The organism is Haloarcula sp. CBA1129, assembly GCF_008729015.1.
GTDB lineage: Archaea > Halobacteriota > Halobacteria > Halobacteriales > Haloarculaceae > Haloarcula.
Genome location: NZ_RKSM01000001.1, coordinates 2,745,674 through 3,475,413, shown reverse-complemented (window position 1 = coordinate 3,475,413; position 729,740 = coordinate 2,745,674). Strand labels below are relative to the sequence as shown.

At 63.8% G+C, this 729,740-nt stretch carries 791 protein-coding genes, 14 tRNA genes and 3 pseudogenes (1 of these 808 cut by a window edge); 379 read left to right on the top strand and 429 right to left on the bottom strand.

Features of this window, described 5'->3' with window-relative positions; translation table 11 throughout:
* Window positions 1–87: 87 nt before the first annotated feature.
* Both Har1129_RS17765 and Har1129_RS17760 read right to left on the bottom strand, forming a co-directional pair.
* Window positions 88–786 (bottom strand): alpha/beta hydrolase, encoded by a 699-nt coding sequence (locus Har1129_RS17765; protein ID WP_151102051.1) that lies wholly within the window; start codon window positions 784–786, stop codon window positions 88–90.
* A 62-nt stretch (window positions 787–848) separates the two neighbouring features.
* Window positions 849–1,880, bottom strand: coding sequence for a DUF2332 domain-containing protein (locus Har1129_RS17760; RefSeq protein WP_151102050.1), 1,032 nt, complete (start codon window positions 1,878–1,880; stop codon window positions 849–851).
* Between the two features lie 168 nt (window positions 1,881–2,048).
* Between Har1129_RS17760 and Har1129_RS17755 the strand changes: the two genes are divergently transcribed.
* The 6 genes from Har1129_RS17755 to Har1129_RS17735 all read left to right on the top strand — a co-directional run bounded on the left by Har1129_RS17755 (window position 2,049) and on the right by Har1129_RS17735 (window position 6,444).
* Window positions 2,049–3,527, top strand: a complete 1,479-nt coding sequence (locus tag Har1129_RS17755) for an NAD(P)/FAD-dependent oxidoreductase (protein ID WP_151102049.1) — start codon at window positions 2,049–2,051, stop codon at window positions 3,525–3,527.
* 62 nt (window positions 3,528–3,589) lie between these two features.
* A complete protein-coding gene (locus Har1129_RS17750) occupies window positions 3,590–4,240 on the top strand; it encodes a hypothetical protein (RefSeq protein ID WP_151102048.1) in 651 nt (216 codons plus the stop codon).
* Entirely contained in the window at window positions 4,241–4,459 is a 219-nt protein-coding gene (locus Har1129_RS20760) for a hypothetical protein (RefSeq protein ID WP_191906098.1), read from the top strand.
* Window positions 4,460–4,598: 139 nt separating this feature from the next.
* On the top strand, window positions 4,599–5,402 hold the full coding sequence (locus tag Har1129_RS17745) for a hypothetical protein (RefSeq protein WP_151102047.1): 804 nt from the start codon (window positions 4,599–4,601) through the stop codon (window positions 5,400–5,402).
* Window positions 5,403–5,441: 39 nt separating this feature from the next.
* Window positions 5,442–5,873, top strand: coding sequence for a CopD family protein (locus tag Har1129_RS17740; protein ID WP_151102046.1), 432 nt, complete (start codon window positions 5,442–5,444; stop codon window positions 5,871–5,873).
* Complete coding sequence (locus Har1129_RS17735; protein ID WP_151102045.1) at window positions 5,866–6,444, top strand: hypothetical protein; 579 nt, start codon at window positions 5,866–5,868, stop codon at window positions 6,442–6,444. Before Har1129_RS17740 ends, Har1129_RS17735 begins: the two co-directional genes overlap by 8 nt.
* On the opposite strand, the gene Har1129_RS17730 is transcribed toward Har1129_RS17735, so the two are convergent.
* The 3 genes from Har1129_RS17730 to Har1129_RS17720 all read right to left on the bottom strand — a co-directional run bounded on the left by Har1129_RS17730 (window position 6,422) and on the right by Har1129_RS17720 (window position 8,529).
* Window positions 6,422–7,168, bottom strand: a complete 747-nt coding sequence (locus Har1129_RS17730; RefSeq protein ID WP_151102190.1) for a class I SAM-dependent methyltransferase — start codon at window positions 7,166–7,168, stop codon at window positions 6,422–6,424. The two genes, Har1129_RS17735 and Har1129_RS17730, sit on opposite strands and share 23 nt — an antisense overlap.
* A gap of 93 nt (window positions 7,169–7,261) precedes the next feature.
* Window positions 7,262–8,095: a deoxyribonuclease IV gene (locus Har1129_RS17725; protein WP_151102044.1), complete on the bottom strand. Its 834-nt coding sequence runs from the start codon at window positions 8,093–8,095 to the stop codon at window positions 7,262–7,264.
* Window positions 8,096–8,214: 119 nt separating this feature from the next.
* On the bottom strand, window positions 8,215–8,529 hold the full coding sequence (locus Har1129_RS17720; protein ID WP_151102043.1) for a hypothetical protein: 315 nt from the start codon (window positions 8,527–8,529) through the stop codon (window positions 8,215–8,217).
* Window positions 8,530–8,740: 211 nt separating this feature from the next.
* On the opposite strand from Har1129_RS17720, the gene Har1129_RS17715 reads away from it, so the two are divergent.
* Window positions 8,741–9,490: a helix-turn-helix domain-containing protein gene (locus Har1129_RS17715; RefSeq protein ID WP_151102042.1), complete on the top strand. Its 750-nt coding sequence runs from the start codon at window positions 8,741–8,743 to the stop codon at window positions 9,488–9,490.
* Window positions 9,491–9,578: 88 nt separating this feature from the next.
* Here the strand turns inward: Har1129_RS17715 and Har1129_RS17710 are convergent, their stop codons facing one another.
* The 3 genes from Har1129_RS17710 to Har1129_RS17700 form a co-directional block, all read right to left on the bottom strand.
* Entirely contained in the window at window positions 9,579–10,373 is a 795-nt protein-coding gene (locus Har1129_RS17710; protein ID WP_151102041.1) for a biotin/lipoate A/B protein ligase family protein, read from the bottom strand.
* Window positions 10,374–10,623: 250 nt separating this feature from the next.
* A complete protein-coding gene (locus Har1129_RS17705) occupies window positions 10,624–11,100 on the bottom strand; it encodes a cupin domain-containing protein (RefSeq protein WP_151102040.1) in 477 nt (158 codons plus the stop codon).
* A gap of 142 nt (window positions 11,101–11,242) precedes the next feature.
* The gene (locus tag Har1129_RS17700) at window positions 11,243–11,920 is read right to left on the bottom strand and encodes a helix-turn-helix domain-containing protein (protein WP_151102039.1); all 678 of its coding nucleotides are present in this window, start codon (window positions 11,918–11,920) and stop codon (window positions 11,243–11,245) included.
* Window positions 11,921–12,008: 88 nt separating this feature from the next.
* Here Har1129_RS17700 and Har1129_RS17695 point away from each other — a divergent pair, with 88 nt between their 5' ends.
* The 4 genes from Har1129_RS17695 (at window position 12,009) to Har1129_RS17680 (ending at window position 15,940) form a co-directional block, all read left to right on the top strand.
* On the top strand, window positions 12,009–13,646 hold the full coding sequence (locus Har1129_RS17695; protein ID WP_151102189.1) for an NADH-quinone oxidoreductase subunit D: 1,638 nt from the start codon (window positions 12,009–12,011) through the stop codon (window positions 13,644–13,646).
* Window positions 13,647–13,710: 64 nt separating this feature from the next.
* Window positions 13,711–14,235, top strand: a complete 525-nt coding sequence (gene msrA / locus Har1129_RS17690; protein ID WP_151102038.1) for a peptide-methionine (S)-S-oxide reductase MsrA — start codon at window positions 13,711–13,713, stop codon at window positions 14,233–14,235.
* Entirely contained in the window at window positions 14,232–14,651 is a 420-nt protein-coding gene (locus tag Har1129_RS17685; protein WP_151102037.1) for a thioesterase family protein, read from the top strand. The genes msrA and Har1129_RS17685 overlap by 4 nt, the downstream gene beginning before the upstream one ends.
* Window positions 14,652–14,755: 104 nt before the next feature.
* Window positions 14,756–15,940, top strand: coding sequence for an AI-2E family transporter (locus Har1129_RS17680; RefSeq protein WP_151102036.1), 1,185 nt, complete (start codon window positions 14,756–14,758; stop codon window positions 15,938–15,940).
* Window positions 15,941–15,943: 3 nt separating this feature from the next.
* On the opposite strand, the gene Har1129_RS17675 is transcribed toward Har1129_RS17680, so the two are convergent.
* Window positions 15,944–17,176, bottom strand: coding sequence for a DolP-mannose mannosyltransferase (locus Har1129_RS17675; protein WP_151102188.1), 1,233 nt, complete (start codon window positions 17,174–17,176; stop codon window positions 15,944–15,946).
* 846 nt (window positions 17,177–18,022) lie between these two features.
* Between Har1129_RS17675 and Har1129_RS17670 the strand changes: the two genes are divergently transcribed.
* Both Har1129_RS17670 and Har1129_RS17665 read left to right on the top strand, forming a co-directional pair.
* Window positions 18,023–18,931 (top strand): serine/threonine-protein kinase RIO2, encoded by a 909-nt coding sequence (locus Har1129_RS17670; protein WP_151102035.1) that lies wholly within the window; start codon window positions 18,023–18,025, stop codon window positions 18,929–18,931.
* Window positions 18,932–19,620: 689 nt separating this feature from the next.
* Complete coding sequence (locus tag Har1129_RS17665) at window positions 19,621–20,043, top strand: metal-dependent transcriptional regulator (protein ID WP_151102034.1); 423 nt, start codon at window positions 19,621–19,623, stop codon at window positions 20,041–20,043.
* A 181-nt stretch (window positions 20,044–20,224) separates the two neighbouring features.
* Here Har1129_RS17665 and Har1129_RS17660 read toward each other — a convergent pair whose 3' ends face one another.
* Window positions 20,225–21,886 (bottom strand): aldehyde ferredoxin oxidoreductase family protein, encoded by a 1,662-nt coding sequence (locus Har1129_RS17660; protein WP_151102033.1) that lies wholly within the window; start codon window positions 21,884–21,886, stop codon window positions 20,225–20,227.
* Window positions 21,887–22,177: 291 nt separating this feature from the next.
* Here Har1129_RS17660 and Har1129_RS17655 point away from each other — a divergent pair, with 291 nt between their 5' ends.
* Complete coding sequence (locus Har1129_RS17655) at window positions 22,178–22,543, top strand: hypothetical protein (RefSeq protein ID WP_151102032.1); 366 nt, start codon at window positions 22,178–22,180, stop codon at window positions 22,541–22,543.
* Window positions 22,544–22,558: 15 nt separating this feature from the next.
* Here the strand turns inward: Har1129_RS17655 and Har1129_RS17650 are convergent, their stop codons facing one another.
* Both Har1129_RS17650 and Har1129_RS17645 read right to left on the bottom strand, forming a co-directional pair.
* Window positions 22,559–23,608: a DUF4350 domain-containing protein gene (locus Har1129_RS17650; protein WP_151102031.1), complete on the bottom strand. Its 1,050-nt coding sequence runs from the start codon at window positions 23,606–23,608 to the stop codon at window positions 22,559–22,561.
* Window positions 23,601–24,560 carry a S49 family peptidase gene (locus Har1129_RS17645; protein ID WP_191906097.1) on the bottom strand — a complete coding sequence of 320 codons (960 nt, stop codon included), beginning with the start codon at window positions 24,558–24,560 and terminating at the stop codon, window positions 23,601–23,603. The genes Har1129_RS17650 and Har1129_RS17645 overlap by 8 nt, the downstream gene beginning before the upstream one ends.
* Window positions 24,561–24,674: 114 nt before the next feature.
* Between Har1129_RS17645 and Har1129_RS17640 the strand changes: the two genes are divergently transcribed.
* The 4 genes from Har1129_RS17640 (at window position 24,675) to Har1129_RS17620 (ending at window position 27,987) form a co-directional block, all read left to right on the top strand.
* The gene (locus tag Har1129_RS17640; RefSeq protein WP_151102030.1) at window positions 24,675–25,559 is read left to right on the top strand and encodes an aldo/keto reductase; all 885 of its coding nucleotides are present in this window, start codon (window positions 24,675–24,677) and stop codon (window positions 25,557–25,559) included.
* A 2-nt stretch (window positions 25,560–25,561) separates the two neighbouring features.
* The gene (locus tag Har1129_RS17635; protein ID WP_370455445.1) at window positions 25,562–26,287 is read left to right on the top strand and encodes a class I SAM-dependent methyltransferase; all 726 of its coding nucleotides are present in this window, start codon (window positions 25,562–25,564) and stop codon (window positions 26,285–26,287) included.
* Between the two features lie 501 nt (window positions 26,288–26,788).
* A complete protein-coding gene (locus Har1129_RS17625) occupies window positions 26,789–27,115 on the top strand; it encodes a cupin domain-containing protein (protein ID WP_151102028.1) in 327 nt (108 codons plus the stop codon).
* 77 nt (window positions 27,116–27,192) lie between these two features.
* The gene (locus Har1129_RS17620) at window positions 27,193–27,987 is read left to right on the top strand and encodes an HpcH/HpaI aldolase/citrate lyase family protein (RefSeq protein ID WP_151102027.1); all 795 of its coding nucleotides are present in this window, start codon (window positions 27,193–27,195) and stop codon (window positions 27,985–27,987) included.
* Window positions 27,988–28,011: 24 nt separating this feature from the next.
* Here Har1129_RS17620 and Har1129_RS17615 read toward each other — a convergent pair whose 3' ends face one another.
* Window positions 28,012–29,031: a transcription initiation factor IIB family protein gene (locus Har1129_RS17615; RefSeq protein WP_151102026.1), complete on the bottom strand. Its 1,020-nt coding sequence runs from the start codon at window positions 29,029–29,031 to the stop codon at window positions 28,012–28,014.
* A gap of 235 nt (window positions 29,032–29,266) precedes the next feature.
* Complete coding sequence (locus tag Har1129_RS17610; RefSeq protein ID WP_151102025.1) at window positions 29,267–30,052, bottom strand: helix-turn-helix domain-containing protein; 786 nt, start codon at window positions 30,050–30,052, stop codon at window positions 29,267–29,269.
* 95 nt (window positions 30,053–30,147) lie between these two features.
* Here Har1129_RS17610 and Har1129_RS17605 point away from each other — a divergent pair, with 95 nt between their 5' ends.
* Window positions 30,148–30,549 (top strand): hypothetical protein, encoded by a 402-nt coding sequence (locus tag Har1129_RS17605; protein WP_151102024.1) that lies wholly within the window; start codon window positions 30,148–30,150, stop codon window positions 30,547–30,549.
* A gap of 149 nt (window positions 30,550–30,698) precedes the next feature.
* Here Har1129_RS17605 and Har1129_RS17600 read toward each other — a convergent pair whose 3' ends face one another.
* Window positions 30,699–31,661 (bottom strand): C-terminal binding protein, encoded by a 963-nt coding sequence (locus tag Har1129_RS17600; protein WP_151102023.1) that lies wholly within the window; start codon window positions 31,659–31,661, stop codon window positions 30,699–30,701.
* 164 nt (window positions 31,662–31,825) lie between these two features.
* Here Har1129_RS17600 and Har1129_RS17595 point away from each other — a divergent pair, with 164 nt between their 5' ends.
* A complete protein-coding gene (locus Har1129_RS17595) occupies window positions 31,826–32,098 on the top strand; it encodes a ubiquitin-like small modifier protein 1 (RefSeq protein ID WP_151102022.1) in 273 nt (90 codons plus the stop codon).
* Between the two features lie 24 nt (window positions 32,099–32,122).
* On the opposite strand, the gene Har1129_RS17590 is transcribed toward Har1129_RS17595, so the two are convergent.
* On the bottom strand, window positions 32,123–32,524 hold the full coding sequence (locus Har1129_RS17590; protein WP_151102021.1) for a MoaD/ThiS family protein: 402 nt from the start codon (window positions 32,522–32,524) through the stop codon (window positions 32,123–32,125).
* 90 nt (window positions 32,525–32,614) lie between these two features.
* Here Har1129_RS17590 and Har1129_RS17585 point away from each other — a divergent pair, with 90 nt between their 5' ends.
* The 3 genes from Har1129_RS17585 to Har1129_RS17575 all read left to right on the top strand — a co-directional run bounded on the left by Har1129_RS17585 (window position 32,615) and on the right by Har1129_RS17575 (window position 33,725).
* Window positions 32,615–32,983: a hypothetical protein gene (locus Har1129_RS17585; protein ID WP_151102020.1), complete on the top strand. Its 369-nt coding sequence runs from the start codon at window positions 32,615–32,617 to the stop codon at window positions 32,981–32,983.
* 108 nt (window positions 32,984–33,091) lie between these two features.
* Window positions 33,092–33,346, top strand: coding sequence for a hypothetical protein (locus Har1129_RS17580; RefSeq protein WP_004958362.1), 255 nt, complete (start codon window positions 33,092–33,094; stop codon window positions 33,344–33,346).
* Between the two features lie 10 nt (window positions 33,347–33,356).
* A complete protein-coding gene (locus Har1129_RS17575; protein ID WP_151102019.1) occupies window positions 33,357–33,725 on the top strand; it encodes a hypothetical protein in 369 nt (122 codons plus the stop codon).
* On the opposite strand, the gene Har1129_RS17570 is transcribed toward Har1129_RS17575, so the two are convergent.
* Complete coding sequence (locus Har1129_RS17570) at window positions 33,709–34,074, bottom strand: hypothetical protein (RefSeq protein WP_151102018.1); 366 nt, start codon at window positions 34,072–34,074, stop codon at window positions 33,709–33,711. The genes Har1129_RS17575 and Har1129_RS17570 overlap by 17 nt on opposite strands.
* 36 nt (window positions 34,075–34,110) lie before the next feature.
* The gene (locus tag Har1129_RS17565; RefSeq protein ID WP_151102017.1) at window positions 34,111–36,057 is read right to left on the bottom strand and encodes an aldehyde ferredoxin oxidoreductase family protein; all 1,947 of its coding nucleotides are present in this window, start codon (window positions 36,055–36,057) and stop codon (window positions 34,111–34,113) included.
* Window positions 36,058–36,314: 257 nt separating this feature from the next.
* On the opposite strand from Har1129_RS17565, the gene Har1129_RS17560 reads away from it, so the two are divergent.
* On the top strand, window positions 36,315–36,905 hold the full coding sequence (locus Har1129_RS17560) for a 50S ribosomal protein L15e (protein WP_151102016.1): 591 nt from the start codon (window positions 36,315–36,317) through the stop codon (window positions 36,903–36,905).
* 191 nt (window positions 36,906–37,096) lie between these two features.
* On the opposite strand, the gene Har1129_RS17555 is transcribed toward Har1129_RS17560, so the two are convergent.
* From Har1129_RS17555 to Har1129_RS17540, 4 genes are all read right to left on the bottom strand, one after another.
* On the bottom strand, window positions 37,097–38,122 hold the full coding sequence (locus Har1129_RS17555; RefSeq protein ID WP_191906096.1) for a Brp/Blh family beta-carotene 15,15'-dioxygenase: 1,026 nt from the start codon (window positions 38,120–38,122) through the stop codon (window positions 37,097–37,099).
* Complete coding sequence (locus Har1129_RS17550; RefSeq protein ID WP_151102014.1) at window positions 38,119–38,844, bottom strand: lycopene cyclase domain-containing protein; 726 nt, start codon at window positions 38,842–38,844, stop codon at window positions 38,119–38,121. The genes Har1129_RS17555 and Har1129_RS17550 overlap by 4 nt, the downstream gene beginning before the upstream one ends.
* Before the next feature lie 48 nt (window positions 38,845–38,892).
* Window positions 38,893–39,864: a phytoene/squalene synthase family protein gene (locus Har1129_RS17545; RefSeq protein WP_151102013.1), complete on the bottom strand. Its 972-nt coding sequence runs from the start codon at window positions 39,862–39,864 to the stop codon at window positions 38,893–38,895.
* A gap of 256 nt (window positions 39,865–40,120) precedes the next feature.
* Window positions 40,121–41,701 carry a bacterio-opsin activator domain-containing protein gene (locus Har1129_RS17540; RefSeq protein ID WP_151102012.1) on the bottom strand — a complete coding sequence of 527 codons (1,581 nt, stop codon included), beginning with the start codon at window positions 41,699–41,701 and terminating at the stop codon, window positions 40,121–40,123.
* 128 nt (window positions 41,702–41,829) lie between these two features.
* On the opposite strand from Har1129_RS17540, the gene Har1129_RS17535 reads away from it, so the two are divergent.
* The 4 genes from Har1129_RS17535 to Har1129_RS17520 all read left to right on the top strand — a co-directional run bounded on the left by Har1129_RS17535 (window position 41,830) and on the right by Har1129_RS17520 (window position 45,977).
* Window positions 41,830–42,114, top strand: a complete 285-nt coding sequence (locus Har1129_RS17535) for a hypothetical protein (RefSeq protein ID WP_151102011.1) — start codon at window positions 41,830–41,832, stop codon at window positions 42,112–42,114.
* A 66-nt stretch (window positions 42,115–42,180) separates the two neighbouring features.
* Window positions 42,181–43,554: a ribonuclease R family protein gene (locus tag Har1129_RS17530; protein ID WP_151102010.1), complete on the top strand. Its 1,374-nt coding sequence runs from the start codon at window positions 42,181–42,183 to the stop codon at window positions 43,552–43,554.
* A 75-nt stretch (window positions 43,555–43,629) separates the two neighbouring features.
* Window positions 43,630–44,370 carry an ABC transporter ATP-binding protein gene (locus Har1129_RS17525; protein WP_151102009.1) on the top strand — a complete coding sequence of 247 codons (741 nt, stop codon included), beginning with the start codon at window positions 43,630–43,632 and terminating at the stop codon, window positions 44,368–44,370.
* On the top strand, window positions 44,367–45,977 hold the full coding sequence (locus tag Har1129_RS17520) for a hypothetical protein (protein ID WP_191906095.1): 1,611 nt from the start codon (window positions 44,367–44,369) through the stop codon (window positions 45,975–45,977). The genes Har1129_RS17525 and Har1129_RS17520 overlap by 4 nt, the downstream gene beginning before the upstream one ends.
* Here the strand turns inward: Har1129_RS17520 and Har1129_RS17515 are convergent.
* On the bottom strand, window positions 45,974–46,576 hold the full coding sequence (locus tag Har1129_RS17515) for a transcription antitermination protein (RefSeq protein ID WP_151102008.1): 603 nt from the start codon (window positions 46,574–46,576) through the stop codon (window positions 45,974–45,976). The genes Har1129_RS17520 and Har1129_RS17515 overlap by 4 nt on opposite strands.
* Before the next feature lie 70 nt (window positions 46,577–46,646).
* On the opposite strand from Har1129_RS17515, the gene Har1129_RS17510 reads away from it, so the two are divergent.
* Entirely contained in the window at window positions 46,647–47,825 is a 1,179-nt protein-coding gene (locus Har1129_RS17510) for an MBL fold metallo-hydrolase (RefSeq protein WP_151102007.1), read from the top strand.
* A gap of 22 nt (window positions 47,826–47,847) precedes the next feature.
* On the opposite strand, the gene Har1129_RS17505 is transcribed toward Har1129_RS17510, so the two are convergent.
* The 4 genes from Har1129_RS17505 to Har1129_RS17490 all read right to left on the bottom strand — a co-directional run bounded on the left by Har1129_RS17505 (window position 47,848) and on the right by Har1129_RS17490 (window position 50,848).
* Complete coding sequence (locus Har1129_RS17505; RefSeq protein WP_151102006.1) at window positions 47,848–48,141, bottom strand: DUF6432 family protein; 294 nt, start codon at window positions 48,139–48,141, stop codon at window positions 47,848–47,850.
* Window positions 48,142–48,390: 249 nt separating this feature from the next.
* On the bottom strand, window positions 48,391–49,065 hold the full coding sequence (locus Har1129_RS17500; RefSeq protein WP_151102005.1) for a hypothetical protein: 675 nt from the start codon (window positions 49,063–49,065) through the stop codon (window positions 48,391–48,393).
* Window positions 49,062–49,469 (bottom strand): hypothetical protein, encoded by a 408-nt coding sequence (locus tag Har1129_RS17495; RefSeq protein WP_151102004.1) that lies wholly within the window; start codon window positions 49,467–49,469, stop codon window positions 49,062–49,064. Before Har1129_RS17495 ends, Har1129_RS17500 begins: the two co-directional genes overlap by 4 nt.
* Before the next feature lie 62 nt (window positions 49,470–49,531).
* Entirely contained in the window at window positions 49,532–50,848 is a 1,317-nt protein-coding gene (locus Har1129_RS17490) for a PKD domain-containing protein (RefSeq protein WP_151102003.1), read from the bottom strand.
* A gap of 148 nt (window positions 50,849–50,996) precedes the next feature.
* Here Har1129_RS17490 and Har1129_RS17485 point away from each other — a divergent pair, with 148 nt between their 5' ends.
* Complete coding sequence (locus Har1129_RS17485; protein WP_151102002.1) at window positions 50,997–51,860, top strand: hypothetical protein; 864 nt, start codon at window positions 50,997–50,999, stop codon at window positions 51,858–51,860.
* A gap of 38 nt (window positions 51,861–51,898) precedes the next feature.
* Window positions 51,899–52,291 (top strand): DUF5611 family protein, encoded by a 393-nt coding sequence (locus Har1129_RS17480; protein WP_151102001.1) that lies wholly within the window; start codon window positions 51,899–51,901, stop codon window positions 52,289–52,291.
* A 379-nt stretch (window positions 52,292–52,670) separates the two neighbouring features.
* Here Har1129_RS17480 and Har1129_RS17475 read toward each other — a convergent pair whose 3' ends face one another.
* From Har1129_RS17475 to sepF, 3 genes are all read right to left on the bottom strand, one after another.
* Window positions 52,671–53,438, bottom strand: a complete 768-nt coding sequence (locus Har1129_RS17475) for an ABC transporter permease (protein ID WP_151102000.1) — start codon at window positions 53,436–53,438, stop codon at window positions 52,671–52,673.
* Complete coding sequence (locus Har1129_RS17470; RefSeq protein WP_151101999.1) at window positions 53,435–54,379, bottom strand: ABC transporter ATP-binding protein; 945 nt, start codon at window positions 54,377–54,379, stop codon at window positions 53,435–53,437. Before Har1129_RS17470 ends, Har1129_RS17475 begins: the two co-directional genes overlap by 4 nt.
* A 123-nt stretch (window positions 54,380–54,502) precedes the next feature.
* Window positions 54,503–54,862, bottom strand: a complete 360-nt coding sequence (sepF, locus tag Har1129_RS17465; RefSeq protein WP_053967843.1) for a cell division protein SepF — start codon at window positions 54,860–54,862, stop codon at window positions 54,503–54,505.
* 144 nt (window positions 54,863–55,006) lie between these two features.
* On the opposite strand from sepF, the gene Har1129_RS17460 reads away from it, so the two are divergent.
* Entirely contained in the window at window positions 55,007–55,426 is a 420-nt protein-coding gene (locus Har1129_RS17460; protein ID WP_151101998.1) for a hypothetical protein, read from the top strand.
* A gap of 22 nt (window positions 55,427–55,448) precedes the next feature.
* Here the strand turns inward: Har1129_RS17460 and Har1129_RS17455 are convergent, their stop codons facing one another.
* On the bottom strand, window positions 55,449–55,928 hold the full coding sequence (locus Har1129_RS17455; protein WP_151101997.1) for an RNA-binding protein: 480 nt from the start codon (window positions 55,926–55,928) through the stop codon (window positions 55,449–55,451).
* Window positions 55,929–56,019: 91 nt separating this feature from the next.
* Between Har1129_RS17455 and Har1129_RS17450 the strand changes: the two genes are divergently transcribed.
* Entirely contained in the window at window positions 56,020–56,931 is a 912-nt protein-coding gene (locus tag Har1129_RS17450; RefSeq protein ID WP_151101996.1) for a cobalamin-binding protein, read from the top strand.
* Here Har1129_RS17450 and Har1129_RS17445 read toward each other — a convergent pair.
* The 5 genes from Har1129_RS17445 to Har1129_RS17425 form a co-directional block, all read right to left on the bottom strand.
* Window positions 56,928–57,299, bottom strand: a complete 372-nt coding sequence (locus Har1129_RS17445) for a DUF5658 family protein (RefSeq protein ID WP_151101995.1) — start codon at window positions 57,297–57,299, stop codon at window positions 56,928–56,930. The genes Har1129_RS17450 and Har1129_RS17445 overlap by 4 nt on opposite strands.
* Before the next feature lie 94 nt (window positions 57,300–57,393).
* Complete coding sequence (locus tag Har1129_RS17440) at window positions 57,394–58,209, bottom strand: molybdopterin-synthase adenylyltransferase MoeB (protein ID WP_151101994.1); 816 nt, start codon at window positions 58,207–58,209, stop codon at window positions 57,394–57,396.
* A gap of 97 nt (window positions 58,210–58,306) precedes the next feature.
* A complete protein-coding gene (locus Har1129_RS17435) occupies window positions 58,307–59,293 on the bottom strand; it encodes a methyl-accepting chemotaxis protein (RefSeq protein ID WP_151101993.1) in 987 nt (328 codons plus the stop codon).
* A gap of 89 nt (window positions 59,294–59,382) precedes the next feature.
* Window positions 59,383–60,885: a carboxypeptidase M32 gene (locus Har1129_RS17430; protein ID WP_151101992.1), complete on the bottom strand. Its 1,503-nt coding sequence runs from the start codon at window positions 60,883–60,885 to the stop codon at window positions 59,383–59,385.
* A gap of 50 nt (window positions 60,886–60,935) precedes the next feature.
* Window positions 60,936–62,018 (bottom strand): M20 family metallopeptidase, encoded by a 1,083-nt coding sequence (locus Har1129_RS17425; protein WP_151101991.1) that lies wholly within the window; start codon window positions 62,016–62,018, stop codon window positions 60,936–60,938.
* A gap of 154 nt (window positions 62,019–62,172) precedes the next feature.
* On the opposite strand from Har1129_RS17425, the gene Har1129_RS17420 reads away from it, so the two are divergent.
* The 3 genes from Har1129_RS17420 to Har1129_RS17410 all read left to right on the top strand — a co-directional run bounded on the left by Har1129_RS17420 (window position 62,173) and on the right by Har1129_RS17410 (window position 65,537).
* Complete coding sequence (locus Har1129_RS17420; protein ID WP_151101990.1) at window positions 62,173–64,050, top strand: PINc/VapC family ATPase; 1,878 nt, start codon at window positions 62,173–62,175, stop codon at window positions 64,048–64,050.
* A gap of 102 nt (window positions 64,051–64,152) precedes the next feature.
* Window positions 64,153–64,974 carry a YqcI/YcgG family protein gene (locus Har1129_RS17415; RefSeq protein ID WP_151101989.1) on the top strand — a complete coding sequence of 274 codons (822 nt, stop codon included), beginning with the start codon at window positions 64,153–64,155 and terminating at the stop codon, window positions 64,972–64,974.
* Window positions 64,974–65,537 (top strand): cysteine hydrolase family protein, encoded by a 564-nt coding sequence (locus Har1129_RS17410; RefSeq protein WP_151101988.1) that lies wholly within the window; start codon window positions 64,974–64,976, stop codon window positions 65,535–65,537. Before Har1129_RS17415 ends, Har1129_RS17410 begins: the two co-directional genes overlap by 1 nt.
* 47 nt (window positions 65,538–65,584) lie before the next feature.
* Here Har1129_RS17410 and Har1129_RS17405 read toward each other — a convergent pair whose 3' ends face one another.
* Window positions 65,585–65,848: a winged helix-turn-helix domain-containing protein gene (locus Har1129_RS17405; RefSeq protein WP_004514919.1), complete on the bottom strand. Its 264-nt coding sequence runs from the start codon at window positions 65,846–65,848 to the stop codon at window positions 65,585–65,587.
* Window positions 65,849–65,962: 114 nt separating this feature from the next.
* Here Har1129_RS17405 and Har1129_RS17400 point away from each other — a divergent pair, with 114 nt between their 5' ends.
* Complete coding sequence (locus tag Har1129_RS17400) at window positions 65,963–66,259, top strand: hypothetical protein (RefSeq protein ID WP_370455442.1); 297 nt, start codon at window positions 65,963–65,965, stop codon at window positions 66,257–66,259.
* A gap of 2 nt (window positions 66,260–66,261) precedes the next feature.
* The gene (locus tag Har1129_RS17395; RefSeq protein ID WP_151101987.1) at window positions 66,262–68,091 is read left to right on the top strand and encodes a ribosome biogenesis/translation initiation ATPase RLI; all 1,830 of its coding nucleotides are present in this window, start codon (window positions 66,262–66,264) and stop codon (window positions 68,089–68,091) included.
* Window positions 68,092–68,309: 218 nt separating this feature from the next.
* On the opposite strand, the gene Har1129_RS17390 is transcribed toward Har1129_RS17395, so the two are convergent.
* Window positions 68,310–68,525: a hypothetical protein gene (locus Har1129_RS17390; protein ID WP_151101986.1), complete on the bottom strand. Its 216-nt coding sequence runs from the start codon at window positions 68,523–68,525 to the stop codon at window positions 68,310–68,312.
* A 68-nt stretch (window positions 68,526–68,593) separates the two neighbouring features.
* Window positions 68,594–69,115, bottom strand: coding sequence for an archaemetzincin family Zn-dependent metalloprotease (locus Har1129_RS17385; protein ID WP_004514915.1), 522 nt, complete (start codon window positions 69,113–69,115; stop codon window positions 68,594–68,596).
* Between the two features lie 30 nt (window positions 69,116–69,145).
* Between Har1129_RS17385 and Har1129_RS17380 the strand changes: the two genes are divergently transcribed.
* The 5 genes from Har1129_RS17380 to Har1129_RS17360 all read left to right on the top strand — a co-directional run bounded on the left by Har1129_RS17380 (window position 69,146) and on the right by Har1129_RS17360 (window position 72,743).
* Window positions 69,146–69,559 carry a UPF0146 family protein gene (locus tag Har1129_RS17380; protein ID WP_151101985.1) on the top strand — a complete coding sequence of 138 codons (414 nt, stop codon included), beginning with the start codon at window positions 69,146–69,148 and terminating at the stop codon, window positions 69,557–69,559.
* Between the two features lie 19 nt (window positions 69,560–69,578).
* Window positions 69,579–70,451, top strand: a complete 873-nt coding sequence (locus Har1129_RS17375) for a TIGR01548 family HAD-type hydrolase (RefSeq protein WP_151101984.1) — start codon at window positions 69,579–69,581, stop codon at window positions 70,449–70,451.
* A 69-nt stretch (window positions 70,452–70,520) separates the two neighbouring features.
* Complete coding sequence (locus tag Har1129_RS17370; RefSeq protein ID WP_151101983.1) at window positions 70,521–70,910, top strand: hypothetical protein; 390 nt, start codon at window positions 70,521–70,523, stop codon at window positions 70,908–70,910.
* A gap of 49 nt (window positions 70,911–70,959) precedes the next feature.
* Window positions 70,960–71,628, top strand: coding sequence for an NADPH-dependent F420 reductase (gene npdG, locus Har1129_RS17365; protein WP_151101982.1), 669 nt, complete (start codon window positions 70,960–70,962; stop codon window positions 71,626–71,628).
* A gap of 362 nt (window positions 71,629–71,990) precedes the next feature.
* Window positions 71,991–72,743, top strand: coding sequence for a response regulator (locus Har1129_RS17360; protein ID WP_151101981.1), 753 nt, complete (start codon window positions 71,991–71,993; stop codon window positions 72,741–72,743).
* Window positions 72,744–72,792: 49 nt separating this feature from the next.
* Here the strand turns inward: Har1129_RS17360 and Har1129_RS17355 are convergent, their stop codons facing one another.
* Window positions 72,793–73,059 carry a thioredoxin domain-containing protein gene (locus Har1129_RS17355; RefSeq protein ID WP_004514909.1) on the bottom strand — a complete coding sequence of 89 codons (267 nt, stop codon included), beginning with the start codon at window positions 73,057–73,059 and terminating at the stop codon, window positions 72,793–72,795.
* Between the two features lie 115 nt (window positions 73,060–73,174).
* On the opposite strand from Har1129_RS17355, the gene Har1129_RS17350 reads away from it, so the two are divergent.
* Genes Har1129_RS17350 through Har1129_RS17340 form a run of 3 tightly spaced genes read left to right on the top strand, consistent with a single transcriptional unit; the run spans window position 73,175 to window position 75,152 of the window.
* Entirely contained in the window at window positions 73,175–73,336 is a 162-nt protein-coding gene (locus Har1129_RS17350; protein WP_151101980.1) for a preprotein translocase subunit Sec61beta, read from the top strand.
* A gap of 44 nt (window positions 73,337–73,380) precedes the next feature.
* On the top strand, window positions 73,381–73,755 hold the full coding sequence (locus Har1129_RS17345) for a hypothetical protein (RefSeq protein WP_151101979.1): 375 nt from the start codon (window positions 73,381–73,383) through the stop codon (window positions 73,753–73,755).
* Window positions 73,752–75,152 carry a DUF402 domain-containing protein gene (locus Har1129_RS17340; protein ID WP_151101978.1) on the top strand — a complete coding sequence of 467 codons (1,401 nt, stop codon included), beginning with the start codon at window positions 73,752–73,754 and terminating at the stop codon, window positions 75,150–75,152. The genes Har1129_RS17345 and Har1129_RS17340 overlap by 4 nt, the downstream gene beginning before the upstream one ends.
* Before the next feature lie 24 nt (window positions 75,153–75,176).
* Here Har1129_RS17340 and Har1129_RS17335 read toward each other — a convergent pair whose 3' ends face one another.
* Both Har1129_RS17335 and Har1129_RS17330 read right to left on the bottom strand, forming a co-directional pair.
* Window positions 75,177–76,583, bottom strand: a complete 1,407-nt coding sequence (locus Har1129_RS17335) for an LVIVD repeat-containing protein (protein ID WP_151101977.1) — start codon at window positions 76,581–76,583, stop codon at window positions 75,177–75,179.
* 52 nt (window positions 76,584–76,635) lie between these two features.
* A complete protein-coding gene (locus tag Har1129_RS17330) occupies window positions 76,636–77,217 on the bottom strand; it encodes an LURP-one-related/scramblase family protein (RefSeq protein ID WP_151101976.1) in 582 nt (193 codons plus the stop codon).
* Window positions 77,218–77,352: 135 nt separating this feature from the next.
* Between Har1129_RS17330 and uvrA the strand changes: the two genes are divergently transcribed.
* Window positions 77,353–80,334: an excinuclease ABC subunit UvrA gene (uvrA, locus tag Har1129_RS17325; protein WP_151101975.1), complete on the top strand. Its 2,982-nt coding sequence runs from the start codon at window positions 77,353–77,355 to the stop codon at window positions 80,332–80,334.
* Here the strand turns inward: uvrA and Har1129_RS17320 are convergent.
* Together Har1129_RS17320 and Har1129_RS17315 are read right to left on the bottom strand one after the other, a co-directional pair.
* Window positions 80,331–80,858 (bottom strand): DUF3368 domain-containing protein, encoded by a 528-nt coding sequence (locus Har1129_RS17320; protein WP_151101974.1) that lies wholly within the window; start codon window positions 80,856–80,858, stop codon window positions 80,331–80,333. The two genes, uvrA and Har1129_RS17320, sit on opposite strands and share 4 nt — an antisense overlap.
* On the bottom strand, window positions 80,855–81,151 hold the full coding sequence (locus tag Har1129_RS17315; RefSeq protein WP_151101973.1) for a UPF0175 family protein: 297 nt from the start codon (window positions 81,149–81,151) through the stop codon (window positions 80,855–80,857). The genes Har1129_RS17320 and Har1129_RS17315 overlap by 4 nt, the downstream gene beginning before the upstream one ends.
* Window positions 81,152–81,273: 122 nt before the next feature.
* Here Har1129_RS17315 and Har1129_RS17310 point away from each other — a divergent pair, with 122 nt between their 5' ends.
* Together Har1129_RS17310 and Har1129_RS17305 are read left to right on the top strand one after the other, a co-directional pair.
* The gene (locus Har1129_RS17310; protein ID WP_151101972.1) at window positions 81,274–82,041 is read left to right on the top strand and encodes a hypothetical protein; all 768 of its coding nucleotides are present in this window, start codon (window positions 81,274–81,276) and stop codon (window positions 82,039–82,041) included.
* Window positions 82,042–82,110: 69 nt separating this feature from the next.
* Window positions 82,111–83,085 (top strand): hypothetical protein, encoded by a 975-nt coding sequence (locus tag Har1129_RS17305; RefSeq protein ID WP_151101971.1) that lies wholly within the window; start codon window positions 82,111–82,113, stop codon window positions 83,083–83,085.
* Between the two features lie 42 nt (window positions 83,086–83,127).
* Here Har1129_RS17305 and Har1129_RS17300 read toward each other — a convergent pair whose 3' ends face one another.
* Window positions 83,128–83,514, bottom strand: a complete 387-nt coding sequence (locus Har1129_RS17300; RefSeq protein WP_151101970.1) for a hypothetical protein — start codon at window positions 83,512–83,514, stop codon at window positions 83,128–83,130.
* A 121-nt stretch (window positions 83,515–83,635) separates the two neighbouring features.
* Here Har1129_RS17300 and Har1129_RS17295 point away from each other — a divergent pair, with 121 nt between their 5' ends.
* The 3 genes from Har1129_RS17295 (at window position 83,636) to Har1129_RS17285 (ending at window position 86,309) form a co-directional block, all read left to right on the top strand.
* On the top strand, window positions 83,636–84,061 hold the full coding sequence (locus Har1129_RS17295; protein WP_225307838.1) for a DUF5518 domain-containing protein: 426 nt from the start codon (window positions 83,636–83,638) through the stop codon (window positions 84,059–84,061).
* Between the two features lie 64 nt (window positions 84,062–84,125).
* The gene (locus Har1129_RS17290; RefSeq protein ID WP_151101968.1) at window positions 84,126–85,208 is read left to right on the top strand and encodes a geranylgeranyl reductase family protein; all 1,083 of its coding nucleotides are present in this window, start codon (window positions 84,126–84,128) and stop codon (window positions 85,206–85,208) included.
* A gap of 96 nt (window positions 85,209–85,304) precedes the next feature.
* A complete protein-coding gene (locus Har1129_RS17285; protein ID WP_151101967.1) occupies window positions 85,305–86,309 on the top strand; it encodes an AI-2E family transporter in 1,005 nt (334 codons plus the stop codon).
* 31 nt (window positions 86,310–86,340) lie between these two features.
* On the opposite strand, the gene Har1129_RS17280 is transcribed toward Har1129_RS17285, so the two are convergent.
* Entirely contained in the window at window positions 86,341–87,135 is a 795-nt protein-coding gene (locus tag Har1129_RS17280; RefSeq protein ID WP_151101966.1) for a sulfurtransferase, read from the bottom strand.
* A gap of 264 nt (window positions 87,136–87,399) precedes the next feature.
* Here Har1129_RS17280 and Har1129_RS17275 point away from each other — a divergent pair, with 264 nt between their 5' ends.
* Together Har1129_RS17275 and Har1129_RS17270 are read left to right on the top strand one after the other, a co-directional pair.
* On the top strand, window positions 87,400–88,260 hold the full coding sequence (locus Har1129_RS17275; protein WP_151101965.1) for a sulfurtransferase: 861 nt from the start codon (window positions 87,400–87,402) through the stop codon (window positions 88,258–88,260).
* A 385-nt stretch (window positions 88,261–88,645) separates the two neighbouring features.
* Complete coding sequence (locus tag Har1129_RS17270; protein ID WP_151101964.1) at window positions 88,646–88,930, top strand: hypothetical protein; 285 nt, start codon at window positions 88,646–88,648, stop codon at window positions 88,928–88,930.
* 365 nt (window positions 88,931–89,295) lie between these two features.
* Here the strand turns inward: Har1129_RS17270 and Har1129_RS17265 are convergent, their stop codons facing one another.
* Window positions 89,296–90,333 (bottom strand): proline racemase family protein, encoded by a 1,038-nt coding sequence (locus tag Har1129_RS17265; protein WP_151101963.1) that lies wholly within the window; start codon window positions 90,331–90,333, stop codon window positions 89,296–89,298.
* Window positions 90,334–90,363: 30 nt separating this feature from the next.
* Complete coding sequence (locus Har1129_RS17260; RefSeq protein WP_151101962.1) at window positions 90,364–90,549, bottom strand: hypothetical protein; 186 nt, start codon at window positions 90,547–90,549, stop codon at window positions 90,364–90,366.
* Between the two features lie 77 nt (window positions 90,550–90,626).
* Here Har1129_RS17260 and Har1129_RS17255 point away from each other — a divergent pair, with 77 nt between their 5' ends.
* Window positions 90,627–91,859, top strand: coding sequence for an MBL fold metallo-hydrolase (locus Har1129_RS17255; protein ID WP_151102183.1), 1,233 nt, complete (start codon window positions 90,627–90,629; stop codon window positions 91,857–91,859).
* Window positions 91,860–91,887: 28 nt separating this feature from the next.
* Here Har1129_RS17255 and Har1129_RS17250 read toward each other — a convergent pair whose 3' ends face one another.
* Window positions 91,888–92,067: a ribbon-helix-helix protein, CopG family gene (locus tag Har1129_RS17250; RefSeq protein WP_151101961.1), complete on the bottom strand. Its 180-nt coding sequence runs from the start codon at window positions 92,065–92,067 to the stop codon at window positions 91,888–91,890.
* A gap of 154 nt (window positions 92,068–92,221) precedes the next feature.
* On the opposite strand from Har1129_RS17250, the gene Har1129_RS17245 reads away from it, so the two are divergent.
* On the top strand, window positions 92,222–93,454 hold the full coding sequence (locus Har1129_RS17245) for a DUF2238 domain-containing protein (protein ID WP_151101960.1): 1,233 nt from the start codon (window positions 92,222–92,224) through the stop codon (window positions 93,452–93,454).
* Window positions 93,455–93,581: 127 nt separating this feature from the next.
* Here Har1129_RS17245 and Har1129_RS17240 read toward each other — a convergent pair whose 3' ends face one another.
* Window positions 93,582–94,658: a CNNM domain-containing protein gene (locus Har1129_RS17240; RefSeq protein ID WP_151101959.1), complete on the bottom strand. Its 1,077-nt coding sequence runs from the start codon at window positions 94,656–94,658 to the stop codon at window positions 93,582–93,584.
* Window positions 94,659–94,727: 69 nt separating this feature from the next.
* Window positions 94,728–95,669 carry an oxidoreductase gene (locus Har1129_RS17235; RefSeq protein WP_151101958.1) on the bottom strand — a complete coding sequence of 314 codons (942 nt, stop codon included), beginning with the start codon at window positions 95,667–95,669 and terminating at the stop codon, window positions 94,728–94,730.
* An 85-nt stretch (window positions 95,670–95,754) separates the two neighbouring features.
* Between Har1129_RS17235 and Har1129_RS17230 the strand changes: the two genes are divergently transcribed.
* Window positions 95,755–96,009, top strand: coding sequence for a glutaredoxin family protein (locus tag Har1129_RS17230; RefSeq protein ID WP_151101957.1), 255 nt, complete (start codon window positions 95,755–95,757; stop codon window positions 96,007–96,009).
* 178 nt (window positions 96,010–96,187) lie between these two features.
* Window positions 96,188–96,484: a hypothetical protein gene (locus Har1129_RS17225; RefSeq protein WP_151101956.1), complete on the top strand. Its 297-nt coding sequence runs from the start codon at window positions 96,188–96,190 to the stop codon at window positions 96,482–96,484.
* A gap of 82 nt (window positions 96,485–96,566) precedes the next feature.
* Here the strand turns inward: Har1129_RS17225 and thiE are convergent, their stop codons facing one another.
* The 7 genes from thiE to Har1129_RS17190 are packed head-to-tail and all read right to left on the bottom strand — an operon-like array spanning window position 96,567 to window position 104,908.
* Window positions 96,567–97,202: a thiamine phosphate synthase gene (gene thiE, locus Har1129_RS17220; protein ID WP_151101955.1), complete on the bottom strand. Its 636-nt coding sequence runs from the start codon at window positions 97,200–97,202 to the stop codon at window positions 96,567–96,569.
* Window positions 97,203–97,245: 43 nt separating this feature from the next.
* Window positions 97,246–98,307, bottom strand: a complete 1,062-nt coding sequence (locus Har1129_RS17215; protein WP_151101954.1) for a phosphate uptake regulator PhoU — start codon at window positions 98,305–98,307, stop codon at window positions 97,246–97,248.
* A gap of 2 nt (window positions 98,308–98,309) precedes the next feature.
* The gene (gene phoU, locus Har1129_RS17210) at window positions 98,310–98,987 is read right to left on the bottom strand and encodes a phosphate signaling complex protein PhoU (RefSeq protein ID WP_151101953.1); all 678 of its coding nucleotides are present in this window, start codon (window positions 98,985–98,987) and stop codon (window positions 98,310–98,312) included.
* A 3-nt stretch (window positions 98,988–98,990) separates the two neighbouring features.
* A complete protein-coding gene (pstB, locus tag Har1129_RS17205; RefSeq protein ID WP_151101952.1) occupies window positions 98,991–99,932 on the bottom strand; it encodes a phosphate ABC transporter ATP-binding protein PstB in 942 nt (313 codons plus the stop codon).
* Complete coding sequence (gene pstA, locus Har1129_RS21370; RefSeq protein ID WP_151101951.1) at window positions 99,925–102,579, bottom strand: phosphate ABC transporter permease PstA; 2,655 nt, start codon at window positions 102,577–102,579, stop codon at window positions 99,925–99,927. The genes pstB and pstA overlap by 8 nt, the downstream gene beginning before the upstream one ends.
* Window positions 102,576–103,697 (bottom strand): phosphate ABC transporter permease subunit PstC, encoded by a 1,122-nt coding sequence (gene pstC / locus Har1129_RS17195; protein ID WP_151101950.1) that lies wholly within the window; start codon window positions 103,695–103,697, stop codon window positions 102,576–102,578. The genes pstA and pstC overlap by 4 nt, the downstream gene beginning before the upstream one ends.
* 59 nt (window positions 103,698–103,756) lie before the next feature.
* Window positions 103,757–104,908, bottom strand: a complete 1,152-nt coding sequence (locus Har1129_RS17190) for a PstS family phosphate ABC transporter substrate-binding protein (RefSeq protein ID WP_151101949.1) — start codon at window positions 104,906–104,908, stop codon at window positions 103,757–103,759.
* 330 nt (window positions 104,909–105,238) lie between these two features.
* Between Har1129_RS17190 and Har1129_RS17185 the strand changes: the two genes are divergently transcribed.
* Window positions 105,239–106,243 carry a phosphate uptake regulator PhoU gene (locus Har1129_RS17185; protein WP_151101948.1) on the top strand — a complete coding sequence of 335 codons (1,005 nt, stop codon included), beginning with the start codon at window positions 105,239–105,241 and terminating at the stop codon, window positions 106,241–106,243.
* Window positions 106,244–106,281: 38 nt separating this feature from the next.
* Here Har1129_RS17185 and Har1129_RS17180 read toward each other — a convergent pair whose 3' ends face one another.
* The 8 genes from Har1129_RS17180 to Har1129_RS17145 form a co-directional block, all read right to left on the bottom strand.
* The gene (locus Har1129_RS17180) at window positions 106,282–107,067 is read right to left on the bottom strand and encodes a hypothetical protein (RefSeq protein WP_151101947.1); all 786 of its coding nucleotides are present in this window, start codon (window positions 107,065–107,067) and stop codon (window positions 106,282–106,284) included.
* Window positions 107,068–107,347: 280 nt separating this feature from the next.
* Window positions 107,348–107,734, bottom strand: a complete 387-nt coding sequence (locus Har1129_RS17175) for a rhodanese-like domain-containing protein (RefSeq protein ID WP_151101946.1) — start codon at window positions 107,732–107,734, stop codon at window positions 107,348–107,350.
* Window positions 107,735–107,772: 38 nt separating this feature from the next.
* The gene (locus Har1129_RS17170; protein WP_151101945.1) at window positions 107,773–108,315 is read right to left on the bottom strand and encodes an NUDIX hydrolase; all 543 of its coding nucleotides are present in this window, start codon (window positions 108,313–108,315) and stop codon (window positions 107,773–107,775) included.
* A complete protein-coding gene (locus Har1129_RS17165; RefSeq protein WP_151101944.1) occupies window positions 108,312–108,725 on the bottom strand; it encodes a hypothetical protein in 414 nt (137 codons plus the stop codon). Before Har1129_RS17165 ends, Har1129_RS17170 begins: the two co-directional genes overlap by 4 nt.
* Entirely contained in the window at window positions 108,725–109,138 is a 414-nt protein-coding gene (locus Har1129_RS17160) for a DUF5809 family protein (RefSeq protein ID WP_151101943.1), read from the bottom strand. Before Har1129_RS17160 ends, Har1129_RS17165 begins: the two co-directional genes overlap by 1 nt.
* Window positions 109,139–109,161: 23 nt before the next feature.
* A complete protein-coding gene (locus tag Har1129_RS17155) occupies window positions 109,162–109,599 on the bottom strand; it encodes a DUF5810 domain-containing protein (protein ID WP_151101942.1) in 438 nt (145 codons plus the stop codon).
* Window positions 109,600–109,686: 87 nt separating this feature from the next.
* Window positions 109,687–110,184 (bottom strand): ribosomal protein S18-alanine N-acetyltransferase, encoded by a 498-nt coding sequence (rimI, locus tag Har1129_RS17150; RefSeq protein WP_151101941.1) that lies wholly within the window; start codon window positions 110,182–110,184, stop codon window positions 109,687–109,689.
* A gap of 501 nt (window positions 110,185–110,685) precedes the next feature.
* A complete protein-coding gene (locus Har1129_RS17145; RefSeq protein ID WP_151101940.1) occupies window positions 110,686–112,659 on the bottom strand; it encodes an aconitate hydratase in 1,974 nt (657 codons plus the stop codon).
* Window positions 112,660–112,758: 99 nt separating this feature from the next.
* Between Har1129_RS17145 and Har1129_RS17140 the strand changes: the two genes are divergently transcribed.
* Window positions 112,759–113,286 carry a deoxyuridine 5'-triphosphate nucleotidohydrolase gene (locus tag Har1129_RS17140; protein WP_225307847.1) on the top strand — a complete coding sequence of 176 codons (528 nt, stop codon included), beginning with the start codon at window positions 112,759–112,761 and terminating at the stop codon, window positions 113,284–113,286.
* Window positions 113,287–113,297: 11 nt separating this feature from the next.
* Here Har1129_RS17140 and Har1129_RS17135 read toward each other — a convergent pair whose 3' ends face one another.
* The gene (locus Har1129_RS17135; protein ID WP_151101939.1) at window positions 113,298–115,154 is read right to left on the bottom strand and encodes a type IV pilin N-terminal domain-containing protein; all 1,857 of its coding nucleotides are present in this window, start codon (window positions 115,152–115,154) and stop codon (window positions 113,298–113,300) included.
* Between the two features lie 300 nt (window positions 115,155–115,454).
* Here Har1129_RS17135 and Har1129_RS17130 point away from each other — a divergent pair, with 300 nt between their 5' ends.
* From Har1129_RS17130 to Har1129_RS17120, 3 genes are all read left to right on the top strand, one after another.
* Window positions 115,455–116,114, top strand: coding sequence for a helix-turn-helix domain-containing protein (locus tag Har1129_RS17130; protein ID WP_151101938.1), 660 nt, complete (start codon window positions 115,455–115,457; stop codon window positions 116,112–116,114).
* Window positions 116,115–116,337: 223 nt separating this feature from the next.
* Window positions 116,338–116,616 (top strand): HalOD1 output domain-containing protein, encoded by a 279-nt coding sequence (locus Har1129_RS17125; RefSeq protein ID WP_151101937.1) that lies wholly within the window; start codon window positions 116,338–116,340, stop codon window positions 116,614–116,616.
* Between the two features lie 58 nt (window positions 116,617–116,674).
* Window positions 116,675–117,058, top strand: coding sequence for a methylglyoxal synthase (locus Har1129_RS17120; protein ID WP_151101936.1), 384 nt, complete (start codon window positions 116,675–116,677; stop codon window positions 117,056–117,058).
* A 30-nt stretch (window positions 117,059–117,088) separates the two neighbouring features.
* Here Har1129_RS17120 and queC read toward each other — a convergent pair whose 3' ends face one another.
* The 4 genes from queC to Har1129_RS17100 all read right to left on the bottom strand — a co-directional run bounded on the left by queC (window position 117,089) and on the right by Har1129_RS17100 (window position 119,447).
* Complete coding sequence (gene queC / locus Har1129_RS17115; RefSeq protein WP_151101935.1) at window positions 117,089–117,787, bottom strand: 7-cyano-7-deazaguanine synthase QueC; 699 nt, start codon at window positions 117,785–117,787, stop codon at window positions 117,089–117,091.
* A 17-nt stretch (window positions 117,788–117,804) separates the two neighbouring features.
* A complete protein-coding gene (locus tag Har1129_RS17110) occupies window positions 117,805–118,587 on the bottom strand; it encodes a 7-carboxy-7-deazaguanine synthase QueE (RefSeq protein ID WP_151101934.1) in 783 nt (260 codons plus the stop codon).
* Window positions 118,587–119,036, bottom strand: coding sequence for a 6-pyruvoyl tetrahydropterin synthase family protein (locus Har1129_RS17105; RefSeq protein WP_151101933.1), 450 nt, complete (start codon window positions 119,034–119,036; stop codon window positions 118,587–118,589). The genes Har1129_RS17110 and Har1129_RS17105 overlap by 1 nt, the downstream gene beginning before the upstream one ends.
* Window positions 119,037–119,156: 120 nt before the next feature.
* A complete protein-coding gene (locus tag Har1129_RS17100) occupies window positions 119,157–119,447 on the bottom strand; it encodes a hypothetical protein (RefSeq protein ID WP_151101932.1) in 291 nt (96 codons plus the stop codon).
* Window positions 119,448–119,542: 95 nt separating this feature from the next.
* Between Har1129_RS17100 and Har1129_RS17095 the strand changes: the two genes are divergently transcribed.
* Entirely contained in the window at window positions 119,543–120,229 is a 687-nt protein-coding gene (locus Har1129_RS17095) for a hypothetical protein (RefSeq protein ID WP_151101931.1), read from the top strand.
* Between the two features lie 471 nt (window positions 120,230–120,700).
* On the opposite strand, the gene Har1129_RS17090 is transcribed toward Har1129_RS17095, so the two are convergent.
* Window positions 120,701–122,029, bottom strand: a complete 1,329-nt coding sequence (locus Har1129_RS17090; RefSeq protein ID WP_151101930.1) for a M28 family peptidase — start codon at window positions 122,027–122,029, stop codon at window positions 120,701–120,703.
* Window positions 122,030–122,090: 61 nt separating this feature from the next.
* Window positions 122,091–122,423 (bottom strand): hypothetical protein, encoded by a 333-nt coding sequence (locus tag Har1129_RS17085; RefSeq protein WP_151101929.1) that lies wholly within the window; start codon window positions 122,421–122,423, stop codon window positions 122,091–122,093.
* A 215-nt stretch (window positions 122,424–122,638) separates the two neighbouring features.
* On the opposite strand from Har1129_RS17085, the gene Har1129_RS17080 reads away from it, so the two are divergent.
* On the top strand, window positions 122,639–122,863 hold the full coding sequence (locus Har1129_RS17080; RefSeq protein ID WP_151101928.1) for a hypothetical protein: 225 nt from the start codon (window positions 122,639–122,641) through the stop codon (window positions 122,861–122,863).
* Between the two features lie 17 nt (window positions 122,864–122,880).
* Here Har1129_RS17080 and Har1129_RS17075 read toward each other — a convergent pair whose 3' ends face one another.
* The 6 genes from Har1129_RS17075 to Har1129_RS21290 all read right to left on the bottom strand — a co-directional run bounded on the left by Har1129_RS17075 (window position 122,881) and on the right by Har1129_RS21290 (window position 127,761).
* On the bottom strand, window positions 122,881–123,198 hold the full coding sequence (locus tag Har1129_RS17075) for a 2Fe-2S iron-sulfur cluster-binding protein (protein ID WP_151101927.1): 318 nt from the start codon (window positions 123,196–123,198) through the stop codon (window positions 122,881–122,883).
* A gap of 22 nt (window positions 123,199–123,220) precedes the next feature.
* The gene (locus Har1129_RS17070; RefSeq protein WP_151101926.1) at window positions 123,221–124,618 is read right to left on the bottom strand and encodes a selenium-binding family protein; all 1,398 of its coding nucleotides are present in this window, start codon (window positions 124,616–124,618) and stop codon (window positions 123,221–123,223) included.
* Between the two features lie 112 nt (window positions 124,619–124,730).
* Entirely contained in the window at window positions 124,731–125,633 is a 903-nt protein-coding gene (locus Har1129_RS17065) for an NAD(P)-dependent oxidoreductase (RefSeq protein ID WP_151101925.1), read from the bottom strand.
* A gap of 53 nt (window positions 125,634–125,686) precedes the next feature.
* The gene (locus tag Har1129_RS17060) at window positions 125,687–126,571 is read right to left on the bottom strand and encodes an NAD(P)H-binding protein (RefSeq protein WP_151101924.1); all 885 of its coding nucleotides are present in this window, start codon (window positions 126,569–126,571) and stop codon (window positions 125,687–125,689) included.
* Window positions 126,572–127,054: 483 nt separating this feature from the next.
* Window positions 127,055–127,127 (bottom strand) — tRNA-Arg (locus tag Har1129_RS17055).
* A gap of 49 nt (window positions 127,128–127,176) precedes the next feature.
* On the bottom strand, window positions 127,177–127,761 hold the full coding sequence (locus Har1129_RS21290) for a 2Fe-2S iron-sulfur cluster-binding protein (RefSeq protein WP_151101923.1): 585 nt from the start codon (window positions 127,759–127,761) through the stop codon (window positions 127,177–127,179).
* 145 nt (window positions 127,762–127,906) lie between these two features.
* Between Har1129_RS21290 and Har1129_RS17045 the strand changes: the two genes are divergently transcribed.
* Window positions 127,907–128,356 carry a type IV pilin gene (locus Har1129_RS17045; RefSeq protein WP_151101922.1) on the top strand — a complete coding sequence of 150 codons (450 nt, stop codon included), beginning with the start codon at window positions 127,907–127,909 and terminating at the stop codon, window positions 128,354–128,356.
* 18 nt (window positions 128,357–128,374) lie between these two features.
* Here the strand turns inward: Har1129_RS17045 and gnd are convergent, their stop codons facing one another.
* The gene (gene gnd, locus Har1129_RS17040; protein WP_305037546.1) at window positions 128,375–129,319 is read right to left on the bottom strand and encodes a phosphogluconate dehydrogenase (NAD(+)-dependent, decarboxylating); all 945 of its coding nucleotides are present in this window, start codon (window positions 129,317–129,319) and stop codon (window positions 128,375–128,377) included.
* Window positions 129,320–129,538: 219 nt separating this feature from the next.
* Between gnd and Har1129_RS17035 the strand changes: the two genes are divergently transcribed.
* Window positions 129,539–130,636: an aminopeptidase gene (locus Har1129_RS17035; protein ID WP_151101920.1), complete on the top strand. Its 1,098-nt coding sequence runs from the start codon at window positions 129,539–129,541 to the stop codon at window positions 130,634–130,636.
* 265 nt (window positions 130,637–130,901) lie between these two features.
* Here the strand turns inward: Har1129_RS17035 and flaJ are convergent, their stop codons facing one another.
* The 10 genes from flaJ to Har1129_RS16985 all read right to left on the bottom strand — a co-directional run bounded on the left by flaJ (window position 130,902) and on the right by Har1129_RS16985 (window position 140,703).
* Window positions 130,902–132,650, bottom strand: coding sequence for an archaellar assembly protein FlaJ (flaJ, locus tag Har1129_RS17030; RefSeq protein ID WP_151101919.1), 1,749 nt, complete (start codon window positions 132,648–132,650; stop codon window positions 130,902–130,904).
* Between the two features lie 2 nt (window positions 132,651–132,652).
* Complete coding sequence (locus Har1129_RS17025; RefSeq protein ID WP_151101918.1) at window positions 132,653–134,326, bottom strand: type II/IV secretion system ATPase subunit; 1,674 nt, start codon at window positions 134,324–134,326, stop codon at window positions 132,653–132,655.
* A 14-nt stretch (window positions 134,327–134,340) separates the two neighbouring features.
* Window positions 134,341–135,102: an ATPase domain-containing protein gene (locus Har1129_RS17020; RefSeq protein WP_151101917.1), complete on the bottom strand. Its 762-nt coding sequence runs from the start codon at window positions 135,100–135,102 to the stop codon at window positions 134,341–134,343.
* The gene (locus tag Har1129_RS17015) at window positions 135,099–135,551 is read right to left on the bottom strand and encodes a CARDB domain-containing protein (RefSeq protein WP_151101916.1); all 453 of its coding nucleotides are present in this window, start codon (window positions 135,549–135,551) and stop codon (window positions 135,099–135,101) included. Before Har1129_RS17015 ends, Har1129_RS17020 begins: the two co-directional genes overlap by 4 nt.
* A gap of 1 nt (window position 135,552) precedes the next feature.
* Complete coding sequence (locus Har1129_RS17010; RefSeq protein ID WP_151101915.1) at window positions 135,553–135,990, bottom strand: flagellin; 438 nt, start codon at window positions 135,988–135,990, stop codon at window positions 135,553–135,555.
* Entirely contained in the window at window positions 135,974–137,644 is a 1,671-nt protein-coding gene (locus tag Har1129_RS17005; protein WP_151101914.1) for a FlaD/FlaE family flagellar protein, read from the bottom strand. The genes Har1129_RS17010 and Har1129_RS17005 overlap by 17 nt, the downstream gene beginning before the upstream one ends.
* 240 nt (window positions 137,645–137,884) lie before the next feature.
* A complete protein-coding gene (locus Har1129_RS17000) occupies window positions 137,885–138,406 on the bottom strand; it encodes a chemotaxis protein CheD (RefSeq protein ID WP_151101913.1) in 522 nt (173 codons plus the stop codon).
* On the bottom strand, window positions 138,406–139,623 hold the full coding sequence (locus Har1129_RS16995; protein ID WP_151101912.1) for a chemotaxis protein CheC: 1,218 nt from the start codon (window positions 139,621–139,623) through the stop codon (window positions 138,406–138,408). Before Har1129_RS16995 ends, Har1129_RS17000 begins: the two co-directional genes overlap by 1 nt.
* Complete coding sequence (gene cheY / locus Har1129_RS16990) at window positions 139,624–139,983, bottom strand: chemotaxis protein CheY (protein ID WP_004515265.1); 360 nt, start codon at window positions 139,981–139,983, stop codon at window positions 139,624–139,626.
* Between the two features lie 150 nt (window positions 139,984–140,133).
* On the bottom strand, window positions 140,134–140,703 hold the full coding sequence (locus tag Har1129_RS16985) for a hypothetical protein (RefSeq protein WP_151101911.1): 570 nt from the start codon (window positions 140,701–140,703) through the stop codon (window positions 140,134–140,136).
* An 88-nt stretch (window positions 140,704–140,791) separates the two neighbouring features.
* On the opposite strand from Har1129_RS16985, the gene Har1129_RS16980 reads away from it, so the two are divergent.
* Complete coding sequence (locus Har1129_RS16980) at window positions 140,792–141,388, top strand: archaellin/type IV pilin N-terminal domain-containing protein (RefSeq protein ID WP_151101910.1); 597 nt, start codon at window positions 140,792–140,794, stop codon at window positions 141,386–141,388.
* A gap of 558 nt (window positions 141,389–141,946) precedes the next feature.
* On the opposite strand, the gene Har1129_RS21005 is transcribed toward Har1129_RS16980, so the two are convergent.
* The 6 genes and pseudogenes from Har1129_RS21005 to Har1129_RS16955 form a co-directional block, all read right to left on the bottom strand.
* Window positions 141,947–142,939, bottom strand: a complete 993-nt coding sequence (locus Har1129_RS21005; RefSeq protein WP_370455449.1) for a hypothetical protein — start codon at window positions 142,937–142,939, stop codon at window positions 141,947–141,949.
* Window positions 142,940–142,954: 15 nt separating this feature from the next.
* Window positions 142,955–143,371: pseudogene (locus Har1129_RS21000) on the bottom strand (archaellin/type IV pilin N-terminal domain-containing protein); the annotation flags it as partial.
* 224 nt (window positions 143,372–143,595) lie between these two features.
* Complete coding sequence (locus Har1129_RS16970) at window positions 143,596–143,871, bottom strand: hypothetical protein (protein WP_151101908.1); 276 nt, start codon at window positions 143,869–143,871, stop codon at window positions 143,596–143,598.
* 83 nt (window positions 143,872–143,954) lie between these two features.
* Window positions 143,955–144,290 carry a helix-turn-helix domain-containing protein gene (locus Har1129_RS16965; protein WP_004515272.1) on the bottom strand — a complete coding sequence of 112 codons (336 nt, stop codon included), beginning with the start codon at window positions 144,288–144,290 and terminating at the stop codon, window positions 143,955–143,957.
* Between the two features lie 156 nt (window positions 144,291–144,446).
* Entirely contained in the window at window positions 144,447–145,172 is a 726-nt protein-coding gene (locus Har1129_RS16960; protein ID WP_151101907.1) for an ATPase domain-containing protein, read from the bottom strand.
* Between the two features lie 88 nt (window positions 145,173–145,260).
* On the bottom strand, window positions 145,261–145,695 hold the full coding sequence (locus Har1129_RS16955) for a chemotaxis protein CheW (RefSeq protein ID WP_151101906.1): 435 nt from the start codon (window positions 145,693–145,695) through the stop codon (window positions 145,261–145,263).
* A gap of 170 nt (window positions 145,696–145,865) precedes the next feature.
* On the opposite strand from Har1129_RS16955, the gene cheB reads away from it, so the two are divergent.
* The 9 genes from cheB to Har1129_RS16910 all read left to right on the top strand — a co-directional run bounded on the left by cheB (window position 145,866) and on the right by Har1129_RS16910 (window position 155,160).
* Window positions 145,866–146,972, top strand: a complete 1,107-nt coding sequence (gene cheB / locus Har1129_RS16950; RefSeq protein WP_151101905.1) for a chemotaxis-specific protein-glutamate methyltransferase CheB — start codon at window positions 145,866–145,868, stop codon at window positions 146,970–146,972.
* A 2-nt stretch (window positions 146,973–146,974) separates the two neighbouring features.
* Window positions 146,975–148,966: a chemotaxis protein CheA gene (cheA, locus tag Har1129_RS16945; protein ID WP_151101904.1), complete on the top strand. Its 1,992-nt coding sequence runs from the start codon at window positions 146,975–146,977 to the stop codon at window positions 148,964–148,966.
* Window positions 148,963–149,772: a protein-glutamate O-methyltransferase CheR gene (locus Har1129_RS16940; protein ID WP_151101903.1), complete on the top strand. Its 810-nt coding sequence runs from the start codon at window positions 148,963–148,965 to the stop codon at window positions 149,770–149,772. Before cheA ends, Har1129_RS16940 begins: the two co-directional genes overlap by 4 nt.
* A 6-nt stretch (window positions 149,773–149,778) precedes the next feature.
* Window positions 149,779–151,011, top strand: coding sequence for a HEAT repeat domain-containing protein (locus Har1129_RS16935; RefSeq protein WP_151101902.1), 1,233 nt, complete (start codon window positions 149,779–149,781; stop codon window positions 151,009–151,011).
* Between the two features lie 59 nt (window positions 151,012–151,070).
* Window positions 151,071–151,934, top strand: coding sequence for a CheF family chemotaxis protein (locus Har1129_RS16930; protein WP_151101901.1), 864 nt, complete (start codon window positions 151,071–151,073; stop codon window positions 151,932–151,934).
* 82 nt (window positions 151,935–152,016) lie between these two features.
* Window positions 152,017–153,291, top strand: a complete 1,275-nt coding sequence (locus tag Har1129_RS16925) for a response regulator (RefSeq protein ID WP_151101900.1) — start codon at window positions 152,017–152,019, stop codon at window positions 153,289–153,291.
* Between the two features lie 69 nt (window positions 153,292–153,360).
* Complete coding sequence (locus Har1129_RS16920) at window positions 153,361–153,747, top strand: 30S ribosomal protein S6e (RefSeq protein WP_151101899.1); 387 nt, start codon at window positions 153,361–153,363, stop codon at window positions 153,745–153,747.
* A gap of 5 nt (window positions 153,748–153,752) precedes the next feature.
* On the top strand, window positions 153,753–154,181 hold the full coding sequence (locus Har1129_RS16915; RefSeq protein WP_151101898.1) for a hypothetical protein: 429 nt from the start codon (window positions 153,753–153,755) through the stop codon (window positions 154,179–154,181).
* A gap of 100 nt (window positions 154,182–154,281) precedes the next feature.
* Window positions 154,282–155,160, top strand: coding sequence for a CheF family chemotaxis protein (locus Har1129_RS16910; protein ID WP_151101897.1), 879 nt, complete (start codon window positions 154,282–154,284; stop codon window positions 155,158–155,160).
* Between the two features lie 20 nt (window positions 155,161–155,180).
* On the opposite strand, the gene Har1129_RS16905 is transcribed toward Har1129_RS16910, so the two are convergent.
* Window positions 155,181–155,603 carry a dCTP deaminase gene (locus Har1129_RS16905; protein WP_151101896.1) on the bottom strand — a complete coding sequence of 141 codons (423 nt, stop codon included), beginning with the start codon at window positions 155,601–155,603 and terminating at the stop codon, window positions 155,181–155,183.
* Between the two features lie 104 nt (window positions 155,604–155,707).
* Here Har1129_RS16905 and Har1129_RS16900 point away from each other — a divergent pair, with 104 nt between their 5' ends.
* Window positions 155,708–156,139: a DUF5807 family protein gene (locus tag Har1129_RS16900; RefSeq protein ID WP_151101895.1), complete on the top strand. Its 432-nt coding sequence runs from the start codon at window positions 155,708–155,710 to the stop codon at window positions 156,137–156,139.
* Window position 156,140: 1 nt separating this feature from the next.
* On the opposite strand, the gene Har1129_RS16895 is transcribed toward Har1129_RS16900, so the two are convergent.
* The 3 genes from Har1129_RS16895 to Har1129_RS16885 form a co-directional block, all read right to left on the bottom strand.
* Window positions 156,141–156,578 (bottom strand): hypothetical protein, encoded by a 438-nt coding sequence (locus tag Har1129_RS16895; protein ID WP_151101894.1) that lies wholly within the window; start codon window positions 156,576–156,578, stop codon window positions 156,141–156,143.
* Between the two features lie 70 nt (window positions 156,579–156,648).
* Window positions 156,649–157,740: a DHH family phosphoesterase gene (locus Har1129_RS16890; RefSeq protein WP_151101893.1), complete on the bottom strand. Its 1,092-nt coding sequence runs from the start codon at window positions 157,738–157,740 to the stop codon at window positions 156,649–156,651.
* A gap of 43 nt (window positions 157,741–157,783) precedes the next feature.
* Window positions 157,784–158,248 carry a universal stress protein gene (locus Har1129_RS16885; RefSeq protein WP_151101892.1) on the bottom strand — a complete coding sequence of 155 codons (465 nt, stop codon included), beginning with the start codon at window positions 158,246–158,248 and terminating at the stop codon, window positions 157,784–157,786.
* Between the two features lie 123 nt (window positions 158,249–158,371).
* Between Har1129_RS16885 and Har1129_RS16880 the strand changes: the two genes are divergently transcribed.
* Window positions 158,372–158,806, top strand: coding sequence for a universal stress protein (locus Har1129_RS16880; protein WP_151101891.1), 435 nt, complete (start codon window positions 158,372–158,374; stop codon window positions 158,804–158,806).
* On the opposite strand, the gene Har1129_RS16875 is transcribed toward Har1129_RS16880, so the two are convergent.
* Both Har1129_RS16875 and Har1129_RS16870 read right to left on the bottom strand, forming a co-directional pair.
* Complete coding sequence (locus Har1129_RS16875; protein WP_151101890.1) at window positions 158,803–159,324, bottom strand: GNAT family N-acetyltransferase; 522 nt, start codon at window positions 159,322–159,324, stop codon at window positions 158,803–158,805. The two genes, Har1129_RS16880 and Har1129_RS16875, sit on opposite strands and share 4 nt — an antisense overlap.
* Window positions 159,321–159,692: a universal stress protein gene (locus Har1129_RS16870; protein WP_151101889.1), complete on the bottom strand. Its 372-nt coding sequence runs from the start codon at window positions 159,690–159,692 to the stop codon at window positions 159,321–159,323. The genes Har1129_RS16875 and Har1129_RS16870 overlap by 4 nt, the downstream gene beginning before the upstream one ends.
* A gap of 115 nt (window positions 159,693–159,807) precedes the next feature.
* Between Har1129_RS16870 and Har1129_RS16865 the strand changes: the two genes are divergently transcribed.
* Together Har1129_RS16865 and Har1129_RS16860 are read left to right on the top strand one after the other, a co-directional pair.
* Window positions 159,808–160,533 (top strand): DUF5806 family protein, encoded by a 726-nt coding sequence (locus Har1129_RS16865; protein ID WP_151101888.1) that lies wholly within the window; start codon window positions 159,808–159,810, stop codon window positions 160,531–160,533.
* Between the two features lie 11 nt (window positions 160,534–160,544).
* The gene (locus tag Har1129_RS16860) at window positions 160,545–160,970 is read left to right on the top strand and encodes a hypothetical protein (RefSeq protein ID WP_151101887.1); all 426 of its coding nucleotides are present in this window, start codon (window positions 160,545–160,547) and stop codon (window positions 160,968–160,970) included.
* A 33-nt stretch (window positions 160,971–161,003) separates the two neighbouring features.
* On the opposite strand, the gene Har1129_RS16855 is transcribed toward Har1129_RS16860, so the two are convergent.
* Window positions 161,004–161,531, bottom strand: coding sequence for a hypothetical protein (locus Har1129_RS16855; RefSeq protein WP_151101886.1), 528 nt, complete (start codon window positions 161,529–161,531; stop codon window positions 161,004–161,006).
* A gap of 86 nt (window positions 161,532–161,617) precedes the next feature.
* On the opposite strand from Har1129_RS16855, the gene Har1129_RS16850 reads away from it, so the two are divergent.
* The 5 genes from Har1129_RS16850 to Har1129_RS16830 all read left to right on the top strand — a co-directional run bounded on the left by Har1129_RS16850 (window position 161,618) and on the right by Har1129_RS16830 (window position 168,516).
* A complete protein-coding gene (locus Har1129_RS16850; protein ID WP_151101885.1) occupies window positions 161,618–164,290 on the top strand; it encodes an ABC transporter ATP-binding protein in 2,673 nt (890 codons plus the stop codon).
* Between the two features lie 97 nt (window positions 164,291–164,387).
* Window positions 164,388–166,124: an ABC transporter substrate-binding protein gene (locus tag Har1129_RS16845; protein WP_151101884.1), complete on the top strand. Its 1,737-nt coding sequence runs from the start codon at window positions 164,388–164,390 to the stop codon at window positions 166,122–166,124.
* Between the two features lie 18 nt (window positions 166,125–166,142).
* Complete coding sequence (locus Har1129_RS16840) at window positions 166,143–167,225, top strand: ABC transporter permease (RefSeq protein WP_151101883.1); 1,083 nt, start codon at window positions 166,143–166,145, stop codon at window positions 167,223–167,225.
* The gene (locus Har1129_RS16835; protein ID WP_101351046.1) at window positions 167,222–168,151 is read left to right on the top strand and encodes an ABC transporter permease; all 930 of its coding nucleotides are present in this window, start codon (window positions 167,222–167,224) and stop codon (window positions 168,149–168,151) included. The genes Har1129_RS16840 and Har1129_RS16835 overlap by 4 nt, the downstream gene beginning before the upstream one ends.
* A complete protein-coding gene (locus tag Har1129_RS16830; RefSeq protein WP_151101882.1) occupies window positions 168,151–168,516 on the top strand; it encodes a hypothetical protein in 366 nt (121 codons plus the stop codon). The genes Har1129_RS16835 and Har1129_RS16830 overlap by 1 nt, the downstream gene beginning before the upstream one ends.
* Here Har1129_RS16830 and Har1129_RS16825 read toward each other — a convergent pair.
* Together Har1129_RS16825 and Har1129_RS16820 are read right to left on the bottom strand one after the other, a co-directional pair.
* Window positions 168,508–169,839: a dihydroorotase gene (locus tag Har1129_RS16825; RefSeq protein WP_151101881.1), complete on the bottom strand. Its 1,332-nt coding sequence runs from the start codon at window positions 169,837–169,839 to the stop codon at window positions 168,508–168,510. The two genes, Har1129_RS16830 and Har1129_RS16825, sit on opposite strands and share 9 nt — an antisense overlap.
* 24 nt (window positions 169,840–169,863) lie before the next feature.
* Complete coding sequence (locus Har1129_RS16820) at window positions 169,864–170,547, bottom strand: lipoate--protein ligase family protein (RefSeq protein ID WP_151101880.1); 684 nt, start codon at window positions 170,545–170,547, stop codon at window positions 169,864–169,866.
* A 421-nt stretch (window positions 170,548–170,968) separates the two neighbouring features.
* Here Har1129_RS16820 and Har1129_RS16815 point away from each other — a divergent pair, with 421 nt between their 5' ends.
* Window positions 170,969–171,823 (top strand): hypothetical protein, encoded by an 855-nt coding sequence (locus Har1129_RS16815; protein WP_151101879.1) that lies wholly within the window; start codon window positions 170,969–170,971, stop codon window positions 171,821–171,823.
* A gap of 92 nt (window positions 171,824–171,915) precedes the next feature.
* Here the strand turns inward: Har1129_RS16815 and Har1129_RS16810 are convergent, their stop codons facing one another.
* Entirely contained in the window at window positions 171,916–172,488 is a 573-nt protein-coding gene (locus tag Har1129_RS16810; protein ID WP_151101878.1) for a cysteine hydrolase family protein, read from the bottom strand.
* Between the two features lie 147 nt (window positions 172,489–172,635).
* On the opposite strand from Har1129_RS16810, the gene Har1129_RS16805 reads away from it, so the two are divergent.
* Window positions 172,636–174,096: an Hvo_1808 family surface protein gene (locus tag Har1129_RS16805; protein ID WP_151101877.1), complete on the top strand. Its 1,461-nt coding sequence runs from the start codon at window positions 172,636–172,638 to the stop codon at window positions 174,094–174,096.
* A complete protein-coding gene (locus Har1129_RS16800; protein WP_151101876.1) occupies window positions 174,089–175,441 on the top strand; it encodes an Hvo_1808 family surface protein in 1,353 nt (450 codons plus the stop codon). The genes Har1129_RS16805 and Har1129_RS16800 overlap by 8 nt, the downstream gene beginning before the upstream one ends.
* A 7-nt stretch (window positions 175,442–175,448) precedes the next feature.
* On the opposite strand, the gene Har1129_RS16795 is transcribed toward Har1129_RS16800, so the two are convergent.
* A complete protein-coding gene (locus Har1129_RS16795; RefSeq protein ID WP_151101875.1) occupies window positions 175,449–176,234 on the bottom strand; it encodes a DUF3592 domain-containing protein in 786 nt (261 codons plus the stop codon).
* 123 nt (window positions 176,235–176,357) lie between these two features.
* Between Har1129_RS16795 and Har1129_RS16790 the strand changes: the two genes are divergently transcribed.
* From Har1129_RS16790 to Har1129_RS16780, 3 genes are all read left to right on the top strand, one after another.
* Window positions 176,358–177,521, top strand: coding sequence for a nicotinate phosphoribosyltransferase (locus Har1129_RS16790; RefSeq protein WP_151101874.1), 1,164 nt, complete (start codon window positions 176,358–176,360; stop codon window positions 177,519–177,521).
* A gap of 34 nt (window positions 177,522–177,555) precedes the next feature.
* Window positions 177,556–177,840, top strand: coding sequence for a DUF6360 family protein (locus Har1129_RS16785; RefSeq protein ID WP_151101873.1), 285 nt, complete (start codon window positions 177,556–177,558; stop codon window positions 177,838–177,840).
* 75 nt (window positions 177,841–177,915) lie between these two features.
* Complete coding sequence (locus Har1129_RS16780; protein ID WP_151101872.1) at window positions 177,916–178,215, top strand: CPCC family cysteine-rich protein; 300 nt, start codon at window positions 177,916–177,918, stop codon at window positions 178,213–178,215.
* 10 nt (window positions 178,216–178,225) lie between these two features.
* On the opposite strand, the gene Har1129_RS16775 is transcribed toward Har1129_RS16780, so the two are convergent.
* Together Har1129_RS16775 and Har1129_RS16770 are read right to left on the bottom strand one after the other, a co-directional pair.
* Window positions 178,226–179,080: a ZIP family metal transporter gene (locus Har1129_RS16775; RefSeq protein WP_151101871.1), complete on the bottom strand. Its 855-nt coding sequence runs from the start codon at window positions 179,078–179,080 to the stop codon at window positions 178,226–178,228.
* Window positions 179,081–179,131: 51 nt separating this feature from the next.
* A complete protein-coding gene (locus Har1129_RS16770) occupies window positions 179,132–180,268 on the bottom strand; it encodes a site-2 protease family protein (protein ID WP_151101870.1) in 1,137 nt (378 codons plus the stop codon).
* Between the two features lie 84 nt (window positions 180,269–180,352).
* On the opposite strand from Har1129_RS16770, the gene Har1129_RS16765 reads away from it, so the two are divergent.
* Entirely contained in the window at window positions 180,353–181,099 is a 747-nt protein-coding gene (locus tag Har1129_RS16765; RefSeq protein WP_151101869.1) for an MBL fold metallo-hydrolase, read from the top strand.
* Between the two features lie 18 nt (window positions 181,100–181,117).
* Here Har1129_RS16765 and Har1129_RS16760 read toward each other — a convergent pair whose 3' ends face one another.
* From Har1129_RS16760 to Har1129_RS16745, 4 genes are all read right to left on the bottom strand, one after another.
* Entirely contained in the window at window positions 181,118–182,413 is a 1,296-nt protein-coding gene (locus Har1129_RS16760) for an NUDIX domain-containing protein (RefSeq protein ID WP_151101868.1), read from the bottom strand.
* 75 nt (window positions 182,414–182,488) lie between these two features.
* Complete coding sequence (locus Har1129_RS16755) at window positions 182,489–183,592, bottom strand: aminotransferase class V-fold PLP-dependent enzyme (protein ID WP_151101867.1); 1,104 nt, start codon at window positions 183,590–183,592, stop codon at window positions 182,489–182,491.
* A gap of 277 nt (window positions 183,593–183,869) precedes the next feature.
* A complete protein-coding gene (rdfA, locus tag Har1129_RS16750) occupies window positions 183,870–184,487 on the bottom strand; it encodes a rod-determining factor RdfA (RefSeq protein WP_151101866.1) in 618 nt (205 codons plus the stop codon).
* Between the two features lie 44 nt (window positions 184,488–184,531).
* A complete protein-coding gene (locus Har1129_RS16745; RefSeq protein ID WP_151101865.1) occupies window positions 184,532–186,493 on the bottom strand; it encodes an archaea-specific SMC-related protein in 1,962 nt (653 codons plus the stop codon).
* A 306-nt stretch (window positions 186,494–186,799) separates the two neighbouring features.
* Between Har1129_RS16745 and Har1129_RS16740 the strand changes: the two genes are divergently transcribed.
* Genes Har1129_RS16740 through crcB form a run of 3 tightly spaced genes read left to right on the top strand, consistent with a single transcriptional unit; the run spans window position 186,800 to window position 187,892 of the window.
* Complete coding sequence (locus Har1129_RS16740) at window positions 186,800–187,147, top strand: hypothetical protein (RefSeq protein ID WP_151101864.1); 348 nt, start codon at window positions 186,800–186,802, stop codon at window positions 187,145–187,147.
* 2 nt (window positions 187,148–187,149) lie between these two features.
* Complete coding sequence (locus tag Har1129_RS16735; protein WP_151101863.1) at window positions 187,150–187,533, top strand: CrcB family protein; 384 nt, start codon at window positions 187,150–187,152, stop codon at window positions 187,531–187,533.
* Complete coding sequence (gene crcB / locus Har1129_RS16730; protein WP_151101862.1) at window positions 187,533–187,892, top strand: fluoride efflux transporter CrcB; 360 nt, start codon at window positions 187,533–187,535, stop codon at window positions 187,890–187,892. Before Har1129_RS16735 ends, crcB begins: the two co-directional genes overlap by 1 nt.
* 12 nt (window positions 187,893–187,904) lie before the next feature.
* Here crcB and Har1129_RS16725 read toward each other — a convergent pair whose 3' ends face one another.
* On the bottom strand, window positions 187,905–188,969 hold the full coding sequence (locus tag Har1129_RS16725; protein WP_151101861.1) for an ATP-binding protein: 1,065 nt from the start codon (window positions 188,967–188,969) through the stop codon (window positions 187,905–187,907).
* Window positions 188,970–189,044: 75 nt separating this feature from the next.
* Between Har1129_RS16725 and Har1129_RS16720 the strand changes: the two genes are divergently transcribed.
* Entirely contained in the window at window positions 189,045–189,491 is a 447-nt protein-coding gene (locus tag Har1129_RS16720) for a carboxypeptidase regulatory-like domain-containing protein (protein WP_151101860.1), read from the top strand.
* Here Har1129_RS16720 and Har1129_RS16715 read toward each other — a convergent pair.
* The 3 genes from Har1129_RS16715 to Har1129_RS16705 all read right to left on the bottom strand — a co-directional run bounded on the left by Har1129_RS16715 (window position 189,488) and on the right by Har1129_RS16705 (window position 191,559).
* A complete protein-coding gene (locus Har1129_RS16715) occupies window positions 189,488–190,219 on the bottom strand; it encodes a protein-L-isoaspartate O-methyltransferase (protein ID WP_151101859.1) in 732 nt (243 codons plus the stop codon). The two genes, Har1129_RS16720 and Har1129_RS16715, sit on opposite strands and share 4 nt — an antisense overlap.
* Window positions 190,220–190,280: 61 nt before the next feature.
* Window positions 190,281–190,904: a protein-L-isoaspartate(D-aspartate) O-methyltransferase gene (locus Har1129_RS16710; RefSeq protein WP_151101858.1), complete on the bottom strand. Its 624-nt coding sequence runs from the start codon at window positions 190,902–190,904 to the stop codon at window positions 190,281–190,283.
* A 1-nt stretch (window position 190,905) separates the two neighbouring features.
* Entirely contained in the window at window positions 190,906–191,559 is a 654-nt protein-coding gene (locus tag Har1129_RS16705) for an HVO_0476 family zinc finger protein (protein WP_151101857.1), read from the bottom strand.
* A gap of 110 nt (window positions 191,560–191,669) precedes the next feature.
* On the opposite strand from Har1129_RS16705, the gene Har1129_RS16700 reads away from it, so the two are divergent.
* On the top strand, window positions 191,670–192,083 hold the full coding sequence (locus Har1129_RS16700) for a DUF1648 domain-containing protein (protein ID WP_151101856.1): 414 nt from the start codon (window positions 191,670–191,672) through the stop codon (window positions 192,081–192,083).
* A gap of 152 nt (window positions 192,084–192,235) precedes the next feature.
* On the opposite strand, the gene Har1129_RS16695 is transcribed toward Har1129_RS16700, so the two are convergent.
* Window positions 192,236–193,195, bottom strand: a complete 960-nt coding sequence (locus Har1129_RS16695; RefSeq protein ID WP_151101855.1) for an aminopeptidase — start codon at window positions 193,193–193,195, stop codon at window positions 192,236–192,238.
* Window positions 193,196–193,387: 192 nt separating this feature from the next.
* On the opposite strand from Har1129_RS16695, the gene Har1129_RS16690 reads away from it, so the two are divergent.
* Window positions 193,388–194,452, top strand: coding sequence for a type II glyceraldehyde-3-phosphate dehydrogenase (locus Har1129_RS16690; RefSeq protein ID WP_151101854.1), 1,065 nt, complete (start codon window positions 193,388–193,390; stop codon window positions 194,450–194,452).
* Window positions 194,453–194,454: 2 nt separating this feature from the next.
* Here the strand turns inward: Har1129_RS16690 and Har1129_RS16685 are convergent, their stop codons facing one another.
* Window positions 194,455–194,946 carry a metallophosphoesterase gene (locus Har1129_RS16685; protein WP_151101853.1) on the bottom strand — a complete coding sequence of 164 codons (492 nt, stop codon included), beginning with the start codon at window positions 194,944–194,946 and terminating at the stop codon, window positions 194,455–194,457.
* A gap of 110 nt (window positions 194,947–195,056) precedes the next feature.
* Here Har1129_RS16685 and Har1129_RS16680 point away from each other — a divergent pair, with 110 nt between their 5' ends.
* Entirely contained in the window at window positions 195,057–195,311 is a 255-nt protein-coding gene (locus tag Har1129_RS16680) for a hypothetical protein (protein WP_151101852.1), read from the top strand.
* Window positions 195,312–195,395: 84 nt separating this feature from the next.
* Here Har1129_RS16680 and Har1129_RS16675 read toward each other — a convergent pair whose 3' ends face one another.
* The 3 genes from Har1129_RS16675 to Har1129_RS16665 form a co-directional block, all read right to left on the bottom strand.
* Window positions 195,396–197,237 carry a UvrD-helicase domain-containing protein gene (locus Har1129_RS16675; protein WP_151101851.1) on the bottom strand — a complete coding sequence of 614 codons (1,842 nt, stop codon included), beginning with the start codon at window positions 197,235–197,237 and terminating at the stop codon, window positions 195,396–195,398.
* 81 nt (window positions 197,238–197,318) lie between these two features.
* Window positions 197,319–197,618, bottom strand: a complete 300-nt coding sequence (locus tag Har1129_RS16670; RefSeq protein ID WP_151101850.1) for a hypothetical protein — start codon at window positions 197,616–197,618, stop codon at window positions 197,319–197,321.
* A 28-nt stretch (window positions 197,619–197,646) separates the two neighbouring features.
* A complete protein-coding gene (locus Har1129_RS16665) occupies window positions 197,647–197,997 on the bottom strand; it encodes a helix-turn-helix domain-containing protein (RefSeq protein WP_151101849.1) in 351 nt (116 codons plus the stop codon).
* A gap of 132 nt (window positions 197,998–198,129) precedes the next feature.
* Between Har1129_RS16665 and Har1129_RS16660 the strand changes: the two genes are divergently transcribed.
* On the top strand, window positions 198,130–198,627 hold the full coding sequence (locus Har1129_RS16660) for a PadR family transcriptional regulator (protein ID WP_151101848.1): 498 nt from the start codon (window positions 198,130–198,132) through the stop codon (window positions 198,625–198,627).
* 274 nt (window positions 198,628–198,901) lie between these two features.
* Here Har1129_RS16660 and Har1129_RS16655 read toward each other — a convergent pair whose 3' ends face one another.
* Together Har1129_RS16655 and Har1129_RS16650 are read right to left on the bottom strand one after the other, a co-directional pair.
* Window positions 198,902–199,081, bottom strand: a complete 180-nt coding sequence (locus Har1129_RS16655; protein ID WP_151101847.1) for an HVO_0416 family zinc finger protein — start codon at window positions 199,079–199,081, stop codon at window positions 198,902–198,904.
* Window positions 199,082–199,280: 199 nt separating this feature from the next.
* Entirely contained in the window at window positions 199,281–199,853 is a 573-nt protein-coding gene (locus Har1129_RS16650; RefSeq protein WP_151101846.1) for a YbhB/YbcL family Raf kinase inhibitor-like protein, read from the bottom strand.
* A gap of 175 nt (window positions 199,854–200,028) precedes the next feature.
* Here Har1129_RS16650 and Har1129_RS16645 point away from each other — a divergent pair, with 175 nt between their 5' ends.
* Window positions 200,029–202,311, top strand: coding sequence for a nitric-oxide reductase large subunit (locus tag Har1129_RS16645; RefSeq protein ID WP_151101845.1), 2,283 nt, complete (start codon window positions 200,029–200,031; stop codon window positions 202,309–202,311).
* Window positions 202,312–202,395: 84 nt separating this feature from the next.
* Here the strand turns inward: Har1129_RS16645 and Har1129_RS16640 are convergent, their stop codons facing one another.
* The 3 genes from Har1129_RS16640 to Har1129_RS16630 form a co-directional block, all read right to left on the bottom strand.
* Window positions 202,396–204,156: an alpha/beta fold hydrolase gene (locus Har1129_RS16640; RefSeq protein ID WP_151101844.1), complete on the bottom strand. Its 1,761-nt coding sequence runs from the start codon at window positions 204,154–204,156 to the stop codon at window positions 202,396–202,398.
* Window positions 204,157–204,410: 254 nt separating this feature from the next.
* On the bottom strand, window positions 204,411–204,782 hold the full coding sequence (locus Har1129_RS16635; protein WP_151101843.1) for a hypothetical protein: 372 nt from the start codon (window positions 204,780–204,782) through the stop codon (window positions 204,411–204,413).
* Window positions 204,783–204,863: 81 nt separating this feature from the next.
* Window positions 204,864–205,853 carry a ring-cleaving dioxygenase gene (locus tag Har1129_RS16630; protein ID WP_151101842.1) on the bottom strand — a complete coding sequence of 330 codons (990 nt, stop codon included), beginning with the start codon at window positions 205,851–205,853 and terminating at the stop codon, window positions 204,864–204,866.
* Window positions 205,854–206,055: 202 nt separating this feature from the next.
* Here Har1129_RS16630 and Har1129_RS16625 point away from each other — a divergent pair, with 202 nt between their 5' ends.
* Window positions 206,056–206,583: a phosphopantetheine adenylyltransferase gene (locus Har1129_RS16625; RefSeq protein ID WP_151101841.1), complete on the top strand. Its 528-nt coding sequence runs from the start codon at window positions 206,056–206,058 to the stop codon at window positions 206,581–206,583.
* 40 nt (window positions 206,584–206,623) lie between these two features.
* Here Har1129_RS16625 and Har1129_RS16620 read toward each other — a convergent pair whose 3' ends face one another.
* The 4 genes from Har1129_RS16620 to Har1129_RS16605 are packed head-to-tail and all read right to left on the bottom strand — an operon-like array spanning window position 206,624 to window position 209,180.
* Window positions 206,624–207,436 carry an energy-coupling factor ABC transporter ATP-binding protein gene (locus Har1129_RS16620; RefSeq protein WP_151101840.1) on the bottom strand — a complete coding sequence of 271 codons (813 nt, stop codon included), beginning with the start codon at window positions 207,434–207,436 and terminating at the stop codon, window positions 206,624–206,626.
* Complete coding sequence (cbiQ, locus tag Har1129_RS16615; RefSeq protein ID WP_151101839.1) at window positions 207,433–208,224, bottom strand: cobalt ECF transporter T component CbiQ; 792 nt, start codon at window positions 208,222–208,224, stop codon at window positions 207,433–207,435. Before cbiQ ends, Har1129_RS16620 begins: the two co-directional genes overlap by 4 nt.
* A 3-nt stretch (window positions 208,225–208,227) precedes the next feature.
* Window positions 208,228–208,542 carry a PDGLE domain-containing protein gene (locus tag Har1129_RS16610; RefSeq protein ID WP_151101838.1) on the bottom strand — a complete coding sequence of 105 codons (315 nt, stop codon included), beginning with the start codon at window positions 208,540–208,542 and terminating at the stop codon, window positions 208,228–208,230.
* Window positions 208,542–209,180, bottom strand: coding sequence for an energy-coupling factor ABC transporter permease (locus Har1129_RS16605; protein ID WP_151101837.1), 639 nt, complete (start codon window positions 209,178–209,180; stop codon window positions 208,542–208,544). The genes Har1129_RS16610 and Har1129_RS16605 overlap by 1 nt, the downstream gene beginning before the upstream one ends.
* Before the next feature lie 120 nt (window positions 209,181–209,300).
* Here Har1129_RS16605 and nikR point away from each other — a divergent pair, with 120 nt between their 5' ends.
* Window positions 209,301–209,711, top strand: a complete 411-nt coding sequence (nikR, locus tag Har1129_RS16600; RefSeq protein ID WP_151101836.1) for a nickel-responsive transcriptional regulator NikR — start codon at window positions 209,301–209,303, stop codon at window positions 209,709–209,711.
* An 89-nt stretch (window positions 209,712–209,800) separates the two neighbouring features.
* Here nikR and Har1129_RS16595 read toward each other — a convergent pair.
* Together Har1129_RS16595 and Har1129_RS16590 are read right to left on the bottom strand one after the other, a co-directional pair.
* A tRNA-Ile gene (locus tag Har1129_RS16595) sits at window positions 209,801–209,875 on the bottom strand.
* A 106-nt stretch (window positions 209,876–209,981) separates the two neighbouring features.
* Window positions 209,982–210,054, bottom strand: a tRNA-Asn gene (locus Har1129_RS16590).
* Window positions 210,055–210,149: 95 nt separating this feature from the next.
* Between Har1129_RS16590 and cca the strand changes: the two genes are divergently transcribed.
* Window positions 210,150–211,580, top strand: coding sequence for a CCA tRNA nucleotidyltransferase (gene cca, locus Har1129_RS16585; RefSeq protein WP_151101835.1), 1,431 nt, complete (start codon window positions 210,150–210,152; stop codon window positions 211,578–211,580).
* Here cca and Har1129_RS16580 read toward each other — a convergent pair.
* The 4 genes from Har1129_RS16580 to Har1129_RS16565 form a co-directional block, all read right to left on the bottom strand.
* Entirely contained in the window at window positions 211,559–212,566 is a 1,008-nt protein-coding gene (locus Har1129_RS16580; protein ID WP_151101834.1) for a histone deacetylase, read from the bottom strand. The two genes, cca and Har1129_RS16580, sit on opposite strands and share 22 nt — an antisense overlap.
* On the bottom strand, window positions 212,567–213,004 hold the full coding sequence (locus Har1129_RS16575) for a histone (protein ID WP_151101833.1): 438 nt from the start codon (window positions 213,002–213,004) through the stop codon (window positions 212,567–212,569). It abuts the gene before it with no gap.
* Between the two features lie 55 nt (window positions 213,005–213,059).
* Window positions 213,060–214,526 carry a single-stranded DNA binding protein gene (locus Har1129_RS16570; protein WP_151101832.1) on the bottom strand — a complete coding sequence of 489 codons (1,467 nt, stop codon included), beginning with the start codon at window positions 214,524–214,526 and terminating at the stop codon, window positions 213,060–213,062.
* A gap of 192 nt (window positions 214,527–214,718) precedes the next feature.
* Complete coding sequence (locus Har1129_RS16565; RefSeq protein WP_225307837.1) at window positions 214,719–215,003, bottom strand: hypothetical protein; 285 nt, start codon at window positions 215,001–215,003, stop codon at window positions 214,719–214,721.
* A gap of 321 nt (window positions 215,004–215,324) precedes the next feature.
* On the opposite strand from Har1129_RS16565, the gene Har1129_RS16560 reads away from it, so the two are divergent.
* Window positions 215,325–215,397 (top strand) — tRNA-Arg (locus Har1129_RS16560).
* A 167-nt stretch (window positions 215,398–215,564) separates the two neighbouring features.
* Window positions 215,565–216,182 (top strand): DUF309 domain-containing protein, encoded by a 618-nt coding sequence (locus Har1129_RS16555; RefSeq protein WP_151101830.1) that lies wholly within the window; start codon window positions 215,565–215,567, stop codon window positions 216,180–216,182.
* A 26-nt stretch (window positions 216,183–216,208) separates the two neighbouring features.
* Here Har1129_RS16555 and azf read toward each other — a convergent pair whose 3' ends face one another.
* A complete protein-coding gene (azf, locus tag Har1129_RS16550; RefSeq protein WP_151101829.1) occupies window positions 216,209–216,982 on the bottom strand; it encodes an NAD-dependent glucose-6-phosphate dehydrogenase Azf in 774 nt (257 codons plus the stop codon).
* A gap of 74 nt (window positions 216,983–217,056) precedes the next feature.
* On the opposite strand from azf, the gene Har1129_RS16545 reads away from it, so the two are divergent.
* From Har1129_RS16545 to Har1129_RS16535, 3 genes are all read left to right on the top strand, one after another.
* The gene (locus Har1129_RS16545; protein WP_151101828.1) at window positions 217,057–217,404 is read left to right on the top strand and encodes a dihydroneopterin aldolase family protein; all 348 of its coding nucleotides are present in this window, start codon (window positions 217,057–217,059) and stop codon (window positions 217,402–217,404) included.
* Window positions 217,405–217,477: 73 nt separating this feature from the next.
* Window positions 217,478–218,584, top strand: coding sequence for a hypothetical protein (locus Har1129_RS16540; RefSeq protein WP_151101827.1), 1,107 nt, complete (start codon window positions 217,478–217,480; stop codon window positions 218,582–218,584).
* Window positions 218,585–218,689: 105 nt separating this feature from the next.
* Window positions 218,690–219,136: a DUF5790 family protein gene (locus tag Har1129_RS16535; protein ID WP_151101826.1), complete on the top strand. Its 447-nt coding sequence runs from the start codon at window positions 218,690–218,692 to the stop codon at window positions 219,134–219,136.
* A 199-nt stretch (window positions 219,137–219,335) separates the two neighbouring features.
* On the opposite strand, the gene Har1129_RS16530 is transcribed toward Har1129_RS16535, so the two are convergent.
* The gene (locus Har1129_RS16530; protein WP_151101825.1) at window positions 219,336–219,860 is read right to left on the bottom strand and encodes a DUF6789 family protein; all 525 of its coding nucleotides are present in this window, start codon (window positions 219,858–219,860) and stop codon (window positions 219,336–219,338) included.
* A 117-nt stretch (window positions 219,861–219,977) separates the two neighbouring features.
* Here Har1129_RS16530 and coxB point away from each other — a divergent pair, with 117 nt between their 5' ends.
* The 3 genes from coxB to Har1129_RS16515 are packed head-to-tail and all read left to right on the top strand — an operon-like array spanning window position 219,978 to window position 223,602.
* Window positions 219,978–220,766, top strand: a complete 789-nt coding sequence (coxB, locus tag Har1129_RS16525) for a cytochrome c oxidase subunit II (RefSeq protein WP_151101824.1) — start codon at window positions 219,978–219,980, stop codon at window positions 220,764–220,766.
* Entirely contained in the window at window positions 220,763–223,333 is a 2,571-nt protein-coding gene (locus tag Har1129_RS16520; protein WP_151101823.1) for a cbb3-type cytochrome c oxidase subunit I, read from the top strand. The genes coxB and Har1129_RS16520 overlap by 4 nt, the downstream gene beginning before the upstream one ends.
* A 2-nt stretch (window positions 223,334–223,335) precedes the next feature.
* Window positions 223,336–223,602 carry a cytochrome C oxidase subunit IV family protein gene (locus tag Har1129_RS16515; protein ID WP_151101822.1) on the top strand — a complete coding sequence of 89 codons (267 nt, stop codon included), beginning with the start codon at window positions 223,336–223,338 and terminating at the stop codon, window positions 223,600–223,602.
* Window positions 223,603–223,622: 20 nt separating this feature from the next.
* On the opposite strand, the gene Har1129_RS16510 is transcribed toward Har1129_RS16515, so the two are convergent.
* The 3 genes from Har1129_RS16510 to Har1129_RS16500 form a co-directional block, all read right to left on the bottom strand.
* Window positions 223,623–224,063: a hypothetical protein gene (locus tag Har1129_RS16510; protein ID WP_151101821.1), complete on the bottom strand. Its 441-nt coding sequence runs from the start codon at window positions 224,061–224,063 to the stop codon at window positions 223,623–223,625.
* Between the two features lie 72 nt (window positions 224,064–224,135).
* Window positions 224,136–226,058, bottom strand: a complete 1,923-nt coding sequence (locus tag Har1129_RS16505) for an ABC transporter ATP-binding protein (protein ID WP_151101820.1) — start codon at window positions 226,056–226,058, stop codon at window positions 224,136–224,138.
* A gap of 41 nt (window positions 226,059–226,099) precedes the next feature.
* Window positions 226,100–226,684: a DUF192 domain-containing protein gene (locus Har1129_RS16500; RefSeq protein ID WP_151101819.1), complete on the bottom strand. Its 585-nt coding sequence runs from the start codon at window positions 226,682–226,684 to the stop codon at window positions 226,100–226,102.
* Between the two features lie 97 nt (window positions 226,685–226,781).
* Here Har1129_RS16500 and Har1129_RS16495 point away from each other — a divergent pair.
* The 5 genes and pseudogenes from Har1129_RS16495 to Har1129_RS21365 all read left to right on the top strand — a co-directional run bounded on the left by Har1129_RS16495 (window position 226,782) and on the right by Har1129_RS21365 (window position 229,266).
* A tRNA-Val gene (locus Har1129_RS16495) sits at window positions 226,782–226,855 on the top strand.
* A 494-nt stretch (window positions 226,856–227,349) separates the two neighbouring features.
* Window positions 227,350–227,423 (top strand) — tRNA-Phe (locus Har1129_RS16490).
* A 212-nt stretch (window positions 227,424–227,635) separates the two neighbouring features.
* A complete protein-coding gene (locus Har1129_RS16485; RefSeq protein WP_151101818.1) occupies window positions 227,636–228,277 on the top strand; it encodes a class I SAM-dependent methyltransferase in 642 nt (213 codons plus the stop codon).
* A 73-nt stretch (window positions 228,278–228,350) separates the two neighbouring features.
* Window positions 228,351–228,920, top strand: coding sequence for a hypothetical protein (locus Har1129_RS16480; RefSeq protein ID WP_151101817.1), 570 nt, complete (start codon window positions 228,351–228,353; stop codon window positions 228,918–228,920).
* Between the two features lie 104 nt (window positions 228,921–229,024).
* Window positions 229,025–229,266 (top strand): annotated as a pseudogene (locus tag Har1129_RS21365) (hypothetical protein).
* A 117-nt stretch (window positions 229,267–229,383) separates the two neighbouring features.
* Here Har1129_RS21365 and Har1129_RS16470 read toward each other — a convergent pair.
* Entirely contained in the window at window positions 229,384–229,911 is a 528-nt protein-coding gene (locus Har1129_RS16470; protein WP_151101816.1) for an Hsp20/alpha crystallin family protein, read from the bottom strand.
* 208 nt (window positions 229,912–230,119) lie between these two features.
* Here Har1129_RS16470 and Har1129_RS16465 point away from each other — a divergent pair, with 208 nt between their 5' ends.
* Window positions 230,120–233,185 (top strand): FAD-binding and (Fe-S)-binding domain-containing protein, encoded by a 3,066-nt coding sequence (locus Har1129_RS16465; RefSeq protein WP_151101815.1) that lies wholly within the window; start codon window positions 230,120–230,122, stop codon window positions 233,183–233,185.
* On the opposite strand, the gene Har1129_RS16460 is transcribed toward Har1129_RS16465, so the two are convergent.
* Window positions 233,177–233,704, bottom strand: coding sequence for a hypothetical protein (locus Har1129_RS16460; protein ID WP_151101814.1), 528 nt, complete (start codon window positions 233,702–233,704; stop codon window positions 233,177–233,179). The two genes, Har1129_RS16465 and Har1129_RS16460, sit on opposite strands and share 9 nt — an antisense overlap.
* 52 nt (window positions 233,705–233,756) lie before the next feature.
* Window positions 233,757–234,944, bottom strand: coding sequence for an ATP-binding protein (locus Har1129_RS16455; protein WP_151101813.1), 1,188 nt, complete (start codon window positions 234,942–234,944; stop codon window positions 233,757–233,759).
* Between the two features lie 304 nt (window positions 234,945–235,248).
* On the opposite strand from Har1129_RS16455, the gene Har1129_RS16450 reads away from it, so the two are divergent.
* A complete protein-coding gene (locus Har1129_RS16450; RefSeq protein WP_137683596.1) occupies window positions 235,249–235,443 on the top strand; it encodes a cold-shock protein in 195 nt (64 codons plus the stop codon).
* Between the two features lie 2 nt (window positions 235,444–235,445).
* The gene (locus Har1129_RS16445) at window positions 235,446–235,640 is read left to right on the top strand and encodes a cold-shock protein (RefSeq protein WP_004515391.1); all 195 of its coding nucleotides are present in this window, start codon (window positions 235,446–235,448) and stop codon (window positions 235,638–235,640) included.
* Between the two features lie 125 nt (window positions 235,641–235,765).
* On the opposite strand, the gene Har1129_RS16440 is transcribed toward Har1129_RS16445, so the two are convergent.
* A complete protein-coding gene (locus tag Har1129_RS16440; RefSeq protein ID WP_151101812.1) occupies window positions 235,766–236,509 on the bottom strand; it encodes a DUF429 domain-containing protein in 744 nt (247 codons plus the stop codon).
* 100 nt (window positions 236,510–236,609) lie between these two features.
* On the bottom strand, window positions 236,610–236,795 hold the full coding sequence (locus Har1129_RS16435; RefSeq protein ID WP_151101811.1) for a hypothetical protein: 186 nt from the start codon (window positions 236,793–236,795) through the stop codon (window positions 236,610–236,612).
* Window positions 236,796–236,920: 125 nt separating this feature from the next.
* On the opposite strand from Har1129_RS16435, the gene Har1129_RS16430 reads away from it, so the two are divergent.
* Window positions 236,921–237,628, top strand: a complete 708-nt coding sequence (locus Har1129_RS16430; protein WP_151101810.1) for a nucleotidyltransferase family protein — start codon at window positions 236,921–236,923, stop codon at window positions 237,626–237,628.
* A 1-nt stretch (window position 237,629) separates the two neighbouring features.
* Here Har1129_RS16430 and Har1129_RS16425 read toward each other — a convergent pair whose 3' ends face one another.
* Entirely contained in the window at window positions 237,630–238,550 is a 921-nt protein-coding gene (locus tag Har1129_RS16425; RefSeq protein ID WP_151101809.1) for a sodium:calcium antiporter, read from the bottom strand.
* Window positions 238,551–238,669: 119 nt separating this feature from the next.
* On the opposite strand from Har1129_RS16425, the gene Har1129_RS16420 reads away from it, so the two are divergent.
* Window positions 238,670–239,260, top strand: coding sequence for a DUF4864 domain-containing protein (locus tag Har1129_RS16420; RefSeq protein ID WP_151101808.1), 591 nt, complete (start codon window positions 238,670–238,672; stop codon window positions 239,258–239,260).
* Here the strand turns inward: Har1129_RS16420 and Har1129_RS16415 are convergent.
* The 3 genes from Har1129_RS16415 to Har1129_RS16405 are packed head-to-tail and all read right to left on the bottom strand — an operon-like array spanning window position 239,257 to window position 242,589.
* The gene (locus tag Har1129_RS16415; protein WP_151101807.1) at window positions 239,257–240,336 is read right to left on the bottom strand and encodes a sugar ABC transporter permease; all 1,080 of its coding nucleotides are present in this window, start codon (window positions 240,334–240,336) and stop codon (window positions 239,257–239,259) included. The genes Har1129_RS16420 and Har1129_RS16415 overlap by 4 nt on opposite strands.
* On the bottom strand, window positions 240,336–241,298 hold the full coding sequence (locus Har1129_RS16410) for a carbohydrate ABC transporter permease (RefSeq protein WP_151101806.1): 963 nt from the start codon (window positions 241,296–241,298) through the stop codon (window positions 240,336–240,338). The genes Har1129_RS16415 and Har1129_RS16410 overlap by 1 nt, the downstream gene beginning before the upstream one ends.
* Before the next feature lie 10 nt (window positions 241,299–241,308).
* Entirely contained in the window at window positions 241,309–242,589 is a 1,281-nt protein-coding gene (locus tag Har1129_RS16405; protein WP_191906094.1) for an extracellular solute-binding protein, read from the bottom strand.
* A gap of 211 nt (window positions 242,590–242,800) precedes the next feature.
* Between Har1129_RS16405 and Har1129_RS16400 the strand changes: the two genes are divergently transcribed.
* A complete protein-coding gene (locus tag Har1129_RS16400; RefSeq protein ID WP_151101804.1) occupies window positions 242,801–244,900 on the top strand; it encodes an alpha-amylase family glycosyl hydrolase in 2,100 nt (699 codons plus the stop codon).
* A gap of 92 nt (window positions 244,901–244,992) precedes the next feature.
* Window positions 244,993–246,159 carry an ABC transporter ATP-binding protein gene (locus Har1129_RS16395; protein ID WP_151101803.1) on the top strand — a complete coding sequence of 389 codons (1,167 nt, stop codon included), beginning with the start codon at window positions 244,993–244,995 and terminating at the stop codon, window positions 246,157–246,159.
* 90 nt (window positions 246,160–246,249) lie between these two features.
* On the opposite strand, the gene Har1129_RS16390 is transcribed toward Har1129_RS16395, so the two are convergent.
* Window positions 246,250–248,268 carry a glycoside hydrolase family 15 protein gene (locus Har1129_RS16390; protein ID WP_151101802.1) on the bottom strand — a complete coding sequence of 673 codons (2,019 nt, stop codon included), beginning with the start codon at window positions 248,266–248,268 and terminating at the stop codon, window positions 246,250–246,252.
* Window positions 248,269–248,440: 172 nt separating this feature from the next.
* Between Har1129_RS16390 and Har1129_RS16385 the strand changes: the two genes are divergently transcribed.
* Window positions 248,441–249,493 carry a TrmB family transcriptional regulator gene (locus tag Har1129_RS16385; protein WP_151101801.1) on the top strand — a complete coding sequence of 351 codons (1,053 nt, stop codon included), beginning with the start codon at window positions 248,441–248,443 and terminating at the stop codon, window positions 249,491–249,493.
* A 36-nt stretch (window positions 249,494–249,529) separates the two neighbouring features.
* On the opposite strand, the gene Har1129_RS16380 is transcribed toward Har1129_RS16385, so the two are convergent.
* Entirely contained in the window at window positions 249,530–250,033 is a 504-nt protein-coding gene (locus Har1129_RS16380; RefSeq protein WP_151101800.1) for a type IV pilin, read from the bottom strand.
* Window positions 250,034–250,105: 72 nt separating this feature from the next.
* Window positions 250,106–251,104 (bottom strand): glutathione S-transferase family protein, encoded by a 999-nt coding sequence (locus Har1129_RS16375; protein WP_151101799.1) that lies wholly within the window; start codon window positions 251,102–251,104, stop codon window positions 250,106–250,108.
* Window positions 251,105–251,323: 219 nt separating this feature from the next.
* Between Har1129_RS16375 and Har1129_RS16370 the strand changes: the two genes are divergently transcribed.
* Window positions 251,324–251,857: a 50S ribosomal protein L16 gene (locus Har1129_RS16370; RefSeq protein ID WP_004515406.1), complete on the top strand. Its 534-nt coding sequence runs from the start codon at window positions 251,324–251,326 to the stop codon at window positions 251,855–251,857.
* Window positions 251,858–252,045: 188 nt separating this feature from the next.
* A complete protein-coding gene (locus Har1129_RS16365) occupies window positions 252,046–252,240 on the top strand; it encodes a hypothetical protein (protein ID WP_151101798.1) in 195 nt (64 codons plus the stop codon).
* Between the two features lie 60 nt (window positions 252,241–252,300).
* On the opposite strand, the gene Har1129_RS16360 is transcribed toward Har1129_RS16365, so the two are convergent.
* Complete coding sequence (locus tag Har1129_RS16360) at window positions 252,301–252,732, bottom strand: universal stress protein (protein WP_151101797.1); 432 nt, start codon at window positions 252,730–252,732, stop codon at window positions 252,301–252,303.
* A 188-nt stretch (window positions 252,733–252,920) separates the two neighbouring features.
* Between Har1129_RS16360 and Har1129_RS16355 the strand changes: the two genes are divergently transcribed.
* The gene (locus Har1129_RS16355; protein WP_151101796.1) at window positions 252,921–253,784 is read left to right on the top strand and encodes a RimK family alpha-L-glutamate ligase; all 864 of its coding nucleotides are present in this window, start codon (window positions 252,921–252,923) and stop codon (window positions 253,782–253,784) included.
* 57 nt (window positions 253,785–253,841) lie between these two features.
* On the opposite strand, the gene Har1129_RS16350 is transcribed toward Har1129_RS16355, so the two are convergent.
* Window positions 253,842–254,228, bottom strand: coding sequence for an Hsp20/alpha crystallin family protein (locus Har1129_RS16350; protein ID WP_151101795.1), 387 nt, complete (start codon window positions 254,226–254,228; stop codon window positions 253,842–253,844).
* Window positions 254,229–254,429: 201 nt separating this feature from the next.
* Here Har1129_RS16350 and gap point away from each other — a divergent pair, with 201 nt between their 5' ends.
* Window positions 254,430–255,434 carry a type I glyceraldehyde-3-phosphate dehydrogenase gene (gene gap, locus Har1129_RS16345; protein ID WP_151101794.1) on the top strand — a complete coding sequence of 335 codons (1,005 nt, stop codon included), beginning with the start codon at window positions 254,430–254,432 and terminating at the stop codon, window positions 255,432–255,434.
* Window positions 255,435–255,746: 312 nt separating this feature from the next.
* Complete coding sequence (locus Har1129_RS16340) at window positions 255,747–256,949, top strand: phosphoglycerate kinase (protein WP_151101793.1); 1,203 nt, start codon at window positions 255,747–255,749, stop codon at window positions 256,947–256,949.
* Here Har1129_RS16340 and Har1129_RS20750 read toward each other — a convergent pair.
* A complete protein-coding gene (locus Har1129_RS20750) occupies window positions 256,946–257,089 on the bottom strand; it encodes a hypothetical protein (RefSeq protein ID WP_191906093.1) in 144 nt (47 codons plus the stop codon). The genes Har1129_RS16340 and Har1129_RS20750 overlap by 4 nt on opposite strands.
* A gap of 128 nt (window positions 257,090–257,217) precedes the next feature.
* Here Har1129_RS20750 and Har1129_RS16335 point away from each other — a divergent pair, with 128 nt between their 5' ends.
* Window positions 257,218–257,796, top strand: a complete 579-nt coding sequence (locus tag Har1129_RS16335; protein WP_151101792.1) for a riboflavin synthase — start codon at window positions 257,218–257,220, stop codon at window positions 257,794–257,796.
* Here Har1129_RS16335 and Har1129_RS16330 read toward each other — a convergent pair.
* Window positions 257,793–258,827 (bottom strand): PrsW family intramembrane metalloprotease, encoded by a 1,035-nt coding sequence (locus tag Har1129_RS16330; protein ID WP_151101791.1) that lies wholly within the window; start codon window positions 258,825–258,827, stop codon window positions 257,793–257,795. The two genes, Har1129_RS16335 and Har1129_RS16330, sit on opposite strands and share 4 nt — an antisense overlap.
* 163 nt (window positions 258,828–258,990) lie before the next feature.
* On the opposite strand from Har1129_RS16330, the gene pdxT reads away from it, so the two are divergent.
* From pdxT to Har1129_RS16315, 3 genes are all read left to right on the top strand, one after another.
* Window positions 258,991–259,584: a pyridoxal 5'-phosphate synthase glutaminase subunit PdxT gene (gene pdxT, locus Har1129_RS16325; RefSeq protein ID WP_151101790.1), complete on the top strand. Its 594-nt coding sequence runs from the start codon at window positions 258,991–258,993 to the stop codon at window positions 259,582–259,584.
* Window positions 259,585–259,620: 36 nt separating this feature from the next.
* Window positions 259,621–259,917 (top strand): phosphoribosyl-ATP diphosphatase, encoded by a 297-nt coding sequence (gene hisE / locus Har1129_RS16320; RefSeq protein ID WP_151101789.1) that lies wholly within the window; start codon window positions 259,621–259,623, stop codon window positions 259,915–259,917.
* Between the two features lie 62 nt (window positions 259,918–259,979).
* Entirely contained in the window at window positions 259,980–261,917 is a 1,938-nt protein-coding gene (locus tag Har1129_RS16315; RefSeq protein WP_151101788.1) for a response regulator, read from the top strand.
* Between the two features lie 5 nt (window positions 261,918–261,922).
* Here the strand turns inward: Har1129_RS16315 and Har1129_RS21245 are convergent, their stop codons facing one another.
* Together Har1129_RS21245 and Har1129_RS16310 are read right to left on the bottom strand one after the other, a co-directional pair.
* Entirely contained in the window at window positions 261,923–262,054 is a 132-nt protein-coding gene (locus Har1129_RS21245) for a hypothetical protein (protein ID WP_255518352.1), read from the bottom strand.
* Between the two features lie 104 nt (window positions 262,055–262,158).
* Window positions 262,159–262,476, bottom strand: coding sequence for an ASCH domain-containing protein (locus Har1129_RS16310; RefSeq protein WP_151101787.1), 318 nt, complete (start codon window positions 262,474–262,476; stop codon window positions 262,159–262,161).
* Between the two features lie 94 nt (window positions 262,477–262,570).
* Between Har1129_RS16310 and Har1129_RS16305 the strand changes: the two genes are divergently transcribed.
* Entirely contained in the window at window positions 262,571–263,569 is a 999-nt protein-coding gene (locus Har1129_RS16305; RefSeq protein WP_151101786.1) for a GTPase, read from the top strand.
* 419 nt (window positions 263,570–263,988) lie between these two features.
* On the opposite strand, the gene Har1129_RS16300 is transcribed toward Har1129_RS16305, so the two are convergent.
* On the bottom strand, window positions 263,989–264,702 hold the full coding sequence (locus Har1129_RS16300; RefSeq protein WP_151101785.1) for an SIMPL domain-containing protein: 714 nt from the start codon (window positions 264,700–264,702) through the stop codon (window positions 263,989–263,991).
* Between the two features lie 61 nt (window positions 264,703–264,763).
* Window positions 264,764–266,044 carry a TIGR00341 family protein gene (locus Har1129_RS16295; protein ID WP_151101784.1) on the bottom strand — a complete coding sequence of 427 codons (1,281 nt, stop codon included), beginning with the start codon at window positions 266,042–266,044 and terminating at the stop codon, window positions 264,764–264,766.
* A 142-nt stretch (window positions 266,045–266,186) separates the two neighbouring features.
* Here Har1129_RS16295 and engB point away from each other — a divergent pair, with 142 nt between their 5' ends.
* Window positions 266,187–266,804 (top strand): GTP-binding protein EngB, encoded by a 618-nt coding sequence (engB, locus tag Har1129_RS16290; RefSeq protein WP_151101783.1) that lies wholly within the window; start codon window positions 266,187–266,189, stop codon window positions 266,802–266,804.
* 280 nt (window positions 266,805–267,084) lie between these two features.
* On the opposite strand, the gene Har1129_RS16285 is transcribed toward engB, so the two are convergent.
* The 6 genes from Har1129_RS16285 to Har1129_RS16260 all read right to left on the bottom strand — a co-directional run bounded on the left by Har1129_RS16285 (window position 267,085) and on the right by Har1129_RS16260 (window position 269,517).
* A complete protein-coding gene (locus Har1129_RS16285; RefSeq protein WP_151101782.1) occupies window positions 267,085–268,101 on the bottom strand; it encodes a site-specific integrase in 1,017 nt (338 codons plus the stop codon).
* On the bottom strand, window positions 268,098–268,349 hold the full coding sequence (locus tag Har1129_RS16280) for a hypothetical protein (protein ID WP_151101781.1): 252 nt from the start codon (window positions 268,347–268,349) through the stop codon (window positions 268,098–268,100). Before Har1129_RS16280 ends, Har1129_RS16285 begins: the two co-directional genes overlap by 4 nt.
* On the bottom strand, window positions 268,346–268,564 hold the full coding sequence (locus tag Har1129_RS16275; RefSeq protein ID WP_151101780.1) for a hypothetical protein: 219 nt from the start codon (window positions 268,562–268,564) through the stop codon (window positions 268,346–268,348). Before Har1129_RS16275 ends, Har1129_RS16280 begins: the two co-directional genes overlap by 4 nt.
* The gene (locus Har1129_RS16270) at window positions 268,557–268,877 is read right to left on the bottom strand and encodes a hypothetical protein (protein WP_151101779.1); all 321 of its coding nucleotides are present in this window, start codon (window positions 268,875–268,877) and stop codon (window positions 268,557–268,559) included. The genes Har1129_RS16275 and Har1129_RS16270 overlap by 8 nt, the downstream gene beginning before the upstream one ends.
* Complete coding sequence (locus tag Har1129_RS16265) at window positions 268,877–269,269, bottom strand: hypothetical protein (RefSeq protein ID WP_151101778.1); 393 nt, start codon at window positions 269,267–269,269, stop codon at window positions 268,877–268,879. The genes Har1129_RS16270 and Har1129_RS16265 overlap by 1 nt, the downstream gene beginning before the upstream one ends.
* An 83-nt stretch (window positions 269,270–269,352) precedes the next feature.
* Entirely contained in the window at window positions 269,353–269,517 is a 165-nt protein-coding gene (locus Har1129_RS16260) for a CopG family transcriptional regulator (protein ID WP_151101777.1), read from the bottom strand.
* A 165-nt stretch (window positions 269,518–269,682) separates the two neighbouring features.
* Between Har1129_RS16260 and Har1129_RS16255 the strand changes: the two genes are divergently transcribed.
* Window positions 269,683–270,000 (top strand): MarR family transcriptional regulator, encoded by a 318-nt coding sequence (locus tag Har1129_RS16255; protein ID WP_151101776.1) that lies wholly within the window; start codon window positions 269,683–269,685, stop codon window positions 269,998–270,000.
* 3 nt (window positions 270,001–270,003) lie between these two features.
* Window positions 270,004–270,351, top strand: a complete 348-nt coding sequence (locus tag Har1129_RS16250; protein ID WP_225307835.1) for a hypothetical protein — start codon at window positions 270,004–270,006, stop codon at window positions 270,349–270,351.
* 14 nt (window positions 270,352–270,365) lie between these two features.
* Here the strand turns inward: Har1129_RS16250 and Har1129_RS16245 are convergent, their stop codons facing one another.
* The 33 genes from Har1129_RS16245 to Har1129_RS16100 form a co-directional block, all read right to left on the bottom strand.
* Window positions 270,366–270,761: a hypothetical protein gene (locus tag Har1129_RS16245; protein WP_151101775.1), complete on the bottom strand. Its 396-nt coding sequence runs from the start codon at window positions 270,759–270,761 to the stop codon at window positions 270,366–270,368.
* A 136-nt stretch (window positions 270,762–270,897) separates the two neighbouring features.
* A complete protein-coding gene (locus Har1129_RS16240) occupies window positions 270,898–271,485 on the bottom strand; it encodes a site-specific integrase (RefSeq protein ID WP_151101774.1) in 588 nt (195 codons plus the stop codon).
* Between the two features lie 150 nt (window positions 271,486–271,635).
* Entirely contained in the window at window positions 271,636–272,067 is a 432-nt protein-coding gene (locus Har1129_RS16235; protein ID WP_151101773.1) for a hypothetical protein, read from the bottom strand.
* Window positions 272,064–272,546 (bottom strand): hypothetical protein, encoded by a 483-nt coding sequence (locus Har1129_RS16230; protein WP_151101772.1) that lies wholly within the window; start codon window positions 272,544–272,546, stop codon window positions 272,064–272,066. The genes Har1129_RS16235 and Har1129_RS16230 overlap by 4 nt, the downstream gene beginning before the upstream one ends.
* A gap of 1 nt (window position 272,547) precedes the next feature.
* Window positions 272,548–272,793, bottom strand: coding sequence for a hypothetical protein (locus tag Har1129_RS16225; RefSeq protein ID WP_151101771.1), 246 nt, complete (start codon window positions 272,791–272,793; stop codon window positions 272,548–272,550).
* A 2-nt stretch (window positions 272,794–272,795) separates the two neighbouring features.
* Entirely contained in the window at window positions 272,796–273,809 is a 1,014-nt protein-coding gene (locus Har1129_RS16220; protein ID WP_151101770.1) for a hypothetical protein, read from the bottom strand.
* Window positions 273,809–274,201 carry a hypothetical protein gene (locus Har1129_RS16215; RefSeq protein WP_151101768.1) on the bottom strand — a complete coding sequence of 131 codons (393 nt, stop codon included), beginning with the start codon at window positions 274,199–274,201 and terminating at the stop codon, window positions 273,809–273,811. The genes Har1129_RS16220 and Har1129_RS16215 overlap by 1 nt, the downstream gene beginning before the upstream one ends.
* Window positions 274,198–274,557, bottom strand: a complete 360-nt coding sequence (locus tag Har1129_RS16210) for a hypothetical protein (RefSeq protein WP_151101766.1) — start codon at window positions 274,555–274,557, stop codon at window positions 274,198–274,200. The genes Har1129_RS16215 and Har1129_RS16210 overlap by 4 nt, the downstream gene beginning before the upstream one ends.
* 81 nt (window positions 274,558–274,638) lie before the next feature.
* Entirely contained in the window at window positions 274,639–274,836 is a 198-nt protein-coding gene (locus Har1129_RS16205; RefSeq protein ID WP_151101764.1) for a hypothetical protein, read from the bottom strand.
* Window positions 274,836–275,345, bottom strand: a complete 510-nt coding sequence (locus Har1129_RS16200; protein ID WP_151101762.1) for a hypothetical protein — start codon at window positions 275,343–275,345, stop codon at window positions 274,836–274,838. The genes Har1129_RS16205 and Har1129_RS16200 overlap by 1 nt, the downstream gene beginning before the upstream one ends.
* Window positions 275,342–275,839 carry a hypothetical protein gene (locus Har1129_RS16195; protein ID WP_151101761.1) on the bottom strand — a complete coding sequence of 166 codons (498 nt, stop codon included), beginning with the start codon at window positions 275,837–275,839 and terminating at the stop codon, window positions 275,342–275,344. The genes Har1129_RS16200 and Har1129_RS16195 overlap by 4 nt, the downstream gene beginning before the upstream one ends.
* Before the next feature lies 1 nt (window position 275,840).
* A complete protein-coding gene (locus Har1129_RS16190) occupies window positions 275,841–276,104 on the bottom strand; it encodes a hypothetical protein (RefSeq protein ID WP_225307834.1) in 264 nt (87 codons plus the stop codon).
* 16 nt (window positions 276,105–276,120) lie between these two features.
* Window positions 276,121–276,846 (bottom strand): hypothetical protein, encoded by a 726-nt coding sequence (locus Har1129_RS16185; RefSeq protein ID WP_151101759.1) that lies wholly within the window; start codon window positions 276,844–276,846, stop codon window positions 276,121–276,123.
* A 6-nt stretch (window positions 276,847–276,852) separates the two neighbouring features.
* Window positions 276,853–277,383, bottom strand: a complete 531-nt coding sequence (locus Har1129_RS16180) for a hypothetical protein (RefSeq protein WP_151101757.1) — start codon at window positions 277,381–277,383, stop codon at window positions 276,853–276,855.
* Between the two features lie 2 nt (window positions 277,384–277,385).
* Window positions 277,386–277,649: a hypothetical protein gene (locus Har1129_RS16175; protein ID WP_151101755.1), complete on the bottom strand. Its 264-nt coding sequence runs from the start codon at window positions 277,647–277,649 to the stop codon at window positions 277,386–277,388.
* A 76-nt stretch (window positions 277,650–277,725) separates the two neighbouring features.
* Window positions 277,726–277,863: a hypothetical protein gene (locus Har1129_RS20745; RefSeq protein WP_191906832.1), complete on the bottom strand. Its 138-nt coding sequence runs from the start codon at window positions 277,861–277,863 to the stop codon at window positions 277,726–277,728.
* The gene (locus Har1129_RS16170; protein ID WP_225307833.1) at window positions 277,863–278,663 is read right to left on the bottom strand and encodes an ATP-binding protein; all 801 of its coding nucleotides are present in this window, start codon (window positions 278,661–278,663) and stop codon (window positions 277,863–277,865) included. Before Har1129_RS16170 ends, Har1129_RS20745 begins: the two co-directional genes overlap by 1 nt.
* A gap of 226 nt (window positions 278,664–278,889) precedes the next feature.
* The gene (locus tag Har1129_RS16165; protein ID WP_151101754.1) at window positions 278,890–279,135 is read right to left on the bottom strand and encodes a hypothetical protein; all 246 of its coding nucleotides are present in this window, start codon (window positions 279,133–279,135) and stop codon (window positions 278,890–278,892) included.
* A complete protein-coding gene (locus Har1129_RS16160; RefSeq protein ID WP_151101752.1) occupies window positions 279,132–279,707 on the bottom strand; it encodes a hypothetical protein in 576 nt (191 codons plus the stop codon). Before Har1129_RS16160 ends, Har1129_RS16165 begins: the two co-directional genes overlap by 4 nt.
* A gap of 4 nt (window positions 279,708–279,711) precedes the next feature.
* Window positions 279,712–280,281: a hypothetical protein gene (locus Har1129_RS16155; protein ID WP_151101750.1), complete on the bottom strand. Its 570-nt coding sequence runs from the start codon at window positions 280,279–280,281 to the stop codon at window positions 279,712–279,714.
* Complete coding sequence (locus Har1129_RS21240; RefSeq protein WP_255518350.1) at window positions 280,274–280,399, bottom strand: hypothetical protein; 126 nt, start codon at window positions 280,397–280,399, stop codon at window positions 280,274–280,276. Before Har1129_RS21240 ends, Har1129_RS16155 begins: the two co-directional genes overlap by 8 nt.
* Complete coding sequence (locus tag Har1129_RS16150; protein WP_151101748.1) at window positions 280,390–281,010, bottom strand: hypothetical protein; 621 nt, start codon at window positions 281,008–281,010, stop codon at window positions 280,390–280,392. Before Har1129_RS16150 ends, Har1129_RS21240 begins: the two co-directional genes overlap by 10 nt.
* Window positions 281,007–282,356: a hypothetical protein gene (locus Har1129_RS16145; RefSeq protein WP_151101747.1), complete on the bottom strand. Its 1,350-nt coding sequence runs from the start codon at window positions 282,354–282,356 to the stop codon at window positions 281,007–281,009. The genes Har1129_RS16150 and Har1129_RS16145 overlap by 4 nt, the downstream gene beginning before the upstream one ends.
* A gap of 99 nt (window positions 282,357–282,455) precedes the next feature.
* A complete protein-coding gene (locus Har1129_RS16140) occupies window positions 282,456–282,695 on the bottom strand; it encodes a hypothetical protein (RefSeq protein WP_151101745.1) in 240 nt (79 codons plus the stop codon).
* Window positions 282,688–282,834 carry a hypothetical protein gene (locus tag Har1129_RS20740; protein WP_191906831.1) on the bottom strand — a complete coding sequence of 49 codons (147 nt, stop codon included), beginning with the start codon at window positions 282,832–282,834 and terminating at the stop codon, window positions 282,688–282,690. Before Har1129_RS20740 ends, Har1129_RS16140 begins: the two co-directional genes overlap by 8 nt.
* Window positions 282,827–283,279 (bottom strand): hypothetical protein, encoded by a 453-nt coding sequence (locus Har1129_RS16135; protein ID WP_151102178.1) that lies wholly within the window; start codon window positions 283,277–283,279, stop codon window positions 282,827–282,829. The genes Har1129_RS20740 and Har1129_RS16135 overlap by 8 nt, the downstream gene beginning before the upstream one ends.
* 169 nt (window positions 283,280–283,448) lie before the next feature.
* Window positions 283,449–284,006 carry a sigma-70 region 4 domain-containing protein gene (locus Har1129_RS16130; RefSeq protein WP_151101743.1) on the bottom strand — a complete coding sequence of 186 codons (558 nt, stop codon included), beginning with the start codon at window positions 284,004–284,006 and terminating at the stop codon, window positions 283,449–283,451.
* A 175-nt stretch (window positions 284,007–284,181) separates the two neighbouring features.
* Window positions 284,182–284,253, bottom strand: a tRNA-Ala gene (locus Har1129_RS16125).
* Between the two features lie 140 nt (window positions 284,254–284,393).
* Window positions 284,394–284,705, bottom strand: coding sequence for a 30S ribosomal protein S10 (gene rpsJ, locus Har1129_RS16120; protein WP_004515425.1), 312 nt, complete (start codon window positions 284,703–284,705; stop codon window positions 284,394–284,396).
* 3 nt (window positions 284,706–284,708) lie between these two features.
* Window positions 284,709–285,974 carry a translation elongation factor EF-1 subunit alpha gene (gene tuf, locus Har1129_RS16115; RefSeq protein ID WP_005537153.1) on the bottom strand — a complete coding sequence of 422 codons (1,266 nt, stop codon included), beginning with the start codon at window positions 285,972–285,974 and terminating at the stop codon, window positions 284,709–284,711.
* Window positions 285,975–286,249: 275 nt separating this feature from the next.
* Complete coding sequence (locus tag Har1129_RS16110; RefSeq protein ID WP_151101742.1) at window positions 286,250–287,194, bottom strand: homoserine dehydrogenase; 945 nt, start codon at window positions 287,192–287,194, stop codon at window positions 286,250–286,252.
* Complete coding sequence (locus tag Har1129_RS16105; protein WP_004959075.1) at window positions 287,191–287,724, bottom strand: amino acid-binding protein; 534 nt, start codon at window positions 287,722–287,724, stop codon at window positions 287,191–287,193. The genes Har1129_RS16110 and Har1129_RS16105 overlap by 4 nt, the downstream gene beginning before the upstream one ends.
* An 83-nt stretch (window positions 287,725–287,807) precedes the next feature.
* Window positions 287,808–288,029, bottom strand: a complete 222-nt coding sequence (locus tag Har1129_RS16100) for a hypothetical protein (protein ID WP_151101740.1) — start codon at window positions 288,027–288,029, stop codon at window positions 287,808–287,810.
* A gap of 109 nt (window positions 288,030–288,138) precedes the next feature.
* On the opposite strand from Har1129_RS16100, the gene Har1129_RS16095 reads away from it, so the two are divergent.
* On the top strand, window positions 288,139–289,233 hold the full coding sequence (locus Har1129_RS16095) for a peptidase (protein WP_370455434.1): 1,095 nt from the start codon (window positions 288,139–288,141) through the stop codon (window positions 289,231–289,233).
* 187 nt (window positions 289,234–289,420) lie between these two features.
* Here the strand turns inward: Har1129_RS16095 and Har1129_RS16090 are convergent, their stop codons facing one another.
* Window positions 289,421–291,607, bottom strand: coding sequence for an elongation factor EF-2 (locus Har1129_RS16090; RefSeq protein ID WP_151101738.1), 2,187 nt, complete (start codon window positions 291,605–291,607; stop codon window positions 289,421–289,423).
* Between the two features lie 282 nt (window positions 291,608–291,889).
* On the opposite strand from Har1129_RS16090, the gene Har1129_RS16085 reads away from it, so the two are divergent.
* The 3 genes from Har1129_RS16085 (at window position 291,890) to Har1129_RS16075 (ending at window position 297,247) form a co-directional block, all read left to right on the top strand.
* Window positions 291,890–293,083: a PLP-dependent aspartate aminotransferase family protein gene (locus Har1129_RS16085; RefSeq protein ID WP_151101737.1), complete on the top strand. Its 1,194-nt coding sequence runs from the start codon at window positions 291,890–291,892 to the stop codon at window positions 293,081–293,083.
* A gap of 70 nt (window positions 293,084–293,153) precedes the next feature.
* Window positions 293,154–293,951, top strand: coding sequence for a DUF5781 family protein (locus Har1129_RS16080; RefSeq protein WP_151101735.1), 798 nt, complete (start codon window positions 293,154–293,156; stop codon window positions 293,949–293,951).
* A 152-nt stretch (window positions 293,952–294,103) separates the two neighbouring features.
* Complete coding sequence (locus tag Har1129_RS16075; RefSeq protein ID WP_151101733.1) at window positions 294,104–297,247, top strand: PAS domain S-box protein; 3,144 nt, start codon at window positions 294,104–294,106, stop codon at window positions 297,245–297,247.
* 48 nt (window positions 297,248–297,295) lie between these two features.
* Here Har1129_RS16075 and Har1129_RS16070 read toward each other — a convergent pair whose 3' ends face one another.
* The 6 genes from Har1129_RS16070 to Har1129_RS16045 form a co-directional block, all read right to left on the bottom strand.
* The gene (locus Har1129_RS16070) at window positions 297,296–298,006 is read right to left on the bottom strand and encodes an energy-coupling factor transporter transmembrane protein EcfT (protein ID WP_151101732.1); all 711 of its coding nucleotides are present in this window, start codon (window positions 298,004–298,006) and stop codon (window positions 297,296–297,298) included.
* Window positions 298,000–298,704, bottom strand: coding sequence for an energy-coupling factor ABC transporter ATP-binding protein (locus Har1129_RS16065; protein WP_151101730.1), 705 nt, complete (start codon window positions 298,702–298,704; stop codon window positions 298,000–298,002). Before Har1129_RS16065 ends, Har1129_RS16070 begins: the two co-directional genes overlap by 7 nt.
* A complete protein-coding gene (locus Har1129_RS16060) occupies window positions 298,701–299,279 on the bottom strand; it encodes a biotin transporter BioY (protein ID WP_151101729.1) in 579 nt (192 codons plus the stop codon). The genes Har1129_RS16065 and Har1129_RS16060 overlap by 4 nt, the downstream gene beginning before the upstream one ends.
* Window positions 299,280–299,353: 74 nt before the next feature.
* Entirely contained in the window at window positions 299,354–300,733 is a 1,380-nt protein-coding gene (locus tag Har1129_RS16055) for a PQQ-dependent sugar dehydrogenase (RefSeq protein ID WP_151101727.1), read from the bottom strand.
* 49 nt (window positions 300,734–300,782) lie between these two features.
* The gene (locus Har1129_RS16050; RefSeq protein WP_151101725.1) at window positions 300,783–301,403 is read right to left on the bottom strand and encodes a 30S ribosomal protein S7; all 621 of its coding nucleotides are present in this window, start codon (window positions 301,401–301,403) and stop codon (window positions 300,783–300,785) included.
* Window positions 301,404–301,405: 2 nt separating this feature from the next.
* Window positions 301,406–301,834, bottom strand: a complete 429-nt coding sequence (locus tag Har1129_RS16045) for a 30S ribosomal protein S12 (RefSeq protein ID WP_004515440.1) — start codon at window positions 301,832–301,834, stop codon at window positions 301,406–301,408.
* A gap of 456 nt (window positions 301,835–302,290) precedes the next feature.
* Here Har1129_RS16045 and Har1129_RS16040 point away from each other — a divergent pair, with 456 nt between their 5' ends.
* Window positions 302,291–304,678, top strand: coding sequence for a methyl-accepting chemotaxis protein (locus Har1129_RS16040; RefSeq protein WP_151101724.1), 2,388 nt, complete (start codon window positions 302,291–302,293; stop codon window positions 304,676–304,678).
* A gap of 26 nt (window positions 304,679–304,704) precedes the next feature.
* Here Har1129_RS16040 and Har1129_RS16035 read toward each other — a convergent pair whose 3' ends face one another.
* The 7 genes from Har1129_RS16035 to Har1129_RS16005 all read right to left on the bottom strand — a co-directional run bounded on the left by Har1129_RS16035 (window position 304,705) and on the right by Har1129_RS16005 (window position 313,289).
* Complete coding sequence (locus tag Har1129_RS16035) at window positions 304,705–305,049, bottom strand: hypothetical protein (RefSeq protein ID WP_151101722.1); 345 nt, start codon at window positions 305,047–305,049, stop codon at window positions 304,705–304,707.
* Between the two features lie 98 nt (window positions 305,050–305,147).
* Window positions 305,148–305,573 (bottom strand): NusA-like transcription termination signal-binding factor, encoded by a 426-nt coding sequence (locus Har1129_RS16030; RefSeq protein WP_151101720.1) that lies wholly within the window; start codon window positions 305,571–305,573, stop codon window positions 305,148–305,150.
* Window positions 305,573–306,760 (bottom strand): DNA-directed RNA polymerase subunit A'', encoded by a 1,188-nt coding sequence (gene rpoA2, locus Har1129_RS16025; protein WP_151101718.1) that lies wholly within the window; start codon window positions 306,758–306,760, stop codon window positions 305,573–305,575. Before rpoA2 ends, Har1129_RS16030 begins: the two co-directional genes overlap by 1 nt.
* Before the next feature lie 2 nt (window positions 306,761–306,762).
* Entirely contained in the window at window positions 306,763–309,672 is a 2,910-nt protein-coding gene (locus tag Har1129_RS16020; RefSeq protein WP_151101716.1) for a DNA-directed RNA polymerase subunit A', read from the bottom strand.
* The gene (gene rpoB / locus Har1129_RS16015; protein ID WP_151101714.1) at window positions 309,669–311,495 is read right to left on the bottom strand and encodes a DNA-directed RNA polymerase subunit B; all 1,827 of its coding nucleotides are present in this window, start codon (window positions 311,493–311,495) and stop codon (window positions 309,669–309,671) included. The genes Har1129_RS16020 and rpoB overlap by 4 nt, the downstream gene beginning before the upstream one ends.
* 1 nt (window position 311,496) lies before the next feature.
* Complete coding sequence (locus tag Har1129_RS16010; RefSeq protein ID WP_151101713.1) at window positions 311,497–313,062, bottom strand: DNA-directed RNA polymerase subunit B''; 1,566 nt, start codon at window positions 313,060–313,062, stop codon at window positions 311,497–311,499.
* Window positions 313,062–313,289, bottom strand: coding sequence for a DNA-directed RNA polymerase subunit H (locus Har1129_RS16005; RefSeq protein WP_004959115.1), 228 nt, complete (start codon window positions 313,287–313,289; stop codon window positions 313,062–313,064). The genes Har1129_RS16010 and Har1129_RS16005 overlap by 1 nt, the downstream gene beginning before the upstream one ends.
* 276 nt (window positions 313,290–313,565) lie before the next feature.
* Between Har1129_RS16005 and Har1129_RS16000 the strand changes: the two genes are divergently transcribed.
* The 7 genes from Har1129_RS16000 to Har1129_RS15970 all read left to right on the top strand — a co-directional run bounded on the left by Har1129_RS16000 (window position 313,566) and on the right by Har1129_RS15970 (window position 317,676).
* Window positions 313,566–313,638, top strand: a tRNA-Asp gene (locus Har1129_RS16000).
* Window positions 313,639–313,688: 50 nt separating this feature from the next.
* A tRNA-Asp gene (locus Har1129_RS15995) sits at window positions 313,689–313,761 on the top strand.
* A 435-nt stretch (window positions 313,762–314,196) separates the two neighbouring features.
* Window positions 314,197–314,850, top strand: a complete 654-nt coding sequence (locus tag Har1129_RS15990) for a hypothetical protein (RefSeq protein WP_151101711.1) — start codon at window positions 314,197–314,199, stop codon at window positions 314,848–314,850.
* 120 nt (window positions 314,851–314,970) lie between these two features.
* A complete protein-coding gene (locus Har1129_RS15985) occupies window positions 314,971–315,267 on the top strand; it encodes a winged helix-turn-helix transcriptional regulator (RefSeq protein WP_191906188.1) in 297 nt (98 codons plus the stop codon).
* A gap of 73 nt (window positions 315,268–315,340) precedes the next feature.
* On the top strand, window positions 315,341–315,829 hold the full coding sequence (locus Har1129_RS15980) for a metallophosphoesterase family protein (RefSeq protein WP_151101708.1): 489 nt from the start codon (window positions 315,341–315,343) through the stop codon (window positions 315,827–315,829).
* A 109-nt stretch (window positions 315,830–315,938) separates the two neighbouring features.
* Window positions 315,939–316,712 carry a coenzyme F420-0:L-glutamate ligase gene (locus Har1129_RS15975; protein ID WP_151101706.1) on the top strand — a complete coding sequence of 258 codons (774 nt, stop codon included), beginning with the start codon at window positions 315,939–315,941 and terminating at the stop codon, window positions 316,710–316,712.
* Window positions 316,699–317,676 (top strand): 5,10-methylenetetrahydromethanopterin reductase, encoded by a 978-nt coding sequence (locus Har1129_RS15970; RefSeq protein ID WP_151101704.1) that lies wholly within the window; start codon window positions 316,699–316,701, stop codon window positions 317,674–317,676. The genes Har1129_RS15975 and Har1129_RS15970 overlap by 14 nt, the downstream gene beginning before the upstream one ends.
* Here Har1129_RS15970 and Har1129_RS15965 read toward each other — a convergent pair.
* Both Har1129_RS15965 and Har1129_RS15960 read right to left on the bottom strand, forming a co-directional pair.
* Window positions 317,633–317,851, bottom strand: coding sequence for a hypothetical protein (locus Har1129_RS15965; RefSeq protein ID WP_151101702.1), 219 nt, complete (start codon window positions 317,849–317,851; stop codon window positions 317,633–317,635). The genes Har1129_RS15970 and Har1129_RS15965 overlap by 44 nt on opposite strands.
* A gap of 98 nt (window positions 317,852–317,949) precedes the next feature.
* Window positions 317,950–319,293: a tryptophanase gene (locus Har1129_RS15960; RefSeq protein ID WP_151101700.1), complete on the bottom strand. Its 1,344-nt coding sequence runs from the start codon at window positions 319,291–319,293 to the stop codon at window positions 317,950–317,952.
* Between the two features lie 162 nt (window positions 319,294–319,455).
* Between Har1129_RS15960 and Har1129_RS15955 the strand changes: the two genes are divergently transcribed.
* From Har1129_RS15955 to Har1129_RS15920, 8 genes are all read left to right on the top strand, one after another.
* Window positions 319,456–320,139 carry a class I SAM-dependent methyltransferase gene (locus Har1129_RS15955; RefSeq protein WP_151101699.1) on the top strand — a complete coding sequence of 228 codons (684 nt, stop codon included), beginning with the start codon at window positions 319,456–319,458 and terminating at the stop codon, window positions 320,137–320,139.
* A gap of 84 nt (window positions 320,140–320,223) precedes the next feature.
* On the top strand, window positions 320,224–320,490 hold the full coding sequence (locus Har1129_RS15950; RefSeq protein ID WP_151101697.1) for a hypothetical protein: 267 nt from the start codon (window positions 320,224–320,226) through the stop codon (window positions 320,488–320,490).
* Between the two features lie 194 nt (window positions 320,491–320,684).
* A complete protein-coding gene (locus tag Har1129_RS15945) occupies window positions 320,685–321,644 on the top strand; it encodes a MoxR family ATPase (protein ID WP_151101695.1) in 960 nt (319 codons plus the stop codon).
* Window positions 321,641–322,615 (top strand): DUF58 domain-containing protein, encoded by a 975-nt coding sequence (locus Har1129_RS15940; protein ID WP_151101694.1) that lies wholly within the window; start codon window positions 321,641–321,643, stop codon window positions 322,613–322,615. The genes Har1129_RS15945 and Har1129_RS15940 overlap by 4 nt, the downstream gene beginning before the upstream one ends.
* Complete coding sequence (locus Har1129_RS15935; protein WP_151101692.1) at window positions 322,612–324,840, top strand: transglutaminase domain-containing protein; 2,229 nt, start codon at window positions 322,612–322,614, stop codon at window positions 324,838–324,840. The genes Har1129_RS15940 and Har1129_RS15935 overlap by 4 nt, the downstream gene beginning before the upstream one ends.
* Before the next feature lie 44 nt (window positions 324,841–324,884).
* The gene (yciH, locus tag Har1129_RS15930) at window positions 324,885–325,178 is read left to right on the top strand and encodes a stress response translation initiation inhibitor YciH (protein ID WP_004516073.1); all 294 of its coding nucleotides are present in this window, start codon (window positions 324,885–324,887) and stop codon (window positions 325,176–325,178) included.
* Between the two features lie 246 nt (window positions 325,179–325,424).
* Complete coding sequence (locus Har1129_RS15925; protein WP_151101690.1) at window positions 325,425–327,737, top strand: peptidase; 2,313 nt, start codon at window positions 325,425–325,427, stop codon at window positions 327,735–327,737.
* 40 nt (window positions 327,738–327,777) lie between these two features.
* Entirely contained in the window at window positions 327,778–328,659 is an 882-nt protein-coding gene (locus Har1129_RS15920) for a DMT family transporter (protein WP_151102176.1), read from the top strand.
* Window positions 328,660–328,664: 5 nt separating this feature from the next.
* Here Har1129_RS15920 and Har1129_RS20735 read toward each other — a convergent pair whose 3' ends face one another.
* Complete coding sequence (locus tag Har1129_RS20735) at window positions 328,665–328,829, bottom strand: hypothetical protein (protein WP_004590650.1); 165 nt, start codon at window positions 328,827–328,829, stop codon at window positions 328,665–328,667.
* A gap of 122 nt (window positions 328,830–328,951) precedes the next feature.
* Between Har1129_RS20735 and thiD the strand changes: the two genes are divergently transcribed.
* Window positions 328,952–330,340, top strand: coding sequence for a bifunctional hydroxymethylpyrimidine kinase/phosphomethylpyrimidine kinase (thiD, locus tag Har1129_RS15915; RefSeq protein ID WP_151101688.1), 1,389 nt, complete (start codon window positions 328,952–328,954; stop codon window positions 330,338–330,340).
* A 76-nt stretch (window positions 330,341–330,416) separates the two neighbouring features.
* On the top strand, window positions 330,417–331,052 hold the full coding sequence (locus Har1129_RS15910; RefSeq protein WP_151101686.1) for a DsbA family protein: 636 nt from the start codon (window positions 330,417–330,419) through the stop codon (window positions 331,050–331,052).
* A gap of 39 nt (window positions 331,053–331,091) precedes the next feature.
* Here the strand turns inward: Har1129_RS15910 and ddh are convergent, their stop codons facing one another.
* Window positions 331,092–332,018, bottom strand: coding sequence for a D-2-hydroxyacid dehydrogenase (ddh, locus tag Har1129_RS15905; RefSeq protein WP_151101684.1), 927 nt, complete (start codon window positions 332,016–332,018; stop codon window positions 331,092–331,094).
* A 62-nt stretch (window positions 332,019–332,080) separates the two neighbouring features.
* The gene (locus Har1129_RS20730; protein WP_191906199.1) at window positions 332,081–332,257 is read right to left on the bottom strand and encodes a hypothetical protein; all 177 of its coding nucleotides are present in this window, start codon (window positions 332,255–332,257) and stop codon (window positions 332,081–332,083) included.
* A 165-nt stretch (window positions 332,258–332,422) separates the two neighbouring features.
* On the opposite strand from Har1129_RS20730, the gene Har1129_RS15900 reads away from it, so the two are divergent.
* Together Har1129_RS15900 and Har1129_RS15895 are read left to right on the top strand one after the other, a co-directional pair.
* A complete protein-coding gene (locus Har1129_RS15900) occupies window positions 332,423–333,517 on the top strand; it encodes a sulfite exporter TauE/SafE family protein (RefSeq protein WP_151101682.1) in 1,095 nt (364 codons plus the stop codon).
* Window positions 333,518–333,521: 4 nt separating this feature from the next.
* Complete coding sequence (locus Har1129_RS15895) at window positions 333,522–333,959, top strand: universal stress protein (RefSeq protein ID WP_151101681.1); 438 nt, start codon at window positions 333,522–333,524, stop codon at window positions 333,957–333,959.
* A 16-nt stretch (window positions 333,960–333,975) separates the two neighbouring features.
* Here Har1129_RS15895 and Har1129_RS15890 read toward each other — a convergent pair whose 3' ends face one another.
* The 4 genes from Har1129_RS15890 to Har1129_RS15875 form a co-directional block, all read right to left on the bottom strand.
* Window positions 333,976–334,494: an HPP family protein gene (locus Har1129_RS15890; RefSeq protein ID WP_151101679.1), complete on the bottom strand. Its 519-nt coding sequence runs from the start codon at window positions 334,492–334,494 to the stop codon at window positions 333,976–333,978.
* Window positions 334,495–334,579: 85 nt separating this feature from the next.
* The gene (locus Har1129_RS15885; RefSeq protein ID WP_151101677.1) at window positions 334,580–335,347 is read right to left on the bottom strand and encodes a hypothetical protein; all 768 of its coding nucleotides are present in this window, start codon (window positions 335,345–335,347) and stop codon (window positions 334,580–334,582) included.
* 62 nt (window positions 335,348–335,409) lie between these two features.
* Complete coding sequence (locus tag Har1129_RS15880) at window positions 335,410–335,757, bottom strand: thioredoxin family protein (RefSeq protein WP_151101675.1); 348 nt, start codon at window positions 335,755–335,757, stop codon at window positions 335,410–335,412.
* A gap of 77 nt (window positions 335,758–335,834) precedes the next feature.
* Complete coding sequence (locus tag Har1129_RS15875; RefSeq protein WP_151101673.1) at window positions 335,835–336,395, bottom strand: sugar O-acetyltransferase; 561 nt, start codon at window positions 336,393–336,395, stop codon at window positions 335,835–335,837.
* A 155-nt stretch (window positions 336,396–336,550) separates the two neighbouring features.
* On the opposite strand from Har1129_RS15875, the gene Har1129_RS15870 reads away from it, so the two are divergent.
* A complete protein-coding gene (locus Har1129_RS15870; RefSeq protein WP_151101671.1) occupies window positions 336,551–338,527 on the top strand; it encodes a DUF460 domain-containing protein in 1,977 nt (658 codons plus the stop codon).
* 52 nt (window positions 338,528–338,579) lie between these two features.
* Here the strand turns inward: Har1129_RS15870 and Har1129_RS15865 are convergent, their stop codons facing one another.
* The 7 genes from Har1129_RS15865 to Har1129_RS15835 form a co-directional block, all read right to left on the bottom strand.
* Window positions 338,580–338,816, bottom strand: coding sequence for a hypothetical protein (locus Har1129_RS15865; protein WP_151101669.1), 237 nt, complete (start codon window positions 338,814–338,816; stop codon window positions 338,580–338,582).
* 38 nt (window positions 338,817–338,854) lie between these two features.
* Complete coding sequence (locus tag Har1129_RS15860; RefSeq protein WP_151101667.1) at window positions 338,855–339,265, bottom strand: SCP2 sterol-binding domain-containing protein; 411 nt, start codon at window positions 339,263–339,265, stop codon at window positions 338,855–338,857.
* A gap of 106 nt (window positions 339,266–339,371) precedes the next feature.
* A complete protein-coding gene (locus Har1129_RS15855; RefSeq protein WP_151101665.1) occupies window positions 339,372–340,094 on the bottom strand; it encodes an ABC transporter ATP-binding protein in 723 nt (240 codons plus the stop codon).
* The gene (locus Har1129_RS15850; RefSeq protein ID WP_151101663.1) at window positions 340,091–340,903 is read right to left on the bottom strand and encodes an ABC transporter ATP-binding protein; all 813 of its coding nucleotides are present in this window, start codon (window positions 340,901–340,903) and stop codon (window positions 340,091–340,093) included. The genes Har1129_RS15855 and Har1129_RS15850 overlap by 4 nt, the downstream gene beginning before the upstream one ends.
* Window positions 340,896–342,005: a branched-chain amino acid ABC transporter permease gene (locus tag Har1129_RS15845; protein ID WP_151101661.1), complete on the bottom strand. Its 1,110-nt coding sequence runs from the start codon at window positions 342,003–342,005 to the stop codon at window positions 340,896–340,898. The genes Har1129_RS15850 and Har1129_RS15845 overlap by 8 nt, the downstream gene beginning before the upstream one ends.
* Entirely contained in the window at window positions 342,002–342,919 is a 918-nt protein-coding gene (locus Har1129_RS15840; RefSeq protein ID WP_151101659.1) for a branched-chain amino acid ABC transporter permease, read from the bottom strand. The genes Har1129_RS15845 and Har1129_RS15840 overlap by 4 nt, the downstream gene beginning before the upstream one ends.
* A gap of 30 nt (window positions 342,920–342,949) precedes the next feature.
* Complete coding sequence (locus Har1129_RS15835) at window positions 342,950–344,257, bottom strand: ABC transporter substrate-binding protein (protein WP_151101657.1); 1,308 nt, start codon at window positions 344,255–344,257, stop codon at window positions 342,950–342,952.
* 140 nt (window positions 344,258–344,397) lie between these two features.
* On the opposite strand from Har1129_RS15835, the gene Har1129_RS20995 reads away from it, so the two are divergent.
* Window positions 344,398–344,574: a proline racemase family protein gene (locus Har1129_RS20995; RefSeq protein WP_225307831.1), complete on the top strand. Its 177-nt coding sequence runs from the start codon at window positions 344,398–344,400 to the stop codon at window positions 344,572–344,574.
* A 166-nt stretch (window positions 344,575–344,740) separates the two neighbouring features.
* Window positions 344,741–345,577 (top strand): proline dehydrogenase family protein, encoded by an 837-nt coding sequence (locus Har1129_RS15825; protein WP_151101655.1) that lies wholly within the window; start codon window positions 344,741–344,743, stop codon window positions 345,575–345,577.
* A 4-nt stretch (window positions 345,578–345,581) separates the two neighbouring features.
* Here the strand turns inward: Har1129_RS15825 and Har1129_RS15820 are convergent, their stop codons facing one another.
* Window positions 345,582–346,295 carry a helix-turn-helix domain-containing protein gene (locus tag Har1129_RS15820; protein WP_151101653.1) on the bottom strand — a complete coding sequence of 238 codons (714 nt, stop codon included), beginning with the start codon at window positions 346,293–346,295 and terminating at the stop codon, window positions 345,582–345,584.
* Between the two features lie 188 nt (window positions 346,296–346,483).
* On the opposite strand from Har1129_RS15820, the gene Har1129_RS15815 reads away from it, so the two are divergent.
* From Har1129_RS15815 to Har1129_RS15785, 8 genes are all read left to right on the top strand, one after another.
* The gene (locus tag Har1129_RS15815; RefSeq protein ID WP_151101651.1) at window positions 346,484–348,007 is read left to right on the top strand and encodes an aldehyde dehydrogenase family protein; all 1,524 of its coding nucleotides are present in this window, start codon (window positions 346,484–346,486) and stop codon (window positions 348,005–348,007) included.
* A complete protein-coding gene (locus tag Har1129_RS21235; RefSeq protein ID WP_255518349.1) occupies window positions 348,000–348,128 on the top strand; it encodes a hypothetical protein in 129 nt (42 codons plus the stop codon). Before Har1129_RS15815 ends, Har1129_RS21235 begins: the two co-directional genes overlap by 8 nt.
* Before the next feature lie 122 nt (window positions 348,129–348,250).
* On the top strand, window positions 348,251–348,538 hold the full coding sequence (gene eif1A, locus Har1129_RS15810; protein WP_151101650.1) for a translation initiation factor eIF-1A: 288 nt from the start codon (window positions 348,251–348,253) through the stop codon (window positions 348,536–348,538).
* A 41-nt stretch (window positions 348,539–348,579) separates the two neighbouring features.
* Entirely contained in the window at window positions 348,580–349,515 is a 936-nt protein-coding gene (gene rio1 / locus Har1129_RS15805; RefSeq protein ID WP_151101649.1) for a serine/threonine-protein kinase Rio1, read from the top strand.
* Between the two features lie 273 nt (window positions 349,516–349,788).
* Complete coding sequence (locus Har1129_RS15800; protein WP_151101647.1) at window positions 349,789–350,838, top strand: nitrogen regulation protein NR(II); 1,050 nt, start codon at window positions 349,789–349,791, stop codon at window positions 350,836–350,838.
* A gap of 257 nt (window positions 350,839–351,095) precedes the next feature.
* Window positions 351,096–352,169, top strand: coding sequence for a hypothetical protein (locus tag Har1129_RS20725; protein WP_191906092.1), 1,074 nt, complete (start codon window positions 351,096–351,098; stop codon window positions 352,167–352,169).
* 120 nt (window positions 352,170–352,289) lie between these two features.
* Window positions 352,290–352,838 carry a KH domain-containing protein gene (locus Har1129_RS15790; protein ID WP_151101645.1) on the top strand — a complete coding sequence of 183 codons (549 nt, stop codon included), beginning with the start codon at window positions 352,290–352,292 and terminating at the stop codon, window positions 352,836–352,838.
* Between the two features lie 126 nt (window positions 352,839–352,964).
* Window positions 352,965–353,405: an acyl-CoA thioesterase gene (locus Har1129_RS15785; protein WP_151101643.1), complete on the top strand. Its 441-nt coding sequence runs from the start codon at window positions 352,965–352,967 to the stop codon at window positions 353,403–353,405.
* A 169-nt stretch (window positions 353,406–353,574) separates the two neighbouring features.
* Here Har1129_RS15785 and Har1129_RS15780 read toward each other — a convergent pair.
* Together Har1129_RS15780 and Har1129_RS15775 are read right to left on the bottom strand one after the other, a co-directional pair.
* Window positions 353,575–353,646 (bottom strand) — tRNA-Thr (locus tag Har1129_RS15780).
* A gap of 67 nt (window positions 353,647–353,713) precedes the next feature.
* Complete coding sequence (locus Har1129_RS15775; RefSeq protein WP_151101641.1) at window positions 353,714–354,370, bottom strand: hypothetical protein; 657 nt, start codon at window positions 354,368–354,370, stop codon at window positions 353,714–353,716.
* Between the two features lie 60 nt (window positions 354,371–354,430).
* Between Har1129_RS15775 and Har1129_RS15770 the strand changes: the two genes are divergently transcribed.
* Together Har1129_RS15770 and Har1129_RS15765 are read left to right on the top strand one after the other, a co-directional pair.
* Entirely contained in the window at window positions 354,431–355,105 is a 675-nt protein-coding gene (locus Har1129_RS15770; protein WP_151101640.1) for an enoyl-CoA hydratase/isomerase family protein, read from the top strand.
* 38 nt (window positions 355,106–355,143) lie between these two features.
* Window positions 355,144–355,914: a DUF3105 domain-containing protein gene (locus Har1129_RS15765; protein ID WP_151101639.1), complete on the top strand. Its 771-nt coding sequence runs from the start codon at window positions 355,144–355,146 to the stop codon at window positions 355,912–355,914.
* A 23-nt stretch (window positions 355,915–355,937) separates the two neighbouring features.
* Here the strand turns inward: Har1129_RS15765 and Har1129_RS15760 are convergent, their stop codons facing one another.
* The gene (locus Har1129_RS15760; protein ID WP_151101637.1) at window positions 355,938–356,771 is read right to left on the bottom strand and encodes an NAD+ synthase; all 834 of its coding nucleotides are present in this window, start codon (window positions 356,769–356,771) and stop codon (window positions 355,938–355,940) included.
* Between the two features lie 172 nt (window positions 356,772–356,943).
* On the opposite strand from Har1129_RS15760, the gene Har1129_RS15755 reads away from it, so the two are divergent.
* The 9 genes from Har1129_RS15755 to Har1129_RS15715 all read left to right on the top strand — a co-directional run bounded on the left by Har1129_RS15755 (window position 356,944) and on the right by Har1129_RS15715 (window position 364,804).
* Window positions 356,944–357,014: transfer RNA gene (locus tag Har1129_RS15755), tRNA-Gly, on the top strand.
* A 522-nt stretch (window positions 357,015–357,536) separates the two neighbouring features.
* A complete protein-coding gene (locus Har1129_RS15750) occupies window positions 357,537–358,544 on the top strand; it encodes an AAA family ATPase (RefSeq protein ID WP_151101636.1) in 1,008 nt (335 codons plus the stop codon).
* A 194-nt stretch (window positions 358,545–358,738) separates the two neighbouring features.
* Window positions 358,739–359,047 carry a 30S ribosomal protein S24e gene (locus Har1129_RS15745; protein WP_004516108.1) on the top strand — a complete coding sequence of 103 codons (309 nt, stop codon included), beginning with the start codon at window positions 358,739–358,741 and terminating at the stop codon, window positions 359,045–359,047.
* The gene (locus tag Har1129_RS15740) at window positions 359,048–359,182 is read left to right on the top strand and encodes a 30S ribosomal protein S27ae (RefSeq protein ID WP_004590578.1); all 135 of its coding nucleotides are present in this window, start codon (window positions 359,048–359,050) and stop codon (window positions 359,180–359,182) included.
* 9 nt (window positions 359,183–359,191) lie between these two features.
* Entirely contained in the window at window positions 359,192–360,853 is a 1,662-nt protein-coding gene (locus tag Har1129_RS15735; RefSeq protein WP_151101634.1) for a bifunctional N(6)-L-threonylcarbamoyladenine synthase/serine/threonine protein kinase, read from the top strand.
* Between the two features lie 206 nt (window positions 360,854–361,059).
* Window positions 361,060–361,335, top strand: coding sequence for a DUF5808 domain-containing protein (locus Har1129_RS15730; RefSeq protein WP_151101632.1), 276 nt, complete (start codon window positions 361,060–361,062; stop codon window positions 361,333–361,335).
* A gap of 65 nt (window positions 361,336–361,400) precedes the next feature.
* Window positions 361,401–362,072, top strand: a complete 672-nt coding sequence (locus Har1129_RS15725; RefSeq protein ID WP_151101631.1) for a non-canonical purine NTP pyrophosphatase — start codon at window positions 361,401–361,403, stop codon at window positions 362,070–362,072.
* A gap of 98 nt (window positions 362,073–362,170) precedes the next feature.
* On the top strand, window positions 362,171–362,968 hold the full coding sequence (locus Har1129_RS15720) for an SDR family oxidoreductase (protein ID WP_151101630.1): 798 nt from the start codon (window positions 362,171–362,173) through the stop codon (window positions 362,966–362,968).
* Window positions 362,969–363,100: 132 nt separating this feature from the next.
* Complete coding sequence (locus tag Har1129_RS15715) at window positions 363,101–364,804, top strand: methyl-accepting chemotaxis protein (protein ID WP_151101628.1); 1,704 nt, start codon at window positions 363,101–363,103, stop codon at window positions 364,802–364,804.
* Between the two features lie 17 nt (window positions 364,805–364,821).
* Here the strand turns inward: Har1129_RS15715 and Har1129_RS15710 are convergent, their stop codons facing one another.
* From Har1129_RS15710 to Har1129_RS15700, 3 genes are all read right to left on the bottom strand, one after another.
* Window positions 364,822–365,298 carry a hypothetical protein gene (locus Har1129_RS15710; RefSeq protein WP_151101626.1) on the bottom strand — a complete coding sequence of 159 codons (477 nt, stop codon included), beginning with the start codon at window positions 365,296–365,298 and terminating at the stop codon, window positions 364,822–364,824.
* Window positions 365,299–365,681: 383 nt separating this feature from the next.
* A complete protein-coding gene (locus Har1129_RS15705) occupies window positions 365,682–366,347 on the bottom strand; it encodes a TrkA family potassium uptake protein (protein ID WP_004590562.1) in 666 nt (221 codons plus the stop codon).
* A 57-nt stretch (window positions 366,348–366,404) separates the two neighbouring features.
* Window positions 366,405–367,664: a hypothetical protein gene (locus Har1129_RS15700; protein ID WP_151101624.1), complete on the bottom strand. Its 1,260-nt coding sequence runs from the start codon at window positions 367,662–367,664 to the stop codon at window positions 366,405–366,407.
* Between the two features lie 378 nt (window positions 367,665–368,042).
* Here Har1129_RS15700 and rnz point away from each other — a divergent pair, with 378 nt between their 5' ends.
* Both rnz and Har1129_RS15690 read left to right on the top strand, forming a co-directional pair.
* Entirely contained in the window at window positions 368,043–368,978 is a 936-nt protein-coding gene (rnz, locus tag Har1129_RS15695) for a ribonuclease Z (protein WP_151101623.1), read from the top strand.
* Window positions 368,979–369,020: 42 nt separating this feature from the next.
* Window positions 369,021–370,094, top strand: a complete 1,074-nt coding sequence (locus Har1129_RS15690; RefSeq protein WP_151101622.1) for a Gfo/Idh/MocA family protein — start codon at window positions 369,021–369,023, stop codon at window positions 370,092–370,094.
* Between the two features lie 15 nt (window positions 370,095–370,109).
* Here the strand turns inward: Har1129_RS15690 and Har1129_RS15685 are convergent, their stop codons facing one another.
* Window positions 370,110–370,721: a DJ-1/PfpI family protein gene (locus tag Har1129_RS15685; protein WP_151101621.1), complete on the bottom strand. Its 612-nt coding sequence runs from the start codon at window positions 370,719–370,721 to the stop codon at window positions 370,110–370,112.
* A 108-nt stretch (window positions 370,722–370,829) separates the two neighbouring features.
* Between Har1129_RS15685 and Har1129_RS15680 the strand changes: the two genes are divergently transcribed.
* Window positions 370,830–371,708, top strand: coding sequence for a PhzF family phenazine biosynthesis protein (locus Har1129_RS15680; protein WP_151102174.1), 879 nt, complete (start codon window positions 370,830–370,832; stop codon window positions 371,706–371,708).
* A gap of 58 nt (window positions 371,709–371,766) precedes the next feature.
* Entirely contained in the window at window positions 371,767–372,138 is a 372-nt protein-coding gene (locus tag Har1129_RS15675; RefSeq protein WP_151101619.1) for a VOC family protein, read from the top strand.
* A 29-nt stretch (window positions 372,139–372,167) separates the two neighbouring features.
* Here Har1129_RS15675 and Har1129_RS15670 read toward each other — a convergent pair whose 3' ends face one another.
* The 4 genes from Har1129_RS15670 to ilvA form a co-directional block, all read right to left on the bottom strand.
* The gene (locus tag Har1129_RS15670; protein ID WP_151101617.1) at window positions 372,168–373,646 is read right to left on the bottom strand and encodes a transporter; all 1,479 of its coding nucleotides are present in this window, start codon (window positions 373,644–373,646) and stop codon (window positions 372,168–372,170) included.
* Between the two features lie 107 nt (window positions 373,647–373,753).
* Window positions 373,754–373,835: transfer RNA gene (locus Har1129_RS15665), tRNA-Ser, on the bottom strand.
* A gap of 29 nt (window positions 373,836–373,864) precedes the next feature.
* The gene (locus Har1129_RS15660) at window positions 373,865–374,068 is read right to left on the bottom strand and encodes a hypothetical protein (protein ID WP_151101615.1); all 204 of its coding nucleotides are present in this window, start codon (window positions 374,066–374,068) and stop codon (window positions 373,865–373,867) included.
* Window positions 374,069–374,240: 172 nt separating this feature from the next.
* Window positions 374,241–375,452, bottom strand: coding sequence for a threonine ammonia-lyase (ilvA, locus tag Har1129_RS15655; protein WP_151101613.1), 1,212 nt, complete (start codon window positions 375,450–375,452; stop codon window positions 374,241–374,243).
* Between the two features lie 285 nt (window positions 375,453–375,737).
* On the opposite strand from ilvA, the gene Har1129_RS15650 reads away from it, so the two are divergent.
* Window positions 375,738–377,372 (top strand): TrkA family potassium uptake protein, encoded by a 1,635-nt coding sequence (locus Har1129_RS15650; protein ID WP_151101611.1) that lies wholly within the window; start codon window positions 375,738–375,740, stop codon window positions 377,370–377,372.
* Between the two features lie 558 nt (window positions 377,373–377,930).
* Here Har1129_RS15650 and citZ read toward each other — a convergent pair.
* Window positions 377,931–379,076 (bottom strand): citrate synthase, encoded by a 1,146-nt coding sequence (gene citZ / locus Har1129_RS15645; protein WP_151101610.1) that lies wholly within the window; start codon window positions 379,074–379,076, stop codon window positions 377,931–377,933.
* Window positions 379,077–379,309: 233 nt separating this feature from the next.
* Between citZ and Har1129_RS15640 the strand changes: the two genes are divergently transcribed.
* On the top strand, window positions 379,310–380,530 hold the full coding sequence (locus Har1129_RS15640) for a potassium channel family protein (protein ID WP_151101609.1): 1,221 nt from the start codon (window positions 379,310–379,312) through the stop codon (window positions 380,528–380,530).
* 15 nt (window positions 380,531–380,545) lie between these two features.
* Here the strand turns inward: Har1129_RS15640 and Har1129_RS15635 are convergent, their stop codons facing one another.
* Window positions 380,546–380,761, bottom strand: coding sequence for a hypothetical protein (locus tag Har1129_RS15635; protein ID WP_151102173.1), 216 nt, complete (start codon window positions 380,759–380,761; stop codon window positions 380,546–380,548).
* 135 nt (window positions 380,762–380,896) lie between these two features.
* Here Har1129_RS15635 and Har1129_RS15630 point away from each other — a divergent pair, with 135 nt between their 5' ends.
* Window positions 380,897–381,853 carry a succinylglutamate desuccinylase/aspartoacylase family protein gene (locus tag Har1129_RS15630; RefSeq protein WP_151101608.1) on the top strand — a complete coding sequence of 319 codons (957 nt, stop codon included), beginning with the start codon at window positions 380,897–380,899 and terminating at the stop codon, window positions 381,851–381,853.
* Window positions 381,854–382,109: 256 nt separating this feature from the next.
* Complete coding sequence (locus Har1129_RS15625; RefSeq protein ID WP_151101606.1) at window positions 382,110–383,174, top strand: pyridoxal-phosphate dependent enzyme; 1,065 nt, start codon at window positions 382,110–382,112, stop codon at window positions 383,172–383,174.
* Between the two features lies 1 nt (window position 383,175).
* Here Har1129_RS15625 and Har1129_RS15620 read toward each other — a convergent pair whose 3' ends face one another.
* The 3 genes from Har1129_RS15620 to Har1129_RS15610 form a co-directional block, all read right to left on the bottom strand.
* Complete coding sequence (locus tag Har1129_RS15620) at window positions 383,176–383,379, bottom strand: hypothetical protein (RefSeq protein WP_151101604.1); 204 nt, start codon at window positions 383,377–383,379, stop codon at window positions 383,176–383,178.
* A gap of 56 nt (window positions 383,380–383,435) precedes the next feature.
* Window positions 383,436–383,642, bottom strand: coding sequence for a hypothetical protein (locus Har1129_RS15615; protein WP_151101602.1), 207 nt, complete (start codon window positions 383,640–383,642; stop codon window positions 383,436–383,438).
* Window positions 383,643–383,900: 258 nt separating this feature from the next.
* Window positions 383,901–385,166, bottom strand: a complete 1,266-nt coding sequence (locus Har1129_RS15610; protein ID WP_151101600.1) for a tRNA(Ile)(2)-agmatinylcytidine synthase — start codon at window positions 385,164–385,166, stop codon at window positions 383,901–383,903.
* 132 nt (window positions 385,167–385,298) lie between these two features.
* Between Har1129_RS15610 and Har1129_RS15605 the strand changes: the two genes are divergently transcribed.
* On the top strand, window positions 385,299–386,267 hold the full coding sequence (locus Har1129_RS15605; protein ID WP_151101598.1) for a transcriptional regulator: 969 nt from the start codon (window positions 385,299–385,301) through the stop codon (window positions 386,265–386,267).
* 57 nt (window positions 386,268–386,324) lie between these two features.
* Here the strand turns inward: Har1129_RS15605 and Har1129_RS15600 are convergent, their stop codons facing one another.
* Both Har1129_RS15600 and pyrE read right to left on the bottom strand, forming a co-directional pair.
* Window positions 386,325–386,573, bottom strand: a complete 249-nt coding sequence (locus Har1129_RS15600; RefSeq protein ID WP_053966668.1) for a glutathione S-transferase N-terminal domain-containing protein — start codon at window positions 386,571–386,573, stop codon at window positions 386,325–386,327.
* Window positions 386,574–386,657: 84 nt separating this feature from the next.
* Window positions 386,658–387,209 (bottom strand): orotate phosphoribosyltransferase, encoded by a 552-nt coding sequence (pyrE, locus tag Har1129_RS15595; RefSeq protein ID WP_151101596.1) that lies wholly within the window; start codon window positions 387,207–387,209, stop codon window positions 386,658–386,660.
* 86 nt (window positions 387,210–387,295) lie between these two features.
* On the opposite strand from pyrE, the gene glmM (Har1129_RS15590) reads away from it, so the two are divergent.
* Entirely contained in the window at window positions 387,296–388,675 is a 1,380-nt protein-coding gene (glmM, locus tag Har1129_RS15590; protein WP_151101594.1) for a phosphoglucosamine mutase, read from the top strand.
* On the opposite strand, the gene Har1129_RS15585 is transcribed toward glmM (Har1129_RS15590), so the two are convergent.
* From Har1129_RS15585 to Har1129_RS15560, 6 genes are all read right to left on the bottom strand, one after another.
* Window positions 388,660–389,805 carry a hypothetical protein gene (locus Har1129_RS15585; RefSeq protein ID WP_151101592.1) on the bottom strand — a complete coding sequence of 382 codons (1,146 nt, stop codon included), beginning with the start codon at window positions 389,803–389,805 and terminating at the stop codon, window positions 388,660–388,662. The genes glmM (Har1129_RS15590) and Har1129_RS15585 overlap by 16 nt on opposite strands.
* Entirely contained in the window at window positions 389,805–390,167 is a 363-nt protein-coding gene (gene hisI / locus Har1129_RS15580; protein ID WP_053966672.1) for a phosphoribosyl-AMP cyclohydrolase, read from the bottom strand. Before hisI ends, Har1129_RS15585 begins: the two co-directional genes overlap by 1 nt.
* A 47-nt stretch (window positions 390,168–390,214) precedes the next feature.
* Window positions 390,215–391,243 (bottom strand): A24 family peptidase, encoded by a 1,029-nt coding sequence (locus tag Har1129_RS15575; RefSeq protein ID WP_151101591.1) that lies wholly within the window; start codon window positions 391,241–391,243, stop codon window positions 390,215–390,217.
* Window positions 391,244–391,345: 102 nt separating this feature from the next.
* The gene (fer1, locus tag Har1129_RS15570) at window positions 391,346–391,735 is read right to left on the bottom strand and encodes a ferredoxin Fer1 (protein ID WP_004590522.1); all 390 of its coding nucleotides are present in this window, start codon (window positions 391,733–391,735) and stop codon (window positions 391,346–391,348) included.
* A gap of 123 nt (window positions 391,736–391,858) precedes the next feature.
* Window positions 391,859–393,067, bottom strand: a complete 1,209-nt coding sequence (locus Har1129_RS15565) for an inorganic phosphate transporter (protein ID WP_151101589.1) — start codon at window positions 393,065–393,067, stop codon at window positions 391,859–391,861.
* A gap of 69 nt (window positions 393,068–393,136) precedes the next feature.
* Window positions 393,137–394,015 (bottom strand): hypothetical protein, encoded by an 879-nt coding sequence (locus tag Har1129_RS15560; RefSeq protein WP_151101587.1) that lies wholly within the window; start codon window positions 394,013–394,015, stop codon window positions 393,137–393,139.
* Between the two features lie 110 nt (window positions 394,016–394,125).
* Between Har1129_RS15560 and hisA the strand changes: the two genes are divergently transcribed.
* Window positions 394,126–394,860: a 1-(5-phosphoribosyl)-5-[(5-phosphoribosylamino)methylideneamino]imidazole-4-carboxamide isomerase gene (hisA, locus tag Har1129_RS15555; protein WP_151101585.1), complete on the top strand. Its 735-nt coding sequence runs from the start codon at window positions 394,126–394,128 to the stop codon at window positions 394,858–394,860.
* On the opposite strand, the gene Har1129_RS15550 is transcribed toward hisA, so the two are convergent.
* Both Har1129_RS15550 and Har1129_RS15545 read right to left on the bottom strand, forming a co-directional pair.
* Window positions 394,857–398,579, bottom strand: coding sequence for a glycoside hydrolase family 97 catalytic domain-containing protein (locus tag Har1129_RS15550; protein ID WP_151101583.1), 3,723 nt, complete (start codon window positions 398,577–398,579; stop codon window positions 394,857–394,859). The genes hisA and Har1129_RS15550 overlap by 4 nt on opposite strands.
* A 170-nt stretch (window positions 398,580–398,749) precedes the next feature.
* Window positions 398,750–399,142: a nuclear transport factor 2 family protein gene (locus Har1129_RS15545; RefSeq protein WP_151101581.1), complete on the bottom strand. Its 393-nt coding sequence runs from the start codon at window positions 399,140–399,142 to the stop codon at window positions 398,750–398,752.
* Between the two features lie 139 nt (window positions 399,143–399,281).
* On the opposite strand from Har1129_RS15545, the gene mutS reads away from it, so the two are divergent.
* From mutS to Har1129_RS15505, 8 genes are all read left to right on the top strand, one after another.
* Window positions 399,282–402,035: a DNA mismatch repair protein MutS gene (gene mutS, locus Har1129_RS15540; RefSeq protein ID WP_151101580.1), complete on the top strand. Its 2,754-nt coding sequence runs from the start codon at window positions 399,282–399,284 to the stop codon at window positions 402,033–402,035.
* A gap of 74 nt (window positions 402,036–402,109) precedes the next feature.
* Window positions 402,110–404,050, top strand: coding sequence for an ATP-binding protein (locus Har1129_RS15535; protein WP_151101578.1), 1,941 nt, complete (start codon window positions 402,110–402,112; stop codon window positions 404,048–404,050).
* A 98-nt stretch (window positions 404,051–404,148) separates the two neighbouring features.
* Entirely contained in the window at window positions 404,149–405,165 is a 1,017-nt protein-coding gene (locus Har1129_RS15530) for an ABC transporter ATP-binding protein (RefSeq protein WP_151101576.1), read from the top strand.
* Between the two features lie 19 nt (window positions 405,166–405,184).
* Window positions 405,185–406,030: an ABC transporter permease gene (locus tag Har1129_RS15525; RefSeq protein WP_151101575.1), complete on the top strand. Its 846-nt coding sequence runs from the start codon at window positions 405,185–405,187 to the stop codon at window positions 406,028–406,030.
* 107 nt (window positions 406,031–406,137) lie between these two features.
* Window positions 406,138–407,322: an outer membrane lipoprotein carrier protein LolA gene (locus Har1129_RS15520; RefSeq protein WP_151101574.1), complete on the top strand. Its 1,185-nt coding sequence runs from the start codon at window positions 406,138–406,140 to the stop codon at window positions 407,320–407,322.
* 364 nt (window positions 407,323–407,686) lie between these two features.
* Window positions 407,687–408,058, top strand: coding sequence for a helix-turn-helix domain-containing protein (locus Har1129_RS15515; RefSeq protein WP_049909028.1), 372 nt, complete (start codon window positions 407,687–407,689; stop codon window positions 408,056–408,058).
* 1 nt (window position 408,059) lies between these two features.
* Window positions 408,060–408,371 carry a hypothetical protein gene (locus Har1129_RS15510; RefSeq protein ID WP_151101570.1) on the top strand — a complete coding sequence of 104 codons (312 nt, stop codon included), beginning with the start codon at window positions 408,060–408,062 and terminating at the stop codon, window positions 408,369–408,371.
* Between the two features lie 70 nt (window positions 408,372–408,441).
* Window positions 408,442–408,891, top strand: a complete 450-nt coding sequence (locus tag Har1129_RS15505; RefSeq protein WP_151101568.1) for a hypothetical protein — start codon at window positions 408,442–408,444, stop codon at window positions 408,889–408,891.
* Here Har1129_RS15505 and Har1129_RS15500 read toward each other — a convergent pair whose 3' ends face one another.
* From Har1129_RS15500 to Har1129_RS20720, 4 genes are all read right to left on the bottom strand, one after another.
* Window positions 408,892–409,092 carry a hypothetical protein gene (locus Har1129_RS15500; protein WP_151101566.1) on the bottom strand — a complete coding sequence of 67 codons (201 nt, stop codon included), beginning with the start codon at window positions 409,090–409,092 and terminating at the stop codon, window positions 408,892–408,894.
* 53 nt (window positions 409,093–409,145) lie between these two features.
* Window positions 409,146–409,652, bottom strand: coding sequence for a hypothetical protein (locus Har1129_RS15495; protein WP_151101564.1), 507 nt, complete (start codon window positions 409,650–409,652; stop codon window positions 409,146–409,148).
* Between the two features lie 91 nt (window positions 409,653–409,743).
* Window positions 409,744–411,012 (bottom strand): HAD family hydrolase, encoded by a 1,269-nt coding sequence (locus Har1129_RS15490; protein WP_151101556.1) that lies wholly within the window; start codon window positions 411,010–411,012, stop codon window positions 409,744–409,746.
* 110 nt (window positions 411,013–411,122) lie between these two features.
* Window positions 411,123–411,266 carry a hypothetical protein gene (locus Har1129_RS20720; RefSeq protein ID WP_191906091.1) on the bottom strand — a complete coding sequence of 48 codons (144 nt, stop codon included), beginning with the start codon at window positions 411,264–411,266 and terminating at the stop codon, window positions 411,123–411,125.
* 134 nt (window positions 411,267–411,400) lie between these two features.
* On the opposite strand from Har1129_RS20720, the gene mutL reads away from it, so the two are divergent.
* From mutL to Har1129_RS15475, 3 genes are all read left to right on the top strand, one after another.
* A complete protein-coding gene (gene mutL, locus Har1129_RS15485; protein WP_151101554.1) occupies window positions 411,401–413,530 on the top strand; it encodes a DNA mismatch repair endonuclease MutL in 2,130 nt (709 codons plus the stop codon).
* Between the two features lie 77 nt (window positions 413,531–413,607).
* Window positions 413,608–414,552 carry a sugar kinase gene (locus tag Har1129_RS15480; protein WP_151101552.1) on the top strand — a complete coding sequence of 315 codons (945 nt, stop codon included), beginning with the start codon at window positions 413,608–413,610 and terminating at the stop codon, window positions 414,550–414,552.
* Between the two features lie 148 nt (window positions 414,553–414,700).
* Window positions 414,701–415,786, top strand: coding sequence for an aminomethyltransferase family protein (locus Har1129_RS15475; protein WP_151101550.1), 1,086 nt, complete (start codon window positions 414,701–414,703; stop codon window positions 415,784–415,786).
* Window positions 415,787–415,792: 6 nt separating this feature from the next.
* On the opposite strand, the gene Har1129_RS15470 is transcribed toward Har1129_RS15475, so the two are convergent.
* The 4 genes from Har1129_RS15470 to Har1129_RS15455 form a co-directional block, all read right to left on the bottom strand.
* Window positions 415,793–416,395, bottom strand: a complete 603-nt coding sequence (locus Har1129_RS15470) for a YigZ family protein (protein ID WP_151101549.1) — start codon at window positions 416,393–416,395, stop codon at window positions 415,793–415,795.
* Between the two features lie 68 nt (window positions 416,396–416,463).
* A complete protein-coding gene (locus Har1129_RS15465) occupies window positions 416,464–416,799 on the bottom strand; it encodes a 2Fe-2S iron-sulfur cluster-binding protein (protein ID WP_151101547.1) in 336 nt (111 codons plus the stop codon).
* A 2-nt stretch (window positions 416,800–416,801) separates the two neighbouring features.
* On the bottom strand, window positions 416,802–417,155 hold the full coding sequence (locus tag Har1129_RS15460) for a DUF4260 family protein (protein WP_151101545.1): 354 nt from the start codon (window positions 417,153–417,155) through the stop codon (window positions 416,802–416,804).
* Between the two features lie 39 nt (window positions 417,156–417,194).
* The gene (locus tag Har1129_RS15455) at window positions 417,195–417,698 is read right to left on the bottom strand and encodes an ACT domain-containing protein (RefSeq protein WP_137683421.1); all 504 of its coding nucleotides are present in this window, start codon (window positions 417,696–417,698) and stop codon (window positions 417,195–417,197) included.
* A 114-nt stretch (window positions 417,699–417,812) separates the two neighbouring features.
* Here Har1129_RS15455 and Har1129_RS15450 point away from each other — a divergent pair, with 114 nt between their 5' ends.
* Genes Har1129_RS15450 through Har1129_RS15440 form a run of 3 tightly spaced genes read left to right on the top strand, consistent with a single transcriptional unit; the run spans window position 417,813 to window position 420,979 of the window.
* Window positions 417,813–419,729 (top strand): PAS domain S-box protein, encoded by a 1,917-nt coding sequence (locus Har1129_RS15450; RefSeq protein ID WP_151101543.1) that lies wholly within the window; start codon window positions 417,813–417,815, stop codon window positions 419,727–419,729.
* Window positions 419,730–419,756: 27 nt separating this feature from the next.
* A complete protein-coding gene (locus Har1129_RS15445; RefSeq protein ID WP_151101542.1) occupies window positions 419,757–420,341 on the top strand; it encodes a response regulator in 585 nt (194 codons plus the stop codon).
* Window positions 420,338–420,979: a hypothetical protein gene (locus Har1129_RS15440; RefSeq protein ID WP_151101541.1), complete on the top strand. Its 642-nt coding sequence runs from the start codon at window positions 420,338–420,340 to the stop codon at window positions 420,977–420,979. The genes Har1129_RS15445 and Har1129_RS15440 overlap by 4 nt, the downstream gene beginning before the upstream one ends.
* Here the strand turns inward: Har1129_RS15440 and hisB are convergent.
* Window positions 420,974–421,561, bottom strand: a complete 588-nt coding sequence (hisB, locus tag Har1129_RS15435; protein ID WP_151101539.1) for an imidazoleglycerol-phosphate dehydratase HisB — start codon at window positions 421,559–421,561, stop codon at window positions 420,974–420,976. The two genes, Har1129_RS15440 and hisB, sit on opposite strands and share 6 nt — an antisense overlap.
* A gap of 63 nt (window positions 421,562–421,624) precedes the next feature.
* Complete coding sequence (locus Har1129_RS15430; protein WP_151101537.1) at window positions 421,625–422,386, bottom strand: alpha/beta fold hydrolase; 762 nt, start codon at window positions 422,384–422,386, stop codon at window positions 421,625–421,627.
* Window positions 422,387–422,468: 82 nt separating this feature from the next.
* Here Har1129_RS15430 and Har1129_RS15425 point away from each other — a divergent pair, with 82 nt between their 5' ends.
* On the top strand, window positions 422,469–424,331 hold the full coding sequence (locus tag Har1129_RS15425) for a cation:proton antiporter (protein WP_151101536.1): 1,863 nt from the start codon (window positions 422,469–422,471) through the stop codon (window positions 424,329–424,331).
* Between the two features lie 18 nt (window positions 424,332–424,349).
* Here the strand turns inward: Har1129_RS15425 and Har1129_RS15420 are convergent, their stop codons facing one another.
* From Har1129_RS15420 to Har1129_RS15410, 4 genes are all read right to left on the bottom strand, one after another.
* A complete protein-coding gene (locus Har1129_RS15420; RefSeq protein ID WP_151101534.1) occupies window positions 424,350–424,541 on the bottom strand; it encodes a hypothetical protein in 192 nt (63 codons plus the stop codon).
* Between the two features lie 3 nt (window positions 424,542–424,544).
* Window positions 424,545–424,694 carry a hypothetical protein gene (locus tag Har1129_RS20715; RefSeq protein WP_191906090.1) on the bottom strand — a complete coding sequence of 50 codons (150 nt, stop codon included), beginning with the start codon at window positions 424,692–424,694 and terminating at the stop codon, window positions 424,545–424,547.
* Window positions 424,695–424,884: 190 nt separating this feature from the next.
* Window positions 424,885–427,668: an alanine--tRNA ligase gene (gene alaS, locus Har1129_RS15415; protein ID WP_151101532.1), complete on the bottom strand. Its 2,784-nt coding sequence runs from the start codon at window positions 427,666–427,668 to the stop codon at window positions 424,885–424,887.
* A gap of 110 nt (window positions 427,669–427,778) precedes the next feature.
* Window positions 427,779–428,756 (bottom strand): replication factor C small subunit, encoded by a 978-nt coding sequence (locus Har1129_RS15410; protein WP_151101530.1) that lies wholly within the window; start codon window positions 428,754–428,756, stop codon window positions 427,779–427,781.
* A 77-nt stretch (window positions 428,757–428,833) separates the two neighbouring features.
* On the opposite strand from Har1129_RS15410, the gene Har1129_RS15405 reads away from it, so the two are divergent.
* The 3 genes from Har1129_RS15405 (at window position 428,834) to Har1129_RS15395 (ending at window position 430,106) form a co-directional block, all read left to right on the top strand.
* The gene (locus Har1129_RS15405) at window positions 428,834–429,034 is read left to right on the top strand and encodes a ubiquitin-like small modifier protein 2 (RefSeq protein ID WP_151101529.1); all 201 of its coding nucleotides are present in this window, start codon (window positions 428,834–428,836) and stop codon (window positions 429,032–429,034) included.
* Between the two features lie 29 nt (window positions 429,035–429,063).
* Window positions 429,064–429,444 (top strand): GNAT family N-acetyltransferase, encoded by a 381-nt coding sequence (locus tag Har1129_RS15400; protein ID WP_151102172.1) that lies wholly within the window; start codon window positions 429,064–429,066, stop codon window positions 429,442–429,444.
* A gap of 86 nt (window positions 429,445–429,530) precedes the next feature.
* Complete coding sequence (locus Har1129_RS15395) at window positions 429,531–430,106, top strand: RDD family protein (RefSeq protein WP_151101527.1); 576 nt, start codon at window positions 429,531–429,533, stop codon at window positions 430,104–430,106.
* Window positions 430,107–430,108: 2 nt separating this feature from the next.
* On the opposite strand, the gene Har1129_RS15390 is transcribed toward Har1129_RS15395, so the two are convergent.
* The 3 genes from Har1129_RS15390 to larB all read right to left on the bottom strand — a co-directional run bounded on the left by Har1129_RS15390 (window position 430,109) and on the right by larB (window position 432,958).
* A complete protein-coding gene (locus tag Har1129_RS15390) occupies window positions 430,109–431,506 on the bottom strand; it encodes a phosphoglucomutase/phosphomannomutase family protein (RefSeq protein WP_151101525.1) in 1,398 nt (465 codons plus the stop codon).
* A gap of 123 nt (window positions 431,507–431,629) precedes the next feature.
* On the bottom strand, window positions 431,630–431,914 hold the full coding sequence (locus Har1129_RS15385; RefSeq protein WP_191906089.1) for a GIY-YIG nuclease family protein: 285 nt from the start codon (window positions 431,912–431,914) through the stop codon (window positions 431,630–431,632).
* Between the two features lie 279 nt (window positions 431,915–432,193).
* On the bottom strand, window positions 432,194–432,958 hold the full coding sequence (gene larB / locus Har1129_RS15380) for a nickel pincer cofactor biosynthesis protein LarB (RefSeq protein WP_151101523.1): 765 nt from the start codon (window positions 432,956–432,958) through the stop codon (window positions 432,194–432,196).
* A gap of 289 nt (window positions 432,959–433,247) precedes the next feature.
* On the opposite strand from larB, the gene Har1129_RS15375 reads away from it, so the two are divergent.
* Entirely contained in the window at window positions 433,248–433,415 is a 168-nt protein-coding gene (locus Har1129_RS15375; protein ID WP_004517708.1) for a hypothetical protein, read from the top strand.
* Window positions 433,416–433,466: 51 nt separating this feature from the next.
* Here Har1129_RS15375 and rpiA read toward each other — a convergent pair whose 3' ends face one another.
* The gene (rpiA, locus tag Har1129_RS15370) at window positions 433,467–434,147 is read right to left on the bottom strand and encodes a ribose-5-phosphate isomerase RpiA (RefSeq protein ID WP_151101520.1); all 681 of its coding nucleotides are present in this window, start codon (window positions 434,145–434,147) and stop codon (window positions 433,467–433,469) included.
* Window positions 434,148–434,205: 58 nt separating this feature from the next.
* Between rpiA and Har1129_RS15365 the strand changes: the two genes are divergently transcribed.
* Both Har1129_RS15365 and glmM (Har1129_RS15360) read left to right on the top strand, forming a co-directional pair.
* Entirely contained in the window at window positions 434,206–434,382 is a 177-nt protein-coding gene (locus Har1129_RS15365) for a hypothetical protein (RefSeq protein ID WP_370455427.1), read from the top strand.
* A gap of 84 nt (window positions 434,383–434,466) precedes the next feature.
* Entirely contained in the window at window positions 434,467–435,783 is a 1,317-nt protein-coding gene (gene glmM, locus Har1129_RS15360) for a phosphoglucosamine mutase (RefSeq protein WP_151101517.1), read from the top strand.
* Window positions 435,784–436,254: 471 nt separating this feature from the next.
* Here the strand turns inward: glmM (Har1129_RS15360) and Har1129_RS15355 are convergent, their stop codons facing one another.
* The 7 genes from Har1129_RS15355 to Har1129_RS15325 form a co-directional block, all read right to left on the bottom strand.
* Window positions 436,255–436,839 carry a hypothetical protein gene (locus Har1129_RS15355; protein ID WP_151101515.1) on the bottom strand — a complete coding sequence of 195 codons (585 nt, stop codon included), beginning with the start codon at window positions 436,837–436,839 and terminating at the stop codon, window positions 436,255–436,257.
* Window positions 436,840–436,885: 46 nt separating this feature from the next.
* Entirely contained in the window at window positions 436,886–437,323 is a 438-nt protein-coding gene (locus Har1129_RS15350; RefSeq protein WP_394349640.1) for a DUF2391 domain-containing protein, read from the bottom strand.
* A gap of 264 nt (window positions 437,324–437,587) precedes the next feature.
* On the bottom strand, window positions 437,588–438,265 hold the full coding sequence (gene upp, locus Har1129_RS15345; protein ID WP_151101511.1) for a uracil phosphoribosyltransferase: 678 nt from the start codon (window positions 438,263–438,265) through the stop codon (window positions 437,588–437,590).
* A gap of 40 nt (window positions 438,266–438,305) precedes the next feature.
* Complete coding sequence (locus tag Har1129_RS15340) at window positions 438,306–441,107, bottom strand: TRAP transporter fused permease subunit (RefSeq protein ID WP_151101509.1); 2,802 nt, start codon at window positions 441,105–441,107, stop codon at window positions 438,306–438,308.
* Window positions 441,104–441,592: a DUF1850 domain-containing protein gene (locus Har1129_RS15335; protein WP_151101507.1), complete on the bottom strand. Its 489-nt coding sequence runs from the start codon at window positions 441,590–441,592 to the stop codon at window positions 441,104–441,106. The genes Har1129_RS15340 and Har1129_RS15335 overlap by 4 nt, the downstream gene beginning before the upstream one ends.
* A gap of 60 nt (window positions 441,593–441,652) precedes the next feature.
* The gene (locus tag Har1129_RS15330; protein ID WP_151101505.1) at window positions 441,653–442,672 is read right to left on the bottom strand and encodes a TAXI family TRAP transporter solute-binding subunit; all 1,020 of its coding nucleotides are present in this window, start codon (window positions 442,670–442,672) and stop codon (window positions 441,653–441,655) included.
* Window positions 442,673–442,871: 199 nt separating this feature from the next.
* Window positions 442,872–443,564: a type 1 glutamine amidotransferase domain-containing protein gene (locus Har1129_RS15325; RefSeq protein ID WP_151101503.1), complete on the bottom strand. Its 693-nt coding sequence runs from the start codon at window positions 443,562–443,564 to the stop codon at window positions 442,872–442,874.
* 257 nt (window positions 443,565–443,821) lie between these two features.
* Here Har1129_RS15325 and Har1129_RS15320 point away from each other — a divergent pair, with 257 nt between their 5' ends.
* Complete coding sequence (locus tag Har1129_RS15320; protein ID WP_151101502.1) at window positions 443,822–444,520, top strand: DUF5828 family protein; 699 nt, start codon at window positions 443,822–443,824, stop codon at window positions 444,518–444,520.
* An 80-nt stretch (window positions 444,521–444,600) separates the two neighbouring features.
* Here Har1129_RS15320 and Har1129_RS15315 read toward each other — a convergent pair whose 3' ends face one another.
* Complete coding sequence (locus tag Har1129_RS15315) at window positions 444,601–444,882, bottom strand: hypothetical protein (protein WP_151101501.1); 282 nt, start codon at window positions 444,880–444,882, stop codon at window positions 444,601–444,603.
* 121 nt (window positions 444,883–445,003) lie between these two features.
* On the opposite strand from Har1129_RS15315, the gene Har1129_RS15310 reads away from it, so the two are divergent.
* Window positions 445,004–446,203 carry an inorganic phosphate transporter gene (locus Har1129_RS15310; protein WP_151101500.1) on the top strand — a complete coding sequence of 400 codons (1,200 nt, stop codon included), beginning with the start codon at window positions 445,004–445,006 and terminating at the stop codon, window positions 446,201–446,203.
* Window positions 446,204–446,207: 4 nt separating this feature from the next.
* On the opposite strand, the gene Har1129_RS15305 is transcribed toward Har1129_RS15310, so the two are convergent.
* The gene (locus Har1129_RS15305) at window positions 446,208–446,423 is read right to left on the bottom strand and encodes a hypothetical protein (protein ID WP_151101497.1); all 216 of its coding nucleotides are present in this window, start codon (window positions 446,421–446,423) and stop codon (window positions 446,208–446,210) included.
* Between the two features lie 176 nt (window positions 446,424–446,599).
* Here Har1129_RS15305 and Har1129_RS15300 point away from each other — a divergent pair, with 176 nt between their 5' ends.
* Both Har1129_RS15300 and Har1129_RS15295 read left to right on the top strand, forming a co-directional pair.
* Entirely contained in the window at window positions 446,600–447,283 is a 684-nt protein-coding gene (locus tag Har1129_RS15300; RefSeq protein WP_151101494.1) for a hypothetical protein, read from the top strand.
* 57 nt (window positions 447,284–447,340) lie between these two features.
* A complete protein-coding gene (locus tag Har1129_RS15295) occupies window positions 447,341–447,643 on the top strand; it encodes a hypothetical protein (RefSeq protein ID WP_225307829.1) in 303 nt (100 codons plus the stop codon).
* A 42-nt stretch (window positions 447,644–447,685) separates the two neighbouring features.
* Here Har1129_RS15295 and Har1129_RS15290 read toward each other — a convergent pair whose 3' ends face one another.
* The 3 genes from Har1129_RS15290 to Har1129_RS15280 all read right to left on the bottom strand — a co-directional run bounded on the left by Har1129_RS15290 (window position 447,686) and on the right by Har1129_RS15280 (window position 451,077).
* Window positions 447,686–449,551: a carbon starvation protein A gene (locus tag Har1129_RS15290; protein ID WP_151101491.1), complete on the bottom strand. Its 1,866-nt coding sequence runs from the start codon at window positions 449,549–449,551 to the stop codon at window positions 447,686–447,688.
* A 255-nt stretch (window positions 449,552–449,806) separates the two neighbouring features.
* The gene (locus Har1129_RS15285; protein ID WP_151101488.1) at window positions 449,807–450,781 is read right to left on the bottom strand and encodes a TRC40/GET3/ArsA family transport-energizing ATPase; all 975 of its coding nucleotides are present in this window, start codon (window positions 450,779–450,781) and stop codon (window positions 449,807–449,809) included.
* Window positions 450,781–451,077, bottom strand: a complete 297-nt coding sequence (locus tag Har1129_RS15280; RefSeq protein ID WP_151101486.1) for a hypothetical protein — start codon at window positions 451,075–451,077, stop codon at window positions 450,781–450,783. Before Har1129_RS15280 ends, Har1129_RS15285 begins: the two co-directional genes overlap by 1 nt.
* Before the next feature lie 141 nt (window positions 451,078–451,218).
* Between Har1129_RS15280 and Har1129_RS15275 the strand changes: the two genes are divergently transcribed.
* Window positions 451,219–452,472 carry a GTP-binding protein gene (locus Har1129_RS15275; RefSeq protein WP_151101483.1) on the top strand — a complete coding sequence of 418 codons (1,254 nt, stop codon included), beginning with the start codon at window positions 451,219–451,221 and terminating at the stop codon, window positions 452,470–452,472.
* Here the strand turns inward: Har1129_RS15275 and Har1129_RS15270 are convergent.
* The 3 genes from Har1129_RS15270 to Har1129_RS15260 form a co-directional block, all read right to left on the bottom strand.
* The gene (locus Har1129_RS15270; protein WP_151101481.1) at window positions 452,469–452,675 is read right to left on the bottom strand and encodes a hypothetical protein; all 207 of its coding nucleotides are present in this window, start codon (window positions 452,673–452,675) and stop codon (window positions 452,469–452,471) included. The two genes, Har1129_RS15275 and Har1129_RS15270, sit on opposite strands and share 4 nt — an antisense overlap.
* 120 nt (window positions 452,676–452,795) lie before the next feature.
* Complete coding sequence (locus Har1129_RS15265; RefSeq protein ID WP_151101479.1) at window positions 452,796–453,209, bottom strand: SRPBCC family protein; 414 nt, start codon at window positions 453,207–453,209, stop codon at window positions 452,796–452,798.
* Window positions 453,210–453,239: 30 nt separating this feature from the next.
* Complete coding sequence (locus Har1129_RS15260; protein WP_151101476.1) at window positions 453,240–453,554, bottom strand: hypothetical protein; 315 nt, start codon at window positions 453,552–453,554, stop codon at window positions 453,240–453,242.
* Window positions 453,555–453,613: 59 nt separating this feature from the next.
* Between Har1129_RS15260 and Har1129_RS15255 the strand changes: the two genes are divergently transcribed.
* Window positions 453,614–453,826: a hypothetical protein gene (locus Har1129_RS15255; RefSeq protein WP_151101473.1), complete on the top strand. Its 213-nt coding sequence runs from the start codon at window positions 453,614–453,616 to the stop codon at window positions 453,824–453,826.
* A 30-nt stretch (window positions 453,827–453,856) separates the two neighbouring features.
* On the opposite strand, the gene Har1129_RS15250 is transcribed toward Har1129_RS15255, so the two are convergent.
* Together Har1129_RS15250 and Har1129_RS15245 are read right to left on the bottom strand one after the other, a co-directional pair.
* Window positions 453,857–454,228, bottom strand: a complete 372-nt coding sequence (locus Har1129_RS15250) for a cupin domain-containing protein (protein WP_151101470.1) — start codon at window positions 454,226–454,228, stop codon at window positions 453,857–453,859.
* A gap of 49 nt (window positions 454,229–454,277) precedes the next feature.
* Window positions 454,278–455,663, bottom strand: coding sequence for a hemolysin family protein (locus Har1129_RS15245; protein ID WP_151101468.1), 1,386 nt, complete (start codon window positions 455,661–455,663; stop codon window positions 454,278–454,280).
* 98 nt (window positions 455,664–455,761) lie between these two features.
* On the opposite strand from Har1129_RS15245, the gene Har1129_RS15240 reads away from it, so the two are divergent.
* The 3 genes from Har1129_RS15240 to Har1129_RS15230 are packed head-to-tail and all read left to right on the top strand — an operon-like array spanning window position 455,762 to window position 457,136.
* Window positions 455,762–456,040: a glutathione S-transferase N-terminal domain-containing protein gene (locus Har1129_RS15240; protein WP_151101465.1), complete on the top strand. Its 279-nt coding sequence runs from the start codon at window positions 455,762–455,764 to the stop codon at window positions 456,038–456,040.
* The gene (locus Har1129_RS15235; RefSeq protein ID WP_151101463.1) at window positions 456,040–456,549 is read left to right on the top strand and encodes a redoxin domain-containing protein; all 510 of its coding nucleotides are present in this window, start codon (window positions 456,040–456,042) and stop codon (window positions 456,547–456,549) included. Before Har1129_RS15240 ends, Har1129_RS15235 begins: the two co-directional genes overlap by 1 nt.
* Window positions 456,550–456,551: 2 nt before the next feature.
* On the top strand, window positions 456,552–457,136 hold the full coding sequence (locus Har1129_RS15230; RefSeq protein WP_151101460.1) for an L-threonylcarbamoyladenylate synthase: 585 nt from the start codon (window positions 456,552–456,554) through the stop codon (window positions 457,134–457,136).
* Between the two features lie 31 nt (window positions 457,137–457,167).
* Here Har1129_RS15230 and Har1129_RS15225 read toward each other — a convergent pair whose 3' ends face one another.
* On the bottom strand, window positions 457,168–457,830 hold the full coding sequence (locus Har1129_RS15225; protein WP_151101457.1) for a hypothetical protein: 663 nt from the start codon (window positions 457,828–457,830) through the stop codon (window positions 457,168–457,170).
* A gap of 119 nt (window positions 457,831–457,949) precedes the next feature.
* Entirely contained in the window at window positions 457,950–458,570 is a 621-nt protein-coding gene (locus tag Har1129_RS15220; RefSeq protein ID WP_151101455.1) for a conditioned medium-induced protein 4, read from the bottom strand.
* Between the two features lie 144 nt (window positions 458,571–458,714).
* On the opposite strand from Har1129_RS15220, the gene Har1129_RS15215 reads away from it, so the two are divergent.
* From Har1129_RS15215 to Har1129_RS15200, 3 genes are all read left to right on the top strand, one after another.
* Window positions 458,715–460,802, top strand: a complete 2,088-nt coding sequence (locus tag Har1129_RS15215) for a (Fe-S)-binding protein (RefSeq protein ID WP_151101452.1) — start codon at window positions 458,715–458,717, stop codon at window positions 460,800–460,802.
* 46 nt (window positions 460,803–460,848) lie between these two features.
* Window positions 460,849–461,049, top strand: coding sequence for a hypothetical protein (locus tag Har1129_RS15210; RefSeq protein ID WP_151101450.1), 201 nt, complete (start codon window positions 460,849–460,851; stop codon window positions 461,047–461,049).
* Between the two features lie 512 nt (window positions 461,050–461,561).
* The gene (locus tag Har1129_RS15200; protein WP_151101449.1) at window positions 461,562–462,299 is read left to right on the top strand and encodes a molybdopterin-binding protein; all 738 of its coding nucleotides are present in this window, start codon (window positions 461,562–461,564) and stop codon (window positions 462,297–462,299) included.
* 1 nt (window position 462,300) lies between these two features.
* On the opposite strand, the gene Har1129_RS20710 is transcribed toward Har1129_RS15200, so the two are convergent.
* Both Har1129_RS20710 and Har1129_RS21230 read right to left on the bottom strand, forming a co-directional pair.
* Window positions 462,301–462,990, bottom strand: a complete 690-nt coding sequence (locus Har1129_RS20710) for a hypothetical protein (RefSeq protein ID WP_191906088.1) — start codon at window positions 462,988–462,990, stop codon at window positions 462,301–462,303.
* Complete coding sequence (locus Har1129_RS21230; protein WP_255518348.1) at window positions 462,980–463,105, bottom strand: hypothetical protein; 126 nt, start codon at window positions 463,103–463,105, stop codon at window positions 462,980–462,982. The genes Har1129_RS20710 and Har1129_RS21230 overlap by 11 nt, the downstream gene beginning before the upstream one ends.
* A gap of 25 nt (window positions 463,106–463,130) precedes the next feature.
* Here Har1129_RS21230 and hemB point away from each other — a divergent pair, with 25 nt between their 5' ends.
* The 5 genes from hemB to Har1129_RS15170 all read left to right on the top strand — a co-directional run bounded on the left by hemB (window position 463,131) and on the right by Har1129_RS15170 (window position 467,176).
* The gene (gene hemB / locus Har1129_RS15190) at window positions 463,131–464,111 is read left to right on the top strand and encodes a porphobilinogen synthase (RefSeq protein ID WP_151101447.1); all 981 of its coding nucleotides are present in this window, start codon (window positions 463,131–463,133) and stop codon (window positions 464,109–464,111) included.
* A gap of 104 nt (window positions 464,112–464,215) precedes the next feature.
* On the top strand, window positions 464,216–464,920 hold the full coding sequence (locus tag Har1129_RS15185; protein ID WP_151101445.1) for a DUF4129 domain-containing protein: 705 nt from the start codon (window positions 464,216–464,218) through the stop codon (window positions 464,918–464,920).
* Window positions 464,917–465,444 (top strand): hypothetical protein, encoded by a 528-nt coding sequence (locus Har1129_RS15180; protein ID WP_151101443.1) that lies wholly within the window; start codon window positions 464,917–464,919, stop codon window positions 465,442–465,444. The genes Har1129_RS15185 and Har1129_RS15180 overlap by 4 nt, the downstream gene beginning before the upstream one ends.
* On the top strand, window positions 465,441–466,697 hold the full coding sequence (locus Har1129_RS15175) for a DUF58 domain-containing protein (RefSeq protein ID WP_151101441.1): 1,257 nt from the start codon (window positions 465,441–465,443) through the stop codon (window positions 466,695–466,697). The genes Har1129_RS15180 and Har1129_RS15175 overlap by 4 nt, the downstream gene beginning before the upstream one ends.
* Window positions 466,694–467,176 (top strand): hypothetical protein, encoded by a 483-nt coding sequence (locus Har1129_RS15170; protein ID WP_151101440.1) that lies wholly within the window; start codon window positions 466,694–466,696, stop codon window positions 467,174–467,176. The genes Har1129_RS15175 and Har1129_RS15170 overlap by 4 nt, the downstream gene beginning before the upstream one ends.
* Window positions 467,177–467,187: 11 nt before the next feature.
* Here the strand turns inward: Har1129_RS15170 and Har1129_RS15165 are convergent, their stop codons facing one another.
* Together Har1129_RS15165 and Har1129_RS15160 are read right to left on the bottom strand one after the other, a co-directional pair.
* Window positions 467,188–468,531, bottom strand: coding sequence for an ATP-binding protein (locus Har1129_RS15165; protein WP_151101438.1), 1,344 nt, complete (start codon window positions 468,529–468,531; stop codon window positions 467,188–467,190).
* Window positions 468,531–470,141, bottom strand: coding sequence for a methyl-accepting chemotaxis protein (locus tag Har1129_RS15160; protein WP_151101436.1), 1,611 nt, complete (start codon window positions 470,139–470,141; stop codon window positions 468,531–468,533). The genes Har1129_RS15165 and Har1129_RS15160 overlap by 1 nt, the downstream gene beginning before the upstream one ends.
* Before the next feature lie 464 nt (window positions 470,142–470,605).
* On the opposite strand from Har1129_RS15160, the gene Har1129_RS15155 reads away from it, so the two are divergent.
* The 5 genes from Har1129_RS15155 (at window position 470,606) to Har1129_RS15135 (ending at window position 475,068) form a co-directional block, all read left to right on the top strand.
* Complete coding sequence (locus Har1129_RS15155; RefSeq protein WP_151101434.1) at window positions 470,606–471,934, top strand: ammonium transporter; 1,329 nt, start codon at window positions 470,606–470,608, stop codon at window positions 471,932–471,934.
* The gene (locus tag Har1129_RS15150) at window positions 471,927–472,292 is read left to right on the top strand and encodes a P-II family nitrogen regulator (protein WP_004517663.1); all 366 of its coding nucleotides are present in this window, start codon (window positions 471,927–471,929) and stop codon (window positions 472,290–472,292) included. Before Har1129_RS15155 ends, Har1129_RS15150 begins: the two co-directional genes overlap by 8 nt.
* Window positions 472,293–472,301: 9 nt before the next feature.
* Window positions 472,302–472,760, top strand: a complete 459-nt coding sequence (gene lrp / locus Har1129_RS15145; protein ID WP_151101432.1) for an HTH-type transcriptional regulator Lrp — start codon at window positions 472,302–472,304, stop codon at window positions 472,758–472,760.
* A gap of 135 nt (window positions 472,761–472,895) precedes the next feature.
* Window positions 472,896–473,540 (top strand): chemotaxis protein CheC, encoded by a 645-nt coding sequence (locus Har1129_RS15140; protein WP_151101430.1) that lies wholly within the window; start codon window positions 472,896–472,898, stop codon window positions 473,538–473,540.
* Between the two features lie 172 nt (window positions 473,541–473,712).
* Entirely contained in the window at window positions 473,713–475,068 is a 1,356-nt protein-coding gene (locus Har1129_RS15135) for a substrate-binding protein (RefSeq protein WP_151101429.1), read from the top strand.
* A gap of 262 nt (window positions 475,069–475,330) precedes the next feature.
* Here Har1129_RS15135 and Har1129_RS15130 read toward each other — a convergent pair whose 3' ends face one another.
* From Har1129_RS15130 to nasA, 3 genes are all read right to left on the bottom strand, one after another.
* Window positions 475,331–477,097 carry a nitrite/sulfite reductase gene (locus tag Har1129_RS15130; RefSeq protein WP_151101427.1) on the bottom strand — a complete coding sequence of 589 codons (1,767 nt, stop codon included), beginning with the start codon at window positions 477,095–477,097 and terminating at the stop codon, window positions 475,331–475,333.
* Window positions 477,098–477,615: 518 nt separating this feature from the next.
* Window positions 477,616–478,938 (bottom strand): MFS transporter, encoded by a 1,323-nt coding sequence (locus tag Har1129_RS15125; RefSeq protein WP_151101425.1) that lies wholly within the window; start codon window positions 478,936–478,938, stop codon window positions 477,616–477,618.
* Between the two features lie 320 nt (window positions 478,939–479,258).
* Entirely contained in the window at window positions 479,259–481,364 is a 2,106-nt protein-coding gene (gene nasA, locus Har1129_RS15120) for an assimilatory nitrate reductase NasA (protein WP_151101424.1), read from the bottom strand.
* 177 nt (window positions 481,365–481,541) lie between these two features.
* Between nasA and Har1129_RS15115 the strand changes: the two genes are divergently transcribed.
* The 3 genes from Har1129_RS15115 to Har1129_RS15105 all read left to right on the top strand — a co-directional run bounded on the left by Har1129_RS15115 (window position 481,542) and on the right by Har1129_RS15105 (window position 484,662).
* The gene (locus Har1129_RS15115) at window positions 481,542–482,879 is read left to right on the top strand and encodes a glutamate-1-semialdehyde 2,1-aminomutase (protein ID WP_151101422.1); all 1,338 of its coding nucleotides are present in this window, start codon (window positions 481,542–481,544) and stop codon (window positions 482,877–482,879) included.
* A 1-nt stretch (window position 482,880) separates the two neighbouring features.
* A complete protein-coding gene (locus Har1129_RS15110; protein WP_151101420.1) occupies window positions 482,881–483,699 on the top strand; it encodes a hypothetical protein in 819 nt (272 codons plus the stop codon).
* A 108-nt stretch (window positions 483,700–483,807) separates the two neighbouring features.
* Complete coding sequence (locus Har1129_RS15105) at window positions 483,808–484,662, top strand: ribose-phosphate diphosphokinase (RefSeq protein WP_151101418.1); 855 nt, start codon at window positions 483,808–483,810, stop codon at window positions 484,660–484,662.
* Window positions 484,663–484,764: 102 nt separating this feature from the next.
* Here Har1129_RS15105 and ileS read toward each other — a convergent pair whose 3' ends face one another.
* Window positions 484,765–487,989, bottom strand: a complete 3,225-nt coding sequence (gene ileS, locus Har1129_RS15100; RefSeq protein WP_151101416.1) for an isoleucine--tRNA ligase — start codon at window positions 487,987–487,989, stop codon at window positions 484,765–484,767.
* 83 nt (window positions 487,990–488,072) lie between these two features.
* Complete coding sequence (locus tag Har1129_RS15095) at window positions 488,073–488,243, bottom strand: DUF4177 domain-containing protein (protein ID WP_151101414.1); 171 nt, start codon at window positions 488,241–488,243, stop codon at window positions 488,073–488,075.
* A 104-nt stretch (window positions 488,244–488,347) separates the two neighbouring features.
* Between Har1129_RS15095 and Har1129_RS15090 the strand changes: the two genes are divergently transcribed.
* Genes Har1129_RS15090 through Har1129_RS15080 form a run of 3 tightly spaced genes read left to right on the top strand, consistent with a single transcriptional unit; the run spans window position 488,348 to window position 490,205 of the window.
* On the top strand, window positions 488,348–488,971 hold the full coding sequence (locus Har1129_RS15090; RefSeq protein ID WP_151101412.1) for a uracil-DNA glycosylase family protein: 624 nt from the start codon (window positions 488,348–488,350) through the stop codon (window positions 488,969–488,971).
* Between the two features lie 34 nt (window positions 488,972–489,005).
* Window positions 489,006–489,434, top strand: coding sequence for an HIT family protein (locus tag Har1129_RS15085; protein ID WP_151101411.1), 429 nt, complete (start codon window positions 489,006–489,008; stop codon window positions 489,432–489,434).
* 42 nt (window positions 489,435–489,476) lie between these two features.
* The gene (locus Har1129_RS15080; RefSeq protein ID WP_151101409.1) at window positions 489,477–490,205 is read left to right on the top strand and encodes a ParA family protein; all 729 of its coding nucleotides are present in this window, start codon (window positions 489,477–489,479) and stop codon (window positions 490,203–490,205) included.
* Here Har1129_RS15080 and Har1129_RS15075 read toward each other — a convergent pair.
* The gene (locus tag Har1129_RS15075; protein ID WP_151102170.1) at window positions 490,202–490,576 is read right to left on the bottom strand and encodes a universal stress protein; all 375 of its coding nucleotides are present in this window, start codon (window positions 490,574–490,576) and stop codon (window positions 490,202–490,204) included. The two genes, Har1129_RS15080 and Har1129_RS15075, sit on opposite strands and share 4 nt — an antisense overlap.
* 145 nt (window positions 490,577–490,721) lie before the next feature.
* Here Har1129_RS15075 and Har1129_RS20705 point away from each other — a divergent pair, with 145 nt between their 5' ends.
* Entirely contained in the window at window positions 490,722–490,886 is a 165-nt protein-coding gene (locus Har1129_RS20705) for a hypothetical protein (protein WP_191906187.1), read from the top strand.
* A gap of 86 nt (window positions 490,887–490,972) precedes the next feature.
* Complete coding sequence (locus tag Har1129_RS15070) at window positions 490,973–491,710, top strand: ribonuclease H-like domain-containing protein (protein WP_151101407.1); 738 nt, start codon at window positions 490,973–490,975, stop codon at window positions 491,708–491,710.
* A gap of 94 nt (window positions 491,711–491,804) precedes the next feature.
* Here the strand turns inward: Har1129_RS15070 and Har1129_RS15065 are convergent, their stop codons facing one another.
* Window positions 491,805–492,104 (bottom strand): hypothetical protein, encoded by a 300-nt coding sequence (locus Har1129_RS15065; protein WP_151101406.1) that lies wholly within the window; start codon window positions 492,102–492,104, stop codon window positions 491,805–491,807.
* Between the two features lie 430 nt (window positions 492,105–492,534).
* Entirely contained in the window at window positions 492,535–493,167 is a 633-nt protein-coding gene (locus Har1129_RS15060) for a rhomboid family intramembrane serine protease (protein WP_191906186.1), read from the bottom strand.
* Window positions 493,168–493,258: 91 nt separating this feature from the next.
* Between Har1129_RS15060 and Har1129_RS15055 the strand changes: the two genes are divergently transcribed.
* On the top strand, window positions 493,259–493,549 hold the full coding sequence (locus tag Har1129_RS15055; RefSeq protein WP_151101404.1) for a hypothetical protein: 291 nt from the start codon (window positions 493,259–493,261) through the stop codon (window positions 493,547–493,549).
* A gap of 6 nt (window positions 493,550–493,555) precedes the next feature.
* Window positions 493,556–494,002, top strand: coding sequence for a DUF123 domain-containing protein (locus Har1129_RS15050; RefSeq protein WP_151101402.1), 447 nt, complete (start codon window positions 493,556–493,558; stop codon window positions 494,000–494,002).
* Here Har1129_RS15050 and leuS read toward each other — a convergent pair whose 3' ends face one another.
* The 5 genes from leuS to Har1129_RS15025 all read right to left on the bottom strand — a co-directional run bounded on the left by leuS (window position 494,003) and on the right by Har1129_RS15025 (window position 502,168).
* Window positions 494,003–496,681: a leucine--tRNA ligase gene (leuS, locus tag Har1129_RS15045; protein ID WP_151101400.1), complete on the bottom strand. Its 2,679-nt coding sequence runs from the start codon at window positions 496,679–496,681 to the stop codon at window positions 494,003–494,005.
* A gap of 251 nt (window positions 496,682–496,932) precedes the next feature.
* Window positions 496,933–497,979, bottom strand: coding sequence for an ABC transporter permease (locus Har1129_RS15040; RefSeq protein WP_151102168.1), 1,047 nt, complete (start codon window positions 497,977–497,979; stop codon window positions 496,933–496,935).
* Window positions 497,980–497,989: 10 nt separating this feature from the next.
* Window positions 497,990–499,270, bottom strand: a complete 1,281-nt coding sequence (locus Har1129_RS15035; RefSeq protein ID WP_151101398.1) for an ABC transporter permease — start codon at window positions 499,268–499,270, stop codon at window positions 497,990–497,992.
* On the bottom strand, window positions 499,267–500,823 hold the full coding sequence (locus Har1129_RS15030; protein WP_151101397.1) for an ABC transporter ATP-binding protein: 1,557 nt from the start codon (window positions 500,821–500,823) through the stop codon (window positions 499,267–499,269). Before Har1129_RS15030 ends, Har1129_RS15035 begins: the two co-directional genes overlap by 4 nt.
* Window positions 500,824–500,995: 172 nt before the next feature.
* Window positions 500,996–502,168 (bottom strand): BMP family protein, encoded by a 1,173-nt coding sequence (locus Har1129_RS15025; protein ID WP_151101395.1) that lies wholly within the window; start codon window positions 502,166–502,168, stop codon window positions 500,996–500,998.
* Between the two features lie 157 nt (window positions 502,169–502,325).
* Here Har1129_RS15025 and Har1129_RS15020 point away from each other — a divergent pair, with 157 nt between their 5' ends.
* Window positions 502,326–503,519, top strand: a complete 1,194-nt coding sequence (locus Har1129_RS15020; protein ID WP_151101393.1) for an inorganic phosphate transporter — start codon at window positions 502,326–502,328, stop codon at window positions 503,517–503,519.
* 61 nt (window positions 503,520–503,580) lie between these two features.
* On the opposite strand, the gene Har1129_RS15015 is transcribed toward Har1129_RS15020, so the two are convergent.
* Entirely contained in the window at window positions 503,581–504,012 is a 432-nt protein-coding gene (locus tag Har1129_RS15015; RefSeq protein WP_151101391.1) for a universal stress protein, read from the bottom strand.
* Between the two features lie 503 nt (window positions 504,013–504,515).
* Between Har1129_RS15015 and Har1129_RS15010 the strand changes: the two genes are divergently transcribed.
* The 3 genes from Har1129_RS15010 (at window position 504,516) to fer (ending at window position 506,649) form a co-directional block, all read left to right on the top strand.
* Complete coding sequence (locus Har1129_RS15010) at window positions 504,516–505,124, top strand: IMP cyclohydrolase (protein ID WP_151101389.1); 609 nt, start codon at window positions 504,516–504,518, stop codon at window positions 505,122–505,124.
* 76 nt (window positions 505,125–505,200) lie between these two features.
* Window positions 505,201–505,899: a metallophosphoesterase gene (locus Har1129_RS15005; protein ID WP_151101387.1), complete on the top strand. Its 699-nt coding sequence runs from the start codon at window positions 505,201–505,203 to the stop codon at window positions 505,897–505,899.
* A gap of 87 nt (window positions 505,900–505,986) precedes the next feature.
* Window positions 505,987–506,649, top strand: coding sequence for a ferredoxin Fer (gene fer, locus Har1129_RS15000; RefSeq protein WP_151101385.1), 663 nt, complete (start codon window positions 505,987–505,989; stop codon window positions 506,647–506,649).
* A 4-nt stretch (window positions 506,650–506,653) separates the two neighbouring features.
* Here fer and Har1129_RS14995 read toward each other — a convergent pair whose 3' ends face one another.
* On the bottom strand, window positions 506,654–507,829 hold the full coding sequence (locus Har1129_RS14995) for an aspartate kinase (protein WP_151101384.1): 1,176 nt from the start codon (window positions 507,827–507,829) through the stop codon (window positions 506,654–506,656).
* 202 nt (window positions 507,830–508,031) lie between these two features.
* On the opposite strand from Har1129_RS14995, the gene Har1129_RS14990 reads away from it, so the two are divergent.
* Entirely contained in the window at window positions 508,032–508,430 is a 399-nt protein-coding gene (locus Har1129_RS14990) for a hypothetical protein (protein WP_151101383.1), read from the top strand.
* A 6-nt stretch (window positions 508,431–508,436) separates the two neighbouring features.
* On the opposite strand, the gene Har1129_RS14985 is transcribed toward Har1129_RS14990, so the two are convergent.
* The 4 genes from Har1129_RS14985 to Har1129_RS14970 all read right to left on the bottom strand — a co-directional run bounded on the left by Har1129_RS14985 (window position 508,437) and on the right by Har1129_RS14970 (window position 512,072).
* Window positions 508,437–509,411 (bottom strand): YndJ family protein, encoded by a 975-nt coding sequence (locus Har1129_RS14985; protein WP_151101382.1) that lies wholly within the window; start codon window positions 509,409–509,411, stop codon window positions 508,437–508,439.
* Entirely contained in the window at window positions 509,408–510,082 is a 675-nt protein-coding gene (locus tag Har1129_RS14980; protein ID WP_151101381.1) for a DUF4166 domain-containing protein, read from the bottom strand. Before Har1129_RS14980 ends, Har1129_RS14985 begins: the two co-directional genes overlap by 4 nt.
* A gap of 158 nt (window positions 510,083–510,240) precedes the next feature.
* Window positions 510,241–511,620, bottom strand: coding sequence for a threonine synthase (gene thrC, locus Har1129_RS14975; RefSeq protein WP_151101380.1), 1,380 nt, complete (start codon window positions 511,618–511,620; stop codon window positions 510,241–510,243).
* Window positions 511,621–511,682: 62 nt separating this feature from the next.
* The gene (locus tag Har1129_RS14970) at window positions 511,683–512,072 is read right to left on the bottom strand and encodes a helix-turn-helix domain-containing protein (protein WP_151101379.1); all 390 of its coding nucleotides are present in this window, start codon (window positions 512,070–512,072) and stop codon (window positions 511,683–511,685) included.
* A 522-nt stretch (window positions 512,073–512,594) separates the two neighbouring features.
* On the opposite strand from Har1129_RS14970, the gene Har1129_RS14965 reads away from it, so the two are divergent.
* Window positions 512,595–513,572 (top strand): orotate phosphoribosyltransferase, encoded by a 978-nt coding sequence (locus Har1129_RS14965; protein WP_151101378.1) that lies wholly within the window; start codon window positions 512,595–512,597, stop codon window positions 513,570–513,572.
* 143 nt (window positions 513,573–513,715) lie between these two features.
* Here the strand turns inward: Har1129_RS14965 and argF are convergent, their stop codons facing one another.
* From argF to Har1129_RS14910, 11 genes are all read right to left on the bottom strand, one after another.
* Entirely contained in the window at window positions 513,716–514,612 is an 897-nt protein-coding gene (gene argF, locus Har1129_RS14960) for an ornithine carbamoyltransferase (protein WP_151101377.1), read from the bottom strand.
* 1 nt (window position 514,613) lies between these two features.
* Complete coding sequence (locus tag Har1129_RS14955) at window positions 514,614–515,675, bottom strand: [LysW]-lysine hydrolase (RefSeq protein WP_151101376.1); 1,062 nt, start codon at window positions 515,673–515,675, stop codon at window positions 514,614–514,616.
* A complete protein-coding gene (locus Har1129_RS14950; protein ID WP_151101375.1) occupies window positions 515,672–516,799 on the bottom strand; it encodes an aspartate aminotransferase family protein in 1,128 nt (375 codons plus the stop codon). Before Har1129_RS14950 ends, Har1129_RS14955 begins: the two co-directional genes overlap by 4 nt.
* Window positions 516,796–517,656 (bottom strand): acetylglutamate/acetylaminoadipate kinase, encoded by an 861-nt coding sequence (locus tag Har1129_RS14945; protein ID WP_151101374.1) that lies wholly within the window; start codon window positions 517,654–517,656, stop codon window positions 516,796–516,798. Before Har1129_RS14945 ends, Har1129_RS14950 begins: the two co-directional genes overlap by 4 nt.
* Before the next feature lie 19 nt (window positions 517,657–517,675).
* Complete coding sequence (gene argC / locus Har1129_RS14940; RefSeq protein WP_151101373.1) at window positions 517,676–518,713, bottom strand: N-acetyl-gamma-glutamyl-phosphate reductase; 1,038 nt, start codon at window positions 518,711–518,713, stop codon at window positions 517,676–517,678.
* On the bottom strand, window positions 518,710–519,609 hold the full coding sequence (gene lysX, locus Har1129_RS14935) for a lysine biosynthesis protein LysX (RefSeq protein WP_151101372.1): 900 nt from the start codon (window positions 519,607–519,609) through the stop codon (window positions 518,710–518,712). Before lysX ends, argC begins: the two co-directional genes overlap by 4 nt.
* Before the next feature lie 84 nt (window positions 519,610–519,693).
* Window positions 519,694–519,858, bottom strand: a complete 165-nt coding sequence (gene lysW, locus Har1129_RS14930; RefSeq protein ID WP_004959888.1) for a lysine biosynthesis protein LysW — start codon at window positions 519,856–519,858, stop codon at window positions 519,694–519,696.
* 165 nt (window positions 519,859–520,023) lie between these two features.
* Window positions 520,024–521,526: an argininosuccinate lyase gene (gene argH / locus Har1129_RS14925; RefSeq protein WP_151101371.1), complete on the bottom strand. Its 1,503-nt coding sequence runs from the start codon at window positions 521,524–521,526 to the stop codon at window positions 520,024–520,026.
* 4 nt (window positions 521,527–521,530) lie between these two features.
* Window positions 521,531–522,799: an argininosuccinate synthase gene (locus tag Har1129_RS14920; protein ID WP_151101370.1), complete on the bottom strand. Its 1,269-nt coding sequence runs from the start codon at window positions 522,797–522,799 to the stop codon at window positions 521,531–521,533.
* Between the two features lie 395 nt (window positions 522,800–523,194).
* A complete protein-coding gene (locus Har1129_RS14915; RefSeq protein WP_191906185.1) occupies window positions 523,195–523,986 on the bottom strand; it encodes a hypothetical protein in 792 nt (263 codons plus the stop codon).
* Between the two features lie 137 nt (window positions 523,987–524,123).
* Window positions 524,124–525,209 (bottom strand): hypothetical protein, encoded by a 1,086-nt coding sequence (locus tag Har1129_RS14910; RefSeq protein ID WP_151101369.1) that lies wholly within the window; start codon window positions 525,207–525,209, stop codon window positions 524,124–524,126.
* A gap of 159 nt (window positions 525,210–525,368) precedes the next feature.
* On the opposite strand from Har1129_RS14910, the gene Har1129_RS14905 reads away from it, so the two are divergent.
* The 7 genes from Har1129_RS14905 (at window position 525,369) to Har1129_RS14875 (ending at window position 533,634) form a co-directional block, all read left to right on the top strand.
* On the top strand, window positions 525,369–525,557 hold the full coding sequence (locus Har1129_RS14905) for a hypothetical protein (RefSeq protein WP_151101368.1): 189 nt from the start codon (window positions 525,369–525,371) through the stop codon (window positions 525,555–525,557).
* A gap of 40 nt (window positions 525,558–525,597) precedes the next feature.
* A complete protein-coding gene (locus Har1129_RS14900) occupies window positions 525,598–526,107 on the top strand; it encodes a 2'-5' RNA ligase family protein (RefSeq protein WP_151101367.1) in 510 nt (169 codons plus the stop codon).
* A gap of 189 nt (window positions 526,108–526,296) precedes the next feature.
* On the top strand, window positions 526,297–526,719 hold the full coding sequence (locus Har1129_RS14895) for a PPC domain-containing DNA-binding protein (RefSeq protein ID WP_151101366.1): 423 nt from the start codon (window positions 526,297–526,299) through the stop codon (window positions 526,717–526,719).
* 1 nt (window position 526,720) lies between these two features.
* Window positions 526,721–530,908 (top strand): DNA-directed DNA polymerase II large subunit, encoded by a 4,188-nt coding sequence (locus tag Har1129_RS14890; RefSeq protein ID WP_151101365.1) that lies wholly within the window; start codon window positions 526,721–526,723, stop codon window positions 530,906–530,908.
* A gap of 166 nt (window positions 530,909–531,074) precedes the next feature.
* On the top strand, window positions 531,075–533,141 hold the full coding sequence (locus Har1129_RS14885; protein WP_151101364.1) for a PAS domain S-box protein: 2,067 nt from the start codon (window positions 531,075–531,077) through the stop codon (window positions 533,139–533,141).
* Window positions 533,134–533,361, top strand: coding sequence for a PAS domain-containing protein (locus tag Har1129_RS20990; protein WP_225307825.1), 228 nt, complete (start codon window positions 533,134–533,136; stop codon window positions 533,359–533,361). The genes Har1129_RS14885 and Har1129_RS20990 overlap by 8 nt, the downstream gene beginning before the upstream one ends.
* Window positions 533,362–533,418: 57 nt before the next feature.
* Window positions 533,419–533,634 carry a hypothetical protein gene (locus Har1129_RS14875; RefSeq protein ID WP_151101363.1) on the top strand — a complete coding sequence of 72 codons (216 nt, stop codon included), beginning with the start codon at window positions 533,419–533,421 and terminating at the stop codon, window positions 533,632–533,634.
* A gap of 33 nt (window positions 533,635–533,667) precedes the next feature.
* Here the strand turns inward: Har1129_RS14875 and serA are convergent, their stop codons facing one another.
* Window positions 533,668–535,254: a phosphoglycerate dehydrogenase gene (gene serA, locus Har1129_RS14870; protein WP_151101362.1), complete on the bottom strand. Its 1,587-nt coding sequence runs from the start codon at window positions 535,252–535,254 to the stop codon at window positions 533,668–533,670.
* A gap of 147 nt (window positions 535,255–535,401) precedes the next feature.
* Window positions 535,402–535,569: a hypothetical protein gene (locus Har1129_RS20700; protein ID WP_191906183.1), complete on the bottom strand. Its 168-nt coding sequence runs from the start codon at window positions 535,567–535,569 to the stop codon at window positions 535,402–535,404.
* Between the two features lie 373 nt (window positions 535,570–535,942).
* On the opposite strand from Har1129_RS20700, the gene Har1129_RS14865 reads away from it, so the two are divergent.
* The 4 genes from Har1129_RS14865 to Har1129_RS14850 all read left to right on the top strand — a co-directional run bounded on the left by Har1129_RS14865 (window position 535,943) and on the right by Har1129_RS14850 (window position 541,752).
* Window positions 535,943–536,788 (top strand): CBS domain-containing protein, encoded by an 846-nt coding sequence (locus Har1129_RS14865; RefSeq protein ID WP_151101361.1) that lies wholly within the window; start codon window positions 535,943–535,945, stop codon window positions 536,786–536,788.
* On the top strand, window positions 536,785–538,572 hold the full coding sequence (glyS, locus tag Har1129_RS14860) for a glycine--tRNA ligase (protein WP_151101360.1): 1,788 nt from the start codon (window positions 536,785–536,787) through the stop codon (window positions 538,570–538,572). Before Har1129_RS14865 ends, glyS begins: the two co-directional genes overlap by 4 nt.
* Window positions 538,573–539,163: a dolichol kinase gene (locus tag Har1129_RS14855; RefSeq protein WP_151101359.1), complete on the top strand. Its 591-nt coding sequence runs from the start codon at window positions 538,573–538,575 to the stop codon at window positions 539,161–539,163.
* 66 nt (window positions 539,164–539,229) lie between these two features.
* Window positions 539,230–541,752, top strand: a complete 2,523-nt coding sequence (locus Har1129_RS14850; RefSeq protein WP_151101358.1) for a DEAD/DEAH box helicase — start codon at window positions 539,230–539,232, stop codon at window positions 541,750–541,752.
* Between the two features lie 8 nt (window positions 541,753–541,760).
* Here the strand turns inward: Har1129_RS14850 and Har1129_RS14845 are convergent, their stop codons facing one another.
* Window positions 541,761–542,567: an Sjogren's syndrome/scleroderma autoantigen 1 family protein gene (locus Har1129_RS14845; protein ID WP_151101357.1), complete on the bottom strand. Its 807-nt coding sequence runs from the start codon at window positions 542,565–542,567 to the stop codon at window positions 541,761–541,763.
* 127 nt (window positions 542,568–542,694) lie between these two features.
* Between Har1129_RS14845 and mdh the strand changes: the two genes are divergently transcribed.
* The gene (gene mdh / locus Har1129_RS14840; protein ID WP_005536799.1) at window positions 542,695–543,609 is read left to right on the top strand and encodes a malate dehydrogenase; all 915 of its coding nucleotides are present in this window, start codon (window positions 542,695–542,697) and stop codon (window positions 543,607–543,609) included.
* Between the two features lie 117 nt (window positions 543,610–543,726).
* Here the strand turns inward: mdh and Har1129_RS21225 are convergent, their stop codons facing one another.
* The 4 genes from Har1129_RS21225 to Har1129_RS14825 form a co-directional block, all read right to left on the bottom strand.
* Window positions 543,727–543,852, bottom strand: a complete 126-nt coding sequence (locus Har1129_RS21225; RefSeq protein ID WP_255359479.1) for a hypothetical protein — start codon at window positions 543,850–543,852, stop codon at window positions 543,727–543,729.
* A gap of 121 nt (window positions 543,853–543,973) precedes the next feature.
* Window positions 543,974–544,660: a Zn-ribbon containing protein gene (locus Har1129_RS14835; protein ID WP_151101356.1), complete on the bottom strand. Its 687-nt coding sequence runs from the start codon at window positions 544,658–544,660 to the stop codon at window positions 543,974–543,976.
* Entirely contained in the window at window positions 544,660–545,043 is a 384-nt protein-coding gene (locus Har1129_RS14830; RefSeq protein WP_004517591.1) for a DUF2073 domain-containing protein, read from the bottom strand. The genes Har1129_RS14835 and Har1129_RS14830 overlap by 1 nt, the downstream gene beginning before the upstream one ends.
* A 4-nt stretch (window positions 545,044–545,047) precedes the next feature.
* Complete coding sequence (locus Har1129_RS14825; RefSeq protein ID WP_004590329.1) at window positions 545,048–545,689, bottom strand: Era-like GTP-binding protein; 642 nt, start codon at window positions 545,687–545,689, stop codon at window positions 545,048–545,050.
* Window positions 545,690–546,630: 941 nt separating this feature from the next.
* On the opposite strand from Har1129_RS14825, the gene Har1129_RS14820 reads away from it, so the two are divergent.
* Window positions 546,631–548,205 (top strand): Cdc6/Cdc18 family protein, encoded by a 1,575-nt coding sequence (locus Har1129_RS14820; protein WP_151101355.1) that lies wholly within the window; start codon window positions 546,631–546,633, stop codon window positions 548,203–548,205.
* 64 nt (window positions 548,206–548,269) lie between these two features.
* Here Har1129_RS14820 and Har1129_RS14815 read toward each other — a convergent pair whose 3' ends face one another.
* A complete protein-coding gene (locus Har1129_RS14815; RefSeq protein ID WP_151102166.1) occupies window positions 548,270–548,905 on the bottom strand; it encodes a S26 family signal peptidase in 636 nt (211 codons plus the stop codon).
* A gap of 128 nt (window positions 548,906–549,033) precedes the next feature.
* Window positions 549,034–549,744 (bottom strand): S26 family signal peptidase, encoded by a 711-nt coding sequence (locus tag Har1129_RS14810; protein WP_151101354.1) that lies wholly within the window; start codon window positions 549,742–549,744, stop codon window positions 549,034–549,036.
* A gap of 88 nt (window positions 549,745–549,832) precedes the next feature.
* Between Har1129_RS14810 and Har1129_RS14805 the strand changes: the two genes are divergently transcribed.
* Window positions 549,833–551,401 carry a DNA-directed DNA polymerase II small subunit gene (locus Har1129_RS14805; protein ID WP_151101353.1) on the top strand — a complete coding sequence of 523 codons (1,569 nt, stop codon included), beginning with the start codon at window positions 549,833–549,835 and terminating at the stop codon, window positions 551,399–551,401.
* A gap of 383 nt (window positions 551,402–551,784) precedes the next feature.
* On the top strand, window positions 551,785–553,083 hold the full coding sequence (locus Har1129_RS14800) for an O-acetylhomoserine aminocarboxypropyltransferase/cysteine synthase family protein (RefSeq protein WP_008307183.1): 1,299 nt from the start codon (window positions 551,785–551,787) through the stop codon (window positions 553,081–553,083).
* A 277-nt stretch (window positions 553,084–553,360) separates the two neighbouring features.
* Here the strand turns inward: Har1129_RS14800 and serB are convergent, their stop codons facing one another.
* Window positions 553,361–553,993, bottom strand: coding sequence for a phosphoserine phosphatase SerB (serB, locus tag Har1129_RS14795; protein WP_151101352.1), 633 nt, complete (start codon window positions 553,991–553,993; stop codon window positions 553,361–553,363).
* Between the two features lie 76 nt (window positions 553,994–554,069).
* Window positions 554,070–556,247, bottom strand: coding sequence for an ATP-dependent DNA helicase (locus Har1129_RS14790; RefSeq protein WP_151101351.1), 2,178 nt, complete (start codon window positions 556,245–556,247; stop codon window positions 554,070–554,072).
* Window positions 556,248–556,321: 74 nt separating this feature from the next.
* On the opposite strand from Har1129_RS14790, the gene Har1129_RS14785 reads away from it, so the two are divergent.
* Window positions 556,322–557,074, top strand: a complete 753-nt coding sequence (locus tag Har1129_RS14785) for a hypothetical protein (RefSeq protein ID WP_151101350.1) — start codon at window positions 556,322–556,324, stop codon at window positions 557,072–557,074.
* Here the strand turns inward: Har1129_RS14785 and Har1129_RS14780 are convergent.
* A complete protein-coding gene (locus tag Har1129_RS14780; protein ID WP_151101349.1) occupies window positions 557,053–558,024 on the bottom strand; it encodes a cation diffusion facilitator family transporter in 972 nt (323 codons plus the stop codon). The two genes, Har1129_RS14785 and Har1129_RS14780, sit on opposite strands and share 22 nt — an antisense overlap.
* Window positions 558,025–558,090: 66 nt before the next feature.
* Between Har1129_RS14780 and Har1129_RS14775 the strand changes: the two genes are divergently transcribed.
* Complete coding sequence (locus tag Har1129_RS14775) at window positions 558,091–558,600, top strand: metallophosphoesterase (RefSeq protein ID WP_151101348.1); 510 nt, start codon at window positions 558,091–558,093, stop codon at window positions 558,598–558,600.
* Window positions 558,601–558,669: 69 nt separating this feature from the next.
* Here Har1129_RS14775 and Har1129_RS14770 read toward each other — a convergent pair whose 3' ends face one another.
* Window positions 558,670–559,353, bottom strand: a complete 684-nt coding sequence (locus Har1129_RS14770) for a helix-turn-helix domain-containing protein (protein WP_151101347.1) — start codon at window positions 559,351–559,353, stop codon at window positions 558,670–558,672.
* A 159-nt stretch (window positions 559,354–559,512) separates the two neighbouring features.
* On the opposite strand from Har1129_RS14770, the gene Har1129_RS21220 reads away from it, so the two are divergent.
* From Har1129_RS21220 to Har1129_RS14760, 3 genes are all read left to right on the top strand, one after another.
* Window positions 559,513–559,638 (top strand): hypothetical protein, encoded by a 126-nt coding sequence (locus Har1129_RS21220; RefSeq protein WP_004590316.1) that lies wholly within the window; start codon window positions 559,513–559,515, stop codon window positions 559,636–559,638.
* A gap of 43 nt (window positions 559,639–559,681) precedes the next feature.
* The gene (locus Har1129_RS14765; protein WP_151101346.1) at window positions 559,682–560,773 is read left to right on the top strand and encodes an aminopeptidase; all 1,092 of its coding nucleotides are present in this window, start codon (window positions 559,682–559,684) and stop codon (window positions 560,771–560,773) included.
* A gap of 232 nt (window positions 560,774–561,005) precedes the next feature.
* The gene (locus tag Har1129_RS14760; RefSeq protein WP_151101345.1) at window positions 561,006–561,380 is read left to right on the top strand and encodes a YccF domain-containing protein; all 375 of its coding nucleotides are present in this window, start codon (window positions 561,006–561,008) and stop codon (window positions 561,378–561,380) included.
* A gap of 3 nt (window positions 561,381–561,383) precedes the next feature.
* Here Har1129_RS14760 and Har1129_RS14755 read toward each other — a convergent pair whose 3' ends face one another.
* Window positions 561,384–561,899: a CNNM domain-containing protein gene (locus Har1129_RS14755; RefSeq protein WP_151101344.1), complete on the bottom strand. Its 516-nt coding sequence runs from the start codon at window positions 561,897–561,899 to the stop codon at window positions 561,384–561,386.
* A gap of 107 nt (window positions 561,900–562,006) precedes the next feature.
* Between Har1129_RS14755 and Har1129_RS14750 the strand changes: the two genes are divergently transcribed.
* A complete protein-coding gene (locus tag Har1129_RS14750) occupies window positions 562,007–562,327 on the top strand; it encodes a zinc ribbon domain-containing protein (RefSeq protein ID WP_151101343.1) in 321 nt (106 codons plus the stop codon).
* Here the strand turns inward: Har1129_RS14750 and Har1129_RS14745 are convergent, their stop codons facing one another.
* Window positions 562,328–563,167 (bottom strand): DUF1109 domain-containing protein, encoded by an 840-nt coding sequence (locus tag Har1129_RS14745; RefSeq protein WP_151101342.1) that lies wholly within the window; start codon window positions 563,165–563,167, stop codon window positions 562,328–562,330.
* 311 nt (window positions 563,168–563,478) lie between these two features.
* Window positions 563,479–564,510: a radical SAM protein gene (locus Har1129_RS14740; protein WP_151101341.1), complete on the bottom strand. Its 1,032-nt coding sequence runs from the start codon at window positions 564,508–564,510 to the stop codon at window positions 563,479–563,481.
* Between the two features lie 135 nt (window positions 564,511–564,645).
* Between Har1129_RS14740 and Har1129_RS14735 the strand changes: the two genes are divergently transcribed.
* The 15 genes from Har1129_RS14735 to Har1129_RS14665 all read left to right on the top strand — a co-directional run bounded on the left by Har1129_RS14735 (window position 564,646) and on the right by Har1129_RS14665 (window position 577,419).
* On the top strand, window positions 564,646–565,989 hold the full coding sequence (locus Har1129_RS14735) for an MFS transporter (protein WP_151101340.1): 1,344 nt from the start codon (window positions 564,646–564,648) through the stop codon (window positions 565,987–565,989).
* A gap of 37 nt (window positions 565,990–566,026) precedes the next feature.
* Entirely contained in the window at window positions 566,027–566,527 is a 501-nt protein-coding gene (locus Har1129_RS14730; protein WP_151102165.1) for a phosphate-starvation-inducible PsiE family protein, read from the top strand.
* A 46-nt stretch (window positions 566,528–566,573) separates the two neighbouring features.
* A complete protein-coding gene (locus Har1129_RS14725) occupies window positions 566,574–567,671 on the top strand; it encodes a DUF373 family protein (RefSeq protein ID WP_151101339.1) in 1,098 nt (365 codons plus the stop codon).
* Complete coding sequence (locus Har1129_RS14720; RefSeq protein ID WP_151101338.1) at window positions 567,671–567,967, top strand: hypothetical protein; 297 nt, start codon at window positions 567,671–567,673, stop codon at window positions 567,965–567,967. The genes Har1129_RS14725 and Har1129_RS14720 overlap by 1 nt, the downstream gene beginning before the upstream one ends.
* A 54-nt stretch (window positions 567,968–568,021) precedes the next feature.
* Window positions 568,022–568,126 (top strand) — tRNA-Arg (locus tag Har1129_RS14715).
* A gap of 746 nt (window positions 568,127–568,872) precedes the next feature.
* Window positions 568,873–571,062 carry a hypothetical protein gene (locus tag Har1129_RS14705; RefSeq protein ID WP_225307844.1) on the top strand — a complete coding sequence of 730 codons (2,190 nt, stop codon included), beginning with the start codon at window positions 568,873–568,875 and terminating at the stop codon, window positions 571,060–571,062.
* Between the two features lie 93 nt (window positions 571,063–571,155).
* Window positions 571,156–571,485, top strand: coding sequence for a hypothetical protein (locus Har1129_RS14700; protein WP_151101336.1), 330 nt, complete (start codon window positions 571,156–571,158; stop codon window positions 571,483–571,485).
* The gene (locus Har1129_RS14695) at window positions 571,482–571,880 is read left to right on the top strand and encodes a hypothetical protein (protein ID WP_151101335.1); all 399 of its coding nucleotides are present in this window, start codon (window positions 571,482–571,484) and stop codon (window positions 571,878–571,880) included. Before Har1129_RS14700 ends, Har1129_RS14695 begins: the two co-directional genes overlap by 4 nt.
* A 39-nt stretch (window positions 571,881–571,919) precedes the next feature.
* On the top strand, window positions 571,920–573,764 hold the full coding sequence (locus Har1129_RS20695; protein WP_191906181.1) for a hypothetical protein: 1,845 nt from the start codon (window positions 571,920–571,922) through the stop codon (window positions 573,762–573,764).
* Window positions 573,764–573,925 carry a hypothetical protein gene (locus tag Har1129_RS20690; RefSeq protein ID WP_191906180.1) on the top strand — a complete coding sequence of 54 codons (162 nt, stop codon included), beginning with the start codon at window positions 573,764–573,766 and terminating at the stop codon, window positions 573,923–573,925. Before Har1129_RS20695 ends, Har1129_RS20690 begins: the two co-directional genes overlap by 1 nt.
* 22 nt (window positions 573,926–573,947) lie before the next feature.
* The gene (locus Har1129_RS14685; protein ID WP_151101334.1) at window positions 573,948–574,502 is read left to right on the top strand and encodes a hypothetical protein; all 555 of its coding nucleotides are present in this window, start codon (window positions 573,948–573,950) and stop codon (window positions 574,500–574,502) included.
* Window positions 574,499–575,332 (top strand): hypothetical protein, encoded by an 834-nt coding sequence (locus tag Har1129_RS14680; RefSeq protein ID WP_151101333.1) that lies wholly within the window; start codon window positions 574,499–574,501, stop codon window positions 575,330–575,332. Before Har1129_RS14685 ends, Har1129_RS14680 begins: the two co-directional genes overlap by 4 nt.
* Window positions 575,325–575,621 carry a hypothetical protein gene (locus tag Har1129_RS14675; RefSeq protein WP_151101332.1) on the top strand — a complete coding sequence of 99 codons (297 nt, stop codon included), beginning with the start codon at window positions 575,325–575,327 and terminating at the stop codon, window positions 575,619–575,621. The genes Har1129_RS14680 and Har1129_RS14675 overlap by 8 nt, the downstream gene beginning before the upstream one ends.
* Window positions 575,614–576,603, top strand: coding sequence for a hypothetical protein (locus Har1129_RS14670; RefSeq protein ID WP_151101331.1), 990 nt, complete (start codon window positions 575,614–575,616; stop codon window positions 576,601–576,603). Before Har1129_RS14675 ends, Har1129_RS14670 begins: the two co-directional genes overlap by 8 nt.
* A 315-nt stretch (window positions 576,604–576,918) precedes the next feature.
* Window positions 576,919–577,419, top strand: a complete 501-nt coding sequence (locus Har1129_RS14665; RefSeq protein ID WP_151101330.1) for a type IV pilin — start codon at window positions 576,919–576,921, stop codon at window positions 577,417–577,419.
* A gap of 88 nt (window positions 577,420–577,507) precedes the next feature.
* On the opposite strand, the gene Har1129_RS14660 is transcribed toward Har1129_RS14665, so the two are convergent.
* On the bottom strand, window positions 577,508–577,801 hold the full coding sequence (locus Har1129_RS14660; protein ID WP_151101329.1) for a hypothetical protein: 294 nt from the start codon (window positions 577,799–577,801) through the stop codon (window positions 577,508–577,510).
* A gap of 12 nt (window positions 577,802–577,813) precedes the next feature.
* On the bottom strand, window positions 577,814–578,080 hold the full coding sequence (locus tag Har1129_RS14655) for an ArsR family transcriptional regulator (protein WP_225307824.1): 267 nt from the start codon (window positions 578,078–578,080) through the stop codon (window positions 577,814–577,816).
* Window positions 578,081–578,476: 396 nt separating this feature from the next.
* Here Har1129_RS14655 and Har1129_RS14650 point away from each other — a divergent pair, with 396 nt between their 5' ends.
* Window positions 578,477–579,484 (top strand): site-specific integrase, encoded by a 1,008-nt coding sequence (locus Har1129_RS14650; RefSeq protein WP_151102163.1) that lies wholly within the window; start codon window positions 578,477–578,479, stop codon window positions 579,482–579,484.
* A 553-nt stretch (window positions 579,485–580,037) separates the two neighbouring features.
* Here Har1129_RS14650 and Har1129_RS14645 read toward each other — a convergent pair.
* Window positions 580,038–580,400, bottom strand: coding sequence for a group 1 truncated hemoglobin (locus tag Har1129_RS14645; protein WP_151101327.1), 363 nt, complete (start codon window positions 580,398–580,400; stop codon window positions 580,038–580,040).
* A gap of 138 nt (window positions 580,401–580,538) precedes the next feature.
* Window positions 580,539–581,999 (bottom strand): hypothetical protein, encoded by a 1,461-nt coding sequence (locus Har1129_RS14640; RefSeq protein ID WP_151101326.1) that lies wholly within the window; start codon window positions 581,997–581,999, stop codon window positions 580,539–580,541.
* Window positions 582,000–582,144: 145 nt separating this feature from the next.
* Between Har1129_RS14640 and Har1129_RS14635 the strand changes: the two genes are divergently transcribed.
* Window positions 582,145–582,597 (top strand): TRAM domain-containing protein, encoded by a 453-nt coding sequence (locus Har1129_RS14635; RefSeq protein WP_151101325.1) that lies wholly within the window; start codon window positions 582,145–582,147, stop codon window positions 582,595–582,597.
* Window positions 582,598–582,673: 76 nt separating this feature from the next.
* The gene (locus Har1129_RS14630) at window positions 582,674–583,456 is read left to right on the top strand and encodes an SDR family oxidoreductase (protein WP_151101324.1); all 783 of its coding nucleotides are present in this window, start codon (window positions 582,674–582,676) and stop codon (window positions 583,454–583,456) included.
* 21 nt (window positions 583,457–583,477) lie between these two features.
* On the opposite strand, the gene Har1129_RS14625 is transcribed toward Har1129_RS14630, so the two are convergent.
* Window positions 583,478–584,473, bottom strand: a complete 996-nt coding sequence (locus Har1129_RS14625; RefSeq protein ID WP_151101323.1) for a mannose-1-phosphate guanylyltransferase — start codon at window positions 584,471–584,473, stop codon at window positions 583,478–583,480.
* A gap of 70 nt (window positions 584,474–584,543) precedes the next feature.
* Window positions 584,544–584,828, bottom strand: coding sequence for a hypothetical protein (locus tag Har1129_RS14620; RefSeq protein ID WP_151101322.1), 285 nt, complete (start codon window positions 584,826–584,828; stop codon window positions 584,544–584,546).
* 171 nt (window positions 584,829–584,999) lie between these two features.
* Between Har1129_RS14620 and Har1129_RS14615 the strand changes: the two genes are divergently transcribed.
* Together Har1129_RS14615 and Har1129_RS14610 are read left to right on the top strand one after the other, a co-directional pair.
* Entirely contained in the window at window positions 585,000–585,944 is a 945-nt protein-coding gene (locus tag Har1129_RS14615; protein ID WP_151101321.1) for a replication factor A, read from the top strand.
* Window positions 585,945–586,559: an RPA family protein gene (locus tag Har1129_RS14610; protein ID WP_151101320.1), complete on the top strand. Its 615-nt coding sequence runs from the start codon at window positions 585,945–585,947 to the stop codon at window positions 586,557–586,559.
* Between the two features lie 33 nt (window positions 586,560–586,592).
* Here Har1129_RS14610 and Har1129_RS14605 read toward each other — a convergent pair whose 3' ends face one another.
* Window positions 586,593–587,021: a VOC family protein gene (locus tag Har1129_RS14605; RefSeq protein ID WP_151101319.1), complete on the bottom strand. Its 429-nt coding sequence runs from the start codon at window positions 587,019–587,021 to the stop codon at window positions 586,593–586,595.
* Window positions 587,022–587,145: 124 nt separating this feature from the next.
* Here Har1129_RS14605 and Har1129_RS14600 point away from each other — a divergent pair, with 124 nt between their 5' ends.
* On the top strand, window positions 587,146–587,580 hold the full coding sequence (locus tag Har1129_RS14600) for a CopG family transcriptional regulator (protein ID WP_004515935.1): 435 nt from the start codon (window positions 587,146–587,148) through the stop codon (window positions 587,578–587,580).
* On the opposite strand, the gene Har1129_RS14595 is transcribed toward Har1129_RS14600, so the two are convergent.
* Complete coding sequence (locus Har1129_RS14595; RefSeq protein ID WP_004590290.1) at window positions 587,572–588,024, bottom strand: DUF5814 domain-containing protein; 453 nt, start codon at window positions 588,022–588,024, stop codon at window positions 587,572–587,574. The two genes, Har1129_RS14600 and Har1129_RS14595, sit on opposite strands and share 9 nt — an antisense overlap.
* Window positions 588,025–588,090: 66 nt before the next feature.
* Window positions 588,091–588,756, bottom strand: coding sequence for a helix-turn-helix domain-containing protein (locus Har1129_RS14590; RefSeq protein WP_191906179.1), 666 nt, complete (start codon window positions 588,754–588,756; stop codon window positions 588,091–588,093).
* Between the two features lie 86 nt (window positions 588,757–588,842).
* On the opposite strand from Har1129_RS14590, the gene Har1129_RS14585 reads away from it, so the two are divergent.
* The 4 genes and pseudogenes from Har1129_RS14585 to Har1129_RS14570 all read left to right on the top strand — a co-directional run bounded on the left by Har1129_RS14585 (window position 588,843) and on the right by Har1129_RS14570 (window position 591,287).
* Window positions 588,843–589,556 (top strand): cupin domain-containing protein, encoded by a 714-nt coding sequence (locus Har1129_RS14585; protein WP_151101317.1) that lies wholly within the window; start codon window positions 588,843–588,845, stop codon window positions 589,554–589,556.
* 312 nt (window positions 589,557–589,868) lie between these two features.
* Window positions 589,869–590,228: pseudogene (locus tag Har1129_RS14580) on the top strand (HNH endonuclease); the annotation flags it as partial.
* 43 nt (window positions 590,229–590,271) lie between these two features.
* The gene (locus Har1129_RS14575; protein ID WP_151101315.1) at window positions 590,272–590,550 is read left to right on the top strand and encodes a hypothetical protein; all 279 of its coding nucleotides are present in this window, start codon (window positions 590,272–590,274) and stop codon (window positions 590,548–590,550) included.
* Between the two features lie 89 nt (window positions 590,551–590,639).
* Window positions 590,640–591,287 carry a phosphoribosyltransferase gene (locus Har1129_RS14570; RefSeq protein ID WP_151101314.1) on the top strand — a complete coding sequence of 216 codons (648 nt, stop codon included), beginning with the start codon at window positions 590,640–590,642 and terminating at the stop codon, window positions 591,285–591,287.
* A gap of 3 nt (window positions 591,288–591,290) precedes the next feature.
* On the opposite strand, the gene Har1129_RS14565 is transcribed toward Har1129_RS14570, so the two are convergent.
* The gene (locus Har1129_RS14565; protein WP_151101313.1) at window positions 591,291–592,496 is read right to left on the bottom strand and encodes a site-2 protease family protein; all 1,206 of its coding nucleotides are present in this window, start codon (window positions 592,494–592,496) and stop codon (window positions 591,291–591,293) included.
* 100 nt (window positions 592,497–592,596) lie between these two features.
* Here Har1129_RS14565 and Har1129_RS14560 point away from each other — a divergent pair, with 100 nt between their 5' ends.
* From Har1129_RS14560 to Har1129_RS14550, 3 genes are all read left to right on the top strand, one after another.
* A complete protein-coding gene (locus tag Har1129_RS14560) occupies window positions 592,597–592,962 on the top strand; it encodes a cupin domain-containing protein (protein ID WP_151101312.1) in 366 nt (121 codons plus the stop codon).
* Between the two features lie 101 nt (window positions 592,963–593,063).
* The gene (locus tag Har1129_RS14555) at window positions 593,064–595,109 is read left to right on the top strand and encodes a DEAD/DEAH box helicase (protein ID WP_151101311.1); all 2,046 of its coding nucleotides are present in this window, start codon (window positions 593,064–593,066) and stop codon (window positions 595,107–595,109) included.
* A 67-nt stretch (window positions 595,110–595,176) separates the two neighbouring features.
* Window positions 595,177–597,243 (top strand): hypothetical protein, encoded by a 2,067-nt coding sequence (locus tag Har1129_RS14550; RefSeq protein ID WP_151101310.1) that lies wholly within the window; start codon window positions 595,177–595,179, stop codon window positions 597,241–597,243.
* Window positions 597,244–597,279: 36 nt separating this feature from the next.
* Here the strand turns inward: Har1129_RS14550 and Har1129_RS20685 are convergent, their stop codons facing one another.
* Window positions 597,280–597,453 carry a hypothetical protein gene (locus Har1129_RS20685; RefSeq protein WP_191906178.1) on the bottom strand — a complete coding sequence of 58 codons (174 nt, stop codon included), beginning with the start codon at window positions 597,451–597,453 and terminating at the stop codon, window positions 597,280–597,282.
* A 142-nt stretch (window positions 597,454–597,595) separates the two neighbouring features.
* Here Har1129_RS20685 and Har1129_RS14545 point away from each other — a divergent pair, with 142 nt between their 5' ends.
* Window positions 597,596–599,470, top strand: a complete 1,875-nt coding sequence (locus Har1129_RS14545) for an SLC13 family permease (protein ID WP_151102162.1) — start codon at window positions 597,596–597,598, stop codon at window positions 599,468–599,470.
* Between the two features lie 55 nt (window positions 599,471–599,525).
* Window positions 599,526–599,598: transfer RNA gene (locus tag Har1129_RS14540), tRNA-Pro, on the top strand.
* Between the two features lie 183 nt (window positions 599,599–599,781).
* Here Har1129_RS14540 and Har1129_RS14535 read toward each other — a convergent pair.
* Entirely contained in the window at window positions 599,782–602,154 is a 2,373-nt protein-coding gene (locus tag Har1129_RS14535) for a methyl-accepting chemotaxis protein (RefSeq protein ID WP_151101309.1), read from the bottom strand.
* Window positions 602,154–603,302, bottom strand: a complete 1,149-nt coding sequence (locus Har1129_RS14530) for a BMP family protein (RefSeq protein WP_151101308.1) — start codon at window positions 603,300–603,302, stop codon at window positions 602,154–602,156. Before Har1129_RS14530 ends, Har1129_RS14535 begins: the two co-directional genes overlap by 1 nt.
* A 366-nt stretch (window positions 603,303–603,668) precedes the next feature.
* Here Har1129_RS14530 and Har1129_RS14525 point away from each other — a divergent pair, with 366 nt between their 5' ends.
* The 6 genes from Har1129_RS14525 (at window position 603,669) to Har1129_RS14500 (ending at window position 610,293) form a co-directional block, all read left to right on the top strand.
* Entirely contained in the window at window positions 603,669–607,196 is a 3,528-nt protein-coding gene (locus Har1129_RS14525; protein WP_151101307.1) for an LAGLIDADG family homing endonuclease, read from the top strand.
* Between the two features lies 1 nt (window position 607,197).
* Window positions 607,198–607,470 carry a hypothetical protein gene (locus Har1129_RS14520; protein ID WP_151101306.1) on the top strand — a complete coding sequence of 91 codons (273 nt, stop codon included), beginning with the start codon at window positions 607,198–607,200 and terminating at the stop codon, window positions 607,468–607,470.
* 168 nt (window positions 607,471–607,638) lie between these two features.
* Window positions 607,639–607,974, top strand: a complete 336-nt coding sequence (locus Har1129_RS14515; protein WP_151101305.1) for a hypothetical protein — start codon at window positions 607,639–607,641, stop codon at window positions 607,972–607,974.
* The gene (locus tag Har1129_RS14510; protein ID WP_151101304.1) at window positions 607,971–608,780 is read left to right on the top strand and encodes a hypothetical protein; all 810 of its coding nucleotides are present in this window, start codon (window positions 607,971–607,973) and stop codon (window positions 608,778–608,780) included. Before Har1129_RS14515 ends, Har1129_RS14510 begins: the two co-directional genes overlap by 4 nt.
* Window positions 608,781–608,812: 32 nt before the next feature.
* Window positions 608,813–609,580, top strand: coding sequence for a hypothetical protein (locus Har1129_RS14505; protein ID WP_151101303.1), 768 nt, complete (start codon window positions 608,813–608,815; stop codon window positions 609,578–609,580).
* On the top strand, window positions 609,577–610,293 hold the full coding sequence (locus Har1129_RS14500; protein ID WP_151101302.1) for a MinD/ParA family protein: 717 nt from the start codon (window positions 609,577–609,579) through the stop codon (window positions 610,291–610,293). The genes Har1129_RS14505 and Har1129_RS14500 overlap by 4 nt, the downstream gene beginning before the upstream one ends.
* On the opposite strand, the gene Har1129_RS14495 is transcribed toward Har1129_RS14500, so the two are convergent.
* On the bottom strand, window positions 610,272–611,132 hold the full coding sequence (locus Har1129_RS14495; RefSeq protein ID WP_151101301.1) for a transcription initiation factor IIB family protein: 861 nt from the start codon (window positions 611,130–611,132) through the stop codon (window positions 610,272–610,274). The two genes, Har1129_RS14500 and Har1129_RS14495, sit on opposite strands and share 22 nt — an antisense overlap.
* 169 nt (window positions 611,133–611,301) lie before the next feature.
* Here Har1129_RS14495 and Har1129_RS14490 point away from each other — a divergent pair, with 169 nt between their 5' ends.
* Both Har1129_RS14490 and Har1129_RS14485 read left to right on the top strand, forming a co-directional pair.
* Window positions 611,302–611,796 (top strand): hypothetical protein, encoded by a 495-nt coding sequence (locus tag Har1129_RS14490; RefSeq protein WP_151101300.1) that lies wholly within the window; start codon window positions 611,302–611,304, stop codon window positions 611,794–611,796.
* A gap of 193 nt (window positions 611,797–611,989) precedes the next feature.
* Window positions 611,990–613,510, top strand: coding sequence for a hypothetical protein (locus tag Har1129_RS14485; RefSeq protein WP_151101299.1), 1,521 nt, complete (start codon window positions 611,990–611,992; stop codon window positions 613,508–613,510).
* Between the two features lie 85 nt (window positions 613,511–613,595).
* Here the strand turns inward: Har1129_RS14485 and Har1129_RS14480 are convergent, their stop codons facing one another.
* A complete protein-coding gene (locus Har1129_RS14480; RefSeq protein ID WP_151102161.1) occupies window positions 613,596–614,180 on the bottom strand; it encodes an NADPH-dependent FMN reductase in 585 nt (194 codons plus the stop codon).
* Window positions 614,181–614,238: 58 nt separating this feature from the next.
* Here Har1129_RS14480 and Har1129_RS20680 point away from each other — a divergent pair, with 58 nt between their 5' ends.
* Window positions 614,239–614,391 (top strand): hypothetical protein, encoded by a 153-nt coding sequence (locus tag Har1129_RS20680; RefSeq protein WP_191906177.1) that lies wholly within the window; start codon window positions 614,239–614,241, stop codon window positions 614,389–614,391.
* A 99-nt stretch (window positions 614,392–614,490) separates the two neighbouring features.
* On the opposite strand, the gene Har1129_RS14475 is transcribed toward Har1129_RS20680, so the two are convergent.
* Window positions 614,491–614,685, bottom strand: a complete 195-nt coding sequence (locus Har1129_RS14475) for a hypothetical protein (protein WP_151101298.1) — start codon at window positions 614,683–614,685, stop codon at window positions 614,491–614,493.
* A 97-nt stretch (window positions 614,686–614,782) separates the two neighbouring features.
* Between Har1129_RS14475 and Har1129_RS14470 the strand changes: the two genes are divergently transcribed.
* Complete coding sequence (locus Har1129_RS14470; protein ID WP_191906176.1) at window positions 614,783–615,319, top strand: Rieske 2Fe-2S domain-containing protein; 537 nt, start codon at window positions 614,783–614,785, stop codon at window positions 615,317–615,319.
* 48 nt (window positions 615,320–615,367) lie between these two features.
* Here the strand turns inward: Har1129_RS14470 and Har1129_RS14465 are convergent, their stop codons facing one another.
* From Har1129_RS14465 to lrp (Har1129_RS14455), 3 genes are all read right to left on the bottom strand, one after another.
* Entirely contained in the window at window positions 615,368–616,855 is a 1,488-nt protein-coding gene (locus Har1129_RS14465; protein WP_151101296.1) for an MATE family efflux transporter, read from the bottom strand.
* On the bottom strand, window positions 616,852–617,448 hold the full coding sequence (locus tag Har1129_RS14460) for a TetR/AcrR family transcriptional regulator (RefSeq protein WP_151101295.1): 597 nt from the start codon (window positions 617,446–617,448) through the stop codon (window positions 616,852–616,854). The genes Har1129_RS14465 and Har1129_RS14460 overlap by 4 nt, the downstream gene beginning before the upstream one ends.
* Before the next feature lie 107 nt (window positions 617,449–617,555).
* A complete protein-coding gene (gene lrp, locus Har1129_RS14455; RefSeq protein ID WP_151101294.1) occupies window positions 617,556–618,014 on the bottom strand; it encodes an HTH-type transcriptional regulator Lrp in 459 nt (152 codons plus the stop codon).
* A 126-nt stretch (window positions 618,015–618,140) separates the two neighbouring features.
* On the opposite strand from lrp (Har1129_RS14455), the gene glnA reads away from it, so the two are divergent.
* A complete protein-coding gene (glnA, locus tag Har1129_RS14450) occupies window positions 618,141–619,496 on the top strand; it encodes a type I glutamate--ammonia ligase (RefSeq protein WP_151101293.1) in 1,356 nt (451 codons plus the stop codon).
* Here the strand turns inward: glnA and Har1129_RS14445 are convergent.
* The 3 genes from Har1129_RS14445 to Har1129_RS14435 all read right to left on the bottom strand — a co-directional run bounded on the left by Har1129_RS14445 (window position 619,493) and on the right by Har1129_RS14435 (window position 623,142).
* Window positions 619,493–620,401 carry a phosphatase PAP2 family protein gene (locus Har1129_RS14445; RefSeq protein WP_151101292.1) on the bottom strand — a complete coding sequence of 303 codons (909 nt, stop codon included), beginning with the start codon at window positions 620,399–620,401 and terminating at the stop codon, window positions 619,493–619,495. The genes glnA and Har1129_RS14445 overlap by 4 nt on opposite strands.
* A complete protein-coding gene (locus Har1129_RS14440; RefSeq protein WP_151101291.1) occupies window positions 620,398–621,633 on the bottom strand; it encodes a YihY/virulence factor BrkB family protein in 1,236 nt (411 codons plus the stop codon). Before Har1129_RS14440 ends, Har1129_RS14445 begins: the two co-directional genes overlap by 4 nt.
* A 72-nt stretch (window positions 621,634–621,705) precedes the next feature.
* Window positions 621,706–623,142 carry an MATE family efflux transporter gene (locus tag Har1129_RS14435; protein WP_151101290.1) on the bottom strand — a complete coding sequence of 479 codons (1,437 nt, stop codon included), beginning with the start codon at window positions 623,140–623,142 and terminating at the stop codon, window positions 621,706–621,708.
* 94 nt (window positions 623,143–623,236) lie between these two features.
* Between Har1129_RS14435 and Har1129_RS14430 the strand changes: the two genes are divergently transcribed.
* Entirely contained in the window at window positions 623,237–623,653 is a 417-nt protein-coding gene (locus Har1129_RS14430) for a hypothetical protein (protein WP_151101289.1), read from the top strand.
* 61 nt (window positions 623,654–623,714) lie between these two features.
* On the opposite strand, the gene Har1129_RS14425 is transcribed toward Har1129_RS14430, so the two are convergent.
* The gene (locus Har1129_RS14425; RefSeq protein ID WP_151101288.1) at window positions 623,715–624,818 is read right to left on the bottom strand and encodes a tRNA (guanine(26)-N(2))-dimethyltransferase; all 1,104 of its coding nucleotides are present in this window, start codon (window positions 624,816–624,818) and stop codon (window positions 623,715–623,717) included.
* Between the two features lie 60 nt (window positions 624,819–624,878).
* Window positions 624,879–626,555 (bottom strand): histidine kinase N-terminal 7TM domain-containing protein, encoded by a 1,677-nt coding sequence (locus tag Har1129_RS14420; protein ID WP_151101287.1) that lies wholly within the window; start codon window positions 626,553–626,555, stop codon window positions 624,879–624,881.
* Window positions 626,556–626,689: 134 nt separating this feature from the next.
* Here Har1129_RS14420 and Har1129_RS14415 point away from each other — a divergent pair, with 134 nt between their 5' ends.
* Window positions 626,690–627,043, top strand: a complete 354-nt coding sequence (locus tag Har1129_RS14415; protein WP_151101286.1) for a hypothetical protein — start codon at window positions 626,690–626,692, stop codon at window positions 627,041–627,043.
* A gap of 211 nt (window positions 627,044–627,254) precedes the next feature.
* Here Har1129_RS14415 and Har1129_RS14410 read toward each other — a convergent pair whose 3' ends face one another.
* Genes Har1129_RS14410 through hisH form a run of 3 tightly spaced genes read right to left on the bottom strand, consistent with a single transcriptional unit; the run spans window position 627,255 to window position 629,505 of the window.
* Window positions 627,255–627,998, bottom strand: coding sequence for an acetoacetate decarboxylase family protein (locus tag Har1129_RS14410; RefSeq protein WP_370455425.1), 744 nt, complete (start codon window positions 627,996–627,998; stop codon window positions 627,255–627,257).
* Window positions 627,986–628,834: an SDR family oxidoreductase gene (locus tag Har1129_RS14405; RefSeq protein WP_151101284.1), complete on the bottom strand. Its 849-nt coding sequence runs from the start codon at window positions 628,832–628,834 to the stop codon at window positions 627,986–627,988. Before Har1129_RS14405 ends, Har1129_RS14410 begins: the two co-directional genes overlap by 13 nt.
* Before the next feature lie 23 nt (window positions 628,835–628,857).
* Entirely contained in the window at window positions 628,858–629,505 is a 648-nt protein-coding gene (gene hisH / locus Har1129_RS14400) for an imidazole glycerol phosphate synthase subunit HisH (protein WP_151101283.1), read from the bottom strand.
* A gap of 171 nt (window positions 629,506–629,676) precedes the next feature.
* Between hisH and Har1129_RS14395 the strand changes: the two genes are divergently transcribed.
* Window positions 629,677–630,042: a hypothetical protein gene (locus Har1129_RS14395; protein ID WP_151101282.1), complete on the top strand. Its 366-nt coding sequence runs from the start codon at window positions 629,677–629,679 to the stop codon at window positions 630,040–630,042.
* A gap of 28 nt (window positions 630,043–630,070) precedes the next feature.
* Here the strand turns inward: Har1129_RS14395 and Har1129_RS14390 are convergent, their stop codons facing one another.
* From Har1129_RS14390 to Har1129_RS14375, 4 genes are all read right to left on the bottom strand, one after another.
* The gene (locus tag Har1129_RS14390) at window positions 630,071–630,658 is read right to left on the bottom strand and encodes a uracil-DNA glycosylase family protein (RefSeq protein WP_151101281.1); all 588 of its coding nucleotides are present in this window, start codon (window positions 630,656–630,658) and stop codon (window positions 630,071–630,073) included.
* A gap of 112 nt (window positions 630,659–630,770) precedes the next feature.
* On the bottom strand, window positions 630,771–631,214 hold the full coding sequence (locus tag Har1129_RS14385; protein WP_151101280.1) for a RidA family protein: 444 nt from the start codon (window positions 631,212–631,214) through the stop codon (window positions 630,771–630,773).
* Between the two features lie 222 nt (window positions 631,215–631,436).
* Complete coding sequence (locus Har1129_RS14380; protein ID WP_151101279.1) at window positions 631,437–631,988, bottom strand: DUF99 family protein; 552 nt, start codon at window positions 631,986–631,988, stop codon at window positions 631,437–631,439.
* Complete coding sequence (locus Har1129_RS14375; RefSeq protein ID WP_151101278.1) at window positions 631,985–632,170, bottom strand: DUF5786 family protein; 186 nt, start codon at window positions 632,168–632,170, stop codon at window positions 631,985–631,987. Before Har1129_RS14375 ends, Har1129_RS14380 begins: the two co-directional genes overlap by 4 nt.
* A 144-nt stretch (window positions 632,171–632,314) precedes the next feature.
* Between Har1129_RS14375 and Har1129_RS14370 the strand changes: the two genes are divergently transcribed.
* Entirely contained in the window at window positions 632,315–632,926 is a 612-nt protein-coding gene (locus Har1129_RS14370) for an MBL fold metallo-hydrolase (RefSeq protein ID WP_151101277.1), read from the top strand.
* 50 nt (window positions 632,927–632,976) lie between these two features.
* Window positions 632,977–633,882: a hypothetical protein gene (locus Har1129_RS14365; RefSeq protein WP_151101276.1), complete on the top strand. Its 906-nt coding sequence runs from the start codon at window positions 632,977–632,979 to the stop codon at window positions 633,880–633,882.
* Between the two features lie 60 nt (window positions 633,883–633,942).
* Here the strand turns inward: Har1129_RS14365 and Har1129_RS14360 are convergent, their stop codons facing one another.
* On the bottom strand, window positions 633,943–634,092 hold the full coding sequence (locus tag Har1129_RS14360) for a 50S ribosomal protein L40e (protein ID WP_004960523.1): 150 nt from the start codon (window positions 634,090–634,092) through the stop codon (window positions 633,943–633,945).
* Window positions 634,093–634,206: 114 nt separating this feature from the next.
* Between Har1129_RS14360 and Har1129_RS14355 the strand changes: the two genes are divergently transcribed.
* Window positions 634,207–635,280 carry a hypothetical protein gene (locus tag Har1129_RS14355; RefSeq protein ID WP_151101275.1) on the top strand — a complete coding sequence of 358 codons (1,074 nt, stop codon included), beginning with the start codon at window positions 634,207–634,209 and terminating at the stop codon, window positions 635,278–635,280.
* Window positions 635,281–635,449: 169 nt separating this feature from the next.
* On the opposite strand, the gene Har1129_RS14350 is transcribed toward Har1129_RS14355, so the two are convergent.
* Window positions 635,450–635,965 (bottom strand): DUF367 family protein, encoded by a 516-nt coding sequence (locus tag Har1129_RS14350; protein ID WP_151101274.1) that lies wholly within the window; start codon window positions 635,963–635,965, stop codon window positions 635,450–635,452.
* An 87-nt stretch (window positions 635,966–636,052) separates the two neighbouring features.
* On the opposite strand from Har1129_RS14350, the gene Har1129_RS14345 reads away from it, so the two are divergent.
* Together Har1129_RS14345 and Har1129_RS14340 are read left to right on the top strand one after the other, a co-directional pair.
* Window positions 636,053–637,672, top strand: coding sequence for a peroxiredoxin (locus Har1129_RS14345; protein ID WP_151101273.1), 1,620 nt, complete (start codon window positions 636,053–636,055; stop codon window positions 637,670–637,672).
* Window positions 637,669–638,046: a nuclear transport factor 2 family protein gene (locus Har1129_RS14340; protein WP_151101272.1), complete on the top strand. Its 378-nt coding sequence runs from the start codon at window positions 637,669–637,671 to the stop codon at window positions 638,044–638,046. The genes Har1129_RS14345 and Har1129_RS14340 overlap by 4 nt, the downstream gene beginning before the upstream one ends.
* 27 nt (window positions 638,047–638,073) lie before the next feature.
* Here the strand turns inward: Har1129_RS14340 and Har1129_RS14335 are convergent, their stop codons facing one another.
* The 3 genes from Har1129_RS14335 to Har1129_RS14325 all read right to left on the bottom strand — a co-directional run bounded on the left by Har1129_RS14335 (window position 638,074) and on the right by Har1129_RS14325 (window position 640,793).
* On the bottom strand, window positions 638,074–638,781 hold the full coding sequence (locus Har1129_RS14335; protein ID WP_151101271.1) for a bifunctional 2-polyprenyl-6-hydroxyphenol methylase/3-demethylubiquinol 3-O-methyltransferase UbiG: 708 nt from the start codon (window positions 638,779–638,781) through the stop codon (window positions 638,074–638,076).
* A gap of 111 nt (window positions 638,782–638,892) precedes the next feature.
* On the bottom strand, window positions 638,893–640,275 hold the full coding sequence (serS, locus tag Har1129_RS14330) for a serine--tRNA ligase (RefSeq protein ID WP_151101270.1): 1,383 nt from the start codon (window positions 640,273–640,275) through the stop codon (window positions 638,893–638,895).
* A gap of 74 nt (window positions 640,276–640,349) precedes the next feature.
* On the bottom strand, window positions 640,350–640,793 hold the full coding sequence (locus Har1129_RS14325; protein ID WP_151101269.1) for a universal stress protein: 444 nt from the start codon (window positions 640,791–640,793) through the stop codon (window positions 640,350–640,352).
* A gap of 107 nt (window positions 640,794–640,900) precedes the next feature.
* Between Har1129_RS14325 and Har1129_RS14320 the strand changes: the two genes are divergently transcribed.
* The 3 genes from Har1129_RS14320 to Har1129_RS14310 all read left to right on the top strand — a co-directional run bounded on the left by Har1129_RS14320 (window position 640,901) and on the right by Har1129_RS14310 (window position 644,808).
* On the top strand, window positions 640,901–641,809 hold the full coding sequence (locus tag Har1129_RS14320; protein ID WP_151101268.1) for an MBL fold metallo-hydrolase: 909 nt from the start codon (window positions 640,901–640,903) through the stop codon (window positions 641,807–641,809).
* 35 nt (window positions 641,810–641,844) lie between these two features.
* Window positions 641,845–642,792: a mechanosensitive ion channel family protein gene (locus Har1129_RS14315; protein ID WP_151101267.1), complete on the top strand. Its 948-nt coding sequence runs from the start codon at window positions 641,845–641,847 to the stop codon at window positions 642,790–642,792.
* A gap of 111 nt (window positions 642,793–642,903) precedes the next feature.
* On the top strand, window positions 642,904–644,808 hold the full coding sequence (locus tag Har1129_RS14310; RefSeq protein ID WP_151101266.1) for a cation:proton antiporter: 1,905 nt from the start codon (window positions 642,904–642,906) through the stop codon (window positions 644,806–644,808).
* Here the strand turns inward: Har1129_RS14310 and Har1129_RS14305 are convergent.
* Together Har1129_RS14305 and Har1129_RS20675 are read right to left on the bottom strand one after the other, a co-directional pair.
* Window positions 644,805–645,257 carry a PaaI family thioesterase gene (locus Har1129_RS14305; protein ID WP_151101265.1) on the bottom strand — a complete coding sequence of 151 codons (453 nt, stop codon included), beginning with the start codon at window positions 645,255–645,257 and terminating at the stop codon, window positions 644,805–644,807. The genes Har1129_RS14310 and Har1129_RS14305 overlap by 4 nt on opposite strands.
* A 162-nt stretch (window positions 645,258–645,419) precedes the next feature.
* On the bottom strand, window positions 645,420–645,566 hold the full coding sequence (locus tag Har1129_RS20675; protein ID WP_191906174.1) for a hypothetical protein: 147 nt from the start codon (window positions 645,564–645,566) through the stop codon (window positions 645,420–645,422).
* A gap of 261 nt (window positions 645,567–645,827) precedes the next feature.
* Here Har1129_RS20675 and Har1129_RS14300 point away from each other — a divergent pair, with 261 nt between their 5' ends.
* Window positions 645,828–646,295 (top strand): NUDIX domain-containing protein, encoded by a 468-nt coding sequence (locus Har1129_RS14300; protein WP_151101264.1) that lies wholly within the window; start codon window positions 645,828–645,830, stop codon window positions 646,293–646,295.
* 95 nt (window positions 646,296–646,390) lie between these two features.
* Here the strand turns inward: Har1129_RS14300 and Har1129_RS14295 are convergent, their stop codons facing one another.
* From Har1129_RS14295 to Har1129_RS14285, 3 genes are all read right to left on the bottom strand, one after another.
* Entirely contained in the window at window positions 646,391–647,524 is a 1,134-nt protein-coding gene (locus Har1129_RS14295) for a thiolase family protein (RefSeq protein ID WP_151101263.1), read from the bottom strand.
* A 110-nt stretch (window positions 647,525–647,634) separates the two neighbouring features.
* The gene (locus tag Har1129_RS14290) at window positions 647,635–648,105 is read right to left on the bottom strand and encodes a pyridoxamine 5'-phosphate oxidase family protein (protein ID WP_151101262.1); all 471 of its coding nucleotides are present in this window, start codon (window positions 648,103–648,105) and stop codon (window positions 647,635–647,637) included.
* Between the two features lie 100 nt (window positions 648,106–648,205).
* Complete coding sequence (locus Har1129_RS14285) at window positions 648,206–649,807, bottom strand: DUF1508 domain-containing protein (RefSeq protein ID WP_151102160.1); 1,602 nt, start codon at window positions 649,805–649,807, stop codon at window positions 648,206–648,208.
* Window positions 649,808–649,925: 118 nt separating this feature from the next.
* Between Har1129_RS14285 and Har1129_RS14280 the strand changes: the two genes are divergently transcribed.
* The 4 genes from Har1129_RS14280 (at window position 649,926) to Har1129_RS14265 (ending at window position 652,910) form a co-directional block, all read left to right on the top strand.
* Window positions 649,926–651,269, top strand: a complete 1,344-nt coding sequence (locus Har1129_RS14280) for an ATP-binding protein (RefSeq protein WP_151101261.1) — start codon at window positions 649,926–649,928, stop codon at window positions 651,267–651,269.
* Between the two features lie 83 nt (window positions 651,270–651,352).
* Entirely contained in the window at window positions 651,353–651,628 is a 276-nt protein-coding gene (locus Har1129_RS14275; RefSeq protein ID WP_151101260.1) for a hypothetical protein, read from the top strand.
* Window positions 651,629–651,672: 44 nt separating this feature from the next.
* Window positions 651,673–652,548 carry an MBL fold metallo-hydrolase gene (locus Har1129_RS14270; RefSeq protein ID WP_151101259.1) on the top strand — a complete coding sequence of 292 codons (876 nt, stop codon included), beginning with the start codon at window positions 651,673–651,675 and terminating at the stop codon, window positions 652,546–652,548.
* A gap of 62 nt (window positions 652,549–652,610) precedes the next feature.
* Window positions 652,611–652,910, top strand: coding sequence for a hypothetical protein (locus Har1129_RS14265; protein WP_151101258.1), 300 nt, complete (start codon window positions 652,611–652,613; stop codon window positions 652,908–652,910).
* A 17-nt stretch (window positions 652,911–652,927) separates the two neighbouring features.
* Here Har1129_RS14265 and Har1129_RS14260 read toward each other — a convergent pair whose 3' ends face one another.
* The 3 genes from Har1129_RS14260 to Har1129_RS14250 form a co-directional block, all read right to left on the bottom strand.
* Window positions 652,928–653,878, bottom strand: a complete 951-nt coding sequence (locus Har1129_RS14260) for a DUF5787 family protein (protein WP_151101257.1) — start codon at window positions 653,876–653,878, stop codon at window positions 652,928–652,930.
* 42 nt (window positions 653,879–653,920) lie between these two features.
* The gene (locus tag Har1129_RS20670) at window positions 653,921–654,097 is read right to left on the bottom strand and encodes a hypothetical protein (protein ID WP_191906173.1); all 177 of its coding nucleotides are present in this window, start codon (window positions 654,095–654,097) and stop codon (window positions 653,921–653,923) included.
* A 148-nt stretch (window positions 654,098–654,245) separates the two neighbouring features.
* Window positions 654,246–655,133, bottom strand: a complete 888-nt coding sequence (locus Har1129_RS14250; protein ID WP_151101255.1) for a helix-turn-helix transcriptional regulator — start codon at window positions 655,131–655,133, stop codon at window positions 654,246–654,248.
* Between the two features lie 254 nt (window positions 655,134–655,387).
* Between Har1129_RS14250 and Har1129_RS14245 the strand changes: the two genes are divergently transcribed.
* Genes Har1129_RS14245 through Har1129_RS14225 form a run of 5 tightly spaced genes read left to right on the top strand, consistent with a single transcriptional unit; the run spans window position 655,388 to window position 658,314 of the window.
* Complete coding sequence (locus Har1129_RS14245) at window positions 655,388–656,617, top strand: translation initiation factor IF-2 subunit gamma (RefSeq protein WP_151101254.1); 1,230 nt, start codon at window positions 655,388–655,390, stop codon at window positions 656,615–656,617.
* The gene (locus Har1129_RS14240) at window positions 656,617–656,994 is read left to right on the top strand and encodes a twitching motility protein PilT (protein WP_151101253.1); all 378 of its coding nucleotides are present in this window, start codon (window positions 656,617–656,619) and stop codon (window positions 656,992–656,994) included. Before Har1129_RS14245 ends, Har1129_RS14240 begins: the two co-directional genes overlap by 1 nt.
* Before the next feature lie 3 nt (window positions 656,995–656,997).
* A complete protein-coding gene (locus Har1129_RS14235) occupies window positions 656,998–657,576 on the top strand; it encodes a DNA-directed RNA polymerase (protein WP_004516007.1) in 579 nt (192 codons plus the stop codon).
* Entirely contained in the window at window positions 657,576–657,773 is a 198-nt protein-coding gene (gene spt4, locus Har1129_RS14230) for a transcription elongation factor subunit Spt4 (RefSeq protein ID WP_151101252.1), read from the top strand. The genes Har1129_RS14235 and spt4 overlap by 1 nt, the downstream gene beginning before the upstream one ends.
* 1 nt (window position 657,774) lies before the next feature.
* Window positions 657,775–658,314 carry a GTP-dependent dephospho-CoA kinase family protein gene (locus Har1129_RS14225; protein ID WP_151101251.1) on the top strand — a complete coding sequence of 180 codons (540 nt, stop codon included), beginning with the start codon at window positions 657,775–657,777 and terminating at the stop codon, window positions 658,312–658,314.
* Between the two features lie 21 nt (window positions 658,315–658,335).
* On the opposite strand, the gene Har1129_RS14220 is transcribed toward Har1129_RS14225, so the two are convergent.
* The gene (locus tag Har1129_RS14220; RefSeq protein ID WP_151101250.1) at window positions 658,336–658,491 is read right to left on the bottom strand and encodes a rubrerythrin-like domain-containing protein; all 156 of its coding nucleotides are present in this window, start codon (window positions 658,489–658,491) and stop codon (window positions 658,336–658,338) included.
* An 89-nt stretch (window positions 658,492–658,580) separates the two neighbouring features.
* On the bottom strand, window positions 658,581–659,612 hold the full coding sequence (locus tag Har1129_RS14215) for a TIGR01177 family methyltransferase (protein ID WP_151101249.1): 1,032 nt from the start codon (window positions 659,610–659,612) through the stop codon (window positions 658,581–658,583).
* 87 nt (window positions 659,613–659,699) lie between these two features.
* Between Har1129_RS14215 and Har1129_RS14210 the strand changes: the two genes are divergently transcribed.
* Entirely contained in the window at window positions 659,700–660,089 is a 390-nt protein-coding gene (locus tag Har1129_RS14210) for a hypothetical protein (RefSeq protein ID WP_151101248.1), read from the top strand.
* Between the two features lie 38 nt (window positions 660,090–660,127).
* Here Har1129_RS14210 and hisG read toward each other — a convergent pair whose 3' ends face one another.
* The gene (gene hisG / locus Har1129_RS14205; RefSeq protein WP_151101247.1) at window positions 660,128–660,976 is read right to left on the bottom strand and encodes an ATP phosphoribosyltransferase; all 849 of its coding nucleotides are present in this window, start codon (window positions 660,974–660,976) and stop codon (window positions 660,128–660,130) included.
* A 67-nt stretch (window positions 660,977–661,043) separates the two neighbouring features.
* Window positions 661,044–662,186: an MFS transporter gene (locus Har1129_RS14200; RefSeq protein WP_151102159.1), complete on the bottom strand. Its 1,143-nt coding sequence runs from the start codon at window positions 662,184–662,186 to the stop codon at window positions 661,044–661,046.
* 222 nt (window positions 662,187–662,408) lie between these two features.
* Between Har1129_RS14200 and Har1129_RS14195 the strand changes: the two genes are divergently transcribed.
* From Har1129_RS14195 to Har1129_RS14180, 4 genes are all read left to right on the top strand, one after another.
* Window positions 662,409–663,707, top strand: a complete 1,299-nt coding sequence (locus Har1129_RS14195) for an amidohydrolase (RefSeq protein WP_151101246.1) — start codon at window positions 662,409–662,411, stop codon at window positions 663,705–663,707.
* Window positions 663,708–663,845: 138 nt separating this feature from the next.
* Window positions 663,846–664,910 (top strand): hypothetical protein, encoded by a 1,065-nt coding sequence (locus Har1129_RS14190; RefSeq protein WP_151101245.1) that lies wholly within the window; start codon window positions 663,846–663,848, stop codon window positions 664,908–664,910.
* A gap of 44 nt (window positions 664,911–664,954) precedes the next feature.
* Window positions 664,955–666,232: an adenosylhomocysteinase gene (locus Har1129_RS14185; protein ID WP_151101244.1), complete on the top strand. Its 1,278-nt coding sequence runs from the start codon at window positions 664,955–664,957 to the stop codon at window positions 666,230–666,232.
* Window positions 666,233–666,630: 398 nt separating this feature from the next.
* The gene (locus tag Har1129_RS14180) at window positions 666,631–667,086 is read left to right on the top strand and encodes a DapH/DapD/GlmU-related protein (protein ID WP_151101243.1); all 456 of its coding nucleotides are present in this window, start codon (window positions 666,631–666,633) and stop codon (window positions 667,084–667,086) included.
* A 197-nt stretch (window positions 667,087–667,283) separates the two neighbouring features.
* On the opposite strand, the gene Har1129_RS20985 is transcribed toward Har1129_RS14180, so the two are convergent.
* Together Har1129_RS20985 and Har1129_RS20665 are read right to left on the bottom strand one after the other, a co-directional pair.
* A complete protein-coding gene (locus tag Har1129_RS20985; protein ID WP_225307820.1) occupies window positions 667,284–667,421 on the bottom strand; it encodes a hypothetical protein in 138 nt (45 codons plus the stop codon).
* Between the two features lie 364 nt (window positions 667,422–667,785).
* Window positions 667,786–667,938: a hypothetical protein gene (locus Har1129_RS20665; RefSeq protein WP_004516020.1), complete on the bottom strand. Its 153-nt coding sequence runs from the start codon at window positions 667,936–667,938 to the stop codon at window positions 667,786–667,788.
* A 289-nt stretch (window positions 667,939–668,227) separates the two neighbouring features.
* Here Har1129_RS20665 and priL point away from each other — a divergent pair, with 289 nt between their 5' ends.
* Window positions 668,228–669,304: a DNA primase regulatory subunit PriL gene (gene priL, locus Har1129_RS14170; protein ID WP_151101242.1), complete on the top strand. Its 1,077-nt coding sequence runs from the start codon at window positions 668,228–668,230 to the stop codon at window positions 669,302–669,304.
* Here the strand turns inward: priL and Har1129_RS14165 are convergent.
* The gene (locus Har1129_RS14165) at window positions 669,301–669,510 is read right to left on the bottom strand and encodes a hypothetical protein (RefSeq protein WP_151101241.1); all 210 of its coding nucleotides are present in this window, start codon (window positions 669,508–669,510) and stop codon (window positions 669,301–669,303) included. The genes priL and Har1129_RS14165 overlap by 4 nt on opposite strands.
* A 129-nt stretch (window positions 669,511–669,639) precedes the next feature.
* On the opposite strand from Har1129_RS14165, the gene Har1129_RS14160 reads away from it, so the two are divergent.
* Complete coding sequence (locus Har1129_RS14160; protein WP_151101240.1) at window positions 669,640–670,278, top strand: SWIM zinc finger family protein; 639 nt, start codon at window positions 669,640–669,642, stop codon at window positions 670,276–670,278.
* Between the two features lie 24 nt (window positions 670,279–670,302).
* Here Har1129_RS14160 and hjc read toward each other — a convergent pair whose 3' ends face one another.
* On the bottom strand, window positions 670,303–670,821 hold the full coding sequence (hjc, locus tag Har1129_RS14155; RefSeq protein ID WP_151101239.1) for a Holliday junction resolvase Hjc: 519 nt from the start codon (window positions 670,819–670,821) through the stop codon (window positions 670,303–670,305).
* Window positions 670,822–671,012: 191 nt separating this feature from the next.
* On the opposite strand from hjc, the gene Har1129_RS14150 reads away from it, so the two are divergent.
* Entirely contained in the window at window positions 671,013–671,933 is a 921-nt protein-coding gene (locus Har1129_RS14150) for a DUF4382 domain-containing protein (RefSeq protein ID WP_191906172.1), read from the top strand.
* 7 nt (window positions 671,934–671,940) lie between these two features.
* Here Har1129_RS14150 and Har1129_RS14145 read toward each other — a convergent pair whose 3' ends face one another.
* From Har1129_RS14145 to nirK, 4 genes are all read right to left on the bottom strand, one after another.
* Window positions 671,941–672,558, bottom strand: a complete 618-nt coding sequence (locus Har1129_RS14145) for a hypothetical protein (protein ID WP_151101238.1) — start codon at window positions 672,556–672,558, stop codon at window positions 671,941–671,943.
* 36 nt (window positions 672,559–672,594) lie between these two features.
* Window positions 672,595–673,491: an alpha/beta fold hydrolase gene (locus tag Har1129_RS14140; protein WP_151101237.1), complete on the bottom strand. Its 897-nt coding sequence runs from the start codon at window positions 673,489–673,491 to the stop codon at window positions 672,595–672,597.
* Window positions 673,492–673,497: 6 nt separating this feature from the next.
* Window positions 673,498–674,241, bottom strand: a complete 744-nt coding sequence (locus Har1129_RS14135) for a DNA polymerase sliding clamp (RefSeq protein WP_004516027.1) — start codon at window positions 674,239–674,241, stop codon at window positions 673,498–673,500.
* A gap of 153 nt (window positions 674,242–674,394) precedes the next feature.
* The gene (nirK, locus tag Har1129_RS14130; protein ID WP_151101236.1) at window positions 674,395–675,480 is read right to left on the bottom strand and encodes a copper-containing nitrite reductase; all 1,086 of its coding nucleotides are present in this window, start codon (window positions 675,478–675,480) and stop codon (window positions 674,395–674,397) included.
* A gap of 306 nt (window positions 675,481–675,786) precedes the next feature.
* Here nirK and Har1129_RS14125 point away from each other — a divergent pair, with 306 nt between their 5' ends.
* Window positions 675,787–676,578: a 23S rRNA (uridine(2552)-2'-O)-methyltransferase gene (locus tag Har1129_RS14125; protein ID WP_151101235.1), complete on the top strand. Its 792-nt coding sequence runs from the start codon at window positions 675,787–675,789 to the stop codon at window positions 676,576–676,578.
* An 18-nt stretch (window positions 676,579–676,596) separates the two neighbouring features.
* Here Har1129_RS14125 and Har1129_RS14120 read toward each other — a convergent pair whose 3' ends face one another.
* The 3 genes from Har1129_RS14120 to Har1129_RS14110 all read right to left on the bottom strand — a co-directional run bounded on the left by Har1129_RS14120 (window position 676,597) and on the right by Har1129_RS14110 (window position 679,961).
* Complete coding sequence (locus Har1129_RS14120; protein WP_151101234.1) at window positions 676,597–677,295, bottom strand: queuosine precursor transporter; 699 nt, start codon at window positions 677,293–677,295, stop codon at window positions 676,597–676,599.
* Window positions 677,285–677,461, bottom strand: a complete 177-nt coding sequence (locus Har1129_RS14115; protein WP_151101233.1) for a ribbon-helix-helix protein, CopG family — start codon at window positions 677,459–677,461, stop codon at window positions 677,285–677,287. Before Har1129_RS14115 ends, Har1129_RS14120 begins: the two co-directional genes overlap by 11 nt.
* A 310-nt stretch (window positions 677,462–677,771) precedes the next feature.
* Window positions 677,772–679,961, bottom strand: coding sequence for a twin-arginine translocase subunit TatC (locus tag Har1129_RS14110; RefSeq protein WP_151101232.1), 2,190 nt, complete (start codon window positions 679,959–679,961; stop codon window positions 677,772–677,774).
* A 104-nt stretch (window positions 679,962–680,065) separates the two neighbouring features.
* Between Har1129_RS14110 and Har1129_RS14105 the strand changes: the two genes are divergently transcribed.
* Together Har1129_RS14105 and Har1129_RS14100 are read left to right on the top strand one after the other, a co-directional pair.
* Window positions 680,066–681,691 carry a twin-arginine translocase subunit TatC gene (locus Har1129_RS14105; RefSeq protein WP_151101231.1) on the top strand — a complete coding sequence of 542 codons (1,626 nt, stop codon included), beginning with the start codon at window positions 680,066–680,068 and terminating at the stop codon, window positions 681,689–681,691.
* Between the two features lie 2 nt (window positions 681,692–681,693).
* The gene (locus tag Har1129_RS14100) at window positions 681,694–682,323 is read left to right on the top strand and encodes a histidine phosphatase family protein (protein WP_151101230.1); all 630 of its coding nucleotides are present in this window, start codon (window positions 681,694–681,696) and stop codon (window positions 682,321–682,323) included.
* Window positions 682,324–682,338: 15 nt separating this feature from the next.
* On the opposite strand, the gene larE is transcribed toward Har1129_RS14100, so the two are convergent.
* The gene (gene larE, locus Har1129_RS14095) at window positions 682,339–683,220 is read right to left on the bottom strand and encodes an ATP-dependent sacrificial sulfur transferase LarE (RefSeq protein WP_151101229.1); all 882 of its coding nucleotides are present in this window, start codon (window positions 683,218–683,220) and stop codon (window positions 682,339–682,341) included.
* A gap of 139 nt (window positions 683,221–683,359) precedes the next feature.
* Between larE and Har1129_RS14090 the strand changes: the two genes are divergently transcribed.
* Together Har1129_RS14090 and Har1129_RS14085 are read left to right on the top strand one after the other, a co-directional pair.
* Window positions 683,360–685,405: a helix-hairpin-helix domain-containing protein gene (locus Har1129_RS14090; protein WP_151101228.1), complete on the top strand. Its 2,046-nt coding sequence runs from the start codon at window positions 683,360–683,362 to the stop codon at window positions 685,403–685,405.
* A gap of 85 nt (window positions 685,406–685,490) precedes the next feature.
* Window positions 685,491–686,618: an ORC1-type DNA replication protein gene (locus Har1129_RS14085; RefSeq protein ID WP_151101227.1), complete on the top strand. Its 1,128-nt coding sequence runs from the start codon at window positions 685,491–685,493 to the stop codon at window positions 686,616–686,618.
* Between the two features lie 24 nt (window positions 686,619–686,642).
* Here the strand turns inward: Har1129_RS14085 and Har1129_RS14080 are convergent, their stop codons facing one another.
* Window positions 686,643–687,428 carry a hypothetical protein gene (locus Har1129_RS14080; protein ID WP_151101226.1) on the bottom strand — a complete coding sequence of 262 codons (786 nt, stop codon included), beginning with the start codon at window positions 687,426–687,428 and terminating at the stop codon, window positions 686,643–686,645.
* 167 nt (window positions 687,429–687,595) lie between these two features.
* Between Har1129_RS14080 and Har1129_RS14075 the strand changes: the two genes are divergently transcribed.
* Window positions 687,596–687,982 (top strand): RidA family protein, encoded by a 387-nt coding sequence (locus Har1129_RS14075; RefSeq protein ID WP_151101225.1) that lies wholly within the window; start codon window positions 687,596–687,598, stop codon window positions 687,980–687,982.
* 38 nt (window positions 687,983–688,020) lie between these two features.
* On the opposite strand, the gene Har1129_RS14070 is transcribed toward Har1129_RS14075, so the two are convergent.
* On the bottom strand, window positions 688,021–689,490 hold the full coding sequence (locus Har1129_RS14070; RefSeq protein ID WP_151102157.1) for an MATE family efflux transporter: 1,470 nt from the start codon (window positions 689,488–689,490) through the stop codon (window positions 688,021–688,023).
* A gap of 84 nt (window positions 689,491–689,574) precedes the next feature.
* On the opposite strand from Har1129_RS14070, the gene Har1129_RS14065 reads away from it, so the two are divergent.
* Entirely contained in the window at window positions 689,575–690,021 is a 447-nt protein-coding gene (locus Har1129_RS14065; RefSeq protein WP_151101224.1) for a MaoC/PaaZ C-terminal domain-containing protein, read from the top strand.
* Here Har1129_RS14065 and Har1129_RS14060 read toward each other — a convergent pair.
* Window positions 690,011–690,256 carry a ferredoxin gene (locus tag Har1129_RS14060; protein WP_151101223.1) on the bottom strand — a complete coding sequence of 82 codons (246 nt, stop codon included), beginning with the start codon at window positions 690,254–690,256 and terminating at the stop codon, window positions 690,011–690,013. The two genes, Har1129_RS14065 and Har1129_RS14060, sit on opposite strands and share 11 nt — an antisense overlap.
* A gap of 115 nt (window positions 690,257–690,371) precedes the next feature.
* Here Har1129_RS14060 and Har1129_RS14055 point away from each other — a divergent pair, with 115 nt between their 5' ends.
* From Har1129_RS14055 to Har1129_RS14035, 5 genes are all read left to right on the top strand, one after another.
* The gene (locus Har1129_RS14055; RefSeq protein WP_151101222.1) at window positions 690,372–692,774 is read left to right on the top strand and encodes an ATP-dependent DNA helicase; all 2,403 of its coding nucleotides are present in this window, start codon (window positions 690,372–690,374) and stop codon (window positions 692,772–692,774) included.
* On the top strand, window positions 692,774–693,301 hold the full coding sequence (gene cgi121, locus Har1129_RS14050) for a KEOPS complex subunit Cgi121 (RefSeq protein ID WP_151101221.1): 528 nt from the start codon (window positions 692,774–692,776) through the stop codon (window positions 693,299–693,301). Before Har1129_RS14055 ends, cgi121 begins: the two co-directional genes overlap by 1 nt.
* 37 nt (window positions 693,302–693,338) lie before the next feature.
* Window positions 693,339–693,557 carry a hypothetical protein gene (locus Har1129_RS14045; protein ID WP_151101220.1) on the top strand — a complete coding sequence of 73 codons (219 nt, stop codon included), beginning with the start codon at window positions 693,339–693,341 and terminating at the stop codon, window positions 693,555–693,557.
* Window positions 693,554–694,858 (top strand): NADH:flavin oxidoreductase, encoded by a 1,305-nt coding sequence (locus tag Har1129_RS14040; protein WP_151101219.1) that lies wholly within the window; start codon window positions 693,554–693,556, stop codon window positions 694,856–694,858. Before Har1129_RS14045 ends, Har1129_RS14040 begins: the two co-directional genes overlap by 4 nt.
* Window positions 694,859–694,936: 78 nt before the next feature.
* Complete coding sequence (locus tag Har1129_RS14035) at window positions 694,937–695,779, top strand: alpha/beta fold hydrolase (protein ID WP_151101218.1); 843 nt, start codon at window positions 694,937–694,939, stop codon at window positions 695,777–695,779.
* Between the two features lies 1 nt (window position 695,780).
* On the opposite strand, the gene Har1129_RS14030 is transcribed toward Har1129_RS14035, so the two are convergent.
* On the bottom strand, window positions 695,781–696,326 hold the full coding sequence (locus Har1129_RS14030) for a MaoC family dehydratase (protein WP_151102156.1): 546 nt from the start codon (window positions 696,324–696,326) through the stop codon (window positions 695,781–695,783).
* A 300-nt stretch (window positions 696,327–696,626) separates the two neighbouring features.
* Between Har1129_RS14030 and Har1129_RS14025 the strand changes: the two genes are divergently transcribed.
* Genes Har1129_RS14025 through Har1129_RS14005 form a run of 5 tightly spaced genes read left to right on the top strand, consistent with a single transcriptional unit; the run spans window position 696,627 to window position 700,010 of the window.
* Window positions 696,627–696,926 carry an AbrB/MazE/SpoVT family DNA-binding domain-containing protein gene (locus Har1129_RS14025; protein ID WP_004960320.1) on the top strand — a complete coding sequence of 100 codons (300 nt, stop codon included), beginning with the start codon at window positions 696,627–696,629 and terminating at the stop codon, window positions 696,924–696,926.
* Window positions 696,927–696,933: 7 nt separating this feature from the next.
* A complete protein-coding gene (locus Har1129_RS14020; protein WP_151101217.1) occupies window positions 696,934–697,491 on the top strand; it encodes a hypothetical protein in 558 nt (185 codons plus the stop codon).
* 45 nt (window positions 697,492–697,536) lie between these two features.
* Complete coding sequence (locus tag Har1129_RS14015) at window positions 697,537–698,082, top strand: poly(R)-hydroxyalkanoic acid synthase subunit PhaE (protein ID WP_151101216.1); 546 nt, start codon at window positions 697,537–697,539, stop codon at window positions 698,080–698,082.
* A gap of 2 nt (window positions 698,083–698,084) precedes the next feature.
* Entirely contained in the window at window positions 698,085–699,518 is a 1,434-nt protein-coding gene (gene phaC, locus Har1129_RS14010; protein ID WP_151101215.1) for a poly(3-hydroxyalkanoate) polymerase subunit PhaC, read from the top strand.
* Window positions 699,519–699,557: 39 nt separating this feature from the next.
* The gene (locus tag Har1129_RS14005) at window positions 699,558–700,010 is read left to right on the top strand and encodes a TIGR00725 family protein (protein ID WP_151101214.1); all 453 of its coding nucleotides are present in this window, start codon (window positions 699,558–699,560) and stop codon (window positions 700,008–700,010) included.
* A 3-nt stretch (window positions 700,011–700,013) separates the two neighbouring features.
* On the opposite strand, the gene Har1129_RS14000 is transcribed toward Har1129_RS14005, so the two are convergent.
* From Har1129_RS14000 to Har1129_RS13985, 4 genes are all read right to left on the bottom strand, one after another.
* The gene (locus Har1129_RS14000) at window positions 700,014–700,238 is read right to left on the bottom strand and encodes a hypothetical protein (RefSeq protein WP_151101213.1); all 225 of its coding nucleotides are present in this window, start codon (window positions 700,236–700,238) and stop codon (window positions 700,014–700,016) included.
* Between the two features lie 298 nt (window positions 700,239–700,536).
* Window positions 700,537–702,219 (bottom strand): thermosome subunit alpha, encoded by a 1,683-nt coding sequence (gene thsA, locus Har1129_RS13995; RefSeq protein ID WP_151102155.1) that lies wholly within the window; start codon window positions 702,217–702,219, stop codon window positions 700,537–700,539.
* A 146-nt stretch (window positions 702,220–702,365) separates the two neighbouring features.
* Entirely contained in the window at window positions 702,366–703,361 is a 996-nt protein-coding gene (locus Har1129_RS13990; protein ID WP_151102154.1) for an AAA family ATPase, read from the bottom strand.
* Window positions 703,362–703,506: 145 nt separating this feature from the next.
* Window positions 703,507–704,481 carry a DUF5784 family protein gene (locus Har1129_RS13985; protein ID WP_151101212.1) on the bottom strand — a complete coding sequence of 325 codons (975 nt, stop codon included), beginning with the start codon at window positions 704,479–704,481 and terminating at the stop codon, window positions 703,507–703,509.
* A gap of 154 nt (window positions 704,482–704,635) precedes the next feature.
* On the opposite strand from Har1129_RS13985, the gene Har1129_RS20660 reads away from it, so the two are divergent.
* Complete coding sequence (locus Har1129_RS20660; RefSeq protein WP_004516474.1) at window positions 704,636–704,809, top strand: DUF5786 family protein; 174 nt, start codon at window positions 704,636–704,638, stop codon at window positions 704,807–704,809.
* Here Har1129_RS20660 and Har1129_RS13980 read toward each other — a convergent pair.
* From Har1129_RS13980 to Har1129_RS13970, 3 genes are read right to left on the bottom strand one after another with little or no spacing between them, the layout of a single operon-like run.
* Complete coding sequence (locus tag Har1129_RS13980; protein ID WP_151101211.1) at window positions 704,796–705,530, bottom strand: hypothetical protein; 735 nt, start codon at window positions 705,528–705,530, stop codon at window positions 704,796–704,798. The genes Har1129_RS20660 and Har1129_RS13980 overlap by 14 nt on opposite strands.
* Complete coding sequence (locus Har1129_RS13975) at window positions 705,527–706,465, bottom strand: NAD(P)H-binding protein (RefSeq protein WP_151101210.1); 939 nt, start codon at window positions 706,463–706,465, stop codon at window positions 705,527–705,529. The genes Har1129_RS13980 and Har1129_RS13975 overlap by 4 nt, the downstream gene beginning before the upstream one ends.
* A 54-nt stretch (window positions 706,466–706,519) precedes the next feature.
* The gene (locus Har1129_RS13970) at window positions 706,520–707,506 is read right to left on the bottom strand and encodes an SDR family oxidoreductase (protein WP_151101209.1); all 987 of its coding nucleotides are present in this window, start codon (window positions 707,504–707,506) and stop codon (window positions 706,520–706,522) included.
* 110 nt (window positions 707,507–707,616) lie between these two features.
* On the opposite strand from Har1129_RS13970, the gene Har1129_RS13965 reads away from it, so the two are divergent.
* Window positions 707,617–707,838 carry a hypothetical protein gene (locus Har1129_RS13965; protein WP_151101208.1) on the top strand — a complete coding sequence of 74 codons (222 nt, stop codon included), beginning with the start codon at window positions 707,617–707,619 and terminating at the stop codon, window positions 707,836–707,838.
* A gap of 108 nt (window positions 707,839–707,946) precedes the next feature.
* On the opposite strand, the gene Har1129_RS13960 is transcribed toward Har1129_RS13965, so the two are convergent.
* Window positions 707,947–708,141, bottom strand: coding sequence for a cold-shock protein (locus Har1129_RS13960; RefSeq protein ID WP_004516469.1), 195 nt, complete (start codon window positions 708,139–708,141; stop codon window positions 707,947–707,949).
* Between the two features lie 160 nt (window positions 708,142–708,301).
* Here Har1129_RS13960 and Har1129_RS13955 point away from each other — a divergent pair, with 160 nt between their 5' ends.
* On the top strand, window positions 708,302–710,029 hold the full coding sequence (locus Har1129_RS13955) for an ATP-dependent DNA helicase (protein WP_151101207.1): 1,728 nt from the start codon (window positions 708,302–708,304) through the stop codon (window positions 710,027–710,029).
* Between the two features lie 182 nt (window positions 710,030–710,211).
* On the opposite strand, the gene Har1129_RS13950 is transcribed toward Har1129_RS13955, so the two are convergent.
* Together Har1129_RS13950 and Har1129_RS13945 are read right to left on the bottom strand one after the other, a co-directional pair.
* Complete coding sequence (locus Har1129_RS13950) at window positions 710,212–711,252, bottom strand: class I SAM-dependent methyltransferase family protein (protein WP_151101206.1); 1,041 nt, start codon at window positions 711,250–711,252, stop codon at window positions 710,212–710,214.
* A complete protein-coding gene (locus tag Har1129_RS13945) occupies window positions 711,245–712,390 on the bottom strand; it encodes a 60S ribosomal export protein NMD3 (RefSeq protein ID WP_151101205.1) in 1,146 nt (381 codons plus the stop codon). The genes Har1129_RS13950 and Har1129_RS13945 overlap by 8 nt, the downstream gene beginning before the upstream one ends.
* A 120-nt stretch (window positions 712,391–712,510) precedes the next feature.
* Here Har1129_RS13945 and htpX point away from each other — a divergent pair, with 120 nt between their 5' ends.
* The 4 genes from htpX (at window position 712,511) to radA (ending at window position 715,815) form a co-directional block, all read left to right on the top strand.
* A complete protein-coding gene (gene htpX / locus Har1129_RS13940; protein WP_151101204.1) occupies window positions 712,511–713,389 on the top strand; it encodes a zinc metalloprotease HtpX in 879 nt (292 codons plus the stop codon).
* Window positions 713,390–713,692: 303 nt separating this feature from the next.
* A complete protein-coding gene (locus Har1129_RS13935; RefSeq protein WP_151101203.1) occupies window positions 713,693–714,310 on the top strand; it encodes a hypothetical protein in 618 nt (205 codons plus the stop codon).
* Window positions 714,311–714,501: 191 nt separating this feature from the next.
* A complete protein-coding gene (locus Har1129_RS20980; RefSeq protein WP_225307818.1) occupies window positions 714,502–714,663 on the top strand; it encodes a hypothetical protein in 162 nt (53 codons plus the stop codon).
* Window positions 714,664–714,765: 102 nt separating this feature from the next.
* Window positions 714,766–715,815: a DNA repair and recombination protein RadA gene (radA, locus tag Har1129_RS13925; protein WP_151101202.1), complete on the top strand. Its 1,050-nt coding sequence runs from the start codon at window positions 714,766–714,768 to the stop codon at window positions 715,813–715,815.
* 469 nt (window positions 715,816–716,284) lie between these two features.
* Here radA and Har1129_RS13920 read toward each other — a convergent pair whose 3' ends face one another.
* The gene (locus Har1129_RS13920; protein WP_151101201.1) at window positions 716,285–717,337 is read right to left on the bottom strand and encodes an aldo/keto reductase; all 1,053 of its coding nucleotides are present in this window, start codon (window positions 717,335–717,337) and stop codon (window positions 716,285–716,287) included.
* 24 nt (window positions 717,338–717,361) lie between these two features.
* A complete protein-coding gene (locus Har1129_RS13915) occupies window positions 717,362–718,375 on the bottom strand; it encodes a CPBP family intramembrane glutamic endopeptidase (RefSeq protein ID WP_151101200.1) in 1,014 nt (337 codons plus the stop codon).
* Window positions 718,376–718,513: 138 nt separating this feature from the next.
* Here Har1129_RS13915 and Har1129_RS13910 point away from each other — a divergent pair, with 138 nt between their 5' ends.
* The 4 genes from Har1129_RS13910 to Har1129_RS13895 all read left to right on the top strand — a co-directional run bounded on the left by Har1129_RS13910 (window position 718,514) and on the right by Har1129_RS13895 (window position 721,361).
* The gene (locus Har1129_RS13910) at window positions 718,514–719,419 is read left to right on the top strand and encodes an acyltransferase (protein WP_151101199.1); all 906 of its coding nucleotides are present in this window, start codon (window positions 718,514–718,516) and stop codon (window positions 719,417–719,419) included.
* A gap of 67 nt (window positions 719,420–719,486) precedes the next feature.
* Window positions 719,487–720,194, top strand: coding sequence for a hypothetical protein (locus Har1129_RS13905; RefSeq protein ID WP_151101198.1), 708 nt, complete (start codon window positions 719,487–719,489; stop codon window positions 720,192–720,194).
* Between the two features lie 73 nt (window positions 720,195–720,267).
* Entirely contained in the window at window positions 720,268–720,954 is a 687-nt protein-coding gene (locus Har1129_RS13900) for an ATPase domain-containing protein (protein WP_151101197.1), read from the top strand.
* Entirely contained in the window at window positions 720,951–721,361 is a 411-nt protein-coding gene (locus tag Har1129_RS13895; RefSeq protein WP_151101196.1) for a hypothetical protein, read from the top strand. Before Har1129_RS13900 ends, Har1129_RS13895 begins: the two co-directional genes overlap by 4 nt.
* A 113-nt stretch (window positions 721,362–721,474) precedes the next feature.
* On the opposite strand, the gene Har1129_RS13890 is transcribed toward Har1129_RS13895, so the two are convergent.
* Entirely contained in the window at window positions 721,475–721,762 is a 288-nt protein-coding gene (locus Har1129_RS13890; protein WP_008306918.1) for a hypothetical protein, read from the bottom strand.
* 146 nt (window positions 721,763–721,908) lie between these two features.
* Here Har1129_RS13890 and Har1129_RS13885 point away from each other — a divergent pair, with 146 nt between their 5' ends.
* From Har1129_RS13885 to Har1129_RS13880, 3 genes are all read left to right on the top strand, one after another.
* Entirely contained in the window at window positions 721,909–722,685 is a 777-nt protein-coding gene (locus Har1129_RS13885; protein WP_151101195.1) for a PHP domain-containing protein, read from the top strand.
* 54 nt (window positions 722,686–722,739) lie between these two features.
* Window positions 722,740–722,904, top strand: a complete 165-nt coding sequence (locus Har1129_RS20655) for a DUF6757 family protein (RefSeq protein WP_004516452.1) — start codon at window positions 722,740–722,742, stop codon at window positions 722,902–722,904.
* A 101-nt stretch (window positions 722,905–723,005) separates the two neighbouring features.
* Window positions 723,006–723,473, top strand: a complete 468-nt coding sequence (locus Har1129_RS13880) for a cupin domain-containing protein (RefSeq protein WP_151101194.1) — start codon at window positions 723,006–723,008, stop codon at window positions 723,471–723,473.
* Between the two features lie 18 nt (window positions 723,474–723,491).
* Here Har1129_RS13880 and Har1129_RS13875 read toward each other — a convergent pair whose 3' ends face one another.
* From Har1129_RS13875 to Har1129_RS13850, 7 genes are all read right to left on the bottom strand, one after another.
* Window positions 723,492–724,205, bottom strand: coding sequence for a type 1 glutamine amidotransferase (locus Har1129_RS13875; RefSeq protein ID WP_151101193.1), 714 nt, complete (start codon window positions 724,203–724,205; stop codon window positions 723,492–723,494).
* A 173-nt stretch (window positions 724,206–724,378) separates the two neighbouring features.
* A complete protein-coding gene (locus Har1129_RS20650; protein WP_004516449.1) occupies window positions 724,379–724,516 on the bottom strand; it encodes a hypothetical protein in 138 nt (45 codons plus the stop codon).
* A 74-nt stretch (window positions 724,517–724,590) separates the two neighbouring features.
* Window positions 724,591–724,776, bottom strand: coding sequence for a hypothetical protein (locus Har1129_RS13870; protein WP_151101192.1), 186 nt, complete (start codon window positions 724,774–724,776; stop codon window positions 724,591–724,593).
* A 6-nt stretch (window positions 724,777–724,782) separates the two neighbouring features.
* A complete protein-coding gene (locus Har1129_RS13865) occupies window positions 724,783–725,577 on the bottom strand; it encodes an aldo/keto reductase (RefSeq protein WP_151102153.1) in 795 nt (264 codons plus the stop codon).
* Window positions 725,578–725,695: 118 nt separating this feature from the next.
* On the bottom strand, window positions 725,696–726,679 hold the full coding sequence (locus Har1129_RS13860) for a Gfo/Idh/MocA family protein (protein WP_151101191.1): 984 nt from the start codon (window positions 726,677–726,679) through the stop codon (window positions 725,696–725,698).
* Between the two features lie 30 nt (window positions 726,680–726,709).
* Window positions 726,710–728,005 carry a hypothetical protein gene (locus tag Har1129_RS13855; RefSeq protein WP_151101190.1) on the bottom strand — a complete coding sequence of 432 codons (1,296 nt, stop codon included), beginning with the start codon at window positions 728,003–728,005 and terminating at the stop codon, window positions 726,710–726,712.
* A 110-nt stretch (window positions 728,006–728,115) separates the two neighbouring features.
* Window positions 728,116–728,403: a zinc ribbon domain-containing protein gene (locus Har1129_RS13850; RefSeq protein ID WP_151101189.1), complete on the bottom strand. Its 288-nt coding sequence runs from the start codon at window positions 728,401–728,403 to the stop codon at window positions 728,116–728,118.
* A gap of 186 nt (window positions 728,404–728,589) precedes the next feature.
* On the opposite strand from Har1129_RS13850, the gene Har1129_RS13845 reads away from it, so the two are divergent.
* Complete coding sequence (locus Har1129_RS13845; RefSeq protein WP_151101188.1) at window positions 728,590–729,027, top strand: DUF6735 family protein; 438 nt, start codon at window positions 728,590–728,592, stop codon at window positions 729,025–729,027.
* 9 nt (window positions 729,028–729,036) lie between these two features.
* Window positions 729,037–729,740 carry the 5' portion of an endonuclease NucS gene (nucS, locus tag Har1129_RS13840; RefSeq protein WP_151101187.1) on the top strand. 16 nt of this gene lie beyond the right edge of the window, so only the first 704 of its 720 coding nucleotides appear in the window; the start codon lies at window positions 729,037–729,039; its stop codon lies beyond the right edge, outside the window.

Genomic DNA, 729,740 nt, shown 5'->3' with positions numbered 1-729,740 from the left:
CGTGACGGGTAGTCGTGGCCGCAGTGGTGAGAGGGTTTCGTCTCGGGTCCAGAACGGCGGGCGCACTGACTCGGCCGCAGACAGCACTCACAGCGCGTCCGGCCCGTGCTGTAACGCAGCAAGGACGGTCTCGATTGGCTCCGCGCGGCCGCTTGACGAGAACAGTTCGTGGCCGCCGTCGTACAGCCGAATGCGGTCGGCCGGCAGACGCTCGCCGACGGCACGCGGGTCGACAACTGCGTCCGTGAGCGAGCAAAACGCCGTCGCGGTGTCCCGGGCCGGTGGCAGCGACCGCTGTGCCCGTAGCACCGTCCGAAGGAACGCCGGTGAGAACGCCGACGGTCCCTCTGTGATTTGCCGGGCCGTCGCCAAGTCACCAATCGCCTCGGCGTCCAGAGTGTCGACCGGGATGAACGGCCGGCTACTCGGCAGCGACGCGACGGCGTCGAGCACCGCTGTCGGTACCGGGAAGTCGCTGTCCCACCACGGACTCAGATACACCCTGTTTCCGACGGCATCAGCGTCGAGATGGGCCGCTGTCAGCCCGCCGGCGCTGTGGCCGAGCAGGTCGAAGGCATCGAGGTCGGCGGCGTATTCCCGGACTGGCTCGACCCACTCCCGCCGGTAGTCGGTGATGTGTGTCGGCAGTTCGACGGCGTGGACGCGATACGATCGGGCGACTTGGTCGATGAGCCACTGGACGTTCTGGTGTCTGCACCGGTTCCCCCACCCGAGGACGAGCAGGCAGTCGCGGGCAGCCCCCTCGTCGTACACGCGAATCTGCATGGCTGCTCTTCCAGAGGCAGGTCCATAAGCACGCGTGAATGCACGGCAGTACCCGCGGAGTTTCAGCCGTCAGGCCGCCACGATAGCCACGCGCCGTGTGGCTCGTAGTCGGCGAGGTGTGTCGTCTTGATGCCGCCACCGGTCCGGCGCTTCCAGTCCAACGCCACCGACTCGCCGCCGGAGAGGTCCCGCCGGCCGGTGAGCCAGTGCAGCGGCCGCTCGGCCATCCGGTCTTCGAGGAACGCCGACAGGGCCTCGCTCAGTTGCTCGGGGACCTGATACAGCACGAGCGTATTGACGACACAGACCGGCACGTCGGTCGGGATCCCATCGAGCACCGCCGGCAGGTCATCGAGCATATCACCCTCGATGAGTTCGGGCGGGTCGTCCTGTGCGACCGCCAGTGCGCCGTCCAGAACAGCGCGACGACCCTCGTGTTCCGGCCAGATGAGCGCGCGGAGCCAGTCCCTGTCGGCCGCGTCGGTCACGTCGAGCGGATTGCGGTCGATGCCGACCCGGGAGCGAATCGCGGGCGGCGTCTCGGGCAACGGCGGGTCGCCGCCCCGGACGCTGCTCTCGATGGTGACCGGTGAGTCGGGGTTGCCGACCACACGGCCGTCGTAGTCGTAGCGGTAGCGGTCGAACAGGAGATTCAGGCCGGCGCTCGGGCCGAGTTCCACCAGCGCGAGCGGGCCGTCGGCGGCGCGGGCCACCTGTGTGATGGCCGGATAGAGGACCGCGCTCCGGCGCACCGCGTTCGTCTGCGTGCGCCGCTTCTCCAGAAGCGGCTGGATGTCGTCGGCGTGGTCGAGACAGAACTCGTGGAACGCCGGGAAGCACTCGTCGTCCGGGTCTCGCGGGTCCGCGACGATGCTCGGGTAGTACTTGGCCAGCCGGTGGTCCGGATTCCGGTCGAGCAGGTAGTGGACCGCGGCGAGCAGGAGGTGCGGAGCCTGACGGCCCTCGGGGACCGCTGAGGCGAGGTCGAGAACGGCGGGGTCCTCGGCGGCTTCTCGGCAGAGGTGGGCGTACAGCGGCGAGGTGCCCGCTACCCACTCAGTCAGGTCCCGGAACTGCGTCTGGACGGAGGACATATCAGTAGCGACACAGCACTGGTAAATCAGCGTTCGGCTTCTGGAGGGGAAACGTTTAGGCCGCCTGACTTGTATTTGAATCAATGGTTTTGGTCCAACCAAGCGCAATCAAACGCGTCAGTCCTCTCGCGTCGGTCAAAGGTGGAACAGTCCCGTGGCCGGGCAACCATGGGAACTGAGTCCGCAGACGTGGTCGTCATCGGCGGTGGCGTGGCGGGTATGAGCACGGCCGCACGCCTGCAGGCGGACGGCTACTCGACGGTCGTCCTCGAACAGCACCACAGCGTCGGCGGCTGTGCGGGCTACTACGAGCGAGCGGGGTTCCGATTCGACGTCGGCGCGACGACCCTCGTCGATTTCGTTCCAGCGGGCGTCGGCGGTCAGTTGCTGTCTGCCGTCGACTTCGAGCCGCCAGAAATAGCGATACAGGACGCCTATGACGTCTGGCTCCCGGACCAGACGGTGACGCTGTATCGCGACCACACCGACTGGGACGAGGAGCGGCGGGCGAAACTCGGTGACGACCAGAGACAGCTGGCGTTCTATGACTTCATCGACGACCTCTCGGTGCGGCTCTGGAAACTCACCAGAAAAGACATCAAGATGCCGATACAGAGTGTCGGCGACCTCATTCGGAACGCCAGAGCGGTCGGTCTCCGGGACCTCCCGCTGGCAAGATATCTCCGCTGGACGATGGCTGACGCGATGCGTGCCCACGATGTGTACGACGACCGACCGCTCCGTGCGGTCGTCTCGATGCTCGTCGAGGATACGGTCCATGCCTCGCTGGACGAAGCACCGCTGTTGAATGCCGTCCTCGGCATGACAATCCACCGGACGGGGCTGGGCCGAGCAGTCGGCGGGATGTACGGCTTCTGGGAGTCGTTCGTCGAACAGTACACCGATATCGGCGGACGGGTCGAGACAGGACGTACCGTCACTGCAGTGACCGGCAGTCACGGCGATTTCTGTGTGGACTCCGCGGCGGGGCCAGTCCACGCCGAACAGGTCGTCAGCACTGTCCCGGCCCCCGTCACCAAAGACCTCGCGCCGACGGTCGTCGGCGACAGGCTCGACGAATACTGCTCGATGCTGGAGGCCCACGAGGGGAGCGCGCTCGTACTCTTTCTCGGCGTCCCGACAGCCGAGGTCGACGGCCGCGAGCGGACCCACCACCAGATTCTACAGGACTACGACGAACCACTCGGCAACGGGAACAACATGTTTGTCTCCGTCTCCGCGCCGGGTGACGACGTGAGCGCACCGGCAGGGCACCGCGCGGTCATGCTGTCAACTCACTGCGCAGTCGAGCCGTGGCAGAATCTTGAGAAGGCGGCCTACGAGGACAGGAAGGCGACCGCCCGCGAGCAACTGCTTGCGGGCGGCCGGACCGTCTATCCCGACCTCGGGACCGACCCGGTCGTCTCCGAGGTGGCGACGCCGGTCACCTACGAACAGTTCACGAACAGACCCCGCGGGGCGGTCGGCGGATACAAGCAGACGCCGGCAAACGCGAATCAGGGGGCCATCCCACAGGGCATAGGCGTTGAGGGGTTCTACCTCGCCGGCGACACCACGTGGCCCGGGCTGGGGACCGTCGCCTGTGTCAAAGGCAGCAAAATAGCGGCGGACCACGTCCGGGGTTGATACTCACTGCATCGCGTGCGCGGAGAGTCAGCGTTTAGGCCGCCCGCCCAGTAGAGACACCAATGAGTTTGGACCGTCCGGAGGCAGTCGAGCGGGTTGAGGAAATCGTCGCGACGGTCGCGGAGGAGACGATGCCGGTCCCGGTCCGGGAAGTGTGGGTCTACGGCGACGTGGCGCTCGGGCTGGACCCGGTCGAACGGCTGGACGTGTACGTCACCAAGGACATCCTGTTCAAGGACGCCCCGGAGCGAGCTGAGGAGTTCCAGCGCAGCCACGGCGTCGACGGCGTCGGGAAAACCGTCCGCGCCGCGTGGGCCGACGAGCATCCAGAGTACATCCGCGCGAACGCCAACGGACACGCCGCGCCCGAGAAATGTCTGGCCGCCCACCTTCTGAACGACGACGAACCGGTCCATCTGGAAGTGTGTAACGCCTCCTTCGAGGACAACGTCACCCAGCGGCTCAAGGGCGCAAAGATGCGAAACGACTACGAGCAGATTCTGGACCCGCGCGGGGCCTGCCTGTGGCTCGACGGCGAACGCTCCCCCGACGCGTTCCAGAAGCTCCGGGACAACGAGTTCGTCTTCCCGACGCTGACCCAGTCGCTGTCGATGCTCGGGATGGACGAGACGGAGGCCGGCAACGCCGCCGACGCGGTCAAGGAGTACCGGGCACAGCAGGAGGGCGCGACGGTTCGGGGCGACGTGGTGTAGGTGCTCATCGCGGGCTCTGGCACACCGTTACTGCAACCACGGCGCGTCACCCGTCGGGAACTGGTGTCCGCAGGCGGGACATTCGATGAGTCGCGAACCGCGCTCGCTGTCATCGACGGCAGCGAATCGGTAGCGCAAGGTCATGCGTCGGCAGTCCGGACAGCGGCGGACGAGCGGTGGTATCATGGGGAGACGCGAATCGGTCCGTGTCGGTCGTAGCCGCTCGCCCTGCAAGGTTCTATCGGCGGGCGACATCGCACAGTGTGGCAGCCACCAAACGCGAACACAGCCCATGGCAACTACAACGCGGTTTTGAGCGAACAGAAGGGATACACCCCCGCCACGGGAAGGCAGTCGTATGAAGCGGACGCGACGAGCGACCCTGAGACTGGTCGGTGGTGCGGCAATAGGTGCCCTGAGCGGGTGTCTCGCTCCGGGCAGGAACAGCAGTGGTGACGGCGGCACGGAGACACGCACGCATCCGTCGCCGGGAACTGATCCCGACACCGAGACAGATGACGGGCACACGGAAACAGCCACTGACGACGAAACGCCGACAGACACGCCAGATGGGCTGCCCGACGACCTGAGCCGGGTCGATACGCCGCCGTACGAGGTCGGGGACGTCGAATGCCACATCGACGATTCCGGCGAGGGCGACCGCGACCCGCTGTATCTCTGTGCGAACATGGCGTCCGAGCCGTCGCTGTCGTTCGAGCAGGAGTCGACCCGAGGGACACTGTTTGCCGACGACGGGCTGGAAGGTCCCCCAGACGACGACCAAGACCAGCTCTACGCGACACTGCTGACGGAGGCCGACGACATCGGACGGTTCGGGGACGACAGCGGTGACGCGTACAGCCTCGCCGCCGACACCGACTTCGGGACTCACGCCGCCCTCGTCGTCCAGACCGGCTGGGGTTCCGGGTCTATCGTTCCCCACGTGAAGCGTATCGAGGAGACGGCGGACGGCGTCCACGCGTTCGGCTGTTACACACAGCCCTGTGTCTACACCAGTGATTTCACCGCTCGGACGACAGTCGCCAGATTCGAGCGCCCGGACGCCCTTGACAGCGGCGTCGTCAGCCTGACCGTCGACCCGTCGATGCGGTACAACGTGGCGACGGGCGAGGGCGTCGTGACAATCGACCGGTTGGAGTAACCCCCATGTTCTTTGGGACCTGCCGGTGAGCTGATAGCTATGGGAGCCCTTCCGATTCGGACCCTCCACGTGCTCGCGATGGCGGCCCTCGTCGGCGGTACGACCGTCCTCTGGCAGAGCTATCGGAGCGGCGCTGTCACCTCGCTCGCACCCGCGAAGCAGTTCGAGTGGCTGTTCTGGGGCAGTGTCGGCGTGCTCGTGTTCACCGGCGTCGGCAACCTCGGCGCGCTCGGGCCGCCGGGTCCCGGGACTGACTGGGGACAGACGCTGCTGGTGAAACTCGTGGTCGTCGTCGCCCTCTTCGGCGGGTCGGTCGTCCGCACGCTTCTGCTCGTGCAGGCCAGTGACCGCGAGGACACGTTCGACGACCTGCACCCGGCTCTTCGGCGAACGCTTTCGCGGGCCTACGGCGCGACGGCGGCCATCCTCCTCGGTATCGTCGCTCTCGCGGAGGTCCTCGCACATGGCTGAGGACCAGCGTGTGCGGAATTCGGTCGGCGGAACGGCGACCGAGAGCGCGCGTAACCCGGAACGGGCCGGCACCCGAATGCCGTCGCTCACGACGTGGACGCTCGCGACGTTCGACACCGCCCTGTTCGTCCTGCTCGGCGTCCTCGCCGCCCACGCGAGCGGCGACCTCGCCGACTTGCTCGCCGGGCTGAACACCCTCGTCGGCGTGGCCGTCTTCTGCTACCTCTGGGCGCTGTTCGTCTTGGCCGTCCGGTGGGTCCATAGCCGGGTGTCGCTCGGGGATGCCCCGCCGCAAGCTCTCGCCCTCCACGGGATTGTAGCCGGGTGCGCTACCGGCATCGCGTTCCTGCTGGGCCTGTTCGCGGTGGCGCTCGTGCCGGCGCTACAGCGCGGCGGGATCCGCCTCCAGTCGGTGCTGTTGGTCCTTCTCATCGGGGCCGGTGTCGCCGCTGTCGTCGGCGGCGTCGTCGGAGTGCTCGCCAGTCTGCTGGACATCGCGGTCTACAAACTGGCGGGCTATCTGCTCCCCGAAGCCGAAAACGAGCGGGTCACGGAACCGCGCCGACAGTGACGAAGAACGGGACCGTCTCGCGGCGTTCGTATGACTCGTCTTGCATCTGCTCGATTACGTCTCGCCCCATCGACCGCCAGCGCTCCCGGAGCGCGTCGTACTCGGCCGGCGTGGTCTCGCCGTTGAGAATCGTCTCGCGGTCGTGGGCCAGTCCGGTTCCGGTGGCTTTCCGCCGGGCCGCTTGCATCGCCGCGTCGTCGTAGGGCGGCTCGATGCGCTGCTCCTGATTGTATTGGGTCGTCGAGACGACGGCCAGCCCCGCATCGCGGAACACGTCGGCGGCGTCGCTACCGAGGGTGACGTCCGTCCGGACGCCATCGAGAAAGCGCCCGCGGGCGCGGCGGGCCAGTACCGGTTCGTCGTCGACGGTCGATTCGACGGTGACGGCGGCGTTGTTCGGCTCGATAGCGGCCACCCGGTCGGTAGCGACACGAGCGAACTCCCGGACCGCGACCTCGGGGTCGGGAAGGTTAATGAGCAGTGCCTGACACACCACGAGGTCGAAGCTGTCGTCGTCGAAAGGGAGTCGTGTCGCGTCCCCGCAGACGGTCGGGTCACCGGCGGCGGAAAGCAGGTCCGTATCCGCGTCGAGGCCGACGACCGTTCCGTCGGTCTCCTCGCGGAGGACGCGGGTCAGCTCGCCGGTCCCACAGCCCACGTCGAGGACACGCTCGCACTCGTCCAGCCGTAGGTCCGAGAGCGCTGCGCGGGAGTCGCCCCACATCCCCCTGCGAGTGGTTTCGAGGTAGTCGGCGGAGAACCTGCGCACAGATTTGCAGAGTCGGGTCGCCCCCAAAAGTATCGCGGTCGAACGGCCCTATTCGCCGCGGAGTTCCTTCACGCGCTCGATGTTCCAAGCGAAACTCTTGCCGTCCTCGGTCGGCGTCTCAAGCACCAGCGGCACATCGTGGATGGCGTCGTGGTTGACGAACGCGCGCATCCCGTCCTCGCCGATGTGGCCCTCGCCGATGTGGGCGTGTTCGTCCTTGTTCGTCCCACAGGCGTGTTTCGAGTCGTTGAGATGGACGCAGGCGAGGTCCTCAACGCCGACGACCTCGTCGAACTCCGCGAGCGTCTCGTCGACGGCCTCGGGCGTCGAGAGGTCGTAGCCCGCGGCGAACATATGGGCCGTGTCGAGACAGAACTCGATGTCCTGATCGGTTCGTTCGCGAACCGTCGCCAGATGCTCGAACTGGCCGCCGAGTTTCGTCCCGCTACCGGCGTCGGACTCGACCAACACAGTGACGCCCTCGGGGATGTCGAGATCGTCCAGAACACTGGCAGCGTTGTCCAAACCGCCATCGACGCCCGCGCCAGTGTGGGCTCCGAGATGGACGTTGACGTAGTCGATGCCCAGCTTCGCGGCGGCGTCGACCTCCTTCTGCATCGAATCGAGGGATTTCTCACGGAGGTCGTCTTTGGGCGTACAGAGGTTCACCAGATACGACGAGTGGATGACCCACGGGCCGACGCCGTGGTCGGCCGCCAGATCGCGGAACCGCTCGGCCTCGTCATCATCGATGTTCGGGTCCTGCCAGACCTGCGGCGAATGGGAGAATATCTGCCCGCAGTTGCCGCTGTACTCGACCTGTTCCTCGACGGCGTTGTAGACCCCGCCGGCGATAGAGGTGTGTGCCCCGACTTGTACCATGCACACCGGTCGGTGATGCCCGACAAAAGAGGTTCCGGAGTGTCACGGGCGGTCATAGCTCGTGTCCGGGGTTCGTCGGAGTGGGACAACAGGCCGGTGAACAGAGAGATCCGATTGCTTCAGACCCACTCACGGACGGGCGGGATCATGCGGAGGCTCGATAGCGCGAGGTATGCACCGAACAGGACAAGTACCACGCCGATAGCCGCCGGAAGCGGCGTTCCTGACAGTAGTAACGCTGCGCCCCAAGAGGCCAGTACGACGCCGATACCGACCAGCATGAGCGTGCCGAACGCGCCAAGCACCGCGTCCTCGGCTGCGACACGGACGGTCGCGTACAGTTCTTCCTCGGAAAGCTGTGCGACGCGGCCGTCAGTTGCCTGAGGACCGGCAGCGGTGTCAGCAGAGTCGTCATCAGCGGGGGACGGGACCATGCCACTACTTGGCCGGGTTGCCACAAAACGATGACGTAGAGCCGTTGTCAGGACTGCCCGCTAGTCCGCTCCCACAGACCCATTATTAGCGGCGTGCGGTCACAGTCAATCGACTACTGTAGCTTAGTCAAAAGCCAACTGACAAGGCTCTAGTGAATCCAGTGGGCCAGTAACCGACTTGTACATCTCCTTCTAAGTTAGTAATAGCCAAATGACTGGGACACAGCCCGCAGTAGATGAAACACGCGAGTTCGAGTTCGTCCTGCAGTTCGACGCAGGTGCCGATAGCCTGATGGACGTGTTCAGGCAACACGAAAACCTCTCTGTATGGTCATCGGCCATCTTCGTCGGTGACAACCACATGTGGCGACTCGACCACGCGAAAGGGACGCCTGAGGCTCTGCGTGCGTTCGACGAGGTCTTTCTGGACGAAGACCGCTGTAACGAGTGTTTCGACGTCGTGAGCTGTGAGACGGCGCGGACGTACCACGTGCTGGACCGCGGGGAAACATCTCGGACAGTGTACACGCTACGTCGGGAAATCAGCGGCTGTCAGTCGCTACCGAGTTTCCTGCATCGGCACGTTAGCGAGGGGACGATCTTCGAATCCCGGCGAACTGGCGACGAGTACCGCTGGCGCGTTCTCTATCCGGGGTCAAATCCCATCGGCGAGGTGTACGACAAAATCGAGTCGAGCCTCCGCGATGGCGTCACGCTTTCCGTCTCCCACATCACCAGTGCCGGAAACTGGAAGGCCACCGAACGGGTTGCGACAGACTTCTCGCCCCAGCAGTGGCGGGTGCTCAAGGCCGCCGTAACCCATGGCTACTACGAGCGGCCGCGAGCGGTCTCGGTCAAGGACCTCGCATCGATACTGGACGAGCCTCGGTCGACCGTGCAGTATCAACTCCGGACTGCTGAGGACCGCATCGTCTCTCAGTTTATCGAGGAAACCCTCTGACCGCGGACCGAGCAAAAACACGCGGGACACCTATTCGAGGTCGAAGCGGTCGGGACGCCTCACTTCTGCCACGCAGCGACGAGTGGTGTCAGGGCGACCGCCGTATCCACTCGTCCGTATTGTATTTTTCCTCTGCGTGCTCGCGTGCGCGTTCGAGTTCATCGTCCGTCCACGACCCCTCCGTCGCATCGACCCACTCGGCCAGCGTCGACCGGAGCGTCTCGACGACCTCCCCACGCTCGATATCGACGTACTCGTCTATCGCTCCGACGCGTTCGGCGAACCGCTCCGAGTTGGGGTCGGCAGTGAAACAGCCGCAGTGACGGTCGGGCCGCAGCGAAACGGACAGGGAGCCGTGCTGGATGACGGCGTCCTTCTGGCGGTACTGGGCGTTCCCGCTCAGTTTGCGGCCGTCCGGGCCGACGATGTCGTGGGCCGGGTGGAGTTGCCGCAGGTAACAGGCCGGCTGGTGGACTGCTGCCCGCTTGTCGTCGGCAAACGACGCGTCGACGCCCATGCGCTCGAACGCGTCCAAGACGGGCTCGCAGAACTGCTCGTAGCAGTCCATGAGGTCACCCGGGACGGCATCGGCCGGCGCGATGATGCCATAGGAGATGTCAGCCACGCTGTCGTGATAGATAGCGCCCCCGCCGGTTGGCCGTCGCGTTACCCCGACGTTCTCGCGCTCGCAGAACGCCCAGTCGATAGTGTCGGGGTCCTGTCCGTAGCCCAGCGATAGCGTATCGGGCCAAGTGTACACCCGTACCGTTGCCGGACCGCCCGCGGCGACGGTCTCGGCAGCGGCCGCTTCCAGCGCCATGGTCATCGGTCCGGGTCGTGTTTCCGCACCGATGACGCGCCACTCCAGATCGGCCAGTGACATACCCGGGCTTCGTGACGCGATGCGATATGAATTGTGGGCTAGCAGTGGTTGGAACGACCGCCGAGGGTATTGCTCCTGCAAAGAGCCAGCAAGCCTCGGCCGTCATCGGCCGCTTCGCGTCTTTCCGCACCACGTGAGAGCAACTCTCTCGGACGGACTCGTCTCTACTCCCGGCACGTAGCGCCGACGACGCCCCCATTCTGGTCGTTCGCACTCGGGTCTGTGTTGCGAAAAAGCGGCGAATGGGCTGTTAGCCCTGAACGTTCCCGCAGTCGGTACAGGTGAGTTCGAATCGGCCGTCAGCGATGGCAACGCTCTGGGTCGTCTCTTCGTCGCACTCCGGACAGTACGCTCTCGATTCCAGATCGTCCCAGTCGTGGGTCGCACCGGGCGCGCCGAAGGCCCAGCCGACGACACGCTCGTCGCCGGAGTTGTACCCCTGCTGGAACTCGCCGGGTTCGAAACGGATCAGTTCGCCACCAGAAACGTCGACCTCCTCGCGGTCGAGGCCGACCTCGAAGGTGGTCTGTCCTTGCTCGATGTAGAACACCTCTTCCTGATCGTGGTGGCGATGGAGGCTCCCCGAAAAGGAGTCGCCGGGTTCGAGTTCGAAGTAGTTCGCCGCGAAATGTTCGGTCCCGAGTTTCCGGGAGACGGGCTTGCGGATGTCGTGTACCTGCATCGGGTTCCGTTCGACCGGTACGTCGTCGATAGTTACTGTGTCCATGGTCAGTGTCGTCCTGAGTTGGGCCACCGCTGGCCCCTGTGGTATGTTCGCAATCCAGCATTAGAAGGCACTGTTCCGGAGTTTATAGTTTTTCGGGACGGTACGGTAGTCAGTCGCTCCGGCAGTTTCTCTGGACAGCAACTCACTCCACTGAGGGAGGCTGCTGTTCGAGTATGTCAGCCATCACATGGGCTTCGGCCTTCCGGAGATGTTCGGCAGCAGTTCCGGGTGCACAGCCGAGTTCGTCGGCGACATCGTCGACACCGCCCTCGCGGGGGTCAGCGTAGTACCCGCAATCCACGGCGGCGGCGACAGCCTCGAACTGCCGGTCGGTGAGTGCGGCCCCGGTATCAAGGCGTCGGCTGTCGTACTCCCCGACCTCTCGCACGTCGACGGAGACGCCGTCGGGCACCGTCTCGACTGCTTGCTGGACCGTCCCGCCCGGACCGACCAGCGTGAGGTCGACCGTCCCATCACTGCGGTAGGCAATCGGCGAGACGATAACCAGACCGGCCCGTGTGAGCGCGTCGACGAGGTCGTGGCCGGTCGACGAGGGCGAATCCTGCACGTAGAGGTAGAACGTCTCGTCGGGGCACGTCGAGATCGCGTACTCCTGAACGGTGTCGGCCTGTTCCAGCGCCGCCCGGTAGGGTTCTGGCGGGAAGCCGTCGACGTGAAACAGTAGCGTCTGGAGGTCGGTGCCTATGTCGTTGCCCCGGAGGAGATAGCTCGCCTCGTAGCCGTCGTGTTCGACGACGAACTGCTGCATCGGATGGCGTATCTCGGGAGCCATCCACAGCGAGAGTGTGACGTATTTCATACCGGACTGTTCCGAGAGGTATTTAAAATAACCTCGGGCGTGAGGGGACAGGCCGAGGGACGCGAACGCCGAACGCATGGCCACTGAGATGGCCCAGACAGCCCACCGTACCGACGACATCCATCCGCTTATCGAGCCGATTGCTGACTACGTCCTCTCTACCGAACACCACGAGAACGCTCCGGCCGTTGTCATCCGTGCCGACGAGGTACAGACCGTCCTCTCGACGCTGAAACAGGATGCCGGTCTGGACCACTGTGCCTGCGTTACCGCACAAGAGTACGCTGACCGGTTCGAGACGATCTATCATCTGCGGCGCTACGCTGACCCGACCGAGGAACTCTCGGTCGTCGTTCCGACGCCCAAGGAGTCCCCGACCAGCGAGTCGGCCACACCCGTGTACCCGACGGCGGCGTGGCACGAACGAGAGGCCTACGACTTGGTCGGAATCGAGTACGAGGACCACCCAGACCTCCGGCGCATTCTCCTGCCCGAGACGTGGCAGGGCCACCCCTTGAGCCGGGACTACAATCAGGACCAGCCACAGATCGTCTCCTTCCGGGAACATGAGCGCCTGCTCGAAGACCGCCGTGAGGGGCCGGAGACGATGCACCTCAACATGGGGCCACACCACCCTTCAACTCACGGCGTCCTCCACCTGAACGTGCAACTGGACGGCGAGCAGGTAGCGGCCGTCGACCCCGACATCGGCTATATTCATCGCTGTGAGGAGCAGATGTGCCAGCAGGGCACCTACCGCCACCAGATTATGCCGTATCCGGACCGCTGGGACTGGGGCGGTGCTGGGCTATTGAACGAGTGGGCCTATGCCCGGGTGGCCGAAGACCTCGCCGACATCGAGGTGCCGGCGTACGCACAGGTCATCCGGACGATGGGCGGCGAACTCTCGCGCATCCTCTCGCATATGCTCGCGGTCGCGACCTACGCGCTGGACGTAGTCGGCGAGTTCACCGCCACCTTCCAGTGGGGAGTCCGGGACCGCGAACTCGTTCAGGACATCCTCGAAGACCTCACCGGCCAGCGGCTGATGTTCAACTACCTGCGGCTGGGCGGCGTCGCTTGGGATCTGCCCGAACCTCGCGAGGCGTTCTTCGAGAAGATACACTCGTTCCTCGATGACCTTCCCCACAAACTGACTGAGTACCACGATATGCTCACCAGCAACGAGATCCTCCAGATGCGGACGATTGATACGGGCCACCTCTCAGCCGAGACCGCGAAGGCCTTCGGCTGTACTGGGCCGGTCGCGCGGGCCTCCGGCGTCGACTACGACCTCCGCCGGGACGACCCCTACGGCTACTACGACGAACTCGAATGGTCTGTCGTCACCGAGCAGGGCGGCGACAACTTCTCACGCCTGCTCGTGCGCCTGCGCGAGGTAGAGGAGTCCGCCAAGATAATCCGCCAGTGTGTCGACCTGTTGGAGGACTGGCCGGAAGACGATCGCAAGATACAGGCGAACGTTCCCCGCACGCTCCGACCCGACCCCGACGCCGAGATTTACCGCGCCGTCGAGGCCGCGAAAGGAGAGCTCGGCATCTACATCCGCTCGGACGGAACGGACTCCCCCGCACGGTTCAAGATCCGCGGCCCCTCGTTCTCACACGTTCAGGCGCTGTCCGAGATGGCTCGCGGTGAGTACGTTCCCGACCTCGTGGCGACGATAGGCAGCCTCGACACCATCATGGGGGAGGTCGACCGGTAGGCTAGCAGTTGTCCGGTCCGACTGTAGCCAGTGAGTTTTGTACGCCGGGCACGTACGTCCGGTGATGACTGAACAAGCGACATTCGCGGGTGGCTGTTTCTGGTGTACGGAATCAGTGTTCAAACAGATCGACGGCGTGACCGAGGTGGTTTCGGGCTATGCCGGCGGCCACGTCGCCGACCCCAGCTACGAGGCGGTCTGTCGCGGGGAAACGGGCCACGCCGAGTGCGTCCAGCTCACGTACGACCCGGACGAGGTGAGCTACGAAGACCTGCTCGCGGTCCACTTCACGACACATACCCCGACGACGAAGGACCGGGAGGGCAACGACGTTGGCACGCAGTACCGCTCGGCCGTGTTCTACCACGACGAGACCCAGCGCGAAACCGTCGAAGCCCTCATCGAGGAGATAGAGCCGGGCTATGACAGCGATATCGTCACCGAAGTCGAACCGCTGGAGACGTTCTATCCCGCCGAGGAGTATCATCAGAACTACTTCGAAAAGAACCCGGACCAGAGTTACTGCCAGTTGACCATCCCGCCGAAAATCGAGAAGCTCAAACAGAAACACGCGGAACTGCTGGCATGAGCTTCGAGTACACGACGGAAGTCGAGGTCCGGTACACGGACATCGACACGTACGGCCACGTCAACAACGCGACGTATGCGACCTACTTCGAGGAGGCTCGCATCGACTATCTGCACGACGTGGTCGACTGTGGCGAAGCGCTGCTCTCGGGCAGCGAGTCGGGTACTGGCATGGTCATCGCGAACCTCGAAGTCGATTACATCCAGCCCGTCCAAATCAGTGACTCAGTCGCCGTCGCCGTCCGGGTTCCACGTCTCGGCAAGAAGAGCTTCCCCTTCGAGTACGAGATCCGGACCGAAGATGGTGTGGCTGCGACCGGAGAAACAACCGTCGTCACATACGACCGCGACACAGAATCCTCGCGCCCGATTCCCGAAGACTGGCGGGAGGCGATCACCCAGTTCGAGGGGCTGTAGCCACAGCCGATGGCGTGAACCCACCCGTGTTGCGCCGCTCACTCTGACAGCCATCGGGCTGACCGGTGGTTTTATTTTTCATCGAGATGTTGTAGTGAAAACATATGGAATATAGTACCGACCTCGGACGGCGAATCCTCCTTGCTATCGCGGGCGTAGCACTCTTTCTCGTGGTCGGACTCGTCCTGTCCCAGTTCCTCCCGACGCTGGTGTTTACTGTCTTCCTGTACTACGCCAGCCGACCGATTTACCGACGGCTCGGGCGGCTCCCACTGCCAGAGTCGTTCCTGAATCGGGCTGTTCCCTACCAGAAACAGGTCCATGCGGCGGCCACGATTTTCTTCTTTCTCCTGCCGTTCGTGATTCTGGTAGGCTACACCCTTGTTCTCATTATCCCCGAGCTACAGGCTTTCTTCGGCGAGGGTGGCCTAGGCGCAGCGTACCTCTCGCAGTTTCAGGATCTGCAGGGTGGCTCGCTGCCGGGACCGCTGACCGACCTCGGCCTCAGCGAAGTGCTGGCAATGGGGCCGGATGAGGTGATCGACCTACTGCGAAACGCGACTGTCCAGTCGTGGCTGGGGCGTGTCTCCGATACGCTCATCGGATCGGTGAGTCTGCTCACGTCGCTATTGCTTCGCGTGTTCATCATGTTCGCTGGAACGTACTACCTGCTCACCGACGGACCGCGGCTTGTCGGCTGGTTCCTTGACACCTTCGACGGGTCGGGCGTCCTCAGAGAGTACGCGGCAGCAGTCGACGAGGAGTTGTCCTCGATTCTCTTCGGGAACATCCTGAACGCACTGGTGACGGGCGTCATCGGGATTTTCGTGTTCTCGCTGTACAATCTGGTCGCTCCCGGCTCAGTGCAAATTCCGTTTGCACCATTGGTCGGCGCACTCACCGGCATCGGGAGTCTTATCCCCGTCGTCGGGATGAAGATCGTCTACCTGCCCGTCGCTGTGCTGCTTGCAGTCTCGGCGGTCGTCACGGGACAGACGGCGGCCCTAGCATGGGTCGCCCTCTTCCTCGTGGTCACACTGGTCGTCGTCGACACTATCCCGGATTTCCTGATTCGGCCGTACGTCAGCGGCGACCTGACCCACGTCGGCCTGTTGATGTTCGCGTACATCCTCGGGCCCATCGCGTTCGGTTTCTACGGGATCTTCTTAGGCCCGATCCTGCTGGTCCTCATCGCACAGTTCTTCCGGGTTATCGTACCCTACATCATTACGGGCACGGTCGAAACGACGCAAACGTCGCTCTCCGAATACGACTCCGCGGAGTCATAACGGCTAGCCGCTTGCGAGTCGGGCTCTGGCAGTCCCAAAGTCGAGACAGCGGCTGTCTACCGACGAGTCGATTCGGTCGAGCCACCGCAGTTCCATCACCGAGAGTCGGTAGTGACACGTCGACGGCTCGCTCTGTTGCCAGTAGAGGTACCGGATATCGGGTACCGGCTCGGCCTCATCATAGGCCGCCGGGAGGTCGTGGCTTTGAAGGTCTGACATCGGCTCCGGTCCCGGCGTTTCGACGGACGTGAAGACAACGCCGACGCTGCCGAGGAAGGCGACGTTCACCACGAGAACCAGAGCGAGGGCGAGGCCGAGATACTTCGTCTGTTGCCTGTCACGAAGCATCGTAGCGATCATACCGATACCGATTGCGACGAACACAAGCCCCGGAATGAGGTCGGTGTAGCCGCCAGTCTCGAAATCAACGAACAGTATCAGAAACGCGAACCACGCTGCACCGGCCGGAACCCACCAGTCGGTACGCCCGACAACGCCGTCATTACCAGTGAAACAGCATCGGGTGGTGTGTGCGAGGCCGAGCCCACCGAGCAGGACGAGCGGTGACGCCCATTTGAAGTGGACGACACCGGCGACGAGTCGAGCGAGCAACGACGCGTGTTCCTCCGTTTGTAATGGCACGAGGAAAACCTGAACGACCATCTCCGAGACCGAATGCCAGAGGAGAAACACTGGCATCAACATGACGACCGTGAAACCAAGGCCGCCTGCGACGACGCGTTCAAGCGACTGCATATCGCGCTGCTGGATCGCTAAACCGACCACAACCAGCGGGAAGATAACCCCAGCCTGCCAGTAGCCAACGCTGGCTGCCGCGGCCACGCCGCTCAGTGCCGGGTAGCCACGCGTGTACAGATATATCGCCAGTAACCCACAGAGGACGAGGAGATATTTCGCTTTGAATCCATACGCCGGCCGAACGGCAAACCCCGGTAACAGGAACATCGACAGGCCAGCCAGCGGCGCGGCGATATCGTCCCCGGTGATGTCGTGGACGAGTATCACGACGAGTCCGACGATTGCACACACCGCAGCACTCATTACCACCACGCTAAGGAAATGGAGTTGATACATGTCACCGCCGGACAGCAATGCCAGTATTCCAGTTGTCTCGTAGGACAGCGGAAACTTCGGTTCCCATGCGTCGACGTACAGCCGTCCCCCGCGCGTCAAATACCAGCCGAGATGCTGGAAAATACCAGCGTCAGGTGCCATGGGCGGTCGAGCGAAATTGAGTGTGATTATCAGGAAAAAGTACAGCTGGGTGCCGACGGCAAACAACACCGGAAACGCGAGTCGTCTATCGTGGGGGGAAAGAGCAAGCGAGCGAAGCAGATCTCTGAGTTGGGCTTTGTTTCGTCCGCTCACACCACATGTTTGTGTTACAGGCAACCAAAAGTAGAGACTAATTTAGAACATATGCAGTAGCCGAAGGCAATCACTGTTCGCATTACATGTACAGCCTCCGTGGTTAGGATCGTATTTGCGGATTGATTGGTCCGTACCGTTCCCCACAAACAGAGTTCGTATGAGCGCAGAACTGCAACCGTTCGAAGCCGTTTTTGCGAGTCCACAGCCGTGAGTTAAACCACAGAAACGGCGGTACAGCAGTAACATCCGAGTGATAGTGGCACTATGCAAATATGTAGTCATGTGGGTTAACGCCTACCTTACTCGGTGTAGTACTGACCCGGGTGCTGTTTTGGTCGCAGAACGCCGAAAACAGGTACCGTGTGTGGGTCGTTAGATAACAACACTAAAGCTGAGATATCCTGTGCAGGGGAACTGTCCCGTTACTCACTATCTGCTGGCATCGCGCTCAGCACGGCGGCACGACACCGGGTTTGACACGCCGGCACGGAGCGGCCACAAGACCAACATCGGATACCTCACAGAACCGGACCTGCTCGGACCCAGACGGCACTGATCGACACATCGATACTCCGGTAACCACCCGGACGGCGGCGGGGGAATCGTATTTTAATATAGCGGTTACTGGTTTACTAATGTGATCTGCCGAACGCGTCGGCCTTTTACCAGTTGGCCCAGTAGAGAACCCTAATGGTCCAGAACGTGGCTTCAGTGATGGCGGAGCTGGAACCCGAGGACTTCCATCTGCTCTCTGGTGTCGAACAGGGGATGCGGTTCTCGGAGTACGTCGCCCGCGAGAAGTTGACCGAGTTCTCCCGGCTGACGACAGAAGATGTCGACTACCGACTCGACCGGTGTGCAGACCGGGGGCTAGTCGAACGCAAGACCATCCAGTACGAGGGGTTCAAACTCACGTTCGAGGGGTACGACACGCTCGCGCTGCATACCTTTGCCGAGCGCGACACAATCGAAGGGGTGGGGTCGCCACTAGGTGTCGGCAAGGAGAGCGACGTGTACGAGGCCCAGTCGTACAAACCAGTGGCGCTGAAATACCACCGCGAGGGGTACACCAATTTCCGTGAAGTGATGAAAGAGCGGGAGTACACCGCCGACCGCGATCACGTCTCGTGGCTCTACACCGCCCGGAAGGCCGCCGAACGGGAGTACGATGCCCTCGAAACGCTGTATCCGGATGTGTCAGTACCACAACCCATTGACACGAACCGCCATGCGATTGTCATGGAGAAAATAGATGGCGTCGAACTCTCCCGAACGAAACTCGAAACGGAACAGGTACTGCCGATTCTAGATCTCGTGCTCGAGGAGATGGAGACGGCATACCGCGAGGGGTACGTCCACGCGGACATGAGCGAGTACAACGTCTTCGTCACGAACGAGGGCGTCGTTGTCTTCGACTGGCCGCAGGCCGTCCCGACCGACCACGAAAACGCCCGGGAACTGCTAACTCGCGATGTCGAGAACATCGTGAGCTATTTCGAACGAAAGTACCCGCAGGAAATCAGCGATGTAGACAGGGACGGAGTCGCCGAACAGCTGGCGACCGACGCGTTCGATTCGATTACCGAATTTACTGAGTAGGACGCTTTAGCCGCTACTTACCTTCCGTTGGCCGTCCGTCGACATGTCGGAGCTGGGCCGAGCGTTACCGTCATAAACTACATAATGCAATATCAAATCGGCCAACCGTACTGACTGAGTCGGTTCGAGACAGCGTGATCAAGGATCTCAGTTCCCCGGTAGCGGGCCCAAGTGCTGTGCGACGGACTCGTCAGGGGTTTTCGACTGTTCCCGATCTGTCGCCGCTCCGGGGATTGAATTAGGCTGTCCTAAAAATCGCAGACGTTTTATATTGTTAGGTATGCCTAAAAAATATGGCAGACGACGGTACGGAGTGCGGGACACAAACGCGGCGAGGGCCACGCCGAGAATCGACGGCTGACCGTTTCGGATTGTCGAGGGCCCTATCGACAGCTTCCACGTGGTGCCGGCGTGTGTGTCGGACCACGTCTCCAGCTCTCAGCGACGGTCAGGTGCCCGACCGCCCGTGCCCCGCAGTCACTACCGGGGGCGTCTGCCTAACGAGTGGCGACAGCGATAGCGAGATTCCGGGGGGACCAGACGATGGGTAAACGTCCGCAGCGGTCACGCGCTCGACTGTGGGCGTGGGCCTACGCAGTGGTCTTCGGGTCCAGCGAGCGGTCGAAAGGGGAGTCAACGACCGAGACGCTCACAGCAAGCGACGGGGGCGGAAGGGATTCATCAGAGCGATGAGCACGGCACCGGAGTACCTGCTGGCCATCTACATCGCCCAGCACCGGGACGAACCGCCCGTCGCACCAGGGAATCTGGGGGAGATGCTCGACAGATCTCCGGCGGCGGTGACGGAGATGTGTCAGCGGCTCGCAGCGCAGGGGCTGGTCTCCTACGAGCCCTACGACGGAGTGACACTGACCGAAGCAGGACACGAGGAGGCTTCGGAGCTGCACGAGACGTACGTGACTGTCTCGTGGTTCTTCCGGGGCGTGCTAGATCTCGACGACCACGAGACGGAAGCGATGGAACTGGCCGGTCTGGTCAGTCCGATGGTCGCCAAGCGGCTGGCGGCCACGCTTCCTTGTAACACCGAAGCGACAGATTCGGAGAGCGCTGTCGGCACAGAATCGGCCCCATCCGATACGGAGTCGGCCTGATCGGACTCCCCAGTGGAGCGTCGTTTCGACGACCGGCGATCTGGAAGAGATGGACGAGTACGAAGACTACAGCCCGCCGTTCTGTGCCCCGCGGTCGCCTCCGGCGGTATTCGACCGGAACGCCGTTTAATCCCCATGCAGAGCCCGTCAGGCGGATCCCGTGTCAAACGCGATACCGCGACTACACCGGAAGCGAACTCTCGGGAACCGTGCCGTCGTCGGCCCAGCCACGCGCGTCGTAGTACTCGTCGAGCGCTGCCTCGAACGACGGGAGATCGTACGGGAGCGCGTCGTCGGTCCGGTCGAAGCCACGCTGGTTGTTGAAGTGGCGTTCGAGTGTCACGGTGCGAGCGCCGACGGTCAGCAGGTCCTCGAAGTCGGCATCGAAGAGCTGTTCGTAGCGCTCGGGCGTCATGAAGTCCCGCGAGAACTTGCAGACGACGCCGCTGTCGTTCAGCGCCATCAGGTTCTCCCGCTCGACCAGTACGTCGGCTTTCCCGAGTGTCCCCTCCGGAGCAACCGCTTGGTCGTCGGAGACGAGGGGATATTCGACGGAGTAGAAGGTCGCGTACATGTGGTCAGCGCCGCGGTTGGCGACGGCATACGAGAGTCCCTGCCCGTGGAGGACACGGCCCTCGTGGGCGGCGAAATCCATCCCCTTGACCGTCCAGTTCTCGACACCGAGGTCGTCGTGACAGCGGTCGATGCCCTCCGCGAGCGTGTCGCCGATACCGTCGCGGTAGGCGATTTTCTCGACAGTCTCGTGAATCAGCTCGGTGTCGCCAAAGGCGTCCTCGCTGTCGAGGTAGGCCGCGACCGTGTTGCCCGCAGAGATAGCGTCCAGCCCGAGGCGGTCACACAGTCCGTTGGATTGCATCACGTCCACGATGTCGTCGACGCCGGCGTTCGACCCGAAGGCCATCGCCACCTCGAACTCGGGGCCTTCAGTCTCGACGCCACGCGCCTCGTCCCGCGTCGGGAGCTTGCAGGCGAAGGCACACGCCGAACAGGTCCCTTTCTTGTACTTCTTCGATTCGACGGCATCACCGTTGATGCCCTCAACGCCGGCGAACGTCTGCTCCGAGAAGTAGTAGGAGGGGAGCCCGTTGACTTCGTTCGCTAAGTCCATCACGGAGACGGTTCCCTGCCGTTTCATGATGTGGTCCGACGTCGCGGCCTCGCGATGGATGTCGGTCTGTATTGGCGGGACCTCGATGTCCGGTGGGGAATCGCCCGCAAACGTGATTCCCTTGATGTTTTTCGCGCCCATGACCGCGCCGAGACCGCCGCGCCCGAACGCCCGCTCTTCGCTGGTCATGATGGACGCGAACCGGACCCGGTTTTCACCAGCAGGGCCGATGACCGCCGTCTGGTCCGACTCGATGCCGTGCTCGGCGTCGAGATAGTCCAGCGTCTCCGGGACGGTCGCTCCGACGAGGTCGGGGACGGCTTCGAACTCGACGCCGTCGTCGCGGACGTGGACGATGACGAGTTCGTCGCTCGCACCGGTGAGTTCGACGGCGCTGTATCCCGTATCGGCGAAGTTCCGGGACATGAACCCGCCAGCGTTCGAGGAGAGCAGGCCGTCGGTTAGCGGCGAAACGCCGGTGCAGTTCATCCGCCCGGTGAAACTCATTTGGGCGGCCTGCATCGGCCCCGTGGAGAACACCAGTCGGTTCTCTGCGCCCAATGGATCCACGTCGAAGGGGATCCGCTCGTGGGCGAGCCGCGTTCCGACGCCGCGGCCACCGAGATACTGTTCGAGGATTCCTTCGATTTCCTCCGTGTTGGTTTCACCGGCGGTCAGGTCGACCGTCAGCAGCGGCCCCGCTGAGTGTATCATTAATATTCCTCGCAGACACACGGACTTAGCGATTGTGCCGGGTGCCGATACTGGTGCCCTACTCACACTGTCAGCTGTGACTATTGTACGATATTTGCCAGCCCGGAATGGCAGAGTTCGTTACGGACTGACAGCCGACAGTATCAGAGGAGGGCCGCATTGACAGCCAAGGCAAAACCGCGATTAAACTGCCGCTACCCGGCGATACCACCGGGATTCGATGTCCGGACGCCGGTATGCTATAAGTGTGTGAGACGGCAACACGATACATAAGTTTCGAGGGAGATGTGAATGCCTGATGACGCAGATACCAAGACAAGTACAGTGTCGCGACGGCGTGTCATCACGACGGCGGGCGCGTCGACGGTAGTGGCGCTCGCCGGCTGCAACACCGGAGGCGATGGAGCGGGGGACGGCGAAAGCGGCGGCGGGCAGAACCTCGATCCGGTTCGAGAGCGGGCCGAGGTCGCCGTCAGCGACATTCAGGAAGGGGGAACACTCAGGTTCGGCCTCGGTGCGGGCATTGATTCGTTCGACCCATCGTACAGTACCAGTGCGCCGGCCGGGGAGTACACCCTCAGCGCAAGGCTGAGTGTAGCCGACGCTGCCGAGCGTGGCCTGTACAGCGAGACGACAATCAGGATCAGTGACCGATAGTTTGAGCGGCCCGAGTCAGGACCCGCTCGGGGAGGGAGCAGGCGTCGGAGTCGGGGTCGGCTCCGGCGGTGTTTCAGCCGGAGTAAACGTACCACCGCCAGTCCCGAATCCGGCGTCCGGAGTCGCGCCACCACCCGGGTCAGGTGCCTCCCCGTCGAGCAGGAACGAAAGCAGGTTCCCGACGAACACCTCGTTGTCGGCGTCGTAGATTTCGGAACTCTCGATGAACGTCGAGTCCGTGACAAACACCATGTTGTCGTTGCGGACAACTGTCGCGTACGTCCCGGTGCGCCGCGTTTCGAGCGTCCGGGTCCCCTCGGCGGCGGTGAACTTCGTCTCGGCGTCGCCGTTCACCACCGCATAGCCAGCGGTGTCGAACGTAATCGTCTCGACGCCGTCGGTCAGTTCGCCGCCGTCGCTCGGCGACGCGTAGATGGCCTTGAAGTTGTTGTCGTTGGCCGTGTCGTCGACGTTGTACAGCTGTTCGGCACCCATCCGAACGCCGTACTGCTCTGTGGCGTTGTTGGCCCCGAACGCCACTGTCGTCGTCGACTGCGTGAATCCGGTCGAAAGGCGGGTCTGTGTCGGCTCGGCAAGGATGACAACACGCCCGCCGTCGTCCGTGTACTCCTGTAGCGCCTCACGCTCGTCCGGCGAATAGCTGCCGAGCGGCTGGACGATGAGCACGCCGTCGTATCGCTCCAGCGAGTCAGCGAACGAGCCGGTGCTGGACGGACCGTATTCGACGGTGTGGCCCGCCTCGAATAGCGCCTCACTGATCGGTTCGAGTTCGGATTCAGTCACCTGATTGCCGTGGCTCGTGTCGACGAGTATTCGCTTGCCGCTCATGTCGGCGTCAACCGAGATTTCCCCTTCTTCGGGGTCAACAGGCGCATTGACAGCGTCAGGCTGGTACTGCGGCGGCGACTGCCCGTCGATTGACTGGCCGTCCGGCGGACCGGACGACCCCGGGTTCGCGACAGCGAGAAGGAACGTGCCGCCCAGTATCACCACAAGAACGACGATAAACACGGCGAGCGGCTTGACGATGCGCCCTTCAGTCATTGCGGATCACCGTTGCGTTGTTGTCTTCGGCAGGAATTCCCCAGACGGCGTAGTACTTCACCGGTTCCCGGAACGTCGTCTCACTGTCGTCAGGATGGACGAGATAGGTCACGTTGTTCGCGCCCTGTACGGTCTCAGCGCCCGCGGGGAGGACGATGACATTGAGTTCGGCACCGCCACTGCCCTGATACACCACGTCGTACTGGTCGCCATCGATGTCATCCGAGAGTGTGGCGGCTCGCTCGATAGCGAGTTCAGTGTCACCGATACGGTCGGCAAAGCCGTTCTGAGTCGCCTCCGCACCCAGATATGTGCCGCCGTTAGCGACTTCCTCACGGGGGATGTCAAGGTCATTGCCTCGGTGGCGCATGACCGTTCCGACGAACGAGCGCTGCAGGACCTCGATATCCTCGCGGAGGCCGTCCTTGCTTATCTGTGCCTTGTCCGGCCCGGAGCGGACGAACGTCTCGCCCTGCTGTTCGACCTCCTCAATGAGACTCAGCGGGGCTTGGACGATGACGCCGATACTGCCGACGGTCGAACTCGGCTTGACGACGATTTCGTCGGCCGGTGTGATGCCGTAGTAGCCGCCCGATGCGGCCGTTCCCTCGACGTAGGCGACGACAGGCATCTCGCTGGCGGTCCGGTTGACTGCCAGATAGAATTCCTCGCTTGCGTCGACCGGACCGCCGGGGCTGTCGACCCGGAGAACGACCGCCTCGATTGATTCGTTGGTCCGTGCCTCGCGGAGGTCCTGCTTGACGGCGTTGACGTTCGCGTCGGTCGTGCCGCCGCGAAGGGTGATGACGGCGACGCTCGGGTCGTCGTCGCCACCGCTCGGCACGCCGTTCCAGATGACCGGCGCGAATATCGCGGCGATGACCAGCGCGAGCGTGACTGCGATCACGTATGACGCCGTCATCGCCGAGAACAGTTGTTCTCTCCCAAACATCTATACATCCCGTTCGGACTGAGGGGGTAATAAACCCCTGTCGCGGTCCGGCACAGTAGACGCACTGAAACAGCAGCGACCAACGGTTATTGGTTTCCGGACCGTGCAACCAGTATGGAGACCCGAGCGCTGGGCGACACTAGACAGGAGAGCACGGTGCTGACGTTCGGCTCGATAGCACTCAACTGGCTCGAACAGGAGGGCGCAAACCAGCTGGTCGAACTCGTGTTGGACCACGGGATCAACCACTTCGACGTGGCACCGACCTACGGTGACGCGGAGCTGAAACTGGGGCCGAAACTCCGTCAGTACCGCGAAGAGGTCTTTCTGGGCTGTAAGACACAGGAGCGCGAGTACGAGGGGGCCGCCCGGAAGATCGACCGGTCGCTGGACCGCCTCGGCATCGACACTATCGACCTCTACCAAGTGCACGGGCTGGAGTACGAGGACGAACTGGACACGATTACCGCCGACGGCGGCGCACTGGACGCGATACGCGAGGCGAAAGCGGCGGGGAAAATCGACCACATCGGGCTGACGAGCCACGGCAACCCGGAACTCATCCTCGACGCCATCGACCGTATCGACGATCTGGAGACGGTGATGTTCCCGTTGAACCCCGTCGTCGCCGGCAAGGACGACGGGAAGTACGACTACGAGGCCGTACTGGAACGCTGCGAGGCGGAAGGCATCGGCACACTGGGCATCAAAGCGTTCGCGAAGGGGTCGTGGCCCCCGACCGACGAACTGGCCGAGGCCGACCGCCCGTACGCGAACTGGTACGAGCCGGTCGACACGCCGGAGGTCATCCGCGAGCGGTTCGATTTCGCCGCCGCTCGGGGCCTCGACACCGTCGTCAGCCCCGGCGACCCGAAGCTCGTCGCGATGGTGCTCGACGCCGCCAGCCGCTCGGAAGGGATGGACGAGGCCCGCCAGCGCGCGCTCATCGAGGAAGCCCGCCACGACGACAGCCCGGTGCCCGAGCAACTGCACCACTGAGCGTGGACGACGTGCCGGAGACGGTGACGGCCGCCCTCGCCGACCAGCAAGTCGAGGGGCAGGTCTGTCTCGAAGCCGGGGCCGGCGTCGGCAACACGACGGCCGGGCTACTGGCCGCGGGCGCGGAGCGGGTGTACGCGGTGACGGACGACGCCGACCACGCCGCGACGGTCCGGGAGCGCGTCGGCGACGAAAACGCCGACCGGGTCGCCGTCATCGAGGCCGACCTCCGCGCGACGCCGCTTGCGACCGACAACGTCGACCTCGTCACCGCTCACGGGCTCTGTAACCTCTTGCCACCGACCGAGCTCGACGCCGTCACGGCCGAACTGGCGCGAGTTGCCACACCGAACGGGACGCTGGTCGTCGACGACTACGCGGTGCCGCCCACCAACGGGGCCGTCACCCGGTTGTTCGCGCTGGAGAACGCCGCTGCCAGAGTCGTCGACGGCCGCCCGGCGCTGACGTTCTACCCGCCCGCCGTGCTGGCCGCAGTGTTCGCTGCCCACGGTTGGACTGTCGAGCGACGGACGACGCTGCTGGACCCGGTCCCTTGGACCGAGGCCCATCTGAACGCCCACGCCGAGGTGGTGCGTGAGTACGCCGCTGCGCTGCCGGACGGCATTGGGGAGCCACTGGCTGCGATGGCCGAAGACGTGGTCTCGGCTATCGGCTCCGAGCGAACCGGCGAGATGTACAGTCTCGCGTTCCGGCTCGGAGATGTGTGAGATATGGGACGGTACTGCGATGAGAACGAGTGTTTTGACAGCCAGAAAGCCCCCGATACGCTCCGGTCCCGCGGCTCGCTGTCGTTCGAAAGACGCGGAGCGTCTTTCGTGATGACGAGAGAGCTCTGCTCTCTCGAACCACGCTCCTCGGTCGTTTCACTCCCTGCGGTGCTTCCGTCGCCGGGGTTCCCGGAGCGTGGGTGGTCGGCGGTGCCGACCACCGCAAACGTGGCGGCTTCACCGCCACGCTATCGGCCCCTTTCAGTCCCTCCCGTGTCGGCTGACCGAACATCCACGTGGTGGGATTGAAAGGGGCGACTGCCTGGACGACGGCGGACGATGAAAGCACTGCACGAGCGACCATCGGGAGCGAGGAAGCGCGCAGCGAGTCCCCCGAGTTCAGGCAGTCGGGGCTTTCTGGCTGTGAGATAACACATCTATCCCAGAACCAAAGGCTCCTAGCAACCGAACGGCTAAGGAAGCGCCGCCCGACGTGCCGGTATGTCGCTCGACCGATTATCCGAGTTCGACGCCGACCCTGCAGAGGGTGAAGTCATCGACGGGGAACTGGCAGTGACCGACGACGTGCTGGTGAAGGCGTTCGCGCTGGGACCGGGTGCGACAATCGACCCGCACGAGCACGGCGGGGCGACGAACGTGTTCCACGTCATCCGTGGTGAGGTCACAGTCCAGCAGGACGACACAGAGGAAGTCGTCGCCGCGCCGGGGGTCGTGCTGAACGAGCGCGGGCAGGCCCACGGCGCACACAATCACACCGACGAAGTCGCCGTCCTGACCGCAAGCCTCTGTCCGCTGCCGGGGCAGTAGGGGTTGCCGCCGAGACAGCAGTGCCGGCCAAACGGTTCCGCACCACGCTTATTGGTATCACAGTTCACAGACATGCTATGGCCGAGCCACTGCCAACGAATGGGCTTCGCAAAACGGTCGAGAACGACCGTGTCGCGCTGGGCGTCCTCGACAACACGTATAGTCCGACGCTGGTCGAGTTCTACGGCGACCTCGGCGTCGATTTCGTCTGGCTCGATTTCGAACACGGCGGGCCGGACCCGTGGGACGCGGCGACCGTCGAGAACCTCCTGCGGGCGGCCGACGGCACCGGGACGGAGCTACTGGTCCGCCTGCCGGATACGTCCCCAACGCTGGTCCGAAAGGCGCTGGATCTGGGGGTCAAGAACGTCTTCCTGCCGCGGGTCGAAACCGCCGAGGAGGTGCGGGAAGCTGTCAAATCCGGCCGGTTCCGGTACGACGGCGAGGCGGGCGACCGAGGACTGGCCGCGCCCCGAGCGCGCCGCTGGGGCCTAGGTGAGAACTACATCGAGGCCTCGGACGAGGAGACGCTGGTCGGGACCACAATCGAGACGGAAGCGGCAGTCGAGAATATCGACGATATTCTGGCCGTGCCCGATCTGGGCTTCGTGTTCATCGGGCCCTTTGACCTCTCGGTGTCGCTTGGCCACCCCGGCGAAATCGACCATCCGGAGGTACAGGAGGCAGTGGAGACGGTCCGCTCGGCGGCCGTCGAGGCGGATGTCACCGTCGGCGGCCTCGGCTTCGGGATGGACGACGTGAACGAGAAGGCCGAGTCCGGGTATCAGATACTGCACGTCGGGAGCACGACCGGCGCGGTACAGAATGCCGTACGCGGATGGCTGGAAGACTTCGACGGGAACCGTAGCTAAGAGAACGAAGCGCCAGCGGGCGTGTTATGCGCTCGCGCCGGATTCAGTGCCGCTCGTCGCGTCAACGGCACTGTCGTCGAGTTCCGCCTCGGCTTCGAGCAGTTCGCGGTAGCGCTCGCGGATCGTCACGGTGCTTATGTCGGTGGCCTCGCTGACGGTCTCTTGGGTCATCTCTTCGCCGAGCAGCAGGCCAGCAGCGTAGATGGCCGCGGCGGCGAGACCGACCGGGCTCTTGCCGCTGTGGACGTTGGCCTCCTTCCCCGCCTCGATGAGGGCGCGGGCCTGACGTTCCAGCGCGTCGTCGGCGTCGAGTTCGGAGACGAACTTGCTGAGGTAGGTCGCGGGGTCCGGCGGGCCGACCTGCAAGGAGAGTTCGCGGTTGAGATAGCGGTACGCGCGGGTGAACTCCATCTCGTCGACGCGGCTGACGACGGCCATGTCGTCGAGCGTCTGGGGGAGGTTCGCCTGCCTGACGGCGGCGTACAGGGCGGCGGTCGCCATCCCTTCGATGGAGCGGCCGGGCAGCATGCCCTCGTCGAGGGCGCGGCGGTAGATGACGCTGGCCGTTTCGCGAGCGCTTTCAGGGACGCCGAGGGCGCTCCCCATCCGGTCGATTTCGCCCAGCGCCTGCTTGAGGTTGCGCTCGGCGTGGTCGCGGGTGCGGAACCGCTCGTCCCACGTGCGCAGGCGCTGCATCTTCTCGCGCTGGCGCGTCGACAGCGAGTTGCCGTACGCGTCCTTGTTCTGCCAGCCGATGTTAGTCGAGAGTCCCTTGTCGTGTTTCATCTCGGTCGTCGGCGCGCCGACGCGGCGCTTGTTGTCGCGCTCCTGACTGTCGAAAGCGCGCCACTCCGGCCCGTGGTCGATCTCGTCCTCGTCGACGACGAGGCCGCAGGACTCGCAGACGGTCTCACCGCGGCTGTCGTCGGTGACGAGGCTCCCGCCACAGTCCGGGCAGGCGTGGCCGGTACTCGCCTCGGACTCGGCCTGTTCGTCCACACTCTCACCGCGTTCGTCGGGGGAATAGATGCTGCGTGTCGTCATAGTGTGCCTCTGCGAGCGCGTGGGACGCCCGCGGTCGTACCCAATTGTAGGGGTGCATCCTGCATGAGGACTCGTTTGGCACACGCCGAACTTCGAACAGTTGGTGTGCCTGCGTCATTTTCCACGTCCGATAACACAGGAAGCCATCCCTATTTTCCCGTGCTAAACGGTTATACGGAGATATACGGATAATTCGGTTCAGGCCGCATCTGATACCAGAATACGACGGCAGTGACTATACGCCCGAGCGACCGATTCGGAGGCGGCCGCCCTCGGCAACGTCCTCGTCGGCCTGCACCGGCCCCATCGAGCGGGTGACGAACGACCGGACGATCCATGCTTCGGCCCGCTGGAGGCGGTACTGGAGCGTCGACCGCGACACGTCAAGTGTCTCTGCGAGGTCGGTGAGCGAAGTGTCCCGTGGCGTCCGGTAGTAGCCGTGTTCGACGGCGGCCTCGACAGCGGCCTGTTGTTCGGGCGGGAGTTCCGCCAGCGTCACGGCCTCGTCGACCCAGTACGACGGGGAGCTAAGCTGGCGGAATTCGACGGTGAGTCCCTCACGGAGCTCGGATTTCATCTCCTCGAACAGCCCGTCGACGCCGGCGTCGCTGCACAGGAGCAGTCGCCACTCGCATCGGCTGCCGCGGCGCTCGGTTTCGACGAGGACGCCGCGGCCGACGTGGTCGATGGCTAGCCGCGGAATCGAGTGACAGTCGCCGGCTTCCGACCGGTAGCTGTACACCGTTCGGACACCGGGGTCCGAGCCGATGACCTCGTACGTCCAGTCAGTCTTACAGTTGCGGGTCCCGATGCACTCGGTGCACTGGACCGGGTCGTCGTACACGTCGTCAAGCTGTTCGAGCGCGGTCTCCGGGCCGGCGACCCGTTCGAGCCGCCACATCCCGTCTCGCGTGACGTTACACGCGATAGTCCGGGAATGGGTCTCCGGGTAGTCGATGAACACGTCCATCACAGGGTCGACGTTCCGCTCGTAGTCGATAGTGAAGATGAACTCTCGCATATACGTCCCGTTGCGTGCCAAGCCGTTTATACGCACTGTCTCATTCGGCGTATGCCAAACAAGCTGTGATTGTTACGGGAGGCCACCGATAATGTATGTCGTGTCCTGTCTCCTCATCTACTGGCGAATCGCCCGGCAAGTCGGTCGCCGGCGACGCGCCGGACGAGTCTTCATCGCGTATTCGCGGATATGAACTGCCGACGCACAACTGGCGACACACCGTTATTTACGGGGTGGTGTTCTGGGCAGTCGTGGCCGCTACGTGGCTCGCCGTGCCGGTGGGCCACCCGTTCCAACTGGGTGTCACGATCTCCGGACTGTTTGCGGCCCCGTTGTTGCCGGTCGCGCTCTACTGTGATTACCGGCAAGCCAGACGCGTCGGGACGTGTGAGCCCGGACCCCGCGCGTATTGCGTGAATTTCGTTCGGGATATCAAGACGGCAGTTACCGGCCAGAGCGCCCTCGGCGACCAGCGCCGGGAGTTCCTCCGGTGCTGATACTGTCGGCTGTCCTATTGTAAGAGAGGTGCCGATCCGGGGTGGCACAGTTCTTGCCAGACGGACAGCCGACAGTATGCGTGTGGCACTCTCGCTTCGGTCTCCGGTAATCGCTTCGCCAGCGCTAGCAGTCAGGTCTGACCGTCTATTTACAGCCAGTCCGTATCCGGGTCGATCCGGTTCAGCGGCGTTTCACCGGCCAGCGCGGCCGCGACGTTCGCGGCGACAGCGGCGTTCAGATCGTCGCGGGCTTCCTCGGAGTACCACGCTGCGTGGGGCGTGACGAGACAGTTGTCCAGCCCGACCAGCGGATGATCAGTCGTCGGCGGTTCCTCGGCAAGTACGTCGAGGCCGGCAGCCCCGATCTCCCCATCATCGAGTGCCGTCCGAAGCGCCGCCTCGTCGACGAGGCCACCGCGGCCAGTGTTGACGAGGATTGCCTGATCGCGCATCGCCGCGAGCGCATCGGCGTCTATCATCCTCGCCGTCTCCTCAGTCAGCGGCGCGTGGAGGGAGACGTAGTCGGCCCGTTCGTACAGCGTCTCCAGCGTGACTTTCTCGACATCGGCGTCGGCCATCTCCTCGGCGTCGACATAGGGGTCGTAGGCGATCACGTCGAGGTCAAAGCCCTGTAGCTGGTCGCGCACTCGCCGCGCGATGGGGCCGAAGGAGACGAGACCGAGCGTCTGGTCGCGGACGCGGTGTACCGGACGGGTCCGCTCCCAGCCCCAGCCACCGTCGCGAACGTCGCGGTCGTAGGCCGTGAGCGTCCGAACACAGTCGAGCAGCAGCGTCACCGTGTGGGTAGCGACCTCGTCCGTGCAGTACTCGGGGACGTTGGTGACGGTTACGCCGTTGTCCGCCGCCGCAGACACGTCGATGTTGTCGATACCGACGCCCGCTCTCGCGACGATCTGGAGGTCATCCAGTGCGTCGAGCACTGCGGCGGTGACCGGCGTGTTCACGTCGACGACAAGCGCCGCTGCACCGGCAGCAGCGTCCCGAAGCGCGTCCTCGTTGCCTGTCTCCGCGGCGACGACATCAGCGTCAAGCTCCGCCCGCAGTCGGTCGATATCTATCATCGGGTCATCGCTTGCGACCACACGTTCCATACACGGAATCACGGCTTGGGACGCTAAAACGGGTCGGAGCCGTTCCCATCGAATAGGAATTCGAGGTCCATGATAGATTGAATACAACGAGTGAATCCGTTGCTCGTTCGAAGCACGCAGGCCGAGCGCTGTGATTTAAGCCACTCGACCGCCAACCCAGCGGTATGCAAATCGAGCTGCGGTTTTTCGCCAACTTCCGGGAAGCCGTCGGACAGAAAACGGTTCACCGCGAGTACGAGAGCGACCTGCAGGCCGGCGACGTGCTCCGACAGCTCTCCGAGGAGTTCACAGAGATGGACCTGTTCGAGGACGGCGAACTCCGGGAGTACCTGACGATTCTCCGGAACGGAACGGATATTACCCATCTCGACGGGCTGGAGACCGCACTGGAAGACGGGGACGAACTCAGCGTATTCCCGCCAGTTGCCGGGGGGTAAGTCCTGTTAGCGTCGGTCGCCGAATCAACAACAGAAGATGAACGGGAACATCAAGCCGACGCGGTCGCCGGCTTCTAGTTCTGTGTCCAGTCCGTCGAGGTGTTCGTTGAACTCACCGTTGACCGCCACTCGCGCGTAGCATCTGGTCTGCTCACCTTCGGGGTTTTTCGCCCAGTCGCCCGGGAGGTCCGCCATCTCCGGTGCCCAGCCCGCGGTGGTGGCGTCGGCTTCGGTTTCTGCGATGAGCATGTCGCTCACGTCGTACTCCCCGAAGAACGCATTGAGGAAGTCACGCAGCGTGTCCCCTTCGAACGTGTATGACAGCGACGGTTCGCCGACGACCCGGCGAACGTGGCCGGTACACCTGACCTCGACGGTGGTCAGGTCCGGTGCTGAGGACTGTCGTTCTACTGTCTCACTGCTCATAGGCTTACTACAACCCACCGTCACAAATCAGTAAAGCCGAACATGTTCGCCACCGCTGGGATTTATTGGCCGCGAACTCTGTGTGGCGGTATGGACAACATCGAACTCGGGATTCCGTCCGGGATTGTCGACTCGCTGCCGCCGGACAGCGAGGACACGAAACGCGACATGGAACAGGCCGTCGGTGGGTGGGAGCGGGAGCTCAACGCCGCGCTCGATTCCGAGGAGCCGGCAAGCGCCGTCGTCGACCACATCGAACAGTTCGAGAGTCGGTGGGAGGCCTACGACGAGTACGTCGTCGAACTCCGGGCTTGGGGCCAGTCACCCATCTACGCGATGGCCTGGCGGGACCTCCACGCCGCCGTCATCGCCCAGATTTACGACCACGCGGACCTAGACGAGCGCATCAACCGCGAACGCAACGCCCGCATCGTCGACGACGGTATCCGGCCGGGGTAGACCGCATCCGTTCGGGAGAGGCGGGACCCGCCCGTGATAGCACGGTTGTGGCGACCGAGCGCCGGACCGCCGATAGGTTTAGACGACCGCACCCGTAACGACCACATGATGGAGCGTGAACGGAGTTTTCGCGGCATCTCGGTGCGGGCTGCTATCGGGTATCTGGAGAACTTGGGCGGTGAGCAACGCGGCGAGGCGACCGTCGAAGGCGACGGCTGGGCGGCGACACTCTCCGAAGAGAAAGTCGCTATCGGGCCGAGCCTCCAACTCAACGAGGTGACCATCCAGTTCGACGGCGACCCGGAGACACTGGAGCCGCTCATCGAGAAATTCGCTCAGAAAGCGATGCGGGCGGGCGGCTGACCGGGGCACGATGGCCGACCCGTCGTACCCCATCGAGGGGCAGATCGTTCTGCTGGCCGGCACACAGGCTAGCGTCCCACTCGATCAGCTTCCAGACCTGCTGGGACAGGTACAGACGCATCTCCGGGCGAACCACGCGACCTACGACAGGGAGTACGAGCGCATCAGCGGTCCCAGAGAGGCCGACTACGTCTGTGCCCAGTCGGGCCACTGGGACAGTATCGGGACAGAACTCGGCCTGAGTGACCGCGAGCAGGACGCGGTTCGGCGAGCCCACGCCGCCCAGTTCGAGCGCGACGGCCGGCGACTAGACAGAAGCGAAGAGTTCGAGGCGACGCTTGAAATCAGGGACGTGCTGGCGGTCAGCTCCGCACCGTAATCGTCTCCAGCACGCGCTGGGAGAACGCCGTCTCTGAGAGGTCGCCGTTTTCGAGTTCGTCAATCCACTCGCTGTTGACCGCCCATTCGCCGAGTTCGGTGTCTTCGAGGTCCGTCACGGTCGCTTCGATGTCGACCCCCGACCAGTCGTCGGCGTGGAGGTCCCGGAAGACGTTGATGACGCGACCGATCTCTCGGTGGGGGATGACGGCCGCTTCATCGGCCGAAATCGATTCGTATGTGAGCCGGTACGTATCGCCCTCGTCGGCGAACTCGGAGACGTAGACGCCGTGGCTGGTCAGTCGAGACTCTACCTGAAATTCGAAGTCGTCGATATCTTCCTTGCGCATTAGAGAACTGAAGTGTGTTCGGCAGCCGGCGCAGTCTCAGTCGTCGCTCGGTGCCGCTGCGCCGCCGGAACTGACGCCGGTTCCCGGTCCGATATCGATGCCCAGCTCGTCGAGCTTTTCGTCGGTGACGACGCCGTTCTCCCAGTCACGCACCTCATAGTACTCGTCTTTCATCTTCGAGAGCTCCGCGAGTTCGCCCTCGGAGCCGCCCTGTGCCGGCATCGCGTGTTCGTCTCCCTCGACGAATCGGTTCGGCAGGTCGTCGTCGGCTCCGTCGAAACCGACGAGGTTGTTGTAGTACCGTTCGAGGTTATAGACGCGTTCGCCAGCTTCCATCAGTTCCTCCTCGCTCACGTCTAGCCCGGTCATGCCGTTGTACTGCAGGACGTACTCCTCGATACCTTCGGCGAAGGCGTTGAACTTGCAGATGTCGAAGGAGTCACTGATAGCGTGGAGGTCTTGGAAGGTGGCACACAGCTCGCCTTTGCCCTCCCACTCTCGCGGATCGACCTTCTCCGGGATACCCAGAATCTCGGCTGCCGGCGTGTAGCCACGGAGGTGACACGCGCCGCGGTTCGAAGTCGCGTACCCGATTGCCATCCCCTTCATACACCGCGGGTCGTAGGCGGCCATCGTCTGGCCCTTGACCGCGAGTGAGTTGGTGTGGGCGTCGAACTCCTCGGCGAGGTGGTCTGGCCCCTCCGCGAGGTGGTCCGCGAGCTCCGTCTCGCGGTGGGCGATCATGTCGATCATGTCGATCATCGTGTCGGCATCGCCCCAGTCCAGCCCGTCGCCGAGCTCGTCGAGTTTCCCTTCCTCGGTCATCTCCATCGCCATCGCCATCGTGTTGCCGACATCGATGGTGTCGACACCCACGTCGTTACACCGGTCGAGCATCACGGCGATCTTGTCGCGTTCGACGTGGCCGGAGTTCGGGCCGAGCGCCCACGCGGACTCGTACTCGTAGGACTCCGTGCGGACGTTCATCTCCTCGCCCTTGTGCATCGCCTGTACCTCGACTTCCTTCTTGCAGGCGACCGGACAGGAGTGACAGGTCGGCTCGTCGACCAGAATGTTCTCCCGGACGTTCTCGCCGGAGACGTTCTCCGAGTCGATGATGCGCTCGCCGTCGCCCTCCGCGTCCGACATCGACCGCGTCGATGAGTACTTCGCGTTCTTCGTCGGGAGACCGTCCATCTCCTCCGTGAGGTTCATCAGGACGTTCGTACCGTACATCGAGAGCCCGCCCTCGTTGGGCGCGGTCACGTCGGACTCCTGAATGACCTGCATCGCCTGCTTGTGGCCCTCTTGGAACGTCTCCTGATCTTTCGGCTTTGGCATCCGGGTGCTGGACTTGACGACGACGGCCTTGAGGTTCTTGTTGCCCATCACACAGCCGGTGCCACCGCGGCCCGAGGCGCGGTCGTCCTCGTTGACGATACAAGCGTACTTGACCTCGTTCTCGCCGCCCTGACCGATGGCCATCACAGAGAGGTTCTTGCCGAGCGAGCCGCCTTCGATTTCACCTTCGAGGTCGTCGATAGTGTCGTGGACGCCCTGTCCCCAGAGGTGCGAGGCGTCGCGCAGTTCCACCTCGCCGTCTTCGACGAGGGCATACACCGGCTCGTCGGCTTGGCCTTCGAACAGCAGCCCGTCGAAGCCCGACCACTTGAGCCGCGCGCCCGACCAGCCGCCGTGGTGGGAGTCAGTGACGGTCCCTGTCAGCGGCGACTTCGTACAGATAGCGATGCGGCCGCTCATCGTCACCTGTGTCCCCGTCAGCGGTCCGTTCATGAACGCAAGCAGGTTCTCCGGCCCCAGCGGGTCCACGTCCGGCCCTTGGTCGAAGACGTACTTCACGCCGAGGCCGCGTGCACCGATGTACTTTTTCGCGTCCTCCTCGTCGATACCCTCGTAGGCTACATCCCCGCCCCCGAGGTCAATTCGCGCCACATGGTCTTGGAAGCCACCAAGGTCTGTCATGGTAATACGTGACTCTCCGGCTGGGAACAACTTAACAATTTGTGTTGTTATACTACAGATATCCGACGTTTTCGGCGGTTGCTGTTCCTGCGTGACCGGATCACACCCGTGACTCTGGTCCGAACCGTTTAAGAGTCCGAACGGCAAACTCAGGGTAACTCGCTGGACGACGGGCACCAGCGGGCACCTGCGTGTGCAGGTCGGGATGTGAGTCGCAGACCGCGACTTGAACCACGCAACGCCCGTGGTGAATACATATGGCACGAAGCGCATATTCGTACATTCGAGACGCTTGGAAGAACCCAGGTGACGGAAAGCTCGCAGAACTACAGTGGCAGCGCCAGCAGGACTGGCGCGACGAAGGGGCCGTCGAGCGCATCGAGCGCCCGACCCGCCTCGACAAGGCCCGCTCGCAGGGCTACAAGGCGAAACAGGGCGTCATCGTCGCTCGCGTCTCCGTCCGCAAGGGCAGTGCTCGCAAGCGCCGACACAAGGCCGGCCGCCGCTCCAAGCGCCAAGGCGTCACGCGCATCACCCGCCGGAAGGACATCCAGCGCGTCGCCGAGGAACGCGCCTCCCGCACCTTCCCGAACCTGCGCGTGCTCAACAGCTACTCCGTCGGTCAGGACGGCCGCCAGAAGTGGCACGAAATCATCCTCATCGACCCGAACCACCCGGCCATCCAGAACGACGACGACCTGTCGTGGATCTGTGCCGACGATCAGGCCGACCGCGTCTTCCGCGGTCTGACCGGTGCCGGCCGTCGCAACCGCGGCCTCGGCGGCAAGGGCAAGGGCAGTGAGAAGACCCGGCCGTCGCTGCGCAGCAACGGCGGCAAGGGCAAGTAACCCACCTTTTTCCGCCTCGGGTGCGCGCAGCGCACCACTCGGCGCAAAAACGTGGGCGAAAAAGGCCGAACGCTCGCTCCGCTCGCGTTCGGTGAACCGCGCCTTGCTTCGCTTGCGCGGATGCCCACCGTGATTTTCGACTTCAGTTCTTCCAGACATCCAATCATAGCGCCACCTAGAGCGGGTGCCGACTACACCCAGACGCCCTGTTCGCGGTCCATGATGCTGACGACGACGACGTGGGGCAGCGTGACGACAGCGATGAACACCAGATACAGGGCGACCCACTCCGGAACGGACCCCGGCGGGTTCGGGACCAGAAAGTACAGCCCGCCGAGCAGGGCGAGCGAGGCGGCGGTCAGCGGTGCGGCGTCGCGGGCAAACCGCGCCAGTGCGGCTGTCGGGTCGCGGTTTTCGAGTGCGGCAGTGGCGTCGTCGTCGACGAGCAGGAGGCGAGCGACGTGGCGCAGCGAGTGCCACAGACAGAAGTACACGCCGATGGCCAGCACCGGCGGGACGAGGGCGAAGTAGACGAGCAGGCCCAGCGTCTCGCCAGCGTCGAGCAGCCACGGTCGGCGGGCGTCGGCGCGGGCGAACCCGACGGCCAGCGTCGCTACGACGAGCGCACCGTAGGCGACAGCAAGTGCGGTTCGCACGTCAGTCCGGAACGCCCAGCCGATAGCCGCCGCGGCGTCGGGCGCAAACAGCGAGACGAGGTCCGTCGCGACGCGGCGGTACCAGTCCGGGAACGCGAGCAGCGGGACGAGCATCGGCAGGCCGCCGCGGACGAGGACGGTGCCGACTCGCTGCGGAAGCGACCGGAGGTGGTCGGCGTCGGCCAGCGCGACCAGCGCGTACAGGTCGCCCTGCCCCCAGTGGAACCACGTCACCGCAATAAACAGGACAAAGGCCGCGGCGGGCGCGAGGAACCAGACAACGGCGTAGACCCCGCCGACGACGCCGTAGAGCGCGAACACGCGGCCGATAGCCCGCCAGTCCGGTCGCTCGCCGCGGGTGCGTGCGACCGCGAGGTGATCGACCGCACCGTGGGGGAGGCCAAGCAGGACGGCACTGACCACTAGTGGAGCGTACTGGAGCGCGGGCGGTATCGAAACCCCGGCGAGGAACGGAACGACGACGGCGAGGCTGGCGACCCAGCCGGGAGCCAGTGCCACCCGGTAGCGAACCGACGGTTCGACGGCGGTGCGGTAGCTCACTCCCATCTGTCGATGAGCCAGACGTAGAGTACGACCCCCTGTACGACGAACAGCGTCGTCAACAGGAAGAAGACGGCCTCCTCGATCGGCAGGTCGAGCAGGGGAATCGTGTACCCGGTCGTGTACTGTTTCGAGATCGTCCAGACGCCGAGTCGGATGGCGATGCTGTCGATACCACAGAGATAGACCGTCGGGACCAGTGTCGCGAGGCCTACTGTGCGCCACTCGCCGACGAGGAAGTGCCACCCGAACAGCCACTGAATAGCGAGAATGGGGCCACTCCAGACCAGCAGCGACCCGAGATACAGCCCCGAGTCGGAGCGCAGAAGCACGAGGCCGAACAGAACGACGGCGAGCGCGGCGGCAAGCCCGACGAGCCGCGTTCGTAGCGGCGTCGCCAGCGAGCGCTCCGTGTCCACCCGGAACCGGGCCACCCACAGCCCAACCGCTGCGGTCTGCAGGACGAAAAAGAGGTATTCGCCGAGGGGAATCGACCAGAACCGCACGAGTACAGCGCCGTCGCCGTACCACCAGACGCCACGCCGGATGAGTGCGCCGTCCCACGGCGTCGTGTAGACGAGCGCTAACCCCGTGAGAATAGCCGTTCCTGTGAGTACGTCTCGACGGCGTCCGAGACGGTATGTCGCCGTCAGTGCCAGTCCGGCCACGACCGGCACCACGAAAAGGGCGTGAAACTGGAGATACGTGAGAGTAGGCAACATCAGTTCAGATACAACGGGGGGTCAGAAACGATGCCCGATGCGTGGCTGTCATCCACGCCACGTGGGCTGCCCGTGGCTGTGAGCGTCTGTCGGCGTCTCGCCGGGACCACGCTCGGAGACGGCGCTCACGGTGTAAAACGTCGCTTCGGGGTCGCCGTTGCGCCGCCAGTGCCACCACGTCCGAGCGAGTAGCCAGAGCCGCCGGCGGCGAGTAAGGTCCGGCGTCTCCGTCAGCACGTCGTACCCGCGGTCACGGATGAGCCGGTGGTGGTCGGCGTACAGGACGGCGGCCAGCAGCACGCCGAACTGGCAGTCCTCGGGGAGGTATCGGATACCGGCGACGCCCTCGCGGTACAGTTCGTCGGTCCGGGCCAGTTCCTCCTGCATCACGGCGCGGAAAGCGTCGTCAACCTCGGCGTCGGCCAGTTGCTGTTCGGTGACGCCGTGGCGCTCCAGCGTCTCCTGTGGGAGATACACCCGCCCGTAGTTGTGGATATCCTCGCGCACGTCCCGCAGGAAGTTCGAGAGCTGGAAGGCCTCGGCCAGCGCCGTCGCGTGGGGCAGGGCCTCCTCTTTCTGTGGTGGGTCCATCACCTCAGTCATCATGTGGCCGACGGCGACAGCGGAGCCGCCCATGTACTCACGGAGGTCCTCAAACGTCTCGTAGCGGGCCTGTGCGATGTCCATCTCCATCGCGTCGATGAAGACGTTGATCGTCTCCTCAGAGATGTCGTGTCGGGCAGCCAAGTCCTGAAACGCCGCCATGACAGCCTCGTGGTCGGTTTCTTTCGGGTCGATGTTCCCGAGCGCGGCCTCACGAATTACTTCCAGTTGCTCGTGCTGGACGGTCGGCGGTGGCCCGTCCGTCTGGTCGACGACCTCGTCCGCGACCCGGAAGAACGCGTACATGACGTACGTCGGGTGGCGGATGCGCTCCGGAAGCAGCCGCGTCGCGAGGTGGAACGTCCGTCCGGTCTCCTGCTGTATCGATTTGCTGGTTTGGATGTTATCGGAGTGCATTGAAAGCTATCGGGCGGTCATTCGGCGGGCGATGCGTCGCGCGCTTGTTGGCGAGCGGTCCGTAATAGTCCGTTTGGCCCGTGAATGCACCGCTATCACGGGAGTCTGTGTCCCGTCGGTTCGTCGGTGACAAACAGGACACTGGTTCCGTATCACTACATGTATATACGGTTGTTGTCGGGATAAGCGGACTACCAAACTGCTTCGGGGATCGCGTCAGGAGTCCGCCGCGGGCGAGGGGGTTCGCAATCACTGGTTACCAGTTTTCAAACACTTCTTCCAGTAGCTTTCGCTCACCCGCACGGAGGTGCTGGTGGAACGTCGACGGGCAGATGTCCATTGACTCGGCTAGTTGCTCGCCGGACACGTCGCGTGGCCAGTCGAAGAAGCCGCCCAGAAACCCTTTCCGGAGCGCCGTTAGCTGGCGGTTGGTCAGGCGGTCCTCGACGTTCGCGATGAAGGCCTGTCGGGAGACCGGTGGTTCGTCCCGTTCTCGAACGGAGAGCAGCTCTGTCTCCGGATACCGCTTTCGGACCTGCTCGACTACGCTTCGGGTCTCCATCGACGCCGGGAGCGCGACGGTAACCGTCGCCTTCCCGGGTTCGACCAGAATGTCGCCCGTCTGGGCTCCGCGGTCGGCGACGACCGAGACGACCGGCGGGTCCGAGACGGTGAACTCGAACAGTGCCGAGGAGTCCGCCGTCGAGACGTGCGAAACGCCCGACACCTGCGGGTGATCGGCGGCGACGGCACAGACCGCCGAGGGGTCGTCCGTCTCGACGAGGAAGAACATCACCGTCTCCTCGCCGTCAGGGACGCTCCCGCCGTACTCCATCGAGCAGCCGAGTTCGCTCGCCACGTCGATGTAAAAAACCCCTGTATCAGTGACCTGCAGTTCGAGTTCGGTGACGTTGTCGGCGGTCAGCAGTCGACTGGTCTCGCGGGCGTCGATAGCCGCCGCAGTCGCCCGGCCGATGGTCCCCAAGACGGCCTGTTCGCGGGGGTCGAACACGTCGTCGCTGTCGGCGTAGACGGTGAGGACGCCGTACAGCGATTCGCCGGAGACAAGCGGCACTGCCGCGACCGACGCGACGTCAGAGTCGGCGAGCCGGCTGTGTCGCTCGTCGATGTCACCGGTCACGACCTGCATCTCCTCGGTGCGGGCCGCCTCCGCGACCGGGTCGTCGGCGTCCAGCGGGATAGACAGCGTTGTCGGGCTATCGGCGGAGAGCGCCGTCGACGACAACGTCTCATCGCGCAGGTCCAGTTCTGAAACCCAAGCGAACTGGTAGGAATCGACCGAAGCCAGTCGGTCGCAGACGGTCTGTTGGATCGCTTCGCGCGAGTCGACGGTCAGTACGTCGCCCATCACCGCTTTCAGCAGCCCATCGACTCGGTCGACAAGCTGCGTGAGGTTCTGGCGCTCGGCTTTGAGTTCCTCGCTCCGGCGTTCGGCGGCCAGTTCGGCGAGCTTCCGCTGTGTGATATCCACATGTGCAACGACCGCACTCCCGGCCTCGTCGTCGGGCAGCGGTGCGACCCGCATCAGGAACCACTGCTTCTCCTCCGGGGAGTGACACGGATACTCCATCGTGAACAGGTCCTGCTCACCGTCGATGACCGACTCGATGCCGCCGAGCGCCTGCCCGGCGTACTCGTCTGCGTCGACATCAGTTGTTGCGAAGTAGTTCGTCCCCTCCATCTCCCCGTCCTCGTCGCCTGCGAACTCCCGCCAGGCGCGGTTGGTAAACAGGATCGTCCCCTCGTCGTCGAGGACAGCGATATTGATGGGTAGCGTGTCCAACGTCGAGTGAGCGAGTGTCTCTGGTGGCTTCATTCAGTGTCCCTGGCTCCGAATAGCCGATACCCTGTCTAGTGGCGGCGGGTGAATAAACGTGTGGCCCGGAACGGGGAACTGTTGCCTGTGCGAAAAGCTCTAAGCACTGTCAGTCGCAACGTGTCAGTATGTTCGGGTCCCGGAGCTCCCGGGCGGAGTCGGTCACCTGTATCGCGTGTGGAGAATCCGTCTCGCGGTCCGACGCCCGCGAGTACGACAAGCACGGGGACCGCTGGGACCGCCGGAACAAGGCGTTCGAACACCTCTGTAAACCCTGTTTTGCCGACCTGTGCCAACAACCGCGGGACGGCCTCGAAACGACGCTCGATGCCGCCGGGGCCGGTGAGGCCGACCAGAAGACATTCCTGAAACGGTTCCGAGAACTCTCCGAGAGCGACGTTCACAGGGAATAAGCCGAGAGAGTCACGCCCCAGTCTCACCCCGACAGCCCTAACTACGCCCTGTTCCTACCGGGTGACATGACTACAGAGGACGCACAGGCGGCCGCCGGGACCGCCGAAGGGCAGGGTCCCGTCGAGATCGACCCGGAGATGGCGCGACATCTGGAGAACAAACGCGAGGAACTGTTCGAGAAGTTCGGCATCCCCGACGAGTTCCCGCCCGAGGTACTGGAGGAAGCCAAAGAGCGCACACAGGGCGTTCAGGCCGAAATCGAGGACGAGGTCGACGAGCGGCGGGACCTCCGGGAGATGACGACATGGACGACCGACCCCATCGACGCACAGGACTTCGACGACGCCATCTCCATCGAGGAACGCGAGGACGAGATCGTCCTCTGGGTCCACATCGCCGACGTGACCCACTACGTCAACCCCGACACGAAGATGTGGGAACAGGCCGTCGAGCGCGGGAACACGGTGTATCTCCCGGCCTACACCGTCCACATGCTGCCGCCCGTCCTCGCCGAGACCGTCTGTTCGCTGGTCCCCAACGAGGACCGCTTGGCCCACACCGTCGAGATGCACCTCGACAAGGAGAACCTCGGCTACGAGGAGATCGACATCTACAAGTCCGTCATCCGCAGCGACGCCCGGCTGACCTACACCGAGGCCGAGCGCCTGCTGGACGAGCCAGAGACCGCAGCGGACGTACTGGAAGACCAGAGCGTCGACCTCGCGGAGAAGACCGAGCGCGTCTGGGAACTCGCCGACGCGATGCACGAACAGCGCAAGGAGGAGGGCTCACTCGTCCTCAATCCCGCCCGAGACCGCGCCCACACCATCATCGAGGAGTGCATGCTGAAGGCGAACAAGGCCGTCACGCACGAACTCATGTGGGATCGCGGCGTCGAGGCGATGTACCGCGTCCACCCCCAGCCGAGCCCCGACGAGTGGGACGAAGCGCTGGTCGAGATTCAGGACCTCGACGGCGTCTCCATTCCCGGCGACGCTTGGGACGACCCGCGGAAGGCCGTCAACGCCACCCTCGAACAGGCTCCGGGTCGCCAACTCGACAAGATCCAGTGGGCCGTGATGAAGGTGATGCCCCGCGCGAAGTACATGAACGACCCCTTCGGCGGCCACCACGCCCTGAACTTCGAGATTTACGGGCACTTCACCTCGCCGATTCGCCGCCTCTCGGACCTCATCAACCACTGGATCGTCTACACCAACGACGTGCCAGAGGACCTCATCGCGCTCTGTGACCGGGCCAGCGACCGCCAGAAGGACGCCGAGCAGTGCGAACGCGAGTACAAGAACTTCCTGCAGGAGGTCGGTCTGGACCCGTCGGCGGTCAACAACCGCGGCATCGAAGTGGTGGAGAATCCTGACGACGGTGACGAAGATGAGGACGCGGACGCCGATACCGCCGACGCAGCGGTCGAAGAGTAACGTCGGCAGACTGGCGTGTGGACGCGACACTCGACAACAACAAGACCTTTTCACAGTCGAAACGGCAGTGTCAGTATGTGCCCTCCAGCACCCGCAATCGTCACCGAGGGGTTGACGAAGCGCTACAGCGGGGTTTCGGCGATAGAGGATCTCGACCTGACGGTTCCACGCGGGAGCGTCTTCGGCTTCCTCGGACCCAACGGCGCGGGCAAGACCTCGACGATTCGCATCCTGACGACGTTGACGAACCCAACAAGCGGCACAGCTCGGGTGGCGGGCGAGTCGGTCGCCGACCGCGCCGCAGTGGTCGAACACATCGGCTTCCTGCCGGAGGAGCCGCCGCTGTACGACGAACTCACCGGGCGCGAGCAGTTGGAGTACGTCGCCGGCCTGCGCGGCCACGAGGACTGGGGCCGCGTGGAGTCGCTGCTTGACCGGTTCGACCTCGACGAAGACGCCGACCGGCGGGTCGAAACGTACTCGAAGGGGATGAAACAGAAGCTCGGTCTGGTTCAGGCGCTGTTGCACGAGCCCGAGGTTCTCTTTCTGGACGAACCGACTTCGGGGCTGGACCCACGGGCGGCCCGGACAGTGCGTGACACCATCAGCGAGGTCGCGGCCGCGGAGACGACCGTCTTTCTCTCGACGCATATCCTCCCCGTTGTCGAGGAGTTGGCCGACACTGTCGGTGTCCTGTACGACGGGGACCTCGTCGCGGAGGGGTCTCCCGATGATCTGACCGACAGTGTTGAGTCCGGAAGCACGCTCGAAGACGTGTTCCTCGACGTGACTAGCGAGCACCCGGGTGAGCGATGAGACGACCCGACGGACGGCGGGTGCGTCTGATCGCCCGGACGGAGCTGCGACGTACATGGCGAAAGCTCAAGGGGACAGCACGCGGCGCGCTCATATTCCTCGGCGGCGGGCTGGGAATCATAGCATACAGTCTCGTTATCGGCGCAGGGGCGTTCTTTCTCGGCGGCTTCCTGTCTGAGAGTGATCCCCACTCAGTTAGACTTGCGACGACGGCGAGTATCGTCGGGCTGCTCGGACTCGTCGGCTTCTTCACGCTTCAGCATACGGTGAAATCAGCCGGCGAGCCAGACGCCGCCGACGGACTGCTGACAACCGTCCCCTACGAGGACGCGGCGGCCGGGCTGCTCGTCGCTGAGATCGGTCGGGTGTCGCTCGCGCTCACGGCCCCGGTTCTGGCGCTGGTGCTCGGACTTGCAGCCGGTGAGGCCGGGGTGCTCGTCGCTGTCGTGGCTCTCGTCGGGTCGGGTGCGGTCGTGCTGCTGGGCACAGTCCTCGGTTTCAGCTTGGGGCTAGTGACGAAGCTGGTGGCGAACCGTTCGGCCTTCGTCGCGAGACACCGTGCAGGCGTCGGGACCGCCGTCTCGCTCATCCTGCCACTTGGCTGGGTCGCGATGACGACCGTCCCGTCGGTACAGCTCCGCGTGCTCCAACTGGCGACCCAATCCCCGCTCTCGTGGCCTGCCGACGTGGTCCTGCTCGTGCTGGGAAATGGCGGCCACCCGGTCGCTGCCGCTGTCGCCACAATCGGGATTTTCGGTGCGCTCCCGCTGGGCGCGGTCGCGTGTCTGTGGCTTGCCGGCCGGGTCTGGTATGCCGACCCGGTCCAACCCGACCACGAGTTCGACGCCGACGAGCGAACGCTCTCTGACCGGTTGCTGGTGGGACGGGTCACAACGGCGACCCGCGTGGTCGCCCAGAAGTCGTGGCTTCGGGCCAAGCGCGCACCCGTTACCGTCCAGTTCGCGGTCATGCCGTTTTTCTTTCTGGTGTATCATCTCCAGATCGTCATTCTAGAGCAAGTGGTGCCGCCGACGCTTCCGCTCAGTGCTGGCCTCGCCAGCGCAGCGGCGTTCGGTGCCGCGTTCTCGCTCAATCCGCTCGGCGGCGAGGAGGGCGTGCTGCCGCTGACGCTGACTGCCAACGTCTCCGGCCGGGCGTTCGTCACCGGACTCGTCCTCGCGGGCGCGCTCCCCGGCGTCGTAGTGACGACGCTACTGGTCGTCGGCCTCGGCGTCGCCGCCGGGACACCGCCAGTCACGCTTGCTGCCGCACTCACAATCGCACTGGTGGCAACCCTCGCTGCGCCAGCTATCGCCGTCGGAGCCGGCGTCGTATTCCCGAAGTTCGACTCGTCGTCGGTGCAGGGCCACGAGGTAGTGGTCCCGAGCGGCTGGGCGTTCGGACTATACTTCCTCGTCCTCGGCGTGGCCGTCGCCCCGGGGAGCCTGACGTACTTGTTCGCCGTCCGTGACCTGTTCGCGATACCGTTCGGCGCGTCGTGGCTCCTCGGCGGCGGGCTTGTGGCGACGCTGGCAATAGCGAGCGCCGGTGCAGTCGCTGGCTTCCTCTACGCCGCCAACCGCGTGGCGACCTACCGGCTCGACTAGCAGACCGGTTTGGGGTCCAGTCCCATCGCCTCCAACGTCTCCGCGTAGTCGTCGTACGCCGCTTCGATGGCCTCGGCCGCGGCCGCCGCTGCCGTCTCGCGCTCGGATTCCGAGAGGTGTTCGAGTGCGGTTTCGCCGCCGTCGAGCGCGGACGCCTCCTGTCGAATCTCGCGGAAGGTATCGGCTCGCCGCTCGTCCGCCTCGTTGATGAAGAAGCTCACCACCTGCAGGTAGAACCGATCAGCGACCAGCGGCGCGGCGATGAGGCCGGCCCCGACGCGCTGCGCAGTTCCGCTGACGGTTTCGAGGTGACCGAGGAATCCATCGGGGTCACCGGCATCTGCGTCGATACGTGCCGACCGCTCGGCCGCGGCCTCGGCGGCCGCCTCGAACTGCATCGTCACGTCGCTGTCTGTCTCGGCGGCCCACCGTCCGAAGATATCTGCAAGCCCTGACTCGCGGGTCACCGCTGCTGTGAGAACTGCCTTCGTCTCTAGCGTCGCATCTGTCGCCGCAATAAGTACTTTGTCCGAGCCCAGTCTGTCTCGCTCCGTCCCAGTCTGGTCGCGAACAGCATCGATAGTGGCTCCAGCGTCCATACGTTCGCTGAGCGCGGCAGGGGCTTGAAATCCCCGCCCGATTTATCCGCCGGGCGGCGCTAGTGTCGCCATGGCCGAGGACTACCCCGACCCGCCGACAGACCCGCCCTCGCTGTCGGCAGCGGCGCTGCAGACGAAACTGGACGCCGGCGAACCGCTCCGATTGCTCGACGTTCGCGACCGCGACGAGTACGAGCAGTGGCGGATTCGTGGCGGATCGGTGACGGCGACACAGCTCCCCTTTACGAAGTTCCTCCAAGCGAAGGTGACCGGCGAAGTGGACGACGTTGTCGCCGATGTCGCCGGCACCGGCCCGATAACGGTCGTCTGTGGCCGTGGCGAGGCCAGCGCCTTCGTCGCCGGCCTGCTGACTGAACACGGCATCGAGGCGCAGAACCTCAGCGACGGCATGGAAGGATGGGCACGGCTCTACGAGACCCGCGAGATTGCCTGCGACGCCGCCGCCGTCCTCCAGTACCGCCGTCCGTCGTCGGGTTGTCTCGGGTACATGATTATCAGCGACGGCTCGGCCGCCGTCGTCGACCCGCTCCGAGCGTTTACCGACCGGTACGTCGCCGAAGCCGCTGACCACAACGCTTCGCTCACCCATGCCATCGACACGCATGTCCACGCCGACCACGTCAGCGGCGTCCGCCGCCTCGCCGAAGAAACCGATGCCGAACCGATCCTTTCCGAGCGGGCAGTCGCCCGCGGCGTCGACGACGTGACTGCACTGGCCGACGGCGACTCGCTACGGGTCGGCTCGGTCACGCTCGAAACCGTACCCCTTCCCGGGCACACGACCGGTATGACCGGCTTCACCGTCGACGACGTGCTCTTGGCCGGCGACAGCGTCTTCCTCGACAGCGTCGCCCGCCCGGACCTCGAAGCCGGAGCCGACGGCGCTCGCGACCTCGCCCGCGACCTCCATCGCACGCTGACCGACCGACTCGCAGTGCTCCCCGATGAGACACTCGTCGCCCCGGGCCACTACAGCGAGTCGACCACGCCGGCGGCCGACGACACGTTCACGGCCACTCTCGGCACTCTCCGCGACCGACTCCCAGCATTCGAGATGGAGTGCGAGGCGTTCGTCGAGTACGTCTGTGACGACATCCCGCCACGCCCCGCAAACTTCGAGCGGGTTATCGCCATCAACCTCGGAACGGAGACAGCCGACGACGACACCGCGTTCGAACTCGAACTCGGCCCGAACAACTGCGCGGCCGCACCGTCGGACGCGGCGTGACACCGCCGCGAGGCGGGCGCAACTACAACGGGAGCCGCTTGCGGATCTGGTCGAGAATCGACTCGTCTTCGTCCGGCAGCGATTCACCGACCACGCCCTCCCCTGGCAGAATGACGGTCCGCTCCCCGTTGTCCTCGACCTCGATGAGGCCGTCTGCTTTGAGAGATGCAAGCGCGTCCTCAATGCGGTCGATGTTCTCCTCCGTCCGCGACCGAAGCTCGAAGACGGTCATCCCCTCATCGCGGCGGTCAGCGAGCGCATCGAGCACCGCAACCTCTGTATCGTCGCGGTCGCGATACTCCGGCTTCGCTCTCATATATCCCTCTAAAACCGGCTGGGTCTAATCTTTGTCCCTCGGAATTGTGATATGCACACCTTGTGCAGCGAATTGTACAACAACGGTGCCGACGACAGGGTTTGCCGTTTCGCTCGTCCGTCCTTGTTAGATTCTGTAACCGGCTCTTTCCGGCTATCCTCGATAGAGAATAAGCTTGACTGAATCCTGAGCGGCCCGGTCGTCATCAGAAAACGCTCTGTGGCTCATAATCCTGAGGTAGCCAGTTCTCTACTTCCACTTGTCATGGTAGCCCGGTCCTTCCTCGACGGTCGAGCCATACTTCCCCAGTAGGACCCGCATCGACCAGTCGCCGGTGGAATGCTTCCACGCCCAGGTGTATTTCACGTAATACGTCTCGAACACTTCACCGTCCTCCGTAACGAACGTTATATTGAACGTATCGGGGATGTACGTGTGGTCCCGCTCTGGGAGATGGTTATCGTTGTTATTGTAATCCTCTACGATAGCATGATACGTCCAGAGTGGATCTCTCCGGTCCTTAACGGTTTTAGTGCGGTTCGTAGTATCCCGCATTTCAACCGTCAGATGATACGTGTCGTTCTCCGGGAACGCTCTTGTTCCTTTAAGATACTCGCTTCTGTTACTTACCCGATACAGATATCGGACATTATCATCGAACCTCTCAAACTTCTCTGCCTTGGTCAGCTCGTCGCTGTCAGTCTCAGTGACTACTGGTTCGGGCGTTGGCGTTGCAGTAGCCTCGGGCGTATCTTCGGGCGTTGCCGTTGCGGTAGGCGTAGCCTCTGGCGTTGCAGTAGGCGTGGCCTCTGGCGTCGATGTCTGTTCAGCTGGTCCACTCCCTCCCGCGAAGCCCGAACATCCGGCGGACATAATCAGGAGGGCGATAGCAACAGTGCTAAAGAGAGTCTTAGTCTTCATCATGGTTCTTGAGTTTCGTTGTTGGGGTCTGTATCCTTGGTTGCTTCTTCAACAGGCGGGAGCGTCGGGGCTTCATTTGGGGTCGGCGTCGGGGTCGGCGTTGCACTGACACCCGGCCCACTACCGTCCGCTCCTGTCGATGGTGAATCAAGCACACTTCCACCGCCAGAGGCGAAAAGCGCAATTCCACCGATAAGGGCGGCGAAGGCGACCACATAGACGAACGCGGCAAGGCCACTCGTGACCCCGCCGCCGGACTGGATACCGGGCAACCATGAGTAGTCGTCTGTATACCCACGGGCGTTCGCCCACATGATAACCGGAGCAACGACTCGAAGCAGGAGCGTCCCTGCAACCGTCGCTAACAGGTAGACAACTACTTCTCCGGTCTTGCGTTTTCGGTTCATCCTGTTAAAACTTAGCTGTTATCTGTTATAAATCCCAAGTTTAAGACCAGAATTAAACACAGTTACCAGAGGCCGCCGAGCCACCCCCCGCCACCGCCATCGTCATCATCATCACTACTGCTGTCATCGTCATCGCTCCCACCGCCGAACCAGCCGCCGCCATCGTCATCGTCGTCATCACTACTGCTGTCATCGTCATCGCTCCCACCGCCGTCGTCGCTACCACCGCCGTCGCTACTACTATCACTGGAACTACTGTCATCATCGTCGTCATTGTAGTCCCAGTCATAACCACTACCATCTTCATCCTCGCTGGTATCATCGTCCGGGTCTATCAGGTTGTTCGGAACGCTGGAGCCGGGGCGGGTATTCCCGTCACTATTAGAGTTGCTGTCAGTGCTAGTCGTGTCCTCGTAACTATCATCGGAAGACCCGCCACCGTCACCATAGTCCATCTGCCCCTCATCTTTCTGTTCTTCCTCCTCAGTTACCTCATCGATAGTTGCGTCGGTGAACGTGCCCCCTTTCCCGTCTGCGGACATGCGGTTCATGTTTTCCGGTTCGATAATCTGTGTGAGCTCGTTGTCGACGTGTACCCACAGCCCTGGTTTGCCATCTACATCGACCCACGTATCTTCGATTTTCATAGCGGCACTCGTACAGCCCTTGTTCTCACCGTCGACGTAGTAGTTTGAGCTCCCGCCGGGGCAGCTACTGACACTGCCGCCACCGGTACCGGACGAGCCGGCGACCTGAACCGTCCGATTAGCGACGCCGCGCCGTCCGGCGGCATCGTAAGCGATTGCACGGACGGACACAGAACCGGATTCGTTGAACGTGTGCGTGATAGTTGAGGTCCCGTTTTCTCCGGTAAGCTGCGTCTGGTTTTGTGTGGTGCCGTTGACCACCCAAGCGAGCGTTCGGAGATCGGCATCACCGGCGGTCGCATTGGCGGTCAGATTCCGTCGGGAGTCAGTGGGGAGCGCTGTCGGGGCCGACACCGAGACGGATGGCCCACCAGCGGCCACCACGTCGACGTGGAGCGTGTCCGAGCGCGACGCGCCGTCGTCATCAGTAACGGTGACAGTGACGTTGTACTGGCCGGTTTCGGCCGGCGAAAACGTCGTCTGGGCACAGGTCGGGCAGTCGGGCGGGCGTGTCGTACCGTCCGGCGCTTCGATGGTCCACTCGAATGTTTCAACTGTGCCGTCGGGGTCGCGCGAGCCGTTGGCGTCCAACTGGACCGTCGTCGCCTGCTCGACGGACTGGTCCAGTCCGGCGTCGGCAAGTGGCGGCTGGTTCCCAGTCGCCACCGCCGTCCCACCGAGAAAGGCTGAGAGGGCGAGGACAGACACCACGAGTGTCGTTGTCCGCTGCATTGGCGTAGCGTAGCACCGGCACTGGTTATAAAATTTCGTAAGCTAGAGTGAAATTAATGACGTGAAATCGTGAAATAGGTAGCGTTCTGTCACGAATGGTCGAGCCAACGGGCAGGGTTTAAGTACGCCACGGTGGGAAGTTCTGGCAATGGGTCTCAAATGTTCCGTCCTCGGGCACAAGTACGGTGAGACCACCGTCGAGCGCGAGCGCGAAGAGCAGGGTAGCGAAGTCGTCATCACCATCCAGGAACGGGAGACCTGTGAGCGGTGTGGAAATACGCGAATTGTCTCGGAAAACAAGGAGGTAACGGCTATCGAGACGCCGTCGGATATCGCGAGCGATCTCGTCGAGGATGACGAGCCTGAAAGCGAGACAGCGACGGCGTCGGCAGACACCACCGACGATACGGTCGCGTCAGCGGGCGAGACCGACGACGATGGCACGGGGAGTTCGGACGGCTGGGACAGCGTCGACGACCCGGTCGAAGCGCCGGGAGATGCGGGAGTCACCAACGGTGTCACGGACGACAGCGAGCCGGTCGATCCATCGGCCGACGACGCTGAGATTATCGACGACAGCGACGAGGACGAGGAAGGAAGCGGCGACGTTGAGTTGGACGAGCCGACGACGACGGTCGACGTCCCGGACGCGGAGGGCGAAGAGCCGGTGACCGAAGACGAGACCGACCCGGAGAAAGACGACGGGCTCATTCTCGGAGAGGAAGAGGAAACGTCGGAATCCGCCGGTGGCGACCGCCAGCCGGGCGAGTGGCCGGATGAACCGGGAGACGACGGGGACGGATGGTCGCCGGAGACGATGCCGACTGACACCGGAACGGACAACGATTCGAGCGGCGAGTCGACCAGCGACAGCGCCGTGACGGTTCCGGAAGGCGAGTTCGCCTGTCCGGAGTGTGGATTCACCACCGAGGTGGAATCAACGTCGCTGCGCGCCGGGGACTTCTGTCCGGAGTGTCACAAGGGGTCACTTATCACCCGTGGCGAGGAGTGAACGCAAAGGGTAAGACAGCCCCTCGCAAAAACTCGCCCATGCGAGAGTACAAGATGCGACGGGGCGAGCATCTCGAAGACCGCGTCCCTGACATGGAAGCGTTCGTCGAGGAGTACTTCGGAGAAGTAACCGACACAGAAGCGTACGAAGACACCGAGCTGCTGGTCGTCGACGACCCCGACAACCCCGTGTTCGAGCGGGTCGTCGCGGGCCGCGTCGAGTACGGCTCGAAGAAGGACAAATTGGCGCTGCACATCGACGAGCGCCCGGCAGAGGATGTCATCGCCGAAGGGAACGTCGACGCGGCCGAGGACGCCGTCGCGATCAAGAACGACTTCTTGGAGGAGGCGACCGACCGCGACGCGAAGGCACGACGTGACTCGCTAAAGCGCTCGGTCGAGGACGACGCCGACGCCCCCGACAACGTCTAACGACAGCTGTCGGGCGCGCGCAGCCAGTGAGTGCCGGTAGACCGATACTGCGCTCTCGTCTTCGGCACGGCCCGCGTAGCTGGTCGGGAATTCTTCGATATCGACACTGAGTACCGCCAGTATCACACAGCGTCAGACGGGCGTCACATCTAAATACGCTTGTGGCATACATTCACATACGCCTCTCCCGGAGGCGCTCACAAGTATCCGGGGCACGAGACACCCCTCGTGTTGCCACGGACTCGGATTCCGGGGCAGCCTGTCATAGTTTGTCCGCCCGCCGGAGCGGACCAAATCCGGCATTCGAGTGCGGCCAGATCAGTTTCCGAGCCAGCGTCCCCGTTTTTCCACGGCAGAATCCGCTAGAGACGGGTCGACGCTATTCAGCGAGTCCGTAGCCGCGCTTGAACAGCGCGTAGTCGATTGACAGCACGACAACGGTCGTCCCAGTCAGGACAGCCAGCGACGTGTTCGGGTCGATTTCGGTGACGCCGATCATGCCGTAGCGGACGCCGTTTACCATGTATACCATCGGATTAAGCAGCGAGACGTTCCGCCAGAACGCCGGCAGGACTTCGAGCGAGTAGAACACCGCGCCGAAAAAGACCAGCGGCCGGAGGATGAACTGATTCATCACCGTGAGGTAGTCGAAGTCACTCGCCCAGAGGCCGCCGATGACGCCGAGGCCGCCGAACAGCGTCGTGATGACGAGGAGGAACGAGACGAGATACAGAGGGTTGGCGACGGGGACAGAAGTGAAGACCAGCCCCACGCCGACGATCAGCAGCGACGTGACGACACCCCGAAGTGCGCTGGCCGAGACGTAGGCGGCCACCATGCTCCGGTTCGACATCGGCGACGTGAGCACGGCCTGAATGTAGTCGTTCCAGCGCCCGTGGAAGATGGTGAAGGAGGCATTCTCGAAGCTATCGGAGATGGCTCCGAGCACGACCAGCCCGGGCAGAACGAACTGGAGGTAGCTCACGCCAGCGATTTCCCCGATTCGGCTCCCGAGAATCACGCCGAACACGGAGAAATACAGCGCGTTCGTGATGATCGGCGGCAGAAACGTGTTGTACGGGCGGCGCACGAATCGAAGGATCTCCCGCCGGACCAGCGTCAGGAACTGCGTCGTATTCGCGTTCATGCGGACACCTCCGCGTACTCGCGGTCGTCGCGGGTCATGTCGACGAACACCTCTTCGAGCGACGCCCGCCGGATATCAAGCGACGTGACGGTGTGGCCCTGCGCTTCGAGGTCGCGCATGATGGCCGGCGCGGTCTGGCTCCCGCCCATCGCGGTGACGGCCAGCCCCTCGTCGGTCAGTTCGACGTCAGTGATGCCCTCCACGTCGAGTCGCGGGGCCGTCCGCGGCATCTCGGCGAGATCGAGGACGATAGTGTCAGTCCCACGGGCCATCAGGTCGTCGGGGGTCGCCACTTCGACCTTCTGCCCGTCGTCCATGATTGCGACCCGGTCACAGAGGCGTTCGGCCTCCTCGATGTAGTGTGTCGTCAGCAGAATCGTCGTTCCGGCGTCGTTCATCCGGTTGATGATGTCCCAGAGGTCGTGGCGGAGCTGGACGTCGACCCCAGCTGTCGGCTCGTCGAGGATGAGCAGGTCGGGGTCCGACACAAGCGCACGCGCGAGGACGAAGCGGCGTTTCATCCCGCCGGAGAGCCAGTCAAAGCGCGTGTCGCGCTTGTCCCAGATACCGACCGTCTTCAGCGCGTCTTCGGCGCGCTCCCGCGCCTCTTTGCGGCCGATACCGTGATAGCCCGCCTTGTGTTCCAGCACCTCGATGATGGGAAAAAACCGGTCGACGTTGAACTCCTGTGGCGCGACGCCGATGCGGTCGCGGGCCTCCCGGTAGTCGTCTTCCACGTCGAAGCCGAACACTTCGGCGGTTCCCCGGTCCTTGTGGACGAGGCCGACCAGCGTGTTGATAAACGTCGTCTTCCCGGCCCCGTTCGGCCCGAGGAGTCCGAAGAACTCGCCTTGCTCAACTGTTAGTTCCAGATCGTCGAGCGCCTGTACGTCGCCGTAGCGTTTCCCTAAGCCACTGGCGCGTATCGCCGGTTCAGTCATTGCCGCCCTTAGCGTGGCGACACCGAAAAACGCATTGAAGCCCCCGAAAACCGGCAGTTAGACTGAGACAAGCTGACAAGAACGACCAAACATCGAGGTCCTGTCGACCGGGCTGTCACAACCTTATCGACCGAGCCGTTCCCGGGAGATGCCGACGCCGGCCGGCGTGATGATGAGCTGGTCGTCGTCCTTCTGGACGATGTCGCCGCCGACCTCGTTGGCGACCTGCTTGAGTTCGTCGCTGATGTGTTCCATCGTGCGGTCCTGTGTGGAATGGCGCGTGATATCAGCGACGACCACGTCGCCGTCGTAGACGGCGTCTTTGATGTCGATGACGTCCTGCTTGTCGCTGATACGGGCGATGCGGACTTGGCGTTCGAGTTCCGTCCCGGTCATCTCGAATTCGTTCGCGTTCAGTTCGACGTAATCCTCGGTGTTTCGAGAGGATCCAGACTCCCCGAGGATCTTGCTCATCAGTCCCATGTCACTCACGGCGTGCGCTACCCGTTTCAACTTTTCGTCCATCGAACGTATCGCCACAGCACACCCTGATCTGTCGTGGTGCTGATCAGGGACAGCGTGTACTGCACAAACCGTTATCCAGCGGCGGAACAAACATCGACAGCGATGCGCCTGCCCTCCATCAGGACGACTCCGATTACCGTCGCGGCCGTCGGTGGCGTCCTCTATGCCGTCGCCGTGTTGTCGTGGCTATTTGCAAACGGCGTCCACGTCTCGTCGCAGGGTCCAGCGACCCTCGCGTTCGGGGCCAGCTACGCCGCCGTCGGAATGGTCCTCGTAGCCGCCGTCCCGCTGTATCTCTGTAGCCGCCTGTCGCTTGTCGCGCCGGTGCTCGTGACGCTCTGGCTACTCGGCAACACGGTGTCTCAGTGGCTGTACGGGACACATCTCCACCCGCTGTCGTCGTATCTCACCGTCTGGCCCCTGTTGCTCGGCGTTGCCGTGGGCGCTGGCGCGGTCGAAGCGCTCCTCAGAGTCACGGTAGACCGTGGCTTCGACCGGTTTGGGCTCCGACCGCTGGTGTGACTGAAGCGAGTGCAGAACTGCCCTACACCGAAAACTCGAACAGGTCGTCGCCGACGTGGTGGAGCGATGTAACGACTTTTCCGCTGTCGCCGACCATGTCGTCGCCGTCGGTCTGTGCGCGACCGACAGCGAGGAACTTTCCGTGGGACTCCTCGTTTATCACAACCAGATCGCCCTCGCTGACATCATCGTCGGCCTCGGTGATGCCCGGCCGCATGATGTCAGCGCCGTCCGAGACAAAGGAGACAGCCCCGGCGTCGACGGTGACGATGTGTTTTTCCGGTGGATACTGATTGGCACCCTGCACGGTCAGGAACGGCTCGCCATCTAAGTACAGTACAAGCGGGTCGCCGTCGACGAGGACGACATCCCAGTCGCTGTCGTCGAACTCGACCTTCTCGAAGCTGTCCGCGTCGAGTTCGACACCGAGGTTGTCCGCCAGCGCCGTCGTGATGGTGTCGACCTCGTCCGAACGGAGGTGGTGTCGCGACTTGACTTCCATGCCCGCGTCTCGTCGGCGACAGAGGGTAAGCGTAACGAAGCGTGCGAGGTGGCGGACGCACGTTTTTGTTCGCGCGGACCAAGGTCGGGGTATGCGAGTCGTCACGCTCCTGCCTTCGGCGACGGAGATCGTCTACGCGCTCGGCGTCGAGCCGGTCGGTGTTTCACACGAGTGCGACCATCCGCCAGCGGCCCGCGAGAAGCCGTCAGTCAATCACTCGCGCGTCGATCCGGAGGCATCCAGCGGTGAGATAAACGAGCAGGTCGCGGCTGCCGAGGAGAGCGGTGGCGTCTACGCCATCGACCGCGACACGCTGGCCGAACTGGATCCGGACCTCATCGTCACGCAGGGCGTCTGTGACGTGTGTGCTGTCGACCACGTCATCGTCGCCGAGGCCGTCGAGGAGTTGGGACTGGACGCCGACGTGCTGACGCTCGATGTCCACAGCCTCGATGACCTGTTCGAGTCCATCCACCGGGTCGGCACGGCGGTGGGGCGCGACGACCGCGCCGCCGACCTCGTCGCGGACCTCCGGGACCGCGTCGCAGCGGTGGAAACGACAGCGGCGCGGGCCGAGACGACGCCCCGCGTAGCGGTGCTTGACTGGCTGGACCCGGTGATGGTCGCCGGCCACTGGGTCCCGGAGATGGTCGAGACGGCTGGCGGGACCTACGGGATGGAGGAAGCGGGCGCACACTCCCGGCCCCGCGAATGGGCGGACGTCCGCGAGTACGACCCCGAGGTGCTGGTCGCCGCGCCCTGTGGCTTCGACGTGGCACAGACCCGCGAGAACCTCGATGACCTGACCGGGCGGCCCGGATTCGAGGACCTGACTGCGGTTCGGGACGGCCGGGCATACGTGATGGACGGCCACCACTACGTCAACCGCTCGGGGCCACGGCTCGTGGACACGCTGGAGTTCTTGGCAGCGCTCATCCATCCGGACCTGTTCGAGACGCCGCCGCGAGACACCGTGGTCGATCTCGGGACCGTCCGGGTCTAAGCGGCGGCCGCGGCCAGACCAACGTAGGTGTTTCCGGCTACGACCGCCGCACCGATGGCGACGATAGACAGGAGCCAAGCCCGCCACAGCGGGACCCGCTCGACGAGGGCGCGACACTCCAGCAGGACGACGCCGACGTAGAGAACCACAGCCATCTTCAGAGCGATAACGAGCAACGGCTCGTGGATGAGGAGCGTCCGTATCCAAGGGTTTGCCTCCAGCCCCGGCCCGGCAAAACGGGCGGCGAACAGCGTCGACAGCGCGTCACCGAATCCCCAGACGAGCACCAGCGAGAACACCAGTTCAACGTAGTCGGGCTTCTGGAGGCGAACCGAGAGGGGGTGAGACGCGTTGTCAGGGCAGGTCATGCAAGACGATACCGTTACTCTCGACTATTGGCGCATAAAGCTCGGTTCCACAGTATCAGCCGTGAAAATCGGCAGTCAGGACAAAGCGGACCGGTCAGTCCTCGGCGAGTGAACAGCGACCCTCGTAGCTGGCGTCGGCGACGCTTGCGATGGCCGGGTCGTCGCCACACACTGGACAGTCGGGATTAGCGGCGACGGGGATCTCCTCAAAAGACATCTCGGCGGCGTCGTAGGCGATGAGCCGGCCCTCCAGCGTCTCGCCGTAGTCCATCGCGAGCTTGACGACTTCAGTCGCTTGCAGACAGCCGATAGTGCCCGGCAGGACACCGAGAACGCCCGCGGTCGCGCAATCGGGGACCGTCCCCTCCGGCGGCGCTTCGGGGAACAGACAGCGGTAGCACGGGCTATCGCCCGAAAACGTCGTCACCTGCCCCTCGAACTGGAAGATTGCGCCGTGGGAGAACGGCGTGCCCGAGAGCGTGCAGGCGTCGTTGACGAGGAACCGGGTGGCGAAGTTGTCGGAGGCGTCCACGACGATGTCGTAGTCGGCCACCAAATCGGTCGCGTTCTTCCGCGCCAGCCGGAGTTCGTGGCGGTCGACAGTCACGTCGGGATTGAGTCCCGTGACGAACTCGGCGGCGCTGTCGACCTTTGGCCGGCCGACGTCGTCGTCGCCGTGGATGACCTGTCGCTGGAGGTTCGACCGCTCGACCACGTCGTCATCGACGATACCGAGCCGGCCGATGCCCGCAGCCGCGAGGTACTGGAGAACTGGTGCGCCGAGGCCGCCGGCCCCGACGACCAGTACATCGGTGTCGAGCAGCGCGGCCTGTCCCTCCGGCCCGACGTCGTTCATGATGATGTGCCGGGAGTACCGGTCAAGCTGTTCTGGGTCCAGATCCGGTCGCATAGCGAGGGTTGGCAGCCCGGAGAAATAAACGCCGGGTTCGTCGTGGGGGCACGGTTGGGACACAGCGCCGGACCGGACAGCCAGAACAGCTATCTGCTCAGTTGTTGCGCTCGAGGTCTGCGACGAGGTCGTCTATCGCCCGGTTGATGTCGCTGAGAAGGTCCGTCTGCTCGCTGGATTCATCAGCGATATCGGCCGTGCTGTCGGCGATGTCCTCGGCCGCATCGGTGGACTGGTCGATCATGCTGGCCACTTCCTCTGTCGAGGCGGCCTGCTGGTCCGTGGCCGTGGCGACCTCCTCGATACCGTTGTTGACCTCGCGGACGGTGTCGTCGATCTCTTCGAGGATTTCGGTTGATTCTTCGACGGTGTCGATCCCCTCATCGATCTCGTCGTTGCTCTCTTCGAGACTCTCGACGGCGTTTTCGGTGTCGTCCTGAATGCCGTCGATCATCTGCTCGATGGTCGTCGCCTGCTCCTGTGACTCCTCGGCGAGGCTCTTGACCTCGTCTGCGACGACGGCGAACCCTTCACCTGCCTCACCCGCGCGAGCGGCCTCGATAGACGCGTTCAGCGCCAGCATATTGGTCTGGTCGGCGATGTCGTTGATGACGTCGACGATCTCGTCGATCTCCTGTACGCTCTGCTGTATCGTTTTGACGTCCTCGGCGACGCTGTCGGCCGCCTGCTGGATGTTCTCCATCGCCTCGTGGACATCATCAGCGTTCCCCTGCCCGCGCTCGGCGAGTTCCTTCGCTTCGCGGGAGGCCGCCGAAACCTCTTCGGAAGACGAGGCGATCTGCTCGACCGACGCCGAGAGGTTCGATACCTCGTTTGCGATGTCTGTCAGCCCCTCGTACTGCTCTGCGGCCTGTTTGCGGATATCGTCAGTCTCCTCGGCGATGCCGACCGACGAGTTCTCCAGCTCGGCCACCATCGTCTGGATCTCGCTCGCTGCGGAGTGGCTGTAGCCGGCCTCCGTATCGATATTCTCCGCGACGTCGTCCTCGATATCCGTGTGGATATCGTCTTCAATCCCCGAACCTGTTTGGTTCGCTACACTTTCTGTCGGTCTCTCAGCCATAGTGGTCGTCACAATGGGAGGGGAATATAAAACGAGTTGCCCAATAGTATCAGAGTCGATATCTGGAACTGGGGTTGTCAACCGTCGTGTCAGCAGTCATACAGCGCGCGGTACTTCTCGTCGGCGTAGTCAAGGAAGTGTTCGGCGGTGAAAGATTCACCCGTCGCTTCCCGAACGAGGTCGTCGGTTCGGTAGCGAGCGCCGTGCTGGTGGACGTGTTCGGTGAGCCAGTCGTGGATCGGGTCGAACTCGCCGGCGCGGACGTGGTCGTCGAAGCCGTCGATGTCCTGCCGGGCGTGGTGGTCCAGTTGCGCGGCCAGCACCGACCCGAGCGTGTAGGTGGGGAAGTAGCCGAAGGCCCCGTTCGTCCAGTGGATGTCCTGCAGACAGCCCTCGGCGTCGGTGTCGGGACGCACCCCCAGATACTCCTCCATCTTGTCGTTCCAGACCTGTGGCACCTCGGACACGTCGAGGTCTCCGCGGATGAGGTCCCGCTCGATTTCGAAGCGGACGATGATGTGCATGTGATAGGTTAGCTCGTCCGCTTCGACCCGGATGAGGTTGTCGTCGTACACCTCGTTGGACGCTTCGTAGAACTGCTGGGCGGTGGCGTCGGTCCCGAGGTGGTCGTTGGCCGTCGCAGCGAAGAAGTCCCAGAACGGCCGCGAGCGGCCGACGTGGTTCTCCCAGAAGCGCGACTGTGACTCGTGGACCGAGAGGTCGCGGTTGTCGCCAAGCGGCGTGCCGTACTCCGCCTGTGGCAGGCCGAGCGTGTACGTGGCGTGGCCGAACTCGTGGATGGTCGACCCGAGCGCGTCCAGCGGGTCCTCGGGGGTAAAGCGGGTGGTGACGCGAGCGTCGAACTGCGTGCCCATCGAAAACGGGTGGGGTGCGGTGTCCAGCCGGCCGCGGTCCCAGTCGTAGCCCAGCGTGTCGAGCGCGGTCTCGACGAGGTCGTGCTGGGTGTCGTCGTCGTAGGTCCCCTCGAAGGGGTCGGCCAGCGTCACGTCGCTGTCGGCGATGTCGTCGATAAGCGGGACAAGCGCGTCGCGGAGTTCGGTCAGCACCTCCTCGGCGGTGTCGATGCCGAGATACGGCTCGTACTCCTCGAACAGTACCTCGTAGGGGTCGCGGTCGGGGTCGATGGCCTCGGCGTACTCCCGGCGGAGTTCGACCAGTTCTTCAAGCGTCTCAGCGAAGGCGTCGAAGTCGTCTTCGGCCTTGGCCTCCTTCCAGACCGGCAGGGCGTTCGAGGACGCTTCGGAGATGCGCTCGACGAGGTCCGAGGGGACGCTGGTGGCCCGCTCGTGGTCCCGTCGAACTTCTCGAACGACGGCTTCCTGTTCGGGGTCGAGGTCGGCGTCGTCGAGTTCGGCCAGCCAATCGGCCAGATCGTCGTCGGTCAGCAGGTCGTGGTGCAACGTCGAGATGGCTGACGTCTGTTTCGCCCGGGCTGGCGTCCCGGCGTCGGGCATCATCACCTGCTGGTCCCAGTTGAGGACGCCACCGGCGTCCCCGATGTAGTGGAGGCGGCGGACGTGGTCGAGGAACTGCTCGTACGTGGACTCGATGTCCTCACTCGCTGTTGCCATACACCGCCGTAAGGCTGGGGTCCCTAAAGAACCGATGCCGCCGGGGACATTCACTTCGACGGCCACGCTTCGGCAACGCGCTCGTAGACCTCACGACAGCGCTCCAGCACGGCCAGTGAGACACTCTCGTCGGCGGTGTGGGCCTCGCCGGGTTCGGCCGCGCCGACGACAACGCAGTCCGTGCCAGCCTGAGCGAGCCAGCCGGCGTCTGTCGCATGGGGCTTGACGACGTGCTCGGGCGCGCTGTCCTGCGCCGCCGTCGCCGCGTCCAGCACCGCCGCGGCGAAGTCGGCGTCGCCACAGGCCATCGGCGGGAGGTCTTGGTCGACGCGCCAAGAGACCCCGTCGATGGCTTCTGCCCTGTCAAGGGGCGCGCGTTCGCCGGGGACCGTCCGCTCGTCCACCGTGACCTCACATCGCTCGGGGATGACGTTCCAAGCGGAGCCGCCGTCGATTTCCGTGACGGCGACGCTCCCGCTCATTTCGTGACCGAGAACAGTGGTCTCGGGGAAGTCGAGATCACGGACCACGTCGACAGCGTCGGTCGCGCGGTAGATGGCGTTCGCGCCCGCGCCGGGTTCGCTGGCGTGGGCCGCCGCGCCCTCGGCGACGATGGTCGACCCGCGCCGGCCCTTGTGTGCGACGGCTACGTCCGTAACACCGGCGGCGGAGTAGCCGGTCGACCCCTCGCCGACGACGGCGTAGTCGGGCGCGAAGCCGTCCTCGATGGCCGCCTGACAACCGACCCCGCCCTGTTCTTCGCCGACGAAGGAGGCGAAGACGAGTTCACCAGCGGGGTCGGCGTCACGGAAGGCAAGCATCGCCGCGGCGACACAGCCCTTCATGTCCGCCGTGCCGCGGCCATAGAGGCGGCCCTCCCGTTCCTCGACGACGTACTCGCCGTCGGCGTTGACCTGTGAGCCGTCCGGGGGAACGACGTCGTGGTGGCCGACGAAGGCGAGCGAGTCGTCGCCCCGGCCCTTGCGGGCGATGACGTTCCCGTGGTCGTCGCGGGCGACTCGCGCATCGGCGTTCGATTCGAGCCACTGCTCGATAAACTCCCCCGCAGTCGCTTCGTCGTCGTGACTGGGAATCGAAACGAGATCGCGAGCCAGCGACGCGAGCGTGTCCATACTGTGGGTCGGGAGCGGTGGGGGCAAAAAATCATGGACAGAGTCAAGGACCGGTGATCTGGCAGTCCGGGAGTCCAGCCAAGCACTACCGCCTCGGCCGGCCGAGGCATGCGGACTCCACACCCTTATCAACGGCAGTCTCCAACGGCCGAGTATGGAAATCGTACCGGACACGAGCGTGGTCATCGACGGCCGCGTGTCCGACCAAGTGAAGGCCGATGCCGACCCGGACACGGACGTCGACGGCATGGGTTTTGCCGGCGCGACGGTCGTCGTCCCCGAAGCCGTCGTCGGCGAGCTCGAAGCACAGGCGAACGACGGCCGCGAGACAGGATGGGAGGGCCTCGAAGAGCTCCAGACGCTCGTCGATCTGGCCGAGGATGGCACCATCGATGTGGAGTACGTCGGCCGGCGACCCGACGCTATCGAGAAGCGCGAGGCCGGCGAAGGACAGATCGACGCGCTCATCCGGGACATCGCCGGTGACCGCGACGCGACGCTCGTGACCAGCGACGACGTACAGGCCGAGGTGGCGCGTGCGAAAGGGCTCGCAGTGGAGTTCGTCGAGCCGGTCAAGCGGACAGTCGACCGGCTCCAGATCGAGAACTTCTTCGACGAGGGGACGATGAGCGTCCACCTCAAGGTCGGCGTCCAGCCCTACGCGAAGAAGGGCTCTATCGGCGATATGCAGTACACACCGATTCGCGACGACGCCGCGACCGAGAGCGAACTCCGTGAGTACGCCGCCGATATCGAGGAGAGCGCACGTGCCTCGCCGGACGGCTTCCTCGAACTCGACGAGCCCGGCATGACCATCACCCAGTTCCGGGACTTCCGGATCGCCATTGCACGGCCACCCTTCGCCGACGCACTCGAAATCACGGCCGTCCGGCCTATCGTCAAGACCGAACTGGACGACTACGAGTACGCAGACCAGCTCCGTGACCGCTTCACCGAACACCAGCGCGGCGTCCTCATCTCCGGCTCGCCCGGGGCCGGGAAGTCGACGTTTGCCCAAGCTGTCGGGGAGTTCCTCGTCGACGCCGACTACGCAGTCAAGACGATGGAGAAGCCGCGGGACCTTCAGGTCGGCCCGAACATCACGCAGTACACCGAACTCGGCGGCTCGATGGAGAAAACCGCCGACTCGCTGCTGATGGTCCGGCCGGACTACACCATCTACGACGAGGTGCGAAAGACCGACGACTTCGAGGTGTTCGCGGACATGCGACTGGCCGGCGTCGGCATGGTCGGCGTCGTCCACGCGACCCGCGCCATCGACGCGCTCCAGCGGCTCATCGGCCGCGTCGAACTCGGTCTCATCCCCCAGATCGTCGACACCGTCGTCTACATCGAAGCCGGAGAGGTCAACACGGTCTACGACGTGACGACCGAGGTCAAGGTCCCGCAGGGCCTCATGGAAGAGGATCTCGCGCGACCGGTCATCATGGTCAAAGACTTCGAGACCAACCGGCCGGAGTTCGAGATCTACACGTTCAACAACCAAGTCGTCACGGTCCCGCTGGGCGACGACGAGGACGAGCAGGACTCCGGCGTCGACCGCCTCGCCAAGCAGGAGGTCGAACGCGAGATCCGGTCCATCGCTCGCGGCCACGTCGAAGTCGAACTCCGCGGCCCGAACACCGCCGTCGTCTGGGTCGAGGACGACGACATCTCGCAGGTCATCGGGAAGGGCGGCGGCCGCATCTCCGACGTGGAGAACCGCCTCGGAATCGACATCGACGTGCGGACCTTCGAAGAACGGCCGTCCGGGCCATCTGGCGGTCCAAAGGCGGACTCTGGCGGCAAGGAGGGCGAACTCGTTCAGCCGGAGGTCACCTCTCGGCACGTCATCGTCCCGCTTGACGGCCACGCCGGCGACACCGTCGAACTGCAGGCCGACGGCGAGTACCTCTTTACCGCGACAGTGTCCCGCAGCGGCGAAATACAGGTCTCGCGCGGATCGGGCATCGCCGAGGAACTGGAGCGGGCCATCGACCGCGGCAGCACGATTACTGTCGTGCCGTCGTAGGTTCGGCAAGAAGGCAGTTGAGCGGTTTCACAGCCGTGCTGAACAGTGGGCCAAGCCGCCGAAAACGACAGCTAAATTCCGATTGAGCCCGACGGTCTAGCCATGACCGACGCAGTCGTCGGCAGCTTACAAGACCAGAAGACACTCGCCGCTCGGGTGGAGCGCGGCGACGCGCCAGAGTGGGTCACCGACCACTGGCGGACCTTCAGCGAGGGGTTGACCGGTGAGCGAAACGGGTCCCCGTTCCCCTGTTTTTTCGGCGCGGAGTCAGTTCGAGACGGCGAGCCACTGTACACGGCTGTTCCGTCGATGAGCGACCCGGATGCGCTGTTCGACCTCGGCCAGACGCTACTGGAATACCGCGACACCTATCAGGACCACAGTGAGCGGGCCTCGCTGGTGACGTTCTTCCGGCCACCCGAACGGCCGCTGACCGAGACCGAATACCACGACCGACTCTGGCACGTCCTCCAGTTCCTCCACGTCCACGACCCGGAACCGTGGCCCGAGGACATTCCGACCGATCCAGATGACCCGCACTGGGAGTTCTGCTTCGGCGGCGAGCCGATGTTTCCGACCTGTCGCGCGCCGTTCTATGACACGCGGAAGAGCCGCTACTGCCCGGTCGGCCTAGAGATTACGTTCCAGCCCCGGGCGCTGTTCGAGGACCTGAACGTCACGGCCGACACCGAGGCCGGCCAGCACGCCCGCGATGTCATTCAGGAACGGCTCGAAGAGTACGACGGCGTCTGTCCCCACGCCGACATCGGTGACTGGGGCGTCGAGGGCGACCGTGAGTGGCCCCAGTACATGCTGTCGTCGGACGAGGACGCGTCGCCGGACCAGTGTCCGATGACCGTGACGCGCGAGCATCCGAAATCGGAGTGGCTCATCGAGACGCCCGCGCCGGAGCCGGCCGACTGATGGCAGCGCTCCCGCTCCCTGCCGACCCGGTGCTCGTGTTGGTGGATTTTCAGCAGGGGTTCGACGAGTCGCGGTGGGGGACCCGGAACAACCCCGACGCCGAGGCGAACGCTACGCGCCTGCTCACGGCGTGGCGAGAGCGCGAACTCCCGGTCGTCCACGTCCGGCACAACTCGACGGAGTCGGGTTCGCCGCTCCAGCGCGGCGAGCCGGGATTCGCGTTCAAACCGGAGTTGGAGCCTGAAGCGGGCGAAGCGACGTTCGAGAAGCGTGTCAACGGCGCGTTCATCGACACCGGGCTGGAGGCGTGGCTCCGCGACCATGGGCACGAGACGCTCGTCGTCTGTGGCCTGACGACCGACCACTGTGTCTCAACGACGACACGGATGGCCGACAACCGCGGCTTCGACGTTATCGTTCCGGGCGACGCGACAGCGACGTTCGACCGGACGCTCGACGGCGAACGCTTCGAACCGGCACTCGTTCACCGGACAGCGTTGGCACAGCTGCGCGGTGAGTTCGCGGGGATCGCGACGACGGACGACATAGTCGCGTCGCTGTAACCGGCGACCGCGTGATCTGTCGCGAAACAGCCAAGCGAGAAGGCGTATCAGTCTGAGACGGCAGCGTCCGCTTCTGCCGGTTGGTCGATAATCTCGTAGAGGTTCTGCCGTGCGTCGGCGAAGTACACGTCTTCTTCGATGACACCGACTTCGTCGAGTCGTTCCAGAGCGTAGCGAACGGTCCGCGCCGAGAGCATCGACTCCTCGACGATGCCTTTCTGCGTCAGCGGGCCGTCGTACTCCAGAACCTTGTACACGAGCTTTGCGCTCGGCGGAAGGTCTGCGATGGCCTCCCCATCAGAGTCCGTCATTACCCGTAATCACAAGCGCCGGGCGCATAAAGATTGAGGAGTCCGTCTCGCCAGCACAAGCACTCGGCGTACTGAACCGCGCACCTTTTGGTTGCGGGTAGTGGAACGTGTGGTATGGCTACGGAAACGGCGGACGGAATGAGCTCCCATATGCGAGGGCTCACTGTCACGACGCTGACAGCCGTCGCTGGCATCGCCGCCGCGTTCGGTTCCAACGCGTTAGCGGCCGCGCCGGACGACCCGCAAGGCATGCTTGTCCTCGCGGTTGCTGTCGCAGCACAGTTCCCGATCCTGCGGGTGATCGGCATCGACACGGACGACCTCTCGGCGAAGGACGTACTCTACGTCGGCTTCATGACCTTCTCGCTGTGGTTTGTCTCGTGGGGCATTCTCCTCACAACGGGAGCGTAACGATGGCTGAGGACAGTATCGCCGTCGTCGACCTAGAGCGGTGTCAGCCCGACCGCTGTAACTACGAGTGCATGAACTACTGCCCGCCCAACCGCAGCGGGAAAGAGTGTATCGTCAAACGGGAAGACGAGTACGAGGAGGACGAACCATTCGAGGGCCAGCCCGATCAGGTCCGCATCTCCGAGGAGATCTGTCTGGGCGAATCCTGCGGGATCTGCGTGAACAAGTGCCCGTTCGACGCTATCGAGATTATCAATCTCCCACAGGAGCTGACCGACGAGCCGGTTCACCGCTACGGGGAGAACGCCTTCGCACTGTACGGGCTCCCGAGCCCCGCCGAGGGTCAGGTCACCGGGATTCTCGGCCCGAACGGCATCGGGAAGACCACCGCCGTTCGCATCCTCGCCGACGAGATGCAGCCCAATCTGGGCCGCTACGGCGAGGAACCGGACTGGGGCGAGATTCTCGACGAGTACCGCGGGACCGCCCTGCAGGAGTACCTCGAACAGATGCGTGACGGCGACGTGGATGTCGCCCGCAAGCCCCAGTACGTCGACCGGATTCCGGACCAGTTCGACGGCAAAGCCATCGAGCTGCTGGACCAGACCGACGAACGGGGCGACCTCGACTACCTCATCGAGCAGACGGGTATCGAGCCGGTCGTGGACAATCACATCGGCGACCTCTCGGGTGGGGAACTCCAGCGGGTCGCCCTCGTCGCGACGCTGGCGCGGGACGCGGACTTCTATTTCCTCGACGAGATCACGCCGTATCTCGACATCGGCCAGCGGATGACCGCCGCGCGACTCATCCGCGAACTCGCCGAGGAGGAGAACCGCTCGATGCTCGTCGTCGAGCACGACCTCGCCATTCTGGACCTGCTCGCGGACAACATCAACGTCGCTTACGGGACTCCCGGCGCGTTCGGTGTCATCACGCCGCCAAAATCGACGAAGAAGGGAATCAACGAGTACCTCTCGGGCTACCTCGAAAACGAGAACATGCGTATCCGCCAGACGGACATCGAGTTCGAGGAACACGCGCCACGGAGCGCCTCGAACGGCGACGTGGTCATCGAGTACCCCGAACTCGGGAAGAGCTACGGCGACGGCGAGTTCTCGCTTTCCGTCGAGGCCGGCACCATCCGCGAGAGCGAAGTGCTGGGCGTCGTCGGCCCGAACGGTATCGGGAAGTCGACGTTCGCGAAGATGCTCGCCGGGCGGCTGGAACCGACTGCGGGCGAAATCGACACCAGTCTCGACATCGCCTACAAGCCCCAGTACATCGAGATCGACCAGCCGATGCGGGTCGACGCCTTCCTCGCATCCATCACTGACGACTTCGGCAGTTCCTACTGGAACACCGAAATCGCACAGCCGCTCCAGCTCGAATCGGTGATGGAACAGCAGCTCACCGACCTCTCGGGCGGGGAGCGCCAGCGGGTCGCCATCGCGGCCTGTCTCTCGAAGGACGCCGACCTCTACCTGCTGGACGAGCCCTCGGCCCATCTGGACGTGGAACAGCGGGTCATGGCGACCTCCGCGATCCGGCGCTACGCCGAGAACCACGACGCGACGGCGATGGTCATCGACCACGACATCTACATGATCGACCTTCTGGCCGACCGGCTGCTCGTCTTCGACGGCGAGCCGGCACGGAACGGCCACGCCGCGCCGCCACAGGGCATGCGCGAGGGCATGAACGAGTTCCTCAAGAACCTCGATATCACCTTCCGCCGCGACGAGCGGACCTCCCGACCGCGCATCAACAAGCCCGACTCACAGCTGGACCGCGAGCAGAAGAACGCCGGCGAGTACTACTACTCGCCGTAAGTTTAGCGCGGGAGCCAAGCCGGAGCTGTTTTTCCGGGAACAACTGTGGATAATCGGTTTTGTTGACGAAGGTCACTACTCGACGGTCGTGCCTGCTGAACTGTGCCCGGCGTGGGTATTGCAATCCACATATCATTTCGGTAGTTAGCTGGTGAAACGACTATCTCAGATGGTAGTACAGCCGCTATTCATAGGGGGCGCAGGAACAGTGCAGGGCGTCAGGCCGCAGGGTCGCTACCACCGCTCGTCTCGGAACCCGCAACCGCATCATCGAGGCCGTCGGCGACTTCCTCCGGGTCGAACTCCTCGTCCGGGTCGAGTTCGCGGTCGGATTGCTCGTCGGTCTGAGGTTCAGTGATCGATTCGTCGCCGGTGACCGACACGAAGATGTCTCGCAGTTCCGCGACGCGCTCGGGGGACTGACTCTTGCTCATCGCGTATGTGTACCAGTACCACAGAAGAATATGCACCGTCCCCAAACAGATTGGTATCCGTTCGCAAACTACAGGACGTTTCGCTGGCAGGAGCCACACAGCGAAACTTCCTTGACGTCGACCTGTCGGACCGTGGGGGAGAAGTTCATCACGCAGCGCTTGTTGTCACAGTGCTCCAGCCCGAGGGTGTGGCCGACCTCGTGGACGACCTCCTTGCGGACTCGCTGGGAGAAGATTTCGCCGGCCGAGCGGTTCGAGAAGCCGCCGTCGGAGGAGGTCTGGAGCCGGTAGGTAGAGATGACGCTGCCGGAACCACCGAGATACGCGAGCCCGAAGACGTAGTTTCGGCGACGGTAGAAGAGGTCTTTCGGGGTGATAGCGATGTTCTTGCCGCCGGAGCCGACCCGGCGAGCGAGGTCGATGAACTCCTCGGCGCGGTACTGGTCGCGATCCCCATCGTACGCGCCGGCGGGAATGGACTGGGGCTCGTGCATCGAGACCTCACAGTCGTAGACGGAGCGAAGTCCGTCCGAGGCCTCGCGTTTAACTTGGGCTGAGACCTCGCCCACCGGCACGATGTCGACGTGCATGGGAACGCATATGCGCCCGCATCTCATAAATTGTACGACGTGACCGACACCACCGACCCGCTCGTCGACCGACTCGCGTCCGTCGATTCCGTCGTCGAGGTCGGCGTCGGGAACCACCCCGACATAGCCGAGCAACTGGCCGAGCGGGGCGTGGACGTGACAGCCACAGATATCGTCGAACGGGCGGTCCCCGAGGGCGTACGGTTCATCATTGACGACGTACTCAACCCCGACCTGTCCGTGTATTCGGGGTGTGATATCGTATTCGCCCGGAACCTCCCGCCTGAACTTCACCGGCCGACCCTGACCGTTGCCGACGCCGTTGAGGCGGCGTTCTGGTTCACCACACTAGGTGGCGACCAGCCCACAGTCGCCGTCAAGCGAGAGCAGCTCCCCGGCGGGGAGACGCTGTACCGCGCGAAAGATAGCAAGGCGCTTGAGTGAGGCCCGCTTTCGCTCGCTCATGCAAATCGACGCGGTCGTCCTCGACATCGACGGCGTGTTAGTAGACGTAGCGGACTCCTATCGCCGAGCAATCGTCGAATCTATCGACCGGGTGTACGGCGACACGATTGAGAAGTCGGCAATCCAGCAGTTCAAGGACGCCGGCGGGTTCAACAACGACTGGGAACTGACCGACGCGGCGGCGCTGTTCGTTCTCGCCGGTCGTGAATCCACCGTCGCCGACCTAGCGGCCTTTACCGACGCCATCGCCGAGCGCGGCGGCGGGCTTGCGGCGGCCGAGGCAGTGGTTCGTGACCTGCTCGACGACCCGGCCGAAAGCCGAGTCTTCGACGCTTGGGACCCCGACCAGCTCCGGGACGTGTTCCAAGCGCTGTATCTCGGTACTGATCTCTACCGCGACATCGAAGGCGGCGAGCCACCGTTCGACGCGCCGGGCTACATCCACGACGAGCCGCTGCTGGTCGACGACGAGACGCTGTCAGCGCTGCAGGACCGTTTCGCCGTCGGCGTCGTCACCGGTCGCCCCGCCGCCGAGGCCGACATCGCGCTGGAGCGCGTCGGCCTCGACCTGCCGCCGGAACACCGCTTCACCATGGACGACTGGGAGGAGGGCAAGCCCCATCCCGCCGCTTTGCGGACACTCGCCGAACGCTTCGACGCTGAGCGGGTCGCCTTCGCCGGGGACACTCTCGACGACGTGGCGACGGCGGTCAACGCCGACGAGACCGACGACGACCGCGTGTACTACGGTATCGGCGTCTTGACCGGCGGATTGACTGGCGACGCCGGCCGCCGGACGTTCGCTAACAACGGTGCGAGCGCCGTCATCGAATCAGTCACCGACCTGCCCGAGCTTCTCGAAACGATATAACGGGGAGCGGGGCATCGCCCTCCAATAATAAACGGCAACGGTTTCACTGGCGGGGCAGAGACCTCGGGTATGCGACGACTGCCGACGTTTGGCTGGGCACTTCTGGTGAGCATTTGGGCCGGGCTCGTCGGGGGCGCGGTCATCCGCGAGCCGTCGGTCGACCTAGTGCCGCTGTACGCTGTCGTCTGCCAGATAATCGGTCTTGTCGCGGCCTACTGGACGATGCGTGAGTACGACGAGGTTCTCGGCTCCTCGCATCGGCCGGGTCGCGTCGGGATGTTCATTATCGTCCTCTTTTTCGTAATGGTGCCGCTCTCGACCGTATTCGCCCTCGCGCTTGGGGATACCTCAGTCCCCGGCATCGCGACCCAGTGGCTCAGCTATCTGGTGGGCCTCGGGAGCGCCCTGTACGTCGCCTTTGCCGGCGGGTTCGACCGGGCATGGGAAGAATACACCTGAGCGAACCTGTCACACAACGTTTATTCAGTGGTCGGCCTACGCCGTAGATATGGACATCGCGTTGCTTGGCGGTACCGGAGACATCGGCCAAGGCCTCGCCCTCCGCTGGGCTGACGACACCAACCACACGATTATCGTCGGCTCCCGGAAAGCCCAGAAGGCGGCGAACAAAGCCGAAGAGTACGAGACAGAACTGGCCAGCCGCGGCCACGACGACATCTCGATTGCCGGCTTGAGTAACGAGGACGCCGCCGCCCGCGCTGACATCGTCGTCGCCGCCGTTCCCGCCTACCATCTCACGGACACTATCGACGCCGTCGCCGACGAACTCGACGACACAACGCTCGTCTCGCCGGCCGTCGGGATGCAACGCGACGAGGACGGCTTCCACTACAACCGCCCCGGTGCCGGCAGCGTCACACAACTGGCCGCAAACGCCGCCCCCGACGACACGCCCGTCGTCGGCGCGTTCCACAACCTCGCGGCCGGTCGTCTCGCCAACCTCGATGCCGACCTCGACTGGGATACCATCGTCGTCGGCGACGACACCGACGCTAAGGACACCGTCTGTGAACTCGCCGAAGGCATCGAGGGGCTTCGTGCGCTGGACGGCGGCCCGCTCGCCAACGCTGCGGAAGTCGAGGGACTGACGCCGCTGCTCATCAACGTCGCCCGGCACAACGACGGCCTGCACGATCTGGGCGTTCGGTTCCAATAGTACCTTTTTACTGCAGGGGGTTCCCGCAGCGCCGTAGGCGCGAGGAAACCCCCTGTTGCAAAAATCTACGCTAAAAATGACCTCCGAGTCGCGCTCTGTGAGCGCGCTCGGAGTGAAACCGCTCGCCGACGGCGAGCGGTATGCCTGTCGCGACCGCCCGACCGCCGACAGCCATACTGCGACCGCCCAGCCGCCGACAGTAACATTGTTACTGATCCCGCTTCGGTGGCAGCCCTGCCTTTCCCCGACGCCAGCGACGAGACGCTGGCGCGGCCTAGAGCGAGGACCGCAGTTGCACATAGTTATCAGATAGAGACAAGTGAGCAGCAAATACTTGCGTACTGCAGCCTTGCCAATACAGGATGGAGTCAGAAGCCCCGCTCTCAATCCTCCATGTCGACGACGACGCAGCGTTGGGAGCCCTCGTCGAAGTGTATCTCGAACGAGACGACAGCGGCCTCGACTGTACTGTCACGACGGAGACGAACCCCGAAACTGCGCTGACGATGATCCGGTCGTCGGAGACGGACTTCGACTGTGTCGTCAGCGACTACAATATGCCAGAGATGAACGGCATCGACTTCCTCGAAGCGATTCGCGAGACCCATCAGGAGTTACCGGTGTTGTTGTTCTCTGGAGAGGAGACCGGCGACGTCGCTGCCGAAATCATTCAGGCCGGCGTCACTGATTATCTCAAGAAGTCCGTCGGGACGGACCAGTACACGTCGCTCATCCGACGGGTCGAACACGCGGTCGACTCGGACGGCAGCTTCAAAACCGGCAGCGAGGTCAAGCTCAGCGGCGTCGGTGTCATCGGCACGGACGAACGCTTCGAGCGGGTCGACGAGACCTACGCCTCGTATTACGGCTATGATTCGGAGGAGTTGATCGGCACGCACTGGTCAGAACTCCACCCGAGCGACGAGGTAAAGCACATCCGGACGCACGTCATTCCGGTCGTCAGAAGCGGTGGGAAATGGACCGGCCAGAGCAAGGGGTTGCGGGCCGACGAAACCACGTTCACCGAGTCGAAGATGGTGACGGCGCTTGAGGGCGGACGAATGCTGATCGCCGTCGACGAAATCGACGATGCGGGGCTGGCCGAACGAGAGTGAGCCAGCGGTCGCTACTGATCGATGTGACGAACCGCGAAAAGCCGCTGTGTTACGCCGAGGCTTGCTGCAGCGCGTCGTCGATGTCGTCGGCCTGCGTGACGCCGACGAACCGCTCGACGATGCCGTCGTCGTTCTCGATGATGAGCGTCGGCAGCGAGCGTACCTGATACTCGTTGGCGACGTCCTGCTCCTCATCGACGTTGACCTTCTCGAACTCGACGTCCGTCCACTCCTCTTCGAGGTCTTCGAGGATCGGGTCCTGCGTTTTGCAAGGGCCGCACCAGTCCGCGTAAAAGTCCTTCAGTGTAACCGTCATAGTACTCTGTTCGTGTTAGCCCGTGGTATCTGATAAGGGTTATCCATGTGTACTCGGCACACGCAATCGCGGGTGACCCGAAAGGCTTAGTGTTGGTGATACACCACCCTGATGTATGAGTGGGAGCGACAGCGGCGGACTGATGTCCAGTGCGGGACTGGTCCGGTATTTCGACGCTGAAGACCAGAATACGATCCGTATCGACCCCCGAACAATCGTCGCGACCGGCGTCATGTTCGGGCTGTTGATGCTCGTGCTGAACGCGATGATCGTGTAGGCGATTCCGCACTGTTTTCCTCTCCCCGCTACTGATTCGCGGGTATGCACTTCACGCAACGCGAGCAGCAGGCGCTGCGCGATGCGGGCGTCGACCAGAACACCATCGAAGCGGCCTCCGACGCGGTCGTCGCGGCCACCGACGACGCGGCCGATACACTCGAAGCCTTCTTCGACGGCCGCGAGACGGTGTACTCTGATATGGATATCGCACACAGCTCCAGCGAGATTCAGGAACACACCGTCGAGTACTGCGACCTGTTCACCCACGCCGACGACATCCGTGGCTACCTCCGGTTCGACACTTGGGGCGTCCCCATCGAGGGTGGACGGGTCTTGAGCGACGACAAGGTAGAGTTGTCGCTGGGGCCGACGGTCCACGGACGGGTCCGCTTTGCCGCCGACGAGGACGCGCTATGACCGTCCGGGTCAGGGGCATCTACGCGACGGCGCTGACCCAGTTGCTGCGCGAGGCAGGCCACGAGGTCGTTCAGGCATCGGAACCCATCCGAAACCGCTTCGACGGTGAGTTCGACGACGAGCGAGCAGCGGTCACCGTTGCGACGACGGACGACCAGCAGGGCGTCGGCGTCATCGGCGACCACGACTCTGCCGCGGCCGTCACGGACCGCCTGACCGAAATCGGGCGTGACACGCTCCGCTGGAACGACCCGACGCCAGAAGGCGCTGTCTACGCTGGCACCGTGACCGAGACGCTGGGCAGCGGAGCCGTTGTCGACCTCGGCGACGGCGAAGGCTTTCTCCCGTACTCGTCCTCGGACGAGCGTGTCGAGACCGGTGATACGCTCCGGGTGCAGGTCGTCGAGGCGAGCGCACCGTGGACGAACGGCCGGCCCGTGCTGGACACCACCGTCGCGGTCCGTGGGTCACTCCTCTCGCTCGTACGCGGTGGGACCGCCAGTGCACCGGGAACCGGCGGGCCGGCGATGCTGGACGTCATCGCCGCGGAGCCCCGAGCGGGATGGGGCGTCTCGTGGGAATCGGCGAGCGAGGACGCGAGCTTCGACGCACTGGCGACAGCGCTCGACGCCGCCAACGACCGCGCAGCGGCCATCGACAAGGCGCTGGACGGAGCCGATGCGCCCGAGGACTGCGCGCCCACCCGCTACGACGAGGGGCTTTCGACGACGTGGCTGTGGTTCGGCCGGGAGAGCCGGTTCGCACTGGACGAGGCCCGCCGCGAGGTGACGGCGACGATGCCGGGCCACCACCGCGTAAAGGCCGGCGACCGGGCGGCCAGCGCCGCCGTGGACTACGTCGAGGCGCTGTGTGGTGACCTCGAAACCGGCGAGACGGACTTCCCCTTCGCCGTGACGGCCCGGCAGTTCGGTCCGCAGGTCGGCGGGTCGCTATCGCTGGGCCACGGCAAGCCCGACGGCCGTCTCATCACGCTGGGCGACGGCGAGGTCCAGTCAGTCGACGACGACGGCACGGTGACCATCGAACGGGAGATGTCCGCCGGGGGCACCTATGACGCCCTCGGCGTGCCGAAGGAGGCCGGCGACATCGCCGAAACGAAGGTCAAGGAGGGACGCTGGTGGTACCCGACGGTGTACCGCGACAGCGACGGCGAAAAGAAGGGGACCTACGTCAACGTCTGTACGCCCGTCGAGGTGTTCCCCGACACCGCCCGGTACGTCGACCTCCACGTCGACGTGGTGAAACACGCCGACGGGGCCGTCGAGCGGGTCGACGACGACGAACTGGACGCGGCCGTCGAGCGCGGCCACGTCCCCGAGCCGCTGGCCGAGCGCGCCCGGAGCGTCGCGGCCGCGGTCAAGAGCGCGCTGGAGTAGCGGGAAGCAGTGGTGCGGCCAGAATTAATCCTGCCGACGACGGGCGCGCCACGCCGCCAGCCCGACCGCCGCGACCGCCGACCCGACGCCGAAGCCGGGGCCGCCGACACCGAGTGAGGCCCCGTCGGTTCCGTCGACACCGGCCCCCTCCTCGTCCGTGGTCGTCGGCGTCCGTATCTGGGGGTCCGGGAACGTGTACAGCCCGGGCTGGACATCCGTCCCCTGACTCGCGTCGGTGCTCCCGGCGACGAAACAGCCGGCGGCCCGCTGGGCGGTCCAGAACGAGGTCGCTTCGGTGTTGCGCCACTCGAAGGCGAGGTCGGGTGCGGCCGGGTCCGTCAGGTCGTGGACCCGGACCCCGCCGTTGTACCACGCTGAATAACAGCGGTTGTCGGTCAGTTCGAAGTTGTGCGCCGTCGTGAGGATGCCCCCCGGCGAGGGGTCCGAGGTCGGCGGCGGGTCAAGCGTTGCCAGCAGTTCGGCGTCAGTCGGATCGCTGATGTCGTACAGGTCGATGCCGCTCGGGCCGCCGCTGCCGTCGCCGCCGAGGTCCCACGATTCGCCGCCGACACCCAGCAGCGACGCGTCTTCGTCGACGGTCACGAAGTGGTCGTTGCCCGGCGGCTCGCTCCGTTCGGTGCCGGGGTCCTCGATAGCGGCCAATTCCTCGGGGGAACGCCCGCGGACGTTCGCTACCAGCGAGATGTCACCCGGGTCCGACACGTCGAGAATCCACGTTCCGCCGTCCCAGTAGGCCAGATACGCCCGGTCGTCTTGCACCCAGACGTCATGCAGCGGCCAGAGTGACGTTGGAACGTCCTGCCAGACGTCACTGGCGTCGAGCAGCGACCACTCGCCGACTTCCCGTTCGGCGTCGACATCCACCACCAGCAATGGGTTACCGTCGCGGTCGTTCGCGGTCAGATAGGCGTAACGGCCGTCGAAGTGGCAGTTGTGGATACGCGTGTCCAGTTCGAGGCTCGCGATTCGGGACGGGTCCCGCCGGTCACTCACGTCGAAGACGACGAACCCGTGAGCGCCATCGGCGGGGTGGGCCGGCCCGGCGGCCAGCAGTCGGCCGTCGCTGACGGCGAGGTCCTGCACGCGCTGTATCGGCCCGCTGTCGCTCTCGGCTAGCAACCCGGTCCGTCGGCTGAGCAGTCGCGGACTGGTCGGCGTGACGAGGTCGACGAGCGCGATGCCGTCCCCCGTCGCAACGTAGGCCGTGTGTCCGTCGGGGCTAGTGACGACCTCGTACACCGTCTCCATCTCCAGCACCCCCAGCGGGTCTTCGCCGGTCGGGGTATCGGAAGATGCTGGCTCAGCTGTGCCGTCTCCGGTCGGCATCGGATGGCCGTGGGCTGTCCCGGTTCCCAGACCGACACCTGTGCCTGCGAGGGCGAGTCGTCGGAGGACCGTCCGGCGGCGCATAGCCGTCTCTGAGGGTGCCAAGGCAAGAAGGATTCCGGTGTCCGCAGGTCAGCTAGTTCCCCTGAATCGCGTCGATAACCATCGCCGCTGCGATAATCGGCTCTTTCGGGACCGTGCTGGCGTCGTCGATGGTGATCTCGTAGCGGTCTTTGAGCGAGAACTGCCCGTCGATGTTGCCCACGTGGTTGCCGTCCTGATCGGTTATCTCGTACTTGTGAGGAATCCAGCCGCCAAAGGGGACGAAGTTCCGGGCGATAGTCACGAGCGCGCCTTGGGAGTTGATCTCGGCGATTTTCGCCTCCGTGCTGGCGTCCCGAATCTTCCACGTATCTTGGAAGATCGAGTAGTCATTGTCGAGGATGACGATGTCCTCGCCTGTCTTGGAGTCGGTGAGGACGTAGTTGCCGGCCACGTCGATTATGCCGCCGGCATTGACCTCGAACACCTCGTCGCCGTTCGCGTCGACGAACGGGAACTGCTCTTTCATCTTCAGCATCTTCTGTTTCCCGCGGAGGACGACGTTTCCGGCGGCGTCCATCGCCTTGTACTTGTTGCGGACCAGACTCTGTTCGACCGTGTAGCTGTCGTCGGAGAGGTCGATTCCTTTGATGTCGTAGTCGCTCGTCGTACCCATACAAATCTCATACTCGATATTTATGGTAAATCTTTCGCACCATCACTCAAAATAAAAACAGTCCCGCGAGAGAACTCGTCTACCGGTACCCGAACCGACAGGGTTTCCCTCCTGCCGGCCAACCAAGATTCAAAGATGAGCAAGGATATAATCGAGGTCCGAGGGGCCGAGGAACACAACCTCAAGGACGTCGACGTGGAGATTCCCCGCGAGGAACTGACAGTCGTCACCGGGCTGTCGGGGTCGGGCAAATCCTCGCTCGCGTTCGAGACGGTGTACGCCGAAGGCCAGCGGCGCTACATCGAGTCGCTCTCCGCCTACGCACGGAACTTCTTGGGGCAGATGGACAAGCCACAGGTCGAGAACGTCGAAGGGCTCTCGCCGGCGATCTCTATCGACCAGAAGAACGCCGCCAACAACCCCCGCTCGACGGTCGGCACCGTCACCGAACTGCACGACTACCTCCGGCTGCTGTACGCTCGCGTCGGCACGCCTCACTGTCCGGAGTGTGGCCGCGAAGTGGGCGAGCAGTCCGCCCAGAACATGGTGTCTCGCCTCCTCGAACTGCCCGAGGGAACCCGAGCGAAACTGTGTGCGCCGGTCGTTCGCGACCAGAAGGGGGCCTTCGAGGACCTGTTCGACGACCTCGTCGGCGAGGGGTACAGCCGCGTCGAGGTCGACGGCGAGGCGTTCGACCTCACGATGGACCGCCCCGAACTGGACGAGAACTACGACCACACCATCGACGTGGTCGTGGACCGCGTGAAGATCTCGCCGGATGCCCGCTCGCGTCTCACGGACTCCGTCGAGACTGCGCTGGAAGAGGCCGACGGGACGCTGAAGGTCATCCTGCCGGACCCGCCCGAGGGCGCGTCGGAAACGCTCGGCGGGTCAGACGCCAGAGCGACCGGTGACCTTGCCGACGGGGACGAAGCGGACGACGACACCGCCGCGGACCGCCTCGTTGTCGAACTCTCCGAGGACCTCGCCTGTACTCACTGCGGTATCGACATCTCCGAAATCGAGACGCGCTCGTTCTCGTTCAACTCACCGCACGGGGCCTGCCCGGAGTGTGAGGGGCTGGGCGAGACGAAGGAGGTCAGCGAAGACCTCGTCATCACCGACCCGTCGAAGGCGCTCAAGCACGTCTTCGAGCCATGGAGCTACGACCGGACCTACTACTCGCGGCAACTGGACAACGTCGCCGAGCACTTCGGCGTAGACCTCTCGACGCCGTTCGAGGAGCTAGACGAGTCCATCCAGCGGCAGTTCCTCTATGGGACCGACCGCATCGTCGACTTCCAGTGGCGGACCAAGAACGGGACCCGCGAGAAAAGCGAGCGCTTCGAGGGCGTCATCCCGAACCTTGAGCGGCGACACGTCGAGACGGACTCGGACCGCGCCCGCGAGCACATCGAGGAGTTCATGGCGACGACGACGTGCCCGGCCTGCGAAGGGACGCGACTCAAGGCCGAGTCGCGGGCGGTGCTCGTGGACGGGACCTCAATCACCGACGTCAACGAGATGTCTATCAGCGACGCGCTGGCGCACTTCGAAGGGATGGAGGGGAACCTCTCGGCTCGGGACCGGAAAATCGCCGAGGAGATTCTCAAGGAGATTCGCGCCCGCCTTGGCTTCATGACCGAGGTCGGGCTGGACTACTTGACACTGGACCGTGAGGCCTCGACGCTGTCGGGCGGGGAGAGCCAGCGTATTCGGCTGGCGACTCAGATCGGAAGCGGCCTCGTCGGCGTCCTCTACGTCCTCGACGAACCCTCTATCGGCCTCCACCAGCGGGACAACGACCGCCTGCTGAACACCCTTGAAGAGCTCCGGGACCTCGGGAACACGCTGCTCGTGGTCGAACACGACACCGAGACGATGCGCCGGGCCGACCAGATAATCGACATGGGCCCCGGGCCGGGCAAGCGCGGCGGCGAAGTCGTCGTCAACGGGCCGATGGACGAGGTCATCGACACCGACGAGTCGGTCACCGGGAAGTACCTCTCGGGCGAGCGGACGATTCCGGTGCCCGACAGCCGCCGCGAGGCCGACGGCGAACTCACGGTTCGGGGCGCTCGTCAGCACAACCTCGCGGACCTCGACGTGTCCATCCCGCTGGGGACGTTCACCGCCATCACGGGCGTCTCTGGCTCCGGGAAGTCGACGCTGATGCACGACGTGCTGTACAAGGGGCTGGTCCGCCGGATGAACGACACCGACGTGAACCCCGGCGAGCACGACGCTATCGACGGCCTCGACGCCGTCGAGACGGTGCGGCTCATCGACCAGTCGCCCATCGGCCGCACGCCCCGCTCCAACCCGGCGACCTACACCAACGTCTTCGACCACATCCGCGAGCTGTTCGCCGAGACCAGCCTCTCGAAACAGCGGGGCTACGAGAAGGGGCGGTTCTCGTTCAACGTCAAGGGCGGCCGCTGTGAGGGCTGTGGCGGACAGGGCACGGTCACCATCGACATGAACTTCCTCTCGGACGTGACGGTCCCCTGCGAGGAGTGTGGCGGCGCGCGCTACAACGACGAAACGCTGGACGTGACCTACAAGGGTGCGACCATCGCCGACGTGCTCGACATGACTGTCGAGGAGGCCTACGACTTCTTCGAGAGCCACAGCGGCATCCGCCGCCGGCTGGAACTCCTGAAGGACGTGGGACTGGACTATATGCGCCTCGGACAGCCCTCGACCACGCTCTCCGGCGGCGAGGCCCAGCGCGTGAAGCTCGCCGAGGAACTCGGCAAGAAAGACTCGGGCGAGACGCTGTACCTGCTGGATGAACCGACGACCGGGCTCCACCCGGAGGACGAGCGCAAGCTCATCGACGTGCTCCACCGGCTCACCGACGACGGCAACACCGTGGTCGTCATCGAGCACGAACTCGACCTCGTGAAAAACGCCGACCACATCATCGACCTCGGCCCCGAAGGCGGCGAGAACGGCGGTGAGCTCGTCGCTCAGGGAACACCGGAGGACGTGACCCGGACCGAAGCGTCCTACACCGGAAAGTACCTCCGGGACCTGCTGCCGACCGTCGAGCTAGAGGGGCCACGCGCCGACCGCGAGTCGGCGGCTGAGCAGCCAGCCGCGGACGACGACTAATCGGCCGCGTCGTCGATCAATCGCTCCGCTCGCTTTACGAGACTCGCACTGAGGCGGGCTCCGACTTCATCCATCGCATAGAGTGTCTCCTTTGCGGCGTCCGAATCGACATCACCCCGCTCGACAGTCCGTACGAGGACACCAATCGACCCAGAGATCGGTATCGACAGCGCCTTGGAGGTCTGTCTGAGAGGGTTATCGTCGGTAATGACGACGGGGTCATCTTCGACTAGTGCGTGAGCCAGCAGTACGGCATCTCCTTGAACTTCCTCCTCGGAACGGCCGAGGTGGCTGGCTGCCTCCTCAACGGCAGCATCGGGAACAGGCTCTGGGCAGGTGATCAAGCCGTCAGCGACGGCGTCGGACAGCGTTTTCGCTGCCGGGTCACTGGTAATCTCTTGGCGAACGCAGTCGGGAATGACGACTGAACCATCGAGTCCGGTAAGCAGGTCAGCGCTCCCAGTATCAGCTAGTGTGATGAATACGCTGGCATCTACCAGAACCGTTCGGTCGCCGTCAGTCATCGGAGCGAATCTACGTCGCCGGCCAGGTCTGCCTCATCGTAGTTCGTCATAACGCCGCGTTCGTTCGCTTCAGTCATCATCTCCGCGATGGTGAGGCCAGCGATGTCGGCAGCCCCACGCATCCCGACCTCGCCGTCCTGATACCGCTGGAGTGCAGTCCGAATCAGTTCCTCTCTGGCCCCCCGCTGAATGGCCTGTCGGATAGCATCACTGCGGCTCGCCCCGGTCACGTCGGCGAGTCGGGCCACCAGACCGAGTTCCTCGTCACTCATGCGAGTGGTGACATTTTCCATGTGTAATGCAACGCATTGCGATGCATTAAACGTATGGTCACGTGAGTCAGGTAGCAGTGTAGCAGCGAGTTAGGAAGCGGCCACCAACGTTTTAGTCGATAGCGACACCTGATATAGCAGACATGGCGCAGTCGACAGCGGACCGTGTCGAGCGGAAACGTGGTATCGGTGGGCTGGCGAAGCAGGCGAACCCGGCCTTTGCCGTGGGAGCGGTCGCCGTCCCGCTGCTCGCGTTTGCGGGGGCGCTCGCCAGCGGCAACATCCGGGCGCTGACCTATGTGCACGTCATGGCTGGCGTGCTGTGGACCGGCATCGACCTGTTCATGGGCCTAGTGCTGGGGCCGGTGCTGGGCGGCCAGGAGCCCGAGGCCCGGGCCGACTTCTTCGCGTCGTTCACGCCCAAGATGACGTTCCTGATGCCGACGCTGGCGACGGTGACTATCAGCGGCGGCATCCTGCTGGCGCTTCGCCTCGGAAAGTTCCCGAACGCCGACCCGTGGTTAGCGATTCTGACCGCCGCGACGCTGATTCCGGTCGTCCTCCTCATCGGCTATCAGTTCGACGCACTGACCGACCCAAAGACGCTGGGCGTCCTCGGCGTGGCCGTCGTGGGCTCCGGCGCGTATCTCGCCACGACGCTACCTGCCTTTGCGATGACCTCGTGGTGGATCGTCGCCACGCTCGCTATCGTGACGGTACTGTCCGTGCAGGGTTTCGGCGTCATTCTCCCCGGCGAAGTCCGAATCTACCGGCAAGTCGTCTCCGAGAACCCGGACGTGGACCTCGTCTCGGAGATCGGGATGCGAAACGCCAAGCTCGGGGGCCTGCAGGGGCTGATGCAACTGGCCATCGTTTTCGTGATGGTCGGCCTGCGCTGGTGGACGCCGTAGTCCTCGATTTCGAGGCAAAAGGCGCGAGCGGGCGACACCGTTCTCTGCACGTAGCTCGTCGCATGCAGTATGCACACCGCCTACGCCGCGCTCAGTGACCGCGTCCTCGTTGGGGACGGCGACAGCGGCTGGGACGACTATCTTCTCGGCCACGACATCGAGTGCGTCGCCGCAGAAGCGGCCAAACCAGAACGTTCCTTCGTGGGCACCGCAGACGCCGGCCTCCAGCGGACGACCGACGGCGGCGCGACGTGGGAGCAGGTACTGGCCGCTGGCGACCGCGTGACGAGCGTCACGGTCAGCCCGCACGACTCCAACGTGGTGTGGGCCGGGACGGAGCCGAGCGCGGTCTACCGCTCGGCCGACGGCGGGGCGACGTGGACGGAGCGGTCGGGGCTGACCAACCTCGATTCGGCGTCGCGATGGTCGTTCCCGCCGCGGCCACACACCCACCATGTGCGCTGGCTCGCCCTCGCGCCGGACGATCCGGAGCAGGTGTACGTCGCCATCGAGGCCGGCGCGTTCCTCCGCAGTTCCGACGGCGGCGAAACGTGGGTCGACCACCCCGACGGCGCGCGGCGGGACAACCACACGCTGGCGACCCACCCCGACGCCCCGGACCGGGTGTACACCGCAGCCGGCGACGGCTTCGCGCTGTCGACCGACCGCGGCGAGACGTGGACCCACCCACAGGCGGGGCTGGCCCATCGGTACGTGTGGGGGCTTGCCGTCCACCCGGAGGATCCGGACCGCATCGTCGTCTCGGCGGCCAGCGGCCCCCGGTCGGCCCACAGCACCAGCGGCGAGAGCTACGTGTATCGGTGGGACGGCGACCGCTGGATCCAATCGATGGACGGCCTGCCCGGGCCGGACGGACTGGCCAGACCGGTGCTCGCCACCGACCCGGACGGCAGCTTGCTCGCGCTGACGAACCACGGGCTGTTCGAGTCGAAACGAGGGGAGATGTGGGTCAGGCGGTGGCCTGACGCTGGAGACTGGTCGGCCGAGTACAATCAGGTGCCGAGCGGACTGGCTATCGTTTAACACGCGGCCAGACGGATAGCTGTCGCCAGAGTCCGTCCGCAGTTACACCAGTTGGAGGAAAGCAGCTCCGAGGCCGCCCGTCACGACTGTCGCCGCGGCCGCGAGCAGGAGAATTTTCGCGGCCTGTCGGCGATCAGCACGAACAGCCTCGGTTGCAGCAACGTTTCCGCTGTCCCCGCCCGACCCCGACAGGTCGTAGCGGGCGAGCGCACCGAAGGCAACACAGAACCGGAAGTAGTCCTGCAACGCGCCGAGGTAGCCGCCGAAGACGAACGGGACGGTCGCCCACAGCGACAGAGCCGGGACCGCACCGACCCCAACGGCGACCGCAATACCGAGAGCGACGGCGAACGACCCGATGGCCGACAGCCGTCGGGCGCGGCGCTGGTTCGCTCCGATGTTACACACGCCGGGCTGGTACTCTGCCATAGCCGTTGCTAGGGGCGCGACCGACAAATGAATCCTGATTGGGCCGTCGATACGGTGACTGCTGGCGATGTCTGTGTCATCAGGGTTTCATTTTTTGACTCCGGCGACCCATGCCCCGGCTATGTCCCTCCAGTTCGAGGTATCGAAGACATGGCAATGCGCCCTCATCGGCGGCCTCGTCCCCGCGCTGTTTACGATTGGGCAGGTGTTGCAGTCGTCGTCGAACATCACCTTTCACGGGCTATTCCTCGGCAGCGCCGTCGCGGGGTATCTGATCAAGCGCCACGGTGGAACGGGGACCGCCGCTGGGCACAGGGCCGGCCTCATCGGGGGACTCCCAGCTCTCTGGTCGCTGAAAGAGCTGTTGGTGGCAGTACCGACGGTTCCCAACCCGCTGTGGTTCCGGGCTGTCGGCCTCATCATGACACTGGTCGTCGGCGTGTGGCTGCTGGCACTTCCGGTGCTGGTCGGTGCTCTGGCCGGTCGCTTCGGCGGCTGGCTGGCCGAGCGACAGGGCCACCCGCGAATCCCCGCAGCGGGTAGCTGACGCGACGGGCACGGTGTGCGCTAAATCGAGAAGCTATTTGGTTCGTGACACCGAGAGAACGTGTATGCACGATGTTGCGGTGGTCGGCGCGGGTCCGGCTGGGTCCCGGTACGCGCGTCAGGCGGCGAGTCGGGGGCTTGACGTGGTGGTGTTCGAACAGGGGGAGATCGGCAAGCCGCTGGCCTGCTCGGGCCACGTGAGCACGGACATCTGGGAGTTCACCGAGGACGCTCGCGACGAACTGTTCCAGAACGAGATTTCCGGTGCGCGGTTCCACACGGGCGGCCCCGGGAGCGCAGACCATCCCTTCTACAAGGATGAAGTCATCTCGAACGTCATCGACCGCGTCGGGCTGGACAAGCACCTCGCCGGGCTGGCCCGCGACGCCGGTGCCGACGTTCGCGAGGAGCACTCCGTCGTTGGCGTCACCGAGGACAGGGACGGCGTCACCGTGGATGTCCGGGGCGACGACGGCGTCGAGACGCACCGCGCGAAGATGGTCGCCGGCTGTGACGGGCCGAAGAGCCGCGTCCGGCGGGAACTCGACCTGCCCGAACCCGACGAACTGCTCCACGGCGTACTCGGGTTCAGCGACGAGGTGGACCACAGCGATTTCGTCGACGTCCACCTCACCGTCCCGCGCTTTTTCGCTTGGCGCATCCCGCGGGGCGAGGCCGGCGTCGAGTACGGACTGGCGGTACCACCGGGGGACGACGCCCGCGGCCGCTTCGAAGAATTCGTCGACGGCTACGGGGTCGAAACCGACCGCCGCTGCTCGGGACTCATTCCCATTGGCCCACCGAAACGGGTCACCGGCCGGCGGTCCTTTCTCATCGGGGATGCCGCGGCCCAGACCAAGCCCTTCACCGGCGGCGGCATCCGCTACAGTATGACCGCGGCCGACCACGCGGCCCGTGAAATCGACCCGGAAGACCCGGCGACGCTGGGCGACTACGAGAGAGCGTGGCGCGACGACCTCCGGCAGGAGATACGCCTCGGCCACGCGGTTCGGGCCGGCTACTCCGCGCCGGAGCCGATACAGAAGGCCGGGATGAAAGCCTTCGAAGGCGAGATCGGCGTCCACATGGACCGGCCGACGACGCTGTTCTCCCGGGAGCAGTTGGCGGCGCTGTTCTCCCGGACCTGAACGCCCGACTGCGATGACCTCATCGAGTCCGCGTGACGTGTTATTCTTCTGGCGTGTGCAGATAACGTTTTTACCGGCCGATGGAAAAGGACGGGCGTGGTAACACGCCGACGTACCTACGTCCTCGCGGGCCTGCTTGTTCTCACCGGCTGCCTAACGACAGTCCTGCTCGCGCGGGTGCTATCGACGATTTTCTTCGCAATCACAGTCGCGTACGTGCTGTTTCCCGTCTCGGAGTGGCTCGGACGCAATGGGCTCAACAAGCGGCTGTCGGCGGCCGTGACGACGGGCATCGCCTTCGTCGTCGGAACGCTCGTGTTCGTCCCACTCGCGGCCGTGCTGTATCTGCGCCGCCGGGACCTGTTTACCTTCTTCCAACAGCTCCCGTCGGTGGTGACCCTCGATTTCGGCGGGTTCAGTTACCCGGTCGAAATCGATCCAACGCTGACGGCCGCCCGGGAGACACTCACGGCTATCGCGGTGGATCTGGCCGCTGAATCACCCGTGCTGGCGCTGAAGGCTGTGCTGTTTGCCATTCTCGTCTATGCGATGCTCTGGCAGCCAAAGGTTCCGAAAAAGGCCGTCTATCGGACGGTGCCGGCGTCGTATCACGAGGTCGTCAACCGCCTGCACCAGCGGCTTCGGGGAACGCTGTACGCGATATACGTCCTTCAGGCGGCGACAGCGTTCGGGACCTTCGTCGTGGCATGGGTCGTGTTCTGGCTGCTGGGCTATCAGGGAGCGTTCGCGCTGGCTGTGATCGCCGGCGTCCTGCAGTTCATCCCCGTCATCGGCCCCAGCGTCGTCGTCCTCACCATCGCTGGCGCGGACATCATCAACGGCAATATCACTGGGGCGATACTGGTGACCGTGTTCGGCCTCGTCTTCGTCGGCTTTCTCCCCGACGCGGTTATCAGGCCGAAGCTCGCCCGCTACACGACCGGCCTTCCAGCCAGCCTCTACTTCGTCGGGTTCACCGGCGGGGTGTTGACGCTGGGCGTCATCGGCTTCATCGCCGGGCCGGTCGTTATCGCGCTACTGGTCGAACTGTCGTCGCTGTTGACGAACGAGCAACAGGGGGACCAGCAGAGGCTGACGTGATGTGGGCTGTTCCAGCGGTCGCGACGCAGACTCAGTTCGTCTCCAGCGGCCGTCCCTGTGCCTCCCATTCGGTGAGGCTCCCCTCGTAGAAATCTACCTGCTCGAAGCCGAGATGCCGCAGGACGACGTACGTGTGGCTGATACGCCGGGCGGTGTTACAGTAGAGGACAACACGTTTCTCTGGGACGATGCCCGCATTTTCGAGAACCGATAGTGCCTCGTCACGAGGTAACAGGCCCCGGGTCTCGTCGTCGACGAGGTCCCGCCAGTCCAGCAGGACCGCACCGGGGATGTGACCCGCGTCGTATTCCTCGTCCTCGCGTGTGTCGACCAGCACCGCGTCAGGATCGTCTGCGGCGTCAGCGACCGCGTCCGGGCCGACCAGCGGCGTCGAGTCGGGACGCGTCACTTCGTAGTCGGTCGGCTCGACGGCCGGCGACTCGCTCGTCGTCTCCCGTTTGAGTTGCCAACTGGAGAAGTCACCGTCGAGGAGGTGGAGCCGGTCAGGGTCGTGGCCGAACAGTTCCGCAGTGACCAGAAAGCGAGCAGCGAAGACGCCGTGATGGTCGTCGTACGCAACGATCTCGCTCTCCGGCATGATGCCGGCCGCCGAGAGGAGTTTCGCCCACGCATCCTCGTCTGGGAGCATCCCGTGGCCGGCATCGGATTCCGCGCCGTGTTCGTCTGCCCGGAACGAATCGAAGGGCACGTTCACCGCGCCCGGGAGGTGTCCGAGGCCGTCGTACTCCCACGCGTCCCGGACATCGACTACCCGGAGGCCGTCACCCCGGGTTGACACCCACTCCGCAGAGACGAAATCAGTCATCATCCACGCGTTACCGCTCCGTCCGCTTGAAAACTCCCATCATAGCCGGTCGAAGGTGGATGCAAATACTGCCGACTCTCGTGAGACCGTGACCCGGTTCACTCCCGGACATGGGACGCCATGGCGCGTGTCCGCTGGGCTGCCGAAGTACTCGGTTTCTACAGACAGTAGTAGAGGCAACATATGCCGTCACGGTGGATGAGTGGCCGAACATGCCGAAAGTCGTAGTAATATATGTCTGGTAGACTTACGCTTCGATGCACTATGACTGAATACGCTAACGACGTGCTCGTCTCGGCCGACTGGGTCAGCGAGCATCTGGACGAGTTCCAGAGCGACGACCCCGCCCATCGACTGGTAGAGGTCGACGTCGACACGGAACTGTACGACGAGAGCCACGCGCCCGGCGCTGTCGGCTTCAACTGGGAGACGGATCTCCAAGACCAGACGACACGAGACATTCTCGACAAGGACGACTTCGAGGACCTGCTCGGTGCCCACGGCATCAGCGAGGACTCGACGGTCGTCCTCTACGGTGACAACTCCAACTGGTTCGCTGCCTACACATATTGGCAGTTCAAGTACTACGGCCACGACGACGTGAAGCTCCTCGACGGCGGCCGCGAGTACTGGGTCGAAAACGACTACGAACTCACCGACGAAGTGCCCGAGTTCTCGGAAGTCGACTACGAAGCCGCCGGTCCGCGCGAGTCCATCCGCGCCTACCGAGAGGACGTCGAGAACGCCATCGAGCGGGAACTGCCGCTTGTGGACGTTCGCTCGCCCGAGGAGTTCTCCGGCGAAATCCTCGCACCCCCTGGACTCCAAGAGACGGCCCAGCGTGGCGGCCACGTGCCCGGCGCACAGAACATCTCTTGGGCGGCCGTCACCAACGACGACGGCACCTTCAAGGACTACGACGAACTCGAAGAGCTCTACGCTGAGTACGGCATCGACGGCGACTCCACGACGGTCGCCTACTGCCGCATCGGCGAGCGCTCCTCGGTCGCCTGGTTCGCCCTGCACGAACTGCTGGGCTACGAGGACACCATCAACTACGACGGCTCCTGGACCGAATGGGGCAATCTGGTTGGTGCGCCTATCGAGAAGGGCGAAGCTGAGTAAGCGTAGCGCACGAAGCTTCGAATCGGAGCGGGGAGGCATAGCCGACCCGCGGAGAAGGGCGAGGCCGACGACTGAGCGTAGCGAAGAATCGGTCTCGTAGCGGAACGGCGACCACCGGGAGCCGTGAAGCAGGGCGAAGCTGAGTAAGCGTAGCGCACGAAGCTTCGAATCGGAGCGGGGAGGCATAGCCGACCCGCGGAGAAGGGCGAGGCCGAGTAAACGATAACGTAGAAATATCGATTTACCTTCGGTTTTTGTCGCGCTGGTCGGGACCGATGGCGTAACCGAGGCAGTGACCGTCGTTCCGAACGGCTCTCTTCCGACCCCGAAACGCAACGTTGTCCCCAACCGTACATTCAAGTCAGATGCGCATCCTAACCCGGACGTGGACCGAAAGGAACTCGAACGGGAACTCCGCGACACCTTCGACGCCGACCCTGACATCGTTACCGTCGTGGCCAGACAGGCGCGGGACCTCTCAGAATCGGACCAGTTCGTGACCGATTTCGGGGCGGAGCTAACGGTGGGGGATATCGTTGATAACCTCGCGGACGCGCCCGACGACTACGGACTCGCCGAGCGATGGAACTGGTGGCTGGGTGCGCTTGACCTCTCACACGGCGGCTACGCCCGATTCAGCGTGCGACAGGACATCGACAAGACATCCTGACCAGTTGCTGGCAGGTAGCTCTTTTTCGGAAAAAACGACGTGATGCCAGTCAGTGTACGCTAAGCCCGTGTGCCTCTCGTGCGTGTTCGAGGAGTTCCTCCGTCGTGTCGAACTCCTCACCGCAACTGCACGTGTGGTACGTCGTCGGGGGTTGCTGGCGTGTCGCCATGACAACTGAACAATGAGCCCCGAGTATAATAATTGTTTATGCTAGCGTGATAACACTGCCCAGTCGACGTGTTATCTTCACACAATACAGAATCTGTGACCGACGAGTTAGCGCCCCACAAGAGCTAACAGTTCGGATAGCATCGTGTTCTAGTCCGTAGATTTCCTCTCGACCCAGTCGCGACGGCGCGGTTCGGTCAGGACCGGAGCGAGAACCCGCCGAGGTCGTCGCGTTCGTCGCGCATGAACGTGTGGCGACCGGTGATGTACGCCGACCCGGTCACCTCCGGTGTCCCGACGTCGATACCGTTGCGCCGCTCGATATCGACCAGTCGACCGGTGAAGCGCGTGCCGATGACGCTCTCGTAGCGGTACGGCTCGTCGACATCGAGGTCGCCCTCGTGGTGCAGCAGCATCATCTTCGCACAGGTGCCGGTGCCACAGGGTGAACGGTCGACCTGTCCGTCACCGAAAACGACGACGTTGCGGTCGGCTTCGGCACCGTGCTCGTAGAACTCGACAATGGAAACCTGTCTCGCCTCGCCGGTGACGGGGTCGACGACATCGCCTCGCTCGTTGACCGCGCGCCGGATAGCTCTGCCGTACTCGACAAACGCGTCGACCGATGCCGTCTCGACTGACAGGCCGACCGCATCGGCCTCGACCATCGCGAAGACGTTGCCGGCCGAAACGATATCCACCGGCACCGAGAGCGAATCGTCGGTCGGGTCGGCAGCGTCAAGTGAGGCGACAGCGCCGAGGTGGTCGAGGGAGACAGACACTCCGTCGCAGACGAACGATTCGACGTTTCGAACCGTGACATCTTCAACGCGACCGTCAGAAACGGTCGGCCGGGTTTCGACAAGCCCGGCCGGCGTCTCGACGACGATAGTCTCAGCGGGCGAGAGCTGGCCCGTCTCGATCAGGGCGGTCACGGCACCGATGGTCCCGTGGCCGCACATATCGAGGTACCCCCGGCTGTCCATGAAGAACAGCCCGAGGTCGGCGTGGTCAGCGGCCGGTTCGACCGGTACAGCGCCGAACATATCGTCGTGGCCGCGCGGTTCACAGAGGAGCAGTTCGCGCAACCAGTCCAGCGCGTCGGCGAACCGGTCGCGCTGGGCGGCGACGCTGCCGCCCCGGATCGTCGAACGGTCGAACCCGCTGGTAACGATTCTGGTCGGTTCGCCGGCGGTGTGGGTATCGAGCGTCTCGACGAGGGTGTCAGTTTGCATCGGTGAGAGGATATGGTGAGCGTGGCTGCACTACAGTCGTCCCAGTTCTTCTATCTGTTGCTCGCTCCAGTCGTAAAACGGTTCGTCGATCTCCCGGAGCGTGTCGATACAGTCGTTGTATCGTTCCGAGACCGAACGTGAACACGACGGGGAACAGATCGCTCGTGGTGGTCCACCAGTCTGCCCGTCGGGGTCCACCCGGAACGGGGACAGCATCGGCAGCAGGGTACTCCATCGGATTCCGGTGTCCGCGAACCGACGACGGAAAGCGTATGCGGATGCTACCCCCGACAATGAACGTTCAGTTTCTCGGCGGCGCTCGTGAGATCGGACGGAGCGCCGTCCTCATCGACGAGTCGCTCCTGCTGGATTTCGGGATGCTGACCGACTCGCCACCACAGTTTCCGGTGCGTACGCCCTCACCGGACGCCGTCGTCGTTTCCCACGGTCACCTCGATCACGTCGGGAACATCCCGGCCTTGGTATCGGGCGACGCACGGCCACCGATTCACTGGACGCCGCCGACGTACGAACTGGCGATGACGCTCGCGCGGGACACGCTCAAACTCCACGGCGGGACGGTCAACTGTCCGTTCACTGAGACCAACGTCAGGCGAGTCACGCAAGTGTCGGAGACCCACGGCTACCGCGAGTCGTTCGAGGCCGCCGGCTACGAGGTCACGTTCTACAACGCCGGCCACATCCCGGGAAGTGCGCACGTCCTCGTCGACGATGGCGACACCCGCCTCCTCTACACGGGTGATTTCCACACTGTCGACCAGCGCCTCGTGTCGGGGACGACGGCCCGCCCCGACGCGGACGCGATCATCTGCGAGAGCACCTACTCCGATGTCGATCACGACCCCAGAGACACGGTCGAGGGACGGTTCGTCGAAAGCGTCGAAACGACGCTCTGGGAAGGCGGCACCGTCGTCGTGCCCGCCTTCGCCATCGGTCGAACGCAGGAGATGCTCCTCATCTGTGAGGCGCACGACATCCCGTGTTACGTCGACGGAATGGGGAAGCAGGTGACCGAGATGCTCGGACAGTACCCCGAGTTCGTCCGCGACGCGACCGCGCTTCAGCGGGCGAAATCCCACGCTCGGTTTGTTACGGGCAAGGACGGCCAGCGCAAGCGTATCTCCGATCAAAAGGCGGCTATCGTCACCACCAGCGGGATGCTCTCGGGCGGCCCAGCGATGACGTATATTCCTTCGATTCGGGGAAACCCGATGAACAAGATCACGATGACCGGATATCAGGTCGAGGGGACGCCGGGACGGGACCTCATAGAGACGGGGCGCGCCGAGATAGACGGTCGGGTTATGCCGGTCAGCGCGCGGGTCGAGCAGTACGACTTTTCCGCACACGCTGATCGCGGTGGACTGCTAGAATACCTCGAGAGCTACCGTGACACGCCGGTGCTCGTGAACCACGGCGACCGCTGTGTGGCCTTTGCAACCACGCTCTGCGAGAACGGCTACGACGCGACAGCGCCCGAGTTAGGTGCGACTATCGCCGTGTAGGACGGCGACGACGAGACGAGCGATGCGGTCACTCGCCCTCGTCCGCGGCTCCGGTGGCACGCTGTTTCAGCCACTCGTCGAGCAGGTCGCGGATTGCGGCGTCCCGGTTGTCGCGGTGGTCGGCGAACGCCTTGTCGTCAATCGCGTCGAGCAACTCCTCGTCCAGTTCGACCTCAATCGATTCGAGGTCCAGAAACGCTTCGTCCATTGATTACGGGGAGTTCGACGGCCAGAGAAATATATCCTCGTCAGACAGTCGTCAGTCAGTCGCGTGACAGCGGCCGCGCAAGCGAGGAGTTTCAGGACGGTGTCAGGAAGCCGCCGTGCTTTGATTACGACGCCCGTCATATCCACAGTCAGTGATGGGCACGCTACAGTCTCTTATTCGCCCCCACCGACTCGACGCGCTCGGCGCGTGGGCGGTAACGGGAATTCTCATGGGTGGCGCCGGACGCTTCGCGGCCAGTGGCGAATTTGATTGGGCAGTACTCACGGCACTTCTCGTCGCTGTCGCGGTCACGGCTCCGTTCGTCACACGGGACCTCGAAACGACGGTGCCCGCGGAGTTGCTCGGACTGGTCGCGGTGCCGGTACTCGTCCGGGCGTTCGGCGGCTTCCCGCAGGTCACGCCGTTCCTCGTGGTCGCTGGGGTCGCGCTGTTGCTGGCCGTCGTTCTCGATGCGCATACCTCGCTGACGATGACGCCGCGGTTCGCAACGGTGTTCGTCGTCATCGTGACGATGGCCGTCGCCGGCGTCTGGGCGGTCAGTATCTATGCGACAGACACACTGCTGGGAACCGCGTTTCTCGACGGCCAGACCGAGCTGATGTGGGACCTCGTCACTGCGACGGTCGCCGGTATCGTCGCTGGCGTCGTGTTCGAACTGTACTTCGAGCGGTCAGCACGCATTGCTCGACTGCGGGTCTCGGACCCGGATTCCCCAGCAGTTGACCAATCCGGGGCGTCCCTCCCCGGAGACGGGGAGCACCACCGCCTCGCGGTCCGGGCGCTACAGGCTGTTCTCAGTGGGATATCCCTGTTCGCACTCGTGCAGGGCAACGTGACGCTGTTCGTCAACAGCGGCGGCCCGCTGGCGATAACGTTCCTCCCAGCACTGTTCCGCCGGGAGTACGGCTACGCGATGGATACCGGTCTCGTGCTGTGGATCACAGTGGCGTCGACGCTGCACGGGGCCGGCGCGTTCGAGCTGTACGAAGCGTTTGGCTGGTACGACAGTCTGGCCCACGCCGTTTCGGCATCGCTCATAGCTGGGGTGGGATACGCGATTGCCCGAGCAGTCGAACGCCACTCCGGGGCGGTTGATTTCAACAGGGAGTTCCGTGCGACCTTCGTCGTCCTGTTCGTCCTCGCGGTGGGTGTCGGCTGGGAGATCCTAGAATTTGCCAGCGGCGGCATCGCGTCGGTCGTCGGCGGTGAGGCGGTCCTCGCCCAGTACGGAACGGGCGACATCGTGAACGACCTCGTGTTCAATACGGTCGGCGCACTCATCGTCGCGGGCTGGAGTACCGTCCACTTCGAGGGTATCGCAGCCCGACTCACCGGGCGGGTGGGGCGGCTCGCGAGCGGTGACTGAGAGTCCCGAAAGTGCTCCGCGGTACGGATAGACTGGGACGGAGGGCGGACACGCCTCGATTTTGACCGGCACTTCGAGATGGTCATGGAAACCGCCGAGACACGACTCACTGAGAATGCTGTCAGCGTCAGGCGACGCCAGCTTCGGCGTCCATCGGGTCCTGAATGTCGCCGACGACCTCTTCGAGGAGGTCGGTGACGGTCACCAGCCCGACGACTTCACCGTCTTCAAGAACAAACGCGAGTTCCTGACGCTCGGCCTGAAACTGGTCGATGGCGTCACTGACGGTCGAGTCTGGCGACATTGTCATCGGCGGCGAGGCGACCTCTTCGAGGTCAATGCCGTCCAGCAGGCCGCCCGACCCGTCCTGCTCCTCGCGCTCGTCGACGAGGGCGGGGATGTAGACGATGCCGAGGAACTCTTCGAGCGTCTCGCCGACGAGCGGATAGCGGGTGTGGGGCGTCTCGGCGATCCGCTCGGCGTTGGTCGCGTCGTCGTCGGTGGGCGACAGCGCAACGATGTCTTCTCGCGAGACCATCACCTCGCCGACTTCGCGGTCGCCGACCCGGAACGCCGCCAGTACCTCCTCACGGCGCTCCGCCGGTACGTCGCCGCGGTCGAGGACGGAGCCGAGTTCGTTGCGCAGTTCGGCCCGAGACTCGATGCTATCGACTTCGGTTTCGAGCCACGCGCCGGACATCTCGACGCCGAACAACCCCAGCGTCCACTTCGCGACGCCGTCGCCGACCTTGATAATCGGCGAGATGACCCACGCGAAGTAGTACAGCGGCGTCGCACCGTACCGGCAGACGAACTTCGCGCGCTCGACGCCGAGGTACGTCGGCGTCTGCTCGCCGTGAGTCAGATGGACGAGATTGATGATGAGGAACGCGATGGCCGCGCCAGCCCCGACCCCGGCCAGCGCCGAAGACTGGAAATACGGCTCGAAGATGGCCGCCAGCGCCGGCTCGGCGACGATACCGACCGCGATACTGGAGGCGGTAATGCCGACCTGACAGCTCGTCAGGTAGATTTCGAGGTCGTCAGTCATCTCCCAAGCCCGCCGGAGGCTGGGTTCGTCGAACTCGGACTCGTCGTACTGTCTGGCCCTCGTCAGCGCGAACTCGATGGCGACGAAGAAGCCGTTTGCGAGGATCAGGGCGACCCCTGCAAGCAGCCTGACCGCGATCTCGACTGATTGCATGTACCGGCGGGGTTCACGTCCTGACGTAAAAAAGTGAGGCTTACCGGTAGCGACGGCACTGGACCGTCATCAGGCGCTCTCGAAGTCGTACTCGACGCCGGTGAGGTCGGTCGAAACGTCCCAGAGCCGCTCGGCGGTCGCCTCCTCGCGAGAGGCCTCGTTGGACTGCTGGAACTCGGGCGAGCCGCGCATATCGAACAGCCCGCCGGGACCGACGTACTCGCCGCCGATGACGTCGTCGGCGGTGGCGGCGTACAGCATCGGCAGCGCGCCCTGTTCGGCGGACTGTGCGAGCACGGCGTTCGCAACGCCCATAGCCGCGGTTCGCAGCGCCGACCCCATCTCTCGCGGCCCGCGGAACTGGAGGTCGGTGTCGGCGTAGCCGGGGTGGCAGGCGACGCTTATCACATCGCCCCAGCCGTGGTTGCCCAGCCGGCGCTGAAGTTCGTAGGCAAAGAGGAGGTTGGCGAGCTTGCTCTGGCCGTAGGCCGACCACTTCCCGTAGGAGCGGTCGTGCTGGAGGTCATCGAAGTCGATTTCGCCCATCTCGTGAGCGCCGCTGGACTGCGTGACAATTCGGGACTCGCCGTCGGCAGCCCGGAGCAAGTCAAGCAGGTGCCCGGTCAGGGCAAAATGGCCCAGATGGTTGACGCCGAACTGCGTCTCGAAGCCGTCGGCCGTCTCGCTCCGTGGGATCGCCATGACGCCGGCGTTGTTACAGAGGATGTCGATGGCGTCGTAGTCGTCCCGGAGGCCGTCGGCGAACGACGCGACGTTCGATAGGTCGGCCAGATCACACTCTCTGACATCGAGCGTCGCATTCGGAACGGCTTCGCGGATCTCTTCGGCGGCCGATTCCCCGCGCTCGACGCTCCGACAGGCCATCACCACCGTTGCAGCCCTGCGAGCGAACGCTTTCGAGCCTTCGAGTCCCAGTCCGCTGTTCGCGCCAGTCACAACCACAGTTCGATCCGTCAGCGGGGGCATATCTTTGCGAGTCCAGCCTGTCATTGGCGCAGTTACGGGCGCGAGACACTGAAACCCATCGGCGGCGAGAGAGTGAGAGTCTTATGCCGTCGCCCCCGTGTTTCCGGTGATGAGCGACGTGCCGGTCACCGTCTACACGCGGGAGGACTGCCATCTCTGTGAGGAGGCCATCGAGACAATAGAGCGGGTCGCTGACGACGAAGGGGTCGCCATCGAACTGGCCCTCATTGACGTTGATGAGGACCCCGAACTCCGCGAGGAGTACGGTGAGCGCGTGCCCTACGTCTTCGTCGACGGGTCGCCGACGTTCAAGTACCACGTCACCGAGCGACAGTTGCGTGAGAAACTGCAGCAGTCGGCGTAGCCGCAGCGAGTCGGAGAGCGGGTGTGACCCGCAACTGAGCAGTCGGTAGCCTATCGCTGCGGGTGTCATGCGGTGGTTTCGGTTCCAGACCCGGACAGCAGCGTCGTTCGCTGCTTGGTCGACGCTATGTGGCAAGCACCAGTGTCGTTTATTGGTTCTCGCTGAGAATACATCGGCGATGCCCTCCAGTATCAGCGAGACCATCTTTAGTGAGCCGTCCGGACGCCCTATTACACTCGTTCATGCCGCCGGAGCACTCATCTTCGCCGGCCTGTACAGCTACGGCTGGGTTGTCGATGGAGCCCCGGGTAGTTGGTTGCTCATCATGGTACTCGGGACTGGATTGGCCGGTATTGCCGAGGCGCTGCCAGCGAGTCGGCGGCAAACGGCTGGTGTCCTCCGGTCCGTCGCGATTCTCGTACTCCTCTCTCTCGTCGTTGCTTCCATCGCTGCACCCGAGTTTATTGTTGGCTGACCGCGACACTACGTCGGGAGCCGGGTAGTTTCCTGCTCACTAGCGACCGCAAGAGCAGACACGGTCGCCGACGGAACCGGTGCTACCGACTGCGTTCGACTGCGTGTTGCAATGCTTCGGTTGCTGCTGTCGGATCGTCGGCCTGTGTGACCTCGGTGATAACAGCCACACCGTCAGCCCCGGCTTCGGCGACTTCAGTGGCGTTCTCGGCCGTGATGCCGCCGATGCCGACAAACGGAATGTCTACGGCCTCGGCGATAGCGGCGACGCGATCAGTGCCGATAGCGTACTCGTCGTCGTCAATGTCGTCTTTCGAGCCGGTGGCAAACACCGCGCCGACACCGAGGTAGTCCGCACCGGCCGCCGCTGCGGTTTTGGCAGCTTCGACAGTCGAGACGGAGCGCCCGATGAGCGCGTCAGCACCGAGAAGGTCCCGCGCAACAGAGACGGGAAGGTCGTCGTCGCCGAGGTGGACCCCGTCGGCGTCAAGTGCCTGTGCGATGTCAACACGGTCGTTCACCACAAACGCGACGCCGGCCTCGCGGGTCAGCTCTCGCAGTTCGCGACCGAGTTCGTAGCGCTCGCGCGCGGTTCGGTCCTTCTCGCGGAGCTGGACGACGCCAACGCCGCCGTCGATTGCGTCCGCGACGATTGCGTCGGTTGTCCGGCCCGCCGAAAGCGACGCCTGCGTGACGAGGTACACGTCCCAGTCGACCATATCTGGTCTCGGAACCGACGGGTCTTGGGTGCTGTGCGTTAGGTCAGGACTCCGTTTCGGCTGTCGAACTCGCCGTGTCCGCATCGTCGGTGCCAGTCTTGGAACCCATGACCGCACCGTCGCGCACGGCCATCCGAAGGCCGAACTCGGCAATGTTACCGCCGTGTTCCGCCGTTCTGGCGAGGCTGTCGAGGGCGCGCGTGAGTCGGTAGTCGGCGTCGCCGGCTTCGAACAGGTGGCGGTCGAGGCTGGTTATTCGCTGGCGTACCGCTCGGCGCGTGGCCAGCGTCTGCCGGGCGGTAGCGACGCAGGCATCACCGATGATGACGCGGACAGCGTCCTCGACGACGGTGCGAACGTCCTGAGCGATATCTTCGAGGGCTGTGACGATAGGTGGTTCTGGCTGCCCATCGAGCTGTTCAGCAACGGTGCCGATCCGTTCGGCGTGGTCGGCCACGCGTTCGAGTTCGTTCGCTGTCCCCCAGAGCGTGAACAGTTCGGGGCGGGTCAGCCCGAGCGCGTCTATCTCATCGAGTCGCGCCAGCCCGCGCTCGAAGTAGCGGTCGATCATGGCGTACAGCCGGTCGGCCTGCTCATCGCGGTCAGCCCACCGGTCGCTGGTCGTTCCGGTTGTGAGGGCGGCCATCGCGTCCCGGTGCATCGACAGCGCGACGAACTGAAGCTGGCGGACCGACTGCCTGACGGACACCTCACTGGCGTCAAGCAGTGTCTGGACTGTTACCTGCGATTCGGTTTCCTCGGCGACGGTGACGCCGGTCAGGTTCCGGGTGACGCGTTCGATGGCCCGCTGTTGCTCGTCGGTGTAGCCGTTGGGGACTCCGAGGGCGACCGATTCAACGCCGGCGGCGTAGGCTGCCCGAAGCAACTGCTCTATCTCGGCCGGGTCGTCGGTCCCGGCATCGAGCGCGACGTGGTTCCGCGCCGTCGTCTGGGACTCGGGGGTCTGAATCACAAGCAGGCCATCGATATGCGTGTGGAGGTTCACCGTCGTCCCGGCCGTACAGTTCTCGGACTCGGCCCACTCTTTCGGCAGTGAAACGGTGTACGTGCCGCCGCCGACGGTCTGTATCTTTCGGGTGTCCATGCTTAGTAGATAAGTTCGGAATCAGTTTCGACCATGTACAGGGTGCGTGCCGCGATGTTGACGGCGTGGTCGCCGACGCGTTCGAGGTCCCGAACCGTCAGCAAGAGCCGGGACACGTCATCGAGGAGTTGCTCGACCGCCCAGCCGTCGGCGCTGTCGGCCTCCCGCTCGATGAGGTCCCGAGCGACGGTCTCGCTGGCCCGCTGGCAGAGCGCATCGAGTGCATCGTCGGCAGCCGCGATGGCGCGACATTCCTCGGTGTCCTCCCGCCGGTAGGCGTCGATGCTTCGCTCGACCATCTCGGAGGCTTCCCGGCCAATCGTATCGACGTCGACTTCGGGGGCGAGTCGGCGGTCGGCCGACTGCGCGTACGCCGCGAGGTTCGTCGCGAGGTCCGCGACGCGTTCGAGGTCGGTGAGTATCTTGAACGAGGCGGCGACGAAGCGGAGGTCGGTCGCGACCGGCTGCTGGAGGGCAAAGAGGTCGATACAGTCGGCTTCGAGGGACAGATACAGCGCGTTAATCTCGTCGTCGCCGTCGATGACCGACTGCGCCATCTCCGGGTCAACCGTCCGGAGCGCGGCGAGTGCTGCTTCGAGTCGCTCGACGACGAGGTCGCCCATCTCGACCACATTTTCCCGGAGTTCGTCCAGTTGTCGCTGGTACGACTCGCGCGACATGGGTCACCCGAACTTACCGGTGATGTAGTCCTCGACACGCTGGCTCTCGGGGTTCTCGAAGATCTTGTCCGTGTCGTCGTACTCGACGAGTTCGCCGCCGGTGAGGAAGACGGCGGTCTGGTCGGAGATGCGGGCGGCCTGTTGCATGTTGTGAGTGACGATGACGACGGTGTAGTCCTTCGACAGTTCCTCGACGAGATCTTCGATTTTCGAGGTCGCGATTGGGTCGAGCGCCGACGCCGGTTCGTCCATCAGGATGACCTCGGGGTCGACTGCGAGACAGCGCGCGATACAGAGCCGCTGTTGTTGCCCGCCCGAGAGGCCGAGCGCGTTGTCGTCGAGGCGGTCGCTCACCTCGTCCCACAGCGCCGCCTGTTTCAGCGACCGCTCCACGAGGTCGCCCTCCTTCTCCGTATCGTCGCGGCCGAACAGGCGTGCGAGCAGGCCCTTGTTGATGTCGCCATGCTTGCGGGGGCCATACGAGATATTCTCCCGGATAGATTTCGGGAACGGGTTCGGCGACTGGAACACCATCCCGATGCGCTTGCGCAGTTCGACGAGGTTGGCGTTGGGGTCGTAGATTTCGGTGCCTTCCAGTTCGACCGAGCCGTCGATGCGAGCGGCCTTGATGCGGTCGTTCATGCGGTTCAGACACCGCAGATACGTCGACTTGCCACACCCCGACGGGCCGATGAGCGCCGTGACGCTGTTTTCGGGAATCGCCATCGAGACGTCTTGCAGCGCGTGGTCGTCGCCGTACCAGACGTCGAGGTTCTCGACGGAGAGCTTCGCTTCGCCCTCGAAGTCGTACTGTCGCCACGCCTCGCGGACCTGCTCGTCGCTCTCGCCGGCCGTCGTCTCGGTACTCGGCGAGGCGGTTTCGACTGTCCGATTGCTGTTCGTTTGCGTGTCCGTGCTCGTCTCTGTGTTGATGCTATCACTCATAGTTGAGTTTCCTCCGGAAGTACGTCCGCGCCGTGATACCGACCGCATAGAACGTCAGCACGACCATCAGCAGGATGAACGCCGTTGCCCACCCCATCTCAGGGGACCCCGACACCCCGGCCGCGATGACGGCCCACACCTGCGTCGGCAGCGACGCCGAGGCCGTCAGCAGGGCGTCGTTGACGACGAACGGCGGGCCCGAGACGAAGCGGAAGCCATCGATGACATCGACGGCCGTCGTCGCGTTCAGCGTCGACCCGAGCACGAGAATGAGCGGGGCGGTCTCGCCGGCGATGCGGCCCACACCGAGGATGACGCCAGTGATGACGCCCGGCATCGCCGCCGGCAGAACGACGCTCTTGATCGTCTCCCACTGGGTCACGCCCAAGGCCGCACTGGCGTCCCGGTATTCGTCGGGAACAGCCTTGATAGACTCCCGCGATGTGATGAGCACCAGTGGCAGGAGCATGAAGCCAAGCACCAACATTCCGGCCAACAGTGACTCGTCGCCGCCCAGTCGGGGAATCAGGAACGCCGCCCCGAACAGGCCGAAGACGATGCTCGGTGTGCTCCAGAGCGCGTTCGTCGCGATCTCGACGAGCGCGGTGAACCGGCCCTGCTCGGCGTACTCGGTGAGGAACACCGCCGCACCGACCCCCAGCGGGACGGCGAACAGCGTCGCGCCGACGACCAGCCACACCGTGCCGACGATTGCGGGCATGATCCCGCCGGGTTCGGCCCCGAGCGGGATGTAGGCCTGCATCACCATCGGCCACGAGAGGCTTCCCTCGTTCGCGACGGTGACGCCCAGAACCCTGAACGAGACGCCGGTCGCGGCGACGTGCAGGCCGACCAGCGCGGTGAAGCCGGCCGCACCAACGAGGCCGAGGCGCGTCTCCTCGGTCAGCAGCCGGCGGGTAATCGTCGCCTCGCTGGACCGCTTTGCGACGGTCGTGAGTGTCGCCAGTGCGAGTGATGCGATGGCGGCCGCAAACGCGACCGCCGGCACGAGATTCACCGGGCCGACCTGTGGATTGACGCCGGCGACGGGCTGAAGCAACAGCGCGGTCAGCAACAGCCCGAGTCCGCCGAACATCCCCAGCGTGACCAGCGGGGCCTCGCGTTGTGCGCTGTCCGCCAGCGTCGGCCCGTCACCTGTGAGTACGCCGACGAGCGGGAGGGCAGCAAGTGCGCCAGCAGCGACCGAACCGAGGACGACCGCAGTGAGGCCGAGCGTCCCGCCGAGGGGCAAGCCGAACGGGGCGGGGCCGAGAACGAGGAAGAAGCCGATGAGGACGACGAGCGTGAGGACCCCCGTCGGAACGGCCTGTCGGATCGAGCCGGTGCGCTCGGACTGTGACCCGACATTTCGCAGCGAGCCGAACGAGCGGAAGAACGTGACCGCGAGGGCCAGCGCCGGCGCGATGAGCAACAGTGTCCCGACTGTCGTGTCGGGCGTGACCGCGATTGCCGTGGCAAGCGCCTGTCCCTGTCGGTTGACTTGGACAGTGTATTCGTAGGCGTAGCGCAGCGGGGACCCGGTGACGAGCACGCTCGTAAACATCGCGGCGAGAGCGCCGACCGCCGCCAGCGGAAGGACCCGGAACAGCTGTCGAGCGCCGGTGTTCCAGTCGCTCGTGCCCGCGGGGGTGCGAGCGAACTGGACAGCCGCAGCGAGCACCGGCGTCAGGAGGACCAGTGCGGTCAGTGCGCCGACCGAGAGGCCGTGGAGGGCGTAGCTGACGCCTTTCATCGTCACGAACACGACGATGGTCGCCATCACGGCCACCATCAGGAAGGCGTTGAGGTTGATGACGAGGAAGGCCCCGTACTCGCGGCCCCGGGCACCGAACCCGGCCCGGCACTTCGCGGCCGACCACGCTGACAGGAGCGTCCCAACGAGGAGGAACACGGGGATGACTGCACCGCCGGTGAACCCACCGGAGAGGGCCTTCGGGCTCCACTGCCAGCCGACGCCGATGGTCCCGGTCACGATTACGAGTCCGAGCGCGCCGACGACGATTGCCGTCGGGAGCGTCGAGCCGAGGTCTTCACGGGGGAGAATCGCAAGCAGGAACAGCCCGACACCGGCGACGACAGCACCGACGAGCCACAGGAGCGAGCCAAAGCCGGCGAGGGCACCCCCGACAGCGGCACCGATAGCGAGGCCGAGTACGCCGAGCGCGCCGCCGGAGAGCAGCCCGGCGCTCATGTTCGGTTCCGTGTCCACGAGTTCGAGCCGGGAGGTGACACCGGCACCGGTGAGCGCCAGCGCCTCGACCAGCAACACGGTTCCCAGCAGCGTCGCCATCGTCACCGGAAGGGCAACCGCGAGAACAGTCAGCGCGACCGTCGAAACGACGAGGCCGAGGCCGATGCCGCGCACCCGCTGTGAGGTGACCGGAACGACGTTGGTGTAGGAGGCGAGACCGGTGACTCCGACCGCCCCGACGACGACAGCCAGCAGCGTTCCCAGAGCCGTGGTGAGGGGGTCACCGCTGGCACTGGGCGGGACCAGATTGACGAGCGTGACCAGACCGAGCGTGAACCCGATGACGCTGAGCGCGATTGCCGCATCGAGGCCCCGGTCGTAGACGTTCGAGTCTGCACTGACGAGCCGATCCGCCGTCGTGTACGCGTCACTCATTGTTGCCCCTTCAGTTTCCGCTGCATTCGTCGCTCGATGTACTGCGAAACGATGCTCATCCCGGCGACGATGACGAACAGCATGACGCCGGCGACGAACAGCACGTCGACGGTGCTCTCCGAAGCGCTTCCGTACTGGGTCGCAATCAGGCTGGTCAGCGTCGCGTTGGCGTCGAAGACGTCGAACAGCGGGTCGGCGAACTGCGTCCCCGAGGCCATGATGGCGGCGACGGCCATCGTCTCGCCGATGGCCCGGCCCAAGCCGAGGATGACGGCCGCGGAGATGCCCGAGAACGCCGCCGGAATGGAGATGCTTTTCATCGTCTGCCACTCGGTCGCACCCATGGCGACGGAGCCGTCACCCATCGACCGGGGCACGCTGGAGAGTGCGTCTTCGCCGACGGAGACGACCGTCGGCAGCGCCATCACGCCCACGACGATTCCGGCGATGAGGAAGCTCGCCCCGTCGTCGAGGAAGTTCGTCTGGATGAAGCCGTTCAACACCTGAAAGCCGATGAAGCCGTAGACAATAGAGGGGATACCGGCCAGAATCTCGACACCGGGCTTGATGAGTTCCCGCAGGCGGTCGCTGGCGACTTCGGCGATGAACAGCGCACCGAACAGACCCAGCGGACCAGCCACTGCGCCCGCGATGACGGTAACGACGACCGTCGCCCAGATCATCGGTATCAGCGAGTAGGCCCCACTGAGCGGATTCCAGTACGTCGAATCCGACGGCAGGACGGATTCAAGCCAGAAGAACCAGCGAGGGCCCCCGTTTTGCGCCGGTATCAACAGCAGTCCGGTCCCGTGTTCGAGAAACGCCGGCAGTGCGCTCACGAACAGGAAGAACGTGATGAACGCGACCGTCAGCACTGTCAGCACCGTCGCGACCAGCGTGAGCAAACGCGCGACTTCGGCCTGATATGTAACCAAGCCGACCGCCGTGACGAACACGAACGCGAGCAACATCGGCAACGCCAGAGCCGGCCGGAACAGGAAGACGAGAATCGTCGCCACCAGCGTTGTCGCTATCGCGCCGACGGCGAGCGTCGACCCGTCGACTCTGTCCCCGCTCGACACTGCCTCGCCCTCCGTCGTAGGTATGTCCTCTGTCATAGTATGGAAAATCGACCGACACGGTCGACAGTCGTTCAGCGATTCGCAGCTGCGGTCGATTACACCTGCTCGGGGAGCTTGGCGCGCTCTTCCTCGCGGCGGCGAGCGCCGAGCTTGAAGTAGTTGTTCGGCGCGACGAAGGTGTCCTGGCCGAAGTCGGACAGGATCATGTTGATGACTGCGGCTTCCTTCATCGAGGTGCCTTCCCACGTATACATGTGGAGGTCGCGCGACAGCGGGTACGCCTTCGAGTCCAGGCCGTTCTGGTCGTCCTGGTAGCTGTAGGTCGTTCCTTCCCACTCCAGGCCGACAGGGGCCAGCCCGTCGGTGTCGATAAACGCCAGCGCGAGGTAGCTGATGGCGTTGTCGGCCTGTGCGATGGCCTGTGCGAGGCGCTGGTTCTGGCCGTAGCGGTTCGCGACGGAGGTATCTTCTTCGGGGTTGCCAAAGACGTTGGAGACGAAGGAGGTTCGCGTCCCGGAGCCCTTGACGCGGCCGAGGACCTGAATCTCGCGGTCCGGGCCGCCGAGTTCGCTCCAGTTGGTGATTTCGCCCTTGTAGAGACCCTTGAGTTGGTCACCGGTAACCTGTTCGACATCGGCGTCGGCGATCTCTTGGGAGACGACGAGCGGCTGGCCGTCGACGCCGACGACGTGGTCGACGAACTGCTCGTAGGAGTCGCGGTCCGGAAGTTCGTCCTCGACGTTCCCGGAGGAGTTGCCGATATCGTTCTGGCCGTTCATCACCTTCTCGACGCCGGTCCCGGAGTGGGAGAGGCCAACGGTGAACTGGAACGGCGGGCCGTCCTCGCCACCGGCCTCGAACCCGTACAGACCGCCCCAGTAGTCCGCGAGGTTCTGGTCCGTATCGATGTCGTACTCGCCGTGTGGCCAGTACTCGGTGTCGCTGGCCGGGCGGTTAGCGTTCCAGTACGAGGCCGCGGTGTTGGCGATGGGGTACACTGTCGAGGAACCGCCGGATTCGAGCGCGCCGGTGCCGCCGGAGCTACTGCCCTCGTCCGTCTGCTCGGTCGCTTCCATCTCCGCCGACGCCGCCTCGGTGTCCGCACTCTTGCCGGAGGTCCCGTCCGCCTCGGAGTCGCCGCTGCCGCTGGAACACCCGGCGATTGCAGCGAGACCGGTTGCGCCCGTCGTTGCGATGAATGTCCGCCGCGATACGCGGTCTGACAGCCCGTTGGAATCGTGCGCCATCACCAGAGTCCAGCGAGACAGCTAATAAGTAACCTGCTAAGATACCTATAGATATTAGACTATTGCTATATAGACATAGTGTGTGAAACACCAACAAATAGGTAGGAATATATCGTCTTATTCGTCGTATTGGGCCGTTAAAGGCTCGAACACGCTGGATATCACTGACTGGTCGGGTATATCTTTTTCAGCCGTTTCAATCACTTATACCGGCGAATATCGTCGCAGGGGCGACGTTTATCCGCAAAATATGTCCCCAAATAGTAGAGCTCATGTATAGTATATAGATATGAGTGGATTTATATCATCCCGTGAACGAGTGCCAGCCACATGGAGACACGCAAGGTCCAGGTGACAGGCGGGTCGACATACACCGTCTCCCTACCCAAAGAGTGGGCGACAGAAAACGACGTGAGCGCGGGCAGCGTCGTCGAGTTCCACGCTGAACGGGACCTGCTGTTGCTCGCTCCGCAACGAGAGAACGGCCGCGTGGAAGGGAGTCTCGACGTTGAAGGGCTCGAAAACAGGCACGAACTCACGCGGGCGGTCATGACGATGTACGTCAGTGGTTTCGACATCATCCAGCTCGAAGCCTCTCGCATTACGGCCGAGCAGCGCCGTATCATCCGCGATGCGACACAGGGACTGGTCGGTCTAGAGATGATCGAGGAAACGACCGACCGGGTCGTCCTACAGGACCTGCTCGACTCGTCGGAGCTGTCGGTCCACAACGCCATCACGCGTATGCGGCTGGTCTCGTTGACGATGCTCTCTGATGCTGTCGAGGCGCTCATCGAGGACGACGACGACCTCGCGGCGGACGTGATGCAACGTGACGACGACGTGGACCGCCTCTGGTACATGGTTTCGCGTGTGTTCCGCACCGTCCTCCGCAATCCGACGACAGCCGACGAGATCGGTTTCCCACGCGAGACCGTGTTCGATTTCCAGTCCAGCGCCCGCCAGCTAGAGCGTATCGCCGATCACGCGACCAAGATCGCCAGCCTCTCTCAGGAAATCGGGGAGATCACCGGCGAAACTGCCAATCTTCTTGATCAACTGGAAGCCGAAGCGATCGCCGTCCCCGAAACCGCGATGGACGCCCTGTTGACCGAGGACTCCGACGAGGCCGTCGAACTGGCAAACGAGGCCCGGAGCCAGATCCCCGATGTCGATGGGACCGCCCGCGAAGTCGACGGCCAGATCCGCGAGTTCGACCCACAGAGCGCACAGGTACTGGGGCTCATCGTCGACTCCCTGTCCCGGACAGCCGACTACGGCGGCAACATCGCCGAAAGCGCGCTCCAGAAAGCCGCACCGCGACCGCAGTCCTGACAACAGGAACAGAACGATAGACAGTCGTCCCGCCGACCTCAGCTCGTCGACACCAGACAGTGACAGCGGTGTCGCCTGATCGTGTCGAGGCAGGCTACGATATCGGCAAGCGCCGGACACGTCACCGAACAGCCGTCGTAGAGGTACTGGACGAGGCTCGTTCCGTCGAGACCCGATAGGGCGGCAGCCGACCGACTGTGAAGCTGTTGCTGGCGGGTCGCTGCCGTCGTCTCGCAGTCAGCTTCGATTTCAGCGAGCTGGTCGTCGATGGTGTCGAGACGGACTGGATCAGTCGTACGGCGTGCGTTCGCACCGAGTGCGGCCCCGCGACGTTCACAGTCGTCAAGCGTTGCTCGCACCGACTGTAACGACTCCCGTTCGCGTTCAAGCGCCGGGAGCAACGTCTCACGTTCGTCGTGTGCCCCCTCGCTTGTGGTCAGCAGTGCGTCGTACAACCGCGGAGTCAGACGCGTTCCCGTGGCGATCTGCGTGCCGAGTTCCGGGCCGAACTCCATCGACATGTTCGCTTCCAGCGTGTCGTCGTACTCGGCTTCGTAGTGTGGCACAGCCATGACCGTCTCCCGGTAGGCTTCCCGAACAGCACGCAGGCTGGTATCGGGTTTCGGCTGCCGGGTACTGAGCGCCGACATCCCACCCGCTGCGGTGTCGACGGTACCTGCGGGTTGTCCTGTCGGCTCAATAGACGCGAGATTGGTTCGAAAGCGCCTGAAGGCCGTCAGTTCGGCCTCGACACAGTCGATCTCTCGCTGAACGACAGCGAGTGCCTGCTCGATTCGCGGCTGGCTCGTCTCAGTGTCGGACACACTCGGCCGAACCGTCAGCTGTCGCCATATAGGTATTTTATATGTTCGATATATAGACGGTTATACTGCTACCGTCAGTGGGCACTCCAGTACGAGACGAGTAGCAACAGTGTACAACTACAGGTGCTGTCAGACCGCTCCCCTCACCTCGTCGCCAACGGATGCACTTTTCCCGAGGGGGGAAGTACGACCCGATGGTGGCGATGACGAGATGTTACCCCCGCTGAGCCCCTTGTGACGATGGACTTTTCCTGAGCCACCATTTCACTCCAAACAGCAGCTAAAACGGTGCAGCAGGGCCTTCGTCAGTGTCTCCGTCAGCGGCCGCAGTGTCTGCCGGCGTCTCCCCGTCAGCGTTTGCACGCTCCAGCGGCCCGTCCCAGCCGTTTAGCCCGGGTTCGAAGCTTACCACGTCGCCATCAAAGCCTTCATACGACGCGATGAGCCGGGCGGCCTGCACGCTGGACTTTCCTTTCGGACACACTGTCACAACTTCATCGTCGCCTTCGAACCGTTCGACTTCGTCGACGAGCGACGGGAACGGGACGTTCTCGCTTCCGGGGATATGTCCTCGCTCGTACGCGCCCGGCGAGCGGATGTCGACTATCCGGACCGTCTCCTCGTCGAGTTTCGACCGTAGCTCGTCGGCGTCGATTTCGTCGTCCATGTCCAGCCGCTAGCGGCCGATACCTAAACCTTCACCGGCTACAGCAAGCCGTCGGCCTGTGCCAGCAGGATGCCCTCGATGGTCGCGTCGTTGGCCGGCTCGCGGCGGGCGACCTGTAGCGCCTCGTCGATGGGCACCGTCGTCACGGAGAGGAACTCATTGTCGTCAAGTTCCCGGTCGACCGGTTCCAGTCCCTCGGCGAAGACGATGCCGCGGCGGTGCCGAAGCACGCCGGTCGAACAGGAGAACTCCTCGATGAGCGAGACGCCGGCGGCCTCGAACCCGGTCTCCTCACGGAGTTCACGCGCCCCGGCGGTCGTGTAGGACTCGTTGTCCTCGACGATGCCGGCGGGGAGTTCGAGACATTGCTCGCGGATGGTCGGGCGGTACTGGTCGACCATGACGAGTTCGTCACCGGTCGTCGCAACCACGACGGCCGCATCGGGCAGTTCAGCCCAGTAGTAGTCCTTCTCCGAGCCGTCAGGCTGGCGGACCCGGTCGTAGCCGCCGGTGTACCAGCCGGTTTCGTACTCGCGTTCGCTCTCGACGATGGGCCACTCGTGGGCCGGTTCGCGGGTCATACGTCCTGTCGGACCGCGACGTGGTAAAACGTGCCGTTGTGCCTGACGACGACGCCGTCATCGGTCACAGCCCCGTCGTACTGCTGGCTGAGCGCGTCTCGCTCGTCGAACGGCGAGTGGGTGAACGCACCTTTGAATCCGAGCGGGCCGCGCCAGTACGGCTCTGACTGCCCGACCGCCGACGGGGATGCGTCAGCCAGCGCCGCGCTCGTGTACGGGAAGCGTCGCTCCGACTGCGTACTCCAGTTGATCGCCGTGCCGTTGTCGACGCTGTACTCGCCATCGGCTGGTGTGGCGACAGTGTAGTAAGGGTCGCCGCTCTTGAGGAGGCCCGGCAGCGCCCCCAGCGCTAGCAACAGCACAACGACGGCGATGATACCGAGCAGAGTGTTCCGTGTGACCGGGCGCATCAGACGACCTCGCGGTAGATACTGCCGAAGGCCTGCCGGCGGAGCGTGCCGACTGCCGCTCGGCGTTTGTCCTGAAACGTCGCTGCGACGGCCTGCTCTGCAAAGGGTGCAGCGTGCCAGACGACGTTATCCACGTTCTTCGCGCCGACCAGCGTCACCTCACAGTCGGTGTCCTCGCGCCACGCTTCGAACTCCGCCATCGAGCCGACCTGCACCGCGAGTGATTCCGCGAACAGCACGTCGCGGGCGGTCTCGACCACCTCGCTGGTGACTCGCTCCTCGTAGGCCTCCGCGTCGAGACCCATCGCTTTCGCGACTTCCTTGACGACAACCTGCGCTGTCGACCCGAGCGCGCCGTAGCGCTCGCGGGCCTCGGCTGCCGATGCCGGCGCGAACTGCCCCTCAGTGTCCATACGTCACCTTACCGCCGGCGGGACTATTCGGTTTCGTCTCCGCTCTCGCCAGCGTCGGACTCTGACGTGTCAGCGTCAGCAGCGTCGGCGTCGCTATCGCGCAACATCTCTCGCGTCAGATCCCGAGCCTCGGCCAGTACCTCGCTGTCGTGGTCGCTGAGCGCGTTCGATCCACGGTGGCGGTCCGCACCCTGCGGGAGATCGTGGCCGTGGTCGTGGCTGTGCCCGTCGCCGCTTCGGTCGACGGTGTCCTCGAACACCTGCGGGAACTCCGTCTCCGCGGCGTACTCGACGACCTCGGTGGACAGTTCGTCTTCTCCGAGTTGACCCCAGTCGGGGACGCGCTCGTCGAGCCACTCCTCGTGGTCGTCGCCGCCGGTCATCGCCGTGAACGCGAGGTGGTTCGCCAGATGCACGTCGTCGGCTTGCGGGTCGTCACACACTGGACAGGCGTATCCCATCGGTGTGCGAACCGTGGATGCGGAGCCGTATATGTAGTCGGGGTCTCGGGCCCAGAAAGCGTACTGCTAGCGACCAGCGGCGCTCACTTACAGCAAGCGAACCATCACGAGCGCGTCCTCGCCGTTGCTGTAGTAGTTCGGGATGGTCTTGCGGTGCTCGAACCCGAAGCGCCGATAGAGCTGTCGTGCCCCGTCGTTGTCGGCCCGGACCTCCAGCTTTATTGACCCTGCCCCAGTCTGGCCGATGACTTCCATCGCCCGCTGTAACAGCGCGCTTGCGACGCCCTGTCGTCGGTACGCCGGCCGGACCGCGAGGTCCTTGATGTGACCGAGCGGCGTGCCGTGGTTCGGGACTGTATCCGCGATGACATAGCCCGCGACGGCGGGCGGGTCGTCGTCGTCATTGCCAGTCTCGGCGACGAGAAACCCCGCTTCGTCGAGATAGCTCTCCAGCGCCGAAAACGGCCACGGCTGTGGAAACGACGCCTGCTCGATGCGGTGGACCTCGATGAGGTCCGCGCGGACGGCGCGCCGGACCGCTGGCGTATCCGGCGTCTCCGGTCCGTCAGGAGCGACCGTTGTCACGTGTGTATTTCGATGCGGACCTACATATGTGTTACCGCCGACCGAAGACGCCCCGCGTTCTGGCTGTTTGTCGATAGGTTCTGATAATTCATGCATCGATACGACTGAGGCAGAGCCGGAACGCCGGAAAGTTCTTTAGCCTGACGAGTCTAGTTGCAGGTGCACCCGTTTTGGGTGCCACCACCCCCACCCCCACCCCTCTTTCCAAGTCTTTCCGTCGCTACCGACTGGCCTAGAAGTCAGTGCTGTCAGAGCCGACTGCACACGCCGGGGAAGCGAGATCAATCACAGAAGGGCCTGACCGTTGCAGGACGGGCTTTGGCTGCTGCCATCTGGTTTGTTTGACCGTTGTACGGCATCGACGCCGCGTACACTGAGACAGACACGGTCCGGACGTGATTTCACGTTCCGAAAAATTGCGGTTGTGCGTGACCGCGCGTGTCTCACCGCGCTTCGCGCCGTTCGCACGAATCGGGAGTCTTCGCTCCGCGCAGACTCGCGTTAGTCGTCTGCAGGTGCAGCGCCGCTGTCGTCGTGCTGCTGTTTCGTGTGCGAGAGCTTGCCACCGGCGGCGAGGATCTCGCGTTCACGCTCGGAGGCGTCGAGCTTGCCGGTCGCTTCCCAGTCGTCGTTCACGCGGATGGTGAACTCCTCCTGACCGGAGCGGACGGCTTCGGCTGCGTCGTCGACGATCTCGATGTCGTCGCCTTCCTCGATCTTCTCGTAAGTCTCTTCGTCGATGGTGAGTGGGACGATACCGAAGTTGAACAGGTTCGCCTTGTGGATGCGGGCGAAGCTCTGTGCAAGGACGGTCTCGATTCCCAGGTACATCGGGCACAGGGCCGCGTGTTCACGCGAGGAGCCCTGGCCGTAGTTCTCGCCAGCGACGAGGACGCCGCCGTCGGCTTCGAGTGCGCGCTCCGCGAACGTGTCGTCGACGCGCGAGAGCGTGAACTCGGAGAGCTTCGGGACGTTCGACCGGTACATCAGGATGTCCTGTGTGGCCGGGATGATGTGGTCCGTCGTGATGTTGTCCTCCATCTTCAGGAGGGCTTCACCACCGACTTCCGTCTCCAGCGGGTCCTTCAGCGGCACGTCGCCGATGTTCGGGCCCTTGATGAGTTCGTCGTCAACGGCGTTGTCCGGCGCGATGAGGTCCGATTCGGAGTTGCCGATGTACTGGTCGGGCATCTCCAGACCGGGGGCCTCGAGGTCGCCGAGTTCGTCGGCGAGGTCCCGTGGGTCGACGATCTCGCCCTTGATGGCCGCCGCGGTGGCGACTTCCGGCGAGCACAGATAGACGTTGTCGTCCTCGATGCCGGAGCGACCCTCGAAGTTGCGGTTGAACGTCCGCAGCGAGACGGAGTCGGAAGCGGGCACGTGGCCGATGCCGATACAGGCACCACACGTCGCCTCGGAGAAGTTGACGCCAGCGGCCATCATCTCCGCGGTCCAGCCCTCGCGGGCCAGCATCTCGGAGGCCTGCTTGGAGCCGGGCGCGACGATCATCTCGGTCTTCTTGTCGATGTTGCGACCCTCCAGCATCTTCGCGGACGGGAGGATGTCCTCGTAGGCACCGTTCGTACAGGAGCCGATCATGACCTGCTCGACGTCGACGCCCTCGACCTCGGAGACGGGCACGACGTTGTCAGGCATCGACGGCTCGGCGATGAGCGGTTCGAGGTCCGAGAGGTCGACGACGATCTCGTCGGCGTACTCGGCGTCCTCGTCGGGGCCGATGTCCTCGAATACGTCCTCGCGGCCGAGGCGTTCGAGGTAGTCCTCGGTCTGCTCGTCCGTCGGGAAGATAGAGGACGTCGCACCGAGCTCGGTCCCCATGTTGGTGATGGTGGTCCGCTCGGGGACGGTCAGCGTCTCGACGCCGGGACCGGTGTATTCCAGCACCTTGCCGACGCCGCCCTTGACCGACAGCCGGCGGAGCAGCTCCAAGATGACGTCCTTGGCGGTCGCCCAGTCGGGCAGCTCGCCTTCGAGGCGGACGTTGACGACTTCCGGCATCTCGATGTAGTAGGCACCGCCACCCATCGCGACGGCGACGTCGAGCCCACCGGACCCGATAGCGAGTTCGCCGAGGCCGCCGGGGGTCGGCGTGTGGGAGTCGGACCCGAGCATCGTCTTGCCGGGTGCGGCGAAGTTCTCCTTGTGGACGTTGTGACAGATACCGTTGCCGGGGCGCGAGAAGTGGGCCCCGAACGTGCCTGCGGCCGAGCGGAGGAAGCGGTGGTCGTCGGTGTTCTTGAAGTCGAACTGGTAGGTCTGGTGGTCACAGTACTGGGCGGCCAGTTCCGTCTGGACCTCTTCGAGGCCCAGCGCTTCGAACTGCAGCCAGACGAGCGTCCCGGTCGTGTCCTGTGTCAGCACCTGATCGATCTCGATCCCGATCTCTTCTCCGGGTGTTAGCTCCCCTTCGACGAGATGGTCGTCGAGAATTTTTTCCGTAAGCGTCTGTCCCATAACGTGCGTCAATGGATGGCGCGGCGGTATAAATCCCGCGTATTCCGTCGTATTTTTCATATAAAAATCCGTTCCGTCCGTCACTCAGAAGCGAGTCAACTGACCGGAACGGCGGTCGGCCAGACCGGCAGGTCTTTCCACGACACTCGCACAGAACCGCGTATGTTCAAAAGTGGGCGGTTCGTCGCCGATGCACTCGGCGACCTGAGAGAGTCACAAGTGCAACCGAACGGCGTCGACCTCACGCTCGGTGCGATCTACGAGCAGGTCGAACCGGGGCGCATCGAACGCGGCGGCAAGACTGTCGGCGACCGACAGGAGATCGAACCCAGCGACGGGATGTACCACCTCGACCGCGGCGGCTACATCGTCGAGTACGCCGACCGAGTCGTCATTCCAGATGGACACATCGGCTTTCTCCTCCCGCGGTCGTCGTTGCTCCGTAACTCCTGTATGCTCGATACAGCCGTCTGGGACGCCGGCTACGAGGGGCGGGGTGAGGGGCTACTGGAGGTCCACCATCCGATAGAACTCGAACAGGGGGCGCGGATCGCACAGCTCGTGCTCGCCGACGCCGCTCACGAAGGGACGTACGAAGGCTCGTATCAGGGCGAGAATCTACAGTAACACCGCCACGGTTACGGCCTCACGGTGAACGTCAGTTCGCTTCCGTCAGCGAAGCCCAGCGTTACGGTGATGTTTTTATCCGCCATATCGACGGGTTTGCCGGAGTTACCAGATCCAGAGTCGATAAATTCGTACATCGTGACTTCAGCGGTCGAATCGCCAGCGATGGTTGCGGCGCCGGATAATGTCGCTGTCTCTCCGATGGTATAGCCGTCTTTCCCGGCATTGCGTTCCTTGTCCGTGTCCCAGAACCCCGTCGACGAGCCGACGACACGAATTTCATGCTCAGTCCGGGTACTGCCAGACTGTCCCTCATACAGCACACTCGCAGCGTTCGTACTGACAGTGACGTTCCTGACGCTGACCGATGTCGAGGCCGTATTCTCGACCGATAGCGTGACACCGGAGCCGTCGCTGCCGAACGTGCTAGCATCGTCCCGATAACTGACAGAGTCGGCAGCATCGCCAAGCGCGACCGATTCGGTTTGGCCGGTCGCGCCGTCGTTGCCGTAGGCGTCTTCTAGTTTTGATAGCGTGACAGTGTACTCGCCGGGCTGACTCACCGTGTACTTGATTTCATAGGTGAACGACGAGCCGCTGTTGTCGAGGTTCAGCTGCTCCGTGTTTTCGACAGTTCCCGGACCGGACACATCAAGCGTCACGTCACTTGCTTGAATGGCGGTTCGTTCAGTCGCTTCGAGCGTAACAGTGAACGTCCGGCTCCCGTCCTCTGTCGCTGTGAACGAATCGACGGTCGGTTCGGTCGTGTCCTTCGGCGTCTGGTCGTTCGTGACCGAGTCGCCGCGGTTGCCCACGTCGTCCTCGACGACTGCCGTTGGTGTGACCGCTCCGTCAGCGAGCGCGGTCGTATCGAACGTCAGCGTCGTTTCGCTGGTCGACGGGTCGATGGCCGCTGTCCGTGTTATTGTCGTCCCGGTCTGGTCTTCCAGCGTAACAATTGCCGTCTCGTCGCCGTCCAGCGAATCCGGGTCGGTAACAGTCACGTCGACAGCGTCTTGATTCGCTCGAGTGATGGCATCGGGCTCGACGACAACACCGTTCACGTCGCCCGGCGAGCGACTGTCGAGGAGGAACGACAGCGCAGTTTGTGGCGACATCTCGGTTCCGTCGGTGTCCGTCGCTCCCGATACCTCCACGTCGACTGTTTCGTCCACGTCGTTGTCAGCGAACCGAATCGGGACTTCGTACGTTGTCGACGTTGTCCAGCCCCCGTCCGCAGTCACCACAGTCGCCGAGCTATCAGTGACGCCGTCAAGCTCGATAGTCGGTGCAACAGTCTGGTCCATCTCGTCATCGAAGGTCAGCGTGAGTGGTCGTTCGACGTTGCTGTTGGCTTCGGTGTCGTCTATCGGCGTTCCGGGAAGTGTCGCCGAATCAATAGCCGGCGGCTCCGCGGTCGGCGTCTCGCCGGTATCCGTCTCTGTGGCCGGCGTCGTCTCGGCATCCGTCCCCGTGTCAGTATACAGCGTTCGGCTCTCTCGGCCGAGGACGGTGTTGCTGTCGGTGTACACGACAAGAACCGTCACGGTGCCGGTGTAAGTATGTGACTGGGTCACGGTATCAGTCGGTTTGAACTGCCCGGTGACGGCGGACTCATAGCGCTGGCTCGCAGTTTCGTTCCGGATGATAATGTCGAGTGACGTACCGTCGACAGTGTCACCGCCATCGTGTGTAACCGAGATCGTAGTCGTTGTAATGTCTATGTCGAGATCCACCAGCGGCTTGTCAACGGATTGTGCCCCGGACGAAAGAATACCAGCACCCAGTACCGAGACCGAGATGACGATAACAGCCGTCAGTAACACAACACCAACTGTCTCCGATTGACCGCGGCAAAGGTCAGTCATGTTGATTCAGACGGGAGCGTACTGCACGGGGCCGTCGAGTGTGGGTGTCAGCAGGCGTAGCACAGTGGATGCTGTGATTATACTTGTTGCCAGTCAAAAGGGTGCTGGTGTTTGAGACATGGTAGGCCATGCTGGGAATTTAAGTGGATTTCCTGAGTGCTATCGAGTGGTGCTTGAAGCAACTATACCTCGGTCCATACTGCCGTCAGCCTTCAGTACCCGGAAATTACACAAGCACCGTTTTCAGGTACGACAACTGTCTGACCGGGGTTTATCACCGTTGCTGCGTGACAGTGAGACATGATAGTAGAATTTCACATCGATGCCCCCCTCTTGCAGCGAACAGCTGAAACGCTGAGTAAAGCAGCGATACGGATACAGCGACTTCACTGTGAGAGTGGCGACTGCCGTGCCGTCGCCTGGATTGGCCCTGTCGAGCGGCCCGCCATCGAAGCGAATCTGGCCCAGGACGAGAGTATCACCGATTATGCCCACGTAGCGGCAGAAGGAGATGGTCACTGGTACACCCTGCATACGACTGACACGACAATCGATACGATCGGAGAAGCGTTGTTGAACGCGGACGGATTCCTGCTCGGTGCCGCACAGACCGGCAAGGACTGGGTGTTTCGAGCCCGGTTCCCGGAGAAGAGTTCGGTGCTATCGTTCCGTGATGTGCTCGTGTCCAGTGACATCAACATCGACATTCAGACCATCACTGACGACACGGAGGCCTCTCCACAGTTCGGCGTGACAGATCCACAGCAAGAAGTGCTGTTGCTCGCGCTCAACCGTGGGTACTTCACCGTTCCGCGGGAGTCGTCCCTCTCGGACCTCGCTGCGGAGCTCGGTATCTCCAGTCAGGCCGCTTCGGAGCGGCTCCGCCGGGGGACGCGAACGCTGGTCCAGAACACACTGGCAGCCCCTGAACGGCCGCTTGTCGGCTCACCGCCGGAGTAATCGGACTGAGAACGGATCCCCGTTCGTGGAAAGCGAAGATGGTGGGACGCTGGCCCTCTGTAGTGGGTCTAGGGGCTAGGTGTCGCCGAATAGCTGCGTTTTTCGTCATGTAAGCCGACAGCGTGGGTGGGCGTCGCGTCTGGGTCGTCGTCGACACGCCGGTTACTTCAGACAGTGAAACAGCTCGTCCGCTGTTATAAGAGCGGAGCGCGTACGTTGGGGTATGAGCTCGAACGAGGGGACTGTGTATATGCTGCGGAGTCGGGCCACGGAGGAGTCCGACGACTGGGTGAGCCCTGAACCCGCGGAAGATGTTATTGCCGATGCGGTGCTTGAAGCGACGGATCTGGATGCGGATGATATTGACGGGCTGGATACGTACGTCGACAGCGAGTCACTCCGTGCGGTCGTCGGAGAGGGGACGACGGAGTCGCTGACGTTCGCTGTCGAAGGACACGACGTGACAGTAACCGCTGATGGGGAGATTTCTGTCGGTGGGTAACCGGCGCTGACACGCCCCCGTCCAAATGACATAAGACAGTGGCCTGAGAGCCATCGGTATGACCCGCGTCGCGCTCATCGCACACGACGACGAGAAACCCGAGATGATAGATCTGGCACAGAGTTACGAAGCAACACTCTCGGAGTTCGATCTCGTCGGAACTGGTACGACGAGCAAGCGCATCATGGCCGAGACCGAGCTCACGGTCGAGCGCAAGGAGAGCGGGCCGATGGGCGGCGACACACAGATCGGCGCGGAAGTCGCCGAGGGCCGGATGGACGGTATCGTCTTCCTTCGGGACCCGCTGACGGCACAGCCCCACGAGCCGGACATCTCTGCGCTCCTGCGCATCTGTGATGTGCACGACGTACCGCTGGCAACGACCCGGACCTCGGCGGAATACGTTCTCGAAGGGCTGGCTCAAGACACAGCCGACGACTAGCCCGTCAGAAGGCAACCGCTCGCGGGCAGCCTACTCCGCGTACGTCGGTCGCTCCGCGTACTCGATGAGGTCCCGCTCGCCGATGCGCTGGAAGGCTTCGAGCCGGAAGGCGCAGGCGTCACACGTCCCACAGGCCGGCTCGTCGTCCCGGTAACAGCTCCACGTATCCTCGTAGGGGACGCCGAGTTCGACGCCGCGCTCGGCGATGTCGGTCTTTGACCACTCGACGAAGGGCGCGACGAGGTCGATGTCCGTCTCGGGCTTCGTGCCGGCGTCGATGACGCCCTGAAAGGCGTCGAAGAAGGCGGGCCGGCAGTCCGGATACCCAGAGAAGTCCTCGCTGTGTGCGCCGATGAAGACGGCCCCGCAGTCGTTGGCCTCGGCGTAGGAGACCGCCATCGACAGCAGATTCGCGTTGCGGAACGGGACATACGAGGTCGGAATCTCGTCGCTGTCAGTGTCGGCGTCTGCCACGTCCATCGCGTCGTCGGTCAGTGACGACGCGCCGATCTGGGTGAGATGGCCGGTCTCGACGTGGAGGAAGTCCGCCGCGTCGACGTGGTCGGCCAGCGCGCTGGCGCAGTCGTACTCCCGGTCTTCGGTGTTTTGCCCGTAGCTCGTATGGAGGAGATACAGGTCGTCGTACCCGCGGGTCTGTGCTTCGTAGGCCGCCGTGGCGCTGTCCATGCCGCCGGAGGCGAGCACGACAGCGCGGGTGTCATCAGTCATCTGTTATCGTTTCTCAGTCAGGTACCCGGTGCGTCGTTCCAGAGGTCGACGTGGAGCCGCGGCGTGTACCGGTAGCCGTACTCCAGTGCGAGATCCGCGACGGTCTCCCGGGTCGCTTCGAGCTGGTCGCGCGTCTGTCCTTCCGGCATCAGTAACACGTCGTCGTCACGCACGCGAACGGACGCGGCGTCGCGGAGCTGTTCGATGAGGCCCTCGATTTCGGCCATGTCCTCGCGTCCGGTGACAACGAACTTCAGTTGCGTGTCGTAGCGCTCGATGAGTTCGGCGAGTGTCGGCACGTCGAGTCGACGCTCTTCGTGGCGGTCAGCCCACTCACCGTCGCCGTCGGGATCGCGGTCGGCCGTCGGTGTGCTGGAGGCCAGTTTCGGGCTGACGCTGGCGAGGTCGATGGGTGCGTCGGGGACGACGGTCCCGTTGGTCTCGACCGTCGTGTGATAGTCCCGGTCGGCCAGCCGCTCCAGCAGGTCCGCGCTCGCGTCGTGAATGAGCGGTTCGCCGCCGGTAAGGACGACGTGGTCGGCATCGTACTCCTCGATAGCTGCCAGCACGTCCTCAACATCGAACCAGTCGTGAGTCGGTTCCCACGAGGTGTGATAGGAATCACAGAACCAGCACCGCAAATTACAGCCGCTGGTTCGGACGAACACGCTCGGGACACCGGCCAGTCGGCCCTCGCCTTGCAGCGACTGGAACAGTTCGTTAATCGGGAGGTCACCCGTCTCTGCGTCGGCGTCAGTCCCCTCGATATCGACCCCGGGTGCGTCGTTTGCGACCGGCATCAGCGGATACAGAGTTCGCTGGTCTCTCGGACGGAGACGGCCACATCCGACACCGTCTCCGGAAGTCGGTCGGCGAGGCGCTGTTCCAGTATCGTGGCCATGACTTCGGCTGTCGGTGGGTGGTCGAGGACGACCACAGCGTCGCCGTCGCCGCTGGCGTCGAAGGCCTCGACAAGCGGGTCGCCGGCCTCCAGCAGGAAGCGGTGGTCCCACTCGTCGACTACGTCCGTGACCGCGCCCTTATCCACGACCCACCCCTCATCTGTGAGTTCGCCGGTGACGCGGACGGTGATTTCGTAGTTGTGTCCGTGCGGGCGCGAGCATTTCCCGTCGTGATGGAGCAATCGATGGCCCGCAGAGATGCGGAGCGGCCGGTCGCCGCCGACGACGAGTTCGCGTTCACCCGCGTCGGCGAGCGCGTCTTCGGCCTTTGATAGTCGTTGAGGCATATCTCGGTATTATCGGTGGCTGTCTTAACTCTCACGGGAGCCTGCCGGTCAGTGTCTCCGTCCCACGGCTGTCGAGTGAACAGACCGAAAAACAGCGCGCACCGAGCAGCGGGCACAGAATCACGTGGATAGCGGTTCGTCGTCAGCTGCCGCAAGTCGTCGGCTCATCGCGCGCAAGTATTCGGCAGCCGCGTCGGGGTTGTGGTCGCTCAGTGCGGTGTGGACTTGCTCGCAGCCGTGTAGCAACTGTGCCCGCAGATCACACTCTGGGAGTTTGTTCCGACTGACCGTCTCAGCCGTCGAAACTGTCTGTCGAGCCGTTTCGAATTCCGCAGAAGTGACCGCTGTTTCGCCCGCGTCAACGAGTTGCGTCAGAACCGCGTGTACATCACTGGGCAGGTCGCTGGGCACACACAATGTTAGATATGTACAAGCATAATACTCGTGTTCTGTCGCCGGCTGTCATCGGCGTAAGGGATAGGTCACTGCAGTCCACAGAGACTGGTGTGACACGACGTGCCGTCGAACAGGAGTTCGAGCGCTACCTCTCCGAGTTCGTCGACGAGACGTACGCCGCGTTCGATGTAGCGGCCGTGCTACGCGGGTCAAACGGGAGCGGCAGCCGTGTTGCCGGCAAACTCCTGAACAACAGCCGCCCGCTGGAACGCCACGTGGTTCGGCCGAAACTCCAGTCCTACCGGCAGCAGATACTCGCCCAGCTGGAGCCGGTGCTGGATTACGCCGCCACTGACGCGGCGTTCGACACTTATGCTGCGGAAGTACTGGCCCGTGATCTCTATTGGAACGCACTCCGCGACACCGTCCGTGGCGACCGCCGGGACCGGATTCGGGACCGGCTGTTGGCCCGCCAGCAGTCGTTCGGCGACGACCTCGCACCGCTAGTCGCCGCCGACAGCGACGACTTCTGGACGGCTGTCACCGACGCATACAATCAAGAAAGAGCGACAGAGATCGTCCAGACACATTTCGAGTTCTCCGTCCCACTGCGAGAGGACCAGAACGCCTTCGCCTTCAAACTCACCATTGACCCCGGTGAGGTACTGGGCGGTCTCGCACGAGCACTGCCGACACTCGACGTCGAGTTCACCGATGAGGCGTTGCGGTCGATGCGATACGCTGAAAAGCAGGTCATTCCCTCAGCGAAGGCTGACGTGAAGCAGGCATACGAGTGATAGAGCGGGCCCGCCGCTGGGAGTCGTTTTCTACAGTACCCGCTACCGGTTGGTGTTCCTCAGAGGAATAGTCCGAAAGTGGACACGACGGCCGTCTTGGCACGTGGACGGCCGTTGTGTCAGGTATTGGTGTTGGTGTTGACTGACGACGGCAGGGATGGTTTACTCACGTCGACTCGGTCTCGGACTCCGCGAGACCGGTACAGCATGGGAGCTTGGCAGCGAACGCCGGTGATGGCGTTCACGTACGGGCTACAGGACGTAGACCAATCAACCTGCCATCGATTTCCATGTACCCATATGGTAAATAACCTACGGAATATGTTACTTCTATACTGAGTAAATCATTATAGTCCGCGCTCAGCGACTATGCCACCGGAACTCAGCGGGGGCCGAAAGTACTAGAGTTCTGGTAATTCTTTATTATCGGTGTCGCGAGACAAATGTGGCGATAGCAGTCCCAGTTTCGCGTCAATCGTCGAAGGGCCAGTCACCTGTAATCCGCATCCCTTCGGCGAGATTCTGTGCTTCGAGCGCATCGGCTATCTCCCCGGGGTCTCTGTGAGTCGGTGCTACCGAGCCGTCAGCCAGCGTCACGGCGAGTTCGGTCAGGATGACGGCCTGCTCGCGGAAGGTTCGGGCTTGCAGTTTATCCAACGTATCGGCGTGGGTGTGGCCCCAGCCACGTCCCTCGCCGCCGGTCTCGCTGGTCACGTGATAGCCGGGGACGCCCCGCTGCACGAACGGCCAGTGGTCGCTGTGGGGGCCTTGCTCCGGGGTGAGCGAGATAGGGTGGTCAAGCCGATCAGCCACGTCCTCGGCAGCGGCCGCCAGCGCGTCGAAACCGTGGGTGTAACACTTCAGCGTGCGGCCCTGAACGACGCCGTCGAAGTTGAGCACGGCCGTTACGTCGTCGAGGGCAGTTTCCTCGGCCACATGATTCGAGCCGATCAGGCCGACTTCCTCGGCACCGAAGGCGACGAACTCCACGCGCGTCTCCAGTTCGTCCTCGCGGCCGGCTAACGCGCGGGCCACCTCGACGACCATCGCAGTGCCGGCCCCGTTGTCCATCGCTCCCTCCGCGATATCGTGTGCGTCGACGTGACTGGTGACCAGCAGCCGCTCGTCAGTGTCGGGTCCGAGTTCGGCGTGGACGTTCTGGCTCGTCGCCTCTGGCGTCTCGCAGTCGACGGTGACGGTGATATCGTCGCCCGCGTACCGACGGGCCAGTCGCGAACCCGTCTCGCTGGCGACGCCGAGAGCGGGAATCTCGCCAATGGGAGTGTCCGCCGTCCCAACGCTGCCAGTCGGTGGCAGCACGCCCTCGACGTGGTTGCGGTAGATGAATCCGACTGCGCCGGCCTCGACGGCGTGGTAATACTTCTCCCGTCGGTGGATGTATCGGTCGTACCAGTCTGGGACATCCGAGCGAGCCAGCACGATCTGCCCCTCACAGTCACCGTCCTCGAAGTCTTCCGGGAGGCCGTGACCGACATCGACCAGTTCGCCGGTCACCGAACCGGCCGGCGACCGCGGCAGGGCGATACACTCGTGGGCCTGCGTCGCGACCGGGACCCCGTCAGTGTGGACGGCGCTAGCCCCCCGTTCCCAGCCCTGAATATCGAATTCGGAGAGCCGAGCGTCGCGGGCGGACGCCGCCAGTGCGTCTCGGGTCGCTTCTGCGGCCGCCCGTTCGCCGTCGCTGCCCGCCATCCGATTCCCGATGTCTACCAGTGTCTCCAAGTGGTCCCACCCGGCCGCGCTGGTGAACGTTTCGCCGATCCAGTCGGTGTCGTCCATACGTCTCAGTGAGGCCGTGCCGGGTTTGAAATTAGGGGTGCCCGCCGGCAATCGGCAGCAGTTACGACGACGTGAGCGGGCCGTACCGACTAGCGACTCCATACCCCAGAACAGCCAGTACAGTGATACTGAGGCCGAGGTAGAGCAAGGAAAGGAGGAAGTCAAGCGGCGTGACGGCTATGACCGGTCGGTCCAAGAGGCGATAGTACGCCGAAAAGAGTCCGCTACCGAAGAGGGACGCGGCGAGAAACCCCCCGAAACTGGCGAGGCCAACGGCGGAGGCTGCGGCAGTGCAGTACCGCTGAGACAGATCGCGCCGTCTGGCGTCGGCGTACGCCAGCGCAGCGGCGGCCGGAGACACGAACAGGGCGACAACGACCGGGAGGAGGGTCATAGTCCGACAGTTGGCCGCATGGCCATATAAACTCGGCTCCCGATAGCTGGCCGGCCAGCAGTCCGTTGCGCCGTTGTCTCTGCGTGCGATGTCGACGCCAGCGCCGTCGCAGACGTGCCAACGGCTATTGAGGCCGAAACCGACGGCACCGAATGGGTGACGGAGTTCGGGCCATAGCGGACACGCTTTTGCCGTTTCCGCCTGACTGTCAAAGTATGTCCGGCACACTGCGCAAAGCGGTCGCTGAACCGGTCCGGGACGCCGTCCCGTTTCTGGTCATCACTACCCTGTGGGTCGTCGTGATGCTCGTCCTCTACGGCCTGTTTCTCCTGACCAAGCCCGGCGATATCACATACGACGCGTGGGTCCACGCGACGGTGTTCGTCGTTCCGGCTATCGGGTTTCTGGGGCACATCCTCCAGCAGGCGCTGTCGAGCTAAGCGGAGTCGAGCGCTGGTCACTTCCAAGGGTTCGGAACCAGTTCTGCCTGCACCGTCGCGCCGACGGCGAGGTGCGCGTCGGTCGTCGGTTCGGCGATACAGAGCAGTACGTACCCCGCCTCCAGATGCCGGCCCTTGAGTGCCCGCGGCGGACGGCGATGGGTCACGTCGCCGGACAGCAAGCGAGCGGTACAGGTCCCACACGCGCCGGTTCGACAGCCGAACGGCAACCCGATATCCGCGGCTTCGGCGGCGTCGAGTATCGTCTCCCCGTCCGGCACCGAAACCGTCTCCGTCCGGTCGCTGTCCCGCCAGTCCAACAGGACTTCGGTCATCGGCCGTCCGGTCCCCTTGTCCTCATTGCCAGACGTCGCTCGTGCAGTCGCCGTCGGGCCACCGAATCTCGTGGGCACGGGCCGGCCCCTCCGGTAGGTCGCCGAAGTCCACGAGGAAGTCCCGGTCCAGCGACATCGTCCCCCGCCGCGGGTCCACGTCGGCTTTGAGCATCACCGACCCCATCTCGGCCTCCTCGGGGAAGAACTGGTTGTCCCACGAGGAAAACAGCGAGGTCGTCCAGTACAGCCGCTCGCCGTCGAGTGAAAGCTGGAGCATCTGTGGACCGGCGACGATATCACGGCCCTGCACCTGCTCGATGTCGCCGAAGTAACCGCCAATAGAGATGGAATCGGCCTTTCGGGGGTTCGACGGGTCCGAGATGTCGTACATCCACACCTCGCCGTGGAGCCAGTTCGAGCCGAACAGATAGCGGTCGTCCATGGAGATGAGGATGTCCGTCACCAGAGCGGGGACTGGCATATCCCAGCCCTCGTGCTCGCGGTCGTCGAACTCGATGACCGGTTCAGCGTGATATTCACCATCCGATTCATGGAAGTGAATGATATTCGAGGACAGCGCTGCCCCCACGTAGCCATGTGTGCTCTCGGGCGTGTGCAGGAACCGGGCCTCCAGCGGAATCAGGCCGTCCTCGCCGAGGTCGATGGTCTGCTCGACGACACCGGCCTCCCAGTCCCAGAAGTTGAGCCGCTGCCCGTATTTGCCGTCCTCGACATCCTCTAAGTCGAAACCGGGGTAGTAGGTTTTCGGGGCCGCCCACTCCGTCGACAGCATCACGTTCTGGCGGGGCTGGTACCAGTAGTCGTAGTTCATCTCGATCTCGCCGGGCGGGTCCCACCGACCCTGCACCTCGAAGTCGTCGTTCAGTTCCAGAAAGCCGCCGGGGAGGTCGCCGTCAGCGTCGCCCAGCATGGAGATGAGGATCTCACCGTCGGGGATGCAGTGGACTGTATGCGGCGCGGAGAGGTCGTGGTCGTACACCTCTTCGGGTTCAATTACTTTCGTCAGCTCCGGGTCCCGCCGTTCTTTCGTGTCGACGATATGGATACGCGAGGAGCGCTGGCCGGGGATGACGAGATGCCGGCGCTCCAGCCCCTCCATGTGACACGAGGAGGAGCAGGCGTTCCACCCGAAGTGGTGGAGCTCGTCGCCCCTGTTCGGCATTTTGACTCGGTTGATTATCTCGCTGTACGTGTCAGAGTCGGGGTCCACGTCGACGACAGCCAAGAAGTCCGGCGCGTCGACGTCCTGCCCGACGTGGAGGCCCATCACGTACGCAGTCCGTTCAGGTTCGGCTTCCTCGATGGCGGCCTGCGGAGTGGCGTACCCCGGTCCCTCGTGGTCGTGATTCTCGTGGTGATCGTGTGTCCCGCTCTCGGCTGGGTGCTCTGTATCACTCATGCCTGTTAGTTACACACACATTACATTTTAGCAATGTGTTCCGGACGAAACGGCCGCTACATGCGGCGCGGTAATGGCGGCGTCAGAATAGATGCACGAGCCACCGCCGGCTTCACGCCAGTTGTCGCCAGCTCCACGTCGGTTTCCAGTCGAGCAGCCGCTCGGCTTTCGTCGTATCGATGAGCGCCGCATACGGGTTTTCGTCGTCGGCTGTCGGCCCCCGGTAGTCAGCATCGGCGTACAGTTCCGCCGCGAGTTCGGCGCTCGGTGTCTCGGCGCTGGTGTCCGGGGCCGACACCCAGAGCCGCTCGTGGCCATCAAACGTCGCCTCGACCGCCGCCTCGACCAGCGAGACCGCGTCGGTAGCATGGACGTAGCCACACAGAGTATTCCGCTGGGTGTGAAAGTGTTCGGAAGCACGGAGGCCCGCGAGCGTGCGGTCGGCATCGACGAACGTCTCCCGGACCAGCTCGTCGTCAACGACCCACGGGAACCGCAACGACGTGATAGTGTCCGGGGCGTCTGTGGTCCGGCGGTCGAACCCGTCGGCAGCGATCTCCAGTGCCTGTTTCCCCATTGCGTACGGGTTTGACGGTGTAAGGCGGTGGTCCTCATCAACCGGAAGATAATCGATTGTGATCGGCTCTGGTTCGAACCCGCCGCCGATGGCGCTGAAACTCGACGCCAGCGCAACCGTATCGACGCCCAGTTCGCCGGCAGCCTCCAGCACGTGATAGCTGGACATGACGTTGCTCTCGTAGGTCCGATACCCCGGCGAGTGGTCGGGCGTGGGAACCATCCCGAGGTGGACAACTGCGTCAGGGTCAGATTTGGCGAGTGCGCCGTAGACCTCTCCTGCGTCGAGCAGGTCAGTTTTGACGTATACGTCTGAGCGGTCCTCCTCGCGTTTCCCACGGGAAAGATTAACCGTGCGATACCCCTCTGCGGTCAGGTATTCGAGAACGTGCTGGCCGACGCGGCCGTTTCCACCAGTGACGGCGACCGATTTGGGCATACGTAGGGCTGCTAGGTACAGCCCCAAAACAGTCCCGCAGAGTCCGTCGCTGCCTACGACGCCATCAACGACCGTCGAACGGCGTCTTTAATCGGCGTCTGGTCGATCGGCACGACATCCTGCAGGTTCATCGCCGGGTCGACCGTGACTGGGTTCCGCATGCTCTCGGCCAGCGGCCGGGCGATAGCGTACTGCACGTCCGTCGTGAAGCGAAGCCAGTGCGAGGAGAGGCCGGGCGTCATCACTGGCACGGGGATAATAAACACCCGCTTGCCCTTTTCCGCCGCGGTAAGTTTCAACAGTGACTCGTAGGACCACACCGACGGCCCGCCGATATCGTAGGTCTCGCCGCGGGTTGCATCGGCATCGAGTAACGCCACGAGGTAGCTGATCGCGTCGTCGACGCCGATGGGCTGACACGGTGTTCGGACCCACTTGGGGACGAGCATCAGCGGTAGGCGGTCGGTCAGGTCGTCGACGATCCGGAAACTCGCGCTCTCCGGGCCGATGATGACCGCCGCCCGGAGTACCGTCAGGTCGAACGACCCCTCCGCCAGCACCGATTCGACTTCGCGCCGCGACGCCAGATGGGGTGAGAGATTCTCCTCGTCACCGCTGATACCGCTGAGATAGACGACCCTGTCGACACCCGCAGCCGACGCCGAGTCGGCAAACCGGCGAGCGTAGCGCCGGTCCAGCTCGGCGAAGTTCTCGGACGTGAGCGAGTGAATGAGGTAGTACGCGACATCGACATTGTCACAGAGGCCGTCAAGAGAGTCGGGTTCGCCAAGGTCGCCCTCAAACGGCTCGACTCCGTCAGGAAAAGAGTCTTCGCTCGCGCTCCGGGAAAACGCCACCACATCGTGGCCTGCGTCGTTCAGGGAACGAACCAGTCGCTGTCCGATGAATCCGGTCGCACCCACAACGAGCACACGCATATGTTCGTACCTTGTGTCGAAACCCCAAGGACGTTGCGGCGATTCCCGGGTCGAAAGTGCCGGGCGTCGGGTTCGGAAGGTTCGAACCGAAGCCAGACGTGCTCGCTCCGCTGCGCGCGACTGGCAGGGTTCAAATCCTCGGTTCCGCTTTCGCTCCTCACGTCTGTTCGTCGTAAAATAGCGGGTGGCGGGGGATTTGAACCACGCGAACGCCTCGCAAATACTCGGGCCGTTTTCACGGCTCACATTAGTTCGCCGAAAAACGGGCGGCGAGGGATTTGAACCGAAGCCAGACGTGCTCGCTCCGCTGCGCGCGACTGGCAGGATTCAAATCCTCGGTTCCGCTTTCGCATCTCATGTCTGTTCGTCGGAGAAAGCGGGCGGCGAGGGATTTGAACCACGGTCGTTCCGCGCCGCTACACTCCCTGATTCAAATCCTCGCTGCCGGTTCGCTCACCGCTCGTAAAACTCGGGTTCGCTGCACGGGCGGCGAGGGATTTGAACCCCCGACCATCTGGTCCGGAACCAGGCGTTCTGTCCGCTGAACTAGCCGCCCACAAAAGGTAGTATCAGGCTGTCTGTTTTAACGGTTGTGAACCGGGGCGTCAGGGAGACTCGCCGGTTTCGATCGTGAACTCGCTGGTCGGGTACGCGACACAGGTCAGGCAGTACCCCTCTTCCATGTCGTCGTCCATCAGCGAGTCGTTGTTGCTGTGACGGATGTGGTCCGTCGCCGGGCCGTCCTCGATATGACCGGAACAGGAGATACACTGACCCTCACGGCAGGCGTACGGCAGGTCCCAGCCCTCCTCCTCACCGGCTTCCAGAATCGTCTCGTTGTTAGCGACCTCGATCGTCTCGCCTTCCTTGGCGAATTCGATTTCGTAGTACTCGACCTCGTCGTCGGCGATGTCGTCGGGGTCGAAGCCCTCGTCCTCTTCCTCGGCCTCCTCTCCCTCGCCGAGTTCACCTTCGGCCTCACCAGCCGGAATCGCTGTGGCACCGCCACCGCCGATAGAGCGGTTGTACGGCTCCGGAAAGTCCGTCTCGGGGACTGTCGCGGCTCGCTGCTCCAGAACCTCCTGGGAGATGTCTTCCGGTGCCTCCCAACCGGTCCCTTTGGCGTAGTGGAGCGCGACCACTATCAGGGTAAGCGTGGCCCCGGCGGCGAGTCCAACGAGTTCTACCATGTGCACGGCTATGGAATACTGGTTTAATTAGCTGTTGTTTCACCCGCAGCCACCCGCGAGCGGCCCGGGCATCAGACGACTGTGTGCCTGCTGGGGTGCAATTAATTTCCATAGCACTTAGTTCCCTCAATTAATGGCACACCATATGGGACTAAAAGATTCGTGGAGCAATCTCGGTACCGCTGGAAAGGTACTCGTCGGACTGGGCGTCGGTATGGCCGTCCTGTTCATCCTGATTCCGATTATCATCATCGTCGCGGCGGTAATTGCGTCCTTCGTGTTGGGCATGGGTAGCAGTGGGGGCGACGTAGCTGTGGCCCCGCAGGTCTCGTTCACGTTCGAGTACGAGGAGACGACAGACGGCGTCGTTGCTGTCGTGACGCACGACGGTGGTGAGACGATCAGCGCGGAGCAGCTTACTATCGAAGTGGCAGATGGACCAACAGTGGGATGGGACGATGACGACGGCGAGGTAACTATCGGCGATCAGTCGAGCGTTAGCGTCGAGGGCGGAGCCGAAGTCAGACTCGTCTGGCACGGAGACGACCAGACAACAGTACTCGCAAAAAGCACCGCTCCAGTAAGCGAGTCTTGAAGCGGCACGGTCGCACGCTTACTTCCGGCGTGGGACGTCGTGGCGACCGAAGCCGTACCGGAGTCTGCTGGCGAGGCGGCGCGAGAAGCGACCGTCGTCAGCCCGCGAACCGAACCGCTCGGATAGCGCTTGGTAGATGAGCGGCACTGGAACCTCCTGTTCGAGCGCTTCCTGCACGGTCCAAGTGCCGGTCGACCCGCCCTCGACGCGGTCGGCCACGTCGCCGAGGTCGTTGCCCTCCTCGTGGAACGCCTCCTCACAGAGTTCCAGCAGCCACGAGCGGATGACGGCCCCGTTGTTCCACGTGTTGGCGACCGATTCCAGATCGAGGTCGTACCGGCCGTTAGCCAGCAGTTCGAAGCCCTCACCGTAGGTCTGCATCAGCGCGTACTCGACGCCGTTGTGGACCATCTTGACGTAGTGGCCGGAGCCCGCCGGCCCCATTCGGTCGTGGCCGTCGGGGCCGGTCGCGACGGCGTCAAAGACGGGGACCAGTTCGTCGTAGGCCCACTGCGGGCCGCCCACCATCAGCGAGAAGCCCAGCTCCGCGCCGGCGGGACCACCGGAAGTGCCACAGTCGAGGTAGGCCGCGTCGGTCGACTCGGCGCGACGAAGCGAGTCCTCGAAGTAGGAGTTCCCGCCGTCGACCACGACATCATCATCGCCGAGTGTCGGGGCCAGCTCGTCCAGCGCAGCGTCGACCGGGTCCCCCGCTGGGACCATCAGCCAGATGCGTTTCTCCGGGCCGAGTTTCTCCGCGAGGTCCTCGATAGACGACGCCGGCTGTGCGCCGGCTTCGGCCGCGTCGGCGACGCTCTCCTCGTCGATATCGAAGACGACGACCTCGTGGCCGGCTTCGAGTACGCGGTCGACGACGATGCGGCCCATGCGTCCGAGTCCGATGACGCCAAGTTCCATACCGAGGAGTCGCCGACCGAACAGGTAGGGATTGCGGTTCGACAGAAAAGTGTGGCACGAACACCACCCGTGCCGTCGTCAGTCATAGTACCGCCACCAACCGGCGTCCCGGAAGCGGTCGTGGCGGAGCAATCGCCAAATGCCGTCCCGTACTGCACTGCGTAATCCGGTTCTGGAACGCAAAAAATCTACGGAATACAATTACATCGTCCGTGACAGTTCGGGGACCACCGCCGTTTTGTTCCGGCCACTCCTGCAGGGAATATGGACGAACGCGTACGCGAACACGCTCGTATTCTCGTCGACTGGAGCGCTCGCATCGACGCGGGCGACGATGTGGTCGTGGCTGTTGAGGACGGAGCCCACGACCTCGCAGTTGCCGTGGCAGAACAGTTGGGTGACTGTGGCGCGAACCTCCTGTCGACGTACCAGTCCGACGAACTCACGCGGGCCTATCTGCAGGCCCACGACGAGTCATTCACCGAGAACCCCGAGTACGAACTGGCGCTGTACGAACGGGCCGACAGCGTGCTGTTCCTGAAAGGGTCGAGAAACACCACTGAGACAGCTGACGTGGACAGCGACCGCCGGCAGGCGTACTCGACAGCCAGACAAGCAATCAGGGAGGCCCGGTTGGACACTGACTGGGTGTCGACCCAGCACCCGACGCGGGCGATGGCCCAGCAGGCCGGCATGGCCTACGCCGACTACGCGGACTTCGTCTACGACGCGACGCTGCGCGACTGGGAAGCGCTGGCGGCAGAACAGGCCCAGCTGAAAGAAATTCTGGACGACGGCGAAAAGGTCCGTATCGTCGCCGACGGGACGGACATCACGCTGTTCATCGACGGCCGCATCGCCGTCAACTCCGCCGCCAGCGTGGCCTACGACTCACACAACCTCCCCTCCGGCGAGGTGTTCACCGCGCCCTACGACACTGCCGGCGTCGTCACCTTCGACGTGCCGATGACGATTCAGGGCCGCCGCGTCAAGAACGTCGAGTTAACCTTCAAAGACGGCGTTGTCGTCGACTGGTCGGCCGAGCAGGGGGAGGCAGTCATCGACGAAATCATCGGGACCGACGGCGGCTCGCGCCAATTGGGCGAACTCGGCATCGGGATGAATCGCGGCGTCGACCGCGTCACCGACAACATCCTCTTCGACGAGAAGATGGGTGGGACAGTCCACCTCGCACTCGGGCGCGCGTACGACGCCTGTCTCCCCGAGGGAGAATCCGGCAACGACAGCGCCGTCCACGAGGACCTCATCACGACGATGGGTGAGGGTTCCAGACTAGAGGTCGACGGCGAAATCGTCCAGAAAGACGGCGTGTTCCGGTGGGAAGACGGCTTCGAGGGATAGCTGTCGCTGTACTGCGGTTCTGTGGGCCGGGAATAGATGACATGATGCCGTGGGCCGGGAGCGCCCTGCGTGGCGCGACCCGGGGAAGGGCAGGTTTGCCGAGGGCTGTGCTGATGCTGTTGTGATGTACCGCGAGCGCAGCGAGCGGTTTCACTCCGAGCGCGGCCAGCGGCCGCGACTCGGAGGTCGTTTTTGTACTAAATTTTTGCGAGTGGGGGTGCCCGCAGGCCGAACTGCGGCCGAGGACACCCCCCGAAGTAAAAATTTAGATGGCGAGGAACTGCGACACCAGCCACTTCGTAAACGTCCCGGTAATCGCGCCAATCCACGACAGGACGACGAAGTGCATGTAGGTGTTCGCGTTGTGGCCACCGTCGACGGTTCGAATCATCAGCGACGACAGCATCGCGCCGAACATGATGATAATTATGAGCAGGAATTCGATGAGCGGGATGTTGTAGACGCTCGTGTTGATGAGCGAGGCGGCATCGAGGCGACTGCCGGTGCTCAGATTGAGCGACATATCCGCGAGGATGTTGACGACCTGCAGGCCGATGAAGAAGGCGAACGTCGACGCCGCGGTCATCCCGTACAGGAGGCCGACGAGCGTTGTCGCCGCCTGCTTGCGCTTCTGGCGCAACTGCAGCACCTGATTCATGTTCTCGGAGATGAGCTCACCCAGCTGCTTGGGCGACCCACCCATCTCGCGGCCGATGAGGTACATCTCGGAGAAGGTCTGGATGAGGTAGGAGCGACAGTCAGCGGTGAAGAACCGCCAAGCTGACGTCGGCTCGATTCGCATATTCAGCCGCTTGTAGAGGTTGTCGATATTGGGCGAGAGCGCGCCGAAGTCCTTCTTCCGGAGGGTACGAAGCACCGCACCGGTGGTAGACTGTTTCGCGCCTTCGGTCGCACCGAGCGCGCGGATGAAGTTCGGGAACTCCGAGTCCCTGTCCTTGATGCGCTGTTCTTCCTGCCGGAAGACGAGCCCGGGAATGAGCATCGGGGTGATCGGCGCAGCAGCGTACATCGGCAACGGCACCTCGTCGAACATGAAAAAGATGTCATTCAGCGTGACCGGCGAGACGCCGAGCATCCCACCAAGCGTGATGAACACGAGCAGCATCGACAGCCCAACGCCGGCGGCCATCGATTTGTTGAGCTTGGACTCAATCGGCGACGGGTAGTCGACCGGGTGGAACCATACCGGGTCGTAGGGGGCCATTGAGCGGACAGCGAGATAGAAGCCAGTCTGGACGAACACGAACATCACGATGACGGCGCTGACGGTCATCGTCGGGTTCGTTCCGGTCAGCACCGGCAGAACAACGGCGAACACTAGCGCGAACGTCATCGAGAGGACCATCGATAGATAAAGGTCTTTCATCACTTCGAGACTGTCGAGTGAGCTCTTGTACACCGTCGAGTAGTGCTGGATGATCTGCTCCTGTTCGGTCAGGAGATAGTCGTCGAGTCCCTGCCCGGCTCCGAGCGTGTACGCGAGACGGTCGAAGAAGTCCGAAACGGCGCGGCTCGGGACCTGTTTGGCGCGGCGACGGCAGGCGTCGTCGAGGCTCAGGTTCCAAGTGTCGACTAGCTGGACGATACGGTGCATCTCCATCGCGAGTTCGCCGTACTCGTCTTCCTCGGCAAGCGTTCGGAACACCTCCATCCGGTCGATCTTCGTCGTCGCCAACACAGTCATGTGCGTAATGAGTAGATGAAACCGGTTGTTGAGTTCGCGTTTGCGCTGGCTCAGCAGGATCTTTGGGTAGAAAACCGCTGATGCCATCACCAGCAGTCCAAGCAACGGGATGGGCGCGCGGATCGCAATCGGGACATCAATGAGAAAGGCGGCAACTGTGGAGATAATGAAGAAGGCGACGGCCGGCAGCAGGATGAAAAGGAGATACCGCTCTAGCGGAATCGTCATCTGGCGGTAGGACTCCAGAAGCGACTGGATCGTCTCGGATATCGTCAGGTCAAGGTCGCTCTCGGCTTCGCCCTGTGCCATCGTTAGTCCGGTCTGGCCATGTTGAACGGAATCCCTTCGACACCGTCACGCTGGAAGTCAGAGATGAAGTCGTTGACTTCGTGATACCCCAGAATCCCCTCCTGCATGGCGCGTTCGATGAGGTTCGCGCGGAACTCAAGATCGTCGTAGATGTCACGCGTGTCCTCGTACCCCAGCAGCGTCGCGATCTGCTCTTCGAGGACGAAGGAGTTGTTCATCCCTTGGAAGACGATCTCGTCCTCGACGGGGTCCCAGTTGAACACCTGCCGGGTGACGACACCGTCCATCTCCTTCGAGTACCCCTCGATCTCCTGAACACTCGTCACGCGGCGCAGGACCTGATCGCCCTGCTTGACGCGGTTCTGGAACAGCGCCACGTCGGCGACATCCATGAACGTCTCGGGGACGTTGATGGGTTCGCCGGTGAAGCGCTGGATCATCGAAACGATGTCGCTGGCGTGGAACGTCAGCATCACCGGGTGGCCAGTCTGGGCAGCCTGAAATGCCATCCGCCCCTCCTCACCACGAACCTCCCCGACAATGATGTAGTCGGGGCGAGAACGCAGCGCGGCGGCGACCAAGTCGAACATGTCGATGCTGGTCCCCTCGTCTTCACCCTCCCGGGTCAGTAGTTGCTGCCAAGTGTTGTGCGGCGGCAGCACCTCGGCGGTGTCCTCCGCGGTGTAGATCTTCGCGTCGTCGGGAATGAACGAGGTGATCGCGTTCAGTGTCGTCGTCTTCCCGGACGCCGTCTCCCCGACCACGAACACGGTCTGTTCGTTTTCCAGACAGAGCCAGAGGTACGCGGCCAGTTGCGGCGACAGCGTCATCCACTTGGTAATCTGGAAGATAGACAGCGGAACGTCATCGCCCTGACGGATGGTGAGCGAAGGGCCTTTGAGGCTCACGTCGTCGGAGTAGATGAGGTTCAGACGCGACCCATCCGGGAGCGTCGAGTCGACGATAGGGTCCGAGTCGGAGACCGGGTCGCCCATCCGTTCGCCCATGTTGCGGAGCCACTGGTCGAAGGCCTCCTCGCTTTGCCACTCGACAGTGGTTTCGAGCATGCCGTAGACGCCGTGGTCGACGTGGCACTCGCTACGGCCGATAACGTGAATGTCCTCGTTGGCCGGGTCGCGCATGACCGGCTCGAGCGGGCCGAGGCCGACGATGTCACGGTTCAGCCGATAGAGGATGTTCTCGTAGGTCTCCTGTGTGACCTCGACGCTGCTCACATCGGTCAGGTTCGACAGCCGCGTGAGGACGCCGCTGTCGCTGTCCTCGTCTCTGACCTTGGTGGTCTCCTGCAGGAGTTCTTCGATACGGTCGTCGAACTGGGCCTCGTTCTCCGGCGCGGGCTTGTTGACGCTGCGCTGGAGCAGGCGGTTGCGGACCTTCCCGAAGACAGTCCGCTCGTCCTCGTCGAGTTCCGGCTCGATGGCGTAGTACTTCATATCCTGACCCACGTCACCGTAGATATGACAGAAGATGGGGCCGCCGACCGGGTAGAGCACATTCGGCCGGTTCGTCTCGTACTCGTCGTCGGCCTCGTCGATGAGCATCGGGAACTCACCGGTAATCTGCTTGAACTTCTTCAGGTGGTCCCGAAGGTGGGGCCGTCGCGCTGCCATCTGTCGAAGTTCATCCGACGGTTTCGCACGTCCATGGTCTGTCATATCTTATGTCACCTCTAGGCGACGCTCCGTGATTCGATGACGATGCCGGTCCCCGAACGGACTGAGAACCCGATGGTGTCACCCACCTGCTCGCCCATGCCGGCGAATCGGAGGACGTTGATCTGTCGGCGGACGTCGTTGCCGACCTCGATCATCTCCAGTTCGATGAACACGTCAGCGATGGCCCGAAACGGGCCGATGGCTTCCTCGTCCAGCGTCGACGGGTCGACGGTGAGCATGATGCACTTGCCCTGTGAGATGACGTCCCGGAAGTAGGAGATGACCTCCAGTGCGGCCTGTCGCTCCTCGTTCTGTCGGACGAGGGCTTCGAACTTGGGATCGTTTCGGAGGATGGCGTCGAAGGTATCGATGACGACGACATCGGCATCCCACATCACTTCGGCCTCCATCAACCGCTTGAGGAGTTCTTTCCGGTCGGTCTGCTCATCACCACCGGTGAGGGCGTTCGATTCGCCAATGTCGGCGTGGAGGAACAGCACCTCCTCGTCGAGGATGTGATCGACCATGTCATACGACAGCGAGTGCATCTGGTCGAGGAAGCTGCCGACAGTCAGCTCCGTCGAGAGGTAGGTCACCTCGTGACCCTCTTCACAGAGGCCGTAGGTGAACCGCTGGCTCATGGCGGATTTCCCGGCCCCGTAGTCACCCTCGACGAGGATGATGCTACCGGGCGGGATGCCGCCGCCCAGTTCTTTGTTCAGCCGGTCGTGGTCGTCCAGTCCGAGCGAGAATAGGTCAGTACTTGCGATACTCATGTGTTGAACTCAAACACCTCCTCGTCGCCGTTGACGATGAGTTTGATGCGGTGGTCACCGCCGTTGAGGTTCCCGTTGATGTCGATGCGAACGACCTCGCCGGGCCGCCAGCTGTTACCGCCGTTGGGCTCCAGTGCCACCGCGTAATCACTGGCGAAGGCCCCATCGACGAACACATCTATTTGTCCGGGAACCGGGGCCAACGTCTCTGAACCAGTGTTTTTGACGTGAATAGTGGTTGTCTCACTGCTGTCGTCATAGATATTGTTGCTGCCGCTGTCGGAGATTATCTCCACGTCGGTCCGAACGTCACTGCTTACATCCAGCCCTTGTTCCGAGACAGCGTTGCTCAGCTCGCCGATACTGGTCGTAAAAACGCCGGCCACGCTCGCGGCGATAGCCATCGACGCGATGAATAGGATCAGGTGTGAGACGGAGACGCTCGCCATGTTAGCTCACCACCATCGTGTCAGCAACGCCGTTCTCGGTGACGACTTTCACCCGGTTGGGCTGGCTGCTGAGCGAAGAGACGGTAATCTCTAATTGCTCCTGTGACGCCCAGATATCCGTCGCGTCGTCAGTACCGACGGACGTCTCGTAGCCCGTACGGTAGTCGTTGTCGACCAGCAGGTCGGTCTCTTCGACCGACAGCGTCTCCGAGCCGGTGTTGTCGACGGTCACAACGAGGTTTTCGTTCCCGCTGCTGTTCCACGTCGCCGACACGAGCGAGATCTCGGTATTCTGCTGGTCGAGGAGTTGGTCGCGCTGGTCCTCGCGGGCGTCAGTGACGCGCTCAAAGCTGTTTGCGGTCGCGGAGTAGAACATCCCGAAGCCGATGAACGCGGCCACGAAAATGATGGCCGCCGAGCCGCTAACGCTGAATCCCATCGGAACCACCCCCCACCAGTTTCGAGAGCGCAACGGCGTCAGCGCCGCTGTCACTGTCGAGTTGCGAGATGTAGTGCAAGCTCTCTGTGTGGTGGTCGATAGACAGCCCATCCCCGGTGTCGTTCACGTCGTTGAAGCCGCGGAGGTACTCCTTGAGCTGGTCCGCGACCGACTCATCGATCCAGTCGATAGTCTCGTAGTAGTCGATAGCGCGGGCCGTCTCGCGATAGCCCGAGTGTTGGACCAGAAACTCCAGCCACTCAACGATGATGAGGTCCGCAGCGAACCCCTCCGGCATCGTCGACAGGTACGGCTTCCCGTCGTCGTCCGCATCCGAGCCGTCGTTTACCGCTGCCTCGTCGGTGCTCCCGGTAGCCGCCGTGTCAGTCTGTGTGGCAGTCGGTTCGGGGTCTGGTTCGGGTTCCGGTTCGGGCTCTGGCTCCGCGACTGGGTCCGGTTCCGGCTCCGGTTCTGGTTCGGGCTCTGGCTCAGCCTCCGTAGCCGCCTCGGCGTCATCGAGCCCGTCGTCCTCAATGACTTCGTCGAAGAGGTCGTCGTCTTCCAGTCCGCCTGCATCGCCGTCCGAATCATCCTCGCTTAACAGGTCGTCGTCCTCGTCAGCCAGCAAGTCGTCATCGTCGTCGCCAAGCAGGTCATCGTCGTCGCTCGCGTCATCCTCGGGTTCCTCGCCCTCGGCCCACTCGGCGTCGCCGGACTCGTACTCGTCTTTGAGCTCTGCGAACGATTTGCCGCCGTCGCCGTCGTCGCTGTCCTCGTCCATACTCTCCCCGTCGTCCATGCTCATCCCATCGTCCATGCTCATGTCGTCCTCCGTGTCGTCGAAGTCGTCGAACTCCTCGTCGAACGACCCGCCGTCGTCCTCAAAGCCGCCCGTGTCGTCGCCACCGTCGTCGGGAAACATATCGTCGACGCCGCCGTCGTCCATCGACATGTCACCGCCAGTGTCCTCCGTCAGATCTTCGTCGAAGAACCCTTCTGCATCGGCGTTGGCGACATCGTCGTCGATATCCTTCTCGGTGTCGTCGCTCCCATCATCGTCGAACAGGCCAAAGGAGCCGCCGCCCTCGCCCATGCCGCCCATGCCGCCGTCGACATCGTCGGCGAAGGGGTTGACGCCACGGGTGACCATCTCGTAGATGTCGAGGAGTTTCCGGACGTTCTCCTCAGTTTCTTCGACGGACTCGGAGATACTCTCGTTTTCCGTCCGAACCGTGTTGACCGTCGAGGAGAGGCTGCCGACTTCGTTTTCCAGTTCGTCGAGACGGTGTTCCAGTTCGTCGGTATCGGGCCCGCTGGCGTCTTCCATGTCGCCGAACTCGTCGTCACCGAATCCACCCATGTCGTCGCCGCCGTCGTCAAGGCCACCGAGACCGCCGAGGTCGTCACCGCCGCCACCGCCAAGATCGTCGCCACCGCCGTCATCAGCCATCAGGCCGCCGCCGTCGGCCATCTCGCCGCTACCGCCGCCCTCATTCGCGTCCCCGCTCTCGTCGTCCGACAGGATCGAGTCGAACATATTCTTGATGCTCATACCAACCAGCCCGCCGGTCAGGAGGACAAAGAGGGCGGGCACCAGTCCAACCAGTTCCGGTGAGACGGCTGGGGCCAGTGGCACGAGAGCGAGACTACTCATCTCTTGTATCTCATGCTGTTTCTACTCTTCAATATTCCCCTTAGCGTATCATATTTGATAATAATATCCCATTTTCCCGACTCAGATACAGTAAATTAACAGTCCAAGTACTAGCCTCTTACATTTCAGGTTACTTTCGAACTGCAGGTCGGTGAACAGAGCGTGTCAGTGCGCCCCCGGCAGACGAGCGGCAGTCACTCGTCTGACGCCCGAAGCCACACACGATCCGACGCGCACACGTCACAGCGTAATTGAGTCCGTGTTCGCGCTTTTGATGATGAGATTGCCGGTGTCCGCTTCGAGCTTGACGGACCGGCCGTGGTCACCGCCGAGGTCTTCGCCGACAACGGGAACGCCGTGTTCATCCAGCGTCTCGCGCACCTTCTTGGCGTTACGCGAACCAATGGAGGAGCCGTTCTCGGAGAAGTCGAGCATGTCGCTCCCACCGGCGATTTTGGCCTCCATCGCCTCCGTCGACGCCCCGGCATCCGCCATGGCCTCGATGAGCACTTCGATGCCCGTATCCGCGAACTTCGCATGGTTGCCGCCGTCAATATCTGCCGCCGACGGGAGCATGACGTGAACGAGCCCGGCCACCGTGTTCCGGGTGTCGTATAGCGCAATCCCGATACAGGAGCCCAGCCCGCTCGTGGTCAGCACAGCCGGCTCTGTAGTCACCTTGTACTCCGCGATGCCGACTTTGATACGCTCCGGAGTACTCTGTTCGGGACTCTCTGTTTGACTACCATCGTATACTTTCATTATTTGAATATCTGTTCGACGTCCGCGCCCGTCTCAGTCGCTCGCTCGACATCGAGGTCGTTGAGGGCGGCGCGCAACTCTTTTTCGTTGGGCAGGGCGTGAATCTCAGCCTGAAACTCGATGTCATCAGTCTGCATCTGGGAGTCGATGATGAACGCGTGCTCCTGATACTGTCCGACCTGTGCCGCAAGCGGGTCCATGATTGCCCGCCCCATATCGTGGACGACCCGCGGCGGCGTGTGTTCGACTGAGGTCTGCAGGACGTTCGCCCAGCCGTCGACGAACCCGCTCGTCATGATGTTCCCCAGTTCCTCGATGGCGGCCTTGTGCTGGTCGGTTAGCTCGTCGCTGTCCATCTCAATGGGCATCATCGCCTCCGCGACGTTGATCGCCGAGACTTCGTCGAACAGCACCATGAGGTAGCCACTGGGCGTCCCGGTGAACTCGACGACTGTCCCGACGAACGTGTCCGTGCCGATCTGCTTTGGCACGTCCTCGATGGGGGCGAAACTGATCTGTGTCACCTCCGCCGTCGTCGGGATACCGGTCATCATTTCGACGTTGTCAGCAGCTTTCTGGGTGCCGCTGGTCGTCATCTCGTTGAACGTCTGGAGCTTGTCGATGGGGATGGCGTCGCCGTCCGTATCGACGTGCTCCACCATCATCTCCGTGAGCGATTCGTACTCAGGGAGCATGTAGATGTAGAAGTTCACCGACTCGTCGATCCACTCGATCTCCGATTTGAACACGAACACCTGCTGATGGTCGCCGTTCTCGGGTGCATCGGGGAGCACGTCACCACCGGACTCCTCGATGTACTCCGGCGGCGAGTGGTCGATAGTCGCACCGACGTAGTCGGCCCACCCGTCGATGAACCCGCTCATCATGATGTTACCGATCTCCTCGATGCCACTCCTAGCCATCGCCTCGTCCTCGCTGCTGCCGGGCATCATCTCTTCGGTGATCGTGCCGGCGCTGTCCACATCGAAGGCAAGAACAGTATCGCCCTCGAGAACGCCATCGAAAGAGAACTGGACCCCGACGAAGTCACGGCCGGCCAGTTCCTCGCCGACATCCGCTCTGTCGAGTAGCGTGATCTTGGTCACGTCGACGACGGCGTCGATGCCCGTCATCTGGGACATCGACTGGGTGGCCTGTTCCGCTCCCTCGTGAGCGAGTTGATTGAACGTGCCGAGCGACTGAATATCGACGTTCATCTATGAGGGGACGACGTCCTCGATAGCCTCCATCACACTGGGCTTCTGGAACGGTTTGGTGATGTACCCGTCAGCCCCCGCTTTCACGGCCTCCTTCATCTTCTCTTCCTGACCGACACTTGTACACATGATAACGTTCGCGTCAGGATTAGAAGATTTGATCTCGTCCGTGGCCTCAATACCGTCACGGATGGGCATCACGATGTCCATCATGACCAGATCCGGGCCTTCTTCTTTGAACACTTCCACAGCTTCGACTCCGTTCTCGACCTCCCCAACAATCTCGTGGTCTTCTTCGAGAATCTCGCGGAGGAGGTTACGCATAAACTCTGAATCGTCGGCGATCAGTACGTCTGGCATGCCTATCAAGCCTACATATCGTGATGAGTTAGATAAAGGTGTCCCGTAAATTATCGCGTGTGATATCGGCAGGTTCCAAAACCAAGCAACTGCGCGCCGATTCTGTCCGCAACGACTGGCGCAACCGCACAGCAATTACAGACGATTGCGCTAGAAGGTTGCGCCGTCTCGCGCTTCGATAGCCGCAACAAGATCAGCAATACTGTCGTCAGGCGAGAGGCCGGTCGACTGTACCATCCGCTTGAAGCTTTCGGGCGGATGTTTTACCGGGACATTCGACTCAGAGAGCAAGATACCGAGCACGTTTTCCACTGACGTTGACCCATCCATCTGCCGCCCGTACCAGAGCATGAAACTCTCAAACGCAGTGATGATATCGTTGGACACGACCTGTTGTTGATCGACATTGCCGTCGAACTTTGCGGTCACGTCGAACCCGTAGCGGCTGTTTGATTCCGACATCTGCTCGGCGAGCCACTCGTGAACGTTCGCGTCAGTAAACTCGGGTGTGTCGGGTTCCGGAGCCGGTTCGGGTTCCGGTTCCGGTGCAGGGTCGGACGAAACCTGATTGCCGTAGGAATCGTCGGTTCGTACGTCTGAGGAGACGACATAGCGGCCTTCGTCTATTTCTGTGACGTGTTCGTCGTCCGCAATGTCAAGCTCCTCCGGGGAGAGTATCTTGCCGTCTTCCGGATTCGGTTCGTCTGACCCCGAGGCCATGGCGATATATGAGAGAGGGAGTGATATAATTCCGTCGCTGCTCAGCGTAGCCGACACGGTTTTGGCTGGTCGTGGATATCGATACACTGTGAGCGCACCGAATCAGCGAGGGGAGCGAACGGCCAGCGAACGGCGGGCGCAGAGCTCTGTCGGGTCGATAATCCTCCTGATCGCGGCGCTTTTGATCGCCGCGGCGACAGCTGGCGTGTTGTTCGAGGTGGTCGGCGGGTTCCAGTCCGACGCGGCCACGGCCAGCGACAAGAGCGCTGACCGAGTCGTCGCACGGGCCGAAGTCATCGGTACGACGGGTCACGTCAACACTACCGGCAACACCGTCGAGGCGGTGACACTCGTCGTGAAGCGAGCGGAAGGGGGCGGAAACATGGACCTCAACGATGTCGTCGTCGGAACGACAATCGGAAGCGGGGCCGACGCGGCGGTGGGCTCCTCGACCGAGATCTCACTTACTACGCTCTCGGACGACGACGACTCGCTCTCACGGGGGATTCTGAACGACGAAAGCGACCGGGCGGCGCTGCGTATCGACCTCGCAGCGCTGACGGGGGTAGAACTCCAGCCCAGCGAGAGCGGCACGATACGGTTGCTGTCGCCCGACGGCGCGACGACGACGGTTCGGGTATCGGTCCCGTCAACGCTCGACGGGGAGACGACGGTCGCCGTCTGACGGACAGCCGCGGCATCGGTCGGAACGCTATCGAACTGTATGATGGCTCACTCGCTCCGGCGAGAGGTGGACCGACAGGGAGGCTTTCGACGCCCACCAGTTCACCGGTGGCAGACACCCACATCGAGACACGTCGTCGTTCAGTCACACGTGGACTGGTGCACTCGCCCCTGACGACGTGGGCGAGGAACGACATCATGCTGCTTTCGCAGCGCTGCCACAGGCCGACGCGGTTCGCTGCGCTGTCGGTGGCGTCGTCCCACGTCACAGTACGGAGACGAGAATAAGACGGCGAGCAGTACGCGAGCGTTGCTGACGTGTCCGAGGCCACCCTGTCCGACCATGCCACGTTCTACTAATCCCGGCGTGGGTTCACTCGTCGCCGCGAACCGGGCAGGTAGTAGCGTGAAAACAGAGACGTCGTGGTGGAACGCAGCACATCGCGTATGCCCACCGCAATGTCGAAGCAACGCAGGAGTCGTCTAGACGACCACACGCGATGGCTGTCGCTACGCGGGTGGAAAACAGAGAGAAAAACTGCTGCAGTCGAAAGAAGCCTTAGACCTGCACTGCGGTTTCGCCCGATAGCGTGTTGGGCACGCTAACGCGGATTTCCGTGGTCGCGCCGGACTCTGTCGTCACTTCAAGCGTCATCGTCGCGCCGGTTTCGAGCGTGCCGGGATCCACGATGATGCGGAAGCGGTCAGCGTCGGTCATCACCGGCAGGGACTCATCCTCGTCCTGAACGGCCTGGACGCCGAACGTCTCACCTTGGGAGGCGCTGGTGCCGCCGTAGGTCAGCGTGTTCGTGCCGCTGGGGCCGATCGTGGTGATGGTCGTCTGTTCGAGGTTGATCTGGTCCGCACCGGAGCCTTTGATCGCGATGATGCTGATTTCAGAGACGCCGCCGCCGCCGCTGTTGTACTCCGCGTTCACGAGGAGTGCGGAGTCCGCAGCGGTTCCTTGAGTGATGGTGATACCACTGTCAACGTCGTCAGGTTCGAGACCATAGAATGCCCCTCCGCCTGAGACGGTGATAGTGTCACCATCTCCGTTCTCGAACTCGATGGTATCGCTGCTGACAGAGAGCTCGTTTTCGAACGGGTTGAAGGTGAATGATGCCCCCGATTCGACGTTAATTACCTCGACTTCATTGTTGGAGACGACATCGAAGCGGATTTCGTCGCCAGCGTCGACATCGAGAGCGCCACCGGATCCGCTGGGCGCAAGTTCCGCAGCGTCAACAGTGTTCGACGTAGCAGTCAGCACCTCACCATCACTGACCAGCAGTTGATCGGTCGATGAACTACTGGAAAGTGGGATGTACTGCTCGGTATTTTCGCTAACCTCTATCGGGAGAGTCTGGTCAGCGGGAGTTGCGTCGCTGTCCGTTAGCTTCAACGTTTGTAGAGTGACCTCTCCATTAATCGGGTCCTCATAGGTACGCTGGAGACGGATGCTATCAGCGCTGGTAGCTGCGTTCGAAGCATCTATCGAGAGGTCTTCGCTGGTGTCAACAGTGATCGATGCACCGGTTGCATCGTTCTGCACTTCCACTGAGGAGGCGCTTGCCTTCGTGAAAGTAAGGGTGTCACCATCTTCGACAGCAATCTCGTTACTGCTGGCTGCAGTAAGAACAATGCTGCCATCACCGTCTTCAGAGACGAGGACATCCATTTGAGACCCGTCGTCGATTGCGAACTCACCGTGGGAGTCTGAGCTTGCCCCTGAGCTATCGAATACGATGGTGTCTGTTGGACCGCTTCCAGAAACAGACCCAATCTTCGACGCTACCTGAATCTGGTTGGTCACTTGGTCGCTACTTTCTTGGCCGGTCTGTTCAGCTGAACTCTGCAGGAAGCCAGCAGTGTTAATCAGGACGCCTGCCGCGATTGCGGCGACGAGCACCATCGCGATGAACACGATGAGGGTCCCGATACCCACTTGGCCTCGGTCTTCTGGATTTGTAATACGTTCGAACATGTGTAGTCCGGGTCGCTCTGACCCTATCGGAACAAATACGTACCACCTAATAACATCATCCCTCAAATTTTTACTCTTGATAATGAGGGTTTGAGGCGGGTGAGGTGCCAGTTATCGATAGCAGCGTTGTCCGATTTGACGGCGTATTTCGGCCGATGATGAGAGCGGCACTACAAGCGAAATCAGTATTGAAAATCGAATTGGCGGGGCGATCCAGTTGTCCCTCACTCGTACGCGATGAGACTGTACATCACAAACAGAAACCCGAACGTCGTCAGGCCGCTGTTGACGAGCAAAAGCGACCGCACACCCTGAAAGTTATTCACGAATGCACTGATCATCGTGGCGGCAGCCCCCGCGATCACCAACGAGAACCCTACTGAAAGGTGGAGCATTGCCTGTCGGGAGGTCTGGATGTACGCCCGTATGGCCATCCCGACCATTGTCAGTCCGGCAACGACGAACACCAACGTCGATATGGCATAGAGAAGTTCTATCATTAGCACTGTACAGTGCTACAGCGAACCCGTTATTAAATCCACCCTCGAAAATATCTTTCGTGATAACGGCAGTTTGAGAGGCTCTATCGCTCAGATAGGGTCCGCCACGCCTCGTCGAGTTTGTTGGTCACTTCCGACCGCTCTTCGATGTGCACAGTCAGTTCGTCGTCGAAGTCGACCCGGACCTCGTCGACATTGCGCCGGTACACCTTGATACGACGGCGGTCGTCAGAGAGGATATTGTCGTGTAGCTCCAGTAGGTCATGCTCGGTCAGTTCATCGATCCGTCGGTAACACGTCGCGATGGGGATTCCGAGTTCGTCGCTGAGCTCCTGTGCGGAGACCGGTTCGTCCGTCGCGTCGAGGATTTCGGCACTGTATTTATTGCCAAGCGTCTGAAGAATCTCCCCTGAATCCATCGTTATCAAATCATAAATTCAGTCGATAATAAAGCTATCGCCTGTGATATCGAGTGAAGGAGGGGCAAACACGCACTGCGGGACGTTCGTGCGAAAATAGCGTTCTGTGTGTCTGTATCCGTCGTTCTATGGAGTAATAATGACCTATTCCTGTTCCTAAATTGGTGATTCTTCCTCGCTCATCATCGAGAAGGCGCTGGCGTTCTGGTGGACGTCGATGCCGCCCCAGTCTATCTCCATCGGATAGATGTCGGTCTCGATGTTCTGCTTTCGCATCTTGGCGACCCAGACGTACCTGTTCACCCCGGTATCAGTTGGCGTCTGGATGAGGTAGATGTTACCGTCGGTCAGGTAGTTCTCCAGCCCGATATCGGTGTCCGGGAAGACGGCCCCCTGTTCGTTGGTCATCAGCGTCGTGAGGCCGCTGTCGCTGAGGATGTCAGTGAACTTCAGGAGATACGTCCGTTTCTCCTTCTCGTTCTCGAAGAACAGTTCGAACATGGCAAGCGAGTCAAGCACCAGCCGGTCGTAGTCGCCGTCTTCGAGTTCTTCCAGCAAAATATCCAGCGAGGACGTAAAGTCGTTCTCGCGCAGGAGCACCTGCTTGTCGTACACCTTGATGTCGCCATTGTCGACGTGGTCCTGCCAGTTTTCGAAGCCGATGGATTCGGCGGCCTCCCGGAGGTCCGACTCGTCTTCCTCGAAGGAGAGATAGATACCTTTCTCGTCGTACTTTTCGACGCCGTTGTAGATGTACTGGAGACAGAGGATCGATTTTCCGGCTCCGGGGTTGCCACTCACCAGTGTCGTCGAGTTCTTCACAATACCACCGTTCAGAATGTCGTCGAGGCCTTCAATCCCCGTTTTGGTTTGCTCAATCATAGTTTCGGAAGGAACTGGAAGTTGATTAGATACTTCTCTGTCGGGAATGTTAAAAAGTCTTGCTGGTGTGTCGCTAAACAAACCGGAATCAGTCACCAGCGTGGACGACGGCGGGATCCACCCAGATAACAAAACTGTCATCTCGCTTGATGACGCCCCGGATCGAGCCGGCGTCGTTCGCGGGGGACTGGTCGACCTGCTCCGGCGTGACCTGAACGACCTGATACACCTCGTCAACAAGCCAGCCGGCCGCACCCTGTTCCTCGACGATCTCCGGGTCGAAGACGATAATGCGCTTCTCCTCGCCCTCGTCTCCGATGCCGAAGACGACCTTTGGGTCGACGATTGATGTCGTGCGCCCACGAAGGTCCATGACGCCACGGACATGCGACGGGGCGTTCGGGACGGACGTGAGTTCGCCGATGTCGACGATCTCAGTCACGTAGTCGATACTCACGCAGTACGTTTCCGAGCCGAGCTGGAACTCGAGCACTTGGCCGGTGGTGGCTGACTGTGCTGCCATTGCGGTTCTTATCCAAACTCTCGCGGATAGGGGCGCATAAAGGTGCCTGCTGGGCTATCAACTTTGATTACGTGGGCGGAGTATTTATTTCGGGGCCGGACGGGAGTTGGAAGTAGGTATGAGGATGTCTCGTTCGCCGATGTCTCCTAGCCGACGGGAGCGTTGGTGATATGGCAGACGGTGTCCGCGCCGTGGTCGCAGACGACTCTCACTTCATGCGGAGTGTCATCTCTGATATCCTCAGTGATGGCGGCATCGATGTCGTCGCGCAGGCGCGTGACGGCGAGGAGGCAGTGTCGGCCGTTATCGAACACCAACCCGACGTCGTAACGATGGACGTCGAGATGCCGGTAATGAACGGCATCGAGGCAACGGAGCGGATCATGGCGGAGTCTCCGACACCGGTGTTGATGCTGTCAGCTCACACCGACGAAAACGCCGATGTGACGTTCGAGGCACTTGATAAGGGCGCGGTCGACTTTTTCACCAAGCCCGGTGGCGAGGTGTCGATGGAGATGTCCCGCCTGAAAGACCAGTTGGTCGAGATGGTCAGCACCGTCGCAGCGGTCGACGTCGGCGCGACAGGCAAAGACGGCGGGACAAGCAGCGGTGGCACGGCTCCGACAACAACCGGCGGATCGGCGACGGACCGAAGCCCGTCCGGGACGGCGTCGACCCAGACAACATACGTCTCAAACCCGACGCTCGTCATCGGTTCTTCGACCGGCGGCCCGAAGATGGTGGAACAGGTAATGGAGAACCTTCCCATCGAGGCCGACCTCCGGGTGCTTATCATCCAGCACATGCCGGAGGGGTTCACCGGCCGGTTCGCCGAGCGGATCAACACACGAAGCGACTACGAGGTCCGGGAAGCCACAGACGGGGCGCGCATCGGCGGTGGCGAGGGGCTCGTCGCCGCCGGTGACCGGCACATGGAGGTCAAGAACTACCGGAACGGGCGGCTGCGGACGAAGCTGACAGAGGACGAGCCAGTCAACAGTGTCCGTCCGGCAGTCGACGTGACAATGCGGACGGCCGCGGAGACAATCGACGACCCGCTCGTCGGCCTCATCCTCACCGGGATGGGCGAGGACGGCGCGGACGGGATTCGGCGGATCAAGCAGGCCGGTGGCAAGACCATCGCACAGGACGAGGCCACGTCCGCGGTGTACGGCATGCCAAAACGCGCCGCCGAGACGGGCTGTGTGGACACTGTCTTGCCTATCGACGACATTGCGGACGGCATTATCGACACGATTACCACTGAGGTGACCTGACAATGGACGACCAGTATTTAGACGCATTCATCCGTGAAAGTGAAGAAGCGATAACCGAACTCAACAACTCACTGCTCGAACTCGAATCCGACCCCTCTAACACGGAGGCGATGGATTCGATCTTCCGGACAGCCCACACGCTGAAGGGCAACTTCGGAGCCATGGGCTTTGACAACGCGGCGAACCTCGCGCACGCGATGGAAGACTTGCTCGACGAGATGCGCCAAGGCGAGATGGAGGTCACGCCGGACCTGATGGACCTCGTCTTCGCCGGCGTCGACCAGATAGAGGTCATCGTCGGGGAGATCGAAGAGCACGGCGAATCGGGGACAGAGACCGACGAGATGGTCGAAGAGCTCCGTGCCGTCCTCGAAGAAGGGGCTGCCGCCGCGGGCGACACCGAAACGACAGGTAACAGCGACGACTCGGAGAGCGACGAATCGCTCTCCACGGATGCCAACGTCAGTGATGTCGCCATCGACGGCGACGCTGTCGACGAGCGAGTCCTGCAGGCCGAAATCAGCGTCGGAGAGTCGGACATGCTCGGCGTCGACTCGATGCTAGCCGTCGAGTCCATCGAGGGGCGGTTCGACATTCTCGATTCGAGCCCGAGCCGCGCCGACATCGAGGACGGCGAGTTCGAGGACACGTTCGTCCTGTATCTCGACGGGCCCGACGCGGCGACTGTCGACGCCGAGCTGGGAACGACCGGGAAGGTCGACAGCTTCGACGTGACTGACGTGACCGACGAACTGGTGAGCGAGGCAGACACCGGCTCCGATGCTGTCGAGGACACTGACACGGGTTCGGACGCAGGCTCGGACCCCGACACCGATGCCGAAGAGGAACACAGCGTCGACGAGATCAAATCCGTCCGTGTCGACGTGGACCAGCTCGACGACCTTCACGGGCTCGTCGAGCAACTGGTCACGAGCCGAATCAAGCTCCGGCGTGGCGTCGAGAAAGACGACCTCGACTCCACTGGCGAGACGCTGAACGAACTGGACAAGATCACGGCGAACCTCCAGAACACCGTGATGGACATGCGGCTCATTCCGCTGAAGAAGGTCGTCGGGAAGTTCCCGCGACTCGTCCGCGACCTCGCGCGCGAACTCGACAAGGACATCGAGTTCGAGATCGAGGGCGAGGATATCGAACTCGACCGGACCATCCTCACCGAGATCTCGGACCCGCTGATGCACATCCTGCGGAACTCTGTCGACCACGGCATCGAGTCGCCCGAGGAGCGCGAACAGGCGGGCAAACCACGCACCGGCAACATCACGCTCCGGGCCTCCCGCGAGCGGGACCACGTCATCATCGAGGTCGAAGACGACGGGGCTGGACTCGATGTGGAAGGGATCAGAGAGAAAGCAGTCGAGAAGGGTGTCCGCTCGCCCGAAGAACTGGACGCGATGGACGACTCCGCGGTGTATGACCTCGTGTTCCATCCCGGCTTCTCGACGGCCGACGAAGTGACCGACACCAGTGGGCGTGGCGTCGGCATGGACGTCGTCCACGACACGGTCTCCCAGCTCGACGGGTCGGTCAGCGTCGACTCCGAACCGGGCGAGGGGACGACTGTTTCGCTGCGACTGCCGGTGACGATGGCTATCGTCAAGGTGCTGTTCGTCAAGGTCGGCGGCGAAGAGTACGGCGTCCCCATCAAGAACGTCGACGAGATTACCGGGACGGAGGAGGCGAAACAGGTCAACGGTCAGGAGGTCATCAAGCACAACGACGAGATTTACCCGGTCATCCACCTCGACGACACCTTCGACATCGAGGGTGAGACGGCCAACGGCGACGGGATGCTCGTCCGAATACGCGAATCCGAGCGGCAGGTCGCGCTCCACTGTGACTCTGTCAACAGTCAGGAAGAGGTCGTCGTCAAGCCGCTTGAGGGCATCCTCTCGGGCACGCCCGGCCTCTCGGGCACGGCCGTACTGGGCGACGGGAACATCGTCCACATCCTCGACGTGGTGACCCTATGAACAAAGGCAGCGAACGCACCTTCGAGGACCTCGTGGAGTTCATCGGCGCGGAGATGGACTTCGAGTCGGGCTTTTACAACGACTCGTATCTCGACCGCCGTATCACCGCGCGGATGCGCCGGACCGACATCGAGGACTACCAGTCCTACCAGCGGCTGCTGGAACGCGACGACGGCGAGCGCGAGGAACTGCTCGATTCGCTGTCGATCAACGTCACCGGCTTCTTCAGGAACCCGGACGCGTGGGAGCGACTACGCCCGGTCCTCCGAGAACTCACTGAGAACAACCGTCGCGTCAGGCTCTGGTCGGCCCCGAGTGCCGACGGCCGCGAGCCGTATTCGGCGGCGATGCTGGCGCTTGATGACCCCGACATCGATGCCCGGAAAATCGAGATCACAGCAACGGACATCAACGCCGACATCCTCGAAGAGGCCCGCGACGGGACCTACGCGACCTCCCAGACGACCGACATCGCTGATGAACTGGAGCCACTGGACGATTACACGGAGTACATCGAGCAGGACGGCAACACGTTTCAGGTTCGGGACCGCGTCAAGGAGATGGTCACGTTCGAGCAACACGACCTCATCCGAGGCGACCCCAAGCGCGATTTCGACCTCGTGTTCTGCCGGAATCTCCTCATCTACATCGATTCGGAGTTCAAGGTCCCCATCTTCGAGACGATCCGCGGATCGCTCCGCGAGGGCGGCTATCTCATGATCGGCATGACCGAGACGCTGCCCGCAGAGTGTCGGGAGTCCTTCGAAGCGGTCGACAAACGACACCGCATCTACCGGCGTGTGTAGCGACCAATGAGCCTCTACGAACTGGAACGGGACGGCAAGGCACAGGAACTCATCCGCCTCCTCAGAGAAAGCGACAACGAGCGGGTCAAGACCCGTGCCGCGGAGCTACTGGGGAACTTCGACGACCACGACGACCGGCGCGACGTGGTCAACGCGCTCGTGGACGCGGCCCAGAGCGACAGCGACGAGATCACCGGCGCAGCTATCGACTCGCTGGACGAACTCGGCGACGACGCGATCACGCAACTCATCGGCAGCATGGCCGGCGTCGACCTCGAAGACGACGCCGCCGACTGGGTGAAGGCGAAAGCGTACATGCAGGTGCTCGACGCTGACGTGCCGGAACTCCGGATGGCAGCGGCAAACGGCCTCGGAACCCTCGATCAGGCCGATGCGGTTCCGAAGCTCGCAGAGCGTTTCGAGGACGCTGACCCGCGAGTGCGGGCGCGGGCGGCCCGGTCGGCCGGAAAGATCGGCGACTCGCGGGCGACGACGCCGCTCGAATCGTTGCTGACGGACCAGAAAGCCGGCGTTAGGCGTGAGGCGGCAGACGCGCTGGGGAACATCGGGAACAGACAGGCGCTTCAGGCACTGTTGCCGCTGTACGAGGACGACGACGAGCGGGTCCGGCGCATCGCCGTCGGCGCGTTCGGGAACTTCGGCAACGACCGGCCGGTCGACTATCTCATCGAAGCGCTTTCCGACGAGTCGGCCGCCGTCCGGCGGACAGCCGTTTACTCGCTCATCGAACTCCTGTCGAACGTTCCGACCAACCAGAGCCACGAAATCCGGGACACCGTCGTCGAAAAACTCTCGAACACGGACGACCGGAGCGTCGTCGTGCCGCTGGTCGAGATTCTCGAAGAGAGCACGCAGGCCGCCCAGCGGCGCAACACCGCATGGATGCTCGGTCGGGTCACCAGTCAGGAAGAGCGGGACCGGGTCATCGAATCGCTGGTCGAGGCGCTGGAGGAGGACGACCAGATGCTCCGCCAGTTTGCCGCCACCAGCCTCGCTGAACTCGGCGACGACGACAACATGGTAGAGCGGCGGCTCCTCAAAATTGTGCAGGATGACGGCATCGATCCCGAGGTCCGGGGTCAGGCCATCTTCACGCTCGGGAAAGTCGGAGGCGAGCGCTCCCGGAAGACGCTGGATAAACTCATCGACGAGACCGAACACGACGTGGTCCGGAAGAAGGCTTTCTCGGCCATCTCGAAGCTCGGTGGCCGTGGATGAAGCAGCCGAGTGGATTAAGACGCGGCGGGGCATACACGAGAACGATAGCTGGCTAACCGATGAGCGACGGAGAACACGCACTGGTCGATACGAAGGGGAAGTTCGTCCAAGTCGTCTCGGACGGGCGGAAACGAAACGACATCGAGTGGCTACCGGGTCGGATTCTTCTCTCGAACAAGCGCCTCGTCCTCGCGACCAACGACGGCAAGCGGACCATCCCGCTGTCGAAGGTCAGCAGCGTCACGGCCAGCCAGATGAACCAGCCCCTCGCGCAGGTGGACAGTTACGTCAAGGTGCAGGCCGGCCGGAACGTGACGCTCATCTCGGCGAAGCAGGCCGAGGAGTTTCAGGAAAAGCTCTACAGCACGCTGCTTGATCAGACCGTCGTCCTCGTCAACCACCCCGCAGTCAAGGGTGGCGTCGTTCAGGACGGCGGCTGGGAGAAAGGGCGGCTCAAACTCGACGGCGACTGCATCAATCTGGCCATCGCCAGCGGCACGTTCGTCGAGCTGGACATCGACGACGTGGGGACCGTCGAGGCAAAGGAGAAGACGATCCGCGGCGACGGGCGACCGCTTCTAGAGGTCGAACACACAATCGAGGGTACCAGCGTCGAGACCCACATCTCAGGGACGCCCCGACACGTCTCGCTTATCGAGGGGCTGGTCCGGCAAGGTGAGCAGCGCAACATCGCCGACGACGTTGACCTCTCGGATAAGGAGACACAGGTGCTGATGGCGCTGTACTCCGGTATCTCGCCGTTCAAGATTCCGGACTTCGTCGACATGGAGATCGAGGAAGTCGAAGACGTATACGACCGGCTGATGGAAGCCGACATCCTCGAACCGGTCCGGACGCGCCGGGAGGTACAGCTGGAGGCCCGCGGCCGCTCAATCGCGAGCGATGCGATGGCCGACCAGTAGCGCCAGTCTGTCCCTGAATTAGCGTGGTCGAAGAGTCGGTGTACCGCAAGAGCGACATACCCTCGCCGTGTTATTTAGTGACATGGAAGGGACCGCCAGCCCCCGAATCTCGGTGCTGCACGTCGACGATGAACCGGGATTCGCGGAGACAGCGGCCGAATTTCTCCGGCACGAGAGCGATGGTTTCAGCGTCGAGACGGTGACCAGCGCCAGTGAGGGGTTGGAGCGTCTCACCGACACCGTGTTCGACTGTATCGTCTCGGACTACGACATGCCCGAAATGAACGGCATCGAGTTCCTCAGGACCGTCCGTGCGGAGTATCCGGAACTCCCGTTCGTTCTGTTCACCGGGAAAGGGAGCGAGGAAATCGCCAGCGAGGCCATTTCAGCCGGCGTGAGCGATTACCTCCAGAAACGGGGCGGAACCGAGCGGTACACACTGCTTGCGAACCGGATCAGGAACCTCGTCGCCCAGCACCGCGCGGAAGACGGACTCCAGACACGGGTGCGACAGCAAGCGGCCGTGGCGGACCTCGGCCAGTACGCGCTGACAGGGTGTGACCTCGACGCGCTGTTCGAGCGAGCGGTTCGAACAGTCTCAGACGCGCTGGGAACGGAGTACACGAAGTTACTCGAATACCGCTCGTCTCGGAACGACTTCCGCATGCGGGCTGGCAACGGGTGGCACGATGGCGTGGTCGGCGAGATCACGGTCGGGGTCGGGACGGAGTCACTGGCAGGCTACACGCTCCAGACCGAAGAACCGGTCGTGGTGACGAACCTCGCGGCCGAAGATCGGTTCAGCGGGCCGCAGTTTCTGCTCGACCACGGCGTCGTGAGCGGCATCAGCGTCATTATCGGGACCCCCGCGGAACCGTGGGGCGTGCTCGGTACGCACACGAACGAGCAGCGGGAGTTCACCGAGGACGACATCACGTTCGTCAGAGGCGTCGCGAACATCCTCACGGACGCCATCGAGCGGGCACACCTCGAACGCAACCTCCGACAGGCGGAGCAGCGGTATCAGACGCTGCTGGAGAACTTCCCCGACGGCGGCGTGTTCCTGTTCGACGACGACCTTCGATACCTCGTCGCTCGCGGCGAGGGACTGAACGTGCTCGGCCTCACACCGGACGACATTGAGGGAAAGACCTTGGAGGAGGTGTTCCCGCCGGGGGTCGCCGAGGTGCAGCGACCCAAATACCGCGCCGCGCTGGACGGGGACGAACAGGTCTGGACGCAGGAGTACGAGGGTCGGCAGTATCGGGTGTACGCGCTGCCAGTCACGACCAATGGCGATACACGGCGCGGCATGATTGTCTCCGAGGACGTTACGGACCTGCCTCCGAACGTGTGACTGTCGGCACGGCTCCGGCGAGCGGGATGGTTCGACGCGCTTTTGAAGCGCGGTTGATTGAGAACAGGTATGGCAGAATTCACAGTCGCCGTCTCCGATCCGGAGGACGGCCACACCTACCAGATCGACGTTGATGGACAGGACGCAAACCGCTTCATCGGCCGCGAACTCGGCGACGAGGTCGACGGCGGCGCTGTCGGCCTCGACGGTTACACGCTTGAACTGACCGGCGGCTCGGACACCTCCGGCCGACCGATGCGACCTGACGTTCGCGGCGTCACGACGAAGGAAATCATGTCTGACGGTGGCGTCGGCTTCAAGCCGACCACCGACGGCGAGCGCAAGCGCATCACCGTCCGCGGCCGCGAGGTCAGCGACGACACGCGTCAGATTAACGCAAAGATCACTGCTCGCGGTAGCGAGTCCGTCGACGAACTCCTCGGCGACGACGAGTAAGTAACGTGGCGGACCGCGTTCCCAGTGACCACGAAACCGTCGAGACGCATCGCGTTCCCGTCGAATCTGTCGGCCGAACCGACCGACCGCGGGTCGTGCTCCCGACGGAACTGGAGTTCGACGACGGTGACACTCTCCGACTCGCGCTGGACGGCGACCGGTACCACGCTCTCGTCGAGACAAATCTCGACGGCGAGCCGGTGATCTCACACGTCACCGACAACCGGCGACTGGCCCGCGAACGGGACGGGACAAATCGCCTCGGAGAGTGGGTCACCGACAGCGATGTCTCGCTCGGCGGCTCGGCACATCTCGACGTGGTCACTGACGGAACCGAGTACGGCCTCCGAACGCCGGGCAAGCGCGTCGTCTATACAGCGACTGGCGGGCCGGACGCCTCGCTGTCAGATATCGCTCGAAACCTCGACAACTGACGCCGCTAGCCCCCGTTCTCCGGAGTGACGCTGATTTTTGCTGCTGATACTCGCGCGAAACGCTCAATATCAGTGCTAGTGTACAGCCGACAACGGACGAATGTCGGAATCAGTGATCGCGGATTTCGTCGGCAAATTCAACTCCGAAGTGGCCGGTCGGGGCGACCCCATCAAGGGTCGGATCGTCCTCTCGCAAAAGCGGCTGGTACTGGCCGCGAGCGAAGACGACAAGCTGACGATCCCACTGGATTCAATTTTCGATATCGCAATCGGACAGGTCCCGCCCGATCTGGGCGATTTCTTCGACTCGACGGTGACGATTGCTTTCGAACACAACGGGAAGCGACTCGTCGCAGCCATCGAGGCCGGCGACGAGAAGATCGAGAAGTTCGGAACGGTGCTGTTCAAGGCTGTCGTCAACGGCACCGAAACAACAGTCAAGGAGCGCGCCCGCGTCGGTGGTCGCGTCACTGACGAGTCGTTCAAGACCGCGAAACTGTTCCTCACGCCCGGCAACGTCGAGTTCCGACGGAGCGACGGGTCGTTCAACGTCGATCTCAAAACGGTGTCGGACTTCGACCGGAACACGCGAGAGATCAACGGCACGGGCCGGCCGGTGCTGACAGTCCGGCATATGAAAGACGGGACAGCCATGACGACGCTGGCAGCGATGGCCTCAACCCGAAAGATGTCCATCCTCGGGCGCTATCTCCGCCGTGAGTACGCCGAACTCATGGAAGAGCTCAAAAATGTCGAGCTCACGAAAGACAAGAAAGAGGTGCTGGTCGCGATGTACTCGACCGGCGATATGGACGGGATGCCGCTGGCGAGTATTCTCGGCAAGGACTCCTCGCAGGTGTCGATGATTCTCCAAGACCTTGCCGAGGACGGTCTCGTACAGGACGGGACCGACGGGCCGACGCTCACGCCGACCGGCAAGGTCGTCGCCAGCCGCCACCTCGAAGACGTGAACGCCTGACGTGGTCGCTGCTCGTCGGCTTACTCCTCGACCCCGACAATCGTGCTGACTCGCGCGTTCTCTTTGAGCGTTAGCCCCGCACCGCCGACCGTCAGCGGCACGCGCGGGAGCGCGTCGACGTGCAACGTCGGGTGGGTCGCCCCGCGTTCGAGCAGTTCCGTCCGCGGCTGGAGCGTCACCGTCGCCGCGCCGGTCAGGGACTCGTTGTACTCGATGAGGTACTGGCCGCCCCGCAGCGTCCACCACTCGTAGTCGTCGTCCGGGTTCCGCTTCTCACTTGCGTGGGGCGTGACGCCGGCCGCGTCGAGCTCGCCGCCACCGAAGTCGATCCGCCCCGGCTCGACGACCTCGAACACCGAATCGACGGTCAGGTCGAACCCCGGGCTGTCGGTCTGGGTCGGTTCGTGGACGATATCCGTGACGTACTCGCCAAAGTCGGTCATACCCGATTGTATTGCGCGAGTGTGCCTAAAAGTGGGGCCACGACGGGACAGAGACCTGCGGGCGGAACGCGGCACTTTTGCCCGGCGAGCGATTGCCTCTCTGCATGACCAAACACGCGGAGTTTCTGTCGGGTGAGCGGCCCGAAGACGTGCTGTTTTTCCTGCACGAGGACGCCGTCTCGAACCCCGGTGCGCTGGCCGAGTACGCCGACGAAGTCGAGGACGGTCACGTCCTCGTCCTCCCCGGTGACGACGGCCGCAGCGCGTTCCAGTCGGCGACGGGCATCGACCCGATGGGACTGGCACAAGAGGCGATGGGGACCGAGGGCGACATCGGCGACGACCTGACCAGTGCCGTCTGTCCGGTCGCCGAGGAGGAACCGGAGAGCGACCACACCACCCGCTTCGTCTTCGCCTTCGCCGAGGAACAGAACGAGGACGTGGGCGGCCTCTACGCCGAGGGCGACGTGGTCCACGCCTACGCCGTGTGTGCCTGCGGGGAACGGTACAGCGACAAGTGGGTCGTCGGGGAGTAGCTTACAGCAGGACCGGTTCAGCCAGTCGGACGAGCAGTGCCTTCGGCAGGCCAGTAACAGGACTGCCGTCATAGGAATACTTGATTCCGACCTCGTCGCGAGTGATGCCGTGGCGGAGGTGCTGGACACCGTCGAGGAGGAACCAGCAGCCGAGAAGCGTCCCCGGGGCGACGGCCCACACCGGGCCGCCAGCGGCAACTGTGTACCCCACGAAACAGAACACGAGGAGCCCGAACACGATGTGGTCGGCGTAGTCGCCGACAGCGATCTGGGCGGTATCGGCAACGAGCCAGACGCAGAAGGCGAGCGCCGCCGCGACCGCGGCATACCGTCCAGAGCCATCGAGAACGTACAGCGTCACGCCGACAGCGACGGCGCTCCCGAAGTGTCTTCTCACGGCTGTCTCGTTCGCGATTCGCGTGTGGAGGGACCGGGGCATCACTCGGCAGTGATGACGGAGAAATAAATCAACGTTGCGTCGGGCAGCAAAACATCGCCCGCCGGTCCGTCTACCGCTCCGTATCGACGCCTTCCTCTTCTTCTTCGGGCAGCCGCCGGAACGCGTCCACGATTGCCTGCTTCGCAACCGCACCCTGTGTCGTCCAATGATGCGCGTAGTCCATCATGTCGTCGTAGATATCGGGCTTGCAGCCCGCGGCTTTCGGGTGGCCGCCGCCGTTGACTTGCTGGGCGACCTCGTGAGCACGCTCGAAACTGTCCGTCCCGCGGATGGAGGCGGAGCCGGCGGGCTTGACGATGACGGCGGCGTCCGCACCCTGCTCACGCAGCGCCTCGGCGACCTCGTTCTGTGAGCAGCGGCCGTAGGTGACGCCGACCGTCCACTCGCCGACCTCGCGGAGTTCGGCGCGTTCGACGGCCTTCTCGATGAGCGCCTCCTTCTCGACGCGCTTCTCGTCAAGGAACTCGTGGAACTCCGGCGAGAGGTCGGGGCCGTGTTCGCGGACCGCCTCGATGTACTCCTCGGGCTCGCTCCAGTACGAGAGGTCCGCGAGGTCGTCGCTGCGGGGGTCGTCGCGGATCCAGAGGTCGTGGTCGCGGGTGACGGCGGCGAGGTCGGCCCACTGCTCGTCGAAGTCGTAGTCGAGTTCGGCCAGCGCCACGTCGGCGGTACACACTTCCTCGCTGTCCCCGACGGTGCGCTCGACGCCCGCGGCGTCCACGTCGGCGGCGAGGTCGTCGGGCCACTGGTGGTGGTCGAACCAGACGACACGTTCGACGCGCTCGATAAGCCCGCCGAGCGGTGCGATGTCGGACTCGCGGTCGGGACAGAGGTCACAGATAAAGACGGTCGCGTCGGGGTCGGCGTACTCGGCAGTCCATTCGAGCGCTTCTGTGAGTTCGTGCGGGCCGGCAGGCAACAGTGCACCCTCGCCGCGGGCCTCGCGAACCAGCGCGGTACAGGCCAGTCCGTCGGCGTCCGGATCGGCGATAACAATGACGCCGGCGTCTGCCAGCGTCTCAGCGGCTTCGGCTTCAGCTTGCTCTTCCTCGTAGGAATCCGGAATAAAGAACCCCTCACCGGGGAGTACGGATTTGCGGCCGATAGAGAGGCGGTCGTCGTCGATGAGCCAATCGTCCATGCCACAGCAAGCGGACGGGGCGTCAAGAAGCCGTCGAGTTCCGTTACACGTCCTCGCGCTCGGGGTTTGGCTCGCCTTCGAGCTGGCGGACCGTCAGCACCGGCATCGGAGCCTCTCGGACGAGTTCCTCGGCGACGCTGCCCAGCAGGAACCCGTGTTCACCGTGGCGGCCGCGGGTCCCGCTGACGATGACATCGGCGTCGTGTTCCGCCGCGTACTTGCAGATTTCGTCGGCCGGGTCGCCCTCCCGGACAGCAGTGACAAGCTCCTCGTCGGCCTCGGCGTCAGCGGCCTCCAGAATGAACGAGAGGGCGCGGCCGCCAGTGGTCGCCAGCGCGCGCTCCAGCGCCTCGCGAACCTCTTCAGGCGTCGTCTCAACCTCGCCGGTGTCGACGACGTACAGCCCGTGGACAGTTGCGTCGAAGCGCGCTGCCAGATCCAGCGCTGCTTCGACGGCCCGCTCTGCGCTGCCGGAGCCGTCCGTGGCGATGACCACCGTATCGAACATACACCACGCATCGAAGCCGCGACTAAATACACTGTTGGTCACGGCGAGGGACGCTCCGGATGATGCCACGGGTCGGCACGAACCTCGGTGGATTTTTGCCGGCCGGGGTCACAGTGACGAGTGATGGACATCGACCTCGTACTCGCGCCGGTCGACGGCAGCGACCAGTCGGAACGAGCGGCCGAGTACGCGATCGCCGTCGCGGAGCGGTATGACGCCGATCTCCACTTGCTGTTCGTCATCGACGAACGGCTCCACCAAGATATCGACAGTGGCGACGTGAGCGCAGCCGCGATCGCCGAGGAGCATCAGGCGTTCACCAAGAGTATCCAAGAGCGGTTCCGCGACGCCCACGACGGCGTGTTCGAAACGTCGTCCGCGACCGCGTTCTCCGAGACACGACTGATGCAGACGCCGGGGAGCGTCGTCCTCGACGTGGCGGAAGACATCGACGCGGATTTCATCGTTGTCCCGCGCGAGGAAGGAAGCGAAGAAGCCGTCGGGCGCGCAGCGATCTACGTCATCGAGTACGCCAGTCAGCCGGTACTCACCGTTTAAAGGCGGATCGCCATCTCTATCTCGAAGCTCTCGGCACTACTGATCTCGAACCCGACCTTCTCATACAGCGATATCGCCGGGTCGTTCCACCGCTCGACGGTGAGCCAGACGTGGTCGATGCCTTCGGTCTGGCCATAGCCGAGCAACGTCTCGACCAGTGCCGTCCCGATACCAGCGCCCTGATACGCCTGTAACACGAAGATTGCGAGTTCGTGCTCGTCCTCGTTGTCCGGGACCAATGTGGCGTGGCCGGCGACAGCGTCGTCGTGTTTGGCGACGACGTTGACACAGTCGCCGTCGAGAATCGTTTCGAGCCATTCGCGGATGGCTTCCTCTTTGACCGGTGGGATGCCCTGCGCCCGGTCGGCGGGATCGAAGTCGAGATACATCTCGACGAGGCTCTCCGTGTCGGCGTCGTCGGCAGGGATGACGTCGATAGATCGGTCCTCACGGTCGGTGATCGTCCGCGGTGGCTGTGGGAACTCTTCAGCGGGTTCGTCTGGATACGTGCGAGTCATCGGATGAGAGTCACCGGCGTCTGTGCGTTCAGCAGGACGAACTCGACAATGGGGCCGAGCTGTATCTTCCCGAGCGGCGAACGGCCGCCACCGCCCAGAACGATTCTATCGAACCCCTCGCTTTCGGCGATGTTCACCAGCTCGCTGCCCGGAGAGGTGCCCTCGACGCGGCGAAGTGCCGGCTCGAGCCCGCTGTCGTCGATCTGCTCCTGTATCCGCTGTTGGATCGTCTCGATATCGGCGTCGATGTCTTCGTTTTCGAAGATGGCGACGGTCAGCTGGTCTCCTGTTTCCGAGACGCGTTCGAGTGTTTCGGTCAGTGCCTGATAGGACAGTTCGCTGCCCCCGACACCGAGCAGTAGTTTCATAGTCGGGCCATGCATGGGAGCGGTAAAAAAGCCACCCGGCTGAACTGTTGGTAGAAGACAATGACAGCGGGGCGGCGGCGATACCCTTTTTCACCGCGGGCACGCATGCTCGGCTATGACTGAGGGCGCACCGCCGGACGAGACGGATGTCGAGGCGGCAGACGATGGGTCGGCCGGACACCAGCCGGCGGCCGCGGACGACGGGGCCGACGACGGCACCGACACCGTGGTAGACGACTCCGGTGATTCGACCACCGAGGAGACAGCACCGGCCGAGTCAGCCAGCGAGACGGCGGTGTCGGCAGCCAGTGATGTCCCCGCCGACGTACAGAAGTACGACCGCTTCAAGAAAATCGAGGGCGGGACATACGACCGCGCGAACGATTTCCTGCGTGACCGGACGTACATCACCGCCCGCGAGTGGGCCATCGCCCGCCTCTGTGCCGACTTCCGGACCGAAACGGGCGTCGAGATGACGAAAATCGGGGAGAACCTCCCAGAGCTCGTCCCGTTCATGACAGACACGTACACGCCACAGGCGGTCAATCAGGCCCGCGCCGCGTTCGAGGACAAGGTCAGGAAGGCCGGGGCAACGTTCCTCTACGGCGCGATGTGTGACTTCTTCACCGCCGAGGACCTCGACGACGTGATGTACGAGGCAACGGAGGTCGCGAAGTTCCTGCTCGAAGTCGAGGGCGTCGACCTCGCCGTCGAGGACGAGATGGAGGCCGAAGACCGGATCTCCTCGGTGATGCGGGAGGTCCGCGAGCAGTCGGCGGCGCTGCGACACGACGAGGTGTGTTGTCCGGAGTGTGGCAACAAGTTCGAGGTAGATGAGTAGACACGGCTGAGATGCGCGACATCGATCCCGACGCACAGCCGTCGATGTCGGTCCACGAAGCGGCACAGAAGGTGCTGCGGACGGACCTTGCCATTGGCATCGGAGGGGCAGTGCTTGGCTACGCGGAAGCGGGGACAGCACTGTTCGACGTACTGCCGGTGGTTGTCGGGTTCGGGCTTCTGACAGGTATCACAGTGGCCGTCGTCGAACACGACGCAATCCCGGGCGTCTACCCGGAAGTCGCCGCACTGGCGTCGTTCATCGTGCTTTCTGGGGCTGTTGCCGGCCTCGTAACGCTTTCCGAGGCATCGGTGGCGCTCGTACTCGCGGCCGTACTCTCGGGCTTTGGGGTCGGTGTCATCGGTAACCGAGTGCTCTATGGCATCGTCTTCGGCGTGCCGGCGTACCGTCTGACCCGGGTCCGAGAGGCGTCGTAGTCACGCAGTCAGTGACAGATCCAGAACTGGATTTCAGTCTGGGAAGAACGGCTCTGGATCCTCGTGGGAAACGGTGACCACCTCGTCGTCGGTGAGCGGTCTGATATGGGAGTACAGTCCGTGGTCGGCGGCGACCTGCGAGAGGTCCGCGCGGTCGGTCTGGTCGTAGTACAGCGGCACGAGCACGGCGAGGTCGTCGCCACATTCCAGCGCCACGAGCAGGAACACCATCCCGTCACCGGTCGCCCGGAACACTTCGGAACGGTCCACGGTGCGGTTCCCGAGCGCGTCGGCGACCTGCTGGAACTCGTCGCCGGGAACCACGACATCGAAGCCGAGCCGCCGGGTTTCTGGCTCGTATTCGCCGTTCTGTTCGGCCATCGTCCGCGGTTCGCCGGTCAGCACCGTCACGTCTCCGGGGTGGAGTTCGATTGCTTCGCGCCCGTCGTCGCGATACTGTGATGCCGTGGCCGCCATATCGTCGATGACCTGCTCCCAGTGACCGACGACACGATCAAAGGGGTTAGACTCGGGGTCGACAGGGTCAACAGGGTCGTTCATACGTCGAGTGTGGCGGCGGCCGGGATAAATTGTTGGTGGGCCAGTGGCACAACAGTTTTACTGGTATTTTGAGAAGAAGGCGACAGATGCGCGACCTCTTAACATTATCTGACCTCCGAACCCAGTTCGAGACGGACCGCGGAACCGTCAAAGCCGTCGACGGTATCGACCTCACTGTCAGGGAGGGCGAAACCGTCGGTCTGGTCGGCGAGTCAGGATCAGGAAAATCCGTCACAGCGTTATCGGCAATGGATATCGTCGACGAGCCCGGACACATCGCCGGTGGGGAGATCCGGTTCGGCGCACTTGAGACAGTCAGACGGCTGGCTCGGCAGTATCCGAAGGCAGTACGGACGGCCGACAGCGACAGCGGTTTCATCACTATCGACGCGGCGACGGTCGACCGGAGCCGTCTTCCCGCATCAGTTGACACGACGGCTGACGACCTGTCGCTGGCCACGCAGTTCATTCAACAAGCCCCGAAGAAGGCTCTCCCAGAGAGCGGCGACGCGCCCGTCACGATTACCGACGGCTACGTCGACCTGACGGCAGCCCCGGAACGAGTGATGCGGGACATCCGCGGCGGCGACATGGGGATGATCTTTCAGGACCCGATGACATCGCTGAACCCCGCAATAACGGTGGGCGAGCAGGTCGCGGAGAGCCTGCGGCTCCACCGGTACGGGAACAAGCGGAACGACTCGTGGTTCAACGCCGTCCGGGAGATCACGCCCTCGATCAGCCGGGGCGGTGAGATGAACGAGGAGATCCGGTCGGACGTTATCTCGCTACTGGAAGAGGTCGGTATCCCGGAGCCGGCCGACCGCGTCAACGAGTACCCTCACGAGTTCTCCGGCGGGATGCGCCAGCGCGTCCTCATCGCCATCGCGCTTGCGTGCCGGCCAAAGCTGCTCGTCGCTGACGAGCCGACGACGGCACTCGACGTGACCATTCAGGCACAGATTCTGGATCTCATCGACGACCTCCAAGCGGACCTCGGGATGTCGGTGCTGTTCATCACGCACGACCTCGGTGTTGTCGCGGAGACCTGCGACCGCGTCGCCGTGATGTACGCCGGCGAAATCGTCGAGGAGGGACCGGTCGAGGAGATATTCCAGAATCCGTCCCATCCGTACACGTACACGCTGCTTGAATCGATACCGGGCGAGGGGACGGAACGGTTGACTCCCATCGAAGGAAACGTCCCCAGTCTCATCGACATGCCCAGCGGATGCCACTTCGCAGACCGCTGTCCGTGGGCCGAGCCAGAGTGTCGCGAGGGCGACATTCCGTATCTCCAGCACGGCCCGGACGACGTCACCCATCGCTCGAAGTGTATTCTCGAATCGTTCGATACTGATGAATACGGCAGCGGTGACGACGGCGTTGCCGCGACGGAGACAACACGAACGGACAGACAGCTCATGGAAGTCGACGGGCTGAAAAAACACTTCTCACGGGCCGACGACCTGTTGGACAAGTACATCGGCCGCGAACCGGAGTCAGTCAAGGCTGTCGACGGCGTCTCGATGGACATCTACGAGGGCGAGACGCTGGGACTCGTCGGCGAGTCCGGCTGTGGGAAATCGACGACCGGTCGGACAATCCTCAGACTGCTAGAGCCGACAGATGGGACGGTAGTTTTCGCCGGACAAGACCTCGCAGAGCTTGATAAAGGTGGCCTGCGGGAAGTCCGGCGAGACCTACAGATGATCTTCCAAGACCCGATGTCAAGCCTCGACCCGCGGATGACCGTCGGGCAGACGATCATGGAGCCGCTGAAGATCCACGACCTCCCGGAAGACACCGGCGACGGCTCCCGCCGCGAGCAACGTGTCGAGCGAGTGGCCGACCTCATGGAGGCGGTGGGGCTCGACCCAGACCAGTACGACCGCTACCCGCACGAACTCTCGGGTGGACAGCGCCAGCGAGTCGGCATCGCTCGCGCGCTCGCCGTCGACCCCGATTTCATCGTCTGTGACGAACCCGTTTCGGCGCTGGACGTGAGCGTGCAGGCGCAGATAATCAATCTCCTAGAAGACCTCCAGCATGAGTTCGGCCTGACGTATCTGTTCATCGCCCACGACCTCTCCGTGGTGCGCCACATCTGTGACCGCGTCGCGGTGATGTACCTCGGGGAAGTCGTCGAAGTCGCCGACACGCCGGACCTGTTCGCGGACCCGAAACATCCCTACACGCGGGCGCTCATGTCAGCAATCCCGGAACCGGATCCGACCGTGGAGGCCGACCGGATACTGCTGAAAGGCGACGTCCCGTCGCCGATTGACCCGCCGTCGGGCTGTCACTTCCGGACTCGCTGTCCCGAAGTCATCCCACCGGATATCGATATCGAACAGGAGACGTACCGTGAGGTGATGGACTACCGGCAACGCGTTGAAGATGCGGCCATCTCCATCGATGCAGTGCGAGAGGAAGCCGAAAAAGCCGACAGCACCACAGCGGCGACGGACGGTGGCGCGGACCTCACCGAGGCATCGAGCGGTAGGGGACAGGTGCCGATGGCAGCGTTCAAACAGACGATGTTCGGCCGGTTCTTCGAAACGAGCCTGACCGGAGAGAATCGACGTGTCGTCGAAACGTCGATCGAGCATCTCGCGGACGAGGACTGGGACGCTGCCGCATCGGTACTGCGGGACCGATTCGAGAGCGTCTGTGAGACACAACATCCCGAACTGCAGCCGGACTCCCACCCAGCAGCATGCCACCTTTACGACCAGAATGACGGAGGCAGTAGCTGAATAATATTACTTAGCTGCACATAACTCTCAGCAGATATATAACAGAATCATTGATCTATCCGGTACAATTATAATAGATCTGTTTGAAGAAAGTCCCATGTCATCCGGTGATTCTCTGGACAGACGGAGCTTCCTTACCGCGGCCGGCAGTGCCGCGGCAGCCGCAACGCTCGCAGGTTGTTCCGGCGACGGCGGCGATGGTGGCGGAACCGAAGGTGAAGACGGTGGCGACGGCACTGGTAGCGACGGGGGCGACGGTGGGGACGGCGGAAGCGACCAGACGCTCGTGTACGCCCGCGGGGACCACCCCGAGAACTACGACCCACAGCAGTCGACCAGCGGTGAGGTCGCAAAAGTCACCAATCAGGTGTTCGACACCCTCATCCAGTTCGCACCCGGGAGCGGCGGCCAACTGGAAGACGCACTCGCGACCGACTACACTCTCGAGGGAAGCACCGCGACGCTAACACTCCGACAAGGCGTAACCTTCCACAACGGCGAAGAGTTCACTGCATCGGACTTCAAAGCGACGTGGCAGCGGTTCACCCAGAGCGACTACGAGTACTACCTCGGCGACGATACCCGGTCGGGGTACGGCCCGTTCACGCTGGGTGACTGGATCGAAAGCGTCGACGCGAGCCAAGACTACGAGCTGACGATTGAGCTCACACAGCAGTACGCGCCGTTCCTGCGGAACCTCGCGATGTTCGCCTCGGCGGTCCTCTCGAAAGCCCAGATCGAAGCGATGGGCGACAACCAGGCCGACCTCGGAAACGAACCCGCAGGTACCGGAGCCTTCCAGTTCGACACGCTCGACAACCCGAACGAGCGCATCCGACTGACGGCCAACAACGACTACTGGGGTGACGGCCCGAACGTCGGGACGGTCATCTTCAAGACCATCACCGAAAACAGCACGCGAGTACAGGACGTCATCAACGGGGCCTCACACATCACGGATAACCTCGACTCCTCCGGGTTCCAGCGCGCCGAGGAAAGCGAGACGGCGACGCTGTTGCGGAAGGACGGCATCAACCACGGCTACATGGCGATGAACATGGCCCGGTTCGAGCCGTTCCGGGACCAACAGGTCCGCCAGGCGATTGCTCATGCCGTCAACACCGAGGCCATCGTCAACCAGATCTACCAAGGCTTTGCAACGCAAGCGTCCCAGCCGCTCCCGCCGGACGTGCTCGGGCACAACGACGACCTCGATCCGTATCCGACCGATAAGGAGCAGGCACAGTCGATGCTCGAAGAGGCGGGCTACGGCGACGGCTTCGAGTTCGAACTCGCCACGTTCTCGAACCCCCGCGGATACAACCCCAGCCCGGTCAACACGGCAAATCAGGTGAAGTCGGATCTGGAGGAGATCGGTCTGACGGTCAACATCAACCAGTTCTCCAACTTCGGGCCGTATCTGGACTATACGTCGGCAGGGAAACACGATGCCTGTTTCCTCGGCTGGTACACCGACAACGCCGACCCGGACAACTTCCTGTACGTCCTGCTTGACCCGCAAGTGGAGATGGACGCCGTGCCCGACGGACAGGACTGGGTCAGCTTCGACGCCGACGGATACAACACCCTCAACGTGTCCGGCTGGGCCAACACCGACTACATGGAACTCGTCCGGGAAGCCCAGAAGACCTACGCGGAGGGCGACCGCAAGACGATGTACGAGGAGGCCAGCCAGATAGCCTACGACGAGTCCCCATGGGTGTTCCTCGACTACGCCGAGACGCTCCGGGCGGTCAACGAGGCCGTTGCAGAGGACACCTACACGATCAGCTCCGTCGGTGGCCCGTATCTTAACACAGTCGAGCTACAGTAGCGCTTCAAGACTTTCCGAATGAACTGGACACAATTTCTTTTCAGGCTGATAGAGCCGGTTGTACCGCCACGGTTCGTCATCAAGCGGCTGCTGTTGCTCATCCCGGTGCTGTTTGGCGTGGCGTCGGTCGTCTTCGCGATTCTCCATCTGGCACCGGGTGACCCGGCGATCATCATCGCTGGCCAGCGAGCATCGGCCGAACAGCTCGAACAGATACGTGTCGAGCTGGGACTTCGGCGGCCGCTGTGGGAGCAGTACCTGAGCTTCCTGTGGGACGCGGCGCGGTTCGACTTCGGGCAGTCCTACAGCATTAGCCGCGGAAACAGCGTCCGCTCGGTCATCTCCGACCGACTTCCAATCACGCTCGAACTCGCAATTTACGGCCAAGTAGCCGGCATTCTACTCGGCCTCCCGCTCGGCATCATCTCCGCAGTCAAGCAGGACTCGCTGACGGACCATGTCACCCGAATCGGGGCGTTGACAGGCATTTCCGTTCCGATCTTCTGGTCCGGGCCGCTGCTCATCCTGCTGTTCTCGACGTACCTCGACGTGTTCCCGACCAGCGGCCGCATCAAGTCGACATTGTTCTTGCCCGACACTTGGACGCTGCTGGGTCGTGAGCTGCCACTCACTGGAATGATAACGGTCGATACGCTCTTGCTGGGGAACACTGAGGCGTTCCTCTCGGCAGCTCATCACCTGTTCCTGCCGGCAGTGGTCATCGGCGTCTACTCGACAGCGCTGATTTCCCGGATGATGCGCTCCTCGATGCTCGAGGTCATCCGGCAGGACTACATCCGGACTGCGCGAGCAAAGGGGCAAGGTGCGAAGATCACGCTGATGAAGCACGGCTTCCGGAACGCCCTGATTCCGGTCGTCACCGTTATCGGCATCCAGTTCGGGACGCTTCTCGGCGGGGCAGTCCTGACCGAAACCGTGTTCGGTATCAACGGGATGGGGCTGACCATTGTCACCGCCATCGGCGTCTCGGACTACCCAGTCGTGCAGGGGACGGTGCTCACCTTCGCCCTGCTGTTCACGCTCGTAAACCTCTTCGTTGACGTCACCTACAGCTACCTCGACCCACGGATTCAACAATGAGTACGGACACCGAGACACGGGGCACGCTGGGACGCCTGCGGGCGTCCCCGTTCCTCGCGGACCTCCTGACGAACCGCCTCGCCGTCGTCGGGCTGACGATCATCCTCAGCATGGCCGCTGTTGCCATCTACGCCCGGGTGACCTACGACTTCGGCGCGCTTACCAGCTCACAGCTCGGTACTGAGATCGCTGACCGCGCACCGCCTGGCTGGCTCGGTCCCGCACCCGCGAACCAGCAACTGTTCGGTACGGACGCGGCGGCCCGTGACATCTACAAGCGGAGCCTGTACGGCGCGTGGCTGGCCCTGAAGTTCGGGACGATTACCGTCGGTACCTCGACCACCGTTGGTGTCGGCCTAGGAATCATTGCGGCGTACTACGGCGACGTGACCGACAACGTCATCATGCGGACGATGGACGTCCTACTGGCGTTCCCGCCGCTGTTGCTCGCGCTGGCACTGGTCGCCATCTTCCCGCGAGATCTGGGGCTCTGGCGGGCCGTGGTAGCGCTCGTGCTGGTGTACACGCCGCGGTTCGCCCGGGTCGTCCGCGGGGCCGCGCTCAAAGTGCTCGAAGACGAGTACGTCGACGCCACGGTCGCACTGGGCGCGACCGACCCTCGGGTACTCGTCCGGCACATCCTGCCAAATACGCTCGCGCCGATTACCGTCCAGTCGACGCTGAATTTCGGGCTCGCCATCATCGACCTCGCTGCGCTGTCCTTCCTCGGGTTCGGCGCGCAGGCCGGGACACCCTCGTGGGGGCTGATGCTGTCCCGCGGCGTCGAAAACGGCCTCCTGACCGGCGAGTGGTGGCTTTCGTTCTTCCCGGGACTGTTCCTCGCGATCACCGTCCTCGGGTTCAACCTGCTCGGCGATGGGATGCGTGACGCGCTCGATCCGCGGATGCGTGAAGCGGTCGACTGATGGACCAGCGCGGTGAGCCACCGCGGCTCCGACAGTACGTCGTGGCCCGGACGCGACTGGTGGGCAGCGGCTTGGTCGTTGGTCTGGTGCTTGGTGGCGTTGGCATGGTGGGCTGGACGCTCTACACCGGTGACGCGCGGTCGAGTGAAGCGACGGTGTTTGCCCTCGGCGCGCTCGTGTTCGGTTTCGGCCTGCTGGGCTGGTCCGGGTCGATACTCGCCGGTCGCGGCATCGAAGCTATGCAGGAACAGATGGACACGCGAAGCAACTGGACCGAGCGTGATTCGCGGCGGGCAATGGCCCGGATCTGTGGCAGTGGCGGCGGAATAATGGTCGGGGCGTCCCTCGTCGCGGCGCTATTCTAACCGTTCGCTGTCCGCGCCACGGACGTTCTGGCCCTGATGGTCGTAGAACACGTCCTCTTGAGCAGTGCTGTCGTCAGCTTCCAGTGCATCGCCGCGCTCGTAGACAACTGTCCCCCGAACCATCGTCCACTCGGGGAACACCGCCTCACGTCCCTCGAACGGTGTCCAGTCACATTTCGAGTGGAGTGTCTCACCGCGGATGTCGCTCGTCTCGGTCGTGTCGACGAGCACGAGATCAGCGTCCTTGCCGGCTTCGATGGCCCCCTTCTGTGGGATGTCGAACACGTCCGCAGGGTTGCGTGCGGTGAGGTCCCGAACGCGCTCGTAGGTGAGCCCGCTGTCCGGGCCGCGTGCTTCCGCCAGTAGGAGCGGCAAGACGGTTTCGACGCCGGGAACGCCCGACGGCGCGTCCCAGATGCCGGTGTCTTTCTCCTCACGGGTGTGAGGCGCGTGGTCCGTCGCGATCATGTCGACGGTGCCGTCGACGACACGCTCGTAGAGCTTCTGGCGGCGCTTTTCGCGGCGCAGGGGCGGGTTCATCCGCCCGAACGTCCCGAGCTCGGAGAGATCGCGCCGGGAGAGCAACAGGTGATGTGGCGTCACCTCGGTCGTCATCCCGGCCTCGCTGGCGATATCGACGCCTTCCGGCGTGGACGTGTGCGCGACGTGTATCGTCGTATCGTGAGCCTGAGCGAGCTCACAGGCCCGCTTGACGGCCTCTGCTTCGGCTTTTGCGGTGCGGAACGCACTCCAAGCGTCGGCGTCGTCGCGGGCACGAGCGTCGTCGTTGAAGTAGTCGGCGTCCTCGGCGTGGACCGTGACCGGGACATCGTTGTCAGCAGCGGCCTCCAGCGCATCGGCAAACAGGTCAGCCTCGATACCCATGTCGCCGGTCGAGTCCGCGAGGAACACCTCGCCGAGCGCGAACAGGCGACGACGCAGGAGGACGTTCGGAATCCAGTCAGCCGTGACGCCACCGTTGATACCCCAGTCGACGACTGAGTTGTCGGCGAACTCCGCTTTCTGGTCGAACGCCTCGCCGTCGACGGTCGGCGGATCGGTGTTGGGCTGGTCGACGGCAGTTGTGACGCCGCCGGCCGCCGCGGCCCGGGACCCGCTTTCCCACGTTTCCTTGTGCGGGTAACCGGGCTGGCGGAAGTGGACATGTGCGTCAATCATTCCCGGGAACAGACGCTTGCCAGTTGCTTCGATGACGTGCTGGTCGGTTGCGTCGAGGTCGCGGCCGACCTCGACGATAGATTCGCCACGCACCCGGACGTCGCGTTGGTCGCCGTCCGGCAGCGTCGCGTTACGGATGAGCATACGCCCAGTCGGCCGGGCGCACCCCTAAGTCTCTCGGATAGCACTCACCGACACGTCACGGCCGTCTGCCAGCGATCGCTCCAGCGCCGTGATAACTCGCTCAGGGTCGTCGGTTCCACCAGCATTGGCGACGCTGCCGACGCTCTGTGGGTCGAACGAGACATCAAGCGCCTCGTAAATGGGAGCCAACACCGCGGCGATAGCCTCGTGGTCTCGAACGACGACGATGCCACCGACAACGGCCACGGATTGGCGGACGCGCTGAGCGAGTCCCGCGATTTTACCGTTCGCCTGCAGCGAATGGCTCCCCGGACAGAACGAGGCGTCCGGTTCGCCCGTCCTAACGGCGATACCGCAGTCGTCGAGCGCGCGCTTCACAGCGGCTTTGGCCCACTCGTAGCGATCGTCGATGGTCCCCCGCGGGTCCTCGGTCGGGACGGCGAGGGAGAACGAGACGGTTGACCCAGTATAGGCGACAGCGCGACCCCCCACGGCGCGCTCGATAACGGTGTACCCCCGGTCGCGAGCGGCTCGACACGCCCGGTCGTAGCCGTTGCTGTTCGCGTCACGGCGGCCGAACGCGACCTGTCTGTTCGGTCGCCAGACCCGAAGGGCCGGTTCGCGGTCCGCGGCAACCGTCGCCGCCATCTCGCGGGTCCGCTCGAAGTCAGTGTTCGGGTCAGTGGCGCGACCCCGTAGCAGACGCATAGTCGAGCAGTACGGCTCCGCAGTGTTAAAACGGTCCGCCAGTCAAGCGGGTGAAGCGCTCTCAGCGACGGGTAGCGAACAGGCGACACATGGCCGTCGCGGCGGGACGTGTCGCGCTCCCGCTGCCCCCGCCGCGGTCATCATCAGCGCACACGAACCGGTGGCCCCGGCATGGGTCTTGAACCCTCGGACAACCTAGGTGCAGCAACGAAACAAGCCATCGTAAGGACCACTGGCTGTCAAGAGAGGAGAGGAAAACCGATCCACAGTCAGCGTTTGGTGTACCGCACTCGAACTCTGTGAGAGCGTGTTTTTTCGCCCACGTTTTTCAGAGAATGGTGGCGAGCATCGCGAGCCACTCGACGCCAAAAACGTGGGCGTGGACAACAGAGCCATACCGATACGCGCCTAATCACCGCTAATGGTCGTCACGATACCGCGGGACGTGCTTTTTCAGTACTACCGGTTCTCCCTGTACAACTCGCCGTTCGACGCCCACGACGAGGGCTGTGCCATCGACCTCTACCCCGACGGCGGGCGCGCGCCGTCGCCGGTCGCCGGGGAGGTACTGGATACGAAGACGGTTCAGGCCCCACCGAAGTCCTACGCCGCCGAGCATGACCACCTCATTCTGGTCGATACCGGCGACACTGTAGCGCGGCTACTACACGTCGACCCCGCTGTCGAACCCGGCGAGACGGTCGCCGTCGGCGATGACCTCGGAGCGCTTGTCCGAGCGGGCTTTTTCGCCCCGTGGGTTCCGGATCACATCCACCTCGGCTTCCGGGAGCCCAACGTGAACCCCTACCGGGCGTCGGGGTCACTGCCAGTTGACGTGGCCACTGACGTGACGGCGCTGTCATGGGACGGGACCGGGACCGTCGTCGACGGCGGCGAGACGTGGGTCCGACTCGACGAACCGGCCCATCCAGCACCGGGCGAATCCTTCGCCGGCATCGGGAACGACATCGGCGGCGATACCGGGGTCCTCGACGGCGGTCTGCCCCACTACGCGGGCGGTGGACTGCTGGCCGGTAACGGGACCGAGGAGACCGCTATCGCCGGAACGCGTGTCGGGACAGCCGACGGCCGCACAGTCACGTGGGACGACCTGACCGTGCTGGCAAACGGCGAGCCGGTGACTGGCATCGCGCTGTTCTGTGGGCGCGAGCGCTTCGGCGCGAAGCTCGTCGGTGAGGGTATCGACCTCGCTGTCGGCGACGAGGTGCGCGTGACCATCGAGCGGGGCGCGACCGGCGATAAAACGTCCACGTAGCTACGATTTCCCGCACCGCTCCAGATGGTCGCGGAAGCTCAGGTCGGACTCGAAGCCGTCCTCAACCCTGTTTGCGGCCGGGTCGACACCCGTCAGGCGAAGGAGAGTTCGTCACGGCCGGTCAGTTCGCCGAACAGCCAGTCGGCGTGTTCCAGTGCGTACTCGCGGTGGTCGTCCTCGATGTAGCCGACGGCGTCCTCGACGAGGATCGGGCGGTAGTCCCGCAGGCCGGCGCTAGAGGCAGTGTGGAGGACGCAGACGTTCGCGAGCGTACCACAGATAGCCAGATCCCTGATGCCGTGGGCATCGAGCCACCCCTCCAGTTCCGTTTGGTAGAACGCGTCGTAGGTGTGCTTGACGACGACCAACTCCTCGTCTCGCGGGTCGAGGTCGTCGACGAGTTCGGTCTCCCAAGAACCTTCGACGACGTGTTCGCCCCACCGGTCGAACTCGTCGTAGTAGTGGGTGTCCTCGAACTGGTCGGGCGGATGCACATCGCGGGTAAACACGACGCTTGCGCCGGCCTCGCGGGCACGGTCGACCAATTTTGTGCAAGGCTCGATAGCCGCTTCGCTGTCCGGTGCATAGAGGCTTCCATCGGGATGACAGAAACCGTTCTGCATATCGACGACGACAAGGGCAGTCTGTGCTGGGTCAAGTTCCATACGAGAACCTAGGGCGGCGTGCCTACGAAACTTACTCCGGCGAGGGGTTTCGGAAGGCAAAGACAGACGCAGAAAGTCGTTCTGACCGACGAATGTGCTCACGCTTAGCGTGTGACTTTTCACTGTGGTAACCTACCATGAAGGTAGATGCGTCGCCCTTTCGCCCTCATCTGTTTCTGTGTCGTCGTTTTGCTGCTGGCAGGCTGTCAGGCCCCCGGAGCGCCGGCCAGCCAGACGGCGTCAAGCAGCGACGACCTGACGCCGAGCGAGCCCGCGACCGACTACGGAAGCAACGACTCTGCCCCGGCAGCGCCTGCGACGGACCGGCTGGGCTACGAGAACGGCTACTGGTACAACGAATCACTATCGGTAACAACCGAGGATGGACTGAACGAGACAGAGCGCGAAGCCGTCGTCGCCCGGACAATGGCTCGCGTCGAGCGGATTCGCGGTCTGGAGTTCAACGAGACAGTGCCGGTCTCCGTTGTCTCCCGCGCGGAGTATCGCGACAACGCGGGCGGGGGCGAAACTGGCGAGTCGCTGCGCCGGTTCGATAACGCGAAGTTCGAGGCGCTGTTTTTCATCGGCGAGGACCGCGATTCCATCGCCGTCCAGAACAGCAACCGCGGCGAGAGCGTGCTGGGCTACTACAGCAGCCAGCGCGGTGAGATCGTCATCGTCAGCGACTCCGAGACGCCGACAATAAGCCGAGGGACGCTGGCTCACGAACTCGTCCACGCGCTACAGGACCAGCACTTCGGCCTCGAAAGTGACGCGCGGACGCGGGATCAGGTGCAAGGCCGAAACGGAATGGTCGAAGGCGATGCCGTCGCCGTCACCCAGACCTACACCGACCGCTGTGGCGAGGCGTGGCGCTGCATCGACAGGCCCGCCCAGAGCGGCGGTGGCGGCGACGACCGCCACTTCGGCATCAACTTCATGCAGTATTTCCCCTACAGTGACGGCCCCGGTTTGATCGGGGATCTCCGAGAACGCGGCGGCTGGAGTGCCGTCAATGACGCCTACGACGACTATCCAGACGGGGCCGCCGAGGTGACGTACCCCGAGCGATACCCCGAATGGGAACCCGAGTCAGTCTCGCTTGCGGATCAGTCGAGCGAGGACTGGGAGCGAGTCAGACCCTCGGCTGACCGCGACCGACCGGACTACGCTGTCGTCGGTCCCTCCGCTATCGCCGGTTCAATGGCGTACACCATCGCGGATGACTACAACGAGTCGAGCGTCGTCCAGACGGGAGACGTCATCAATTACGAGGACGGATCGCTGGATAGCAGCGACCCGTACAACTACGACCTGCCCGCGACTGACGGCTGGCAGGGCGGCCGGATGCACGTCTACGACGACGGCGACGAGACGGCGTACGTCTGGAAAACGGCATGGGAAAGCGAGGCCGACGCCCGCGAGTTCGCCGACGCTTGGGAGGCGGTTATCGCTCACTGGGGCGGCACCAAAACCGTAGAGGGCCACTGGGTCATCGAGGAAGGCAGTCCCTACACTGACGCTGTCGCCGTCAGAGTCAACGGGGACACGGTCACCGTCGTGAACGCACCGACGACTGGGGAACTCGACGAGGTGCACGATGCGTAAGGAGCTCCTCGTCGCGCTGGCGGTCGTCTTAGCGGGCTGTACGGTCCCATCCTTCGGCGGCAGCGATCACCCCGAGACGCCGACCGGGGAGGACGCACTCGGCTACGAGAACGGCTACTGGTACGACGATTCGGTGTCGGTGACGACCGACGACGGACTGAACGAGAGCGAGCGTGAGGCTGTCGTCGCCCGGGCGATGGCCCGCGTCGAGCAGGTCCGCGACCTAGAGTTCAAAGAGCCGGTCCCGGTTTCGGTCATCTCTCGGGCGGAGTACCAGAACCGTTCGGGGGGCAACGACAGCGGCGGCGGCAGTCCGCCACAGGACCCCTGGAACGATCAGGTGTGGGAGGCACTGCTGCTTATCGGCGAGGATTCGGGCAGCAGCGAGTCGATAGACGACACGCTCTCGACGACGGTGCAGGGCTACTACTCGCCGAGCAAGGACGAGATCGTCATCGTCAGTCCGACGGAGACGCCACAGATAGACCGGCGGACGCTCTCACACGAACTCGTCCACGCGCTACAGGACCAGCACTTCGGCCTGAACGGCTCCGCGAAGACACAGGACATGCAACTGTCACGGCAGGGCGTCACCGAAGGCGAGGCCAACTACGTCCGCATCCTCTACGAGCGCCGCTGTGGGAATGACTGGGGCTGCATTGCACTCCCGGACCGGACCACCAACGGGGGAAGCGGCGGCGGAGACACCAGCCAAGAACCGAGTTACAACGAGGGCCTGTTCACCGTCCTCTATCAGCCCTACGTCACTGGGCCACGGTTCATCGATCAAGTACGGTCCGATGGCGGCTGGGACGCTGTCGACGCGCTCCACGACGACTTCCCGGACAGTACTGAACAGGTGCTCCATCCGGAGAAGTATCCGGCCGAAAAGCCGGCCAGTGTCAGCGTTTCGGACCGCTCGACCGACGAGTGGAGCCGCTTCGACCACGAGCCAGTCGGCGACACGGTCGGCGAAACGTCGATTTACGCGACGATGTACCACAACGGCCAGACGGAAGGCGACCGTTACAGCTACGAGAGCGAGGTTTCGGCGGGCTGGGGCGGCGACCTCGTCGTGCCCTACCGCAACGGCTCCGGCGGCTACGGGTACGTCTGGGAGACCCGCTGGGACACCGAGGAAGACGCGAAGCAATTCGAACAGGCGTATCGGGCGGCGCTGACCGAGGAACACGGCGCCAGCCAGCCCCGCGCCAACGTCTACGTCGTCCCCGCGGACTCGCAGTTCAACGATGCGTTTCGGGTGACGCGGTCCGGCACGACCGTCCGCATCGTCAACGGACCGACAGTGAGTGACCTCGGCGAGATTCACCGAGCCGGAGAGTGAGCGGCTATCAGGCGACGCAGCGGTAGACGAAGCGGCCGACCCCGAGAACGGTGACGACGACCGTCGCGTAGGCGATCAGGTCGTGGGGCGGCCGCGAGACCGCGAGGTAGGTGGCGACTGTCCCGAGCGCGGCGAGGCCACAGAGCGCCCACAGGACGACAGCCCAGCGGCCATCCAGCGGGGCGGCAGCGCTGTCGGACTCGTCAGGAGCAGTGCCATCTCGGTCGAGAATTCGCGTTGGGTCATCGGGAACGCCGTCACCGGCGTCGGATTGTTCGAGCGGACTCCGCTCGCTCTGGTTCAGCGGAATTTTTGACAGCACAAAGCGGACCCACCGCGTTCGCGGCGTGAGCGCGTCGCCGAGCAACAGGAGGCCGAACGCGACCAGAACGCCGGCGGGGAAGAAGTCGAAACGCTGGACGAGGTAGGCGTCGCCGGGGCTAGTCGGGTCGTAGTAGACGGTGACCGGCTCCCCTTCGGCGTAGTTCTGCAACACCCGCGCAGCGCGGTCACGCTGGTTCGTGTCCACATCTGACCCGAACGCAATGTCGCGTCCGGTGTAGGTCTGGCCGTCGACGCGGTAGGTGTAGGTGACGTTGGGCTGGTAGTACCGATTCCCGCCGAGCGTTGGCCGTCCGATCTCGGTATAGCTGTCCATCTCGACGGTCTCGACCGTGCCCGTCGTCGTGTCGGAGCCGGTCGCTGTCAGGTACTGCGAAACGGCGAGACCGGTCCCAGCGGTGAGCAACGCGAGCGCGAACAGGAGGGCGACGGAGCGGCGGGGACTGAGCACGCCCAGCAGGTATCGGCGCTGGCGTCGAAAGCGTTACGAGGCGGAGACGAGGCCGTGCTGACAGGGCAGTCTCGCGACCGCCGACCGGACCGCTTTTTCCCTCGCCCGGCCGAACACGGGACAATGACCGAGGAATTCGACATCGTCTCACCAGCGGCGATTCGCGAGGGGCGGGCGACCGACGCCTACTTCGACCGGACGATGGAGGCGCTAGAGCACGCGGGAAAGAACCCGGACGTGGTCGCCGAGGTGACGGCGAACCAGTTTGCGACGGGGCGGTGGAAACTGCTGGCGGGGCTGAAAGACGCCGCTGCGTTGCTGGAGGGGCGGCCCGTAGACGTTGACGCGCTCCCCGAGGGCCAATTGTTCGACGGTGGCCCAGTAATGCGCATCGAGGGGTCGTACCGGGAGTTCTGTCGTCTGGAGACGGCACTGCTCGGATTTCTGTCGCACCCGACAGGTATCGCGACACGGGCGCTCGAAGCGCGCTACGCCGCGCCGGAGTCGACGGTGCTCTCCTTTGGCTCACGCCACGTCCACCCCTCGATAGGTGCGATGGTCGAGCGGGCGGCGCTGCTGGGCGGACTCGACGGCATCTCGAACGTCGCCGCGGGCGAGGTCGTCGGCCGCGACGCCGGCGGGACGATGCCTCACGCGCTCATGATCTGTTTCGGCCGGGGCAATCAGGAGGCGGCGTGGCAGGCGTTCGACGCCGCCGTCCCCGAGGAGACGCCGCGCATCGCGTTGACGGACACCTACAGCGACGAGACCGACGAAGCGCTCCGGGCGGCGGAAGCCGTCGACGACCTCGCGGGCGTCCGGCTGGACACGACCGGGTCCCGCCGTGGCGACTTCCGCCACATCGTTCGGGAGGTGCGCTGGACGCTGGACGCCTACGGCCACGAGGACGTGGACCTGTTCCTCTCGGGGGGCCTCTCCCCGACGACGCTCCGGGAACTTCGGGACGTGGCCGACGGCTTCGGCGTCGGGAGCTACGTCGCCAACGCCGACCCGCTGGACTTCGCGCTGGACATCGTCGAAGTAGACGGCGAGCCGGCAGCCAAGCGGGGGAAGCTTACCGGGAAGAAGTCGGTGTACCGAACCGCCGACGGCGGCCACCACGTTGGGCTGGCCGACCGTGAAGCGCCGGAGAACGCCGAGTCGCTGCTGGAACCGCTTATCAGGGACGGGGACATCGTCAGGGAGTTCGACCTCGATTCGGCCGTCGAGCGCGCGGCGACGGACGCCGAGCGGGTCGGCTACGAGGGCGTGACCGCGGCCGAGTAACCGGCGTTAAGTCTCCGGCCCACAAAACTGCGGTATGGTCGACCGCATCATGAAGGTCAACGCGTACACGACCTTCGACCTGCTCGACGGTGAAGTAGAGGGGCATGGCTTCGAGGAAGAAGCCCTTGCCGTGCTGAACGTGACCGCGCCGCGCAAGAACCCGGACCACATCGAACTCCAGCTAGAGATGGACAACACGGACCTCGACGCAGTGAAGCCACATGCGGACTCGGTGACGCTGTCAGCGGCTCAAGCTCGTGAACTCGCCGCCGAACTGGAGGAGTACGCAGGGAAAGTCGAAGACGCACAGTCGGAGTAGTCTATCATTCTCGCCGACATTCGACCGTCACTGCGGTTCGATAATTCTATGGTGTGAAGACACATACCACGAAACATGTCAACCGAGACACCCGGTAATCCAGCCGCACGGGAGTTGGGCTACTGCCCGTGCTGTGGCTACCAGACGCTCCCGGAGGGCCGGCCCGGGTCATACGAGACGTGTCCGGTGTGTCACTGGCTCGACGACCCAATCCAGTTCGGCGATAGGGAGTTCGTCAGCGATACGAACCACGTGTCACTGACCGAGGCGCGCGAGAACTTCCGCGAACACGGGGCCTGTACTCCAGACGAAGTCGACGACTGTGAGGAGCCGACCGGCATCGACCGCGACCCGAACTGGCCCTACGAGGAGTAACGCCGCTGGCTCACGCCGCGAGCGCGATATCTAGGTACAGCATAACGATGACGCCGGCCATCAGTCCGAGCGTCGCGATGCGCTCGTAGCCGCGCTGGTGCGTCTCGGGGATTATCTCGTCGGAAATCACGAACAGCATCGCGCCCGCCGCAAACCCCATCGCGTAGGGCAGGAGCGGTTCGATGGTTACGACGGCGACCGCACCCAACACCGCCAGCGGGATTTCCACGACACCGGAGCGAATCCCGGAGAAGACGGCGTAGAGCCGCCGGTCCAGCCCCGCGTTGATTGCTGCGACGGAGACGGCCAGCCCCTCCGGAATGTTCTGGATGCCGATAGCGAGCATCAGCGAGAGCGCACCGCCGATCTTGAGCGGGTCGCCAGCGGCCGCGCCGAAGCCGACGCCGACGGCCAGCCCCTCCGGAATGTTGTGCAGGGTAATCGCGAGGATGAACAGGATGACGCCCGTCAGTTTGGATTCGTCGACTGAGAGGTCCTGACTGGGGTTGGCTGCGTCCGACCGCCGGCTTCCCGTCAGCAGGTAATGAGCGTGGGGAACGAGCCCGTCGGCCCGGTCGAGAAACAGCGCGCCCAAGGCGACACCGACGAGCGTCGGAATCGGGTTCCCGCCCGAGTACTCCTCGATGCCGGGGATGATGAGGCTCGTGAACGCGGCGGCCAGCATCACGCCGGCGGCGAACCCCAACGCCGTGTCAAGCGCCCGCTCCGAGGGATCACGCCAGACCAGCACGAGCGACGCGCCGACGAGGTTCATCGTCGCGATGATGACCCCACCGACGAGACCGTTTATCAGCGGGTCGGTACCGACGAGGTCGACGAACAGTTCGACGAAGCCGGATTGCATTGTCCAGTAGTGTACGTCGCCCCCTCTTGGGTGTGTCGACAGTAAGGGGTGTCAGAACGGTTCCGGCGAACCGACCAACCGCCGCATCTCCATCGCGCCGGAGAAGTCCTCACGAGAGACCATACGAGTGCCGTCAGGGCCGTCGACGAAGGCGGCTGAGGCCCGGGCGGTGTCGAGTTCGACCAGTGCGTCGAAGGCAGCCATGTCCGAGACGAACCGCGGGAGGTCGGTCTCCATCAGGTCGGCGACGGTATCGGCCTCGCGTTCGGCCTTCGAGAGTTCCTTGAAATCGGCGACGGTGACGACGCCGACCACGTCGCCGTTGCGCGTGACGGCGAACTCCGTCCGTCGGTCCGCGAACATCCGGTCGACCAGACCCTCAATGCTGGCGTCGGCGTCGATGGTCGCGTCGAGTGGGCTGGCAACGTCATCGACAGTCAGGCCCTCAAGCAGGGCCGCGAGCGCGACCGTGCGGGACTCACTGGAGGCGGCGGCGTAGACGAACAGCGCGAGCAACAGGAGCATCGGGGCGAAAAAGATGATACCGATGCCGGCGAACACGACCGCGAACGCGGTGCCGATTCGGGCGGCGATACGTGTCGCCTGAGCGTAGGGCCGCTTGCGCGCCAGCAGCGCCCGGAGGACGCGGCCGCCGTCCATCGGGAACGCCGGGACCATGTTGAACACGGCGAGAAAGAGGTTCGTGACGGCCAGCCAGCCGACGAGGAACAGCGTCACCTGCGCGCTCGCGGGCAGGGCAAACAGCGCGGCGTAGCAGGCGATACCGGTCAGCACGCTCACAGCAGGGCCAGCCAGCGCGATGACGAGCTCCCGGTTCCACTCCTTGGGCATGGATTCGAGGCTGGCGAGGCCGCCGAGAATCCAGAGCGTAATCGACTCGACGCCGAGCCCGTAGCGCATCGCCGCCCAAGCGTGGCCAAGCTCGTGGAGGGCGACGCTGACGAACAGGCCGACGGCCGCAGCGGTGCCGATGAGCCACGGCGTCTGGCCCGCGGTCAGTGTCGTGAGATCGAGCGTCACGCCCGACAGGGAACTCACGATACCCGCGTACACCGCTATCTGTGCCCCGCTACCGATAATCCAAGCCAGCACCGGCAGGAAAACGAGCAGCGAGATGTTGACCCGTATCGGAATCCCCCAGACCGTCGTGATGTGGAAGTTTCGCACAGGCAAGCAAACGGGCAGCGGTCGGGTATATCTTCTGACCGCGAGTAGCGGACTTATTCAGGGTGTAGCGCGTATCGGACCCTAATGACGATTCGACACGACGGGCTGACCGTCGACTGGCTGGGGTACGCCACACTCCGGTTCGCCGGCGATGACACGGTGGTGTACGTCGACCCGGGCCGGTACGGCGTGCTCACCGGCGAGTGGGAGCCCCACAAGGACGGCATCGGCCATCCGCCCAGCAGCGACTACCGACCGGAAGACGGCGACGTGGTCTGTGTAACGCATGTCCACCACTACGACCCCGACGGAATCCAGCGCATCGCGAGCGAGGACGCGACAATCGTCGCCTACGAGGGCATCGACGAACGCGTCGGCGACCGCGACCTCCCGCCGCTGTCGTCGCTGCCGTACGATGTCGTCGAAGTCGGGATGAAATCACAGACGACGGTCAAGGACGTGCCGATCTGGTCGACACCGGCGTACAACGAGCCGGACGGGCCGCACACGCTCGACGACGGAACGCCGTACCACCCGGAGGGTTTTGGCTGTGGCTTCATGATCGCCGTCGAGGGAACCCGGGCGTTCTATCCGGGCGATTCGGACGTGCTGCCGGGCCATCGGACGCTCGAAGTCTCGCTGCTGTGTCCGCCCATCGGCCCGCGGGCGACCATGGACCGCCACGAGGCTGCTGCCCTTGCCGCGACCATCGAACCGGACCTCGTGTTGCCGGTCCACTACAACACCTTCTCGAATCTAGAGGCCAATTCCCGCGAATTTGCCGCCGACGTGGCCGAAGCTGGCGTCCCAGTCGTACTGGACGAGCAGTGAGCGCCTACAATATCGGTGTTAGCCACCCGCGATCCACTCGCTCCGGTCCCGATGTGCGTCAGCGATCTTCTCGATATCGTCCCGCCCCAGAACGCCGCGTTCAGTGACGACCGTCACTGTCGACGCCGGCGTCACATCGAAGGTCGGGTTCGACACAGCGATGTCGGCGTCGCCGTCGTACAGCTCCCGCGGGTCGCGTTCCTCTCGCTCCCACGTGGCGTGCGGTGCAATCTTATCGGTGGCACACACGGCGTAACAGTCGACGCCGGCGGCGGCCGCCGACAGCGCTGCTGAGCGGGTCCCAACCTTATTGACCACGCGGCCGTCCGGAAGAACGCGGTCGGCTCCGACGACGAGCGTGTCGGCGCTCCACGCGTCCAGTTCGTGGCCGAAGGCTGCGTCGGTCGTCAGCGTCACCGCAACGCTGTCGGCGAACGCCTCGGCGACCCCGACACCTTCACCGCCGGGACGGGATTCGGAGACGAGGACGGCCGCTGGCGCGACGGCGTCGATCACCGCACGAACCGTTCCAGAGCGCGACAGCGTCGCGAGGCGGTCGCCGACGTGCTCGGCGGCGACGGCGGCAGCGACCCGGTCGGCGGTCACCGCGTGGTTCAGCGTCTCGGTCGCTGCCCGCTCGACGGCCGCCGGCGACTCGTCGGTGACGGCGGCCATCGCTCGATTGATCCGGTTGGTGACGACGACCATCGAGGGGCGTGCCTTGCGGAGTTGGGCAGCGAGCGCGGCGAGGGCGTTCCAGTCGTCGCCGTCCCGCTCTGCCGTCTCAGCACCGTCAGACCGTCCGGCATTCGCAAGGGCGGCCTCGTCGCGCAGTATCTCCAGTGCCCGGAGCGACAGCCACGCCGAGCCGTGGGTCCGGTTCTCTTGGACGGTTGCCACCCGCGGCCGAACGCGGTCCCAAGCGGTCCACAGCCGCGGGACTGTCTCACGAGTCAGTATCGCGGGCGGGTGGACCCACACAGTCTCGGCCGTCTCCTCGTTGGTCTCGACTGTGCGGGCCTCACAATCGAACAGGAATGGGTGGACGGCCCACCGGATACCCCGGTCGGCGTCGTCGAACTGAAACGAATCCCCCTGCCGGACCAGCGTGACCGCGTCGGCCAGCCCAGTTTCCTCGTCGATTTCGGCCCGAGCAGCCGTCTCCGGGTCCCGGACCTGCCCGGCGTCGTCGGTGACGTGCCCCGCGACCCCACCCCATTGGTCTCGGTACGACCCGACGGAATCGCTCCGGCGCAACAGCAACACCTCGCCCTCGCTGCGCAGGAAGCAGGTCACGACGGAGCGTGTCTCCATGCGAGAGCGAACGGCCGGCCGGGACAAGAAACTCCGGGCGCGAGGGCGCAATCGGGGCGCAACAGCCCACCAGAACTACAGCGCGTCGAGCAGGCAGTCGATGTCGTCAGCGGTGTTGAACACGTGGACCGACGCGCGGACTGCTTCGGGGTTGGGTAGGGACCTGATAACTATCCCCTCCGCCGCGAGTCGTTCGACGGTCTCCTCGGGGTCGTCGGCAGCGAACGTGACGAGCCCCGACTCGTATTCGGCGGGACTCAGCAGTCGGTCGCCGAGACCGTCCTTGAGCCGGTCGGTTAGCCGTTCGACGCGTGCCTGAACCGTGTCGAGTCCGACAGCTTCGACCGTCTCGATGGCCGCTGCGAGTGCGACGTAGGGGACCGGCGAGGTGGTCCCGACCTCGAAGCGCCGTGCGCCCCCGTAGTATTCAGACACGTCCGCACTTGGGTCCTCGACGCTCCGGTAGCCGATACGGGTCTGGCGCAGTCGGTCGTAGGCGTCCGGGTCCACGTAGAGGAATCCACCACCCCAGATTCCCAGCAGCCACTTGTGGCCCGCCGCGGCGACGAAATCAGCACCCCATTCGGTCACATCGACTGGATGTTGCCCGACAGACTGGACGGCGTCGACGAGTACCTGCGCGCCAGCATCGTGGGCCGCGTCGACAACGTCCGCGACCGGGAGTCTGGTCCCGTGGGTCCAAGTGAGTGAACTCAACGCCACCAGTCTGGCGTCGGCCACGGCGTCTTTCACGTCAGCCATATCGAGCCGACCGCCGTCGGTTTCCAGCACGCGGACCTCGATATCGTGAGTTTCAGCCAGCCGGTCCCATGGGAGCGTGCCGGCAGGATGTTCGAGGTCAGTCCGGACGACAACATCGCCGGGCTGCCAGTCGATTGCCCCGGCGATCATGTTGACCCCGTCAGCGGTGCTGCGGGTGAACGCGACGTTTTCCGCCTCAGTTCCGAGGTGGCCGGCGACAACTTCACGGGCCGCCGCGATGGCGTCCCACGCAACTTCGTATGGGCCGTCGCCGGCCGGCGCATCGAAAGCGTGCCGTTCGAGAAACGACGTTGCAGCGTCGACCACGGGCCGCGGTGTCGGCCCGCTTGCCCCTGTGTTGAAGTACGTACACTGTTCGAGTGCCGGAATCGACGCTCGGAGTTCGTCTGGGTTCATATCACCTCCCACGAGTTCGGGAGGCTTCAGCCCTGTGTGACCTTTGGCAGTTACAGAGGGAGCCCGAACGGTGATACGGTACTAGCTTCAGAACTGGTTATCGATAGCAAAAGTGGTGTTTTGTTGAGTTTCACAACCTATTACGGTTGTTTTCTTATATCATGATTGTTAGTAGCTATCCGGACAGAGACACGGTCCATGTGGCCGACTCAGGCAGGATGAATCGTTTCGTGTTGCCAAAAGGGGCAGTCGTCGCGAAACAGTTACAGCGTCCGTTTCAGTCCTGCTGACACTCACAGCCGCTCTGCTCGAAGAACTCCGCGACGGCGTACTGGCTGCCACATGACTGGCACAGTACCTGCGCGTCCAGAAACACCTCGAAGTCCTCGATATCGATGCGGCCCGTATCGCGCAGTTTCTCGATGCGCTGGTCGGTGACCGACAGTGTTCGGGTCAGTAGCCGCTGGATGCTTTCGAGGTCCTTTTCGATCTTCTCGTCGTCGGACAGCCCCTGATACTCCGCGCCGCGCCACTCCTTCAAATACGACCGGATGGCTTGGTAGGTGATGAAATCGGTTTCAAGACTTTCGACGTCGACGCCGTTGCGTTCGAGTCGGTTGACAGTGTCAGTCCGAACGCCCGTGCTGATGTCGTCACCGGTGAGGTTCTCGTAGGTCGATTCCACATCGCTTTCAAGGGCGCTTAGGCCCGCACCGACCAGTTCGCGTTCGAGGAGGCGCTTGTTGAAAAACTCCGCGAGGTCACGGAGGCTCATGCGCTCTTCACCGTCGCCCGTCCAGCGGGCCTCCATCTCCGCACCGAGTCCATCGAGTTCGTACTCGTCGATGAGCCGAGCGACTTTACTCGACGGTCGGCCGTCTGTCGTATTCGCCATCTGTTGTGCCCACGTACGGTAACCGGAACTAAAAGACTACGGGGTTAGATCGAGGTAATGCGGTTGAAGTCGTCGTCGAGCGCTTGGGCGTCCTCCGGCAGGAGGGCGACGACCAGATGCTCGGCGTAGTCGGCGAAGTACTCGACGAGTTCGGCGATCCGCGCCGAGTCGATGGCTTCCAGCGAGTCAAGCAGCATGAACGGAACGCTCTCGTGAAGATCGTGCACCAGATAGCCCGCCAGCGCGAAGATGAGCCCAGTCACTTCACGCTCGCTCTCGCTGAGGTGCTCGATGGTGTCTTCGTAGGCCGCGCCGTTCTCGGTCGTCCGAACGATGTGGAGTTCGAACACCGTGCGGTCGACCTTCTGGCGGCCCTCGCGGACGGTCTGCTCGACGCGCTCTATCCAGATACGTTCGAGGTTCTCGTACTCCAGAATCCCGAGGATAGCGTCCATGTGCTCGTTGAACTGGTCGACGGCGTTAGCCTCGATCTGGTCGATCTTCGTCCGCTTGTCGGTGAGTTCGTCGACCAGCGCATCGCGCTCCTCGCGGAGGTCGTCGGCTCGCTTGACCATCTCCTCGATCTCCTCGATTTCGGCCGACACGTCATCGAGGTCGGACTCCAAGCTATCGATCTCGAACTCGAGCTGGTTCGCCTCCCGGTGCAGCGAGAGGATTTCGTCGAAGTCCTCGGATTCGAGGTTGTCCACCTCGTCTTCCAGCGCCTCGACATCCTCCGTCAGCTCCTCGCGCCGATCCTTCAGCGACGTGATCTGCTCTTCGCGGCGTTCGATCTCCGTTTCCGTCTCCTGTATCTTCCGCTCGACGTTCTCGCGACGGCGCTGCTTCTTTTCGGCTTCGCGCTGGTCTGACTTGAGGTCGTCGAGTTCCGATTTGATGTCGTTGAGGTCTTCGACCTTCTGCCGGCGGAGGTCCTGCAAGCGGTCGACGGTATCTTCGATCTGCTCGCGATCAACGGTCGATCCACACGTCCAGCAGACGACGGATTCCTCGTCCTCGCCTTCGAGGAGTTGCTCCGTCACCGCCCCGTCGGAGCCTTCAGGCGCGTCTTCGAGCGACTGGATGACGTCGTAGTCTTCCTCTTCGAGCCGTTCCTCGTTATACTGGATGAGGCTCTGGAGGTCGGAAATCTCGCTGTTCAGCCGCTGGCGCTGGTCGCGCAGGCTTGCGATCTCGTCTTCGAGGTGCTGCTGGTCGCCTATCGGCGTCTCCGGTAGTTCGTCCAGCTCGTCTTCGAGATCGGATCGTTCGCGTTTCAGCGAGGAGATACTCTCCTCCTGTGCCTCGATATCACGCCGGACAGATTCGAGGTCTGACCGCGTCGAGCGGAGTTCGTCGAGTTTCTCTTCGAGGACATCCTGTTCCTGACGGCTCTCCTCGATATCCCGGCTGCTGTTGTCTATCTCCTCCTCGCGCTCGGCCAGTTCCTCGCGTTTCTCCTCGATCTGTTCGCGGAGTTCGGTTCGGCGCTGTTCGAGGTCCGGAAGGTCGCGCTGGCGGGACTCAACTGTGGCGAGTTCGTCGTTGATGTCGCCTTTCTCCGCTTCCAGTTGTTCGACTTCCGAACGGATCGCGTCGATGTCGACCGGCCGCATGATGATTTCGCGGAGATCGTCGCCGCGGGCAACTGACCGGCGCGCTTCGTTGGTTTCGAGAAGGAACGCGAACAGGTCGGCGACCTCGGGGTCGTCAAGGTATCCGTCACCGTCAAACTGAACAGCGTCGCCTGCCCGTGTGAGCGTCCGCTCATACACCTCATCTCCGTACGTGAGGGCAACGCTCCCCTCGTCGGCGTCGCCTTTCAGCGTCGCCTGCGTACTCCCCATCGCTGCCATAATAGACTGCAGAAACGACGTCCGGTTTGTGGCGTTCTTCCCCGTCAGCACCGTCACGCCCGGTGGAATATCGACTGTCGTCTCGTCGATCCCACCGATATTGGTTACATCGAAATGGGCGACACTAGATCCCTGCTTTGATTCTGACATTGCTCTGCTGTTGTCGGAGAGGATATAAAAATAATTTCATTGCCGAAAACCAATTTACCGACTGGTGTCCCTGTTGCAGGCCGACACGGCAGACGCAGCGTCGATGCTACACGGCAGACAGCACACAGACCCACAGTCGATTCCGGAATAACACCTGTACCAATATTATTCCGAGACAGAAGTATTGACGAGAGGGAAACCTGCTACGGCTCCAATTCTGGTGTTTTGTTGTGTTTAACAATTCTTTCCGCTTGTGATCAGTCTCAGATGCCAATCTATAAGTCGGCGTGATCGGAATCTGGTCGTATGACCCGTTACGAAACGCTGCTTGAGGTCGAACTGGACGAGTGGGACAGTGGGCACGGTGTCTTGCAGATCGTCGACCCGGACGACAGCGACACCGCCGAGTTACGGTTCTGCTATTTCAATGCAAACGGCAAGTTCACCAACCGGCCGCTGACACTGCGTCCTGATGAAGAGACACTTGACCGGACCACCCGGATGGTGGAGAACTTAGGCTACGTCGCCCGAACGTTCGACCCAGCCGAGATCCGTGAACTCGTCGAGACACTCGGCGAAGAGCGGGTTATTGAGCTCGCACAGCTCGTCGACACGCTCGGTGAAGCGCGATTGGCAGAGATACTCGGGGAGTAAGGATGGCAGACACCCACCCACTGGTAACGGTCGAAACTATCGTCCTCGTCGGTCTCGGAGGGTTTGCGGGCTCGAACCTCCGGTATTTTGTCGGCCTCTTCCTTCCGGGGTTGCAGGGGACGCTGCTGGTCAACGCCCTCGGCAGTTTCGCGCTCGGCGTGCTCGTGTACGAAGGCCTGCAAGTCGGTGCGCTGGCCAGTGAGACGAAACTGGCCGCCTCGACTGGCTTCATTTCGTCGTTTACCACCTACAGTACGTTCGTAGTTGAGACGGTGCTGACGCCCGAGTGGGCCGTCGCGAATATCGTCGGCAGCTACGCCATGGGGTTTGCCGGCGTCCTTGTCGGTCAGACAGCCGTCCGCCTGCTCGCCGGAGGTGAGCGGTGATGGTCACTATCGAGCCAGCACATTTGGTCGGAGCCGGCGGCGCTATTGGCGCGCTCGCTCGCCACTACCTGACGGGAGCCGTCAAGCGAGAGACGTTCCCGCTCGGGACGCTCACGGTGAACGCTATCGGAAGCTTCGTCCTCGGACTGCTGACGTTCGCTGGTGTGACCGGCGACGCGGCATTGCTACTCGGTGTCGGTGCGTGTGGATCGTTCACGACGTTCTCCTCGTTTTCGGTCGAGACGGTACGGCTGTGGGAGGACGGCCACGTGACGCTTTCCGTGCTCAACGCTGTCGGGAACCTTGTCTGTGCACTGATCGGCATCGGGTTAGCTTGGGGCGTCGTTCGGATCGTGTAATCCTGCAAGGCATCAGGGTTCAGACCACCCTGCAGAGACTTCGTGATGTGTGTCTGCTACGAGGGCACTGGCTCGCGGCGTCTCGCCGCCGTGGGGCGTCCGCCGCTCACGGACCGTCAGGTGGTGGACGGATTCGGTGCCGTCATCGACGACGAGCGCGTCACCCGTTTTCTCGGGTAGCCGAGCCGCGAAGTCTCCATCGAGATACGTCGGCTGGGCCGCCTGTAGCGCGTCGATGTCAGCCGTACTCGTCAGCCGATGGGCGACGAGCAGGTCCGCCTGTGAGACGGTCGTCGGCGGGATGGCATTGGGTCGCTGTGTCGCCAGCACGCAACTCACGCCGGGCTGGCGGCCCCGAGTGACGAGTCGGCGGAGCGGCCGTCGGGCCACCCCGTCGGTGAACGCGTGGGCCTCGTCGACCAGCAGCCACGGCAGCCGACTCGTCTGTTCGGCCATCCGAGCGTCGTACAGCGCGGTCGAGACAGCAGCGAGAACGACACCGGCCGGCCGCGAATCGAGTCCCGACAGGTCGAGTACGGTCAGGCCGTCGGTGAATAGCGCCTCCGTCTCGATACCCGCAGCATCGAAGATGTCCCATGACGCGGCGAGTGCGAGATGGTTCGCCGCTGCGCGGGCAGTGCTCGCCGCGGCATCCGATTCGGCCACCCACGAACGCATCCCATCAAGGGTCGTACACTCGGTCGCCGCTCGCCACACGAGCGCTCCCGCGCCCTGTTCCGGGTCGAGGCCAAGCACTATGCACCACTGGCGCGGGCCGAGCGCGTCCGCGCGAACGCTGGGGTCGATCACCATCGCAGACACGTCCGCGGTGCCAAGCGGTGTGAACGCCCCCATCGGGTCGACGACGACCGGTGCGACTCCCTCCGCGGCCAGCAACCCTTCAGCGAGGACGCCGAGCGTGTACGTCTTCCCAGACCCACGTTTGCCGACGACGAGGCCAACGTGTGGCTGGTCGACATCGAGGTCGACCGCAGCGCCACGGCTCCCATCGCGGGCCCGATAGTGCCCCAGCCGCGCCGTCGCTCCCGTCGCTTCCTTGCACCCGATAACGACCATGCCGGTGGTTGGTCCGTTCCAGTATTTGAACGCTTGTCCGAGGGTTCAAATACGACCCCGTAACCACCCCTGCCCATGTCAGATTCGCTGTGGCGTGACGAACGTGCTATCGAGGGGCTGCCGATTCGGCTCGTCATCGCACTGGTGGTCGGCGTCGCCTGCCTCTCCGTGATGATGAGCACCATCTCTGGAATCGAGACGCTGCAAGTAACGGAAGTCGATGTGGAGCCTCACCCCGAAGTGACTAATCCGGGGACACAGGATGTCGTTGTCACCGTCATAGATTCCAACGGGTCGCCCGTGTCCGGCGCGACGGTAGTCACAAAAAGCGGGACAGCAACGCTTTCGTCGGTCAAGACTGGCGAGACAGGAAGTGCAGGGAACGTGACGCTCTCACTGTCGCCGTCGCTCGGTCCGAATCAACAGGACGGCACAGTCACTTTCGAAGTGAAACCACCGGCGGGGAGTCACTACGAGGACGCCCGCTCGAACACCGACCTACTCGTCGTCGAGTCGCCCTAGCCGTCCCAGTCGATCCACTCCTGCTCCCAGCCAGCTCGGGACTGGGCCGCCCGCCGGGCGTGCTCGCGGTCCTCGCGGTGGGTCCGGTTGCGCTCGACGGTATCGGCCTGCTCGCCCTCGACGAGCATCGGCTGGAACGCGACGGTCCCGTGGCGCTGGACCGAACCATCGGCGTCGACGACAGCCAGTGACTGTTCGCCGGTGCCCAGCGGCATCACGAGCTGCCCGTCCTCGGTTAGTTGCTGGAGAAGCGCTCTGGGTGGGTCGATAGCGGCGGCTTCCAAGAGGATTCGGTCGTAGGGCGCGTATTCGGGCAGCCCGTCAGCCCCGTCACGGCGATCCACTAAAACGGCGTCATAGCCTGCATCTGCGAGGTTCTGGCGGGCTTCGACGACGAGCCGACGCGTGATGTCTATCGCCTGAACGTTGGCCGCGCCGACGTGCTCTGCCAGCACTGCAGCCGTGTAGCCGACGCCGGCACCGACCACGAGTACGTCGTCGTCCGCATCGGGCGACAGTATTTCGAGCATTCGACCAGCGGTACTGGGCGAGAGTACACGTGTGCCGAGGCGTTCAAACGGGCGGTCGGAGTAGGCCTGTTGCTCGCCGACGAAGGCCTCACGGGGGACGGCACGCATCGCTGTCGACAGCCACGCGCTCCGGACGACACCCTTGCTCTCGTGTTGTAGGCTGTCGACCATGTCGTCCCGCAGTACCGCCGGGTCCATAGCAGTGTATTCGGCCGGAGCTATATCAATGGCGCGACAACGGCCACGTCTGTCGAAAAGCCTACCGCAGCGGGACGAACCGGACGCCGCCGTGATCGGTCCTGTCGAGCGTGCCGTCAGCCCGTTTCCTCGCCCGAACGAGGCGCTGTTGACCGTCGCCGAGTGGAGCCAAAAGGACCCCGCCATCGCGGGTCTGGTCGATGAGCGGAGCGGGGTAATCCGGCGCGGCGCAGGTCAGATACGTCCGGTCGTAGGGCGCGTGTTCGGGCCATCCCTCCTTGCCGTCGCCGGCTCGAACGGAAACCGCGCCGTAGCCGGTCGCTTCCAGCGTCTCTCGTGCCGCCTCGGCCAGCGACGCGTGGTACTCCACGCTGTAGACGTTCTCGGGGCCGACCAGTTCGGCGGTCACCGCCGCGTGATAGCCACAGCCGGTCCCGATTTCCAGCACCCGGTCTCCCGGGGACAGGTCGAGCAGGTCGGCCATGATTGCGACCATATGCGGCGCAGAAATCGTCTGGCCCGAGCCGATAGGAAGAGGGCGGTCGGCGTAGGCATCACGTCGCTTGTCGGCCGGGACGAACAGATGGCGGGGAACCGACGCTATCGCCGCGAGAACGGCCTCGTCGTCGATACGCTCTCGCAGACGGTCGGCCAGTCGCGACCGCTCCCGGCCCCAGTCGGCCACCCTACCACGCCGACCACGCCGTGGTCGACTCGTCCCTAACGTACAGTCGGTTGATATCCTTCGCGATACCCATGTCGCCGTCGTGGTCCATGTTCTCGTGGTCGTAGCCGTGAGCGTCGTCGCGGACGTGAATCCCCTCGACGGTGAACTCCTCCTCTCCGAACTCCTCGGTCTCGCCGACGACGAACTCGTAGTCGCCGGGAACGTGGAGTTTGAAGCTCTCAGTCTCGTCGTGGGTGCCGTCCTTCGGATGCATCGTGACGTTGACCGAGACGTTTCCGACGGCCCGCGACCAGATGGTTTCGACGTCTTCGGCGGCCGCCTCGTCCTCGCGGCCGTCGGCGGTCTCTAAGCTGGTAATCCGAGCCGTCACGACGGCTTCCTCGGTCTCCAGCAGGAACTCCTCGCCGACGGACAGCTCTTCATCGGCCGGCACGTCGACCTGTGCGGTAAAGGAGTCCCCGTCCTGTGAGACGACGACACTTCGCTCCAGCGTCTCTTCCTCCGGTAGCTGTTCTTTGTGGACGTGGTCACAGTCCGTACAGCGGACCGTCACGTGGCCGCCCGGCTTCAGCACCTCGTGAACCGTTTCCAGATCCGGCGAACAGGCCGGACACGGGAGGGCGATGCGGTCGCCCGGTGTAGCGTCTGTCATATACCGGATTTGACCGTGCTCCCCTAAATGGTCGTCGCCACGGCGCTGCTCGTGGTTCTCACTCGCATAGTCACGCTGACCTTCTTGAACCGCCGGCTCAAACAACGGGTATGGCACGCCGACAGAGCCGTGCTGACATCGCAAGCGGTGCCATCATCGTCTCGACCGTCCTAGCTGGCCTCGCAGTCTGGTCGCACCTCCCCGCCGAAGTCGCGATTCACTTCTCCGCGTCGGGCACACCCGATAACTACGTCTCGAAACCGGCCGGTATCGTTCTCATGCCAGCGCTGATGCTCGGAACGCTCACTGTGCTGAAAGTGGCGTTCCGCTATGACCCGCCGGACGTGCCGCGAGTGGCGGCCACGATTACCGTCGCAACGATGGCATTCATGAGTGCGATACAGGGGCTCGTGCTCGCGTGGAACATCGGCTACCCGATACCGTTCGACCTCGTCCTCGTCGGATCACTCGTCTGGGCGGTTGTCGTCGTCGGATACGCTGTGAAAACGGAATACACGCACTGATGCGGAGACTGTCCGGCGGTCAGCGGGTGCTACTCACGACACCTGTCAGTCGACATTTATTCTTGGGAGGTCTACGACCTCCCCGTGTTCGCGGCTACGCCGCTCACTCAACGCGAGGAAGCGTTACTTCCTCGCCTGCCTCGCGGTTCATTTCATTCACCACTCGGCTTCGGGAGGTCTACGACCTCCCCGTCCGCATACACGGTCGGTTCCGTCAGAATTCCGTCCAGATGGATCGGTGCGTGCACGTCGCCGCCCATCGCGTGGTCGTCGCCGATAGCGATATGGACCGTCCCGCCGGCCTTCTCGTCTAACAGGACGGAGCCGACGAGTTCGGTCACAGCGACGTTCGTGCCGATACCGAGCTCGGCGAGGTTGTAGGCGTCCCGTCCGACCTCATCGGCGGCGTCCTCGACCTGCCTGCGGATATCGGGATCGTCGATATCCGTGACGTAGCCGTCCTCGACCTCGAACGTGAGCTGCTTGCCGTCGAGCTTCCCGTGGGGGCGCATCGTCCCGTCGACGACGAACGTGCCGTCGGCCGTTTCCGGGGCGAGAAACACTTCACCAGCAGGGAGGTTCGACATTTCACCGGCCTCGTGAACGATGCCAGTGTCCATATGCCACTCGCGAGCGCCGATGCCGAACGTGATGTCGGTACCCTGTGGCGAGGTGACCCGGATTTCCGCGGCGTCTTTCACCTGTGCCAGCACATCCTCGCAGTGCTGTTCGATGCGGTGGTAGTCGGCGTCTAACCCCATCAGAAACACGCCCTCGCTGATTCCGGGCAGGGTCGCGACCCGAGCGCCGGCATCGTTAGCGTCGGTCCGGGCCTGAGTGTGGCTCAGGCTCTTGGTCGTCGGCGCGAGCACGACATCGGCGGTTTCCATCGCGCCAGCGACCGGCGCGGGCGGTTCCGCACCGTGTTGCTCGCCCGGCGGGTAGCGAACGAAAACGGCGTCGTCGGTGACTTCGGCGGCGACACGGTACAGCGCCTCACCAATGGCTTTCCGCTGGTCATCAGTGACAACCGCACACGATTCGTCGGGCTGGAGGTTCAGGCACTGTTTGACCGCGGTCTCTGCAGGCGCGCGAAGCGAGGAGTTGTCCATACAACTGGCTGCGTTCTCCGGCTGAATAACTCTTGATAGACCGCCGGCGTACGGCATCGAAACACGCTGCATCTCAGTGTCCACAGACCGCTCGTGGTAAAAGGTCACAATCGCCAGAGGTACAACGATCTGAGTTAATTTCTCCGAATATTAATCACAAAGAATATACTCTCCCCGGAGAGATGGACGTGTATGCTCCACGTGGGCATCAACGGCTTCGGCACCATCGGGAAACGCGTCGCTGACGCGGTGCGTGTCCAGCCAGATATGACAGTTGCGGGCGTCGCAAAGCGCTCGCCGAACTTCGAGGCAACTATCGCAGACGACCGCGGCTACGACCTCTATGCCGCGGACGGCCGCGAACCGTTCGATGAAGCCGATCTCGCGACGGCCGGTACGGTCCATGACCTCATTGAAACGAGCGACGTGATCGTCGACACCACGCCAAGTGGCGTCGGCGCGGCCAACGCGCCGCTGTATGCCGAGCACGACACGCCAGCCATCTTCCAAGGTGGAGAGGACGCCGATGTGGCAGACGTGAGCTTCAACGCCCGCGCCAACTACGAGAACGCGGTTGGGGCGGACACGGCCCGCGTCGTCTCCTGCAATACAACCGGGCTTTCACGCCTCCTCGCGCCGCTCAAAGAATCATACGGCGTCGAGAAATCGCGCGTGACACTGGTCCGACGCGGTGCCGATCCGGGCCAGACCGGTCGTGGTCCAATCAACGACACACTCCCTGACCCCGTCGAAATCCCCTCCCATCACGGTCCCGACGTCCAGACGATTTTTCCCGACCTCGACATCGACACGATGGGAATGAAGGTCCCGACGACGCAGATGCACACCCACAGCGTCAACGTCACGCTGGAGAGCGAGCCAACAACGGAGGAAGTCACGTCCCTGCTCGCTGACGAGTCGCGCCTGTTCCTCATCCCGGAGACACTCGGCATCGACGGCGCGGGGAAGCTCAAAGAGTACACCCGCGACGCCGGTCGCCCCCGCGGTGACGTATGGGAGAACTGCATCTGGGCCGAATCGATCACGGTCGAGGGGCGGGACCTCTACCTGTTCCAAGCCATCCATCAGGAAGCCGATGTCGTGCCGGAGAACATCGACGCCGTTCGCGCACTGTCCGAGCGGACCGCAAGCGCCGAGAAGAGCATTCGCCGGACCGACGAAGCCCTCGGCGTCGGCCGCGGGCTCGTCGAGCACGACGGCAGCCCACAGCGCGTCGACAGCCACGCCGACGACTAATTTTACCCCAGTTCGTGGAATTCGACTTCGCCAGTAGCCGTCGAGAGCGTCGCGACCGAGAACGGCTCAGGGGCCGGCGGAATCGAGATGCCACCGGGATTGATTCGTTCCGTGCCCCCGCGCTCCTCGTGCCCGCGTTCGTGCGTGTGGCCGTGGAAAACATAGTCGTAGGTCCCACAGTCGACCAGCGCGTCGACGAGCTCCCCGCTGGTCCCGTGATACACCGCGATAGTGTGCCCATCGATGGTCAGCTCGCCCATTTCGCCGAAGTACGTGCCGAACTCCGCAACAGTGGACTGGACCGCCCACTCGCCGTCGTTGTTGCCGCGGGCGGCGTAAAACGACCAGTCACCGTCGAACGGCGTCACCGAGAACGGAGCCACGAAGTCGCCACAATGGATGACTGTCTCACAGCCAGCGTCCACGAACGTCTCAACTGCGGCGTCGACCTGCGCGGCGTTGTCGTGCGTGTCAGAGACGATACCGATTTGCATACCAGCGACGTTTCACTGGCAGCGACTTGAACGTATGTACCTCGACCTTGTGGGGACGCGGTCGTCACGCAGGCGCGACGCTTTTGTTTAGTCACCGCCTACGACGGCCGATGGCACGGGGTCTCATCGGGACAATCGAACTGATGGTTGCGGTCGTACTCGCCGCGCGGGTCACCCTTCTCGGCGTCGACAACCTCGCTCGCGGCCAGACAGCGATCGGTGTGGTCTTTCTCGGGTTAGCCGCTGCCTTACTGGTCATCGAGTGGGTCGCTCCCTCCCCGACAGACATTCCCGGCGCAATCGCGGGGCGGGCGCGCAGTGCGCTCCCCGGTGGGAAGCCACCGGACAGTGGTGACGAGGACTAACTCGTCACGCCAGCGGTCCGGGTCGTCGGCGGCAAGAGACTACCCAGAAGGTGAGACAATCGACGAGTGAGGAGCCAGACCGCGTCAGTCCGCGGCGATGGTTTCGCTAGCGTCGTCGAGTAGTTGCTCGATGGAACGGTCGCTTGGCTCGTTCTCCAGCAACACGTCGATAGGCAGCGTCGGCGCACCGTCGACGAGGTTCTCAAGCAGGACGAGCCGTTCGCGGGCCCGGGACATCCCGACGTAGAACACGCGTCGTTCGTTGTCGGTTAGCGTTGGAACGGGACTGGTGTGTTTCGTGAACTCCTCCATACCGGGCACCTCGATGCCCTGCTGGTCGACGGTCGCGGCCATCTGCTCGACGACCTTCTCCGTGAGGTCAGTCGCGACGAACACATGGTCGGCCTCACGACCTTTGGCAGAGTGGATGGTCCCCACACGGACTCGGTCGGCGTCCATTCCGGTGTAGTCGCCGGTGAAGTAGGCATCGACGGTCCGCTCCTGAAAGTTAGTCACTTTCCTGAGCATATCGCCCGCCGAGGCCGCATCCGGCAGGAACGGAACGTGCTCCTGAACGACGTCGGGTTCGATTTCGATGTCGGCGATGTCTTCGTCCTCGTGGGACTCGTCGATTTCTTCGAGCGCGTCGAAGAGGTCGTCGCGTTCGCCCGTGCCGAAGGCAGAGTCGACGAGCATGTCGGCGAGGCGACGGGCTTCGAGCACCGTAAGCGGCTCGTCGGCTTCGACGGCTTCGAGCCCGTTGACGTACTGGGTGAGCCGGTCGGTCCACATCCGCTGGTCGGTGAGACAGGAGAAGGGAATCCCGTTGTCGATGAACTCGTCGATGAACTGGAACATCTGGTAGCGGGCCCGGAACAGCACCATCACCGTCTCGTCGGACTGCTCGATGGTCCGCGTGACGTTTCGGGAGAGATCGAACATCGAGGGGTTCTGGACCGCCTCGACGCGGCCGCCTTCTTTGCGCGGATTGAGGTCTTTCTCTTGGCGCTTCTCGATGTGGCGCACCTCGCGGTTGACGACGTTCAGGATGCGCGAGGGGAGCCGGTAGGAGTTTGGCAGGACCTCGTCCTGAGTGACGATTTCCTCAAGCAGGAGGTCCGGGTCCGCGCCCTGCCAAGCGTAGACGACCTGGTCGTCGTCGCCAGCGATGAGCACCCGCTCCATGTGGGGCTTCCACTCGTCGTACACGTCGTACTGCAGCGTCGTGATGTCCTGAAACTCGTCGATGATGAGGTACTCGACGTTGGGCAGCAGTGAGCGTTGGGCGACCCGTTCGAGCATATCCGCGAAGCCCGTCAGGTCGTTCTCGCCCTTGTAGGTGCGCCAGCCGCGGATGACGCTTGGCACGTCGACGCGGTCGTCGTCGGTCGGCCACGTCGGCGTGTATTTGTTGCCAGTCTGGGCGTTGTCGTCGATTTCCGGCGGGAGTCGGACTTCCTCGTCGTCCCATTTGAACGGGACGTCGTACCAGTCGGCCACGTCGCGGCGAGTCCGCTGGAGCCACTGGCTCGTCGCGATGATCTTGTTCCCGAGAGTGGTCGAGCGGGCAGAGCGGCGACGGGACCCTTCGTACTCGTCCTCGTAATCGATACCGAACTCCTCGCAGAAGGCCTCTTTGTCGTCCTCGCCGACGACATCGCCACGAGAGAGGTTCAGCAGTTCGTACGCCTTCGCGTGCATCGTACAGACGTTCCCGCGAAGTGCACGAGGGGACAGGCCGAGTCGGTCCGCAAGCCGCTCGCGGATCTCGGCGGCCGCCGCACGCGTGTACGAGACAACCAGTACGTCACGGAAATCGACGTCGTCGTCTTCCAGCAGTTCCTCGACGCGGTCGAGTAGCGCCGTCGTCTTCCCGCTACCGGGCCCACCGAACAGGCGGACAACCTCGGTGGTCGAATCAGTCATTGAACATGTAGTGGGACCGCGGCCAAATAAACAACGTGCTTTACGGGGACGACAACTGACAGGCGCACCCGAACGGATTTCTCATCGGTACAGCGACACGTACAGCATCGCGAACCCGATGATGAACGGGATCGTCTCCGCCATCTGGAAGAACACGCGAACGATGGCACCGGTCTCGCCGGCGCTCAGTTGCGTGATGACACTGGAGATGGCGACGCCCATACTGATGAACGCAAAGCCGACGAACGCGTACTGGAGCCGTTCTGACGGACGCTTCCGGTAGGCCTGAAAGCTAATGAGCGTGATACCGAGTGTCAGTCCGAACACTACCATCCGCATCAGGACGAGCGCGCCACGTGCGATAGCCACGCCAGTCGTCATGCGGTCACCCGTTCACTGGTCAACAAATTCATTCCGGGTTCAGCTCGTCCCAGAGCTGACTGAACCGGTCCGGGAGGTTCTCCTCCCGATAGATGCGTACTTTGTACTCCTCGTCTTCGAGCGAGATGACCGTCGACTCGAAGTTGGACTCGTACACCTTGTAGTGGTTCCCGTCCTCGGCGACGAGTGTTCGGTCGGTGACAAGGTCGTACTCGTCGAGCAGTTCGATGCGTCGATACACCGTCGGCAGCGAGAGGTCACACTCCTCCGCGAGTTCCTTCGCAGACTGTGGTTCTCGACTGATTGCGGCGAGTACACGACGGGCGTGCTGGTCGCCGATCGTATCGAGAACCTCCTCGATGCTCTGTTCCTCAGCCACTACACCAGAATTCGCGTCATATTATATAAGCGTTTTCGAGCACTGTGGTGATTTCACGTTCAGAAAACACTGCCCCGTTTATATCATGATAGCCCCTATAGCACTGACTGCGGATTGCGTTCAGGTGAGACGATGTCCGGAGACAACCTCCGTCGCGTGACGACGGGCAAGATGCAGGGCAAGACAGCCGATGAGCGAGTGACCCCTCTCGGCGATACAGAGCGCCCGGAATCGCATGACCCACCCAGTCGTGACGCCATCACGGAGTCGGTGTTGGATCCGGTCATTGACGACGTCGTCGACGGCGATACCCCAGTCGATGACGGCCTGGTCACACAGAGTCTGGAAGAGATCCTACTGGCGATGATCGCAGTCGCCGATGGTGGCACCCACGGGACCGGACTGATGGAGGAGCTGGAAGCCCAGTTCGGTGCCGAGCTGAGTCCGGGGACAGTGTACCCCCGGCTGCACGAGTTAGAAGCGGATGGCACGCTCCAGATGCACGAACTCGTCCAGACGAAACAGTACGGAATCGCGGACGATGCAACTGCGAGAGAGCAGATCGCAACGTCTGCGTACCAACATCTCGCGCTCGGGCTGTTCCTCCATGCGTCGCTCGATGCGCTGTAACCACCACACACCGGTCGATCCGCCGATGCACGACCCCCCAATCGTCGGCTACGAACCGGTCGGCCCGCCGACACACCACCCCCCAACCGTCGGCTGGCCACACACAGACTCCCCACTTCCTTTCCGCGCAACGTGATGCAGTTACGACTGTCTGAGCCGGCGCTGTCTCGATAGGAGACGTAGTGACAGATCCCGCCAGCGGGCGTGCTGTCGGCTCTGCCGGTCAGTACCGCTGCTACCGGATAAGAGCGGAAGATCGAAAACCGGAGTATCCTTACCGTACCGGTGTCCAGCCACACACCGAGCACTGTGCCGCTGTCGCCTCGTGAAGGCCGCCACAATCAGGGCACTGCTTCTTGTTATAGCTCTCTTCCCAACCACTCTGGTCCACGTCGTGGCCACGTTGGGAGAGGAACTCGTCGAACATATCGTCACTACTCGGTGCGGACGCCATACATGCTATGGTATATCACACCAGTATATAGGTTTAATGGTATTGTGAAACATTGCCATAAGTAACGGCGTACCACGCGCGACGAGATGGTCAGTCACAACGAGCTGTGTCACTCAAGAGTTGTCCGACCAGCAGACAGCAGCAAATGAGCAGTCGTTCAGACGGTGTGCTGGATTCGCTCGCGTCCGGGTACCATCGGTCAGCTTTCGGTCCCAACCGGGTGGGTATAGTCAACGGTGACACGGGTGCTTGCGATGAGCGCGTTCGCAATGGTCTCCGACGCCTCTTCCTGTTCGGTCCCACCATCGATAGAGAGTGTCTCGCCGAGAGCGAACACCTGAAACCGGTGTTCATAGGGCTGTCCGGCCGGCGGACACGGTGGTTCATACCCCGGCTCGTTTGGGGGCTGTGTTCCCTGCCGAGCGCCGCCGAGCGTGTCGAGAGTCGGCTTGCGAGGGAGTCCGGCCGGAATCCGCTCCGTCTCTGGCGGGACGTTCCACAGCGTCCAGAACACCGGCTGGCTGAACACGCCACCGTCATACTCGGCTGTGACGGCAAGCGCTGCCGTCGGCTCCGGGACGCGCTCGATGACAAACGGCGGCGAAACGCCGTCGCCGTCGCAGGTGAATCGGGCCGGAAGCTCGTCGCCGGAGCTGAACGCGGGGCTCGATACTTCGAAAGCCGGTGTTGTATCGTCCGACTGCCCGGTACAGCCCGCGCTCCCGACCAGTGCTGACAGCCCGAGCGTCCGGAGGAAGTGGCGACGGCGCATGTCACAGTGGGAGGGACAGGTGGTAATCTGCCTTGTGATACCGCGCCACGCACTGCTACGAATCCGGGGACACGAGAGCACCGGTCCCTATCAGGGCGAACATGTTCCCGCCCGTCGCCAGCGACTGAGAACGTCTTACCCCCTTCTTATTTTGGGGTACTGGAGTTCCAACCACATGAAGCTCAAACGCAAAACGATCGCGAAGGTAATCGCCGCCGCGTTCGTCTTCAATCTCATCGTCATGGGGGCCGGCGCGTGGATCGCGTACCAAGAAGCGCCACCCATTCCGGAGCAGGTCGTCGGACCCGACGGCGAGACAGTTCTCACGGGCGAAGACATCCGTGAGGGCAAGAAGACGTTCCAGAAGAACGGGCTGATGAACCACGGGTCGATTCTCGGTAACGGCGCGTACTACGGCGCGGACTACACCGCTGACTCGCTGGAGCTGAAAACCCAGCACATGCGGACCTACTACGCCGAGGAGCGCTACGGGACCGAGTACGACTCGCTGTCGACGGCCGAACAGGCCGCCGTCGACGATGACGTCAAACAGGACCTGAGCGGGGAGTACGACGGCGGGAACATCGAGTACTCCGCCGCGGAGCTGTACGCCCATCAGCAGGTCCGACAGGAGTACGTCGAGCGGTACCACGAGGGAAGCCACGAGCGGGGCGTCCCTGAGGGAATGATCGACTCCGAAGGCGACGCCCGGCAGTTCGCCGACTTCGCCATGTGGACGGCGTGGTTCTCCCATACCGACCGCCCGGGCGGCGAACACTCCTACACGAACGACTGGCCGTACGAGCCGGCCGCCGGTAACGATGCGACCGGCGCGGCGATGACTTGGAGCGTCATCGCAATGGTCCTCCTCGTCGCTGCCGCCGGTGGCGGCATCTGGCTCTACCAGTCTGTCAGCCTCCCGGAACCGTCCGCCGCTGACCTCTCAGTTCCGGAACCGGGGGACGTGAGCATCTTCCCCAGCCAGCGGGCCGCCCTGCGGTTCATCCCGGTCGCCGCCGGGCTGTTCCTCGCGCAGGTGTTACTCGGTGGGTTGCTCGCGCACTTCTACATCGAACGGGCCGGGTTCTTCGGCATCGAGGAGATCTTCGGCGTTCACATCCTCCAGATTCTCCCGTTCGCGATGGCAAAGACTTGGCACATCGACCTTGGCATCCTCTGGATCGCCGCGACGTGGCTCGGTGCGGGACTGTTCCTCCCGCCGCTGCTGACCGGCCACGAGCCGAACCGCCAGTCGACGTACATCGACGTGCTGCTTGGAGCCATCGTCGTCGTCACCGTCGGCGGCCTCGGCGGCATCTGGCTCGGTTCCCACGGATACTTCGGTGACCTCTGGTGGCTGTTCGGCAACGAAGGGCTAGAGTACCTCGAAGTCGGGAAGGTCTGGCAGGTCGGACTGCTCGTCGGTTTCGGCCTGTGGGCTGTCCTCTCGATTCGGGGACTGAAGCCGCTGCTGGACCGCGAGCCGGTGTTCGGTCTCGCACACATGATCCTGTACGCCGGCGGCTCCATCGCCCTGCTGTTTACCGCCGGGTTCTTCTTCACCCCGGAGACCAACATCGCCGTCACGGAGTTCTGGCGCTGGTGGGTCGTCCACATGTGGGTCGAAGGGGCCTTCGAGTTCTTCATCGTCGCCATTATCGGGCTGACGCTGGTGTCGATGAACCTGCTCAGCCGCCGCAGTGCCGAGAAAGCGGTCATGCTTCAGGCCTTACTGGTGATGTCCACCGGTGTCATCGGTGTCTCCCACCACTACTGGTGGGTCGGTATGCCCGACATGTGGGTCCCTATCGGGAGCGTGTTCTCGACGCTTGAGCTGCTCCCGCTGGTGTTCATCCTCTACGAGGCGCTGGGCCAGTACCGAGCGATGTCCGAGACCGGCGGGTTCCCCTACAAGCTCCCGTTCATGTTCATCATCGCCAGCGGGGTCTGGAACTTCGTCGGGGCCGGCGTGCTCGGGTTCTTCATCAACCTCCCGCTCATCAACTACTACGAGCACGGCACCTACCTCACGGTCGGCCACGCCCACGCCGCGATGTTCGGCGCGTTCGGCTTCCTCGCGCTTGGGATGGTCACCTACATGCTCCAGCTGGCGATCAAGCCCGGTCGCTGGGACGGCTCTTGGCTCCGGGCGGCGTTCTGGTGCTGGAACGTGGGGCTGGCGCTGATGGTGTTCGTCTCCGTGCTGCCCGTGGGTTTCCTCCAGCTGGAGGCCGCCTTTACCGGCAGCTACGCCGCGGCCCGGAGCGTGGCGTTCTACAACCAGCCGCTCGTCCAGACGCTGTTCTGGGCGCGACTCCCCGGTGACACGCTCATCATCCTCGGAACGGCCATCTACGCCGCCGACCTGATCCGCAAGCGGTTCGTCCTCCGGGCGTCCGAGGACGACCCCACGGTCGAGGACATGGCCGTCGCGGAAGGCGTGATGGGCGACGACTGAGGCGCCGCCGGGTTTCGGCTGTACGTCGCCACGGCCGAAACACGGCTTGGCCGACAGAAGCGAGAAGAGGGTGAAACGCCGGGTCTAAACTGGGAACTGCGTCGCCGTCCCGGCGACGATGACCCACGTCACGAGGACAGCGTTGATTGTCGCGCCGACCCAGACACGACCCGTCTTTCTGAAGAAGTAGGTGCTAACGAAGGCCACGATACTGAGCAGGGCGACGAACTGCAGCGCCAAGATCGTCAACAGCGGGTGGCCAAGCGGGAGCGGCTGGCCGGTCAACAGCGGGATGTACTGAACCGCCAGCAGCACGACGAATCCGCCAACGACGAGAAGCCAGTTCGTCGCCATCGCACGGCGGAGCGACCGGGACTCGCCTTCTGGACGGAGCTGGCCGTGCAGGAGCGCGCCGAGGACGACGAAGAAGGCAAACAGCGGCAGGAGATACGAGAGGCCGATGCGGAACTGTGCCGGCGACAGAAGCTTGATCGCGAACACCCAGATGCGGAAGTCCGTCTGGAACAGGAACGCCACGACGGCTTCTAGCAGGTACAGCACGGCAACGGTAGCGACGCCGGCCAGAATCGAGACGCCGACCGTCCGCGCGCCGTCGCCCGTATCGAGGCCGTAGTTCGCAAGCGACACCGACGGGTCGTCCGCATTACTCGTGTAATGCCACACTGCGAACAGGACCGCGGTGATGACCGCGTTCCCCAGTGCCCAGACGATGACACCGTTGTTAATCTGCTGTGGGAACAGCCAGCTGAGGCCGATAATCGCCGGTGCAGCGTCCTGCAGCGGGAAGTAGGTCACAATCGGAATGGCAGCGGCGAGTAGCGACGCCGCGTACCGCTTGCCGCCGGTCATTCCCTTCCCTTCGGGGTACTCCCGGCGAAGCCTGTCTGTCGATGTTCGCTCGATGAGCAGCCCGCCCGCCGGGAACAGCGACAGCACCCCACCGATAAGGGCGATAAACGTCCCCATCGATTTCCAGTACCAGACCTGATTGCTGGGGTCCATCTCGTCCTCGCCCTCAAGCGTTAGCTGGAGCCATTCGATTGACGCGCCGATGGCTGCGGTCGAGAAGTGGTCGCCGGGGTGGGTCGTTGCCGGCGTGTACAGCCGCCGTGCGGTCCCATCCTCAACGCTGCCGTAGGTGCGCTCCCCCTCGACGGCGCTGTCCGTGCCGAACACCGTCTGAAGCTTTTCGCTCTGCTCGACATCGGACGCACTCGCCGTCCCCCACATCAGCGGGGAGAACTCGTCGTACTCGCTGAACACGACGGCGAGATTCCGTGGGAACGACTCAGTGCCTTCGGGAGCGCGGTTCGATCCCGTCGAAGAGCCCTCGATGACCATCGATTCGTACCCGTCCGGGTGGGCCGCGGCCGCCGTGACGACGGTCCAACCGCCCATCGAGTGCCCCTCAAGGCCGATGTTTTCGTTGTCGACGTAGTCCAGTGACCGAAGGTATTCGAGACTGTCGGGGCCGCCGTAGCCGTTCTTGAACGCCGGCGGATCCGAGTAGCCGTGGCCCGTCTGGTCGATTGCCAAGACGACGAAGCCCCGTCTCGCGTACTCGATGGCGAACGGCGACTGCGTCTCCTTCGAATTGATATACCCGTGGACGGCCAACACCCCCGGCTGTGGCGAAGCGCTGCTCGCCTCCTCAGGGATGTACAACGTCCCGCTCATCATCGTCCCGTTGGTCCCAGAGAATGTCACGTCGCGAACCTCGACGGAACCGGCGTCTGTTTGTACTGTCCATGCAAGTCCGCTCCCGCTGAATATCAGGAGTAGCGACACTGCAGCTACGAACCACAGTCGTCTATCATCGTTCATGATAATACTACGGGCGCAGGTGAGACACTTAGGGAATTAAAGTTACTGTAAACTCCGGGCCAACGATAAAGAATTGAAAGCGGCGACGCCGAACATGCACGAATCCGTTTTATAAAGGGTTGCTGTCCCGGTTTGGACGGCTCTCGGTCACGCCTCAGCAGTTCGTTACTTTTCGGTCGGGTTCAACAATAAACTGCTGTCCGAGGGGACGACGGGTGCAAATAGCCGGTTCTCCGCGCCGCTCTGGCGTCGGGTTACGCGCTGCCGAGTTCGTTGGTCCAGAGGTGTTCGATGTCGGCTTCGAGGTCGGTCGTATCGAGCGTCTCGACACCGGACAGGTACTCGCGGGCGTCGGTGAGGTGCTGCTGGACGGCAGCCACGTCGTCGACCGATTTCGCGGCACAGAGCGACACCCGCGCTCGGTTGATTTCCAGTCGCTCCCCGAGCGCCTGCGTGACCGAGATGTCGTGCTCGTCGCTGAGCTGTGCCATGCGGTCTAGCACGCTTGTCGGGACTTCCAGCTGAGCCGCAAGCTCTCGGGACGGCAGGTCGACCATGACATCCGTCGTCTCACACTCGCTCTCCCCCCACGGCGCGATAACGTACTCCTGTCCCTCTGTGGACATATGACACTGGACACGCTGGGCACTCATATTTACTCACAAGCTAACAGGAAGAATGGAGTGTATACCAGTCGTTCGTCGGCGTTAGTCGTCGGCTTCGGCTGTCTCTGGCCGGGGTATCGTCACGTCCGTGAGTCCGGCTTCGATTTCCTCGCGTCGGCCCTCGAACTTTCCGGGCAACACCAGCCGGCCACCGAGGTCGTCAAGCGGTTCGTCGCTGGTATAGCCCGGGCCGCTCGTGGCGAGTTCGAACAGCACGCCGCCAAACTCCCGGAAGTAGACCGACCGGAACCAGTGGCGGTCGATCTGTGAGGTGGGGCGCAGCCCCGCACTGCGGACGGCCTCGCGCATGGACTGCTGGTCCTCGTCGGTCGGCGTCTGGAAGGCGACGTGGTGGACCGTGCCGTGGCCCTGACGACCGCCCTCGATGGTCGGCAACACGTCGACGTACTTCCCGACTGACCCGGGCGCGGCAAAGCGGGTTCGTTCGTCGCCGGGAGTATCGCCCTGTGCCTGTTCGGTGTCGACCTCCTCGAACCCCATCTTTCGGAGCAGGTCCTCCGTTGGTTCGGGGTCAGCCAGCCACAGCGTCACGGAGTGAAAGCCCCGGATCGCAGCGTCTTCGGGGACGAACTCCGTCCACGGCTCGGTCGGGTCGTCGTCGGGAATCTCGACCTCGACCAGTTCGACCGGGAGTCCGTCCGGGTCGCGGAACGGGAGGACTGTCTCGCCGAACCGCTCGACACGGTCGTCGTAATCGACACCGTACTCGTCGAAGCGATCCTCCCAGTAGTCGAGGCTCCCCTCGGGCACGCGGAACGCGGTACGTGAGACCTGTCCGGAACCGACCTTCCCCTGTGCGTGATCCTCCCACGGGAAGAACGTCATGCTCGTTCCCGGGTTCCCCTCGGCGTCGGCGAAGAAGAAATGATACGTGCTCGGGTCGTCCTGATTGATCGAGCGCTTGACGAGCCTGAGGCCGAGCGTTTCAACCCAGAAGTCCATGTTCTGCTGTGGGTCACTCGCGATGCATGTGACGTGGTGGATGCCCGGCGTGGGGGTGGCTTCGGTCATTGGTATCAATACGTGCCGGAGCTACTTGAGTGACTGCTGACGCGAGTGTTACCGGGTACGGTCGATGGAGAGGACTGGCAGCTGTAAGCCTGCAACGAGTTTTGCCACCTGAGAGCGGCAAATCGCTTGAAATAGGTACAGATAACAGTATGAGTGATGCGACGGACAGCAGTTATATATGACACTGGTGGGACATTCGTGTATGGCAGACGCGGACCGGACAGCGATTCTTGGCGGGACTTTCACACCGATTCACAACGGTCACCGGGCGCTACTACATAAAGCGTTTCAGACCGCGAGCCACGACGGGCGCGGCGACGGCCACGTCATCGTTGGTCTGACTAGCTCCGAACTGGCCACGGAGACGCGCAGCGACCCGGCACACGCCGAGCAGTTGGGTGCATACGACAACCGTCATGCCGCACTCGATTCCGAGTTAGACCAGTTAGGCGAGTCCTACACCGCCACCTACGAGATCCTCCGGTTAGACGACACGCAAGGACCGGCCGCGACACGGGCGGACGTGGATGCGCTCGTCGCTTCGCCGGAGGCGAAGGCACAGCGCCGCGCCTACGAACTCAATCAGCAGCGACGGGACGCGGGACTCCACCCACTAGAGATTCACACGCCGCCGTTCGTCGTCGCCGAAGACGGCACGCGAATCAGCAGCACCCGGATTCGGAACGGCGAGATCGACGTGCACGGCCGCCTGCTCGACGAGTCAGAATGAGAGCCGGCTGACGGGCCCCGGATCGCCACACCTTAGAGCGTCACTCCACAGTATCCAGACCGCCTGTGTCCAGTCGTTCGGCAGCCTCGTCGACGGTCAGTGGCACGTCCGCCGTTCTCCCTTCAAACAGTCTGACGACCTGTGGCGGGCGCAGGTCACAGTTCCTCAGCAGGTCGGTATCAGTCAGGAGGTCGCGGGTGGTCCCCTTTGCAGCAATCGCTCCAGTATCATCGAGTAGCAACACTCTGTCTGCGACGTGGGGGACGAGCTCGGTGTCCGGCGTCGAGACGACGAGCGTGACGCCGTCGGCCGCGAGGTCGTCGAGCAGGTCGAGGATTGTTTTCCTGTTCGCGGCGTCGACGTTGCTCACCGGTTCATCGAGCAACAGCACGTCCGGCTCGACGGTAAGCGCGCTGGCGAGTGCAGCCCGGCGTTGTTCGCCACCGCTGAGGCGGAACGGCGGTTTCGATAGGAGGCCACCGAGGTCCAGACGGTCCGCGACTCGCTCGACGCGGCGGTCGACTTCCGCCCGGTCGCAGTCGAGTTGCGCCGGCCCGTAGGCGAGGTCCTCGCGGACGGTCGGATTGAACAGGTAGTCTGCGGGGTTTTGCGTAAGGACGCTCATGCGACTGCGGACGGTGTCGGCATCGGTCGTCTCCCCGAAGTACCGGACCCCCCCGTCATCGGGGTCGACTAAGCCGCCCAACAGCTCCAGCAGCGTCGACTTGCCGGCCCCGTTCGGGCCGAGCAGCGCCACGCGGTCGCCGCGTTCGACAGTTACGTCGACACCGTCAACGGCCAGTGTTCCGTCAGGATATGCGTACCGGAGATCAGTTGCCTCGATGGTAGTCACGCGATCACCACCACGACGGCCAGTGTGACGCCCAGTCCGAAGACGAGATCGGCCCGCCCGAGCGGTTCCCGATGCCGTGTCGGCGTCGAACCGGTGCCGCCGCGAGCGCGAGCGGCCCGCTGGACCCGCTCGCCGCGTTCCAGACTCCGGACGAGAAACGAGCCCACGAAGTGCCCCGAGTCGCGCCAGTTCCGGCGAAGACTCGGCTCGGCGACGGTCCGGCTCCGCCGAGCCCGGACCATACGTTCGAGTTCGGCAAAAAAGAGGAGGAGATAGCGATAGGTGATTCCGAGCAGCGAGACGGCAATCGGTGGGACCCGGAGCCGACGAAACGCACCCAGCAGGTCGGCAAAGCGAGTCGTCAACAACAGCACTGACAGGAAGCCGACGCACGCGGTCACCCGGATGGCGAACGTGAGCACGTAGTCGACGCCGGCGGCCGAGAGCGGGAGCGAACCCAACGAGGGCCCACCCATCAGGACGGCCTGTGGCGCGACGACGACGAGCGCGAACGCCGGCGGGCCGGTCAGCCGACCCAAAAAGGTGCGGACGGGGACCCGGGAAAGGGCTGCCAGCGCCGCAGCGAGGAGAGCGAGTGCGCTGACGACTGTCAGCGTCCGCTGTGTCACGGTAACGGCCACAAGTGTCGCGGTGCCGACGAGTTTGACCGTCGGCGTGACGGCCTGAAGAAACCCGTCCCGGTCCGGCAGGTCCTCCGCGAGCAGGAACCACTGGGCGCTGGCCGCAATGGCCGCGACGGTCCGGTCGAGCAGGTCTCTGCCGGACATACGTTACTGCCGCGTCTCAGTATCCGTCCCGAGCGCGCGACCGATGGCAGCGCCGACGAGGAGCGTCAGCGCGGTCCCGACGACAGCCGACACGAACGTTCCGGGTGCGCCACCGAGTCCGGGGACGCCGTAGTCCGGGAACAGCGCGGTGCCGACAGCAGTGGCGTGGTCCGTCGCACCGGTCGTCTCGGCGGCGTTCTCGAGCGGTTCGGCGTAGCCGACCTGACCAGCCGCCCACCCGAACACCGGTGTGAGCAGCGTCAGGACCAGCAACGCGGCGAGCGCGTGGGGCAGCCAGTCGGGGCGTTCCCAGACCATCACGCGCTCACCTCCGGGGCGGCGTTGGGTCGGAGGTCGGGGCGAGCGCGGGCGAGGTAGCGATAGACCGAAGCGGTGATAGCTCCCTCAATCAGCCCCAGCGCGAGGTGCCCGACGCCCATTATCGACAGCGTCGTCAGCAGCTGATACTGGAACGCCGAGGAGAGGCCGAGCTGGAGCGCGGCGGTCAGCGCACCGGCCGTGATTCCCAGCCATCCAGCGGCGAAGGCAGCGCGGAACTCGCCGTAGGGGACGAGGAGGCGGTAGATGCCGTAGCCGACGTACACCTCAACGACGGCCATGTTGAACACGTTCGCGCCAAGCACCACGAGCCCACCGTCGCCAAAGACGAGCGCCTGAATCGTGACGACGGTCGCGACACAGAGCGCGCCCAAATGCGGTCCGAGGAGAATCGCCGCGAATGCGCCCCCGACAAAATGGGCGCTGGTACCGCCCGGGATCGGCCAATCGAGCATCTGTGCGGCGAAGATGCTCGCCGCGACGACGCCCAGAAGCGGTGCACGCGCGTCCGATATCTCGCCGTTGACGCGCTTCGCAGCGACGCTCAGAACAGCGACTGCAAGCACGCCGAACAGCAGCGCGAGCGGTAGATCGATGTATCCGTCGGGAATGTGCATGCTACTCCACTCTGGCTCCGCCGTTCTAATAATACTTTTTCATCGAGCAGTATTACCGCGGGCAGGTGAGTATTACCGAAGCCCAGATACCCATATGCTGGCCCGTCCCTATCGACACACATGAGTGAGGATCTCGACCGGATCAGCCTGACACTCCCGTCGTCGATGGTCGACCGACTCGATGGCATCGTCGACGAATGGGAATACGCGAGCCGGTCGGAAGCAATCCGTGACTCGCTGCGTGACTTCTTCGCGACATACGAGTGGGAGTCCGGTGACGAGCAACACCACCACGGGACCATCGTCATCGTCCACGACCACCATGTATCAGGCATCGCCGACGAACTCCAGACGGTCCAACACGAAATGGCCGACATCATCACCTCTGTCCAGCACATCCATCTCTCCCACGACACCTGTATGGAAACGCTAGTCGTCGAGGGCGTGGGCGGCAAAATCACGGAACTGGCCAACCGACTCCGGGCGATTGGTGGCGTCCAGCAGGTCAAGGTCGTCGTTGTCGACGAGTAAGCAGCGAAGTGTGAGTGAGAAGGGTCGACGAATCGATGGGACTAGCCGGTTCGGTAGCCCGCTCTCCTAGAGGCATTACGTGGCAGAAATGGGCCCTGCCGGATTTGAACCAGCGCTCAATCGGTTATGAGCCGATCGCTTTAACCAGACTAAGCTAAGGGCCCTCAGAACGATGTTGATGAGTCCGCATCTTTAGCCTGTCGGGTTGGAGTCATCGGGTTTCGATAGCTGAAAGCGACAGACTGGCAGTGAAATCGGCCGAGAGAACGACGCCACCGCCAGGGCTCGAACCTGGGACAACCTGGGTAACAACCAGGTGCTCTACCAACTGAGCTACGGCGGCGCGAACGCATTTACTGATTGCCAGAGTTGGTAATTAGGGCTTTCGTTTCCAGTCGGCATCGACACGCTTTCACGCACTTGTGCGTAATCGGCGGTATGAGTGATGAGTTCGACGCCGTCGTCGGGGAAGTGCGGGCACGGGTCTCGCCGACCGACGACGAACGAGCGGAGTTACAGCGAGTCGCCGATGCGGTGATGGCCGACGCCGAAGCGGCCATTGCCGGCCTGCCGGTCGACGCTGAGGTCGTACAGGTCGGGTCGACGGCGCGGGGCACGTGGACCGCTGGCGACCGGGACGTGGACGTGTTCGTCTGTTTTCCGCCGTCGCTCGACCGCGACGAATTGGAGGAGTACGGCCTGACGGTCGGTCACGAGGTTTTGCCCGAGGGGCAGGAGGAGTACGCCGAACACCCCTACGTCGTCGGTGAGCGCGAGGGCTACGCCGTGGATCTGGTGCCGTGCTACGCGGTCGCGGACGCCACGGAAATCCAGTCCGCAGTGGACCGGACGCCGTTTCACACCAGATATCTACAAGAGCGATTGGACGACGAGAGCGCGGGCGAGGTACGGGTGGCAAAGCAGTTCCTGAAAGGTATCGGCGTCTACGGGAGCGACCTCCGAACGCGCGGGTTCTCGGGCTATCTGACGGAACTACTGGTGCTTGAGTACGGCGGCTTCCGGGCGTTCATCGAAGCAGTCGCGGACTGGCACCCGCCGGTTCGGTTGGACCCCGAGAATCACGGGCGCGAGACGTTCGACGACCCGCTGGTCGTCATCGACCCGACGGACCCGGAGCGCAACGTCGCAGCGGTGCTGTCCGCCGCGAACGTCGCCACACTCCAGCACTACGCCCGGGATCTGCTCGCCGAGCCGCGAGCGTCGCTGTTCACCGAGGACGACCCTGACCCGTTCGCAGCGGCAGACGTCGAAGCCGCGGTGTCACGGCGGGAAACGACGCCAGTGGCGCTCCGTTTCGCCGCCCCGGATATCGTCGACGACCAGCTCTGGCCGCAGCTCCGGAAGTCCCTCGCCGGGCTCTGCAGCGAACTCGACCGACGAGGGTTCGAGGTCCTGCGGTCGGCCACGTTCGTCGAGGACAGTACTACAGACACCGAGAGCCGAGCCGTCGGCGGTGCGATATCTGGCGACGACGCCGACCCACCAGCACAGCGGGACGCCGTTTTGCTGCTCGAATTCGCCGTCGCCGAGCGGCCGGCCGTCGAGCGTCACGAGGGGCCGCCAATCCACGTCCGCGAGCACGCGGGGGGGTTTTTCCAGAAGTACGACAACGACGCCGAGGTGGCTGGTCCCTTTATCGACGGTGACCGCTACGTCGTCGAACGACCACGGTCGGTTACCACAGCGCCTGAATTCCTGTCAAGCGATGCCGTTTTCGACGTGGGACTGGGGCCGCGAATCGAGTCGGCACTGGAAGACGGGTACGAGGTACTGGTCAGCACAGAGATCGCAGCCCTTGCTGACGGTTTTGGCGTCGATCTAGCGGGCTACTTCGACCCGAAGCCCTGATCGGCGAGGTCATCGAGAACATCGCGGGCGTCGTCGCTGACGTCATCGTCCGGTTCCATCGGTTGGTAGCCGTCAAACACTTCGTGAACGGTTGTGACGGAGTCTGAGAGCGTATCAAGTCCGTAACCGCCTTCAAGAACAATCCCCAGCGCGGCGTCACAGGTGTCTGTGAGCGAGCGCATGCGGTCCGTCATCGCACCGTATCCTTCGGTAGAGACGCGCATCCGTGAAATCGGGTCGTGTTCGTGCGCGTCGAAGCCGGCGCTGATGAGCAACAGATCAGGGTCGTAGTCTTCAATTGCCGGTGCGATGCATTCGTCGATTGCAGCGAGATAGTCGGCGGTGTCAGCACCGGGTTTGTACTTGACGTTGAGGTTCGTGCCGTCGGCGTCGCCCGTGCCGGTCTCCGCGACATCGCCGGTACCGGGGTAGAGCCCGTCCTCGTGTATCGAGGCGTAGAACACGTCCGAACGGTCATAGAAGATGTCCTGTGTGCCGTTCCCGTGGTGGACGTCCCAGTCGAAGACAGCGACGCGCTCGGCGTCGGCTTCGAGGGCCGCCTGTGCGGCCACAGCCACGTTGTTGATGAAGCAAAAGCCCATCGCGTCGTCGCCGACGGCGTGATGGCCGGGCGGTCGGCCAAGGGAGAACGGTGTGTCGCGGCCAGTGTTGCCGTCAAGCGCGGCTTCCGCTGCCCAGACGGCGAGACCGGCTGACGCGAGCGCGGCGTTCCATGTCTCTTCGACCGCGACGGTGTCGGCGTCCCAGTTCCCGCCGCCGTCGTCACAGAACTCGCGGAACTCCTCGATGTAGTCGGCGTCATGGACCTCACGCACGAGGTCAATGTCGGCGTCGTCGGCAGCGACGTACTCTACACCGTGGTTCTCCTTGAGCGCGCGCCGTATCGCTCGAAGTCTGTCAGGACTCTCCGGATGTCGCGGCCCGGTGTCGTGGTCCAGACAGACCTCGCGGTAGCCGAAGTTCATTCAGTAGTACTGTTCGAGTTCGAAGTACGTTTCGACGTCAGCTGCCTTGATGGTCCGGCGGTCAGCGTGACGAGCCAACGTGGCGGCCGCAGCGGCCGTGTCGTCGGCGTACGTTTCGAGGATAGACGCGAGGGCGACGCGAGCGTCCATTGCGACGCGGTAGTCGTCGTCGATGTCGAGCCGTGCGATACGGTCGACCGGTGCGACGGGGAGTTCAAGGCCGTCCTTCTCCGGGACCTGCCCGATGCCGAAATCGGCCGGCATCAGCGTTTTTCGGCCATCCGTGGTCGCCTCCGTGGCTGCCGTGACGGCAAGCGAGGCGCCGTGGTCCTGTATTCGACGAGCCAGTTCCTCCGCAGCGTCGGCACTCACCCGGAGTCCGTCCGCGTTCCGCCGAATGACCGCATCCACCGGTGCGAACGGTAGCTCGACACTCATACCCAAACCCGGGAGTGTTGCGGTCTTAAGAGTTTCCGTAGCGTCGCTCGCCGACTCAGAACACGTCCTCAGCGTGGAGCCGGTCGTCGCGGAGTTCGCCACGGACCGTTATCTCCTGCCCTAACTGCACGCGCTCGCCGGTCTCGACGCTCATCGTCTGCTCGCCATCGTCAAGCACGACGGGTTCGCCGGTCTGGACGACCGTCCCGGTGAACTCCACTTGCTGGCCGGCGCTCTGTGCGCCACCGTCCGGAGAGGTATCGCCGGTGCCGGCACTGACGGCGGCCGCCCCGTCACCGCCGGTGTCCGCCTCCGTGTCGTCCCCACCGTCGCCGAAGGAAGACAGGCCGGCGTGTTCAGCGTCGGTCGCCTCGGCGCTGGCTCCCCCGCCTGCGCCACCAGTCGCCAGATCCGCGCCGTCATCGAGCACGACAATCGTGGAGTTCCAGCTTGCCGAGGCCTCCTTGTCGTCCTGCCAGCCGTCCTGAATTTCGACGTCGGCCGCGAGCACCTCGTCGCCCGGTGCGATGTCCTTGTCCGCCTTGTCGCCCCACAGCGCAACGCGGATGTCGCCGGTCGCGTCCTGTATTCGGACGTTGCGAACCTGTCCCTCGCTACCGTCGTCCCGGTCGAACGTCCGCTTGGGGTCGGCTGAGCGGACAACGCCGGCAATGTCGACCGTCTCTTCGAGTTCGACCTCCGAGATTTGGTCGGCGTCGGGCTCGAATGCGACGTCGTCTTCCACTTCGTCAACGGCCCCTTGATCGCCGACGTGGAGTTCCAGCGAGCCGTCCCGCTCCCGAACGTAGCCGTCGATTATTTCCACGGCCGCGCCCGCGTCGAGTTCTTCGGCGCGGTCGGCCCGGTCGTCCCACAGCGTCACCCGGATGCGCCCCGTCTCATCGCCCAAGGTGAGGTTCGAGACGCGGCCCTCGCTGCCGTCGTCGCGGTCGAAGGTCCGGATCGTGTCGGTGTCGAGGACGAGCCCGCGAAGCGTCACGTCAGACTGGCCCATCGTCAGCGCGTCGATGGACGAGCCAGCGCCCGGCTCCACGTCGATTGTGGCGTCCTCGTCCGGCTCCGCCTTGTCGACGGACACCTCCAGCCCGTTGTAGCCGTCCTTCGGTCGACCTTTGACCCGGAGCACGTCGCCGACCTCCAGTTGTCCCTCGTCGATGTCGACGGCCTGCCCGTCCCAGAAGGCGAGCCTGACGCTGCCGCTCTCGTCGGCGGCCTCGACGTTGATGACCCGGCCGTCTTCGTCCTCGTCGTCGCGCTCGAAGGTCTTCAGGTCGCCGACGGCCATCACCTTGGCGAGGAACTTCACCTCGTCCATCCCGGGTTCGATATCGGCGATGGCGTTGACCTCGTTCTCGTTGAGTTCGTGGGCCAACAGCATCGCGGCCGTCTCCTCGTCGGCGAGCCCGCCCATCTGCTCGACCTTCTCCTCGACGGCCTCGCGGAACTCCTCCTCGGGGACGTCCGTCTCTAGATCCTCGTAAATGTCCTCTATCGCACCCATCTATCTATGGGACGCTGGGCTGGGGCGCGCTTAAGCGTTGTCGTTGGGCGAGCGAGCGGCCGCTGTCGGTCGATTTCGATGGTCTCCCGTTCATTACTCGATGGTGGTTATGGGATGGCATATAAACCCTTGTCCGCTGGCCCGACAGCAGACACAACTGTTCCATCACGGTGAGAACGGCGCGGGGAGCGGTTAGCGTGTCGCTGTTGTCACAGGGCTCGGGCCGTCGCCACTGTCGTGAGAAACAGACACCGTGCCGGGGAGTCCGTTCGCAAACGTCACCGTAGCCCGGTAGTCGATTTCCATAATCGCTTGCGTACACATATCACCAGCGTCTGTCTGCTCCTTTGTTCCAACGCTAATGCGCAGTTCATCGGACCCAGAATCATACGCTGCCTCTGTCAGGTCGGCCGTTTTGCACCCGTCAGCCCCCCAGATAGTTCCTTCGACGACGACCTGATTGCCGTCGAACGTCACCGTTGCCGAACTCCTCTGTGAGCCGGACTGTCGCCTGATAATACTGAATGTTGTTTCGTTCACACTCGGAGTTTCACCCGGACCCCCTGTGGATGTTTCCTCGCTACCGGGATCACCACCAAAGCAGCCAGCGAGCGCTGTTGAACAACTGAGACCACCGTATCGGAGGATTTGTCGCCGCTTCATATTCTCCATAATGTATTACAGTTGAAATACACTCCCGGTCGCTCAAACCAGCGTTGTAGTGAAGTGTGACTATCCGTCTCGTGACGGTGCGTGAATCGTCACCCTTTTTAGGTGCACCACCCTCTCTCGATATGAGTCCGGATAGGGTAGTGGACTATCCTCTTGGCTTGCGGAGCCAGGGACCGGAGTTCAAATCTCCGTCCGGACGTTCACTCCGTTCACGACCGGACGTGCTCCACGCTCGCGGTGCTCGCGTGGAACTCCGTCCGGACGTTTCTACCGACGCAAACCGCTGAGCGACAGTAATACGGCCACGCTGGCGAACCGTTGCACAGACGCCGATGTGGTTTTCTGACTACGAATGCAACCTACCGTGTGCGCGACCATCTCCGTGCCGGCATCGCAGTGTACAACGACGGTCGCTACCACGCCGCTCACGACGCGTGGGAGGAGTACTGGCTGAACCTCGATGAGGGCGACGACGAGCGGTTCCTCCACGGGCTCATCCAGTTCACGGCGGTCGTCCACCACGCCAGCGAGGGGAACTGGGCGGGCGCGCAGGGATTGGCCGAGAGCGCGGCGGAGTATCTCGACGGCCTGCCCGACCCGTATCACGGCGTGGCGCTGGAGGAGGTCCGGTCGTTCCTCGCGGCGACGGCGGCGGACCCGCACCACGCAGCAGTGGACCCACCAGCGTTGACCCACGACGAGGAAGCCATTGATTACGACGCACTGGACTTCGACGCCACCGCCATTGCCGCCGAGGTGCTAGCGGAGGCCGGCCAGTACGACGAGGGAGTTATCGACGACGCTGTTGACCGCGCGCGGAGTGAACTGGCGGGCAACGGCGGCTCCCAGTTCGTCGGGATGCTGTTCTCGTTCATGCGCGAGCGCGACCAGCGGCCCGTCGTTTATCAGCGGCTCCGAGACCACGTCGAACTGGAACAGCAGAAAGACGACGACGTTCGAGGGTTGTTCGGCGAGTCCGAGTGACGGACGACGTCGAGAGGAGAGTGCTGTTACGGCTCCGGTTCGGCGACGCGTTCCTCGCCGTCGAAGTGCGCGGAGTTGTCCCGTGGCTCGTAGCCAAGCACCTCTTTGGCGCGCTCGATGGAGTAGTACTTGCGGTCGTTGTCGGAGATGCCGTAGACGATCTCGTACTCGTAGTCGGCCTGCAGCGCGCAGTCGTGGATGTGGGCACAGTCTCGATACGAGAGCCACATCGCTTGCCCGCGCTCGTAGTCGATGGGCGGGTGGCCACGCGTGAGATTGCCGATGCGGATGTTGCAGACGGAGAGTCCGTGCTGGTCGTGGTAGTAACGGCCCAATACCTCACCGGTGGCTTTCGAGACGCCGTAGAGGTTGCCGGGGCGGGGGAACTCCGTCCCGTCGAGGCGATACTGGTCGTCCGGGCGATACATCTCGGGCGTGCGCTCGTCCGTTTCGAAGGAGCCAACGGCGTGGTTCGAGGACGCGAAGACGAACTTCTCGACGCCCTCGTCGACGGCGGCCTCGTACATCTTCTGGGTGCCGTCGATGTTGTTTTCGAGGACGGAGTCCCAGGGGGCTTCCGGCCGGGGATCGCCCGCCAAGTGGATGACGGCACCGACGCCGTCCATCGCCGCGGCCACGTCGCCCTCGCTCGATACGTCCCCGACGAGGTACTCGTGGTCGGGCTCCTCGGCGGGTGGGCTGTGGAACATGAGTTTCCACTCGTAGGCGTCCTCGAGGCCTTCGAGGATGGCCGCCCCGACAGCGCCGCCAGCGCCGGTGAGCAGAACCGGGTCGTCCATTCGTATGAGAGGATACGTCGCACGCAATAGGTAGCTTGCGGTTCGCTTTTCTGTCGCCCAGCCGGACCGATTGTATGGAACCCACAGCTCCGCAGGAGGCATGTTTCGAGGCGGGCGTCAAGTTCGGGTCGCTGTATCACCAGTTCGCTGGGACACCGATAAGCCCGGACAGCGCCGGTTCGCTCGCGGCGGCGATGGAGGAGGCCATCGAGAACCAACCGTTCTGTGAGGCGGTCACCGTCAGCGTTCGCACAGAAGCGCTGGAAGACGCTATCGACGAGGGCGGCGCAGACTACACAGAACTCACCGGGCGGCTGATCAACGTCGAGATGCGCATCGAATATGAGGGAGTCACAGTCGAGACAAGCATGGCGATGGAGGACGGCTACCCGCTGATGCAGGTCGACGCAGTGCAGGAATGAATGGCTGGAAAGACGCCTGAATCCCTGACACAGCCCCGAAAATTTTACCAGAGCGGGCTGTGAGAATTCCGACATGGCCCTCCACGCAGTCGACGATATCGACGACGCAATCGACGCGACGAAGTCGTTTCTGTTTCCGTTCGAGAAATGGATGTGGCTCCGGATGGCGTTCGTCGTGTTCTTCATCGGTGGCGGCGGTGTCGGACTGAACAACGCCCAGTCGTTCGGCAACTTCAGTGATTTCGGCGGGAACGGCGGCCCTAGCGGCCCCAGCGGGCCGGGGGGCGAGTTCCAGCTGGCCGCACCGCTTGAAAGCGTGGCATCCCTGCCCGGAAACCTCGCCTTGCAAGTCTCCGAGCCCGGTGTCCCGTCCGGAGCACCTGACGAACTACTCGCCGGGGCTGGGCTCCTTGTGTTCGCCGTTATCGGCCTGTTCGTCCTGCTCGCACTCGCCTATGGAATCGTGAGCAATTTCATGGAGTTCGTGTTGACTCAGGCGCTCATCGACCGCGAGATACACGTTCGACAGTATTTCAGCGAGCACGTCGGCAACGGAATCCGACTGTTCCTCTTCAGGCTTGCTCTGGTGGGAATCTGGCTCGGCGTTGCAGTCCTGATCGGTGCAGCCGTGTTTTTCTTGGCGCTCGGTGGCGAGGCCGCGAACGTCGGTGCGTCGAGCGTCCTCGCGCTCTCAGGGCTGGTCATCGCCGTGTTCGCAGTGTTTGCGATCAGCTACGGGGTCGTCTTCGGCTTCACGACGGTGTTTGTCGTCCCGCTGATGGCGGCAGACAATGACGGCGTCCTCTCCGGGTGGTCGCGGCTCTGGGGCTCGATCAAAAGCGAGCCGAAACAGTACCTCGCCTACCTGTTTTTCTCTATCGTCCTCCAGATCGGTGTCGGTATCGTCGGTGCGATTCTCGGGATTATCGCGTTCATCGTCGTCGCGATTCCGGTCGGACTCGGTGCGTTTGCGCTGTATCTCGCCCTCCAGAATACCATCGGAATCGCCCTTGCCGTCGTCCTCGGCCTACTGGGCGGGCTGGTTTTTCTTGTCCTCAGCACGCTCATTCAGGTCCCGCTGACGACGTTCCTGCGATACTACGCGATGCTCGTGCTGGGAGACATCGACGACGACATGGATCCGATTCCCGAGGTCCGCTCGGACATCCGGTCCGAGTAGCCACAACGGTTTTTCGGTTTGAGGAATTACCGTCCGGTCACGTCTTGCGGTTTCACTTTCACTTTCAGGCGGGCTTTTAATCCCGCACCGTCCCAACGACTTCGTATGAGTCAGTCAAGTCTGGACGACGACGAACTGTTCGGCGAGGCGGCCAATGAAATGCGTACGGACGTCGAGGAGTCACTCGCGAAGGCTCGCGGCGCGCTCCCCGAGGCCGATGCAGTCTGGGATGTGGAGGCCGACAACACGCTCGGCGTCCTGAACTCGCTCAAGACCGCACTCGACGTGGGCGACGCCGAGGACCACCTGCGAGACGCCAAGAAGTGGTACACGATGGGCGAACGCGCGGACGCCTTCGAGGACGCCGATGACCTCGCCGAAGAGATCGAAACCATCGCAGGCCTCATCGACAACGTTAGCGACGCCCGCGAGCAGGTCGGTGACCTCACTGCGACCATCCCACAACTTCGCAGCACGCTCGAAGAGTTCGAGAGCGAAGACGGGGCAGACGCGGAGGCGGACGGCGACGCCGACGCGGAAGCGGAAGCCTGAGTTCGGGACAACCACATCCCGGCGGCCGCTCGCCCCGCGGCCAGCGCGTCGCTCGCGTCGTCCACTGGCACTCGTCCCGTACGCCGATCTGTTCCGTGTGAGTGGCTACAGGCACAGATTGGCGGCTGACTTTTGCTCAAACAGCACTCACAGAGAGGCGAAAGCCTGTGCTATCGCTGAAATACGACAGCGGCCCGTCTCAGACGATGGAGTCCGGGCGCGTCGAGAAGTAGTTGAACACCGCGCCGAGGCCGATCCCGTAGACGACGTGGGCAATGAGGGTCAACACCGCGTACAGCACCAGCGTGAGTCCGGACTGGTCGGTGTAGAAGGCGAGCACGAAACCGGTCCACATAGCACCGCCGAAGAACGCGCCGCTGACGGGGTCGGACTGGCCCGGGAGGTACGCCTTCAGCGAGGCAAACAGCAGCGGCCACGGGAACATCCCGCCGCCGAGGAAGATGAAGAAGCCGAACAGGACCTCCGGGACGTAGCCGGTAAGGCCCACGAGTTCGGTGAGGATGGCGAAGTCGTTGAGGTTGAACGCGCCCAGTGACTGGGCGATGAGGAAGACGACCGACATCATCGCGGTCCCGACTAGCCCGCCGGCAGCACCGATGACACCGTCGGCGAGAATCCCGGCGAGGCTATCGAACTCCTCGACCTCTGTCAGGCCGTCGTCGTTGATAGGTGGGTCCTCGACGCCGGATGACGTGTCCTCCATGGTGTGTTGTAACATAGCAATTGATAAAAAGGTTCCCGCACACGTTAGGCCGCGGAAGTATATATGTCAAATGTCTGTCCGCAATACCTATTACATGGTGGGAAGAATCATGAAGAAATGGCGTCATCCATGGTAACATACACCTCGGTTGTGCTCCCCTTGCATGGTGGCGACGTCAGGGCACCCAGTGCGGTGTTCAACCAGATATTCGAGGTGTTCCTCCTGCTGGGGACAGCTGTCGGGGTGGTCGTCGTGGCCTACACGATGTACCACGCGCTCAAGTACCGCGACGACGGGAGCACCGAGGACCCCTACGCGGACAAGGTCGAGCGCCCGCAGATGGGCGAGATGCCCACTGGCGGTTCGGGCGGTCGGAAGGTGTTCTACTCGTTCAGCATCAGCGCTATCATCGTCGTTTCGCTCATCGCTTGGACGTACTCACAACTGCTGTACATCGAGCAGGGGCCAGACATAGCACAGGAGGAGGCCCTAGAGATCGACGTTGAAGGGTACCGCTTCGGCTGGGACTTCGTATATCCGAACGGGCACACGACCAACACGCTCTACGTGCCACAGGACCGGGTGGTCAGATTACGGGTGACCTCGACGGACGTGTTCCACAACTTCGGGATACCTGAGTTACGGGTCAAAACAGATGCCGTTCCGGGTCAGCACACCTCGGCTTGGTTCACAGCCAACGAGACGGGGACCTACACCGCCAAGTGCTACGAGCTGTGTGGCAGCGGCCACTCGCTGATGACGACTGATGTGATTGTAATGCCACAGGACGAGTACGAGGACTGGTACGCAGAAACGGAGGGCACGAATGAGACGGCGACCGACGGGAACGAAACCGGCAGCGCTGACCGCCAGATTGCACCCGCCGCGGGAGGTGCCCCGGCATGAGTCAGGAGCACGACCACGGTCTGCCGCCGAAATCGTCGGTCAGCCGGTGGTTCCTCACGACCAACCACAAGGACATCGGCGTCCTGTATCTGATTACTGCGCTGTTTTTCCTCGTCTTCGGCGGCGTCCTCGCGCTCCTGTTCCGACTGGAACTCGTCACCTCCGGCGCGGACCTGCTGGGGTCGATAGGATACAATCAGGCGGTGTCGACACACGGCCTGCTGATGGTGTTCTGGTTCATCTCGCCGTTTGCCTTCGGCTTCGCGAACTACGTCGTCCCGCTACAGATCGGCGCTGACGACCTCGCCTTCCCGCGGCTGAACGCCCTGTCGTACTGGCTGTACCTGTTCTCGGGAATCCTGATGGGCGTCTCCTTCTTCCAAGGGACCACCTTCGCGGGCGGGTGGACGATGTACGCCCCGCTGAACACGCCAGCGTACATCCCCGGTGAGGGACTTGGCGCGACTTCGGTCGTGCTCGCGCTCATCATGTTCACCGCCGCGGTGACACTCGGCTCGGTGAACTTCCTGACGACGATGTACCGCATGCGCGCTGAAGGGCTCCGGATGCGGGACATCCCCATCTTCTCGCTGTCGATCAATCTTACCGTCTGGATGATGCTGTTCGCGTTCGCGGCGCTGCTTGCGGCGCTGATGATACTCGCTTCAGACCACATCCTCGGGACGACCTACTTCCAGTACTCCATCGACGGGACGACGATGGCGACCGACGCCGACAACCCGGGTGCGTCGCTGTTGTGGGCGCACCTATTCTGGTTCTTCGGCCATCCGGAGGTGTACATCGTCTTCTTCCCCGCGCTCGGCGTGATGGCCGAGTGCTTCCAGACCTTCACGGGGCGGCGGCTCGTCGGCCGGAAGTGGTTCATCATCTCGATGGTACTCGTGGCGATCCAGAGCTTCGTCGTCTGGATGCACCACATGTTCCTGACTGGCATCAACCTCCCCATCAAGACCATCTTCATGGCGACGACCATCGGGATATCCCTGCCCTTCGACCTGATGGTGTTCTCGCTCATCTACACGATGGCGAAGGGGCGGGTCCGATTCACGACGCCGTTCCTGTTCTCGCTGGGCGCGCTCATCCTGTTCATCATCGGCGGTATCACCGGCGTCTTCCTCGGCGCGATTGTGCTCGACTACCAGTTCCGGGGGACCTACTGGGTCGTCGCCCACTTCCACTACGTGATGGTCGCGGGCGCGACGGCGCTGTTCGGCGGCCTCTACTACTGGTATCCCAAGATAACGGGGAAGATGTACAACGAGACGCTGGGGAAGATACAGTTCGGCGTCTATTTCCTCGGGTTCAATCTGCTGTACTTCCCGATGTTCATCGCTTGGGAGACGCCCCGCCGGGTGTTCGTCTACCCCGAGGGCCTCCAGATCTGGCACACGATGGCGACCGTCGGCGGCTTCATCCTCGGCGCGAGCTTCCTCCTCATGTTCTACAATCTCTTCGTGAGTCTCTGGCGCGGCGAGGACGTCGGACCGAACCCTTGGGAGTACGCCACCTCCGCTGAGTGGGCCGTCTCCTCGCCGCCGCCACTGGAGAACTTCCCCGGCGTGCCGAGCTACGCCACCGGGAAACTGGAGTTCCTCGACGACGAGACAGTCACCGAGCGGACCGAGAGCACACCCGGCGCAGCGGCCCACGGCCACGCGGCGACCGACGGCGGCACCGCGACGGATGGGGGCGCGGTGACAGCGAGGGCCGCGGTGACAGCCACGGAAATGGAGCCGGCCCACGAGGTCGGCGGCGAGGAACACGCCAGCCACGCGAGTTTCTGGCCGTTCCTCGTCAGTCTCGGCGGGTTCATCACGTTCCTCGGGCTGTCGGGCGTGCGGACTGGCAGCGTGTTCTACCTGTCGATGGCAGCTGTCGGCGGGGTGGCGACGTTCAGCTCACTGTTCGGGATGACCCGCGAGCCGTTCCACGCGCCGGAGATGGCCATCGCCGAGCGGTGGCCCTTCGAGCGCGTCGAGAAGATGAAACTCGGGATGTGGACGTTCCTCGCCAGCGACATCGTCCTCTTTGGCGCGTTCATCGGCTCCTATGCCTTCGTCCGGGTCGCCTACGGCTGGACGGCGTGGCACCACGACCTCATCCCCGCCGAGCACGTGACGATGCCCGGCCTCATCAACACGTACCTGTTGCTCACGTCGAGTTTCCTCGTCGTGCTGGCGATGGTCGCGGCCGAGCGAGAGAGCAAGCGCGGGACCGTCGCCGCGCTCGTCGGGACGTTCGCGCTCGGGGTCGGCTTCCTCATCAACAAGGGACTGGAGTGGCAGCACCTGTTCCACATCGAGACGGCGGCGTTCCCGAACGGGTGGAACCTCTCGACGAACATCGCGTCGTCGACGTTCTACCTGACGACGGGACTCCACGGAGCCCACGTCACCATCGGGCTCATCATCTGTGCGTACATGGCCGTCCGGGCTTGGAACGGGGCCTATCAAGGCGATGACCGGGCCATCGAGTACTTCGGCCTGTACTGGCACTTCGTCGACATCGTCTGGCTGTTCCTGTTCCCGCTGTTTTACATCCTATAACCATGGACTGGAAAGGCTACACCGTCATCTACGTCGTACTGTTCGCGTTCGCGACCGCACAGGCCGTCGTCGAGTTCGCCGGCCTCGTCGACAGCGCCTACTGGGTCGCCTTCGCGCTCATCATGGTGCTGTCGGTCATCAAGGCTGTCGGGGTCGCCGCGTACTACCAGCACCTGCGCTGGGAACCCCGCGCAGTCACGTACCTCGTACTGGGCGGTACCGTCGCCGCGCTCGCACTGACCGGTGCGGCGGCGTACTCGATACTGTGACCGGCCAAGCAGCCTGAAAGTCAGGCCAACAACTGGAAACTAATCGCGATGAGGAAGAGCACGCCTGCGACGGTCGCGGACTCAGCGACCGCCAGCGAACGGGGATGCCCCCGTCGCGTTGCCGAGAGGTACACGCCGAACAGCAGATAGCCACTGAGACCCGCCCCGCCGGCGACAGCGACCGCCAGTCCGGCTATCGACTGGGTCTCGACGGGGCCGGAGATAGACGCGACGACGCCGATCAGGAGGCCGACGACCAGCACCGCGAACGCGGCGACCCAGATCATCGGCTGGTCAGCGTACGACTCGAACCGACCCTCGCGGTCGTCTGCCGGGGGCCGGCCGCTCGTCGACGCCCCCGGACTGTACTGGTACCAGCCGCGCCCGCGGACCATCCATGCGACCACTGCCATCACTAACACGCCCATTAGGGCCGTGCTAGCGAGGTACGCGGTTGACATGTGGTAACACTACAATACGATGCGTAATAATCGTTTGTGACTGGTGGTCTAAAAATCGGTGTTCTCACCGCTTCAGTCGTCGGCATCCGTCCGCGCCCGTCGCTGAATCGCCCGCTCGACGAACTCCTCGGGAAGTTCGTCGATTTCGCCGGCCTGAACCGCCCAGAGGTTGGCATAGAGGCCGTCGGCGGCGAGCAGGTCGTCGTGGGACCCTCGTTCGACGATGCGGCCGTCCTCGACGACGAGAATCGTATCGGCGTCTTTCACCGTCGAGAGGCGGTGCGCGATGGCGAACGTGGTCCGGTCGGCGGTCAGATCGTCGAGCGAGCGCTGGATGAGCATCTCCGTCTCCGTGTCGACATCGCTGGTCGCCTCGTCGAGAATGAGGATTTCGGGGTCTTTCAGAATCGCCCGGGCGATAGCAATGCGCTGGCGTTGGCCGCCCGAGAGCTTGACACCGCGCTCGCCGACCATCGTGTCGTAGCCGTCTGGGAGATTGCGGACGAACTGGTCGGCCTCGGCGGCCGTCGCGGCGGCGACGATCTCCTCGTCGGTGGCATCGAAGGTTCCGTAGGCGATGTTTTCGCGAACGGTGCCATAGAACAGGAACGTCTCCTGACTGACGTAGCCGATGGCGCGACGGATGCTCTGAATCTGGACGTTCTGGACGTTCTGTCCGTCGATACGGACCGCACCCGAGTCCACGTCGTACATCCGAAGCAGGAGCTTCAGGACGGTGGACTTCCCCGCGCCGGTCGGGCCGACGAGGGCGACCGTCTCGCCGCCGTCAGCCTCGAAGGAGATGTCCGAGAGCACCGGATCGTCGTCGCTGTCGTAGCCGAACGACACGTCGTCGTACTCGACTCGCCCCTCGGTCACAGCAAGCGGCGGCGCGTCCTCGGCCTCTTCGAGGCGGCCGGGCGTGTCCATCAGCCCGAACACGCGCTCGGCGGAGGCGTAGGCCCGCTGGTACATGTTGATAATCTGCCCGAACTTGGCCATCGGCCAGACGAACCGCTGGGTGTAGATGATGAAGGCGACGAACTGCCCGCGGGAGAGGCTCGCCGTCAGCGGCCCGGGTGGCTGCCCGGTGACCATCAGGCCGCCAACGATGAACGTGACGACGAAGCCGATTCCGGAGACCAGCCGGAGGCCGGGGAAAAACGTGATACGCGTCTCGATGGCGTCCCAGTTGGCATCGAGGTAGTCTTCCGACGTGTCCTCGACCCGGTCGGCCTCGTAGGGCTCTGTGTTGGCAGTTTTGATGATCTGGATGCCGCTGAGGTTGTTTTCGAGTCTCGAATTGAGCTTGCCGACCGTCGACCGTACTTCGGCGTACTTGGGCTGGATGGTCTCGATGAACCGCTTCGTGAACACGGCGATGATGGGGACCGGAAGGAGGGCGACCAGCGCCAGCTGCCAGTTCATGTAGAACAGGTACGTGGCGATGCCGACGACCATGATTATCATGCGCGAAGCGGAGTTGAGCCCGTCGTTGAGGAACTTCTCCAACCGGTTCACGTCGTTTGACAGCACCGACATCATCTCGCCGGTCTGTTTGTCAGCGAAGAAGTCCATGTTCAGCCGCTGCATCGTCTCGTACGTATCCGTGCGGACGGCGTGCTGGACGTGCTGGGCGAACTTGTTCCACCCCCAGTTCCGGCTCCAGTGGAACACGGCCCCGAAGCCGAACGACGCGGCGATGATGCCGGCTGTGAGCCATAGCTGTGGGCCTTGCCCGCTGGGAATCCAAGCGTCCGGCACCAGAAAGAGCCCGTAGTCGGCCTCCTGTAGAAAGATTGCGTCGATAGCCAGCGCCAGAAGGATCGGCGGCAGCAGGTCCAGCATCCGGGCCACGATAGAACTAAACAGGCCAACTACGAACGCCCCCCACTGCCCCCACCCGTAGTCGGTGAACAGTCGGAGCATCGGCTGGTCGACGCGTTCCCTAGCGTCCTCGAACACGTCGTCGTCCGAACCCGCGTCGAAATCCATATTATCGAATGCAGGGACCGGGCCCGCAAAAGGCCGTCGGGCTACGTGGCTTCGGACGGCAGTTCGACCCGGTCGCCGACCTCGACGCCGGTTCGGTTTGTCCACCCGCGGTTCACTTCGAGGACGTACTTGCCCCGCCCTTCATAGCCCGTCAGGCCGCTCTCGCTGGTCCCCTCCGGCGGGAGCGGCGCGTGGTGAATCGTCGTGATGGTCCCGTTTGCGTCGATGAAAATGATATCGAGCGGGAACGACATGTTCCGCATGACGTAGGTGTGTTTCCCCGCCTCGTCGTGGATGAACAGCATCCCTTCGTTGGGTCCGAGCGACGCCGTCTCGCTCAGCCCGACGTACCGCTGCTCGAACGTCTGTGCGACGCGAACCTCGACCGTCCCCAGCGGTTCCCCTCCCTCTTGTTCACGGGCCGCGATGGTCGTCTCTGGTGTCGAAGCATCCGTCTCGGGCTGTGTCGCGGCCGTCGCCGCGTCTGACCCCTCCCGGATCGTCACTGTGCCCTCCTCGTACTCACCGGTCCCGAGTACCTCGATCCAGAGACCAGTCTGGAGAACGACGGCAGCCGCGACGAGGAGGCCGACGAGTCCGAGGACAATCACAGCAGGGCGCTGCATACCCCGTGTGAAGGGCAGGCCGTGGGTAATACTGTCGGTGCCCACTGTCGACCGAGAGAGAAAGCGTTATTCCTGCCGATGGAAAACGATGGGATACGGGTCCGTGGTCTAGTTGGTTATGACGTGGCCTTTACAAGGCCGAGGCCGGTGGTTCGAATCCGCCCGGACCCATCCTGCGACGAACAGACGTGAGGAGCGGATGGTCCCTGCGGATTCGAACCCTGGAAGACGAACGCAGTGAGTCTTCCTTCGGTTCGAATCCGCCGGGAGAGTAGTGCTCTTACGAGGACGCCCCGACCCATCGATTCTATCGCGAACAATACGTGAGGAGCGGACGATCCCTATGGATTCGAGTCCAATCAGCCGCGCACGACATCGTGGCCCAGATATCAGGGCTTCTATCTCGATTGATAGTCGCCCGTAACCCATATATCCGGAGTGGTGGTACTGCATGGCATGATAGATGGTTCGACGTGTCCGGCCTGCAGCGGGCACGTTTCGACGACTAATGGCACTGAGTACGAATGCGACGACTGCGGCGAGACGTTCGACAGCGCGGACCTATTTCTCCCGTAATCGGCAGTCGAGCCTCCCGGGCGATCCCGCAGAACCTGCGCCTGCTTTCGAAATGCTTTTTTCTACCCTCGCCATCGCTTGGAGTGCACGCCGCCTTAGCTCAGACTGGGAGAGCACTCGACTGAAGATCGAGCTGTCCCCGGTTCAAATCCGGGAGGCGGCATTTTCCTGCGAACAAAGTACGCAGTGAAAACACTCCCGAGCGGATTTGGACGAGAGCAGAAAGGCACAGCGAGCCGTTCTAGGCGTGGTTCACACTCCGAGGAGCGACACACCACCTGTTTCCGATTCGCTAAAAGCGAACCACTCGTCACCTGCTGGGGGGAGAGTAATCCGAACATATTTCTACAATCAAATCAGTGACGAAACAAGATCATGGGCAGGGGTGATATTCAGTTCCATCCGGTCGTTGCAGCACTCTACGACCCCGTACAGTGGTACTTCGAGCGGTGTCAGGTCCCGGAGCATCGGGAGTATCTGACGGCTGGACTGGACGGGACGGTTCTCGAGATCGGCCTCGGAACCGGGCCGATGCTGCCGTACTACGAGTCCGAGGCCGAGGCGACGGCATCGTTCCACGCCGTCGAGCCGGACCCGGAGATGTGGCAGCGGGCAGAGGAGAAAATCGCGGACAGCACGGTCGAGATGGCGCTGGTCAGTGGCCGCGGCGAAACGTTACCTTACGGAGACAACACCTTCGACTACGTTGTCGAGTGTGGGGTGTGCTGTTCAGTGCCGGCTATCGATCCGATGCTCGCGGAGATAGCCCGAGTGCTCCGGCCCGACGGCGAGTTCCGGTTTCTGGACCACATCCGATCGGACGGGTGGGTTGGCCGGAGTCAGGACCTGTTGACGCCGCTGTGGCGCAGAATCGGCGGTAACTGTCACCTGAATCGGCGTCTTCGGCCGAGAATCAGGGCATCAGACCACCTCCAGTTGACCGAGTGTACGACGCCGACGATCGGTATCTGGCCGATTCGCGAGTTCGCTCGCGGGACCGCGACAGCGAGCGACTAGACGGCGACCACTGTGTTGTCCCGAGCAGTTCGACACAATCGCCGGAACAGGTAATTCCGTGGCGACGAGTAGCATGGGTATGACAGCGGAACCAGCACACGAGCAGATGGAGCGCCACGCGAGCCTGACAGACGAACTTGCGGACCTCAGTGCGGAGCGGGACGCCGTCGCGGCGTCAGTACAGGACTGTCTTGCCGATGCGGTTTCAGAGGCGATAGCAGAGGTGGGGACGAACGTCGGGAGTCTCGGGCAGTCCAGAGACGGCAAGCGGTTCCAGTTCGAGGCGCGACTCGACCGGGCGGCGCTGGTGGCGGCGGTGACGGAAACGTTGCCGGACGGGTTCGTCGTCTCTCACGTTAACGAAGACGGGACGCTAAGCGTGGACTGGACCGGCGACAGCACTACACCGTCGAAGCGGGAACACGGGGCCATCCTGAAGGCAATCATTGCGGAAGAAACAGAGACAGATAGCGACGGCTTCATCGAGTCTGTACCCAGCCGTGACCGCGTGCTGGCGCGGGCGGTGGAACTGGGCGTCGACGAGAGCGATGCGGCAGACCGCCTCAGTCGTTTGGCGACGCTGGACGTGGTCGATATCACCGACGAGGGAGTCTACCCCGACGAGAACTTCTCGCGATATTAGCGGGCCGGGGCGGCTGCCGGCCAACGACAGGCGACAGGAACGCAGGTGGCCGAACTCGGGTAACCGACGTTGATTACGTGGTTCGGCCAGTAGCATCAGTAGAAATGACAGTATTATCGACAGAAGACGAGGGGAAGTTCCTCATGGACACAGGGAGAACAGATCGGCATCGTGACTGAGGTTGACCCAGAGGAAAGGTCGCGTACGTCGAGCCGGACCCGGACCTCACCGAGGCCGGGATCAGGGGCTCGGGTTCGGTGACACCGACCAAGAGGCTATCGAGGTCGCTGCCGACGCCATCGGAACGATAACTGATAGTGAACTGCATGTGACTGTCGACCTGTAGTCACACTCCTGACTCAAGGCATTCGCCCGTTACAGGCGTCCACCACTTGACGATAGAGAGACTTATTCATCAGATACACGTTTAAAATCGGCAGACAGATGACCGGAAGAGAAGCATCTACTCGATTTCGATTCGGTTCGAGTCGTCGGCACCACGGTCCGCGCGCGGCAGCGTTATTTCGAGAACGCCGTTGTGGTAGGTCGCTGTGATGTCGTCGTCCAGTACCGGGCCGGGGACGGTGACTCGTTCGGCGACCCGTCGGCTGTGTCGGCGAGCGCTGTCGCTAGTCTCCGTAGCGACCGTGGTCTCGCCCTGAATGCTGAGGATGCCGCCCTCGAAGCGAACGACGAGGTCGTCCCGTTCGAAGCCCGGGAGGTCAACCATCACGGCGTACCCGTCGTCGGTTTCGTCGACGTGGAGGTTCGTGTCGATGCCGTGGCTGTGGTGGCGGCCTCGGCGTGTATCCGTGGTCGGTCGTTCAGTGCGGCGTTCCGAACCGTCGTCCATCCGGTGTCCCGAGTCGTCACCCATCCGGAGACCTAGACTGTCGTCTGTCAAGCGGCTCTGGCTGTCGTCCATCATTGTCCGTCGCGTCTGTGCGAAGAGTCGGAGCATCGCCTCGAACGGATCGTTGGTGTGTGTCATAATCACCTTATATAAGCTGTTGGCTATATTAACAGTTGCGTAACACGTGCTATCACAGAGAGACGGAAGCGCCGCACTCGGCCGGCCGGAATGCGTGATGGGATACCGTAGCGGAACTGTTTTGACAGGCGTACAGCTAGAACAGCCAGAGTGAAACCGCCGAGTACCCGGTCCGTCGGTGGCCGGGCGGCTGGATACGAAACACACCATGGCAACCGATTCCGGCACCCGAATAGACCCGTCGGCCGACGAGGTATCGAACTACGACTATCAGAACGACCGCGTCGCTCGGTCGGGCCTCGTCGACGACTTGCAGACGCGAATCGACGGCGAGGTGCGGTTCGACGAGTACTCGCGGCAGTTGTACGCGACCGATGCCAGCCTCTACGAGGTGCTGCCAATCGGCGTCGTCTATCCGCGGTCGACCGAGGACGTGGCCACTGTCATGTCCTACTGCGCCCGGCGGGAGATTCCAGTCCTGCCTCGCGGGGGCGGGACGAGCCTCGCCGGCCAGACCGTCAACGAGGCCGTCGTGCTGGACTTCTCGCGGTACATGAACGACCTCGTCGAAGCCCGACCGTCCGACCGGAGAGCGCGGGCCCAGCCGGGCATCAAACTCGGCGACCTGAACGGAGAACTGGCTGACCACGGGCTGAAATTCGCACCGGACCCCGCATGGGGCGACAAGAGCGTGCTGGGTGGTGCTATCGGGAACAACTCCACTGGGGCCCACTCCCTGCAGTACGGCAAGACCGACGCCTACATCGAGGAATGTGAGGTCGTCCTCGCGGACGGCACCGTCACCACGTTCGGCGAGGTCACCCGCGAGGAACTGCGCGACCGGGCGGACCCCGACGGTGACCTCGAAGCCCAGATTTACGCCGAAATCGAACGGATACTTGCCGAGAAGGGTGAGGCAATCGAGAGTCAGTACCCCGACCTGAAGCGCAACGTTTCGGGGTACAACCTCGACTGGGTCCTCGAAGACGCAGCGGACGGGACCGTCAACGTCGCCTCGCTGCTGGCCGGCAGCGAAGGGACGCTGGCCATCGTCACCGAGGCCGAGGTGTCGCTGGAGCCGATACCCGAGACCAAGTCGATGGCCCTGCTGGCCTACGAGGGGCTCATCGAGGCGATGGAGGACGTTGCGGACATCCTCGAACACGACCCGGCGGCCGTGGAGGTGCTCGATGACGTGCTCATCGATCTGGCCCGCGACACCGCCGAGTTCGAGGACGTGGTCGGGATGCTCCCCGACGGGACCCGGGCGGTCCTCATTGTAGAGTTCTACGCCGACGACGAGGAGACCGGGCGGCGGAAGGTCGCCGACCTGCTGGCGGACCGAACGAACGGCGTCGATTCGGTTGCTGACACGACCACGGACCGGACTGTCGTTGACGCGCCGGTGCGGGCGTTCGACGCCATGGAGGCCCACGACGAGGCGAAACGGGAGAAGTTCTGGAAGATGCGCAAGTCCGGCCTCCCCATCCTGCTCTCGCGGACGACCGACGAGAAACACGGCTCGTTCATCGAGGACACCGCTATCCCGCCGGAAAACCTCCCGGAGTACGTCGCCGACTTTCAGGATATCCTCGACGAACACGACACCTTCGCCTCGTTCTACGCCCACGCCGGCCCCGGCGTACTCCACATCCGCCCGCTCATCAACACCAAATCGGTCGAGGGCGTCGAAACAATGGAGTCCATCGCCGACGCGGTGACCGACCTCGTCGTGAAATACGGCGGGAGCGTCTCGGGCGAGCACGGCGACGGCCGCGCCCGCACGCAGTGGACCGAGAAACTCTACGGGGCGGACCTCTGGGAGACGTTTCAGGAACTCAAATCGGCGTTCGACCCCGACTGGCTGCTCAACCCCGGGCAGGTCGTCGGCGTCGACGCCGCCGAGGTCGAATCCGGCGCAAAGCCCGAGCGGGCGCGCACGGTCGATATGACCGAAAACCTCCGTTTCGACCCCGAGTACGAGTTCGACGCTGGCTTCGACCCCGCGCTGGAGTGGGACAACGACAACGGGATGCAGGGGATGGTCGAGCTCTGTCACGGCTGTGGCGGCTGTCGCGGCCCGCAGGAGACCACCGGCGGCGTGATGTGCCCGACCTACCGCGCAGCCGAGGAAGAGATCACCGCGACCCGCGGCCGGGCAAACATGCTCCGGCAGGCCATGAGCGGCGACCTGCCCGAGGACCCCACCGACGATGAGTTCATGCACGAGGTGCTTGACCTCTGTATCGGCTGCAAGGGGTGTGCGAAGGACTGCCCGAGCGAGGTCGATATGGCGAAGCTCAAAGCCGAGGTGACCCACGCTCACCATCAGGAACACGGCTCCAGCCTGCGGGACAAGATATTCGCCAACGTCGACGCGCTGGCCGGACTCGGCAGCACGTTCGCGCCGCTGTCGAACCTTGCGACCAAAGTTCCGGGCGCTCGAACCGTACTGGAGAAGGCAGTGGGCATTGCCCCCGATCGCACACTGCCGAGCTTCCAGCGGACGACGCTACAGGACTGGTTCGACGACCGCGGCCCACAGGTCCCGGCGGAGGAGGCCGAGCGGCGGGCGCTGCTGTTTCCCGACACGTACACGAACTACAGCCACCCAGAGGTGGGGAAAGCCGCCGTCCGCGTGCTCGAAGCCGCGGGTGTCCACGTCCAGCTCGCTGACCGGACCGACAGCGGGCGACCGGCCCACTCGAAGGGCTTTCTGGACCAGTCCCGAGCGACGGCGCGAGACAACGTCGACGCCCTCGCCCCCGCAGTCGAGGACGGCTGGGACGTGGTGCTGGTCGAACCAAGCGACGCCGTGATGTTCCAGTCGGACTATCTGGACCTGCTGTCGGGCGAGGACGCGGAACGGCTCGCGGCCAACGCCTACGGCGTCTGTGAGTACCTCGACACCTTCCGGCTGGACGAGGGGGCCGACTGGGATGCCGGGCGAGAGACGCTGACCTACCACGGACACTGCCACCAGAAGGCGACGAAGAAGGACCACCACGCCGTCGGCGTGCTCCGGCGGGCCGGCTACGACGTCGACCCACTTGATTCGGGCTGTTGTGGCATGGCCGGGAGTTTCGGCTACGAGGCCGAGCACTTCTCGATGAGCAAGGCCATCGGCTCGATCCTGTTCGACCAGATCGGGGAGAGCCGCGGTGACACCGTCGTCGCGCCCGGCGCGTCCTGTCGGACGCAACTGGACGACTGGGCGGAAAGCGACGGCGAGCCGCCCCATCCGGTGGAGAAACTCGACGCCGCCTTAGCTTGAGTCGGTCTCGCCCGGCTGGCGAACCGCTTGAACGATACCGACTGTCTGGCCGACCAGTGCAAGTCCGATGCCGGCGAGCAGCGCGGTTTCCATCGCCGGGAACAGCGCCCCGGCGTAGACGGCCCCACCGAGGACGCTCAGCGCCGCCCCGGCCGTGTATGCTCGCTGGCCCGTCGGAACGTGCTTCCCGGTGTAGTAGAGACCGACGCCCGGAACAACCATCCACCCCAGTATCGTCGTCGTCAGGAACGGAACCCGAAGTGGAGCGAAGAGCAAGCCGACAATGCCGCCGACGGTGAGCAGAAGCCCGACGAGCAGAATATCGCGCCAGATCCGAAGGACACCAGTGGCCATCTCGTCCCACGAGAGGACGGCGAAGGCGGCGATGAGGACGGCGGCGACGACGTGGAAGAGCAGCACTGTCCGGTCGGTGACCACGTCACGATGGGCCAGCCCCACGAGCAGCCACGCGAGCGGGATAAGGACGGTCGGCCCCTGTGCACGCAAGCGAGGAAACATACGCGTCACTGTGCCCCCCACAATCAAGAAACGTTGGTCGTGTGGGCCCCTCTCACGCCTTCGGGAGTTCGACGACGAAGTGCGCGCCGTCGAAGTCGGTGTCGAGGACGGCTGTGTCGGCTCCGTCAGCGAGGGCGATATCGCCGCCGAAGCTTTCGACGAGTGTCTGTACGAGATGGAGCCCGCCGCCGTGCGTCTCGCCCGCCCGCGGGTCGAAGATGCTGTCACGCTGGCCGTCGGGAATCCCCGGCCCGTCGTCGACAACGTGAATCTCGACGGTGTCGTCGCTCGTGCGGATCGAAACGAGCACCGACGGGCGGTTGTGCCCGTCTGCTGTCGGGCGGGTCGTGTCCGTCCCCCGTTTGTCCTCCCGCAGCGCAGACCCGTCCGTCGCGGTCCCCTCGGCGGAGAGTTCGGCCGCCGGCGTCCCGTGTTCGATAGCGTTTTCGAGGAGGTTCCGGAGAGCTGGGCGAGCAGCCTCGTTGGCGTAGACCATCGCGCTATCCGGGGCCTGAAGATCAATAGCGACTGTGTGTGTTTGTTCGAGTCGCTGTATCACCGTCTCGGCGATTGCGACGGTGTCAATCGGTTCGAAGGCCGGGTCGGGACCGAGTGTTTCCGCGACGGCCCCAGCGTTGCCGACTAGGCTATCGAGTTCGGTTACCTGTTCGTGGATCGCGTCCGCCGCAGTCTGTACGACCTCGGAGTCAGCGTTGCGCTGGATGATCGTCGCCCGGCCGTCGATAACGACCAGTCCATTGGAGATATCGTGTCGAAACAGGTCGTTGACGAACGACAGCGTGCTCGCGGTTCGGCTCGCGCGGCTGGCATCCTGACGGGCCCGAACCGCGAGCGTGCCCGCGACGAGACCCGTGACAGCGCCCGTTTCTATCGCCAGCAGGGTGACGAACACCGGCTCGGCGATTGTTCGTCCCTCCATCATGCGGATAAGGATGCTCAAACCGATGATAGCCCCGACCGCGACGCTCCCGACAACACTCCAGACGAAAACTGTCCAGATCTGCTCCCCCGGTGTCGACGACGAGACGAGCCGATAGCTGCCATATACCAGAACCAGCGGAAGCAGTCCGTCGAGGCCAAATGCGAGTGCGGGACCCCCGAGTTGTCCAAGGCGCTGTGTCTCGATACCGAGATGCCAGCCGGCGGCCATGCCCGTGAGAACGAGGCCGAAGCCAGCGAGCAGCCACGGTGCGAGACGGGCCCGCACACCTCCGTACATAGTTGCGATTCGGGTTCACGCGTCTAATTCTATTTGGTTAGCAGGCGGATAAGAGCGAACACCGGGGGCAAGCGGTGCAGAAGTCGATAGTGAACTGGGTGCGTGTTCAGCAACGTAGACTGCCATCGCGCAGTCGGTGTACGTTGAGTTACAATGGCGACTGGATGTTGCAGGCCCGCCGAAGTGTGTTGTATGCCAGTATTACACACTGCATAATCAACAGACGGCGGACCGATAGTACAGGTAGCGAGCAGATACTCGTACCGACACTGTTATCCGTGGTGCTGGCATCTGTTTGGTTGCAATGGCGAAAGGAACGGTTGATTTCTTCAACGACACTGGCGGTTACGGTTTCATCGATACTGAGGACGCGGACGAGGACGTCTTCTTCCACATGGAAGACATCGGCGGCCCGGACCTCGAGGAAGGACAGGAGCTCGAATTCGATATCGAGCAGGCGGACAAGGGTCCGCGAGCCAACAACGTGGAGCGGCTCTAACGATGGCGGAAGGCACTGTCGACTTCTTCAATGACACTGGTGGCTACGGCTTCATCGAAACCGACGATGCGGACGAAGACGTCTTCTTCCACATGGAAGACGTCGGCGGCCCTGACCTCGAAGAGGGGCAGGAAGTCGAGTTCGACATCGAGCAAGCGGACAAGGGTCCGCGAGCGACCAATCTCACGCGACTGTAAGACGGGTTCTGTCTACAGTCCAGCACTATAACCACTTGTCAGCGGTCGCGGTGTACCATCGCGTACACGACGGTTCGCTGGCATGCACATAACTCACGACGAGCGACAGTGCTCGTCGGGACACGTCACTGTTTGACCAGTGGCGACGCCGCTCGATAGACAACCTCCATCGGCAGCCCTGCCGCATCTCGCGGTGGCTCGGGCGGTAGCGTGTACAACTCCCCGTCGCCCGGTTGCGCCGTATACGCGAGAGCGACGGCGTCCAGCACATCGTGGACGGCCACCGCCGCCCCACCGGTCGCTTCGGCGGCTTTCTGGACTGTCGGCGCGGCGTCGCGGTCGTAGTGTGCGAGAATCCGCATCCGCTCAGCGTAGCCTCCAGCAGTGTGCTTCGAGAAGCTAAGCGGCTCGCCGCCAAACGCTCGGAAACAGACCTCCGGGTGGGACTCCCGAATAACAGCGGCGGCTTCGGGCAGTTCCTGCAGGAGTTCATCGACCCGGGCAATGCTGTCGCTGCGTTCGAACGCCTGCTCGGAGAGGTCGTGCCCGCTTTTGCGCTTGTGGACGCGGTTGGCTGTCGAGTAGCGCTGTTTCCGGGTCGCCTCTCGCACCGGCGGCGTCCGAACCGCCCCGCTCCGCTCACCGAGCACCGACCGAGCGAGTTCGTCACACCGGCGGTCCGGCTCGCCCGACTCCACGAGTCCAATCGGCACCCCGGCCAGAATCCGCCGAGCACGCTCCTCGTAGGCTGACCAGCACGCACCGATACTGTCGAACACCGACGCGTGGTCGAAGCCGTCGCCGGTGAACGCGACAGCGACCCAAGACTCGTCACTCCGGTCGACACCGACGTACAGCGGTTCGGCCATTATCGATACTCGGTCGGACGGGCGCAAAAGTGTATCCCGAGGTGTTCCTTGCCCAACCGGTCCCCTATCGGTCGAAACACTGACTGGCCCGACGGGCCGTTTACGACTGCCCGAACTTCGTGAGGTCCTTGAGCGGGACCAGCCGGTGTTCCATCGCCGGTTTGGTGTAGCCGGCCGATTCCTCGGAGACTCCGCTGGTGTACACCAGCATCTTCTGCTGGAGGACGTGGGGCACGCCGTCGTTGTCGCGGATGATTTCGACCGAGCGCCACGCTTCGTCTTCCATGCGTCAGAGTCACACGCTGCTGCCACCTGTCTCTTTCCCCCGAGGCGTCCGGGCCGACGAAGGTAGGCCATGCCCAAAGACCGCTCGCCCACAGGCATTTAGCCGGTGCAAGTGTGAGTCCGGATATGGACGGCGTCGTACTCGCTGCTGGCGAAGGGACGCGGATGCGACCGCTCACTGCGGACAAACCGAAAGCCATGGTCGAGGTCGCTGGAACGCCGCTATTGACACACTGTTTCGACACGCTGCTGTCTGTCGGCGTCGACCGTCTGGTCGTCGTCATCGGCTACCGCGGCGACGACATCGTGGCCCACTATGGAGAGCGATACCGGGACACACCGATAGCGTACGTCCGGCAGAACGAACAGTTGGGACTGGCTCACGCGCTCGAACAGGCTCGCTCTGCTGTCGACGGGACCTTTGTCGTGCTGAACGGCGACAACGTCTGCCGGGCGAATCTGGGTGATGCGGTCGAGCGCCACCGCGAAACCGACGCCAGCGCGACGCTGCTTGTCGAAGACGTGTCGCGGGCCGAGGCCAAGACCACCGGCGTTGTCATGACGGACGAGACGGGACGAGTGACCGGGCTCGTAGAGAAGCCGTCGGACCCGCCGTCGACGCTGGTCACGCGGGGCTTTTTCGTGTTCGAACCGGCTATCGGCCACGCCTGCGCGCTGACACAGCCCTCAGAGCGAGGCGAGTACGAACTCCCCGACGCAATCGACCTGTTGCTGAGTGCCGGTCATCGCGTCGAGGCGGTCGAACTCGACGGCTGGTGTCACAACGTCAACGAGCCGGGCGATATCGACGCGGTCGAGCGACGGCTGGACTGAGTCAGAACAGCGCAAGTGACGGGAGATACAGGAGCACACAGACGAGCGCGTTTCGGCGGTCGATGCCTCGCCGCCAGTACAGCAGTCCGAGGACGGCGAGCGAGACGACCAGCATGTAGGTCACGGACGCGACGACGGCTCCCGGGTCGGCCAGCGTGACGTCCGCGACCAGCGCGCCGATACCGAGGGAAAACACTGGGTCGGTGATGTTGCTGCCGAGCAGCGACCCGACGGAGATGCCCTCGCGACCCTCGTGGGCGGCGATGCTGGCGACAGCGATCTCCGGGGCCGTCGTTCCCAGACCGGTCAGGATGCCGACGAGATACTCGGGAATGCCCGCGACCGTCGCGATGGCGACCCCGTTGGTCACCAGTAGGTGACCGCCGACTATCACGAGCCCGATGCCCAGTGCAATCTGTGGTACCACCCGCGCCGGCGGTTCCTCGTCTCCGATGACCTCCTCGGCTATCTCCTCGCCGCCCTCGTTGGAGTAGATGTCGTGGATGAACATGAGATAGGCAAGCATCATCAACAGCCCCTCGGAGCGGGTGATACCGTCTTCCAAGGTGAGGATCATGATAATCATGGCGAGCACCATCGCGCCGCCGTAGACCAAGACGTTCCGTCGCTCTGCGGAGATAGGGGAGATGAACGCCACGATACCGATGGCGAGCGTTATCTGTGCCGTCTCGGAGCCGACGATATTTCCCACGAGTAGATCGCCGGCCCCGTATGTCGCGGCGTACACAGAGGTAGTCATCTCCGGGATCGACGTGCCGACCGAAACGACGGTGACGCCGACGAAGAAGGTGGAGACGCCGTAGTACAGGGCGAGTTCGGCCGCCGACCGCACCGTCCTGTCCGCGCCGACGAGGAGGAGCCCCAGTCCGCCCAGAAAGCCCGCGGCGTCGAGGATCGTCATGTAGCTCCAGTGACAACCCCATGGCTCAAAAGCGTTGGTCCCCCGAGACGACGACAAGCAACAGCTGTCGACGTGTGAGACAACCGAACAGCGAAGTGTGTACAGTCACATGGTCGCGTATGACACGGTCCCGCGCCGTTCGGCTGGGAGTGGTCTGCGCCGTCGCGTTCCTAGCCGGGTGCGGGGCGCTGTTCGGTGGCGGGCAGTCACCGGCCGACCCGACGATAACGCCCGCCACCGTGCCGACGGACGAGTCGGAAGCGACGGGGACGACGGGCGAGTACTGGGGGAACGTCTCCGTCGACGCCAACGGGTCAGTCGTGACACAGCCGCGGGTCCTCGAACTGCGACCGAACTGCGAACGGCCGCCGGGGCTCGTCGTCCACATTCAGGTACTGGCGCTGCAGAACAACGACCCGGCGACGAACGCCGGAATCAACACGACTTGGCAGTTCGCGTCGCCATCGAACCGAGACCTGACGGGACCGTACTCGAACTTCGTCCGGACCATCGAAAGTGGGTTCGAGCCGCTCCTGAACGCGACGGGGGTGCGGTACGGGCCACTCGACCGCGACGGCGACACCGCGACACAGCCGGTGACGGTCGTCGACGCGAACGGGACGACGACAAGCTACCGGTGGACGGTCGAAAAGCAGACAGCAGGGCCCTACGAGGGCTGCTGGATGACGGCAGGCGTCGCGCCGGCCTAGCCTTCCATCCCGCTGAAGGAGAGGCCGCCCTCGATGTAGCGCTGGGCGAACAGATACGCCAGCATGATCGGCGAGGCGAAGGAGAGCGCGAACGCGGAGAAGCGCGCCCACGGGATAGAGTACTCGTCGACCATCGCGTAGAGGCCGACCGGCAGCGTGTAGTTCTCCGTCCCGAGTAGCGTCTGGGCGACGACGAACTCCGTCCACCCGGTGAGGAAGACGAAGATGAACACCGTCGCCAGCCCGGCCGTCGACATCGGGATGATGACCTCGGTGACGACCCGCCACGGCGGCGCGCCGTCGACGACGGCGGCCTCCTCGTAGGAGACCGGGATGCCGTCCATGTAGGTCTTCAGCAGCCACGTGTTGAACGGCACGGCGGTCGCCGCGTAGTACACCGCAAGCGCCAGCTTGCTGTCGTTGATGCCGAACTGGACGTACAGCGCGTACATCCCGATGAGCAAAGCGACACCGAGACCGCCTCCGACCTGCGTCATCAGGACGTAGAGGAACAGGACCTTCCGGCGGAACAGGAACTCCCGCCGCGAGAGGGCGTAGGCCGCCGGAATGATGAGCGACATCGCGATCAGCACGGTCGGAATCGCTACCATGAGGCTGTTCCAGAGGAAGCGCTTGAACTCCGAGGGGCGGTCGACGCCGTAGTCGGAGGCATCCAGAATTTCGATCCCCGGCGTCTGGAACACGAAGGCGAGGTCGGTAAACGGGATGGCGGCGGAGATCGAGTACGACGGCACGATGAGGTCGCCGATAACCCAGATGAACGGTTTGACCGTCGGGTTCGAGGGGAGTAGTGAGAAGCTCTCGGAGGTGTACAGCGAGCTTCCGGAGCCGGAGAGCGCCGCCATCAGAATCCAGTAGATCGGAAAGAGCAGTGCCAGCACCACGAGCGTCGCCCCGATAGTCGAGAGGATGACTTTCAAGACTTCGGACGCGGGCAGTTCGCCCCGACGGACGGCCTGCACGGTGTAGGACCACTTGCGGACCGTCCGCGCGGGCATCGTCGCGAACGTCTTGATGTCGTTGCCGAGCTTTCTGGCGATTGTACTGAGCAACATCAGTCGTTCACCCCGTCGGCGAGTTTACCTTTCTTGACGTTGAGCCACATGAACGCGCCGATGAACACGAGTGCGATGATGCTGATAGCCGCACCGCGACCGTACTGCTGGAACGACAGCGCCTCGCGATAGCCATAGACGACGATGAGTTCGTTCGCTCGTGCCGGGCCGCCTTGGTTGAACACGAACGGAATGAGGAACTGCTGGAACGACGCCGCTGAGGTCAGGATAGACGCAAACAGCACGGGTCGCTTGATCGACGGGAGCGTGATGTGAGCGAAGCGAGCGAGAAAGCCCGCGCCGTCGACGACGGCCGCCTCGTGGAGTTCCTCGGGTACGTCCTGTAGCGCGCTAACGGTGATGATGACCATGAACGGATACGCCAGCCACGCTTCCGTGACGTTGTACGCGACGAAGGCGGTCCAGCGGCCCGACAGCCACGCGACGGAACTTGCTCCGAGCGCGGTCAGCAGTTGGTTCATCAGCCCGAACTCGGCGGAGCTGAAGATGCCGCGCCACACGGTGATGGTGAAAATCGGCGGCAGCCCCATCGGGAAGATGATGAGCGAGCGAAGGACGCGCTTGCCGCGGACGAGTTCGCTTGTCACGATGAGCGCGATGGCTAGGCTCGCCCCGATTTTGAGCGTGACGCTCGTAGCGACGAACAGCCATGTGACGCCGAAGGAGTTCCAGAACTGGCCGTCGGTCAGCACGTCGACGTAGTTCTCCAGCCCGACGAACAGCGCGTCGCCGAACGTGAGCACGGCGACGACGCCCTCGCCGGCGAACAGGTTGGCCGGCTCGGCGTTGGTAAAGGAGATACCCAGCAGATAGAGGACCGGGAACAGCATGAACGCCGAGAAGACGAACAGTCCCGGGAGCACTAGCAGTAACGACGCGTCGTCCCGCGTCAGAAACGGGACCGACTCGATCCGGTCCGCCGCTCGTGAAACCGTACTCATGGGTCGGTGGTCACTCCCAGTTGCTGCGGATTTCCTCAGCAGCGGTCGTCAGTGCGTCTTCGGCGCTCGCGTCGCCGTTGAACGCCTCGATGAGGGCGTTCTCAAGCGGCGACCACACTTTGTTCATGCGCGGGTCGGTCGGCATCGGAATCCCTTGGCTGACGGTCTGTGAATACGTCTGGACGTGGTCGGGGAGTTTGTCGCTACCGACGAGGCTGTCAAGCACTGGAATCGCACCCTGCTCTTCGGCGAGTCGCGTCGCGTGGTCCTCGTTGGTGGCGAACCACTCGACGAAGTTCCGGGCGGCCGTGGCATTGTCCCCGCCCTCGCTCATCGCGTCCGCGAAGTACCACATCGAGATACCGGTGTACGGCGTCACCTCGCCGCCGTCGATGGCAGGGAACGTCGCCACTTCGTAGTTCACGTCGCTCTGGTTCAGCGTCGCAAGATACCATGGCCCGTTGACCGCGAAGGCAGCGTTCCCCTCCGAGAACGTCGCAGCCTGCGGTTCGTAGTTCGGGTCGTCCGGCATATACGGACGGAGGGTGTCGAGCGCGAACTGGAGCCCTTCGATGGCTTCGTCGGCATCCAGCCCGAGCGCCGGGTCCTGCTCCGGATCGAAGTAGTAACCGCCGAAGGCCTGAATCCACCCGCTCGTGAAGTACGGGTCGAACGGCGCAGCGAGGCCGTACTGGCTGCTACCCGGGTCGTGGTACGCCTCCATCGCCGCCACCATGTCGTCGACCGTCTCGGGTGCCTCATCGACGATGTCCGCGTTGTAGATGAGCGTCACCGTCTCCGCTGAGTGCGGGAGTCCGACGACGGCGTCGTCGAACTGGACGGCGGAGGCGGCGGCGTCCGTGAACTGATCGAGGCTCACGGAGAGCTCGTCGGACTGGTCGACGACGAACTCCCGCTGGTAGTAGTCGCCGACCCAGTCGTGTGCCCACTCAAATATCTCCGGCCCTTGGCCGGCCGGAATCGCGCTCGTGGTCTTCTTTTCCATATTGGAGATATCAGACCCGTCAACGCCGAACTCCGTCTCGCTCTCGAAGGCCTTCATCGCGGCCTCGCGTGCAGGTATCTCCGAATCCTGCAGCTGGTACCACGCCGTCGCGGTCCCGGAGGACTGCTGGCTCCCGCCGCTTGCCCCGTCGTCTGAACCGTCGCCAGATGCCGTTCCTCCGTCCGAGCCGCCACTGCCCTGCTCTTGCACACTACAGCCAGCCAAGGCTGTAGCCGCCCCGACACCGCCGATCCGCTTGAGCACTGTCCGTCGTTCCATTGTCATGGATAGATATGGGATGAAATAGTCCTTCATAACTTAAATCATTCGGAAATCGAAGGAGACAATGATGATAGATTCCGGGAATCGGCGTGAAGTCGCCGCGACGTATATGGGTTTCAACAAATCAGGCGCGGGAAAATAAGCGAGGTAATATCTTTTCTAAAATTCAACCGGAAGCGTAACACTCACGGGACCGTCCCCGCACCGTAGGCGTATGCACCATCCAGGCCCGCCGCGGTTCGCAACCGTCGGCGAATCGGTCGAACTGGCCCCGCGCCAGCCCGATCCCGATATGGCTGCCGAGTGGCGGTTAGTCGAGCGGCCAGCGGCGAGTACAGCGACGCTTGGCGACGGCCCGGTCTGTCACCTCGACCCCGACACACCGGGCGTCTATCGAGCCGAGCTAACCGCCCCGGACGGCACGCACGAACAGGTCATTCGGGCGTTCCCAGCGGTCACCGAGACGGGCCGGTTCAGCGTCGCGAAAGGCGACTTCGGCGACGATGGCGAGAGCACCGATTTCGCCGTCGCCGACCGCGCCATCGTTATCGGGAAGTTCAACGACTTCACGATGGGGACACACTGGGCCGAGCGCGATGGCGACGAGTGGATCATCGAGACCGACCTGCCACCGGGGACCCACCACGCTATCTTCAGCTTCGACGGCTCCTTCGAAGCGATTGCGACCGACGAGGTCACTATTGAAGGGCCCGGCCGGCCGCGGGTCGAACTCACTGGAGAGACAGTAGACGGGGACTTCGTCGTCTCAGCGGACGCCCGCGCGGCCCCGTCGGGGAGCGAGCCGATGGTCGAATTCTACCTCGACGACCGCGACGCGCTGGAGGAGTCCGCGGTGACCATCGACGGCAATGAACTCCGGGTGCCACACGAGGCCCTGCCCGAAACAGCCCGGCTTCACGCTGTCGCTGTCGCCGAGCGTCACAGCGTCGCGGACACGCTAGTCGTGGAGAGGGGTGACGGGAGCGAGGGCGGGACCACAGACCCCCCAGCGACTGTCTCGCGGCCCGCCGACCCGCCGACGTGGGTCAGCGACGCCACCATCTACGAGATATTCGTCCGGTCGTTTGCCGGCGAAACCGTCGACACGACCTTCGAGGCCATCGAGCGGCGGGTCCCCTACATCGAGTCGCTGGGCGTCGACGTGGTGTGGCTCACCCCCATTCAGGCGAGTCCGACCCGCCATGGCTACCACATCACCGACTTCTTCGACACCGCCGAGGACCTTGGGACTCGCGAGGAGTTCGAATCGCTGGTCGACCGACTCCACGAGGCCGGCATCCGCGTGGTATTCGATCTGGTCATCAACCACAGCTCGCGGGACCATCCGGCGTTCCAGCTCCACCGAGCCGGCGTCTCCGAGTACGCCGACTATTACGAGCGGATACCGGCGTCACGTGACGTCTCCGACATCGACTGGGCTGGCGAAGACGCGCCGGGCCACTACTTCAACTGGACGCGAATCCCGAACCTCAACTACGATTCGCTCGCCGTCCGCCGCTGGATGCTCGATGTGGTGGACGACTGGCGCGACGTGGTCGACGGGTTCCGCTGTGACGTCGCTTGGGGCGTACCACACGGGTTCTGGAAGGAAGTCCGGGAGCAGGTGAAAGCCGACGACCCCGAGTTCCTGCTGCTCGACGAGACGGTCCCGCGTGACGCCGCGTTCGCCGAAAACGAGTTCGACGTTCACTACGACACGGACCTATTCGACACGCTCCGGGACATCGGAACCGGTGAGAAACCGGCGTCGTCGCTGTTCGAAGCAGTTGATGCGTCGGTCGAGCACGGCTACCCCGACCGCACCGGCCACATGCGGTATATCGACAATCACGACGAGGACCGTTACCTCGACGAATGCGGTGAGACATCGCTTCGGGCGGCCGTCGGAGCCACGTTCACGCTTCCCGGAACGCCGATGATATACGCCGGTCAAGAGCGCGGCGTCGAGCAACAGCGGGGAACGATGCGTTGGCACGACGGCGACAACGCCCTGACCGACTTCCACCGACGACTGGTGGCGCTCCGCGCGGATCACGCCCCACTGCGTGCATCTGAGGTACGCCCGGTTCCCCACACCGTCGAAACGGGCGATGCGGAGGCGGTTGTCGCCTACGAACGCACCGACGGTGACGAGACGCTGGTGGTCGTTCTGCACTTCGGCGACGGGACAGCGAACGTCTCGGTCGACACCCAAATCGGGGGTACCGACCTCCTCGGCGGCGACCCGATCAGCAGCGGCGGGACGGTCGAGGTCAGAGATATCGTCGTCGCACCGGCATCGAGAGAGCGCTGACGGTTCTCGGTTTCACGACCGCTTCGACTGTGCTAGAACTTCTATGAAAAATCCCATCAAACTTATTAGCGATGGGTGTGAGACTCTGTGTAATGGCGAGTCTCGAACTAGACGGTCTCCGCAAGGAGTTCGACGGTGGCTCTATCGTGGCGGTCGACGACATCGACCTGTCCATCGACGACGGGGAGTTCGTAACGGTGGTCGGTCCGTCGGGGTGTGGCAAATCGACGACACTGCGGATGATTGCCGGACTCGAACGGCCGACGAGCGGTCGTATCCGCATCGGCGACGAGGACGTAACGGACGTCCACGCCCGTAAGCGCGACGTTGCGATGGTGTTTCAGAACTACGCGCTGTATCCGCACAAGTCCATCCGACAAAACATGGCGTTTGGCCTCCGGATGAGCACGGACCTCTCGAAGGAGGAACGGCAGGAGCGAGTCATCGAGACGGCCGAGATGATGGGTATCGGGGACCTGCTCGATGACACACCGGACCAGCTCTCGGGCGGGCAGAAACAGCGTGTCGCACTCGGGCGCGCTATCGTTCGCGAACCCGACGTGTTCCTCTTCGACGAGCCACTCAGCAACCTCGACGCGAAGCTCCGGACGACGATGCGGACCGAAATCCAGCGCCTGCAGGAGGAACTCGGCATCACGGCCGTCTACGTCACCCACGATCAAGAGGAAGCCATGACGATGGGCGACCGCATCGTCATCCTCAACGACGGGCGACTCCAGCAAGCCGGCCGGCCGAAGACGGTGTACGAGAACCCGACGAACCAGTTCGTCGGCGGCTTCGTCGGCTCGCCGTCAATGAACTTCCTCGACGTGACCGCGGAACCGCTCAGCAGCGGCGTGCGCCTCACCGGCGCTAACGACGACTTCGCTTATGATCTCACGGGTGGCCGTGCCAGTGCCTTCGGCGACATCGAAGGCGGTTCGTACGTGCTGGGTATCCGACCGGAACACGTCTCCGTCAGCGACGGCGGCGACCAGAACGCCGTCCCGGCGACTGTTGACGTGCTCGAACCCGTCGGCAGCGACAACTACCTCTATCTCAATCTGGGCGAGTCGAAGACCGGGTTCGAGGGCGACGGCGCGCCGGATTTCATCGCCAGAGTGAGCACCGACGTGGAGCCAGCCATCGGCGACCGCGTACAGGTCTCATTCGATGAATCCGCCGTCCACCTGTTCGACCCGGAGACCGGCGAGACAGTTACGGCCAGCGAAGACGCGCCTGTCGCGACGCCGCAGTAGTCCACTCTCGGCCGTAGTCGCTGTTTTCGACCAGTTATACAGTTCCTACTCTCCCTCGAAGCTTTGGGGAAACTAGGTGTGGAAAAAGAGTTACTCGCGGACGCCCAGCGGCTCGGCAGTGAGCTCCCCGGCGTCAGCGAGGTGGGCGACCGTCGCTAGCCGGAGTGCGTGGGGCCAGCCGAGCGGCGTGCCACAGTCCGGCGTCCCGTCGTCGAACAGTTGCTCAGGGAGGTAGCCGCTGGACTGGACGAGCGAGCCGCCGGGGAGAATCTCGCCCAGCAGATCACGGGACCGGGCGTAGGCCGCCGCCGCCCGGCTGTCGTCGGCATCGCGCAGGAGCGCACCGAGTTGAGCGGCGCTGTTTGCGCCCCACGCCGTCGAGACGGTCCAGATTTTCTCTCGGTCTTGCGAGCCACGCCGCCAGTCGTCGCCCTCGAAGCGGATGAGACCGCGGATATCGCCGGTGTCCCGTTCCAGCCCGTCGAGTGTCGTCTCGACGTGGGTCCAGAGCCGTTCACGAGTCTCGGTCGACAGATCGACGGTCTCGGCGGCGACACGACAGGCTGCGGGGAGAGCCAGCGTCGCAGAATCCAGACGGTCGTCGATGGTCCCGTCGTGTTCGCGGAGTGCGTAGCGGTCACCGGTCCACAGGCTGTCCAGCGCCGACAGCACCGTCTCGGCCTGTGACCGGGCGTGGTCCCGGAGCGCTGCACAGACGGGTGCGCGGGCGACGGCCGCGTAGGCGTGCAGGAAGGTCGCAGCGGTGTGTGTGAACCGCCCCTGCATATTCTCCCATGCGTTCTGGCAGGCGACCGGGAGACCGTCGTCGGCCAGCGTGTCGTCGATGCTCTCGACGGCGCGCCCGAGCGTGGTCTCGATGCGCTCCGGGTCGGTCGGCTCGCCAGTCCGGAGATACGTCGCGAGGAAGCTGGTGACGCTTGCGGTTTGGTCAGCCTGATAGTCCGCGTCCGCGCCGCTTTCGAGCCGGGCGTTCGCCCAGCCCGGCGCGAGCGTCTCGTCGCCGGGCCAGACCCGGTGGGGCCAACTGCCGTCCGGGTGCTGGGTGCGACAGTAGAACTCGGCGGAGCGCTGGTGCCACGACGCCAGTCCGAGGCCGAAGGTCTCGTCGGCTTCGAGCAGGAACGCCGATATCTCGGCGTCGTCTCGGAACCACGTGTAGCCGTAGCCGCCGGAGGTGACGTAGTACGGGTCGAAGTCGGGGGCAGCGATTCTGGCTCCGTTCGTGGCCGAAAGCAGCGAGAGGACCCGAAGGTCGGAGACAACGCTCTCACGACTCGGCGTGTCCGCAGGCGCGGTCCATCGCCGCTGTGCCTGACCCGCTTCGAGCAGCGTCTCCGAGGTGTGGCGGTCACTCACCAGTCGGTCGATGGTCGACAGCGCCGCGTCGCGGTCAGTTTCGTCCGTGTCCGTCAGCAGCGTCGCCAGTGTGACGCCGCCGTCGACGAACGGCGCAGACAGCAGGACACCGCCGGTCAGCGTCGTATCCTCGTACCGCCGCTCCCCGGTCGCCCGGGGGAACGAAACCGGGTCGTCGTCGACGAGTTCGGGCAGCCGCTCGGGAATCTGGCCCTGCACGGTGTCGAGGTCGGTAGAGACGCCAGCGAAGTCGTGTTCGGACCGGTGGTAGGCCTCGACGGTGTTTCCGTGCATCAACAGGCTTTGCTGGCCGTCGCGCCCGTCCGGTGCGAAGTCAACGAACGCCCGTAATGACGCGTCAGCGGGTGCATCGCCGCGGAGTTCGAACCGAGTGACGTGTGCCTGTTCGATAGTACAGTCTGTCTGGACAACTGCCCAGTCGCCGCAGTCGTGGATAGTCTCGACGACGCCAGCGTCACCGAGATACCGCTGGTCGGCGTCAGCGCTGAACCACGTCGTCGAACCTGTGTCGATGCCGAACCGCGAGCGGTCGATCCCCGTGAGTCCACACAGCGGATAGGAGTAGTCCCGTAGTGAGCCATCGCGGTCAATGTGCACTAGCCGACTGTCGAGTCCGGAGAAAAAGCCCGTCGTAGAGCGCAGTTCACCCGGGAACTGGTGGCGGCGGTCCCGCGTCCGCTTGAAGTCGTTGAGTGCCGTCCGGAGCGTCATTGGAGAGAGACACCACTGCAAGGGATATAAAATATGGTGTAATAGTTATTCATTCTTGTGACTGCTGGCGCGAGACCGTCGACGGTACGTCCCCCGCCGGCGGCTCCAAGGCGTTTCCGGGCTACACAGCACCGAAACACAGTTATCCGCCGCCGTTACCAGATGTGAACAGATGGACGATTCGACTCTCAGGGACAGGCTGGCACAGTTGGGTCTGTCGGAGAAAGAAGTCGACACGTACCTGTCGATTCTCGGCAGCGGCGAGGCCACAGCAAGCGAAATCGCCGACGATACCGGTGTCTCCAAACGGTACGTCTACAGTATCAGCGAATCGCTCGAAGACCGCGGGTTCGTCGAGGTCAACGACCACGTCGTGCCGACGACGATCCGCGCTCGGCCGCCCGAGGAAGTCATCGACGCCCTGACCGACCGGCTCGAAGAGATGAGCGGGGCGCTCGATTCCCGATACTCGGCAAGTGCACGAGAACCACAGCAGTTCGACGTCATCAAGTCGCGGGTGACAGTCATCAAGCGGCTCACGGAATACATCAGAAACGCGGAGCGCGAGATCATGCTGTCGGTTCCCCAGCAGTATCTCCCGGAGATATCGGAGGAGCTGGTCGCGGCCGTCGACCGCGGCGTGCTCGTGATGCTAGTCGTCAGTAGCGCCGACGACCTGCGCCCCGAGGACGTGAGCGGGCTTGCCTCCGTCGCCCGGTCATGGGGCCAGCCGATGCCGATAATGCTCACCGTCGACGCCCAGTTCGGCCTCGTCTCCCCGGCCGAGATGGTGACACGCACCAACTCCGACCAGCGCGCAATCGCCTTCGTCCAGCAACAGCTCGTCCCGGTGCTGTCAGGCTCGTTCCTCGGGAACTACTGGCTGATGGCCACCGAGGAGACCGTTACCGACCCGGCCCCGCTTCCGGCCACCTACCACGACTTCCGCCACGCCGTCCTCCAAGCGACACTCCACCTGCGCGCCGGCCACGATGTCCACGTTTCCGCGGAAGTACGGGCGGTACAGGCAGACGACGACACAACCACCATCGAGGGCACCGTCATCGAGACGAAACAGGGGGTCGCCGAACCACAGACCAACTCCTACCCCATCGAGCACACGCTGGTCGTCGACATCGGCGACCGGACTGTCTCGCTTGGCGGCTCCGGGTCGTTCATCGAGGACTACGAGACCGACGCGGTCACGCTCTCGCTGGCCGAGTGAAGCGAGACAGTCCGACAGCGGAGGCAAAGCAGCTGTTCAGTTGCGCTGGCTCGGGTCCGGCCAACGGTAGATGACGTACGTTTCAGACTCCGGTTCGTTCGTCGGGTTCCAGACCAGACGAAGCGTCGCGTCGCTCAGGTCCAGATACGACCCGCCACCGGTCCCGGAAAAGTGGCCCTGATGTATCGTAATCCGGGTGCCCGATGTAATCCGCGTCGCGGCCTGTGCCTGTATCGGGTCGGTGTCCAGCGTCACGTCGCTGCCACCGGAGGTTTTCGCGCCCGTCACAACAACCGAGAGAGAGTCCCTGTAGACGGTCTCGCCGCTTTTGAAGCTGAGATTCAGATACTCCCCGTTGCCGGTGGTCCGCTCGCTGTAGTCGGCCACGATAGCGACCTGCGGGGCCTGCGTGGGTCGCTGCTCGCTGAAGCCGAGCGCGAACACACCGATGGTGGCAGCAAGAATAGCAGCAATGCCGACGAGAATGACGACGCCGATAACCGGACTTACGCCCCGGCTTCGTCCATCTACCCGACTCATTGAACACAGGTGAGAACTGGGTGTATAAAAGAAGCAGCGTCAGCTCAGCGTTCGATATCGGCCAGCCGTCGCTTACGCCGTCGGGAACAGCGTCTCGGGGAGGTCGCCCGCCAGTTCGTCGCGGTCGTGGACAGCCTCGAAGTCGGGGTCGGGCCCCATCGGGACGATTCGCTTCGGGCTCACGTCGGGGTGGGTGGTGTAGTAGTGCTCCGTGATGTGGTCCATGTTCACCGTCTCGGCGACGCCGGGGAGCTGGTAGAGGTCTCGGAGGTACGGCCAGAGGTTGTCGTACTCGCGGATGAGCTTGTGGTTGCACATGAAGTGGGTGTGATACACTTCGTCGAAGCGGACGAGCGTCGTGAACAGACAGATGTCCGCCTCGGTCAGGCGGTCGCCGGCGAGGAAACGCTGGTCTTCGAGCACGGCATCCCAGTGGTCTAAGGCGTCGAACAGCTCTTCGACAGCCTCGTCGTAGGCCGACTGGCTGTCAGCAAAGCCACAGCGGTAGACGCCGTTGTTGATCGGCTCGTAGATGTCGTCAATGATGTCATCGACTTCCGCTTGGTAGCCTTCAGGGTAGAGGTCCACGTCGTTGTCAGCCACGTCGTCGAACTCGGTGTCGAGCATCCGGAGAATCTCCTCGGATTCGTTGTTGACGATGGTCTCCTCCTGCTTGTCCCACAGCACCGGGACCGTCACGCGACAGGTCGCGTCGGGGTCGGCTTCGACGTAGACCTCGCGGAGGTAGTCCGACCCGTTGACCGTGTCCGGCGTGCAGCCCTCCTTCTCGGGCGTGAACTGCCAGCCGTCCTCACCGCGATATGGGTCGACGTAGTCGACGGTGATGGCGTCTTCGAGTCCCAGCAGCTTCCGGGCGACCAGAATCCGGTGGGCCCACGGACAGGCGCGGCAGGCATAGAGATGATACCGGCCAGCTTCGGGCTGGAATCGTGCGTCGGGGTCGTCCTCCACCCGGCCTCGGAAGGTCGTGTCCTGCCGGTCGAAGGCCCCGTCCTCGTTCGTTGTTTCGTACGCGTCGGTCCGCCACTCACCCTCAACGAGCATATTCATGTTACCGTCTATAGGCGCGCGAAGCGTAAAAGAACGCGGTGACAGCGGTGTTACCGGCGACAGCTCACACCGGACCGAGACACAGGAGCCCGGCCACAGCGACGGCCGGTACGGGGCCGTTCGCGGCTGTAGGCCGCTGTGTGAGACACCACGACACGCGGCCGGGCGGGTTCGAAGCCCTTATTGGGCCGCTCGGCGACGTATTCTCCAAGAGTACCTATGTCGGACAAACCCGCCTCAATGTACCGGGACATCGACAAGCCCGCGTACACCCGACGCGAATACATCACGGGCATTCCCGGTTCGAAAATCGCACAGCACAAGATGGGCCGCAAACAGAAGGACGCCGACGATTACCCCGTCCAGATCAGCCTCATCGTCGAGGAGACCGTCCAGCTCCGTCACGGCTCGCTGGAGGCCTCCCGCCTGTCGGCCAACCGCCACCTCATCAAGGAGATCGGTGAGGAAGGCGACTACAAGATGACGCTGCGGAAGTTCCCCCACCAAGTCCTGCGCGAGAACAAGCAGGCGACCGGTGCCGGGGCCGACCGTGTCTCCGACGGGATGCGTGCCGCCTTCGGGAAGATCGTCGGCACCGCCGCCCGCGTTCAGGCCGGCGAACAGCTGTTCACCGCCTACTGCAACGTCGAGGACGCAGAGCACGTCAAGGAAGCGTTCCGCCGCGCCTACAACAAGATCACGCCTTCTTGCCGTATCAAGGTCGAACGCGGCGAAGAACTGCTGATCGCGTAAGTCGAGCGGCGTTCGCTCGCCGTTCGCAGGGCTGGACGACCGCTGATCGTCGCCCGGCCTCGTTTTCCGGCCGCTCCGTAGGGTACTGAGCCGTGCCTCAATCGCGAAACCATGCGCTCGGGGGGCATTCTTGTACCATGTCACCAGTACCCACAATACTCTTGCAGTCGTCCTGCGTACCGTCGAACATGGCATTCCGACTCGTACTTCTGACCCTCGGTGTCCTCGAACTGCTCCGGCCCCGGCAGGTCGTCGACTTCTGGATGGGGCTCGCGACGACGAACAGCGACGAAATAGACCTGCGCCCGTGGGTGTACAGCGCCGCTCGCGTCGAGGGTGCCCTCCTCGTTCTGTGGGCGCTCCGACGAAGTCGCGGCAAGTGACCCGGCAGCACTACAGGGCACCCACTGCTCTAGGTGGGATGCCAACGCTGACAGCGGCCGCTACGCCTCGTCGGACAGTCGGACCGTCATTACCGGTGTGTCCGCCGTCCGAACGACCTTCTCGGCGACGCTCCCTAGCAGAAACCGGTCCAGACCGGTCCGGCCGTGGGTTCCCATGACGATCATATCGACGCCCGCAGCCTCAGCGTAGCCAATGATCTCCTCGTACGGGTCACCCATTCGGTGCTCGGCGACGACGGCCGCGCCGTGGTGGGCAATGTCATCGACCGTCTCATCGATGACCTGCTCGGTCTGTTCCTGTAGTGATTCGATGGTCGTGGCTTCTGCCGCGGCGCTCCCGAGATACGTCGAATCGACGACAGAGAGCACATGAATCGTCGAGTCGTGTGTCTTCGCCAGTTCGAGCGCGTGGGCAAGTGCTTCGTCTGCGCCGTCACTCCCGTCCGTCGGAAAGAGTATATCGTCGTACACGACTGTCCTATTTCTCCCACTATACTTAGTGGTTCTCTGACAATTTCGCCAATCGTTTCGCATTCGTGGATTGTACACCGCCGTTCTGTGGCTGGCAGCGAGCAGTACGCGATACGTAACAGGGTTCGGCCACCGCGTGCTGACAGTGGCTGCGAGCGTGTTTTATCCCTCCAAACCAACTGAAACCCATGCACAGGCTGGCCGTCGCCACGAACGCCGAGACCTTCGAGCGGATGCAGGGGCCGCTTTCGGCCCGGGACATCGAGGTGGGCCACGTCGAGACGGCCGAGCGGACGCTGCCGCTCGACGAGAGCCCGTTTGACGAGTACGACGTGGGCTTCGTCTACCCCTCTCGAATCATGGAGGGGGCGGTCGCCGACGCCATGCTGGACGTGCCGTGGGTCAACGACCGCGAAGCCATCCTCCGCTCGCGGAACAAGGCCGACGTGCTGGCGCGCCTCGGCCGTGCGGACATCCCTGTTCCCGAAACCGTCGTCGTGTCGAACCCGGCGAGCGAGGCCGAACTGACGGCGGCGTTCGAGCGGTTCGACCCCCCCGTTGTGGTGAAGCCGAACTCGACGACCCGCGGCGTCGGCGTGGCCAAGGCCCACGATCTGGATTCGTTTCTCGGCATCGTCGACTACCTCGATCTGGTCCATGACTACCGCGCGGTCAGCGACCAGTCGTTTCTCGTTCAGGAGTACATGCCCAACGCCGCCGACTACCGCGTGATGGTCGTCGACGGCGAGTACGTCGGCGCGGTCGAGCGCCGGCTCCCCGAAGCGAGCCGCGAGCAGGGCCGGTGGAAGCACAACGTTCACCGCGGGGCCGAGGCCGAGGGCCAAGAACTGCCAACGGAGCTACGCGAATTAGCCGAGGACGCAGCCGACGAACTGGCGATTCCGTATCTCGGCGTCGACCTGCTGGTGACCGAAGACCGCGCGGTAGTCAACGAAACGAACGCTCGGCCGACAATCGACTCGGCGACCAAGTACGAGGACGGCTTCTGGGACGATCTGGCGGCGTTGATACGCACCACGGCGGAACGGTAGGGCTGTCGCTGCGGTGGAAATAGTGGACAGAACAGCGACGAGAACGCGACGGGCGCGCTACAGTTCGATGTCGGCAGAGTCCTCTTCGGGGTCGAAGGTGACTTCGAGGATACCGTTGTTGTACGTCGCGGCGGCGGAGTGTTCGTCGACGCGGGTCGGTAGCGTCAGTCGTTCGTGGTACTCGCGTTCCGCGCTCTCGGCGTTGATGGTGAGGACAGTGCCGTCACACTTGAGGTCGATTGCGTCCTTGTCGACGCCCGGAACGTCGGCGACAACCCGGATTTCCTCGTCGGTTTCGTGAACGTCGACGTGGAGGTCAGCCCCACCACCACCGGTGTCCCGGTCGATGTGAACGTCGCCTTCGGCCCCCATCATTTCGTCCATCATCCGCTCTATTTCCCGGAAGAACTCGTCAAACGGGTCGTCACTGTCATCGCGTCTCATTCCTATAGGTCAGTACGTTCGTCCGTTTCAAAAGCCTTCGGACGAACCTGTGACCTGTCAACTGACACTGTCGAGCAGATGCTCTCACTCGAGCAGACACTATCACTATTAATCATTCGAACCCGAACGCGCATAAACAAACACAAATTTACAACAAATCCGAAAACACTTTACACTGACCGACTGCCTCTCTAGGTACCAATGAGTGAGCCAGTCCGCGTCGGCCTCAACGGCTTCGGCCGTATCGGCCGCAACGTATTCCGCGCATCGTTACACAACGACGACGTCGAGATCGTCGGTATCAACGACGTGATGGACGATTCGGAGATCGACTACTTCGCCCAGTACGACACCGTTATGGGTGAACTCGAAGGAGCCAGCGTCGACGACGGCGTCCTCACGGTCGAGGGGACCGACTTCGAGGCGGGCATCTTCCACGAGACAGATCCCACACAGCTCCCGTGGGACGACCTCGATGTGGACGTTGCCTTCGAGGCGACCGGCATCTTCCGCACCAAGGAGGACGCGAGCCAGCATCTCGACGCCGGGGCCGACAAGGTCCTCATCTCCGCGCCGCCGAAGGGCGACGAACCAGTCAAGCAGATCGTCTACGGCGTCAACCACGACGAGTACGATGGCGAAGATGTCGTCTCGAACGCCTCCTGTACGACCAACTCCATCACGCCGGTCGCGAAGGTGCTGGACGAGGAGTTCGGCATCAACGTCGGTCAGCTGACGACGGTCCACGCCTACACCGGCTCCCAGAACCTGATGGACGGCCCGAACGGCAAGCCCCGCCGTCGCCGCGCGGCCGCCGAGAACATCATCCCGACCTCGACCGGCGCTGCGCAGGCGACCACCGAGGTCCTGCCCGAGCTTGAGGGCAAACTCGACGGGATGGCCATCCGCGTCCCGGTTCCCAACGGCTCCATCACCGAGTTCGTCGTCGACCTCGACGAAGACGTGACAGAGGGCGATGTCAACGCCGCCTTCGAGGAAGCCGCCGCCGGCGAACTTGAAGGCGTGCTCGGCGTCACGAACGACGATGTGGTCTCCTCCGATATCCTCGGTGACCCGTACTCCACGCAGGTCGACCTCGCCTCGACGAACGTCGTCAATGGGCAGACGAAGATCCTCACTTGGTACGACAACGAGTACGGCTTCTCGAACCGGATGCTCGACGTGGCCGAGTACATTACAGAGTAGGCGCCGAAACGGTTTGTGGCGTCAGAAAGGTTTATAATTATTATTTACTAAGAATACGGCACACAGAGAGTCCGACCAGCACTTGACCACTGGTCAGCTCTGTGTGTCGGCACAATCAGCTGTGCCCGCAGTCGACATCTGTGACCCGGTGTCAACTGTGTACGGCGACGGTGACCCCACCAACTCCCACCCCATCTCTCTCCCCATTTCTGCGTTGGCAGCCGGCACACGTAGCAGTGCTACTCACCCGGCAAGCCGTCCACTACTCGGACTCGGAAACCGTTAAGCGGCCAGCAGGTTTCCTCCCGAGTGATGACGTTCCAGACGCTCGATGACCTCGACGACGGACAGCGCGCCCTCGTCCGACTCGACCTCAATTCACCGGTGGAGGACGGCACGGTACAGGACAACCGACGGTTCGACCGGCACGCGGAGACGATCAGCGAACTCGTCGACCGCGGGTTCGAGATCGCAATCATGGCCCATCAGGGCCGCCCGGGCCGCGATGACTTCGTCTCGCTTTCCCAGCACGCCGACATCCTCGCGGAGCACATCGACCACGACGTGGACTTTGTCGACGAGACCTACGGGCCACAGGCGATTCACGATATCGCCGATCTCGACAGCGGCGACGTGCTCGTGCTGGAAAACACCCGGATGTGCGACGACGAACTCCCCGAGGAAGACCCCGAAGTGAAGGCCCAGACAGAGTTCGTCCAGACGCTGGCCGGGGAGTTCGACGCCTACATCAACGACGCCTACTCGGCGGCCCACCGCTCACACGCCTCGCTGGTGGGCTTCCCGCTCGTGATGGACGCCTACGCCGGCCGCGTGATGGAGACCGAGTACGAGGCCAACACCGCCATCGCCGAGAAGGAGTTCGACGGGCAGGTGACGATGGTCGTCGGCGGAACGAAAGCCACCGACGTCATCGACGTGATGACTCATCTCGACGAGAAAGTCGACGACTTCCTCCTTGGCGGTATCGCGGGCGAACTGTTCCTGCGGGCCGCGGGCTACCCGGTCGGCTACGACATCGACGACGCGAACCTCTACGACGAGCAGTGGGAACAGAACAGCGAGAAAATAGAGACCATGCTCGATGAGCACCGCGACCAGATCACGCTCGCGGTCGATCTAGCCTACGAAGACGACGGTGACCGCGCCGAACAGGCCGTCGACGACATCGAGGAGAAAAGCGTCTCCTACCTCGATGTCGGCAGCGAGACCGTCATGGAGTACTCGCCCATCATCCGCGACTCTGAGGCCGTCTTCGTGAAGGGCGCGCTGGGGATGTTCGAGGACGAGCGCTTCTCCGTCGGTACCGCCGGCGTGCTCGAAGCCATCGCCGACACCGATTGCTTCTCCGTCGTCGGCGGCGGCGACACGTCGCGGGCCATCGAAATGTACGGGATGACAGAAGACGAGTTCGGCCACGTCTCTATTGCAGGGGGGGCCTACATCCGGGCACTGACCGGTGCGGAACTGGTCGGCGTCGAAGCGCTCCAGCGCTAACTGCGGCTTTTCGTCTCCGCGTGTCTTAGGTCCCAGTCCGTGCAGTCGTCGGGTACGTCGACGACCCGCTTCGTTTCGGTTGGGCCCGTCCGTGCGTGACGGGCGGTCCAGTCGTGGTCAGCGTCGGTCGTGGCTGCCATACACCGCAGTACCAGCGGCGAGAGTAAATTCCTTCCCCTGTAATCTCGTAAATAATTACTCGATTCCGAGTCTATGTTACGTCTCCGGGAAGCGAAGTGCTTTCCGCGGGCCGTACCGTATCTGGGGTATGTTCACCGGAATCGTCGAGACGACCGGCGAGGTGCAGGCAGTCATCGATGACGAAGGCGGGCGTCGGATGCGGATCGGCGCGCCGTTCGAGGGACTCGACCACGGCCAGTCGATCAGCGTCAGCGGCGTCTGTCTCACCGTCGAGAAGGTGACCGACGGCGAGTGGTTCGAGGTGTTTCTCGCGCAGGAAACCCTCGCTCGGACGTTCTTCGATGACCTCGACGGCGGCGACCGGGTGAACCTTGAACGAGCGATGCCCGCCGACGGCCGGTTCGACGGCCACATCGTGCAGGGCCACGTCGACACGACGGCCGAGATCGTCGGCATCGAACAGGAGGGCGAAGACTGGACGTTCACGTTCTCTCTGCCAGAGGCCCACCGAGACTACCTAGTGCAGAAGGGGTCGATAACGGTCGACGGCATCAGCCTGACCGTCGCCGACCGGCGCTCCGAGGAGTTCGACGTGGCGATCATCCCGACGACGTACGCCGAGACGACGCTGTCGGAGAAGTCGGTCGGAGATCCGGTGCATCTGGAGGTCGACGTGGTCGCGAAGTACGTCGAACAGTTGGTCTAGGGGTCGAACTCTGTCTTCTCCGGACGAAGGGCGACCTCATCCGAGTCTTCGTGAGCCCGCTTGTACGCCTGCCGATAGGCATGAATTTTCCTCAGCAATAGCAGGCCGAATATCGAGTCGTACACGATGACGAAGCCGAAGAAGGCGACAAGGAAATTGACGTTGTATATCGAGGCCGCGATGGCCGTGACTGGGCCGGCCAGCGTGTTGTAGACGGCGTGGATGAGCGAAGCGATGAGCAGTCCCTTCAGGACGATTGGGCCGGCGTCGTCCGGATTGAACTTGGCCAGTCCGAGGTAGTAGCCAGCGAAGGCCGAGTAGATGACGTGGCCCGGCCCCGCGAGCGCTCTGACCGCAGCGATATCGCTGCTGGCGGCGAGTAACTCAACCGTCCCGGTGGCCATCTCTGCGTTCTGGGTGATATACAACGCGTTTTCGATGGTCGCAAATCCCAGCCCGGCGACAGCACCGTATACCGCACCGTCGACAACAGTGTCGAAGCGTTCGTCGCGGAACGCGTACAGTCGTACCGCCAGCAGTTTCACCGTCTCTTCGACGGGCCCGACAATGAGGAAGAAAACGAACACCTGACCGAGGTACGGCACAAGCCCGAACCCGGAGCCGATTGCCTGAACTGGCTCCCCCAGAAAGCCGTTGAGAATGCCGGCGAAGCCAGCAAACAACACTCCCAGAAAGAACGTCCCCACGAGCAACGTCAGCGGTTCCTCCGTGGTCACATCGGCGTAGTAGATGTAGGCCGCGAGACCGAGCGCCGGCACGGCAGAAAGAATAGCCATTCCGGCAAACAGCGGCTGGTCGCTGAGTGCGCCGAGGCTCCCGAACGCCAACTGCAAGAGGAGAATCGCGATGGCTGCGACAATGACTAGGTACCGCAGCGTGCGGATTCCGATGTGGTAGAGCCAGTGGGCGAACCGGTCCAGTGTCGACCGCGGCTCCCAAGTCGATATCTCATAGAGGTCTACCGACTCGTCGGCGTTTACCTCGACCGGGTCCTGCCGTCGCTTTCCCATGTGCCACGTCTACAGTCCGTCTCACCTAACCGTTTGGTTCGATTAATATCCGAGCGAACACTGGAGAGTCGTGGGCGACCGCAGCGGGGCCAACACAGGCTCTGCTACCGGGGTCCTTGCGGGAGACGAGAGGCTTTTCGCACAGGCCCACTAACGAGGACACATGACGCTACGCGCGGGTGTACTCGCGGTTCAGGGCGATGTCTCTGAACACGGGGACGCGATCAGGCGGGCGGCAGCGGCCCACGACCGGACTGCGGAGGTCGTCGAGATACGTGAATCGGGACTGGTCCCCGACTGCGACGTGCTGTTACTGCCGGGCGGGGAATCCACCACGATTTCGCGGCTCATCCACCGAGAGGGCATCGCCGACGAAATCCAGACCCACGTCGAGGCAGATAAGCCGGTGCTGGCGACGTGTGCTGGGCTCATTGTCAGCGCGAGCGACGCACAGGACGACCGCGTCGACACGCTGAACGTCATCGATGTCTCCGTCGAGCGCAACGCGTTCGGGCGACAGAAGGACAGTTTCGAGGCCCCGCTGGACGTGGACGGGCTCGGCGAGCCGTTCCCCGCGGTGTTCATCCGCGCGCCGGTCATCGACTACGTCGGCGCGGACGTCGAAGTGCTGGCGACGTGGGACGACCGTCCGGTCGCAGTCCGTGACGGGCCGGTCGTCGGCACGTCGTTCCACCCCGAGCTGACCGAGGACCCGCGCATCCACGATCTGGCCTTTTTCGACTCCGTGGAGTCGTAACGACGGCCTGAAGGCCCCGCTGACCGAACGGCGGCTATGAGCGACGACACCGGCGACGTCATCGATGAACTGTTCACTGTCATCGAGGACCGGAAGGCGAACCTTCCCGAAGACTCCTACACCGCCTCGCTGTTCACCCACGAGAAGGGCGAAAACGCCGTTCTGGAGAAACTCGGCGAGGAGACAACGGAACTGATTCTGGCCGCCAAAGACGACGACACCGAGGAACTGGCCCACGAGTCGGCCGATATCGTCTATCATCTGCTCGTCCTGTTATCGATGAAGGAAATGGATGTGGACGATTTGCGGGCAGAACTGGCGAAGCGGCGGTAGGGAGACCGCTCATCGGGTGAGCGCGCGTTAGATTGACACCGGTACAGTTCATATCAGTGAGTATGGGCCATGTGGTGTCGGGCATTACAGTCCTCTGTGTCGATGACGAACCGTCGTACGCAGACCTGATTGCGACACATCTCGAACGCAACGACGAGGCGATTGACGCCACCGGGGTCACAAGTGCTACCGACGGACTGTCGTATCTAGACGAGCACGACGTGGACTGTATTATCAGCGACTACAACATGCCGGGCATCGACGGGCTGGAATTTCTGGAAGCGGTCCGCGCCAGAGATCCGGACATACCGTTTCTGCTATTTACCAGTCAGGGAAGCGAGTCGCTCGCGAGCGAGGCAGTCACGGCCGGAGTCACCGATTACATTCAAAAAACGCATGGGTCCCAGCAGTACGCTGTGCTCGCACAACGGGTCCGAAACGCAGTCGAGCGAGTCAGAGCGAAAACAACGGCCGACACCGTACAGGAACGAACGACACGGATTCTCGACGCGATGAACGATGCAGTCCTCGTCAGCGTGACCGACTCCGTCGTATATGCGAACCCAGCGGCAGTGGATCTGTTCGGCGCAGCCGACAGCGACGAACTCTGTGACCGGCCACTGACTGCCCTCGTCGAACCGACGGCGGACGGTGGGACCGAAGCCATCGAGCGCGTCGTCGAGAACGACCAGCCAGCCAGCCAGATCGGACGGATGATACGAACGCTGGCCGGCAACAGCGTCCAGACCAGCATCACAGCGTGTGACGTGACTTGGGACGGCGAAGACGGCACAGTGTCGGTCATCAGCGACCGGAGCGATACGGACAAGCGAGAGCAGCGGCTCGAAGCGCTACACGAGGCCACCCGGGAGCTGATGGCCGCAGAAGTCCGAAACAAGGTCGCCGGCATCGGGGTCAACGCCGCCGCAGATATTATCGGGCTCGACGCAAACGCGGTCCACCTCATCAACGACGACGGCCAGTTAGAGCCTGTCGCCGCGACCGCATCACTCCGAGAGTTGGTCGGTGACATCCCGACGTTCGAGCCGGGCGACAGCATCGCTTGGCGGGTGTACGAGCGCGGCGAGGCGACCGCAGTTCCTGACGTACGACTGGAGTCGGACGTGCAAAACCCCGAGACACCCATACGTAGCGAACTGTACCTGCCACTCGGGGAATACGGCATTCTCATCGCCGCATCGACGACCATCGATGCCTTCGACGAAGCAGACATCGTCGCTGGACGGGTCCTTGCGGCGAACATGGAGGCGGCTTTCGCCGCTGTCGAGCGCGACAGACAGCTCCGTGACCGTGAGCAGGAACTGTCGACCCAAAACGACCGTCTGGAACAGTTCGCCACAGTCGTCAGTCACGACCTTCGCAACCCCCTGAACGTCGCTATCGGCCGGTTGGGTACGCTGAAAGAGGAGTGCGACGACGACAACATCACTTCGATAGAGCAGGCACTCGACCGGATGCAGGCGCTGATTGACGACCTCCTGTTGCTGGCCCGGACCGGCGACAGCATTACCGAGATGGAAACGGTGGCACTGGCAACGGCAGCCAGAGATTGCTGGGAGGTAGTCGATACCGGCGACGCGACGCTTGTGGTCGACACCGACCGCAAGATACAGGCGGACATGACGCGGCTCAAACAGTTGCTGGAGAACCTGATCCGAAACGCCGTGGAGCACAGCGCTACGGACAGTCGGGTGCAGTCCGACGATGCCGACAAGCACAGCATGTCAGCTGTGACGATAACGGTCAGTGAGAGTCCAGACGGGTTCGCCGTCTCGGATGACGGCCCGGGAATCCCCGAAGCCGACCGGGAGACAGTGTTCGAAAGCGGCTACTCGACGACGACTGACGGCACCGGGTTCGGGCTCTCGATAGTCTCACAGATCGCCGCTGCTCATGGGTGGACGGTCACGCTCACCGAAAGCGACAGCGGCGGCACACGCTTCGAGTTTGCTGGCGTCGACGTGGCATCGGAGGAATAGGGCGCTCAGTCGTCGTCTTCGCCGCGGGCTTCGCTCATGTGCTCCCAGATTTCGGTACAGCCACAGCCGTCTTCCACGTCTGCAAGATGCGCCCGCTCCGGGTCGCTCGCTTTCGACGTCGTCGCCATTTCTGTCATGTAGTTACCGAGGGTTACCGGAGTTGATAAGGGTTGCCTGCGACGCGGTGGCAGCCCGCCTGCCGCTCGGTGGTGGCTACCGGGAGTCGCTACCCGTCGCGGTGCTACTCGTCGGCGGGCGCGAACCGGTGGCGGACGACCTCGCTGTCGTCGTCCCACTCGAAGCTGCCGTGGACTTTCCTCATTCGCTTCTTGTACGCAGCGAGGTCCTCTGACCCCTCTCGCTGTGCGTCCTCGTCGGTCATATCGCCCAGCGTCCGGTGTGTTACGTCTGTCACCTCGAACTCGGTGCCGTCTATCTCGAACGTATCGCCCTCATCGGCGTACTGGTGGCCGCGGTGCATCTGGGTGACCCGTCCCTCGGCGGCCATCTGCTGGACGTGGTCGTTGGGCAGAATCTCGCCGGCATCGATGTGTGCCATACCGGACCTGTGTTCGGGACGGGCAAAAACGTGACTCGCAACAGTTTGGGGCGCGATTGAACGCGCTTTTACGCTCCGGCCGTCAACGGAACCTATGAGCCATCCCTTCGAGGGTCTGCCGACGACGCCTACCGCCGAGGAGCTCGTGGACAAAGCCTTCTCGCGGGCGTCGCGCGCCGGCGGGGCCAAGGACGGGAACGAAGCCCAGCAGTCGATGCTGATGACGGCGTCGAACATCGCCTCCGACAATATGGAGAACGTGGTGACCGCGTGGCCGACGATTGATGATCTCGACCCCTTCTACGTCGAACTCGCTGACGCCGTCGTTGGCGAGTCCTACCCCGCGGACGACGACCCCGGTATCGACGCGCTGAAACAGCACCTTTCGGAGATCTCGTGGGCCGCCGACAAGGTCGTCGAGATCCGTCAGGAGTACGAGAGCCGCGTCGCCCGCGGCGACATCGACACCGCCCGGAAGCTCCGAAAACAGGCCTTCGCCCGTATCGCCGACGTCGTCGAGGAAGTCGAAGACGACCTCGCCGCCGTCTCGACCGCACACAACGCCCTCAAAGACATCCCCGACATCCGCCCGGACGAACCAGCCATCGTTGTCGCCGGCTACCCGAACGTCGGCAAGTCGTCGTTCGTCAACCGCGTCACGCGAGCCGACAACGAGATCGCCTCGTACCCGTTCACGACGACCCAGATCCGCGTCGGTCACTTCGAAGACCAGCGCATCCGCTACCAGCTCGTCGACACGCCCGGCCTCCTCGACCGACCGCCGGAGGACCGCAACGAAATCGAGTCACAGGCCGTGAGCGCGCTCGAACATCTCGCCGACGCTGTCCTCGTGTTCGTCGATCCCAGCGGCGAGTGTGGCTACCCGCTCGCAGACCAACTGGAGCTGCGCAACGACATCGAGGCGCGTTTCGACGTGCCGGTGCTGACCATCGCGAACAAGAGCGACCTCTCGACGGACGTTGAGGCCGACCACTACATGAGCGTCACCGAGAACGACAACGTCGACGGCGTGTTGCAGGCCGCTATCGACGCGGTGGGCTACGAGATAGAACTGCCGTTTGACGAGGAGTAGCGAGACGCCGACAGCGAGACGCCGACCATCGGGAGGCGTCTCGCTTACGCCGAGCGGGGAGCATAGCGGCCCGCGAGGATTGCGGTTACCATCGGGAGGCGTCTCGAAGACTCCGAGCGGGGAGCGTAGCGACCCGTGAGGAATGCGGTTACCATCGGAAGGCGTCTCGAAGACTCCGAACGGGGAGCGTAGCGACCCGTGAGGAATGCGGTTACCATCGGGAGGCGTCTCGAAGACTCCGAACGGGGAACGGAGTGACCCGTGAGGACTGCGGTCAGCATCGGGAGGCGTCTCGCTTACGCCGAGCGGGGAGCGTAGCGGCCCGTGAGGATTGCGGTCACTGACAGGACTAGCTGTGGATAGCGGTCACTAGCACTCAACGTTTTGAAAACGCCCGATGGAAGGTGAGTAAGAGCGACTTATTCCAGTTCGTACGTGACGCTGACGGAGGCGTCGACAGTGACTTCGCCGGGTTCGATGTTCGTTCGTCCGCCGGCATCGCCGGCGTAGGCGGCCGTCTCGTACACGACGGGCCGGCCGTGGTTGCTGGTCTGGACCGTGACGGCGTCGCCGACGGCCCGGTTTTCAGCAGTGGCAACCACTTCGGCATCAGTCCGGGCGTTGTCCATGGCGGTCGTCAGTGCTTCTTCCCGGGCGTCCTGTCGCGTCTCCTCGCTCAGTGAGTAGCGCACACCCTCGACGCGGTCCGCGCCGGCGTCGACCGCGGCGTCGATGAGCGTGCCGGCGGCTCGAACGTCGCTCGTTTCGGCTTCGATGGTGTGGATCGCCACGTAGCCGACCTGCTCGCGGCCTTCCCTACTCTCCTCGTATTCGGGTCGGATCTGGAACCGCGAGGAGGTCACATTCGCGCCCTCGTCTTCCAGCGCCGAGGTGATGGCGTCGGCGTCGCCAGTGAGGTTGTTGCGTGCCGCTTCGGCCGTCTCACCGTGGCCGACCGCGGCGACGGTGACAGTTGCACGGTCGGGTGCGCGTTCGACGGTCGCGTCGGCGTTGACGCTCACGGTCGAATTCGTCGAGGGTGCAACGGCTCCGGTGTCCGCGAATGCGAACCCGACGCCGCCGGCAACGAGCAGTGCCAGTACGCCAGCGATTGCGAGTGGTCGTGATACCATATCGTCCCCAACATGCCCCGCGGTATTTATGTCATCGAACGCTCAAAGTCGGCTTTGAGCGTCAGCCGTTCCGTTCGACAGTGACGTAGTGGACTTCCGTCGCAACGTCTTGGCCGGCCGCATCGTCGGCCACGGTATCGAGTTGGTCGACAAGCAGTGGCTGCTCCGCGCCCGGCGGCAGGCCGACGGTGACGACGACACGGCGCGGCTGTTGGAAGATCGCAGTATTGGTGGATTCGACTTCGACCGACAGCACGCGGGCCGGCGGGTCGACGCTTCCCTCGATGCCCTCGCGGATATCCGACTCCGTGGTCGCCTGCTGGTAGGAGTCGAAGGTGACGCCGCCGAGAAACGCTGAAAGGACGAGTATCGACACGGCGAGGACGCCGATGCGTTTGACAGTCGCCGACCGGGCGTCGCTCTCCCGGAACCAGTGTTCCGGACGGTAGCCCTGATACCAGAGCCCCACAAGCACTGCGAGATTGATCGAAAGGACGTTTACCAGCAGGAGGACAGCGGATCCGAGGCTGACAAGCGGTTGGCCCCACGCGATGCCGATGCCGACCGTCGCCGCTGGCGGGATGAGCGCGACAGCAATCATGACACCGACCAGCGCCGTTGAGACGCCGCTGGTGAGGCTAACGACGCCGGCCGCGCCAGCACCGAGTGCGACGACCAGCGAGAGGAAATCGGGGGCGACCCGCTCGCGTATCTGGCTGACAGAGGTCACGTCAGCGAGCGGCGGGATGACGTTGGCATACCGGACGAGCAGGGCGAAGACAGTCGCGCTTACCACGGCGAGTCCGAGTCCGATAGCTTGGAGTTTGACGCCCCGGGCGAACATCTCCTGATCATCGACGACGGTACCGACGTTGGCGGTCATCGCCGGCCCAATGAGCGGTGCAATGACCATCGAGCCGACGACGACGGCGGGAGAATCGAGCAAGAGCCCCGCGGTCGCGATAATCGCGCTGATGACGGTCATGAGCCCGTAGTTCGACAGCGAGGGAGCGAGGTCGTTTGCCTTCGAGGTGAGTTCCTCCCGCGCGATGCGGTCCTCGTCTTCCTCCTCGGCGTACTTCTCCTCTAGCTCGTCGAACTGGCTAGAGATGACAGTGTTCGCGTCCACGACGACCGTATAGCCGTCGTCGTTGATACCGACATCCCGCAACTCTTCGAGGACTGGTTCGAGTGCGTTGGTCGGGACTGGAAAAGTCACGGCAGCGGTGAACTCCCGCGCACTCGTCTCGTCAGTGAGCACGTAATCAATGCCCTCCTCTGCCAGCACGCTCAGGACGGCGTCACGCTTCCCTGTCGGAATCAGTATCTGGACCAGCCGCACGGCTCCGGGTGGGACCCGTGGGGGTAAAAAAGCGGCTGGTCAGCGGGTCTCATGTGCGAGGCAGCGGGAAACACGGTTGCCCCGGAACTGTCGGCCCTCACAAAACGGACGCGCTTTTCCCCGCTGGCAGAGTACACGGGGTATGTTCGAATCACGACCGGACCGCGACGCCGAGGTGGTGCTTGTCGGCCGGTCAAACGTCGGGAAATCGACGTTGATGCGCGAGATAACGGGCCACACGTTCGACACGGGCCAGCGGCCCGGTGTCACGCGTTCGCCTAACCACTTCGACTGGGCCAGCACCGATTTCGTCATCAGTGATCTCCCCGGCTTCGGGTACATGAAAGGCGTCCCCGAGGACGTCCGTGAGGAAATCAAGACTGATGTGGTCCAGTACGTCGAGCGTCACGCCGAGCATATTCTCCTCGGTATCCTCGTCGTGGACGGCAAGTCCGTCATCGACATCATCGACCGCCACTCCGGCCCCGACGAGATTCCACACGACGTGGAGATGTTTCACTTCCTCCGAGAGGTCGGCGTCGAACCGGTCGTCGCCGTCAACAAGATGGACAAGGTCGACGACAAGGACGACCGTTTGAACGAACTCTGTGACCGACTCGGACTGCACCCGCCGTGGCAACAGTGGCAAGAGACTATCGCACCGATCAGCGCGAAACGCAACTCCATCGAGCCGCTGAACGAGGCCGTCCGACACCACCTCCACGAGGCCCAGCGGGATGACCTGTTTCAGTTCTTCTGAACAGCGCACCTGTTCGGATCGCTCCCTAGGCGAAATAGGGGTAATCCTCCAGTAGTTTCGACCATCCTCCCGAGACGGGTTCTCTCTTCGGACGCCTCATCGAACCGCTACCGGGAAAGCTACCGCTGACAGAGCGGAGACATGATGTAAACGGGTGTTGTTTATAAAGAACTGGCAACGCGTTTGTAATCACTGAACGCGCGGAGCGCGTATGGACTCGCCGGGCAGGTTTTCTACGGTGCTGTCGTGTGGTTTTGGGTGTTTTCTGAACATCGGTAGCTTACTCCTGTGGTAGGTGGTCGGTTCGTACGTCCATCTTCTCGCGCTCGGTCCGGGCGTCGTAGTGCTGATACAGCACATCCAGAGAGACATCCATGCGCTCGCTCACCGTCTCCGGAGGAGTGTCCTGTATCAGGTGGTGAGTGATAGCGCCCCGACGGACTGCATGGGGCGACCGCGACGACGGGCACGCTGCCGGGTTCGAGGTCCGGCTGCGGGCTTCACACGTCTCCGGTGTCCGGTCGTGCGGACAACTCGCGTAGCTGCACGGGTGTAGCGCCCGCATCACCCACTTGTAGATGGTCTGCGGCGACGGTCGGCCACCGTCTTCTGTAGTGAACAGCGGCTTCCGGCCGAACTCGTCGGTTCCCTGCACACGGTCGGGGTTGTCCAGATAATCGTCGAGAATCTGGAACCACTTCGGGCCTAGATAGACCCACCGCTCGCCGGCTTCCCCGTTCTTGAGCTTCGTACCCTCCTCGATGCGATGCTCTACCCGCACCGCGTGGTCCTCAGGTAGGAGATCGTCCACATCGAGCGAGTGGACCGCACCGCGCCGCATCCCAGTACGCCATATGAGAGCAATTAGGGCGTGATCCCGACTCGCGTAGCGGTGGCGGCCGTAGTAATCGAGCGCCGCCTTTGCCCGCTCAGGATTGAGATGCACGTCCTTGCTCTCCGCGCCGTCCGGTAGCTCAGGCGCATGGACCTTCTCGCCCAACCCTTCCTCCACAGCGTCGATATCGGCCCACCAGCGTAGGGCCTGCCGGATGGTCGAGAGTTGCTTCTGTAGCGTGATGGGAGCGATGTCCCCACGGCGCCACGCCACGAAGTCCGCGATGTCGCGGCCTGAAAGCGTGTTCAGGTCCTCGATGTCGCGCTCGTCGCACCAGTCCAGGAAGTACCGGAGTCGGGTCTTCGCGTTGTTCAGCGTCGACTCCCGAACTGACGGTTCACGGTGGGTCAGGAACCGCTCAACACCAGCCTCCGGTGACAGCGGTTCGAGGTCGTCGGTCATCCGGCTACCTCCTTCAGTTTCCCGCAGACGTTGCACACGACGAGAGCGCCGTGGGCCTGCTCGTGGCGCTGCCGGAGCTCGTCTTCGTCGAGATCGGCGGCCAGCCGATTCTCGCTCACGAAGTGGCCGGCGTTGGCCTTCGACACCTGCGAGTGCATCCGTTCCCAGTGCTGGGTATCGCGGGCCTCAGCCACCTCGGGGATACAGTCACATTCTACACGCCACTGTCTCGCGCCGCTCTGACTCACGCTTGAACCTCCCCCAGTTCGCTCTGGTCGTCAGCCAGTCGGGGACCGTCCTCGGGTTGAATCTCCCGATAATCCCCGGCCCACTCGCCCAGTTTCTCGCGGACAGCATCGACCCGCTCAGTCAGCGTCTCGATGTCCGGCGCAGTGACCTTGCACTTCTGGGTATCGTCGCCGCGCTTCAGCTTGACCGTGTAGGTGAACGCGTCGTCAGTCATCGCCCAACACAGCCTTAGCGGCCTCAACGTCTCCGGCCATGGCCTGCGCACGCTGTCGCCAGTCGGCGTCAGAGACACGCTTGTCCTGAAAGCCGTTGGCGTCAGGTTCACCGTATACTTCGGTTTCCAAGTACTCCACCGCTCGAACTCGATGGGGCGGAATCTTTGCCTGTCCACCGTCCCAGTACTTGAGCCAGAGCCAGCCGGTGTCTTGGACCTTCGCGGTGGCGACGTACACCTGCCCCTGCTCGGTCACATCGACGACGGCCGGCCGCTCGTTCTGTCGGAGGTTTGCAGGGTCCGGGTCCCGCATCACTCCTCACCTCCGTTCTCAGCGCTCTCTACTTCCGCCAGCAGAATCGGGCTGTCGTCTGCATCGGGGTTTACGATGAGAGTGCCGCCAGTCGCTTCCTCTGCGTCTTCGACGTGGCCGTACAGCGACGTGGTTGGTTCGTCTGTGCGCTCTCCCTCAGGGAACGCTTCGCGGTTCCACTCAACGGCGACCGTCCCGCTCGGGAGCAAGGCACCAGCGGCCACGCGCTCGCTGTCACGGATGACAGCAACCGGCCGCGCTCGAAAGTCGGTGTATCCGCCGCTTCCGTCGGCCAGCACGCGCTCGCCGTCGATCTCCGGCTCTGTCACCGGGCCACCGATTTCGGCAGCGGCGTCAGCGTCGGGCCACCGCTCGGAGATGTCCCGGCTCATGGGCCGTCCTCCGTCGCGTCGTCACTCTCTTGACCGTCCGACTCGTCACCGTTCTTGGGGGCTCGTGAGCTACTGGACATGGCTTAGGCGGCCCCCTCTTTCCGTGGGTTCTCACTGTTTTCGTCAACACACAGGATAGTTTCGTCGCACTCGAATGGAGTTCCTGAATGCTCGTTTAGAACTTGGCGCACGTACTGAGAGTACGTCATATCGTGTTTTTCTGCCTGTTCAGCGATTCTCTCGTCCATCTCAGTTGGCATCGAGATAGACACCGAAAGGCTTCGTCGTACCATTGCGTTAGTTATCAATTAACGCCGCGTTCATATAGATTACGGAGGTTAGTATAAGAGCGCACACATCCAATTGGAGATTTCCAGTGCTATAATCACGGCTGGTGTTGATAATTAACCAAGATGCGATATTCCGGTGGCTGGATGGTCTTGGCAGACGACAGAATTCTAGAGTTCATCCGAAACGAAGGCTCTGGTAGGCCGAAAGTAATGGCGGACAGCGGATATGTTCGCTACTCACGGGGGTATATTTCCAAGCGTTGTAGGAAACTGGTTGAACACGGCTTGTTGAACGACTTGGGGAATGGCGTCTACACCATCACCGAACGCGGTGAGCGGTACTTAGACGGCGAGATAGACACGTCAGAAGACGCACCAGATGAAATCGAGTCGCAGACGGACAGCGCCCCTCCCGCTGGTGAGAACCACGAACAGGTGTAACTGATGAACCAGAGAAAGTCGGCATTCTGGATGAATCAGGTGGATGAGCGTATCATGACGTGGGTTCGAGAGAACGGGTTTGCATCTCCGGGAATCCTCTCACGAGAACGCGGCTTCGAGGTCTCTTCCGGCTATATTCGGGACCGATGCAAGTGGCTTCAGTACGCCGGTCTGCTTGCACCCGTCAGCGGAGACCTGTACGATTTGACGAGTGAGGGAATACTGTATCTGAAAGGCGAACTCGATGCAAGACACTGCCCACAGCCAACACCGAGCAGGGTCTTCGAGGACCGGTATGCTACGCCACCGGACTGGGTGGAGGCAGGCGCGAAACTAACGCTAAAATTATAACGGCTATTGGAAAGTCATTCTGGGAGTGATGCTGTTAGTGATATATCGTAGGTAGCAGCGTTGTCCTGTCCATCCGTCGGTGGCCGGGCTTCACCAAAATTCGTATTGTCAACAATGACAGTGTATTCTCCCTCCGGTGCAGTTATAGAGTTGTCATCCCCAGCAGTGTCAAGCATTGAAAGGTCTTCGTTGTACCGCATACGGTTTCCTCTCTCAAATTGCTCGAATTCCTCAGGCGATGTAAATATAACATCGAGTGGGGGGCCGCTTCGGACTGTCACGCGCAAATCAAGTGTCGCTTCCTGATTCAGTGTGAAACTGTAATGTCGGTACTGATCTTCGGTAACGGTATCGTTGTCGTCGATTATTGTTTCGGGTGTCTCAGCAGAACCAGACTGATTATCGGACACACAACCAGCCGTCAGTAGCAATGGAATACCAGCTAATACGGTGCGTCGACTGACCTGATGCATTCTATAAGTAACTGGCAATTAAAATGTAAAAAGGTGGTTGCTTTTAGAAACAATCGGTGCATCTTTTTCGGCGCTACAGCCACTCGACCTTTTCGCGCTCTCGTAGCTGCGCCTCAGGTGTGTGCGTCCCGCGGTAGTGGTCGAGGAACGTTTGTAGATCGTCCCAGCCGCCCCAGTCACAGACTACCATCGCGTCAACGTCGGCCGACCGGAGCGACGTGGCCCACGTCCGGCGGAGGTCGTGCATCCCAACGAACTGCCAGCCATCGTCTCCTGTCGACTCGAGTAAGTCGCTCGTCGCGCGGTCCATCCAACGGCGAAGGGTGCGCGTCGTAGCGTCCACGAGAGGCACGTCTGCCGCCTCCTCTCGCACGTCGCCCACAGTGCGGATGGTGGTGGCGAGGTTCGGTGGCATCGGTGTCTCGCGGTACTCGCCGGTCTTTGCGGACTCCCACACCCGGAGCATGGTACCCGCGTCAGTGTCTACTACGTGGTCCGGCGCTATATCTAGCACCTCCGCCGACCGCAGGCCACACCGCACAGCCAGCGAGACCGCTACGCGCTTCTCGGTGTCGTCAAACTGCGCGAGTAACTGCTGCACCTCTTGTTCAGATAGCCATGCCTTCATGCCGTCCTGATTCTCGTAGTTCTCTAAGTTCATCTTGCGTCCGTGAATTCTGCTTCACGGTCAAAATCCTAGAATCTTGGGGTCGTTTGGGGGTGTTTGAAGGAGAAATCGGGGTGTATCGGTCCGGGTCTGACCGCAGAACCGGACACCTATCGCGGCGAGTCGTCAGCCGGGCCGGACCGCTCAGACGACACGCACGACCACCTCCGCTGCGTCGACCACTGCGGCCCGCCCGCCGGCCTTCCACGCCGCATCTATCGGCGTGTGCCATCCCAGCGCGTGCTGTAGCGAGTCGTCCAACGCGACGAGCGCCAGCAGCACGACCGCGACGGCGTGCCTCCGGGGCCACTCGCGCCACCCCGGACGGAACGGAGCCAGTAGCACGACCGCGTTGGCCGCCAGCGTCAGGCTTGCACCGATGACCGGATACCGCGGCCACACCATCCCGAAGCTCACCAGCCCGCCCAGAACGCCGCACAGCGCCATCCACGGCTCGCGTCGTGGATCGTTGTCCCAGACGATGAGGATAGGTACCAGCGCCGCCAGCGTGGCAGTCACGTAGTGGTGCGGGAGCGCCGCCGAGCCGTCCGGTACTGCGTGGTACGGGAAGCTCACGACTGTATCATGTAGACCGCCACTAGTGCCAGCGCCGCCGCCCCTGCCAGCAGCGTCGTGTTGCCCCCGAGTCCTGCTGTGGCCGGGGCCGGCGTCATCGGCGTCTGGGCCGGTGTCGAGTCGGTCGTCGGGGCCGGCGTCGTCGGCGTCTGGGTCGGCGTCGAGCCGCCGGAACTGCTGCCCGAGCCTCCCGGCGGCGTGTAGCTTGACCCAGCCCCGCCACCCATCGGCAGGTCGCCGGGGCCGACCGGCTGGCCGTCGACGTACAGCGTGGCGTGGGACGGGATAGATGCGGAGACCACCGTGCCGGTGTAGCTGTAGGTATCCGCGCCAGCGCCTACCCCGCCGGTTATCACCCCGCTGTCGCTTACGTCGTCTCCGCCGCCTGTGTCACTGCCCTCCTGAGCGTCCCCGTCGACGGTAATCCTGTAGTCGGTATTCGGTGCGCCGTCGCTGCCTTCGATGTGGATAGTCCCCATGTTAGTTCCCTCCGTCGCTGTCGGTCTGCGTGTCTGTCTGCTGGCCCGTTGCCTCCTGCATCGCTGCCTGCTCGTCGGTCCCCGGCGGTGCCTTGTACGGCAGTTTCGAGGCGACTGCCCGCCCGAAGCCCTCCACGCGCTCCATGCCGTACCGAGTCGGCACGGCCATGCCGCCGAGGAACCACAGCAGTCCGTAAGCGAGTGTCTGTACCTCTGGAATCGGTAGCTGTGTGATTGCTGATTGCATTGTTAGATGCTGTGAGAGTGCCCGCCCGCCGTGAGTTGGTTGACTCCAACGACCGTGGTGTTGCTGTTGGACAGACCTGCCCCCGCTAGTGGCTTCTGAGAGACAGATACCCACACAGCCGAATTACCGGGTATAGACTCTGTAACAACCGTCCCGTCATGGTAGTAGAGGTCAATATCTTGGCTTTGGCTGTAATCGTTGTCCAGCTTAATCTCCGAGTAGACCCCATTTAGCGGCGTCCAGAGGTTTGAACCCATGTCCGCCCCATTCCACGGCTCCAGTATGGGGAGGCGGAGGCCATCGGTCCGGCCGCTCGTTTTGCTTGCACTGTTAGTCCCGCTTGGCTTGGAGTGATGCACAGTCGCATCGCTCGCGTGATTGCTGAGAGCGTCGGCAGCGCCGGTCTGGTCGTCCGTGACGTTGTGCGGGTTCGTCGTGTCCCCGGCGTGAGAGTTCAACTCGTTCTGTGTCGCCGTGTCAAACCCAAGATCGCCCATACCGACGGGGTATCCCGAGAGGTTCGATAGCGAGATGGCCGACTCGTCTACCGCGAGATCGTCGTTGCCGTCCAGTGTGAGAGCGTTCCCGTAGGCCACTGCAAGCGCCTGTCCCGACCGAGTGAGTGGGGCCGAGACCGTTACCGGGTCGTGGTGGTCGGCATCTGACACCGCGCTGATGTTGTCGTGCGAAATGGCCGACTCGTCTACCGCGAGATCGTCGTTGCCATCCAGTGTGAGCGCGTTCCCGAACGCCAGCGCCAACGCCTGCCCCGACCGAGTGAGCGGCGTCGAAACCGTTACCGGGTCGTGGTGGTCGGCAGGGGCTACGTTCGTCAGTTGGTCGTGGCTGATGTAGCCGGTAGCCTGCCACTCGCTGCCGTCGTAGACCTTCGCTTCGCCCTGTCCGTCGGGGCCGCCGTCCGTGTCGAACCAGAGTTCAGCGTTTTCCGGGTCGGCCGGTTCGGCGGCTTGGATGTAGTCGAAGCCACTGCCGGAGCTTGCGGAGAGTCCCGCCATCAGGCACCTCCCTCGAAGACGATGCCCACGCCGTCGCCGGCCGTGTTGGTCTTGATGTACAGGTCGGCAGTCGTCGCTCCCTCCCACTCGAAGACGTGCCCCGAGTCGGTCAGCGGTACGAACTGCTCAGAGTCGTCCCCGAGAAACACGTCCCCAGCGTTGCCGGGCAGGTAGACGACGAGCGCGGTCACACCGTCGGGAATCGGCAGGTCCGGCAGTTGCTCGGCCGCCGTCCCATCGGTGGTGTGCGTCTCGATGGTCGCGCCGGCCGGGTTCCCGACCGCCTCCTGAATCGCCTGCTGCCGGTTCTCGTTGGCCGGCGTCCGGTCGTTGCCGTCGGAGTCCTGCACCTTGTTGATGCGCTCGACTGCCGCGTTTGTGTCAAGCGTCACTGTCCGGTCACCTCCCAGCCGATGGGCTGGATTGAGTAGGTCCGCGTCGTCGTGTCTGACAGGTTGCGGACGATGATGCGGAGCTTACTGCTGAATCGTCGGGCTGGCAGCCACGTCGCGGTCAGGTCGTCAATGTCCGTCGGCGGGATCGGGGCCGGCCCATATATTTTCTCGTCGTCTCGCCACACCTCGTAACTGCTGTTGGGGTGCTTGCTGACGGCCAGCGTCGGAAGCACGAACTCCGTCACCTGCTGGGTCGGCTCGAAGGTCACGACCAGCTGCGTGCCGGGGTCGAGCGACCGTGAGATGGGGTCGTTGTACGGCACGTCCGAGGGGGAGGGTTCGGGCACGATCACGCCGCACCCCCCTCCTGCTCGATGCGCCGCCGTTGCTCCTCGATCTCCTGCTCGCTCATCTCCTCGGTCTCGGCTTTGACGTTAGTTCTCATCGGTCTCCTTGCCGCGTAGATACTTGTTGACCAGCGTTGCGATGCCTTTCCGGTGGTCCGTCCCCGACAGTTGCCGGTCGTGTCTCAGGACCGCCTTGTGCGTCCAGCGGGCTTCGATTCCGAGCGCCGCCAGACCGGACGCGCCGAGTATCGCAGCCATCTGGTAGATGATTGGGTCGGGCAGCATCACGCGCTCCCTCCCGCTGTGGCGGCCACCTGTGCGTAGGGGGCCAGCATCCACATCACCACCAGCAGGCCGACGATTCCGGCGGCCTCCTTCGGGCCGACCATGCCGTAGCCGAGCAGACCGCTCCCGGCGGTCGGGTCGGACTGTCGACGAAAGACCGGCTCATCGTTGGACGTGTCGAGTACTGACGAGAAGTCGATAGAGGGACCGGCAAGGTCGTGCTGGTCCTGTTGGTCGCCCCACTCGCCGTCATAATCAAACGCGTAGTCGTACAGGTCCCGAGCGGGGCCGGTCAGCACCGCGTCTTGGTTGTACTCCTCGCCTTCCTCGGGCGGCGTGGCGTACGCTCCGTACACGAAGTCTGCCGTCTCAGATGCCGTGGGGCCTACTCCGGTAGCTGATTGGACCGGGGAGAGCGCCCAGTCGTAGTACGTCCCGGTCGCGTCGGCCGCTAAGTCGGCCGCGGTCCCATCATCGGGTTCGAGATCGTCGGGCAACCACTCGGTCACTGCTGGCCCTCCATCTTGATGTATCCGAACCCAAGCAGGCCGATGCCGAGGAATACCGCGATAGCGGTTCTCAGGCCGCCACCCGAGCCGCCGAGAGATGCCGTCGGCATGCTTCCGGTCGAGGTCGTCGTTCCGGTCACGGTCTCCCAAAGAGAACCGCCGGCCTGCTGTATCTCCTCGGCGGTCGCCGCGACGGCCACCGGCTCGCCGTCAGCTCCGAGCGCCGCGTTCACCTCGCTATCCGGCGCGTGGCCGTCAATCTCTCCGACAGCGATGCTCTCCGCGAAGTCGTCGGCGGCTGCCTCGTTGGAGCCGAGGGAGTTGTCGCCGCCGATGCCATCGCCTTCGATGAGATCGAGGTCGGTGTTGCTGTTGTCGTTCTCCGTGCCGTCGCCGTCGTAGCTGTCACTGCCTGCCAGCCACTCTTGACGGGCCTGCTCGTCGTCGGGGAACCGCTGAAACGCCTCAGTGAACGTTCGGCTTGCTGTCGTCATCTCAAGCACTCCCCTCGATGGACAGGTACAGCAGCGCGGCGAACATCAGGACGTTCAGCGCCGAGAGTGCCATCATCACGTCGTCGGTCGTCCATCCCGACTGCTCGACCTGAGCGGTCAGCGGCCCGTTCGTCTCGCTGTTGCTGCCGGCCACCGCGTCGGCGTCGGTCTCGGTCGCCGTGAACGTCACCGAGTCCTCGAAATCGCCGGATTCTGTTGCCGATGCTCCTTCTTCCCAGACAGGCGTGTAATCTGCCGAAAACATTGGTCTGAGTGGTCTCCTACTGCCGTCCCATGTCCGCCGAGACGGCCGACGTGAGACCGTTGATCTCACTCTGGCCGACCATGGCGGGGACGTGCAGGAGCGCGTTCGTCGGCTCGGTTCCGTCGCCGTCGTTGTCCGTCCATCGCACGGTGTACGGCGCATCGAGGTACACGTCGACCGTCATATCCGTGCCGACCCAGTTGTGTAGCGGCGTCTGGGTCAGCCGCAGATACTCGGGCTGCTCGATCTGCGGGGCGTTGTGGACGAGTCCGAGGTTGCCCGTGTACACCCGCTGAGACCCGGTATCGGCGTTGCTCGCTGCCTTTCGGATTTCGAGGGAAGCCGCGGCATCACTGATGTAGTAGACGTGAACCGTGCTTTCGGTCCCCGTGTCTGTCACGTCGATGGTGTCGGCGTCGTAGTCCACCGAATCGGGCGTCCCGTAGTACTCGCCGTCGAGCCAGACAACGACGGCCTGCGTCACCGGCGAGTCAGTGACCGAGTGGCCGAGGTTGAACGTCTCCGTGTCGTCGGCCGTCGCGTTGGTCGCGAACGACTCGTAGGCCGGGATGGCGAGCTTGAGCGGGTTGCTCCGCCCCTCGCGGAGCATATGGGCCGTGGTGGCCCGGTAGCGGCCGATTCTGGACCGCTGCCCCTGCGAGTTGACCGCCGTTTCCATCTCGTCCGGCGTGATGTGGCCGGGCTGTCGGCTCGCGTTGTCGAGGCGTTCCATCAGGCTCATCGGTGATCACCGCCGTCCGTGCTGCTCGACTGCGTTGCTCTCGATGTACACCTCGGAGTTGTCCCAGTCGACCTGTGCGGCCGAGTCGGCCATCAGGTACAGCGTGTCGATGTCCCGAACGTCGATCTTCGGCACGGAGTCGCCGCCGTTGGGGGCGTTCTCCGGGGCCTGAAGCTCGATCTTCACGCTGTCGATGTTATCGACGTTGCGCTGCTCGGAGATAGTGAGCTTGACGTACTGGCTGATGTTCTTCAGCGTTTCCGAGACCTTCATCGCTGTCTCGTGGCCGGACGGCTCGACCGCGAAGTACAGCGAGGTGTTGGTCGGGAGCGGGTCGCCGTTGGAGTCGCGCAGGTCCATGTAGACCGGCATACCGCCCTGCTGGCCCTGTGCAACCGAGTTCAGGAAGCGGAGGAACTGGCCGCGCTCCGGCACGATTTCGAGGATCGGCGTCGGCCGGGGGCTGGCCGGCGCGTTCTGTGCGACTGTGACCGCTTCGGCCGTGCTGCCTTCGCTGGCGAAAATATCTTCGGACATGCTCAGTTATCTCCCGTGAACCGCTCTCGAAGCGCCTCCACGACGTGGACGCCGCCGCCGAGTGCGACCTTGCGCCCCTCGCCACCGTAGACAGCGCCGCCGACCGCGACGGTCGCCCCGTACGCCTCGTCGGGCAGGTCTTTGCCCATCTTGGTCTCAATTCCGTACTTGACTGCGGCAGGGCCGACGAACCCGACCATCACGAGGGCTACGTCCACCACGTAGTCCTGCGAGGCGAGTGTCGACGTTGCATTACCAAAATCCATGCAATCGTCCCGTTTAGGCCGGTATACCTTCAAGAACCGACGAAAAAGCGTAGCGGTCTGCTTCGGGGCGCTTCGGTCAGTACTGCGAGTCGTCCATCAGGACGCGGACCACCTCGGCATTCGACGGCTCGCTGCCGGGAAGGTCACAGTCGATGCGCTCGCGGGCTTCCTCGAACCGTTCGCTGCTCTCACCGCGCAGGGTGATTTGTGTCATCATGTGTATTCTGGGGCGTTGAGGTCGTTGCCTTCGCTTCCGTAGTGCGTGCTGTCCATTGAGACGTTTGCAGTGTTGAGCCGGCTTCGCTCGCCGTCGTCGTCTGAGTAAATCCACTCTGTGCCGGTGATAGAGCCGTCTGGGTCCTTGTGCTTCTGTAGCGACGTGGGCCGCTCTCTGTCGTCCGGCAGCAGGTTGTCAGGGAGTCCCGACGGTGGCAGGTCCGCACCGGGATCGTGCAGGTCGGCAGGGTACTGAATAGAGGTTTCGAGTGGGCCGATTTCGCCGCCGTCGAACCCTCCAATCATCCGGGCATGGCACTGTGTGAGTACGCTTTTGTCTATCTCTGCCGTCCGCTGTGTGACCCACATTGTCGACGTACCAGCGCCCCGGCCGGTCGTCGCCAGTTCTTTCACCGGCTGTGGGAGCTTCTGGCGCTGAGGGGCGACAAAGTGGGCCTCATCGACTACTACGAGTTGGTCCCGATCTAGTCGACGGACTGCCGAGGCGATACGGGTGCAGATTTCGCGCCACCTGTCGGTTCCGATTTCGGCCTTGTGCCGTTCTAAGACGATGTGCGGGTTTGCCTTCAGCACCGCCATCCAGTCCTGTACGGACCACTGTACTTCGACCGGCCCGACGATGAGATGGTCAGCTATCCCGGCTTTGACGAGTCCCCGGTACTCCGCGCAGTAGTCCATTACGACGAGCGCCGCGTACTCGCTGGCGTTGCTCTCCATCCACGCCTGAGCGTGGAAGGACTTCCCCCAGCCCGACTGTGCAACGAAAGCGAGATTCACGCATCTCCCTCCGTGCAGACCCCGGTTCGCGGGGTGTCGCCGCGCCGGAGCGGTCGGAGTCGGAGACGCTTGCGGACCCGGCACCACCACGACGGGCAGCGGTAGGTCCAGCGGAGCGGAGCGACCCCGCGGACGCGCCGAACCAGACACCGCGAGCAGCGCCTACAGATGGGGCGGCCGCAGGCGTCACACTCGCGCCGCCGTTGTTCCTCGATCTCCTGCTCGCTCATTCGTCGGTCTCGGTCTCCACGTCGACGGATTCAAGGCGGTACAGGTCGCCGTGTCCGCTCGTCTTGATGGTCTGAGCGTCCCCGTCTGCGAGGGCTTGCAGGTCGCACTCGGTGAGGGTCGCCCAGTCGGGCCGCTCGTCGGGGTCGATGGGTTCGCCGCTGCCGGCGGTCAGAACTTCGCAGATGGCCCCGGCAAGCAGTCCCGCGACGATTGGTTCGAGCCAAACGTCGTCGATGCTCATGCCAGCACCTCAGTATTCGCCTCGATGGCCTGCTCGGTCTCTTTCGACGGGCCGGCCAGCAGGTCTTCTAGAGCTGTGGCCGCGTTGAACTGCACGACTGTCTGCTCGAACTCGGAGAGCGAGACACCCCACTTCTGGCTGATGTGGTGGTCCGCAAGGTCGCGGTCGCTCGCCTCGATCTCCCCAGACTCAGCGTTGCGGTACGTGTCGGCCCACCGCTCGATTTGCTCGGTCCACTCGTCGGAGTCCATCGCGGAGTAGTGAGCGAGCGCCGCCGGGTCTCCGTCGACAGACTCGACGCACTGCTCTAACCACACCTCTGCCAGCGACGGGCCGCCGGGGGTCTGAGCGTCCACCACGTCGATGATTTCGGCCTGTCGGCCGTCCTTGTCGATGCCGGTCCGGCCGTCGTCGGGGTCGATGCCCAGGGCTTCGCGCTGGTTCACCACCGCTCGCCGCTGGGCGGACTCGATTTCTGCCAGTATCTCCGCGATAGCGTTGATGCGGTCGCTCTCGTGGGGGTTTTCCAGTTCTGCCTTTGCCTCTCGAATCTGCTTGATTTTGTCCATCATGGTCTTAGAGTAGGTCTGCACCGCTCAGTTGGTCGCTCAGTCCGTCCATCAGATCGCCGGCCATGTCGGTCTCGGTCAGTAGCACGACCGCGACGAGACCGGCTGTGCCGATAGCGACCGCCTTACCGGGGGGCACGTCGGCCCCCATGCCGGCCTGCTGTAGCCACTCGTCCACGTTCTCGTCTAGCTCGACAGGCGGGGCACGGGCCAGTTCCTCGATGTCCTCGGCGGTCTTGCCCGGCTCTCCCTCGGTCGACTCGGCAATCTCACCGAGTAGGAGCGCCAGCATGGAAACGTACTGGTCGCCCCACGTCTGCCCGTCGGGCATGGCCGGCTGGTTCGCGGTCTCGTCGGCCGCGCTGGTCTCCGGGTCGTCTTGGTCGTCGGAGTCGTCGGGGTCGCTCTCGTCGCCGCTGGCGGCCCCTGCCTCTTGCTCCACGTCGTCGGGGTCGACAGATAGCTCATCGAGCGATACGTCGGCCTGCTCGTCGGGGTCGATTTCCGGCGGCTCCTCCTCGGTCTCTCCCTCGTCGCTCTCCTGCTCGGCCGGGTCGACCTGCTCGGTCTCACTCATCTCGACCACCGCTCATCTCGCTCAGTTCGCCGCGGTGGTGTGCTGTGCCGTCGTCGAATATCTCGTAGACCTGCCCCTCATCGTCTAAGACAGTCCCGATAGAGTAGGTCAGTCCCATGCAATCTCAGCCTCCGGGTCGTCGGCCATTGGGTCGGCCTGCTCGCTCTCCTCGACTACCTCGCTGTCGACCGGCTCCGGCTGGTCGTCGTCACCGGAGAGGGCAACGAGCAGCAGGCCGAGCAGCAAGATACCAGCCACGAGGGGGACCACAGGCACCCCTCGGCCGCTGGTCGTCTGGCTGGTCTGTCCCCCGTCACGTCCCCCGCTTTGGCTGCTGTCGTCGGGGTCGTCTGGCTGGTCGTCTGCCTGCTGTGCCTGCTGTATCTGCTGGTCGTACTCGGTGGATTGGTCCATATCTTGCTGGTCGCTCTCCGGGTTCTCGGGGGTTTCAGTCTGCTCTCCCCCCTCGGTTTGCTGGTCGTCGTCTCCCTCGTCGTCGCTACCAGCCGCGCCCCCCGTGCCGGGCGGGTCGTCGTCGGGGTCGTTTGGCTGGTCGTCTGGCTGGTCGTCGTTGCTCTCTCCCTGCTCGTGCAGGAGCGGTTTGAGGGTGTCCCAGTCGTGGGCATCGCCGCCCATCGCGTTGATGTGGGACCGGACAGCCGCGAGGGTCTTGTCCTCCGTTTCTCCGTAGTCGCACCCCTCTGCGGGGCAGTAGTATGGCTCCATCATGCGTACTCCATCAGCCCGCCGTCGTCGGGCAGGGCTTCGCTCTTGGCCTCTGCGACGGCCTCTTGTAGCCGCGCATCAGCGTTGTGGCCGGTCACTTCGTTGGGCTGCACTCGCTCGGTAATCTCGACGGCCACTTCCTCGGCCACGGTCGGGTCGGGTAGGTCGCTGGCGAGGTCTCGGGGACCGGCCGGCCCGGTCAGTTTGACGTACCACGAACCGCGCTGCTGGCTGTCGAGAGCGATTTTGTGGGGGCCACCGGTCCACGTCGTCCCCTTTCGCCGCCACGCCTCCGGCGCTACCTCGTTGCCCGCGTCGGCGTCCCCCGTGAGCGTAACCTGCTCTTCGATGCTCTCCTCGGCGTCGGTGTCGACCCCGAGCGTCCCCTGCTGCTCGGTCGACCACTGCCCGGCGTCGTCGGGATCGTCGCCCGGCTGCCCCTCGTCGGCGGGGGCCGCGGCGAAGTGGTCGAGGGTCCGCACCTCGGGGATGCTCTCGGGCATGGCGTCGAGCGCGTCGAGCAGGGTGTGCAGCCGGTCGGGGTGCATCGGCTCTTGGTCGTGCGCCTCCCGTATCCGGTTGATGGCCCGCCACGCCTGCCGGGAGTTGATGACAGCTTCGCGCGCTTCGGTGAGGGCGTCGTCTAACTGGCCCATCCCGGCCTTGTAGCCGGTCCACGAGTCGCGGAGCGCCCCCGCTACCTCCGGTGTTACCTCCATCTCGGGGTACTCGTCGCCCCCGACCGTCACGAGGTCCTGCTGCTCGCTCTGCTCGGGCTGGCTTTCGTCGATAAACTGCGCGACTTCTTCCTCATCGTAGCCGCAGGTCTGGGTCAGGAACTCGCAGGCTTCGGGGTCGCCGTTCTCGCAGTGGCCGCGGGCATGGTCGCACTGGTTGGACTGTGCCGACCGGGCTGCTCTGGCCGCCTTCTCGTCGGTGGTCTCGTCGGCCGACCGCTTCCCGCTCTCTCGGCTCGCTTGCTCCATCACGTCCCGATGCTCGTCTACGGTCAGGGTTGGGTCGTAGTAGCTCGTCCAGTCCTCTACTCCCTCAGACTGGGCGATGCCCTTCACGGCTCTGGCGTGGGGGACGTTCGCCCGCTTCTTCGAGAAGTCGATGCCGTCGCGCTCGGTGTCTGAGAGAGCGACCTGTCCGCCGTCGTCGCCGCCGTCGTCGCGGCTGTCGGCCGCTTCCAGCCGCTCTTGCTCTAAGACCCACTCGGGCGTACCGTTCTCCGCCCATGCCACGGTCTTGAGCCGGCGGTCGTCGTCAGTACACAGATGCTCGCTGTGCCGGTCTCTCGCGGCGTCTGCCGCGTCTTTACTTCCGTACTCTATTCGCTCTGTCACTCGAAGATATGCCTCCGGCAGTACGGACGGACAACCTAGAAATAAAACCTGTTGCTAAGTTAATAATTAAGCAACTAAGCAAAAGACGGGAAAGCTCTGTTACTTGTCAGTGTCCGTGTCTAACTTGTGGGCGCTGTAGGACCAGTTTCCTGAAAGCAACTCTTTCAGGATTCCGAAGCGGCAGGCCTCGCACAGGATTATATCAACTGGCTCTTTCGCATCCGCGTCCCGGTTTCGGTATCCCACAGGCACGCGATTCTTAGCCGTCATGACGAGGGAGCCGCATGCCGCACAGTCGGTGTGGGGCTGTTCAGTACAGTCTGACTGCTGCTCACTCATCGGTTCGGGCACCTCCCCAGTCCCGTGCATCTCGCCGGGTAAGATGAGTCTGTAGCGGGTCAGTGAGTGCGCCGACCTGTCGCCGCTCGTCGTCTTCGATGCCAGCCAGCAGTTCGTCGCGCATAGTCGTCTCAGTCATCGCTGCCTCCGTCGAGGTCGTCCATCCGGGTGAGTGGATGCACCGCGACACGGCCCCACTGAACGGCCATAAACGGGGTATCTCCGAGCGGGCGCAGAACTCCATCCTCGATAACCTCTTTCCCGGTGCTTGGAAACGTGCTTTCAGAGAGTTCGTCTTTGGCTTCCTCGATGGAGATAATTCGTTTCTCCTCGCAGGCCAGAGCCAGATAGGCTTTCGACAGTTTCGGGTCCTGAGGGGCGAGATAGGGGGTATGTTCGGCGTCGGGTAGATACTCGTCGAGCGCGTTCCGCACTACCTCACTCTTGGCGGCCCCGTGGGCGTCGACATGGCTGGTGAAACGCTCCGCGAGAGTGCCTGATAAGCGCGCTTCGGCCCGTTCTTCGGCCTTGTGTCTGTCGTTGCTCTCGTAGTCGCCGGGGAGTCGGCTGCCGGACCCGCTCATGCTTCCCTCCTGTCCGCAGATTGGGGTTCGGTTGCGGACACAGATGAAACGGGGGTCGGAGTACCCCGCATCCGGGTGGCGGTGAACCATGGGTTCATTTCGAGTGGACCATATGGTGGCGGACACCCCCCCACACCCCGTTCTGAGAGTGTGGTGGGTGGGTCCCCCGTCATCGACGGCACCCCGCAGTCTTCTCTCTGGCGTCGGCCAGCAGATTACCGACAGTACCAGCCGCTCGGTCGGTGTAGCGAGCGAACTCCCGAACGCCGAAGCTACCGAGGTCACAGGCGAGGTAGGCGTCGAGTTGGGCAGGAGGAAGGTGGTCGTAGGCAGTCGGGTCGGCATCGAGGAGGAGCCATGCTGGTGGCTCTGGGTACTCGCGGCCGGTATCGAGATGTGCGACGACGATCTGCCCACGGACCCACTGCCACCACAGCGAGGCGACGTGGGCACACCAACCGTCGTTGTAGTGGTAGCCCTGACAGTCGCACTCAGCGACGAGTGTACGGCTCTGTAGCGCCCAGAGAACGCGGTGGTAGCCGTCGCCGTCGGACAGGCTCACGATGCGCTCGGCATCGTTCACGGCACCGCCGTCGTCGCTCTCCTGCTGGGCACGCTGCCATGCCGTCGAGAGTGTCCAGTCGTCGGGCATCGACAGAGTGGGCGGCCCACCAACCGTTCCGGGGAGATCGTCGCTTGGCTGCCAACTGCGCTCGGCACGGCTCATCAACAAATCCCCCCGTTTTCCTTCGCCAGAGTCGCAGACAGCGACGGGGTGAATCCCGTAGCATAAATAATTCGCTCAGAAACCGCTGTAGTTTTCAGAAGACTCTCGGCGAAATAGGTTAGTTGGGTTCTGAACCCGGCGAAAATAGGACCTTCGAAAGGGTCCAAAGTCGCTATGGACTCGCCGGGATTTGAACCCGGGGCCTCTTCCTTGCGAAGGAAGCGATCTGCCACTGATCTACGAGCCCGCGTGGTCTGCCACTCGAACGCGGAGTTATAAAAACCCTGCGCGTGAGAGCGGCCTTCGATAGCGATTCACACTGTCCCGGCCAGCGGTTCGGACGGGCGTACACAACGACGCTGTCGCAAAGCGACAGTTCCCCGAGGGTTAGTCCTCGAGGACGATCTCGATGGAGACGTCGTTGGGAACTTGGATGCGCATCAGCTGGCGCAGTGCCCGTTCGTCGGCGTCGATATCGATGAGCCGCTTGTGGACGCGCATTTCCCAGTGCTCCCACGTCGCGGTCCCTTCACCGTCGGGGGACTTCCGGGTGGGAACTTCCAGCGTCTTGGTGGGGAGCGGAACCGGACCGGAGAGTTCGACACCGGTCTTGTTCGCGATCTCCCGCACATCGGCGCAGATGTCGTCGAGGTCCTCGGGGCTTGTGCCCGCGAGCCGAACGCGTGCCTGCTGGGACATACGTTATCGCTCGTTGACGCTGAGGACTTTGCCGGCGGCGATGGTCTGGCCCATGTCGCGGATAGCGAACGAACCGAGCTCCGGAATCTCGGAGGACGGCTCGATGCTGAGCGGCTTCTGTGGGCGGACCGTCACGACGGCAGCGTCCCCGTTCTGGATGAAGTCGGGGTTCTCCTCGGCGACCTCGCCGGAGGACGGGTCGATCTTCTTGTCGATGGACTCGACAGTACAGGCGACCTGTGCCGTGTGGGCGTGGAAGACCGGCGTGTACCCTTCCGTGATGACGGACGGGTGCTGCATCACGACGATCTGAGCCTGGAAGGTCTCGGCGACCGATGGCGGGTCGTCGGCCGGACCACAGACGTCACCGCGTCGGATGTCGTCCTTGCCGACGCCGCGGACGTTGAACCCGACGTTGTCACCGGGCTCGGCCTTCGGGACTTCCTCGTGGTGCATCTCGACGGTCTTCACTTCACCGGAGACGTCAGACGGCTGGAAGCTGACGTTGTCGCCCGTGTTCAGGATACCAGTCTCGACACGGCCAACCGGGACCGTACCGATACCGGAGATGGTGTAAACGTCCTGAATCGGCAGTCGGAGCGGCGCGTCCGTCGGCGGCTCCGGAGCCGGCAGGTTGTTGAGTGCTTCCAGCAGGATTTCGCCGTCGTACCAGTCCGTGTTCTCGGACTCCTCGGCGACATTGTCGCCTTCGAACGCCGAGAGCGGGATGAACTTGGCGTTGTCAGGGTCGAAGCGGACCTGCGTGAGGAGGTCCTTGACCTCTTCGACGACCTGCTTGTACTCGGACTCGCCGTAGTCGACGAGGTCCATCTTGTTGACGCCGACGACGAGCTCGCCGATGCCCAGAGTGCGGGCCAGGAAGACGTGCTCCTGCGTCTGCGGCTGAACGCCGTCGTCTGCGGCGACGACCAGGACGGCGTTGTCGGCCTGGGACGCGCCGGTAATCATGTTCTTCACGAAGTCGCGGTGACCAGGACAGTCCACGATGGTGAAATCGTAGGCGTCGGTGCTGAACTCCTGGTGGGCGATGTCGATGGTGACACCACGCTCACGCTCTTCGGCGAGGTTGTCCATGACGTAGGCGAACTCGAATCCGCCCTTGCCTTTCTCCTCGGCTTCTTCTTTGTGCTGTTCGATGACGTGCTCCGGTACCGATCCTGTCTCGTACAGGAGTCGGCCGACGAGCGTGCTCTTCCCGTGGTCGACGTGGCCGATAATGGCCAGGTTCTGGTGTTGTTCGTCGCTCATTGTTATCTCTCACGCGCAGAGGCGCTGTATCGGGTTTATTAGCTGGTGGTTCATAAAACGATTTCGAAAGCGTGTAAGCGTCAGGCCGTCGCTTTCTTGCGATTCGGCACTCTATGGCATGGTAGTGTGCCACCAGATAGCTTGGTCAAGCGGACGGCCGATACCGGCAGTCACGGCCGGGTCTGTGGCTTTCGGAGTGCCAAACAGGACTGGTGGCTGGGAAACGTGATGAATGTGAAGAACGACGCGGCCGCGTCGGAGATCCTGCTGGCCCGTTACAGTCGGCCGATGTCGGCAAGCACTGCGCTCGCCGTCTCCGGACCGCCGGCACCACGACCGGAGATGTTGAGCTGGCCGGCGTGTTCGGTCTCCAGTTGGGCGATGTTCCGCGTGCCGGAGACGGCAAGCGGCGCGTTGTCCGGGACGAGTCGCGGGCCGACGCGGACGGAGCCCTCGACGACCTCGGCGATGAGCCGGACGGTCCGGCCGTCCGCCCGCGCGAGTTCGAGCGCGCTGCCGGAGATTTCCTGAATCCCCGTGACCTCGGCATCGTCGAGGGTGTACTCCGTTTCGTCGTCGGACAGAACGTTCGCGATGATGACGCCTTTCAGCGCCGCGTCGGTGCCGTCCACGTCGAAAGTCGGGTCGGCCTCGGCAACGCCGAGGTCCTGCGCTTCCGCAAGGACGTGCTCGTAATCGAGACCCTCGGTCGCCATCCGCGAGAGGATGAAGTTCGCCGTGCCGTTGAGCACCCCGCGGACGGCGGTGATATGACTCGGGTCGAAGTCGTCGATGGTCGAGAGGACCGGCATCGCACCGCCGACAGTTGCCTCGAACAGCACGGACCCCTCGCTTTCGCGTTCCAGCGCGCGAACGTCGGCGTAGCGCTCGGCAACCGGGCCTTTGTTCGCCAACACGGCATGGCGGTCCCGTTCAAGCGCAGCCTGTACGTGGCTGAATCCCGGTTCAGCGTCGCCGAGTGTCGTCGGCGTCGCCTCGACGAGCACGTCGTACTCGGCCGAGAGTGCGTCTTCAGGTGCGTCACTGCCGACGACGCCGTCGGTCCGCTTCCGGTCGAGGGCCTCGGCAGTATCGATACCGTCGCTATCGATAACGGCGCTACTGGAGTCAGCGAACGCAGTAACTGAATGGCCGTGGTCGCTCGCTAATTCGACGACGGAGGAGCCGACTGCGCCGGCTCCGATGACGGCGATTCTCATGCCTCACCTCCTGCAGCGAGCGGCTCAATGACATGGAGCCCTTTTTCATCGGCAACAGTCCGAATAGCGGACATCGTCTCGTCGACCGCACCCTCCTCCGTCGCCAGTCGGATGCGCGCACTGGAGGCATCGTCCGTGCCCTCCGGTGCCGACAGCGAAAGATCGGTCACAGTCGCGTCCGTGGACTCGTGAATCCGCGAAAGCGTGTCAGAGAGGTCTGTGTTGACGAGGTGGCCGGTGAGAATTATCGTCAGCGCCTCGCTGTACTGCTCGGCTCCGGCCTGAATGACGTTGATCCCCGCGTCCCGGAGTGCGTCGACGATACCGTCGAACCGCTCGGGGGTCGCCTCCAGATCGACCTCTACGGGGATGTGACCTCGCGGGGTCACGTTCCCCCGCTCGTGGAAGATAGAGAGGAGGTTCCCGCCGTTGGTGGCGATGGGCTCGAGCGCCCGCAGCAGTTCGCCCGGTTCGTCGACCAGTTCCAGCCGAACTGTGTAGGACCGTACCTCGTCGGTCGAGTCGCTCATCGCCCGCTCACCTCCTGAGTATCTCGGCTCATTGTGGGAGACTCAGCAGGGGCACGTATAAGAAACCGTTCGTTTGGTCGCGTCTATGGCAGAAAGCGGTCGTATAGGTCATCGATCCACTCGTTGTATGCCTCGCCCCGAGTCGACCCCCAAGGATTACGCGAGAAGTAATACATCGCCGCGAACATCCCCGCAAGTGTCAGCGCCAGCCCCGTCGGCAGGACGAAGCTCCAGATGAACGTCGACGTGCCGGCGATGACGGCGGCTACGAGAAGGTCCACAATCTGATGCAGGCGGTCGTTCATACCGCTCTGTTCGACGGCGGTCGACCTAAACGTAGGGCACAACCCTACTGGTGCCGAGACAGACAGGCGAGCGCTACGTTTTTTTGCCTGACGGCAGAGCGTTTCGCGTGTGTTCGCCCTCCAAGCTACATCGCTGTCGACAGGCGTAGCGCTGTTGGTCTTCGGAACGTTCGCCGTCGTCGGAGCGGGCATCGGCGCAGTCGGGAGCGCAGTCGCCCAACGACTCTCGAACCCCGTTGCCAGATACCGGCAGTTGTTCCTCGGCATCGTTCTCCCGTTCACGCTGCTGTCGTACGTCATCTTTCTCGTGGTCGGACTCGGCCACTTGATTGCCGGTGGACAGACCGGAGTAGTCAGCGCAGTGCTAGCGACGTTTGCCGAACTGCTTGCCGCCGGTATCGTCGGGCTGGCCGCTTACGCGCCAACCGTTCCGGGTATCCGTAGCGTTCGGGACATCGAACTCTCGACCGGCCAAGCGGTCGTCCGGATGGGGCGATACGTCCTCGGAATCACTGCGTTGGTGACTGTCGTCGTGGTACCGCTCGAAACTGGGCTGTCGCCCCCCGCATTGCTGGCTCTCGTTGCCGTTTTCGCTGTCACCGTACAGGCCGTTTCCCCGTGGGTCATTCCGCTAATACGGTCGGTCGATAGACCGGACGAGGCGACAGCGGAGACACTAGCGCGACTCCAAGAGCGTGCGGGACTTACTGTCCGAGACGTTCGGGTGTTCGACACCGAACAGGAGAGAACCGCGAACGTGACTGTCCGCGGCGTCCCCGGGTATCGTCGCCTGTTCGTGACGAGTACGTTCCTCGACGTGTTCGACGACGAGACGGCAACGGCCCTCCTCGCAGTCCAAGCTGGCCGGCAGAACGCCCGGGTGCTTACCCGAGTCATGGGTGGTTTGCTCATTGCAGTGGTCCCGCTGTTTGTGGCACTCGCCGACATCGGCCCGCTGTGGCCCCTCGTCGGGGCGAGTCTCGGGCTTTTCACTGTCGGTCTGTGGGTCACTCGCCGCGGCGTCCGGGCAGCCGACGACTATGCGGCCGAGCGCGTCGGCCCGGACGCCGTTGCCGACGCGCTCGAACGGTACGCCGACGTTCACGACATGGAACCGTCCCGCCGACGGTTCGCTAACCCGTTCTCGAAGTCGCCGCCGCTGGGGAACCGAATCGACCGGTTACGGGAGCAAGCGGGTGAATAGGGCAGTCCTGTAGCGAAGCGAAGACAAGAGAACGACGAGTAAGCATACCGCGCGCCGAAGGCGCGGGGTTTCGCTTCTCGCGACCAGCGGGAGCGAGAAGGGAGTTTTTAGCGTAGATTTTTACGAACCCGCTCCCCACAGCGCGCTCGAAGAGCGCGCGAGGAGAGGGGGTGACGTAAAAAGGTACTTAGAAGTAGTCGATAGCCGGGTTCAGTTCCTGCTTCATGCCCTTGCGCTCGCGGATCTCGCTGATCTTGTCCGGCTGGAGGTTGTCAGCAAGGACCTGGAAGCCAGCGTTCTCGGTGTTCCAAGAGGCACGGCCCTCGGTGGCCGAGCGGATGTCCGAGGAGAAGCCGATCATCTCATCGACCGGCGCGACGCCTTCGACGACCATCAGGTCGCCTTCTTGGTACATGTCGTCGACGCGGCCACGGCGGCCCTGGATTTCGCCGCTCGCAGCGCCCATGTGGTCGTTGGGCACGTCGATGCGGACCTGCTGAATCGGCTCCAGCAGCTTGATACTGGCGTCGATGAGTGCGTTGTGCACGGCCTCACGCACCGCAGGGATGACCTGAGCCGGACCACGGTGGATGGCGTCCTCGTGGAGGCGGGCGTCGTGGAGACGGATGAGCGACCCCTGAACCGGCTCGGACGCGAGCGGACCGTCGTCGAGGGCCTCTTCGAGACCTTCGATGACGAGTTCCATCGTCTCGTTGAGGTGCTGGATACCCTTCGTCTCGTCGAGCAGGATGTTGGTCCCGTGGATGTGCTCGATGTTCTGGGAGTCGTCCTTGTCCATGCCAGCGTCCTGCAGCGCTTCACGGCGCTCCAGTTCCGGCATGTCCATCGACGCTTCGCCCATCTTGATCGTCTCGACGATGTCCTCGCCGAGCGGCTCGATGCTGATGTAGAAGCGGTTGTGGTTGTTCGGCGAGCGACCTTCGACTTCGCGGCTGTCGTCCTGTGGGGCCTCGCGGTAGACAACAATCGGCTCACCGGTGTTGATCGGGATACCCTGATTGCGCTCGATACGCTGGCCGATAACTTCCAGGTGCAGCTCACCCTGCCCGGAGATGAGGTGTTCGCCGGTGTCTTCGTTAATTTCGACCTGAATGGTCGGGTCTTCCTTGGCGACCTGCTGGAGCGTCTCGATGAGCTTCGGCAGGTCGTCCATGTTCTGTGCCTCGACGGACTTCGTGATGACCGGCTCCGAGATGTGCTCGATAGACTCGAACGGTGTCATCTCCTCGCTGGAGACAGTGGAGCCAGCGATGGCGTCCTTGAGGCCCGTGACAGCGGCGATGTTCCCGGCGGGGACGCGGTCGACCTCCTCGCGCTCGCCACCCATGTAGATACCGACGCTCTGGATGCGGTTCTTGCCCGCAGTGCCGGAGACGTACAGCTCCTGACCCTTCTCCAGCGTGCCGGAGAAGACACGCCCGGCGGCGATTTCGCCGGCGTGAGGGTCGACACCGATGTCGGTGACCATCAGGACGACTTCGCCGTCCTCGTTGACCATCGCCATGTCGTCGGCGAGCTGGGATTCGGCGTCACCACGCCAGATACGCGGAACGCGCATCGGCTGGGCGTCGACGGGGTTCGGGAAGTGCTCACACACCATGTCGAGCACCACGTCGGACAGCGGCGTGCGCTCGTGGAGCTCCTGACGGTTGTCGTTGCGCTCTAGCTCCATGATTTCGCCGAAGTCCATGCCGGTGCGCTGCATCGACGGCATCGAGACGCCCCACTTGTACAGCGCGGAGCCGAAGCCGACAGTCCCTTCCTCGACGGAGACCGTCCAGTCCTCGATGTCGTCCATCTCCTCGGTCATGCCGCGGATGAGCTCGTTGACGTCCTGAATGACCGCGAGCAGGCGCTTCTGCATCTCCTCGGGTCCTTCCTGAAGCTCGGAGATAAGGCGGTCGACCTTGTTGATGAACAGCGTCGGCTTGACACCCTCGCGGAGCGCCTGCCGAAGCACCGTCTCGGTCTGGGGCATCGCGCCCTCGACAGCGTCGACAACCACCAGCGCGCCGTCGACGGCACGCATCGCACGGGTCACGTCGCCACCGAAGTCGACGTGGCCGGGCGTGTCGATGAGGTTGATGAGGTGGTTCTGGTCCTCGTACTCGTGGGTCATCGAAACGTTAGCCGCGTCGATGGTGATCCCACGTTCCTGTTCGTCTTCCTCAGTGTCCATCGCCAGCTGTTCGCCGGCGGTGTCGTCGGAAATCATGCCGGCACCGGCCAGCAGATTGTCTGTCAGTGTCGTCTTTCCGTGATCGACGTGAGCAGCGATGGCGATGTTCCGGATGTGCTCCGGATCGTCCATCAGTGTCTCACATTCTTGGACGATTTTCTTACGTCGGCCCATTATACAGCTTCCTATCAACAGCAGGGTCAAAAGGATAGTGTTTCACTACGGCCGTGACCGCTCGAAATTCGGCCGTTCGCGTGGCATGGTCTGGCATTCCGACCGGTCGGTATACTGTCGGCTGTAAGCTCGTGAAGAATATTGCCACTGCGGGGTAGCGAATGTATTCGCGAAGTAACAGCTAGCAGTATAGCCGAGGTGTATGCCCAGCGATTATAATTATTTGCAGTGGCATGAGTAATGATTGCAAAGGTATTAGCGCCAGCCAGCGGACGGGAGTGTATGACTCGACATCCACACCTCGACACAATCGCGGTCGATACCGAGACGGCGTCAGCAGCAGGGGATGTCACGCTCCCGATACACCTCTCGTCGACCTACGAACTGCCCGGGCTCGACACGGACCTTTCGTTAGAGGACGTCGACCCAGAGAAAGGGGAGTTCCTCTACTCGCGACTGTCAAACCCGACGCGACACGGCCTCGAACAGGAGTTAGCCGCGCTAGAAGGCGGAGAGCGCGCCTACGCATTCAGTTCGGGGACAGCAGCCGTTGCAACAGCGGTGCTCTCACTGGTCGAACCGGGTGACCACGTCGTTGCGTTCGACGACCTGTACGCGGGTACGCGACGGATGTTCGAAACGCTGTTCCGGGACCAGCTTGGTGTCGACGTAGAGTTCGTCGACGCGACTGATGTCGACGCTGTTGCGGCCGCGATGACGCCGGCAACGGAGTTGGTCTGGGTCGAAACACCAACGAATCCGGGCATCAAACTGTGCGACATCGACGCGATTGCAGCCGTTGCCGCCGACTACGGCGCGACGGTCGGGGTCGACAACACCTTCGCAAGTCCGTACTTCCAGCAGCCGCTATCGCTCGGTGCGGACCTCGTGGCTCACAGCACGACGAAGTACCTCAACGGTCACAGCGATGCTGTCGGCGGTGCGCTGATTACCGACGATCCCGAGGTGGCCGAACGGGTGGAGTTCCGCCAGCAGATCGCGCTTGGGAATATGCTCGCCCCGTTCGACAGCTATCTCATCTCGCGGGGCATCAAGACGCTGGGCGTCCGGATGACCCGCCACGAGAACAACGCTATGACCCTTGCGCAGTACCTTGACGAGCACGAACGCGTCGAAGCGGTCCACTATCCGGGATTGGAAAGCCATCCACAGCACGACCTCGCTTGCGAGCAGATGCAGGGCTTTGGCGGCGTGCTCTCGTTCGAACTGGCTGGGGACATGGCCGACGCCAAGCGCTTTCTCGAAGCCCTAGAGACGGTTACACTGGCAGTCAGCCTTGGCGGCGTCGAGAGCTTGGCGGAGCTCCCGGCGGCGATGACGCACGAACCGCTCTCACCGGCGGCACGGGACGAACTCGGCATCTCTGATACGCTCATCCGGTTATCGGTCGGTATCGAGGCCGTCGAGGACCTCCGGGCCGACCTAGAGCGCGGTTTCGCGGCGCTTGAGTCCTGATAGGCCACTGTGTGCGAACGGTGCCCCCACCCATGGATTAATAGCTCTTCAGCCCATGAGAGAGTGACACATGGACGTGCATGTGCAGGGTGGGCCGGCCGAACCGTTTCTCGGAGCGAGGGACCTCTTCTCGACGGAACACGACCTGAACCGACCGGTGACCGTCCGGGTCCGGGAGGACCCAGACGAGCGTACCCGCGTCAGCCACAGCGACGACGCCCACAAGCTGACAATCTCCCGTCAGGCCGCGACGAGCGCGATGGCCCGCGAGCTGGCGTTACACGAGTACGCACATATGCGCCACCACGAACGGGGGCATCCGTCACACACCCAGTCGACGCGGGAGGCGATCTATCTCGCGCTGGCGGGGCACTCGGTCGAACAGCGGAAGCTCACGCACTGCTACCAGATCGCCAACCACATGAAAGACGTCTACGCCGACGACATCTGGATGCCGGTGGTGCCCGGCGACAAGCTGGTGCCGTTTCTGGAGGCCAGCCTCGCAGCTGCCGTCGCGGACCGGCCCGGCGACCCGCCGGCTTGGGGCCGTTCAACAGCGTCGACCCGGATACGCCACCACAGCGAACCGGCCGCACGGTTGACGCCGGCCGCAGACCCGGACATCACGGCCGTCAACGCCGCGTTTGCCCTTGCGCTGTGTGAGCGTCACGAGCTGGTCGATTCGGGCCACCGGCTGTACGACCTCGCCCACGCCGCGGCCCAAGACGCCGAATCAGTCGATATCACGGAGTTCAAGCGTCACTTCGCAGCACTCTCGCCCGAGCCGGACGAGTCCGAATTCCGGAAAGCACTCGTCGACGTGACTCGGGCGTACGCTGGTGACGGCGGCGGTCGCGCGGCGGACTGACACTGAATGAGTTAGTGCTATCGGGTCACTAACGGTCGGTGTTGTCACACGCAAGAGATGGCCGCGTCGCTATCGACTGCTGGTTTCACTAACAGCCAAATGCGAATTAACCGGCAGAACTGTTTTTGCAGGGACTTGTGAACTAGTTGACTATGACCGGAGCGCTTCGCGGCCGACATCTCGACGGCGAGGCGGATGTCGTCGGCGAACGGATTCGGGTATTACACATCGACGACGACCCTGACTTCGTGGCTGTCGCAGCGGATTCTCTGGAGGCCGCAGACGACCGTATCTCCGTCGAAACCGCGACCAGCGCACGAGACGGGCTCGACCGGCTCGCCGAAAACGGATTCGACGCTGTCGTCTCCGACTACGACATGCCGAAGATGAACGGCATCGAACTGCTCGATGCGATTCGGGAGACGAACCCGGACCTGCCGTTCATTCTGTTCACCGGCAAAGGCAGCGAAGAGGTAGCCAGCGAAGCGATCTCGATGGGCGTAACCGACTATCTGCAGAAGTCGTTCGGGGTCGAGGTGTACGAACTACTGGCGAACCGCATCGAAAACGCGGTCTCCGAGTCCCGCGCGAAGCGACAGGCCGCCGAGTCAGAGCGTCGCGTCCGTGAACTCACCGAAGCGACTAACGACATCCTCTGGGAGTTCACGGCCGACCTGAGCGAACTGCTCGTTATCAACTCCGCGTACGAGGACATCTGGGGACGGTCGGTGGCCGATCTTCGGGACAATCCCTACGACTTCCTGAACGGCATCCATCCCGAAGACCGCGAACTGATGAAAGACGCGATGCGGCGTCTCATGGACGGCAAGTCGGCCGACGTCGAGTGCCGTGTCAATGCAACAGAGGAGTATCAGCGCTGGGTCTGGATACAGGGCGAACCGATCACTAACGGCGACGGCGAGATAGTTCGCGTCGCCGGGTTCGCCCGCGACGTTACCGAGCGGCGGAGCCGCGAGCGTGAACTTGAAGCCACCAAGAACCAGCTCGCGGAACACAACCAGACACTCCGGCAGCTCTACGAGATCAGCGCCGACCCCGACGCCTCGTTTGAAGAAAAGATCCAAGGGGTCCTGAATCTGGGCCGGGAGCGTCTGGGGACCACTGGCGCGTTCCTGTCCTCGAACGATACTGACCGCGATGAGTTCACCATCCGCTATGCGAGCGGGAACGACGAACGGCTCAAACTGGGGACCGTCACGCCGCTATCGGAGTCGTACTGCCGGAAGATTATCGACACAGGGAACATCATGGCAATCGCAGACGCGTCCGAAGAAGGATGGGGGTCAGACCCGGCATACGAACGGTGGGACTACGAGACGTACATCGGCGGCGAGGTTCGTGTCCGTAACGCGCATTCAGGAACGCTCTGTTTTGTCGACCGGTCACCCCGCGAGACTCCCTTCACCGAGGACGAGAAGACGTTCGTCCATCTCGCGGCACAGTGGGTGAGCTACGAACTCGAACGCCAGCAACGCGAGCAACGCCTCGAACGGTACAAGGAGTACACCGACGACATGCTGGACGCCATCGACGACGTGTTCTACGTCCTCGACAGCGACGGCCGCTTCCGGCGCTGGAACGAAAGCCTGCTGAACGTGACCGGCTACTCAGCCGCCGAAGTAGCTGGGGCACACGGAGCCGAGTTCTTCCCGGAGGAGCATCAGGACCTCGTTGGGGCCGCTATCGAATCGGTGTTCGATGGCGGCACCACCCGTGTGGAAGTGCCGTTTATTACGGAAGGCGGGGAACAGATCCCCCACGAGTTCACGGCGACCCGCGTCGAGGACCCCGATGGGAACCCGATGCTGGCCGGTATCGGCCGGGACATTACCGAGCGGAAGGCACGCGAGCAGGAACTGACGCGGACGAAGGACCTCCTTGACCAAGCCCAGCGGATCGCGAGCGTCGGCGGGTGGGAGGTAGACGTGACAGACGAGCCGCGGGATATGACGGTGACAAGTGAGTTCTACCGGATACACGGACTGGGGCCGGACGATGAACTGAGCATCGAATCCATCATCGACCTGTGCCACCCCGACGATAGGGACGTTGTCAGGACGGAGTTCCAGCAGGCGATAGAGACAGCCGAGGGGTACGACATGGAGGTGCGTATCGGCAGCGATGAGCACTACCGATGGGTCCGTGCACTGTGTGAGCCAGTCACCGAGAACGGCGACGTGGTCAAACTTCGGGGCTCCGTGCAGGACATCACCGACCGAAAGCTCCGGGAGCGCGAACTGGAGGAGACGCGCGAGCGGATGGAAATTGCGCTAGAAACCACCAATACGGTCGTCTGGGACCGTGAGTTCGAGTCCGGTGACCTGTCGTACTACCCCGGGTCCGAGACGCTGTACGGCACAGATATCGGGTCGCTAGACGAGTTTTTACCACTGGTCCATCCAGAGGATCAGTCAGACGTGGCGGCCCGCATCGAATCAGCGGCCGAGACCGGGATGTACGAAGCCGAGTTCCGGATCATCCGTGACGGCGAGGTCCGGTGGATGGAGGCGAAGGGCCGCGTCGAATCCGACGGCGACGGGACGCCGGTTCGGGCAATCGGTATCGACCGTGATATCACCGAGCGCAAGCACCGCGAGCAGGAACTGGAGGACACGAACGAACGTCTCGAAGAGTTCACCAGCATCGTCAGCCACGACCTCAGGAACCCACTATCCGTCGCCGAGGGGCGCGTCGAACTGGCCCAACAGGAGTCCGACAGCGAACATCTCGACAGCGCCAGCGACGCACTCGCGCGAATGCGGACGCTCATCGATGACCTACTCGCGGCTGCACGCGACGAGCAGTCGGCGGTTGACGCTGGCGTGGTGGCGCTCGCGGACACGGCCGAACGGTGCTGGAACAACGTCGAAACCAGCGACGCCGAACTCACTGTCGAGACAGACGCCGTCGTTCGTGCCGACAGAAGCCGATTGGGACAACTGCTCGAGAACCTGTTCAGCAACAGTGTGGAGCATGGCTCCACAAGCAGTCGGCCAAGGGCCGACGACAGCGTGGCACACGGCGGCGACGACGTGACAGTCACCCTCGGGGAACTTGACGATGGGTTCTACGTCGAGGACGACGGCGACGGCATCGACGAGGCGGATCGGTCGCGCGTGTTCGAGACCGGATACTCGACGTCGGACGACGGAACTGGGTTCGGGCTCTGGATCGTCGCGGAGATCGCCGACGCCCACGGCTGGACGGTAAGCATCGACGAGGGGAGCGACGGCGGCGCGCGGTTCGAGATTACCGGCGTCGAGGTCGTGGAGTGACGGGATCGAGAGCCGATGGAATAGCTGCAGCCGCGCACGGCAATCAGTTTAGATCGGAACGAGCGGCGACACCGCGAGCGCGATTCCGACGGCGAGCACCGGGTAGTCACGGCCAGCAAAAGAAAGCGGCGGGAGCGTCGGGTTCCACGCGAAACAGCGGGCTCGCAGGGCGACCGAGAGCCGGTCCGAGCGGTCGAGCGTGCGTTCCAGCGAGCGAACGGTGAGCAACCTGACACGGTCCCACAGCGGGCGGTCCGCACCGCCGCGAGCGTGGATTGCGTCGCGCACCTCCCGAACGTCCGCGAGCACAAGGGGGAACAGACGGACGACCAGCGCCATCCCGATACCGAGTATCTGACCGGGCTTGCCGGGAATCAGGCGCTGGACCGCCGCCCGTGTGTGCCGGACCGGCGTCGACGTGAGGTAGGCGGCGCTGACGAACAACACCGGGAGGATGCGCCCGACGTACAGCGCCGAGCGGAGCGCCGGCTCGACCCGAAACCACGGCGGACCGAACGCGATACCAGCGACCAGCGGGGCCAGCGCCAGCACCGTAAGGACGACCCGATAGGCGCGCAGGACGGCCAGCGGTGAGAGCCGGGCCGCTGCGAGCGTCACCAGCGCGAACGCGGTCGTGCCGACGAGCCACGGTAGCGTCGGGTGAGCAATCGCGGCGATAGCGAGGCCGAACTGGACCAAGAGCTTCGACCGCGGGTCCAGCCGATGGGCAAACGTCGACCCGGGCCGGTAGCTCAGCATCGCGGGTCTCGGACGCCGAGGTCCGGGAGGGTATCGAGTGCTGCTGACGGCGACTCGTCAAAGACGACCCGCCCCTCGTGCAGCGCGACGAGGCGGTCGGCCCGTTCATGGAGGTCACGGAGGTCGTGAGTGACGACGATGATACCCGTCCCATCGGCGGCCAGCGCGTCGAGGTGGGCAAGCACCGACTCCCTAGCCGGCCAGTCGAGCCCGACAAGCGGCTCGTCGAGCACGAGGTAGTTCGGCTCCATGGCGAGCGCCCCAGCGATAGCGACGCGGGCCTGTTCGCCGCCCGAGAGGGCGTCGATACGGGTATCGGCGGCCCCACCGAGGTCGACAGCGTCGAGCGCCGCTTCGACACGACGGTCGATCTCGTCCCTGTCGAGTCCGAGGTTCTCCGGGCCGAATGCCACATCTGCGCCGACGGTCGCGGCCACGAACTGGTCGCGGGGGTGCTGGAACACCATCCCGATCTGCGTCCGGGCGACAACGGGATCGTCCGTCACATCGGTCCCGTCGACAGTGACGGTGCCGGCGTCCGGCGTCAACAGAGCGTTGAGATGCCGGACGAGCGTCGTCTTGCCGCTCCCGTTTGGCCCGACGAGCAGGCAGTACTGGCCGTCGGGTATCGACAGCGTGACCCCGTCGAGGACGGCGACAGCACCGTACTGGTAGCGCAGGTCACGGACCGCTATCATCGACCGGAGAGATACCCGCCCTGCACGATAGCGATTGCGACACCGAGTTTCACGAGGTCAAGCGGGACATACGGAGCCATCAGGGCCGCAGCACGAGTGAGCGACAGACCGGTCACCATCGACATCCACGGGATGCCAATCGCATAGACGACGACGATTGCTGCAGTGAGCGCGAGCGCCTGCACCGGAATAGAGAGGTCGGCAACTGGGCGCGGCGACGTGCTTCGGTGTGCGATAGCGCCGGCGACGACCGCACCGACCAGAAAGCCGACGAGGAACCCTCCAGATTTTCCCGCGATGACATAGCCAATACCGGCGCTCCCGTTCGAGAACACCGGGACACCGGCGATACCGACGAGCAGGTACAGCAGCAGGGCGACGCCGCCCCACAGCGGCCCCAGTAGCAGGCCAGCGAAGAACATCCCGAACGGCTGCAGCGAGAACGGCACCAACGGTCCCGGGAGCGGGATAGATATCTGTGCGAGCGCCGCGGTCAGCGCCGCGAGCAGCACCGCCTTGGTGAACCATCCCACAGTGTCGTCATCAACGAGGTCGACGGATTGCTCTGTTGCCATGGGTCACCCTCTCTCGTCAACCGAAATATAGCCGGTGGTTCACGGAGCGCGGTTCCGCTGGCCGCCCGCGCCGCTCAGTCGGCCGGCGTGACGCGGACAAGCACGTCGTCGCGTTCCCGCGGGAATCCGTCGCCGGCACGCCCGTCCCGGTTCGACGTGACGAGGTACAGCCCGCCGTCAGGTCCCTGCTCGACGTGGCGAATCCGGCCGAGCTCGTCGGCCAGCAGGGAGTGGGTCGTCGCGGTGTAGGCGTCGTCGGTCCAGTCGGCGTCGTACACCTCGGCGTCGTCTCCCGGTGGCAGATCGTTCCCGGCCGGCGTCAGCGTCGTGACGAGTAGTTTCTGGCCCTTCAGCCCGCCGGTAAGCAGTCTGTTCTGCAGCGACGGGACGGCATCGCCGGTGTAGAACAGCGACCCGGAGGGTGCCCAGCCACCAGTATTGCCCGTGTTTGCGAGCGGGCGACGGACTTCAGGGCCAGCATCGAGATACTCCGAATGCTCGCGAGTATCCGGCCAGCCGTAGTAGCCCCCGGCCACGAGACGGTTGAGTTCGTCCCGGCCGGTCGGACCGTGCTCGGAGGCAACGAGTGTCCCGTCGGGGAGCCAAGCCAGTCCCTGAGGGTTTCGGTGGCCGTAGGTGAACACCCGGGGATCCCCGCCCAGATCCGGGTTGCCGGGCGCGGGGTCGCCCGCGGGCGTCACGCGAAGGACCTTTCCGCCGAGCGAGTCGAGGTCCGCGGCGAGGCTCCCAACGCCGGCGTCACCGGTCGTAATCCAGAGGTAGTTCTCGGGACCGAACGTGAGCCGACCGCCGTTGTGTATCTTGCTTCCGGGAATGTCGTCGACGAGAACGGACTCCGTGGCGGCCGGGTCCTCGGCCGAGACATCCATGGCGACAACCCGGTTTGAACGCTCGTCGTCGCCAGTCATCGTCGTGTAGTAGACGTACACCACCGGCGGATCGGGATAGCTCGGGTGCGCGGCGATGCCGAGGGTACCGCCCTCGCCGCCGGTGACCCACCAGCCGTCGGCACTTGATTCCGCGTCGATGACGGCGGCCGGTTCAGCAACCGTCCGCACGGTCCCATCGGCAAACGAGAGAACGCGACCGACCCGTTCAGTGAGAAACAGCGTTCCGTCCGCGGCAAACGAAAGGTCCCACGGGATTTCCAGATCCTCGATAAGTGGGTCAATTCCCAGCGGCGTGTCCATCGGGGACGTCGTGGGGGGCACCCATTCGCTGGGCGACTGCGCCCGCTCGTGGCTGAGAGACACGTCGTAGCGGTCCAGCGTCCGAACCGGGCCTGCCGTCGTTGTAACTGTGGATGTCTGGTCCGAGGAATCGGTCCGCGTTTCGGGCTCACCGCGACAGCCGGCCAGCCCGGTCGCCCCGATACTGGCGAGCGCGCCGAGATACTGGCGGCGGGAGCGGGCGTTGCGGCTGGGGTTTCGCATAGATTCCACTGCCGAGTATGGAAGAATAAAGATGTCGGAGACAGCCGAGTTAGCGAGCGGCAGCCGCGACGCGTTCTTTCTCTTCTTTCTGGTTGACCGCGTAGGTCTGGACGTCGTCGTTGGCAGCACCGACGAGCTGCTGTGCGAGCGCCTCGGCGGCACTCGTGGTGGTCTTGAACGAGCCACCGTAGACGCCCTCAGCGAGGAACTTCAGGGCCTGATCGACGCGGCGCTGGGGCGCGACGTCGACGGCCTTCGGGACCGAGATACCACCGTATTTCAGGCGGACGGTCTCCTCTCGGGGGGCGCTGTTCTCGACCGCACTGACGAGCACCTGAATCGGGTTCTCGTCGGTGCGCTCGTGAACGATCTCGAACGCCTCAGTGACGATGGAGGTCGCAAGCTGCTTCTTGCCCGTGTTCTCGTCGGTCTGCATCAGGCGGTTGATGAGCCGCTCGACGATGCTGATCTCGCTTTTCTTGAACTGCTTGTCAGCGTGTCGCCCCATCGTGTGGGCGATCGGCGTGACAGTGATGTAGCGCTCGGTCGAGGGGTCGGTGTACTCGATGTCCGTGATTTCCCACTCGCCGAACAGTTTCGCGCGGGCCGTCTCCGGCTCGCTTTCCTCAGCCGCGTCGGCATCAGCGTCAGGTGTGTCTTCGGCACTCATGGTTATCGGACCGGTTTCTCCGCGTTCCCGCGAACGAGTTCGATGAGAGAGACGCCGTTGACCTTCTCGACCTTGTAGTTGACACCGGAGAGGTCGCCCATCGCGCGGCCTTTCGCCCCGCCGATACCAGCGATCGTGACCTCGTCGTGCTCGTCGATGAAAGAGATAGCGCCGTCACCGGGACAGAACGCGGTGACCTGCTTCCCGTTCTTGATGAGCTGGACGCGGACACACTTCCGGATCGCGGAGTTAGGCTGCTTGGCCTCGATTCCGACTTTCTCCAGTACGATACCTCGTCCCTGGGGCGCACCCTCGAGCGGGTCGGACTTCTTGCCCAGGCCGCGTTCGCGACGCGCGTAGTCAGTGTCGGACCACCGGTGTTTCTGGCGGTCCTTCTTGAGCTTGCGCGCGGCGTACTTGCCGTTCGCCATAGTAGGCACTGGTACCTTTCGGAAGTACTTAAGACTCCTCTTTCGGACTCGGCCGGTAGCGCTTTCGTGTGTGGCGTTCTGTGCCATAGACGGGGAAATCAGGTCCAGAACTGCGTTAGATGACGCGAAGGGAGGTTCACAACAGCGGGTGAGGTGCGGTCAGCAAGGTGTTTCGGTCGGCGTGTATAGCTCAGAACTGCTCTCCCGGCAATTTCATGAGAACCTCTGCCAAGAGTTCGACCTGCACAGGAGTTGGCTGACACTATTGCGAGGGAGTCACCACCCCGGGTGGCGAAACTCATCACAACCGACAGTATGCGTGTCAGGCGCTACAGATGTTGGGTCCCAGTCCACCAAGCCGAGAGATAGCCCGCACATGGAATCAGGTGTGATAACTGGGCAGTTGGTTTCTAGTACTGGCGCTTGAGTTATTCAGACAGACCTGCGGTAGTATCTATGAAACTCGAACAACGCCTCCCAGATATCGTCCGGCAAACGTATCTCCGGAAGTTGACGCTCATCATCCTCTGTATCGCCCTGCTCGTTGCGGGCGTCAGCGTCACTGCGGAGCGGACGGTCGCAAACGAACTGACCGAACAGCGCGAGAACGAACTGCAAACGGGTACCGTCCAGACGGCCACGACAACAGCGGACTGGGTTCGCAGCCAGCGAAACGCCGCTCGAACCCTCTCATCGCTGTCCGACATTGAGGAGGGGAGCTCAATGATAATTGGGGGCGCATTACAGCGACAAGCGTTCTACCAGCCGGAGTCGGTGTATGCTCTCCACTACGTCGACGAGGAGACGATGGAAATCGAGCAGTCGTCGCTGACCGACCGACACGGCACATCGCTCCAGACAGACGACTTCGAGTGGGAAGGCGGGGACCTCTCGGTTTCGGGGTCGAACTCGGTCGATATGTCGAATGTGTACACTTACGACGGAAACAAGTACATCGCCTTCGCGAGCCCGGTCGCCCGGAGCAACAAACTGGTCGTCGTGGTCCACAACGTGACCGCGCGGACGGCCCAGTTCCGCAACTCCATCGACGGCGGTGAAACGCGGATCGTCCGGCAGGACGGGACGGTTCAGTTCGCCGAGGACGCCTCGACCATCGGCACGCAGTACAACGTGTCCGCCAACCTGACCGCACTCACAGCGGGAGACACCGACGTGGCCCGGAGCGGGCCGTACCTGATCGCCGCGAAGTCCGTCGGTGACACGCCATGGATCGTCGTCAAACAGGCTCCAAAGTCGGCCGCTTTCGCACTACGTGACAGTATTCAGGGGAGCTTCATCGCCATCATCGGCGTCTCGCTGGCCGGGTTCGCCCTCATCGGCGTCCTCGTCGGCCGTGGCATCATGCAGTCACTCAGGCGACTCTCGACACAGGCAGAAGCCCTCGCAGTAGGGAACTTCGACACCGACATCGAACAGTCTGACCGCCTCGACGAGGTTGGCGATGTCCAGAACGCCTTCTATGACATGAAGACCTATCTCGACACCGTCGCTGCACAGGCCGACGCGCTCTCAAGGCAGGCGTTCGACGATCCGGCGCTCGACAAGGACGTTCCCGGCCAGCTCGGCGCGTCGCTATCGAGCATGCACAGTAACCTCGAATCGTTCATCGGCGACCTCGAACAGGCCCAGCAAGAGGCCGAGGAGTCCAGAGCGGAGGCAGAAGAGCTGGCTGGGACGCTCGAACAGCAGGCCGAGGAGTTCTCGGCCGTGATGCGGAAAGCGGCCGACGGCGACCTCACCCAGCGGCTCGACACCGACACGGACAACGACGCGATGGCCAACATCGCAGCCGCGTTCAACGACATGCTCGCCCAACTCGGCCAGACGGTCATGCGTATTCGAGAATTCGCCGACGATGTCGACGGCTCTGCCGACCAGATCACCGCAAGTGCTACCGAGGTCCGTGACGCCAGCGAAGAGGTCAGTGAATCCGTTCAGGAGATCGCCGATGGCGCGGAGACGCAGTACGAGAACATCGAGGACACGGTCGACGAGATGTCAGGCCTCTCCGCGACGGTCGAAGAGGTCGCAGCACAGGCCGACGAAGTCGCGACCACGTCGAACGAGGCCGCCAAGATCGGTGCAACCGGCAGCGAGCGCGCATCGGAGGCTATCGAAGTGATGAACGATATCGAGACGCGAGCCGACGAAACTATCGACCGCGTCGAGTCCCTCGACGAGGAGATGGAGCAGATCGGTGACATCGTCGACCTCATCGATGACATCGCTGAACAGACCAACATGCTCGCCCTGAACGCGTCCATCGAGGCCGCCCGGGCCGGTGAAGCGGGTGAAGGGTTCGCCGTTGTCGCCGACGAGATCAAAGGCCTCGCTCAGGAAACGACCGAGGCCACCGAAGAAGTCTCGACAGTTATCGAAGATGTGCAGGACACCACTGGCGATGCCGTGACCGACATCAGACAGATGGGCGACTCAGTCACAGACGGCATCGACACCGTTGACGACGCAATCGAATCCCTCGAACAGATCGTCGACCGCGTCGAGGAAGTCAACGACGGCATTCAGTCCATCAGCGACGCCACCGACGAACAGGCCGCAACGACGGAGGAAGCAGTGGCGATGACCGACGAGGTCGGAACAATCAGTGAGGAAACCGCATCCCGCGCCGAGAACGTCGCCGCCGCCGCGGAGGAACAGACCGCGACGATCAACGAAGTCACCGGCGGTATCGAATCCCTTTCGGATCAGGCTGGCGACCTCAGCGAACTCCTGCAGACGTTCGCTGTCGACAGCGGAACCACGCACAGCGATACCGACGTGTACGAACACGGCGCAGACGACTCGGCCGCTGGCGACGACTGAGTGTCGCCTCCTGTTTCATCTGCCACTTACAGTTTCGGTTCGGCGCTCGACGTGACCCATTGGTAGAGACCATAGCTACCGAAAAGAACCCCAGCACAAACGCCGAGGGCGGAGCCGATATCCTGTCGCTGGCTGAACCGGACGAAATAAAAGAACGCGATTAGTCCGCCGCCGATGAGCGGGTACGCCGGTGACGTGAGCAGTCCCTCGACAAGACTCGTGGCACCCACCAACACGCACAGCGCGAGCATAAACGCGCCTTCGAGTCCGGACGGCGGGTTCCCCAGAACGTGTGCGTGATACAGGTAAATTCCGACAATAGTCAGCGGAGCCAGCAGGTCGCCGCCGTCTGGACGCCGGAGTGCGGGCATAGCAGTCGGTTCACGACCAATCAAAAAAGCGGTTTCTGTCCGTCCCCACATCGACTGCCCGAGCAGGCGGGTCCGTGGACCCGCTCGAATCGCCCCGCTCAGGTCAGTTCGATGCCGTCGATTTCGAAGTGTCGCTTGGCCAGCTGTCGTGCGGCGTCGATGTTCCGCCCTTCGCGGCCGATTGCGGCCCCGCGGTCTTCCTGTGCCACTTCGACGTAGGCGACGGTGTCATCGTTCTCCGAGACAGTGACGTTGTACACCGCGGCCGGCGCGAGTGCGTTCGCCACGAAGTCCTCGGCTGTCTCGGCGGCTTCGACGAGTTTGACCTCGCGGCCGAGGCGGTCCTCGACGCGTTCGACGGTCTGGCCGCCCGGACCGATGGCGTCAGCCATCTCCCCGCGCTTGACCAGATACACGACCTGATCGTGGTCCTCGTCGACGACGCAATCCCGGACGGTGACGGCTGCCTCGTCCTCGAAGAGGGCGACCAGTCGACGCGCTTCGTCCGAGAGTTCGACCCGCATCAGTCCTGAGTCGTGCCCATCCGGAGGTTAACATCGCCGGTGCCGAGCTTGATCGGCTTCCCGACGATGACGTTCTCCGTGACGCCGTCGAGTTCGTCGACCTCGCCGTGGATGGCGGCGTCGAGCAGGTGATTGACCGTCACCTCGAATGCTGCACGGGCGAGCACGGAGTCTTTCGATCCCGAGATGCCGTGGCGACCGATGGACTCGATGGTCCCCTCGTTGGTCATGATGTCGGCGACCAGCATCAGGTGCCGGACGTTCACGTCGTCGAGCCCCTGCTCTTCGAGCGTGTTCATCGTCTCGTTGATGAGCGTCTCGCGGGCCGCTTCGACGCCGAGTTCCCGGTAAATCTCGTGGATGTTGTTACATGTCGTCCGGGACGCGTCGACGCCCTCGATGTCGAGCACTTCGCCGAAGTCCGAGCCCTCGGTGTAGAGGACGAACTCCTCGCCGTTGTCGGTCTCCTCCTTTCGGATAACGACGCGGGTGATCTCCTCGATACCTTTGAAGACGATTTCCCGCAACTCCTCGACCAGCTGTAGCAGGTCGCGGTAGCTGGGTTCCTCCGGACCGAACTCGATGACGGTGCCGGCCTGCCGGGTCGAGACGCCGAGGTTCGACTCGATGGTCTCGGAGATCTCCTCGGCGATGGCGTCCGTGTCGTTGACCGTCGGCCACCGCTCCAGCAGCGTGTCCTCGTTGAGGTCGATTTCGACGAGCATGTCCGCGACGTTCGTCGAGATGTCACCCAGCGCGAGGATACGCGTCGCCTCGATCTTCCAGACGACCTCGTGAGCGCGCTCGCGGTCGTCCGCGTACTCCTCGTCGAGGTGGACCGTCATCATCGGTGTGTCTGGCGTCTTCCGGGCGTCCACCAGCTCGATGAGCCGTGGGAGGCCCTGAGTCACGTCGATTTCGGCGACCCCCGCATAGTGGAACGTGTTCATCGTCATCTGCGTTCCCGGTTCGCCGATGGACTGGGCCGAGACGGTCCCGACCGGGTCCAGCGGGTCGACGCGGGTGTCGAGATAGCGTGACTCGACGGCTTTGGCGATACGGTCGGCGTCGTCGACGCCGACACCCCGTTCCTCGACGGTGCTGTACACTTCGTCTTTCAGCCGTCGCGGCAGCTCAGTGTCCTCGACGACGGCCTCGATGTCTGCTGATACGTCGTGTGCTGTCATTGTTAATCGTCACCCTCGGCCATCCACCAGTCGTCGGCGTGTTCCGAGAGGTTGGTCCGCTCGGTCCGCGTGCCGAGGAAGCTCTCTTTCTGCTTCTCGCTCTCGAACTCCTCGTCGAGGACGCTGTCGGCGATCTGCTCGACGTCGACGGCGGCCTCGTCCTGGTTCGAGGAGACGTCGACCGGCGACGTGCCGTCCTCGCCGAACTCGAACTGGACGATGGTGTCCGAGGTGTCCCGGACAGTGCCGTCGTACTGCGTTTCGAGTTCAGACAGGGCGTTGATGAGTCGGCGCTGGAGGTACCCGGACTTCGACGTCCGGACGGCCGTGTCGACTAGCCCCTCGCGGCCACCCATCGCGTGGAAGAAGAACTCCTTCGGGCCGAGCCCGGAGCGGTAGGACGCCTCGACGAAGCCGTGGGCGTCCGCCGAGAGGTCGTTCTCCTCGAAGTGGCTAAGCGTGCGGTTCTCGTACCCGCGGTTGATCCGCTCGCCGCGGACTGCCTGCTGGCCGACACAGCCGGCCATCTGAGTCAGGTTCAGCATCGAGCCACGCGCACCGGACTCGGCCATGATGACGGCCGGGTTGTCCTCGCCGAAGTGGTCCTCGGCGATGTCACCGGCGGAGTCACGCGCCTTGCCCAGCGTCTGCATGATCTTCATCTCAAGGGTCTCGTCGACGGTCCGACCGGGCAGCGATTCGAGTTCGCCGCGGTCGTAGGTCTCGATGAGTTCCTCGACGCGGTCGTACGCGCTGTCGATGGCGTCGTTGATCTGCTCTTCGGCTTCCCGCGGGATGGACTCGTCGTCGATACTGATGGAGAACCCGAAGTGCATGATCGAGCGCATCGCCAGCGCAGAGACCTCGTTGACGAGAATCCGAGCGCGGGTCCGCGAGTAGTCCTTAGCGATAGTATCGACGATTTCGCCACCGAAGGCCCCGACAGCGTCCTCGTCGATGGTGCCACCGGTCATCTGGCCGTCCTCGACGACGACGGTATCGCCAGCCGAAGACGTGAACTCCAGATTCAGGTCGTCGGGCAGCAGTTCCGAGAACAGCGAGCGGCCGGTCCAGTACTCCTCGCCGTCCTCGTCGATGCCGTCAGCCTCGGGCAGTTCGTCGATACGAGTCGCCCGAAGCAGGTCCAGCGCCTGCGTCTCGTTGAACTTCGGATTCGTGTGGGTCAGCAGGTAGGTCCCGCTGATGTGGTCCTGAATCGCGCCGATGATGTTCTCGCCGAAGCGCGGGGAGAGCATCTGTTCCTGCACGCGCATGAGGACGCGCGCCTCCGCGCGGGCCTCCTCGTTTTGGAGTGCGTGCATGTTCATCTCGTCGCCGTCGAAGTCAGCGTTGTACGGCGGACAGACCGTCGTGTTCAGCCGGAACGTCTTGTACGGCATCACGACGACCTCGTGGGCCATGATTGACATCCGGTGGAGCGACGGCTGGCGGTTGAAGATGATGATGTCGCCGTCGACCAGATGGCGGGACACTTCCCACTCCGGTTCGACCTTCTCTGCGAGTTCCTCGCAGTTCTTCTCGGTCACCTTCAGTCGGCGGCCATCGGGCCGTTTGACGTAGTTCGCGCCGGGGTGAGCTTCCGGTCCGTTGGAGACGTACCGTCGCGCTTCTTCCAGATTGCGCTCGGTGACGTTCATCGTCTGGGTCATCTCCTTTGCGACCCGGTCCGGGACGCCGACCTCGTTCAGCGAGAGGGTCGGGTCCGGCGAGATGACGGTACGAGCCGAGAAGTTCACACGCTTCCCGGACAGCGAGCCACGGAAGCGTCCCTCCTTGCCTTTCAGGCGCTGGGAGAGCGTCTTCAGCGGACGACCGGAGCGGTGTCGCGCCGGCGGCGTCCCCGAAATCTCGTTGTCCATGAACGTGGTGACGTGGTACTGCAGCAGTTCCCAGAGGTCCTCGATAATCAGCTGTGGCGCACCCGCCTCGCGGTTCTCCATGAACCGCTGGTTGATGCGGATGATGTCCACGAGCTTGTGGGTGAGGTCGTCCTCGGAGCGCTGGCCGTTGTCCAGCGTAATCGAGGGACGAGCGGTGACCGGCGGCACCGGCAGCACCGTCAGAATCATCCACTCCGGTCGGGAGCGGGCCGGCTTCATGCCCAGCACTTCGATGTCCTCGTCCGGGATGTCCTCGAACCAGTCCCGGATGTCGCTTGGCATCAGCTTGTTCATGTCCTCCTCGGTCAGGTCGACCGACAGCGCCTTCTCCAGTGCGCGTCGGTCCTCCTGTCGGGGACGGAACTCGCCGCTGAGAATCTCCTGCACGCGGCTACTGTCGATGCCGGTCTCCTCGGAGAGCTCAATCGGCGAAATAGGGTCCTCGGACTCCTCCATCGCGGCGGCGATCCGCTCGGGGTAGTCCGAGGCGAGGACATCCTGCACCTCGTAGTAGGTAGTCGGCTTCTCGTGTTTGATGTCGTACTGTTTCTCGCCACAGAACGGACAGCGGTCCTTCTTGCGGGCCTGCCGGATGGCGGCCTTGGTCACGTCGTTGAGGTCGCGACCGAGGTCTTGGGTTCGTGTCAGTCGGTCCGCGAACTCCTCGCGCTCGTGCTCGTCGAGACAGAGCCGGGAGCAGTCCCGACAGGTCCCGCGCAGCAGTCGGCGGATGAGCTTCGCGAAGCCGACGTGGATGACCGGCGCGGCGAGTTCGATGTGGCCGAAGTGGCCGTTACACGACCCGCTGTGTTTCCCGCAGGTCTTGCACTCGAGTCCGGGGTCGATGACCCCGAGTCGTGGGTCCATCAGCCCCATGTCGATGGGGAAACCGTCGTCGTCGTACGTGTCGGCCGTGATTACCTTCGTGGCCGACATCTCGCGGTACTCCTCTGGGTCCATCAGCCCGAAGCTGAGCTGACCGATTTCCTGCGGTGTCTGTTGTGAGCTCATACTGCGTCCTCCAGTTCGATCCGCGGGGCGATTCCGAGCGCCTTCATCTCGTCGAGCAGGAGCTTGAACGCGTAGGACATCTCGACCTCGTGGATGTCGGTCTCCTCCTCGCAGTTCGGACAGTAGATGCGCCGTTGTTCGACGTTCTCGACGGCGGTCATCCCACACTGTCCACAGACGTTGATCCACTCACGGTCGGACTCATCGAGCAGGCGCTCCTTGAGCGCCATCGCCGCACCGTGCCCGATGAGCACGTCCCGCTCCATCTCACCCACACGGAGGCCACCCTCGCGGGCGCGCCCTTCCGTCGGCTGACGGGTGAGCACCTGCACCGGCCCGCGCGAACGGGCGTGCAGCTTGTTCGAGACCATGTGGTAGAGCTTCTGGTAGAAAATGTCGCCGACGAAGATCTCGGCGTCGATCTTCTCGCCGGTGACACCGGAGTACATCGTCTCCTTGCCGCTGGAGTCGAAGCCGTGCTCTTCGAGCGAGCCACGGAGTTCCTCCTCGTCCTCGCCGGTGAAGGCGGTACCGTCGACGCGGCGGCCTTCGAGTGCGCCGACCTTGCCACCGATCATCTCCAGAATGTGGCCGACGGTCATCCGCGACGGCAGCGCGTGCGGATTGATGATGAGGTCCGGGACGACGCCCTCCTCGGTGAAGGGCATGTCCTCTTGCGGTGCGATGTGGCCGACGACACCCTTCTGGCCGTGCCGTGACGCGAACTTGTCCCCGAGTTCGGGGATTCGTTCGTCACGCACGGAGACCTTCGAGAGCTTCGAGCCGTCCTCGCCCTCCATCAGCGTGACCGTGTCCACGACGCCGGATTCGCCCGAGCGCATCGTGACGCTCGTCTCTCGGCGCTTCTGCGGTGAAAGACCGCCCATGTCGTCCGGCTCTTCGAGGAACCGGGGCGGGCTGGTCTTCCCGAGCAGGACGGCGTTCTCGCCGACCTTCGTCTCCGGATTCACGAGCCCGTCGTCGTCGAGGTGGGTGTACGCTTCCTCGCCGCGAGCGCCCCGCACCTCGTCGTCAGGCATCTCGAAGCGGTCCTCCTGACCGCCGGGGTAGCGCCGCTCCTCGCCCTCGTACGTTCGGAAGAAGTGCGAACGGGCGAGGGCGCGGTCGACCGACCCTTGGTTCATTACCAGAGCGTCTTCGATGTTGAACCCCTCGTAGCTCATGACGGCGACGACGAAGTTCTGTGCCGCGGGGCGGTCGTCGTAGCCGATCTGCTCGGTGGTCTGGGTCTTGACCATCGACAGCTGCGGGTAGTGCAGCAGGTGCTGGCGCGTGTCCGGGCGAATCCGGTAGTTCGCCGACGGCAGGCCCAGCGACTGTTTGATCATCCCCGACCCCATCGTAATCCGGGGCGAGGCGTTGTGTTCGGGGTACGGAATCATCCCCGCGCCGATACCGAACATCAGCTGCGGGTCGACTTCCAGGTGCGTGTGATTCTCCGTGAGTTCGTCCTCGTCGACGCCGACGAGGATGTCTTCCTCTTCCTCGGCGTCGATGAACTCGACGAGGCCGCGCTCGACGAGCTCCTCGAATTCGAGTTCGCCGTCTTTGACCTGTTCGACCTCCTCGTCGGTCATCAGCGGCTCGCCGTCCTCGACGACCAGCAGTGGGCGTCGGGCACGGCCGGCGTCGGCGTTGATGATGACTTCCCCAGTCCGGTTCTTGACCGAGACGTTGACCATCTGGGAGACGTCCCCCCGCCGTCGCGCCTGTCGTACCTGTTCTGCGAGCTGTTCCGGGTCGGGGTGTGTGCCGACCAGACTACCGTTTACGTATACTTTGGCTTCGCGTCCCTGACTCATGTTAATCGTCCGCGGGCTGCTGTTCGATCGACTCGATACCGGGGATGCCCTGAACCCCCATCTCTGCAAGTTCCTGTTTGAGACCCTGTGGGTCCGCAACGTCCTGTGACAGCTCCATCGCCTGAGCGAAGTTCTTCACCAGCCCACAGTTCGGACCCTCCGGCGTCTCGGAGGGACAGATGCGACCCCACTGGGTCGCGTGCAGGTCCCGTGCCTCGAAGTGTGGCTGGGAGCGACTGAGCGGCGAGCGCAGTCGGCGGAGGTGTGACAGCACCCCCATGAAGTCGGTCCGGTCGACCAGCTGGCTCACGCCGGAGCGGCCGCCGACCCAGTTCCCCGTCGCGATCGGGTGTTCGAGTCGCTCGGTCAGCACGTCCGAGCGAACCACGGTGGAGACGGACAGCTGGCGGTTCCGCATGTTGGCCCGTTCCAGCTGATATTTCACGTCCCGGGCGAGCTTGTTCAGCGCCGTCCGGAACAGGTCGGTCATCAGGTCGCCGCTGACCTTCAGCCGCTTGTTGGCGTAGTGGTCCTTGTCGTCGGATTCGCGGCGTTCGAGTGCGAGTTCGAAACACGCCTCGGCCATCCGGCAGAGGTAGAACGCCTTGTTGATACGGACCTCTTCTTCCTCGACGCCTTCCTCGTGCAGGTGCGGGAGGAGATAGCGGTCGATGACGTAGTTGGCCCGTTTGAGCTGGTAGTTCTTGCCCTGCCCGGAGGCGACGCGCTTGCCCAGCGTCTCGATGGCTTCCTCGGTCGTCTGGACCTCGGCCTCCTCTAAGTTCTCCAGCATGAACTTCACGATTTCCGGGTCCTCGCTGACGCGGTGGACGATCTCCTCGTCCGACTCCAGCCCCAGCGCACGGACCAGCGTGACGAAGTCGATGCTGCCCGAGACGGACGGGAACGAGACTTCAAGCAGCCCGTCACGCGTCCGTTCACACAGCACCAGCGCGCGGTACCCGCGGCGCTGGGAGAACGTCTTGGCGACCTGCACCTCGTCGCCGTACTTGGTGTCATACTCGGCCAGAATCTTGTTCGGGGCGAGGTCCTCGCTGGTCATCAGCACCCGCTCGGAGCCGTTGACACAGAAGTAGCCACCGGGGTCTGCGGGGTCCTCGCCGATGTCGATGAGCTCCTCGTCGTTGAAGCCCGCAATGTTGCACTTGTTCGACCCGACCATGATGGGCATCCGTCCGATCTTGGTCTCAGTTCGGTCGACGACTTCCTCCGGTTCCTCCTCGCCACCGCGGACGATGGCCATCTCCATGAACACCGGCGCGGAGTAGGTGATGTTCCGAAGCCGGGCTTCTTGGGGGTACAGCAGTTCCTCGCTGCCGTCGGCCTCGCGAACGCGAGGGGTGACGACGCGAACGTCGCCCAGTTCGACCCACACCGGTTCCTGCCCTTCCTTGTCACCGATGTCGGTCTCGATGGTCTCTTTCTCGTCGACGACCTGCTGCATCCCTCGGTCGAGGAACGCGTTGAACGAGCGGAAGTGGTGTTCGGCGAGCCGTTCCTTGGCGAAATATTCACGCGATATAGCGCGGCGATCTTGTGTGTTCATTATTCTACCACCAGTCGATACACGACGGCTTCGTCCGTCGTTCTGGAGTCTCGGACAATCCGAACCACGTCACCGACTTCGGCGTCATCGGGCAGCGCCTTGTCGGTGCGCTTGATCTTCGGGAGGTCCGTCTTCTTGATTTCATACTCCGTGAGTACTGCTTCGAGGTCGTCCTCGTCGACGACACTGTGGTCTGGGACGAGGTCGTGTTGACTTACATCTACCATGTGTGTGCGTGTGCGTTTGGCCTGCTGCTGGAGAAGGTGGCTGTCACGAGATACTACAGGGCCGTACTGTCGGGGTGCATATAACACTTACCAAGTCGCTCTGCCGTGGCTATCGGACCCGCCCATCCTCACGGACTGCGGGCGTGTTTGCTCCTACCAACCACATGAAGCAGACTGGACATAGAACTTTGGGTCCCGTCATGTGCACTCATCCCGGGGCGGGTCTCTTTGGAAAGTCTTAATACCGACACCAAGGTACGAAGAAATGCAACGAAGGCCCGGATGGTGTAGTGGCCCATCATACGACCCTGTCACGGTCGTGACGCGGGTTCAAATCCCGCTCCGGGCGTTCCTATTGCGACCCAACTGACGAGCACGGTCAGCGTGTGCTCGTAGACTGCCCGGATGGTGTAGTGGCCCATCATACGACCCTGTCACGGTCGTGACGCGGGTTCAAATCCCGCTCCGGGCGTACTTTTGCGACGAACAAATTCGTGAGTCGCAGATCCGTAACGAGCGGATTTGAATCACGCAAACGCGAGCGCAACGAGCGTTTGCCCGGGTTCAAATCCCGCTCCGGGCGTTCCTCTGGATTTAATTTTGACGAGCGATGCGTTTCATCGCCTCACTTTCGTGCTACAGCACGAGTACGCGTTTTAATAACTGTCCAGCAAGCAGTAAACACCGCCTACTGGTCGATAAAACCGCATATACTGATACCACACGCGCAGCACAATAGCAGACGTCCGGGGAAGTGCCCCCCTTAGCCTGTCATAGTGTCCGTCCACCGAGGTCGGACGTGCTATCACTTCACGCGGGATGGCATATGTTTTGTGTTGGGTGTAAGGCGTGCCGATTAGCGGCTGCCAGCGACAAACTGTTTACGAGCCCCCGCAAAAGAGTGGCCATGGAGGACGTGGATGGCGAGGAAATGCCCGGCGCAATCGTCGAGGCGTTCCTCGAACGCGAGGAGGGCGTCCGGGCGCTGCTTGAGGAACTGGAGAAGCTCACTATCGAGGGTCGCCACGAGGAGGTCCGCGACCGAGTTCGGAATCTGGCGGACAGCGACGAGTCGGTGTTTTACACCGTGGCGTTTAGTCTCACCAACTCACGGCAGTTCTTCGGCGACGTGGAGGCTCAACTGGACGTGACCGCCGCGGACCGGCTTCGAGATCTCGCCGACACGTTTCCCGCACTGGCTGAACCGTTCAACATCGTCCGAACGGAGCGAGCGGACGACCGCCTCAACCCGGTGACGGACACGAGCTACGCGGTGAGCTACCACCGCGGCGTCGAGTCGCCGATGGTGACTTACAGCCCGCTATCGGGCGAACAGGAACTGTACGAATCTCGTGGGACGCCGAGTGAAGTGTTGCGGGTCGCGTCCGGCCTCACGAGCGCGACGACCGATGCATTGGACGTGGCGATGGACAACGACTACTCGGTCAACACGGAGGAACTGAGCGCGCTCATCGACCGCCGCGAAGAACTAGAGACGGAGCTAAGTAAACTCAGGGACCAGCTCGACGAACTTCGCCGAACACCAGTGTCGGACGAATAGCGCCGCCAGTTCGGACGCGTATCACCGCACAACGGGACAGAGAAAACCCGAGTCACAGTGCCGGAACTGGGGCGTTTATGTGTCGCGGCGGTAAAAGCACAGGTACGATTTACTATGGGAATGGACCGACTGGAAGATCAGGTCGAGAAGGAGGGGCGGGACCTGTCGATCCTCGAAGCTGTCATCGAGAACGGGCCGATCGGTATCGTTCGGCTCGCCGAGGAGACAGGCGTCCCGAAACACAAGGTGCGGTACTCGCTGCGGATGCTGGAAGACGACGAACTCATCGAGCCGACACCACAGGGAGCCGTTCCGGCGGACAACATCGACGAGCGGGTCGCAACAATCAACGACGGCATCGGCCGTCTGGTCGAGCAGTTGGACGGACTGCGGGACGTGTTTTCGTCCACAGAGTAGCGTCACCAAGACGACCAGTCGGCACCGTTTCCGTGGGAGTAACCCTTTTCGAACGCCGACACGATACATCTGCATGGATGTCGCTCTCATCAGCGATTCGCACATCCCGTCCCGGGAACACGAGATTCCGCCGTCGTTCCGGGAGCGCATCGAGGTCGCTGACCACGTCATTCACGCTGGCGACTTCGACAGCAAAGGGGCGCTCGCTGATATCCGTCACATGGCGACGGCACTGACCGCCGTCTCGGGAAATATCGACCCGCACATCGGGCTGCCGGAGCGGGCGACAGTCGAACTCGGTGGCGTCACATTCGTCGTGACACACGGCACTGGGTCGCCGCGTGGCTGGACAGACCGCGTCGCCGCCACAGTCAGGCAGGAAGCCGACAGCAGCGCCGTCGGCGTCGCCGGCCACACGCACGAACGGACTGACACCGTCTACGAGGGCGTTCGGCTTCTGAACCCCGGCAGCGTCACTGGAGCATCGCCGGCTGACCGCCCGACGATGCTGACTGCGACAGTCGATAACGGATCGCTCGACGTAGCCCAGCACGAACTGTAGTCCGGACCAGTGAACGTCGTTGTGCCCGGGATTACCGGCAGCTGTTGCCACTGTTGGCCGGCTTTGCAGCGAGCGGGGGTCTTTTTCCCGCAGGGTTCTCAGAAGCGGTATGGAAGTCTTCGCGGTCGAGGGGTTGCCCGAGGTATGCCCCGGCGACGACGTGGCGGGACTGCTCGTCGAGCAGGCCGACCTTCGGGACGACGACGTGATCTGTGTCGCCAGCACTATCGTCTCAAAGGCCAACGGACGCGGGCGGTCGCTGGCCTCGTACGAGCCGGGCGAGCGCGCCGAGCGCATCGCGGCGACCATCGAGGACATCGCCGACGAAGAGAAGGACCCGCGGATGGCGCAGGCGATTCTCGACGAGTGTGAAGAAGTGCTCGTCGAAGCGCCCTTTATTCTCGGGGTGACACAGTTCGGGCATATCACGGTCAACGCGGGTATCGACCGCTCGAACGTGCCCGGTGCCGATCTCCTCTTGCTCCCCGAAGACCCGACAGCGGAGGCCGAAGCCATCCGTGCCGGTATCCGCGAACAAGCGGGGGTCGAACCCAGCGTCATCGTCACCGACACGTCGGGGCGGCCGTTCCGCCTCGGCCAGCGCGGCGTCGCACTGGGCTGGGCCGGTCTTTCTGCCTCACGGGACTGGCGTGGCGAACACGACCGCGATGGGCGCGAACTCGAAGCCACCGTCCAAGCCGTCGTCGACGAACTCGCCGCCGCGGCCAACCTCGTCACCGGCGAAGGCGACGGCGGAACACCCGCCGCAGTCGTCCGTGATTTCGACTTCGGCGACCACGCGGGCAGCGAGCAGCTGTTCCGCGACCCCGAGAAGGATGTCGTCAGACAAGCACTCAGAAAGTGGTCACATGTACGCGATTGAACTCACCCCAGAACACCCGGTCGCACAGCTCGCCTCGTTTGCCGAACAGGCCGAATCGAACGCGCTCGACGCCGTGTACGTCAGTCATCACTACAACAACCGCGACCAGTTCATGTCGCTGACCGCGATGGCCGAACGGACCGAGGAGGTCCTGCTCGGTCCCGGCATCGCCAATCCCTACGAGACGCACCCGGTGACGCTGGCCTCACGGGTGGCAACACTGGACGAGCTGAGCGACGGGCGAGCCGTCTTCGGCATCGGGCCGGGAGACAAGTCGACACTCAGCAATCTCGGCTTCGGCCACGACGACGCGCTGCGGCGCGTGCTTGAGACGTTCACGACTGCCCGGAAGCTCTGGGACGGCGAGCGGGTCGACCACCACGGGACGTTCGAGGCGGTCGACGCGGGGCTGAACTACGAGGTCGGCGAGATCCCGGTGTACGTCGGCGCACAGGGGCCGCACATGACCCGGATGTCAGCCAAGCACGCCGACGGCGCGCTGTACAACGGGGCACATCCCAAGGACCTCGCGTGGGCACGTGAGCAGGTAGAAGACATGGCCGACGAACGGCCCGACAAGTACGGTGAGTTCGACCTCGCAGCCTACGCCAGTGTCTCAGTCGCCGAGGACGAGGCCGAAGCGCGAGAAGCCGCCCGGCCGCCGGTCGCGTTCGTCGCCGCGGGGTCCCCGCCGCCGGTGCTTGACCGCCACGGCATCGACCACGAGGTCGCAGAGAACATCGGGCAGGCGATTTCGGCTGGCGAGTTCCCGACGGCATTCGAGCACGTGACCGAAGCGATGCTAGACGCGTTCTGTATCGCCGGAACGCCCGAAACGGTCGCGGAACGCACGGCGGAGTTAGAGGAATATGCCGACAGTATCGTGTTCGCGTCGCCGCTCGGGCCGGATATCGAGACGGCTATCGATTTGCTTGGGGCGGTCCTCGACCGCCGGAGCCGCTGAACAGCGAGAGCACAGCCCCCAGCGACAGGTACCCGAAGAAGACGACTGAGACAGTCGTGATGACGGCACCGACGGCGAGCATGAGTGCCGCCAGCGGGTCGTTCAGTGCCACGCCGATGAACCAGCCGGGCATGTCGATGATGCTCTGGAGCAGTTCCGACAGCAGTCCTTGCATTACCTGAACGTTAGCGTGGCCCTACTTTGCGTTTGCGTTCCCGGCCACTACGTAGCTGCTCGGGAGCCCCTGTCGTCCGGAGCCACGGGCGAACAAGCCTACGCGACGGGCTCGAGTTCCGCTGAGAAGTGTCTGAGCTCTTCCATCGGTGGCTCCCAGACGATTTCCAGACCGGTGTACTCGTCGCGCCGGTCACGAACTCGCGCAGCGGTCTCTGCGATATGTTCGAGGTGTTCACGCCAGTACGTCCGGCGAGGAAGAGCGAGACGGACGAGTTCCGGGCGGTCGGCCCCGGGGAAAGCAAACGAGCCGAGTTCGACTGTCCGGACGCCCCCTTCGCGGTAGAGTTCACAGACGAGTCGCTGGCCGGGGAACTGGTCGGCGGGAATGTCCGGGAGCAGGGCGGCCGCATCGATGTAGACGGCGTGACCGCCGGTCGGTGTGACAATCGGGATATCGCGCTCACGCAGGAGGTCGCCGAGGGTCGCGACCTGTTCGAGTCGCTCGGCGACGTACGGGGGTTCGACCGCTTCCCGGAGACCGGTGGCCATCGCTTCGAGGTCGCGGCCCGCGAGGCCACCGTAGGTCGGGAACCCTTCATAGAGGATCGCGCGCTGTTTGCACTGTTCGAACAGGGCAGCGTCGCGGACGGCCGTGAACCCGCCAATGTTTGCGAGTGCATCTTTTTTCCCACTCATCGTGATTGCATCCGCGGGACGTAACTGCTCGCGAGCAATCTCACTGAGGGGCGTATCGGCGTATTCGGGGTCTCGTTGCTTGATGAACTGTGCGTTCTCGGCGAACCGACAGGCGTCAATGACGAACGTCGCGTCGATTTCCGTGGCGAAAGCGGCCGTCTCGCGTATGTTTTCCATCGATACCGGCTGGCCGGCGGCGGAGTTGTTCGTGATCGTCAGGACGACAGCCGAAACAGCATCTTGCCCGTACTCCTCGACAGCGTCCCACCCTCGGTCTGTGGCGAAGTTTCCCGCAAACGGCCCGACGCTGTCAGCGGTAAGGTCCGTCTCCGCCGGGCAGTCAACCGCAGTTGCACCCTGATTCGTTACGTGTGCGCGGGTGGTGTCAAAGTGCGTGTTGTTGAGAACGACATCACCGTCGTCCAGTAGCGCCCCGAACAGGACGTTCTCCGCGCCGCGGCCCTGATGTGTCGGGACCACGCGATCGAACCCCATCACGTCGGCAACCGTCTCACGGAACCGTTTGAACGAGCGCGACCCGGCGTACGCCTCGTCGCCCCGCACCAAGCCCGCCCACTGGTCGTCACTCATTGCTCCAGTCCCAGAATCAGTCAGCAAGTCGATAAAGACGTCCGCTGCAGCGAGGTTGAAGACGTTGTGCCCGGCCTCTGTGAGTGCGTTTTCACGTCGCTCACGAGGCGGCAGCTGTATCGATGTTACCGATTTGGCCTTGTACGAGCGCATACCGTGTCGCAGTACTCCGACCGACTTATCTCCCACCTGATATATGTTGTACAGAGGTGGGCTGAGATGTCCATCACCAGACGAGTACGGCTATCGGTGGACACGTGTTTCCGGCAGGCAGAAACAGCGGGCATTTTGAGGCCACGACTGGTGGAACGACGTATGAGTGTTCGCGAGGAATTCGACGCGTGGGCGGCCGAAGGCAAGGACAGAGGGATGGAGGACCGGCACTGGCACACCGCCAAGCACGTCCTCGCCCGGATGCCGGTCGAACCGGGCGACACGGTACTCGACCTCGGGACGGGCTCGGGCTACGCGCTCCGTGCGCTCCGGGACACCAACGATGCCGGTCCCTGCTACGGGCTCGACGGGTCCCCAGAAATGCTCCGGAACGCCCGCGAGTACACTGATGACGACGGCATCGGGTTCCTGCGTGGCGATTTCGACGCGCTGCCGTTTGCGACCGACAGTATCGACCACGTGTTCTCGATGGAGGCGTTCTACTACGCCAGCGACCCGCCACACACTCTCGAAGAGATCGAGCGGGTGCTACGACCGGGCGGGACCGCCCACATCGCGGTGAACTACTACGAGGAGAACGTCCACTCCCACGAGTGGCAGGAGTTCATCGACATCGAGATGACTCGCTGGAGCGCCGACGAGTACCGCGAGGCATTCCGCGGGGCCGGCTTAGCCGTTGCGTCGCAGGACACCATCCCCGACCGCGAGGTAGAAATCCCGGCGGCGGATGCGTTCCCCACGGACGAATTCGAGACCCGCGAGGCGATGGTCAAGCGCTACCGTGAACTGGGGACGCTGCTAACCGTCGGCGTCGCCACCGAATAGCGGTCCGGCAGAGGCCCCAAAACAGGTGTAACCGGGCGAAACGACCGACAGGGTATTTTGTGACCGCGGGCAAAACAGAGGTGTATGGGCGAAGACGCCTCGCTGGAGGATTTTGTCGGTAGCAGCGAGAGCAAGGACGAAAGCGAGAGCGAGACGTCTACGGGAGATGATACTGCAGGGACAGAAAGTCAAACTCCGGACTCCGACGCCTCTGCTGACACAGTCGAACCGGCCGTGACGACGTACTCGTGGTCGCCCGAGGGAGCCGCCTGTGCCGAGTGTGATGAGGTCGTCGAGCGGCGGTGGATGCAGGACGGCCAACTCGTCTGTGGGGCGTGTAAGTCATGGTGAACGGCGCTACCGGCCGTCAAGCGGACGTGTGTTGTTCTCACTCATCCACAGAGTTACATACGCTCACGCCGTAGGCGTGGGTACAACTGAACGGCCCGGAGGATGTGGCGGACCACACAAGACACTTACTGGTCGACAGGACAGACTATTCCACCAGTCCCCGTGCCGCGGCGTCGTCCCACGAGATCGCGACTATGACAGACACTGACACCTCACGCAGTCAACAGTCGGACAGTCCCCTCCGTGACGCCACACGCGTCGCTAATCAGGTGATCGAAAACGTCGAGCAGGTCATTGTCGGACAACACGACGCCATCGAACACATCGTGACGGCGGTACTCGGTCGCGGGCACGTCCTGCTTGAGGACGTCCCCGGCGTCGGCAAGACGATGCTGGCCCGATCCGTCGCAGCCTCTTTCGACGGCGAGTTCAAACGCGTCCAGTTCACACCGGACCTCCTGCCGACCGACGTGACCGGCGTCAACATCTACAACCAGAAGACCCAAGAGTTCGAATTCCGGCCCGGCCCGATCTTCGCCAACGTCGTTCTGGGCGACGAAATCAACCGCGCCCCGCCGAAGACCCAGTCGGCACTGTTGGAGGCCATGGAGGAACAGCAGGTGTCTGTCGACGGGACCACGCATCCCGTTCCACAGCCGTTCACGGTCATCGCGACGCAGAACACGGTCGAGCAGAACCGGGCCTACGACCTGCCGATGGCCGAACTCGACCGGTTCATGATGAAACTGCACTTGGGCTACCCGAACGAGGCGGCGGAGACGGAGATGCTGGGTGACGTGGTGGGACACCATCCCATCGAGGAACTCACCTCGGTCGCCACCCTCGAAACACTGTCCGCCGCCCGGGAGACGGTGGCCGACGTGACTGTCGAGGAGCCAATCCGCTCGTACGCGACCAGACTGGCGCGGTACACGCGGGAGAACGCGCAACTGGGCGTCAGCCCGCGGGGGAGCATCTCGCTGCTCCGGGCGGCACAGGCTCGGGCCGTCCTCGACGGGCGCAGTTACGTCATCCCCGACGATATCCAGACGGAAGCGCCGGTCGTCCTCCCGCATCGCATCCGCACCGAGAGCAGCGAGCAGGACGCCAGAGAACTCGTCGCGGAGGCACTCGATACCGTCTCCGTCGAATGAGACCGACACGACGCGGTTTCGCCGTCCTCGTCTTTGCCGTCGCCGCCCTCCTGATCAGCGCCAGATACGGTCAACCCGGGCTCACTGCCGTCGCCGGCCCATTGTTCGTCGGCGTGTTCGCCGCCGCCGTGCAGGTCCGCTGGAACGGCGCGCCAACTGTCGAACGGGGCCGGCTCCGGCGCGGCTTTCCCGGCGAGACGAAACCCGTCGAGTTCCGGGTCGACGGCAGCGGCATCGCGACGATAACCGACCGACTCTCCGAAGGGTTAGAGGGGGAGACGGCAGTAACCAAGTCCCTCCCGGCGACGGTGACCTACCGGGTCACCTACGCGGCCCGGGGCGAGCAACAGGTCGGCCCCATCGAGGCGACGGTGACGGACGCGCTGGGGCTCGTCGCGGAGACCTACACCATCGACAGCATGACCGACGTGCTGGTGTATCCCCCCGTCTATCAGCTGGGTGGTCAGGAGGCGTTCACGCGAACGTTTTCACCGGAAAGCAAGGACCGGCAGTCGTTCGACCGGCTACGTGAGTACGTCAGCGGCGACTCGCTGCGGGACGTCCACTGGAAATCCAGCGCCAAGCGCGAGGACCTGCTGGTCAAGGAGTTCACTGACAGCCGGAGCGACAGGAGCCTGCTCGTCGCCGCAGCGGCCAGTGAGGGATACGCCGACGAGATGGCCGCCGCAGCGGCCACCATCGCGACGGCCGCACTGGAAAGCGGTCTCGCGGTCGAACTCGCCGTCCCGAACGGTGCTGTCGAACAGGGGTACGGCGACACCCACCGGACGCGGCTCCTCGAACTGCTGGCCCGGGCTGACGCGGGCCGAACCGACCGCGTGGACGACGCCGACGTGGTCATCACAGCCAACGGTGACGGCGTCACGGTGTCGGTCGACGGTCGCCGCCGATCTTTCGCTGACGTAACCGCGAGTCGGGACAACCCCATCGCGGGCGAGGTGAACGGATGAGCGCCGCCGTCACGGAACAGGTCCGCGACCGGCTCCCATGGAGCGGGTCGCGGATACTGGCCCTGCTTGCGGCGGCGCTGGCTATCGGTGCGCCGCTGCGGACGATGTACTATCTCAGCGACGTGGTCGGCGACCCGACGCTGTTTCTGGCACTCGTTGCACTCTCGTTCGTCGGCGCGACGCTGTTGGCCCGCGTGCTCAGGCCGACGCTGGCGGTCGGTGTCGGCGCAATGCTGTTCGCCGGCGGGCTCGGCGCGTACATCCTGAACCTCTCGACGGACCCGGCGGTGACGGAGCTGCTGGCTGACACCGCCGCCCTGCTGACCGGGCGGTCGCTGCTCCAGATCGCCAAGGTCAGGCTGTGGGTACTGTCGTTCGCGCCGGCCCCGGTGTTTCTGACGTGGTACTTCGCGTTGCGACGGTGGTACGTGACGGCGACGCTGACGGCCGGCACAGCGCTCGCGTTCTTCGCCCTGACGACTGACGCCGGTGTGGTGACCACACTGCTGGGCGTGGTCGGCATCGCGGCGACCATCGGCTTCGGGACGCTCGATACGCTGTCGACGGACGAACCGGCGGACCTGACGAAGCGGCCCGGTGCGGTCGCCGTGGGGGAGGACCAGCCCAGCGACGACAGCGAGGGTATCGACACCGGACGGCGCGCCGTCCTCGAACAGCTGGCGGCGATAATCGTTATCCCAGCGGCGCTGTCACAGGTGCCGTTCACCCGCGGCAGTTGGCTGTCGTACGACGACGGGTCGGACGGCCAGACCGTCGAGGGGAGCCTCTTCGACGCCGGGGAGTCCCTCTCAGTACGCGGGAGCATCTCGTTGACCCCGGAGATACGGTACACGGTCGAAAGCGAGGAACCGCGCTACTGGCGGGTCACCTCTTACGACCGCTACACCGGCAACGGGTGGGTTCGGACGGGGAACCCCATCCCGTACGACGACCAGCGCCTCGACAGCCCACCGGGGGAAACCCGGACGCTTCGACAGGAGTTCCGGGCGGAGTCGACCATTGGAACCGTCCCGGCCGCATGGAAGCCTGTCCGCTACTCGGGGGAGGCGTCTGTCTCTGTCTCCAACGAGGGCGGGTTCCAGCCGGACGGCACGCTGTCGACAGGGGACAGCTATCAGGTCAGGAGCGAACTGCTCGTGGCGACCCCGGACGGGCTGCGTGAGGCTGGCACTGACTACGACGATACGACTGCGGAGCTGTACACCCAGCTCCCCGACAGCACGCCGGCCCGGGTCACGGAGCGGACCGCTATCCTCACTGCGAACGCCGAAAACCCCTACGAGACGGCACTGGTCGTCGAACGGTGGCTGCAGGAGAGCAAGGGCTACTCACTTGACGTCGACCGACCTGACTTCAACGTCGCCGACGCTTTCCTCTTCGAGATGGACGAGGGGTACTGCGTCTACTTCGCGACGACGATGGCGACGATGCTCCGGACCCAAGGCATCCCGGCGCGCATGACCGTCGGGTACACGTCCGGCCAGCGAATCGACGAGGACCAGTGGGTCGTGCGCGGGCTCAACTCTCACGCATGGGTCGAGGTGTACTTTCCCGGCCAAGGCTGGGTGCAGTTCGACCCCACACCGTCCGGACCGCGCGAAGAAATCAGACAGCAGCGTATCGAGGACACGAGCCCGGACGAATCATCCCCGACTGTCGGCGACGGCATCCCCGTAGAGCAGTACACGCCGGCCGACACGTCGACGCCCGCGCCGCTGACCGAAACCGAGAGCACCGAGTCAGAGCCGACAGAGACGCCAACAGCCACGGAGACCGACACAGAAACGAGTCCCACGGAGCGCGCGGATACAGGCGACGAGACGAGGCTGAGTCTTCCGGACCTCCCGTCGCGCGAGGAAATGACGCTCGGCGTTGTCGCGCTGCTCGGCATCGCAGCGGGCGCACGACGGACCGGCCTCAGTGAGCGGGCGTATCGAACGATGTGGCTGCGCTACCAGCGGCGCGTGGACCCCGAAACCGACATCGAGCAGGCGTTCCAGCGGGCTATGTACGTCCTCGCGAAGGAGCACCGACATCGCGAGAACGGTGAGACGGTTCGGTCGTATCTCGACGCGATAGAGGCCGATAGCCGGGTTCGGCGGCTGGCAACGTTGCGTGAACAGCTTCGGTACGGTGGCGAGGTCGATGAGGCGATGGCCGACGAAGCCGTCGAGATCGCCAATGGAATCGTCTCCGACCGGTAGTCCCCGACAGTGTTTAATAGGACGTGTTCGTAGGCGCGATTGTAATGTCGGAAGTCTGCTCGACGTGCGGGCTGCCTGAAGAGCTCTGCGTCTGTGAAGACGTCGCCAAGGAGTCTCAGGAGATTAACATCCGCATCGACGAGCGCCGTTACGGGAAGGAGGTAACGATTATCGAGGGATTCGACCCGAAAGACGTCGACATGGACTCGCTGTCCTCAGACCTCAAATCGAAGTTCGCCTGCGGTGGCACTGTCGAGGACGGGCAGATAGAGCTCCAGGGCAATCACACGGGCCGCGTCGAGGATTTCCTCCGCGACAAAGGTTTCAACGTCGCCTGAACTCCTGACTGCCAACGGTTCTCGTGAGAGCGCCGTGGCAAGCGCCTGCTGTGGCCTGCTCGCCAGCTTTTCAGCTTGGTCTGCCCGCAAGTATCCGCTGCGGCCGGCCACGAGTGGTTCAGGTCTGGCTGTTTTGCCCTCGTGAGAAGTTACGGCAACGATCGGCCGAGATAGAAGTTAGCGTCTGTGACCAACCCTCATGGTCGGCGGTCAACTATTTCAACCATGGGGCGGTAACTGTTCGCAATGTTTGTTGCACCCCGGCGCGTGGTGGCCGTCGGACTCGTGGTCCTTCTCCTCGGTGGGGGAATCGCGTCGCTCCCGGTGGCGGCGACCACTGACCACGTACCGGCCGGGGCCAGCGACGGAACAGCAGTTGGAGTCAGCGCCGAGAACTGTACGTACAGAGCCGGTCCGGCGTCGGAACAGCGTGGACCGACAGTCGAGTCAGTGCAGCCAGCGACAGCCAGCAACGGGTCGAACAGCTCGCTGGTCCGAACACGAAGCGCCGACACGCATCGGCGGAAGCCACGAGAACAGGGTGGAGACGCGGCCGGAGCGGCCGCTGCGACGGCGGCAAACATGGAGACAGGGACGGCCACATCGGGTGCGACACAGACCGGCGACGGTGACGTGATTCAGCAGACACAGACCTACGCGCGTGTGCCGGAAGAGCCGGGCGAAGTCGCGGTGACCCTGACCTACGAGGTCCCGGACCGGGTCGTTGGCCTCGAAACGCACGTCCCAGCAGCGGCGACAGTGACCGAAACAGACGGGTTCGAGCGTGTCAACGAGTCCGTGTTTGAGTGGGACGAGACACCGGGGCCAGCGACGATCAGCTACCGCATCAACCCGAACCAGACCATCGAAAAGAGCGGTCCAGAGGGAGCCGGGGGCCGGTATCTCAGCGTCGATACGGGTGAGTGGGCGCTGCTCACCCGGTCACTGACACCGACGCGCTGGCGCTACACTGGTCAGGACCCCGTCAGGTACAACCGCACACTCCGGACTGCAGGACCGGGGGCAGCGGGCGCGGAGATCGTGTACCTCGGCGAAGTGGCGACGTTCAGGGAGACGGCACACAACCAGACGTTCACGCTGGCTGTGCCAGAGCGGGCGACGATGACGGCCTCGCCGATTTCTGTCCTCGACGCAATGGCGAACGCGTCGAACGCGCTCCGAGTCGGCGACCGTGACGAGCAGGTGTTCGTCGTCGCCGCACCGTCCGGGGCCGTCGACTGGGGCGTCGAGGGGTACCAGATCGGTGACGCGGACATGTGGGTCCAGTCCCGGCAGACGCTGGACACCGCCAACAACGTCTGGCTCCACGAGTACGTCCACAGCCGGCAGGCCTACGAGGCGACGCGGGAGACGCGGTGGACGGTCGAGGGCTGGGCGACGTACTACGCCGCTGTCCTGACCCTAGAACAGGACCGGATCGGGTTCGACGAGTTCCAGACACAGCTCGCAGCAGGCGGCCGGCCCGTCTACAGCGATGTGGCGCTGACGGACCGGTCGAGTTGGACGAACGACGCGAACTACTGGAAGGGTGCGCTCGTCGCCGGACGGACCGACGTCCATATCCGCTCAGCCACTGACCGCAACCAGACACTCCAGAGCGTGTTTCAGTCGCTAAACGGCTATCGTGACCCGGTCACGCAATCGCAGTTTCTCACCGAGGTCGAGGCCGCTGGTGGCGCAAGCGTCCGAAATACGACCGCGACGGAGACCGAAACGACAGCGACGGTGGCGATGTGGAACGAGACGACACACCGGCGGTTGTTCGGTGCGATTCCCGCCCGTATCGGCTACAGCCTCCCACCGGTCGACCGAACGGATGCCTACCGCGCAGATAGTCTCTACCGGTCAGACGCACCAGTCGGTGGGAGCGAGTCGATTCAGCTAGCGACGAACGAAACACTTGCCGTCGACGCGGTCGTCGAGAACGCCGGCGGTGAGGCGGGGACGTACAACCTGACGCTGGCGGTCAACGAGACCGTCGTCGCCGCGAAACAGGGCCAGATCGAACCGGGGGTACGGACCGAGGTCGAGATAACACACACGTTCGCTGACCCCGGCCGATACGTGGTCAGCGTCGACGGCGACACTGTCACAGTCATCGTGTCAGAACCAGCAGCGGCCAGCGTAACCGACGTCGCCGTGAGTCCACGCGAAGTCAGGCAGGGGGACAGGGTCGACGTGACCGCCACTGTCGCCAACGCCAACGATATTCCGGGAACAATAGCGGTCGAGTTCCGCCGCGACGGCATCGTGTTCGCCGAACAGCGGCTGTATCTCCCGCCACAGGCGACGAGGACAGTCACGCGGACGGTCGCCCTCGACGAGCCCGGCACGGTGTCGCTGTCGGCGGGTGACGGACGGGCCGCGACAGCGGTCGACGTACTCGTGTCGACGGAGACGGCGAAACCGACTCGGGTTCAGACGGACACGCCCACAAACACACGGACAACAGCCGGAGAGGGCGACGGCTTTACCGCATTCGTGGCTGGCCTCGCAGTGTTGGTCGCGGCCCTGATCGCCCGCCAGCGTGGTTCCTGACACGATCCCGAAGGGAACAGTTATTGCGGACGGCCGGCCGTTGTCAACCGTGAACGTCGGAATCGCGTACGCCGTCCTGTCGGCGCTGGTGTTTGGGGTGTACCTGTTCGTGATGAAGCGGTGGTTCACCGAGTACCCGTCGCCGGTGTTCCTGCTGCTTACGTACAGCCTAGTTCCCATCGTCTACCTCCCCATCGTCTTCGTCAGCAACGAGCCCTTCCTCCCAGCAGGAAACCGTATCAGCGTCCTTGCGTCAGTGCTCGCCGTGACGGCGGTGACGGCGGTGGGACTGCTCACTCTCTTTCGGGCGATCCGCGTCGGCGAAGTCTCTTACGTGTCACCGATTAGCAAAATCGTCCCCGTGTTCGTGTTGCCGCTGGAAGTCGGACTGCTGGGCCAGCACCTCTCGCCGCTACAGGTCAGCGGTGTCGTCGTCGCGACCGCCGCCGTCTACGTCGCAAACTGGCAAGGGACGGCGTTACTGGCTCCGCTCAAACGGGCTCGGCAGTCCCGGCCCGCACAGCTAGCCTTGCTGTCGGCTGCGGCGTTCGCACTCGTCGATGTAAGCAAGCGGGTGCTGATGCAGGAACTGGCCATCGAGCCGACGACGTACATCCCGGTGATGGCCGTCGGCATCGCTGCGTTGATGGCGCCGCTCGCGTTCCGATACCAGATCCCTCCGGGGTGGCGGGCGGACCTCCCGAAATTCGTCGTCGCGGCGATGTTCGTCGCCTACGCGAATCACATCGTGTTACTGTCTTTCCAGTTGCTCCCGGCGAGTATCGTTTCGCCTATCGTCAACGGGCAGGCTATCATCGCCGTCATTCTGGGTGCGGTTATTCTCGATGAGGCACACTTCCGGGCACGCCTAGCCGCTGCAGGGCTGGCTATCGTCGGTATCGCAATGATATCGGTGGGGTAAGAAGGTCAGGCCGACTTTCGCTCCGAGGAGCAGCCAACCTGTACCGCATAGCTCGATTGCAGCCATGCGGTCGGATTCTCGGTGTCGTAGACGACGACGTCGCCGCCGCCAGTAGTGAAGCTGCCGTACTGCTCGTCGGAGTCGGTAGTATCGCGCGACGCTGGTTCCATTGTGGTACAAAGTCACATCCGACATGGTCTCAAATAAATGTTTCCCAAATGTAGTATGAAGTATTATTAGCATACTAGGATAGTCCCACAGAATATAGTCGAGCTGAGAGACCAGCACCGATATGTGGCCGCCGGTGAACGCATCAGACATGACACGAGCGGATGCCCCAGTGACACCGCCAGTCGTGTTGACAATCGCCGGCAGCGACTCCGGTGGCGGGGCCGGTATCCAAGCTGACCTCAAGGCCATTGAGGCCTGTGGCGGCTTCGGCACCAGTGCGATCACGAGCGTCACGGCACAGAACACCACAGGCGTACAGGGCCAGCATCTGCTCCCGCTTGCCGAGATCGAGGCCCAGCTTGAGGCCGTCACAGAAGATTTCGACGTGGCCGCGGTCAAGACGGGGATGCTCGCAGCAAGCGAGGTTATCGACCTCGTCGTGGAACACGCCGCCGATTTGCCGAACCTCGTCGTCGACCCGGTGATGGTGGCAGCGTCTGGCGACCGACTGCTGGCCCCCGAAGCGGAGGCCGCCTACGAGGACCTCATCGCCGAAGCAGCGGTCGTCACGCCCAACGCCGACGAGGCCGCCGTCCTGACCGGCCGCGATATCGACGATCCCGACGCCGCGAAACAGGCGGGCCGGGACCTCGTCGAGATGGGGGCTAACAGTGTGCTCGTAAAGGGTGGCCACGTTCCCGGCGACACCGTCGTCGACATCCTCGTGACCGAGGACGAGGTGACGACGTTCCGCCACGACCGCATCGACACCGAGGCCACGCACGGCTCCGGCTGTACGCTCTCCTCGGCCATTGCGACGCAGTTAGCTCATGGTGACGACCTGTCGACGGCAGTCGGCGGCGGCATCGACCTGCTTGCGAGCGCGGTCCGGTACAACATCGATGTCGGCGAGGGACCGGGTTCGGTCCACCACCTCGTTCAGACGCGCAACGATGCCGCGCGGCGTTCGACGAGTGAGGCCGTCGAACGGGTCGTGTCGACGCTCGTTGAGCTGGACGTGTCGACACTGGTCCCCGAGCGGGGGCTGACTGTCGCCGGTGCGACGCCCTACGCGGAGACGCCGGATTCGGTTGCGGCCGTCGAGGGTCGTATCGCCCGGACGATGGACGGTGTCCGGCCGAACCGTGGCGTCCGCTTCGGCGCGTCGACGACGGTGGCTCGCGCTCTGCTTGCCGCCCGCGAGCACGACCCTGCGGTCCGGTTCGCTGTCGATTGCCGGCTGACCGACGCCGTCAAGGACGCGTTGGCATCGCTAGACGGCGCTATCGCCACGTACGACCCCAGCGAGCGACCGGATGACGTTGCCGATGACGCCGCGACACGGTGGGGCGTCGACCGGGCGTTCGGGACCAGTGACGAAACACCGGTCGCCGTCGTCGGCCGCGAGGGCATGGGTATCGGCGGGCGCGTACTGCTGCTCGGGGCGACCGCCGACACCCTCATCTCGCGCGTCGAGGCTGTCCACGGGGCCGTCGACGACGGGGCGTAGCGAAACCGGTCGGTCGTGCACTGTCCCGACACAGACGGTGGCTGCGTTTAACCCCGAGCAACGCATACCCGGACGTATGAGTGAAACACAGTCGAGCGAGCGGATTACGGTCTTCTCGGACTACGTCTGCCCGTTCTGTTATCTCGGGCGCGAATCGCTGAGGCAGTACCAGTCGACGCGCAAGGACGAACTGGAGATCGACTGGCATCCCTTCGACCTCCGGAGCGGGAAGCGCAACCCCGACGGCTCCATCGACCACTCCGTCGACGACGGCAAGGACGAGGACTACTACGAGCAGGCCAAACAGGGCGTGCGACGGCTCCAAGAGAAGTACGACGTGGAGATGGACCTCGACATCGCCACCGACATCGATTCGCTGCCCGCCCAGATCGCCTCCTACTACGTCAAGGAGCACTACGACTACGAGACGTGGCTGGCCTTCGATGTGGCTGTCTTCGAGGCGCTGTGGCAGGACGGACGGGACATCGGCGATGAGGAGGTGCTGGTCGACCTGTCTGGAGAGACGGGCGTCGACGGCGACGAAATCCGGTCGGCGCTCGCGGACGACGCGCTCCGGTCGGAAGTCCGCGAGAAATTCACTGGGGCCAAGCGTCAAGGCGTCACCGGCGTCCCGACGTTCGCGTACGACGGTCACGCCGCCCGCGGTGCAGTTCCGCCGGAGCAGCTAGAGCGACTGGTCGAAGGCACCTGAGCGGGGCGAGCGAAGCGGCAGCACCGAGGCGGATGGGCGTCACGCGACGCGGTTCCGAAGCGACTCGCCGCGGTCGATCCGCTCGACGTTCTCCCGAACGAGCGCCGCGATGTCCTCGTGGTACCGGTTCGTGGACGCGGCGACGTGTGGCGTTACGATGACCGACTCGTGGTCCCAGAGCGGATGGTCGCCCGGGAGCGGTTCGTCCCAGTGAGCGTCGAGGGCTGCCCCGGCAATCGTTCCGGCATCGAGCGCGTTCAGCAGCGCGTCCTCGACGACAACCGGCCCCCGAGCGATGTTGACGAGGTAGCTGTCAGTCCGCATTTCTTCGAGGAGAGCGGCATCGACCATGCCTTCGGTCTCCTCGGTGAGCGGACAACACAGCACGACAAAGCGTGCGTCAGCGACGGCAGCGTCCAGCTCGTCGGGCGTGTACACGCGCTCGACGGTTTCGACGGGCTCACCGGAGCGGCGAACGCCGACGACAGCCATCCCCAGCGCGTTGGCCCGGGCAGCGATGCCCTGACCGATAGTACCCAGTCCGACCACACACACCTGTTCGCCGGTCAGCGTGAACGCCGCGTCGTACGGTTCCTGCGTCCAGTCGTTGTCGCCCTGTCGGTCCCGATAGACGTGGAGGCGGCGGGCGAACGCCGTCAGATACCCGACAACAGTCTCCGGAACGGTATCACCGTGGATACCGGTGCTGTTCGTCAGTGCCGTCCCGGCGGCCTCGTAGGCGTCCACATCGAACTCGTCGTAGCCCGCGCGGATGCTATGAACCCAAGCGGCGTCCAGAAACGCGTCCCGCGGGGAGAACGTAACGACACAGTCACTGGCATCGAAGGACGCGTCGTCGCCGACAGCCTCGACAGGGACGCCCACACCCTGTAGCGCGGCGACCATCGACTCCAGTGGACAGGCCTTTGCGACCGATTCGTGGAGAGCGATTCTGGCGATATCCATACCCATCCCTGCGGTGGAAGCGAGATAGTCCTTTCCCGGAACGCGGTGAAGCGCCGAATCGGCTAGTCTCGTCGACTGCCGAGCGCGTCGACGCGCATCTCGATATAGCGGCGGGACCACCGCTTCGAGAACCGACGCAGGGCTCCAAAGAGTCCGTCTGTGTCCGCGGCGTCGGCAGGAACGTCTTCATCGTAACTCGACCGGCCGCCTGACTCCATCGGTCCCTCTGGATAACTCATAACGATATGTGTTACCACGGGCTGTGAAATAAATATTAGGGATATTAGGCTACCGGCGTAGCCGTGCGGTTTTGCCGTCTTCGCCGGTTTTTGCAATCATTTTTGAAACAAGTACAGACAACAAGGGATTTAAGCGATAGTTCACAATGCTGGCTTCACGCGTCAATGACCACGTCGTCACCGTCCAGTCGACTCCAGAAGGGGTTTCTCAAGTACCAGCACGTCTTCGTGTTTCTGGCACCACTGCTGTTCGTCGTCGGTGTGTACACCGCCGCACCGACGCCCGCTGACGCGGGTACCGGCTACTGGTTCGAATACTGGTGGCTCTGCATCGCCTTCGTCACCGGTGCCACCATCGTCAACACGGTCGGTATCAGCGGGTCGGCCCTGTTCGTCCCGTTTCTCATCTTCATCTTCCCGCTACTCGCCGGGGAGACGCTGACACCGGAGACACTGGTGAAGGTCGGACTCATCAGCGAATCGTTCGGCCTCTCCAGTTCGGCGCTCGCGTTCATCCAGTACGGGCTCGTCGACCGACGGCTCGCGCTAAGCCTCGTCCTCGGGAGCGTGCCCTTTGTCATCGCCGGCGCGCTGCTGTCGTTTGTCATCCCGGAACCGCTGTTTCACGCGTTACTCGGGATCGCCCTGCTGGCGGCGTCGTACCTGCTTTTCAAGGCCGACCTCGGCCACGAGGAGCCGGGCGAAGCAGGCGACAGTGACCCAGACGTGTCAGCTGACGGCGGCGATACGACGCTCCCCGACGACGCCAACAAACTCGGGCCGGCCGGCGTCGAAACAGCCGACAACGGAACGGTGACGCGCGTCGACCGCGACGGCAACGACTACGGCTACACGCGCGGCGGCTATCTCGAACGCTTCGCGAACTACAGTATCGGCGGCGTCTTCCAAGGACTGGCCGGCTTCGGTGTCGGCGAACTGGGCATCATCTCGATGCTCCGAACCGACGTCCCGGTCCGGGTCGCCATCGGCACGAACCACATCGTGGTAGCGCTGACGGCGGTCCTCGCCTCGCTGGTCCACGTCTTCGGCGGCGGCCTCGTTCCGGGCGCGCACTCAATCGACCTCGCATCGACACCGTGGAACATGGTCATCTGGACCGTGCCCGCGACCGTCACCGGCGGCCAGATTGCACCGTACGTCTCGACCGCACTGGATACCGGGACCATCAAGAAGTTCGTCGGCGGGCTGTTCGCAGTCATCGCCGTCGCGCTGTTCCTGATGGCGACGGGTGGTGTCTAAACCGATGTACGACACCATTCTCCTCCCAACCGACGGCAGCGACGGTATCGGCGCGGCCGCAAGACACGCCGGAGCGATTGCAGGGCGGTTCGACGCGACAGTCCACGTACTCTCAGTCGTCGACAGCCGCAACCGGTTCGAGAGCCCGTCTAGCGGCCTCTCGGCCGACGCGTGGGTCGAGGCAGAGCGCGAGCGTGCTGGGGCGGCCATTGAAACGACTGTCGCCGAGCTACCCGACGACGTCTCGGTCGAAACCACGCAGCGAGAGGGCGTCCCGAAGACCGAAATCGTCGACGCGGTCACGGAGATTCCAGCGGACCTCGTCGTGATGGGGACCCACGGCCGGACCGGACTGGACCACTATCTCATCGGGAGCGTCGCGGAAACAGTCGTTCGCGAATCGCCGGTGCCGGTGCTGACCGTCCAACTACCGGACGAGTGAGCCACAGTAGAGACCGTTAGCCATCGACGACTCCCGGCCGGGACGAACCGATAGCTCGGTGATACACAGAGAGCACAAGTGCGTGGAACGCAACGAGGACACCCACGCCGAGGACAATGGTTGTGACCTGCAGCGGCGTCGAGAGCAGCCCCAGCGAAACGATGAGTGTCGTGGCACAGGCCGGGGCATGAATCGTGTCGGTGGCGATCATCCCCCAGCTCGTGGCGACAATTGAGAGCGTCGCACTCGCGACGAGGCGGAGGCCGGCCGTCGAGAACGCGGCCGGGTCCGCAACGAGGGAGACGCCGCTTGCGAGCAAGGTGTACGCGAGCAGCCCTGCGACGCCGCCGATGAGATGGCTCACGACGACGCTGGTCAGCTGTGTCCGGTTGCTCTCCCGCTCGAACGCGAGGATGAACGCCGAGGGACCGAGACTCGGGAAGATGAACGGCTGGCCAGTCGCCCACGCGAGAACGCCGAGGACGACAAACAGCACACCGGCGTACAGACTCGTTCCGACCCGATGCCGTCGCATTGCTCCCGATAGGAAACTGGATGGATAAGACAGTCACGGTCCGGTAGCAGTCTCTGGTTGGGACGACAGCAGCCAGCAGCGCCAGTCAGAGAGCGGCCATCGACGTGTCGTCCTCGCTCAGGGCAGACGGCGGCGTCCCGTCACGCTCACGGAGTTGCTCGAACGCGACCGCGATAACCGCGGTGCTGTACAGCGATATCAGCGGTTGGATGACGACGGTCGGCAACAGAGAGGCCGGGCCCGGGAGCGCCAGCGAGCCCACAAACCCAACGATACCGCCGAGAAGCGTCCCGACAGCAACGACGATGCACAGCAGGACGAACATCCCAACCCGGTCTCCCTCAGTGAGCCGGTAGCTCTGCTTGAGCGCCGCGACGAAGTTCCGGTCTTCGGCGACGATATAGGGCATCATGAAGATGAACGCGACGTACGCGAAGATGCCGGGGATGAGGAGCAAGACCGACCCGATGAACACCAGCAGGCCGTAGACGATGCCGCCGACGATCACGTTCACCATCGCCAGCGGCACGTTCCGCGTAAACGCGCCGGCAGGGAAGCTGTCGCGTGCGTCGCCGACGAACGTCCGGAAGCTGACGATGGTGAGATACAGTGAAACCACGGAGCTGACGGCGATACCAGCACCGGCGACGTTGAGCGAGATGTCGAGAGTGAGTGGTATCATCGAGGCGAGCTCACCGTACCCCAGCCTTGCGTAGGTAATCGCTAGAATCGTGTTAGACAGTGCCTGAATGCCACACATCAGGGCGAGAAACGCCCCGAACAGTATCGCGCCGGTACGACTGAACAGCCGATACCCCGCCTCTTCGAGGGCGGAGCCGATTTGGAGGGCCATCAAGGGAGCGCTTCGACAAGCGGGGGTATAAGTGTTGTCTCAGTGTGACAATGCGGCCCAGCTCACACACCCGATTCCGACCCGCTCTCGATGAACTCGATAAGCTCCTCGGCCGGGACGAACCCGTCGGCACGGCGGTCGATAAGCTCGCCGTCGGCGAACAGCAGGAACGTCGGGACGCTCCGGACATCGAACGCCGCAACGGCGTCGAGGTCGCGTTTCGGATTGAAAACGACCACCGTAGCGTCGGTGGCCTTCGCGGCAATGTCGAGTATCGGCTCCATCGACTTGCAGATGGTGCAGCCGGTCGTCCGGACCATCGCCAGTACGCGGTCGGCCGTCGCCACCACGTCGTCGAGTTCGCTCCGTGTTTCGACCGTTCGAACGCCGTGTTCCGTTGTCGTGTCCATACAGGGGGGACGTGCCACAGCGCGAAGAACCCCGCGACGGGTCACATCCATTCAGCTGTGGCTGCTGCACGGGGCCGTCAGTCCTCGATGTCTCGCACGACCGATGCGGGGTTGCCCTGAACGACGACGCCGGCGGGAACGTCGTCGGTGACGACCGCGCCGGACCCGACGATGGCGTCATCGCCGATGGTAACGCCCGGATTGATGACTGCCTGCCCGCCGATCCAGACGTTATCACCGACAGTCACCGGCTTTCCGTACTCGGCGCCGCTGCGTCGTTCGTCCGGATCGAGCGGGTGCGTTGCGGTGTAGATGTGGACGCCCGGCCCGAGCAGGCAGTCGTCGCCGATATCGACCCGACAGACGTCCAGCACGACGCAGTCGAAGTTCGCGTAGAACCCATCGCCGACGTGGATGTTGTCGCCGTAGTCACACCGAAACGGGGGTTCGACGTGGCAGTCCCCACCGACCGAGCCGAACAGGTCCTCGATGAGCGCCCGTCTGGTGTCAGCCTCCGACGGGTCGGTGCGGTTGTACTCTCGGGTGAGTTCGTTCGCACGCTCGCGGCCGGCGACGAGTTCCGGATCGCTCGCGTCGTAGCGCTCGCCCGCGAGCATTTTCTCTTTCTCAGAGGCCATCCTGACCGACCCCCGTGGTGCACCCAGTGTGGTGCTGTTGTGCAATCATGCAGCCCAGTTGATATGTGTGACTAAGAAACGTTACGGTTGGGTGTCGGAGGCCGCTTCGAGTCCCCCGGAACGGATTTATAGTCGACCGTCGCCTACCATGGTTCGTGAACCGCACGGCAGCGCTCGACGCGGTCGTCTTCGGGGTCGACATCCAGAGCGGCGACGTGCGCGGTGACGCGCCCTCGTACGCGCTGGTGGTCTTCGACGGGGAATCAGTCGAGCGAGACGTGGTCTCGCGACGGAAGCTCCGCCGGCGTATCGAACAGGAGGAGCCGGCCATCGTCGCGACGGACAACATGTACGAACTCGCTGCGGACAAGGACGCCCTGATTCACGTTCTCGGCTCGCTCCCCGACGAAACGAAACTGGTGCAGGTGACCGGCGACGAGCGGCCCGAACCGCTGTCGCGAGTCGCTAAGCGCCACGGCGTCCCCTACGGCAAGGACCCGATGGAGGAGGCCGAGGCTGCGGCCCGGCTGGCCGCCGCTAACGTCGGGCAGGAGGTGTCCGCGTTCACCGACACGACCGAGGTGAAAGTCTCCCGCGGCCGCTCGACGGGCAAGGGCGGCTGGTCAGAGGACCGCTACACCCGGCGTATCCACGGCGCGGTCAGGAAGCGAGCACGCGAAATCGAGTCCGAACTCGACGCCGCCGGACTGGAGTACGAGCGAGACGTGACCGAGAAGTACGGCGGCTTCTCCAACGCCGTGTTTCAGGTGTCGGCCCGGCCACAGGATATCCCCGTATCGAGAGCGCGTTCGGGCGACACACGGGTCGAGATCGAGCGCGAACGACGGGACGGTATCGAGTTCAAGCCGCTTGCGAAACGGCGCGACCACGTCGTCGTCGGCGTCGACCCCGGGACGACGACGGCCGTCGCCATCGTCTCCCTCGATGGCACCGTGTTAGACGTGTACTCTTCTCGCACTGACGACGCCGCCGCGACGACGGAGTGGATAATCGAGCGCGGGCGGCCGGTCGTCGTCGCCGCCGACGTGACGCCGATGCCGGAAACCGTCGAGAAACTCCGGCGCTCGTTCAATGCCGCAGGCTGGGAACCGGACACCGACCTCCCAGTGGACGAGAAGAAACACCGGACCCGCGAGGAGACCTACGACAACGACCACGAGCGTGATGCGATGGCCGCCGCCCTCTACGCCTTCGACCACCACGCCGACCAGTTCGAGCGCGTTGCGGGCAAGGTACCGCCACAGCACGACGTGGGGCCGGTCATCGACCGCGTCGTTGCCGGCGAGGAGAGTGTCGAGACGGTGCTGCGGGACCTCGAAGACGACGACGGCGAGGACGAGGACACCACGGCCCACCAGCCGCGGGAACTTACCGACGACGAGAAGGAAATAAAGCGGCTGAACGCCCGCATCGAACGGCTTGAGTCACACGTCGACGACCTCAAGGAGACGATACAGCGAAAGGACGACCAGCTCTCCGAGAAGGACAAACAGCTGGAGAAAGCCCGTAGCGAGGGGCGGCGTGAAGTCCGGAAGGACCGCGAGGTGACGCGGCTCCAGCGGCGCAACGAGGCGTTAGAGCGGAAAGTCGAGGAAGAGGAGGAGAAACGCGAGGCGCTGGCCGACAAGCTCGACCGGCTGAAGGCACTGTGGAAGCTCGACCACTCGAACTTCGCCGATGTCTCGGAGAAACAGGAAGGGCTGACACCAGTCAAAGTGGTCGAGCAGTTCACCAAGGACGCCATCGCCGACGCCGACGAGCGCTTCGGCCTCGTCGAGGACGATATCGTCATGTTCCGGGACGCCTCGGGCGCTGGCCGGTCGACCGCCCAGCAGTTAGCCGATGTCGACCCGAAAATCGTGCTCCGGAACGGGAACCTCTCCGATATCGCCGATCAGGTGCTGTTCGACAACGACATTCCCGTCGCGCCGGCCGACATGGTCACTGTTCAGGAGGTGGACGAACTGGCCGTCGCCCGCGAGGGCGAAATCGAGGCCGCACTCGAGGACTGGGAGGAGCGGGCCGCCGACCGCCGGAAGGAACAGAACGCGGAGATGGTCGACCAGATCATCAGCGAGCACCGGGCCGACCGGCCGACGAGCGAGAACTGACCGGCAGGCTAGCGGTCCACAGTCGAGTTGAAAAATGGATATTCAGCGGGTGTCAGGGCATGCCGCCGCCACCGCCACCCATTCCACCGCCGCCCATACCGCCCATCCCACCGCCGAGACCGAACGCGCCGAGCAGGCTCGTGACGAGGCCGTAGACGACCAGTCCGAGGCCGCCGACGACGAGGGCGATGCCGGCGGCGACGATGGGTGACTGCCATGCGACCAGACCGATACCGGCGAGCAACACGACGATGCCGCCGATGCCAACCGCACCGAGTTTGTCGAGCATACCCGTGTAGGCCAAGCGGGCGGACAAAAGCCCGTCGGTCAGTACTCGAACTCGGTGTCGACGTTCTGTGCCGCCGCGACCATCTCGGCGATGGTGTCCTGCCGGCGAAGCAGCCGCATCGTGTCGCCCTCGACATCGAAGGTGCCGTCCATTGCGGCGGCGGAGATATCGAGATCGCCCTGCAGCATGGTGACCCACTCGCTGTAGGGGCCACGGAATGCGAAGTCGTACTCGGGGTCTGTAGCCGTTCTGGCGGCGGTACAGACGCCGTCTTCGATGACGACCGAGAACTGTATCGGCGCACCGGCGTAGGCGTCGTCGGCGCGAATCTCGAAACAGAACGCGGCGGTGAAGCCGTCGGCACTGTCAGCGAAGGCGTCCCGTTCGTTGATCCGGTCGCGCCACGCAACGGCCCAGTCGTCGGCCTCGGTCGGGAGCATCACCGTCATTGGCAGGCGGTATGTAAGGGGGGCTTTTCTGTGTTGCCTTGTCCTCTCGGGGACGGCTCGTCACCGCAGCACCGCGCATGACACGACTGAGACAGCCGAAACGATCTCAGCGACGGGATTCGCCGCCGAGATACAGTCGGGACACCTCGGGGTCATCAAGCAGCGAGTCGGCCTCGCCCTCGAACTTGACTGTCCCCTGATCGAGGACGAACCCGCGGTCGGAGATACCCAGTCCCTCGCGGGCGTTTTGCTCGACCATCAGAATCGACGTGCCGAGTTCGTTGACCGTCTCCACGTCGTCGAACACCTCCTTTGCGGTGTTGGGCGCAAGTCCGGCGCTGGGCTCGTCGATGAGCAACACGTCGGGCTCCATCACGAGTGCGCGAGCGAAGGCGAGCACCTGCCGCTGGCCGCCCGACAGCGTCTTGGCGTTCGCGGTGCGCTTGTCGTCGAGGATGGGGAACCGGTCGTACAGTTCGGTCACGACCTCGTCGAGGCCGCCGTCGCGGGCGACCCCGCCCATCCGGAGGTTCTCGTCGATGGTCAGCGAGCCGAACACGTTCTCGGTCTGTGGGACGTAGCCGACGCCGATGCGGACGATGTCCTCGGGGGCCATCCCGCCGATCTCGCGGTCGCCCAGACGGACGGAACCGGTCCACGGTTCGAGCATCCCGAACACCGTCTTGAGGACGGTCGACTTCCCGGCCCCGTTCGGGCCAACGAGGCAGGCGATTTCGCCCTCCCCGAGCGTCAAGGAGAGGTCGTCGAGCACCTGCACCTCGCCGTAGCCGCTGTCGACGCCGTCGACGGTGAGGATGGGATCGGTCATTCCGACGGCCCTCCCAGATAGGCGTCGATGACGCGCTCGTCGCTCCGGACCGCCTCCGGCGGCCCCTCGACGAGGACACTCCCCTGATTGAGGACGATGATCGGGTCGGCCAGCCGCATAATGAAGTTCATATCGTGTTCGATGATGAGGAAGGTGATGCCCTCCTCGTTGAGTTCCTCGATGAACCCGGCCAGTTTGTCGGCCAGTACGGGGTTGACGCCGGCGACGGGCTCGTCGAGCAGGAGCAGGTCGGGTTCGGCCATCATCCCGCGGGCCAGTTCGACCAGTTTCATCTGCCCGCCGGAGAGGTCTGTCGCAGGCTGGGTCGCTAGGTCGCCGATCTCGAACCGTTCGAGCATCTCTTGGGCCTGTTCCAGCGAGCGCCGTTCCTCCTGTTCGACGGTGTCAGGCGAGGTGAACAGCGGAATAATCGATTCCCCAGTCTGGTTGTGCGGCCCCACAAGCAGCGCCTCCCGGACGGTCATGCCCTCCGGTTTGCGCGGCGTCTGGAACGTCCGGATCATCCCCTGATCGGCGATTTCGTGGGGCTTCTGCCCGGTCACGTCGACGCCGTTGACCGCGACCGAGCCCGCATCGGGCTCGTAGAAGCCCGAGACGAGGTTGAACAGCGTCGATTTGCCGGCCCCGTTGGGACCGATGAGGCCAGTTATCGTGCCGCGTTCGACCTCGATTGACGCGTTGTCCGTCGCCACGAGGCCGCCGAAGCGTTTCTCTAGACCCTCGGCACGGAGAACAGGGTCAGCCTTCCCGAGGACGGGGCCATCGGAGACGAGCGACTGCTCACTCATCGCGACCACCGCCCAGCGAGTCGGGCCAGATAAGTTCACGCTCCGGCGGGAGAATCCCCTCCGGGCGGAGTCTGACGATAAAGATGATGAGCAGGCCGACCAGCATGAGTCGAAGCGGTGCCGCGCCGATTGGTAGCAGCCCGGTGTCGGTCATGAAGCGCGTCCCCTGCTGGATGGCGACGATAGTGAACCCGCCCAGCATCGCGCCGCGGTCGCTTCCGGTGCCGCCGAGAATGACGGCGACCCAGACGTAGAACGTCGTGATGGGCTGCAGGTCCGAGGGGCTGACGAACAACACGAGATGGGAGTAGAACACGCCCGCGAGCGCCATGATGAGGCTCCCGATGACGAACGCCTGCATCTTGAACGCGAAGGTGTTCTTGCCCAGCGTCTCCGCGAGGTCCTCGTCGGTCCGAATCGTCCGCAGGACGCGCCCCCACGGCGACTGGTGGATGCGGCGCAGGAACAGATAGACCGCCGCGACAATTACCGTGACGAGAACGACGTTCAGCGCGCTGGTGACGACCGACTGGCTCATGTTGAACACCGGCGTCCCGCCCGCGTAGAAGATGTACGGGTAGGTCAGGTCACCGAGCACGGGCCAGTCAGAGAAGAACAGCGGGATGCCGGTCAGTCCGGCGCTACCCGCCGTCCACTGTGATTCGTTGAGGATGAAGATGCGGACGACCTCCGCGAGGCCCAGCGACGCGATGGCGAGGTAGTCGTCGCGGAGCTTCAGCGTCGGGTACCCGATAATGACCGCGAGCACCGCGGCGAGGCCGAGGCCGCCAAACAGCGCGATGACGGGGCTGACACCGCCGGATATCGGCGAGCCGGACGCCGTCAGCAACGCGGTCCCGTACGCGCCGAGGCCGAAGAAGGCCGCGACACTGAAGTTGATCATGCCACCGTACCCCCACTGGACGTTTAGCCCCATCGAGAGGAGCATGTACATCGCCGACAGCCCAATGAGATACAGCAGATACGCTGGGGCGAGGAAGCCAGTCAGCACCGCAACGAGCAGGAACGCGCCGAGTGCGCCAAGCAGTCCGACGACGCCCTTCTCACGGGGCGAGTACGTACCGACATCGAGCGCACTCATGTCATATCACCCGCGATGCCGCGAGGCCTGACAAGCAGGACCGCGACCATGATGACGAACGCGACGGCCGGCGCGTAGGCGTTGCTGATGGGGAGTCCAATATCGCCAAGCAGCGGCGTCAGTTCGTGGAGCATCCCGATGAGAAGGCCACCGAGCATCGCGCCGTACACCGAGCCGATGCCGCCGAGGATGACCGCGGCGAACACGACCAGCAGGATGTTGAATCCGATTCGTGGGTCGAGCTGACTGTATAGCGCGAGGAAAACGCCCCCAGCGGCGGCCAAGGCGCTGCCGACGACCCACATGACGAGGATGACGCGGTCGGTTCGGATACCGCTCACGCGTGCAAGATCGGGGTTGTCGGCCGTCGCACGCATCTTCCGTCCCAGCGTCGTCCGCTGGAGCAACAGATGCAGGCCGGCGACGAGCACCGCCGCGCTGACGATAATTGCGACATCCCGCTGTGTCACTGCGACATCAAGCGTATCCAGCAGCACCGGAATCGGCCCGCTGCGACTGATATCGTACTGCAGGAAGTCCGTCCCGAAGGTTGCCTGTAGCACCGCGCGGTAGACGAACGCCACACCGATGCTCGTGATGAGGAGCCCGATCGAGTCCGTATCGAGGGGCTTGTACACGAGAATATGGGTGAGGACAGCGACGACAGCCGCAAGCGCCATCCCAACCACCAGAGACAGGAAAAAGCCCAAAGGAAGGCCGAGAACGGTGCCGCCGAGACCGCCGAACACACCGAACGCGACGAACGCCCCGTAGGCACCAAGCGTCATCGTGTCGCCGTGTGCGAAGTTCGCGAAGTCGGCGATGCTGTAGACCAGCGAGAGCCCGATACTCCCGAGGATGATGATACTACTGAAAACGAGCCCGTTTGCCAGGTACTGTAATATCTGCGCCATTGGTGAAAATGGAAAAGGGTCGTGGCCGCCTTAGCCCTCGATGAAGCCGCTGGATTCGTACGCGTGGTCCACGACTTCGAACACCTGCAGCAACCCGACGGGATCGCCGTTCTCGTCGAGGTCGATGGGGCCGCTCACGCCGGTGTAGTCCACGTCCGACGGCGAGCCACCGTTTGCCAGAATCTCGTGGGCGGCCTCGTACGAGGTCGCCTCCTCGCCCTCGGGCCGGGTCACGTCGCGGACGACCTCCATGAGCGCCGAGCCAGTGAACTCGTCGGCGGCCTCGATGGCGAGTGCGCTGACGACCACGGCGTCGTAGGCGTACGCCGACCACGACGTGGGTTCTTGGCCGAAGCGGTCTTCGAATTCCGAGACAAACGCTTGGTAGTTTTCGGCGTCCTGTGGGACGCTCGGGACGACGGCCTTCATCCCATTGAGGCTTCCTTCGGGAGCCGCTTCGAGGACTTTCGGTCCTTTGACGCTGTCACCGCCGTACCAGGCGGCCTGATCGGTGACACCGAGGTCGAACGCCTCCTGAGACATCGTCGCGAACTCCGGCTGATACGTGATGAACACCCACGCGTCGGCGTCGGTGTCAGACATCGAGGAGATGGTGCTACTGTAAGAAGACTGGCCTTGGTCGTGGGGTTCGTTGTAGACAATCTCCCCGTCGTAGGCTTCGATGAAGGCCTCACCGACGGACTGCCCGTAATCGTTGTTGATCCAAGCCAGCGCGGCGGACTCGTTGCCGTCCTCGTCGAGGAGCGACGAAATCGCCTCCGCCTGTGCCTTGCCGGCCGGCGGCATCCGGAGCAGATCCGGGAAGTTCGTCAGATTCGGGCTAGTGCTGTTCTGACTGATCTGGACAACGTCCGTATTCTGGACGACGCTCTCGTGGATGGCCGTGCTGACACCGCTCCCGACAGTACCGATGAGCAGTGGAACCTCTTCCTGATTGACCAGCGTCTGTGCTGCGCTGACCCCGCCCTGACTCGTGCTCTGGTCGTCCTGCTGTGAGATCGCCAGTTCGCCGCCACCGACGCCGACTGAGTTGACATCGTCGAGCGCGATCTCCTTGCCGCGCTGGTTCCGCTGTCCGAACGCGGACAGCGACCCGGAGAGGCTGTCTACCATCCCGATAGTATAGGTTTCGGAACCAGAGTCCGTCGAGGAATCCGTCGATTCGCCATCGCCGCCATCGCCGCCGTCGCCGCCATCGCTCCCACCACCGTCTTCGGGAGCACCGCCGGAACAGCCGGCGAGGCCGACGAGTCCAGCACTGGCAGCGGCTTTGATTACGCTTCGCCTGTCGATCGAACGCTTGTCATGTTCGTTCATGGTATACTGATATCCTTTTTCGTAAGTCCCTGTATAACCCTGTCACCGTCCATGGTAGGTGCCATGTTCTCAACCGCATAGGGAAAGCCGTCAATTAATACTTCTGGAACGCGTTCCCTGCATAGAGTATCGCTACGGCTATGGAACGAACGGAGTTCATCACGGTACCCTGTGGAACGGGTACGTGTGCGCGGTTGACGCTCCATCACGTCGACGGCGACCTCGCTACCGGCGAGCGTGTCGAAGTGACCGGCCCGGTCGGGTCGACATTTGGGGGTATATCACTGATACCAGCGTCGACGACGGCGTCACCGTGACTAAGCCGGTCGTCTCGGTCACAGCACATATCACGGGCGAGCACACGTTTTACCGGACCGACGACGATACGCTCGGCAGTTTCACGCCCGCTTGATTTCAGGGTTTGAAAAGTGATTTTTTTGGTAGGGGGTGCGTTTAGGCTGATATAGTGGCGTAGTTTCGATAATGATTCCGCCGATAGCGAACAACTTCGTCGCCGGGGAGACAGCACCGGGGGCGCTCGACCACGTCGCTTCGCTCAACGACGACGGCGTCAAAGGCATCCTAAATCTGTTAGGCGAACACTACGACGAGCGCCAGCCCGCCGACGAAGACGCAGACCAGTACATCGAGTTGATCAAAGAGATCGACAGGAGCGGCCTCGACTGCGCAATCTCGGTCAAGCCATCACAGATCGGCCTCGACGTTGGCGACGACGTGTTCGTCGAGAACCTCGAACGCATCGTCGCGGCGGGCGACGACCGCGGCGTCTTTGTCTGGGTCGATATGGAGGACTACACCACGACCGACGTGACTCTCGACGCGTACGAGCGACTCGTCACTGAACACGAGGGCGGCGTCGGTGTCTGTACGCAGGCGAACCTCAAGCGCACACCTGAGGACCTCGAACGGCTCGCGCCTCTGCCCGGGAAGGTCCGACTGGTCAAGGGGGCCTACTCCGAGCCAGAGAGTGTTTCCTACAAAAAGAAAGAGCGTGTCAACGACGCCTATCGGGACTGTCTCGAACTAATGTTCGAGGAGTTCGAGGGCGGCATCGGCGTCGGCAGCCACGACCCGGCGATGATAGACTACGCGAAGGACCTCCACGACGAGTACGGCACGGACTACGAGGTACAGATGCTGATGGGCGTCCGTGACGACGCACAGCGCGACCTCGCCGCCGAGGGCGTCCCGATGTGGCAGTACATCCCCTACGGTGACAAGTGGTTCTCCTACTTCTACCGGCGCGTCCGCGAGCGCAAAGAGAATGCACTGTTTGCCGTTCGGGCCGTGCTGAGTTAATCTACTAATCCGGGTCTAACAGCTTCGCTTCCGCCTTTCTGAGGTGTTCAAGCAGCGTCGTCTTCGAGACGCCGAGTTTCGACGCGAGTTCGCGCGTCGAGATACCCCGTGGCCACGCGTAGTAATCCTCCTGTCGGGCGAGTTCGAACGCCTCGCGCTGGCTGTCCGAGAGCCGGTCCATCCGCCGGAGTTGCTCTGGATTACCGCCGCCGGCGGACGTGATTCGAGTGACTTCGATGTCGGCCGATTGTTCCTCGCGAATTTCGTCGAGGAGCGACTCGGCTTCGTCACGGGAATCCGGGAAAAACACCGGCCAGTGCTCGCGACCGTGACGGACCCGAACCGGGTCGTTGTGGATGAACCCGCGTGAAAGCAGGCTGTCGCTGATGGTGTTGTCCGGGTTGTACTCGACGAACAGCTCTCGGGTCGTGTTCCCCGGTGACGAGCCCGTTCCAGTCGCGCCGTGGCGCTCGCGCAACTCCAGCACTGAGTCAGTCAACGACGAGTCACGGGTCGCATCGATGAGGTCCTCAACGTCGCTAATGCTGTCAGCATACGCCGTGAACAGTCCCTTTACGCTGCCGTTCTGTGTGTTGTACACGCCGTGAGCCAACAGGCCGGCGGCCGTCTGGTCGGTAACTTCAAGCGTCCAGCAGTCCGGGTGCCAGATGCTCAGGGTAAGCTGTAGTCCCCCGTGTTGTGATTGTGCTTCGCTCATACTGGGCGCCCTCCGTATGAAGGGGTGCTAAAGGAAGTCACGCTATGGACGCAAATAAAGGTGCGGTTCATAAGGGAAACACCGACCATGGGAGATACTTCCGGTTGTGGGTGATCTATCAGGCAATTACTGCACCCCTGACCATGGACGGTGGAACATATTGGTGGGGGACGCATACAGTACATACTATGAGTACAGACGACTCACGACGACACTACATCGACGGTGAATGGACAACAGGCACCGGCGACGAAACGTTCACAAGTCAGAACCCGGCCACCGGAGAGGCACTCGCGTCGTTCCACCGCGGGACCGAAGACGATGTCGACCGCGCACTGGCCGCGGCAGAGGACGCCTACGACGAGTGGCGCTCGCTTTCGCACATCGACCGCGCAGAGTACCTCTGGGACATCTACCACGAGCTGCGTGACCGCCACGAGGAACTCGGCGAAATCGTCACCATGGAGTGTGGCAAGGAGATCAGCGAAGGGCTGGCCGACGTCACCGAGTCCTGGCACATGGTCGAATGGGCCGCCGGCAACGCCCGCCATCCCCACGGCGACGTGGTACCCTCCGAAATCGCCAGCAAGGACGCCTACATGCGGCGCAAGCCGAAGGGCGTCGTCGGCTGTATCACCCCGTGGAACTTCCCGGTCGCCATCCCGTTCTGGCACCTCGCCGTGACGCTTGTCGAGGGCAACACCGTCGTCTGGAAGCCCGCCGAGCAGACCCCGTGGTGCGCCCACATCATCGCCGAGATGTTCGAGGATTCGGGCATCCCCGACGGTGTGTTCAACCTCGTGCAGGGCTACGGCGACGCCGGCAACGCCATCGTCGAAGACGACCGCGTCGAGACGGTCCTCTTCACGGGCAGCGCCGAAGTCGGCCACAAGATCGCCTCAAACGTCGGCGGACAGCCCGGAAAGATCGCTGCCTGCGAGATGGGCGGGAAGAACGCGGTCGTCATCACGGAGGAAGCCGACCTCGACATCGCCGTCCACTCGGCCGTGATGTCAAGCTTCAAGACGACCGGGCAGCGCTGTGTCTCCTCAGAGCGCCTCATCGTCCACGAGGACCTCTACGACGAGTTCAAGGAGCGGTTCGTCGACATCGCATCGGACATCGCCGTCGGCGACCCGCTGGAGGAAGACACCTTCATGGGGCCGCTCATCGAGAAGGACCAAGTCGAGAAATTCAAGCGGTACAACGACCTCGCTCGTGAAGAGGGCGCGAACGTGCTCGTCGACCGCGCTGACCTCGGTGCTGAAGAGATTCCGGACGGCCACGAGGAGGGCCACTGGGTCGGGCCGTTCGTCTACGAAATCGACTACGACGAGGACCTGCGCTGTATCAACGAGGAAGTGTTCGGGCCTCACGTCGCCCTGCTCGAGTACTCGGGAGACTTCGACGAGGCGCTGGAGATGCACAACAGCGTCGACTACGGCCTCGCCGGCGCAATCATCTCCGAGGACTACCGCCAGATCAACCAGTTCCGTGACGAGGCCGAAATCGGCCTCGCCTACGGGAACCTCCCGTGTATCGGCGCGGAGGTCCACCTGCCCTTCGGCGGCGTCAAGAAGTCCGGCAACGGCCTTCCGAGCGGCCGCGAAGTTATCGAGGCGGTTACCGAGCGAACCGCATGGACGCTCAACAACTCCAAGGACATCGAGATGGCACAGGGCCTGTCGGCGGACATCATCACCGATGAGTAAGTCCGTCCAGCCGCCGGAGGTCGGTTCCGTCTGCCCGCGCTGTCGCAGCGAGACGACGACAGCGAAAGGCATCGAGACCTGCACCGACTGCTCGTGGGTCGGCTGTCTCGGCGCTGACTGACGCGACGACCGCGGTTTTCTGTACGGCCCCAGCGTCTGTCCCACCCCGTATCGGGGGCCACGGACCGCGTTTGCGGTCCAACTTTTCCAAACCTTAAACCTCTCCCCGTCGAAGTACCGTCTATGAGCGACAACGACAGCAGAAAGAACCTGCGGATGCCGGAAGATGACGAGGTGTTCGCCGTCGTCATGGATATGCTTGGCGCGAATCGCGTCAAGGTACGCTGTATGGACGGCGTCGAACGCACAGCCCGGATTCCGGGCAAGATGCAAAAGCGAATCTGGATTCGCGAGGACGACGTGGTGCTGGTCGAACCGTGGGACTGGCAAGACGAGAAAGCCGACATCACGTGGCGCTACGAGAAACAGGATGCCGACCAACTACGCGAGGAGGGACACATTCAGGAGTAGCCTGATATGTATCTGGCCGCGGGCCCGACGGAGGCAAAAGCGTGACCGAGGGGCAGTTCGGCCTGCTCGACACTGACGACGTTGACTCGCCGGGCGACGAGTGGGAGGAAGTCGATGTCTCCGATACGGAAGCTGACCGCATCGCTCGCAAACGGGACCGTGAGTTCAGCGAGTTCCGCGAGCGTATCAAGGACGCCGACCAGTTTAAGGTCGAGGCCAGCGTCTTCGACGACGCCACCTACGGCGCGCTGTACAAACTCGTACAGGACGGCCACATCGACGCGTTCGGCGGGCCGATTTCGACAGGGAAAGAGGCCAACGTCTACACGGCACTGTCGGGTGACAAAGAGGTCGCTGTCAAGGTGTACCGCATCAACGCCTCCGATTTCAAGGATATGCGGAGCTATCTCGACGGCGACCCCCGCTTTGAGGGCATCGGCTCGGACAAGAAGAAGGTCGTCACCGCATGGGTTCGCAAGGAATCATCAAATCTCAAACGCGCCCGACGGGCCGGCGTCCGGACACCCGAACCCATCGCCGTCGAGCGGAACGTCCTCGTGATGGAGTATCTCGGGACCGAGGCCGGTCGCAGCAAGCGCCTCAGCGAGGTCCGCATCGAGAACCCCGAAACCGCCTACGAGGTCGTCAAGGAGTACACCCGTCGGCTGTACGACGCCGGCCTCGTCCACGGCGACCTCTCGGAGTACAACATCGTCTTCCACGAGGGCCAGCTGTACATCATCGACCTCGGCCAGGCGGTGACTATCCACCACCCCAACGCCGACGACTTCCTGGAACGGGACTGCCGCAACGTCGCGAACTTCTTCGCCAGACAGGGCGTCGACGCCACGCCCGAGGCCTTGCTCGCGTACGTCCGGGAGTACGCGACGCCGAAGGACAAGGACGACACCGCGCCGGGAAGCGACGACGACGCCGTCCCGCAGGGGACGCCGGCCGACCGCCGCGACGAGGAGTAAGCACCCGCGTTCTGTTCGGACCCGGGATTACTGAACTGGGAATATATTGTCGCCGCGATAGGTAGATGCTTGTCGTTTGAAACCATGCGCAAGAAGCTCCAGAAGTAAATCGCTGTACTGCGGCTTTGTTATCCGATTCATCACAACTCTTTTCGCTGTGAAAACCACAGTGCGTAATGTATTAGATTGTATATATGTAAGTATGAGTGAACGGTCACAGTGGCCCCTGTCCCGTTGGAAGTTTCACTGGCCGATCTCAGGCAGGTACGGCTGATGGATCCCACACCACCGGACAACAGTTCAGACGAGGAGACAGCGGGGAGCGACGACTCAGTTTCTGATCGGCTTATCGAGGGGTTATCATCGCACGCTGTGTTCATGCTTGACACTGATGGCACCGTCACGAACTGGCCCGACCCGGCAGCGGCGCTGTACGGCTACGAACGCGACGCGACGGTCGGCCATCACGTCGAGATGCTGTTCGCCGACCCCGAAGAAATGGAAACGACCGTCGAGTCGCTGCTAGTGGAGGCAGCGAACGGTCCCGTCGAGACACAGCACTGGCATCGACAGGCCGACGGATCGGTGTTCTGGGCAACCCTCTCGCTCTCGCCGCTCGGGGACGGAGACCCGGAAGGGTTCGTCGTAGTCAGCCAAGACACGACCGAGAAACACCAGTACGACAAGATGCTCGAACGCCAGAACGACCGGCTCAAGGAATTCACCGATGTCCTCGCCCATGACCTGAAGAGTCCACTCAGCGTCATCTCTTCACGGGTGGCCCTGGCCCGCGAAACCGGTGACGAGGAACACCTCGACGCGCTCGAAGCGACAAGTGACAGAATGGCTCGCCTCGTCGACGACCTCCTCTCGGTCGCCAAACAGGGAAACGTCGTCACCGACCCGGAAACGACGAACGTCAAGGACGTTGTCGACACCGCTTGGGAAGGGGCCGCCGGAACCACCGAGCGAGCCACGCTCCACTACGACACTATCGGCTCGGTGAGCGCCGACGCCGACCGCCTCATCGAACTGTTCGAGAACCTCTTTCAGAACAGCATCCGACACGGCGACGGTGCTGTTATCGTCCGCGTCGGCCCGCTTGACGACGGCTTCTACGTCGAGGACGACGGGCCGGGAGTTCCAGCCGACATCAAAGACGACGTATTCGACCACGGCTTCACGACCGCCGAAGAGGGCAGCGGCTACGGACTCTCGATTGTCCGGACCATCGCGGGCGCACACGGCTGGGATATCGTCGTTACCGACAGCGACACCGGCGGCGCTCGCTTCGAAATTACTGGTGTTGAGTTTCTGGACTGACAGCAAGGTCTCTGGGACGCGTTTCCGACACAGCCCTGACCGTTCACCGTCGGCGGGTGGCGAATGGAAACCACCGCTCGTGATAGCCACCACCGTTGGACTGTCCCACAGAAGCAGAACAGCAATAAGCGACGGCCCGGTGACAACCACCAACGAGAGCCTATCACTGCGAATCAATCGCCCGCTATCCACCGATGGGACGCCCTCCAACCCCCACGACCAGACAGCTAGTACCGCTCGTTGCCCTACTTGGCGTGATGGTACTGGTCGCATACCCGGGCTTTGCTGCTGCCGCAGGAAGCTCGACGGCCGATGGACACCAGCCATCGACGACGACGCACGGCCACACCGTCACAACCGAGTCGGCGACCCCACAGACAGAGTGCTCGGTGCAAGACGAGCGCCCGGAGACACCGGCCACTGACTCCTCATACCACTACGTCGATGGACTTGGGACCGCGTCGACGACCAACTGGACTGCCGGCGAAATCCTCCGTATCGGCGCGGACGGAGACTGTTCGCTCGGTGTCCGTGACAACGCCACCGCGACGCTTACCGCCACAACAGTCAACGCCAGTCAGGGCACTGTGACCGGTGTCGTTGACGTGGGTCGTGGCGGGGCGCTACGAGTCGTTGAGCGCGCCGACGGGAACGCCACGGCTTCAGTGTCCATCCAGAATGTCGGTCGGGAGAATAGCGACCGCGTCGACATCGTCGCGACGGACGAACGCGGAACAGTGGCGTCAGAGCGCATCACAGCTCCCACTGGTCGGTTCTTCGCCGTCGAGATCCGATGGTATCCAAACGGGACCGCACAGGTCGCGCTGTGGGATACTGACCAGCAGCGCCGGGACCGCGTGACCAGAACGGTTTCGACCAGCACTGCAAACACCGCTTGGCAGGTCCAGCTCGATGGCCGAGCATATCTCGACGAAATCGCAGTTGGGACCCACGACACTGCGACGACCGACACCAAGGACAGCGAGCAGTCATCGGAGTCACCCGCCCAGACCACAGTCGCAGTGGATCAGAATGACGAGACAGGGACACCGGACACGGTCAGTTTCAATCCCGGGCCCGAGGACAGACAGCCCGAGGAATCTCAGTCCGGCCTCCTGTTCGGCCCGCTCACAGCGATCGGTGGCGCGCTCATGTACCGGTATGCGTACGGAGTCACGAAATTCAGCGAACAACTGGACGCCATCGGGAGCACGACCCGTTCCAGTGCGGTCGAACCAGCCGACTGGAACGTTATGCTCACGAAACTAGCGGGTGCGGCCGGTGGTGTCTTCGGCCTCATCTGGTTTCTTTCCGCCGTCTTGCGTGTCTGACCGGCCCCGTCGCACTATGTAACAGACAACTGACCGCCAGCCGACGGGTGGCACTCGGCACCAACCAGCCCAGACGCCGAAGTTTTAAACAGGCAGACCCTCCTAAAAGGAGGTATACTTATGCAACACGTGAAGATTCCGCAGGACCGTATCGGTGTGCTGATCGGTGAGGGCGGTGAGACCATGCGCGAGATCGAGGAGCGCGCAGAGGTCCGACTGGATATCGATTCCGAGGACGGCACGGTGAAAGTCGAGTCCGTCGGCGACCCCGTAACGGGGTTGAAAGGCCCCGACATCGTCAAGGCCATTGGCCGCGGGTTCTCGCCCGACGACGCGCTGGCGCTACTGGAGGACGACATGATGATGTTCGAACTCATCGACATCGAGGCCGCCTCCCGCAACAAGAACGACTTCCGCCGCCAGAAAGGACGGCTCATCGGCGAGGGCGGTCGAACGCGGGAACTCATGCAGGAACTCTCCGGGGCGGCCGTCGTCATCTACGGGTCGACGCTCGGTATCATCGGCGGCCCAGAGCAGGTCGACGCCGTTCGAGAAGCCGCCGAGATGATTCTGGACGGTGCACCGCATGGCTCCGTCTACTCGTTCCTCGAACGCAAACACAACGAGATGAAGCACAAAGGCCTCGAATACCACCAGTTCACCGGGTAGCTCCGGCAAGTCGGCTGTTTGACTGGCAATTATGGGTCACGGCGACAGTATAAGTGTGCACCGTCGCCGGTGACTCCCGTCAGCGGCGCACCACACCGTTTTCCCGGACACGCTCTATGAGACGGTATGCCGACTATCGCCGATACGCACATCATCAACCGCGAGCGCGTCCAGCCGACCCACGCCAACAACTACCAGAGCGCCCACGGGGGTATCGTCATGAAATGGATGGACGAAATCGGAGCGATGTCGGCCATGCGGGCCGCCAGAGAATCCTGTGTGACCGCGCAGATGTCCCGCGTGGACTTCGAGCGACCGATTCCTATCGGCGACACTGCGCTTATTGACTCCTATGCCTACGCGACGGGTCGGACCAGCGTCCGGGTCCGCATCGAAGTCGCGCGAGAGGACCCACAGACGGGGGAGACCGAGGAGACGACGAGTGCCTACGCTACCTTCGTCGCCGTCGACGACGGCAAACCGACACCTGTGCCCGAACTGACTGCCGAGAGTGAGGAGTGCAAACAGTTGCGTGAGACGGCGCTCGCCGAGGAACCGGACCGATAGCGGTCGCTCGACGGGGAAACATCGTCGCAGTGCAGTCGAGCAAATTCGAGGCCGGAAGTTGAGCCCCTCGGAGACGAGCGAAGCGAGTCTTCCGCCGGTTCGAATACCGCATCCGGCTTTCGCGCACGACAGCGCTATCGCTGTCACTCCGCGTCAGTAACGTGGAGAAAGCCTAGGCCGGAATTTGAATCCGGGGTCTCGTCCTTACCAAGGACGCGCTTTACCGCTAAGCTACCCAGGCACGCATCAATGTGTATCCGGCAATTGTCTAAAGTCGTTTCGATTCAGGGCCGGTGTGTCGACTAGTATCAGTGGTCGGCGGCGGCCTCGGTCCCGTCCCCGGACGGCTGTTCTGCTCCCGCGCGGGCCCGAAGGGCGTCAGCGACATCTTCATCGAGCAATTCGGCGTTCGGCGGGAGGCCGTCGGTGGCCAGCTCAGTCGCGTACTCGCGAAGCGTCGGCGTCGGTCGGATGCCGGCAGCGGTGACGCCGGCGACCACGGCGAGTTCTAGAATATCGGTTTCGAGCGCAGTGTCGGGGCTCTCGTCACCGGTCGTCTGCCGGACGGTCTGGTCGTGGCCGAACGAACGGACGACGGAGACGGCGGCGTCGGCGGCCTCTGTCCTAGCGAGCAGGTAGAAGCCACGCGAGACGAGGATGTCAGCGATGAGGATGTCGAGGTCGGCCGTGTCGCGGTCGCCGTTGACCCACGGGTCGTCACGGGCCAACTGACGAGTGAGCGAGAGCCCCTCGTAGATGAGTTGGACGCCGGCGGCGCGGTCAGCGACGCCGTCGGCCAGATCGACCGGCGGGTCGCTGGTTGCACCCGCGCTGACGAGCGTCAGGACGCCGGGCGCCAGCGACGCGTCGTCGAGGCGAGCATCGATCCGCCCGTGAAGCCGGTCAGGCCCGACATCGTCGACTGCCGCCAACGCCGCTCGGCGAACTGCCGCCACTTCCTCCATTATGAGGGTCTAGCGACGGGAAGGGCAAAGACCTTTGGAAACCACAGAGTCACAGCAAGCATGGTACAGACCACGAGCCGCGATGGTATCCGGACCCTGACGCTCGACCGGCCCGACCAGCGCAATGCGCTCACCAGCGCGGCGCTGCGTGACCTCGAAGCGGCGGTCGAGGCCGCGACCGAGCAAGTGCTGTATCTCCGCGGCGCTGGCGAGGCGTTCTGTGCCGGTGCGGACTTAGACGAGGTGAAAGCGCTCGATTCAGAGAGCGCCGAGGCGTTCGCGGCGCTGGGCCAGCGGGTCGCTCAGACGCTCGAATCTTACGATGGAGCGGTCGTCGCCGGTATCGACGGCGCGGCGCGGGGCGGCGGTGTCGAACTGGCGCTGGCCTGCGACATTCGGGTGGCGACCCCCGACGCGACCTTGGCTGAAACCGGGGTCAAACTCGGCCTGTTCGGCGCGTGGGGCGGGACAGCGCGGCTCCCCGATATCGTCGGGACCGGCGAGGCACTGGATATTGCGCTTTCGGGCCGAACGCTGGACGCCGAGACGGCGCTTCGGATGGGCTTAGTCTCGCGGATTACCACGGAACCACGGGCTGTCGCCGAAGAACTAGCCGGTGTTGACGCGGACGCGCTTCGAGTCCTGAAAGAACGGATGCGAGACGACGCCGACAGGGAAACACAGGAGCGCCGCGAGCAGCTGGCCTTCGCCGACCTCAACGCGAAGACCGAGTAGGGAAGGGTACAAGCCGACTCCTCGCGTACGGGCCCCTAATGGTCGACTGTGAGTACTGCGCGGAATCGTTCGACGGCGACGACGCCTATCTCGACCACCTCGCCGACGCCCACGACGGCGAACTAGGTGCAATTGACCGTCGGCGCGTCAAGGAACACACCGGAGGGGAGGCCAGCAACTCTCTCCCGGTCGGAGCGATCGTCATCGGCATCGTCGTCGTGTTCGCTATCGGGCTCACAGCGTACGTGACCCAGTTGAGTGGCGACGGCGGTGGCAGCGACGCGGACCTCGTCGGGACGGCGGGCGCACAGCCGCTTTCCGCAGTCGAGGCTTCCGGGGTCGAAGCATCGTCACTGGACGACACCGGCGACAGCGACCGACTGGCCGACGTCGAGCAGTTCCCGGACCGGGGGAACAACCACGTCGAACAGGGCAGTGCCATCGACTACCAGCGCGTCCCGCCACTCTCCGGGACACACTACGCGGAAACGGCGGATGCGGGCTTCTACGAGGCGACGCCGTTGCTCGGTTCGCTCGTCCACACGCTCGAACACGGCGCGGTCATCGTCTACTACGATCCCGCGGAGATCTCGCCTGAAGCCAGACAGAGCCTTCGGGAATTTTCAAGCGTCCACACTGGAACGTGGCGAAGCGTCGTCGCCGTCCCGAACCCCAACGACGACCCGCGGGCGACGTACGTTGTGACTGGATGGCAACACGAGCTAACGATGGACAACTACGACGCAGAGACCGTCCACGCGTTCCTTTCGGAGTATCTGGGTCGCGGCCCGGAGAATCCGGTCCGCTAACGGCTAAAGTGTGAGAGCAGCACTCAGTACAGCGGGTCCGGCCCCGGCGGCATCGCCCGCTTGTGGGCGCTCGATTCGTACATCTCGCGGACAGTCTCGACGACATCGAGCGGGACACCGAGCCGCTCCGCTGTTGCAGCCGCGGGGACGCCGCCGTCAATATGCAGGGCAAGGATAGAGTCGAGCGTATCGTAGTCCATCCCCATTTCGTCGGCATCAGTCTGACCGGCCCACATCTCGGCGCTAGCGGTCTTTTCGGCGAGATCATCGGGGACGCCGATGTGTTTCGCCAGCTGCCGGACCTGCTGTTTGTACAGCGGTGCGATAGGATGGCAGTCGACTGCGCCGTCGCCATACTTCGTGTAGTAGCCGACCAGCGCCTCGCTGCGGTTGCCGGTGCCCAGTACCAGCGCCTGCTCGTGGTTGCCGACCAGATAGTTCAGTACCGCTCGGCAGCGAACCCGGAGATTACCGACGGCGAGCTGGTCACCCTCGGCGTCGGGATAGGCGTCGAGGAATGCGTCGACCAGCGGATTGATTTCGATAACGTCGTACTCGATGCCGAGCAGGTCGTTAGCCACCCGTTCGGCGTCGCTCATGTTGTCCACGCGGTTGACCTCGCTGGGCATCACAAGCCCGTGAACGGCGTCACGGCCAAGCGCTTCGACAGCCAGATGCGAGACGAGCGTACTGTCGATACCACCAGAGAGTCCCAGCACCACTGTATCGACACCGGCGGCGTCGACCTGCTCCTCGATGAACGATGTGATATGGTCGCGGTGGGCGTCTAGTTCAGCCTCAGAGAACGACAGGTCAAGCGGGTCGTCCGCACGGACAATGGATTCGGCCGTTGCCATGTCTATTGGTTGGACGGACGGAACTAATACCCATCTATCGGCGTGATATTTTCGGACACGTGTCCAGTCAAAACGCTACGTTCAAGTGCGGTCGCTGTTGACAGTTTGGTACGAAGTGCGCCGGTGGTGAGCGATTCCGCGGGAATCGCGAGCCTCGGCGCGAGTGCAACGAGCGCCGGTGGTCCAGTGGTAGGACATTGCCTTCCCAAGGCAATAGCCCGGGTTCAATTCCCGGCCGGCGCACTCCCTTTTGTCGTTTGCCGCCCGATGTTCGCAAACGCTCCGCGTTTGCTCACTCCCGGCCGGCGCATTTTGCTGCGACTGCATCGTAAGCCCCAGTACCGCCGGAAATCAGCATACACGGGCGGTATACAATTTCAACTCCGCCGGCCATAGCGACATGATTCTAGGTACGTAGAGTGAATGGTTATGTAGCATGAATGTGTAGTATGGTAACGTATGCCGCGACCATCCACTCGGCCCCACAATCCCCTTCGGGAATGTAAGGAATGCCATGAGCCGGTGATCAAAACAGCCGACGAGGAGTTCGAGTGCGTGGAGTGCGGCTGGCAGCCGGATGCAAAGCGCATAGACTCGTAACCGGCTGAATCGGGACACACCCCGTCTCAATAGCCCTTCGCAGTCCGATAGCTGCGGCAGTCACCGACCCATACGATTGCGCTATTGTGACGAGGACTCTTCGAGTGCTGCGAACCCTCGGACCGCGGGATACTTGTCGGGGCCGGCCATACGCAGTGCCAACAGATGGACGCGCCGCTGTGGACGGAGACACACGCCCCGGAGTTGTCGGAAATCCGCCAGCCGAAGGCCCGTGAACACCTGCAGGGAGCCATCGAGGAGCCGATGAATCTGCTGGTCCACGGGCCGAAAGGGAGCGGAAAGACGGCCGCTGTCCGGGCCTTTGCACGGGAGGTCCACGAGAACCCCGACGCGGACTTCACGGAACTCAACATGGCCGACGTGTTCGGCATGACGAAAAAGGAAGTCGCCAACGACCCGCGGTTCGCGTCGTTCATCGACAGCAAGCGACGCCGTGAGTCCTCGAAGGCCGACCTCATCAACCACGTCCTCAAAGAGTCCGCCAGCTACTCACCGGTGTCGGGCAGCTACAAGACCATCCTGCTTGACAACGCCGAGGGGATGCGCGAGGACTTCCAGCAGGCACTGCGTCGGGTGATGGAGCAGTACTACGAGGCGACACAGTTCGTCATCGCGACGCGCCAGCCCTCGGCGGTTATCCCGCCGATCCGCTCGCGGTGTTTCCCGGTCGTGATGCGCGAGCCGACCCACGAGGAGACGGCGTCGGTACTGGAGGACATCGTCACTGCGGAGGGCGTCGACCACGACGATGACGGCATCGAGTACGTCGCCGGCTACGCAGAGGGGGACCTGCGGACAGCGGTGCTGGCCGCCCAGACGACTGCCGAAGCCGAGGGGGAGGTGACGATGGACGCGGCTTTCGAGACTCTGAACGCCGTCGAAGCCGACGACCAAGTCGAGCAGATGGTCGAGGCGGCCGAAGACGGGCGGTTTACCGACGCACGGTCAACGCTGGACGACCTGCTCGTCGACGAGGGGTACGGTGCGTCCGACATCCTCGACGACGTGTTGGAAGTGGCCCGGTCGCGCTACTCCGGGGACCAACTGGCCGAGATCCACCAACTGGCCGGCGAGACGGATATGGCGCTCGTCGACGCGGCGAACGAGCGAATCCACCTCTCGCACCTCCTCGCACAGCTGGGCGAGCGGTAAGCGGGGGTTGCCGTCCGCTGTTGCTCTGGAAACGCTGTACCGGACATAGCTAGCCGCTACAGCACGTTCCCGTCCCTTGTCGAATCACGGTACGGCGCGGTGACACGGAATCGGAGGCGCTCAGCCGTCGAGGCGGCGTCAACCGCTTCGAAATCCTTTTACGCGCTTCGGCGGGTAGATACGGACAACGAACCATGGATATCGACATCATCGAAGAAGACGAGAATCCCATGTTGCACCGCACGGACGTCCGGTTCGAGGTCGTCCACGACGAAGCCACCCCCTCCCGTCTCTCTGTCCGCGACTCTCTTGCGGCCACGCTGAACAAGGATGCCGAGGAAGTCGTCATCCACAAGCTCGACACCAAGTTCGGCATGCGGAAGACGGTCGGCTACGCGAAGGTCTACGACAACCCCGAGTACGCCCGCGACGTCGAGCAGGATCACATGCTCGAACGCAACAAGATCGTCGCCGACGGCGAAGAGGAAGCGGAGGAAGCATAGATGCCACACAACGAGTACTACAGCGACGACGGCGAGCTCGACCGTGAAACCTGCCCCCGGTGCGGCGACACCGTCCTCGCCGAGCACGAGGACCGCCAGCACTGCGGCAAGTGCGGCTACACCGAGTGGAAGTAAGGCCACCCGATGCGTATTCTGGGTATCGAAGGTACCGCCTGGGCAGCCAGTGCTTCGGTGTTTGAGACGCCGGACCCAGCGCGGGTAACCGACGACGACCACGTTTTCATCGAAACTGACGCCTACGCGCCAGACAGCGGCGGTATCCATCCGCGCGAGGCCGCCGAGCATATGGGCGAGGCCATCCCGACCGTCGTCGAGACGGCCATCGAGCACGCACACGAGCGGGCGGCCGGTGGCGGCGCAAACGCTGGCGGCGAAAGCGGCCCGCCAATCGACGCCGTTGCCTTCGCTCGCGGCCCGGGGCTCGGGCCCTGCCTGCGTATCGTCGCCACAGCAGCCAGAGCGGTCGCCCAACGCTTCGACGTGCCGCTGGTCGGCGTGAACCACATGGTCGCCCACCTCGAAGTCGGGCGGCACCGCTCGGGCTTTGACTCGCCGGTCTGTCTGAACGCCTCGGGCGCGAACGCCCACATTCTGGGCTACCGGAACGGCCGCTACCGCGTCCTCGGTGAAACGATGGACACCGGCGTCGGCAACGCTATCGACAAGTTCACCCGTCACATCGGCTGGTCCCATCCCGGCGGGCCGAAAGTCGAACAGCACGCCCGCGACGGCGAGTACCACGAACTGCCCTACGTCGTCAAGGGGATGGACTTCTCCTTCTCGGGCATCATGAGCGCCGCCAAGCAGGCCGTCGACGACGGCGTCCCAGTAGACGATGTCTGTCGCGGGATGGAGGAGACCATCTTCGCGATGCTGACGGAGGTCTCCGAGCGGGCGCTGTCGCTGACCGGCGCTGACGAACTGGTGCTTGGCGGCGGCGTCGGCCAGAACGACCGCCTCCAGCGGATGCTCGGCGAGATGTGCGAGCAACGCGGCGCGAAGTTCTACGCCCCCGAAAATCGTTTCCTGCGGGACAACGCTGGCATGATCGCGATGCTCGGTGCGAAGATGTACGCGGCCGGCGACACCATCGCCATCGAGGACTCCCGCATCGACTCGAACTTCCGGCCCGACGAAGTCTCCGTCAGCTGGCGCGGAGCCGAGGAGTCGGTTGACAGCTATCGGACGACCGACAAGGAAGTTCAGGGCGCGGAGGCAACCGTTCGCTTCGACGGTGCCCGCGTCATCAAGGAGCGCGTCCCGCGGAGCTACCGCCACCCGACGCTTGATGACCGCCTGCGGACCGAACGCACCAGACAGGAAGCGCGGCTCACCAGCGAGGCGCGCCGAAACGGTGTCCCGACGCCGCTAGTCCGGGACGTAGACCCACAGGAGGCCCGCATCGTTTTCCAGCGGGTGGGCGACGCCGATCTTCGCGAGGGACTGTCTGAGTCGCGCGTTACGGACGTGGGCCGCTGGCTCGCTCGCATCCACAATGCTGGCTTCGTCCACGGCGACCCGACGACGCGGAACGTCCGCGTCGGGAGCCGTGACGGTCACCCGGACCGAACCGTCCTCATCGACTTCGGCCTCGGCTACTACACGCAGGAGGCCGAGGACCACGCGATGGATCTCCACGTCCTCGCTCAGTCGCTCGCTGGGACTGCGGACGACCCCGAAACGCTGCTGTCGGCCGCCGAGGACGCCTACCGGACCGAGAGCGACCACGCCGACGCGGTGTTCGACAGTCTCGACGACATCGAAGGACGTGGCCGGTACCAGTAGAAAACACGAATACATCGCAGTCGATAAAAGCAAGCATACCGCGGCCGAAGGCCGCGGTTTCACGCGAATCGCGAAGCGATTCGCGCCTTTTTCGCCCACGTTTTTGCAAGCGGGGGTGCCCGCAGGCCGCCCCGCGGCCGAGAACACCCCTCGCAGCAAAAAGGTGGTGGACAAATGGTTTAACCGCGGCCCGAATAGAGTTCGATATGGCAGAAAAACCCCAGTCGGGAACGTTGTTCGGCGTGCCGTACAACTTCGAACGACCGAGCCTCAAACGGTTAGTGTCGGCGTACTGGAAGCCGAACGAGGACATGCTGGTCGAGAAACCCTTCGGCATCGGCTACACGCTGAACCTTGCGAACTGGCGCTCGTGGGTCGTGCTGGCAGTCGCTGGCGTGATGCTGTATCTCGAACGCGGCGGCAGCGACGAGGAGTTCGAGGCCGAGAGCGAGGACGAACCGGTCGAAGTCGTCGTCGACTGAGACGGATTGGTTGGGCGGTTGCGGAGTTTCGACGGCTCTTTTATCGCCGGTCGCCGTGTCCCGGTATGCTCAATTTTGTCACGACCAATCCCGGGAAGGTCCGGGAGGCGACAGAGTATCTCGACGACGAGGTCGAACAGTTCGACTTCGACTACCCGGAAGTCCAAGCTGACGACCTGAAAACGGTCGCGGCCGAGGGAGCGCGGGCGGCCTACCGAGCGGCGGACGGGCCTGTCATCGTCGACGACGCGGGGCTGTTCATCGACGCCTTCGACGGGTTCCCCGGGCCGTACTCCTCTTACGTCGAGGATACCGTCGGCGTGGAGCGTGTCTGGCGCATGACCGAGCCGGAGGACGACCGTGGCGCGGCGTTCAAGACGGTCATCGCCTACTGCGACGGCGATGGGTTCGAGGCGACGCCGGACCCGGGCGGTATCGACCGCGATGACCGGCGCGGACAGGACCTGTCGGCCGACGACCGCGGCGCAGCGACGACGGACGAGCAGGTCCACGACGGGAGCGCGGAGAAGCGCAGCGAGACAGCGCCGGTGAAGCTGTTCGAAGGGCGCGTGCCCGGCGAAATCGTCGCGCCGCGGGGCGAGGGTGGCTTCGGCTTTGACCCTATTTTCGAGCACGATGGGACAACGTTCGCGGAGATGAGCACCGAGCAGAAGAACGCGATCTCCCACCGTGGGCGGGCGCTGGCGAAGTTCGCGGAGTGGTACGGTGAGCGGTAGCGAACCGTCCGTCGAGGGATGGGACATCCCTCGGAAGTTCCAGTGGCGAGGGACCGACGGCGCTGGAACCGAAGCGACAACAGTCGCGGAGTGGTACGGTGAGCGGTAGCGATGTGCCGGTCGTCGGCGCTGGTGGTACCGCTCTGATAACCGGTGCTTCGGCGGGTATCGGCAAAGCGTTGGCTCAGGAGTTCGCCGCACGCGGGCACGATGTGGTACTGGTCGCCCGGAGCGAGGAGAAACTGGCACAGCTTGCCAAGGACCTCGAAAAGAGAGGCGTCACGGCGACGCCGATCACGATGGATCTCGACCGCCCGGGGGCCGCCAAAGAGCTGTACGACGAAGTGGCTTCGCGCGGACTGGCTATCGACGTGCTCGTCAACAACGTCGGCGTGGGGACCTACGGCCCGTTCGCCGAAAGTGATCTATCGGAAGAACGGACACAGTTGCGTCTGAACGTCATGCTCCCGGTCGAACTGACCCGGCTGTTCTTAGACGAGTTCGGCGACGGCGGCGCGGTTATCAACGTCGGTTCGGTGGCCGGGTTCCAGCCCGGGCCGAACCTCGCAGGCTACTACGCGAGCAAGGCGTACATCAACAGCTTCAGCGAGGCGCTCGCCGAGGAGTTACGGAAGACACCGGTCGATGTAACAGTAGTCTGTCCCGGGCCGGTCGATACGGAGTTTCAGGAACGGGCGGGGATGGCGGACTCGGCGGTCGGATCAGTCAGCACGAACACGCCCAGAGCGGTCGCATCGGCGGCCTACGAAGGGGCCGCAGCCGGCGAGACTGTCGTCATTCCGCGCCGGTCGATGCGACTTATCGACCGGCTGGTCAGGGTGACGCCGCGGTGGATCGTCCGGCGCGTTGCAGCGCTGGTCAACCGGGGCAGGTAGAGAATCAATTCCGAGACTGGTACTGGTTCCAGCGCCAATATCGTTTTTCCTCGGGTTTTCAGTCATCGAGTCCTTTTCAATCTTCGAGAATTAGACTGGAACCTTATTAACCATTGTAAGAAAACGATAGGTATGCTCACAGACCCGGTCGGACAGTACAAAACGGTGATACGTGAATCACTGGATCTCTTCGGCGTCTCTGGTTCCGTCGAACGGAAGGTGCTCGCAGCCGTCGGGCTGCAGTTTGCCGCTTCGGTTGCACTGGCAGTTGTCTCTCTTGTCGCCAGCGGGACCGTCCGGTTCGTCGTTACGGGGGTGTTGCTCGCTGGCGCTATCGTCGCGTTCGCCAACACGGTGTTCATCACTCGCGAAGACTTCGTCGAACCCGTCACAGCGATGGCCGCGGGTGCGGACCACATCGCGTCCGGCGAACTCGACGTGGAACTGCCCGAGAGCGAGCGCGACGACGAAGTCGCCGAACTGCTCTCATCGTTCAGGTCGATGCAGTCCTATCTGCTGACGGTGTCCCGGCAAGCCGACGCGCTCTCCCGGCAGGAGTTCGACGCCGATGTTCTCGATGAGGACGTACCCGGAACCTTCGGCCAGTCGCTGGAGAAGATGGCCGCCAGTATGGACGATTACACGACCGAACTACAAGAGATGACCAGCGACCTCGAACGACGGTCACAGGCGCTTAACAACCTCGTCGTCGCCTTCGGTGACGCCGCCGAACAGGCGAAAGACGGGGATCTGACGGCCACTATCGACAAGGATTTCGAGGCCGACGACGAGCAGTTCGACGCCGTCGTCGAGAACTACAACGACCTCGTGACGACGCTCGGAGAAACGGTTGCCACCGTCGCTGCGTTCGCAGAGGACGTCGACGAGACGAGCGACCACGTCACCCGGAGCGTGGAAGAGATCGACGACGCGAGCGATGAGATTTCCCGCTCGATACAGGAGATTTCGGCAGGGGCCAGCCAGCAGGCGACCCGCCACGACGATGTCGCCTCGGAGATGAACACGCTGTCTGCCACCGTCGAGGAGATCGCCGCGACTGCCGAAAACGCCGCCGGGACCGCTGAAAAGGCGACACAGCGAGGCCGAGAGGGGCGTGCGGACGCCGAGCAGGCCATCGACGAACTCGACGAGATGGAGGCCCGGATCGACGACATCGCCGTTGCGGTCGAGAGTCTGGTCGACCAGATCAGCGAGATCGACGACATCGTCGAGGTAATCACGGACATCGCCGAGCAGACCAACATGCTTGCGCTGAACGCCTCCATCGAGGCGGCCCGCGCGGACGGCAGCGGTGACGGGTTCGCCGTCGTGGCCGACGAGGTGAAGACGCTCGCCGAGGAGACTCGCGACGCCGCGACGGACGTGTCGGACCGCATCGAGGCGGTCCAGCACGAGGCCAGCGAGACTGTCAGCGACGTAGAGGCGACGAACCAGCAGGTGACCGACAGCGTCGCGACCATCGAGTCTGCGCTCCGGGACTTCGAGGACATCGTCGACGTGCTCGGCGAAGTCAACGCCTCGATTCAGGAGATATCGGGTGCCACCGCCGAGCAGGCAGAGACCACGCAGGAGGTCGTCGATATGGTCGACGAGGTCGCGGCAGTGAGCGAGCAGACCAACGAAGAGTCCGAGGCCGTCGCCGCCGCAGCAGAGGAACAGACTGCGACGATTACCGAAGTGACCACCGAAGTACAGGAGATGGCAGCCCAGACCGACGAGCTGCGTGAGGTGCTTGCGGAGTTCGACGTTGCGGGGGACGCGGCCGGGCCGTCGAGAACGGTCTCCACAGCCACCGTAACGACGGCTGACGACTAAGCGGCAACGGCCACGTGCTACGCCCGTGGGTCCCGGTCGGGACCGGGATACTCGCCGTCTTCGACGACGGGGTACAGTGACTCCGGGTCGAACAGGCGGGCGAAGGCGTCCGGCGGCCTGACGCTCAGGGACATGTGCCGGTTGAGCGATGCGCCGGTCCGTGCGCTCCGCAGGTCATCATCGTAGGAGAGCAACTGTTGTGCGCCGCCGCGGTAGGCCGAGGCCAGCGCGGGGTGGTCACCGGCCGGGTGATCGACCATGTCACAGTCGGGTTCGATCCGCGCCCGCCAGTCAGCCGCCAAGTCGTCGTCGGCGAGGTCGGCAATGACGGCGGCGGCGTCGGCCAACAAGTGGTCGCTTGCGACGAGCGTGACCCACGAGTGACGGCGGGCGTGGTCTATAGCGGCACGGGCATCGCTGTCTGGCCCACACAGCAGGTCGGCAACGAGGACATCGGCATCGGCGACGATACGCGCCGGCGACGACTCACGCATCGCCGTCGTCCTCCGTCCGGTGCTCGTCGAGGGCCGCACAGACAGCGTCGACCGTGGTCTGGTGGTCCGCCGCACGTTCGAACAGCGTCGCCCAAGTCATAGCAGGACGCAGTGGCTGAACGGGGAAAAAGCCGTGCCGTCTGTCGTCCGTCGGCTGCCTGTCTGACGGACATTTATGCCTACCGGTATCATTCCACCCGGTACGGGCGCGCTTCCACGGCTCCAGTGGACGTCGGTGACACTGCGTGCCATCCTATCCTCCCCAGACGCGCCCGGACACCGCGATCCTCCCTTTCATACCCTACTTCCCCTAGCGTTCGTCGAAAACAGCGAGTCCTATCGACTTGAAAATAGACGACAACGCGGGATATCGTCCCGGAATCTCAGGCTGATGCGTCGCCCCGGAGCGTCGCCCGGATATCGTCCAGCCCACCGGGGTCGGCCATAATCGCGACACTGTCGCCGGGTTCGATTTCAGTCTGCGGGAGCGGAATCGTCATCGGTTCGTGGTCCTTTCCGTGGGCGTAGATATGGGCGTCGCCGGGAAGCTCCACCTCGACGACCCGTTTCCCGACGAACGGTGAGCCGTCTGGAATACGGATACTCGCGACGGAGAGCTGTTCGGTCAGGTCGGCGAGGACGTTGAAATCGCCTCCAAGCAGTGCCGTCTTCGCACCGGCCGCACCCAGCCGCTCGGGGTAGATAATCTCGTCCACGTCGGCGGCGTACTTCTCGTAAATCTCCTCGCGGTAGTCGGCGTCGATCCGGAGGACGGTCCGACAGCCGAACTCCTTGCCGATCATACAGGCCGTGAAGTTCGTGTTCAGGTCGCCCGTGAGGCCGCCGATAGCGTCCGCGGTTTCGATGCCGGCATCGATGAGAACGCTCTCCTCGTTGCCGTCACCCTGAATAGTCTCGAACCCGGTTTCCGTGGCTCGTTCGACCTTTACAGGGTCGTTGTCGACGATAACAACCTCGTGGCCCTCGCTCTGTAGAATCCGTGCGGTCCGGATGCCGACGCGGCCATAGCCAACGATAACGAACTTCATGCACTACGGTACGACGGCCACCATTAAAAATGTGAACGGGTGACAGGGTGGCGCGGATTAGCCTTCTGTCGTCGCTGCTTCCTCAGTCGTCTCGTCTGTCTCGTCTGTCTCGGCTTCAGCCGACTCGTCAGTCTCGTTGGCGGGCGGCTCTTCGGTGTTGTTCGCTGGCGGCTCTTCGGTGTTGTTCGCTGGCGGCTCTTCGGTGTTGTTCGCTGGCGGCTCTTCGGTGTTGTTCGCTGGCGGCTCTTCGGTGTCGTTGGCGGGCGGTTCTTCAGTGTCGTTTGCGGGCGGTTCTTCGGTGTCGTTGGTGGGCGGTTCTTCAGTCTCGTTCGCTGGCGGTTCTTCAGTCTCGTTCGCTGGCGGCTCTTCGGTGTCGTTCGCTGGCGGTTCTTCGGTCTCGTTGGTGGGCGGTTCTTCAGTGTCGTTGGCGGGCGGTTCTTCGGTGTCGTTCGCTGGCGGCTCTTCGGTGTCGTTTGCGGGCGGTTCTTCAGTCTCGTTTGCGGGCGGTTCTTCAGTCTCGTTTGCGGGCGGTTCTTCAGTCTCGTTTGCGGGCGGTTCTTCAGTCTCGTTTGCGGGCGGTTCTTCAGTCTCGTTTGCGGGCGGTTCTTCAGGTGTGTCGACAGCAGACTTGATAGTGATCTCGGCGAACGCACCGTCGTCGCGCGTGAAGACACTATGAGTGTATGTCTCCGGCTCGATACCGGTCGTGTCGATGGTGAACGTCACGTCAGTTGATTCGTTCGCGTCGAGAGTCACGGACTCGGCGGCGAGCGGCTGGCCACCTAGTCGGAACTCGACGGTCTGGGTCGTGTTGAACTCGTTCGGGTTGGCGACGGTCGCGTCGACGGTGATGTTGTCACCGACGGCGGCGCTCGTCGGTGCGTCGAAGCGCTCCAGCGTGAACGAGTCGGAGACAGTGACCGCGGCGACCTGCCCGTCGTCGCTGGTGAAGACGCCGTGGCGGTAGTCGCCGGGTTCGACGCCAGTCGTGTCTGCGGAGAACTGGACGGTCGTGCTCTCGTTTGGTTCGAGCGTGACGAGCGTCCGGTCGGCGACAGCGCCGTCAAAGCGGAACGCCACGGACTCGGTCACCGTGGCGTCCTCGGTGTTCGTGACTGTCGCGGCCACATCAGTAGTCGAGTTCGGTGTGACGCTCTGTGGCGCAGTCAGAGAGTCGACGGTGACCCCTGTGTTTGCGGCGTGTTCGAGCGGCGATTCCTGTTGTGCTGTCACGCCCGGTACAGCCCCGACCTGTGCGGTGAGGCCGCCGACGACGAGTAGCGCAGCGAAAACGGCGAGTGTACGAGTTTGTATCATGATTCGGTCCTGCAGTGATCGGAAGGCAATGCGAACGATGCAACGAGTGAGTGACACATAAACCGAGGAGACAGTTCAACAGAACATAATTACCTGCTAAGCTATCGGTTGTTACCGCCGGGTCGGGAAATTGAGACTGAGTGACAGTCACCCAGCGGTACATTTGTTTGCTGGTGATTAAGTCCAGACAGAGAAGAACACGAGACGAGCTGAGATATCGGCTAGCAGCCGCTATTGCCGCTCACTACAGATTACCGGCTCACTAAGTGACACGAAAACAGGTGTCGCAACAACCCAGCCGGGCCAGACAGAGAGTGCTACCTCGCCCGTGGCGACGTCCTTTCGACACCGGTTTACCCGTCGACAGTAGAGGATGCGATGACTATGCGCGTGACGTTTCTGGGGACGAGTGGGGCCGTGCCGACGACCCAGCGCAACACGAGCAGCATCTTCGTCAATCGCGACGGCGACTACCTCCTCTTCGACTGCGGCGAGGGCACACAGCGACAGATGATGCGCTATGGCACCGGCTTCGCTATCGACCACCTGTTCGTCACGCATCTTCACGGCGACCACGTGCTCGGGATTCCGGGCCTGCTCCAGACGTGGGACTTCAACGAACGCGACCGCCCCATCGCCATCCACACGCCAGCGGGCACGCGCGGGAACATCAAGCAACTCATCCAAGCCAACGGGACGACACCATCGTTTCCCGTCCGAATCAACGAAGTGTCGGCCGGCGACGTGGTCCTCGACCGCCCGGAGTACGAAATCCGCGCTATCGAGACAGCCCATCGTTGCGCCAGCGTCGGCTACGTCCTCGACGAGGACGACCGGAAGGGGAAGTTCGACCGAGGGAAGGCCGAAGAAGAGTTCGGCATCCCACCGGGGCCGAAGTACTCCAAGCTTCATCGTGGAGAGGCCGTCGAACACGATGGCGAGACCATCCAGCCGGAGGCCGTCGTCGGGCCGTCCCGTCCCGGCCGGCGGTTCGTCTACACCGGCGACACGCTTCCGAAAGAGAGTGTCATCGAGGCAAGCGTGGATGCGGACCTGCTCGTCCACGACGCCACCTTCGCCGAGGACCGGAAAGAGCGGGCGAAGGCGACGGCCCACTCCACCGCCCGGGAGGCCGCCGACGTGGCGCGGCAGGCCGGTGCGTCAACGCTGGTACTGACCCATATCTCGACGCGCTACGCTGCGAGCGCCGACCAGCTCGTGGCGGAAGCCCGCGACGCGTTCGACGGCGAGGTCGTCCTCGCCGAAGACGGGATGGAGCGCCGCGTCGAGTTCCCGGACGCAGACGAGTACTGATGAGATAGTGCAGCATTTATTCCTCGAAGCGATAACGAAGCCATGACACACAGATTAGTCCACGTCGGTCTGGGGGGACAGGGCTCCACCTGGGCGACTGACGCGATTCCGCCGAACGTACACGACGACCGAATCGAGGTCGTCGCCGCGGTCGACACCGACCCGGACCGGCACGAACTGGCTGAACAGGAACTCGGGCTGTCGCCCGAGGAGTGCTACACCGACCTCGAAACCGCACTCTCTGAGCGCCCGGCTGACATCTGTTCGATCGTGACGCCGCCGGCGACCCACGAGGCCGTCGTAGAGACGGCGCTCGCCCACGACCTACACATCATTTCGGAGAAGCCGATTGCCGACACGCTGGAGGCATCGGTTCGGGTCGCCGAGAAGGTCAACGAGGCCGGCAAGAAGATGGGTGTCACGATGAGCCACCGGTTCGATCAGGACAAGACGACGTTCCGGCGGGCTGTCGAGGAGGCCGGCGACATCGACTATCTGACGGCCCGGTACACGGGTAACGTCCGCGAGCGCGGCTTCTATGCCGACTACGTCTACGAGATGGACGATATGCTCCTGCTCGACGGCGCAATTCACCACCTCGACATCCTCGCGTCGTTGGCCGATTCACCCTGTGAACGAGTGTACGCCGAGACGTGGACGCCCGAGGAGGCAGACTACGACGGCGACTGCACCGGCCTCGTGACGCTGCACTTCGCCGATGGCACCCGCGCCCAGTACGAGGGCAGCTACGCCAACGCGACGACGCTGAACGGCTGGGGCCACGAGCAGTTCCGCGCCGAGTGCTCGGACCAGACCGTCGTGCTCGACCGCCGCGACGTCGAGCGGTTCCACGTCGACGCGTACGACACCGGGAACTTCGAGAGTATCGGCAAGGGCGACGGCAAGACAGTGCCGCTCGCCGAGCGCCCTCACTGGAAAAACGCTTGGCTCATCGAGCAGTTCTGTGACTGGGTCGACGGCGGCGAGCCGATGCCGACAAACGTCGACAGCGTGCTCGAATCCATGGCTATCGTCTTCGCCGCCATCGAGAGCAGCGAAACGGGCGAGGCCGTCGACGTGCAGGCCTTGCTCGACGACGCCCGCGCGAACGCCTGACTCCGCGCCCGCTCGTTAGGCCGATTCGTCGCCGAAGACGCTCCCACGCGGCTCGTATTCCATTTCGTCACAGACAGCGGCAGCCACGTCCGCGCCCCATTCGCGCTCGACGAGATGCACCGCGAGATCCAGTCCGGACGTGACGCCGCCACAGGTCAGGACATCGCCGTCGTCGACGACCCGGGCGTCGACCACCTCGGCGGCAGTCGCTCGCAGGTCCTCGATTGCGCCGCCGTGTGTCACCGCCGGACGGCCGTCGAGCAGGCCGGCCCGTGAGAGGACCATGCCGCCGGTACAGACGCCGGCGACAGTCGCACCGCGGTCGTGGGCCGCCGCCACAGCGTCGGGTAGGTCTCCGCGCTCGATCTCCGTCCAGACACCGGCCTCACTTCGGTCATTCCAGCCGCCGCCGGCCACGACGAGCAGGTCCGGGGCAACGTCGGCGAGCGGCCCGTCCGGTTCGACTCGAAGCCCGTGGCTCGCGGTGACTATATCGGACTCGCGTACCGAGCGAAGCGTCACGTCCCACGACGCGCCGAAGCGCGCCGCGTTCTCGAACACCTCGTAGGGACCGATGGCGTCCAGTTCGTCGAACCCGTCGAAACAGGCGATTGCGACAGCGTCCATGCCCACAACAGGATTGACGGTGGCAAATAGTTCGGTGGTCTCGTGTCACTTGGTGTCGTTCCACTATCGTCCGGAGCGTTCTTTGGCGACGCCGTCGAGCAAACAGATATGTCCCATCCGTTCCACATCGTCGACGTGTTCGCGCGGGAGCGATACACCGGGAACCAGCTCGCTGTCGTGACCAGCGCTAACGACCTGCACGAAAACGAGATGCAGGCCATCGCCGCCGAGATGGACTACTCGGAGACGACGTTCGTCACCGGGGAGCCAAGCGATGGCGCGTGGCCGGTTCGTATCTTCACTCCCGCGGCCGAGGTCCCCTTCGCCGGCCACCCCACCCTCGGGACCGCACAGGTCATCCGGGACCATCTGGCCGAGGGGCAACCGGAGACGGTGACGCTGGACCTGCCTGTCGGCGAAGTCCCGGTCGAAGTACGAGGGCGCGACGGTCGCGAAACCCTATGGATGACACAGCAGTCCCCCGAGTTCGGCGAACAGTTGGCCCACGCGGACCTTGCCGCCGTACTCGGCCTGCCGGCTGACCGACTGGATCACGATTGGCCGGTGGCAATCGTCTCGACAGGACTGCCGACAATCGTCGTCCCGGTGGCCGACCGCGACGCGCTGGAAGCCATCGAGTTGGACCGCGACGCCTACGACGCCGTCACCGGCGACCGAGAGGCCAAGAACGTTCTTGCCGTCTCCCGGGACCCGCGAAGCGACGACAACGACCTCGCAGTCCGCGTGTTCGCGCCGTTCTACGATGTTCTGGAAGACCCGGCGACCGGCTCCTCGAACGGCTGTCTGGCGGCGTATCTCGCCCGCCACGAGATGCTCGGGAGCCCCGCCGTCGATGCGCGCGTCGAACAGGGATACGAGATGGGGCGGCCGTCGCTGTTGCACCTCTCGACGGCCGGCAGCGGCGAGGACATCACCGTCCGGGTCGGCGGCAGCGTCGTGCCCGTCGCCCGCGGCGACCTGCTGTAGCGGCCGCGACAGCCCCGGTACCGGCACACTCATTTCGCCCCGTACACAACCGCGGCCCATGGACCTCGCACACACCGCGATTTGCGTCTCGGACCTCGACCGCGCGATAGAGTTCTACGACGCGCTGGGCTTCGAGGAGACCAACCGTTTCACGCTCGACGGCGTCGAGAACGTCTACCTCGGCCGGGACGGCGATGGCGACCTGCAACTGCGCTACGACCCCGACCGAACCACCCCGGTCGCGCCGAACCGCGCCGACGTGGACCATATCGCGTTCACCGTCGAGAACGTCGAGGAAACCTTCGAGACGGCCATCGACGCCGGCGCTGCGCCGGTGCTCGAACCGACGGAAATCGACGCCGCCGACGCCTTCGCCGCCTTCGTCGAGGACCCCGAAGGGTACACGCTGGAGTTCTACCGCTGGCTCTGACCAGCGGCGTCCGAACGGACGAGCGGCACTCACTCGAACAGGGATCGAACCCGGCCGCGCCACAGCGTTGCCGTGCGAGTAGCGACAAGTCGAGCCGGTGCGGACACAGCCACAAGGAAGCCGCTGAAGCCGGCAAGACAGATCACAGCGGCCACGCTGGCGACGACAATCGGGGAGAGGGCAGTGCGCGTGAGGCCTGCAACTGCGCCGGTCGTGAGTGCGAACGAGACGCCGAGGCCGACAGCGAGAGACGCCGCGACCATGGAATCGAGTGGAATCCGCCCGAAGACGGTCCGGGAGTAGTAAAGGACGTACCCGAAGATTACCAGATTCATCACGCCGTAGCCGGCCGCTCCGGCGACCGCCCCGAACTCCGCCCCGAAGATAGCCGGCACTGGAACGCTGAACACCAGTCCATAGAGCTTCGTCCGGAAGCTCACGCTCGGTTTCCCGACACCCTCCATGGCGTGTGAGGTGAGCGTCCAGAAGCCACGGAGGATGTTCACACCGCCGACGAGCAGGACAGTTGTCGAGAAGACGCTCTCGGAGCCGGCGAAGGCGATCCGCGCGACGACATCGTGTGCAGCCAGCAGATAGCCGAAAACGACGAATGTAACGCCCGTCCCACCGGTAATCGCCCCGTCGAGGTAGGCAAGCTGTGTGTCGCCGGCGGAGGCGTCCCCGCTGACCTTCGTGAGCAGCGGGGAGGAGAGCCGCCAAGAAATCGTCGCGCCGAAATCGGCGAACCGGTCGGCGGCCTCGTAGATACCGACGGCCGCCGGTGTCGCAACGACGCCCAGTACGTACACCGGCATATTGTAAGACAAGCGGTCGAAAATCTGGTCCGGGACACTCCACTTGGCGAAGTTCCAAGCCCGGTCGATAGCGTGTCGGTCCGGCAAGGTCGGGACGACGCCCAGCGCGACAGTGACGGGAACGAGCACCGCTAGCCGAACCCCGGCCACGACGAGCAGTAGGTCGCCGGCAGTCGCCAGTGTCGGAGCCAGTGCCAGCAGGATGCTGAGCTGGATAGCGCTCTGTGTTCCGGTGAGCCACGTCTCTACGCTCGGGTAGCCGATGGCTCCGACCAGACTCGTCGCAATCATCGACAGCGCAACGGCGAGGGCGTACAGACCGACAGGGGCGAGCAATCCCGGCGAAACAACCGTGTTGCTGACAATGGGGCCGGCCAGTGCAACCACAGCTCCGCCGGCGACGAGGAGATATCCGCTGGCGAATAGCATTGCCAGTCCGAGATACGGGCCGACCGCTTCGCCCCGTTCGCTACCGACCTTCTGCAGCGTCTGGCTGATGCCCCGAATCGGGCGGAGGACGAGTGAGACTGAGATACTGATGAAAAAGTACGTCCCAGTCGCCGCGGGCGACGTGACGAACGCGTAGACGATGCCGCTGAGAACGAACAGCGTCGTCGAGAACAGCGCCCCGCTGGTCGTCCGAATCGAGGAGTCCAGCAGGTCTATCTCGTCGCCGTCACGCTGGTCGACCATCGCTCACGTATCAGTGCTGGGGGCGGGAAAACGGTGCGGTGGGCACAGTGGCGGGAGGAAAATGTAACGGACGCTGTCGCTTCTCACTCGCAGTCAGTCACAGAAGACGCCAGGACTGGGATTTGAACCCAGAATCCCGAAAGGGAACACGCTTTCCAGGCGTGCGCCTTACCGTTCGGCCATCCTGGCTCGTGTTTCGAGAGTGCGAGGGCGGGCGATTAAGGGCTTTCGTTTCCGAACAGCCGCGACTGCATACGGTAGGAGGCAAGCGTCGCCCCGACACCGACGGCTACGGCGACACCAGCTTTGGCCGATATCGACACCGGCGTCCCGGCCAGCAGCTCGTAGCCCTGAACGAGAACCAGAAACGCGAGGCCCCCGACGACGCCCCACAGCAGACTGGCCTTCGTTCGCGGGTCCATCAGCGCCCTCCACTCCGTGCTGTTGTCTCGACTGAGACGGGACGTGCAGGCCATCGCATACACGAATCGGTGGCCGCCGCGGCTAAAACATCGCCGGAATCAACGCAGAGCCGCGACAAGCGACAGCGGCAAGAAGCCGAGGGCGTGAGCATTCGAGCCACAGCCCGTCCGGTCAGACGAGCACGTCGACCTCATACCCCTCGTCGGTGAGCGCGTCGATGAGTGCGTCGACGTGGTCGGGGCCGCGAGTCTCCAGATCCAGTTCGACTTCGGCCGAACTCATCGCTACGTCGCGGCTGGTCCGGTCGTGCTCGATGCCGTAGATGTTGACCTGCTCGCGTGAAAGGACCTCGACGAGTTCTTCCAGCGCGCCGGGTCGGTCCTGTAGGACGGTCCGAATCTTGAGATAGCGGCCGGTCTCGACGAGGCCGCGCATGATGACGTTAGTCAACATATTCAGGTCGATGTTGCCACCACACAGCGCGGGGACGATCGTCTCGTCGTCCTCGAAGTCGAACTTCTCCTCCATGACGGCGGCCAACGCGACGGCACCCGCACCCTCGGCAAGCGTTTTCGAGCGCTCAAGTAGCGTGGTCAGGGCGACAGCGATCTCCGAGTCCGACACCGTCACGACCTCGTCGACGCGTTCGCTGATGACCTCAAACGTCTGCTCACCGACAGTGCGAGTGGCGATGCCGTCGGCAATGGTCTCGACGCTGTCGCGTTCGATGCGGTGACCTTTCTCCAGAGATTCGGCCACGCTGGAGGCTCCCTCGGCCTGTACACCGATGACACGGATGCTTTCGTCCTTGCCTTTGAGCGCCGTTGCGATACCGCTGATGAGTCCGCCGCCGCCGATAGGAACGACGACCGTATCCACACCGGGGAGGTCCTCGTAGATCTCCAGTCCGATGGTCCCCTGCCCTGCCATCACTTTCTCGTCGTCGAAGGCGTGGACGTAGGTCCGGCCCTCCTCGCGCTCGAGTTCGTGAGCGTGTTCGGCGGCCGCGTCGTAGTCCCGACCGTGGAGGACTACGTTACCGCCGTAGCTCCGGGTCGCCTTCACCTTCGAGACTGGTGCCCGTTCCGGCATCACGATCTTCGAATCGACGCCGATTCGCGTGGCTGCCAGTGCGACACCCTGTGCGTGGTTGCCGGCACTCGCTGTGACAACACCAGCCTCCCGTTCAGCGTCTGAGAGCGACGCGATGCGGTTGGTCGCACCTCGAATCTTGAACGACCCCGTGCGCTGGAACAGTTCGAGCTTGAGATGGATATCCGCGCCGGTCATCGCCGAAAACGTGTGCGAGTAATCAAGCGGTGTGTGTCTGGCCGTTTCGGAGACGGTATCCTGTGCCGCGAGGACATCCTCAAACGAGAGCATGGGAGTGGCTATTCACCGGACCATGTTATACTGTCGGCCGACTATGCGGTATCGGCAGGTGCCACAGCCGCGACTGTTTGGGTAGTGTACTGAAACGGAAAGGGGAGCGTGTGACTGCACGCGGGAGAACGAACGCGATTGACTTAAATCCCGTCGTAGCGCGGTGAAAGTGAAAGTGCAGGAGAGCGTACGGGTAGCGTTGCTTACCCTATCGCTCGTCTCCTGAAGGTAGCGTTGGCTAGCCGGACAGAACTGTTTTACACTCGGTATCCCAGAAAGTAGTAGATGGATACCTGGCTGCGACGGACGCTGGTGTATATCGTCGCGCTTGGCGGCATCATTCTGGGGTATGCGTTCGCATACGACTACGGCATGGCGGCATTCGAAAACGACCCACAGCCGTTCCTTCGGTCGCTTCGCGTTGTGGTCGAAACGTTCACCACAACCGGATATGGCTCGGACGCCCCGTGGAGCACCACGGAGATGCGGCTGCTCGTCATCGTGATGGACATCACCGGCGTCGTGCTCATTTTCCTCGCGCTGCCGGTGTTGCTGTTTCCGCTGTTCGAAGAGGCGATGGAGACGACAGCCCCGAACACGGTCGAGAACGATCTCAGCGACCACGTCGTCATCTGTCAGTTCTCCCCCCGCGGTGAGACGCTTGTCACCGAACTCGACACGTGGGGCGTCAACTACGTTATCGTCGAACCGGACCGTGACCGGGCTAACAACCTCTACGAAGACGGGTACAACGTCATTCACGCCGACCCGCAGTCCGTCGACGGGCTCGAACGGGCCCACCTGTCATCCGCCCGCGCGCTTGTGGCCGACGCCTCCGACCAAGTCAACACCAGCATAATCCTCACCGCCCGCGAGGTCGACGAATCCGTCCAGACCGTCAGCGTCGTCAAGGAGCCCGACCGGGCGAAGTATCACGATCTCGCCGGTGCCGACGCCGTCCTGTCACCGCGTGGCCTGCTCGGCGAAAGCCTCGCGAGCAAGGTCACGACCGGCGTCTCGACGACGCTCGGGGACTCGATAGAGATCGGCGAAGACTTCGACATCGCCGAACTACCGATCCACCGCGGGAGCGACCTCGTCGGCACGACGCTGGCCGACAGTGGCATCCGCGAGGAAACCGGTGTCAACGTCATCGGTGCGTGGTTCCGCGGTCAGTTCGTGAGTCCGCCCGACCCCGACGCCGAACTCGACGGGAGCACGGTCCTGCTGGTCTCGGGGACCGAGCGCCAACTGGAACAACTCAAGGAGATGACCCTCTCCAGCGTGCGTGGCTTCCGCCGTGGAGAGACGGTAATTATCGGTGCCGGCGAGGTCGGTCAGACGATCACGTCGGCGCTCACGAACGCCGGAGTGCCGCATACGGTACTCGATCAGACCGATGAGCCGGGCGTCGATGTCGTCGGCGACGCCACGGAGCCAGAGGACCTGCGACACGCCGGCGTCGGCGCAGCCAGAACGGTTATTCTCGCCCTGTCGGCGGACACTGACACCGAGTTCGCGACGCTTGTCATCCGCGACCTCAATCCGGATGTCGAAATCATCGCCCGTGCCGAGGAAAGCGAGAACGTCCAGAAGATGTATCGGGCGGGCGCTGACTACGTCCTCGCGCTGTCGACGGTCAGCGGCCGGATGCTCGCCTCCACAATTCTCGAAGACGAGGACGTCATCTCGATGGATCAGCAAGTCGAGGTCATCCGCGTCGCCGCTAACGGCCTCGGTAATACGACGCTCGGCGAGGCCGATGTCCGCTCGCGAACGGGCTGTACGGTCGTCGCCATCGAACGCGACGGCGCAGTCATCACCGACCTCAGCCCCGACGTGACTATCGAACCGACTGACAAGCTCGTCATCGCCGGTACCGACGACGGCGTGACGCGGTTCAAGTCGGTGTTTGGCTAACCACCTTTTTCCACGGGGGGTTCGGGCGCTACGCGCCCTCAACCCCCGCGCAAAAACGTGGGCGAAAAAGGCCGAACGCTCGCTATGCTCGCGTTCGGTGAACCGCTCACTTCGTTCGCGGACAGTCACTACGTGTCCGTTACCGTAGAGCCCGATTTTAGAGAGACTCGACAAGAAATGAATCTCGTGCTGATTCCGGGAACCGGCGGCGTCGCCGCCGGATGCTGGCCGCCCTGCCCTGCCCCGGTTCGCGCGATGAAACGCGCTCACGGCCGTCAGTAATCCACTCTTCAGCCGAACAGTAGCGGTACGGACCTATCGCTCCTCAAGCGGCACGAACGTGGTCTCGTCAGGGTTCTTGCCGACGTAGCGGGCGCGCGGGCGAATCAGGCGGTCACCCTCCACCTTTTTCCCGTTCGGATGGCCTGCGGCCATCGCTCACGGCAAAAACGTGGTCTTGCTGAACGGAGTGAAGCAAGGCTCGAAAGACGAGCGAAGCGAGTCTTTCGGTGGCGAAAAAGACCGAGTGCTCGCTACGCTCGCACTCGGGACGGTTTCTTACCGCTCCTCAAGCGGCACGAACGTGGTCTCGTCGGGGTTCTTGCCGACGTAGCGGGCGCGCGGGCGGATCAGGCGGTTGTCCTCGATGTACTCGAAGACGTGGGCGACCCAGCCGCCGACGCGGGACATCGCGAAGATGGGGGTGTAGATGTCGATGGGAATGCCCATCTGGTAGTACGTCGACGCGGAGTAGAAGTCGACGTTGGGGGCCAGTCCCTTCTCTTCCATGAGGTAGTCCTCGATGGTGGTCGACATCTCGTACCACTTGAGCGTCCCGGCGGCCTCGCCGAGTTCCTTCGAGCGCTCGCCGAGGATCTTCGCGCGCGGGTCCTTGACGTTGTAGACGCGGTGGCCGAAGCCGGAGACGCGGCGGCCCTCGTCGAGGGCGTTCTTGACCCAGTCGAGCGGGTCGGATTCGGCGTCGTCGACTTCCTTTAGCATCTCCATAACGTCCTGATTGGCCCCGCCGTGGAGCGGTCCCTTCAGCGTCCCGATAGCTGAGGTGACCGCGCTGTGGATGTCCGACAGCGTCGACGCCGTCGTGATGGCCGAGAACGTCGAGGCGTTGAGGCCGTGGTCGGCGTGGAGCACGAGCGCCTGATCGAACACGTCGGCAAGTACGTCGTCGGGCTCCTCGCCGTTGAGCATGTAGAGGAAATTCGCCGCGTGGTCGAGGTCGTCGCGGGGTTCGACGGGCTCCTTGCCGTCGCGGATGCGAGTGAAGGCCGCGATGATAGTCGGGATCTTGGCCGTGATGCGGCGGCCCGTTTCGAGGTTGACCGTCTCGTCGGTCGGCTCGGCGTCCTCGGGCGCAGGGTCGAACGCCGAGAGCATCGACACCGCGGTCCGGAGCGCTGCCATCGGGTCCTCGTCCGCCTCGGCGAGTTGTCGCACGGTCGAGATAACGTCGTCGTCCACGTCGCGTGCGTCCACCATCGCCTCCTTGAACTCGGAGAGCTCGTCCCGGTTCGGCAGGTGGCCGTGCCAGAGCAGGTACAGCACCTCTTCGTAGCTGGCACCCTTCGCGAGGTCCTCGATGGTGTACCCCCGATACACGAGTTTGCCAGCGTCGCCGTCGATAACGCTGAGTTCGGACTCGGCGACGATGACACCCTCGAGTCCCTTCTTGAGGTCGTCGGACATACGCAATCTCTTCCCTACCTTCCGGGAAAAACATTTTCTTTCTGGGCCTGTGTGTCACACTGTCAGGAGCTGAGACTGCCCGTTCGTTTACTATTTTCCGGATAAGTTCGTTTGTCTATTACATCGATGCCGGGGAACTCGGCGTTCATTCGCTCGCACTCGGCTCAATAACGAACGGGTGGCGACCCAAATAGTGAGGAACGTTTTTGCTCGGGGCCGTCGAACCGGCGGCTATGGACCCGACAGGGACGGTCGAGTACGAACCGGTCAGCGTGAAGCAGGTGCTGGCCGAGATGAAAGACACCGCCGAGTTGCTCATCGACCTCTCGTACTCGGCCGTCCTGCTGGGGAGCGACGACGTCGCCGCGGAGGTGCTGGAGTTGGAGGAGAAGATGGACGTACTCCAGTTGCGTGCACGCATGAGTCTCCTGATGGCCTGCCGGTCGACGGCGGACGCGGAGTCGCTAGCCCCTGTTCTGGGGATGGTCGGAGCGGCGGAGAAAATCAGCGACGCCGCCGGCGATATTGCCAAAATTGTGCTCGAAGATATCGGCCTGCCGGACACGATGCGGGCAGCCCTCCCCGAGGCAGTCGAGACGCTCGTGCGGGCGACCGTCGGGTCGGATTCGCCGCTGGCCGACGAGACGCTTGGGGACCTGAACCTCGAAACCGAGACGGGCGTCCGCGCGCTGGCAATCCGCCGGCAGGGGAACTGGCTGCTCAATCCGGACCGGGAGACACGCCTCGAAGCGGGCGACGTAGTGCTGTTCCGCGGCCCCGAGGACGGCATCGCCGAGGTGTATCAGGACGCGAGCGGCGACGTGTACGAACCGCCAGAGCCACCCGAGGGCGGCGTCCGCGACCTCGAACGTGCCGTCGACTCTATCGTCCTGATGAAAGACATGGGCGAGCTGGCCGTCGATCTGGCCTACGGCGCGGTGCTGTTCGACAGCACGGAAGTCGCCGAAGAAGTCGTCGAACTCGAAGCCGAGGTCGACGCGCTGCAGTCCCGGTTCGAGGCATGGACGCTCCGGGCCGCCGCCGACATCGACGACCCGGTGTCGCTTCGGGGCCTCGTCCATCTGGCCCGGTCGACAGAAGTCATCTCTGACGCTGCGCTGGAGATGAGCGAGGGCGTCCTGCGGGGCCTGTCGACGCATCCGGTCGTCGCCGAGGCCGTTCAGGAGTCAGACGAAGTCATTGTTCGAACCACCGTATATCCCGACAGCGACCTCGCGGGGACGACCATCGGCGACGCAGAAGTCAAGACGGCGACGGGTATGCGGATCATCGCGATACGGCGTGGGGCCGGGGAGAGCGAGCGGACCGGCCGCGAGGGCGGCGACTGGGTCGTTTCGCCGGGCCCGGAAACACAGATTCAGACAGGCGACGTACTCATCGCGAAGGGGACTCGAACCGGCGGCGGTCGACTGACAGAACTGGCCGAAGGGTAGGCGAGCGGGACAATATCAGCGTCTGGCGAGTCGCACAGCCGACACGGCCGTAAACAGCGCCGTCAGCAGGCCGCCCAGCGAAGTCGCGAGAACGAACGCCAGCGCCACGTAGAAGCCCATCGGCCGCTGGCTCCCCGGCAGGACGAGCAGGGCGAACAGCCCCGCCGTGAACAGGCTGGCGATTGCGAAGCCGATTTTCGCGTTGCGTGGCACGTTCAGCGCCGCGACCATCGCCGCTTTGCCGCTCTGTGGCTCGGACTGGGACACACCTGCCGATAGGGTCGGCGGCCCCAAGATGCCGTCGGTCCGGCGCAACTGCTGCTGTAATCCGAACCAGTAAAGGCTCCCAAGGCAAACGTGGGAACAATGGTTACTTTCGGTACGGCGACCGCTGCCCCCGGTGAGAAAGACACGGGGCGGCTGGAGGTCGGTGAGACCCGCGACGGGTCGACGTTCGGGCTACCGGTCGCCGTCGTCAACGGTGTCGACGACGGACGGACCCTCTACATACAGGCGGCCAGCGACGGCGACGAACTGAACGGCGTCGGCGTCATCCAGCAGGTGCTCCCACAGCTCGATCCGACGGAGCTGTCCGGGACGATTCTGGTCTGTGGCGTCGTGAACTACCACGCCTTTCAGGTCGCCGAGCACCGCAACCCGGTCGACGACACGAAGATGAACCGGGCGTACCCGGGCGACAAAACGGGGACATCGAGCGAGCGCATCGCCGCGGCAACGTTCAACGCCGCCATCAGCGCCGATTACGTGCTCGACCTGCACCAAGGGTCGACCTCGCAGATGATCGACGAAGTGCGGGTCCGATGTGGCACCCGCCATCGCCTCCACGAGGAATGCCTCGAACTCGCGAAGGTGTTTGGCTGTGGCTACATTCTCGACCAGAAAGGCCCCGATGGGCAGTTGGCCCGCGCTGCCCCTGACGAGGGCGTTCCGACAATCGATCCCGAACTCGGCGGCTGTGTCGGCTGGGACGAACGGTCCATCCAGCGGGGCGTCGACGGCGTCTTCAACGTCCTGAACTACTACGGCTTCCTCGACGGCCACCACGACACGCGCCCACAGACCCGCGCCTCCGGGTTCGAGCAGTACGGTTCTCCCGTAGGCGGCCTTCTCGACCTCAAGCCCGACCTCGGCGACCGTGTCTCCCGCGGTGAGACGCTGTTCGAAGTGACTGATGTGTTCGGCGAGCCGAAGGCCGAAATCACCGCCGACTCCAGCGGCGTGTTCTGGCGTGCCCGCCGGCTCCCGCAGGTCGCGACCGGCGAGTACGTCTGCTCGGTCGGAACGAACATCGATACCTACTAGAAGCCACTCTGTACTGCGAGTGGGTGCACGTAGCGAATCCCTACTTGCAAAAACCGCGGGATCTCGTTCGCTCGTCCTCGCGAAACACGACGCTTCGCGCCGCGTATGCTCGTTTGCCAGCCTTCCTTTCCCCGGGGCGGCCGACGGAGCGGCCGCCCGGCCACCGCTCTGTGTGTACCGGAAGCTAGCTACAGGTACCGACTACTGTGGCCACAGCGGTCGCAGGCTTTTGGACAGTTCGCCACGGAGCAAACCCATGCGCACCTGTAGCGTCTGCGACCGGGAGTACCTCCGTGATGAACCTTGGCGATGTTCCTGCGGGGAACCACTTGACTACGCCACCCAGCCGCTGCCTAACAGCCGACCGGACCAGTTCTCGCGGACCAGCGGTGTCTGGGACTTCGTCGACTTCCTCCCGATGCGCGAGCGGGTCAGCCTCGGCGAGGGCTGGACGCCACTGGTCGATGCGCCCGAGTGGGACGCCAGCTTCAAACTGGAGTATCTCCACCCGACGGGGAGCTTCAAGGACCGCGGCGCGGCGACGGTCATCGCCGAAGCCTTGGTGGTCGGGGCCGACCGCGTACTCGAAGACTCCTCGGGAAACGCTGGGCTTGCAGTCGCATCCTACGCGGCACGGGCGGGCCTGGACGCGGAGATATACGTCCCCGAGGGCGCGAAGGAAGCGAAGGTTCGCCGCATCGAGCGGACCGGAGCCGACGTGGTCCCAGTAGCGGGGAGTAGAGAGTCCGTAACCGCGGCCTGTATCGACGCCGTGGAGAGTGGACCGGGCTGGTACGCCAGCCACGCTTGGAACCCAGCCTTCTTCGCTGGGACAGCGACAACCGCCTACGAAATCGCCGCCCAGCGGGACTGGAACGTCCCGGACGCTGTCGTCACACCGCTTGGTCACGGGACGCTGTTTCTCGGCCTCTATCGCGGATTTCGGGCACTGGAACAAGCTGGATGGACAGACGCTATGCCACGCATACTGGGGGCGCAAGCGGTCGGATACAGTCCCATCGCTGCCGAAGACGGCAGTGTAACGGATGCCGACGCTGCAAACGACCTCGCCGACGGGATCCACATCCGGGACCCGCCGCGTGCCCATCAAATACGGCATGCCATCGAGGCAACCGGTGGCGCCGCCGTCGCCGTCTCCGCGGCGGCAACGGAGCGGGAACACGCCCGCCTCGGTGCGGCTGGGTTTCACGTCGAACCTACGTGTGCGACGGCGACTGCGGCGCTAACCCAGTTCAGAGAGCAAGGAGAACTCCGGGGCGGTGACGACGTGGTTGTTGCGTTGACCGGGCGAAACGACTAGCCTACCGCATCAGCAGCGTCGACACCGGAAAGTCGGCATCAACAGAGAGCCACTGGTCCTCTACGTCTGTTGTGTCGACATCTGGCGCGTAGCAGATGAGCCGCTCACTGCCGTCGGGACGAGAACGTACCACGGCAGGCAGCGTTCCTTCGTCGGTGTCAGTCGCTGCCGTCACCTCGCTCGTCGACCGGGTATCGGAGTCCATGTCTCGATTCACGACAGGTGTTATTATTGTTACCTGTCGATTATCGGTCGTAAGGGCTACTGAACGTCGTCAAGCGAAACGACGAAATCCGACGAAACGGCCAGCCAGTTCGCTTCCAGTTCGGAGCCTGTGCTGCCGGGCGGATACAGGATTGAACGCTGGCCGCCACCCGCAGCCGGTTCGTGTTCGACAGTCAGTAGTTTCTCCGTGACCCCGTCGTCCGTCGTATCTCGGCGCTGAATGTCTGACTCCTCACTGTTCATGCCCGCAAATAACGGGATAGCAGTATTGTTATCCGCAGTCTAAATCGAGATGTATCCACGTATTACCGGAATATTCGTGCTGCTTACTCACCGGTAGCCAGTTCGAACCAGATAGCAGACAGAAACAGAGCCGCGATTGATCGCCGGGCTGGAAGTTTCCACGAGGGTATCACGTCGCATTCGAATTGGTGTCGCGTCTGTCTCGGCAAGGCCGTTCCGAAGTCGATAGAGACCGGGAAACAGCGACGACAGTCCGTCTCAACGAGACGGGTGGGTGGGTGCGTCGAACCCGCCGCGGACCAGCGGCTTCGCGATGTGGCGGCGTGCGACCGGCGGTACCTCGTACCAGCCGCGTTCCAGTCCCCGCTCGATAGACTGCTCAGTCTTGCCGTCGGCGCTGGTCCCGCAGTCCCGGCATCGATAGCCCTGATTCCGGCCGGCGGATTTCATCGACCGGCCGCAGTCCGGGCAGTCCGGCGTGACGGACTCGGTCCGAACGAGGTCACGGACCGCGAACTTCTCCAGTTTGAGCGTCCCGTCGCTCACCTCACCACAGGCAGTGATTCGGTCGCCGACCCGGAGCGAACGGACCCGGTCGCGGAACGCCTTCGTCGGCTCGAAGGCCGCACAGTCGAGGGTCGCGCCGTCGCCTTCGAGCGTGAGGAACACGTGTCCCCCCGGCCGTGTCTCGGGCGCGGCGACCACGTCGCCGGTGACGCGGGAGGCGCTGTCGGCCGTGACCGCGTCGAGGGTCGCGTCCCGTAGGTGCACGTCCGTCCCCTGATTCGTCACGAACGTCGCCCGGCGGGCGACGGGTTCGCTGTCGATGGCGTCGGCGACAGCACGGCAGGCGTCGGGGTCGTCGCCGCGAATCCCGTAGAGAATCGGGCACGGCGTCCGCGGGACACAGACCGGATAGCCCGACGTGCGGTCGACGGTGTCCCACACGTCGGGGTAGTACTCCTCGGCCGCGGCGCGAACGCTCTCGGCGTCGACCGTCCGTTCGGTCCCCCAGCGGTCCCGCTCGCGGTACGCGATGTGTTCGTAGGTCCAGTCCGATAGTTCGGCCCAAGCCCCGACCGCCGCGAGTGCACCGACGAGCCCGCGACCGTTGCCCCGCTGGCAGCGGGCGAACCCGACCACGTCAGCTAGCGTCGTCGCCGCCATCGGGTCCTGTATCGACCGGATCGTCTCACGGGCGAACGTTGCGACCTGCGGCGGGACAGCTTCCGGCTTGCAGTCGGCGACGATAGCGCCGGGGTTGGTCCGGGGATCGTCAGTTTCGGCCATGTCGAGCACGTCCTCGGCCAGTGCAAGCGTCGTGTCGGCATCGAGGTCCGTATGCACCGCAAGCGCCGCGTTCCCGCGGGTTTTGTGTTTGACGGCGGGATTCAGCCGGACGAGGAGCAGTCGCTCGACAGTCCCCCCAGCGTCCCGAATCGACTCGGCGAGGGTGGCGGCGGCGTAGGTCGTACACATTCCCCGTTCGCGCGAGTCCGTATCATCGAGGCCGACGACAGTCACGCTACTCTGTAGCCCCGAAGCGGTCAAACGCCTTTCGTCACGCCCGGCCCTCGATTCGGCCTGAGAGAGCAACGGACGGCGCAATACATATAATGGGTGAGCGGGCTAGACTCAGTAGAGGTACAGAGTACTATGTCACGGTCGGCGCTGGTAGAAAACGTCATGGCGATGCTCGAAGACGCTGGCTTCCTCGTCAGCGACCGCTGTGCGATTCGTCCGAAGAGTTTCGACATCGCTGCCCGTCGCGGTGAGGACGTGTTGCTCCTGAAGATACTGGGCAACATCGACGCCTTCGACGCACAGACCGGCGGCGAGATGCGGCGACTGGGCACGTATCTGAATGCCACGCCGATTGTGATCGGACTCCGCACACGGGACGAGGAACTGAAACCGGGCGTCGTCTACTTCCGCCACGGCGTCCCTGTGTTATCACCCGACACCGCGATGGACCTGTTCGTCGAGGAGGTCCCCCCGCTCATTTACGCCGCCCCGGGCGGGCTCTACGTCAACATCGACTCCGAGATTCTTGCCGACGTGCGCGAGAACCGCGACTGGTCGCTCGGTCGGCTGGCGAAGGAACTGGGCGTCTCCCGGCGGACAGTCTCGAAATACGAGGACGGAATGGACGCCTCCGTCGAAGTGGCCGCCGAACTCGAAGACCTGTTCGACGCGCCGCTGACATCGCCAGTGAGCGTCCTCGACGGCGCCGAGGAGGTCCGCGACGACGAGCCGACACCGGACGACCCCGATGTCGCGCCGGAGGACGAGCCGATTGTGACGGTGTTCACCCGTATCGGCTTCGAGGTCCATCCGACGGATCGCGCGCCCTTCAAGAGCGTCAACGAGAGCGACGATCAGCATGGACAGGTCCTTGCCGGACACTCCGCGTTCACCGAGACAGCCGAGAAGCGGGCCCGCATCATGTCTTCGGTCGGCGAGGTGACCCGAACCCGGTCGGTGTACGTCGTCGACGAACTCCGACGGGAGTCCGTCGAGGGGACCGCCCTCATCGAAAAGGAGGAGATGGAGAACATCGAGGACGCCGTCGATCTGCGGGATCTGATTATGGAACGCGGCGAGGACCGCGAAGAAGTAGCCTGAGCGGGGCCCTCAGTCTTCGCTGTCAAGTGAAAACGAAAACCGCCGCAAGTGTCGGGTCTACTGCCCGTACGTTTCTTCGAGATATTCGACGATGTCGTCGGATTCAGGCATCCCGTCGACGCCGTTGTCCGTGTCGACGAGGACGGGAACGCCGGTCTGTCCCGAAACCTCCTTCACTTCGGTCCGCTCGCCGTGGGACCGCGGGACCATGTGGGAGTCGTAGTCGAGGCCCAGTTCGTCGAGTTTCTTGATTACTTTCGCACAGTACGGACAGCCCTCAAGTTCGTAGAGTTCGAGATTAGCCATTACAGCCACCGATAAGCGAGCCAGCGTCAAGAACACATCGGTGATGTGTCCCGGCCGCGCAGCGTCGCGGCGACGTGACAGGCCCTATGCGTCGATGTCGTCGGGCGCGTCGGCGAGCAGATCAGAAGCGGTCACGAGCGGCGAGAGTTCGAGATCGTGGTCGGCGAGGTTTTCGCTGGCCCCTTCCTCGCGGTCGACGACAACGAGCACGCGGTTGACGACAGCACCGGCCTCGCGGAGCGCCTCGGCGGCGTCGACCGCGCTCTGGCCGGTCGTCGCGATGTCTTCGAGGATGATGACCTCCTCACCGTCGGTCAGATCGCCTTCGATGCGGTTGCCCGTGCCGTACTCTTTGGCCTGCTTTCGGGCGATGACGTAGGGGATGCCGGTCTCGACACTGGTGACCGCGACCAGCGGGACCGCGCCGAGGGCGACGCCAGCGAGTGTGGCGTCCGTGTCCCACTCGGCGATGCGCTCGGCGAAGGATTCGGAGATCAGGTTCAGACAGTCGGGGTTGGTCTCGAAGACGTACTTGTCGACGTAGTAGTTCGATGTGCCACCGTGGGAGAGTTCGAACTCCCCGAATTTGACGGCGTCAGCGTCCCGCAGGGCTGCGATGAGTTCGTCGTTTGCCATACGCTCACTGAACGGTCACGGGGCTAATGACTGTTGAATTCGGACAGCGACATTCCTAAGCCCCTCCGCCTCAGACACTCGCTCGAATGCAAGTGTTCGGGTCGAGTGGCGTCCGAGGTGTCGCGGGCGATGAGCTGACACCGCGGTACGTCCTTCGGGTTGCACAGGCCGCCGGGGACGTCTGGCGTGACGACCACGACCGCGTGGCAATCGCCCGTGACACGCGGACGACCGGACGGACGTTTATCAACGCCGCGACAAGCGGGTTGACGACCGTTGAATTCGACGTCGACCGCCTCGGCGTCGTCCCGACACCGGGGCTACAGGCCTACTGTGAGCGTGAGGCGGTCCCGGGCGTGATGATTACCGCGAGTCACAACCCCGCCGCGTACAACGGGGTGAAGCTCATCGGCGCGGACGGCGTCGAACTGACGCGGGGGACGCTCGACCGCGTCGAACAGTCGCTCCGAGACGACACCCCGGCCTACGCGGACTGGGAGACAGTCGGGTCCGACACCGCTATCGAGAGTGCTCGCCGCCGATACCGCGAGCAGGTGCTGTCTGCCGTCGACCGCGACCGTATCGCCGACGCCGACCTCACTATCGTCGTCGACCCCGGCCACGGCGCTGGGTCCCTTACCAGCCCCGACCTGTTCCGCGAACTCGGCTGTGAAGTCCACACCGTCAACACTCAGCCCGACGGCCACTTCCCCGGCCGCGACCCCGAACCCGTCGCAGAGAACCTCGAAGACCTGCGGGCGTTCGTTCGCGCGACCGACGCCGATCTCGGATTCGCCCACGACGGCGACGCCGACCGCGGGATGTTCGTCGACGAGACCGGGACACACATCGAAGGCGACGCCGCGCTGGCCGCGCTCACGGCGGCAGAAATCGAGGCCGGCGACGGCGTCGTCTCGGCAGTCAACGCCTCACAGCGGCTGGTCGACGTGGTCGAGAACGCCGGCGCGACCCTTTCGCTTACTCCCATCGGCTCGACGTACATCGTCAGCCGCATCCGCAAACTGCAAAACGAGGGGACACACGTCGCCATCGCCGGCGAGGGCAACGGTGGCATCCTCTTCCCCGATTACCGTATCGCCCGGGACGGCGCGTTCACTGCCGCGAAGTTCCTCGAACTCGTCGCCGAGCGACCCGCAAGCGAAGTCGCTGCGGACTACGACGACTACTACAACGTCCGTCGGAACCTCGAATACGAGACCGAAGACGAGCGCGAAGCGATGCTCGAAGGCATCGAGGCCCATGCAAACGAGGCGACGGCCGATCTGGATACGACGGACGGCTACCGCCTCGACTACGGCGACGGCTGGGTGCTTGCTCGACCGTCCGGGACAGAGCCCGTCGTCCGGGTCTACGCAGAAGCGCGCGCACTCGACCGCGCCGAAGAACTCGCAGAGACGATGGTCAGCCGGGCGACCCAGCAGAGAGACACCTACAGCGGCGAGTGAGTGTCTACGGCGTCATCGATAGCTGCTCGTGCCTCTCGGGCGGCCGACAGTTCGTCTTCGACAGCGCCGCTCGCCAGCCGCTCGCGCTCGCTTTCTGTGAGTTCTGCGCGAGCAACGGCGCTCTCCCGGAGTCGCTCGTAGTCGTCTCGCTCCGCAAGTCCACGCACGTCCCGCAGTGCCGCGACCACGGACTCGTCGGCGAAGCGGGCGACGACCGAGCGGTACTCCCGGCAATACCACGGCAGGGCGTCGGCCGACGGCGGCGGCCAGTCGATCCGCACCGGCTCGGCGTCGAGCCGCCGGAGATACGTCTGCCGAGTGGCGACGGCGCTTCGCAACGCCGCCGCGTCGTCGACGTAGTGGTCCAGTTTCGAGGCGGAGTAGTCAGCGTACTCCAGTAGCTTCGGAATCGGCTCCGTCCCGGCGTCGTGCTCGCGGACGTACGTCAACAGTTCCGCGGGCGGCGACCGGAACTCGACCAGCGGGTACGCGTCCGCCCGTTCGATGACCGCAAGGGCGTCTCCGGCCGGTGTGTTGCGCCGAAACTCGGTGAACGCCTCGGTGACGGCGTCGTTGTAGTGCTCGATTGGCTCACGGAGATGCTCGACTGGGGCATCGAGGTCGGCGTCGCCGAGGCGCTGGAGGCGTTCAAGATCGTCGATGCGGTCGCCCAGTTCGTCGCGCCGACGGTTCGCATCGGTCCGAGCCTTCTTGTACTGCTCACGCGCGTCGTCGAGTTCACCGAGTCGCCCGACGAGGTCGCCGATGGGGGAAAGCATCTCGCGGGCCTGCTCGAAGTCGCTCTCGGTGAGCCGCCGCTGCTGGAGGAAGTCGTCGATTTCCTCGAAGGTATCACGCTCGGGCAGGTCGTCGGGGAGGTCGTCGGTCAGCGTCCCGACCCGCCCCTGAAACTCCATGAACGCCTCGAAGTCGCCGCCGCCGGTCGCCCGGCCGTCGTAGCGTTCGAGCAACTGCTCGAGTTCGCTGTAGACCTCACGACAGTCACGCAGCGCGTCGGCACCGATTTCCTCGACGCGCGCCTGTGCTCGGTCGTACGCCTCGGCGGCCTGTTCGAGTCGCGACACGGCGTCAGGCGTTCCCGTGCTGAGTTCGGTATCGGATCGCGCCATCAGTACACGTCGTCGGGGTCGAACACTTGCTCACCGACCGTCTCGCCGTCGACAGTCCGGTGGAAACAGGACTCGTAGCCGGTGTGGCAGGCCCCGCCGGTCTGGTCGACGATGTACAGCAGCGCGTCCCCGTCACAGTCGACTCGCACCTCTTCGACGGCCTGCGTGTGGCCGCTCGTCCCGCCCTTGTGCCAGAGTTCGTCCCGGCTCCGCGAGTAGTAGTGGGCTTCCCCCGTCTCGCGGGTCTTCCGGAGCGCTTCCTCGGTGACGTAGGCGAGCATGAGCACCTCACCGGAGTCTGCGTCCTGAGCGACGGCCGGAATATACTCCTGCTCGTCGAACGCGAGGTCGACGTCGGTCATACTCGGCCCGAGGCGTGTCCGTAAAATAGGTCTTCTGCTGTCTGAAGTCAGGCCAGCCCGACGGCCTGCAACAGCGAGAACAGTACGTCACCGTAGGTGAGTGAGACGGCCAGCCCGGCGAACATCGGGACGAGGAACGGAATCCCGGGCGAAATCCACACCTCGTCCTGTTCGGCGAGTACGTCCAGTCCATCACGGAGTTGGTCCGGCGACGTGCCGTAGGCCGAGTGGTCGATGTCGTTCAGGAACCGCTCGGCACCCCAGCGGTCGTCGATATCGTCAGTGCGGTCAGTCACGGTCTGCAGCGAGCTGTCGTCACCGCGACCGCTCGTCCCGTTCACGTCATCGGCCGCCGGGTCGCCGCCGTCGGTCGCCAGCGAGCCGTCGCCGGGGTCGTTCGGGACCGCCGGGAGCGAGGTCGGGAGCCGATGGCGGTCGGGATCGGCGCGGATATCGGCGAGCGAGCAGCCGCGCCAGCGAAGATACATCCGGAGCGCATCGAGGTCGAGGCCGCCGCGGTCGAACCCGTCGGGGGATTCGAGCAGGCGGCCGTATTCCTCAGTGACGGCGGCGGCGGCGACAGGCCGTCCGATGAACATCGCCAACGAGAAGCGTCCCCGTACGAGGTTGCCGGCGGCGACGGCCAGCGGATAGACGATGCCAGCAAGCACGGTGTTCGAGAGAATCGTCAGCGAGAAGACACCGATAGCGCTCTGCTGGAGCGGGAGGGCGACGGTCGGTAGGTAGTACACCGGATAGACGGGAAAGAGGACGGCGACGAGCATGAACGCCTTCGCGTCAGCACCGCCGAACCCGCCGATGAGCCAGAAACCGTACGACAGCGGGATGACGAAGCCGAGGCTGATAGCGACCCTGATGAAGAACAGCCGCTGGCCGACCGCTGTCGGGGCGGTCCAGACGGTGTAGGCGTCCCACAGCAGGAGCACGACCGCCAGCACAGCAAGCGGGGTCCATGTCCAGTTCGGCACCCGGCGGGTTTTTACATCCCGGTAGGCCGCCCACCCGAACACCGGGATGGCGACCAGCCGAAGCAGGTCCGGTATCGACCCGAGCACGGCTATACGCAATACAGGGCCGCCCCTAATGGTTCCGATACGGCAGCTGTCGGACGCAGTCGCTGCTGGAAGCAGAAAGTGTAGTGCGCTGCAGGAGCCGCGTTAGATGACGCGGTTCTGCAGGTAGTCGAGGTGCTTGGCGTTGTAGACGATCTTGACCTCGTCGGCGTCCGGGCTGCCGATACAGGTCAGGCGGACATTCTTGTCTTCGACTTCCTCGTCGCTGAGGATCTGCTGCATGTCCATGTCGATGTCGCCTTCGAGGACGATGGCGGCGCAGTTCGCACAGGCACCGGCGCGACACGAGAAGGGCCAGTCATAGCCCTGCGCCTCGGCGGCCTCAAGGATGTACTCGCCTTCGTTCACCTCGAGGGACCCGTAGTCCTCACCGTCGAGGTCCATATCTGACGCCTCTGCGAAGACGTCGTCGTCGTACATGTCCCAGCCGTTATCGTCCACTACTTCGTAGTTAAGGTACTCTACCGTGGGCATCACCTGAGAGTTTGAACCCCGCACTGTTAGACTTTGCCCTTCGGTTTTAGGCCGTGCAAAATAATGAGGGACGACGCGGGGATCAGCGGGAATCAGGGGCACCTGTTCGGGATCGATGACCGCTCAGGCAATCGGGAGAAACTTGAACACCAGATACGCCGCAAGCGTCGCAATCGAGGGAACAATGTTCTGGAGGAAGATCACTCTAGCAGTGGTTCCGGGTTCGAACAGGTCCGACGCCGACGGGATGTCCTCCCGCGATTCCTCGCCGATAGGTTCGGTCTCGGCCGGCTTCGGCGTCCCCTTCTTGCCGCCAACGGTCGGCGCGTCTGCAGCCTCCGCGTCGGTAGTCAGCGCACCGACGGAGGCGACGGGGGCCTCTCCCTGTACAGTGTCGGAGAGGCTCGTCGTTCGCGTCGCACGGCCCCACCCGAGCCCGACGATGCTCATCGTCGCGATGATGACGAAACTTGCCGGGATACCTAGCGCCGAGAGGAAGGTGACGATAGTGGAGGCGACTGCCGCGACGACGATGGCGGCGACCAGCGGGAGATCGGTCAGGTCGTTGCCGACCGTGTCCATTGTCCGGCGGGCGATGGTGAACGCACCGAGACCGATGGCCCCGCCGCCGAGCAGGATTGCCGGGTACATCTCCAGCGAGCCGTTCCCCACGAGGGGGGCGACGGCGTTGGCGACGTTCGACGCGCCAGCTGAGAAGGCCATGTAACAGCCGATACCGATGACGACGACGGTCCCAACGAACTCACGCGGCGTCGTGTTCTCGCCGAGTGTCGGCCGCGGAATGGCACCGGACCGCTCGAAATCCAGTAGCGCACCTTCGCTCTGAGAGACAGCGAACCACTCGACGAGGCGCGGGTAGAAGTACCGACCGATAACGCCGCTAACCCAGAAGGCGATAATCGGGGAGACGAGCCACCACGAGACGATTTCGAGCATCAGTGCGGCGTTCAGCGTCCCGCGAGCGAGGCCGAGGCCGGCGATTGCGCCGACGGCCGTCATCGAAGTCGACGCCGGGACGCCGACCACGTTCGAGAGAAACAGCGCGACGCCGATGAAAAACAGGACGACGATACTGATAAGCGGCGAGAAGGCAGTCTCGACGAGGTCGCTCCCGAGGCTTTCGACGACTTCCGGGCCGACGATGAGTCCCCCGGCCAGAGCGAAGATGGTCATCAAGGCCGCCGCGGACAGTTTCGAAAGCGTATCTGACCCGACTGCAGGTCCGAACGCAACACCCGTCGAAGAACCCCCGATATTGAAGCCGACGAAGATAGCCACGAGAACACCGAGGGCAAAGAGAACTTCGACCATACGGATGCCAGTTCCTCACTGGGTTAAAACGTACCGAACGGTCAGTCAGGTGAGCGGCAACGACCGCACCTACGGCGACCGCTCGCCGGGTTCACCGTCGTCGGTATCGGTCTCGCCGCCCTCATCGATGAGGGGCTCGTCGTCGGCCGGCACCGTCTCCTCGACTTCCGCCGCGGTCTCCTCGACCTCGCTCGCCGTCTCCTTGGCCGCTTCGACCTCGTCGGTAACCGATTCGGCGGTCTGTTTCGCATTGCTTGTCTTGTCTTTGACCTCGGTCGTCTTGTCTTTCACTTCAGTCGTCTTGTCCTTCGCTTCCGTTGCCTTGTCCTTGACTTCGGTCGTCTTGTCTTTCACTTCGGTCGTCTTGTCCTTGACCTCGGTGGCTTTCTCAGCCGCGTCCTCGTCGCCGGTCTGTGTCGCAGTCTGTTCGACCGCGTCAGCCGTCTGCTCCACCTCATCGACGGTCTCTTTCACTTCGTCGGCCGTCTGTTCAACCTCGTCCGCGGTTTGCTCGACGTCGTCAGCCGTCTTCTCGACATCTTCGGCGGCTTCGTCAACCGTCTCCGCGGCGTCCTCGACCTCGTCGGCGGTCGTTTCCAGTTCCTCCGCGGTCGTTTCCAGTTGCTCGGCAGCCTCTTCGAGTTCAGCGGCCTTGGTAGCGACATCCTCGTTGGTCCGTTCGAGGACGTTCGCGAGGACGAGGAACTGCAGCAGGCCGACGACGACGAACGCCGAGATGGCGACGCTGGCAGCGGTCGCAAGCAACGACACCGCCCCAGCACCGAGCGGGAGAATACCGAACGCGGCCAGCCCCCAGACCAGCGCCAAGGCGACGGCAACGACCAGCACGGCCTGCTCGAACAGGCGGTATTCGCGCTCGTACCGCCCGAACATGATTGCTTCGAGCCGACGGGCGAGCGGTGTGAGGACGAGTGTTGCAGTGACCATAGCGGACCTTTCCCATCGCGGCGTAAAAGGATGGGGGTACACCGGAGCGGCCGGTCGTCCGGACAGAGCGGACCGACACGCTTTCGACGGCCGCCGCCGGACCACCGGCCATGTACCCCGAGTTCGAGGTCGTCCCCGCGGTCGACATGCAGGACGGACAGGTGGTCCAACTGGTCGGCGGCGAACGCGGCACGGAGAAGACCTACGGCGACCCGGTCGAGGCCGCACAGCGGTGGGTCGACGCTGGCGCGCGGACACTCCACCTCGTCGACCTCGACGGCGCGTTCGAGGGCGAGCGACAGAACGCGACGGCCATCGACGCCGTCCTCGACGCAGTAGGGGACGACGTGGACGTGCAATTGGGCGGCGGCATCCGGACCGCCGAGGACGCCGTCTCGCTGCTTGACCGCGGGCTGGACCGCGTCATCCTCGGAACGGCAGCCGTCGAGACGCCGGAAATCGTCGGCGAAATCAGCGCGGAACACCCCGGCAGCGTGCTCGTGAGCCTCGATGCGAAGGACGGCGAAGTTGTGGTGTCGGGATGGACCGAAGGAACCGGCCTAGACCCCGCCGAAGCCGCCGAGCGGTACGCCGACCTCGGTGCGGGTGGCATCCTCTTTACCGATGTCGACGTGGAGGGGCAACTGGACGGCGTCCGAACCGACCCGGTCCGCCGGCTGGTCGACAGCGTCGACATTCCGGTCATCGCAAGCGGCGGCGTCGCGACCATCGACGACGTGCTGGCGCTCCGGTCGGCCGGGGCCGCCGCCGTCGTCGTCGGCAGCGCACTCTACGAGGGGAATTTCACGCTCGAAGCGGCAATCGACGCGCTGGCCGACGCTTAGTCGAGCGAGACGAACGGCACCGTCGCCCGCGAGTCGGCGCTGTAGGCCAGCGCGTCGGCCTGGCTGACGCCCTCGGGCGTCGTCAGATCCATAATGAGCGGGGCGTTCTCAACCGCACCGGATTTCGCACCGCCGAAGACGTAGCCGTCGGCCGATTCGGCGACCGGACGAAGCGACCCGCGGTCCTCGGACTGCACCATCGCGACGAGTTCGAGGTCCGACGCGTCCGCGCCGCCGACAGCTTCCCTATCAAGGGAGACTGTGACCGTGCCAGCGTCCACGTCGACGGCCTCACCGAGCGAAACGATATCTCCATCGGCGTCGGTCAGCGCCGCCCCGCTGGCATCGACCGCGCTTTTCGAGAAGCCGCTGATTTCGATGCGGTACTGCCACGGCGCTTCGAAGTCGACGTTCGCGCCGATATCGCCCAGACTGCTCGTCGCCCCGCTATCCGCGGTGGGGTCGCGGAGCCAGAGGACGAACCACTGCGGCGAGAAGTTCCGACTGCTGCCGAAGGCGTTGTAGAGGTTGTCGACCTCAAAGGTAAAGCGGTGGAGGCTCGGCGTCTGCTCGATAGTCAGTGACTCCAGGTCGAACGCGCCCGACTGGAATGCGTCGGCGGTTGGGTAGGTGTACTCACCAGGGCCGTCGTCGTCGCCAGACGGGTCGGTGAGTTCAGCCACCGTCGCCGGTGGCTTGACCGTCACCGTGGTGCTGGCAAGCACTGTACCGTCCGGGAGCGCCACCGTCACCTCGTACTCACCGGCCGTGTCAATGCTGTAGCCGAAGTCGTAGGTGGCGTCGCCGGCGTTGGGCGGGAAGCGGACGTTCTCCGTCCCGACGCGTTCGCCGTCAACGTGGAGCGTCACCGTGGTCCCGCCGATGAACGCCCCGCTGTTGCTCCCCGTGGCCTGAATGAACGACTCCTGAATGAACACCTCGTCGCCGATGTGAACATCAAAGTCCTGTTCGGGCCGTTCGTACTCGGGCAGGTCGTTGATTTCCTGGCCCTGCGCCCGGCGGAAGCGGACGGCCGTCCCGCCGCTGCCGACCATCGACGCGAGCAGGGTCGTCCTCGGCGTGACGATAGCTTCACCGACGCGAACATCGCTCAGGTTCTCGTCGTAGGCCGCGTCGATGCCGTCGGCGTAGATTTCGGCGACGTATTTCGGCCCGTTGGGAGCCCTACCGTTGCCGTTTCCGCTGTTTCCATTGCCGTTACCGTTGCTGTTCCTTGGTCCCTGCCCGTTGCTGTCCGAAGCGGGTGAGAGGAACGACAGGGGTACGTCGATGGCACGGCCGCCCTCGTCAGTCATCGCGCCGAGATACCACTCGTCGTCTTTCTGCCGCGCAGTGACCATGTAATCGCCGATTTCGGCATCGACGACGCGCGTATCGTCCCAGCCGGCGGCCGGCACATCTTCGATGAACTGGAACGCGTCGACGGTCTCGCCGCGGATGGGAGCCGTCTCGGGCGTAGGCATCGACGCGCCGGACTCGGTGACGGCCATCGAGTCGAGGTTGAAGCCGCCGGTGTCTTTGCTGGTCAGCGAAAGCGCGATTTCGTCCTCGTCGCCGGACAGCGAGACGGTTGTCGAGACGCTCTCCCAGACGTTCCAGTATTCAGTGGGCGGGAACGTGACCTGGCCGGCCTCGCTGCCGTTGACCAGCACCGTCGCGGTGCGGTCGGTATCCGGACCGACGGCGTTCTCCTCGGCGTCGCTGGCGTAGCGGAAGTGGACCTCGTACTCGCCCTCGCTGGTGTCTTCGACGGTCCAAGAAACTGTCGCGCCGGGCGAAGCGCTGTTGGGGTCGATGGCGACGTACTGCTCGCCTTGGGCGTTGGCCCAGCGGGCGGCCGTCGAGAAGCCCTCGATGTCGCCCCACTCGGCCTGTGCGACCTCGCCAATGCTCGTCGTGGACGGCTGGTCGGCCAGGTAGGAACTGGGCAGATCTGCGGCCATCTGGAGGCCGCTGAAGTACGTCGGGTACATCGCAAGCTGCTTGGCGCGAGTGGACTCGATACCGCCCGACCCCGAATCCATGTCGAAGATGCCCGGCGTGTACTCGACCGGGCCGCCCAGCATTCGCGTAAAGGGGAAGGTGACGTGGTGCTCGGGGCTCACGTCGCCGAAGGAATCGTACTCCTGTCCCTTGACCCCCTCGCGGGTCATCAGATTCGGATACGTCCGGCGGCGGCCAGTCGGGTGAATCGGTTCGTGCATATCGAGCATCTGGCGGTTAGCCGCCGCCGTCTCGGCAACCAGCGTGTGGTGATTGACGAGCACCTGGTTGTGATGATTAAACCCCTCGCCCGCGAGGTCGCCGCTGTCTGAGACGTAGCCGTTCTTGATGGTCCGGATGCCGAGGTCGTCGTACAGCGAGAACGCCGCATCGAGCTGGGACTCGTAGTTCCGGAAGCCGCCTGCCGTCTCGTTGTGCATCGTCATCTGGGTCAAGGGATCGAGACTCGACCCGTAGCTCGTGACTTCCGCAAGGTCGAAGTCCGGGTACGGCTCGGTGAAGTCAAACGCCGTGCCACCGCCGTCGGGATAGCTCGACCAGCCCTCGTTCCACCCCTCGACGAGAACACCGGGGATGTCGTGCTCGCTGGCGAAGTCCATGTACTGCTTGGCGCGGCCGGTCTGTGCGCCGTGGTTGCCGGTGACAGTGCCGTCGTCGTTCGTGGTGTACTCCCACTGCGCGCGGCCGGTGATCATCAGCCACCAGACGCCGATGAACTTCTGGGGTTCGATCCAGTCGACGCCCTGGGTGAACACGTCCTTGTCGTAGTCCTCGTTGAGATTCACCACCAGATTTGACTCGATGAGGTCGCCGGCGCTGGTCCCAACCTGGACCGTCCGCCACGGGGTGACGTGCGGCGCTGCGGCGGAGACTTTCGTCCCGTCGGGCAGCGGCGCAAGCGTCGATTCGAAAGCCGTGTCGCCGGCATCCGACGGCGTAAGCGCAAGGGATGCGTAGTCCGTGAGGTCGGCCTCGTGGACGGCGAGATAGCGCCCGTCGTCGGTCCGCATCGTCATCGGCGTGTGGACGCCGTCGAAGTCGGTGCCGTCCAGTTCGCCGGCGACTTCGCTCAGCGCTGTTTCCTCGTACTCCACCTCGAAGTTGTTGTAGTTGTTTGGAATCCACCAGGAGTCGTAGTCCCCGGCGAAGTTGTACGCCGTCCGCTCGGAGGTGATAACGAACTGGTCGCCAAACGGCTCACCGAAGACGAACCGGAAGCCGACGCCGTCGTCAAACACCCGGAAGACGAGCGTCCCGAACCGCTCGGGCCCGGACGACTCCGCGACCCCTAGGCGGAGTTCCGTGTACCGCTCCTCGATCTCGTCGTAACGGTCCCAGACCGGCGTCCAAGTAGTGTCGACCTCGGTCCGCTCGCTCCCGGTGACTGCCAGGCCGGAGCCGAACGTGTCCTGATTCTGGAATTCGAACCCCAGTTCGGAGTCCTCGATGAGCGTCGTCCCGTCGTGTGCAACCTCGTATGTTACGACGCCGTCGGTGACATCCACGAAGAGTGACACTGACCCATCAGGTGATGAGACAGTCTGTATGGGGGAGTCGTCGCCATCTGTCACCTGCGCAGCAGCGTCCTCGGCCACGGAGACCGAGAACGCCGACGCGGCGAGGAGCGAACCGACGCCACTGAGGAACTGTCTTCGACTCTGGTGAGAACTAGGAGGTAATTGTTCGTCAAACATCAATACCTCCCTCAAACGGATAATAAATAAAAGTTTACCCAGATTACAGTTAGTCCTTCACAGTTCGTCAGAAACAGCATGATATAGAAGGTTGTTCCGCCAACTGAGCAGCTATCGCGACGGAGCACAACAGTACCAAACCGCGTCGTGTTATCTCAAGCGACTACCACTCACCCGTGGATCGAGTCGGCAGTGCTGACGTGCATCCCGACGAACTGCCACTCGCGCGCCCCACCGGTGGCTTCGAGGGTCCCGCTCCAGCGGGTGTCGTACTCGTGGCGGACCCCCGCCTCAATATCAGTCCAGCACAGTGCAACGTCGTCGCTGAACCACGCGTAGCCCTCCGCTTCTGTCACCCGGAGCGCGTGGCTCTCGACGACCCACTCCGTCGTCGTCTCAGTCTGCTCCCGCAATCCTGCCCTGACGGCGTCGGTCCCGACTAACTGTTCGGAGATGCCGAACTTGACCACCGAGCGGTCACCGTCCTCGGCAAAGAAGGGGCTGAGCGGCTCGCCGGCCCGGAGCGCCGCGTAGTAGGCTGCGATAGTTTCGCTGGCGTCCATGTGTCTGCGTACGGCGGCCGGACACTTCACTGACGCACCCACAGACGGGGTTTTCCCGCCGTTAGGGACACCGGTCACTCGATTCTCGGCCCACGCCAGACCCGCAATCCTTACGCCGCGGACGGCCACACGGACGTGTATGACAGAGGCGACGGGAATCGTCGGGGAGTTCCTCACGCTCAAAGAGGGGACCGACGCGGACCTGCTGGCGATGCAGTGTGGCGACTTCTACGAGTTTTTCGACGAGGACGCCGAGATCGTCGCCGACGAACTCGACCTGAAGGTGAGTCAGAAATCCTCCCACGGCTCGTCGTACCCGATGGCGGGGGTGCCGGTCGACGACCTGACGCCGTACGTCTCCGCGCTGGTCGAGCGGGGCTTCCGGGTCGCCATCGCCGACCAGCACGAGACCGAGAACGGCCACGCCCGCGAGATAACGCGGGTCGTCACGCCCGGGACACATCTGGAGACCGGCGACGAGTCGGCACAATACCTCGCCGCAGTCGTCCGGGAGGCGCGTCGGGACGGCGGCGACACCTACGGCATCGCCGCGACGGACGTGACCACGGGCCAGTTTCAGGTCACGCAACTGGATGACGCCGACGCGGGCGAGGCCCTGACGGAGCTGTACACGTTCGCACCGGCGGAGATTCTGCCCGGCCCCGAGCTCCGGAACGACGATGCGTTTCTCGACCGCCTGCGCGAGCGGACCGACGCGGCGCTGACGCTGCACGATTCAGCGTCGTTCGAGCCGGGCCGGGCGCGCCACACCGTTCGCGAGCAGTTCGGTGACGAGACGGTCGATAGCGTCGGTATCGGCGAGCAGGACGTGGCAGTTCGGGCTGCCGGCGCAGTATTATCATACGTCGAGGACACCGGCGTCGGGACGCTCGCGGCGGTCACGCGTCTGCAGGCGTACGGCGAGCGCGACCACGTCGACCTCGACGCGACCACCCAGCGCAATCTCGAACTCACCGAGACGATGCAGGGCGACAGTTCGGGGTCGCTGTTCGACACCATCGATCACACCGTTACCGCTGCCGGCGGCCGGCTCCTGCAACAGTGGCTCCAGCGACCCCGGCGAAACCGGACGGAACTCACGCGGCGGCAGTCCTGCGTGGCGGCGCTGGGGGAGTCAGCGATGGCCCGCGAGCGGATACGAGAGACGCTGTCGGACGCCTACGACCTCGAACGGCTGGCCGCCCGGGCTACGTCGGGGAGCGCCGACGCGCGGGACCTGCGGGCGGTTCAGGAGACGCTGGCATTGCTCGGGCAGGTCGCCGACGCCGTCACCGAGACCGAGCGGCTGGCCGAGTCGCCGCTTGCCGATGCCCTTGACGGGGCCGACCGCGAAGCGGCCGACACGCTGGCCGCGGAACTCGACGATGCCCTCGTCGAAGACCCACCGGGGACGGTCCGACAGGGCGGGCTGTTCAAGCGAGGGTACGACGACGAACTCGACGAGATAATCGGAGAGCACGAGTCGGCGCTGGAGTGGCTAGAGACGCTCCCGGACCGGGAAAAGGAGCGGACCGGCATCACCCACCTCTCCGTCGACCGGAACAAGACCGACGGCTACTACATCCAAGTCGGCAAGAGCGAGACCGACGCCGTCCCCGAGAAGTACCAGCATATCAAGACGCTCAAGAACTCCAAACGCTACACGACGCCCGAACTCGACGAGAAGGAGCGGGACGTGTTGCGCTTAGAGGAGCGCCGCCACGACATGGAGTACGAGCGCTTTCAGGCGCTCCGAGAGCGGGTTTCCGAGCGTGCAACGTTGCTACAGGACGTGGGGCGGGCACTGGCGGAACTGGACGCGTTCGCATCGCTTGCGGTCCATGCCGTCGAAAACGACTGGACGCGGCCGGCGGTCACTGAGGGCAACGAACTCTCCATCGAGGCCGGCCGCCACCCGGTCGTCGAGCAGACCACGGAGTTCGTCCCGAACGACCTCTACATGGACGACGACCGGCAGTTCCTCATCGTCACCGGCCCCAACATGAGCGGAAAGTCGACGTATATGCGTCAGGCCGCGCTCATCACGCTCCTTGCTCAGGTAGGGAGTTTCGTGCCGGCACGGTCGGCGACGGTCGGCATGGTCGACGGCATCTTCACTCGTGTCGGCGCGCTGGACGAGCTCGCACAGGGCCGCTCGACGTTCATGGTCGAGATGCAGGAGCTGTCGAACATCCTCCACTCGGCCACCGAAGAATCACTCGTGATACTGGACGAAGTGGGTCGCGGGACGGCTACTTTCGACGGCATTTCAATCGCATGGGCGGCGACGGAGTACATCGTCAACTCGATCCAGTCGAAGACGCTGTTTGCGACGCACTACCACGAACTGACGGCGCTGGGCGAGGAACTGCCGACCGTCGAGAACGTCCACGTCGCGGTCGACGGCGAGCCGCGGTCAGCGGAGGGAGACAGCGACGTGACGTTCCTCCGAACGGTCCGGGACGGTCCGACCGACCGCTCCTACGGCGTCCACGTTGCCGACCTCGCCGGCGTCCCCGAACCGGTCGTCGACCGGTCACAAGATGTCCTCGACCGCCTGCGCGACGACAAGGCCATCGAGATTCGGGGTAGCGAGGGGGACGGCGGTGGGACGACACAGGCCGTCTTCGACCTCGATTCAGGACAGTTCAGGGACGGCGCGTCCCAGTCAGAAGGCGCATCGGCCGGCTCGACTGCTGAGCCAGTGGCGACCGACGGTCATCCGAAGCACGCGCCCGGAACCGGGAGCGCCACGGACGAACCCACGGCATCGCTCGACCCGGAAACCGAGGCCGTCCTCTCGGAGCTGACGGAACTGGACGTCAACGAGACGCCGCCGGTAGAGCTGATGGCAAAGGTACAGGAGTGGCAGGCCGAACTGGACGACGAGTAGCGGCTGTCGCCCGATTCTCAATATAGATACTCGCGACCAAAAAGGTATACACGCGTTGTCACTGCTAGACGGCAATGCCCGACCGGATCCGTGTCCTCCACGTCGACGACGATCCGGCTGTCATCGAAGCGGCCACAAACGCTCTGGAACAGGAGCACTGTGGCATCACGGTCGAGACAGCGACGAACGCTGCTGACGGCATCGAGCGGCTCGACGCTGAAGCGTTCGACTGCGTGATCGCTGGCTACGACCTGCCGGAGCAGACTGGCGTCGAGTTCCTCGATGCGGTCCGGAAGCGAGCGCCGGACCTACCGTTCGTGCTGTTCACCAGCGAGGGGAGCGAGGCAGCCGCCAGCGACGCGATTTCCGCCGGGGTGACCGAGTATCTCCGGGCCGACGGCGGCGCCGAGCCGTACGCCCGACTCGCACACACCGTCGTCGACGCTGTCGAACGGACAGCGGAGGACATCGAACACGCACAGATCACGCGGCGCGAGCGCGCTATCGAGGAGCTTCACTCCACCGCCAGAGCGTTCATGCGAGCCACGACTGCGGATGCGGTTGCGCAGATCACAGTAGACACTGCCCGTACCATCCTCAATATGCCGGCCAACGCGGTCCACTTCGCCGACGGTGACGGCCTGCATCCGGTCGCATGGACCGAGCAGGTCGAGGAACTCATCGGGACGCCGCCGGTATTCAGGCCGGGGGACGGGCTCGCGTGGCAGGCCTTCGAAACCGGCCAAACACGGATTCACGACGATATCACGTCGAACCCGGATCGGTACAATCCGGAGACGGACATCCGTAGCGAGCTCATCCTTCCGCTCGGAGACCACGGCGTCCTTCTCATTGGCTCGTGTGAGGTCGGTGCGTTCGACGACACGGACGCCACGCTCGCACAGACGCTCTCGGTCCACGCGACGGCGGCGCTTAACCGTCTCGACCGCGACCGCCAGCTCCGCGAGGAACGTGAGTTCATCGACCAAGCGCTCGATACCCTCGGCGACCTGTTCTACGTCATCGACACGGACGGTGGCCTTCGGCGGTGGAACGAGCGCATCCCCGAAGTCACGGGATATAGCGACGACGAAATCGACGAGATGGCAATCTCGGACTTCTTTCCCGATGACGAGTACGAGGCAATCGAAGCGGCAATAGACAAGGTGCGAACCACTGACCGGGTGACTGTCGAAGCCGAGATTCTGACTGCCGACGGAGAGCGGATCCCATACGAATTTGCTGGCACCCGGCTGACAGACGCTGACGGAGCGATAGCGGGAACCGTGGGTATCGGACGAGACATCTCCCAGCGCAGGGCATACGAACAGCGGCTGGAACAGAAAAACGAGCGCCTCGACGAGTTCACCAGCATCGTCAGCCACGACCTCCGAAACCCGCTGACAGTCGCAGAAGGGAATCTGGAACTGGCCAGAGCAGACTGTGATAGCGATGCGCTCGACAAGGTGTCGCGTGCTCACGAGCGGATGCGAGCGCTGATAGAGGACCTCCTGACGTTTGCACGCGCCGGCGAAACGGCGACCGACCTCGAATACGTCACGCTTGCGAGTCTCGTCGAAGAGTGCTGGCAGACCGTGGAGGGGGACCAAGCGACACTCATTGTCGAGGCCGACCGTCAGATTCGGGCTGATACGGCGAAACTCCGCCGGCTGTTATCGAACCTCCTGCGGAACAGTGTCGAACACGGGGCCGCGAGCACTCAGACACCGGCCGACTGCGCCGCGGACCACGACGGGGAGCACGTGACTGTGCGAGTCGGGACAGTCGAAGACGCGGATCGGCACGGCTTCTACGTCGCCGACAACGGGCCGGGTATTCCAGTGGACGCCCGTGAACAGGTGTTTGAAGGGGGGTACTCGACCGGCGAGGACGGGACCGGGTTCGGGCTCAAAATCGTCCAGCGGATCGCCGAGGTCCACGGGTGGACGGTCACAGTGACAGAAAGTGACGACGGCGGTGCGCGGTTCGAGGTGACGGGTCTCGACCCCGACTGAACAGGCAGCGGAGACGCCGGGTACGGAACAGCGACGCCGACGGCAGACTCACGCGGGACGTGACTGGCCTTTTGGGTCTGAAGCCCTCAATATGGGTAATGTCATCCCAGCGCCCGCCCCGGCGGGGCTCGCGAGTCACCGACCAGTCGGCTGCGCCGCGGGCCGAAGCGACGCCCGCACTCGCCGTCGAGGGGTTGTCAAAGCAGTTCGGGAGCGGCGCGGACGCGGTGACGGCCGTCGACGACGTGTCGTTTCGCATCGAGCAGGGCACGGTCGTCGGCCTGCTGGGCCCCAACGGGGCGGGCAAGACGACGACGATAAAATCGATTCTCGGGCTGGTGTTGCCTGATTCCGGGAAGATTCACGTTCAGGGTATCGATATGAACGAGAACCCGCGGGCAGCCTACCGCCACGTCGACGGGATGCTCGAAGGCGCGCGAAACGACTACTGGCGGCTGACCGTTCGGGAGAACCTGCGCTATTTCTCGACCATCAAGGGCGTCAAGCCGGATGCTGTCGCCGACCGACACGAGCGGCTACTGGCGAAACTCGATCTCCTAGAGAAGGCCGACGAACCGGTTCGGGACCTCTCTCGGGGAATGAAACAGAAGGTGTCGCTGGCGAGCGTGCTGGCAAGCGAGTCCGATCTGGTGTTTCTCGACGAGCCGACGCTGGGACTGGACGTGGAAAGCTCGCTGACGTTGCGACGGGAACTGCGCCGTATCGTCGACGAGCGCGACCTCACGGCCGTCGTCAGCAGCCACGATATGGATGTCATCGAGGACGTCTGTGACCGGGTCATCATCATGAACGAGGGAGAGATCATCGCAGACGACAGCGTCCCGGCCGTACTCGACCAGTTCACCGCGAACGCCTTCGCCGTCACTAGTCCCGACATCTCCGACGACCTGCTGGGGACCATCCGGGAGCGCTTCGAGGTGGTCGACGTGACGAGCGTCGAGCGGGGCCGGCGCGTCGAGGTAGCGACCGACAGCGACGGGTTCTACCGCCTGCTGGCCCTGTGTCGGGACCACGACGTGACGCTGACCGGCGTCGGCACGGTCGAACCGGATTTAGAGGACGTGTTCGTCGAGATCACGGGTCACGGACCATGACAGGCCAGGAGTCGAGTCGATGACGGCGAGTACTGACACGCACGCGAGCGGCAGTGACGGCAGCGAGACTCCGGCCGTCGATGCCGCCATGCAGGCCGGCTATCTCGACCTCGCGCGGGCGGTGCTGTACCGCGAGTACCTCATCTTCGTCCGCTATCCGGCCAACGCGGTCGGCGGTATCGTCATCTCGGTGTTCTTCTTCGGCCTGCTGTTTTACGGCGGCCGAATGCTCGCCGGGCAGGCGATAACAGACTCCATCGAGGGCATCATCGTCGGTTACTTCCTGTGGTCCCTCTCTGTCGGCGCGTATCAGTCCATCTCGAACGACATCGGCAGCGAGGCCCAGTGGGGGACGCTCGAACGGCACGTCATGACGCCGTTTGGCTTCGCGCCGGTCGCGTTCTGCAAAGGCGTCGCGAAAGTCGTCCGGACGTTCATCACCTCGACAGTAGTGCTTGCGGTGATGCTTGCGATCACCGGGACGACGCTCCAGTTGAACGTGCTTACGGTCGTCGTCGTCGCGTCGCTGACCATCGCGTCGGTGCTGGGTCTGGGCTTCGCTGCCGGCGGCGTCGCGGTGCTGTACAAGCGCATCGGGAACTGGCTCAATCTACTTCAGTTCGGGTTCATTATCCTCATCTCCGCGCCCGTGTTCGAACTCGGCTGGACGCGGGTCCTGCCACTGGCTCACGGGAGCGCACTGCTGCAGCGGGCAATGGTCGACGGGACCCGGCTGTGGCAGTTCTCCGCCGTCGACCTGAGCCTCCTCGTCGGTGTCCCAGCCGGCTACGTACTGCTAGGATACGTCGTGTTCCAGTACACGACGCGGCGGGCCAGACGGCTCGGCGTCCTCGGCGACTACTGACCGAGGTAGACAGATGCTTTTACTTATGATGCCGGTAATGTGATACGTAACGCTGTCATTCGGACTGACCGCACAGCGTCAGGCAGTCCCCGCCCTGTACCCCACAAATGGTCACTCGACACCTCACATCGGAACGACTGGTGCTCACCATCGCGACGGTAGTCGTCGTCGGTGTGCTGGCGATTGCGATATGGTCACTTGCGTTCGCGAGCGCCGGAACCGCAGATCAGCCCCGGATCGACGCGGACGTGCAACAACGCTACGAGTCGATAGACGGCGTGAACGCGACACAGACGACGACGATTACCCGGAACGGGACGGTTGCAAGCCAAACGACCTACGCCGCCGCGCTCCAGCCGGGGACCCAGAAGAAACGGCTGGCAGTCGTCAACAGCACCGTCGAGCGATACGACCGCCGGGTGTCGAACGGGTCGATGCTGTGGCTGTACGACCAGCGCCGCGAGAACGCCACACGCATCACTCTCAGCAGAACCGATTCAGAGCAGGGCGAGCGGCTGCAGCGTCTGTTTGCGAATCTCAACATGTCTACAGCGGCCGATACGACAACCGACTCGCCGTCGGTTGAGCCGTTGCCCGTCGTTCCCCGCGGCGAGCAACGGCCAACCGTGTCTGCTGGCTCAATGACCGTCAGCTACCGCGGTACTGAAGCAATCGACGGGCGTGAGGCGTACGTCATCCACGTGGCACCGAAAGACGACACAGCGGCCTACGAGCAGACGATCTGGGTAGACACAGAGCAGTTCTTTCCGGTGAAAAAACGCACTGCGTGGACGGCCGACGGTGAGCGAACAGTCGTGACGACGACGCACACAAACGTCACCTACGATACCGGTGTGTCCGATGACGTGTTTACCCCCGACTTCCCAGACGGCACTACCGTCACCGTCCCGGAGACGCCCGAGAGACAGACCTACGAGTCAGTCGGTGCACTCGAAGCCGACACCGAGGTACAGGTCCCAGAACCCGACATTCCACCGGGGTACGAACTGACCTATGCGACCCAGACACGGGGACGAGTCCACAGCGTCGGCCTCCGTTATATGAACCGAACCAGTCTGATCACCGTTGCCAAGTACGACCGGCCGAGTGTGGGGGAGAGCACCAGCCAGACGGCGACAATCGACGGGCAACCGGTACAGGTCAGCTACGGGCTGACGACCTCAGTTTCGTGGAGCTGTGAGCGGTACCGATACACGATTCGCGGTGAGGGCGTGTCCGCGGACCGACTCATCACGGTCGGCCAGTCAATCGGCTGTCCCAGCGGCGAGTGAACACCCCCGCTGGCATATCAAGCCGCCGTTTTCTGGGCCAGAAGTTCGACTGCACGTTATATTATGGAACGCCACCTCAATTCGAGTGCAGCGGCCCTGACAACAACCGTGCCACCAACGCCCTCCGGCGATGGCCGCTGTCTGTCCACCACACTGCCCTGGGGTCCCCCAGAACTGCCACCCTGGGGGTGCTGTGGGTCAGGCCGTCCGTAAACTGGTCCCCTCCCTCGCCCCACCTTCGCCCGAAGGCGACGCCCTGACCGCGCCGGTCTCCGCTGACGCTGTGCCCTTCTCTGACGCGGGTGACTTCTGACTCGGAAACTGACAGGACCTTTTATTCAGGGACGGGACGTTGGGCCAGTACGTGAGTGAGGACCCGGCCGTGGGCGACATCCTCGACCTGCTCAGTGACGAGTACGCCCGGGACATCCTCGCAGCAACGAGTGTCAAACCCATGTCCGCGAAACAGCTCGCCGACCAGTGTGAGATGTCACAACCGACCGTGTACAGACGGGTCGAGTGGCTTCAGGAGTACGGCCTCATCGAGGAACAGACCCAGATAGAGACGGGCGGCAACGACTACAGCGTGTTCGCTGCCACGCTGTCGGAGTTCTCGCTGGCGCTTGCCGACGGCGATTTCGAGACCGAAATCGAGCGGGCTGAGCCGCCGGCGTTCCCGGGACAGGACGAACAGGACACCGCGGACCGATTCACAAAGATGTGGGAGAATCTCTGACATGGTCGCCATCGAAACGCTCACGAACTGGCTCATTACCGCTCTGGCGTTTGGCTCGACAGTACTGGGTGGGTACGTCGGCTATCAGGCCTACCGGGGGTATCGACGGCACAACAGCCGCGCGATGCAGTATCTCTCGGTCGGGCTGTTCTGTCTCACTGCGGTGGCTTTCGTCGTGGCGTTCACCGGCTCAGTCCTCCTGCGTCAGGGGCTGCTTTCCAGCCAGTTCCAGCAGCCGCTCACGCTCGTCACCCGCGCGTTCCAGTTCGTCGGCGTTCTCTTTATCGCGTACTCGCTCCACTCGCGGGAATAAGAGTTAGATCGGGATGGCAAATCATGGCCGTCCCGAACTGCTGAAGGTCCACAGGCCGAAAGGGTAGCTCATGGCCCAGACGCCAGAGAGACGCCCGACGGTCCGCATCGACGGGGCTGACCCGCTAGTGCTTCCTTGGGACGTGGCACCCGAAACGCTCCCCTTCGATGTCGTCCGCGGGCCGGTCGCGTTCGAGTGTGCCTCGGGCGACCGGATTGAACGCGAATACACCGGCGTCGCCGTGTTCGACCTGCTGGAAGCGGCGGCGATGCCCGGCGACACGACCCATGTCCAGTTCGAATCGGCGAACGGCGACCTAGCGTGTATCCCGCTCGCCGATCTCAACGGCGCAGTACTCGCGCTGGGCGACGGCCCCGGAACCGAGGCGGGGCGACCGCGTTTCGTCTCGCCCCGCGTGCTCGGTCCGCGTACCGTGAAGAACGTCTGTCGGCTGCGGCCGCGCACGCTCGCCGCCAGCGCTGACCGCGAGGCCTACGAGCGGCTCCCGCTGGACGACTGACTACTCCAACAGGCCGATATCCTTCGCGAGCCGGTCGGCGAGTTCCTCCAGTACATCGGGGTCGACCTCGGCGACCGGCTCGCCGTCGTGGAGTTGCTCGTTGTGGCGCGCGACGGCGTCCTCGACGTCGTCAAATGCGACCGATGTTCGCGTCCCGCACTCCTCGCAGACGACCGGGATCTCGGGCTGGTCAGCTGTCATTGGCGGCAGTTTACTTCGCTCCCCGATAAACGGACCGGAGCGGCCGCCGGTCGTCACTCGAGCACGCTTTTCGGCCGCTTGAGATAGAACGCCTGCTCGGTGACGCGTTCGTACACCGCATACAGCGTCTCGACGGCGGCCGGGTCGGGGTCGAACTGCAGATGCGGGGCCATGTGGTACGCCTTGCAACTGGTCAGAAAGAAGTACAGCGTCCGGTGGTGGGCCGGCGTCGCGTCGACGACGCCCATCGGCTGCCCGCCCAAGTCGTCGGAAAAGTCGTTGAGCAGGGCGGCGATGTCGTCGTTCAGTTCCTCGTCGGGACGAGTGAGCGGCGCACCGAGCGTCTGCTGGAGGAACTCGCTGGTCGCCCGGAGGAACGGGTTCGAATCCATCCCAGTCGGGTCTACAGCACTGAACGCATCGTACAGGTCGAGCAGCGCCGTCAGCTCGTCGTCGGTCAGCGCAATGGGTTTGACCGGGTCGCCCTGCGGGAGCGAGTAGTCCGGGAAAGAGTACGACTGCGGGTCCGGTACCTGCCCGAACACGGTATCAAGACTCATGGTCGTCGTTCGGTCAGCGGACGCCTAACTGTTGGGTGGAGAGACAACCGAACCAGTACATGGAGAGCAAAAAACGACGCGGAACGGTCGCTCACTCGCCCCGCTCGTCCAGTTGCTCGACGAGGCTGATACCGTAGATCGTCCGCAGCACCGTGCTGGCGTCGCCGGCCTCGTACACTAGGTCATCCTTCGAACTGACGTGGTCGAGCACGTCCGGTGAGGAGTGTGCGGGGGCAGCGGCGATGCCGGCGTCGTGCTCGTCGACCCAGCGCATCACCCGCAGGTCGCTCTTGCTATCACCCATCACGAGCGCGAACGGGTCGTCGATGCCGAGCACGTCGAAGGCCTCCTCGACGCCGGCGGATTTGTCCAGTTCGAGGCTCACGAGTTCGGCCGCATCGCCCTCGTAATAGCCCAGATCGACGCGTTCGAGGATAGCACGGAAGGCCTCGGGCGCGTCGTCGATGTCGGCGTCGGTCGACAGGCCGCCCGACTCCAACACGTCGAGAATCTCCGGGTCGCGGCTGAAGTAGGCCCGCGCGTAGCCTGCGGGGTCGTCGACCGCGGCGTCAACTTGTGTGGCGATAGCGTCGCCGACGAGGCCACAGAGGTAGCGCAGCGACTCGTCGATGATTTCGACGGCGTTGTCGCTCCCGACCTCGGCGTTGGGCTTCAGCGTGACGTTGAACTCGTTGCCCTGAAGATGACAGCGCTTACCCACGGCGTCTGGGGCCTCCGAGAGGACTCGACGGCGGACGGTCTCGAACACGTCCACGACCGCGTCGTCGAGGCGCTCGTAGAGGAGTCGCTTGGTGTCTTCGCCGTGCTTGGGGGTGAACACGCCGTTACCGGACTCATAGACAATGCTCATCTGTCCGGAGGAAACGAGGTCGTTGCCAAGGCCCTGAATCATGAACCCCTTGACGTTCTCCAAGGTCTGGCCGGTACAGACGACGATGGGGACGCCCGCTTCGTGGAACTGCGTCAGGAGATACAGCGTATCCCGGGGGATTTCGTTGTCGGTGTCGCCGGCCGAGCGGAGCGTCTCGTCGACGTCCAGCACGAGCACGTTCACCGACCGGTCGTACTTCGAATAGAGGTCGAGCGCGGTGAAGGCCTCGTCGCGGGTCAGCCGGGCCGCGATTTCTGCGTAGGTCTCGCCGGTCCCGGAGAATTCCGCTGTGATGTCGGCTTTGAGGTCATCGAGTCGGTCGCTGGCGGTTTCCCACTGTTCCAGCGCAACGGTCGAGCTGAGCGGGGGAAACAGGTCGACGAACTCCTGATATCCGCGCAGCGTCGTCGTGTCTACGCTTTTATACAGACGGTAGAGTTGGTCGTATTGTTCCATGTCGAGATCCACAGGATACTGACGACTGACGGCGAGTGTACTTTAGCTATCGGGTTTGCGGTACTCACACACACACAACAAAATAGCTGGTTTGCCAACACCGCTACCGGGGGTGCCCGCTGCTACGCCTCGTCGCCGCCGTCGGTCAGCACCTCGGTTTCGGTCACCTCGTCGTTGAGGAAGGATGGCAGTTCCTCCTCGTCCCCGTCAGTTGCCTCGTCGTCTGCCGTCGCTTCGGTCCAAGAACGTTCTCTGTGGTGGCACATGGGTCGTCACCATGCGAGGGTCAGTACTGGGCTGTGTTAACTATTTTCATGATTCTACTGATAGGCGCGGCGAGGGCAGACAGTATCAAGTCGCTTCGCCCGTTAGCCGGTGGTACTCACATGCGGAGGCACGTATGACCGACATCCAGCGACTCGACGACCGGACCGTCGAACGCATCGCGGCCGGCGAGGTGGTCGAGCGACCGGCCTCCGTCGTCAAGGAACTGGTCGAGAACGCCATCGACGCCGACGCGAATCGGGTCGAGGTCGTCGTGGAGGCCGGAGGGACTGACGGGATTCGCGTCACGGACGACGGCATCGGGATGGACCGCGAGGCCGTCGAGACGGCCGTCGAGAAACACACGACGTCGAAAATCCGCGACATCGCGGATCTGGAGGGCGGCGTCGGGACGCTCGGGTTCCGCGGCGAGGCCCTGCACGCAATCGGGGCAGTCTCGCGGCTGACGATTCGAACCAGACCCCGCGGCGGCGACGCGGGGGCGGAATTAGTGCTGGAAGGGGGTGAGGTCACGTCGGTCGGCCCCGCCGGCTGTCCGGAGGGAACGACGATAGCGGTCGAGGACCTCTTCTACAACGTCCCGGCCCGACGGAAGTACCTCAAACAGGAGTCGACGGAGTTCGCACACGTCAACACCGTCGTCGCCAGTTACGCGCTGGCGAACCCGGACGTCGCAGTCTCGCTGACCCACGGCGACCGCGAGACGTTCTCGACGACTGGCCGAGGCGACCTGCGCGAGGCGGTGATGTCCGTCTACGGTCGGGAGGTCGCCGAATCGATGATTTCAGTCGGGGCGGGTTCGGGGGCGAACGGGGATGAAGACGACACCAGTTTCCCCGACGGGCCACTCGACGGCGTTCACGGCCTCGTCTCTCACCCTGAGACGAACCGTGCCGGCCGCGAGTATCTCTCGACGTACGTCAACGGCCGCTACGTCCGGGCTGGGACCGTCCGCGACGCCGTCGTCGACGCCTATGGCACCCAGATAGCGCCGGACCGTTACCCCTTCGCCGTCCTCTTTCTGGACGTGCCCGCGGGCGACGTGGACGTGAACGTCCACCCCCGGAAGTTAGAGGTCCGCTTCGCCGACGACGAGGGGGTTCGAGAGCAGGTCCGGACCGCCGTCGAGGACGCGCTGTTGCGTGAGGGACTGTTGCGCTCGACAGCTCCGCGTGGCCGGTCGGCTCCCGAGCAGACCGAGATAACGCCGGAATCAGCCGGAGCGGGCGACAGCGAACGCGAACGGTCCAGTCGGGACGACGGAGACGATACAACACCGTCAGAACAGACGGAGACCACCGACACGGAGAGCAGAGCTGATGTAACGGCACAGGAACCAGATACCGTCTCTACAGACCGACCGGACCGGACCCGGGCGGAGACAACAGATGGCCAGTCATCCGACACGGCCCAATCAGGTCAAGCAGGCGATGAGAAGTGGTCCCCTGAAACCGAGACGACGAGCGACGCATCGGGCGAATCCGAGAGGGGCCAGACAGGGGGTAGTGTTTCGAGTGGAGATAGCGACCCCGAAACGTCCACGACGCGGCCAGCCACGGAGAGCGAGGGGCGGAAATTCACCGGCGGGCAGGAGCAGGCACGCCTCGGCGACGAACCCGAAGCGACCCACGAGTCGCTGCCCTCGATGCGGATTCTCGGGCAGTTAGCCGACACCTACGTCGTCGCGGAGACGGACGACGGCCTCGTGCTCGTCGACCAGCACGCGGCGGACGAGCGGGTCAACTACGAGCGGCTCAAGGCCAAGTTCGAGGGCGAAACCACGACGCAGGCACTCGCCGACCCTGTCGAACTGGAACTGACTGCCCGCGAGGCCGAAGTGTTCGACCGACGTAGCGACGCACTGGCGAGTCTGGGGTTCCATACGGCTCGCACAGGTGAGCGAAGCGTCGAGGTGCGCACTCTCCCGGGCGTCATCGCCGACGTGGCCGGCCCGGATATCGTGAGGGACGTGCTGGGCGCGTTCGTCGCCGGCGACGACGAGGCGGCGGCAACGGTCGAAGCGGCGGCCGACGAACTGCTCGGCGATCTGGCGTGTTATCCCTCGGTGACCGGGAACACGTCGCTGACCGAGGGTTCCGTCCGGGAGCTACTCGCCGCGCTGGATGCCTGTGAGAACCCCTACGCGTGTCCCCACGGGCGGCCGACAATCATTCACATCGACCGGCAGGAACTCGAAGACCGGTTCGAGCGGGACTATCCCGGCCACGGCGGTCGGCGGCGATAGCGAGGGCGTGCCCGGCCACCGACACACCAGCCGATACAGCCGATTGAACTAAACCTCCGTCTCCCGATGCACGCGGTATGTCACTTGTAACGTTCGGCGAGACCGCCCTCAGATTTGCACCGCCCGACGGCCAGCGGTTCGAGACGGCCCGCGAGGCATCGATTCGCGTCGACGGGACCGCGAGCGGCGTTGCGGCGACAGCCGGCCGACTCGGTGCTGACGCACGGTGGCTCTCGAAGGTCCCGGACACGCCGCTCGGGCGGCGCGTCGTCGCGGAACTCCACGAGTTCGGTCTAGAGACCGACGTCGTCTGGACCGACCCGGACACCGGCCGGCAGGGGCTCACCTTCCACGAAGACGCCGACCCACCTCGCGCCGAACGGCTGCTACAGGACCGTGGCAACACCGCGATGGCGACGCTGACGCCCGGCGAGTTGCCGATGGGTGAGATACAGAACGCGGACGTGGTGTTCACTTCGGGCGCAACCCTCTCACTCTCTGAGACAGCCGCCGACACGACGGGGGCGTTGCTCAGAGCGGCCGCAGGAACCCGGGCGTTCGACCTCGATTTCCACCCCGGGCTGTGGGACGCCGGCGACGCACACGATGCACTTGCAGACCTGCTACCAGCCGTCGATACCCTCTTTGCCGCCGAAGAGCAGGTGTCCGCGGTGTTTGACACGACAGGGAGTCCGCGCGAAGTCGTGCACACGCTCGCAACGGAGTACGATCTCACCCGCGTGATTCTCACACGAAGCGAGTACGGCGCGGTGGCCTACCACGACGGCGTCATTCACGAGCAGGACGCCATTGAGACGACCGCAGTCGACGAATCGGGGCAACATGAGGCTTTCATCGGCGCGACGCTCCAGCAACTCGCTGCCGGCGCTGACACGGACGAAGCGCTGCTCCATGGTGTCGCGGCAGCAGCGCTCGCTCGGACACTGTCAGGGCCGTTGACGCCGCTTGAACCGGCCGAAGTTGAGCGGCTCGTCAATTCACAGCAATCCAGACGGCCGTAGGTGATACCTGCCCCGGTGTTGATTTCCGCCCACTGGTTTGGCACGCAGGCCGGTTGGGCCGTCCAGCCTACACTGCTCGTAGTGCCGCTCTCACACACCGACGGTGGTAACGGGACGTTTTTCCCCACGAAGGCCGCATACCCGTGCAATGACTGTTCTCGAGTCCGTTCACGAGGCCCACGGAGCGACGTTCAGGGAGGTCGGCGGTCGACGCGTCGTCGACAACTACGGGCGACCGGAGCGGACCCACCGCGCGGTTCGGAACGTCGTCGGAGCGATGGAATACGGCTACGGCGTGATCGTCGTCACCGGCGAGGACCGCGTCGACTACGTCGACAACGCTGTCTCGAACCATGTGCCCGCGGAAGACGGCGCTGGCTGTTACGCGCTCCTGCTCGACCCCGACGGCCGCGTCGACACGGACATGTACGTGTACAACGCCGGCGAGCGCCTGCTCGTGTTCACGCCGCCCCAGAAAGCCGAGGACCTCGCTTCGGAGTGGTCTGATAAGACCTTCATTCAGGACGTGGCGTTCGAGGTGGCGACTGACGACTTCGCCGTCTTCGGCGTCCACGGACCGAAAGCGACCGAGAAAATCGCCAGTGTCCTCCACCAGACCGGGACCCCGCCAGCGCCGCTCACCTTCGAGCGGGGCGAACTCGGTGACGCCGGCGTCTCCGTCATCCGGACGGACAATCTCGGCGGCGAGGAGAGCTACGACGTGGTGTGTAGCGCCGACGACGCCGAACCCGTGTTCGATACGCTGGTCAACCGCGGGCTCAACGCCGTTCCCTTCGGCTACCAGACTTGGGAGACGCTGACGCTGGAGGCCGGGACACCACTGTTCGACAGCGAAATCGAAGGCGCGCTCCCGAACGATCTGGGCCTCCGCAACGCGCTGGACTTCGAGAAGGGGTGTTACGTCGGCCAAGAAGTCGTCTCCCGAATCGAGAACCGCGGCCACCCGACCCAGCGACTGGTCGGCCTCGCCGTCGAGGAGTGTCCGGAACCCGGTGCGGCAGTGTTCGCCGGCGACGAGCACGTCGGCGACGTTACCCGGGCCACTCAGAGCCCGATGCGGGAAGCCCCTATCGCGCTAGCCACCCTCAGTTGGGAACGGCCCGAAGCAGCGCTGACGATCCGCGTCGACGGCAAACCGGTCAGCGCACAGCAGGTCGATTTACCCTTCATCGACGGGTCGGCACGGTCGGCGCGGCTGCCGATATACGAGTAGCGTCGCTCACTCCAGTTCGATAGCCGCCCGCCCGCTAGTCGCACTTCGAATCCGGTCCCGCAGGCCACTCCCGTCAGCCGTGGGCACCCGAACATCGAACACGACTTCGGCCTCGTAGTCGGCCTCGAACTCGACACCTGCCGATTCGAGCAGGCTCCGAACGCTGCCGGAGTCATCGTAGGCGACGGTTACCGTGAACTGCTCGTGAGGTACTTCCTCGACGACACCGGCGTCGTCCACGCCCTCCTTTATCGCTCTGGAGTAGGCACTTGCGAGACCGCCCACACCGAGGTTCGTCCCGCCGTAGTAGCGTGTGACGACGGCGACGACGTTCTCAATATCGCGTTGTTGGAGGACGTTCAGCGCGGGGTCGCCGGCGCTGCCGCTTGGCTCCCCGTCGTCGCTGGCATACTCTCGAAAGGGGTCGGACCTGACGCGGTAGGCGGGGACGTTGTGGGTCGCGTCGGCGTACTCCTCGCTGACGGCGTCGACGAACGCCTCGGCGTCTTCGACAGTTGTCGCCGGCGCGACGTGGCCGATGAACTCCGAGCCTCGTACCTCGAAGCGCGCCTCGCCGCGGTCCGGAACGGTCCGATAACTCTCCGTCACAGGCCGGGGTACGCCCGGCCGCGGAATAGCGTTTGTCGTTCGCGCTCCTGTGGCTGGCAGCCACCGAGTCAGTCCGAGCCGTCGCCGGACTGTCGCGACCCCCAGACCCGTTTGTCCAGCAGTTTGACCGCCATTCCGTCCCGAACCCGGAGCTGACAGGAGAGTCGGGGGTAGCCAAAGCGGTCGGCGAGGTCGTCGTGCCAGTGGTCGGGGTCGGGCGATTCGGCGAGGCGCACGCCGCAGGTGGCACAGATGCCACGGCCGCCGCAGTTGACCCGCTTCGCGTAGCGGCCGTGTGGCGAGAGTCCGGCATCGAGCAACACGTCTCGGAGGACGGCCCCGGGTTCGGCCGTGAGTTCGTGAGTTTCGCCCGCAGGTGTCTCGACGGTGAGCGTTGCCGGCATGGTCAGAGCCGCTGGACGTGCGTGTCGCCGAACTCGCGGTCGGCGTATTTCAGCCCGAAGCCGAACAGGCGGTCCGCCCCGATATGGACGGTCCAGACGAGCGCCGCGCCGATAGCAACGTCTACCGCGGCGACGATGCCTGCGACGGCCAGCAACCCCGATCCGAGGTACGTGTGGACCGCGTTGTAGCTGGCCGCTCCAACGCGTGTGCTGTGGAGATAGCCCGCCATCGAGGTGTCTGGGAGCAAAATCAGGGCGAGAAAGAGGAGGAGCGACCGCCCCTGCAGGACGTACAGCGCGGTCGCCCCGGCACCGACGAGCGCGCCTTCGAGTCGGACGAGCGTTCGCGGGTTCATACCGGACTGTGGGCCGGGACCGTCAAAAATCGGCCGGCGCTACGCCAGTTCGATGGTCCGGACGAACGCCAGACGGCGGATTTCGTTGATGAGGTCGCCGGGGAGTTCCTCGTCGGTGATGACGTACAGCTTCGGTTCGTCGGTGAACTCGGGGTCTTCGCTCAGGACCTGCCGAATCGAGATGTCGCGGTCGGCGATAGCCGAGGTGACAGTCGAAACGATGCCGGACTCGTCGGCGGCGCGGACGGTGACGGTCACCGCGTGCAGGTCGAGCACCGGGGCGAGGTCGAGGAGGCTCGGGACGGAGGAGATGTTGCGGAAGATGCGCCGCAGGTCATCGTCGTCGAGGATGGCGTCGGTGGTGGCGTTGACGACGCGGCGGTCGACGCCGGCCTCGCGGGCGATGCCCGTGTTCGGAATCTCGATGCCGCCCGAGACGACACGGCCGTCCTCGTTGACAGAGAACCCTCGTTCCAGCAGCAGGCGGATGACGTCCTGCTGGCCGGGAGAGTCCTCGAATTTCTGCATAATCTCGTCGAACATACACGGAAGTCATCGCGGGCCCACTAATCGATGCCGACAGCGCGATACGGTCGGCGCCGAACCTGACGCGAAGTAGCCGTCGCGTTTACACCGCTGGAGTGCCAGTGACGAATAATGCAGGAGCGAACGGGGCGGCCGTGTACATCCCAGTTCGCCGTACTGGTGGACTGGGCACTGGCACTGGTCGGTGCGGCGGTGCTCGGACTCGTCGCCGGTCAGCTCCAGCTCAGCGGCCAGCCGCTTGGCTCGAAAGTACTCGAGGTGACGGTGCCGTTCGCCATCGGCACGACGCTCATCGCCTTCGGCGGCTGGCTCACGACGACAGACTACGATAGCACCGACCGGTTCCGAATCGCCGCGTGGGCCAGCGCCGGGCTGGCGGTGCTCGTCCTGCTCAGCGTCTGGGAGCTGTTCCTCCTTCGCATCGGGGACGCGGCGCTTATCGGCTATGGCTACCAGCTCATCACGCAGCTCTCACTGGGGACACTGGCAGGTGCGATTGTCGGCTACTACGACGTGCTCCAGCAGGATCTCCGCGAACAGGCCGAACTCGCTCAGACCGCTGTCGAAACGTCACGGGACGGCATCGCGATTGTCGACGGGGATCGGACGTTTGTCGAAGTCAACCGGGCGTTTACCGATCTGTTCGGGCTGGAGACGGACGCACTGGAAGGGGGGTCACTCGACCGGTGCTTCCACACGGAGGACGCGGACAGACTGGACGAGGTGATGGACACGGCGCTTGGTGTCGACGGCGAGTGGCGCGGTGAACTGCTCGGGCGGCGAACCGACGGCACCACGTTTCCGATAGCGCTGTCGGTCGCATCGATGGCCGATCGGGAAATGGCCGTCATCGTCGTCCGGGACATCAGCGAACAGAAACGGTACGAAAACACTATCGAGTCACTCCACGGCGTCACCCGGGAGCTGATGAGCGAGGAGAGCGAGCAGGATGTCTGCCGAAACGTCGTCGAGACGGTTGAACTCCTGTTGAACTACGAGTACGCTGGTATCTGGCTCGTCGACGAGAGCGGCGAGCGGCTGTCACCCGCAGCGCTGACCACGCCGGCAGCGACGGCCTTCGGTGAGGTGTCGATACCGCTCGACGAGGCATCAGCGATGGGCACCGCATTCATTCAGAACAGGACCGTTGTCGAGAATGACGGCTGTCGGTTCTCACACCAGACCAATCTGGCGTCTGACAGCGCCGTCACGCTGGTTCCACTCGGCGACTACGGTGTTCTCGGCGTCGCCGCCGAGGGCGGTGGAGGGTTCGCAGAGGAAGAGGTATCGATGGCGAATTTGCTCGGCGCGAACGCCAGAGTCGCCCTAGAACGGGCCGAGCGCGAGCGGACTCTGGAGCGCCAGACCGAACAACTGGAGTTTTTCAACAGTATCCTCCGTCACGACGTGCTCAACGGACTCACCGTCATCCAGACCCGTGCCGACGTGCTCAGCGATCACGACGACGACCACGTCCGGGACATGGCGACAACCATCCTCGCGTGGTGTGACGATATGTCGACCATCGTCAGCCGCGTCCAGCGAATCATCAAGACCCTCGCAAGCGAAGGCGACATCAATCTCGAAGCGGTGTCTGTCTCCCGGGTGCTTCGGGAGGAACTGGCGACGCTTCGAGAGACGTATCCACAGGTCACCTACGAGACAGAGATTCAGGACGGCGTGACAGTCTTGGCGAACGAACTGCTCGGTGAAGTCGTCGGGAACATCCTGTCGAACGCCATCGAGCACAACGATCCGGCATCGCTTACGCTCTCGGTAGCCGTCGAGCGGACCGGCGACACGGTGACTGTCCGTATCGCCGACGACGGGCAGGGGATTCCAGACGACAGGAAAGAGGCAGTGTTACGTCGCGAGGAGAGCGGCCACGCGAAATCGAGCGGCTCCGGCTTTGGCCTGTTTTTCGTCGATTCGATGATCCAGCGCTACGGTGGCCGGGTCAGCATCGAGGACACCCCCGCCGGAGGGGCTGCGTTCATTATCACGCTTGATGCCGCTGGGGAACACTGAAGCCTGTCTCGCCGTAGAACATCTGTAATGAGTGCAGACACCGAGCCGGTCGTCCTCGTCGTCGAGGACGAACCCGACGTGGCCGAATCCTACCAGCTCTGGCTCAGCGACGACTACGAGGTCAGAGTGACAGACAGCGGCGCGGCCGCGCTCGATGCTCTCGGCCCCGACGTGGACGTGGTATTGCTCGACCGAATGATGCCCGGACTGTCCGGCGCCGAAGTCCTTGCGGAGATCCACGCCAGCGACTTCGACCCGTACGTGGCGATGGTGACCGCTGTCGACCCCGATTTCGACATTCTGGAGATGGGGTTCGACGCCTACATCACGAAGCCGCCGAGCCGCGAGACGCTTCAGGAGACGGTGGCGGAGCTGCTCGAACGCGACGCCTACGCCGAGACTGTCAGGGAGTACCGTTCGCTTGTGGCGAAACGGTCGGCGCTGCAGGCGGAAAAGCAGGGTGAGGAACTCGAAGCGAGCGAAGCTTACCAGACCCTCAAGCGTCGTATTGAGGAACTCAAGGCCGATCTAGAACACGAGCAGGCCGAGCTGTTAGACGACGCCACGTTCGTTGGCCAGCTCCGTGATCTCGCCGGAGGCGAGGACGGATGAGTTCGGACGGGGCGGCCACGCGATCACGGGTCGAGTCGTACCGACTCGTCGACGACGGCCCGCTGGCAGAGATTGGCCCCGTGGCTGCCGGCTCCAACCTCCTCATTCTGGGGCCACCGATGGTCGGGAAAGACAGGCTGGCGCTCGACATCGTCAGCTACGGGCTTGAAACTGGCCAGTCCGGGGCCGTCCTCACGCCTCGGACGCCGGCGAACACGCTTCGCGACCAGCGGCCGGCACTGGACGACGCCTACCTCATCGACTGCTCCGGCGTCGGCAACCCGGGCTTCTACCCGGACCGGCGGCTGGCCTGTACGGCGTCGCCGGAAGACATCACGGGAATCGGAATGGACATCGTGAAATGTACCCGTGCTATCGGAGCCGACGCAACCGACGGGCTCCGCATGGCCGTTCTCTCACTGTCGACAGTGTTGCAGTACACCGATTTCGACCGCGTGTTCAACTTCCTCCACGTCCTGACCGGACGGGTGTCGGCAGCGAACTATCTCGGCGTGTTCACACTGGACCCGGGGATCCACGAGGAGACAGTCGTCAACAGCATCAAGGCGCAGTTCGACGGCGCGATACGGGTCCGTGAGGACGGCGGTAACATCGAGTACGAGACGGTCGGGCTATAGTTCGCCTTTGGTACTCGCAACATCGGACCGGCGCTCGTCGATTCGGGTCGCGTCGTCGAGCGCCCGCGCCAGCCCCTTGAACAGCGCCTCTATCTCGTGGTGAGCGTTCTCGCCCTCGACGCCACAGTGTAGCGTCAGCCCGGCGTTCATCGAAAGCGAGCGACAGAAGTGCTGAGCCATGTGGCTGGTCATCCCGCCAACCTCGGCCTGTGAGAAGTCGCCGTCGAACTCGAAGTACGGCCGGCCGGAGATATCGACGACGACGCTCGCGACGGCCTCGTCGAGCGGGACCTTGCGGTCGGCAAACCGGCGGATGCCGCGCTTGTCGTCCAGTGCCTCGGTGAACGCCTCACCGAGCGTGATGGCGACGTCCTCGACGGTGTGGTGGTCGTCGATGTCGAGATCGCCGTCACACTGCACGGTCAGGTCGAACAGTCCGTGGGTCGAGAACGAGTCGAGCATGTGGTCGAAAAAGCCGATGCCGGTGTCGATGGTGCTGTCGCCGTCGCCGTCGACGTCGAGCGTAACCTCGATGTCCGTCTCGGCCGTGGTCCGCGTGACGGCCGCCGTCCGGTCAGTCATACCTATCACCTATCAGGCCGCGTATTTGTGGGTTGCGTCCGGTCAGTCGGCCGCTCCGGTCACTCACTCGGTCTGCTCGTCCAGCAGCGCCAGCAAGCGGTCGGTCACCGCCGGCGCGTGCTCGATATAACAGCAATGGCGGCCCTCGACGGCCTCCCCGGTCCCGCGGGGGAGGTCGGCCGCCAGCGACTCCGCGGCCTCGGGTTCGACGACGGGGTCGTCCAGCCCGTAGTACACCTCGGCGGGCTGGGTGATTTCGTACAGCGGCGGCGCATCGAAGGCTGTCATCGCTGTAGTCTGCGCGTCGCGGGCCGCGCCAGTCGCATCCTCGTCGGCGCGCCAGCCTTCGATTCGCTCCATGAGTTCCGGGTCGTGGTCGCGAAACGCCGACGAGAACGCCCCGTCAAGCGACGACGGGGAATCGAGCGCGAGCCCATCCAGTGCCGCCCGGTCGACGGCGTCGCCGGACCCGGCCGTGCAGTACAGCGTCAGCGAGCGGGCGCGGCTGTACTGGTGGGCATACTGGAGTGCGACCATCCCGCCGAGACCAGCCCCGACGAGGTGGGCGCTCCCAACGCCGTGGTCGGACAGAACGGCTTCGAGGTCGGCCGCCAGCGTGCCCACATCGTACGGCCCCGCCGGTGCGTCCGACCGGCCAGTGCCGCGGAGGTCCCATACCACCGTCTCGTACGGGCCGGCAACGGCGTCGTAGTGCCAGCCCCAGAGCCACGCGCCGTATCCTACGTCGTTGATGAACACGACAGTCGGGCCATCGCCGTCAGCCTCGTAGTAGAGGGATACGTCGCCGTTACGTGCGGTCGGCATTGTCCGCCGGTTCCGTCGCTGGCAGTGTGGCTCTTTCGGTGCGTAGGTCTTTAGCGCTGGCTGTCGAAGGGCCGCCAATCCCGTGTCCGGAGCAGCATCACTTATCGGCGCTGTCGTGTTGGTCGTGAGTCTGGGTGTCGCCGCGCAACTGGTCGCCGACTGGCTCCAGATCCCAAGCGTCGCCTTCCTGCTGGTCGCCGGCGTCCTCGTCGGCCCGCAGGCGTTCGGGCTGGTCGACCCCGCGATATTCGGGCAGACCGGGCTGCAGGCCATCATCGGCCTCAGCGTCGGCATCATCGTTTTCGAGGGGGCCTTCCACCTCACCGTCGAGCGGGTCCGTGAGGCGTCAAGAGAGGCGCTGGGACTAGTGACAATCGGCGCGTTCGTCTCGCTTGTCGGAACCGCAACGGCCGTCAAAGTCGTGTTCGGGACGACGTGGCCGGTGGCCGTCCTCGTCGGGAGCCTGCTAATCGCCACCGGACCGACGGTCATTACGCCCATTATGCAGGTCGTCCCGGTCCGTGACCGGGTCGCTGCTGCACTGGAGACAGAGGGGATTATCAACGACGTGACCGCCGCTATCCTCGCGGTGGCGACGTTCGAGTTCGTCATTGCAAGCCAGTCCTCGCCGGTGGTCGTCGTCGAGGCGTTCATCGCCCGGCTGGTCGTGGGCCACGTCGTCGGCATCGCCGTCGGCGGCGGCATCGCACTGCTGCTTCAACGGTGGCACCTCTCGGCGGACAACGCCACACAGAACGCCCGTGTCGTGGTCCTGACCGCAGCGCTGCTATCGTACGCACTGGGGAGTATGTGGCTCTCAGAGGCCGGCATCGCAGCCGCCGCCGTCGCCGGGATCGTGCTTGGGAACGCCGACATCCCTCACGAGGAGGAAGTAGCCGACTTCAAGGGCGGCATCACGTTGTTTGTCCTTTCGTTTGTGTTCATCGTGCTGGCCGCCCAGCTATCGCTCGGCGACCTGCGCGCGCTCGGGTTCGGCGGCCTCGTGGTCGTTATCGCCGTCGTCGCGCTCGTCCGCCCGCTGGGCGTGTTCCTCTCGACGCTGGGCGGTCGGCTGACGGTTCGCGAGCGGATGTTCGTCGGTGCAATGGGGCCACGGGGTATCGTTCCGGCCAGCGTCGCCACGCTGTTTGCCATCGAGCTGCGGCCAGAAAACCCGGAGGCTGCGACGGTCCTCGTCGGCACTGTCTTTCTCGTCATCTTCGCAACCGTCATGTTTCAAGGCGGGCTGGCCCGTCACTTCGCGCAAGCGCTTGACATCCTTCCCATGCAAACACTCATCGTCGGTGGCGGTCGTGTCGGTCGGGAACTGGCAGTGCGGTACGAATCACGCGGCGAGGAGGTCGTTCTCATCGACAGCAACGAAGACACGGTCGAGCGGACCCGGGCGGACGGCCACCGCGTCGTCCGCGGGGACGCGACGGACGCGAGCGTCCTCGAAGAAGCAGGGGCAAACCGGGCATCCGTCGTCGTCGCCGCGACCGCAGACGACGACGTGAACCTGCTCGTCGCACAGCTGGCGACGACTCGGTTCGATGTCGATACGGTGGTCGCCAGAGCGAACCAGCCGGACAACGTCGAGGCCTTCGAGGACCTCGATGTCGAAACGATCTCCGCCGGCTTCGCCGTCGCCGACGCCATCGACGACGCGGTCGAGCGACCATCTCTCGCCCACTGGCTGTCGGACTCCGCTCGCACCGGAGACGTACTGGAGGTCGAACTCAGGAACGACTCGCTGACCGACCGGACGATAGCGGAAACAGCGGAAGAACTCCCGAACGGGTGTCTGGTCGCAATGGTGAGCCGCAACGGAACCGACAGAGTCCCCGACAGGGACTTCCGTCTTGCGAGCGGCGACCACCTGACGCTCGTCTGCGAGACCAACGAGGCGATGCAGGACGCCAGAAGACTGTGTCAGAGCGAATAGGCGCGCGATAGACGCTGGTCAGCGCAGTTCCTCAAGCGAGACAGTCGCTGATCGGTCCGCGGTGACCCATTCGGTCACGGATTGCTGGAGGTCCGAGGGAAAAATCGTCAGTTCCGATGGGTTCTCGGGGTCGTCGTACCGGCAGTCCAGTTCGAACTCGGGCGTTTCATCCAAGTCGGTGTCCGACGGGGGCGTCGTGGTCGTACTCATGAGTCAGGTAGCACGGGTACTGCTGCAGTTGTCACACAGTTCGTCGGGACCGCTCGCAGCGGGGACACCGGTCCCACAACGCCGACACGTCCGTTGTGACCGAACGTACTCGGTGTGGGCCTTGATGTGGTCGATGTCACGTTTTTCGACCATATCCGATATAGATGGGCAGTTACTAAAAATACTTTTGGAAGGGCATCCAGATACACCTAATACAACTAAATGTAATTGTATCCATTGAGTGGATTTGGGTCGTTCGGGCAGAACATCGAGCCCCAATCGGACAACTGTGCGAAGCGATGGCTACAGAGCGGCACCAACGGCGAGAAAGAACGGGGACCGTTCAGACGTTTGCGACAGTTCGCAGGATCTCCGGCGCGTCGTCGAGCGCGTCGTCGAGCGCGTCCGTGTCGGGACCGCCACCCTGTGCGAAGTCCGGCGGGCCGCCGCCGCCACCGCCGACACGACCCGCGAGTTCGCCGACGACCTCGCCCGCGTCGACATCGACACCGTCGGGGACGGAGACGACGAACTGCGCGCCGTCGAGTCCCGACCCGAGCACCGCGATGTTGCCCTGCTCGACGATGGCGTTGGCCTGCGCGCGGAGCTCGTCCATGTCGGCGTCGATGCGCTGGACGACGGCGGTCGCCTCGCCCACGTCGACTTCCTCGCTGTCGCCGCCACCGCTGGCGCGGGCCTCGGCGAGTTGCTCTTTGAGCTGTTCGATCTCCTTGCCGCGGGCCTTCCACTCGTCGAAGAACCGTGCGGCGGTCTCCGGGACAGCATCGGGCGCGACGTCGAGGATATCTGCGGCCTCGGTGAGTGCGTCCTCGGTGCGCTGGGTGGCCTCGATGGCCGCGTTGCCCGCCGCGAACGTCAGGCGGATGACGCCATCCTGAATCCGCTCGGTGTTCAGCAGTTTGACGGCTCCGATATCACCAGTGCGGGCGACGTGGGTGCCACCGCAGGCCTGTACGTCGTCGCCGACGGTGATGAGCCGAATCTGCTCGCCAGCCGGAATCCCGCCCTGATAGAGGTCGAAGCCGTGGCGCTCCTCTGCCTCGTTGCGGTCGGGCCATTCCTGAGAAACGGTGATGTTGTCCTGAATGATGTCGTTTGCGAGGCGTTCGATTGCCTTGACCTCCTCGCGGCTCACCGATTCGTAGTGGCTGATATCGATGCGAGCGGAGTCGGTCCCCTTCTGGGCCCCGGCCTGCCTGACGTGCTCGCCGAGCACCTGCCGGGCACTGTGGATGACGATGTGGGTCGCCGTGTGGTGTTGCATCAGACGCTGCCGACGGGTCGCGTCGACCTGCCCGCGAACGAACTCGCCCTTGCCGGGGTCGTCGTCGCAGGTGTGGACGATTACGTCGCCGTACTGCTGGACGTCAGTCACCTCGGCGGAGACATCGTCAGTTGAGAGCGCGCCCTCGTCCGGCGGCTGGCCACCGCCTTCGGGGTAGAACATCGTCTGGTCGAGCACTACGTCGTAATCCCCGTCGTCGCGGTCGAACACCTCCAGAACGACAGCCTCGAACTCGGTCCGCTGCTGGTCCTCGTAGTAGAGCCGGTCGGTCTCGGGCAGTTCTTCGAGCCGGTCCGCGTAGGGTGTCTGTGACTCCTCGGTGTCGGTGTCGTCGCCGCCGTGGCGCTGGGCGACGACCGCATAGAAGTCATCTGGCACGTCCACATCGACGCCTTTCTCGGCGGCGATCTCCTCGACCATGTCCGGCTGAATGCCGTGGGAGTCGTACAGTTCGACCAGTTCTGCGGTCGGAATCGGCTCACCTTTCTCCGCATACTCGCCGGCCAGCTGGCGGACGCGCCGGCCGCCGCGGTCCAGTGTCTCGCGGTACTTCTCGACCTCGGTACGGACGATGTCGCGGATAGTATCGCGGTTCTCGTAGTCGAGGCGTTCGGCCTGCATATCGACGAGTTCGTCCAGCGGCGCGTCAACGCCGACGCCATCGGCCAGTCGCTTCGTGCGGCGCAGCACCATCCGTGCCAGATAGCCAGTTCCGACGTTCGAGGGGACGATGCCGTCGCCGAGCATGTACGCGAGCGTGCGGCAGTGGTCGGCAATGGCGTAGATGTCCTCAAGCGGTGCCATCAGGGCCCGCATCTCCTCGACCTCGACGCCGATTTCGGCGGCGATGGTGTCGCGTTCGGCCTCGATGTCTTCGGCCTCGTCGATGTCCATCCGGCCCGCGAGTTTCGCGGCCTCGTGGACGATCCGCTCCTCTTCGTCGGTGAGTTCGATGCCGGCGTTGTCCTTGAGGAAGGCGATCATGTCGGGGTAGACGGCCTCGTACACCGTCGGCGTCCCCTGACTCATCCACGTCCAGCGTTCGAGCCCGTAGCCGGTGTCGACGATGTAGGTGTCCATCGGCGAGTACCGGTTGCCGTCTTTCATCTCGTACTCGCCATCGGGGTCCTGCTCCATCGACATGAAGACCAGCGTGGCGAGTTCGGCCCCGCGGTAGATGACCTCGATGGCCGGGCCAGCGTTGCCGCCGCCGACCCACGGGTCCTCGATGTAGACGATTTCATCGAGGTTCGCGCCCATCTCCTCGAACAGTTCGTCACAGTACCGGACTGTTTCGTCCTTCCAGTACACCTCGCCCTCGTAGGCGTACTGCTCGGGGTCTTCGATGTCCTCTCGCGCGTTGAACGCGTGGTGGGCCATCATCTCGAAGGCCATCGTGTGTCGGCCGGTCTTGCCGACGTTGTCGATGTCCTGCATCCGGATACAGGGCTGGCTGATACACAGCGGGTTCGCCGGCGGCGGCGTCGTCCCCGAGGTCACCAGCGGCTGGAAGTCGTAGATCGACGCCTGCGTCAACAGTACGTCGTCGCGCCAGCGGTTGGCCGCGACCGGGTACGGGTCGATGCGCTCGTGGTCGCGCTCCTCGAAGAAAGAGAGGAACGCCTCGCGCATCTCCGTCAGCGAGTGGGACTCGTCGAAGCCGGGGTTGTCGATGAAGTCGTACTCGGCACACGGCGGCTCGCCGCAGGTCTCGCGCTCGACACGGGACCAGAACATATCGCCACAGGAGGCACACTCCTGTCTGTGGAAGCCTTCCTCTTCGAAGTAGTCGAGTTGGTAGGCCTCGTCGAGGTCGCTCATTGGTGTTCAGTTGGCCCACGTTCGCCTAAAACTGTTCCGAAGGGGCCGAGTATTGAGCCGGGCATTACTGTTGTCAGGGAGACGTAGTCGAACTACAACGAAAGAGACGCTTACTCGCCCTGTGCGAGCGAGGCCAGCATCGCTTCGAGCTGCACGCGCTCGTTCGCGCCGCGGGTGATGCGGTAGTCGGTCTCGCCGATACGTTCGAGCACCCGGACAGCTGCCTCGTCGCCGATGTCGAACTCCCAGATAGAGCGGTGCAGTTGGTCGATGATGTCACCGCCGGCGATCCCTTCCTCGGTCAGCAGTCTATCGAGGGTCGCCCGGGATGCGGTGAAGTCGCCGTCCAGCGCCGACTGGACCATCGTCCGAATCTCCTCTGGACGGGCCGTCGAGGTGATAGCGTACACCGCCGACTCATCGACCGTATCACCGCTGACCGACGCGGCTTGCAGGCCGTTGATGGCTTTCCGCATATCACCGTCAGCGGCGTAGACGAGCGCGTCGAGTCCATCCTCGGTCAGTTCGATGTCCTCCTCGGCGGCGATATTTCGGATTTCTTCGGCGACGGCATCGTCGGCCAGCGGCGAAAACCGAAAGACCGCACAGCGTGACTGAATCGGGTCGATAATCTGGCTGGAGTAGTTACACGAGAGAATGAAGCGAACGTTGTTCGAGAACTGTTCCATCGTCCGGCGCAGGGCCGACTGGGCGTCGGACGTGAGGGCGTCGGCCTCGTCGAGGAAGATGATACGGTACTCGACGCCGCCGAAACTCGTCCGGGCGAAGTTCTTGATGCGGTCCCGGACCACGTCGATACCGCGCTCGTCGGAGGCATTCAGTTCGAGGAAGTGCTCGCGCCAGTCGTCGCCGTACAGTTCGCGGGCGATAGCCGTCGCACACGTCGTTTTCCCCGTCCCCGCAGGGCCGGAAAAGAGCATGTGGCTCAGGTCGTTGCGCGAGACGTAGCTCTTGAGCCGCCCGACGATGTTCTCGTGGCCCATCACGTCGTCGAGCGTCTGCGGGCGGTACTTCTCGATCCAGACCTCCTCGCGTCCCGCCCGCGACTCGGACTCGGCCTCACTCATGGACGATGGGAAGCGTGGGCCGGTCTTAAACCCCGCGAGTCGACAGTCTCAGGTGCCTCGGCGGAGTACGTCCGGGCATGCACGTCACCGTCGAAATCGCCGGCGAGGACACCCACGAACTGGAGGTGGGCGACGGCGCGACCTACGCCGACCTGCTCGCGCCGGTCGACCTGAGCCCCCACGAGGTGTCCGTCCTCGTCGACGGCGAGCACGTGCCGACGGACCAGCCAGTCGAGCACACCCACGTTCGGGTCGTCAGGCTCATCAAGGGCGGCTGAGTCGCTGAACAGTGGCCTCTAGCACAGCGATGCACGTCCGTACAGCGCACCTCGACGAAGTGCCCGCCGTGATGAACGTCCTCGACGGGGCGGTCCTCTCAATCGCCGTCGAGACCGTGCGAGCGGGTGCTGAAGACGGCGGCACACTCGTCGCAGCGTCCGGTGACAGCGAGACGGATGGGCGCATCCTCGGCGCACTCGTGCTCAACGGGTCTCACATCGAAGCTGTCGCTGTCCGCCGCAGTCGCCGCGACCAAGGCATCGGAACAGCACTCGTCAAGGCCGCGCTCGACCGGCGCGACCGGGTCACCGCCGAGTTCGACGCGGACGTGCGACCGTTCTACGACGCTCTGGGGTTCGATATCGAGCCGCTGGACGAGCCCGACCGGTTTCGTGGCGAGCGCGCGTAGCCGTCGCAGTTTCTCAGGAACGGGTCGCAACGGTTGGCACGGCGTCGTAACATTCTTTAGATAGTTTCGAGAACGGTTTTAAGACAATGGCAGCAACTGTCGCTGAAAACGCAGTCGAAGCTCGGGATGACCGGGTCGTCGCATACCTCATCGATTTCGCTATTCTGAGCGCCGTCGCATTCGGGCTATGGCTCGTCACGTTCGTTCTCAACACGGTCCTCTCGGTCGGGGCGATGGCCGCCGCCTCGCCCGAGAGCCCGGGCGCGATGGGCGGCGGGTCGATGCTGGCCGCGGGGCTGCTGGGTATCGTCATCAACTTCGCCCTATGGCTCGCTATCGGTGCGGTACTCGTCTATTACTTCGGCTACTACGCCGAGTCGAACGAAACAGTCGGAAAGCGGTCCCAGAACGTCGCGGTCGTCGACGAGAACGGCGCGCCGCCGAGCCAGCGTGACCGGTTAGTCCGGACGGGCGTGCTACTCGCGCCGTTCCCGATTATGCTCCTTCTGGGCGGCATTCTCGGCGGGTTCGGGTTCGTGTTCGCGCTCGTTCTGATGGTCGGTTGGCTCCTCGTCGAGGCGGCCGTCATGTTCGTGAGCGACGACGCACAGCGCCTCGGCGACCGCGTGGCCGGGACGTACGTCGTCAGCGAAACCAAGTGAGGTCAGACCAGCGGTTCGACCAATTCGCGGCCCGCTTCTAATAGCTCTTCGACGCGCTCCGCACTCGATGCCTCGGCGTAGACGCGAAGTTTCGGCTCCGTTCCGGAGGGGCGGACAAGCACCCACGTCCCGTCGTCGAGTCGGATCTTGAACCCGTCCACGGTGTTGATACCGTCGACAGGGACCCCCGCCAGTGTGTCGGGAAGTGCGGTTTCGAGGTCGTCGAGGACTGACTCCTTGCGGTCGTCCGGACAGTCGACGCTGATCCGGTTCTGGTGGATCTCGCCGTGTTCGTCCAGCAGTCGGTCGACGCGGGCATCGAGGGGCTCCTCGTGCTCAGCGGCGGCGGCGACAAGCGCCACCAGCACGCCGTCCTTGTTCCGCAGGTGGTCCGGCAGGCCGAAGCCGCCGGACTCCTCGCCGCCGAACAGCGCGTCGTGGTCGGCCATCGCCTCGGCAACCCACTTGAAACCGACGGCGACCTCGTGGACGTCCTGTCCGTGTGCCTCGGCGACGCGGTCGACGATGCTGGACGTCGAGACTGTTCGGACGACGTCGCCCGTGCCGTCCTCCAGCAGGAAGTCGTACATCGCGGCGAAAAACAGGTTGGGGTCCAGATAGCCGCGGTCGGGCGTGACGACGCCGATGCGGTCGGCGTCGCCGTCGTTGATGATGCCCAGCGCGGCGTCGCCCTCGCTGACCTCCTCGACGAGTCCTTCGGCGTTTTCCGCTGACGGCTCGGGCGACCCACCGCCGAACTCGGGGTCCTGTACGCAGTTGAGCCGGGTCACGTCGGCCCCGGCCGCTTCAAGGAGTGCATCGGTGACGCCGCGGCCGCTGCCGTACAGCGCGTCGTAGGCGACCGGCAGGCCGTCGAGGTCGGTGTCGACGAAGTCCAGCGCGTGGTCGTGGAACGGACCGATGAGGTCGTCCTCGGTTCGCTCACCCCACTCGTCTTCGGGGAGCGGGTCGAGGACGGCGAGGTTCTCCTCGAAGGCGGCCGTCCAGTCGGGCAGCGCCGGCGAGCCGTCGCCGGGGATGAACTTCACGCCGTTGTACTCCGGTGGGTTGTGACTGGCCGTGATCTGGAGCGCCCCCGCGAGATCACGATCCTTGACCGTCCAAGCGACAATCGGCGTCGGCGTGTCCCGGTCCGGCAGGAGTACGTCGAAGCCGTTCGCGCGCAGGACGTGTGCGAGTTCGTCTGCGAACCCGGGCGAGGTTTCGCGGGCGTCGTACCCGATGGCGACGGTCCCGGTCGCCCCGCGCTCGGCGAGCGTCGTGGCAACGGCCTGACCCACCATCCGGACCCGCGGCTTTGTAAATACGTCCAGCGTCGCTCGCCAGCCGTCCGTCCCGAAGGCGATTGCACCTGCGTCGGCATCCGCATCGTTGTCCATGTCCCGCGGTTCTCAGCCCCTCGACAAAAAATCACGCCCAATCACCGAGCGGTCACTGCCCGTTTACCGGTGAAAGGAGTCGAGCGTCGGCATCTGAGACGGCAGCACGGTCGTTTCTGCGGCTCAGAGATCAAAGTCAGCTTCGGCGTCGCTGGCCTCGACGAGCCGCTCCTTCTCCGCTCTCGTGTACTGTTTGATCTCGTACTCACGACTCATCGCTTCGGACTGTGAGTCGAACGACTCGACGTGGATCAGTTCGACCGGGGTTCGGCCGCGCGTGTACTTCGCGCCGTTTCCGGTGTCGTGTTCGCGGACGCGGCGCTCTACGTCGGTCGTATAACCGGTGTAAAACGTGTTGTCGTCACACCGGAGGACGTACACGTGGTAAGGGCTCCGCGCGGTAGTCATCGCACGATGCTGGTGGCCCAGTGGGCCTCACACTTGTTGGGCGCGCTCTCTCGATACCTCGGCAATGCCAGCGTTTGCCGAGCAGTTGGGACAAGCCCTGATATGCCCGCGTTCATCCGCGAACACTCGGGCGAACTGGTCTGAGACGTGCGCGCCGCAATGATCACATTCAGGCATCGTGTTCGTCGGCGACACCACCGCCGACGTATACGCGTACGCGCGTTGTTCTCATAGCTCTTTACCCAAATACTTGGGTATGTCCGCGGTCGGCGAGGTTGTCTATGTCCGCGCATCGTCGAGCTGTCTGGCGATTAGGCCGGCCTGCGTTCCGGCGGTGAAGCCGGCATCGATGTTCACAACGGAGAGGGCGGTGCAGGACTGGAGCAGCCCCGAGAGGGCTGCCTCACCCTCGCCGCCATGGCCGTAGCCGGTCGAGACCGGGAGGCCGATGACCGGTACGTCCACGAGACCGGCAACGACCGTCGGGAGCGCGCCTTCGCGGCCTGCTGCGACGATCAGCACGTCCTGATCTCGGAAGCCATCGACCGCGTCGACCGTCCGTGCGAGGCTCGCAACGCCGACGTCGTCGATGCGAGTCACGGTCGCCCCCATCTCCTCGGCGATGAGCGCGGCTTCACCGGCTGGGACGGCGTCGGACGTCCCAGCGGTGACGATGCCTACTGATGCATCAAGCGACGGACGCTCGAACGCAGGTGTCGTCGCTACCAACCAGTTTGAGCGGTCGTCCCATCGGACCGTCGCGTCCGGGGCGGTCTCGTCCAACCGCTCCCGAACGGCCGTTGCAGTGGACGTATCGAGCCGCGTCACGATAGCTCGGTCCGTCGTTTCGATAGCTGTCGCCGCCAGATCCGCCACTTCCGCTGGTGTCTTCCCGTCCGCGAGGACGGCCTCGGGAACGCCAGCGCGGTCCTCCCGAGCGGCGTCGAACCGACCGGCCCCACTGGTCGCATAGCCCGCAAGCGCCGCCTCGGCCTCCGCCGGGGAGAGGTCGCCTGCCGCAACCGAATCGAGTATATCGCGCATAGGAGTTATTGAGAGATACGGCCACTCCTATCCGTCGGTCCCCAGTCGTCGTCTCGTCCCAATCAGGGCCGGACCTGTGCGAGCGCGCGTGAGCGACGCTCGGCCGGAGTAACGCGATAATAGCGGTCTAGCGCAGCCGAATGGGCACATTCTGATGGATCCTTTCGGACACAATTGCGGATTTATAAGCGGTTATGTGTCGTATAACGCCTCAAACTGCCGGTAATAGGGTCGAGAGCGAACTAATTGGAGAAAGTATATAAGTAACCCCCGTCGATACCTCGTCTGTATGGCAGACCTAATCGTCAAAGCCGCCGTTAAGGAAGAGCTCAACGACATGAACGTAGCGTCCGACTTCTACGACGCACTCGACGAGGAAGTCGAAGAGCTGCTTCAGGACGCAGCCCGCCGAGCCGACGAGAACGACCGGAAGACGGTCCAGCCGCGCGACCTGTAAGGTCGTTTCGAGCAGCGTATTTTTTGACGCAAGCCAACCAGCGACAGCTCTCTACGGCGTTCGAACGGTGACGCCGTCTGTCGTGCCGACGTGAACCTCGTCGGCCATATCGACGAACAGCCCGTGCTCGACGACGCCGGGGAGCGCCGAGAGGGCAGCTGCGAGTTCGGGTGGGTCCTCGATGGCACCGAAATCGCAGTCAAGCACGAGGTTCCCGTTATCGGTGACAACAGGGCCGTCCTTGCGCTCTGCACGACGGAGCGCCGGGTCGCCACCCAAGTCCTCGACCGCCGCGGCGACCGTCGAGCGGGCCATCGGCAGTATCTCAACAGGTACCGGCACCGAGAGCCGCTCGGCTTCTTTCGTCGGGTCGGCGACGACGAGGAAGCGGTCGGCGTTCGCGTCGACGATTTTCTCCCGTGCGTGAGCCGCGCCGCCACCTTTGATGAGGTCACCGTCGGCTACCTCGTCAGCCCCGTCGATAGCGAGGTCGACCGACACATCCGCAAGGTCGGCCAGCGGAATCCCGCAGTCCCGGGCCAGCTGGCGGGACTGGAAGGACGTAGGGACGCCGACGATGTCGAGTCCGGCGTCGACCGCCCGCCCGATAGCGCGGATAGCGTAGGCCGCCGTCGATCCCGTCCCGAGGCCGACCACCATACCGTCCTCGACTGCTTCGGCTGCTGATTCCCCCGCTACCTGTTTCGCTGCGTCGGAGCCGCCCTGTTTCATATGCGGTGGGTCGACAGACGCGGACAAAACGTTTGTTCTCCCGGCCGCAAGGGTCCGTATGACCGCCTGCACGTACTGTGGCTGTTCGGTCGAGGCCCACGATCCCGTGTTCGTCAGCGAGTCGTCCGACGGAGAGCCGACAGCACGGTTCTGTAACTACGGCTGCCTCTCCGCTCACATCGACGAGGCTGACCTGACGACCGGCACAGCCTGCGAGTGGGCACCGACGCAGTGACGGAGCGAGCGGCAGCACCAGCAGCCCACAGTACCTGTCCGATGCCGGATGGATTTTAGGGGTGGCCCGACCCAGAGAGCAGTAATGACACAGTTCGGAACGAGCGGGATTCGGGGTCCCGTCGGCGAGACGGTCACGGCCGAGTTGGCGCTCTCCGTGGGGCGGGCACTTGGCATCGACTGCGAGCGGGTCGTCGTGGGCCGGGACCCGCGGGCGAGCGGCGAGTATCTGCAGGCGGCGCTGGAGGCTGGCCTCCGTGAGAGCGGTGTCGACGTGATCGACCTCAGCGGTGCAGCGACGCCCACCATCGGCCGGGCGGTGGCGTGGCAGGACGCCGACGCCAGCGTCGCAGTGACGGCCAGCCACAACCCGCCGGAAGACAACGGTATCAAGCTCTGGCAACCCAGCGGACAGGCCTTCGATGCGGACCTGCGGTCGACTATCGAGCAGCGGCTTGACGAGGACGCGTTCGAGCCGGCTGACTGGGACGAGAGCGGCAACATCGAGTCCCGGGATGCCAGTCAGCGCCATGTTGACGCGCTGGTCGAGGAAATCGGCGAGAGCGACCTCGACAGCCACGTCGTCGTCGACCTCGGCAACGGCGCAGGCCGGGTCAGCGTCGACGCCCTCTCGGCGCTGGGCTGTACCGTCGAAACGCTCAACGGCCAGCCCGACGGCGCGTTCCCGGGCCGGCCCTCGGAGCCGAAAGCCGAGAACTGCGAGTCGCTGGCGACGCTGGTGGCCGAATCCGACGCCGACCTCGGCATCGCACACGACGGCGACGCCGACCGGATGCGGGCGGTTGCGGGCGACGGGACCTTCCTCTCGGGCGACGTGTTGCTGGCCGTGTTCGCCCGTACTGCGGCGTCACCGGGCGAGCGGGTCGCCGTCCCGGTCGATACGAGCCTCGCCGTCGAGGACCACCTCAGCGATATCGACGTGGCCGTCGAGTACACTCCGGTCGGGGACGTGTACGTCGCCGAGGCCGCGAGCGCCGAGGGCGTGGCCTTCGGCGGTGAACCAAGCGGTGCGTGGATCTGGCCCGAGCGAACGCTGTGTCCGGACGGTCCGCTGGCGGCCTGTACTGCCGCGGCGCTGGACAGCGAGCGTCCGCTGGGCGACCGCGCCGCCGACGTCCCGGAGTATCCCATCCGCCGGGATAGCGTCGAAACTGACCGGAAGGAGACCGTGATGGACCGCGTCCGTGAGACGGTGACCGGCGCTTACGACGACGTGACGACGCTCGACGGTGTCCGTGTCGATCTCGGCGATGCGTGGTTCCTCCTGCGGGCCAGCGGGACCCAGCCGCTCGTTCGGATTACCGCCGAAGCCCGTGATACAGACCGTGCTGACGCGGTGTTTGAAGAGGCACGGACACGCCTGACAGACGCGCTAGTATAGACACTGAAACGCTTGTGCGGTGAAACAGCGAGTGGGAGCGAGTTCAGCCGGCGAGGAAAACGTCCCCGCAACCGTCAGGTCACAGGGCGGCAGTTCCTGATCGGTTCTATCCACGGCGTGTGGACCGGGCCTCACGGACGTCTGCCCCGTCACGAATCTTGTCCTCGCACTGCGGACAGACCCTGGGCTTTTCGACCCCGTTCGGCGTGAACACACGCGCGTAGTCAGCCGTTACAAAATTACCGCAGTTCTGGCATTCCGGCATACAACCCTGTATGTGGGTTATACCCTCTTAATTGTTGTTGGTCTGGTAAGAGTTCTCATACGGGGTGTTGGCGTCGCTGCCGGGGGAAAACACCGTTTCGTTCGAGAGAGGGAAACGCCATCGGAGGACACAACGGACAGTATCGTGTCAGTCGGCGGCCACAACCACACCGAAAGAGTCGGAGATTCGGGGCGGTTCGTATCCGGTTACTCCTCGAAGGAACTCGAAACGGTTCCGTCCTCGGACAGTTCAATGACGCCGTCAAAGAGTTCCCGGAACCTCGCGACCGTCTCCTCGTCGTGGACCTCGTCGGCGAGGTGGAACATCCCGACGGCGTCGTACTCTGCAAGCAGGCCAAGGATATCTTCGACAGCCGACAGTGCGCCGTCCTCGTCGGCGTAGTAGATGAGTTCCGTCAGCGAGTCGAAGGTCACGCGGAGTTTCCCGTCGTGGTCCTGTAGGAACGTCTCGGCCTCCGAGACAATACCGGAGAGATCGTCGGGCGCGGAGACGTATCGGACGCTTTCGGACTGGCGACGAGTGTAGCCACGTTCGACCGACAGCGTGTCGAGGATGGTCGCCTTCGACTCGTCGACCTCGTAGTACTCCAGTTTCTGCTTGACCTCCCGGGCAGTGGTCCGGGTCGAGATGACGAGCATCGAGTCCGTGTCGGTCGCGAGGAAGTCCGTATCCAGTCGGTCCGTCTCGCCGGTACTCGGGTGCAGGAGCAGTACCCCCGTGCCACCCGGAACGGTCTCGGGTGCGTTGTCGATAGCCAGCGTATACTCCATATGCACATCAAGGAGTGGGGAACCCAATTAAGTGTGCGGGTCCCGGTCAGAACACGCTGTCCGCCGTCGCAGCCCCGACGACGCTGAAAATCGCACCGACGATGATCGCTTTCAGGGTCGTCAGGGCGACGGCAATCGGCGTCGGGTCCGGCAGAATCCCACCGTCGACGAGAAACGTGTCCGGTGCGGTCAGCGCCGTCGCGAGGATGGCGACCGAACCGAACGCCACGATCATCAGCGAGACGAAGCGGACCGGAATACCAGCGACTTCCGCCTCTGTGTCGATATCCCGGCCGGCATCAGCCTTGTACAGCGCCCCGTAGCCGATAGCGAACACGATACCGACGACGAGCACCGCGTGATACCAAGACATATTCTCAGCGAGGACCCATACCTCCTCGGTCACGACGAACGGTCCCGCGAGCAGGAACCCTCCGACGAGTTGCTGGGCGGTGTCTGCGACCCGGTATCGGCGTCGAACCATACCGGGTTGCCGTTCCGTCAGTAGGAAAGCCTCCCGGTCCATCACTGCCAGCGAGAAGCCACATCCAGTCGCCGCGGGGCGGTTCATAGCCGTCAGTCTCGTTTCAACTGGACCAGTAGTGTGCTATCGTCTGTCGGTTTCCAGATGAAGCAAGGGGGTACAGCGGCTAGGGACAGACGGAAAATCGCGACATCATCGGCTGATTCGGGCTGCAAATAAAAACGTTTCGTCTCTCAGCTGACAGGTCGAACGAGCCGCGACCGCTCAGGTCGTCCGGAAGGCCCGGTCACCGGCATCGCCGAGCCCCGGAACAATGAACCCGTCATCGTCGAGTTCGTCGTCGATAGCGACGCTGATTATGTCTGCCTCCGGCTGGGCCTCCGAGACGCGGACGATGCCCTCGGGCGCGGAAACCGCGGCCAAGACGAGCAGGTTCTCCGGCTCTGTCTTTTCCGAAGTGATGTAGTCCAGTACCGTGGCCATCGTCGACCCGGTCGCAAGCATCGGGTCCGCGATGATGACGGTGTCGTCCTCGGTGATTTCGGGCAGTTTGACGTATTCGACCGATATCGGGAACTCACCATCGTCGTTCATGCCGGCGTCCTCGTCGCGGCTGGCGGAGATGACACCTTGCCTAGCGCGGGGGAACGCTTTGAGCAGTCCTTCGACGAACGGCGTCGCAGCGCGGAGGACGTTGACGATGACAACGTCGTCGAGTCCTTTGACCCGCTCGCCCATCGTCGTGGTCAGCGGCGTCTGGATCTCCGTGTACTCGGTCTCCATCCGGCCGTCGATGATTTCGTAGCCGCAGATACGACCGAGACGGACCAGTCCCTTCCGGAACGCGACCTGTTCGGTCTCGACGTTTCGTATCTTTGTCAGTTCATCTCGCGCCAGCGCGTGCGTGACGACGGATGCGTCGCCGCGCTGCTCGATTGGCATATCCGAGGCGTTGACCCCCGATGGGTTAAACGGTTCTCACTCACGTCGGCTCGGGCGTGCCTGACTGTCCCACAGGGTCACCGCCGCGCTGGCGGTTCTTCGCCATGAGGAAGAGGAACAGGGCGAGACCGACGCCGCGGAGTACAACGTCGAGCAGGACCGTCATCTCGCCGCCGGCGATACCGACGAGTCCGAGGAGGTCGTACAGCCCGGACACAGCGAGCGCGGGGGCCATCAGGAGCAGCGAACTGAACGCGAACGCCGCCCGCTCGCCCCGGGAGACCGGCGCGTACGCGAACCCGATGACCGTCGCCGCAAGCGCAACAACGCCGAGGAAGACGCCGATCACGGGTATCAGTACCTCGGGGATTGCGTAGCCGACATCGAGGAGGTCTGTAACCCCGACGACTCGGTATTTGTCCCCGATGTCAAGGCTGGCGGCGTCGGGGTTACGGCGAAGCAGAATGATGCCCGGCGTGACGATGAACGCGAACGGCACAATAGCCTTGTTCAGCGACAGCGAGAACGCCTCGATACCGGTCTCGAAGGCATCAGACTTCGCGACGCCGGAGGCAGCGTATGCGGCCACTGCGACTGGCGGCGTGATGTCGGCGATGACGCCGAAATAGAGGATGAACAGGTGCGCCGCCAGCAGCGGAACGCCGAACTCGGTCAGCGCCGGTGCGAGCAGGGAGACAAGAATGATGTAGGTCACCGTCGTCGGCATCCCCATTCCGAGGATGATCGAAGAGAACGCGGTGACGAGCAACAATAAGACCAGCGAGCCACCAGCGACGGCCGTGATGAGCGAGACGAGGTTCGGGCCAAGGCCGGAGACGCTGATGACACCCGGGATGATGCCGGCGGCGGCGACGGCGATGACGACCGGGACCGCGGTTCTGGCTCCGCTCTCCATTGATTTCCCGAGGAAGACGCCGAGCTTGTACAGCCCGTTCGAAGCCAGATCCGGGCGACCGACGGCGTCAGCGGTCGTCTCGGCGGCGTCGTCGACCGCACCGTCGAAGGAAAGCAGCGGCGAGTCGAGTCGGGGCCGGGTAATCAGCGTGAGGACACCGGCGAGGATGATCAACATACCGACGTTTCCGAGCGCCGCCGAAAGCGCGGAGCCAAGCGGTTGTGGGCCGGCCAACTCAAGTGCACCTTCCGCTGTTAGATCTGCCGCGACAAGGCCATCGATTCGGTCAAACAGCGCCGGAAACGCTGTAGTGGCCTGTACGAACCGATTGAACAGGTACCCGAAGATACCGTGCCCGGTGAAGTACTGCGTGAGCGTCGTCAGCCCGAAGAGAGACGCAAGTGTGATACCGAGTCGAGTTCGCGTCTCGTCGCTGTAGGCCGCGACAAGCGCGATGAGCGCGCCGATTGCGATAAGCGTGAACCACGCCGACCGGGCGACTGACAGCCGCTCGATGATGAGGTAGTACAGCAAAAGAACGAGCGGGACGAGGTAGAACCATCCGCTCCGGAGGTGGCTGCGGATGTTCACCAGCTCAGAAGAGTCGAGCCCGCCGATGTCTTCCTTGACCGCCTCGAAGTGGACCATCACCCAGACGCCGAAGAAGAAGACGATGGCGGGGATTGTCGCGACGACGATGACGTCAGCGAACGGCGTCGCCGTGTACTGGACGATGAGGAACGCGGCGGCTCCCATTACCGGGGGGAGAATCTGACCGCCCGAGGAGGCCGAGGCCTCGACGCCGCCGGAGAACTCCGGCGAGTAGCCCGACCGCTTCATCAACGGAATGGTGAACGCACCGGTCGTGACCGTGTTGGCGATGGACGAGCCGGAGATGGTTCCCATGAAGCCGCTGGCGAGGATAGACGCCTTCGCCGGGCCGCCCTTCCGCGTCCCCGTCGCGCCGTACGCAAGGTCGATGAACCACTGTCCCGCGCCGGACATTTCGAGGAACGCGCCAAAGAGGATGAAGATGTAGATGAACTGCACGGAGACGGTGACCGGAATCCCGAACACCCCGTTTTCGGTGTTGTACCAGAGGTTCTGGATGATAGATGGCCAAGACAGTTCCGGGATAGAGAGGACACCGACGTAGGCCGCATCCTGTGGAATGAGGACACCGAAGCGGGCGTAGACGACGAACGCCGCGACGATGACCATCAGCCAGAGGCTGATCGCCCGGCGGGTCGCTTCGAGGACAAGTATGACGCCGACAACGCCCAGCACGAACGCATAGGAGGTGTCGGCGAGTGGCCCGAGCAGGCCCGCTATCGGCTCCAAGTAAGTGAACACGTCCTGAATGGGGCGGCCGCGTTCGAGTCCCAGTGCGCGCATCCGCTGGATCTCGTCGAAGTCAGTGATGAAATACGCGGCCGACAGCACCGACAGGCCGATGAAGACGAAATCCGATGGTGTCACGCGGTCCATCTCGGCGTCCAGAAACGCCCAAGCGAGCACGCCGCCAACGGCGTGAACGGCACGAGACACCGGATGCTCCGCGCCGAATTTCTCGTCGACCAGCGACCCAAGCGCGATACAGCGCCGGGAGAGCGGGCCGTCGCCGGTGCTACCCGGATACAGCAGGAACGTCAGAATAAGGCCGAAAGAGACGTGGACAGCGTTGATCTGGAGCAGTTGTAGCGACGCGAACACGACATCACCGACACCCGGGAGCGAGAGCGAGAGGACGAACCCCTTCGCCGCGAGCCACATCTGAAACACCGAAAACGAAATGCCGATGAGCGCGACGAGGACAACCGCCCAGCCCCTGAGGGAGCGTTTTCGCTCAATCTCCTGCAGTACTTCGTCGACTTCCTCGTCCGATACGGCCTCCCCGTCGTCGTCAGGTCGTGTGTCGTCAGTCATGTGTTGAGCTGGTCTGTTGCGGCACCGAACGCCGAACGCTGGGTCACGTAGAGGTCGACCGAGCGGCCGTTGGTGCGAGCTACCAAGTCGTAGGTTTCGGCTCCGACGTGAAGTTTATGTCCTGCGACATCACCGGGAGAGACTGTCACGCGCGTGTAGTTCCCCGGCGGATCGAAGACGTACATCCCGTCTTCCCACGTGACGTTGGCCCCACTCGGGAGTCCCCAGCCGAACGATTCAAACTCCATGCGGGTCATTTCGAGGTGGTCACCTCGGACCGTGTACTCATCGTAGACACGGGTTTTTTCGACGCTGTGCATGTACTCCAGCGCGACGGTCGTTCCGTCCTCGACCGGGACCGTCAGATACTGTTCACCGGTCTCGGCGTCCGCAACGACCAGTGCACGGCCGCCGGGTAGCGCCGCTCCGCTCCCAATAAGGAGGAGGGCAGCGAGCAGTCCGATAGCAACGTATCGTCGTCTCATTCGATTGCTGGGTAATAGAAGACAGTTAGTGAACGATACGGATGTCGTCAGTCGGCGGCGTTACGCGTCGAAGTAGGTCGCCGCGCCGGGGTGGAGTTCGATGGACATCCCGTCCTGTGCGGACTCCTTGCTGATGAAGTCCGTCTTGATAGAGAGGTCGTCGACGTTGTCGAAGATTGCCGCGGTGACGCCTTCGACCGTCGATTCGGGCTGTTCGGCGTTCGTCGCGATCATCGCTTGAACGGCGACTGTTTCGACGTCCTCATCGACACCGGAGTAGGTGCCGCCGGGGATGGTGTCGTCAGCGAACCAAGAGGCGTCCTCCTTTGCTGCGTCGCGGTTGTCGCCGGAAATCGGGACAATGACGAGGTCGTTGGTGTTCGCGAGGTCCTCGATAGCGCCGACCGGCCAGCCGCCGACGACGAACGCGGCGTCGATGTCGCCGTTTCGGAGCTGGTCGGCGGCCTGTGAGAACGAGGCGTTCTGCTCGGTGAACTCAGAGATACCGACCGACTCCAGAATCTGGAGCGCATTGACCTGGGTCCCGCTACCGAGGTCGCCGGTGTTGATCGTCGCGCCTTCGAGGTCGGAGAGCTGCGTGATTCCTGTGTCCGCGAGGGTAACGAGCGTAATGGTCTCCGGGTACAGGGTCGCAACGCCGCGGAGGTTCTCGACGGCGTTGTCCTTGAACGCGTCGATGCCGGTGCCGTTCTTCGCGAACGAGGCGATGTCGTTCTGGATGAGCGCGAAGTCGGCGTCGTCGCTGGCGAGACTGCCGACGTTCTCGACGCTCGCGCCGGTCGACTGGACGTTCAGCGTGAAGTCCGTGTTGTCCTCTACGACCGTCTTGAACTCGTTCGAGAGCGGGAAGTAGGTGCCACCGGTGCCACCGGCGTGCCACGAGAGACGAGTGTCGACATCGCCGCCGTCGCCTTCGGTCATGTCGTCGCCCTCGGTCGTGCCACCGTCGCCTTCAGTCGATCCGCCGTCGCCACCGTCGCCGCCACAGCCAGCGAGTGCCGCGACACCTGCAACGCCTGCTGTCTTGAGGAACCGCCTGCGCGTGGAGTTGTTAGTCATACGTATGTCTACGTTGCACGGGGCCTTCAAGAAGGTTAGCTAGTACACAGTCGTTATTTGACTATATTGTGCGATACCGTATGACACCGTATTCTCGGGGACGGCGACCGCACGGAAGCGCTCGACCGGAGGAGATGTCTTCTGTTTCGAGAAATTCAGCTGTGTTGATGTGTGGCGGTAGCTGGCGTACCGGACCCCGTTACGCGGACGTCTCGATACCGAACTCATCGAGGAGCGTCCGGGCGGCCGCAGCCGACGACGGCGGGCCGCGAGCCGTGATGAGGTCACCGTCGACAGTGACGCTGGTGTCAGCGTCGAGTTCGGCGTCCCAGTCCGCGCCGGCCGCCTTCACTTCGTCTTCGACCCAGTACGGAAGCTTGCGGCCGTCGGGGAGCAGGTCGTTCTCGTCGACGATGCCTTCCTCCCAAGCGTTCGGGAAGCCGGTGACAGAGCGGCCGTCGACGAGGAACTCGCCGTCAGCGTCTCTGGCGAACGCCAGAATCCCGACCGTGTGACAGACGACAAGCGCCTTGCCGTCGTCGCCGGCGACGCTCTCGCGTAGCAGTTTCCGGGCGTGGACATCCTGCGTGATATCCCACTCCGCGCCGTGGCCGCCGGGGAACACGACGGTGTCGTAGTCCTCGGCGTCGGCCTGTGCCAGCGGAATCGGGTTGTTCAGGCGGTCGTCGGTCTCGTGGACCTCCCGAACGTGTTCGGAGAGTTCTTCGCCGACTTCTTCGGGGTCGACAGAGCGCTCGTCAAGCACCGGCGGTTCGCCGGTCGGTGTCGCCACCGTGATATCCAGACCAGCATCTGAGAGCGTCGTCAGCGGCTCGATACATTCTTCGCCCCAGTACCCGTGTTCGCTTACGACGAATAGTGCGGATGACATCAAACTACTATTCGCGTGCAATCCTTATAAGCGGCCGTTCGGTGTTGAGCGAAGCAGAACGGGCGGGTAGGTCACTGTACAGTGACACCACGCCGTCTACGTGTCGATATCGACAGTTTGGGACGAGTCAGCGCGAGCATATCAGATCTATCGGCACGGCGGAAACGTTTAACCCCACTGAGCAGCAATCCGCTGTGTACAGATGGACAGCCCACTAGCGCAGGTCACGCGGCTGTCATAGACCGATCTATTATACCATGGCAGACATCGAAGAGAGCGTTTCAGGATTCAAGACGAAGGGCGGCTGGGTCGACATCGTCGAGCACGGCGAGCGGATCACGCAGGCGCTGAAAGACATCGCGTCGGGCGAAGCTGTCGACGAGGACGCCCTCAGTGAGTTCGACGAGTGGCGGCCCAAAAGCCACGAACGGCTGGACGAGGACGTCAACGAGAAAACCGCCGACCAGGCGAGCGTCGACGAGGGCAAGGGGGAACAGGCCGGCAAGGGGCCGGACGAAGACCTCCAGACCGCCGGCGAAAAGCTCAGCGAGTCCTACGAGAACCTCGACGAGCCCGACGAGGCGATGGAGCGCTGGAGCGAATCCGTCGACTACGTGGCCCGCGCGGCCGACTCCGCCAGCCGAAAGGCGCTCCGGAAGGTCGAGGACACCGTCTATCGCAACGTGATGACACAGATCGCGCCCTACTACTTCGACAACGACCTCATCAGCGCGAACCTCCGCCGCGTCGGCGACGGTGACCGCCCCGAGTACGTCTTCGAGGTCAACGTCAACGACGACGACCTGAAGATGCGCGTCTCGAACAAGCTCGCTGACTTCGAACAGGCCGTCGACCGCTGGCACGTCGACACCGAAAAGGTAACCGAGGCTGTTGAGGCCGCTGAGGGTGTTGATGCGGTCGAGACAGGGGACGAGACGGACGCAAAAACGAACTAAGGCGGCCTCCGTGCCGCCGGCATTGATTTTGCGTCCGAGAAGCGAAGACGAACTAAGCGCTGATTCGGCCGCGCTGGTCGCTAGATAGCGTCGTCGGGGTCGTGGGCCTCGGCCATCCGCGTCGCTTCGGCCGCATACTGCGCCTTGAGGTCCGGGTCGTCGACTGACCCGAGGTTAGCCGGGTCCGCATCGACGGCGGCTGTCGTCTCCCGCACGTCGGAAAACGAGGTCAGCGCGCGCTCTTTGCGGAAGTACTGGTCGCCGTCGGGTGTCGCGTACGTGAGGATGATGAGGTTCTGTTCGTCGTCGGAGTAGGTCCGTTCGACCAGCCAGACACGGACAGTCTCTTCAGTGGCGGACATACGGAACCGAACCACGCGCGGCCACCTGAACGTTTGGCCGTGCTGTCGGATGTCGGCAGTCGGTCTCGCGAGGGCGCGCGAACGGTAGGCTCATTGCAGGCCGGGGCAAACGCCGTGACAGATGGTCGCGACGAGTACGATTGCGACGCTTGTTGTCGCGTCAGCCGCGAGTCTGTTCATGGCCTGGGCTATCGGTGCCGGGTCGTCCGGGTCCACACCGTTCGCGCCGGCCGTCGGTGCGAACGCGATTTCGGTGATGCGGGCCGGGTTCTTCGTCGGCCTCCTCGGGCTGTCGGGCGCAGTGCTCCAAGGGGCCAACGTCACGGAGGCCGTCGGCAGCGAACTCGTCGTGTTTCCGGACGGGGGGAGCCTGTCGGCCATCGCCGCCATCGTCGCGTTGCTGACGGCGGCGGTGCTGGTCGCTGTCGGGATCTTCACCGGCTATCCCATCGCGACGGCGTTTACCGTCACCGGTGCAGTCGTCGGTGTCGGACTGGCGATGGGCGGCCAGCCGGCGACGGCAAAATACATCGAAATCGTCTCGCTGTGGGTGCTGACCCCCTTCGTCGGCGGCGGCATCGCCTTCGGGACGGCGTGGTCGCTCCGGCACGAGGCGACAACCGAAGAGCGGCTCGTGCCGCTGCTGGGCGGGCTGGTCGGGATGATTCTGGCGAACATCGAGTTCGTCCTGCTCGCGCCGGGCAGCGAACAGGTATCGGTGGCTCGGGCCGTCGCACGTGCGGCCGACACGCCGATACTCCCGTCGATGGTCGTCGTCACGCTACTGATCGGAGCGGTCGCGTCGGGCCTGCTGTACCTAGACATGAGAGCAGATGCAGCCGCCGGACAGCGCCACTTCCTGCTGGTGATGGGGGGGCTCGTGGCGTTCTCCGCCGGCGGGAGTCAGGTCGGCCTAGCGCTGGGGCCGCTCGTGCCCCTGCTCGGTGAGGGACCGACGGCCGCCATCCCCATCACCGGGGTCCTGCTGTTCGGCGGCCTCGGCCTCCTTATCGGCTCGTGGACCGGCGCACCGCGGATGATAAAGGCGCTGGCACAGGACTACTCCTCGCTCGGCCCGCGGCGGTCCATCGGCGCGTTGATTCCGAGTTTCATCATCGCGCAGGCGGCCGTCTTCTTCGGCATTCCAGTGTCGTTCAACGAGATTATCGTCTCCGCTATCGTCGGCTCCGGCGCGGCGGCCGGTGGCGGCGAGGTCAGTCGGGAGAAGATGGGCAAAACGGTGCTCGCATGGGTTGGCTCGCTCGCGCTGGCGTTTGGACTGAGCTACGGTCTCTTTTGGATTATCGACGCGGCGCTGTAGCCAGTTAGCGACCCCAGACGTAGTTGTTCACGACCTCGTTCACGCGGGCCGAGAGCCGCCCCATCCAAGCCTCGGGCGAGATGCGCTCGATGTCCCGCCGGTCGACTTCGATTCGGTCGTCGCCGAAGGGGTCGTGAGGCTGTTCGCCCTCTGTTTCGTCGATTGCGTCGACGACGACGGTCATCGAGCAGCGGCCGCAGGCCTCGGTGTCTTTCGCCATGATTGTTGGTGACTAATTGCTGGGCCAGCATCAAAAACCTGCCGCGGCGGTCGTGTACAGCCCGTGACCGACCGTCGGCTGACCGACGCGCTTAAGACTCCGACACGGTATCGGCATGGTATGAGCTACCGCGGCATGGGTCCGGTCCGAACTGAACGCCCACGCGACTCGATACGATGAGCGAGGAATCAGAGTCCGGGTCGGTCGAGGAATCACCGGAGTACGGTGCGGACGACTGGGAGGACCCGGTCACCGGTGCGGTCCCGAAATCGGAACTGCCCGAGGAGATCGTCGAGAAAGTCCCACACTGGACGGACGACCCGTACTTCGACCGGGTGAGCGACCGCCTGATGTACAACTACACGCTGGAGCGGGACCACCGGCTCCGGGGCGAGCGCTGGGACCTCTACGGCGAGATGCGGGTCCTCAATCAGAAGCAGTTCTTCCACCCGGCGCTGTCTTACGGCGACCACGAGTCCGAGGAGTACCTTTACGCCCGCCGCGTCGACCGGCCGACGGTCGGCGAACTGAAGCGACTGGTCGAACTGGGCCACGACCTGGCCGACGAGCGCGTGACCGCCAACGAGGAACACTACCGAACCGACTTCACATTTGTCCTCATCGCCGACGAACTGCCCGAGGAGGTCCGGTCGTTCGTCGAGGGCCAGCGCGAGCGCACGCTCTTGAAGTACGGCTACTACGGCCATTACGAGGTCAATCTGGGCGTCATCGCTCCCGACGAGCAGGAGGCCGTCGCCGGCGAGGCCGCCGACGTAGTCGAGGCGTTCGTCCTCTGGGAAGACGTGACGACGCCAAGCGAGGGGGTCCTTTCGCGGCTCGCCAAGCGGTTCTGGAAATGACGCCGCCGAGCCGGCGCAGTTTTGTCGTCGCTTGCACGGCCGCGCTGGCCGGCTGTAGTGTGTCCTGCCCGAGGAGAGCGAGCCTATCGAGGCCAGTGCGACCGCGCCGGCGGTGCTTCCCGGGTCGTCGCGCTCGCGACCGATACCGATGTCGGGGCCCTCTCGGAGTGGTCTGCGGACGGGTCGGCAATCCTTCTCGGAACCGAGACGACACAGATGGCAGCAACGGCGACGCTCAGCGGCAGCGAACAGGCCCTCGCTCACGTTCGCGTTCGTGCCGGCGAAGACTCGGTGACGGCGGTAGCGACCGACCCGGACGACGCTGCGCCACCGTTCGGCGAGGTCATGCGGGGGACGTAGCTGTCGCTGCCAGCGCAAATAAGAAGAAGAAGGAACCGTGTCTCAGTCGTCACCCGGCTCGACCGCGCCGGCGGGACCACGGTCACGGACCGTACTGATGTTGTCGTAGCCTTTCTTGACTAGCGCCAGCGCGAGGGCGATGAGAACGAATGCCAAGAGGCTCTGTATCACTGTTGCGAACAACTGGACCCCCGACGCGCCGCCGACGATGATAGTCTGGTAGATGTTCTGGAAGAACGCCAGCCACGCGAGTCCGAGAATCGTGATTGTGACCATGATGGCCATCGGGACACCGGTCGAGTAGAGTTGCTTGTCGTCGCTCCAGTTGGCCAGCCAGACGGTCCCTGCAAGCAGTGCAAGGGCAGCCAGTAGCTGGTTCGCACCGCCGAACAGGCCCCACAGGACGGCCCACTGACCCGAGATGACCATAATGTACGCGAAGCCACACTGGATCATCGGGTTGGTGTACCGTCCGCGACCGAGTTCGCCAAGCGTCGAGCGAAGGCCACCACCGACGTTGAATCCGCTGGTGGTCTGGCCGGCCGGAAGGCCGACAATCTCTTCCATCATGTACCGACCGAGTCGGACAGCCGTGTCAGTCGAGGTCAGCAGGAAGCTCACGAGCACCAGCGCCATGAACGGTGCCCCGAACGAGGCTGGGATGCCGAGACTGGTCAGGACGATCCCGCCGCCGCCAGCAAAGGTCGGCAGTGCAGCGCCGATACCACCGGACGCCTCCGGGAGGCCAGCCACGGCGAGGGTCGCGAGTGCAACGGACGCGAGCAGCCCCTCACCGAGCATGCCACCATAGCCGATGAGTCGGGCGTCGGTCTCTTTGTCCAACTGCTTCGCGGTCGTCCCCGAAGAGACGAGCGAGTGGAATCCACTGATTGTCCCACAGGCGATTGTGATGAACAACAGCGGGAACAGCGGGAACAGGCCCGCGCTTTCAGCGCCCCAGAAGCCATTGAACGTCCCGATGGAGCTATCGACGACGAGGGGCTGACTGGCCGAGCCAAGCAGGGTGCCAGCGATGATGGCAATCAGTGCGCCACCGACACCGGCGTACAGCAGGAACGACGAGAGGTAGTCACGCGGCTGGAGGAGTACCCACACGGGAAGGGCACTCGCGACCGCTGCGTAGAGCATAATCACCGGGATCCACGCGGCGGTGTTTCCGCCGAGGGCGGACGCACCGGGAACCCACGACCCGCTGCCGCCGATCAGCACTGTGACCGCCATGTCCGCAGTCCGTCCTGCCGTTGGCTCAAACAGTGCAATGGGATACTGGATACCCACCCAGACACCGGCGAAGACACCAGCAACGAACAGGACCGTCCCCGGCAGGAACGGGCCGTTCAACTGGTAGAGGTACACACCAAACGCCAGCGCGAGGGCGATGTAGACCAGCGACGCCGTCACTACCTCGGGGTAGGAGTTGAACACAATTCCGACGACGAGTGCGAACACCGCGACGACGAGGATGATGGTAAGGAAGGCAAACCAGAGCAGCATGTTCTTCCCACCCTCACCGACGTACTCGCCGATGATGTAGCCGATTGACTTCCCCTCGTGTCGAAGCGAACTCGACAACGAGACGAAGTCGTGGACACTTCCCATCAGCGGGTTGCCGATAGCAATCCACAGGAGCGCGGGAACCCATCCCCAGATTACGCCTGCGGTAATCGGACCGACAATCGGTGCCCCACCCGCGATACTTGAGAAGTGATGTCCCAGCAGCACCGGTTTCTTCGACGGGACGTATTCCTGCCCGTCCTCATATTTGTGTGCCGGTGTCTCGCTGTCAGCGTCGAGTTCGAGGAACCGCGCAAGGTACTTCGAATACCCGAGATAGCCGACGCTGAACGTCACCAGTACTGCCAGAACGATCCAGATTACCTGTGTCATGTATGTGCATGAATGGTAACCAACATCAAGCTATTAATAGTTATTATATATTTCTTATACTTCTCAAGTCCGTCAGAATCCGCTCGGTCACACAGCTTCGACTATCAACGAAAATCCAATATCTGATTACTTATCGGTCATGCGCGGCCCGTACACGAGCGGCGGTCGGTAGCTCATACGGATTGTTGTCGATTAGTTCCGGATAGTGCCGATCCCGGAGTCGGGGCACACCGGTAAATCCGACAACAATCCATCTCAGACGAACGTCGGCGCCTCGGCGTTCGTGGCGACATCGAGTTCGGCGGCGACGTCATCGAGCAGGTCACCTTTCACCTCCGCCGTGCGGGTCGTGATTTCCGCGACCAGCGGCGGGTCGAGCGTCTCGCGGACTTCCCGGAGCCGTTCGTTCTCGGTCGCGACGCGGTCCCGGAGATAGCGGGCCCCGCGGCCGTCCTCGTCGGCCTCGGGTTCTGGCGTGAGCTTGTTCGCGACGAGGCCCCGAACCGAGAGGTCGCGCTCTCGCATTTCCTCGATGGCGCGGCGGGTCTCGTTGACCGAGAGCTGGTCGGGATTGAGTACGAGGAAGAAGGCGGCGTCGGCCTGAAGCGCGCCGCCGGCGAACTCGAAGAACTCCTTGCGGTCCTGCAGGCGCGCGAGTACCGGGTCACCGTCCATCACGCGCCGGGGCTCGTTGTTGCCGATTGCGGCCTTCTCGAAGAGGTCGATGCTCTTCTCGCGTTTGTGCATCAGCCGGTCGATCCACCCTTCGAGGAACTCCGGGAGACCGAGCAGGCGGAGCGTGCTGCCGGTCGGCGAGGTGTCGAAGACGACCCGGTCGTACGGGCCGGCGTTGCGCATCACGTCGACGAAGCGGTCGAACAGGGCTGACTCGTAGGCCCCCGGCGTCTGGTGGGCCATCTCTAGCTGCTGGTTTATCTCGTTGACCATCGCCGCCGACACCTGCTCTGAGAGGTCGTTTCGGATGCCGTCGAGGTGGCGCTGGGCCTCAGTCTCGGGGTCGATTTCCATCGCGTCGAGCCCGTCGATGCCCTCGACGGATTCCGGGTCGTCGCTGAACTGCTGGTCGAACACGTCCGTGACGGAGTGGGCCGGGTCCGTTGAGACGACGAGCGTTTCCAGTCCCGCCCGTGCGGATTTCACACCGTAGGCACAGGAGACGGTGGTCTTGCCGACCCCGCCCTTGCCGCCGAAGAAGACGAACGGCTCCATCAGAAGTGGTACTGCTGGCCCTTGCGTTCGATGTACGACCCGCGGTCCCACAGCCGCCGCTCCCAGGCCTCGAAGGTGTCTTCGAGATAGGGCAGCAGTTCGGCGGTGTAGTACGACACCGGCGACGGGATGCCGAAGGCGTCGGGGAAACAGGCCAGCATGAACGCGTCCTCGATGTCCTCGGCCTCCTTCTCGATTTTCTCGTAGGCCGGGTGCGTTATCATGCCGTGGTACAGCCCGAGGGCCCACTCCCGCAGCGTCCGGCGAAAGCGCTCGATTCGGTCGGCCAGTTCCATCGTGGGTCGTGTGTGCGAGAGGCACGGAGTAAAAGCTGTCGCAGTTACCCGTCGATAGTGCCCATCCGCTGTGGTGGACGGTCGTGTTCGGCTCCCGGAGACGAGGCACGATTTGAAGGGAGCCGGCCCACAACGGACGGTATGCGCGACACCATTCCCGTCACGATTCTCTCCGGGAGTCTCGGGGCCGGGAAGACGACGCTGCTGAACCACCTGCTGACCGAGGCCGGCGACCGAGACATCGCCGTTCTCGTCAACGACATGGGGACGGTCAACGTCGACGCCGACCTCATCGCGGAAGGGTCCGAGCTCGATGTCGACGACGGCGTCGCGGAGCTATCGAACGGCTGTATCTGCTGTGAGCTGCAGGACGACCTCGAAACGGCGGTCGTCCGGCTGGCGAACGACCGTGACTTCGACGCGCTGGTCGTCGAGTCCTCGGGCATCTCCGAGCCGGCCCCTGTCGCACGGCTGTTCACCACTGAGTCACGAGTCGCGGCGCTCTATCGCGTGGACACGCTCGTGACGGTGCTCGACACCAGACTGTTTCTCGACGCCTTCGCCGGCGAGACGCCCGAGCGCCGTGGTACTGGTGGAGCGAACGCCGACGGAGACACCGACGACGCCGACCGCCCACTCTCGGATTTGATGGTCGAACAGGTCGAACTCTCGAACATCGTCCTCCTGAACAAGACGGATCTCTGTACGGACGCGGAACTCGACGAGGCCGAAGAACTGGTGCGGGCGCTCCAGCCCGACGCCGAGACCGTCCGAACGACCTTCTCACAGGTCGCCCCCGACCGGCTGTTCGACCGAGAACTGTTCGACCCGGACGAAATCAACGACCTGCCGGGCTGGAAGCGCGCGCTGTCCGGGGCCGGACACGGCGGCGACAGCGGAACCGGTGCCCATGAGAGCGACAGCGACCACGAACACGACCACCACCACCCCGAGGACGTGTACGGCGTCACCTCCTTCACCTACCGTCGCCGCCGGCCGTTCCACCCCGGACGGCTGGCCGACGTGTTGCGCGACCTTCCGCAGGGCGTCGTCCGGTCGAAGGGAACTGTCTGGCTGGCGGGCAACGACTGCCACGTCGTCGTCGGACAGGCCGGCCCCTCGGTACGGGCCGAGGCACAGGGCCCATGGATCGCCAGCCTCCCCGAAGTCGAGCGGGACATGTACCGCTCGAACCGGCCGGAGCTCGACTGGCACGACGAGCACGGTGACCGCCGGACTGAACTGGTGTTCATCGGGACGGAGTACGACGAAGACGCCCTTCGGACGGCGCTCGACGACGCGCTGGTGACTGACACAGAATGGACGGACAGCGAGACACTCACGGGTCCGTTCCCGGCAGAACAGGGCGAGGAGACGGTGATTCGGAGCCCCTAGCAGGCGCAGTCACGACCGGCCGCGCGCTCGAAGCGCATCTCATCCCCGCAGTCCGGACAGACCGGCTCGCCCTCCAGTTCGACATCCCGGATGCGAACACCGCAGTCGTCACACCAGTACGCGCCCTTCGACCCGTCGTCGGGACGGGACTTCGCGTCCGGCTGTGACGTGAGCGCCGCTTTGACGCTGTCGAGAATGCTCATGGTCGTATATTGAGATTACGGCTACTAAACGTACCGTGGTTGTGTGCAACCGTCTCACAACCAGCGGCAGCGCCGTTGCTCAGTGCCACGCATTCACTTCCAGTGCCCCGACCAGCCGTCTCACGCTCCTGGCACGTCCGCCGCCAGTTCCTCGATGGCCCGTTCGAGTTCGTTGCCGCGCTTCCAAGCGGCGATGCGGTCGGCGAAGGGCAGCGGTAGGTTCAGCGAGACGGTCGACCGTATCGTGATGCGGGACCCGTTTTCCTCCGGCGTAACGGTAATCTGTGTCTCTAAGCGGTCGAACGGACCGACCTCACCCTCGGCGGTGTACCTGAGCCCGTCGTCCCGCGACTCGAAGCGGAGCGGCACCGACATTCCCGGGCCGGCGGCAGTGACCAGCGTGCCCGTCTCAGTCTCCTCGACAGCCGTCACCGTGAACGTCCCCTCCGCCGCGACGACTGCCTCCGGCGAGAGAGTCCGGTGGACAGCCGGTGGCCGCGCCATCACGAACCGAGAGCGTTCGACCTCGCGCATACCAGTCCACATGCGTACCGGGGTGGTAAATCACAGGGCCAGCGGAGCCGAGACAGCGACCAGCAAAACAGCGAAGCCGACACCGATGTAGATGAGGCGCTGAAAGCGAAGCTCCGGGGCGATGTGTACCGAGGGCGGCGGGGCCATCCAGATCAGTCGGTGGTACGAAACGGCGGCGACAGCGATGGTCCCGACTGTCGCAACGGCCAGACCGGCCCACACCGGAAGCCCGTAGGCGAGGCCGTACAGCGGGCCGAGAGAGAACAGTAACATCACCGCCATCGCAGTGCAGACGAGAAACGGGACCGGGTCGACCGGGTCCCCGTCACGGTTTTGAACGTGCATACGTCACGTTAGGCCCGCCTGCCAAAGAGCTAAGGGGCGTCCCGTCCGTGTTCGTGGGCATGAGCGACGCGAACGGGTTCGAGGAGGGGGCAAGCGGGTCACAGGGCGACCCTCGGGTACTTATCGCGATGAACGTGGTGCTCTCGACGGTCTTCGCGGCCACTATCGTCTGGGGGCTGAGCGTCATCGGGATGGCAGAGCTCACCGCGATCAACGTCGCGACCGGCGCGATACTGCTGTTCGCGCTGACCTACGCCATCACGCTCCAGTAGCGGTCCAGTGAAGCGACCGCGACGCTCGGCTTACTCGGGGTCGTAGGGGTGTACGTCGTCCACTGCTGGCGCGCCGACGACGAGCGTCCGCACCGGTTCGGTCGCTGATTCGGGGTTGTGCGCCCGCTGGGGGCTGTCCGGTTCGACGACGAACGCCTCGTCTTCGTCGACTTCGTAGGTTCCTTCCGGCGTTTCGACGGCCAACAGCCCCGAGAGGACGTAGAACAGTTCTTCCTGATCGTCGTGGTAGTGATACGCGAGCGGGATGTCCTCGCCGGGGGCGACCTCGTAGACGTTCACGGCCGCGTTTTCGAGGCCGACGGCGTCGCTGATGGAGCGCTGGACGCTGGGCCGGTCCGGTGTCGGTTCGATGTCGTCGACTGCGAGGTGGTGATAGCCCATACCATTGCTATCGACGGCGACCGAGGTAAAACGACTGCTGCCGAGCTACTCAGTCAGTGGCCTCTTCCGCGTCGACCGACTCCGTCTCGTCGGCTTCGAGACGGACGACGCGAGCCTTCATGATGCGCGTGTTTTCGACCTGTTCGACGCGGATCTCGACGCCGTCGTAGGTGATGGTCTCGCCTTCCTCGACCAGTCGACCCGCCCGGTTGAAGATGAACCCGGCGATGGTCTCGAACTCCTCGCCTTCAGGCAGGTCCAGATCCAGCGCCTCGTTGACCTCCTCGATATTGACCTCGCCTTTGACCGTGACCGTGTCGTCGTCGACGTACTCGATGGGTTCCTCTTCCTCGCCTTCGAGTATCTCGCCGACGATCTCCTCGGTCAGGTCTTCCATCGTCACCAGTCCCTCTGTGGTTCCAAATTCGTCGATGACGATGACCATGTGCAGGCGTTCGGCCCGCATCTCGGTCAGCAGGTCGTCGACGTTCTTCGACTCTGGGACGTGCAGGGTCGGCTCGATGAGGTCCTCCAAGTCCATGTCCTTTGCCAGCGCCTCGCCGTAGTTGAGGTCCCGCACGAGGTCGCGGATGTGGATGACGCCGATGACGTTGTCCAGACTTCCCTCATAGACCGGAATCCGGGCGTGGCCGCTATGGATACACGTCTCCAAGGCTTCCTCCGCGGAAGCCTCCTTTGCGACCGCGGTCATGTCCAGCCGCGGGGTCATCACTTCCTTGGCGATGGTGTCGTTGAATCGGAGGGTGCGCTGGAGCATCTCCCGTTCGTCCTCGTCGAGGACGCCCTCGCGCTCGCCCGTCTCGATGATGTCCTGTATCTCCTCGCGGGTGACATAGGAGGTCTCGATAGCGGAGCGGCCGCCGGTGATCTTGTTGACGACGCGAGTGAGGTAGTCGAACAGCAGGATGAGTGGGAGCAGCACCTTCTCGGCAAACTTGAGCGGCTTGGAGATACGCAGCGCCCACGATTCGGTGTTCTCCACTGCGTAGCTCTTGGGCGCGCTCTCGCCGAACAGCAGCACGATAGCGGTGATACCAAACGTCGCGACGGCGACAGCCTGTCCCTGAGAGAGATACATCGCCAGTAGTCCCGTCGCGATAGACGACATCGCGATGTTGACGAGGTTGTTCCCGACGAGAATGGTCACGAGCAGGCGATGGGGGTCCGCCTTGAGTCGCTTGAGCGTCTTCGCACCCGGCACGCCGTCCTCGACGAGTGACTCCGTCCGATGTGCGGGCAGTGAGAACATTGCGATCTCCGAAGACGAGAAAAACGCCGAGAGAATGATGAGGAGGGTGATAGTGGCGACACCACCGACCAGCACCACGCTTTCGGGTATCACGACGCCGGCGTATTCGATAGCCTGCAACGTCGCTGTAGACAGCTCAAACGGCACAGGTAGGTCCATGGCCATCAACGGTCGGAGTTGTAATGGACGCGGATTAAGGCTTGTCATGAAGGGGACGCCAGCGAAGCCCTTACCCGGCTTTCGCGCGTATCGCCGCTCAGAGTATGAGCGAGCCAGACATCACGCTGTACCGGCTGCAGGCGTGTCCGTTCTGTGAGCGCGTCGTCCGGAAGCTGGATGCCCACGACCTCGACTACCAGTCGCGGTTCGTCGAGCCGATGCACTCCGACCGCGACGTGGTCAAGCGACTGTCCGGCAAGCGGACCGTGCCAGCTATCGTCGACGAAAACACCGGCGTCACGATGTCCGAGAGCGCGAACATCGTCGCGTATCTGGAGCGAACCTACGGCGAGGGCGAGGCGACAGAGGGAGGTGTGGCCTGATGGAACTCGACTTCGACGTCGTCGATCTCGACCCGGTCGACCACCCCGAGGAAGGCGACACCGCCCCGGATTTCACGCGCCCGCTCGTCAACGACGAGTTCTGGGAGGACGAGTCGCTGGCGTCGCTGTGTGCCGACAGCGAGCAAGTCGTTCTCGTGTTCCACGCGATGGACGGGGCGTTCCCGGCGACCTACATCTGGAACGAGATCCGCGACCGCGCGTGGCACGAGCAGGCAACCGTCGTCGGCGTCTCTATCTCGACGCCCTACGAGCACAAGCAACTGCTCGAAGAGCGGGAGATCGAGGGGAACCACCGACTGTTCTCGGACCCGGCAAACGGCGTCGCACAGCAGTACGACATCGACATGGCCCTCGACGGGATGGCCGGTATCGAGGAGCCGCGGCCGGCCGTGTTCGTCCTCGATAGCGACCGGACTATCGAATACGCGTGGGTCGCGGAGGAATGGCCCGACTTCCCGGACTACGACGCGGTCGAAGCCCAGCTCTGACGATGGCGACAGTCGACGACGCCGCGGCAGCAGTCCGCGACGGAGGGCTGGTCGTCTATCCGACAGAGACGGTGTACGGTCTCGGCGCGGACGCGCTCGATGCTGAGGCGGTCGAGCGCGTGTTCGAGGCGAAGGGCCGTGACCGTGACAAGCCGATCTCAATGGCCGTTCCCGATGTCGAGACCGCTCGCCAGTACACGCGTGTGAACGAGCGCGAACTGGCGTTCATGCGCGAGTTCCTTCCCGGGCCGGTCACCGTCGTCACCGAGCGCCGGGACGCGGTCCCAGACGTGCTGGTGGCCGGCCGGGACCGCGTCGGTATTCGCATTCCCGACCACGACACAGCGCTGGAGTTGCTTGCAGAGACTGGGCCGCTCACCGCCACGAGCGCCAACATCTCCGGAAACCCGAGCGCCCGCACCGTTGACGACCTCGACGCGATCCGCGAGCGCGTCGCGGCGGTCGTCGACGACGGCGAAACTGACGGCGGGACCGGCTCGACGGTCGTCGATGTCGACAGCGGGACGATACATCGCCGTGGCGCGCGAGCCGACGCCGTCGAATCGTGGCTAGCGGCTCGGGACTGACACGCCGGCCACCCGTACGAGTCCCGACGGCTCAGCGTAACATCGACCGTAGCGACTGCGTTTTCACTCCGCAGTCGTCGCTGAATTCACAGGGTGTACACTTCGCATCGTTACGTACCCGACCCGGCGGCCCATCGATGCTCTCGGCAGTTCTGACCGCCCGACGGTAGACGCCGGCCCGCCGCGCGTTCACCTCGATGTGTCGTATCACGCCGTACGCCGGGTACTCCGCGTAGGCGGCGTCGATGTCGCGCTCGCGCTCCCAAGAAAGCGCCTGTGCGGCGGCGACCAGCCGCACGGTCTGGGGCTCCCAGACACCGTCTTCGGGCGGCCGCCCGGCGAACACGAGCGACGGCACTGGACCGTCCTGTCCGGCGACGATCTTGTGTGCGATTCCCCGAGCGTCCTTCCCTTCGAGATACGCATCGGCCGCTGTCGGGGCGACCAACGCATCCCAGTCAGCCAGACACTCTCGAAGCCCTCTGAGCCGGTCGCGATACTCGTCGGGTTCCACTTCGATGGGGGCGGCCAGCAGGGTAGCGTCGTCGGTCAACAGCCGCTCGTAGTCGAGGGCCAACTGGCGAACCGACTCGATTTCGTCTGGAATCTCGCTCGCGCCGTCGCGGCGGCGGTAGTAGAGCTTCCGCGGGCAGTAGGCGGCCGTTTCCAGTTCCCTGAACGTGTGGGTCGGCATGGCCCTGCATGGTCGTGTTCTCCTACAAGAAAGTTCGGCGGGGCGTGTCGGCGACATTCAGTCAGATAGCAGGGCCGACCCCATCTCGGCGAGACAACGCTGTGAAGACTAGCCGAGACTCACATCGACACGTCAGCGCCGGAGTCCAGCGAATCGATGTCCTCGGTGGCTTCGTCGAGGCCGTCCTCGCGGAGGGTGGCGGCGTGCTGTGTCGACAGTCCGGCGTCGGTGAGCACGTCCTCGAACTCGCTCTGGAAGCGGTGGGAGACGCGGCGCGTGGCGTCCTGTGCGGCGACGACGCGGCGGTAGTGGGCGGCACAGGACTCGTCGATGTCGAACTCGGCCGCGAGCTCGGCGACAGACGGGGCATCGTCGGCGACGCGACGGCGGAACTCGGCCAGATCAAACGATGCCTCTGTGTCCTCGTCGCGGAGGAGATGCAGGTCCAGTCGCGCCTCGACCACGGCGGATGCGTCTACGCCGATGTCGGCCGCGATGGTCGCGTCATCGCTCCCCTCGTAGAACAGTCGGACTACTGTCACAAGGGCCTCGTCGGCGAGTTCAGTTTGGAACTCGTACCGCTCGCGCATCCGCGCGATGACATCACCGAGTCGGTCCGGGACACCGGCCTCGTCAGTATCGGCGAGGGACCCTCTCGACGCCTCCTGAGACTCCGTCACAGCCTCCTCGTCGGAGACATCCATGAAGATGTCACGGAGTTCTTCGGTCTTCTCGTCCATCGAACATGAAACTCCTCCTCAGGAGTCATATATCTGTCGGATGGGCAACGTAACACGCGGAAACTTTCAACAGCGACCTAATTCTCGCAGGACTGCGACGGGGTCGTGGCAAGATTTAAGCGGACACAAATCGCGTGTTACCGTATGTCATCTATACTCCAGACGACCACACGCCCGACGTTCTGGCGCATCGGCGACGTGGGGAAAGTGTTGTTCTACTATCTCGCAGCGCTCGCTGTCATCGTCTTTCTGTACGGTGTGTACAACCGTGTCACCCGCTATACCCGGGGCAGCGAGGACGCTTTCGAGCGACTGGACGAGCTGCCACAGCGGACGGTCGCAGCGGCGAAGTTGGCGCTGTCAAACCGGAAGCAGTTAGACCGTGACACTGTCGCCGGCGTGATGCACGCCTTCATCGTCTGGGGGTTTCTGACGCTGCTCATCGGGACGACGATACTGGGCATCGACATCGACTTCTACCGGCCGCTGACTGGCGAGTCCTTTTTTGTCGGTCGCTTCTACCTCTCTTATTCGTTCGTCATGGACGCGATGGGGCTGCTGTTCGTCGTCGGCGTCGGTGTCGCGCTGTGGCGGCGTTACGGTCGCAAGCTTGACCGCCTCCACGACCGCCACACGTCCCGCGAGGACGACCTGTTTCTCGGCGCGCTGTTCGTGCTTGGCGTCGGCGGGTATCTCACCGAGGGCATCCGGATTCTCGGTACTTCGACGGTCCGGGATGTCTCCTTCGAGACGGTGAGTTTCGTCGGCTGGTCGGTCAAAGAAGCGCTCGTCATGGCCGGAATGACGCCGGAGCTGGCAGCGGGTGCGTACCCCTTTGTCTGGTGGAGCCACTCGCTCGTCGCGCTGTGGTTTGTCGCTTGGATTCCCTACGCGAAGCCGTTCCACATGCTCTCCTCGTTTGCCAACCTCGTCGCCCGCGACGAGAAAGCCGGAGTGCGACTGCCGGGCGTCCCGGCTGATGCTGATCCCGACGATATCGGCCCGAGTGGAATTGATGACTTCTCTTGGAAACAACTGCTCGACCACGACGCCTGCACCAAGTGCGGCCGGTGCTCGTCAGTCTGCCCAGCGAAAGCGTCCGGGCGGCCGCTTGACCCGCGCAACGTCATTCTCGACCTGAAACGCTACCGCGAGGAGCGCGACGCCGGCGGCGAGGACGTGCCCATCGTCGCCGACGGCGGTACGTCGGTTATCGACGCCCACACGATGGAGTCCTGCATGTCCTGTATGGCCTGCATGGACGCCTGCCCAGTCGATATCGAGCACGTCACGCAGTTCACCGAGATGAACCGCCGGCTCACCGAAGCCGGCGAGATGGACGAACACGTGCAGGACGCGATGATGAACGTGTTCCAGCACGGCAACACCTTCGGCGACCCCGAACGCGCCCGGCCGGACTGGACCGAGGACCTCGACTTCGAGGTGCCCGACGCCCGCGACGAACCCGTCGAGTTCCTCTGGTACGTCGGCGATTACCCGAGCTACGACGAGCGCAATCAGGAGATCGCACGCGCGCTGGCCCGGGTTTTTGAGGCCGCCGACGTGGACTACGGCATCCTCTACGAGGCCGAACAGACCGACGGCAACGACGTTCGCCGCGTCGGTGAGGAGGGGCTCTACGAGATGCTCGTCGAGGACAACACCGAGGCGATACTGGACTGTGAGTTCCAGTCCATCGTCACGACGGACCCCCACGCCTACAACACGTTCATGAACGAGTACCCCGAGTTCGAGGCCTGCGAGTGGGGCGAGGGCGACGTGTTCCACTACACGCAGGTCGTCGCCGACCTCGCCAGTTCGGGCGCGCTCGGCCTCTCCGGATCGGAACTGGACTACACCGTCACCTACCACGACCCTTGTCACCTCGGCCGGTACAACGGCGAGTTCGAAGCTCCGCGTGACCTCATCCGCGCGACTGGCGCGGACCTCCACGAGATGCCGCGCAACAGGGACGACTCCTTCTGCTGTGGCGGTGGCGGTGGCGGCCTCTGGATGGACCTCGAAGAGGAGACGAAACCGAGCGAGGAACGCCTGCGAGAGGCCCTCGAAGACACCGAGGCAGGCGCGGCCGTCGAGAAATTCGTTGTCGCCTGCCCGATGTGCATGACGATGTACGAGGACGGGCGCAAAACCGGCGGCTACGAGGACGACCTCGAAATCGTCGGCGTGACGGAGCTGCTGGCAGAGGCGGTCGGGGAAGCGGAAGTCTGACCGCTCGGGCGTAAATCTTCAAGTGGCTGAACCGAAAAGGGCCACTATGGCCCTCCTGCTCCCGGGATTACCCGGCGCAACGGAACTTCTTGTCATGGGTATGGTGCTAGCACTGTACGTCGGACTCCCAGCCGCCGGCATGATACTCATCTACAACTTTCTCGACGGGAAACGCGGCTACGAAAAGCGTATTTCCGAACTCGAACGCAAGGTCGAGACACTCGAAGCCGAGCTATCCGAGGAGTAACGACGCCGAGCACACCAGCGGCGACCAGTCTGACGAACTTCAGAACCGGTCTGGAAGGCCAACGGAGCGGTGATCGGTCCGACCCTGTGCTGTTGCTGTGTTCCGTTACTGTCGCTCTCTACTGAGGGGTGCCCTTACGACACACCACGACGGGTGCTACCGGTCCAAGTGGTGGATTGGCGCAGTGCGCCGCCGGCAGCGTTAGTCCGGCGTTCCGGAGCGTGTTGTGGGCGCTTCGTCGACTGGTGCAGCGGTGTCGCGGCCCGTGCTCGGCACACGACTTCGATTCGGGTACACCCGTTTGACACAATCGGCACAATTGGTGACAAGTACCATGCTTCTGGATTGCCGGACCCAGTATATGTATGTTACCGAAATATGGCTAGACCAGATATAATGGCATTATACACCATATATATGCCTTCGTCCCCCAGCAGGCCACCACCATCGGAGCCTGTGTCCACCTGCGTCCAGCCAAACCCTTAACGCCGCCAGACACTCACAGCGAGATGATGGAGGTCGCACTGCTCACTGTCGGTGACGAACTGCTGGCTGGCGACACGGAGAACACGAACGCGTCGTGGCTGGGTCGTCAGCTCACGGCCGCCGGGGCGAGCGTCACTCGCGTCCTGACCGTGCCCGACGACGAGGCAGTCATCGCCGACGCCGTGGCGCGGTTCCATGACGCCTTCGACGCGGTCATCGTCACCGGCGGTATCGGCGGGACGCCCGACGACGTGACGAAGGCCGCCGTGGCGCAGGCCTTCGGCAGGGAGCTTGTCGTCCCCGACGACGTGCGGGCGCACCTCGAAGCGAAGGCCGAGCGGTTCGCTGATGACAACCCCGAGATGGTGGACCGCTACGATATGGACCTCGACCTCGATGCGTGGGCGTCGGTCCCCGAGGGCGGGCAGGCGCTGCTGACGGACGAGAGCTTCGCCGCCGGCTGTGTCATTGACCGCGTGTACGTGTTCCCGGGCATCCCCGAGGAACTGCAAGCGATGTACGAGACCGTCGCCGACGAGTTCGACGGTGACCGGACGACGGAGACGATTCACACGCCCGCGCCCGAGGGCGCGCTGGTCGGCCGTGTTACCGAAGCCCGCGAACAGTTCGACGTGGCCGTCGGGAGCTATCCGCGCAAAGACGACGCGCCGGGACGGGTGAAAGTCACGGGTGATGACCCGGCGGCCGTCGCCGACGCGGCGGCGTGGCTCCGTGAGCGGATCGAGACGGCCGACGGCGAGTGACTCACATCCCGCCGCCCGCACCGCCACAGCCCGCGGCCCCGCCGGCTCCCGCTGCGGTCCCTGCGCACGCGGCGGCCGCGCCCGCGGTCGCTCCGGCGCAGTGAGCCGCGATGGCCGCCTGCCCGCCGCTGTACGCGCCCGTGCCCATCGACTCGGCGTCGAAGGGCTTCCAGTCGACCGGTGGAATCTCGTCGTCGCCGTTATCCCCCTCGGCGACGGCCTCCCGGAGCGACCCGACGTCGAAACCCGGTTCGGTCAGGTATCGCTCTACGAGCGGTGGATTGACGGCGATTCGGCAGTAGATGACCGCGTCCTCCTCTTCGTGGGCGTACGCGAACTGGAGGTCGTAGTGGCGGACGTGGCAGTCGGCGAACGGCTCCCGCACCGCCTCCAGCGCCCGGCCGACAAACGACCAGACGGCGTCGCGGTCCGGTTCGCCGACGTCCTCGAAGAGGAAGGTAACCACGGGGACGAGGATGTCGTCGCCGTCGTCGTGGACGTTGACCTTGTTTATCTCGGCGAGGTCCGGGTCCTCAGCGAGTTCCTCGGGCAGCGGGTCGAAGGCGGCGTCGATGGCGTCGTTGGCGGCCTCGCGCTCCTCGCGGTAGTCTGGTGTCAGGTCCGCGAATCCGAGGCCGTCGAGGAAGTCGTGCATCTGTTCGGTCAGCGAGTCACTGTCCTCAGAGGGCATCGGTCAGGTGTGACGGCGGCGTCGGCATAAATCTCGTGTCCGGGCGGGAGCGTGTCACACGGCCCCCGCGTCCCGTCGCCGAGGGCGCAGTCGCCGCCGCAAGCGGTGGGTTCATGCCGCGGACGGCCGGAACAGTCGGTATGAACCTGACACAGCGCCCGCGCCGCCTGCGGACCGACGGCGTCCGACCGCTGGTGCGCGAAACTGACCTTTCGGCATCTGACCTCATCGCACCGGTGTTCGTCGACGCGACGACTGACGAACGGGTCCCTATCGAGACGATGCCGGGCCACGAACGGGTCCCTATCGATGACGCGGTCGAGCGTGTCGAGGAGGTCCGCGAGACCGGCGTCGAAGCCGTCATGCTGTTCGGCGTCCCGGAGTCAAAAGACGAGCGCGGGAGCCGCGCTTGGGCCGAGGACGGCGTCGTGCAGGAGGCGACCCGCCAGATTACAAGCGAGACGGACGCCTACGTCATCACGGACGTCTGTCTCTGTGAGTACACCGACCACGGCCACTGCGGCGTCCTCGAAGACGCCGCCGCCGAGGACCCCCGGCTGACGGTGCGCAACGACGAGACGCTTGACCTGCTTGGGAAAATCGCCGCGAGCCACGCCGCGGCCGGGGCCGACATGGTCGCGCCGTCGGGCATGATAGACGGTATGGTGGGCGCAATCCGGGAGGCGCTGGACGCCCAGGGCGACACCGACGTACCAATCATGAGCTACGCCGCGAAGTACGAGTCGGCCTTCTACGGCCCGTTCCGGGACGCCGCCGACGGTGCCCCGGCCTTCGGCGACCGGCGGCACTACCAGATGGACCCCGCGAACGCACGCGAGGCCCGGCGCGAGGTCGACCTCGACGTCGAGCAGGGCGCGGACGTGCTGATGGTCAAGCCCGCGCTGCCGTATCTGGACATCGTCAAGGAGGTCCGAGACTCCTACGACCATCCCGTCGCCGCCTACAACGTCTCCGGCGAGTACGCGATGTTGCACGCCGCCGCCGAGAAGGGGTGGCTCGACCTCGAAGCGGTCGCCTACGAGTCGCTGCTGTCTATCAAACGTGCCGGCGCGGACCTGATTCTCACCTACTTCGCCGAGGACCTCGCGGACCAGCTCTGAGCGGGGTCGCGCTCCGTGCGGTACCCGTTCGAGTCGTTCCGGTGGAGAGTCCCGGCGAGCGACAGGTCCCCAACCTATTCATGCGACAGGAGCGGAGTTGCTGTATGCAGCGACAGTCCCTCCTCGTGGCGGTTGTCGCCGCGATTGCGCTGCTGTCGTTCAGCGTCGGTGCCGCGAGCATCGACGCCGCCACCGGCTCCGACCGAGCGGAGATGAGCCGGGACGACAGCGAAATCGACAACCCCGACGGACAGGGCCTCAGCGACCCACCGGGTAGCATCGACCCGCCCGAAAGCGACGGCGGTGCCCGCGCGCTGCTGCCGAGCGTCCCCGCCCCGGCAGTCGGCGCGCTGGCCGTCGGCCTCGCGGTCGGGCTCGTGGTCCTGTGGCGACTGGCCGGCCAGAGCCGGACAATTGATGAGGCGGGCGGCGAGACGCCAGCCGTCACAACGCCGGAGTCCGCGAGAAGCCCCGCACATAGCGCGGCTGAAATCGAGGTCCCGCTCACCAACGACGTGTACCGCGCGTGGGCTGCCCTCGAAGACGCGGTGACCCCGGAAAACAGTTCGTCGACGCCACAGGATATCGAGGCGGACGCAACAGCGGCCGGTGCCGACCCCGAGGCCGTCGCCTCGCTCAGGTCGGTGTTCGAGCGGGTTCGCTACGGCCGGGAGCGGCCAGACGCCGACCTAGAGACTCAGGCTCGTGAAGCACTGGAACGGGCCGCCGACGATGCGGACGCCATCGCGACGAGTCCCGACGACGTGGCCGCAGAGACCGAAGCGGACAGCGGGGAGGCCGAGCCGTGACGCTGCGCCGGGTCCCGCTGGCCCTCGGCCTCGTCGCGACAGCGATCGGCGTCGGACTCGCCGCTCTCGGCGCGCCACTGTTGCCCTCGGGCGCTGTCTCGGACCTCCCGATACTCGCCGTGGCCGTCTTCGCTGGCGGTGTCGCACTCCTCGCATTGCTCGTTCGCTCCCTCGACAGCGAGCGCGGCGTGGCGCTCCCGGACACTGACAGCCAGTACGTCACGGTCCCCGGTGACGACATCGACGAAGCACTCGCATCCGGGGCCGGACAGGAAGCCATCCGGCGGCGCGTTGAAGGGGTCGCAGTCACCGTGCTCCAGCGGGACGGCCTCTCTCCCGACGAGGCAACGGATGCGCTCAGGTCCGGCGCGTGGACGGATCGGGAGCCGGCACGGGAGCTGTTCGACGGGACGCCGATATCGCTTCGAGCGCGGCTGTCCGGGTGGCTCTCGGGCGTCCATCCGTTCCAGCGGCGTGTCGCGCACGCAACGGCCGAACTCCGGCGGCGCGACGAGGAGCGATGAGCGAGACCCACCGTACCGGCCGCTGGTTCGGGCTGGCTGGGGCCGCACTGGTCGCCGTCGGCGTCGGGCTAGTCGGGCAGGTTCCCGCGCTCGTGTTGCTTGGCGGGCTGGGCGTCACACTGAGCGCGTACGACCGGGTGGCCGTCCCGCCGGCCGCGAACGTGTCGATACAGCGCTCGATCACGCCAAAAGAGCCGGCGCTGGGAGAGCGGGTGACGGTCGCGCTGACGGTCCGCAATGACGGCTCGCGGACGATTCCGGACCTCCGGCTCGCCGACGGCGTGCCCGACTCAGTTCGGGTAGTCGAAGGGTCAGCGTCGTTCGGGACAGCGCTTCGACCCGGCGCATCGACGACGATTACCTACGAGATTACCGGCGGGACCGACCGCTGCGTGTTCGACCCGGCGACGGTGATCGTCAGGGACGTGGTCGGTGTCGTCGCCCGACGAACGAACGTCACGGCTGAGCCCGACACCGTCACTTGGGAGCAGCCAGCCAGTTCGGCACTGTTGCCGCTGGTCCCGGCAGTGGCCCGTCGGCCCGGGACGGTCCCCGTCGACGAGGGCGGCGAAGGGGTCTCGTTCTACGCGGTCAGGGAACACCGCTCGAACGACCCGCTCTCGCGCGTCGACTGGAACCAGTACGCCCGCACCGGCGACCTTCGGACCGTCGAGTTCCGCCGCGAGCAGTCCGCGACGGTCGTGGTCGTCGTCGACGCCAGAGCGGCCGCCGCCCTCGCGCCGCGTCCGGACGCCGAGACGGCAATCGAGCGGTCGACGATGGCCGCCGTCGCCCTCGTTGAGGGGCTCCCGGAGGACGGCCACGAAGTCGGCGTCGCGGCGTACTCGCCGGAGGGGGCGTGGCTCGCGCCCGGCACGAGCGCTGCCCACCAGCGGCAGGCCCGTGACCTGCTCAGGACCGACCGCGCCTTCACCGCGACGGCGGTCACCCGGGAGCCGGACACGAGCAGGCTCATTGCACAGTTGCCGACGGCGGCGAACGTCGTCTTCCTCGGCCCGCTGTGTGACGACGACAGCGAGGCGCTGGTCCGCCGACTCGCCGCCAGCGGCCACCCGGTGACGGTTCTGAGTCCCGATCCGACCGCGACGGACACGGCGGGCCACCGGCTAGCGCGGCTCGAACGCCGCGAACGGCTCCGACGGTTGCGAGCGGCCGGAATTTCGGTCCACGACTGGCCCGCAGGCGAACCGCTGGCACAGGTCACTGAGCGGGCATGGCGAGGTGGCCGATGACGACGCGAACCGGCGTCGTCTGTGGCGGCGCGGCCCTCATAGCGGGCGTCACGACGTTGTTTACCGCCGGCAGCAGCACGGTCTCGACCGCCGCCGCTCTCGTCGGCGTGGTGCTGCTTGCCGGCGGGCAACTGATCCAGTCCGGCCGACTGGTCGACTTCGCCAGCGCGTTGCTGTTTCTGGCACTACTGGTCGCCGCCCTCCAAGGAGCGACGACGACGACAGTGCTTGTCGCTGGCGGCGCGACGGTACTGGCTTGGACGTTCGCCCATGCGGCCATCGACCTCTACGCGGACCTCGGGACCGCACCGGGGACGCCCGTCGAGTTCACGCACGTCGCGGGGACGACGGGGCTGGTCGGCGGGAGCGTCGTGGTGACGACCCTGCTATTTCAGCTGAACGTCCCGGCGCTGTCGCCGCTGGCGCTGGCAAGCGTCGTGCTTGGCGCAATCGCGCTGACCGCGGCGCTCAGGCGATAGTCGGTAAGTGGTCACTTTGGCGTCGGTTCAGACTCGGATTCCGCGGTGTCGGCTAGCGTGAGTACGTCATCTGCATCAGTGAGCGGAAGCCTGACTGAGACGGTCGTCCACCCGTCGGCGCGGTCGTACTCGATGCCGCCGCCGGCCGCCTCGGCAACCCACCGTGCGAGCCAGATGCCGAGGCCGCTACCGTGCTGGAGGTTGGTGATGTCTTCGTCGTCGAACACGACGGTCCGTTCGACGGCCGGGATGCCGGGGCCGTCGTCGAGAACGCGGACAAACGCGTCTCCGCCGGCCCGCTCGGCCGTGATTCGGACGGTCGTACCATCAGGTGTGTGTCTGACCGCGTTCTCGACGAGGTTGTCGAGCGCGTCGTAGACCGCCGTCCCGCCGGAGACGGGGAGTTGTCTTGGAAGCGCCGTTTCGACCGGTGTGTCGGGGCGGTAACTGTCGGCGACGGACCGAGCCAGCGCCGCCGCGTCGACCGACTGGTCGGCTTCTCCATCGAGCGCGGTTTCGACGTTGCGGGCCTTTTCGCTGACGGCGGCGAGACGGTCAGCCGCGTCGAGGGCGCGAGACGCCGCCAGCGAGACGGACGAGTCGGCTGCGTGGGCACGGACGTATTCCGACATGCCGAATACAACGGAGAGCTCGTTCCGGAGATTGTGCCGCAGGACCCGGTGGAGAACCCGGAGTCGCCGCTTTTGCCGCCGGCTGTCCGTCACATCCGTGTACATCGCGAACCCGCAACGACGGCCGTCGGTCGTGTCGTACGGGACGCCGCGGTAGATGAACTCGCGGCAGCCGTCAGCCGTCTTCCGGGAGACAACAGCGTAGTTGACTTCGCCCGAGGCCGTCCGCTGGTCGTAGTCGACCGCTTCTTCGACGCGGTCGCCGGGGACGATGTAGTCGTTGAGCGGTTCGCCGACAATCTCCTCCCGGTCGTAGCCGAAGGTTTCGACGAACGCGGGATTGACCGTTCGGACGATTGGAACGAAGTTGACGATTTCGAAGCCGACGACCGCGTCCTGAATGAGATCGAACAGGTACTGGAACGGGTCGGACACCTCGGTCGCTCGGCAGAGCGAGCCGACGATGGACTCGTCAGTTGCCGTCGTGAGTTCGACCGTCACCGGACCGGCGAGGTCGCTTTGCGGGAACCTCACCTGACAGCTCTCGGTCCGGTCCGACGCGCTGCTGACGGCCTGTCTCGCCGTAGCCAGCGTCTCGCGGTCCTCAGCCGCCACCACCACCTCGACTGGCGTCCCGACAAGTTCGGCAGGCGTCCGGTCGAGCACTGCGGCGAACTCCTCTGTCGCGAACGTGAACCGACCAGCGTCGTCGATGCCGAACATCAGTTGTCTCGGATCCGGAGGAAGGGTGGGCTCGACAGATGTGATACCGGCTGTTTCTCGCCGACGGTGCCACGCGGCGAGGCCGTGAGCGTCAGGTGCTCGCGGCCGTCGATCCGTGTCAGCGTGAGTTCCTGATCGGCAGCGCCCGAGTAAAAGGCCCCGAGCGTTTCCGGGACCGCGTCGTCGTTGATGACGTTGACCACCGTGTCGTGGGGCTCGAAGACGCCGTCGTCGTTTTCGTATCGGGCTTCTCTGGCTTCCTGTTCGCCCATCATCCGTATTTCGCCCTGAATGTTCCCGACGATGACCAGCGGGGCGTCCCGTCTGGTAGCCGTCGTCTCGTTGGCGGCAGCGAGCGAGGTCCGTTCGAGGTCGAACACGTTGTACCGGGCGTCCCAGTGCCCGAACGGGTCGAGGATGAACAGGGCATCGCCGTCGAGTGCATCATCTAGCGAGCGGTCGGTCGCCGCGAACGCGGCGGCCAGCGTCGACCGGTCCAGTGAGGGAGGCGGCGTCAGCGAGACCGCCCGGCCGGCGGCGACAGCCGTCGCGCACAGTTGCGCCACGGCCCCATCGATCTGCGTCCCGTCAGTGTACCGGAAGACGGCCTGACCGCCCATGACAAGCCCGCCGCCACAGAGGTCGTCGAGGCCATCGATTCCGGTAGAGACTGTCGGGGCGTCCGCCAGTCGGTCCTGCCGGTCGGTCTCGGCAGCGGCAAGTACGTCGTCAATCTCGTCCAGCATCGCGGTCTGCTCGGAGCGGGCGGCACGTATCTCCGAGAGGTCGTCTTCGATGGCGGCGGCGCGGTCCGAAACCGTCTCACACCGCTGGGCGACCGCTTCGCTCGTCGTCGCCTGCTCGTCGGTCGCCGCCGAGACGGACGCGATACCCTCGGCCGTCTCCGCGACGGTGTCTGCCACGTCATCGAGCCGAGCCATCGCCGTGGTGACCTGCTCGGCCCCGGTGTCGATGCCGTCGATGGCCTCGTTGAGCTGTGCGACGGTGTCGTCTGTGGCGTCTCGAACCGCAGCCAGCGTCGTTTCGATTTCCTCAGCCTGCTGCTGGGACTCCTCTGCGAGCCCCTTTATTTCATCTGCAACGACAGCGAACCCGTCCGTGTCGGTGGTGTCGCTCGCTCGCGCCGCCTCTATCGAGGCGTTCAGCGCGAGCATATTCGTCTGGTCGGCGATGCGGTCGATGCCGGCCAGTGCATCAGCGATGCGGTCGACCCGGTCCTGCAGGTCGGCCACCTCCGCGGCGACCGCCTGCCCCAGTTCGCGGACCTCGTCCATCGACTCGATAGCATCGGATGCGGCCTCGCGCCCGTCGTTTGCCGCGTCCGTTGCCCGCTGGCTCTGCTCGCTGACCTCGGTCGCGGTCGCAGCGATCTCCTCGATTGTGGCCGAAAGCGACGAGACATCGTCGGCGATCTGCTGTGCGTCAGTCGCCTGTGCCGCCGCGCGGTCGTCAATCGCCGCGAGTTGCTCGCCGACGGTTTCCGACGCCGCCTGCACAACATCCAGTGCGCCCTGTGCGTTTGCGACTGCCCGCTCTTCTGTTACGGCCGTCGACTGGTCCGGAACGGAGGGATAGTGATCCGAAGCCATAATCAGCTATGAACCCTCCAATATAGGTTCGATTTGTACAGTTTATCGAGACATTGTGCCACGTCTCCCCACTGTTCTCCGGACATTTATACTGAATTCGAATCTGTGTTCGCGAGGCATAACCCTGTTGCCGCTGGCAACACCCGCCAGACAGGAGCGCGCGCAAGCAAAAACGGCCTATTTGGGCCCTTGCGGCCGAAACTGGGGTCGACAAACGTCCAAAATTTCAGTGTGCATATACGGACTTTCTTGACGGAGAACAACCTTATATCCATAATATCATACTGTAATCTGGACGGTCGTCTACCATATCCCCTCCAATTTCCGTATTCATAAAGGCAAACCTTATGTAGTGTTGTTACCAGAGCCTTTCTCGTGAAAGAGTTGAAGAAGTTGAGCCAGAACGGGGGAAAGTTGGACATTCAGACGGCAGTCGATAACAAAACGAAACAGGTGAACTAGAAATGAGCTACACTGCACTACAGGTAGATCCGAGCGTACTCGCAGAGGGGGTTAACTTGCTGTGGGTACTGGTGGTATCGTTCCTGATCTTCTTCATGCACGCAGGCTTCGCCATGCTTGAGGCGGGTCAGGTGCGTTCGAAGAACGTCGCGAACCAGCTGACGAAGAACCTCCTGACTTGGTCGGTCGGCGTAACGGTGTTCTTCCTGATCGGGTCGGGGATCAGTGCTCTAGTCGGCGGAAGTGGCTTCTCGCCCGCGTTCGGCGCAGGGGCCGCAAACGACTACGTCGGCTGGCTGTTCGGTGCCGTCTTCGCGATGACGGCAGCGACCATTGTTTCCGGCGCGGTCGCCGGTCGGGCCAAGCTCCGCGCGTACATCACGTACACCTTCCTGCTGGCAGCGGTCATCTATCCCGTTGTCACCGGAATCACGTGGGCCGGCGCGTACATCAGCTTCGGCGGTGAAGCCTTCCACGACTTCGCCGGCGGGATGATCGTCCACGGCATGGGCGGCATCGCGGGCCTCACGGCAGCATACGTCCTCGGTCCACGCATGGGCCGGTACAACGAGGACGGCTCCGCAAACGTCATTCCGGGCCACTCGCTGACCTTCGCCGTGCTGGGAACGCTCATCCTCGCGTTCGGCTGGTACGGCTTCAACGTCGGGACGGCGGCGACTGTCTTCGTCGTCGAGGACGGGTCGCTCGCCCTCGGTGCGTTCGCGACGGTCGGTCGTGTCGCGATGACGACGACCATTGCGATGGCCTGCGGTGCGATGGGTGCCGGACTGGTCGCGTGGCTGAAAACCGGGAAGGTCGACACCCTGTACGTGGCAAACGGGCTGCTCGCCGGGCTGGTCGGCATCACGGCGATCCCCGACACCACGACGTGGTGGGGCGCAATCGTCGTCGGCGGCCTCGCAGGCGGTCAGCTACCTATCGTGTTCAGCTTCATCGAGAACCGGATGAAAATCGACGACGTCTGTGCCGTCTTCCCGGTCCACGGAAGCGCCGGCGTGCTCGGCACGCTGCTGTTCCCGTTCGTCGCCACGTCCGGCACGGTTGGGTCAGTCGTTAACGCCTTCATCGCACAGCTGATCGGCGTCGTGGCCATCGCGGGCTGGACGATTGTCGCGACCGGGGTTGTCTGGTACGCGCTCAAGGCAGCCGGACAGGCTCGGGTCACGCCCGAACACGAGCAGGAAGGGCTGGACGTCAGCGAACACGGCGTCGAGACCTACCCCGAGTTCGGTGGTGGCGAAAGCGTTGTCGCCGATGGTGGTAAAGTGAGTCCGAGCATGCGTACTGATGGAGGTTCCAAAGATGACTGACGAAACCGACGACTCTGAAATCAAGATGGTAGTCGCAATGGTTCGACCGGACAAACTCGGCGACGTGAAGAAAGCGCTCGCTGAGGTCGGCGCACCCTCGCTGACAGTGACGAACGTCTCCGGCCGCGGCTCACAGCCCGCCAAGAAGGGGCAGTGGCGCGGCGAGGAGTACGTCGTCGACCTGCACCAGAAGGTCAAAGTCGAGACGGTGGTCGCGGACATCCCCGCAGAGGATGTCGTCGACGCCATCGCCGACGGGGCCCACACCGGTGAGAAAGGCGACGGCAAGATATTCGTCCTCCCCGTGGACAACGCCTATCAGGTCCGAACCGGCAAAGAAGGCCCAGAGGCAGTCTGAGCGGACGAGATGGTCGATGATACCGACAGACAGGTAGTGAACGCACTGCTCCAGGACGGCCGAGCGAGCGCCCGTGACGTCGCCGCCGCGACCGGCATCGCGGCGACTACGGTGTCGCGCCGAATGGACGATCTGGAGGCGACCGGTGTGATCGACGAATACACCGTCGACATCGACTACGGGGCGCTGGGATACGACGTGACCGCCGTGTTCCAGCTCTCCGTCGAGGGCGACGGGCTCGGACGGGTGGTGGACCAGTTACGGGATCGACGCGAGATGGTCGCAGTCTATGAGGTGACTGGCGACCACGACATCGTGGCCGTCGGGAAATTCACCGACACGCAGTCGATGAACGAGCGGATAAAGACGCTGCTGACCGACGAGGATATCCGATCTGCCTCGACGTCGGTCGTACTGAATACGGTGTGCGAACACGAGCAGTTCCCGGTCGACGGGACTGACGCCTGAACGCCTGCGGTGCTGTTTTTGTCGGTGATCCGAAACGGTGAGACGCCGACAGTGCAACGGGACGGTCTGTAGTAACTACGTGACGAGGGTGGCTCCCAGCGGTGGCGTTAAGCCGCTTGCGACGTTCCGGTAGGTATGGGCCTGAAAGTGGACGTGCGGAAGCTGGACCTTTTCAATCAGATGGCAAAGGAGGGGTCTGGGACGGTCGCGGAGAACCTCGGTCAGTTGACCGGGCTCGACGCGACAGTTCGGACCTCACAGATCAATTTTCTCGACATTGCGGACGTCAAAACACACATCGGCGACGACAAGAGCGTCGGCATCTACGTCGAACTGAACGAACCCCCGTATGGCTACGTCCTGTTTCTGCTCGAACCGGCCGACAGCAAGCAGATGGCCAGCGCAATGATGGGTGGAATGGGTGAGCCAAGCGAGGGCGAGGGGTTCTCCGATATGGAACGGTCGGCGATGCAGGAGATCGGCAACATCATGACCTCTGCGTTCATCGACGGCTGGGCCAACGTCCTCAATACGACCATCGACATGGGGACGCCGAACTTCGTGTTCGGCCCGGCCGACGGCATCATCGACAAGATGGGGGGCTGGCCGGACTCGGATCTGGTGTTCGTCGTCGACTCGCAGATCACCGTCGACGACGGCGACCTCGGAATGACCGTGTACACGTTCCCCGAACTGGAGGACCTCGTTGCGCTTATTCAGGATATCGACCTCGACACGGACGTGGCGGTCGACACCGAAGCCAGCGACATTCTTGACTGATATCGTCACACTGTCTCTCCTACGCGGTTTCATCGCGCGGCCTGAGTTGGTGTAATCGCCGAGAACGCAGTCGGAGGTCCGTTAATGCATGATCCCAGCACAGCCTATGCTAATTGTTCACCCATTTCTATTGAAAAAAGTATTATATATGTCTACAATCAAAAAAGCTGTTATGCGATTGGAAAGAGGGGGAGAGGCAGTTAACAGGCGGTCCTTGCTACGGATTGCCGGTGGGGTCGGTACCGCGGGGCTCGCCGGGCTGGCAGGATGCCAAGACGGAGGTTCGACGGCCGAAAACACGCCAGAGCATCCACCGCTCGGGAACTATCCAGTCGACGGCGATGCGGTCACGCTCGGCTTCAACGTGCCACAGTCCGGGACCTACGCCGCCGAAGGGCGCGACGAACTCCGGGGGTATGAGCTCGCTGTCACGCACCTCAATGAAGGCGGCGGCTGGGTCGGACAGCGCTCCTTTGACGTACTCAGCGGCGATGGCGTCCTCGGAAAGACCGTCGAGTACGTCACCGGGGACACGGAGACGAAACCGGAGGTTGCGACGGCTAACGCCGAGCAGATGATCGAGCAGGACGACGTCGTCATGTTCTCCGGCGGCTCGTCCAGTTCCGTCGCCATCGCCCAGCAGGAAGTCGCACAGGCCCAGAAGGTCCCGTACATGTGCTGTCTGACCCACTCGAACGACACGACGGGGACTGACTGTGTCCGCTACAGCTTCCGGGAGATGTTCAACGCGTACATGACCGCACAGGCTCTGCTTCCGGTGCTCAAGGAACGGTTCGGCCGGGAAGCCCAGTACGTCCAGATCTACGCGGACTACAACTGGGGCAAGACGATGGAGTCGTCGATCCGCGACTTCTTCACATCGAGTGGCTGGGTCGAACTCACGAGCATCCCGACGCGTCTCGGGACGACGGACTACGAGGAGCCGCTGAAACAGGCCCGGGACGCCGGTGCGGAGGTCGTCTTCCTCGACCACTACGGACTCGACGCGGCGAACTCGCTGACAACGGCTCAGGAAATCCTCCCGGACGAGGTGGGGATTGTGGTGCCGCTGTACAACCGCATCGTGGCACAGAACGCCGCGAAGGCGCTCGACGGCGTCGTCGGGACAGTGGCGTGGGACACCAGCGTCTCGTCGGGCCTCTCGAACGAGTTCAAGAACGCCTTCACCGCCGAATACGGGAACGCACAGCGGCCCTCCGGCGTGGCCCATCTGGCCTACGCACAGACGCTCCAGTACGCTGCGGCCGTCGAGCGAGCCGGCACCTTCTATCCGCCGGCAGTTATCCGGGAACTAGAAGACCACGACTACTCGGTCGGGTTGGGCAGCCAGACGATGCGGCGCTGTGACCATCAGGCCCAGCGTGGCGTGCCGGTGGTCGAAGGGCTGTCGGAGTCCGAGCAGTCCCTCGGTCGGTTCTATGACCTACTCGGCGTCACGAAAGCGGTCGGCTACGACTGTGACGGGGGGCCAGCCACAGAGTGTGACCTCGGAGGGTACGGCGAGTAGGGTTGTGACTCGACGACCGCTGCGCAACGGGAAAATACGGCAGCGAAAGAACCGGACGGGGAGATGGACACGAGCAGTCCCCGTCTGTCAGAGGCGGACGGACACGCCCTGAGACGGGCGTATCACGTCGCTGGGGCCGGCTGTTCGGAGCCGGGGCCGCGTTACTCCAGTAGCTCCGGTGCCGCGTCGTATGCCACCCCCTTGACCGCGGATTCCGGCGGGTCGGACGCTCCGTCGTGGTCAGTTGTGCTGTCTGTCATGGTCAGTCGTCCGCCGAAATCGGCTGGCCTTCGGCGTCGGTCGGGGCCGGGCTGTCACCGTCGTCGAAGGGATACCACGACTGCTTGCCGTCTGCCAGACAGGGGTCGGTGTACCCCTCGACCTCGTGGGGCTCGGCCAGTTCGACGATGGTCTCGTGGCCAGTGGCGTCGACCCATTCCCGGAACGTCTGGCCCTCCGAGCGGAGCGCCGCGTAGGCCTCGACGATGTTCTTTATCATGCCGGGCGCTTCGTCGGCGGGGACACGCTGGCGGACCCACTCGATGAACGACGGGTCCTCGCCGATGCCGCCGCCGACGCCCACGTCGACGGCTTCGACCATCTGGCCGTCCTTTCGGGCTCGCATCCCCTGCAGGCCGATGTCGGCCGTCATCGCCTGCCCGCAGTCGGCCGTACAGCCCGAGAAGTGCATCTTGATGCGGTCCACGTCGTCGGGCACGTCGACGTTGTCACCGAGCCAGCGCAGCAGCCGGGCCATCCGGGCCTTGGTCTCGGTGAGCGCCAGCGAGCAGAACTCCGTCCCGGTGCAGGCCATCGCACCCTGAACGAACGGGTTCGGCTCCGGCGAGTGCTTCTCCAGCAGCGGCTCGTTGAGCAGGTGCGAGAGGTTTCCGTCGGAGACGCCCATGATGATCGGGTTCTGTCGACGGGTCAGGCGCACCTCGCCGGAGCCGTAGGCGTCGGCGAGGTCAGCCAGTTCGATGGTATCCTCAGCGGAAAGTCGGCCCACGGGCACCGAGAGCCCGACGTAGTTCTTGTCGTCTTTCTGGTCGTAGACGCCGACGTGGTCGTGGGCACCATACTCTGTGCGCTTGCCGGCGTTGTACGTGTACTCCCCACGGAAATCGGTGCCGGCGGTTTCCAGCTCGAAATCAAGACGCTTGTCGAGTTCCTCGCGGATGGCGTCGGTGCCGTGCTCGTCGACGAAGAACCGAGCGCGGTTTTTCGAGCGGTTCGTCCGGTTGCCCGCCTCGTGGTAGTACTCGACGAAGGCCCGGACCGTCTCGACGGCGTGTTCGGGCCGGATGAACAGGTCGAGTGGACGGGCTTCGCGCGGCTCGCGGCCGCCGAGGCCGCCGCCGACGCGGACGTTGAACCCCTCGATTTCCTCGCCGTCAATAAATTTGTGGGCTGGCTCCAGCCCGATGTCGTTGATGCTGTCTTGGGCACACCCCTGCTTGCACCCCGTCACCGAGATGTTGAACTTCCGGGGCATATTGGCCAGTTCGTTGTCGTCGCGGATGGTCTCCTGAATCTCGTCCAGAATCGGCCGGGACTCGACGAACTCCTCGGCCTTGCCGGCGACCGGACAGCCGGAGATGTTGCGCATCGTATCCCCGCCCGCCGAGCGCGAGGAGACGCCGACGGCTTCGAGTTTCTCCCATATCTCGGGGATGTCCTCGAGCTTGAGCCAATGGAGTTGGATGGACTGCCGCGTCGTGAGGTCGATCCAGCCGTTCCCGAACTCGGGGTTCTCGGCCGGTCCCTTCGCGTAGTCGCGTGCGACCTCGCCGATGGCTCGGAGCTGGTCCGGTTCCAAGATGCCGCCGCAGTTGGTCAGCCGCATCATGAAATACGACTCCTGCCCGCCGCGGTGGTGGAACACGCCCCAGAACTTGAACCGCGAGAACCACTTCTCGCGTTCGTCCTCGGGAATGGACTCCCAGCCTTTCTCGGCAAACTCCTCTAACTTCTCTCGTACCTCATCGCCGTACAGCTCCTCCTTGTACTCTTCTTTCTTATGTGCCATTTTCAGCCCCCACGATTCTTGATAGATGTGCTGTTTTCTCACTCATAGTTATTTGAACGTCCGCTAATTCACGTCTAATAACTCAGTTTGATTCCCTATAACCCTAATCGTTAAAGAAATAAATATCGATAGGGTGTTCGAAAACAGCCGTCCAGAACTATACCATCTGAGAGGTGTTTAAACAGGTTATACACCGCATCGGAGACATGAGTAAAACCGCAGGACGGCAACCGATTGGCCGGTCGAGATCTGAAACTGTACGCTGGGGACGCTCCCGAGCACGATTCGTCCGACCAGACTGTGATCCCGTCAAACTGGGGTGTCAGCCGCGCGCGAGCTGAACCGAAGGAGGACGCGACAGGCAGCACAACAGTCGGACACTGGTCGAGTCTGGGCGTCTGCACGAAAGAGAGAAGCGCCGGTCGAAGTCTAGAGGCGTCATACTGTTGGCTGTCCGTCTATAACGAATGTCGCCACGCGAGGTGGCAAATATCGTAGAATAGGTACAGCAAACAGTATCAGTCGTCGCCGGAGGCGACGGTGGTGCCTTCCTGCGTGCTTCCGACGAACCCGGCCGTGTTAGCGATTTTCGCGATCTCGGGCTGGAACACCCACGCTGACAGGGCGACGATGGGGAGCATCGTGAGGGCGGTCACGGAGTATCCGATGTGGAGGTTCGCCAGCCACGGCGCGGAGTAAAACAGCGGGTAGACGATGCCGCCGACGGTTCCGACACCGCCGACGACGCCCGCAACCGAGCCCGAGTCGTTCGGGAACATCGCGGGCACCTGCGCGAAGATAGCGCCCTCGGCCCAAGCACAGCCCGTGCCAACAAGGAAGCCGATGACGACAGCGTTCAGCAGGACACCGGAGAGGCCGGCCAGCGTCATGGCGAACATCATCACCACGATGAAACAGAGTCCGAGGAACGTCCACTGTTCGCGGTACTGCCCCTTGAAGAACGGCAGGATGTTCTTCTCTTTGCGGGCCAGCAGGTCGCTGCCGTAGCCGCCAAACGGCCGGAGCAATCCTGCAGCAATCGAGAACGTCGCCGCGAAGGTGCTCGCGATGACGAGGTTGTCCTGATTGAACGCTTCGCGGTAGTAGGTGGCGAGCCACCCGTTCATCGACAGTTCGAGGCCGAACGACATGATGTACGCGGCGGCGAGGACGACGGTGCCGTATCGGGTAGCCGTGTGTAGCCAGCCCTTGAAGGTGGTGTTTTCCTTGGTCGCTTGGCGTTTTGCCTCGCTCTTTGCGGCCTCGCCGAGCGTGTAGTAGGCGATAGCGAGGAGAATGGAAACGATGCCGGTGTAGAAGAACGCGGCTCGCCAGTTGGTCGAGAACAGCGGCCCGTTCCAGCCACTCCCGAACACGCGAGGGAGGATGAGCGCGCCGCCGGCGGCCCCGGCGTTCCCGACGCCGGCGTAGATGCCCTCCGCCAAGCCGAGGTTCTCCTCTTCGAACCACTCAGCGACGTGTTGGATGCCGATGACGAACGTGATGCCGGCCGTCGCCACGATAAGCCGCAGTACGAAGAACACGGAGTAGTTCTGTGCGAAGGCGCTCGCTATCGAGAACACGCCGACGTACGCCAACACGATAGCGAAGATAGCCGGCGCACCGAACTTATCGGAGAGCCAGCCGGTGAGCATCCGGCCGAACGGGGCCATCCAGATGGCCGAACTGGCGAGGATACCGATCTCAGCGGTCGAGAGTTGGAACTCCTCGGCCATCGGGCCGGTAAAGGGCGCAAAGGAGAACCAGATGAGAAACGAGAAATTGAACCCGATAGTCGCCAGCAGCAGCGTCCGATATTTCGTCATCTTGATCAGTCCCATGGCGACACCCCGGTTACAGACTGAGCAGTGCTCGCGTTCGATAACGAGATATTGTCCACCAATACGCGTTTATTTTGGATGTGTGCCCACATCAGTACATGAAGTCCGAAAGTCCCACCATTTAATAACAGTAACCCTTTACATAACGGCTATTCACTTCCTGCTAAGTGGATAGGTGGCAAATATATCATCGGATATCCCCTCTTTAAGGACATTGAACGCCCAGTGGACGAGGGAATAATTGGACATATTCAGATTACGTCGAACAGCGCTGGAGAAGTGTGTGTCGGCGAGCCATCGAGGCTGCGTCCGATGGTGGCTCAGTCAGCCGTCGCCGGCGGCAGTTCGGCCTCTGCGGCGACGAGGCGGGCGGCACACTGCTTGAAGTTCGGCTCGTCGGACTGGGGGTCTCGGTCCGAAAGCGTCAGTCGGTTCGTCGCCGGATGGTGAATCGGCAGCCAGACCATCCCGTGGGGGACACCCTCGTCGCGGTCGATTTCGGCTATCGCGGAGCCGCGGCGGGTCTCGACGGTCAGCTGCTCGTCGGTGACGAGCCCGCTGTGTTCCGCAATCGTCTTGGGGTGGATGCGGGCTACCAGCGTCCCGGCCTCGCCGCCGCGGGACCGGACGCCGGTGTTGTACCCGTCAGCCTCGCGGGCGGTGGTCAGCGTCAGCGGGTAGTCGTCGTCGGTCGGTTCCGGAAGCGACCCCTGACGGCCGGTCGAGAACTGCGCGCGGCCGGAGGCAGTGGGGAACGACCACGATTCGTCGTCGTAGTATCGGTAGCCGCCAGCGCTCTCCTCGTCGGGCGCGGGCCACCTGACGGCGTGGCTGTCGTCAAGGCGCTCGTAGGTGATGCCCGAACAGTCGGCGACCGTCCCTTCGGTGAGGGTGGTGAACTCATCGAACACGTCCGACGGGTCCGGGGACGTGCTCTCGAACAGGCCGGGGAACAGCCGCGAGCCGATGGTGGCGATAATGTCGATGTCCTGCCTGACGCCGCTTGGCACGTCGGTCGCCGACCGGACCCGGGAGATGGTCCGCTCCATGTTCGTCGTCGTCCCGTCGCTCTCCCCCCACGTCGCGGCGGGCAGGACCACGTCGGCGATTTCCGTCGTTTCGGTGTGGAAGGCGTCTTGCACGACGACGAAGGCGTCTTCGAGCGTCTCGCGGACCGAATCGGCCTCAGGCATCCCGGCGACGGGATTTGTGGCGACGGCCCAGACGGCCTCGGGGCCCTCTTCGAGCATCCCGACCGGACCGGGACCGGTGTCGTCGGGCAAGCGGTCGACCGGAATATCCCAGTGGTCCGCGACGAGTCGACGGTGGTCCGGGTCCTCGAAGGCCCGCTGACCGGGCCAAGACCCCTTCGAGGAGCAGATTCGGGTCCCCATCGAGTTGGCCTGACCGGTCAGCGAGAACGGGCCGCCGCCGGGCCGGAGGTTCCCCGTCGCCAGCGTCAGGTCGATAAGCGCCCGGGCGGTCTCGGTCCCCTGAACGTGCTGATTGATGCCCATGCCCCAGTAGATGAGCGCCTGCTGGTCCATCGCGTCGGCCAGCAGGTCCACGTCGGCCAGCTCGACACCGGCCGCAGCGGCCGCGTCGTCGGCGTCCGGGAGCGAGGCAAGCAGGTCCTCAAACCCGTCGGTCGCCTCGTCGACGAACTCGCGGTCGACTCGCCCCGTCTCGACGATGCGGGCCAGTACGGCTCGGGCCAGTACGAGGTCCTTCCCGGGGTCAGGTGCGACGTGGTGCTCGGAGTTCTCCGCGGTCTCCGAGCGGACAGGATCGACGACGATGATTTCGACGCCCTCCTCGTCGGCGGATTGTTGAATCCAGCGGAACATCACGGGATGGGCGACCGCCGGGTTCGCCCCCCAGACGACGTGGCGGTCAGCGTCGCTGATGTCGGCGTAGGTACACGGCGGCGCGTCGCTGCCGAAGGCCTGATAGTAGGCGGTGACGGCACTCGCCATGCACAGCGTCGTGTTGGCGTCGTAGTTCCGCGTGCCGAAGCCGCCGCGGGCGACCTTTCCCAGCGCGTAGGCCGCCTCGTTTGTCTGCTGGCCGCTCCCCAGCACGGCAACGGAGTCGGGGTCCCGTTCGTGGACGGCCTGCAGTCCCTCGACGGCACGGGCCAGCGCCACGTCCCACTGGGTCTGGCGGAGTTCACCATCGCTGCGGACCATCGGCCGCGTGAGCCACTCCCCGTCGGGGGCCTTGCTCTCCCGGAGCCCGCGAGCGCATGCCAGTCCCTGACTGACCGGATGGGCGGCATCGCCGCGGGCGGCGTCGATGCCGTACCCCTCGTCAGCCCCCTGGTGCATGTGTCCACAGCCGACGGCACACCGCATACACGTCGTCGGGACCCAGTCGCTCACAGCCGTCCACGCGCCGTGACGACGCCCATTCGTCCAGTTTGGCATAAGATTACAGTACGTTCGGATGCCATTGTCGTACGTACATAGATGAATACACACCGTATAACAGTGACTCTTTACGAAATACTTATTTCACCCGAGAGTATGTGACATCCGTCCACTAGATCGGTAGCACCGCCGGGTAACAACAGTTTCTTTCTGACAGCGGTCAAACGGCAGCGTATGAACCACGAGCAGTCACGAGCGCTGTACGACCGCGCCCTGTCGGTGCTGTCGGGCGGCGTCAACTCCTCCGTGCGAGCGACGCGGCCCTACCCGTTCTTCGTCGAGAAGGGGGACGGCGGGCATGTCATCGACGCCGACGGCAACCGCTACATCGATTTCGTCATGGGCTACGGGCCGCTACTACTGGGCCACAGCCTGCCCGAACAGGTCCAGTCGGCCATCCAGCAACACGCCGCCGAGGGGCCGATGTACGGCGCACCCACCGAGGTCGAGGTCGAACTGGCCGAGTTCGTCACCCGGCACGTCCCGAGCGTCGAGATGCTGCGGTTCGTCAACAGCGGGACCGAAGCGACCGTCTCGGCGGTCCGACTGGCTCGTGGCTACACGGGGCGTGACAAAATCGTCGTGATGCAGAGCGGCTACCACGGCGCACAGGAGTCCACGCTGGTCGAGGGCGAGGGCGACCACACGGCCCCGTCCAGCCCCGGCATCCCCGAGAGCTTCGCCGAACACACGCTGACCGTTCCGTTCAACGACGAGGAGGCCGCCCACGAGGTGTTCGAGGAACACGGCGACGACATCGCGGCCGTCCTCACCGAACCCATCCTCGGGAACTACGGCATCGTCCACCCGGTCGAGGGCTACCACGACACGCTCCGAGAGCTGTGTGACGACCACGGCTCCCTGCTGGTCTTCGACGAGGTCATCACCGGCTTCCGGGTCGGCGGCCTCCAGTGCGCGCAGGGTGCCTTCGACATCGACCCCGACATCACCACCTTCGGGAAGATCGTCGGCGGCGGCTTCCCGGTCGGCGCTATCGGCGGCAAAAGCGAGATCATCGAGCAGTTCACCCCCGCCGGCGACGTGTTCCAGTCCGGGACGTTCTCGGGCCACCCCGTGACGATGGCCGCCGGGCTGGAGACGCTACGGTATGCAGCTGAACACGACGTATACGACCACGTCAACGACCTCGGCGAACGACTCCGGTCAGGCCTGCAGGACATCCTCCGAGATCAGGCCCCCGAGTACACCGTCGTTGGCCGGGACTCGATGTTCAAGGTCATTTTCACCCGTGACGGTCCAGATTCCTTCGAAGGTCATTGCGAATCCGGCTGCCGACAGCGGGAATCCTGCCCGCGGTTCGACTACTGTCCGAAGACCGGGGGCGACGTGACACAGGCCGAGACCGAGCGGTGGGAGCGACTGTTCTGGCCCGCGATGAAGGAACAGGGCGTGTTCCTCACGGCGAACCAGTTCGAGTCACAGTTCATCTGTGATGCCCACACAGGTGAGGACATAGAGAATGCACTCGAAGCGTACAAAGAGGCGATATGAAGTGAGCGACGACGACATCGCCCTTTCGGAGAAGCGGATGTACGGCGAGAAACGCCCGGAGACCCACGCGTACGTCGCGTCGGGACTGGGCGTCACCCGCGTCGAGACGGCCGGCGGCCAGATCGGGCGGTTCAGCCTGAGCAAGCGGTGCAACGCCCGTGACGTGGCCAGCGCGAGCGGCGAAGTCGCGGTCGCAACCGACGAGGCCGTGCTCGTGTTGACCGACGACGGCTTCGTCTCGACCGGGTTCGGGCCAGCCACTGCCGTCGGCTACGACAGCGACGGACTGCTCGCGGCTGGAGACGGTCGCGTCGCCCGCTACGCCGACGGCGACTGGACCGAGCTCGGAACCGTCGACGACGTTCGCGCCATCGATGGCGACCGTCTCGCTGCGGCCGATGGCGTGTACGCCCTGCCCGACCTCGACCGACTCGGCCTGCTGGACGTGGCCGACGTGGCCGGCGACTACGCCGCGACCGAGAGCGGGCTGTACCGCTACGAAGGCACGGAGACCGACAGCGACGACGAGTGGACCGAGGTCCGGTCGGGCCGCCATCTCGCGGTTGCAAGCGATGGCGAGCGGGTCCACGCCGCTGCGATGGACGGCCTGTACGAACTGACAGACGGCGCGTGGGAGCCCTGTGCGTTGCCGGCGACCGAGCGCGTCGTCGACGTGACCTACGGCGACGACACCTACGCCATCACAGAGAACGGAACCTTCCTTGTTGCGACCGCTGCCGAGGCGACCGCCGACGGACAGGGCGGCTGGCGACAGCGCTCGCTTGGCGTCCCGGATGTCGTCGGCGTTGCTGTGGCCTGACCAGAGGCGCCCACGCCACCTGCGGCGAGTGACTGCGTGCCTGTTTCACGGAACACACCCGCTCACGGAATCGAAAAGAGGTTTAGCCCGGACAGCCACCCACCGCACATGATTATCCCCGGGGCGGACACGCAGGCGTTCGCGGCGACCCTCGCCGAGGCGACCGGCGAGCGGCTGGGACGGGTCGAGTACGAGCGGTTCCCTGACGGTGAGCACGTCGTCCGGGTGCCCGAAACGGTCTCCGGTGAGCGTGCCGTCGTCGTCGCTTCCACCGTCGACAGCGACGCGCACGTACAGGTGCTCCAGTTGCAAGACGCGGCCCGCGAGAGCGGGGCCAGCGAGGTCGTCACCGTCATCCCGTACATGGGCTACGCCCGTCAGGACGAGGCGTTCAAGCCCGGTGAGCCGGTGTCCTCGCGAGCGATAGCCCGTGCTATCTCGACGGGCACCGACCGCGTGCTGACCGTGAACCCCCACGAGCCGGCCGTCTGTGACTTCTTCGAGGTGCCAGCCAGCAACGTCGACGCAGCGAGCGTTCTCGCCGACCCGCTGCCTGCGGACCTGACGGACCCGCTCTTTCTCTCACCCGACGAGGGCGCAATCGATCTCGCCGAGACGGTCCGAGAGGCATACGGCGACGGCGAGACGGATTTCTTCGAGAAGGACCGGGACTACGACACCGGTGACATCGAAATCAGCCCCAGCGACGCGCCGGTCGAGGGCCGGGACGTCGTGCTGGTCGACGATATCATCGCCACGGGCTCGACGATGAGCGAGTCCGTTGGTGTCCTCGACGACCGCGACGCCCGGCGAATCTTTGTCACCTGCGTCCATCCGATGCTCGCCAGTAACGCCCTGACAAAACTGAACAGCGCCGGCGTCGAGGCCGTCTACGGAACCGATACGCTCGAACGCGCCGTCAGCGAGGTCAGCGCCGCGCCCATCGTTTCCGAAGAGCTGTAGACACCCGTCTGAAACACGAGGCCGAAAAATCTCGCTCGTTGTAACGCGACTGCGTGCCGCTTAATCCGACGCTTCAGCCGCAGCGACGGCTCGCGGCTTCTCTTAGTCGCCGCTCGCCTGTTCCGAGGCCTCCCGCTGGTCGGCCTCGCACGGCACTATCGCGATCTCCATCTCGGTTCCTTCGACGTCCCACGTCTTGCGGTGGCCGTCCTCAACCGCACCGAGTTCGTCGGCCCGGACTTCCTCTTTGATGAGTCCCTCGTGTTCTCGGACGAGCGAGTCCACGCGCTCGTCGTCGATGGCGAGGTCCACGACGATGCGTGCCTCGATGTCCAATTCGAGGTCCTTTCGCATCTCTTGCACCCGACGGATGACCTCGCGGGCGTACCCCTCGCTCTCGATGTCCTCGGTGAGCGCCGTGTCGACGTAGACGACGCCGCCGCCGTCCAGCGCGGTGAACTCCGTCCCGGTGACGCCCTCGGGCGTCTCCCGGCGGAACGCGACCATCTCCTCGGTGAGGTCGACATCTTCATCGAGCGCATCGCGCACTGTTCCTTCGAGGGTATCGAGTGACTGCTCGGCGACGCGGGCCTCGTTGAGCGCGTTCATCACGCGACCGGCGTCGTCGCCGAAGGCGGGGCCGAGTTCGCTCATATCGGCCTCGGCAGAGTACTGGAGTTCGCCCCACTCGGCGTCGGCACCGACAACCTCGACGGTACGAGCGTTCAGGCGGTCGGCGATGATTGCTTCCTGTGCACGGACCGCGTCGGCCACGTCGTCGCTGTCGACGTCGACGACGACACGCGTGACGGGCCAGCGGAGTTTGCGCTCGGCCTGCTGGCGAGCGTTCGAGCCCGCTTCCTCGACCTCGCGGACGACCTCGATCTCGCGTTCGAGCGCGGGGTCGTGCAGGTCGTCGTCGGCCTCAGGCCAGTCGCACATATGGACCGTCGGGTGGCCGGCATCGCCGGTGAGCGCGCCGTACACCTGCTCGGCGACGAACGGCGTGAACGGGGCAAACAGCGCCGCCACGGATTCGAGCACGCGGTAGAGGGTGGCGTAGGCGGCCTGTTTCGAGGCGCTGTCTTCCTCCTCCCACATTCGCTCGCGGACGACCTGAATGTAGAAGCGGGAGACGTCCTCGACGACGAACTCGAGCAGTTCGTCGACCGCCTTGTCGTTCTCGAAGTCCTCCATCGAGTCGGTCATCGCCTCGGTGACGCTCTGGAGCCGCGAGAGGACCCACTCGTCGACGAGTTCGAGGTCGTCCCGGACGTCCTCGACCGTCGTTTCCTCGGGGTCGAAGTCGTCAGCCCGCATGTACGGCAGCGGGAACCGGGCGACGTTCCAGAGGATGTTGAGACGGCGCTGCATCTCGGCGGTCTCCTCCCACGAGAAGTTCATATCCTCGCCCTGAGCGGTCACCGACAGCAGGAACAGCCGCATCGGGTCGCGGCCGTGTTTCTCGATGACCTCGTGGGGGTCGATGAGCACGCCCTTCGATTTGGACATCCCGCGGCCATCCGGCATGTTGGCGTAGCCGTGCATCAGCACCTGCTTGTACGGAATCTCGCCCGTCGCGGCGGTGCTCATGCCCAGTTGCGACCAGAACCAGCCGCGGGTCTGGTCGTGGGCCTCCATGATGAGATCTGCGGGCCACAGCTCCTCGAAGTCCTCAGTCTGTTCGGGGTAGTCGACGGTGCCCCACGTCGCCACGGAGGAGTCGAGCCACACGTCGAATACGTCGCCGACGCGGGTGTAGGTCGTGCCGTCCTCGGTGATGGTGAGGTCGTCGACCGTGCCCTTGTGGATGTCGACGGTTTCGGGGTCGATATCTTGGTCGACCCGTTCGGCGAGTTCCTCGCGGTCGCCGACGACGATGGCGTCGTCCATGTCGCCGCTCCAGTCTTCAGGCAGCCAGATCGGAATCGGGATACCCCAGTAGCGCTGCCGTGAGACGTTCCAGTCCGGGGCGTCCTCGACGAAGTCCCGGAAGCGGTTGTCCCGCGCCCACTGCGGGTACCACTCGCTATCTTCGATGTTGGCCAGCAGTTCGTCCTTGATGTCGGTGACTGTGATGAACCACTGGTCGGTGACGATGCGGACGATGTCGGTGTCACAGCGCCAGCACTGCCCCTCGCGGACAGTGTGGCCCTCCTCACTGGAGAGGAGATGTCCGTTATCGTCGAGGTCGTCGATGACCTCGTCGTTGGCGTCGCGGACGAACGTGCCCGCGTACTTCCCTGCCGCGTCGGTGTAGACGCCGTCGGAGCCGACCGGACAGAAGATTTCGAGGTCGAGTTCCTGCCCGCGCTCGAAGTCCTCCTCACCGTGGCCGGGCGCGGAGTGGACGAGTCCGGTGCGGTCGGCCTCGACATAGTCAGCAGTATAGACTTGGCCGGAGCCCTCGCCCTGCGCGTGGTCTGGCACTTCGTCGGCCAGCGGGTGGTCGTACTCCCAGCCGACCATTTCTTCCCCAGTGAGCTCCTCGACGACCTCGTAGTCGTCGTAGCGGCCGGCCTTCAGCACGTCCTCGACGCAGGCCTCGGCGACGTAGAGCCGTTCGGTGTCGCCGTCTTTCTCCGCGTCGACGCCTACGTAGTCGAGGTCGCCATCGACAGCGACGAAGGTGTTGGCGACGATAGTCCACGGCGTCGTCGTCCAGATGACCAGACTGCCGTCGTCATTTTTGCGGTCGAACTTCACGTAGATGGACGGCTTGCCGACATCGTGATACTCGACCTCGTTGTTGGCGATACCGGTCTCACAGCGGGGGCACTGATTGATGGAGCGCTGGCCCTGCTCGACCAGACCGCGCTCGTGGGCCTGCTGGAAGCCCCACCAAGCGGCTTCCATGTACTCGGGGTTCACCGTTTTATACGGGTCGTCCCAGTCCATCCAGACGCCGAAGTCTTGGAAGTCGCTCTGGAGGCCTTCGAGTTGCTCCTCGGCGAAGTCCTTACACTCCTCGATGAAGTTCTCCTCGCCGAATCGCTCGATGTCCTTCTTGTTCTCGAAGTCGAGTCGCTCCTCGACTTTCGTCTCGATTGGGAGGCCGTGCATATCGTAGCCCGGCCGGTCGGTGACGTCGTAGCCCTGCATCCGCAGATAGCGGATGTAACAGTCCTTCAGGGTCTTGTTCCACGTCGTTCCCATGTGGGCCGCGCCGGAAGTGTAGGGCGGCCCGTCAACGAAGAAGTAGTCCTCGCCGTCGGCCCGGTGGGCCTTCGTCTGCTCGTAGGCGTCGACGTCGTCCCAGTACTCGAAGACGCCGTCCTCGACGGCGTCGGGGTCGTACTGGTCGTCGACAGCGGCGAAACGTTCCATACCGGCACATTCGCCGCCTCCAATAAAGGACAATCGGTTGTATGCGTTCCCTGCAGACAGCACGGCAAAGCCCAGTGCGTCGGTCAGCGCTCGCGCTGGAGGAGCAACCCGGCTGTCTGCCCGCTGTTTTCCGTGATCGGTGCGACGACTTCCCACCCGTCAGCGCCGAGTTCGTTCAGTTTGTCGGTAGGAACACTACTGCTGCCAAACATCCCGGTGTCGACATCGAGGGTCTTGTATTCGTAGGAGGGCATACAGGCGTCGTGATAGCTGCCACCAGCAAAGGTTTTGGGCTACGCGGCGGCCGGAGCGTTCGCTGACCGCCATCGATTTGCCGGCCACGCCCCTGCCCTCGTATGTGCCAACGGTCCCGAATAGAGCGGAGCGAAACGCCCTCACCGACGACTGTCAGCGCTGCCCCAAACTCGCCGAGAGTCGAAGCTGTATTTCGTGGGGTAACGGACCGCTGTCAGCCGACCTCGTGGTGGTCGGCGAGGCCCCGGCCGGCGGGGACCCGGATGCCGAGCACTGGCAGGGCGGCAACCTGACCGGGATGGCCTACACCTCGCGGCGCTCCGGCCGGAAGATCCGGCAGGTGCTCGCCGATGCCGGATTCGGCCACGACGCGTGCTACTACACGAACTCAGTGAAGTGCCACCCACCGGGGAACCGCGACCCGACCGACGCGGAGCTGGCGAACTGCCGCTCTTACCTCGTTGAGGAAGTCGAGACGGTCGACCCGGTAGCGGTGCTTCCCACTGGCAAGCACGCGACGAAGACGGTGCTAGCGCTCGATGACGAGGCCCTCGACGGCTTCCTCGACAGCGTACTCGATCCACGGTGGAGCGAGGCGCTTGGCGTGCCCGTGGTTCCGCTGCTCCACCCCTCGTATCAGGAAGTGTGGCTCTCACGGCTGGGATACAGTTACGGCGAGTACACGGCGGCCATCGCCGAGACGGTTGCCGGTGTCGGCGACACCTAGAACCTTCTTGTGACCGCCGGGCGCAGGGACGACTATGAGCGAGGACTGCATCTTCTGTAGCATTGTCGCCGGTGAGATCCCCGGTCGAACCGTCTACGAGGACGACACCGTACTGGCGTTTCTGGACGCTAACCCCCTGTCACCGGGCCACACACTCGTCATCCCGAAGACCCACCACGAGCGGCTGAACGACACGCCGGCTGACGTGGCAGGCGAGGTGCTGTCGACCCTGCACGAACTCGTCCCTGCGGTCGAGGCAGCCGTCGACGCCCCCGCCAGCACGGTCGCGTTCAACAACGGCGAAGCGGCCGGTCAAGAGGTGCCCCACGTCCACGGCCACATCGTCCCGCGGTTCGAGGACGACGGCGGCCGGCCGATTCACACGCTGGTCACCGACCGGCCCGACCTCTCCGACGACGAACTGGACGCCATCGAGAGCGACATCGTCGCCGAGCAGGCGTAAAATTCCGTATCTTTTTACCGAAAGATACGCCAACAGCGACGCATGGGGGTTTCGACGCTCGCGTTCGTCGGGTGTACCGGTGGGGCTGGAACGACCAGACTGACAGTCGAGACGGCGGCGACGCTGGCCCGTGGTGGGCGGTCCGTCGCCGTCGTCGACGCGGCCTTCGGCACGCAGGGGCTGGCAACGTATATCGACGGACGGCTCGATGCCGACGCGACCGCGGTAGCTGTCGGCGACGCGACGGTTGACGACGCGCTGTTCGAGTGGGACATCGATGCAGACGGGCGGGTCGAAATTTGTCCGGCCCACGCGCCGTTCGAGCGCCTCGCTCGCGCAAAGACCGCCGAGAGCGCACAGGCGCTGGAACGGGCCATCGAAGCGGCGGCCGAACGGTTCGACCACGTGCTGCTCGACGTGCCGCCGGTCGCAGCGAATCAGGCCGTCGCCGCCGCCACGACCGCACAGCGGCGGGCACTCGTGGTGCCGGCCAGCCAGCGAGGCAGCGACCTGCTTCCGCGACAGCGGGGCCGCCTCCGGGACATCGGCGCGCCGGCCACAGCCGTCGTGGCGACCAGCGTGCGCGGCGAAGACGGCGACGCTATCGAGGACGCGGCACATACCGTTCCACACATCGGACCGGACGCATCCAGACCGCTCGCGACGGACCCCGATGCGGATGTCGCACCGACTGTCGGAGCGATGGCGGAGGACCTGCTCGATGTCGACCTCGATCTGGCCTTCGAGGACGACGGCCTGTTCTCTCGCTAAGGAGCTGGCACGACGATGACGGGGCGGTCAACGCGGGCAAGGAGTTCCTGAGCGGTCGACCCGACACCGTTGCTGTCGTCGGTTCCGCGATGTGGACCGATGAGGAGTTCGTCCGGATCGTGCTTGTCGATAGCTGCCAGTATCTCCGTCACGGGCGCTCCCTCTCGTGTCTCCGTCGCGGGCATGAACGACGCGAGCCGCGAGCGGGCGACGTTGACGGCGTCACCAGCGTCACGCGATGGAGCATCGGAGTCGCGGACGGCGACCACGACGATATCGTCCTCATCTGCCGGGTCGAAGCGGTCCTGCAAGTAGTCAGCGGCGGCCGCGGTGACGTGGACGGAACTGGTGGCGAGCAGACACGTCGTCATTGTGCTACCGTGGGTCCCGCTCGGCTTCGTGCTTTCGCTCGTCATCGACGGGTGGCTGACAGGCACTATACACATAGTCGCGAGTTCACTGCTGTTGCATACCCATAGCGGACGAATACTCAGTCACGACGCCACTGTACTAGGTATGTCCACTACTCACCCCGTCGGTGCGTCGCTGTTCGTCTGTCCGTTCTGCGAGCGGACGTTTGACCGGCCGGAGTCGGCGTGTGTGAGTTGCGGTAGCACCGTTGTCGTTCCGCTGGAGGACCGGGTAGCGTACGAGGATATCCTCCCGATGTGCGGGAGGTAGGCCCCCTCCGAGCGCGACACAGGGTCGCTCCTGCAACCTCACCCGCACCGACGGGCTTACATACAGCCCAACCTGTACCGGAGAGCGTGCGCGTCGAGAACAGCTTCATCGGTACCGACGGCGTCGGGGAGAAGACCGAGCGGTCCATCTGGGAGCAGGGCGTCACCCACTGGGACGAGTTCGAACCGTCCGTCGTCGGCGGGCAGCGCGGCGACCGCATCCAACAGTTCATCGACGAGGGGCGCGAGCGGGTCGCCGAGACCGACGTGTCCTACTTCGACCATGCGTTCCCCAACAGTGAGCGCTGGCGACTGTACGAAACCTTCCACGAACGGGCCTGTTTCTTCGATATCGAGACAACTGGACTGGATCAGGACCAGAATCAAGTGACGACGGTAAGCCTCCATCAGGACGGCGAGACACAGACGCTCATCGCCGGCGACGACCTGACCGCCGAGACCCTCCGGGCCGCGTTCGACGGCGCGGACCTGCTGGTGACGTTCAACGGCAAGCGCTTCGACGTGCCGTTCCTCGAAGCGAACTTCGATGTCGACCTCGACCGCCCGCATCTGGACCTGATGTACACCTGCAAGAAAATCGGGCTCTCCGGCGGTCTCAAACAGGTCGAGCAGGACATCGGTATCGAGCGGGACCGGCCGGACATCTCGGGCCGGGACGCAGTACGACTGTGGCGGGAACACGAGCAGGGCCACGACGGTGCACTCGAAACGCTGGTGTCGTACAACCGTGAGGACACGGTAAACCTCAAGAAGTTGGCCGAGACCGCGACAGAGCGGCTTGACGAGCAAATCTTCGTTGGCTGATACCGAGAGCGAGAACAGTCACCACACCCCCATTGTTTCAGGTGGAGGGGAGTCAGTAGCTGACGTCCGTGCGGTGGTAGAGACTATTACCGGACTACCGACTCCAGACGGGGGTATGCCCGTGCCCGAGGACGATAGAAGCCACGTGCCAAGCGATGAGTTCGATGAACAGCGACGTGTCTTGTCCGGTTCCGACACCGTAGAGTGACGGAAGATACAGCAGCGGCAATACGACGGCTCCCCAGAACGCAAACGGTCGGATACCGCCGAGCGTCACGGTCCAGACTCCGCGGACTGCAAACGCGAGCGTGTCGAGGAATCGGCTGAGGTCCGTCGGTCGCAGTCTGTCGGTGTCGTGGGATAACGGCGGGCTATCGCTGCTCGATGAGCCCACCGGTACTCCCCCTGTCTGGTCTCGGTATCATCGGTCGAAACAACAGTATACCCCACCTAATCGGTGGTTACTACACATATAGGCGACCGTGCTGGCGTATCTATGTGTATCCACGTTCCAGACTGCTGTCCTGTCTATTCCGACAGGACTCAGCGTGGAGTCACGGCGTCACCACAGTCCGGACACTCGGCGAGCATCCGTGGCCAGTCGCCAGCCGTGTCGTACGCGATGACGAGATTCGCTGTGGGGATCGTCACATCACAAGCTGGACACGTCCCGAGCGGGGGTTCGGCCGTTACTATGTCACTTTCCCGCATACACTGGACTACGCACTCAATACACATTGTTACCGGGCTCCTACGGAGTGTGCAAGCGGTTGTATCAGTGACGGGCGAGCGGAGCGGGCGTTCTCGAAACGGCAGCACACTGTTCAGTAGTTCGCAGTCTCGGGCGTGTGCGGCGACTCCGTCGGCCGCAGCAGGTGAACGCGTCCGGCAAGGAACCCTAATAAAAGGCCGGTGAAGTGTGCGATAAGCGCGACGCCGGGGTTCGCGGTGGCCAGCGTGATGGCGGCGGCGACGACGCCGGCCAGTGCCAACTGGACCCGCGGCGTGAGTTCGAACCCACCGATGACGGTGTCGGTCAGGCGGTTGGCGGCGAGCAGGTACCCGAAGAGGGCAAACACCGCGCCGCTGGCCCCGAGGACGGAGACGTGGCTGACCATCCCGGGGACGAGCGGGCCGATGAGACTGGTAATCGAGACCTGCGAGACGCCGGCGAGCGCGCCGGTTGATATGAAGAAGCCGTGAAATCGGAGCGGTGTCGTCCGGCGTTCGAGGACGACGCCAGCGAGCGCCAGCCCGGCGGCGTTTGCGAGGAGATGTGATAGGCCGGTATGTGCATACACACTGGTGACGAGCGTCCACGGGCGAGCGAGCAGCGGGGGTGAGAGGGCGAACAGGCTCCGCGGGGCGGTCACCACGCCGACAGCCTGCTGTGTGAGGAACACAGCAACGATGACGGCCAGCGTGACCACGGTTGGGCTTTGTCGCAACGGCTTCATTGTGCCGATTTTGTCGCCCTCGACACAAGAAACGCTCGGACAGCCACCCCGTTTCAGAACGCATACGTGGCGTCAGCACCACGTATTGCGTATGTCCGACCTGAGCGAGACGCTCGCCACGGCGTTCGCCGACGAGACCGACAACGAGATCGCACAGACAGCTGCCGAGAACATCGCCGACTTCGCCGAGGAGTACGACGAGGACCTGACGAGCGAACGCGTCACGGACCTGCTCGCCGACGCGCCGTACGACGACTTTGGCCGCCAGTTCAACTGGATTGTCGGCGAACTCGCCGCCGAGAACGAGGACTGCACCGACTCCCGAGAGTTCCGCATCGACGGGTTCGGCGAACTCGCCGCTGACCCCGACATCGGGACCTGAGCGGGGATGGCGGGCGGAACCTATACGCTGGTGCTCGAACGGGACGCCAGCGGGCCGATTTCGGTCGGCGCGCTGGGTGAAATCAGGTTTCCGGCGGGCTGGTACGCCTACACCGGGAGCGCACTGGGAAGCGGCGGTTTCGGCCGTATCGACCGTCACCGCTCGGTCGCCACTGGCGACAACGACACCCGGCACTGGCACATCGACTACCTGCTCGGCGACGCGGCGACGACTATCGACCGGGTCGTCACGACGGAGGCCGACATCGAATGCGCCGTCGCCGAGCGGGTCGACGGGCCGACAGCGGACGGGTTCGACCGCGTCGGCGACTTCGGCTGTTCGGACTGTGGCTGTCGCTCGCACCTGATACACCACGAGCAGCGGGAGCGATTGGTCGATGCGGTGACCGACGCCCACGAGGTCGCTAAAGAAGCGGCGACCGCGACCGAGTAGTCAAGAGATGTGAATCGCGGGCTTGTTCGGTCGCGCTTTGGCCGCGAGGTCGTCGTCGGGTGCGGCCCGGCGGACAACCACGTCACACCCGAACTCGTCCTCGAACAGCCACGCGGCCTGCTGGAGCGTGTCGAGTTCGCGCTGGCCGTCGATAATCGGTTCGAGTCCCGCCCCACGGTCGGCCAGTCGGTCGGCAAACTCGGCGGCCGCGTCGCCGTGCTGTTTGATCTCCTCGTCAGCCATAATCTCGCCGACGATAGCGTCGTCGGGGTCCGATTCGCGGGCGATCTCGTAGGCCCGGTACTTCCAGTCGGCGGCGACGACGAGTTCGATCTCGTTCGGTTCGTCGATATCGACGACCTCGGTGATCTCGCGCACGTCGTCGAGCGTCCGTCGAACGACCTGCCGCTCGATGCGGTAGTCGTCCACGTCACGGAGCGGTTCCGGCCACCGGCTCTCGGCGACAAGCCCGTCTTCATCGAGCAGTTGCCACATCTCCTCGGCGAGGAACGGCGCAATCGGGGCGACTAAGCCGGCGAGCACTCGCAGGCCCCGGCTGTAGGCGAACTGGTAGGGGCGGTCGTAGCCCGCATAGCGGCCCAGTAGGCGTGCAAAGCGCTGTATTTCGCCGATGACTCGATGGAAGCGAAAGCGGTCGTACTCCTCGGTGACAGCGGCGATTGTCCGGTCGATCTCCCGCTCTAGGTACGCGTCGTGGTCGGCGCTCTCGGTCCGAGTCTCGGTCTGGTCGGTGTACTCGGTAACGAGCCGATACAGCGTCTGCTGGAAGTCGTATGCCGACGAGACGTCCTTGACAGTCCACTCGAAGTCCTGTGAAGGGTGGGCTGCCGAGAGGACGAACAGCCGCGTCGTCTCGGCCCCGTACTCGTGGGGCGCGATGTCGTTGCCCTTCGACTTGGACATCTTCTCGCCGCTGTGGAGCACCGTCCCCTGATTGATGAGCCGCTCGACCGGTTCCTCACGGTCCAGCAGCCCGATGTCCGACAGGGCGCGGGTGAAAAAGCGGATGTAGAGCAGGTGGAGGACGGCGTGCTCTTCGCCGCCGACGTACACGTCGACCGGGAGCCACTCGTCTGCAGTCGTCTGGTCGAAAGGAGCGGCCTCGAAATGTGGTGACAGATATCGCAGGAAGTACCACGACGAGTCGACGAAGGTGTCCATCGTGTCCGTCTCCCGCACCGCAGCAGCGCCGCAGTCCGGACACGTCGTCTGCTTCCACTCGTCGGCCGCGTCCAACGGATTGCCGGTCGTCTGGACGTAGTCGGGCAGTTCCACCGGCAGGTCTTCTTCGGGAACCGGGACGTGGCCGCACTCGTCGCAGTGGACGATGGGGATGGGCGTCCCCCAGTAGCGCTGGCGGGAAATGAGCCAGTCTCGCAGACGGTAGGTCACTGCGGACGCAGCGGCGTCGTGCTCGCGCAGACGCTCGCGGGCGGCGGAGCTGGCGAGGCCGTCGTACTCGCCGCTTGCGGTGAGCATCCCATCGTCAGTGTAGGGCGCGTGTGGCAGGTCCGTCCCGCTGCCGTCGACCGGTTCGACGACCTGCTCGACGGGCAGATCGTGCTCGTCGGCGAAGGCGTGGTCCTGCTCGTTGTGGGCCGGCACACCCATGACCGCACCCGTGCCCACGTCGTCAAGCACGTAGGCCGCGACGTACACCGGCAGTTCCTCGCCGGTGTAGGGGTGGGTCGCGGTGAGAGCCGTCTCGATGCCGCTCATCCCGGCATCGTCCGTGCTCGCCACTGACTCCACGTACTCGGCAACGGCGTCGTCCTCGTCGGCCAGCGCCCGCGCGAGGTCGTGACCCGGCGACAACGCCAGATACGTCGCGCCGTACACCGTATCGAGTCGCGTCGTGAACGCCTCGACGGTGTCGTGGTCGTCGTGGCCGACGGAGAAAGCGACGCGCGCTCCCTCCTGCCGACCGATCCAGTTACGCTGGCTGTCCCGAACGCCATCGGGCCATCCCTCCAACTCGTCCAGCCCGTGATACAGCTCCTCAGCGTAGTCGGTGATAGCGAAGAACCACTGGTCGAGGTCACGCTGCTCGACGCCGGTCCCGCAGCGCCAGCAGACGCCGCCACCGTGGGTGTGGCTGTGGCCGGTATCGGCGGTCGTCTCGCCTTCGTCCGCTTCCGGTGGCGTCTCGACCTGTGCGTCGGCCAGCACTGTCTCACAATCCGGACACCAGTTCACCGTCGCCGCACCGTAGTCGACCAGCCCCTCGTCGTAGAATTGGGTGAACAGCCACTGGTTCCACTGGTAGTATTCGGGGTCACAGGTGGTGATCTCCCGGGACCAGTCGTAGCCAAAGCCCATCTCCCGGAGGTCGTCTTTCATCTGGTCGATACACGTCCGGGTCCATGATTCGGGATCGGTGTCGCGCTCGTAGGCAGCGTTCTCCGCCGGCAGGCCGAACGCGTCCCACCCCATCGGGTGAAGCACGTCGTCGCCGGCCATCCGCCGATACCGGGCGTACGCGTCAGTAATGGCGTAGTTCCGGATGTGTCCCATGTGCAACGAGCCGGAGGTGTAGGGGAACATCCCCAGCACATACGTCGGGTCCTCGGCATCAGTGGGGCATTCGAAGACTCCGTCTCGTTCCCAAGCCTGCTGCCAGTACTCTTGAACCCGGGCGTGGTCATATCGGCGCGACATTTGCTACCTCGTTCTGTGCCTGCCGCGCACATGAGTGTTCGGCTAGCCAGTCGGTGGGACATCGTTCAGCGAGCCCGAGTGCCAACAGACAGAAAGCCCCGGCCGAAACGGGTCTGGTCGAAGTGTGCGATAGATTGTGCGATCGGCGACGGAAGCACCGCAGGGAAAAACGCAGCAAACTGTGTGGTCCACCGGGGCTTTCCAGCTATCGACGAACCCAGCGAAGCGGCGACTCGAATCGAGCCCGACAGCTACTCTTCGCCGGACTCGTAATGCTCGCCGGCGGCCTCTGGCAGGCGAGTCTTACCCACCAAGGCGAGCACGACGATGACGGCGACGAACGGAATGGTCTGGACCAGCGAATCGGGGACGGCGATGACATCAGCCGTCTGGAGGCGCAGCTGGACGGCGTCGAGGCCGGCAAACAGCGTGGTCGACAGCAGCGCGCCAACCGGGTTGTAGTTGCCAAACAGATAGGCGACGATAGCGATGAACCCCTTGCCGTTGACCATCGTCGGGCCGTTACCGGTGAACTGGCCGATATTGATGGCCAGCGCAGCCCCACCCATCCCAGAGAAGACGCCGGAGAGGAGAACGGCAGCGTAGCGGACGCGGGAGACATCGACGCCGGCGGTGTCGAGCGCTTTCGGGTTCTCGCCGGCGGCCCGAACCCAGCGGCCGAAGGTGGTGCGGTTCAGCACGTACCACGACGCCGCCACGGCGAGGAACATGATGTACACCGCTGGTGAGGCGTCGAACAGCGCGCCGAAGAACGGGATTTCGGCCAGCGACGGAACGGTTATTGTATCGAAGGTACCGACGCTGCTGGTGTTTGGCCCGCCGTAGAACACCTGCGAGGCGAACGGCGCGAGGCCGAGCGCGATGAGCCAGACGGCCAAGCCAGCGATGATCTGGTCGGCGCGGAACTCGATACAGACGACGGCGAACACGCCAGCGAGCAGCGTCGACGCGACGATGCCGATGAGGAACCCGAGCCACAGCGAACCGGTGGCGTCGGCCCCGAAGATGGCTGCGAAGGCCGAGATGATGAGCAGCCCTTCGAGCCCGATGTTGATGATCCCGCTTTTCTCGGCGAAGATACCGCCGAGCGCGGCCAGCACAATCGGGACCGAGAGCCGCAGCGTCGATGACAGCGTCGACTTCGAGGCCAGCACCCAGAATATCTGGCCGGGCGTCGACGCCGGCGCGAAGACGCCGAAGCCGGCGAGCATGGCCAGTGTGAGGAACGCCACGGCGGCGATGAGTACTCGACTCGAAGCCGAGCGGAGTCGCTCTATAGCGCTGTTGTTAGTCATCAGCACCACCTCCCGCGGCCGCGGTGGCTTGTCTGTCGCGCTCGCGCGTCGCGAGCCGACGGCCGATGATGCGGAAGAACTCCGGCATCGCGACAAACAGGATGATAAGCCCCCGTAGAACGCCGACGAGCTGTGGCGGTGCGTCGGTTGCGAAAGCCACCACGTTCGAGCCGGACTTGAGGACGCCGAACAGAAGTGCGGCGAAGACGGCCCCGATGGGGTTGTTGCCGGCAAGGATGGAGACGGTGATCCCGTCGAAACCGTAGCTCGGGATCCCGGCCTGGAACTTCCCGAGTGTCATCATCACGAACACGGCCCCGCCGATGCCGCCGAGTGCGCCCGACAGCGTCAGCGAGGTCAGAATCGTTCGGGCAGAGTCGACACCACCGTACTCCGCGGCCGCGGGCTGGATACCGGCAGTCCGCAAGTCGTAGCCGAAGGCCGTGTGTTCGAGCAGGTAGTAGACGCCGCCGACGAACACGAGCGCAATCAGGAGCGCGAGCAGCGAGAAGTCCGTCCGCGGGTCGAACAGGATCGAGGGGAACTGTCCCTCGACCGGCAGTGTCCGGGTCTGTGTTGCCTGACTCGTCGGGTCGGCGAAGTGGTTCCGGACGAGATACAGCGTCACCCGGACGGCAACGAAGTTGAGCATGATAGTGGTAATTACCTCGTTCGCGTCGGCGTAGGCTTTTAGCGCGCCGGGTATGGCACCGTAGAGGCCGCCGCCAATCGCGCCGGCGAGCAGCCCGAGCGGAATAAACAGGACGAGTGCGATCGTCCCGGAGACTAGCGAGCCGGCCCAGAGCACCGTCAGCGCGGCCGCCAGAGCCCCGATGATAAGCTGGCCCTGCGTCCCGATGTTGAAGATGCCCGCGCGGAACGCCAGCGCGACCGAGAGTCCAGTGAATACCAGAATGGTCGTCTCCCGGAGCGTCGCCGCGAACTGCGCGTTCAGCGGCGACCAGCCGCCGGCGAAGGGGTCGCCCAGCGCGCCGAGGAACAGCCGGTTGAACACGTAGAACGGGTCATAGCACAGCGTCGTGGAACCGAACGTGAGTACCGGCGAGCGACACGTCGCCATCAGTCCCGCAACGGTGACGATGACTGTCCCGACGACGATAGAGAGCAACAGCGCCGAGACAGCGATGAGAATCCGTTCACCGACCGAGGTCTGCCCGAGCCTGATGAGGCGCTGCCGGTACTGTGACCACCGGTCGTCCGCGTCCGGCGTCGATGTGTTGTCGCCGTTCCGCGAGGGGCCACTATCGCTCATTGGCGGCCCTCCCCGTCCGCCGCAATGGTCGGGACGGCGTCAGGTTGCTGCCCGGCCATCAGCAGTCCGAGCTGTTCCTCAGTCACGCGCTCGGGATCGACGATGTCGACGATCTCGCCCTCGTAGACGACGGCGAGACGGTCCGAGAGCGACTGGACTTCATCGAGATTCGAGGAAATGAGTAACACGGCCCGGCCCGCCTCTCGGAGTGCGTTGATCTGATCGTGGATGAACTCCATCGACCCCACGTCCACGCCGCGGGTGGGGTGGGAGGCAACGACGAGACGCGGGTCCCGGGCGAACTCCCGGCCGACGACGAACTTCTGCTGGTTCCCGCCGGAGAGAGACTTGGCGTGGGCGTTGGCATCCGGCGGCCGAACGTCGTACTCTTCGATTATCTCCTCCGCGTGGTCGCGCGTGTAGTTCCAGTCGATGCGACCCTTCGAGGAGTAGTCGGCGGCGTGCTGGCTCCCCAGCAGGCCGTTCTCGACGAGGTCGAAGTCCATCACCAGTCCCCGCTCCTGTCGGTCTTCCGGGATGTAGGCCAGTCCGGCCTCGATGCGCTCCCGGCGGCTGTCGGTGGTCCGGTCAACGTCATCGTATGCGATCGTTCCCTCGTCAGGCATCTGGAGCCCGGTAATTGCCTCAACCAGTTCCGACTGGCCGTTCCCATCGACGCCAGCAATACCGAGCACCTCGCCGGCCCGGACGTCAAGCGAAATCCCGTCGACCGCGCGGACGCCCCGGTCGTCCTCCACGACGAGATCTGAAACCTCAAGGATAGACCGACCCGGCTCGGCGGGCTCGCGGTCGAGGTCGAGCAACACCTCCCGGCCGACCATCATCTCGGCCAGTTCTTCCCGGGTGATATCGCCGGCCGCGACCGTCCCGACGTTTTTCCCCTCGCGAAGGACGGTGATCTCGTCGGCAGCTTCCATCGCCTCGCCGAGCTTGTGCGTGATGAAAATAATCGTCTTGCCCTGAGCAGTCAGCTCTTCGAGCACGCGAAAGAGGTCGTCGACTTCCTGTGGCGTGAGTACTGCCGTCGGTTCGTCCAGAATCAGGACATCTGCGCCACGGTAGAGCGCTTTGAGGATCTCGACGCGCTGCTGGACGCCGACGCCGACATCTTCAATGCGAGCGTCGGGGTCCACGTCGAACCCGTACCGTTCGGACAGTTCACGGACCTGTTTTCGGGACTGCTCGCTGTCAACTGTGAGCCCGAGCCACTTGCGGGGCTCGTTCCCGAGCGTGATGTTCTCGGTGACGGTCATCGGATCGACCAGCATGAAGTGCTGGTGGATCATGCCGACACCCTCGTCGATGGCGTCGCGTGGCGAGTCGAACTGCTGTGTCTCGCCGTGCACGTTGACCGTCCCCTCAGTGGGCTGGTAGAGCCCGTAGAGGACGTTCATCAGGGTGGTCTTGCCCGCACCGTTCTCGCCGAGCAGTGCGTGAACCGTCCCCTTCTCGACCGCCAGATCGACGTCGTCATTCGCGACTACCCCCGGAAACCGCTTTGTAATACCATCGAGGTGGACGGCCTGTTCCATACTCTGAGCCGTTACCGTCCCGGTGTTTTAACTTCACGGTTCCACATGTCTGGCAAAAATATGCGGCAACTGCGTGTGTGGCCGCGGTGACTCAGACGAATTGTTGTAGGGTATCTCCGAATCGTCCCGACCCGGGCCGGAGCAGACCGACAAATCGCGCTACCGAGCTGTCTCAGGCGTTGTCAGGGTCAGTCGGCACACTGATGTCGCCGTCGATGATGCTCTGGCGGACTTCAGATATCTCGTCTTTGACGTCCTGTGGGATTTCCGAGCCGAGCTGCTGGCCGTACACCGCTTCGACACCGTTCTGTTCGAGACCGAGCGTGTTCACCGCGCCGCCCTCGAAGTTGTCGTTGACGACCGATTCGATCGATGTGTACACGGCGTTGTCGACCCGCTTGACCATGCTTGCGAGGATAACGTCGCTGAAGTTCTCTTTCGTGACTGACTGGTCGCGGTCGACGCCGACTGCGAAGCGCCCGGCCTCCTGGGCCGCACGGAACACGCCGGTCCCGGTGTTACCGGCCGCATGGTAGACGATGTCCGCACCGGACTCGTACATCGAGAGGGCAGCTTCCTGCCCGCCGGACGGGTCGTTGAAGTCGCCGACATAGGCCGTCTGGATGTCGACGTCCTCCTCCGCATGTTTGACGCCGGCCTTGTAGCCGGCTTCGAAGCGGCCGATAAGGTCACCCTCGACACCGCCGACGAAGCCGACGCTCGCGGAGTCACTCTGCGTGGAGCCGGCTCCAGCCGAGAAGTCCTGACTGGTCAGCTTCGCGGCCATCAGCCCGATGAGGAACGAGCCCTGATGCTCACCGAACACGTACGAGCCGACGTTGTCCGCCTCAACGACGGAGTCAACGATCATGAAGTTCTGCTCGGGATACTGTTCGGCGTTCTCCGTGAGGGCGTCCGCCTGCAGGAAGCCGATACAGCAGACGAGGTCGTAGTCCGGGTTCGAGGACTGTGCGTACTGCTGCTGGAGGCTGCCGAAGTCCTGAACCGCTTCCGGCTGAGATTCGCCGTATTCGATGTTTAGCTCGTCCGCTGCCCGGATAGCGCCGGTCTGGGCTTGGTCGTTGAACGACCCGTCACCGAGCCCGCCCGTCGCATACACCATTCCGATACGAGCGGCCGGGCCGCTGTCACCGTCGCCGCCGTCCCCGCCATCGCTGTCGGTGTCCCCACCGTCACCGCCGCTTCCGTCGCCGCCATCGCCGCCGAGGCAGCCGGCTAACCCGATTGCAGTTGCGGTACCAACACTACTGATGAACGTGCGTCTTCGCTGTGACATGTCCCACCAGCGGTGTCGATAGGCGTTAAAGACTTCGGTGTCGCACATTAGCCACACCGGCGACAAATCATGGCAAGGCGGGCCGATCGACTGTCGACACCGACGGCGCGGACGTTTTATGTATTGGGTGTGAACGGCTGGCAATGACAGTCTGGTCGCACTCACACAGCAGCAACTGGCAGGCCCTGACGGGCCCCAGCACGCGGTGACTACCGTCGTCTTTGGGGCGCTGGTCGCCCTCGCGACGCTCACCGGGCTGGTGACGGCCTGGACACTCGGTGCGAACAGCAACTCACCGCCGTTCGCCCCGGCTATCGGCGCAAACGCCATCTCGACGATGCGCGCCGCCTTCATGATCGGCATCCTCGCCGCGCTGGGCGCACTGACCCAGGGCGGGAGTATCTCCGAGACGGTCGGAGCCGGCCTCATCGACGGCGTCGCCATCACATCGCTCGCGGCCATTGCCGGCCTGTTGACCGCGACCGGGTTCATGGCGTTCGGGATCTACTCGGGCTACCCCGTTCCGGCGGCGTTCGCGACGACGGGCGCGATGGTCGGCGTCGGCCTCTCGCTGGGCGGCGCGCCGGTCTTCGACACCTACCGTCGAATCGCTATCTTCTGGCTGCTCGTCCCGCCTGTCTCGGGGAGTCTAGCCTATCTCACCGCGACAGTGTTGCGCCGGGACGACATCCCAGAGACGGTCGGGGTCCCGCTACTGGCTGGTGTCGTCGGCGGCATCGTCGCCAACGTCCAGTTGAGCATCATCCCGTCACCGCCCGGCACCAGCCAAGGGTCGCTGGCCGGCTTCGCCGCGATGGTCGCCGGGACAGATATCGCCGCCATCGCCGCGACGCTACTGCTCGCGGCGGGGAGCTTCTACTACATCCGCCTGCAGACGCAGGCCTCAGTCGACAGGGGTATCAAGACCTTTCTCGTCGTCCTCGGCAGCGTCGTCGCCTTCTCCAGCGGCGGGAGTCAGGTCGGCCTCGCGACCGGACCACTGGAGAACCTCTACCGCGCCGAACTCGGCCTGCCCGGGTTCGTGTTGCTGGCGCTCGGCGCAGTAGGTATCCTCGGCGGGGCGTGGATGGGCGCGCCCCGCCTGCTACAGGCGACCTCCCGCGAGTACGCACAACTCGGCGTCCGCCGGTCCATCGCGGCGCTGGTCCCCGGATTCATCATCGCCCAAGCCGCCATCGCGCTTGGCATCCCTATCTCGTTCAACAACATCATCATCTCCGGGGTCATCGGCGGCGGTCTGGCCGGCGGCTCCGCCGGCGTCTCACGCCGGAAAATCGGTGTGACTGTCGGGTTCTGGCTCATCACACTCGTCACCAGCGTCGTCATCGGCTACGGCGTGTATCAGGTCCTTGAAGCGCTCCTCGGCGGCCAAGTCTGAAACTGATTGGTGTCCTCTGTCCGGACTCCGGGTCGGTCCCAGCCAGTACTGACCGACGACACTACCGGACGACCGTCACTGTCACCGGCGCTTCGCTGGCGACCGCCGTCGCGACGGTCCCCAGCAACCGCCGAGCGATCTCGTTTTTCGTCCCACCGTGACCGCCCATCACCACCTGATCCACGTCGCTTCCCTCGACGTAGTCCAGAATCGTCTCAGCCGGGTCACCTGTCTCGACGGCTGTCTCGACCTGTCGGCCGGCCTCGCTGGCCTCTCGTGACGCCCGCTCGACGAGATTTGTGGCCCGCTCGTCGGCCGCCGCCCGGCGATCCGCGTCCGGTTCGAGCATCCCCCCTTCGCTCATTCCCGTATCGAGCGGTGCAACGACGTTCAACACAGTAATCCGACAGTCGAACGTCTCCAGCGCGTAGGTCAGCGCCTCGTCAGCCAGCGGTGAGCCGTCCAGCGGGACGAGGACGTGCGTCGGTGCCATACAATGTCTCCGAACGGGAGCCACAAGTATGCGAGGGCCGGTGTTGCCGAGTGGAATAGCCGATTCGAGCCAGATGTGCTCGTTTCGCTACGTGCGACTGGCAGAATCAGTAATTACGGTTTCGCAGCTCGCGAGTTTGCTCGCCGCAGAAATAGTCCATCCTGGATTCGAACCGGAGCCAGACGTGCTCGCTTCGCTGCGCGCGACTGGCGGGGTTCGAACCAGTAATTACGATTTCGCGGCTCGCGAGTTTGCTCGCCACAGAAATAGTCCATCCTGGATTCGAACCAGGGTCGAAGCCCCCAGAAGGCTTCAGGATTGGCCTCTACCCCAATGGACTGTGTGCACTCTACAGTATCGGGTGCCCCTTTGTAAGCGTTGCGCGATTCATCGCCGTATGTCCTGTGCCACCAGTTCTCAAATTCTCGACCTGATTTTACAGCAGTGGCAACGCGGAGCCAGACATCGATAGCACTTTTTCGGGGTGCCGTGCACACTCGCGTATGTACGTCGGACGATTCGTCGTCGTCAGTCCCGAGGTCGGCGCGTACCGTGTCTCCTCACGCTCGTTCCCCAACCGCCAGACAGTAAAGCGCGACGGCACCGTGACCGTCGAACCGACACCCGACGCCCCGGAGACGGACAACCCCTACATCTCCTACAACGGCGTCCGCGTCACCGAGCGGGGCGCAGTCGTCGGGAACGGCTCGCACGTCGACCCCATCGCGGAAAAGCTCGAACTGGGCTATCCGGCGCGGGACGCCGTCGCGGAGCCGCTCCTCTCGCTCGACTTCGAGAAGGACGACTACGACACGCCGCGGGTCGCTGGCATTGTCGGCGTCGACGCGGCGGACCCGACGACCAACGCCGACGGCCCGGGCGCAGTCATCGGGACCGTCCGGCGGGACGCCCTGCTCGTGGAAGAGGTCACCGAGCCGACGCTTGTGGCGACCTACGAGGAGAACGGTCCAACGGCGTTCGACCTGACTGCGACCGACGCCAGCGAGGTCGCCCGCGAGGTGTACGACCACGAGTACGAGCACGCCGTCTGTTCGGCCGGCGTCGCGGGGTCGGCAGGCGAGTTCGACGTGGCAGTGTACAACGGGGAGTGAGCGGATGGCCGCACAGCGGACACAGATACTGAGCCGGGACCGACACTCAAGACCCCACAGGGGGTAGACACTAGCAATGAAACTCGGAATCCTCTCTGATATCCACGGGAATCGGGTGGCGCTAGCGGCGGTGCTTGCGGACATGCCGCCGGTAGACGGGCTGGTCTGTGCGGGCGATGTCGTCGGCTACAACCCTTGGCACGCCGACTGCGTCGACGCGATGCGCGGGCACATCGATGCGCTCTCCGATGATGTCCCTTGGCCGACCGAAGAAGTCCCGACAGTGATGGGCAACCACGACAGGGCCGTCGCCGCCGAGACGCCGTTTGCGTTCAACGGGATGGCGCAGGCCGGCGTCGAACACGCCACGGAACAGTTGTCCGACGAGCAGACCGAGTGGCTGGCGGCGCTGCCTGACGAGCGACGAGTGTGTGACGGCCGCGTGAAGCTCGTCCACGGTCATCCAGACGACCCGGACCACTACACGTTCCCCGAGGAGTTCGGCCCGGACCTGTTGGGTGACGAGGACGTGCTCGTGATGGGCCACACACACCAGCAACACCACGAGGTGTACGACGACGGGATCGTACTGAATCCCGGCAGCGTGGGCCAGCCCCGAGACAGGAACCACCGGGCGGCCTACGCCGTACTCGACCTCGACGGGCTAACGGTCGAGGAGCACCGCGTGGCTTACGACACGAGCGCAGTCATCGACGCGGTCGAGGACGCCGATCTGCCGCGGGAAATCGGCTTCCGATTGACGCAGGGCCGGTAACCACAACGGTACGTCGTCCGTCGCCGGCAGCCTGCAGATACTGCAGCGGGACGAGAGAATTTATGTCCGTGACCGCTACTGTATCGCGTGGAGTCCCCATTCGAAGTCCTCGGGATCACGCCGGACGCCGACGACGGGGAGATCGTCGACGCGTACCGCGAGCGGGTGAAGGAGGCACACCCCGATCAGGGTGGGTCGGCGGCCGAGTTTCAGGCAGTCAAGACAGCCTACGAGCGGCTGCAGAACGGCTACGAGCCCGGGGACCCGCTGCCCGACGAGACAGCGGAGACAGAACCCGAGGCCGAGGAGGCCCCGCCGGAACCGGACGATCCGATGGTGGAGTTCCTCAACTTCGAGGTGCTGGATGACCGCGGCTGGGCGCTCGGCGACGAGGATCTGTTTGAGAAAGCCGGCGACGCGAACCTGCAATCGTCCGATTTCGGGCGGTTCTACGTCGACCCGAACGACACGCTGCTGGAAGCAGCCGAGAAAAACGGCTTTGCGTGGCCGTTTGCCTGTCGCGGCGGCGCGTGTACGAACTGTGCGGTGGCGGTCGTCGACGGCGAGATGCCGTCGCCGACGAGCCACATCCTCCCGCCCGAACTCACCGAGAAGGGAATTCGCCTGTCGTGTATCGCTGCACCGGTGTCTGACGACGCGAAGATCGTCTACAATCTGAAACACCTGCCAGAGGTCAGCGAACTCCTGTTGCCCGCAAGCCGGTTCGAGCAGGCCTCCTCAACCGATTAAAAACTCAGAACACGTCCTGAACGAGCGAGAGGGCCTGTTCGCGGTCCTCCCACGGAACGAACACGGAGACCGACGTTGCCGACGTAATCACGTCGTAGAGGTGGATGTGGGCGTCGGCCAGCGGCTCGACGACCTGATGAGCGAGCGCCGACTGGCTCGGGTCGCCGCCGGTGACGCGGATGACGGCGATATCGTCCTCGACGGTGACCGACGAGAGCGTCTCGTCGTCGACGATACGGGCGTGCAGCAGTGCCTCGGCCTCCTCAGCGTCGTCTTCATCGACGTAGAACGTCAGCGAGTCCATCCCCGAGGAGTTGGCCTCGATGTTGATCTCCTCGTCAGCGATGGCGCTGGCGAGGTCCGCGAGGATACCCGGGCTGTTCCGGATAGCGCGGCCGGCGACGGTCACGCAGGCGATCGGCTGTTCCTGCAGGTCGATGAGGTTCTGGAACTCGCCCTCGATGGACGTGCCACCGGAGAGCAGGTCGCCGTGCTGGTAGTGGACGACGCGAACGCCGAGGGCGTCGCTCTTGTACGACAGCGCCGACGGCGCGACCACCTCGGCCCCGCGGAACGACAGCGAGCGGAGTTCGTCGACGGAGATTTTGCCGACGTTCCGCGCACCTTCGACGACGCGTGGGTCACCGGTCATGACACCCTCGACGTCAGTGACGATGACGACTTCGTCGGCGTCCATGTAGTCGCCCATCATCACGGCGCTCGTGTCGGAGCCGCCACGGCCAAGCGTCGTCACGTTGCCCTGATAGTCTTCGGCCAAGAAGCCGGTGATGACCGGGACGACGTCCTTGAGCTGGCCGGCGAGCGCGTGGGCGCGCTTCTGTGTCTCCTCGACGTCGACTTCGCCGTACTCGTCGGTGATGATCGGCCAGTCCTCGCTGCCGGGTTCGAGGAAGACGGCCTCGATGCCGCGGGCGGCGAGTGCGCCCTTGAGCATCCGGACAGAGGTCCGTTCGCCCATCGAGACGATCTCCGCACGGTCTGCGGAGTCGGCGTCGTAGTTGATCTCGTCGAGCAGTTCGTCGGTCGTGTTGCCCATCGCCGAGGCGACGACCGCGACCTCGTGGCCCTGCTGGACGGCAGCGGCAATCGAGTCTGCGGCCCGGTTGATGCGGTCGCCGCTACCGAGGCTCGTCCCACCGAACTTGGCGACTACGCGCATGCTACCACCGTGTCCGTGTGCATGTGAACCATTGCCCTCGCGTTATCCGTCGCTCGGGATAACTGTGTTCATCTGTGACCGCGTCTCACTGTCGACAGCGACCGGCGGATTCCGTCGCGTGAAGACCTGTTGCCGCGGGGGCGAACGCACCCCCGGAGCGTCCGACACACCGTTTATTTGCGTGGGGTTCCCACACACAAGTATGGATATCCGCGACGCTATCGAGGACGACGCCGATCGACTGGCAGCCCTCGCCGACGGGCCACCGGACGTGATGCGAAACCTCGTCCACGACCGCACCGTCCGCGTGGCCGAGGAGAACGACGACATTGTGGGGTTCGTGAGCTTCGATGCCGAGCGTGGGACCGTCCACGTGACGCAACTGGCCGGCTCGAGCGACGCATGCGAGGAACTCCTGACCGACCCGATCGAGTTCGCCCGCCGCGAACACATGACCGTCGAGTTGCTGCTACCGGAAGACGAATCAGAGGTCCAGACAGCTGTCGAGGCGGTCGGATTCACCTCCACCGGAAACGGTCCCCGGTTCGACGGACAGGAGACGACGCGCTACCGGTTAGAGCCGGAGCGAGCGGAGCACTGACTAGCGTCACGGGATCGAGAGCCGCCAGCCGAGCATCGCACACAGTCCGAACCCGAAGGCGTTCAGCGAGCCGTGAAGCGCAACCATCGTCGAGATTGTCAGACCCAGCGAGCGACCGGTGAACGTCGACACTCCGTAGCCGAGCGCGAGCGCCATCGAAACCGGAAGCGCCACCGCCGCGATGCCGAGCAGGACCCCTTGCGGACGGGAGCAGTTCGGGACGACACGACGCAGGACCACGACACCGAAGGCCGCGACAGCGACGGTGAAGACACTCACTGCGACGACTTCCACCAGCGGCGAGAAGGCGATGCCGACCGCGATGAGCGCCGGACCGACGAGGACGACACCGACGACAGTGCGGAATCCCCGCGAGCGGTCACCGAGACGCCGGCCGGTCAGTCCTGTTGCGACTGGGAGGACGAACCCTGCGTAGTGGAAGTGGACCGCCGTCAGTCGAATGATGACGCGGTCGAACCAGAACGTCAGGTCGAGGTGGGCCAGCAGGAGCGCGACCGCGCCAACTGAGACGTAGGCGAAGCCGGCATCGATAGCGGTCTCCGGAAGCGACAGACCGCCGCGTCTGCGAGTCCGCACGAGCGCGGCGTATCCGAGGAGGCCGGTGACGGCCAGCCACGGCGTTGCGAGCGCGGCGGCCAGCGGAGCCGGTGACGAAACGACCAGCGAGACCGCGAGCAGGAGTGCACTGACCGGCTGGAGCCAGATGGCAGTGGTCGTGAACCGATTTGCAGGTGCCGGAAACGTCCCGTGGACCGCCGTTCGGAGCGCGAGCGGGACCAGCACGAGCGGCGCGAGTGCAAGCGCCCGTTCGATAGCGTCGAGTGCCCCAGTAGCCGTCAACGCCAGCCAGACCACCGTCCCAAGCACCGCGCTCAGGTCCCCCACGGCGATGCTCCCGATGACCGGTTGGGTCACGCTGCCGAGTGGTTCGGTCCGGGGCCCGGCGGCGCGGTCGCTCATTGCGGCGGGAGTCGGTCAAGCCCGGGGACGATTCGGAGGTCGTCAGGCGTCCCGTCGCTGGCAGTCTGGTTCTGCGTGAACGTCCCGCGATAGCCGAGCATGTGGCCCACGAGACCGTTCTCGACGGTCGCGGTGACGTGGTACCGCTCGTCGGCCTCGTCGTAACGGTCACGCACCTCAACATCGGCGGCCAGCGGCCCCGGTAGCGGGACGTAGCGGTTGCCCAGACGGGCCCACTGCCGGCCGCCGGCGACCACGAGCGCGCCGTCCTCGACCCGCGGGTGGAGTTCGCTGGCGATGCGGCCGCGAGTCCCAAGGAAATCAAGCAGCCGCTCGGCTTCGGCGTCCCAGACCGTCAGCGAGTCGAACAGACGGGTGGTGTCGCCGAAGTCGAAGGCGCGGCGGGTCGTCATGGCCTCGTGACCACCAGCCGTCGTGTAGGCCACCGTCGTCACTGAAAACGGCACATCCTCACCGGCTTCGGGAAACAGCATGTTCTGGGTCGTCATCGCGTAGAGCGCCGGCAAGACGAGCGTCCCGCGGGTGATGTCCATCTCGCCGCGGCCGACACAGACCGTCCCGTCGTCGGGAGCGAGGCTGTACCGGTCGCGAACCTTCGGATGGAGGTCGGCCGCCGCGTCGCCGAGCGCCCGCTCGTAGACGCCCGTCACAGTGCCACCTGAGACGGTGCTGTCGGGAGTGTTCCGTCCGGAATCTGCCCCACCGCATGTACTACCGGTCTCTGTCCGGTCATTGTGTTGACGTTCCCGAGCCAGATAGATATGTCTGCTGGGCTGAAACGGCGAGTGGAGAACCCCTGTGTGTCAGGTTACTCTTTCGAGCGGAGCTTCCGATACAGGTACGCAACGCCAAGACCGCCGGCGACCAGCGCTGGGACCAGCGGTGCGTCGGTGGCCTTCGAGACCTGTCGCCGAACCGTGTCAGTGACCGACGACGGTTCCTCGATGAGTTCCAGCACGGCCTCGGTGCTGTTTGCGACCGGTTCCGGCTCGTTCCCGGCTTCGGCAGCTGCTTCGGGGTCTTTGAGCAGGTGGCCCGTCGTCAGGCAGACGACCGACTCGTCGCTGTCGACCTCACCCTCGCGGCGGAGTTTCCGGAGGCCCGCAACGGAGGCCGCAGAGGCCGGTTCGACGCCGACGCCTTCCCCGGCGATGTCGCGCTGTGCTTCGGTGATTTCCTCGTCGGAGACGGCGACGGCGGTACCGCCAGTCTCTCGAATGCCCGGGAGCGCCTTCGGCGCGTTGACCGGGTTCCCGATACGGATGGCGGTCGCTCGGGTCTCGACGTCTTCCCAGCGGCGGGTGTCCTCGTAGCCGTTCTCGATGGCCTCGACCATCGGGGCGGCTCCGTCGGCCTGAACGCCAGTGAGCTTGGGGACCTGATCCTCGGTGATCGCACCGGCCTTGACGAGTTCGCGGAAGCACTTGTACAGCGCCGCAGTGTTGCCGGCGTTGCCGACCGGCAGGACGATGCGGTCCGGGTACTCGCCGTTGTCGGCGTAGAACTCCTCCATAATCTCCAGCCCGATGGTCTTCTGGCCCTCCAGACGGAAGGGGTTCAACGAGTTCAGCAGGTAGGCCTCGCCACGGGCCGCGAGGTCCTGTACGATGTCGAGACACTGGTCGAAGTTGCCGTCGACCTCCAGAATCCGCGCACGGTGGAGGCTCGCCTGTGCGATTTTCCCGGCGGCGACCTTCCCGGCGGGGAGGAGGACGAGCGTCTCCATGCCGCCGCGAGCGCCGTAAGCCGCAAGCGCCGCGGAGGTGTTGCCGGTGGAGGCACAGGCCAGTCGGTCGACACCGACCTCTTGGGCGACTCGGACACCGACGGTCATGCCGCGGTCCTTGAACGAACCGGTGGGGTTCATTCCCTCGTGTTTCACGCGGAGCGCGTCGACGCCGATATCCTCCTTCAGGCGGGGCATCTCGTGTAGCGGCGTATCGCCCTCGGGAAGCGTGACGCCCTCTTCGAAGGGCAGAGCGGCGTTGTACCGCCAGACGCCCGACCCCTCGAACTCGTCGAAGGTCGGCAGGTCGTCGTAGCGGACCTCAAGCAGGCCGTCACAGTCATCGCAGGTGTAGCGGATCGCGTCGAAGGGAGCGAACGTCTCACCACACTCGATACAGGCCAGCCAGACGCCGTCGTCGGCAGCCGGCGGCACGTCGTCGGTGAGTTCCAAGTCAGCCATTGTCGGGACCACGCCCCCACCGGGCAAAAGTCGGACGGTTGCCGGTCGCAACGCCGGACCAGCTACTCGTCGGCCGAGGCGTCGAACTCGTCGATACGGCGATGGACTGCGGTAGTCCACTCGTCGAGGGTCTCGTGCATCAGTTCGCGGGCCCTCGGCAGCGGTGTCGCGGTGTACTGGTACACGTGGCCGCCACCGTCGAGCAACCGCCGTTTTCGTGTCGCGAGCCCCTTCTCACGGAGTGTCGACAGCGACCGATTGACGTTCGAGCGGTCCCGGCCGAGTTCGTCAGCGAGTTCCTCGACGGTGCTTGCAGGCGTCTCAAGTAATGTCTGATACGTCCGTACCTCGTGTTCCTGCACGCCGAAAACACAGGCCATCACGTCCGAGAGATTCGGTTCGTCGTCGACCATCAGCTCGTGGACCCGGTCCGGGGACGGGTTGACAGACATACCCATCTGTACTGTTCCAACTCGGATAAACTGGGTCGTTACCTCAACCTCACCCCGTGGCATCGGCTCTGGCCGCTACCATGCGGTTCAGAGCTGTGGGTACTGTTGGCTGTAACTATTGCAAGATATTCGCCACCCCGGGGTGGCGAAATTCGTCATAGACTTACAGCCGACAGTATGGCCGTTGCTCGGAAGGCGTACCCATGCGAGCAGGTGTCGAATGTAGCAACACAACCACCGGTTCAGTTGGAGTCACGAGCTAGCAGGACTCCAGCAGCAACCATACTGTGAAAATGATTGCCAAACACATCAAAAAGGGTGCTGTTTCGGGTGGAGAATCACCCCCATCCGGAAGGAATTGTCACTGTTTACTCATATTCGCATCCGAATGTGCTATCTAGTTACAAATCAAAAGCATTAATACTCACCCACTAATGTCAGTTATAAAAGAAGTAAGCGCATTGCTCTTCGTGGTGACCGAGCGACGATGAGAGTGCTAATACTTCCCAATCCCAGAAACCAATGAATTACAGGAGTTTCGATCATCTCAGTGCTGATACGCAGGAGTGGATCGTCGATCTACCAGACGGCTTGGATCTGATCGTCGGAATACCCAGAAGCGGGATGCTAGTGTCAAACTTACTCTCACTACATCTCAATCTCCCGATGACGGATATCGATGGGTTGCGGGAGGGCAGGCTCCTCCAGACGGGGGAACGGTACGACGGCGAGTTCGACCTCTCGAAGTTCTCGAAGATACTGGTCGTCGACGACACCGTCTACACCGGGAGCGAAATGACCGATGCACAGTCGACAATTGACGGGTTTGATCTGTCCGCAGACGTGTACTACGGCGCTGTGTACGTGGACGAGGGGTCCGAGCGGTTCGTCGATACGTACGCACGAACCCTGCCGTTCCCGAGAGTATTCGAGTGGAACATGATGCACCACGACTTCCTTATGGACTCCTGTGTCGACCTAGACGGCATCCTCTGTCGCGACCCGACGCCCGAAGAGAACGACGATGGGCCGAAATACCGGGAGTTTATTTCGACTGTCGATCCGATCTGTGTTCCCTCGGTGGAAATCGGGAAAATCGTCACCTGTCGGCTGGAGAAGTACCGCAGCGAGACCGCCGCCTGGCTCGACGAGCACGGGATCGAGTACGACGAACTGGTGATGATGCAGTATCCGGACAAGGCCACACGGGTCGCCGCAGGCAACCACGGGGAGTACAAGGCTGGGGTGTACCAATCCTCAGACGCCAGACTGTTCATCGAAAGCGCACACTCACAGGCCCGAACGATAGCCATACAGACGAACAAGCCCGTCTACAGCAAGGAACAAAACCGGATGCTCCGGCAGGGGTATCTGAACCGTGTCGCCAGAAACGGCCGGATGTCAGTTGAGGCCGTCAAATCCGACCCGTTCAGGTACGTCGACCAGTTCAGGTCAGACCCGGTGGACTTCGTCAAGCGGGCCTCGTCGATGCTTCTCTAGACCACTCGCTTCCGGCTTGGGTGAGCGCTACACGCTCAGCACTCACCCAAAGCTTGGTCTGAGCGGAGCGAAGCAAGGCTCGACAGCCGAGCAACGCAGGTCGTTCGGTGACAAGAAATCGCACCCACTCCGTTCGGGGCGGGCTATTCCTGTTCGGCCAGCCACGCGAGCAGTCCTTTCTGAGCGTGCAGGCGGTTCTCTGCTTGGTCCCAGACGACGGCGTTGTCCGACTCGATGGCGTCGTCAGTGACCTCCTCGCCACGGTGGGCGGGCAGGCAGTGCATGAACGGTCGGTGTTCGAGCAAGTCCGTCGTGATCTGGAACCCTTCGAAGTCTTCGAGTTTCTGGCCGCGCTGGTCTTCTTGTCCCATACTGACCCACACGTCAGAGTACACCACGTCGGCGTCGGCAACTGCAGCCTCGGGGTCGTGGGTCGTCTCAGGCGCGTTTCCGAAAGCGGCGGCGCGGTCGGCCACATCGTCGGAGATGCCGTAGCCCTCTGGGGTGGCGACGGTGAGGTCGAGCCCGACCATCGCTGCGCCGATGACGAAGGACTGGCAGACGTTGTTGCCGTCACCGACCCACGCCACGGAGATGTCCTCGAAGTCCCCGAACTGCTCGCGGATGGTCAGCAGGTCCGCGAGCGTCTGACAGGGATGGGCGTCGTCGGTTAGCCCATTGATAACCGGGACCTCGGCGTACTCGGCCAGTTCCTCGGCGTCAGCGTGATCGAACACGCGCGCCATGATGAAATCCACGTATCGCCCGAGTGCGCGGGCGGTGTCTTTCACCGGTTCGCCGTGGCCCAGATGGATGTCGTCGGGACCGAGGAACACGGCGTGGCCGCCCAGTTGCGTCATCCCCGTCTCGAAGGAGACGCGGGTTCGCGTCGAGGGCTTCTCGAAGATCATCCCCAGCGTCTGCTGATCGAGCAGGTCGCTTGTACTCCCCCCGCCGTGGTTGGCCTTGATTGCCGCGGCGCGGTCGAGGACGGTCGCCAGTTCGTCGGTCGTGAGGTCGTCGACATCAAGTAGATCCATATCAGTCCTCCAGTAGGCGTTCGGTCGCGGTTTCAAGCACCGCAACGGAGCGGTCGTACTCCTTGAGCGGGAGGTGCTCGTTCGGTGCGTGATCAAGATCGGAGTCGCCGGGTCCGTAGGTCACCATCGGACAGTCCCACGCTTTCGCGTAGACATTCATGTCGCTGGTCCCGGTCTTGCGGAGGAGCGTGGGCTCACCGCCCTGCTGCCGAATCGCAGCACGGAACGCTCTGGCGGCGCTGGTCCGAGGGCTCTGCATCACCGGCTCGACCCTGTCGTTCCAGTTGACGGTCCCGTTCGACAGATAGCCGTCAGCTATCTCTCGGATCTCGTCGGTGGTGTACTCCGGCGGGACCCGCAGTTGCACGTCCATTGTCGCCTCGACTGAGAGGCCGTCAGTGGAAGGGCCACCCTCGAAGTCGACGGGTTTGCAGGTGACCTGCTCGAACACCGGATGCCACTCGTCGTCGTCGAACTCCTCGTCGACCGACGACCACCAGTCGATGGCATCCTGAATAGCGTTGTTCTCCGGGCGCGAGGAGTGGCCGGACTCGCTGGTCGCGACGTAGGTCCCAGCCAGCAGGCCGCGGTAGCCCAGCGTGATGCCCTCCCAGCCGGAGGGTTCGCCGTTGATGACCGCGTCGGGTGCCGAGTCGCGGTCCTCGACGAGGAACCGCCCGCCCTTCGAGTCGACCTCTTCGCCGACGACGCCGACGAACGAGGCCCCGGTGCGGACGGCCGCGACGGCCATCGCACACAGCGGTCCCTTCGCGTCGACGCTGCCGCGGCCCCACAGCACGTCGCCCTCGTCTGTCTCCTCGACACGGACCGGAATGTCCCCCGGAACCGTGTCGATGTGCGAGGTGAGCAAGACGCCATCGTCGGCGGGCGCACGAACGTTGCCGACCTCGTCGAGCCACGCCTCGCGGCCGTGGGCCTCGAAGAACTCGACCAGCCGCTGGGCCGCCTCGCCCTCGTTGCGCGAGACCGATGGCGTGCGAACAATCGCTTCCAGCAGGTCCCGTGCCTCGGTGTCGGCTTCCTGAGTCGCTGCTTCGCTCATCCCACCACCTCCGCCATCGCGTCGACGACGGCGTCGGCGTGGTCCTCGTCGATGGTCAGCGGCGGGAGCAGGCGGACGACGGTCCGGCCGGCCGGCAGTGCGAGCACCTGATGGTTCAGCGCGAGTTCCTTCAGCGCCGCGTTCGCGCCGCGACCGACCTCGACGCCGATCATCAGGCCCTCGCCACGGATGTCCCGCACGTCGTCGCCGATGGCCGCTTCCAGTTCGGTCAGGAGGTAGTCGCCCATCGCGGCGGCGTTTTCCGGAACGTCGTCCTCGACGACGGTCGAGACGGTCGCGCCGGCGGCCGCTGAGATGACCGGCCCCCCGGAGAACGTCGAGGCGTGGGAGCCGTAGTTCTCGGCGATCCAGTCGCGACACAGCGTCGCGCCGACGGGGAGGCCGTTGCCCAGCCCCTTCGCCGCGGTTATCATGTCAGGTGCGACAGCGGCGCGCTGGGAGTTCCACAGCGCGCCGGTCCGGCCCATGCCGGTCTGGACCTCGTCGAAGATGAGCGCCGCGCCGGCGTCTTCGGTAATCTCCCGCGCTGCTTCGAGGTAGCCGTCGGAAGCCGGGTTGATGCCGCCCTCGCCCTGAACCGGTTCGACGATGAACGCGGCGGTGTCCTCGTCGACGGCCTCGGCCAGTGCCTCGCTGTCGTCGTAGGGGACGAACTCCACGTCGCCGATAAGCGGCTCGTAGGGCTTCTTGTACTTGTTCTTCCACGTGGTCGCCAGCGCGCCCATCGTCCGGCCGTGGAAGCCCTGCATCGTCGCAACGATTTTGGAGTTGCCCGTCGCCGAGCGGGCGAACTTCAGCGCGGCCTCGTTGGCCTCGGTCCCGGAGTTACAGAGCCAAGTCTTCTCAATCGGGTCCGGCGCGGTGTCGGCGAGCAGTTCGTACAGGGCCGTCCGCTCGGCGTTGGGGTACGACGCTTGGACGTACGTGAGCTTCTCTAGCTGCTCGCTGACGGCGCTCTGGACCGCCGGGTGACCGTGTCCCAGCGGGACACAGGCGTAGGACGCGCCCATGTCTAAGTACTCTGTGCCGCCGTCGTCGTAGACGTAGGCACCGTCGCCACGTTCGATCTGGATGGGTTTCTCGTTGAAGACGAATCCGCTCATTGTTCCTCCGTCGCTGTCTGGTCTGTGTCCTGTTCGAGTGCGCTCGCGTGGACGTGGGTCCCGCCGCCATCGAGTGCCGACAGAATCGGCGACTCGGCGTTGGCGTCGGCCACGACCGCCTCGGACGCGCCGCCATCGAGCGCCTCCTCGACGGCCATGATTTTCCGGCCCATGAATCCCTCGGCGGCGTCTTCGAGAGCGTCCCAGTCGGCTGCCGTCTCGACCGATTCGATGAGCGTCGACGGGTCATCGGGGTCAGCGTAGACGCCCTCGACATCGGTCAGGAGTACCAGCTGCGCGTCGAGTTCGCCGGCGATAGCCGCCGCCGAGCGGTCGGCATCGGTGTTCACCGGAATCACTTCGCCGTCGTCGTCTCCGGCCATCGGCGGCGCAGCGACAGGCGTGTACCCGTCGTCAAGCAGCGATTCTAGCAGGTCGCCGTTGACCTGCTTGATGGTGCCCGAGTGGTCGCCACGGCGAATCTTCTTCTTGCCGTCCTCGACGACCCGCACTGCGGACTTGCGCGGTCCGTAGAGCAGTTTGCCGTCGACGCCGTTGAGACCGACCGCATCGACGCCCTCGCTCTGGAGGCCGGCGACGAGCTGGGTGTTGAGGTGGCCAAACGCCATCTCGAACACCTCCATCGTGGTCTCGTCCGTGAACCGGCCGACGACGCCCGACGGCGTCTCGACGTATTCGGGCTCGACGCCGAGCCGTTCGAGCGTTTCGTCGACTTTGGTGGAGCCGCCGTGTACCACGACGACCTGTTCACCATCGGCCACGAGCGATGCCACGTCCGCAAGCGCCCCCGCGGGGTCGACCGCGCGAGCGCCACCGACTTTGATAACTACTGTCATGAAAAAGCCTCTCCAGAGGTTACGGTGCGCCGACGGGGTGGAGCCCCTGGAACTCCAAGCCCGCCGTCTCTTCGATACCCAGTGCGACGTTGGCCGCGTGGACCGCCTGACCAGCCGACCCCTTCATCATGTTGTCGATAGCTGAGAACACGACCAGTCGCTTGTTGCCGGGATCGAGTTCGAAGCCGACCTCGGCGCGGTTCGTGCCCGCGACCGACTTGGGCTCGGGGTAGCGGTAGACGCCACCGCCGCCGGCGACGAGTTCGACGAACGGTTCGTCCTCGTACTCGCCGCGGTACGCGCCCCAGAGGTCGCCCTTCGAGACCGGGCCCTCGGGGAAGACGTGACAGGTCGCGCTCGCGCCGCGGATCATGTCCACCGCGTGGACGGTGAAGGACACATCGATGCCGAGGAACTGCTGGATCTCGGCCTCGTGGCGGTGACCCGTGGGCGCGTACGGACGGACGACGCCCGAGCGCTCGGGATGGCTCGACGCCTCGCCGCCGCCGGCCCCGCCCTCGCTGGAGCCGACCTTCACGTCGACGACGACCTGCTCGTCGCCCGAAAGGATGTCGGCCTCGAACAGCGGGAGCAGGCCCAGAATCGTCGCCGTGGCGTTACAGCCGCCGGAGGCGATGAGGTCTGCGCCCGCGAGGTTGCCGCGGTTCAGCTCCGGCAGGGCGTACTCGCTCTGTTCGAGCAGTTCCGGACGCGTGTGCCCGTCGTACCACTCGTCGTACTGGGCCTCCGAATCAAGGCGGAAGTCCGCCGAGAGGTCGACGACCGTGCCGGCAGCCTCCTGAAACGCGTCGATCTGCTCCATCGAGACGCCGTGGGGCGTCGCGGCGAACAGCACGTCCACGGACTCTAGCTCTTCGGGCGATGAAAAGCGCAGGTCCGAGTGCCGGAGGTTCGGATGCTGGTGTCCGATGGTCTTGTTCTCCTTCGAACGGCTGGTGGCCTGTTCGAGTTCGAACTCGGGGTGGCCATCGAGGATGCGAAGCAGTTCCCCGCCGGTGAACCCGGAGCCGCCGACGACGCTTGCGGTATATGTCATGCGGTCACCTCGGCGTCGGTCGCTGTCGCCGCCTTCTCTTCGAGCCAGTCGACGACCTTCGCGGGCACGTCCACATCGGTGACCTCGTTCAGCGCCTTGAACTCGACGGTGTGGTTGACCTCGTGGACGGTGTAGTCCTCGAAGTCGTGGGTGTCGTCTTCCGACACCCCAACCTCCATCAGGTCGATACCGAGCAGCCCGCCGCCGACCGCGTCGGAGGCCTTCTCGACCAGTTCCAGCGCGCGGTCGTCCAGTTCGAACTCGGCGGTTTCTGCGCCCTTCGCCGCGTTCGTGAGCCAGTGGTCCGAGGAGCGGACCATCGCCGCAATCGGCTCACCGTCGACGGCCAGTACGCGCATGTCGCGGCCGGGTTTTTCTACGAACTCCTGAACGTAGAAGATCTTGTGCTCGTAGTGGCCAAGCGTCTCCTTGTGTTCGAGGATAGCCTCGGCGGCCGAGCGGGAGTCGATCTTCGCCATCAGGCGACCCCAAGAGCCGACGACCGGCTTCAGGACGCAGGGGTAGCCGAACTTCTCGATGGATTCGAGCGCGGCGTCCTTGGTGAACGCCACGTCGGTGTTGGGCGTCGGGACGCCCGCGGCCTCAAGCGCGAGGCTGTTGTTGACCTTGTCCGCGCAGGTGTCGGCGACTTCGGGGCCGTTGACCACGGGGACACCGTAGGCCTTCGCGAACTTCGTCGCGTAGACGCTGCGGCTGGTCGCCAGACAGCGGTCGACGACGATGTCGAGGTCCTCGAACGACTCGGGGGCCTCGCTGATGTTGAACTGCTGTTTGCGAACGTCTATCTTTTCTATCTCGTGGTCGCGCTCGCGCAGTTCCGACAGCAGGAGCTTCTCGTCCCGGCGGATGCGCGAGTAGAGGAGTCCGACTTTCATGCTGAATCCTCCGTGCGTTCGCGGCTCGCGGCCTCAAGCGCCACGGTCACGTACGGCGTCGAGCGCCGCGCCACCGCGAACACCTCACTCACCCCAGTCCTCTTCGAGCTCGGGTGCGCTGTCGAGCTCGACGGGGTCGGCGCCGACGACTTCCAGTTCGGCACCGCAGGTGGCACAGTCAACGATCTCTCCGACTTCGAGGTTGTCGTGCAGGGACACGTCCGCCCCACACTCGATGCATTCTGCCATTGTAGTTCATCCTGTGACAGGGACTCACTTAAAGTCTTCGAACATATCAGAATAAAATCACTAAATATACTGCACTCTAATGGTACGAAAAGCCCAAATCCGCCACGTTACCGAATCGTGTATCAGAAGTATGGTATAATTGTCCCACGAGGGGACGGTGGTCGCTCAGACATATCGGTCCACCTCCGTCTGGCGGCGGTCAGCCGCCTGTGTAACCGCCTGCCGGCGGTCGGTCAGTGCCTCGCTGTCTACGGCGAGTGCGTCCTCGGCCACCGAGACTTGCTTGGCGACGGCATCGGGGGCCGGGCCACCGCGAGAGTCCCGCATCGCGACACTTTCGGTCGGGTCGAGTGCGGCCTCAAGCGCCTCGCGGTCGACGTACGCCGACAGGGGCTTGCCCAGCACGTCCTCGGCGACGGCCGACAGAGATTCGTAGTCTGGTGCGTCGTCTTCGGGACCTAACTGCGCGGCGGCCTCGGCGACGACCTCGTGGGCCGTCCTGAATGGGACGCCGGCCATCGCCAGCAGGTCGGCAACACCGGTTGCCGTCGCGAACCCGTCGGCCGCCGCGGCCTCCAGCGTCTCGGCGGGCCAGTCAGCGGTTGCGACCGCGCCCGCCGCGACTTCCACGCTCTCGGTGACGCTGTCGATGGCGTCCCATGCGTGGCGGCCGGCACGCTGAAGGTCGCGGTTGTACGCGCGGGGCTGGCCCTTGAGGTTGGTCAGCAGGCCGTTCAATCCCCCGACGGCGTCGCCCGTGCGTCCGCGAACAAGCTCCAACGTATCCGGATTCTTCTTCTGGGGCATAATCGACGACGTAGACGAGTAGTCGTCGTCGAGGTCGACGTGACCCTTGCTCGCCATCACGACCACGTCCTCGGCCAGTCCCGACAGCGTCGTTGCCAACGTTGCGACGGCGCTGGTCGTCTCGACGAGGAAATCGCGGGTCGCCGAGGCGTCCATCGAGTTCTCAGCAACACCCTCGAACCCGAGCAGTTCGGCCGTGCGCTCGCGGTCCACGTCGAAGGGCGTGCCCGCGAACGCCGCCGAGCCGAGGGGGTTCTGATTGACCCGCTCGTAGGCGTCCAGCAAGCGCGCGGTGTCGCGCTGGAGGGCCTGCTCGTAGGACAGCACCCAGTGGGCGACCGTCGTCGGCTGGGCGGGCTGGAGATGCGTGTAGCCGGGCATCACCGTTTCGCGCTCGGCGCGAGCGACCTCGATGAGTTGCTCGCGAGCGCCGATGACGGTCTCCACGAGATTCAGAATATCCTCGCGCAGACGGTAGCGGATGCAGGCCGCCACCTCGTCGTTGCGCGAGCGGGCGGTGTGCATTTTTCCGCCCTCCGACCCGACGCGCTCGATCACGGCGCTCTCGATGGCTTCGTGCACATCCTCACCGTCGGGCAGTTCTCCGTGACCCGCGTCTTCCACATCCGACAGCGCGGCCAGCACCTCGCCGGCCGTTTCGCGGCCGATGATCTCCTCTTCGGCCAGCATCACGACGTGTGCGCGGTCAACAGCCAGATCGGCCGCGAAGATGCGCTCGTCGTCGGACAGCGAGGAGAGGAACGACCGGGCGGGGCCGCCGGCGAAGCGGTCACGGCGGACGACCGTCTCATCGTGGTCGCCAGCCCCGTCCGCCGTCTCGTGGTCCTCGCCGTCGCTCATTCGCTTACTCCTCCGTGACCTCAGTCGCGGCGTCCGATTGCTCGCCGCTGCCATCCGTCACAGCGGCCCCTTTCTTCGCGTCGGCCAGAATCTTGTTCGCGAGACGGGACTGGAAGCCGTGGTACTTCGCGACGCCGGTCGCGTCCTGCTGGGTGATACCGCCGGAGACGTCCTCCTCGTTGAACGAGGCCGCCGACTCGCTGTAGACGGCGTAGTCGGACTCACGCGAGACTGGGCGGCAGTGGCCACCTTCAAGTTTCACCGTGACTGTCCCGGTGACGCGCTCGTTGGTGTCGTCGATGAACGCTTCAAGTGCACCCGTCAGCGGCGCGTCGACGAGGCCCTGATAGGCCTTCTGGGACCACTCCTGATCGACCTGAGCCTTGAACTGGCGTTCCTCCTGCGTGAGGACGAGGCCTTCCAGCGCCTCGTGGGCCGTCAGCAGCACGGTGGCCGCTGGGTGTTCGTAGTTCTCGCGGACCTTGAGCCCGAGCATGCGGTCTTCCATCATGTCCGTGCGGCCGATGCCGTGCGCGCCCGCCTGTTCGTTGAGTTGCTCGATGAGTTCGACCCCGCCGAGTGCCTCGCCGTCGACGGCGACCGGGATTCCCGCTTCGAACTCGACTTCGACGAGTTCAGCGTCCTTGTCGGAGGGGTTGTCGGTCCACTTGTAGATGTCGTCGGCCGGGATGGTGCTCGGGTCTTCGAGTTCGGAACCCTCGATGGAGCGGCTCCAGAGGTTCGTGTCGATGGAGTAGCGGCCGCCGTCGCCGCCCTCGACGGGCAGGCCCTTCTCCGCGGCGTACTCGTTTTCCCACTCGCGGGTGAGTCCGAGTTCGCGCACCGGCGCGATGACATCGAGGTCGGAGTCGCGCCAGACGGCCTCGAAGCGAAGCTGGTCGTTACCCTTGCCGGTACAGCCGTGGGCGACGGCCGAACAGCCCGCTTCCTCGGCGACCGAGAGGATGGCCTTGGCGATGACCGGGCGCGCGAGGGCGGTTCCGAGCGGGTAGCCCTGGTAGTCGGCGTTGGCCTTGACGGCCTCCATACAGAGGTCAGCGAACTCCTCGGTAGCGTCGACGACGTGCTGTTCGACGCCCAGCGCCTCGGCGGTCTCTTCGGCCTCCTCAAACTCGTAGTCGGGCTGGCCGACGTCGACGGTGACGCCGATGACCTCGTCGTAACCGTACTCCTCTTTCAGCAGCGATACGCAGACTGTCGTGTCGAGCCCGCCCGAGAAGGCGAGCGCGACGGTTCCGTTTCCTTCTGGCATGGATGTGTTCTGGATTGGTTCCGTGGTGTGCCTGTCGGTTTCTCGATCAAACAATCGATCGAGTATCCCATCGAACCGACGACGACGGCGTCTAGCGACGAAACGAACCTGTCGAGTGAAGAGTAAGTAGTAGTGGGCCTAGAAACGGCCCGGTCGTCGTCGTCGTGGGGAGAAACGGAGGGACCCCTCGCTGCCCGCAGCGAGCATCGTGGTGAGAGAGGTCCGCGTCATCTACTTTCTGCTGTGTGAGTCGGGTACTAATAGTTTCCGTGTTAGCGGTGGCATGGGTATGGTCCTCAGTCGCATGGAATAGTCTGCATCAGTACCACACATTACGACCAGTAGCGGCACGTAGACCGGCGTGTGACAACCCTCAAGCAGTCGATATCGTAGTGCTACCGGCCAGCGTCATCGCTGGCAGATCCGTTGTCGGCGGGCGAGGGCTCGGTGTCCTCGCCGTCAGTTGCGGTCTCGTTGGTCGAGGTCCCCCCGCCGTCGACGGGCTGCTCGTTCATCGGAGTGTGTTGCTGCTCGGCTCCGGGCCGGTCGTTCGCCTCGGATCGGTTCGCCGCATCGCCGCCGCGGTCACCAGCAACGTCAGGCCGGGCCTGCTGGCCGACGTTCGGCCCTGCGATGCCCTGTGCGATAGCGGCGACTTCCGGTCCGCTCAGTTCGCCCGCGCGCTGTGAGAGGGTCTTGATTGCCGTCGCGTTGATCCCCTTCTTCTCCAGCGCCACAGCGGGGAGTTGGCTGGCTGTCTCGTTCGTTTCGGTAGCCAGTCGCTGGACGTTCTTCGTTTCGGCGTGGAGCTGTGCGGCCCTCGCTCGGTACTCTCCCTCGGTCATCGAACCGTTCTCGCGGGCTTGCTCCAGCGCCTGCTTGCGCTGTTGGAGTTCTTCCAGTCGCGACTCAGAGTCGTTCAGTTGGTCGGCGACAACGGAGGCCTTTGCGTCGTCGGTGTTCGCCTGTGCGATACGAACCCCGAACGTCCGGGACTGGACCTCACCGTCCAGTTCGGCCTCCTGCACGCTAACGACGCCCGCCAGCTGCGCGCCGGGGGCCATCGCGTTCTCGTCGGCCTGTTCGGTTACCGTGTCAGTCTCCTGTGCCATCGTCGCGGCTGGGACGGCAGCGAGCGTACTCACCACGAGCACCATCGCCAGCACTACCGGGGTCGCTCGTCTCATTGTACACCTCACTTGGACTCCAAATGCCCTATAAATAGGAGTCGGTGAAACCGGGTTACCGCCGATTAAGCCGGATTAAAACCACGATACTGCAGTGGCTTCGGACCGCGAGTTCCGGTGAACCGTCGACAGCTTTATCACTGTGTTTCGTCGCCGCTGTCGGTCCCATTGCCTTCGTCGCTGCCCCCACCGGTCACGTCAGTATCGGGGAGCGTCACAACGTTCTCCCGGCCGATACGGAACGTCTCGACCTTGTCCTCATCGCGCAGGCCCCCGATGACTTGGCTCGTCTTGGCGTCGGTCCAGTCGAGGTCGCCGGCCACCTGCTGTTGTTTGAGCCGCCCGCCGTTCGATTCGAGCAGTTGCAGGACCTGCTCCTCGTTGCTCAGGAGTTCGGCCGGCGGTTCGCCGGCAGCGGCGTCTGTGCCGGCAGTGGGCTGTCCCGCGGTGGCGTCGTCCGATTCGACCATCGACGTCGGTGGCTCGGCCGGCTCACCGCCACCGAGGACGCCGTACCGCTTGAGGACGTACGCTGCGGCGGCGATACCGACCAAGGCGAGGAAGCCGGCGATGAGGGGACTGTTACCCCCATCGCCGCTGGGCGGACTGGTGACCACGCGTGGCTCGTTCTCCCCGAACTGCTGTTGGCCGCGCCACGTGACGGAGGCGTTGCCACGTTCGTCGGGCTGTGGGGCGACGGAATTGGATCGGTAGTCCGACGGCCACTGCACTGTCAGCGAGGTCTCGCTGTCCAGAAACAGCCCCGAGAGCGCATCGCCGATTTCGATTCGGTCGCCGGAGACGGCGGCGAAGTTCGTCCACTGGAAGCGGTAGGTGATGACGCCATAGGTCTGGCCGAACGTCTCCTCGCGCGCGCTCACAGTGACGTTCTCGATAGCCATCTCGCGGCCGGTCGCGTTCTCTGCAACCCCGGCTGTGCTTTGCATTCGACTCTCAAAGCGGTCCGTGTACGCCGACGGGTTAGCCTGAATATCCGCCTGCAAATCCTCGAACGCCTGTGTGGCGTTGTCGTCGTCCAACCGGAGGCGGTAGGCGACCGTCCAGTCGGCGGTCCCATCCGGTTCTACGTCCGCAGTCATCACGACCACGTCCGCGTCGACAGACTGCTGTTCGAAGCCGCCGAACCCGACCCCGGTCGCTGTCGGTCCAAGCAGTGCTATCGCGACGATGACGACTACCAGCGTTCCAGCGGTCCGGGCCATCCTACCGCGGCTATCCCCTCGGCAGGTATATCGTTTATTGCCGATTGTGTGAACTGATAGTCAGCAGCCTTACACCCCATGCCGTCTTCGGTCCCCGAACCCGAATCGCCAGTCCACACGGCCACAAGGGGTTTGCCCCGCGAGAGAGTCCTATCGAGCATGGACAGAGCCAAACTCGACGTGGACACCCTGCTGAAGATTGTCCTCGTCCTCGTTGTGGTCTGGTTAGTGCTCGAAATTATCGGCGGAGTTCTGGGACTGTTAGGTTGGCTGCTCGGGCCACTCCAGCCGATACTCGGCGTGCTTCTGGTCGTCCTCATCGTCCTCTGGCTGCTCGACCGGCTGTAGGACCGCGCTCTTTTTGCCGACAGCGGGCGACCCCTGTGGTGTGTACAGCATCAACGTCCCACTCCCGTCGGCAGTCACGTCGCTGGCGGCCGACCTCGCATCCGAACTGCCGCTCGCACAGCGGCGGGGCCGGGGCGAGCACACACTGGTCGCCAAGCGGTTAGGCGACGGCGACCATGCGGCATACGCTCGGCTGGAAACGCAAGGACGCGAGGCGCTTCGCGGCCAGCCGGCGTTCGAGGCGCGTATTACGGGCGCCGAGCAGTTCGAGACGGCCGTGACCGGTCCCTCGCCGGTGGTGTACCTCGCCGTGGAGAGCCCCGGACTCGTCGACCTGCACGAGCAGCTCTGCGAGCGCTTCGACCCCGTCGAGAATATGGAGGGCGACGAGTACGTCCCGCACGTGACCGTCGCACGTGGCGGGGACCGCGACGCGGCCGCGCGGCTGGTCGAGCGGGATATCGATCCGATCCGATGGACCGTCGACGAACTCTCCTTCTACGACGCCGACAGACAGCAGCCGGTGAGTCGGGTGTCGCTGCCGGCGTAGCGACGGTCTGGCGGCTTTCTCAGCACAGTGGCGAACAGGCGGCACGCGTCGGTCCCGGCGCGGTGTGCCGCGCAACCGCTGTGCGCGCCGGGCCGTGGCTATGTCATCAGCGACGGTGGTCCCGGCTTCAGATATAAACAGTTGGGCCGAAAGCAACGTTTTTGCACTGGCCTGCCATCCAGTACAGATATGGATTACCGCGAAGTCGACAGTACGTCCGAGTTCGTCTGCCGACTGGAGCACGGTGCGGACTGGCGGGGAGAGATTGAAGCCTTCGCGGACGAACAGGGCATCGACGCCGGCTTCTTCTACGGGCTCGGGGCGGTCCAGAACGCGGAACTCATGTTCTACGATCAGGACCGAACGGAGTACGACTCGCTGATCTTCGACGAACCACTTGAGGTCGCCGCCTGCATGGGCAACATCTCGCATCTCGACGGGGAGCGGTTCGCCCACACCCACGCCGTCCTCTCACGGCCTGACGGCGAGGCAGTCGCCGGCCACCTGAACGCCGGCACCGTCTGGGCGGGTGAACTGTACGTCCGCGGGTTCGATACGGAACTCCAGCGGGAACACGACGAACCAACCGACTTGGACCTCTGGAATATCTAAGATGCGGGAGGTCGACGAACAGTACTTCGAAACGCTCGAAACCCAGCTCGAAGCCGCCTTCGACGTCGCCGAGCGGGCCAAAGAGCGTGGCGGCGACCCGAAGCCGCAGGTCGAAATTCCGACAGCCCGGGACATGGCCGACCGGGTCGAGAACATCCTCGGCATCGACGGGGTCGCCGAACGAGTGCGAGAGTTAGAGGGGCAGATGTCGCGCGAGGAGGCCGCGCTGGAACTGGTCGATGACTTCGTCGAAGGGACCGTCGGCGACTACGACAGCCGCGAAGGGAAAGTCGAGGGCGCGGTCCGAACGGCTGTTGCCCTGCTGACCGAGGGTGTCGTCGCCGCCCCCATCGAGGGTATCGACCGCGTCGAGTTGTTAGAGAACGACGACGGCACGGAGTTCATCAACGTCTACTACGCCGGCCCGATCCGCTCGGCCGGCGGAACGGCACAGGCGCTCTCCGTGCTGGTCGCGGACTACGCCCGCGCGCTGCTGGGCATCGACCAGTACAAGGCCCGCGAGGAAGAGATCGGCCGTTACGCCGAAGAAATCGACCTCTACGACAAGGACACCGGGCTGCAGTACTCGCCCAAGGAGAAGGAGACGAAGTTCATCGCCGAGCACATGCCCATCATGCTCGACGGCGAGGCGACCGGCGACGAGGAGGTGTCGGGCTACCGGGACCTCGAACGCGTCGACTCGAACTCTCCCCGGGGCGGGATGTGTCTGGTGCTGGCCGAGGGAATCGCGCTCAAAGCGCCCAAAATCCAGCGCTACACCCGAAATCTCGACGAGGTCGACTGGCCGTGGTTGCAGGACCTCATCGACGGGACCATCGGCAAGGACGACGCCGATCAGGAGGACGGTTCGGAAGACGAGAGCGGCGGCGACGCAAGCGACGGGGCGGACGACAGCGCCGAGGACGACGCTGACGAGCGGTCGGGGCCGCCGCGCGTCGAGCCCGCCGATAAGTACCTCCGGGACCTCATCGCCGGCCGGCCGGTGTTCTCCCACCCGTCGAAAGCGGGCGGGTTCCGGCTTCGCTATGGGCGGTCGCGAAACCACGGCTTCGCCACCGCCGGCGTCCATCCAGCGACGATGCATCTCGTCGATGATTTCCTCGCGACCGGCACCCAAATCAAGACCGAACGGCCGGGGAAAGCCGCCGGCGTTGTACCGGTCGACACCATCGAAGGGCCGACCGTGCGCCTTGCCAACGGCGACGTGCGCCGCATCGACAACGCCGAGGAAGCATTAGAGGTCCGCAACGGCGTCGAGAAGATACTTGACCTCGGCGAGTACCTCGTCAACTACGGGGAGTTCGTCGAGAACAACCACCCGCTCGCGCCGGCGTCCTACACCGTCGAGTGGTGGGAACAGGACCTCGATGCTGCCGGCGCTGACGTGCAGGCGATGCAAGACTCGCCCCACATCGACCTCACGGACCCGAGCGTCGAGGAAGCCATCGAGTGGGCGACCGACTACGACGCCCCCTTACACCCGAAATACACCTACCTCTGGCACGACGTGAGCGTCGATCAGGTGTGTGCGCTCGCCGACGCCGTCGAGGACGCACAGGTCGCGCAAGCCGACGGCGCGTACGCCAACCCGGAAGCTGAGAAGACGGCGGGCGGCGCGGCCAGCGACGACGGCGCACTCGTCCTGCCCCGGACCGATGCCGTCCAGCAAACACTGGAACACCTGCTCGTCGAGCACACCCAAGACGAGGACACGATTACGGTCACCGACTGGGTGCCGCTGGTGCGGACGCTCGGGTTCTCGCGGTCGCTAAAGCGCGACTGGACGCCCTCGGACCTCTCCGAGCGCGCCAAGACCTACGGCGAGAGCGAATCGCTCGACGCTATCGGCGTTGCCGAAGACGCTGAGCGCGAAGACGGCCAGAACGCTGTTGTAGCAGTCAACGAAATCGCCCCGTTCCAGATACGGGAGCGCGCGCCGACCCGCATCGGCAACCGGATGGGGCGGCCCGAGAAATCCGAGCGGCGGGACCTCTCGCCGGCCGTCCACACGCTCAGCCCTATCGGCGAGGCCGGCGGCGCACAGCGGGACGTGGCCAAGGCGACGAAACACGCCGACGACATGAGCGACACGCCCGGCCGCGTCGAGGTCGAAATCGCCCGCCGGCGCTGTCCCGACTGCGGGACCGAAACCCACCACGCGGGCTGTCCCGAGTGCAGCGGGACCACCGAGCCGGTGTACATCTGTCCCGACTGCGAAGCCGAGGTCGAGCGCGACGAGTCCGGCCGTGCGGAGTGTTCCCGGTGTGAAACGCTCGCCTCGCCGACCCAGTACAAAGTGCTCGACCTGCAGGAAGCGTATCGGGACGCGCTGCAAAACGTCGGCGAACGCGAGACGGCCTTCGAGCAACTGAAAGCCGTCAAGGGGCTCACCTCCGAGGAGAAGGTCCCGGAGCCGATGGAGAAGGGTATCCTCCGAGCGAAACACGACGTGTCGGCGTTCAAAGACGGGACGGTCCGCTACGACATGACCGACCTGCCGGTGACGGCGGTCCGTGCCTCGGAACTGGACGTGTCCGCCGAACGACTCCGGGGACTGGGGTACAAAGAGGACATCCACGGCGACCCGCTGACTCACGACGACCAGTTGGTCGAGCTGAAAGTTCAGGATATCGTGCTCTCGGACGGGGCGGCCGAACACATGCTCCAGACCGCCCGCTTCGTCGACGACCTCTTGGAACAGTACTACGGGCTGGAGCGGTTCTACGAGTTCGACGACCGCGAGGACCTCGTCGGCGAACTCGTCTTCGGGATGGCTCCCCACACCAGCGCAGCGACGGTCGGGCGCGTGGTCGGCTTCACTTCGGCGGCCGTCGGCTACGCACATCCGTACTTCCACGCCGCCAAGCGACGGAACTGCTTCCATCCGGACACCCGACTGTGGTACGAGGACGAAGGCGGCAACTGGGAATACGGCACCATCGAGGCGCTGGTCGAGGAGCGGCTTGTGGACCCCGAAGAAGACGACTTCGGGACGCTCGTTCAGGAACTCGACGGCGGCCTCACCGTGTCGTCGCTCAGCGAAAGCGGCCCTTGTCGCAAGCCGGTCGACGCCGTCTCGAAACACCCCGCGCCGGACCACCTCGTTCGGCTCACCGTCGGCGACCGGACACTTCGTGTCACACCCGACCACACGATGCTTCGAGCCGGGTCAGACGGTGTCGATGAGGTCCCGGCCAGTGACCTGACTGCCGGCGACGAACTCCCCGCTTACGACGGCGGCGAGACGACGACGATGACGGCACGCGATGCAGAATCGACAGCAGCAACCGACGGTGCAGCCCCGACAGACACCGTCACCGCCGTTGAGTACGTCGAGAGCGACGTAGATCACGTCTACTGTCTCACAGTCGCTGACACCCACCGAGTGGCCGTCGAGGGGACCTACGTCGGGCAGTGTGACGGCGACGAGGACTGCGTGATGCTCCTGATGGACGGCCTCCTGAACTTCTCGAAGTCGTATCTCCCGAACCAGCGGGGCGGACAGATGGACGCCCCACTGGTGATGTCCTCGCGGATCGACCCCAGCGAAATCGACGACGAGGCCCACAACATGGACATCATGGAATCGTATCCCCGGGAGTTCTACGAGGCCACCCGCGAAATGAAGGACCCGACGGAGGTCGAGGACATCATGAAAATCGCCGAGGAGACGCTGGGGACCGACCGCGAATACACCGAGTTCCGCCACACCCACGACACGGCGAACATCGCCGCCGGGCCGGACCTCTCGGCGTACAAGACGCTCGGGTCGATGGAGGACAAGATGGACGCCCAGCTGGAGATTTCCCGGAAGCTCCGGGCCGTCGTCGAGAGCGACGTGGCCGAGCGCATCATCGAGTACCACTTCCTGCCGGACCTCATCGGGAACCTCCGGGCCTTCTCCAGACAGGAGGTCCGGTGTCTGGACTGCGGGGAGTCGTTCCGCCGTGCGCCCCTGACCGGTGACTGCCGGGAATGTGGCGGCCGGGTGAACCTCACGGTCCACGAGGGGTCGGTCAACAAGTACATCGACACGGCCATCCGCGTCGCCGACGAGTTCGGCGCGCGAGACTACACGAAACAGCGGCTCAAGATTCTCGAACGGAAAATCGAGTCGGTGTTCGAGAACGACCACAACAAACAGTCAGGCATCGCTGACTTCATGTGAACCGTCTCGGAGCCATCCCGAGACACTCGGCAGGTCCGTCTGTCGCGCGGGGCATGCCAGCGGGCGCTCCCATGTTCGGGACGGCATTTAAATTCGGACCGCGTTCTCAGCTACTTGCAATCCGGGCGAGATATATTATGAATACTGATAGAAAGCGAGGCAAGAGATGGACCGAGACGTGCTGGTCATCGACGATTCAGTCGACCACCGGGTGTACGAGACGGGCCTCAATCCGGCAGACAGCTACGCGCTGGCCGAGACAGTGGACGAAATCGCGCCTTCGTTTAAACGGGCGGACATCGTCGTCTACGACCACGGCCGCCCGGGAATGGCGTTTCAAGAACTGAAAGAGACGGTCCAGAACGCCAGCGGGTCGTACTACGTGCTCGTCGTGGCCGGAACCGAGCCGACGCCAGAACTCCTCTCGCTCCCATGTGACGACTACCTCCACAAGCCGGTCGACGGGGCGGCGCTCGGGCGGGCAATCGACCGGGCAGCGGCGCTCGGAAACGGCGACCTCCGTGAGGCGGTGTCGCTGACGCGGAAGGCGCACGTGCTCGATGCAACCCTGTCGAGCAGCGACCTCGAAGGGAGCCATGGGTTTCACCGCGTGTGCCGACGGCTCCGCGAACTGGCGAGACCGGAGGTGCTGTGTGAACTCGAACGGATTGACGCCGATGTCCTCTCCGCCCACCTCAATCTGATACGGGGGACTGCCGACGGACAGCGAGCGGCGCGGGCCGACGGCGGACAGACGGGCGGGGGCCGTCCGAAGATTGATAACATCAGTCCGTGGAAATTCCGGGAAGCGGTCGAGAGCGCGGGTCACGCCGTCGTGTTCACGGACTCCGACGGCGTCATCGAGTACGTCAATCCGGCGTTCGAGGAGCTGACCGGGTACGCCGCATCGGAGGTCATCGGCCACACGCCACGTGTCCTCAAATCGGGCGAGCACGACGAGGCCTTCTACGAGGACCTGTGGGATACCATCGGAGCCGGCGACGTGTGGCGGGGTGAACTGGTCAACGAGCGCCCCGACGGCGAGCCCTACGTCATCGAGCAGACGATTGCCCCGCTTCCGAGCGACGACGAGCCGCGCGGCTACGTCGCCATCAACACGGACATCACCGAGAAACGGCGACGAGAAGAGAAGATAAAGGCACTGCACGAGGCCACGCGGGACCTACTCAGCGCGGACAGCCCGGCGGCGGTCGCCGCCGAAGTCGGGACGGCCATCGAGTCGATTCTGGAGTTCCGCATCAACGTGATCCGTGTCCACCGGGACGGAGAGCTCCAGCCGATTCACGTCAACGACAAGGCCGAGCAGTTGCTGTCGGAGCGACCGACCTACGAGGTCGGCGAGGGGTTCCCCGGCGCGGCCTTCGAAGACCAGCGGGCGCGGGTCTACACGGACATCCGCAACCACGACGGCGGCACGGAACTCGAACCGGTCGTCTCGTGGCTGTACGTCCCGGTCAGCGATTACGGCGTTATCAGCGTGGGCCAAACAGAGCCGGACGCGTTCGACGAGACCGACCTGAACCTCGTCCAGATAATCGCCAGCAACGCCGAAATCGCCCTGCAACGGCTTCGCAAGGAGCGAGAGCTACAGCGGGAGAACGAGCGGCTCGAACAGTTCGCGAGCACCGTCTCACACGACCTCCGGAACCCGCTCCAGATCGCCAAGGGCACGCTGAGCCAGCTCGATGAGTGTCCCGCCGGTCTCGACCGGATACGTCAGGCCCACGAACGGATGGAAGAAGTCATCGAAGGCGTGTTGACGCTGACCCGGCAGGGGAACCGCGTCGAGGACCCGTCACCAGTCGACGTTAGTGCTGTTGCACGTGCCTGCTGGACCCACGTCAGCTCCTGTGAAACGGAACTGGTCGTTGAGGAGGACAGCCTCGTTGTCTCGGGGGACGATACCCGTCTCAAACACCTCTTCGAGAACCTGTTCCGGAACGCCGTCATGCACGGGCAAGCATCGACCGTCCGGGTCGGGGCGCTCGACGGCGGGTTCTACGTCGCTGACGACGGAGTCGGTATCCCCGAAGAGGAGCGGGACAGCATCTTCGACAACGGCTACACGACGAGCGACGACGGCACGGGGCTCGGACTGACAATAGTCGAAGAAATCGCACACGCACACGACTGGGACGTGTCTGTAACCGAAAGCGGGACCGGTGGGGCCCGCTTCGAGTTCGTCGCTGCCACCCAGTACGGGGATGAGTGAGACGGCCGCCACGCGCTTCGAGGCGCTGTTCGAACACACCGACGACGCCGTCGCAGAGGCGGAGTTCGTCGACGGCGAGCCGATAATCCGGGTGGTGAACCCGGCGTTCGTCGAGTTGTTTGGCGTCGACGGACGAACGACGCTCACGCTCCGGGTGCCACTCGTCACGGAGTTCGCCGTCTCCGGCGACAGTAGCGGCCGGACCTCTCAAGGTGACTGACAGGCGCGTGACGGCCGTCCGACGGGTGTTTTTGCCCGTGGCGGTCCTGTCACGGGTATGGCCTCGTCCCGCGATTCAGCGGCGTTGTTCGACTCCGGGGACCAGTCGGGTTCCCCGTCACCATCGCCCCGACAGACCCCCAGTACGATCTATCAGATACAGATCGCGCTGTTACGCTCGCAGGTGGCGACACTGGAAACCGCGCTCGAACGGGAACGCGAGCACCGTCAGGCCGTCGTCGACCGGTACGAGCGCCTTATCGACGGAAAATAGTCGCGACTGGCTTTCGGAAGAGTCCGCCGTGTGTTATTCGTCGCCGAGTTCGACGTAGGTCGTTTCGATGATGCGACTATCGCCGTTGAGTCGCTCGATGATGTCCTGTGGCGGCTGTTCGTCGAGGTTGTACACGGACAGGGCTTCCCCGCCGATGGTCTCGCGGCCGTTGAACATCCCGGCGATGTTGATATCGGCCTCGCCAAGCACCGTACCGATGAAGCCGATAGTACCCGGTTCGTCGCGGTTACGGACGACCAGCATATGCCCGTGGGGGACGGCCTCGATTCGGTGATCGTCGATGCGGACAATACGGGGTTCCTCGCCGCCGAACTGGGTCCCACAGACGGAGACGGATTCCTCGCCGTCGGAGACAGTGACAGTGATGAGGCTCTGGTAATCCTCGGAGGTCCGAGTCTTGGATTCGGTCACGTCGATGCCCCGGTCTTGCGCGATCTGTGGGGCGTTAACGGCGTTGACCTGCAGATCCGAGGGCGCAAACACGCCCTTCAGCGCGCTGGCGGTGACGTACTCCACGTCCTGCTCGGCGATGTCGCCCGCATAGGTGACCTCGACTTCGGACATGTGACCGCCGAACAACTGGACAGCGATGCGGCCGGCGGTGTCGGCGAGGTCGAGGTACGGCCCGACCTGCTTGAACGTCGCCTCGTCCAGCGACGGGGCGTTCAGGGCGTTGGCGACGGGCTGGCCGTTGGCCGCGGCGATAATCTGGTCGGCCGTTGACGTGGCGACGTTCTCCTGTGCCGCCTCCGTCGACGCGCCCAGATGGGGCGTAACGATGATGTCCTCCACGTCGAGTAGCGGGCTGTCTTCGGGGAGCGGTTCCTCGCCGAACACATCGAGCGCTGCGCCCTTCAGGACGCCGTCCTCGACGGCCTCAGCAAGTGCCGGCTCGTCGATGATGCCGCCGCGAGCGCAGTTGACGACGTAGCCGCCTTCGAGCAGAGCGAGTTCGTCTTCGCCGATCATGTTCTCGGTCTCGGGGGTCAGCGGCGTGTGGATCGTGATGAAGTCGGACTTCGCGAGGCAGTCGTCGAGATCGTCGACGAGTTCCGCGCCGAACTGGTCGGCACGCTCCTGACTGATGTAGGGGTCGAAGGTGACGATGTCCATGCCCAGACTACCGAGTCGTTTGGCGACCTGCTGGCCGACACGACCGAAGCCGACGACGCCAAGCGTCTTGTTGTTGACTTCGGTCCCGAGGAACTCGCCTTTGGCCCACTCGCCGTTTTTCAGGCGGTCGTGGGCCTGCGGGATAGAGCGAGCAGTGGCAAACGCCATCGCGACGGAGTGCTCCGCGGCAGCGCGGACGTTGCCTTCGGGAGCGTTGGCGACGATGACACCGTGGTCGGTCGCGGCGTCAATGTCGATGTTGTCCACACCGATACCGGCCCGGCCGACGATGATGAGGTCGGGTGCGGCCGCGAACACTTCTTCGGAGACGTCGGTGCCAGAGCGAACGATGAGCGCGTTCGCGTCGGCCACCGCATCGAGAAGCGCGTCGCCCTCGACCTCGTAGGCTGTTTCGACGTCGTGGCCCGCCTCACGGAGTCGCGTGAGGCCGGCGTCAGCGATAGGGTCCGTAACGAGTACCTTCATACCGAATCGAACTTACTGGGGCGGCATAACGCTTGTTTTCTCCGTCCGAGCGACTGCGGATGAGGACTCGTTCGGAGCAACCGCGCCGCTGATCGGGCGTCCTGCTGAGTGGAACCGTTCGAAAAAACTGGAGCAACAGACAGCGACCTATCGCCAGGCCGGGAGCGAGGCGGCGTCCGCGAGCGGGGCTGTGAGATAGGCGTCGTCTCGGGTCACGTCAGCGAGGATAAACTGGTCCGTTGGACCCTCTTCGACGGACGCCATGATGTCTCCGTCCGCGGCCATCTCAACCGGAGCGACAGTATCCGACTCCATGCATGATAATATGTAACAACCCTATAAAAATTTAGCGAAACCCATAGAGGGGAGTGGTCTGACGCTGAGCCAACCGTCTGACAATAGTTCATGTCCTGTCAGGATTGGTATGATCTGGTTCGTAGGCCAGCATAGTCAGGGCCTTATATCTCAACCGGCAGCGGCTGAGGAAGTGGTTCTGTTCACATAAAGATACGGAGCATCGATATGGCAGAAGACGTAGTTATTCTCGGGTCGGTACGGGCCTTCGGTTTCCGAGATAGCGCCTACATGGGTGTCGGCGATAGCCGCCAGCCACACGGCATGCTACCCGGACGCGGAAAACGGACGGATGTTAAGGACTTAGTAGATGCGGGAAGGAAGTTCTGGCAGTATGAACGTCGCAGACGCTATGACGCCACGCTCGGAGGTCGTCACGGTCACTATTCCCGGTACCCGTGATGACGCGCTGGAGTACCTCCAAGAGCAGGCCTTCTCGTCGGTCCCAGTTATCAAGGAAACCGACGATGGCGAGGAGTTCAGAGGGATTATTTCACGCGATGCGCTCATCGAGAGTCCCGACGAGGACCAGCTCGCCCTGCTCGTCGAGGAAGTCCCGACAATCAGCGGTGACACATCTATCGAGGCTGCCGCACAGATGATGGTCGAGGACGGCGAGCGACGACTGCCCATCGTCGATGGTCGCCTCGAAGGCATCATCACAGTGACCGACGTGATCCGGTCTATCGCTAACGGCGACGTCGACGGTGACGAGATCGTCGGCGAGCTCGCCAACCGCGACATCAACTGCGTGTACGAAGGGACGCCGCTGACCGTCGCCGAGCGGGAACTCTCCCACGCCAATGTCCCGTACGGCGTGGTACTCGGCGATGACGGTGATATGTCGGGGATGCTCACCGAGGTCGACATCATCGCAGTCGCTCGCGTCGTCGAGGGCGAGGACGACACCGGCGACTCCATTGCCAACCAAGACGACGACTGGGCTTGGGAGGGAATCAAGGCCGTCGGCGGTCGGTATATGCCCACCCGAAACGTCGAACTCCCGGTCGAGCCTGTCCGCGAGTTCATGACCGGAGACGTCGTGACGGTGAACAAGCGCCGCACCGCCGAGGAGGCGGCACAGCTGATGATCGAGCACGACATCGAACAGATCCCGCTGCTGTCGGGTGACGAGCTCACCGGCATCGTCCGGGATATCGATCTGCTGCGAGGCCTATGAACGAAGGCGAACGTCTCACCGAGCTGGCGAAGCGTCGCGGCTTCTACTTTCCCTCTTCGAGTGCCTACGGCGGTGCTGCGGGTTTCTGGACCTACGGGCCACAGGGCGCTGCGCTGAAATCGAACATCGAGGACGCGTGGCGGGACCGCTACGTCGTCAAGGAAGGCCATCAGGAGATCTCCGCCCCCGACGTCATGCCCGAACCGGTCTTCGAGGCCTCGGGCCATCTCGATGGCTTCGACGACATGATCGTCGAGTGCGGCGAGTGCGGCGCGACCCACCGCGCCGACCACCTTGTCGAGGACAACACGGACATCGAGGAGGCCGAATCGCTCCCCAACGAGGAGGTGATGGATCTCATCGCCGACCACGGCATCGAGTGCCCCTCCTGTCACACGTCGCTGGCAGACCAGCCGGTCGACAACTTCAACCTGATGTTCGAGACCAACATCGGGCCGGGGTCGTCGTCGCCGGGCTATCTCCGCCCGGAGACCGCACAGGGCATCTTCGTCGAGTTCCCACAGCTCTCGGAGTACGCCCGGAACCAGCTTCCCTTCGGCGTCGCACAGATCGGCAAGGCCTACCGGAACGAGATTTCCCCGCGGAAGTCGCTGGTCCGCGTCCGGGAGTTCACCCAAGCCGAACTGGAGCACTTCATCGACCCCGAGGAAGACGAGCCACCGCTGGCCGAGGTCGAAGACGTGGTCCTGCCGCTGTACTCCGCCGCCGACCAACAGGCCGAGGACGGCGGTCAGCGTGACCTCACAGTCCGCGAAGCCGTCGATGAAGGCGTCATCACGAGCGAGTGGGTCGCCTACTATCTGGGCGTCTCCAAGGAGTGGTACGAACGCATCGGCGTCGACATGGACCGCTTCCGGTACCGCCAGCACCTCGCTGGCGAGCGCGCCCACTACGCCTCCGACTGCTGGGACGCCGAGAGCGAGGTCGACAGCGACTGGATAGAGATCACCGGCTTCGCCTACCGAGGCGACTACGACCTCTCGAAACACGCCGAACACTCCGGCGAGGACTACACGGTGTTCAAACAGTACGACGAGCCGATTACCGTCGAGCGCGCGACCGTCGACCCGGACATGAGCTATCTCGGGCCGGAGTTCGGCGGCGACGCCGGCGCGGTCGCCGACGCGCTCGAAGCGCTGGCCGAACGGAATCCCGACGCCTTCGACGATGACGAGGTCACCGTCGAGGTCGATGGTGAGTCCCACACCGTCCCCGTCGAACAGACGAACTTCAGCGTCGACGAGGTCACCGAGAACGGCGAACACATCCGGCCACACGTCGTGGAACCATCTTTCGGTGTGGGCCGAATCATCTACACCGTCCTCGCACATTCCTACGAGACCGACGAGGTTGACGGCGAGGAGCGGACCTACCTCGACCTCCCGCCGGAGCAGGCCCCGACCACGGTCGGCGTCTTCCCGCTGATGGACAAGGACGGGATGGCCGACCTCGCGACCGACATCGCTTCCGACCTCCGGACTGCCGGCCTCTCCGTGACTTACGACGACTCCGGGGCCATCGGCCGGCGCTACCGTCGGCAGGACGAGGTCGGCACGCCCTACTGTGTCACTGTGGACTACGAGAGCTTGGAGGACAGCGAGGCGCAACGCGCCTCGGACAGCGCGAGCGGCGATGAGCCGCGAGCGGGAACAGTTACCGTCCGCGAGCGGGACACGACCGAGCAGAAACGGCTCCCAATCGACGGACTCGCCGACCGGCTCGAACGCCTCGCGAGCGGCGACCTCACCTTCGACGACCTGTAGATGGCCGACGAGGTATCCCGTCGACTCGTCCACGTCACCGGCGCGACGGTGCCGCTTGCGCATCTGCTCCGGCCGGACCTGATTACGTGGCGCGTCGTTCAGGGGTTCCTAGCTGTCGCGCTGGTCGTCGTCTTGATTCTCGAAACCGTGCGGCTCACGACCGGGCTGGACTGGGTGGTGTACGACCGGCTCACCCGCGAATACGAACAGGACAACCCCGCCGGGTACGCGCTGTACATCGTCGGGATCGCCATCGTTGCCTTCGCCGTGGGACTCCCGGGCGTGACCACCGACATCGCCGTCCCGGCGATGCTGATGCTCGCCATCGGCGACCCGATCAGCGGCCTGCTGGGTTCCAGCGATGCCAGCAACGTCAAGCAGGTCTGGGTCCTGCTGGTGATGTTCGGCGTCTGCACGCTGCTTGCAGCCCCTTTCGTTCCTCCTGCCGCCGCCGTGCTCGGCGGTGCCGCGGCGACGTTCGCCGACGGCGTCAAACCCCGCATCGCCGGCTACGTCATCGACGACAACTTCTCGATTCCGGTCTTGGGCGCACTGGCGATGTGGGTCGGCGTCCGATATTTCCCGTTCTGACCGACCGCGTCCACTTCCACCGCGGTATCTGAACCCTTAACCACCGGCGGGACGAACGCGTGGGTAATGGCGACCACCGACGCCGGTGGCGAGTACGTCGAACGCCCGCTGGTGACGCCCGAATTCTTGGAGAACCGCCGCTATCAGACCGAACTGGCGGCGACGGCGAGCGGCGACCACACGCTCGTCTGTCTCCCGACCGGGCTGGGGAAAACGACTGTCTCGCTGCTGGTGACCGCCGAGCGGCTCGACGCCGTCGGCGGAAAAGCACTGATGCTGGCCCCGACGAAGCCGCTGGTCCAGCAACACGCCGAGTTCTACCGCGAAGCGCTCGAACTGGACGACGAGGACGTCGTCGTGTTCACCGGCGAGGTCCGGCCCGACGACCGCGCCGCGCTGTGGGAGGACGCCCGCATCGTCATCGCGACGCCGCAAGTCGTCGAAAACGACCTCGTGGGCAACCGCATCTCACTTGCCGACGTGACCCACTGCACCTTCGACGAGTGCCACCGAGCGACCGGCGACTACGCCTACAACTACATCGCCGACCGCTACCACGCCGACGCCGAGGACCCGCTGGTAACGGGGATGAGTGCCTCCCCCGGCGACGACGAGGAGGCGATACTCGAAGTGTGTGAGAACCTCGGCCTGTCTGAAGTCGCGGTGATGACCGAGGACGACGCCGACGTGGCCGAGTACACCCACGACACCAGCGTCGACTGGAACCGCATCGAGCTACCTGAAATCGTCGTCGAAATCCGTGACGCCATCAACGAAGTCATCAAAGACCGCCTCTCGCAGTTGAAGGAACTGGGCGTCACGAACAAATCCTCGGCAGATATCTCCGAGCGCGAGATTCAGCAGATTCAGGGGCAACTGCGGGACCTGATGAACAACGACCAGAGCGAGGGGTACCAAGGGATGAGCCTCCTCGCCGAAATTCGCAAGCTCCGGACCGCCGTCACGTACGTCGAGACCCAGAGCGTCGAGTCCCTGCGGCGGTACTTCGAGCGGCTGAAGGAGGCCGCCCGCTCCTCGGGCGCATCGAAGGCCGACCAGCGCCTCGTCAGCGAGCCGAAAGTACGGGAGGCGATGCGGAAGGCCGACAGCTATGATGACCTGCATCCGAAGTTCCGCCAGACCCGAATGTTGCTCGCCGAGACGCTGGGCATCGAGAACGGCGAGCGGGTCATCGTCTTCACCGAGTCCCGCGACACCGCCGAGACGCTCGTGGATTTCCTCTCGGACCACTTCGAGACACAGAAGTTCGTCGGCCAGAGCGACACCGACGGTAGCGAGGGGATGACACAGAGCCAGCAACAGGAGACGCTCGACCGGTTCCGCAACGGCGAGTTCGAGGTGCTCGTCTCCACCTCCGTCGCCGAGGAAGGGCTGGACGTGCCCGAGGTCGACCTCGTGCTGTTCTACGAGCCGGTCCCGACCGCGATTCGGGCCATCCAGCGGAAAGGGCGGACCGGGCGACAGGCCGAGGGTCGCGTCGTCGTCCTGCTGGCCGAGGACACGCGCGACGAGGCGTACTTCTGGAAGGCCCGCAACGACCAGAAGCGCATGAAACGCGAGCTGAACGAACTCAAAAGCGCCGCCGGCGAACTGGAGGCTCGCCTCAACCAGACCGACCTTGACGAGTATGAGGGAGACGAGGCTGTTCCCGACACCGAAACGGGGACCGCTTCGAGTGGAACCAGCGATGAGGAAACCGCCACACGGAACGGCGGTTCCACTGGAAACGGGAGGGGTAGCAAAGCTAACAAATCAACCGCTGAGAACGACAGCGGCGACGGTCAGGCCGGACTGGACGCCTTTGCGGAAGACCCGTCAGCATCGGCCGACGCCGACGAACTGAAGGCAGGCGGAGAGAGCGCCGCGACGGACGACGAGGGAGCGGTCGCCAGCGCCGGACGCGATACCGAGGACGACCCCGTCGAAATCGTCGCCGACCAGCGGGAACTCGACTCGAACATCGCCCGGGACCTCTCGACGCGGGACGGCATCGAGACCCGACTCGAAACGCTGGCCGTCGGGGACTACGTCCTCTCGGACCGTGTCGTCGTCGAGCGCAAGACCGTCGCGGACTTCATGGACACGCTGACCGGTGGCGACCGGTCGATGTTCGAACAGGTCGGCGACGCCACCCGCCACTACGGTCGGCCCGTCGTCGTCATCGAGGGCGAAGACCTCTTCGGCGCGCGCAACGTCCACCACAAGGCGATTCAGGGCGCGCTCGCGTCACTGGCGGTCGATTTCGGCGCGAGCGTCCTCCGGACCAGCGACGAAGACGAGACCGCCGACCTGCTTGAGGTCATCGCCGGGCGGGAACAGGAGGTGGTCGACCGCGAGGTGAGCGTCCACGGCGAAAAACAGTCCAAGACGCTCCCCGAACAACAGGAGTACGTTGTCGCCTCAATCGCCGAAGTCGGGCCGGTGACCGCGCGCACGCTGCTCGAAGCCTTCGGCAGCGTCGAGGCGGTGATGACCGCCGACAAAGAGGACCTACTGGACGTGTCCGGCATCGGCGACGTGACCGCCGACCGGATTCGGGAAGTCATCGCCAGTGACTACGATCCATAGCGTTCTGTTCAGAACCGCGCCGCGTCCAACGCTTCCGCCGCTTCTCGGGCTGCCTGAAGATGTTCGCGAGCCTCGCGTGGGTTCTCGGTCGCCGCGGCGCGCTCGGCGAAGCGGTGAACCGTCTCGGCCAGTAGTGCGGACGCCGCGTCCAGATTTGCCGCAACGTCACCGGTCTCGCCTTCGGGTGACGAGGGCTGTCGAGCGGAAACGGGGGGGTCCTGTGAACCGGTCCCAGACTGCGGCTCGGATTCAGTGGTCCGCTCAGCGGGTGTCGGAGCGCCGGGTCGAGCGTCCTGAGAGGGTGCCGCGGGATTGCGCCGGGGCTGTGTGGTCCTGTCGTCCCCCGCTTCGGGTGGAGTTGGCGGCGTGTTCGCCGATGGGTCCGAACGGGATGTTCCCTGAGGTGCGGCGGGAGGTGCGTCCGGTGCAGTCTGCCCGCCCGTCGCTCCGGATTCGGCCGCAGTCCGCTCCGGCTCGTTGCTGTCGTCGCCGAACTGGACGCGGGCCTCGTCGCTGGGGTCGGCGACTTCGATCTGGTCACCGTCGTCGGCCTGCCCCTCCTGCCCGTCAGCATCCGACGTATCCGCCCCGTTTTCCTGCGTGTCGCGAGCGACCGGCTTCTGACAGGTCGGACAGAACTCCTGACCATCGTAGCGGAAGATGGGGTCGCCACACTCGCTGCAGTGGGCGTTCGTCATCGTCGCCCCCTTCAACAGGAGTTCGCTCATCTGTTCGGTCGCCGCCCGGTTATCCTCCTCTTTCTCGAACTTCTCGCGGAGTTTCTCGCGTTCGGCTTCCTTGTCGAAGTCGCTCATACGTGTCACAACGCCACGGGGCTGAAAACAGTTTACGGGTGCGAGATGTCGATACTGTCTGAACGATACCCGGCGGAATCGGGGTTTCGACACGTTTAACGTTCGCGCCCGAGCCGTTGTGAATGGTATGACAAAGGTAAGCGTAGTCGGCGCAGCCGGTACGGTCGGCGCAGCCGCAGGGTACAACATCGCGCTCCGTGACATCGCTGATGAAGTCGTCTTCGTGGACATCCCGGACAAGGAAGACGACACGGTCGGGCAGGCTGCCGACACGAACCACGGCATCGCCTACGATTCGAACACGCGCGTCCGGCAGGGCGGCTACGAGGACACCGCCGGCTCGGATGTCGTGGTCATCACGGCCGGGATTCCGCGCCAGCCGGGCCAGACACGCATCGACCTCGCGGGCGACAACGCGCCCATCATGGAGGACATCCAGTCCTCACTGGACGAGCACAACGACGACTACATCTCACTGACCACCTCGAACCCCGTCGACTTGCTCAACCGCCACCTCTACGAGGCCGGCGATCGTTCGCGCGAGCAGGTCATCGGCTTCGGCGGCCGTCTGGACTCCGCGCGGTTCCGCTACGTGCTGAGCGAGGAGTTCGACGCGCCGGTCCAGAACGTCGAAGGGACGATTCTCGGGGAGCACGGCGACGCACAGGTCCCCGTGTTCTCGAAGGTCCGCGTCGACGGGACCGACCCCGAGTTCAGCGACGACGAGAAGGAACAGCTGCTGGGCGACCTGCAGGAGTCCGCGATGGACGTCATCGAGCGCAAGGGCGCGACCGAGTGGGGGCCAGCCCGCGGTGTCGCGCACATGGTCGAAGCCATCCTCCACGACACCGGCGAGGTGCTGCCGGCCTCGGTCAAGCTAGAGGGCGAGTTCGGGCACGAGGACACCGCTTTCGGTGTCCCGGTCCGCCTCGGCAGTAACGGCGTCGAAGAGATCGTCGAGTGGGACCTCGACGACTACGAGCAGGACCTGATGGCCGACGCCGCCGAGAAGCTCTCCGACCAGTACGACAAAATCTCGTAACGGTCACAACCACCGAGTTTTGGGACGGCGGTCGTCCCGAGCTATTTTTTCGCCTCACTAGCGGTGTGAGAGACGTAGCTACGACTGCGAGTGGCGTTCACTGACGAACTGTGACCGTTATGCGGGTTCGTCCTGATCGTCAAGCAAATCGCTGTCGCGTCCGTCGTCGTCGATATCAGCACCGAGGAGTGACGCCCACTCTTCGAGGTGTGAATCCGATGTCGAGAGTTCTCGGTGGCTCATGGCGTTATCCGAAGCATCCACGGCATATTATATAATGGTTGTGCCCGCATTGAGACATAATGGTGTGTGCAGCGGTTCTACGGGGTAATCCGGGATTGGCGAATCAGGAAAAGCGTGGCAGTCAGTCGGAGCGGATAGTTTCCGGGACCTGAATAGAGTAGTGTCCGTCTTCCTGCAACGCGATGATATACTCCTCGCGGTCGTACAGTTCCATCAGGTTCAGCTCGTATTGGCCGGGTTCCAGCACCTTGATCGACTCGAACTGGTCGTTGAGTTCCGCGCGCAGTTCTTCCAAGTCAGGGCGGTCCTCTTGCTCCGGTTCCGCTGGTGGGTCGGGATCCGCGCCGACAGGGCAGAACTGGTGCTCAGAGTCAGACGCCGACGGGGCATCGGATGGGAGTTCATCCGGCTCGACGATATCGCCGCGAGCACTAGCCTGTGCCGAATCTTCAGACACAGACGTGCGGTCGGGTTCGGTCGACGGCGAGTCAGGAGTGTGGGATGGGTCACTCGGCCGTGAATCGGCCGACCGGTCGGCGTCGAGGCGCGACTGCTCAGCGGAGTGGTCCCCGTCCGCGGCGGAGCCACTGACGAAGTCACGTACCGATGCGGCGGTCTTGCCGACGGTCCGGGCGACAGTGCTGTCGGATCCCGGTGGTTCCGGCGGCTCCGCGTCCGGCGTCTCGGAGATGTCGGCCCCCTCGGGCTGATACTGGAACTTGTTCCCGCCGCAGTTGGGACAGCCCGAGAGCATCTCCTTCGACCCGTCGTCGAAGCCACGGCCACAGTCCGTACACTGGTGGGGCATTATTTCCGGGAGACGAGGGCGCTGATGAGCGTTTCGTCCTTGTGGAGCGTCTCTATCTGGTTCGCCGGCCCGATGACTGTCAGCTTCTGGGTCGACTGTTTGCCCATCAGTCGGTCGAGGATGCTGGCATCGGCGGCCTCAGACTTGGGGTAGGTCTCGATCTCGATGCCGTTGAACTCGTCGGGGCTGATCTCCGTCATCGTGACTTCGATCAGGCGGGACTCCTCGTCAGGGGAGAGTCCCTCTTCGAGGATGACGATGTTGCCGTCACGGACCCCGTCGAGAATCATTCGGATCTTCTCCATCGAGGCCAGCCCGGCCATGCGTTCGCCGCTGATGAGGTCGATTTGGACGCCGTCGTCTGGATCTTTGACTTCTGCCATTATATCACCCGAAGTACTCCGCGATTTTGTCGTAGACCTCGTCCATGTTATCTCCCTCAAGCGCCGACAGCGGAATTGTCTCGTGCTGTGGGTAGGCGTTTCGGATGCGCTGGACGGAAGACTCTTCGAGGTCGATCTTGTTTGCCAGAATCAACACCGGTAGGTCTTGGCTCTCGATGATGCCGATGAGCATGGTGTTGACCTGTGTGAACGGATCGGTCGCGGAGTCCAGCACGTAGATGACGCCGTCGACATCCTCCCGAAGCCAGTGCATCGCTTCGGCGACACCCTCCGTCGCTTCCCGCGAGCGACGGACAGCGTCGTCTTTCTCCATGTCGTGTTCGAGGAACTCGGTGTAGTCGACCTTCGTCGTCACGCCCGGCGTGTCGACGATATCGATTGTCACTTTCTTCCCGTCGCGTTCGATCTCGACGTTCTCCTTACGGCGGGCGCGTCGAGTCTCGTGGGGAACGTGACTCTCCGGGCCGACGGCGTCGCCAGTCCAGTCCCGTGCGATACGGTTCGCCAACGTGGTCTTGCCGGCGTTTGGCGGGCCGTAGATCCCGATACGCTTCGGATCTTCTTCCGAGAACAGCGTCGATGCCGCGCGTGAGATGCTATCTTTGAGGTTTGTTAACAATCCCATCCTATCCTCCCGCCGCCCGGAGTCGTCCGGTATGGCGGCTCTGCCCGTAAAAGATAGGCGAATTCACTTAAGCCTACGTCAGACATCAGTATTATTATTGATATGAGATAGAAGAGCATCGAATAGCGCGGACGAACGTGTGAACGCTGGGATGAGTACAGCTGGCGGGAGTTGTTCAGGTGGAACCCGATCTCTCGGCCCACCGACTCGGATTGTCGGCGACGAGCCTAGCCCCCCACCCCTTCGTTTCAACTGGAACCGTTCATCCCCGTGGGGAGGGGTGGGGAAATTGTCGGTCGAATCGGGAGCGGACCAACTGTTCAGATTACCGCGAACTGTGATTACACTAGCTAGAGCCGCCTAGACACTAGAAAACGACTACAGACCCCTTCTAGTTATTTGTTTTATCTAGTGCGGCTTTGGTTTATGAGATACTGTATTAAATCTTTCCTCTTACTAGAAGATAGCATCTGCATCCCCTCCCCCCACCCCCGGGCCTGTTTCCAGTTCCACCGGAAACGAAGGGGTGGGGGGGGGGTTGCCCGGTGCGGTCGATCTGCCCTGCCGGCTCCGTCCCTCCTTGTGGTATCCTCACCTATATTCACATAGCGTAGCAGCGCCCGGAACCGCACCACGCCTCCCTTTCCCTCCAGTCAGTCTCCTGCTGTATCGTATCCGACTTGCCTCGACGAGGCTGAAGCTACAGTTCTCTTTACCACAACGATACGCACCCGATAGAAACAATCAATGTACCAACATATATCTTTCATAGGTGGTGTACCGAAATATTTAATATCGACTCACGGTACGGTTCATGTGGTTCAACTGGACACACCGGAGAGCGCTGATGCTCACTAACGACGGTACTGACGCACTCCTCGCTCCCTCTGTTCCGGTGTCTCCAACTCTCTCCACACGAAACGAAGGGGATCCCCTCGACTATGACTGACGAAAGCGACAACTCGCCCCCGGAACCCGATTCGTCGACAACAGAGACGTCGAACGACGCTGACGGGTCCGACGGGCAACTCGACGTCAAAACGGAGTCCGGGACATCGACCGGGCCGTCCGATCTCGACGACGTTATTCTCGACAATCTCGATGCGGGGTCTGACGATCCCTCCGACGAGGCGTCCCGTGGCCTGTTCGACGATCTCCTCGAAGGGGAGCCGATATTCGAGAACAAAGAGGTGCTTCGTCCCTCGTACACGCCGCACAAACTCCCCCACCGCGAAGAGCAGATCAACAACATGGCGACTATCCTCGTTACCGCGTTGCGCGGTGACACGCCGTCGAACATCCTCATCTACGGCAAGACCGGAACGGGCAAGACCGCGTCGGCGAAGTTCGTCAGCGAGGAACTCGAAACGACCTCACAGAAATACGAGGTCCCTTGCGAGGTCGAATACATCAATTGCGAGGTGACTGATACCCAGTATCGAGTACTGGCTCAGTTGGCGAACAAATTCATCGACAAGAACGCTCAGCTCATCGACGACCGCGTCGCTGAACTCGAAGATCTTCAGTCACGGGCACGCGAGAACACGGCTGCACTCGAAGAGACGGCGTTTGACTCCATCGACGACATCGAAACCGAAATCGAATCGCTGGAAGCCGACAAGTCCGAGTTCGAGGAAGTCCCGATGACGGGGTGGCCGACAGACCGGGTCTACAGCTCCTTTTTCGACGCCGTCGACTACCACGAGCGCGTGGTCGTCATCATGCTCGACGAAATCGACAAGCTCGTCGAGAAAAGCGGCGACGACACCCTGTACAACCTCTCCCGGATGAACTCCGAACTGGAGAACTCCCGCGTCTCGATTATGGGTATCTCGAACGACCTGAAGTTCACTGACTTCCTCGACCCGCGGGTCAAATCCAGCCTCGGCGAGGAGGAGATCGTCTTCCCGCCCTACGACGCGAACCAGCTCCGGGACATCTTGCAGGCACGCTCGGACGTGGCGTTCAAAGGCGACGCGCTCACCGAGGATGTCATTCCGCTGTGTGCGGCCTTCGCCGCACAGGAACACGGGGACGCCCGTCGCGCGCTTGATCTCCTCCGGACGGCCGGCGAACTCGCCGAACGCGACCAGACGGACAACGTCCTCGAAGACCACGTCCGGCAGGCCCAAGAGAAGATCGAACTCGACCGCGTCGTGGAGGTCGTCCGGACACTCCCCACGCAGTCGAAGATCGTCCTCTTTGCCATCATCCTGCTGGAGAAAAACGGGGTCCACAACATCAACACCGGCGAGGTGTTCAACATCTACAAGAACCTCTGTGAGGAGATCGACGCCGACATCCTGACACAGCGCCGCGTCACCGACCTCATCTCGGAACTGGATATGCTCGGCATCGTCAACGCCGTCGTCGTCTCGAAGGGACGCTATGGCCGGACCAAAGAGATCTCGCTGTCGGTTCCAACCGAAGAGACGGAGGCGGTACTCCTGTCGGATTCGCGACTCGGCGATATCGACGACGTCCAGCCGTTCGTTCAGGCCCGGTTCGACAACTGAGCCGCGAACTGTGTCGACGGCGGATGGTATCTGCCGCTGCAGGTGAAACAGTCCTCCCAACGACCTATCCGGTCGCCGTCGTGTTCACGGCTGTCGACCCCGTTCCGTTCGTGGTCGCCACCGGCTCCGCCGCTCCGGCCTGATTCCACTGGAGTCGAACCTGCCCCAGCAGTGGGACTCGTACTTCCGCGGTGCCGACGACCCAGCCGGGTTTGACCGGTTCGCTGATGGGGTTGGAGCCAACCTGATCGTACCGGCCGTTGTTGTCGCCCTTGGTGATGAAGCCGGCGTGGTCGGCCGGACAGGAACTGAGATCATCACAGCTGTCCGCACTACCGATGTAGTCCTTGTTCGCTCGGTCGTACCAGTTCTCGCCCTCCGCAACCCACAGCATCGCTCGGTGGATGATTGGGGTTTGTCGACTGTTGCCGTCGGGTTCGTATACGATAACGTCGCCCGGACGCTGGAACTTCCGATAGCTGTCGTCGTTTGCTGCGGTGACGACGCCATCGTGGTCGCCCGGTCCGGAGAACCGCTCTTCTTCCATCACGAACACGAGGTCACCTTCCTTGATATGAGGGTCCATGCTGGGGCTTTCGATAGCGACAAGTGGGGGCCACACACCACTGACGGCGAACAGCAACACCCCGACAAGTAGGACTGAGCCGGCGCTACTGACGATATCGGTCACGTACATCATCCCTTCCGGTCCCTCGGTTTCGTCTCCATCCGACGACCGACGGTCTGGCCCGGCCATTCGTACCACGAATACTCGGAGGCGACCAATCAACTTTCTGTTGTTGGACCGAACGCTATCTTCCGGTTTGGTCAGCTCGCCGCCGGTACTGAAGTTTCTGCAGCCAGCACCGATACTGCTGTGTGCGATAGCTGTGCCGGCTGGACGCGAACGTATCCGAGACGTGGGATTCGAAAGGTCCCGGTTCCAATGACCCACTCCGGGCGGACAACGGTACTTGCTCCAGTGACCTGATCGTATCTAGTGTTGGTCACTTTGTTGTCCCCCTTCGTGATGAACCCAGCATGCGGTGCCGGACAGTTCCGAAGTTCGTCGCAACTGTCCGCGCTCCCGATGTACGTCTGATTCGCGCGGCCGTACCAGTTCTCGCCGGCATCGACCCACAGCATCGACCGGTGGATGATCGGCGTTCGCTGCTCGTTACCGTTGGGTTCGAAGACGATGACGTCCCCGGACTGCTGAAAGGTCCGATACCCGGTTTCTGCCCCGGCCGCTGCCGTTACAACGCCGTGACGGGTCTCCTGTCCCGAGAAGCGCTCCGCGTCCATGACGAACACCATATCGCCGGTGTCGATATGTGGCTCCATGCTCCCGCTCTCGATGGCGACGAGTGGGGGCCACACCCCACTGACGGCAAACAGGAACGCGCCGACAAGCAAAACCGCCCCGACGCTCGTGGCGATATCACGGACGTACAGCCCGAAACGAAACGCAGGGCCGGCCTCCACAGACTCCTCTGTCCTGTCTGGAGGCGTGCTGCTGGTGGATTCGTCCCGACCCATTCTATCTCGGATTGCCGACAGCGGCGTATCAATCTTGTGACGGCTGTCGGTTCGCTATCCTTTTGCCCGCAGACACTGAGTGTGGAACGTGCCTCTGGAGACGCCGGCACGAATCGTCAGCGAACTCGCAAGCCGCGGCTACAACGCCGAGCGCGAGGCAGTGACTCGGATCGCTGATACGCCGGATCCATCGGCGACGCTGGAACGCGCACTCGAAACCCTCCCCGATGAAGCGCTGAAGCTGACAACCGATCACGTCGAATCTGTGATTGAAGCGATAGAAGCAACCGAGAGCTCGCCGAATACCGAACCGGACTCCGGAAACGAAGCTATCGGCACTCCACCCCAATCACACCCCTCCGCTTCAACTGGAACGAGTGCAGTCACATCGACTGACTCGGAGGTGTCAGCTCCACCTGAAACGGGGGGGTCACGGGACGTGGACACATCCCTCCGAGCTATCGAGGTCGCAAACGACATGACCGGGCAGTCCACCGGGACCGGCGAGTACTCGGACTTCGTTGCGGTGTTTCGCGACCGCTATGAGAAACTGGCGGGCAAACTGCGCGGCAGAGTGAACCACCGGCCGACCGACGCCATCGAGAACATGGGCGGTGGCAGCGACGCTGCGCTTATCGGCATGGTCTCGGATATCCGTTCGACTGCCAGCGGGCACTGGCTGGTCGAGCTCGAAGACACGAACGGCACGTTCCCCTGTCTCGTGATGAAAGACCGGCCCATCGCCGATCTGGTCCAGCAGTTGCTCATGGACGAGATCATTGCTGTTGAGGGAACGCTGGCCGACGACGCCGGCATCCTGTTCGTGGACTCGCTGTACTTCCCGGATGTCCCGCGGACCCACAGCCCATCGACTGCTGACCGCCACGTGCAGGCGGCGCTCATCTCCGATGTCCACGTGGGTAGTCAGGAGTTCATGGAAGACGCTTGGCACCGGTTTACCGACTGGCTCCACACGCCCGAAGCCGAGAGCGTCGAGTACCTGCTCATCGCCGGCGATATGGTCGAGGGCGTCGGAATTTACCCCGAGCAGGACAAGGAACTGGATATCATCGATATCTACGACCAGTACCGCGCGTTCTCGGAGTATCTCAAAGAGGTGCCGGGAGACATGGAGATCCGGATGATTCCGGGAAACCACGACGCCGTTCGGCTGGCCGAGCCCCAGCCCGGGTTCGACGAGGAACTCCGGGACATCATGACTGCCCACGATGCACAGGTCCACTCCAATCCCTCGCTGGTCACCGTCGAGGGTGTCACAGTCCTGATGTATCACGGCGTCTCACTGGACGAGGTCATCGCCGAACTCCCCGACGAGGAAGCGAGCTACGAGGAACCACACAAGGCGATGTACCAGCTCCTGAAGAAGCGCCACGTCGCGCCACAGTACGGCGGCCACACCCGACTCGCTCCCGAGGACCGCGACTATCTCGTGATGGAGGAGGTCCCCGACGTGTTCCACACCGGCCACGTCCACAAGCTCGGCTGGGGCGAGTATCACAACGTCGTTGCACTGAACTCCGGGTGCTGGCAGGCCCAGACCGAGTTCCAGAAGAGCGTCAACATCGACCCCGACGCCGGTTTCGCGCCGATTCTGGATCTGGATACACTGGAGATGACGGTTCGGAAGTTTACCTAACCACCTTTTTCAGCGTCGCCTTTCCTCGCTCGCTTGGCTCGCTGCGGGAAGGCTCCTCGAAAAACGTGGGCGAAAAATGCCGGTCGCTCACTGGGTTCGCGACCGGTGAAACCGCTCGCCGCCGGCGAGCGGTATGCTACTACCCATTCACGCCGGCGGGCCTGCCCTTCCCCGGGTCGCTTCGGGTGCGACAGTCGTCGCACCACTTGCTCCCGGCCCGAATACTCGCCTACGTGTCCTTTCAGAAGTACGATAACGACTCTGAGGGCCTTCCAGCCCCGAATCGGTTTGGAAACGGCGCGAAGAATCACCGCTATCTCGTAGCAGTGGCGGGCCTGACCGGTGCAGTCGAAATTAAGGCCCGTCAGGTGAAAGTGAAGTGTATGAGTGACGACCAAGACCACGGATTCGAGACCGACGCCTTGCACGTTGGGCAGGAAGAGCCGGACGCCGAGACCCGCTCGCGCGCGCCGCCGCTGTACCAGACCACCTCCTACGTCTTCGAGGACGCTGAAGACGCCGCAAAGCAGTTCGCACTGGAGAAGCCGGGTCACATCTACTCGCGGCTGATGAACCCCACCGTCGGGATGTTGCAGGAACGGCTGGCGGCGCTGGAGGGCGGCGTCGGCGCGGTCGCCACGGCCTCCGGGATGGCGTCGCTGAACCTGGCGACGTTCCTGCTTGCCGACGTGGGCGACAACGTCGTCACGGCGTCGTCGCTGTACGGCGGGACCTACACCTACTACACCCACACCGCGCCGCGAAACGGCGTTGAAACCCGCTTCGTCGACACACTCGACTACGACGCCTACGCCGAGGCTATCGACGAAAACACGGCCTACGTCCACTGTGAGACCATCGGCAACCCGTCGCTTGTGACGCCCGACTTCGAACGGTTGGCCGAGATCGCACACGACCACGGTGTCCCCTTCTTTGTCGACAACACCTTCGCGACACCGTACCTCTGTAACCCGATTGAACACGGGGCTGACCTCGTCTGGAACTCGACGACGAAGTGGATTCACGGCCACGGCACCACCGTCGGCGGCGTTCTCGTCGACGGTGGCTCCTTCCCGTGGGAGGAACACGCCGACAAGTACCCGGAAATCGCCGGCGACAACCCCGCGTACCACGGCGTCAACTTCCGGGAGCGATTCGAGGACGCAGCCTTCACCTACGCCGCCATCGCCCGTGGCCTCCGTGATCTGGGCTGCCAGCAGTCGCCCTTCGACGCGTGGCAGACGATGCAGGGTCTGGAGACGCTGCCCGCGCGGATGGACCGTCACTGTGACAACGCAATGGGCGTCGCCGAGTTCCTCGCCGACCATCCCGAGGTCTCGTGGGTCACCTATCCCGGCCTCGAAGACCACGAGACCCACGACACCGCTAGCGAGTACCTCGACGGCGGCTACGGCGGCATGATAACGTTCGGCCTCGAAGCGGGCTACGACGCCGCCCGAACGACTGTCGAATCGACAGAGATCGCCTCACTGCTTGCCAACGTCGGCGACGCAAAGACGCTCATTATCCACCCGGCCTCGACCACCCACCAACAACTCACCGACGAGGAAAAGGCCGCTGCCGGCGTCACCGACGACATGGTCCGACTCTCCGTCGGCACCGAGTCCGTCGAAGATATCAAAGCCGACCTCGACCAAGCTATCGGTCAGGCAACGAACTAACCAAAGATACGGTATTCTCTGAGGTATATCTGGACGATCGTACCAACACTCTGCAACAATTCAGCCATTCATTAGGTTTATTACGGGAGAGGATTATGTATTCAATGAACCGTCGCCGGTAGCGAGCACGCGTCGGTTCACGCTCAACCATACTCTGTCATTGGTCCGACAACGAATGCTCGCATCCGTGGGGAGCGTGCCTCTCCCCGTTTCCGTTTTCTCTCCTGCCAACAGGTCCACACAGTATCGACAACGAGCAGCGAAAACGAAGACTGCGCTACAGGATTTCTTCGGCTTCCAGCAGTTCGTACAGTTCGTTCATCGTCTCGACTGACGTGTCACACGACGGCGCGACGGCCGGTTTCGGATCGAAGCCGATAGCCAGATTCGCGACTTCGAGCATCGGCAGGTCGTTGGCCCCATCGCCGACGGCGACCGTTGTGTCCCGGTCCTCTCCGGTGACGGCGGTCACGACCTCCATCGCGTCGTCTTTGGTTCCGGAGATGAGCGGCCCGCGGACTTCTCCCGTGAGTTTCCCGTCTTCAACAGGCAGTCGGTTGGCAACGATAGCGTCGACCTCAACGCCGTCTGTTTCGAGTGCAGCCTCGACGCCGCGCTCGAACCCACCGGTGAGGATAGCCACGTAGACGCCGGCATCCCGAAGGGCCTCGATGACTTCGGCCGCGCCGGGTCGCAGGGCCACCTCGTCGAAGGCCGTCTGTGCCTGCTCATCAGCGAGGCCTTCGAGGAGCGCACACCGCTGGCGAAGGCTCTCGGCGTATTCGATTTCGTTGTTCATCGCACGCTCGGTAATATCGGCCATGTCCTCAGCCGTCCCGTTCTGGCTTCCCAGCAGGACCGTCATCTCCGAGTCGGAGAGCGTCCCGTCGAAGTCGAAGGCAACTAGCATTGCCCCCGAGTTTCGTGTGGAGGGTTTCAAAACATCCGGTTTCCGGTCGGTCACCGTTTTTGGCCGGACTACAACGCTACGGCTTCGGCGGCGGCCCGTCGTACGCGTCCATATCCTGATAGAAGTTCAGCATCGCGAACTTGAGTTTCTCTGGGCCGATATCTACCATCTCGCGGCGTTCCTCCGTCGGGAACGTCCCGCGGACGGCGTAGTCGTGCATCTCCATCTCAGCGGCCTCCGTGTAGCGTTTGTCCAGCAGGATTCGCGCGCCGAAGTCGTCGGGCGACCGGACCACGCGCCCGAGGGCCTGTCTGGTCTTGCGAACTGTCGGAATTTCGACGGCGTAGCGCCAGCCGGCGTCGCCCTCGTCGTCGCCGAAGGCCACGTCGTAGGCGTCTTGGACGGCGTCCATGCGGTCGTCGAGGTGAGGGTAGGGGACGCCGACGACCACGACGGTCCGGGCGTCGTCGCCGTCGTAGCTCACGCCCTCCCCCAGCGTCCCCCACAGCGAGGTGTAGAGGACGCCGTCATCGCCGTTTGTGAAGGCTTCGCGGAGGTCACGCGCCTGCGTTCCCGGTTCGTCTAGGTACCGCGTCGCGCTCACGGCGGTCATGTCGTGGTAGCGCTCGGCCTCGCTGTAAGACGGGCAGAACACGAGCGTATTTCCGGGCGTGAAGCGCACGATGTCTTCGAGCGTGCGCGCGATGCGTTGCTGGGTCTGGGGGTCGTCGCGTTCGCTGGAAAACAGCGCAGGGCCGTCGACGGCGTAGGTCCGGCGGCGCTCCTCGGGGAACTGCGCGCCGTAGGCCATCGTCACCGCGTCCTCGACGCCGACGACGTTCTCGGTCACGTCGAAGGGCCGGAGCGTGGCGCTCATCAGCACTGCCGCGTGCAGGTCCTCGAACAGGTCACGGGTGACTTCCTCGGGGATGCAGGTGTACAGTTCCGCGCGGCCATACACGTCGTCCGTCGATTCGTCACGGCGGACGCTGACCACGGGATACTGGCCGGTGTCGTCCGATTCCTCGAGCCAGTCGGAAATGAAACCGGCGGCCTGCAGGGTCTGACACTCCTTTCTGGTGTCTAGTTCACCTTGCTTGAACGCCTCCTGATAGCGGGCGTCGAGGTCCCGGCCGAGTTCCAGCGCGCGGTCCAGTTCCTCGTGGAAGCCGGGGCCGGTGTACCCTTGGAGGAAGGCGAGCGTCAGGTCGTCTTTTCGGTCGTCGTTGGCGATGGTGATGTCGTCCCAGTGTTCGTCGACGGCCGCGCGACCACCGAACTCGAAGGCGTCCTCGTAGGCCTCGATGAGGGCGTCCCGGAACGTTTCGATGACGTTGGCCGCGGCGTCGGTCCGGGCGTCCTCCTCGTTGTCGAGTTCCTCTAGGGCCTGATCGAGCGTGTTCTCGGTCAGCGTGCGCCGGGCGTGGTCCCGGGCCGCGGACTCGACGTTGTGGGCTTCGTCGAAGACAGCGATGATGTCCTCGGGGTCGCGGCCGATCCAGTGGAAGAACTGCTCGCGGATGGTCGGGTCCAGCAGGTGGTGATAGTTACAGACGACGAGGTCGACGCCGTCCATCCCCTCCTTGAGCAGCTCGTAACCACACAGCCCCTGCTCGTGGGCGTACTCGTACACGTCGTCGGGCGTCCGAACGTCGTCGAACAGCCACGCGTAGAACTCGCTGGTGTCGACGGTGAGGTTCCGGTAGTAGTGGTCGCAGGTCGACCGTTCTGTCTCGATTTCCTCCCGTTCGTCCTGTAGGTCCCGGAGTTCCTCGACGACGGCGTTGCGGGCCTCCATCGCCTCGCTGCTGCCAGCCTGCCCGTCAGAAAGGAGTTCCCCCTCGCGCTGTTCCAGTTCGGCGATGTCGCTCTCGACCTCGACCAGATCACGGGTCGTGTCCCGCAGCGCCTGACACTCCTCGTAGTCCACGTCGATGTGACACATCGATCCTTTCCCCCGGAAGACGACCGCTCGCAGTCGCTCTTGGTCGGTAATCGCTCTGGCATCCTCGACGAACTGGCGCATCTGTTGATGGACGTTCGTCGTGATAACGACGGTTTTGCCGGTCTCGCGGGCGTGTTCCAGCGCTGGAACCAACGACGCGAGCGTCTTCCCGGTCCCACAGGCCCCTTCGAACAGCACGTCATGCCCCTCTTCGAGCGCGTCGTATATCGTTCCCATCGCCTCCTGCTGATGGTCGTACGGCTCCTCGAAGGGGAAAAACCGCATGTAGCCGTCGTCTGTCGTTGCCACGTGCGCTGATTGGCCGTTCACCGGCAAAAGGGTTCGCCCACAGCTACTTGCCGCGAGCGCCCCTGCTAAGGCACATGTGGCGTGTCTCGCTCACCGTCGCTATCGCGCTTCTCGCGGGCTGTTCCGGCTTCTTTCCGGCCGGCCCGACGGCAGGTGACAGCGACCCGGTAACCCCTGCCCCGGTCCCCACTCACTCGCTGGACGCAACGGTGACAGCCCCGACCACCAACGGGACGGTCGATCTGGACCGGCTATTGGACCGTCACGAGCGGGCGCTTTCGACCCGGAGCTTCCACCGCCACGTCGAACAGGCGGGGCCACAGAACACGCTCGATGTCTGGGTAGACCGAGATAGAGAGATAACGCGGGTCAGACGGCGGTTCGGTCCGATATCTGACGACGCGGTTCTCGCCAACGGGACGGTGTACACAAATGTCCGGGACGACCCAGATACGCCGTACGCCACTACCCCCGCCGCGCCGAACACGTCGCTGGTCACCTCGCCAGCAGGGACTGATCTGCTTCGACGGCTCCTGTCGAATACCGAGTACCGGCAGGTGGACTCCTTCCGGTGGAACGGACGGCCGGTCGCTGTTCTGTCCTCAACGGAGACAGTAGAGTCACCGACCGGCGAGAACGAGTCCGAAATCGGACGGTCGCGGCTGTACGTCGACCGACAAGGGGTAATCAGATCCGTCGAACACAGCGAACGACGACCGGACCGACCGGATATCGACGCGAGCGTGACCGTCACCACTGATATCGGTCGCGTCCCGATTCCGTGGTGGCTGGAGGGGAACGACCCTTACAGCTCCGGCTCGATGTAGACCTTCCTGATGTCGCCGTTGGCGTCCTGCATCGCCGATTCGAGGGCCGTTATCTCGTCGTCCATCGACTCCACGTCGAGGTCCGACACGAACCGCAGGTCGGCGAAGACGATGACCTCGTTCGGACCGAAGTACACCGTTCGGAAGCCGATGACTTCGTCCACGTGCTCGTTTTGCATGACGACATCACGGAGGCGCTGTTCCTCGTCCATTGGGAGGCTCTCCCCCAGCAACAGACGCTTGTTCTCCCAAGCCAGCGCCAGAGCGAAGCCCATCAGCATAATCCCGATGAGCAGCGCGGAGACTCGGTCGAAAAACGGGTTGCCGGTCTGCTGTTCGAGAAACAGGCCAACCAGCGCGATGACGATGCCCGCGAGCGCGATGGTGTCCTCGGTCAGCGCGGTCAGCGTCGTCACGTCGCTCGTCTTGCGGAACGCCTCGCGGTAGCCCGACCAGTCGTTCCGGTCGATCTGACGTTTCATCTCGGCGCGGGCCTTTATCAGGGCGTACGTCTCGAAGACGAACGCACCGAGGAGGACAGTGTAGTTGACCCACAGCGGGTCCAGCCATGCCGGCGGCTGATACGTGAAAAACAAAAACTCGACCGCCTCGCCAGCGTGTCCACCGCCGCCGTGGCCGCCACTGGTTAGCTGGCTGTAGCCGTGTTTCGCGCTCTCCCAGCCGGCGATACCGAACAGGAACACGGAGACAAGAAAGCTATAGAAGAACTGCGCCTTGCCGTAGCCAAAGGGATGGCGACGGTCACGTTCCCGCTCGCTGAATCGGATTCCGATGAGCAGGAATACCTGATTTCCGGTGTCAGAGATGCTGTGGTACGTCTCCGACAGCATCGCGGCGCTCCCTGTCAGGAGGAAGCCGAAGAACTTCAGGATCGCAATCGCGCCGTTGGCTATCAGTGCGGCGATGACGACTGATTTACTCCCTGCCATTATTTTTCCGTCACATCCATCACGCAAAATGCTTCTGGATTTATATCTGGGGCTGCTACGCGCGGTATGCTCACTGTCATCTCAGATACGCACGGGACGGACGACCATCGACTGACGGGTCGGACGCTTGACGCTGTCCGCGAGGCCGACCGCGTTCTCCACGCGGGCGATTTCATGACCGAGCAGGTCCTCGATGCTATCGACGCCGAATGCGACGAACTGACCGGCGTCGTCGGGAACAACGATCGGCCGGCGGTCCGTGCCCGGCTTTCTGACGTTGCGACCGTCTCTTGGGAGGGGCTGACCATCGTCGTCGTACACGGCCACGAACACACCGAAACCGCCCTCGGGATGCTGGCCCGGCAGGAAAACGCCGATATCGTTGTCGTCGGTCACTCACACAAACCTGTACTGACTGACTTCGGCGGCTGGACGCTGGTCAACCCGGGGAGTTACGCCGACCCTCGACGCTATCAGCCGGCCCACGCTGAACTGGATGTGATGGCCGGCGACGTTCGCGTTCGCCTTCGCTCCCCGGACGGAACACCGATTTCGACGACAACCGTCGAACGGTAACGGTATACAGGGACACTTCTGGTCGAGGTTTTCCCTTCGTTTTTGCAGAACGCTGCAGGCGCGAAAGGACTACTGCCGCATGTACCACAGCGCCGCCATCCCCGCGAGGACGAACGCGCCGCCGGCGAAGAACGCTAGTCCCGGCGGAATCGCGGCGGCAGCGGCCTCGGCACCGCCTCGTGCGGCGGTATCGAGCGCGCCCGCAGTGGCTTCAAAGCCCCCATCGGTCACGGTCGCGTTCTCGGGGTAAAAACTCGGATCCCGGGTCCCGGTGTCCGCACTTCCGGACGACACTGCTGGGCCGCCAAACAGCGACCCCAGTCCGCTCCCGAACACCTGCTGGATCAGCAGGCTGGCGAAGCCGATGACAGCGAGACTACCGATGATGTTCGCCAGCGCCGCCCGCAGCCCCGATGTCTCCTGTTCGTCACCGGCGCAGATAACGAGCGGTTGGTTGGCCGGCGCGAACACGTCCATCTCGCGCCCCTTCTCGGAGTACGCCGTATCGACGACCTCGACCGCACCGGCATTCTTGAGTTTCTTCAGATGGTACTGGGCGTTTTGCAGCGACGTATCCACCCGGTCGGCCAGCTCCGACGGCGGTGCTGGCTCCTTGTTTAGCTCTGACAGTAAGTTACGCGCTGTCTCTGCCGAGAGTGCCGACAACACGTCGTCCGCATCATCACTGTCGACACCGATGACTCGAGGTTCGGCGTCCGGGGTCGCCGGGTCCCGAGAAGGCAGCAACGACATGACTATCTGTATGTTCTATGGGATTATGAGTCTTTGCCAAAGCACAGTGGTCGTTGTAGCTATCGGTCAAACCCGCATTTTACCCTTCAATATCGCCCGGTAGACGCCCGAAGCCGGGTCTCCCGAAAGGACTTTGATGTCGGCTCGACAACCGCCGGTATGGCTGACTTGCTCACGTACGCACTCCTCGCTGCCGTCCTCCTGTTTTTCTTCTTCATGTATCTGATGCTCCGGCGGACCTTTCAGGGATTCAAGGAAGGGCTCCAGCAGAGCAAGAAGAAGTAGCCGGGAGGGTAACGGTTAGGGGCCGTCGGTGGTGCCTATCTGTATGGACCCACGCATTCGCGAACATGCGGAAGTCATTGTCGACCACTCTATCGACCTGAGCGAGGGCGACAACCTCGTTATCGACGCTCACCCGCAGGCTGCGGATCTTGTGACCGCGCTACACGAGTTTGCCGCTGACCGCGGCGCAAATCCGCTTGTCGTACAGGACCGCCTCGGCGAGCGGTTCCGTCGTGCCTACCTTCGCAATCGGGACGAGTTCGAGACGCCGAGCCATATTGAAGCGCTGTACGAGGAGATGGACGCGTACATCGCGATCAAGGGCAGTGACAACGTCACCGAGACCAGTGACGTTGACCCCGAAACAACGGCCGCCTATCAGCAGTCCCAGCAGCCGCTCCTGAACGAGCGGCTCTCGAAGACTTGGTGTCTCACACAATACCCCGCGCCTGCCAACGCCCAGCTCGCCCAGACTTCGACGGAGGGCTACGAGAACTTCGTCTGGGATGCCGTCCTCAAGGACTGGGACGCCGTCCGCGAGCACCAGGCACAGATGGTCGAGATTCTGGACCCTGCCGACGAAGTCCGCATCGTTTCCGGGGAGACGACGGACGTGACGATGTCTGTTGCCGGTAACGAGACGCTCAACGACTACGGTGAGAAGAACCTTCCCGGCGGCGAGGTGTTCACTGCGCCAGTCTCCGACAGCGTCGAGGGCGAGGTACTGTTCGACAAGCCGCTGTACCATCAGGGCCGGGAAGTGACCGATGTCTTCCTTCGGTTCGAGGACGGCGAAGTCGTCGAGCACAGCGCCGCCAAGAACGAAGACCTGCTGACCGAGGTGCTGTCGACTGATGACGGTGCGAGCCGACTCGGCGAACTGGGCATCGGAATGAACCGCGATATCGACCAGTTCTCTTACAACATGCTGTTCGATGAAAAGATGGGCGACACCGTTCACATGGCGGTAGGACGAGCCTACGACGAGACTGTTGGCGAGGACAACGAGCAAAACGAGTCGGCCGTCCACGTCGACATGATTGTCGACATGAGCGAGGACTCGTTCATCGAGGTTGACGGGGAAGTCGTCCAGCGGAACGGGACGTTCGTCTTCGAAGACGGGTTCGAGGACTGAGTACCCGACCGCGAACGGAGTGAGTGGTCGGCTTTTTCATCGACGTTTTTCGAGGAGCGGTCGCCAACGGCGACCCGACGCCGAAAAAGGTCGGTGCAGGTCGTCCAGCGGAACGGGACGTTCGTCTTCGAAGACGGGTTTGAAGCGTAACGCCGGACCTCTAGACCGGCTCGATTTCTGTCCTCACACACTGGACAGGAAGCTTATGATGCCGGGCGAGGTAGATTCGGGTATGAGTGCACAGCGGTCTCTCCTCGTTCGGGCGGTGTGGTTTCTGTTCGTCGGCTGGTGGGTGACCGGCATCTGGCTCTCGGTCGCGTGGCTGCTGAACGTCACAATCATCGGCATCCCGCTGGGTATCAAGCTGATAAACAGGGTGCCACTCGTGCTGACGCTCAAACGACGCGACCGGCTTGTCACGGAGAGCGACGGCGGCTCGCAGTACTCGCTGCTCGTCCGTGTGGTCTGGTTCGTCTTCGTCGGCTGGTGGGCCAGCGGCGTCTGGACCGGCGTCGCGTACGCGCTGACGCTGACAATCGTTGGCCTCCCGCTGGCGATTTGGATGTACAACAAGCTCCCATTTGTCGTGTCGCTGTACCAGTACTGACAGTCAGTCCAGATACGGTTTCTCGATGTCTGTCTCGACGGTGATGAGCGCGTTCATCCGACTGGTGATACCGTCGAACAACGTGATAAGCGGCGAGAGCACGCGCTCGACGAGCCGGACCGGCGATGCGACGGTCAGTGCCCATTCCTGTGCGTTGCCGAGGCCGAACGCCTTCGGCACGATCTCGCCGAAAATCAGGATGAGGAAGCTGGTGACGACAGTGGTTGCAACGACCGCCGGTCCCGGGGAGAGATAGTTCGCGACGAGGACGGTGATGATGCTCGAAATCGCGATGTTGACGATGTTGTTGCCGACAAGCAGCGTCACCAGCAGGCGGTGTGGATTGTCGTACAGCTCTTCCAGCACCTGTGCCCGCCGGTCGCCCGTTGCCGCCTGTTGTGCTATCCAGTCTTTCTGTAGCGAGAACACTGCTATCTCCGAACTGGAAAAGAACGCGCTCACGCCGAGGAGCAAGATCACGGCGAGTCCGCCACCGACTGCCACGACAGGGCCATTCATAGGCTGTCTTCAGCGAGGTGATGCAAGAAGGCGTCGGCGCGGCCTGATGGTGTGCGAGCCGACGGATGCGGCGAAGGATACTCGACGTTCCAGCCTCTTGTGACAGTATGCCACTCGGCCAGCTGGAACTGGCGTTGCGCGTCATCGCTGGCCTGTTCGTCATCGTCGCACCGACGCTGCTGTTTCTGGGACTGTGGCGGGGCCTCGAAGCGATGCGCGACGACGAACTCATCCGGCAGGCCCAGCAGCGCGCCGAGATGAATGATCGGTCGTCGACTGGGCCCAACTGGTCGGCCGACGCACTCACCAACGATGCGGCGGCACCGCTGTCAGAGACAAATATGTCGGTCGTGATCTGTGGCTCCTGTGGCACGCCAAACATGCAAGACGCCACCTACTGTCAGGAGTGTTTCACGGAACTGGAGTAGTCAGTCTAACGTGTCGGTTTCGCCGACCTGAATCGCTATTGTCGGCTCGGCCCGCTCGGCACCGCAGTCAATCCCCTGTTCAATGGCGTACGTTTTTGGCTCCGTCCGGTTCGGAGCAATCGGTAACTCAGCGGTGACTGCGTAGGACTTTGTCGTCGAAGCGCCGATGGTGTCCTCGTCCCACTGGATATCGGTGTCTACGTACACTCTTTCCTGTGGATGCTCCGTCGGCCCGATCAGACAGCCCGAAATCGAGGGGAGAGCCAGCGCCCGCAGGAACGGTGACGGGTTCGACGCGGCAACGGTCCCGATTTCCGCCTCGATGTACGGGTACCTGTCCGGGGTCTGTTCCGCCGCCGGGACCGACACGGTGACTGATTCGCTCGTCTGTACGTCGTAGGTCACCCCGCCGCTGAGCGCGTCGGCCCCCACGAGTCCGCCGCTCACGATGAGGAGGCCGCCGAGGGCGACCACTGCTGTTCGCCGCGATGGCGTCGGAATCCCTGTCCGGAGCGCATAGCCCAGCCCGACGAACAGCCCTGCGGACGCGGCGAGCAACAGGAACGTCCCCGTTTCGCCCGGCGAATACCGGACGACAACGTACCCGACGAACACGACGTAGGTCACGCCACTGAGAGCAAAGGCTACAACGTCAAGCACGTCGCGTTCGAGGGTGACACCCGCCACGAACAACAGGATAAAGCCCAGCAACAGTAACACCGCTTTCACCGTTATCGAGAGATTGAACACGACGTCACGGACGAAATACAGGAGCGCCGCCGCGGCGAACAGGACACCGAGCGCGTACAGTAGTTTGCCGCTGTCGATAGCAAAGCGCATGGAGGGTCACCGGCATTTCTCTTAGCTGATAAATAAAGCCACGGCTGGACAGTACAGGCCTGTGAGTCGCAGAAACCGGGACGAAAACCGAACTGGATTAGTCGTCGGCCGTCGCTCGTCCGGCGTCAGCACCGTTAGACAGCGGCGTCCGCTCGACGACCGTCCCGTCGTAGGTCGGATACTGCCACGAGTACCTTTTTCATCGTCGGGTTTCCTCGTTCGCTCCGCTCACTGCGGGAACCACTCCTCGAAAAATCTACGCTAAAAAACCGAACGTCTCACTCGCTTCGCTCGTTCGCGTCCGGGACAGATCAGTCCCCCACCGCTGACTGCTCCGATTGTGAATTCGAAGCCGACAGCGGCGTCCGCTCGACGACTGTCCCGTCGTAGGTCGGATACTGCTCGACGATTTCGCCCTTTTCCACATCGCCCTCCTCGACCATCTCTTCGAGCAGCCACCAGGCCAATTCGACGTGGTCGGACTTGACCGTGTAGTACTCCTCGGGAACGCCGAGGGCTTCAAGTCGGGCCTCGGAGGTCCACGCCTTCCCGTAGACGAGGGTCCCGTCGTCGGTCACATCGTCGAACTCCCGGCGGATGTTGCGGGCCATCCGCTTGAGTCGCGAGCGATGCTGGGCGGCGTCCTTGAACACGCTCGTACAGAAATACACCTTCTCGTGGTCCCCCATCGTCTCAAGGATGTCGTGGGACCCCTCGACAGCGCTCATGTGGTCCTCTTTCAGTTCGAAGCCCTCCTCCTGCATCCGGCGGTAGTTCCCGTCGGACATCTCGAACTCGTTGATGTTACAGAAGTCGGCCGCGCCCTCGTCTAAGAATTCGAGGAACTCTTCTTCGGCGCGGATGCCGGGAATCTCGAAGGCGGGGGTCAGCCCCTCCTCGCGGGCGATGTAGAGGATGTCCTCCCACTCGGTCCCGTGGAGATCGCCCCACTGCTCCAAGGGCGGGTGGAAGCGGATCTCATCGAGACCGGCTTCCGAGAGGCGGCGCATGTTCTCGCGACCGCCGGGAATCCCAGTGTAGAGGTGCGTGTGGTGGTCCTCGCCGAACTCGTCTTTCAGCAGTTCTAGGTAGTGGCAGGTCCGGTCGAGTACTTCCTGAGGTTCGCCGCCCGTGATTGAGGTACCCAGCGCGCTCATGCGCTTGGCCTCCTCGATGACGTCTGCGTCGTCCTCGATCGGACGCTCGTTGGCGTACATCTGGGTGACGTTCTTGCGGTTCTCCCCGAGGGGACAGTAGAAGCAGTCTCGCTGGTCGCAGTAGCCGTAGACGAACAGCACCATCTTGCCGCCTTTGGCGCACTGTTCGCAGCCCTCGGAAATCATTGTCTCTAGCCACCGCTCCCAGCGGGAAAAAGCGTGCGCATCAGGTCCGGCGTGGGACGTGACGGCATGGACAGGGGTGCGCTGGGGAGTCACGCGTCCCGCGCTCTTATCCGGCTTCCCGACGCAGGGGCTGGTATGACAGACACCGGGACCGGTATCACCGGGTCCCGCCGCCGTCGTGGCCTCGCGGTCGTCTTCTTCGTCGTCTTTCTGGACCTGCTGGGCTTCGGTATCATCATCCCCATTCTCCCGTTCTACACCCGGTCGTTCCCCGGCGGGACGGAGTTCGTCATCGGACTGCTCGCGGCTTCCTACTCCGCGATGCAGTTTGTCTTCGCGCCGCTGCTCGGGTCGCTGTCGGACCGCGTCGGCCGCCGCCCGGTGCTCGTGGTGTCGCTGTGTGGCTCCGTCCTCGCGTGGACGGTGTTCGGGCTGGCCGACGCGCTGTGGCTCCTCTTTCTGTCCCGGCTGCTGGCCGGTGCCATGGGCGGCAACCTTTCGACGGCTCAGGCCTACGTCGCCGACGTGACGCCGCCCGAACGACGGGCCGCTGCCCTCGGGTTCATTGGAGCCGCGTTCGGTCTGGGGTTCATCTTCGGCCCCGGCATCGGCGCGGTGTTGAGCTTCGACGCGACGGTTGCCGTTGTCGATGGGCTCTTGCCGGCGGCTGTGCCGATTACCCGGTTCTCGCTCCCGAGCTTTGCCGCCGCGGCCGCGAGCCTGTGCGGTGTGCTTGTCGCCGTACTGTTCCTCCCCGAGTCCAGAACCGTCTCGGAAACTGCGTCAGCGACTGAACGCACCTCCTCGATTACCCAGCTCCGGGCGGCGGTGGCGACGCCCGGCCTCCGGCCACTGCTCGCGGCCTTCTTCCTCGTCTCGTTTGCTTTCTCTGGCGTGCAGGTGATGTTCGTTCCCTACGTCGCCGACATCTACGGCTACACGGCCGCCCAGAGCGCACTCCTGTTGACCTACATCGGCGTCGTTGCGGTCATCACGCAAGGAGTCCTCGTCGGCCGGCTCTCGGCGCGCTACAGCCCGGTCCGGCTCTCGCTGTTCGGGACCGGGCTACTCGTTGTCGGCGTCGGCGCAATCCCGATTTCTCGGGCCATCGGCTCGATTCTTCCCGACCTGACCGCACTTGTTCCGTCTCTCACCGCTGACCTGCTCGGCCTCCTGCTCGTGTTGACGCTGCTGCCGCTCGGTAACGGCGTCCTCTCGGTGACGCTGACGGCGCTCGTCTCCCAGCGGGCCAGCGCGGCCGTCCAGGGGAGCGCCTTCGGTATCACGCAGGGCGCTGGTAGTCTGGCCCGGACCGTCGGCCCGCCGGTCATGGGCGGGCTGTACTTCGCCGTCGGCTACTGGTCGCCGTTCGTTGTCGGCAGCGTGTTGCTGCTCCCTGTCCTGTGGCTCGTCGCCAGATTGGGTTCGACATCGGAGACCTACGAGCCGCGGCCGTCCGACCCGGGCCACGCCAGATAGGGACCGGTTTGAATGGGTTGGGGACCCTTTGATGAGTATGGACGACGAGGAGTCCGACCCCGTTGGCGGGCCGCTACCGGCCGCGGAGTCGTTCGACGACCGAGTGTTGGCTCTCAGCGAGACGGCCATCCGGTACGTCGAAGTCATCGCGGCGCTGGTACTGGTTCTGCTGTTCGCCATCGGCGTGTTCGACCTCGGACTCCAGATATTCCAGAGTGCGCTCCGAGGTGACATCACCGACCCGCTGGTCGTCGTCGGCTTCATCGACACCGCATTGCTCCTCTTCATTATCGTCGAGGTGTACCAGACCGTCGTCGCGTACACACAGGAGAGCGAGACGCGCCGCATCGTCCGTCTGGTCATCTACACGGGCGTCATCGCGATGGTCAGGAAAGCCATTATCTTCCGCACTGGTGAGTACAGCTCCGAACAGGCCGCGCTCACCGCCGCAGCGGCGTACACGCTCATCATTCTGGGGCTCGCGGCACTGCTGCTCGTCGAGCGCCGGACCCGCGGGACGCTGCCGGAATCGGGGTAGTCGAGTCCCCGAAAGAAATTAAACACAGGCGGCGTAGCGCCGGTAGATGCTGCTGGTGCTGTGTATCGACCTCGATGACGACCTCGGCCGCAAGACCGGCATCGAGACGCCCGTCATCGGACGCGATGCCGTCGTAGACGCAGCGGTGGCGCTGGCCTCGAACGACCCAGAGGACTCCGATGTGAACGTCCTCTTCGAGGGCGTCCACATCTACGACGACATCACCGACGAGCCGGTCGAAGTCGCGGCCGTCACCGGCGTCGATGGGAGCGACGTCGCCGCCAACCGGGCGGTCGGCGAGGAGGTTGATACCGTTCTCGCGTCGCTGGCAGCCAGCGAGGACGTGCGGGCGCTCATCGTCACCGACGGCGCACAGGACGAGTCGGTGGTCCCTGTCATCCGCTCGCGGGTCCGCATCGATGGCGTCCGCCGCGTCGTCGTCCGTCAGGCCCAGAATCTCGAATCGATGTACTACACCATCAAGCAGGTGCTCGACGACCCGGAAACTCGCGGCACGATTCTGGTTCCGCTTGGCATCCTCCTGCTCATCTACCCGCTGACAATCGCCATCGAGGCACTGGGCTACCCCGGCTCCGCGCTAGGTGTCATCTCTGGCCTCCTCGGCCTCTATATCCTCGCACGGGGCCTCGGCGCTGAGAAGATACTCGACGAGGCGGTCGAGCGAACGACCGCCGGGCTGTACGCCGGGCGCGTGACGATTATCACCTACGTTGTCGCGGCCGCACTGCTTGCCATCGGCGGCGTCAGCGGCGTTCAAGAGCTTGAACGCCAGACCGACCCCGACGCTCTGGAAGTTATCGCGTCGCTGGTCTCGGGCGCGATTCAGTGGTTCGCTGCCGCCGGCATCACCTCCAGCCTTGGCCGCGTGACTGACGAGTATCTCGATGGAAGCTTCCGGTGGCGGTATCTGAACGCCCCCTTCTACGTCCTGTCCATCGCTGCCGTGTTACACGCCGTTAGCGCCTTCTTCCTCGGCGTTCGAGATCTGGAGTACCTCGCGGTGATGCTCACCGGCGGGACGCTGCTCGGGCTGGTCAGTACGCTGGTCTTCGCTGTCGCGGAGGCCCGGTTTGACCACCCCGAACAGCACAATCAAGGGCCCGGCGGTCCCTCATCCGAGTGATGTACGTCTCCCGTGCCGTCGAGAGTCTGCGTGCTGACCCTATCGAAGGCGAGCCCGTCGATCTGGTTCTCGAAACGGCCGACGACGCCGACCTCGAGCGCGTTGCCGCCGCCGCTGAAACCGCCGGTGCGACCGTCGAGCGCCACCTCCAGTTCGATGACCTGCTGGTCTCGACCACGCAGGACGAACTCGACGCTCTCTGCGGTCTGGACGGACTGACAGCGATTCAGACCGGTAATGTAAACGCTATTGCGACGGTCGATGATGTCGAGGAAGACCTCGACCCCGATGACTGACCGGCGACTGTGTTCCGCATTTCTTTTGTCACCACCGGAAGTAGACGATGTCGAGGGCACGTAGCTCAGTCCGGATAGAGCGTCGGACTTCTATCTCCGCTGGCTGTACCATCGGGGGAAGATATCCGACGGTCGTGGGTTCGAATCCCACCGTGCCCGTCCGCAAACCATCGGTTTAGAGCTTCTACGCTCAAATACCGATATATCACGACTCAGGTCGTCTCTCGACGGCTTGCAATTCTCTGCTGAAACTCGAATTTCGGAGTTCGTTCAGCAGCTGAACGGCCCCCGCTGCTTGCTTGCGATTTCCATTGTTCCGGGACGTGAGCGGGGTGATGATTCTTGAATTCTCCCTCTCCTGAGGACTGGCCGTATCCTCCGAACGAGTTCGTTCGTGCATCTCGCCTCCTAGAGGCAACCGACAACGAAGTTCGTCGAGCTGTCGAGCAGATCGAGGATGGTGATTCTCGATGACTGACTGGGTTTTCGTCGACGAGCTCTGTTTCGATTTAGTCTCTGTTACGTATAGCGGCGATACCACGGCCTCGGCAATCGCGCTAACCGAGGCTCATCGACATACTCGAGATGAAGTCTCAGCTGAGATCCTCGATCTCGAAGGAGGTGGTCAGGCGTGACTTCTTGGTCGGAGTACGTTCACTACGGCTGCGCCAACTGCGGAGCGATCTGTATCAATCACACCGATACGGACGCTGCCCGGTTCGACCTCTGCCATTCCTGCTTTGATGACATTCCTGAAACAGTCCTAAACTCCGTCACAAGCGAGCGAGCGGAGGGAGCGACCCCCTCACATGGGGGTCCGACTGACCGAGAGAGCGCACGCCCCCGAGCGGAGCGACGGGGGCAATCCCAACGCGAAAGCCCGGCCGAAGGCCCGGAACGTGGGGATGCTGTGTGGTCTCTGCCGAACGCTGCTGATTCTTCTACCAAGTTCGATGAGTGAGGGGCAACCAGCGGCCAGCGGCTCTCGGCAAACCAATCAGAATAAGTGTGAAACCGCCGGGACAGACGCTGAAACTCAATCTTCCGAATCCGACGAACGCGACTTACCAAGTACTGACGACGTTCTCTGGTCGTTCATCGAGGAGTGTCCCGATCTCGTGGATGTTCCTGTTGCATTCGAGGACGGAACTCCGATCCGAGAGGACTACACTGATTTTTCTACTGAGACATGGGATTCCGACATTCTCTACTACTGTGGACGCTGTGAGTCGTTTTTCATGCCAGCTACGCAAGACCCAGCAGGTCATGTTTCTGAATCCCACAGTGACGAGATTGACCAACTTTCCCTTTCACCTGCTGATGCAGCCGATTCTTGGGTAGTTCGCAAATCCGTCTCTGGTGAACGAGTTACTGAAATCGAAGGCGTACCGTGGGCTGTCGCAGTCGAGAACCTGCTTGAATCCCACGAGCGGACCCGTCAGACAACAATCAACCTCCAATACGGCTGGCCCCGTGACCCTGAGTTCACGAAATTCAGCTTTTCAGTATCTGATCGGTGGTCTCCAGACTACCAGCGCGAGTTTTATGCTCAGTGCCAGGGTTGGCTTCGTGAACTTACCGGCGGCTCACGCCCCTCTGGCGGCGAAACCGAAGCCACGTTTGATAACCCTTCCGTCGCGTTTCTGACCCGCTCGGCTTCTTCCGTCCCCGATGGGACTCGGATCGGCCCTGTCGACCATGCGAACCGAGTCCGTGAGCCATGGCGCGAGGTCTACCAGAAGCTTCGATACGTATTCGACAAGCTCGGTTTCGAGAACGACGAATGGCAGTTCTGGCGCGTGTTAGAACCACATCCGGGCAGTGGTCAAAATCAGTGCTACGCTCACGAACACTCGATTATTGTCGTCGACGGCGAAATCTCACAGTCGGACTTCGCTCCCGTCATGGAAACCCACGTATCCGCGACCGAGGGCGCTGGACGTGACGCCCATACGAACACGCCGTGTCCCGAACACGCGGATACAGCACCGAACCCGTGGGATGCTGCCGAAGGCGCATGCGACGACTGCGACACTCCCGTTTCAGTACGCGACCCCGAGTCGGTCGAAAACCTCGCCGCCTACGTTGCGGACTACGCTTCTATCGATCCGCTCGACCTATTCGAACGATCTCCTTCCTACATCGCCTGGGCAGCTGCGATGACTGCCGGAAACATTCGAACAGTCTCCAGGTCTGATTCGGCCCGATGGGCCGCAATTGCTGACCGCTGTCGGCAACGGCATGAGTCGCCGCATTCGGACTTAGAGGGTCAACACGGCGACCGCCTCACTGTCTCTGACAAAGGAACTAACACGGTCGAGTGCGCCGAGTGTGGTTCTCCTCACGGTATCGACCAATCTCAGACACTCACAGAACATCGGGTAGATACCTCTCCTGCTGAATCGTCTGAAATTGTTCCCGACGGCGGCTCGACTGAGCTATGGGATGATTGGGTTGACGCTTGGCGTGCCTGCGAACAGACGACGGCCGACCGGCAGTGCTACCACCCGGACGGGTCGAACCAGTGCCCGCTTTGCGCGGAATATCAGGGCGCTGTTGACGCCACAGTCCCGATACCTGATGACACGTACATCCTCGACGACGCGTTTGAGAACAAGGCCGTCGAGTACGTCGAACGAATAGAGCGGAAAGCTCGTCGACATCCGAATGTTGGTGTCGCTGGCTTGCTCGGGATGCTTCAATCTGAGCTACCGGATAAGCACGGTGAAGCGCTAATACGCGGCGTTTTGGCTGGCTTCGACCGACCCGACTTGGATGATCCAGAACACCGCCCTGACTGGTTGGATCATGAGCGCGTTCCAGAATGGCGCGTGCATTCTATCGAGATTGACGGTGAACTCCACTCGGCCAGCTCCGGTAACGGTGTCACAATGACCGAGATCACGACCGACGTTGAGAGCTGGGACGACTCGAACAAAAATTCAGAAAATCGTACTGGTTTCCAGAACCCACGAATAAATGATAGTTGTCAGTCCTGTGATTCTGGACGCTATCAGTACGAACGGCAAATCACCGACAGGTCTCTATCGTTATTCGAGTGTTATTCGTGTGGCCATACTATTCGTGTCTCTTGATCTCTAACGCACTGTATTCTTTGTATTTAAAACTTCACCAGATTCAATCTTGTTTTTCTCTTTTAACTAGCATCTAGTATTTCTGAATGTAGTATGGCTACCAACGAAGCCCCGTCGTTTGATGACCTCGATTCTGTCGAGGTTTCTGACGACGACAACTCGAACGGATGGATCGACCTCGAACCAGGCGAAGAAGTGACTGGCGTCATCACGGCGTTCAACCCGCTGGCGAGCTACAACGGTGTGGCCGAAATCGATGGCCGTCCGATCCGGCTCAATCAGACGATGCGTCGACAGATCATTGCCGGCCTCATCGAAGGTGCGAAGATCGGCGTTCGCAAGTCCGAAGAAACGGAATCGTTCGAAAACGAGGACGGTGAAGAACAGGAGTACAATCCGCGCGAGGTGCGGGTGAGTCAATGAGTTACCAGCGACGCCTGGGCGATGTGGCCGGAGACTACATGAACATGCGTTCGCTGCCGGCGATGCTCTCGGTGGCGTTCGTGGCCGCGAGCCTCTACCAGTTCGGCGGGATCACGACGGTCGAACTCCCGTGGCTGTCGTACACGTTGACTACCCAGCACTCGCTACTGGTATCGCTCGGCACGTACGCGGCTGGATTCGCGTCGAGCGAGTCCAAGCGCTTCGAGTACTACGAACTCTGGGAGAAAGTGGCGATTGTCGCTGGCCCGCTCGTGATCCTCGGCAACGAGTTTGTCCCACAAGTGAACGACTTCCTACTCAGCTTGGGCGACCCGCTTGGGATGCAGCTGGCGTTCATCGCCACGGTCGTCTCTTGGGGAGTGGCTGTTCAGTAGACCGATGACACGACGCCATTCTTTCGGAGGTAAACTCTGATGAGTCACGCACGCTCGATACTGCTGGCTGGCCTGCTTGTCCTGTCGGCAGTCGTTACTGGTGTCGGCCCCGCGCTGGCACAAACTTCGACGGACACGTACGCTCAGGAGTTCACGACCGGCCCGCACAAGGTCGAAATTGACCTTTCGAACGTTACCACCGAGACGACGATCTCCGTGATTACCTCCGGGTCGCCTGCTGGCGATAACGTCACGATCATGAAGAAGACGGTATCGGCCAGTACTCCGTCAGCACACTTCCGCAACGCTGGCGCGTACGACACCTTCACCGTTCAGGTGGAAGGTGCTGATGCTGAACCCGGCTTCTCGAAGGGCGGCGTCACTGATGCATGGAAGCCGGGCGACCCCGGTAAATTCCTCGGGGATACGGGTGGAGACGCCGATTTCACCTATGATCTGAGTGAGTCTGTCGGAGAGTCCGTGATGCCCTCGGTCGTCCAACTCGATAGGACTGGTCTGCCGGGCAGTACGGCCGTCAACACTACCGGACTCTCGACTGAGCAGACCCATATTGACCTGTATCAGTCCGGTCAGAACAGTCAGGCACAAGCCGACAACTACCACAACACGATGGACAACTACCTGTCGGACACCAAAACGCAGGCTCGGATCATCGGCAAGAACGCCTATATTCGGGCCCTGAACAACGGCAGTAGCAAGTCCGCCGCCAAGAGCGAGGCCAAGTCCGCTGTGGCAGACTACTACGCTACGAAACAAGAGAACCTAGCCGCTGAATGGACTCAGCAGGCCACGAACGCCGAGTACATCGCTAACACGATGGAGTCCGAGAGTGGCCTGAACGCCCCGCCCAAGTCCAGCAAATCCTATACTGCTGATATCGGCACCTCTGGCGTTGGTGGCGGCGGTCAGTACGATGATATGTATGTCGTTTGGGACCCATCTGGCGACTCGCAAGAGACTCTGTCTCTCGTCAATGGGTCCACCGCCACGTATCAGTCTCTTTACCTCAAGTCCGAAAATCTCGCAGGGGACACGGGCGGGACTCATACTGTCGGCCCGGATACCGGTATTGTGGCGCACGTCGGGGACGGGAGCGACCCGCCTCAGTACTACGCTGACGGCATCCGAATCACTGCTCCTAACTCAAATTACGAGTCTATCAAGGTAATCGATTTCGAGAGGTACAGCGCCCAGTGGTCGGAAATCCAAACGCAGAACACGCAGGTACAGAACGACATGGACACGCTGGCAAATAATACCTACTCTGCCTATCAGAAGGGCGAAATCAACAATAGCGACCTCGTAGACCCCTACGTACTCTCGAACCAGCAATCCGCAGGTGAGGACTTCCAGGGCTGGGCCGCCGCACAGCTCACACTGATGGGTACGAACTCCCCTGAGAACTTCGACCAGATCGGGAGCTTCAACGTAACCACTGGAGACGGTACGCAGTACGAAGGTGTCCTGTTCTCTCAAGAGAATCCTGCCAGCGGGCAGTTCGAGAACGGCACGACCTACAACACGTCCAACATCGGCGGCACGCAGTATGTCGTTACCAGTGACCGCATTGTCGAGTTGGATGGTGAGTTCACCATCGATAGTATCTCAACGCAGGACGGTCAGGCCGTCCAGAACGTCACTATCCAGAAAACCACCTACGAGACGACCAACGTAACCGAACTCAAACAACAGTACGAGGATCTGGCGAGGAAGCGAGCAGAGATCGAGGCGCGTGAGCAGAACCTTCGTGGCTCGGCTGGCGGTGGCCTGCTCGGTGGCTCCTCCTCATCACTCGTACTGGTACTGGTCGGCGTTGGCACACTCTATGCCGTGAGCCAGCGACGGACGGGAGGTAACAACTGATGGTCTACTGGCTGGCTCTCAAGCTCGTTCCTCGGGACGTGTGGCTCGTCCTGATCGCACTCGCCGCGCTGCAACTTTCAGGGACCGTCGACGTGATCGGGCCAGCCGTTGATCTGCTGTCGTCTTGGCTCCCAGAGCCGTCACTCGACTGGGTCTGGTGACCAACACGCTGATTTTTCGAACATGAACGCACATACGCCTATACTCCTGATACTGATCGTCAGCTGTATCGCTCTCGCTGCACCAGCAGCAGCGCAAGAAACCACGAACGAGACGGCGACCTCGACGAACGTCTCCGCACCGGACGGTGCACCCAGTGATGTCGAACTCGTCGTTGACGAGAACGTGGTGGTCACAGACTACCGCTACAAGGACGGCCAAATGATGATCGACTTCTGGTCGGATGAGTACAAAGTCGTCAGTGTCGCCCCGCAGGTCGACGACGGTTCGGAAGCCGGTAGTGTCTCATTCCGTGCGGCTGTCGTCGACGCAGATACGACCACGACTGTTCGAGTGCCATCGAGCGGCGGCGTCACACTCTGGACTGAGCAATCAATCGAACAGCAACGGTTCCACTACCTCCGCAAACCCAACTCGTTCATCATCACCGGCCCGTGGAGTGGTGAGGACGTTCGCAACGCCGCACTCGGCAGTGCGCTCGGTGTCGTGATTGCCGTCCTGTACGAAGCCGTCTCAGCCAAAGTCGGCTCGGCCCAACGGGGTGAGCGACTGGCATGACTGACGACAGGAGCAATCCCGATTTCGACCGAGACGAGATGGCTCACAACGCCGATCCCGGCCCAGATCACAGCCGGACCTACCGACTGTTCCGGTGGCTCACGGACAACCTGTTGCTCATGGCCTCTGGTGTCGGTATCGTTCTGTTCGTCATCGCGTCGATTCTCGGCTACGAATTCCCTCGAAGCCTGCGACTGATCGGCCTGTGTGCGCTCGTGACAATTCCGCTGGTCGGACGACCGACGGGCAAGAAGGTCCGGTCGCTGCTGTGGGACCCGAACTACGTCTGGCTCGTCGACATCGACGCCCGCCGGATGAAGGGCGGCATCTTCCGGATGCCGGGCCAGCGCTTCAAAGAGTGGTCCGTCGAGGACGGCCAATTGGACTGGGTGAGTCCAAACCTCGCGTTCGGGAAGAACGTCGATCTCGAAGCACAGACTGTCGATGGCTGCTGGCGTGGCACGCTCTCCGACCGGGAGCTGATGCGAACACTCCAAGCTGTCGAAGAGTGTCGCGGCCAGCTCGAAGCCGACGCCAAGCGTGGCTTTGCTATCGAAGCTCAGGCGTTCACCGTTATCCGTAACGCCACCAGAAAGGCGGTTCTCCGCATCGTTTCGACCTTCGAGCGCGGCACGCTTCCAGATGAAGGCGAGGGGTTGACTGACGAGATAGATTCGGCCATTGAACAGTTCGGCCTTGACCGCAAGATCCGTGCCGCCGAGGACGATGAGTCTCCGGAGGCAGATGTGCCCGGAATCCGCGTCGATTTCGACCAAGACCTCGCGGATCTCGCTGGCGCTGGCGACGGAGGTGTTTCTGCTGATGATTGAACTCAACCTAACTCACCGTGAGAAGAGTATCGTCGTGGTAACTGCTGCTGTGACATTCGTTGCTGGCTTCTGGGCCGGTCTCTGGTCGGTTCCTCCGCAGGCCTTGGACGTGCCGCTGGAAGTGACGCAGAACGCCGGTGAACAGGTGTACGTACCTGCGTATCGACCTGTTCCCAGTTCTCTTCCTGTCGTCTCAGTTGTCGTTCCGCTGATTAGCTTCGCCTACGCGTTCCGGGATCAACTCGTCGAGGACAGTACTGACTCTGTCGAGGTGCCTGCCGATGACTGACAGCGTTGACGAACACCTACTGACCGCTGCGAAGCTCTACGAACAGGTACAGGGAGAAATCGACGGCGACGACAGACTGCTCCCGCATACTGGTATCGTCGAGGACGCCCAAGACCGCGCGGCGCTGTCGTTCATCGAAACAGCAATGCGAGAAACCGACCGGTCTCCGGTCGGTAGTTCGACGTTCGAAGGCACTGCGCTCGGACAGGCGCTTTCCTCGAAAGTACTGACCGATACAGCAACTGAAGCCGTCGCTACTGGTAACGGCTCGGTCATGTCCCATATCGTCGGTGTCACTGAGCAGGACCTCGATGCCTCGGCGCTGCGTCTGCCGATGATGCTCCTGAACGAAATCGAGAACAACGGCGCTCCGGCGTTTGTCACGGCCGCTGGCAACCCGAACACGGGTAAGACCAACACGGCCATCCTTCTGATCACGTTGCGGGCGCTCGACCTCGATGACCTCTTGGTGCTCTCGAACGTCCGGACGTGGGAACAGACGGATATCGTCGTCACGTCAGCGCACAATCTCGCCGTGCAGCTGCTCGAACACCGCGACCGACCGAAGGCCATTCTGATCGACGAAGGCTCGACGCACTTCGATGCCCGGACCAATCGCCGGGAAGTGGCTGAACAGTACACACCGCTAGCGAAGCGCTACGCGAAGATCGGCGTCGACATGGAAGCTGTCGTGGTTCACACCGGGAAGGACCTCCACCCGGAGCGGAAGCGACTGTCTACGCTGGCGATGTACAAGGCTGCTAAGAAGAGCGCGGAATTCTTCGAGACGTGGCCTGCCGACGCTGATGCACCAACTGGCCGATTGTTCGGTGGCAGTCTTGAAGAAATCGAGAAGGCCACCGGCTACGATCCCGACGATGCCGCTCCTTGGACGTGGAATCTTCGAGCAGGGCTATTCGAGAAAGATGTCGAATGGCCCGAACTCTTTGACCTGCTTCGTGAACGTGGACCTGCTGAATAATACTCGTACTTTGTTTTGTACCTGAAGCTATTTTGACTACATATCCACAATCTTGATACGCTGCAGGTACAGACAAACACCTGCGAGACAGTGACCCGTCTCGCTGAAAACGGGATATAGGAACACTGTTTTCGCATCAGTGTTCCGGGCCTGGATAGCCCCCCGATATCCATGCGTTTTGCTGATAATTGGTGTTCAAGTGTTGCTTGAAATATACAACAGTGCCTTGTAAACCTACAGTCTGGACTTGTATCGCCTGATTTTGCTTGAACAGTCTGGCTGGTTTATACCATTGTCTCTCATGGACTGAGTCGTATGGACCTAACAAACCTGAAGGAATTGCTTACCGAAGATGACGCTGTCTCACCGGTGATTGGCGTCATTCTGATGGTCGCAATTACGGTTATCCTCGCTGCAGTAATCGCATCTTTCGTGCTTGGTCTTGGTGATCAGGCACAGCAGAACACTCCACAGGCCAGCTTCTCGTATGATTACGATACGAGTGGATCGAATTCTTGGACTGGTTCACTCACTCTTGCGAACGACGGGACCAGTGGTAACGAGGGTTACGTAACGATTACCCACGATGGCGGTGACACAATTGAAGCGGGTCGGTTATCAGTAACTGACGGGACAGATTCGCTTCAGTTCGGAGATTCCTCCGGCGATACACCGTACAGCTCTGGATCTGAGATTACGGCAGGAACGACCTCAACCGCAGAAATCGACAACAACGATGAACTCAATATTGTCTATACGAATGAAGGCGGCGACAACTCTGCGACGCTGTCCAGCTACGAAGCGCCCGAAGCGTAACTAAGCGCTTCATTTCTTATTTGTGTAGAAAGAGACCCCTACCCAATAGACATATGTCAAGCCACCCACCCTCCCACTGTTGGTTGGCTTACTCCATCGCTTTCGGATGCCGGGGATACGGATACAGTTCCACGTCGACCTCTCCCTCAAGATACTGCTCACCTTCCGTCGTCAACTCGATGAAATCCTGATCCTCCGTCAGAAACGCGACTAGATCTGCGTCAGCCAATACCCGACACCGATCTTGCACCTGCGCTTCTGTCGCGTGAATGTTGTCACGGATAGCCATTTGCTTGGCTGTCGACACCGAGTCATCCCGAAGGTGTTCCAGTATTCGGTCATCGATACTCCGTTGCCAGCGGGCGGTCTTTCGAATCGTCATAGTGGAGGGCGATTACACGTCGTTCGTTCCAGCGTCTGCACTCGTGGACGGCTCAGATGGGCCGCTACCGTTGATATATACGCCTTCTTCGGCGTCATATTCCTCGTCGAGATACGCTTTCCCTTCCTCGGTGATCACGTAGGCTCCGTTACCAACGTGAGTCAAAAGTCCATGCTCGGCGAGCTTCTTCATCCGGCGGCCGATTTGTGTTCTCGAAACACGGACTAACCCACTGTCGTGGACTTCTTTAGGCGTTCCCGTACCCTCGTTCTCTCGCATCCATTCAAGGATACGGTCGTCCCAAACGCTCTGCCACGAACCGGATAAGCGCATTTGAATTACAAATATTACTCGAACCACCTATTTCAGTCCTTACGTGCATTTTCATATCAACCAATCAAATATAGCTTCCCGATACATTTATGCACTTTCTGGGTAATAGTGTTCTTGCGGGCCGCCTACTGATGGCTCTCAGCCATTTAGAACTGGGCCGTGCTGGAACACGGCCCGAGGGCGGTTCCGTTACCTCATCCATGTCAACAGGAACCGATACGGGGTCTACGCCCCGCACGACGACAGTCGCCTCGCTAAATAAAAAGTCCGGCGTTCGCCCGGTTCGTGGGGTGGTTTTCGGTGACTAACCTCAATCCGATCCCACCTCATGAGGCTGTGGAAATGTTCCACGATGCGATGATCGACGAACACGCAAAGTCGACACGGGAGAGTAACAAACACCGTCTCCGGGCGTTCGTACAGTTCTGTGATGAGGAAGGGATCGAGAACCTGAACGAACTCACTGGGCGTGATCTCTATAAGTATCGGATCTGGCGACGCGAAGGCCAGGGCGACGGTCGTGACCCTATCAAGGCGGTCACGCTCAAGGGTCAACTGGCAACACTCCGCCGCTTCCTCCAGTTTGCCAGTGACATTGACGCTGTACCACAGGGGTTCTATGAAAAGTTGACCCTGCCGACGATGACAAACGGTGAGGACGTATCGGAGACTACGCTTGACCCTGAGCGCGCAATTGAGATTCTGGACTATCTTGAAAAGGCCGGTCCCAGCACGCGCGACCACATTATTCTCGCTCTGCTCTGGGAAACCGGTGCGCGTACTGGCGCAATCCGTGGACTCGATCTCGGAGATGTGGACTTAGATGGTGACCATCCCCGATTTTCCGGGCCCGCACTCCAGTTCGTCCATCGCCCTGAAACAGATACGCCGCTCAAGAACCGTGAGGCAGGGACTCGGTGGAACCGAATCAGTGAGAAAACCGCTCGGTACATCGAGGATTACATTGATTTCCACCGGGACGATGTGACCGACGATCACGGACGAGAACCCTTGCTCACGACAGCACACGGTCGACCAGCTGGCAACACCTTCCGAACGACACTGTATCGGATTACTCGTCCCTGCTGGCGTGGTGAGGACTGCCCGCACGACCGCGATATCGATGAATGCGAAGCGACCCACATCGACCATGCCAGTAAGTGTCCATCCGCTCGCTCACCTCACGATGTTCGCAGCGGCCGAGTGACCTATTACCGTCGTGAGGATGTTCCTCGACGAGTTGTGAAAGATCGTCTCAACGCGAGTACAGATATTCTTGACCGTCACTATGATCGGCGTTCTGACCGCGAACAGGCTGAACAGCGTAGCGATTTCCTTCCAGATATTTGAAAAACAATGAGTACTAAAATCAACGCCGCGAATTGGCGATATTCAGGTTCCCACCGTGCCCGCTCCTTGCGGACGATAGTAATGCCAGCGGCCACGCTACGCGCTTCGGAGTGGCATCGCATCAACTCGCTGTCGGTCGCATTCGAGTGCTGCCGCGGGTCGCTACTGACTGTCCGTTCTGCAATGCCCGTCGCCGCCGACACGTACTCCCGGACCCACTCTACAGAATATTGTCGTGAAGGGCACACTACTGCCGGTACCTAGTCGGTTTGCATGACCTGTCAGAGGCACAGCAACTCGACTTGGGGGGACGGTCTCGGTTTCGTACCCTTCACACGCATGGTTTTCTCCGCAAAGCGTATGGAACAGCGACATTTTCATACTCAGCTATTGTTTTGAAGACATGGGTGAACTACCGGTGCCGCGGTCAGTATTCTGTCGTCCGTGTACAGGGCGATGACTACAGCGGCACCGTGGTTCGCGATATCGTCTGTTTCGGTTCCCGATGGTTCCGATGCTGTGTCTCAGTCCACGTCCGAACCTCGGCGGCCGGCTACGCCTCTACGATGTCGTCTTCCATGGCAGCGACCTCTGTGAGAATCGCTTCGACGTCATCATCTGGAACGCCGTTCGCCCGGAGCGCGGCTTCGAGGTGGGTCGCGACCTTGGCGAACGCATCCTCGGTGATTCCCAGCCCTTCGTGGGCGGTTTCCATGTCACCGCCGTCGTAGTCGACCGGCCCGCCGGCGACGGCACTGATGAACTGGGTCTGGTGACTGTAGAGCTCCTGCATATCGGTGTCTTCAAAGTACGGTTGGAGAACCGGATCGTCGAGCACACGGTCGTAGAAATCAGAGACAACCGCTTCGACCGCGTCACGACCGCCGATTCTCTCAAATATGGACTGGGATGCCATCGTCGGATGGCAAGCGAGCAGTCGATATGACAGTTGTGAAAGAACATATTCGGCCACACACCTCGCGACGGGTACCGCACGCAGATCCGGGGGTGCGGCGACACTCATCGGTGCGGACAGTGCGACTCGGCCGGTAAGTCATCGCCGCTTTCGATGGCGCTGGCGACGAACTAGCAGCACCGACAGCATGCCGAACGTCCCGAGCACGGTCCACTCCCCGTGACGGTCAGTGACGGGCTGTGCGGTATCGACGCTGTATCCGGCTTCGTCGTCGGCGGTGGTCGTTGCGGTCGCGCTGCTATCGACCGACGGCGCAAAATTCGACGGTCGGCTGGTCGTCTCTGCTGCGCCCCGTCGCCGCAAATCATGCTCGGTGAGTGCGTCAGTCGGGACCGACGGCGCGGTGCCAGTGACAGCCTGTCGAACAAACGCATCGAGGTCGTCCCCGACGACACTCGACACTGTCTCCGCGAACAGCCCGAGGGTGACGCGTTTGTCCTGCCGTGTCAGCCGTTCGAGGACCGTTTCGAACGCTCGGGTGCCGTTGGTCGCCTGCTGGAGGCGGGCGTCGATGGCCGCGACGACACGCGTTCCCTTGTGGTACTGTGCGCCCGGTCCGGCCCAGCTATCGGGCTGTGTCAGATCGGCGGTTTCGTGGCGTTTGGTGGTAATCCTGTCTCGGAACTGGTCTTCGCCGATTTCGCCTGCGCTGTACGTGAGGGTCGCGGCGTGGTAGTCCGCACTCCCCTCATCGAGCCAGTCCATCGCTGGCGCCGTCTCGAAGGTCTGTCGAGTGTGGCGGTACTCGTGGACCCAGACGTTGACTGGGGAGCGGACGGGTTCGCCAGCGTTGACGATGATGTCCGACTCGCCGTTCGTTGGGGTGTACCCGCCGGGGGCGAGTTCGTTCGGCGCGACAAACGCGCGGATGTGGCCGTGGTCTGCTCCGGCGGTCGAAACACGCTTCGCATGGCTGATAGAGTCCAAGACGGCGGTTCGGCTAGGCTGTAGGTCCGCACTTGCCGGAACAATGAGCGTGATCCGGTCGCCGTTGACCGTTCTGTGCTCTGTTTCGTGGGGACCGATATAGGCGGCCGTGACGCCGGCGACGCCGTTTTGGCCGGGCACGAGCGCGAGCGACTCGTTCCACGTGGGCCGCGGCCCGACGTGCCAGCGCCAGCGAGCACGCAGTGACACTTCCTGTCTGGCAAGCAGCGTCCAGTCGTCGGTGTCCGCGGTTCGTTGGCCGAACGTCGTCGAAAGTCCGACCGGTACAGTGTAGGTCAACTGTGCCGTCTCGGCAGCACCGGCGATACGCCAGCGGTCGCCATCGGACTGGAGTCCGTCGGCCCGGAGGACTGTTGTCTCGGCCGGTGTCCGGACCGACAGTCCGGTGACGTGCTGTGGTCGCTCAATCGTCGCGGTTACCCGCACCCGACCGGTCTGGTTCGGCTCTCTGTCAATCGTGTACCGGACGTCAATCGAGCTGTCACCGCTGATTCCGAGCTGTTCCGGTGGATCTGACTGGACGCCGAGAGCGGCCGGTGACGTACAAATCAAAAGGAAGCAGACTAGCCCTGCCGATATCTGCGCTCTCATAGCTCTGGATGCTGCCGAATGCTACGCGACAACCAGCGAGTGTCGGTAAAGTGTGTGCCGGTGAAAATCTCAAACGTAATAACAGGCTGTGTGGCGTTGCAGTGGGGTCGCAAGCGTTTTGCCAGCGGCCACGTTATCCCCTGATATGGCCGATTGTCCGCTCGCAGACGACTGTCCCGAATTCACCGAACGAATTCAGGGGATGGGCTGTACCCACTACGGCGACCGCGGCGGCGCCGAGTGGTGCAATCACTACAACCAGCCGATCTCGGAACTCAAGAGCCAGCCGGTCAAGATGGGCGAGGAAGTCACTGTCGACGTTGAGGACATCCACGAAAGCGGTGCCGGTGTCGGTCGGACCGAGGACGGCTTCATCATCATGGTGGACGGCGTGCTCCCGCCGGCCCGCTCGCTGGTCAAGGTGACGAACGTCCACTCGAACCACGCCCGGGCCGAGGAAGTCGAGCGGCTGGAGATGGACGAGGAGCCTTCCGAAGCCGAAACCACGGAGAGCGACACCGATACCGACGAGCGGGCCGACGACACCGACGATGACGGCCGGCGTCTCGGCAGTCGGGACAACTTCTGGGGCAGTTAGGACAGCCCGCAGCCAGCAGTCAGTGGGACAGTTAGCGAGCGGGACTTCTTTGAGACAGTCGGTACTTCTTGTGGACATGGACCTCGAACTCGATGGCAACGCAGCGCTGTGTACCGCCGCGACAAGCGGACTCGGCCTCGCAAGCGCCGAAGCGCTCGCCGCTGAAGGAGCCGACGTGGCTGTCTGTGGCCGAACACCGGACCACGTCGACGAGGCCCGGGACCGACTCGAATCCGTCGGCGACGGTGACGTTCTGGCCGTCGAAGCCGATATCACCGATCCCGACCAGATCGAAGCGCTCGTCGAGGAGACCGTCGATACCTTCGGCGGCCTCGACCACGTCGTCACCAGCGCTGGCGGTCCGGCTCCCGGCCCGTTCATGGAGACGACCGAACGCGAGTGGTACAGCGCCTACGACCTGCTGGTGATGAGCGCCGTCCGGACCACCCGGACCGCGTACCCCTACCTCCGGGACTCCGAGGCCGGCACTATCGTCAACATCACCTCTCGGTCGGTGCAGGAGGTCATCGACGATCTGGTGCTCTCGAATGCCGTCCGCCGGGCCGTCATCGGCCTGATGAAGACTCAGGCTCGCGAGTTCGCGCCCGAGGTTCGCGTCAACGCCGTCCTGCCCGGGGCACACGAGACGCCCCGCATCGAGGAACTGGTCGAGGCCGCCGTCGAACGCAGCGAGTACGATTCCTACGAGGACGGTATCGAGTCGTGGTCTGACGCGCCGCTCCAGCGTGTCGGCCAGCCCGAGGAACTCGGCGACGTGGTGGCGTTCCTCTCGTCGGCCCGGTCTTCATACGTCACCGGGACGGCCCTGCCCATCGACGGCGGGTCGATGCGGAGCTAACGGGCCTGGCTGCCGGTCCGCTCAGAATTGCCCGTCGTCCCGCAGTTCTGCAACAACCTCACGGACGCGCTGCGCGTCGTCTTTCGGCACGACGAGCGTCCGGTCGTCGAAAGACGCCACCACGAGGTCCTCGACGCCGACGGCGCTGACGTGGCCGTCGCTCGCCAGCACGTTTCCGTCGGCGTCGATGGTGATTGCCTCGCCCAGCACCGCGTTTCCGTCCTGGCTGTCGAGGACACGCTCGAAGGCGTCCCACGAACCCAAGTCGTCCCAGTCGAGCGCCGCCGGGACGACGAAGGCGTTCTCGGCCCGTTCGAGCACGGCGTAGTCGATGCTCACCGGGTCGACGGCGTCGAATGCGGCGTCGTAATCCCCTTGATCCAACCCCTCGACCATCGGTGCAAGCGGCGATGATTCGGCGGCGGACAGGAGAGCCGTTGGTGTCCACGCGAACAGCCCGGCATTCCAGTAGAACCCCTCCCGGACGTACTCCGTCGCGGTCTCCCGGTCGGGCTTCTCGTGGAACGTTTCGACCGGCGCGAAGCCGTTCTCGGACGGCCCCGGCTTGATGTAGCCGTAGCCGGTCGCCGGCCGGTCCGGCTCGATGCCGACGGTAACAAGCCCCTCTGTTTCCACTGCGACCCGTGCGCCCGTCTGTGCGACTGTCTCGAATGGGCCCGAAATCCGGTGGTCACTCGGCAGACACAGCAGAACGCAGTCACCGACCTGCTCGCGGATGCGGTGGGCCGCATACGCCAGCGCCGGGCCGGTGTCTTTCGGTTCCGGTTCGGTCAACACCGCCGCACTCGGGGCGCGCTCTCGCACCCCGTCGGCGAAGGACTCCCGGGTCAGCACGTACGTCTCGTCCGCGAATCCCACCCGATTGACAGTTTCGGCGAGCAGTGACTTGTCTCGACCAAACGAGAGAAACTGTTTGGGCCGGTCGCTCCGACTCGCTGGATACAGCCGTGTGCCGGTTCCGCCGGCCAGAACAAGCGCGACGATTGGGCGCTCCATACCCGGGCTTCACCCGGCTAGTGATAAAGTGTTGTACTGGCGATCCGCTGAACTACCCGCTAGCAGTTACCTACCACGTCTCTACTGTCCCGTCCCTGATGTCCTCGACACAGCCCTGACAGTCCGGGTTCTCCCCGTCGTAACAGACGGGCCGACGCTGCTCGTCCATCGATACCGCGCGGTACTCGGCGTGGCGGCGACAGACGATGCGGGCCCGTCCTTCCTCGTCCCTTGGCAGACCGGCTTCCGCCGACCGCTTCCCGTTCCTGTAGGCCTTCTTCGCGTCAGAGAGTTGCTGCTCGGCCGACCGCAAGGTATCCCGGATGAACCGCGCGAGTCGCTCGTCGTCGGCCATACTTCCCGTTGTGGCCCACCACAAATCAATCTTCTCGCGCGGTGCTGCGTGCCCTGAAACGACGACAGCACGCGCTATTTCACTTTCACTCCCTTGGCGAGTATTTATATCCGAAGGCGACCAACCGTCGAATGTCTCCCAATGAAAACCAGGCGGAGACAGTGAAAACCAATGACTGAGTCAGATTTGCGTACACACGCGACAGAGATACACGAGCAGTTTTCCGACCAGCTAGAGATCGACGTCGACGACGTCGTCGAGCGGCTCGATACACTGGTCAACGACTATCAGGTCCCCATCAGCGAGGCCCGTCGAAGCGTCATCAACACGTACCTCGACGAGGCCGGGATGGACCGCGACCAGCTGGGCGGCGGCGACGGCGGCGGCAACGAGCAGGTGAACGTCGCCGACGTCGATGCCCCCGAAGAGTGGGTCGACGTTCGCGCAACGGTCGTCGAGCTCTGGGAGCCACGCGCTGACGCCGTGGCGCAGGTCGGCCTGCTGGGCGATGAGACGGGCACCATCAAGTTCACGAAGTGGTCGAAGTCCGACCTGCCATCCCTCGAAGAAGGCAAATCCTACGCCCTGCGCAACGTCGTCACCGACGAGTATCAGGGCCGCTTCTCCGTGAAGCTCAACCGGACGACCACTATCGAGGAACTCGACGAAGCAATCGAGGTCGGCGACGACAGTGTCGAGGCCGACGGCGCGCTGGTCGACATCCAGTCGGGCTCCGGGCTCATCAAGCGCTGTCCGGAAGATGACTGTACCCGTGTCCTCCAGAACGGCCGCTGTAGCGAGCACGGCGAGGTCGAAGGCGAATTCGACCTCCGCATCAAGGGCGTCCTCGACGACGGCGAAGAGGTCACCGAGGTCATCTTCGACGAGGACGCGACCGAGGAACTGACCGGCATCGCCCTCGAAGAGGCCAAAGAGATGGCGATGGACGCGCTCGACACGACCGTCGTCGCCGACGAGATGCGACAGAAGATCCTCGGCCGCTACTATCGCGTTCGAGGCCCGACCTTCGGCCGCTACTTGCTCGCCGACGAGCAGGAGCGACTGACCGGGGCCGTGGATGCAGACGAGATTCTCATCAAAGCGAGGTCGATCTAAATGGCGAGTACACCCACCCGCGAGGTCGCACGGCGCGTCTTCGCACGCGAGTTCAACGACGCGAGCTACACGTTCAAGGAATCCGACGACGACCGCGCGCCGGTGTACGTCCTCCTCCCGACCGGCCAGCGCGCCAACCGCGTGTTCTTAGTCGGCACTCTCACCGAGACCGAGGATGTCGGCGAAGACAGCGAGTACTGGCAGGGCCGCGTCGTCGACCCCAACGGCGATACGTTCTTCATGTACGCCGGGCAGTACCAGCCCGACGCGGCGTCGATGCTGCGCGAACTGGAGCCACCGGCCTACGTCGCCGTCGTCGGCAAGCCCCGAACCTACGAGACCGACGAGGGCGAGGTGAACGTCTCAATCCGACCCGAGTCCATCTCGGAGGTCGACGAGGCGACGCGGGACCGCTGGGTCGTCGAAACGGCCGAGCGAACCCTCGACAGGGTCAAGCGGTACAAGGAGGCCGACCTTGAGGACCCGGCCACCGACGAGTACATCGCGATGGCCGACGAGGAGTACGAGGAACTGTCCATCGAGAACTACCGGCAGTCGGTCGTCGGTGCGCTCGAAAGTTTGCAGGACGAGCAGGCCGAAGCTAGCGCCGACTAACCTCGACGCTGCCGGCGGTTTTTGCGACTGACGTTACGGCTCCAACAGCTCGATGCGGTTCCCCTCTGGGTCGACGACGAACATGATCGTCGTCCCGCTCTCGGTCGTCTGCGGGCCGCTGAGGGTTTCAACGTCGTCGGGGAGTCGGTCGGCAACAGCGTCGAGGTCGTCGACTTCCAGCCCCGGATGGGTCGCCCCCGGTCGGTTGAGGTCTGGGTCCGGCATCGCCTCGCCTTCCGGTTCGTATGTCGCAAGTTCCAAGCGCGCGTCGCCAGCGTCAAGATGTACCAGTTCGGCGCTGGCTCCCTCGATGTCGACGGCGGTGCCGAACGCCTCGTCACCGACGGAAAAACGCGTCAGTACATCGAGTCCTAAAACGTCGCGGTAGAACTCGACTGCCCGATCTAGGTCGCTAACGATGATACCGAAGTGGTGAGCGGTTGCGTCGATGTCTGTCGCCATCTCTGTCCGGAACGGGGGTCGGCCGGCTGTTAAATCACAGCGGTTCGAGCGTTGCCAGTGGCACGCGCCGGTGGTAGCGTCTGACAAACGATTAAATACGTTGCTACTAAAACAGTACATAACTATGGGCAACAAAAACAAGACCATCTCCTTTCGCGTCAGCGAGGACAAATTCGAAACCCTCCGCGAAATCGCCGAGGAGCGCGATATCTCTCTGTCCGCAGTTTTCCGGGACTACGTCGACACGCTTGTTTCCCACGACGGTCAGGTGAAGGTCGCCCCGGAACACGAGTTCGAAGACGACGCGACCGAGACCAGCACCGAGAGCTTCCCACCGAAAGTCGAAGTCCCGAAAAGCTTCGTCCGCGAGCACGAACGGCTCGAACTCGAAGCCGAGCACCTCCGCGAACAACTGGAAGAACACAAGCGCTACGTCACGAAGCTCCGCCAGCAACTCGACGAGATGGACCAAGACGAGGTCATCCACCTCGAAGACTTAGATCAGGGCGAAGAAGAGGACGCCTCCTATCGCATCGGTAGCTTCGACGACTTAGAGTAACCGCTGGCGTTTCTGCTGTACGTCCTCGGCCACGTCGTCGCGCCCATCGACGTCGGCTAGGGTTTCCACGGCTTCTAACGTTCTGACGGAGTTATCGAGGAAGGACAGTACGTCGCCCGGATACGCATACAGCATGTAATCGTCGCTCATTACGTCGACGATTGCGTCCGGACCCATCCCCTGCTCGCGCAACTCCAGCAGGTAGGATATGAACTTCCGCTCGGCACAGCCACAGTGTGGGTTGGCCTCACAGTCACAGTCCAGAAAATCTTCCGCGAAGTCAAGCACTCGCTCTCTAGAGGCTTCGTCGAGCTTTGCCAGCCCCTCCCCCTGAAAGAGGATATCAAGCGTCGCACCCTTGAACGCCCCTTTCGGGAAACTCGTCTCTAGCTGAGAGGCGAGTTGCTGGTGGTTCTTGACGTAGATTTTGTCCGTGATGGCCACGCGTGCCTCTCTGTACGCGTCGGCTGTGTAAAAGCATCTCGAAGCGTTGACCGGCCGGTTGGTTGCTCAACTGAAATCGCTGACCAAGCTCATGACGGCCTCTGCTTCTGCCTTCTGGAGGTGCGTGCTAACAGTTGACGGCGCACAGCCGACCGCATCCGCGATCTCCTCGTGAGTCGTCTCTCGGGGATGGTTGTAGTATCCTCGGTCGACTGCCACTTCGAGGACCTCGCGTTGGCGCTCGCTTAGTGTTGTCCCCGGCTGATCTGGCGGGCCTTGCATCTGACCGATCTCGTCGAGGCGGACGGACAACCCATCCGGTGCCGCAGCAAAGCTGGCCTGAAGCGCGTCGGGGTCGCCGACGACCCGGAACCGCATTGTCCCTTCACGGTAGACTATTGGCATCCGTACGACCAGTCCTGGCCGGCTCCGCGCCTGATTAATCGCGTCGAACACCGGTGCTTCCTGCGGTGCGACTTCGACAAGCGCGTACGACCACGCCGCTTCGGGTGCCGCCACCTGCACTGAGTTGATGCCCGCCGTGTCCGGGGCGCTTGACCCGAAGCTGTCTACGGCACCGTTGATGGCGAACAGCACTGTTCGGACGCCTTCGGCGCTCGTGTTCCACGCCAGTACTCGCGTCTCATCGATTTGTGGCGAATCGGCAAGCATCGTATAAAACGGCGGTGCAAGCGCCGGCTCGATTTCGGCGGTGACCTGAAGACGCTTCACCACCGAGGCTGGGACTGGCTGGCGTATAAACCCCACTCGTATACCCCACAGAAGAGCCAGTACCCTGCCGTTGCTGTGTTCACACAATGCCCACTCTCGATGCTTCCCGCTGTCTTCGAACTGGCCGGCCACTCGATGCGTCTGGGACCCCTCTTGATGGCTCTGCTCTGGAAATCGACCCCGATGGCCGTGCTGCCACTCTCCTCCGTGACTCTCCACGAGCGCTAGCATCCAGTCCTGGGACCGGCACTTGGGCGACACTGTTGGCTGATTCGGATAGCAGTCCCGATGGGCGACCGGTCCTCCTCCAGTGGCTGGCCCCGGACGCAAGTTCGCCCCCGGCCCACGTCCATCCGACGACAGAGACATTTGAGGCGGTCGATGGCACACTTACAGTCGTCGCCGATGGCACTCCAGCACGGCTCGGCCCCGGTGAGGAAACCACCATCGAATCAGGGACTGCCCACACGTTCCGCAATGACACTGACAGGGTCGTTGCGTTCCGGGCCGAACTCCCATCGATGCGGACCGTTCGCGCCCTCTACACGCTCTGGGGACTGGATCACACCGGCGCGTTCGATGACGATGGCGGCTACGCCGAACCCGACCTGATTCACTCTCTGGTCATCGGGCGGGAGCTGTCCGACGAAACGATGCTGGCAGCCGTGCCAAACGTTGTTCAGCGGATTCTGTGGGCAACTGTCTGTCCCGTTGCCAGCGCCGCGGGTTACTCTGGCATCGACGACTCGTATCTCGACGACCGGTTCTGGCAACAGCACGTCGAACAACCGTTCCGCTAAGAGCCTGCCAACGACCGGGTGGTCCGATTCGTAACGTATTTCTGTTCCAGCGGAATACCTATGAATGCTTCAGCAAGCGTGTCCGGGCTGGGGTAGTGGCATCCTTTAGCCTTGTGGTGGCTAAGAGGCGGGTTCAATTCCCGCGCCCGGACTTAGGCCTTCTAACACCCGATTACGGCACTTTCACCCATCCAAGTTCTAGCTTCACCTTGGCCTCCGTCAATTTACCTTGTATAAAACAGTAGTACTTTCTGCTGGTGAATCACGGATGTCCCTCCTGTGACCAAACGTTCGAGTCTAAACGCGGACTCGGCGTTCACCGGCGACGGGCATCCGAACTGGCGTGGCGGCGGCGTCGGCGACTACGGGCCGGGCTGGCGGGCGGTGCGTGAGCGGGCTCTAGAGCGGGACGACCACGCCTGCGTGCTGTGTGGGACTGATGCCGACGAACTGGGGCGGAACCCGGACGTGCACCATATCGTGCCGGTCCGGCTGTTCGCCGCGATGCCGGCCCTCGCCGTCCGGGATGCACACACGCTGGACAACGTCGTCTCGCTGTGTCCGAGTTGCCATCGCGGGGCGGAGTTCGGTCACGTCTTGCGGGCGGAACTGCGCTGGCGGGCCGGTATCCCTCGGACGGGTGCCCCCGTTGCGGGCGGCGCGACAGCGTAACCGGACCGGAATTTACACAACCAGTCCCGCCGCCAGTAGGCATATGTCACCGACCGTTGACGAACTGCAGAACGAGATTCGCGAGGCTGTCGGGCGGTACGAACGCCCGGTCTCGACTGCCTTCACCAAGGAAGCACTGGCGGCGATCTGTGAGGCTGTCGGATACGAGATCGACACAGACCGGCTGCCGTCGAAGCCACAGATGCGAGCGGGGATCCTCTGGAAGATCGGCGAGCGCGAGGATGACGACCCGGCGGACGCGGAGCAACCGTTTCGGAAGGGAGAACTCGAAGCGGTTGCCGCGGCACTGGATGCCGAGTAAGGAGACTTTTCGCCGGGGCTGGCACATTCGACAACTCCGAAGCTGCCAGAATGCGGAAATATTTGCGTATCGACAGCGAACTAACCAGTATGGTACGCAACCGCTCCCCGCCGTTCGAGAACAGGCGCACCGCTGGTCGACGGCTCGGTGAGGCGTTGCGCGAGCGGGACATCGTGGCTGACATCGTCCTCGCGATACCGCGCGGTGGAGTGCCGGTGGCGCGTCCCGTCGCCGACGCGCTGGGCGCGCCGCTGGACATCGCGGTCGCAAAGAAGATCGGCGCACCGAACAACCCCGAGTTCGCCATCGGCGCTGTCGCCGCCGACGGGTCGGTCTGGCTCAACACCGCTGTCATCGAACGGCGAGAGATTCCGCGCGACTACGTTGCGAGCACGCGAGCGGAAATGGCCGAAACCGCCCGGAAGAAGGCCCAACGCTACCGCAGCTCGGAAGTGTCGCCGGGGCTCACAGGCAAGCGAGTCTGTCTCGTCGACGACGGCGTGGCGACGGGCGCGACGGTGCGGGCCTGCATCGAGCAGATCCGACAGGCAGATCCCGAACGACTCGTGCTCGCGGTTCCGGTCGGTTCGCCGCGGGCGATTTCGGAGCTCAAAGCGCTGGTCGACGAGGTCGTCTGTCTGGAGATGCCGTCGGATTTCCGGGCCGTCGGCCAGTACTACGAGCAGTTCGAGCAGGTCTCAGATGAGGAAGCGATGTCGTCCCTCGCCGACGAGTGACCGCTACCGTTCTATTTTCGATTCTGGTCGGACAGTCTCGGTCTCCGACTCGCCGATGGCGGTGTAGTCGCTGCTGGATTTGATAATCGAGAGTGCCGTCATGATATCAGACCGTGTCAGGAGCCCCTCGAAGGCGTCGTCTTCGTCAGTGACGAGCAGGCGGCCGACGGAGTTCTGCTGAAGTGAGGTCAGTGCGTCCATCACGTCGGTATCTGGACTGATTGTGATAATCTCCGCCGTCATCACGTCGCCGACGGTGTACGCGTCCCGCTCGACCTCCTGCACGGCGCGGGCGTCTTCGAGTGCCACGAGGCCGACGACCTCGCCGTCGCGCTCAACGGGGTAGCCGGTGTGGCGCTCCCTGAACATCGTCTGGATGAGTTCGCGGACGGACATATCCTCGGGGACCGTCGTTACGCGGTCTGCCGGCGTCATCACGTCTGCGACGGTGACGCCTTCGAACGCGGCCCGCATCGAGGTCTGGCGGGATTCGCCCGCCGCGCCGATGTAGATGAAGAAGGCGAGGCCGGCGAGGAAGATGTTTCCGAGGACGAAGATGCCATAGAGGCCGAGGAAGACGGCGAACACCTTCCCGACTTCGGCGGCGATGGTCGTCGCTCTGGCGTACGTTCGCCGGCGAGCAAGCAGCGCGCGCAGGACGCGGCCCCCGTCCATCGGGAAGCCCGGAAGCATGTTGAACGCCGCCAGCGCGATGTTCATCAGGGCGAGATAGCCGAGGATGAACCGCGCTGATTCGATAGCTGTCGCCGCCCCGCTTGGGAGAATCTGGAACGCGACGTAACAGACAACGCCGACGGCGACGCTGACAATCGGGCCGGCGATGGCGATGACCAGCTCTTGCTTCCAGTCTTCGGGCATCTCGCTGAGCTGTGCGATACCGCCGAACAGCCAGAGCGTGATGGAGTCGATGGGGAAGCCATAGCGGATGGCAACGAGGGAGTGCCCGAGTTCGTGGAGGACGACGCCGGTAAACAGGCCGACGGCCGCACCGATCCCGAGTACCCACACGAGCCCGCCGTCGGTGAGAACAGCCACGTCCAAACCGGCGTTTAGCGTCCTGTTCAACAGCTCGGTCGTCTGCTCGATCTGTGTCCCGATAATCCAGGCGAACAGGGGTAGCACGAGGAGAAACGTCAGGTCCAACTGGATCGGGATTCCGAACGCGCTTCCGATGCGAAACCGGCGCATATCGGGAGGTTGACGCGGGATGGTCTTAAGCCCCCTTGGCGGGACTGTTGCCGTCGCCGCTGTCGGTACGCCTTTGCGCCGAGCCCGCGATAGACCGTATATGAGCGAGCCACTGATTCGCCGGGCCGCGGACATCGAGTACGACGCCGTCGACGCAGCCGACGGGCTGGAGAAGGGCGTCCTCATTGGCGAGGAGAACGGCGGCGGGACTCTCGCAATCCGTCGCTTCACCCTCGCCCCCGGTGGTAGCGTGCCGAAACACACCAACGAAATCGAACACGAGCAGTACGTCCTCTCGGGAAGCTACACCGTCGGCATCGAGGGCGAAGAGTCCGAGGTCGAAGCCGGCGACAGCCTCCACATCCCCGCCGGCGCTGTCCACTGGTATCGCAACGAGGGGGACGAGCCGGGCGCGTTCCTCTGTGCGGTTCCCGCCGGCGACGACGAAATCAAGCTCCAGAAGTGACTACCAGCGGACTTTCTGGCTGGCAAACAAGCCGTCACAACACCAGCAACACTCACACCTAGTCCGAACCGCTCAAGTAGCGCAGTCGCCTCTAGACGACTGTGTCACAGCAGGCCGCACAGGTAGAGACGCTGTTCCTCCACGAACACGGCGAGGAGTTCCGCGTCGCCGCCCACCGGGACGGCGAGCGGCTCTTCCACGGCATCCTCGAACTGAAAGAGACCGACGCCGGCCCCCGCCCACGCCGCCTCCGAGTCAAGGACGGGACCAGCGAGGAGCTTCGCTCGCCCGACCAGTTCGTCGACCTCGCCCGCCGTGCGGCCCGCATTCGCATCTCAGAACAGACCGCGCCGCTCGCACGCGAGCGCGTCCGTGAAATGCTCGACGCGTACCAGATCGAGGCCAAGGTCGTCCGGACCTGCCGGCTGTGTGCCTCCGACGGCCGCTATTCGCCGATTACGAGCGAAACGGCAATCGAGACCGACGACGAGACCATCTGTCCGGAGTGCGCTCGCCAGCAGCTCGACCGCGAACTCGCGTTCAAAGGCAATATTAGCGGCGACGCCCGGGACCGGCTCGAAGAGCTGCTGCTCGAAGTACAGGACCTCGACCGCGTGACGAACCTCCTGTCCGGCCAGCTGGACCCGGATCTGACGAAGTTCGACGAGATATCGGCGACTGTCGACGAGGTCGATCCCGTCCGCGTCGACTCGCTGGACCTTCACCCGGGGATGCAAGAGCACCTCGAATCCCGGTTCGACACGCTGTTGCCGGTCCAGAGCCTCGCCGTCGAGCACGGCGCAACAGAGGGCCGCGACCAGCTCGTCGTGAGCGCGACGGCGACGGGGAAGACGCTCATCGGTGAGATGGCCGGCATCGACCGCGTCCTGAACAACAAGGGAACAATGCTGTTTCTCGTCCCGCTGGTCGCGCTTGCGAACCAGAAATACGAGCAGTTTCAGGACCGCTATGGCGACATGGTCGACGTGTCGCTCCGCGTTGGCGCAAGTCGCATCGCCGACGAGGGCGGTCGCTTCGACCCCGAGGCCGATGTCATCGTGGGGACCTACGAGGGAATCGACCACGCGCTCCGGACCGGCAAGGACCTCGGCACCGTCGGCACCGTCGTCATCGACGAGGTGCACACGCTCGGCGAAGACGAGCGGGGCCACCGGCTGGACGGCCTGATTTCGCGGCTCAAGTACTACTGTGAATCCGGAGGTTCACCCGATAGCGGCGACACGCAGTGGATTTACCTCTCGGCGACGGTCGGCAACCCCGGCCAGCTGGCCGACCAGCTCCGGGCGACGCTCATCGAGTTCGAGGAACGGCCGGTCCCCATCGAGCGCCACGTCACGTTCGCCGACGGCCGCGAGAAAATCGAGACGGAAAAGAAGCTCGTCAAGCGGGCCTTCGACAACAAATCCAGTAAGGGCTATCGCGGCCAGACAATCATCTTCACGAACTCCCGGCGGCGCTGTCACCAGATTTCACGGAAACTGGAGTACAGTTCCGCGCCGTACCACGCCGGGCTGGACAACCGGAAGCGCCAGCGAGTCGAACGGCAGTTCGCTGATCAGGACCTCGCGGCGGTCGTCACGACGGCGGCGCTCGCGGCGGGGGTCGACTTCCCGGCCTCGCAGGTCATCTTCGACTCGCTGGCGATGGGTATCGAATGGCTCACCGTCCAAGAGTTCAGCCAGATGCTCGGCCGCGCGGGTCGCCCGGACTACCACGACAAGGGCACCGTCTACATGCTGGTCGAACCCGACTGTTCGTACCACAACAGCATGGAGATGACTGAGGACGAGGTGGCGTTCAAGCTGTTGAAAGGCGAGATGGAGCCGGTCATCACCCGCTACGACGAGGGGTCGGCCGTCGAGGAGACGCTTGCGAACGTCACCGTCGCTGGCAAGGAGGCCAAGCGGCTCAACGACCGGATGGTCGGGGAGGTGCCGACCAAGCACGCGCTGGGGAAGCTGCTCGAGTACGAGTTCATCGACGGCCTCGCTCCGACGCCGCTGGGCCGGGCCGTCACCCGGCACTTCCTCGCGCCGGACGAATCATTCCAGTTGCTCGACGGCATCCGCAAGGGACAGCATCCCTACGAGATCGTCGCCGACATGGAACTGCGCGACGAGCACTAGCCGGACCTATCTCTCGTCTATCAGCTCGGGGCACAGATTCTTGTAGCGGCACGTACTTCCGGTGTCCATGGGCCTGTTCGATACGATCCGTCGCGCCGTCGGTGGTGATGACTCATCGACCGACGGGGATGAGCGGACGGCCGGGGGTGACCCGCCGTCCGACGATGGGCCGGACCTTCTGGATACGTCGACGCTCGATCAGACGACCTTCCGTGAGTACGCCGAGCGTGTCGTCGACGGCGCGGACCCGCTGACGTTCGACCCCGCTGCGCTCGTGCGCCTCGATACGGCAATCGAGGAGAGCTACGGCGGCGAGACCGTCGGTGACGCCGCAGGCGTGACGACCTACACCGCGAACACGGTTCGGTTCGGGAGCTATCTCGGCGAACTCCTCGTGCGGGCGTACGACGGCGAGTGGGTCCAGTCTGACGGCCGGTGGGGCGTTACCGTCGCCGGCCCGGACGACGAGGTGGCCGTCGCGGTGTTCGACGTGGCCGCCCGCTCGTTTGGCGACGAGTCGGTGTTTGCGGCTGTCGTGACCCGTCTGGAATCCGAACTTGCGCTCGATACCGCACGGGCGACTGACGACGACGAGCGAGCGGGTCCGGATGCAGGCGACCCCGCCGCCGACAGTGTCGTCTCCGAACCGACGCGAGTCGTCGGCCGCGTCGACGACGGACAGGCGGACGAACGCGACGTGCCTCCCGAACCGACGGCGACAGGGGAACCAGACGCGGGAGGTGCCACCGACACCACTGCTTCCGATCCGTCTCGAGCAATCGAGACGGAACCGACCCGTGTCGTCCGGCGAGTCGAAGCCGAGTCGGAAGACGACGACCGGTCGGATGACGCCGACCCTACACCCGTCGTCAGTGAGACCGCTGATAAGCCAGAGACCGAGGCTCGCTCGGACGACGACGACGCCGACAGCCCGGTTTCCGATATCGGCGGGGACGCGAACACCGAGAGGACAGATTCAGCGTCAGACGATGCCGGCAGCGAGCCACCAGCCGCTGCAACCGCTGGCGATGAATCGACGGTCGGTTCACGTGACGGGGAGTCGACAACTGAGACCACCGCCGAGCAGTCGGCTGCCGATATCGCCGATGCGCAGCCACCACTCGAAACACCGACAGAGGAACCAACATTCGATGCCTCGGAGAACGGGCCGGATGTCGACACGACCGACGCTGCTGATACGGTCACGGCTGACGAGGTGTCTGCGTACATCGACGAGGCCGAGCCGGCGTCCGACAGTGCTACAGCGCCCCCCTCGGACGAAGCGCCAGCGGCCGAGACACCTCCGGCGGAATCGGCTGTCGACGCGTCCGCGGTGGCGGCAGCTGACACGACCGCTGCCGAAGCGGCAACCGACACAGCCGACGACGGAGCAGCCGAGCGCTCGCTGGACGACGAATCGAGCAGCGAGAACTCACCGGATGCGTCGTCAGACACCGCTCCAGATGTGACGGCGGCTCCCGAAACTGACAGTGGCGAACCACCGACAGATACTGCCGACGAGGAGGGGACCAACGAGACAACTGGGACTCCCGGACCCTCTCTTACCGACGATGTCGAGGCGACCGACACCAGCGAACGCGCGGCGTCACAGGACGTACCAGCTGACGAGACGGCCACCGACGAGAGTGAGCCAGCCGTTCCCAGTGACGGCGACTCGACCGCCAGCACGGTGGCTCGCCCGTGGGAGTCCGGAACAGTCCGCGCGGAACACGCCGATACCGCCGTCGAGTTCGCCGACTTCTGGGGCGAACACGACCTCGATTTCGCGCCGGCCTCCCTTTCGCGCCTCGACGATCTAGTCGACGCGGAGTGGGACGACGAACGCTTCGCCGAGACGACGTTCGAGAGTGATGCATCGTTCGACGACCGCGCGTTCACCAGCGTCGTGCGGGAACTCGGCGGCTACTTCGGCGAGGTGCTCGTCCGGCACCTCGACGGCGACTGGACCGACGAGACGAATCACGAAGCGGCCGTCGTCGTCGGCGGACCGGACGGACAGTTCGCCGTCCCCGTCTTCGAAGTCGCAATGACATCGCTCAGAAAGCAGGCAGTGTTCGGGCGGAGCTACGACGCCCTGCTCGAAGATCTCGGCCGCGACGGGCCGGCGCGGTGAGTGATACGACTCCGGTCAGTCGTCTTCTCGCTGTTGCTAGTCAGATATGGGTATGACCGACGCGCTCCCACATTCGGGACACTCGTCGTGGTCCGTGTAGAGGAGCGTGTCACACTCGATACACCGGTGAGTGGCTTCGTCGTCGGTCGCGTTCCCGACCTCCTGTTTCAGCTCCTCGACTTTTCGGCCGAGATCGTTGAAAAGGCTCATTGCTGTTCGTTCGGCCCCCACGGTCATAAACGTCGGCCGCCGGTCCGGGTTGTGAGCGGATGCTACCGCTCGCAAACGACCCATCCTTTTGTCACTGGCGGCGCAGGGGTCAGACGTGTCGCTGCCACCTGTCACGCCGGGGATGTTGTTCGTGTTCGCGGTCATCGTCGCCGCGCTGGTGCTGTTTGCGACGGAGGCGCTGCCAGTCGATGTGACTGCTATCGCCGTCATGGTCGCGCTGATGCTGGCCGAGCCGGTGACGACGCTCGCGGCTGATGTCGGGCTGCTCGCCGAGCCGGTGTACGTGTTACACCGGGCCGGCGACGGAATATCGCCGCTGGACCGCGGACTCTCGGGCTTTGCCTCGACGGCGACGATAACGGTGCTTGCGATGTTCATTCTCTCTGACGGCGTCCAGCGGACCGGCATCGTCCAGATTCTCGGCGCGAAAATCGCCTCGCTCACCGGGGACAGCGAGACGAGACAGCTCGGTGCGACCGTCGGGCTGGTCGCACCTATCTCCGGGTTCATCAACAACACTGCCGCTGTCGCCATCCTCCTGCCGATGGTCTCCGATATCGCGCACAAGGGCAAGCTCTCGCCGTCGAAACTGCTCCTGCCACTGTCCTACGCCTCGATGTTCGGCGGTATGCTGACGCTCATCGGCACCTCGACGAATATCCTCGCCTCGCAGCTGTCAGCCGAGCTGATCGGCCGCCCGTTCAGTATGTTCGAGTTCACGCAGCTCGGGATCATTGTGACCATCGTCGGGACGATCTACCTGCTTACCATCGGGCGCTACTTGGTTCCGTCGCGCATCCCGGCCGAAGAAGACCTCACTGAGGAGTTCGAGATGGGTGAGTATCTGACCGAGGTTGTCGTCCGCGAGGACTCCCCGCTCATCGGGCAGACTGTCGAGGAGGCGCTCAGGGTCTCGGAGTTCGACGTGGACATCGTCCAGTTGGTCCGGGAGAAACGCACGTTTCTCGAACCGTTCGGCCAGAAGTCCATTCGGGCCGGCGACGTCTTTGCCATCCGGACGGATCGGGACACGCTCGTCGACCTCCTCGACGTCGAGGGGCTGGACGTAATTCCCGATGTCGAGGTCGATGAGGCAGAACTGGAAACCGCAACGGAGCGCAAGAATCTCGTCGAAGTTGTCGTCGCCCCCGGTTCCTCGCTCATCGGCGAGACGCTCGTCTCCACGAACTTCCGCCAGCGCTACGATGCGACCGTGCTGGCGCTTCGCCACGGGCAGGAGCTGTACCGCCAGCGGATGGACCACGTCAAACTCCGCATCGGCGATACGCTGCTGGTGCAGGCCACCCCTGACAGCGTCGACCGACTCAATCGCAACAATGACTTCATTGTCGCCCAAGAGGTCGAACGGCCGGACTTCCGCCGGTCGAAGATTCCCGTCGCGGTCGGCATCGTCGCCGCCGTCGTCGGCGTCGCGGCGCTGACCCCGATTCACATCGTCATCTCGGCGCTCGGCGGCGCGCTCGCGATGGTCCTCACCGGCTGTCTCCGCCCGCCGGAGCTCTACGACGCCATCCAGTGGGATGTCATCTTCCTGCTCGCCGGCGTCATTCCGCTGGGTATCGCTCTGCAGGAGACCGGCGGCGCTGACCTGCTCGCCGAGCTGTTCGTTCTGGGTGCCGGCAGCGTGCTCACTGCCGGCGGCGGTCTCGCCGTCGTCCTCGGACTGATGTACATCGTCACAGCGCTGCTGACGAACATCATCTCGAACAACGCTTCAGTCGTTCTGATGATTCCCGTCGCCATCGAGACCGCCCAGCAACTGAACGCCAACGCCTTCGCCTTCGTCCTCGCCGTCACCTTCGCAGCCTCGACAGCGTTCATGACGCCGGTCGGCTACCAGACGAACCTCCTCGTCTACGGTCCCGGCGGGTACCGGTTTACCGACTATCTGAAGGCGGGTGCGCCGCTACAGGCTGTTTTCGCCGTCGTGACGACGCTCGGCATCGCGTATTTCTGGGGCCTCGCTCCCGCGTGACACGGCCGTCTTGCAACGAAACCCTTTACTCGCTGTCGGATGGATTGGTTGGTACGGGATCGTGGGGTAGCTTGGTAACCTTCGGGCCTTGGGTGCCCGCGCCCCTAGTTCAAATCTGGGCGATCCCATACTCGGATACCGAAAGCGACCTTTTCGTTGCTTCTACCGCTTAATTCTTCAGTGGCATTTCCTGCCAGTCCTTTGCTGTTGTCGCTGCTCACATTCGTCACAACGGCCAGTCCTTCCCAGTATGTCAGCAGCGACTCTCCGAACAACGCTGCGAAAAGAAGCCGTAGCGATGGCACGCCGCGTTAGTCGCCAGTCCCGTCGGGGGCCGAACGCGCAGTGCGCTGCCCGCCGACACCGGCGGTATCGCTGTGGGTGTCTCCCTCGCCACTGGTGTCGAACTGATCGACAGTCGCGGCCAGCGAGTCGGCACGGTCGCGGAGTTCGTCCGCGCTCTGAGCGATTTCAGCGACGGACGCGGACTGCTCTTCGGCGGCCGCCGACACCTGCTCGGCGTCTTCCGTCACGTTCTGGCTGATGTCGGACACTCCGTCGACGCGGTGGACAACGCTCTGTGTCGCGTCGGCTTGGTCCTCGGTGGCATCCGCAATCTCCTGAATCCCATCGTTAGCGTTCTCGATTGCGTCGACGGTATCCTCGATTGCGTCGGCCGCCTCGCGGACAGTCTCAACACCGGTGTCGATGTGGTCGCTGGTCGCACGGATGTCCGTGACAGTCTCGTCGGTCTCCGTCTGTACGGCCGCGATCTCGGCTTCTATCTCCGCCGCCGCCTCTTTCGTCTCCTCCGCGAGGCTCTTGACCTCGTCAGCGACAACGGCAAAGCCCTCGCCGTCCTTGTCGGCACGGGCGGCCTCGATGTTCGCGTTCAGGGCGAGCATATTCGTTTGCTCGGCGATATCCGTGATGAAGTCGACAATCTCGCCGATGTCGTCCATGCGCTCCTGCAGGTCGAGAATCTGGTCGACCGCGTCCGCCGAGCGGGACTCGATTTCGGCCATGTCACCGATGGCCGACTCGGCGGCTTCCCGGCCCGTTTCGCCACGGTCGACGGCTTCTCTGGCTGTCTCTGCGACTGTCGTCGACGACGCCGCGACTTCCTCGATGCTCGCCGATAGCTCGTCCATCTCAGCGGCGGCTTCCTCAAGGTCGTCGTGCTGTCTGATAGCCCCGTCGGCGATCTCCTGTATGCGGTCACTGACGGTCTGGCTCGTCGTCTCGATTTCCTCGGCTCCAGTCGCGACCTCGATTGTGGCATCCGCGACTTCGTCGGCGAACGCTGCGACCTCACTGACGGTGGCTTCGAGGCCGTCGAGCATCGCGTTGAACTCCACTGCGACTTCTCGCATCGCTGTCTCCTCCGCGTCTTCGTCGAGTCGCTTTGTGAGGTCTCCGTCGGCGATCTCTTGCATTACCGCGCTGTACTCGGCGGCGCGCTCTTGGAGGCGCTGGCTGGCTTCCTCCGCCTCGGCCCGTGCGTCCTCTGCTTCTGTGCGAAGCTCTTCGGCTTCCGTCCGCGCCGTCTTCGCTTCTTCGACCGCATCCTCCGCTTCTCGAATACGGTTCTGGAGCGAGATTCGCATCTCGTCGAAGGTTCCGTAGAGGCGGCCGATTTCGTCGGCGCGGTTCGTTGCGAGGTCGACATCGAAGTCGCCGCCCTCGATGCGTTCGGCACGATCTCGCAACTGCTTCAGGGGGTCGACCGTGCGTTTTCCGAGCACGAGGCCGACAGCCGACAACGAAACGAGCGCCAGCAGTACAAGCAGCCCGACCGTCTGCCCGACCGTATCCCGGACACTGAACGCCTGCGCCGTGTCCAGACTCGTAACTGTGACCCAGTTCGTGGTCGGGACGGGCGCGAACGCGTACACGCGACCATCAGAAACCGTGGTCACCGGCGCTGCAGTGCCGTTCGCATCACGGATTGCCGCGAGACTCCCACTGTGGGTGTCGGCATCGAACTCGCGGTCGATGTTCAGTACCGTCTCGTCGTTGGTGTTCAGTATCGTGGTTTCCTTCGTGGAGTTCGCATTGCTGAGCCGGTCGACCTGGCTCTGAATGCGCGTAACGACGACGAGGTGCGAGCCGTCACGCTTCGGGACCGAGCTAGCGAACGCCATCACGGGCTCGTCGTTGAGGACCGGCGAGCGGTACGACCGACTACTCGACCACACCTGTGTGTTGTTCCCGGGTCCCTCTGGCACTTCGGCGCTCGTCCACGGCGCGTCAAGTTCGGACAGCGACCGCCCCTCTAGCGGGAGTTCCGTGCTGGCGACCACTTCGCCACGAGTGTCGTTTACGAGATGCATACTGACAACATCGTCAGGCAGTAGCTGGTCCTGCAGGAGGATGTACGCTGCAGCCCGCCGGTCGCTACGGAGTGGTTCACCCTGCGAAATGGAGCGTGTGTGCGTGCGTTGCTGCTCGACCCACGACCCGATAGAGTCCCCTTCCAGTTGGCTTGTTTCGGCTAGCTGCCCGGTCGTCTGGCGTTCGACCGCTGTCGACGTCGCTTGGAACGTGAACGCGCCGGCGCCAGCGATGACGAGCAACACGGCAAGGAACGCAACAGCAAACTTCGCAGCGAACCGCTGCCGTATGAACTCCGGGGCGACCCGATCAAGCGCGCTCGCCAGTCCGTCGAGTGGGCCACCCGCCATCAGGCCCCACCCGTGTTGGAGCGCTCAGTGGGGACGACGATGTCGCCAGCGGCGATCTGTTCCCGCGATGTCGACAGCGCCTCCCTGACGTCGTCGGGAATTGCCGGTTCGAGGGAGGTACCGTAGACGACGCCGACGCCGTCACTATCGAGCCCGAGGGAGACGACCTCACCAACGGGGAGGTTGTCTGCGACTGTCGCCGTCGCAGCGTCGTAGACAGCGACGTTCACTCGCTTGACCATGCTCGCGAGCACGACGTCCGCGTACCGAGGGTTGCTGCGGGATTGGTCTGAGTCGACCCCGATTGCGTACCGGCCATGGGCCTGTGCGGCCTGAAAGATGCCAACACCTGCGCCACCTGCTGCGTGGTAGACGATGTCCGCGCCATCGTCGTACATCCCGGCTGCGATGTCGCGGGCACCCTGCACGTCGTCGAAGTTCCCGAGGTACTCCGTGAGGACATCGACGTCCGCGTTGGCGTGCTCGACGCCGGCTCTGAAGCCGGCCTCGAACTTGTGGATGAGGGGCTGGTCGAGGCCGCCGACGAACCCGACGGTCGTCTCCTCCGGGTTCGTCGCACCCGCACCGAGGTCGACATCTCTGGTCGTGAGTAGTCCAGCGAGGTTCCCGGCCTGAAATGACCCCTCGTGTTCGCGGAACACGTAACTCGCCACGTTGTCGGCCTCCACGACGGAGTCGACGATCATGAACTGCTGGTCTGTGTACTCCGCTGCGGTCTCAGACAGTCCCTCCGCTTGCAGGAACCCGATACAACAGATCAGGTCGTATGACGGGTTCGCCGAACTCGCCAGCTCGGCCTGTACCTCGGCGAACCCGGCGACACTGCCCGGCTCGTGGTTCGTGTACTCGACCTCGTTATCGAGCCGCGCGCGCTGAATGCCGCGGTTCGCCGCATCGTTGAATGAGCGGTCATCGAGCCCGCCCAGCGCGTACACCATGCCGACAGTCGCCGCCGCATCGCTCTCGTCGATGCCGCTGGCGGTCGCTTGCTGGCTGTCGCTGGTGTCTTCTGCCTCTTCGCTCCCCCCGAAATTCTCGAAGCGGCTGCCACAGCCAGCGAGTGCTGTGGTCGCGGCCGCGCTGCCGCCCGCGAGGAGCCGACGCCTTGTGATTTTTTGATCGTACACGGGTATTCTACTCTGGGTGAATCAGTTATATCAGCAAAAACTACTGGTCCCAATTCTCGACGTTGATACTGATACCACTTCCGTGATGATACCGCTGTGAAGATAGCATACAGGCTCGCTCGCGAGGCACCCATATTCCAGCACAAATCAGCTGTGAAACTGGGAGAGTGGCTGCCTGTAGCTCGCAAAGCTGTAATTGAGCGATTGCGGGTCCGCTCTGTCACTGTCAGCTTCCCCCCAGCGCTACGTAGCCAGTTCTCTCCGTATCGGTCTGTCTCAGTATTGGCCGTGCATCCGCTGGGATTTCAGTGCCACCCCGGTTTGCGAACCTTCTTAGGCCAGTGGGCATAACCACTGTCCACTCAGATGGCGACCGCCGAGAACACCGAACTCATCGACCGTTTCGAGGAGTTCTACCGCAACTACTATCGCAACGAGATCGGTGAGCTCGCCCAGAAATATCCCAACGACCAGAAATCGCTGTACATCGACTGGGATGATCTCTATCGTTTCGACCCGGATCTGGCCGACGACTACCGGACCAAGCCCGAACAGATACAGGAGTACGCCGAGGAGGCCCTTCGACTGTATGACCTCCCGGTCGACGTCTCGCTCGGGCAGGCTCACGTCCGCGTCCGAAACCTCCCTGACTCGGAGGATATCCGCGACCTGCGCCACGAACACCACGGGAACCTCGTCGCTGTCAGAGGCATTATTCGGAAAGCGACTGACGTACGCCCGAAGGTTATCGAGGCTGCCTTCGAGTGTCAGCGCTGTGGGACACTCACGCGCATCCCCCAGACTGCCGGCGATTTTCAGGAACCCCACGACTGTCAGGGCTGTGAACGGCAGGGCCCCTTCCGGCTCAACACCGACCAGTCCCAGTTCATCGACGCCCAGAAGCTCCGCGTGCAGGAATCTCCCGAGGGACTGCGCGGCGGGGAGACGCCCCAGTCAATCGATATCAACATCGAGGACGACATCACGGGCCACGTCACTGCCGGCGACCACGTCCGCGTGACCGGTATCCTCAAACTCGACCAGCGGGGCAACGACAACGAGAAGTCCCCGATGTTCGACATCTACATGGAGGGCGTCAGCGTCGAAATCGAGGATGAGCAGTTCGAGGACATGGAGATCACCGACGCCGACAAGAAAGAAATCGTCGAGCTCTCGAACGAGTCCGACATCTACGACAAGATGGTCGGGGCCATCGCGCCCTCTATCTACGGCTACGAGAAGGAGAAGCTCGCGATGATGCTCCAGCTCTTCTCGGGGGTGACCAAAGAGCTTCCTGACGGATCTCGAATACGTGGCGACCTCCATATGCTGCTGATAGGGGACCCTGGGACCGGGAAGTGCGTTCACGGCGACACTCGCGTAACGCTCGCGGACGGTCGTGACGTGCCAATCCGTGACCTCGTCGAGTCGCACCTCGACGACCCGAAACCGGTAGATGACGGCGTCTGGGACAGCGTCGATTTCGAGGTCCCGTCGCTATCGAACGACGGGACAATAGCGACCCAGCAGGCGACGAAGGTCTGGAAGCGCGAGGCCCCTGACGTCCTGTACCGGATTCGGACTGCGACGGGCCATGAACTCGAAGTCACACCGTCTCACCCGTTGTTCGTCCAGTCCGATGGCCGGTTCCACGCGAAGCGAGCCGAAAATCTCGACGAAGGGACGTTCATCGGGGTCCCGCGCTCGATCCCTACTGCGGGGACTGACGAACTGGATGTGGCATTCCGAACGTCACAGGCACACAATCGGATTGATCTCCAACTGCCATCGGCGTGGACGACAGACTTCGCCCGTCTTATCGGATACATCGTCGCCGAGGGGTACGTCGAGCAGCGAGCGGACAACACTGGCTTCGTTTCAATCACGAACAACGACGACGAGGTTCTTGATGACGCAACGACGATTCTGGAGTCGCTCAATCTAAACGTCACGATACGTGATCCGCATGACGGGAAAGACGCCCGCGAGCTGATGTGCTCCGCTGGCGAATTTGTAAGTTTCCTGGATTCTCTCGAGGAATCACTGTTGTCTTCCTCGGAGAACCAACGCGTTCCACGGGAGTTGATGGGCGCAAGCGACGACGTTACGGCCGCTTTCCTCAAGGGTTACATCGAGGGCGAGGGACACGTTTCTGCGTCACAACGCGAGATTACGGCGGCTTCGATGAGCAAGCAGTTACTTGCGGATGTTCGAACGATGCTGCTCTCGCTCGGTATTTCGTCACAGGTTCAGTCACGACAAAACGGAAGCTACCGATTGCGAATTTCCGGGCAGGCGTTCAGCACATACGTTGACCGTATCGGGTTCGTCACAGAACGAAAGACAAAGGCTTGTGCTAAGTTCGACGGGACAGACGGGAATCCGAATCTCGATGTTGTTCCGAACGTCGGCCATGAGCTTCGCCGCATCCGCGAGTCACTCGAACTCACACAGTCAGATTGTGGACTTCCGCGTTCGACGTACCAGCATTACGAACGTGGAAGCCGCAATCCGACCCGTAACAGTCTCGAAACCGTCATTGATGCATTCGAAGCTCACCTTTCGGAATTGAGCGAATCGGCGTCCGACACCGCAGGTGCGATCACAGATGGTGGGAGCCTCGACAGTATTCGAGCAGATATCGACGCGCTACGCTCGCTTGCCGACGGCAACATCGCCTGGGACGAAATCGAACGTATCGAGACTGTCGAGCCGGATGAGGAGTGGGTTTACGACCTCGAAATAGAAGACACCCACAATTACCTCACTAACGGAGTTGTCTCGCACAACTCTCAGATGTTATCATATATCGAGAATATCGCACCACGCTCTGTCTACACCTCCGGGAAGGGGTCTTCGAGCGCAGGGCTTACCGCCGCGGCCGTTCGCGACGACTTCGGCGACGGCCAGCAGTGGACGCTTGAAGCTGGTGCGCTCGTGCTCGCAGATCAGGGCATCGCTGCCATCGACGAACTCGATAAGATGTCTCCGGAAGACCGGTCAGCGATGCACGAAGCGCTGGAACAGCAGCGTATCAGCGTCTCCAAGGCCGGAATTAATGCGACGCTTAAATCCCGCTGCTCGCTGCTTGGTGCGGCAAACCCGAAGTACGGTCGTTTCGACCAGTACGAGCCCATCGGTGAGCAGATCGACCTCGAACCGGCGCTTATCTCCCGGTTCGACCTCATCTTTACGGTCACCGACAAGCCGGACGAGGAGAAAGACCGGAACCTCGCCGAGCACATCATCCAGACCAACTACGCCGGCGAACTCCACACTCATCGGACGGAAAACCCCACTTCGAACTTCAGTGAGGAGGAGGTCGGTACCGTCACCGAGGAGGTCGCACCGACCATCGAGCCGGACCTCCTCCGGAAGTACGTCGCCTACGCCAAACGCAACTGCTTCCCGACGATGACCGAGGAGGCGAAAACGCGCATCGAGGACTTCTACGTCGACCTGCGGCTCAAAGGGCAGGACGAGGACGCGCCGGTGCCGGTTACCGCTCGAAAGTTGGAGGCGCTGGTCCGGCTTGCCGAGGCGTCCGCTCGGATTCGGCTGTCGGACACCGTCGACGAGGCCGACGCCGACCGGGCGGTCGACATCGCCCACTACTGTCTGAAGGAAATCGGTGTCGACCCCGAGACCGGCGAGTTCGACGCCGACGTGGTCGAGACGGGACAGTCGAAGACCCAGCGTGACCGCATCCAGAACATCAAGGGCATCATCTCGGACATCGAGGACGAGTACGACGAGGGCGCACCAGCCGACGTGGTCATCGAACGCGCCGAGGAAGTCGGCATCGACGAGTCCAAAGCCGAACACGAGATCGACAAGCTGAAACAGAAAGGTGAGGTGTACGAACCTCGGACGGACCACCTCCGAACGACCTGATATGGACCGCATCTCCGCACTCCGCAACATCGAGGAGGCGCTGGCCGAGTTCGAGGCCGGGTCGCGGTCGCTCAGTGATCTCGAACGGGATGTCCGCGGAACGCTCCGGACCTACGCGACTGAGTTCGAGGGCGACCTGCAGGCGTATCGAGCCAGCGGTGGGGCCGCTGTGGACGGACTCGTCGTCCTCGCGCCGTCCGAGACAGCGGCCCGCGAACGGGTGCGAGACCTCGTCTCGGACGCCGGCGAATTCACTGTTACAGCTGTCGAGTAGCGATTTTTCGAGCAGTGTGGTTACTGTCGGTATATTCCACAGACTGTGTGCAGTGCTGACTCCTGAGTCCGACTGCCCTCTATCTTTCCGGCAGGGAGCCCTATATATTCAGATTAAATCTAATTCAATTCAGTAAAATTTTATAGTAATAATGGCAATGTCTACTCAGTGCTACTCGTCGTCACGTACTCCCGGGCGGCACGCAGAGATCTGCGGAACGTCTGTCGTGCCCACGAAGACTGTGTCGTTCGACAGTTCGGGAGAGCAGCGCTGTTCTCCGGAACCGAGTTCGGGGCCTTTCAGGCGCTCCGGCTTCACGAGAAACACGACCTTGACGTTCAGATCGAGCACGTCGAGCCGTTCGAGCCGACTGATGCCCCGAAGCACGTCCGTGAGGCGGCCAAACGGTATGAGGCGCGCGAGGAACCGGCGACGCCCTACGAGCGGTTCGCGTCGGGGCGTGATCTCCCGGACCCGGACCAGCTCCGAGGCGTTGACCTGTGAAGCTCCGCGTCGCTGGAACCACGTACACTGGCGCTGTCGTCGATCTCCGAGCCCGAGACCTCGACGGGAGGACGATTGCCGCAAGCATCCGCGGGCAGCGGTGCTTTCCAGTCGTTTCCTGCCCGGAACCGCCGTCCGTGTACGCTTACGCCGGCCACGTCCATCCGTCTATGGGACTGCGAACGCGGACTGCACTCGCGGCCGCTGCTCGGTCACGGGGATACGAGACGCCACAGGACGACGCTATCGCTGAGTACCGTGCCCGACTGGCCGAGCTTGAGTGCTCGCCGCCGGAGCTGCCGACTCCTGTCGACCCGGTTCCGGAGTCGACCATCGACGGCCTGCAGGAAGCGGTCGCTACCCATCGCGGCCGTCTCACCGCTCGCGAGGCCATCGGTGCGGACAACGGAGCGGCACAGGACGACCTCCGGGAGGCGGCGACAGAACTGAGCGAACGGGAGACGCGACGAGCCGCCGCCAGAGAGACTCGCGAACTCCGCCGAGAGCAGGCACGCGCCTACCGGGATTCGCTGGAGGAGCAGCGGCAGCTTGCCGACGAACTGGCTAATCTCCGGCGGAGCGCTCGGGCGACTCTCGTCGACCGGTGTGCCGATACGTTCGCTCGGGCCATCGAAGCCGTTCCGGGGCCAGTTCCCGATGACCCGTTTGAGGCCGACCCCGTGACAGCCGCCTTGGCTGTGCTCCGGTTCGCCCGGACGCCCGCACCGGTCGTCCTCGAAACGGATCGGCTCGGGACGCCAACAGCTGCGTCAGACTGTCTCGACGCCCCTGTCGTCCGTTGCTGAGGTTTAAATCCGAAGGTCCGGCCACCGTTCCTATGGTTACCTTCGACTGTCGCGCCGAGCGAGTCGACGGCGTGACGCTCGTCACGGCGACCGTCGGCGACATTGCCGAACCGACTCGAATTACTGTTCGGAACTGTCTCGATGGCCCCCTCTGGCCGCCGAGAAAGCAGGGTGTCCCCGAGGCCGGCTGGTCCGAGGACAGGTTCGAAGGGATCGTTGAGTCGGGAACGAGCGCGCTCGGTTACGCGACGCCGGCCCCACCGTCTGACCACCCGGCGGAGCTGGTGAGTGCCGAGCCGGTGCCTGATCATACTACAGCGGACGAGCGACTCGACTCCGCAGATGCTGTTCTCAGAGAACTGGGTGACCCGTCGCCGCCTGTTGATGCCGTGCCAACAGCTGAGTCGGTGCAAGCAGCCGAAACTGCGAACGCTGGGCCGCCGGACCTCTCGCCCGAACAAGTCATCGAACCGCGGCCAGCGATGGGCCAACCACTAGTCGAATCGAAGGCTGCGTCCGGCCAGCGGCCGGACCAGCAACTCCCGGATGCAGTCTCCCAGTGGCTGGCAACCGTCGCTCGGCGGGCCGACCGTGCCGAACGGCTGGCTCAGGCGGACTCGCTGTCGGCGGCGACGGCTGCGGTTCGCGCGGCGGAGGGCCTGTCCGGCGTCCGGACGGTCGCGGCACGCGGCGATACTGACGAGCAGATGCTCCGGGCGCTGGCCCAGCGGGCCGAACGGCTCGCTGACCGACGGGCGGCCGCCACGGTGCCGACTGAGGCGCTGTCGCGTCTGGCATGATCTTGGCAGTCACCGGCGGCAAGGGCGGGGTCGGCAAGTCCACTATCGCGTACAACCTCGCGGCGGAACTCGACGCGCTCGAACGGCCTGACAGCAGGGACTCGCTCTCGAACGTGAACGCGGGGAGCGTCGTCGTCGACGGCGACCTTGGGATGGCAGACCTTCCGTCGAGTCGCGGTCCCGACCTGCACGACGTTCTGGCCGACCGCGCCGACCCGCATGAGGCTGTCCGCGAGGACGGCCCTGTGTCACTCGTTCCGTGCGGGCGGACGCTGGCTGGTGCTCGAAGCGCCGACTTGCAGGGACTCACGGATGTATTCGCCGCGCTGGAGCGGACCTACCGCTGGGTCGTCGTGGACTCGCCAGCCGGTTTACACGCCGACGTGGGTCTCCCCCTCGCAGCCGCTGACGCTACAATACTCGTCACGACGCCGGAGGGTGCGGCCCTCGCTGACGCGCTCCGAGTCCGTGCGCTGGCCCGCGAACTCGACGCCGGACTCTGTCGGGTCGTTCTCAACCGCGCCGATCCGAATCCCGCGACCGGGGCCGTCGCGGACCGGTTCGGTGCGCCAGCCGTCGCTGTCCCGGAGAGCGAGCCGCTGGCGACAGCACAGACCCATGGACAGCCGCTTCGAGAAACAGCGCCGGAAACACCAGCCCATCACTCGCTTGCAGCGCTCGCCGAGGCCGTTTACTCCTGTAGCTCGGTGTAGGTCCCACGCAGCGTGACCGGCGTCACGTCCGCCGTCTCTGCTGCCTCGGCCTGCGTGAGCGCCACGTCCTGCTCTTGGGCCGCGGTGTAGAGGCACGCTGCCGCGACGCCGGCCGGATTGCGCCCGCTGACAAGGCCGCGGTCCTGTGCCTCGTCGACGAGCTGTTCCGCATGCTGCCGGACTGCCGTCGGCAGGTCAAGCGTCGTTGCGAACCGAGGGACGTACTCGCGTGGGTCAATCGGTCCGGTCGGCAGCCCGAGTTCCCTGTTAAGCGCATCGTACGCTGCGCGAAGCTCCGTCTGAGTCGCTTTGGCGACGGTACAGAGTTCGTCGACGGTCCGGGCAACGCCTTCGGTCCGGCAGGTGGCATAGATGGCCGCGGCCGCGAACCCTTCCAGTGTTCGGCCCTGCAGCAGGTCCTCGTTCTGTGCGGATTCGAACAGGACGCACGCCCGGTCACGGATGGCGTCCGAGAGGGCCATCGAACTGATGATCCGCCGGATCTCGGTGAAAGCGTACACCTTGTTTCGCTCGCGTTTCGAGCTGATCTGGGCGCGGTTGTGCTCGCGGCGGAGTCGGGCAAACTGACGGCGCTTGCGCCCTTTCAGCCGTGTCGACCGGCCGATCTTCGTCGAAAGACCGCGGTCATGGCGCGACCGCGTCAGCGGTGCCCCCGTCCGTGCCCGGTCAGTGTCATCATCATCGAACGACCGCCACTCCGGGCCGGGATCGATGGCGTCCTCGCCGACGACCAGCCCGCAGCTGCCACAGACCGACTCGACGCCCTGCTGTTTGACTGACCCGTTACACTCTGGACATTGCGTTACCGTCGTGCTCATGTTTCCACCTACGGCTGGGTGGAGGGTTAAAAAACCGATGCAGCGGCGGGTTTTCGGGCGTTTTTCGACCAAACTGCCTACCGGTAACCGGTAGGTAGCTATTCGGATATGCCCAGTGCCTATCGGGATACCGACAGCATTAAATTCCGGCACAAAGAAAGAAATTTCAATGACGCTGTCGGATATTGCCGCCGGTGTCGAGGTCACGACCCACCAGCGTGACCGCGGCGTCGCTGCTGTCGACGAGACGGATGCGCCCCTCCCGGAGCGACTGGCTCCGGTTGCCGACGACCTCCCGTGCTCGGCGGCGACAGCGGCGACTGTCGTCGAGGCCTACGCAGCCGGCAAGAGCGTCGGCGATGCGGGCCACGCTGCTGGCATTGCGCCCGTGATGGCCGCCAAGACGCTTCATCTGGTCGGCGAGCAGGTGTCACCGGTCGGCCCACAGGGCCGTGAGATAATTGCTGATTGGCTCGCCGGGGACCTCTCCCGCAGCGACGCCATCGCACTCGCTGGCGTGACTGAACAGGAGTTTGCTCTGGCAACCTACATCGAGACCCACGACCCGCTGCCGGCGGCCCGCGATGCGGTCGAGGGAGCACTCACAACTGCGGAACGGGACCCGTTAGGGGAAACGATGAGCGATGTCGGCGAACTGCTGTGAGTGTACGTGAACCGCTTTCTGGGCGAGATCTGGAGTGAGCGACATCGACGAACTGCTGTGAGTGCGCGGCTACTGTCCTCCCGCTGAGTCGGAGTGATACCGGTGGGTCAGTGTGTCTGTGTGGAACTCCCGCTCTCGCTGTCCGCCGCCTGTCTGGGGCATCCTTAACACCTATGGCTGCAAACCCGGAGATATGTCGGCTTCGGAACTGGCAGACCGGGTGGCCGAGGTGCTTGCGGCGGACAGCGAGTCGTTCAACGAACGGGCCCGCGAGGAGGCCGAAGCGCTCAAGGCCGCGGTTCGGAGCGGGACCTTCGACAACTCGGAGGCGATTGTTGGCATGGAACTGGAGCTGTATGCCGTCGATGAGCAGACCGACGCGCTCCAGCGGGTCCCTCGACAGTTGCTCGAACTCATCGGGTTCGAGAAGGAACTCGGACTGCACAACGCGGAGATGCAGACGAGCCCGCAGCCGCTGAACACGCACGGGCTGGCGGCTCAGCGAAACGAACTGAAGGCGTCGCTGATGCCGGCCCAGCAACGGGTTCGCAACGAGGGTATCCGCCTCGTCTCCGACGGTATGTGGACTGTTCCGCCCGCCGGCGAGACGGCCCGGGAGTACCTTTGTGATTGTGTCGAACAGAGCGGCGTCCGCATTGGCACGAATATGTCGGACTCCGTCCGGTATCACACGATGGCCAACACGGATTACCCCTCGGCGTTCGAAATCGACGCGCCACACGTCTCGCTACAGTCCGAGACGGTAATGCCGGAGTCGCTCATCACCTCAATTCAGCCCCACTACCAGATCCCCCACGCCCCGGACCTGCCGGAGTATTTCACCTATGCGCTCCGTATCGCCGCGCCGCTGCTGGCGCTGGGCGTCAACTCACCGTTTTTCCCGCCGGACCTGTACGACGACGCACCCGACCCGGAGATCGTCGCCGGGGCGAACATGGAGAACCGTATCGGCGTTTTCGAGTCGGTGCTTAACCCACCCGACGGCGACTCGACGCCCCCGAAAGTCTGCTTCCCGCCGGATTTCGACTCAGTCGAGGAAGCCATCGACGACATCGTCGAGGACGACACTATCGTTCCGGTCGACCTGCAGTCGGGGACTCGCTTCGACGACGACTTCGTTCATTTCCGACACAAGCACGGCACGTACTGGCGGTGGGTCAGGCCGGTGTTCGAGGGGCCGACCCGGTCGGCGGCCAACGCCCGCATCGAATTCCGTCCGCTGGCCGCACAGCCGACCGTCGACGACGCAATCGGGTTTGCGGCCGTCTTCGCCGGCCTGATGGAGAGCCTGCCACGGCTCGAACACCCCATCCGGTCGCTGGACTGGGAGACGGCGAAACGGAACTTCTACACCGCCGCTCGGAACGGGCTCCGGGCGAAGATCGAGTGGATTACCGCCGATGGGGCGACGACGACCAGCACCGAGGAGATATACGGCGAACTGTTCGAGCACGCACGCGAAGGCCTCGAACAGCGCGGCCTCTCGTCGGAGGAAGCCCACGGGTACATCCGGCCGTTGCGCGAGCGTGTCGACCGCCGGCTCACGCCCGCGCGCTGGAAACACGACTACGTCCGCCGCCGCGTCGAGGAGAACGTCCCGCTGGCCGAAGCCATCTGGGGCATGCAGGCCACCTATATCCGCCATCAGGAGGAGACGCTGCTGGACGGCAGTTTCGTCGACTGGTTCGAGTGATACCGTACGAACTGTTGTCGCTCAGTTCTGGATAGTGTCGACATCGGGGTCGGCACGTACCGGGACACCGCTTCAACGATCCGTCTCAGTCGCTAGTCGTCAGCTCCAACTGTTCCGTGTCGGTGGGCCGAGCCGCCACGCCTGCGTACGCGACGACGTCTGCTCCCAGTTTCTCGACGCGCTCGGCGATGTCCTCGTCGGCGATGCTGCCGTCCTCGAAGGCGGCCCACGAGTCGGGGATGGCAACCGCTCGCGGGAGCGGCCAGCCTTTCAGTTCTAGAACGGACGCTCGGAGATGTTCAAGCGCCGGCGTCGGGAACCCGCCGCCGGCCACCGCGAGGATGCCGACGGTCGTGCCTTCGACGTCATCGATACTGCAGTAATCGAGCGCCGTTTTCAGCGGTGAGGCGATGGTGCCGTGGTACACGGGGGTTCCGAGAACCATGGCGTCAGCTTCACTGACCCGGGCAGCGAGTTCCGGGCCGTCTCCCGACTGTGCCTCGTCCGTGTCAGGGTCAAACAGCGGGAGATCCCACTCTCGCAGGTCGATGTGTTCCGTAGTCACGCCGTCGTCGGCCGCGACGCTGAGGGCCCGCTGGACGGCGACTCTGGTTCCGCTGTCGTCGCGGAGGCTTCCACTGATTCCGATGACGTGTGGCGTGTTGTGCATCGTGTACCTGTCCGTAGCCACCGTTGAGTAGTAAGTATTCTGAGAAATATACTTCAGTATGGATTCTGATAGGTTCTCGTTCGACCCGCCGCTCTCGGGACCTGTGGGAGATCGCTGTGACTGTGACGACCGCTTCCGAGCGGCCGCCGATGTGACTCCGTCGGTCACGCCGCTGGAGCGACTGCCGTCCGAGTCCGACGACAGCCTCTGAGTGTGCAATCGGTTTCACCTCGGGTCGGGCGGCGGCCGTTCCCGGTGCCATCGCTGGCCTGTGTCCAGCGTATGCGCACAATTGAACGTTACGGGCTCGTTACTCCTCGCTCTCGCCGCTGTCGTTCTCGGCCTCCGTTTCGTCCATGCTTCCCTCGGCAGCCCTGTCCTCGTCGCCGTGCTCCTCGAACTCGACTTCGGCTTCCAGTTCGATTTCGATGCCCTTGCCTTCCAGTTCGGCTGTGTCTACCGCAACCTCGACTTCCACTTCGACGGAAACGTCGTCTCGGTCCATACCGACGTTCCGAGGGGCTGACATAATTCGGTTTTGCAACCGGCATGCCGCGACCGACTTCGACATCGCTATGTGTGTCAGTCGAAGACAATACGCTATGAGCGACCCCGTGGACGTGACCGTCGACACCGACAACGAGTCGGAATCGGTCCGCATCCACGACGACGACGGCGAGGTCGAAGCCGGCGACACGACGGTCCGGTTCAGCTTTTCCGGTACTGGCGAGGATGACCACTCGGCCGACGGCGAAGAACCACAAGCAACCGATGACGGCGACGACCCGCGCCGAATCGCCGACCTCGATTCAGTACCGACCGATAGTACGCTCGTGTTCGAGGCGCGCGACGGGCAACGGGGTGTGAACTGCATCCTGCATCGCGCCGGCGACGCCGTCGTCGCTTGGCGCAACTCCTGTCCCCACCAGCCCGAAGTCCCGCTTGACCCGGGTCGGGGCGCGATTATGCGGGGTGACCGACTGGTGTGTCACAAGCACGGCGCGCAGTTCGAACGTGATGGCGGCGTCTGTACGCACGGCCCCTGTGCCGGTGACGCTCTCGACAGTATCGAGATCTCGGTTCGGGACGGCGACGTGTATCTCACTGACGAGCGCTTCGAGCGGGCCGACCGGCGCTGACACGCGCTGCCTGAGCGTTTTGTGGGTATCTTTCAGCCGCTAGCGCTTTCAATCGTCGGCGACGGCCGGTTCGCTGCCGGCCCGTGCGTCGGCCTCGCGCCACGTCCCGCGGAGGAACCAAGCAGCGGCGAGGCCGGCCGCGAGGACGTTCGAGACGGCAAAAGCCAGCCAGATGCCCTGTTCGGCCAGCGAGTGCGCGAAGAGGTCGACGACTCGCGGGCCGAGCCACGCCGGGACCGCGACCGGGCGGGAGGCGACCCAAGCAACCGGTAGACGAATAATTCCCAGCATGGTGACCGCCAGCGCAGCCGCGGTGAGTGTCTTGCCAGCCCCGCGGAACCCGCCGGAGTAGGCTCGGACGACGCCGATGAAGCCGAAGGTCGGGGCGACCCACTGGAGGAATTCGGCCCCGATGCGGACGACCTCTGGGTCGTCGCTGAACACGCTGACGACGGCTGGCGCGGCGAAGATCGTGATTACGCCGAGGACGGTGAGGATAGCGAACGACACCTTCGCGGCGAAGTGGTTGGCCGTCGCCGCGCGGTCCGGTCGCTCGGCACCGAGGTTCTGGCCGGTCATCGTCTCGACGCCGCGGTCCATTGCGATAGCGGGCATGAACACCAGCGAGAACACGCGGATACCGACGCCGAAGGCCGCGACCACAGTAACGGAGAACGTCCCGACGATGAACAGCATGGCGTTGACCGACACGGCGCGCCCGGTGCCTTCAACGGAGGCCGGGATACCCAGTCTGAGCAGCTTCCGGAGGTACTCTAAGTCGGGTGCCATATCGCTGAGGTGAATCCGCACGCCGCGCCTGCCCGACAGCAGGATTCCGATGCCGACGACCAGCGCTACGGCACGCGAGAAGATGGTTGCGACGGCCGCGCCGACGACACCCATCTCGGGGAACACCCACCAGCCGAAGATGAGGAACGGGTCGATGACGATGTTCAGCACGACGGTCCCGAACATCACCAGCATCGGCGTGATGGTGTCGCCGGCCCCGCGCATCAGCGAGATGAACACGAAGAAGCCGAACATCGCTGTCAGCCCGAGCGAGACGACCTGCAGATAGCCCGTCGCGCCCGGGAGTACTTCGCTGGACGCGCCCAGAAGCGACAGGAAGTCCTCGACGAAGAAGTAGCCGGTCGCGCCGAGCAACACGGAGGCCAGCAGCGCAAACGTCACGGTCTGTGAGGCGGCGTACTCGGCCTCGCGGTGCTCCTCGGCCCCGGTGTGTTGGGCGACCAGTACGCTCCCCGCTACCGACAGCCCCATGCCGAGCGAGATGAGCAGGAAGATCATCGGGAAGGCAAAGGAAATCGCCGCAAGCGCCGTCGTGGAGTACTGTCCCAGCCAGAACGTGTCCGCGAGGTTGTATGCCACCTGTAGCAGGTTCGTGATGACGATGGGAAAAGAGAGAAACAGTAGCGGCTTGCCGATGTCGCCGCTGGTCAGGTCAAGTTCGTCTTGCCCCTTGAACAGGTTCCCGAGCCGTGCACCCAGACGGCCCAGTCTTTGCCGGACGCTCACGCTGTGACCTCCTGCTGGCCGTCCAAGAGATGCGTCTTGACGTACTCGGTGAGCATCCGTCTGGTACACTCGACCGGGCGACCGGTCGTGACACGCTCGGTCGCGGCCCCGGTCAGCACGGTGACGATGAACCGGGCAGTCTCCTCGGCGTCGAGGTCGGATTTGAACGTCCCGTCAGCGATACCGTCCTCGAGGACCGCTTCGAGTTCGTCCGCGAGGTAGTCGTCGAATTTGATGAGCCGCTCACGAAAGCCGGGTTCGTAGGGCGCGTGTGCACGGATTTCGAGAATCGCTGTCCCGAACTCTTCGCTCCCATCGTCCGGCTTGTCGAGTACGGAATCGATGAGCGACAGCAGGCGTTCGTGTGGGTCCTCACCGTCGGGGTCTTCGATCCGGTCGATGAACCCGTCATAGAGGTATTCGAGGAACGCACAGAGGAGGTCGTGCTTGCTGTCGTAGTGGTAGTGGAGGGCGGCCTTGCTCTTGTCCGCCTCGTCAGCGATGTCCTGCATCGTCAGATCTGCATAGCCGTGCGTACACAGCGCACGGTAGGTCGCATCCATAATATCGTCGGCCGTGTCGCCGTCGTTCATTACGTGCAACTAACTGACTGGTCAGTCAAGTATTCGTCGGTACCGCCCGAAAGTGGGTCGGGAGCTGTGGCTCCGGAAACGTTCGGAACGGCGCAGAAGGACAGTCGCTACTCTCTCATGTCGAGGTCGAACTGCTCGTGTTCGCTTGCGGCGTTGAGCACGACGGAGGTGTTCGACTCCCTGATGTCCGGGTCGGTGAGGAGTTCCTTGATCTGGGAGTTCATACCGTCGGTATCGGTGAATTTCCCGACCGCGATGATGTCGTAGTCGCCGGTGACCTCGTACACAGAGATCATCTGCTTGTGCTCTTTGAGATCCTCGGTGACGGCCGGGAGCGACGACCCTTCTACCTTGAGCTGGATGATGGCCGTCACGTCGTAGCCGAGCTTGTCGTAATCGACCTTGGGGGTGTACCCGTTGATGATCCCCTCATCCTCGAGATCGGAAAGGTGGTTTGAGACGGTCGTTACCGACACGTCGAGGTCTTCTCCGAGACTTCGGAGGCTTGCGCGGCCATCCCCGAGAAGGGCATTCACTAGCTCACGGTCGAGATTTTCGTACGTCATTACATTGGGGGACGCCCCCCAGGGATTAGAATTTTACGAATGTCCAAATGTAAGCGCAAGCGTCGAAACCTTTGCGCAAATCAGCAGGGTTTTAGTAGTAGCACCGCTCCTATCGGGTGTCCAAAGATGACAAGCGAACTTTCAGAGGCGGCGGAGGAGGTACTCGACGAAATCGAAGAGAAGAACGTCGACTTCCTTCGACTCCAGTTTACCGACATCCTCGGCACGATCAAGAACGTCTCGATTACAGCCGATCAGGCAGAGAAAGCGTTCACAGAAGGGATTTACTTCGACGGCTCCTCGATCAACGGCTTCGTTCGGATTCAGGAGTCCGACATGCGTCTGGACCCGGACCCATCGACGTTCTCCGTGCTTCCGTGGAGGGAAAACGTCGAAGGTGGTTCCAGTGCCCGTCTCATCTGTGATGTCATCGACACCTCGACCGGCGAGCCGTTCTCCGGCGACCCGCGTGGCGTCCTGAAGCGTGCCATCAAGCGCGCCGAGGACATGGGCTATACGGTCAACGCCGCCCCCGAGCCCGAGTTCTTCCTCTTCGAGGAAGACGAAGACGGCCGTGCGACGACCAAGACCAACGACGCCGGCGGCTACTTCGACCTCGCGCCGAAGGACCTCGCCTCCGACGTGCGCCGTGACATCATCTACGGCCTCGAAGACATGGGCTTCGACATCGAAGCCTCTCACCACGAGGTCGCACAGGGCCAGCACGAGATCAACTTCACCTACGACGACGCCCTGACAACGGCCGACAACGTCGCCACCTTCCGGTCCGTCGTTCGCGCCATCGCGGCCGAGCACGACCTGCACGCGACGTTCATGCCGAAGCCGATCCCGAAGATCAACGGCTCCGGGATGCACACGCACATCTCGCTGTTCACCGAGGACGGCGAGAACGCGTTCCACGACGACGACGACGAGTTCAACCTCTCCGATACGGCCAAGAGCTTCACCGCCGGTATCCTCGAACACGCACCGGCCATCACCGCGGTCACCAACCCGACCGTGAACTCCTACAAGCGGCTGGTCCCGGGCTACGAGGCCCCTGTCTACGTCGCCTGGTCCGACCGCAACCGCTCGGCGCTCATCCGCAAGCCGGCCGCCCGCACACCGGCCGCAAGCCGTATCGAGGCCCGCTTCCCCGACCCGTCGTGTAACCCGTACCTCGCCTTCGCCGCGCTCATCCACGCCGGTCTCGATGGCGTCGAGCGCGACCTCGAGTGTGAGGATCCGGTCCGCGAGAACATCTACGACTTCGACGAGGAGAAACGCGAGGAGTACGGCATCACCACGCTGCCGGAGAACCTCGGCGAAGCCGTCGACGAACTCGAAAAGGACGAGGTCATCAGCGACGCCCTCGGCGAGCACGTCTTCGAGAACTTCATCGAGGCCAAGCGTCAGGAACACAAGGAGTATCTGGTCGACGTCTCCGACTGGGAACTCGACCGCTACCTCGAGACGTTCTAAGCGGCTTTCGTCTCCGTATTTTTCGCGAGGTACTCACCGGCCAGCGGTAGCGCCAGCAGCAGGCCAGTGCCGAGCGCGGCGAGTAGTACTACAACGGCTGGCGTCGGATGTAGACCGAACGTCACCCCGAGGAACGTCCCGACTGTCAGGACGCCGAGGACTGCCGTACCCACGACACCACGGCGCGTTGGCTCCGGAATCCTGTCGCCGAGCAGCGCCCAGACCACGGCCCCACCGACTGCGATACCCAGCGTACCCGCCGTGTTGCGGGAGACGCCGGCGACGACCAGCCCGGCCACAGCGACAGCGGCGGCGAGTCCGAACACTCGCTCGGGCGTTTCGAGCACACCAAGCGCGAGCGCCAGACACGCGCCGGCGACGGCGAAGCCAGCGAGGATATCAACGAGGTAGTGGACGCCTATCACCAGCCGGGAGAGTCCGATGAGGCCGATGACCGTCCCGGCAACGGCGACACGGCCGCGCCGTGTCCCGACCCGGAGCGCCCACGCGAACCCACCCCAGACGAGCAGAGAGAGCGTGGCGTGACCGCTGGGGAACCCGTACCCCTCGCCAGTCGCCATCGACTCGTAGATGCCTCGCAGCGCTACCGGAAGCAGGTCAGCGTGGGTGGCCGTCCCCGCTCCGGGTGGGCGTGGCAGTCCGAGCAGGCCTTTCAGCGAGACGATGAGGGCAACGCCGACGGCGAGCAGCGCCACCACCATCGCTGTCCGGTCGCGAGTGAGGTTGCGGCCGAGCCTCGGCGTCCACGGGCCGAGCCAGTACAGCAGGCCACAGGCTAGGAAGGTGAACCAGAAATCACCCAGTTGGGTGATCAGCGCGAACAGTACGACGACTGCGCCGGGCAGCGCCGACAGCACCTCCGTCACGCCGACAGTCCGTATCACTGTCGCCAGTCACGCACGCGGTCGACGAGTCGTCCGGGGAGGCCGGTCGCAGTCAGGGTCACGCCGACGGCTATCATAATCGCGTAGAGGCCGAGCGTCGACAGCCAGACGACAAGCATCGCCAAGACGGCCCAGATGCCCTCCAGATAGTAGAACGCACCGAGGGTCATTATCGTGCCGTACAGTAGGACGATGTAGGGGCCCCACTGTCGGGCGTGTCCGCGGCGCATCCGGCGACGGACGTACTGCTTGAGGTCCGACCGCACCTCGTCGCGGTGGAGCGTCCGCCCCTCGATGTCCTCGCGGAACGACTCGAACTCCTCGCGGAGTTCCCTGAGCTCCTCGTCTGTCAGGTCGTTAGTCGTCGGTCCGGGCGTGTCAGCGCCGGCTGGCGGCGGCGTGTCGGTCTCGTCAGCGTCCTCACTCATCGCTTTGCCGGACCGTCGGCGCGATACCTGTTGTAGTTGCCGGTCCGCGAGCGCCGCGTTGACCGCTGCGCCCACGAGGAGCACCTGTCCGGCGAAGTAGAACCACGTCACCAGCAGGAGCACCGCGCCGATGACCCCGTACACCTGATAGGAGTCGGCCTGCGCCGCGTAGACGTTGAACCCCGTCCCGAGCAGGGTCCACCCGACACCAGCGAACACCGCGCCGGGGACGGCCGCCCGGATAGTCATTTCCTCGTCGGGGAACAGATAGTACAGCGGGAGGAAGGCGACTGCCAGCACGGGAACGAGCGCGAGGCCACCGAGTGCGACCTGTACGCCGAGCACCGTTCCGAGCGCGCCGACGACACCGAGGCCGACCAGCGCGACGCCGATGCCGCCCAGCGCGGCCAGCCCGTCGACGAGCTCCCCGATAATCGAGTCGGGGCCATCCGTCCCGTAGACGCGACTGAAGGCCGTATCCAGCCCGCGGAACACCTTGAGCGCGCTCCACAGTGTGACACCGATACCGAGTACCGTCGCCCCACCGCGGCCGGCCCCGCTTGTCAGCGCGTCTTCGAGCAGTGTCGACGCTGTCGGTGAGAGCACGTCTCCCGCTGCCGTCACGATACGCTCGGCAAAGGCCTCTCCGCCCGCCAGCGTGCCGACGACCAGCGTCAGCAACAACAGCGGTAGGAGCGAGACGAACATGTAGTAGGCGATGCCGGCTGCGAGAAAGGAGACCTCTTCCTCACGTACCGTGCGGACGACATCCCGACCGACGGAGACAGCGCGTGTGCGGTCCACACGAGCACGTCAGAGTGGCGTCACAAATATACTGTCGGCTGCCTGATGTCAGTCGGCTGTCGACGCCACGCTTCAATCGTCCAGCGCCGCGTCGGGTCGGTAGGACCGACTGACGACTCGCCACGTTCCCGACCGAAAGCGATAGTAGGTCACTGCGGCGGGAACCGCGGTTTCGACCACCAGCGAGGCGTACAGCGCGAGTTCGCCGAGTGGTGTAACGTAGCCGAGATACGCCAGCGGGAGAGCGAACAGGTACATCCCGGCCAACTGGGAGTACAGCGGCCAGCGCGTGTCACCGCTGGCACGGAGCGGCCCGGTCGAACCGCCGTCGACGCCCCTGAACACGACGCTGGCACATGCGACGGCGACGAACACCGTCACCAGCGGGAGTACTGTGGGGTCCGAAACGAACAAGCGGGCGAGGCCACGCGAGAACGGGAGTAACGTCGCCGCGACGACGATGTACACGCCGATACTCAGCCGGAGGACCGTCTGCGCCCAGACGGTCGCCTCGGCCTCGTTGCCCTCACCGAGCGCCTGTCCGACGAGGCTGCTCGACGCGAGGCTCAGTCCCCAGTTCGGCGTATCAAGCAGCGCCCGGACCCGCAGCGCCACGACGTAGGCCGACACCACCCCCGGCCCGAACAGCCCGACGATGAACAGCCGGGGGAACTGCGCCCCGGTCCGTGCAAGGTTGGCTCCCACCAGCGGTGCCCCGGTCTCTGCGAGGTCTCGTCCCAATCCCCGGTCGAGGAACGGCCGCGATAACGGAATCCGGACCGGAAACGCACCGATTACCGGCAGGCCACCGCGGGCCAGTCCGACCGCGAACCCGGCCGTGACGAGCACGTTCGCGACGACCGTCCCCAGCGCCGCACCGACGACGCCGAGACCGAATCCGAAGATGAACACGGCGTTCAACGCGATGTTGACGACCGCGCCGCCGGCCCGCAACAGCATCGGGGTCCAAGCGTCGTCGGCCCCGACGAGCGTTCGGCTCGCGATGAGGTTCAGTGCGGCAAAGGGGACACCGAGGGCAATGACGCGCAAATATTGGACTCCGTAATCGACGGCCTCGGACCCCGTCCCGACGAGATCGACGAGCAGACCCGGGAGGACCCAGTACGCCGCCAGTAGCGGGAGCGTCAGCCCCAGAGCGACGGCGGCGCTGGTCGTGACAGTCACCGCCAGCTCCGCCTCGGCGTCGGCGCCGTAGCGCTGGGACACCATCCCGATTGTCCCCCCGGCGACGCCGCCACCCAGCGCGAACACCAGTTCCCAGAACGGCGCGGCGAAGCCGACGCCGGCGATAGCTGTCGGTCCGAGCGCGAGCCCGACCATCGCCACGTCGACCGTCGACTTCGACATCCGGGCAAGCCCGGTGACGATGCGGGGCCAAGAGAGGTCCGTCGCTCGGCGGATTCGCTCGCGCTCGACGAGGTCAAACCGTGCAAGTAAGCCGCCGATGAACAGCAGGACGCCACGGACCGGATTGTACGTGGAGGGCACGTCTTCGCCACTGCTTTGCGGTCGAACCCGAAAGGTGTTAAGAACCGGACGCCGCCCTCACAGGGTTTATACAGCACCGCCGCAACGACCGGATATGGATACGGAAGCGGCCATCCGGCACGGGACGATGCAGGTGACGGTCCTGTTGCTCGTCGCGGCCGCACTGGCTATCGGCTTCGGCGTCGCCGGCGTCGGCGCGTCTCTGCCGATTGTCGTGGGTCTGCTGGTACTAACGGCTGTTCTGTACGCCGCCCGTCCGGACAAGGAGCGATTCGGTTCCGTCGCCGGTGTCGACGTGGATGGTCTCGTTGCGTCGCTGTGGGTCGCGCCGCTCATCACGGCCCTGCCGCTGCTCGTCCGCCTGTCGGCCACGCCCGGTGAGATGCAGGCCATCGGCGGACTGCTCGGTCTCGCAGGGATGGCGAACTACTTCCTGCGCCCGGTGTACCTGCTTACCTACGACCTCGTTTCTGCGGTGCGAGAGAGCGTCGGGCGAGCAAACGGTCGATAGGACGCTGTTCGAACGTCAACTCTGCTCGCAACCTCGGGGTTCGCTGTGATTCTTGGGTCCGCTACTCTGCCGTCGCGTCGCGGATTTCCACCACGTCGGCGTCCGTCTTGAACGTCGTCCCGCCGTAATGCGTTCGCGAGGCCTCGTAGCCGGCGTCGCTGAGTTTCTCGATGAACTCGTCCATGGCTTCCGCACCGCGACCCCAGCGCTTGCAGAGGCGGTGCTGGTCGTAGTGGGTCGGCGTGTCGATTTCCGCCTTGAGCGTCGCCAGCAACTCTGTTGCCTTCTCGGCAGTTCCCATCTCCTCGGTCAAGTGCTCGGTGACGGCGTCGACGAACGCGGGGTCGCAGGTCCGGCCCAGCCAGATGGGGCCGGCCGTCTGGAGGTGTTCGTCACAGACCGGACAGTCCTCGGGCGGGTCGGCGATGAGGCCGTAGTCGTGGTCGCGCCAGAGGCAGTGCTGGCAGTGGTGGACGTAGCCCAGTTCGTCGATGCAGTCGTTGGCGACCTTCGCACCGTGGTCGAATTCGAGGTACGTCCGGGCGTAGTGTTTCGTCGCGTGGCTGAGAATCGGCCGAGCGGCGATGTCGTAGCGGGCTGCGGTGCGGACCATCGCCGACAGGAGGACGCGCATCCCCATCTCGGCGTGGAACTCGGTGTTTCGCGGCACCGCACCGTATGAGCGGACGCCGCTCTCGAAGTGTGCGCCACACAGCGGTGCGGTGTCGGTGGCCGTCACACAGAGGAGGTGTTTGGTCCCCTGAACCGCGGCATCGGCGAAGGGAATCGGCGTGCCGAAGGGGTCCACGTCGACCACGTCGAACGCCTCCGAGTGCATGAGCACGTTCGCGTCCGACCGCCGGACCGAGGCGGCGAGGTCGTTCCGTTCGAGGTTCTGCTCACACAGCGCCGTCGCGTCGTCGTCGATGTCACACAGCGTCGTCTCCCAGTCGTTGGCCGCCGCACGGACGCCACGGATGCCGCTTGCGGCGGTGGCGTCCAGATACGTCGACACGCGTGGGGTTCGTTCTCGGTAGGCCCGCAGCGCCGCCACGGTGATGTCGCGGTTCAGTTCCTGAACGGGGTTGAAGAACACGTCCGCGCCCTTCCCCGCGTCAGGCTGTTCCGGCACCGTGACCGTCACTCGGCCCTCACTGACGCGCATATGCCCCGGTCCGTGCGGGTGCCGTTAAGTCGTTCGAAGCCCGCCGGCTCCCGCCTCGACCTAGGCCGCTTCGGCGGCCGTTCGCTCCTTGGGGAGTCGAACGGTCACCGTCGTCCCGTCGCTCGTGTCGAACGCAAGGTCGCCCTCAAGCGTCGTGGCCGTCCACCGGATGAGCCAGAGGCCGATGCCGCTGCCGTGGTTCAGGTCCGTCTCGCGGCCCCGATCCAGCACGCCGAGTTCGTGTTCAGGAATTCCGGGGCCGTTGTCGCTGACGGTCAGCACGACGTCATTGCCCTCAACCGTGGCCCCGACGGTAACGACAGCGTCCGGGACGTGCTGAAGGGCGTTTTCGACGAGATTGGCGAGGAGGACCTCCAGCAAGGCAGGCTGGGTCGTCAGCCGGAGGTCGTGGGGTATCTCGACCGTGACTGAACCGCTGTACTCGTCGCTGGCGGTCTCTATGACTTCGGTGACGAGGTCGGCCAGCACAATGGAGTCGAGGGCTGCGTCGTCGGCACCCGCTTCGGCGAGGGTCCGGGCCTTTTCGCCGGAGTCGATCAGCCGACTAACCGACTGCTCGATGGTCGCCGCGTACTCGGCGTGGTCTCCGTCGAGTTCCCCCGCCAGCAGTTCCGCCCGGGCTTGGATGACGACGCTCTCGTTGCGAACGTTGTGTCTGAGAAACCGGTTGAGCACTTCGAGGCGGCGTTCCCGACGGATTTCGTCGGTGATGTCCTGAAAGACGACCGTGTACCCCAGCTGCGTGCCCGCTTCGTCCCGGAGCGCCGTCTGCCGGATCTTGAACTCACGGTGTCGACCACCGGCCTCGATGGATGCCCGAGAACCCCCGCCGTCGGTTTCGATAGTATCGCCCGCCAGAAAGCCGTTTAGCGGCTTCGTCAGTGCCTCGTGCTTGTCGACGGCGAGCATCCCCTCCGCGGCGGGGTTGAGATTCACGACCCGCCCCTGTTCGTCGACGATAGCGACCGGCGTGGCGATGTCGTGGATGGCCGCTCGTTCCCCGGCCCGCCGGGTCGCCGGGTGGAATTCGAACATGTCGCTGCGGACGAACGCGTACAGGTCCAGTGCGACGTGGGGCAGGAACAGGAGCGTCGTCAGATTGACCGCCGGAATCGGCCCGATGCCGCCGGCCCACAGCAACACCCCGGCCCCGGGCGGTATCGGACTCAGGCCGACCGCCAGCGCCTCACTCCGGTACAGCGGCCCGTAGCTGACGACCGTATCGAACACCAACAGCGTCCCGAAACTGACGAACAGCATCGCGACGATAATCGTGAGCAGCCCCATCGGCAAGACGGCGTAGTCGGCACCGGCGCTGCCGGCGGCCGGCACGACCCGGAACCCCTCCCAGACCACGGTGTGAAGCGGGTTCGTGACGACGAGCACCGTTCCGGCGATCGGGAGGACCGCTACGCCCCGGTACCAACTGCTTTCGAGGACGTTCGTCCGGCCGGTGTATCCAAGCGCAAAGGAGAGGAAACAGAAGCCGATCCAGATAATGCCCAGCCAAGACGCCATCTCCAGAGCGAGGCGAAGTGCCGGGTCGAACACCAGCAGCGCCGCGCCGTAGCTGAAACACCAGACTGTCTGCGTGACGATGGTTGCGACGAACCATCGCGCCCCGGGCTTGTCCCAGTGCGTCCGGAGCTGTGCCAGCAGATACAGCGACCCGAGCCCCGAGACAAACGAGCCCAGCGCCAGCCACGGGAGGTCCATGGCGGAAGAAACCCCCACTCCGTGTTTATGCTTCTGGGCACAGTACAACCATTGATAACTCCCCGCTGTCGACTGCGAACCAGTCGAGGCTCGGATGCTGAAGCCGACGCCGTTTTGTCACCCCTTTCCGTAGCATGGCTGTGACCGCAGTCGAGGAGTGGGTGGCCGACCTCGAAGCCGCCGGGGAACTAACCCCCGATGCAGTGTCAGCTATCGTCGACGCGCACGACGACCGCGGCCATCAGGCCATCGAGGCTGTCGGCGAGAGCCGGGTCAAGCAGTACCGGGATTTCACTGTCGTCGTCGGCCACGACGACGAGTACATCGTCGAGGACGGCGGCTGTACCTGCGCCGACAGCGAGTACAACCTCGACCCCGATGACCCCGACCAGCTCTGCTGGCACGCGATTGCCGTTCGCATCGCCGAGGCCATCGATGCCGTCGACGACCACGATATGTGGTACTCGGACGTTCGGGAGTTCCTCTAGACCACCTTTTTCAGCGTCGGGTTCGAGTCGCGCTCGGAGAGCGCGCTCGAACCACTCCTTGAAAAACGTGGGCGAAAAAGGCCGGACGCTCACTTCGTTCGCGTCCGGGGAAACCGCACGCCGACGGCGCGCGGTATGCTATATGCTACGGCTTCCGCACCGCCGTGCTACTGCTACCGCGCTGTTCCGGTCTTGCTACTGCCACGCTCTGCTACCGCGCTACTGGCTGCCCAGCGCTATACGCAATCCGCCCCGCTAGCGAGAATCGTAGTAGTGACCGAGAGCCGAGTTCGAGCGAGCGGAGGGTGTCGGCCCGCTCGTGGTCGCCAAGGTCCACGTCGACGCGACCGCTCAACGGTGCGACCCCCAGTTTCCCTTGGAACTCGACTGGGGTCCGTTCCAGCCGTCCCTCCCGGACCGCGTAGCTCTCTATCCGCTCCCGGCGCTCCCAAGTCCGGGGCCAGTCGATGCCGACCGTCGCCACGTGGTCGCCGTCCTCGACGACTGTCGTCTCGCGGCGGGTCGCGTCGTCGCGGTGGGTGATGTCGGCGACCGTCTTCGGGTAGCCCCAGATCTCGTCGCCGAGGGCGCGCGCAGGCTCGGTCGTCACCGGGAGCGACCAGACGTAGCTCCCGGCCCCGCGGGTCAGGAGTGGAATAAGCGGTGGCTGCCACTCCCCCGGGGTCGCCGGGATCATCACCGCGAACTCGTCGTAGGGAGCCATCGCGTCGTCGCCGATGCGGTGGTACTCGACACAGAGGAGCACGACTGCGGCCCGGCGGGCCGTCGCTCGGACCGGTGTGAGTCCAGCGGGCAGCAGCGACTCCGCAACCTCGTATCGCGCCGGGAGTACCGCCCCGGCGACCGTCGCCTCCGTGACCAGCGGGAGCGTCACCTCGTGACCGGTCGAGAGCCGAACCCGGTCGCCGTCGGTCGGAGATGTCACCCTAGCCACCGCCCCAGAAACGCGCTCGCTCGGCCGAACCCGCGGTGTATCGGGTCTTGGAGCCGCGCCGGGAGCCAGTGGGTCCACCGGACGAACGTGGCGAAGGCCCCGACGGGGTAGCGGGCCTTCGGCGGGTCGGCAGTCGCTGCGGCGAGGACTGTCGCGGCGACGGTTTCCGGCGTCGTCGCCAGCGGCCCGCCGGTGAGTACCCAGCCGTCCTCCAGCGCGTCGTAGGTCCGGTCGTAGGTCGGCGTCCGGTCCTCGTTGTGCAGGCTTCCCAGCGCGCTGTCGGCAAAGCCTGTCTGGACCCACGCCGGTTCGACGAGCGAGACGTGGACATCGTCCGCTCCGGCGACCTCTATCCGCAGTGCGTCGGTCAGCGACTCGACGGCGGCTTTGCCGGCCGAATACCCGCCGAGGCCGGGCGACGCGGTGTGGCCAAGCACGCTGGAGACCGTGATGATGCGCCCGCCGTGCTCGCGTATCTCGGGGAGAACTGCCTGTACGAGGCGGTGTGGGCCGTGGACCAGTACGTCGAACTGCTCTCGAACCTCGTCGCCGGAGACGTCTTCGACCGGACCGGCAACACCGTAGCCCGCGTTGTTCACCAGACAATCGAGACGGCCCGCCTCCACGATAATTCGGTCGACGACGGCCTCGACCTGCTCGCTGTCGGTCACGTCAAGTTCGAGACAGCGACAGCGCTCGCGGATATCGTCTGGAAACTCACTCTGGATGTCCGTCGCGTAGACGGTCCAGCCGTCGTCGGCAAACGCCCGCGCCGTCGCCGCGCCGATGCCCGACGCTGCACCGGTGAGCAGGACGACAGAGTCCTCTGTAGGCATACAAATAAACTAGCGTCAGAAACTCAGTGGTCGAGACAGTAGTCGACGTAGTTCCGGAGGATGCGCAGCCCCGTCTCGCCGGACTTCTCCGGGTGGAACTGCGTGCCGAAGACGTTGCCGGCGTCGTTGGCGACAATCGAGGCGAAGTCCGCCCCGTAGTCAGTCGTCGCCACCGTCGCGTCCTCGTCGTCGGGGACGGCGTAGTAGGAGTGGACGAAGTAGGCGTGCTCCCCGTCGACGCCCTCGACGAGCGGGTGGTCTCGCGTCACGTCGAGTTCGTTCCAGCCCATGTGTGGCACGGTCTGGTCGCGGCTGAACCGGACGTTCTTCCCGGGGATGAGGTCCAGCCCTTCGGCGTCGCCCTGCCCTTCGTGGTCGGCCTCCTCACTCGTCGTCAGGAGCATCTGCATCCCGAGACAGATCCCGAACAGGGGCTTGCCGGCCTCGGCCTGTTCGACTAGCGCCTCGCGGAACGGCCCGGCGTTGTCCATCCCTTCGGAGAACGCCCCGACGCCGGGCAGGACGATGCCGTCGGCCGCGTCGAACTCCGCTGGGTCCTCCGAGAGGGTCACGTCCGCGCCGGCGCGTTCGAGTCCGCGCGTGACGCTCCGGAGGTTCCCAAGTCCGTAATCGACGACGACCACGTCTGCGGTCGTCTGTCTGACACTCATACGTTGCCGTAGGCGAACAGGGGCTAAGTGACTTCCTGTTCGAACAAGCTTTCGGCACAACCACTGTCCGGTCGGTGGTGCCGCTTCCAGTCAGACACTCGGGCCCGATGAGAATATCAACTGTGAAAATAAGCCCGGCTCGTTTTATTCATCTACTGCATACGGCCGTTGATGGTTGATCTTACAGATGTGCTGTACGTCGACGGTAACGTTCTCATCGCTGAATTCCCCGAAGGGATGGAGATGACGGACGAGACGTTCGCGAAAGTCAATGAACGGTTCGAAGAACTCGCCTCGAAACCGGCGGTCGATACGCATATCTCGAACCTTCAGATGGAAGCCTCGCTGAACGACGACGTGTTCACACGGGCACAGGAGGCCGCGGAGGCGGGCAAGCAGTTCGGTATCACGGACTGGGTCATCGTCTCCGGGGGCATCAAGAAGATGGCACTCAAGAGCAAGGTCGGCGAGATTTCGGGTGTCGACATTTCGCTGGTCGACACGAAAGCAGAGGCGATGGAACTGGTGACGGCGTAGCCCGTCTGCCGGACACGTCTGGGAACAGTTAAAATTCGCCGAGCCGCGACTGCCCGCTCTGGGCGTCAGTGAATTCCGCGGCGGTCGAAAGCGCCGCCTCGAACGTCTCCTTCTGACTCGGGTCGTACAGCGTCGCCGCCGGGTGGACGGAGACGAGCACGCGGCGTGGCTGCCCCTCGATGGGCACGTCGAACACGTCGCCCGCTTCGCCGGTGACAGCTACGTCGCGCTCCAGCAGATGCTCGGCCGGAACCTTCCCAAGTGTGACGACGACTTCAGGGTCGACGCGGTCGATTTCCGTCTTCAGGTACTCCCGGCAGTTCGCGAGTTCGCCCGTGCGCGGGTCGCGGTTGTCCGGCGGGCGACAGCGCACACAGTTCGTGATACGCACGTCGCCGCGATCGAGGCCGGCATCGCGCAACCCGTCGTCAAGTACGTCGCCGCTTCGCCCGACGAACGGCTCGCCCTGTTCGTCCTCGTTCGCGCCGGGGGCCTCCCCGACGAACAGCAGGTCTGCATCCGCGGGGCCGACACCGTTGACGATTCGCGAGCGCGAGCGACAGAGGTCATCACAGCGCTCACAGTCGACGACGTCGAGACCGTCCATCTGCTCCATGCCCCGTCGTTTGCGCTGGGGGCTCTCAAACGCAGCGGTCCGCCGCCGAGCCTCTGGTCCGAGCTCCGGTTCCGCCGGTTCAGCGGTAACAACGGTCCAGATCCGTCAGCGATTACCGTTTCACACCGGTCGCTTCGATCTGTACCGCCGCGTCGTTCGGCAGGCTTGCGACGCCGACGACGGTCCGTGACGGTCGCTGCCCGTCGAAGAACGCCGCATATGCTTGCTTGACCGCTGTCAGCTGGTCCATCTCCGTGAGATACACCGTCGTCTGCAGCAGGTCACGCGGTTCGAGACCGGATTCGGCAGCCATAGCACGAATCTGGTCGAGTGCGGCGAGCGTCTGTGCCTGAACGTCGCCGCTGCGAACCGTTTCCGTATCGGGGAACTGTCCGTCAAAGAATACGAGCTGGTTGTCCTGCTGGCGCGTGCCGTACACGCTGTGTTCTGTCGGCTGGTCGCCCTCGTAGCGGGTCACGCTACTGTCGCTGTTCGTCTGTTCGTTCGTTTCTGCGGGCTCTACAGCCGTCCTCGCCTGTGTTTTGCTTTCTGCCATTGTGTTTCTACATACACGGTGTCGGACAATCAGCCTGTCTTTAGCTATTACTAACGTCCCTACAGAATAAAAATACAGATCCCTTTCGAGTCGCTCTGTCTGCTGTATTGTATTTAGCAATAGATGAGAATCTGTCGTGGTAACTGATGTGAAGTCGCCCTGTGCCATTGTCTTGGCGGCCAGTGTCACACCGTCTCCGGTCGGGCGGTACTGCTATTCCGGTCACTCCATCTCGACCAGCCCCCGCGCCGCCAGTCGGGCGACCCGGAGCGGTTCCGGACGGCCGCCTTCCGGCGTGAATGCACGAACCACATCCGCGGCGGCGCTGTCGTCGAGGCCGACGCTCCGGACGTACACCGTCTCGTCGTTCACCGATACCGGCCGGCGCTCCGGTTGAGCGCGGTAGGTCGCCAGCCGGTCCTGCACGGCATCGGGGTCGTCGAACGCCTCGCGGATGGCCCCCGCAAGCCCCGGCGAGGACTCGAAGGTGACCGACAGGACCGGCAGACCGGTGCGGTCGTGAATCCGTCGGAGGTCGAGGACGTTGAACCACGCCGGCGCGATACCCGCCACAAGCAGGTAGCGGACGTCCTCGCGGGCCAGTCGCTCGACCATCTCACACACTGTCTCAGTCGCGTCGCTCCCGCCGGCCGTTGCAGTACTGAAAACAAAGCCGTCGGCCACCCTGCTGGCGCGGACGACAGCGCCAGCGAACTGACTGGTTTCCGCCTGATACGACTCCGCGATGCCGAGGGCCCGTACCCCCGATTTCACGTGTTCTGGTCGTCTTTGATGTCCTCCAGTCTATCGAGCAGTTCGTCGTTCGACGCGGTGAACTCGTATTCGATGTCGCCCTCGTGGGCGTTTTCTTCAGCATCGAGGCCGTCCTCGTCCTCGAAGTCTGTGTCGTACTCCTGATTGTCTTGTTCCGATTCGTCGTAGCTCCCGAACCCCATGGTACGTGTACAACTATGACGTTCACAGTAAAAAATCACTCGCCACCCCTCCTGTGTTTATTTGCCGACAGAACGCCTTGTCGCCTGCGTCCGCCCCGATAGCCGGACAGTACACTCAAGCGGACCGCGCCACAGGCTTCGTGTATGGCCGTTCACAACGTTACCGCCGAAGCCGAGACGTTCACCTGCAACGCCTATCTCGCGACCGGCGAACAGACGACACTGATCGACGCCGGCGCAATGCGCGGCGTCGTCGACGCCATCCGCAAGCACGCCGACGCGCTCGACGCCGTCGTGTTGACCCACCAGCACGGCGACCACGTCCAGCAACTCGATGCCGTCCTCGACGCTTTCGACGCGCCGCTGTACGCCCACGCTGCTCACCCTCGGCGGGACCACGACCTCGAAGACGGCGACACGCTCACGGTCGGCGACGAGGAATGTGAGGTCGTGTACACGCCGGGCCACGCCGACGACCACGTCTCGCTCGTCTCCGAGTCATCCCTGTTTTCCGGTGACGTGGTCGTCCACGACGACGGCGCGTTCGACGACGGCTCCTTCGGCCGCACTGACCGTCCCGGCCAGTCCCGCGAGCGCCTCATCGAGAGCATCGAGGCCCTGCTCGACCGTCTGCCAGCAGGCGTCGAACATATGTACTCGGGACACGGCGGCGTCTTCCACGGCGACGTTCGCGAAGTCGTCGAGCGTGCCCTCGAACGGGCCGAGCGCCGTGAGCCGAAGTACCCAGACGAGTGACCACTCGAAACCGGCGCAACCCTCTAGTGATAGGACCGACATTCGACTGCATGAACCAGCGACTTCTGACGGGGATGGCCCTTGCGCTCTCCGGCGTCGTGCTGGCCGCTATTCAGGTGCTTCACGCAGTCCAGCAGACCCGGATTCCGGTGGCGGTCGCGGTCGACGGGCTCCCCTTTGCGGCGATGGGGCTTGCGATAGTGTACGCGGGCGTCTGGCTCGTTCGCGACACGACGTTTGAGGGGGCCACGGCCCGTGTTGCGGTATGGGCCGCTGGCGGGACTGTGGTGTTCGCTGCTGTCGCGGCGCTCCTGCTGTTCAGCCAGCGTGTGACCGCCGGCTCACTCGCCCGAGCGTCGTACCTGACGGTGGACCTCGTCACTGTCGGCGCGCTGGCGGGCGTTCTTGTCGGCCTGTACGACGCCCAGAGCCGCAGTCGGCTCCGCGAGTTGGAAGCCGAACGCGACCGTATCGAGGCCTTCGCCGGGAAGGCGGCAGACGTGAATAACTACGGGCGAGCCATCGCCAGCGCGCCCAGCGTCGACGGCGTCGCCGCCTTCGTCGTCGAGGCATTCAGCACGATGACTGGAATGGAGGAGACGGCCGTCATCCGCATCAGCGACGACAGGACGGCGACGCTCGCCAACACGATTCGAACCGTGCCGGCCGACGACGTCGGCGAGTTTGCCCACGCGGTCCGGACACAGCAACAGGGCGAGGTCGCGGTCCATGACCGGCCGTTCCCCGTTGACATCTCCGAGTCCGTCACCGACTGCGTCTCGGCGGTCGTGCTGAACGACGAGGACAGGGCGACAGTCGTTCTCTCAGTCACGACCGCCGAGACGACTGTCGGCGAAGAAGACCGGAAGCTGCTGGAACTTCTTGTCTCACACGCGTCGGTTCGCATGGCAACGCTCGACCGACAGTCCGTGGACAGTGAACACACTGGACAGTAGGGGACTGGCGACGAACTGCCACCGGGTGCCGGCGGCATCTCTCCAAAACGGGCCCGAAAATCAGGCGCTGCGGGTTTCTTTCGCCTTCGGACGCAGGTTGCCGTAGCCGCACTTCCGGCACTGCTGGGCGCGCTGTGGGTTCCGAGCGTTACACCGCATGCAGATCTGCTTGTTGAGGAGTCGGTCGGACGCTGTCTCGAAGCTAGCCATGCGCGGTTGTTTCCGGTGCGCGCGTTTAAGCTTTGAGTTTCGGTCTGGAGCTGTGTCCGGCCGGTCGAGCACACACTCCCTCGGCTTTAGATACCTGAGATGCGAAGCTAGGGTATGTACGATCAGGTCGCGGACCTCCCGGTCACCGTCGAGCATTGCGAGTTCGAGCGGCTGGAGCGGGCGACCTCCAGCGGATTCGACCGAGCGACGACCGTCGTTCACCTCTCCGGCGCGGGCGAGACCGGGCGCGGCGAGGACGTGACGTACACGACCGAGGCCCACGATGCGCTGCAGGACGCCGACGCGTTGCAGGGCGGGGACTCCGTACTGACCGGCGAGTACACGCTCGACTCGTTTTCGACGGCGCTGGCCGAGGCCGATCTCTGGCCGGAGCCACCCGACGAGGACCGGTTTCGGCACTACCGGCGGTGGGGATTCGAGAGCGCGGCACTTGATCTGGCGCTGAAACAGGCCGACACGGACCTCGGGTCGGCGCTCGGCAGACAGTACGACCCCGTAAACTTCGTCGTCTCGACGCGGCTCTCGAACCCGGACGACGACACACCGCCGACGGCGGACCGGCTTGCGAGGCTGTGTGAGCGCTATGGCGACCTGTCGTTCAAACTCGACCCCACGCCGTCTTGGAGCGATGCGCTCGTCGACGAACTGACCGACTACGACGTTCGGGTGCTGGACCTGAAAGGGCTGTACGAGGGGACCGATGTCGATGTCGAGGCCGACCCCGAGTTCTATCGCCGCGTCGTCGACGGCCTTCCGGAGGCGCTGGTCGAGGACCCGGACCTGACCGACGCGACCCGGCCGGTGTTCGACGGACAGGAGGTGCGCGTCACGTGGGACGTGCCAATCACCGGTGTCGAGAGCATCGAGGCGCTACCGTTCGAACCGGCGTGGCTCAACATGAAGCCCTCGCGCTGTGGCACCGTCGAGTCCGTGCTGGCCGCTATCGACTACTGCGAGCAACACGGCATCGACCTGTACGGTGGCGGCCAGTTCGAACTCGGCGTCGGCCGCGACCACATTCAAGCACTGGCGTCGCTGTGCTATCCTGACGGGCCCAACGACGTCGCACCTGCCGGGTACAACGACCCTGACCCGGACGCGGATCTGCCGCCGAGTCCGCTGACCCCGCCAGCGGCTCTGACCGGCATCGGAACCGGATTCCAGTAACCACCCTGAGAACTGAAGCCGAAGCTACATTATTGTACGGATACTAACTATTCTCATGCGGTGTCAAGCCTGTGGAGAACGCATCGACGACGTGCTGGAGGCACACGCGCGACGGGCCTGTCCACACTGTGATGCGCCGCTCCTCGAGAAGCCAGCAACGCCCCGGTGACTACTCCTCGGCGAGATAGTCGTCCTGCACGTCGATGACGTCGCTCGAATCCTCGCAGTTCGCGTACCGTTCCAGCGGTTCCTCGTTCAGTTCCAGAAAGGTATGGCCCCAAGAGAACGTCGAGAGGATCCGCTCGGCGTGGTCGAGTTCCCCGAGGATGGCGAGCGCGCCGGCGAACGCTTCGACGGTGTTGAGCTGGAACGCCGTTCCGTAGTTGACCGGATTGCCGGCGACGAGAAAGGGGAGCGAGCGGTGCACCCCTTCGAGGTCGAACGCCTCCCGCTCGGCTGTCTCCCATGAGCAGTCGAGCGCGACTAGGCGGCTGTGGCGAGCGCCGTCACCGGCGGTCGGTCGGTCCGCTGGAGACAGCGCCTGCTCGGCGAAGGGGTTGAGCACGATGCCGGGCGGCGTCGACCGCGTCGCGCGGTGGAGTTCGGCCTCGTCCATGCGGGCCAGTTTCCGCGCGCTACATTTGTCTGGGTCGTCGTCGCCTTCGTACCGGACGTGCAGTTCCACAGGAGAGCTATCACTGTGGCGGATAAAAGCGACTCGTTCTGTGATAGCGTGCAAACACTGTTATAGCCGGACTCGGTTGTATAACGTGTGCTTTCAGAGGGGACGGCGGCACCACTGTTCGAACTGCCGGCACTCGTCGACGGCGACTGCCAGCGAGTCGGGCTGTCCGACTATCTCGGCGAGGATGTAGTCATCCTCGCGTTCTACCCGGCGGATTTCAATCCGGCCTGCGACGAGACGTCTTGTGACCTAGACGAACTCGACCTCTTTACGATGCAGAAGGACGTGACTATCTTGGGGATCAGTCCGGATTCGGTGTACAGCCACCGGGCCTTTGCGGATCGCTACGGCCTGAACATCCCGCTCCTATCCGACACTGACCACGATGTCGCCCGCGAGTACGGGCTCGACTTTGTGGACGATATCGGCCAGCAGCTCATCGAGCGGGCCGTCGTCGTCATCGACCACGACGGCGACGTGCAGTACGCATGGAGTACTGACGACCTCCAGCAGCTCCCTCGCGTCGGAGAAATCAAGGACGCTATCGCCGAGACCGGCGGCGACGACACCGCGTTCGCCCGCTACCGCGTCGGCCACGCCCACTACACCGAGGGTCGGCGCGCGTTCACTGCGGCGATGAGTGCCTTTCGCGAGTCGGAGTGGATGGTCGCACAGGGTGACTTCCAGCAGGCACGCGAAGAGTTCGAAGCCGCCGAAGACCACTTCGACACCGCCGTCCGGTTCGTTGACGATGCGTCCTTGAGACCGATTTACGAGGACACGAAGACCAAGGCGAACTCACTGTGGCAGGCCAGCGACTGGCTCACGCAGGCAGCCCGCGAGTACTCTAGCGGGGACGGAGCTGAGGGCCAGCAGCTCCGGGACGACGCCGAGCGGCCGCTGGAAACGGCCCGTGGCTACGAGGAGCCACCGGACCCCGACGGTCCATGGCCGCCGGACCTCGTGACCTTGGAACAGGACGACGACGACCGACCGGCGTTCCTCACGCAGGACGAGACGGCTGTGGATACCTCGCTCGACGTGGACATCGACGAGGAAGTCGAACAGACAGACAGTGAACTATCGGAGGCAGCGCCGTCGGCCACTGAGTCGGCGCCGGATTCCACACCGTCGTCCGAGGGTGCGGACGAGACTGACGAGATGCAAGACGCAACCGACGGAACGACAACTCCGGGGACTGCGACCACACTCTCGGACCCGTCGACAGCGGAGGACGACAGTGAGTCGGGAGCCGACGACACGCCGCCGGAACCGGTGTCGGCGGCTGACGGGGAGGGAGAGATCTCGGACGTCGACGACACCGATATCGAGGAGATACAGGCCGAACTGGCCGCCAGCGAGGCCGAGAACGAGCCGACGGAGCCGCTGGAAGAGACCCCGACTGCGATGGTCGAAGCGCCGCCCGACACAGTCGGCAGCGCGGACGACGACGCTTCGACACAGGACGCGCCGGACGGCGAGCAGTCGACTGCCGGCTCGTCGCCGGCTGCTGGCCCCGCCTCAGAAACGGAGACCGACGACGCAGTCGAGCTGGACCTGTCCGACCCGATGGCTGCCGACGGCGACACGGGAGAACCAGCGGTCGACGCCGGGCTAGATGACGGCACGGACGCGGACACAACTGAGGAGACAGCCGACGCGGAGAGCGACAGAGACACACCAGACGACACCGAATCGAATACGTGACGCGACCCGCACTCCTGCAGCGCGCACGGACCTACTACGACGCCCTCGACGGTGACGACTACGACCAGTTGGCCTCTCTGCTCGCTCCGTCGTTCGTCCACGACCGACCCGACCAGACTATCGAGGGCCGGGAGGGGTTCGTTCGGTTCATGCGCGAGGAGCGACCCCAGACCGACACCACACATCCGTTGGACGGCCTCTACTGTCGTCGGGAGGACGGCACGGCGGAACAGACTGACGGCGAAAGCACGGTGGCGGAGGTCGTCGCCCGCGGTCGCCTGCTCGACGCCGACGGAGAGCGCATCGTCGGCTTCGTGGACGTGTTCACCTTCACTGGGGACGACATCGAGCGAATAGAGACATACACGCGCTGAGCCCTGACTGTTTGTGGATTCCCTGTTTCACGCCGGCAGCGACAGCCGGACGCCGTAGGCCGACCCGTCTTTCTCCGTCCCGACGAGCACGTCCACGGTCCACGGCGTCTCGCTGACCGCGGCGCGGAACTGCGACGGCGTGACCAGCAGGAGGTCGGTCCACGGGCCGGCCAGCCCGTCGTACTCGACGCGAAAGGTCCGGTAGGCGACACCGGGCCGGGTGCGGTGTGCTGCGTCGGTCTCAGGGTCTGCCCGGTCGAGCGTGTCCATGTCGGCGACGAGACGACCACCGGGCTGTGTCACCGCTGCCAGTTCGGTGAGCGTTGTCCGGAGGTCGGCCAGCGAACTGCCGAGGCCGAGTTGCTTGCCCAGTACGGTGACCGTGTCGAACCCGTCGCCGGGCGGCCGCCGGAGGTCACCGACGACGGGATGGGCGACCCCGCGCTTGCGGGCGACCGCGACGGCTCCCGGACTCCGGTCGACCGCCAGCACGTCGTGGCCCCGCTCCTGCAACGTGAGCGCGTGTCGGCCGACGCCACAGCCGGTATCGAGGACCCGCCCCGTCACCGCCGGGAGTAGGCGTCGCTCGATAGGATGCCACTCAGACAATGGCTCAAAGTAGCCCGCCAGATGCGCCTCGGTCACATCATCGTCGTCGCGCCGATACTGCGGCCGCGCTGTGAGGTCGTCTCGGTGGAAGTCACGCACCATCCGTCCGAAGGCGTCGTCCGGCATACCTCGACGGTCCCACCGGAGGAACGTAATAGTGTATTGAAATCTGGTTTCGTGTAACACACCACAAACAGCGAATCGGCGTGCTGGCCGAGTCAACCGGTCCGCGGTAGCCTACTCCTTCTCGCCGGCACCGACGGCGCTCTCACCGATTTTCTCGGAGCCCTCGATGACCTCCTGACCGCCCATGTACGGGCGGAGGGGTTCAGGGACGGTGATAGTGCCGTCGTCGTTCTGGTAGTACTCCATGATAGCCACGAGGACGCGCGGAACAGCCAGCCCGGAGCCGTTCAGCGTGTGGAGGTAGTCCGCTGATTCGTGGCGCTCAGGCCGGTAGCGCAGGCCGGCGCGGCGGGCCTGAAAGTCCTCGAAGTTCGACACTGAGGAGACTTCGAGCCAGCGACCGCCGCGGTCGGGACCGTCTTCCATGTCGTCGCCGGGTGACCACACCTCGATGTCGTACTTCTTGGCTTGGGTGAAGCCCATGTCACCGGTACACATATCGAGCACGCGGTAGGGCAGTTCGAGGCGGTCGAGAACCTCGGCGGCTTCATCCAGCAGCCCCTCCAGCCGGTCGTAGCTGTTCTCCGGCCGGACGAAGTTGACGAGTTCGACCTTGTGGAACTGGTGGACGCGGACGTAGCCCCGCGTTTCCGTCCCGTGCTCGCCGGCCTCGCGGCGGAAGTTCGGCGAGAACGCCTGATGTTTGACCGGCAGGTCGTCGTCCAGCAGAATCTCGTCGCGGTACATGTTGGTGACCGGCACCTCCGCCGTCGGGAGCAACCAGAGGTCGTCGCTGTCGTAGTCGTCGTCCTGTCTGGCTCCGACGCGGTAGGCGTCCTCGTCGAACTTGGGGAGCTGGCCGGTCCCTTCCATCGAATCGGAGTTGACGGGAATCGGCGGGAGCACGTCGATGTACTCCTGCTCGCGGTGGACGTCGAGCATGAACTGGATGAGCGCGTGTTCCAGACGCGCGCCCTCGCCCTTGACGAACTGGTAGCCGCCGCCGGACACCTTCGCGCCGCGTTCGAAGTCAAGCAGGTCCAGTTCCTCACCGAGGTCGTAGTGAGGCACTACTTCGTCGGGCAGGTCCCGCAGGTCCTCGAACCCCTCGCGGTAGCGCTCGACGTTGTCGGCCTCGCCCTCGCCGGTCGGCACTGACTCGTGGGGGATGTTCGGGAGTTCCAGTAGCGCCGCCTCCAGTTGGGACTCTAGCTCGTCGGCGCGCGCTTCGACCTCTTGCAGTTCGTCTTTGAGTTCCTGCGAGCGGTCGATGGCCTCCTGTGCCTCCTCGTCCTTGCCTTCCTGTTTGAGTTGGCCGATCTTGCTCGACACTTCGTTGCGCTCCTGTCGGAGGCCGTCGCCTTCGGCCTTCAGTTCCCGCCACTCCTCGTCGACTTCGAGGATTTCGTCGAGGTCTACACCCGTGACGCCCTTTCGCTCGATAGCGTCACGGACCGTCTCGGGGTTCTCCCGGACGAACTGTCTCGATAACATGGACGACGGTTCTCGACGGCAGAAATTAGGCGTGTCGGTCCCGCGGTGGGGCTGGCCCGACCGTCGCCCCCACACTACGCCTCGCCGCCGACCTTGACCGCAAGCACCGGTACCGGCGAGGCCCGAACGACCGACTCGGTGACGCTGCCGATGAGTTCCCGGGACGGCCCGGTCCGCCCTTCAGTCGCCATCACGACCACGTCGATGCCGTGGCGCTCGATGTAATCGACGACCTCCTCGTGGGGGACGCCCTGCTCGACCGCCGTAGTGACGGTGTCTACGCCGGCGTCTTCCGCCTGTGTGCGGATGTCGTCGACGGCCTGCTGGCCGGCGTCGGCGAGGCGGTCGAAGATGCTGCTGTCCTCGAAATCAGGAATCTGATCGACCACCTGCTCCGTCTCGAGGACGTGCAGCGCGTGCAGACTCGCGTCGTGGCGCTGTGCGAGGTCGATGGCGTGTTCGGCCGCGGTGCTGGACCCCTCGGAGCCGTCGGTCGGGACGAGTACAGCGTCGTACATACAGTGGTGTTTCTGACTCCGGGTAAATGGCTTTGCCCTTCCTGCTGTCCGACTGTCACGACAACCACGGCACAACGGTTTTGCCCCCGCCGGTCACGAGGGAGTGTATGGGAATCGGTGACGTTTACGAGGTGACGGTTGGGGACTGCACAGACGTCCATTACGTCGACACCGGGATGTACGACGTGGCCGGGTACGGGTCCGTCTACATCATCGACGCCGAGCGACCGGCACTGGTCGACACCGGCATCGGCGCACGACACGAGAACATCCTCTCGGCGATGGAGTCAGTCGGTATCGCGCCCGAAGATCTGGAAGTCATTGCAGCGACCCACGTCCATCTGGACCACGCTGGCGGGGCCGGCTACCTCGCCGAGGACTGTCCGAACGCGACGGTGTACATCCACGAGTCCGGGAAGCGCCATCTCGTCGACCCCGAACGGCTCTGGGAAGGGACCAAACATGCCGTCGGCGACCAGATCGAGTACTACGGCAAGCCGGTCCCGGTCGCCGAGGACCGGATCGAGACGCTGACCGACGGTGATGTGATCGACCTTGGCGACCACTCCCTCGAAGTCATGCACGCACCGGGACACGCTCCGCATCAGGTCGTTTTCTACGATCCCGTCATTGACGGCGTGTTCACCGCCGACGCCGCCGGCATCTACACGCCGTCGACCGACGAAATGCACGTCACGACGCCGCCGGTCAACTTCACGCTTGAGGGCGCGCTCGACGACGTGGCAATGTTGCAGGACCTTGACCCGGAACTCCTCATGTTCGGCCACTACGGGCCGGCTGAGACCGGCGATAAACTGGAGACCTACGCCGAGATTCTGCCAGAGTGGGTCGCCGAGGTCGAGCGCAAGCGTGCGGAACTCGCCGACGACGAAGCGGTCATCGACTACTTCGTCGAGCGGGCCGAGACCGACCTCTGGGGCGAGCGCAAGGGCCGCGCGGAGATGCGGCTGAACGTCCGTGGCGTCCTCGTGGCGCTGGACAACCGCGAGGAATAGCCGGGTTTCTCAAGGCCGGGCCACAGTGTCGTGGTATGCGCCGAACTGGCTACCTGTCGCTGCTCTGTGCGCTCGTCCTGTACGCGGGGTCGCGGTTCGTTCGCCGGTTCGGCTTCGACGAGCGGGTACTCGGGGTCGAACTCGAACCGCTCACGCTGCTGGGCCTGACGCTGGCGTCGCTCGTACTTGCGTTCTACGGGAGCTACACCGTCTGTCGGACGTATCTCGTCACCCATACCCAGAACAAACGTCGCCAGCACGACGTACGGAACGTCCTCCGACTGACCTTCGGTATCGTCGGGATGATCGCGGTGTTCGGCGTCGTCACCCGAGAGTGGGTGAGCGTGCTGTTCTCTCTGGGCGTGCTCGGCTTCGCGGTCACGTTCGCGCTCCAGCAGCCGCTGTTCTCGCTCATCGGCTGGCTGTACATCGTGACGAAGCGGCCCTATCAGGTGGGCGACCGCATCGCTATCGAGGAGATGCGCGGCGACGTCGTCGCGGTCGATTTCTTCGTGACGGAGGTGTGGGAAATCGACGGCGACCTCGTCTCATCGAACCAGCCGTCGGGCCGCATCGTGACCGTGCCAAATAGCACCGTGCTGTCCTCCCGTGTCGTCAACTTCTACGGCGAGGGCGTCCAGTACGTCTGGAACGAACTCTCGATACAGGTCGCCTACGAGACCGATCTGCAGTTTGCGTCGGAGGTGATGGTCGACGTGGCGACCGACCACCTCGGCGACGAGATGGCCGAACAGGTCCGCGAGTACCGCACCCGCCTCGCGGAGACGCCGGTCGAACTCGACGTGAACGAACGGCCCACGGTCAACATCACACAGCAGGAGTCGTGGGTGGAGCTCCGCCTCCGATATCTCGTCCATCCCCGGCGGGGCACCCGGATGCGAAACGCGCTGTATGCCGACATCCTCGAACAGTTCAACGAACACCCCGAGCGGGTGAAGTTCCCGGTGAGCCGGAACCGGTGAAGGCGGGGACGGCTCCCGGTAGACCTGTGCTTCTGACACCGCCCTCGTGTGCCCCCGAGTGAGTGCGTTTATACGATGGCGACACGTTGGGCCGACAGATGGAGGCCAACTGTGGCTGGTAGTTCGGGGCTACTGATTCCGCTCGTCGCCGGCATCATCGGACTTGGCGTCCTTGCACAGGTCCTCGCCGCACGCCTGCGCGTCCCCAGTATCATCTTTTATTTACTGGTGGGAGTCATCATCGGTCAGCCCGGACTGGGTATCATCGGTGATGGCACCTTCGGTGGGGCATTGTCGGCCATCGTCGGTTTAGCGGTCGCGATCATCGTTTTCGAGGGAGCCTATCACCTCCGATTCGACCGTCTGCGGGAGGCCCCGGCCGCGACGTTCCGGCTTGTTACCGTCGGCGCGGCTATCGCCCTCGTGGGCACCGCTATCGCCGTCAAGTTCGCGTTCAACTCCGCGGCTGTCTCTTGGAACCTCGCGTTCCTGATCGGTGCGCTGCTGGTCGCGACCGGGCCGACGGTCATCACGCCAATTCTCAATGTCGTCCCGGTCCGGGACCGCGTTGCCGCCGCGCTGGAGACGGAAGGGATCGTCAACGACGTGACCGCGGCTATCATCGCCGTCGTCATCTTCGAGACGGTCAACCCAGCGGCGTCGAGCGAGGGGCTGTTGCGGGCGTTCGCGCTTCGACTGGGGACTGGGCTGCTCGTCGGCCTCATCGTCGCCGCCGTAGTGTACTACCTCCTCCAGTACGTCGATCTCTCGCCCGGTGACGCACCGCGGAATTCCCGACTGCTCGTGCTCGCGGGGGCGCTCATCGCCTATGCGGGCGCGAACACGATAGCGACCGAAGCCGGCGTTGCCGCCGCCGCGACGGCGGGGATGGCGCTCGGTAACGTCGACCATCCCTACGAGGAGGACATCGAGGAGTTCAAAGGCGACATCACGCTGCTGGTGCTGTCGTTCGTGTTCATCGCACTGGCGGCGCAACTGGAACTCGAATCGCTCATCGACGTCGGACTGCCGGGCATCATCGTCGTTCTCGCGGTCGCCTTGCTCATCCGCCCGTTGCTTGTGTTCGTCTCGACCGTCGGCGACCGATTCACCACGAACGAGAAGCTGTTCGTCAGTTTCGTCGGGCCCCGCGGGATTATCCCGGCCTCTGTCGCCACGCTGTTTGCCGTCGAGCTCCACAACGCGGCCGAAGAGGTCTCCGGGGCACAGGCCGAGCTACTGGGGACGCAGGCGGATATCCTGCTTGGGACCGTCTTTCTGGTCATCTTTGCCACCGCCCTGTTTGAGGGCGGGCTGGCGCGGTTCATCGCGGAAAAACTGGATGTGATACCAATGCGAGTCATCATCGTCGGCGGCGGACAGGTGGGCCGAGCGCTCGCCGCGCGCCTCGAAGACCGGGGCGAGAACGTCGTCATCATCGAACAGGACGAAGAGATCGTCGAACGAGCCCGCAACGACGGCTACGCCGTCGAGATCGGTGACGGCACGGATACCGACGTGTTGCGGTCGGCCGGAGCCGAGAACGCAAAGACCGTCGTGGCGGCGACTGGCGACGACGACGCGAACCTGCTCGTCTCGCAACTGGCGAGCTCGAAGTTCGGCGTCGATCGCGTCATCGCCCGCGCGAACAACCCGGACAACGTCGAGGCCTTCGAGGACCTCGGTGTCCGGACCATCTCCTCGGCGATGGCGACGGCTTGGGCTATCGACAACCAGATAGAGCGCCCGGCCATCGCCCACTGGATGACCGACATCGGCCGGAGCGGGGACGTACAGGAGGTCGAGGTCGAGAACCCGGACCTCATCGGCAAATCGATACGCGAGGTCGGGCCGATGCTGCCCGAGGCCTGCCTCATCGCGCTGGTCAGCGGCGAGCGCCACGATCACGCGGAGGTGCCGACCGCTGACTACGTCCTCGAAGCGGGTGACATGGTGACGCTGCTGGGCCGTCGAGAGTCCGTGCGCGACGGGATGCAGATGGTCAGTGGCGACTAGTCGTCAGTGAAATGTCCGACGTCTGATTCGTCGACGCCTTCTGTCCACGGCGACTCGCCGCGGTCGCCGTCAGTTTTGTACGTCCCACGAGCGCTCGCGATGTGATGGCCATCAGTGTCGTACACCTCCGCGTCGACGACGGAGACGCTCCCGCCGCTCCGGATCACCTCCGCCTCAGTCCGTAAATCGGCGGTTGCCGGCGCGAGGTAATCGATCCGCATGTCGACTGTCGGCGAGACGGTGCCGGATTGTGAGACGACGGCCGCTCCGCCGACGGTGTCGACGAGCGAGTACGTGACGCCGCCGTGTGCGATTATCGATTCGGGATTCGAGGAATGGCCATCCTCCAGCGGGAGTTCGCCTGCCGCATAGCCGTCTTCGACGGCGGTTATCTCCATCCCTAACTGCTTGACAAACGGGATGTCGTTGAACATTGATTGGAGACTCATGGCTGTCCCCACGGAACCGAGTCTGATAAGCCTCCGAGAACGGACAGCAACGGGTCAGGTGTGGTCGGTTGTTCATACTGTCGGCTGTCAAGAACTCTGCCACCGGGAGTGGCAAATATCTCACAGCAGTTACAGCCGACAGTATCAGGACGTGACTTCCTATCAGTCGCCTGCTACCGCTTCGTCTACCTTCGTTTCGCCCTCCGTCGCTTCTTCTGGGAGCAGATGCTCCGGGCGACGCAGGTAGCTCGGTTTCTGTGCGAACGCTTCGATTCGCTCCCACTCTTCGGGTGTGATATGACCGTCCATACACAGAACTCATTCTTGACCGGACTTAAACTATAGCAAACGGGTGTAAAATTAATATCTTCGCAACACTCGACTACCATCCGAAACTGCCACTATCGCAGTGCGTGTCCTCGACCGAGAATGAGGAGGCCAGCGTACTGCGGCAGCTTTGCTACCGATGTACTGCTCCCAATTACTCCCGCTCCAGTCATCCGGTGTCCTAATATGATTTTAGGCAGATATGTGGGTACTACTATATGTCTGCTGTCGTTACCGAACGGCATGCAACCACAACGGGCGACGTACGTGAAGAAAGCCTGCGCCTACATCACCAGAAACGGGTCGGAACTGCTGGTGTTCGACGGGCCGGGCCACGACGGGCTACAGATACCGAAGGGAACCGTTGAACCGGGCGAAAAACCGCGGGTCGCCGTACAGCGCGAGGCCGTCGAGGAAAGCGGTCTCGCCTCGTTCGAGCGCCTGCAACACATCGCCACCGACGTCTGGACGCGCCGCCAGTCGCCTCCGAAACGGTACGTACGGTCGTTCTACCACCTCCCTGTCCACGAGTCCCGAGACCACTGGGTGCACACTGTCACTGGCACGGGCGAGGAACGCGGCGCGGAGTTCGAGTTCTCGTGGGTCGATCTCCCGACCGACGCCACCTTCGCACTCGATCTGGATGACTACCTTCACTCGCTGACGAGTCCCGGCGAGGCGACGACAGCCGGCGACGTGGCTGCTGATTAGCGACGGTCTGTTCTCTGCTCTTGTTCGTGCGAGCGATACAACACTCGCAACCGATATACCCGATAAAATGCTGCAACCGCGTCGGTAGCGACCGCTCAGGGCAGTCGGAACTCGATAGCCGCACCCTGACCGAAGCCGACACACTCCGTCGCCAGACCCAGTTCCGCGTCGCGGCGGTTCATCTCGTGGACGAGCGTCACCGGGAGGCGTGCACCGGAGGCCCCCAGCGGGTGGCCGATGGCGATTGCGCCGCCGTTGACGTTGTAGATATCGTCGTCGAAGCCGAGTTCGCGCTGGCAGTACAGACACTGGGAGGCGAAGGCCTCGTTGAGTTCCACGAGGTCGTAATCCTCAGTCTCGCGGTCAGTGCGCTCGGTGAGCTTGCGGACGGCGGGGACCGGGCCGATACCCATCACGGTCGGGTCGACGCCGGCGACTTCGTGGGAGCCGATTTCCGCAAGGATGTCGAGCCCGCGGTCCTCCGCGAACTCGCGGGAGGTGACCATCAGCCCCGCCGCACCGTCAGAAACCTGCGAGGCGTTGCCGGGTGTGACTGTCCCGTCCGATTTGAACACTGTCGGTAGCTGAGACAGCTTTTCGAGCGTGGTGTCGGGGCGGATACCCTCGTCTGCCTCAAGCTGTCCGTCCTCGGTATCGATTGGGACGATTTCGTCGTCGAAGCGACCCGATTCCGTCGCGTCGGCGGCGCGCTGGTGGCTCCGGAGCGCGTACTCGTCCTGTTCCTGCCGAGCGACCTCCATCTCGTTTGCGACCTTCTCGGCGGTCATTCCCATCTGGAGGTCGCCGACGTTGTAGTGCTCGGCCAGCCGCGGGTGGACGTTGTGAGTGTTCTCGTCCATCTGCACGCGGGACATCGATTCGACGCCACCGGCGATGAGTACGTCACGCTGGCCGGCTGCAATGGCGTCGGCGGCCCGCATCAGCGCTTCGGCGGACGACGCACACCAGCGGTTGATCGTCGATGCGGGGACGCTCTCGCCGAGGTCTGACAACAGCGCGATGACCCGGGCCATGTTGTTGCCCTGTTCCCCGCGCTGCTGGGCACACCCCCACAGCAGGTCGTCGACGTCCTCGGCCTCGACGCCGGTCGACGCGAGCAATTGGTTGATGAGCGGCACAGAGAGGTCTTCGCTTCGGACGCCGGCGAGCGCGCCGTCCTCCTTTCCCTGAGGTGTTCTGACTGCATCCACGATGACAGGTGTGGGCATGGACAACGGAACGTCGCCACCTATGTTAAATCCTGACAAACTCTACACAGTGGGGGAACCGTTGTCGGCCGACCGGCCCAACCGCTCCCCGCTGCAGTCGGGTAGCGGGCTCACTCGGGCTCGAATCCCGGCGGCAGGCCGGCGTGTCTGAGCCCCTTCTTCTCGTCGATGCGGAACCGGTAGATCGCGATGTCGCCGTCCTCGATAGCGTCCGCGAACAGTTCCGGCCGCCACGCCGCTTCAAGCACCTCCGCGAGCTCGTCCCACTCGGACTCGGGGACGGCCTCGATACCGCCCTGTAGCAGGACACTCTCCCAGTGGAACATCGATTCGACTTTGTACACGAGCACGGTCGCGTCCTCCGCCGCCTCGGTCAACTGTTGCTTGCGACTCGCCGATCCACCGATGAAGGTGAAATACAGCAAGCGGTCACCATCGTACCCGAACGACAGGGGAATCATGTACGGTCCGTTCTCGGTCGGCAGTCCCAGCACGCCGACCCGCTGGTTCGACAGAAACGCCGCGATGTTGCTGTCGTCCATGCGCGTGAGTCCGGCCGCTTCGAGCGTGTCTACTGTCATATGTGCACAACTTCGGCCGGAACCGGTTAAATCAGTTCGGCTATTCTACATTATAGAGAATCGGAATCTCTCGGGCCGCGGAGTCAGCAGCTGGAAGCTGTTACGCTTCTGCCGGTGCGCCCGGTGCGTGGCGTTTGATCCGCTCGATGGCGGCAACGGCCTTGTTGCGCTCGGCGTACCCTTCGCCCGAATCAGCGATGATTTCGCCGTTGCGGTGGCGGAGTCGCCAGCGCCACTCCTCGGCCTTGTCCTCGTACACTTCGAAGGCCGCACTGCCGATTGCCAGCAGGTCGGCGTCGGCGGCGTAGGACTGGACCCGTTCGACGGCGTCCATCGCCTTCGACCGGTTCGAGTACCCTTCGCCGCTGTCGGCGACGAGCTCGCCGTTACCCGCTCGCAGCCGCCAGCGCCACTCCTCGGCCTTGTCCTCGTACACCTCGAAGCCGTCGTCGACTTCGGAGTCTGGTGCGAGTTCGCCGACGCGACGGGCCGCCCGCCGGGCGTTCGACCGGGAGCTGTACCCCTCGCCGGAGTCGGCGAGGATGTTGCCGTTGCGGTGGAGCAAGCGCCAGCGGAACTGGCCGGCAGCGTCGGCGTACACCTCGTAGGCGACGGGGTCGATCTTGAGGTAAGCCGCGCCGGGGACGTAGGCACGGACGCTTTGCAGCGCCCGGCGGACGTTCGACTTCGAGGCGTACCCTTCGCCGCTGTCGGCGAGGATGTTGCCGTTGTCGTGGCGCAAGCGCCAGCGGAACTCTCCGGCGTTGTCCTCGAACAGTTCGAACGCCGCGTCGCTTTCCGGTGCTGGTACGACCGGCACGTCCTCGGCGGTGTCGTCCTCGGTCGCGTCCTCGAAGAAGACGACGGCTCCGCCCACAGCGTTGGACTGGACGCTGCGAAGTCCCTGCATCGCCTTCTGGCGCGAGGAGTACCCTTGTGCGCTGTCGGCGATGACGTTCGAATTCCGGTGTCGGAGCCGCCAGCGGTACTTGCCCCCGGCGTCCTCGTACAGTTCGAACGTCGCTTTGCTGTCCATCGCAGCCGCGATGGTGGCCTGCGCCGCGGCGAGTTCGGCCTCAGTGGCCGCCGTGACCGTTTCCATCTCCTCGCGGACGGCCTCGCTGGACGCCAGTTCCTCGGCCAACGTATCCCGTTCGCTCGTCGCCTGCTCGGCCGCCTTGGACTGTTGTTGTGCTTCCTGTGACGCCCGGTCGGCATCTTGCGAGGCCCGCTTGGCGTCCTGTGTGGATTGTTCGGCCAGTTCAGTGGCTTCCTGTGCCGTCCGCACGGCTTCGTCGTAGGCTTCCTTCCGGCCGGTCAACAGCGGCGAGACGACCGCTCCGACCGCCATCAGTCCGAGGCCAACGATGTACAGCGTCACCGCCGGGTTCCCCTCGGGGCCGGCCCAGTTCGACGGATAAAACGTGGTGAACCACAGCATCGCGACCAGTGCGACCACGGCACCGAGGTAGGTGAGTATCAGCCCGCGTCGGGTCAGGGGCAACCGAATCGTCGGGCCGGCAAACAGCAGTATGAGCCCGATGGCCCCCAGCAGATAGCCGAACTGTCGCGGCGTGCTGCGGGACGCTGTCAGGTAAAACAGCAGGAGCCCGACGATACCGAGGATGATACCGACGACGAACAGCCAGTACCCGTAGGCTTCGTCGTCGGTGGTCGGCTCGCCGATGCGGTTCCGGTACACCGCTATTAATGCGTTATCAGTTGCCACAATGCTCTTTCACAGAGTGGGTATATTACCTTGGTGTCGGTCATCGGGGCTTCGAGTGACTTATACCGGTTGCGTGGTAACATCAGTGGGAATGAGCAATCCGGAACTGGATGTCGTTGAGTTTCTGCTGACGGCCACTATCTACAGCGAGCGGCGGGACCTTGAGCCGGACGACCTGCCAGCCTCGTACCGATCCGTCTTCTGGAGCGACGGCGAGATTGAACGGCCCCTATCGGTCACTAACACAACCGCGAGCGAGGCCACTGGTGTCGAGCGGCCTTGGGCGGCCATCTCCGGCCTGATGTTCACCGACCGCGACGACTTCTCGGGAAGCATCTCTATGACAGACCGCGACCTCGCCGAGGAGTGGTTCCTCGAACGGGTCGACGCCGTGGCCCTCGAAGACAACCCGGTCCTGACGAAAGCCTTCGAGGAGCAGATCGAGGACGCTGATTACGAGCGCGCCCGCGAGCGGAACCGACCGTCCCGCGCCGACCGCGCGTTCATCGACGCCAAACTCGAAGAGGCGTTCGATACCGACGACGAGGACGACGAGGAGATGCTCGACCTCGTGGACGTGCGTGCCCCCGAAGAAGTAGAGATGACGATGGCAGACCTAGTGTTGACCACCGATCAGGAAGACGAGATTCAGAAAATCGTCAAGGCCATCGAGCACCGCGACTACCTCGCCCAGATCGGACTCCGAGAGATCGGGAAACTGCTGTTTGTCGGCCCGCCGGGGACCGGCAAGACCAGCGTCGCCCGTGCGCTCGCTCACGACCTCGACCTACCCTTTGTCGAAGTGAAGCTGTCGATGATTACCAGCCAGTATCTCGGCGAGACGGCCAAGAACGTCGAGAAGGTGTTCGAGGTCGCAAAGCGGCTCTCGCCGTGTATCCTCTTCATGGACGAGTTCGACTTCGTCGCCAAGACCCGCTCGTCCGACGAACACGCCGCCATCAAGCGCGCCGTCAACACCCTGCTCAAGAGCATCGACGAGATTTCGCTCATCCAAGACGAAGTGTTGCTCATCGGCGCGACGAACCACCCGGACCAGCTCGACGCCGCCGCTTGGCGGCGCTTCGACGAGATTGTCAACTTCCCCAAGCCCGACAGCGGGATGCGCGCGGATATCCTCCGTATCGTCACCCAGCAGATGGAGATCGACGACTTCGACCCGGAGACGCTGGCGGAGCTAACCGAGGGACTGACCGGCAGCGACCTCCGACTCGTGCTCCGTGAGGCCGTCCTCAACGCCCTGACCGAAGAGCGGACCACACTCACACAACAGGACCTCGAAGACGCCATCGTCGACTTCGAGGAGCGGGACAACCTCAAGAACATGGACATGATGGACGGCGACGCTGACGCCCTAGTCGCCGGCAGTGGTGGCTTCTCCGGCGACGGCGGTAGCGACCACGATCACGACCACTGAGCACCGCTTTCGGTCTTTGCACACAGTTCTGGCCGTCGTTACTAGCGATTTATTTATCAGCATCGGAACCATTTATGGTAGCTATGGCTGACGACGACGTGTTCACCGAGACAGACGACCCCGCCGAGGCGTGGGTCGACGTGCGCATGACTGACCCCGACGAAGGCGAGTGGGACGTAGACGTCGTGATCGCCGAGAAGCAGGTCGAATACGTTGACCTGCGTATCCGACCGGCTTTGCTCGAAGGCTTTCTCGACTGCCTGTTCGACGACCTCTCCGACGAGCGCGCACAGTCCCTGCTGGCGGCGACGATGGAGCGACAGGAAATCGACCCGGCGGATCTGGCTGATACCAAGTAACGAAAACGAGGGGCTTAGGCGGATTGGTCTCCGAAGGGACGGTAATGGATGTCACGCTGCTTGGAACCGGCGACACGACGGGAACGCCGACTGTCCAGTGCGACTGTGACACTTGTGAGCGGGCGCGTGACCCCGACGAGGCGCTCCGCGCTCGCGTTCGCGAACGCGGTATCGATCCCACAGGCGGCATCGAGCGGTCGCGCTTCTCCGTCGCCGTGGCGAACGACGAAACCGGCGAGTCACTGCTGATAGACCTGAGCCCGGACTTCCGGCACCAGTTTCTCCGCGAGTCGGTTTCGCTGCCGGACGCGGCTATCATTACGCACGTCCACTTCGACCATCTCGACGGACTCGGCAACGCGTACCGGTTGTTCGACGAATTACCGGTCCACGCTGCTGACGAGACGGACCCAGTCACGGGCGAGAGTGTCGCCGAGGGCGTCCGGAGCCGCTATGACTACCTCGATACGGTGTCGGTCCACGCACAGACCCCCTTCGAGCCGTTCACCGTCGCCGGCTTCGAGGTGACGCTCGTCCCGGTCACGCACCCGCCGCTTCTGTGTTACGGCCTGCGAATCGAGGAACCACAGACCGGCGCGGTGCTGTCGATCTCCGGTGACACCTGCTACGACGTGCCCGAGCGCTCGAAAGGCGTGCTGACCGGTGCCGACCTCGCACTCGTCGAGGGTATCGTCCATCCGGAGGCCTGCGAATACCACCCGAAAGGCGGCGCTCACCACGACGAAGACGGCGTTCCGCGGACCTTCGGTACGAAACACATGACCTTGGCCGGCGCACGGGACTTCGCCGCCGACATCGAGGCCGACGACTACCGCATCGTCCACACCGCCCATTACGTCCCCGCGGACAGGGCCTTCGCCGACGACATTGGACTCGACGGCGAGCGGTTCTCGCTCTGATGCTGCGTTCGGCTCCGTGAAACGGACCGTAGCTTATAGGCCATGGCGGATAATGCCGCTGTATGGACAGGCGCGGCATCGCGGAGGTCGGTGGGTTATCGCTGGCCGGTGGCGTCCTCGCAAGCGTCGCCCAGCGGGTCATCGTGGGCAGCATCGACTGGGTGCTTGTGGTAGGGCTGGTGGCCTGTGTCGGACTCGCAACCGCGGCGAACTATCGGGCCAGAACAAAACACGCGGCCACGGTCGCGGCCGAGGCCCCAGCGGTGACTGAAGACAACTATGAACAGCACGGCCGCCAGACAGCCGGAGATGGCGGCGTCCGGCCCGATGTTGCGTCTGCAGGCGACGATAGCGACCGATAGTGGACGGCCGCTCGCGGCTAGCCGAACCGATCTAGCCCCGACTGACGACGCTGGCGGCCGTCAGGGTCTGCCCGCCACGGCGTCCGCTCGGCCCGGAGCGAGTCGCCGTCGACGGCCGGTGGATCCGCCGCCTCGTATCCGTCACAGTCCGGGCCGCATTCGTCGCTCTCGCGGACGGCGCGATCCTTCCACCCACAGTACGGAACCCCATCGCTGTCGGGCGAACAGCGCTCACACGCCGGGTAGTCGAAACTCCGCCACCCCTTGCCGTACGCTCGCTCGGCCAGCTTCCGGCGCGCGCGGGCCTTCTCCGCAGCTGTGACTATCCGTACGTCGGTTCGGACCGGCTCTTCTTCCAGCAGTTCGACGCCGGTGTCGTCGGTCGGTAACGGCGTCGCCGCCCGGCGGACGTCTATCGTCCCGTTGTCGGGGTCGAACCGCCAGACCCCGACTTCTTCGGGAATCCGGTTGAGGTGAGCACCGGTGACGTAGGTAGCTGTCGCCAGCACGACGCGGTCAGCGAGCGCCAGCGACACGTCGGTCCGCAACTGAGACTGCAGGTCACCGGGGCGGCTCAGGTCCGGCTTGTTCTCGATGGCGACGATGCCGCCGAACCAGTCGGGGTACCGCGTCGTCTGGCGGACGTACGTCCGGCCGCCGCGGCGCTCGCGCTCGAAAAAGCCTCGCTCGACCGCCAGCTCGACGGCCTGCTCGGCGCGGTCTGGATGGCAATCGAAGGCGTCCTTCCAGTACCGCGCCCGACCCGGGCCGACGCCGCTTTCGATGGCCGCTGTCGGGAGCTGTTCGGGAGTGATGGCCGCCCGTTCGTCGAACTCCGGACCCGGCTCGACGACGACGGTGTCGAGGACGCGTCGGCCGTGGACGGCCCCGCCCAGCTGGCGGCTCACCATTTGGCCCTCGCGTTCGAGGTGGGCACACAGCGCCAGTTCGAAGTCGAACTCCCGCACGACCGGAGACAGGGCCGGGACGGGCAAAAGCCTCGCGTCCGGTTACCGCGTGGCGACAAAGAGACAGGTCAGCGCCGCCAGCGCGACGACCGGACTCAGTGAGAGTATCGCAAGGAAGTCGAGGTAGACCGTCAGCACTCCCAGAAGGGAACGAACGGTCAGCGGTGGATACGTCGGCCGGTACAGTTCGGGGTCGGCGTAGGGTGCAGGCTGGTACATTACAGCGAAACGATGGTCCCGAAACGCGATAAGTATAATCTGAATGATATTTCTGTAGGACCCTGTGCCGGGGACCTTCCTGAAGACGATTTCAGTCAGTGCGAAAACAACTCCCGGGACAGGACGGCGTCAAAATCGGCGGGCTGGCTCAGTGTCTACAGGCCTCTCGCTCGAACTCGACGGGCTGGAGGTCACCGTCCAGATAGGCGGTCAGTTCCGCCTCGGCCATCGGAATCCGGACCGCGAGTCGCCACGGGTCAGTGTCTTCGATGGTGGTGTACTGGTCGTCGACACACCAAGGAAGCGTCCAGTAGGGGCGACTCGACAGGTCGACACCGTGGTCGTCGTAGAACGCCGCGACACGGGAGTTATCCAGTAGCGTCAGCCCGACGGGCGAACAGAGTTCGTGGCGACAGCGTTCACAGACGAATTCGGCGCGGACCGACACGTCGAGACAGCAGTCGCCATCACGAGATATCTCTGTCCCCATCCGGCCGGCGCAGTCGGGGCAGACGCCGTCGGCGGCCAGACAGTGGAGGTGTCGCACCCGCTCGGCGAAGGCCGTCGCGACTTCCGTCGGCGTCCGGTCGACCAGACCGCCCGGTGGGAACGGGTACTCACCGTGGGCCTTCCCGCAGTCCTCGCAGTCGATGGCGAACTGCTCGTCGGCGTACTCGGCTAGCAGGCCGCCGCCACACCGTGTACAGGCCCCGGTCACGGGGAACGGGTCGATATCGGGCGTCCGTGTGAACGTCCCTGCCCGCACTGCGCGGATGACCTGCGCGCCAGCGTGCTGGAGGTCGTATCCGTCCGAACTCTGGCTGACGAACTGGTCGGTGAGTTCCTGCAGGTGATAGTTGAACTGCCCGCTGTCAGCCAGCTCCACGGCGTCGAACAGTTCCGAGAAGCGAACCGGCCGGTCATCTGTGCGCCACAGCGCCTCGAGGATGTTCAGGCGCGTCTCGCTCGCAATGACCGAGAACGCCGTCGCCGGGTCGATGCCGGCATCAGTTTCGGGGGACTCATCGACTCGCATCGTACGCAACCGTCTCCCCGCGTAACCAAAAGCGTTCACAGAAATACAGTTACGTAACACTTCTGAGAGGAGCGGGCTGTCGCTCGCGCTCGGCGACAGGGGTCGCGTCGCTATACTACGGGCGATACCGAGCAATACGGTGGCGGTGCCGCCGTTAGCAGGGACCAGATCGGCGATTGAACCGGAGGCGGCGGGGCGCAAACAGTAGGTTTATCAGTTGCACGCGGCGAAACTCCACCAAGATTACTCTCGAAATGACATCGAACAAACAACCGGAGGTGAACATCGGACTCGTCGGGCACGTCGACCACGGAAAGACGACGCTCGTACAGGCGCTGTCCGGCGAATGGACCGACCAGCACTCCGAGGAGATGAAACGCGGTATCTCTATCCGACTCGGCTACGCCGACGCGACCTTCCGTCGCTGCCCGGAGGCCGAGGAGCCGGAGGCCTTTACCGTCGACGAGCACTGCGACGACCACGACGTCGACACCGACCACCTCCGGACGGTGTCGTTCGTGGACGCGCCCGGCCACGAGACGCTCATGGCGACGATGCTGTCCGGTGCAGCCATCATGGACGGGGCCGTTCTCGTCATCTCGGCGACCGAGCCCGTCCCACAGGCCCAGACCGAAGAGCACCTGAGCGCGCTCGACATCATCGGCATCGACAACATCGTCATCGCTCAGAACAAGGTCGACCTCGTCGACGAAGAGCGGGCGATACAGAACTACGAACAGATTCAGGAGTTCGTCGAGGGCACCGTCGCTGAAGGCGCACCGATTGTCCCCATCAGCGCGGGTCAAGAGGCCAACATCGACCTGCTTATCGAGGCTGTCCAGTCCGAGATTCCGACGCCGGACCGGGACCCAGAGGAGGACGCCCGTATGATGGTCGCGCGTTCCTTCGACATCAACCGTCCCGGCACGACTTGGGACGACCTGATGGGCGGCGTGCTCGGCGGGTCGCTCGTGGGCGGGCAACTGGAAGTCGACGACGAGATCGAACTCCGTCCCGGCCGCGAGGTCGAAGAAGGCGGCCAGACGGAGTGGCAGCCCGTGACGACGACGGTCCGTTCGCTCCAGTCCGGCGGCGACTTCGTGGACACGGTCACGCCGGGCGGTCTGCTCGGCGTCGGGACCGGTCTCGACCCCGCAATTACGAAAGGTGACGCGCTCGCCGGTCAGGTCGCCGGCCCGCCCGGCAGCCTCCCGCCGGTCCACGAGACGTTCACGATGGACGTGGACCTGCTGGAACGCATCGTCGGCGACGACGGCGGCGAGGTCGAGGAGATCTCGACCGGCGAACCGCTCATGCTGACTATCGGCACCGCGACCACGGTCGGCTCGGTCACGAGCGCGCGCGACGACGAATGTGAAGTCGCGCTCAAACGCCCGGTCTGTGCGGCCTCGGGCTCGAAGATCGCCATCAACCGCCGTGTCGGCGCTCGGTGGCGGCTCATCGGCGTCGGCACGCTGCGGTGATGATAGTGCTTGACACGAACGCACTGATGATGCCGGTCGAATGCAACGTGCGACTGTTCGAGGAACTCGACAGGGTTCTCCCGGACGCGACGGACTACGTCGCGCCCGCCGCCGTCCGCGACGAACTGGCGAAACTGGCCGACGGGGCCGGTGCGGAAGCGACCGCCGCCTCGGTCGGGCAGGACCTGCTCGACCGCTGTACGGTCCGGGAGACAACGGCGGATTATGCGGACGACGCCGTCCTCGAACTGGCACAGACGGACGATGCGACACACGCGGTCACGAACGACAACCCCCTCAAACGACGCCTGCTGGACGCGGGCGTTCCAGTAATTAGTTTAAGGGGCCGGAACAAACTGGGTATCACTCAACCATAACACATGTATAAACGGGTACGCCTACGCGATACGGTCGAAGTCCCGCCACGCTTTCTGGCGGAGGTCAGTCCGGGGCTGGTCAAACGGCTCCTGCAAGAGAAGCTCGAAGGACGAATGGACGAGGACGTCGGCAGCGTCGTCTCCGTCATCGAGGTCCACGACATCGGCACGGGAGCCGTGCTGCCGAACAAGCCCGGTGTCTACTACGAGGCCGAGTTCGACGCCCTCACGTTCGACCCACAGATGCAGGAAGTGGTCGACGGCGAGGTTGTCGAGGTCGTCAACTTCGGGGCCTTCATCGGCATCGGGCCGGTCGACGGGCTACTCCACGTCTCCCAGATTTCCGACGAGTATCTGGCTTACGACGAGGAGAACCAACAGCTCGCCTCCCGCGAGTCCAACCGGACGCTCACTGTCGGTGACGCCGTCCGGGCCCGCATCGTCACCAAGAGCATCGACGAGCGCAATCCCCGCGACTCCAAAATCGGCCTGACGGCGAAACAGGTCGGGCTGGGCAAGCACGGCTGGCTTCAGGAGGAGCGCGAGCGCCGTGAAGGCACGGCGGAAGCCGGTGATAGCTGATGGCGGACCGACTCGTCTGTCGTGACTGTCACCGCGTCCAGAGCGCGGAGATCGAAAGCCAGTGTGAGGCCTGTGGTGGCACCGCACTGACCGAGGACTGGGCCGGCTACGTCGTCATCGCGCATCCGGAACGTTCCGACATCGCCGAGGAGATGGAAGTGACCGAGCCGGGACAGTACGCGCTGAAAGTCCGCTAACGTGTCCGACGTCGTTCTCGAACTCCCGAGTGACCTTCGGCACGAACTGAAAGAGCCACTCGGCCGGATCTACACTGACACAGCGGCGCTGCTCGCTGACGCAGGCGACCCGATTATCGCCGTCGGCGACATGGTCACGTACCATCTCATCGAGGCCGGGCGGATACCCGACCTCGCGCTGGTCGATGAACGAACCAAACGCTCGGCCGTCGACGCGGACGTGTCAGCGGCTATCGGTGGCTTCGACCGGACGCGGGCGGTGGAGAACCCGGCCGCGACACTCACCGCGGAACTGCTTGCTGCACTCAGAGACGGTCTCGACAGCGACGAGACGACCTTGTTGGATGTTGACGGCGAGGAGGATCTGGCCACGCTCCCGGCAGTGCTCGCCGCACCTGCCGGTGCCAGCGTCGTGTACGGCCAGCCCGACGAGGGGATGGTACTGGCCGACTGCGACGAGACAGCCCGGGACCGAGTCCGGTCGCTGCTGGAGCGGATGGACGGTGATGCCGAGCGAGCGATTGCGCTCGTGTCGGCTTAGTCGGAAAAACGCGACAGGCGCTTACTCCGGTCGCGGCACGCTGAGGTTCTGCATCGCTGTCTCACAGCGGTCACAGGATACTGTCGAGCGCTCGCTACAGAGGCGCTTCCCACAGTCCGGGCATTCGAACAGTTGTTCGTCGTCATCGCATGGGGCTGGGTCTGACCACGTTGGCATACTTGGTACTAATTAGCACTTGTCATGGCATAAACCTTGCTCATACCGGAATAAATCACAACGACTGTCCAGAGAAGCTGGACGTATGTTCACTCAAGGACGTGGATGTGCCTGACAAGCGAGCGATGGACGCGACGCCGGAAGTAGTCGGTGACGGTCCAGCCTGCATCGGTCCCTGCCTCGCGCCAGTCGCGGTCGGCGACCAGCACGCACCGCCCTGCGACACGGTTGGCTTCGCTGAGCGCGCCGGACACGAGTGGGGCCAGTTCGCCCTCGATACGCGACTGACGGCCGTAGGGGGCATCGAAGACGACGGCATCGACGGCACTGTCAACCATCGGGAGGGCGGATGCATCGGACCGGAATACCTCCCACTCGCCCGGCTTGGGATAGGCATCTCTGTCGGGGTGGCCGTCCCCGCCGAGCGCGTACGTGAGGTTCTCGCGCGTCCCCGAGACCATCTTTTCCTGTGCGTCGCCGCCGACCACGTCGGCCCCGACCAGTCCGGCTTCCAGCAGGAGGCCGCCGGTGCCACACATCGGGTCCAGTATCGTGGTTTCCGGACCGGCCCCGGCGATGTTGACCAGCGCTCGGGCTTCGAGTGGATCCATGCTGCCGGGCTGGAAGAACGGACGGTCTGTCGGCTGTCGCCCGCCGAAGTCCCGCACGCTCTCGGTGGCGAGCCAGCCCAGCGCACAGCAGGCCTCGCCGGACCCGCCCTCCTCGTCGCCGTCGGGGTCCGAGAGATAGGCATAGAGGACGTGGTCGGGGTCGTCGAGGTCGACGGCGAAGCCGCGGTCGGTGAGCACGCCGCCCAGCGTCCGCTCGGCCTGTTGGGTGTCGATGCCGGTGCTCGCTCGCACGTCGACCGCACGCACGGCGACGCTCCCCTCGCGGTCGATGGTCGCGGCCGACAGCAACGCGGCGGCGCTCTCGATGTCGGGGTCGGTGGTCCCGACTAGCTCACAGGCCCGATGGGTGAACGCGAGGTGGCGAACGCGGTTGCTGATGCCCCGTGCTGTCGCCAGTCCGGGGGCGAGCACGCCGACGGCGTTCGCGGCGCTTGCGGCTTCCCGCCGCGCGAACGCGTCGTCTTGCCCGCCGAGTTCGAGGACGTACACGCCCGAGCGGTGTGGGCGAGCGGCTATGAGCGTGCCGGTCGCGGCCGGGAACAAAACGCACAAGCGAACGGCCACCGAACCGCAGGTATGCTCCAGTCCGGGTTCTCCAGCCTGACCGGTGGCGGTATCCTCGCCGTCCTCGTGACTGTCCTCGTCACTTGGCTCTTCTACGCCGTCACGCTTCACTTGGCCGCGACGTTTTTCATCGGCGACGTGCCGAGCCAGCTCGCCGCGAAAGCGGCTCTCGCGCCGGCAGTCGTCTCCTTGGTCCTCCAGCGCTGGGGAGTCGAGTCCGGCATTGTCTCGGCGGATCTCGGCGTTGCGGTTGTCCTGTTTCTCACTCTCGTCGCCGACGGTATCGCCATTAGCGTCTCCTACCGACTATCGACCCGCTCGACGGCCCCGCTCGTCGCGTTACACTTGGCGTTTGCGGCGGTACTCGGGTTCGCGCTGAACAACATCTTCAGGTTCTTCTGAGTGCAGAGAGCGCGCGAGAAGACGGATGGTAAAAAGGACTACTCGACCAGCCGCTCGATCTCCGTCACGAGAATATCGCTCGCACCGACATCCTTGAGCGAGCTGATGGTCTCGAAGACGGCCCGCTCCTCGACGACGGCGTGGACCGCGAGCTGGTCTGAGCCAGCGATGTCCATCACGGTGGGGCCGCCCATGCCCGGAAGCACGTCCTTCACGTCGTCGAGGGCGCTCTCGGGTGCGTTCATCATCAGATAGCGCTTGTCTTCGGCGGCGAGGACGGAGCCCAGCGCGGTGTCGACCTGCTGGACCTTCTCGTCGTCGGCAGTGTCTTCGCGAGCGAACAGGCGGACTGAGCTTTCGAGCACCTCGTCGACGACGGCCAGCCGGTTCATCCGGAGCGTGGTCCCGGTCGAGGTGATGTCGACGATGCCGTCGGCGATGTCGACGTGGGGGGTCAGTTCCGTCGCGCCGGACACCTCGGTCACGTCGACGGCAACGTCGACCCGGTCGAAGTACCGGCGGGTGATTGTGGGGAACTCCGTGGCGATGCGGCCGCCCTCGAAGTCGTAGACGGTCTCGATGTCGCTGTCCTCCGGCGCGGCGAGGACGAGGCGACAGCGACCGAAATCGAGGTCGCGGAGTTCGACGAGGTCGTCGGTATCGGACTCCCGGACCTGATCGAGGCCGGTGATGCCCACGTCGGCAGCGCCGTCTGCGACGTACTCGGGGATGTCGGCGGCGCGGGCGTACAGGACGGTCACGTCCGGGTCGACGGTATCAGCGTGCAGTTGGCGGTCGGCCCCATCGACTAGGTGGAGGCCGGCCCGTTCGAGCAGTTCCTCGCTTGGTTCGTGCAGGCGGCCCTTGTTGGGGACGGCAATTCGCATACGCGTACTGGCAGGCCGCGGGGCAACTGTCTTTCCCCTCACTGCTCGGGGTCTGTAGGCGAGACCGTCACAGGCGGTCCCGGCGTGGGAGGACAACGAAGGTACCCGCAGCCAGAAGTGTCAGGCCAGCGAGACCGTAGAACGCGACTGCAAACAGGTTCTGGTCGGCGAGCAGGCCGACAGCGGTCGAGCCCAGCGAACTGATCCCGAAGAAGCCGGTCCGGAGCAGTCCCCAGCCGGTTCCTTCGGCGGTGTCAGGCAGTGTATCGACGATGTAGGCGTTGGCCAGTGGGCCGACACTCATTCGAACCCCGATAACACCGGAGACGATGGCCAGCGGCACTACGCCGCGGACAGACGGAATGAGTGCGAGTGGCACGGTACTGACGAGCGCGACAGCGGTCAGGACGCTGGGCGTTCCGTACCGGTCGGCGAGCCGGCCGGTGACTGTCTGTGAGAGCGCACCACCGACGAACAGCACCGAGAGGAGCGCCCCGGCGGTCCCCTGCGAGAGGTCCCGAACCGTGACCAGATACGTGGTGAGAAATGCTGTCACGGCTTGGAAGGCAAACAGCATCAGTGTCTTGCCCGAGACCGACAGCACGAGCCGGCGGTTGCGAAAGCCGGCGAGCACTGTTTGGAGGTCTCGTCGGAGGCTCCGCTCGGACCCGACGGCCGGGCGGTCCGAGACTGAGAGCCAGAGCGCGCCGGCGACAAGCATGAACAGCGGCGCTGCGCTGGCAAGCGCCAGCCGCCAGCCGTAGCGGGTCGTGACGAACGCGGCGACGGCAGGGAGTGCAGCCGCTCCGAGGGAGCCGGCAGCCATCACGACACCGAAGGCAGTCCCCTCGCGGGCGTCGAACGTTCGCGAGAGGGCGGTCCCACGGGTCGGGCCGTACAGGCCGGTCCCGAACCCGAACGCGCCCGTTGCGATGAGGAACAGCGAAAACACTGGCGCGAAAAAATAGCCCAGCAGCCCGACGCCAGACAGCAACGCCGCGGCAACCAACAGCGTCCGTTCTCCGACCCGGTCAATCAGGATTCCGGCCGGAAACTGCACCGCTGCGTACGTGAGCCAGAGCACCGTGACCGCCAGCCCTGCCTGTGCGTTCGAGATGACGAACTCCTCCCGTATCGTCGGCAACACCGCAGGCACGACAAACCGCATCCCGAGGACGAGGAACCAGCCGGCAGCGACGGCAAGCAGCATTCGGGCTGGGCTTCCGTGCCGCATCGCGCTGACCCGTTGTCGGAGTTGCTCTACCGCCGCCATTCTCTTGCCCTCTCGAACGCGCCGGAGGGGAAAGACCCCTACGGAACAGGCACCGCCTCGGCGGTCAGCCCGCTCTACCTGTGCGAATATGTGGCAACACGCCACACGGCGGCGCTGTGGACCCGTCGAACTAAGGCCCGCGGTTGCGAAGCCACCGCCATGAGCGAACTTCTCGTCACCGGCGGGCAGGTCCTCCGTCCGGACCTGACCGTCGAGCGTGCGGACGTACTGGTTTCACAGGACAGCGGCGACATCGTGGCGGTCGACGAACCGCGTGCACTGGACGGTGACGACGAACTCGACGCCAGCGACGGTCTGGTCATTCCCGGGCTGGTCAACGCCCACACACACGTCGCGATGACGCTGTTGCGGGGCCTCGCTGACGACAAACCCCTCGATGCGTGGCTACAGGAGGACATCTGGCCCGTCGAGGCGGAACTGACCGCTGCGGACATCCGCGCCGGGGCAGAACTCGGGTTGGTCGAGATGATTCGGTCGGGGACGACGGCGCTGTCGGATATGTACTTCGAGGTCGAGGAGATCGCGGACGCAGTCGATCAGGCCGGGATGCGGGCAGTTTTGGGCTTTACTGCAGTCACCGTCGGCAAGGACGACGCGGCCGCGCGGTCTGACCTGCAGGAGAGTCTCGACGTGGCCCGTGAACTCGATGGCGCGGCCGACGGCCGGATTCGGACGACGTTCCAACCGCACTCGCTGACGACTGTCGAGGAAAAATACCTGCGTGAGTACGTCCCACAGGCCCTCGACGATGACCTCTCGATCCACCTGCACGCCAACGAGACGCGCGACGAGGTGACGCCAATCGTCGACGAGCACGGACAGCGGCCGCTCGCCTACGCTGACGACATCGGCCTGCTGGACGGTGATACCTACGTGGCCCACGGCGTCCACGTCGACGACAGCGAAATCGATCTGCTGGCCGAGACCGACACCGGCGTCGCCCACTGCCCCGCCTCGAACATGAAACTCGCCAGCGGGATGGCTCCCGTTCAAGACCTGCTGGATGCCGGCGTCACCGTCGGTATCGGGACCGACGGCGCGGCGTCGAACAACGACCTCGATATGTTCGACGAGATGCGCGACGCGGCGATGATCGGCAAACTCGCGGCCGACGACGCCAGCGCGGTCGACGCCGGGACAGTCGTGGAGATGGCGACTGCAAACGGCGCGGACCTGCTCGGCTTCGACAGCGGCCGCATCGAAGCCGGCGCGAACGCAGATCTAGCCGTCATCGACCTCGACGCGCCGCACCTGACGCCGGCCCACGACCCCGTCTCGCATCTGGCCTACGCCGTCCACGGGAGCGACGTGTGCCACACAGTCTGTGACGGCGAGGTGCTCATGCGGGACCGGACGGTCGAGGTGTTTGACGAGCAGGCCGTCCGCGAGCGAGCGAACGAGCACGCGGCCGCGCTGGTCGAACGAGCCGGTGACTGAGTGAGCGGAATAAACGCTGAGAGGGTGTCTTGAACGGTATAACTATTTTTCAGGCGGTGTTGTCGATGCCGCAAACGGCCTGAACGAGTTGAACGGGAGGGGGTGTTTATCGCCCTCTCGGCGAACGTATCGGGTACGATGCGCACCAAACTCTTCGCACTGTACGCCGCTGTCGGACTGGCCCTGCTGGCCGTCGGTCCGGGTCTGGCGGCTGCTGCGGACTCGGCCGGCACCACTAGCGCGGGGAATACTCTCGTCGTCGGTGTCTCGCAGGCTGCCGACGGCAGCGCGACGGTATCGGTTACACAGAACGAGACGGGCGTCGAGAACGCTTCTGTCGCCGTGGCGACGGCTGACAACGCTTCCTATGCTGGGACCGGCAACTACACGACCGACAGCGACGGAACGGTCGGACTGCCAGCACCCGAGCAGAACGTCACGGTCAACGTGACGGCGACGGCCGATAATCACACCGCGACGACCGCAACGGACCTGACTGCCGCGCCGGCGAACGCCACCAACGTGACCGAGTTCGACACCTTCGGACTCGAAGTGTCGGCCTACGTCAGCGACCTGCTGGGCGACGAGAACCGGACCGGCGGCATCGGCCCGGCCGTCGCCAGCTTCGTGACGGCGAACAACCCCGGCAACGCGCCGGATCACGCCGGCCCGCCCGCACACGTCACCGGTGAGAACGAGAGCGAGAACGAAACCCAGCCCAGCGAGCGCCGGGGTCCGCCGGCCGACATCTTCGGTGACGATGCGAACGAGACCGAGGACGACCGCCGCGGCCCGCCGGAGAATGCTGGGCCGCCTGAGAACGCTGGACCGCCCGAGGACCGCGGTGACGACGAGGCCGAGAACGAAACCGAAGACGACGATGCGACCGAGGACGACGAGAACGAAACTGAGAACGACCGCCGCGGTCCCCCGGAAGACGCTGGACCGCCCGAGGACCGCGGTGACGACGAGGCCGAGAACGAAACCGAAGACGACGATGCGACCGAGGACGACGAGGATGACGGTCAAGAGGAGGAAAACGAGACCGAAGACAACGAGACTGAAGACGACGAGAGCGAGTCCGAGGAGAACGAAGACGACGACAGTGACGAGGACGACGATAGCGACGATGACGACGATGACGACGACGGCAACCGCGGCCCACCGGACGACGCCGGCCCGCCGAACGACCGCGGTAACTGAACCGCTTCGGTAGCGTTTTAGGCGTTCTCTTCCTCTATCGCGACATGACGACGCCTATCTCTGAGCGACTTGACGACCTCGACGAGGCTCGCGATTCCGGCCGCCGAAAGATGGACTGGGCCATCCAGCACATGCCCATCTGCGGCGCGCTCCGCGAGCAGTTCGAGGCCGACCAGCCCTTTGCCGGCGAACGGATCGGCATGGCGATGCACGTCGAAGCCAAGACCGCCGTCCTCACGGAAATCCTCGCGGTCGGCGGCGCGGAAGTCGCCATCACCGGCTGTAATCCGCTCTCGACACATGACGACGTGAGCGCCGCTCTCGACGCCGTCGACGGTGTCACCTCATACGCCGAGCGCGGCGTCGACGACGAGGAGTACTACGAGGCCATCGAGGCTGTCATCGGCCACAAGCCGACGATCACCGTCGACGACGGGATGGACCTCGTCGCGGCCATCCACGAGGACTACCCGGAACTCATCGACACCATCATCGGTGGGGCAGAGGAGACGACGACCGGCGTCCACCGCCTACGCGCCATGGACGAGGACGGCGAACTCGACTACCCCGTGTTCGCGGTCAATGACACGCCGATGAAGCGCCTGTTCGACAATGTCCACGGCACCGGCGAGTCCTCACTGGCCTCCATTGCGATGACGACGAACCTCTCGTGGGCCGGTAAGACCGTCGTTGTCTCCGGCTACGGTGACTGCGGCAAAGGTGTCGCGAAGAAAGCTAGCGGCCAGAACGCAGACGTGATCGTCACCGAAGTCGAACCCCGCCGCGCGCTCGAAGCGCACATGGAAGGCTACGAGGTCAAACCGATGGCCGAAGCTGCCGCCGAGGGCGACGTGTTCATCACGACCACCGGCAACCGTGATGTCATCGTCGAGGAGCACTTCGAGGCCATGCAGGACGGCGTCTTGCTCGCCAACGCCGGCCACTTCGACGTAGAGGTCGACCTCGACGCGTTGTCGGACCTCGCTGTCGACACCTACGAGGCCCGTGACGGCGTCCAGACCTACGAGATGGCCGACGGCCGCCGCCTGAACGTGCTGGCCGAGGGCCGTCTGGTCAATCTCGCGACGCCCATCGCACTGGGTCACCCCGTCGAGGTGATGGACCAGAGCTTCGGCGTGCAGGCCGTCTGTGTCCGCGAACTGGTCGAGAACGGCGACGACTACGAGGCCGGCGTCCACGCTGTTCCGGACCGACTCGACAAGGAAGTCGCGGAAATCAAACTCGACGCGGAGGGTGTCGACTTCGATTCGCTGACTGACGTGCAGGCCGAGTATATGGATTCTTGGCAGCACGGGACGTAGGGCGATTTGAGGGAGCTTCGCGACCGAAAATCGCCAGGTAGCGAGCGGGGAGGAACGACCCGCGAGCAGAGGCGAGATTCTGAGCGGAGCGAAGACCGCCTTTCAGTCGAGCGGCAAAGCCGCGGTAGGGCGGGGCGCGATCGCAGGGAGCGGCCCGTCAGACGCGCAGCGGTGACCGAAGGGAACCGCGAGCAGTAGCGAGGTTCTGAGCCCAGCGAAGAACCTCGTACCGGAACGGGGAGCGAAGCGACCCGTGGTGGATATAGAGTCAGCCCCGAACTAGGGCACCCACAGACCGCTGATTGCTGGTGACTTTTTTGAGCCGCGCTACGGCGACTCTATCCCGCTCCAAGACCGACCGCCACCACGATGATTACCGTCGGCGCTGATGTCTGCATATGGCTGTCCACGAGACCGCCCAAGTCGAGAACGCGACGCTGGGAACCGTCGAGATTCGCGAATACGTGACTATCCACGACGCCGATATAGACGACGGCGTGCAGATTTACGAGGGGGCCTCGATCAAAAAGGCGACCATCCACGGACCGACCGATATCAACGCAAACGCCTACGTCGAGAACGCGACGCTTGGCGAGTCCGTCCAGATCGGGCCCAACGCCTCCATCGTCGGTGTAACCCACGACCTCACCGATACGGGCATGGAGTTCCAGAACGACACGTTCGACGAGATAGTCATCGAAAACGGGGCTTTCGTCGGTGCTGGCGCGGTGGTTCTCCCGGGCGTCACGGTCGGTGAAAACGCCGTGATCGGGGCCGGAACCACTGTAACCGACGACGTCCCCGACGAAACTGTGGTCCGGAGCGCCACGGAAACGGTACAGCGCTCCCTCTGACCGTCGGCAAAAACACTAATACCTCCCGAGAGACGGACAACAAACCCACGCTGAGGCAGGATCATAACCGGAAGCGTATTTCCACAGCATGTCGACCACATCGGGGCTGCGTTCCGGCGCGGGACACAGGGTACGATACGCAGACGATTTTCGCTGGCGGACGGGTCGGCCACCGAAACCGGTTGAACGAGCGGACGTTACACCGCCGCCCCGTCGTTTTCAGCCGGTGACTCGGCGTCCGTTGCTGCGTCGGCTTCGGCTGTGGTGGCCGTCTCCTTGGCAGTGGTCGCCAGTGAGTCGCCCAGCCAGCCGCCGTGCAGGAAGCAGACGGTCACAGCCGGCGTCGAGACGGCGTTAGAGGCGGCGATGTAGTGCCATGTGCCGACCGCACCGAGCCTGACGACGGTGATGCCGACGCCCGCCAGCGCGGCGCGGAAGCCCCACAGCGTTGCCAGCCCCAGAACTATTGGGGGCCGGGTCGCGCCAGCGCGCTCTCGGTGGGACGTTCGGACTGGGCGGCGGCGTCACTCATCGTGCAAGCACCTCCACATGGGACCATACCGACGCGGTCGCTCCCCGTGGCATACCTATCGTATTCTGATTGACAAAAGTCGCATGCCCGTAGCGGGCAGGGAACTCACTTCACACAGATACAAACCTGACTGCTTCGTTGGTGCCGCCGGTGACCGTTGCGTAATCTTACTCGGTTACGTCGACGAAGAGCGTCGACTGAATCCACGCCGACGGGTTTTCTGGGTCGCCGATGTGGGCGACCGTATCCACGCCGACGTCGTACTCTTCGAATGTCGCTCTGATGCCCTCTTGTGAATCGGTGTCGTGCTCGTGCGTCATCGGTGTGCTCTGTGTCCCGTCTGGCAGTTACCTCGTCGGGTGACTGCACTGGTCCAGTTCCCCGACCGAACCGAGTACAGTCGCCGACCCGCGTCCGTACCACATCTCATCAGTAGGGGCTGGCGGGTATCCGCTTGTCTACTAGCTGTATTCATCCGCCACCGGCCGGGATCTATATGTATAGCCCTCCACTCTGGTTGGACTGAGTCTCGGACTGGCTGTCGGGAATCCGACACCGGTCGTCCCGGTGACGGCAATTTTATTCGCTCCCATCCGAAAGGTGGTGGCAATGGAACCGCTCCACGCACGCTACCCCTTTCTAGCGCGGTCGCGGGAGGCCGTCGAAGCCGCGGCGGTAGATCTGGGCGAAATCGTCGCCACGGACGAGACGGTCACAGCGCGCGCGCTGGAGCGGGTCGAATCGGCAATCACGGACGGAACTGTCGGGGAGCCACATCGGCGGACCCGCGTCGAACTGCTGTCGTACCCGGTCGCCCGCGTGCTGGTGTCGCTCGTCGACGTGCACATCTGCACCCGGAAGTACGCGCAGGCGGAGGCCGAGGCGGCCTACGACCGGTTCACCGAGGAGTTCGCGACGACGACGGAGCTGAAATCGACCCAGCGCGAGACGCTCGACCGCGCGGAACTGCTCGCGGAGTTCGACCTCGCGAGCGCCGTCAGAGACACTGGCGACGGCTACCGCATCGAGGTCGGTGCGTATCTCGATCTGGCGGCCGACCAGCGGGGCGATTCTTGGCGGCTGGTCAATCGGCCGCTGGCAGACGGCGAAGTCAGGGTCACCGCCGAGGAACTGCACGTCCTGTTGAAACAGGCGATTCGCCATCGGGTCACCGACGGGCTGCCGTTCAATGTCCCCGACGCTATCGCAGACGAACTGACCGAGGAGGTCGACCGCTTAGAGGAAGTCCTCTCGGAGCTGGAACTCACCCGCGAGATCGACACCGTCGTCCCGGAGCTGTTCCCGCCCTGCATGAAGTCTCTCCTCGACCAAGTGCAGAAGGGTGAGCATCTCGAACACCACTCTCGGTTTGCAATCGCGACCTTCCTCATCGGAATCGGGATGACGACGGACGAAATCGTCGACCTGTTTCAGGTCAATCCGGGTTTCGGTGAGGAAGCAACCCGGTATCAGGTCGACCACATCCGCGGGGAGACCAGTCCGACGGAGTACTCGACGCCGGCGTGTTCGACCATGCAGTCCTACGGCGACTGTGTCAACATGGACGACCTCTGTGAGACGATTGCCCACCCGATGGGCTACTACGAGCAGAAGTTAGACGACACCGACGAGGAGGAACTGGTCGATTGGCGCGAGGATGAGGCCGACGAAGAGGCCGACGCCTAGAACTGCTGGCGTTCCAGCCAGAGGCCGGCAGCGGTCATAAACACGACGAACAGCCCGATTGCGCCGATGAGAGCGTAGCCGCCCGTTGCCTCTACGGTTGACCCATTAAGATACATCTGTGAGGCGGTAACAGTTGCGCCGACGAACAGCACGACGGCGACCGCCGAGATGACGATTTGCAGGAGCGTCTCCCGCTCGATATCCATGCTCTGCGATTTCACAGGGCCGGCAAAAAGGGTATCGAAGCGCTGGAGTCCGCTGGCCGAGTCATTTAGGACCGTGTAGCACCTACGTTTCGACTGGACGCATTGGAAAATACAGCCGCGTCCGCACCTATGACGCTTATCGAGCCATCAGCTGACCGGCAGCATACCGCACTTGCACCGGACCTCCGTTCTCTCCCGGACCGGGCTGCCCGTGCCTGGACCGAGCGTATGGCCGTGCGCCCGCGAGCGGGCAGCACGTACGCCGTGACGACGGAGAGTGACAGTACGTACCTCGTCGACATTGCACAGCACGCCTGTTCCTGTCCCGACAACCGCATCCGCGGCGAGCACTGCAAACACCTCCGGCGTGTCGCACTCGAAATCACTGCCAAGCGGATCGCGCCGCCCGACAAGGAACGGGCGACCTGTGACGCCTGTGGCACCGTTACCTTCGTCACCACGGACGCACAGACGCCACATCTCTGTGGCAACTGCCGACTGGAAACCGGCGACATCGTGCGGGACCACGAGACGGACGACAGACTCGTCGTTACGGCTGTCACCGACACACCGGCCGACGGCTGGACTATCGAGGCGACGGATGAGACAGTCGCCGACTACGACACCAACGACGGCTACCCGCCCGACGATCTCGTGGTGCTTGCGACGTATCTCTCCGAGGCCGTCAACGCGACTGAACCGCGAGAATACGCCTTTCCCCTGTCGCGACTCGGCCGCATCGAGGACGCCGAACTCGTCACGTCGTAGCGTCTCCCGCTCCGCCGCGAACCCCTACTCCAGCATCGCCGCGGCTTCTTCCTTATCGAGGTCGCCGCGCTCGAAGGCCGACAGCACGTCTAGCACGCTCTGGTCGGGGCCGTCGTCGCCCACCTCGTCCAGCGTGACCTTTTCGGAGTTACCCACGAACTCATCGAAGTCAGTCCCGTCAGAGAGGGCTGTCTCCTTCTTGACGCGGTAGTTGCCGCCGTCGGTCGTGTGGAGGTCGGCCGGGTGGAAGAAGTACCAGTCCTCGCGGTCGAACCGGACACCGATACGCGGCTTCGCGCCGAAGTTCCGGGCGAAGAAGAGTAGCGCCTCAACCTCTTCGCCGGTGAGATAGATGGGGTCGCCGGCGCTGGATTTCGCCTCGATAGCGTAAAACGTCTCGCCGTCGCCAGAGAGCACGTCCGGCAGTTCCCGCTCAGTCGCGCTGCCACTCGCCGGTGCGCGCATCACCGCAAAGCCCGCCTCGTCGAGTGCGTTGACCAGCTCGCGCTCGCGGCGGTCGCCCTTCGCGTTCGAGTTTGCCATTAGCAGGACGTGGAGCGACGGGGGTAAAACCGTTCAGATACGACCAGACCGTTCATTTCGTTCAAACGAGCGCACATCGTTTGATCTATCGCGGGGGATATACGTCCCAACTCCATCCCACGTCATGGAATGATTTCGTCCGCAACAGCAGAGACAGTATCGACGGCGACACACGATGCGGGGCAACGCCAATGAGGCGGCGACGGTTCATCGCGACGGGCGCTGGCATCGGCGTCGGCCTCCTCGCCGGCTGTTCCGGATCGAGCGATTCCGGCGGGTCCGACGGGACCAGCGGTGACGGAACCAGTGACGGCGACTCGACTGACGGGGACACGACGACAGACGGTAGCGGCGCTGTCGGGGGATTCCGTCTCCTCATCAGCGACCAGCCTGCTGCCATCGGCGACTTTGATTCGCTCGACGTATCGTTCTCGCGAGCCCGTATCTTCCACGCGGGAGACGGCGAGGAAACGGCTGACAACGGAGACGTGACCGAGACCGAAGCAACGGAAACGAACACGACCGACGCAACCGAAACGGAGACAGTCGAACCGACCGGGACGGCGGACGACGAAGACGACGAAAGTGAGACTGAAGACGACGAAGGCGGCTTCGTCGTCCGCGACCTCGACGGCGCGACTGTCGACCTCACCGAGGTTGTCGGGGACAAGGCCATCGGCGTCCTCGACGGCGAACTCGAAACCGGCCGCTACAGCAAAATCGAACTGTACGCTGACTCCATCGACGGAGTCGTCGACGGTGAGTCTGCCGACGTGAAGATCCCGAGCGGGAAGCTCCAGATAACTAAGCCGTTCGAGGTTGTCGCCGGCGAATCGGTCGAGTTCGTCTTCGATATCAACGTCGTCAAGAAGGGCAACGGCGGCTACAACCTCCTGCCGGTCATCTCGGAAAGCGGTGTCGCCGGTACGGATGTCGACGTGGCGGAGGTCGGCGACGATGCGGAAGACGGAACTGACGATGCGGAGGCGGACAGCGACGGGACCGCCGATGACGACGAAACCGAAGTCGAGACGACGGAGATCGAGGAAACCGACCGCGACTCGATGACGGAGTCGGATCGGCGCGGCAACGAAACGACGGCTGCCGAGTAGCGCCCAGTTACCCTTCGTCTTCGAGTCGGGACTCCAGCTCTTGAATGACCTCGTCGGTCGTGCCGCCGTCGCCGCGAACCGCCTGCGTGTAACGCCTGTACTCTTTGGGGGACACTTGGACAGTTTTGGTTTCGCCTTTGTGCGAAATCTCAAGCTTCACAGTACCGTGTGGGTTGTTCCGTCGTCGGAAGCTCGCCATCGCCGTGAACACGAACCAGAACGCCACGCACGTCCCGATGAAATACGCCATCGTCGTTTCGAATGCTAGCGTCTGCTCACCGACCGTCCAGTTGTAGGGATACGCTACCTGAAACAGTCCGATTCCGACCAGACAGAGGACCGCACCGACGGTGACGCCGGTCTGCTCGCGGCGGCTCGACGGGAGCACGGCGACGACGCTCAGGAACATCGCGGGGATACCCAGACCACCCAGCGTCCCGCCGAGCTTCTCGGCGGCGTGGGGTGCTGTCGCGCCGACGACCGCCGACAGCGGGGTCGTCACCAGAAGGATCGCCACGACGACCGCCAGCGCGCCGACGAACCCGAGGGTCGCACCGGCAACGACGCGGCGGGGATCGCGTCCCTTCCAGCGCCAGTTGTTGTACGCGTCCCCGAGGTTCTCCATACCGGCCCGTTGGCACCCGACCCACAAAACGGTACGTCAGACGCGCGTGCGACGCTGTACGGCGGCCAGCGCGTCCTCGCCAGCCGCTGTCAACGTACCGAGATGGTCGCTGTCGACGCGTTCGAGCGAGGCGTCCGGAAGCCGCTGAGCGAGGCCTTCGCCCGTCGACGGCGCGACGTTAGCATCGTTTTGTCCCTGAAACACCGTCACTGGAACGGACACGTCTTCGAGGGCAACGGGCCACGGCTGCGAGAGGAGGCGCTGCTCGCGGCTGATTCCGCTCGGCCCGCGTGCCATCGACGTGAGCATATCGGCCCGGACGATCCGGGCCACTTCGTCGGCCGCCAAGGCGTCCGTCTCCGGTGTTTCCTCGGCAACGAACCCGACGGCGTAGGACGGGTCTTGGCGGAGGGCGAACCACCGCTGCAGGCGAAACAGACGGTTAAGCGCCCACGGGGCGTGTCGGGACAGTGCACCCACGAACCGCTGGACGCGCCCCGTCGCGCCGATTGACGGCGGGCCGCTGCTGCCTATGAGTGCAACTCGCTCTATCTCGGACAATCGGTGACAGGCCAGCGCGAACGCGCCGCCGCCGGAGAAGCCGACGGTACCAGCCGCGTCGACGTCGAGATGCGACAGGAGGTGCCCGGCATCGTCCGGCCAGTCGTCGAGCGTGACAGAAGCGTCTTCCGAGTTTCCGATTCCCGGACGGTCCGGGGCGATGAGACGGACGCCACGCTCGCGGGCCGGTGTGGCAAGCAGTCGAGCGATGACGTGTGATCCCGGGGTGCCGTGACAGAAGAGGACCGGGTAGCCGTCGGCGTCACCGTAGGTGGCGTACGCCAGCCGCCGACCGTCTGGGAGCGAGAACGAGTCGGTCTCGGAGTCGTCCGGCAGCCAGTCAGCAGCCGGAATCGGCGGGGCGGACGGCATCCGACGCTACTCGCTCTGGATGCGCGGCGCGAGCATGTACGTGACCCGACCCTGCCCTTCAGCGAAGCTGAAGTGCATCTTGACAGGGAACTCCTCACCGAGTTCCATCTCGACCTCGGCGTCTTTCGGGATGGCTTTGTTCATGTTCTTCAGGTAATCCAGCGAGAACAGCGAGTGGGCGTCGCCGGGCGTGAGGTCGATGAGGTCGTCGCGGGTGAGTTCGAGGTGGACGTCGTCCGTGTCGCCCTCGGCGTCGACGTAGAACAGTTCCTCGGTCGCGTCGACGCCCAGCGCGATGTGGTCGCTGACCATGTCCGCGGCGGTGACCGACCGGTCGATGTCCTTCCCCTCGATGACGATATTCGCCGAGAGGTCTAGGTCCGGGAGGTCGGGCTCCTGACGGATGGAGTCGGGGTCGATCAGCGCGAGCGTGTATTCGAGACCGTCGATAGAGATGTGGAGTTTCCGTGTCTCCTCGTCCAGATCGAGGTGGACGAGCTGGCCGGCATCGGCCATGCCGGCGATGTCTTCGAGGCGGGAGAGATTGACGCCGATGAGTCCACCGTCAGTCTCGTAGGACTCGAACGCCGCCGCGTCGAGCCGTAGGTCGACCATTCCAACGTTTGCCGGGTCGACTGCCCGGATTTCCAGCCCGTCTTCTTCGAGGTGGATCTTGCACTCGTCCACCAGCACGCTCACAGAGTCGAGAGTCGCCTGGAGCGTATCTGCGCTCACGATGGCGTTGAACATCTTGAACCGAAGTATGCCCCCATCCATTAAAAAGTCCCTCATTGAAACCGCGTGCGCGCGAGCGACCGCGGGTGGCGTCGGTGAGTACGAGTCGTACCGTCTACCGAGTAATCGGGTCCGAGCGGGCGGCGCTCGGCCACTCCGGCGGCGCGGTCAGGCCTCCGGTTCGAACACCTCGGGGTTTGCCGCCCCTTCGCGGTTGATGATGGCCATCATTCCTTTGCGGGCGACCCGGGAGAGCGCGTGGTCGACCAGTTTGATCGGACCGGGAACCTCGGCGTGAAGCGTCGCAATAGCACAGGACTCCGGCTTGACCGGCGTGGTCTGGACGTACTTGTTCGGCGGCCCGGCGATGGAGCCCTGCTGCCAGACCTCGTCCCAGACGGACCCAATCGGGTGGAAACTGGAGTCGAGGTTCGGGCCGCCGGCCACGAAGTAGACGCGGGCGGTGTCGCCGACCGACATACTCGGCGAGCCATGGACGTCCGGCGTGATGGCGTACTTCTCCCCGTTCATCAGGACGTACGTGGGGTCCTCGGCTGCCATCGCCTCCATGTCGAAGTCGTGGTGCCCCTTCTCGCCGGCGTCGCCGGTGGTGTACAGCTCGTGCTGGCCGAAGTAGAACTCGTGGTCTACTTCGGGGAGCCCGTCTTTCGGCTCGACGAGTATCATCCCGAACATCCCCGAGGAGATGTGCATATCGAGGTTCGGGACGGCGCAGTGGTAGATGAACGCGCCGGGGTAGGTAGCCTTGAAGCGGAACGTCTTGGTCTGGCCCGGCGTGACCATCGACGCCTCAGCACCGCCTCCGGGGCCGCGGACGGCGTGGAGGTCGATGTTGTGGGGCATCGAGTTTCCTTCCTCGTTCGTGATTGTGAGTTCGACGGTGTCGCCCCGGCGGACCCGGATCATCGGGCCGGGAATCTGGTCGCCGAACGTCATGTACGTGTAGGTGACGCCCGGCTCGACCTCTGCGACCTGCTCTTTGGTGGTCATCTCCACCGACACGGTCTTTGGCTCCGACCGGTCGATGGGGTCCGGGATAGCGGTCGGGTCTGCGGCAATACGGTCGACGTCGGTCTGTTGTGCGGCGTTCATGGCTGGCTCCTGTGGGGTCGTCTCCGCTTCGGTCGATTGCCTGTTTGCACCCGGTGCGCTGGCACAGCCCGCAAGCGCGGCCGTGCCGACGCCCAAGGCTTCTAACACCCGCCTCCGCGTCGCCGTTGGAATGGTTGACATCGGAAGGTCACGTCCTACAGATAGGACTCTGTGCGTAAGCGGTATATACTGAGATGCGCAATCTCAGCCGCTGAGACCCGTTCTTGCGAGGTAAGAACGACAGTGAACGTGTTCGGGTCCGGGGTAATATGGGGCTTCCAAACCTACGCCAAGGTCCCCTGTGGCACAACCGACGGCGGCAGGCGTGTAGTGGCTCGCCTGAAAACTCCGAGTCGGCATCCATTTGAGCGCTGACCGCTTCCGTGGTACTATGACTACGGTTTCGTCAGATTTGAGCAGTGAAGACACACGCGGTGTGAGGTAACTATGTCGGGCAAAGACGAGTATTACAACAGAGCGAAGCAGGAGGGGTACCGCGCTCGGTCGGCGTACAAACTCCAGCAGCTAGATGACACGGCCGGCCTTCTCGGCGAGGGACGGACCGTCGTCGACCTCGGCGCTGCGCCCGGCGGCTGGATGCAGGTCGCGGCCGAGCGAATCGGCGAGCGAGGCACGCTGGTCGGCGTGGACCGCCAGACTATCGACGATCTGGACGACCCCGAACCGACCGTCGAGTACGTCCGCGGCGATATGACCGAGGACAGCACGAAAGACGAAATCCGTGAAATAGTTGGGGAGAGCGACGGCACCGGTGGCCCGGTTGACGTCGTCATCTCCGATATGGCCCCGAACATGACCGGCCAGTACGACCTCGACCACGCCCGGTCGGTCCATCTGGTCCGGCAGGCTTTCGAAGTCGCGACGGACCTGCTCGACGCCGGCGGTGATTTCTGTGCGAAGGTGTTCGACGGACAGGACCTCGACGACCTCATCGCCGACATCGAACCGGAGTTCGAGTACGTCCGCGAGGTCCGCCCCGACGCCTCTCGTGACTCCTCCTCGGAACTGTATCTGGTGGCCAAACACCGCCTGACAGCGCCGGTCCGCGAGGGTGACATCGTCGAGGTCACTATCGACGACATCGGCGAGGAAGGCGACGGCATCGCCAAGGTTGAGAACTTCACTGTGTTCGTCAGCGGCGTCGAGGCCGGTGAGACTGTCGAGGTCCGCGTCGATGACGTGAAGCCCCGATACGCCTTCGCCGAACCAGTCGAATAAGCCGCCTATAGTCCGTTTTCAGTCGGCCCGCGCCGGAGTCGGGGCGATGTCGTTTCGCCGGGCGAACCCGACGACAGCGTAGACAAAGGGCGTGTCGAGGACAGCGATAGCGAGTTTCAGCAGGTACTGGCCGACGATGAGCGCCAGCGCCTCGCCCGGCGGGGTGCCCTGAAACAGGACGAAGCCGACGCCGACGAAGATGACCGTGTCGATGAGCTGGCTGGAGGCCGTCGAACCGATGTTGCGGAGCCAGAGCTTTTCGCCGTCCGTTCGGTCTTTGAGCCAGTGGAAGACGAATACGTCCCAGTTCTGGCTGACGATGTAGGCCGACAGGCTTCCGACGACGATGGCCGTACTGGCTCCGAGGACGTTCCGGAAGGCGGCGAGGTCGACCGGCTGGGCCGCCTGCGGGAGTCCGGGGGCGAGAATCGTGCTCCAGACCAGCGCCAGCAGGACGAAGTTCATGGCGAAGCCGACGTTGACGACGACCGTTGCGGCCCGGCGGCCGTACAGTTCGGCGTAGCAGTCGGAGGCGAAGAACGTCAGCGCGTACGCCAGCGCGGCCCCGGGAAGCACGAGCGTCGACCCGGCAAGGGGCAGCGAGAACGGCAACGAGAACGCGAGCAGCTTCGAGGCGGTCACCTGTGAGGTGACCAGCGCTGTCACGAACAGCGCGACGAGACCGACGCGAACGGCTTCGGACCGCTCACTGCTCATCGTCGAGTCGTCCCTGCCGTTCATCGATGTCGTCAAGCACGTCGAGCGTTTTTCGTACCGAGGCGCGGATGGCCTCGCTTCGGTTGACGAACTTCCCGTCTTCGCCGACGTGCTTATCGATGTCGTTCAGTAGTTCGGCCGGGACTTCGACGCTTATCTTGGGCATATCTGAGGAATATATTGAGCATATGCTTAGCTACTGTGATTCGGCGACCGGCCGTGTGGACTCACACAGATGCCGTGTCTGACAGCGTCACTATCCGGGAGATCGGGCACCTCTCGACGGTTCCAGCAGTAACGAAGGTTGCTGCATCGGCGACGGGTCGGATGAGGGAAACGTATAGAAAGTCAGTCTTTCGAGGAGCGTCCCGAGATATTCGCAGAGCCACTGCCCGGTACACGCTTCACTGCACGCTCCACGACGGGTCGGGGTGCGATAATCGCTGAATATCACCTCGATTGGGTGCGAACAGCTATCAGTCGGCCGGCTCGCTACGCCGGTTCGTCGTCCGCCGACCGCCGAGCGTGTACACCCAGAGGATGCCGAGGCCGAGCATATATGCCAGCGCCGTCGGAATGCCGACGATGAACATGGTGAAGATGCCGCTGGGCGAGAGGATCGCCGAGAGGGCGACGATTGCGATGACGACCTCACGCCAGCGCTCGTACATCAGGTGGAACGGGATGATGCCGCCCTTGTGGAACAGGAACATCGTCACCGGAATCTCGGCCAGCAGGCCGATACCGATGGTGAGGAAGAACACGAGCCAGCCGAACTTGCTCACCCGGTAGGCGATGACCATGTTCGAGTTCAGCTGATCGTAGGCGATCCAAGAGATGGTCATCGGGGCCACGTAGAGGAACCCGAGCAGGCTCCCGCCGATGAGCGCGGCGAACAGCGTCCCGCCCCAGATACCAAGGATGTTGCGGTTGCCGATGACGAGGCCGCGCTCGCGCATCGCCGGCCACGCGAAGTACAGCACCACGGGAATGACAGAGACGGCCCCGAGTATCGTCGAGAACTTGACGATGAACACGAGGTGTTCGACGGGGTGGAGCGTGACGATGCTCACGTCGGCGGCCATCTCCGGCGGGAGCCGGCTGACGAACGTCCGCTGTATCGATCCAATGCCGCCTTGGTAGAGGAACAGGAACGCGGCGGCGAGCACCGCCCCGAAGATGCCCAGAATCACGAACGCCCGGGAAGCCAAGGCGCTGAGGATGAACTGGATGTCGTAGTAGTACCCGCCGATCTCGTCTTCGGTGGTCTCGTCCTCGGTGAAGGCGTCGACCATGCCGGCGGTCGTCGAGGTGAACACGCCCGCGTCTTCTTCGTCCGCTTCGGCGGTCCCGTCCGCGCCGTCGCCCGCCTCGCCCTCCCCGTCCTCGTGGGTCATGTCCCAGCGGTCGAGGACAGCCTGCGCTTTCTCTTTGTTGTCGTCCGTGAGGGCTCGGTCGGCGTGGGCGAGCGCCTCGTCCTCGGTCATCTCCTCGAACACTTCTGGCGGGGCGACCTCAACAGCCGAGGCGTTGAGTTCGTCGATGTCGATGGCCGTCGGGTCACCGACCTGACCGGGCCCGGCCTTCTCCGAGAGCGCCGTCAGGACGTGGTAGTACAGGACGACAACCGCGCCGAGAACACCGAACACGGCGGCGAGAAGCATCGCTGTGCTTTCGACGGGAAGCCCGAACAGCGCCGGCGGCTGGATATCACCGGTGAGCCGGTCGGACGGGAACACTTCAGCGAACTGCTGGATGTACTGGAACGCTGGCGTCGCCAAGACGTAGTACACCACGCCGCCGCCCAGCACTGCGCCGCCGAGAATCGTGTTCCAGTGCCCGCGGGCGACAGCACTGGTACTGACGAGGTCACCGGAGCGGCGGACCAGCATCGCAAGCTTCGCCAGCGCGAGGCTGATACCGTAGAGGCCACACAGCGGCGCGGCCCACATAATCTGGGTGAAAGGGTCCGGCGGCGAGAACAGCGCACCGAAGGCGAAAATCCCCATCACCGCGTAGCGCCACTTGTCCCGGAACGTCTCGTAGGGGACAATCTCGGTGTAGGAGAGTACCGTCATCACCAGCGGCAACTGTGCGGCGAGTCCAAAGGAGACGGCCAGCAGGAAGACGAACTGGAACCACTTGACGATGGAATACTGCGGGGTGAAGCCGGCTTTGAACGCATCACCGGCGAGGAAATTGAACATCAGCGGGAAAAACAGCTCGTAGGCGTAGGCGATGCCGCCGAAAAACAGGCTCAGGCTTATCGTGACGAAAATTGCCCCTTTCCATGCCGGGATGTGTTCGGCCGGCCACCAGCCGCGCTGGCGGAGGCCGTCGCGGCCGAAGTAAATCAGCAGCGGGAGCGACATGATAATCCCGATTACCGCGCCGATTTTCACCTGCAGGAGGATGACGTCGAAGGGGGTGACCGCGACGATGCTTGTTGCCTCTTGGGTGGTGAGGTCCATCTGCGAGTACAGGAGATCGGCGCGTAGTGTGTCCCAGACGCCGTACTGTAGCGCCATGATGGTGCCGATCATCCCGATGACGAAGACGATGAACACCTTCTGAAGGTGCACCTGCGCCGAGCGGAGCATCGCGCCGAGCGTCGCGCGCCCGCTCTGAACCGTCTGGACGGTGTCCTCGTCGATAGCACTCGCCATCTTCTCTGTGCCTAGCCCAGTGGGCGTTATCAATTTATTCATCCCGGTGACAGCCACTGCTCGAAAAGAAAGTTTACAACACCCACCGTCTAAGCCCGGGACAGATGGAGGACGGTGACGCGGACGACGAGCGTCGCAGGCACGAGGAGCCGCCACTACCGTCCGACGACGAGTCCGACGAGTCGTCGATTCCAACCGACCCCGTAGCCGAGGCTGACGCCGACCGGGAGACGGACGAGGTAACTGGTCCCGGTCCCGCGCCGGCCGGTGGTAACGAGGACACTGTCGGGTCCCACGCAGCCCCGACCGAAGACGAATCCAGCGCCGGGCTGTTCGACCGGGACGCGTCGGATGTCACCGCCGCCGTGCCGGCGGACGTGCCGACCGACTGGGGCAAGTCGACGCCCTCGCCGGCTGGTGCTGGTGGCAGTGCCACGCCGACGCACGGCGGCGGCTCAGCCCCGTCCAGCTACGACCCGGACGACGAGGTGCTCAATGAAGGGGCACCCGACGACGAGGAGATGCCGCTGGCCGACCACGTCGAGGAGATGGCGATGCGGCTGTTCGTCGTCGTCGGCGTGATGGCCGTCGTCGCCGTCATCGCCCTGCCGTACTCCGACGAACTCATCAACTTCCTGTGGTACTCCTTCCTCGACGGGCCGGCCGAGGCCTGCGGTCAGGTCGCGACGAATGTCGATGGCAGCGTTGTCGAGGGCGCTGACTGTCCGAACGTGTACAACCCGCTCGCGCTCATTCTGGCGCGACTGAAAGTGTCCTCGCTGGTCGGCTTTATCGCCGCCTTACCGGTGTTTGTCTACCAGACGTACCTGTTCATGCGACCGGGGCTGTACCCTCGCGAGCGACGCTATTACCTCGCCGCAGTCCCGACGAGCCTCGTTCTCGCCGCTGTCGGCGTCGGCTTCGCGTACTTCGCCGTGCTGCGGGCGATGTTCGACTACTTCATCACCTACTCCGACCGCGCGGCTGACCTAGCCTTTGGCCTGAGCGAGACGTTCAACCTCATCATCCTGATGCTCGGGCTGTTCGCGCTCATCTTCCAGATTCCGCTGTTCGTGATGCTCGCGGTGATGATGGGCGTGACGACCCGCCAGTGGCTGCAGGACCGCCGGCTGTACTTCTGGGGTGGCTTTGCCGCTGTGGCGTTCCTGTTCAGCCCGGACCCGACCGGGATGGCCCCGCTCATGGTCGCGGTGACGATGATCGGCCTGTTCGAGGGAACCCTGCTGCTCCTTCGCTGGACCGGCAGTACCTCGCCGGTCCCGACGGCCGACGACCTCGCCGCTCGCCGGCCCGCCGCGTGGCTGGCCTTCGGTATCGCCGGCTACGTCCTCAGCCCCGCACCGGTCCCGACGGGCTACTACGAGCAGCTTCCGGCCGTCGTCACCGAATCGCTCGCGGCTGTCGGTCTCGGGAACGCCACGCCGATGCTGGTCGGCGGCGGCATGATCGTCCTGTTCGAAGCGCTGGCCTACGTGAACAAGAACTACTACGGCTCGGTCAAGCTCTGGCGCGGGTTCCGGGCCGCCCGCCTGCCAGTGTGGGCTGTCGCCATCGTCGCCGGCTATCTCGGCAGTCCCGACCCGACGCTGTTCCGCCTCGTGAACCAGTTCAGCCTCCCACGAAACGCCGCAATCGCCGTCGCCGTCGGCCTCATCGTCCTCTATGAAGCGACCATCGCCGTCGCGCGCTGGCGCGGCAAGGAGGCGTAACGATGGGGACGCTACTCGTGGCCCGACACGGCGAGACGACGTGGAACCGCGACGGGCGCATCCAAGGCTGGGCACCGAGCCGACTGACCGATCAGGGACAGACGCAGGCCATCGCACTCGGGTCGTGGCTTGACGACCGCTACACTGTCGACCGCGTCTTCGCCTCAGACCTCCGGCGCACCCGCGAGACGGCTGCCGCGGCCGGCGACGGCTACACCGGCTTGCCCGACCCTGAGTTCGATACCGAGTGGCGCGAACGTGGCTTCGGCATCATGCAGGGCCTGTACGCCGACGAACTGCTTGATGAGTATCCCGACCACCAACGGGACGCCAGCGTCATCTCGCTCGATGCATCCCCGGAGGGCGGCGAGGGCATCCCGACCTTCCGCCAGCGGGTCGAATCGGCGTGGCAGCGAGCGATTGCGACCACCGACGCCGGCGAGACGACGCTGGTGGTCACCCACGGCGGCGTCATCAAGGTGCTGCTGGCGAAGCTCACCGGCAAGGACCCGGACGCGGCGCTGGCCGAAAGCTCACAGGCGAACTGCGCCGTCAACGAAATCCGACTCGATGGGGACGACCCGGAACTGGTCGGCGAAGAACTGACCGGCTGGCGCAGTCTGCTGGACTGAGCGCCGGTACGCGTCTTAGTCGACCGACGGATAGTCCGCGTCGAAAACGTTGCTGACCACGTCTTCGGTTTCTTCTTCAGCAGCGTCCTCCGTCTCGGGACTCACGCTGCCGGTTTCGTAGCCGTGAAGATCGAGCGTCACGTGGTCGAAGCCACAGTCCTCGATGTGATCGCGGGCGGTCCGGACGAAGTCGGGGTCCAGCGCGGTTTCGAGTTCTTCTTCACCCACTTCGATACGGGCGAGGCCGTCGTGGTCGCGCACGCGGAACTGCTCGAAGCCCCACGTTCGCAGCAGTCGCTCTGCCTTCTCGACGCGGGAGAGGCGTTCCTCCGTGACTTCGAGGCCGGTCGGAATCCGCGAGGAGAGACACGCCATCGAGGGCTTGTCGGCGACCGAGAGGTCGTATTCGCGGGCGATCTCCCGGACCTCGGATTTCTCGATGTCGTGTTCCAGCAGCGGGGAGTAGGCGTCTAGCTCCTCGACGGCGCGCAGACCGGGGCGGTGGCCCTCGCCCGTGTCGGAGGCGTTCGTCCCGTCACACACGATGTCGATGCCGAGCTCGCGGGCGCGGTCGTACATCGCGCCCAGCCGCATCGACCGGCAGTGGTAACACCGCATATCGTCGTTCTGCATGAATTCCTCGCTGTCGAGTTCGGAGAACTCCACGATCTCGTGGCGGATGCCGATCTCCTCGGCGACGCGGGTGGCGTCCGTCAGCTCGGCAGCGGGCAGCGTCTCGGACTTGGCGGTACAGGCGATGGCGTCGTCGCCGAGGGCGTCGTGGGCCAGCGCGGCGACGACACTCGAATCGACACCACCGGAGAAGGCGATGAGCACGCCGTCTCGCGACTTGAGGTCTTCGCGGGCGGCCGCTAGCTTCTCCGAAACAGCAGACATGGGATTCCTTTCTCGGTGGAGCGCAAAAACGCCTTCGCGTTCGGTGTCTGGCTGACTGAGCCGGAGCAGTGTCGGCTGCCCACGCTACCGAAGCTGTTGACGACGGGTTTTTTCTCGCTGGCGTCGAATGAGCGGGCAGATGGAGCTCGAATCGGTTCCGGGTGTCGGGGCAAAGACAGCCGCGGCGCTCCGGGAACTAGACGACCCGGAGGCGGCACTCCGGGACGGCGACGTGGCGTCGCTCGCACGCGCACCGGGCATCAGCGAGGGCCGGGCCGCCCGCATCGCTCGTGGTGCGATTCGGGCCGAACACGACGACCCCGGCGGGTTCGCCGCGACGAAACGCGCCAGAGAGATTCACGAGGACGCACTGGCCCTGCTGACCGACCGGACGGTGACCGACTACGCCGCGAAGCGACTGGAGACGATCTACCCCAGCGGCGTTCGCAGCCGAATCGAGGAAGTCCGCTCGTTCGCCGAGGCGGCGATGGAGCGAGAACCCGACGCAGCGGTTCTGGACGCCCTGTCGGCCGTCGAACCGCTGGCCGAGCCCGGCGACGTTCGGGTCCGGGACCGCTGTCTGGCCACCCGCGACGCCGAACGCTACGCCGACGCACAGGCCGCGATTCCGGAGGTCAGCGTCGAGGTCGTCGACGACGCCCGCCAGCTGGCCGAACTCGCCCGGTCGTACTCGACGGTCGTCGCGCTGGACGAGGCCTTCGCCGGCGTCGATATCGAGGGTGACGTGCGGGTGGAACCGACGGCGCTAGAGGAACCAGAATCCGTCGTCCCCGAACGCGTACTCACCTTCTTCGCCCGCAACCGCGACCGGATACGGGCCGCCGCCGAGGTCCACCGCGTCGCCGACCTCGACGCGCCGTGTGACCTGCAGACGCTGCTGTCGGCGCTCGACCAGCTCGACGAGGACGGGAGCGTCAGCGGCGACGAGGAACTCGACCGCCTCACCACCGCTGTCGACGACCTCGACGCGGCAGTGTCGACGGCCGAGAGCGTCGCTAACGACCACCTTAGGGAAGCTATCGAGGAGCAGGACGTGACCATCGAGGGGACGGACCTGCTGTCGCTGGTCGAGCGCGGCGCGGGCGTCGATTCGCTGCTCCAGCGCGAACTGGCCGACGAGTACGCCGCCGCCGTCGAGAAGGCCCGCGACCATCTCGTCGATGCGCTGGCGCTCCGGGACATGGAGGCGACGGCCCGCCGGGCGTTTCCCGACGAGCCCGCCTACCCGGTCGAACACAGCGAGGATGTCGTCGCCCGTCTCCGTGAGGAACTGACCGCCGCGCGCGACCAGCGCGCTACCCGCCGGAAGCGGGAACTGGCCGACGACCTCGCGGAGATGCGCGAGGACGCTGCCGGGCTGGTCGATGCCGCGCTCGAACTCGACGTGGAGCTGGCGATTGCCCGCTTCGCCAACGATTTCGACTGTGTGATGCCAGACCTGACAGAATCCGAGGGTGTCGCCATCGAGGGCGGGCGCTCGCCGCTGCTCGATGTCCCCTTCGAAGCCGTCGAGCCCGTCGATTACGACGTCGAGGGCGTGACCGTCCTCTCGGGGGTCAACAGCGGTGGGAAAACCTCGACGCTGGACCTCGTGGCGCTGGTGACGACGCTGGCACACATGGGTCTGCCCGTTCCAGCGGAGGCGGCCCGCGTGGGTCGTATCTCCGAACTCCACTACCACGCCAAGACGCAGGGGACGCTCGACGCCGGCGCGTTCGAGGCCACGCTGCGGGAGTTCGGTGACCTCGTCGCTGATGTGGATCACCGCAATCCAGACCCAGAGGACGGTGCCGCTACCGATGGGCCAGCGGCCGGGACCGACGACCGCCCGGTGATGGTGCTCGTCGACGAACTCGAATCGATAACCGAGCCCGGAGCCAGCGCGAAGATTATGGCCGGCATCCTCGAAGCGCTCGGCGAACGTCAGGCCACGGCCATCTTCGTCTCCCACCTCGCGCGTGACATCCGCGAAGCCGCCGAGACCGATATCAGCATTGACGGCATCGAGGCGAAAGGGCTGAAAAACGGCGAACTGCGTGTCGAACGCTCCCCTGTCAAGGGAAAGCTCGCCCGCTCGACGCCGGAGCTTATCGTCGAAAAGCTCGCTGACGACGGGACCGACGAGGACGGCTTCTACAGCGATTTGCTCGGGAAGTTCGAGTAGCGACTGACCCGAGACGCCGCGTATCTGTCACTGCGCGTGAAGCTGTGGCAAATGGTTAAGTGGGCTGCGAAGCTCGGTGAAAGTGATGAGCGACGACCCCGAGGACCGGATGCTCGGCTGGGACGAGTCCGTCTTTCGGGACGAACACGTCTTCGAAATCGACTGGCTCCCGGAGACGTTCAAACACCGGGACACCCAGATGGAGACGCTGAAGTACGCACTCCGGCCGGCCGTTCGGGGATCGCGCCCGCTCAACGTTATCGCTCGCGGGCCACCGGGGACCGGGAAGACGACGGCCGTCCAGATCCTGTTCGACGAACTCACCGCCCAGACGGACGTGAAGACTGTGCGTGTGAACTGCCAGATGGACTCGACACGCTATGCCGTCTTCTCGCGGCTGTTCGCCGAGATATTTGACTACGAGCCACCGTCCTCGGGCATCTCCTTCAAGAAGCTGTTCTCCCAGATCACCGATAAGCTGGTCGAGGAAGACGAGGTGCTCGTCGTCGCCTTAGACGACGTGAACTACCTGTTCTACGAGAGCGAAGCCAGCGACACCCTGTACTCGCTGTTGCGCGCCCACGAGGCCCACTCGGGCGCGAAAATCGGCGTCATCTGTGTCTCCTCGGATATGGAACTGGACGCCATCGACGCGCTCGACACGCGTGTCCAGTCGGTGTTCCGGCCCGAAGAGGTGTATTTCAATACCTACGGGCAGGCCGAAATCGCAGATATACTCAGCGAGCGCGTCGAGCGGGGGTTCAACGAGGACGTCGTCGGTCCCACAGTGTTAGACCGCGTCGCCGAACTGACCGAGGAGCAGGGCGGGGACCTCCGGGTCGGTATCGACCTCCTGCGCCGGGCCGGGATGAACGCCGAGATGCGCGCCTCCCGCGCCGTCGAAACCGAGGACGTCGAGGCGGCCTACGACAAGTCAAAATACGTCCACCTCTCCCGGCGGCTGCGGGAGCTGTCGGACTCGGAAACCGCGCTCGTGGAGGTCATCGCCGCCCACGACGGCCAGCAGGCCGGCGACATCTACGACGCCTTCTCCGAGCAGACAGACCTTGGCTACACCCGCTACTCGGAAATAATCAACAAGCTCGACCAGCTCGACATCATCGACGCCGAGTACACCGACGTCGAGGGACGCGGTCGCTCGCGGGAATTGACGCTCAACTACGACGCTGATGCGGTGCTGGAGCGGCTGTAATACAACGTGTTCTAACGCAACTACTCACTCCATCTTCTCGAAGGTCGTCTCGGCCCACTGGACGGCGTAGTCAGCGCCGTACTCCAGATACGCGTCGGTGTCGAGCGCGGCAAACGGCGCGGGCAGGTCGAGTCCGTGTTTGATGCCGCTGCAGGCGAGTTCGGCGGCCGCGGCGAACTCTGTCTGGCCCTGTGCGATCTCGCTGGGGAGGTCGCCGAGTCGGGGCTGTAGCCGCTCGCCGGCGTCGTCCCACGCCGCGTACAGGTCGGGATAGTCGTCGGCCCAGTCGGTGAACTCCGAACGAGTCTGCAGGCCCAGATACGCGGTGTACATTGCTGCTGCGAGCTGGTACCGGGCGTTCGCGTCGAGATGCTCCTCGGTAGCGGTCACGAACGCCGGGTACTGCTCGGCGAAAAAGCCAAGAAAATGCTCGGGTTCGTCGAGGCTGACCTCGACCAGCGCCTCAGCGACGAGAAACGAGACGAAGGGGTCCGGCGAGGTCTCCAGTCGCGGCTTGACGAACACGCAGGGCGGGACTGTCTGGCGCGTCCAAGCGACGCCGCCGTCGCCCGGCATCCCGATGGTGAGGTCGTTCCCGATGTACTCCTGTAGCACCTCTGGAGCCGTCGTCGGCAGCCACGCGCCGTCGTAGGACACCTGATCGAGGCCGTCGGTCACCAGCAGGAGTTCCTCGGCGACCGCGGGGTCCAGCGTCTCGAAGTCGCGGTCGCAGTTCAGTACGAGCGTCTCCGGGGCGTATGCCTCACGTACTGCCGGCAGCTCGCCGGTCAGTGAACGCTCGGTGAACATCTACGCCGAGAACAGGACGAGGTTGATGACGATGCCGATCGACAGCAGTGCTGACACGCCGATGGTTCCGAGGACGATTTTCGTGGCCTTGCTCATGGGAATGGGTATCTCGGGCCGGACATTAAAACTTGAGAAACGGTTTTGGGGGTCTGGTACATCTACCGGGTATGCGCCGCGAACGCGTTTCGACGGCCACCGACTGGGAACAGCAGGTCGGCTACTCGCGGGCGATCCGTGCGGGTGACACTGTTCGTGTCGCCGGCACCATCGCCACGGACGACGATGGCGAGGTCGTCGCGCCGGGTGACCCGTACGAACAGACGCAACACGCCTTCGGTATCGTTGCGGATGCGCTCACAGACCTCGACGCCGCTATCGAGGACGTGGTCCAGACGCGGATGTACGTCACCGACATCGACGATCAGGAACGGGTCGGCGAGGCCCACAGCGAGTTCTTCGGCGATGTCCGCCCCGTGGCGACGATGGTCGAAGTGAGCGGGCTGGCCACACCGGAGGCTGTCGTCGAGGTCGAGGCGGTCGCACAGGTCGAGTGATACGATCGGACGCGGAGCCGTGAGACGTCCGTCGGGCGTCAGTCGTCGGCCGCACCGACGCCCGACTGTCTGGCCACGTCGCGCCATCCGCCCGACCAGAATCGGCCCGCGTTGACCGCGGCTTTCAGGTAGAAATCACCGACGAGCGCGGCGAAGATGGCAGGAAGTCCGAGTCCGAGCCCCGGCGAGACGGCGATGCCGAGAACGGGGATTGTCACGACGAACGACGACGGCAGGGCGAGAGCAGCCACCGGGAGCCGGTAGCAGTAGCCGCCCAGAAATGTCCCGTACAGCGGCCAGCGGGTGTCGCCGGCTCCCCGAAGACTGCCCCGCATCGTCCGAGAGATGGAGAAGCCGGCGACGAGCAGGCCGAAGACGCGGACGAACGCCGCCGCCAAGTCGGGGTAGGCAGTTCCGAACAGAGAAACGATGGGCCGGGCGAACATCACGAGCAGGAGTGCCACGACGAGCTGGACGGCAAGAGCGACTCGGAGCGTCTGCCAGCCGTAGGCGGTCGCTTCCCGCTCGTCACCGGCCCCCAGCGACTGTCCGACCAGCGTTGACGCGGCGGTCGCATAGCCCCACGCCGGCATCAGCGCCAGCAGCATGACCCGGCGACCGATGGCGTAGGCCGCAAGCGTCGGCGTCCCCAGCACGCCCAGGATGAATAGGAACGGGAAGCGGGCGAACGTCTGGAGCAGTCGCATCCCGGACAGCGGCAGGGCGACGCGGACGATTTCGCGCATGAGCCCGGGACTGAATTGCGGCCCGCCAGCGTGGAGCGTGACGACGTACCGCCCGGACAGCAACAGCCCGAGGAATATCACCGCCGCGAGCGTGTTCGCGATGGTCGTTCCCCACGCCGCGCCGGCGATACCGAGTTCGGGGAACGGGCCGACGCCGAAGATAAGCACGGCGTTGAGGAGGACGTTCGTCGGCAGCGTGAGCAGGCGGACGTACATCGGCGTTCGTGTGTCGGCGCTGCCCGCCAGCGCGCGGGCGGCGACCATGCTCCAGAACCGCGGGGCCAGCGAGAGCATCACGATAGCCAGATACGTCGCGCCGAAGCGGATGGTCGCCGTGTCGTCGGTCAGAACTCCCACCAGCAGCTCGGGATAGCGCCAGCACAGCGCCGACAGCGGGAGGGAGATGAGCAACGCGAGCCACAGCGACTGTTTGACGGCGAGATCCGCCCGCTCGGGCTGGTCGGCTCCCTGCAGCCGCGAGACGACGCTGATCGTCCCGGAGGACACCGCAAGCGAGAGCCCGAACCCGACGAAATAGTACTGGAAGCCGAGTTCGAGGCCGGCGATGGCTGCATCACCGAGCGCCAGACCGACCATCAGGAAGTCGGCGAGTCGGAGGAGGATACGGAGGCCACCTGTGACCATTACCGGCGCGGCGAGGTCGGTCGCGGCGGTCGCCTTCTCTCGGTCGACGAGCCCTGCACTGGCCAGCATCGCGGGGAACGCAGTCAGCAGACGGCGGAGGGGACCACCATTCGCCATCGCCGATGTCTCGGGGTCCCAGCTCCCTGTGGGTTTCGGACGAGGCCGTGGGTTTTTGCCGTAGAGCGCCGACACCCCGGGCATATGCCTCCCGTCGAAGTCGGCGAGACGTTCACCGAAACCCGGACGTTCCGGCCCGAAGACGTCGACCAGTTCGCCGCTCTCTCCGGAGACGACCAGCCTCGCCACACGGAGCCTGCTGGAGACGGCCGGCGGATGGTTCAGGGGCTGCTCACCGCGTCACTGCTGACCAGCATCGGCGGCGACTTGGAAGTGCTCGCCTCGCGGATGGAACTGCAGTTCCAGCGTCCGGTGTACACCGGCGAAACGCTTGTCTGTGAACTGACCGTCGAGAGCGTTGCCCCGCGTGCAGACGCCGGCGTCGCTCTGGTCGGTGATGTGGTTGTTCGGCGCGTCAACCGCGGCGATGAATCCGGTCAGGCCGACACAGCAGCCACGACCTTGGAAGATGGTGCTACCGCCGGAACCGTCGTGCTCGAAGCGACTGTCGAAGGAATAATCAGGGAATGAGCTGTTCGCCGTCGTCGTCGTAGATTGTGATGGCGTCGACCGGACAGGTCCGGGCGGCGAACTTCGCGTCCAGTTCGGCGTCGTCGGGGACCTCTCGAACGAACACGTCCGCTTCTTGTTCCTCGCTGTCCGCCAGCACCGCCTTGCCGGCGTCCTCGTCGCGCTCGAAGGCGTCCCACTCGGCGACACACTGGAACATACCGATACAGGTGTCATACTCGTATTCGACTCGCATACCTCGTGTTGGCCGCTCGCGGGCAAAGGCGTTCCCCTCGGCGCTCGACGGCCAAGCGAACCGAAGCGGTGGCAGTGCGACAGTTTAAATCGGGACAGGACCCAATCGGGGTGTAATGGACGTTGCGGACCTGCCGGGCGTGCCCGACTGGCTCCCGGACCACCTGCGCGATGACGGTATCGAGGAGCTGTATCCGCCTCAGGCCGAGGCCGTCGAGGCCGGGGTCACCGAGGGAGAGAATCTGGTCGCATCGATTCCGACGGCGAGCGGGAAGACGCTCATCGCGGAACTAGCGATGCTCTCCTCGGTCGCCCGCGGTGGGACGGCGCTGTACATCGTCCCGCTTCGGGCGCTGGCCAGCGAGAAGCAGGCCGACTTCGAGGAGTTCGAGCAGTACGGCCTCGACATCGGCGTTTCGACGGGCAACTACGAGTCTGAAGGCGGCTGGCTCGCCGACAAGGACATCGTCGTCGCGACCAGCGAGAAGGTGGATTCGCTGGTCCGCAACGACGCCCCTTGGATTGAAGACCTCACCTGCGTCGTCACCGACGAGGTCCACCTCGTCGACGACGGCGAGCGCGGGCCGACGCTTGAGGTGACGCTGGCGAAACTCCGGCGGCTCAACCCCGACCTACAGACCGTCGCGCTGTCGGCGACCATCGGCAACGCGGAGGCGCTGGCGACGTGGCTCGACGCGGGCCTCGTCGACTCGGACTGGCGGCCCATCGACCTCCAGAAGGGGGTCCACTACGGGCAGGCGCTGCATCTCGAAGACGGGAGCCAGCAGCGCCTCTCTGTGCAGAACAACGAGAAACAGACCGCGGCCATCGTCCGGGACACGCTGGAAGACGACGGATCGACGCTGGTGTTCGTCAACTCCCGGCGCAACGCCGAGGCGGCGGCGGGTCGGCTCGCAAACACTGTTCGGCCCCATCTCACCGCCGAGGAGCGGGCCCAACTGGCCGACATTGCCGAGGAAATCCGCGACGTGAGCGATACGGAGACGAGCGACGACCTCGCGGACGCCGTCGCCGACGGGGCGGCGTTCCACCACGCCGGCCTCTCTCGCGGCCACCGCGAACTCGTCGAGGACGCCTTCCGGGACCGGCTGGTGAAGGTCGTCTGTGCGACGCCGACGCTCGCGGCCGGCGTCAACACGCCCTCCCGTCGCGTCGTCGTCCGCGACTGGCGGCGCTACGATGGCTCGGCCGGCGGCATGGCCCCGCTATCGGTGCTCGAAGTGCATCAGATGATGGGGCGGGCTGGCCGCCCGGGGCTCGACCCCTACGGCGAGGCGGTCCTCATCGCCTCCAGCCACGACGAGGTGGATGAACTGTTCGAGCGGTACGTCTGGGCCGACCCGGAGCCGGTCCGGTCGAAACTCGCGGCCGAGCCGGCCCTGCGGACCCACATCCTCGCGACCGTCGCCTCCGGCTTCGCACGGTCGCGAGAGGGCCTGCTGGAGTTCCTCGAACAGACGCTGTACGCCAGCCAGACTGACGACAGCGGCCAGCTCGAACGGGTGGTCGACGATGTGCTCACGTATCTCCAGCGGAACGACTTCCTCGAAATCGAAGGGGGTGAGCTGGACGCCACGTCGCTGGGCCACACCGTCTCGCGGCTCTATCTGGACCCGATGAGCGCCGCCGAAATCGTCGACGGCCTCCGTGACTGGGAGCGAGGGGCCAGCGACAGCACCTCTGCCAGCGGGTCACCGGCTGACGCGCCCGCGGAACCGCCGGCAGACAGCGGCTTCACCACCGCTAACGAACTGGCCGAAGACGCTGACGGGAGCGACGATGCCAACAGAGACCCGGACGACATCTCCGCGCTGGGACTGTACCATCTCGTCTCGCGTACGCCGGATATGTACCAGCTATATCTCCGTTCGGGCGACCGCGAGGAGTACGAGATGGAACTGTTCGAGCGCGAGGACGAACTGCTCGGCCCGACGCCGTCGGAGTTCGAGGAGGGCCGCTTCGAGGACTGGCTCTCGGCGCTGAAAACCGCCCGCCTGCTCGAAGACTGGGCCACAGAGGTCGACGAGGCGACTATCACCGAGCGCTACGGCGTTGGGCCGGGCGACATCCGCGGGAAGGTCGAGACGGCCCAGTGGCTGCTCGGGGCCGCGGAATCGCTGGCCAGCGAGGTCGACTTGGACGCCGCACGGGCGATCAGCGAGGCCCGAATCCGCGTCGAACACGGCGTCCGCGAAGAACTGGTCGATCTGGCCGGCGTCCGCGGCGTCGGTCGAAAGCGCGCACGTCGGCTGTTTCAGGCCGGAATCACTGACCGCGCCGAACTCCGGGACGCTGATAAGTCGGTCGTGCTGGCGGCGCTTCGGGGTCGCCGGAAGACGGCCGAGAACGTGCTGGAGAACGCGGGTCACCGGGACCCGTCGATGGAGGGCATCGAGCCCGCGCCTGACGTCTCCGTCGACCTCGATGACGGTTCAGAAGCAGACACGAGCGCCGAATCGACAGCTAACGACGACCAGTCCAGTCTGGGTGATTTCTGATGGAGGTCATTGAGGGCACTGCTGATATCGATGACGTGGGGGCGTTCGTGGAGACACTCAGTGCAATCGGTGACCGCTACGGCGTCACCGTACAGGCGTTCGACGCCCGCTACGTCGCGGACCGCGCCCACCTCGAACTGGCCGTCGACCTCGCCACGCGGGCCCGCGCTCGGGGTGACGCCATCGCCGACGACTTCGGTGTCGAGATACTGCTGTACGCGGCCGGCCGCCGCCAGATCAACCGGGCGTTGACAATGGGCGTCAGCGAGGGGACCTGTCCCATCGTCGCGGTCGTCGTCGACTCTGAAACAGGGAACTCTCACGTAGGAAAAGACGGCCGAGCCAGTATCGAAGCAGCCGCGGACGACGTTTTCGAGGAGCTTACGGCTACGTCCACATTGGGCGAGTACGACGAGGACTGCGTCCGGTCGTTTTTCGACGTGACCGACACCGAACTCGCCGCGACAGCAGGTGGGCTTCCCGACGCTGTCCGGGAGCGTGTCGCACTGTTGCCGGTCGAAAAGTAGCGATAGAATTTTGCCGACTTCTATGGTAGTAATACACATGAAACTACAGCGGACGGAACGGCGGCGGGCCAGTGAGCGCGCTCGCCGGGTCGAGACGACGGTCGACCGCACTACCGGCGGGGCCGCGTACCCGGTCCGCGTGGCGGAACTGGCAGACGAGTACGGCAGCGCTGCTCCACCCGCCGAAGGCCTCTCGACTGCGATTGACCACAGCGCCCGTCCGGAGACGATGTTCGACGACCGCGAGCAGTCGTGACCACGCTTGAGACGCCGCTATCAATTGGCGGCGTCGAGGTCCCCAACCGACTGTACCGCGCACCGGTACTGGAGTGTGCCGGCAACGGCGAGGCAGCCGTCGACATGCTCATCGACGAACTCGAACCGACGGCAGCCTCCGGTGTCGGTCTTCTCTTTCAAGGGGCAAGTATCGTCACCGACCGCGGCGGCTGTGCCGCACCGAACATGACGCGGGTCAACGACTCGGCCTTCGTCGAACGGCTCGAACGGCTCACCGGCACTGTCCACGACCACGGCGGCCGCATCTTCCTGCAGTTGGCCCACGGCGGCCTCCGGAGTATGGCGACGTGGCATGCCGAATATCGTCGACAGCATCCGCACCAGCACCAGCTCGCTGTCAGCCGTCCGCCGTGGCAGCTCCGGGCACTCGACCGGGTCGGACTGATTTCGCTGCAACCGGCTGTGCTCTCGACTGAGGAGGTGTGGAGTCTGGCCGAGCAGTTCGGGCGGTGTGCCGGCTACGCCGTCGACGCGGGCTACGACGGTATTCACCTCTCGGCGGCAAACATGAGCCTGATTCAGCAGTTCCTCTCGCCGTTCTACAACCGCCGGGACGATGAGTTTCGCGACGGCGTCCGGTTTCTCGAAGCGGTCCACGAGGCTGTCCGGGAGCACGCCGGCGACGTCCCGCTGGTCACGAAGGTCCCGGCCGAGACCGCTGCGCCCCGTTTCGTCCGACGGTATCTTTCTCGGGCAGATGGCGTAAGCATCGCCGAGCGGGCGGCAGCCATCGGGTACGACGGGCTCGTTCCGGTTGCGGTGTCGGCGTTCTGGGACATGAGCATCGTCCGCGGCGCGTTCCCAGACCGCGCCTGGGATGCAAGCGACCTGCAGGACGACTACACGGCAGTCTTCGGCGGCCGGCTGCGAGCGCGCGCCGTTCGGATACTCAACAGACTACAGGCCCGCCGCTTCGGCCACGAGCCGGGCTGGAACGCCGACTTCTGCCGGGCGGTCCGCGAGCGCGTCGACGTGCCGGTCCTGCTAGAGGGCGGGCTTCGAACGCGTGCCGACTGTGACCAGTATCTCGGCGCGGGTGGGGACGACCCCGCCGCCGACGCAGTCGGGATGGCTCGCCCGTTCTACGCGGAGCCGCGGCTCGGCGTGCGCCTGCTCGACGGCGCGGACGCGCTGTGTGAGAGCTGTAACAACTGCACCGTGCCGCAGGTCACCGGCGAACCGGGCCGCTGTCGGACGCCGGCTATCGTCCGCGAGCAGGCCCGACTCCGGCGGGACGGTGCGTACGAGCGCTCCGAGTGAGCGGTCCCGGACGACCGAACACCGTGATAACTGGGCGGATACAAAGGCTCATACGCCTCCGGTCCCGAACGAACGCCGATGACTACAGGGATTACGTCCGAACGCGTCGACCTGTCCGTCGACGGCGAGGACGTTAACATTCACTACCGGACCGGCGGCGAAGGGCCGCCGTTGGTGTTTCTCCACGGTATCGGGCTGGATGCCGCAACCGTCTCGTGGCGACACGCACTGCCCGCACTCGCACCGGAGCGGACGGTGTATGCGCTTGATTTACCGGGCCACGGCGACAGCGACAAGCCCGACCGCGCGTACACGACCGATTACTATCTTGAGACTCTGTCCGAGTTCATCGACGCGCTCGGCATCGAAACACCCGCGCTGGCTGGCCTTTCGATGGGCGGCGCAATTGCACTCGGCCACGCGCTCGATGGCGGCCCCGTCGAACGCCTGATATTAGTCGACAGCTACGGGCTGGGAACCGACGCCTACTGGCGCACAGCGGCTAGCAGCGTCTTGCAGACGCCGATACTCGGTAATCTGCTTTGGCAGGGCGTGGGATCATCTCAGTCGGCGATCCGAAACAGTCTCCGAAGTATGGGTCCCGGCGAACCGCCACAGCAACTGGTCGAGGATGTCGATAGCGCTGTCGACCGACAGACTGTCCGGGCGATGCGGCGCTGGCAGCGTAGCGAGTTCCAGTGGTGTGGCTTCCGGACTGACTACTCAGACCGGTTAGCCGAAATAGATGTGCCGACGATGCTGATTCACGGGGCCGTCGACCCACTGCTCCCCCGTCGGTGGTCCGAGCAGGCTGCTGGGACACTCACTGACAGCACGCTGAAAATCTTCGAGAACTGCGGGCACTGTCCGCCGCGGGAACACCCTGACCGCTTCAACCGGGCTGTTAGAGCCTTCTGCTGAGTTACTCCGGCAGGTCGTCGATGAGGACGACCGCTTCGCCGTCGATGACGACGTCGTCGTCAGTGAGAACCCGCGTAGTCAGGCGGTACTGTTCGTCGCCGAGGTCCTCGACGATTTCACATTCGGCAGTGAGTCGGTCGCCGATGCGGACTGGATTGTGGAACTCCAGATCCTGCGAGAGGTAAATTGTCAGCCCGGGCAGACGCGCGAGTGCCGCGCTGATGAGGCTGCCGACGAGCGTCCCGTGGGCGATACGGCCGCGGAAGCGCGTTTGCTCCGCGAACTCGTCGTCCAAGTGAAGCGGGTTCGTGTCACCGCTCGCGGCGGCGAACTGTTGCACGTCGTTTTCCGAGATCGTCTTCGTGAAATCGACGTGGTCGCCGACGCCGAGACGGCCCGGGTGGTCTTCGGATATCGAGACGTGCCATTCGGGGAGGTCTTCGTCCGGTTCGATACGGTCTGCGGGCGTTACGCCGTTCTCATCCTCTTGCTGGACGCCGAACGCGGCGAACGCTGCCCGGTTAGCTGCGACGACGCTGTTGAACATATGTGACGATGTTTCAGTCCATGTGTCTAACAGCGGGTTCCGTGGCGATTCAGAACTCATCTGTTCTGGTAGTTAATTGGTCGGAGTATTAAACCTTGGTGTTGGTTTCGCCTCAGCTGTCGGTAAACACCGTCTAACGGGCGTCAGACGGGTATTTAGCTCTGCAGTTATCGGTGCTACAGGGCGGAGCACGCCCCTCGACGCTGCTTAACCGCTAATACCACTCTCTGCCATTCAATGGTAATCAATGGTTTTCAGCGGAAGGTTTATATTGTTGAGGAGAGTACATGTAGTTGACCGATGGCCGACGAGGATGATGGCCTGATGTGGCCTCCGATGTTCAAGGGGATGCAACAGGCGAGCGAGAACGCGATGGAACAGCAACAGCAGCTGATGAAACAGATGTTCGCCAGCGGAGGCATGCCGAGTTTCGATATGAATCAGCTCGGTGCCATGAGCCAGATGGCGACGTTCAAGACCCGCGTGCAAAGCGGGGGTCGGATCAGCATTCCCGATGCGGAGCGAGAGGCGCTTGGCATCGACGAAGGCGATATCGTTCAAGCCGTCGTCCTCCCGGTCACTAACAACAACAGCGAGTAATCCAACAATGGTAGACTACACAACCCCCGTCACGACAGCGTTCGAGATGCAGCGCGCCACGATTGAGCAGAGTCAGAAGGCGCTCGAACAGAGCGTTTCCTTCCAGCAGAACGTCAACAACGCGGTCATCGATAGCCTCGACACGCAGGAATCGGCCCAGCGCCGCGGTGTCGAACTTCAGCAGACCGCGTTCCACAGCTACCTCGACGCGATGGCGTCGACGATGCCCGGCATGACAGAAACCGTCGAGCAGATCCGCGAGACCGTCGACGAGCAGTTCGACTTCCTGCTCGAGAACCACGCCGAGGTCTTCGACAACATGGAAACCGAGCTCGAAGAGGGCGCAGATACCTATGACGAGATGACCGACGAGTACGTCACCGCCGTCAACGATCAGGTCGACATGCTCGTCGAGGCCCACGAGGAACTCGAAGCCCAGTCCGTCGAGGCCGCCGAGCAGTTCGGCGAGCAACTCGAAGAGGTCCAAGAACAGGTCGAGGAGATTCAGGAGCAGGTCGAGGAAGTGCAGGCCGAAGCCGCCGACGCTGTCGACGTCGAAGCGTAACTACGACAGTCGGTTTTTTTGTGCGCCCGCCGCCGAAGTACTATTATGAGTAACACAAACGACATTCAGGAGGAATGGACGGAGATGGTTGAGGAGATGAACAACGCGGTCGCTGACTCGATGGAGCAGAACATGAAGGCGCAGGCGGCCTTCGTGGAGTCGTGGGCAGATGCCGTTGAGGACACGATTCCCAAGGAAGAGGACCTTGCCGACGGGATGGACGGCTACAACCGCGCCTACGAGGAGTGGATCGACGCCGCCGAGCAGATGGTCGAGCGCTCGACCGACGCCGCACAAGGCGAGGACGTCGACCCCGCCGAGTTCCGTGACATCTGGCTGCAGTCCGCCAACGAAGCGTTCAAGCACGTCATGGGGACCTCGGCGTTTGCGGCCGCCAACGGCCAGCTCGTCGAGTCGATGATGGAGATGCAACAGGAGGCGGACGACCTGAGTCAGGACGCTCTGGAGCAGATGGGCTTCCCGACACGTGACGACGTTGATGAGGTGGCTGAACGACTCATCGAACTAGAGCGCCGCCAGCACGCGGTCGAACAGAAGCTCGACCGCGTTCTCGAACATCTGGAAGAGTAACCATGTCCAGCAACCCATTCAATCCATTCGAGGCCGCGCTCAACTGGCAGCGCAAGACGCTGGAGAACATGACTGATGCCGCCGAGACCAGCCAGATCGCCGACGAGCGACTGGAGCTGATGGAGTCCGTCGAAGTCGGTCAGACGCCAAGTGACGTCGTCTACGAGGAGAACAAACTCGAACTCCTCCACTACGACGCCGAGGCCGCCGGTATCGAGGTCCCGGAAGAAGAGAAGGAGGACGTTCCGATCCTCATCGTCTACGCGCTGATCAACCGCCCGTACATCCTCGACTTACAGGAGGAGCGGTCGGTCGTTCGCCGCCTGCTCGAAGCGGGCCACGACGTGTACCTCATCGACTGGAACGAGCCCTCGCGGCTCGACCAGCACCTCACGCTCGACGACTACGTCAACCGCTATATGGACAACTGCGTCGACGTGGTCCGCGAGCGGTCCGGTCAGGATGCTATCAATATCCTCGGCTACTGCATGGGCGGCACGATGTCGGTGATGTACACCGCCCTCCACAAGGAGAAAGTCAACACTCTGGGGCTGATGGCCGCCGGGCTGTGTTTCGACCATACGGGCGGCGTCCTCGAAGAATGGGGCTCCGAGGAGTACTACTCCCCGCAGGATGTCGTCGATACGTTCGGGAACGTCCCCGCGGATATGCTCGACATCGGCTTCGCCCTGATGGACCCGGTCGAGAACTACGTCACGAAGTACATCCGCTTCGCGGAGAACATGGAGAACGAGGGCTTCGTCGAGAACTTCGGCCGGATGGAGCAGTGGCTCGGTGACGGCATCGACGTGGCCGGCGAGGCCTACGTCCAGTTCCTCGAAGATGTCTATCAGGACAACAAACTCTACAAAAACGAGCTTGAACTCGACGGCAAGCACGTCGATCTGGACAACATCGATATGCCCGTCCTCCAGCTCATGGGCGAGTACGACCACCTCATCCCACCGGAGGCCTCGAAGCCGTTCAACGATGTCATCGCTAGCGACGACACGCGAACTATCGAGTTCTCGACGGGTCACATCGGCCTCTCCGTTTCGTCGTCGACCCACGCCGACCTCTGGCCCGAGGTCGCCGAATGGTACTCGGAGCGCAGTAAGGGGAACGAGGAAGTCGACATCGAGGTCGAATCCCCGGAAGCGGCCGAAGACGACACAGTGGACCAGTCAGAACTCAGCGACATCGACGTCGACGCGACTGCCGATGTCGATGCCGACGCTACTGAGGACGAAAACGATGCGACTGACGAATCCGCCGATATCGATAGCGTCTCCGGTATCGGCCCGACCTACGCCGAACGGCTGTACGACGCTGGTATCCACAGTGTTGCGGACTTGGCTGAGTACGACGCGGCCGAACTGGCCGACATCGCCGAGACCACTGAGTCCCGTGCGGAGGACTGGCTCGACCAACTGTAATCCGGTGTCGTTTTTCTGTTTCCTGTTGCACGACTAGCCATGCGCGTCTCCGTTATCGGCGGCTCGACAGTCACCGACGACCAGTACCAACAGGCACGCGAGGTCGGACGACGACTCGGTGAGCAGGGCCACGAGGTCGTCTGTGGCGGCCTCACCGGTGTGATGGAAGCAGTCTGTCGGGGTGCGAGCGAGGCCGGCGGTCACACTATCGGTATCCTTCCGGGCGAACGTTCTGCGGCGGCGAACGACTACGTGGACACCGCAATCGCGACCGGGCTGGGCAACGCTCGGAACGTCCTCGTCGTAATGAATGGTGTGGCCATCATCGCCATCGACGGCGGCACCGGGACGCTCTCGGAACTCGGCCACGCGCTGGACATGAACCGGCCGGTCGCCGGGCTCGGTACGCACCGCCTCGACGGCGGCGACGCAATCGAACACGTCGACACACCTGCCGAAGCCGTCGAATACGTCGAGTCTGCCGTGCAGTAGCTTTTACTCCAACAGCCGCTTGAGAGCCGCCGCGACAGCCAGGAATCCGACGCCGAGCAGCCTGACCCGCCGACGGGACCCCTCCTGTGGCGTAAACTCTACCGCCAGCACCCAGCGATAGCCCAGTCGGGCCAGCGACAGTAACAGCCCCGGAACGAGCAGATGAACCACGCCCGCCAGTGCCGTCCCGGTCCACAGTAACCGCCGTTCGGTCCGCGTTAGGTCCATACCGACGCAAGGTGCCGTGTCGGTTTGACCGTGGCGTCTGCGCGTGACGCGTGGGCAGTGCGACAGCCGACAGAACGACAGCGTCGTGACTGGGTCGGATTGAAGACAGAGAAGATAGAACCGCGGTGATTGTCGCTCGAATCGGCGGGAAGTATCCGGCGCGCGCAGCGCGCCGGTTCAATCGCAGCGAGTGACTACCGCGCGCCGAAGGCGCGCGACAGGAACGAGCAGCGATTTTTCCCCAAGTTTTTGCACGACTGAGGGCGCGAAGCGCCCGAAGGAGTTGCAAAAAGTGGGTTTACATCATGCCGCCCATACCGCCGCCCATGCCGCCCATGCCGCCGCCCATGCCGCCGGGCGCGCCGCCTGGGCCGCCAGGTCCGCCTTCGTCCTCGTCGTCGTCGCCCTGGCCACCCTTGAGGTCGCCAGCGGCGATGACGTCATCGATGCGGAGGATCATGACGGCTGCTTCGGTTGCGCTTTCGACAGCCTGGGTCTTGACACGGAGCGGCTCGACGACGCCGTCGTCTTCCATGTCGACGACCTCACCGGTGTAGGCGTCAAGCCCGGAGGTGACTGCGCCACCGTCGTGCTTGCTGCGGAGGTCGACCAGCGAGTCGATCGGGTCGAGACCGGCGTTCTCCGCGAGGGTGCGCGGGATGACGTCGATGGCGTCGGCGAAGGCCTCGACAGCGAGCTGTTCGCGCCCACCGACGGAGTCGGCGTAGTCACGCAGGCCGAGTGCGAGCTGCGTCTCGGGGGCACCGCCGCCGGGCAGGACCTTGCCGTCCTCCAGCGTGGCGGCGACGACGCCGAGCGAGTCCTCGATGGCGCGCTCGACTTCGTCGACGACGTGTTCGGTGCCGCCGCGGAGAATCATCGTGACAGCGCGGGCGTCCTCGACGTCCTCGACGAAGATGCGCTCGTCGCCAGCGATGTCCTTCTGGGCGACGGAGCCGGCGAAGCCGAGGTCGTCGGCTTCGATGTCGTCGATGTTGGAGATGATGCGCGCACCGGTCGAGCGCGAGAGCGCTTCGATGTCGGACTTCTTGGCGCGGCGAACAGCGAGGATGCCTTCCTGCGCGAGGTAGTGCTGGGCCATGTCGTCGATGCCCTTCTGGCAGAAGACGACGTCAGCACCGGCCTCGGCGAGCTTGTCGACCATTTCCTTGAGCTGTTCCTCTTCCTGGTCGAGGAACTGCTGGAGCTGGTCGGGGTCGGTGACGTTGACTTCGGTATCGAGTTCCGTTTCCGGAACCTCGATGGCCGTGTCCAGCAGGGCAACGTCGGCGTCCTCGACGGCAAACGGCATGTTGTCATGGACACGCTCCTTGTCCACGATGACGCCTTCGACGAGCTCGGACTCGTCGGTTGCGCCGCCGACGACGGTCTCGATCTGGATGTTGTCAGTGTCGACGCTGCCGTCGTCGTCGACGACGGACTGGGCGGCACGGACGACGAGTTCGGCGAGGACGTCCTTGGAGGATTCAGCGCCCTTGCCGGTCATCGCGGTCGCGGCGACCTTTTCGAGGGTCTCGGTGTCCTCGGGGTCGACGTCGATGGCGTTGTCTTCGAGAATCTCTTTCGCTTTCTCGGCGGCCTGACGGTATCCCTGAGCCAGGATGCTGGCGTGGATGTCCTGGTCGAGGAGTTCCTCGGCCTTCGAGAGGAGTTCGCCGGCCATGACGACCGCCGTCGTCGTGCCGTCGCCCACTTCGTCTTCCTGCGTCTGGGCGACCTCGACGATCATGTTGGCGGCGGGGTGCTCGATGTCCATCTCGTCGAGGATGGTGACGCCGTCGTTCGTGACGACGACCGAGCCCGAATTGTCGACGAGCATCTTGTCCATGCCCTTCGGACCCAGTGTCGTCCGAACGGCCTCGGCGACGGCCGTCCCGGCCGTGATGTTCATCGACTGCGCGTCCTTTCCGGATGTCCGCTGGGACTCCTCGGAAAGTACAATCATGGGCTGGTTGCCCATCTGCTGTTGAGCCATAGTCAAACGATGATTGAATGTGATTCTATATAAATGCTACGGTGGGCGGCGGTGTATCGCCCTATTAGACGCCACACTCGGCGGTGTGATACCGTGTGACGTGGGTAGTTTATATACCCATTCAGGACCGCTCAGCGGCCCATTCCGAACCGACGGTGGCGCAACTCAGGCGTAATCTGGATGCGAGAGATGTCCTGCCCGGTCCGGTACCAGACGAACGCCGCCCTCGTGAACAGTTCGCGGCACTCGATGCGGACCTCGCGGGGGTTGCCCTCCGTCCGCTCGTGGATGTCCTCGATCGCCGCCCGGGTGAACAGGTCCGGAGCTTGCCCCTCGTACGGTTCGTCCCGGAAGTATGCCAGCGAGCGGGCGGCATACTCAGCCACGTCGTCCGGTGAGAACGGGTCGATACCTTCGTAGTAGCGAAGCCGTGAGTCGAGTGTCCCGCGAATCTCGGCGACGCGACGTTTCCCTTCCGGTGTCCCGGTGAGGAACAGACGAACACCGGCGTCGCCGGCTACCTGAAGCGGCGACAGTAGATCCGCCTCAAGTACCTCGATCTCGTCGACCACGAGCAGCAGCGTCTTGTCGTCCTCGCGCACGCGGCGGACGATCTCGTGGACGGCGTCTTTCGCTTCTGCGGTCGCCCACGGAATCCCGTCCCGCACCTGTGAGTAGTTGCGCTGGTCGATGGAGTAGCCCGCGGCGTAGGCAGCGGTCAGCACCGTCTGGTACAGTTTCCGTGGCGTCGTCTCGCGTGGGTTATCCAGATGCGTGATGACAAACCCCTCGTGTTTCGAGAGGTCTCGCAGGACGATCTCGCGGAAGGCGGTCTTTCCGGTCCCGTAGGGACTCACTAACCCGATGTGCTGGTCCTGCAGGAGCCAGGACGTGACCTGATTCAGCATTTCGGTGTCGTGGCGGACGTACAGCGGTTCGGGCATGTGATCTAGCCCGGCTTCTTCGGTGAACGGGAGGTCAGTTACCGTGTCTGCCGTACCGCCCAGCCCCTCACCGAAGGCCAGTAGTCGCTGTTCGACCTCCTGTAGCTGGTCCAGTAGCACGCCGGCGGTGGCGCTCTCGGCGCGGTCTTCCTCTTCCGACCGGAGCGATTCGAGTCGGTCCACTACCTCTGAAACCGACTGTCCAGCCCCGCTGGTCTCCGGTTGCTCTGTGTCGTCCACCACGACTATCTCTCTCAGTGTTACCGGTCCGGCGCGTTATATGTTACGCCCCGGATTTCGGGGAAGATAACGCGACATAGCCGTACACTTAGAACGGCAACGGGAACGGAACCGAGCCGTAAGCGTACCCTTCCATGCTGCCGTCCGGGCGGGCGCGGAAGACGATGGTCGGCGAGTAGCCCACGTCGGACTGTTCTCCGTATACCCGCCGCCAGTCGTCATCCGGGAAGGAACTGCAGTCGACGACGAGGACGGCTCCGGGGTGAGCCGCTAGCTGGTCGCGGGTCTTCGCGTCGCCGGAAGCCTTGACCGCGGCGACGGCGGTGTCGGCCTGCCGTCGGGACGGCGGCCGCGGACGAGTGACCTCGACGAGCGTGTCTTCGACCCGGAAGTCGACGGAATGGCCCGAATCCAGTTCGACCTCTGGCGTGATGTCGTTGCCGGCATCGACGAGGAGTTTGGCGACGTTGAATTCGCCCATCGTCGCCCGCATCCGTGAGAGGTCAAAGCCCTCGCTGGTCCCGAGTTTGCTCGCCATGGTGTATCGGTAGTCGTCGAGTTCGCCAGTCGCGAGGAAGTCATTGTAGAACGCCAGCCCATCCGCCCGGTCGGCGTCCGGGAAGCCGCCGGCGTGGTCCCGGAAGAACGTCCGGGTCGACTCCCGGCCGTCCTTCGAGAGAAACACCGGCAGGAAGAAGCGAGCCAGCGTCTCGTACTCGGTGAGCCACGGGTCTTCCACCTCTAGCTGGGCGAACAGCTCGCGTTGGACCCACTCGCTGATGTCGTCGGGGACTTCGTCGAACGTGTACTTCTCCGTCCGCCACAGCGTCTCCGGTGTCTCCGTGTTCCCGACCCAGTACGCCCGCTGGCCGTTCCAGCAAAACAGCGCGAGGTCGCCGTTGTCCATCTCCAGTCGGCGCGCGGCCCACCCCTCCGGCGGTGCGAACCACGGCCCGTTCATCGTCGCACCGAAGGTGTTCTGCAGCGGTGTCAGCAGGTCCGTCCGGACCCGCTTCTCGCTCCATCGCTCGTTCGACTGTCGCAGACGTAAGGGACCAGCCACAGGGTCGTGTAGACGGTCCGTGGTCTTGTGCGTTCCGCCCCGTCGAGACACCACCGTTCGGTCTACTCGGCTGCTCTGTGGGCCGTGTGGTACGGTTTCTGGGACCACCGTTACATTGATAGTCACTAGCAGCCAAGTTTCACTGTGGTAACCTATGTCGATGGGAGCGTACGACGACGACGAACACGAACGCCGTGAGCGCAAGAACAGTGAGGTCGACCTGTCGGAAGACGACGACCGGAGTACCTACCACGGAAGCGTCGACTACGACGGTGACGAGTCAACAGAGGAGTTGCTCGATCAGTTCAAACAGATCAACTCTGACTGACGGCGCCCGTTCTCGACCGGTAGCGCAACAGCCCGACAGAGACAGCTGTGACGGCTGTGACGGCTATCACATGGCCGACTAACGCCGCCAGCAGCACCGGCTGGTCGAGCACAAACGGAACGAGAACGAGCTGGAGAACACCAAAGCCCCAGATTTCCAAGTCCGCACGGATGAACACCCGTGCTGTCTCGGGGTCGAACCGGTACCGCGCCGACCGCCAGAGCCCCGTGACGCTGGCCCACCAGCCCGTGCCGATGCGGTAGCTCACGTCCCAGAGGATCAGCAATGTGAGATACACCACCAGCACCGGCGGCTCTGCTCCGAACAACCGGCCCAGAAGCGGCATCGAGCTGACCTGTGGGTCGAAGACGAACAGATGAGTGAGCAGCGCCACGTACGCGAGCACGGACAACACGACCTCGACGTTCGAGGCGAACAACAGCGCTCGGTAGGTCGGCGGGACGTCGATGCGGCGGATGAGCGTACTGATACGGAGCATCTCTGCGCTCCCAATGGTGGCGACGAACACGACGACCGTTCCGGCGATTGCGGCGCTCCAGACCTCGTAGTACCACGACAGGGCGATGATGGCGACCTCGAAGATGAGCAGCTGAATCGCCATCGCTGCCCACGTCGGCAGCCGAATCCCCGGCAGCGCGCCGATGATGCTCTCGTACACCCACGTCTCGCCGTATTCGGGTCGGGTGCTGTCGCCGCTCATCTGCCCGCACCACCCGTGGCCGCGGCCGCCTGTGCCGCTTCGCGGCGCTGTGGCTCACTGAGGGCCAACTTGACAGCGTCCGAGAACGGCGTCAGGTCAACCGCGAACTGTGCCTGAGCAGCATCGGTGTCGGCGACTACTGGCGTCTTCAGTCCGTTTATCAGCGGTTGGGCGACGCTCGATGGCACGTCGGTCAGCAGGCAGACCCAGTACGCCGACAGCTTCGGTGTCAACACCGGTATCGGCACGATTCTGGGCTCGCCAGTGCCCATGAGCCGGCCCGTTCGCTTCAGGATCTCCGCGTAGGTCAGCACCTCCGGCCCGCCGATTTCGTAGGTCTCGCCGGCAGTGTCCGGGACGCCGAGGACGCCGACAAGATACGCGATGACATCATTGATCGCGATCGGATGACAGTCTGTCCGCACCCAGCGCGGTGTCAGCATCACGGGCAGTCGCGTCGTCAGTTCGCGTATCATCCGAAAGCTCGCCGACCCCGCACCGATGATGATGGCCGCGCGGAACGTCGTCAGGTCGTACTCGCCCTCCGCGAGGATGAACTCGACCTCGCGGCGCGACCGGAGGTGCTCGGACAGCGTCTCGCCGTCTTCGCCGAGACCACCGAGGTAGACGACCCGGTCGACACCGGCATCGGTGGCCGCCCGGCGGAAATTCCGCGCCGCGCGCCGGTCCCGCTCGGCGTAGTCAGCACCAGCGTGCATCGAATGGACGAGGTAGTATGCGACATCGACGCCGGCGAGGGCGGCGTCGAAACTGCCCGCGTCGAGCAGGTCTCCTGTCGCCACATCGACGCCGTCGGGTGGGTCATACTCGCTGGGGTCGCGAACGAGCACCCGGACGCTGTGGCCGGCCGCGAGGAGCGCCGGGACGAGATGGCCTCCGACGAACCCCGTCGCACCGGTCACGAGCACGTGCATACCCTTCCTGCAGGACGGAACGGGGTTAAAACCGTGGCCTGTTCGTGTCGGCCGTCAGGACTGTCGAACGAGCGGTTCGTACCAGTCGCGGTTGTCGCGGTACCAGTCGATGAATTTCGCGACACCCTCCCGGATGGTGTGGTCCGGGTCGTAGCCGAGCAGTTCCTCGGCACGGTCGGTCGCGGCGTGGGTGTGTTCGGCGTCGGCGTCGTGGCGCTCCTCGTACACGAGGTCGAGGTCCGGGTCGATCTGGTCGCGGATTTCCGTCGCGAGCGTCTTGATTTCGATGTTGTCCGTCGACCCGATGTTCACGGCCTTGCCGTCGGCGGCGTCCTCGTGCAACAGCGTCATGTTCGCGTCGATGACGTCCTCGATGTAGGTGAAATCCCGCGTCTGCGTGCCGTCGCCGTAGATGACCGGCGGCTCGCCGTTGTGACACCGCGAGACGAAATTCGAGATCGCCATGTTCGGGCGCATCCGCGGGCCGTAGACGGTGAAGTAGCGAAGCGCCACGGCGGGGAGATCGTACACCTCGCTGTAGGCGCAGGCGTAGCGCTCGGCGGCGAGCTTCGACGCGCCGTAGGGCGAGACGGGGGTTGTCGGGTGTTGCTCGTCGTAGGGCAGGTACTGGGGCTTGCCATACACCGAGGAGGAGGAGGCCATCACGAACCGCTCGATTCCTTCGTCACGACAGGCATCCAGCAGGTTCAGCGTCCCGTCGACGTTGACCTCGTCGTACTTACGGGGGTTCTTGACGCTCGGGCGGACGCCGGCTTGGGCGGCTTGGTGGTAGACGTAGTCGGCGTCGGCGACCAGATCGGTCACCAGTTCGGCGTCGCGCACGTCGCCCTCGATGAACTCGTAGCTCCCGTCGCCGTTCCGGGCGGCTTCCCGTCCCGCGTCGACGTTATGTTGCTTGATATCCAGATCGTAGAACGGGTCGCGGTTGTCCAGTACGACGACATCGTGGCTGTCGGCGGCGAACCGCTGTGCCAGATGGCCGCCGATGAACCCGGCACCCCCTGTGACCAGTATTTGCATTATCTGGATGGTCCCCATCGGACGACAAAAGTATGTCGTGAGTTAGCCGCGTCGCACTGTTCGAAGGGGCCAGCTACCTTGAAGTGTATACAGCGTATAAAAATCAGGTAATGGCCTCCAGAGCCTGCGACGGGTGCGGTACGAACGTTTCGATAGCCGGCGGTATCGCCAACATCTGGTCGCAGGAGTCCAGACCGACCGAGGGCATCGTCCTCGAACTCGGCGACGACACGGAGCATTTCCTCTGTTATGACTGTATCGACCGGTTACCCGACGATCGCGATGTGACTGCGGCGGACGTGGCCGCGCTGTCCGCACAGACTGACGACTGACTGTCGCTTCTTTGTTTGGTCGCTGCGAACCGGACGCTGTCGCTTTCCGAGTAGTCTGATAAAACAAAGTGTCAGATGTGGTCGCCCGAAGGCGACCGGAAATCTGCCTTAGTTGCGGACGACGTTCGTCGCGCGGGGGCCTTTGTCGGCCTGTTCGATGTCGAATTCGATCTCCTCGCCTTCTTCGAGGTCAGGGCCGCCAACGTCTTCCATGTGGAAGAAAACGTCATCGTCCGCGTCCTCAGTCGAGATGAAACCGTAACCGCCTGTGTCGTTGAAGAAATCAACCTTACCGTTTGCCATTGCAAATATACGTACAGGGGGTATATGTATAAGCATTCCGAGAGCCGAAGTACCATGACCGTGTGTATGTGCACACGACTCACCCTGTCTCCCCGGATAGCTGGCCTACGCCACCGGCCGACAGGAAAGGTTTAGGCCGCCTCGTCCGTTGCCTTCTCGCGTGTACCCCGCGCGGATTACCGACGAGTTTCCGGCCCCCTCCTACCGGGGCAACCAGAAGCAGGCTCTGGCCGACATCCGTGCGGCTTTCGAGAGCGGAAAAGACGTTGTCCTCGTTCGTGCGCCGACCGGCAGCGGCAAATCGCTGCTCGCTCGGGCTATCGCCGGCTGTGCTCGAACCGCCGGCGAGGCTGCCGCCGAGCAGGTCATCGACGCCTACTACACCACACCGCAGGTCTCCCAGCTCGACGACGTGGCCGAGGACGCCCTGCTCGAAGACCTCTGTGTCATCCGCGGGAAGAACAACTACGACTGCATCCTCCCCGGCGAGACGGACACGCCGGTGAATCAGGCCCCGTGCGTGCGCGAACGGAAATTCGACTGCCAAGTCAAACACCGCTGTCCGTACTTCTCTGACCGTGCTATCGCCTCGAATCGGCGTATCGCCGCGATGACGCTGGCCTATTTCATGCAGACCGCCGGCAGCGACGTGTTCGGCAAGCGTGACGTGGTCGTCATCGACGAGGCCCACGGGCTGGGCGAATGGGCGGAGATGTACGCCACCATCGACCTCTCGCCGGGGACGATTCCGATGTGGAACGACATCGACGTGCCCGACATCGACGGGCTGGACGAAGCCGTCGCGTTCACCGAGCGCGTCGAACACCTCGCTGAGCGCCGTGTGAAGGAACTACGACAGAAGTCGGAGTTGACTGGCGAGGAGGTGGCCGAGCGGGACTCGCTGAACACGCTGAGGCAGGACCTCGGGTGGTTCCGCGAGGACTACACCGACACCGAGAGCGCGACCACGTGGGTCGTCGATCAGGCCGACGGCGAGCACGCGCCGGTGACGATCAAACCGATGAACCCCGAGCGCTACCTCAAACACACCGTCTGGGACCGGGGCAACCGCTTCGCCCTGCTGTCGGCGACCATCCTCAACAAGGAGGCGTTCTGTGCCAACGTCGGCCTCGACCCTGCCAACGTCGCCCTCGTCGAGGTCGGCCACACTTTCCCCGTCGAGAACCGGCCGCTGTACGACGTGGCACAGGGGAAGATGACCTACGAGCACCGCGACGACACGCTGCCCGACATCGCCCGCACCATCGTGCGTATCATGGCACACCACGCTGACGAGAAGGGACTGATTCACTGCCACTCCTATGCCATTCAGGAGCAACTGAAGACGTTGCTCGACGACTTTGGCGTCGGTGCTCGCGTCCGCACCCACGACAAGGAGGGTCGGGACGGGGCACTCGCGGCGTGGAAGCGCAGCGACAACCCCGATGTCTTTCTCTCGGTGAAGATGGAGGAAGCGCTTGACCTCGAGGGCGACCTGTGTCGCTGGCAGGTGCTGTGCAAAGCCCCCTATCCCAACACCCGCGACTCCCGCGTCGCCCGACGGCTCGAAGACGACCAGTGGGGCTGGTACTACCGGACGGCACTGCGGACAGTCATTCAGGCCTGTGGCCGTGTCGTCCGTGCACCCGACGACTACGGCGCGACCTACCTCGCGGATTCGTCGCTACTTGACCTGTTTGAGCGCGCCGACCACGATATGCCCGACTGGTTCCGTGCACAGGTCGACCGGCTCTCACAGCCTGACCTGCCGCGGTTCGCACCGGATCAGGCGCTTTCGGGACTCAGTTCTGGGACCAAACGCCGACACGACCGCTCGCGCTCGCGGTCCGGGGACGGAAATCACCCGCTCTCCGACGTGTGGGACTAAAAGAAGGCGAAGGCTAACCCGTAGACCACCGACGACCCGACCATCAGGACGACCATGATGATGGCGATAATCTGCTGTGTATCCATGCAGACTCTTGATTACTCGCCCAATTAGGCGTTACGACCGCCTTTTCGAGTGTGGTCTGACAACTCTCCAGCCAAGACCGTTCCAGTAAAAACGCCCTACCGTACCCGTGCGTCAACGACAACGTGGGCGACGCCCTCGCTGTACTCCTTGACGCGCCGGGTGTCAAGAACCTCGACGCCGCGGTCGGCTTCGGCAGCGGCCGCCTCCAGTCGCTCGATTGGGCGGTCGAACACGAGCGGGTCCGGCGTCGCCTCGTGCATATGGATGACGCCGCCGGGCGCGAGTGCCGTGAGCGCGCTGTCAAGGTACTCGTGCGCCTCGTAGTACCCCATCACGACCCGGTCGGCGCGCCCCTCCTCGGCGAACCCCGGGACGACATCACGACAGTCGGCCCGGTAGGGGTGGACTTGCTCATCCACGTCGTTGAGCATGACGTTCTCGACGAGAAACCGGAACGCGGTCGGATTGCGTTCGACGGCGGTGACGTTCGCGCCGGCGCGGGCCATCGGGAGCGTGAAGTAGCCGATGCCGGCGAACATATCCAGCACTCGCTCGTCTGCCGCGACGGTGTCTCCCATCCGCGCCCGCTCGGCCTTGTTCCCCGGCGAGAACATCACTGCCGCGAGGTCCATCGCGTAGCGAGTGCCGTGTTCGGTGTGGACCGTCTCCGTGTCGCCGTCGCCGGCGATGACCTCGACGCTGGGTTCGCGGTGCTCGCCGGAGATACCGTGGCGGGCCAGCACCGTTTCGGCCTCGCCGTGGAGCGCGAGCAGTGCCTCGCCGACCTCCGCTGGTCGGGGACTATCGCCGATGTCGACCAGCACGACAGAGCCGAGCACCGCCCACGACCCCGGCGCGGCGTCGATCTCCGTGTCGGTCCAGCCGCGCTCCCGGAGATGGTCATCGAGCGTTCGGAGGCGGCGTTCACCGACTTGCCGGATGACTTCCCGGAACTGCGTCTCCTGTGGCGGAGTGGTCACTGGGATGGCAACGCTGTCCTCTGTCCACTCGGTGACGCTTCTGGTGTCGTCGTAGACTCCCTCGGCTTGCAAGGATTCGATAGCGACCTGCGAACGGGGTTTGGCGACGACGACGGCGAGCTGTTGGTCGTCCTGCTCTCTCGGGCCGTCACTCATCGGTCTCCGTTTCGGCATCGGCGTCGGGGAGGATGTGCAACCCGGCGTGGCTCTTCAGCACCGGTACTTCGTCGGCATCGGTGTCGAGGTAGTCCGGCCGCGGAACGGTCTTGCTCTCGAAGGTTTCGGGGTCGAGGACCTGCACGGCCCTCTCGTCCTCGACGGCGACGAGCGTGGTCTGCTGGCTGTCCTCGCGGAACCCCAGCCGACGGGCGTCGGGCGCTTCACCGGCCTCGAAGCTCGCTTCGTAGTCCTCGCCGGTCGTCAGCCGAATGCCCTTGAGGTTCCCTTGGACCGAGCGGACCAGCACCGGCCCGTCGCCGTCCTCCGGGTCGATGACCTCGCCCTGTCGATAGCGGGGCAGGCGGACGGCGTAGGTCATCCGGTACAGCTCCTGTCCGTCCTCGTCTTCGGAGATGAGTCGCCGCGAGTCGGAGTAGGAGCCGCCGAGCTGAGCGGTGATGCGCTTGGCGATGCCCAGCCCCATCTGGTTGGTCGATATCTTCATGTCCAGCCCGTCGTCGACGGATTTGGTCTCGGTGATGAAGGCGTTGCGGTCGCCGGTCTCCTCGCGGGCGGCGATGTACTCTTCTGCGATTTCTTCGGCCCGCTCGCGCTCTTCATCGGTCGGGTCGCGGCCGTCGGCCCGCACCTGAACGATGCTGGCGAAGGAACCGCCAGCGATCTTCCCGCAACGCTTGCACGTCTGTCGGGAGATGCGGACAGGGACGGTGACTTCTTCGGTGACTGGCGTCCCGCGGATGACGCCGGAGAACTCCGCGTGCATCCGGATGTTGTTCTTGTCGAGCTGTTCGGGGGCGACCTGCCAGGCGACCGACTGGGCGTCGACGTGGATGCCGAGCGCCTCGCTCACCTGCTCGACGGCGATGTCAGTGTAGTCCTCCGCGCCGATGTCGACCCAGCGGTTCCCTTTGTGGACTGCGCCACACCGCGAGCAGACCCGAACTTGGATGATGTCGGGGGCGTCCACTAGGTCGAACTCCTCGAAGTAACAGGCGTCACAGAGGACGTGCTCGGAGTTGCGTTGACCGCCGGCACCCGAAAGCTCCGGGCGCTCGTCGGTGCCCTCCGGTATCTCGTCACCGCAGCGTGGACAGAACTCTCCCGACCGGCTCATTACCGGTCCTACTGTACTGAACTGTTTAAGCCGTGTGTTCCGCCTGCCGGACCACCACCTTCCGTGTGGCACTTTCCCACGATAGCGAGGTTTTAGAGTGTCGACCGTTTATCAGCGGGTATGGAATGGCAAACAGACTGGGGGCTCCGCGGCCGAATGGCCCTGACGATGTTCCTGCTGTTCGCGCTGTACATCGTCTTTCTCGGAGCACTCACGCTGTATTTCAGCAACCTCGCGCTTATCGTGGTCGTCATGGGACTGTTCCTCGGCGCGCAGTTCTTCTTCAGTGACAAGCTCGCCCTGTACTCGATGGGGGCTCGGACGGTCGAACCGGAGGAGTATCCGGAACTCCACCGGACCGTCGACCGCTTGGCCCAGCAGGCCGACCTCCCGAAGCCGAAAGTCGCTGTCGCCGACTCTCGGGTACCCAACGCCTTCGCCACCGGTCGGTCCAAGAGTAGCTCGGCCGTCTGCGTGACGACGGGCATCATGAACACACTGGATCAGGATGAACTGGAGGGCGTCATCGCCCACGAACTGGCTCACATCAAGAACCGCGACGTGATGGTGATGACCATCGCGTCGTTCCTCTCGACGATTGCCTTCCTCATTGTCCGGTGGGGCTGGCTGTTCAGCGGCGGCCGCGAACGCGGCGGACAACAGGTCCCCGTCATCGTCGCCATTCTCATTTCACTGGTCGTCTGGGTTATTTCGTTCCTGCTGATTCGGACGCTCAGCCGCTACCGCGAGTACGCTGCCGACCGCGGCGGGGCGATGATTACCGGGAAGCCTGCCGCCCTCGCGAACGCGCTGATGAAAATCGACGGGCAGATGGACAAAGTTCCGAAAGAGGATATGCGCGATCAGGCGGAGATGAACGCCTTCTTCATCATCCCCATTGACGTCGGCTGGATCGGCCGCCTCGCAAGCACTCACCCCTCGACCGAGAAGCGGATCGACCGCCTGCAGGACCTCGAACGCGAACTCGAAGGTCGCTAGCTTTAGTTGGTTTTCTGACCGACCGGCTGTCGCTCCTGAACCAGTACCGTCTCGCAGTAATTCCTGTACAGAGCCGGAAAGCCTCGAGACGCTGCGCTATTGTGGCTCGCTGCGCTCCTCACTACGTTTCGATGTTTACGTCGCCTCGTCCACCCAGCGTCTCGCCCTTTTCAGTCCACCCGATTCGGCTGCTCAATCAGCTACAGGGTGGGGCTTTCTGGCTGTTGACCGTCTCATTCACACAGTCTGAGTCACCAACTGAGACGCAAACCACCTTGGTCCCCGGCACGTAGGGGCTCACATATGGGATTGCTTGACGGACTCAAGAGCGTCCTCGGGGTGAAAGCCGAGGCCGACGCGACACGCGACGCCGACCCTGATGACCTGTTCGGGATGAGTACCGCTTACATTACGATGGAAGCCGATCTGGGGTACGAGCCGACAGGTGAGGCGGCGCTGTGTTTCGCTGACGTCGACAGCACGGACTTTCAGGACGCCATCGACGAGGTCGAATCCATCCTCGACGCCGGGATGGTCGAGACGGGCACGCGGGCGACCTTCGAGACCGACGATCACGGCTACCAGTGGGTCGTGCTCCACGACAACGACTTCGAGGACCTGCTCACGTCGATTCACTTCGCTGCGGACACGCTCGTCGAGCGCCGGTACGGGTCGCGCCTGCTCGCGGCGCTGTTCGCGTTCGAGCACACGCGCGACGACCAGACCGTCTACTGGGTGTATTCCTTCCGCCGGGGCGCGTACTACCCGTTCGCGCCGGACCCTCACGACAGCCACGAACGCAACACGTCTGCGGAGTTCAAACTGGACAGCAACCTCAGCGACGAAATAACCGTTGAGGACGACAAGGAATATTGGTATCCACTGTGGCCGGACCGCCCCGGCTACCATCCTTGGGAGTGAGATGACCGAGGGCGGCGTCGCTGTCGGCGACCACCTCCGTCCGGCTGAGACCGACTGCGACGGCCGCGTTTCCGACGGCATCTACCGCGTCGTCGGCACGAGCGAGGAGTAGTGACACCACTGCTCGGTGGGCCTTGTGTCTCCTCTGGCGTTCGGTCCGCTCTAGGCCAGTCCCCGTCGCGATTGCAATCGTGTTCTCACTCATTGGTACGTTCGGCGAGGGCTACGTCCCGCTGTCTGAAACAGTGCTGACTGGCCTCACCTTCGTCGGGCCGTTCCTGCTCATCTACCTCGATCGAACAGGCTTGCCCTGCGTCTGTTTCTGCCACGCCTCGACTCTCCTTTCCATCTAAAGCTCCCGATTCCGTTCCGAACTATCCCGCCGCTTTCCCACACTTTCACTTTCACTCTGGTGTTAACGAGGCTTTATACCCCCGGACGCACAAGCCTCGTCCATGTCCGCAAGTGAGGACCTCGAAGAGCTGCCGGGTGTCGGTCCGGCGACAGCAGAGAAACTCGAAGACAACGGCTACGACTCCTATCAGGGAATTGCGGTCGCCTCTCCCGGCGAACTGTCGAACACGGCCGACATCGGCGAGTCGTCGGCGGCAGACATCATTCAGGCGGCCCGCGAAGCAGCCGACATCGGTGGTTTCGAAACCGGGTCAACAGTGCTCGAACGCCGCGAGCAGATCGGCAAACTCTCGTGGGGCGTCGACGAGGTGGACGACCTGCTGGGCGGCGGCGTCGAGACCCAGTCCATTACCGAGGTTTATGGCGAGTTCGGGGCTGGCAAGTCTCAGGTAACCCACCAGCTCGCAGTCAACGTCCAACTCCCGGCCGAACACGGCGGGCTGGAAGGCAGCGCCATCTTCGTCGACTCCGAGGACACGTTCCGACCTGAGCGTATCGAGCAGATGGTCAAGGGCCTCGCCGACGAGGTCTTGGCCGACACGCTGGTCCTCCACGGCATCGTTGAGGACGAGGCCGACGCAGACCCAACCGACGAGGACCAGCTTGATGCCCTCGTCGCCTCCGTGCTGGAGAAAATCCACGTCGCGAAAGCGTTCAACTCCAACCACCAGATTCTCCTCGCCGAGAAGGCTCAGGAGATCGCCAGCGAGAGTCAGGACGAGGAGTTCCCTGTCCGACTGCTCGCCGTCGACTCGTTGACCGCCCACTTCCGCGCCGAGTACGTCGGCCGTGGCGAACTCGCCGACCGCCAGCAGAAGCTCAACAAGCACCTCCACGACCTGATGCGGGTCGGCGACCTCAACAACACCGCCGTCGTCGTCACGAATCAGGTCGCCTCCAACCCTGACTCCTTCTTCGGCGACCCGACCCAGCCCATCGGTGGCAACATCCTCGGCCACACCTCCACGTTCCGGATGTACCTCCGCAAGTCCAAGGGGAACAAGCGCATCGTCAAACTCGTCGACGCGCCGAATCTCCCGGACGGCGAGGGCGTCATGCGCGTCGAAGAGGACGGCCTGCTGAACGAGTAACCTAACTCCGACAGCACTAACACAGTCCGTTTCTCCGGCGGTCTTCGACAACTGCGACAGTTTTTGGCCGGACTGGTATGTGGGCTGCTCCCGCGCCCCGAACCCCTTCGTTTCATCTCGAACCGCCTCCCGTCTGGCGTCTTGCGGCCGTCAGACGCACCGTGGTGAATGTGAAACTTCGCCACCCCAATCGCAGGACGGCGATACATCTCCTGTTGAAACAGGGGGGTGGTAGCCGGGAATCGGCAGACGGCTGTCTGGTCGTCGATGCTTTCCAAGGGTGAGTTGTCGACTGGAGATTTCAGTGCCCGACTATCGATGTTCGGACAGAGCGACAACCGAGTGAGCGGCGTAAAATCAGTCGCCCGCCTGATCTGCCGTGGCCTGTGCGTTGGCGCTCCGACGCCTCGCGGTCAGTCCCCCGATATTCGACGGCCGACCGCTGTCTCGGGCGGACACCCTCGACTGGTCAGTCGCCCGCCGATTTCATCCCGGTCTCTTCGAGGTCCGCGCCGCCGACCGACGAGCGCAGGGCGTCCATCCCGTCGTCGCGGTCGATGCCGAAGTTGTCCTGATACAGCTCCTGCACCCGGTCGTATTCATCGTCGCTGAGCGGCGGCGTGTCGGGCGCGCCGGCCCACTCGTCGATGTCGGCGTTCGTCCGGAACGTCGGCGTGACCGACGCCACTTCGTCGTTGTACAGCAGCCACTGGATGGCGGCCTGCCCCATCGTCCGTGCCCCGTCACGTTCTAAGAAGCGGATTTCCTCGACTTTCTCCCAGCCGGTCTCGTACCACTCGCTGGGCCGGTGGGAGCGGTGGTCGCCCTTCCCGAGCTCCGTCTCGGGGGTCACCTGCTCGTTCAGCAGGCCCGAGGAGTGTGGGACCCGAGCCAGAACCGACGTGTCGGCGTTTTGCTCCCGGATGGTGTCGATGAAGTGCTGGCCGGGGGTCTGCTCGAAGAGATTGAACACGGTCTGGAGCGCGTCGAACTCGTTGGCAACAGCGGCGTCGCCCTCGGCGAGCCAGCCGATAGACGGGCCGAGCGCCCAGCCGATTGCGTCGACTTTCCCTTCCTCGCGGAGTTCGTCAAGCGCCTCCAGCACGTCCTCGTCGACCTCGTCGACGTTGGCGTTGTGGAGCATCAGGAGTTCGACGTGGTCCATGCCGAGGCGGTCGAGCGAGCGGTCGAACGCGGTGTGGACCCACTCGGGTGTGACCTTCTTCGGGAGCTCGCCGTGGCCGGCCTGTGGGTTGTTGTAGAAGTCGTAGCCGATCTTCGTCGAGACCGTCACCTCGTCGCGGTGTTCCGCCAGCGCCTCGCCGATTATCTCCTCGCTGTCGCCGTGGCCGTACACGTCGCCGGTGTCGAAGAACGTCACGTCCTGATCGAGCGCGTGCTGGACCATGTCGACGGCATCCTCGCGGGTGCGGTCGCCCCACCAGTCCGTGCCGACGACCCAAGCACCGAACCCGACTTCCGAGACCTCGACGCCGGAGTTTCCGAGTGTCGCGTATTCCATACCCGACGTAGCGGCGCTGTCCACTTAGCCGTCTTGGTTTGCGGTGTCGGACCGCGTCCGAATCCGGAGGTCGGGGGTCGCGACGCCGTCGAGGATTTCGACCACGCCGTACTCGCGACGGACCCACCAGTACAGCGCGGCCCCACCGACGCCGAGCAGCGGAAGGGCAATGAGACCGCCTTCAGGGCCGAACTCGCCGCCGGTCACCAGCGCCGGGCCGGTCGCGTCAGTCGAGAGCAGGGCGACGCCCATCCGGAGGCCGCTCACGGGAAAGCCAAGCAGTGCCAGCGTGTAGTTCCACGCCACATGGAACCCGCTGGCGACGCCGAGCCGTCCGGTCAGAACGTAACACGCACCGAGCAGGAGGCCGTAGAGGGTGATGTTAGTCACGCTGAGTAGTGACGCGCTGGGGTTCGTCCAGTGGAGGACACCGAACAACGCGCCTGTCAGCGCCGTCGCGGCGATGACCGCGCGGCGCTTCCCGACCCACCCGGCGAGCCCCTCGGCCGCGTTCGTCAGCAGATACCCGCGGACAAGCACTTCCTCGGCAGTCGCCTGTACGAGGAAGAACGCCCCCAAAAGGAGGACGGCGACCAGCGGTCCGAACGCGGTCAGTGGGAGCGGCCCGCTGTCGACGGTAGCGAAGGCGACGCTGGCTTCCACGAACCCGGCGGCCAGTTCGACAAGCAAGACGAGCGTGGGAAGCCCCACCCCGAGCACGAGACCGAACGCCGCGTCACGCCACCACTGCCGGTCGAACCCCAACCCGTAGTCAGGCAGCGTCCGTCGGTCGAGCAGATAGCCGATCACGACAGCAGCGGTGGTTCCGACAGCAAAGAGCGCAATCTGGCGCGTGACTGCGACCGCTGGCGTCATGCGCATCAGAGACGACACCACTGCGACTACCCCTGAGAGAAGGACGAGGCCGAACCCGGCAAGAAACACCCAGATCGTGACCCGCCACGGCGCTCGTAGTCGGCGCTCTGTGGGATTGACGATGTAGCGCCGTATCTCCATAATGAAGTCCGACCTGACCATGTCGTCGTCTGGAACGGCGTCGTCTTAACTGTGGCTTGCTCGTCGGACTGCATGGTTCATGCTGTCATGACACAGGTGTTACTGGGTAGGTTTCACGTAACGGAAACCCCTATCTGCCCGCGAAGCCACGTACTCGACATGACGAAGCGTCACGTGTCGCTGCCACCGCTCGCCGAAGAGGGGCTCAGGGCGTTTATTGACGAGGTCGACGAGCGTCTCTCCGGTGACGAGGACACCTGCGATGTTGTCACTGACGTGTTGGTCGATCTCCATGGCGACCGGGAGGCTTACGAGCGCTGGCAGGACGGCGCGGATATCTCCCCGGCCGAGCGGGTCCGACTTCAGGGGTATGACCCCTGTAACACGACCCTCGAAAGCGAGTACTACGCCGAGAAAGACGAGGAGCGGTTCAAACGCTCGAAACACCTCCAGTGGCTCTGGCGGCAGTTCGACGCGACGCCGATGGCTGACAACGTTGAGTTCGCGCTGCGCTTCCGGCGCATGCTCGCCGATCACCTCTTTGAATCCTGCGGCGAGGGGTGTCGCTTCTTCAAGGGCATCTCCTTTACCTACGGCCACAACATCGAAATCGGCGACAACGTCGTCGTCCACGACGACGTGCACCTTGACGACCGCGGGAAGCTCACCATCGGTGACCGCGTCTCTATCTCCGATGACACCCACGTCTACAGCCACGACCACGACGCTGTCGACCAGACCCACGTCGACAACTACCACACAATAATCGAGGACGACGTGCGCCTGACCTACGACTCGATGGTCCGGGCCGGCGTCAAGATCGGGGAAAACGCCATCCTCGCGGCGAAGTCAATCGCTGGCAAGGATATCCCTGCCCATCACATCGCCGCCGGGACGCCGGCGAAGTCCCTGACGGTCAAGGACGGCTGGGAGTCCGTCGCGGAGCCGATTGACGGAGCGAACGTCGACCGCCGTGCTGAGCGGCAACTGCCGACCGATCTACCCGATAACATAGAGCAGTTCGACGAGTTCCAGCGCGACCTCTCGCCGCCGGACCATCAGTAGCCGGCGACAGCACATCACCCCTTCTCCGCAACCGAAGCCCTTTCTCCGAGACCACCCAACGACAGCTATGCGAAGTGTCGCCATCAATGTCGGAGCCAACACGAACGAGCCCGGCTTCCGCGGCCCGCTGCGTCCCGATGGCTCCTTCGAGTATATTCCCATTCCCGAGTCGAAATCGACCAGCGAGCCCGTGCCGACGTACGGCGACCTCGACCTGCGGACCGACGTGTCTCCGGTGGCCGACCAGCCGGTCCATTTCGACCCGGAGTTTCCCGAGGCCGGCGGCGACCGCTACACCTACGGCGACGACCACGGCGTGAAGGCGGGGCCGCTCTCGGAACTCTCGGCTGGCGATTACGTGTTCTTCTACGCGACGCTGTCGACTGTCGAGGAGCGTCCGGACTGGGCGTCGCCGGAGTGGGGCGCTCACGTCATCGGTCACTTTCGACTCGCTCGCGACGCGGTCACGGGCGAGGCGTACCGCTCGCTCCCACCCGAGGAACAGGCCCAGTTCGCCTCGAATGCCCACGTGAAACGCGATCCCTTCGACGCTCGCGTTCTCATTCGCGGCAACGCCGACGCGTCGCGACTGTACGACACGGTCGTCCCGCTATCGGAGCCAAGCGGCGGCACCGACGCGAACGAACTGGTAACGGAGCTGTCATCTGATTCGGGGAAGGGGCCGTGGTGGCGACGGCCGATGCGGTTCGATGAGACGGGAACAGAGCGACTGCTGGAACTGGCCGATAGCCATCCCAGCGCTATCGAACACTGACGCAGCCGAATAAGTTATCACCAGTGAAAATAGAAGGTCAAAGCATATGTCCAGACGGACTCAGGTAGCTGATATGCGTCTCTCTAGCGGGGTCCCCGGTTTCGATGAACTCATTGAGGGGGGGTTACTCCCGAACCGCCTTTATGTGGTCAGCGGCCCGCCGGGCAGCGGGAAGACCACGTTCTGCTCACAGTTCATCACACAGGGCGTCAAAGAGGGCGAGACGTGCCTGTACGTGACGATGCACGAGACCAAGACGGAGTTGATGCAGGATATGGCCGGCTACGACTTCGGCTTCGACCGCGCGATGCAGTCCGACGCCATCCAGTTCCTGAACCTTGTCACCGAGAGCGGGAAGCGAACCATCACGCAGTTCGGCAGTGAGGGTGGCCTGACGAACCGACTCGTCGCCTACATCAGACAGAACGACATCCAGCGGGTCGTCATCGACTCGACGATGCTGTTGCAACACTTCATGAACGATGTCGAAGACGAGATTACGGGCTTTCTCGCCGCGCTGAAACAGACGGATGCGACGACGCTGCTCATTTCCGAGATGACCGACCCGTCCTCCTACAGTGACGAACACTACCTCGCCCACGGCGTCGTCTTCTTCCACAACTTCCTCGAAAACGGGAGCATGACCCGCGGCGTGCAGGTCATCAAGATGCGGGGGACCGCCATCGACTGTGACATCCGCGAAATCACCTTTTCTGACACCGGGCTGCAGGTCCACGCTGATCGAAAAGTAGAGACATGAGTCGCTACGAGCGCGAGTTCGGGACCGACTGGGAGGCCCTCGACAAGGACGAGGCTACCGACCGGGCCTACGCCATCGGTGTCGCCGAGCGCCTCGGGGAGTACAACCGCGAGGAACTGGAAGCCATCTACGCCGAGATGAACTCGGCGTACCACAAGAGCATGGTCGAACTCGCGTACGACGAAGGGCGCAACGAAGCCAAGGAAGCGGCGGAGACGACCAGCGCAGACCGGGACGCCCTCTGGGCTGACCTGATCAACGGCGAGAAGACGTATCTCGACGAAGACGACGTGCCGACCAGCGGCCGCGACGGCCTGCCGTCGGCCCTTGAGGCTTCAGAACTGCTTGACAGGCAGTCAATCGACAGCACTGATGCCGTTGATAAGCCGGATTTTCTCGACCGGTAGCTGCTCCAGTGTGTGCACTCACCGACACCGATGGCGCTGGTGCTCGCCTGTGTGAAAACGAATGAGACGGAAAGCCCGTCCAGAGCTGGGGTGACAGCGGTCAGTCGCGGCCGTTAGAAGGAGACTTCGTCCGGCCCGTCCTCGCCCATGCAGACCGGGTCGCGGTCGGAGTAGCCCTTCCGGCCGATGGCTTTGCTCGAAACACCGGAAAATGCCGCGAACTCGGCGTCTTCCGCGCTCTCGAAGGTTTCTGGAGCCGACCGGCTCAGCGCGTCGCCCAGACGCTCGGTGCCGTTTGGCAGTTCGAGTTCCATGTCGCCGTCGCCCTCGATGATTTCCTCGGCGGAAACCGGGTAGTCGTACGATTGGAAGGCGTCCGTTGCGTTGCTTAGCATTCGCATGTCTATCGAAAGTTCATGGTTCCTAATAAACCTTCACTATAGATAATCATAATATCCCTTAATGCGTATAAGGAACCCACGTTTCGTGTGTCCACGACTCATGATCTGACCGGAAGCGGCTTCCTGCTGGGGATTGTGGGAGTGGTATGGTCGTCGCTGACTTGCACGTACACACGACCCGCTCCGATGGGACGCTCTCATTCGACGAGCTCCCGGCCGCCGCGAGCCGAGCGGGCGTCGAGGTCGTCGCCGTCACGGACCACGACCGACTCCAGCCCGCATTCGACGGCCCCGTCACCGAGCGGGACGGTGTGACGCTTCTCCACGGCATCGAACTCCGTGTCGAAACTGACACCCAGCGACTGGACCTGCTTGGCTACGGTGTCGACCCGATCGACGAACTCCGGGCTGAGTGTGCGCGTATCCAGCGGAACCGCCGCGAGCGCGGCGCACGAATCATCGATTGTGTCGAGGACCGTTTGGGCGTCTCGCTGCCCGTCGAACCGCGTGACGGGCTGGGACGGCCACACATCGCCCGCGCTATCGCCGAGGTGTCCGACCACACCTTCCAGTCCGCGTTCGACGAACTCATCGGCGACGACTGTCCCTGTTACGTCCCCCGAGAGGTCCCGTCCTTCGAGCGCGGCTGTGCGGTCCTCTCGGACGCGTGCGGGCTGGTCGGCCTCGCCCACCCGTTCAGGTACCCCGATACGGCGGCCGCGCTGTCCAAGTGTGCGTCGCTCGACGCTGTCGAACGGTGGTACCCCTACGGCCGGGCGGTCGACGACAGCCTCGTCGACGAGGCTATCGAGCGATACGATCTCGTCCCGACGGGCGGCAGTGACGCCCACGGGGAGACGGTGGGTGGCACGGGTCTGGATGCGGCCGCTTGGGACCGCGTCCAGACAATCCTCAGCGTCTGACAACCGGCAGACGGAACCCGAGGGTTCAATGTCGTCCGGGACTACTATTCAAGTATGCAGTGTCACTACTGCGACCGTGAAGCTGACATCGCCGTCGAGAACGACGGTGTCAAGGTCGGTGTCTGCAAGACACATTTCCGTGAACAGATGGCGGAACTGGAAGACGCCGACTGGCTCGAAGACCTCGACGAAGAACTCGATATCGACCGACGCGAGTGATCGCCGCTCCGTTTCTTTGCTGCTGTGGCGTGACTCGCGAGTGTCACCACGATTGCCCGGTCTGACCAACGGTTAAGCCCTGTCCGCTGCATATGGCAACTATGGAGAAAGTCAGTCTCGACGCCGTCGAATCGCGAATGGGACCGGCGTCGGTCAAGCGGGCGCTTGCCGGGCCGCTCGGCACCAGCGATATCGCGCTGAACTACTATGAACTGGCACCGGGCGAGTCCTTCGGCTTCGGGTACCATCGCCATCCGGATCAGGAAGAGGTGTTTCTCATTCAGTCGGGCACAGCGACGTTCGAGACGGAGGACGGCGACGTGTCCGTTGCGGCCGGCGAGGCCATCCGTTTCGCTCCCGGCGAGTGGCAACGCGGCCACAACGAGAGCGAGGAACGCGTGGTCGCGCTCGCGCTCGGCGCACCACAGGAGATGGGTGATACCGATATGCTTCGGCACTGTGAGGACTGTGGCGGTCGTACACACAACTACGTCGAGATGACCGATGACCGGGACGCGCTGGTGACGCGCTGTGAAGACTGTGACGCTGAGACCGGCCGGTTCACCTGACGTTCGGACTGGAATCAGTCAGTCGTCGGCCGCGGCGGAGCCGGTTGCATCACGCGTCCGACGCGCAGCGAACTCGGTGAAGTTGTCGAACAACTGCTTCGCCTCACAGGCGGCGCGGTAGTTCTTCTCGGTGACGCCGTCCAGCACCGCCGCAATGCGCTCGTCGGCGAGCTGGTCGTCCTTGCCTTTCGTCACCGTCTCGGCCGTCGCAGGGTCGTACTCGGGGTGGAACTGCACCGAGAAGACGTTCTCTTTCCGGAAGCCGTGGACGCCGTAGTCGTTCTCGGCGAACGTGGTCGCGCCCGGCGGCACTTCGGCGACGCGGTCCGAATGCGTCGTGAAGACGGTAAAGGACTCATCAACGCCATCGAGCAGTTCGTTCTCACCGTCGTGTTCGACGGTCCGGTAGCCGATCTCGTACTCGTCCATCGGCTCGACGGTGCCACCGAGCGCGTGTGCGAGCAACTGGTGGCCGAAACAGACGCCCAAGAACGCGATGTCGCGGTCGATCCCGTCACTGACCCATGATTCGAGATCGCGGATCCATGGTTCCTCCCAGTAGACGGACGCGCGGCTGCCAGTGACCAGACAGCCGTCGAACGCGAAGGTGTCGGGCAGTTCGCGCTCGGTCACGTCGTACTCCACGAGGTCGGCGTCGAGTTCCCGCCGGAAGTTCCGGCGGTTGTCCTCGCCGTCGTGGGCCGCGTTCAGCAGGGCGATTCGTGGCCTCATTACCAGTACGAAGCGACTCAAATCGTAAAAATATGCGTATCGACGGCAGTGATTGCCGCTCACAGTGACGGGGACGCCGATGTCACTACGACCGCGGGTACAACGCCTAGCGAAAACTATCGAACCTTCAGAACTGTCCCGCTACGGGCCGTCGGTGACTGCGATACGTCTGTTTACGTCTGGTCCGCTTCCGGATTGTTCGTCCGCCGATAGGAGCCCACCATCTTCCACAGCGTGTCGTTGAAGTCGTCGTTATTGGCTTCGCTCTCGATCTGCCGGTACAGGTTTTCCGAGACTTCGATACGGGGCATCGGGTGTGTATAGAGAGTGGGAGTAAATAAATCTCCGCTGACACGGAATCGAGTAAAAGCTTCAACGCACCGGTTTAGGGGCCGTATAACCATTTGGCACCGAAAAAGACGAACCAAGCCATCCAGATGCAGAAGACGACCAGCCACGTCCCGTACTGGACCGTCGGATTCGGGACTATGACGTACGCCAAGATGAGTAAAACAGCGACACTCGCCGCGGCCGTAGCGTCCCAGCGGTCCAGTGCGGGCGGATCGACCATCGGAGACTACTGTGAGATGCCGTAGGTGTCGTTGTCCCAGTCGTTGATGCCGGTGTCGTAGACCGCCTGCTCGTGTTCGATGGCGTCGATGCGCTCGCGGTCGGCGGCGTCGAGCTCCCAGTCGAACAACTCGACGTTCTGCCGGACGTGTTCGGGCGAGGATGACTTCGGTAGCACCACCACGTCGTTCTCGACCGCCCATTTCAGGATGATCTGGGCAGGCGACTTGTCGTATTTTTCGGCCAGATCTTGAATGACATCGTCGGCGAACACTTCTGTCCGGCCCAGCGGCGCGGCTGCCTCGACAACGGTGTCGGTATCACGGCAGAACTCGACGACTTGATCCTGTGTGTTCCAAGGGTGGTACTCGATCTGATTGACGGCGATGGGCACGTCGGCGACGTGCTGGGCGGTCCCGAGCTGGTACGCGCTAAAATTCGAGACGCCGACGTTGCGGATCTTCCCCTGATCGTGGAGCGTGGCCATCGCGTTCATCGTCTCGCGGATGGAGGTCGCGGGGTTGGGCCAGTGGACGAGATACAGGTCGAGATAGCCGGTCCCGAGGCGGTCGAGCGACGCCTCGCAGGCTTCGATGACGGACTCGTAGTCGAGGTGCTTGGGCAGGACCTTCGACGTGAGAAACACGTCTTCGCGGTCGTAGTCGGCCAGTGCCTCGCCGATTTCGCCCTCGTTCTTGTAGCCCTCGGCGGTGTCGACGTGGGCGTAGCCCGCGTCGATCCCCGTCTGAACGGACTTCTGGAGGGTGTCGCCGTCGATGTCCCACGTCCCGACGCCGACCATCGGCAGTTCGTCGCCACTCGGAAGCGTCACTGTTGGGGGTGTCACAGTACATGCCTCATCCGCCGCAGTCAAAACCGTTTCGCGCCCGGCGTGTCGCGGCACATGCCGGGCCTGTGTCTCACTCGGGACTGGCGACGGAGACCGGTTCACCGGTGTCTGCACTTCTGGCCAGCGCGTCCATGGTGCGCATATTCCCCAGCGTTTCGGCGCGGTCGATAGGCGGCGTTTCCCCGCTCTCGACGGCGTCTGCGAACGCCTCGACCTGTAACTGGTAGTGGTCGACGGGATCGAACGTCTCGGTTACCTCCCGGCCGTCAACGCTGTACGTCAGTGAGACTGATTGATCGTGGTCCGGGCCGAAGCAGTTCGGCGCTTCGAGCCAGCCGTCGTCGGTCTCGACCCGGTAGTACTCTCGTCTCGGCCCGTCGAACCCGCAGGAAACCGAGGCGACCCGCCCGTCGTCGTACGAGAGGACGCCGCTGAGGTTCGTATCGACGCCGCTGTCCCGGGAGTCCCGGGCATGGGCAAACGCCCGGTCCGGTTCGCCGAGGAAGCCCCGGGCCGCGCTGACAGCGTAACAGCCCACGTCCATCAGACTCCCACCGGCCAACTCGGGGTCCAGTCGGATGTCGTCGGGGTCCGAGAGCGGGAACTTGAACGACGCGTCGACAGTGTGCACCTCGCCCAGCTCGTTCTCGACGATTTCCTTGGCTCGCCGGGTTCGCGGGTGGAACTGATACATGAACGCTTCCATTAGCGTAACACCCTGTTCGGCACAGTAGTCGAAGAGGTCTACTGCCCCGGCAGCGTCGACGGTCAGTGGCTTCTCACAGAGTACGTTGAGGCCGTGGTCTGCCGCCCGCTGGCTCCACTCGGCGTGGAGTGCGTTCGGGAGCGGATTGTAGACGGCGTCGATGTCCGCCTCGGCGAACATCGTTTCGTAGTCGCCGAAGGCGCTGTCGATACCGAGGTCTTCGGCCACCTCGCTGGCGCGGTCCCGGTTTCGGGAACTGATTGCCGTGACCGTATGACCCGACTTCTGGATGCCCGGAATCACGTCTTTGCGTGCGATTCCCGCTGTTGAAATAACGCCAAAGCGCATACTGGTACCCGACTCTCCGCTGATAAACAATTACCGACCGCTCGGCTCTGCCTCGACGCTGGCTCCCTGTCCGGATACGGCGGCCAGTTCGTCTGCCGGCGGCTCGCGTCTGTCGGGTACAAGCTCGGTGGCAACTTCGCGTGCGCGCTCGAAGTGGGCCACCGCATCTTCACACGCGGTCCCGGACGGCTCTCGCTTTGACTCGTCGCCGGTCTCCCGTAGCGCCTGTCGTCCCGCTTCACGATGCGCATCGACCAGTTCGACGGCGATGTCCGCGAGTGCCTGTCGGAGCGACGCCCGGTCGCCGTCGAACCGGCGGTCACGGCCCCAGTCCAGTTCGTACGCCGTTCGGTATCGGTCGAGCGCGTCCTCCCAATGGCTCGCTCGCTTCGCCGGGTCTGCCGTGGCTCTGGCCGCGCTTGCAGCCACCTGTGCCGCATCGACGGGGGCCGACAGGAGTTCGGCGTATTCCGCTTCGACTGCGTCTCGGGCGTCTGTGATGGCTTCTGTCGCCGGCTCCGGTGCCGTTACCGCCAGCGCTCGGTCGTACTCGCTGCGAGCCTGTGCGTACGCATCCGCGGCTCGTTCGTACGCTCTGATCTCCCATGCGTGCCGGGCCGTGTCGCGGTGCTCCTCGGCCGCTCTGACGTGGCGTCGGCGCTGGCAGGTGTCGATCCGGGTCTGTACTGACTGGAGGCGGTCTTCGATGGTCGTCGTTGCTCCCTCGCCTAGCGTTTCGATCCGCTCCCGTCCGTTATCGAGCGCCTCCTGTGCGGCCGTGATATGCGTGGCTGCTGTACCGAAGGATGTCTCCTCCAGTGCCGCCGCCGCAGCCTCGACTTGGGATTCTGCCCGGTCAAGCTCGGTCAGCGTCCGTGTCCAAATCTGCGTGGCTTCGTCGACGAATCGCGTCATTGTGGTCAGGTTGCCTTTACACTCGAACACCCAGCGGTCCTCGTCGACGGTGGTAATTTCGAGTGTCGTCGTTCGGAAACCCGACGTGCAGTCTACGGCGACGATGTCTTCGTAGGGGAGCGAAACGGTCCGGTCACCGCTGTCGTCGCCGACGACGAACAGGGCTCGAACGGTCGTTGCGAGCAGAAACGCGCGGTAGTTGTCAGCCGGCGTCAGCGACTCATTGTCTCCCCGGGCGGCGACGACGCCTGACTGGTCGTTGTACGCGAGATATCGTGGTGTCTCTGTCCCCCGCAGATACTTCTCTAGCGGCTGCTGAAGGCGGCGCGTGCGTCCGAACAGCCCGTCGGTGTTCGCCCGGTCGAATATATCTGGTCGACCCGAGGAGCGGATATCGATGACGTTTTTCACAGTCTACCCCCGTCCGTGACAGTATATTCAAATATGTTGTCGTCGAAATAAATCCTTTGGCCGACAGCAGTGCTCAAACTGTTTGCTTCGACCCGGGCCTTGCAACGGTGTCAGTACGGCTGGCTTCGGTCCGTCGGCTGGCGCTGCGGGCTCCCACTCGTCAGGTCGGCGACGCACTGCCGGCAGAACTGGTAGTCCTGCTGGTTCCTCGCCCCGCACTGGGGACAGTCGATGGATTCAGTGCTGTCATCGGTGGCGCTGCCACGGCGCGCTTCAGTATCGGCCTGACCGGTCGTCCCGGCCGGGTCGCCCCGATGCCGGTACGCGTACAGCATGGTCAGGACGTGGAGCCCCACGAGAAGCGCGATTGCGCCGTAGAGCCACTCACTCACCATCATATGTTAGTGTACGGTAACGTGCTACTTGAGGGTTGTGCCGAGTTACCAATGCTCAGCAATCTCGTGGGGTCTGGGACCTTGCACTCGTGACTGCGTGGAGACTGACTGGTCTCCTGTGGGCCAGCGTTCAAATAGGACCACGTTGCCACGGGAACTCATGCCCGCTCACACGCTCGGTGGTCTCTGATGGGTCGTCGAACGCTTGTGGCCGTCGCCCGTCCTGACGGCCGCTACGACTGCCGAATCGCACACTGGGGCGTCGACGCCGACCCCATCGCCCAGTCCCGACCGCTCGGGAACGACTGGACGGCCGCTACTGTCCTTGCTGCCCTCAATGCGACCCACGATCAGCTAGTCGTGCTCGATGGCTCGGTCCGGACCTACGCGGTCTGCTGGCTCGACCCGACGCTGTCAGATATCGACGATATCGTCCTCGCCCGCACTGCCGACCCCGCTGCGCTCCGGACGTGGTGGGTCGACCGGAAGGACGAGGCCTGTCGACTCCTCGATAGCAAGGGGCGGGACCCGGCGACCATCCGACGCGATCTGCTCGCGTCGCTCCGAAACCGCGCTTCGTCCGTCTACTCTCCCGACGACGCGTCCTTTTTACGCGGGGACCGCTAACCGCCACCCGTGACCGCCGTCGAGACGCTGACCTACCCCGACCCCGCCGACGCGGTGGACCTCGTGTCGCGCAACGCCGACCGCGGCGCGCTGGTGACGCTCGTGGGCACCTGTACGGTCGAGTACGAGGGCCGAGCGGCCAGTTCACTGGGCCTTGGGGACCGCCATGTGATGCTCAAGCCTGACGGGGCCGCGCTGGTCCACACCGACGAGGGCCAACAGCCGGTGAACTGGCAGCCGCCGGGGTGTGAGCACAGTATCAGCGTCGACGACGGCTCGCTGGTCGTCCGCTCCACGCGGTCGTCCCCCGAAGAATCGCTTGAGGTCGTTTTCGAGACGGTCGCCCACGCCGCCGCCTTCGACGTGACCGACTCCAAAGACCTCGCACTCACTGGGACGGAAGCCGACCTGAAAGACCGCATCCTCGACGAGCCAGCGCTGGTCGAACCGGGCTTTACACCGCTTGCAACCGAACGCGAGACCCCGGCCGGCGCGGTCGATATCTACGGCGAGGATACCGACGGTCGGACGACGATACTCGAACTCAAGCGCCGCCGCGTGGGTCCCGACGCCGTCGGCCAACTGGGCCGGTACGTCGATGCCCTGAACCGCGATTTACACGCCGACACCGAAGTCCGGGGTATCCTCGTTGCGCCCTCGGTGACTGACCGGGCGCGTCAGTTGCTCGCCGAGAAGGGATTGGAGTTCGTCTC

Excerpts from the sequence above, each read along its gene's own strand:
- priL (WP_151101242.1), top strand. The coding sequence starts at position 668,228 with ATGGAACCGCTCCACGCACGCTACCCCTTTCTAGCGCGGTCGCGGGAG.
- Har1129_RS14505 (WP_151101303.1), top strand. The coding sequence starts at position 608,813 with ATGGTTACCTTCGACTGTCGCGCCGAGCGAGTCGACGGCGTGACGCTC.
- Har1129_RS17535 (WP_151102011.1), top strand. The coding sequence starts at position 41,830 with ATGTTCGGGTCCCGGAGCTCCCGGGCGGAGTCGGTCACCTGTATCGCG.
- Har1129_RS16050 (WP_151101725.1), bottom strand. The coding sequence starts at position 301,403 with ATGAGTGCCGAAGACACACCTGACGCTGATGCCGACGCGGCTGAGGAA.
- Har1129_RS14865 (WP_151101361.1), top strand. The coding sequence starts at position 535,943 with ATGAACGTCGCAGACGCTATGACGCCACGCTCGGAGGTCGTCACGGTC.
- Har1129_RS13960 (WP_004516469.1), bottom strand. The coding sequence starts at position 708,141 with ATGGCAAACGGTAAGGTTGATTTCTTCAACGACACAGGCGGTTACGGT.
- leuS (WP_151101400.1), bottom strand. The coding sequence starts at position 496,681 with ATGTCGCGCCGATATGACCACGCCCGGGTTCAAGAGTACTGGCAGCAG.
- Har1129_RS15970 (WP_151101704.1), top strand. The coding sequence starts at position 316,699 with ATGTACGCGATTGAACTCACCCCAGAACACCCGGTCGCACAGCTCGCC.
- Har1129_RS17005 (WP_151101914.1), bottom strand. The coding sequence starts at position 137,644 with ATGAGTAGTCTCGCTCTCGTGCCACTGGCCCCAGCCGTCTCACCGGAA.
- Har1129_RS13900 (WP_151101197.1), top strand. The coding sequence starts at position 720,268 with ATGCGTCTCTCTAGCGGGGTCCCCGGTTTCGATGAACTCATTGAGGGG.
- Har1129_RS14090 (WP_151101228.1), top strand. The coding sequence starts at position 683,360 with ATGGAGCTCGAATCGGTTCCGGGTGTCGGGGCAAAGACAGCCGCGGCG.
- Har1129_RS14365 (WP_151101276.1), top strand. The coding sequence starts at position 632,977 with ATGAACCAGCGACTTCTGACGGGGATGGCCCTTGCGCTCTCCGGCGTC.
- Har1129_RS14135 (WP_004516027.1), bottom strand. The coding sequence starts at position 674,241 with ATGTTCAACGCCATCGTGAGCGCAGATACGCTCCAGGCGACTCTCGAC.
- Har1129_RS16680 (WP_151101852.1), top strand. The coding sequence starts at position 195,057 with ATGGCACGGGGTCTCATCGGGACAATCGAACTGATGGTTGCGGTCGTA.
- Har1129_RS17225 (WP_151101956.1), top strand. The coding sequence starts at position 96,188 with ATGCCCTCCAGTATCAGCGAGACCATCTTTAGTGAGCCGTCCGGACGC.
- Har1129_RS16860 (WP_151101887.1), top strand. The coding sequence starts at position 160,545 with ATGCGCGACATCGATCCCGACGCACAGCCGTCGATGTCGGTCCACGAA.
- Har1129_RS14895 (WP_151101366.1), top strand. The coding sequence starts at position 526,297 with ATGGATTACCGCGAAGTCGACAGTACGTCCGAGTTCGTCTGCCGACTG.
- Har1129_RS17305 (WP_151101971.1), top strand. The coding sequence starts at position 82,111 with ATGCACACCGCCTACGCCGCGCTCAGTGACCGCGTCCTCGTTGGGGAC.
- Har1129_RS17685 (WP_151102037.1), top strand. The coding sequence starts at position 14,232 with ATGAGCTTCGAGTACACGACGGAAGTCGAGGTCCGGTACACGGACATC.
- Har1129_RS16995 (WP_151101912.1), bottom strand. The coding sequence starts at position 139,623 with ATGAACGTCGATATTCAGTCGCTCGGCACGTTCAATCAACTCGCTCAC.
- Har1129_RS21240 (WP_255518350.1), bottom strand. The coding sequence starts at position 280,399 with ATGGGACTGACCTACTCTATCGGGACTGTCTTAGACGATGAGGGGCAG.
- Har1129_RS20730 (WP_191906199.1), bottom strand. The coding sequence starts at position 332,257 with ATGAGTTATCCAGAGGGACCGATGGAGTCAGGCGGCCGGTCGAGTTAC.
- Har1129_RS16835 (WP_101351046.1), top strand. The coding sequence starts at position 167,222 with ATGAGTACGGACACCGAGACACGGGGCACGCTGGGACGCCTGCGGGCG.
- Har1129_RS16130 (WP_151101743.1), bottom strand. The coding sequence starts at position 284,006 with ATGAGCCGTGCCGAGCGCAGTTGGCAGCCAAGCGACGATCTCCCCGGA.
- Har1129_RS15960 (WP_151101700.1), bottom strand. The coding sequence starts at position 319,293 with ATGCGCTCGTACAAGGCCAAATCGGTAACATCGATACAGCTGCCGCCT.
- Har1129_RS16810 (WP_151101878.1), bottom strand. The coding sequence starts at position 172,488 with ATGGAACTTGACCCAGCACAGACTGCCCTTGTCGTCGTCGATATGCAG.
- Har1129_RS14015 (WP_151101216.1), top strand. The coding sequence starts at position 697,537 with ATGAGTAACACAAACGACATTCAGGAGGAATGGACGGAGATGGTTGAG.
- Har1129_RS16020 (WP_151101716.1), bottom strand. The coding sequence starts at position 309,672 with ATGAGCTCACAACAGACACCGCAGGAAATCGGTCAGCTCAGCTTCGGG.
- Har1129_RS15620 (WP_151101604.1), bottom strand. The coding sequence starts at position 383,379 with ATGGACTCCGATACCCGGTCGACGAGCGAGGTGACGGCAGCGACTGAC.
- argF (WP_151101377.1), bottom strand. The coding sequence starts at position 514,612 with ATGGATCTACTTGATGTCGACGACCTCACGACCGACGAACTGGCGACC.
- Har1129_RS16105 (WP_004959075.1), bottom strand. The coding sequence starts at position 287,724 with ATGAGCGACTCGACCGACGAGGTACGGTCCTACACAGTTCGGCTGGAA.
- Har1129_RS15605 (WP_151101598.1), top strand. The coding sequence starts at position 385,299 with ATGTCACGGTCGGCGCTGGTAGAAAACGTCATGGCGATGCTCGAAGAC.
- rpoB (WP_151101714.1), bottom strand. The coding sequence starts at position 311,495 with ATGAGTCAGGGACGCGAAGCCAAAGTATACGTAAACGGTAGTCTGGTC.
- Har1129_RS15025 (WP_151101395.1), bottom strand. The coding sequence starts at position 502,168 with ATGTGCGACACCGAAGTCTTTAACGCCTATCGACACCGCTGGTGGGAC.
- Har1129_RS14265 (WP_151101258.1), top strand. The coding sequence starts at position 652,611 with ATGGACAGGCGCGGCATCGCGGAGGTCGGTGGGTTATCGCTGGCCGGT.
- Har1129_RS15530 (WP_151101576.1), top strand. The coding sequence starts at position 404,149 with ATGTCATCCCAGCGCCCGCCCCGGCGGGGCTCGCGAGTCACCGACCAG.
- Har1129_RS16435 (WP_151101811.1), bottom strand. The coding sequence starts at position 236,795 with ATGGAAGACGAAGCGTGGCGCTCGGTCGAAATCATCCGCGACAACGAC.
- Har1129_RS14565 (WP_151101313.1), bottom strand. The coding sequence starts at position 592,496 with ATGCGCCGGTTTCGCATCGGAAGCGCGTTCGGAATCCCGATCCAGTTG.
- Har1129_RS15715 (WP_151101628.1), top strand. The coding sequence starts at position 363,101 with ATGCTCACAGACCCGGTCGGACAGTACAAAACGGTGATACGTGAATCA.
- Har1129_RS15705 (WP_004590562.1), bottom strand. The coding sequence starts at position 366,347 with ATGAAGTTCGTTATCGTTGGCTATGGCCGCGTCGGCATCCGGACCGCA.
- Har1129_RS14605 (WP_151101319.1), bottom strand. The coding sequence starts at position 587,021 with ATGGCGACAGACATCGACGCAACCGCTCACCACTTCGGTATCATCGTT.
- Har1129_RS17670 (WP_151102035.1), top strand. The coding sequence starts at position 18,023 with ATGGTCCAGAACGTGGCTTCAGTGATGGCGGAGCTGGAACCCGAGGAC.
- Har1129_RS16135 (WP_151102178.1), bottom strand. The coding sequence starts at position 283,279 with ATGAGCGGGTCCGGCAGCCGACTCCCCGGCGACTACGAGAGCAACGAC.
- Har1129_RS16395 (WP_151101803.1), top strand. The coding sequence starts at position 244,993 with ATGGCGAGTCTCGAACTAGACGGTCTCCGCAAGGAGTTCGACGGTGGC.
- Har1129_RS14770 (WP_151101347.1), bottom strand. The coding sequence starts at position 559,353 with ATGTCGTTGCTGCCTTCTCGGGACCCGGCGACCCCGGACGCCGAACCT.
- Har1129_RS17120 (WP_151101936.1), top strand. The coding sequence starts at position 116,675 with ATGACCCGCGTCGCGCTCATCGCACACGACGACGAGAAACCCGAGATG.
- Har1129_RS14025 (WP_004960320.1), top strand. The coding sequence starts at position 696,627 with ATGGCCGACGAGGATGATGGCCTGATGTGGCCTCCGATGTTCAAGGGG.
- Har1129_RS15630 (WP_151101608.1), top strand. The coding sequence starts at position 380,897 with ATGGTTACTTTCGGTACGGCGACCGCTGCCCCCGGTGAGAAAGACACG.
- Har1129_RS14070 (WP_151102157.1), bottom strand. The coding sequence starts at position 689,490 with ATGGCGAATGGTGGTCCCCTCCGCCGTCTGCTGACTGCGTTCCCCGCG.
- Har1129_RS16775 (WP_151101871.1), bottom strand. The coding sequence starts at position 179,080 with ATGCAATCCGGCTTCGTCGAACTGTTCGTCGACCTCGTCGGTACCGAC.
- Har1129_RS16260 (WP_151101777.1), bottom strand. The coding sequence starts at position 269,517 with ATGGACGAGAGAATCGCTGAACAGGCAGAAAAACACGATATGACGTAC.
- Har1129_RS15785 (WP_151101643.1), top strand. The coding sequence starts at position 352,965 with ATGCCGACTATCGCCGATACGCACATCATCAACCGCGAGCGCGTCCAG.
- Har1129_RS14920 (WP_151101370.1), bottom strand. The coding sequence starts at position 522,799 with ATGCCAGAAGGAAACGGAACCGTCGCGCTCGCCTTCTCGGGCGGGCTC.
- Har1129_RS15495 (WP_151101564.1), bottom strand. The coding sequence starts at position 409,652 with ATGAGTCTTGATACCGTGTTCGGGCAGGTACCGGACCCGCAGTCGTAC.
- Har1129_RS17070 (WP_151101926.1), bottom strand. The coding sequence starts at position 124,618 with ATGAGTGATACAGAGCACCCAGCCGAGAGCGGGACACACGATCACCAC.
- Har1129_RS16110 (WP_151101742.1), bottom strand. The coding sequence starts at position 287,194 with ATGAGAATCGCCGTCATCGGAGCCGGCGCAGTCGGCTCCTCCGTCGTC.
- Har1129_RS14750 (WP_151101343.1), top strand. The coding sequence starts at position 562,007 with ATGCCACTCGGCCAGCTGGAACTGGCGTTGCGCGTCATCGCTGGCCTG.
- Har1129_RS14030 (WP_151102156.1), bottom strand. The coding sequence starts at position 696,326 with ATGTTCAACAGCGTCGTCGCAGCTAACCGGGCAGCGTTCGCCGCGTTC.
- Har1129_RS14950 (WP_151101375.1), bottom strand. The coding sequence starts at position 516,799 with ATGAGCGGATTCGTCTTCAACGAGAAACCCATCCAGATCGAACGTGGC.
- Har1129_RS16720 (WP_151101860.1), top strand. The coding sequence starts at position 189,045 with ATGTCAGATTCGCTGTGGCGTGACGAACGTGCTATCGAGGGGCTGCCG.
- Har1129_RS16630 (WP_151101842.1), bottom strand. The coding sequence starts at position 205,853 with ATGACCGAAGCCACCCCCACGCCGGGCATCCACCACGTCACATGCATC.
- gap (WP_151101794.1), top strand. The coding sequence starts at position 254,430 with ATGAGTGAGCCAGTCCGCGTCGGCCTCAACGGCTTCGGCCGTATCGGC.
- Har1129_RS15350 (WP_394349640.1), bottom strand. The coding sequence starts at position 437,323 with ATGGTTCGACGCCGATACCGGGTCGCAGACACCGCCCAGCAACTCGTC.
- Har1129_RS17375 (WP_151101984.1), top strand. The coding sequence starts at position 69,579 with ATGCAAATCGACGCGGTCGTCCTCGACATCGACGGCGTGTTAGTAGAC.
- Har1129_RS16220 (WP_151101770.1), bottom strand. The coding sequence starts at position 273,809 with ATGGCGGGACTCTCCGCAAGCTCCGGCAGTGGCTTCGACTACATCCAA.
- Har1129_RS16705 (WP_151101857.1), bottom strand. The coding sequence starts at position 191,559 with ATGACAGACGCTACACCGGGCGACCGCATCGCCCTCCCGTGTCCGGCC.
- Har1129_RS16725 (WP_151101861.1), bottom strand. The coding sequence starts at position 188,969 with ATGGTCGTTATCGGGTGCAAGGAAGCGACGGGAGCGACGGCGCGGCTG.
- thrC (WP_151101380.1), bottom strand. The coding sequence starts at position 511,620 with ATGGCTGACTTGGAACTCACCGACGACGTGCCGCCGGCTGCCGACGAC.
- Har1129_RS14520 (WP_151101306.1), top strand. The coding sequence starts at position 607,198 with ATGGACCGCATCTCCGCACTCCGCAACATCGAGGAGGCGCTGGCCGAG.
- Har1129_RS17755 (WP_151102049.1), top strand. The coding sequence starts at position 2,049 with ATGGGAACTGAGTCCGCAGACGTGGTCGTCATCGGCGGTGGCGTGGCG.
- Har1129_RS16815 (WP_151101879.1), top strand. The coding sequence starts at position 170,969 with ATGGTCGTCACGATACCGCGGGACGTGCTTTTTCAGTACTACCGGTTC.
- Har1129_RS16485 (WP_151101818.1), top strand. The coding sequence starts at position 227,636 with ATGGGCAGGGGTGATATTCAGTTCCATCCGGTCGTTGCAGCACTCTAC.
- Har1129_RS14060 (WP_151101223.1), bottom strand. The coding sequence starts at position 690,256 with ATGCGAGTCGAATACGAGTATGACACCTGTATCGGTATGTTCCAGTGT.
- Har1129_RS17590 (WP_151102021.1), bottom strand. The coding sequence starts at position 32,524 with ATGAGCAGTGAGACAGTAGAACGACAGTCCTCAGCACCGGACCTGACC.
- serA (WP_151101362.1), bottom strand. The coding sequence starts at position 535,254 with ATGAAGGTACTCGTTACGGACCCTATCGCTGACGCCGGCCTCACGCGA.
- Har1129_RS15410 (WP_151101530.1), bottom strand. The coding sequence starts at position 428,756 with ATGAGTGAGGCCGAGTCCGAGTCGCGGGCGGGACGCGAGGAGGTCTGG.
- Har1129_RS16455 (WP_151101813.1), bottom strand. The coding sequence starts at position 234,944 with ATGTACGGAGGTGTGCGGGCCCGTCTCGCACCGTGGCTGCTCGCTGGC.
- Har1129_RS17745 (WP_151102047.1), top strand. The coding sequence starts at position 4,599 with ATGAAGCGGACGCGACGAGCGACCCTGAGACTGGTCGGTGGTGCGGCA.
- Har1129_RS20660 (WP_004516474.1), top strand. The coding sequence starts at position 704,636 with ATGTCGATGGGAGCGTACGACGACGACGAACACGAACGCCGTGAGCGC.
- Har1129_RS14415 (WP_151101286.1), top strand. The coding sequence starts at position 626,690 with ATGGCTGTGACCGCAGTCGAGGAGTGGGTGGCCGACCTCGAAGCCGCC.
- Har1129_RS14020 (WP_151101217.1), top strand. The coding sequence starts at position 696,934 with ATGGTAGACTACACAACCCCCGTCACGACAGCGTTCGAGATGCAGCGC.
- Har1129_RS21230 (WP_255518348.1), bottom strand. The coding sequence starts at position 463,105 with ATGAACCCACCGCTTGCGGCGGCGACTGCGCCCTCGGCGACGGGACGC.
- Har1129_RS13945 (WP_151101205.1), bottom strand. The coding sequence starts at position 712,390 with ATGAGCCGGTCGGGAGAGTTCTGTCCACGCTGCGGTGACGAGATACCG.
- Har1129_RS15700 (WP_151101624.1), bottom strand. The coding sequence starts at position 367,664 with ATGATACAAACTCGTACACTCGCCGTTTTCGCTGCGCTACTCGTCGTC.
- Har1129_RS17405 (WP_004514919.1), bottom strand. The coding sequence starts at position 65,848 with ATGACGGACTCTGATGGGGAGGCCATCGCAGACCTTCCGCCGAGCGCA.
- flaJ (WP_151101919.1), bottom strand. The coding sequence starts at position 132,650 with ATGGCACAGGGCGAAGCCGAGAGCGACCTTGACCTGACGATATCCGAG.
- Har1129_RS17575 (WP_151102019.1), top strand. The coding sequence starts at position 33,357 with ATGGCCGACCCGTCGTACCCCATCGAGGGGCAGATCGTTCTGCTGGCC.
- Har1129_RS14370 (WP_151101277.1), top strand. The coding sequence starts at position 632,315 with ATGGCCGTTCACAACGTTACCGCCGAAGCCGAGACGTTCACCTGCAAC.
- Har1129_RS17640 (WP_151102030.1), top strand. The coding sequence starts at position 24,675 with ATGGAGACCCGAGCGCTGGGCGACACTAGACAGGAGAGCACGGTGCTG.
- thiE (WP_151101955.1), bottom strand. The coding sequence starts at position 97,202 with ATGGTCGACTGGGACGTGTACCTCGTCACGCAGGCGTCGCTTTCGGCG.
- lysX (WP_151101372.1), bottom strand. The coding sequence starts at position 519,609 with ATGAAAGTCGGACTCCTCTACTCGCGCATCCGCCGGGACGAGAAGCTC.
- Har1129_RS14630 (WP_151101324.1), top strand. The coding sequence starts at position 582,674 with ATGGACCTCGAACTCGATGGCAACGCAGCGCTGTGTACCGCCGCGACA.
- queC (WP_151101935.1), bottom strand. The coding sequence starts at position 117,787 with ATGACTGATGACACCCGCGCTGTCGTGCTCGCCTCCGGCGGCATGGAC.
- Har1129_RS17315 (WP_151101973.1), bottom strand. The coding sequence starts at position 81,151 with ATGGAAAATGTCACCACTCGCATGAGTGACGAGGAACTCGGTCTGGTG.
- Har1129_RS14005 (WP_151101214.1), top strand. The coding sequence starts at position 699,558 with ATGCGCGTCTCCGTTATCGGCGGCTCGACAGTCACCGACGACCAGTAC.
- Har1129_RS17360 (WP_151101981.1), top strand. The coding sequence starts at position 71,991 with ATGGAGTCAGAAGCCCCGCTCTCAATCCTCCATGTCGACGACGACGCA.
- Har1129_RS13875 (WP_151101193.1), bottom strand. The coding sequence starts at position 724,205 with ATGAGGCCACGAATCGCCCTGCTGAACGCGGCCCACGACGGCGAGGAC.
- Har1129_RS14335 (WP_151101271.1), bottom strand. The coding sequence starts at position 638,781 with ATGCCGGACGACGCCTTCGGACGGATGGTGCGTGACTTCCACCGAGAC.
- Har1129_RS16010 (WP_151101713.1), bottom strand. The coding sequence starts at position 313,062 with ATGAACACACAAGATCGCCGCGCTATATCGCGTGAATATTTCGCCAAG.
- Har1129_RS14740 (WP_151101341.1), bottom strand. The coding sequence starts at position 564,510 with ATGATTTCCGAGGGCTGCGAACAGTGCGCCAAAGGCGGCAAGATGGTG.
- Har1129_RS14430 (WP_151101289.1), top strand. The coding sequence starts at position 623,237 with ATGGATACGGAAGCGGCCATCCGGCACGGGACGATGCAGGTGACGGTC.
- Har1129_RS14065 (WP_151101224.1), top strand. The coding sequence starts at position 689,575 with ATGCCTCCCGTCGAAGTCGGCGAGACGTTCACCGAAACCCGGACGTTC.
- cheA (WP_151101904.1), top strand. The coding sequence starts at position 146,975 with ATGGACGACCAGTATTTAGACGCATTCATCCGTGAAAGTGAAGAAGCG.
- Har1129_RS16515 (WP_151101822.1), top strand. The coding sequence starts at position 223,336 with ATGGACTGGAAAGGCTACACCGTCATCTACGTCGTACTGTTCGCGTTC.
- Har1129_RS17175 (WP_151101946.1), bottom strand. The coding sequence starts at position 107,734 with ATGGACGACGAAATCGACGCCGACGAGCTACGGTCGAAACTCGACGAG.
- Har1129_RS16780 (WP_151101872.1), top strand. The coding sequence starts at position 177,916 with ATGTCAACCGAGACACCCGGTAATCCAGCCGCACGGGAGTTGGGCTAC.
- Har1129_RS15080 (WP_151101409.1), top strand. The coding sequence starts at position 489,477 with ATGGGGGTTTCGACGCTCGCGTTCGTCGGGTGTACCGGTGGGGCTGGA.
- Har1129_RS16205 (WP_151101764.1), bottom strand. The coding sequence starts at position 274,836 with ATGCTGCCCGACCCAATCATCTACCAGATGGCTGCGATACTCGGCGCG.
- Har1129_RS16140 (WP_151101745.1), bottom strand. The coding sequence starts at position 282,695 with ATGAGTGAGCAGCAGTCAGACTGTACTGAACAGCCCCACACCGACTGT.
- Har1129_RS15375 (WP_004517708.1), top strand. The coding sequence starts at position 433,248 with ATGGCAGACCTAATCGTCAAAGCCGCCGTTAAGGAAGAGCTCAACGAC.
- Har1129_RS17105 (WP_151101933.1), bottom strand. The coding sequence starts at position 119,036 with ATGCCTCAACGACTATCAAAGGCCGAAGACGCGCTCGCCGACGCGGGT.
- Har1129_RS16850 (WP_151101885.1), top strand. The coding sequence starts at position 161,618 with ATGCGCGACCTCTTAACATTATCTGACCTCCGAACCCAGTTCGAGACG.
- Har1129_RS17060 (WP_151101924.1), bottom strand. The coding sequence starts at position 126,571 with ATGCGTGTGCTCGTTGTGGGTGCGACCGGATTCATCGGACAGCGACTG.
- Har1129_RS17370 (WP_151101983.1), top strand. The coding sequence starts at position 70,521 with ATGCGACGACTGCCGACGTTTGGCTGGGCACTTCTGGTGAGCATTTGG.
- Har1129_RS14615 (WP_151101321.1), top strand. The coding sequence starts at position 585,000 with ATGACTGAGTCAGATTTGCGTACACACGCGACAGAGATACACGAGCAG.
- Har1129_RS15015 (WP_151101391.1), bottom strand. The coding sequence starts at position 504,012 with ATGGCACCGACGCACGTCCTCGTCCCGCTGGACGGCTCACCGCTGGCT.
- Har1129_RS20715 (WP_191906090.1), bottom strand. The coding sequence starts at position 424,694 with ATGGTCGAAAAACGTGACATCGACCACATCAAGGCCCACACCGAGTAC.
- Har1129_RS16100 (WP_151101740.1), bottom strand. The coding sequence starts at position 288,029 with ATGAACGACCGCCTGCATCAGATTGTGGACCTTCTCGTAGCCGCCGTC.
- Har1129_RS17080 (WP_151101928.1), top strand. The coding sequence starts at position 122,639 with ATGTCCGGCACACTGCGCAAAGCGGTCGCTGAACCGGTCCGGGACGCC.
- Har1129_RS20720 (WP_191906091.1), bottom strand. The coding sequence starts at position 411,266 with ATGTGCCACCACAGAGAACGTTCTTGGACCGAAGCGACGGCAGACGAC.
- Har1129_RS15835 (WP_151101657.1), bottom strand. The coding sequence starts at position 344,257 with ATGAACGAACATGACAAGCGTTCGATCGACAGGCGAAGCGTAATCAAA.
- Har1129_RS16005 (WP_004959115.1), bottom strand. The coding sequence starts at position 313,289 with ATGGTAGATGTAAGTCAACACGACCTCGTCCCAGACCACAGTGTCGTC.
- Har1129_RS15330 (WP_151101505.1), bottom strand. The coding sequence starts at position 442,672 with ATGACTAACAACTCCACGCGCAGGCGGTTCCTCAAGACAGCAGGCGTT.
- Har1129_RS17430 (WP_151101992.1), bottom strand. The coding sequence starts at position 60,885 with ATGGCAACAGCGAGTGAGGACATCGAGTCCACGTACGAGCAGTTCCTC.
- Har1129_RS14990 (WP_151101383.1), top strand. The coding sequence starts at position 508,032 with ATGGATATCCGCGACGCTATCGAGGACGACGCCGATCGACTGGCAGCC.
- Har1129_RS16350 (WP_151101795.1), bottom strand. The coding sequence starts at position 254,228 with ATGAGACGCGATGACAGTGACGACCCGTTTGACGAGTTCTTCCGGGAA.
- Har1129_RS16960 (WP_151101907.1), bottom strand. The coding sequence starts at position 145,172 with ATGATTGAGCAAACCAAAACGGGGATTGAAGGCCTCGACGACATTCTG.
- Har1129_RS15680 (WP_151102174.1), top strand. The coding sequence starts at position 370,830 with ATGTCCCATCCGTTCCACATCGTCGACGTGTTCGCGCGGGAGCGATAC.
- Har1129_RS16700 (WP_151101856.1), top strand. The coding sequence starts at position 191,670 with ATGGCACGCCGACAGAGCCGTGCTGACATCGCAAGCGGTGCCATCATC.
- uvrA (WP_151101975.1), top strand. The coding sequence starts at position 77,353 with ATGAGCAAGGATATAATCGAGGTCCGAGGGGCCGAGGAACACAACCTC.
- Har1129_RS15840 (WP_151101659.1), bottom strand. The coding sequence starts at position 342,919 with ATGGCGCAGATATTACAGTACCTGGCAAACGGGCTCGTTTTCAGTAGT.
- Har1129_RS17725 (WP_151102044.1), bottom strand. The coding sequence starts at position 8,095 with ATGGTACAAGTCGGGGCACACACCTCTATCGCCGGCGGGGTCTACAAC.
- Har1129_RS15335 (WP_151101507.1), bottom strand. The coding sequence starts at position 441,592 with ATGAGACGACGATACGTTGCTATCGGACTGCTCGCTGCCCTCCTCCTT.
- Har1129_RS15010 (WP_151101389.1), top strand. The coding sequence starts at position 504,516 with ATGTACGTCGGACGATTCGTCGTCGTCAGTCCCGAGGTCGGCGCGTAC.
- Har1129_RS14635 (WP_151101325.1), top strand. The coding sequence starts at position 582,145 with ATGGCCGATTGTCCGCTCGCAGACGACTGTCCCGAATTCACCGAACGA.
- Har1129_RS13865 (WP_151102153.1), bottom strand. The coding sequence starts at position 725,577 with ATGGTCGGCGTCGGGACGTGGGACATCGACGGCGACACCCTCCAGAAG.
- Har1129_RS15340 (WP_151101509.1), bottom strand. The coding sequence starts at position 441,107 with ATGACTGACGACACACGACCTGACGACGACGGGGAGGCCGTATCGGAC.
- Har1129_RS15985 (WP_191906188.1), top strand. The coding sequence starts at position 314,971 with ATGGACCGACTGGAAGATCAGGTCGAGAAGGAGGGGCGGGACCTGTCG.
- Har1129_RS20705 (WP_191906187.1), top strand. The coding sequence starts at position 490,722 with ATGTCCACTACTCACCCCGTCGGTGCGTCGCTGTTCGTCTGTCCGTTC.
- Har1129_RS16085 (WP_151101737.1), top strand. The coding sequence starts at position 291,890 with ATGACTCGACATCCACACCTCGACACAATCGCGGTCGATACCGAGACG.
- Har1129_RS15390 (WP_151101525.1), bottom strand. The coding sequence starts at position 431,506 with ATGGACAACGATGCGGATGCCGACGCAGGTGCAATCGCCTTCGGGACG.
- rdfA (WP_151101866.1), bottom strand. The coding sequence starts at position 184,487 with ATGGCGAATACGACAGACGGCCGACCGTCGAGTAAAGTCGCTCGGCTC.
- Har1129_RS17090 (WP_151101930.1), bottom strand. The coding sequence starts at position 122,029 with ATGGACGACACCGACTGGATCGGCGAAACGTTCACCAGCGCGGCCGGG.
- Har1129_RS17385 (WP_004514915.1), bottom strand. The coding sequence starts at position 69,115 with ATGCACGTCGACATCGTGCCGGTGGGCGAGGTCTCAGCCCAAGTTAAA.
- Har1129_RS16895 (WP_151101894.1), bottom strand. The coding sequence starts at position 156,578 with ATGCCCCGGTCCCTCCACACGCGAATCGCGAACGAGACAGCCGTGAGA.
- Har1129_RS17490 (WP_151102003.1), bottom strand. The coding sequence starts at position 50,848 with ATGCAGCGGACAACGACACTCGTGGTGTCTGTCCTCGCCCTCTCAGCC.
- Har1129_RS15325 (WP_151101503.1), bottom strand. The coding sequence starts at position 443,564 with ATGTCATCCGCACTATTCGTCGTAAGCGAACACGGGTACTGGGGCGAA.
- Har1129_RS17440 (WP_151101994.1), bottom strand. The coding sequence starts at position 58,209 with ATGCGACCGGATCTGGACCCAGAACAGCTTGACCGGTACTCCCGGCAC.
- Har1129_RS14560 (WP_151101312.1), top strand. The coding sequence starts at position 592,597 with ATGAGCGAGCCACTGATTCGCCGGGCCGCGGACATCGAGTACGACGCC.
- Har1129_RS14320 (WP_151101268.1), top strand. The coding sequence starts at position 640,901 with ATGGGAATCGGTGACGTTTACGAGGTGACGGTTGGGGACTGCACAGAC.
- Har1129_RS16965 (WP_004515272.1), bottom strand. The coding sequence starts at position 144,290 with ATGGATTCAGGGGAGATTCTTCAGACGCTTGGCAATAAATACAGTGCC.
- Har1129_RS20680 (WP_191906177.1), top strand. The coding sequence starts at position 614,239 with ATGGATTCTGATAGGTTCTCGTTCGACCCGCCGCTCTCGGGACCTGTG.
- Har1129_RS14890 (WP_151101365.1), top strand. The coding sequence starts at position 526,721 with ATGCGGGAGGTCGACGAACAGTACTTCGAAACGCTCGAAACCCAGCTC.
- Har1129_RS15760 (WP_151101637.1), bottom strand. The coding sequence starts at position 356,771 with ATGGCAACGGCCGAATCCATTGTCCGTGCGGACGACCCGCTTGACCTG.
- Har1129_RS15250 (WP_151101470.1), bottom strand. The coding sequence starts at position 454,228 with ATGGGCTATCACCACCTCGCAGTCGACGACATCGAACCGACACCGGAC.
- Har1129_RS14575 (WP_151101315.1), top strand. The coding sequence starts at position 590,272 with ATGTCACCGACCGTTGACGAACTGCAGAACGAGATTCGCGAGGCTGTC.
- Har1129_RS16645 (WP_151101845.1), top strand. The coding sequence starts at position 200,029 with ATGAAGCTCAAACGCAAAACGATCGCGAAGGTAATCGCCGCCGCGTTC.
- Har1129_RS14825 (WP_004590329.1), bottom strand. The coding sequence starts at position 545,689 with ATGGGATTGTTAACAAACCTCAAAGATAGCATCTCACGCGCGGCATCG.
- Har1129_RS13890 (WP_008306918.1), bottom strand. The coding sequence starts at position 721,762 with ATGCGAATGCTAAGCAACGCAACGGACGCCTTCCAATCGTACGACTAC.
- Har1129_RS17400 (WP_370455442.1), top strand. The coding sequence starts at position 65,963 with ATGGCTACGGAAACGGCGGACGGAATGAGCTCCCATATGCGAGGGCTC.
- Har1129_RS16255 (WP_151101776.1), top strand. The coding sequence starts at position 269,683 with ATGCGATATTCCGGTGGCTGGATGGTCTTGGCAGACGACAGAATTCTA.
- Har1129_RS21225 (WP_255359479.1), bottom strand. The coding sequence starts at position 543,852 with ATGAGCCACCGAGAACTCTCGACATCGGATTCACACCTCGAAGAGTGG.
- Har1129_RS15670 (WP_151101617.1), bottom strand. The coding sequence starts at position 373,646 with ATGGTCGACCAGCGTGACGGCGACGAGATAGACCTGCTGGACTCCTCG.
- Har1129_RS16520 (WP_151101823.1), top strand. The coding sequence starts at position 220,763 with ATGAGTCAGGAGCACGACCACGGTCTGCCGCCGAAATCGTCGGTCAGC.
- Har1129_RS16800 (WP_151101876.1), top strand. The coding sequence starts at position 174,089 with ATGCGTAAGGAGCTCCTCGTCGCGCTGGCGGTCGTCTTAGCGGGCTGT.
- Har1129_RS14085 (WP_151101227.1), top strand. The coding sequence starts at position 685,491 with ATGAGCGACGACCCCGAGGACCGGATGCTCGGCTGGGACGAGTCCGTC.
- Har1129_RS14625 (WP_151101323.1), bottom strand. The coding sequence starts at position 584,473 with ATGGAGCGCCCAATCGTCGCGCTTGTTCTGGCCGGCGGAACCGGCACA.
- Har1129_RS17500 (WP_151102005.1), bottom strand. The coding sequence starts at position 49,065 with ATGATGAAGACTAAGACTCTCTTTAGCACTGTTGCTATCGCCCTCCTG.
- Har1129_RS16400 (WP_151101804.1), top strand. The coding sequence starts at position 242,801 with ATGCACCATCCAGGCCCGCCGCGGTTCGCAACCGTCGGCGAATCGGTC.
- Har1129_RS15455 (WP_137683421.1), bottom strand. The coding sequence starts at position 417,698 with ATGTTCGACGAGATTATGCAGAAATTCGAGGACTCTCCCGGCCAGCAG.
- Har1129_RS14185 (WP_151101244.1), top strand. The coding sequence starts at position 664,955 with ATGACGACGCCTATCTCTGAGCGACTTGACGACCTCGACGAGGCTCGC.
- Har1129_RS16905 (WP_151101896.1), bottom strand. The coding sequence starts at position 155,603 with ATGACCGACTTTGGCGAGTACGTCACGGATATCGTCCACGAACCGACC.
- Har1129_RS16270 (WP_151101779.1), bottom strand. The coding sequence starts at position 268,877 with ATGCGGGACCCGGACCCTGCAAACCTCCGACAGAACGAGCGGCCGGCC.
- Har1129_RS15615 (WP_151101602.1), bottom strand. The coding sequence starts at position 383,642 with ATGAACAGTGAGGAGTCAGACATTCAGCGCCGAGATACGACGGACGAC.
- Har1129_RS15650 (WP_151101611.1), top strand. The coding sequence starts at position 375,738 with ATGGATACCTGGCTGCGACGGACGCTGGTGTATATCGTCGCGCTTGGC.
- Har1129_RS14695 (WP_151101335.1), top strand. The coding sequence starts at position 571,482 with ATGAGTTACCAGCGACGCCTGGGCGATGTGGCCGGAGACTACATGAAC.
- Har1129_RS14290 (WP_151101262.1), bottom strand. The coding sequence starts at position 648,105 with ATGACAGTAGACACGCTCGAAGCGGCCGGACTCACGCGCATGGACGAC.
- Har1129_RS14105 (WP_151101231.1), top strand. The coding sequence starts at position 680,066 with ATGGAGGACGGTGACGCGGACGACGAGCGTCGCAGGCACGAGGAGCCG.
- Har1129_RS15200 (WP_151101449.1), top strand. The coding sequence starts at position 461,562 with ATGGAGGTCGCACTGCTCACTGTCGGTGACGAACTGCTGGCTGGCGAC.
- Har1129_RS17760 (WP_151102050.1), bottom strand. The coding sequence starts at position 1,880 with ATGTCCTCCGTCCAGACGCAGTTCCGGGACCTGACTGAGTGGGTAGCG.
- yciH (WP_004516073.1), top strand. The coding sequence starts at position 324,885 with ATGTCGGAAGTCTGCTCGACGTGCGGGCTGCCTGAAGAGCTCTGCGTC.
- Har1129_RS16155 (WP_151101750.1), bottom strand. The coding sequence starts at position 280,281 with ATGAGTGAGACCGAGCAGGTCGACCCGGCCGAGCAGGAGAGCGACGAG.
- Har1129_RS15385 (WP_191906089.1), bottom strand. The coding sequence starts at position 431,914 with ATGACTACCGCGCGGAGCCCTTACCACGTGTACGTCCTCCGGTGTGAC.
- Har1129_RS16530 (WP_151101825.1), bottom strand. The coding sequence starts at position 219,860 with ATGGAGGACACGTCATCCGGCGTCGAGGACCCACCTATCAACGACGAC.
- Har1129_RS16500 (WP_151101819.1), bottom strand. The coding sequence starts at position 226,684 with ATGCAGCGCCCTGCTGTGATTGTCCTCGGACTCGTCGGCCTCCTCGTC.
- Har1129_RS14600 (WP_004515935.1), top strand. The coding sequence starts at position 587,146 with ATGGGCAACAAAAACAAGACCATCTCCTTTCGCGTCAGCGAGGACAAA.
- Har1129_RS17290 (WP_151101968.1), top strand. The coding sequence starts at position 84,126 with ATGCACGATGTTGCGGTGGTCGGCGCGGGTCCGGCTGGGTCCCGGTAC.
- Har1129_RS17020 (WP_151101917.1), bottom strand. The coding sequence starts at position 135,102 with ATGAGTATCGCAAGTACTGACCTATTCTCGCTCGGACTGGACGACCAC.
- Har1129_RS14835 (WP_151101356.1), bottom strand. The coding sequence starts at position 544,660 with ATGCCCCACCAGTGTACGGACTGTGGCCGTGGCTTCGACGACGGGTCG.
- Har1129_RS20665 (WP_004516020.1), bottom strand. The coding sequence starts at position 667,938 with ATGACGCACGAGCACGACACCGATTCACAAGAGGGCATCAGAGCGACA.
- Har1129_RS15560 (WP_151101587.1), bottom strand. The coding sequence starts at position 394,015 with ATGGTCACTGCAACACTCGTCCTCACACCGCTCGCCCGTCGGCTCGAA.
- Har1129_RS14475 (WP_151101298.1), bottom strand. The coding sequence starts at position 614,685 with ATGGACCGAGACGACGTTTCCGTCGAAGTGGAAGTCGAGGTTGCGGTA.
- Har1129_RS16695 (WP_151101855.1), bottom strand. The coding sequence starts at position 193,195 with ATGGACAACTCCTCGCTTCGCGCGCCTGCAGAGACCGCGGTCAAACAG.
- mutS (WP_151101580.1), top strand. The coding sequence starts at position 399,282 with ATGACAGAGGCGACGGGAATCGTCGGGGAGTTCCTCACGCTCAAAGAG.
- Har1129_RS16920 (WP_151101899.1), top strand. The coding sequence starts at position 153,361 with ATGGCAGAATTCACAGTCGCCGTCTCCGATCCGGAGGACGGCCACACC.
- pstB (WP_151101952.1), bottom strand. The coding sequence starts at position 99,932 with ATGAGTGATAGCATCAACACAGAGACGAGCACGGACACGCAAACGAAC.
- cheY (WP_004515265.1), bottom strand. The coding sequence starts at position 139,983 with ATGCCAGACGTACTGATCGCCGACGATTCAGAGTTTATGCGTAACCTC.
- Har1129_RS15770 (WP_151101640.1), top strand. The coding sequence starts at position 354,431 with ATGGTACAGACCACGAGCCGCGATGGTATCCGGACCCTGACGCTCGAC.
- Har1129_RS16910 (WP_151101897.1), top strand. The coding sequence starts at position 154,282 with ATGTCGGAATCAGTGATCGCGGATTTCGTCGGCAAATTCAACTCCGAA.
- Har1129_RS17605 (WP_151102024.1), top strand. The coding sequence starts at position 30,148 with ATGTCGTGTCCTGTCTCCTCATCTACTGGCGAATCGCCCGGCAAGTCG.
- Har1129_RS14660 (WP_151101329.1), bottom strand. The coding sequence starts at position 577,801 with ATGACGATTCGAAAGACCGCCCGCTGGCAACGGAGTATCGATGACCGA.
- Har1129_RS14620 (WP_151101322.1), bottom strand. The coding sequence starts at position 584,828 with ATGGCCGACGACGAGCGACTCGCGCGGTTCATCCGGGATACCTTGCGG.
- Har1129_RS14210 (WP_151101248.1), top strand. The coding sequence starts at position 659,700 with ATGCTCCAGTCCGGGTTCTCCAGCCTGACCGGTGGCGGTATCCTCGCC.
- Har1129_RS17265 (WP_151101963.1), bottom strand. The coding sequence starts at position 90,333 with ATGCAAACTGACACCCTCGTCGAGACGCTCGATACCCACACCGCCGGC.
- Har1129_RS14240 (WP_151101253.1), top strand. The coding sequence starts at position 656,617 with ATGATAGTGCTTGACACGAACGCACTGATGATGCCGGTCGAATGCAAC.
- Har1129_RS15585 (WP_151101592.1), bottom strand. The coding sequence starts at position 389,805 with ATGGCGCGATCCGATACCGAACTCAGCACGGGAACGCCTGACGCCGTG.
- Har1129_RS17000 (WP_151101913.1), bottom strand. The coding sequence starts at position 138,406 with ATGAAAGTATACGATGGTAGTCAAACAGAGAGTCCCGAACAGAGTACT.
- Har1129_RS15075 (WP_151102170.1), bottom strand. The coding sequence starts at position 490,576 with ATGACGACGTGTCTGCTCGCCACCAGTTCCGTCCACGTCACCGCGGCC.
- Har1129_RS15085 (WP_151101411.1), top strand. The coding sequence starts at position 489,006 with ATGAGCGAGGACTGCATCTTCTGTAGCATTGTCGCCGGTGAGATCCCC.
- alaS (WP_151101532.1), bottom strand. The coding sequence starts at position 427,668 with ATGAGCGACCTCGACGAGGCCTACCAACTCGACTACTTCGAAGAGGAA.
- Har1129_RS14200 (WP_151102159.1), bottom strand. The coding sequence starts at position 662,186 with ATGCTGCTTGCCGTCGCTGCCGGCTGGTTCCTCGTCCTCGGGATGCGG.
- Har1129_RS17255 (WP_151102183.1), top strand. The coding sequence starts at position 90,627 with ATGAACGTTCAGTTTCTCGGCGGCGCTCGTGAGATCGGACGGAGCGCC.
- Har1129_RS16885 (WP_151101892.1), bottom strand. The coding sequence starts at position 158,248 with ATGTTCGATACGGTGGTCATCGCCACGGACGGCTCCGGCAGCGCAGAG.
- Har1129_RS14390 (WP_151101281.1), bottom strand. The coding sequence starts at position 630,658 with ATGGAGCAGATGGACGGTCTCGACGTCGTCGACTGTGAGCGCTGTGAT.
- Har1129_RS20735 (WP_004590650.1), bottom strand. The coding sequence starts at position 328,829 with ATGGAACCAGCGTCGCGCGATACTACCGACTCCGACGAGCAGTACGGC.
- Har1129_RS15640 (WP_151101609.1), top strand. The coding sequence starts at position 379,310 with ATGGACCCGACAGGGACGGTCGAGTACGAACCGGTCAGCGTGAAGCAG.
- Har1129_RS14055 (WP_151101222.1), top strand. The coding sequence starts at position 690,372 with ATGGACGTTGCGGACCTGCCGGGCGTGCCCGACTGGCTCCCGGACCAC.
- Har1129_RS13880 (WP_151101194.1), top strand. The coding sequence starts at position 723,006 with ATGGAGAAAGTCAGTCTCGACGCCGTCGAATCGCGAATGGGACCGGCG.
- Har1129_RS16370 (WP_004515406.1), top strand. The coding sequence starts at position 251,324 with ATGTCGGACAAACCCGCCTCAATGTACCGGGACATCGACAAGCCCGCG.
- Har1129_RS16185 (WP_151101759.1), bottom strand. The coding sequence starts at position 276,846 with ATGAGCCTGATGGAACGCCTCGACAACGCGAGCCGACAGCCCGGCCAC.
- Har1129_RS16870 (WP_151101889.1), bottom strand. The coding sequence starts at position 159,692 with ATGAAACTACTGCTCGGTGTCGGGGGCAGCGAACTGTCCTATCAGGCA.
- Har1129_RS17395 (WP_151101987.1), top strand. The coding sequence starts at position 66,262 with ATGGCTGAGGACAGTATCGCCGTCGTCGACCTAGAGCGGTGTCAGCCC.
- Har1129_RS16285 (WP_151101782.1), bottom strand. The coding sequence starts at position 268,101 with ATGACCGACGACCTCGAACCGCTGTCACCGGAGGCTGGTGTTGAGCGG.
- Har1129_RS15095 (WP_151101414.1), bottom strand. The coding sequence starts at position 488,243 with ATGCCCTCCTACGAATACAAGACCCTCGATGTCGACACCGGGATGTTT.
- Har1129_RS13965 (WP_151101208.1), top strand. The coding sequence starts at position 707,617 with ATGGCCTCCAGAGCCTGCGACGGGTGCGGTACGAACGTTTCGATAGCC.
- Har1129_RS14755 (WP_151101344.1), bottom strand. The coding sequence starts at position 561,899 with ATGAATGGCCCTGTCGTGGCAGTCGGTGGCGGACTCGCCGTGATCTTG.
- rpoA2 (WP_151101718.1), bottom strand. The coding sequence starts at position 306,760 with ATGACAGCACACGACGTATCAGCAGACATCGAGGCCGTCGTCGAGGAC.
- Har1129_RS15925 (WP_151101690.1), top strand. The coding sequence starts at position 325,425 with ATGTTTGTTGCACCCCGGCGCGTGGTGGCCGTCGGACTCGTGGTCCTT.
- Har1129_RS14640 (WP_151101326.1), bottom strand. The coding sequence starts at position 581,999 with ATGAGAGCGCAGATATCGGCAGGGCTAGTCTGCTTCCTTTTGATTTGT.
- Har1129_RS17595 (WP_151102022.1), top strand. The coding sequence starts at position 31,826 with ATGCAAATCGAGCTGCGGTTTTTCGCCAACTTCCGGGAAGCCGTCGGA.
- fer1 (WP_004590522.1), bottom strand. The coding sequence starts at position 391,735 with ATGCCCACGGTAGAGTACCTTAACTACGAAGTAGTGGACGATAACGGC.
- Har1129_RS16265 (WP_151101778.1), bottom strand. The coding sequence starts at position 269,269 with ATGAGCCGGGACATCTCCGAGCGGTGGCCCGACGCTGACGCCGCTGCC.
- Har1129_RS17660 (WP_151102033.1), bottom strand. The coding sequence starts at position 21,886 with ATGATACACTCAGCGGGGCCGCTGCTGACGGTCGACCTGACCGCCGGT.
- hisI (WP_053966672.1), bottom strand. The coding sequence starts at position 390,167 with ATGACCGACGTCGACCTCGCGTTCGACGAGCAGGAGTATATTCCGGCC.
- larB (WP_151101523.1), bottom strand. The coding sequence starts at position 432,958 with ATGCGCGATATACTCGATTCGGTTGCGGCAGGCGACCTCTCCCCGGCG.
- Har1129_RS15890 (WP_151101679.1), bottom strand. The coding sequence starts at position 334,494 with ATGCGACGGCATCGGGTCGGAACGAGTCTGTACGCCGGTGTGCTGTTT.
- Har1129_RS17245 (WP_151101960.1), top strand. The coding sequence starts at position 92,222 with ATGGGCACGCTACAGTCTCTTATTCGCCCCCACCGACTCGACGCGCTC.
- Har1129_RS15125 (WP_151101425.1), bottom strand. The coding sequence starts at position 478,938 with ATGGGACTGATCAAGATGACGAAATATCGGACGCTGCTGCTGGCGACT.
- Har1129_RS17655 (WP_151102032.1), top strand. The coding sequence starts at position 22,178 with ATGCCTGATGACGCAGATACCAAGACAAGTACAGTGTCGCGACGGCGT.
- Har1129_RS17280 (WP_151101966.1), bottom strand. The coding sequence starts at position 87,135 with ATGACTGATTTCGTCTCTGCGGAGTGGGTGTCAACCCGGGGTGACGGC.
- sepF (WP_053967843.1), bottom strand. The coding sequence starts at position 54,862 with ATGGGACTGATGAGCAAGATCCTCGGGGAGTCTGGATCCTCTCGAAAC.
- Har1129_RS15775 (WP_151101641.1), bottom strand. The coding sequence starts at position 354,370 with ATGGAGGAAGTGGCGGCAGTTCGCCGAGCGGCGTTGGCGGCAGTCGAC.
- Har1129_RS16305 (WP_151101786.1), top strand. The coding sequence starts at position 262,571 with ATGAGCCATCCCTTCGAGGGTCTGCCGACGACGCCTACCGCCGAGGAG.
- Har1129_RS17075 (WP_151101927.1), bottom strand. The coding sequence starts at position 123,198 with ATGACCGAAGTCCTGTTGGACTGGCGGGACAGCGACCGGACGGAGACG.
- Har1129_RS15315 (WP_151101501.1), bottom strand. The coding sequence starts at position 444,882 with ATGTCCGCCACTGAAGAGACTGTCCGTGTCTGGCTGGTCGAACGGACC.
- Har1129_RS17415 (WP_151101989.1), top strand. The coding sequence starts at position 64,153 with ATGACCGACGCAGTCGTCGGCAGCTTACAAGACCAGAAGACACTCGCC.
- Har1129_RS15825 (WP_151101655.1), top strand. The coding sequence starts at position 344,741 with ATGATTCCGCCGATAGCGAACAACTTCGTCGCCGGGGAGACAGCACCG.
- nikR (WP_151101836.1), top strand. The coding sequence starts at position 209,301 with ATGAGTGAGGATCTCGACCGGATCAGCCTGACACTCCCGTCGTCGATG.
- ddh (WP_151101684.1), bottom strand. The coding sequence starts at position 332,018 with ATGGATATCGCCAGAATCGCTCTCCACGAATCGGTCGCAAAGGCCTGT.
- Har1129_RS14190 (WP_151101245.1), top strand. The coding sequence starts at position 663,846 with ATGCGCACCAAACTCTTCGCACTGTACGCCGCTGTCGGACTGGCCCTG.
- Har1129_RS15140 (WP_151101430.1), top strand. The coding sequence starts at position 472,896 with ATGGGCCTGAAAGTGGACGTGCGGAAGCTGGACCTTTTCAATCAGATG.
- Har1129_RS20750 (WP_191906093.1), bottom strand. The coding sequence starts at position 257,089 with ATGGCAGCCACGACCGACGCTGACCACGACTGGACCGCCCGTCACGCA.
- Har1129_RS17695 (WP_151102189.1), top strand. The coding sequence starts at position 12,009 with ATGGCCCAGACAGCCCACCGTACCGACGACATCCATCCGCTTATCGAG.
- pstA (WP_151101951.1), bottom strand. The coding sequence starts at position 102,579 with ATGAGTGACGCGTACACGACGGCGGATCGGCTCGTCAGTGCAGACTCG.
- Har1129_RS15135 (WP_151101429.1), top strand. The coding sequence starts at position 473,713 with ATGCGATTGGAAAGAGGGGGAGAGGCAGTTAACAGGCGGTCCTTGCTA.
- Har1129_RS16790 (WP_151101874.1), top strand. The coding sequence starts at position 176,358 with ATGACCGAGGAATTCGACATCGTCTCACCAGCGGCGATTCGCGAGGGG.
- Har1129_RS16755 (WP_151101867.1), bottom strand. The coding sequence starts at position 183,592 with ATGAACCCAGACGAACTCCGAGCGTCGATTCCGGCACTCGAACAGTGT.
- Har1129_RS17160 (WP_151101943.1), bottom strand. The coding sequence starts at position 109,138 with ATGGACACTGAGGGGCAGTTCGCGCCGGCATCGGCAGCCGAGGCCCGC.
- Har1129_RS20670 (WP_191906173.1), bottom strand. The coding sequence starts at position 654,097 with ATGTACCAGCCTGCACCCTACGCCGACCCCGAACTGTACCGGCCGACG.
- Har1129_RS17560 (WP_151102016.1), top strand. The coding sequence starts at position 36,315 with ATGGCACGAAGCGCATATTCGTACATTCGAGACGCTTGGAAGAACCCA.
- Har1129_RS16760 (WP_151101868.1), bottom strand. The coding sequence starts at position 182,413 with ATGGAGACACGCTCCGTCGTGACCTGCTTCCTGCGCAGCGAGGGCGAG.
- larE (WP_151101229.1), bottom strand. The coding sequence starts at position 683,220 with ATGTCTGCTGTTTCGGAGAAGCTAGCGGCCGCCCGCGAAGACCTCAAG.
- rpsJ (WP_004515425.1), bottom strand. The coding sequence starts at position 284,705 with ATGTCCCAGCAGGCACGCGTTCGGCTCGCGGGCACAAGCCCCGAGGAC.
- Har1129_RS14650 (WP_151102163.1), top strand. The coding sequence starts at position 578,477 with ATGTTCCACGATGCGATGATCGACGAACACGCAAAGTCGACACGGGAG.
- Har1129_RS16060 (WP_151101729.1), bottom strand. The coding sequence starts at position 299,279 with ATGGCAACAGAGCAATCCGTCGACCTCGTTGATGACGACACTGTGGGA.
- Har1129_RS16355 (WP_151101796.1), top strand. The coding sequence starts at position 252,921 with ATGCACAGGCTGGCCGTCGCCACGAACGCCGAGACCTTCGAGCGGATG.
- Har1129_RS15800 (WP_151101647.1), top strand. The coding sequence starts at position 349,789 with ATGGATCCCACACCACCGGACAACAGTTCAGACGAGGAGACAGCGGGG.
- Har1129_RS15635 (WP_151102173.1), bottom strand. The coding sequence starts at position 380,761 with ATGGTCGCGGCGCTGAACGTGCCACGCAACGCGAAAATCGGCTTCGCA.
- Har1129_RS16735 (WP_151101863.1), top strand. The coding sequence starts at position 187,150 with ATGGCAGACACCCACCCACTGGTAACGGTCGAAACTATCGTCCTCGTC.
- Har1129_RS20675 (WP_191906174.1), bottom strand. The coding sequence starts at position 645,566 with ATGGACGGTCATATCACACCCGAAGAGTGGGAGCGAATCGAAGCGTTC.
- Har1129_RS21220 (WP_004590316.1), top strand. The coding sequence starts at position 559,513 with ATGGCTGACTTGCTCACGTACGCACTCCTCGCTGCCGTCCTCCTGTTT.
- Har1129_RS16340 (WP_151101793.1), top strand. The coding sequence starts at position 255,747 with ATGACGTTCCAGACGCTCGATGACCTCGACGACGGACAGCGCGCCCTC.
- Har1129_RS16460 (WP_151101814.1), bottom strand. The coding sequence starts at position 233,704 with ATGTTTCCTCGCTTGCGTGCACAGGGGCCGACCGTCCTTATCCCGCTC.
- Har1129_RS15105 (WP_151101418.1), top strand. The coding sequence starts at position 483,808 with ATGATTATCCCCGGGGCGGACACGCAGGCGTTCGCGGCGACCCTCGCC.
- Har1129_RS16275 (WP_151101780.1), bottom strand. The coding sequence starts at position 268,564 with ATGACTGACGACGCGTTCACCTACACGGTCAAGCTGAAGCGCGGCGAC.
- Har1129_RS16690 (WP_151101854.1), top strand. The coding sequence starts at position 193,388 with ATGCTCCACGTGGGCATCAACGGCTTCGGCACCATCGGGAAACGCGTC.
- Har1129_RS17625 (WP_151102028.1), top strand. The coding sequence starts at position 26,789 with ATGTCGCTCGACCGATTATCCGAGTTCGACGCCGACCCTGCAGAGGGT.
- thiD (WP_151101688.1), top strand. The coding sequence starts at position 328,952 with ATGTGGCCGCCGGTGAACGCATCAGACATGACACGAGCGGATGCCCCA.
- Har1129_RS21290 (WP_151101923.1), bottom strand. The coding sequence starts at position 127,761 with ATGGTAGAACTCGTTGGACTCGCCGCCGGGGCCACGCTTACCCTGATA.
- Har1129_RS15885 (WP_151101677.1), bottom strand. The coding sequence starts at position 335,347 with ATGGCCCTCCAAATCGGCTCCGCCCTCGAAGAGGCGGGGTATCGGCTG.
- Har1129_RS14220 (WP_151101250.1), bottom strand. The coding sequence starts at position 658,491 with ATGCCAACGTGGTCAGACCCAGCCCCATGCGATGACGACGAACAACTG.
- Har1129_RS14780 (WP_151101349.1), bottom strand. The coding sequence starts at position 558,024 with ATGGCAGGGAGTAAATCAGTCGTCATCGCCGCACTGATAGCCAACGGC.
- Har1129_RS16505 (WP_151101820.1), bottom strand. The coding sequence starts at position 226,058 with ATGGATTTCGACGCGGGTTCGGACGACGACGTGTTCGAGGACGCTAGG.
- Har1129_RS14820 (WP_151101355.1), top strand. The coding sequence starts at position 546,631 with ATGACTGACGAAAGCGACAACTCGCCCCCGGAACCCGATTCGTCGACA.
- Har1129_RS17475 (WP_151102000.1), bottom strand. The coding sequence starts at position 53,438 with ATGAACGCGAATACGACGCAGTTCCTGACGCTGGTCCGGCGGGAGATC.
- Har1129_RS14985 (WP_151101382.1), bottom strand. The coding sequence starts at position 509,411 with ATGAGCGACCGCGCCGCCGGGCCCCGGACCGAACCACTCGGCAGCGTG.
- Har1129_RS15900 (WP_151101682.1), top strand. The coding sequence starts at position 332,423 with ATGACCACGTCGTCACCGTCCAGTCGACTCCAGAAGGGGTTTCTCAAG.
- Har1129_RS17705 (WP_151102040.1), bottom strand. The coding sequence starts at position 11,100 with ATGGACACAGTAACTATCGACGACGTACCGGTCGAACGGAACCCGATG.
- Har1129_RS16030 (WP_151101720.1), bottom strand. The coding sequence starts at position 305,573 with ATGCGGGTCGAACTCTCGGACGAAGCGCGTCGACTGGTCGCCCTCTTC.
- Har1129_RS15475 (WP_151101550.1), top strand. The coding sequence starts at position 414,701 with ATGACTGTTCTCGAGTCCGTTCACGAGGCCCACGGAGCGACGTTCAGG.
- Har1129_RS20685 (WP_191906178.1), bottom strand. The coding sequence starts at position 597,453 with ATGAGCCTTTTCAACGATCTCGGCCGAAAAGTCGAGGAGCTGAAACAG.
- Har1129_RS17510 (WP_151102007.1), top strand. The coding sequence starts at position 46,647 with ATGGCCGAGGACTACCCCGACCCGCCGACAGACCCGCCCTCGCTGTCG.
- Har1129_RS17155 (WP_151101942.1), bottom strand. The coding sequence starts at position 109,599 with ATGGGATACGCCTGTCCAGTGTGTGACGACCCGCAAGCCGACGACGTG.
- Har1129_RS15740 (WP_004590578.1), top strand. The coding sequence starts at position 359,048 with ATGCCACACAACGAGTACTACAGCGACGACGGCGAGCTCGACCGTGAA.
- Har1129_RS17715 (WP_151102042.1), top strand. The coding sequence starts at position 8,741 with ATGACTGGGACACAGCCCGCAGTAGATGAAACACGCGAGTTCGAGTTC.
- Har1129_RS20695 (WP_191906181.1), top strand. The coding sequence starts at position 571,920 with ATGAGTCACGCACGCTCGATACTGCTGGCTGGCCTGCTTGTCCTGTCG.
- Har1129_RS16840 (WP_151101883.1), top strand. The coding sequence starts at position 166,143 with ATGAACTGGACACAATTTCTTTTCAGGCTGATAGAGCCGGTTGTACCG.
- Har1129_RS14850 (WP_151101358.1), top strand. The coding sequence starts at position 539,230 with ATGGCGACCACCGACGCCGGTGGCGAGTACGTCGAACGCCCGCTGGTG.
- Har1129_RS15320 (WP_151101502.1), top strand. The coding sequence starts at position 443,822 with ATGGCAGACATCGAAGAGAGCGTTTCAGGATTCAAGACGAAGGGCGGC.
- Har1129_RS15895 (WP_151101681.1), top strand. The coding sequence starts at position 333,522 with ATGTACGACACCATTCTCCTCCCAACCGACGGCAGCGACGGTATCGGC.
- Har1129_RS15510 (WP_151101570.1), top strand. The coding sequence starts at position 408,060 with ATGGTCGCCATCGAAACGCTCACGAACTGGCTCATTACCGCTCTGGCG.
- Har1129_RS16640 (WP_151101844.1), bottom strand. The coding sequence starts at position 204,156 with ATGAACGATGATAGACGACTGTGGTTCGTAGCTGCAGTGTCGCTACTC.
- Har1129_RS14355 (WP_151101275.1), top strand. The coding sequence starts at position 634,207 with ATGTACGATCAGGTCGCGGACCTCCCGGTCACCGTCGAGCATTGCGAG.
- azf (WP_151101829.1), bottom strand. The coding sequence starts at position 216,982 with ATGGACGACCCGGTTCTGCTCACCGGCGCTGGCGGCGCTGTCGGGGCG.
- Har1129_RS17495 (WP_151102004.1), bottom strand. The coding sequence starts at position 49,469 with ATGAACCGAAAACGCAAGACCGGAGAAGTAGTTGTCTACCTGTTAGCG.
- Har1129_RS14720 (WP_151101338.1), top strand. The coding sequence starts at position 567,671 with ATGTACGTCTCCCGTGCCGTCGAGAGTCTGCGTGCTGACCCTATCGAA.
- Har1129_RS16410 (WP_151101806.1), bottom strand. The coding sequence starts at position 241,298 with ATGAGTACGGTTTCACGAGCGGCGGACCGGATCGAGTCGGTCCCGTTT.
- Har1129_RS16940 (WP_151101903.1), top strand. The coding sequence starts at position 148,963 with ATGAACAAAGGCAGCGAACGCACCTTCGAGGACCTCGTGGAGTTCATC.
- Har1129_RS17335 (WP_151101977.1), bottom strand. The coding sequence starts at position 76,583 with ATGCGCCGCCGGACGGTCCTCCGACGACTCGCCCTCGCAGGCACAGGT.
- Har1129_RS16580 (WP_151101834.1), bottom strand. The coding sequence starts at position 212,566 with ATGAACTTCGGCTACCGCGAGGTCTGTCTGGACCACGACACCGGGCCG.
- Har1129_RS14120 (WP_151101234.1), bottom strand. The coding sequence starts at position 677,295 with ATGAGCAGTGAGCGGTCCGAAGCCGTTCGCGTCGGTCTCGTCGCGCTG.
- Har1129_RS17750 (WP_151102048.1), top strand. The coding sequence starts at position 3,590 with ATGAGTTTGGACCGTCCGGAGGCAGTCGAGCGGGTTGAGGAAATCGTC.
- Har1129_RS17420 (WP_151101990.1), top strand. The coding sequence starts at position 62,173 with ATGGAAATCGTACCGGACACGAGCGTGGTCATCGACGGCCGCGTGTCC.
- Har1129_RS16080 (WP_151101735.1), top strand. The coding sequence starts at position 293,154 with ATGGACGTGCATGTGCAGGGTGGGCCGGCCGAACCGTTTCTCGGAGCG.
- Har1129_RS17550 (WP_151102014.1), bottom strand. The coding sequence starts at position 38,844 with ATGTTGCCTACTCTCACGTATCTCCAGTTTCACGCCCTTTTCGTGGTG.
- Har1129_RS14885 (WP_151101364.1), top strand. The coding sequence starts at position 531,075 with ATGGACCGAGACGTGCTGGTCATCGACGATTCAGTCGACCACCGGGTG.
- Har1129_RS14995 (WP_151101384.1), bottom strand. The coding sequence starts at position 507,829 with ATGCGCGTAGTCGCCAAGTTCGGTGGGACGAGCCTCGGTAGCGGCGAC.
- Har1129_RS14855 (WP_151101359.1), top strand. The coding sequence starts at position 538,573 with ATGGCCGACGAGGTATCCCGTCGACTCGTCCACGTCACCGGCGCGACG.
- Har1129_RS16715 (WP_151101859.1), bottom strand. The coding sequence starts at position 190,219 with ATGGACCCGGCGGTACTGCGGGACGACATGGTCGACAGCCTACAACAC.
- Har1129_RS15185 (WP_151101445.1), top strand. The coding sequence starts at position 464,216 with ATGCAGCGACAGTCCCTCCTCGTGGCGGTTGTCGCCGCGATTGCGCTG.
- Har1129_RS15990 (WP_151101711.1), top strand. The coding sequence starts at position 314,197 with ATGGAGGACGTGGATGGCGAGGAAATGCCCGGCGCAATCGTCGAGGCG.
- Har1129_RS16875 (WP_151101890.1), bottom strand. The coding sequence starts at position 159,324 with ATGACTCGCACGTATCCAGACGAACCCGCTGAAGAGTTCCCACAGCCA.
- Har1129_RS17540 (WP_151102012.1), bottom strand. The coding sequence starts at position 41,701 with ATGAAGCCACCAGAGACACTCGCTCACTCGACGTTGGACACGCTACCC.
- Har1129_RS13920 (WP_151101201.1), bottom strand. The coding sequence starts at position 717,337 with ATGGAATACGCGACACTCGGAAACTCCGGCGTCGAGGTCTCGGAAGTC.
- glyS (WP_151101360.1), top strand. The coding sequence starts at position 536,785 with ATGAACGAAGGCGAACGTCTCACCGAGCTGGCGAAGCGTCGCGGCTTC.
- engB (WP_151101783.1), top strand. The coding sequence starts at position 266,187 with ATGTTCGAATCACGACCGGACCGCGACGCCGAGGTGGTGCTTGTCGGC.
- Har1129_RS13860 (WP_151101191.1), bottom strand. The coding sequence starts at position 726,679 with ATGCGCTTTGGCGTTATTTCAACAGCGGGAATCGCACGCAAAGACGTG.
- argC (WP_151101373.1), bottom strand. The coding sequence starts at position 518,713 with ATGACATATACCGCAAGCGTCGTCGGCGGCTCCGGGTTCACCGGCGGG.
- Har1129_RS16180 (WP_151101757.1), bottom strand. The coding sequence starts at position 277,383 with ATGTCCGAAGATATTTTCGCCAGCGAAGGCAGCACGGCCGAAGCGGTC.
- Har1129_RS16165 (WP_151101754.1), bottom strand. The coding sequence starts at position 279,135 with ATGAGCATCGACGACGTTTGGCTCGAACCAATCGTCGCGGGACTGCTT.
- Har1129_RS15880 (WP_151101675.1), bottom strand. The coding sequence starts at position 335,757 with ATGGACACGACAACGGAACACGGCGTTCGAACGGTCGAAACACGGAGC.
- Har1129_RS17650 (WP_151102031.1), bottom strand. The coding sequence starts at position 23,608 with ATGACTGAAGGGCGCATCGTCAAGCCGCTCGCCGTGTTTATCGTCGTT.
- Har1129_RS15395 (WP_151101527.1), top strand. The coding sequence starts at position 429,531 with ATGGCAGCAACTGTCGCTGAAAACGCAGTCGAAGCTCGGGATGACCGG.
- Har1129_RS16635 (WP_151101843.1), bottom strand. The coding sequence starts at position 204,782 with ATGTCCACAGAGGGACAGGAGTACGTTATCGCGCCGTGGGGGGAGAGC.
- phoU (WP_151101953.1), bottom strand. The coding sequence starts at position 98,987 with ATGTCGCGCGAGTCGTACCAGCGACAACTGGACGAACTCCGGGAAAAT.
- Har1129_RS15565 (WP_151101589.1), bottom strand. The coding sequence starts at position 393,067 with ATGGTCGAAGTTCTCTTTGCCCTCGGTGTTCTCGTGGCTATCTTCGTC.
- Har1129_RS15155 (WP_151101434.1), top strand. The coding sequence starts at position 470,606 with ATGAGCTACACTGCACTACAGGTAGATCCGAGCGTACTCGCAGAGGGG.
- glmM (WP_151101517.1), top strand. The coding sequence starts at position 434,467 with ATGACACAGTTCGGAACGAGCGGGATTCGGGGTCCCGTCGGCGAGACG.
- Har1129_RS14945 (WP_151101374.1), bottom strand. The coding sequence starts at position 517,656 with ATGACAGTAGTTATCAAAGTCGGTGGCGCTCGCGCGGTCGACCCCGCG.
- Har1129_RS17565 (WP_151102017.1), bottom strand. The coding sequence starts at position 36,057 with ATGACAGACCTTGGTGGCTTCCAAGACCATGTGGCGCGAATTGACCTC.
- Har1129_RS14655 (WP_225307824.1), bottom strand. The coding sequence starts at position 578,080 with ATGCGAGAGAACGAGGGTACGGGAACGCCTAAAGAAGTCCACGACAGT.
- Har1129_RS15520 (WP_151101574.1), top strand. The coding sequence starts at position 406,138 with ATGGTCACTCGACACCTCACATCGGAACGACTGGTGCTCACCATCGCG.
- Har1129_RS14815 (WP_151102166.1), bottom strand. The coding sequence starts at position 548,905 with ATGATGTACGTGACCGATATCGTCAGTAGCGCCGGCTCAGTCCTACTT.
- Har1129_RS15790 (WP_151101645.1), top strand. The coding sequence starts at position 352,290 with ATGCAACACGTGAAGATTCCGCAGGACCGTATCGGTGTGCTGATCGGT.
- Har1129_RS16625 (WP_151101841.1), top strand. The coding sequence starts at position 206,056 with ATGGCAGACGCGGACCGGACAGCGATTCTTGGCGGGACTTTCACACCG.
- Har1129_RS15690 (WP_151101622.1), top strand. The coding sequence starts at position 369,021 with ATGACACACAGATTAGTCCACGTCGGTCTGGGGGGACAGGGCTCCACC.
- npdG (WP_151101982.1), top strand. The coding sequence starts at position 70,960 with ATGGACATCGCGTTGCTTGGCGGTACCGGAGACATCGGCCAAGGCCTC.
- Har1129_RS20650 (WP_004516449.1), bottom strand. The coding sequence starts at position 724,516 with ATGCCCCGTATCGAAGTCTCGGAAAACCTGTACCGGCAGATCGAGAGC.
- pdxT (WP_151101790.1), top strand. The coding sequence starts at position 258,991 with ATGACGCTACGCGCGGGTGTACTCGCGGTTCAGGGCGATGTCTCTGAA.
- Har1129_RS15460 (WP_151101545.1), bottom strand. The coding sequence starts at position 417,155 with ATGAACCCGCGAACGCTCGTCCGACTCGAAGGCGCGCTCGTCGGTGCC.
- Har1129_RS16655 (WP_151101847.1), bottom strand. The coding sequence starts at position 199,081 with ATGGCGTCCGCACCGAGTAGTGACGATATGTTCGACGAGTTCCTCTCC.
- Har1129_RS15055 (WP_151101404.1), top strand. The coding sequence starts at position 493,259 with ATGTCCGACCTGAGCGAGACGCTCGCCACGGCGTTCGCCGACGAGACC.
- Har1129_RS13885 (WP_151101195.1), top strand. The coding sequence starts at position 721,909 with ATGGTCGTCGCTGACTTGCACGTACACACGACCCGCTCCGATGGGACG.
- Har1129_RS16465 (WP_151101815.1), top strand. The coding sequence starts at position 230,120 with ATGGCAACCGATTCCGGCACCCGAATAGACCCGTCGGCCGACGAGGTA.
- Har1129_RS17425 (WP_151101991.1), bottom strand. The coding sequence starts at position 62,018 with ATGGACACGCTCGCGTCGCTGGCTCGCGATCTCGTTTCGATTCCCAGT.
- Har1129_RS17615 (WP_151102026.1), bottom strand. The coding sequence starts at position 29,031 with ATGACGACACGCAGCATCTATTCCCCCGACGAACGCGGTGAGAGTGTG.
- Har1129_RS14955 (WP_151101376.1), bottom strand. The coding sequence starts at position 515,675 with ATGAGCGAAGCAGCGACTCAGGAAGCCGACACCGAGGCACGGGACCTG.
- Har1129_RS17260 (WP_151101962.1), bottom strand. The coding sequence starts at position 90,549 with ATGCTGTCCCCGTTCCGGGTGGACCCCGACGGGCAGACTGGTGGACCA.
- Har1129_RS15260 (WP_151101476.1), bottom strand. The coding sequence starts at position 453,554 with ATGCACGTTCAAAACCGTGACGGGGACCCGGTCGACCCGGTCCCGTTT.
- lrp (WP_151101432.1), top strand. The coding sequence starts at position 472,302 with ATGGTCGATGATACCGACAGACAGGTAGTGAACGCACTGCTCCAGGAC.
- Har1129_RS14670 (WP_151101331.1), top strand. The coding sequence starts at position 575,614 with ATGACTGACAGCGTTGACGAACACCTACTGACCGCTGCGAAGCTCTAC.
- Har1129_RS16070 (WP_151101732.1), bottom strand. The coding sequence starts at position 298,006 with ATGCTGAGCTACCGGCCCGGGTCGACGTTTGCCCATCGGCTGGACCCG.
- Har1129_RS17580 (WP_004958362.1), top strand. The coding sequence starts at position 33,092 with ATGGAGCGTGAACGGAGTTTTCGCGGCATCTCGGTGCGGGCTGCTATC.
- Har1129_RS15745 (WP_004516108.1), top strand. The coding sequence starts at position 358,739 with ATGGATATCGACATCATCGAAGAAGACGAGAATCCCATGTTGCACCGC.
- Har1129_RS15060 (WP_191906186.1), bottom strand. The coding sequence starts at position 493,167 with ATGAAGCCGTTGCGACAAAGCCCAACCGTGGTCACGCTGGCCGTCATC.
- Har1129_RS16830 (WP_151101882.1), top strand. The coding sequence starts at position 168,151 with ATGGACCAGCGCGGTGAGCCACCGCGGCTCCGACAGTACGTCGTGGCC.
- Har1129_RS16890 (WP_151101893.1), bottom strand. The coding sequence starts at position 157,740 with ATGGACGATTGGCTCATCGACGACGACCGCCTCTCTATCGGCCGCAAA.
- Har1129_RS16805 (WP_151101877.1), top strand. The coding sequence starts at position 172,636 with ATGCGTCGCCCTTTCGCCCTCATCTGTTTCTGTGTCGTCGTTTTGCTG.
- Har1129_RS16685 (WP_151101853.1), bottom strand. The coding sequence starts at position 194,946 with ATGCAAATCGGTATCGTCTCTGACACGCACGACAACGCCGCGCAGGTC.
- Har1129_RS14675 (WP_151101332.1), top strand. The coding sequence starts at position 575,325 with ATGATTGAACTCAACCTAACTCACCGTGAGAAGAGTATCGTCGTGGTA.
- Har1129_RS14385 (WP_151101280.1), bottom strand. The coding sequence starts at position 631,214 with ATGGCAGAAAGCAAAACACAGGCGAGGACGGCTGTAGAGCCCGCAGAA.
- Har1129_RS16160 (WP_151101752.1), bottom strand. The coding sequence starts at position 279,707 with ATGATGGACAAAATCAAGCAGATTCGAGAGGCAAAGGCAGAACTGGAA.
- Har1129_RS17570 (WP_151102018.1), bottom strand. The coding sequence starts at position 34,074 with ATGCGCAAGGAAGATATCGACGACTTCGAATTTCAGGTAGAGTCTCGA.
- Har1129_RS16480 (WP_151101817.1), top strand. The coding sequence starts at position 228,351 with ATGGGTATGACAGCGGAACCAGCACACGAGCAGATGGAGCGCCACGCG.
- Har1129_RS16195 (WP_151101761.1), bottom strand. The coding sequence starts at position 275,839 with ATGACGACAGCAAGCCGAACGTTCACTGAGGCGTTTCAGCGGTTCCCC.
- ileS (WP_151101416.1), bottom strand. The coding sequence starts at position 487,989 with ATGGAACGTTTCGCCGCTGTCGACGACCAGTACGACCCCGACGCCGTC.
- Har1129_RS15855 (WP_151101665.1), bottom strand. The coding sequence starts at position 340,094 with ATGACCGATCCCATCCTCACCGTCGACGGCGTCGACAGCGGCTACGGC.
- Har1129_RS14470 (WP_191906176.1), top strand. The coding sequence starts at position 614,783 with ATGAGCGACCCCGTGGACGTGACCGTCGACACCGACAACGAGTCGGAA.
- hisG (WP_151101247.1), bottom strand. The coding sequence starts at position 660,976 with ATGCGAATTGCCGTCCCCAACAAGGGCCGCCTGCACGAACCAAGCGAG.
- Har1129_RS17710 (WP_151102041.1), bottom strand. The coding sequence starts at position 10,373 with ATGTCACTGGCCGATCTGGAGTGGCGCGTCATCGGTGCGGAAACACGA.
- Har1129_RS14140 (WP_151101237.1), bottom strand. The coding sequence starts at position 673,491 with ATGCCGTCCGCCCCGCCGATTCCGGCTGCTGACTGGCTGCCGGACGAC.
- radA (WP_151101202.1), top strand. The coding sequence starts at position 714,766 with ATGTCCGCAAGTGAGGACCTCGAAGAGCTGCCGGGTGTCGGTCCGGCG.
- Har1129_RS14680 (WP_151101333.1), top strand. The coding sequence starts at position 574,499 with ATGACTGACGACAGGAGCAATCCCGATTTCGACCGAGACGAGATGGCT.
- Har1129_RS14110 (WP_151101232.1), bottom strand. The coding sequence starts at position 679,961 with ATGGCGAGTGCTATCGACGAGGACACCGTCCAGACGGTTCAGAGCGGG.
- Har1129_RS17215 (WP_151101954.1), bottom strand. The coding sequence starts at position 98,307 with ATGGACACCCGAAAGATACAGACCGTCGGCGGCGGCACGTACACCGTT.
- Har1129_RS16065 (WP_151101730.1), bottom strand. The coding sequence starts at position 298,704 with ATGATAGCGGTCCGTGACCTGCGCTACCAGTACGGTGCTGTCGCCGTC.
- Har1129_RS16150 (WP_151101748.1), bottom strand. The coding sequence starts at position 281,010 with ATGATGGAGCCATACTACTGCCCCGCAGAGGGGTGCGACTACGGAGAA.
- Har1129_RS17610 (WP_151102025.1), bottom strand. The coding sequence starts at position 30,052 with ATGCGAGAGTTCATCTTCACTATCGACTACGAGCGGAACGTCGACCCT.
- serB (WP_151101352.1), bottom strand. The coding sequence starts at position 553,993 with ATGCTAGTTGCCTTCGACTTCGACGGGACGCTCTCCGACTCGGAGATG.
- Har1129_RS14420 (WP_151101287.1), bottom strand. The coding sequence starts at position 626,555 with ATGGACCTCCCGTGGCTGGCGCTGGGCTCGTTTGTCTCGGGGCTCGGG.
- Har1129_RS14425 (WP_151101288.1), bottom strand. The coding sequence starts at position 624,818 with ATGCGCGTCAGTGAGGGCCGAGTGACGGTCACGGTGCCGGAACAGCCT.
- Har1129_RS17390 (WP_151101986.1), bottom strand. The coding sequence starts at position 68,525 with ATGAGCAAGAGTCAGTCCCCCGAGCGCGTCGCGGAACTGCGAGACATC.
- Har1129_RS17765 (WP_151102051.1), bottom strand. The coding sequence starts at position 786 with ATGCAGATTCGCGTGTACGACGAGGGGGCTGCCCGCGACTGCCTGCTC.
- Har1129_RS15935 (WP_151101692.1), top strand. The coding sequence starts at position 322,612 with ATGAGCGCCGCCGTCACGGAACAGGTCCGCGACCGGCTCCCATGGAGC.
- Har1129_RS17135 (WP_151101939.1), bottom strand. The coding sequence starts at position 115,154 with ATGACTGACCTTTGCCGCGGTCAATCGGAGACAGTTGGTGTTGTGTTA.
- Har1129_RS17045 (WP_151101922.1), top strand. The coding sequence starts at position 127,907 with ATGGGACTAAAAGATTCGTGGAGCAATCTCGGTACCGCTGGAAAGGTA.
- Har1129_RS14610 (WP_151101320.1), top strand. The coding sequence starts at position 585,945 with ATGGCGAGTACACCCACCCGCGAGGTCGCACGGCGCGTCTTCGCACGC.
- Har1129_RS16315 (WP_151101788.1), top strand. The coding sequence starts at position 259,980 with ATGGGCCATGTGGTGTCGGGCATTACAGTCCTCTGTGTCGATGACGAA.
- Har1129_RS15220 (WP_151101455.1), bottom strand. The coding sequence starts at position 458,570 with ATGGACGAGAAGACCGAAGAACTCCGTGACATCTTCATGGATGTCTCC.
- Har1129_RS16240 (WP_151101774.1), bottom strand. The coding sequence starts at position 271,485 with ATGAACTTAGAGAACTACGAGAATCAGGACGGCATGAAGGCATGGCTA.
- Har1129_RS16935 (WP_151101902.1), top strand. The coding sequence starts at position 149,779 with ATGAGCCTCTACGAACTGGAACGGGACGGCAAGGCACAGGAACTCATC.
- argH (WP_151101371.1), bottom strand. The coding sequence starts at position 521,526 with ATGAGCGACGGCGAGGACCACGAGACGGCGGACGGGGCTGGCGACCAC.
- Har1129_RS14045 (WP_151101220.1), top strand. The coding sequence starts at position 693,339 with ATGAAACTACAGCGGACGGAACGGCGGCGGGCCAGTGAGCGCGCTCGC.
- Har1129_RS15225 (WP_151101457.1), bottom strand. The coding sequence starts at position 457,830 with ATGCCGACCCACACGTTCAGGGAACTGGAAACGGCCGCCTACTGCCCG.
- nirK (WP_151101236.1), bottom strand. The coding sequence starts at position 675,480 with ATGTCAACCATTCCAACGGCGACGCGGAGGCGGGTGTTAGAAGCCTTG.
- Har1129_RS16745 (WP_151101865.1), bottom strand. The coding sequence starts at position 186,493 with ATGTCAGAATCAAAGCAGGGATCTAGTGTCGCCCATTTCGATGTAACC.
- Har1129_RS16405 (WP_191906094.1), bottom strand. The coding sequence starts at position 242,589 with ATGACAATGGAACGACGGACAGTGCTCAAGCGGATCGGCGGTGTCGGG.
- Har1129_RS14125 (WP_151101235.1), top strand. The coding sequence starts at position 675,787 with ATGTCGGGCAAAGACGAGTATTACAACAGAGCGAAGCAGGAGGGGTAC.
- Har1129_RS15965 (WP_151101702.1), bottom strand. The coding sequence starts at position 317,851 with ATGCAAGGACTGCTGTCGGAACTGCTCCAGAGCATCATCGACATGCCC.
- Har1129_RS14080 (WP_151101226.1), bottom strand. The coding sequence starts at position 687,428 with ATGTTCACCGAGCGTTCACTGACCGGCGAGCTGCCGGCAGTACGTGAG.
- thsA (WP_151102155.1), bottom strand. The coding sequence starts at position 702,219 with ATGGGCAACCAGCCCATGATTGTACTTTCCGAGGAGTCCCAGCGGACA.
- Har1129_RS15210 (WP_151101450.1), top strand. The coding sequence starts at position 460,849 with ATGGCCCTCCTGCTCCCGGGATTACCCGGCGCAACGGAACTTCTTGTC.
- Har1129_RS16450 (WP_137683596.1), top strand. The coding sequence starts at position 235,249 with ATGGCGAAAGGAACGGTTGATTTCTTCAACGACACTGGCGGTTACGGT.
- hisE (WP_151101789.1), top strand. The coding sequence starts at position 259,621 with ATGAGCGACGACACCGGCGACGTCATCGATGAACTGTTCACTGTCATC.
- tuf (WP_005537153.1), bottom strand. The coding sequence starts at position 285,974 with ATGAGCGACGAACAACACCAGAACCTGGCCATTATCGGCCACGTCGAC.
- Har1129_RS15440 (WP_151101541.1), top strand. The coding sequence starts at position 420,338 with ATGAGTTCGGACGGGGCGGCCACGCGATCACGGGTCGAGTCGTACCGA.
- Har1129_RS16575 (WP_151101833.1), bottom strand. The coding sequence starts at position 213,004 with ATGAGTGTCGAGCTACCGTTCGCACCGGTGGATGCGGTCATTCGGCGG.
- Har1129_RS14460 (WP_151101295.1), bottom strand. The coding sequence starts at position 617,448 with ATGAACGACGGCGACACGGCCGACGATATTATGGATGCGACCTACCGT.
- Har1129_RS14915 (WP_191906185.1), bottom strand. The coding sequence starts at position 523,986 with ATGAGACGAGCGACCCCGGTAGTGCTGGCGATGGTGCTCGTGGTGAGT.
- Har1129_RS17250 (WP_151101961.1), bottom strand. The coding sequence starts at position 92,067 with ATGGACGAAGCGTTTCTGGACCTCGAATCGATTGAGGTCGAACTGGAC.
- Har1129_RS15365 (WP_370455427.1), top strand. The coding sequence starts at position 434,206 with ATGACCGCCTGCACGTACTGTGGCTGTTCGGTCGAGGCCCACGATCCC.
- Har1129_RS15160 (WP_151101436.1), bottom strand. The coding sequence starts at position 470,141 with ATGGCTTCGGATCACTATCCCTCCGTTCCGGACCAGTCGACGGCCGTA.
- Har1129_RS16845 (WP_151101884.1), top strand. The coding sequence starts at position 164,388 with ATGTCATCCGGTGATTCTCTGGACAGACGGAGCTTCCTTACCGCGGCC.
- Har1129_RS15750 (WP_151101636.1), top strand. The coding sequence starts at position 357,537 with ATGGACGCGCCGCTGTGGACGGAGACACACGCCCCGGAGTTGTCGGAA.
- Har1129_RS13895 (WP_151101196.1), top strand. The coding sequence starts at position 720,951 with ATGAGTCGCTACGAGCGCGAGTTCGGGACCGACTGGGAGGCCCTCGAC.
- Har1129_RS14405 (WP_151101284.1), bottom strand. The coding sequence starts at position 628,834 with ATGCCTACAGAGGACTCTGTCGTCCTGCTCACCGGTGCAGCGTCGGGC.
- Har1129_RS16570 (WP_151101832.1), bottom strand. The coding sequence starts at position 214,526 with ATGGGTGCGATAGAGGACATTTACGAGGATCTAGAGACGGACGTCCCC.
- Har1129_RS15860 (WP_151101667.1), bottom strand. The coding sequence starts at position 339,265 with ATGACGGTGATGCTCCCGACCGAGGCCGACGACTGGGCCGTTGCGTGG.
- Har1129_RS15165 (WP_151101438.1), bottom strand. The coding sequence starts at position 468,531 with ATGTTCGGCATCGACGACGCTGGTCGGTTCACGTTCGCGACAGAGGAG.
- Har1129_RS15535 (WP_151101578.1), top strand. The coding sequence starts at position 402,110 with ATGCCCGACCGGATCCGTGTCCTCCACGTCGACGACGATCCGGCTGTC.
- Har1129_RS17355 (WP_004514909.1), bottom strand. The coding sequence starts at position 73,059 with ATGACGGTTACACTGAAGGACTTTTACGCGGACTGGTGCGGCCCTTGC.
- Har1129_RS16190 (WP_225307834.1), bottom strand. The coding sequence starts at position 276,104 with ATGTTTTCGGCAGATTACACGCCTGTCTGGGAAGAAGGAGCATCGGCA.
- Har1129_RS14545 (WP_151102162.1), top strand. The coding sequence starts at position 597,596 with ATGTTGTTCGTGTTCGCGGTCATCGTCGCCGCGCTGGTGCTGTTTGCG.
- Har1129_RS15035 (WP_151101398.1), bottom strand. The coding sequence starts at position 499,270 with ATGAGCGATAGTGGCCCCTCGCGGAACGGCGACAACACATCGACGCCG.
- Har1129_RS17410 (WP_151101988.1), top strand. The coding sequence starts at position 64,974 with ATGGCAGCGCTCCCGCTCCCTGCCGACCCGGTGCTCGTGTTGGTGGAT.
- Har1129_RS17620 (WP_151102027.1), top strand. The coding sequence starts at position 27,193 with ATGGCCGAGCCACTGCCAACGAATGGGCTTCGCAAAACGGTCGAGAAC.
- Har1129_RS17435 (WP_151101993.1), bottom strand. The coding sequence starts at position 59,293 with ATGGCTGAGAGACCGACAGAAAGTGTAGCGAACCAAACAGGTTCGGGG.
- Har1129_RS17310 (WP_151101972.1), top strand. The coding sequence starts at position 81,274 with ATGGCGCAGTCGACAGCGGACCGTGTCGAGCGGAAACGTGGTATCGGT.
- Har1129_RS17600 (WP_151102023.1), bottom strand. The coding sequence starts at position 31,661 with ATGGAACGTGTGGTCGCAAGCGATGACCCGATGATAGATATCGACCGA.
- Har1129_RS16335 (WP_151101792.1), top strand. The coding sequence starts at position 257,218 with ATGTTCACCGGAATCGTCGAGACGACCGGCGAGGTGCAGGCAGTCATC.
- ilvA (WP_151101613.1), bottom strand. The coding sequence starts at position 375,452 with ATGCTCTCGTTTGAGGATGTCCTCGCGGCACAGGATACCGTCTCCGAA.
- Har1129_RS14550 (WP_151101310.1), top strand. The coding sequence starts at position 595,177 with ATGGGCCTGTTCGATACGATCCGTCGCGCCGTCGGTGGTGATGACTCA.
- Har1129_RS17545 (WP_151102013.1), bottom strand. The coding sequence starts at position 39,864 with ATGCACTCCGATAACATCCAAACCAGCAAATCGATACAGCAGGAGACC.
- Har1129_RS16430 (WP_151101810.1), top strand. The coding sequence starts at position 236,921 with ATGGACGGCGTCGTACTCGCTGCTGGCGAAGGGACGCGGATGCGACCG.
- Har1129_RS14585 (WP_151101317.1), top strand. The coding sequence starts at position 588,843 with ATGCCCACTCTCGATGCTTCCCGCTGTCTTCGAACTGGCCGGCCACTC.
- Har1129_RS15850 (WP_151101663.1), bottom strand. The coding sequence starts at position 340,903 with ATGAGTGAGCAGTCGCTCGTCTCCGATGGCCCCGTCCTCGGGAAGGCT.
- Har1129_RS16535 (WP_151101826.1), top strand. The coding sequence starts at position 218,690 with ATGAGTCAGTCAAGTCTGGACGACGACGAACTGTTCGGCGAGGCGGCC.
- Har1129_RS17585 (WP_151102020.1), top strand. The coding sequence starts at position 32,615 with ATGGACAACATCGAACTCGGGATTCCGTCCGGGATTGTCGACTCGCTG.
- Har1129_RS15265 (WP_151101479.1), bottom strand. The coding sequence starts at position 453,209 with ATGCGCGAGGTCGAACGCTCTCGGTTCGTGATGGCGCGGCCACCGGCT.
- Har1129_RS16365 (WP_151101798.1), top strand. The coding sequence starts at position 252,046 with ATGGCATTCCGACTCGTACTTCTGACCCTCGGTGTCCTCGAACTGCTC.
- Har1129_RS17525 (WP_151102009.1), top strand. The coding sequence starts at position 43,630 with ATGTGCCCTCCAGCACCCGCAATCGTCACCGAGGGGTTGACGAAGCGC.
- Har1129_RS14765 (WP_151101346.1), top strand. The coding sequence starts at position 559,682 with ATGGACCCACGCATTCGCGAACATGCGGAAGTCATTGTCGACCACTCT.
- Har1129_RS17450 (WP_151101996.1), top strand. The coding sequence starts at position 56,020 with ATGCGAGTCGTCACGCTCCTGCCTTCGGCGACGGAGATCGTCTACGCG.
- Har1129_RS17125 (WP_151101937.1), top strand. The coding sequence starts at position 116,338 with ATGAGCTCGAACGAGGGGACTGTGTATATGCTGCGGAGTCGGGCCACG.
- Har1129_RS14830 (WP_004517591.1), bottom strand. The coding sequence starts at position 545,043 with ATGGCAGAAGTCAAAGATCCAGACGACGGCGTCCAAATCGACCTCATC.
- Har1129_RS17235 (WP_151101958.1), bottom strand. The coding sequence starts at position 95,669 with ATGACAGGCTGGACTCGCAAAGATATGCCCCCGCTGACGGATCGAACT.
- Har1129_RS17170 (WP_151101945.1), bottom strand. The coding sequence starts at position 108,315 with ATGACCCGCGAACCGGCCCACGAGTGGCCCATCGTCGAGAGCGAACGC.
- rnz (WP_151101623.1), top strand. The coding sequence starts at position 368,043 with ATGACTATGCGCGTGACGTTTCTGGGGACGAGTGGGGCCGTGCCGACG.
- Har1129_RS15230 (WP_151101460.1), top strand. The coding sequence starts at position 456,552 with ATGGCGACAGTCGACGACGCCGCGGCAGCAGTCCGCGACGGAGGGCTG.
- msrA (WP_151102038.1), top strand. The coding sequence starts at position 13,711 with ATGACTGAACAAGCGACATTCGCGGGTGGCTGTTTCTGGTGTACGGAA.
- Har1129_RS15955 (WP_151101699.1), top strand. The coding sequence starts at position 319,456 with ATGAGTGTTCGCGAGGAATTCGACGCGTGGGCGGCCGAAGGCAAGGAC.
- coxB (WP_151101824.1), top strand. The coding sequence starts at position 219,978 with ATGGCGTCATCCATGGTAACATACACCTCGGTTGTGCTCCCCTTGCAT.
- Har1129_RS17015 (WP_151101916.1), bottom strand. The coding sequence starts at position 135,551 with ATGGCGAGCGTCTCCGTCTCACACCTGATCCTATTCATCGCGTCGATG.
- Har1129_RS16375 (WP_151101799.1), bottom strand. The coding sequence starts at position 251,104 with ATGAATATGCTCGTTGAGGGTGAGTGGCGGACCGACGCGTACGAAACA.
- Har1129_RS14325 (WP_151101269.1), bottom strand. The coding sequence starts at position 640,793 with ATGTACGACGCTGTACTCGTCCCGACCGACGGCTCCGAGGGGTCCAGC.
- Har1129_RS14300 (WP_151101264.1), top strand. The coding sequence starts at position 645,828 with ATGCAACCACAACGGGCGACGTACGTGAAGAAAGCCTGCGCCTACATC.
- Har1129_RS14145 (WP_151101238.1), bottom strand. The coding sequence starts at position 672,558 with ATGGAGAACCTCGGGGACGCGTACAACAACTGGCGCTGGAAGGGACGC.
- Har1129_RS15725 (WP_151101631.1), top strand. The coding sequence starts at position 361,401 with ATGCTCAATTTTGTCACGACCAATCCCGGGAAGGTCCGGGAGGCGACA.
- Har1129_RS16300 (WP_151101785.1), bottom strand. The coding sequence starts at position 264,702 with ATGGTATCACGACCACTCGCAATCGCTGGCGTACTGGCACTGCTCGTT.
- Har1129_RS15255 (WP_151101473.1), top strand. The coding sequence starts at position 453,614 with ATGAGCGACGCGAACGGGTTCGAGGAGGGGGCAAGCGGGTCACAGGGC.
- Har1129_RS14910 (WP_151101369.1), bottom strand. The coding sequence starts at position 525,209 with ATGGCCCGGACCGCTGGAACGCTGGTAGTCGTCATCGTCGCGATAGCA.
- Har1129_RS16545 (WP_151101828.1), top strand. The coding sequence starts at position 217,057 with ATGGAACCCACAGCTCCGCAGGAGGCATGTTTCGAGGCGGGCGTCAAG.
- Har1129_RS16670 (WP_151101850.1), bottom strand. The coding sequence starts at position 197,618 with ATGACGACTGGCGTGGCTATCGCACGTGGCGCGCTCGTCCTGATGCGG.
- Har1129_RS17700 (WP_151102039.1), bottom strand. The coding sequence starts at position 11,920 with ATGAAATACGTCACACTCTCGCTGTGGATGGCTCCCGAGATACGCCAT.
- Har1129_RS14360 (WP_004960523.1), bottom strand. The coding sequence starts at position 634,092 with ATGGCTAGCTTCGAGACAGCGTCCGACCGACTCCTCAACAAGCAGATC.
- Har1129_RS15480 (WP_151101552.1), top strand. The coding sequence starts at position 413,608 with ATGTCACTTGTAACGTTCGGCGAGACCGCCCTCAGATTTGCACCGCCC.
- Har1129_RS16075 (WP_151101733.1), top strand. The coding sequence starts at position 294,104 with ATGACCGGAGCGCTTCGCGGCCGACATCTCGACGGCGAGGCGGATGTC.
- Har1129_RS15215 (WP_151101452.1), top strand. The coding sequence starts at position 458,715 with ATGTCATCTATACTCCAGACGACCACACGCCCGACGTTCTGGCGCATC.
- Har1129_RS17455 (WP_151101997.1), bottom strand. The coding sequence starts at position 55,928 with ATGGAAGTCAAGTCGCGACACCACCTCCGTTCGGACGAGGTCGACACC.
- Har1129_RS15465 (WP_151101547.1), bottom strand. The coding sequence starts at position 416,799 with ATGCCGGCAACGCTCACCGTCGAGACACCTGCGGGCGAAACTCACGAA.
- Har1129_RS16385 (WP_151101801.1), top strand. The coding sequence starts at position 248,441 with ATGGACGATTCGACTCTCAGGGACAGGCTGGCACAGTTGGGTCTGTCG.
- Har1129_RS15445 (WP_151101542.1), top strand. The coding sequence starts at position 419,757 with ATGAGTGCAGACACCGAGCCGGTCGTCCTCGTCGTCGAGGACGAACCC.
- Har1129_RS15300 (WP_151101494.1), top strand. The coding sequence starts at position 446,600 with ATGAGCGAGGAATCAGAGTCCGGGTCGGTCGAGGAATCACCGGAGTAC.
- Har1129_RS15005 (WP_151101387.1), top strand. The coding sequence starts at position 505,201 with ATGAAACTCGGAATCCTCTCTGATATCCACGGGAATCGGGTGGCGCTA.
- Har1129_RS14115 (WP_151101233.1), bottom strand. The coding sequence starts at position 677,461 with ATGCCCAAGATAAGCGTCGAAGTCCCGGCCGAACTACTGAACGACATC.
- citZ (WP_151101610.1), bottom strand. The coding sequence starts at position 379,076 with ATGTCCGACGACCTCAAGAAGGGACTCGAGGGTGTCATCGTCGCCGAG.
- Har1129_RS14735 (WP_151101340.1), top strand. The coding sequence starts at position 564,646 with ATGACAGACACCGGGACCGGTATCACCGGGTCCCGCCGCCGTCGTGGC.
- Har1129_RS15710 (WP_151101626.1), bottom strand. The coding sequence starts at position 365,298 with ATGCGTGAGTCGTCGCCGGCGCGTATCGTCGCCGATGCCGATGTCCTC.
- Har1129_RS20745 (WP_191906832.1), bottom strand. The coding sequence starts at position 277,863 with ATGACACAAATCACCCTGCGCGGTGAGAGCAGCGAACGGTTCGAGGAA.
- Har1129_RS16785 (WP_151101873.1), top strand. The coding sequence starts at position 177,556 with ATGGTCGACCGCATCATGAAGGTCAACGCGTACACGACCTTCGACCTG.
- Har1129_RS16820 (WP_151101880.1), bottom strand. The coding sequence starts at position 170,547 with ATGCGTCTGCTACGGGGTCGCGCCACTGACCCGAACACTGACTTCGAG.
- Har1129_RS15940 (WP_151101694.1), top strand. The coding sequence starts at position 321,641 with ATGAGACCGACACGACGCGGTTTCGCCGTCCTCGTCTTTGCCGTCGCC.
- Har1129_RS17295 (WP_225307838.1), top strand. The coding sequence starts at position 83,636 with ATGTCCCTCCAGTTCGAGGTATCGAAGACATGGCAATGCGCCCTCATC.
- Har1129_RS14665 (WP_151101330.1), top strand. The coding sequence starts at position 576,919 with ATGGACCTAACAAACCTGAAGGAATTGCTTACCGAAGATGACGCTGTC.
- Har1129_RS15865 (WP_151101669.1), bottom strand. The coding sequence starts at position 338,816 with ATGCTCGACAAACTCGGTGCGGTTGGCATCGGCGGCATCGTCGTGTTG.
- Har1129_RS15820 (WP_151101653.1), bottom strand. The coding sequence starts at position 346,295 with ATGAGCGAAGCACAATCACAACACGGGGGACTACAGCTTACCCTGAGC.
- Har1129_RS15235 (WP_151101463.1), top strand. The coding sequence starts at position 456,040 with ATGGAACTCGACTTCGACGTCGTCGATCTCGACCCGGTCGACCACCCC.
- lysW (WP_004959888.1), bottom strand. The coding sequence starts at position 519,858 with ATGGCAGAATGCATCGAGTGTGGGGCGGACGTGTCCCTGCACGACAAC.
- Har1129_RS16650 (WP_151101846.1), bottom strand. The coding sequence starts at position 199,853 with ATGCGCCGTCGCCACTTCCTCCGGACGCTCGGGCTGTCAGCACTGGTC.
- Har1129_RS14245 (WP_151101254.1), top strand. The coding sequence starts at position 655,388 with ATGACATCGAACAAACAACCGGAGGTGAACATCGGACTCGTCGGGCAC.
- Har1129_RS16610 (WP_151101838.1), bottom strand. The coding sequence starts at position 208,542 with ATGGTCTGGGAACGCCCCGACTGGCTGCCCCACGCGCTCGCCGCGTTG.
- Har1129_RS16045 (WP_004515440.1), bottom strand. The coding sequence starts at position 301,834 with ATGGCGAACGGCAAGTACGCCGCGCGCAAGCTCAAGAAGGACCGCCAG.
- hemB (WP_151101447.1), top strand. The coding sequence starts at position 463,131 with ATGAACCTGACACAGCGCCCGCGCCGCCTGCGGACCGACGGCGTCCGA.
- Har1129_RS16880 (WP_151101891.1), top strand. The coding sequence starts at position 158,372 with ATGGACATCGACCTCGTACTCGCGCCGGTCGACGGCAGCGACCAGTCG.
- Har1129_RS17330 (WP_151101976.1), bottom strand. The coding sequence starts at position 77,217 with ATGGGTACGACGAGCGACTACGACATCAAAGGAATCGACCTCTCCGAC.
- Har1129_RS14490 (WP_151101300.1), top strand. The coding sequence starts at position 611,302 with ATGACGCTGTCGGATATTGCCGCCGGTGTCGAGGTCACGACCCACCAG.
- Har1129_RS15170 (WP_151101440.1), top strand. The coding sequence starts at position 466,694 with ATGACGACGCGAACCGGCGTCGTCTGTGGCGGCGCGGCCCTCATAGCG.
- Har1129_RS17185 (WP_151101948.1), top strand. The coding sequence starts at position 105,239 with ATGGAGACACGCAAGGTCCAGGTGACAGGCGGGTCGACATACACCGTC.
- Har1129_RS17275 (WP_151101965.1), top strand. The coding sequence starts at position 87,400 with ATGACTGAATACGCTAACGACGTGCTCGTCTCGGCCGACTGGGTCAGC.
- Har1129_RS14810 (WP_151101354.1), bottom strand. The coding sequence starts at position 549,744 with ATGGGTCGGGACGAATCCACCAGCAGCACGCCTCCAGACAGGACAGAG.
- hisH (WP_151101283.1), bottom strand. The coding sequence starts at position 629,505 with ATGAGTGTCAGACAGACGACCGCAGACGTGGTCGTCGTCGATTACGGA.
- Har1129_RS17035 (WP_151101920.1), top strand. The coding sequence starts at position 129,539 with ATGGACGAACGCGTACGCGAACACGCTCGTATTCTCGTCGACTGGAGC.
- Har1129_RS16175 (WP_151101755.1), bottom strand. The coding sequence starts at position 277,649 with ATGGATTTTGGTAATGCAACGTCGACACTCGCCTCGCAGGACTACGTG.
- Har1129_RS15950 (WP_151101697.1), top strand. The coding sequence starts at position 320,224 with ATGGGCGAAGACGCCTCGCTGGAGGATTTTGTCGGTAGCAGCGAGAGC.
- Har1129_RS16425 (WP_151101809.1), bottom strand. The coding sequence starts at position 238,550 with ATGACGATCCTCGACGCCGCGGGCTTTCTGGGCGGACTGGGGCTCCTC.
- Har1129_RS15910 (WP_151101686.1), top strand. The coding sequence starts at position 330,417 with ATGAGTGAAACACAGTCGAGCGAGCGGATTACGGTCTTCTCGGACTAC.
- Har1129_RS14250 (WP_151101255.1), bottom strand. The coding sequence starts at position 655,133 with ATGCGAGTCGATGAGTCCCCCGAAACTGATGCCGGCATCGACCCGGCG.
- Har1129_RS13910 (WP_151101199.1), top strand. The coding sequence starts at position 718,514 with ATGACGAAGCGTCACGTGTCGCTGCCACCGCTCGCCGAAGAGGGGCTC.
- Har1129_RS14570 (WP_151101314.1), top strand. The coding sequence starts at position 590,640 with ATGGTACGCAACCGCTCCCCGCCGTTCGAGAACAGGCGCACCGCTGGT.
- Har1129_RS16605 (WP_151101837.1), bottom strand. The coding sequence starts at position 209,180 with ATGCACATTCCCGACGGATACATCGATCTACCGCTCGCGCTGCTGTTC.
- spt4 (WP_151101252.1), top strand. The coding sequence starts at position 657,576 with ATGGCGGACCGACTCGTCTGTCGTGACTGTCACCGCGTCCAGAGCGCG.
- eif1A (WP_151101650.1), top strand. The coding sequence starts at position 348,251 with ATGAGCGACAACGACAGCAGAAAGAACCTGCGGATGCCGGAAGATGAC.
- Har1129_RS17025 (WP_151101918.1), bottom strand. The coding sequence starts at position 134,326 with ATGACAGACCATGGACGTGCGAAACCGTCGGATGAACTTCGACAGATG.
- Har1129_RS14705 (WP_225307844.1), top strand. The coding sequence starts at position 568,873 with ATGCTGTGTGGTCTCTGCCGAACGCTGCTGATTCTTCTACCAAGTTCG.
- Har1129_RS17470 (WP_151101999.1), bottom strand. The coding sequence starts at position 54,379 with ATGACTGAACCGGCGATACGCGCCAGTGGCTTAGGGAAACGCTACGGC.
- Har1129_RS17190 (WP_151101949.1), bottom strand. The coding sequence starts at position 104,908 with ATGGCGCACGATTCCAACGGGCTGTCAGACCGCGTATCGCGGCGGACA.
- Har1129_RS13980 (WP_151101211.1), bottom strand. The coding sequence starts at position 705,530 with ATGAGCGGCGACAGCACCCGACCCGAATACGGCGAGACGTGGGTGTAC.
- Har1129_RS13915 (WP_151101200.1), bottom strand. The coding sequence starts at position 718,375 with ATGGTCAGGTCGGACTTCATTATGGAGATACGGCGCTACATCGTCAAT.
- Har1129_RS14160 (WP_151101240.1), top strand. The coding sequence starts at position 669,640 with ATGACGCTTATCGAGCCATCAGCTGACCGGCAGCATACCGCACTTGCA.
- Har1129_RS16510 (WP_151101821.1), bottom strand. The coding sequence starts at position 224,063 with ATGTCAACCGCGTACCTCGCTAGCACGGCCCTAATGGGCGTGTTAGTG.
- Har1129_RS16675 (WP_151101851.1), bottom strand. The coding sequence starts at position 197,237 with ATGACTGATTCGACCACCGAGGTTGTCCGCCTGTTCGGTGGGCCCGGT.
- Har1129_RS15130 (WP_151101427.1), bottom strand. The coding sequence starts at position 477,097 with ATGGCACATAAGAAAGAAGAGTACAAGGAGGAGCTGTACGGCGATGAG.
- Har1129_RS17145 (WP_151101940.1), bottom strand. The coding sequence starts at position 112,659 with ATGGGACAGACGCTTACGGAAAAAATTCTCGACGACCATCTCGTCGAA.
- Har1129_RS20690 (WP_191906180.1), top strand. The coding sequence starts at position 573,764 with ATGGTCTACTGGCTGGCTCTCAAGCTCGTTCCTCGGGACGTGTGGCTC.
- Har1129_RS15845 (WP_151101661.1), bottom strand. The coding sequence starts at position 342,005 with ATGAGTGCGCTCGATGTCGGTACGTACTCGCCCCGTGAGAAGGGCGTC.
- Har1129_RS14965 (WP_151101378.1), top strand. The coding sequence starts at position 512,595 with ATGAATTACAGGAGTTTCGATCATCTCAGTGCTGATACGCAGGAGTGG.
- cbiQ (WP_151101839.1), bottom strand. The coding sequence starts at position 208,224 with ATGTCCGGCAGAGACCTGCTCGACCGGACCGTCGCGGCCATTGCGGCC.
- Har1129_RS15765 (WP_151101639.1), top strand. The coding sequence starts at position 355,144 with ATGGTCGACTGTGAGTACTGCGCGGAATCGTTCGACGGCGACGACGCC.
- Har1129_RS14295 (WP_151101263.1), bottom strand. The coding sequence starts at position 647,524 with ATGCCCACACCTGTCATCGTGGATGCAGTCAGAACACCTCAGGGAAAG.
- Har1129_RS14905 (WP_151101368.1), top strand. The coding sequence starts at position 525,369 with ATGGACAGAGCCAAACTCGACGTGGACACCCTGCTGAAGATTGTCCTC.
- Har1129_RS17740 (WP_151102046.1), top strand. The coding sequence starts at position 5,442 with ATGGGAGCCCTTCCGATTCGGACCCTCCACGTGCTCGCGATGGCGGCC.
- Har1129_RS21245 (WP_255518352.1), bottom strand. The coding sequence starts at position 262,054 with ATGACAGAAATGGCGACGACGTCGAAAGCGAGCGACCCGGAGCGGGCG.
- Har1129_RS14150 (WP_191906172.1), top strand. The coding sequence starts at position 671,013 with ATGAGGCGGCGACGGTTCATCGCGACGGGCGCTGGCATCGGCGTCGGC.
- cheB (WP_151101905.1), top strand. The coding sequence starts at position 145,866 with ATGGCAGACGGTGTCCGCGCCGTGGTCGCAGACGACTCTCACTTCATG.
- Har1129_RS13950 (WP_151101206.1), bottom strand. The coding sequence starts at position 711,252 with ATGAGTGACGGCCCGAGAGAGCAGGACGACCAACAGCTCGCCGTCGTC.
- Har1129_RS20995 (WP_225307831.1), top strand. The coding sequence starts at position 344,398 with ATGGAACGAACGGAGTTCATCACGGTACCCTGTGGAACGGGTACGTGT.
- Har1129_RS14800 (WP_008307183.1), top strand. The coding sequence starts at position 551,785 with ATGAGTGACGACCAAGACCACGGATTCGAGACCGACGCCTTGCACGTT.
- Har1129_RS14645 (WP_151101327.1), bottom strand. The coding sequence starts at position 580,400 with ATGGCATCCCAGTCCATATTTGAGAGAATCGGCGGTCGTGACGCGGTC.
- Har1129_RS15310 (WP_151101500.1), top strand. The coding sequence starts at position 445,004 with ATGGTCGCGACGAGTACGATTGCGACGCTTGTTGTCGCGTCAGCCGCG.
- Har1129_RS16925 (WP_151101900.1), top strand. The coding sequence starts at position 152,017 with ATGGAAGGGACCGCCAGCCCCCGAATCTCGGTGCTGCACGTCGACGAT.
- Har1129_RS14180 (WP_151101243.1), top strand. The coding sequence starts at position 666,631 with ATGGCTGTCCACGAGACCGCCCAAGTCGAGAACGCGACGCTGGGAACC.
- Har1129_RS15660 (WP_151101615.1), bottom strand. The coding sequence starts at position 374,068 with ATGGACCCGCGAACGAAGGCCAGTCTGCTGTGGGGCGTCGTCGGGGGC.
- Har1129_RS17085 (WP_151101929.1), bottom strand. The coding sequence starts at position 122,423 with ATGACCCTCCTCCCGGTCGTTGTCGCCCTGTTCGTGTCTCCGGCCGCC.
- Har1129_RS16310 (WP_151101787.1), bottom strand. The coding sequence starts at position 262,476 with ATGGCACACATCGATGCCGGCGAGATTCTGCCCAACGACCACGTCCAG.
- Har1129_RS17665 (WP_151102034.1), top strand. The coding sequence starts at position 19,621 with ATGAGCACGGCACCGGAGTACCTGCTGGCCATCTACATCGCCCAGCAC.
- Har1129_RS16390 (WP_151101802.1), bottom strand. The coding sequence starts at position 248,268 with ATGACGCTCCGGACGGCACTCAACGACTTCAAGCGGACGCGGGACCGC.
- Har1129_RS14195 (WP_151101246.1), top strand. The coding sequence starts at position 662,409 with ATGAGCGAACTTCTCGTCACCGGCGGGCAGGTCCTCCGTCCGGACCTG.
- hisB (WP_151101539.1), bottom strand. The coding sequence starts at position 421,561 with ATGACTGACCGGACGGCGGCCGTCACGCGGACCACGGCCGAGACGGAC.
- mdh (WP_005536799.1), top strand. The coding sequence starts at position 542,695 with ATGACAAAGGTAAGCGTAGTCGGCGCAGCCGGTACGGTCGGCGCAGCC.
- Har1129_RS14315 (WP_151101267.1), top strand. The coding sequence starts at position 641,845 with ATGCGCCGAACTGGCTACCTGTCGCTGCTCTGTGCGCTCGTCCTGTAC.
- Har1129_RS14525 (WP_151101307.1), top strand. The coding sequence starts at position 603,669 with ATGGCGACCGCCGAGAACACCGAACTCATCGACCGTTTCGAGGAGTTC.
- Har1129_RS14730 (WP_151102165.1), top strand. The coding sequence starts at position 566,027 with ATGGACGACGAGGAGTCCGACCCCGTTGGCGGGCCGCTACCGGCCGCG.
- Har1129_RS14395 (WP_151101282.1), top strand. The coding sequence starts at position 629,677 with ATGGTTGATCTTACAGATGTGCTGTACGTCGACGGTAACGTTCTCATC.
- Har1129_RS16250 (WP_225307835.1), top strand. The coding sequence starts at position 270,004 with ATGAACCAGAGAAAGTCGGCATTCTGGATGAATCAGGTGGATGAGCGT.
- Har1129_RS15430 (WP_151101537.1), bottom strand. The coding sequence starts at position 422,386 with ATGCCGACCGCACGTAACGGCGACGTATCCCTCTACTACGAGGCTGAC.
- Har1129_RS15175 (WP_151101441.1), top strand. The coding sequence starts at position 465,441 with ATGAGCGAGACCCACCGTACCGGCCGCTGGTTCGGGCTGGCTGGGGCC.
- Har1129_RS15290 (WP_151101491.1), bottom strand. The coding sequence starts at position 449,551 with ATGACACAGGTAATCTGGATCGTTCTGGCAGTACTGGTGACGTTCAGC.
- Har1129_RS14275 (WP_151101260.1), top strand. The coding sequence starts at position 651,353 with ATGGCTGACGACGACGTGTTCACCGAGACAGACGACCCCGCCGAGGCG.
- Har1129_RS14495 (WP_151101301.1), bottom strand. The coding sequence starts at position 611,132 with ATGAGCACGACGGTAACGCAATGTCCAGAGTGTAACGGGTCAGTCAAA.
- upp (WP_151101511.1), bottom strand. The coding sequence starts at position 438,265 with ATGCCAATCGAGCAGCGCGGCGACGCATCCGTCGTCACGCACGCGCTG.
- Har1129_RS16035 (WP_151101722.1), bottom strand. The coding sequence starts at position 305,049 with ATGCCCGCACTCCGGCGTCCAGACGGCGGCGACCTGCTGGCTCCGCTG.
- Har1129_RS20740 (WP_191906831.1), bottom strand. The coding sequence starts at position 282,834 with ATGACTGAGACGACTATGCGCGACGAACTGCTGGCTGGCATCGAAGAC.
- Har1129_RS15505 (WP_151101568.1), top strand. The coding sequence starts at position 408,442 with ATGGCCCAGACGCCAGAGAGACGCCCGACGGTCCGCATCGACGGGGCT.
- Har1129_RS14035 (WP_151101218.1), top strand. The coding sequence starts at position 694,937 with ATGACTACAGGGATTACGTCCGAACGCGTCGACCTGTCCGTCGACGGC.
- Har1129_RS15625 (WP_151101606.1), top strand. The coding sequence starts at position 382,110 with ATGCGCACCTGTAGCGTCTGCGACCGGGAGTACCTCCGTGATGAACCT.
- Har1129_RS17065 (WP_151101925.1), bottom strand. The coding sequence starts at position 125,633 with ATGCCCAAATCGGTCGCCGTCACTGGTGGAAACGGCCGCGTCGGCCAG.
- Har1129_RS13870 (WP_151101192.1), bottom strand. The coding sequence starts at position 724,776 with ATGGTCGATCCGCCCGCACTGGACCGCTGGGACGCTACGGCCGCGGCG.
- Har1129_RS20990 (WP_225307825.1), top strand. The coding sequence starts at position 533,134 with ATGAGTGAGACGGCCGCCACGCGCTTCGAGGCGCTGTTCGAACACACC.
- Har1129_RS15815 (WP_151101651.1), top strand. The coding sequence starts at position 346,484 with ATGAGTACAGACGACTCACGACGACACTACATCGACGGTGAATGGACA.
- Har1129_RS15730 (WP_151101632.1), top strand. The coding sequence starts at position 361,060 with ATGGCAGAAAAACCCCAGTCGGGAACGTTGTTCGGCGTGCCGTACAAC.
- Har1129_RS14725 (WP_151101339.1), top strand. The coding sequence starts at position 566,574 with ATGCTGCTGGTGCTGTGTATCGACCTCGATGACGACCTCGGCCGCAAG.
- Har1129_RS17010 (WP_151101915.1), bottom strand. The coding sequence starts at position 135,990 with ATGGGATTCAGCGTTAGCGGCTCGGCGGCCATCATTTTCGTGGCCGCG.
- Har1129_RS16930 (WP_151101901.1), top strand. The coding sequence starts at position 151,071 with ATGAGCGACGGAGAACACGCACTGGTCGATACGAAGGGGAAGTTCGTC.
- nasA (WP_151101424.1), bottom strand. The coding sequence starts at position 481,364 with ATGCCAAACTGGACGAATGGGCGTCGTCACGGCGCGTGGACGGCTGTG.
- Har1129_RS14235 (WP_004516007.1), top strand. The coding sequence starts at position 656,998 with ATGTATAAACGGGTACGCCTACGCGATACGGTCGAAGTCCCGCCACGC.
- Har1129_RS15240 (WP_151101465.1), top strand. The coding sequence starts at position 455,762 with ATGAGCGAGCCAGACATCACGCTGTACCGGCTGCAGGCGTGTCCGTTC.
- Har1129_RS14485 (WP_151101299.1), top strand. The coding sequence starts at position 611,990 with ATGTCGGCTTCGGAACTGGCAGACCGGGTGGCCGAGGTGCTTGCGGCG.
- Har1129_RS14480 (WP_151102161.1), bottom strand. The coding sequence starts at position 614,180 with ATGCACAACACGCCACACGTCATCGGAATCAGTGGAAGCCTCCGCGAC.
- Har1129_RS14100 (WP_151101230.1), top strand. The coding sequence starts at position 681,694 with ATGGGGACGCTACTCGTGGCCCGACACGGCGAGACGACGTGGAACCGC.
- Har1129_RS15030 (WP_151101397.1), bottom strand. The coding sequence starts at position 500,823 with ATGGAACAGGCCGTCCACCTCGATGGTATTACAAAGCGGTTTCCGGGG.
- Har1129_RS14970 (WP_151101379.1), bottom strand. The coding sequence starts at position 512,072 with ATGTCTGTCAACCCGTCCCCGGACCGGGTCCACGAGCTGATGGTCGAC.
- Har1129_RS16985 (WP_151101911.1), bottom strand. The coding sequence starts at position 140,703 with ATGGCCTCGGGGTCAGACGAACCGAATCCGGAAGACGGCAAGATACTC.
- lrp (WP_151101294.1), bottom strand. The coding sequence starts at position 618,014 with ATGACGTACGAAAATCTCGACCGTGAGCTAGTGAATGCCCTTCTCGGG.
- Har1129_RS16825 (WP_151101881.1), bottom strand. The coding sequence starts at position 169,839 with ATGCTCATCCGTAACGCGACGCTGCCGGACGGCGACCAACGCGACGTC.
- Har1129_RS15115 (WP_151101422.1), top strand. The coding sequence starts at position 481,542 with ATGAACCACGAGCAGTCACGAGCGCTGTACGACCGCGCCCTGTCGGTG.
- Har1129_RS13935 (WP_151101203.1), top strand. The coding sequence starts at position 713,693 with ATGGGATTGCTTGACGGACTCAAGAGCGTCCTCGGGGTGAAAGCCGAG.
- Har1129_RS15355 (WP_151101515.1), bottom strand. The coding sequence starts at position 436,839 with ATGGAGTATACGCTGGCTATCGACAACGCACCCGAGACCGTTCCGGGT.
- hisA (WP_151101585.1), top strand. The coding sequence starts at position 394,126 with ATGTACCCCGAGTTCGAGGTCGTCCCCGCGGTCGACATGCAGGACGGA.
- Har1129_RS14745 (WP_151101342.1), bottom strand. The coding sequence starts at position 563,167 with ATGCGCTTTGCTATCGACAGCGGCAAACTACTGTACGCGCTCGGTGTC.
- Har1129_RS16855 (WP_151101886.1), bottom strand. The coding sequence starts at position 161,531 with ATGAACGACCCTGTTGACCCTGTCGACCCCGAGTCTAACCCCTTTGAT.
- Har1129_RS17485 (WP_151102002.1), top strand. The coding sequence starts at position 50,997 with ATGGGTCTCAAATGTTCCGTCCTCGGGCACAAGTACGGTGAGACCACC.
- Har1129_RS15685 (WP_151101621.1), bottom strand. The coding sequence starts at position 370,721 with ATGGACGCTGTCGCAATCGCCTGTTTCGACGGGTTCGACGAACTGGAC.
- Har1129_RS17350 (WP_151101980.1), top strand. The coding sequence starts at position 73,175 with ATGAGTGGGAGCGACAGCGGCGGACTGATGTCCAGTGCGGGACTGGTC.
- Har1129_RS15975 (WP_151101706.1), top strand. The coding sequence starts at position 315,939 with ATGGAAGTCTTCGCGGTCGAGGGGTTGCCCGAGGTATGCCCCGGCGAC.
- Har1129_RS17340 (WP_151101978.1), top strand. The coding sequence starts at position 73,752 with ATGACCGTCCGGGTCAGGGGCATCTACGCGACGGCGCTGACCCAGTTG.
- Har1129_RS13850 (WP_151101189.1), bottom strand. The coding sequence starts at position 728,403 with ATGATGGTGAGTGAGTGGCTCTACGGCGCAATCGCGCTTCTCGTGGGG.
- Har1129_RS16540 (WP_151101827.1), top strand. The coding sequence starts at position 217,478 with ATGGCCCTCCACGCAGTCGACGATATCGACGACGCAATCGACGCGACG.
- Har1129_RS17680 (WP_151102036.1), top strand. The coding sequence starts at position 14,756 with ATGGAATATAGTACCGACCTCGGACGGCGAATCCTCCTTGCTATCGCG.
- Har1129_RS15545 (WP_151101581.1), bottom strand. The coding sequence starts at position 399,142 with ATGGACGCCAGCGAAACTATCGCAGCCTACTACGCGGCGCTCCGGGCC.
- Har1129_RS20725 (WP_191906092.1), top strand. The coding sequence starts at position 351,096 with ATGGTACTGGTCGCATACCCGGGCTTTGCTGCTGCCGCAGGAAGCTCG.
- Har1129_RS14500 (WP_151101302.1), top strand. The coding sequence starts at position 609,577 with ATGATCTTGGCAGTCACCGGCGGCAAGGGCGGGGTCGGCAAGTCCACT.
- Har1129_RS15280 (WP_151101486.1), bottom strand. The coding sequence starts at position 451,077 with ATGGAACTGGCCGACCGAATCGAGCGCTTTCGCCGGACGCTGCGGGAG.
- Har1129_RS21235 (WP_255518349.1), top strand. The coding sequence starts at position 348,000 with ATGAGTAAGTCCGTCCAGCCGCCGGAGGTCGGTTCCGTCTGCCCGCGC.
- Har1129_RS17445 (WP_151101995.1), bottom strand. The coding sequence starts at position 57,299 with ATGACCTGCCCTGACAACGCGTCTCACCCCCTCTCGGTTCGCCTCCAG.
- Har1129_RS15270 (WP_151101481.1), bottom strand. The coding sequence starts at position 452,675 with ATGAGCATTCTCGACAGCGTCAAAGCGGCGCTCACGTCACAGCCGGAC.
- Har1129_RS16740 (WP_151101864.1), top strand. The coding sequence starts at position 186,800 with ATGACCCGTTACGAAACGCTGCTTGAGGTCGAACTGGACGAGTGGGAC.
- crcB (WP_151101862.1), top strand. The coding sequence starts at position 187,533 with ATGGTCACTATCGAGCCAGCACATTTGGTCGGAGCCGGCGGCGCTATT.
- Har1129_RS14785 (WP_151101350.1), top strand. The coding sequence starts at position 556,322 with ATGTGGCGTGTCTCGCTCACCGTCGCTATCGCGCTTCTCGCGGGCTGT.
- Har1129_RS14075 (WP_151101225.1), top strand. The coding sequence starts at position 687,596 with ATGCGCCGCGAACGCGTTTCGACGGCCACCGACTGGGAACAGCAGGTC.
- Har1129_RS14270 (WP_151101259.1), top strand. The coding sequence starts at position 651,673 with ATGGATGTCACGCTGCTTGGAACCGGCGACACGACGGGAACGCCGACT.
- Har1129_RS17675 (WP_151102188.1), bottom strand. The coding sequence starts at position 17,176 with ATGGCACCTGACGCTGGTATTTTCCAGCATCTCGGCTGGTATTTGACG.
- Har1129_RS17505 (WP_151102006.1), bottom strand. The coding sequence starts at position 48,141 with ATGAGAGCGAAGCCGGAGTATCGCGACCGCGACGATACAGAGGTTGCG.
- pyrE (WP_151101596.1), bottom strand. The coding sequence starts at position 387,209 with ATGGCAAACGACGAACTCATCGCAGCCCTGCGGGACGCTGACGCCGTC.
- Har1129_RS15450 (WP_151101543.1), top strand. The coding sequence starts at position 417,813 with ATGCAGGAGCGAACGGGGCGGCCGTGTACATCCCAGTTCGCCGTACTG.
- Har1129_RS17645 (WP_191906097.1), bottom strand. The coding sequence starts at position 24,560 with ATGTTTGGGAGAGAACAACTGTTCTCGGCGATGACGGCGTCATACGTG.
- Har1129_RS15405 (WP_151101529.1), top strand. The coding sequence starts at position 428,834 with ATGCACGTCACCGTCGAAATCGCCGGCGAGGACACCCACGAACTGGAG.
- Har1129_RS17480 (WP_151102001.1), top strand. The coding sequence starts at position 51,899 with ATGCGAGAGTACAAGATGCGACGGGGCGAGCATCTCGAAGACCGCGTC.
- glmM (WP_151101594.1), top strand. The coding sequence starts at position 387,296 with ATGCAAGTGTTCGGGTCGAGTGGCGTCCGAGGTGTCGCGGGCGATGAG.
- Har1129_RS13905 (WP_151101198.1), top strand. The coding sequence starts at position 719,487 with ATGCGAAGTGTCGCCATCAATGTCGGAGCCAACACGAACGAGCCCGGC.
- Har1129_RS16470 (WP_151101816.1), bottom strand. The coding sequence starts at position 229,911 with ATGACACACACCAACGATCCGTTCGAGGCGATGCTCCGACTCTTCGCA.
- Har1129_RS17240 (WP_151101959.1), bottom strand. The coding sequence starts at position 94,658 with ATGCAATCAGTCGAGATCGCGGTCAGGCTGCTTGCAGGGGTCGCCCTG.
- Har1129_RS15675 (WP_151101619.1), top strand. The coding sequence starts at position 371,767 with ATGGACCTCGCACACACCGCGATTTGCGTCTCGGACCTCGACCGCGCG.
- Har1129_RS16055 (WP_151101727.1), bottom strand. The coding sequence starts at position 300,733 with ATGCGAAACCCCAGCCGCAACGCCCGCTCCCGCCGCCAGTATCTCGGC.
- Har1129_RS14165 (WP_151101241.1), bottom strand. The coding sequence starts at position 669,510 with ATGGATATCGAGCGGGAGACGCTCCTGCAAATCGTCATCTCGGCGGTC.
- Har1129_RS17110 (WP_151101934.1), bottom strand. The coding sequence starts at position 118,587 with ATGCCGGTCGCAAACGACGCACCCGGGGTCGATATCGAGGGGACTGAC.
- Har1129_RS15245 (WP_151101468.1), bottom strand. The coding sequence starts at position 455,663 with ATGGCCATGGACCTACCTGTGCCGTTTGAGCTGTCTACAGCGACGTTG.
- Har1129_RS15525 (WP_151101575.1), top strand. The coding sequence starts at position 405,185 with ATGACGGCGAGTACTGACACGCACGCGAGCGGCAGTGACGGCAGCGAG.
- Har1129_RS16440 (WP_151101812.1), bottom strand. The coding sequence starts at position 236,509 with ATGGCCGAACCGCTGTACGTCGGTGTCGACCGGAGTGACGAGTCTTGG.
- Har1129_RS17720 (WP_151102043.1), bottom strand. The coding sequence starts at position 8,529 with ATGGTCCCGTCCCCCGCTGATGACGACTCTGCTGACACCGCTGCCGGT.
- Har1129_RS16660 (WP_151101848.1), top strand. The coding sequence starts at position 198,130 with ATGTCCGGAGACAACCTCCGTCGCGTGACGACGGGCAAGATGCAGGGC.
- Har1129_RS14375 (WP_151101278.1), bottom strand. The coding sequence starts at position 632,170 with ATGGGGTTCGGGAGCTACGACGAATCGGAACAAGACAATCAGGAGTAC.
- Har1129_RS14305 (WP_151101265.1), bottom strand. The coding sequence starts at position 645,257 with ATGAGTCTCCAATCAATGTTCAACGACATCCCGTTTGTCAAGCAGTTA.
- Har1129_RS16955 (WP_151101906.1), bottom strand. The coding sequence starts at position 145,695 with ATGGCAGCACAGTCAGCCACCACCGGCCAAGTGCTCGAGTTCCAGCTC.
- Har1129_RS17735 (WP_151102045.1), top strand. The coding sequence starts at position 5,866 with ATGGCTGAGGACCAGCGTGTGCGGAATTCGGTCGGCGGAACGGCGACC.
- Har1129_RS15945 (WP_151101695.1), top strand. The coding sequence starts at position 320,685 with ATGACAGACACTGACACCTCACGCAGTCAACAGTCGGACAGTCCCCTC.
- Har1129_RS16330 (WP_151101791.1), bottom strand. The coding sequence starts at position 258,827 with ATGGGAAAGCGACGGCAGGACCCGGTCGAGGTAAACGCCGACGAGTCG.
- Har1129_RS15400 (WP_151102172.1), top strand. The coding sequence starts at position 429,064 with ATGCACGTCCGTACAGCGCACCTCGACGAAGTGCCCGCCGTGATGAAC.
- glnA (WP_151101293.1), top strand. The coding sequence starts at position 618,141 with ATGACAAGCGAACTTTCAGAGGCGGCGGAGGAGGTACTCGACGAAATC.
- Har1129_RS15980 (WP_151101708.1), top strand. The coding sequence starts at position 315,341 with ATGGATGTCGCTCTCATCAGCGATTCGCACATCCCGTCCCGGGAACAC.
- Har1129_RS15500 (WP_151101566.1), bottom strand. The coding sequence starts at position 409,092 with ATGACAGCTGACCAGCCCGAGATCCCGGTCGTCTGCGAGGAGTGCGGG.
- Har1129_RS14760 (WP_151101345.1), top strand. The coding sequence starts at position 561,006 with ATGAGTGCACAGCGGTCTCTCCTCGTTCGGGCGGTGTGGTTTCTGTTC.
- Har1129_RS15050 (WP_151101402.1), top strand. The coding sequence starts at position 493,556 with ATGGCGGGCGGAACCTATACGCTGGTGCTCGAACGGGACGCCAGCGGG.
- Har1129_RS14700 (WP_151101336.1), top strand. The coding sequence starts at position 571,156 with ATGGCTACCAACGAAGCCCCGTCGTTTGATGACCTCGATTCTGTCGAG.
- Har1129_RS17130 (WP_151101938.1), top strand. The coding sequence starts at position 115,455 with ATGATAGTAGAATTTCACATCGATGCCCCCCTCTTGCAGCGAACAGCT.
- mutL (WP_151101554.1), top strand. The coding sequence starts at position 411,401 with ATGACCGACATCCAGCGACTCGACGACCGGACCGTCGAACGCATCGCG.
- Har1129_RS17460 (WP_151101998.1), top strand. The coding sequence starts at position 55,007 with ATGCGCCTGCCCTCCATCAGGACGACTCCGATTACCGTCGCGGCCGTC.
- Har1129_RS14280 (WP_151101261.1), top strand. The coding sequence starts at position 649,926 with ATGAGCAATCCGGAACTGGATGTCGTTGAGTTTCTGCTGACGGCCACT.
- Har1129_RS17300 (WP_151101970.1), bottom strand. The coding sequence starts at position 83,514 with ATGGCAGAGTACCAGCCCGGCGTGTGTAACATCGGAGCGAACCAGCGC.
- Har1129_RS13975 (WP_151101210.1), bottom strand. The coding sequence starts at position 706,465 with ATGCACGTGCTCGTGACCGGTGCGACGGGGTTCGTCGGAGGCCATCTC.
- htpX (WP_151101204.1), top strand. The coding sequence starts at position 712,511 with ATGGAATGGCAAACAGACTGGGGGCTCCGCGGCCGAATGGCCCTGACG.
- Har1129_RS17230 (WP_151101957.1), top strand. The coding sequence starts at position 95,755 with ATGAGCGACGTGCCGGTCACCGTCTACACGCGGGAGGACTGCCATCTC.
- Har1129_RS15550 (WP_151101583.1), bottom strand. The coding sequence starts at position 398,579 with ATGTTTGACGAACAATTACCTCCTAGTTCTCACCAGAGTCGAAGACAG.
- Har1129_RS14775 (WP_151101348.1), top strand. The coding sequence starts at position 558,091 with ATGCTCACTGTCATCTCAGATACGCACGGGACGGACGACCATCGACTG.
- Har1129_RS17165 (WP_151101944.1), bottom strand. The coding sequence starts at position 108,725 with ATGCGCCCGGTCACACGGAACACTCTGCTCGGTATCATCGCCGTCGTT.
- Har1129_RS15600 (WP_053966668.1), bottom strand. The coding sequence starts at position 386,573 with ATGGCTAATCTCGAACTCTACGAACTTGAGGGCTGTCCGTACTGTGCG.
- Har1129_RS14000 (WP_151101213.1), bottom strand. The coding sequence starts at position 700,238 with ATGGACCTAACGCGGACCGAACGGCGGTTACTGTGGACCGGGACGGCA.
- Har1129_RS16380 (WP_151101800.1), bottom strand. The coding sequence starts at position 250,033 with ATGAGTCGGGTAGATGGACGAAGCCGGGGCGTAAGTCCGGTTATCGGC.
- Har1129_RS16040 (WP_151101724.1), top strand. The coding sequence starts at position 302,291 with ATGAAACTCGAACAACGCCTCCCAGATATCGTCCGGCAAACGTATCTC.
- Har1129_RS13845 (WP_151101188.1), top strand. The coding sequence starts at position 728,590 with ATGGGTCGTCGAACGCTTGTGGCCGTCGCCCGTCCTGACGGCCGCTAC.
- Har1129_RS16415 (WP_151101807.1), bottom strand. The coding sequence starts at position 240,336 with ATGTTGCTCAGTACAATCGCCAGAAAGCTCGGCAACGACATCAAGACG.
- Har1129_RS15285 (WP_151101488.1), bottom strand. The coding sequence starts at position 450,781 with ATGGAGCCGTTCGTCTTCTTCGGCGGCAAGGGCGGGGTCGGCAAGACC.
- Har1129_RS14685 (WP_151101334.1), top strand. The coding sequence starts at position 573,948 with ATGAACGCACATACGCCTATACTCCTGATACTGATCGTCAGCTGTATC.
- Har1129_RS17345 (WP_151101979.1), top strand. The coding sequence starts at position 73,381 with ATGCACTTCACGCAACGCGAGCAGCAGGCGCTGCGCGATGCGGGCGTC.
- cgi121 (WP_151101221.1), top strand. The coding sequence starts at position 692,774 with ATGGAGGTCATTGAGGGCACTGCTGATATCGATGACGTGGGGGCGTTC.
- Har1129_RS17730 (WP_151102190.1), bottom strand. The coding sequence starts at position 7,168 with ATGTGGGGCGACTCCCGCGCAGCGCTCTCGGACCTACGGCTGGACGAG.
- Har1129_RS16765 (WP_151101869.1), top strand. The coding sequence starts at position 180,353 with ATGACGATTCGACACGACGGGCTGACCGTCGACTGGCTGGGGTACGCC.
- Har1129_RS13970 (WP_151101209.1), bottom strand. The coding sequence starts at position 707,506 with ATGCAAATACTGGTCACAGGGGGTGCCGGGTTCATCGGCGGCCATCTG.
- Har1129_RS17515 (WP_151102008.1), bottom strand. The coding sequence starts at position 46,576 with ATGGACGCTGGAGCCACTATCGATGCTGTTCGCGACCAGACTGGGACG.
- Har1129_RS14875 (WP_151101363.1), top strand. The coding sequence starts at position 533,419 with ATGGCCTCGTCCCGCGATTCAGCGGCGTTGTTCGACTCCGGGGACCAG.
- phaC (WP_151101215.1), top strand. The coding sequence starts at position 698,085 with ATGTCCAGCAACCCATTCAATCCATTCGAGGCCGCGCTCAACTGGCAG.
- Har1129_RS20700 (WP_191906183.1), bottom strand. The coding sequence starts at position 535,569 with ATGGAGTCGGATACTGTCGCTCCGGTTGAGATGGCCGCGGACGGAGAC.
- cca (WP_151101835.1), top strand. The coding sequence starts at position 210,150 with ATGAGTGATGAGTTCGACGCCGTCGTCGGGGAAGTGCGGGCACGGGTC.
- Har1129_RS16445 (WP_004515391.1), top strand. The coding sequence starts at position 235,446 with ATGGCGGAAGGCACTGTCGACTTCTTCAATGACACTGGTGGCTACGGC.
- Har1129_RS20655 (WP_004516452.1), top strand. The coding sequence starts at position 722,740 with ATGCAGTGTCACTACTGCGACCGTGAAGCTGACATCGCCGTCGAGAAC.
- Har1129_RS16865 (WP_151101888.1), top strand. The coding sequence starts at position 159,808 with ATGACTGAGGGCGCACCGCCGGACGAGACGGATGTCGAGGCGGCAGAC.
- Har1129_RS15150 (WP_004517663.1), top strand. The coding sequence starts at position 471,927 with ATGACTGACGAAACCGACGACTCTGAAATCAAGATGGTAGTCGCAATG.
- Har1129_RS17320 (WP_151101974.1), bottom strand. The coding sequence starts at position 80,858 with ATGACTGACGGCGACCGAACGGTTCTGGTAGATGCCAGCGTATTCATC.
- Har1129_RS16090 (WP_151101738.1), bottom strand. The coding sequence starts at position 291,607 with ATGGGCCGACGTAAGAAAATCGTCCAAGAATGTGAGACACTGATGGAC.
- Har1129_RS14845 (WP_151101357.1), bottom strand. The coding sequence starts at position 542,567 with ATGAGCGACTTCGACAAGGAAGCCGAACGCGAGAAACTCCGCGAGAAG.
- serS (WP_151101270.1), bottom strand. The coding sequence starts at position 640,275 with ATGTTATCGAGACAGTTCGTCCGGGAGAACCCCGAGACGGTCCGTGAC.
- Har1129_RS15275 (WP_151101483.1), top strand. The coding sequence starts at position 451,219 with ATGCGCGACACCATTCCCGTCACGATTCTCTCCGGGAGTCTCGGGGCC.
- Har1129_RS16970 (WP_151101908.1), bottom strand. The coding sequence starts at position 143,871 with ATGATAGAACTTCTCTATGCCATATCGACGTTGGTGTTCGTCGTTGCC.
- Har1129_RS16230 (WP_151101772.1), bottom strand. The coding sequence starts at position 272,546 with ATGGGGACTATCCACATCGAAGGCAGCGACGGCGCACCGAATACCGAC.
- Har1129_RS15305 (WP_151101497.1), bottom strand. The coding sequence starts at position 446,423 with ATGGCGAAAGACACCGAGGCCTGCGGCCGCTGCTCGATGACCGTCGTC.
- Har1129_RS15875 (WP_151101673.1), bottom strand. The coding sequence starts at position 336,395 with ATGGCCTCTGAGAAAGAGAAAATGCTCGCGGGCGAGCGCTACGACGCG.
- Har1129_RS16900 (WP_151101895.1), top strand. The coding sequence starts at position 155,708 with ATGACCAAACACGCGGAGTTTCTGTCGGGTGAGCGGCCCGAAGACGTG.
- Har1129_RS15735 (WP_151101634.1), top strand. The coding sequence starts at position 359,192 with ATGCGTATTCTGGGTATCGAAGGTACCGCCTGGGCAGCCAGTGCTTCG.
- rpiA (WP_151101520.1), bottom strand. The coding sequence starts at position 434,147 with ATGAAACAGGGCGGCTCCGACGCAGCGAAACAGGTAGCGGGGGAATCA.
- Har1129_RS16225 (WP_151101771.1), bottom strand. The coding sequence starts at position 272,793 with ATGCAATCAGCAATCACACAGCTACCGATTCCAGAGGTACAGACACTC.
- Har1129_RS17530 (WP_151102010.1), top strand. The coding sequence starts at position 42,181 with ATGACTACAGAGGACGCACAGGCGGCCGCCGGGACCGCCGAAGGGCAG.
- hjc (WP_151101239.1), bottom strand. The coding sequence starts at position 670,821 with ATGGCAAACTCGAACGCGAAGGGCGACCGCCGCGAGCGCGAGCTGGTC.
- Har1129_RS15420 (WP_151101534.1), bottom strand. The coding sequence starts at position 424,541 with ATGAGTACGACCACGACGCCCCCGTCGGACACCGACTTGGATGAAACG.
- Har1129_RS17520 (WP_191906095.1), top strand. The coding sequence starts at position 44,367 with ATGAGACGACCCGACGGACGGCGGGTGCGTCTGATCGCCCGGACGGAG.
- pstC (WP_151101950.1), bottom strand. The coding sequence starts at position 103,697 with ATGACAGAGGACATACCTACGACGGAGGGCGAGGCAGTGTCGAGCGGG.
- Har1129_RS20710 (WP_191906088.1), bottom strand. The coding sequence starts at position 462,990 with ATGCCCTCTGAGGACAGTGACTCGCTGACCGAACAGATGCACGACTTC.
- Har1129_RS14535 (WP_151101309.1), bottom strand. The coding sequence starts at position 602,154 with ATGGCGGGTGGCCCACTCGACGGACTGGCGAGCGCGCTTGATCGGGTC.
- Har1129_RS16420 (WP_151101808.1), top strand. The coding sequence starts at position 238,670 with ATGACACGGTCCCGCGCCGTTCGGCTGGGAGTGGTCTGCGCCGTCGCG.